Annotated in this window: 843 protein-coding genes, 2 tRNA genes, 1 other RNA gene and 7 pseudogenes (2 of these 853 running past the window's edge); 395 read left to right on the top strand and 458 right to left on the bottom strand. The window is 60.5% G+C overall.

The window, feature by feature from the left end:
* The 9 genes in view from phnK to phnC are tightly spaced (at most 50 nt apart) and all read right to left on the bottom strand, a layout consistent with a single transcriptional unit that may run on beyond the window.
* Window positions 1–403 carry the 5' portion of a phosphonate C-P lyase system protein PhnK gene (phnK, locus tag ACZ445_RS08890; RefSeq protein ID WP_179030281.1) on the bottom strand. 407 nt of this gene lie to the left of the window's left edge, so 403 of the gene's 810 nt are visible here — the first part of the coding sequence; it begins with the start codon at window positions 401–403; its stop codon lies beyond the left edge, outside the window.
* A complete protein-coding gene (locus tag ACZ445_RS08885; RefSeq protein ID WP_179030278.1) occupies window positions 364–1,206 on the bottom strand; it encodes an alpha-D-ribose 1-methylphosphonate 5-phosphate C-P-lyase PhnJ in 843 nt (280 codons plus the stop codon). Before ACZ445_RS08885 ends, phnK begins: the two co-directional genes overlap by 40 nt.
* Window positions 1,199–2,275: a carbon-phosphorus lyase complex subunit gene (locus tag ACZ445_RS08880; protein ID WP_464708216.1), complete on the bottom strand. Its 1,077-nt coding sequence runs from the start codon at window positions 2,273–2,275 to the stop codon at window positions 1,199–1,201. The genes ACZ445_RS08885 and ACZ445_RS08880 overlap by 8 nt, the downstream gene beginning before the upstream one ends.
* On the bottom strand, window positions 2,275–2,865 hold the full coding sequence (phnH, locus tag ACZ445_RS08875) for a phosphonate C-P lyase system protein PhnH (protein ID WP_058427918.1): 591 nt from the start codon (window positions 2,863–2,865) through the stop codon (window positions 2,275–2,277). The genes ACZ445_RS08880 and phnH overlap by 1 nt, the downstream gene beginning before the upstream one ends.
* Window positions 2,862–3,302, bottom strand: a complete 441-nt coding sequence (gene phnG / locus ACZ445_RS08870) for a phosphonate C-P lyase system protein PhnG (protein WP_058427994.1) — start codon at window positions 3,300–3,302, stop codon at window positions 2,862–2,864. Before phnG ends, phnH begins: the two co-directional genes overlap by 4 nt.
* A gap of 11 nt (window positions 3,303–3,313) precedes the next feature.
* Window positions 3,314–4,018, bottom strand: coding sequence for a phosphonate metabolism transcriptional regulator PhnF (phnF, locus tag ACZ445_RS08865; RefSeq protein ID WP_076955298.1), 705 nt, complete (start codon window positions 4,016–4,018; stop codon window positions 3,314–3,316).
* A 36-nt stretch (window positions 4,019–4,054) separates the two neighbouring features.
* A complete protein-coding gene (phnE, locus tag ACZ445_RS08860) occupies window positions 4,055–4,837 on the bottom strand; it encodes a phosphonate ABC transporter, permease protein PhnE (protein WP_058427920.1) in 783 nt (260 codons plus the stop codon).
* 50 nt (window positions 4,838–4,887) lie between these two features.
* On the bottom strand, window positions 4,888–5,889 hold the full coding sequence (phnD, locus tag ACZ445_RS08855; protein WP_058427921.1) for a phosphonate ABC transporter substrate-binding protein: 1,002 nt from the start codon (window positions 5,887–5,889) through the stop codon (window positions 4,888–4,890).
* A 32-nt stretch (window positions 5,890–5,921) separates the two neighbouring features.
* Window positions 5,922–6,755 carry a phosphonate ABC transporter ATP-binding protein gene (phnC, locus tag ACZ445_RS08850; RefSeq protein WP_058427922.1) on the bottom strand — a complete coding sequence of 278 codons (834 nt, stop codon included), beginning with the start codon at window positions 6,753–6,755 and terminating at the stop codon, window positions 5,922–5,924.
* 628 nt (window positions 6,756–7,383) lie between these two features.
* On the opposite strand from phnC, the gene ACZ445_RS08845 reads away from it, so the two are divergent.
* The gene (locus ACZ445_RS08845; protein ID WP_179028847.1) at window positions 7,384–7,659 is read left to right on the top strand and encodes a DUF6124 family protein; all 276 of its coding nucleotides are present in this window, start codon (window positions 7,384–7,386) and stop codon (window positions 7,657–7,659) included.
* A gap of 137 nt (window positions 7,660–7,796) precedes the next feature.
* Here the strand turns inward: ACZ445_RS08845 and ACZ445_RS08840 are convergent, their stop codons facing one another.
* The 10 genes from ACZ445_RS08840 to ccmA all read right to left on the bottom strand — a co-directional run bounded on the left by ACZ445_RS08840 (window position 7,797) and on the right by ccmA (window position 15,148).
* Window positions 7,797–8,189 (bottom strand): flagellar basal body L-ring protein FlgH, encoded by a 393-nt coding sequence (locus tag ACZ445_RS08840; RefSeq protein ID WP_058427924.1) that lies wholly within the window; start codon window positions 8,187–8,189, stop codon window positions 7,797–7,799.
* A gap of 16 nt (window positions 8,190–8,205) precedes the next feature.
* Complete coding sequence (gene ccmI, locus ACZ445_RS08835) at window positions 8,206–9,393, bottom strand: c-type cytochrome biogenesis protein CcmI (RefSeq protein ID WP_464705047.1); 1,188 nt, start codon at window positions 9,391–9,393, stop codon at window positions 8,206–8,208.
* The gene (locus ACZ445_RS08830) at window positions 9,386–9,859 is read right to left on the bottom strand and encodes a cytochrome c-type biogenesis protein (protein WP_058427926.1); all 474 of its coding nucleotides are present in this window, start codon (window positions 9,857–9,859) and stop codon (window positions 9,386–9,388) included. The genes ccmI and ACZ445_RS08830 overlap by 8 nt, the downstream gene beginning before the upstream one ends.
* A complete protein-coding gene (locus tag ACZ445_RS08825; protein ID WP_464708215.1) occupies window positions 9,856–10,392 on the bottom strand; it encodes a DsbE family thiol:disulfide interchange protein in 537 nt (178 codons plus the stop codon). Before ACZ445_RS08825 ends, ACZ445_RS08830 begins: the two co-directional genes overlap by 4 nt.
* Complete coding sequence (locus ACZ445_RS08820) at window positions 10,389–12,377, bottom strand: heme lyase CcmF/NrfE family subunit (RefSeq protein WP_058427928.1); 1,989 nt, start codon at window positions 12,375–12,377, stop codon at window positions 10,389–10,391. Before ACZ445_RS08820 ends, ACZ445_RS08825 begins: the two co-directional genes overlap by 4 nt.
* A gap of 3 nt (window positions 12,378–12,380) precedes the next feature.
* Window positions 12,381–12,836 (bottom strand): cytochrome c maturation protein CcmE, encoded by a 456-nt coding sequence (ccmE, locus tag ACZ445_RS08815; protein ID WP_058427929.1) that lies wholly within the window; start codon window positions 12,834–12,836, stop codon window positions 12,381–12,383.
* The gene (gene ccmD, locus ACZ445_RS08810) at window positions 12,833–13,009 is read right to left on the bottom strand and encodes a heme exporter protein CcmD (RefSeq protein WP_058427930.1); all 177 of its coding nucleotides are present in this window, start codon (window positions 13,007–13,009) and stop codon (window positions 12,833–12,835) included. Before ccmD ends, ccmE begins: the two co-directional genes overlap by 4 nt.
* Window positions 13,006–13,761 (bottom strand): heme ABC transporter permease, encoded by a 756-nt coding sequence (locus ACZ445_RS08805; RefSeq protein WP_058427931.1) that lies wholly within the window; start codon window positions 13,759–13,761, stop codon window positions 13,006–13,008. The genes ccmD and ACZ445_RS08805 overlap by 4 nt, the downstream gene beginning before the upstream one ends.
* An 86-nt stretch (window positions 13,762–13,847) precedes the next feature.
* Window positions 13,848–14,516: a heme exporter protein CcmB gene (gene ccmB / locus ACZ445_RS08800; RefSeq protein ID WP_058427932.1), complete on the bottom strand. Its 669-nt coding sequence runs from the start codon at window positions 14,514–14,516 to the stop codon at window positions 13,848–13,850.
* Complete coding sequence (gene ccmA, locus ACZ445_RS08795) at window positions 14,513–15,148, bottom strand: cytochrome c biogenesis heme-transporting ATPase CcmA (protein ID WP_058427933.1); 636 nt, start codon at window positions 15,146–15,148, stop codon at window positions 14,513–14,515. The genes ccmB and ccmA overlap by 4 nt, the downstream gene beginning before the upstream one ends.
* 200 nt (window positions 15,149–15,348) lie before the next feature.
* Between ccmA and fliK the strand changes: the two genes are divergently transcribed.
* Both fliK and ACZ445_RS08785 read left to right on the top strand, forming a co-directional pair.
* On the top strand, window positions 15,349–16,932 hold the full coding sequence (gene fliK / locus ACZ445_RS08790; protein ID WP_058427934.1) for a flagellar hook-length control protein FliK: 1,584 nt from the start codon (window positions 15,349–15,351) through the stop codon (window positions 16,930–16,932).
* On the top strand, window positions 16,929–17,258 hold the full coding sequence (locus ACZ445_RS08785) for an EscU/YscU/HrcU family type III secretion system export apparatus switch protein (RefSeq protein ID WP_058427935.1): 330 nt from the start codon (window positions 16,929–16,931) through the stop codon (window positions 17,256–17,258). The genes fliK and ACZ445_RS08785 overlap by 4 nt, the downstream gene beginning before the upstream one ends.
* Before the next feature lies 1 nt (window position 17,259).
* Here ACZ445_RS08785 and ACZ445_RS08780 read toward each other — a convergent pair whose 3' ends face one another.
* From ACZ445_RS08780 to moaB, 3 genes are all read right to left on the bottom strand, one after another.
* Window positions 17,260–18,516, bottom strand: coding sequence for a hypothetical protein (locus ACZ445_RS08780; protein WP_058427936.1), 1,257 nt, complete (start codon window positions 18,514–18,516; stop codon window positions 17,260–17,262).
* Between the two features lie 102 nt (window positions 18,517–18,618).
* Window positions 18,619–19,845 carry a molybdopterin molybdotransferase MoeA gene (locus tag ACZ445_RS08775; RefSeq protein ID WP_464708214.1) on the bottom strand — a complete coding sequence of 409 codons (1,227 nt, stop codon included), beginning with the start codon at window positions 19,843–19,845 and terminating at the stop codon, window positions 18,619–18,621.
* Window positions 19,829–20,368, bottom strand: a complete 540-nt coding sequence (gene moaB, locus ACZ445_RS08770; RefSeq protein ID WP_056857153.1) for a molybdenum cofactor biosynthesis protein B — start codon at window positions 20,366–20,368, stop codon at window positions 19,829–19,831. The genes ACZ445_RS08775 and moaB overlap by 17 nt, the downstream gene beginning before the upstream one ends.
* 76 nt (window positions 20,369–20,444) lie before the next feature.
* On the opposite strand from moaB, the gene mobA reads away from it, so the two are divergent.
* Window positions 20,445–21,047, top strand: coding sequence for a molybdenum cofactor guanylyltransferase MobA (gene mobA, locus ACZ445_RS08765; protein ID WP_058427938.1), 603 nt, complete (start codon window positions 20,445–20,447; stop codon window positions 21,045–21,047).
* Between the two features lie 79 nt (window positions 21,048–21,126).
* Window positions 21,127–21,348 (top strand): YgdI/YgdR family lipoprotein, encoded by a 222-nt coding sequence (locus ACZ445_RS08760; protein ID WP_010211805.1) that lies wholly within the window; start codon window positions 21,127–21,129, stop codon window positions 21,346–21,348.
* 125 nt (window positions 21,349–21,473) lie between these two features.
* On the opposite strand, the gene ACZ445_RS08755 is transcribed toward ACZ445_RS08760, so the two are convergent.
* The 3 genes from ACZ445_RS08755 to ACZ445_RS08745 all read right to left on the bottom strand — a co-directional run bounded on the left by ACZ445_RS08755 (window position 21,474) and on the right by ACZ445_RS08745 (window position 23,080).
* Window positions 21,474–22,364: a pseudouridine synthase gene (locus ACZ445_RS08755; RefSeq protein WP_058427939.1), complete on the bottom strand. Its 891-nt coding sequence runs from the start codon at window positions 22,362–22,364 to the stop codon at window positions 21,474–21,476.
* Between the two features lie 70 nt (window positions 22,365–22,434).
* Window positions 22,435–22,770 (bottom strand): hypothetical protein, encoded by a 336-nt coding sequence (locus ACZ445_RS08750; RefSeq protein ID WP_010565034.1) that lies wholly within the window; start codon window positions 22,768–22,770, stop codon window positions 22,435–22,437.
* Window positions 22,771–22,843: 73 nt separating this feature from the next.
* Window positions 22,844–23,080 carry a glutaredoxin family protein gene (locus ACZ445_RS08745; RefSeq protein ID WP_058427940.1) on the bottom strand — a complete coding sequence of 79 codons (237 nt, stop codon included), beginning with the start codon at window positions 23,078–23,080 and terminating at the stop codon, window positions 22,844–22,846.
* A 155-nt stretch (window positions 23,081–23,235) separates the two neighbouring features.
* Here ACZ445_RS08745 and ACZ445_RS08740 point away from each other — a divergent pair, with 155 nt between their 5' ends.
* Window positions 23,236–24,960 carry a cation:proton antiporter gene (locus ACZ445_RS08740; protein WP_179028843.1) on the top strand — a complete coding sequence of 575 codons (1,725 nt, stop codon included), beginning with the start codon at window positions 23,236–23,238 and terminating at the stop codon, window positions 24,958–24,960.
* Here the strand turns inward: ACZ445_RS08740 and ACZ445_RS08735 are convergent.
* On the bottom strand, window positions 24,947–26,155 hold the full coding sequence (locus ACZ445_RS08735; protein WP_058427996.1) for an ammonium transporter: 1,209 nt from the start codon (window positions 26,153–26,155) through the stop codon (window positions 24,947–24,949). The genes ACZ445_RS08740 and ACZ445_RS08735 overlap by 14 nt on opposite strands.
* Before the next feature lie 347 nt (window positions 26,156–26,502).
* Between ACZ445_RS08735 and ACZ445_RS08730 the strand changes: the two genes are divergently transcribed.
* The 8 genes from ACZ445_RS08730 (at window position 26,503) to ACZ445_RS08695 (ending at window position 35,298) form a co-directional block, all read left to right on the top strand.
* On the top strand, window positions 26,503–26,817 hold the full coding sequence (locus ACZ445_RS08730; RefSeq protein ID WP_010211812.1) for an ElaB/YgaM/YqjD family protein: 315 nt from the start codon (window positions 26,503–26,505) through the stop codon (window positions 26,815–26,817).
* Between the two features lie 3 nt (window positions 26,818–26,820).
* The gene (locus tag ACZ445_RS08725) at window positions 26,821–27,204 is read left to right on the top strand and encodes a phage holin family protein (RefSeq protein ID WP_012723020.1); all 384 of its coding nucleotides are present in this window, start codon (window positions 26,821–26,823) and stop codon (window positions 27,202–27,204) included.
* Window positions 27,201–27,542, top strand: a complete 342-nt coding sequence (locus ACZ445_RS08720; RefSeq protein WP_058427942.1) for a hypothetical protein — start codon at window positions 27,201–27,203, stop codon at window positions 27,540–27,542. Before ACZ445_RS08725 ends, ACZ445_RS08720 begins: the two co-directional genes overlap by 4 nt.
* A gap of 94 nt (window positions 27,543–27,636) precedes the next feature.
* Window positions 27,637–28,800, top strand: a complete 1,164-nt coding sequence (locus ACZ445_RS08715; protein ID WP_179028842.1) for an EAL domain-containing protein — start codon at window positions 27,637–27,639, stop codon at window positions 28,798–28,800.
* Window positions 28,801–28,871: 71 nt separating this feature from the next.
* Complete coding sequence (locus tag ACZ445_RS08710; protein ID WP_058427944.1) at window positions 28,872–30,203, top strand: deoxyguanosinetriphosphate triphosphohydrolase; 1,332 nt, start codon at window positions 28,872–28,874, stop codon at window positions 30,201–30,203.
* 172 nt (window positions 30,204–30,375) lie between these two features.
* Complete coding sequence (locus ACZ445_RS08705) at window positions 30,376–30,777, top strand: response regulator (protein WP_058427945.1); 402 nt, start codon at window positions 30,376–30,378, stop codon at window positions 30,775–30,777.
* A gap of 250 nt (window positions 30,778–31,027) precedes the next feature.
* Window positions 31,028–31,654: a response regulator transcription factor gene (locus ACZ445_RS08700; protein ID WP_058427946.1), complete on the top strand. Its 627-nt coding sequence runs from the start codon at window positions 31,028–31,030 to the stop codon at window positions 31,652–31,654.
* Window positions 31,655–31,662: 8 nt separating this feature from the next.
* The gene (locus ACZ445_RS08695) at window positions 31,663–35,298 is read left to right on the top strand and encodes a transporter substrate-binding domain-containing protein (RefSeq protein WP_058427947.1); all 3,636 of its coding nucleotides are present in this window, start codon (window positions 31,663–31,665) and stop codon (window positions 35,296–35,298) included.
* Window positions 35,299–35,322: 24 nt separating this feature from the next.
* On the opposite strand, the gene ACZ445_RS08690 is transcribed toward ACZ445_RS08695, so the two are convergent.
* Together ACZ445_RS08690 and ACZ445_RS08685 are read right to left on the bottom strand one after the other, a co-directional pair.
* Entirely contained in the window at window positions 35,323–35,805 is a 483-nt protein-coding gene (locus tag ACZ445_RS08690; RefSeq protein ID WP_058427948.1) for a GAF domain-containing protein, read from the bottom strand.
* Entirely contained in the window at window positions 35,802–36,692 is an 891-nt protein-coding gene (locus ACZ445_RS08685) for an ATP-binding protein (protein WP_058427949.1), read from the bottom strand. The genes ACZ445_RS08690 and ACZ445_RS08685 overlap by 4 nt, the downstream gene beginning before the upstream one ends.
* Window positions 36,693–36,854: 162 nt before the next feature.
* On the opposite strand from ACZ445_RS08685, the gene ACZ445_RS08680 reads away from it, so the two are divergent.
* Window positions 36,855–39,164 carry a hybrid sensor histidine kinase/response regulator gene (locus ACZ445_RS08680; protein WP_058427950.1) on the top strand — a complete coding sequence of 770 codons (2,310 nt, stop codon included), beginning with the start codon at window positions 36,855–36,857 and terminating at the stop codon, window positions 39,162–39,164.
* Here the strand turns inward: ACZ445_RS08680 and ACZ445_RS08675 are convergent.
* The 3 genes from ACZ445_RS08675 to msrB all read right to left on the bottom strand — a co-directional run bounded on the left by ACZ445_RS08675 (window position 39,118) and on the right by msrB (window position 40,659).
* Window positions 39,118–39,597, bottom strand: a complete 480-nt coding sequence (locus ACZ445_RS08675) for a MarR family winged helix-turn-helix transcriptional regulator (protein WP_464708213.1) — start codon at window positions 39,595–39,597, stop codon at window positions 39,118–39,120. The two genes, ACZ445_RS08680 and ACZ445_RS08675, sit on opposite strands and share 47 nt — an antisense overlap.
* Window positions 39,594–40,079, bottom strand: coding sequence for a glutathione peroxidase (locus ACZ445_RS08670; RefSeq protein ID WP_058427952.1), 486 nt, complete (start codon window positions 40,077–40,079; stop codon window positions 39,594–39,596). Before ACZ445_RS08670 ends, ACZ445_RS08675 begins: the two co-directional genes overlap by 4 nt.
* A 187-nt stretch (window positions 40,080–40,266) precedes the next feature.
* Entirely contained in the window at window positions 40,267–40,659 is a 393-nt protein-coding gene (gene msrB / locus ACZ445_RS08665; protein ID WP_464708212.1) for a peptide-methionine (R)-S-oxide reductase MsrB, read from the bottom strand.
* Between the two features lie 202 nt (window positions 40,660–40,861).
* Between msrB and ACZ445_RS08660 the strand changes: the two genes are divergently transcribed.
* Together ACZ445_RS08660 and htpX are read left to right on the top strand one after the other, a co-directional pair.
* Window positions 40,862–42,073: a pyridoxal phosphate-dependent aminotransferase gene (locus ACZ445_RS08660; protein WP_025857865.1), complete on the top strand. Its 1,212-nt coding sequence runs from the start codon at window positions 40,862–40,864 to the stop codon at window positions 42,071–42,073.
* Window positions 42,074–42,377: 304 nt separating this feature from the next.
* On the top strand, window positions 42,378–43,265 hold the full coding sequence (gene htpX, locus ACZ445_RS08655) for a protease HtpX (protein ID WP_058427954.1): 888 nt from the start codon (window positions 42,378–42,380) through the stop codon (window positions 43,263–43,265).
* 149 nt (window positions 43,266–43,414) lie between these two features.
* Here htpX and ACZ445_RS08650 read toward each other — a convergent pair whose 3' ends face one another.
* Window positions 43,415–44,071 carry a thiopurine S-methyltransferase gene (locus ACZ445_RS08650; protein WP_464705042.1) on the bottom strand — a complete coding sequence of 219 codons (657 nt, stop codon included), beginning with the start codon at window positions 44,069–44,071 and terminating at the stop codon, window positions 43,415–43,417.
* A gap of 103 nt (window positions 44,072–44,174) precedes the next feature.
* On the opposite strand from ACZ445_RS08650, the gene ACZ445_RS08645 reads away from it, so the two are divergent.
* Entirely contained in the window at window positions 44,175–44,942 is a 768-nt protein-coding gene (locus ACZ445_RS08645) for a DODA-type extradiol aromatic ring-opening family dioxygenase (RefSeq protein ID WP_058427956.1), read from the top strand.
* Between the two features lie 79 nt (window positions 44,943–45,021).
* On the opposite strand, the gene ACZ445_RS08640 is transcribed toward ACZ445_RS08645, so the two are convergent.
* Together ACZ445_RS08640 and ACZ445_RS08635 are read right to left on the bottom strand one after the other, a co-directional pair.
* Window positions 45,022–45,885 carry a hypothetical protein gene (locus ACZ445_RS08640; RefSeq protein WP_235595033.1) on the bottom strand — a complete coding sequence of 288 codons (864 nt, stop codon included), beginning with the start codon at window positions 45,883–45,885 and terminating at the stop codon, window positions 45,022–45,024.
* A 447-nt stretch (window positions 45,886–46,332) separates the two neighbouring features.
* Window positions 46,333–48,006 (bottom strand): DEAD/DEAH box helicase, encoded by a 1,674-nt coding sequence (locus tag ACZ445_RS08635; protein WP_058427958.1) that lies wholly within the window; start codon window positions 48,004–48,006, stop codon window positions 46,333–46,335.
* Window positions 48,007–48,429: 423 nt separating this feature from the next.
* Between ACZ445_RS08635 and ACZ445_RS08630 the strand changes: the two genes are divergently transcribed.
* On the top strand, window positions 48,430–49,221 hold the full coding sequence (locus ACZ445_RS08630; RefSeq protein WP_058427959.1) for a crotonase/enoyl-CoA hydratase family protein: 792 nt from the start codon (window positions 48,430–48,432) through the stop codon (window positions 49,219–49,221).
* A gap of 120 nt (window positions 49,222–49,341) precedes the next feature.
* On the opposite strand, the gene ACZ445_RS08625 is transcribed toward ACZ445_RS08630, so the two are convergent.
* Entirely contained in the window at window positions 49,342–50,097 is a 756-nt protein-coding gene (locus ACZ445_RS08625) for a spermidine synthase (protein ID WP_058427960.1), read from the bottom strand.
* Between the two features lie 124 nt (window positions 50,098–50,221).
* On the opposite strand from ACZ445_RS08625, the gene ACZ445_RS08620 reads away from it, so the two are divergent.
* Window positions 50,222–51,568, top strand: a complete 1,347-nt coding sequence (locus tag ACZ445_RS08620) for a class II 3-deoxy-7-phosphoheptulonate synthase (RefSeq protein ID WP_464708211.1) — start codon at window positions 50,222–50,224, stop codon at window positions 51,566–51,568.
* 102 nt (window positions 51,569–51,670) lie between these two features.
* On the opposite strand, the gene ACZ445_RS08615 is transcribed toward ACZ445_RS08620, so the two are convergent.
* Complete coding sequence (locus tag ACZ445_RS08615) at window positions 51,671–52,900, bottom strand: winged helix-turn-helix domain-containing protein (RefSeq protein WP_058427962.1); 1,230 nt, start codon at window positions 52,898–52,900, stop codon at window positions 51,671–51,673.
* A gap of 45 nt (window positions 52,901–52,945) precedes the next feature.
* Window positions 52,946–53,152 carry a DUF1127 domain-containing protein gene (locus ACZ445_RS08610; RefSeq protein WP_058427963.1) on the bottom strand — a complete coding sequence of 69 codons (207 nt, stop codon included), beginning with the start codon at window positions 53,150–53,152 and terminating at the stop codon, window positions 52,946–52,948.
* Between the two features lie 70 nt (window positions 53,153–53,222).
* Here ACZ445_RS08610 and ACZ445_RS08605 point away from each other — a divergent pair, with 70 nt between their 5' ends.
* A complete protein-coding gene (locus ACZ445_RS08605) occupies window positions 53,223–54,104 on the top strand; it encodes a LysR family transcriptional regulator (RefSeq protein WP_058427964.1) in 882 nt (293 codons plus the stop codon).
* Here the strand turns inward: ACZ445_RS08605 and ACZ445_RS08600 are convergent.
* Complete coding sequence (locus tag ACZ445_RS08600; protein ID WP_058427965.1) at window positions 54,094–54,843, bottom strand: sulfite exporter TauE/SafE family protein; 750 nt, start codon at window positions 54,841–54,843, stop codon at window positions 54,094–54,096. The two genes, ACZ445_RS08605 and ACZ445_RS08600, sit on opposite strands and share 11 nt — an antisense overlap.
* Window positions 54,844–54,952: 109 nt before the next feature.
* Between ACZ445_RS08600 and ACZ445_RS08595 the strand changes: the two genes are divergently transcribed.
* From ACZ445_RS08595 to ACZ445_RS08580, 4 genes are all read left to right on the top strand, one after another.
* A complete protein-coding gene (locus ACZ445_RS08595; protein WP_058427966.1) occupies window positions 54,953–55,903 on the top strand; it encodes a LysR family transcriptional regulator in 951 nt (316 codons plus the stop codon).
* 80 nt (window positions 55,904–55,983) lie between these two features.
* Window positions 55,984–56,436 (top strand): MarR family winged helix-turn-helix transcriptional regulator, encoded by a 453-nt coding sequence (locus ACZ445_RS08590; RefSeq protein WP_058427967.1) that lies wholly within the window; start codon window positions 55,984–55,986, stop codon window positions 56,434–56,436.
* A gap of 141 nt (window positions 56,437–56,577) precedes the next feature.
* The gene (locus ACZ445_RS08585) at window positions 56,578–56,997 is read left to right on the top strand and encodes an organic hydroperoxide resistance protein (protein WP_010176159.1); all 420 of its coding nucleotides are present in this window, start codon (window positions 56,578–56,580) and stop codon (window positions 56,995–56,997) included.
* Between the two features lie 27 nt (window positions 56,998–57,024).
* The gene (locus ACZ445_RS08580; RefSeq protein WP_058427968.1) at window positions 57,025–58,041 is read left to right on the top strand and encodes an alpha/beta hydrolase; all 1,017 of its coding nucleotides are present in this window, start codon (window positions 57,025–57,027) and stop codon (window positions 58,039–58,041) included.
* A gap of 65 nt (window positions 58,042–58,106) precedes the next feature.
* On the opposite strand, the gene ACZ445_RS08575 is transcribed toward ACZ445_RS08580, so the two are convergent.
* Together ACZ445_RS08575 and earP are read right to left on the bottom strand one after the other, a co-directional pair.
* Window positions 58,107–58,679: an elongation factor P gene (locus ACZ445_RS08575; protein ID WP_003172723.1), complete on the bottom strand. Its 573-nt coding sequence runs from the start codon at window positions 58,677–58,679 to the stop codon at window positions 58,107–58,109.
* A gap of 49 nt (window positions 58,680–58,728) precedes the next feature.
* Window positions 58,729–59,862 (bottom strand): elongation factor P maturation arginine rhamnosyltransferase EarP, encoded by a 1,134-nt coding sequence (gene earP / locus ACZ445_RS08570; RefSeq protein ID WP_058427969.1) that lies wholly within the window; start codon window positions 59,860–59,862, stop codon window positions 58,729–58,731.
* A gap of 132 nt (window positions 59,863–59,994) precedes the next feature.
* Here earP and ACZ445_RS08565 point away from each other — a divergent pair, with 132 nt between their 5' ends.
* Window positions 59,995–60,363, top strand: a complete 369-nt coding sequence (locus tag ACZ445_RS08565; RefSeq protein WP_058427970.1) for a hypothetical protein — start codon at window positions 59,995–59,997, stop codon at window positions 60,361–60,363.
* A gap of 5 nt (window positions 60,364–60,368) precedes the next feature.
* A complete protein-coding gene (locus ACZ445_RS08560) occupies window positions 60,369–60,851 on the top strand; it encodes a GreA/GreB family elongation factor (protein WP_058427997.1) in 483 nt (160 codons plus the stop codon).
* A 9-nt stretch (window positions 60,852–60,860) separates the two neighbouring features.
* On the opposite strand, the gene cysB is transcribed toward ACZ445_RS08560, so the two are convergent.
* The 5 genes from cysB to ACZ445_RS08535 form a co-directional block, all read right to left on the bottom strand.
* Window positions 60,861–61,835 carry an HTH-type transcriptional regulator CysB gene (gene cysB / locus ACZ445_RS08555; protein ID WP_012722988.1) on the bottom strand — a complete coding sequence of 325 codons (975 nt, stop codon included), beginning with the start codon at window positions 61,833–61,835 and terminating at the stop codon, window positions 60,861–60,863.
* A gap of 103 nt (window positions 61,836–61,938) precedes the next feature.
* The gene (locus tag ACZ445_RS08550; protein WP_071488527.1) at window positions 61,939–62,439 is read right to left on the bottom strand and encodes a universal stress protein; all 501 of its coding nucleotides are present in this window, start codon (window positions 62,437–62,439) and stop codon (window positions 61,939–61,941) included.
* Window positions 62,440–62,491: 52 nt separating this feature from the next.
* Window positions 62,492–63,397 (bottom strand): 5'-nucleotidase, encoded by a 906-nt coding sequence (locus ACZ445_RS08545; protein WP_058427972.1) that lies wholly within the window; start codon window positions 63,395–63,397, stop codon window positions 62,492–62,494.
* A 15-nt stretch (window positions 63,398–63,412) separates the two neighbouring features.
* Window positions 63,413–64,375: a putative 2-dehydropantoate 2-reductase gene (locus ACZ445_RS08540; protein ID WP_058427973.1), complete on the bottom strand. Its 963-nt coding sequence runs from the start codon at window positions 64,373–64,375 to the stop codon at window positions 63,413–63,415.
* The gene (locus ACZ445_RS08535) at window positions 64,372–64,758 is read right to left on the bottom strand and encodes a YbbN family protein (RefSeq protein WP_464708209.1); all 387 of its coding nucleotides are present in this window, start codon (window positions 64,756–64,758) and stop codon (window positions 64,372–64,374) included. The genes ACZ445_RS08540 and ACZ445_RS08535 overlap by 4 nt, the downstream gene beginning before the upstream one ends.
* On the opposite strand from ACZ445_RS08535, the gene ACZ445_RS08530 reads away from it, so the two are divergent.
* On the top strand, window positions 64,757–65,191 hold the full coding sequence (locus tag ACZ445_RS08530; protein WP_058427975.1) for a PilZ domain-containing protein: 435 nt from the start codon (window positions 64,757–64,759) through the stop codon (window positions 65,189–65,191). The genes ACZ445_RS08535 and ACZ445_RS08530 overlap by 2 nt on opposite strands.
* 131 nt (window positions 65,192–65,322) lie before the next feature.
* Window positions 65,323–66,399 carry a 3-deoxy-7-phosphoheptulonate synthase gene (locus ACZ445_RS08525; RefSeq protein ID WP_058427976.1) on the top strand — a complete coding sequence of 359 codons (1,077 nt, stop codon included), beginning with the start codon at window positions 65,323–65,325 and terminating at the stop codon, window positions 66,397–66,399.
* A gap of 66 nt (window positions 66,400–66,465) precedes the next feature.
* On the opposite strand, the gene ACZ445_RS08520 is transcribed toward ACZ445_RS08525, so the two are convergent.
* On the bottom strand, window positions 66,466–66,747 hold the full coding sequence (locus ACZ445_RS08520; protein ID WP_003189869.1) for a GNAT family N-acetyltransferase: 282 nt from the start codon (window positions 66,745–66,747) through the stop codon (window positions 66,466–66,468).
* 611 nt (window positions 66,748–67,358) lie between these two features.
* Between ACZ445_RS08520 and oprI the strand changes: the two genes are divergently transcribed.
* Window positions 67,359–67,610, top strand: coding sequence for an outer membrane lipoprotei OprI (gene oprI / locus ACZ445_RS08515; RefSeq protein ID WP_003172710.1), 252 nt, complete (start codon window positions 67,359–67,361; stop codon window positions 67,608–67,610).
* A 134-nt stretch (window positions 67,611–67,744) separates the two neighbouring features.
* Here oprI and ACZ445_RS08510 read toward each other — a convergent pair whose 3' ends face one another.
* The 3 genes from ACZ445_RS08510 to ACZ445_RS08500 form a co-directional block, all read right to left on the bottom strand.
* Complete coding sequence (locus tag ACZ445_RS08510) at window positions 67,745–68,713, bottom strand: L,D-transpeptidase family protein (RefSeq protein ID WP_058427977.1); 969 nt, start codon at window positions 68,711–68,713, stop codon at window positions 67,745–67,747.
* 72 nt (window positions 68,714–68,785) lie between these two features.
* A complete protein-coding gene (locus tag ACZ445_RS08505; RefSeq protein ID WP_010211879.1) occupies window positions 68,786–69,079 on the bottom strand; it encodes a hypothetical protein in 294 nt (97 codons plus the stop codon).
* 58 nt (window positions 69,080–69,137) lie between these two features.
* Window positions 69,138–69,743: an arylesterase gene (locus ACZ445_RS08500; protein ID WP_058427978.1), complete on the bottom strand. Its 606-nt coding sequence runs from the start codon at window positions 69,741–69,743 to the stop codon at window positions 69,138–69,140.
* Window positions 69,744–69,753: 10 nt separating this feature from the next.
* Between ACZ445_RS08500 and ACZ445_RS08495 the strand changes: the two genes are divergently transcribed.
* Both ACZ445_RS08495 and ACZ445_RS08490 read left to right on the top strand, forming a co-directional pair.
* Window positions 69,754–70,437 (top strand): ABC transporter ATP-binding protein, encoded by a 684-nt coding sequence (locus ACZ445_RS08495; RefSeq protein WP_005786391.1) that lies wholly within the window; start codon window positions 69,754–69,756, stop codon window positions 70,435–70,437.
* Window positions 70,437–72,947, top strand: a complete 2,511-nt coding sequence (locus tag ACZ445_RS08490; RefSeq protein ID WP_058427979.1) for an ABC transporter permease — start codon at window positions 70,437–70,439, stop codon at window positions 72,945–72,947. The genes ACZ445_RS08495 and ACZ445_RS08490 overlap by 1 nt, the downstream gene beginning before the upstream one ends.
* A 45-nt stretch (window positions 72,948–72,992) precedes the next feature.
* Here ACZ445_RS08490 and greB read toward each other — a convergent pair whose 3' ends face one another.
* The gene (gene greB, locus ACZ445_RS08485) at window positions 72,993–73,466 is read right to left on the bottom strand and encodes a transcription elongation factor GreB (protein ID WP_058427998.1); all 474 of its coding nucleotides are present in this window, start codon (window positions 73,464–73,466) and stop codon (window positions 72,993–72,995) included.
* A gap of 113 nt (window positions 73,467–73,579) precedes the next feature.
* Window positions 73,580–74,566, bottom strand: coding sequence for a hypothetical protein (locus ACZ445_RS08480; RefSeq protein WP_179028938.1), 987 nt, complete (start codon window positions 74,564–74,566; stop codon window positions 73,580–73,582).
* 217 nt (window positions 74,567–74,783) lie between these two features.
* Between ACZ445_RS08480 and ACZ445_RS08475 the strand changes: the two genes are divergently transcribed.
* The 3 genes from ACZ445_RS08475 to ACZ445_RS08465 are packed head-to-tail and all read left to right on the top strand — an operon-like array spanning window position 74,784 to window position 78,178.
* Window positions 74,784–75,710, top strand: a complete 927-nt coding sequence (locus tag ACZ445_RS08475; RefSeq protein ID WP_179028939.1) for an ABC transporter ATP-binding protein — start codon at window positions 74,784–74,786, stop codon at window positions 75,708–75,710.
* Window positions 75,707–76,432, top strand: a complete 726-nt coding sequence (locus ACZ445_RS08470; protein ID WP_058427982.1) for an ABC transporter permease — start codon at window positions 75,707–75,709, stop codon at window positions 76,430–76,432. The genes ACZ445_RS08475 and ACZ445_RS08470 overlap by 4 nt, the downstream gene beginning before the upstream one ends.
* Window positions 76,433–76,447: 15 nt before the next feature.
* Window positions 76,448–78,178 carry a Gldg family protein gene (locus ACZ445_RS08465; RefSeq protein WP_058427983.1) on the top strand — a complete coding sequence of 577 codons (1,731 nt, stop codon included), beginning with the start codon at window positions 76,448–76,450 and terminating at the stop codon, window positions 78,176–78,178.
* A 4-nt stretch (window positions 78,179–78,182) separates the two neighbouring features.
* On the opposite strand, the gene ACZ445_RS08460 is transcribed toward ACZ445_RS08465, so the two are convergent.
* The 3 genes from ACZ445_RS08460 to ACZ445_RS08450 form a co-directional block, all read right to left on the bottom strand.
* A complete protein-coding gene (locus ACZ445_RS08460) occupies window positions 78,183–78,491 on the bottom strand; it encodes a hypothetical protein (protein WP_058427984.1) in 309 nt (102 codons plus the stop codon).
* Window positions 78,492–78,741: 250 nt separating this feature from the next.
* Window positions 78,742–79,176, bottom strand: coding sequence for a DoxX family protein (locus ACZ445_RS08455; RefSeq protein ID WP_058427985.1), 435 nt, complete (start codon window positions 79,174–79,176; stop codon window positions 78,742–78,744).
* 102 nt (window positions 79,177–79,278) lie between these two features.
* Window positions 79,279–80,700 carry an MltF family protein gene (locus ACZ445_RS08450; protein WP_058427986.1) on the bottom strand — a complete coding sequence of 474 codons (1,422 nt, stop codon included), beginning with the start codon at window positions 80,698–80,700 and terminating at the stop codon, window positions 79,279–79,281.
* Window positions 80,701–80,935: 235 nt separating this feature from the next.
* Between ACZ445_RS08450 and ACZ445_RS08445 the strand changes: the two genes are divergently transcribed.
* From ACZ445_RS08445 to ACZ445_RS08425, 5 genes are all read left to right on the top strand, one after another.
* Entirely contained in the window at window positions 80,936–81,742 is an 807-nt protein-coding gene (locus ACZ445_RS08445; protein WP_464708208.1) for a TatD family hydrolase, read from the top strand.
* A 96-nt stretch (window positions 81,743–81,838) separates the two neighbouring features.
* Window positions 81,839–83,320 carry a methyl-accepting chemotaxis protein gene (locus ACZ445_RS08440; RefSeq protein WP_464708207.1) on the top strand — a complete coding sequence of 494 codons (1,482 nt, stop codon included), beginning with the start codon at window positions 81,839–81,841 and terminating at the stop codon, window positions 83,318–83,320.
* A gap of 198 nt (window positions 83,321–83,518) precedes the next feature.
* Window positions 83,519–88,192 (top strand): RHS repeat-associated core domain-containing protein, encoded by a 4,674-nt coding sequence (locus ACZ445_RS08435; protein ID WP_464708206.1) that lies wholly within the window; start codon window positions 83,519–83,521, stop codon window positions 88,190–88,192.
* Between the two features lie 3 nt (window positions 88,193–88,195).
* Window positions 88,196–88,828, top strand: coding sequence for a hypothetical protein (locus tag ACZ445_RS08430; protein WP_464708205.1), 633 nt, complete (start codon window positions 88,196–88,198; stop codon window positions 88,826–88,828).
* A gap of 192 nt (window positions 88,829–89,020) precedes the next feature.
* On the top strand, window positions 89,021–89,383 hold the full coding sequence (locus ACZ445_RS08425) for an Mpo1-like protein (RefSeq protein ID WP_058424472.1): 363 nt from the start codon (window positions 89,021–89,023) through the stop codon (window positions 89,381–89,383).
* A gap of 2 nt (window positions 89,384–89,385) precedes the next feature.
* On the opposite strand, the gene ACZ445_RS08420 is transcribed toward ACZ445_RS08425, so the two are convergent.
* From ACZ445_RS08420 to ACZ445_RS08410, 3 genes are all read right to left on the bottom strand, one after another.
* Window positions 89,386–90,183: an acyl-CoA thioesterase gene (locus ACZ445_RS08420; RefSeq protein ID WP_179028943.1), complete on the bottom strand. Its 798-nt coding sequence runs from the start codon at window positions 90,181–90,183 to the stop codon at window positions 89,386–89,388.
* A 90-nt stretch (window positions 90,184–90,273) separates the two neighbouring features.
* Window positions 90,274–91,035: a CHAD domain-containing protein gene (locus ACZ445_RS08415; RefSeq protein ID WP_179028944.1), complete on the bottom strand. Its 762-nt coding sequence runs from the start codon at window positions 91,033–91,035 to the stop codon at window positions 90,274–90,276.
* 41 nt (window positions 91,036–91,076) lie between these two features.
* The gene (locus tag ACZ445_RS08410; protein WP_012722962.1) at window positions 91,077–91,355 is read right to left on the bottom strand and encodes a hypothetical protein; all 279 of its coding nucleotides are present in this window, start codon (window positions 91,353–91,355) and stop codon (window positions 91,077–91,079) included.
* A 216-nt stretch (window positions 91,356–91,571) separates the two neighbouring features.
* Here ACZ445_RS08410 and ACZ445_RS08405 point away from each other — a divergent pair, with 216 nt between their 5' ends.
* Window positions 91,572–92,609, top strand: coding sequence for a patatin-like phospholipase family protein (locus ACZ445_RS08405; protein WP_058424475.1), 1,038 nt, complete (start codon window positions 91,572–91,574; stop codon window positions 92,607–92,609).
* A 114-nt stretch (window positions 92,610–92,723) separates the two neighbouring features.
* On the opposite strand, the gene ACZ445_RS08400 is transcribed toward ACZ445_RS08405, so the two are convergent.
* The 6 genes from ACZ445_RS08400 to kdpF all read right to left on the bottom strand — a co-directional run bounded on the left by ACZ445_RS08400 (window position 92,724) and on the right by kdpF (window position 100,702).
* Entirely contained in the window at window positions 92,724–93,413 is a 690-nt protein-coding gene (locus tag ACZ445_RS08400) for a response regulator (protein WP_071490041.1), read from the bottom strand.
* A gap of 37 nt (window positions 93,414–93,450) precedes the next feature.
* On the bottom strand, window positions 93,451–96,102 hold the full coding sequence (locus ACZ445_RS08395) for a DUF4118 domain-containing protein (RefSeq protein ID WP_464705035.1): 2,652 nt from the start codon (window positions 96,100–96,102) through the stop codon (window positions 93,451–93,453).
* Window positions 96,103–96,226: 124 nt separating this feature from the next.
* Window positions 96,227–96,772, bottom strand: coding sequence for a potassium-transporting ATPase subunit KdpC (kdpC, locus tag ACZ445_RS08390; protein WP_179030124.1), 546 nt, complete (start codon window positions 96,770–96,772; stop codon window positions 96,227–96,229).
* Window positions 96,773–96,836: 64 nt separating this feature from the next.
* Window positions 96,837–98,900: a potassium-transporting ATPase subunit KdpB gene (gene kdpB, locus ACZ445_RS08385; protein WP_464708204.1), complete on the bottom strand. Its 2,064-nt coding sequence runs from the start codon at window positions 98,898–98,900 to the stop codon at window positions 96,837–96,839.
* An 8-nt stretch (window positions 98,901–98,908) separates the two neighbouring features.
* On the bottom strand, window positions 98,909–100,603 hold the full coding sequence (gene kdpA, locus ACZ445_RS08380; protein ID WP_179040866.1) for a potassium-transporting ATPase subunit KdpA: 1,695 nt from the start codon (window positions 100,601–100,603) through the stop codon (window positions 98,909–98,911).
* Between the two features lie 9 nt (window positions 100,604–100,612).
* Window positions 100,613–100,702, bottom strand: coding sequence for a K(+)-transporting ATPase subunit F (kdpF, locus tag ACZ445_RS08375; protein WP_003218754.1), 90 nt, complete (start codon window positions 100,700–100,702; stop codon window positions 100,613–100,615).
* A 402-nt stretch (window positions 100,703–101,104) separates the two neighbouring features.
* Between kdpF and eat the strand changes: the two genes are divergently transcribed.
* Entirely contained in the window at window positions 101,105–102,469 is a 1,365-nt protein-coding gene (eat, locus tag ACZ445_RS08370) for an ethanolamine permease (RefSeq protein ID WP_058424481.1), read from the top strand.
* Window positions 102,470–102,581: 112 nt separating this feature from the next.
* Window positions 102,582–102,749 carry a DUF2897 family protein gene (locus ACZ445_RS08365; protein WP_003172675.1) on the top strand — a complete coding sequence of 56 codons (168 nt, stop codon included), beginning with the start codon at window positions 102,582–102,584 and terminating at the stop codon, window positions 102,747–102,749.
* An 8-nt stretch (window positions 102,750–102,757) separates the two neighbouring features.
* On the opposite strand, the gene ACZ445_RS08360 is transcribed toward ACZ445_RS08365, so the two are convergent.
* Together ACZ445_RS08360 and ACZ445_RS08355 are read right to left on the bottom strand one after the other, a co-directional pair.
* Window positions 102,758–103,606, bottom strand: coding sequence for an urea carboxylase-associated family protein (locus ACZ445_RS08360; protein WP_464708203.1), 849 nt, complete (start codon window positions 103,604–103,606; stop codon window positions 102,758–102,760).
* A gap of 15 nt (window positions 103,607–103,621) precedes the next feature.
* A complete protein-coding gene (locus ACZ445_RS08355; protein WP_058424483.1) occupies window positions 103,622–104,266 on the bottom strand; it encodes a GntR family transcriptional regulator in 645 nt (214 codons plus the stop codon).
* A gap of 121 nt (window positions 104,267–104,387) precedes the next feature.
* On the opposite strand from ACZ445_RS08355, the gene ACZ445_RS08350 reads away from it, so the two are divergent.
* A complete protein-coding gene (locus ACZ445_RS08350; protein WP_464708202.1) occupies window positions 104,388–104,966 on the top strand; it encodes a TetR/AcrR family transcriptional regulator in 579 nt (192 codons plus the stop codon).
* A gap of 15 nt (window positions 104,967–104,981) precedes the next feature.
* On the opposite strand, the gene ACZ445_RS08345 is transcribed toward ACZ445_RS08350, so the two are convergent.
* Entirely contained in the window at window positions 104,982–105,314 is a 333-nt protein-coding gene (locus ACZ445_RS08345; RefSeq protein WP_058424485.1) for a ComEA family DNA-binding protein, read from the bottom strand.
* Window positions 105,315–105,816: 502 nt separating this feature from the next.
* Between ACZ445_RS08345 and ACZ445_RS08340 the strand changes: the two genes are divergently transcribed.
* From ACZ445_RS08340 to ACZ445_RS08290, 11 genes are all read left to right on the top strand, one after another.
* On the top strand, window positions 105,817–106,806 hold the full coding sequence (locus tag ACZ445_RS08340; protein WP_179029090.1) for an FAD-binding oxidoreductase: 990 nt from the start codon (window positions 105,817–105,819) through the stop codon (window positions 106,804–106,806).
* 12 nt (window positions 106,807–106,818) lie between these two features.
* Window positions 106,819–107,592 carry a glucose-1-phosphate cytidylyltransferase gene (gene rfbF / locus ACZ445_RS08335; RefSeq protein WP_058424487.1) on the top strand — a complete coding sequence of 258 codons (774 nt, stop codon included), beginning with the start codon at window positions 106,819–106,821 and terminating at the stop codon, window positions 107,590–107,592.
* Between the two features lie 2 nt (window positions 107,593–107,594).
* Entirely contained in the window at window positions 107,595–108,680 is a 1,086-nt protein-coding gene (gene rfbG / locus ACZ445_RS08330; RefSeq protein WP_058424488.1) for a CDP-glucose 4,6-dehydratase, read from the top strand.
* Window positions 108,681–108,704: 24 nt separating this feature from the next.
* Window positions 108,705–110,018, top strand: a complete 1,314-nt coding sequence (gene rfbH / locus ACZ445_RS08325) for a lipopolysaccharide biosynthesis protein RfbH (protein ID WP_058424489.1) — start codon at window positions 108,705–108,707, stop codon at window positions 110,016–110,018.
* Window positions 110,019–110,021: 3 nt separating this feature from the next.
* Window positions 110,022–111,737, top strand: a complete 1,716-nt coding sequence (locus ACZ445_RS08320; protein ID WP_058424490.1) for a thiamine pyrophosphate-binding protein — start codon at window positions 110,022–110,024, stop codon at window positions 111,735–111,737.
* Window positions 111,737–112,669, top strand: a complete 933-nt coding sequence (locus ACZ445_RS08315) for an NAD-dependent epimerase/dehydratase family protein (RefSeq protein ID WP_179029088.1) — start codon at window positions 111,737–111,739, stop codon at window positions 112,667–112,669. The genes ACZ445_RS08320 and ACZ445_RS08315 overlap by 1 nt, the downstream gene beginning before the upstream one ends.
* Window positions 112,666–113,976: a hypothetical protein gene (locus ACZ445_RS08310; RefSeq protein ID WP_058424492.1), complete on the top strand. Its 1,311-nt coding sequence runs from the start codon at window positions 112,666–112,668 to the stop codon at window positions 113,974–113,976. The genes ACZ445_RS08315 and ACZ445_RS08310 overlap by 4 nt, the downstream gene beginning before the upstream one ends.
* On the top strand, window positions 113,973–114,956 hold the full coding sequence (locus tag ACZ445_RS08305) for a glycosyltransferase family 2 protein (protein WP_058424493.1): 984 nt from the start codon (window positions 113,973–113,975) through the stop codon (window positions 114,954–114,956). The genes ACZ445_RS08310 and ACZ445_RS08305 overlap by 4 nt, the downstream gene beginning before the upstream one ends.
* A 214-nt stretch (window positions 114,957–115,170) precedes the next feature.
* Window positions 115,171–115,656, top strand: a complete 486-nt coding sequence (locus ACZ445_RS08300) for a DapH/DapD/GlmU-related protein (RefSeq protein ID WP_235594946.1) — start codon at window positions 115,171–115,173, stop codon at window positions 115,654–115,656.
* A 42-nt stretch (window positions 115,657–115,698) separates the two neighbouring features.
* Window positions 115,699–116,496 carry a glycosyltransferase gene (locus ACZ445_RS08295; RefSeq protein WP_058424495.1) on the top strand — a complete coding sequence of 266 codons (798 nt, stop codon included), beginning with the start codon at window positions 115,699–115,701 and terminating at the stop codon, window positions 116,494–116,496.
* Entirely contained in the window at window positions 116,489–117,706 is a 1,218-nt protein-coding gene (locus ACZ445_RS08290) for a glycosyltransferase family protein (RefSeq protein ID WP_058424496.1), read from the top strand. Before ACZ445_RS08295 ends, ACZ445_RS08290 begins: the two co-directional genes overlap by 8 nt.
* A gap of 56 nt (window positions 117,707–117,762) precedes the next feature.
* On the opposite strand, the gene ACZ445_RS08285 is transcribed toward ACZ445_RS08290, so the two are convergent.
* From ACZ445_RS08285 to ACZ445_RS08260, 6 genes are all read right to left on the bottom strand, one after another.
* The gene (locus ACZ445_RS08285; RefSeq protein ID WP_179029087.1) at window positions 117,763–119,757 is read right to left on the bottom strand and encodes a polysaccharide biosynthesis protein; all 1,995 of its coding nucleotides are present in this window, start codon (window positions 119,755–119,757) and stop codon (window positions 117,763–117,765) included.
* Between the two features lie 97 nt (window positions 119,758–119,854).
* The gene (locus ACZ445_RS08280) at window positions 119,855–120,868 is read right to left on the bottom strand and encodes an MraY family glycosyltransferase (protein ID WP_179029086.1); all 1,014 of its coding nucleotides are present in this window, start codon (window positions 120,866–120,868) and stop codon (window positions 119,855–119,857) included.
* A 43-nt stretch (window positions 120,869–120,911) separates the two neighbouring features.
* Window positions 120,912–122,177, bottom strand: a complete 1,266-nt coding sequence (locus tag ACZ445_RS08275) for a glycosyltransferase family 4 protein (RefSeq protein ID WP_179029085.1) — start codon at window positions 122,175–122,177, stop codon at window positions 120,912–120,914.
* Window positions 122,178–123,308, bottom strand: coding sequence for a non-hydrolyzing UDP-N-acetylglucosamine 2-epimerase (gene wecB, locus ACZ445_RS08270; RefSeq protein ID WP_058424500.1), 1,131 nt, complete (start codon window positions 123,306–123,308; stop codon window positions 122,178–122,180). It lies immediately after the preceding gene.
* Between the two features lie 68 nt (window positions 123,309–123,376).
* Complete coding sequence (gene wbjC, locus ACZ445_RS08265; protein ID WP_058424501.1) at window positions 123,377–124,495, bottom strand: UDP-2-acetamido-2,6-beta-L-arabino-hexul-4-ose reductase; 1,119 nt, start codon at window positions 124,493–124,495, stop codon at window positions 123,377–123,379.
* Window positions 124,496–124,498: 3 nt separating this feature from the next.
* Window positions 124,499–125,533: a polysaccharide biosynthesis protein gene (locus tag ACZ445_RS08260; RefSeq protein WP_058424502.1), complete on the bottom strand. Its 1,035-nt coding sequence runs from the start codon at window positions 125,531–125,533 to the stop codon at window positions 124,499–124,501.
* Window positions 125,534–125,629: 96 nt separating this feature from the next.
* Here ACZ445_RS08260 and ACZ445_RS08255 point away from each other — a divergent pair, with 96 nt between their 5' ends.
* Window positions 125,630–125,947: a hypothetical protein gene (locus ACZ445_RS08255; RefSeq protein WP_147467487.1), complete on the top strand. Its 318-nt coding sequence runs from the start codon at window positions 125,630–125,632 to the stop codon at window positions 125,945–125,947.
* Between the two features lie 62 nt (window positions 125,948–126,009).
* Here the strand turns inward: ACZ445_RS08255 and ACZ445_RS08250 are convergent, their stop codons facing one another.
* The 11 genes from ACZ445_RS08250 to mtnA all read right to left on the bottom strand — a co-directional run bounded on the left by ACZ445_RS08250 (window position 126,010) and on the right by mtnA (window position 139,546).
* Window positions 126,010–126,240 (bottom strand): LapA family protein, encoded by a 231-nt coding sequence (locus tag ACZ445_RS08250; RefSeq protein ID WP_464708200.1) that lies wholly within the window; start codon window positions 126,238–126,240, stop codon window positions 126,010–126,012.
* A gap of 20 nt (window positions 126,241–126,260) precedes the next feature.
* The gene (gene ihfB, locus ACZ445_RS08245; RefSeq protein ID WP_003218804.1) at window positions 126,261–126,557 is read right to left on the bottom strand and encodes an integration host factor subunit beta; all 297 of its coding nucleotides are present in this window, start codon (window positions 126,555–126,557) and stop codon (window positions 126,261–126,263) included.
* Between the two features lie 132 nt (window positions 126,558–126,689).
* Window positions 126,690–126,974 carry a hypothetical protein gene (locus tag ACZ445_RS08240; RefSeq protein ID WP_058424505.1) on the bottom strand — a complete coding sequence of 95 codons (285 nt, stop codon included), beginning with the start codon at window positions 126,972–126,974 and terminating at the stop codon, window positions 126,690–126,692.
* A gap of 161 nt (window positions 126,975–127,135) precedes the next feature.
* Entirely contained in the window at window positions 127,136–128,827 is a 1,692-nt protein-coding gene (gene rpsA, locus ACZ445_RS08235) for a 30S ribosomal protein S1 (RefSeq protein ID WP_012722933.1), read from the bottom strand.
* A 119-nt stretch (window positions 128,828–128,946) separates the two neighbouring features.
* A complete protein-coding gene (cmk, locus tag ACZ445_RS08230; RefSeq protein WP_003172653.1) occupies window positions 128,947–129,636 on the bottom strand; it encodes a (d)CMP kinase in 690 nt (229 codons plus the stop codon).
* Complete coding sequence (locus tag ACZ445_RS08225; RefSeq protein WP_464705469.1) at window positions 129,633–131,843, bottom strand: bifunctional prephenate dehydrogenase/3-phosphoshikimate 1-carboxyvinyltransferase; 2,211 nt, start codon at window positions 131,841–131,843, stop codon at window positions 129,633–129,635. Before ACZ445_RS08225 ends, cmk begins: the two co-directional genes overlap by 4 nt.
* A gap of 28 nt (window positions 131,844–131,871) precedes the next feature.
* A complete protein-coding gene (hisC, locus tag ACZ445_RS08220) occupies window positions 131,872–132,984 on the bottom strand; it encodes a histidinol-phosphate transaminase (RefSeq protein ID WP_058424507.1) in 1,113 nt (370 codons plus the stop codon).
* Window positions 132,985–132,993: 9 nt separating this feature from the next.
* Entirely contained in the window at window positions 132,994–134,088 is a 1,095-nt protein-coding gene (pheA, locus tag ACZ445_RS08215) for a prephenate dehydratase (RefSeq protein WP_003172650.1), read from the bottom strand.
* A complete protein-coding gene (gene serC / locus ACZ445_RS08210) occupies window positions 134,088–135,173 on the bottom strand; it encodes a 3-phosphoserine/phosphohydroxythreonine transaminase (protein WP_464708199.1) in 1,086 nt (361 codons plus the stop codon). Before serC ends, pheA begins: the two co-directional genes overlap by 1 nt.
* 216 nt (window positions 135,174–135,389) lie before the next feature.
* Complete coding sequence (gyrA, locus tag ACZ445_RS08205) at window positions 135,390–138,044, bottom strand: DNA gyrase subunit A (RefSeq protein ID WP_010211963.1); 2,655 nt, start codon at window positions 138,042–138,044, stop codon at window positions 135,390–135,392.
* Window positions 138,045–138,469: 425 nt separating this feature from the next.
* Entirely contained in the window at window positions 138,470–139,546 is a 1,077-nt protein-coding gene (mtnA, locus tag ACZ445_RS08200; protein WP_058424509.1) for an S-methyl-5-thioribose-1-phosphate isomerase, read from the bottom strand.
* A 108-nt stretch (window positions 139,547–139,654) separates the two neighbouring features.
* Between mtnA and ACZ445_RS08195 the strand changes: the two genes are divergently transcribed.
* The 4 genes from ACZ445_RS08195 to ACZ445_RS08180 all read left to right on the top strand — a co-directional run bounded on the left by ACZ445_RS08195 (window position 139,655) and on the right by ACZ445_RS08180 (window position 143,351).
* A complete protein-coding gene (locus tag ACZ445_RS08195) occupies window positions 139,655–140,986 on the top strand; it encodes a TRZ/ATZ family hydrolase (protein ID WP_058424510.1) in 1,332 nt (443 codons plus the stop codon).
* 64 nt (window positions 140,987–141,050) lie between these two features.
* Complete coding sequence (gene ubiG, locus ACZ445_RS08190; protein WP_003189760.1) at window positions 141,051–141,749, top strand: bifunctional 2-polyprenyl-6-hydroxyphenol methylase/3-demethylubiquinol 3-O-methyltransferase UbiG; 699 nt, start codon at window positions 141,051–141,053, stop codon at window positions 141,747–141,749.
* Between the two features lie 4 nt (window positions 141,750–141,753).
* Window positions 141,754–142,425: an N-acetylmuramic acid 6-phosphate phosphatase MupP gene (gene mupP / locus ACZ445_RS08185; RefSeq protein ID WP_058424511.1), complete on the top strand. Its 672-nt coding sequence runs from the start codon at window positions 141,754–141,756 to the stop codon at window positions 142,423–142,425.
* Between the two features lie 185 nt (window positions 142,426–142,610).
* Window positions 142,611–143,351, top strand: coding sequence for a YciK family oxidoreductase (locus ACZ445_RS08180; RefSeq protein WP_310862757.1), 741 nt, complete (start codon window positions 142,611–142,613; stop codon window positions 143,349–143,351).
* A gap of 130 nt (window positions 143,352–143,481) precedes the next feature.
* Here ACZ445_RS08180 and ACZ445_RS08175 read toward each other — a convergent pair whose 3' ends face one another.
* The 6 genes from ACZ445_RS08175 to ACZ445_RS08150 are packed head-to-tail and all read right to left on the bottom strand — an operon-like array spanning window position 143,482 to window position 149,645.
* Window positions 143,482–144,996, bottom strand: a complete 1,515-nt coding sequence (locus tag ACZ445_RS08175) for an ABC transporter substrate-binding protein (RefSeq protein WP_464708197.1) — start codon at window positions 144,994–144,996, stop codon at window positions 143,482–143,484.
* Between the two features lie 35 nt (window positions 144,997–145,031).
* Window positions 145,032–146,003, bottom strand: coding sequence for an ABC transporter ATP-binding protein (locus ACZ445_RS08170; protein WP_464705030.1), 972 nt, complete (start codon window positions 146,001–146,003; stop codon window positions 145,032–145,034).
* Window positions 146,000–146,956 carry an ABC transporter ATP-binding protein gene (locus ACZ445_RS08165; RefSeq protein ID WP_464705029.1) on the bottom strand — a complete coding sequence of 319 codons (957 nt, stop codon included), beginning with the start codon at window positions 146,954–146,956 and terminating at the stop codon, window positions 146,000–146,002. Before ACZ445_RS08165 ends, ACZ445_RS08170 begins: the two co-directional genes overlap by 4 nt.
* Entirely contained in the window at window positions 146,953–147,810 is an 858-nt protein-coding gene (locus ACZ445_RS08160) for an ABC transporter permease (protein ID WP_464705028.1), read from the bottom strand. The genes ACZ445_RS08165 and ACZ445_RS08160 overlap by 4 nt, the downstream gene beginning before the upstream one ends.
* Window positions 147,807–148,754 (bottom strand): ABC transporter permease, encoded by a 948-nt coding sequence (locus ACZ445_RS08155; RefSeq protein WP_464705027.1) that lies wholly within the window; start codon window positions 148,752–148,754, stop codon window positions 147,807–147,809. Before ACZ445_RS08155 ends, ACZ445_RS08160 begins: the two co-directional genes overlap by 4 nt.
* Window positions 148,755–148,757: 3 nt before the next feature.
* Entirely contained in the window at window positions 148,758–149,645 is an 888-nt protein-coding gene (locus tag ACZ445_RS08150; protein WP_310862754.1) for a proline iminopeptidase-family hydrolase, read from the bottom strand.
* 184 nt (window positions 149,646–149,829) lie between these two features.
* On the opposite strand from ACZ445_RS08150, the gene ACZ445_RS08145 reads away from it, so the two are divergent.
* Together ACZ445_RS08145 and ACZ445_RS08140 are read left to right on the top strand one after the other, a co-directional pair.
* Window positions 149,830–150,594, top strand: a complete 765-nt coding sequence (locus ACZ445_RS08145) for a LuxR family transcriptional regulator (protein ID WP_058424519.1) — start codon at window positions 149,830–149,832, stop codon at window positions 150,592–150,594.
* 92 nt (window positions 150,595–150,686) lie between these two features.
* Complete coding sequence (locus tag ACZ445_RS08140; RefSeq protein WP_179029628.1) at window positions 150,687–151,619, top strand: proline iminopeptidase-family hydrolase; 933 nt, start codon at window positions 150,687–150,689, stop codon at window positions 151,617–151,619.
* 115 nt (window positions 151,620–151,734) lie between these two features.
* Here the strand turns inward: ACZ445_RS08140 and ACZ445_RS08135 are convergent, their stop codons facing one another.
* Entirely contained in the window at window positions 151,735–153,237 is a 1,503-nt protein-coding gene (locus tag ACZ445_RS08135) for a nucleobase:cation symporter-2 family protein (RefSeq protein ID WP_179029627.1), read from the bottom strand.
* 158 nt (window positions 153,238–153,395) lie between these two features.
* Here ACZ445_RS08135 and ACZ445_RS08130 point away from each other — a divergent pair, with 158 nt between their 5' ends.
* Window positions 153,396–154,229 carry a nucleoside-binding protein gene (locus tag ACZ445_RS08130; RefSeq protein WP_058424522.1) on the top strand — a complete coding sequence of 278 codons (834 nt, stop codon included), beginning with the start codon at window positions 153,396–153,398 and terminating at the stop codon, window positions 154,227–154,229.
* A gap of 129 nt (window positions 154,230–154,358) precedes the next feature.
* Here the strand turns inward: ACZ445_RS08130 and punC are convergent, their stop codons facing one another.
* Complete coding sequence (punC, locus tag ACZ445_RS08125; RefSeq protein ID WP_058424523.1) at window positions 154,359–155,543, bottom strand: purine nucleoside transporter PunC; 1,185 nt, start codon at window positions 155,541–155,543, stop codon at window positions 154,359–154,361.
* Between the two features lie 122 nt (window positions 155,544–155,665).
* Between punC and punR the strand changes: the two genes are divergently transcribed.
* Window positions 155,666–156,589 (top strand): DNA-binding transcriptional activator PunR, encoded by a 924-nt coding sequence (punR, locus tag ACZ445_RS08120; RefSeq protein ID WP_179040625.1) that lies wholly within the window; start codon window positions 155,666–155,668, stop codon window positions 156,587–156,589.
* On the opposite strand, the gene ACZ445_RS08115 is transcribed toward punR, so the two are convergent.
* Window positions 156,561–157,739 (bottom strand): acetylornithine/succinylornithine family transaminase, encoded by a 1,179-nt coding sequence (locus tag ACZ445_RS08115; RefSeq protein WP_464705023.1) that lies wholly within the window; start codon window positions 157,737–157,739, stop codon window positions 156,561–156,563. The genes punR and ACZ445_RS08115 overlap by 29 nt on opposite strands.
* A 102-nt stretch (window positions 157,740–157,841) precedes the next feature.
* On the opposite strand from ACZ445_RS08115, the gene ACZ445_RS08110 reads away from it, so the two are divergent.
* Window positions 157,842–158,747, top strand: coding sequence for a LysR family transcriptional regulator (locus ACZ445_RS08110; RefSeq protein ID WP_058424526.1), 906 nt, complete (start codon window positions 157,842–157,844; stop codon window positions 158,745–158,747).
* Here the strand turns inward: ACZ445_RS08110 and ACZ445_RS08105 are convergent.
* Window positions 158,744–159,367 (bottom strand): HAD family hydrolase, encoded by a 624-nt coding sequence (locus ACZ445_RS08105; protein ID WP_058424527.1) that lies wholly within the window; start codon window positions 159,365–159,367, stop codon window positions 158,744–158,746. The genes ACZ445_RS08110 and ACZ445_RS08105 overlap by 4 nt on opposite strands.
* Window positions 159,368–159,523: 156 nt before the next feature.
* Entirely contained in the window at window positions 159,524–160,717 is a 1,194-nt protein-coding gene (gene fabV, locus ACZ445_RS08100; RefSeq protein WP_464705022.1) for an enoyl-ACP reductase FabV, read from the bottom strand.
* Window positions 160,718–161,029: 312 nt separating this feature from the next.
* Here fabV and ACZ445_RS08095 point away from each other — a divergent pair, with 312 nt between their 5' ends.
* Window positions 161,030–161,854 (top strand): aspartyl/asparaginyl beta-hydroxylase domain-containing protein, encoded by an 825-nt coding sequence (locus ACZ445_RS08095; protein ID WP_058424529.1) that lies wholly within the window; start codon window positions 161,030–161,032, stop codon window positions 161,852–161,854.
* A 150-nt stretch (window positions 161,855–162,004) separates the two neighbouring features.
* Window positions 162,005–163,378, top strand: coding sequence for a nucleotide 5'-monophosphate nucleosidase PpnN (ppnN, locus tag ACZ445_RS08090; RefSeq protein WP_025856956.1), 1,374 nt, complete (start codon window positions 162,005–162,007; stop codon window positions 163,376–163,378).
* A gap of 1 nt (window position 163,379) precedes the next feature.
* Here the strand turns inward: ppnN and ACZ445_RS08085 are convergent, their stop codons facing one another.
* Complete coding sequence (locus ACZ445_RS08085; protein ID WP_310862749.1) at window positions 163,380–163,772, bottom strand: RidA family protein; 393 nt, start codon at window positions 163,770–163,772, stop codon at window positions 163,380–163,382.
* 145 nt (window positions 163,773–163,917) lie between these two features.
* Between ACZ445_RS08085 and ACZ445_RS08080 the strand changes: the two genes are divergently transcribed.
* From ACZ445_RS08080 to ACZ445_RS08070, 3 genes are all read left to right on the top strand, one after another.
* Window positions 163,918–164,175, top strand: coding sequence for an AbrB/MazE/SpoVT family DNA-binding domain-containing protein (locus ACZ445_RS08080; RefSeq protein WP_058424556.1), 258 nt, complete (start codon window positions 163,918–163,920; stop codon window positions 164,173–164,175).
* Complete coding sequence (locus ACZ445_RS08075; RefSeq protein ID WP_058424531.1) at window positions 164,172–164,567, top strand: PIN domain-containing protein; 396 nt, start codon at window positions 164,172–164,174, stop codon at window positions 164,565–164,567. The genes ACZ445_RS08080 and ACZ445_RS08075 overlap by 4 nt, the downstream gene beginning before the upstream one ends.
* Before the next feature lie 70 nt (window positions 164,568–164,637).
* Entirely contained in the window at window positions 164,638–165,012 is a 375-nt protein-coding gene (locus ACZ445_RS08070; protein ID WP_235594947.1) for a hypothetical protein, read from the top strand.
* Window positions 165,013–165,037: 25 nt separating this feature from the next.
* On the opposite strand, the gene ACZ445_RS08065 is transcribed toward ACZ445_RS08070, so the two are convergent.
* Together ACZ445_RS08065 and mqo are read right to left on the bottom strand one after the other, a co-directional pair.
* Window positions 165,038–165,367, bottom strand: coding sequence for a YXWGXW repeat-containing protein (locus ACZ445_RS08065; RefSeq protein WP_058424532.1), 330 nt, complete (start codon window positions 165,365–165,367; stop codon window positions 165,038–165,040).
* Window positions 165,368–165,560: 193 nt separating this feature from the next.
* Complete coding sequence (gene mqo / locus ACZ445_RS08060; RefSeq protein WP_058424533.1) at window positions 165,561–167,207, bottom strand: malate dehydrogenase (quinone); 1,647 nt, start codon at window positions 167,205–167,207, stop codon at window positions 165,561–165,563.
* A gap of 483 nt (window positions 167,208–167,690) precedes the next feature.
* Between mqo and ACZ445_RS08055 the strand changes: the two genes are divergently transcribed.
* Complete coding sequence (locus ACZ445_RS08055; RefSeq protein WP_058424534.1) at window positions 167,691–168,878, top strand: MFS transporter; 1,188 nt, start codon at window positions 167,691–167,693, stop codon at window positions 168,876–168,878.
* Between the two features lie 99 nt (window positions 168,879–168,977).
* Here ACZ445_RS08055 and ACZ445_RS08050 read toward each other — a convergent pair whose 3' ends face one another.
* Window positions 168,978–169,199: a hypothetical protein gene (locus ACZ445_RS08050; RefSeq protein WP_464708195.1), complete on the bottom strand. Its 222-nt coding sequence runs from the start codon at window positions 169,197–169,199 to the stop codon at window positions 168,978–168,980.
* A 370-nt stretch (window positions 169,200–169,569) separates the two neighbouring features.
* On the opposite strand from ACZ445_RS08050, the gene ACZ445_RS08045 reads away from it, so the two are divergent.
* The 4 genes from ACZ445_RS08045 (at window position 169,570) to tal (ending at window position 172,336) form a co-directional block, all read left to right on the top strand.
* Window positions 169,570–169,812, top strand: coding sequence for a CopG family ribbon-helix-helix protein (locus tag ACZ445_RS08045; RefSeq protein WP_310862748.1), 243 nt, complete (start codon window positions 169,570–169,572; stop codon window positions 169,810–169,812).
* Entirely contained in the window at window positions 169,802–170,086 is a 285-nt protein-coding gene (locus ACZ445_RS08040; RefSeq protein WP_310862747.1) for a type II toxin-antitoxin system RelE/ParE family toxin, read from the top strand. Before ACZ445_RS08045 ends, ACZ445_RS08040 begins: the two co-directional genes overlap by 11 nt.
* A gap of 82 nt (window positions 170,087–170,168) precedes the next feature.
* A complete protein-coding gene (dusA, locus tag ACZ445_RS08035; protein WP_464708194.1) occupies window positions 170,169–171,155 on the top strand; it encodes a tRNA dihydrouridine(20/20a) synthase DusA in 987 nt (328 codons plus the stop codon).
* 254 nt (window positions 171,156–171,409) lie between these two features.
* Window positions 171,410–172,336, top strand: coding sequence for a transaldolase (gene tal / locus ACZ445_RS08030; protein ID WP_058424539.1), 927 nt, complete (start codon window positions 171,410–171,412; stop codon window positions 172,334–172,336).
* Between the two features lie 199 nt (window positions 172,337–172,535).
* Here the strand turns inward: tal and rssC are convergent, their stop codons facing one another.
* Both rssC and rssB read right to left on the bottom strand, forming a co-directional pair.
* Complete coding sequence (gene rssC / locus ACZ445_RS08025; protein ID WP_058424540.1) at window positions 172,536–173,018, bottom strand: anti-sigma factor antagonist RssC; 483 nt, start codon at window positions 173,016–173,018, stop codon at window positions 172,536–172,538.
* Entirely contained in the window at window positions 173,018–174,199 is a 1,182-nt protein-coding gene (rssB, locus tag ACZ445_RS08020) for a two-component system response regulator RssB (RefSeq protein ID WP_058424541.1), read from the bottom strand. The genes rssC and rssB overlap by 1 nt, the downstream gene beginning before the upstream one ends.
* 276 nt (window positions 174,200–174,475) lie before the next feature.
* Here rssB and ACZ445_RS08015 point away from each other — a divergent pair, with 276 nt between their 5' ends.
* Window positions 174,476–174,772 carry a PilZ domain-containing protein gene (locus ACZ445_RS08015; RefSeq protein ID WP_058424543.1) on the top strand — a complete coding sequence of 99 codons (297 nt, stop codon included), beginning with the start codon at window positions 174,476–174,478 and terminating at the stop codon, window positions 174,770–174,772.
* 60 nt (window positions 174,773–174,832) lie between these two features.
* On the opposite strand, the gene ACZ445_RS08010 is transcribed toward ACZ445_RS08015, so the two are convergent.
* Window positions 174,833–175,522: an MlaA family lipoprotein gene (locus ACZ445_RS08010; RefSeq protein WP_058424544.1), complete on the bottom strand. Its 690-nt coding sequence runs from the start codon at window positions 175,520–175,522 to the stop codon at window positions 174,833–174,835.
* Window positions 175,523–175,717: 195 nt separating this feature from the next.
* Between ACZ445_RS08010 and ACZ445_RS08005 the strand changes: the two genes are divergently transcribed.
* Together ACZ445_RS08005 and ACZ445_RS08000 are read left to right on the top strand one after the other, a co-directional pair.
* Complete coding sequence (locus ACZ445_RS08005; protein ID WP_058424545.1) at window positions 175,718–176,326, top strand: hypothetical protein; 609 nt, start codon at window positions 175,718–175,720, stop codon at window positions 176,324–176,326.
* Between the two features lie 110 nt (window positions 176,327–176,436).
* Window positions 176,437–176,703: a DUF4404 family protein gene (locus ACZ445_RS08000; RefSeq protein WP_058424546.1), complete on the top strand. Its 267-nt coding sequence runs from the start codon at window positions 176,437–176,439 to the stop codon at window positions 176,701–176,703.
* 68 nt (window positions 176,704–176,771) lie between these two features.
* On the opposite strand, the gene queF is transcribed toward ACZ445_RS08000, so the two are convergent.
* Together queF and copI are read right to left on the bottom strand one after the other, a co-directional pair.
* The gene (queF, locus tag ACZ445_RS07995; protein ID WP_058424547.1) at window positions 176,772–177,602 is read right to left on the bottom strand and encodes an NADPH-dependent 7-cyano-7-deazaguanine reductase QueF; all 831 of its coding nucleotides are present in this window, start codon (window positions 177,600–177,602) and stop codon (window positions 176,772–176,774) included.
* Between the two features lie 69 nt (window positions 177,603–177,671).
* The gene (gene copI / locus ACZ445_RS07990; RefSeq protein WP_464708192.1) at window positions 177,672–178,184 is read right to left on the bottom strand and encodes a copper-resistant cuproprotein CopI; all 513 of its coding nucleotides are present in this window, start codon (window positions 178,182–178,184) and stop codon (window positions 177,672–177,674) included.
* A 154-nt stretch (window positions 178,185–178,338) separates the two neighbouring features.
* On the opposite strand from copI, the gene ACZ445_RS07985 reads away from it, so the two are divergent.
* Together ACZ445_RS07985 and ACZ445_RS07980 are read left to right on the top strand one after the other, a co-directional pair.
* Window positions 178,339–179,019: a heavy metal response regulator transcription factor gene (locus tag ACZ445_RS07985; RefSeq protein ID WP_058424549.1), complete on the top strand. Its 681-nt coding sequence runs from the start codon at window positions 178,339–178,341 to the stop codon at window positions 179,017–179,019.
* Window positions 179,016–180,362, top strand: coding sequence for a heavy metal sensor histidine kinase (locus tag ACZ445_RS07980; RefSeq protein ID WP_058424550.1), 1,347 nt, complete (start codon window positions 179,016–179,018; stop codon window positions 180,360–180,362). Before ACZ445_RS07985 ends, ACZ445_RS07980 begins: the two co-directional genes overlap by 4 nt.
* Before the next feature lie 104 nt (window positions 180,363–180,466).
* Here ACZ445_RS07980 and ACZ445_RS07975 read toward each other — a convergent pair whose 3' ends face one another.
* The 3 genes from ACZ445_RS07975 to ACZ445_RS07965 all read right to left on the bottom strand — a co-directional run bounded on the left by ACZ445_RS07975 (window position 180,467) and on the right by ACZ445_RS07965 (window position 183,715).
* The gene (locus tag ACZ445_RS07975) at window positions 180,467–181,711 is read right to left on the bottom strand and encodes a lipoprotein-releasing ABC transporter permease subunit (protein ID WP_058424551.1); all 1,245 of its coding nucleotides are present in this window, start codon (window positions 181,709–181,711) and stop codon (window positions 180,467–180,469) included.
* A gap of 62 nt (window positions 181,712–181,773) precedes the next feature.
* Window positions 181,774–182,457 (bottom strand): lipoprotein-releasing ABC transporter ATP-binding protein LolD, encoded by a 684-nt coding sequence (gene lolD / locus ACZ445_RS07970; RefSeq protein WP_017477213.1) that lies wholly within the window; start codon window positions 182,455–182,457, stop codon window positions 181,774–181,776.
* 7 nt (window positions 182,458–182,464) lie between these two features.
* The gene (locus ACZ445_RS07965; protein WP_058424552.1) at window positions 182,465–183,715 is read right to left on the bottom strand and encodes a lipoprotein-releasing ABC transporter permease subunit; all 1,251 of its coding nucleotides are present in this window, start codon (window positions 183,713–183,715) and stop codon (window positions 182,465–182,467) included.
* A gap of 94 nt (window positions 183,716–183,809) precedes the next feature.
* Between ACZ445_RS07965 and ACZ445_RS07960 the strand changes: the two genes are divergently transcribed.
* A complete protein-coding gene (locus ACZ445_RS07960; RefSeq protein WP_058424553.1) occupies window positions 183,810–184,394 on the top strand; it encodes a PilZ domain-containing protein in 585 nt (194 codons plus the stop codon).
* A 43-nt stretch (window positions 184,395–184,437) separates the two neighbouring features.
* Window positions 184,438–185,160: a glycerophosphodiester phosphodiesterase gene (locus tag ACZ445_RS07955; protein WP_058424554.1), complete on the top strand. Its 723-nt coding sequence runs from the start codon at window positions 184,438–184,440 to the stop codon at window positions 185,158–185,160.
* 42 nt (window positions 185,161–185,202) lie between these two features.
* Here ACZ445_RS07955 and sthA read toward each other — a convergent pair whose 3' ends face one another.
* Window positions 185,203–186,597 carry a Si-specific NAD(P)(+) transhydrogenase gene (gene sthA / locus ACZ445_RS07950; RefSeq protein ID WP_016975273.1) on the bottom strand — a complete coding sequence of 465 codons (1,395 nt, stop codon included), beginning with the start codon at window positions 186,595–186,597 and terminating at the stop codon, window positions 185,203–185,205.
* A 234-nt stretch (window positions 186,598–186,831) separates the two neighbouring features.
* Between sthA and ACZ445_RS07945 the strand changes: the two genes are divergently transcribed.
* Window positions 186,832–187,353 carry a chalcone isomerase family protein gene (locus tag ACZ445_RS07945; protein WP_058424555.1) on the top strand — a complete coding sequence of 174 codons (522 nt, stop codon included), beginning with the start codon at window positions 186,832–186,834 and terminating at the stop codon, window positions 187,351–187,353.
* 191 nt (window positions 187,354–187,544) lie between these two features.
* On the opposite strand, the gene ACZ445_RS07940 is transcribed toward ACZ445_RS07945, so the two are convergent.
* Window positions 187,545–189,008 (bottom strand): glyceraldehyde-3-phosphate dehydrogenase, encoded by a 1,464-nt coding sequence (locus tag ACZ445_RS07940; protein WP_023659083.1) that lies wholly within the window; start codon window positions 189,006–189,008, stop codon window positions 187,545–187,547.
* Between the two features lie 340 nt (window positions 189,009–189,348).
* Between ACZ445_RS07940 and mfd the strand changes: the two genes are divergently transcribed.
* Genes mfd through ACZ445_RS07925 form a run of 3 tightly spaced genes read left to right on the top strand, consistent with a single transcriptional unit; the run spans window position 189,349 to window position 196,076 of the window.
* Window positions 189,349–192,798: a transcription-repair coupling factor gene (gene mfd / locus ACZ445_RS07935; protein WP_464693943.1), complete on the top strand. Its 3,450-nt coding sequence runs from the start codon at window positions 189,349–189,351 to the stop codon at window positions 192,796–192,798.
* An 11-nt stretch (window positions 192,799–192,809) separates the two neighbouring features.
* Entirely contained in the window at window positions 192,810–193,376 is a 567-nt protein-coding gene (locus ACZ445_RS07930) for a CsiV family protein (RefSeq protein ID WP_179030353.1), read from the top strand.
* A 9-nt stretch (window positions 193,377–193,385) separates the two neighbouring features.
* The gene (locus ACZ445_RS07925; protein ID WP_464708190.1) at window positions 193,386–196,076 is read left to right on the top strand and encodes an SNF2-related protein; all 2,691 of its coding nucleotides are present in this window, start codon (window positions 193,386–193,388) and stop codon (window positions 196,074–196,076) included.
* A 94-nt stretch (window positions 196,077–196,170) separates the two neighbouring features.
* Here ACZ445_RS07925 and nagZ read toward each other — a convergent pair whose 3' ends face one another.
* Window positions 196,171–197,181, bottom strand: coding sequence for a beta-N-acetylhexosaminidase (nagZ, locus tag ACZ445_RS07920; protein WP_464708189.1), 1,011 nt, complete (start codon window positions 197,179–197,181; stop codon window positions 196,171–196,173).
* A 136-nt stretch (window positions 197,182–197,317) separates the two neighbouring features.
* On the bottom strand, window positions 197,318–198,025 hold the full coding sequence (locus tag ACZ445_RS07915) for a TetR/AcrR family transcriptional regulator (RefSeq protein ID WP_058425062.1): 708 nt from the start codon (window positions 198,023–198,025) through the stop codon (window positions 197,318–197,320).
* A gap of 263 nt (window positions 198,026–198,288) precedes the next feature.
* On the opposite strand from ACZ445_RS07915, the gene lexA reads away from it, so the two are divergent.
* The gene (lexA, locus tag ACZ445_RS07910) at window positions 198,289–198,897 is read left to right on the top strand and encodes a transcriptional repressor LexA (RefSeq protein ID WP_003172575.1); all 609 of its coding nucleotides are present in this window, start codon (window positions 198,289–198,291) and stop codon (window positions 198,895–198,897) included.
* Between the two features lie 10 nt (window positions 198,898–198,907).
* The gene (gene sulA / locus ACZ445_RS07905; RefSeq protein ID WP_179029793.1) at window positions 198,908–199,381 is read left to right on the top strand and encodes an SOS-induced cell division inhibitor SulA; all 474 of its coding nucleotides are present in this window, start codon (window positions 198,908–198,910) and stop codon (window positions 199,379–199,381) included.
* A 208-nt stretch (window positions 199,382–199,589) separates the two neighbouring features.
* On the opposite strand, the gene ACZ445_RS07900 is transcribed toward sulA, so the two are convergent.
* The 7 genes from ACZ445_RS07900 to ACZ445_RS07870 all read right to left on the bottom strand — a co-directional run bounded on the left by ACZ445_RS07900 (window position 199,590) and on the right by ACZ445_RS07870 (window position 208,022).
* Window positions 199,590–199,823, bottom strand: coding sequence for a hypothetical protein (locus tag ACZ445_RS07900; RefSeq protein WP_010212068.1), 234 nt, complete (start codon window positions 199,821–199,823; stop codon window positions 199,590–199,592).
* A 120-nt stretch (window positions 199,824–199,943) separates the two neighbouring features.
* Window positions 199,944–200,465, bottom strand: a complete 522-nt coding sequence (locus ACZ445_RS07895) for a DUF6586 family protein (protein ID WP_058425064.1) — start codon at window positions 200,463–200,465, stop codon at window positions 199,944–199,946.
* A gap of 248 nt (window positions 200,466–200,713) precedes the next feature.
* The gene (gene topA / locus ACZ445_RS07890) at window positions 200,714–203,335 is read right to left on the bottom strand and encodes a type I DNA topoisomerase (RefSeq protein ID WP_058425065.1); all 2,622 of its coding nucleotides are present in this window, start codon (window positions 203,333–203,335) and stop codon (window positions 200,714–200,716) included.
* A gap of 114 nt (window positions 203,336–203,449) precedes the next feature.
* Window positions 203,450–203,686, bottom strand: coding sequence for a DUF1653 domain-containing protein (locus ACZ445_RS07885; RefSeq protein ID WP_010212074.1), 237 nt, complete (start codon window positions 203,684–203,686; stop codon window positions 203,450–203,452).
* A 97-nt stretch (window positions 203,687–203,783) separates the two neighbouring features.
* Entirely contained in the window at window positions 203,784–204,959 is a 1,176-nt protein-coding gene (fadA, locus tag ACZ445_RS07880) for an acetyl-CoA C-acyltransferase FadA (protein ID WP_058425066.1), read from the bottom strand.
* A gap of 29 nt (window positions 204,960–204,988) precedes the next feature.
* Window positions 204,989–207,136 carry a fatty acid oxidation complex subunit alpha FadB gene (fadB, locus tag ACZ445_RS07875; protein WP_034102543.1) on the bottom strand — a complete coding sequence of 716 codons (2,148 nt, stop codon included), beginning with the start codon at window positions 207,134–207,136 and terminating at the stop codon, window positions 204,989–204,991.
* Between the two features lie 448 nt (window positions 207,137–207,584).
* Window positions 207,585–208,022, bottom strand: a complete 438-nt coding sequence (locus tag ACZ445_RS07870; RefSeq protein ID WP_058425067.1) for a hypothetical protein — start codon at window positions 208,020–208,022, stop codon at window positions 207,585–207,587.
* Window positions 208,023–208,128: 106 nt separating this feature from the next.
* Between ACZ445_RS07870 and ACZ445_RS07865 the strand changes: the two genes are divergently transcribed.
* The gene (locus ACZ445_RS07865) at window positions 208,129–208,569 is read left to right on the top strand and encodes a universal stress protein (protein ID WP_058425068.1); all 441 of its coding nucleotides are present in this window, start codon (window positions 208,129–208,131) and stop codon (window positions 208,567–208,569) included.
* Between the two features lie 169 nt (window positions 208,570–208,738).
* On the opposite strand, the gene ACZ445_RS07860 is transcribed toward ACZ445_RS07865, so the two are convergent.
* Window positions 208,739–210,661, bottom strand: a complete 1,923-nt coding sequence (locus ACZ445_RS07860) for an ATP-binding cassette domain-containing protein (RefSeq protein WP_464708188.1) — start codon at window positions 210,659–210,661, stop codon at window positions 208,739–208,741.
* A 212-nt stretch (window positions 210,662–210,873) separates the two neighbouring features.
* Here ACZ445_RS07860 and ACZ445_RS07855 point away from each other — a divergent pair, with 212 nt between their 5' ends.
* Window positions 210,874–212,802, top strand: coding sequence for a transglycosylase SLT domain-containing protein (locus tag ACZ445_RS07855; RefSeq protein ID WP_058425070.1), 1,929 nt, complete (start codon window positions 210,874–210,876; stop codon window positions 212,800–212,802).
* 180 nt (window positions 212,803–212,982) lie between these two features.
* Here ACZ445_RS07855 and ACZ445_RS07850 read toward each other — a convergent pair whose 3' ends face one another.
* A complete protein-coding gene (locus tag ACZ445_RS07850; protein WP_464708187.1) occupies window positions 212,983–214,764 on the bottom strand; it encodes an ABC transporter transmembrane domain-containing protein in 1,782 nt (593 codons plus the stop codon).
* Between the two features lie 236 nt (window positions 214,765–215,000).
* On the opposite strand from ACZ445_RS07850, the gene ACZ445_RS07845 reads away from it, so the two are divergent.
* Window positions 215,001–215,174: a PA1571 family protein gene (locus tag ACZ445_RS07845; protein ID WP_058425072.1), complete on the top strand. Its 174-nt coding sequence runs from the start codon at window positions 215,001–215,003 to the stop codon at window positions 215,172–215,174.
* Window positions 215,175–215,228: 54 nt separating this feature from the next.
* Here ACZ445_RS07845 and pdxB read toward each other — a convergent pair whose 3' ends face one another.
* On the bottom strand, window positions 215,229–216,371 hold the full coding sequence (gene pdxB, locus ACZ445_RS07840; protein ID WP_058425073.1) for a 4-phosphoerythronate dehydrogenase PdxB: 1,143 nt from the start codon (window positions 216,369–216,371) through the stop codon (window positions 215,229–215,231).
* Between the two features lie 133 nt (window positions 216,372–216,504).
* Here pdxB and ACZ445_RS07835 point away from each other — a divergent pair, with 133 nt between their 5' ends.
* The gene (locus tag ACZ445_RS07835; protein WP_179030291.1) at window positions 216,505–217,899 is read left to right on the top strand and encodes an MATE family efflux transporter; all 1,395 of its coding nucleotides are present in this window, start codon (window positions 216,505–216,507) and stop codon (window positions 217,897–217,899) included.
* On the opposite strand, the gene tusA is transcribed toward ACZ445_RS07835, so the two are convergent.
* Window positions 217,896–218,141, bottom strand: coding sequence for a sulfurtransferase TusA (gene tusA, locus ACZ445_RS07830; RefSeq protein WP_058425075.1), 246 nt, complete (start codon window positions 218,139–218,141; stop codon window positions 217,896–217,898). The two genes, ACZ445_RS07835 and tusA, sit on opposite strands and share 4 nt — an antisense overlap.
* Window positions 218,142–218,287: 146 nt before the next feature.
* Window positions 218,288–219,364, bottom strand: a complete 1,077-nt coding sequence (gene rlmM / locus ACZ445_RS07825; RefSeq protein WP_058425076.1) for a 23S rRNA (cytidine(2498)-2'-O)-methyltransferase RlmM — start codon at window positions 219,362–219,364, stop codon at window positions 218,288–218,290.
* A gap of 196 nt (window positions 219,365–219,560) precedes the next feature.
* Here rlmM and acnA point away from each other — a divergent pair, with 196 nt between their 5' ends.
* Complete coding sequence (acnA, locus tag ACZ445_RS07820; protein WP_464708186.1) at window positions 219,561–222,302, top strand: aconitate hydratase AcnA; 2,742 nt, start codon at window positions 219,561–219,563, stop codon at window positions 222,300–222,302.
* Window positions 222,303–222,464: 162 nt separating this feature from the next.
* Here the strand turns inward: acnA and ACZ445_RS07815 are convergent, their stop codons facing one another.
* Together ACZ445_RS07815 and cysK are read right to left on the bottom strand one after the other, a co-directional pair.
* Window positions 222,465–223,403: an aspartyl/asparaginyl beta-hydroxylase domain-containing protein gene (locus tag ACZ445_RS07815; RefSeq protein WP_034102532.1), complete on the bottom strand. Its 939-nt coding sequence runs from the start codon at window positions 223,401–223,403 to the stop codon at window positions 222,465–222,467.
* A gap of 109 nt (window positions 223,404–223,512) precedes the next feature.
* A complete protein-coding gene (gene cysK / locus ACZ445_RS07810) occupies window positions 223,513–224,487 on the bottom strand; it encodes a cysteine synthase A (protein ID WP_058425079.1) in 975 nt (324 codons plus the stop codon).
* 126 nt (window positions 224,488–224,613) lie between these two features.
* On the opposite strand from cysK, the gene ACZ445_RS07805 reads away from it, so the two are divergent.
* The 3 genes from ACZ445_RS07805 (at window position 224,614) to ACZ445_RS07795 (ending at window position 227,921) form a co-directional block, all read left to right on the top strand.
* Window positions 224,614–225,690: an AsmA family protein gene (locus ACZ445_RS07805; protein WP_058425080.1), complete on the top strand. Its 1,077-nt coding sequence runs from the start codon at window positions 224,614–224,616 to the stop codon at window positions 225,688–225,690.
* Window positions 225,691–225,897: 207 nt separating this feature from the next.
* Entirely contained in the window at window positions 225,898–226,743 is an 846-nt protein-coding gene (locus tag ACZ445_RS07800) for an AAA family ATPase (protein WP_058425081.1), read from the top strand.
* Entirely contained in the window at window positions 226,743–227,921 is a 1,179-nt protein-coding gene (locus ACZ445_RS07795) for a vWA domain-containing protein (protein ID WP_078047413.1), read from the top strand. Before ACZ445_RS07800 ends, ACZ445_RS07795 begins: the two co-directional genes overlap by 1 nt.
* Before the next feature lie 133 nt (window positions 227,922–228,054).
* Here ACZ445_RS07795 and ACZ445_RS07790 read toward each other — a convergent pair whose 3' ends face one another.
* The 3 genes from ACZ445_RS07790 to ACZ445_RS07780 are packed head-to-tail and all read right to left on the bottom strand — an operon-like array spanning window position 228,055 to window position 230,401.
* Complete coding sequence (locus ACZ445_RS07790; RefSeq protein WP_058425083.1) at window positions 228,055–228,963, bottom strand: 5-oxoprolinase subunit C family protein; 909 nt, start codon at window positions 228,961–228,963, stop codon at window positions 228,055–228,057.
* Complete coding sequence (gene pxpB / locus ACZ445_RS07785) at window positions 228,960–229,664, bottom strand: 5-oxoprolinase subunit PxpB (protein WP_464708183.1); 705 nt, start codon at window positions 229,662–229,664, stop codon at window positions 228,960–228,962. Before pxpB ends, ACZ445_RS07790 begins: the two co-directional genes overlap by 4 nt.
* Window positions 229,661–230,401, bottom strand: a complete 741-nt coding sequence (locus ACZ445_RS07780) for a 5-oxoprolinase subunit PxpA (RefSeq protein ID WP_464705007.1) — start codon at window positions 230,399–230,401, stop codon at window positions 229,661–229,663. The genes pxpB and ACZ445_RS07780 overlap by 4 nt, the downstream gene beginning before the upstream one ends.
* 176 nt (window positions 230,402–230,577) lie before the next feature.
* On the opposite strand from ACZ445_RS07780, the gene ACZ445_RS07775 reads away from it, so the two are divergent.
* Window positions 230,578–231,501, top strand: coding sequence for a LysR family transcriptional regulator (locus tag ACZ445_RS07775; RefSeq protein ID WP_464708182.1), 924 nt, complete (start codon window positions 230,578–230,580; stop codon window positions 231,499–231,501).
* 143 nt (window positions 231,502–231,644) lie between these two features.
* On the opposite strand, the gene ACZ445_RS07770 is transcribed toward ACZ445_RS07775, so the two are convergent.
* Genes ACZ445_RS07770 through ACZ445_RS07760 form a run of 3 tightly spaced genes read right to left on the bottom strand, consistent with a single transcriptional unit; the run spans window position 231,645 to window position 233,542 of the window.
* Window positions 231,645–232,187, bottom strand: a complete 543-nt coding sequence (locus ACZ445_RS07770; protein ID WP_310862729.1) for a DUF2937 family protein — start codon at window positions 232,185–232,187, stop codon at window positions 231,645–231,647.
* Between the two features lie 11 nt (window positions 232,188–232,198).
* Window positions 232,199–232,975: a class II glutamine amidotransferase gene (locus tag ACZ445_RS07765; protein ID WP_058425088.1), complete on the bottom strand. Its 777-nt coding sequence runs from the start codon at window positions 232,973–232,975 to the stop codon at window positions 232,199–232,201.
* A 30-nt stretch (window positions 232,976–233,005) separates the two neighbouring features.
* A complete protein-coding gene (locus ACZ445_RS07760) occupies window positions 233,006–233,542 on the bottom strand; it encodes a hypothetical protein (protein ID WP_058425328.1) in 537 nt (178 codons plus the stop codon).
* A 25-nt stretch (window positions 233,543–233,567) separates the two neighbouring features.
* Between ACZ445_RS07760 and ACZ445_RS07755 the strand changes: the two genes are divergently transcribed.
* A complete protein-coding gene (locus ACZ445_RS07755) occupies window positions 233,568–235,610 on the top strand; it encodes a S9 family peptidase (RefSeq protein WP_464708181.1) in 2,043 nt (680 codons plus the stop codon).
* A gap of 68 nt (window positions 235,611–235,678) precedes the next feature.
* On the top strand, window positions 235,679–236,152 hold the full coding sequence (locus ACZ445_RS07750; protein ID WP_310862726.1) for a cyclic nucleotide-binding domain-containing protein: 474 nt from the start codon (window positions 235,679–235,681) through the stop codon (window positions 236,150–236,152).
* Here the strand turns inward: ACZ445_RS07750 and ACZ445_RS07745 are convergent.
* On the bottom strand, window positions 236,149–236,427 hold the full coding sequence (locus ACZ445_RS07745; RefSeq protein WP_058425091.1) for a hypothetical protein: 279 nt from the start codon (window positions 236,425–236,427) through the stop codon (window positions 236,149–236,151). The genes ACZ445_RS07750 and ACZ445_RS07745 overlap by 4 nt on opposite strands.
* 78 nt (window positions 236,428–236,505) lie before the next feature.
* On the opposite strand from ACZ445_RS07745, the gene ACZ445_RS07740 reads away from it, so the two are divergent.
* Window positions 236,506–237,186 carry a spermidine synthase gene (locus ACZ445_RS07740; protein WP_464705005.1) on the top strand — a complete coding sequence of 227 codons (681 nt, stop codon included), beginning with the start codon at window positions 236,506–236,508 and terminating at the stop codon, window positions 237,184–237,186.
* 4 nt (window positions 237,187–237,190) lie between these two features.
* Here ACZ445_RS07740 and ACZ445_RS07735 read toward each other — a convergent pair whose 3' ends face one another.
* Window positions 237,191–238,111: a ParB/Srx family N-terminal domain-containing protein gene (locus ACZ445_RS07735; protein WP_464705004.1), complete on the bottom strand. Its 921-nt coding sequence runs from the start codon at window positions 238,109–238,111 to the stop codon at window positions 237,191–237,193.
* 98 nt (window positions 238,112–238,209) lie between these two features.
* Here ACZ445_RS07735 and ACZ445_RS07730 point away from each other — a divergent pair, with 98 nt between their 5' ends.
* The 3 genes from ACZ445_RS07730 to ACZ445_RS07720 all read left to right on the top strand — a co-directional run bounded on the left by ACZ445_RS07730 (window position 238,210) and on the right by ACZ445_RS07720 (window position 239,632).
* Window positions 238,210–238,584 (top strand): YajD family HNH nuclease, encoded by a 375-nt coding sequence (locus ACZ445_RS07730; protein WP_025858458.1) that lies wholly within the window; start codon window positions 238,210–238,212, stop codon window positions 238,582–238,584.
* Between the two features lie 170 nt (window positions 238,585–238,754).
* A complete protein-coding gene (locus ACZ445_RS07725) occupies window positions 238,755–239,222 on the top strand; it encodes an RNA methyltransferase (RefSeq protein WP_003189607.1) in 468 nt (155 codons plus the stop codon).
* A 68-nt stretch (window positions 239,223–239,290) separates the two neighbouring features.
* Window positions 239,291–239,632 (top strand): YgaP family membrane protein, encoded by a 342-nt coding sequence (locus tag ACZ445_RS07720; protein WP_058425094.1) that lies wholly within the window; start codon window positions 239,291–239,293, stop codon window positions 239,630–239,632.
* 55 nt (window positions 239,633–239,687) lie between these two features.
* Here ACZ445_RS07720 and ACZ445_RS07715 read toward each other — a convergent pair whose 3' ends face one another.
* Together ACZ445_RS07715 and ACZ445_RS07710 are read right to left on the bottom strand one after the other, a co-directional pair.
* Window positions 239,688–240,908, bottom strand: a complete 1,221-nt coding sequence (locus tag ACZ445_RS07715) for a hypothetical protein (protein WP_310862723.1) — start codon at window positions 240,906–240,908, stop codon at window positions 239,688–239,690.
* A 13-nt stretch (window positions 240,909–240,921) separates the two neighbouring features.
* Window positions 240,922–241,371: a YcgN family cysteine cluster protein gene (locus tag ACZ445_RS07710; RefSeq protein ID WP_003172524.1), complete on the bottom strand. Its 450-nt coding sequence runs from the start codon at window positions 241,369–241,371 to the stop codon at window positions 240,922–240,924.
* Window positions 241,372–241,525: 154 nt separating this feature from the next.
* Between ACZ445_RS07710 and ACZ445_RS07705 the strand changes: the two genes are divergently transcribed.
* Entirely contained in the window at window positions 241,526–242,110 is a 585-nt protein-coding gene (locus ACZ445_RS07705; protein WP_058425096.1) for a nitroreductase family protein, read from the top strand.
* A 35-nt stretch (window positions 242,111–242,145) separates the two neighbouring features.
* Here the strand turns inward: ACZ445_RS07705 and ACZ445_RS07700 are convergent, their stop codons facing one another.
* The 5 genes from ACZ445_RS07700 to ACZ445_RS07680 form a co-directional block, all read right to left on the bottom strand.
* Window positions 242,146–243,078, bottom strand: a complete 933-nt coding sequence (locus tag ACZ445_RS07700; protein ID WP_058425097.1) for a D-2-hydroxyacid dehydrogenase — start codon at window positions 243,076–243,078, stop codon at window positions 242,146–242,148.
* Between the two features lie 107 nt (window positions 243,079–243,185).
* On the bottom strand, window positions 243,186–243,479 hold the full coding sequence (locus ACZ445_RS07695; RefSeq protein WP_058425098.1) for a YcgL domain-containing protein: 294 nt from the start codon (window positions 243,477–243,479) through the stop codon (window positions 243,186–243,188).
* Window positions 243,476–244,609: a ribonuclease D gene (rnd, locus tag ACZ445_RS07690; protein ID WP_058425099.1), complete on the bottom strand. Its 1,134-nt coding sequence runs from the start codon at window positions 244,607–244,609 to the stop codon at window positions 243,476–243,478. The genes ACZ445_RS07695 and rnd overlap by 4 nt, the downstream gene beginning before the upstream one ends.
* A 122-nt stretch (window positions 244,610–244,731) precedes the next feature.
* Window positions 244,732–245,331, bottom strand: a complete 600-nt coding sequence (locus ACZ445_RS07685) for a class I SAM-dependent methyltransferase (RefSeq protein WP_058425100.1) — start codon at window positions 245,329–245,331, stop codon at window positions 244,732–244,734.
* A gap of 101 nt (window positions 245,332–245,432) precedes the next feature.
* Window positions 245,433–246,803, bottom strand: coding sequence for a glutamine synthetase family protein (locus tag ACZ445_RS07680; RefSeq protein ID WP_058425101.1), 1,371 nt, complete (start codon window positions 246,801–246,803; stop codon window positions 245,433–245,435).
* 344 nt (window positions 246,804–247,147) lie between these two features.
* Here ACZ445_RS07680 and ACZ445_RS07675 point away from each other — a divergent pair, with 344 nt between their 5' ends.
* Window positions 247,148–247,918 carry a transporter substrate-binding domain-containing protein gene (locus ACZ445_RS07675; RefSeq protein WP_058425102.1) on the top strand — a complete coding sequence of 257 codons (771 nt, stop codon included), beginning with the start codon at window positions 247,148–247,150 and terminating at the stop codon, window positions 247,916–247,918.
* On the opposite strand, the gene cynR is transcribed toward ACZ445_RS07675, so the two are convergent.
* Complete coding sequence (gene cynR, locus ACZ445_RS07670; protein ID WP_058425103.1) at window positions 247,893–248,759, bottom strand: transcriptional regulator CynR; 867 nt, start codon at window positions 248,757–248,759, stop codon at window positions 247,893–247,895. The genes ACZ445_RS07675 and cynR overlap by 26 nt on opposite strands.
* Window positions 248,760–248,870: 111 nt before the next feature.
* Between cynR and ACZ445_RS07665 the strand changes: the two genes are divergently transcribed.
* Genes ACZ445_RS07665 through ACZ445_RS07655 form a run of 3 tightly spaced genes read left to right on the top strand, consistent with a single transcriptional unit; the run spans window position 248,871 to window position 250,892 of the window.
* Window positions 248,871–249,500 (top strand): carbonic anhydrase, encoded by a 630-nt coding sequence (locus tag ACZ445_RS07665; protein ID WP_058425104.1) that lies wholly within the window; start codon window positions 248,871–248,873, stop codon window positions 249,498–249,500.
* Window positions 249,501–249,527: 27 nt separating this feature from the next.
* Complete coding sequence (gene cynS, locus ACZ445_RS07660; RefSeq protein ID WP_464708179.1) at window positions 249,528–249,998, top strand: cyanase; 471 nt, start codon at window positions 249,528–249,530, stop codon at window positions 249,996–249,998.
* A 54-nt stretch (window positions 249,999–250,052) separates the two neighbouring features.
* The gene (locus ACZ445_RS07655) at window positions 250,053–250,892 is read left to right on the top strand and encodes a cache domain-containing protein (protein ID WP_464708178.1); all 840 of its coding nucleotides are present in this window, start codon (window positions 250,053–250,055) and stop codon (window positions 250,890–250,892) included.
* Window positions 250,893–251,018: 126 nt separating this feature from the next.
* On the opposite strand, the gene ACZ445_RS07650 is transcribed toward ACZ445_RS07655, so the two are convergent.
* Together ACZ445_RS07650 and pobA are read right to left on the bottom strand one after the other, a co-directional pair.
* Window positions 251,019–252,536, bottom strand: coding sequence for an MDR family MFS transporter (locus ACZ445_RS07650; protein WP_464708176.1), 1,518 nt, complete (start codon window positions 252,534–252,536; stop codon window positions 251,019–251,021).
* Between the two features lie 66 nt (window positions 252,537–252,602).
* Window positions 252,603–253,787 carry a 4-hydroxybenzoate 3-monooxygenase gene (gene pobA, locus ACZ445_RS07645; RefSeq protein WP_183133294.1) on the bottom strand — a complete coding sequence of 395 codons (1,185 nt, stop codon included), beginning with the start codon at window positions 253,785–253,787 and terminating at the stop codon, window positions 252,603–252,605.
* Between the two features lie 189 nt (window positions 253,788–253,976).
* Between pobA and ACZ445_RS07640 the strand changes: the two genes are divergently transcribed.
* Entirely contained in the window at window positions 253,977–254,855 is an 879-nt protein-coding gene (locus tag ACZ445_RS07640) for a helix-turn-helix domain-containing protein (RefSeq protein ID WP_058425109.1), read from the top strand.
* Here ACZ445_RS07640 and ACZ445_RS07635 read toward each other — a convergent pair.
* A complete protein-coding gene (locus ACZ445_RS07635; protein WP_165447907.1) occupies window positions 254,848–255,024 on the bottom strand; it encodes a hypothetical protein in 177 nt (58 codons plus the stop codon). The two genes, ACZ445_RS07640 and ACZ445_RS07635, sit on opposite strands and share 8 nt — an antisense overlap.
* Before the next feature lie 355 nt (window positions 255,025–255,379).
* Window positions 255,380–256,285, bottom strand: coding sequence for a LysR family transcriptional regulator (locus ACZ445_RS07630; RefSeq protein WP_058425110.1), 906 nt, complete (start codon window positions 256,283–256,285; stop codon window positions 255,380–255,382).
* 104 nt (window positions 256,286–256,389) lie between these two features.
* Here ACZ445_RS07630 and ACZ445_RS07625 point away from each other — a divergent pair, with 104 nt between their 5' ends.
* Window positions 256,390–257,256, top strand: coding sequence for an MBL fold metallo-hydrolase (locus ACZ445_RS07625; RefSeq protein WP_310862715.1), 867 nt, complete (start codon window positions 256,390–256,392; stop codon window positions 257,254–257,256).
* Between the two features lie 34 nt (window positions 257,257–257,290).
* A complete protein-coding gene (locus ACZ445_RS07620; RefSeq protein ID WP_310862714.1) occupies window positions 257,291–257,905 on the top strand; it encodes an NAD(P)-dependent oxidoreductase in 615 nt (204 codons plus the stop codon).
* Window positions 257,906–258,008: 103 nt separating this feature from the next.
* On the opposite strand, the gene ACZ445_RS07615 is transcribed toward ACZ445_RS07620, so the two are convergent.
* Window positions 258,009–258,881 (bottom strand): LysR substrate-binding domain-containing protein, encoded by an 873-nt coding sequence (locus ACZ445_RS07615; RefSeq protein ID WP_310862713.1) that lies wholly within the window; start codon window positions 258,879–258,881, stop codon window positions 258,009–258,011.
* 111 nt (window positions 258,882–258,992) lie between these two features.
* Between ACZ445_RS07615 and ACZ445_RS07610 the strand changes: the two genes are divergently transcribed.
* From ACZ445_RS07610 to ACZ445_RS07595, 4 genes are all read left to right on the top strand, one after another.
* Window positions 258,993–260,618, top strand: a complete 1,626-nt coding sequence (locus ACZ445_RS07610; RefSeq protein ID WP_464708175.1) for a 5-guanidino-2-oxopentanoate decarboxylase — start codon at window positions 258,993–258,995, stop codon at window positions 260,616–260,618.
* Complete coding sequence (locus ACZ445_RS07605) at window positions 260,615–262,057, top strand: aldehyde dehydrogenase family protein (protein WP_464708174.1); 1,443 nt, start codon at window positions 260,615–260,617, stop codon at window positions 262,055–262,057. The genes ACZ445_RS07610 and ACZ445_RS07605 overlap by 4 nt, the downstream gene beginning before the upstream one ends.
* Window positions 262,058–262,184: 127 nt before the next feature.
* The gene (locus tag ACZ445_RS07600) at window positions 262,185–263,372 is read left to right on the top strand and encodes a cyanate transporter (protein WP_464708173.1); all 1,188 of its coding nucleotides are present in this window, start codon (window positions 262,185–262,187) and stop codon (window positions 263,370–263,372) included.
* A gap of 137 nt (window positions 263,373–263,509) precedes the next feature.
* On the top strand, window positions 263,510–264,445 hold the full coding sequence (locus ACZ445_RS07595; RefSeq protein WP_058425117.1) for a LysR family transcriptional regulator: 936 nt from the start codon (window positions 263,510–263,512) through the stop codon (window positions 264,443–264,445).
* A gap of 3 nt (window positions 264,446–264,448) precedes the next feature.
* Here the strand turns inward: ACZ445_RS07595 and ACZ445_RS07590 are convergent, their stop codons facing one another.
* The 9 genes from ACZ445_RS07590 to ACZ445_RS07550 all read right to left on the bottom strand — a co-directional run bounded on the left by ACZ445_RS07590 (window position 264,449) and on the right by ACZ445_RS07550 (window position 272,411).
* Complete coding sequence (locus ACZ445_RS07590; protein WP_058425118.1) at window positions 264,449–264,811, bottom strand: 5-carboxymethyl-2-hydroxymuconate Delta-isomerase; 363 nt, start codon at window positions 264,809–264,811, stop codon at window positions 264,449–264,451.
* 55 nt (window positions 264,812–264,866) lie between these two features.
* Window positions 264,867–265,790: a LysR substrate-binding domain-containing protein gene (locus tag ACZ445_RS07585; RefSeq protein ID WP_058425119.1), complete on the bottom strand. Its 924-nt coding sequence runs from the start codon at window positions 265,788–265,790 to the stop codon at window positions 264,867–264,869.
* Window positions 265,791–265,847: 57 nt separating this feature from the next.
* A complete protein-coding gene (locus ACZ445_RS07580; RefSeq protein ID WP_464704998.1) occupies window positions 265,848–267,164 on the bottom strand; it encodes an MFS transporter in 1,317 nt (438 codons plus the stop codon).
* Between the two features lie 55 nt (window positions 267,165–267,219).
* Window positions 267,220–268,542, bottom strand: coding sequence for an MFS transporter (locus ACZ445_RS07575; RefSeq protein WP_058425121.1), 1,323 nt, complete (start codon window positions 268,540–268,542; stop codon window positions 267,220–267,222).
* A gap of 73 nt (window positions 268,543–268,615) precedes the next feature.
* Window positions 268,616–269,494 (bottom strand): SMP-30/gluconolactonase/LRE family protein, encoded by an 879-nt coding sequence (locus ACZ445_RS07570; RefSeq protein ID WP_058425122.1) that lies wholly within the window; start codon window positions 269,492–269,494, stop codon window positions 268,616–268,618.
* Window positions 269,495–269,559: 65 nt separating this feature from the next.
* Window positions 269,560–270,492, bottom strand: coding sequence for a 3,5-dioxohexanoate:acetyl-CoA acetone transferase (gene kce, locus ACZ445_RS07565; RefSeq protein WP_058425123.1), 933 nt, complete (start codon window positions 270,490–270,492; stop codon window positions 269,560–269,562).
* Window positions 270,493–270,559: 67 nt separating this feature from the next.
* A complete protein-coding gene (locus ACZ445_RS07560; RefSeq protein ID WP_058425124.1) occupies window positions 270,560–271,348 on the bottom strand; it encodes an SDR family oxidoreductase in 789 nt (262 codons plus the stop codon).
* Window positions 271,345–272,067, bottom strand: coding sequence for a GntR family transcriptional regulator (locus ACZ445_RS07555; protein ID WP_058425125.1), 723 nt, complete (start codon window positions 272,065–272,067; stop codon window positions 271,345–271,347). The genes ACZ445_RS07560 and ACZ445_RS07555 overlap by 4 nt, the downstream gene beginning before the upstream one ends.
* A gap of 200 nt (window positions 272,068–272,267) precedes the next feature.
* Window positions 272,268–272,411: a hypothetical protein gene (locus tag ACZ445_RS07550; RefSeq protein WP_166794323.1), complete on the bottom strand. Its 144-nt coding sequence runs from the start codon at window positions 272,409–272,411 to the stop codon at window positions 272,268–272,270.
* Window positions 272,412–272,607: 196 nt separating this feature from the next.
* On the opposite strand from ACZ445_RS07550, the gene tcuC reads away from it, so the two are divergent.
* Both tcuC and ACZ445_RS07540 read left to right on the top strand, forming a co-directional pair.
* Window positions 272,608–273,912 (top strand): MFS transporter, encoded by a 1,305-nt coding sequence (tcuC, locus tag ACZ445_RS07545; RefSeq protein ID WP_058425126.1) that lies wholly within the window; start codon window positions 272,608–272,610, stop codon window positions 273,910–273,912.
* Complete coding sequence (locus ACZ445_RS07540) at window positions 273,912–274,670, top strand: substrate-binding domain-containing protein (protein ID WP_058425127.1); 759 nt, start codon at window positions 273,912–273,914, stop codon at window positions 274,668–274,670. The genes tcuC and ACZ445_RS07540 overlap by 1 nt, the downstream gene beginning before the upstream one ends.
* Here the strand turns inward: ACZ445_RS07540 and ACZ445_RS07535 are convergent.
* Window positions 274,662–275,564, bottom strand: a complete 903-nt coding sequence (locus ACZ445_RS07535; RefSeq protein ID WP_058425128.1) for a LysR family transcriptional regulator — start codon at window positions 275,562–275,564, stop codon at window positions 274,662–274,664. The two genes, ACZ445_RS07540 and ACZ445_RS07535, sit on opposite strands and share 9 nt — an antisense overlap.
* A 210-nt stretch (window positions 275,565–275,774) precedes the next feature.
* Between ACZ445_RS07535 and ACZ445_RS07530 the strand changes: the two genes are divergently transcribed.
* The 9 genes from ACZ445_RS07530 (at window position 275,775) to ACZ445_RS07490 (ending at window position 282,971) form a co-directional block, all read left to right on the top strand.
* Window positions 275,775–276,179, top strand: coding sequence for a ribbon-helix-helix domain-containing protein (locus tag ACZ445_RS07530; protein ID WP_445764754.1), 405 nt, complete (start codon window positions 275,775–275,777; stop codon window positions 276,177–276,179).
* Window positions 276,176–276,502: a type II toxin-antitoxin system RelE/ParE family toxin gene (locus ACZ445_RS07525; protein ID WP_464708171.1), complete on the top strand. Its 327-nt coding sequence runs from the start codon at window positions 276,176–276,178 to the stop codon at window positions 276,500–276,502. Before ACZ445_RS07530 ends, ACZ445_RS07525 begins: the two co-directional genes overlap by 4 nt.
* Window positions 276,503–276,606: 104 nt before the next feature.
* The gene (locus ACZ445_RS07520; protein ID WP_179029559.1) at window positions 276,607–277,458 is read left to right on the top strand and encodes an STAS domain-containing protein; all 852 of its coding nucleotides are present in this window, start codon (window positions 276,607–276,609) and stop codon (window positions 277,456–277,458) included.
* Between the two features lie 2 nt (window positions 277,459–277,460).
* Window positions 277,461–277,823, top strand: coding sequence for an STAS domain-containing protein (locus ACZ445_RS07515; protein ID WP_003233973.1), 363 nt, complete (start codon window positions 277,461–277,463; stop codon window positions 277,821–277,823).
* Window positions 277,820–278,224, top strand: a complete 405-nt coding sequence (locus ACZ445_RS07510; protein ID WP_058425131.1) for an ATP-binding protein — start codon at window positions 277,820–277,822, stop codon at window positions 278,222–278,224. Before ACZ445_RS07515 ends, ACZ445_RS07510 begins: the two co-directional genes overlap by 4 nt.
* A complete protein-coding gene (locus tag ACZ445_RS07505) occupies window positions 278,215–279,222 on the top strand; it encodes an ATP-binding protein (protein WP_081049267.1) in 1,008 nt (335 codons plus the stop codon). The genes ACZ445_RS07510 and ACZ445_RS07505 overlap by 10 nt, the downstream gene beginning before the upstream one ends.
* The gene (locus tag ACZ445_RS07500; RefSeq protein ID WP_179029558.1) at window positions 279,215–280,078 is read left to right on the top strand and encodes a sensor histidine kinase; all 864 of its coding nucleotides are present in this window, start codon (window positions 279,215–279,217) and stop codon (window positions 280,076–280,078) included. Before ACZ445_RS07505 ends, ACZ445_RS07500 begins: the two co-directional genes overlap by 8 nt.
* A complete protein-coding gene (locus tag ACZ445_RS07495) occupies window positions 280,068–281,993 on the top strand; it encodes a response regulator (RefSeq protein ID WP_179029557.1) in 1,926 nt (641 codons plus the stop codon). The genes ACZ445_RS07500 and ACZ445_RS07495 overlap by 11 nt, the downstream gene beginning before the upstream one ends.
* A gap of 141 nt (window positions 281,994–282,134) precedes the next feature.
* Window positions 282,135–282,971, top strand: coding sequence for an SMP-30/gluconolactonase/LRE family protein (locus tag ACZ445_RS07490; protein WP_058425331.1), 837 nt, complete (start codon window positions 282,135–282,137; stop codon window positions 282,969–282,971).
* 5 nt (window positions 282,972–282,976) lie between these two features.
* On the opposite strand, the gene ACZ445_RS07485 is transcribed toward ACZ445_RS07490, so the two are convergent.
* Both ACZ445_RS07485 and ACZ445_RS07480 read right to left on the bottom strand, forming a co-directional pair.
* Window positions 282,977–283,786: a methyl-accepting chemotaxis protein gene (locus tag ACZ445_RS07485; RefSeq protein WP_375166103.1), complete on the bottom strand. Its 810-nt coding sequence runs from the start codon at window positions 283,784–283,786 to the stop codon at window positions 282,977–282,979.
* A gap of 48 nt (window positions 283,787–283,834) precedes the next feature.
* A pseudogene (locus tag ACZ445_RS07480) lies at window positions 283,835–284,602 on the bottom strand (MCP four helix bundle domain-containing protein); the annotation flags it as partial.
* Between the two features lie 74 nt (window positions 284,603–284,676).
* On the opposite strand from ACZ445_RS07480, the gene ACZ445_RS07475 reads away from it, so the two are divergent.
* On the top strand, window positions 284,677–284,805 hold the full coding sequence (locus ACZ445_RS07475; RefSeq protein WP_259641595.1) for a hypothetical protein: 129 nt from the start codon (window positions 284,677–284,679) through the stop codon (window positions 284,803–284,805).
* Between the two features lie 165 nt (window positions 284,806–284,970).
* The gene (locus tag ACZ445_RS07470; protein ID WP_464708170.1) at window positions 284,971–286,197 is read left to right on the top strand and encodes an MFS transporter; all 1,227 of its coding nucleotides are present in this window, start codon (window positions 284,971–284,973) and stop codon (window positions 286,195–286,197) included.
* A 424-nt stretch (window positions 286,198–286,621) separates the two neighbouring features.
* Here the strand turns inward: ACZ445_RS07470 and ACZ445_RS07465 are convergent.
* The 5 genes from ACZ445_RS07465 to dapA all read right to left on the bottom strand — a co-directional run bounded on the left by ACZ445_RS07465 (window position 286,622) and on the right by dapA (window position 290,309).
* Window positions 286,622–286,711: transfer RNA gene (locus tag ACZ445_RS07465), tRNA-Ser, on the bottom strand.
* Window positions 286,712–286,793: 82 nt separating this feature from the next.
* A complete protein-coding gene (gene purC, locus ACZ445_RS07460; RefSeq protein ID WP_010212191.1) occupies window positions 286,794–287,507 on the bottom strand; it encodes a phosphoribosylaminoimidazolesuccinocarboxamide synthase in 714 nt (237 codons plus the stop codon).
* Window positions 287,508–287,534: 27 nt separating this feature from the next.
* Window positions 287,535–288,293: an MBL fold metallo-hydrolase gene (locus tag ACZ445_RS07455; RefSeq protein WP_464708169.1), complete on the bottom strand. Its 759-nt coding sequence runs from the start codon at window positions 288,291–288,293 to the stop codon at window positions 287,535–287,537.
* Window positions 288,294–288,297: 4 nt separating this feature from the next.
* Entirely contained in the window at window positions 288,298–289,413 is a 1,116-nt protein-coding gene (gene bamC / locus ACZ445_RS07450) for an outer membrane protein assembly factor BamC (protein ID WP_058425138.1), read from the bottom strand.
* Window positions 289,414–289,430: 17 nt separating this feature from the next.
* Window positions 289,431–290,309 (bottom strand): 4-hydroxy-tetrahydrodipicolinate synthase, encoded by an 879-nt coding sequence (gene dapA / locus ACZ445_RS07445; RefSeq protein ID WP_058425139.1) that lies wholly within the window; start codon window positions 290,307–290,309, stop codon window positions 289,431–289,433.
* A gap of 273 nt (window positions 290,310–290,582) precedes the next feature.
* On the opposite strand from dapA, the gene ACZ445_RS07440 reads away from it, so the two are divergent.
* Complete coding sequence (locus tag ACZ445_RS07440; RefSeq protein ID WP_003172487.1) at window positions 290,583–291,143, top strand: glycine cleavage system transcriptional repressor; 561 nt, start codon at window positions 290,583–290,585, stop codon at window positions 291,141–291,143.
* 10 nt (window positions 291,144–291,153) lie between these two features.
* The gene (locus tag ACZ445_RS07435; protein WP_248486821.1) at window positions 291,154–291,627 is read left to right on the top strand and encodes a peroxiredoxin; all 474 of its coding nucleotides are present in this window, start codon (window positions 291,154–291,156) and stop codon (window positions 291,625–291,627) included.
* A gap of 40 nt (window positions 291,628–291,667) precedes the next feature.
* Here the strand turns inward: ACZ445_RS07435 and ACZ445_RS07430 are convergent, their stop codons facing one another.
* Window positions 291,668–292,738: an AI-2E family transporter gene (locus tag ACZ445_RS07430; protein ID WP_058425141.1), complete on the bottom strand. Its 1,071-nt coding sequence runs from the start codon at window positions 292,736–292,738 to the stop codon at window positions 291,668–291,670.
* A 30-nt stretch (window positions 292,739–292,768) separates the two neighbouring features.
* A complete protein-coding gene (locus ACZ445_RS07425; protein WP_010212198.1) occupies window positions 292,769–293,008 on the bottom strand; it encodes a sulfurtransferase TusA family protein in 240 nt (79 codons plus the stop codon).
* A gap of 95 nt (window positions 293,009–293,103) precedes the next feature.
* On the opposite strand from ACZ445_RS07425, the gene ACZ445_RS07420 reads away from it, so the two are divergent.
* The gene (locus ACZ445_RS07420; RefSeq protein ID WP_058425142.1) at window positions 293,104–294,537 is read left to right on the top strand and encodes a M48 family metalloprotease; all 1,434 of its coding nucleotides are present in this window, start codon (window positions 293,104–293,106) and stop codon (window positions 294,535–294,537) included.
* 65 nt (window positions 294,538–294,602) lie between these two features.
* Here the strand turns inward: ACZ445_RS07420 and ACZ445_RS07415 are convergent, their stop codons facing one another.
* Window positions 294,603–296,042 carry a DegQ family serine endoprotease gene (locus ACZ445_RS07415; RefSeq protein WP_464708167.1) on the bottom strand — a complete coding sequence of 480 codons (1,440 nt, stop codon included), beginning with the start codon at window positions 296,040–296,042 and terminating at the stop codon, window positions 294,603–294,605.
* Window positions 296,043–296,067: 25 nt separating this feature from the next.
* Between ACZ445_RS07415 and ACZ445_RS07410 the strand changes: the two genes are divergently transcribed.
* Window positions 296,068–296,247: a hypothetical protein gene (locus ACZ445_RS07410; RefSeq protein ID WP_179028856.1), complete on the top strand. Its 180-nt coding sequence runs from the start codon at window positions 296,068–296,070 to the stop codon at window positions 296,245–296,247.
* Window positions 296,248–296,276: 29 nt separating this feature from the next.
* Here the strand turns inward: ACZ445_RS07410 and ACZ445_RS07405 are convergent, their stop codons facing one another.
* Genes ACZ445_RS07405 through rpoE form a run of 3 tightly spaced genes read right to left on the bottom strand, consistent with a single transcriptional unit; the run spans window position 296,277 to window position 298,456 of the window.
* Window positions 296,277–297,239, bottom strand: a complete 963-nt coding sequence (locus tag ACZ445_RS07405) for a MucB/RseB C-terminal domain-containing protein (RefSeq protein WP_464708166.1) — start codon at window positions 297,237–297,239, stop codon at window positions 296,277–296,279.
* Window positions 297,240–297,254: 15 nt separating this feature from the next.
* The gene (locus ACZ445_RS07400; RefSeq protein WP_003172479.1) at window positions 297,255–297,842 is read right to left on the bottom strand and encodes a sigma-E factor negative regulatory protein; all 588 of its coding nucleotides are present in this window, start codon (window positions 297,840–297,842) and stop codon (window positions 297,255–297,257) included.
* 32 nt (window positions 297,843–297,874) lie between these two features.
* On the bottom strand, window positions 297,875–298,456 hold the full coding sequence (gene rpoE, locus ACZ445_RS07395; RefSeq protein WP_003172477.1) for an RNA polymerase sigma factor RpoE/AlgU: 582 nt from the start codon (window positions 298,454–298,456) through the stop codon (window positions 297,875–297,877).
* 463 nt (window positions 298,457–298,919) lie between these two features.
* Here rpoE and nadB point away from each other — a divergent pair, with 463 nt between their 5' ends.
* Window positions 298,920–300,524, top strand: a complete 1,605-nt coding sequence (gene nadB / locus ACZ445_RS07390; RefSeq protein WP_464708165.1) for an L-aspartate oxidase — start codon at window positions 298,920–298,922, stop codon at window positions 300,522–300,524.
* 204 nt (window positions 300,525–300,728) lie between these two features.
* Here nadB and ACZ445_RS07385 read toward each other — a convergent pair whose 3' ends face one another.
* From ACZ445_RS07385 to ACZ445_RS07350, 8 genes are all read right to left on the bottom strand, one after another.
* A complete protein-coding gene (locus tag ACZ445_RS07385) occupies window positions 300,729–300,893 on the bottom strand; it encodes a hypothetical protein (protein ID WP_192299162.1) in 165 nt (54 codons plus the stop codon).
* Between the two features lie 162 nt (window positions 300,894–301,055).
* Window positions 301,056–302,099, bottom strand: coding sequence for a hypothetical protein (locus ACZ445_RS07380; RefSeq protein ID WP_192299163.1), 1,044 nt, complete (start codon window positions 302,097–302,099; stop codon window positions 301,056–301,058).
* A gap of 38 nt (window positions 302,100–302,137) precedes the next feature.
* On the bottom strand, window positions 302,138–302,566 hold the full coding sequence (locus ACZ445_RS07375; protein ID WP_225595517.1) for a hypothetical protein: 429 nt from the start codon (window positions 302,564–302,566) through the stop codon (window positions 302,138–302,140).
* A 195-nt stretch (window positions 302,567–302,761) separates the two neighbouring features.
* Window positions 302,762–303,052 (bottom strand): hypothetical protein, encoded by a 291-nt coding sequence (locus tag ACZ445_RS07370; RefSeq protein WP_169839456.1) that lies wholly within the window; start codon window positions 303,050–303,052, stop codon window positions 302,762–302,764.
* A complete protein-coding gene (locus tag ACZ445_RS07365; RefSeq protein WP_169839457.1) occupies window positions 303,049–303,228 on the bottom strand; it encodes a hypothetical protein in 180 nt (59 codons plus the stop codon). The genes ACZ445_RS07370 and ACZ445_RS07365 overlap by 4 nt, the downstream gene beginning before the upstream one ends.
* Entirely contained in the window at window positions 303,225–303,992 is a 768-nt protein-coding gene (locus tag ACZ445_RS07360; RefSeq protein ID WP_169839458.1) for a Rha family transcriptional regulator, read from the bottom strand. Before ACZ445_RS07360 ends, ACZ445_RS07365 begins: the two co-directional genes overlap by 4 nt.
* A gap of 715 nt (window positions 303,993–304,707) precedes the next feature.
* Window positions 304,708–305,229: a hypothetical protein gene (locus ACZ445_RS07355; protein WP_192299164.1), complete on the bottom strand. Its 522-nt coding sequence runs from the start codon at window positions 305,227–305,229 to the stop codon at window positions 304,708–304,710.
* Between the two features lie 209 nt (window positions 305,230–305,438).
* Window positions 305,439–306,878, bottom strand: coding sequence for a tyrosine-type recombinase/integrase (locus tag ACZ445_RS07350; protein WP_192299165.1), 1,440 nt, complete (start codon window positions 306,876–306,878; stop codon window positions 305,439–305,441).
* A 43-nt stretch (window positions 306,879–306,921) separates the two neighbouring features.
* Here ACZ445_RS07350 and ACZ445_RS07345 point away from each other — a divergent pair.
* Window positions 306,922–307,113: pseudogene (locus ACZ445_RS07345) on the top strand (L-aspartate oxidase); the annotation flags it as partial.
* On the opposite strand, the gene ACZ445_RS07340 reads toward ACZ445_RS07345, so the two are convergent.
* Together ACZ445_RS07340 and ACZ445_RS07335 are read right to left on the bottom strand one after the other, a co-directional pair.
* Entirely contained in the window at window positions 307,082–307,528 is a 447-nt protein-coding gene (locus tag ACZ445_RS07340) for a protein YgfX (protein WP_179028876.1), read from the bottom strand. The pseudogene ACZ445_RS07345 and the gene ACZ445_RS07340 overlap by 32 nt on opposite strands.
* Window positions 307,512–307,766 (bottom strand): FAD assembly factor SdhE, encoded by a 255-nt coding sequence (locus ACZ445_RS07335; RefSeq protein WP_014717362.1) that lies wholly within the window; start codon window positions 307,764–307,766, stop codon window positions 307,512–307,514. The genes ACZ445_RS07340 and ACZ445_RS07335 overlap by 17 nt, the downstream gene beginning before the upstream one ends.
* A 140-nt stretch (window positions 307,767–307,906) precedes the next feature.
* Between ACZ445_RS07335 and ygfZ the strand changes: the two genes are divergently transcribed.
* Together ygfZ and ACZ445_RS07325 are read left to right on the top strand one after the other, a co-directional pair.
* Window positions 307,907–308,848 carry a CAF17-like 4Fe-4S cluster assembly/insertion protein YgfZ gene (gene ygfZ / locus ACZ445_RS07330; RefSeq protein WP_464708163.1) on the top strand — a complete coding sequence of 314 codons (942 nt, stop codon included), beginning with the start codon at window positions 307,907–307,909 and terminating at the stop codon, window positions 308,846–308,848.
* A gap of 36 nt (window positions 308,849–308,884) precedes the next feature.
* Window positions 308,885–309,706: an HDOD domain-containing protein gene (locus ACZ445_RS07325; RefSeq protein ID WP_058425148.1), complete on the top strand. Its 822-nt coding sequence runs from the start codon at window positions 308,885–308,887 to the stop codon at window positions 309,704–309,706.
* On the opposite strand, the gene ACZ445_RS07320 is transcribed toward ACZ445_RS07325, so the two are convergent.
* Window positions 309,707–311,092, bottom strand: a complete 1,386-nt coding sequence (locus ACZ445_RS07320) for a sensor histidine kinase (protein ID WP_464708161.1) — start codon at window positions 311,090–311,092, stop codon at window positions 309,707–309,709.
* Window positions 311,085–311,756 (bottom strand): response regulator, encoded by a 672-nt coding sequence (locus ACZ445_RS07315; protein ID WP_010212220.1) that lies wholly within the window; start codon window positions 311,754–311,756, stop codon window positions 311,085–311,087. The genes ACZ445_RS07320 and ACZ445_RS07315 overlap by 8 nt, the downstream gene beginning before the upstream one ends.
* Window positions 311,757–311,991: 235 nt before the next feature.
* On the opposite strand from ACZ445_RS07315, the gene ACZ445_RS07310 reads away from it, so the two are divergent.
* From ACZ445_RS07310 to ACZ445_RS07280, 7 genes are all read left to right on the top strand, one after another.
* Window positions 311,992–313,284 (top strand): OprD family porin, encoded by a 1,293-nt coding sequence (locus ACZ445_RS07310; protein ID WP_464708160.1) that lies wholly within the window; start codon window positions 311,992–311,994, stop codon window positions 313,282–313,284.
* A 27-nt stretch (window positions 313,285–313,311) separates the two neighbouring features.
* Window positions 313,312–314,301: a Bug family tripartite tricarboxylate transporter substrate binding protein gene (locus ACZ445_RS07305; protein ID WP_162276416.1), complete on the top strand. Its 990-nt coding sequence runs from the start codon at window positions 313,312–313,314 to the stop codon at window positions 314,299–314,301.
* A 59-nt stretch (window positions 314,302–314,360) separates the two neighbouring features.
* A complete protein-coding gene (locus ACZ445_RS07300) occupies window positions 314,361–314,819 on the top strand; it encodes a tripartite tricarboxylate transporter TctB family protein (protein WP_058425152.1) in 459 nt (152 codons plus the stop codon).
* A gap of 1 nt (window position 314,820) precedes the next feature.
* Window positions 314,821–316,335 carry a tripartite tricarboxylate transporter permease gene (locus tag ACZ445_RS07295; protein ID WP_058425153.1) on the top strand — a complete coding sequence of 505 codons (1,515 nt, stop codon included), beginning with the start codon at window positions 314,821–314,823 and terminating at the stop codon, window positions 316,333–316,335.
* A complete protein-coding gene (locus ACZ445_RS07290; protein WP_464708159.1) occupies window positions 316,328–317,356 on the top strand; it encodes an AbrB family transcriptional regulator in 1,029 nt (342 codons plus the stop codon). The genes ACZ445_RS07295 and ACZ445_RS07290 overlap by 8 nt, the downstream gene beginning before the upstream one ends.
* Before the next feature lie 124 nt (window positions 317,357–317,480).
* Complete coding sequence (locus tag ACZ445_RS07285) at window positions 317,481–320,888, top strand: YncE family protein (RefSeq protein ID WP_464708157.1); 3,408 nt, start codon at window positions 317,481–317,483, stop codon at window positions 320,886–320,888.
* 140 nt (window positions 320,889–321,028) lie between these two features.
* The gene (locus tag ACZ445_RS07280) at window positions 321,029–324,676 is read left to right on the top strand and encodes a YncE family protein (protein ID WP_179028872.1); all 3,648 of its coding nucleotides are present in this window, start codon (window positions 321,029–321,031) and stop codon (window positions 324,674–324,676) included.
* Between the two features lie 116 nt (window positions 324,677–324,792).
* Here ACZ445_RS07280 and ACZ445_RS07275 read toward each other — a convergent pair whose 3' ends face one another.
* From ACZ445_RS07275 to ung, 5 genes are all read right to left on the bottom strand, one after another.
* Entirely contained in the window at window positions 324,793–327,033 is a 2,241-nt protein-coding gene (locus ACZ445_RS07275; protein ID WP_310862704.1) for an autotransporter outer membrane beta-barrel domain-containing protein, read from the bottom strand.
* Window positions 327,034–327,307: 274 nt separating this feature from the next.
* Entirely contained in the window at window positions 327,308–329,359 is a 2,052-nt protein-coding gene (locus ACZ445_RS07270; protein WP_464708156.1) for a hypothetical protein, read from the bottom strand.
* A 375-nt stretch (window positions 329,360–329,734) separates the two neighbouring features.
* Window positions 329,735–330,466, bottom strand: coding sequence for a hypothetical protein (locus ACZ445_RS07265; protein ID WP_464704922.1), 732 nt, complete (start codon window positions 330,464–330,466; stop codon window positions 329,735–329,737).
* Window positions 330,463–331,707: a hypothetical protein gene (locus tag ACZ445_RS07260; RefSeq protein ID WP_464708155.1), complete on the bottom strand. Its 1,245-nt coding sequence runs from the start codon at window positions 331,705–331,707 to the stop codon at window positions 330,463–330,465. The genes ACZ445_RS07265 and ACZ445_RS07260 overlap by 4 nt, the downstream gene beginning before the upstream one ends.
* A gap of 147 nt (window positions 331,708–331,854) precedes the next feature.
* On the bottom strand, window positions 331,855–332,547 hold the full coding sequence (gene ung, locus ACZ445_RS07255) for a uracil-DNA glycosylase (RefSeq protein WP_179028870.1): 693 nt from the start codon (window positions 332,545–332,547) through the stop codon (window positions 331,855–331,857).
* Between the two features lie 136 nt (window positions 332,548–332,683).
* On the opposite strand from ung, the gene ACZ445_RS07250 reads away from it, so the two are divergent.
* Entirely contained in the window at window positions 332,684–333,796 is a 1,113-nt protein-coding gene (locus tag ACZ445_RS07250) for an enoyl-CoA hydratase/isomerase family protein (protein ID WP_464708154.1), read from the top strand.
* Window positions 333,797–333,851: 55 nt separating this feature from the next.
* Here ACZ445_RS07250 and ACZ445_RS07245 read toward each other — a convergent pair whose 3' ends face one another.
* Entirely contained in the window at window positions 333,852–334,217 is a 366-nt protein-coding gene (locus ACZ445_RS07245; RefSeq protein WP_464708153.1) for a hypothetical protein, read from the bottom strand.
* Window positions 334,218–334,479: 262 nt separating this feature from the next.
* On the opposite strand from ACZ445_RS07245, the gene ACZ445_RS07240 reads away from it, so the two are divergent.
* From ACZ445_RS07240 to drt4, 10 genes are all read left to right on the top strand, one after another.
* Entirely contained in the window at window positions 334,480–336,102 is a 1,623-nt protein-coding gene (locus tag ACZ445_RS07240) for a methyl-accepting chemotaxis protein (protein WP_058425161.1), read from the top strand.
* Window positions 336,103–336,176: 74 nt separating this feature from the next.
* Window positions 336,177–336,389 (top strand): cysteine-rich CWC family protein, encoded by a 213-nt coding sequence (locus tag ACZ445_RS07235; RefSeq protein WP_058425162.1) that lies wholly within the window; start codon window positions 336,177–336,179, stop codon window positions 336,387–336,389.
* Window positions 336,389–337,081: a pseudouridine synthase gene (locus ACZ445_RS07230; protein ID WP_464708152.1), complete on the top strand. Its 693-nt coding sequence runs from the start codon at window positions 336,389–336,391 to the stop codon at window positions 337,079–337,081. The genes ACZ445_RS07235 and ACZ445_RS07230 overlap by 1 nt, the downstream gene beginning before the upstream one ends.
* Before the next feature lie 305 nt (window positions 337,082–337,386).
* Window positions 337,387–338,271, top strand: coding sequence for an alpha/beta fold hydrolase (locus ACZ445_RS07225; protein WP_248486792.1), 885 nt, complete (start codon window positions 337,387–337,389; stop codon window positions 338,269–338,271).
* 310 nt (window positions 338,272–338,581) lie between these two features.
* A tRNA-Gly gene (locus ACZ445_RS07220) sits at window positions 338,582–338,655 on the top strand.
* A gap of 689 nt (window positions 338,656–339,344) precedes the next feature.
* Window positions 339,345–340,724 carry a tyrosine-type recombinase/integrase gene (locus ACZ445_RS07215; protein ID WP_179291839.1) on the top strand — a complete coding sequence of 460 codons (1,380 nt, stop codon included), beginning with the start codon at window positions 339,345–339,347 and terminating at the stop codon, window positions 340,722–340,724.
* Window positions 340,721–344,074, top strand: coding sequence for a hypothetical protein (locus ACZ445_RS07210; RefSeq protein WP_464708150.1), 3,354 nt, complete (start codon window positions 340,721–340,723; stop codon window positions 344,072–344,074). Before ACZ445_RS07215 ends, ACZ445_RS07210 begins: the two co-directional genes overlap by 4 nt.
* A gap of 543 nt (window positions 344,075–344,617) precedes the next feature.
* Window positions 344,618–345,022, top strand: a complete 405-nt coding sequence (locus tag ACZ445_RS07205; RefSeq protein ID WP_289328690.1) for a hypothetical protein — start codon at window positions 344,618–344,620, stop codon at window positions 345,020–345,022.
* A 3-nt stretch (window positions 345,023–345,025) separates the two neighbouring features.
* Window positions 345,026–346,867: a hypothetical protein gene (locus tag ACZ445_RS07200; RefSeq protein WP_464708149.1), complete on the top strand. Its 1,842-nt coding sequence runs from the start codon at window positions 345,026–345,028 to the stop codon at window positions 346,865–346,867.
* Window positions 346,868–347,055: 188 nt separating this feature from the next.
* Window positions 347,056–348,705: an antiviral reverse transcriptase Drt4 gene (gene drt4, locus ACZ445_RS07195; RefSeq protein WP_464708147.1), complete on the top strand. Its 1,650-nt coding sequence runs from the start codon at window positions 347,056–347,058 to the stop codon at window positions 348,703–348,705.
* Window positions 348,706–348,887: 182 nt separating this feature from the next.
* Here drt4 and ACZ445_RS07190 read toward each other — a convergent pair whose 3' ends face one another.
* From ACZ445_RS07190 to ACZ445_RS07150, 9 genes are all read right to left on the bottom strand, one after another.
* Window positions 348,888–349,373, bottom strand: a complete 486-nt coding sequence (locus ACZ445_RS07190; protein ID WP_464708146.1) for a GIY-YIG nuclease family protein — start codon at window positions 349,371–349,373, stop codon at window positions 348,888–348,890.
* 336 nt (window positions 349,374–349,709) lie between these two features.
* A complete protein-coding gene (locus ACZ445_RS07185; RefSeq protein WP_464708145.1) occupies window positions 349,710–350,234 on the bottom strand; it encodes a hypothetical protein in 525 nt (174 codons plus the stop codon).
* The gene (locus ACZ445_RS07180) at window positions 350,227–350,772 is read right to left on the bottom strand and encodes an MCP four helix bundle domain-containing protein (RefSeq protein ID WP_464708144.1); all 546 of its coding nucleotides are present in this window, start codon (window positions 350,770–350,772) and stop codon (window positions 350,227–350,229) included. The genes ACZ445_RS07185 and ACZ445_RS07180 overlap by 8 nt, the downstream gene beginning before the upstream one ends.
* A gap of 81 nt (window positions 350,773–350,853) precedes the next feature.
* Window positions 350,854–351,399, bottom strand: a complete 546-nt coding sequence (locus tag ACZ445_RS07175) for a DUF3800 domain-containing protein (RefSeq protein ID WP_464708143.1) — start codon at window positions 351,397–351,399, stop codon at window positions 350,854–350,856.
* A 58-nt stretch (window positions 351,400–351,457) separates the two neighbouring features.
* Window positions 351,458–351,757: a hypothetical protein gene (locus tag ACZ445_RS07170; protein ID WP_464708601.1), complete on the bottom strand. Its 300-nt coding sequence runs from the start codon at window positions 351,755–351,757 to the stop codon at window positions 351,458–351,460.
* A gap of 124 nt (window positions 351,758–351,881) precedes the next feature.
* The gene (locus ACZ445_RS07165; protein WP_464708142.1) at window positions 351,882–352,499 is read right to left on the bottom strand and encodes a hypothetical protein; all 618 of its coding nucleotides are present in this window, start codon (window positions 352,497–352,499) and stop codon (window positions 351,882–351,884) included.
* A gap of 591 nt (window positions 352,500–353,090) precedes the next feature.
* Window positions 353,091–353,480 (bottom strand): hypothetical protein, encoded by a 390-nt coding sequence (locus tag ACZ445_RS07160; protein ID WP_464708141.1) that lies wholly within the window; start codon window positions 353,478–353,480, stop codon window positions 353,091–353,093.
* A 2-nt stretch (window positions 353,481–353,482) separates the two neighbouring features.
* Complete coding sequence (locus ACZ445_RS07155; RefSeq protein WP_464708139.1) at window positions 353,483–353,953, bottom strand: hypothetical protein; 471 nt, start codon at window positions 353,951–353,953, stop codon at window positions 353,483–353,485.
* Between the two features lie 42 nt (window positions 353,954–353,995).
* Window positions 353,996–354,391, bottom strand: a complete 396-nt coding sequence (locus tag ACZ445_RS07150; protein ID WP_339550281.1) for a DUF6957 family protein — start codon at window positions 354,389–354,391, stop codon at window positions 353,996–353,998.
* Between the two features lie 155 nt (window positions 354,392–354,546).
* Between ACZ445_RS07150 and ACZ445_RS07145 the strand changes: the two genes are divergently transcribed.
* Window positions 354,547–355,002, top strand: a complete 456-nt coding sequence (locus ACZ445_RS07145) for a helix-turn-helix domain-containing protein (protein ID WP_464708138.1) — start codon at window positions 354,547–354,549, stop codon at window positions 355,000–355,002.
* Window positions 355,003–355,571: 569 nt separating this feature from the next.
* Entirely contained in the window at window positions 355,572–356,198 is a 627-nt protein-coding gene (locus ACZ445_RS07140; protein WP_464708137.1) for a hypothetical protein, read from the top strand.
* A gap of 94 nt (window positions 356,199–356,292) precedes the next feature.
* On the opposite strand, the gene ACZ445_RS07135 is transcribed toward ACZ445_RS07140, so the two are convergent.
* The 3 genes from ACZ445_RS07135 to ACZ445_RS07125 all read right to left on the bottom strand — a co-directional run bounded on the left by ACZ445_RS07135 (window position 356,293) and on the right by ACZ445_RS07125 (window position 359,529).
* Window positions 356,293–357,327 carry a DNA helicase UvrD gene (locus tag ACZ445_RS07135; protein WP_464708135.1) on the bottom strand — a complete coding sequence of 345 codons (1,035 nt, stop codon included), beginning with the start codon at window positions 357,325–357,327 and terminating at the stop codon, window positions 356,293–356,295.
* Window positions 357,312–358,874: an ATP-dependent nuclease gene (locus tag ACZ445_RS07130; RefSeq protein WP_464708134.1), complete on the bottom strand. Its 1,563-nt coding sequence runs from the start codon at window positions 358,872–358,874 to the stop codon at window positions 357,312–357,314. The genes ACZ445_RS07135 and ACZ445_RS07130 overlap by 16 nt, the downstream gene beginning before the upstream one ends.
* Window positions 358,875–359,058: 184 nt before the next feature.
* Window positions 359,059–359,529 carry an SH3 domain-containing protein gene (locus tag ACZ445_RS07125; RefSeq protein WP_464708599.1) on the bottom strand — a complete coding sequence of 157 codons (471 nt, stop codon included), beginning with the start codon at window positions 359,527–359,529 and terminating at the stop codon, window positions 359,059–359,061.
* Window positions 359,530–359,712: 183 nt separating this feature from the next.
* Between ACZ445_RS07125 and ACZ445_RS07120 the strand changes: the two are divergent.
* A pseudogene (locus ACZ445_RS07120) lies at window positions 359,713–359,970 on the top strand (LysR substrate-binding domain-containing protein); the annotation flags it as partial.
* A 168-nt stretch (window positions 359,971–360,138) separates the two neighbouring features.
* Here ACZ445_RS07120 and ACZ445_RS07115 read toward each other — a convergent pair.
* Together ACZ445_RS07115 and ACZ445_RS07110 are read right to left on the bottom strand one after the other, a co-directional pair.
* Window positions 360,139–360,729: a hypothetical protein gene (locus ACZ445_RS07115; protein ID WP_346609416.1), complete on the bottom strand. Its 591-nt coding sequence runs from the start codon at window positions 360,727–360,729 to the stop codon at window positions 360,139–360,141.
* A gap of 78 nt (window positions 360,730–360,807) precedes the next feature.
* The gene (locus ACZ445_RS07110) at window positions 360,808–361,284 is read right to left on the bottom strand and encodes a hypothetical protein (RefSeq protein ID WP_346609415.1); all 477 of its coding nucleotides are present in this window, start codon (window positions 361,282–361,284) and stop codon (window positions 360,808–360,810) included.
* A 144-nt stretch (window positions 361,285–361,428) separates the two neighbouring features.
* On the opposite strand from ACZ445_RS07110, the gene ACZ445_RS07105 reads away from it, so the two are divergent.
* The 3 genes from ACZ445_RS07105 (at window position 361,429) to ACZ445_RS07095 (ending at window position 365,695) form a co-directional block, all read left to right on the top strand.
* The gene (locus ACZ445_RS07105) at window positions 361,429–362,718 is read left to right on the top strand and encodes an RES family NAD+ phosphorylase (RefSeq protein WP_464708132.1); all 1,290 of its coding nucleotides are present in this window, start codon (window positions 361,429–361,431) and stop codon (window positions 362,716–362,718) included.
* A gap of 678 nt (window positions 362,719–363,396) precedes the next feature.
* Window positions 363,397–363,798: a hypothetical protein gene (locus ACZ445_RS07100; RefSeq protein WP_464708131.1), complete on the top strand. Its 402-nt coding sequence runs from the start codon at window positions 363,397–363,399 to the stop codon at window positions 363,796–363,798.
* A 319-nt stretch (window positions 363,799–364,117) separates the two neighbouring features.
* Window positions 364,118–365,695 (top strand): ATP-dependent nuclease, encoded by a 1,578-nt coding sequence (locus ACZ445_RS07095; protein WP_464708130.1) that lies wholly within the window; start codon window positions 364,118–364,120, stop codon window positions 365,693–365,695.
* Between the two features lie 25 nt (window positions 365,696–365,720).
* On the opposite strand, the gene ACZ445_RS07090 is transcribed toward ACZ445_RS07095, so the two are convergent.
* From ACZ445_RS07090 to ACZ445_RS07070, 5 genes are all read right to left on the bottom strand, one after another.
* Window positions 365,721–366,272 (bottom strand): hypothetical protein, encoded by a 552-nt coding sequence (locus ACZ445_RS07090; RefSeq protein WP_464708128.1) that lies wholly within the window; start codon window positions 366,270–366,272, stop codon window positions 365,721–365,723.
* 200 nt (window positions 366,273–366,472) lie between these two features.
* Window positions 366,473–371,065, bottom strand: a complete 4,593-nt coding sequence (locus tag ACZ445_RS07085) for an NACHT domain-containing protein (RefSeq protein ID WP_464708127.1) — start codon at window positions 371,063–371,065, stop codon at window positions 366,473–366,475.
* A gap of 420 nt (window positions 371,066–371,485) precedes the next feature.
* Window positions 371,486–371,695 (bottom strand): ATP-dependent helicase C-terminal domain-containing protein, encoded by a 210-nt coding sequence (locus tag ACZ445_RS07080; protein WP_143518327.1) that lies wholly within the window; start codon window positions 371,693–371,695, stop codon window positions 371,486–371,488.
* 429 nt (window positions 371,696–372,124) lie between these two features.
* A complete protein-coding gene (locus ACZ445_RS07075) occupies window positions 372,125–373,351 on the bottom strand; it encodes an MFS transporter (protein WP_179028865.1) in 1,227 nt (408 codons plus the stop codon).
* A complete protein-coding gene (locus ACZ445_RS07070; protein ID WP_058425166.1) occupies window positions 373,348–374,511 on the bottom strand; it encodes an MFS transporter in 1,164 nt (387 codons plus the stop codon). The genes ACZ445_RS07075 and ACZ445_RS07070 overlap by 4 nt, the downstream gene beginning before the upstream one ends.
* A gap of 95 nt (window positions 374,512–374,606) precedes the next feature.
* On the opposite strand from ACZ445_RS07070, the gene ACZ445_RS07065 reads away from it, so the two are divergent.
* The 4 genes from ACZ445_RS07065 to ACZ445_RS07050 all read left to right on the top strand — a co-directional run bounded on the left by ACZ445_RS07065 (window position 374,607) and on the right by ACZ445_RS07050 (window position 376,876).
* Window positions 374,607–375,500 carry a LysR family transcriptional regulator gene (locus ACZ445_RS07065; RefSeq protein ID WP_310862695.1) on the top strand — a complete coding sequence of 298 codons (894 nt, stop codon included), beginning with the start codon at window positions 374,607–374,609 and terminating at the stop codon, window positions 375,498–375,500.
* 169 nt (window positions 375,501–375,669) lie between these two features.
* Window positions 375,670–375,852: a type II toxin-antitoxin system HicA family toxin gene (locus ACZ445_RS07060; RefSeq protein ID WP_310862694.1), complete on the top strand. Its 183-nt coding sequence runs from the start codon at window positions 375,670–375,672 to the stop codon at window positions 375,850–375,852.
* Window positions 375,853–375,874: 22 nt separating this feature from the next.
* Complete coding sequence (locus ACZ445_RS07055) at window positions 375,875–376,285, top strand: type II toxin-antitoxin system HicB family antitoxin (protein ID WP_071496822.1); 411 nt, start codon at window positions 375,875–375,877, stop codon at window positions 376,283–376,285.
* A 90-nt stretch (window positions 376,286–376,375) separates the two neighbouring features.
* Window positions 376,376–376,876: a methylated-DNA--[protein]-cysteine S-methyltransferase gene (locus tag ACZ445_RS07050; RefSeq protein WP_310862693.1), complete on the top strand. Its 501-nt coding sequence runs from the start codon at window positions 376,376–376,378 to the stop codon at window positions 376,874–376,876.
* Window positions 376,877–376,941: 65 nt separating this feature from the next.
* Here the strand turns inward: ACZ445_RS07050 and ACZ445_RS07045 are convergent, their stop codons facing one another.
* The 6 genes from ACZ445_RS07045 to ACZ445_RS07020 form a co-directional block, all read right to left on the bottom strand.
* Window positions 376,942–377,469 (bottom strand): DUF4142 domain-containing protein, encoded by a 528-nt coding sequence (locus ACZ445_RS07045; RefSeq protein ID WP_016975135.1) that lies wholly within the window; start codon window positions 377,467–377,469, stop codon window positions 376,942–376,944.
* 140 nt (window positions 377,470–377,609) lie between these two features.
* Window positions 377,610–378,941 carry an MFS transporter gene (locus tag ACZ445_RS07040; protein ID WP_310862692.1) on the bottom strand — a complete coding sequence of 444 codons (1,332 nt, stop codon included), beginning with the start codon at window positions 378,939–378,941 and terminating at the stop codon, window positions 377,610–377,612.
* Window positions 378,942–379,000: 59 nt separating this feature from the next.
* Window positions 379,001–379,942, bottom strand: coding sequence for a hydroxymethylglutaryl-CoA lyase (locus tag ACZ445_RS07035; protein WP_179028863.1), 942 nt, complete (start codon window positions 379,940–379,942; stop codon window positions 379,001–379,003).
* Window positions 379,939–381,132 carry a CaiB/BaiF CoA transferase family protein gene (locus ACZ445_RS07030; protein WP_179040613.1) on the bottom strand — a complete coding sequence of 398 codons (1,194 nt, stop codon included), beginning with the start codon at window positions 381,130–381,132 and terminating at the stop codon, window positions 379,939–379,941. Before ACZ445_RS07030 ends, ACZ445_RS07035 begins: the two co-directional genes overlap by 4 nt.
* 89 nt (window positions 381,133–381,221) lie before the next feature.
* Window positions 381,222–382,130 carry a LysR family transcriptional regulator gene (locus ACZ445_RS07025; RefSeq protein ID WP_464708125.1) on the bottom strand — a complete coding sequence of 303 codons (909 nt, stop codon included), beginning with the start codon at window positions 382,128–382,130 and terminating at the stop codon, window positions 381,222–381,224.
* Window positions 382,130–382,804 carry an NAD(P)H-binding protein gene (locus ACZ445_RS07020; protein ID WP_464708124.1) on the bottom strand — a complete coding sequence of 225 codons (675 nt, stop codon included), beginning with the start codon at window positions 382,802–382,804 and terminating at the stop codon, window positions 382,130–382,132. The genes ACZ445_RS07025 and ACZ445_RS07020 overlap by 1 nt, the downstream gene beginning before the upstream one ends.
* Before the next feature lie 336 nt (window positions 382,805–383,140).
* On the opposite strand from ACZ445_RS07020, the pseudogene ACZ445_RS07015 reads away from it, so the two are divergent.
* Window positions 383,141–384,368: pseudogene (locus ACZ445_RS07015) on the top strand (aminotransferase class I/II-fold pyridoxal phosphate-dependent enzyme).
* A gap of 99 nt (window positions 384,369–384,467) precedes the next feature.
* Window positions 384,468–385,625: an MFS transporter gene (locus ACZ445_RS07010; RefSeq protein WP_464708123.1), complete on the top strand. Its 1,158-nt coding sequence runs from the start codon at window positions 384,468–384,470 to the stop codon at window positions 385,623–385,625.
* On the opposite strand, the gene yiaY is transcribed toward ACZ445_RS07010, so the two are convergent.
* Complete coding sequence (yiaY, locus tag ACZ445_RS07005) at window positions 385,622–386,770, bottom strand: L-threonine dehydrogenase (protein ID WP_464708121.1); 1,149 nt, start codon at window positions 386,768–386,770, stop codon at window positions 385,622–385,624. The genes ACZ445_RS07010 and yiaY overlap by 4 nt on opposite strands.
* Before the next feature lie 123 nt (window positions 386,771–386,893).
* On the opposite strand from yiaY, the gene ACZ445_RS07000 reads away from it, so the two are divergent.
* Window positions 386,894–387,910: a DUF4917 family protein gene (locus ACZ445_RS07000; RefSeq protein WP_464708120.1), complete on the top strand. Its 1,017-nt coding sequence runs from the start codon at window positions 386,894–386,896 to the stop codon at window positions 387,908–387,910.
* Here the strand turns inward: ACZ445_RS07000 and ACZ445_RS06995 are convergent, their stop codons facing one another.
* The gene (locus ACZ445_RS06995) at window positions 387,911–388,438 is read right to left on the bottom strand and encodes a helix-turn-helix domain-containing protein (protein WP_071488902.1); all 528 of its coding nucleotides are present in this window, start codon (window positions 388,436–388,438) and stop codon (window positions 387,911–387,913) included.
* Window positions 388,439–388,597: 159 nt separating this feature from the next.
* Between ACZ445_RS06995 and ACZ445_RS06990 the strand changes: the two genes are divergently transcribed.
* Both ACZ445_RS06990 and ACZ445_RS06985 read left to right on the top strand, forming a co-directional pair.
* Entirely contained in the window at window positions 388,598–389,380 is a 783-nt protein-coding gene (locus ACZ445_RS06990; protein WP_058425180.1) for an aldolase, read from the top strand.
* 28 nt (window positions 389,381–389,408) lie between these two features.
* Window positions 389,409–390,287: a dihydrodipicolinate synthase family protein gene (locus tag ACZ445_RS06985; RefSeq protein WP_058425181.1), complete on the top strand. Its 879-nt coding sequence runs from the start codon at window positions 389,409–389,411 to the stop codon at window positions 390,285–390,287.
* A gap of 51 nt (window positions 390,288–390,338) precedes the next feature.
* On the opposite strand, the gene ACZ445_RS06980 is transcribed toward ACZ445_RS06985, so the two are convergent.
* On the bottom strand, window positions 390,339–390,671 hold the full coding sequence (locus tag ACZ445_RS06980; protein ID WP_058425182.1) for a YegP family protein: 333 nt from the start codon (window positions 390,669–390,671) through the stop codon (window positions 390,339–390,341).
* 174 nt (window positions 390,672–390,845) lie between these two features.
* Here ACZ445_RS06980 and ACZ445_RS06975 point away from each other — a divergent pair, with 174 nt between their 5' ends.
* The 4 genes from ACZ445_RS06975 (at window position 390,846) to ACZ445_RS06960 (ending at window position 396,043) form a co-directional block, all read left to right on the top strand.
* Entirely contained in the window at window positions 390,846–391,385 is a 540-nt protein-coding gene (locus ACZ445_RS06975) for an RNA polymerase sigma factor (protein WP_058425183.1), read from the top strand.
* The gene (locus ACZ445_RS06970) at window positions 391,382–392,350 is read left to right on the top strand and encodes a FecR family protein (RefSeq protein ID WP_058425184.1); all 969 of its coding nucleotides are present in this window, start codon (window positions 391,382–391,384) and stop codon (window positions 392,348–392,350) included. Before ACZ445_RS06975 ends, ACZ445_RS06970 begins: the two co-directional genes overlap by 4 nt.
* 128 nt (window positions 392,351–392,478) lie before the next feature.
* Complete coding sequence (locus ACZ445_RS06965) at window positions 392,479–395,043, top strand: TonB-dependent receptor (RefSeq protein WP_310862686.1); 2,565 nt, start codon at window positions 392,479–392,481, stop codon at window positions 395,041–395,043.
* Window positions 395,044–395,143: 100 nt separating this feature from the next.
* Entirely contained in the window at window positions 395,144–396,043 is a 900-nt protein-coding gene (locus tag ACZ445_RS06960; RefSeq protein WP_464708118.1) for a DMT family transporter, read from the top strand.
* Window positions 396,044–396,149: 106 nt separating this feature from the next.
* Here ACZ445_RS06960 and ACZ445_RS06955 read toward each other — a convergent pair whose 3' ends face one another.
* The 5 genes from ACZ445_RS06955 to ACZ445_RS06935 all read right to left on the bottom strand — a co-directional run bounded on the left by ACZ445_RS06955 (window position 396,150) and on the right by ACZ445_RS06935 (window position 400,816).
* Window positions 396,150–397,082, bottom strand: coding sequence for an IS110 family transposase (locus ACZ445_RS06955; RefSeq protein ID WP_464705228.1), 933 nt, complete (start codon window positions 397,080–397,082; stop codon window positions 396,150–396,152).
* Between the two features lie 305 nt (window positions 397,083–397,387).
* Window positions 397,388–398,590, bottom strand: coding sequence for a class I SAM-dependent methyltransferase (locus ACZ445_RS06950; RefSeq protein ID WP_464708117.1), 1,203 nt, complete (start codon window positions 398,588–398,590; stop codon window positions 397,388–397,390).
* A gap of 221 nt (window positions 398,591–398,811) precedes the next feature.
* Window positions 398,812–399,429, bottom strand: coding sequence for a TPM domain-containing protein (locus tag ACZ445_RS06945; protein ID WP_071488893.1), 618 nt, complete (start codon window positions 399,427–399,429; stop codon window positions 398,812–398,814).
* 28 nt (window positions 399,430–399,457) lie between these two features.
* Window positions 399,458–400,186 (bottom strand): TPM domain-containing protein, encoded by a 729-nt coding sequence (locus ACZ445_RS06940; RefSeq protein ID WP_058425189.1) that lies wholly within the window; start codon window positions 400,184–400,186, stop codon window positions 399,458–399,460.
* Window positions 400,187–400,204: 18 nt separating this feature from the next.
* A complete protein-coding gene (locus ACZ445_RS06935) occupies window positions 400,205–400,816 on the bottom strand; it encodes a LemA family protein (RefSeq protein WP_058425190.1) in 612 nt (203 codons plus the stop codon).
* Between the two features lie 225 nt (window positions 400,817–401,041).
* Between ACZ445_RS06935 and bglX the strand changes: the two genes are divergently transcribed.
* Entirely contained in the window at window positions 401,042–403,333 is a 2,292-nt protein-coding gene (gene bglX / locus ACZ445_RS06930) for a beta-glucosidase BglX (RefSeq protein ID WP_058425191.1), read from the top strand.
* A gap of 113 nt (window positions 403,334–403,446) precedes the next feature.
* On the opposite strand, the gene ACZ445_RS06925 is transcribed toward bglX, so the two are convergent.
* The 4 genes from ACZ445_RS06925 to ACZ445_RS06910 all read right to left on the bottom strand — a co-directional run bounded on the left by ACZ445_RS06925 (window position 403,447) and on the right by ACZ445_RS06910 (window position 406,651).
* Window positions 403,447–404,604 carry a phospholipase D-like domain-containing protein gene (locus ACZ445_RS06925; RefSeq protein WP_179040725.1) on the bottom strand — a complete coding sequence of 386 codons (1,158 nt, stop codon included), beginning with the start codon at window positions 404,602–404,604 and terminating at the stop codon, window positions 403,447–403,449.
* Window position 404,605: 1 nt separating this feature from the next.
* Window positions 404,606–405,187, bottom strand: coding sequence for a YceI family protein (locus tag ACZ445_RS06920; protein ID WP_310862682.1), 582 nt, complete (start codon window positions 405,185–405,187; stop codon window positions 404,606–404,608).
* Between the two features lie 79 nt (window positions 405,188–405,266).
* Window positions 405,267–405,581: an amidase gene (locus ACZ445_RS06915; RefSeq protein WP_464704909.1), complete on the bottom strand. Its 315-nt coding sequence runs from the start codon at window positions 405,579–405,581 to the stop codon at window positions 405,267–405,269.
* Window positions 405,578–406,651, bottom strand: coding sequence for a serine hydrolase domain-containing protein (locus tag ACZ445_RS06910; RefSeq protein WP_464708115.1), 1,074 nt, complete (start codon window positions 406,649–406,651; stop codon window positions 405,578–405,580). The genes ACZ445_RS06915 and ACZ445_RS06910 overlap by 4 nt, the downstream gene beginning before the upstream one ends.
* 184 nt (window positions 406,652–406,835) lie before the next feature.
* Here ACZ445_RS06910 and olsB point away from each other — a divergent pair, with 184 nt between their 5' ends.
* The gene (olsB, locus tag ACZ445_RS06905) at window positions 406,836–407,591 is read left to right on the top strand and encodes an L-ornithine N(alpha)-acyltransferase (RefSeq protein ID WP_003172415.1); all 756 of its coding nucleotides are present in this window, start codon (window positions 406,836–406,838) and stop codon (window positions 407,589–407,591) included.
* Window positions 407,591–408,382 carry a lysophospholipid acyltransferase family protein gene (locus ACZ445_RS06900; RefSeq protein WP_058425197.1) on the top strand — a complete coding sequence of 264 codons (792 nt, stop codon included), beginning with the start codon at window positions 407,591–407,593 and terminating at the stop codon, window positions 408,380–408,382. Before olsB ends, ACZ445_RS06900 begins: the two co-directional genes overlap by 1 nt.
* 119 nt (window positions 408,383–408,501) lie before the next feature.
* Here the strand turns inward: ACZ445_RS06900 and ACZ445_RS06895 are convergent, their stop codons facing one another.
* Window positions 408,502–409,080: an acyl carrier protein phosphodiesterase gene (locus ACZ445_RS06895; protein ID WP_058425198.1), complete on the bottom strand. Its 579-nt coding sequence runs from the start codon at window positions 409,078–409,080 to the stop codon at window positions 408,502–408,504.
* A gap of 154 nt (window positions 409,081–409,234) precedes the next feature.
* Between ACZ445_RS06895 and ACZ445_RS06890 the strand changes: the two genes are divergently transcribed.
* The 3 genes from ACZ445_RS06890 to ACZ445_RS06880 are packed head-to-tail and all read left to right on the top strand — an operon-like array spanning window position 409,235 to window position 411,828.
* Complete coding sequence (locus ACZ445_RS06890; RefSeq protein ID WP_058425199.1) at window positions 409,235–409,561, top strand: ArsR/SmtB family transcription factor; 327 nt, start codon at window positions 409,235–409,237, stop codon at window positions 409,559–409,561.
* A 13-nt stretch (window positions 409,562–409,574) separates the two neighbouring features.
* Window positions 409,575–410,741 (top strand): MFS transporter, encoded by a 1,167-nt coding sequence (locus tag ACZ445_RS06885; RefSeq protein ID WP_058425200.1) that lies wholly within the window; start codon window positions 409,575–409,577, stop codon window positions 410,739–410,741.
* Window positions 410,742–410,772: 31 nt separating this feature from the next.
* Window positions 410,773–411,828, top strand: a complete 1,056-nt coding sequence (locus tag ACZ445_RS06880; protein WP_058425201.1) for an alkene reductase — start codon at window positions 410,773–410,775, stop codon at window positions 411,826–411,828.
* A gap of 315 nt (window positions 411,829–412,143) precedes the next feature.
* On the opposite strand, the gene ACZ445_RS06875 is transcribed toward ACZ445_RS06880, so the two are convergent.
* Window positions 412,144–412,776: a TetR family transcriptional regulator gene (locus ACZ445_RS06875; protein ID WP_010212311.1), complete on the bottom strand. Its 633-nt coding sequence runs from the start codon at window positions 412,774–412,776 to the stop codon at window positions 412,144–412,146.
* Window positions 412,777–413,041: 265 nt separating this feature from the next.
* Here ACZ445_RS06875 and ACZ445_RS06870 point away from each other — a divergent pair, with 265 nt between their 5' ends.
* From ACZ445_RS06870 to ACZ445_RS06840, 7 genes are all read left to right on the top strand, one after another.
* Entirely contained in the window at window positions 413,042–414,190 is a 1,149-nt protein-coding gene (locus tag ACZ445_RS06870; RefSeq protein ID WP_058425202.1) for an efflux RND transporter periplasmic adaptor subunit, read from the top strand.
* Between the two features lie 3 nt (window positions 414,191–414,193).
* The gene (locus tag ACZ445_RS06865; RefSeq protein ID WP_058425203.1) at window positions 414,194–417,355 is read left to right on the top strand and encodes an efflux RND transporter permease subunit; all 3,162 of its coding nucleotides are present in this window, start codon (window positions 414,194–414,196) and stop codon (window positions 417,353–417,355) included.
* Window positions 417,352–418,809, top strand: a complete 1,458-nt coding sequence (gene adeC, locus ACZ445_RS06860) for an AdeC/AdeK/OprM family multidrug efflux complex outer membrane factor (RefSeq protein WP_058425204.1) — start codon at window positions 417,352–417,354, stop codon at window positions 418,807–418,809. The genes ACZ445_RS06865 and adeC overlap by 4 nt, the downstream gene beginning before the upstream one ends.
* A gap of 309 nt (window positions 418,810–419,118) precedes the next feature.
* Window positions 419,119–420,816, top strand: coding sequence for a molecular chaperone HscC (locus ACZ445_RS06855; RefSeq protein WP_192299273.1), 1,698 nt, complete (start codon window positions 419,119–419,121; stop codon window positions 420,814–420,816).
* A 12-nt stretch (window positions 420,817–420,828) separates the two neighbouring features.
* Window positions 420,829–422,439, top strand: coding sequence for a J domain-containing protein (locus ACZ445_RS06850; protein ID WP_464708114.1), 1,611 nt, complete (start codon window positions 420,829–420,831; stop codon window positions 422,437–422,439).
* A gap of 144 nt (window positions 422,440–422,583) precedes the next feature.
* Window positions 422,584–423,834 (top strand): OprD family porin, encoded by a 1,251-nt coding sequence (locus tag ACZ445_RS06845; protein ID WP_464708112.1) that lies wholly within the window; start codon window positions 422,584–422,586, stop codon window positions 423,832–423,834.
* Between the two features lie 83 nt (window positions 423,835–423,917).
* Window positions 423,918–424,817, top strand: coding sequence for a polysaccharide deacetylase family protein (locus tag ACZ445_RS06840; protein WP_464708110.1), 900 nt, complete (start codon window positions 423,918–423,920; stop codon window positions 424,815–424,817).
* Window positions 424,818–424,820: 3 nt separating this feature from the next.
* Here the strand turns inward: ACZ445_RS06840 and pcaC are convergent, their stop codons facing one another.
* From pcaC to pcaR, 11 genes are all read right to left on the bottom strand, one after another.
* Window positions 424,821–425,213 carry a 4-carboxymuconolactone decarboxylase gene (gene pcaC, locus ACZ445_RS06835; protein ID WP_028619276.1) on the bottom strand — a complete coding sequence of 131 codons (393 nt, stop codon included), beginning with the start codon at window positions 425,211–425,213 and terminating at the stop codon, window positions 424,821–424,823.
* A 10-nt stretch (window positions 425,214–425,223) separates the two neighbouring features.
* Complete coding sequence (gene pcaD / locus ACZ445_RS06830) at window positions 425,224–426,015, bottom strand: 3-oxoadipate enol-lactonase (RefSeq protein ID WP_464708109.1); 792 nt, start codon at window positions 426,013–426,015, stop codon at window positions 425,224–425,226.
* A gap of 10 nt (window positions 426,016–426,025) precedes the next feature.
* The gene (locus tag ACZ445_RS06825; RefSeq protein WP_464708107.1) at window positions 426,026–427,381 is read right to left on the bottom strand and encodes a 3-carboxy-cis,cis-muconate cycloisomerase; all 1,356 of its coding nucleotides are present in this window, start codon (window positions 427,379–427,381) and stop codon (window positions 426,026–426,028) included.
* Window positions 427,382–427,391: 10 nt separating this feature from the next.
* A complete protein-coding gene (locus tag ACZ445_RS06820) occupies window positions 427,392–428,687 on the bottom strand; it encodes an MFS family transporter (protein WP_012722673.1) in 1,296 nt (431 codons plus the stop codon).
* A 188-nt stretch (window positions 428,688–428,875) separates the two neighbouring features.
* Complete coding sequence (gene pcaG, locus ACZ445_RS06815; protein ID WP_464708106.1) at window positions 428,876–429,442, bottom strand: protocatechuate 3,4-dioxygenase subunit alpha; 567 nt, start codon at window positions 429,440–429,442, stop codon at window positions 428,876–428,878.
* Window position 429,443: 1 nt separating this feature from the next.
* The gene (gene pcaH / locus ACZ445_RS06810; RefSeq protein WP_071496863.1) at window positions 429,444–430,148 is read right to left on the bottom strand and encodes a protocatechuate 3,4-dioxygenase subunit beta; all 705 of its coding nucleotides are present in this window, start codon (window positions 430,146–430,148) and stop codon (window positions 429,444–429,446) included.
* A gap of 17 nt (window positions 430,149–430,165) precedes the next feature.
* On the bottom strand, window positions 430,166–431,368 hold the full coding sequence (pcaF, locus tag ACZ445_RS06805) for a 3-oxoadipyl-CoA thiolase (protein WP_464708597.1): 1,203 nt from the start codon (window positions 431,366–431,368) through the stop codon (window positions 430,166–430,168).
* On the bottom strand, window positions 431,365–432,144 hold the full coding sequence (locus tag ACZ445_RS06800; protein WP_058425212.1) for a CoA-transferase subunit beta: 780 nt from the start codon (window positions 432,142–432,144) through the stop codon (window positions 431,365–431,367). Before ACZ445_RS06800 ends, pcaF begins: the two co-directional genes overlap by 4 nt.
* A complete protein-coding gene (locus ACZ445_RS06795) occupies window positions 432,144–433,001 on the bottom strand; it encodes a CoA transferase subunit A (protein WP_058425213.1) in 858 nt (285 codons plus the stop codon). The genes ACZ445_RS06800 and ACZ445_RS06795 overlap by 1 nt, the downstream gene beginning before the upstream one ends.
* A 194-nt stretch (window positions 433,002–433,195) precedes the next feature.
* Window positions 433,196–434,536 (bottom strand): 4-hydroxybenzoate transporter PcaK, encoded by a 1,341-nt coding sequence (pcaK, locus tag ACZ445_RS06790; RefSeq protein ID WP_179030415.1) that lies wholly within the window; start codon window positions 434,534–434,536, stop codon window positions 433,196–433,198.
* A gap of 144 nt (window positions 434,537–434,680) precedes the next feature.
* Entirely contained in the window at window positions 434,681–435,523 is an 843-nt protein-coding gene (gene pcaR / locus ACZ445_RS06785) for a pca regulon transcriptional regulator PcaR (RefSeq protein ID WP_058425215.1), read from the bottom strand.
* 558 nt (window positions 435,524–436,081) lie between these two features.
* Between pcaR and ACZ445_RS06780 the strand changes: the two genes are divergently transcribed.
* Window positions 436,082–436,282 (top strand): hypothetical protein, encoded by a 201-nt coding sequence (locus ACZ445_RS06780; protein WP_058425216.1) that lies wholly within the window; start codon window positions 436,082–436,084, stop codon window positions 436,280–436,282.
* A gap of 315 nt (window positions 436,283–436,597) precedes the next feature.
* Window positions 436,598–438,073, top strand: coding sequence for an inorganic phosphate transporter (locus ACZ445_RS06775; RefSeq protein ID WP_058425217.1), 1,476 nt, complete (start codon window positions 436,598–436,600; stop codon window positions 438,071–438,073).
* Between the two features lie 144 nt (window positions 438,074–438,217).
* On the opposite strand, the gene ccoM is transcribed toward ACZ445_RS06775, so the two are convergent.
* Window positions 438,218–438,334 (bottom strand): cytochrome c oxidase subunit CcoM, encoded by a 117-nt coding sequence (gene ccoM, locus ACZ445_RS06770; RefSeq protein WP_010212341.1) that lies wholly within the window; start codon window positions 438,332–438,334, stop codon window positions 438,218–438,220.
* A 143-nt stretch (window positions 438,335–438,477) separates the two neighbouring features.
* Window positions 438,478–438,672 (bottom strand): hypothetical protein, encoded by a 195-nt coding sequence (locus tag ACZ445_RS06765; RefSeq protein ID WP_134434970.1) that lies wholly within the window; start codon window positions 438,670–438,672, stop codon window positions 438,478–438,480.
* A gap of 96 nt (window positions 438,673–438,768) precedes the next feature.
* Here ACZ445_RS06765 and ACZ445_RS06760 point away from each other — a divergent pair, with 96 nt between their 5' ends.
* The 3 genes from ACZ445_RS06760 to ACZ445_RS06750 all read left to right on the top strand — a co-directional run bounded on the left by ACZ445_RS06760 (window position 438,769) and on the right by ACZ445_RS06750 (window position 441,374).
* A complete protein-coding gene (locus ACZ445_RS06760) occupies window positions 438,769–439,635 on the top strand; it encodes a LysR substrate-binding domain-containing protein (protein WP_058425218.1) in 867 nt (288 codons plus the stop codon).
* A 90-nt stretch (window positions 439,636–439,725) separates the two neighbouring features.
* Window positions 439,726–440,196, top strand: a complete 471-nt coding sequence (locus tag ACZ445_RS06755; RefSeq protein WP_058425219.1) for a RidA family protein — start codon at window positions 439,726–439,728, stop codon at window positions 440,194–440,196.
* Entirely contained in the window at window positions 440,193–441,374 is a 1,182-nt protein-coding gene (locus ACZ445_RS06750; RefSeq protein ID WP_058425220.1) for an aminotransferase class V-fold PLP-dependent enzyme, read from the top strand. Before ACZ445_RS06755 ends, ACZ445_RS06750 begins: the two co-directional genes overlap by 4 nt.
* On the opposite strand, the gene ACZ445_RS06745 is transcribed toward ACZ445_RS06750, so the two are convergent.
* Complete coding sequence (locus ACZ445_RS06745; protein ID WP_058425221.1) at window positions 441,371–441,712, bottom strand: hypothetical protein; 342 nt, start codon at window positions 441,710–441,712, stop codon at window positions 441,371–441,373. The two genes, ACZ445_RS06750 and ACZ445_RS06745, sit on opposite strands and share 4 nt — an antisense overlap.
* Before the next feature lie 219 nt (window positions 441,713–441,931).
* Between ACZ445_RS06745 and rapA the strand changes: the two genes are divergently transcribed.
* Window positions 441,932–444,778: an RNA polymerase-associated protein RapA gene (gene rapA, locus ACZ445_RS06740; protein ID WP_058425222.1), complete on the top strand. Its 2,847-nt coding sequence runs from the start codon at window positions 441,932–441,934 to the stop codon at window positions 444,776–444,778.
* A 168-nt stretch (window positions 444,779–444,946) separates the two neighbouring features.
* Here the strand turns inward: rapA and ACZ445_RS06735 are convergent, their stop codons facing one another.
* On the bottom strand, window positions 444,947–446,293 hold the full coding sequence (locus ACZ445_RS06735; RefSeq protein WP_058425223.1) for a spinster family MFS transporter: 1,347 nt from the start codon (window positions 446,291–446,293) through the stop codon (window positions 444,947–444,949).
* 251 nt (window positions 446,294–446,544) lie between these two features.
* Here ACZ445_RS06735 and ACZ445_RS06730 point away from each other — a divergent pair, with 251 nt between their 5' ends.
* The 3 genes from ACZ445_RS06730 to ACZ445_RS06720 all read left to right on the top strand — a co-directional run bounded on the left by ACZ445_RS06730 (window position 446,545) and on the right by ACZ445_RS06720 (window position 451,696).
* Complete coding sequence (locus tag ACZ445_RS06730; protein WP_310862672.1) at window positions 446,545–446,910, top strand: YkgJ family cysteine cluster protein; 366 nt, start codon at window positions 446,545–446,547, stop codon at window positions 446,908–446,910.
* 139 nt (window positions 446,911–447,049) lie between these two features.
* Complete coding sequence (locus tag ACZ445_RS06725) at window positions 447,050–449,314, top strand: putative bifunctional diguanylate cyclase/phosphodiesterase (RefSeq protein ID WP_058425226.1); 2,265 nt, start codon at window positions 447,050–447,052, stop codon at window positions 449,312–449,314.
* A 204-nt stretch (window positions 449,315–449,518) separates the two neighbouring features.
* Window positions 449,519–451,696, top strand: a complete 2,178-nt coding sequence (locus ACZ445_RS06720) for a hypothetical protein (RefSeq protein WP_058425227.1) — start codon at window positions 449,519–449,521, stop codon at window positions 451,694–451,696.
* A 222-nt stretch (window positions 451,697–451,918) separates the two neighbouring features.
* Here the strand turns inward: ACZ445_RS06720 and ACZ445_RS06715 are convergent, their stop codons facing one another.
* On the bottom strand, window positions 451,919–452,221 hold the full coding sequence (locus tag ACZ445_RS06715; RefSeq protein WP_017530446.1) for a DUF2288 domain-containing protein: 303 nt from the start codon (window positions 452,219–452,221) through the stop codon (window positions 451,919–451,921).
* A gap of 341 nt (window positions 452,222–452,562) precedes the next feature.
* On the opposite strand from ACZ445_RS06715, the gene ACZ445_RS06710 reads away from it, so the two are divergent.
* From ACZ445_RS06710 to ACZ445_RS06670, 9 genes are all read left to right on the top strand, one after another.
* Window positions 452,563–453,690: a branched-chain amino acid ABC transporter substrate-binding protein gene (locus ACZ445_RS06710; protein ID WP_058425228.1), complete on the top strand. Its 1,128-nt coding sequence runs from the start codon at window positions 452,563–452,565 to the stop codon at window positions 453,688–453,690.
* A 229-nt stretch (window positions 453,691–453,919) separates the two neighbouring features.
* A complete protein-coding gene (livH, locus tag ACZ445_RS06705; RefSeq protein ID WP_058425229.1) occupies window positions 453,920–454,843 on the top strand; it encodes a high-affinity branched-chain amino acid ABC transporter permease LivH in 924 nt (307 codons plus the stop codon).
* Window positions 454,840–456,093 carry a high-affinity branched-chain amino acid ABC transporter permease LivM gene (locus ACZ445_RS06700; protein ID WP_058425230.1) on the top strand — a complete coding sequence of 418 codons (1,254 nt, stop codon included), beginning with the start codon at window positions 454,840–454,842 and terminating at the stop codon, window positions 456,091–456,093. Before livH ends, ACZ445_RS06700 begins: the two co-directional genes overlap by 4 nt.
* Window positions 456,090–456,857 (top strand): high-affinity branched-chain amino acid ABC transporter ATP-binding protein LivG, encoded by a 768-nt coding sequence (livG, locus tag ACZ445_RS06695; protein WP_058425231.1) that lies wholly within the window; start codon window positions 456,090–456,092, stop codon window positions 456,855–456,857. Before ACZ445_RS06700 ends, livG begins: the two co-directional genes overlap by 4 nt.
* Window position 456,858: 1 nt before the next feature.
* Window positions 456,859–457,560, top strand: coding sequence for an ABC transporter ATP-binding protein (locus ACZ445_RS06690; protein ID WP_017844798.1), 702 nt, complete (start codon window positions 456,859–456,861; stop codon window positions 457,558–457,560).
* Window positions 457,561–457,760: 200 nt separating this feature from the next.
* The gene (locus tag ACZ445_RS06685) at window positions 457,761–458,066 is read left to right on the top strand and encodes a BufA1 family periplasmic bufferin-type metallophore (RefSeq protein ID WP_058425232.1); all 306 of its coding nucleotides are present in this window, start codon (window positions 457,761–457,763) and stop codon (window positions 458,064–458,066) included.
* A gap of 23 nt (window positions 458,067–458,089) precedes the next feature.
* On the top strand, window positions 458,090–458,968 hold the full coding sequence (bufB, locus tag ACZ445_RS06680; RefSeq protein WP_058425233.1) for an MNIO family bufferin maturase: 879 nt from the start codon (window positions 458,090–458,092) through the stop codon (window positions 458,966–458,968).
* A complete protein-coding gene (locus tag ACZ445_RS06675) occupies window positions 458,965–459,741 on the top strand; it encodes an HvfC/BufC N-terminal domain-containing protein (RefSeq protein ID WP_179028382.1) in 777 nt (258 codons plus the stop codon). Before bufB ends, ACZ445_RS06675 begins: the two co-directional genes overlap by 4 nt.
* Complete coding sequence (locus ACZ445_RS06670) at window positions 459,738–460,223, top strand: DoxX family protein (protein ID WP_179028383.1); 486 nt, start codon at window positions 459,738–459,740, stop codon at window positions 460,221–460,223. The genes ACZ445_RS06675 and ACZ445_RS06670 overlap by 4 nt, the downstream gene beginning before the upstream one ends.
* On the opposite strand, the gene ACZ445_RS06665 is transcribed toward ACZ445_RS06670, so the two are convergent.
* Complete coding sequence (locus ACZ445_RS06665) at window positions 460,220–461,128, bottom strand: LysR family transcriptional regulator (protein ID WP_464708104.1); 909 nt, start codon at window positions 461,126–461,128, stop codon at window positions 460,220–460,222. The two genes, ACZ445_RS06670 and ACZ445_RS06665, sit on opposite strands and share 4 nt — an antisense overlap.
* A 103-nt stretch (window positions 461,129–461,231) precedes the next feature.
* On the opposite strand from ACZ445_RS06665, the gene ACZ445_RS06660 reads away from it, so the two are divergent.
* On the top strand, window positions 461,232–461,831 hold the full coding sequence (locus tag ACZ445_RS06660) for a short chain dehydrogenase (protein WP_058425237.1): 600 nt from the start codon (window positions 461,232–461,234) through the stop codon (window positions 461,829–461,831).
* On the opposite strand, the gene ACZ445_RS06655 is transcribed toward ACZ445_RS06660, so the two are convergent.
* Window positions 461,816–462,193: a hypothetical protein gene (locus tag ACZ445_RS06655; RefSeq protein WP_179028385.1), complete on the bottom strand. Its 378-nt coding sequence runs from the start codon at window positions 462,191–462,193 to the stop codon at window positions 461,816–461,818. The genes ACZ445_RS06660 and ACZ445_RS06655 overlap by 16 nt on opposite strands.
* 181 nt (window positions 462,194–462,374) lie before the next feature.
* Between ACZ445_RS06655 and ACZ445_RS06650 the strand changes: the two genes are divergently transcribed.
* Together ACZ445_RS06650 and ACZ445_RS06645 are read left to right on the top strand one after the other, a co-directional pair.
* Window positions 462,375–463,046 (top strand): COG3650 family protein, encoded by a 672-nt coding sequence (locus ACZ445_RS06650; RefSeq protein ID WP_058425238.1) that lies wholly within the window; start codon window positions 462,375–462,377, stop codon window positions 463,044–463,046.
* Window positions 463,047–463,152: 106 nt separating this feature from the next.
* Complete coding sequence (locus ACZ445_RS06645; RefSeq protein WP_058425239.1) at window positions 463,153–464,766, top strand: NAD(P)/FAD-dependent oxidoreductase; 1,614 nt, start codon at window positions 463,153–463,155, stop codon at window positions 464,764–464,766.
* Between the two features lie 66 nt (window positions 464,767–464,832).
* Here the strand turns inward: ACZ445_RS06645 and ACZ445_RS06640 are convergent, their stop codons facing one another.
* Window positions 464,833–465,927 (bottom strand): PLP-dependent cysteine synthase family protein, encoded by a 1,095-nt coding sequence (locus tag ACZ445_RS06640; protein WP_071496891.1) that lies wholly within the window; start codon window positions 465,925–465,927, stop codon window positions 464,833–464,835.
* A gap of 216 nt (window positions 465,928–466,143) precedes the next feature.
* On the opposite strand from ACZ445_RS06640, the gene nhaA reads away from it, so the two are divergent.
* Window positions 466,144–467,319 carry a Na+/H+ antiporter NhaA gene (gene nhaA, locus ACZ445_RS06635; protein WP_058425241.1) on the top strand — a complete coding sequence of 392 codons (1,176 nt, stop codon included), beginning with the start codon at window positions 466,144–466,146 and terminating at the stop codon, window positions 467,317–467,319.
* Window positions 467,320–467,748: 429 nt separating this feature from the next.
* On the opposite strand, the gene ACZ445_RS06630 is transcribed toward nhaA, so the two are convergent.
* Window positions 467,749–468,213, bottom strand: coding sequence for an outer membrane lipoprotein (locus ACZ445_RS06630; protein ID WP_003189251.1), 465 nt, complete (start codon window positions 468,211–468,213; stop codon window positions 467,749–467,751).
* Between the two features lie 157 nt (window positions 468,214–468,370).
* Between ACZ445_RS06630 and ACZ445_RS06625 the strand changes: the two genes are divergently transcribed.
* A complete protein-coding gene (locus ACZ445_RS06625) occupies window positions 468,371–468,631 on the top strand; it encodes a hypothetical protein (protein WP_058425242.1) in 261 nt (86 codons plus the stop codon).
* 36 nt (window positions 468,632–468,667) lie between these two features.
* Here ACZ445_RS06625 and pdxH read toward each other — a convergent pair whose 3' ends face one another.
* The 5 genes from pdxH to dinG form a co-directional block, all read right to left on the bottom strand.
* Window positions 468,668–469,315, bottom strand: coding sequence for a pyridoxamine 5'-phosphate oxidase (pdxH, locus tag ACZ445_RS06620; protein ID WP_058425243.1), 648 nt, complete (start codon window positions 469,313–469,315; stop codon window positions 468,668–468,670).
* 27 nt (window positions 469,316–469,342) lie between these two features.
* Window positions 469,343–470,497, bottom strand: a complete 1,155-nt coding sequence (locus tag ACZ445_RS06615; protein WP_081049270.1) for an OmpA family protein — start codon at window positions 470,495–470,497, stop codon at window positions 469,343–469,345.
* A gap of 142 nt (window positions 470,498–470,639) precedes the next feature.
* Window positions 470,640–471,785: a serine hydrolase domain-containing protein gene (locus tag ACZ445_RS06610; RefSeq protein WP_058425333.1), complete on the bottom strand. Its 1,146-nt coding sequence runs from the start codon at window positions 471,783–471,785 to the stop codon at window positions 470,640–470,642.
* Window positions 471,786–471,867: 82 nt separating this feature from the next.
* Entirely contained in the window at window positions 471,868–474,165 is a 2,298-nt protein-coding gene (locus ACZ445_RS06605; RefSeq protein WP_058425245.1) for a beta-galactosidase, read from the bottom strand.
* A gap of 89 nt (window positions 474,166–474,254) precedes the next feature.
* Complete coding sequence (gene dinG / locus ACZ445_RS06600) at window positions 474,255–476,399, bottom strand: ATP-dependent DNA helicase DinG (RefSeq protein WP_028619241.1); 2,145 nt, start codon at window positions 476,397–476,399, stop codon at window positions 474,255–474,257.
* A gap of 99 nt (window positions 476,400–476,498) precedes the next feature.
* On the opposite strand from dinG, the gene ACZ445_RS06595 reads away from it, so the two are divergent.
* Window positions 476,499–476,963, top strand: a complete 465-nt coding sequence (locus ACZ445_RS06595) for a CopD family protein (protein ID WP_058425246.1) — start codon at window positions 476,499–476,501, stop codon at window positions 476,961–476,963.
* Window positions 476,964–477,065: 102 nt separating this feature from the next.
* Here the strand turns inward: ACZ445_RS06595 and ACZ445_RS06590 are convergent, their stop codons facing one another.
* Both ACZ445_RS06590 and ACZ445_RS06585 read right to left on the bottom strand, forming a co-directional pair.
* Window positions 477,066–477,824, bottom strand: a complete 759-nt coding sequence (locus ACZ445_RS06590; protein WP_464708596.1) for a collagen-like protein — start codon at window positions 477,822–477,824, stop codon at window positions 477,066–477,068.
* Window positions 477,825–477,984: 160 nt separating this feature from the next.
* On the bottom strand, window positions 477,985–478,680 hold the full coding sequence (locus tag ACZ445_RS06585; protein ID WP_464708102.1) for a PA1041 family peptidoglycan-binding anchor lipoprotein: 696 nt from the start codon (window positions 478,678–478,680) through the stop codon (window positions 477,985–477,987).
* 190 nt (window positions 478,681–478,870) lie between these two features.
* Here ACZ445_RS06585 and ACZ445_RS06580 point away from each other — a divergent pair, with 190 nt between their 5' ends.
* Genes ACZ445_RS06580 through ACZ445_RS06565 form a run of 4 tightly spaced genes read left to right on the top strand, consistent with a single transcriptional unit; the run spans window position 478,871 to window position 480,548 of the window.
* Window positions 478,871–479,368: a DUF6231 family protein gene (locus ACZ445_RS06580; RefSeq protein ID WP_179030218.1), complete on the top strand. Its 498-nt coding sequence runs from the start codon at window positions 478,871–478,873 to the stop codon at window positions 479,366–479,368.
* Between the two features lie 4 nt (window positions 479,369–479,372).
* Entirely contained in the window at window positions 479,373–479,843 is a 471-nt protein-coding gene (locus tag ACZ445_RS06575) for a YchJ family protein (RefSeq protein ID WP_058425250.1), read from the top strand.
* A gap of 19 nt (window positions 479,844–479,862) precedes the next feature.
* On the top strand, window positions 479,863–480,345 hold the full coding sequence (locus ACZ445_RS06570; RefSeq protein ID WP_058425251.1) for an LEA/WHy family protein: 483 nt from the start codon (window positions 479,863–479,865) through the stop codon (window positions 480,343–480,345).
* Window positions 480,342–480,548 (top strand): SEC-C metal-binding domain-containing protein, encoded by a 207-nt coding sequence (locus ACZ445_RS06565; protein ID WP_057975615.1) that lies wholly within the window; start codon window positions 480,342–480,344, stop codon window positions 480,546–480,548. Before ACZ445_RS06570 ends, ACZ445_RS06565 begins: the two co-directional genes overlap by 4 nt.
* Before the next feature lie 142 nt (window positions 480,549–480,690).
* Here the strand turns inward: ACZ445_RS06565 and ACZ445_RS06560 are convergent, their stop codons facing one another.
* Both ACZ445_RS06560 and ACZ445_RS06555 read right to left on the bottom strand, forming a co-directional pair.
* A complete protein-coding gene (locus tag ACZ445_RS06560; RefSeq protein WP_464708101.1) occupies window positions 480,691–482,076 on the bottom strand; it encodes an ATP-binding protein in 1,386 nt (461 codons plus the stop codon).
* A complete protein-coding gene (locus ACZ445_RS06555) occupies window positions 482,073–482,783 on the bottom strand; it encodes a response regulator (RefSeq protein WP_058425253.1) in 711 nt (236 codons plus the stop codon). The genes ACZ445_RS06560 and ACZ445_RS06555 overlap by 4 nt, the downstream gene beginning before the upstream one ends.
* A 197-nt stretch (window positions 482,784–482,980) precedes the next feature.
* Here ACZ445_RS06555 and ACZ445_RS06550 point away from each other — a divergent pair, with 197 nt between their 5' ends.
* The 15 genes from ACZ445_RS06550 (at window position 482,981) to pdeM (ending at window position 502,292) form a co-directional block, all read left to right on the top strand.
* The gene (locus ACZ445_RS06550) at window positions 482,981–485,386 is read left to right on the top strand and encodes a TonB-dependent receptor (protein WP_464708099.1); all 2,406 of its coding nucleotides are present in this window, start codon (window positions 482,981–482,983) and stop codon (window positions 485,384–485,386) included.
* Between the two features lie 86 nt (window positions 485,387–485,472).
* On the top strand, window positions 485,473–486,585 hold the full coding sequence (locus ACZ445_RS06545; RefSeq protein WP_058425255.1) for an ABC transporter substrate-binding protein: 1,113 nt from the start codon (window positions 485,473–485,475) through the stop codon (window positions 486,583–486,585).
* Window positions 486,582–487,640, top strand: coding sequence for a FecCD family ABC transporter permease (locus ACZ445_RS06540; protein WP_464704898.1), 1,059 nt, complete (start codon window positions 486,582–486,584; stop codon window positions 487,638–487,640). The genes ACZ445_RS06545 and ACZ445_RS06540 overlap by 4 nt, the downstream gene beginning before the upstream one ends.
* Window positions 487,637–488,422, top strand: a complete 786-nt coding sequence (locus ACZ445_RS06535; protein WP_058425257.1) for an ABC transporter ATP-binding protein — start codon at window positions 487,637–487,639, stop codon at window positions 488,420–488,422. The genes ACZ445_RS06540 and ACZ445_RS06535 overlap by 4 nt, the downstream gene beginning before the upstream one ends.
* A gap of 105 nt (window positions 488,423–488,527) precedes the next feature.
* Window positions 488,528–489,172, top strand: a complete 645-nt coding sequence (locus tag ACZ445_RS06530) for a glutathione binding-like protein (RefSeq protein WP_058425258.1) — start codon at window positions 488,528–488,530, stop codon at window positions 489,170–489,172.
* A 139-nt stretch (window positions 489,173–489,311) separates the two neighbouring features.
* The gene (locus tag ACZ445_RS06525) at window positions 489,312–491,753 is read left to right on the top strand and encodes a penicillin acylase family protein (RefSeq protein WP_058425259.1); all 2,442 of its coding nucleotides are present in this window, start codon (window positions 489,312–489,314) and stop codon (window positions 491,751–491,753) included.
* 215 nt (window positions 491,754–491,968) lie between these two features.
* A complete protein-coding gene (locus ACZ445_RS06520) occupies window positions 491,969–492,973 on the top strand; it encodes a ligase-associated DNA damage response exonuclease (RefSeq protein WP_464708098.1) in 1,005 nt (334 codons plus the stop codon).
* Window positions 492,970–494,604, top strand: a complete 1,635-nt coding sequence (locus ACZ445_RS06515; RefSeq protein WP_058425261.1) for an ATP-dependent DNA ligase — start codon at window positions 492,970–492,972, stop codon at window positions 494,602–494,604. The genes ACZ445_RS06520 and ACZ445_RS06515 overlap by 4 nt, the downstream gene beginning before the upstream one ends.
* Before the next feature lie 323 nt (window positions 494,605–494,927).
* Entirely contained in the window at window positions 494,928–495,707 is a 780-nt protein-coding gene (locus tag ACZ445_RS06510; RefSeq protein WP_033902768.1) for a transporter substrate-binding domain-containing protein, read from the top strand.
* Window positions 495,708–495,763: 56 nt separating this feature from the next.
* Complete coding sequence (locus ACZ445_RS06505; RefSeq protein WP_010212412.1) at window positions 495,764–496,492, top strand: ABC transporter permease; 729 nt, start codon at window positions 495,764–495,766, stop codon at window positions 496,490–496,492.
* Window positions 496,489–497,199: an ABC transporter permease gene (locus ACZ445_RS06500; RefSeq protein ID WP_058425263.1), complete on the top strand. Its 711-nt coding sequence runs from the start codon at window positions 496,489–496,491 to the stop codon at window positions 497,197–497,199. Before ACZ445_RS06505 ends, ACZ445_RS06500 begins: the two co-directional genes overlap by 4 nt.
* A gap of 9 nt (window positions 497,200–497,208) precedes the next feature.
* The gene (locus tag ACZ445_RS06495) at window positions 497,209–498,327 is read left to right on the top strand and encodes a succinylglutamate desuccinylase/aspartoacylase family protein (protein ID WP_058425264.1); all 1,119 of its coding nucleotides are present in this window, start codon (window positions 497,209–497,211) and stop codon (window positions 498,325–498,327) included.
* A 13-nt stretch (window positions 498,328–498,340) separates the two neighbouring features.
* Window positions 498,341–499,105, top strand: a complete 765-nt coding sequence (locus tag ACZ445_RS06490) for an ABC transporter ATP-binding protein (RefSeq protein ID WP_016973168.1) — start codon at window positions 498,341–498,343, stop codon at window positions 499,103–499,105.
* A gap of 56 nt (window positions 499,106–499,161) precedes the next feature.
* Window positions 499,162–501,642: a ligase-associated DNA damage response DEXH box helicase gene (locus tag ACZ445_RS06485; RefSeq protein ID WP_464708096.1), complete on the top strand. Its 2,481-nt coding sequence runs from the start codon at window positions 499,162–499,164 to the stop codon at window positions 501,640–501,642.
* Entirely contained in the window at window positions 501,642–502,292 is a 651-nt protein-coding gene (gene pdeM, locus ACZ445_RS06480) for a ligase-associated DNA damage response endonuclease PdeM (protein WP_058425266.1), read from the top strand. The genes ACZ445_RS06485 and pdeM overlap by 1 nt, the downstream gene beginning before the upstream one ends.
* A 3-nt stretch (window positions 502,293–502,295) precedes the next feature.
* On the opposite strand, the gene ACZ445_RS06475 is transcribed toward pdeM, so the two are convergent.
* Both ACZ445_RS06475 and dcd read right to left on the bottom strand, forming a co-directional pair.
* Window positions 502,296–502,493 (bottom strand): hypothetical protein, encoded by a 198-nt coding sequence (locus ACZ445_RS06475; protein WP_058425267.1) that lies wholly within the window; start codon window positions 502,491–502,493, stop codon window positions 502,296–502,298.
* Between the two features lie 108 nt (window positions 502,494–502,601).
* The gene (gene dcd / locus ACZ445_RS06470; protein WP_010212421.1) at window positions 502,602–503,168 is read right to left on the bottom strand and encodes a dCTP deaminase; all 567 of its coding nucleotides are present in this window, start codon (window positions 503,166–503,168) and stop codon (window positions 502,602–502,604) included.
* A 389-nt stretch (window positions 503,169–503,557) separates the two neighbouring features.
* Between dcd and ACZ445_RS06465 the strand changes: the two genes are divergently transcribed.
* Window positions 503,558–503,767: a cold-shock protein gene (locus tag ACZ445_RS06465; RefSeq protein WP_002554837.1), complete on the top strand. Its 210-nt coding sequence runs from the start codon at window positions 503,558–503,560 to the stop codon at window positions 503,765–503,767.
* A 151-nt stretch (window positions 503,768–503,918) separates the two neighbouring features.
* On the opposite strand, the gene rpoS is transcribed toward ACZ445_RS06465, so the two are convergent.
* The 8 genes from rpoS to ACZ445_RS06425 form a co-directional block, all read right to left on the bottom strand.
* On the bottom strand, window positions 503,919–504,923 hold the full coding sequence (gene rpoS, locus ACZ445_RS06460) for an RNA polymerase sigma factor RpoS (protein WP_025855149.1): 1,005 nt from the start codon (window positions 504,921–504,923) through the stop codon (window positions 503,919–503,921).
* A gap of 106 nt (window positions 504,924–505,029) precedes the next feature.
* Window positions 505,030–505,866, bottom strand: a complete 837-nt coding sequence (locus ACZ445_RS06455; protein ID WP_071496918.1) for a peptidoglycan DD-metalloendopeptidase family protein — start codon at window positions 505,864–505,866, stop codon at window positions 505,030–505,032.
* Window positions 505,867–506,075: 209 nt separating this feature from the next.
* Complete coding sequence (locus ACZ445_RS06450; RefSeq protein WP_010563544.1) at window positions 506,076–506,711, bottom strand: protein-L-isoaspartate(D-aspartate) O-methyltransferase; 636 nt, start codon at window positions 506,709–506,711, stop codon at window positions 506,076–506,078.
* A 41-nt stretch (window positions 506,712–506,752) separates the two neighbouring features.
* Window positions 506,753–507,502: a 5'/3'-nucleotidase SurE gene (surE, locus tag ACZ445_RS06445; RefSeq protein WP_310862656.1), complete on the bottom strand. Its 750-nt coding sequence runs from the start codon at window positions 507,500–507,502 to the stop codon at window positions 506,753–506,755.
* Window positions 507,490–508,548, bottom strand: a complete 1,059-nt coding sequence (gene truD / locus ACZ445_RS06440) for a tRNA pseudouridine(13) synthase TruD (protein ID WP_058425270.1) — start codon at window positions 508,546–508,548, stop codon at window positions 507,490–507,492. The genes surE and truD overlap by 13 nt, the downstream gene beginning before the upstream one ends.
* On the bottom strand, window positions 508,545–509,018 hold the full coding sequence (gene ispF / locus ACZ445_RS06435; protein ID WP_058425271.1) for a 2-C-methyl-D-erythritol 2,4-cyclodiphosphate synthase: 474 nt from the start codon (window positions 509,016–509,018) through the stop codon (window positions 508,545–508,547). Before ispF ends, truD begins: the two co-directional genes overlap by 4 nt.
* Window positions 509,019–509,072: 54 nt before the next feature.
* Window positions 509,073–509,918 (bottom strand): S-formylglutathione hydrolase, encoded by an 846-nt coding sequence (gene fghA / locus ACZ445_RS06430; protein ID WP_058425272.1) that lies wholly within the window; start codon window positions 509,916–509,918, stop codon window positions 509,073–509,075.
* Between the two features lie 8 nt (window positions 509,919–509,926).
* Window positions 509,927–511,039 carry an S-(hydroxymethyl)glutathione dehydrogenase/class III alcohol dehydrogenase gene (locus tag ACZ445_RS06425; protein WP_010212435.1) on the bottom strand — a complete coding sequence of 371 codons (1,113 nt, stop codon included), beginning with the start codon at window positions 511,037–511,039 and terminating at the stop codon, window positions 509,927–509,929.
* Window positions 511,040–511,148: 109 nt separating this feature from the next.
* Here ACZ445_RS06425 and ACZ445_RS06420 point away from each other — a divergent pair, with 109 nt between their 5' ends.
* Window positions 511,149–512,045, top strand: coding sequence for a LysR substrate-binding domain-containing protein (locus ACZ445_RS06420; RefSeq protein ID WP_058425273.1), 897 nt, complete (start codon window positions 511,149–511,151; stop codon window positions 512,043–512,045).
* Window positions 512,046–512,156: 111 nt separating this feature from the next.
* On the opposite strand, the gene ispD is transcribed toward ACZ445_RS06420, so the two are convergent.
* The 23 genes from ispD to rpsB all read right to left on the bottom strand — a co-directional run bounded on the left by ispD (window position 512,157) and on the right by rpsB (window position 538,318).
* Window positions 512,157–512,864 (bottom strand): 2-C-methyl-D-erythritol 4-phosphate cytidylyltransferase, encoded by a 708-nt coding sequence (ispD, locus tag ACZ445_RS06415; protein ID WP_058425274.1) that lies wholly within the window; start codon window positions 512,862–512,864, stop codon window positions 512,157–512,159.
* The gene (ftsB, locus tag ACZ445_RS06410; protein ID WP_003172294.1) at window positions 512,861–513,139 is read right to left on the bottom strand and encodes a cell division protein FtsB; all 279 of its coding nucleotides are present in this window, start codon (window positions 513,137–513,139) and stop codon (window positions 512,861–512,863) included. Before ftsB ends, ispD begins: the two co-directional genes overlap by 4 nt.
* Window positions 513,140–513,323: 184 nt before the next feature.
* Window positions 513,324–514,613 (bottom strand): phosphopyruvate hydratase, encoded by a 1,290-nt coding sequence (gene eno / locus ACZ445_RS06405; RefSeq protein ID WP_058425275.1) that lies wholly within the window; start codon window positions 514,611–514,613, stop codon window positions 513,324–513,326.
* Window positions 514,614–514,770: 157 nt separating this feature from the next.
* Window positions 514,771–515,616, bottom strand: a complete 846-nt coding sequence (gene kdsA / locus ACZ445_RS06400) for a 3-deoxy-8-phosphooctulonate synthase (RefSeq protein ID WP_058425276.1) — start codon at window positions 515,614–515,616, stop codon at window positions 514,771–514,773.
* Window positions 515,617–515,621: 5 nt separating this feature from the next.
* Entirely contained in the window at window positions 515,622–517,253 is a 1,632-nt protein-coding gene (locus ACZ445_RS06395; protein ID WP_025855139.1) for a CTP synthase, read from the bottom strand.
* A 273-nt stretch (window positions 517,254–517,526) separates the two neighbouring features.
* Window positions 517,527–518,846, bottom strand: a complete 1,320-nt coding sequence (tilS, locus tag ACZ445_RS06390) for a tRNA lysidine(34) synthetase TilS (RefSeq protein WP_058425277.1) — start codon at window positions 518,844–518,846, stop codon at window positions 517,527–517,529.
* A 162-nt stretch (window positions 518,847–519,008) separates the two neighbouring features.
* Window positions 519,009–519,956, bottom strand: coding sequence for an acetyl-CoA carboxylase carboxyltransferase subunit alpha (locus ACZ445_RS06385; protein ID WP_058425278.1), 948 nt, complete (start codon window positions 519,954–519,956; stop codon window positions 519,009–519,011).
* Between the two features lie 129 nt (window positions 519,957–520,085).
* Window positions 520,086–523,607, bottom strand: a complete 3,522-nt coding sequence (gene dnaE, locus ACZ445_RS06380; protein WP_058425279.1) for a DNA polymerase III subunit alpha — start codon at window positions 523,605–523,607, stop codon at window positions 520,086–520,088.
* 72 nt (window positions 523,608–523,679) lie between these two features.
* The gene (rnhB, locus tag ACZ445_RS06375) at window positions 523,680–524,312 is read right to left on the bottom strand and encodes a ribonuclease HII (RefSeq protein ID WP_464708095.1); all 633 of its coding nucleotides are present in this window, start codon (window positions 524,310–524,312) and stop codon (window positions 523,680–523,682) included.
* On the bottom strand, window positions 524,309–525,448 hold the full coding sequence (lpxB, locus tag ACZ445_RS06370) for a lipid-A-disaccharide synthase (protein ID WP_464708094.1): 1,140 nt from the start codon (window positions 525,446–525,448) through the stop codon (window positions 524,309–524,311). The genes rnhB and lpxB overlap by 4 nt, the downstream gene beginning before the upstream one ends.
* A 2-nt stretch (window positions 525,449–525,450) precedes the next feature.
* On the bottom strand, window positions 525,451–526,227 hold the full coding sequence (gene lpxA, locus ACZ445_RS06365; protein WP_058425281.1) for an acyl-ACP--UDP-N-acetylglucosamine O-acyltransferase: 777 nt from the start codon (window positions 526,225–526,227) through the stop codon (window positions 525,451–525,453).
* Window positions 526,224–526,664 (bottom strand): 3-hydroxyacyl-ACP dehydratase FabZ, encoded by a 441-nt coding sequence (fabZ, locus tag ACZ445_RS06360; protein ID WP_003172281.1) that lies wholly within the window; start codon window positions 526,662–526,664, stop codon window positions 526,224–526,226. The genes lpxA and fabZ overlap by 4 nt, the downstream gene beginning before the upstream one ends.
* 111 nt (window positions 526,665–526,775) lie before the next feature.
* Window positions 526,776–527,831, bottom strand: coding sequence for a UDP-3-O-(3-hydroxymyristoyl)glucosamine N-acyltransferase (lpxD, locus tag ACZ445_RS06355; protein ID WP_058425282.1), 1,056 nt, complete (start codon window positions 527,829–527,831; stop codon window positions 526,776–526,778).
* A 3-nt stretch (window positions 527,832–527,834) separates the two neighbouring features.
* Complete coding sequence (locus tag ACZ445_RS06350) at window positions 527,835–528,338, bottom strand: OmpH/Skp family outer membrane protein (RefSeq protein ID WP_003219314.1); 504 nt, start codon at window positions 528,336–528,338, stop codon at window positions 527,835–527,837.
* A gap of 45 nt (window positions 528,339–528,383) precedes the next feature.
* A complete protein-coding gene (gene bamA, locus ACZ445_RS06345; protein WP_058425283.1) occupies window positions 528,384–530,771 on the bottom strand; it encodes an outer membrane protein assembly factor BamA in 2,388 nt (795 codons plus the stop codon).
* A gap of 74 nt (window positions 530,772–530,845) precedes the next feature.
* A complete protein-coding gene (rseP, locus tag ACZ445_RS06340; RefSeq protein ID WP_058425284.1) occupies window positions 530,846–532,198 on the bottom strand; it encodes a sigma E protease regulator RseP in 1,353 nt (450 codons plus the stop codon).
* A 53-nt stretch (window positions 532,199–532,251) separates the two neighbouring features.
* Window positions 532,252–533,442, bottom strand: a complete 1,191-nt coding sequence (gene ispC / locus ACZ445_RS06335; protein ID WP_058425285.1) for a 1-deoxy-D-xylulose-5-phosphate reductoisomerase — start codon at window positions 533,440–533,442, stop codon at window positions 532,252–532,254.
* A complete protein-coding gene (locus tag ACZ445_RS06330) occupies window positions 533,439–534,245 on the bottom strand; it encodes a phosphatidate cytidylyltransferase (protein ID WP_179029379.1) in 807 nt (268 codons plus the stop codon). Before ACZ445_RS06330 ends, ispC begins: the two co-directional genes overlap by 4 nt.
* Window positions 534,246–535,001 (bottom strand): polyprenyl diphosphate synthase, encoded by a 756-nt coding sequence (gene uppS / locus ACZ445_RS06325; RefSeq protein WP_016974405.1) that lies wholly within the window; start codon window positions 534,999–535,001, stop codon window positions 534,246–534,248. It abuts the gene before it with no gap.
* Window positions 535,002–535,018: 17 nt separating this feature from the next.
* Complete coding sequence (frr, locus tag ACZ445_RS06320; RefSeq protein WP_012722596.1) at window positions 535,019–535,576, bottom strand: ribosome recycling factor; 558 nt, start codon at window positions 535,574–535,576, stop codon at window positions 535,019–535,021.
* A complete protein-coding gene (gene pyrH / locus ACZ445_RS06315) occupies window positions 535,573–536,316 on the bottom strand; it encodes a UMP kinase (RefSeq protein ID WP_003189161.1) in 744 nt (247 codons plus the stop codon). The genes frr and pyrH overlap by 4 nt, the downstream gene beginning before the upstream one ends.
* Before the next feature lie 209 nt (window positions 536,317–536,525).
* Entirely contained in the window at window positions 536,526–537,389 is an 864-nt protein-coding gene (gene tsf, locus ACZ445_RS06310; protein WP_058425287.1) for a translation elongation factor Ts, read from the bottom strand.
* Between the two features lie 191 nt (window positions 537,390–537,580).
* Window positions 537,581–538,318, bottom strand: a complete 738-nt coding sequence (rpsB, locus tag ACZ445_RS06305; protein WP_003189158.1) for a 30S ribosomal protein S2 — start codon at window positions 538,316–538,318, stop codon at window positions 537,581–537,583.
* Between the two features lie 388 nt (window positions 538,319–538,706).
* On the opposite strand from rpsB, the gene map reads away from it, so the two are divergent.
* From map to dapC, 3 genes are all read left to right on the top strand, one after another.
* Complete coding sequence (gene map / locus ACZ445_RS06300; RefSeq protein WP_058425288.1) at window positions 538,707–539,501, top strand: type I methionyl aminopeptidase; 795 nt, start codon at window positions 538,707–538,709, stop codon at window positions 539,499–539,501.
* A 65-nt stretch (window positions 539,502–539,566) separates the two neighbouring features.
* Entirely contained in the window at window positions 539,567–542,269 is a 2,703-nt protein-coding gene (locus tag ACZ445_RS06295) for a [protein-PII] uridylyltransferase (RefSeq protein ID WP_179029378.1), read from the top strand.
* Window positions 542,270–542,447: 178 nt separating this feature from the next.
* Window positions 542,448–543,647, top strand: coding sequence for a succinyldiaminopimelate transaminase (dapC, locus tag ACZ445_RS06290; protein WP_464693933.1), 1,200 nt, complete (start codon window positions 542,448–542,450; stop codon window positions 543,645–543,647).
* 12 nt (window positions 543,648–543,659) lie between these two features.
* On the opposite strand, the gene ACZ445_RS06285 is transcribed toward dapC, so the two are convergent.
* Entirely contained in the window at window positions 543,660–545,303 is a 1,644-nt protein-coding gene (locus ACZ445_RS06285; protein ID WP_464708092.1) for a Na+/H+ antiporter, read from the bottom strand.
* 268 nt (window positions 545,304–545,571) lie between these two features.
* Here ACZ445_RS06285 and ACZ445_RS06280 point away from each other — a divergent pair, with 268 nt between their 5' ends.
* The 4 genes from ACZ445_RS06280 (at window position 545,572) to ACZ445_RS06265 (ending at window position 548,628) form a co-directional block, all read left to right on the top strand.
* On the top strand, window positions 545,572–545,880 hold the full coding sequence (locus ACZ445_RS06280) for an arsenate reductase (protein ID WP_231999482.1): 309 nt from the start codon (window positions 545,572–545,574) through the stop codon (window positions 545,878–545,880).
* A 33-nt stretch (window positions 545,881–545,913) separates the two neighbouring features.
* Window positions 545,914–546,948 (top strand): 2,3,4,5-tetrahydropyridine-2,6-dicarboxylate N-succinyltransferase, encoded by a 1,035-nt coding sequence (gene dapD, locus ACZ445_RS06275; protein ID WP_071496944.1) that lies wholly within the window; start codon window positions 545,914–545,916, stop codon window positions 546,946–546,948.
* 64 nt (window positions 546,949–547,012) lie between these two features.
* Window positions 547,013–548,218 (top strand): aminotransferase class V-fold PLP-dependent enzyme, encoded by a 1,206-nt coding sequence (locus ACZ445_RS06270; protein WP_464708091.1) that lies wholly within the window; start codon window positions 547,013–547,015, stop codon window positions 548,216–548,218.
* On the top strand, window positions 548,215–548,628 hold the full coding sequence (locus ACZ445_RS06265) for a SufE family protein (protein WP_179029375.1): 414 nt from the start codon (window positions 548,215–548,217) through the stop codon (window positions 548,626–548,628). The genes ACZ445_RS06270 and ACZ445_RS06265 overlap by 4 nt, the downstream gene beginning before the upstream one ends.
* A 116-nt stretch (window positions 548,629–548,744) precedes the next feature.
* Here ACZ445_RS06265 and tcdA read toward each other — a convergent pair whose 3' ends face one another.
* Window positions 548,745–549,554 (bottom strand): tRNA cyclic N6-threonylcarbamoyladenosine(37) synthase TcdA, encoded by an 810-nt coding sequence (gene tcdA, locus ACZ445_RS06260; protein ID WP_375166094.1) that lies wholly within the window; start codon window positions 549,552–549,554, stop codon window positions 548,745–548,747.
* A gap of 218 nt (window positions 549,555–549,772) precedes the next feature.
* On the opposite strand from tcdA, the gene ACZ445_RS06255 reads away from it, so the two are divergent.
* The 4 genes from ACZ445_RS06255 (at window position 549,773) to ACZ445_RS06240 (ending at window position 554,947) form a co-directional block, all read left to right on the top strand.
* Window positions 549,773–552,364 carry a glycosyltransferase gene (locus ACZ445_RS06255; protein ID WP_071496948.1) on the top strand — a complete coding sequence of 864 codons (2,592 nt, stop codon included), beginning with the start codon at window positions 549,773–549,775 and terminating at the stop codon, window positions 552,362–552,364.
* Between the two features lie 190 nt (window positions 552,365–552,554).
* Window positions 552,555–553,706, top strand: coding sequence for a succinyl-diaminopimelate desuccinylase (gene dapE / locus ACZ445_RS06250; protein WP_248486613.1), 1,152 nt, complete (start codon window positions 552,555–552,557; stop codon window positions 553,704–553,706).
* Complete coding sequence (locus tag ACZ445_RS06245; protein WP_058425299.1) at window positions 553,706–554,515, top strand: putative RNA methyltransferase; 810 nt, start codon at window positions 553,706–553,708, stop codon at window positions 554,513–554,515. Before dapE ends, ACZ445_RS06245 begins: the two co-directional genes overlap by 1 nt.
* Before the next feature lie 54 nt (window positions 554,516–554,569).
* Window positions 554,570–554,947 carry a hypothetical protein gene (locus tag ACZ445_RS06240; protein ID WP_058425300.1) on the top strand — a complete coding sequence of 126 codons (378 nt, stop codon included), beginning with the start codon at window positions 554,570–554,572 and terminating at the stop codon, window positions 554,945–554,947.
* Between the two features lie 161 nt (window positions 554,948–555,108).
* Here ACZ445_RS06240 and ACZ445_RS06235 read toward each other — a convergent pair whose 3' ends face one another.
* Window positions 555,109–555,318: a cold shock domain-containing protein gene (locus ACZ445_RS06235; RefSeq protein WP_464704888.1), complete on the bottom strand. Its 210-nt coding sequence runs from the start codon at window positions 555,316–555,318 to the stop codon at window positions 555,109–555,111.
* Between the two features lie 182 nt (window positions 555,319–555,500).
* On the opposite strand from ACZ445_RS06235, the gene plsB reads away from it, so the two are divergent.
* Genes plsB through ACZ445_RS06220 form a run of 3 tightly spaced genes read left to right on the top strand, consistent with a single transcriptional unit; the run spans window position 555,501 to window position 559,170 of the window.
* A complete protein-coding gene (gene plsB / locus ACZ445_RS06230) occupies window positions 555,501–558,005 on the top strand; it encodes a glycerol-3-phosphate 1-O-acyltransferase PlsB (RefSeq protein WP_464704887.1) in 2,505 nt (834 codons plus the stop codon).
* Window positions 558,006–558,056: 51 nt separating this feature from the next.
* Complete coding sequence (locus tag ACZ445_RS06225) at window positions 558,057–558,458, top strand: YbaY family lipoprotein (RefSeq protein WP_058425302.1); 402 nt, start codon at window positions 558,057–558,059, stop codon at window positions 558,456–558,458.
* Between the two features lie 22 nt (window positions 558,459–558,480).
* Window positions 558,481–559,170, top strand: coding sequence for a DUF4197 domain-containing protein (locus ACZ445_RS06220; protein WP_071496953.1), 690 nt, complete (start codon window positions 558,481–558,483; stop codon window positions 559,168–559,170).
* A 38-nt stretch (window positions 559,171–559,208) separates the two neighbouring features.
* Here the strand turns inward: ACZ445_RS06220 and ACZ445_RS06215 are convergent, their stop codons facing one another.
* From ACZ445_RS06215 to ACZ445_RS06200, 4 genes are read right to left on the bottom strand one after another with little or no spacing between them, the layout of a single operon-like run.
* A complete protein-coding gene (locus tag ACZ445_RS06215; RefSeq protein ID WP_310862652.1) occupies window positions 559,209–559,802 on the bottom strand; it encodes a LysE family translocator in 594 nt (197 codons plus the stop codon).
* Between the two features lie 48 nt (window positions 559,803–559,850).
* On the bottom strand, window positions 559,851–560,468 hold the full coding sequence (locus ACZ445_RS06210) for a LysE family translocator (protein WP_464708089.1): 618 nt from the start codon (window positions 560,466–560,468) through the stop codon (window positions 559,851–559,853).
* A gap of 22 nt (window positions 560,469–560,490) precedes the next feature.
* Window positions 560,491–561,807: a serine hydroxymethyltransferase gene (locus ACZ445_RS06205; RefSeq protein WP_464708088.1), complete on the bottom strand. Its 1,317-nt coding sequence runs from the start codon at window positions 561,805–561,807 to the stop codon at window positions 560,491–560,493.
* 45 nt (window positions 561,808–561,852) lie between these two features.
* Window positions 561,853–562,617: a HalD/BesD family halogenase gene (locus ACZ445_RS06200; protein ID WP_058425307.1), complete on the bottom strand. Its 765-nt coding sequence runs from the start codon at window positions 562,615–562,617 to the stop codon at window positions 561,853–561,855.
* Between the two features lie 166 nt (window positions 562,618–562,783).
* On the opposite strand from ACZ445_RS06200, the gene ACZ445_RS06195 reads away from it, so the two are divergent.
* The gene (locus tag ACZ445_RS06195; RefSeq protein ID WP_058425308.1) at window positions 562,784–563,239 is read left to right on the top strand and encodes an Lrp/AsnC family transcriptional regulator; all 456 of its coding nucleotides are present in this window, start codon (window positions 562,784–562,786) and stop codon (window positions 563,237–563,239) included.
* 112 nt (window positions 563,240–563,351) lie between these two features.
* Here the strand turns inward: ACZ445_RS06195 and ACZ445_RS06190 are convergent, their stop codons facing one another.
* Both ACZ445_RS06190 and ACZ445_RS06185 read right to left on the bottom strand, forming a co-directional pair.
* Complete coding sequence (locus ACZ445_RS06190; RefSeq protein WP_464704884.1) at window positions 563,352–566,417, bottom strand: efflux RND transporter permease subunit; 3,066 nt, start codon at window positions 566,415–566,417, stop codon at window positions 563,352–563,354.
* Window positions 566,418–566,423: 6 nt separating this feature from the next.
* A complete protein-coding gene (locus tag ACZ445_RS06185) occupies window positions 566,424–567,524 on the bottom strand; it encodes an efflux RND transporter periplasmic adaptor subunit (RefSeq protein ID WP_058425310.1) in 1,101 nt (366 codons plus the stop codon).
* 93 nt (window positions 567,525–567,617) lie between these two features.
* Between ACZ445_RS06185 and ACZ445_RS06180 the strand changes: the two genes are divergently transcribed.
* A complete protein-coding gene (locus ACZ445_RS06180) occupies window positions 567,618–568,253 on the top strand; it encodes a TetR/AcrR family transcriptional regulator (protein ID WP_058425311.1) in 636 nt (211 codons plus the stop codon).
* Window positions 568,254–568,298: 45 nt separating this feature from the next.
* Here the strand turns inward: ACZ445_RS06180 and ACZ445_RS06175 are convergent, their stop codons facing one another.
* Window positions 568,299–569,081 carry a class I SAM-dependent methyltransferase gene (locus ACZ445_RS06175; protein WP_058425312.1) on the bottom strand — a complete coding sequence of 261 codons (783 nt, stop codon included), beginning with the start codon at window positions 569,079–569,081 and terminating at the stop codon, window positions 568,299–568,301.
* 96 nt (window positions 569,082–569,177) lie between these two features.
* On the opposite strand from ACZ445_RS06175, the gene ACZ445_RS06170 reads away from it, so the two are divergent.
* On the top strand, window positions 569,178–569,798 hold the full coding sequence (locus ACZ445_RS06170; protein WP_058425313.1) for a hypothetical protein: 621 nt from the start codon (window positions 569,178–569,180) through the stop codon (window positions 569,796–569,798).
* Between the two features lie 3 nt (window positions 569,799–569,801).
* On the opposite strand, the gene ACZ445_RS06165 is transcribed toward ACZ445_RS06170, so the two are convergent.
* The 7 genes from ACZ445_RS06165 to ppc all read right to left on the bottom strand — a co-directional run bounded on the left by ACZ445_RS06165 (window position 569,802) and on the right by ppc (window position 577,001).
* Complete coding sequence (locus ACZ445_RS06165; RefSeq protein WP_058425314.1) at window positions 569,802–570,500, bottom strand: extensin-like domain-containing protein; 699 nt, start codon at window positions 570,498–570,500, stop codon at window positions 569,802–569,804.
* Between the two features lie 3 nt (window positions 570,501–570,503).
* Window positions 570,504–571,331: an isocitrate lyase/PEP mutase family protein gene (locus ACZ445_RS06160; RefSeq protein WP_058425315.1), complete on the bottom strand. Its 828-nt coding sequence runs from the start codon at window positions 571,329–571,331 to the stop codon at window positions 570,504–570,506.
* Window positions 571,332–571,358: 27 nt separating this feature from the next.
* The gene (locus ACZ445_RS06155; RefSeq protein WP_179028643.1) at window positions 571,359–572,219 is read right to left on the bottom strand and encodes a DUF72 domain-containing protein; all 861 of its coding nucleotides are present in this window, start codon (window positions 572,217–572,219) and stop codon (window positions 571,359–571,361) included.
* Window positions 572,219–572,509 (bottom strand): hypothetical protein, encoded by a 291-nt coding sequence (locus tag ACZ445_RS06150; RefSeq protein WP_058425317.1) that lies wholly within the window; start codon window positions 572,507–572,509, stop codon window positions 572,219–572,221. Before ACZ445_RS06150 ends, ACZ445_RS06155 begins: the two co-directional genes overlap by 1 nt.
* 160 nt (window positions 572,510–572,669) lie before the next feature.
* Window positions 572,670–573,356: a tRNA (adenosine(37)-N6)-threonylcarbamoyltransferase complex dimerization subunit type 1 TsaB gene (tsaB, locus tag ACZ445_RS06145; RefSeq protein ID WP_058425318.1), complete on the bottom strand. Its 687-nt coding sequence runs from the start codon at window positions 573,354–573,356 to the stop codon at window positions 572,670–572,672.
* Between the two features lie 90 nt (window positions 573,357–573,446).
* The gene (gene adk / locus ACZ445_RS06140; protein WP_010212617.1) at window positions 573,447–574,094 is read right to left on the bottom strand and encodes an adenylate kinase; all 648 of its coding nucleotides are present in this window, start codon (window positions 574,092–574,094) and stop codon (window positions 573,447–573,449) included.
* Window positions 574,095–574,373: 279 nt separating this feature from the next.
* Window positions 574,374–577,001: a phosphoenolpyruvate carboxylase gene (gene ppc / locus ACZ445_RS06135; RefSeq protein ID WP_464708087.1), complete on the bottom strand. Its 2,628-nt coding sequence runs from the start codon at window positions 576,999–577,001 to the stop codon at window positions 574,374–574,376.
* Between the two features lie 184 nt (window positions 577,002–577,185).
* On the opposite strand from ppc, the gene ACZ445_RS06130 reads away from it, so the two are divergent.
* From ACZ445_RS06130 to lptF (ACZ445_RS06120), 3 genes are all read left to right on the top strand, one after another.
* Window positions 577,186–577,530 (top strand): hypothetical protein, encoded by a 345-nt coding sequence (locus ACZ445_RS06130; protein ID WP_058425320.1) that lies wholly within the window; start codon window positions 577,186–577,188, stop codon window positions 577,528–577,530.
* Window positions 577,531–577,803: 273 nt separating this feature from the next.
* Window positions 577,804–578,229 (top strand): DUF4398 domain-containing protein, encoded by a 426-nt coding sequence (locus ACZ445_RS06125; protein ID WP_071496971.1) that lies wholly within the window; start codon window positions 577,804–577,806, stop codon window positions 578,227–578,229.
* A gap of 55 nt (window positions 578,230–578,284) precedes the next feature.
* On the top strand, window positions 578,285–579,070 hold the full coding sequence (gene lptF / locus ACZ445_RS06120) for a lipotoxin F family OmpA-related lipoprotein LptF (RefSeq protein ID WP_058425322.1): 786 nt from the start codon (window positions 578,285–578,287) through the stop codon (window positions 579,068–579,070).
* Between the two features lie 340 nt (window positions 579,071–579,410).
* Here lptF (ACZ445_RS06120) and ACZ445_RS06115 read toward each other — a convergent pair whose 3' ends face one another.
* The 15 genes from ACZ445_RS06115 to ACZ445_RS06045 all read right to left on the bottom strand — a co-directional run bounded on the left by ACZ445_RS06115 (window position 579,411) and on the right by ACZ445_RS06045 (window position 596,218).
* Window positions 579,411–579,737 carry a hypothetical protein gene (locus tag ACZ445_RS06115; protein ID WP_003172217.1) on the bottom strand — a complete coding sequence of 109 codons (327 nt, stop codon included), beginning with the start codon at window positions 579,735–579,737 and terminating at the stop codon, window positions 579,411–579,413.
* Window positions 579,734–580,639 carry an alpha/beta hydrolase gene (locus ACZ445_RS06110; protein WP_179028644.1) on the bottom strand — a complete coding sequence of 302 codons (906 nt, stop codon included), beginning with the start codon at window positions 580,637–580,639 and terminating at the stop codon, window positions 579,734–579,736. Before ACZ445_RS06110 ends, ACZ445_RS06115 begins: the two co-directional genes overlap by 4 nt.
* 27 nt (window positions 580,640–580,666) lie before the next feature.
* Window positions 580,667–581,944: a flavohemoglobin expression-modulating QEGLA motif protein gene (locus ACZ445_RS06105; RefSeq protein WP_010212629.1), complete on the bottom strand. Its 1,278-nt coding sequence runs from the start codon at window positions 581,942–581,944 to the stop codon at window positions 580,667–580,669.
* Window positions 581,945–581,965: 21 nt separating this feature from the next.
* Complete coding sequence (locus tag ACZ445_RS06100; protein ID WP_058425325.1) at window positions 581,966–582,514, bottom strand: hypothetical protein; 549 nt, start codon at window positions 582,512–582,514, stop codon at window positions 581,966–581,968.
* 16 nt (window positions 582,515–582,530) lie between these two features.
* Complete coding sequence (locus ACZ445_RS06095; RefSeq protein WP_058425326.1) at window positions 582,531–583,247, bottom strand: TetR/AcrR family transcriptional regulator; 717 nt, start codon at window positions 583,245–583,247, stop codon at window positions 582,531–582,533.
* A gap of 150 nt (window positions 583,248–583,397) precedes the next feature.
* Complete coding sequence (gene lysS, locus ACZ445_RS06090; protein WP_058425327.1) at window positions 583,398–584,900, bottom strand: lysine--tRNA ligase; 1,503 nt, start codon at window positions 584,898–584,900, stop codon at window positions 583,398–583,400.
* Window positions 584,901–585,009: 109 nt separating this feature from the next.
* Window positions 585,010–586,105 (bottom strand): peptide chain release factor 2 gene (gene prfB, locus ACZ445_RS06085; protein WP_100215725.1). Its coding sequence is split into 2 segments (ribosomal slippage): window positions 585,010–586,032 and window positions 586,034–586,105, totalling 1,095 coding nucleotides; the frame shifts between segments, so codons are not numbered across the junction.
* A gap of 779 nt (window positions 586,106–586,884) precedes the next feature.
* The gene (locus ACZ445_RS06080; protein WP_012722554.1) at window positions 586,885–587,886 is read right to left on the bottom strand and encodes a diguanylate cyclase; all 1,002 of its coding nucleotides are present in this window, start codon (window positions 587,884–587,886) and stop codon (window positions 586,885–586,887) included.
* A gap of 51 nt (window positions 587,887–587,937) precedes the next feature.
* On the bottom strand, window positions 587,938–588,948 hold the full coding sequence (gene cheB, locus ACZ445_RS06075) for a chemotaxis response regulator protein-glutamate methylesterase (protein WP_058423736.1): 1,011 nt from the start codon (window positions 588,946–588,948) through the stop codon (window positions 587,938–587,940).
* Window positions 588,945–591,215 (bottom strand): response regulator, encoded by a 2,271-nt coding sequence (locus ACZ445_RS06070; RefSeq protein ID WP_464708086.1) that lies wholly within the window; start codon window positions 591,213–591,215, stop codon window positions 588,945–588,947. Before ACZ445_RS06070 ends, cheB begins: the two co-directional genes overlap by 4 nt.
* Window positions 591,212–591,913, bottom strand: a complete 702-nt coding sequence (locus ACZ445_RS06065) for a chemotaxis protein CheW (protein ID WP_058423738.1) — start codon at window positions 591,911–591,913, stop codon at window positions 591,212–591,214. The genes ACZ445_RS06070 and ACZ445_RS06065 overlap by 4 nt, the downstream gene beginning before the upstream one ends.
* The gene (locus ACZ445_RS06060; protein ID WP_179030331.1) at window positions 591,910–593,169 is read right to left on the bottom strand and encodes a CheR family methyltransferase; all 1,260 of its coding nucleotides are present in this window, start codon (window positions 593,167–593,169) and stop codon (window positions 591,910–591,912) included. Before ACZ445_RS06060 ends, ACZ445_RS06065 begins: the two co-directional genes overlap by 4 nt.
* Entirely contained in the window at window positions 593,166–593,678 is a 513-nt protein-coding gene (locus ACZ445_RS06055) for a chemotaxis protein CheW (RefSeq protein WP_058423740.1), read from the bottom strand. Before ACZ445_RS06055 ends, ACZ445_RS06060 begins: the two co-directional genes overlap by 4 nt.
* Window positions 593,678–595,300: a methyl-accepting chemotaxis protein gene (locus ACZ445_RS06050; RefSeq protein ID WP_058423741.1), complete on the bottom strand. Its 1,623-nt coding sequence runs from the start codon at window positions 595,298–595,300 to the stop codon at window positions 593,678–593,680. The genes ACZ445_RS06055 and ACZ445_RS06050 overlap by 1 nt, the downstream gene beginning before the upstream one ends.
* Window positions 595,301–595,510: 210 nt before the next feature.
* Window positions 595,511–596,218 carry a tellurite resistance TerB family protein gene (locus ACZ445_RS06045; RefSeq protein ID WP_464708084.1) on the bottom strand — a complete coding sequence of 236 codons (708 nt, stop codon included), beginning with the start codon at window positions 596,216–596,218 and terminating at the stop codon, window positions 595,511–595,513.
* A 168-nt stretch (window positions 596,219–596,386) separates the two neighbouring features.
* Here ACZ445_RS06045 and ACZ445_RS06040 point away from each other — a divergent pair, with 168 nt between their 5' ends.
* From ACZ445_RS06040 to ACZ445_RS06005, 8 genes are all read left to right on the top strand, one after another.
* Window positions 596,387–597,298, top strand: coding sequence for a LysR family transcriptional regulator (locus tag ACZ445_RS06040; RefSeq protein ID WP_058423743.1), 912 nt, complete (start codon window positions 596,387–596,389; stop codon window positions 597,296–597,298).
* A 133-nt stretch (window positions 597,299–597,431) separates the two neighbouring features.
* Entirely contained in the window at window positions 597,432–598,889 is a 1,458-nt protein-coding gene (locus ACZ445_RS06035; protein ID WP_464708083.1) for a gamma-aminobutyraldehyde dehydrogenase, read from the top strand.
* Between the two features lie 72 nt (window positions 598,890–598,961).
* On the top strand, window positions 598,962–600,113 hold the full coding sequence (ydcS, locus tag ACZ445_RS06030) for a putative ABC transporter substrate-binding protein YdcS (protein ID WP_058423745.1): 1,152 nt from the start codon (window positions 598,962–598,964) through the stop codon (window positions 600,111–600,113).
* Between the two features lie 199 nt (window positions 600,114–600,312).
* Window positions 600,313–601,347: an ABC transporter ATP-binding protein gene (locus tag ACZ445_RS06025; protein ID WP_464708082.1), complete on the top strand. Its 1,035-nt coding sequence runs from the start codon at window positions 600,313–600,315 to the stop codon at window positions 601,345–601,347.
* Window position 601,348: 1 nt separating this feature from the next.
* Window positions 601,349–602,278 carry an ABC transporter permease gene (locus tag ACZ445_RS06020; protein ID WP_464708081.1) on the top strand — a complete coding sequence of 310 codons (930 nt, stop codon included), beginning with the start codon at window positions 601,349–601,351 and terminating at the stop codon, window positions 602,276–602,278.
* Window positions 602,268–603,077 (top strand): ABC transporter permease, encoded by an 810-nt coding sequence (locus tag ACZ445_RS06015; RefSeq protein WP_025856826.1) that lies wholly within the window; start codon window positions 602,268–602,270, stop codon window positions 603,075–603,077. Before ACZ445_RS06020 ends, ACZ445_RS06015 begins: the two co-directional genes overlap by 11 nt.
* 169 nt (window positions 603,078–603,246) lie before the next feature.
* Window positions 603,247–604,671 (top strand): gamma-aminobutyraldehyde dehydrogenase, encoded by a 1,425-nt coding sequence (locus tag ACZ445_RS06010; protein WP_179030304.1) that lies wholly within the window; start codon window positions 603,247–603,249, stop codon window positions 604,669–604,671.
* A 459-nt stretch (window positions 604,672–605,130) separates the two neighbouring features.
* A complete protein-coding gene (locus ACZ445_RS06005; protein ID WP_179030305.1) occupies window positions 605,131–606,756 on the top strand; it encodes a glucan biosynthesis protein D in 1,626 nt (541 codons plus the stop codon).
* Between the two features lie 44 nt (window positions 606,757–606,800).
* On the opposite strand, the gene ACZ445_RS06000 is transcribed toward ACZ445_RS06005, so the two are convergent.
* From ACZ445_RS06000 to ACZ445_RS05990, 3 genes are all read right to left on the bottom strand, one after another.
* Complete coding sequence (locus tag ACZ445_RS06000; protein WP_179030306.1) at window positions 606,801–606,986, bottom strand: hypothetical protein; 186 nt, start codon at window positions 606,984–606,986, stop codon at window positions 606,801–606,803.
* A gap of 270 nt (window positions 606,987–607,256) precedes the next feature.
* Window positions 607,257–608,363, bottom strand: coding sequence for an NADH:flavin oxidoreductase/NADH oxidase (locus ACZ445_RS05995; protein ID WP_179030307.1), 1,107 nt, complete (start codon window positions 608,361–608,363; stop codon window positions 607,257–607,259).
* 127 nt (window positions 608,364–608,490) lie between these two features.
* A complete protein-coding gene (locus tag ACZ445_RS05990) occupies window positions 608,491–610,392 on the bottom strand; it encodes a potassium transporter Kup (protein WP_058423752.1) in 1,902 nt (633 codons plus the stop codon).
* Window positions 610,393–610,986: 594 nt separating this feature from the next.
* Between ACZ445_RS05990 and rimO the strand changes: the two genes are divergently transcribed.
* The 5 genes and pseudogenes from rimO to tsaA all read left to right on the top strand — a co-directional run bounded on the left by rimO (window position 610,987) and on the right by tsaA (window position 615,031).
* Window positions 610,987–612,327 (top strand): 30S ribosomal protein S12 methylthiotransferase RimO, encoded by a 1,341-nt coding sequence (rimO, locus tag ACZ445_RS05985; protein WP_003231334.1) that lies wholly within the window; start codon window positions 610,987–610,989, stop codon window positions 612,325–612,327.
* A 105-nt stretch (window positions 612,328–612,432) separates the two neighbouring features.
* A pseudogene (locus ACZ445_RS05980) lies at window positions 612,433–612,873 on the top strand (GNAT family N-acetyltransferase); the annotation flags it as partial.
* A gap of 220 nt (window positions 612,874–613,093) precedes the next feature.
* A complete protein-coding gene (locus ACZ445_RS05975; RefSeq protein WP_058423753.1) occupies window positions 613,094–613,804 on the top strand; it encodes an rRNA pseudouridine synthase in 711 nt (236 codons plus the stop codon).
* A gap of 66 nt (window positions 613,805–613,870) precedes the next feature.
* On the top strand, window positions 613,871–614,332 hold the full coding sequence (locus ACZ445_RS05970; protein WP_010212675.1) for a YehS family protein: 462 nt from the start codon (window positions 613,871–613,873) through the stop codon (window positions 614,330–614,332).
* Between the two features lie 3 nt (window positions 614,333–614,335).
* Window positions 614,336–615,031 carry a tRNA (N6-threonylcarbamoyladenosine(37)-N6)-methyltransferase TrmO gene (tsaA, locus tag ACZ445_RS05965; RefSeq protein ID WP_310862640.1) on the top strand — a complete coding sequence of 232 codons (696 nt, stop codon included), beginning with the start codon at window positions 614,336–614,338 and terminating at the stop codon, window positions 615,029–615,031.
* A 146-nt stretch (window positions 615,032–615,177) separates the two neighbouring features.
* Here the strand turns inward: tsaA and fpr are convergent, their stop codons facing one another.
* On the bottom strand, window positions 615,178–615,957 hold the full coding sequence (gene fpr / locus ACZ445_RS05960; RefSeq protein ID WP_003189055.1) for a ferredoxin-NADP reductase: 780 nt from the start codon (window positions 615,955–615,957) through the stop codon (window positions 615,178–615,180).
* A gap of 123 nt (window positions 615,958–616,080) precedes the next feature.
* Here fpr and ACZ445_RS05955 point away from each other — a divergent pair, with 123 nt between their 5' ends.
* Entirely contained in the window at window positions 616,081–617,007 is a 927-nt protein-coding gene (locus ACZ445_RS05955; protein ID WP_010212678.1) for a LysR family transcriptional regulator, read from the top strand.
* 3 nt (window positions 617,008–617,010) lie between these two features.
* Here the strand turns inward: ACZ445_RS05955 and ACZ445_RS05950 are convergent, their stop codons facing one another.
* The 3 genes from ACZ445_RS05950 to ACZ445_RS05940 form a co-directional block, all read right to left on the bottom strand.
* Window positions 617,011–617,373: a diacylglycerol kinase gene (locus ACZ445_RS05950; protein WP_058423756.1), complete on the bottom strand. Its 363-nt coding sequence runs from the start codon at window positions 617,371–617,373 to the stop codon at window positions 617,011–617,013.
* 75 nt (window positions 617,374–617,448) lie between these two features.
* Window positions 617,449–618,099 (bottom strand): response regulator transcription factor ErdR, encoded by a 651-nt coding sequence (gene erdR / locus ACZ445_RS05945; protein ID WP_003189050.1) that lies wholly within the window; start codon window positions 618,097–618,099, stop codon window positions 617,449–617,451.
* 138 nt (window positions 618,100–618,237) lie between these two features.
* Window positions 618,238–618,957, bottom strand: a complete 720-nt coding sequence (locus ACZ445_RS05940; RefSeq protein ID WP_464708080.1) for a tRNA-uridine aminocarboxypropyltransferase — start codon at window positions 618,955–618,957, stop codon at window positions 618,238–618,240.
* Between the two features lie 179 nt (window positions 618,958–619,136).
* Between ACZ445_RS05940 and ACZ445_RS05935 the strand changes: the two genes are divergently transcribed.
* Both ACZ445_RS05935 and ACZ445_RS05930 read left to right on the top strand, forming a co-directional pair.
* Window positions 619,137–619,577 (top strand): PA3611 family quorum-sensing-regulated virulence factor, encoded by a 441-nt coding sequence (locus tag ACZ445_RS05935; protein WP_058423758.1) that lies wholly within the window; start codon window positions 619,137–619,139, stop codon window positions 619,575–619,577.
* A gap of 290 nt (window positions 619,578–619,867) precedes the next feature.
* Window positions 619,868–620,980, top strand: coding sequence for an LOG family protein (locus tag ACZ445_RS05930; RefSeq protein ID WP_058423759.1), 1,113 nt, complete (start codon window positions 619,868–619,870; stop codon window positions 620,978–620,980).
* 222 nt (window positions 620,981–621,202) lie between these two features.
* On the opposite strand, the gene recX is transcribed toward ACZ445_RS05930, so the two are convergent.
* The 12 genes and pseudogenes from recX to ACZ445_RS05870 all read right to left on the bottom strand — a co-directional run bounded on the left by recX (window position 621,203) and on the right by ACZ445_RS05870 (window position 628,066).
* Window positions 621,203–621,670: a recombination regulator RecX gene (recX, locus tag ACZ445_RS05925; RefSeq protein ID WP_093119393.1), complete on the bottom strand. Its 468-nt coding sequence runs from the start codon at window positions 621,668–621,670 to the stop codon at window positions 621,203–621,205.
* Window positions 621,671–621,678: 8 nt separating this feature from the next.
* Window positions 621,679–622,737, bottom strand: coding sequence for a recombinase RecA (gene recA / locus ACZ445_RS05920; RefSeq protein WP_003189042.1), 1,059 nt, complete (start codon window positions 622,735–622,737; stop codon window positions 621,679–621,681).
* 84 nt (window positions 622,738–622,821) lie between these two features.
* Window positions 622,822–623,322 carry a CinA family protein gene (locus tag ACZ445_RS05915; RefSeq protein WP_464708079.1) on the bottom strand — a complete coding sequence of 167 codons (501 nt, stop codon included), beginning with the start codon at window positions 623,320–623,322 and terminating at the stop codon, window positions 622,822–622,824.
* Window positions 623,323–623,403: 81 nt separating this feature from the next.
* Window positions 623,404–623,865 carry a lysis system i-spanin subunit Rz gene (locus ACZ445_RS05910; RefSeq protein ID WP_058423761.1) on the bottom strand — a complete coding sequence of 154 codons (462 nt, stop codon included), beginning with the start codon at window positions 623,863–623,865 and terminating at the stop codon, window positions 623,404–623,406.
* A complete protein-coding gene (locus ACZ445_RS05905; RefSeq protein WP_092241071.1) occupies window positions 623,853–624,410 on the bottom strand; it encodes a glycoside hydrolase family 19 protein in 558 nt (185 codons plus the stop codon). The genes ACZ445_RS05910 and ACZ445_RS05905 overlap by 13 nt, the downstream gene beginning before the upstream one ends.
* A 58-nt stretch (window positions 624,411–624,468) precedes the next feature.
* Window positions 624,469–624,656: pseudogene (locus tag ACZ445_RS05900) on the bottom strand (MFS transporter); the annotation flags it as partial.
* Window positions 624,657–624,850: 194 nt separating this feature from the next.
* Entirely contained in the window at window positions 624,851–625,183 is a 333-nt protein-coding gene (locus ACZ445_RS05895) for a hypothetical protein (RefSeq protein WP_058423763.1), read from the bottom strand.
* 115 nt (window positions 625,184–625,298) lie between these two features.
* Window positions 625,299–625,622 (bottom strand): hypothetical protein, encoded by a 324-nt coding sequence (locus tag ACZ445_RS05890; protein WP_058423764.1) that lies wholly within the window; start codon window positions 625,620–625,622, stop codon window positions 625,299–625,301.
* Between the two features lie 8 nt (window positions 625,623–625,630).
* Window positions 625,631–625,816 (bottom strand): Com family DNA-binding transcriptional regulator, encoded by a 186-nt coding sequence (locus tag ACZ445_RS05885; RefSeq protein WP_464708078.1) that lies wholly within the window; start codon window positions 625,814–625,816, stop codon window positions 625,631–625,633.
* Entirely contained in the window at window positions 625,810–626,367 is a 558-nt protein-coding gene (locus tag ACZ445_RS05880) for a hypothetical protein (RefSeq protein ID WP_179029313.1), read from the bottom strand. Before ACZ445_RS05880 ends, ACZ445_RS05885 begins: the two co-directional genes overlap by 7 nt.
* 21 nt (window positions 626,368–626,388) lie before the next feature.
* Complete coding sequence (locus tag ACZ445_RS05875; protein WP_058423767.1) at window positions 626,389–626,733, bottom strand: phage holin family protein; 345 nt, start codon at window positions 626,731–626,733, stop codon at window positions 626,389–626,391.
* A 598-nt stretch (window positions 626,734–627,331) separates the two neighbouring features.
* Window positions 627,332–628,066: a LexA family transcriptional regulator gene (locus tag ACZ445_RS05870; protein WP_081049233.1), complete on the bottom strand. Its 735-nt coding sequence runs from the start codon at window positions 628,064–628,066 to the stop codon at window positions 627,332–627,334.
* A gap of 125 nt (window positions 628,067–628,191) precedes the next feature.
* On the opposite strand from ACZ445_RS05870, the gene ACZ445_RS05865 reads away from it, so the two are divergent.
* The 3 genes from ACZ445_RS05865 (at window position 628,192) to fdxA (ending at window position 632,374) form a co-directional block, all read left to right on the top strand.
* A complete protein-coding gene (locus tag ACZ445_RS05865) occupies window positions 628,192–629,121 on the top strand; it encodes an AraC family transcriptional regulator (protein ID WP_464704875.1) in 930 nt (309 codons plus the stop codon).
* A 195-nt stretch (window positions 629,122–629,316) separates the two neighbouring features.
* A complete protein-coding gene (gene mutS, locus ACZ445_RS05860) occupies window positions 629,317–631,908 on the top strand; it encodes a DNA mismatch repair protein MutS (protein ID WP_058423770.1) in 2,592 nt (863 codons plus the stop codon).
* Between the two features lie 142 nt (window positions 631,909–632,050).
* Entirely contained in the window at window positions 632,051–632,374 is a 324-nt protein-coding gene (gene fdxA, locus ACZ445_RS05855; RefSeq protein WP_003208688.1) for a ferredoxin FdxA, read from the top strand.
* A gap of 495 nt (window positions 632,375–632,869) precedes the next feature.
* On the opposite strand, the gene apbC is transcribed toward fdxA, so the two are convergent.
* The gene (gene apbC / locus ACZ445_RS05850; RefSeq protein WP_058423771.1) at window positions 632,870–633,964 is read right to left on the bottom strand and encodes an iron-sulfur cluster carrier protein ApbC; all 1,095 of its coding nucleotides are present in this window, start codon (window positions 633,962–633,964) and stop codon (window positions 632,870–632,872) included.
* Between the two features lie 171 nt (window positions 633,965–634,135).
* On the opposite strand from apbC, the gene metG reads away from it, so the two are divergent.
* From metG to ACZ445_RS05830, 4 genes are all read left to right on the top strand, one after another.
* A complete protein-coding gene (metG, locus tag ACZ445_RS05845) occupies window positions 634,136–636,187 on the top strand; it encodes a methionine--tRNA ligase (protein ID WP_058423772.1) in 2,052 nt (683 codons plus the stop codon).
* 144 nt (window positions 636,188–636,331) lie between these two features.
* On the top strand, window positions 636,332–637,288 hold the full coding sequence (rsxB, locus tag ACZ445_RS05840) for an electron transport complex subunit RsxB (RefSeq protein WP_464708077.1): 957 nt from the start codon (window positions 636,332–636,334) through the stop codon (window positions 637,286–637,288).
* A 64-nt stretch (window positions 637,289–637,352) separates the two neighbouring features.
* Window positions 637,353–637,991, top strand: coding sequence for an endonuclease III (gene nth / locus ACZ445_RS05835; protein WP_058423774.1), 639 nt, complete (start codon window positions 637,353–637,355; stop codon window positions 637,989–637,991).
* A gap of 107 nt (window positions 637,992–638,098) precedes the next feature.
* Window positions 638,099–638,281 carry a PA3496 family putative envelope integrity protein gene (locus ACZ445_RS05830; protein ID WP_058423775.1) on the top strand — a complete coding sequence of 61 codons (183 nt, stop codon included), beginning with the start codon at window positions 638,099–638,101 and terminating at the stop codon, window positions 638,279–638,281.
* Window positions 638,282–638,365: 84 nt separating this feature from the next.
* On the opposite strand, the gene ACZ445_RS05825 is transcribed toward ACZ445_RS05830, so the two are convergent.
* The 3 genes from ACZ445_RS05825 to ACZ445_RS05815 all read right to left on the bottom strand — a co-directional run bounded on the left by ACZ445_RS05825 (window position 638,366) and on the right by ACZ445_RS05815 (window position 641,877).
* Window positions 638,366–638,998 carry a response regulator transcription factor gene (locus tag ACZ445_RS05825; protein ID WP_058423776.1) on the bottom strand — a complete coding sequence of 211 codons (633 nt, stop codon included), beginning with the start codon at window positions 638,996–638,998 and terminating at the stop codon, window positions 638,366–638,368.
* Window positions 638,999–639,621: 623 nt separating this feature from the next.
* A complete protein-coding gene (locus tag ACZ445_RS05820) occupies window positions 639,622–640,839 on the bottom strand; it encodes an argininosuccinate synthase (protein ID WP_010212738.1) in 1,218 nt (405 codons plus the stop codon).
* Between the two features lie 129 nt (window positions 640,840–640,968).
* Window positions 640,969–641,877, bottom strand: a complete 909-nt coding sequence (locus ACZ445_RS05815; RefSeq protein WP_464708075.1) for a flagellar protein MotY — start codon at window positions 641,875–641,877, stop codon at window positions 640,969–640,971.
* 157 nt (window positions 641,878–642,034) lie between these two features.
* Between ACZ445_RS05815 and pyrC the strand changes: the two genes are divergently transcribed.
* On the top strand, window positions 642,035–643,081 hold the full coding sequence (pyrC, locus tag ACZ445_RS05810) for a dihydroorotase (protein WP_058423778.1): 1,047 nt from the start codon (window positions 642,035–642,037) through the stop codon (window positions 643,079–643,081).
* Window positions 643,078–643,749: a ribonuclease T gene (gene rnt / locus ACZ445_RS05805; protein ID WP_010564138.1), complete on the top strand. Its 672-nt coding sequence runs from the start codon at window positions 643,078–643,080 to the stop codon at window positions 643,747–643,749. Before pyrC ends, rnt begins: the two co-directional genes overlap by 4 nt.
* Before the next feature lie 231 nt (window positions 643,750–643,980).
* Here the strand turns inward: rnt and ACZ445_RS05800 are convergent, their stop codons facing one another.
* On the bottom strand, window positions 643,981–644,583 hold the full coding sequence (locus ACZ445_RS05800; RefSeq protein WP_003172097.1) for a peroxiredoxin: 603 nt from the start codon (window positions 644,581–644,583) through the stop codon (window positions 643,981–643,983).
* Window positions 644,584–644,827: 244 nt separating this feature from the next.
* Here ACZ445_RS05800 and ACZ445_RS05795 point away from each other — a divergent pair, with 244 nt between their 5' ends.
* Both ACZ445_RS05795 and bfr read left to right on the top strand, forming a co-directional pair.
* Window positions 644,828–645,046, top strand: coding sequence for a bacterioferritin-associated ferredoxin (locus ACZ445_RS05795; protein WP_058423779.1), 219 nt, complete (start codon window positions 644,828–644,830; stop codon window positions 645,044–645,046).
* A 200-nt stretch (window positions 645,047–645,246) separates the two neighbouring features.
* Window positions 645,247–645,720: a bacterioferritin gene (bfr, locus tag ACZ445_RS05790; RefSeq protein ID WP_248486518.1), complete on the top strand. Its 474-nt coding sequence runs from the start codon at window positions 645,247–645,249 to the stop codon at window positions 645,718–645,720.
* Between the two features lie 69 nt (window positions 645,721–645,789).
* Here bfr and grxD read toward each other — a convergent pair whose 3' ends face one another.
* A complete protein-coding gene (gene grxD, locus ACZ445_RS05785; protein ID WP_464708074.1) occupies window positions 645,790–646,128 on the bottom strand; it encodes a Grx4 family monothiol glutaredoxin in 339 nt (112 codons plus the stop codon).
* A 77-nt stretch (window positions 646,129–646,205) separates the two neighbouring features.
* Window positions 646,206–648,314: a molybdopterin oxidoreductase family protein gene (locus ACZ445_RS05780; RefSeq protein WP_464708073.1), complete on the bottom strand. Its 2,109-nt coding sequence runs from the start codon at window positions 648,312–648,314 to the stop codon at window positions 646,206–646,208.
* Between the two features lie 435 nt (window positions 648,315–648,749).
* Between ACZ445_RS05780 and argF the strand changes: the two genes are divergently transcribed.
* Window positions 648,750–649,670 (top strand): ornithine carbamoyltransferase, encoded by a 921-nt coding sequence (gene argF / locus ACZ445_RS05775; RefSeq protein ID WP_058423782.1) that lies wholly within the window; start codon window positions 648,750–648,752, stop codon window positions 649,668–649,670.
* Window positions 649,667–650,773: an ABC transporter ATP-binding protein gene (locus tag ACZ445_RS05770; RefSeq protein WP_071492684.1), complete on the top strand. Its 1,107-nt coding sequence runs from the start codon at window positions 649,667–649,669 to the stop codon at window positions 650,771–650,773. The genes argF and ACZ445_RS05770 overlap by 4 nt, the downstream gene beginning before the upstream one ends.
* 7 nt (window positions 650,774–650,780) lie before the next feature.
* Here ACZ445_RS05770 and ybaK read toward each other — a convergent pair whose 3' ends face one another.
* Entirely contained in the window at window positions 650,781–651,251 is a 471-nt protein-coding gene (gene ybaK / locus ACZ445_RS05765; protein ID WP_034096128.1) for a Cys-tRNA(Pro) deacylase, read from the bottom strand.
* Between the two features lie 329 nt (window positions 651,252–651,580).
* Here ybaK and ACZ445_RS05760 point away from each other — a divergent pair, with 329 nt between their 5' ends.
* The 11 genes from ACZ445_RS05760 (at window position 651,581) to ACZ445_RS05710 (ending at window position 664,037) form a co-directional block, all read left to right on the top strand.
* Entirely contained in the window at window positions 651,581–652,438 is an 858-nt protein-coding gene (locus ACZ445_RS05760; protein WP_028619056.1) for an MIP/aquaporin family protein, read from the top strand.
* Between the two features lie 78 nt (window positions 652,439–652,516).
* Window positions 652,517–654,022 (top strand): glycerol kinase GlpK, encoded by a 1,506-nt coding sequence (glpK, locus tag ACZ445_RS05755; RefSeq protein WP_464708072.1) that lies wholly within the window; start codon window positions 652,517–652,519, stop codon window positions 654,020–654,022.
* 83 nt (window positions 654,023–654,105) lie between these two features.
* Complete coding sequence (locus ACZ445_RS05750; RefSeq protein ID WP_034118315.1) at window positions 654,106–654,861, top strand: DeoR/GlpR family transcriptional regulator; 756 nt, start codon at window positions 654,106–654,108, stop codon at window positions 654,859–654,861.
* 271 nt (window positions 654,862–655,132) lie between these two features.
* Window positions 655,133–656,671: a glycerol-3-phosphate dehydrogenase gene (glpD, locus tag ACZ445_RS05745; protein ID WP_464704869.1), complete on the top strand. Its 1,539-nt coding sequence runs from the start codon at window positions 655,133–655,135 to the stop codon at window positions 656,669–656,671.
* A gap of 324 nt (window positions 656,672–656,995) precedes the next feature.
* Window positions 656,996–657,922 carry a glutamate/aspartate ABC transporter substrate-binding protein gene (locus tag ACZ445_RS05740; protein WP_058423787.1) on the top strand — a complete coding sequence of 309 codons (927 nt, stop codon included), beginning with the start codon at window positions 656,996–656,998 and terminating at the stop codon, window positions 657,920–657,922.
* 193 nt (window positions 657,923–658,115) lie between these two features.
* Window positions 658,116–658,862, top strand: coding sequence for an amino acid ABC transporter permease (locus ACZ445_RS05735; protein WP_025856885.1), 747 nt, complete (start codon window positions 658,116–658,118; stop codon window positions 658,860–658,862).
* On the top strand, window positions 658,862–659,533 hold the full coding sequence (locus tag ACZ445_RS05730; protein WP_010212763.1) for an amino acid ABC transporter permease: 672 nt from the start codon (window positions 658,862–658,864) through the stop codon (window positions 659,531–659,533). Before ACZ445_RS05735 ends, ACZ445_RS05730 begins: the two co-directional genes overlap by 1 nt.
* Window positions 659,530–660,264 carry an amino acid ABC transporter ATP-binding protein gene (locus ACZ445_RS05725; RefSeq protein ID WP_025856887.1) on the top strand — a complete coding sequence of 245 codons (735 nt, stop codon included), beginning with the start codon at window positions 659,530–659,532 and terminating at the stop codon, window positions 660,262–660,264. The genes ACZ445_RS05730 and ACZ445_RS05725 overlap by 4 nt, the downstream gene beginning before the upstream one ends.
* 187 nt (window positions 660,265–660,451) lie before the next feature.
* Window positions 660,452–662,353, top strand: a complete 1,902-nt coding sequence (gene aauS, locus ACZ445_RS05720) for a two-component sensor histidine kinase AauS (RefSeq protein ID WP_179040835.1) — start codon at window positions 660,452–660,454, stop codon at window positions 662,351–662,353.
* Entirely contained in the window at window positions 662,350–663,699 is a 1,350-nt protein-coding gene (gene aauR, locus ACZ445_RS05715; protein ID WP_058423789.1) for a two-component response regulator AauR, read from the top strand. The genes aauS and aauR overlap by 4 nt, the downstream gene beginning before the upstream one ends.
* A complete protein-coding gene (locus ACZ445_RS05710; protein WP_058423790.1) occupies window positions 663,699–664,037 on the top strand; it encodes a GlpM family protein in 339 nt (112 codons plus the stop codon). Before aauR ends, ACZ445_RS05710 begins: the two co-directional genes overlap by 1 nt.
* 122 nt (window positions 664,038–664,159) lie before the next feature.
* Here the strand turns inward: ACZ445_RS05710 and ACZ445_RS05705 are convergent, their stop codons facing one another.
* Genes ACZ445_RS05705 through ACZ445_RS05680 form a run of 6 tightly spaced genes read right to left on the bottom strand, consistent with a single transcriptional unit; the run spans window position 664,160 to window position 671,408 of the window.
* Window positions 664,160–665,557 carry a sigma-54-dependent transcriptional regulator gene (locus tag ACZ445_RS05705; protein WP_058423791.1) on the bottom strand — a complete coding sequence of 466 codons (1,398 nt, stop codon included), beginning with the start codon at window positions 665,555–665,557 and terminating at the stop codon, window positions 664,160–664,162.
* The gene (locus tag ACZ445_RS05700) at window positions 665,547–667,316 is read right to left on the bottom strand and encodes a sensor histidine kinase (protein WP_179029488.1); all 1,770 of its coding nucleotides are present in this window, start codon (window positions 667,314–667,316) and stop codon (window positions 665,547–665,549) included. Before ACZ445_RS05700 ends, ACZ445_RS05705 begins: the two co-directional genes overlap by 11 nt.
* Complete coding sequence (locus tag ACZ445_RS05695) at window positions 667,316–668,440, bottom strand: GNAT family N-acetyltransferase (RefSeq protein ID WP_058423793.1); 1,125 nt, start codon at window positions 668,438–668,440, stop codon at window positions 667,316–667,318. The genes ACZ445_RS05700 and ACZ445_RS05695 overlap by 1 nt, the downstream gene beginning before the upstream one ends.
* 16 nt (window positions 668,441–668,456) lie before the next feature.
* Window positions 668,457–669,323 (bottom strand): alpha/beta hydrolase, encoded by an 867-nt coding sequence (locus ACZ445_RS05690; RefSeq protein WP_464708071.1) that lies wholly within the window; start codon window positions 669,321–669,323, stop codon window positions 668,457–668,459.
* Window positions 669,320–670,714, bottom strand: a complete 1,395-nt coding sequence (locus ACZ445_RS05685) for an aspartate aminotransferase family protein (RefSeq protein WP_016977483.1) — start codon at window positions 670,712–670,714, stop codon at window positions 669,320–669,322. Before ACZ445_RS05685 ends, ACZ445_RS05690 begins: the two co-directional genes overlap by 4 nt.
* A complete protein-coding gene (locus tag ACZ445_RS05680; RefSeq protein WP_058423795.1) occupies window positions 670,707–671,408 on the bottom strand; it encodes an MtnX-like HAD-IB family phosphatase in 702 nt (233 codons plus the stop codon). Before ACZ445_RS05680 ends, ACZ445_RS05685 begins: the two co-directional genes overlap by 8 nt.
* A gap of 227 nt (window positions 671,409–671,635) precedes the next feature.
* Between ACZ445_RS05680 and ACZ445_RS05675 the strand changes: the two genes are divergently transcribed.
* Together ACZ445_RS05675 and ACZ445_RS05670 are read left to right on the top strand one after the other, a co-directional pair.
* Window positions 671,636–672,406: a MipA/OmpV family protein gene (locus tag ACZ445_RS05675; RefSeq protein WP_058423796.1), complete on the top strand. Its 771-nt coding sequence runs from the start codon at window positions 671,636–671,638 to the stop codon at window positions 672,404–672,406.
* A 55-nt stretch (window positions 672,407–672,461) separates the two neighbouring features.
* On the top strand, window positions 672,462–673,328 hold the full coding sequence (locus ACZ445_RS05670; RefSeq protein WP_464708070.1) for a fatty acid desaturase family protein: 867 nt from the start codon (window positions 672,462–672,464) through the stop codon (window positions 673,326–673,328).
* 4 nt (window positions 673,329–673,332) lie between these two features.
* On the opposite strand, the gene ACZ445_RS05665 is transcribed toward ACZ445_RS05670, so the two are convergent.
* From ACZ445_RS05665 to ACZ445_RS05645, 5 genes are all read right to left on the bottom strand, one after another.
* Complete coding sequence (locus ACZ445_RS05665) at window positions 673,333–673,737, bottom strand: DMT family transporter (protein ID WP_058423798.1); 405 nt, start codon at window positions 673,735–673,737, stop codon at window positions 673,333–673,335.
* On the bottom strand, window positions 673,734–674,114 hold the full coding sequence (locus tag ACZ445_RS05660) for a DMT family transporter (protein ID WP_016977488.1): 381 nt from the start codon (window positions 674,112–674,114) through the stop codon (window positions 673,734–673,736). The genes ACZ445_RS05665 and ACZ445_RS05660 overlap by 4 nt, the downstream gene beginning before the upstream one ends.
* A complete protein-coding gene (locus ACZ445_RS05655) occupies window positions 674,111–675,031 on the bottom strand; it encodes an arginase family protein (protein WP_179040676.1) in 921 nt (306 codons plus the stop codon). The genes ACZ445_RS05660 and ACZ445_RS05655 overlap by 4 nt, the downstream gene beginning before the upstream one ends.
* Window positions 675,032–675,216: 185 nt before the next feature.
* On the bottom strand, window positions 675,217–675,870 hold the full coding sequence (locus tag ACZ445_RS05650; protein ID WP_058423800.1) for a DsbA family oxidoreductase: 654 nt from the start codon (window positions 675,868–675,870) through the stop codon (window positions 675,217–675,219).
* A gap of 55 nt (window positions 675,871–675,925) precedes the next feature.
* Window positions 675,926–676,945 carry an alpha/beta fold hydrolase gene (locus ACZ445_RS05645; RefSeq protein WP_058423801.1) on the bottom strand — a complete coding sequence of 340 codons (1,020 nt, stop codon included), beginning with the start codon at window positions 676,943–676,945 and terminating at the stop codon, window positions 675,926–675,928.
* Window positions 676,946–677,127: 182 nt separating this feature from the next.
* Between ACZ445_RS05645 and metR the strand changes: the two genes are divergently transcribed.
* Window positions 677,128–678,045 (top strand): transcriptional regulator MetR, encoded by a 918-nt coding sequence (gene metR / locus ACZ445_RS05640; RefSeq protein WP_058423802.1) that lies wholly within the window; start codon window positions 677,128–677,130, stop codon window positions 678,043–678,045.
* Between the two features lie 7 nt (window positions 678,046–678,052).
* On the opposite strand, the gene ACZ445_RS05635 is transcribed toward metR, so the two are convergent.
* Window positions 678,053–678,460: an NUDIX hydrolase gene (locus ACZ445_RS05635; RefSeq protein ID WP_464708069.1), complete on the bottom strand. Its 408-nt coding sequence runs from the start codon at window positions 678,458–678,460 to the stop codon at window positions 678,053–678,055.
* Window positions 678,461–678,641: 181 nt separating this feature from the next.
* Between ACZ445_RS05635 and ACZ445_RS05630 the strand changes: the two genes are divergently transcribed.
* Window positions 678,642–682,784, top strand: a complete 4,143-nt coding sequence (locus ACZ445_RS05630) for a dermonecrotic toxin domain-containing protein (RefSeq protein ID WP_464708068.1) — start codon at window positions 678,642–678,644, stop codon at window positions 682,782–682,784.
* A gap of 20 nt (window positions 682,785–682,804) precedes the next feature.
* Here ACZ445_RS05630 and nosR read toward each other — a convergent pair whose 3' ends face one another.
* A complete protein-coding gene (nosR, locus tag ACZ445_RS05625; protein ID WP_310862630.1) occupies window positions 682,805–684,118 on the bottom strand; it encodes a response regulator c-di-GMP phosphodiesterase, NosR family in 1,314 nt (437 codons plus the stop codon).
* 220 nt (window positions 684,119–684,338) lie between these two features.
* Here nosR and ACZ445_RS05620 point away from each other — a divergent pair, with 220 nt between their 5' ends.
* Genes ACZ445_RS05620 through ACZ445_RS05605 form a run of 4 tightly spaced genes read left to right on the top strand, consistent with a single transcriptional unit; the run spans window position 684,339 to window position 690,388 of the window.
* Window positions 684,339–686,213: a GGDEF/EAL domain-containing response regulator gene (locus tag ACZ445_RS05620; RefSeq protein ID WP_464708066.1), complete on the top strand. Its 1,875-nt coding sequence runs from the start codon at window positions 684,339–684,341 to the stop codon at window positions 686,211–686,213.
* Between the two features lie 4 nt (window positions 686,214–686,217).
* On the top strand, window positions 686,218–687,201 hold the full coding sequence (locus ACZ445_RS05615) for a cytochrome-c peroxidase (protein WP_464708065.1): 984 nt from the start codon (window positions 686,218–686,220) through the stop codon (window positions 687,199–687,201).
* A complete protein-coding gene (locus ACZ445_RS05610) occupies window positions 687,198–689,012 on the top strand; it encodes a DAHL domain-containing protein (protein WP_058423808.1) in 1,815 nt (604 codons plus the stop codon). Before ACZ445_RS05615 ends, ACZ445_RS05610 begins: the two co-directional genes overlap by 4 nt.
* Window positions 689,009–690,388, top strand: a complete 1,380-nt coding sequence (locus ACZ445_RS05605; protein ID WP_058423809.1) for an ATP-binding protein — start codon at window positions 689,009–689,011, stop codon at window positions 690,386–690,388. Before ACZ445_RS05610 ends, ACZ445_RS05605 begins: the two co-directional genes overlap by 4 nt.
* A gap of 19 nt (window positions 690,389–690,407) precedes the next feature.
* Here the strand turns inward: ACZ445_RS05605 and ACZ445_RS05600 are convergent, their stop codons facing one another.
* Window positions 690,408–690,680, bottom strand: coding sequence for a type B 50S ribosomal protein L31 (locus tag ACZ445_RS05600; protein ID WP_025858669.1), 273 nt, complete (start codon window positions 690,678–690,680; stop codon window positions 690,408–690,410).
* A 166-nt stretch (window positions 690,681–690,846) separates the two neighbouring features.
* Between ACZ445_RS05600 and ACZ445_RS05595 the strand changes: the two genes are divergently transcribed.
* The 5 genes from ACZ445_RS05595 (at window position 690,847) to ACZ445_RS05575 (ending at window position 702,857) form a co-directional block, all read left to right on the top strand.
* On the top strand, window positions 690,847–693,099 hold the full coding sequence (locus ACZ445_RS05595; protein WP_464708064.1) for a glycoside hydrolase family 3 N-terminal domain-containing protein: 2,253 nt from the start codon (window positions 690,847–690,849) through the stop codon (window positions 693,097–693,099).
* An 82-nt stretch (window positions 693,100–693,181) separates the two neighbouring features.
* Window positions 693,182–694,801 carry an FMN-binding glutamate synthase family protein gene (locus ACZ445_RS05590; protein WP_058423811.1) on the top strand — a complete coding sequence of 540 codons (1,620 nt, stop codon included), beginning with the start codon at window positions 693,182–693,184 and terminating at the stop codon, window positions 694,799–694,801.
* Window positions 694,802–694,868: 67 nt separating this feature from the next.
* Window positions 694,869–695,021: a hypothetical protein gene (locus ACZ445_RS05585; RefSeq protein WP_179029475.1), complete on the top strand. Its 153-nt coding sequence runs from the start codon at window positions 694,869–694,871 to the stop codon at window positions 695,019–695,021.
* 119 nt (window positions 695,022–695,140) lie between these two features.
* Window positions 695,141–696,268 (top strand): OpgC family protein, encoded by a 1,128-nt coding sequence (locus tag ACZ445_RS05580; protein ID WP_464708063.1) that lies wholly within the window; start codon window positions 695,141–695,143, stop codon window positions 696,266–696,268.
* A gap of 64 nt (window positions 696,269–696,332) precedes the next feature.
* Window positions 696,333–702,857, top strand: a complete 6,525-nt coding sequence (locus tag ACZ445_RS05575) for an NEL-type E3 ubiquitin ligase domain-containing protein (RefSeq protein ID WP_464708061.1) — start codon at window positions 696,333–696,335, stop codon at window positions 702,855–702,857.
* A 3-nt stretch (window positions 702,858–702,860) separates the two neighbouring features.
* Here the strand turns inward: ACZ445_RS05575 and ACZ445_RS05570 are convergent, their stop codons facing one another.
* Complete coding sequence (locus ACZ445_RS05570) at window positions 702,861–704,279, bottom strand: amino acid permease (RefSeq protein ID WP_058423814.1); 1,419 nt, start codon at window positions 704,277–704,279, stop codon at window positions 702,861–702,863.
* A gap of 380 nt (window positions 704,280–704,659) precedes the next feature.
* On the opposite strand from ACZ445_RS05570, the gene ACZ445_RS05565 reads away from it, so the two are divergent.
* The gene (locus tag ACZ445_RS05565; protein WP_464708060.1) at window positions 704,660–707,758 is read left to right on the top strand and encodes a transglycosylase domain-containing protein; all 3,099 of its coding nucleotides are present in this window, start codon (window positions 704,660–704,662) and stop codon (window positions 707,756–707,758) included.
* Here ACZ445_RS05565 and ACZ445_RS05560 read toward each other — a convergent pair.
* Entirely contained in the window at window positions 707,745–712,406 is a 4,662-nt protein-coding gene (locus tag ACZ445_RS05560) for a hypothetical protein (protein ID WP_464708059.1), read from the bottom strand. The two genes, ACZ445_RS05565 and ACZ445_RS05560, sit on opposite strands and share 14 nt — an antisense overlap.
* 180 nt (window positions 712,407–712,586) lie before the next feature.
* Between ACZ445_RS05560 and ACZ445_RS05555 the strand changes: the two genes are divergently transcribed.
* Together ACZ445_RS05555 and ACZ445_RS05550 are read left to right on the top strand one after the other, a co-directional pair.
* A complete protein-coding gene (locus ACZ445_RS05555; RefSeq protein WP_058423817.1) occupies window positions 712,587–713,126 on the top strand; it encodes a PadR family transcriptional regulator in 540 nt (179 codons plus the stop codon).
* Window positions 713,123–713,890: a siderophore-interacting protein gene (locus ACZ445_RS05550; protein WP_058423818.1), complete on the top strand. Its 768-nt coding sequence runs from the start codon at window positions 713,123–713,125 to the stop codon at window positions 713,888–713,890. The genes ACZ445_RS05555 and ACZ445_RS05550 overlap by 4 nt, the downstream gene beginning before the upstream one ends.
* Window position 713,891: 1 nt before the next feature.
* On the opposite strand, the gene ACZ445_RS05545 is transcribed toward ACZ445_RS05550, so the two are convergent.
* A complete protein-coding gene (locus ACZ445_RS05545; RefSeq protein ID WP_464708058.1) occupies window positions 713,892–714,515 on the bottom strand; it encodes a Pr6Pr family membrane protein in 624 nt (207 codons plus the stop codon).
* 4 nt (window positions 714,516–714,519) lie between these two features.
* Complete coding sequence (locus ACZ445_RS05540; RefSeq protein WP_048720273.1) at window positions 714,520–714,753, bottom strand: VF530 family protein; 234 nt, start codon at window positions 714,751–714,753, stop codon at window positions 714,520–714,522.
* A gap of 136 nt (window positions 714,754–714,889) precedes the next feature.
* On the opposite strand from ACZ445_RS05540, the gene ACZ445_RS05535 reads away from it, so the two are divergent.
* Both ACZ445_RS05535 and ACZ445_RS05530 read left to right on the top strand, forming a co-directional pair.
* Window positions 714,890–716,908 carry a TonB-dependent receptor gene (locus tag ACZ445_RS05535; RefSeq protein WP_464708057.1) on the top strand — a complete coding sequence of 673 codons (2,019 nt, stop codon included), beginning with the start codon at window positions 714,890–714,892 and terminating at the stop codon, window positions 716,906–716,908.
* Window positions 716,909–717,420: 512 nt separating this feature from the next.
* Window positions 717,421–719,838: a glucose/quinate/shikimate family membrane-bound PQQ-dependent dehydrogenase gene (locus tag ACZ445_RS05530; protein ID WP_058427789.1), complete on the top strand. Its 2,418-nt coding sequence runs from the start codon at window positions 717,421–717,423 to the stop codon at window positions 719,836–719,838.
* Between the two features lie 138 nt (window positions 719,839–719,976).
* Here ACZ445_RS05530 and ACZ445_RS05525 read toward each other — a convergent pair whose 3' ends face one another.
* The 13 genes from ACZ445_RS05525 to ACZ445_RS05465 all read right to left on the bottom strand — a co-directional run bounded on the left by ACZ445_RS05525 (window position 719,977) and on the right by ACZ445_RS05465 (window position 735,489).
* Entirely contained in the window at window positions 719,977–720,396 is a 420-nt protein-coding gene (locus ACZ445_RS05525; protein ID WP_464708056.1) for a group I truncated hemoglobin, read from the bottom strand.
* Window positions 720,396–721,259: a DUF3034 family protein gene (locus ACZ445_RS05520; protein WP_058427791.1), complete on the bottom strand. Its 864-nt coding sequence runs from the start codon at window positions 721,257–721,259 to the stop codon at window positions 720,396–720,398. Before ACZ445_RS05520 ends, ACZ445_RS05525 begins: the two co-directional genes overlap by 1 nt.
* Window positions 721,260–721,264: 5 nt before the next feature.
* Window positions 721,265–723,613 carry a putative bifunctional diguanylate cyclase/phosphodiesterase gene (locus ACZ445_RS05515; protein WP_058427792.1) on the bottom strand — a complete coding sequence of 783 codons (2,349 nt, stop codon included), beginning with the start codon at window positions 723,611–723,613 and terminating at the stop codon, window positions 721,265–721,267.
* Window positions 723,597–724,274 carry a methylamine utilization protein gene (locus tag ACZ445_RS05510; RefSeq protein ID WP_058427793.1) on the bottom strand — a complete coding sequence of 226 codons (678 nt, stop codon included), beginning with the start codon at window positions 724,272–724,274 and terminating at the stop codon, window positions 723,597–723,599. Before ACZ445_RS05510 ends, ACZ445_RS05515 begins: the two co-directional genes overlap by 17 nt.
* 211 nt (window positions 724,275–724,485) lie before the next feature.
* Window positions 724,486–726,822, bottom strand: a complete 2,337-nt coding sequence (locus tag ACZ445_RS05505; RefSeq protein WP_464708055.1) for a putative bifunctional diguanylate cyclase/phosphodiesterase — start codon at window positions 726,820–726,822, stop codon at window positions 724,486–724,488.
* Between the two features lie 969 nt (window positions 726,823–727,791).
* Window positions 727,792–728,967: an ABC transporter substrate-binding protein gene (locus tag ACZ445_RS05500; RefSeq protein WP_093529038.1), complete on the bottom strand. Its 1,176-nt coding sequence runs from the start codon at window positions 728,965–728,967 to the stop codon at window positions 727,792–727,794.
* Window positions 728,964–729,938 (bottom strand): CobW family GTP-binding protein, encoded by a 975-nt coding sequence (locus ACZ445_RS05495; protein WP_179030355.1) that lies wholly within the window; start codon window positions 729,936–729,938, stop codon window positions 728,964–728,966. Before ACZ445_RS05495 ends, ACZ445_RS05500 begins: the two co-directional genes overlap by 4 nt.
* Window positions 729,935–730,234 carry a hypothetical protein gene (locus ACZ445_RS05490; protein ID WP_058425762.1) on the bottom strand — a complete coding sequence of 100 codons (300 nt, stop codon included), beginning with the start codon at window positions 730,232–730,234 and terminating at the stop codon, window positions 729,935–729,937. The genes ACZ445_RS05495 and ACZ445_RS05490 overlap by 4 nt, the downstream gene beginning before the upstream one ends.
* A gap of 13 nt (window positions 730,235–730,247) precedes the next feature.
* Entirely contained in the window at window positions 730,248–730,997 is a 750-nt protein-coding gene (locus ACZ445_RS05485) for an SDR family NAD(P)-dependent oxidoreductase (protein WP_464708054.1), read from the bottom strand.
* Between the two features lie 136 nt (window positions 730,998–731,133).
* Window positions 731,134–731,895 (bottom strand): SDR family NAD(P)-dependent oxidoreductase, encoded by a 762-nt coding sequence (locus ACZ445_RS05480; protein WP_179028725.1) that lies wholly within the window; start codon window positions 731,893–731,895, stop codon window positions 731,134–731,136.
* Window positions 731,896–731,905: 10 nt separating this feature from the next.
* Window positions 731,906–733,246 carry an MFS transporter gene (locus ACZ445_RS05475; RefSeq protein WP_464708053.1) on the bottom strand — a complete coding sequence of 447 codons (1,341 nt, stop codon included), beginning with the start codon at window positions 733,244–733,246 and terminating at the stop codon, window positions 731,906–731,908.
* 30 nt (window positions 733,247–733,276) lie between these two features.
* Window positions 733,277–734,155: a polysaccharide deacetylase family protein gene (locus tag ACZ445_RS05470; protein ID WP_058425766.1), complete on the bottom strand. Its 879-nt coding sequence runs from the start codon at window positions 734,153–734,155 to the stop codon at window positions 733,277–733,279.
* An 11-nt stretch (window positions 734,156–734,166) separates the two neighbouring features.
* The gene (locus ACZ445_RS05465) at window positions 734,167–735,489 is read right to left on the bottom strand and encodes an amidase (RefSeq protein ID WP_058425767.1); all 1,323 of its coding nucleotides are present in this window, start codon (window positions 735,487–735,489) and stop codon (window positions 734,167–734,169) included.
* Between the two features lie 335 nt (window positions 735,490–735,824).
* Between ACZ445_RS05465 and ACZ445_RS05460 the strand changes: the two genes are divergently transcribed.
* The 6 genes from ACZ445_RS05460 (at window position 735,825) to cmoB (ending at window position 742,425) form a co-directional block, all read left to right on the top strand.
* A complete protein-coding gene (locus ACZ445_RS05460; RefSeq protein ID WP_058425768.1) occupies window positions 735,825–736,814 on the top strand; it encodes a GntR family transcriptional regulator in 990 nt (329 codons plus the stop codon).
* 217 nt (window positions 736,815–737,031) lie between these two features.
* Window positions 737,032–739,452 carry an endopeptidase La gene (gene lon / locus ACZ445_RS05455; RefSeq protein WP_240164182.1) on the top strand — a complete coding sequence of 807 codons (2,421 nt, stop codon included), beginning with the start codon at window positions 737,032–737,034 and terminating at the stop codon, window positions 739,450–739,452.
* A 192-nt stretch (window positions 739,453–739,644) separates the two neighbouring features.
* Window positions 739,645–740,034, top strand: a complete 390-nt coding sequence (locus ACZ445_RS05450) for a protease inhibitor I42 family protein (RefSeq protein WP_058425770.1) — start codon at window positions 739,645–739,647, stop codon at window positions 740,032–740,034.
* 1 nt (window position 740,035) lies between these two features.
* Window positions 740,036–740,692, top strand: coding sequence for a lysoplasmalogenase (locus ACZ445_RS05445; RefSeq protein ID WP_179028726.1), 657 nt, complete (start codon window positions 740,036–740,038; stop codon window positions 740,690–740,692).
* A 36-nt stretch (window positions 740,693–740,728) separates the two neighbouring features.
* Entirely contained in the window at window positions 740,729–741,472 is a 744-nt protein-coding gene (cmoA, locus tag ACZ445_RS05440; protein WP_058425772.1) for a carboxy-S-adenosyl-L-methionine synthase CmoA, read from the top strand.
* On the top strand, window positions 741,469–742,425 hold the full coding sequence (cmoB, locus tag ACZ445_RS05435; protein ID WP_058425773.1) for a tRNA 5-methoxyuridine(34)/uridine 5-oxyacetic acid(34) synthase CmoB: 957 nt from the start codon (window positions 741,469–741,471) through the stop codon (window positions 742,423–742,425). Before cmoA ends, cmoB begins: the two co-directional genes overlap by 4 nt.
* A gap of 142 nt (window positions 742,426–742,567) precedes the next feature.
* Here the strand turns inward: cmoB and tadA are convergent, their stop codons facing one another.
* The 10 genes from tadA to lptF (ACZ445_RS05385) form a co-directional block, all read right to left on the bottom strand.
* The gene (gene tadA / locus ACZ445_RS05430) at window positions 742,568–743,065 is read right to left on the bottom strand and encodes a tRNA adenosine(34) deaminase TadA (RefSeq protein ID WP_058425774.1); all 498 of its coding nucleotides are present in this window, start codon (window positions 743,063–743,065) and stop codon (window positions 742,568–742,570) included.
* Window positions 743,065–744,447, bottom strand: coding sequence for a multicopper oxidase family protein (locus tag ACZ445_RS05425; RefSeq protein ID WP_122304851.1), 1,383 nt, complete (start codon window positions 744,445–744,447; stop codon window positions 743,065–743,067). The genes tadA and ACZ445_RS05425 overlap by 1 nt, the downstream gene beginning before the upstream one ends.
* Window positions 744,448–744,714: 267 nt before the next feature.
* Entirely contained in the window at window positions 744,715–745,458 is a 744-nt protein-coding gene (gene pdxJ / locus ACZ445_RS05420; RefSeq protein WP_058425776.1) for a pyridoxine 5'-phosphate synthase, read from the bottom strand.
* A gap of 51 nt (window positions 745,459–745,509) precedes the next feature.
* Entirely contained in the window at window positions 745,510–746,199 is a 690-nt protein-coding gene (recO, locus tag ACZ445_RS05415) for a DNA repair protein RecO (protein ID WP_058425777.1), read from the bottom strand.
* A gap of 163 nt (window positions 746,200–746,362) precedes the next feature.
* On the bottom strand, window positions 746,363–747,265 hold the full coding sequence (gene era / locus ACZ445_RS05410) for a GTPase Era (RefSeq protein WP_016978271.1): 903 nt from the start codon (window positions 747,263–747,265) through the stop codon (window positions 746,363–746,365).
* Complete coding sequence (gene rnc / locus ACZ445_RS05405) at window positions 747,258–747,947, bottom strand: ribonuclease III (RefSeq protein ID WP_012722401.1); 690 nt, start codon at window positions 747,945–747,947, stop codon at window positions 747,258–747,260. Before rnc ends, era begins: the two co-directional genes overlap by 8 nt.
* 150 nt (window positions 747,948–748,097) lie before the next feature.
* Entirely contained in the window at window positions 748,098–748,952 is an 855-nt protein-coding gene (gene lepB, locus ACZ445_RS05400; protein WP_058425778.1) for a signal peptidase I, read from the bottom strand.
* Window positions 748,953–748,957: 5 nt separating this feature from the next.
* Window positions 748,958–750,757, bottom strand: a complete 1,800-nt coding sequence (gene lepA, locus ACZ445_RS05395) for a translation elongation factor 4 (RefSeq protein ID WP_003188853.1) — start codon at window positions 750,755–750,757, stop codon at window positions 748,958–748,960.
* A 151-nt stretch (window positions 750,758–750,908) separates the two neighbouring features.
* Window positions 750,909–751,988, bottom strand: coding sequence for an LPS export ABC transporter permease LptG (gene lptG / locus ACZ445_RS05390; RefSeq protein ID WP_058425779.1), 1,080 nt, complete (start codon window positions 751,986–751,988; stop codon window positions 750,909–750,911).
* The gene (gene lptF, locus ACZ445_RS05385) at window positions 751,981–753,099 is read right to left on the bottom strand and encodes an LPS export ABC transporter permease LptF (protein WP_058425780.1); all 1,119 of its coding nucleotides are present in this window, start codon (window positions 753,097–753,099) and stop codon (window positions 751,981–751,983) included. The genes lptG and lptF (ACZ445_RS05385) overlap by 8 nt, the downstream gene beginning before the upstream one ends.
* Before the next feature lie 284 nt (window positions 753,100–753,383).
* On the opposite strand from lptF (ACZ445_RS05385), the gene ACZ445_RS05380 reads away from it, so the two are divergent.
* The 5 genes from ACZ445_RS05380 (at window position 753,384) to rlmF (ending at window position 760,046) form a co-directional block, all read left to right on the top strand.
* On the top strand, window positions 753,384–754,874 hold the full coding sequence (locus ACZ445_RS05380; protein WP_058425781.1) for a leucyl aminopeptidase: 1,491 nt from the start codon (window positions 753,384–753,386) through the stop codon (window positions 754,872–754,874).
* Window positions 754,875–754,925: 51 nt separating this feature from the next.
* Complete coding sequence (locus ACZ445_RS05375; RefSeq protein WP_012722396.1) at window positions 754,926–755,354, top strand: DNA polymerase III subunit chi; 429 nt, start codon at window positions 754,926–754,928, stop codon at window positions 755,352–755,354.
* Window positions 755,355–755,361: 7 nt separating this feature from the next.
* The gene (locus tag ACZ445_RS05370) at window positions 755,362–755,745 is read left to right on the top strand and encodes a DNA polymerase III subunit chi (protein ID WP_464708052.1); all 384 of its coding nucleotides are present in this window, start codon (window positions 755,362–755,364) and stop codon (window positions 755,743–755,745) included.
* A gap of 200 nt (window positions 755,746–755,945) precedes the next feature.
* On the top strand, window positions 755,946–758,792 hold the full coding sequence (locus tag ACZ445_RS05365; RefSeq protein ID WP_464708051.1) for a valine--tRNA ligase: 2,847 nt from the start codon (window positions 755,946–755,948) through the stop codon (window positions 758,790–758,792).
* Window positions 758,793–759,029: 237 nt separating this feature from the next.
* Window positions 759,030–760,046, top strand: a complete 1,017-nt coding sequence (rlmF, locus tag ACZ445_RS05360) for a 23S rRNA (adenine(1618)-N(6))-methyltransferase RlmF (protein WP_464708050.1) — start codon at window positions 759,030–759,032, stop codon at window positions 760,044–760,046.
* 66 nt (window positions 760,047–760,112) lie between these two features.
* On the opposite strand, the gene ACZ445_RS05355 is transcribed toward rlmF, so the two are convergent.
* Entirely contained in the window at window positions 760,113–760,394 is a 282-nt protein-coding gene (locus tag ACZ445_RS05355) for an HU family DNA-binding protein (protein ID WP_003188840.1), read from the bottom strand.
* 397 nt (window positions 760,395–760,791) lie between these two features.
* On the opposite strand from ACZ445_RS05355, the gene yejK reads away from it, so the two are divergent.
* A complete protein-coding gene (yejK, locus tag ACZ445_RS05350) occupies window positions 760,792–761,796 on the top strand; it encodes a nucleoid-associated protein YejK (protein WP_010212893.1) in 1,005 nt (334 codons plus the stop codon).
* On the top strand, window positions 761,796–762,146 hold the full coding sequence (locus ACZ445_RS05345; protein ID WP_058425785.1) for a glutaredoxin family protein: 351 nt from the start codon (window positions 761,796–761,798) through the stop codon (window positions 762,144–762,146). Before yejK ends, ACZ445_RS05345 begins: the two co-directional genes overlap by 1 nt.
* Here ACZ445_RS05345 and ACZ445_RS05340 read toward each other — a convergent pair whose 3' ends face one another.
* From ACZ445_RS05340 to ACZ445_RS05320, 5 genes are read right to left on the bottom strand one after another with little or no spacing between them, the layout of a single operon-like run.
* Window positions 762,147–763,124 (bottom strand): FecR family protein, encoded by a 978-nt coding sequence (locus ACZ445_RS05340; RefSeq protein ID WP_464708049.1) that lies wholly within the window; start codon window positions 763,122–763,124, stop codon window positions 762,147–762,149.
* Window positions 763,121–763,696: an RNA polymerase sigma factor gene (locus tag ACZ445_RS05335; RefSeq protein ID WP_058425787.1), complete on the bottom strand. Its 576-nt coding sequence runs from the start codon at window positions 763,694–763,696 to the stop codon at window positions 763,121–763,123. Before ACZ445_RS05335 ends, ACZ445_RS05340 begins: the two co-directional genes overlap by 4 nt.
* A gap of 11 nt (window positions 763,697–763,707) precedes the next feature.
* Window positions 763,708–764,034, bottom strand: coding sequence for a DUF3325 domain-containing protein (locus tag ACZ445_RS05330; RefSeq protein WP_058425788.1), 327 nt, complete (start codon window positions 764,032–764,034; stop codon window positions 763,708–763,710).
* A complete protein-coding gene (locus tag ACZ445_RS05325) occupies window positions 764,035–765,609 on the bottom strand; it encodes a PepSY-associated TM helix domain-containing protein (RefSeq protein ID WP_464708047.1) in 1,575 nt (524 codons plus the stop codon). It lies immediately after the preceding gene.
* On the bottom strand, window positions 765,606–765,908 hold the full coding sequence (locus ACZ445_RS05320) for a DUF3649 domain-containing protein (RefSeq protein WP_071488626.1): 303 nt from the start codon (window positions 765,906–765,908) through the stop codon (window positions 765,606–765,608). Before ACZ445_RS05320 ends, ACZ445_RS05325 begins: the two co-directional genes overlap by 4 nt.
* 170 nt (window positions 765,909–766,078) lie before the next feature.
* Here ACZ445_RS05320 and ACZ445_RS05315 point away from each other — a divergent pair, with 170 nt between their 5' ends.
* The 3 genes from ACZ445_RS05315 (at window position 766,079) to fecA (ending at window position 769,933) form a co-directional block, all read left to right on the top strand.
* Window positions 766,079–766,567 carry a sigma-70 family RNA polymerase sigma factor gene (locus ACZ445_RS05315; RefSeq protein ID WP_179029496.1) on the top strand — a complete coding sequence of 163 codons (489 nt, stop codon included), beginning with the start codon at window positions 766,079–766,081 and terminating at the stop codon, window positions 766,565–766,567.
* Window positions 766,564–767,505, top strand: coding sequence for a FecR domain-containing protein (locus ACZ445_RS05310; protein WP_464708046.1), 942 nt, complete (start codon window positions 766,564–766,566; stop codon window positions 767,503–767,505). Before ACZ445_RS05315 ends, ACZ445_RS05310 begins: the two co-directional genes overlap by 4 nt.
* Before the next feature lie 91 nt (window positions 767,506–767,596).
* A complete protein-coding gene (fecA, locus tag ACZ445_RS05305) occupies window positions 767,597–769,933 on the top strand; it encodes a TonB-dependent Fe(3+) dicitrate receptor FecA (RefSeq protein WP_464708045.1) in 2,337 nt (778 codons plus the stop codon).
* Window positions 769,934–770,152: 219 nt separating this feature from the next.
* Here fecA and ACZ445_RS05300 read toward each other — a convergent pair whose 3' ends face one another.
* Window positions 770,153–771,025 carry a LysR family transcriptional regulator gene (locus ACZ445_RS05300; RefSeq protein WP_464708594.1) on the bottom strand — a complete coding sequence of 291 codons (873 nt, stop codon included), beginning with the start codon at window positions 771,023–771,025 and terminating at the stop codon, window positions 770,153–770,155.
* 105 nt (window positions 771,026–771,130) lie between these two features.
* Here ACZ445_RS05300 and ACZ445_RS05295 point away from each other — a divergent pair, with 105 nt between their 5' ends.
* Complete coding sequence (locus ACZ445_RS05295; protein ID WP_179029860.1) at window positions 771,131–772,642, top strand: MFS transporter; 1,512 nt, start codon at window positions 771,131–771,133, stop codon at window positions 772,640–772,642.
* A gap of 54 nt (window positions 772,643–772,696) precedes the next feature.
* Here the strand turns inward: ACZ445_RS05295 and ACZ445_RS05290 are convergent, their stop codons facing one another.
* Together ACZ445_RS05290 and ACZ445_RS05285 are read right to left on the bottom strand one after the other, a co-directional pair.
* On the bottom strand, window positions 772,697–773,107 hold the full coding sequence (locus tag ACZ445_RS05290) for an HPF/RaiA family ribosome-associated protein (protein ID WP_016978251.1): 411 nt from the start codon (window positions 773,105–773,107) through the stop codon (window positions 772,697–772,699).
* Window positions 773,108–773,319: 212 nt separating this feature from the next.
* Window positions 773,320–774,267, bottom strand: a complete 948-nt coding sequence (locus ACZ445_RS05285) for a LysR substrate-binding domain-containing protein (protein WP_179029859.1) — start codon at window positions 774,265–774,267, stop codon at window positions 773,320–773,322.
* A 137-nt stretch (window positions 774,268–774,404) separates the two neighbouring features.
* On the opposite strand from ACZ445_RS05285, the gene ACZ445_RS05280 reads away from it, so the two are divergent.
* The 3 genes from ACZ445_RS05280 (at window position 774,405) to ACZ445_RS05270 (ending at window position 777,731) form a co-directional block, all read left to right on the top strand.
* A complete protein-coding gene (locus tag ACZ445_RS05280; RefSeq protein WP_310863496.1) occupies window positions 774,405–775,781 on the top strand; it encodes an L-serine ammonia-lyase in 1,377 nt (458 codons plus the stop codon).
* A 61-nt stretch (window positions 775,782–775,842) separates the two neighbouring features.
* The gene (locus ACZ445_RS05275; RefSeq protein ID WP_464708044.1) at window positions 775,843–777,129 is read left to right on the top strand and encodes a serine/threonine transporter; all 1,287 of its coding nucleotides are present in this window, start codon (window positions 775,843–775,845) and stop codon (window positions 777,127–777,129) included.
* 287 nt (window positions 777,130–777,416) lie between these two features.
* Entirely contained in the window at window positions 777,417–777,731 is a 315-nt protein-coding gene (locus ACZ445_RS05270) for a DUF3509 domain-containing protein (protein WP_058427809.1), read from the top strand.
* Here ACZ445_RS05270 and ACZ445_RS05265 read toward each other — a convergent pair.
* The 3 genes from ACZ445_RS05265 to ACZ445_RS05255 form a co-directional block, all read right to left on the bottom strand.
* The gene (locus ACZ445_RS05265) at window positions 777,728–778,216 is read right to left on the bottom strand and encodes a phosphate-starvation-inducible protein PsiE (RefSeq protein ID WP_058427808.1); all 489 of its coding nucleotides are present in this window, start codon (window positions 778,214–778,216) and stop codon (window positions 777,728–777,730) included. The genes ACZ445_RS05270 and ACZ445_RS05265 overlap by 4 nt on opposite strands.
* A gap of 119 nt (window positions 778,217–778,335) precedes the next feature.
* The gene (relB, locus tag ACZ445_RS05260; protein ID WP_375166125.1) at window positions 778,336–778,497 is read right to left on the bottom strand and encodes a type II toxin-antitoxin system RelB family antitoxin; all 162 of its coding nucleotides are present in this window, start codon (window positions 778,495–778,497) and stop codon (window positions 778,336–778,338) included.
* Between the two features lie 204 nt (window positions 778,498–778,701).
* On the bottom strand, window positions 778,702–778,965 hold the full coding sequence (locus ACZ445_RS05255) for a DUF6124 family protein (protein ID WP_058427807.1): 264 nt from the start codon (window positions 778,963–778,965) through the stop codon (window positions 778,702–778,704).
* 272 nt (window positions 778,966–779,237) lie between these two features.
* Between ACZ445_RS05255 and ACZ445_RS05250 the strand changes: the two genes are divergently transcribed.
* Window positions 779,238–779,498 (top strand): YebG family protein, encoded by a 261-nt coding sequence (locus ACZ445_RS05250; RefSeq protein ID WP_003171979.1) that lies wholly within the window; start codon window positions 779,238–779,240, stop codon window positions 779,496–779,498.
* A gap of 54 nt (window positions 779,499–779,552) precedes the next feature.
* Here the strand turns inward: ACZ445_RS05250 and ACZ445_RS05245 are convergent, their stop codons facing one another.
* Window positions 779,553–780,572: a Leu/Phe/Val dehydrogenase gene (locus tag ACZ445_RS05245; protein WP_179040635.1), complete on the bottom strand. Its 1,020-nt coding sequence runs from the start codon at window positions 780,570–780,572 to the stop codon at window positions 779,553–779,555.
* 187 nt (window positions 780,573–780,759) lie between these two features.
* Between ACZ445_RS05245 and ACZ445_RS05240 the strand changes: the two genes are divergently transcribed.
* The gene (locus ACZ445_RS05240) at window positions 780,760–781,563 is read left to right on the top strand and encodes a SirB1 family protein (protein WP_464708043.1); all 804 of its coding nucleotides are present in this window, start codon (window positions 780,760–780,762) and stop codon (window positions 781,561–781,563) included.
* A 150-nt stretch (window positions 781,564–781,713) separates the two neighbouring features.
* Here ACZ445_RS05240 and ACZ445_RS05235 read toward each other — a convergent pair whose 3' ends face one another.
* From ACZ445_RS05235 to hmgA, 4 genes are all read right to left on the bottom strand, one after another.
* Window positions 781,714–783,084 carry an MFS transporter gene (locus ACZ445_RS05235; protein WP_464708041.1) on the bottom strand — a complete coding sequence of 457 codons (1,371 nt, stop codon included), beginning with the start codon at window positions 783,082–783,084 and terminating at the stop codon, window positions 781,714–781,716.
* 139 nt (window positions 783,085–783,223) lie between these two features.
* Window positions 783,224–783,859, bottom strand: coding sequence for a maleylacetoacetate isomerase (maiA, locus tag ACZ445_RS05230; protein WP_179030267.1), 636 nt, complete (start codon window positions 783,857–783,859; stop codon window positions 783,224–783,226).
* A gap of 12 nt (window positions 783,860–783,871) precedes the next feature.
* Window positions 783,872–785,158: a fumarylacetoacetase gene (gene fahA, locus ACZ445_RS05225; RefSeq protein ID WP_058422875.1), complete on the bottom strand. Its 1,287-nt coding sequence runs from the start codon at window positions 785,156–785,158 to the stop codon at window positions 783,872–783,874.
* Window positions 785,159–785,161: 3 nt separating this feature from the next.
* A complete protein-coding gene (gene hmgA / locus ACZ445_RS05220) occupies window positions 785,162–786,445 on the bottom strand; it encodes a homogentisate 1,2-dioxygenase (protein ID WP_058422876.1) in 1,284 nt (427 codons plus the stop codon).
* A 120-nt stretch (window positions 786,446–786,565) separates the two neighbouring features.
* Between hmgA and ACZ445_RS05215 the strand changes: the two genes are divergently transcribed.
* Entirely contained in the window at window positions 786,566–787,345 is a 780-nt protein-coding gene (locus ACZ445_RS05215) for an IclR family transcriptional regulator (RefSeq protein ID WP_058422877.1), read from the top strand.
* 1 nt (window position 787,346) lies between these two features.
* Here the strand turns inward: ACZ445_RS05215 and dacB are convergent, their stop codons facing one another.
* The 6 genes from dacB to ACZ445_RS05185 form a co-directional block, all read right to left on the bottom strand.
* Window positions 787,347–788,804, bottom strand: coding sequence for a D-alanyl-D-alanine carboxypeptidase/D-alanyl-D-alanine endopeptidase (gene dacB / locus ACZ445_RS05210; RefSeq protein WP_464708040.1), 1,458 nt, complete (start codon window positions 788,802–788,804; stop codon window positions 787,347–787,349).
* Window positions 788,805–789,004: 200 nt separating this feature from the next.
* The gene (locus tag ACZ445_RS05205; protein WP_464708039.1) at window positions 789,005–791,422 is read right to left on the bottom strand and encodes a TonB-dependent siderophore receptor; all 2,418 of its coding nucleotides are present in this window, start codon (window positions 791,420–791,422) and stop codon (window positions 789,005–789,007) included.
* 109 nt (window positions 791,423–791,531) lie between these two features.
* Window positions 791,532–792,467 (bottom strand): glutathione S-transferase family protein, encoded by a 936-nt coding sequence (locus tag ACZ445_RS05200; RefSeq protein WP_310863487.1) that lies wholly within the window; start codon window positions 792,465–792,467, stop codon window positions 791,532–791,534.
* 75 nt (window positions 792,468–792,542) lie between these two features.
* The gene (locus ACZ445_RS05195) at window positions 792,543–792,815 is read right to left on the bottom strand and encodes a GIY-YIG nuclease family protein (RefSeq protein WP_248486359.1); all 273 of its coding nucleotides are present in this window, start codon (window positions 792,813–792,815) and stop codon (window positions 792,543–792,545) included.
* Between the two features lie 37 nt (window positions 792,816–792,852).
* Window positions 792,853–793,323 (bottom strand): nuclear transport factor 2 family protein, encoded by a 471-nt coding sequence (locus ACZ445_RS05190; protein WP_179028679.1) that lies wholly within the window; start codon window positions 793,321–793,323, stop codon window positions 792,853–792,855.
* 96 nt (window positions 793,324–793,419) lie between these two features.
* On the bottom strand, window positions 793,420–793,911 hold the full coding sequence (locus ACZ445_RS05185; RefSeq protein WP_235594933.1) for a DUF1120 domain-containing protein: 492 nt from the start codon (window positions 793,909–793,911) through the stop codon (window positions 793,420–793,422).
* Between ACZ445_RS05185 and ACZ445_RS05180 the strand changes: the two genes are divergently transcribed.
* Window positions 793,886–794,080, top strand: a complete 195-nt coding sequence (locus tag ACZ445_RS05180; RefSeq protein ID WP_235594934.1) for a hypothetical protein — start codon at window positions 793,886–793,888, stop codon at window positions 794,078–794,080. The genes ACZ445_RS05185 and ACZ445_RS05180 overlap by 26 nt on opposite strands.
* A 204-nt stretch (window positions 794,081–794,284) precedes the next feature.
* On the opposite strand, the gene ACZ445_RS05175 is transcribed toward ACZ445_RS05180, so the two are convergent.
* Both ACZ445_RS05175 and ACZ445_RS05170 read right to left on the bottom strand, forming a co-directional pair.
* Window positions 794,285–794,917, bottom strand: a complete 633-nt coding sequence (locus ACZ445_RS05175; protein WP_058422884.1) for a response regulator — start codon at window positions 794,915–794,917, stop codon at window positions 794,285–794,287.
* A 196-nt stretch (window positions 794,918–795,113) separates the two neighbouring features.
* Window positions 795,114–795,932: an Hpt domain-containing response regulator gene (locus tag ACZ445_RS05170; RefSeq protein ID WP_179028680.1), complete on the bottom strand. Its 819-nt coding sequence runs from the start codon at window positions 795,930–795,932 to the stop codon at window positions 795,114–795,116.
* Between the two features lie 449 nt (window positions 795,933–796,381).
* Here ACZ445_RS05170 and ACZ445_RS05165 point away from each other — a divergent pair, with 449 nt between their 5' ends.
* From ACZ445_RS05165 to ACZ445_RS05125, 9 genes are all read left to right on the top strand, one after another.
* Window positions 796,382–797,008, top strand: coding sequence for a DUF1120 domain-containing protein (locus tag ACZ445_RS05165; RefSeq protein WP_464708038.1), 627 nt, complete (start codon window positions 796,382–796,384; stop codon window positions 797,006–797,008).
* A 35-nt stretch (window positions 797,009–797,043) separates the two neighbouring features.
* Window positions 797,044–797,667, top strand: coding sequence for a DUF1120 domain-containing protein (locus tag ACZ445_RS05160; RefSeq protein ID WP_058422887.1), 624 nt, complete (start codon window positions 797,044–797,046; stop codon window positions 797,665–797,667).
* A 34-nt stretch (window positions 797,668–797,701) separates the two neighbouring features.
* Window positions 797,702–798,325: a DUF1120 domain-containing protein gene (locus tag ACZ445_RS05155; RefSeq protein WP_058422888.1), complete on the top strand. Its 624-nt coding sequence runs from the start codon at window positions 797,702–797,704 to the stop codon at window positions 798,323–798,325.
* Between the two features lie 87 nt (window positions 798,326–798,412).
* Complete coding sequence (locus ACZ445_RS05150; RefSeq protein WP_179028682.1) at window positions 798,413–799,042, top strand: DUF1120 domain-containing protein; 630 nt, start codon at window positions 798,413–798,415, stop codon at window positions 799,040–799,042.
* Window positions 799,043–799,044: 2 nt separating this feature from the next.
* Window positions 799,045–799,782, top strand: coding sequence for a fimbria/pilus chaperone family protein (locus ACZ445_RS05145; RefSeq protein ID WP_464708036.1), 738 nt, complete (start codon window positions 799,045–799,047; stop codon window positions 799,780–799,782).
* Between the two features lie 81 nt (window positions 799,783–799,863).
* Complete coding sequence (locus tag ACZ445_RS05140) at window positions 799,864–802,326, top strand: fimbria/pilus outer membrane usher protein (protein ID WP_464693924.1); 2,463 nt, start codon at window positions 799,864–799,866, stop codon at window positions 802,324–802,326.
* An 11-nt stretch (window positions 802,327–802,337) separates the two neighbouring features.
* Entirely contained in the window at window positions 802,338–803,465 is a 1,128-nt protein-coding gene (locus ACZ445_RS05135) for a DUF1120 domain-containing protein (protein ID WP_179028685.1), read from the top strand.
* A gap of 10 nt (window positions 803,466–803,475) precedes the next feature.
* Window positions 803,476–804,096, top strand: a complete 621-nt coding sequence (locus tag ACZ445_RS05130) for a DUF1120 domain-containing protein (RefSeq protein ID WP_058422891.1) — start codon at window positions 803,476–803,478, stop codon at window positions 804,094–804,096.
* Window positions 804,097–804,106: 10 nt separating this feature from the next.
* The gene (locus ACZ445_RS05125; protein ID WP_464708035.1) at window positions 804,107–804,757 is read left to right on the top strand and encodes a DUF1120 domain-containing protein; all 651 of its coding nucleotides are present in this window, start codon (window positions 804,107–804,109) and stop codon (window positions 804,755–804,757) included.
* 23 nt (window positions 804,758–804,780) lie between these two features.
* Here the strand turns inward: ACZ445_RS05125 and ACZ445_RS05120 are convergent, their stop codons facing one another.
* The gene (locus ACZ445_RS05120) at window positions 804,781–806,064 is read right to left on the bottom strand and encodes a CynX/NimT family MFS transporter (RefSeq protein WP_464708034.1); all 1,284 of its coding nucleotides are present in this window, start codon (window positions 806,062–806,064) and stop codon (window positions 804,781–804,783) included.
* Complete coding sequence (locus ACZ445_RS05115; protein ID WP_464704836.1) at window positions 806,054–806,713, bottom strand: FadR/GntR family transcriptional regulator; 660 nt, start codon at window positions 806,711–806,713, stop codon at window positions 806,054–806,056. The genes ACZ445_RS05120 and ACZ445_RS05115 overlap by 11 nt, the downstream gene beginning before the upstream one ends.
* Before the next feature lie 158 nt (window positions 806,714–806,871).
* Between ACZ445_RS05115 and ACZ445_RS05110 the strand changes: the two genes are divergently transcribed.
* Both ACZ445_RS05110 and ACZ445_RS05105 read left to right on the top strand, forming a co-directional pair.
* Complete coding sequence (locus ACZ445_RS05110; RefSeq protein ID WP_179028686.1) at window positions 806,872–807,183, top strand: type II toxin-antitoxin system MqsR family toxin; 312 nt, start codon at window positions 806,872–806,874, stop codon at window positions 807,181–807,183.
* Window positions 807,180–807,674: a type II toxin-antitoxin system MqsA family antitoxin gene (locus tag ACZ445_RS05105; protein ID WP_058422896.1), complete on the top strand. Its 495-nt coding sequence runs from the start codon at window positions 807,180–807,182 to the stop codon at window positions 807,672–807,674. The genes ACZ445_RS05110 and ACZ445_RS05105 overlap by 4 nt, the downstream gene beginning before the upstream one ends.
* A 50-nt stretch (window positions 807,675–807,724) precedes the next feature.
* Here ACZ445_RS05105 and ACZ445_RS05100 read toward each other — a convergent pair whose 3' ends face one another.
* The 4 genes from ACZ445_RS05100 to ACZ445_RS05085 form a co-directional block, all read right to left on the bottom strand.
* Window positions 807,725–808,489: an amino acid ABC transporter ATP-binding protein gene (locus ACZ445_RS05100; protein ID WP_003171943.1), complete on the bottom strand. Its 765-nt coding sequence runs from the start codon at window positions 808,487–808,489 to the stop codon at window positions 807,725–807,727.
* 11 nt (window positions 808,490–808,500) lie between these two features.
* Window positions 808,501–809,598: an amino acid ABC transporter permease gene (locus tag ACZ445_RS05095; protein ID WP_058422897.1), complete on the bottom strand. Its 1,098-nt coding sequence runs from the start codon at window positions 809,596–809,598 to the stop codon at window positions 808,501–808,503.
* A gap of 10 nt (window positions 809,599–809,608) precedes the next feature.
* Window positions 809,609–810,790, bottom strand: coding sequence for an amino acid ABC transporter permease (locus ACZ445_RS05090; RefSeq protein WP_058422898.1), 1,182 nt, complete (start codon window positions 810,788–810,790; stop codon window positions 809,609–809,611).
* 72 nt (window positions 810,791–810,862) lie between these two features.
* The gene (locus tag ACZ445_RS05085; RefSeq protein ID WP_058422899.1) at window positions 810,863–811,894 is read right to left on the bottom strand and encodes an amino acid ABC transporter substrate-binding protein; all 1,032 of its coding nucleotides are present in this window, start codon (window positions 811,892–811,894) and stop codon (window positions 810,863–810,865) included.
* A 346-nt stretch (window positions 811,895–812,240) separates the two neighbouring features.
* Here ACZ445_RS05085 and ACZ445_RS05080 point away from each other — a divergent pair, with 346 nt between their 5' ends.
* Together ACZ445_RS05080 and rhlB are read left to right on the top strand one after the other, a co-directional pair.
* On the top strand, window positions 812,241–812,897 hold the full coding sequence (locus ACZ445_RS05080; RefSeq protein WP_058422900.1) for an alpha/beta hydrolase: 657 nt from the start codon (window positions 812,241–812,243) through the stop codon (window positions 812,895–812,897).
* 96 nt (window positions 812,898–812,993) lie between these two features.
* Window positions 812,994–814,463: an ATP-dependent RNA helicase RhlB gene (gene rhlB, locus ACZ445_RS05075; RefSeq protein ID WP_201026010.1), complete on the top strand. Its 1,470-nt coding sequence runs from the start codon at window positions 812,994–812,996 to the stop codon at window positions 814,461–814,463.
* Window positions 814,464–814,590: 127 nt separating this feature from the next.
* Here rhlB and moaE read toward each other — a convergent pair whose 3' ends face one another.
* Genes moaE through moaC form a run of 3 tightly spaced genes read right to left on the bottom strand, consistent with a single transcriptional unit; the run spans window position 814,591 to window position 815,758 of the window.
* A complete protein-coding gene (gene moaE / locus ACZ445_RS05070) occupies window positions 814,591–815,043 on the bottom strand; it encodes a molybdopterin synthase catalytic subunit MoaE (protein ID WP_058422902.1) in 453 nt (150 codons plus the stop codon).
* Between the two features lie 2 nt (window positions 815,044–815,045).
* Window positions 815,046–815,288 carry a MoaD/ThiS family protein gene (locus ACZ445_RS05065; protein WP_058422903.1) on the bottom strand — a complete coding sequence of 81 codons (243 nt, stop codon included), beginning with the start codon at window positions 815,286–815,288 and terminating at the stop codon, window positions 815,046–815,048.
* A complete protein-coding gene (gene moaC, locus ACZ445_RS05060) occupies window positions 815,285–815,758 on the bottom strand; it encodes a cyclic pyranopterin monophosphate synthase MoaC (RefSeq protein ID WP_058422904.1) in 474 nt (157 codons plus the stop codon). Before moaC ends, ACZ445_RS05065 begins: the two co-directional genes overlap by 4 nt.
* A 199-nt stretch (window positions 815,759–815,957) precedes the next feature.
* Between moaC and ACZ445_RS05055 the strand changes: the two genes are divergently transcribed.
* The 6 genes from ACZ445_RS05055 (at window position 815,958) to ribD (ending at window position 821,832) form a co-directional block, all read left to right on the top strand.
* Window positions 815,958–816,404, top strand: coding sequence for a DMT family transporter (locus tag ACZ445_RS05055; protein ID WP_058422905.1), 447 nt, complete (start codon window positions 815,958–815,960; stop codon window positions 816,402–816,404).
* 92 nt (window positions 816,405–816,496) lie between these two features.
* The gene (locus ACZ445_RS05050) at window positions 816,497–817,243 is read left to right on the top strand and encodes a class I SAM-dependent methyltransferase (RefSeq protein ID WP_058422906.1); all 747 of its coding nucleotides are present in this window, start codon (window positions 816,497–816,499) and stop codon (window positions 817,241–817,243) included.
* Between the two features lie 63 nt (window positions 817,244–817,306).
* On the top strand, window positions 817,307–818,314 hold the full coding sequence (locus ACZ445_RS05045; protein WP_179028687.1) for a formylglycine-generating enzyme family protein: 1,008 nt from the start codon (window positions 817,307–817,309) through the stop codon (window positions 818,312–818,314).
* A gap of 57 nt (window positions 818,315–818,371) precedes the next feature.
* The gene (locus tag ACZ445_RS05040) at window positions 818,372–818,986 is read left to right on the top strand and encodes a GTP cyclohydrolase II (protein WP_058422908.1); all 615 of its coding nucleotides are present in this window, start codon (window positions 818,372–818,374) and stop codon (window positions 818,984–818,986) included.
* 39 nt (window positions 818,987–819,025) lie between these two features.
* Window positions 819,026–820,729: a WD40 repeat domain-containing protein gene (locus ACZ445_RS05035; protein WP_058422909.1), complete on the top strand. Its 1,704-nt coding sequence runs from the start codon at window positions 819,026–819,028 to the stop codon at window positions 820,727–820,729.
* A complete protein-coding gene (ribD, locus tag ACZ445_RS05030; RefSeq protein WP_464708033.1) occupies window positions 820,726–821,832 on the top strand; it encodes a bifunctional diaminohydroxyphosphoribosylaminopyrimidine deaminase/5-amino-6-(5-phosphoribosylamino)uracil reductase RibD in 1,107 nt (368 codons plus the stop codon). The genes ACZ445_RS05035 and ribD overlap by 4 nt, the downstream gene beginning before the upstream one ends.
* On the opposite strand, the gene ACZ445_RS05025 is transcribed toward ribD, so the two are convergent.
* Window positions 821,811–822,737, bottom strand: coding sequence for a LysR family transcriptional regulator (locus ACZ445_RS05025; RefSeq protein WP_058422911.1), 927 nt, complete (start codon window positions 822,735–822,737; stop codon window positions 821,811–821,813). The genes ribD and ACZ445_RS05025 overlap by 22 nt on opposite strands.
* Before the next feature lie 47 nt (window positions 822,738–822,784).
* Here ACZ445_RS05025 and ACZ445_RS05020 point away from each other — a divergent pair, with 47 nt between their 5' ends.
* Genes ACZ445_RS05020 through ACZ445_RS05010 form a run of 3 tightly spaced genes read left to right on the top strand, consistent with a single transcriptional unit; the run spans window position 822,785 to window position 827,432 of the window.
* A complete protein-coding gene (locus ACZ445_RS05020) occupies window positions 822,785–823,198 on the top strand; it encodes a VOC family protein (RefSeq protein WP_058422912.1) in 414 nt (137 codons plus the stop codon).
* A gap of 23 nt (window positions 823,199–823,221) precedes the next feature.
* A complete protein-coding gene (locus tag ACZ445_RS05015) occupies window positions 823,222–824,373 on the top strand; it encodes an efflux RND transporter periplasmic adaptor subunit (RefSeq protein WP_464708032.1) in 1,152 nt (383 codons plus the stop codon).
* Window positions 824,370–827,432 (top strand): MexW/MexI family multidrug efflux RND transporter permease subunit, encoded by a 3,063-nt coding sequence (locus ACZ445_RS05010; protein WP_464708030.1) that lies wholly within the window; start codon window positions 824,370–824,372, stop codon window positions 827,430–827,432. The genes ACZ445_RS05015 and ACZ445_RS05010 overlap by 4 nt, the downstream gene beginning before the upstream one ends.
* A gap of 51 nt (window positions 827,433–827,483) precedes the next feature.
* Here ACZ445_RS05010 and ACZ445_RS05005 read toward each other — a convergent pair whose 3' ends face one another.
* A complete protein-coding gene (locus tag ACZ445_RS05005) occupies window positions 827,484–828,878 on the bottom strand; it encodes a PhoH family protein (RefSeq protein WP_464708029.1) in 1,395 nt (464 codons plus the stop codon).
* A gap of 338 nt (window positions 828,879–829,216) precedes the next feature.
* Entirely contained in the window at window positions 829,217–830,341 is a 1,125-nt protein-coding gene (locus tag ACZ445_RS05000) for a polysaccharide deacetylase family protein (protein ID WP_464708028.1), read from the bottom strand.
* 119 nt (window positions 830,342–830,460) lie between these two features.
* Between ACZ445_RS05000 and yaaA the strand changes: the two genes are divergently transcribed.
* The 17 genes from yaaA (at window position 830,461) to ACZ445_RS04915 (ending at window position 852,006) form a co-directional block, all read left to right on the top strand.
* On the top strand, window positions 830,461–831,240 hold the full coding sequence (gene yaaA, locus ACZ445_RS04995) for a peroxide stress protein YaaA (protein WP_179029242.1): 780 nt from the start codon (window positions 830,461–830,463) through the stop codon (window positions 831,238–831,240).
* Between the two features lie 888 nt (window positions 831,241–832,128).
* Window positions 832,129–833,445 (top strand): nucleotide sugar dehydrogenase, encoded by a 1,317-nt coding sequence (locus ACZ445_RS04990; RefSeq protein ID WP_464708027.1) that lies wholly within the window; start codon window positions 832,129–832,131, stop codon window positions 833,443–833,445.
* A gap of 83 nt (window positions 833,446–833,528) precedes the next feature.
* Complete coding sequence (gene alg8 / locus ACZ445_RS04985; RefSeq protein ID WP_162276396.1) at window positions 833,529–835,010, top strand: mannuronan synthase; 1,482 nt, start codon at window positions 833,529–833,531, stop codon at window positions 835,008–835,010.
* A 35-nt stretch (window positions 835,011–835,045) separates the two neighbouring features.
* Window positions 835,046–836,212, top strand: a complete 1,167-nt coding sequence (locus ACZ445_RS04980) for an alginate biosynthesis protein Alg44 (protein ID WP_058422919.1) — start codon at window positions 835,046–835,048, stop codon at window positions 836,210–836,212.
* Between the two features lie 2 nt (window positions 836,213–836,214).
* Entirely contained in the window at window positions 836,215–837,609 is a 1,395-nt protein-coding gene (gene algK, locus ACZ445_RS04975; protein WP_058422920.1) for an alginate biosynthesis TPR repeat lipoprotein AlgK, read from the top strand.
* Complete coding sequence (locus ACZ445_RS04970) at window positions 837,606–839,093, top strand: alginate export family protein (protein ID WP_058422921.1); 1,488 nt, start codon at window positions 837,606–837,608, stop codon at window positions 839,091–839,093. Before algK ends, ACZ445_RS04970 begins: the two co-directional genes overlap by 4 nt.
* Window positions 839,093–840,661 carry a mannuronan 5-epimerase AlgG gene (algG, locus tag ACZ445_RS04965; RefSeq protein ID WP_464708026.1) on the top strand — a complete coding sequence of 523 codons (1,569 nt, stop codon included), beginning with the start codon at window positions 839,093–839,095 and terminating at the stop codon, window positions 840,659–840,661. Before ACZ445_RS04970 ends, algG begins: the two co-directional genes overlap by 1 nt.
* 11 nt (window positions 840,662–840,672) lie before the next feature.
* Entirely contained in the window at window positions 840,673–842,121 is a 1,449-nt protein-coding gene (locus ACZ445_RS04960) for an alginate O-acetyltransferase (protein ID WP_058423165.1), read from the top strand.
* Window positions 842,122–842,129: 8 nt separating this feature from the next.
* The gene (locus tag ACZ445_RS04955) at window positions 842,130–843,239 is read left to right on the top strand and encodes a mannuronate-specific alginate lyase (RefSeq protein WP_122304790.1); all 1,110 of its coding nucleotides are present in this window, start codon (window positions 842,130–842,132) and stop codon (window positions 843,237–843,239) included.
* 218 nt (window positions 843,240–843,457) lie between these two features.
* Window positions 843,458–844,990: an MBOAT family O-acyltransferase gene (locus tag ACZ445_RS04950; RefSeq protein ID WP_058422924.1), complete on the top strand. Its 1,533-nt coding sequence runs from the start codon at window positions 843,458–843,460 to the stop codon at window positions 844,988–844,990.
* A gap of 11 nt (window positions 844,991–845,001) precedes the next feature.
* A complete protein-coding gene (locus tag ACZ445_RS04945; protein WP_058422925.1) occupies window positions 845,002–846,174 on the top strand; it encodes an alginate O-acetyltransferase in 1,173 nt (390 codons plus the stop codon).
* Window positions 846,175–846,190: 16 nt separating this feature from the next.
* Entirely contained in the window at window positions 846,191–846,847 is a 657-nt protein-coding gene (locus tag ACZ445_RS04940; protein WP_058422926.1) for an alginate O-acetyltransferase AlgF, read from the top strand.
* Window positions 846,848–846,953: 106 nt separating this feature from the next.
* Complete coding sequence (locus tag ACZ445_RS04935) at window positions 846,954–848,405, top strand: mannose-1-phosphate guanylyltransferase/mannose-6-phosphate isomerase (RefSeq protein WP_058422927.1); 1,452 nt, start codon at window positions 846,954–846,956, stop codon at window positions 848,403–848,405.
* Window positions 848,406–848,669: 264 nt separating this feature from the next.
* Window positions 848,670–849,134 carry a multidrug transporter gene (locus tag ACZ445_RS04930; protein ID WP_464708025.1) on the top strand — a complete coding sequence of 155 codons (465 nt, stop codon included), beginning with the start codon at window positions 848,670–848,672 and terminating at the stop codon, window positions 849,132–849,134.
* A gap of 14 nt (window positions 849,135–849,148) precedes the next feature.
* Window positions 849,149–849,961 carry an SDR family oxidoreductase gene (locus tag ACZ445_RS04925; protein WP_179028598.1) on the top strand — a complete coding sequence of 271 codons (813 nt, stop codon included), beginning with the start codon at window positions 849,149–849,151 and terminating at the stop codon, window positions 849,959–849,961.
* A 91-nt stretch (window positions 849,962–850,052) separates the two neighbouring features.
* Complete coding sequence (locus ACZ445_RS04920; protein WP_464708024.1) at window positions 850,053–851,384, top strand: AAA family ATPase; 1,332 nt, start codon at window positions 850,053–850,055, stop codon at window positions 851,382–851,384.
* Window positions 851,377–852,006 carry an HNH endonuclease family protein gene (locus ACZ445_RS04915; RefSeq protein ID WP_464708023.1) on the top strand — a complete coding sequence of 210 codons (630 nt, stop codon included), beginning with the start codon at window positions 851,377–851,379 and terminating at the stop codon, window positions 852,004–852,006. Before ACZ445_RS04920 ends, ACZ445_RS04915 begins: the two co-directional genes overlap by 8 nt.
* A gap of 2 nt (window positions 852,007–852,008) precedes the next feature.
* Here the strand turns inward: ACZ445_RS04915 and ACZ445_RS04910 are convergent, their stop codons facing one another.
* Window positions 852,009–852,866 (bottom strand): LysR family transcriptional regulator, encoded by an 858-nt coding sequence (locus ACZ445_RS04910; RefSeq protein ID WP_179028601.1) that lies wholly within the window; start codon window positions 852,864–852,866, stop codon window positions 852,009–852,011.
* Window positions 852,867–852,977: 111 nt separating this feature from the next.
* On the opposite strand from ACZ445_RS04910, the gene ACZ445_RS04905 reads away from it, so the two are divergent.
* From ACZ445_RS04905 to ACZ445_RS04885, 5 genes are all read left to right on the top strand, one after another.
* Complete coding sequence (locus tag ACZ445_RS04905) at window positions 852,978–854,162, top strand: MFS transporter (protein WP_464708022.1); 1,185 nt, start codon at window positions 852,978–852,980, stop codon at window positions 854,160–854,162.
* Window positions 854,159–854,560, top strand: coding sequence for a DUF4440 domain-containing protein (locus ACZ445_RS04900; protein WP_071494085.1), 402 nt, complete (start codon window positions 854,159–854,161; stop codon window positions 854,558–854,560). The genes ACZ445_RS04905 and ACZ445_RS04900 overlap by 4 nt, the downstream gene beginning before the upstream one ends.
* 106 nt (window positions 854,561–854,666) lie before the next feature.
* A complete protein-coding gene (locus ACZ445_RS04895) occupies window positions 854,667–855,593 on the top strand; it encodes an NAD synthetase (RefSeq protein ID WP_310863472.1) in 927 nt (308 codons plus the stop codon).
* On the top strand, window positions 855,583–856,041 hold the full coding sequence (locus ACZ445_RS04890; RefSeq protein ID WP_310863471.1) for a hypothetical protein: 459 nt from the start codon (window positions 855,583–855,585) through the stop codon (window positions 856,039–856,041). Before ACZ445_RS04895 ends, ACZ445_RS04890 begins: the two co-directional genes overlap by 11 nt.
* A gap of 148 nt (window positions 856,042–856,189) precedes the next feature.
* Window positions 856,190–857,485: an NHL repeat-containing protein gene (locus ACZ445_RS04885; RefSeq protein ID WP_464693921.1), complete on the top strand. Its 1,296-nt coding sequence runs from the start codon at window positions 856,190–856,192 to the stop codon at window positions 857,483–857,485.
* Here the strand turns inward: ACZ445_RS04885 and ACZ445_RS04880 are convergent.
* From ACZ445_RS04880 to ACZ445_RS04865, 4 genes are read right to left on the bottom strand one after another with little or no spacing between them, the layout of a single operon-like run.
* Window positions 857,482–858,339: an HlyD family secretion protein gene (locus ACZ445_RS04880; RefSeq protein ID WP_310863469.1), complete on the bottom strand. Its 858-nt coding sequence runs from the start codon at window positions 858,337–858,339 to the stop codon at window positions 857,482–857,484. The two genes, ACZ445_RS04885 and ACZ445_RS04880, sit on opposite strands and share 4 nt — an antisense overlap.
* A gap of 10 nt (window positions 858,340–858,349) precedes the next feature.
* The gene (locus ACZ445_RS04875) at window positions 858,350–858,550 is read right to left on the bottom strand and encodes a DUF1656 domain-containing protein (protein ID WP_058422933.1); all 201 of its coding nucleotides are present in this window, start codon (window positions 858,548–858,550) and stop codon (window positions 858,350–858,352) included.
* A complete protein-coding gene (locus ACZ445_RS04870) occupies window positions 858,540–860,717 on the bottom strand; it encodes an FUSC family protein (RefSeq protein WP_464708021.1) in 2,178 nt (725 codons plus the stop codon). Before ACZ445_RS04870 ends, ACZ445_RS04875 begins: the two co-directional genes overlap by 11 nt.
* Before the next feature lie 10 nt (window positions 860,718–860,727).
* On the bottom strand, window positions 860,728–862,239 hold the full coding sequence (locus tag ACZ445_RS04865; protein WP_058422935.1) for an efflux transporter outer membrane subunit: 1,512 nt from the start codon (window positions 862,237–862,239) through the stop codon (window positions 860,728–860,730).
* Between the two features lie 134 nt (window positions 862,240–862,373).
* Between ACZ445_RS04865 and ACZ445_RS04860 the strand changes: the two genes are divergently transcribed.
* From ACZ445_RS04860 to ACZ445_RS04835, 6 genes are all read left to right on the top strand, one after another.
* Window positions 862,374–864,671 carry a hypothetical protein gene (locus ACZ445_RS04860; RefSeq protein ID WP_147467437.1) on the top strand — a complete coding sequence of 766 codons (2,298 nt, stop codon included), beginning with the start codon at window positions 862,374–862,376 and terminating at the stop codon, window positions 864,669–864,671.
* Between the two features lie 97 nt (window positions 864,672–864,768).
* A complete protein-coding gene (locus ACZ445_RS04855; protein WP_058422937.1) occupies window positions 864,769–865,737 on the top strand; it encodes a LysR family transcriptional regulator in 969 nt (322 codons plus the stop codon).
* Window positions 865,738–865,950: 213 nt separating this feature from the next.
* Window positions 865,951–866,925 (top strand): 2-hydroxyacid dehydrogenase, encoded by a 975-nt coding sequence (locus tag ACZ445_RS04850; protein WP_058422938.1) that lies wholly within the window; start codon window positions 865,951–865,953, stop codon window positions 866,923–866,925.
* 199 nt (window positions 866,926–867,124) lie between these two features.
* Complete coding sequence (locus tag ACZ445_RS04845) at window positions 867,125–868,027, top strand: chemotaxis protein CheV (protein ID WP_025855595.1); 903 nt, start codon at window positions 867,125–867,127, stop codon at window positions 868,025–868,027.
* On the top strand, window positions 868,024–868,506 hold the full coding sequence (locus tag ACZ445_RS04840; RefSeq protein ID WP_058422939.1) for a GNAT family N-acetyltransferase: 483 nt from the start codon (window positions 868,024–868,026) through the stop codon (window positions 868,504–868,506). Before ACZ445_RS04845 ends, ACZ445_RS04840 begins: the two co-directional genes overlap by 4 nt.
* Before the next feature lie 108 nt (window positions 868,507–868,614).
* Window positions 868,615–869,358, top strand: coding sequence for a YkgJ family cysteine cluster protein (locus tag ACZ445_RS04835; protein ID WP_464708020.1), 744 nt, complete (start codon window positions 868,615–868,617; stop codon window positions 869,356–869,358).
* On the opposite strand, the gene ACZ445_RS04830 is transcribed toward ACZ445_RS04835, so the two are convergent.
* The 4 genes and pseudogenes from ACZ445_RS04830 to ACZ445_RS04815 all read right to left on the bottom strand — a co-directional run bounded on the left by ACZ445_RS04830 (window position 869,336) and on the right by ACZ445_RS04815 (window position 872,196).
* Complete coding sequence (locus ACZ445_RS04830) at window positions 869,336–870,442, bottom strand: methyl-accepting chemotaxis protein (RefSeq protein WP_375166124.1); 1,107 nt, start codon at window positions 870,440–870,442, stop codon at window positions 869,336–869,338. The genes ACZ445_RS04835 and ACZ445_RS04830 overlap by 23 nt on opposite strands.
* Window positions 870,443–870,637: 195 nt before the next feature.
* A pseudogene (locus ACZ445_RS04825) lies at window positions 870,638–870,919 on the bottom strand (PAS domain-containing protein); the annotation flags it as partial.
* A 107-nt stretch (window positions 870,920–871,026) separates the two neighbouring features.
* Window positions 871,027–871,797, bottom strand: coding sequence for a transporter substrate-binding domain-containing protein (locus ACZ445_RS04820; protein WP_179028605.1), 771 nt, complete (start codon window positions 871,795–871,797; stop codon window positions 871,027–871,029).
* 165 nt (window positions 871,798–871,962) lie between these two features.
* Entirely contained in the window at window positions 871,963–872,196 is a 234-nt protein-coding gene (locus ACZ445_RS04815) for a hypothetical protein (RefSeq protein WP_010213018.1), read from the bottom strand.
* 214 nt (window positions 872,197–872,410) lie between these two features.
* Between ACZ445_RS04815 and ACZ445_RS04810 the strand changes: the two genes are divergently transcribed.
* The 6 genes from ACZ445_RS04810 (at window position 872,411) to ACZ445_RS04785 (ending at window position 882,017) form a co-directional block, all read left to right on the top strand.
* Window positions 872,411–873,577, top strand: a complete 1,167-nt coding sequence (locus ACZ445_RS04810; protein ID WP_058422944.1) for an efflux RND transporter periplasmic adaptor subunit — start codon at window positions 872,411–872,413, stop codon at window positions 873,575–873,577.
* Window positions 873,574–876,663, top strand: coding sequence for a multidrug efflux RND transporter permease subunit (locus ACZ445_RS04805; RefSeq protein ID WP_310863465.1), 3,090 nt, complete (start codon window positions 873,574–873,576; stop codon window positions 876,661–876,663). The genes ACZ445_RS04810 and ACZ445_RS04805 overlap by 4 nt, the downstream gene beginning before the upstream one ends.
* Before the next feature lie 25 nt (window positions 876,664–876,688).
* Window positions 876,689–877,366 (top strand): heavy metal response regulator transcription factor, encoded by a 678-nt coding sequence (locus tag ACZ445_RS04800; protein ID WP_179028607.1) that lies wholly within the window; start codon window positions 876,689–876,691, stop codon window positions 877,364–877,366.
* The gene (locus ACZ445_RS04795) at window positions 877,356–878,720 is read left to right on the top strand and encodes a heavy metal sensor histidine kinase (protein WP_058422947.1); all 1,365 of its coding nucleotides are present in this window, start codon (window positions 877,356–877,358) and stop codon (window positions 878,718–878,720) included. The genes ACZ445_RS04800 and ACZ445_RS04795 overlap by 11 nt, the downstream gene beginning before the upstream one ends.
* Window positions 878,721–879,114: 394 nt before the next feature.
* Window positions 879,115–880,437 (top strand): OprD family porin, encoded by a 1,323-nt coding sequence (locus tag ACZ445_RS04790; protein ID WP_464708019.1) that lies wholly within the window; start codon window positions 879,115–879,117, stop codon window positions 880,435–880,437.
* Window positions 880,438–880,523: 86 nt separating this feature from the next.
* A complete protein-coding gene (locus ACZ445_RS04785) occupies window positions 880,524–882,017 on the top strand; it encodes a GGDEF domain-containing protein (protein WP_058422949.1) in 1,494 nt (497 codons plus the stop codon).
* Window positions 882,018–882,211: 194 nt separating this feature from the next.
* Here the strand turns inward: ACZ445_RS04785 and lpxC are convergent, their stop codons facing one another.
* The 18 genes from lpxC to rsmI all read right to left on the bottom strand — a co-directional run bounded on the left by lpxC (window position 882,212) and on the right by rsmI (window position 901,740).
* Window positions 882,212–883,123 (bottom strand): UDP-3-O-acyl-N-acetylglucosamine deacetylase, encoded by a 912-nt coding sequence (gene lpxC / locus ACZ445_RS04780; protein WP_003171886.1) that lies wholly within the window; start codon window positions 883,121–883,123, stop codon window positions 882,212–882,214.
* Between the two features lie 112 nt (window positions 883,124–883,235).
* Window positions 883,236–884,441 carry a cell division protein FtsZ gene (gene ftsZ, locus ACZ445_RS04775; protein ID WP_017526184.1) on the bottom strand — a complete coding sequence of 402 codons (1,206 nt, stop codon included), beginning with the start codon at window positions 884,439–884,441 and terminating at the stop codon, window positions 883,236–883,238.
* Window positions 884,442–884,514: 73 nt separating this feature from the next.
* Window positions 884,515–885,777, bottom strand: coding sequence for a cell division protein FtsA (gene ftsA, locus ACZ445_RS04770; protein WP_010213031.1), 1,263 nt, complete (start codon window positions 885,775–885,777; stop codon window positions 884,515–884,517).
* Between the two features lie 15 nt (window positions 885,778–885,792).
* Entirely contained in the window at window positions 885,793–886,662 is an 870-nt protein-coding gene (locus ACZ445_RS04765; RefSeq protein ID WP_058422950.1) for a cell division protein FtsQ/DivIB, read from the bottom strand.
* Window positions 886,663–886,666: 4 nt separating this feature from the next.
* The gene (locus ACZ445_RS04760) at window positions 886,667–887,623 is read right to left on the bottom strand and encodes a D-alanine--D-alanine ligase (RefSeq protein WP_058422951.1); all 957 of its coding nucleotides are present in this window, start codon (window positions 887,621–887,623) and stop codon (window positions 886,667–886,669) included.
* Window positions 887,620–889,065 (bottom strand): UDP-N-acetylmuramate--L-alanine ligase, encoded by a 1,446-nt coding sequence (gene murC, locus ACZ445_RS04755; RefSeq protein ID WP_464704825.1) that lies wholly within the window; start codon window positions 889,063–889,065, stop codon window positions 887,620–887,622. Before murC ends, ACZ445_RS04760 begins: the two co-directional genes overlap by 4 nt.
* Complete coding sequence (murG, locus tag ACZ445_RS04750) at window positions 889,058–890,128, bottom strand: undecaprenyldiphospho-muramoylpentapeptide beta-N-acetylglucosaminyltransferase (RefSeq protein WP_464704824.1); 1,071 nt, start codon at window positions 890,126–890,128, stop codon at window positions 889,058–889,060. The genes murC and murG overlap by 8 nt, the downstream gene beginning before the upstream one ends.
* The gene (ftsW, locus tag ACZ445_RS04745) at window positions 890,118–891,341 is read right to left on the bottom strand and encodes a putative lipid II flippase FtsW (RefSeq protein WP_058422954.1); all 1,224 of its coding nucleotides are present in this window, start codon (window positions 891,339–891,341) and stop codon (window positions 890,118–890,120) included. Before ftsW ends, murG begins: the two co-directional genes overlap by 11 nt.
* On the bottom strand, window positions 891,338–892,684 hold the full coding sequence (murD, locus tag ACZ445_RS04740; RefSeq protein WP_464704823.1) for a UDP-N-acetylmuramoyl-L-alanine--D-glutamate ligase: 1,347 nt from the start codon (window positions 892,682–892,684) through the stop codon (window positions 891,338–891,340). Before murD ends, ftsW begins: the two co-directional genes overlap by 4 nt.
* 6 nt (window positions 892,685–892,690) lie before the next feature.
* Window positions 892,691–893,773, bottom strand: a complete 1,083-nt coding sequence (gene mraY / locus ACZ445_RS04735; protein WP_058422956.1) for a phospho-N-acetylmuramoyl-pentapeptide-transferase — start codon at window positions 893,771–893,773, stop codon at window positions 892,691–892,693.
* Window positions 893,773–895,143: a UDP-N-acetylmuramoyl-tripeptide--D-alanyl-D-alanine ligase gene (locus tag ACZ445_RS04730; protein ID WP_464708018.1), complete on the bottom strand. Its 1,371-nt coding sequence runs from the start codon at window positions 895,141–895,143 to the stop codon at window positions 893,773–893,775. The genes mraY and ACZ445_RS04730 overlap by 1 nt, the downstream gene beginning before the upstream one ends.
* Window positions 895,136–896,599 (bottom strand): UDP-N-acetylmuramoyl-L-alanyl-D-glutamate--2,6-diaminopimelate ligase, encoded by a 1,464-nt coding sequence (locus ACZ445_RS04725; protein ID WP_058422958.1) that lies wholly within the window; start codon window positions 896,597–896,599, stop codon window positions 895,136–895,138. The genes ACZ445_RS04730 and ACZ445_RS04725 overlap by 8 nt, the downstream gene beginning before the upstream one ends.
* Window positions 896,599–898,341 (bottom strand): peptidoglycan D,D-transpeptidase FtsI family protein, encoded by a 1,743-nt coding sequence (locus ACZ445_RS04720; protein WP_165447909.1) that lies wholly within the window; start codon window positions 898,339–898,341, stop codon window positions 896,599–896,601. The genes ACZ445_RS04725 and ACZ445_RS04720 overlap by 1 nt, the downstream gene beginning before the upstream one ends.
* On the bottom strand, window positions 898,341–898,634 hold the full coding sequence (gene ftsL, locus ACZ445_RS04715) for a cell division protein FtsL (protein WP_010213047.1): 294 nt from the start codon (window positions 898,632–898,634) through the stop codon (window positions 898,341–898,343). The genes ACZ445_RS04720 and ftsL overlap by 1 nt, the downstream gene beginning before the upstream one ends.
* On the bottom strand, window positions 898,631–899,578 hold the full coding sequence (gene rsmH, locus ACZ445_RS04710) for a 16S rRNA (cytosine(1402)-N(4))-methyltransferase RsmH (RefSeq protein WP_012722289.1): 948 nt from the start codon (window positions 899,576–899,578) through the stop codon (window positions 898,631–898,633). The genes ftsL and rsmH overlap by 4 nt, the downstream gene beginning before the upstream one ends.
* A complete protein-coding gene (gene mraZ / locus ACZ445_RS04705; RefSeq protein WP_003171868.1) occupies window positions 899,575–900,030 on the bottom strand; it encodes a division/cell wall cluster transcriptional repressor MraZ in 456 nt (151 codons plus the stop codon). The genes rsmH and mraZ overlap by 4 nt, the downstream gene beginning before the upstream one ends.
* Window positions 900,031–900,384: 354 nt before the next feature.
* An RNA gene (gene rnpB, locus ACZ445_RS04700) (RNase P RNA component class A) lies at window positions 900,385–900,738 on the bottom strand.
* A 96-nt stretch (window positions 900,739–900,834) separates the two neighbouring features.
* On the bottom strand, window positions 900,835–901,740 hold the full coding sequence (gene rsmI / locus ACZ445_RS04695) for a 16S rRNA (cytidine(1402)-2'-O)-methyltransferase (protein WP_183133308.1): 906 nt from the start codon (window positions 901,738–901,740) through the stop codon (window positions 900,835–900,837).
* A 176-nt stretch (window positions 901,741–901,916) separates the two neighbouring features.
* Here rsmI and ACZ445_RS04690 point away from each other — a divergent pair, with 176 nt between their 5' ends.
* The 4 genes from ACZ445_RS04690 (at window position 901,917) to ACZ445_RS04675 (ending at window position 905,363) form a co-directional block, all read left to right on the top strand.
* Window positions 901,917–903,728 (top strand): penicillin-binding protein activator, encoded by a 1,812-nt coding sequence (locus ACZ445_RS04690; protein ID WP_179028823.1) that lies wholly within the window; start codon window positions 901,917–901,919, stop codon window positions 903,726–903,728.
* The gene (locus ACZ445_RS04685; RefSeq protein ID WP_464704821.1) at window positions 903,728–904,099 is read left to right on the top strand and encodes a YraN family protein; all 372 of its coding nucleotides are present in this window, start codon (window positions 903,728–903,730) and stop codon (window positions 904,097–904,099) included. Before ACZ445_RS04690 ends, ACZ445_RS04685 begins: the two co-directional genes overlap by 1 nt.
* 92 nt (window positions 904,100–904,191) lie before the next feature.
* Window positions 904,192–904,785 (top strand): phosphoheptose isomerase, encoded by a 594-nt coding sequence (locus ACZ445_RS04680; RefSeq protein WP_007904374.1) that lies wholly within the window; start codon window positions 904,192–904,194, stop codon window positions 904,783–904,785.
* Window positions 904,782–905,363 carry a BON domain-containing protein gene (locus ACZ445_RS04675; RefSeq protein ID WP_012722284.1) on the top strand — a complete coding sequence of 194 codons (582 nt, stop codon included), beginning with the start codon at window positions 904,782–904,784 and terminating at the stop codon, window positions 905,361–905,363. The genes ACZ445_RS04680 and ACZ445_RS04675 overlap by 4 nt, the downstream gene beginning before the upstream one ends.
* Window positions 905,364–905,425: 62 nt before the next feature.
* Here the strand turns inward: ACZ445_RS04675 and ACZ445_RS04670 are convergent, their stop codons facing one another.
* Complete coding sequence (locus ACZ445_RS04670; RefSeq protein ID WP_464708017.1) at window positions 905,426–906,199, bottom strand: YiaD family glycine zipper/OmpA-like lipoprotein; 774 nt, start codon at window positions 906,197–906,199, stop codon at window positions 905,426–905,428.
* A 190-nt stretch (window positions 906,200–906,389) separates the two neighbouring features.
* Window positions 906,390–907,034, bottom strand: coding sequence for an MBL fold metallo-hydrolase (locus tag ACZ445_RS04665; protein ID WP_179028824.1), 645 nt, complete (start codon window positions 907,032–907,034; stop codon window positions 906,390–906,392).
* A gap of 137 nt (window positions 907,035–907,171) precedes the next feature.
* On the opposite strand from ACZ445_RS04665, the gene ACZ445_RS04660 reads away from it, so the two are divergent.
* Window positions 907,172–907,639, top strand: a complete 468-nt coding sequence (locus ACZ445_RS04660; RefSeq protein ID WP_179028825.1) for a helix-turn-helix domain-containing protein — start codon at window positions 907,172–907,174, stop codon at window positions 907,637–907,639.
* Window positions 907,639–908,910, top strand: a complete 1,272-nt coding sequence (locus tag ACZ445_RS04655) for a type II toxin-antitoxin system HipA family toxin (RefSeq protein WP_464704820.1) — start codon at window positions 907,639–907,641, stop codon at window positions 908,908–908,910. Before ACZ445_RS04660 ends, ACZ445_RS04655 begins: the two co-directional genes overlap by 1 nt.
* Here the strand turns inward: ACZ445_RS04655 and ACZ445_RS04650 are convergent.
* From ACZ445_RS04650 to ACZ445_RS04630, 5 genes are all read right to left on the bottom strand, one after another.
* Entirely contained in the window at window positions 908,907–911,636 is a 2,730-nt protein-coding gene (locus tag ACZ445_RS04650) for a LuxR C-terminal-related transcriptional regulator (protein WP_464704819.1), read from the bottom strand. The two genes, ACZ445_RS04655 and ACZ445_RS04650, sit on opposite strands and share 4 nt — an antisense overlap.
* A gap of 244 nt (window positions 911,637–911,880) precedes the next feature.
* Complete coding sequence (locus ACZ445_RS04645; protein WP_025855569.1) at window positions 911,881–913,245, bottom strand: DUF1329 domain-containing protein; 1,365 nt, start codon at window positions 913,243–913,245, stop codon at window positions 911,881–911,883.
* 28 nt (window positions 913,246–913,273) lie between these two features.
* Window positions 913,274–915,136 carry a DUF1302 domain-containing protein gene (locus ACZ445_RS04640; protein ID WP_058422964.1) on the bottom strand — a complete coding sequence of 621 codons (1,863 nt, stop codon included), beginning with the start codon at window positions 915,134–915,136 and terminating at the stop codon, window positions 913,274–913,276.
* Window positions 915,137–915,468: 332 nt separating this feature from the next.
* Window positions 915,469–917,151: a fatty acid--CoA ligase gene (locus ACZ445_RS04635; RefSeq protein WP_058422965.1), complete on the bottom strand. Its 1,683-nt coding sequence runs from the start codon at window positions 917,149–917,151 to the stop codon at window positions 915,469–915,471.
* A gap of 131 nt (window positions 917,152–917,282) precedes the next feature.
* Window positions 917,283–917,560, bottom strand: partial view of a LysE family translocator gene (locus ACZ445_RS04630; RefSeq protein WP_058422966.1) — the 3' end only. The gene runs 355 nt beyond the window's last position; the window shows 278 of its 633 coding nt (coding positions 356–633); its start codon lies off the right edge, out of view; its stop codon occupies window positions 917,283–917,285.

Below are 917,560 nucleotides of genomic sequence, written 5' to 3'. Positions count from 1 at the left end.
AATTACGCACGCCCTGGGCCATCAGGCGCTCGCCGATATTGGCGCCGGCCGACACGCCCATGCGCAAACCGTCACGCGGGTTCTGCTCGACAAAGCCCCACTCGGTGCGCAGCAAGGTGCGGCGTTCGGCTTCACTGGCGCTGTAGAGGTCAAGCCATTCGCCGTCCTGGCTGCGATAGCCGATGCTGCCGGCCTGGGGCGGCAGGCGCCCGCTCAGCAACGAAAGCAAGGTGGATTTACCCGAGCCGGACTCGCCGACAATGCCCAGCACTTCGCCGGGGTACAGATCGAAGCTCACGCCCTGGCAACCCTTCTCCGGGCCGTATAGCAGGGACAAGTCGCGCACTTTTAATAACGGCTGGCTCACTGGTTGTTCTCCTTCACCCGCTGGGCGCAATACCACGTGTCGGAACACACAAAACTCTGGGTTCCGGCGTCATCCAGAATCAGCTCATCAAGGAACGATTCATGGCTGCCGCAGATCGCGCAGCTGTGCTCCCACTGCTGCACTTCGAACGGGTGGTCCTCAAAGTCGAGGCTGGTGACCTGGGTGTACGGCGGCACCGCGTACAGGCGCTTTTCGCGACCGGCGCCGAACAGCATCAGCGCCGGGCTCATGTCGAGCTTGGGGTTGTCGAATTTGGGGATCGGCGACGGGTCCATCACGTAGCGTTCATCCACCGTCACCGGGTAGGCGTAGGCCGTGGCGATGTGGCCGAAGGTGGCGATGTCCTCATACAGCTTCACATGCATCACCCCGTAATCATTCAGGGCGTGCATGGTGCGGGTCTCGGTTTCCGAGGGTTCGATAAAACGCAGCGGCTCTGAGATCGGCACCTGGAACACCATGATCTGGTTCGCCTGCAAGGGCGTTTCCGGGATGCGATGGCGGGTCTGGATCACCGTCGCTTCGGGGGTCGCTTCGGTCGTGGCGATGCCTGCGATGCGCGCAAAAAAGCGGCGGATCGACACCGCGTTGGTGGTGTCATCGGCGCCCTGGTCGATGACCTTGAGCACGTCATCGTCCCCCAGGATCGCGGCGGTCAATTGCATGCCGCCGGTGCCCCAGCCGTAAGGCAGCGGCATCTCGCGACCACCGAACGGCACCTGGTAACCGGGGATTGCCACGGCCTTGAGCAAGGCGCGGCGGATCATGCGCTTGGTCTGTTCGTCGAGGTAGGCGAAGTTGTACGCGGCGTCATTCATGGCTCGGGACCTCGGCCGGTTGGCGCAGTTTGCGGATCAGTTCCAGCTCGGACTGGAAGTCCACGTAGTGCGGCAGTTTGAGGTGGGAGACAAAGCCCGCGGCCTCGACGTTGTCGCAGTGGGCCAGCACGAACTCTTCGCGCTGGGCGGGCGAGACGATCTCTTCGTTGTACTCCTCGGCGCGCAGCGAGCGGTCCACCAGCGCCATGCCCATGGCCTTGCGCTCGGCATGCCCGAAGGCCAGGCCGTAACCCCGCGTGAACTGCGCCAGTTCGGTAGCCGAGCCGACAAACTGGTTGACCATCTCGCATTCGGTCACCTCGATGCTGCCCAGGCAGATGGGGAAGCCCAGTTCTTCAGGGCCGATCCACACCTCCACATCGCCGATACGAATCTCCCCAGCAAACGGGTGGTTGCGGCCGTAACCACGTTGGGTCGAGTACCCCAGCGCCAGCAGAAAACCTTCGTCGCCACGGGCCAGCGCTTGCAGGCGCTCGGCGCGGCTGGCCGGGTATTCCAGCGGGTCGCGGGTAATGTCGTCAACGTGGGCGTTGTCGTCGGTTTCGGTCTTGATCAGGCCTTCTTTGGCGAGCAGGCCGAGCACCCGTGGGCAGTCTTCCAGCGTCGCCTCCGGCGCGGTCTGCGGCCCTGGGTAGTCACCTTCGGCCAGCAGGGCGAAATCCAGCAGGCGGTGGGTGTAGTCGAAGGTCGGACCGAGCAGTTGGCCGCCGGGCAGGTCCTTGAAGGTGGCGGACAAACGCCGACTCAATGTCATCCGGGCGGTATCGATCGGCAAGCTCGGGCTGAAGCGCGGCAGCGTGGTGCGGTAGGCGCGCAGCAGGAAGATCGCTTCCACCAGGTCCCCCGCCGCTTGCTTGATCGCCAGCGCGGCGAGTTCCTCGTCGAACAGCGAGCCTTCAGTCATCACCCGCGCCACGGCCAGGGGCAGTTGCTCGCGGATTTGCGTCACGCTCAGTTCCGGAATCGCGGTGTCGCCCCGGCGTTTTTTCGCCAACAGGCGGTGGGCATTGTCGATGGCCTGTTCGCCACCTTTGACGGCTACGTACATCAGGCATGCTCCTGTGCGATGCGGCTGCTGCGCGGCAGGCCGATCAGGTGATGGCCGGCGGCAAACAGCACGTCCAGGCCACGGGGAAAGGTTTTGCGCCGTTGGCGTTCCTGCCAGAAGGCCTGCGGCACCGGGACGTGCACCTGGCGCTGGGTCTTGATGCCTGGGCCGCGCCAGAGCAGGCCATGGCCGGACTCCAGGTCGGTGAGCTGCACGAGCAAGGTGCAGGACTGGTCGGGGTAACGGTCGTTGCCGTGGTCGAAGCCGCTCAGATCCAGCAGGTCGTGTTCACCGAGCAAGGCGAACACCGCGTCTTCGCGATTCGACGTCAGCGGGCAACCGCAGTGGAACGCCAGGTTGGCGCGGATCAGCGGCGTGTCGAAGCTCGGTGAAAGCCACAGCGGCGTGTCCACGTCCAGCAGTGCCAGGCACAAGGCGTACGTCGCCGGCGCCAGGCCGTCGAGGTATGGGGCGGATGGCAGGTGCTGGATCAACCCCGGTTCGGCCAGGGCCTTGAGCGCGGCGCGAAAACCGCGTTGGGCATCCAGTACCGGGTCGACAAACGCCGGCTGCAACAGGTGCGCATTCATCCGTTTTCTCCTCGCACGAGGGTGAAGAACTCGACTTTGGTGGCGGCGGTGTCCGCCTCTTTTTCAGCACGACGCCTGGCCTGGGCGTTCGCCAGGGCAGTGATCAGATCGCTGAGCCAGAGACTCGGCTGCGTGCCTTGCAGATGGGCGTCGGCCAGGGCGGCCAGCTCGGCATGCACCTTGTCGCGCCCGGCCAGGTAGCTGTAGCCGGTGCGGCCATCGGCCAGGCGCACCACGCAGCGGGTCACGCTCATTTCACCGACGTTGAACGGCGCACCATTGCCGCCCATGCGGCCGCGCACCAGGGTCATGCCGATTTCCGGGGCGCGAATGAGCTGGTACTCCGCGTCCTTCAAGGCCGCTTCATGGGGTTGCAGTTCACTGAGCTGGGCGCGGGCCAGTACGCCGATCCACTGTTGTCGCGGGGACAGGTTCATCAGGGTCTCCATCAAGTCACCACCTGGTACTGGAAGCGATCCGAACGGCTGGTGGACTGCGCCAGCTCCACCGGGTGGCCGTCGCGATCGCGGGAAAGGGTGAATACGGTGAGGGCCGGCAAGTGCCGAGGCATCATCAGCAGCGCGGCTTCGTCACGGTTGGGCAAACGCGCACCGATCAGGCTGTGGGTGCGGGTCAATGGCAGGTCACGTTCGCGCAGGTATTGGCGCAGCGAGCCACCGGTGTAGTCGGCCAGCAACGGCGCACGGCTGGCGCAGTAGCGATGGCGGATCAGGCTGACGGGCTGGTGGTCGAGCTTGCGCAGGGTTTGCAGCTCGATCATCGGCGCCATTTCGGCGATCCCCAGGTGCAGCGCTTCTTCACGGCTGGCGTAGCAGTAGCGGCGCTTGAGCAACAGCGCCTGCACACCGACGCCCTGGGCTGACAGGGATTGGCTGTAAGAGGTCTCGGCACCCATCGGGTAGATCAGCGGGCGGTCGAGCACCTGGGTGCCCTTGCCCTGGCGGCGCAACAGGCTGCCTTCGAACACCAGCTCGTCGATGGCGCGGCGCAGGGTGTGGCGGTTGACGCCGAAGCGCTCGGCCATGTGCACCTCGCCGGGTAGGAAGTCACCGGCGCTGTAGCTGCTCAATTCACGGCGCAGGATATCCGCGAGTTCGCGGTACACCGGCTCATCTTGTCTAGACAACTGCATGCTTAAAAAAAGCGCCGCGCGGGCACCCCTCCGAGGTCAGATGAACTGCTTGCGCAGGCGTTGGGACAGCACGTCGATCAGGCTCACCACCACGATGATCACCAGCAGCACCGCGCACGTCTGGACGAACTGGAAGGCGCGGATGTTTTCCCAGAGGATCACGCCGATCCCGCCCGCGCCGACCATGCCCACCACCGTGGCGGAGCGTACGTTGGCTTCGAAGCGGTACAGCGCGTAGCTCACCCACAGCGGCATGACCTGGGGGATCACGCCGTAGATCACTTCCTGCAAGGCGCTGGCGCCGGTGGCTCGCACGCCTTCAACAGGGCCGGGGTCGATGGCTTCGACGGCTTCGGCGAACAGCTTGGCGAGGACGCCGGTGGTGCTGATCCACAACGCCAGCACGCCAGCGAAGGGACCGAGGCCGACGGCGACCACGAACAACATGGCGAACACCATTTCGTTGATCGAGCGGAAGGCATCCATCACCCGGCGCAGGGGTTGGTGCACCCACCACGGGGTGATGTTGTCGGCACAGAGAATGCCCAGTGGCACCGAGCAGACGATGGCCAATACCGTGCCCCACAGGGCGATCTGCACGGTGACGATCATCTCCTTGAGGTAACTGCGCCATTCGTGGAAGTCCGGCGGGAAGAAGTCGGCGGCGAAGGTCGCCATGTTTCCGGAGTCGCGGTACAGCGCCAGCGGGTTCATTTCCGCGCCGTGCCAGGCCCAGGCCAGCAGGACCAGGAACAGGCCCCAGCCGAGGTATTGCGGCCAGGTGCGTTTGCCGACGGCTTCAGCGTGCAAGGTTGTCATGGTTGTCCTCGAGCGAAATGTGGGAGGGGGCTTGCCCCCTCCCACAGGGGTTAACCGTTGGTCGCAGTTTTTTTGTCCAGCTCGGAGATGCGCTGTTGCAGCTTGGCCAGGTCGGCATCGATAGCCGCCAGCTTCTTGGCCTTGTCGGCAGCCTCCAGCTTGTCGTCGGCACTGAGGGTGGTGCGCTGCTTGAACAGCTCCAACTGGCGGATCGGCAACAGTTGGTCATCGCTGGACGGCAGGAACTTGCCCAGCTGCATGTTCTTCAGCACCGCCTTCTCTTCATCGGTGTCGCCGTAGTGGGCGAAGAAGTCGCGGATCTTGGTCTTCTCGCTGTCGCTCAGTGCCTTGCTCCACACCATCGGGTCGGCCGGGATCAGTGGCGATTTCCAGATCACCTTGAGCATGGCGGCCTTGTCCGGCTGGGTGACTTCCAGGCGCTCCCAGCTCTCGGTATTGAAGGTGGCGACGTCCAGTTGCCCCTTGGCCACGCTCAACGCGTTGACTTCATGGCTGGAGTTGAGCGTGCGTTTGAACGCGGTGGCGGCATCCACGTTGTTCTTGGCGAACACGTAGTAGCCCGGCACCAGGTAGCCCGAGGTGGAGTTCGGGTCACCGTTGCCGAAGGTCAGGTTCTTGGCGTTCTTGAGCATGTCGTCGACGTTGTTGATCGGGCTGTCCTTGCGCACGATCAGCACGCTCCAGTAACCGGCGGCGCCGTTGGCGGCGGCGGTCTGGGCGAAGATCTCACCGTTGGAACGGTCCACCGCCTCCATCGCGGCCTTGTTGCCGAGCCACGCCACGTCGACCTTGTTGAAGCGCATGCCCTGGATCAGCCCGGCGTAGTCGGAGGCGAAGGTGGCGTTGATGGTCAGGCCGGTCTTCTTGTGCATGTCATCCAGGAATGGCTGCCAGATGCTCTTGAGATTCTGCGAAGACTCGGTGGACATGATGCCGAAGTTGATCGCCTTGTCCGCAGCGTGGGCGTTGCCCAGCGCGACACTGGCCAGCAATACGGCAGACAGAAACACATGGCCGATACGGTTCAACATGGAAAGGCTTCCTGTGGGTCGTGGGTAGGGTTTCAAGCGCGCGCCAGGGCCAGCCGAGGGGTGATTTCGGTACGGCGGGTCTGGTCGGAAAACATCAGGCTGGTGTCGACGTCGGCACCGTACAAATCGTTGAGGAACTGGCTGCTCATCGCACTGCCCTGCCCGTCGAAATGAATGCGCCCGCCTTTGAGGGCCACGGCTCGCGGGCAATAACGCATGGCGTAGTCGACTTGATGCAGGGTCACCACCACGGTCTTGCCGTCGCGGCGGTTGATGTCGGCGAGGATCTCCATGACTTTGCGCGCCGACTCCGGGTCGAGGGAGGCGATGGGTTCGTCGGCGAGGATTACCTCGGCGCGCTGGGTCAATGCACGGGCAATCGCCACGCGCTGCTGCTGGCCGCCGGACAAGGTCGAGGCCCGTTGCGCCGCCAGATCGGCCAGGCCGACGCGAGCCAGCGACTCCAGGGCAAACGCTTTTTCTTCGGCATTGAACAAGCCGAGGCTGCCACGCCAGCGCGGCATGCGGCCCAGGCAACCGAGCAGCACGTTGTCGAGCACACTCAGGCGATTGACCAGGTTGAACTGCTGGAAGATATAGCCGATGTCCGCGCGCAACCGCCGCACCTTGCCGTTCAAGCGTCCACTGGCCTGCACTTCCCGGCCCAACACCTTGACGCTGCCGCCGTTGTTTTTGTCGCAACAGGCCAGGCCCGCCAAGTGGCGCAACAAGGTGGACTTGCCGGAACCGGAAGCGCCAATCAGCGCGACCATCTCACCCGGGGCAATGGTGAGTTCGAGGTCGACCAAGGCGGATTTCTTCGCAAAGGTCTTGTTCAAGTGATCGACATGGATAGCGTGATTCATGGGCTTCTCTGTCTTGTTTGAACAGCCTGGAATGGCTGCGATTGAGTTCAAACGACAGTAGGCGCGGGAGGTGTCAGCCCTATGACTTGCACATGACTGCAGGGGGGCGGTTGGATGAAGGTTTTGTGAAAGGTTGCAAGTGAACTCAAATGGCACACACCCACACTGTGGTGAGCGGGCTTGTTGTGGTGAACGGGCTTGCCCCGCGTTGGGCTGCGCAGCAGCCCCAATAAGGCCGGCGTGTTCATTCAGGCAGAACCCGCCGCCAGGTTTCTGGGCCGCTTCGCAGCCCAACGCAGGGCAAGCCTGCTCGCCACAGGGGTTCGCCTCTATAAAGTCATTCGGCGTTTAGGACCTGCCCTACACCGTTTTCAGGTTGCGTCCGAGTAACCTCGCCGCTAACCTTCGCGGGTCGCTGCAAAATCAGCGAACGGGTGTGGTAGCCCGGTTCTTTCATAGATCCCCAAAACGCTTAAGGGCGTTTTTTTGTGCGGGCTGCTTTGTGGCGGCTGTGCACGGGAGGCTTCAGCCTGCCGGGTTTCTATGACCGGTCTACCACCCCGTGTACAGTCGCCTCCTTACATCGTGTGGTAGCGAAATGGAGGTGCTCATTCATAGGAGCTTCGCCATGAAAAAAGTCACACCTAACCCCCCTCCATCCACTTCGGATGACACACCACAAACCCCACCCAACCTCATCTTCACCGTCCGCCCCGGCCTAAGCACCGAAGCTGCCTTGAGCAATGCCAGCGAGATGCTGGAATCGGCAACTGTGTGTGCCTACCACTGTGCTGAGCATCTGGATGGCTCGGGCCGCAAGCAGGTGCTGGCGGTGGTGCAGATGATCGAGATTGCGCAGTTGTTGGTGGATGAAGCGCTGAATCGGGAGTGTCCGGTGGCCTGATGGCAGTGGATCAGTCAGTGATGGGCTGAATGCCCCATTGCCATCGGGGGCAAGCCCCCTCCCACCTTTGATCTCCGGTGGTTGAGAGAGCGGATTTTAAAGCGCAAAAAAGGCGACCTGTAATAGGTCGCCTTTTTTCATTGCGCGTACTGCTTGCTCAACCCCGGCGGCACACCGTGCACGTCGGTGTCTTCCCATGGCCCGTTCGGGCTGATCGAGCGGCTCCAGCCGTTGCTCCAGCGGTAATACGTACGCTGGCGGTAGAAGGTGTCGGGCTGGTCGTCCAGCACATACACCTGCATCTTGCCGTCCCAATGGCTGGCGGCACCTGGGGGCGGCGCGAACGTCGGCGATTTGGTCGGCACCGGCTTCGGCGGCGGGGTCACCGGGCCCGACGGTTTGGTGCTCGGCTGGGTCGACGGGGACGGCGGGATGGTCGGCCCGGTGGGTGCAGGAGGTGGGCGGTGGACCGCACATGCGCTCAGGCCCAATACAAGGCTGAGCAAGGTGATTCGGGCGAGTGCGGTCATAAGCGTTTCCTCGAAATTACTGGTCCGGACTGTCGATGGTCAGCTGCTGCAAGGCAGTAGTGGTGCTGGCCAGGGGTTGGCTGCGGCCGATCCACTCGCCAGTAGTCGGTTGACCGGCCCGGGATATGCGCGCAACCAGTTGGACTTCGGGGAAGTTGGACAGTTTCAACTGCGGCATCATTGCGTCGGCATCGCCCAGTTCAACGGTGATCGGCAGTTCGGCAACCGTGACGCGTTTGGCCGCCAATGGCGCCGGTGGGCCGGAGACCGCACGGGCAAAGATGAACACGCTGTCAGTGGGCAGGGCTTTGGCCTTCACGTCGGCGCTCAGATCTACCCGAACCTTCATCGCGGCTTTTTGAGGGGCGACGGTACCGCCGCTTTCTTTCAGCTTCTCAGCAGCGCGATCTATGCCACCTTGCAACGCCGCACGGGAGTTGTCGTCCGGTGGCAGTTGGGCCAGCAATCGATTCCAGTAGTCGATCGCCTCTTGATAGCGCTGACCTTCAAAGGCGGCGATACCCAGCAGGCCCAGGCTGGTCACTTCCTTCGGGTCGAGCTTCAACGCTTCATCGGTCAGCGCCTGAACCTTCGGCGACCACTTTTTGTTGTCGGCGAAGTACTGCGCCTGGGCCCACTGGCCAAGCAATTCCGGCTGGCGGCCGGCCAGGGCCACGGTGCGTTCAAAGACCTTGGCGGCATCGGCAGAACGGTCTTGGGCCATGTAAGCGCGACCGAGGAAATACAGGCCCTCCGCAGAGTCCGGCTGGGCAGCGGCGGCGCGTTCCAGGCGCTGGGTCATGTCTTCCATGGACACCGGCGGCTGGGAGAATTCGCGGGTCAGTTCGACCTTGTCGCTGGCCCCGTAATGCAGGTACAGGGCAACGCCGAGGACCGGCACCAGAAACGCCGCCAACAACGGCAGCGGCTTGCCCAGGCGCGATTCACGGGGCTTTTCCACGCCTTCGGTATCGGCCAGCAATTCGCGGGCAGCTTCGGCGCGGCCGGTGTCGAGTTGCGCGGGATTCAGTACGCCTTCGTCCTGCTGCACTTGCAGTTCGGCAACGCGTTCCTGGTACAGCGCCACGTTCAGCGCGGTGCGATCCTCTTCGCGCTGGGCACGGCGGCCGCGCAGTACAGGGATCAGCAGGAAACTCAGGGCAATCAGAAGCAGCAAGCCGGCTGCGAGCCAGAAATCAATCATCAGTCTTGGTGTCCAGCAATTGGTCGAGGCGTTTACGCTCATCAGGGGACAGCGCGTCGGAGCCGTCAGTCGGTGCGGCGCGACGGCGGCGCACGATCACCGCCATCACCACTACGCCCGCCAGCAACAGCCCGGCAGGGCCGAACCAGAGCAGCGCGGTCTTGCCGGTGAGCGCCGGTTTGTAGCGCACGAAGTCACCGTAGCGGTCGACCATGAAGTCGATGATCTGCTGGTTGTCCTTGCCCTCCCCCAGCATGCGGAAGATTTCCTTGCGCAAGTCGGCGGCAATCGGTGCGTTGGAGTCGGCGATGTCCTGGTTCTGGCACTTGGGGCAGCGCAGTTCCTTGGTCAGCTCGCGGAAACGCTCGCGGTCACCGTCCTTGGCGAATTCGTAGGTGTCGATGGCGGCGTGGGCCACGCTTGCCAGGCCCAACGCTAAAACTGCAGCGGCTAACAGACGCTTCATGGCTTGGCCTCATCGACCAGGGCCTGGTACTTGGCGGCCAGTTGCTCGCGCCAGACAACCTCGTCGATCACGCCGACGTACTTGTCGCGGATTACGCCTTTGCCGTCGATGAAGAAGGTTTCCGGGGCACCGTACACGCCCAGGTTCAAACCGAGGTTGCCGTCTTCATCGCGGATATCCAGCTGGTACGGGTTGTGAAACTCCGCCAGCCATTTCAAGGCAGCAGCGTTGTCGTCCTTGTAGTTGATGCCGTAGATCACCACGCCCTTCTCGGCCAGCTTGTTCAGCACCGGGTGTTCGACGCGGCAGGAGATGCACCAGGTGCCCCACACGTTGACCAGCGCCGGTTTGCCCAGCAGGTCGGCCTGGGTCAGGGTCTTGTCGCCCTGCACGGTCGGCAGGCTGAATGCCGGAAACGGTTTGCCGATCATCGCCGAAGGCAACTCGGCCGGGTCCAGGTACAGCCCGCGATACAGGAACAACGCCACCACCAGAAACATCGCCAGCGGTACCACCATCAACCAACGCTTCATGCCGCTGCTCCTTGCAGGCCGAGGGCTTCACGCACCCGGCTTTTCACTTTGACCCGATAACGCCGGTCCAGCGCAGCCAGCAAACCACCAAAGCCCGTGAGCAAACCGCCGAACCAGATCCAGCGTACAAACGGCTTCACATGCACCCGCACGGCCCACGCACCGTCGCCCAGCGGTTCACCCAGTGCGACGTAAAGATCACGAGTGAAACCGGCGTCGATCCCGGCTTCGGTCATCATCGAGCTCTGCACGGTGTACAGGCGTTTTTCCGGGTGCAGCACCGCCACTTCCTTGCCGTTGCGCACGACGCGCACGGTGCCTTTGTCGGAGGTGAAGTTCGGCCCTTCGAAGTGCTTGGCGCCTTCGAAGATGAAGTGGTAACCGGCCAGGTCCATGGACTCGCCCGGCGCCAGGCGCAGGTCGCGTTCGGCGCTGTTCTGGCTGGACAACACCACACCGAGGGCGCACACGGCGATGCCGATGTGGGCGACCTGCATGCCCCAGTAGCTGCGGGTCAGGGTCGGCAGACCTTTGATCAGGCCTTTGTGGCGGGTTTTGTCGAAAATATCGCGCACACCGGCCAGCAACACCCAGGCGGCGAGCAGGAAAGTGGCGAGCACCGCCCAGTTGAAGTCGCCGTAGGCAAACCCGGCGATCACCGCCAGGGCCACGCTGCCGAGCAGTACCGGCATCAGCATGCCGGCCAGCCATTTGACCGGGGTGTCTTTCCAGCGCACCAGCACGCCGACCGCCATCACCACCATCAGCAAGCCCATCAAGGGGATGAACAAGGCGTTGAAGTACGGCGGGCCAACCGACAACTTGGCGCCGCTCAAGGCATCCAGCACCAGCGGATACAAGGTGCCGAGCAGGATCATCGACGCCGCCACCACCAGCACCAGGTTATTGCCCAGCAGCAGGGTTTCCCGCGACCACAGGTTGAAGCCGACCTGGCTCTTGACCACCGGCGCACGCAGGGCGAACAGCGTCAGGGAGCCGCCGACCACAAACAGCAGGAAGATCAGGATGAACACGCCGCGCTCCGGGTCGGACGCAAACGCATGCACCGACGTCAGCACCCCCGAACGCACGAGGAAGGTGCCGAGCAGGCTGAGGGAAAACGCGGCGATGGCCAACAACACGGTCCAGCTCTTGAACACGCCACGCTTCTCGGTGACGGCCAGCGAGTGAATCAGCGCCGTACCCACCAGCCATGGCATGAAGGAGGCGTTTTCCACCGGGTCCCAGAACCACCAGCCGCCCCAGCCGAGTTCGTAGTAGGCCCACCACGAGCCCAGCGTGATACCAATGCCGAGGAACGCCCAGGCGACGATGGTCCACGGCCGCGACCAGCGCGCCCAGGCCGCATCAAGACGCCCGCCAAGCAAGGCGGCGATGGCGAAGGCGAAGGCCACGGAGAAACCGACGTAACCCATGTAGAGCATCGGCGGGTGCACGATCAGGCCGATGTCTTGCAGCAACGGGTTGAGGTCATGCCCGTCCGCCGGGATCTGCGGCAGGATGCGGCTGAACGGGTTGGAGGTCATGATCAGGAACAGCAGGAAGCCGATGCTGATCATGCCCATCACCGCCAGCACCCGCGCCAGCATCACTTGCGGCAACTGGCGCGAGAACACCGACACGGCAAAGGTCCAGCCGCCGAGGATCAACGCCCATAGCAGCAGCGAACCTTCGTGGGCACCCCACACGGCGCTGAATTTGAAGTACCAGGGCAACGCGCTGTTGGAGTTGTTGGCGACATAGGCGACGGAAAAGTCGTCGGTCATGAACGCGTAGGTCAGGCAACCAAAGGCGAACAGCAGGAAGGCAAACTGCCCCCAGGCGGCCGGCTGCGCCAGGCTCATCCACAAACGGTCACCACGCCAGGCACCGAGCAACGGCACCACGGCCTGGACGATGGCAAAGCACAGGGCGAGGATCATCGCCAACTGGCCCAGCTCCGGAATAAACAGTGCGGACGTCATGGCTTAGCCCTCCTTGGCAGGCGTTGGCGCGGACTGGCCGCTGTCTTTCAGGGCCTTGGTAACTTCCGGCGGCATGTATTTCTCATCGTGCTTGGCCAGCACTTCATCGGCCACCACGACGCCGTTGGCGTTGAGCTTGCCCAGGGCGACGATGCCCTGGCCTTCGCGGAACAGGTCCGGGAGGATGCCACGGTAGGTGATGGTCACGGCTTTGTTGAAGTCGGTGACCACGAAGGTGACGTCGAGGGAATCGCCAGAACGCTTCAGCGAGCCCTTCTCCACCATGCCGCCGGCGCGAATCCGCGTGTCCACCGGCGCTTCGCCGTTGGCGATCTGGGTCGGGGTGTAGAACAGGTTGATGTTCTGTTGCAAGGCGCTCAAGGCCAGGCCCACGGCAATGCCGACGCCCACCAGGATGGCAAGGATGATCAACAGACGCTTTCTACGCAGCGGATTCACTTTTCGGTCTCCCGGCGCAGACGACGCGCCTCTTGTTGCAGGTAACGCTTGCGGGCCAGGATCGGCGCGGCGACGTTGAGGGCCAGCACCGCCAGGCAGAGGCCATAGGCGGTCCAGACGTACAGGCCGTGATGGCCCATGGCGAGAAACTCGCTGAAAGAAGCAAAACTCATCCACGCGCTCCCAGGCTGCTTTGCACTTCGGCCTTGACCCAACTGGTGCGGGCTTCACGCTTGAGCACTTCGAGGCGCATGCGCAGCAGCAGTACCGCGCCGAAGAAGCAGTAGAACCCCAGCACCATCAGCAGCAGCGGCGCCCACATTTCCACGGGCATCGCCGGTTTTTCGGTGAGGGTGAAGGTGGCGCCCTGGTGCAGGGTGTTCCACCACTCCACCGAGTATTTGATGATCGGGATATTGATCACGCCGACAATCGCCAGCACCGCGCAGGCCTTGGCGGCGCTGTCACGATTGCTGATCGCGTTGCCCAGGGCAATCAGACCGAAGTACAGGAACAGCAGGATCAACATGGACGTTAGTCGCGCATCCCACACCCACCACGAGCCCCAGGTGGGCTTGCCCCAGATCGCGCCGGTGACCAGCGCCACGGCGGTCATCCAGGCGCCGATGGGCGCGGCGCATTGCAGGGCCACGTCGGCGAGCTTCATCTTCCACACCAGGCCGACGACGCCGCAGACCGCCAGCATCACGTAGCAGGACTGGGCCAGCATCGCGGCGGGTACGTGGATATAGATGATGCGAAAGCTGTTGCCTTGCTGGTAGTCCGGCGGCGCGAAGGCCAGGCCCCAGACCAGGCCGATGCCGATCAGCAACACGGCGGCGACGCTCAACCACGGCAGCAGCTTGCCGCTGATGCCATAGAACCATTTGGGCGAGCCGAGCTTGTGAAACCAGGTCCAGTTCATTGCTGTTTCCATCACGGTTGCTTTTCGTCGTTGCGAAAAGCTTAGGGTCTTTACTGACTAAACGTATAACGCTTGGTCAGACCTCATTATTCGCCGACGCTGATCTTCAGGCCGGCCGCTATAGCAAAGGGTGTCAGGGTGACCGCCAGGGCGGTCAGGCTACCCAGCCACAACAGGTAACCGGTCGCCGGCATGCCCATGAGCGCGGCTTGCAAGGCACCGCTGCCCAGGATCAATACCGGGATGTACAAAGGCAGAATCAACAGGGCCAGCAACAGGCCGCCCCGCTTCAAACCCACGGTCAACGCCGCGCCTACTGCGCCCAACAGGCTGAGCACCGGCGTGCCGAGCAACAGGCTCAGCAGCAGGATCGGCAGGCATTCGGTGGGCAACCCGAGCATCATCGCCAGCAGCGGCGAGAGCAAGACTAGCGCGAGGCCGGAAAAAGCCCAGTGTGCCAGTACCTTGGCCAGTACCAGAAGTGGCAGGGGGTGCGGCGAAAGGACCCACTGTTCGAGGGAGCCGTCTTCGAAATCACTGCGAAACAGCCCGTCCAGCGAGAGCAGGACCGATAAAAGCGCGGCCACCCACACCAGTCCCGGGGACAAGGTTTGCAACAGTTTAGTCTCGGGGCCAACCGCCAACGGGAACAGCGCAATGACAATCGCAAAGAACACCAGCGGGTTGGCCAGTTCGGCCGGACGACGGCAGAGCAGCCGCGCTTCGCGGGCGACCAACAGGGCGAAGACGCTCATGCCGACCACCGGCCCAGGTCCAAGTCACGATAACCGGCGGGCACGCGATTGAGGGTGTGATGAGTGGTGAGAACCACCAGACCGCCCTGCTCGCAATGTTGGGCCAGGTGCTCTTCCAACTGGGCGACGCCTTGTTTATCAAGGGCGGTGAAGGGTTCGTCGAGGATCCACAGCGGCGGCCCCGGCAGATACAAACGCGCCAGGGCCACGCGGCGCTGTTGGCCAGCGGACAAGGTGTGGCAGGGAACGTCTTCGAAACCCTTGAGGCCGACAGCGGCCAGGGCCTGCCAGATGGCCTCGCGGGAAGCGGGATGATGCAGGGCGCTGAGCCAGCTGAGGTTTTCTTCAGCGGTGAGCACGTCTTTGATACCGGCGGCGTGGCCGATCCACACCAGGTTGCGGGCAAGTTCGCTGCGTTGTTCGTTGAGGGGCTTGCCGTTAAGTCGAACTTCACCGGCGGTCGGCTGCATCAGCCCGGCCAACAGGCGCAGCAAACTGGTCTTGCCGCTGCCGTTGGGGCCGCTGATCTGCACCATGTCGCCGCCCGTCAGCCGCAGTTCGAGGTGCTCGAACAGCAGGCGCAGGTCGCGTTCACAGGCAAGCGCTACGGCTTCAAGAAGAGGGCTGGTCAAAAGATCGCGGGCCTTTACGGTTCAAGTCGGCGGTGCAGCGGCCGTTAAAGAGAAATGCACAATAACGGCTTTGGCGACCGATTTTAGAGAGCTGGATCAAATAGTTGTGAGGTTTTTACCACTCTCTTTGCAGACGGGCGGCATTATACATGTGATGCCCTACTCTAAAGAGGGCAATTTCCCCAGAGACGACGCGCGCGATGACCGGTGAGATCAACCTTCCTACGCTTCCACCCGCCCCTGCAGCCGGGCCTGGCCCTGCGCCCGCAGCCGGTGAGTTGCTGAAACTGCTGGAGCCGCAGATCGGCCTGATCGACCCCGGGAAAACCGCGAATGCCGAAGTCATCGCTCTGAAACAAGGCGGTGAAGCCTTCCAGTTGCTGCTCAAATTGACCCTCGAAGGCGGCCGCCAGACGTTGGTGCAGGCCAGCAGCCCGCAGCCGCTGCCGCTGGGCAGCAATGTGGCGGTGAGCCAGACGCCTGCGGGTAACCTGACCCTCAGCCTGCAGCAGGCCTTGAGCGCCAATGTCGCCGCCCTCACCCGCATTGACACCAACCAGATGCCGGTGGGCACACTGTTGCAGGCCAAGGTGCTGACCACCCAGATGCTGCCCCAGGGCACCGCGGCGCCAGCGATCTACCGCTCGTTGGTCACCGTGCTCAACAACGCCCTGGCGGGCGCGACCCTGACCGTGGAAAGCCCTCAGCCCCTGCGCGTCGGCAGCCTGCTCAGCGCCGTGGTGCAAAACGCGCAGACCCTGAGCTTTGTGCCGTTGAGCGGGCTCAAGGATCAACTGGCCGTCAGCCAGCAACTGTCGACCCAGCAAAGTCGCCAGGGTTCGCTCGATGCGGTCTTCACTGCCCTGCAGAACCTGCCACGCGGCGACAGCACCTCCGCCGACCTGCGTGCTGCCGCCGACCGCCTGTTGGCTGCCTTGCCGGACCTGGCGCAAGTCAGCAACCCCAAGGTACTGGCGCAAGTCATCCAGAACAGCGGCGCGTTCCTTGAGGCCAAGCTGCTCGCCGGGCAGAACCCGCAAATTCCGCCGTTGGATATGAAGGGCGCGTTGCTGCGCCTGGTCGCGGACTTGCTGCCCGCCCTGCCGGCCAGCACCAACACCAACATGACCGCGATCCTCGCCGCCAACACACTGGCCCAGGTGCTGCCCAACTTCGTGCGCAGCCCACTGAACACGCTTGGCCAGGTCAGCGCCCGGCAACTACCCGCCGGCTTCCCGCTGCCCGAACGGTTGATGGCAAAACTGGAAGGTGAAGGCGACCTGGAAAACCTGCTGCGCCTGGCCGCCGGCGCAATTTCACGGCTGCAAAGCCATCAGCTGTCGAGCCTGGAACAGACCGGCACCACCGCCGACGGCCGCTTGCAGACCACCTGGCAGTTGGAAATCCCCATGCGCACGTTGCAGGACATCGTGCCGTTGCAGGTCAAGTTTCAGCGCGAGGAGCCGGCGTCGGACAAGGACCAGCCCGAACGCAAGGACAAGAAGGACGCCAAACAGATGCTCTGGCGCGTCGAGCTGGCCTTCGACATGGAGCCGCTGGGGCCATTGCAGGTCCAGGCGCAACTGAGCCAGGGCAAACTGTCCAGCCAGCTGTGGGCCTCCCGGCCCTTCACCGCCAGCCTGATCGAAAGTCACCTGGGCGCCCTGCGCGAACGCCTGGTGACCTCGGGCATCAACGTCGGCGACCTCGATTGCCACCTCGGCACCCCGCCGCGCGGGCCGAAAACCGGGCTGGAACAACGCTGGGTGGATGAAACCGCATGAAGAACCCGACACCGCCACGCCAGGCGATTGCCCTCAAGTACGACGGCCAGCAGGCCCCCACGCTGACGGCCAAGGGCGATGACGCCCTGGCCGAAGCGATCCTCAAGCTGGCGCGGGAACACGAAGTACCGATCTACGAAAACGCCGAGCTGGTCAAGCTGCTGGCACGGATGGAGCTGGGCGACAGTATTCCCGAGGAGCTGTACCGCACGATTGCCGAGATCATAGCGTTTGCGTGGACGCTGAAGGGCAAGTTCCCGGTGGGGTATGACCCGAATGCGGGGCCGGTGGAGCGGGACGTAACCGAACGCGGGGACGATTACTGAATCAGCCAGGCATCACATCGGCCAACACACGGGCCGCTACCGACGTGGCAACCGCCTTGCGCTGAGCGTGCTGTTTCAACGCCTGCTCGAACGTCTGTCCCTCGTACCGCTGCAATGCCGCACCGAACGCACTCGCCTGCGCTGGCGGAAGTGGAGCAGTGAAGGCCTCGATGAACGACACGTCAATGACGGTGTTGCGCACACGCTCTATTTCTGACTGTATGGAACGGTGATCCCGAGCAGTGACTTTATCGAACAGGGCCTGATCCTTGATCACAAAGGTTTTCGCGCCCGGTGTGCGCTGAGCGACAAGCACATTCTGCTTGCCGTCCCAGGCCGACAGTGAATACTCCTTGAGCCCGGCCTGGTTGTTCTTGATCGACTCGATACTCGAACCACGATGCTCCAGACCCGCACTGAAAAACTGACTCAGCACATTGAAGTCCATCACGGCCTCATCGGTCCCGCGCTTGAGAATCCGACAGCACAAGGTCGCGAGGTCTACCTGAATATCGTGGAAATTCAGTTTGGGTACAGGGCTCAAGCGTGCGATATCTGCGATTTTCTGGTTGAAATCGTTTGGCCACAGGTACAACGCATCCCGCGTCAGTGGCTGCCCCAAGTGTTTCTCCATGGAACCTATGAACTGCTGAACCAGCGCCGCAGCCTGATCATGCACCTGCAGCATGCTCGTTCCGGGCATACGGTTCTGGATCATGTTTTTCACGACGTCGGTGTTGAGCGCGAACTGGCCGGTGAGGAAGGTGGTTTTACCCGCTGATGGCGCACCGCGAACTATCGAGACATCTTGCGACACGGCAGGTACCGGGTCTTGGAGAATGGACTGGAACTGCGCTAGATACTTCTCTGCCACCTGCGCCGTCAGGTTTTTCAGGATGTTGGCATTAAGGCTTTCGATCTCGGGCAGCCAGACGTTTTTCTTGCCCAGGGCCTGCGCCAGTGTCGGCAGCTTTTTATCAGCCGCAGCCGGATTGGCCCACCCAAGCCGTTCATTGTCCTGCAGCCGTCGCAACTGCCCTGGGTCACGCGTCAGCGCCTGCCAGGAGGTAATACTCGGGTCGGCGATCATGCAGGCAAGCCGCTCGCGATAAGTGTTTTCGGAAAGCGGCCTGTCGATCAACAGATTCAAAACCCCGCGTGCCGTGCTTGAATCGATTGGCGCCGCCGTAGGCAAGCCCGACTCGACGTGAGCAGGTTGCGCGACGCCATTAACGGATGTAGCAGATTGGATAGTCATCGTCAGTCCTCCAGTAACCGGGACTCAGAAAATTAACCTGCCCGCCCTGGTTGGCTCATAGGACTTATCTTGACTATGCCCCCGTCGCCGGTAAATGACGTGTCAGCCAAATACCTCACTCAAAGGAATGAAGTTGACCCGATCGCCGATAGCCAGCGTCGTGCCTTCCAACACCTCCACAAACCCCTCCGCCCACGCCGCACTGCGCAGCACGCCGGAGCTCTGGTTGCGGTAGATGATTGCCTTGCCCTGCTCGATGCGCCCGCGCAGGTATTCACGGCGGTTACCCGGCTTTGGCCAGGTGAACCCCACCGGCACCTCGAAACGCAGTGGCTCCACCTCTTGCACACCTTGGCGGCGCAGCAGATAAGGGCGCGCCAATAGTGCGAACGTCACCAACGTCGACGCCGGGTTGCCTGGCAAGCCGATCACCGGCACGCCACGGAAGTGCCCGAAGGTCAGCGGCTTGCCCGGTTTGATCGCCAGTTTCCACAGGGCCAGCTCGCCCTCTTCACGCAGGGCGATGCCGAGGAAATCCGCCTCGCCCACCGACACACCGCCGGTCGACAGGATCAGGTCGACGCTGCCCAGGTCGCCCAGGCGTGCGCGGGTTTGCTTCAGGTCGTCGGGCAGGATGCCGGCGTCGATCACTTCACAGCCCATGCGCGCAAGCCACGAGCACAGCACGCGCCGATTGCTGTTGTAGATCTGGCCCGGCCCCAAGGGCACACCTGGCTCGATCAATTCGTCACCGGTGGACAATACCGCGACGCGAGGGCGACGGATCACTTCCAGTTGGTCACGCCCGAGGGACGCAGCCAGGCCCAACTCAATCGGCCCCAGGCGCGTACCTGCCGACAAGACCGACTCGCCAACGGTGGTTTCCTGGCCCTGGGGGCGGATGTTCTGGTCGAGGTGCAGGGGCTCGATGAAGCTCACGCGCTCGTCGGCGTGGACCACGGCGTTTTCCTGCATTTCCACGCAGTCGGCGCCTTCGGGCACCGGCGCGCCGGTAAAGATGCGCGCGCAAGTGCCCGCAGCCAAGGGTTGCGGCGCCTGGCCCGCAAAGATGCGCTGGCTGACCACCAGAGGCTCGCCGGTCCAATCCGACAGGCGCACGGCGTAGCCGTCCATGGCGCTGTTCGGCCAGGGCGGCAGGTCGAGGGTGGAGACCAGGTCCTGGGCCAATACACGCCCGTCGCAGTCCGCCAGGGGCAAGGTTTGCTGCTCACGGATCGGTGCGGCTTCGGCCATGGCCAGCAGTTGCGCCAACGCGTCTTCCACCGGCATCAGGGCGCCGGTCTTGCCGGGCTTACCCACGGGATTCACAAGGCTCGGCCTGTTTCAGGTGCGGGACGAAGTTGCACGGGCGGTGACGGTTGTCCAGTTGCTCGGCGAGGATGCCGTCCCAACCGGTACGCACCGCATTGGTGGAGCCCGGCAGGCAGCACACCAGGGTGCCATTGGCCAGGCCGGCCAGGGCGCGGGATTGCACGGTGGAGGTGCCGATGTCGGCCACGGATATCTGGCGAAACAGTTCGCCAAAGCCATCGACCTGCTTGTCCAGCAGGCAGCTCACGGCTTCGGGGGTGCTGTCACGGCCGGTAAAGCCGGTGCCGCCGGTGATCAGCACCACTTGCACCACGTCTTCGGCGATCCAGTGGGCGACCTGGGCGCGGATCTTGTAGAGATCGTCCTTGAGCAGCACACGTTCAGCCAGGTTGTGGCCGGCGGCAGTGAGGCGGTCGACGAAGACCTGTCCGGAGGTATCGGTGTCGAGGGTACGGGTGTCGCTGACGGTCAATACAGCGATATTCAGGGGTACGAAGGGCGCATCTGCCTTGGCTTTCATGGCACGGTCCGGTTGTCGAAGGAACAGCCCGATGTTATATCACAGGCCCCCCTTTTGCTGCCGCTGCGGAACCGTCATGCCTATCGATTCAACGCCCCTGCCCTGTTCGGTTTTGCTGCTGTCCGGTGGGCGCGGCCAGCGCATGGGCGGCCAGGACAAAGGCCTGCTGGAATGGCACGGCCAGCCCCTGATCGCCCATTTGCAGCGCCTGGTGCGGCCATTGACGGATGACTTGATCATCTCGTGTAACCGCAACTCGCAGCACTACGCCGCCTATGCCGACCAATTGGTCAACGACGACAGCCCGGACTTTCCCGGCCCACTTGCCGGTATCCGTGCAGGACTCGCCACCGCGCGCCACACGCACCTGCTGATATTGCCGTGTGATGTACCGCATATCGACGCCCGACTGATCAACGACCTGCGTGAGACATCACATCGCAACCCACTATTGCCGGTGATGGTACGCCATGGTGAGTTCTGGGAACCGCTGATCTGCATCCTCCCCATCGCCCTGCGCGACGCGGTGGAGAGCGCCTGGCACGCCGGTGAGCGCAGCCCGCGCAAGCTCTTCCTGCAACTGGGCGGCATGGGCCTTGAGTGCCCGGCGGATGACCCGCGCCTGGCCAACCTTAATACGCCGGAGCTGTTACAGACGCGCTCGGGCGTGTCAGAATGAACCTCGCACCCGGAACTTTGTCGACGCCGTGAGCGTCACAAGGTCAGCAATTTAAAAGTATTCTCTCGGAGACAAACTCATGACTCAACGGACCATCGCCGCTCTCATGCTTGCACTGGGCCTCGCCACCCTCGCCGGTTGCGCCTCGCCGACAGTGATCACCCTGAATGACGGTCGCGAAATCCAGGCCGTCGACACCCCGAAATACAATGAAGATTCGGGTTTCTACGAATTCGAACAACTTGACGGCAAGCGCACCCGCATCAATAAGGATCAGGTTCGCACCGTCAAAGACCTGTAGTGAGCGGGCTTGCCCCGCGCTGGGTGGCGAAGCCGCCCTGAACGGGACACCACGCAGTATCAGAAAGCCCCAGCTATCCGGTTAATCCAAGGCCCGCCTCGCGCGGGCCTTGTCGTTTCTGGCGGTTACCAGTCGAGGGTGATTCGGCTGCGGAAACTGCGTTCTTCGCCCGTAACCGGGTCGATAAACCGCACCCCCTGGGCCAGCAGTTTCAGCGGGTTGGCGTAGTCGTCCACGGCGTCCTTGATCACGTCCGGGTAGAACGGATCGTTGCAGATACTCGCGCCAAGTGCGGTCATGTGCACGCGCAACTGGTGCTTCTTGCCGGTGACGGGAAACAGGCCATAGCGCCATAGATCGCCGTTCTTTTCGCGCACTTCCACCGCCGTTTCGGTGTTACTCGCGCCAGGCCCTTCCTGCATGCGAAAGAACGGCTCGCCATCGACCAGGCGGCTTTTATGCACCAGGGGGAACGTCAGGTTCGGCAGGGCTGGCGCGATGGCCTCATAGAACTTGTCGATCTGGCGTGTGGGAAACAATTGCTGATATGCCGAGCGGCTGGCCGGGTTGGCGGCGAACAGCACCAGCCCCGCCGTGTGCCGGTCGATGCGGTGCAGGGGCACCAGCGATGGGTTATCCAACTGGCGAATCAAGCGGCGCAGCAGGGTTTGCTCGACGTATTCACCGGCCGGGGTCACGGGCAGGAAGTGCGGTTTGTCGGCGACCACCAGGTGCTCATCGGCGTACAGGATGGTTTCCTGCACCGGGATGACCTTCTCGTTCGGCACTTCGCGGAAGTAATAGATGCACAGACCTTCCTTGTAGGCCAAGTCCAGGCTGATCGGGCTGCCGTTGATGTCCAGCACCCGGCCACGTGCGAAGCGGTCGAGCCACTGTTCGCGGCCGATCGCCGGGAAGTGCTCGCACAGGCAATCGAGCACCGTCGCCCAAGGCCCGGGCGGCAAATACAGGGTGCTGGCTTGGTGCTCGGAGGCGATAAAAACGGAAGTGGACATGAAATGCTCAACGCCTGGGAAAACCGGCGGGCATTATCCCGCATTGGGCGGGATTGAGCCTAGGGCGGATTCAGGCCTTGGCCAACTCCGCCCGCAGGATCGGCGAGGCACTCGCGGCTTCGGTGAATTCCTTGAGCCAGCGCAGCACGTCCACGGCTTCCCAGCGGCCTGGATCGTACAACGCGTACAACAAGCCCTGGTAACCCACCACATCCAGCTGCTTGTGGTAACCGGCGCGCTGGAACAGCGCCTCGATCTCGGCAAAGCAGGTATTGAAATGCACCTTGTTAAAAGGCGTCTTGCCTTCCGTGACCAGGCCATCGAGGCGCAGCTCGTTCACCGCGTCGCGCACGACGTCGGCAGACATGCGATTGACGCTGCTTTTCAGTTGTTCAACATTCACCACGGGCGTTACCTCTATTCAATCGCTGTACAAACATACAGTAACGTAATATTTGGAAACCTGCCATCGCATAAACTCAACGAAGGAAGGCCACGACCTGTTGTGAGTCAAATGGCCAATCCAGTTCCGCCCCCGTGTCCACCCGGCGAAGTACCGGAATCCGCAGGCCGTAGGCTTCGGTCAGGTCGTCGGGGTCGGCAATATCCACCAGCTCCACCAGCAACCCGTGTTCGACGAGCGGCATGATTTCGGCTTCAGCGATTTCACATAGATGGCAACCCAGGGTGCCGAACAACTGGCATTCAGGAAGCATGACGAATGGACCTGATCAGAAAGTAGGCGAACATTCTAAGCCTGACGAAAACCTGTGGCGAGAAACCAGCCCCTGAAAACCCTGACCCAGGTCATCATGGCCTATAACTGTTTCAGCGATTCTCGCGGCTTTTTGCCTGCCCCCTTGCAATGGAGATGCGTGTGTTTGCCAACCTGCTGATCATTCTGGCCTCATCCCTGGTGGTGATTGCGCTGTTTCGCCGGCTGCAACTGCCGCCCGTGCTGGGCTACCTGTGCGTCGGCCTGGCCGTGGGGCCCACCGCGCTGGACTGGGTGAATGACAGCGAAGAGTTGCCCGACCTTGCCGAACTGGGCGTGGTGTTCCTGCTGTTCTCCCTGGGCCTGGAGTTTTCCCTGACCAAGATGCTCGCCCTGCGCCGCGTGGTGTTCGGCCTGGGCAGTCTGCAGGTGTTGGGCTGCGGGGCGCTGTTGGGCATCTTGTTGATGATCCTGGGGGTGGCGCCGGGTATCGCGTTGTTGCTGGGCGCAGGGCTGGCGCTGTCATCCACGGCCATCGTCAGCAAGGAGTTGACCAGCCTCGGTGAAATCTTCAGCAGCCACGGCCAGAACGCGATCGGCGTGTTGCTGTTCCAGGATGTGGTGGCGGTGCTGTTGCTGACCCTGGTACCGGTGTTTGCCGGCACCGGCGAACAAGCCTGGTACTGGGCGCTGCCACTGACCCTGGGCAAGACCGTGGTGTTGTTTGTCGGCCTGCTGCTCGCCAGCCGCTGGCTGTTGCCGCGCTTGTTCCATGAAGTCGCCGCCTCCCATTCGGCCGAGTTGTTTGTACTGCTGGCGCTGGTGATTGTGTTGCTGACCGCCTGGCTCACGCACCTGCTGGGGCTCTCCCCTGCCCTCGGCGCGTTCCTGGCCGGCATGCTGTTGGGAGAAAGCCACTACCGCCATCAGATCGAGGCGGATATCCGCCCGTTTCGCGACATCCTGCTGGGGCTGTTTTTCGTCAGTATCGGCATGCTCATCGACCTGCAACTGTTCGTCAGCCACAGCCTGTTGATCCTCGCCCTGACCCTCACCCTGATGCTGGTCAAGGGCTGTGTGGTCGCCGCGCTGGTCAAGCTGCGCGGCAGCGACAGCGAAACCGCCTGGCGCAGCGGCCTGGCGCTGGCCCAGGGCGGCGAGTTCTGCTTTGCGTTGATGGCACAGATGCAACAGAGCCGGTTGATCCCCGACGAATTCAACGGCTTGCTGCTGGCCGCCACCTTTTGCTCGATGCTACTGACACCACTGCTGCTGCGTGCGGCTCCGGGCATTGCCCTGCGCCTGCACCGCAAGCCCAACCAGCAAGTACAACTGGAAGCGATCACCGCGCTCAACGCCGAGCTGCACGGCCACGCGGTGATCTGCGGCTATGGTCGCGTCGGCCAATCCATCGGGCGCTTTCTGCGCAAGGAACAACAGGCATTCATCGCTCTGGATGACGACCCGGAACGGGTACAGGAAGCCGCCACCGAAGACAGCAGCGTGCACTACGGTGATTGCCGGCGTGGCGCCTTGCTCAGTGCGGTGGGCCTGGAACGCGCGCGGTTGGTGGTGATTGCGGTGGACAACACCGATGTCGCGCTGGTGGTGTTGAAGGAAGCACGCCGGATCAACACCGAAGTGCCGATCCTGGTGCGCACCCGCGATGACAGCCAACTGGCTGAACTGAAGGCCGCAGGCGCCAGCGAAGTGGTGCCCGAACTGCTGGAGTCAAGCCTGATGCTCGCCTCCCACGCCCTGATCCTGCTGGGCCTGCCGGACCAACAGGTGCAGGCGCGGGTTGACGATGTGCGACACAACCGCTACCGCCTGCTGCACGGTTTTTATCGCCAGGCAGACGAGCCGATCAATCCTGACTGACCGCGCCGATCTTGTGGATCGACAGGTCCGCGCCGTAATACTCCTCTTCCTGGCTCAGGCGCAGTCCGTGCACGCGCTTGATCACGCCGTACACCAGCAGGCCGCCGGCCAACGCGACCAGCACGCCAAGGGCGGTGCCGATCAACTGGCTGACCAGGCTGACACCGCCCAGGCCACCCAGTGCCGTCTGGCCGAAGATGCCGCAGGCAATGCCGCCCCACACCCCACACAGACCATGCAACGGCCACACGCCCAGCACGTCGTCGATCTTCCAGCGATCCTGGGCGGCGATAAAGAACCATACAAACAGACCACCGGCGACGGCCCCTGTGACCAGTGCGCCCACCGGGTGCATCAAGTCGGAACCCGCACAAATGGCCACCAACCCGGCCAGTGGGCCGTTATGCAGGAAGCCCGGGTCGTTGCGGCCGATGATCAAAGCCGCGACGGTGCCGCCAACCATGGCCATCAGCGAGTTGACCGCCACCAGGCCACTGACGCCATTCAACGTTTGCGCACTCATCACGTTGAAGCCAAACCAGCCGACAATCAGGATCCACGACCCCAACGCCAGGAACGGAATGCTCGACGGCGCGAACGCCACCAGGCGCCCTTCACGGTAGCGCCCGTTGCGCGGGCCCAGCAGCAACACCGCCGCCAGCGCCAGCCAGCCGCCCATGGCGTGGACCACCACGGAGCCGGCGAAATCATGGAAGCTGGCGCCAAAGGTCGCAAGCAGCCAGGCCTGCAGGCCGAAATTGCCGTTCCACACCATGCCCTCAAAAAACGGGTAGATAAACGCCACGATCAAAGCGGTCGCGCAAAGCTGCGGCGCAAACCGTGCCCGCTCGGCAATGCCCCCGGAAATGATCGCCGGGATCGCCGCCGCAAAGGTCAGCAGGAAGAAGAACTTCACCAGGCCGTAGCCATGGTCGGCGCTGATCACCGCCGCCGGTTGCATGAAGCTCACCCCGTAGGAGATCCAATAGCCTATAAAGAAATAGGCCAGTGTGGAGATGGCGAAGTCGCTGAGGATCTTCGACAAGGCGTTGACCTGGTTCTTCTGGCGCACCGTGCCGACTTCGAGGAACGCGAAGCCGGCGTGCATGGCCAGGACCATGACCGCGCCGATCAGGATAAACAAGGTATTGGAGCTGTGGATCAGGGTGTCCACCGCACTTTGCACATTTTCCATGGAGGTTGGCAGGCCTGCAGTAAAGGCAAAAAGCACCAAAACGGTTCATGCCTGGGTTGCGCGCACTATATTGGAACCACCGGTCCCACCCCCTCTTCAGAGGGCGTGAACCGATTTAGCGCAGCGATCAACGCAACAGGTCGTTGCCGACAGGGTTTTTCCGCGAGTTTCAGTTGTTTAGGGTAAGGTTTTTCAAGGCTTCCTGCCCGACCGCCCGGATTCAGCGCAGGCACCAAGGCCTGCGCACCAAGGCAAAGCAAAAGCTGTACCACACAATTGCACTGAACCTTCACCGACGCCGGTGACTCGAAACCACTAGTACAAAACAGCCCATCACGGAGATACCCATGGCCAGAAGAACTGCAAAGACTGCTCAAGAAATACTGATGGCGGATTTTCAAACCCTGGTCAGCGACACCGAAAAGTTGCTGGATGACACCAAGGTGCTGGCAGGTGACCAGGCCGATGAGCTGCGCAGCAAGATCCACGAAAGCCTGCTCAAGGCCCGCGAAACCCTGCAACTGACCGAAGACTCCCTGCGCGAACGTGGCCAGGCGGCGGTCACTGCGACTGAAGATTACGTTCAAGCCAACCCTTGGCAGTCGGTGGGCATTGCCGCCGGCGTGGGCTTTCTGATCGGCCTGCTGGCCACAAGGCGCTAAATCATGTCTATCGGCGAAACTGGCTCGTCCACGGGCACTACCTCAAGGCGTCTGGGCGCGGCCGTGCTGGGCTTGCTGCACAGCCACGTCGAGTTGTTTGGCATCGAATTGCAGGAACAGAAGGCCCGCACCGTCAGCCTGCTGCTGTTTGCCGGCCTGGCATTGGTGTTTGCACTGCTGTTGCTGGTGGGGCTGTCGACGCTGGTGATGATCCTGGTGTGGGACACCGGCTACCGCCTGACCGGGATTATCTGCCTCTGCGTGTTCTACAGCCTGGCCGCAGCCTTTTGCGGGGTGCGCTTGAAAGCGGCGGTGTTCGATGAATCCACGCCGTTCCACGCCACCCTCGAAGAACTGGCCAATGATCGGGAGCGTTTGCTGCCATGAGCCTGACTGAAATGCCAAAAAACACGTCACGGCGGGAAATGCGCAAGGCGTTGATCCGCCTGCGCATGGAAATGCACCGTCAGGAAATCCGCCACGAGTCCCAACAATTGATGCTGCCGTTGAACAAGGTGCGCAACCTGGGCAGTCACTGGCAAGACAGCCTGGGCATCAAGCACGCGCCGCTGTGGGGCGTGGCTGCGGTGACGCTGATGGGCTTTTTTACCGGCAAAGGCGCCAAGGGCGGCGGTATCAGCAGCCTGACGCGCCTGGTGCGTCTGGGTGCCGGGTTGATCCCGCTGATCAAATTGGCCATGCAGGGCACTTCGCGCAAAAGTTGAGCCTGGCTGGCTGCATTCTTGCTAACAGAATCGGCCCGGCCCTCGTTTTCGAGGGCCGGGCCTTTTTTTCAGCCACCTCGCTTAAGGAGGCCCCGTGATCGACGGGCAACCGCTCGCCTGCTTCCAGCCGTTTATCGATACCGCCACCGGCCGCATCGCCGGCGTCGAGGCCCTCGGCCGACTGCGCCAGGCCGACGGGCGCCTGCAATCGGTGGGGCCGCTGTTCGCCGACCCACGCACCCCGGGTGTGACCTTGCGCCGTCTCGACCGGCAGATTCGCGACAATGCCCTGAGCCGCTTGCATGAAGCGCCCGCCGACTGGTTCCTGAGCCTGAACATCTCGCCGCGCTGGATCAACCGCCTGCGTCCGGGCCAAGCCCTGCCGAGCCTGAAACAGATTCATAGCCATGGTGTCGACCCGCAGCGGATCGTGTTCGAGATCACTGAACTGGGTGGCGACATCCAACGCCTGGCTGACGTGGTCGCGCGTTACCGCGAGGCCGGTGCGCGTATCGCCATCGATGACTTCGGCGCCGGCTATTCCCAGCTCGACCGGGTGCTGGCATTGCAACCAGACATTCTCAAGCTGGACATGCGCCTGTTCCAGGAAGCCGCCCGCGGCGGGCCGAGCAGCGAAGTGGTGCGAGCCCTGGCGCAGATGGCCGAGAAAACCGGCTGCTGGATCATTGCCGAAGGCGTGGAAACCGAAGCACAGTTGAGCTTCGCCCTGGAGTGCGGCTCGCGTTATGTGCAGGGCTATCTGTTTGCCCAGGCACAGTTGGACTGGTTTGCCGCCGACGCCTTCGTGCCGCGTTTTGCAGAGTTGCGCACGGCCTACGTTCAGCAAAAACTGGCGGAACGCGGGCGCATCATGCACTTGCGCCAGCAATTGGCCGAGTTGATGAAAATCCTGCAAACCTGGGCCCAGGCACAGGCGCCGCTGAGCCAGTTGCCCCAACTGCCGGCTTTCCCCTGGCTGCTGCGCTTCTACCAATGCGACCGACACGGCACCCAGCTGACGCCCAACTTCGAATGGCGCCAGGACGCCTGGCAGGCCGACAGCCTTTATCTGGGCCATAACTGGTCGTGGCGCCCGTATTTCTATCACCTGTTGGCCGAGGGGTGGGACGAGCGCCGTCTGACCCTCTCCTCGACCTACCGCGACGCGACCACCAACCAGTATTGCCTCACCGCCGGACAATTCTTCGATAACGGTCAGCGTTTGCTGTTAATCGATATCGACGCGGCCGGGCTGTAGATTTTCGCTTGCCCAGCCCGCGCTGAACCGGGAAGCTGGGAGGGTCATTCACCGCACGGAGAGTACCCGCCTTGGATTGGCCCACCCTGCTGACTCGCGAACGTCTAGGTAAACCGCTGCACAGCCCGGAAGAACTGGGCCGTAGCCCGTTCCACAAAGACCATGACCGTATTATCTTCTCCGGCGCATTTCGCCGCCTGGGCCGCAAGACCCAAGTGCACCCGGTCTCCAGCAACGACCACATCCACACACGCCTGACCCATTCCCTGGAAGTCAGCTGCGTAGGCCGCTCTCTCGGCATGCGCGTCGGCGAAACCCTGCGCAGCGCCCTGCCCGACTGGTGCGACCCGAGCGACCTGGGCATGGTGGTGCAATCGGCCTGCCTGGCCCATGACATCGGCAACCCGCCGTTCGGACACTCCGGCGAAGACGCCATCCGCCATTGGTTCCAGCAGGCCGCAGGCCGCGGTTGGCTGGATGACATGAGCAGCGCCGAGCGTAATGACTTCCTCAATTTCGAAGGCAACGCCCAAGGCTTCCGCGTGCTCACCCAACTTGAGTACCACCAGTTCGACGGCGGCACGCGGTTGACCTACGCCACCCTGGGCACTTACCTGAAATACCCTTGGACCGCCCGCCACGCCGACTCCCTGGGCTACAAGAAACACAAGTTCGGCTGTTACCAGAGTGAATTGCCGATCCTCGAGCAGATCGCCCACAAGCTCGGCCTGCCGCAACTCGAGGAACAGCGCTGGGCCCGGCATCCGCTGGTGTACCTGATGGAGGCAGCAGATGACATCTGCTATGCCTTGATCGACCTGGAAGACGGCCTGGAAATGGAGTTGCTGGAGTACACCGAGGTCGAATCGCTGCTGCTGGACCTGGTCGGCGATGACCTGCCGCAGACCTATCGTCAACTCGGCGCGCAGGACTCCCGGCGGCGCAAGTTGGCGATCCTGCGGGGCAAGGCTATCGAACACCTGACCAACGCCGCCGCGCGGGCCTTTGTCGAACAACAGGATGCCTTGCTCGCCGGCACCCTGCCCGGCGACCTGGTGGAGCACATGCATGGCCCGGCCAAGCGTTGCGTGCTGGACGCCAAGGACATGGCACGCAAGAAGATCTTCCAGGACAAGCGCAAGACATTGCATGAAATCGGCGCCTACACCACCTTGGAAATTCTGCTGAACGCCTTTTGCGGTGCAGCCCTGGAGCAGCATGGCGGGCGTACGCCGTCGTTCAAGAATCGGCGCATTCTCGACCTGCTGGGTAACAACGCGCCGAACCCCCAATGGCCTTTGCACGCCTCGTTCCTGCGCATGATCGACTTCATCGCCGGCATGACCGACAGCTATGCCACCGAAATGGCCCGGGAAATGACCGGGCGTTCCAGCCCCCAATGACGAGCACGTTCAAGCCGCCTGTTGCCCGAAAGGAATCGACCTACGAAGGGAACAGAGCGGCCTGATCGAATTCGCACAAGCACCCGATGAATAATCACGCACGCTCCGGGCGACCCAGGCGAACTGTTCCTACGCGCCCTCCATCGACGCTTGACTCACCGTGTGCCCCCCAATGCCCAGTTATCCGCTTCGTATCCTGCTGGTGGAGGATCATCCCTTTCAACTCCTCGCCACCCAGTGCCTGCTCAGAAGCTTCGGCTTCGCACGGGTGACCCCGGCCGAGAACGCCGAACAGGCTATCTGTTTGATGTCGCGGGCCGAGATGCCCTTCGACATCATCCTGTGCGATCAATGCCTGCCCGACCTGCCGGGACTCGAGCTGATTGAAATCGCCAGTCGCCGACGCTTTACCACAACTGCCATCCTCCTGAGCGGGCTGCCCGCGACAGAACTCGCCGCCCTGATAGCCCAAGCGGTGGACCGTGGCCTGCCATTGCTTGGCTATTTGTCAAAGCCGCTCAACAGAGATGAGCTGGCGCGTTTGATCTGCCCCTTACTCAGGTCACACATGTAGGATTTTAAACGTCAGGCCCAGAAGAAAAAGCTGTGTACCGAGCCAGCTAATTCCATAGCGGCAACATTTAATTCATTCATCTCACAAGTACTGGCATATCACTTCGCACAGCCTGAGCAACAGGTAGGTCTTTACCTTTTTTAATGTAGGAATTTTCCTGTTTTATATCTACTCACCCCTGAGCTCATGCTCCCGGCTCCCCTTCTGAGCTAATGTGCCCGCTTTATTTGCACTTGCACGGAATGTGATCATGAACTCAGTTTTTATTATCGATGACCACCCGGTTATACGGCTTGCCATCCGAATGTTGTTGGAACACGAAGGTTACAAAGTGGTGGGAGAAACGGACAACGGATGCGATGCCATACAAATGGTCCGCGAATGCTTGCCTGACCTCATCATCCTCGATATCAGCATCCCCAAGCTCGACGGGCTCGAGGTGCTCTGCCGGTTCAACGCCATGAACACGCAGATGAAAACCCTGATTCTGACGGCCCAGTCCCCCACCTTGTTCGCCACACGCTGCATGCGCTCGGGCGCCGACGGCTACGTATGCAAGGAAGGCGACCTGAGCGAATTGCTGAGCGCCATCCGTGCGGTGTTGTCCGGCTACAACTACTTCCCCAGCCAGGCGCTGAACAGCAGCGGTACGGACGGCGTCGAATCCCAGGAACTTGAACTGTTCAAGAACGTCAACGACCGCGAACTTATGGTTTTGCAACTTTTTGCACAAGGCCGCACCAATAAGGAAATTGCGAAAGGTATGTTTCTGAGCAACAAAACAGTAAGCACTTACAAAAAGAGGCTGATGCAAAAACTTCAAGCCAAATCCTTGGTAGAACTTATCGAGATGGCAAAACGAAACGCGCTAGTGTGAGAAAGCGGATGCCCAGGCGTATAAAGGACTATCTGATTATATTGAGTGCCGGTTTGTGCTTCAGCACCGCCGTGCTCGCGAACCATCAAACGGGCCCGGAACATTTCACCTTGTTGAGCCGTGCAGGCGCCGTTCAACTGGAAACAAACCTTAACAAGACCCAGCGCCAATGGCTGCAAAACAAGCGCGAACTGGTGTTGGGCACTGCGGCCCCTGACTATCCTCCGTTCGACCTCACGTCCAGCGGTCGCGACTACGAAGGACTTACCGCTGATTACGCCGGCCTGTTGGCCAAGGCGCTGGCCTTGCCAGTGAAAGTACTGCGCTACCCTTCCCGTGAAGCGGCCATCCGCGCGCTTGAAACCGGGGATATCGATCTACTGGGCTCTTCCAACGGCTTCGAGGCGGCGAACCCGAACCTCACGCTGTCCGAACCCTATGCCGTCGACCAACCGGTGCTGGTCACCCGCGAAGGTGAAACCCGCAGCCTGAACGATGGCCTGGCCGGCATGCGCCTGGCCCTGGTCTACCACTACCTGCCCCTGGACGAAGTGGAAAAGCTGTACCCCCAGGCAATCATCCGTGCCTACCCCTCTTATCAAAATGCCCTGAATGCGGTGGCGTTCGACCAGGCTGACGTGTTCCTCGGCGATACCATTTCCACCCATTACATGATCAACAAGGGCTACCTGAAGAACATCCGCATGGCCAACTTCGGTAAACACGAAGCCTACGGGTTCAGCTTTGCCATGCCCCAACATCAGCGCACCCTCTTGAGTATTGTTGACGCGGTTCTGACCACCGTGCCCATGAACGAACGGGAAATGATCGCCAAGCGCTGGAGCGCCGGCAGCGACATCTTGCTGTCCGACCAGAAGCTGCAACTGACCCAACGTGAAGAGCGCTGGTTGAAAGACCATCCGGTAGTCAAGGTGGTCGTGAATGAAACCTTCGCACCCCTGACCTTTTTTGATGCCGATGGCAACTTTCGCGGCATCACCGCCGACCTGCTGGAGTTGGTCCGCCTGCGCACCGGGCTGCGCTTCGAGATCCAGCGCGAACGCGACGTCAACGCAATGATCGAGCAGGTGGACACCGGCAAGGCCGACATCATCGGGGCCATCGTGCCCAGCGCCGAGCGGGAGGCGCAACTGAACTTCAGCCGGCCCTACCTGGAAAACTCCTATGTCCTGCTGACACGCAAAGAACCCAATGCACCCTCGAACCTGGAGCAGATGGCCGGCAAACGCCTGGCAATCACGCCGGGCAACCCTCTGGAGGCTATCCTTCGTCGCGACTTTCCCCAGGTCCAACTGGTCAAAGCCAGCGACACCTTCAAGGCTTCGGAACTGTTGGCCCAGGGACACGTGGAAGGCGCGGTGAACTCCCTGGTGGTCGCCAACTACTTCCTGTCGTCCCAGGTGTTCCAGGACAAGCTGCAGATGAGTACGAGCATCGGCACCTTCCCGGCCATGTTTGCCCTGGCCACATCGCGCAGTGCCACCGAACTCAGCTCGATCCTCGACAAGGCCTTGTTGAGCATCGCCCCGGATGAACTGGGGGTGATCAACAGCCGCTGGCGGGGCTACACCGCCGCCTCCGACAGCTACTGGCGCGACTACCACCAACTGATAGCCCGCATCATCATCGGCACCGGGCTGTTACTGCTGATCTCCCTGGCCTGGAACGCCTACATGCGCCGTCAGATCAAGCACCGCAAGATGGCCGAGCGGGCCCTCAACGATCAGTTCGAATTCATGCGCGCCCTGGTCAACGAAACCCCGCACCCCATCTATGTGCGTGATCGCAAAGGCCTGCTGCAGACATGCAACGACAGCTACCTGCAAGTGTTCGACGTCAAGCGTGAGGACGTGATCGGCAAAAGTGCCCTGCAAATGAGCAAAGCCCTGGAGACGGACGCGGAGCAGTACCATGCCGACTACCAGCGGGTAATGGCCGAAGGCAACCCGCTGATCCTGGACCGCACCCTGCATATTCGCGGGAAGAAACTGACGATCTATCACTGGATTCTGCCCTACCGCGACTCTACCGGGGAGGTGCAGGGGATCATCGGTGGCTGGATTGACATCAGCGAGCGCCGCCAATTGTTCGATGAGATCCGCGCGGCCAAAGAGCGCGCCGACGAAGCCAATCGGGCCAAGAGCACGTTCCTCGCGACCATGAGCCATGAAATACGCACGCCGATGAACGCGGTGATCGGCATGCTGGAGCTGACCCTCAAACGCGCCGACCATGGCCACCTGGATCGCCCGGCCATCGAAGTCGCGTACAACTCGGCCAAGGACCTGCTGGAGCTGATCGGCGATATCCTGGACATCGCACGTATCGAATCCGGCCGCCTGAGCCTGGCGCCAGAACGGGTCAACCTGCGCGAGGTGATCGAGTCGGTGGTGCGTGTCTTCGACGGCCTGGCGCGCCAGAAAACCCTCAGCCTGTCCCTTGAGTTCAAACCCGAACAGGACGACACCGAAGTCCTGATCGACCCGCTGCGCTTCAAGCAGGTGCTGTCGAACCTGATCAGCAATGCCATCAAGTTCACCGAACGTGGCCAGGTAAAAATCCGCGTCGACGTATTGCCCACCGAACGGGCGCAACAGGTCGAGATGAAGCTGGTGGTGGAGGATACCGGGATAGGTATCAGCCGCGATGACCAGAAACGCCTGTTCGAACCCTTTGCCCAAGCCGACAATTCCGGGCAGCTCGCCAGGAGCGGCGCGGGCCTGGGGCTGGTAATCTGCCGCAGCCTGTGCGCAATGATGGGTGGAGAGCTGAGCCTGAGCAGTGTGCCCATGGTGGGCACCCAGGTGCATGTCAACCTGCGAATGCCGCGACTGCAGCCGGAACAGGCAGCCGATGAACAGAAACCCGAGAAGCCCGCAACCACGCCGGTACTCAATGTGTTGGTGGTGGACGACCATCCCGCCAACCGCCTGCTGATGTGCCAGCAACTGGGCTACCTGGGCCACCAGTTCACCGCAGCCCAGAATGGCGCAGCCGGTTTCCAGGCATGGCGCCAGGAACGCTTCGACCTGGTCATCGCCGACTGCAACATGCCCATCATGAATGGCTACGAGTTGAGTCGTTCGATCCGCGAATACGAACAGCGCGAGCAACTGGCACCGTGCGTGGTGCTTGGGTTTACCGCCAATGCACAGCCTGAAGAGAAACAACGCTGTGCCCAGGCCGGCATGAACGATTGCCTGTTCAAACCCATCAGCCTCACGACCCTGGAGCGGCAACTGGCGCAGATCGCCCCTCAAACAGTGGACTTGCACCTGGACCTTGGCAACTTCGAGGCGTTGACCGGCGGCGATCCACAGTTGAATGGGCGACTGCTGGAGGAGCTGTTGAGCAGCAGCCGGAATGATCGCCAGGCACTGACCGCGCTGATAACCGCACACGCCCCGCTTCAGGAAATCATTGAGCAGGCCCACAAGATCAAGGGTGCCGCCCGTATTGTTCAGGCGGCCTCATTGGCCGGGCAGTGCGAAACCCTCGAACAGGCGTGCGCCCGTGGCGATGACTGGGCGTTAATTGAGGCGGGTGCGAAAACGCTGGAAAAGTTCATGCTGGAACTGGAGCGGTTGCTGCAAGTGCAGCTCCACAGCCCGGAGGGTCAGTAAGGGGCATTGCTGCCCCTTGCGTGATCAGCAGTCGGTCAGACGCAGGAAAATCGCCGCCAGCTGTTCAATGCCCGCCTGGTCCTGGAGCGTAAAGCGTGCGAGCGACGGGCTGTCGAGGTCAAGAACGCCAACCAGCTTGCCGTCCTTGACCAAAGGCACCACCAGCTCACTGTTCGATGCGCTGTCGCAGGCAATGTGCCCGGGGAACGCATGCACATCCTCCACCCGCTGGGTCTGCCGCGTCGCGGCAGCCGCCCCGCAGACCCCGCGCCCAAAGGGAATGCGCACACAGGCGATCTGGCCCTGGAACGGTCCGAGCACCAGCTCTTCGTTACGGTTCAGATAGAAGCCGGCCCAGTTCAAGTCGTCCAGTTGATTGAACAGGAACGCGGAGAACTGCGCACTGTTGGCGATGAAGTCGCGCTCATCGGCCAGCAGCGACTCCAGTTGCGCGCAGAGCATCGCATAGCCATCCAGGCCGGTGCCTGCGCTGTGTAGATCGATCATGGTTGAAGCTCCAACAATTTAAGGCCTACCCAGTAACGGGCAAATTGGTACGCGCAACGGCCGTTGCGGTTGCCGCGACCGGTCGCCCAGCGTACGGCGAGGATGTCGAGGGCTTCATCGCGCTGCCATTGCAAACCGGCCTTGCTCGCCAGCTCGCCGATCCAGTGCTCCACCACATCCAGGAAATGCTCCTGGGTAAACGGATAGAACGACAGCCACAGGCCAAAACGGTCGGACAAGGCAATCTTGTCTTCCACCGCTTCGCTGGGGTGCAGCTCGCCATCCACGCGTTTCCAGTTGTCATTGTCGCTCTGGTTCTCCGGGACCAGATGACGGCGGTTGGAGGTCGCGTACAGCAGCACGTTTTCCGGAGCCTGTTCGAGGGAGCCGTCCAGCACGCTTTTCAGCACGCGGTAATCGCCTTCGCCGGCCTCGAACGACAGGTCATCGCAGAACAGGATAAAGCGCTGCGGCAACTTGAGCAGTTGCTCGACCACACGCGGCAGATCAGCGAGATGGTCGCGCTCGATTTCAATCAGGCGCAGGCCCGCCTTGGCATGCTGGGCCAGCAACGCGCGCACCATGGACGATTTACCGGTGCCACGTGACCCCCACAGCAGTGCATGGTTGGCGGGCAGGCCATCGATGAATTGCTGGGTATTGCGCGCCAGTGTTTCACGTTGCTTGTCCACGCCAATCAGGTCGGACAGGCGCATGTCCAGGCTCACATCCAACGGCAGCAGATAACCACTGCGACCTTCACGCTGCCAGCGCGCAGCCAGGCACTGGTTCCAATCGATGGCTTGGCGCGGCGCGGGCAACAACGGCTCCAAGCGGGCGAGCACGGTTTCAGCCCGTTCAAGAAAGGCATTCAATCGAGAGTCCACGATTATTCCTCTGGCAAGTTCTTGCAAAAGATGGCGTATTGGCAACCCTGCGGCAGACCGCACGAGGCTCCGTAAAAACGATTCATGCCGGGCAAGCCAGAGCTTGTGGATGTTCAGCTATGCTTGCCGGGCGAAGGGAAACGTGAAGTGGTTCAACACTCGATGGATATCAAGTTCGCCCACCGCTTGTCTTATAAACAAGCCAGATTGACTGTGCTGGTCGGTTTCGTCTTGGGAACCTTGCTCAGCCTGATCCAAATCGGTATTGATTATGCCAGCGAAGACGCATCCATCAACCGTGAAATTCGCTCGCTGATTGAAATCAGCCACAACCCCGCGTCACGCATCGCCTACAACATCGACGCCGAACTGGCCCAGGAACTGACCCTGGGCCTGTTGCACTCCCCCGCCATCGTTCACGCCCAGTTGATCGACAACAACGGCGTGGTGCTGGCCGATGTCGACCGCCCGCGTAAAGAAAGCACCTACCGTCCAATCAGCGACTTCCTGTTCGGTGCCAACCGTCAGTTTGAGGACCGGCTGTTCCTCAGTCACATGCCCAACGAATCCCTTGGCGTGCTGCGCCTGGATGTGGACACCTACGCCTTTGGCAGCCGCTTTCTGCGCCGTGCCGAGATCACGCTACTCAACGGCTTCGCCCGCAGCCTGTTGCTGACCGGCATCTTGCTGGGCTTGTTCTACGTGATGTTGACCCAGCCGTTGGTGCGTATCATCCGCGAGCTGAGCAATCGCCGGCAGGCCCGCCTGGACTGCCCGCCGGGCCACGAGCACGACGAGATCGGCGTGCTGGTGAACGTTGCTAACCAGCAGTTCGAGAACATGGAGACGGAGATCCAGCAACGCCGTCACGCTGAAGATCGGCTGACCGAGTACCTGGGGCAACTGGAAGACATCGTCTCCGCCCGCACCCTGGAGCTCAAGGCCAGCAACCAGCGGCTGAGCCAGTCCAACGACGAACTGGAAGCCGCAAAGATGCACGCACTGGGCATGGCTCAGGCGCGGGCGGCCTTCCTGGCCAACATGAGCCACGAGATTCGCACCCCGCTCAATGGCCTGCTGGGGATGATCGCGCTGTCGCTGGACAGCCCACTCAATGCCGAGCAACGCCAGCAACTGTCCATCGCCCATGATTCGGGCAAGGTGCTGGTGGAGCTGCTCAACGATATCCTCGACCTGTCCAAGTTCGACGCTGGTCAGTTGGAGCTGGAGCGCATCCCGTTCGATTTGGGCTCACTGGTGGAAGACACCGCCAACTTGCTGTCGCAGAACGCGGCGCCGAGCGTCGAACTGACCTGCCTGATCGACCCGCAGTTTCCCGCCCAGGTCTTGGGTGACCCGACCCGCGTGCGGCAAATCGTCAGTAACCTGCTGTCCAACGCCTTGAAATTCACCCGCTTCGGCCGTGTGGATGTTCGCCTCAGCGCGCAGGAGGGCCGGGTACGTATCGAGGTGTGTGATACCGGCATCGGCATTGCGCAGGAAGCCCAGGTAAAAATCTTCCAACCCTTTACCCAGGCCGGTGCCGGCATCACCCGTCAGTTTGGCGGCACCGGCCTGGGCCTGGCGTTGACGCACAACCTGTGTGAAGCCATGCAGGGCCGCTTGAGCATCAGCTCGGAGGTGGGCTTCGGCAGCCAGTTTTGCGCCGACCTGCCATTGCCGATCCACTTGCCTGCGGTGCAACCGACACCGCTCAAGGGTGACGTCATCGCCATTACCAGTGCCGGCAGTGGCCTGACAGAGCTGCTCACCACCCTGCTGCCCCACTGGGGGCTGACACCACGCTGCTACACGCAAGACGATGACTTGAGCGGGCAAGCCCCGGACCTGCTGATCACCGACTGCCCCGAATGCCTTTTCCGCCTGCGCCCCGCCATTAGCGCACCCATCCTGCTGGTGACCGCCTATGGCAATTTCATGCCCAGCGAAGAAGTCGCGGCACTGGCGCCGTTGCAGCAACAGGCGCGCCCGTTGAGCCGCAACGCGCTGTATCAGATCCTGCAACGTAACCTGCGCAGCGAAGCGCAACTGATCCTCGACCCGATCCAGATGGACGCCGCGCCCCTGATGCACCGGGCGCGCATCCTGCTGGTGGAGGACAACCCGGTCAACCAACTGGTGGCTAAGGGCATGCTCAGCAAACTGGGGTGTGAGGTGATCGTGGCCGCCCACGGTGGCGAAGCACTCAGGCTGCTTGAGGAACAGCACTTCGATATGGTGCTGATGGACTGCAATATGCCAGTGATGGATGGCTACGAGGCCAGCCGGCAGATTCGTCGCAGCGGGCGCTGGCCGGACCTGCCGATTGTCGCGCTGACCGCCAACGCCCTGTCGGAAGAACGCGAGCGTTGCCGGGCCGCAGGCATGAATGACTACCTGGCCAAGCCGTTTCGCCGCGAGGAGCTCAGCGGCTTGCTGGATCTGTGGGTGCCGAAGGCGACAAATCTCTGATCTGCCGGAGCAGCTGGTCCAGGCCATCGCGCAACGTGTCAGCCTGGTTCAGGTCTATGCCGCTATCGCACAGCAGCCGGGTTTTCAGGCCATAGGCCTGGTCGCGCAGTTGCACACCGCTTTCGCTCAGGCTCAGGTGCACTTCGCGCTCATCCCTGGCGCTGCGTTGACGCCTCACCCAGCCGAGCTGCTCAAGGCGTTTGAGCAGCGGCGTGAGCGTGCCAGAGTCGAGCATCAGGCGTTCGCCCAAGGCCTTGACCGTGGGGTGCGCCGGCATTGCGGCATGCCACTCCCATAGCACCAGCATCACCAGGTACTGCGGGTAGGTCAGGCCCAGCTGATCCAGCATCGGCTTGTAGGCACGGGTCACCGCCCGCGATGCTGCGTAGAGCTTGAAGCACAGTTGATGGTCGAGCGCCAGGGAGACGGTCATTTGAGCAGGGCTTCAATCTCTTGGGTCAGGTCCTGCGGCTTGGTGGTCGGGGCAAAACGCTTGACCACCTGGCCGTCACGGCCAATGAGGAACTTGGTGAAGTTCCACTTGATCCCCTTGGAACCCAGCAGGCCCGGTGCCTGCTTTTTCAGCTGTACGAACAAAGGGTGGGCGTCGCTGCCATTCACGTCGATCTTTTTGAACAGCGGGAAGCTGACACCAAAATTCAGCTCGCAGAATTCGGAAATCGCGCCTTCGTTACCGGGCTCTTGTTTGCCGAACTGGTTGCAAGGAAACCCCAATACCACCAAACCCTGGTCCTTGTACTGCTGCCAGAGTTGCTCCAGGCCTTTGTACTGTGGGGTGAAGCCGCACTTGCTCGCCGTGTTGACCACGAGAATGGCCTTGCCGGCGAAATCGGCCAAGGTCTTTTGCTCACCCTTGATGGTGGTGCAAGGGATGCTCAGCAGGTTGTTGCTCATGGCAGTGCCTCGATTGGGGGGAAGAAGGAAAAAGATAGTATGCAATTAAATTGCACTCAATTTAATTGGCGAAATTGATATCTCGCTATCACCCCTACCTTGTAGGAGCCCGGCTTGCCGGCGATAGCGTCCGTGAGATCGCCATCGCCAGTAATCCGGTCTCCTACAGGGTGCCGCGCCGTTCAATTCAACGCGGGACGAGGTCCAGGCACACCGAGTTGATGCAATAACGCAAGCCGGTCGGAGGCGGGCCGTCCGGGAACACGTGCCCCAGGTGCGCATCGCATTTGGCGCAGGTGACTTCGGTGCGGATCATGCCGTGGCTGACGTCACGGATCTCGATCATCGCGCTGTCGGCGATCGGCTCGTAGAAGCTGGGCCAGCCACAACCGGCATCGAACTTGGTGCTGGAATCGAACAGCGGTTCGTTGCAGCAAATGCAGTGGTACACGCCATCCGTGGTGGTGGCGTTGTACTTGCCGGAGAACGCGCGCTCAGTGCCCTTCAGTCGACACACCTGATATTGCGCGGGGTCGAGCATTTCCCGCCATTCCTCCAGCGTTTTCTCCAACTTTTCCATCGGTACACCTCGGCAACTGAAAAAGCCTGATCTGTGTCTTTTCCATGGATCAGGCGGCACGTATGATTGCGCCTCTTCAAAACGCCAGTCTGGCACCCGCGCTACCGGCATTCAAACGTATTTATGGGTGCGGCCTTCGCAGGATTCACAGTACGGTAGTGCCCACACCGTCTGGATCGTTCATTTTCAGGATCACATCGCCATGCAGGTCAGCAAATCGAACAAGCTCGCCAACGTCTGCTACGACATTCGCGGCCCAGTGCTCAAGCACGCCAAACGCCTGGAAGAGGAAGGCCATCGCATCCTCAAGCTGAACATTGGCAACCCGGCGCCCTTTGGTTTCGAAGCGCCGGACGAAATCCTCCAGGACGTGATCCGCAACCTGCCCACTGCCCAAGGCTACAGCGACTCCAAAGGCCTGTTCAGTGCGCGCAAGGCCGTGATGCAGTACTACCAGCAGAAGCAGGTCGAAGGTGTCGGCATCGAGGACATCTATCTGGGCAACGGCGTGTCCGAACTGATCGTGATGTCCATGCAGGCCCTGCTCAACAATGGCGACGAAGTACTGGTACCAGCGCCGGACTACCCGCTGTGGACCGCCGCCGTGACCCTGGCCGGTGGCCACCCGGTGCACTACCTGTGTGACGAAGGCGCCGACTGGTTCCCGGACCTGGCCGACATCAAGGCCAAGATCACCCCGAACACCAAGGCCCTTGTGATCATCAACCCGAACAACCCGACCGGCGCCGTGTATTCCAGGGAAGTGCTGCTGGGCATGCTCGAACTGGCACGCCAGCACAATCTGGTGGTGTTCTCCGACGAGATCTACGACAAGATCCTCTACGATGACGCCGTGCACGTATGCACTGCCTCCCTGGCGCCCGACCTGCTGTGCCTGACCTTCAACGGCCTGTCCAAGTCCTACCGCGTGGCGGGTTTCCGTTCCGGCTGGATCGCCATCTCCGGTCCCAAGCACAACGCCCAGAGTTATATCGAAGGCATCGACATGCTGGCCAACATGCGCCTGTGTGCCAACGTGCCAAGCCAGCACGCCATCCAGACCGCCCTGGGCGGCTACCAGAGCATCAATGACCTGGTCCTGCCCCAAGGCCGCCTGCTGGAACAGCGCAACCGCACGTGGGAATTGCTCAATGCGATCCCGGGCGTCAGCTGCGTAAAACCCATGGGTGCGCTGTATGCGTTCCCGCGGATCGACCCCAAGGTATGCCCGATCCTCAACGACGAAAAGTTCGTGCTCGACCTGCTGCTGTCGGAAAAGCTGCTGGTGGTGCAAGGCACCGCGTTCAACTGGCCGTGGCCGGATCACTTCCGCGTGGTCACGTTGCCGCGTGTGGATGACCTGGACATGGCCATCGGTCGTATCGGCAACTTCCTAAAGTCCTATCGCCAGTAAAGGAAACGGCGCCGTACGACCGACAATCGGTCGTACGGCGAGTATCTGGCAACACTTCTCTGCCCCTCTTCTACCTTGCCACCTCGCTGGCGCCGCAAAAGCCACCTGCCCCCTATAATTAAAGGGCCTGAAGGCAACAATGGACCGATCAAACCACCTTTTTCCTATCGGAAATTCCCTTCAAGCCTCTACATTCCGGCTGTAGGACACAGTTTGAAATAGTCGCTCGGTTGAATCACCCCATGCGGCACCTTATATACCCCGCAGTACGCGACATATTAAGCATGAGGAGAACTCTACAACCATGATGCGCATCCTGCTGTTCTTGGCCACTAACCTTGCGGTCGTGCTGATTGCCAGCATCACCTTGAGCCTTTTCGGCTTCAACGGGTTCATGGCGGCCAACGGGGTTGACCTGAACCTCAATCAGCTGCTGGTTTTCTGTGCGGTCTTTGGTTTTGCCGGCTCGCTGTTCTCGCTGTTCATCTCCAAGTGGATGGCGAAGATGAGCACCAGCACCCAGGTCATCACCCAGCCACGTACCCGGCATGAGCAATGGTTGCTGCAGACCGTCGAGGAGTTGTCGCGCGAGGCCGGCATCAAGATGCCTGAAGTCGGGATCTTCCCGGCCTATGAAGCCAACGCCTTTGCCACCGGCTGGAACAAGAACGACGCACTCGTTGCGGTCAGCCAGGGCATGCTGGAACGCTTCTCCTACGACGAAGTGAAAGCCGTGCTGGCCCACGAGATCGGTCACGTGGCCAACGGCGACATGGTCACCCTGGCGCTGGTCCAGGGTGTGGTGAACACCTTCGTGATGTTCTTCGCGCGGATCATCGGCAACTTTGTCGACAAGGTCATCTTCAAGAACGAAGGCGGCCGCGGCATTGCCTACTTCGTGGCGACCATCTTCGCCGAACTGGTGCTGGGTTTCCTGGCCAGCGCGATCACCATGTGGTTTTCGCGCAAACGGGAGTTCCGTGCAGACGAAGCCGGGGCACGCCTGGCCGGTACCGGGGCAATGATCGCAGCGCTGCAACACCTGCGCTCCGAACAAGGCTTGCCGGTGCATATGCCGGACAGCCTGACCGCCTTCGGCATCAACGGCGGTATCAAGCAAGGCATGGCTCGCCTGTTCATGAGCCACCCGCCGCTGGAAGAACGGATCGACGCACTGCGTCGTCGGGGCTGACAGGCCACAGCAATACAAAAAAGGGGCGATCTGATCGCCCCTTTTTTTGCAAGTCTGAAGGCCTCATCGGGGGCAAGCCCCCTCCCAAACTTAAAGGTTTTCACAGATCAAAATGTGGGAGGGGGCTTGCCCCGATAGCGATGGAAAATTCAGCGCCTGGTCAACTGATATACCCGTTCATCCAGCCGCGTGACGCCGTCCTGCACGAACTTCCAGCTCTCGCCCAGGATGTTTTGTTCTTCCAGCACCTCCAAGGCCCAGTGCGCACCCAGCAACACCTTCACCTCGTCATCCGTTACTGCAAACGGTGGTCCGGCTTTTTGCGTCTGGTCGTAATCGAGGGTGATCAACAGCCCCTCGCAACCTGGACGCAACAGACTGTTCAGATGCTCGGCATACCGCACACGCATCAGCGGCGGCAAGGCGATAAGGGCGGCGCGGTCATAAAGCGCAGCGCAATCGGCCAGCGCCTCAGCATCAAGGGCGAAGAAGTCGCCACACCACACCTCGATCAAGCCCGCCTGATACACCGCAAAGGTGCCCCGTTGCGCGATACGGGGCACAAGGCCCTGTTCGTCGAAAAACGCCTCGACCGCCTGCTCCGACAGCTCCACACCCAATACTCGCAGCCCCTGGCTGGCCAGCCACATCAAGTCCAGGCTTTTGCCACACAAGGGCACCAACACCTGCGCGCCCTCGGCCAGGGCCAGTTGCGGCCAATGTCGTTGTAGATACGGATTGACCTTGGGTTGGTGAAAGCCGATCTGGTTGCTTGCCCAGCGGTCTTGCCAAAATTTAGGCTCCATAGATCACCCTGAAAATTCGATCAAAAGGCACTAAAACTTATATTAGATTTAGATCAATGACCTGGTTGAAGATGGGCCCATACTAACGCTCAGGACCCTCCTTATGTTGCCCAGCCTGTTTATCTCCCACGGTTCGCCCATGCTCGCCCTGCAACCCGGCGCCAGCGGCCCGGCGCTGCAACGGCTAGCGGCCGAACTGCCACGGCCCCAGGCAATCGTGGTGGTATCGGCGCATTGGGAAAGCCATGAACTCCTCGTCGGCAGCAGCGCCGCGCCCGAAACCTGGCACGACTTCGGCGGCTTCCCCCGCGAGCTGTTTGCCGTGCAGTACCCGGCACCGGGTGACCCGCAACTGGCCGCTGAGATTGTCGAGTTGTTTAAGGCCGACGGCTTGAATGCACGCACCGATGACCGTCGCCCCTTCGACCATGGCACCTGGGTGCCGCTGTCACTGATGTACCCGGCGGCAGATATCCCGGTGGTGCAGGTGTCGTTGCCCAGTCGCATGGGGCCTGCCCTGCAGACCCGCGTCGGGCATGCCCTTGCCAGCCTGCGCGAGCACGACGTGCTGCTGATCGGCTCGGGCAGCATCACCCACAACCTGGGCGAGTTGGACTGGCGTGCGGGGCCTGAGAGCATCGAGCCTTGGGCGCGAGACTTCCGGGACTGGGTGGTCGATAAGCTGGCCGCCGACGATGAAAAGGCGCTGCACGACTACCGCCGCCAGGCGCCGAATGCCGTGCGCAGCCATCCCAGTGATGAGCACCTGTTGCCGTTATACTTTGCACGTGGCGCCGGTGGTGATTTCAGCATCGCGCACCAAGGTTTCACCCTTGGCGCGCTAGGCATGGATATCTACCGCTTCGGCTAACAGCGCCCATCGCAGGAATGGGACAGTCCCCAGGTGATAGGCACTAATGCGCTAGCCCGGCAACTACCCAGTCCGCGGCCTAGGCCTTCTTCTCATAACCCACTCCTTTAAAAGAGAAGTGGATTTCCTTTCCGACACCCGAGTCTTTGGTAATCTGCTGGGTACCTACCATCGAGTTCTTATACCTACCGTATAAACCGGTACTGTTGATTCCGCCCACTTTAACAGCGCCCTTATCGTCTGTAGTAAAGGGCGCTGAAAAACTGCCGGTCGTTGGAGCAATCTGTGAACTTTTGTTTATCTTTGCGCCATAGTGTTCGACAAACCCAATATCTCTACCGGCCAGCGCAACCCTTCTGTCGACATAAAGATCTTTGACGTGCTGTTTGGCACCCAGATTATCCGGATCCGTGACATCCTGAATATAAGCGCTCAACTTCTGGGGATTTTCAGGGTCTCGCACTATCGTCAGGTTATACTTATGCCCAAACTTGAAATCGACCAATGTGCTATTGCTGGCACCCTTTCCCCCATCAAACTCAGCACGACCCTGTGGCGCTTTGAAATGCGGACCGTGGCCAGAAAACACCACCAGCGCTTTGCCATCCCCACGTGGCTGCAGCCCTATATAGCCACGGCCGAGAGGCTTACCACTGTCGTCATTGAGTCCAAACATCATCGCGTAATAAATACCCGCATCCTTGCCTGTCTTTCTTTGAAGGCCTTCATCAATACTCATTGGAAACGTAATGTTGTTTAACCCAGGTGATGGTGCGGGAAGTGAGTAACTCACACCATACAGCCCATTCGGTACTGTGGCTTCTTTCTTGATTTCAAGTTTTGGATCGCTCACCTTATCAAGCACCGAGTTATGACTTGTAATCGTTGATGGTACAGCGCCTGGGGATATTTCTCTTTTTAGGCGCGCTGGTGCATCACTCAATAGGCTAGCCCTCCCTGACGACGAAAGACTATTTTCATCTTCGTGGACGTGATCAACACGTGGCTCGTCCTTCCTATTAACGGACGGTTGCACGGGAGGATGAATATCAGGCTCAGGAATTCTTGATGGGGGACGGAGTGTGTTATTGGTGCGCATATCAGCTGCTGCCTTTTTCTAGTGAGTTCAATCATCACTCAACAGTAGTGACTCACTTATAAGCAGGCTGTCAGACAGGTCACTCATGCGCTCGGAATTTACTTAAACCTGATTTGATCATTACCTGACAACGAAAACCGACCTTTCTAAACTGTGTCACCAGGGTAAGCCTCATATGAAGCACTACCCCACCACGCGAGCAGCCCTTGCGCACCTACCGAACGCCAGCCAAAAAAAATCCCCGAACCAGTCGGGGATTTTTTATGTGCGATCAATCAGCCCAAGGGCGGATCAATCTTCGCGGTAGCGACGCAGTTTCAACTGCTTACCCGCAACGCGAGTGTCTTTCAGCTTGGTCAGCAGTTTTTCCAGACCGTCTTCCGGCAGCTCCACCAGGGAGAAGCTGTCACGGACCTGGATACGACCGATGGCTTCACGTGCCAGGCCACCCTCATTGAGGATAGCGCCCAGCAGGTTCTTGGCCGCGATGCCATCACGCGCGCCCAGCGCGGTACGGCAACGCGCACGGCCTTCAGCCAATGGAACCGGAGCACGACGCTCACGATCACCACGGTCTGGACGGTCGCCGGAACGCTCTGGACGATCACCGCGTGGCGCGCTGTTCGGCACCAGTGGGCGTTCTTTCTCGATGGCAGCCAGGGTCAGGGCCTGACCGTTGGTTGCCTTGCGCAGCAGGGCTGCAGCCAGGGCACGCGGGGTGCAACCGATATCGGCGGTCAGGCGGTCCAGCAGGTCGCCGTGGGTCGATTCAGCGTCAGCCACCAGTGGCGCCAGGCTGTTGGTCAGTTTCTTGATGCGGGCATCGAGAACTGCCTGGGCATCCGGCAGGCGCACTTCAGCGACTTTCTGACCGGTCACACGCTCGATCACTTGCAGCATGCGGCGCTCACGCGGAGTCACCAGCAGCAGTGCACGACCTTCGCGACCGGCACGGCCGGTACGGCCGATACGGTGCACGTAGGACTCTGGGTCGTACGGCATGTCAACGTTGAACACGTGGGTGATACGTGGAACGTCGAGGCCACGGGCAGCAACGTCGGTCGCTACAACGATGTCCAGGCGGCCATCCTTGAGGGAGTCGATCACGCGCTCACGCTGGTTCTGGGCGATGTCACCGTTCAGCGCAGCGGCTTTGTAGCCTTTGGCTTCCAGGGCACTGGCCAGGTCCAGGGTCGCTTGCTTGGTGCGCACGAACATGATCAGGGCGTCGAAGTCTTCGACTTCCAGCAGGCTCAATACAGCCGAGGTCTTCTGGTCAGCGTGAACCAACAGGTGAGCCTGTTCGATCGCGGTAACGGTCTGGGTCTTGGTCTGGATCTTCACGTGTTGCGGATCGCGCAGGTGGCGCTCGGCAATAGCACGGATCGACTGCGGCAGGGTGGCCGAGAACAGTACGGTCTGACGGGTCGGTGGCAGTGCCTTGAAGATGACTTCGAGGTCATCCATGAAGCCCAGCTTCAACATTTCGTCAGCTTCGTCCAGAACCAGGTGGTTCACGGTCGACAGGACTTTCTCGTCACGACGCAGGTGGTCGCACAGGCGGCCCGGGGTGGCGACAACGATCTGTGCGCCATTGCGGATTGCCTTGAGTTGCGGGCCCATAGGCGCGCCGCCGTAAACGGCCACAACGGTGACGCCTGGCATTTGCTTGGCGTAGGTTTCAAAAGCGGTTGCTACTTGCAGCGCCAACTCACGAGTTGGCGCCAGGATCAGGGCTTGCGGTTCGCGCTTGGCAGGATCGATGCAATGCAGGATAGGCAGGGCGAACGCGGCGGTTTTACCGGTACCGGTTTGCGCCTGGCCAATCATGTCCTGGCCGGCCATGATGATCGGGATCGATTGCTGCTGAATCGCCGAAGGTTCTTCGTAGCCGGTCGCTGCGACGGCTGCAAGAATATTCGGGTTAAGATTAAAAGCGGCGAAGCCGCCGGTTTCCTGGGTCATGGGTCTGCCTCTAAGTGCATCCGCAAAGACCCATGCTCCAAAGCTGCGCATGCCGTGTTGAGACTCAAGAGTCGCCCTGGCTGCTTTGTCGGCGGGGATTTGCGAAAACGAATGAATGAAAAAGATTCGTCAAGGGAGAGTCCGCTGTGCGGACGTGCAGCCGAAGCTGACTTCGGGGAATTGCGCTACCTAAACGCGGCCCGGTTAAAGGCCGGCGCGCACTATACCGGAAATAGCTGAAAAAGGGAGCTTTTTTTATCGTAAGGCACCGATAAACCGCGCTGCATCACAGTCTTTGCAGATAACACCGCCAGGGTCTATTTTTCAGAGGCCCGGCCCTGCTGGTCATAACGCTTAAACGGTTCACCTGACCTTTGCGGTCCTTTGGTCCGAAACCTTTCCCCGCGCCCGAGGGCACACTCGATGAATCAAGCCAGCAGCAGCCGCGTCAGCCGTGAACTCCAGGGTCATGTCTTGCTTCTGGGTCTGGACCGGGTGGCAAAACGCAACGCGTTCGACCTCGACCTGCTCAATGAGCTGAGCCTGGCGTATGGCGAATTTGATCGAAATGACGACGCTCGGGTGGCCGTGGTATTTGCCCATGGCGACCACTTTACCGCCGGGCTGGACCTGGCCAATGTCAGCGGCGTGATGGCCGGTGGCTGGCAGCCGCCTCTGGGCGGTTGTGATCCGTGGGGCGTGTTTGCCGGCCCGCGCGTGAGCAAACCGGTGATCGTCGCGGCCCAGGGCTACTGCCTGACCATCGGGATAGAGTTGATGCTGGCCGCAGATATCAACCTCTGTGCAAGCAACACGCGCTTTGCGCAGATGGAAGTGCAGCGTGGCATCTTTCCGTTCGGCGGCGCGACGCTGCGCCTTCATCAGATCGCCGGCTGGGGCAACGCGATGCGCTGGCTGCTCACCGGCGACGAATTCGATGCCCATGAAGCCCTGCGCCTGGGCCTGGTGCAGGAAGTCATGGCCAGCGAAGACTTGCTGCCCCGCGCCGTCGAACTGGCCAACCGCATTGCGCGCCAGGCACCGCTGGGCGTGCAGGCGACGTTGATGTCGGCACGGCTGGCGCGGATGGAAGGCGAGACCGTGGCGGCCGCCGCATTACAGCCGATGGTGGATAAACTGCTCAATAGCGAGGATGCCAAGGAAGGGGTGCTGGCGATGGTGGAGAAGCGGCCAGGGGTGTTCAAAGGTATTTAGTCGTCGTCAGTGGTGGCCTCTTCGCGGGCAAGCCCGCTCCCACAGGGGAATGCATTTCAACAGGGGAATGCAGTCCAAATGTGGGAGCGGGCTTGCCCGCGAAAGGGCCAGTTCAGGCAATCAAGTAGCCGGCCGGATCGCCTTGATCAACGCCTGCAACGAATACCCCAGGCGTGGCACCAATGCCTCGGCACGCGCCGTCAACGCTTGCATATCCAGCTTCTGATCCAACTCCGAAGGCACCAGCAAGATCACGTTGCCCTCCTTCACCGGCAGCTCCCAATAATGCCGGTGATACAACCCGCGCAACAATGCCGCGCCCAATGGCTTGCCATCATCGGTGGCCCATTGGTTGATCACCAGCCAACCGCCAGGGTTGAGTTTCTTCTGGCAGTTCTCTAGGAAGGTCCACGCCAGATGCCCGACGCCGGGACCCACATCGGTATAGAGGTCGACGAAAATCAGGTCGGCCGACTCGGCGGTCTCCAGCAATTGCAATGCGTCGCCAATGCGGATGTACAGCCGCGGGTCGTCATCCAGCCCAAGGAACTCAATGGCCAGGCGCGGCACATCGGGGCGCAGTTCGATAGCCTCCACATCTTCCAGCGGCAGGAACTTGAGGCACGCCTGGGTCAGCGTGCCGGCGCCCAGGCCGAGGAACAGCGCGCTCTCCGGCTGTTCATGACACAACGCGCCAATCAGCATCGCACGGGTGTAGTCGTACTCCAGCCAGCTAGGATCAGCGGTGAACACGCAGCTTTGCTCGATGGCGTCGCCAAACTCGAGAAAACGGTAATCGGCCACTTCGAGCACACGGATCATGCCGAAATCATCATGGACTTCGGCCAGCAGGCGCTCGACACGCTCCTCGGTCATCACTACTCCTAACGGGTTTGCTGCACGGCAAAGGCGCGATTGTCGGCCAACCGACGGCAACAGGTCACGCACTAATTGCTGATAACATTGGCGCCCCACCGTCAATCAGCCAATCGAGTTCATGATGAGCCAACCCTGGAGCCCCGACAGCTGGCGCGCCCTGCCGATCCAGCAACAACCCCGGTACCCGGACGCTGCACACTTGCTGCAAGTGGAGCAGAACCTGGCCAGCTACCCGCCACTGGTGTTTGCCGGGGAGGCCCGCGAGTTGCGCCGCCAGTTTGCCGAGGTGACCCAGGGTCGCGCATTCCTGCTGCAAGGCGGCGATTGCGCCGAGAGCTTTGCCGAGTTCTCCGCCGCAAAAATCCGCGACACGTTCAAAGTGCTGCTGCAGATGGCCATCGTGATGACCTTCGCCGCCGGCTGCCCGGTGGTCAAGGTCGGGCGCATGGCGGGCCAGTTCGCCAAGCCGCGTTCGGCCAACGATGAAACCATCGACGGCATCACCCTGCCCGCCTACCGTGGCGACATCGTCAATGGCATCGGTTTCGACGAAAAAAGCCGCGTGCCGGACCCGGACCGCCTGCTGCAGTCCTACCACCAGTCCACTGCCACCCTGAACCTGCTGCGCGCCTTTGCCCAGGGCGGTTTTGCCGACCTGCACCAGGTGCACAAGTGGAACCTGGATTTCATCGCCAACTCCGCGCTGGCCGAGAAGTACAGCCAGTTGGCCGACCGCATCGACGAAACCCTGGCCTTCATGCGCGCGTGCGGCATGGACAGCTCGCCGCAATTGCGCGAGACCAGCTTCTTCACCGCCCATGAAGCGCTGCTGCTTAACTACGAACAAGCCTTCGTACGCCGCGACAGCCTGACCAACGACTACTACGATTGTTCGGCGCACATGCTGTGGATCGGCGACCGCACCCGCCAACTGGACGGCGCCCACGTCGAGTTCCTGCGCGGGGTGAACAACCCGATCGGGGTCAAGGTCGGGCCGAGCATGAACCCGGATGACCTGATCCGCCTGATCGATATCCTCAACCCGGACAACGATCCCGGCCGCCTCAACCTGATCGCGCGCATGGGCGCCGGCAAGGTCGGCGATCACCTGCCCCACCTGATTCGTGCCGTGCAGCGCGAGGGCAAGCAGGTGCTGTGGAGCTCGGACCCGATGCACGGCAACACCATCAAGGCCAGCAGCGGCTACAAGACCCGCGACTTTGCGCAGATCCTGGGCGAGGTGAAGGAGTTCTTCCAGGTGCACCAGGCCGAAGGCACCTATGCGGGCGGGATCCATATCGAGATGACCGGGCAAAACGTCACCGAATGCATCGGCGGCGCGCGGCCGATCACCGAGGATGGCTTGTCGGACCGTTATCACACCCACTGCGACCCACGCATGAATGCCGATCAGTCGCTGGAGTTGGCGTTTCTGATTGCCGAGACCTTGAAGCAAGTCAAACGCTGAGTTTTCAGTTGCCTTCAGGGCCTCATCGGGGGCAAGCCCCCTCCCACACTTGAATGTATTCACAGATCAAAATGTGGGAGGGGGCTTGCCCCCGATGGGGCCCTAAAGACCACCCCCCATGCTGATCATCGCCGCCCGCAACCGCTCGGCGCTCGGTCTTTGGCAATTGAGTTGAACTTGTTCCAGCCCCAGCCAACCGGCCATTTGCCGCAGGTTCTGCGCCAGCGCCAACATCCCTTCCTCATCCAACCCCGGCTCTTCTTCGTGCACCGCATGCACCGCCAGGCGCCCATTGGCGCGTTCGGCGCGCAGGTCGACGCGCGCGGTGATCCGCTCGTTGTGCAGGAACGGCAGCACGTAGTAGCCGTACACCCGCTTGTCCTGCGGAGTATAAATCTCCAGCCGGTAACGGAAGTCGAACAACCGCTCGGTGCGGCTGCGCTCCCAGACCAGCGAATCAAACGGCGACAGCAAGGCACTGGCCGGCACTTTGCGCGGCACCTTGGGATCGGGCAGGCAATACGCCGCTTGTTTCCAGCCTTGCACCTGGCACGTCACCAGTTGACCGTCCTCCACCAATTCAGCGAGGCGAGTGCGACTGTCGGCTGGGTCCAGGCGGAAATAATCGCGCAGGTCCTTCTCGGTGCCCACGCCCAATGCCGTGGCGCTGTGCAGCAATAAGCCGCGCTGGGCCTCGGTTTCAGTCACAGAGGTTTGAAGGATATCGCCGGGAATGACCCGCTCCGGCAAATCATAGAGCCGCTCGAACCCGCGCCGACCGGCGACCGTGACCAGGCCAGCGGCAAACAGCCATTCCAGCGCGTGCTTTTCGTCGCTCCAGTCCCACCACGGCCCGGCGCGCTCCTCGCGGGTCGACAAGCTGCCGGCACCCAACGCGCCCTGTTGCTCGACGGTCTGCAAAACCCGCTGAATCGTGGCCTGTTGCTCACGCCCAAAACGTGCCATTTGCGAATAAATGCCCCGCCCTTGCCTGGCCCGCTCCATGCGCCAGCGCATCAACGGGTACAGGGCCATCGGTAACAGCGATGCCTCATGCCCCCAATATTCGAACAACGAACGCCGCCGCCCCTGGCTCCAGGCGGCCTGTTCAAGTATCAGCGGCGAGTAGTTGCCCAGGCGGGAAAACAGCGGCAGGTAATGGGAGCGCACCACGGCATTGACCGAATCGATCTGCAACACGCCCAGGCGCTCGATCATGCGGTTGAGGTGCGCAGCCTTGATCAGTGCAGGCGCCTGGCGCACGGAAAAACCCTGGGCCGCCAGCGCCATGCGTCGAGCTTGCTTGAGTGAAAAAGACAGGTCGGCGGGCATGGGTTTCTCCGTGGGGGCTCGCCGACTACCCTACTGCATCCGCGATCATTTTCGCAGCGGGTCTTGCCAGAAATGCAGGTGACGCTCCTGTTCCACATCGCCGCGATTGAGGCCGATGTCCTTGAGCGCATCATCACTCAAGGTCGCCAGCATCTGGCGCTCCTCATGCAGCGTCTGCCAACGGGCAATCTTGTGAAACAGCCCGGCAAACGGACGTTTCGCCATTAATACAAAACCTCTTTGACCTTTCATCTTCTCGCCCTCCAGTGGGGATGGCGCAAGTGTGTGCCTGGCCTTATGATCAATCCAACGAATGTTTCTTATGCAATGCATCTCGGAGATTGATCAATTGTCCGGCTACCCGAGCATCGACACTGAAGTGCTGCGCACCTTCGTCGCCATCGCTGACGAGGGCGGCTTTACCCGCGCCGGCGAACGGGTCAACCGCACACAATCGGCGGTGAGCATGCAGATGAAACGCCTGGAAGAAGACGTATTGCAGCGCAAGTTGTTCGAACGCGATGGCCGGCAGGTGCGGCTGACGCCCGAGGGCCAGGTTTTGCTGGGCTATGCGCGGCGCATCCTGAAACTGCACAGCGAAGTGTTCAACACCCTGCGCGAGCCGCACATGGTCGGGCTGGTGCGCATCGGCACGCCGGACGACTACGTGATGCGTTTCCTGCCAGGCATCCTCAATCGGTTTTCCAAGGCATATCCGCTGATCCAGATCGAGATGCACTGCGAGGCGTCGACGGTGTTGATGCAGCGCCGGGACCTGGCGCTGACCGTTATCAGCCGCGAACCCGGCAACGAAATCGGCGAGTTGCTGCGCACCGAGCGCATGGTGTGGGTGGCGGCGCCGTGCTTCTGTGTGGACGAACACGACGCACTGCCGCTGGCGATTTCCGGGGTCGACAGCTTCTGCACCCAGTGGACCCGTGCGGCACTGGACGCCGTGGGGCGTGACTACCGACTGGCCTACCACAGTTCCAACGTGGCGGCGATTCAGGCCGTGGTGAGTTCCGGCCTGGCGGTGATGGTCAGCATGGAAAGCCTGGTGACCGACGATCTGCGGGTGCTCGGCAGCGAAGAAGGTTTTCCGCCGCTGCCATCGATGACGCTTCGATTGCTACGCAACCCGGCGATGACCTCCCCCATCACCGACTGCCTGGCGGAGTACATCCTCGAAGGATTCAAACTTTAAACGTCAGCATCACCGCGCACACCACCAGGAAGCCGCAGAACAGGCCGCGCAGCACGCGTTCCGGCAATGCATGGGCGACCTTCACGCCCCAACTGATGCTGAGCAGGCCGCCAACGGCCAACGGCACGCCGATCATCCAGTCCACTTCCTGGTGCCACGCATAAGTCACCAAGGTCACGCCGGTGCTCGGCAATGCCAAGGCCAGGGACAAACCTTGGGCAACCACCTGGGTTGTGCCGAATAAGCTGGTCAACACCGGCGTTGCGACCACTGCCCCGCCAACGCCAAACAAACCGCCCATGGACCCGGAGGCGGCACCCAGCACCCCAAGCCATGGCCAGGAATAACGCATCTGCGCCGTCGGCGGCGCGTTACGGGTGAACATGCGCAGCAGGTTGTAGGCGGATAGCGTCAACAGGAAGGCGATAAAACCGATGCGCATCGCACCCGCATCCAGCCCCACTGCCCAGATCGAACCCAGCCAGGCAAACGTGAACCCCATGACGCCGAGCGGCAGCGCATGGCGCAGTTCGATACGGTTGCGCTGGTGATAACGCCACAGCGCCAGCATCACATTGGGCACCACCATCACCAGCGCGGTGCCTTGGGCCAGTTGCTGGTCCAGTCCGAATAGCACGCCCAGCACCGGGATCGCAATCAACCCACCGCCAATGCCAAACAGGCCGCCCACCGTGCCGAGGGCCGCGCCCAAGATCAGGTACATCACTAAATCCAACACCGCTCGTTACTCCGCAATCCCAGGCCTTGCATGCTACGCAGTCGGCTCTGGCGCGGAAACGCACAGCAACGCACAATGGCTGTGCCAATCTCGCATAAGCATCTGCTCAATGAACCCCAATACCCTGACCGATCAACTGAGCCTGTTTCTTGATGTACTGGAAACCGGCAGTTTTTCCGCCGCTGCACGCCGCCATCCGCTGACACCCTCGGCAGTGGCCCGGCGGATCGACAGCCTGGAAAGCTCGGTAGGCAGTCGCTTGTTCCAACGCAGCACCCACGCCGTGGTGCCGACTCCGGCGGGCCTGGCCTTTGCCGAGCGGGCGCGGCGGATTGTCAGCGAGCTGCAACTGGCGCGCGCCGAAGCGGTGTCCCTCAGCCATGCGCCGGAAGGCCTGATCCGGGTGGATGCGCCGGCAGCGTTTGGGCGACGGCATCTGGCGCCGGTGATTGCGGACTTTCTGAATGTCTACCCGGGGCTGGATGTGCACCTGCATTTGATCGACAGCTTTGTGGATATGCAGGGCGCGCACCTGGGCAAGGTGGACCTGGTGCTGCGCGCCGGGCACCTTGTGGACACGCGGTTGATCGCCACGCCCTTGGCAAGCATCGTGCGCATCGCGTGCGCCAGCCCGGCCTATCTGAAAAGCCGGGGCACGCCGATCCACCCTCGGGAACTGAGCGAACATGACGGGTTGGACTGGGATGGCCTGGCGCCGACGTTCGCCTGGCGCTTCGAGCTGGATGGGCGCCGCGCCACCTATCGACCGCAGCGAATCCGTATGAGCGCCAATAACGCTGAAGCCTTGTTGTCTGGTGCTTTGGCAGGACTGGGTATAGCTCACCTGCCCACGTGGCTGGCCAGCGAATACCTGGTGCGCGGCGAACTGCTGCCCTTGTTCTGCGAAGACGGCCTGCCCAGCCCCGAGACCACCGGAATCTACGCGCTGCGCCTGGAACAGCAACCCAATGCCCGCAGCCGATTGCTGCTGGAATATCTGAAGTCCCGCTTCAGCCCGGTGCCGCCTTGGGACCTGGCGCTACAGAGTGGCTTGGTCTGACCGCTCGGACAGAATTATCTGGCGCATTAAAGATTTGCCCGCTAGATTCCAGTTCAGACATGCTTTTTCGAGGTACCGCCATGAGCAAGAACCCTGATCCGTGCGAATCGCTGATGCTGGACAACCAGCTGTGCTTCGCCCTGCACTCCACCTCGCTGCTGATGACCAAGGTCTACAAGCCATTGCTGCAAGCACTTGGCCTGACCTACCCGCAGTACCTGGCCATGATGGTGTTGTGGGAAGAGGATGGTTTGACCGTCGGCGAAATCAGCAGCCGCCTGCTGACCGATCCGGGTTCGCTCACCCCATTGCTCAAGCGCCTGGAAGCCGAAGGTGTACTCAGCCGCACCCGCAGCCGCGAGGATGAACGCGTGGTGGTGGTGGAGTTGACCGACGCAGGGCGGGCGTTGCAGGACAAGGCCATGGGCATTCCCCAGTGCATCCTGGGTGCCAGCGGCCTGGAGCTGGAGCAACTGCGCAAGCTACAAGCTGATTTGATTGCACTGCGCAGCAACTTGCAGAACGCAATTTAGAACGCCCCTCCCACATCGGTTTTAGCTACACGAAAATATTTTATAAATTTATCTTGCGCGCAAAACATTAGCGCTATACATTCGCCTCACCAACTGTTTAGCGCGCAAACATTTAGCGCTAAAAACCAAGAGGAAAACACCATGCAAACGCTCTACACCGCAGTAGCCACCGCCACCGGCGGCCGTGATGGTCGTGCTGTTTCCAGCGACAACATTCTCGACGTCAAACTCTCCACCCCTAAAGAACTGGGCGGTGCCGGCGGCCAGGCCACCAACCCCGAACAACTGTTCGCTGCCGGCTACTCGGCCTGCTTCATCGGCGCCCTGAAATTCGTCGCCAGCCAGACCAAACGCAAAATCCCGGATGACGCGTCGATCACCGCCCACGTTGGTATCGGCCAGATCCCCGGCGGTTTCGGCCTGGACATCGACCTGCACATCAGCCTGCCAGGCCTGGCCCAGGACGACGCGCAAAGCCTGGTCGACGCCGCTCACCAAGTCTGCCCGTACTCCAACGCCACCCGTGGCAACGTCGATGTACGCCTGCACGTGACCGTCTAAATGCCTCGGCCGCCCCTGGAGAAAGCAATGAACACAATTGGTAAAGCGCTCACCGGCACCCTGCTCGCCTTGTCCATCACCCACGCCTTTGCGGCGACCGGTGATGTCGAGCACAACACCCAGGCCTTCCTGGATGTGTTGAACGCAGGCACCGGTAAACCGATGGAACAACTGACGCCCAAGGACGCCCGTGCCGTACTGACCGGCGCCCAGGCCGGTGTGAAGCTGACCTTGCCCAAGGCGGATGTGAGCCAGAAGACCATCCAGGTCGACGGCAAGCCGCTGGACCTGACCATCGTGCGGCCAGCCGGGATCAAGGGCACATTGCCTGTGTTCATGTTCTTCCACGGTGGCGGCTGGGTGCTGGGGGATTACCCGACCCATGAGCGCCTGGTGCGAGATCTTGTGGTGGGTTCGGGAGCAGTGGCGGTATTCGTCAACTACACGCCTTCACCGGAAGCGCATTACCCGGTGGCGATCAACCAGGCCTACGGCGCCACGAAGTGGGTGGCCGAGCATGGCAAAGAGATCAATGTCGATGGCAACCGCCTGGCGGTCGCGGGCAACAGCGTCGGCGGCAACATGGCGGCAGTGGTCAGCCTGATGGCCAAGGACAAGGGCACGCCGGCGATCAAGTTCCAATTGTTGCTATGGCCGGTCACCGACGCCAATTTCGACACCGCGTCCTACAACCAGTACGCCGAAGGGCACTTCCTGACGCGCAACATGATGAAGTGGTTCTGGGACAACTACACCACCGACGCCAACCAGCGCGCCGAGATCTACGCCTCGCCGCTACGGGCCACCACCGACCAGCTCAAAGGCTTGCCGCCTGCGCTGATCCAGACAGCCGGCGCCGATGTGTTGCGTGACGAAGGCGAAGCCTACGCTCGCAAACTGGACCAGGCGGGTGTACCGGTGACGGCGGTGCGCTACAACGGCATGATCCACGACTACGGTTTGCTCAACGTGGTCAGCCAGGTGCCGGCCGTACGCTCCGCACTGCTTCAGGCCTCTGACGAGCTGAAGCAACACTTGAAGTAAAAAGCAGCGCCCACGAAAAAGCCCGACACATGGTCGGGCTTTTTTTCGTAGCGGCGGGGCCAGAATTACTTCTTGGCGCGACCTTTGTACGAACCGCCTTCGCGGGTATCGATCTCGATCAGGTCGTCGATTTCGATGAAATCGGCCACTTGCAGTTCGGTACCGTTGCTCAGCTTGGCAGGCTTCATCACCTTGCCAGACGTGTCGCCGCGAGCGGAACCTTCGGTGTAGGCCACTTTACGCACGATGGTGGTCGGCAGCTCTACGGAAACCAGGCGTTCTTCGAAGAAAATAGCTTCGCAGACGTCTTCCATACCTTCTTCGATGAACGGCAGAACAGCTTCGATATCTTCAGCGTTCAGCTCGTACATGGTGTAGTCGGTGGTGTCCATGAACGTGTAGGTGTCGCCGCTGATGAAGGACAGGGTCGCTTCTTTGCGGTCGAGGATTACGTCGTCCAGTTTGTCATCGGCGCTGTAGACGATCTCGGTCTTGTAACCGGTCAGCAGGTTCTTCAGCTTGGTCTTCATGATGGCGCTGTTACGACCAGACTTGGTGAACTCAGCTTTCTGAACCAGCCAAGGGTCGTTTTCGAGACGGATCACTGTACCGGGTTTCAGTTCTTTACCAGTTTTCATTGCATATATCCGAAATTTGGATGGGATTTACAAAATTCAAGGTGGCGTATCATATCCAACTTTCATAAAACTTCACCAGCGCCGTCGCAAGATCGGCCCGCAAGCCCTGTTCCAGACACCACGTTTCGGCGTGCTGGCTGACCTCCGGCCAATGTTCCAGCAGCATTTTCCACGGCTGGACCATATCGCCCTCCGTGTTCCAGGCTTGCCAGAGCCCGATCAGCGCCGCCCTTGCCGAGGGTGATAAGCCTGCGGTGTACAGCTCCAGGAAGGCATCGAGTTTGTCGAGGTGAATATCTTCGTCCTGTCGATAGATATGCCACAGCAGCGGTCGCCCGGCCCACTGGGCGCGCACGAACGAGTCTTCACCGCGTACGGCATTGAAGTCACAGCACCACAGCAGGCGGTCGTATTGCTCCTGGCGCACGAACGCAATCACCTGCACCGTCAGCGATCCCCGCTGCTGGATATCCCCCGCCACCAGCCGCTCCAGGCCCAACCAACGCTGCACATCGCCAAGAATACGCCCCTCCGGCACCAATAGATGAGTGGCTCGCCCGTCCGTCGATAACACCTCCAGCCAACTGGCGAGCCCGGCATTTTCGTAGGCAAACAGTGAAATCAGCCGCGCACCGGCTGTGGGAAACACCCCCAAGGTTTGCAGGAAGTCTTGTTGCACGTTCACATCCTGCTGAAAAGCCCGACGCTGTTCCAGCAACCCGGCCTCACGCAAAAGGCCGCCGGTGCCGGGCCGGAATCCGGGGAAGAAGAAGTACTTCTGCACACCCTTGAACTTCACCGACGGCAGCCGGTGACAACCCACTACCCATTCCTCGGCGCTGAGGTAATCCAGGTTCATCCACACCGGCGTGCGTTCGCGCTCGGCCATGGCCTCCATATATTCAGGCGGCAACTGGCAAGCAAACGCGGCGATCACCACATCCGCCGCGGGCGCGCCCACCCACTCGGCCGGCCAATGACGCACTTCGACGCCTTCCTGCCATTGTTGACCGAGCTGCACATCAATCTCGGGGCACATGCGTTCAAATGCACGCAGGTCGTCGACCCACAAGCGCACATCACAGGCATGCTCCGCCACCAGTTGCCGGGCCAGGCGCCAGGTCACGCCGATGTCGCCGAAGTTGTCGACGACGCTGCAAAAAATATCCCAGCGGGCTTTCATTCCGGGCTCCAACGCTCAAAGGTTCGATTGTCCGCATAAATGCACGGATGCAGAAGGCTTGATCGCGATTATTCTGCACTGTGGCTGTGCGACAATCGCCGCCACGCCGTCAATGCCTGCCAGGAGGGCCTCATGTCTGATCGTCCGTTGTCGCTGTTCAAGCTCAGTGCCGCTATCGCGTTTGGCGTATGGCTGGGGTTTATCGCCATCGTGCTGACCACCTGGCTGGCGTCGCGCTACCTGTTCCCGCAGAGCCTGGCGCCAGTGGCCCAGGCGGTGCAGCAATTGGGCAAGCCTGCTGTGGCGGCGCCTGAACCGCCGAATCGCATGTTCGAGCAGTATCAGCAGAACCTGCAGAAACAGGAGCAGCAACAGAGCCTGGACCAGGCGCGCAACAACGCGCGCAACCTGTCCAACCCCAAATGCCAGTTCTGGCTGCAACAGGACCAGAACGCCCCCAACGAAAAGACCCGGGCCAATGTCCTGCAATTCTGCGATTGATGACCATGAATAAACACGCCGTCCACCTGCTGATCCTGGAAAAGCTAGGCGTCGACCTCGACATCGCCCAGCGCGCCGCGCAGACCGCCTACGAAACCGCGACGCACGAAGAAAACATCGCTGAAAACAAATACGACACCCTGGGGCTGGAGGCATCCTACCTGGCGGCCGGGCAAGCCAAACGCGTCGAGGAGATCAAGCAGGCGCTGGCGCTGTGCCAGAACCTGCCATTACGGGCTTACGATGATCAGCGCGGCATAGAAGTCGGCGCCCTGCTGGGCCTGGAAGACGAGAACGGTCGCCAGCAATGGCTGTTCCTGGCACCGGATGCGGCCGGGTTGAAGGTGGACGTGGTTGGACAACCGGTGACCGTCATCACCCCGCGCTCGCCACTGGGCAAAAGCCTGCTGGGCAAGTTCGAAGGCGATGAGGTGGAGATTCTGGTGGCAGGCGCCCGGCAACATTTTACGGTTACCGAGGCCAAATAAACTGCTGACTTAATGGACAGGTAATTCAACGCCGTCGAACAGTTCTTCCAGTTCCTGCTTGTTGTGGCACTGGATCGCCTTGGCCATGACTTCGCGGGTCAGGTGCGGCGCAAACTTCTCGATGAAATCGCACATGAAGCCACGCAGGAAGGTGCCACGACGGAAGCCGATCTTGGTCACGCTGGACTCGAACAGCTCGCTGGCATCGAGCACCACCAGGTCTTTGTCGAGGGCCGTGTCGACCGCCATCTTGGCGACGATGCCCACGCCCAGACCCAGGCGAACATAAGTCTTGATCACGTCGGCGTCGGCGGCAGTGAACACCACTTTCGGCGTAAGGCCACGATGACTGAAGGCTTCGTCGAGCTTGGAACGGCCGGTGAAACCGAACACGTAGGTCACGATCGGGTATTCGGCCAGGGCTTCCAGGGTCAGCTTCGGCAGCTTGGCCAAGGGGTGACCTTGCGGTACAACCACACAACGGTTCCAGCGGTAGCACGGCATCATCACCAGGTCGCCGAACAGCTCCAGGGCCTCGGTGGCAATGGCGAAATCGACGGTGCCGTCAGCGGCCATTTCGGCGATCTGCATCGGCGAACCCTGGTGCATGTGCAGGGCCACGTCCGGGTACTGCTTGATAAAATCGCGGATCACCGGCGGCAACGCATAACGCGCCTGGGTGTGGGTGGTGGCGATGGACAGGGTGCCTTTCTTCTCATTGGAGAATTCCTGGGCGATCTGCTTGATACTTTCGACTTTGCGCAGGATCTCGCCGGCGGTGGTGATGATGCGCTCACCGGCCGGGGTGACACGGGTGAGGTGCTTGCCGCTGCGCGCGAACACTTCGACGCCCAACTCGTCTTCGAGCAGGCGGATCTGCTTGCTGATACCGGGTTGCGAGGTGTAAAGGCTTTGAGCGGTAGCGGAAACGTTGAGGTCGTGGTGCGCCACTTCCCAGATGTAGCGCAGTTGTTGAAGCTTCATATGTGTCCCTCAAAGCAGATAGACGCCACGGGTATCAGCGACGGTATATAACTATATTAAAGGTTTGATGGATAAATCTAGAACTTTTTATCGTTTTCATCCATCACACGTCATCACTGCGTCGACGTTGCAACGAAGGCACCAGGTAGACCGGCACCGTAGACAGCTGCAGCACCCGTGCAGCGGTGCGACCCAACGGTGTGGCCGCCGCGGTTGCATGGCTGTGACTTCCTACGATCAACAGATCCACGGAAAGTTTGCGCAGTTGGTCGAGTATCACCTCGCAGGGATCCCCCTGGATCACCCGTACCGAGCGAATCAACTTCAGGTCTTGCTCCCCGTCCTCCAACTCCTCGCGAAAACTGTCCAGCACCCGCTGTTCGATCGTCGCCATGACCGTGGTCAGCCCCTGGCTTTGCCATTCACTCAGGGCCTTCTCATCAAGGTAGCTCTGCAACACCGATTCGGCGAACAGGCCGATGGGCTCGACCACATGAATCACATACAGGTCCGCCTTGAACGTTCGGGCCAGCGCCAGCGCATGTTGCATCACATAAGGCGCATACAGACCGAGGTCCGTGGCGTACAGCATCGAACGGATCATAGAACCTCCTGGACTGCCAGGATGGCGGAGATGAAATCAGCTTAGCAGCGCCCTAGATCTTCACCTCATTACTGATGCCATGGGGCACATGCCCGGTGGCGACAAATTCCATGGCTTTCTCGCAATGCCCGGCCTGGTCATCAAAAAACACATCGGCGGCAAACGCTTCCAGGAACGCGGATTTTTCCAGGCCGCCGAGGAACAGCGACTCATCCAGGCGGATATCCCACTCACGCAAGGTGCGAATCACCCGCTCATGGGACGGCGCCGAACGCGCGGTGACCAAGGCGGTGCGGATCGGGCAGGCCTCATCGGGAAACTCGCGCTGCAACAAGTTGAGTGCCGCCAGAAAACCCTTGAAAGGGCCGCCGTGCAACGGTTGGCGCGCCGCCTCCCGCTCATTGGCCTGGAACGCGGCCAGGCCACCGGCCTGGTACACACGCTCGGACTCATCGGAAAACAGCACAGCGTCGCCGTCGAAGGCAATGCGCAGTTCTTCGCTGGAAGCGCGGTTCGGGCCGCCCGACAGAATTGTCGCCGCCGCGAACCCTGCATCGAGGGCACTGCGCACATCCTCGGCATGGGTTGAAAGAAACAGATGGCAGCCAAATGCCGCCAAATAAGGATAAGGACTACGCCCGCCTACGAAAGCAGCGCGGGAAATATCCAGGCCGTAATGCTGGATCGAATTGAACACGCGCAAGCCGGTGTCAGCGCTGTTACGCGACACCAGTACCACTTCAACCCGCGCACGGCCCAGGCTGGCGTTCAGGCTCAGCAGTTTCTCGACCAGCGGGAACGCATCGCCGGGTTCGAGGATTTCCTCCTCGTGCTCGATCTGGTACTTGCGGTACGCCTCGACGCCTTGGGCGAGGTAGATCTTGTGGCTGTCGCTGAGGTCGAACAGTGCCCGCGACGAAATCGCCAGCACCAGTTTGTCGCCCAATCCCTTTGCCATGGTGTGTCCCCCTGCTCAGCGGTTACGCCGATCAATAAAACTCAAGGCCTGATACAGCGCCTGCATCCGTGGCAGCTCACAGCCGGCAGCCCTGGCCGCAGCAAGTGGGCGGGCGTAGATCGCCGCCAGTTCCAGCGGGCGTTTGTGCACGTGGTCGTGGTACATGCTCGGCAGGTAGTCGTCCATGGTTTCGGTCATGGTGAACATCTGCTCGGCGTAGCTTTGGGGAATATCATGACCGCAGGCGTGGGCGCCCTGCACCACTTCGGCCATCAGCGCCTGGATCAGTTCGCGGCTGGATTCGTCTGCCATCATTGCTGTGGTCCCCGCGCCCAATAACACGGACAGGCCGTTGTAGGGCACGTTCCACACCAGCTTGTGCCAGCGTGCCAGATGCACATTGGCCATGGCCTGGGACTCGATACCGGCCTGGTGAAACAACGCGGCGCCCGCTTCAACAATCGCCTTCTGGAGGGCGTCATCATTGGCCGCCGTGCCACTGTGATACCCCAGGTTGACCCGCCCCAACGCCTGGTGCTCGATAACGCCCGGACCAGAACGGTGCACGCCGATATAACACAGGCCACCCAGCAAGTGCAGAGACGCCGGCAAGTGTTCACGCAGGCTGTCTTCCACATCGAGGCCGTTTTGCAGCAACACCACCTTGGCATCCGGCGCCGCCACCTGGGCGAGGGTCGGGGCCAATTCGACGTTGCCGGTCGACTTGGTGCCCACCAGCAGCCAGTCGCATGGCGGCATATCTGCAGCGCGGGCATAAGCCTGCACGGGATGCAGATGCAATACGCCGTACACAGTGCTGTTCAAGTGCAGGCCGTGCTCGCTGACCGCCGCGTATTCACTGCGCAACAGAAAGTGCACATCAAAACCGGCACGCGCCAGCATCAAACCGTAGAAACCACCGATGGCACCGGTGCCGATGATGCCAATGCGCGGTGGCTGGGGTGTAACTGCTGTCATGGCAAATCCTCAGGTGGGCGGGTGAGTGCCTGTTTTACGGCATCGAAAACGTCGTCACGCGTAAGACGTGTCTGTAACTGCCCGAGGAATTGACCCTCGCACACCACGAACAGCGCCGGCAAATGAAAGATCTGGTAGCGTTCGACCGCACCACCGTTGTGCCCGGCGTCCACCCAGCACAGCCGGTCCACCGGTAACGGCCAGCCCGGCACTTGCTGGCGTGCCCAGCGGCAACTGGAACACCCTGCGCTGGTAAAGATGAGTAGAGAAATACCTGGCAATCCCAGCAATTGCTGGTCAATATCCAGGTCGGTCAATTCCAGTTCCTTCACTATACTGCTGCCACCGCCGTCAATTGGACGGTGCTCGGAGTCCGTGTACATGGGTCGTTTTTTACCTCACCCTGATGATGTCGCTGTCGAGTTAATCCAACGTCCCTCTCCCGCCATACCCCGCCAACGCCTGCACACTATCGGCCTGGGCGGCATCGCCTGCCATTGGCCACGCGCCTGGCGCGAAGGCACGGCGGTTGATCTGCACATCCCCTCCCTGGGTGCCAGCGCACGTTATCCAGGCTATGTGGCGTGGTGCCGCAAGGTGGAAAACGGCTACCGCGTCGGTGTCTCGTTTACCGATGAACATGCGTTATTCGGTGCCCGCATGGGTGAGCAAGCATGCCGGATAGAGCGCTACTGCCGCCAGCACGAAGACACCGAGCCGACACCCCAGCAACTCGAAGCCCTGGCCCGTGAGTGGGTATCGCGTCATGCCAGCGAGTTCTCCCATGAGGCCTTTGTGGCGCCAGCACTGGATTAAAGCGGGCTTTGCCCATTGTCGCGGGCCGGTGTTACGCGCTAAGGTTCCTCCCCCCTGCATTCAAATCATGCTGTGCTCCGCCGCACGGGGATGGCTGGCGGCCGGCACCCGTGACCCTGACGAGTAACACGATGGCTGATTTACCGATCAATGACCTAAACGTTGAATCCAACGAGACCCTGATCACACCCGATCAGCTCAAGCGCGAAATCCCTTTGAGCGACGCTGCCCTGCAGACCGTCACCAAGGGCCGCGAAGTCATCCGTGACATTCTCGATGGCACCGACCACCGCCTGTTCGTCGTCATCGGGCCTTGCTCGATCCACGATCTCAAGGCTGCCCACGAGTACGCCGAGCGCCTCAAGGTGTTGGCGGCGGAAGTGTCCGACACCCTGTACCTGGTGATGCGCGTCTATTTCGAAAAACCGCGCACCACGGTCGGCTGGAAAGGCTTGATCAACGACCCGTACCTGGACGACTCGTTCAAGATCCAGGACGGCCTGCACATTGGTCGCAAGTTGCTGCTGGACCTGGCCGAGATGGGTCTGCCCACCGCCACCGAAGCCCTGGACCCGATCTCCCCGCAGTACCTGCAGGACCTTATCAGCTGGTCGGCCATCGGCGCACGCACCACTGAATCCCAGACGCACCGTGAAATGGCGTCCGGCCTGTCCTCGGCCGTGGGTTTCAAGAACGGCACCGACGGCGGCCTGACGGTGGCGATCAACGCGCTGCAATCGGTTTCCAGCCCGCACCGTTTCCTGGGTATCAACCAGGAAGGTGGCGTATCCATCGTCACCACCAAGGGCAATGCCTACGGCCACGTGGTACTGCGCGGCGGCAACGGCAAGCCCAACTACGACTCGGTCAGCGTTGCGCTGTGCGAGCAGGCATTGAACAAGGCCAAGATCAAGCCGAACATCATGGTCGACTGCAGCCACGCCAACTCCAACAAGGACCCGGCCCTGCAGCCACTGGTGATGGAAAACGTCGCCAACCAGATTCTCGAAGGCAACCAGTCGATCATCGGGCTGATGGTCGAAAGCCACCTGAACTGGGGTTGCCAAGCGATTCCAAAAGATCTGGCCGACTTGCAGTACGGCGTGTCGATCACCGATGCGTGCATTGACTGGGCCGCCACCGAAAATACCCTGCGCAGCATGCACGCAAAGCTCAAGGACGTGCTGCCTAAGCGCAAACGCACCTGAGTCTGTATAGAGCGCACACAAAAACGCCGGGCTGAGCCCGGCGTTTTTCATGCTGCTGTTTGTGCCTTACAACTTCGCGGCATGGCGCTGGTGGCGCTCCATGTAGCGTTCGACATAGGAGCAGGACGGGATCACCGTGTAGCCCGCCTCTTCGGCAAACTTCAAGGCTTCCTCGGTCAGTGCCGCCGCGATACCACGGCCCCGCAGTGCGTTGGGCACGAAGGTCCGATAGATATCCAGGGTCTGTTTGCCGAGGTCCATATAGGTCAGATAGGCACGATGACCGTCCACATTGGTCTCGAACTGATGACCAGCCTGGTCATGGTGGATGGACAACGCCTCGCTCATCACTACTCCTCGCGGGTCTTGGTTTCTGACCCCTACCTTACCGATGTTTTTCCGGCGAAGGAACATCTACGCCACCCCGTGCCGGTTTCGACAACGAGAAAACCCTGAGCGCTCACACCTGCACGTAGGGAATAGTAGGCACCAATCCTGCAATTGCTCAAGGCGCACTCGTCATCCCCTGCCACGGGTGGATATAGAAAGGGCTTCGATCTACCGATGATCGAAAGCCTGAACATTGCCGGCAGTTGAACCTTGAGACGAACAGGCGCTCTTAAAGTCACCTCTACATGCGCAAAAGATACCGGGCAACGCGAAGCCATGCTGAACGTAAGTGTCAGCGTGGATATATAAAATTTCATCTGTTTACAGGGCTTAACACATGCGGGCCGGCCCTTTCAGCCTGGGTCCGATGTACGCCTGATTGAAAAAAACTGGACGCTTTTTATACAAACCTCCAAAAGATTAGCCAAAATAGATTCGGCACGAGAATTTTTTTTGCTTCTTGCGCTACGTCAGTTTACTTACTACAAGTAATGGGTAGTATGTACGCCGGCTATTAGCTCACTCTGAGAAACTAGCCACCTAATAGAAAGTCCTTGAAGGGGAACACGATGAACAACGTTCTGAAATTCTCTGCTCTGGCTCTGGCCGCAGTTCTGGCTACCGGTTGCAGCAGCGTCTCCAAAGAAACCGAAGCTCGTCTGACTGCAACTGAAGACGCAGCAGCTCGCTCCCAGGCCCGTGCAGACGAAGCCTACCGTAAAGCTGATGAAGCTCTGGCTGCTGCTCAAAAAGCACAACAGACTGCTGACGAAGCTAACGAGCGCGCTCTGCGTATGCTTGAAAAAGCTAGCCGCAAGTAATAATCCCTCGGGGTTGTTATCAAGCCGATCCATTTATGGGTCGGCTTTTTTATTGCCTGGGGTTTGCGCCTGAATCACGGGCAATAAAAAGCCCGCCGTGGCGAAAGGCCTCGGCGGGCTTTTGATCCAGCCTCTTATTGCTGCAGATCGATCGGCGCGCTGGCTGCGATCGAAGCTGCGCCGGGCACACCGATTTCCGTCGGCAAACCATCTTCCGCCGCGACCACGTCACGCACCTGGTCCCAGTTGACCCGCAGGTTGTTGGCCAGGTCTTCGCGCTTGAGCAAGGCGTTGATCACCGCAGTGTGCTTGTCGACCACCGACGGCGTACCGTCATCATTCAACGGCGTATGCGCCTCAAGGTACACCTTGCCGCCGCTGCTGCCGAACTTGTAGGCATCGTTGATGATGCGCACCGATGTCCCCACCGGCACCATGCCGGCCATCTCTAGCACATTGTTGTTGAACATGCGGAAGCAGCCGTGACTTGTACGCGTGCCGATACCAAATTTCATGTTGGAACCGTGGATCAGGTAACCCGGCGTGCCCAGGGTGAACTTGAACGGGCCCAACGGGTTGTCCGGGCCGGCCGGCACCACGTTGGGCAGCGGGTCGCCATTGGCGGCGTGCTCGGCCTTGATCGAGGCCGGTGGGGTCCAGGTCGGGTTGGGTGTCTTGGCAATGATGCTGGTATGGGCAATCGGCGAGCCCCAGCCTTCACGGCCGATCCCCAACGGGAAGGTGTAAACCACGTTCTGGCCCTTGGGGTAGTAATAGAGCCGGTATTCCGCCAGGTTGATCACGATACCCTCGCGCGGCCCCGGCGGCAGGATGAAACGCGTGGGCAATACGATCTCGGTACCCGCGCCCGGCAACCAGGCATCCACACCCGGGTTGGCCGCGACCATCTCCGAGTAGCCCAAGTCATAGGTGGTGCCCAGGTCGGCGAAGGTGTCTTCGTACTTGGCCTTGATCACCTGGACCTGGCCGACGATGTCTTCACCCGGTGGAGGCAAGGGCAACTGCAAAGCTGACGCAGAACCAGCCGCACAGAGTGCAGCGAGAGACAGGCAGCAGGTGACGACGGAAAGGCGCGACAACATCCGGTAAATCCTTCGCAGACGACGGGTAGGTAAACATCGATTGTATACGTGAAGCGCGCTTCTAGCTGCCCCCTACAACTCGAAACGCAGCTCCGGCCAGATCGGCGGCGTGCCGCGCTTCTGCGACTCCAGGATGGCACGGCACAGCGGGCACAGGCGCTGGTCCTGGAAAATCGAACGATCGACCCGCGACCAACGCGGTTGCGCCGGCAATAACGTGCCGCACAGCGTGCGGTCGATAGAGCCGCCCAGTTCCAGTTGACGCGCCACCAGATGCACCCGCACTTCCTGGCAGGCGAACAGATCCAGCTGCTCGTCCGGCTCGATCAGTTGGTAGTTAAACAGGGACCAGGCAGGACGCGACATCAGGGGCTCCAAATCGGGGGGGCGCCACCTTAGCCGAAAGCCTGCCGGTAGAAAAGCGTCATAGCAGCGGTTTTAGCGTCGGCCAGACATTTTCCAGCAACTTGCCCTGGGCACCGACTGCCGGGTGAAGCTGATCGGCCTGCATCAGCTCAGGGTGACCGCCCACGCCATCGAGGAAAAACGGCACCAGCGGGACATCTTTTTGCTTGGCCAGCACGCCATAGACTTCAGCAAACGCGGTGGTGTATCGCGGGCCATAATTGGGGGGCAACTGCATCCCCAACAACAACACCTTGGCGCCACCGGCCTTGGACTGGTCAATCATTGATGCAAGATTTTGTTGCAATTGCGCAGGCGGTTGCCCGCGCAGGCCATCATTGCCCCCCAACTCAATCACCACCACATCCGGCTTGTGCTCTGCAAGCGCCGCCGGCAGCCGCGCCAGGCCTCCGGCACTGGTGTCGCCACTGATGGAGGCATTGACCACTTTATCGTCGAAACCTTCCTGCTTGAGCCGTTGCTGGAGCAGGGCCACCCACCCTTTGCTGGTATCCAGGCCGAAACCGGCACTGATACTATCGCCAACGATCAGGACTGTACCCGCCGCTGCGTTCTGGGCCATGCACATCAAGGCCAGGCCAGCACTCAAAAACCACATTCGCATCGGATTCTCCATGGGCGCAAGCATTCTCACCGCGCGGAACCTTAGCAAAGTGGTTCCCAGCGCGGAAGGTGAACTGACTATCCTGCACGAACTGAGCCTGGAACTGAACAAGGGCGATAGCCTGGCTATCGTCGGAAGCTCCGGTTCCGGCAAATCCACCCTCCTCGGCCTGCTGGCCGGCCTCGACCTGCCCAGCAGCGGCGAAGTCACCCTCGCCGGGCAAGCCCTCAGTACCCTCGATGAAGACCAGCGCGCACGCATCCGTGCCGAGCATGTGGGTTTTGTATTCCAATCCTTCCAACTGCTCGACAGCCTCAACGCCCTGGAAAACGTCATGCTGCCGCTGGAACTGGACGGCCGCAAAGACGCCCGCGAACGCGCCAGGCACCTGCTGGAGCGAGTAGGCCTGGGCCAACGCCTGACCCACTCCCCACGCCAACTCTCCGGTGGCGAACAGCAACGGGTGGCGATTGCCCGCGCCTTTGCCGCCGAACCGGACGTGCTGTTTGCCGATGAACCCACCGGCAACCTCGACAGCCACACTGGCGAGCGCATCAGCGACCTGCTGTTCGAACTCAACAAGGAGAGCGGCACGACCCTGGTGCTGGTCACCCACGACGAGCGCCTGGCCCACCGTTGCCGACGCCTGATCCGCCTTGAAGCCGGCCTGATGGTCGCGCCCCTGGAGCCTTGATGGCACGTTTGCCGCTGTTGCGCCTGTTCAGCCTGGCCATGCGCCAATTAATGCGCGATGCCCGCGCCGGTGAATTGCGCGTGTTGTTCTTCGCCCTGTTGGTGGCAGTCGCCGCCAGCACAGCCATCGGTTACTTCGGTGCACGCCTCAACGGCGCCATGCTACTGCGCGCCACCGAATTCCTCGGCGCCGACCTGGTGCTTGAAGGCAGTTCGCCAGCCCGCCCCGAGCAAATCCGGTCCGGCACCGAACTGGGCCTGGATCACGCCCGCGTCGTGGAGTTCTCCAGCGTCATCGCCACCGATAACGGCATCCAGCTTTCCAGCATCAAGGCGGTCAACGGGCAGTACCCGTTGCGCGGCGAACTGAAAAGCGCAGCCGCGCCTTTTGGCGATGAAACCCCAGGGGGTGGCCCGAAACCCGGTGAAGCGTGGGTGGAAGCGCGGCTGCTGACGGCGCTGGACCTCAAGGTCGGCGACAGCATCGATGTGGGCATGAAGACCCTGCGCCTGGCCCGCGTGCTCACCTATGAGCCGGACCGCGCCGGCAACTTCTACAGCCTCACGCCCAGGGTGATGATCAACCTGGCGGACCTTGACGCCACCGGTGTGGTGCAGCCCGGCAGCCGCGTCAGCTACCGCGAACTGTGGCGCGGGCCGCAGGGCAGCACCGTGTTGCAGACCTATCGCGACCTGATCAAGCCGGGGCTCGCCGCCAACCAGCGCCTGCAGGATTCACGGGACGGCAACCAGCAGATCGGCGGCGCCCTGGGCAAGGCAGAACGCTACCTGAACATGGCCAGCCTGGTCGCCGTGTTGCTGGCGGGTGTGGCGGTGGCGTTGTCGGCCAATCGCTTCGCCACTCGACGTTTTGACGCCAGTGCATTGCTGCGCTGCCTGGGCTTGTCACGACGTGAAGCCATGTTGCTGTTCAGCCTGCAACTGAGCGTCCTGGGGCTTTTCGCCAGCCTGGTCGGCGCCCTGCTCGGTTGGCTGGCGCAGTTTGGCCTGTTCTACTTTCTCCACGACCTGTTGCCGGCGGACGTACCACCCGGCGGGCTGCTACCGGCGGTTGCCGGGATCGGCACCGGGTTGGTCGCCCTCGCCGGTTTCGCCCTGCCGCCGTTGGCCGCATTGGGTCGAGTGCCACCGCTGCGGGTGTTGCGCCGTGACCTGCTGCCGATCCCTTCCAGCACCTGGATGGTCTACGGCGCGGCACTGTTCGCCTTGGGCCTGATCATGTGGCGCCTGAGCCTCGACCTGGTGCTGACCTTCACCCTGCTCGGTGGCGGAGTGGTGGCTGCGCTGGTACTCGGCGGCCTGCTCCTGCTGTTGCTGCAAAGCCTGCGCCGCCTGCTGGCCCGTGCCTCCCTGCCTTGGCGCCTGGGCCTGGGCCAGTTGCTGCGCCACCCTCTGGCGGCGGCCGGTCAATCCCTGGCGTTTGGCTTGATCCTGCTGTCCATGGGTTTGATCGCACTGTTGCGCGGCGAGCTACTCGACACCTGGCAAAACCAGCTGCCCAAGGATGCACCGAACTATTTCGCCTTGAACATCCTGCCGACCGACAAGGATGCCTTTGGCACCCGTCTGCTGGAACTGCAGGCGCAATCCGCACCGCTGTACCCGGTGGTGCCGGGGCGCCTGATCAGTATCAATGGCGAACCGGTACAGGAAATCGTCAGCAAGGACTCCAGCGGCGACCGTGCGGTGCAACGCGACCTGAGCCTGACCTGGGCCGCCGACCTGCCACCAGGCAACGCCCTGACGGCGGGCTCGTGGTGGTCGGCGCAACCTACCGATGAAATCCCGGGTGTCTCGGTAGAAGCCAAGGTAGCGGAGAGCCTCAAGCTCAAGCTCGACGACCACTTGGTATTCACCGTGGGCGGAGAGAATCGAGAAGTGCGGGTCACCAGCCTGCGCACGATCAACTGGGATAACTTCCAGCCCAACTTCTTCATGATTTTCCAACCGGGAACCTTGAAGGACCTGCCGGCCACCTACCTGACCAGCTTCTATCTGGCGCCCGGGCATGACCAGCAGATCGTCGATCTGTCCCGCGCGTTCCCGGCAGTGACCATCCTGCAAGTCGAGGCGCTGCTGGAGCAGTTGCGCAGCATTCTCGCCCAAGTGACTCTCGCAGTGGAGTATGTACTGCTGTTTGTGCTGGCGGCGGGGATGGCGGTGTTGTTCTCCGGCCTGCAAGCCACTCTGGACGAACGTATCCGCCAGGGCGCGCTGTTGCGCGCACTGGGCGCCGAACGCAAGCTGCTGGTCAAGGCCAGGCGTATCGAGTTCGGTTTGCTGGGTGCCGTCAGTGGGTTGCTGGCGGCGCTGGGCACGGAGCTGGTGACGTTCGTGCTGTACCGCTACGCATTTGACCTGGCCTGGCACCCTCACCCGTGGCTGTTGCTGCTACCAGTGATCGGTGCCGTGCTGATCGGCGGTGCCGGTGTGTTCGGCACCCGCCGCGCGCTGAATGCCAGCCCGCTGACGGTGTTGCGCGAAGGTTGAAACGCGATGGGCTCGCATTCCTTACAGAATACGGGCCCATTTTGCTCACTTCACATATTCGATCCCGGTGATCCACCAGCACACGTCACCGCTTGGCGTCTGCACGATAGCCTCGTCATCCACCTCCTTGCGCAATAGCGCACGGGCCATGGGCGAATCGATGGAGATGTAGTCCATCCGGTCATAAATCTCGTCATAGCCGACAATACGAAAACGCTTGGTTTCACCCTGCTCATTTTCGATATCCACCCAGGCGCCGAAAAATACCTTGCCCTCTTGCTCGGGCATGTACTCCACCACGCGCATATCTTCCAGGCGTTTGCGCAGGTAGCGCACGCGACGATCAATCTCACGCAACAGTTTCTTGTTGTACTGGTAGTCGGCGTTTTCGCTGCGGTCCCCCAGCGAAGCCGCCCATGTCACTTTGCGCGTGGTGTCCGGGCGCTTTTCGCGCCAGAGGTAATCCAGCTCCTTTTTCAGCGCTTCATGGCCTTCTTTGGTAATCAGCTTGGTACTCAAACGCTTGCATCCCCAGGCAATGTCCATAGGTGCCGATACGCCTGGGTTTCACGCCCTGGCTTCGGCTGGCTGGCGTTGATGATAAATGAACCCGTGAAAGTAGCCAGGCCGGTCTAGCTGTCCAGCGTGCGATCCAGCTCCAGCAACATGCCCCGCAGGCTTTGCCGCAAGCCCGACAGCTGTGACGTCATCACCTTCAAGGCTTCGGTCCTCTGGCTGACCGCAAGCGACTGATCATGCAGTTGAGTGGTGCGCTGCTCCAACTCTCGAACCTTCTCATCCAGTTGGTTTTGTTCCTGTTGCAGTCGTGCCTGCCACTGCTCCAGTGCAGTCTCCCGCTCGATTGCAGCGAGTTTTTGCTGCGTCAACTCTTGAGCGACACGGGCAAGGTTGGTCAGCGTGCTGTCTACTTCGAACAATGTACTGTGATCATCTGAAGGCGGGAGTTTCGTTGGCACCGGAGCATCGGGTTCACGCGAGATAGCAGGTGGGGCCTGTGCCATGTCCACCGGCGCGCCCGAGGGCACCTGTCGGGGTTCCTCAAGCGGTTGCTCATGCGACGGTAAGCGGAGTGACTCGGAGGGGCTCGCCACCCTGGGAGGGGAAATCATCTGTGACGAAAAACGAATGGACGGCACAATCACTGAAGCACTTTCGATCACTGGCAACGTCGGCGCAGACATGCCCAGGGTGATCACTTTCATCACCAGCGCTTTCTTGATGATCACCGAGTGATGATCCTCAGGCCTGGCAGGTGGCAACTTGCAACCTTTCAAATCGACAAAATGATAAGGCACCTGGGTTTCGGTAACACCACCGGGTTTAACGCCCGAAGCGGCTAATGTCAGTATTTGCTTGAAAACATGCAATGCCACCTGCAGGTCTTCCTTGGATTCAACGCCCCCCAGAAAATACCGGTCAAGTTTCTTACGCAAGGCCGCGATATAGACCCTGGAACTTCCAGGCTCTATCTCTTCATCCAGGCTGTACACAAGAAAGTTTGAGGCCGTCTGACCGACAGCAAACCCACAGAGCAGCGCACCGTTAACCGGAGCATCTTGACCATTTCGTTCAAGAACAAGGGTACGTAGCAGCATCATGCAATCAGGCCTCATTATTTGGAAAGAAAGTTTATATAAACAACACATAAACATTCAAAAATTAGACACTCCAAGACACGACACATTGTTTCAGTGGTCTGCCCGCCCTGCACGTAGGACTTCTCTTATTAATGCTGACCGACGTTCCCAAAAGCGAGAGTAACCCGTACCCTTTTTTCAGCTTCCCTACGTCATACCAAACTTATTCGGTAAAACAATGATCGAAATAAGCAATCTGACAAAACACATGGGTAACAATACGATTGTCAGCGACTTTTCATTCAGTGCTGGTCGACAAGAATGCCTCGGGTTGTTCGGACAAGATCACACGGCCAAAACAGTACTGCTCGATGTGATTGCCGGTTCGACACAGCCGTCCAGCGGTCATATAAAAATTCACGGCTTCGACACACAAACCCACCCGCTCGAAGCAAGGCAACTGGTCGGCTATCAACTGTCCAACGACCTCGGTCATCCGACGATGTCCGTCAAAGCGTTCCTCGATTTCATTGCTGCCATTCGTGGCTTTCGCGGTACCGAAAAACGTGACCGCCTGGAACAGTCCGTTGCACGACTGGAGTTGTTCCCGGTACTCGATGCCCCCCTCGATCTCCTTTCCATCGCCTGGAAACGCAAAGTCGCAATTGCTCAGGCCATCCTGCATGGCCCTGCCCTGTTACTGCTGGACGAACCCACCGAAGGACTCGCGCAGGATCAGAAACACGCATTCAAGGCGCTTATCCAATCATTGACGCAAGAAATGACGGTCATCATTGCCTCGCGTCACTGCGAAGAGTTGTCCGAACTGTGCACACGCGCCCTGGTCATTGCCAACGGTCGCCTGGTGGCCGATACGCCACTGCCCGATCTACAGCGCGACTCGCGTCACTTCCAGGCAGTCACCCTTACCGCCGAGACGCCACTGGACCTGTTGGCACTGGCTGTCCTGCCAGGTGTGGCAGGCATTGAAGAGCATCGAAACGCGCCCGGCACAGTGACGGTTCTCGCCATGCCCGGACACACCATCTATCCCCATATCAACACGCTGATTGCCAGCCGGCGCTGGAAAATCAACTCACTGAACCTGGAGCCAGGTCGCCTGAATGATGTGGTTCACCATCTGACCAAAGAGGCGTCCCATTGAGACTATTGCCCATCATTCTGAGGCGTCAACTCACCAGCTATGCGCACTCCCCCGGCACTTACCTCAACATTGCCATCTTCCTCATACTCTCAGTGACATTAGGGTTGTACGTAAGTCCGTGGCGGGAACAAAACGGCAGTGACTTACAGGTATTTTTCCGGTTCCACCCTTCGCTGTACTTATTGCTGATCCCCGCCCTGACCACTCAACTCTGGTCCGATGAAACCAACGCAGGTTTTTTCAGCTTGATGAAAACCCTGCCCATCACAACGTTCGAATGGGTTGTCGGAAAATTCCTCGCCGCCTGGCTGGTGGCCAGCACCGCCCTGTTTCTAATGTTTCCCCTGGTGATCATTGCGAACTATCTGGGTAACGCCGACAACGGTGTCATTGCCTCGCAATTTTTGGCGAGTTGGCTGCTGGCAGGCAGTTACTTATCCGCAGGCTGTTTTATTTGCGCACTGGTGCATCAGCGCACTGTCATTTTCGTATTGACGCTGGGGTTGTTACTGACAGCCAGTGGCCTTTCTTATGTATTAGACTCACTTGAACACCAAACCCCTATATGGGTGATCGACAGCCTGGCATCCCTCAGCCCCACTTGGCGCTTCAGCAGTATCGATGATGGAAAACTCACACTGCGCGACACACTTTATTTTATTAGCATGATCCTCGCCTTTCTCACCGCAACGACAGTCACACTCAACTACAAACACAGATGAGAAGGGAAACCCTTAATGCAGTCCACTCTGCGCACCGGTATGACGCTGTGCGTCACCTTTCTGCTTTTCCTGGCTTTCAACCTGGTGTGGATAGGTAAACTTCCTGAAGTACGGTGGGACCTTTCTCAACAAAAAATCCACACTTTATCGCCCCCCGTATACCCACTGCTCGCAACGCTGGAAAGCCCGGTGGACGTGTATTACTTCAATTCAAATAACGACCCGAAACGAAGCTACGCCGTGAAACGCTATGGCAAACGTATTGAGGACCTGCTCAAGCAGTACGAAAAAAAGGCTCGGGGCATGATCAACCTGCACGTGATTGAACCCGCTCCCTATTCGGAAGACGCCTATAAGGCACGGCTGTCAGGGCTCGACGAGCACACAGGGTTTCTCGGTCTCATCAGCACGAGCCCCGGTCATGGCGTGCGCCGTATCGGTTCTTTCAGCCTCGAACGCGAGCCGTTGCTCGAATATGAAATAAGCCACCTGCTCTACAAGTTGCAGCACCCGGAGCGACCGGTTGTTGGGCTGCTGTCGGGGCTGGCGATGGACGAATCCGCAGGTCGGCTCCTGCAGGCGGTGCGGCGAGAATTCGAACTGGTCGCGCTGGAGCCGAATGCCGCTCTAATCCCCGAACACATCAAAACCCTGATGGTTGTACAGCCACGGATGTTGCCGGAACGTACCTTGTATGGCATTGAGCAATTTGTCTTGAGGGGCGGTAGATTGATGATGTTCATCGACCCTTTGAGCGAACAACGCTCAAACGCACTCCCAGCCAATAGCCGACTGGACGAGGTGCTTGCCGCCTGGGGTATCCAGATGCCGACGGACAAGCTGGTGGTCGACGCTCTCTACACGCCCTGGGAGACGCCAGATATGCCCAATCGAGTCAGGCTGAACTTGCCACGACAGGCGATGAATCTGAACGACATCAGCACCTGGAACCTCAATAGGGTGACCGTATCGAGCAGTGGAGCGCTCGTGCAGTTGAACAAAAGCCGCACAACCTTCATCCCGATCCTGCAAAGTTCCGAGCAATCCGTGCTGTTGGATGCCAACCAATCCACTCGCGCAACCACATCCGATTCCTTGATTGAAGAGGCTTCGAGCCGGGAGCGGCGCCATGTCATTGCTGCACGCATCGAAGGGCCGAGCTATTCAGTCTTTCCCGATGGTATCAAGGGCCTGCCACCCGGGTTGCAGACAGCCGCGCAGATTCATGTCGTGGTCATCGCTGATACGGACATGCTTACCGATAAGGTCAGCGACGCAGCGCCCGATGGCAACGCGCTGTTTATTCTGAATACGCTGGATAACCTATCCGCCCCCGACATGCTCGTCGCGATTCGCCCCAGGGCAACGCAGGAAATGCCGCCGACGGTGCTGGAGGGTATGCGTGAGGTCGCAAGACAGACGTATCGTTCGAAAGCCAGCGAACTGGAGCGACGCTTGCAACGAACAGAGCAGGAATGGCAACGGCTGAGCCCATGGACAACCACCCTCGGCACCCAGGCAGTGGAGACCAATACCCAGCTGCAAGCACTCAACAAGGAACGTCTGCGCCTACCCATGGAGCTGCATACCCTGCAGCGCGAAGCCTACGCCCAAGTGCGTCATCTGGAGTTGGCGATAACGCTGGTAGCGATCTTTGCCATGCCGCTGACGTTATGCCTGATCGCCTGGATGGTCTTTCTTGGAGAGCGCCGACGCCGGTTGCAAGCCAGCGGCATGATTCACTGAATGTTCAGCGACGGGCTATCAGCCCCTGTCGTGCAATACGGGTTAATTGGCGGATGACCTCGGTGGCATTGTTGGCGCTTGGGGCCTGGATAACCGCAAGGTCAAAGCTGTTGCTGGCAAAACGCGCAAGTGAATCGCCATCTTCAACAAACTGGATCAGGAACGCTGACGGTCGGCCAGTGCGACGCGGCCAACCGTCCAGGTAACGCAATAGCGTCGGCTGGTGCTTGCCGCCAAGAAGAATTTTCGGGTTGCGTTGAGTGAGGTCCGCGGTGATCGGGGCCAGGCGTATCAGGGGGCGTAGTGCATTCATCGTGTCGTGTCTCTGCCTCAAAAGTCTGCGGGCAGGTGAGAGGCAACACCGAACCAGCGCTTTAGCGGAATTTCGAAGCATGAAACACGCTCCTGTCGGGACCGATAACGATCACTCATGGCGCCCCGCAATTAGCTGTTTAAATCGGCGCATGAGCGGCATCCTAGAGAAGCCGGTGGGGCGGTGTCAAGAATCCTGAGCAACGAAAAGGCCCGCACAGGGCGGGCCGATTCAAGGTGTTGCAGCGTAATCAGTGGGCGATGGCGCGGTCTGCGGACAGTTTGCCAGCACCTTCCAGCAGTACCGCCAGGGAGCCGCCGAGCAAGGCCAGGGCGAACTCATAACCGTTGTTGGCCATGAACAGGCCGTTATGGATGTGCACCGAGAAGATCGCCACCAGCGACAGGATGGTCAGGCCCAATGCCGCAGGGCGAACCAGCAGGCCAATGATCAGCGCCAGGCCGGCAAAGAACTCGGTACCGCCCGACAGCAGCGCCATCAACGTACCCGGTGCCAGACCAATGCTTTCCATCCACTGGGCAGTGCCCGCCAGGCCATAGCCGCCGAACCAGCCAAAGAGTTTTTGCGAGCCGTGGGCGGCGAAGATGATGCCAACCACGATGCGCAGGATAGTCAGGCCGTAACCGGCGCGAGTGGAGAGAATGCGGTTGATCAGTGGGCTCATGGTGCAGATCCTTTTCAAAGTAGGGTTGGTTGGCCGCTATATTAATCAGTTAAGGCAATGATAAAAGCCGAAAAAATGCCTGATTAATATCGATAAAATCGATTACTTCCGTGAGGCGATTTTCGGCGCTGGTGGCTCCAGGGACTCCCGCTCCCGATCGAACGCCAAGAAGTACTTGTTGACGCTATTAACATAGCTGACGCCGCCCATCCCTACCTGCTCCATGGCAATGCGTTCAACCTGGAAAAACCACTGGTTGGGGTTGAGCCCCCGCCGCTTGGCTTCAGTACGCATGCCCTGCACCCGCTCCGGCCCCATGTTGTAAGCCGCCAGCACAAAGGCCATGCGCTCGCGCTCGTTGAGCTTGGGGCTGGCGAAGAACTTGCGACGGATCATTGCCAGGTACCGCGCGCCGGCCTGCACGTTGCTGTCGAGACTTTCGATGTTGTTGACCCCCACGCGTTGCGCCGCCGATGGCGTGATCTGCATCAAGCCGGTAGGGCCGCCGCTGTTGCGCGCGCCAGGGTCAAGCGCCGATTCCTTGAAGGCCAGTGCGGCGAGGTTCAACCAGTCCATGCCCTGCTCGCGGGCGTGTTTCTGCAAGACCGGGCGCAGTTTTTCCAGGCGCTGTCGGTCGACGCGAGCCAATGGGTTGCGCACTTGGTAAAGGCGACGGTAGATACGCTGGAATGCCACATCCTGATCGGACGGGGTTCGATAGGTCTTGAGGAATCGATCAATGCTGGCCCGCAGCATCGAGGCATCCTGGCGCACAAACCAGTATTCGTCGCCCGGCTCGCTGATCGCCACCTGCTTATCGAAACGCAACTTGGGCAGGATCTTCGACCAGCGCTCGGCAATCGGCTTTTCGACAATGGTCAGGTGGAAAATACCGGCCTGGACCATCTCCAGCACATCCTCCACGGCCAGGGTCGGGTCCACCCACTCCACTTTCACCGGCGGCTGCTTGTGCAGCGCGAGTTTTTGATTGACCTGGTTGATGGCATCCGCCGCGGCGCTACCGGTGGTCAACGCCAGGGTGCGGCCGGACAATTGTTCCAACTTGGTAAACCGCCGCTCGCCCTTAACCCCCACCAGCCACAACGGCACATCGCTGGCAATCGGGTCGCTGGTGCTGATCTTGTGCGCCGCCTTTACATCAAGCAGTTCACCGGGCGCCACCAGATCACCTTCGCCACGAGCCAACGCGCCGAGCAACTGGTCCTTGGCCTTGGGAATGATCTTGAGGTTGATTTCCTGGCCATCACGCGCATGACCATTGAGGTACTGCTCGAAGGCGCGCAGGCGATGGTATTCAACACCGATGGCCTGGCCTTGCACCTCACCGGAGCTGTTACGGCTCTGGTTGACCAATACGCGCAACGTGCGGCTTGAACGAATCTCCGCCAAATCACGCACCTTGCCGGGCTTGGTCACTTCCAGCGGCCCGTCCAGACGCGCAACCGCCGCCATGGGCAGCAGCATCGTCAGGCACAACATAAGCAACGCCGAGGGTCGGATCATCCGCTCTCCGGAAAGAATACTGGCCAACGCCCTCGCGAAAAACGAGGCGGTGGGGTCAGAAACAGAGCGCTTTATGCGCTGGCAAGGTACGCAACGGCGGCATGATGGAAGGCGGCGAGCCAACCACAATGTCGCTTGCGACGTTCAAAGACAGCTATAACTCGTTGTAGTTCTTCGTTTTTCTTATAAATCTACAGCTCTGATATGCTTTCCGGCCGCAGGCGGAGATAGCACCATGCAACTCATTGATATCGGCGTCAACCTGACCAACCCCAGTTTCGACGAGAAGCACCAGGCCGTGCTTGAACGTGCCTATGCTGCCGGCGTGCAACAATTGGTGCTCACCGGGACCAGCATCGAGGGCAGCGAACAGGCCCTGGCGCTGTGCGAAAAACTCGATGACAGCGGCCAGCGCCTGTTCAGCACCGCGGGCATCCACCCCCACTCTGCCAGTGACTGGAGCGGCGATAGCGCATCGCGTTTGCGCGGTTTGCTGAAAGAAAACCGCGTACGTGCAGTGGGAGAATGCGGGCTGGATTTCAACCGGGATTTTTCACCGCGCCCCCAGCAGGAAAAAGTCCTCGAACAACACCTGGCCCTGGCCGTCGAGCTCAAATTGCCGGTATTCCTCCACGAACGTGACGCCAACCAGCGCCTGTTGGACATCCTCAAGGACTACCGCGACCACCTCACCGCCGCCGTGGTGCACTGCTTCACGGGCGAACAACAGGCGCTGTTCAGCTACCTCGACCTCGATTTGCACATCGGCATCACCGGCTGGATCTGTGACGAACGCCGTGGGACACGCCTGCACCCGCTGGTCAGGGAAATTCCCCGTGGCCGCCTGATGCTGGAAAGCGACGCACCCTACCTGCTGCCACGCACCTTGCGCCCAAAACCGAAAAACGGTCGCAACGAGCCCGCGTATCTACCTGAAGTTCTGCGCGAAGTCGCCCTGCACCGCAACGAGAGCGTGGAAGACCTGGCCCGCCACAGCACGGCCTGCGCCCGCAGCTTTTTTGGCTTGCCAGTAATGGATTGATACGGCCCATTGACCCATGTCAAAACCGTTTTCCTGGATAGCGGCACAATAATGGCACCTTGCCAATGCTGTTTCCGCTATCAGAGAAAACCTTCCATGGGTGCCTGGCTTAGCAATATCTCACTGAAGTACAAATTCTGGGCCGTCAACGCGGTCGCCTTCATTACCACCCTGCTGCTGGTACTCTATGCCGTGCAGCTTGAGCAACAGTCCCGCAGCGATGCATCCCGGGCTTCGGCGCAGGCCCAGGCACACTTGTTCAATGCGTGGCCGACTGGCGAAGCATTGCCCAAGGGCGAGCACTGGCTGACGTTCAAGCGCGGCCAAGTCCCACAACTGGCGGAGCAGGATCTGTCAGCGCTGGGCAGCAACCTGGGCTGGGTCGAACTCAATCACATGCCGTGGTTCGGCGAAAACCCACTGATGGGTGCCGAAGTCATCGCCCGCCCTGACGGTCAATACGTCGCCGTGCTCGCCTACGCACCAAGCCTGAGCCAGGTGTTCGAAGAACGCTTTGCCAACTATGCGGTGGCGGTCCTGATCCTGATGCTGGCGATGCTCGGCGCCTCGCAACTGCTGATCCGCTTCCTGCTCAGCCAGCTCAACACCCTGAAAGACGTGATGCTACACGTGGAAAAAACCGGCGACCTGTCGGCCCGCGTCCCCTTGGCCTGCAAGGATGAAGTCGGCCAGATGGCCAGCGCCTTCAACGCCATGCAAGCGGGCTACCAGCGCGTCGTCAACACCGTGGCACGCACCGCCCAGCAACTCGACGATGGCGCCGCACGGTTGGCCAGCAGCATGAACGACGTGCAGCACGGCATGCTCGGACAGCAAAGCGAAACCGACCAGGCCGCCACCGCCATCAATGAGATGACCGCCACCGTCTACCACATCGCCCAGCACGCCGGTGCCACCCGCGACTTGTCCCAGACCGCCGACACCCTGGCGGGCAGCGGCCAGGAAGTGGTCACCCGCGTACAACGCTCGATTGCCGGCCTCTCCACGGGCGTGCAACAGACCGCCGAGATGATCCAGAAGCTCGCCGAGGACAGTCAGGAAATCAACGGCGTGGTCAGCGTGATCCACAGCATCGCCGAGCAAACCAACCTGCTCGCCCTCAACGCCGCCATCGAGGCCGCCCGCGCCGGGGAAATGGGCCGGGGGTTCGCCGTGGTTGCCGACGAAGTGCGCAACCTGGCCAAACGCGTACAAAGCTCTACCGACGAGATCACCCGCATGGTCTCGGCGCTGCAAGCCGGCACCCGCGACGCGGTGGACTTTATGCAGGAAAGCTCGTTCAAGGCTGACGACTGCGTGCAGCAAGCCCAGGAAGCCGGCGCGGCCCTCGCCGAGATCACCAGCGCCGTGGCACAGATGCGTGAAAGCAACACCCAGATCGCCGTCGCCGCCGAGCAGCAAAGCCACGTCGCCGAAGAGATGAACCGCGCGGTGGTGAGCATTCGGGATGTGACCGAGAACACCGTGCAACAGACCGTGGATTCGGCGACGACCAGTAATGAACTGGCGACCTTGGCCGGGGAACTGAGCAAGGCGATCGGGCAGTTGAAGCTGTAGGACTGCTCAACCCGTAATCTTCTGCCTACAACAAAGCCTCGGTTTACCCGAGGTTTTGGCGAAACGTCCTAACCCTCCCGGCGAATAACGCCGACTTCTTTTCCCTACCAACCCCTCCAAAGTCTCTCGCCTGTTCAATCAGCGCGAGGGACCGCCGATGCACCTCTCTAGCCGTGCCCCACTCAACGGGGCCGCCTCATGATTCCAGTTATTGCACGTTTCATCCTCGCGCCCATGGATGCCAAGGCGCCGGACGTTGAAGGCGTCCTGCGTGACTTCCGTGAGTGCCTGAACACCTTTGACGAGTGGGCCGAAAGCTTCTGGAGCGGTTCGGCACTGGAAGTCGAGCAGGTGTTCAAGGTCGGGGACGAGGTTTCCCTCGCCGCTCCGGCGTCCTCCAAGAAACCGAAGCGCACGGTTGCCACCTGTAAGGCCCAGGGTGCGTTGACCCTGGTGCATATGTTCGAGAGCACGCGGTTTGTGCCTATCGGCAATACGCCGGTGATGCTGCAACCGGTCGCCCCTGATGGCAGCCCGGTGGGCCCGTCGATTCATCGCACCATCGGCCCCAGCGGCATTCTTGCAGTCAGCGACTGCGCTCGCGATCAGCGCTACCAGATCACCTTTTATCCCGACGTTTCCAAGGATCATATCCAGGCGCTGTATGCGTCTTATCAGTCGGTGATCGCGGGGCTGGAAAGGAGCCTGCGTGATGAATGGAAGAAGACCTTCAAGCCGCAGTGGGACGACTTTGCCAACGCCACGCCATTCGAGCGCAGTGCGATGCAAGGCCTGGCGCTCTCAACCGGGATCGGCAAGGCGTTCTACAACCTTTGGGACAATTTCACACAACTGTCCGAGCTGCTGGCGGACCTCAAGAGTAACAGCCAGAAGTTGCTGCAATACGTCTCCCAGAGCGAACTGGATGAACTGCTGAAACTGGGCAAGGACGCCATCGCCCAGGGCCTGCTCGTGCTCAGCGATGAGCCGCTGTTGTTTATCTATTTGTCGGCCATGGTTGCCTGGATACGCATGCTGCCGCCACCGCAGATGTACGAGCTGCTGGGCGAGATAACCGGCGAGGTGCTGATCAATCTGTTTCTGATCTGGGCCACGCGGGGCATGGGGGTTCAGCTTCGTTTGGGTATGCAGGTGCTGGGGCATATCAAGTCCGAGCGCGTGCGTAAATGGCTGCAAATGCTGGCGGACCAGGTGGTCGGGCCTCGGTTGGAAGCGCATGTCGAGGCGGCCAGGCCGGTGTTGCTGGGTAGCGCAGCGACGCCGATCAGGGTGATTCCGGATGCGCCGTTGAAGGCTGGGGATCAGGTGGTTGCCAACGCGGTGCCTGCGGTGCGCAGCAAGTCCCAGCGAACCGTGTTGGTTCAGCAAGAACATGTGGATGACGCGCCGGCTGTTGCGAAGAATCCGGCTGGGGATGCAGCGGCACCTTCGGACAAGACCGCCACCAACGGCTGCCCGGTGTCGATGGTCACCGGCGAGGAATTGCTGACCCTCACCGATGGAGCGTTGGACGGGATTTTGCCGTTTGAGTGGACCCGGTTGTACCGCACCAGTGCGGTGGAAATGGATTGCGGGCTGGGGTTTGGCTGGAGCCACTCGCTGGCGCATCGGTTGAGTGTTTCCGGGGATTCGGTGGTGTGGACCGATCATGAGAATCGGTCGACCACCCTGCCCTTGCCTACGGCTGCTCGGCCTGCGATCACCAATAGCCTGGCCGAAGCGGCGATCTATTTGGGTGCTGCGCCCGATGAACTGGTACTGGCCCAGGCATCACGTTTCTACCACTTCCGCGACGGTGTGCTGACAGCGATCAGCGACGCGTATGACAACCGCCTGCGCATTACCCGGGACTTTCTGGGGCGTGTTGAGCGGGTGGATAACGGCGTCGGGCGCTCGCTGTGGTTGCGCTATGCGTCGGGCCGCATCGTGGCGGTGGATTACCAGATTCATCGCGTCGTGGATGACGGGCCGTTTGTTTGGGTGACGGAGCAGACCGTTGCTTCCTACGCCTATGACGACCTGGGACGACTGGTTTCAGCGACCAATGCGGTCGGCGAACGCGAGGTTTATCGGTACGACGAACAGCACGTCATTCTTGAACGTGGCTTGGCCGGTGGGGCGAGTTTCTTCTGGGAGTGGGAAAGGTCTGGCAAGGCGGCGCGGTGTGTCCGGCATTGGGCCAGTTTCTCGCAGATGGACACGCGCTATGCCTGGGATGACAACGGCCAGGTCACGGTGTTTAACGCCGATGGCAGCCAGGAAGTCTACGTGCATGACCAGCGGGCGCGGCTGGTGCAGCGGGTGGATCCGGACGGGGCCGAGCATTTCAAATCCTACGATGACCAAGGCCGGCTGACGGTTGAGCAGGACCCGCTCGGGGCGATCACGGCGTATCAGTACGACGAAGCCGGGCGTTTGGTGGCGTTGTTTTCGGGGGACGATGAGCCGACGACCTACGAGCATGACAACGGGTTCGTACGGGTTGTAAGGCGGGGTCAGGCGGTTTGGAAGTATGAGCGCAATGATCAGGGCGATGTAACGCGCAAGATCGATCCTGACGGTCACGTTACCGATTACAGCTACAACAAATCCGGACAGTTGGTTGGGGTTTGGTATCCGGATCACAGCTGCCAGCGACTGGTGTGGAATGAGCGGGGGCAGTTGCTTGAGGAGCAGTTGCCGAATGGCGGGATCAAGCGTTATCGCTATGACGACCTTGGGCGAAAAACATCCCAAGAAGATGAGCACGGAGCGCTCACACAATTTGGTTGGAACGACGTTGGGCGACTAGTCCAAGTCGTCTTGCCGAGCGGTGATACGCGTAAATATACCTACAACGCTTACGGAAAAATCACTTCCGAACGCGATGAACTGGACCACGTCACCCGCTACGAATACGCCGACGACCTGCACCTGATCAGCCGCCGCATCAATGCCGATGGCAGCCAGGTCAACTACCGCTACGACAACGCGCGTTTACTGCTGACCGAAATCGAAAACGAGGTGGGTGAGACCTACCGGCTCCAGTACCACAGCAACGGCCTGATCCAGCAGGAAACCGGGTTTGACGGCCAGCGCACGGCTTACGTTTACGACCTTAATGGCAACCTTTCGGAAAAGACCGAACACGGTGATGACGGCAGTCAGTTGGTTACCCGTTACCAGCGCGATTACGCCGGACGCCTCGTCAGAAAAACCCTGCCCGATGGCAATACCGTCGATTACACCTACGACCGCCAGGGCAATCTCCTCAGCGTCGAAGACGGCCACTGGTCCCTGGCCTACGACTACGACAGCCAAAACCGCCTCACCGCCGAACACCAAGGCTGGGGCACCCTGCGCTACGGCTACGACGCCTGTGGCCAACTGCAAAACCTGCGCCTGCCGGACAACAACCGCCTCACCTTAACTCACGACAAAGGCGGCCACCTCGCCACCGTCGAACTGAACGGCGCGGTACTCACCTCACACCTGTTTAAAGCTGGCCGCGAACAGCAACGCCAACAAGGCCACCTGCTCAGCCATTACCAACACGACCACCAGGGACGCCTGTTCAACCAGAGCATCGTTGATGCCGAAGGCCCGCTATACCGACGCCACTACGACTACGACAAATCCGGCAACCTCACCCGCCTGCTCGACACCCGTAAAGGCGAACACCGCTACCACTACGACCCACTCAACCGCCTCACCCGCGCCGACCACTCCCAAGACGAACAGGAACGCTTCGGCCACGACCCGGCCGGCAACCTGCTGATGCAAAACCGCCCCGGCCCCGACATCGTCGCCGGCAACCGCCTGATGATCCAGGGCGACCACCACTATGACTACGACGCCTTCGGCAACCTGATTCGCGAACGACGCGGCAAAGGCCATCAACTCGTCACCGAATACCGCTACGACTGCCAGCATCGGCTGATCGGCATCACCCGACCTGACGGCCAAACTGCCAGCTACCGCTACGACCCTTTTGGGCGGCGCATCAGCAAAACCGTCGACGGCATCACCACTGAGTTCTTCTGGCAAGGCGACAAGCTCATCGCCGAACACCACCAGGATCGGCACCGCAGCTATCTCTACGAACCGGACAGCTTTCGTCCGCTGGCCCTGTTGGAAGGTTTTGGTCCAAAGGAAACCAAGCCCTACCACTACCAACTCGACCACCTCGGCACCCCGCAGGAACTCACCGCCCCAGATGGAGAAATCGTCTGGTCGGCGCATTACCGCGCATATGGTGAAATCAGACGACTCGACGTCGGAAAAGTCAACAATCCACTGCGCTTTCAGGGCCAGTACTTCGATCAGGAAAGCGGGCTGCACTACAACCGCCATCGCTACTACAATCCGGATGTTGGTCGGTACCTGACGCCGGACCCGGTGAAGTTGGCGGGTGGGATTAACACATACCAGTACGTGCCCAACCCTACCGGATGGGTAGACCCGCTAGGCTTAAGCACATGCCCTGGCGGTAATGGATGTAAACCAACACACAACGCTGACGAGCCGGAAAAACATGCCAAGGTAGACGAAGGCGATGCAGAACTCCCTAAGGGTGCTGATAGCAAACTATCTAGACGTGGTGCATTTAAAAGGGCAAAAGCAATAGGTGGAGTTCCAAAAAATCAACACCCTACTCAAATACATCGAGAGAAGATCAAAGATCAAGACCAACATACGATGGGCAGGGTGTATATATTTGAACTAAAGGAGCTCCAAATAGAGATCCAAGAACACTCACTTGGCCACAAAAAAGGAAACCTGGGACCACACTTCAATACGAAGGTTACCATTGACGGAAAGTCAGCCCCATTAAAAAACCACACAGACAATCACTCATACTTCAGGAAATAAAAAATGGAAGCAGTATTTATCAGAGAGCTAGGCATACATCCTTGGGACCAGTTACATCCTAGCAACGATGAAAACTATATTACGGTCACACTGCTTCACCAAGATTACGCAGGCGCTTGGAAAGCCTGGTGTGAGTTCAGCTGTTTACTTACGCAAAAATGGCCAAAAATTGTACAATGGCACACCAATCTATTACCGTACCACAGTAAGACTCAAGAGTATCTGTCACTAAAAAACTTCGCCAAAACCTCCCAACCAGGAGATATTTTCAGAAAAAATGAATCAACCGGAATTTACTCTAGAGTAATTCATTTAGATTGTGATCCATTTCACATAGATCCTAATCGTATGGCCTGCTATCGAACATCTGTAACACTGATGCAAAAAAGCAATAGTAGTCTTGAAAACCTGTGGAAAAACTTAAGTCAGCTCACAGACATTTCTAAAACGGAAGACTTTAAATTAATACTTGCTGATGAGCATTCTATCTCTTTCAGATTCTATGATGCAGAAACACATGGTGTGGCTCAACTCATTTGCCACTCAGAACATCTACCTCTTCTGAACGAAACAATAAAAAAGATTAACTTGGAAGAAATTCAGCAGGACGGTGTCTACGCGTATATCCACAGCTAGCTTAAATTGGCAACGACATTCATTTATTTGTTCTACGCGCGCGCCCAATCAAAAGCTGCATCTTGGATTACTAATGGATCTCTATTTTTTCCCGCAAGGCTATAGACCCCATAGCCAACCCCAATTCGCCGCCCCGCCCACCCCCACCTAAACTCTGTTCAAGTTATTTCAACGGACAGAGGATTCACCATCATGGGCAAACGTCACCCCAATCTCCCCGCCTGGCAATGGCGTCACTACCCGCAGAACCATCAGCACCCGACCAACCTGGCGTTGCACCTGATTGCCGTGCCGCTGTTCATCATCGGGTTTCTGTTGATTGTGTCCGGGGTGTTCAGCCTGAGTCTGGCCAGTTTTGCCGTCGGTGTGGTCGGTATCCTGGCTGGCCTGGCGTTGCAGCGTCATGGGCATAGCCTGGAGGCTCAGGCCAGTGAGCCGTTCAGTGATCGTAAAGATGCGGTGCAGCGCCTGGTGGTCGAGCAGTTCGTGACCTTTCCGCGTTTTGTGTTGAGCGGTGGCTGGTGGCGTGCCTGGCGGCAGCGCCACAGGCATTGAAATCAGGCGAAGACCACCACGGTCTGGCGGCTGATGGCGATCAGTTCGCCGGTCGGGCTCCACAGGGCGGCGGCGGCATGGCCGTAGCCGTCGCGGGCGTGCTCGATATTGACGTAATACTGGCACCAGTCGAGGGTCGTGAGGTCTTGCAATGGCTGGATGAATTCGATGGTCCAGGTCAGGGTGCTGCCCGGCGCCGGCTTTTTCAGGTGCGGCAGCAACGCCGGGGGCCAGGCGTCGACTAGGGCAAGGATATGCGCTTCGGTCAGCGGTTCTTCTTTCACATCGCCGCGCAACCGTACCCAACCGCCCATGTCGCGGGATTTGTTACCGGTAAAGGGTAAGCCGCCGACACTCCAACGCATCGCCAGATGGCGCATGAACTCCGGAGTGACGCCCTTGATATAGGGCAGTTCCTGGCATTCATCCCAGTGTTTGAACACCGGCGGTGCTTCGCTTTCGACCGCGATTTCCGACTCACGGGCGCCACCGAAACTGGCCTGTACCAGTGTCGCCACTTCACCGTCCTGCACCACACGGCCAAGCAATTGGCTGACGGCTTTGCCTTCGCGCAACACTTCGACTTGATAACTGGCGGGGACGTCCGGTGCAACCGGACCGACAAAGGTGATCGCCAGCGACCGTAAAGGACGATCCGCGGGCACTTGGGCACGCAGGGCTTCGTATTGCAATGCGGCGACCAGGCCACCAAAGGTCGCACGGCCCTGGGCCCACTCAGCGGGGATGGTCACATCCAGCGGGTTGCTGCGGGCGGCGTCGAGCAAATCACTAAAGCGCATGGCGGTCTCACATCAAAAGGAACAGATGAGGGATCTTAACCATCGGGCCAATCAGGTACAGCGCCTATTCCGGCCAAAAGCCGGACCGGCTCAGAAACAATCAGCGCTGAGTTTATCCAGCACGCGGTCCGCCTGCCCCTGCGCCTTGGCCATGGTGCGATGCCATACGGCAACACAAGGTTGCAGATCCGCCTGGTGTTCAGCCTGGGCCAACCACTGCCAGCAGTCGTGCCAATCTCCCAGGGCACCCTGGGCTTTTTTCAGGTGCGACACGGCCTTGGCGGGCAACTTGTCCAATTCGGGATAGGCTTCTGCGGCGTAGCGCACGCGTTTGATCAGCAAGCGCAGGCGGTGGCGATCATGGCTCGGATCCTTCAAGGCCTTATCGAGTGTCTGCCATTGCTTGGCCAGACGTTTTTCGATGCGCGGGCGCAGGCCTTTGAGTAATTTCTGGTGTTCAGAAGCACGGATGAAACGCGGAAAGGCGTCGAGGATCAGCAGCAAGTGCGCGAGCTCCGGGCCTTGCGCCACCTGACGATAGGCCTCGGGTTGCAGGCGCAGTCGTCGGTTTGCGGCCTCATGATGGCCATGCTGATGCAAATACGCCGCTAGCACCTCGCGGTCGCGTAGCGGCGTGGTCAACTGGCCGACCGTGCTGGCCGCCACTTCCAACTGCTCCACCCCTGGCAACCCGCGCAAGGGGCGCAATAGGCTGCGCAGACGGCGCACGGTGGTACGCAGGTCATGCAAGGCTTCATCATCGGTGACGGCGGCAAGGCGAGCCTGGCAGCTCAGTAACCCTACTTCCAGGCCAATGACCTGAGCGACTAACTGATCGACCAAAGCTGACATCCTGCCCCCACTAGCTGATAAACAATCCTACTCGCGGCAGATCAACGCCCGGCGCGAGACTCACGAATATAGAAACGCGCTTTCTCGGCCTTGTTGGAGCAGCCTTCAAACGCTTCAAACTGTTGCTGGGTCTTGGCGCCCGTCAACAAAGACAGTGCCTTAGAGTAGCTCACGGTGCCGGCAAAGCCTTCAGCCTTGGCCAGGTCCAGTTCTTTCCAGGCGGCGTCCAACTGGCTGCCGCAACTGTCGCGGTATGCGGTCTTCCCGGCGCAACCGGCCAGGGCCAACACGATCACAGGCACACACATCCAGGCTTTCATCGATGACACCTCAAAAAAGAAAAAACAGTCGTACGTTGTAGACGTTGCCTACAGGGAAAAGTGCCTGTCCTTAGCCTGAAATCGATAGTACCTATTGACCAGAGCATACCCGAGCAGCAGCGCTATCCTGGAAAAATATTGCAGGCTCCCACGAACATTGAAGCCACCCCCTCATTGGGTGCATTGTGGGGACCTGCCTTGGGGAGGACATGGACCATGAAGAAACGTGTTGCCTTGGTGCTGGGTTCCGGCGGAGCCCGGGGCTACGCCCATATCGGGGTGATCGAGGAAATCGAACGGCGCGGCTACGACATCGCCTGTATCGCCGGCTGTTCAATGGGGGCCGTAGTGGGCGGCATTTACGCCGCTGGCAAGCTGGACGAGTATCGAAACTGGATTGAAAGCCTCGACTACCTCGACGTGTTACGCCTGGTCGACGTGAGCTTCCGCCTGGGCGCCATTCGCGGCGAGAAAGTCTTCGGGCAGATCCGCAAGATCGTCGGTGAGATCAACATCGAAGAACTGCGCATCCCCTACACCGCCGTCGCCACCGACCTCACCAACCAGCAGGAAATCTGGTTCCAGGAAGGCTGCCTGCACCAAGCCATGCGCGCCTCGGCGGCGATCCCCAGCCTGTTCACCCCGGTGATGCAAGGCAACCGCATGCTGGTGGACGGCGGCCTGCTCAACCCGCTGCCCATCGTGCCGGTGGTGTCAAGCCACTGTGACTTGATCATCGCGGTCAACCTCAACGCCACCAATCAGAAGCACTACCAGTTGCCGGTGATCCAGCGCCCACCCGCGTTCAAGAGCCGCTTCAACAACCTGGCGAGATCACTCGGTTCGCACCTGCCCTTTCGCCGCAAGCAGGCCGAACAACTGATGAAACTGGAGCAGGAGGCGTTGGAAGCGCAGGCGGCGGAGATCAACCCGTGGCTGGAATCTGCCGAGCCGGAATCCCAACAACCCGCCGCGGCACCGGAAAAGCCCGGCGCACCGAAGTCGGCAACCGGGTCGTTCATCATCGATAACGTCGGCCCGGCTTCGCTGCTGGACCTGATCAACCAGAGCTTCGAGGTGATGCAGACGTCGCTGGCACAGTACAAGATCGCCGGCTATCCGCCAGACGTGCTGATCAACGTACCGAAACGGGTATGCCGGTTTTTCGAGTTCTACAAGGCACCGGAGTTGATCGCGCTGGGCCGGGAGATTGCCAGTGATACGTTGGACCGCTATGAGAGTGAGCAGCGCTGAGATCCTTGGTGACGCTGATGGCGTCATCGCAGGCAAGCCAGCTCCCACATTTGGAATGCATTCCCCTGTGGGAGCTGGCTTGCCTGCGATGACGCCAGAGCAAGCACCAACGATCTATCCGCCCAACAACCGATACCCCACCCCCGCCTCAGTCACGATAAACCGTGGCTGAGTCGGGTCATCTGCCAGTTTCTGTCGCAGATGCCCAACCACAATGCGCAAGTAATGGCTGTCTTCGGTATGGGTCGGCCCCCAGATATCCTTGAGCAGTTGCTGCTGGGTAATCACCCGCCCAGGATGCCGTGCCAGTTGCGCCAGCACCGCGTACTCCTTGCGCGTCAGCGCCACTTCAGCGCCGTCCAGCAGCACCCGGCGATAGGCCAGGTCCACCGTCAACGGACCAAAACGCAAGGCTGCTTCCTGGGCCTCACCCGCTGGCGCCTGACGCAGCAGCGCCCGCACCCGGGCCAGGAACTCCTGGATGCCAAAGGGTTTGGTCACATAGTCATTCGCACCACCATCCAGGGCCTCGACCTTTTGCCCCTCGCTGGCCCGCACCGACAGCACCAGCACCGGTACCGTCGACCACTCGCGGAATTCACGCAGCACCTGCTGGCCGTCCATGTCGGGCAGGCCAAGGTCGAGGACCAACAGGTCTGGTTTGTTCAACGCTGCCTGGGCCAGGCCTTCGTTACCGGTGCCAGCCTCAATCACTTTGTAGCCCTGGGAGGCCAGGCTGATGCGCAGGAATTTGCGGATCTGCGGTTCGTCATCAATGACCAAAATCGTCGCGGTCTGGCTCATGGCTTCCAATCAAAATCCGTGAAGAAAACAGGGTAGCTCATGCCTCGCGTTCCAGGCCAGGCTGTGTCGGTAAAGGCAGGAACAAGGTGATGCAGGTGCCACGTCCGTCAATGCCCTCGGCCACGCTGATATGCCCACCGTGGGCGCCGACCATGCCCTGGCAAATTGCGAGGCCCAGCCCCGTGCCCTGCCCGCCTCGATCACCGCGTGCTGCGGTGTAGAACATATCGAAGATCTTTGCGCGCTCATCCTCGGGAATACCGGGGCCTTCATCAGCCACGGCGAAGAACAGCTGGTTATCGGCAACGCCGGCGCTCAGCTGCAAGCGCCCTTGCGGCGGCGAAAAACGTGCGGCGTTTTCCAGCACATTCACCAAGGCCTGCTCGATCAGCGCCGCATGCACATACAACAACGGCAACTCGGGCGGCACTTCGGTACTCACCTGCAACGGCGCCAGCACCGCACGCAGACGGCCGAGGGCGCTGCCGACGATATCGCCCGGCGACACCCAATCGCGCGCCAGCTTCAAAGCGCCGTGGCCGAGGCGGGTCATGTCCAGCAGGTTCTGGATGTAACGGTCGAGACGCTCAGCCTCATCGCGGGTGCTTTCGAGCAATTCGCGGCGGTCCTCCAGCGGGATGGCCTCACCGAGCGCCAGCAGGCTGTCGATGCTGCCCCGCATGGAGGTCAGCGGCGTGCGCAAATCATGGGATACCGACGCCAGCAAGGCGCTGCGCAGTTGCTCGGTTTCGCCGTGCAACCTTGCAGACTCCAACTCCTGGGCCAGTTGCGCCCGTGCCAGCGCCTGGGCCAGCGGCTGGCTCAAGGCAGTGAGCAGACGACGGCGTTGCCCGCTCAATTCCAGGCCCGGCTTGGGACTGACCCCGAGCAAACCCAGCGGGCCTTCTTCGCCCGACAACGGCCACCACCACCAACGCCCGAACGGCAGGGTCCCGGTGCCCATGCCCGCTGGCTGGTCATGTTGCCAGGCCCAATCGGCGGCGGCCCGCTCGGCTTCGGTAAGCGTCAGCGGGCCGCCGGTCTCGATGGCCCAACCGCCTTGGCCATCGCGATTGACCAGGCACAGATCCAGGTCGCTCCAGCCTTCCAGATGATGCGCGGCAGCACTGATCACCGCCTGGCGATCAGTGGCGGCCGTGAGTTTGCGCGACAGGTCGAGCAACTCGCTGGTTTCTTCCTGGGTGTCGCGCAACGCCTGCAACTGGCGGCGCTGGCGCGCAGCCAGGTTGCCGGTCAACGCCGCCATCAACAGGAAGAACAACAGGGTCAGTACGTCTTCTTCACGTTGGATGGCGAAGGAAAAATTCGGCGGGATGAACAGGAAGTCGTAAGTCAGGAACGACAACGCCGCACACACCAGCGACGGCCCCAGGCTGCTGCGCACCGCCACCAGCAACACCGCGGCGAGGAACACCAACGAAATGTTCGGCAACGGCAAGACGCTGGACACCGCCCAGGCCACCGCTGCCGCAACCACCGTCGCCACAACTGCCAGCGCATAGTCAAACCACACCAGCCCGCGTACATCCGGCAAGCGTGGCGGCGCAGGCATGTCGTCACTGTCGAGGACGTTGATTTCCAAGCCCCGCGCATTACGCAGCAAACGCGCAGCCAGGCCGCCGCCGAACAAGCGACGGCGCCAACGCATCCGCGACTGCCCCACCAGCAGCAGGCTGGCGCGGCGTTCGGCGGCGTGCTGGATCAGTGTCTTGGCCACCTCTCCTGCACGCAGCAATACCACCTCGCCACCCAGGCGCTCGGCCAACTGCTGGGCATTTTGCAGGCGCAGCCGCGACTGTTCGTCCCGCGCACGACCGTTATCGATATGCACCAGGCTCCACGGCAAATGGCGGCGCTGGGCGACGCGACTGGCATGGCGCACCAGGCGCTCGGCCTGCGCATCGCCATCCACGCCCACCAACAAGCGCCCACGCACCGCCGGCGCGGCCTGGCCGAGCTGGCGATAGCCTTGGGCCAAATCGTCATCGACGTGGGCGGCGGCGGTCTGCATCGCCAACTCGCGCAGGGCCATGAGGTTGGTCTGGGTGAAGAACGCATCAATGGCCGCACGGGCCTGCTCCGGCACATACACCTTGCCGTCGCGCAGGCGCTCCAACAGCTCGCGGGACGGCAGGTCGATCAGCAGCAGTTCGTCGGCCTCTTGCAGTACCCAGTCCGGCAGGGTTTCACGCACCTGCACGCCGGTGATGCCGCGCACCTGGTCGTTGAGGCTTTCCAGATGCTGGACGTTGACCGTGGTAAACACGTTGATGCCGGCGGCGAGCAGTTCCTGGATGTCTTGCCAGCGCTTTTCGTGACGGCTACCGGGGGCGTTGCTGTGGGCCAGTTCGTCCACCAGCACCAGCTTGGGCTTGGCGGCGAGCAGGCCGTCGAGGTCCATTTCTTCGAGCATCACGCCACGGTATTCGCTGCGCAGCAACGGTTGTTGCGGCAGCCCGCTGAGCAAGGCTTCGGTCTCGGCGCGGCCGTGGGTTTCGACCACGCCGGCGATCAGCTTCACGCCCTGTCGTAGTTGCGTGTGCGCGGCCTGGAGCATGGCGTAGGTCTTGCCCACGCCCGGCGCGGCGCCAAGGAATACTTTGAGCCGGCCACGGCCGTCCCGGGGCAGATCGGCTAACAGGGCATCGGCGCGGCCGGAGTCGCTCATGCTCGGGGTTCCTTCAGATGTTTATTGGTTGCGCCTCAGGCCGCCATCGCGGGCAAGCCCACTCCCACACTTGGAATGCATTCCCCTGTGGAAGCTGGCTTGCCTGCGATGGCAGCGCCACGGCCTACAACTTTTCCAGGGCCATGTTCAGCGCCAGCACATTCACCACCGGCGGGCCCACCAGCGGGCTTTCGATGTGTTCATCGAGCAAGCGCTGCAAGGTCGACACCGGCACATTCCGCGCCGCCGCCACCCGCGCCAGTTGATAGGCAATCGCCTGTGGTGGCAAGTGTGGATCAAGACCGCTGCCAGAGGTAGTCAGCGATACCAGAGGCACCGGCCCCTGGCTCGGCACCAGCTGTTTACTCGCGTCATCGAAGATACGCGTCGCCAGCGTCGGGTTGCTTGGGCCAAGGTTACTGGCACTGCTGGAGACCGTCGCAAAAGCGCCAGCCGAGGGGCGCGGGTGGAACCAGTTGTCACCGGTAAAATCCTGGGCGATCAGGCTGGAGCCACGCACCTTGCCGCTGTCATCGCGTACCAGGCTGCCATTGGCCTGGTCCGGGAACGCCACTTGGGCGACACCGGTCACCACCAGTGGGTAAGCGACGCCGGTAATCAGGGTCATGAGCACCAGCAGGCTCAGGGCCGGGCGGATCATGTTGGACATTTCGGATTCCTCAATTCGGTCATTGCAACCTGTGGGCACCCGCCGGGCGCCCACAGGAATCGGGTCAAACCAGGTGCAACGCAGTCAGCAGCATGTCGATCGCCTTGATGCCCACGAACGGCACCAGAATCCCGCCCAGCCCGTAGATCAGCAGGTTACGCCGCAGCAATGCCGCCGCACTCGCCGCCTGCACGCGCACACCGCGCAGCGCCAGGGGGATCAGCACCACGATGATCAGCGCGTTGAATACGATGGCCGACAGGATCGCGCTCTGTGGGCTCTGCAAGTGCATCACGTTGAGCACGCCCAGTTGCGGGTAGATCGAGGCGAACAGCGCCGGCAGGATCGCGAAATACTTGGCCACGTCGTTGGCGATGGAGAACGTGGTCAATGCGCCACGGGTCACCAGCAATTCCTTGCCGATCTGCACCACGTCGAGCAGCTTGGTCGGGTCGCTGTCGAGGTCGACCATGTTGGCGGCCTCACGCGCAGCCTGGGTGCCATCGTTCATCGCCATGCCGACGTCCGCCTGGGCCAGCGCCGGAGCGTCGTTGGCACCGTCGCCGCACATCGCCACAAGGCGGCCGTCATTTTGTTCATGACGGATGCGGGCGAGTTTTTTCTCGGGGGTGGCCTCGGCCAGTACGTCATCCACGCCAGCTTCGGCGGCAATCGCGGCGGCGGTCAGCGGGTTGTCGCCGGTGACCATCACGGTACGGATCCCCAGTTTGCGCAGCTCGGCGAAACGCTCGCGGATGCCCGGCTTGACCACGTCCTTCAGGTGGATCGCGCCGAGCAACTTGCCGTCGGCACACACCAGCAAGGGGGTACCGCCGCTTTGAGCGATCTTGTCGATTTCCCGCGACAGCGCAGGCTGCAAGTCGCGACGTTGTTGACCGATGAAGGCCAGCAGCGAATCCACCGCGCCTTTGCGGAACACACGGCCGTGGTAGTCGACACCGGACAAGCGGGTTTCAGCACTGAACGGCACGGCCGTCAGTTCGTCTGCGGCCGGCTCGGCTTGAGGGTGCAAGGCGCGCAGGTATTCGACGATGGATTTACCTTCGGCCGTGTCATCCGCCAGAGAGGCAAACAGTGCGCCTTCGGCCACTTCCTTGCCGCTGACGCCAGGCGCCGCGACCACCGCCGCACAGCGACGGTTACCGAAGGTGATGGTGCCGGTCTTGTCCAGCAGCAACACATGCACGTCGCCCGCTGCTTCCACGGCACGCCCGGACTTGGCGATCACATTGAGGCGCACCAGGCGGTCCATACCGGCGATGCCGATGGCCGACAACAAGCCACCGATAGTCGTAGGAATCAGCGTCACCAGCAGTGCGACCAGGAACACCAGCGGCAAGCTGCCACTGGCGAAGTGGGCAAACGGCTGCAGGGTCACCACCACCAACAGGAAGATCAGGGTCAGGCCGATCAGCAGAATATCCAGCGCCACTTCGTTGGGGGTTTTCTGGCGTTTGGCGCCTTCCACCAGGGCGATCATGCGATCCAGGGTCGACTCGCCCGGGTTGGCGGTGATGCGGATCAGCAGCCAGTCCGACACCAGGCGTGTGTTGCCGGTGACCGCCGAACGGTCGCCGCCGGACTCGCGGATCACCGGTGCCGACTCACCGGTAATGGCCGCTTCGTTGACCGCCGCGATGCCTTCGATGACTTCGCCGTCACCGGGGATCATTTCCCCGGCGGCGACACGCACCACATCGCCTTTGCGCAGGCTGGTGGCCGGCACGACCTTGAAGCTGCCATCGGCCTCCTTGCGCCGTGCGCTGAGGCCTTCGCTGCCGGCCTTGAGGCTGTCAGCGCGGGCCTTGCCACGCCCTTCGGCCAGCGCTTCGGCGAAGTTGGCGAACAGCACGGTGAACCACAGCCACACGGCGATTTGTACGGCGACAAACGTGGGCACGGTGGTGTCGGGCACGAAGCACAGCACAGTGGTGAGGATCGCGGTCAGTTCGACCACCAGCATCACCGGCGAACGTTGCAGTTGGCGCGGGTCCAGCTTGACGAACGCCTGGACCAGCGCCGGGCGCCACAGAGCCGAGATGGCGGTTTTGGCAGGCTCCTGGGTTTTGACCGGGGCCGCATTTTTTGCAGGCATATTCATGTTCATATCGCCTCTTAGAAGCCCATGCTCAAGTGTTCAGCAATGGGACCCAGCGCCAGCGTTGGCAGGAAAGTCAGGCCGCCCACCAGCAGAATGGTCACGGTCAACAGGGTCACGAACAGCGGGCCATGGGTCGGGAAGCTGTTCTGGCCAATCGGTGCGGTCTTCTTCATCGCCAGGCTGCCGGCCAGGGCCAGTACCGGGAGGATGTAGCCGAAGCGGCCGATCAACATGCCCAGGCCCAGCATCAGGTTATGGAACGGGGTGTTGGCGCTGAAGCCGCCGAACGCCGAGCCGTTGTTGGCGCTGGCCGAGGTGTAGGCGTAGAGCAGCTGGCTGAAACCGTGGGGGCCAGGGTTGCTGATCGCGCCGGCCGGGCCGGGCAGGCTGGCGGCAATGGCGCCGAGTACCAGCACGCCCACCGGCATCACCAGCAAGGTCACCACCAGCAATTGCACTTCTTTGGCCTGCAGCTTCTTGCCCAGGTATTCCGGGGTGCGGCCAATCATCAGGCCGGCGAGGAACACTGCAATCAACACGTTGAGCAACATGCCGTACATGCCGGCGCCGACGCCGCCGAAGATCACTTCGCCGACCATCATGTTGACCAGCGCGACCATGCCACTGAGGGGGCTCAGGCTGTCCTGCATGCCGTTGACCGAGCCATTGGATGCCGCTGTCGTGGTCACCGACCACAGCACCGTGCCGGTTGTACCAAAGCGTGCTTCCTTACCTTCCAGTGGCGCAGTCTGTTCCACGGCTGGATTGTTCAGGGTCGGGTTGGGCTGGTATTCGGACCACAGAGAAGTCGCGCCACCGATCAGGAACAACGCCAGCATGCAGCCGAGGATCGCGCGGCTCTGGCGCAGGTCCTTCACGTAGTGGCCGAAGGTGAACACCAGCGCCACGGGGATCAGGATGATTGACGCCACTTCGAACAGATTTGCCCAAGCGGTAGGGTCTTCAAATGGATGCGCCGAGTTGACGCCGAAGAAGCCACCGCCGTTGGTGCCCAATTGCTTGATCGCAATCTGGCTGGCCGCCGGGCCCAGGGGGATCACTTGATCCACGCCTTGCATGGTCACGGCATCCACGTAATGGGCGAAGGTTTGCGGCACGCCCTGCCACACCAGGAACAACGCCAGCACCAGGCACAACGGCAGCAGGCCGTAGAGGGTGGCGCGGGTCATGTCGACCCAGAAGTTGCCCAGGGTCTTGGTGGATTTGCGACCAATCCCACGGCAAAGCGCGACCAGCACTGCCAGACCGGTCGCCGCGCTGACGAAGTTCTGCACGGTCAGGCCGGCCATCTGGCTGAGGTAGCTCAGGGACGCTTCACCGCTGTAGGACTGCCAGTTGGTATTGGTCATGAAACTGACCGCGGTGTTGAACGCCAGCGTCCATTCCTGCCCCGGCAATTTCTGCGGGTTCAGTGGGAGGTAGTCCTGGAACAACAAGATCGCGAACAACAGCAAAAAGCCCGCAAGGTTGAAAGCGAGCAAGGCCAGCATGTACTTCTGCCAGCTCTGTTCCTGATGCTCGTCCACGCCCGACAGGCGATAACAGGCACGCTCTACGGGGCCGAGCACCGGCGTGAGCCAGGTGCGCTGCCCTTCCATCACTTTGTAATAGAACCGCCCCAGGAACGGGGCCGGCACCAGCACCACGGCAAAGAAGGCAATGATCAGCCAATAGTCATAACTGTGCATGGCCAGCTCCTAGTTCCGATCCGCGCGTAACAGCGCAACCAGCAGATAAATGAACAGCGCCACGGCCAATAGCAGTGACACCCCGTCCAGAACGCTCATGGAAGTCTCTCCGTTTAGCGGCGAGTGCCGCGTGTGGGGCAATTGTCGGCAGGAGTGGCGTAAAGGAACGAGAGCGAGGGTGTGGGCGGGGCGTAAAGACGGCGTAAAGAGTGGGTTTATGCGGGGTTTACAGGGAGGGTTGTGCTGGATTGGAGGGCCTCATCGGGGGCAAGCCCCCTCCCACACCGGGCCTGCGTACACCGGTCAAAATGTGGGAGGGGGCTTGCCCCCGATGAGGCCCTGCCAGCCACCCCCGCACTTATCTGGTGCGACACCGGAAAATTTCAAACGCCAAACCATCCCCCAGACGACAGTTGCGCCGCTTTACGACACGGTTGTGAGGCATGGCATGTCCGCTGCAACACCTTGAATCATTCCAAACCGTTCAGGGAGCGCATCACGATGAACACACAACTCAAACCCACCTTGGGCACCCTGCACTTATGGGGCATCGCGGTCGGGCTGGTGATATCCGGGGAGTACTTCGGCTGGAGCTATGGCTGGGGCGTCGCCGGGACCCTGGGCTTCCTGGTGACCTCATTGATGGTTGCCGCGATGTACACCTGTTTTATCTTCAGCTTCACCGAACTGACCACCGCCATTCCTCATGCGGGTGGGCCGTTTGCCTACAGCCGTCGCGCCTTTGGAGAGAAAGGCGGCTTGATCGCGGGGCTCGCGACCTTGATCGAATTCGTTTTCGCACCGCCCGCCATCGCCTTGGCCATCGGCGCCTACCTGAATGTGCAGTTCCCGGCGCTGGACCCCAAACACGCGGCCGTCGGTGCCTACATCGTGTTCATGGGCCTGAACATCCTCGGCGTCAAGCTCGCCGCCACCTTCGAACTGGTGGTGTGCGTGCTCGCCGTCGCTGAATTGCTGGTGTTCATGGGCGTAGTGGCGCCCGCCTTCAGCTTCAGTAACTTTGCCCTGAATGGCTGGGCCGGCTCCGACACGTTCGGCGCACCGGCGATTGCCGGCATGTTTGCCGCAATTCCCTTCGCCATCTGGTTCTTCCTCGCCATCGAAGGCGCCGCCATGGCCGCCGAAGAAGCCAAAGACCCCAAGCGCACCATTCCAAAGGCCTACATCAGCGGCATCCTGACCCTGGTGATCCTGGCCATGGGTGTGATGTTCTTTGCCGGCGGCGTGGGTGACTGGCGCACCCTGTCCAACATCAACGACCCACTGCCACAAGCCATGAAAACCGTGGTCGGCGACAGCTCCGGCTGGTTGCACATGCTGGTGTGGATTGGCTTGTTCGGCCTGGTGGCCAGTTTCCACGGCATCATCCTCGGCTACTCACGCCAGTTCTTCGCCCTGGCCCGCGCCGGTTACCTGCCGTCTTTCCTCGCCAAATTGTCGCGTTTTCAGACACCCCATCGCGCAATCATCGCCGGCGGCGTGGTTGGCATCGCGGCGATCTACAGCGACGGCCTGATCAACCTCGGCGGTATGACACTGACCGCAGCGATGATCACCATGGCGGTATTCGGCGCCATCGTGATGTACATCATGAGCATGCTCAGCCTGTTCAAACTGCGCAGGACCGAACCGCTGCTGGAACGCACCTTCCGCGCGCCGGGTTACCCCATCGTGCCGGGCATTGCGCTGGTGCTGGCGGTGGTGTGCCTGGTGGCCATGGCTTGGTTCAACGCACTGATCGGGCTGATCTTCCTGGGCTTTATGGTGGTGGGGTTCGCCTACTTCCAGATGACTGCGCAAGACCGTGCCGATGCACCGGCGGATGCGATGTTGACCGGGCTCTGATCTACTACGAGGCAGAACGGGCCTACACTGAACTAGTAAGAAAGCCCGTCACTCAAAGCAGTTATTACCGTGGGAAAACTCTCCCACGGCAATCTGCCTCAAGGAGAGCCTTATGCCGTGGTATGCGTGGTTGATTATGGTAGTAGCGATCGGGTCGATCGTCGGTGGGCTGATGATGCTGCGTGACAGCGCCAACAAAGTGGAACTCACCGACGAACAACGCAAGCGTGTGGCCGAGCGCAACGCCCAGGCGGACGCCAAGGATGCGCAGGATCGCTGAGCCTTGGGCTACTCCCAATCCGCCTTGGCAATATGCAACCCGTGCTGCCCCTTGTAGGCAGCACGTTCCGGCTGGCGCCAGCCATTGAGCAGCTCATCCTCCAACGTGTAGATCTCAACCCCCAGCGGACGGCACACCGTCAGCGGATCCTGCGCCTCCGGGCCCCACATCGGCAGCGACAAATCCCCACCGGGGCACGTCGACAGCGCGCACAGCAAATCAATCTCGGCAAAGAACTCCAGGTAGTCGCCCTTCTGCGCAGGGCAGGCCTTCATGAAGTACATGTCGTCGTGATTGAGACCGGTGCACTGGAAAATATTCAGCACGTCATGCACATCGAATTCCGTCAGGCCGTGAGGCAAAACCGCGCATGTCAGGTTGGAGTGGCAATGGTGGTGGAAGTCCTCACCGGTGAGCATCCGATTCACATAGGGATCACAACGTGTGCCAAGCAAATCATGCAGCCGCCCGCCGTGTTCATCGATCCCGTAGCTGGCCAGGCTGTCATCGGTGATCGTCACCAAAGGCCGCAGGAATGGCAGGTTCGACCACAAGCGGTCATGGGTGCTGACATGGGCGCCCTGCAATTGGCGGGTACGCGCCGCCCACAGGCGCTCACGGGGGTCATTGGCATTCCATACGTTGAAATCACCCACCTGCGGGCCAACCGGCGTGGTCACACGGAACACATGCCCGGCTGGCACCTTCCACGCCCTGCCCGTACGAATCGGCACCTCAAACTGCTCGATCAGCGTGCGCTGGTCTTTTCGATCACGGATGCGCTCGTAAAACGCTGTGTCGACCTGCAACGCCGAACCTTTACTGACCTGATAAGCGGCCGGATAGTCTTTGTACATGGTGCAGATCCTCGATCAGGGGTGGTTAAACAAGGCCAGGGACAGGCGTTCCGAATCATCCAGGTACAGGCTCATCGCCTCCCCCGCCGCCGATTTATCCTGCTCGACCAATAATGTGTAGATCTCACGATCACGCTCCAGCCACGGCGACTGAAAACGCTGCTCATCAGGCGCAGCGCAAAACACCAAGCGCAGTTGAGCGATGACCTGGGCAAAAAACTCATCGAACAACGGGCTGCGCATCAACCCGACGATGTGCTGGTGAAACACCAAGCTATGGGTGGCGACAGCACGCCAGTCTTCGCGCTCGCGGGCCAGGGTGGTGGCGTCGATGGCGTTTTGCATGCGTTCGGATTGATCCTCCGTCAGGGGACCGCTCTGAGCGATGGCCTGCAACTCTAGGGTGCGGCGCACGACAAACAAATCACGCACCTCCTCTCGCGCCAACCGCCGGACCATCACCCCCTTGTTGCGCACATAACGGGTCAGCCCTTCTTGCCCCAGGCGGTGCAACGCTTCACGGATCGTGTTGCGCGATGCGTTGTAGGCTTTGACCAGTTCTACCTCGACCAAAGGCATTCCTGGCAGCAATCGCCCGCCGATGATGTCAGCGCGAAGCTCCAGGGCAATCTGGTCGGCAAGAGACAAACTGAGTGTCATGGCTACCTTCATGATTGTTGAACAATCCTCGATGGGTAGGTAATCACTTTTCATGCCAACGTGTCAGCGTGTAAAAAGATTCAAGTTGGTTAAAATGCCAGCCTGTCACTGAGGCCCACCTATGCGTTACTCATCCGACCACAAAGCCAAGACCCACCAACGCATCATCAAGAAGGCCTCTGTACGCTTTCGTCGCGACGGGATCGGCGCGACCGGTCTGCAGCCCTTGATGAAGGCTCTGGACCTGACGCATGGCGGGTTCTATGCCCACTTCAAATCCAAGGACGAACTGGTGGAAAAGGCGCTGCAAGCCGCAGCTGCCGAGCTGGATGCGCATTGCGAAATGTTGTTCAGCCAGGAACGCCCTCTTGAGGCATTTATTGATAGTTACTTATCTGAGTGGCATCGAGCCTCGCCGGATCAGGGTTGCCCACTGCCTACCATGTGCTCGGAGTTGGGTCTCAGAGGCCAGCAGAGTCCGACCACGGACGCGGTACTGAGGGCGCGCTTGCAGCAGGTGGAAGCGACGCTGATTAGCACGAATGCCGATGAAGAAAGCCTGGTAATGATGTCGACACTAGTGGGCGCATTGGCCCTGGCCAGGAGTGTCGAAAGCGCAGCGCTGGCGGTGCGTATTCTGGACGTAGTTAGGGAAAGCCTGAAGGCACAGGCTTCGGAAAATGGAGTGGCCGGTCGGTGACCGGCCGTCCTGTGCTCAGTTGATTACAATCCTTTCGCGGTTCTTCTCCAGCAGCGCCTTGCCGATGCCCTTCACCTCCAGTAGTTCATCAACAGCAGTGAACGGACCATTGCTCTCGCGGTAGGCGATGATCGCCTTGGCCTTGGCGGCGCCGATGCCAAAGAGGTCACGGCGCAGGGTTTCGGCATCGGCGGCGTTCAGATTGACCTTGGCGGATTGCTCTGCCTTGGACATTTGGGTCGTGATCGGGATTGGAGCCTCGGTTTTGACGGAGGGCGCTGCGGTGGTGGTGACAGAGAGGGTGGTGAGGAAGGCGAAGATTAAGGAGGCGATATAGGCGTTTTGCATTGGTGACACTCCATGACATCGATAAAGGAAATGCAGCTTTCCTAAGCTGCATTTCAAACTTAGGTGATGTTTGGAAGGAGTCAAAAACGGATCGGTAACAGCGTATGACCCGCCCACTCAATGCCAGTGAAACGGCCTGGGCAGGCCCCGGATATCCTGCATTTCCAGTTACGGTCCCAAGCAGGTAGAATTGCCGCCATCAATAGGCAGTCCGTTATTCAATAATCAGCAACACGCTGCGATGTTGCTGCGAATTGTATATGCGATTCAACTGGTGGGGCCTTCCGCCAGCGGCTTCTATCCGCTTTAAACTCTACGAAAAATGTCCCCGGCCAGGGGCGCAGTCTGCGCGCTGAATGTCGTATGACTTTCAGAGTAATGACGACAGGAGATGTATACGTACATGGGTATCAAAAGTATCGGGCCGATGGCGGCCGTCCCTCGCACTCCAGTGGACGAGTCGAATCCTTGCGACGCCAACCCTGAGCATGGTGCCTGACGCATGTCGATTGTTACATTGTCGAACCACAAGACGTTTACGGCTGAACCCGGCAAGAGCCTTCTGGATTGCGCCAAGTCACAAGGCACAGTGCTGGAATACAGTTGCCGTACAGGCCGTTGTGGCGTGTGCAAGGCTAACGTGCTTCAAGGCCATACAGAGGTAGTGCAACCGGAACTCGCGCTGACGGAAGAGGAGCGTGCCTGCGGTTCCATCCTGACGTGCTGCCGGGCCGCCGTCACCGATATCGAGCTGGACATCGAAGACCTGGGATTGCTGTCCGACATCCAGATCAAAACCATGCCTTGCCGCCTCGATACCCTGGAGCGCCTGGCGGACGACGTGCTAAGGGTTGTCCTCCGAACGCCTCCAAAAAGCGCACTATTCTACCTTCCGGGGCAGTACATCGACGTCATAGGCAAAGACGGTGTGCGCCGTAGTTACTCCATCGCCAATGCCGTGCGTGAGGATGCCAAGCTGGAACTGCATATCCGCCAAGTACCCGATGGCGTGATGAGCCAGTACTGGTTTGGCGGAGCCCAAGCCAATGACCTGCTCAGGCTGGAAGGCCCGCTGGGCACCTTCTGCTTGCGCAGTGCAAGCACGACGAACCTGGTGTTCATGGCAACCGGAACCGGAATCGCCCCGGTCAAAGCCATGCTTGAAGGCTTGAGTGACGCACCGGAAACACTCAGCGGCAAGCGCATTTACGTGTACTGGGGCGGCCGTACGGAGCAGGACTTGTACTGGCAGCCTGATTTTCCATCGCTGGGCCTGACCTACCGCCCCGTGCTCTCACGCGCGGACACACAATGGCCCGGTGCAACAGGCTACGTTCAACAGGCCGTCCTTGCAGAAAGTCTTGACCTGGCCGATACCTCGGTCTATGCCTGTGGCTCAGAAGCCATGATCCACGCCGCACGCGAGCTGCTGACGCAGGCTGGCCTGCCCCTCAAACATTTCCATTCTGACGCCTTTGTAAGCTCGAATTGACCCGGAGACAGCATGAAAGCAGTTATTTTGGCCGGTGGCCTGGGAACGCGGCTAAGCGAAGAAACCAGCGTACGCCCAAAACCCATGGTCGAGATTGGCGGCAAACCTATTCTCTGGCACATCCTGAAGATGTACTCCGCGCACGGCATCAATGACTTCATTATCTGCTGTGGCTACAAGGGGTATGTGATCAAGGAATACTTCGCCAACTATTTCCTGCACATGTCCGATGTCACCTTCAATATGCGCGACAACACCATGAAGGTGCACGACCAACGCGCCGAAGACTGGAACATCACCCTGGTCGATACCGGCGACGAGTCTATGACCGGTGGTCGCCTGCGTCGCGTCGCTGACTACGTCAAAGACGAAGAAGCCTTTTGCTTTACCTACGGTGATGGCGTCAGCGATGTTGATATCGGCGCGACCCTGGCCTTCCACAAGTCGCACGGCAAAGCGGCGACGCTCACTGCAACGTTCCCGCCCGGCCGTTTTGGCGCGCTGGATATCCAGAAAGGCCAAGTGCTGAACTTCAAGGAGAAACCCAAGGGTGATGGTGCCCTGATCAATGGTGGCTTCTTTGTCTTGAACCCCACAGTGCTCAAATACCTGGAGGATGACAGCACCACCTGGGAACAGGAGCCGCTGATGAAGCTTGCCGCCGAGGGCCAGCTCATGGCTTACGAACACCCGGGGTTCTGGCAGCCCATGGACACACTGCGTGACAAACATTATCTGGAAGAGCTTTGGCAGTCCGGCAAAGCGCCCTGGAAATCCTGGGACTGAATATGAAGTCGACCGTTTCTCCTGCCTTTTGGCAAGGCAAAAGAGTCTTCGTGACCGGCCACACCGGGTTCAAGGGTAGTTGGCTGTCACTCTGGCTGACCAGCATGGGCGCACAGGTGAAGGGCTTTGCCCTGGCGCCGCCAACCCACCCTGCCCTGTTCGTCGAGGCCAGGGTGGCCGAAGGCATGGAGTCGGAGCAGGGCGACATTCGCGACCTGGCGGCCATCACCCAAAGCATGACGCGCTTCAACCCGGACGTGCTGATCCATATGGCGGCGCAGCCATTGGTCCGCTTGTCTTACCGCGAGCCGGTCGAGACCTACGCCACCAATGTGATGGGCAGCCTGCATGTGCTGGAGGCTGCGCGGCAATGCCCCAACCTGCGGGCAATCGTCAACGTCACCACCGACAAATGCTACGAGAACCGTGAGTGGGAATGGGGCTATCGTGAAGACGAACCCATGGGCGGCCATGATCCCTACAGCAACAGCAAAGGCTGTGTGGAGCTGATCACAAGCGCCTACCGCAAGTCGTTTTTCAACCATCCGCAAGGCGCAGCCTTGGCATCTGGCAGGGCGGGCAATGTGATTGGCGGCGGCGATTGGGCAGAAGACCGGCTGATACCTGATATTCTGGGTGCCTTCGAGAAGGGTCAGCCCGTCACAATACGCAATCCGAAGGCCACCCGGCCGTGGCAACACGTGCTGGAGCCACTCAGTGGATACCTTGTGCTGGCTGAACACCTCTGGACCCAAGGGCATCACTTTGCCCAGGGCTGGAACTTCGGCCCCAAGGATGAAGACGCACGCCCGGTGGAATGGATCCTTGATCACATGGTTCAGGCCTGGGGCACAGGGGCCAGTTGGCAATTGGACCAGGACCCGCAGCCGCATGAGGCCAACTACCTCAAGCTGGACATTTCCAAGGCGCGCGCACACCTGCACTGGACACCCAGCTGGAACCTTGCAACCACGCTCGCCCGGATTGTTACCTGGCATCGTGCCTGGTTGAGCGGCAACGACATGCAGGCCCATTGCCTGGATGAAATCGACGCCTACATGCTCGCCATGCGTGCCAACAGCAACTAACTCTATTTTTTAGCAGGATTTTTCATGACACCCGATATGCTCCGCCAGGAAATCAGCAAGCTCGTCGAGCAATACGCCAAGGTCGCATTGGCGAGCAAGCCGTTCGTGGCCGGTGAGACCGTTATCCCGCCGTCCGGCAAAGTGATCGGGGCGCGAGAGTTGCAACTGATGGTCGAGGCCTCCCTGGACGGCTGGCTGACGACCGGCCGCTTCAATGCTGAATTCGAGAAAAAGCTGGCTGAATTCCTCGGTGTCAAATTCCTGCTGTCGGTCAACTCCGGCTCTTCCGCCAACCTGGTTGCTTTCAGCACCCTGACCTCGCCCAAACTGGGTGAGCGGGCGATCAAAAAGGGCGACGAAGTGATTGGCGTGGCAGCGGGCTTCCCGACCACGGTCAACCCTATCGTTCAATTTGGCGCAATCCCGGTGTTCGTCGACGTCGACATGGCCACCCACAACATCAATGCCGAGCTGATCGAAGCCGCCATCACGCCGAAAACCAAGGCAATCATGCTGGCTCACACCCTGGGCAACCCGTTCAACCTGGGCAAGGTCAAGGCGCTGTGCGAAAAGTACAACCTGTGGCTGGTGGAAGACTGCTGCGACGCCCTGGGCGCAACCTATGATGGCAAGCTGGTCGGCACGTTCGGTGATATCGCCACCCTCAGCTTCTACCCGGCGCACCACATCACCATGGGCGAAGGTGGCGCGGTGTTCACCAACAACCCGATGCTCAAAGTGATTGCCGAGTCGTTCCGCGACTGGGGCCGTGACTGCTACTGCGCGCCAGGCTGCGACAACACCTGTGGCGACCGTTTCGGCCAGCAATATGGCAGCCTGCCCCAAGGGTATGACCACAAGTACGTGTATGCGCACCTGGGCTACAACCTGAAAATCACCGATATGCAGGCCGCCTGCGGCCTGGCGCAACTCGAACGCGCCCAGGACTTCATCGACACGCGCAAGCGCAATTTCGTGCTGCTCAAAGAGCGCTTGTCCAGCCTGTCCGAATTCCTCGAAATCGCCGAGGCAACACCCAACAGCGACCCATCGTGGTTCGGCTTCCCGGTAACACTCAAGGAAAGCAGCGGCGTCAAGCGTGTCGACCTGCTCAAGTACCTTGACCAGCACAAAATCGGCACACGCCTCCTGTTCGCCGGCAACCTGACCCGCCAGCCTTACTTCCAGAATCTGGAATACCGCGTGGTTGGCGAATTGACCAATACCGACCGCACCATGAACCAGACCTTCTGGCTCGGCGTGCAGCCGGCGCTGGGCCAGGAGCATTTCGATTTTGTCGGTGAGAAGCTGGAAGAGTTCTTCGGGATTGGTTTCTAAACAATGAAAGCATCGGATGCGGTAGCGCTGGTTCTTGCACAGAACAAGGTTCTGTATGGTTACGAATTGATCGGCGGGATGATCACGCACCTGGTTGACAGTATCAACCAGTTGGGCAAGACCAAGCTGGTTTCCGTTCACCATGAGCAAGCGGCGGCGTTCGCTGCATCCGCCGTCGCGCGTGCTACGCACCACGAAGTACTCGGCGTAGCCTTGGGCACAAGTGGTCCCGGAGCCACCAACCTGATCACCGGCATCGCCGATTGCTGGCTTGACAGCCACCCCTGTCTCTTCCTGACCGGGCAGGTCAACACTTACGAACTCAAAGGCGACAGAAACATACGCCAGCAAGGGTTCCAGGAGCTTGATAGTGTGGCGTTGGTCAGCAGCATTACCAAGTACGCCTATCAGATCCGCCATGTCGACGAGTTGCTGCCGTGCTTGCAACAAGCCATTGATATTGCCAGGGAAGGACGCCCCGGCCCGGTATTGCTGGATATTCCGATGGATATACAGCGAGCAGAACTTGATGACGCACAGGTACAAGCGTTGCTGGCCCCTCAGGCCGAACAAGCTGCGACTGAGCTGCACGCGCCTGATGTCGAAGCGATCGGCAGCGCACTCGCATCTGCGCAGAGACCGCTGATCTTGCTGGGCGGGGGCGCAGTCAATACGCGTAGTTTCGCGCAATGGCTCGAACAACTGGAAACATCAGGAATTCCCTTTGTCGCCAGCCTTAAAGGGGCGGAAAAGATCCCGGCAAGCGCCAATTACCTGGGTATGCTAGGTGCCTATGGAACGCGCGCCGCCAATTACGCAGTGCAAAACTGTGATTTCCTGCTGGTGCTGGGCAGCCGCATGGATGTTCGCCAAACGGGTGCAAAACCTGATGACTTCGCACGTAAGGCCAGGATCGTGCAAATCGACCTGATGGAAGGGCAACTGAACAATCGGGTTCAGGCGCATGCGTCCCATGTGATGGAACTGAATACATTTTTCGCCAGGTTTACTCTGTCCAAACTGCCGAAAAATGCAGCATGGCTTGGGTGGACGACTCAGTTACAAAACGATTTCGAGCACACTTTCGTCGACGAATACGCCGACTGGTCCGTCAGTCCCTTTTTGATTTTTTCGGCTCTGGCCAAGGAGACCAAAGGGTTCGCCGTCGACTATGTTGCAGATGTGGGTAACAACCAGATGTGGGCCGCCCATACACTGCGCCTGAGCCGTGGCCAATCCATGCATCACTCTGGTGGATTGGGCACCATGGGCTTTGCGATTCCAACCGCCATAGGCGTATGCAATGCTGGCCAAAAACCTGTGATTGTCATCACGGGTGATGGCGGTGCCCAGCTCAATATCCAGGAGCTGGATATCATCGCGCGCGACCGGCTACCCGTGCTGGTGGTCGTATTCAACAACCATTCGCTGGGAATGGTGCGCGGCTTTCAGGAAATGTATTTCGAGGGGCGTAACTCGTCGACCTACTGGAATGGCTATTCCTCTCAGTTCAAAGCCATTGGCGAGGCCTACGGCATTGAGTCCGCGGTGGTCACTACACACGATGCGTTTACGGCGCAGGTCAGGTCATTTGTTGGGTCACCTCAGCCCACGCTAATCGAATTGATGATGCCCGACGCCCGGGAGTGTCGGCCCCGGCTTGAGTTTGGTCGATCGATCGATGAACAACTGCCTGAAAAACCGCGGATGCCACGCTGATGCATATCGCAATATTTGGCGCAAACAGCCAAATTGCCAAAGACCTGATTCGTTCCCTGGTAGCGGATAAGGACTGCAGATTGAGCCTGTTTTTGCGCGACAAGAACAAACTCGATACATCCGCATTGACATCGGCACACAAGAAAAAAGTCAACGTTTTCCAGTACGCCGACTTTAATACCAAGACCCACTTTGACGCGATCATCAACTTTGTCGGTGTTGGCGATCCGGCGCTGGCAGTAAAAATGGGTTCGGCCATTTTTGAAGTAACCTATGAATATGACAAGCTGGCTCTGGACTACCTTAAGACTAATAACAAATGCCGCTATCTGTTCCTCAGCAGCGGCGCTGCCTATGGCTGCAACTTTGACGCCCCAGTAAATGCTCAAAGCCTTGCTTTATTCGACCTGAACAACCTGAAAGCAACGGATTGGTATGCGATAGCAAAATTCTATGCTGAGGCACGCCACCGAACTTATACGGACCTCAATATTATTGACGTGCGGGTATTCAATTACTTTAGTCAATCGCAAGACTTAAGCGCGCGTTATTTCATTACAGACGCACTTCGCGCCATTCATGAAAACACCGTATTGACAACCTCCGCGCTTAATATGTATCGAGACTACATAACGCCTGTCGACTTTTACAGCTTGATAGTCAATGCACTGATGTGTAGCGGTAATATCAACCTGGCTGTTGATTGCTATACAAAGGGCCCTACCGACAAATTTTCAATCCTGAATCATCTTCACAAAAAATTTGGCTTGCAGTTCACTGTCGAGGGCGCGCCGCCAGCAGTCAATGCCACCGGCACCAAGCAGCACTACTACTCCGAGAACAAAGTGGCAGCGACATTGGGCTATCGACCCTACTTCAACTCTCTTGATGGGTTGACACATGAAATCGAACGCGCCCAATTCTTCAAATGAATCTTAAAAAAATACTCAACCACGACTTCCGCAATACTGCAATCAATCAACTTTGGCGACTGCTCTCTGGACCAGCCCTGCTGATACTGGTGCCGATCTATTTATCACCTGAAGCGCAAGGATATTGGTATACGTTTATCAGCATGGCTGCACTCGCCGTGTTTGCAGATATGGGATTCTCTGCGGTATTGCTCTTATTCGCCTCCCATGAGTTTGCTCACCTTAAATTCAATAACCAGAAAGAGCTATCTGGCCCTGCTGAAAATATCAGCCGCCTCGCGACGTTGTTGTCTTTTGCCATGAGATGGGCAACTGCAATGGCACTGGTCGTTTTCCCAGCCGTACTTGCGATGGGTTACTATGTGCTCAGTGGCAAGAGCGTCGCTCTCAATTGGCAGCTCCCTTGGCTACTCTATGGGGCAGCCTCAGTCCTGGTTTTTATAAACAGCATTGCGTTGTCGTTTATCGAGGGGTGCGACAGCGTAGGCGATATTCAAAAAATTCGTTTTCACATCAGCATCATCAGTGTGCTGGTCAGTGTCGGCCTGCTGATCACCGGTGCAGACCTGTATGCACTGGCCTTTTCTTTACTGGCAAGCGCGCTGGTTGGCTCCATGATCATCCTTCGCCGCTACAAGGCCATGCTCAGTCAACTGTATAGGCTGGCCCGGCTCTATAGCCATCCGTGGTTCAAGGAAATCATGCCGCTCATGTGGCGGTTTGCTTTGAGCTGGATAAGCGGATATTTCGTTCTATCGATTTTCACACCACTCACTTTCAGCTATCACGGCGCAGTACAGGCCGGTCAGGTGGGCTTGTCGATTGCTGTTTGTATGGCCATGTTCAGTATCGCCAATATCTGGATAACCATTATCACACCGAAAATAAATATCTTCGCGGCGCAGAGCAACACCCTACAGTTGAACAGCATTTTCAAAAAAGGAATTTCACTGTCCATCCTGACTTACATCATGGGGATGGTGGCGCTGTTCACCTTCACGTGGCTTATGAAAGGCCATCCTCTTGTAGAAAATCGTCTGTTGCCGACGCCCTCATTGCTCATGGTCAGCGTAGGCTGGTTGCTACAATTGGCCATCAATGGGATGGCCATCTATATGAGGGCACACAAAAAAGAGCCGCTCGTGGTGGTGTCGGTGGCCAATGGGCTTTATGTCGCGATCACGACATGGCTGGCTGCAAAATACCTTCCATTCGAATACCTGTTTTCCGGCTTCGTCAGTGCCTACCTACTTGTCCTGCCATGGGTTTACTGGATTTTCCGATCATTCAAAAGGCCGTCGCCATGAGTCTGCAACCTAACCCGTTGTTATCGATCGCTCTGCCCACGTATAACCGTGCAGATTTTCTTGACTGCTCGTTGGCTGAACACATACCAGTGCTCAGACAGCATAATATTCAAATATTTATATCTGATAATGCTTCGACCGACGACACGGCAATAGTCGTTGATAAGTGGAAAGCCGAATACCCTTTGCTGCACTACTCACGAAACAGTGAAAACCTGGGAGCCGATTTAAACTTCCAAAACGCACTCATGCTTTCAACTACGGAATACACGTGGCTGTTAGGTGACACGTCGAAAATTCATGCAAACGATATTGAAACTGTGTTGAACCTGCTATCAACTGATAAAACATACGATGCTGTGCTGGTCAATCTGGTGGGAAAAATCAATATTCCAAACACCACCTATCAAGATGCTAGTACATTACTCGAAGACCTTGGCGGTTTGATGAGCTGCATGAGCTGCCTGATCTACAATAAGTCTATGATAGCGAACGCCAACTTCCCCCGTTACACCGACTCCAACTTCATACAAACGGGGATCATCTTCGAATCCATTGCACGCCGACCGTTCATGATCCACTGGCTTCATCAAGTATCTATTACATCGCTTGAAAACAAGCGACTGTCCAAAACCAGCTGGGCCCACACCGACAAGATCTTCAAAATCGGCCTGACCAGTTGGGTAAATTTTATCCTTTCATTGCCTGTCAGTTATTCACTCGCAAGTAAGCTCACGGCATGCACCCGTTTTGGCGAAGTGTCAGGCGCTTTCACTATCAAAGGCATGATTTCGCTGAGGTCGCGAGGGTTGTTAAACTACCGTGTCTACAGGGAATATCGGAAGGTCCTGAGGTTAGCGATAAACTACCCGAGTTGGATAGTTATGGCGATATCTGTTTTTCCGCAGCCATTACTAAAAGCTCTGATCGAGCTTCACCTGCGACGAACGCATAACACACCGTCCTCACCAAGCGATTAGGTTACCTTGCACTCAGCTTTTATCTGTCAATGCATGCCAGCACGAGTAAACTGCAGTGTCATACGTCCTTAAGAAACTAAAGCAACACCATCTGTTCATTATTCCGCTCCTGGCAGGTCGAGCGCTATTGGTGTGGCGTGCATTCATTCACCTTCGCACCCCGCCCAGAGCGGGGCGCCGTGCGTACCTTGGCCGCGCGCCCAAGGTCTTTGGCTTGGAACACATCACATTGGGCAATAACTTTAGAGTCGGTGAAGGGCTCTGGTTACATGCTATCGCTCAGTACATCAGCTTTGCCTATCAACCCCATATCGAAATCGGCGAAAATTTCTCTGCCAGTGACCACTTGCATATCGCCTGCTGTAACAAGGTCACCATCGGCAACGATGTGTTGATGGGCAGCAAGATCCATATCACAGACCACTCCCACGGCGCGTACTCGGGGGAGGACCAGTCCAGCCCCTACGAAACACCGTTCGAACGAAAGCTGTCCAGCAGCGGCCCTGTGACCATTGGCGACAAGGTGTGGATCGGGGACAATGTCGTCATATTGCCGAACACCTCCATTGGCAGTGGCTCGATCATCGGTGCCAATAGCGTTGTTGCCAAAGATATCCCATGCAACGTCATTGCCGTGGGCTGCCCTGCCAGGGTCGTGAAAGTATGGAGCGATAAAGAGAGCAAATGGTTAAGTGTATAAACACGACCGGGTACGGGCGGCTCCACATATCAAAGGTATGGCATGACACGTAAGATTGCAGTAGGGATTGTTGTCTATCACGCCGGCGTTGAATTACTGCACAGGCTTGAATTGACTTCGGCAAACGGGTTTGAAGTCTATGTATTCGACAATTCACCTGATAATGCCAGTGTGCGGGCATTTGCCGAGCATCACCCGCAGATCCACTACTTTACCTGTGGTAAAAATCTCGGGTTGGGCGTCGGTATTTCAACGGTATGCGCCAATGCCTATCAACAGGGCCACTCGGCACTGCTGTTTTTTGATCAGGACACGGGGTTCAACGAAGAAACACTGACCTATGTCGAAAAAAACTATACCGACAACCTCGACGCTTACACTGCGTTCAGCGCAATCGCTTTCAAGGCCGATGGAAGCGCGTCAGTACGGGAGGTACCCCTGCTGATCAACAGCGGCAGTCTTTATTTTCTGGATAAACTCAACGCTCTCGGCTGGATGGATTGCAGCTACTTTGTCGACAGCGTGGATTATAAGCTGTGCCTGGATTCATTGAATAAAGGCTATCGAATCGGCGTCTGTGGCGCCACACCTGGCTTTGATCATGTGACCGAGCAGGCTGACAGTCGCTACCGAATTGCTGGCCGTACGTATTCAATGCGGGCGTATTCATGGTCCAGAATAAAAGACACGGTATCTTCGAACCTGAAACTTATTTTTTCTGCGCTCGCGAGCTGTCAGTTCGGCTTCGCGCTCAGAATCACAAGATTACTGACACTCTATTGCACGTCTCAGATCCTCGTCAGAGTAATCAATACATTAGGAATATTTAAACGTGACTGATGAAAAAGGCATGACCGTCGAGCGCTCAGCCATTTTTACTGTGTGCAACTTGGCTTACTTGTCCAAAGCGTTGGTGCTGGCCGAGTCGCTGGTTAAATTCGGTCAGCCTAAACTGAAGATCTATATTTTTGATCGCAAGATCGAGATGGATCTCCCCACCCACTTGGCAGAATTCCACTGGGTTGAAGAGATCGGATTGCCAAATGTCCAGCACTACGCCTTTAAATACGACATCGTGGAGTTCAGTACCAGTCTCAAGCCCTGGATCACTTTGCAGCTGCTTGAGCAACACGAGAAGGTTATCTTCCTCGACCCCGACACGTGCGTTTTCAGCCGCCTCGATGGCCTATGGGACGAACTCGGTACGCGTGACATCATTCTAACGCCCCACTACGTCACGCCTCATGTCGAGGGTGATGTCGGGATGTTGCGCTTTGGCTCCTTCAATCTGGGCTTCTACGCAGTTTCAAACACGTCAGAAGGCATACGCTTTCTCCAGTGGTGGAATGAACGCTGCCTGGAACATTGCTATTTCGAAACTCAGTTTGGCCTCTCCACCGACCAGAAGTGGGTCAGCATCGCCCCCTGCTTCTTCCCGACCCTGCACGTATCGTTCAATCTTGGCTACAACATGGCTTTTTGGAATAGCCATGAGCGCACCCTCGCCCCTGACGGCCAAGGTGGCTATACCGTAAATGGAGAGTTCCCGCTGGTTTTCTTCCACTTCAGTTCGTTTGACGAGAAGAATCCGGAACGCTTGAGCAAACGAGCATTTGCGGGAAGAGAAGAAAAACGTGAAGATCTGTTGGAGGTCAGCTTCTATTACAAGGAACGACTGTCCAACTTTTCAGCCTTCCCTTCCAGCGCAGCCTATGCCTTTGATTATATGAGCGATGGGAAATACATTTCGCCCACACTGAGAAGGGCCTACGCCGCCGTACTGGACGAACTGCCTGCCGAGCATGAGCCGTTCGATGCGAGCGGCCCTGTCTACCAATTTGCCAAGAAGAACTATTTGTTCGAAAAGGGCGGGCCCTACAAACCGGCAGGGTTTGGTGACGCACTAAATCACTCTGGAAAGCTTCAGATCATCAACTCGTTGCTAAAGGTGGTTCTTTACACTGTAGGCCCTAACAGGTTCATGAACATATCGAGACTGTTCGTCTACCTATCGAGCTTCAGACTGAACAAAAAACTCTGGAAGCTTTAACTTAAGTTTTACCTGATGGGCCTCCAAATAGGCCCATCAGAGCGTCCACCAGATGATCAGACTTCACGATGTCGCTGAATGTGCATCCAGTCGACGATCTCACCTTCCGGGCTATAGCCACTGACGGTTTCTTTCAAGAGTTGCCTGACGAGCGCAAAATCGCCTTCCTCGACAGCCGCCAATAACCCGTGCAACCTGGTCTTGAGTACTTCCCACCCCAGAAGCTCTTCATTAGCTCGCATAATCATTGGATGGCGTGTAGCCGCTACATTGTCGCCAATCAATAACTCTTCATACAGCTTTTCACCCGGACGCAGCCCACTGAAATTGATCAGGATATCTCCGTGCGGGTTTTTCTCGGAGCGGATACTCAAGCCCGAGAGATGAACCATCTTTTCAGCAAGCTCGACAATCTTCACAGGCTCACCCATATCCAGCACGAAAACGTCGCCGCCCTGCCCCATCGAACCCGCCTGGATAACCAGTTGCGCCGCCTCGGGAATCGTCATGAAATAGCGGGTTATCTTCGGATGAGTCACCGTCAAAGGGCCTCCCGCCTGGATCTGCTTATGAAACAGCGGGATAACCGAACCTGAAGAGCCCAGTACGTTGCCAAAGCGAACCATGGTGAAACGGGTTTTGTTGACGCGCGAGATATTCGACGCATCACCAAACAACGTAGGTGCCAATTCCTTGCTCAACGCTTGCAACACAAGCTCCGCCAGCCGTTTGGTGCTGCCCATGACGTTGGTTGGCCGCACCGCCTTGTCTGTTGAAATGAGCACAAAGTTCTCGACACCTGCCTGCAAAGCTGCCTGCGCGGTATTGAGAGTACCGATCACGTTATTAAGAATGCCTTCGGCAATGTTGTGCTCCACCATGGGCACATGCTTATAGGCAGCCGCATGGTAGACCGTGTCGACCGACCAGGTATTCATGACATCCAGCAGCTTGTCCGGATGGCGCACCGAACCAAGGATGGGCAACAACGTCACATTCAACAATTCTGATTGAACGCGCTGTTCAAGTTCGGACAGGATGCAGTAGAGGTTGTACTCACTATGATCGAACAACAACAGGCTGGTGGGTTCCAGCGTAAGGATCTGCCGGCAAAGCTCCGAACCGATCGAACCGCCCGCGCCGGAAACCAGCACCACGCGATTCTTGATGCATCGCTCCAGCAGTTCGGGCTGGGCAGGTACAGGGTCCCTACCCAGCAGGTCGGCAATGTCGACTTCCTGGATATCATCGACTTTGACGCGTCCGCTGGCCAGATCCATGAAACCCGGAACACTACGCACATGCAGCGGGTATCCCTCCAGATAACCCAGTATCTCTCGACGACGAGCCCGTGTGGATGAAGGGATGGCCAGTAACAGCTCTTCCGCGCCCGTATCATCGATCATCTGCTGGATACGCTTGGGCTTGTACACCTTCAACCCCGAGATGATCCGATCGGAGATGCCGCTGTCATCATCGATGAATGCCACAGGCCGCATTACCCGCCCCAGCCGCAAGGCTGCCACCAATTGATTACCTGCGGCCCCGGCACCGTAGATAGCGACCTTGGTCAAGCCATCATCACGATTGGTGAACGGCACGTGTTGCGCCGCAGTAAACCAGTCCCCTTGAAAGTACTGACGCATGGCCAGGCGCAGGCCGCCAATGATGACCATGCTCAACCACCAATAGTTGAATACGATCGAGCGCGGCACCACCGTCTGGTGATTGCTGTACAGGTACACCACCAGCGCCAGCAATAATGCAGAGAGGCTCACGGCCTTGATGATTGCAATCAGCGCATCATTGCCAAAATAACGCATGACCGCACGGTACATGCCAAAGTGGATAAACAACGGGATAGCGATTACCGGCGCGCTGAGAAACAACCACAAATGCACGACGAAGGGGTTGTTAAGATCATCAAACCCCAGGCGAACGACAAATGCCAGCCACAGTGCTCCCCACACCAGGACGATGTCGGTCACTACTTGCAAGAAACGTTTTTGCCTGCGCGGCAAGCCCACCAATCGGGCACGTAGACTATCCATAAACCCTTTTTATACCTCAGTCCCTAGCGCTGCCAGCAAAAAATGGCAGTCACGTACGTGTGCAGCAACCTTTTCAAACACCAGCGTCAACCAATGATCACACTTTTTCCAACTCGCCCGCGTGAAACTTGATCGCCAGCACTATAAGCGGAACATACGCCACCACCAGCCCAAGAACACCGTCAAAACCAAGGCCAACGAAAAGAGCGATGGGCAGCAGCCACAATAGATTGATCGCCATCACCGTCAGCGTCACCGGCAAGTGGCGCCCGGCCTGACGCGAGGCGTACTGATAAGCATGACTTCGATGCGCTTCATAGACCTTATCCCCGCGCAACAGGCGTCGTCCCAAGGTAAAGGTGGCATCAACCACGAATACACCCAGCAAAATCAGCCAGACCCACAGCATCTGAGGGGCCACCCAGGCCGCCTGCAGCGACAGCACGCCGATTACGACACCGAGGAAGCCACTCCCCGCATCGCCCATGAAAATGTGTGCAGGAGGAAAGTTCCAGTACAAGAATCCAAGCACGGCGACTGCCAGTAACATCGGCGCAAGCATGAGACTTTCATGCCCTGTCAGCCAGTACACCAGGCACGCTCCCGAACAGGCGCAGACGGCCTCGATGCTGGCAATGCCGTCGATACCATCCATGAAGTTATACAAGTTCAACATCCAGACCAGGTACAGAGCCGCCAGCACGTGGCCGAACCACCCAAGGTCCAATTCAACCCCGGCCAGACTGATGGTGGGCAGCCCTCCGATCCAACACAACGCCCAAATGGCTGCGGAAAAATGGGCCAAAAGGCGCCAACGTGCTGCGATATGGCCGTGATCATCGAGAAAACCAACCACGGCGATCAATGCGCCCGCCCCCAGTAATGGCCAGGCCGCGTTCCAACTGACCCAGCCAGCGAGCGCAACGAGTACCAACGCCACCAGGAAAGTCAGCACGATTGCGACCCCACCCCCTCGTGGCGTGGGAACCGAGTGCGAGCTGCGACCATTGGGAATGTCCATCAAACTACGCGACAACGCATAGCGGCGCAGTACCCAGGTCAACAAAAGTGATACGAGGAGTACTGCGGCAAACACGAGCCAGAGGGTCATTTCGCAAACAATTCCTGAAACAGAGACGGGCAAAGGGTTCTGGTCATTGTTCGTTGCGCCTCAAGGTCGCTTTTCTAAATAGCGCTTCAAGACGGTCGAACAAGGTGTCCTTGGAAAAATGCTCAAGGTAGTAACGCCTGCCCAAGAGGCCCATGCGCTCAAGCTCGGACCTGGGTAAGACGCCCATGGTGCGAACGATACGCGCCAACCCCTGGGCATCGCCGGAGCCACACACCATGCCCGCACCCGATCCTTCAACAACGTTGGCCGCTTCACCATCGATCATGGCGATTACCGGTTTCCCAGAAGCCAGGTAAGCCTGAACTTTGCCTGGAATGGTTTTCTCGAAAACGTCATTTGTCCTCAACGAAACCAGCAAAGCGTCCGCGACGGCGAACAACGCTGGCATTTTTTCCAAGGGGTGTCTGCCAAGCAGTAGCACGTTGTCCATGCGGTTTTGCGCCACATGCTCGGTCAGCCATTGGCTTGCCCGACCATCGCCCACAATGACCCAGCGCACAGGCAGATCGGTCTCGACAGCCTTGACTGCAGCCATGATGGCTGGAAAATCCTGAGCATCGCCGATGTTACCGGCGAAAAGGATTGTAAATACAGCATCGTCACGCTGCAGCAACTCCGAAGGTCCCTGCAGGTCTGCGGAAAAATCGTCCTCGGCCCAACTAGGGAAATACACCAGTCGGTCTGCATCAATTGCACGTGTGCAGTACTCCTTGACGTTCTCGTCGAACGAACGCGACTGCAACAACAGGTAATCAGTGCGGTTGTAGATCCAGGACACCACCTTGCCAACCAGTCCAAGCAACTTCGGGTTTTCTATAACCCCAACCGCCCTGAGGCTTTCCGGCCAAAGATCCAGCACCCATATGAGTACCGGAGCCCTTTTTAAGCGCCCAAGCAACAGCGCCGGGATCGCCCCCATGATAGGCGACACGCCATACACAAAGATGGAGTCGAACGCCTGACCACGCAGCTTGTAACTGCCAATGATTGAGGCACTGCTGAAAAACGAGAAGTAATTCATGGCCAGTCTGAAATTGCTCTTGCCTCGCGCCAGCATCGGCACCCTGATCACTCGCGCTCCCCGATAATTGGAAAACTGCGCAGGGTCACGCCGGAAATCGGCAAAGACTTGCCCTTCCGGATAGTTGGGCACGCCCGTGAGGACGGTCACCTCATGACCTTTGGCGACAAAGCCCTCGACCATGTTGTTGATACGCATGTTTTCTGGCCAGAAATACTGGGTGACCACCAGAATCTTCAGTGGCTTTTCCTGGGAGAGGCTGTCCAATCAATATTGCTTCCATACAGTGCGCATGACGTAGTCACGGTAGCTATGGATGATCCGCACAACCTTTTCGGCAACATTTGGCATGCTGTAATCGGCAACCAACCGCAACGTCCGTTCCGCCCCAGCGGCCTGGCTTTCCAGGAGCTGCAAGCCCTGCAGCGCACGCTCGACTTCCAAGCCGACCATCATGACCGCCGCCTCCTCCATCCCTTCCGGCCGTTCATGGGCCTCACGTAGATTCAGTGCAGGGAAATTGAGGATCGATGACTCTTCGTTGATGGTGCCGCTGTCGGACAATACGGCCTTGGCCGTCAGTTGCAGCTTGTTGTAATCCTTGAACCCCAGCGGCTTGAGCAATTGCACATTCTTGTGAAAGGTTACGCCCATCGCATCGACACGCTTTTGCGTACGAGGGTGTGTGGTCACGATCACCGGCAGGTCATACTGAGCAGCAACGGTGTTCAACACGCCGACCAGCTTGAGGAAGTTTTTGTCGGAATCAATGTTCTCTTCGCGATGGGCACTCACCACGAAAAACTTGCCCGCCTCAAGACTGAGGCGATCGAGCACTTCAGAGGCTTCGATACCATCACGGTAATAGTTAAGCACCTCAAACATAGGGCTACCGGTCTTGATCACCCGATCCGGCGGCAATCCTTCGCTCAGCAGGTAGTCACGTGCGATGCTGCTATAGGTCAGGTTGATGTCTGCGGTGTGATCAACGATGCGGCGATTGATCTCTTCAGGCACACGCATGTCAAAACAGCGATTGCCGGCTTCCATGTGGAATGTCGGGATTTTACGGCGTTTGGCTGGAATCACCGCCATGCAGCTGTTGGTATCACCGAGAATCAGAAGGGCTTCTGGCTGCACCTTTTCCAGCACCTGGTCCACCGCAATGATCACATTGCCGATCGTTTGCGCACCACTCGCGCCCGCTGCGTTGAGAAAATGATCAGGCTTACGAATACCGAGGTCCTGGAAAAAAATCTCGTTCAATTCGTAATCGTAGTTCTGGCCGGTATGCACCAGGACGTGTTCACAGTGTTCGTCCAGCTTGGCAATCACTCGCGACAAGCGAATGATTTCGGGACGAGTCCCAACGACTGTGACAACTTTCAGCTTTTTCATTTCAACACTCTTCCAGAATCATTGGCATCGGAGCTGTTCGCACCATGCATTGCCTGATGCGCTCATGCTCAGGCTTGAGTACCCACAGGCATCGCAAAGGTGTCTGGCCGCTCACGATCAAAAACCTCGTTGGCCCAGAGCATAACGATCATCTCGTCTTCGCCGACATTGGTAATGTCATGCGTCCAACCAGGCACCGTCTCCACCACCTGGGGCTGTTCACCTTGAGTGAACAACTCATGGAACTCACCCGATACGATATGGCGAAAACGGAAGCAGGCCTTGCCTTTGATAACCAGAAACTTCTCGGTCTTGCTGTGATGATAATGCCCACCGCGTGTGATACCGGGATGCGCGGTGAAATAGGAAAACTGCCCACTGTCCTTGGTCTTCAGCATCTCGACAAAAACGCCGCGCGGGTCACCGTATTTCGGAACGGCATACGTGAATTGCTCGACGGGCAAGTAGCTCACATAGGTCGAGTACAGTGCTCGCACCAAGCCCGTGCCAACAGCTTCGCTGATCAACGTGTCGCGACTGTCGCGAAACGCATGCAGTTGATCGGCCAGTTCCCCGACAGCAATGCTGTAAACCGGACTCACTTGGACCGCCGCGCCATGGGGTAAACCCGAATCCATTACCCGGATAAAACACTCGACCACGTCGTCGATGTAGACCAGGCTGACCATCGCTTGTCGATCATTGACCTGGATCGGCAGGCCTCGGGTGATGTTATGGCAAAAAGTCGCCACGGCAGAGTTGTAATCAGGTCGCGCCCACTTGCCAAACACATTAGGCAGGCGCAGGACATGAACCCTGGAACCATGGCTCGCCTGCAGGTCGTGCAATGCCTGCTCGGCAGCCAGCTTGCTGACACCGTAAGGATTGTCACGATCCGCCTGGGTCGACGAGGTGTAGAGCACAGGAGTGAGCTTGCCACTTGCCTTGATCGCGTCGCACAGAGCCAGAGTCAGGTCAGTGTTGCCCACCTTGAACTCATCGGACGATTGGGGCCGATTGACCCCCGCCAGGTGGAATACAAAATCGACCTCGGCAACCAAGGCAGGCAGTTGGGCAATGCTGTTGTCACGGGTAAAGGCGACAACCTCGATATCACTGCGCTCACTCAAATGCGCAATCAGGTTCTTGCCGACAAAACCATTGGCCCCGGTGATCAGTACCTTCATCAATTATTCCTCCGGCGTAGCGAGTTCGCCACGCTGGATCGCTTGCATGAACTCAAGCTTGAGCAGGAGCCGTTGCATGCCGGCCACATCCAACCGCTCAGTGTTATGGGAGTTATAGTCTTCCGTACGGGAGATTTTCTCTTCACCCTGCTCGACAAATTTTGAATAGTTCAAGTCACGCAGATCGGGGGGAATCCGGTAGTAATCACCCTTGTCTTCAGCGCAGGCCATTTCTTCACGGCTCAACAACGCTTCAAAAAGCTTTTCCCCATGGCGAGTACCGATGACCTGGATAGGGTGCTCAGGCCGGCCGACCATTGCGGTCAGTGCCTTGGCCAAGGTCTCGACTGTCGCGGCAGGCGCCTTCTGAACAAAAAGATCACCGTTGCGACCGTGTTCAAAAGCATACAGCACCAAGTCCACAGCATCGGCCAGCGTCATCATGAAGCGAGTCATACTCGGGTCGGTCAACGTCAATGCGTTACCTGCACGAATCTGCTCGATGAACAGGGGAATGACAGACCCCCTCGAAGCCATGACGTTACCGTAGCGAGTACCGCAGATAACGGTCTTGGCATCATCTACGTTGCGGGATTTGGCAACCATGACCTTTTCCATCATCGCCTTGGAGATACCCATGGCGTTGATAGGGTAGACAGCCTTGTCGGTGCTCAGGCAAACCACTCGCTTGACCGCGTTCTGGATAGCGGCTTCCAGTACATTCTCGGTGCCGATAACGTTGGTCTTGACCGCTTCCATCGGATGAAACTCACAGGAAGGCACCTGCTTCAGTGCGGCCGCATGGAAAATGTAGTCCACGCCACGCGTGGCATTGAGCACACTTTGATAGTCGCGCACATCGCCTATATAGAACTTGAGCTTGGTGTCGGCATAGCGCTTGCGCATGTCATCCTGCTTCTTCTCATCGCGGCTGAAGATGCGGATTTCTGCAATATCACTGTCGAGGAAGCGCTTGAGGACGGCGTTGCCGAATGAACCGGTACCACCGGTGATAAGAAGCGTTTTTCCGCTGAACATAGTAAGTCCTAAAGCAACGCGCACAGCACGACAAGCTTCTAGTCGGCCAATCACCTCAATGCCTGCAGACCAACAAAGCCAACATGCCGCCCCGGAATGCTCAACGGTGAAGAGGTTCTAGGAAAACGTCGAAGCTCGTTAGCAAACAGCCCGAAAAATAAGCTTTGTGTGGTGCAGTTAAAGATGAAGGGGATGAAAATTGATGGCCATTTTAAGGCCTGCATCCTTAAAGTCAAAAGCGAACATGGATGCATGTCGCGTAAGAAGGCGCCTTGGCAGCGGCTTGAGGGGAAGGGGCGCAAGCCCCGAGCGGTGCAAGAGAATAACGCAGACCGACTTTTCGAGAGCATTAATGCAGACAAATGCACAAGTTTTTCACTAGACCAGCAGGGCATGGCATACATGACAGGATAAACGTCTCAAATCCTGCTCAGGCTGCGCCTACCAAAGAAAACAGGATACTGCGGGAAAAGACGTCAACCCTTTTGTCGAGCCACCTTACGACCCACCATCAAACTCAGCACTGGTCCAATAATCATTCCCACGACCAACGCCAACGTCGTAAAAACTGAAACAGGCAGCTCAACGGTAGACCAGCCGAAAAATGACAGCTTTGTACCTTGCTGATTCTCCAACACAAAAGTCACGACAATAAGCGCGAAAAACAAAACAGCTACAACCGATACAAAGCGCCTGGCTTTTAGCATAACGTTCTCCTGAAAGTCGATCAGACGCCCTCTTCCTCGTCTTCGTTCACCCGATCCCGCAATTCCTTACCCGGCTTGAAGTGAGGTACGAATTTACCGTCCAGGCTGACGGACTGGCCGGTTTTTGGATTACGGCCAACACGCGGCGCGCGATAGTGAAGCGAAAAACTCCCAAACCCACGGATCTCAATCCGATCCCCGGTCGCCAGGCACTGGGACATTTGCTCAAGCATGGTCTTGATAGCCAACTCGACATCCTTGGATGAGAGCAGCCCTTGATGGGTGACAATTCGTTCGATCAACTCCGACTTCGTCATATTTTTCCCTTCTTTTTCAAGCAGCTAGGAAAAGCGCTTCGAAGGTTTTAGCATGACTTGATGAATTTGAACAGCCCACCGAACAACTTATCCGCAGGATAGATGGCAACCGGCTATAGGCGTATTCCAACCTCAATTACAGATGACCAGCATAGTGCGGGTGACTGCACCAGCAGGGTTCCAACCGAACAGATAGTCACCCTCTTCGTCGCTGGCATCGCTGGATCGGGTGATGACCTTGTAGCCCTGCATCTTGCACTCTCTAGCCGCGCGTTTTTCGCACTTGCTCCAGTTGTTGCCGAGGCCAGAGCAATCTACTTCGATACCACTGACACCGCGTTTGGCGTGGGTCTTGACGCTGGTGGCCGAGCAACCAGCAAGCATTACCAATGCGAGCACTACGATAAGCCTGTTCATTCAAATCCTTACTGAAGCCACAACACAAGAACCGCTTTTAGCTTAAGACTATAGTCAGTTCTGACACTGGGCTATACAGCTTGGTTCTCGGTGTTGATTCAACGAATTTCAAGCACAAAAAAGGGCGACCGAAGTCGCCCTTTTTTATGGTCTGACAGAACTTAGTTCTGTTTTTCCATTTGTGCACGCAATAGGTCGCCCAGAGTGGTAGGACCAGCAGCGATGCTATCCGAAGGCTTGTCTTTCAAGCTCTGGATGGCTTCTTTCTCTTCAGCATCGTCTTTCGACTTGATGGAGAGCTGGATTACGCGGCTCTTGCGGTCAACGCTGATGATCTTGGCTTCTACTTCCTGGCCTTCTTTCAGAACGTTACGCGCGTCTTCAACGCGGTCACGGCTGATTTCGGAGGCTTTCAGAGTCGCTTCGATATCGTCGGCCAGAGTGATGATGGCGCCTTTAGCGTCAACTTCCTTCACGATGCCTTTAACGATTGCGCCTTTGTCGTTGTCCTGAACGTATTCAGAGAACGGGTCGCTTTCCAGTTGCTTGATACCCAGGGAGATACGTTCGCGCTCTGGGTCAACCGACAGGATAACGGTGTCCAGCTCGTCGCCCTTCTTGAAACGACGAACAGCTTCTTCGCCCACTTCGTTCCAGGAGATGTCGGACAGGTGAACCAGGCCGTCGATGCCGCCGTCCAGACCAATGAAGATACCGAAATCGGTGATCGACTTGATGGTGCCGGAGATTTTATCGCCCTTGTTGAACTGGCCAGAGAAATCTTCCCATGGGTTGGATTTGCACTGCTTGATGCCCAGGGAGATACGACGACGCTCTTCGTCGATGTCCAGAACCATAACTTCCACTTCGTCGCCGACTTGTACGACTTTCGAAGGGTGGATGTTCTTGTTGGTCCAGTCCATTTCGGAAACGTGTACCAGGCCTTCCACGCCTTCTTCCAGCTCAGCGAAGCAGCCGTAGTCGGTCAGGTTGGTAACACGCGCGGTAACGCGAGTGCTTTCTGGGTAACGGGCTTTGATAGCAACCCATGGATCTTCACCCAGTTGCTTCAGGCCCAGGGAAACACGGTTGCGCTCGCGATCGTATTTCAGAACCTTGACATCGATCTCGTCGCCAACGTTGACGATTTCGGAAGGATGCTTGATACGCTTCCAAGCCATGTCGGTAATGTGCAACAGGCCATCCACGCCACCCAGGTCGACGAATGCGCCGTAGTCGGTGAGGTTTTTGACGATACCTTTGACTTGTTGGCCTTCCTGCAGGGATTCCAGCAGAGCTTCACGCTCGGCGGAGTTTTCTGCTTCCAGGACGCTGCGACGGGAAACGACAACGTTGTTGCGCTTCTGGTCGAGCTTGATGACCTTGAATTCGAGTTCTTTGCCTTCCAGGTGCGTGGTGTCGCGCACTGGACGAACGTCGACCAAAGAACCTGGCAGGAACGCACGGATGCCGTTAACGTCGACAGTGAAGCCGCCTTTAACCTTACCGTTGATAACGCCCTTGACCACTTCTTCAGCTGCGAAGGCTGCTTCGAGAACAATCCAGCATTCAGCGCGCTTGGCTTTTTCACGGGACAGCTTGGTTTCACCGAAACCGTCTTCAACCGAGTCCAGAGCAACGTGAACTTCGTCACCGACATTGATTGTCAGATCACCAGCATCGTTGTAGAACTGTTCCAGCGGGATCAGAGCTTCAGACTTCAGACCAGCGTGAACGGTTACCCAGCGAGCTTGGTAATCGATATCAACGATAACACCGGTGATGATGGAGCCTGCCTGAAGGTTCAGGGTTTTTAGGCTTTCTTCAAAGAGTTCCGCAAAGCTTTCGCTCATTTTAATTCCTGTTGATAAGGGCGAAGAATACGCCCATCTCCACACCCCAGACGGTGTGGGTCAGTTTCAATTAAAAGAAGCACCGCAGGACTATGACTGGTCCCCTGCAGCCTTCTTGGTCACCCGGCGATATCGCGAATGGCGATCTCGCTCAAGATGCGTTCCAGCACCTGCTCGATGGACAACTCCGTGGAATCCAGCTGTATGGCATCAGCCGCCGGCTTGAGCGGGGCTACTGCGCGCTGGGTATCACGCTCATCGCGTGCACGGATCTCATCTAGCAGACTCGACAGACTAACACCATCGACTTTGCCCTTCAACTGCAAGTAGCGGCGGCGAGCCCGTTCCTCGGCGCTGGCGGTCAGGAAAATCTTCAGTGGCGCCTCGGGAAACACCACGGTTCCCATGTCACGGCCATCGGCCACCAGGCCCGGTGGCTCCTGGAAAGCCCGCTGGCGCTGCAGCAATGCGTCCCGCACCGCTGGCAGTGCGGCAACCTGGGAGGCCCAGGAGCCGACTTGCTCATTGCGCAGATCATCGGTCACATCGTCCCCTTCAAGGATGATGCGCTGGGGATGCCCTTCCGTTGCGCCGACAAACTGCACATCAAGGTGCGCCGCCAGCAGCTTCAGGGATTCTTCGTTGGTCAGGTCGACGCCATGGTTGCGTGCGGCGAATGCCAGCAGGCGGTACAGCGCGCCGGAATCCAGCAGGCACCAGCCCAGGCGCTTGGCCAGGATGCCGGCGATCGTGCCTTTGCCCGAGCCGCTTGGCCCGTCGATGGTAATCACCGGTGCTTTGATATTCACAATTGAGCCTCTTGGGCAACACGGATGCCGACTTGGGCACACAGTGTAAGAAAGTTCGGAAAAGACGTAGCAACATTGGCGCAGTCACGGATACGAATCGGCGCCGCCGCCCGCAGGGAAGCCACGCTGAATGCCATGGTAATCCGGTGATCGCCATGGGCATGCACTTCACCGCCACCCATCAGGCCACCGTCAATGATAATCCCATCAGGCGTCGGTTCACACTTCACGCCCAGTGCCAGCAGACCATCGGCCATGACCTGGATACGGTCGGACTCCTTCACGCGCAGCTCTTCGGCGCCGCGCAACACAGTCCGCCCTTCGGCACAGGCCGCCGCAACGAACAGCACCGGGAACTCGTCAATCGCCAAAGGCACCAGCGCCTCGGGGATTTCAATACCTTTCAACGCCGCGGCACGTACGCGCAGGTCAGCAACCGGTTCGCCACCCACTTCACGCGGATTTTCCAGGGTAATGTCCGCGCCCATCAGCCGCAGAATGTCGATCACGCCGGTGCGGGTCGGGTTGACGCCCACATGCTCCAGCAACAACTCGGAGCCTTCGGCAATCGAAGCCGCCACCAGGAAAAACGCCGACGAGGAAATATCCCCCGGCACTTCAATATGCGTCGCAGCCAGCGCATGGCCAGACTCAACCGACGCCCTGGCCCCCACCACATCAACCGGATATCCAAAACCGCGCAACATGCGCTCGGTATGATCACGGGTCGGCGCAGGCTCGGTCACCGAGGTCTTACCCTCGGCGTAAAGCCCGGCCAGCAACAGGCAGGATTTAACCTGCGCACTGGCCATCGGCATCGAGTAATCGAAGCCTTTGAGCACCTGCCCACCACGGATAGTGAGCGGCGGGCGCCCTTCCGGGCCGGTCTCGATCACGGCGCCCATTTCCCGCAACGGCTTGGCCACGCGGCTCATCGGGCGCTTGGACAGTGAGGCGTCACCCGTCAGTACGCTGTCAAAGCTTTGCGCTGCAAGCAACCCGGACAGCAGGCGCATGGAGGTGCCCGAGTTACCGAGATAGATCGGCCCCGGCGCCGGCTTCAAGCCATGCAGACCCACGCCGTGGATGGTCACGCGCCCATGGTGCGGCCCTTCAATCACCACGCCCATGTCGCGAAACGCCTGCAAAGTCGCCAGGGCGTCCTCGCCTTCGAGGAAACCTTCAACTTCCGTCACACCCTCAGCCAACGAACCGAGCATGATCGACCGATGGGAGATCGACTTGTCGCCCGGCACCCGAATGCTTCCGCTCAAGCGGCCGCCCGGGTTGGCGAGGAAGGTCAGGTCATCAGCGTTCACAGCGGTTTCCATGTAGGCCCGGCGCGCCAGGATCTTGCTGAAATGCTCACGCGCCACCCGAGCACGGGTAAACACGCCCAATAACTGATGGCCATCCCCGGCGTCGACCGCATCGCGCAAGGCGTCGAGGTCGCTGCGGAAGGTGTCCAGGGTGCGCAACACCGCTTCGCGATTGGCGAGGAAGATGTCGTGCCACATCACCGGGTCGCTGCCGGCAATCCGCGTGAAGTCGCGGAAGCCACCGGCGGCGTAACGGAAAATCTCGAGGTTCTCGTTGCGCTTGGCCAGCGAGTCCACCAAGCCAAATGCGAGCAAATGCGGCAGATGGCTGGTCGCGGCCAGCACTTCGTCATGGCGCTCGACCTGCATATGCTCGACGTCCGCACCCAACTCGCGCCACAGCCGATCCACCACCGCCAGCGCCGCCGGATCGGTTTGCGCCAGGGGTGTCAGGATCACTTTATGACGACGGAACAGCTGCGCATTCGACGCCTCCACCCCGCTCTGTTCGGAACCGGCAATCGGATGGCCCGGCACGAAACGCGCCGGCATGCCACCAAACGCCTGTTGCGCCGCGCGCACCACATTACCCTTGGCACTGCCGACGTCCGTCAGGATCGCCTGTCCCAGGTCCATGCCCGCCAACACGGCGAGCAATTTCTCCATGGCCAGAATCGGCACGGCCAGTTGGATCACATCCGCGCCCTGGCACGCGAGCGCCAGGTCTGCTTCACAGCGATCCACCACGCCCAGCTCGACCGCCAACTGACGCGATTGCGGGTCCAGGTCCACACCGACCACTTCGCCACACAGCCCGCTTTCACGCAGGCCTTTGGCGAAGGAGCCACCGATCAACCCCAGACCGACCACCACCAGGCGACCGATCATAGGCACAGCAGGTTGCAATGCAGTGACATCAACCACGAGCCAGAACCTTGGCCAGCGCCTCCAGGAAGCGGCTGTTTTCAGCCGGCAGACCGATGGTGATGCGCAGGTGGTTCGGCATGCCGTAGTTGGCGGTCGGACGCACGATCACGCCTTCGCGCAACAGGCCCTGGAACACCGGTGCAGCCACTTGACCGAGGTCGACACAAATGAAGTTGCCCTTGGACGGAATCCAGCCCAGGCCCAGTTCGCGGAAGCCTTCCTGCAACTGCAGCATGCCGCTTTCGTTGATGCGGCGACCCTCTTCCAGATACTCGGCATCCTTCACCGCCGCACAGGCCGCCGCCAGGGCCAGGCTGTTGACGTTGAACGGCTGGCGCACGCGGTTCAGCACATCGGCGACCACCGCACTGGACAAGCCGTAGCCCACGCGCAACGACGCCAGGCCGTAGGCCTTGGAGAAGGTGCGCGACACCAGCAGGTTCGGGTACGCGGCCAGGAAGTCCAGGCCGTTCGGCAGGTCGCTGCCTTCGGCGTACTCGATATAAGCCTCGTCCAGCACCACCAGCACGTGCTCAGGCACGTCTTGCAGGAAGTCGTTCAGCGCCTGGGCGTCGAACCAGGTGCCGGTCGGGTTGTTCGGGTTAGCGATGAACACCACGCGGGTCTTGGCGTCGATGGCCGCCAGCATGGCCGGTAGGTCGTGGCCCCACTCCTTCGCAGGAACCACACGCGCATCAGCGCCGACCGCCTGGGTCACGATCGGGTAGACCGCAAACGCATGCTCGCTGAACACCGCGTTCAAGCCCGGCGCCAGGTAAGCACGGCCAACCAGCTCAAGAATGTCATTGGAGCCGTTGCCCAGGGTGACCTGGCTCAGCTCAACCCGGCACTTCTCGGCCAACAAGGACTTGAGAGCGAAGCCGTTGCCATCGGGATAACGAGTCAGCTCAGCCAGTTCTTCACGGATCGCCGCCAGCACTTTAGGGCTCGGTCCCAGCGGGTTTTCGTTACTCGCCAGCTTGACGATGTTCGCCGGATCCAGGTTCAACTCACGCGCCAGCTCGTCCACAGGCTTGCCCGGAACGTAAGGCGACAGTTGTTGCACGCCCGGCTGCGCCAGGGCGAGGAAATTGCCACTCATGTTAACGCCTCACAAAACCGCTTTCGGGTAAGAGCCCAGCACCTTGAGTGCCACGGCTTCCTGACTGATTTTCTCGAGCACGCCCTTGACCAGTGGGTCGCGGTGATGGCCGATGAAGTCGATAAAGAACACGTAAGTCCATTTACCGCTGCGCGAAGGACGAGTCTCGATGCGCGTCAGGTCAATCCCGTTGTCGTGGAACGGCACCAGCAGCTCATGCAGCGCGCCGGGCTTGTTACTCATGGAGACGATGATGGAGGTCTTGTCGTCGCCCGTCGGTGGCACTTCCTGGCTGCCGATCATCAGGAAGCGCGTGGAGTTGTCCGGGCGGTCCTCGATTTTCTCGGCCAGACGCGTCAGGCCGTAGAGGCCCGCCGCCATATCACCGGCGATGGCCGCCGAGTTCCACTCACCCTTGACCCGCTTGGCGGCTTCGGCGTTGCTGGAGACCGCCACGCGCTCGACATTCGGGTAATGCGCATCCAGCCACTTGCGACACTGGGCCAGGGACTGGGCGTGGGAGTAGATGCGGCTGATGCTGTCGGTCTTGGTGTTCTCACCCACCAGCAGGTGGTGGTGGATGCGCAGCTCGACTTCGCCACAGATCACCATGTCGTGCTCGAGGAAGCTGTCCAGCGTGTGGTTGACCGCGCCTTCGGTGGAGTTTTCCACCGGCACCACGCCAAAATTCACCGCACCGGCCGCCACTTCACGGAACACCTCGTCGATCGCCGCCATTGGCTTGCTGATCACCGCGTGACCGAAGTGCTTCATGGCCGCCGCCTGGGTGAAGGTGCCTTCCGGGCCGAGGTACGCCACTTTCAGCGGCTGCTCCAGCGCCAGGCACGAGGACATGATTTCACGGAACAACCGCGCCATCTCTTCGTTGCCCAGCGGCCCCTTGTTGCGCTCCATGACGCGCTTGAGCACCTGGGCTTCACGCTCGGGTCGGTAGAACACCGGTACCTCGCCTTCAGCCAGGGAGGCCATCTTCACCCGTGCCACTTCCTGGGCGCACCGCGCACGCTCACTGATCAGCTCCAGGACTTTCTCGTCCAGGCTGTCGATGCGCACGCGCAGGGCCTTGAGTTCTTGCTCAGACATTAGCCGTGTTCCTTTTCGAACTCTGCCATGTAGGCAACCAGCGCGTTGATCGCGTGGATGTCGACGGCGTTGTAGATGGAAGCGCGCATGCCACCCACCGAGCGGTGACCCTTGAGATTCAGCAGGCCGCGTTCGTCGGCACCGGCCAGGAACGGCTTGTCCAACCGGTCGTCAGCCAGGCGGAACGGCACGTTCATCCACGAGCGGTCGGTCAGGTTGATCGGGTTGCTGTACAGGCCGCTGGCGTCGATGAAGTCGTACAAGACGCGCTTCTTCTCTTCGTTCAGCTTACCCATCGCAGCGACACCGCCCCGCTCTTTCAGCCACTCGAACACCAGGCCGGACAGGTACCAGGCGAACGCCGGCGGGGTGTTGTACATCGAGCCGTTATCGGCTGCGACCTTGTAGTTGAGCATGGTCGGGCACAGCGATCGCGCACGACCCAGCAGGTCTTCGCGGATGATGTTGACCAGGATGCCGCTCGGGCCGATGTTCTTCTGTGCACCGGCGTAGATCATGCCGTACTTGGACACGTCGATCGGGCGCGACAGGATGTCCGAGGACATGTCGCACACCAGCGGCACGTCGCCCACTTCCGGTACCCAGTCGAATTCCAGGCCGCCAATGGTTTCGTTGGCCACGTAGTGCACGTAGGCAGCGTCCTTCGACAGCTTCCACTCGTTCTGACCCGGAATGGCGAAGTAGTCGTAAGGCTTGGCGGTGCCTGCCACATTGACGTGACCGTAGCGCGAGGCCTCTTCAATGGCCTTCTGCCCCCAGATACCGGTGTCGATATAGTCGGCAGTGCCGTCTTCGGGCAGCAGGTTCAGCGGGATCTGGGCGAATTGCTGGCTGGCGCCACCTTGCAGGAACAGCACTTTGTAGTTGGAGGGGATGTCCAGCAAGTCGCGCAGGTCCTGCTCGGCCTTGGTGGCGATGGACACGAACTCATCGCTGCGATGGCTCATTTCCATCACGGAGAGGCCTTTTCCATGCCAGTCGAGGAGTTCACCCTGCGCGCGCTGCAGGACTGCTTCAGGAAGCGCCGCGGGACCGGCACAGAAGTTATAGGCTCTCTTGCTCACATCCAATCTCACTCTGATCTGGTGGGGCTGCAATCATGTTCGGCAACGCTCTGCTTCCGGAGCGGACCGTTGTGGAAGCTGGCTTGCCTGCGATACAGGCGCCTCGGTACGTCAGTGATACCGTGGTGATGCCATCGCAGGCAAGCCAGCTCCCACATGTTTCAAAGGGGACAAACAACAAGGGGGCGAATCTTCATCCGCCCCCTGTGTGTCCGCTTATTCCTGCGGTTCTTCTTCGTCTGCGGCAGCGTCGAGGGTTGGCTCGTCGACGTTGTCATCGCCTGCTGCGATCACCTCGCCTTCAAACTCCTCGCCTTCCAGCTCTTCGCCTTCGACTTCCGATGGCTCCTGGACACGCTCCAGGCCGACCAGTTTTTCGTCCTTGGCCAGCTTGATCAGGGTCACGCCCTGGGTGTTACGGCCCAGGCTCGACACTTCAGCCACACGGGTACGTACCAGGGTGCCCTGGTCGGAGATCAGCATGATTTCCTCGCCGTCGAGCACCTGCACCGCACCGACCAGACGGCCGTTGCGGTCGTTGCTGACCATGGCGATCACGCCCTGGCCGCCACGCTTGTACTCCGGGAACTCGCTGATGGCGGTGCGCTTGCCATAACCACGCTCGGAAGCGGTGAGGATCTGGCTGCCTTCTTCCGGGATCAGCATCGAAATCAGCTTCTGCCCTTCCGGCAGGCGCATGCCGCGCACACCGCGGGCGGTACGGCCCATGGCGCGAACGTCGGATTCCTTGAAGCGCGTGACCTTGCCGCCGTCGGAGAACAGCATGACTTCACGCTCGCCGTCGGTGATGGCAGCGGAGATCAGTACGTCGCCTTCGTCCAGCTCCAGGGCGATCAGGCCCACGCTGCGCTGGCGGCTGAAGGATTCCAGCGGGGTCTTCTTGACGGTGCCTTTGGCGGTGGCCATGAAGATGAAGTGACCTTCGGTGTATTCCTCGACCGGCAGCATGGTGGTGATGTATTCATCACTGTCCAGCGGCAGCAGGTTGACCAGTGGGCGACCACGGGCGGCACGGGATGCTTCCGGGATTTCGTAGGTCTTGAGCCAGTACACCTTGCCCTTGCTGGAGAACAGCAGCAGCGTGGTGTGGCTGTTGGCGACCAGCAGGTGAGCGATGTAGTCCTCATCCTTCACGCCGGTAGCCGATTTACCTTTACCACCACGACGCTGGGCCTGGTACGCAGCCAGCGGCTGGGTCTTGGCGTAGCCACCGTGGGAGATGGTCACTACACGCTCTTCTTCCGGGATCATGTCACCCAGGGTCAGGTCGAGGCGTGCATCGAGAATCTCGGTGCGGCGCACATCGCCGTATTCGGCGCGGATCACTTCCAGTTCTTCGCGGATCACTTCCATCAGGCGCACTGCGCTGCTGAGGATGCGGATCAACTCGCCGATCTGATTGAGGATCTCCTGGTACTCGGCCAGCAGCTTCTCGTGCTCCAGGCCGGTCAGGCGGTGCAGACGCAGTTCCAGGATGGCCTGGGCCTGCTCCGGCGACAGGAAGTACTTGCCTTCGCGCAGACCGTATTGCGGGTCCAGGGTTTCCGGACGGCACGAGTCGGCGCCGGCACGTTCAACCATGGCCACCACGGCGCTGGATTCCCAAGGGGTGCTGATCAGCGCCTCTTTAGCTTCCGAGGGGGTTGGGGAGGCCTTGATCAGGGCGATCACCGGGTCGATGTTCGACAGCGCAACTGCCTGGCCTTCCAGGATGTGGCCGCGTTCGCGGGCCTTGCGCAGTTCGAACACGGTACGGCGGGTGACCACTTCGCGGCGGTGACGCACGAAGGCTTCCAGCAGGTCCTTGAGGTTCAGGATGCGCGGGCGGCCATCGATCAGTGCAACCACGTTGATACCAAACACGCTTTGCAGCTGGGTCTGGGCATAGAGGTTGTTTAGGATCACCTCAGGCACTTCGCCACGACGCAGCTCGATCACCACGCGCATACCGTCTTTGTCGGACTCGTCGCGCAGCTCGGTGATGCCTTCGAGCTTCTTCTCTTTGACCAGCTCGGCGATCTTCTCGATCAGACGTGCCTTGTTCAACTGATACGGCAGTTCGGTGATGACGATCTGCTGGCGGCCACCGACCTTGTCGATGTCTTCGATGATCGAGCGGGCGCGCATGTAAATGCGGCCGCGACCGGTGCGGTAGGCTTCGATGATGCCGGCGCGACCGTTGATGATGGCGGCGGTCGGGAAGTCCGGACCGGGGATGTATTGCATCAGCTCATCGACGGTCAGCTCAGGGTTGTCGATGAGGGCCAGGCAACCGTCGATGACTTCACCAAGGTTGTGCGGCGGGATGTTGGTCGCCATGCCCACGGCGATACCGCTGGAACCGTTGACCAGCAGGTTGGGGATCTTGGTCGGCATGACGGCCGGGATCATTTCGGTGCCGTCGTAGTTCGGCACCCAGTCCACGGTTTCTTTGTGCAGGTCGGCCAGCAGCTCGTGCGCCAGCTTGGTCATGCGCACTTCGGTGTATCGCATGGCCGCGGCGTTGTCGCCATCGACCGAACCGAAGTTGCCCTGGCCGTCTACCAGCAGGTAGCGCAGGGAAAACGGCTGGGCCATCCGAACGATGGTGTCGTACACCGCAGTGTCGCCGTGAGGGTGATACTTACCGATCACGTCACCGACAACACGGGCAGATTTCTTGTACGGCTTGTTCCAGTCGTTACCCAGCTCGCTCATCGCGAACAGCACACGCCGGTGCACGGGCTTCAAGCCATCGCGCGCATCAGGCAGTGCCCGACCGACAATTACGCTCATCGCGTAGTCGAGGTAGGACTGTTTCAGCTCGTCTTCGATATTGACCGGGAGGATTTCTTTGGCCAGTTCGCCCATGAGAAGCCTGATTCCTTTTTCGGGTGAAACCTCGTCACATCCATATGGGACGAACGAAGCTCGCCGCTGCCGGCAGAGTGCCTGACAACGACTTACGACAAATCAACGAGTTATGACACGGATCTGCACGTTATAGGCCGCCCCTCGGGGCAGCCCTGGAAACCGCCGGATGTTATCACAATCGCCGCCACGCACCTATCCCCCTGATGCGCATGGAGCATAGTAAGTTGACGGATGACAGGCTTGAGGGCGACGAGAGGGGCTCAGAGCTGAGTCAGGGGTATTTTTCCAGGCTGGATCGGAGGGATTTATTGACTTTTAGCGCCAATCGGGGTGTAGAACCCCTCCCACATTTTGAATGTGTTCACGATTCAAGTATGGGAGGGGGCTTGCCCCCGATCGCTATCTGACAAGCATCGACGCCCTCAATGCAGGCGTTTACGACACATCAACTTGGCCAGCTTGGCGGTATCCGGCCGTTCGACCACGCCTTTTTCGGTCACGATCACATCGATCAGGTCGGCCGGGGTTACGTCGAACACCGGATTGAAGGCCGCCACATCCGCCGCGAAGCGCTGGCCGGCGACTTCCAGCAACTCACCGGCATCACGTTCTTCCAGGGCAACGTCATCGCCAGTGGGCATCATCAGGTCCAGGGTAGAACTCGGCGCCACCACCATGAAACGCACACCGTGGTGCATCGCACACACGGCCAACTGGTAGGTGCCGATCTTGCTGATCACATCACCGTTGGCGGCAATGCAGTCGGCGCCGACGATCACCCAGGTCACGCCTTTGGTCTTGAGGATATGCGCACCGGCCGAGTCGGCATTCACCGTCACCGGGATGCCCTCGCCCGCCAGCTCCCAGGCGGTCAGCCGCGAACCTTGCAGCCAGGGCCGGGTTTCATTGGCGTAGACCTGCTCGACCATGCCTTCGAGGTAGGCCGCGCGAATCACCCCGAGCGCCGTCCCCACACCGCCGGTCGCCAGGGCTCCCGCGTTGCCGTGGGTGAGGATGGCCTGGGCATTGCCCTGGTGCTTGCGGATCAGCTCGACGCCGAGCTGGGCCATGGTCAGGTTGGCCTCGCGGTCACTTTCATGGATAGCAATGGCTTCCGCCTCCAGCACCGCCAGCGGGTCGGCGTGCTTTTTCACACGATCCAGGCGATCACGCATGCGCTTCAACGCCCAGAACAGGTTCGACGCGGTGGGTCGGGCATCGGCCAACAATGCGTAGTCTTCTTCCCACGCAGCCTGCCAGTCACCGCCTTCGGCGATCCGCTCACGGGCCGCCAGCACCAGGCCATATGCGGCGCTGATGCCGATGGCCGGCGCACCGCGCACCACCATCGAGCGAATGGCTGCAGCCACTTCATCGACCGTCACGCAGGCCACCCAGCTTTCCCGGGACGGCAAGGCACGCTGATCGAGCAGGTACAGTGCGCCATCACGCCAATCGATGGCCTTCACTTTCTCCGCAGCCAACAGTCGATCGCGCATCCCTTACTCCGCACTCATAAACAAAGCCGCCGATTATAGCGATCCGCCAGCCAGGACGCTCGGGTATACTTCGCCCTTCTTTTATAGCTGCCTGGGAAGAAGCCTGCGATGACCGCCACTGCCGCCCCGCTCGACCTATTGTTGCTGCCAACATGGCTGGTGCCTGTCGAACCCGCCGGCGTGGTGCTCAAGGAACATGGCCTGGGCATCCGCGATGGGCGCATTGCTTTTATCGGGACTCGCCAGGCGGCGTTGAAACTGACCGCCAAGGAGACCCGCGAACTGCCGGGCATGCTGCTCAGCCCCGGCCTGGTCAACGCCCACGGTCACGCGGCGATGAGCCTGTTTCGCGGCCTGGCCGATGACCTGCCGCTGATGACGTGGCTGGAAAAACACATCTGGCCCGCCGAAGCCAAGTGGGTCGATGAAGCCTTCGTGCGTGACGGCACCGACCTGGCCATCGCCGAACAGCTCAAGGGCGGCATCACCTGCTTCTCCGACATGTACTTCTACCCCAAGGTCGCCAGCGATTGCGTGCACAACAGCGGCATGCGCGCACAAATCGCGATTCCGATCCTCGACTTCCCGATCCCCGGTGCCGGCAGTGCCGACGAAGCGATTCGCCAGGGTGTCGAGCTGTTCGGCGACCTCAAGCACCACCCGCGCATCAAGATCACCTTCGGCCCGCACGCGCCCTACACAGTGTGCGATGACAACCTGGAAAAAATCCGGGTGATCGCCGAGGAACTGGACGCCGCAATCCATATGCATGTTCACGAAACCGCCTTCGAAGTGCAGCAAGCGGTCGAGCAGACCGGCGAGCGCCCGCTGGCGCGCCTGGGTCGCCTCGGCCTGCTCGGCCCACGCTTCCAGGCCGTTCATATGACCCAAATCAGCGAGGACGACCTGGCTTTGCTGGTAGAAAGCAACACCAGCGTCATCCATTGCCCGGAATCCAACCTGAAACTGGCCAGCGGCTTTTGCCCGGTGGAGCGTCTGTGGCAGGCTGGCGTGAATGTGGCCATCGGCACCGATGGCGCCGCCAGCAACAATGACCTCGACCTGTTGGGCGAAACCCGCACGGCGGCGATGCTGGCCAAGGCAGTCGCCGGTTCGGCCACCGCACTCGATGCCCATCGCGCCCTGCGCATGGCGACCCTCAATGGTGCGCGGGCCATGGGCCTGGAAAGCGAGATCGGCTCGTTGGAGGTCGGCAAGGCGGCGGATATCGTTGCTTTCGATCTGTCGGGGCTGGCGCAACAACCGATCTATGATCCGGTCTCACAGCTTATATATGCCACCGGACGCGATTGCGTGAAACACCTTTGGGTCGCCGGCAAGCAATTGCTCGACGATCGGCAATTGACCCGCATGGATGAACAACAGTTGACCGCCACGGCCATCGCCTGGGGCCAACGCATCAGCGGGCACAGCGAATAACGAAGGTCTTGAACCCTGGCGTTCAAGACCGACAAACCGATTTATCAGATTTAGAGGATTCACCATGAGCAACGTCGACCACGCCGAAATCGCCAAATTCGAAGCCCTGGCTCACCGCTGGTGGGACCGCGAAAGCGAGTTCAAGCCTTTGCACGACATCAACCCGCTGCGGGTCAACTGGATTGACGAGCGCGTCAACCTGGCCGGCAAGAAGGTACTGGACGTCGGTTGCGGCGGCGGCATCCTCAGCGAGGCCATGGCTCAGCGCGGCGCGACCGTGATGGGTATCGACATGGGCGAAGCCCCCTTGGCCGTGGCCCAATTGCACCAGTTGGAGTCCGGGGTGAGCGTGGAATACCGCCAGATCACTGCCGAAGCCCTGGCCGAAGAAATGCCCGAGCAGTTCGACGTGGTCACCTGCCTGGAAATGCTGGAGCACGTGCCCGACCCGTCCTCGGTGATCCGCGCCTGCTTCCGCATGGTCAAGCCCGGCGGCCAGGTGTTCTTCTCTACCATCAACCGCAACCCCAAGGCCTACCTGTTCGCGATCATCGGCGCCGAATACATCATGAAGCTGCTGCCGCGCGGCACCCATGACTTCAAGAAATTCATCCGTCCGTCCGAGCTGGGTGCGTGGAGCCGCCAGGCCGGGCTGACCGTCAAGGACATCATCGGCCTGACCTACAACCCGCTGACCAAGCACTACAAGCTGGCCAACGATGTGGACGTCAACTACATGATCCAGACCCTGCGCGAGGAGTGAGCCTGTGAAGTTGCGAGCGGTTCTCTTCGACATGGACGGTACCCTGCTGGATACCGCGCCGGACTTTATCGCCATCTGCCAGGCCATGCGCGCCGACCGCGACCTGCCGCCGATCAACCCGCAGCACATCCGCGATGAAATCTCCGGCGGTGCGCGGGCAATGGTTGCCGTGACCTTCTCGATGGACCCGGAATCCCCAGGCTTTGAAGAATTGCGCCAGGAATTCCTCGAGCGCTACCTCAAGGGCTGCGCGGTCCACAGCAAATTGTTCGACGGCATGGCGCAGCTGCTCGAAGACATCGAGAAGGCCAAGCTGATCTGGGGCGTGGTCACCAACAAGCCCCTGCGTTTTGCCGAGCCGATCATGCAGCAACTCGGCCTGGCCGAACGTTCGGCACTGCTGATCTGCCCGGACCACGTGAAAAACAGCAAGCCGGACCCGGAGCCGATGATCCTGGCCTGCAAGATGCTCGGCCTGGACCCGGCCAGCGTGCTGTTCGTGGGCGATGACCTGCGCGATATCGAGTCCGGCCGCGACGCCGGCACCCGCACGGCGGCGGTCACTTACGGCTACATCCACCCGGACGACAACCCACGCCATTGGGGTGCCGATGTGGTGGTGGATCACCCGCTGGAACTGCGCAAGGTGCTCGATAACGCACTGTGCAGTTGCTGATTACTCAACGCCCCCACCCTCTATGAAGATCCAATGTGGGAGGGAGCTTGCCCCCGATAGCGGTGTGCCAGCCCGCACCTCTAGGACTGGTAGGCCCTCATCGGGGGCAAGCCCCCTCCCACTGGGGATCTTCAGTGTTTTCGGAGTTGGGGTTCATAAGCTGCTGAATTCTGTCGAGGCTATTTATGTTTGATTACTCCGCACGTCCAGAACTGCTCAAGGGCCGGGTGATCCTGGTCACCGGCGCCGGTCGCGGGATCGGCGCTGCGGCGGCGAAAACCTATGCCGCCCACGGCGCTACCGTACTGTTGCTGGGCAAGACCGAAGCCAACCTGGCCCAGGTGTATGACGAGATCGAAGCCGCAGGCCAGCCCCAGCCGGTGGTGATCCCCTTCAACCTGGAGACCGCCCTGCCCCATCAATACGATGAGCTGGCAGCGATGATCGAAAAGGAATTCGGCCACCTCGACGGCCTGCTGCACAACGCCTCGATCATCGGCCCGCGCACGCCGCTCGAACAGTTGTCCGGCGAGAACTTCATGCGGGTGATGCACGTCAACGTCAACGCGATGTTCATGCTGACCAGCACCTTGTTGCCGCTGCTCAAATTGTCCCAGGATGCGTCGGTGGTGTTCACCTCCAGCAGCGTCGGCCGCAAGGGCCGGGCTTACTGGGGCGCCTATGGCGTGTCGAAGTTTGCGACTGAGGGCCTGATGCAAACCCTGGCCGATGAGCTTGAGGATGTAGCGGCGGTACGCTCAAACAGCATCAACCCAGGTGGCACGCGTACCAGCATGCGCGCCCAGGCGTATCCGGGGGAAAACCCGATGGAACGGCCGGCGCCGGAAGAAATCATGCCGGTGTACCTGTACCTGATGGGGCCGGACAGTGCCGGCATCAACGGCCAGGCGTTCGACGCGCAATAACCGGCACATTGTAAAACCAAATGTGGGAGGGGGCTTGCCCCCGATTGCAGTGGATCAGTCAACAGACACAGTGACTGTCCCACCGCTATCGGGGGCAAGCCCCCTCCCACATTTTTTATCGCGGTGTGGTTTAGTTTTTCATCACTTCTTCGAGGGTGAAGCGGCCCAACGGGTTCTGCAGGAAGTTGCTCACATTCTTGCGTGAGATGTTGATGTACGGGCTGTAGTACAAGTCGATCCAGTTCACATCCTGTTTCGCCAGTTTCTGCAACTCCACATACATCTGCTCACGCTTGACCGGGTCAGCCTCGATTCGCGCCTGAGCCACCAGGTCCTTGACCTTGTCGTTCTTGTAGCGGGTCATGTAGTTCTGGTTGGTGTCGTGGCCAAGCACGAAGGTGGTCTTCTGGTCCGGGTCGAGGATGTCGTTGGTCCAGTACATCACCGAAATATCGTACTCACCGTCCACCAGCATCTGCCAGCTCTGGGTCGGGTCGACCTTTTGCAGGTTGGCGGTCACGCCTACCTTGGCCAACTGGTCCTTGATGATCACCGCAATCTGCTCGTCGGCCTCGTTGCCGGCATTGACCACGTAGTTTAGCTTCAAGTCCTTGGCACCGGCCCGCTCCAACAGCTTCTTGGCAGCGGTCGGGTCATATGGGCGCTGCCGGTTGTTGGCGTAGTGGTACAACGAGCCTTTTGGAATGTAGGAATAGGCCACAGTGCCCTGGCCGTAGGTGGCGGTCTTCACCAGCGATTGTTTGTCGATGGCCATATCCAGCGCTTCACGCACTTCCTGCTTGGCCAGCAACCCGTGGGCGTGGTTGATCAGCAGGTGATCTTCACGAGTGGACGGGTCGGCGTGGATCACCACGTTCTTGTCTTTCTTCAGCTCTTCAACCCGCGAGAACGGTACGAAGATCGCGGTGTCCAGCTCGTTGTTCTGCACCATGCGCATGCGCGTGTTGTCGTCGGTGACCGATACCCACTCCACGCCATCCAGGCTCACGTTTTTCGCCTGCCAGAAGTTCGGGTTCTTCTTCAGGATCACGCGGTCGCCCTTGCGCCACTCATCCACGGTAAACGCGCCGGAGGTCACCGGGTTTTCCGAGTAGGCGTCTTCGCCCATCTTGGTCATGGCTTTTTCCGACAGGATCGACACCGTCGGCGACGCCAGTTGCGAGAGGAAGGCTACAGCCGGAGTTTTCAGCGTGACCACCAGGGTTTTCGGGTCCGATGCCTTGGCCGTGTTGATCAAGTTGAACGGATCAGCCCACAGCGAAGCCTTGTTGTCGCGGATACGCAGCAGGCTGAACGCCGCATCGTCGGCGGTAATGGCCGAGCCATCGGAGAACTTCGCGTCACGCAGTTTGAAGGTGTAAGTCAGGCCGTCCTTGGAGATATCCCAGCTTTCGGCCAGGCCCGGCTCCATCTTGGTGCCCAGGTTGTCGACGCGAACCAGGGTGTCGTAGACGTTGGCGAAGACCCAGGTGTCGCGGTTTTGCGCGCTTTTGATCGGGTCAAACGTGGTGCTGTCTTCACGGCAGCCGATGGTCAGTACACCGGCGGCCTGCGCGAAACCGGCAGTCAGCGACCAGGCGGTCAGTGTGGCGGCGGCGAGCAACTTCAAGTGGCGCGATTGCATGTCATAACTCCTTGTTCATGAATGGCAGGGATGGGTCAAAGCAAAGGTTCTTCAAGCACGCAACTGTACCGATGCTCGTGCAGGAAATGCGTTGGCGGCAACACCACGGAACACAGTGCGCGGGCATGCCGGCAACGCGGGTGGAAGGCGCAGCCGGTGGGCAGATTCAGTGGGCTCGGTGGTTCACCCGGCAAAGGTTGCGTAGGTAACGGCCGATGCGGATCGATCTCGGGAATCGCCTGGATCAACGCCGCCGTGTAGGGGTGACGCGGTGAAGTAAAGACCGCTTCCACCGGTCCCTCCTCGACGATCTTGCCCAGGTACATCACCGCCACGCGGTCGCACAGGCGGCGCACGATGGCCAGGTCATGGGCGATAAACAGGATCGCCAGGTTCATGCGCTGTTGCAGTTCCAGCAGCAGATTGATGATCTGGCCCTGGATCGACACATCCAGCGCCGCCACGCACTCATCGGCGATGATCAGGCGTGGCTCCACCGCCAGCGCCCGGGCAATGCCGACGCGCTGGCATTGCCCGCCACTGAGGGAGCCGGGCTTGCGGCTGGCCAGTTCGGGGCGCAGGCCGACCAGGTCGAGCAGTTCATTCACACGGGCTGCAACTTGCTCTGGCGCGACTTTGCGCTGCACGCGCAGCACCTCGGCGATGGTTTCGCCGATGGTGTGGCGCGGGTTCAACGCAGCGTACGGGTCCTGGAAGATCATTGCGGTTTCATGCCGTAGACGAGTGATGTCGATGGCGCTGCCATGGGCCATGTCGATGCCGTCAAACAACACCTGGCCGGCGCTGATCGGGTTGAGGTGCAGGATGGCGCGGCCCAGCGTGCTTTTGCCGCTGCCGGACTCGCCCACCAACCCCAGGGTTTCACCCGCCGCCAGGTTCAGCGACACACCGTTCACCGCCCTCACCCACTGCTTGTTCAAGCCGAACAGGCCGGTGCCGGAGGCGGCAAACTTCACCTCAAGGTCCTTGATCTGCAACAGGCTCATGACTGCGCTCCCAACGGGTAATGACAGGCCACTCGCGAACCTTGCGGCAGCACCTCGGTGCACAAGGCGCCGACCTGCGGGCAGCGCGGGTTGAAGCGGCAACCGGCGGGCAATGCGTCCAGCAACGGCGGCTGCCCGGGGATCGTGCGCAGCATGGCGTGGCCGCTACTGTGGGCGGGCTGGCAATCGATCAGGCCGGCGGTGTAAGGGTGCCGGGGTCGAGCCAGCAAGTCGTACTTGCTGCCGTGCTCACACAGGCGCCCGGCGTACATCACGGCGATGGAATCACAGGTTTGCGCGACCACGCCGAGGTCATGGGTAATCATGATGATCGACAGGCCGCGCTGGTCACGCAGGTCCAGCAGCAACCGCAGGATCTGCGCCTGCACCGTCACATCCAGGGCCGTGGTCGGCTCATCGGCGATCAGCACTTTAGGGTTGCAGCCCAGGGCCACGGCGATCATGGCGCGCTGGCGCATGCCGCCAGAAAACTCGTGGGGGTAGTTGTCGACCCGCGCCTGGGGATCGGGGATGCCAACCTGGCGCAACACATCGATGGCCTGCAGCCGCGCGTCTTTTTTCGATGCGCCTTGATGCAGTCGAATGCCTTCAGCAATCTGCTCGCCGATACGCATCAGCGGGTCAAGGTGGCTGCTGGGGTTCTGGAAGATCATGCCCAGTTGGCCGCCGCGCACGGCACGCATGCCGGCGTCATCCAAGGCCAACAGGTCCTGGCCGGCCAGCCGCACTGCGCCGCCTTGCACGCGCAGGCTGGGCGATGGCAGCAGGCGCATCAGGCCGCGACAAGCCATGGTTTTGCCAGAGCCGCTCTCCCCTACCAGGCCGAGGATTTCGCCTTCAGCCAGGTCGAACGACACCCGGTCGACCAGGGTTACATCGCGCCCCGCATTGTTGGCGATGACACTGAGGTCGCGCACTTGCAGCAGGCTCATGAGCGATCCCCCAACACTTGCGCCACGCCATCGGCCAGCAGGCTGAAGCCCATGGCCAGGGTCACGATGGCCAACCCCGGAAAGGTACAGATCCACCACGCGGTGGTGATAAAGGCCTGCCCCTCGGCGACCATGGTGCCCCACTCGGCGGTCGGCGGTTGCACGCCCAGGCCCAGGTAGCTCACGGCGGCGCCATTGAGCAGCACCAGCACCGCGTCCGACATGGAAAACACAATCGAACCGAACATCGCATTGGGCAGCAGATGCCGGAACAGAATGCGCCCATGGCCAAAGCCCAGGCTCTTGGCGGCCAGGGCAAACTCGCTTTCCTTGAGCACCAGGATCTGCGAGCGGATCAGCCGCGCATACGACACCCAGCCGACCAGCGCCATGGCGATGTAGAAACTCTTCAAGCCCGGCCCGAGGATCGCCATGATCGCCAGCATCAGCACCAGGAACGGAAACGCCAGGATCACGTCGATCACGCGCATGCAAAAACTGTCGAAACGCCCGCCGATATAGCCCGAGACCGCACCGATGAAGGTGCCGATCATGAAGGGGAAGATCACCCCGACAATCGCCAGTTGCAGGTCGATGCGCGCGCCCCAGATAACCCTCGAAAGGATGTCCCTGCCGTAGTTATCCGTACCAAACGGATGTGCAAGGCTCGGACCGAGCAAACTGAAATCGGTGTTCTGCGCAATCGGGTCATACGGCGCAATCCACGGCGCAAACAGTGCAAGCACCAGCCACACCAGCAGGATTAACAAGCCCCACGCCGCTGTCAGCCGGCCATTGCGAAAACCGAAGCGCAGGCGCATGCGCCACGGGGCCATCAACGGGCGGCTGCTCATTGCATCTTCACCCGTGGGTCGAGGGCCACCGTCACCACGTCAGCGACGAAGTTGACCACCACCGTCGCACAGGCCAGCACCATGGCCACGCCCTGCACCACCATGTAGTCGCGAGTGAAGATCCCACGCACCAGCAATTGGCCGATACCGGGGATGGCGAACAGGCTCTCGATCACCACCGTGCCGCTGATCAGCCAGCCGATGTTCACCGCCAGCAGGTTGACCGCCGGCACCAGGGAGTTGGGCAGTACATGCCGGCGAAACACGGCGGCTTCCGACAGCCCACGGGCGCGGGCGGCGGTCACGTGATCAGCCTGCAACTCCATCAGCATGCTCGCCCGCAGGTTGCGCACCAGCACCGCCGACAGCGCCAGGGCAATCGTCAGGCACGGCAGCACCATGTGATGCGCCTTGTCCAGCCAGGTGCGGCCGTAGCCGGACACCGGAAACAAGCCCCATTGCACACTCAACAACAGGATCAGCATCAAGCCCAGCCAGAACGCCGGCATGCCCAGGCCAACCGTGGTGAACACGCGGATCAGGTTATCCGCCCAGCCGCCCTTGTTGCGCGCGGCCCAGGTCGCCAACGGCACCGCGATCAGCAGCGCCAGCACCACGCTGCCCAGCACCAGCACCAGGGTAGGCTCGATGCGCGTGACAATCAGCTTGAGGGCGTCGACCTTGTACAGCAGCGATTGGCCGAGGTCGCCCTTGAGCAGGTTCTTGAGGAAGTAGAAATATTGCAGCCACAACGGCTGGTCGAGGCCGTACTGGGCGCGGATCTTCAGCAAGGCATCCGGTGTGCTGCGCGAGCCCAGCAGCGCACGCGCCGGGTCGCCGGGGATCGAGCGCACCAGCACGAAAGTGATCAGGCTGATGCCAAACAGCACCGGCAGCAACTGCAGCGGCCGGGACAGTACGAAGCGGTAGCGCGCCAGGTTCATCCGTCAGCCTCGGTGACGTGCAAGGAAGTCCAGCAGCAGCGGGAAATACGCCTGGGGCTCCTCGTAGAAAGGCATGTGGCTGCTGTTGGGGAACACATGCAATTCGGCGTGTCGGGCCGCCATTTTCATGCGCATGGCGCAGGCCGGGGTGAGTTCGTCGTGCTGGCCGGTGGTGATCAGGATCGGCATCTTGAATTCGGCCATCTCGGGGATGCGGTTCCAGTCCTTGAGGTTGCCGATGTAGAGGAATTCGTTGGGGCCCTGCATGGTTTCGTAGGGGCCCATGTTCCAGTCGCCGAGGGAGCGCTTGACCGGTTCGGGCCATTCGTCGAGGCGGCACACGTGGCGATAATTGAGCAGGGTGATCGCCGCCTGGTACTGGGGGTGATCGAGGGTGCCCATGGCCTCGTGGCGTTGCATCATGGCCACGGTTTCACTGCCGAGGGCGCCGCGCAGGCGCTCCAGCTCCTGGGACAGGTGCGGAATGTCGCCGACGGTGTTTTCGAGGATCAGGCTTTTCAGTGCGTCGGGGTAATGGATGGCGTATTCGATACCGAGCCAGCCGCCCCAGGAATGCCCGAGCAGATGCACACGGCCCAGATCCAGGGCCTGACGCACGGTTTCGACTTCTTCGACATAACGGCGGATTTCCCACAGTGAGACATCGGTGGGTCTGGCTGATGCGCCCGTGCCAAGCTGGTCGAATGCAACCACTCGCAGGTTATGGTCCTTGAGCCAGCCATGGGCGTCGCGCAAGTAGTCACACGGCAGGCCCGGCCCGCCGTTGAGGCACAGCAGCACCTCATCGCCGTCGCCAAAGCTGTAGACCACGAGGTTATGGCCGTCGACGTGCACGTTGTACTGCTGGTCGGGGGCAATTTCACGCCACATGCATACATTCCTTGTGTAGTGTCGGCCTGGCAGGTAGCGGGCCGTATATCAGGCCAACACTACCGAGGATGCCGCGCGTCCATAACCTAGCATTTCTTATAGGTTTGGCCTGGCAGTCCTTCGCCGGGGCGTGGCATTCTACTTGCAGCAAGTCGAGATTCAAATGAAATCGGGAGCAGAACGGATGCTGGCCAAGCTGACTGCCTTAAATCACCGTCTGATGCCGGGCAGGAGCCTGGACGAGCAGATGGACAACACCTTTATCCTCGCCCAGCAACTGGGCTTCGACGCCTTGGTGTACGACTACACCCCGGTGCCGATCGACCAGGATGGTGCATTGATCACCCCTTCGGTGCTGCAACTGCGCAACACCCCGCCGGACTGGCACGCCTTGTGGTGCAGCGAAGGGTTCTACCAGATCGACCCGGTACAACATCTGGCCCTGAGCCGGGTGTCGCCGTTCGTGTGGTCCTACGACGTCAAGGCCGACACCCCGCTGCAAAAGATCATCGATCCCTGCCACGCGCCGGTTTCATCCTACCTGCATGACCAGCAATTGACCTGCGGTGTCAGTGTGCCGATCCACTTGCCCCGTGGTGGTTTTGCCTCGCTGACCGGGCTGCGTACCGGCAGTGCTCGCAACGTGCTGCAGGATGCGCAGCAGACCCTGTCGGACTTCGGCCTGATTTCCCATGCCTTGCAGGAAGCGGCCTACCCGCTGTTCAGCAAAGAGCTGCGCACTTACCCGCACATTCACCTGACCAAACGCGAACGCGAGTGCCTCAAATGGGCCGCCGACGGCATGACTGCGGCCGAAATTGCCACACAACTGAGCCGTTCCCTGGCGGTGGTCACCCTGCACCTGGCCTCGGCCATGCACAAGCTGGGGGCCAAGAACCGCGTGCAAGCGGTGGTGCGCGCCACCCATTACCGCCTGCTCGACGATTGACCGCCGGGCAAAACCTAGCTGTTTTGCTAGTTACTTAAATTTCTTTCACCCATTATCGTGTCCCCGATCCTTTTTTCAGAGCAGGGCACGAAATGGAATTCATCGAAAAAATCCGCGAAGGGTATGCGGCGTTTGGCGCCTACCAAACCTGGTACCGCGTCACCGGTGACCTCTCCAGCGGTCGCACGCCCCTCGTGGTTATCCACGGCGGCCCCGGATGCACCCACGATTACGTTGACGCGTTCAAGGATGTCGCCGCCAGCGGCCACGCCGTAATCCACTACGACCAACTGGGCAACGGCCGCTCCACTCATCTGCCCGACAAAGATCCATCCTTCTGGACCGTAGGCCTGTTTCTCGAAGAGCTGAACAACCTGCTGGACCACCTGCAGATCAGCGATAACTACGCGATCCTCGGTCAGTCCTGGGGCGGCATGCTCGGCAGTGAACACGCGATCCTGCAACCCAAGGGCCTGCGTGCGTTCATCCCGGCCAACTCGCCGACGTGCATGCGCACCTGGGTCAGCGAAGCCAACCGCCTGCGCAAATTATTGCCTGAAGGCGTGCACGAAACCCTGCTCAAGCACGAAACCGCCGGCAACTATCAGGACCCGGAATACCTCGCCGCGTCGCGGGTGTTCTATGACCATCACGTGTGCCGGGTCATCCCGTGGCCCGAGGAAGTGGCGCGCACCTTCGCCGCGGTCGATGCAGACCCGACGGTGTACCACGCCATGAGCGGCCCGACCGAGTTCCATGTGATCGGCAGTTTGAAAGACTGGAAATCCACTGGCCGCCTGTCGGCGATCAACGTACCGACCCTGGTGATCTCAGGCCGGCACGACGAGGCCACGCCGCTGGTGGTCAAGCCGTTCCTGGATGAAATCGCCGATGTGCGCTGGGCGCTGTTTGAAGACTCCAGCCACATGCCCCATGTGGAAGAACGCCAGGCGTGCATGGGGACTGTGGTGAAGTTTCTGGATGAGGTGTGTTCAGCAAAATACAAAGAGCTCAAGGCCGGCTGAATGCTCAAGCTGGATGCATTCCAATTGTGGGAGGGGGCTTGCCCCCGATGACGGTGGATCAGCTAAGTGATTGGTTGCTGACACACCGCTATCGGGGGCAAGCCCCCTCCCACATTCAGACCTCAGTGGTTTGAGGCTTTGCGGCCTTCTTCGACACTTCCGCCACCAACGGGATTTCCCTGCCCTGCGCATCAAACAACTTGCCGCCCTTGAAGTAATCCCCATCGCGCAGTTCCGACACATCGCGAAAGCACAAGCTGCGCTCGGTCCCCGCCACAAATACCGACTGCTGGTCCGAGTTACCGGCGGTGAAATGGTTGAACGCCAGGTTAAGCAGGATCGCCATGATTGCCGACGAACTGATCCCCGAGTGGAAAATGGTCGCGAACCAACTCGGGAAGTGATCATAGAAGCTCGGCGCCGCAATCGGGATCATGCCAAAACCGATGGAAGTGGCCACGATGATCAGGTTCATGTTGTTGCGGTAATCGACCTTGGACAAGGTGCGGATACCACTGGCCGCCACGGTACCGAACAGCACAATCCCGGCCCCGCCCAGCACTGAAGTGGGCACCGCCGCGATGACCCGGCCCATGAAGGGCAACAAGCCGAGGACCACCAGGAACAACCCGCCCGTCGCCACCACGAAGCGGCTCTTGACCCCGGTCACCGCCACCAGCCCGACGTTCTGGGCGAAGGCGCTTTGGGTGAACGAACCGAAGATCGGCGCAAACATACTCGACAGCATGTCGGCGCGCAGGCCGTTGCCCAGGCGTTTGGAGTCGACCTTGGTGTCGATGATTTCACCCACCGCCAGGATATCCGCCGAGGTCTCGACCAGGGTCACCATCACCACGATGCACATGGAAATGATCGCGGCCACGTGAAAGGTGGGCATCCCGAAATGGAAGGGTGTGGGGAAACCGAACATCGGCCCCTGGGTCACCCCGGAGAAGTCGGCCATGCCGAGGAACACCGCAATCACGGTGCCGATCACCATCGCCAGCAGGATCGACAGACGCGAGATGGTCGCGCTGCCGATCTTGCTCAGCAGCAACACCAGTACCAGGGTCAACGCCGCCAGGCCGATATTGGACATGCTACCGAAATCCGCAGCGCGGCTGTTGCCGCCCATGGCCCAGCGCGCCGCAACGGGCATCAGGGTCAGGCCGATGGTGGTGATCACAATGCCCGTCACCAACGGCGGGAAAAACTTGGTGATCCGCGAAAACACCGGGGTTATCAATAAACCAATAAACGACGCGGCCATCACCGCGCCGAGAATCGCCGGTACACCACCGGCGCCATCACTGCCGACAATCGCCACCATGGTTGCCACACCGGCGAACGACACGCCCTGCACCAGCGGCAACTGGCAGCCGAAAAACGGCAGGCCCAGAGTCTGCAACAGCGTGGCCAGGCCACCGGCAAACAACGAAGCGGCGATCAACAGGCCGATATCCGCCGGCGACAAACCCGCCGCCTGGCCGACGATCAACGGTACCGCGACGATGCCGCCGTACATGGTGAGCACATGTTGCAGGCCGTAAGCCATGTTGGCGGCGACGCCGAGATTCTCATCTTCTGGCCGCTGCGGTGACGCCTTCGGGATAGTCATGGTGAGGGGTTCTCTGTTTTTGTTGTGCGGCCACTGTATGCAATGTTTGGACTGTATGTCCATAGAGTTGTATACAATCAATCGAACAAGTTACCCTCCATCGGCGTTACAAAAACAATTCGGCCGTGATGAGCTAGAACGCCAAAGGACCCATAACAATGAAAAAGGCACTACAGGGCGCAACCGTCGCACTCACCCTCCTCGGCGGCGGGGAGGCCGTCGCGGTGGAATGGATGAACAACAGCGTAGGGTTTCGCTACGGTCAGCAGTTCACCAACCCAAACAACCCCGATGAATTCAGCAAGCGCATCTACAGCTTCACCCACGCCAGCGGCTACCGGTATGGCAGCAATTTCCTAAACCTCGATGTGTTCCTGTCCGACAGCCGCGACCCGCGCAAGGGTACGGACCATGGCGGGAGTGAGGTGTATGCGGTGTACCGCCACCAGTTGTATGCATCGCGGGTGTTCGATGTGCCGCTGGGCACCGGCCTGGTCAAGGATTACGCGCTGACGTTGGGTTTCGATGCCAACCGCAACAACAACTTCGCCTCAGCGAAAAAACGCGCCCTGGTGATCGGCCCGACCTTGAAGTTCAACACCGTCGGCGTGCTGGACCTGAGCCTGCTGTACTACAAGGAAAGGAACCACACCGGCATCCCCGGCGCGCAGGAGTCGAACCACACGTTCGACGACACCTACATGCTCAACCTGACGTGGATGCGCCCGTTCGAGATCGCCAACCACGCGGCTAAATTCCAGGGATTCATCAATTATGTCGGGGAAAAAGGCGAGGACTATCACGGCCGCGACACCGCGCCAGAAGCCCTGATGCGCACCGCGCTGATGGTGGCGGTGCGACCGGGCAAAAGCGTCAAGCCGAACCTGTACCTGGGAGTGGGTTACGAGTATTGGCATAACAAGTTCGGCGTGGATGGCGGCCGGGGCAGCCGCACATCAACGCCGACGGTGAACCTGGAAGTAACGTTCTAACTGAAGAAACCCAATCAAACTGTGGGAGGGGGCTTGCTCCCGATAGCAATCGGTCAGCCAGCACATCGAGTACTGACACTCCGCCATCGGGAGCAAGCCCCCTCCCACATTTTTCAGCGTATTGTCAGTTCAAGCGCTGGCCAGTTCCGAATTTTCCGCCTTGGGTCGCGCCAGCCAGTACCCCAACACGGCCAACGGCGCGGTCGCCAACATCACGATCACAGTAATCAGCAGTGGCTCATCGATCATCGATGACACCAACAAGCTGCTGAGAAAGCACAGGCCCAATTGCAGCGTATTTTGCAGCGCCGCCGCCTTGCCGGAGTTTTGCGCAAACGGCATCAGCGCATTCGCCACGACGATGGGGTAACTTGCACCGTTGCACAGCGCCATCAGGCAGAACGGAATCAGCAAGGTGGTAAGGCTCGGCACGGTCAAGGTCGCGACCAGGTACAACGCCACCATGCTGATGCAATACGCCAGCAGCAGCCACGGCAACAGCGTCTTGCCCTGGAAGTGCTGCAAGGCGCTGCGGCAGCTGTAACCGCCGACCAGGAACGCCAAAGTGGGGAGCACGTAGCTCAGGCCGATGTCATTCGGGCTGTAGCCCATGCCGCCCAGGATGAAGGGCGACGCCGTCAGCCAGGCGAAGAAACTGGCCGAGCACGCGGCAAAAATCATGACATTGCCGGTGAACACGCGAGATGTCAGTAACTGTCCATAACCCAGGCGCGAAGGTTCGCCCTTTGCTTCCTGAGGTTCCTGCGCAGTGCGCAGGAACAACGTCGGCAACAGCAACAATAACGACACCCCCAGCAGTACGCCGAAGATCGCCTGCCAGCCGAAGTGATTCAGCACCATCGCGCCCAACAGCGGCGCTAAAGCCGGCGACAACGACATCAGCGGCATGATGCTGGCGAACACGCGGTGAGCCTTGTCGGCTGGGTAGCGGTCGATCACCAGCGCCTGCCAGCTGACGGCGGCGGCGCACACGCCAATGGCCTGGATAAAACGCAATGCCAGCAGTTGCGGTGCGGTTTCTACCCAGAACATGCCCGCACAACCGAGCACAAACAGGCTCAACCCGGCGAGCAGGATCGGCTTGCGCCCCAGGCGGTCGGACAACGGCCCCCACAACAACTGCCCGACCGCAAAGCCGGCGAGGAAAATACTCAAGCTGGCGCCCACTGCACCGGCGCCAATCTGCAATTGCTCGCCCATGGCGCCGAACGCCGGCAAATACATGTCCATGGCGAGATAACCGAGCATGCTCAGCCCCGCCAGATACCAAGTGAAACCAAAAGAATTTTTCATTGAAGCCTTGTTAATCCTGCCATCAAACTATTTGCTGACTGCCGCCCATTATGAAGCTGACAGTTTTGGTGTGAAGCGATAATAATTGGACATTTCTATCAATAAATTTGAAGGCAGCCCTTATGTGGTCTGAATATTCGCTGGACGTTGTCGATGCAGTAGCGCGACATGGCAGCTTCAGCGCCGCTGCCCAGGAACTGCACCGGGTGCCGTCGGCCATCAGCTATACGGTGCGCCAGATCGAGGAATGGCTGGCGGTGCCGTTGTTTGTGCGGCGCCACCGGGACGTCGAGCTCACGCCAGCCGGCCGGCTGTTTATCGACGAAGCCCGCGGCGTGATGAAAAAAATGCTCGGCACCCGACGCCTTTGCCAGCAAGTGGCCAACGGCTGGAGTGGCCAGTTGAAGGTGGCGGTGGATTCCATCGTCAAACCCCAGCGCTGCCGGCAGTTGGTCATTGATTTCTATCGGCAGTTTCCTGAAGTCGAGCTGTTGCTGGAGTACGAGGTGTACAACGGCGTGTGGGATGCCCTGGCGGATGAGCGCACCGACATTGTGATCGGCGCCACCAGCGCGGTGCCGGTGGCCAGCCGCTTCACCTTTCGCGACATGGGTTTGTTGAATTGGCTGTGTGTGGTCAGCGCGCGCCACCCGCTGGCCAGCGTCGAAGGCTTGCTGAGTGACGATCAACTGCGGCCCTTCGCCTCGTTGTGCATGACCGACACCTCCCGCAACCTGCCCAAGCGCGACACCTGGACCCTGGATAACCAGCGTCGGCTGGTGGTACCGAACTGGTCATCGGCCCTCGATTGCCTGCGTGACGGCCTGTGCGTCGGCATGGCGCCGGCGCATCAGGTGCTGCCGTGGATCGAACGCGGGGAATTGGTGGCGCTGCAATTGAGCCGGCCGTTTCCGGCCAGCCCGTCATGTGTGGCGTGGGCACAGGACAAGCTGTCCCCGGCCATGGCCTGGTTGCTGGAGTATTTGGGCGATACCGAAACCCTGAACCAGGAATGGCTCAATGGGCCTGATCCAGTAACCGGGTAATGGCCCGCACGATCATCTCGACCTCCTTGGCATCCAGGGTCAGCGGCGGCAGCAGCCGAATGATCTTACCCCGCGTCACGTTGATCAACAGGCCGTGTTCCTGGGCCGCGCGCTGGGCCAGGTCACGATAAGGACTCGCCAGCTCGATCCCGATCATCAACCCCTGCCCCCGAATCGCCAGGACGTGCGGGTGCTCACCCAATTCCACCCGCAACCGCGCCAGCAAGCGCTCGCCCTGTTGCGCCGCGTTCTGCAGCAAGCCTTGTTCTTCGATGATGTCCAGCACCGTGCAGCCGACCCGACAAGCCAACGGGTTGCCGCCGAAGGTGCTGCCGTGACTGCCCGGCGTGAACAGCTCGGCCACACCAGCCCGCGCCAGGCAGGCGCCGATGGGTACGCCGTTGCCGAGGCCCTTGGCCAGGGTCATCACATCCGGGACGATGCCTTCATGCTGGAAAGCAAACCAGGCGCCGGTGCGGCCAATGCCGGTCTGGATTTCATCGAGCATCATCAGCCAGCCATGGCGGGTGCAGTGATCACGCAGGGCTTTCAGGTAGCCCGGCGGTGCCGGCAGTACGCCGCTTTCACCCTGGATCGGTTCCAGCAGGACTGCGGCGATACGCGCACCAAACGTCTGGGTGATGGCTTCAAGCGCAGCCAGATCGCCAAAGCCCACCTTGAGAAAGTCCCCCGGCAACCGCTGGAAACCCAGGCGTACCGAAGGCCCATCACTGGCAGCCATGGTGCCGAGCGTACGGCCATGAAAGGCGTTTTCCATCACCACCACCAACGGCTCTTCAATACCCTTTTTCCAGCCATGCAGCCGCGCCAGTTTCAGCGCGGTTTCGTTGGCTTCGGCGCCAGAGTTGTTGAAGAACGCCCGGTCCAGGCCAGACAGTTGGGCCAGGCGCTGGGCCAGCCGTTGTTGCCAGTCGATGCTGTAGAGGTTGGAGGTGTGCAGCAACAGCCCGGCCTGTTCGCTGATGGCCGTCACTAACCTGGGGTGCGAGTGGCCGACATTGGTCACCGCCACACCGGCCACCGCATCAAGGTATTCGCGGCCCTGCTGGTCCCACAGGCGCGTGCCCAGGCCGCGGGTAAAGCTCAGGGCCAGGGGTTGGTAGGTGGTCATCAAGCAGGCGGCGGTCATGGTGCGGGCTCCAGTGCATCGTTGGGATGGCTTCAGTATCGTTAGCCACCTGAGCTGGACAAACTGCACATTCCTGCAATAACTTTAAATCAGGACTTGATAATGGACCTGTTCCAAGCGATGTCGGTGTATGTGAAAGTGGTCGAGGCTGGCAGCATGACGGCGGCGGCCCACGCCTGCGGGATGTCGACCACCATGGTCGGCAACCACCTGCGCGCGCTGGAGCAACGCCTGGGTGTCAGCCTGCTCAAGCGCACCACGCGCAAACAGAGCCTCACGGAATTCGGTGGGCAGTATTACCAGCGCTGCCTGGAAGTGCTGGGCTTGGTGGCTGACTCCGAACAGCTTGCCGAGCTCGCAAACAGTGACATCCCCAAAGGCACCCTGCGTATCACTGCCCCGCCCGTATTCGGCACCGAACGCCTTACACCGGCCTTGAGCGAGTTTTCCCGGCGCTACCCGCTGATCAACCTGTACGTGGTGCTGAGCAACGAGCGGATGGATTTGGTCGACAGCGGCTTCGACGTGGCGATACGTCTGGGCGAACTGGAAACATCGAGCCTGATCGCCCGGCCAATGCAGGACTACACCCTCACCCTCTGCGCGTCACCTGCGTACCTGGCGCGACGCGGCACGCCTTCGAAACCCGAGGACCTCAGGCAGCATGACTGCCTGGCGTTCGCCTACCCGGCCAATGACAATTGGCGCGACACCGAAAAACTCTGGCGCATGACCGACGATAGCGGCGAGGTGGAAGTGCCGGTGTCCGGCTCATTGACCATCAACAGCTCGCAAGGCTTGCGCCAGGCGGCCGTCAACGGCATGGGTATCATCATGCTGGCAGATGCCCTGGTACAACCGGACCTGGAAAGCGGCAAACTGGTGGCCTTGTTGACCACCTATCGACTGCCCAGCCGCCCCATGCATCTGCTCTACGGCCAGGACCGTTATCGCCTGCCCAAGCTACGCGCCTTCGTGGATTTCGCCATGGAAAAGTGGGCGCGCTAGAAGCCCACGCCCAACTCACGCAACTGCGCGGCCGTGCGCGCGGCAGACACATGGTGAATGCCCTGCCAACCGAGGGCGATGGCTGCTTCGATATTGCCGGCCACGTCATCGATAAACACCACTTCAGAGGGCTGGATATCCGGCAACTGGGCCCGTACCTGGCTGAGGCTGGCGTGGTAGATCGCGGCGTCCGGCTTGATCAGTTTCAACTCGCCGGACACCACGATGTCGCGAAAGCACCGCAGGAACGGGTAGTTGGCCCGCGCATAGGGAAACGTCTCAGCCGACCAGTTGGTAAGCCCGAACAACGGCATATTGGCTCGGTGCAATGCTTCGAGGATCGCCACGCCCTCCGGCAACGGCCCTCGCAGCATCTCGTGCCAACGGTCGTAATAGGATTGAATCAAGCGCTCATGATGCGGGTATTGTTCGATCAGGCTGCGGGTGCCATCGGCCAGGGAGCGACCGGCGTCCTGCTCGGTGTTCCAGGCCTGCGTGCAGATGTTATCGAGGAACCATTGCCGCTCATGCTCGTCGGCAATCAGCTTGCGGTACAGGTGCTGCGGGCTCCAGTCGAACAGGACACCGCCGAAATCAAAAACCACTGCACGAATCGTCATCAGATCCTCCGTTAGCCTGAATGTGATAGCGGCTGGAGTCTGGCATATCGGCGCGATCGGGCGCTGCTCAAAAATGTGTAAGGGGGTTCTGAAGGCAGCCTTTTTCACCGGCCATAAAAAACGGCCCCGAAGGGCCGTCTTTTCAAACCGGATCACTCACGCCTGAATCAGGCCGTTGATCTTAACGGTCGGATTCACGTCAGCCTCGTAGTCCACGCCGTCGATTTCAAAGCCGAACAAACGCAGGAACTCCGCCTTGTAGCCGGCGAAATCGCTGATCTCGTTGACGTTTTCGTCGGTGACCTGGTTCCACAGGGCCGCCACGGCGTCCTGGACTTTCGGTTCCAGTTCGGCCAGGTCGGCACGCAGGCGGCCGTCGGCGTCGAGCTTCGGCTCTTTGCCGTACAGGCTGTCCTTGAACAGGCCATAGACCTGCTCGATGCAACCTTCGTGGGTGCCCTGTTCTTTCATCACTTTGAACAGCAGCGACAGGTACAGCGGCATGATCGGGATAGCGGAGCTGGCCTGGGTGACCACGGCCTTGAGCACCGACACACGGGCGTCGCCCTTGAGCGCGGCGAGGTTGTCGCGCAGGGTCAGGACTTTCTTGTCGAGGTCTTTCTTGGCTTCGCCGATGGAGCCGTTCCAGTAGATGTCCTGGGTCAGCTTCTCGCCAAGGTAGGTGAACGCAGTGGTCTTGGCGCCTTCGGCCAGGACGTCGGCGTCACGCAGGGCGTCGATCCACAGCTGCCAGTCTTCGCCACCCATCACTTTGACGGTGCCGTCGATTTCTTCCTGGGTCGCAGGCTCCAGGGTGGTGTCGACCACCACGCCTTTGTCGGTGTTGATGCCGCGCAGGGTCACGGCCTTGCCGATCGGCTTGAGGGTGGAGTTGTGCACCACGCCTTGCGGGTCGGTACGGCGAGGCGCGGCCAGGCTGTAGACGACCAGGTCGATCTTGCCAAGGTCTTTCTTGATGGTGTCGATGGTCAGGCGCTTGATCTCGTCGGAGAACGCGTCGCCGTTGATGCTCTTGGCGTACAGGCCTTTTTCGACGGCAAACTTCTCGAACGCGGCGCTGTTGTACCAGCCGGCGGAACTCAGCTTGCCTTCTTCGCCGTCTTTCTCAAAAAACACGCCCAGGGTGTCGGCGCCACAACCAAACGCGGCACTGATGCGCGCGGCCAGGCCGTAGCCGGTGGAAGCACCGAGGACCAGCACCTTTTTCGGGCCGCCTTCGATGACGCCGTGTTGGGTCACGTAGTCGATCTGTTCCTTGACGTTCGCTTCACAGCCAACAGGGTGAGCGGTCACACAGATGAAGCCACGAACCCGCGGTTTGATGATCATAAAATTTCTGCCTCTTCCAAGGTGCCGAAGGCCAGTGGTGGCCATTCAACTTAAATCGTACCGGTCTATGACGTCCAAAAAACCGAAGCGTCACGATAGTCGCAAATCTTCCGTTTACAAAATCCAATCCACACAGCGCCGCCGGGGTTAAAAACTGTGTAAAGCCTTCACAATTTCGCAATATTTAAAACGCCTGGCGGCGGGGGAAAGCCCTATCATAAGGAGATTGTTTCATAATGTTTCACGCCTTCACATCTAGCGATGCCCTGAGGGCTGGAACTCGTGCACCTTCCCCCGCTGGAGTTGAGCTTCATGAGTGCGAGTGTCATCCGCAAGAAAATAGTCTCGGCCGCCTGGGTCATCGGCGTGCTGCTGGTTATTTATTGCTTCCCGGTCACCACCCTGGTGTTCCTGGGCCTGGTGCTGGTGTGTGGGGTCTATGACTTTTTGCGCAATGGGCTGTACGACCGCACGACGATCAAAAAGTATTTTATCGGCAGTGGCCGCAACACCTGGCTGCTGGCCCCGTTCAACACCCTGTTCGACCTGTTGAGTTCGCCTAACCACCACGTCTACACCATGGCCGACCTGCCACCCGCCTGGCGTGAAGACCTGCAACAGGTGATCAACGATGCCATGGCCCACAAGGACGAAATCATCGGTTACCTGGATGAGCGCATGGCCGAGAAGAAACGCGGCATGTTGTTCTTCCAGTGGTACGGCCAGCCCATCGAGACCACCCTGGACATTCCGAAGCTGCGCGAGAAACTGCCGTTCGTGAAGACCATCGGTGTGTCGGTGTTCAATGAAAACCGCTCGACCTCCTTCCACTTCGGCCCGCTGCGCATGATGTTCCGCGTGCTCTACAACATGGCCCCGGCACCGCATCACGAGGGCGTCTACATCCAGGTGGGCCAGCACAAACACTACTGGCACGACGACCCGCTGTTTATCTTCGATGACACCTTGATGCACGCGTCTTTCAACAAAAACGACGCCAAGCGTTACTGCCTGTTTATCGATATCGTGCGGCCCACGCCGATCCCCCGGGTGCTCAATGCCGTAATCGCTGGGTTTGCCGGGATGGCCTTTACCCTGCGTCGGGTTTTCTACAAAAACTGGAAGCTGATTCAGTGAGTTCTGCGGCATGATGGTGCTGGACGGTATTTGCGCTCGGCCTTGCGCCTGAGGTAAATAACCGTCTCGTGCGACCGAATTCGGCGCCCATCATTCTCAAGCCATCGCGGCCCCTTGCAGGTGCGGTGGCTGCGCTTTCAAGGAATCAGAATGCCCCAACGTCAAGTCATCAATGCCTCCGTCAGCCCCAAGGGCAGCCTCGAAACCCTGTCTCAACGTGAAGTCCAGCAACTGAGCGAAGCCGGCACCGGCAGCATCTACACCCTGTTCCGCCAATGCGCCCTGGCGATCCTCAACACCGGCGCGCATATCGACAACGCCAAGACCATCCTCGACGCCTACAAGGATTTTGAAGTACGCATCCACCAGCAGGACCGCGGTGTGCGCCTTGAACTGCTGAATGCTCCGGCCGACGCCTTCGTCGATGGCGAAATGATCGCCAGCACCCGCGAGATGCTGTTCAGCGCCCTGCGCGACATCGTCTACACCGAGAACGAGCTGGACAGCCAGCGTATCGACCTGAGCAACTCCCAGGGCATCACCGACTATGTGTTCCACCTGCTGCGCAACGCGCGCACGCTGCGCCCGGGTGTCGAACCGAAGATCGTGGTGTGCTGGGGCGGGCACTCGATCAATACCGAAGAATACAAATACACCAAGAAGGTCGGCCACGAGCTGGGCCTGCGCAGCCTTGACGTGTGCACCGGTTGCGGCCCTGGCGTGATGAAAGGTCCGATGAAAGGCGCGACCATTTCCCACGCCAAGCAGCGGATTACCGGCGGGCGCTACCTGGGCCTCACCGAGCCGGGCATCATCGCGGCCGAGGCGCCGAACCCCATCGTCAACGAGCTGGTGATTTTGCCGGACATCGAGAAACGCCTGGAAGCCTTCGTGCGCGTCGGCCACGGCATCATCATCTTCCCGGGCGGTGCCGGTACAGCAGAGGAGTTCCTGTACCTGCTGGGCATCCTGATGCACCCGGACAACCGTGACCTGCCGTTCCCGGTCATCCTCACCGGGCCGAAACACGCCGCGCCGTACCTGCAACAACTGCATGCCTTCGTCGGCGCCACCTTGGGCGAAGCGGCCCAGGCGCACTACCAGATCATCATTGATGACCCGGCGGAAGTGGCACGCCAGATGACTGCCGGCCTCAAGGCGGTGAAGCAGTTCCGCCGCGAGCGCAACGACGCGTTTCATTTCAACTGGTTGTTGAAGATCGACGAAGGCTTCCAGCGCCCGTTCGACCCCACCCACGAGAACATGGCCAGCCTGCAATTGAGCCACGCCCTGCCGCCCCATGAACTCGCCGCCAACCTGCGCCGTGCGTTCTCGGGGATCGTGGCGGGTAATGTGAAGGACAAGGGCATCCGCCTGATCGAGCAGAACGGCCCGTATGAGATCCACGGCGACCCGGCCATCATGAAACCGCTGGACGAGTTGCTACAGGCCTTCGTCGCCCAGCACCGCATGAAGTTGCCGGGCGGCGCGGCGTACGTGCCGTGCTACCGCGTGGTGCAATAAGCTAGCGCTGTACCGCCACACACTTGATTTCCACCAGCAGGCCGGGGTGCGCCAGTTCGGACACCCCGATTGTGGTCCAGGCGCAATGCCCACGTGGAAACAGACGGTTTTTCACTTCACGGAAAACCGCCATGTGCTGGCGCATGTCCACATGATAAGTGGTCATGTCCACCACATCCTCGAACGTGCAACCGCCCTCTTCCAGCACCTGCCGCAGATTGTCCCAGGCCGCGACGAATTGCGCCTCGGGGTCCTCGATCACTGCCAATCCAGCCGTACGCCCGACCTGCCCGGCGCAGTACAACGTCTTGCCAACCTTGACCGCAGGCACGTAGCCGGCGCGCTCGACAATGGGGTGCATGGAGGAAGGGATGATGAGGCGGCGGTCGGTCATGGTTTGTATCTCTTTAAGCCCAGCGGGCGTGGACAGTTCGGACTAGTGTTTTACCTGTTCCAACTAACCCACACCAGATGAGCACCCTATGGACCAACGGATATTGTCCTCTGTCATTCCTTACACTAAGGTAAGGAATATCAAGATGGAGATCTACAACATGGCTATCGCTACACTGACGTCAAAAGGTCAAATCACCATTCCTGTCCAGGTCAGGACCGCCCTCGGCCTGGAAACAGGTGATCGGGTTGAATTCGTAGAAATGGAAGATGGGCAGTTTTCCATCATTGCCGCAAGCAAAACGGTGCATGACCTCAAAGGGTTGATCCGCACGCCCGCCAGGACCATCTCCATCGAAGAGATGAACCAAGCCATCGCAGCGCAGGGGGCCAAAGCCGGATGATCGGGCTGGATACCAATGTGCTGGTGCGCTACGTCACCCAGGATGATCCCGTTCAATCCGCCAAGGCATCCGAGCTGATCGAATCACTGACCACCGCCTCGCCGGGCTTTATCAGCCTGGTCTCCATTGTGGAGTTGGTGTGGGTATTGCAAAGCTGCTACCAGTCGGCCAAAAGTGATGTGGTGATAGTGCTGGAGACGCTGCTGCGCACCCGCGAATTGACCGTAGAGCACGGGGAGATCATCTGGCAGGCGCTGCGCAAGTTTGTGGCGAACAAGGCTGACTTTGCAGACTGCCTGATCGAGCGCTGCGCCCACGCCGCCGGTTGCGAATACACGGCAACCTTCGACCTCAACGCGATCAAGACCACGGGCATGAAGCGGCTGGCCTGAACCCTGGCGTTGCGGCCGCGGGCGGGCTTTGGTACAAACCGTTTTCACCTTGATCGAGAGAAAGACCGACGTGCGCACGCTTCTACTCGCCGCCCTGGCCATGGCCCCCACTCTCGCCCTGGCCGACACCATCTCCTGGCCCGATCTGCCAAAGACCTGCTTCGTCAGTGGCCGCTCCGCCACCAGTGCGGATGTGGATAACGGCTGCGCTGCCTTCCTGATCAATGTGAAAGGCCAGGCGGCGGGGACGCCGATCAAGCTGGATATTCCCCAATACGCAATGCATGTCGACGAAACCACCGGCAAGGAAACCCCGGTGATCCTCATCCAGGCGGAGGAGAACGGCGAGATCAAGGCCGTGGGCTACCGGGAACTGGGCAGCGATCAACTCGGCGCAGCGTTACTGCGGGAGGTTCGGCTCCTGGGCACCCAGAAGCCGATTTAACGCCAGTTGCCGATGAAACCAGGGCTCAGCGAACCCAGCCACCGCCTTGCCAGTGATACCCATCATTACGTTGCACCCAATGCGGATGCACATAGCGATAGCCTTCGCGTACCGGCTCCCAGTGGCCATGTACAGCCACATAACGCCCGCCGTCCCAGCGCCAGTAACCGCGCGACCAGACGTAGCCGTAGCGCACGGGCGGTTCGACTTCGATCACCTGCACCGGCGGCGGTTGTGGCGCGATGACTTCCACATACTCACGTTGCACCGGCCTGCGCTCGTGCACGACGCGCTCTTGCACACATCCGGATGCCGCGACGACCATGGCCGCCAATGCTGCATAACGTAGCCACATACAAAAAACCCTCGGGCGCGTGCGCCCAACATTGACACTGGTAAAAAATGCCCCCTTGTTGCAGCCTCGCTCCTGCTTGGCCCTGGAGTATTTTTAACAGGTGGCGTCTGTCAGGTTGCTGAACTGTTCTCACGGCCATGAAAAAGCCCGCTGACCGTTACCGGTTCAGCGGGCTTTTGCGCATCAGCCTGGCTTACAGCGCCAGATCAGACGCCGGCTTGCTCGGCTCAGCCGCAGGTTTGGCAGCCTCGGTAGCCTTGGGTGCAGCCACTTGCGGAATCACAGGCGGTGTAGGCAGTTGCAGGACTTCGGCGGTGTAGGCCCATTCCTTGGCAACCGCTTCCGGGCTGTCGTTCAGCTTGGTGCCGTAGCTCGGTACGATCTGGTGCAGTTTGGCCTGCCACTCAGGAGTCGCCACCTTGTCCTTGAACACTTTCTGCAGCACGGTCAGCATGATCGGAGCCGCAGTGGACGCGCCTGGCGATGCACCCAACAGGCCCGCGATGGTGTTGTCGGCGGAGCTGACCACTTCGGTGCCGAGTTTCAGGACGCCGCCTTGCTCCTCGTCACGCTTGATGATCTGCACGCGCTGACCGGCTTGCCACAGGCGCCAGTCAGATTGCTTGGCGTTCGGGAAGTACTCTTGCAGCGCCTTGAAGCGGTCGTCATCGGACAGCATCAGTTGGCCAGCGAGGTACTCGACCAGTGGGTATTCACGAATACCGACTTTGGTCATTGGCCAGATGTTGTGGGTGGTGGTGCTGGTCAGCAGGTCCAGGTACGAGCCTTCTTTCAGGAACTTGGTCGAGAAGGTCGCGAATGGGCCAAACAGGATCACGCGCTTGCCATCCAGCACGCGGGTGTCCAGGTGCGGAACCGACATCGGTGGCGCGCCAACCGAAGCCTTGCCGTAGGCCTTGGCCAGGTGTTGCTCGGCAACGGTTGGGTTATCGGTCACCAGGAACGAGCCGCCTACCGGGAAGCCAGCGTATTCCTTGGCTTCAGGAATGCCCGACTTCTGCAGCAGGTGCAGTGCACCGCCGCCGGCGCCGATGAACACGAACTTGGCGTCGGTTTCGGTCTTGGTGCCGTCTTTCAGGTTTTTGTAGCTCACACGCCACGAGCCGTCAGCGTTCTTGGTGATGTCCTGTACTTCGCTCGACAGTTTCAGGTCGAACTTAGGCGTGGTTTGCAAGTGAGCGACGAACTGGCGGGTGATCTCGCCGAAGTTCATGTCGGTACCCAGCGGGCTCCAGGTGGCCGCGATTTTCTGGTTCGGGTCACGCCCTTCCATCATCAGCGGAACCCACTTGGCGATCTGCGCCGGGTCTTCGGAGTACTGCATGCCAGCGAACAGCGGGCTGGCCTTCAGGGCTTCGTAGCGTTTTTTCAGGAACTTGATGTTGTCATCGCCCCACACAAAGCTCATGTGCGGTGTGGTGTTGATGAACGAACGCGGGTCCTTCAGCACACCCTGGCGGACCTGCCAGGACCAGAACTGACGGGAAATCTGGAACGCTTCGTTGATCTCGACCGCTTTCGGGATCTCAACGTTGCCGTTCTTGTCTTCCGGGGTGTAGTTCAGCTCAGCCAGGGCCGAGTGACCGGTACCGGCGTTGTTCCAGCCGTTGGAGCTTTCTTCGGCCACGCCATCCAGGCGCTCGACCATCTCCATCGACCAGCCCGGCTCCAGCTCGTTGAGCCAGACACCCAGGGTTGCACTCATGATGCCGCCGCCAATCAGCAGCACATCGACTTTCTTTGCCTCTTCCGCGTGAACGGAGCTGATCCCCAGCGACAAAGCCAGCCCCAGCAGGGCAGTGTTTACTTTTTTAAACATCAGTAGCACCTATGATAAAACGCCATCCGCCCTACTGCCCCTGATCATGGGCAACCCTCCATTACGCTGCGCCAGGCAACGCACCGCGGGGTTTGCACATTCACGAGAGGGCCGCAGGGTGGGCACACAAGGCCGACGTATCGACCTCACTGTTTATGTCCCTTCTGCGCTGACTTTTTATCATTATTGGCTTCAGCTACCTGGGCGACAGCCAACCGCTGGGACGTATACGGATGTACGTACCCAGGAGAGACTAGACCAGGACGGCGCGCAGAATATCACGGCAAAAGGCGTTTATGCGCCGTTTGGCCAATTGACAGCTCTAAATCGCGGCTTTTAACCGGTCGATGTCAAGGGTGGCAGGCGCGACCTGGGGTCACAGGCCTGGAACTCTCACGCAAACCGCTGTTCTAGACACCTTTGCCGCTGCTTGCGTAGCATCGGCGGTTCTCCTTCGTGCGCTCCATCCAACCAGAGTTACCCATGACTATCCAGCAAACACCCGGGCATGTGCTGCCCGCGCGCAGCGCCGCCAAAATGGAAGCGGCCATGGCCGTGGGCGCCTTCGCGATCGGCACCGGCGAATTCGCCATCATGGGCTTGATGCCCGACATCGCCCACAATCTGAATTTGAGTGAACCGCAAGTCGGCCACGCCATCAGCGCCTACGCCCTCGGCGTAATGGTCGGCGCCCCACTGCTGGCCATCCTCGGCGCCAAGTTGCTGCGCAAACATATGCTGCTGTTGCTGATGGGCCTGTATGCGCTGGGCAACCTCGCCACTGCCTTCACCCCGACCTTCGGCTCGCTGGTGGCCTTCCGCTTTATCAGCGGCCTGCCCCACGGCGCCTACTTCGGCATCGCCGCCGTAGTCGCCTCGAGCATGGTGCCCAACGACAAACGCGCCGGTGCCGTGGCCCGCGTGATGATGGGCCTGACCCTGGCCATGCTGCTCGGCAACCCCATCGCCACCTTCCTCGGCCAACACCTGGGCTGGCGCTCGGCTTTTGCATTGGTGAGCGTGATCGCCCTGTGCACCATCGCCCTGGTCTGGCAGTTCGTGCCGCACCGCCATGACGAACAACGCAGCGACCCGCGCAAGGAACTGCGCGCCTTCACCAAGCCTCAAGTTTGGATGGCCCTGTCCATCGGCGCGATTGGGTTTGCCGGGATGTTCTGCGTGTTCAGCTATTTGGCGCCGACCATGCTGGAAGTGACCAAAGTCTCGCCGCAGTGGATTCCCTTCGGCCTCGCCGCATTTGGGGCAGGCGGCATCATCGGCAACATCGCCGGCGGCAAATTGTTCGACCGCCTGCAATTTCGCGCCGTGGGTTGGATCATGGTGTGGTCGATGGCCGTGCTGATCTTCTTCACCATCGCCGCCAGTTCGCTGTGGAGCGTACTACTGGGCATTGGCCTGGTCGGCACCATGATCGCCATGGCGGCCCCCCTGCAAATCCGCTTGATGGACATCGCCCACGAAGCCCCGAGCCTGGCGGCGGCGTCGAACCACGCGGCGTTCAACCTGGCGAACGCGCTGGGGCCGTGGCTAGGCGGGATGGCGATTACAGCCGGGTACGGCTGGACCAGCACCGGCTATATCGGCGCCGCTACAGCGCTGATCGGCCTGGGCATCTACCTCATCGCCCGCCGCATGAAGGGCGGCCACTGACGCCACACTTCCCGATCCAATGAAGATCCAACTGTGGGAGGGGGCTTGCCCCCGATGGCAGTGGGTCAGTCAACACACTCACGACTGCCCACCACCCCATCAATCATCATGCAACAACCCCGCCCCATACTCCCCATAACTACTTCCCAGCCCACTGCCGCCGAAATTCATCTTGGCGGCTTTGCTGGGGCTATGGTCCCCAAACGCCTGGCACCCGCCTGAAAAACAAGGGTCGCTGCTCAAGCCGGAAGAACCCGACGAACAGGCACTCAACAGCAATGTGCCAGCAACCATCACGACTTTGACGAGGTTCGAAATCATGGTTTCAGTTCCCTGTGGAATGGAGGCGCTACGATCCTCTCTTGAAGAGGATCGTAGCCCTCAAAAGCGCCGGGAATGATGAAACTTTGCTGGGTGACAGGAGGGGTTCAGGTTGCCGGTTGGGCGTTCGGAGGGAGCGCTGATTTGATCGATATAAGGATTGCGTGATTTGTTAGGCAATGTGTGGTCTGAGGGGCAAGCCGAAAGAAGAGTAGGAAGGTTTCCGCGAATGCCCTTAGACCAAATCGATAAAACCATGATGCTCTGAATTAAGGTTAGTAGCTTCTGGATACACCTCGCGACGACCTGCTGATTCAAGCCAACGATCCACAGTGTAAGATGCCCACAACCATCCACCTTCGAGGTCGCCATGACTGGAATCTCCCTAAACCTGCCGGAAGACCTGTCCAACTCTCTTGCCGACTTGGCCAAAAGCAACGGCCAGACTGCGACCTACCTGGCGATGGACGTTCTTCGCGACTACATCGAGCATGAAAAAACGCTGACCGCTCAGATCGAGTTGGCCGTGAAAGAAGCCGACCAAGGCAAATTCGCCACCGACGATCAAGTGGCGGCCATACGCGCTAGGCGCTGGAGTCGGAATGCGGGTTGAGTGGCTTGAAAAAGCGCTCAAAAATCTAGAAGACGAAGCGAACTATATCGCTCTCGAAAATCCAACGGCTGCTGACGACTTCTCCGATGCCATTTTCGCCAGCGTCGACAAACTGGCTCAATTTCCCTCTATGGGTCGTGAAGGCAGGGTCAAAAACACCCGTGAATGGGCAGTCCCCAATTGGTCATATCTGATTCCGTATCGGGTACGCGGTGATCGCCTGCAAATCCTCGGCGTATTCCATACACGGCAGCGTCCACGTTCGAAGTGGTGAATGCATGAAACAGAGCTCTCGGACAGCCAAGATGCATCCCTGATAAACTGCGTGCCATTCACCTCGTTGACTCAGATCCCCAATGCCCCTACAAACCGCCCCCCTCTCCCACCGCTTCTCCGTCGCCCCTATGATGGATTGGACCGACCGCCACTGCCGCTTCTTCCTGCGCCTGCTCTCCAAACACGCGCTGCTCTACACCGAGATGGTCACCACCGGCGCGATCCTCCATGGCGACCACGACCGTTTCCTGCGCCACAACGAAGCCGAGTACCCGCTGGCCCTTCAGTTGGGCGGTAGTGTTCCGGCTGATTTGGCGGCTTGCGCGCGTATGGCCGAGGCCGCCGGTTACGATGAAGTGAACCTGAACGTCGGCTGCCCCAGCGACCGAGTGCAGAACAACATGATCGGCGCGATCCTCATGGCGCACCCAGCACTGGTGGCGGACTGCGTGAAGGCCATGCGCGATGCGGTGTCGATTCCGGTGACGGTGAAGCACCGCATCGGCATCAATGGCCGGGACAGCTACGCCGAGTTGTGTGATTTCGTCGGGACTTTGAAGGACGCGGGCTGCACCAGTTTTACCGTGCATGCGCGGATTGCGATTCTGGAGGGGCTGTCGCCGAAGGAGAATCGTGACATTCCGCCGTTGCGTTATGACGTGGCGGCGCAGTTGAAGCGGGATTTCCCAGAGCTGGAGTTCATTCTCAACGGCGGGATCAAGACGCTGGAGCAGTGCCACGAGCATTTGCAGGTGTTTGATGGGGTGATGCTGGGGCGGGAGGCTTATCACAATCCGTATTTGCTGGCGGAGGTGGATCGGCAGTTGTTTGGCAGTGAGGCGCCGGTGATCAGTCGGGCTGAGGCGCTGGTGCAGTTGCGGCCGTATATTGCGGAGCATTTGGCCAGTGGTGGTTCGATGCACCATATCACTCGGCATATTCTGGGGTTGGGCACTGGTTTTCCGGGGGCCCGCAAGTTCAGGCAGTTGTTGTCGGTGGATATTCATAAGGCGAGTGATCCGTTGGCGTTGCTGGATCAGGCTGGGGCTTTGCTGGAAGGGCGGTGAGGGCCAGTTCGGGTCCGGGGAGACTGGTCTGTCGCTATCGGGGGCAAGCCCCCTCCCACCTTTGAATTGTGGTGGTCGTTCGGTAATTGAGTTGAACCTGCCGGCGGTTTTGGCCTCCTATTCAGCACCAAGACAAAGCATTCAAACGGCCGTTTTCAGGTTGTTGCCCTCGCAAACGATCGAACGCATTTGCGCCCTTGAGCGCCTGCCGGTGCTCGGGTAATGTCATCAGACCCACAGGACAGAGCACGCCCATGACTTCCAAGCTGGAACAACTCAAGCAATTCACCACCGTTGTAGCCGATACCGGCGATTTCTCCACCCTCGCCAAGCTCAAGCCGCAGGACGCCACCACCAACCCTTCCCTGCTGCTCAAGGCCGCTTCGATCCCAGGCTACGCCAAGTTGCTGGATGAGTGCGTGCAGGACTGCAACGGCGATGTGGGCCTGGCCAGCGACCGTTTTGCGGTGGCGGTGGGTCAAGAGATTCTCAAAGTGGTGCCAGGCCGTATTTCCACTGAAGTGGACGCCCGCCTGTCGTTCGACGAAGACGCGATTCTCAAGCGTGCGCATCGCCTGATCGACCTGTATGACAAAGCCGGCGTTGGCCGTGACCGCGTGCTGATCAAGATCGCCTCCACCTGGGAAGGCATCCGCGCGGCGGAGAAGCTGGAAAAAGAAGGCATCCAGACCAACCTGACGCTGCTGTTCTCCTTCGCCCAGGCCGTGGCCTGTGCCGAAGCCGGGGTGTTCCTGATCTCGCCGTTCGTGGGCCGTATCTATGATTGGTACAAAAAAGCCAACGGCAACGACTACACCGGTGCCGAAGACCCGGGTGTGCAGTCGGTGACGCGCATTTACAACTACTACAAGGCCAATGGCTACAAGACCGTGGTGATGGGTGCGAGCTTTCGTAACCTGAGCCAGATCGAAGAGCTGGCCGGCTGTGATCGCCTGACCATCAGCCCGGACCTGCTGGAGAAGCTGGCTGCGGATGAAGGCAAGCTGGAGCGTAAGCTGTCGCCGGGGCATGCCGGTGAAGCGCGCGTGCATCTGACTGAAGCGCAGTTCCGTTGGGAGTCCAACGAGGATGCGATGGCGACTGAGAAGCTGGCGGAGGGGATTCGTCAGTTTGCTCGGGACCAGGAGAAGCTGGAGGCGTTGCTGACTGCCAAGTTGTAAGGCAGACGGCGACAAAAAGGGCGGCACCCTCGCGGGTGCCGCCCTTTTTTATGCTCAGCAGATCTGCAGCCTATCTAGATTCAATGTGGGAGGGGGCTTGCCCCCGATAGCAGTGTGTCAGGCACAGATGTTGTGATTGACCCTCAGCAATCGGGGGCAAGCCCCCTCCCACAGTTGGAATGCATTACAACCCAGGAGGTCAGTGGCGCTCGAGGGCGTTGACGAGGTCGTGGAAGGCTTCGCGGTTGGAATCGTTCAAGCCCATCAGGATCTTGTGCGCTTCCAGCACCTTGACCCGCACGATTTCTTCGGACTGGTCCTGGGACGGCAGGTCGGTCAGGCATTCCGGGCATGGGATTGGGCGGTCAACGATGTTGAACACCTGATCAAAGCCCATGGACTGCAACAGGCGGGTGATGTCTTCGTGGGTGGTGACGACAGTCGGCAACAGGCCGACCTTCTGCCGAGACAGAATGGACAACTTGGCCAACAGGCCCAAGGTGGTGCTATCGATGCTGCGGGTTTCGGTCAGATCGATCACGATCGCCGAGAAGTTCAGCGCTGTGAAGATCCGCTCAATCGTCGCATCCAGCGCCGAACACAAGGTCAGGCGCACTTCACCGACAAACTTCAGGACGAAGGTCCCGTCTTGCTCGGCGAATTGGATTCTTCCGGTACTCATCAAAGATTCCTGCTCAACACCAATAGGGCGATATCATCCGGCATCTCCCCTAGCGTGGCCAATCCAAAAACCTGCCGCAGGCCATCCAGGCTGCCGCCCGCCGACTTGACCTTTTGGGGCAAGGCGGCTTCTTTCTCTTTGAGTGTAGGCTCTGGAAGCAGGTCCAGGATGCCGTCGGACATCAGCGTCAGGCTGAAGGTCGGCGGCAGTTCCAGGATGTGGTCTTCGTAGGTGGCTTCATTGAACAAGCCCACCGGCAGACCACGCCCTTCCAGGTAACGCACACTGTCAGGAGTGTATAAAACAGGCATCGGCAGGTGACCGCCAATACTGTAGGTCAAAAGACCGGTTTCTTCATCGATCACGCCGCCGACCATCGTCACGTGCTTGCCCAGCTTGCAGCTGATCAGGCCCCGGTTGATGTGGCCCAGCACCTCGGAGGGGGTGAACTCCGGCAAGGTGCCATTGCGCTTGGATTCGAACAGCAACCGTGTGGTCATGAACTTCAACAACACGGTGACAAAAGCCGAGGAAGCACCGTGGCCAGACACATCGGCCAGATAGAATGCGACACGCCGCTCGTCGACGCGAAAATAGTCGACAAAATCACCCGACAGGTACAGCGACGGGATGATCTGGTGGGCGAACTGGAACTCGTCGATGGTCCACGGGCTGACCGGCAGCATGTTCATCTGCACCTGGCGACCGGCATTCTGGTCTTCCTGGAGCAGATTCAGGCTGGCTTCGAGTTCGCGGTTGGCGGTTTCGAGCTTTTCGCGGTAGCGCTGGTTTTCCAGCAGCAGGCGAGCCCGGTCCAGCGCACGGCGCACTGAGTGCTCCAGCACGGCCAGGTCTTCCAGGGGCTTGATCAGGTAATCGGCAGCGCCCAGGCGTAACGCCTCGACGGCATCGTTCATCACGCCAGCGCCGGATACGACAATCACTGGCGTCTGCGGGGCGAGCTCGGTCACCTGGCGAATCAGCTCCAGGCCGCCCATCTGAGGCATGCGCAAGTCGCAGATCACGAGGTCGGGCTGGTCGCGCTCGAACACCTGGAGACCCTGTTGGCCATTGCTGGCCTGCAGGACGCTGAAGCCACTGTCTTCCAAATAGGCCGCGAGGCTCGCGCGCACTACTTCGTCGTCATCGATTATCAGCAGCGTGGCACTGGTTTTTTGCATGTGGGCAAACGGCGCCAGAATTAGGTTGGCGTAGGTGGCGCGACAATGGCCGGGCTCACGTACTGGATTCGCTTTCTAGCCTCTCTGTCCTACAAAGCATTGGGATTTTTCCCATGCACAAAGGTAAAGCAGAGGTGCCCTTCTAAGGCGCAGACGGTACTCCCATCCGTCAGGGGTTTCAAGCTCATGCCGATGGTCGCCGAGCGTCTTTACACCGCAAATCACCGGGAGTTATAAGAACAGGCACGACCACAACACAAAGTAAGGATGGAACCCATGAGCGAACACGAGCGCGACTACGCCGAAAAACGCGATTTCATCCGCATGCGTGTGGATGCCGATGTATCCCTGCTCCATGCAGGCCAGGAAATTGCCGGGGTTTGCGTGGACCTCTCCAGCTCCGGCATGCAAGTGCAGGCGCCGCGCCAGTTCAACGTAGGCGACCGGTTGACGGTGCGCATCGATTCGGAGCACGCAGCGCTCAAGGGCCTGGAGGCGGACACCGAGGTGGTGTGGACTAAAACCACCGGTGAAGACCAGCACCTGGGCCTCAGGATCCTGAAAATGCGCTAAAAACCGCGCACAAAAAAGGCGACCACATGGGTCGCCTTTTTCATTTCAAAACATCACGGCTTAAAAGTCGTCGACGACCTTGCCGTCCTTGACCTTGAACTCGCGGTTCTGCAGGTAAGCGTTGCGGATGAAGGTGTACTTGTCACCGGTGATCAGCTTCTCGCTGTCGAGCAGGCTGGCACGGGTATCGACGATGTTCAGGCCGAAGGTGCTGTTGCGCCAGCCGATATCGTTCATGTAGCGGTACGGCTGGGTGTAGCTGTCCACGTACTTGGACGGCGCGTCACGCAAGGTACTTGGACCCAGCAGCGGCAGCATCACGTAAGGGCCGCTGCCGACCCCCCAGTAGCCGAGGGTCTGGCCGAAGTCTTCATCACTGCGTTGTAGCCCCATTTTGGTGCCTACATCGATGAAGCCCAACACGCCGAAGGTGGTGTTGACCAGCAAACGGGCCGTATCTACACCGGCCTTTTGGGGCTTGAGCTGCAGCACGTTGTTGGCCAGGTTGCCGACATCGCCAATGTTGCGGAAGAAGTTGTGAACGCCATCCTGAACGAATTGCGGAGTCACGAACTGGTAACCCTGAGCCAATGGCTTGAGCGCGTAAGTGTCAACGGTGTCGTTGAACGTGAAGATCGGACGGTTGACGCTTTCCCATGGATCGTCTTCCGATGCTGCCTGTGCGGCGAACGGCGCCAGCAGGACAGTGGCACACACCGACAGCTGAGCGAAGTAGTGGCTCCAGCGCATAGCTTTTGCTCCTTGAATGGTCTGTCATGGGCGCTATGCCCTGAATAAGACCGTCAGTATATGACGGAAGTCGCCAATTAGGCAGTAACTAGGAAACGTCAGACCAAAAATGGACAAAATTCCTACAATTAACCCGGCTGTCATCGGCCTGTCATGGTGCCTGGATAGCGTTAGCGCTATTTCAGGGATGTCGACATGCCTCACGCCGAGATAGCCATCGCCAGCGCCCCCGCCTTGACTGCCGTTCTGTTTGGCCTGAGTGGTTGCCTGGTGGACTTCGGTTCCCGGGCCCGTACCGACTCCCCCGCCCCCGACTCCCAAGCCACACCGGGCGCACTGAACATTTTGCGCAGCCTCAAGGAACAAGGCGTTCCCTGCGCCTGGCTGGATGAGCTCCCCCCCGCCGTCACCACACCGCTGGCCGCCACGCTGCCCAACTGGGTCAAGGCGACATCGCCCTCCTCCATTCGCTGGCCGGCGCCCCATGCCTGCTGGGAAGCCTTGATGGCGCTGAACATCGAGCGCCTGGAAGGCTGCGTGCTGGTCAGCGGCGAGCCGCGCCTGCTGCAGTCGGGCCTTAACGCCGGGTTGTGGACCATCGGCCTGGCCTCCTGCGGCTCGCTGTGCGGTATGGCACCCGAGCAATGGCAGGCGCTGAGCGAACCGGAGCGCGAGCTCAAGCGCGGCAAGGCCACCCTCGCGCTGTACGGGCTGGGCGTGCACTCGGTGATCGATCACCTGGGCGAGCTCGGCACCTGCCTGGCGGATATCAGCCTGCGCCAGCTCAAAGGCGAGAAGCCCTGATACGGATCATGCACAGTCAGCGCCGGTGGATTAATCTACAGGTCAGCCCGTAGACCTTTCGCGGCGTGCCGTGGTCTATGCCAGTGCCTATCGATAAAAGGAAACACGTCATGCCTGATCGCAAAAAACTGGAAGAACAGGTCGAGATCCTGCGCGGGCAGTTGGAACAGGAACCGCCGCTGTCGGAAGAAAAGCGCACAGCGTTGGAAGCCTTGATTGCCAAGTTTGAATTGCAACTTGAGCTGGAGCCGGCTACCCAAACACCGAGTATTTCCGACGATGTGAATCAAGCGGCCATAGAGTTCGACGCCGAGCACCCGGTGATTTCCGGGACACTGCGCAACATCATGAACACGCTGGGCAGCATGGGAATCTAATCCTCCCGCCAGCCCAGATCCAAATGTGGGAGGGGGCTTGCCCCCTCCCACTTTATCTTGCATTAAGCCTATTGGCGGGCCAGGCGCACGTTCTGGAACGCCACATCCTCAGTACTGCGATATGGGTTGATATCCAACCCACCCCGCCGAACATAGCGCGCATACACCGTCAACTTCTCTGGCTTCAGCAAGCGCTGCACGTCCAGGAAGATGCGCTCAACGCACTGCTCATGGAAGTCCGAATGCTGGCGAAAGCTCACGATGTATTCCAGCAGGCTGGCGTGATCCAACGCGTGACCACGGTACTCCACCACCACGCTGCCCCAGTCGGGTTGACTGGTGACCGGGCAGTTGGATTTGAGCAGGTGACTGTGCACGCTTTCTTCGACGATGCGCGAATCATCGCAACGCAGCAGTTCCGGGCGCGGGTGTTCGTAGTTGCTGACGCTGATATCCAGGTCATCGATGCACACACCGGGCAAAGCCATCACGCCTTCAGCCTCGATCTCGGCCAGGCTGCGGATGCGCACGCTCACCGGTTTACCGGCTGCGGCGCTGAGGTCTGTGCGCAGGGTGGCTTCCAGGCTGGCCGTATCGGCAAACGCGGTCTGGTTCAGCGAGTTGAGGTACAGCTTGAACGACTTGGACTCGATGATGTTCGGCGAGTCGGCCGGGATGCTGAATTCGCCGATGGCCACCACCGGCTTGCCCGACGGCAGCAGCCAGGACAGTTCGAAGCAGTTCCAGAAATCCACCCCCTTGTAAGGCAGGGTCTCGGCGCTCAGGCCCAGCTCGGCCCACTTGGCGGCACGCGGGATCGGGAACAGCAACGACGGGGTGTAGGTGGAGATGTATTCACTGGACTTGCCCAGCGGCGAATGTTCGGCTGCGGGATGCATGGCGGAAACCTGGCTAAATAAACCGCGCCAGTCTACCAGCCTTTGCCCCCGCGCCTAAGCGCCAGCGGATCAATCGACGTTGAGCTTGCCGACCATGCCCGCCTGGTAATGCCCCGGCAGGTTGCAGGCAAACTCCAGGCCTGTGGCCTGGGTGAACGTCCAGGTCAGCTCAGCGGTTTTACCGGGCTCGACCAATACGCTATTGGGATCGTCATGCTTCATCGCGCCATGGCCCATGGTGCTGTGGTCCATGTTGCCCATACCAGTGGAGGTGAGCATGCCGCTGGCCTGCATCTGTAGCATTTCCTTCTGGTGCTCGGCATGCATCGCCGCGTCGCCCAGGTTGAATTCGTGGAGCAACTGCCCTTTGTTGACCAGTACAAAGCGCACCGTCTCACCGGCTTTGACATCCAGGGACTTGGGCGAAAAGGAAATATCCTGCAAGGTCACTTCCACAGTACGCGTGGCTTTGCTCGCCGGGGCAGCTTCGCCGAACGCATAGGTATGTGCGCCATCGGCCATCGCCTCAACACTCAACGCCAACAGGCAACCGGCCAACAACAAGGGTGTACGCAACGCCATCTCTTCTCTCCAAAAATGTGTGACCGTCTGGGAAGCACTCTAAGAATGCGCCGCTGCCAGCCAGCTGACTGCTAGATTACAACTTTGTCAGGTTGCCCTCCTCCCCTGGCACCCAAGGTATAAAGCCGTCGTCCACCGTTGCCAAGAGCCGCCCATGAAACTGCTGATCGTCGAAGACCAACCCAAAACCGGCCACTACCTGCGCCAGGGCCTGGCCGAGGCGGGGTTTACCACCGAGCTGGTGGCTGACGGCACCAGCGGCCAGCACCTGGCATTGACCGGCGACTACGACCTGCTGATCCTCGATGTGATGCTGCCGGGCCGGGATGGCTGGCAGATCCTCCAAGCCGTGCGCAGCGCCGGCCTGGACATTCCCGTGCTGTTCCTCACCGCCCGCGATGCCGTGGAAGACCGCGTACACGGCCTGGAACTGGGCGCCGATGACTACCTGGTCAAGCCCTTCGCTTTTTCCGAACTGCTGGCCCGCGTGCGCAGCCTGTTGCGCCGCGGCGGCAGTACACCGCAGGAAACCGCGCTGCAACTGGCCGACCTGCGCCTGGACCTGATCCGCCGCCGCGTCGAACGGGACGGCCAGCGCATCGACCTGACTGCCAAGGAGTTCTCCCTGCTGGAGCTGTTGCTGCGCCGCCAGGGTGAAGTGCTGCCCAAATCGCTGATCGCCTCCCAGGTGTGGGACATGAACTTCGACAGCGACACCAACATCATCGAAGTCGCCATCCGCCGCCTGCGCCTGAAAGTCGACGACAATTTCCCCAACAAACTGATCCACACCGTACGTGGCATGGGTTATGTGCTGGAGGAGCGGGTCAATTGATCAAGCGCCTGTCCCTGGCCAGCCGCCTGGCGTTGCTGTTTGCCGCCTGCACGGCGGTGGTGTCGCTGATCGCCGGCGTGCTGTTCAACCGCGCCAGCGAAGCGCACTTCATCGAGCTGGACCAGCAACAGCTCGACAGCAAGCTGGTGGCGCTGCGCAGTACGTTGCAGGGGGTCGATTCACCGGAAGCCCTGGCCCAGCGTGAGGCGCAACTGCGCGCCGAACTCAGTCGCCAGCCCGACCTGACCCTGCGTATCACCGCCGCCGGCCAACGCTGGCTGGACGATGCCCCCAGCGTCGACTTGCCCGCAGCCCCCGGCCTGCACAGCCTGCAAAATGCCGACACCGACTACCGGGTCTACAACGCGCCGCTGCGAGCCGGCCAACCTGACTCGCCACAACTGACGTTGGTGCTCGATATCACCCACCACCAGCATTTCCTGCAGCGCATGCAGCACCTGATCTGGCTCACCGTCGGCCTGTCCGCCCTGGCCACCGCCCTGCTCGGCGCCTGGGCCGCCCGCAGCGGGTTGCGACCACTGCGACGCATGGGCGAAGTGGCCGCCAGTGTGTCGGCCCACTCCCTGACCCAGCGCCTGCCCCAACAACAGATGCCCGCAGAACTGGCCGACCTGGCCCAGGCGTTCAACGCCATGCTCGGCCGACTGGACGACGCATTCCAGCGCCTCTCGGCATTCTCCGCCGACATCGCCCACGAACTGCGCACACCGCTGTCGAACCTGTTGACCCAGACCCAGGTCATCCTGACCCAGCCACGCCCGCTGGAGGATTACCGCGAGGCGCTGCACAGCAACCTGGAAGAACTGCAATGGATGGCGCAACTGGTCAATGACATGTTGTACCTGGCCAAGGCCGATCATGGCTTGCTGATGCCCAAGCGCGAGCCTTTGGCGCTGGCCGATGAAGTGGATGCGTTACTGGAGTTTTTCACGCTGCTGGCGGAGGACGGGCAAATCAGCCTGGTTCGCGAGGGCACGGCCCATACGACGGGCGACCGTGGGATGTTGCGGCGGGCACTGTCGAATCTGCTGGATAACGCGCTGCGCTTTACCCCGCCAGGCGGCGAAGTGCGTGTGCGAATCGAGGATGGGGTGAGACTTTCAGTCGAAAACACCGGGGACGGTATTCCAACCGAGTTGCTGCCAAGATTGTTTGACCGATTCTACCGGGCCGATCCGGCACGGCATGAAGGCAGCAGCGAGCATGCGGGGCTGGGGTTGGCGATTACCCAGTCGATTGTGCGGGCGCATGGGGGGAGGATTTATTGTGAATCCGCGGCGGGGTGGACGCGGTTTGTAATCGAGTTGCCTGCCAGAGATTGATGCAAGCTGTACCGGCCCTATCGGGGCAAGCCCCCTCCCACATTTGAATGTATTCACAGATCAAAGTGTGGGAGGGGGCTTGCCCCCGATGGCGGTCTTGAATATTACGAATATCTCAGCGCATGCGCCGGCTCAATCTTCGCCGCCCGATACGCGGGGTACAGCGTGGCCAAAAAGCTCAGCACAAACCCCGCCGTGCAAATCAGCACCACATCCCCACCTTGCAGCTGCGAAGGCAGGTTGCTGACGAAATACACGTCCGAACTGAAGATATGCTGCCCGGTGACCCGCTCCATCCAGCCCACCAGCTCACTCACGTTCAACGCCGCAATCACGCCCAACACGCCGCCGATCAAGGTGCCGACGATACCGATCACCGTACCCTGCACCATGAAGATCGCCATGATCTGCCGTGGCGTGGCGCCAATGGTGCGCAAAATCGCGATGTCCGCGCCCTTGTCGTTCACCACCATGATCAAGGTAGCGATGATATTGAACGCCGCCACGGCGACGATCATCAGCAACAGCAGACCGATCATGGTCTTTTCCATCTTCATCGCGCTGAACAGGCTGCCCTGGGTGTGGGTCCAGTCATCGGGCTTGTAGCCATTGCCCAGGCTGGCGGCGATATCCGCCGAGACCTTGGGTGCCGCGTACAGGTCTTTCACCGCCAGGCGCACGCTTTGCACCTGGTTCGGCTGCCAATGCTGGATCTCTGCGGCGTCGGCCATGTGGATCATGGCCATGGAGCCGTCCAGTTCGGCGCCGACCTTGAAGATCCCCACCACGTTCAAGCGCTGCATGCGCGGGGTGATGCCACCCGGTGCAGTGCTGATTTCCGGCACGATCAGGGTCAGCTTGTCGCCCACGTTCAGGCGGAAACGCCGGGCAGTGATTTCGCCGACTACCACGCCGAATTCGCCGGGTTTGAGGTCATCCAGTTTGCCCTGCACGATATGCTGGGCCACGATCGACACCTTGCCTTCCTGCGCCGGGTCGATGCCGCTGATCTCGATTGGCTGCATCGCGCCTTTGTAGGAGAACATGCCGTCCATCTGTGTGAACGGTACCGCTGCGGTGACTTCCGGGTTCTTCATTGCAGCGGCGGCCACGGGCTGCCAATTATCAATCGGGTTCACACCGACGATGGTCGCGTGGGGCACCATGCCGAGGATGCGCGAGCTCATTTCGCGTTGGAAGCCGTTCATCACCGACAACACCACGATCATCGCCAACACGCCCAGGGCGAGGCCGATCATCGAGGTCATCGAGATAAACGAGACAAAACGGTTGCGGCGCTTGGCGCGGGTATAGCGCGTGCCGATGAAAATCGATAACGGTCTGAACATTCGCTTGCACCGCCTGAAAAAATGAAAAAGCCCGGCGCATGAAGCACCGGGCTTGAAACGGGTCAGATGGCGACCAGATGACCTTCCTGCAGGTGCAATACGCGGTCCATCTGGCGGGCCATGCTCATGTCATGGGTCACCACCAGGAACGCGGTGCGCATCTGGGTGCTCAGTTCCAGCATCAAGTCCTTGATGCCCTGGGCGGTGTGGGAGTCGAGGTTGCCAGTCGGCTCGTCGAGCATCACCAGGCCCGGGTTGTTCACCAGGGCACGGGCGATTGCCACACGCTGGCGCTCGCCGCCGGACAGTTCAGCCGGCTTGTGCTCCAGACGATGACCGAGGCCGACGCGCTCCAGCAGGGCCTTGGCACGCTGGCGGGCTTCCGGGATCGCAGTCTTGCCGATCAGCAGCGGCATGCACACGTTTTCCAGGGCGGTGAATTCCGGCAACAGGTGGTGGAACTGGTACACAAAACCGAGCGAACGGTTGCGCAGTTGGCCACGAGCCTTTTCGCCAAGGGCCGACAACTCTTCACCGGCCAGCCACACGCTGCCCTGGGACGGCGTATCCAGGCCGCCCAGCAGGTTCAGCAAGGTACTTTTGCCAGAACCGGAACTGCCGACGATCGCCACGCGCTCGCCCGGGTGCAACTCAAGTTGCAGGTTGGACAGCACCACCACCGACTCCGGACCTTCCTCATAGGATTTGCCCAGGTTGCGGCAGCTCAGGATTGCTTTTTCACTCATGCCCGATTCACTCATAACGTAAGGCCTGTGCTGGCTGGGTACGTGCCGCGCGCCAGGCTGGATACAGGGTGGCAAGGAAACTCAGGACCAACGCAGCGCCGCCCACCATCAACACGTCCTGGGCCTGCACCTGGGACGGCAAGTAGTCGATGAAGTAGACGTCGGCGTTGAGAAACTTGTGGCCGATCAGGGTTTCGAGGCCAGCGATGGCGGCACTCACGTTCAGCGCCGCCAGGATGCCGACCGCCGTGCCGATCAAGGTGCCGACCACGCCGATCACGGTGCCCTGCACCATGAAGATTGCCATGATCTGCCCCGGTGTGGCGCCGAGTGTGCGCAGGATGGCGATATCACCCTTCTTGTCGTTCACCACCATCACCAGCGTGGAGATGATGTTGAAGGCGGCCACGGCGACGATCAGCAGCAACAGCAGGCCGATCATGGCTTTTTCCATGCGGATGGCCTGGTACAGGTTGCCGTGGGTACGCGTCCAGTCGCGGGCGTAGTACTGGCTGTCACCCAGATGCTGGGCGATTTCCCATGAAGTGCGCGGCGCGTCGAACAGGTCGTTGAACTTCAGGCGCAGGCCCTGCACCTGGTCCGGCTGCCAGCGGTGCAGGCGGGCCAGGTCGGTGAGGTTGGTCAGGCCGAGGTAGCCGTCGATCTCGCCAGCGCCGACGTGGAAGGTGCCGACCACGGTAAAGCGCTTCATGCGCGGGAACATGCCGGCCGGGGTCACGGTGACTTCCGGCGCGACGAAGGTCAGCTTGTCGCCCAGGCCCACGCCGAGCTTGGCCGCCGCCTTGTCGCCGATGACGATGCCGAAATCGCCGGGCGCCAGGTCATCGAGTTTGCCCGATAACATGAACTTGTCGATGATCGACACGTTACGTTCCTGGGCCGGGTCGATGCCATTGAGCAGGATTTTCTGCACCTTGCCGTCGTTGGTCAGCAACCCCTGCATCTGGGTAAATGGCGCAACGGCCAGCACCTTGGGGTTCTGCTTGACCTTGGCCGCCAGGCTTTGCCAGTCGCTGATGGGCGCATCGCCCTCGATGGTCGCGTGGGGCACCATGCCCAGCACACGGGTGCGCATCTCATGATCGAAGCCGTTCATCACCGACAGCACCACGATCATCACGACCACGCCCAAGGCGAGCCCGATCATCGAGGTCAGGGAAATGAACGACACAAAATGATTGCGACGCTTTGCACGGGTATAACGCGTGCCGATAAATACGAAGAGAGGTCTGAACATGTCGGGGCTTGTTCGGAGGAAAAGAAGACGTCCCGGTGGCGGGGTCTGGTAAGCAGCTTTACACTCAGACCATTAACGCTACTTGGGGTTCGCCATGTCGACATTAGATGAAGAAGAACGCCGCGAATACTACCGTATCGACGACATGATCGCACTCCAAATCAAAAGCCTGTCTGCCCCCGAGGCAGCGAGCAAGGAAGTGTTGCTGGATGATTCGCCGCTGTTCAATCTGCTCAGTGAACTGCACCTGAGTGAATTCGAGGCCCAACACCTGTTGCGCCAGATAAATGAGAAAGATCGCAGCCTGGCCGCCTTCCTCAAAGTACAGAACAAACGCCTGGACCTGCTCAGCCAGATCATGGCGCGCGGCCTGCTGGATGAAGTCGGCGCACCGCAGCCGGTGATCCTTTCCGAGGGCGGTATCGACTTCCAGCACCCCACGCCCCTGTCGCCCGGTGCGCACCTGGCGGTCAAGCTGGTGCTGATGCCACAGGCGCTTGGCCTGCTGCTGCGCGCCCGGGTCACCCATTGCGATCCCAAGGGCACAGGTTTTGACGTCGGCACGGAATTCGAAGCCATGACCGACGCCCAACGCCAACTGCTGGCACGCTATATCCTGCAGAAACAGGCGCAGGAACGACGCCTGGCGCGGGAACAGAGCGACGCCCAAGACACCTGAATTCGTATCACCCCGCCAGCAGACCTGGCGCATAGGAGCAACTGTGACCCTGATTTACGGCCACCGCGGTGCCAAAGGCGAAGCACCGGAAAACACCCTGACCAGCTTCCAGGAATGCCTCAAGCACGGCGTACGTCGTTGCGAACTGGACTTGCACCTGTCCATGGACGGCGAGCTGATGGTCATCCACGACCCGACCCTCAAGCGCACCGCCGACCGGCGCGGCAAGGTCGTCGAGTACTCGGCGGCGGACCTGGTGAAGATGGACGCACGCAAGGGCGGCCCGGGCTGGGTCAAGCCGTGCCCGATTCCACGCCTGGAAGAACTGTTCGAGAAGTGCGACTTCGATCACTGGCAACTGGAAGTCAAAAGCGCCTCGCGCACCCGCGCCGCCACGACTGTGCTGGCGATCCGTGAAATGGCCGTGCGCTTCGGCCTGATGGACAAAGTCACCGTCACCTCAAGTTCGCGGGAAGTGCTGAAAGCAGCGGTTGAACTCACCCCAGACCTGTCACGCGGCCTGGTTGCCGAATATGCCTGGCTCGACCCGTTGAAGGTCGCGCAGAACTATGGCTGTGAGATGCTGGCGTTGAACTGGACGCTGTGCACCCCTGAGCGGCTGGAAAAAGCCCAGCGCCAGGGCTTGCACGTGTCCGTGTGGACGGTCAACGAACCCGCGCTGATGCGCAGGCTCGCCGACTTCGGCGTAGATAGCCTGATTACAGACTTTCCCGGTTTGGCCACTGCCACCCTCGGGAATTACTGAAATCGGTCTCCCCGGCCGGCTCAGGCCACCGGCCGGAGCCGCTCAAAAAAGCCGGTTGAGGCCGTCGTAGGCCGCTACCCGATAGGCTTCGGCCATGGTCGGGTAGTTGAACGTGGTGTTGACGAAGTACTTGAGGGTATTGAGCTCGCCCGGCTGGTTCATGATCGCCTGGCCGATGTGCACGATCTCCGACGCCTGGTAGCCGAAGCAATGCACGCCGAGTACCTCAAGGGTTTCACGGTGGAACAGAATCTTCAGCATGCCTTGCGGCTCGCCGGCGATCTGCGCACGCGCCATGCTCTTGAAGAACGCCTTGCCCACTTCGTAAGGCACCTTGGCCTTGGTCAGTTCGTGTTCGTTCTTGCCGATCGAGCTGATCTCGGGAATGGTGTAGATCCCGGTCGGCACGTCATTCACGTAGCGCCAGCTGCCATTGTCGACGATGCTGCCAGCGGCCGAACGGCCCTGGTCGTGGGCGGCACTGGCCAGGCTCGGCCAGCCGATCACGTCACCGGCACCGTAGATGTTCGCCACGCAGGTGCGGTAGTTCTCGTCCACTTCGATCTGGCCACGGCTGTTGACCTTGACCCCGATGTTTTCCATGCCCAGCTTGTCGGTGTTGCCGGTACGGCCGTTGCACCACAGCAAGGCGTCGGCCTTGATCTTCTTGCCGGACTTGAGGTGCAGGATCACCCCGTTGTCCAGGCCTTCGACGCGTTCGTACTCTTCGTTGTGGCGCACCGTGATGTTGTTGTTGCTGAAGTGGTAGCTCAACGCCTGGGAGATTTCCGAATCGAGGAAGCTCAGCAACTGGTCGCGGTTATCCACCAGCTCTACCAGTACACCCAGGCCGCTGAAGATCGAGGCGTATTCACAGCCAATCACGCCGGCGCCGTAGATGATCAGTTTGCGCGGGGTGTGGCCCAGGCTCAGGATGGTGTCGCTATCGTAGATACGCGGGTGGTGGAAATCGATGTCCGCCGGGCGATACGGGCGCGAGCCGGTGGCGATGATGATGTGTTTGGCCACCAGCTTCTCGACGACGCCGTTGGGGCAGACCACTTCGATGGTTTGCTCGTCGGCAAAGCTGCCGGTACCGAAGAACAGGTCGACGCGGTTACGGGCGTAGTAGCCGGTGCGCGACGCGACTTGCTTGGAGATGACCTTCTCGGCGCTTTTCAGCACGTCCGGGAACGAGAACCAGCGCGGCTCACCAATGGCCCGGAACATCGGGTTGGTGTTGAATTGCATGATCTGGCGCACGGAGTGACGCAACGCCTTGGACGGGATGGTACCCAGGTGGGTGCAGTTACCGCCGACCTGGCGACGGCTATCGACCATCGCCACCTTGCGCCCAGCTTTGGCAGCGTTCATCGCCGCACCTTCTCCAGCCGGGCCGGAACCCAGTACCACCACGTCGTAGTTGTAGACAGCCATGCGTACTCCTCAGAACAGGCCAGGCGTACGGTTGGACGCCGGGCTAAATCATGCCGCGGCCAGCGGTCATGAAGGACAATTTGGCTCAAGTGTGTGAACCGGGGCACAGTCTATATAAGGCTCAACGCCGCGAACATTAACCCTTGGTCGCGTCGTAGGCCAGTATTGCCTCTACTACACGCTCAGGAAATTGCAATTACACTGTCGGCACGCACCTTTGCAGGACGAGCCATTATGCGGCATGTCGCTTTCTGTTTATTACTGATGTTTTCGTTCACGGTGCAAGCCAATGAAGCCGCCCGACTCAAACAGGCAGGTTTCCCCCCGCAGTCTCATGAATTGGCGCTGAAAAACCAGGCAGTACTGACCTATCTCTGGGCCGATGTATACGCCGCAGCGCTGTATGCCCCAGCCGGCACTCCCGCAGAGTCAGCCTGGAAACAGCAAAAAGCGCTGCGCCTGGAGCTGTATTACTTTCGCGACATCGACCGCAATGATGTGATCAAGGCCGCCAATACCACGCTGGCGCGCCAACACATCAGCGACCGCTTGAAATCCGAAGTAGACAAACTGCATGCCGTCTTTCGCAACATCCATAGCGGTGATCGCTACGCACTGGATTTTCGACCCGGACGCGGCTTGAACCTGGAGATCAATGGGGAAGTGCTGTTCAGCAGCAACGACGATGAGCTGGCGAGGGCTTACCTGGGGATCTGGTTAGCGCCCAAGGGCTTGTCGGAGAGGTTGCTGGAATAAAGACATGTATTGTCTGAACTGACGCCATCGGGGGCAAGCCCCCTCCCACACTGGACCGAATTCACCCTGCAGGAATGCGGTTTAAATGTGGGAGGGGGCTTGCCCCCGATGAGGCCCTTCCACCCCGCACAAAATCCCCAGACACAAAAAAGCCCCGAGCCAGTCGGGGCTTTTTTATTCAACGCGGGTGCTTAGCGCGGGAAAGCAGGCGGGTTGACCCCAGCCATGTCTTCCATCACGCGAACCACCTGGCAGCTGTAGCCGAACTCGTTGTCGTACCACACGTACAGCACAACGCGGTTGTCCTGGGTAATGGTCGCCTCGGCGTCCACCACACCGGCGTGGCGCGAGCCAACGAAGTCGGTGGAGACCACTTCCTGCGAGTTGACGAAGTCGATCTGCTTGTGCAGATCCGAGTGCAACGCCATGTAGCGCAGGTACTCGTTCATCTCTTCACGGGTGGCGGCTTTCTCAAGGTTCAGGTTGAGGATGGCCATGGACACGTTCGGCGTCGGCACGCGGATCGCGTTACCGGTCAGCTTGCCAGCCAGCTCAGGCAATGCCTTGGCTGCAGCGGTGGCCGCGCCAGTCTCGGTGATCACCATGTTCAACGCGGCGCTACGGCCACGGCGATCGCCCTTGTGGAAGTTGTCGATCAGGTTCTGGTCGTTGGTGTACGAGTGAACGGTTTCGACGTGGCCATTGACGATGCCGAACTTGTCATTCACCGCCTTCAGCACCGGCACGATGGCGTTGGTGGTGCAGGACGCGGCGGACACGATCTTGTCGTCAGCGGTGATTTCACCGTGGTTGATGCCGTGAACGATGTTCTTCAGCTTGCCTTTGCCAGGCGCGGTCAACACAACGCGGTCGATGCCCGGGCAGGCCAGGTGCTGGCCCAGGCCCTCGGCATCACGCCATACACCGGTGTTGTCCACCAGCAGGGCGTCCTTGATGCCGTACTGGGTGTAATCCACCTCGGACGGGTTCTTCGCGTAGATCACCTGGATCAGGTTACCGTTGGCGGTGATGGTGTTGTTTTCTTCGTCAATGACGATGGTGCCGTTAAACGGACCGTGTACCGAATCGCGGCGCAGCAGGCTGGCACGCTTGGTCAAGTCGTTCTCGGCGCCTTTGCGCACCACGATGGCCCGCAGGCGCAGGCCGTCGCCGCCACCGGTTTTTTCGATCAGGATGCGCGCCAGCAGGCGGCCGATGCGACCGAAGCCGTACAGCACCACGTCGGTGCCTTTGCGGGCCGCGGCGTTTTGCTGGCCAACCACATCGGCCATTTCTTCACGCACGAACTGCTCGGCGGTACGGCCGGCGCCTTCCTTGCGGAATTTGTAGGCCAGCTTGCCCAGGTCTACCGAGGCCGCGCCGAGCTTGAGCTCGCTCATGGCTTTAAGCAGTGGGAATGTTTCGTGGACGGAGAGTTCGCTGTCGTCGGCAGAGCGATGGCGTGCAAAGCGGTGCGCTTTGAGAATCGCGATGACGGACTGGTTGATCAGGCTGCGGCCATAGATCGAGCTCACCACATTGTTATTGCGGTACAGCTGACCGATAAGCGGGATCATCGCTTCTGCGAGTGCTTCACGGTCGATCCATTCACCAAGACACTGGTCGGGCTTCTGAGTCACGGGAACCTTCCACATGTAGGGGCTGAAAAAAGGGGCTACATTATGCCGCCCGACCGCCCTCGGAGCAATGCGCGTCCCACAACAAAAACCCCTTCCCAAAAAATACCGCCCCGCTACAGCCCAGTAAATACGCGGGTTCCAGAAGACCACCAATTGGGAAAGCTGACCGACTTGTCCGTAACCCTCCTAAACAATCGTGTATTTCGGCACTACATATTGAGTCAAAACACGCCATTGTTTGTCTTAGCCACCACATTTCCTACAAACCGTAATAGGCTCAGTCAGAAACTGACAGGCGGCACCTTGGGCCGTTACAATTACCGACTTTGTCGCAACGCTTGGAGCTCAACCTTCCGTGCCCGTTCTGCGTCTACCGCTACTCCCTGCCGAGGCAGGTAAACAGCATTGGGGCAACCTGCCCGGTGCCGCCCTGAGCCTGGCCATCGCCGAGGCTGCCAGCGCAGCCAAGCGCTTTACCCTGCTGCTCACCGCCGACAGCCAAAGCGCCGAACGGTTGGAGCAGGAGCTGAGCTTCTTCGCCCCCGATTTGCCGGTGCTGCATTTCCCCGACTGGGAAACCCTGCCCTACGACCTGTTCTCGCCGCACCAGGACATCATCTCCCAGCGCATCGCCAGCCTGTACCGCCTGCCGGAACTGGCCCACGGCGTGTTGGTGGTGCCGATAACAACGGCACTGCATCGCCTGGCGCCGACCAAGTTCCTGCTGGGCAGCAGCCTGGTGCTGGATGTCGGCCAGAAGCTCGATGTAGAACAGATGCGCACGCGCCTGGAGGCCAGCGGCTACCGTTGCGTCGATACGGTGTACGAGCACGGTGAGTTCGCGGTGCGCGGTGCGTTGATCGACCTGTTCCCGATGGGCAGCAAACTGCCCTATCGCATCGACCTGTTCGATGACGAAATCGAGACCCTGCGTACCTTCGACCCCGAGAACCAGCGCTCCATCGACAAAGTGGACTCGATCAAGCTGCTGCCGGCACGGGAATTCCCGCTGCAAAAAGACGCGGTCACCCGCTTCAAGGCGCGCTTTCGTGAACGCTTCGACGTGGACTTCCGCCGCTGCCCGATCTTCCAGGACCTGAGCAGCGGGATTACCCCGGCCGGTATCGAGTACTACCTGCCGCTGTTCTTCGATGAAACCTCCACCCTGTTCGATTACCTGCCACAAGACACCCAGGTGTTCTCGCTGCCCGGTATCGAACAAGCGGCGGAAAACTTCTGGAACGATGTGCGCAACCGCTATGAAGAACGCCGCGTCGACCCATCCCGTCCGTTATTGCCGCCCGCCGAGTTGTTCCTGCCGGTGGAAGACTGCTTCGCCCGCCTGAAAAGCTGGCCGCGCGTGGTCGCCAGCCAGCAGGATGTGGAAAAAGGCGCCGGTCGCGAGCGCTTCCCGGCGGGAATGCTGCCGGACCTGGCGATCCAGGCCAAAGCCACGCAACCGCTGGAAGCGCTGTCCAATTTCCTTGGCGATTTCCCGGGGCGCGTGCTGTTTACCGCCGAATCCGCCGGCCGTCGCGAGGTGCTGCTAGAGCTGCTAGAACGCCTGAAGCTGCGCCCGAAGACCGTCGACAGCTGGCCGGATTTTGTGGCGAGCAAAGACCGCCTGGCGATCACCATCGCGCCGTTGGACGAAGGCCTGCTGCTGGACGATCCAGCCCTGGCATTGATCGCCGAGAGCCCGCTGTTCGGCCAGCGCGTGATGCAACGCCGCCGACGCGAGAAACGCGCCGACGCCAACAACGACGCAGTGATCAAGAACCTCACCGAGCTGCGCGAAGGCGCGCCGGTGGTGCATATCGACCACGGCGTCGGTCGCTACCTGGGCCTGCAGACCCTGGAGATCGACAACCAGGCCGCCGAATTCCTCACCATGGAATACGCCGAGGGCGCCAAGCTCTACGTGCCGGTGGCCAGCCTGCACCTGATCGCCCGCTACACCGGCAGCGACGACGCCCTGGCGCCGCTGCATCGCCTGGGCTCCGAGACCTGGCAGAAAGCCAAGCGCAAGGCCGCCGAACAGGTGCGCGACGTCGCCGCCGAACTGCTCGACATCTATGCACGTCGCGCCGCCCGAGAGGGTTACGCGTTCGCCGACCCGAAAGCCGACTACGCCACCTTCAGCGCCGGCTTCGCTTTCGAAGAAACCCCAGACCAGCAAACCACCATCGAAGCGGTGCGCGCCGACATGCTCGCGCCCAAGCCGATGGACCGCCTGGTCTGCGGCGACGTGGGCTTCGGCAAGACCGAAGTGGCGATGCGCGCCGCCTTTATCGCAGTGCATGGCGGCAAACAAGTGGCGATCCTGGTGCCCACCACCCTGCTCGCCCAACAGCACTACAACAGCTTCCGCGACCGCTTTGCCGATTGGCCGGTGACTGTCGAAGTGATGAGCCGCTTCAAGTCGGCCAAGGAAGTGAACGCCGCCGTCGCCGACTTGGCCGAAGGCAAGATCGACATCGTGATCGGCACGCACAAGCTGCTGTCGGATGACGTGAAGATCAAGAACCTGGGCCTGGTGATCATCGACGAAGAACACCGCTTTGGTGTACGCCAGAAAGAACAGCTCAAGGCCCTGCGCAGCGAAGTCGACATCCTCACCCTCACCGCCACGCCGATTCCGCGCACGCTGAACATGGCCGTGTCGGGTATGCGCGACCTGTCGATCATCGCCACACCGCCGGCACGTCGTCTGTCGGTGCGCACCTTCGTGATGGAGCAGAACAAAAGCACGGTCAAGGAAGCGCTGTTGCGCGAACTGCTGCGCGGCGGCCAGGTGTATTACCTGCACAACGACGTGAAGACCATCGAGAAATGCGCCGCCGACCTGGCCGAGTTGGTGCCGGAGGCGCGTATCGCCATCGGCCATGGGCAAATGCGCGAGCGCGAACTCGAACAGGTGATGAGCGACTTCTACCACAAGCGCTTCAACGTGCTGATCGCCTCGACCATCATCGAGACCGGCATCGACGTGCCGAGCGCCAACACCATCATCATCGAGCGTGCAGACAAGTTCGGCCTGGCGCAGCTTCACCAATTACGCGGCCGCGTCGGGCGCAGTCACCACCAGGCCTATGCCTACCTGCTGACGCCACCGCGCCAGCAGATCACCGGCGATGCGGAAAAACGCCTGGAAGCGATCGCCAACACCCAGGACCTGGGCGCCGGTTTTGTACTGGCCACCAACGACCTGGAAATCCGTGGCGCCGGCGAACTGCTGGGCGACGGCCAGAGCGGGCAGATCCAGGCGGTGGGCTTCACCCTGTATATGGAGATGCTCGAGCGTGCGGTGAAAGCCATCCGCAAAGGTGAGCAACCGAACCTCGATCAACCGCTGGGCGGCGGTCCGGAGATCAACCTGCGCTTGCCGGCGTTGATTCCCGAGGACTACCTGCCGGATGTGCATGCACGGCTGATCCTGTACAAGCGCATCGCCTCGGCCACCGACGAAGAAGGCCTCAAGGACCTGCAGGTGGAGATGATCGACCGCTTCGGCCTGTTGCCGGAACCGACCAAGAACCTGGTACGCCTGACCCTGCTTAAATTGCAGGCAGAGCAACTGGGGATCAAGAAGGTGGACGCTGGGCCACAAGGTGGGCGCATCGAATTCGAAGCGCAGACGCCGGTGGACCCGTTGGTGCTGATCAAGCTGATCCAGGGCCAGCCCAACCGCTACAAGTTCGAAGGGGCTACGCTGTTCAAGTTCATGGTGCCGATGGAACGTGCCGAAGAACGCTTTAATACCTTGGAGGCGTTGTTCGAGCGCCTCATCCCGAAACCTGCTTGAAGGACGCCCGAATGCGCCTGTTCCGCATGTTGAGCCTGTTGTTGGTGGTCGTGGCACCTGCGGCGTTCGCCGACAGCCCGTACCAGGTGGAAATGATCCTGGTGCGCCAGAACGCCGAACCGGTGATCAACAGCCGCGCCGCCCCGGAAAACTGGGATGCTGGCGCTGCGGGCCTGGGCGACCGGCTGAGCCCGCCGCGCCTGTCCAACATTGTCGATAAGCTGCGCGCCGATAACGCCTACACGGTGCTGCTGCATAAGGCCTGGGAACAGAACCTGGGCGAGCAGCCTGTCAAAGTCGCCATCACCGACGGCCAGGAGCAGTTCGGCCAGTTTCCCATCGAGGGCGTGCTGAGCCTGCAACTGGGGCGTTTTACCGATATCGATGCGAACTTCTGGATCAACCAGTTCGACGCCAACGGCAGCGTGATCGCCAGCGAGCACCTGAGCCAGACCGACGTGCGCACCAAGAACAACCAGCTCAATTACCTGGACGGCGGCCACCTGGCGTTGCTGATCAAAATCACCTCGCTGACCGCCAAGCCACCCAGCGCACCACCGCCCGACCTCCAGGACTGATCCAACGCCATGCCCCTGACGTCGTCGCTGACCAAACCCCTGGCCCCTTCGTGGGCCAATCGCTTTAAAGAGCAGAGCCTTGAGCGCGGGCGGCGTTATGCCCTGGAGAACCGGGTGCGCATCGTCGAATCCGGCGACAGCACCATCATCGCCAGTTGCGAAGGCTCAGGCGGCAACGTCTACCGGCAGACCATTTCGCTGCGCGAATCGGCCAAAGGCACGTTGATCCTGGTGGACAGCCGTTGCACTTGCCCGGTGCACACCAACTGCAAACACATCGCGGCGGTATTGCTCAAGGTCCAGGAAACCCTGGCCTTCCCCGCCGCGGCCCAGGATGCCGAGCTGCTGGAAAAGCTCCAGGCAGTCCTGGAAAACCGCGCGGTGTTACCGCAAGTCGTCATGGAGGATGTGGTGCCGGTGCCGCGCCTGTGGATGGCCAGCGTGGAGTTCAGCGCGTTCGAGCCGCGCAACGGCAAGATGCAGCGTTACATCCAGCACCGGGCGGCGCTGTCGTTCAATTATTTGGGCAACTATGTCAGCGGGCAGAAAAACGCCGACATCATCGTGCGCCAGGACACCCAGAGCCTGCGCATCAAGCGCCATCCCGAGCTTGAACAACCGTACCGCGAGCAACTGCGCCTGCTGGGCTTCAAGATCGCCACGCGCCAGAGCAAGGCGCTGCCGGAAAGCGCCGGCGAGCTGTTCGAGATGGTCAATGACAGTGCCTGGCTGACCTTCACCCTCAATGCCACGCCTACCTTGCGGGCCGAGGGCTGGGAGCTGCTGATCGATGATGATTTCGGCTTCGACCTGAGCGCCGTCGATGACTGGTACGCCACGGTTGATGAAGGGCCGGAGCGCGATTGGTTCGATCTGGAGCTGGGGATTATCGTCAACGGCGAACGACTGAGCCTGTTGCCGATTCTGTTGAACCTGATGCGCTCCCACACCGAGATCCTCAACCCGGAAAAACTCGCGCGGCGCCGCGATGATGAGCTGATCCTGGTGAATATCCCGGGCCTGCCCAATGGCCACGGCCCGATACAAGTGGCGTTGCCCTATGGCCGACTCAAACCGGTGCTGGCCACCCTCGGTGAGTTTTATCTACAGGAAGCCGGCGCCACCACGCTGCGCCTGGCCAAGGCCGATGCGATTCGCCTTAACCCGCTGGAAGACCTGCCCCTGCAATGGGAAGGCGGCGAGAAGATCCGTAACTTCGCCCAGCGCCTGCGGGACATCAAGGATTTCACCTGTGTGGCGCCCGAGGGACTGAACGCGACCCTGCGTCCGTACCAACTGGAAGGCTTGAGCTGGATGCAGTCGCTGCGCCAGCTTGATGTGGGCGGGATACTTGCGGATGACATGGGGCTGGGCAAGACCTTACAGACCCTGGCGCATATTCTTAGCGAAAAAAACGCCGGGCGCCTGGATCGCCCCTGCATGGTGGTGATGCCCACCAGCCTGATCCCCAATTGGCTGGATGAAGCAGCGCACTTCACGCCGCAACTCAAGGTGTTGGCGCTGTACGGCGCCGCCCGCAAGAAACATTTTGCGAACCTGCAGGACTACGACCTGCTCCTGACCACCTACGCCTTGCTGCCCAAGGACATCGAACAGCTCAAGGCGCTGCCCCTGCATGTGCTGATCCTCGATGAAGCCCAGTACATCAAGAACCCGTCCAGCAAGGCGGCCCAGGCGGCACGCGAACTGAATGCGCGGCAGCGCCTGTGCCTGAGCGGTACGCCGCTGGAAAACCACCTGGGTGAGCTGTGGTCGTTGTTCCACTTCCTGCTGCCGGGCTGGCTGGGTGACGTAAAAAGCTTCAACCGCGATTACCGCGTGCCCATCGAAAAACGCACCAGCGACGTACGACTGCAGCACCTCAACGGTCGGATCAAACCCTTCCTACTGCGCCGCACCAAGGAACAAGTGGCTACGGAGCTGCCGCCCAAGACCGAGATCATCCATTGGGTCGACCTCAACGAGGCCCAGCGCGACGTGTACGAAACCATGCGCCTGGCCATGGACAAGAAGGTGCGCGACGAGATCACCCGCAAGGGCGTGGCACGCAGCCAGATCATCATTCTTGAGGCGCTGCTGAAGTTACGCCAGGTGTGCTGTGATTTACGCCTGGTCAACGACGCCACCCTGCCCGCCCGTGGCAGCAGTTCAGGCAAGCTCGATAGCTTGATGGAAATGCTTGAGGAGTTGTTTGAGGAAGGCCGACGGATCCTGCTGTTCTCCCAGTTCACCTCGATGCTGAGCCTGATCGAAGCCGAGCTGAAAAAGCGCGGTGTTGCCTACGCCTTGTTGACCGGCCAGACGCGGGATCGGCGCACGCCGGTGAAGGACTTTCAGAGCGGCAAGCTGCAGATTTTTCTGATCAGCTTGAAGGCCGGAGGTGTGGGCCTGAACCTGACCGAAGCCGATACGGTGATCCACTATGACCCCTGGTGGAACCCGGCGACGGAGAACCAGGCGACTGACCGTGCGTATCGCATCGGTCAGGAGAAGCCGGTGTTTGTCTACAAGATGATTGCCCGGGGCACGGTGGAGGAAAAAATCCAGCACCTGCAGAAGGAAAAGTCCGACCTGGCGGCCGGTGTGCTGGATGGCCGTACGACCGGGGATTGGCAGTTGGGCAACGAGGATATCGAAGCGCTGTTTGCGCCGTTGCCCAATAAACAGGAAAAGCGCTGACAGCTCGATCGCCATCGGGGGCAAGCCCCCTCCCACATGACGACTGCGATCAAATGTGGGAGGGGGCTTGCCCCCGATGGGCTCGACGCAGTGTTCAGCCGATCAGTTGAGCATCCCGCAACGCATTCAGCGCCGCCAACCAACGCGGATCCTGCTTGTACTCAGTCGAGGCGACCGCCTGCCCACGCATGCGCGCAATACGCACCGACGGTATGACCTTCATGCGCTGCGCCGCACTCAGTGCCAACTCAGCCGCCGCGCGATCATTGCAAACCAGTCCCATGTCGCAACCGGCCGTCAGCGCCGCTTCGATGCGGCTGGCAGCGTCGCCCACCACATGGGCACCCGCCATCGACAGATCATCACTGAAAATCACCCCATCGAACTGCAACTCACCACGCAGGATGTCCTGCAACCAGCGTCGCGAGAACCCGGCTGGCTGGGCGTCGACTTGCGGGTAGATGACGTGGGCGGGCATCACGGCGGCAAGCTGCTTGCTCAGGCGTGCGAAAGGCACCAAGTCATTGGCGCGAATCTGTTCCAGGCTACGCTCATCATTGGGAATGGCGACGTGGGAATCGGCCTCAGCCCAACCGTGACCGGGGAAGTGCTTACCGGTGGCGGCCATACCGGCGCTGTTCATGCCACGGATGAATGCACCCGCCAGCACGGCGGCCCGCTCGGGGTCGCCCTCGAAGGAACGGGTGCCGACCACAGCGCTGCGCTGGTAATCCAAGTCCAGCACTGGGGCGAAGCTCAGGTCCAGGCCCACGGCCAGTACTTCGGTGGCCATGATCCAGCCGCACTGCTCGGCCAGGTATTCCGCATTCGGGTTATCCGCCAAGGCACGCATGGCCGGCAAACGAACAAAGCCCTGACGCAGGCGTTGTACGCGACCACCTTCCTGGTCGACCGCCAGCAACAGGTCCGGGCGTACCGCGCGAATCGCCGCACTCAATTCGCGCACCTGGCGCGGGTGCTCGATGTTGCGTGCAAAAATGATCAGGCCGCCCACCTCAGGCTGGCGCAGCAGATGGCGGTCCTCGGCCGTGAGCCAAGTGCCGGCAACGTCGACCATCAAAGAACCTTGCAGGGCAGCAGTCATAAACCTTCCTTATAAAACGCACACAACCCATTGCACCCACCAGGCACAGTGAGCACAACAGGTTGCGAGTAAATAGCTGAATTCGGCATGGGCCGCTAGCTTAGCGGATGCAAGCGGCTGCGCACAGCCGGCAGGGTCAAACCTTGGCGGGGGTTGGCGCGGATTTGCTGCGCGGGCGCAATTGGGCGGCCGCCATCGTCGGGTCGGTCACGCCGGTTTCGGCACGCATGCCGGCAGCCAGGAAGGGCACCATCAGGCGCATCACTTGCTCAATAGAGGTGTTGACGCCGAAATCGGTCTCGGCAATGGCCCGCAGCGCCTTGATCCCGGACATGCTGAACGCCGCGGCACCGAGCATGAAGTGCACGCGCCAGAACAGCTCGATGGGCGGAATACGCGGGGCAGCCTCGTTGACCAGCAACATATAGCGACGAAATACCTTGCCGTACATGTCTTCCAGGTACCGCCGCAGGTGACCCTGGCTCTGGCTGAACGCCAGGCCGAGCAGGCGCATGAAGATGGACAGGTCGTTGCCGCTGCGCGGTTGAACCACCAGCGCTTGCTCAACGAGGATTTCCAGCAGCTCTTCGAGTGTCGGCTTGTGGTCAGCCTTGCCCTGACGACGCTCGAGCTCACGGTCGAGACTGGCGCAGAACGGCCCCAGGAAACGCGAAAACACCGCCTGGATCAGGGCCTTTTTCGAGCCGAAGTGATAATTCACTGCAGCGAGGTTGACGCCAGCCTTGCTGGTGATCAGGCGCAATGAAGTTTCAGCAAATCCTTTTTCCGCGAACAATTGCTCGGCAGCATCGAGAATGCGTTCAACGGTTTCCGACTGGGCCATGGCTACTCCGCCTGACAAACACTTGTTTGAAACATACGTTTCAGGGTGTGTCTTGTCAAGCCTGCGAGTTCGCTTTCCGGCCGGGCAGTCATGTATTTCATCGCTATTTAATCACATCTCTACTGATCTGTAGGCAGCGCTATCTCGGGCCTGTGGGAAGCCTCAGGGATGACCGTCCAGCGGAGGGCTGGAAAAGGATGATTGCCAAGCGCAGTTCACTGTATATAATCCCAGTCACTGTATAAAAAGACAGAGCGATCAACATGCTAAAACTGACGCCACGCCAAGCTGAGATTCTGGCTTTTATCAAGCGCTGCCTCGATGACAATGGCTACCCGCCGACACGAGCAGAAATTGCGCTGGAACTGGGGTTCAAGTCCCCTAACGCCGCCGAGGAACACCTCAAGGCCCTCGCTCGCAAAGGCGCGATCGAGATGACCCCCGGTGCCTCACGCGGTATTCGCATCCCTGGCTTCGAGGCCAAGGCCGACGAATCGACCCTGCCGATCATCGGCCGCGTCGCCGCCGGTGCGCCGATCCTGGCGCAGCAGCACGTCGAGGAGTCCTGCAACATCAACCCTACCTTCTTCCACCCTCGCGCCGACTACCTCTTGCGAGTCCATGGCATGAGCATGAAGGACGTGGGCATCTTTGACGGCGACCTGCTGGCCGTCCACACCACCCGCGAAGCCCGTAATGGCCAGATCGTCGTCGCCCGAATCGGCGATGAAGTCACCGTCAAACGCTTCAAGCGCGAAGGCAGCAAGGTTTGGCTCCTGGCCGAGAACCCTGAGTTCGCCCCGATTGAAGTGAACCTGAAAGATCAGGACCTGGTGATCGAAGGCCTGAGCGTCGGCGTCATTCGCCGCTAAAGGAGGCATCATGCAGCTCGTCCATACCCCACAACACACACAACTGTCGCTGTTCGAGGCCTTCATGGCCCAACCCCTTGCGCCCATCCTCAAGGAAACGATCGAAGCGCCCTGGAGCGCCGAGCCCGAGGCGTTCAGTGAATTGTCGTTGCGCGGTGCAGCGGGGAGCTGCCTGAGCCTGCTGGCGCCAATCCTTCGCGAGTTGAGCGAAGAGCAGGACGCTCGCTGGCTAACACTGATCGCCCCGCCAGCCAGCCTGACCCAGGCCTGGCTACGGGACGCCGGCCTCAATCGCGAGCGCATCCTGCTGCTGCAACCGCGCGGTGCGCAAAGTGCCCAGCAGTTGACCTGCGAAGCCTTGCGTCTGGGTCGTAGCCATACGGTAGTGAGCTGGTTGAACCCGCTGAATGCCAGCGCCAAGCAGCAACTGATCAGCGCTGCACGTACAGGCGATGCCCAGAGTTTGAATATTCGATTGGGATAAGGGCCGAGCGGGCTTGTCCCGCGTTGGGCTGCGAAGCGGCACCAAAACCAAGCACCGTGGGATACCTGATATACCGCATTAAAGCCATCCAGGACTGCTTCGCAGTCCAACGCGGGACAAGCCCGCTCGCCACAGAAGCCCGTTCACTGCAGAAGCCAACTCTCCACAACAAACCCGGTCATTGTAAAAACCGACCTATCATCTGGGCTCAATGAAGAACCCGCGGCCCGTCTTCTTTCTCCGGTTCACCTTCTGCCAAGCGCCCCGCCATCTGCACACCCACGCTCAACATGGCTTTAGCCACTTCCACGTGTTGGCCCTGCAGGAACACCTTGGCGTCCTCGGAAAAATCCAGAATGACCAGAGAACCTTCGTCCTCAGCCCGACGCAGCTCGATTCGGCCGTCAGGCAACTCAACAATTTCCAGAAAGGACGTCGGCATAAAAGTCTGTTCTCCACGAAAGGCCGGGATTATATCAGTCATCCACCCAGCCTCGCAGAGGATCTGAACAGGTTTCTTGACAGCTTGATGAATGGTCGCTATCCAATTCCTACAGAATGATCAGCACTCGTTGAGGCCTTCGCGAAAGCGCAACGCCATTTTTTTCAATTCCTGGCGCCAGCCTTCCAGCTCTTCGCGGCTCAACGGCTTGGGTTCTTCCTCTTCCACCGCAACCGCCACAATCAGCGGCTGAGTCACATCCCCCTTGGGCACATGGGGAATGCGCGGCGGTTGGAACATATCGGCATGCGCCTTGAGTAGGCGTGCAACCCAACTGTCGGGGCTTTGCGCCATTTCCACCAGCTCGGCCAATTCAGGAATCGCCATCGAATCCAGAACTTCACGATTCATGATCATTTCAGCACGGGGCGAGCCGGCCTGGGGCAGACGGTAAAAGCCGGCGATTTCATGGCACAGGCCCAGCAAGGCGCCGTACAGGTGGAACAACGCCGCTTCACGCCCCGCCTGGACCAGCGCGATGGCATTCATCTCCTTCCCTTCCTCGGCACGGCCAAGGGCTTCCAGGGACAAACCCGCGAAGTAAATTTTCTGATTGGTACGGGTATAGAGTTCGTTGGCCATGACGGCAATCTCCACAACGAATAAGCGTGATGCTGGCTGAACAGTTTCACGGATCAGCCGAACCTACTGCAAGTGCAATAAACCGCTGCCTATGCGGGTCGAAAGTCCACTTTCAGAACCAAACAGACCCAAATGTGGGAGGGGGCTTGCCCCCGATAGCGGAGTCTCAGTCATACACATGTGAACTGATATACCGCTACCGGGGGGCAAGCCCCCTCTCACATTGGATCTTCAGCGCATCCGCCGGATCAAGCGCCCTGGCGCTTATCCTCGACCTTCCACTTGCCACCGTCGTAGAACGCTTTCCAACCGGTCGGCTTGCCGTCCACTTCGGACTGCACATACTGCTCCTTGGTCTTGCGGCTGTAGCGGATCACGGCCGGGCGACCATCCGGGTCCTTCTTCGGTGCTTCACACAGGAAGTGGTACTTCGGATCGATCTCGTCCTTGTGCGGCACGATCTCCAGCACCAGCGGTGCACGGGTCTCACGGTTTTTCGGGAACTGGCTCGCAGCCAGGAACAACCCCGAAGCCCCGTCACGCAGGATGTAGGTGTCGTTGACCTTCTCGCACTTGAGCTCCGGCATCTTCACCGGATCCATCTTCGGCGGCGCCGCATCACCACTCTTGAGCAGCTTGCGGGTGTTCTTGCAGGTCGGGTTGGTGCAACCGAAAAACTTGCCGAAACGGCCAGTCTTGAGCTGCATCTCGCTGCCACACTTGTCACATTCCAGGCTCGGACCTTCATAGCCCTTGATGCGATAAGTGCCCTCTTCGATCTCATAACCATTGCAATCCGGGTTGTTACCGCAGATGTGCAGCTTGTGCTTCTCGTCCAGCAGGTAGGCGTCCATCGCCGTGCTGCAGATTGGGCAGCGGTGCTTGCCACGCAGTACCAGCGACTCGGATTCGCCCTCGTCATCGGCGGCGATTTCGTCGCCCGGCACCAGGTTGACGGTGGCCTTGCAGCGCTCTTTCGGCGGCAGGCTGTAACCCGAACAACCGAGGAACACGCCGGTGGATGCAGTACGAATCTGCATTGGGCGGCCACAGGTCTGGCACGGAATATCGGTCATCACCGGCTGGTTGGCACGCATGCCACTCTCAGGGCTTTCGGCCACTTCGAGCTTTTTCTTGAAGTCGCCGTAGAACTCGTCCAGCACGTTTTTCCAGTCGCGCTCGCCCTGGGCCACGTCATCAAGGTTCTCTTCCATGCCTGCGGTGAAGCCGTAGTCCATCAGGTTGGAGAAGCTCTCTGACAGACGCTCAGTGACGATATCGCCCATCTTTTCCGAATAGAAACGACGGTTGTGCAGCGCCACGTAGCCCCGGTCCTGGATGGTGGAGATGATCGCCGCGTAGGTCGAAGGACGACCGATACCACGTTTTTCCATCTCTTTTACCAGGCTGGCCTCGGAGTAGCGCGCCGGCGGCTTGGTGAAGTGCTGGGACGGGTCGAGCTTGATCAACTTCAGCGTATCGCCCTGGGCCATGTCCGGCAGCACGTCATCATCGCCCGGCTTGGCGATCTGCGGCATCACGCGGGTGTAGCCATCGAACTTGAGGATACGGCCCTTGGCACGCAGCTCGAAGTCGCCAGCACCCACGCTCACGGTGGTGGACAGGTATTGCGCCGGCAGCATCTGGCAGGCCAGGAACTGGCGCCAGATCAGCTCGTAGAGGCGCTCAGCGTCTCGCTCCATGCCACTGAGCTTGGCAGGCGTGGTGTTGGCGTCGGAAGGGCGAATCGCTTCGTGAGCCTCTTGTGCGCCTTCCTTGCTGCTGTAGACGTTCGGCTTCTCCGGCAGGTACTTCTTGCCGAACTCGCTTTCGATATAGGTACGCGCCATGGCGACCGCGTCCACCGACAGGTTGGTGGAGTCGGTACGCATATACGTGATGTAGCCCGCTTCATACAAGCGCTGGGCCATCATCATGGTCTTCTTCACACCAAAGCCCAGGCGGTTGCTCGCGGCCTGTTGCAGGGTGGAGGTGATGAACGGTGCCGACGGCTTGCTGCTGGTCGGTTTATCTTCACGCTTGACGATGCTGTAGCTGGAAGCCTTGAGCTTTTCCAGCGCGGCCATGGCCTGGGCTTCGTTCAGCGGCTTGAAGGCCTCGCCTTTCTCACGGGCCACTTCAAAGCGCACATTGGCGCCCTTGGCGGTGCCGAGGTCAGCGTGGACTTCCCAGTACTCCTCAGGGATGAACGCACGGATCTCGCGCTCACGCTCCACCACCAGCTTCACCGCAACCGATTGCACTCGGCCGGCCGACAGACCACGGGCGATCTTCGCCCACAGCAGCGGCGAGACCATGTAACCCACCACGCGGTCGAGGAAGCGACGCGCCTGCTGGGCGTTGACGCGGTCGATGTCCAGTTCGCCTGGCTTGGAGAAGGCTTCCTGGATGGCTTTCTTGGTGATTTCGTTGAACACCACGCGCTTGTAGCGGCTGTCATCACCGCCGATGGCTTCCCGCAGGTGCCAGGCAATGGCTTCCCCTTCGCGGTCCAAGTCCGTTGCGAGATAGATGGTGTCAGCATCTTTGGCGAGCCGGCGCAGCTCCTCGATGACCTTTTCCTTGCCGGGAAGGATTTCATACTTGGCCTTCCAGCCATGATCCGGGTCCACCCCCATACGCGAGACCAGCTGCTTGCGCGCTTTCTCTTTAGGGGTGAGCACCGGACCTTCGCCCGCAGCCGCCTTGCCGCGCTTGGCGGCTGGCTCCTTGCTGGCGCTAGCCGAACCGCTGGTGGGCAGGTCTCGGATATGGCCGATACTCGACTTCACCACGTACTCGTTGCCCAAGTACTTGTTGATGGTCTTGGCCTTAGCCGGGGATTCCACAATGACCAGCGATTTGCCCATGGATCGGAAAATTCCTGAATTCGAGAAGTGAAAGGCAGTTGGCGCCTGTCGCGGCAACGCTATATATAGTGGCAACAAGGTGAGGTCAAGCGCAGCAGTCTGCGCGACCTGCCGTTATTGCCCGGAAAAAAGACTGGGTTCGGCCTGGACCAAAGCAAAGCGCGGGACCTGCTCGCCGTCAACTTCGACGGTCTCCAGGAACATGCTCAACGGGCGTACCCAAAAGCCGTAATCGCCATACAGCGCTTGGTAGAACACCACTTCTTCCTCGGTCTCGGAGTGCCGCGCCACACTGAAAACACGGTACTGCGGACCTTTATAATGCTGGTAGAGCCCTGGTTCGACTTTCATGCTCTGGCCCTCTTACAAAATTTGTTGAAAAAAAATATTAAAAATTCCAAAAAACAAAAACCGGGGCACTGGGCCCCGGCTTCCGTCAACCCAACGCTTAGACGCGTTCGAAGACGGTGGAAATGCCTTGGCCGAGACCAATGCACATGGTTGCAACCCCGAGGTTGCCGCCATTTTGCTTCATCACGTTAAGCAAAGTGCCGGAGATACGTGCACCGGAGCAACCGAATGGGTGGCCCAGGGCAATCGCGCCGCCGTGCAGGTTAACCTTCTCATTCATCTTGTCGAGTACTTTCAAATCTTTCAGCACCGGCAGGGCCTGTGCGGCGAAAGCTTCGTTGAGCTCGAAGAAGTCGATGTCGTTGATGGTCAGGCCCGCGCGCTTCAAGGCTTTTTGTGTGGCCGGTACTGGACCATAGCCCATGATCGCCGGGTCCACACCCGCCACCGCCATCGAACGGATCACGGCCAGCGGCTGGATACCCAGGTCCTGGGCACGCTGCGCCGACATCACGATCATGCACGAGGCACCGTCGGTGATTTGCGACGAAGTACCGGCTGTCACGGTGCCGCCCTTTGGATTGAAGGCAGGCTTGAGCGCCGCCAGGCTTTCCAGGGTGGTATCCGGACGAATGGTTTCGTCGTAGTCGAACAGTTTCAGGAAACCGTTCTCGTCGTAGCCGTTCATCGGGATGATTTCATCCTTGAACTTGCCTTCCAAGGTCGCCTTGTGGGCCAACTGGTGGGAACGCAGGCCGAAAGCGTCCTGGGCTTCACGGGTAATGCCGTGCATTTTGCCGAGCATTTCCGCAGTCAGGCCCATCATGCCCGAGGCTTTCGCCGCGTACAGCGACATGTGCGGGTTAGGATCGACGCCGTGCATCATGCTGACGTGGCCCATGTGCTCCACGCCACCGACCACGAACACATCACCGTTGCCGGTCATGATGGCCTGGGCGGCGGTGTGCAGCGCGCTCATCGACGAACCGCACAGGCGGCTGACCGTCTGGCCGGCGGCGGTGTGCGGGATCTGCGTCATCAGCGACGCCATGCGCGCGATGTTCCAGCCCTGTTCCAGGGTCTGGTTGACGCAGCCCCAGATCACGTCCTCGACTTCGTTCGGGTCGACCTTGACGTTGCGCTCCAGCAACTTGCTGATCAGGTGTGCAGACATGTCTTCGGCACGGGTGTTGCGGTGCATGCCGCCCTTGGAGCGGCCCATCGGTGTGCGACCGAAGTCGACAATCACCACGTCTCTTGGATTCAAGCTCATAAATATTCTCGCTCTAGTCGTCTGGGCGCTTAACCGAAGAAGCTCTGGCCGTTCTTGGCCATTTCACGCAGCTTCGCGGTCGGGTGGTACAGCGGGCCCAGATCAGCGTATTTGTCAGCCAGGGCAACGAACTCAGCCACACCGATCGAATCGATGTAACGCAGTGCACCACCACGGAATGGAGGGAAACCAATACCGTACACCAGGCCCATATCGGCTTCGGCGGCGGTTTCAACGATGCCGTCTTCCAGGCAACGCACGGTTTCCAGGCACAGGGCGATCATCATCCAGTTGATGATGTCCTCGTCGGACACCTCACGCTGCTCGTAGATAACGGGAGCCAGCACTTCGTGCACCGACGGGTCGGCCACTTTCTTCTGCTTGCCCTTCTTGTCCGCCTCGTAGGCGTAGAAGCCCTTGCCGTTCTTCTGGCCCAGGCGCTTGGCCTCGTACAGCGCGTCAATCGCCGAGCGGCGGTCGTCTTTCATGCGGTCCGGGAAGCCTTCAGCCATCACGTCGCGGCCGTGGTGACCCGTGTCGATGCCGACCACGTCCATCAGGTACGCCGGGCCCATCGGCCAGCCGAATTTTTCCATGACCTTGTCGATGCGCACGAAGTCCACACCGGCGCTGACCAGCTTGGCGAAACCGCCGAAGTACGGGAACAGCACGCGGTTGACCAGGAAGCCCGGGCAGTCATTGACCACAATCGGGTTCTTGCCCATTTTCTTGGCGTAGGCAACGGTGGTGGCAACGGCCAGCTCGCTGGACTTCTCGCCACGGATCACTTCCACCAGCGGCATCATGTGCACCGGGTTGAAGAAGTGCATGCCGACGAAGTTTTCCGGACGCTTGAGGGCCTTGGCCAGCAGCGAGATGGAAATGGTCGAGGTGTTGGACGCCAGGATAGTGTCGTCTTTGACCTGGGCTTCCACTTCAGCCAGTACCGCCTGCTTGACCTTCGGGTTCTCGACAACCGCTTCGACCACCAGGTCGACATGGCCGAAATCGCCGTAGGACAGCGTAGGACGAATGCCGTTAAGCACCTCAGCCATCTTCGCTGCGGTCATGCGACCTTTGTCCACACGACCGACCAGCAGCTTGGCTGCTTCTGCCAGGCCTTGCTCGATACCGTGCTCGTTGATGTCTTTCATCAGGATCGGCGTGCCCTTGGACGCCGACTGATAGGCGATACCGCCGCCCATGATACCGGCGCCCAGTACGGCAGCCTGTTTCACGTCGCGGGCGATTTCGTCGTAGGCCTTGGCCTTTTTCTTCAGTTCCTGATCGTTCAGGAACAGGCCGATCAGGCTCTGCGCAGCGGAGGTTTTCGCCAATTTGACGAAACCCGCCGCTTCCACTTCCAGGGCTTTGTCGCGACCGAAGTTCGCGGCTTTCTGGATGGTCTTGATCGCTTCAACCGGTGCCGGGTAGTTCGGGCCGGCTTGGCCAGCCACGAAACCCTTGGCGGTTTCGAACGACATCATTTGCTCGATGGCGTTGAGCTTGAGTTTTTCCAGCTTCGGCTGACGCTTGGCCTTGTAGTCAAATTCGCCGCTGATGGCGCCCTTGATCAGGTTCAGTGCGGCTTCGGCCAGCTTGTCCGGGGCAACCACAGCGTCGACGGCCCCAACTTTCAGGGCGTCTTCAGCCTTGTTTTCCTTACCGGCGGCGATCCACTCGATGGCGTTGTCGGCACCGATCAGGCGCGGCAAACGCACGGTGCCGCCAAAACCTGGGTAGATGCCCAGCTTGACTTCGGGCAGGCCGATCTTGGCGGTGGCCGACATCACGCGGAAGTCTGCCGCCAGGCACATTTCCAGGCCGCCGCCCAACGCGATGCCGTTGATGGCGGCGACGGTCGGTACGTTGAGGTCTTCGAAATCGCTGAAAATCTTGTTGGCTTCGAGGTTGCCAGCCACCAGCTCGGCATCGGGCAGCTTGAAGTTGTCGACGAATTCGGTGATGTCAGCGCCGACGATGAACACGTCCTTGCCGCTGGAAACGATCACGCCCTTGACCGAAGCATCTGCTTTGATGGTGTCTACGGCCTGACGCAATTCATTCAGGGTTAGACGGTTGAACTTGTTGACGGACTCACCCTTGAGGTCGAATTTCAGTTCGACGATGCCACTTTCAAGAGCCTTAACCGTGATGGCTTTACCTTCGTAAATCATCAACTGATCTCCACGATATGGAAGCTGAACAGTACACATTGGACGCTGGCCTATGGGTTGGACATTGATGAAATCCTCAATGTTCACGCCAATCCGCCAGGCACACCCGCCAATGCGATAGTCGGGATTCTGTATGAGTCGTCTGACAGACAAACGCTCAATTCATACGCCCGTTTGATTTGGGTACGCCACCTTCATCCAATTCCTGGCAATTGTCAATCGCTCCAAAGGCTAGGAAAAACGCGACTTTCCAGTCAGTTCAGAACCCAGCCCCCACGCGCGCGCCTTATCAATATTCGAATATTCACGAAATCAATAATAGAAAAGATGTGGGAAAAGGCTGTACAGAACGGGATATGCGGCTAGGCTAGCCGCAACCAACGATTTACCGGCCTGCCTGGCCAACTCCAGCCCGATGATGACTGTCGGGCTTTTTATTGCCTGCGATTCAGGCCAACGCCTTGAGCAGCGCATCGATATCCTTCAACACGCTCGCCTCGCCCTTCTCGCCCCAATACAAGGCGATCATCTGCTTGTCTGCCTCGACCTTGTAGACGTTGGCCGGCAGCGTCGCAAAATGCGGCAACAACTTTTCATCGACGCACACTTCACGCCACTGATTGACCCACACCCCAGGTTCCAACTGCCAATAACACCAGATCGCCGGCGTGCTGCCGCGCCGTGGCCGACAATACTGCGCGCAAGGGCTCGGCGGCTCCTGCTTGAGCCAGTGCGGCCACTCCTGGGGCGCCAATTGCATGGCCAGGCCGATGCGGCGCGCCTCCATGCGCAGGGCCATGCGTCCGCTCTGGTGGCGCGACGGGCGCAGCCATGCCAGGGGGCTCAGCACCACCACAAGGATTGACACCACTATCCAGACCGTCATATGTGTACTCCCGAATTTACAGATGAGCGGATTTGATCTGACGCAACCCTATCCGCTTGAAAGCAGCCATACTGAATCTATTGCAGTCCCCCTGGAGGAACGCCTCATGCCCTACCAACATATTCTGGTCGCTGTCGATCTGACCGAAGAGTGCGATCCAGTGATCAAGCGCGCGCAGGAATCCGCCATTGCCAATGGTGCCAAACTCTCACTGGTTCATATCGTGGAGCCCATGGCCATGGCGTTCGGCGGAGATGTGCCGATGGACCTTTCCCAGTTGCAGCAACAACAATTCGACCAGGCCAAAGAGCGCCTTGACCGTCTGATTATTAAATACCCGCACTTGAAAAAGGATGACTGCCACCTGACTTACGGCCAACCGCGCCAGGAGATCCACCATCTGGCCAAGGAAAAAGCTTGCGACCTGATCGTGGTCGGCAGCCATGGCCGTCATGGGCTCGCATTGTTGCTAGGCTCCACGGCCAACGATGTATTGCACGGTGCGCCATGCGATGTGCTGGCGGTAAGGCTGGTCAAAAGTTCGTAAGACCATGTGGGAGGGGGCTTGCCCCCGATAGCGGTGTGTCAGCTACACATTCACCTGCCGTCCCACTGCAATCGGGGGCAAGCCCCCTCCCACAGTTTGAATCGTATTTCCTATAAAAAACCCGGTGCTCATCTGATGAACACCGGGTTTTTTAATGCACTGGAATCACTCAGGCGTCCAACTCAGCCCAACGCTCAACCAACACTTCCAGCTCCTGGTTCAGCTTCTCCAGGGAAGCGATGACCTTGGCGGTTTCCGCCGCCGGACGCAGGTAGAACCCCGCGTCAGCCATTTCCGCTTCTACCGCGGCAATCTGCTGTTCCTTGGCGTCGATATCACCCGGCAAGGCTTCCAGCTCACGCTGTAGCTTGTAGCTGAGTTTCTTCTTGGCCGCCGGCGCAGCGTCCTGGGTCGGTGCAGCAGCAGCAACCACCGGAGCCACCACGGCGGAGGTCAAGTCGGCCTTGCCGGACTTGCTCTCGGTCACGCCCAGCAATCGCGGTGAACCGCCCTGGCGCAGCCAGTCCTGGTAACCACCCACGTATTCACGCACCTTGCCCTCACCTTCGAAGACCAGGGTGCTGGTGACCACGTTGTCGAGGAATGCCCGGTCGTGGCTCACCATCAGCACGGTGCCGTTGAAGGTCAGCAGCACTTCTTCCAACAGCTCGAGGGTTTCCACGTCGAGGTCGTTGGTCGGTTCGTCGAGCACCAGCAGGTTCGCCGGCTTGCTGAACAGCTTGGCCAGCAGCAGGCGCGCACGCTCACCACCGGACAAGGCTTTCACCGGGGTACGCGCACGCTGCGGGCTGAACAGGAAGTCGCCCAGGTAGCTGAGCACGTGACGGCTCTGGCCGTCGATATCGATAAAGTCGCGGCCTTCGGCGACGTTGTCGATCACGGTTTTTTCCAGGTCCAACTGATGGCGCAACTGGTCGAAGTAGGCCACATCGATCCGCGTGCCTTCTTCCACTTTACCGCTGGTCGGCTGCAGGCCGCTGAGCATCAGCTTGAGCAAGGTGGTCTTGCCGGTGCCGTTGGCGCCCAGCAGGCCGATACGGTCGCCGCGCTGCAGGACCATGGAGAAGTCCTTGATCAGGAACGGGCCGTCCGGGTGATGGAAGCTGACGTTCTCCAGCACCATCACCTGCTTGCCCGACTTGTCGGCGGTGTCCAGCTGGATATTGGCCTTGCCGGTACGCTCGCGACGCTCGCTGCGCTCGACACGCAGGGCTTTCAGGGCGCGTACGCGGCCTTCGTTACGGGTGCGACGGGCCTTGATGCCCTGGCGGATCCAGACTTCTTCCTGGGCCAGTTTCTTGTCGAACAGCGCGTTGGCGGTTTCTTCGGCGGCCAGCGCGGCTTCCTTGTGTACCAGAAAGCTGGCGTAGTCGCCGTTCCAGTCGATCAGGCCTCCACGGTCCAGTTCCAGGATGCGCGTTGCCAGGTTCTGCAGGAAGGAACGGTCGTGCGTGATGAACAGCACGGCGCCCTGGAATTCCTTGAGGGCTTCTTCCAGCCAGGCAATCGCGCCAATGTCCAGGTGGTTGGTCGGTTCGTCGAGCAGCAGCAGGTCCGGCTCGGACACCAACGCCTGGGCCAGCAGCACGCGACGACGCCAGCCGCCGGACAACTCGGCGAGGGTCTTGTCCGCCGGCAGTTGCAGGCGACTCAGGGTACTGTCGACCAACTGCTGCAAGCGCCAGCCATCACGCGCTTCCAGGTCTTGCTGGACGTGCATCAGCTTGTTCAGGTCATCTTCGGTGACACAGTTCTGTGCCAGGTGATGGTATTCGGCGAGCAGTGCGCCAACGCCGTCGAGGCCTTCGGCAACCACATCGAACACTGTCCGTCCGTCGGCCACCGGCAATTCTTGCGGCAACTCGCCGATCTTGAGGCCCGGCGCGCGCCATACGGAGCCGTCATCGGGCTTCTGGTCGCCCTTGACCAGCTTCATCATGCTGGATTTGCCGGTGCCGTTGCGGCCGATGATGCACACCCGCTCACCACGGGCGATCTGCCAGGACACCTTGTCCAACAACGGCATGGCGCCGAAAGCAAGGGACACATCGCTGAATTTGAGCAGGGTCATACGCTTCTCCAAAAACTGGGCGCGCATTCTACCTGAGTTAGGGGCTGAGGCGGCCGGGATTTTCTCAGTCGGCATACTCTGAGAGACATTTCCGAGGAACTTGAACGAAGCGGCCGTCAAAGCTTTCACCGGCGTCAGGCAAAAGGCTAAGCTAGGGGCAATCAGTGTCGGCGACGCCGGCACTTGTCCAGATTCCTCTGCACGGACGTCTCATGCGCAGTCGCCTTTTCAGCTTTTTATCTTGTCTGCTTCTTTCCGCCACCGCCGCTCAATCCGCCCAGGCCGTGGACCTCACCACCCAACGTCAATATTACGATGAAGCCAAACGCGCCCTGGCCAAGGGCGATACCGGGCCGTACATGCAATACAGCCAGGCCCTGGCCGACTACCCGCTGACGCCCTACCTGGCCTACGACGAACTGACCGCCCGCCTGAAAACCGCGAGCAACCAGGAAATCGAGCAGTTCCTCGCCAAAAACGGCGACCTGCCCCAGGCCAACTGGATGAAACTGCGCTGGTTGCGCTGGCTGGCCGAACGTGGCGACTGGCAGACCTTTGAAAAGTACTACGACCCCAAGCTCAATTTCGTCGAACTGGACTGCCTGCACGGCCAGTACCAGCTCACCCATAATCTGAAGGCCGAAGGCTACAAGACCGCCGAAAAACTCTGGATGACCGGCAAGTCCCAACCGGCTGCCTGCGATGTCACCTTTGGCCAATGGGCGGCTGACGGCCAACTCACCGAACAGAAGATCTGGGACCGCGCCAAACTCGCCGCCGAAGCACGCAACTACGCGCTGGCCAACAGCCTGGTAAAAACCCTGCGCACGCTGGGCCCGCAAGGCCGCCTGATGGTAGACGTGGCGCAAAAGCCCGACATGCTCAGCGACCCTTCACGTTTCCTGCCGGCCACCGAGGCCATGTCCGACGCCGTGGGCCTGGGCCTGCGCCGCCTGGCTCGCCAGGATCCGGACAAGGCCATGGCCCTGCTCGACGGCTACGCCAGCAGCATGCACTTCTCCCGTGACGAAAAAGTGTCGATCGCTCGGGAAATCGGCCTCACCCTGGCCAAGCGTTATGACCCGCGCGCCTTGGAGGTAATGACCAAGTACGATCCCGAGTTGCGCGACAATACAGTGTCCGAGTGGCGCCTGCGCCTGCTGCTGCGCCTGGCCCGCTGGGAAGATGCCTACCAGTTGACCCGCAAACTGCCACAAGACCTGGCCACCACCAACCGCTGGCGCTACTGGCAGGCCCGCAGCCTGGAACTGGCCGAGCCGAAGAACCCGCAAGCGCTGGTCCTGTACAAGCACCTGGCACAGGAGCGTGACTTCTACGGCTTCCTGGCCGCTGATCGCTCCAAGGCCCCGTACCAGTTGAAGAACAAACCGTTGCTGATGAGCCAGGCGCTGGTCAACAAGGTACGCAACACCCCGGGCGTGCGCCGTGCACTGGAGTTCTATGCGCGTGGCCAAGTGGTGGATGGCCGTCGTGAGTGGTACCACGTCAGCCGTCACTTCAACCGCGACGAAATGGTCGCCCAGGCCAAGCTTGCCTACGACATGAAGTGGTACTTCCCAGCCATCCGCACTATCAGCCAGGCGCAGTACTGGGACGACCTGGACATCCGCTTCCCGATGGCCCACCGCGATACCCTGGTGCGTGAAGCCAAGGTGCGCGGCCTGCATTCCAGCTGGGTGTTCGCAATCACTCGCCAGGAAAGCGCCTTCATGGACGACGCCCGCTCCGGCGTCGGCGCCAGCGGCCTGATGCAACTGATGCCCGGTACCGCCAAGGAAACCGCACGCAAGTTCAGCATCCCCCTGGCCTCCCCGGCCCAGGTGCTGGACCCGGACAAAAACATCCAGCTCGGCGCCGCCTACCTGAGCCAGGTACACAGCCAGTTCAACGGCAACCGCGTACTCGCCTCCGCCGCCTACAACGCTGGCCCCGGTCGTGTGCGCCAATGGCTGCGCGGCGCCGATCACCTGAGTTTCGACGTGTGGGTGGAGAGCATTCCGTTCGACGAAACCCGCCAGTATGTACAGAACGTGCTGTCTTATTCGGTGATCTACGGGCAAAAGCTCAACTCACCGCAGCCGTTGGTGGATTGGCATGAGCGGTATTTTGATGATCAGTGACTCCCTCGCCTGAGGGGTGGGCGGGCATTTGTGGCGAGCGGGCTTGCCCCGCGTTGGAGTGCGAAGCGCTCCCAATCCAGGCGACGTTTTGGGGCTGCTACGCAGCCCAACGCGGGGCAAGCCCGCTCGCCACAACAAGCCTGCTCGACCACAACAAGCCCGTTCACGGCATAGGCCGCGCTAGCCGTCGCTTTTCGCGACCTCATCACTGAACTGCAACGCCGCCAACCTTGCATACAACGCATTGCTCGCAATCAACTGCTGATGCGTGCCCACCGCCACCAACTTGCCCTGGTCCATCACGGCAATGCGATCGGCGTTCTTCACCGTGGCCAGTCGATGGGCGATCACCAGCGTGGTGCGCCCCTGCATCAATTGCGGCAGCGCTTGCTGGATCAGGTGTTCACTCTGGGCATCCAGGGCGCTGGTGGCTTCGTCCAGCAGCAGGATCGGCGCGTCCACCAGCAACGCCCGGGCGATGGCCAAGCGCTGGCGTTGGCCACCAGAGAGGCCCATGCCGCCTTCGCCCAGGTGGGTCTGGTAACCGTCGGGCATTTGCAGGATGAAGTCGTGGGCGTGAGCAATACGCGCCGCCGCCTCAACCTGTTCCTGGGTGGCCATCGGGTTGCCGTAGCGGATGTTCTCTTCAACGCTGCCAAAGAACAGCGCCGGGCTCTGGGACACCAGGGCGAAGTGGCGGCGCAGGTCCATGGGGTCGAGTTCGGTCAGCGGGTGGCCTTCGATGAGGATTCGGCCTTGCTGGGGGTCGTAGAAGCGCAGCAGCAAGTCGAAGATCGTCGATTTGCCCGCACCGGAAGGGCCGACCAACGCCAGGGTTTCGCCAGGGTTGATGCTCAGGTTCAGGCCGTCGATAGCGTAGCTGTCCGGCCGTGAAGGATAAGAAAAGCACAGGTCCTGCAGCTCCATGCGCCCGCTGACCCGCGCCGGCAACTGGACAGTGCCGGCGACCGGCGCCTGGATGTCGTTGCTCGACTGCAGCAACTCGCCAATGCGCTCGGCGGCACCGGCGGCACGTTGCAGCTCGCCGAGCACCTCGCTGAGGGTGCCGACCGCGCTGCCGACGATCAGGCTGTAGAACACAAACGCCGCCAGTTCACCGCCGGAAATACGCCCGCTGATCACGTCCATGCCGCCGACCCACAACATCACGCCCACGGCGCCGAGCACCAGCATGATCACCAGGGTAATCAGCCAGGCCCGTTGGGTGATGCGCTTGCGCGCGGTGGTGAAGGCATCTTCCACGGTGACGGCGAAACGCTGTTCGTCCTGCACCTGGTGGTTGTAGGCCTGCACGGTCTTGATCTGGCCGAGGGTCTCGGACACATAGCTGCCCACATCGGCGATGCGGTCCTGGCTTTGGCGCGACAAGCTGCGCACGCGCCGACCGAAGATCAGGATCGGCGCCAGCACCAGCGGCAGCGCCACCACCACGATGCTGGTGAGCTTGGGGTTGGTGACAAACAGCAGCACGATGCCGCCGATGACCATCAAGGTATTGCGCAGGAACAACGACAGCGAGGAACCGATTACCGATTGCAGCAGCGTCGTGTCGGTAGTCAAGCGTGACTGGATTTCCGAGCTGCGGTTGTTCTCATAAAAGCCCGGATGCAGGTAGATCAGGTGGTTGAACACCTGCCGGCGGATATCCGCGACCACCCGCTCGCCGATCCACGACACCAGGTAGAACCGCGCAAAAGTGCCGACCGCCAGGCCCAGCACCAGGACCATGAACAGGCCGATGGACTGGTTGAGCAGGTGCGGCGACTGGGTCATGAACCCCTGGTCCACCAGCAGGCGGATGCCCTGCCCCATGGACAAGGTGATGCCGGCCGTGACGATCAGCGCCAACAGGGCGCCAAGCGCCTGCCAGCGGTAAGGCGCGATGAATCGACTGGCCAGGCGAATGGCACGGCGTTGACGGACTGAGAACATGGAGGGCATCACCGATGAGGAGTCTGTACACCTACATGGGGGGAACTTGGGCGAATAGCAATGAGTCAGGTTAATTATGCCCGCCGATGCTGACCCCTAGAGGCTATCGGTCTAACCCCTGGCTGGAAATCTGTAACGGTTTCTGGTGGACTGGGCGTTCGAACCGCTGACCTGGCAGGGCGTTGTAACAGCCTGGTCACGCGCGGGCTTTAGAGTAGGTACACAACCTGATAAGGAGACAGGCCATGACCTTGCAGAACAGCAGCGATGCCAAAATTGAAGTGATCCGCCAGCCGCAGCAATTGCCTTGCTCGTACATCGACGCCCAGGGCCGCGAAGTGCAGATCACCGAAGAGATGATCCAGCAAGCGTGCAGCGAACTGGAACAGCGACTGGTCAAGCCTGCCCAGCAAGGCTGAAGCGCCCACGCTCGTTAAAACCCGGCCCTGGTGGCCGGGTTTTTTATCGGGTATCTAAACCGCTACTGCGCCCAACGCGGACACGATGTTGGACAACACCGCCGACTCACCCTGGATGCGCACCTTCAAACCATCGATCTCGCGGCGCTCGGGGTAGTGCTTGCGCAGCAGGTCAAACGCCTTGCGCTGCTCGTCCACCGTTCCTACAAGGCTGCGGCGGAAATCTGCATCATCACGCCGTGGGTCGTACACGCTGCGGCACAGGGTCGCCAGTGCCCACGCGGGGTCGGTGGAAGCATTCAACTGCACCTCGGCCAACCATGGTGGCGGCAGCAGGTCACTCAAGTGAATGCTCGGTTCCTGGCCCAGGTGCGCGCAGAACGCCTGATAGATCTGCGCCGTACCGCGCTGCTTGCCGTCCAAGCTGTAGCCGGCGATATGCGGCGTGGCCAGCACGCACAGGTCAGCCAGGTCGACGTCCACTTCGGGTTCACCCTCCCACACATCCAGCACCGCTTGCAGGTCTTCGCGATCCAGCAGCACCTCGCGCAGGGCGGCATTGTCGACCACCGGGCCACGGCTGGCGTTGATCAGCCAGGTGCCAGGCTTGAGCTGCTCAAGACGCTGGCGGTCGAACAGGTGCCAGGTGGAGCCGTTGCCGGACTTGGTCAGCGGGGTGTGCAGGCTGATCACGTCGCATTGCTCGATGATCTGCGCCAGGCTGACGTAATCGCCGTCTTCGGCGGTCTGCCGGGGCGGGTCGCAGACCAGCACGTTCCAGCCCAGGCCCTTGAGTACCTTGACCAGCCGCCCGCCGACTTCACCGGCGCCAACCACGCCGTAGGTGCGCTGGTTGAGGTCGGCACCTTCGATTTCTGCCAGGGTCATCAGGCTGCCCAGCACATAATCCACCACGCCACGGGCGTTACAGCCGGGGGCGCTGGACCAGTGGATGCCGGCCTGTTTGAAGTAGTCGAGATCCAGGTGATCGGTGCCGATAGTGCAGGTACCGACGAAGCGCACCTTCGTGCCATCGAGCAGGGCACGGTTGACGTTGGTCACCGAGCGCACCAGCAATACATCGGCCTGCTCGACCGTGGCACGGTCGATGGAACGGCCAGGCACGCGGCGAATCTCGCCGAAACCCTGGAAGAAGGCATCGAGCAGCGGAATATTTTCGTCGGCAACAATCAGCATGGCAGGCTCCTTAGGCGGACCCGCAGTGTACAGGGATCGCAGCCCTCGCTTACAAATCGCTAACACAGGTTTTTTCCTGACCGATGCGTCAACGCGTAGAATCCGCCGTCTTTGCGCTTGCCTTACTGGACACCTGTACGTGAACACTGCCCCCCTTACCCGCCCCGCCCGCATTCGCCAGGAAGTGCGCGGCCTGCTGACGCTCGCCCTGCCGATCATGATCGGCCAACTGGCCACGACGGCGATGAGTTTTGTCGATGCGGTGATGGCCGGACGCGTCAGCCCGCAAGACCTGGCGGCAGTGGGCCTGGGCAACTCGATCTGGATTCCGGTGTACCTGCTGATGACCGGCACGCTGCTGGCCACCACGCCGAAAGTCGCCCAGCGCTACGGCGCCGGGCAATTCAGCGAGATCGGCCCGCTGGTGCGTCAATCTCTGTGGCTGGCGCTGGTGGTGGGTATCACGGCAGCGCTGTTGCTGCTGTGCGCCGAGCCCATCCTGCACGCCATGAAAGTAGAACCCGACCTGATCAAACCGTCCATGGGCTACCTGCACGGCATCGCCGCGGGCATGCCGGCCATCGCGTTCTACTACGTATTGCGCTGCTTCAGCGACGGCCTGGGCCGCACCCGGCCGAGCATGGTCATGGGGCTGTGTGGTTTGGCGCTGAACATTCCACTGAACTACATCTTCATCTACGGCCACCTCGGCGTACCGGCCATGGGCGGCGTGGGCTGCGGCTGGGCCACGGCCATTGCGATGTGGGTGATGATGCTCGGCCTGGCCGGATGGACCCGCTGGGGCCCGGCTTACCAGAGCAGCGAACTGTTCAAGCGTTTCGACTGGCCGCAGTGGGCGGTGATCAAGCGCGTACTCGGGATTGGCTTGCCGATTGGCATCGCGATCTTTGCTGAGTCCAGCATTTTCGCGGTCATCGCGCTGCTGATCGGCAGCCTCGGCGCCACGGTGGTCTCGGGTCATCAGATCGCGCTGAACGTCAGCTCGCTGGTGTTCATGATTCCCTACTCCCTGAGCATGGCCGTGACAGTGCGTGTCGGCCAGGCCCTGGGCCGTGGTGAACCGCGTGAAGCGCGGTTTGCGGCCGGGGTCGGCATGGGCACGGCGCTGGCCTACGCGTGCCTTTCATGCAGCTTGATGCTGCTGTTGCGCGAGCAGATTGCGGCGATCTACACCCCGGACCCGATCGTCATCCACCTGGCCTCCACGCTGATCGTGTTTTCAGCGCTGTTCCAGTTCAGTGATTCGATCCAGGTCACTGCCGCCGGCGCCTTGCGTGGCTACCAGGACACCCGTGTCACCATGGTGCTGACCCTGTTCGCCTATTGGGGCGTGGGCCTGCCGGTGGGTTATGCCTTGGGCCTGACTGACTGGCTCGGCGAACCGAGCGGCCCGAGCGGCTTATGGCAAGGGCTGATCGTGGGCCTGAGCTGCGCGGCGGGGATGCTGCTGGTGCGACTGGCGCGCAGTGCACGCCGGCGCATCCGCGTAGATAAAGCGCAGGGTTAAGCAGACTTCTTGCGGATCCAGTACAGGTACGTACCGGCCTGTTCCTGCTGATCCACCAGTTCGTGATCCAGAAACACGCAGAACTTGGGAATATCGCGGCGCGTGGACGGGTCGGTCGCGATCACCTTGAGCAAGCCGCCTGGCGGCAGGTCACGGATGTGCTGGTGCAGCATCATCACCGGCTCCGGGCAGTTGAGGCCGGTGGCGTCGAGGGTGGCGTCGACGGGCAAATCGAGGTTCATACATCACTCCTGAAACGGATGCCGCTCCAAAGGTGGGAGCGGGCTTGCCCGCGAAGACACGGGCACATTCAACATTAGTTTCGACTGTTATACCGCTTTCGCGGGCAAGCCCGCTCCCACAGGGGTCCTGTGGTGATTTCAACTGTTCAGCGAGCCTTGGGTTTCTTCGCTGTTTCCAATCGACGCAAATGGCAGGTCACTTCCTCACGGTCGTGGTACAGCTGCTTGCAGCCGATCTCCACACGAATGCCACGCGCCTTGAAGCCGTCCTCGATACGCTCCAGCAAGCGCTTCACTTCGGCGTAGCGCTGCTTCATCGGCAACTTCAGGTTCACCACCGCCTCGCGGCAATGCCCCTCGCCGATCCAGGTTTCCAGCAGCGCGGCGTTACGCGCCGGTTTCTCGACGATGTCGCAGACCATCCAGTCCACCGGCTGCTTGGGCACGAAGGTGAAGCCGTCGGCCATCAAGTGCTGGACCAGGCCGGTGTCCATCAGGCTTTCGGCCATCGGGCCGTTGTCGATGGCGGTCACCAGCATGCCACGGTTGACCAGTTGCCAGGTCCAGCCGCCCGGCGCCGCGCCGAGGTCGACGCCAGTCATGTCGCCGTGCAGGCGCTCGTCCCACTGGTCGCGGGGGATGAAGTGGTGCCAGGCTTCTTCCAGCTTCAAGGTCGAACGGCTGGGCGCTTCACGCGGAAACTTCAAACGCGGAATACCCATCGGCCACATCGCCGAGTTGTTCGACTCGGCCAGGCCCATGAACACTTCGCGGCCGCTCTTGAAGGTCAACAGCAGACGCGGTTTGCTCGGGTCGTCCACCAGCTTGCCGGCGTTGAGCAACGCCTTGCGCAAGTGCACTTCGAATTTCTTGCAGAAGTTCGACAGCTCCTTGCCGTCGTTGGTGTCGACCATCTCCAGCCACAGGCTGCCGCACACCGGGAAGTCGCGCAGGTGGGCGAGGATCACGCTGATGCGGTCGGTTTCCGGCAGGTCGATGAACACCCCGCGCGCCCACTGCCTGGGGAAGATCAGCTCGGCAAAGCGCTGGCCGTGCATCAGGCGCTGGGCGCCATCTTCTTCGGTGCAGACAAATTCGGCGCAGGCGCTGCCGGTCTTGGCCTTGGCGTAGCCGGAAACGTTCAGGCGCGCGGCGAGGTCCGCGATCTCGGAACAGACTTCGCCTTCAAAACCCGGGCGGCAGTGCATAAAAAGGGTGTTCATCAATTCTCCAAGTGAATCAACCGACCTTGCGCTGTCGCAATGCCTGTCATGAAAACCCGCGCATGATAACGGACTTCGGAACCTTGGACTTAACGATAGAGTCCAGTTATTAGCCTGCTAATGAAAACAGGGCTAAGTTGATAGCTCTGTTCGTCCCGTCAGGTCCGTAGCCGTGCGGACCATAAGGAGTCGTGTCATGTCATCGCTTGATAGCCTGAGAACCCTTAAAACACTGCAAATCGACAACAAGACCTATCACTACTTCAGTTTGCCCGAGGCCGCCAAGAGTCTGGGTGACCTGGACAAGCTGCCGATGTCGCTCAAGGTGCTGCTGGAAAACCTGCTGCGCTGGGAAGACGACAAGACCGTCACCGACGCCGACCTCAAGGCCATTGCCGCCTGGCTCAAGAAACGCCAGTCCGACCGTGAGATCCAGTACCGCCCCGCCCGAGTGTTGATGCAAGACTTTACCGGCGTCCCCGCCGTGGTCGACCTGGCCGCCATGCGCGCCGCCGTGGCCAAGGCCGGGGGCGATCCGCAGCGCATCAACCCGCTATCGCCCGTGGACCTGGTCATTGACCACTCGGTGATGGTCGACAAGTTCGGCAACGCCGACGCCTTTGAGCAGAACGTCGACATCGAGATGCAGCGCAACGGCGAACGCTACGCCTTCCTGCGCTGGGGCCAGAGCGCCTTCGACAACTTCAGCGTGGTGCCGCCGGGCACCGGTATCTGCCACCAGGTCAACCTCGAATACCTGGGCCGAACCGTGTGGACCAAAGACGAAGACGGCCGCACCTATGCGTTCCCGGACACGTTGGTCGGCACCGACTCCCACACCACCATGATCAACGGCCTCGGCGTACTCGGCTGGGGCGTGGGCGGCATCGAAGCGGAAGCGGCGATGCTCGGCCAACCGGTGTCGATGCTGATCCCGGAAGTGATCGGCTTCAAACTCACCGGCAAGTTGAAGGAAGGCATCACCGCCACCGACCTGGTGCTGACCGTGACCCAGATGCTGCGCAAAAAGGGCGTGGTGGGCAAGTTCGTCGAGTTCTATGGCGACGGCTTGGCCGACCTGCCGTTGGCCGACCGCGCCACCATCGCCAACATGGCCCCGGAATACGGCGCCACCTGCGGCTTTTTCCCGGTGGATGAGGTGACGTTGGACTACCTGCGCCTGTCCGGGCGCCCGGCAGAAACCGTGAAGTTGGTCGAGGCGTACACCAAAGCCCAGGGCCTATGGCGCAACGCCGGCCAGGAACCGGTGTTCACCGACAGCCTGGCCCTCGACATGGGCAGCGTCGAAGCCAGTCTGGCCGGGCCGAAACGCCCACAGGACCGCGTGGCCCTGCCGAACGTCGGCCAGGCTTTCAGCGATTTCCTCGACCTGCAATTCAAACCCACCAACAAGGAAGAAGGTCGCCTGGAAAGCGAAGGTGGCGGCGGGGTTGCCGTGGGCAATGCAGACCTGGTGGGCGAAGCCGACTATGAATACGACGGCCAGACCTATCGCCTGAAAAACGGCGCCGTGGTGATCGCCGCGATCACCTCCTGCACCAACACCTCCAACCCCAGCGTGATGATGGCCGCCGGGCTGGTGGCGAAAAAGGCCGTGGAAAAGGGCCTGACCCGCAAGCCCTGGGTGAAAACCTCGCTGGCCCCCGGCTCCAAAGTAGTCACCGACTACTACAAGGCGGCCGGCCTGACCCAGTACCTGGACGCGCTCGGTTTCGACCTGGTGGGCTATGGCTGCACGACCTGCATTGGTAACTCGGGGCCTTTGCCCGAGCCGATCGAAAAAGCCATCCAGAAGGCCGACCTGGCCGTGGCCTCGGTGCTGTCCGGCAACCGCAACTTCGAAGGCCGCGTGCACCCGCTGGTGAAAACCAACTGGCTGGCGTCGCCGCCGCTGGTCGTCGCGTATGCCTTGGCCGGCACCGTGCGCATCGATATCAGCAGCGAACCGCTGGGTAACGATCCGCAAGGCAACCCGGTGTACCTCAAAGACATCTGGCCGAGCAGCCAAGAGATCGCCGACGCCGTAGCCCAGGTCAGCACCGGCATGTTCCACAAGGAATACGCCGAGGTGTTCGCCGGAGACGCGCAATGGCAATCGATTGAAGTGCCTCAAGCCGCCACCTACGTGTGGCAGAAGCACTCCACCTACATCCAGCACCCGCCGTTCTTCGATGATATTGCCGGGCCTCTACCAGTGATCAAAGACGTCAAGGCCGCCAATGTGCTGGCCTTGCTGGGCGACTCGGTGACCACCGACCACATCTCCCCCGCCGGCAATATCAAGACCGACAGCCCTGCCGGCCGCTACCTGCGCGAACAGGGCGTGGAGCCACGGGACTTCAACTCCTACGGCTCACGCCGTGGCAACCATGAAGTGATGATGCGCGGCACCTTTGCCAACATCCGCATCCGCAATGAAATGCTCGGCGGTGAGGAAGGCGGCAATACGCTGTACATCCCCACTGGCGAGAAGATGGCGATCTATGACGCGTCGATGAAATACCAGGCGTCGGGCACGCCGCTGGTGGTGATCGCCGGCCAGGAATACGGCACCGGCTCCAGCCGCGACTGGGCGGCCAAGGGCACTAACCTGCTGGGGGTCAAGGCGGTGATTGCCGAGAGCTTCGAGCGCATCCACCGCTCCAATCTGGTGGGCATGGGCGTGCTGCCGTTGCAGTTCAAGCTGGATCAGAACCGCAAGTCGCTCAAGCTCACTGGCAAGGAGAAGATCGATATTCTCGGGCTGACGGACGTGGAGATCGTGCCGCGCATGAACCTGACACTGGTGATTACGCGGGAGGATGGCACTACGGAGAAGGTTGAGGTGCTGTGCCGGATCGATACGCTGAATGAAGTGGAGTACTTCAAGGCGGGCGGGATTCTGCACTATGTGCTGCGCCAACTGATCGCATCTTGAGAGCACCGCAAAACCAATGTGGGAGGGGCGGTGCGACGGTTCGACTTGCCCCCGATAGCAGTGGATCAGTCAACACATACAGTGACTGAAACACCGCCATCGGGGGCAAGTCGAACCGTCGCACCGCCCCTCCCACATTTTGACCGCGTTTAACGTTTCAGATCAGCCGAACAGCCATTTCCACAGCAGGACCAATACGACAACCGCCAACACCGGCCGCGCAATGCGGTAAGCCTTGGGATGCTTGCGCTTCCACTGTTTGACCACACCACTGAACTTGTCGCTGAACGTCTTGCTCCAGGCATACGCCTGGTTGATCCCGCCCACGCGCTCGTCATCGAGGTTCTGCGGCGCGGTCGCGCGGCCCAACTGCTTGCTGACCCAGCGGTTGACGCGGGTCATCAGGCGGTTGCTCAGGGGGCGTTCGATATCGCAGAACAGGATCACGCGGGTCTGCTCGGTTTCGTTCTTGACCCAGTGCACGTAGGTCTCGTCGAACATCACGTCTTCACCGTCGCGCCAGGCGTAGACCTGGCCGTCGACGAAGATGCGGCAGTCGTCGGAGTTCGGCGTGGACAGGCCCAGATGATAACGCAGGGAACCGGCAAACGGGTCGCGGTGCGGGTTCAGGTGGCTGCCGCCCGGCAATAGCGCGAACATCGCGCCTTTCACGTTGGGAATGCTGCTCACCAAGGCCACTGTTTTCGGGCACAGCGCCTCGGCCGATGGCAGCGGCTTGTCGTACCACTTGAGGTAGAAACGCTTCCAGCCCTTCTTGAAGAACGAGCCGAAACCGGCGTCGTTGTTCTTTTCGGCGGCGCGGATGTAACCCTCGTCGAACAGGTGCATGGCCTCTTCGCGGATCACTTCCCAGTTGTCCTTGAGCACGTCCAGTTCCGGGAACTTGCTGCGGTCCAGGTAGGGCTTGGACGGCACGGCCGAGAACAGGTACATCAAGGCGTTATACGGGGCGAACAGCGCCGAATGGTTGACAAACTGGCGCAACATCGGCAAACGCGCCTTGCCGCGCAGATGCACGTACAGCGTGCTGCCGATAAACAACGCCAGCACCGACAGCTTGGCGGCCAAAGAAAAGGTCATGCAACAACTCCTGGAAATAAGCGCCTGGCCAACAGCAGACGTAGCAGCCGGCCATGATAAACACTTGGGCCAGTATGCAGAAGGCCCAAGGTATTGGCGCTGACATACATCAAGCCTGGTTTTCCAGCCCGGTAAACAAATCGCTGAACAGCATGCTCGACAGGTAGCGCTCACCGGAGTCCGGCAGGATCACCACGAGGGTCTTGCCCTGCATTTCCGGCTTCTCGGCCAGGCGCACGGCCACGGCCATCGCCGCGCCGCAGGAAATACCGCACAGAATCCCCTCTTCCTGCATCAGGCGCAGGGCCATGGCCTTGGATTCGTCGTCGGTCACCAGCTCCACGCGGTCGACCATCGACAGGTCGAGGTTCTTCGGCACAAAACCGGCGCCAATGCCCTGGATCTTGTGGGGGCTGGGCTTGATCTCGTCACCGGCCAGGGCCTGGGTGATCACCGGCGACACGGCTGGCTCGACGGCCACCGACAGAATCGGCTTGCCCGCGATGTTCTTGATATAGCGCGACACGCCGGTGATGGTGCCACCGGTACCCACGCCCGCCACCAGCACGTCCACGGCGCCATCGGTGTCGTTCCAGATTTCCGGACCGGTGGTTTTCTCGTGGATGGCCGGGTTGGCCGGGTTTTCGAACTGGGCTGGCATGAAGTAAGTGGCCGGATCGCTGGCGACGATTTCGCCGGCTTTTTCGATAGCGCCCTTCATGCCCTTGGCCGGTTCAGTCAGCACCAACTCAGCGCCGAGGGCCTTGAGTACCTTGCGCCGCTCGATGCTCATGGACGCCGGCATGGTCAGCAGCAATTTGTAGCCACGGGCAGCGGCGACAAACGCCAGGCCAATCCCGGTGTTGCCCGAAGTCGGTTCTACAATGGTCATGCCCGGCTTGAGTTTGCCGGTGCTTTCGGCGTCCCAGATCATGTTGGCGCCAATGCGGCACTTCACCGAGTAGCCCGGGTTACGCCCTTCGATCTTGGCCAGGATGGTCACGCCACGCGGCGCGATCCGGTTGATCTGCACCAGTGGCGTATTACCGATGGAGTGCGCGTTGTCTGCAAAGATGCGGCTCATGACGGGTCCTATTGGCGGTATTCAGGAAGGCAACAAGGGTATGCCTCGTGCCGCCAAGCGTCCAGTCGGAGGAACGTTGCGCCCATCGCAACAGTCCACTCCCCATACGGACAGAGGACCCTCCCCATGAAACGTCGCTACAGCTGGCCACTATGGACCGTTGCCGGATTGCTGGTGGTACTGGTCGCCTTGAGCATTGCCCTGCCCTATCTGGTGCGCAACTACCTGAATGACAAGCTCGCCGACATGGGCGACTACCGCGGCCAGGTCACCGACGTGGACCTGGCCCTGTGGCGTGGCGCCTACAGGATCAACGGCCTGGAGATCATCAAGGTCGACGGCAAGGTGCCAGTACCGTTCGTCAAGGCACCGCTGATCGACCTGGCGGTGAGCTGGCACTCGCTGTGGTACGACCATGCGGTGGTGGCCAAGGTGCTGTTTATCAACCCCGAGGTGAACTTCGTCGACGGCGGCGCCAACAAGCAGGCGTCCCAGACCGGTAAAGGCACCGACTGGCGCGAACAGTTGAGCAAGCTGGCGCCCATCACCCTCGATGAAGTGCGCATCGAGGACGGCAAGATCGCCTTCCACAACTTCAGCTCCAAACCACCGGTCAATCTCAATGCAACGTCGGTCAACGCCAGCTTCTACAACCTGACCAACATCGTCGACGTCCAAGGCAAACGCGACGCCCGCTTCGACGGCAAGGCCCTGCTCCAGGGGCAGGCGCCGCTGGAAGCCAGCGCCACCTTCGACCCGCTGAGCAACTTTGAAAACTTCGAGTTCCGCTTCCGCGCCAAAGACCTGCAGCTCAAGCGCATGAATGACTTCGCCTCGGCCTACGGCAAGTTCGACTTCAAGGCCGGCACCGGCGATGTGGTGATCGAAGCCCAGGCGGACAAAGGCCAGCTGAAAGGTTATATCAAGCCGTTGCTGCGCGATGTCGAAGTGTTTGACTGGCAGCAGGACGTGGAAAACAAAGACAAAAACATCTTCCGCTCCATTTGGGAAGCCGTGGTCGGCGCCAGCGAAACCGTCCTGAAAAACCAGCACAAAAACCAGTTCGCGACCCGCGTCGAACTCAGTGGCAGCGTGCATCAGCAGAATGTCAGCGCGTTCTCCGCGTTTTTGGCGATTTTGCGCAACGGCTTTATCCAGGCGTTCAATGCGCGGTACGAACAGCCCAAGCCCAGCGCTGACTAAATGTGGGGCTTGCTCGCGAAGGCGGCGTGTCAGTCAGCGCAGATGTTGACTGGACAACCGCATTCGCGAGCAAGCCCGCTCCCACATGAGCACGAGTACAGATTCAGGTCGTGACTGGTCATTCAGAGACTGAATAACTCGCCTGCGTTCACAGTCGCCTGGGCTGCGCGGTATAGTCCGGGCATTGATGAATGCGAGGAAGCACCGATGAAGTTCGAAGGCACCCAGGCCTATGTGGCTACCGATGACCTGAAACTGGCCGTCAACGCCGCCATCACCCTGGAACGGCCGCTGCTGGTCAAGGGCGAACCGGGCACCGGCAAGACCATGCTCGCCGAGCAACTGGCCGAGGCCTTCGGTGCCAGGCTGATTACCTGGCACATCAAGTCCACCACCAAGGCTCACCAGGGCCTGTACGAGTACGACGCGGTGAGCCGTCTGCGCGACTCGCAACTGGGCGTGGACAAGGTGCACGACGTGCGCAACTACCTGAAGAAGGGCAAGCTCTGGGAGGCCTTCGAATCCGAAGAGCGGGTGATCCTGCTGATCGACGAAATCGACAAGGCCGACATCGAATTCCCCAACGACCTGTTGCAAGAACTCGACAAGATGGAGTTCTACGTCTACGAAATCGACGAGACCATCAAGGCCAAGAAACGCCCGATCATCATCATTACCTCCAACAACGAAAAAGAGCTGCCGGACGCGTTCCTGCGCCGCTGCTTCTTCCACTACATCGCCTTCCCCGACCGCACCACCCTGCAGAAGATCGTGGATGTGCACTACCCGGACATCAAGAAAGACCTGGTCAGCGAAGCGCTGGACGTGTTCTTCGATGTGCGCAAGGTGCCTGGCCTGAAGAAAAAACCGTCCACCTCCGAACTGGTCGACTGGCTCAAGCTGCTGATGGCCGACAACATCGGCGAAGCGGTGCTGCGCGAGCGCGACCCGACCAAGGCCATCCCGCCGCTGGCCGGTGCGTTGGTGAAGAACGAGCAAGACGTGCAGTTGCTGGAACGTCTGGCGTTCATGAGCCGTCGCGGTAATCGCTGATGCTGCTCAACCTGTTCAACGAGATGCGCGCGGCCAAGGTGCCGGTGTCGGTGCGCGAGCTGCTCGACCTGATCAACGCGCTGAAACAACGCGTGACCTTCGCCGACATGGACGAGTTCTACTACTTGTCCCGGGCGATCCTGGTCAAGGACGAGCGGCATTACGACAAGTTCGACCGGGCCTTTGGCGCTTATTTCAACGGCCTGGAGAAGCTCGACGACCACCTGCAGGCACTGATCCCCGAAGAGTGGCTGCGCAAAGAGTTCGAACGTTCGCTGACCGATGAGGAGCGCGCGCAGATCCAGTCCCTGGGTGGCCTCGACAAGCTGATCGAGGAATTCAAGAAGCGCCTGGAAGAACAGAAAGAACGCCACGCCGGCGGCAACAAGTGGATCGGCACCGGTGGCACCAGCCCGTTTGGCTCCGGCGGCTATAACCCGGAAGGCATTCGCGTCGGTGATGCCGGCAAGCGCCAGGGCAAGGCTGTAAAAGTGTGGGACCAGCGCGAGTACAAGAACCTCGACGATCAGGTGGAACTGGGCACGCGCAACATCAAGGTCGCCCTGCGCCGCCTGCGCAAATTTGCACGCCAGGGCGCGGCGGAAGAGCTGGACATCGACGGCACCATCGACCACACCGCCCGCGATGCAGGCTTGCTGAATATCCAGATGCGCCCGGAGCGGCGCAACACCATCAAGCTGCTATTGCTGTTCGACATCGGCGGCTCGATGGACGCCCACGTGAAGATCTGCGAAGAACTGTTCTCCGCGTGCAAGACCGAGTTCAAGCACCTGGAGTACTTCTACTTCCACAACTTCGTGTACGAATCGGTGTGGAAGAACAACCAACGCCGCACCTCGGAACGCACCTCGACCCAGGACCTGCTGCACAAGTACGGCGCGGATTACAAAGTGATCTTTATCGGCGATGCGTCGATGGCGCCGTATGAGATCACCCAGGCCGGCGGCAGCGTCGAGCATTGGAACGAGGAGCCTGGGTATGTGTGGATGCAGCGCTTCATGGCCAAGTACAAGAAGCTGATCTGGATCAACCCGTATCCCAAGGACACTTGGGGGTATACGGCGTCGACGGGAATTGTGCGGGAGTTGGTGGAGGATCAGATGTACCCGCTGACACTGCGCGGGCTGGAGGAAGGCATGCGGTTCCTCTCCAAATAAACGCCGCCCCCAATACTGTAGGAGATCCAATGTGGGAGGGGGCTTGCCCCCGATGGCGGTGGTCCAGTCACTGATGTATTGACTGAGACACTGCTATCGGGGGCAAGCCCCCTCCCACCTTCTAAATGCGGTGTTACGTAAATCGGCGCAAATAGTCGATGTGCTGCTGGTGCGCCGTCTCCTGCACCACCGGCGCCAAGCGCACCGTCTCCCCCGGCAAGCACTGCGCCAGCCGCGCCAGCGACAACGGCGTCAGTGCCCCGAGGCGCGGATAGCCACCAATCGTCTGCCGATCATTGAGCAACACAATCGGCTGCCCATCCGGCGGCACCTGGATCGCGCCCAGGGGAATGCCCTCGGAAATCAGCGACGGCCCCTGGTACTGCAAAGGTGTACCCAACAAACGCATGCCCATGCGGTCGGCGCGGCTGTCCAGGGACCAATCGCTGTTGAAGGCATCGAACAGGCTTTGGCCGCTGAACTGGCCAATCTGGGCGCCGAGGATGACATCCAGTGATGCACCGGTTGGCAATTGGGGTTCACTTAGTACCTTCATGGCCCCGCCCGCCCCCGAATAAACGAGGCGCCCACCTTCGGCCAACGCCCTGCCAAAACCGTCCACCCCGCCCAATTCCTCACGTACAACCGTGGCGCAACTGCCGAGCACATCCGGCGCGTCAAAGCCGTTCGGTGCCGCAAGGTAGGCCCGCGCACCGCTGAACGGCTGGGTAAAGCGCAAACGCTGGCCCTTTTGCAGGATAAAACTGCGGCCGGGGCTGATGGCACGTTCGTCGATATACGCGCCCAGGTCCGCACCGGCCAGGGCCAGCAAGCAATAGTCCTCGGCGTGCACGGTGAAGCCGCCGAGGGTGATTTCCACCACGGGCGCATCCAGCGCATTGCCCAGCAGCCAGTTGGCCCAGGACATCGACACCCAGTCCAGCGCCCCGCCCTGGGTCACGCCCAGGTGGCGCACGCCAAAGCGACCGGCGTCCTGCAACAGGCACAGCGGCGTGCTGGCCTCGATCAGTAAGCGGCTCATGCCTGCGCCTCCAACGGCGTGTCATCGCCACCCAACTTGATGAATTCAGCATGCTCGACCGCTTCGAAGCGCACCGTGTCACCAGGCTGCATCAGGCTGTAGCCGTCGCGCTCACGGTCGAAAAGTCTGGCCGGCGTGCGGCCGATGAGGTTCCAGCCGCCCGGCGACACTACCGGGTAGGCGGCGGTTTGCCGTTCGGCGATGCCGACGCTGCCGGCCACCACGCGTTTGCGCGGGGTACTGAGGCGCGGGGTGGCGAGGAGTTCGTGCACCAGGCCCATAAAGGCAAAGCCGGGGGCGAAACCGAGGGCGAACACCTGGTATTCGTGGGCGCTGTGGCGGCGAATCACTTCGTCGATCGCCAAGCCGCTGCGCTGGCTGAGCAAGGTCAATTCCGGGCCGACGCTCAGGTCGTACCACACCGGCAGCACATGGCACTGGCCGCTGCCCTGGGCCTGCGGTTGCAGGTCAGTGAGGGCCTGGTCGATCAGTTCCCGCGCCTGGGCCGGGTTCACTGCGTTGAGGTCGTAATGCACCATCAAGGTGGTGTAGGACGGCACCAGGTCCACCAGTGCCGCGCCAAATCCGCTGCGCAGGCGCTGGGTAGCAGCGAGCATCCACGGCATGTTGGTCTCGGCGATGACCTCAAACAGACGCACCATCAGGCAGTCGATGGCGACCACTTCAATCCGTGGCTTCATGCTGGCTTCAATGCCTCGCGGATGCGCTGCACGGCCGCGACCGAGCTGGCGTTGTCGCCGTGCACGCACAGGGTATTGGCTTGCAGGAGCAGCGGGCTGCCGTCGCTGGCAATCAACATTTCACCACGGGCAAGGGTCAGGGCTTGCTGGACGATAATGTCGGAATCATGGTGCACGGCGCCCGGCAACTGCCGCGACACCAGGTGCCCCTTATTGTCGTAAGCGCGGTCAGCGAAGGCTTCAAACCACAGGGTGACACCATATTCGTCGCCCAAGGCCTGGGCCGCGCTGTTGTCGCGGGTGGCGAGCAGCATCAGCGGCAACTCGCCGTAGGCCGCCACGGCCTGGATCACGGCACGCAATTGCACGGGGTTGGCCATCATGTCGTTGTACATCGCGCCGTGGGGTTTGACGTAGCTGACCCGTCCGCCCTGGGCACGGCAGATGCCATCCAGTGCGCCGATCTGGTAGTGCAGCAGGTCCTGGATTTCCTGCGGTGTGTAAGCCATCGAGCGACGACCGAAGCCTTGCAGGTCCTGGTACGCCGGGTGCGCACCGATTTGCACGCCATGCTTGAGCGCCAGGCTGACGGTCTTGCGCATGATGCTCGGGTCGCCGGCATGGAAACCGCAGGCCACATTGGCGCAATCGATGAACGGCATGACTTCGGCATCCAGACCCATGGTCCAGTTGCCAAAGCTTTCGCCGATGTCGCAATTGAGTAGAAGACGGCTCACGGACTGTCGCTCCTGTAGGCTTTGTTTTTTTGTAGTGTGGGATTTTTTACGCAGAACTCGCAACTTGTCCTGACACCCCAACGGCGCTTATCGTGGAATGGCTCGATTTTTGGCGCTGGCCCGGTGCGGCGTCCAACTAATAAAAACCGATCCATGCATAAGAAAAAGTTGATCCCATGAATTTGAAGTTCCTCGAAACCTTCGTCTGGGTGGCCAAACTCAAGAGTTTTCGCCTGACCGCCGAAAAACTGTTCACCACCCAGGCCTCGATCTCCAGCCGCATCGCGGTGCTGGAAAGCGAGTTGGGCGTGAAGTTGTTTCTGCGTGACTCACGGGGCGTGAGCCTGACCCCGGAAGGCCTCAAGGTGCTCGATTACGCCGAGCAGATGATGGTGACCATGCAGGGCCTGAAGCAGTCCCTGGAAACCACCAGCAGCAAGATCGGGCGCATCCGGATCGGCGCCATGGACACGGTGATCCACACCTGGCTCAGCCCGTTGGTGGCGGAATTGATGGACCACTTCCCCCTCGTTGAAATCGAATTGGTCGCGGATACTGCACTGAACCTCAGCGATCAACTGCAAAAAGGCTTCCTCGACCTGATCCTGCAAACCGACCTGCTGCGCCTCGAAACCGTACGCAGCCTGGAACTGGCCAGCCACCCCATGGCCTGGATCGTCGCCAGCCAATCGATCTACAACCGCGACTACGCCTCCCTCGCCGAACTGGCCCAGGAGCGCATCATCACCTATTCGAAAAACTCCCACCCGCACCAGGACGTCATCAGCCTGATGCAAGCCAACGGCGTGGCCGCGCCACGCATGAACTGCGTGAATTCGGTGTCGGCGATAACCCGCCTGTTACGCGACGGGTTCGGCATCGGCGCGTTGCCGCCGGTATTGGTCAGCGAAGAGCTGGCGCGCGGGGAGTTGGTGATGTTGCCGATGGCGCAGAAACTGCCGAATCTGCAGGTGGTGGTGTCGTGGCGCGTGGGGGTGGAGTTGGTGGAGGAGATTGTGGGGCTGTGCCAGAAGGTGGTGGCGCGGTATGCCGAAGAGGTTGGCGCAGAGCGGATGCTATTGAGCACACAACCTCATTGAAGACAAAGGATTAAAACTGTGGGAGGGGCGGTGCGACGGTTCGACTTGCCCCCGATAGCAGGGTGTCAGTCAATGCATCAGTGACTGATCCACCGCCATCGGGGGCAAGTCGAACCGTCGCACCGCCCCTCCCACAGTTTGTCTCAGAGGCCCTTGAGGTCGCGCTCTTCGATCGGCCGGCTCTGGCGCAAGCGCTTGCCGCCCAGCACCACCCAGTCGATCAGACGGAACAGGCATTCCAGGCCAAACGACAGCAGCATTGCCCCGCCCAACCCCCAGCCCATGGCCTCAGGCGTCAACAGGATCTGGTAGCTGTAGCCGTTCCAGGTTTCCAGGCGGATATCCGGGTCAGCCGCCACCGCTACTTGCAGGGCGCGGATGTACCACGGGCCTTGCATGGCCTGGAACTGCTTGTCCAACGCCACTTGGCGATCAAGCAGGGCGCCCAGGCTGTTGGCATCGCTCTGGAACACCGGATCATCACTGGCGCGGTAATGCGCCACCAAGGCTTTCAAATCGCCGTTGAAGAACTGCCGTGCGGTGTTTTCAAACCCGCTGAGGCCGGTCTGGGCCTCGATCAGGTGGGCTTCGACACGCTTGGCATAGTCGTTGATAAACCCCGGCACTTGCACACCGACCAACAGGCCAATGGCAAACAGCACCAACCGCAGATAACTGAGCAACATGGGCGATATCCTTACTCGGTGATGCCCTGGCTGACGCATTCACCGCGTCGCCACAGGCTCCATTGGCCCGGTTCGTACCGGGTCCAGTTTTCGTTGTCGGTCAACGGCTCGGTGGCGATCACCGTCACCACATCGTTGGGCGTGGTCTCGGCCTGAAAATCGACGATCACGTCGACATCTTTCAAGCGCGCAGGGCCAAACGGTGCACGGCGGGTAATCTGTGCCAATTTGGTCGAGCAGTAGCAGAACAGCCAGTCGCCATCGCTGAGCAGGCAGTTGAACACGCCCTTGCTGCGGTATTCGGTACAGGCGGCGATCAGGTCCGGCAGCACCTTTTCAAGGTCCACCGGTTCAGGGAACGCTTCGCGCACGCGGTTGAGCAGGTCACAGAAGGCCGCTTCGCTGTCGGTGTCGCCCACCGGGCGGTAGAAGGTGGCGCGGGGGTTGAAATCCGCCAACTGGCCGTTGTGGGCGAAGCACCAGTTGCGGCCCCACAGTTCGCGCACGAACGGGTGGGTGTTGGCCAGGCTGACCTTGCCGACATTGGCCTGGCGGATATGGCCGATGACCACTTCGCTCTTGATCGGGTAACGCTGCACCAGCAGTGCGACTTCCGACTCACTGCTGGCGGCCGGGTCCTGGAACAGACGCAGGCCACGGCCTTCGTAGAACGCGATCCCCCAACCGTCACGGTGGGGGCCGGTGCGCCCACCGCGCTGCATCAGCCCGGTAAAGCTGAACACGATGTCGGTGGGGACGTTGGCACTCATGCCCAATAATTCACACATGCCAGGGCTCTCACTGCAGGGCGGACGACGTTAAAGGCGCGGTTCGACGCGCATACCGCTCACGGGTGCAGGACGGCGGAAGGGCACGTCGTCTTCATCTTGATCCGGCTCGGCGGCCAGGGCCGCATCGGCCGCGGCCTTGCGTTCACGGCGGGCCTTGGCGGCGCGCTCGATGGGCCAGCGGATCAGCACGAACACGAGGTACACGCCAAAGGCAATCATGGTGTACATGAACAGATCGGAGATGGCCCGCCAGGCGTTGTTGCCGACCTTGAGCACCAGGTCCAGGGCGGTGATGGCCACCGCCGGCGCGAACTGGGTCTTGACCGGGTCGACGATGGTCGGGCTCAACAGCAGCACCGCCATCAGCAATTGCAGCGGCTCGCGCAGCCAGCGCCAGATCCAGCGGGTCATGCGCCACCACACCAACAGGCAGCCCAAAGCGGCGAAGGCGTAAAGGCCCCAAGCGGTCAGATAGTCGTTCTCGGTCATGGTGTCCATGGCAAGGTTGGCAAACAGGCGGCTATGATAACGGCTTTTGCGTGTCGCGGCTGCAATGCCTGCCACCGTCTGCCAGATAGAGATCAATCCTATGCCTGTATCGACTGCTCCGATTGCCCGCAAGGCCCAAGGCCCCGATCCGTACGCCTGGCTGCAAGAGCGCGACAGCGCCGAGGTGCTCGATTACCTCAAGGCCGAAAATGCCTGGCAGGAAGCGCAACTCGCCGACCAGAAGGCGCTGCGCGACAGCCTGTTCGAAGAGATCAAGGGCCGTATCCTCGAAACCGACCTGTCCCTGCCCTCGCCGTGGGGGCCGTACTTGTATTACACGCGCACCACCGCCGGTGACGAGTACGCCCGCCACTACCGCTGCCGCCGCCCGGCCGATGACAGCAACCAGGTGGACGACAGCAGCGAAGAACTGTTGCTGGACCCCAACGTGCTGGCCAATGGAGGTTTCTTCTCCCTCGGCGCGTTCAGCATCAGCCCCGACCACCAGCGCCTGGCCTACAGCCTCGATACCAGTGGCGAAGAGATCTACACCCTGTACGTGAAGGAATTGGCCACCGGCAAGGTCAGCGAACTGGCGTTTGAAGATTGCGACGGCAGCATGACCTGGGCCAATGACAGCCTGACCTTGTTCTTCGGCGAGCTGGACGACACGCATCGCCCGCACAAGTTGTATCGCTATCGCCTGGATGGCACGGCAGCGCAGGAGGTGTTCCACGAGCCTGACGGGCGTTTCTTCCTGCATTGCTACCGCTCCAGCTCTGAGCGCCAGTTGTTGCTGTCGCTGGGCAGCAAGACCACCAGCGAAGTCTGGGCGCTGGATGCCGACCAGCCGCAGCTGGAGTTCACCTGCCTGGCGCCACGGGTCGAGGACCATGAATACGATGTCGATCACGGTCAGCTGAATGGCGCATGGACCTGGTTTATCCGCAGCAACCGCGATGGCATCAACTACGCGCTGTTCGTGGCCACCGACATTGGCGACGTGCCGACCGAAGACGAATGGCAGACCCTGATCCCCCACAGCGACGAGGTGATGCTCGACGGCGTCAGCCTCAACACCACCGCCATGACCCTGAGCCTGCGCATCGGCGGCCTGCCGGTGATCGAGGTGCACCCGGAAGGCCTGCCGGTGTATCGCGTGGAATTGCCCGACGCCGCCTACAGCCTCTACGTACAGAACAGCCTGGAGTTTGTCAGCGACAAAATTCGCCTGCGCTACGAAGCCCTGAACCGCCCGGCCCAGGTGCGCCAACTGGAACTGGCCAGCGGCGCGCAACAGGTGCTCAAGGAGACCCCGGTGCTCGGCGTGTTCAATGCCGACGACTACGTGAGCCAGCGCCTGTGGGCCACCTCGGCGGACGGCACCCAGGTGCCGATCAGCCTGGTGGTCAAGCGCGACCAGCTCGGCAAGCCGACACCGCTGTACCTGTACGGCTACGGCGCCTACGGTTCGAGCCTCGACCCCTGGTTCTCCCACGCCCGCCTGAGCCTGCTGGACCGGGGCGTGGCGTTTGCCATCGCCCACGTGCGCGGCGGTGGCGAGCTGGGTGAGGCCTGGTATCGCAACGGCAAGCAGGAACACAAGCAGAACACCTTCAGCGACTTTATCGCCTGTGCCGAACACTTGATCGCCGAGGGCCTGACGACGTCCAGGCAACTGGTCATCAGCGGTGGCAGTGCCGGTGGCCTGTTGATCGGTGCGGTGCTCAACCAGCGCCCGGCGCTGTTCCAGGCGGCGATTGCCGAAGTGCCGTTCGTCGACGTGCTCAACACCATGCTTGACCCCGAGCTGCCGCTGACCATCACCGAGTACGACGAGTGGGGCAACCCGCAGGAGCCCGAAGTGTATGAGCGCATCAAGGCCTATGCGCCGTACGAAAACGTCAGCGCCCAGGCCTACCCGCACCTGCTGGTGATCGCCGGCTACAACGACAGCCGCGTGCAGTACTGGGAAGCGGCCAAATGGGTGGCCAAGTTGCGCGACACCAAGACCGACGACCACCTGCTGTTGCTCAAGACCGAACTGGGCGCCGGTCACGGTGGGATGAGTGGTCGTTACCAGGGATTACGTGACGTAGCGCTCGAATATGGATTCGTGTTCAAGGCGCTGGGGCTGGTCTAAGGAACTTAGGCGGGCGGTCCTGTCTGAACACAGGACCGCCTACTGATTGATGGATCAAGATTGCAGCCATGGCACTACCGACCTTAATGAATACCGAAATCCGCGACATGCTCATGGATTGCGGCCTGTTCGACCCTCTGTTGCCGGAAGATTTTCACATCGCCGCCGGCTACTTCAACATCAGTAGCATTGCCCGGGACGAAGTGATTTTCCTCGAAGGCGACGCCGGCACTTTCATGTGCATCCTTCACAGTGGCCAGGTGGCGGTGCAGAAAACCAACCATGACGGCCAGCGCCTGACTATCGCCACCCTGCGCAGTGGCCGGGCCTTTGGCGAAATGGCGGTGCTCGACGGCGAGCGGCGTTCCGCCAGCTGCGTGGCGGCCAGCGACTGTGTACTGCTGAACCTGGGCCGGGACTCCCTGGAAAAGATGCTCAACGAGGCGCCCAGGGTTGCCGCCAAGATCATCCGCGCGATTGCCATTGCCCTGTCCAAGCGCCTGCGCATGGCCGACGGGCAGCTACTGTCGCAACAGTTTTAACCGCCCGGCGACTTCGGCTTGCTGTCGTTTTGCAGCAGGCCGGGCACCGTCTGGTCCTTCGGCGGCGTCGGCAGCACGATGGGCACCAGCGGTGGCGAGCCGTTGGTCTTGGGCACGGCCGGCGGGGTGACTTGCGGGTACAACGTCGGCGTCGGAGTGCCCGGCGCGCCTGGCGTCGGGGCGGGCGCGACCGGTACGGTTTGCAACTCCTGAGCCTGCGCCGCACCCAATGCGAGCGCGCTCAACACAATGACCGTTAGAATGCTGCACTTCATCGATGGCTCCATGGCCTGACCGGAATGTCACAAGGCTACTCCCAACCGCGCAAGAATGCCCTTCCCAATGAGATTTCCATGAAACGTTTCGTTCTGCTGGACACCACCCCGATCCCCGACAACGGCGGTGCCTTGTGCCTGTTCGAATACGGTGAAGATTTTGTCATCAAGATCCAGGGCGGTGACGGCGGCCAATTGATGAACACGCGCATGCACGGCTCCGAAGATGCGCTGGCGGAAATTCCCTGCCGCAGAGTTGCCGGTCGTCCGAATTCGCGGGTGTTGATCGGTGGCCTGGGCATGGGGTTCACCCTGGCCTCGGCGCTCAAACACCTGGGCAAGACCGCCGAAGTGGTCGTCGCAGAACTGGTGCCGGGGGTCGTGGAATGGAACCGTGGGCCGCTGGGAGAGAAATCCGGCCGGCCGCTGCTGGACCCGCGCACGGTGATCCGCCTGGAGGATGTGGCCAAGGTGCTGCAGGCCGAACCCCAGGGTTTTGATGCGATCATGCTGGACGTGGACAACGGCCCCGAAGGCCTCACGCAAAAGGCCAACAGCTGGCTTTACTCCGCCGGTGGCCTGGCCGCCTGCGCCAAGGCCCTGCGCCCGAAAGGCGTGCTGGCCGTGTGGTCGGCCAGCGCGGACAAGCTGTTCAGCGACAGACTGCGCAAGGCCGGTTTCAAGGCCGAGGAAGTGCAGGTGTTTGCCCATGGCAACAAGGGCACGCGGCATACCATCTGGATTGCACAGAAGGTGTGATCCGCTAGCGCAGGGAACTGCGGTAATCGATCACGTACGGCACTTTTTTGTCGAAGGTCTTTTCCAGCTCGTTACGGTCGAGCTTGCTCATGCCACCCAGCTGGTGGGCGGTAAACCCGCTGTCGCCCACCTGTGAACCCGGCGCCAGGCTGACCATGCGCTTGGCGACGGCTTCGATGGCGTCCTTGTAACCGCCCTTCTTGTTCAGGTTGTACTTGCCCAGGTCAATTTGAGTGCGCAGCCAATTGCCCCAGTAGAACTCCAGGAACTCCGGCGCGACCTCCCCCGCGTCCGGCTTGCCATAGGCGGCCTTGCGGGTGAAGTACACCAGGCTGCGGAAGGTGTCGTCCTGCAGATTCTTGAACCCCAGGTGCGCCGGTAACTGCTCGGGCGGCAGGGTCTGGCCCTGCTTGTCCTTGAGCCAGACCTTGCGCGCGGCCTGCATGCGCTGCCAGAAGCTCTTCATGTCCGGGCTGTTGCTGAAGTCATCGGTGACCTTGACCCACATGTTCAAGCGAGGGCCGCCGCCCGGCACTTCCCACAGGGTGGTGAAGCTGTGGTGACCGTCGGTCAGGTACAACTGGCCGCCGGGGCCGACTACAACAGTTTTCATGTCGTCGGTGTGGGTGCCGACCGGGTCCTGGCAGGTAAAGCTCGACGGCTGGTGCAGGTCCGCGCCTTTGGGCACGTTGTCGGCTTCGCCCTGGCCGTTGGTCTCGCAGTATTCATCGAAGACCTTGGCGGGTTTGTCGGCGAACAGGCCCAGGCTGTAGTAAATCTGGTCAAAGCCCACCACGGCCTGGGTCGGGTGCAGTTGTTCGAGGGCCACCTCGATCACCTGCCCGGGTTTTGGCGTGGAAAACGCTTGGGCGTGGGCAGCTACCCCACACAACAACAGTGCAACAGTCCATGAATACAGGCGCATGCGTTTCAGATCCTTATGAGTAAAGTGAAGCGGTTATTTACGTCGCGAGCGGCTAGAATCAACCCTATCCGTGAACCACAAAATAGCCAGGAGCCATGATGAGCTCGACCAACCCGCCCTCCCACACCGCCAAGCTGGATCGCATCCTTGCCGATGCCCAGCGCGACCGGGAAATGGGCTACCGCGACAAAGCCTTGAAGATGTACCCCCACGTGTGCGGCCGCTGCGCCCGTGAGTTCTCGGGCAAACGTCTGAGTGAACTGACGGTACACCACCGTAACCACAATCATGATGACAATCCCCAGGACGGTTCCAACTGGGAATTACTGTGCCTGTACTGCCACGACAACGAACACTCGCGCTACACCGACCAGCAGTACTTCGGCGAAGGCTCCACCAGCAGCCCGACAATTGCCAAGGCCACGCATAACCCGTTTGCGGCGTTGGCGGGGTTGATGAAGAAAGACGACTGATCGTCCATTGGTGTTAGCACCGGCCTCATCGGGGGCAAGCCCCCTCCCACATTCTGACCGGCGTACGCAAGCCTAGTGTGGGAGGGGGCTTGCCCTCGATGGCGATCGTCCAAGCAACACACCCCCCCAAGGCCGTATAATCGCCGTTTTTCTCCAAGGCACCCTTCCCCGTGGGCAATAAACGCTACAGCTGCATCGGTCTGTATAACCCCAAATCCCCCGAAAACGTCGGCTCTGTCATGCGCGCCGCCGGTTGCTACGGCGTGGCCTCGGTGTTCTACACCGGCGTGCGTTACGAGCGCGCCCGGGATTTCATCACCGACACCAAGAAGGTCCACCACGACATTCCGCTGATCGGCATCGACGACCTGAAAAAGATCCTGCCCCTGGGCTGCATCCCCGTTGCCGTGGAGCTGGTAGAGGGCGCCCGCCCTCTGCCCGAATACACCCACCCCGACCGTGCGCTGTACATTTTCGGCCCGGAAGACGGCTCGCTGGATAAAGAGATCCGCGACTGGTGCGAAGACGTGGTCTACATCCCGACCACCGGCTGCATGAACCTTGCCGCCACGGTCAACGTGGTGCTCTACGACCGCCTGGCCAAGGGCAACAACACCCGTTCGGGCCCCAAGTACTGATATTTCGGGAACATCCGGCGCCTGCTGGCAGTCAGCTATTTATCAATAGCCCTTGTTGGAGACAGATCATGAGCGACAGCAAAACCTTGCGACCTATCATCGAACACACGCCCTTTGAAACTCAGCCAAAGCAGAACGTGCACGGGTGGGAGCGCATCGGCTCGGTGGCCGGTGGCGTGATGATGGTGGGCAAAGGCCTGCGCCGTGGCGGGATTTTCGGCCTGATCCAGGTGGCGATTGGCGGCGTTGCGCTGGCCCGTGGCTTTACCGGGCACAGCTCGCTCAAGGACAAGCTGGAACAGGGCCGCCAGGAAATGAACACGGTGCGTACGAAGATCGAGCGGGCCGGTGCCGAGCTGAAAAACCTGAAAACCAAGGCAGAAGTGGCTGCTGAAAAAACCACTGGCTAAAGAAGATCTTCCAAACAATGGAGATCTAAATGTGGGAGTGGGAGCGGGCTTGGGATCAGTGCAGCAACTTGCTGTCGAGCACCACCGACGACTCGCCGATGATGCTCTCGGCAAGCTGCACAAACTCCGCCGTGGTGATGCGGTTGGCCCGCATCACCGCTTGGGCCAGGTCATCCAGCGACCGCTTGTTATGGGTCTTCACGCGGATCTCGCGATCCAGCTCCTGCAACACCACCACCGCCCGTGACACTGTCGCGCCGCTGACGTGCTCGCCACGCAGGCTGGTCACGTCCTTGCCTTCCTTCGCCAAGCGCGCCTGTATCGCCTGATAACGTTCATCGGTGATGCCGCCGGCGCGGCGCAGCAGCTCGATAGCGTAATACTCGCCCAGGCCTTCGCTGATCCAATCACTGGTGTCGTGATCGTTGAAACGCCCTATCGCCTGCACCACTTCACGAAGCAACGGGCTGCCGCCGTGCTCGCTGACCAACGGGGTGCGGCTGTTGAGGAAGACCGAGTCATGCGCCGAAAAGGCACCACGGCGCATCGGGTCGCTGGCGCCGACCACCAGCAACTTGGCCGGGTGCCGCGGGAACGCCGTTTCCACCTGCGGCCAGACAAAGGTCAGCAGCGTCAACACATCCATACGGCGCATGGCCTGGCCCTTGGGCGAGGCCACGGTGACTTCGGTTTCGCCCAGGCGCACCCGGCGGCTGCCGAGGTTGCCAGCGAGCATCCAACCGGTGGGCCGGTCGAACAGGCGCGACACGTTGTCGATGCGAAACTTGTTCTTGCCGATGCGCGGCCAGGCGGTTTCGACGCTTTTCCAGCCGGCCGGCAGTTCGAACACCAGGCGCGAGACCAATTCTACGCCGTCCTGCTGGTCGAGCCGCGCCGTCGGCACCAGGTCTTCCCCGCGAAACAGCGCCCAGCCCGGTGTCATCCGTGCTTCGTAGCTGCCCGGCTTGCGCGCATGAGTGAGACGTACGCGGTAGGTCAGGCTGGCCTTGTCGGCGCTGGGTTGCCACAACCCACGGTGCTCCTTGACGCTCCACTGGCCGTCGGCCTTGAAGTCGCTGTAGTCGCCGTCGCGGCCCAGGTCGAAGTTCAGGCTGCGCACCGCCGAGCCCTGGGACAGGCTCAGGCGCACCTCGGCCTGATCGCTCTGGGGCAGCAGTTTGACGTGATAATCCAGGTCGACTTTCTTCGCGCACCACCCAGGCTGACTGAGTGCCAACAACACCAGGCTTGCCGCCAGCTTGGTTACCACCCTCATACACACTCCCCTTTCAGCCCGCGCGGAAAATCAGGTAGTCCTCCCAGTCGTCCTCGGGCACGCTGCCTTCGCTGAGCATGCGCCCGGACTGGGAAATGCGTTCATGGTGCACGGCATCACGGTCGCCGCAGACCAAGTGGTGCCACAGCGGCAAGTCCTTGCGCTCGCTGACCAGGCGATAGCCGCAGGTGGGCGGCAGCCATTTGAACTGGTCGGCCTGGCCCGGGGTGAGCTGGATGCAGTCCGGCACCGACGCACGACGGTTGGGGTAGTCGGTGCACTGGCAGGTCTTGAGGTCGAGCAGTTTGCAGGCGATACGCGTGTAATAGACGCTGTTGTCGTCTTCATCTTCAAGCTTTTGCAGGCAGCACAGGCCACAGCCGTCGCACAACGACTCCCACTCCTCCTGGTCGAGGTGTTCGAGGGTTTTGCGTATCCAGAAAGGTTCGACTTTGGCGGCCATGGCTCTACATCAGTATCGGTAGGTGAAAAGGCCGCCAGTCTAGTGCCCACGGCTGCGGGATCCAAGCGCTTACGACTGGCGGTGTTACAACACTTGTCAGTCTAGTGACTGCACAGTAGCTTTGAGGGCCGAATTGACGATCAGGAACTGCTCCATGACACGTGTTGCCGACTATCCGATCCACACCCAGTTCACCGACCGCTGGTCGCCTCGCGCCTTCACCGGCGAGAGCATCTCCAAGGAAACCCTGCTGAGCTTCTTCGAAGCCGCACGCTGGGCACCCTCCGCCTACAACTCCCAACCCTGGCGCTTTCTCTACGCACGCCGCGACACGCCGGACTGGGAACGCTTCCTGGGTTTGCTGAATGAATTCAACCGTGGCTGGGCACAACATGCGTCGGCCCTGGTGATCATCGCCTCGAAAACCGACTTCACCGCCCCCGGCGCCACGGAAGAAACCCCGGCGCTGTGGCACACCTTCGATACTGGTTCCGCCTGGGGCCACCTGGCGCTGCAAGCCAGCCTCAGCGGTTGGCACACCCACGGCATGGCCGGCTTCGATCAGGAACTGACTCGCAAAGAGCTGAAGATCCCGGAAGGTTATGCGCTGCATGCCGCCGTGGCGGTTGGCAAGCTGGGGGACAAATCGAGCCTGCCGGAGTACCTGCAAGGCCGTGAAGCGCCGAGCCCGCGCAAGCCACTGAGCGAGCTGGTGTCCGAGGGTGACTTCAGCCTGTAATGCCAAGAGGAGCCGGCATGCCGGCTCCCCTGCTGTCAATAACCGCGCTCGAAATCCACGTTACCGCGCAAGTCTTGCCCGGCCTGATACGCCCGCAGGTTTTGCACAAACAGCTCCACCATCAATGCCGGCGAGGTCGGCGCGGAGCTGTGCCCGGTCAGCAGCAACCCCCAAGCGGTCCAGAACGGATGACGTTGCGGCAACGGCTCCTGACGACAGACATCGATCACCGCACCCGCCAGGTGCCCTTCTTTCAGCGCTTCGACGAGGTCGGCGTCCACCACCGCCACACCGCGCCCGACGTTGATAAACAACCCGGTCGGCTTGAATTGCTTGAACAGCGCCGCGTCGTACAGGTCATGGGTACTCGGCGTGTTGGGCAGCAGGTTGATCACGTAATCCACCTCCCCCACCAGCCGGCCCAACTGGTCGAGCCCGGCCACTTCGATAAACGGCGCCTGCTCACGTACGCAACTGGCAATGCCGTACAGCTTGACGCCAAACGGCACGAGGAACTCGGCAACGCTCTGGCCGATATCACCGGTGCCGACGATCAACACCTGGCGCCCCGCCAGGCTCTGGCCCGTGCGGTTGTCCCATTTGCGCTCGACCTGGCTGACCAGGCGGGCCAGCACTTCGCGCTCATGGCCAAGCATATAAGCGAGGACAAACTCAGCCATGACCTGGCCATAAATGCCCACGGCACGGGTGAGGCGATAGTCGCGCGGCAAGCCGTCGGCCAGCAGCGGCGTGATGCCCGCCCAGGTCGATTGCAGCCATTGCGGGCGATGGCCCTGGCGCAACAATGTGGCCAACAGGTCCGGCTGGCCCAGCCATACCGGGCAATCGGCGGCCAGGCGCGACAGTTCGGCCGAGTCGCCGCTGGTCAGCACTTCAAGGTCCGGTGCCGCTTCGCCGAGCAATTGGGCGTAGAGCGGGTGATCCTGTTCAGCAATCAGAACGCGCATGCATAAAACCTTTCAAAAACACTACGGACGGCCGCCCGCTTCCTTACGGCCACCGCCCACTTATACGATTCCATTGAAGCGAGTGCCCCGGACGGGGCACCGGTCGATCACATCGGGTCGTTGCGGCGCAACAGCTCTTCGGGCAAGTGTTCGATGTACTCGTCCTCGGCCGGCGGCATTTGCAGGTGGTAGCCCTGCTTGTCGAGGTTTTCCAGGACTTGCACGATGTCTTCCTGTTGCAGCTTGCGCTCGGGTGTCAGCACCAGGTCGAACGCGTGGGCCGGCTTGCCGAAAATCGTGATCAGCGCGTCAGGCACACGCTCAAGGGCATCGCTCTTGAGCACATAGAGGTACATACCGGCGCGTTTGGAGCTGCGGTAGATGGAGCAAATACGTTTCAAGGCTGTTCTCCGGCGGTGGCCAGGCTGTCGAGCAGCGCCTGGCCCATCAACTCGCGGCGCCAGCCACGCAGCGAGTCTGGCAATTGGTAAGGCCCATCGGGGTAGCCACTCTTGACCAGGGCTTCGAGGGTTTTCTTGCGCAGCATCAGCTCCGGTGCCATGTCCAGGCGCTCGGCCTCAGCCTGGCCCAGGGCACGCAGTTGCTTGATCAGCGCGGCGGCATCCACCGGCAGAGGCTCGGCAACGGCGGGCGGCCATTGGTCCATGGGCACGCTGCCGGCACGCTTGATCAGGTCCAGCAGGAACTGGCCGTCCTGACGCACGGTGCGCGGGTGCATGTCTTCGATCTTGCCCAGGGCGGCGAGGTTATCCGGCTGGGATTTGGCCAGGGGCCACAGCGAGTGTTCACGAATGATGCGGTTGCGCGGCAAATCACGGGCGCGGGCTTGCTGTTCGCGCCAGGCGCACAGTTCACGCAGCACGGCGAGCTGGGCGCGGGACAGTTTCCACGCCAGCTTGGCGTCGCGGTACACCTCGTACGGGTCGACTTCGCGGCGCAGGTTGGCGACCAGCTCGGCACCGTCTTCCAGCACCCAGGCGTATTTGTCGTCGGTCAATCGCGGACGCAGCCGCGTATAAACCTCGGCCAGGTGCACCGCGTCTTCGGCGGCGTAGCTGACCTGGGTCTCGGACAATGGCCGCTGCAACCAGTCCGAACGGGTCTCGCCCTTGGGCAGCTCAATGTCCAGCACGGCTTGCACCAGGCGCGAGTAGCCCATGGAGAAACCGAGGTTCAGGTAAGCCGCCGCCAATTGGGTGTCGAACAACGGCGCCGGCAGGCTGCCAGTCAGGCGCAGCAACACTTCGAGGTCTTCGCTGCAGGCGTGCAGCACCTTGATCACCGCCGGGTTCTCCAGGAGCGCAGCCAAGGGTTGCCAATTGTCGATGGTCAGGGGATCGATCAGGTAAGCGCGCACGCCATCACCGATCTGGATCAGCCCGGCAATGGGATAAAAGGTGTCGACCCGCATGAATTCGGTGTCGAGGGCGACGAATGGCAACTGCTGCCATTCGGCGCAATGCTGGCCGAGGCTATCGTTGTCGCAGATCCAGTGAATATCGATGGCCACACGGCTCTCCCTTGAAGAATGGCGCGCAGTATATATCGCGAAAGGGGCTAGCGAGCATCCGCAGTGCACAGCCGACCATGAAAACTCAGACAGGAGATGAAGAATAGTCCGACAGGCGGGAGTTATCCTCTCTTACGAAGAACGTAGACCCGCCACAGGTTGGCGCCCGGCATGAACTCGTGGTGGCTCAGGACCTTGAAACCGGCCTGGCGGAACTCCTCCTCAGCGCTTGTACGAGATGGCACAGAGACAATCACCGAGTCGCGGCTGACCCGGTGAAACTCACGCAGCAACGCCTGGCGCCCTTCGCTGCTGGGCACATGGCGAAACAATTCCAGGCAGAAAATGCAGTCCACTGCATTGGCTGACAAGCCGATGGAAAACGCCGAACCCTGGAATGTCTTGACCCGCTTGAGCAGGGCCGCCGGGTGGTGGGTAAGGGCATGGTCGAGCATGTCCTGGGAGTTGTCCGACGCCAGGATGACCCGGTTGACGTGTTCGGCCAGCACCGGCCAGAAGCGCCCCGAACCGCAGGCCAGGTCGAGGATCAGGCCCGGCTCACCCGCAACCTTCAAGGCCTGACGCACCAACCACTCGTCGCGCCAGGCCGCCAGGCGCCGCATCAGCCCGGGCGGACGCGTGTCGCCGCAGACCCTGGCGTGCTCACGACCGCAGCGCTCGGCGTATTCAATCTCGATGGAGGAAGGAGTGTGTGGCGACATCACGGGCTCATATGGGTGGAACGGCAGTGAACGACCTTGATTCGCAGCTTAACCAGCGCAACGTGAAAAAAAGGTCGAAACCGTCATTGCCGTCAAACCGATCACGCCGGGTGCAAATACCAGCGCCAATCCTGCTCCCCTACCTCGCCCATGAACTGGCGGTATTCGGCGCGTTTTACCGCCAGGTACACGCCGAGAAACTCACTGCCAAATGCCTCGCGTGCCCAACTGGACCCTTCCAGCGCGCGCAGGGTGGTGAGCCAGTCGGTGGGCAGCAGCTCCTTGGCCTGGGCGTAACCGTTGCCTTCCACCGGGGCGCCGGGGTCGCATTGCTCGCGGATGCCGCGATGGATCCCAGCCAGGATCGCGGCAGCGGCCAGGTAGGGATTGGCGTCGGCGCCGCAGATGCGGTGTTCGATGTGCCGTGATTTGGCCGGCCCGCCCGGCACCCGCAGGCTGACGGTGCGGTTGTCCACGCCCCAGGTGGCGGCCAGCGGTGCGTAGCTATTGGTCTGGAAGCGCCGGTAGGAATTGGCGTTGGGACAGAACAGCAGCAATGAATCGAGCAAGGTACTGAGCATGCCGCCCACCGCCTGGCGCAACAGCGGCGTGCCATCGGTGGCCTCGCTGGCGAACAGGTTATTGCCCTCGGCATCGGCCAGGCTGACGTGCATGTGCATGCCGGTGCCGGCCAGATCGTCAAAGGGCTTGGCCATGAAGCAGGCGGTCATCCCGTGTTTATGCGCCACGCCCTTGACCAGGCGCTTGTAGCGCACCGCTTCGTCCATGGCCTGCAGGGCGTCGGTGCGATGTTCCAGGGTGATTTCCACCTGGCCGGGCGCGTATTCGGAAATCGCCGTGCGCGCCGGGATGCCTTGCAGTTTGCAGGCACTGTAAAGGTCGGCGAGGAACGGCTCGATCTGCTCCAGCTCGCGCAGGCCATAGACCTGGGTCGAGCGCGGCCGTCCGCCGTCCACATCGCATGCCGGTTGCGGGCGGCCATTGGCGTCGGGCTTCTGGTCGAGCAGGTAGAACTCCAGCTCGGCCGCCATCACCGGGTAGTAACCGTCGGCCTTGAGCCCGTCGATCACCTTGGCCAGCAGGTGCCGTGGGTCGGCCACCGTGGCAGGCAGGCCTTCGGTGGGGTGCATGCTGACTTGCACCGCCGCGGTGGGGATCAGCCGCCACGGCATGCGCTGCAGACTGCCGCTGATCGGGTAGGCGCGGCAGTCGATATCGCCCACATCCCAGACCAGACCGGAGTTTTCCACGTCGTCGCCGTTGATGGTCAGGCCGAGGATGGTGCTGGGCAAAGGGCGCCCGCTCTCGTAAACCGCCAGCAGTTCGTCGCGGTGCAATAACTTGCCGCGTGGCACACCGTTGTTGTCGAGGATAAACAGCTCGAACATCTCGATGTCCGGGTGTTGCTCAAGGAAAGACTGGGCTTCCTGCAGGCAGGCAAAAACACTCATGGGCATTCTCATACGTAGGGGGCAGGCAGGCGCACAGGTGCGCGCCATCCAGGGGATGGATCAACGTAGGAATGCGGTATCTGGTGGGCGGGCGTGCCGGCAGTGGAACAAAGCCCAGAACGCGAGGGCGGACGGCAGTGTCGCGGGGTGAGTGTCGGAGGAGCCGTCCATGCGGGGATCACAGTGCGAGAGATAACGGCCAGCGTCACACGCCGGCATAGGGCGGTTAAATTCAGGGTTGACGGAGTTTGGTTGCAACTTCGCTAAACATTTATCGTGCCTTGCCACCCTGCCCCACGCTGGAAATAATGGCCGCCCCGACCATGCCCCAAGGACTCGACCGCATGAAAGCTCTTTTCGCCCTGTGTGTACTCGGCCTGGCCACCAGCGCCCTGGCCGACACCGCGCCCTCGCGCCTTGACCAGGTGCTCGAGCGCGGCACGCTCACCGTGTGCACCACCGGTGACTACAAGCCCTACACCTCGCTGCGCGCCGACGGCACCTATGAAGGCATCGACATCGCCATGGCTGAGTCTCTGGCCAAGAGCCTCAACGCCAAGATCCACTGGGTGCCCACCACCTGGAAAAGCCTGATGCCGGACTTCCTCGCCCAGCGCTGCGACATCGCCGTGGGCGGCATTTCGGTCTCCCTGGAGCGCCAGAAAAAAGCCTTCTTCAGCCAGGCCCTCGGCGTCGACGGCAAGATCCCCCTGGTGCGCTGTGCCGACGTGCAGCGTTACCAGCGTGTCGAGCAGATCAACCAGCCGAATGTGCGCGTGATCGAACCGGCGGGCGGCACCAACGAAGTGTTTGCCCGTGCCCATCTGGGCCAGGCGCAAATCCGCTTGCACGACAACGTGACCATCTTTGACGAACTGCTGGCCGGCAAGGCCGACGTGATGATCACCGACGCCAGCGAAGCGCGTTACCAGCAAAAGCTCAAGCCCGGGCTGTGCGCAGTCAACCCGGAACGGCAGATGCAATACAGCGAGAAAGCCTTCCTGCTGCCCCGCGATGATGTGGCGTGGAAGAGCTACGTCGACCAGTGGCTGCACCTGAGCGTGGCCACCGGCGTGTACGACGGCATCGTTAATCAGTGGCTGGCGGCGCCTTGATCAACGCGACAAAGGCCCGGCATGCGGCGCTGCGATAGGCGCCCCGGCGGCTGAGCAGTGCCACGGTGCGTTGCGGTAACGCAGGCTCGATCGCTACCGCACGCAACTCCGGCTGGGCCTGGGCAATCGCACTGGGCAGGATGGTTGCCAGGTGGGTGTTGCGCACGATTTCGATGATGGCACTGATGGAATTGGCCTCCATCGCAATCAACGGCTTTACCCCTTGCTCGCGGCAATAGCCATCGATGTAGCGCCGCGTCGCAAAGCCTGGGTTGAGCAATACCATCGGCTGTTCCAGCCACTGCCGGTCCTCCAACCCAGGATGGCCAGCCCCCACCACCACGCTCAACGCTTCGGCAAACAGCCCTTCGCATTCGATATCCGGCAGATGTTCGCCGGTAAAACCGATGCCGATATCCAGCAGGTCCTCGGTGAGCGCGGCCTCCATGCGGTCCTGGGTCAGCTCTTCGACGCTCAGGGTGATTCCCGGATACAGGGCGTTGAACCGCGCCAACAACGGGCCGATCAGGTAGGCGGTGAAGGTCGGGGTCATTGCCAGGCGCAGGCTGCCCCGGCTCAAGTCCTGCACGTCATGCATGGCCCGCGTGCCCGCCTGCAGGTCCTGCAAGGCCAGGCGCGCAAAGCGCACATAGGCGGCGCCGGCATCGGTGAGGCTGACACTGCGCCCGGAGCGGTCCAGCAACGGCGCGCCAAGGGTGTCCTCCAGTTGTTTGATCTGTTGCGACAAGGTCGGCTGCGACACATGCAGGGCCTCGGCGGCACGGGTGAAATTGCGGTGCTCGGCAACGGCCAGCAGGTATCGGATATGGCGCAACAGCATCGGCGGGCCTCCAACTATAGGCATGACTTATAGAAACCATAATAAGCCGGTCTTGGACGCTATACCTGAAAACTCCCATCCTTGCCCCATCAGCGACGCAAGGAGAACCCCATGCAAGACCTCATCAACGGCTTTCGCAAGTTCCAGTCAGACGCCTTCGGCCAACGCAGCGACCTGTTCAAACACCTGGCCACCACCCAGAACCCCGGCACGTTGTTCGTGTCCTGTTCCGACAGCCGCGTGGTCCCGGAACTGCTGACCCAGCAGGAACCCGGCGATCTGTTTGTGATCCGCAACGCCGGCAATATCGTGCCGTCCTACGGCCCGGAGCCGGGCGGTGTGTCGGCCACGGTCGAATACGCAGTGGCCGTGCTGGGCGTGCGCGACATCGTGATCTGCGGCCACTCCGACTGCGGCGCCATGACCGCGATCTCTACCTGCAAATGCCTGGACCACCTGCCGGCCGTGGCCAACTGGTTGCGCCACGCCGAGTCGGCCAAGCTGATCAACGCCGCCCGCGAGCATGCCTCGGACGCCGCCCGCCTGAGTGCGCTGGTGCGCGAAAACGTGATCGCGCAACTGGCCAACCTCAAGACCCACCCTTCGGTCGCCCTGGCGCTCGGGCAAGGCCGGCTGACCCTGCATGGCTGGGTATACGACATCGAGACCGGCGCCATCGACGCCCTGGACGAACGCAGCGGTGGCTTCGTGTCGCTGCTGGATCAGATGCACGCTGCCTGACCCTATTCCAACCCAGAGGACCACACCATGTTGCAATCCCACTTCACCCAAACCCCACGCCTGGCCCTGGCCGATACCGTTATCGAGCTCAAGGCGCGCAAGAATCTGTCCTGGCAGGACCTCACCGACGGCACCGGCCTGAGCCTGGCCTTCGTCACCGCCGCCCTGCTCGGCCAGCACCCGTTGCCCAAGGAGGCCGCTGACGTGGTGTGCGACAAACTCGGCCTGGACCAGGACGCCAGCCGCCTGCTGCAAAGCGTGCCCCTGCGCGGCAGCTTCCCCGGCGGTGTGCCGACGGATCCGACGATGTATCGCTTCTACGAAATGCTCCAGGTCTATGGCTCGACCCTCAAGGCGCTGGTGCACGAGCAATTCGGTGACGGCATCATCAGTGCGATCAATTTCAAGCTGGACATCAAGAAGGTCGACGACCCGGACGGCGGCTCCCGCGCGGTGATCACCCTGGATGGCAAGTACCTGCCGACCAAACCCTTCTGACTGGCCCGCAACCGTCTACGCTCTTGGCACACCAACAAGAACGAGGGACCGGTAATGAAGGCACTGCTCCGACTCACCTGGCTGCTGCTGTTGTGTTTCAGCCAGGTGCACGCCGCAACGGCTCAGGATGAGGACGCCCAGGCCGCCAAGGCGCTGCTGGAAAAAGCCTTGGCGTACTACCAGAGCAATGGCGACAAGGCGTTTGCCGCGTTCAGTCGCCAGGGCGAGTTCGTCGACCACGACCGCTATGTGTTCGTGGTCGACACCCAGGGCGTGCTGCTGGCCAGTGGCGGGCCCTCGTCTGCCTTGATCGGGCGCGATGTGTCCGAGGTGCTCGGGCCGGATTTGCGCCAGTCATTCAAGGCCGCGCTCACGGTGCCGGAAGGCCAGGGCATCCAACAGGCCGATTACCGCTGGCAGAACTGGAACGACGGCAAGGTCGAGCACAAGCATGTGTTTTATCAGCGCGTGGGCGAGCGCATTCTCGCGGTGGGTTATTACTTGCCACGGGCCACGCCGGAACAGGCCCGGGCCCTGCGCAACAAGGCAGTGAACGCACTGCTCAAGGATGAAACCGGCACGCTCAAGGCCATCAACTCCTTGCAGGGCGGTTTCCTGCAGGATGACCTCTATGTGTTCGTGGTCGACCTCGATACCCAGCGCTACGTGGCCCATGGCACCAACCTGCGCCTGATCAACACCGACTTCAGCAAGATCAAGGACCCCGACGGCAAGCCGGTGGGCGAGCCGATCCTGAAGCTGATGGCCGAGCAGGACCAGGGCGAATACAAATACCGCTGGAAAAACCCGGTGACCGACAAGGTCGAGAACAAGCATGCGTATGTGCGCAAGGCCGGGCATTTCATGGTAGCGGTGGGTTACTACAGCCCTTGAAGGGTGAAACGCGGTCAAAACTGTGTGTGGGGCTTGCTCGCGAATGCGGTGCTTCAGTTGAAACATCTTTGACTGACACACTGCATTCGCGAGCAAGCCCGCACATTTAGTTCATCGTGGTGCCCGTTACTTAGCTTTGTCTTCGCGGCCGCGCAGCACGCGGTTGGGCATCGCGATTGCCGCCGCAAGGCCCAACAGCGATACCGCCGCACTCACCATCAGCAAATGCCGAAACGTCACCGCGAGTTCTCCGCGCAGGGTGTCCTGTGCCGGGCCGGGGGCGGCGTTGAGGCCGTCGAGCAGCACATTGCCGGAACTGCCCTCGGCCACCAGCGCGCCGCTGGCCAGGTGGGCGAAGCTGGAGTCCTGCAACAGCGCCAGCAACAACGCAGACATGCACGCAACCCCTACTGCTCCGCCGAGGGAACGGAACAGGTTGGTGGTGCTGGTGGCGACGCCGATATCGCGTTGCTCCACCGAGTTCTGCGTGCCCACCAGCGACGTGGGGAATTGCATGCCAGCGGCGATCCCGCACAGCAACATGAACATCGCCGTCAGCCCCACCGCCTGGGGCGCGCTCAAGGCCATGCCGAGAATCGCAAAGGGACTCAGCAAGGCGCCACTGAGGATCATCGGTTTATAACGGCCGGTCACCGAGGTCATGCGCCCGGCAAAATAGGCGCCCATCGGCAAGCCCATCGCCAGGGGCAGCAGGTGCAGGGCCGCGCTGTCGGCGCCTGAGCCGGTCACCGTCTGATAGCGCAACGGCATCAGCACCGTCAGTGAAATCGCCTGGAAGCTGGTGAAGAAAATCGTACACCAGCACAACACCGCACTGCGGTTGGCGAACAGATGCATCGGCAACAGCGGCTCACGCGCGCGCCGCTCATGCCAGACAAACACCGTCAACGCCACCAGCGCACACGCCAGCAAGCCCAGCACCGAGTCACTACGCCAATGCTGGCCCTGGCCGATTTCGGTAATGCCCAGCAGCAAGGCGGTCAGGCCGATGATCATCAGCAGCGTGCCGAGGTAATCGATGATCGGCTTGCGCTGCGGCACCGGCAGCCCGACCAGGGTGCGATGGGCCACGTACCAGGCGCCGGCGCCCAGTGGCAGGTTGATCAAAAATACCCAACGCCACGACAGGTACTCGGTCATGTAGCCGCCGAGCACCGGCCCGGCCACGCTGGCCACCGCGTACATGCTGCTGAAATAACCCTGGTAGCGCCCGCGTTCGCGGGGCGGGATGATGTCGCCAATGATCGCCTGGCTCACCGAGATCATGCCGCCGGCGCCGATGCCCTGGAGGATCCGCGCCAGCACCAGTTGCTCCATGCTTTGCGCCATGCCGCAGAACAGCGAGGCCAGGGTGAACAGGCCCATGCCGATCAGCATCATCGGCCGCCGCCCGTACAGGTCGCCAAGCTTGCCGTAGATCGGCACCGCCACGGTCATCGCCACCATATAGCCGGAGATGACCCAGGCCAACAGGTTGACGTCGTGGAACCGGGCGGAGATCGCGGGCATGGACACGGCGACAATGGTCTGGTCCAAGGCCCCCAGGAAGATCGCCATCATCAGTGAGGCGAGGATGCTGCGCACAGCGGGCAGCGGCGGAACGGGCTGAGTGAGGTGCGTCACGGCAAGACCTTCGAGCAGGGCCCGCGGGAAAAGGCGGCCCGCAGGAATGCTCGATACGATAGCAGGCTATTCGATAGCTTCGTAAGGAAGCCCGACGTAATTTTCGGCGATGGTCTTGCGCCCGGCCTCGGAGTGGATGAAGTAATCGAGCTCACTCTCGGCGATGCGCTGGCTGAAGCCATCCGCCTCGGGAAACTGATGCAGCATCGAGGTCATCCACCAGGAAAAGCGCTCGGCCTTCCACACCCGCCGCAGGCAGATCGCAGAATAGCGCTCGAGCAAATCCACCCGCCCCTCGCCGTAGACCTTGAGCAGAATCCGATACAGGGTGCTCACGTCACTGGCCGCCAGGTTCAAGCCCTTGGCCCCGGTGGGCGGCACGATATGCGCGGCATCGCCGAGCAGAAACAGGCGCCCGTACTGCATGGGCTCCACCACAAAGCTGCGCAGCGGCGCGATGCTTTTTTCGATCGACGGGCCGGTCACCAGGTCGGCTGCAAGGTGGCTGGGCAGGCGGGTTTTCAGTTCGTCCCAGAAGCGCGCATCGGACCACTCATCAAGCGGCTCCTCCACCGGCACTTGCAGGTAATAACGGCTGCGCGTCGGCGATCGCATGCTGCACAAGGCAAAGCCACGCGGATGTTTGGCGTACACCAGTTCAGGGTGAACCGGCGGCGTGTCGGCGAGGATACCCAGCCAGCCGAAGGGGTAGACCCGTTCGAAGACGCTCAGTGATTCGGCCGGGATCGATTGGCGTGCAACCCCGTGGTAACCATCGCAACCGGCGATGTAGTCGCACTCCAGGCGAAAGGCTTCACCGTGATGCTCGAAGGTCAGCCAGGGTCGATCACTTTTGAGCTCGTGGGGTTGCACGTCACGGGCTTCATACAAGGTGATGGCACCGGCGGCGGCACGGGCGGCCATCAGGTCGCGGGTGACTTCGGTCTGGCCGTAGATCATGACCGTCTGGCCGCCGGTCAGCGCCTTGAGGTCGATGTGGGTCAGCTGGCCATTGAGCGCCAGCTCGAAGCCCTCATGCACCAGGCCTTCGTTATCCATGCGCTGGCTGACGCCCGCCTGCCGCAGCAGGTCGACCATGCCTTGTTCCAGCACCCCGGCACGGATGCGGCCTTGTACGTAATCGGCGCTCTGGCGCTCCAGGATCAGAGTCTGGATACCGGCGTTGTGCAGCAGTTGGCCGAGCAACAGTCCGGAGGGACCGGCGCCAATAATGGCGACTTGGGTTTTCAGCGTTTTCATTATTTTTATGGTCCGCAAGTTCCACTCGAACGGATTGAGTGAAAGAGTTGTCATTGGTCTTGTTGCTGACATTTTTCACTTGAGTGGCCGGCATAAGAAGGTGAAAACTGAGCCAAAGCCTGCGCTTTTTGCCAATCGGGGCGATTACCGCACCACTCTCCTGAGTATCGGATTGAAACCATGACCAAAACCGCGATTCCGGTCTTCAAGCTTTACGGGGAACACCAGCAATGGCCGACGCCCGATTTGTTGCACTGCGAAACCATTTCCCGGCGCAGTCGGGAATACCAGTGGGAAATCCAGCCCCACCGGCACGCGGATCTGTGCCAGTTGCTGTATGTGCACAAAGGTCAGGCACAATTGGAAATCGAAGGGCAGCGCAGCACGCTGAACGAAGCGACGCTGCAAGTCCTGCCGCCGCTGTGCGTGCACGGTTTTCGGTTTCCCGAGGATGTCGAAGGCTACGTGGTAACCCTTGCGGCGCCGCTGGTCAGCCACCTGCAGACACAACTGGGGGCGACGGTGGACGGTCTGCAGTCCCTGGGCAGTTACCCGGCGGGCAACGACAGTGATTACCTGAACAGCCAGTTCGCCCGTTTGCAGGATGAGTACGCCGACGCACAACCGGCCAGGGACATGATGATGCACGCGCTGGTCAGCGTATTGTTGGTGTGGATCAGCCGCCAGGCCATCCAGAAACGCCACCCACGGGCGCCGAGGGGGCGTGAATACTTCCGCCGCTTTACCCAACTGGTGGAACAGCATTACCGCGAACATCCGAAGATCGAGGACTTGGCCCACAAGCTCGGCATCTCGGTCTCACACCTCAACGGCACGTGTCGGGAACTGGGTGGGCAGCCTGCGCTGCAGATCATGCACGACCGTCAATTGCTGGAAGCCAAGCGCCTGCTGACGTACACCAGCATGACCATCAATGAAATGTCGGAAGTGCTGGGTTTTTCCGACCCGACCAACTTCTCGCGGCTGTTCCGCCGACGGGTCGGGTTCTCACCCAAGGCGTTTCGTGAGCAACTCAAGGCGGAACAGCCGGTTACCTGAGCGCACTGAAACTGCCGGTATGGGGTACGCATTGGTCCTGATGGCAGCTGATCGCAAAGGTCGGCTGCATGCGGGTCAGTTCAACACGGTAGGCAGCGGTCCCGTAAAGCGCGCTGGCGATGGCGCACAGGGTGACAATCATCAGGTACTTTCTGGTTTTAATGCTCATGGCACAGACCTCTGCGGATCTAAACGGTGCTGTTTAAAGCATAGGTCAACCAGGGCGAGTTGCCATTATTGGACGACATTCAACAGGTTTATGTCGCCCTACAGACCCAGCCCTTTCAAGGTCTTTAGGTAGAGCTGGAAGTACCGCTGTGGCGAGCGGGCTTGCCCCGCGTTGGGCTGCGAAGCAGCCCCAAAACCAGCGCCAAAGAATGCCTGACCCACCGCACTGCTCCTTACAGGGTCGCTTCGCAACCCAACGCGGGGCAAGCCCGCTCGCCACCGTTGCAGTGTTCGCCCTTGATGGAACGGTATCGACCAGGTATGGCCGGTTTTTCAAAGCCTTGAAAGGGCAGGTCCTACAGACCAACGTCCCACGCAGGTTCCTCCGGAAACCTCAGCACCAGAAAATCCAACAGGCTGCGCAGCGCCGACGGCATGTGCTTGCGCGAGGCGTACACCGCATAGATGTTCATCTGCCGGGGCTCGGCGTCGGGCAGCAGGCGCACCAGTTCGCCACGGCGGATGTAATCGCCGGCCTGGTAAGTGGGCAGCATCGCCACACCTGCCCCGGCCAGCGTCACGCGCAACAAGGTGCTGGCCTCGTTGGACGTGATGTTGCCGGTGATGGGCACCGAGACGTGCTCGCCCCGCTCTTCGAAATGCCACAGGCTCTTGCCGAAATAGGAATGGGTGAGGCAGTTGTGCCCGGCCAGGTCTTCGACTTTCTGCGGCGCCGGATGCTCCAGCAGATACGCCGGCGAGGCGCACACCACCGAGCGGCACAGGGTCAGGCGCCGGGCGATGAGGTTGGGGTCCAGGTCGTTACTGGTGCGGATGGCCAGGTCGATGCGCTCATCCACCAGGTTCACCGTACGGTCGAGCATTTGCAGGTCGACGGTCACCAGCGGGTAGCGCTTGACGTACTCGGCAATGGCCTCGGCCAATTGCGCCTGGCCGAACGAGGTGCTCACGCTCAGGCGCAGCAGGCCACGGGGCGCGTCATCCGGCTCGCTGACGGCGGCTTGCATATCGCAGCACAGTTCCAGCAATTGTCGGCAGCGCGGCAGGGTTTCACCGCCCGCTGCCGTGAGGCTGAGCTTGCGCGTGGTGCGGTGCAGCAGGCGTGCGCCGACCCAGTCTTCCAGCTCGGCCAGGTAGCGCGACACTACCGGGCGCGACAGGTCCAGATGATCGGCGGCAGCGGACTGGCTGCCCAGGTCCACCACGGTGACAAACACGCGCATTGCTTGGAGACGATCCATGATTTGCCCGATTTCAGAAACAAACTATGTCCCAGCATCGCATTTTTAGTCTGGTTTTGTGCAACTAAGCTCTGTGCATCCTTTACCGATGCTGGAGCTGCCCGATGTTCTCAACCCTCAAGCGCCTGACCCTGGCCACCGCCGCCCTGGCCTTCGCCGCCCATGCGGCCGCCGCCGAGCTGAAGCTGGATGTGTACAACCCGGGCGACGCCGCGATCTTCCCGGTCACCTCGGTGCTGGTCAGCGGCGCCAAGGATGCGATCCTGGTCGACGCCCAGTTCGGCAAAGGCCAGGCCGAACAACTGGTGCAGAAGATCCGCGCCAGCGGCAAACACCTGACCACCATCTACATCAGCCACGGCGACCCGGACTACTACTTCGGCCTCGACACCCTGACCGCCGCCTTCCCCGACGCCAAGGTGCTGGCGCCGCAACCGGTGGTCGATCACATCAAGGCCACCGTGGCCGGCAAGCTTGCGTTCTGGGGCCCGAAAATGGGCGCCGACAAGCCGTCTAAAACCATTGTGCCGCAGGTACTTCAAGGCCACAGCCTGAGCCTCGAAGGCCAGCAACTGGAGGTGATCGGCCTGGACGGCCCGCAGCCGGACCGCAGTTTCGTGTGGATCCCATCCATCAAGGCCGTGGTCGGTGGCGTGGTCGTCGCCGAAAACATTCATGTGTGGATGGCCGATACCCAGAGCGCGCAGTCCCACAACGACTGGCTGGCCACCCTGCGACGCATTGAAGACCTGAAACCGCACACCGTGATCCCGGGCCATTACCTGGGTACGCCGTCCGTCCAATCGGTGAAGTTTACCGCCGACTACATCAAGGCCTTCGACGCCGAAACCGCCAAGGCCAAGGACTCCGCCGCCCTGATCGCGGCCATGAAACAGCGTTACCCGACCCTCGCCGACGAAAGCTCGCTGGAACTCAGCGCCAAAGTCGCCAAGGGCGAAATGAAGTGGTGAACCGTTTCAAACCTTAACCGTACTGGAGAACGTCATGAGCAAGATCGCAATCATTGGAGCCACCGGCCGTGCCGGTAGCCAACTGCTGGAAGAAGCACTGCGTCGCGGGCATAGCGTTGTGGCCATTGCACGTAACACCGACACGCTGGCGGCGCGCCCTGGCGTCACCATCAAGCAGGTGGATGCACTGGATGCAGACGCGCTGCAACAGGCCGTGAGCGGCAGCGATGTGGTGATCAGCGCCGCACATTTCGCCACCCTGCCCGCCAGCGCCGTGATCGGACCGGTGAAGAACGCCGGGGTGAAACGCTTGCTGGTGGTCGGCGGTGCCGGTTCACTGTTGCTGCCGGGCGGCGGTCGGGTGATCGACAGCGAAGGTTTCCCGGCTGAATACAAAGCCGAAGCCAGTGCAGGCGCAACGTTTCTCGACACGCTGCGTCAGGAAAAAGAGCTGGACTGGACCTTTCTGTCGCCTTCGGCAGAATTCGTCGAGACCGAGCGCACCGGCGAATTCCGCGTGGGCCAGGACGATCTGCTGGTGAGCAGTGAAGGTCGCAGTTGGATCAGCTTTGCCGACTACGCCATTGCCTTGATCGACGAAGTCGAATCACCGAAGCACTCGCGCCAGCGCTTCACCGTCGGCTACTGAGATGTGGGAGGGGGCTTGCCCCCGATTGCAGTGTGTCAGTCAATACAGGTGTGACTGATCTACCGCTATCGGCAAGCCCCCTCCCACATTTGAAATGTGAGTGTCAGGAGATTCTGGCCTGGCTGACCAACCAATCCATCAAGGCTTCAAGCCCCGCCGAAGGCTCGGTGCCCGGTGGGTACACCAGGTAATAGCCCATCCCCGTCGGCACTTGCAGCTCAAACGGCGTCGCCAACCGCCCGGCCTTCAAATCCTCGCCAATCAACGCACGGTCGCCAATCGCCACGCCAGAGCCTTGCGACGCCACCGTCATTGCCAGATCCAGCGTTTCAAAATGATGCCCCTGGCTCAGGTTACCCAGGCGCGTCTTCGCCGCTTTCAGCCACAACGCCCAATCCCGTTCATCCCGCGTGGGGTGCAATAGCACCTGTTGCTGCAAGTCTGCCGGGGTGTGCAGGACACCGAGCAGCGCGGGCGCGCAGACCGGGGTGAGTTGTTCATCGAACAGATGCCGCGCTTCGGTCGACTGCTCGGCGATGGGCGCATAGATCACTGCCGCATCGAATTGCTCGCGGCGAAAGTCCACGGTGTAGGCCACGGTGGTGGTGAGTTCTACCGGCACGTCCGGGCGCGCCTTTTGCCACTGCATCAAGCGCGGCAACAGCCAGCGCATCACACAGGTGGAGGCCTTGAGCTGCAGAACCTGGCGGCGACTGCCGATCTGCTCCACCGCCTCGCCGATCAGGCCAAATACCTGCTGCGCGCGCAACGACCATTCGCGGCCTTCCTCGGTCAGGCTCAAGCCCCGCGCCTGGCGTTGGAACAGCGCGTAGCCCAGGTGGCTTTCCAGCCCGGCAACCTGCCGGCTCACGGCCCCCTGGGTGATGTGCAGTTGCTCGGCGGCGCGGGTGAAGTTGCAGCATTGGGCCGTGACCCAGAAGGTGTGCAACGCGGGCAGCGGCGGGAGGCGTTTCATCGGGGCGCAGCCATGACGTGAGGACATGGCTAGTATGACTTTTTATCGATTGTTGCCGCTACCGGCCAGCCGGTCCAATAACGCCTTATCTCAACAACAAGAGCGACGTTTATGGCGACCTGCGGCGAAGTATTGGTCAACCTCCTGGAAGGCTATGGCGTGGACCAGGTGTTTGGCATCCCCGGCGTACACACCGTGGAGTTGTATCGCGGCCTGGCCCGTTCCAGCATCCGTCACGTCACCCCGCGCCACGAACAGGGCGCCGGCTTCATGGCCGACGGTTATGCGCGCACCAGCGGCAAGCCCGGCGTGTGTTTCATCATCACCGGCCCCGGCATGACCAATATCACCACCGCCATGGGCCAGGCCTACGCTGACTCGATCCCGATGCTGGTGATTTCCAGCGTGCAGTCGCGCAGTCAATTGGGCGGCGGGCGCGGCAAGTTGCATGAACTGCCGAACCAGGGCGCGATGATCGCCGGCGTGGCGGCGTTCTCCCACACCCTGATGTCGGCGGCCGAGTTGCCCGGCGTGTTAGCGCGGGCCTTTGCGTTGTTCCAGGCTGGACGACCACGCCCGGTGCATATCGAAATCCCGTTGGATGTACTGGTAGAAAACGCCGACGCACTGCAGGGCAGTGAACCGGTCAACGTAGCGCGCCCCGGTGCGGCGCCCTCGGCGGTCAAGCAGATGAGCCAGTTGCTCGCGGCGGCCAGGCAGCCCCTGATTCTTGCAGGTGGCGGCGCCATCGATGCAGCCGCAGAACTCACACAACTGGCCGAAGCCCTCGGCGCGCCGGTGGCCCTGACGATCAACGCCAAAGGCATGCTGCCTGGCAACCATCCGCTGTTGATCGGCTCGACCCAGACCCTGCTCGCCACCCGCGCCTTGGTCGCCGAAGCAGACGTGGTGCTGGCCATCGGCACGGAGCTGGCGGAAACCGACTACGACGTCACCTTCGCCGGCGGCTTCGAGATTCCCGGCGCGTTGCTGCGGATCGACATCGACCCGGACCAGACCGTGCGCAACTATCCGCCGCAGGTTGCCTTGGTGGCCGATGCACAGATCGCTGCCGAAGCCTTGTTGAACGCGCTCAACAGCAAGCCATTGCCACCCCGCAACAGCACCTGGGGCGCTGCGCGAGTTGCGCGCCTGTGGGCCGAACTGAACCCCGGCTGGGACGCCGCCACGCGCGCACAAACCCTGTTGCTCAACACTGTCCTGGAGGAGCTGCCCAACGCCGTGCTGGTCGGCGACTCGACCCAACCGGTGTACAGCGGCAACCTCACCCTGAACCTCGACCACCCGCGCCGCTGGTTCAACTCATCCACTGGCTACGGCACCCTGGGCTACGCCCTGCCCGCCGCTATCGGCGCCTGGCTGGGACGCGGCGACGGGCAACCGGTGGTGTGCCTGATCGGCGACGGCGGCCTGCAATTCAGCCTGCCGGAACTGGCCAGCGCCGTGGAAGCGCGCACGCTGGTGATCGTGCTGCTGTGGAATAACCAGGGCTATGAAGAGATCAAGAAATACATGGTCAACCGCGCCATCGAGCCGGTTGGCGTGGACATCTATACCCCGGACTTTATCGGCGTAGCGAAGGCGTTGGGCTGTGCCGCTGAAAGCATCCAGGGCATCGCGCATCTGCGGACGGCATTGCGCAGCGCCGCTGATCGCCAGGGGCCGACGCTGATCGAAATCGACCAGGGCGAGTGGATGAAAGAGGTGGCGGTATGAGCGCGGTGTTGAACGGGATCTACATCGACGGCGCGTGGCGAGCCGGCCAAGCAGTACTTGAGGTGATCAACCCGGCCACCGAGGCGGTATTGGCCCAGGTCAGCGTCGGCGACACGACAGCGGTGACCCAGGCGGTCGACGCCGCCAGCGCGGCCTTCAGCAACTGGTCGAAAAGCACCGGCCATGATCGCGCCGCCCTGCTGCGCAAGATCGCCCAGGGCGTGAGCGAGCAGCGCGAACAGCTGATGCACCTGCAATCGAGCAACAACGGCAAGCCACTGTTTGAAGCCGCGATGGATGTGGACGATGTGATCGCCACGTTCGACTACTACGCCAGCGTTGCCGAAGAAATGGACGCCGCTCAGGACCACCCGATGCCGCTGCCCAGCGCCGACTTCAGCGCACGCCTGCGTCGTGAGCCCTGTGGCGTGGTGGGGCTGATCGTGCCGTGGAATTTCCCGATGGTGACCACCGCCTGGAAACTCGCCCCGGCCCTGGCTGCCGGCTGCTGCGTGGTGCTCAAGCCCTCGGAAGTCACGCCGTTGGCCGAGTTGCACTTGGCGCAGATTATCGCCGAGGCCGGCTTGCCGGCCGGAGTGTTCAACCTGGTGTGCGGCACAGGTTTGGCGGTCGGCGCACCGCTGGCGGCAGACCGTCGTGTGGCGAAAATCTCCTTCACCGGCAGTAACGCCGTTGGCGTGCAAGTGATGCAACGCGCGGCCGAAACCATCAAGGGGGTGAGCCTGGAATTGGGCGGCAAGTCTTCGTTGCTGGTCATGGCGGATGCCGACCTGGACCTGGCGGTGGAACTGGCCTGCGGTGGCGGTTTTTTCAACGCCGGGCAGATGTGTTCAGCCACCAGTCGCGTGCTGGTGGCTGACACGCTCGCCGATGAATTCCTGGTGCGGGTGCAGGCACGGGCCGAAGCCATTCGCGTGGCGGACCCCTTTGCCGACGACGTGGAAATGGGCGCGTTGATCAACCGCATGCAATATCAGCGGGTACTGGGGCATATCCAGCGCGGCATCGAAGACGGTGCCCGCTTGCTGTGTGGCGGTGACCGCCCGACGGACTTGCCCAAGGGCTTTTTCATTCGCCCCACGGTGTTCACCGACGTACCCCTGGAGAGCGCGTTGTGGAACGAAGAGATCTTCGGCCCGGTGCTGTGTGTCCGCCGTTTTACCTCTGAGGCAGAAGCCATCGCCCTGGCCAACGACAGCGATTTCGGCCTGGTGGCGAGTGTGGTCAGCAGCCATGCTGAAACCGCCGAGCGTGTGGCGAATGCCTTGCAGGCCGGGCTGGTGTGGATCAACGCACCGCAAGTGATCTTCCCGCAGACCGCGTGGGGCGGTTACAAGCAGAGCAGCATCGGCCGCGAGCTGGGACCGTGGGGGCTGGCGGCTTTCCAGGAGATCAAGCATGTGATCCGGTCTATATAATGTGGAAGGCGCCTGCCCCCTCTCACATTTTGACCAGCGCAATTTTTAGATAGACCTAGCGACTTTCTCATTTGCCCCCTGCTCCCGCCCATGGCCTGATTCGCCCTTGTTCACTCAAGGGCCTCCCATGGAAACCGTTCACGCAAAACCCACCACCGCCCTCTGGCTGATGATCAGCGTCGTGCTGGTCGCCCTCAATCTGCGCCCGTCAATGGCGGCGGTCGGCCCGTTGTTGTCATCGATTCGCGGCGATGTGCCGCTGAGTTTCAGCAGCGCGGCGTTGCTGACCATGTTGCCGGTGATGGCCATGGGCTTGGCGATGTTTTTCGGCATGGGCCTGGCCAAACGCTTTGGCGAGCACCGCAGCATCGTGGTGTCCCTGTTGGTGATTGGCGTGGCCACGTGGTCGCGGCTGTTCCTCGATTCGGCGCTGGAGCTGATCGTCAGCGCCATCGCGGCCGGCGTGGGGATCGCGATGATCCAGGCGTTGATGCCGGCGCTGATCAAGTCGCGGTTCAGTGACAATGTTTCGCTGTTCATGGGGTTGTACGTCACCGCGATCATGGGCGGCGCGGCGCTGGCGGCGTCGTTCTCGCCGTACGTGCAAGTGCAGACCGGCAGCTGGCGCATCGGCCTGGCGATCTGGGCCGTGCTGGCGGTGCTGGCGTGGGTGTTCTGGTACGCGCAACGCTCGGTGCTGCCGCCGTTGCCGCAAGCCGGTGCGGGCCCGCAGGAGTCGTTTTTCGGCAATGGCCGGGCCTGGTTGCTCGCAGTATTTTTCGGCCTGGGCACCGCGTCATACACCTGCGTACTGGCGTGGCTGGCACCGTACTACGTAGAGCAAGGCTGGAGCGAGCAGAACGCCGGCCTGCTGCTGGGCTTCTTGACGGCCATGGAAGTGGTCTCCGGCCTGGTCACCCCCGCCATCGCCAACCGTCGCCAGGATAAACGCGGTGTGGTGGCGGTGCTGCTGGTGCTGATCATCCTGGGTTTCTGCGGCCTGATCCTCAGCCCGCAACACCTGAGCCTGTTGTGGCCGTGCCTGCTGGGCCTGGGCATCGGCGGTCTGTTCCCGATGAGCCTGATCCTGTCCCTCGACCACTTGGACAACCCGCGCCGCGCCGGTGGCCTCACCGCCTTTGTGCAGGGCATCGGCTACCTGATCGCCGGGCTTCCGCCGCTGATCGCCGGGATGATCCGCGATCAGCTGGGCAGTTTCGAATGGGCCTGGTGGGCGCTGACGGCAGTGATCGTGCTGATGCTGGTGATCGTCACGCGCTTCAATCCAAGGCACTACGCACGACATATCCGCTGAGGTCGTGTTGCAAACAGTATTTGTCTCACACCAAACATAGAAACGCCCTACAGAGCTTTCTAATGGCACGCTCGTTCCGTTAAGCTTTTGCGCTGTCTTGTACTGAGTTCGGTACAACAGGTTTACGGACGAAACCGATGCTAAACAGTAACTTGCTCAGAAAGCTCGATATGCAGGACTTGATGGTGTTTATCGCCGTCTACGACCAGAGCAGCGTTACCGAGGTGTCCGAAACACTGTTTGTCAGCCAGTCCACCGTGAGCTACAGCCTGAAGAAGCTGCGCACCAGTTTTGAAGACGAGTTGTTCATCAACACACGGGCGGGCATGCGGCCAACGTACAAGGCCACCACCATGTACGGGCATGTGCAGAAGATCCTCGAAAGCATCAACCTGTGCCACGCCGGTGGCCAGGCCTTCGACCCGACCCAGAAGGCCGTGACGTTCAACGTGTGCGCGCCGGAATACTTCGAACAGTTGATCCTGCCGCGCCTGTTGAAGCACTTCGACCGTGCCGACCTGCCAGTGATCGTCAATGTGCAAAAGCTGGAAACCGACATCCCCGCCGACGACCTGCGTGAAGGCCGCCTCGACCTGGTGATCTGCTTCGGCCCCAATTTCCACCGCGCCCATAAGGACTTCCGCACCCAGATGCTGCTCGAAGACGACCTGGTGTGCGTGTTCGATAAACGCTCGGCGCCACGGGAGCCGGCCTTCAGCCTGCAATCTTTCGTCGAACGGCGCCACGTGTTCCCCACGCCGTGGACCTCCGACACCAACATGATCGACGGCTGGCTGGCGCGCCAGGCCCACAAGCGCCAGGTGATTGCCCGCGCCAACAGCTACAGCGCAGCGTTGAAGATGATCACCGGCACCGACTTCATCGTCACCCTGCCGCGTCGCGTACAAAAGTTGCTGGCCCCCGCCACCACGTTCGGCCACTGCGAAGTGCCCAACGGGTTGCCGGGGTTCACCCTGGAGATGCAGTGGAACGAAACCAGCGAACAGGACAGCGCCAATACCTGGTTTCGTGAGCAGGTGGTGAAGGTGTGTGCGGATCAGGGTTTGTTGTAAACCTTAGCCGACGGCGACCTTGCTGTAGCAGTCGCGGTCCATATCGACCAACAGGACACTCAGTTGAACCTGAATCTCCTCCGGCCAATCACCCAAATCCTGCAAGGCTGCCAGCAGGCTTTCCGACAGCTGCTTCTTGACCTGCGGTGAGCGCCCGCTGAGCAGCGACAGCTTCACCGCGATAAACCCACGCGGGTCGAGGGAGGTGCCCACCTGGAACGTCTCCACCTTGACCGCACGGCTTTTGATATCGAACTCGGACCCGAACTGCCCGGACGCCATCAGCACGTTGTTGAGCCGCAACAGAGTCTTCTCGACAGCGAGGCCTGTCAGGTTGGCGGTGTATTCCAGGTGCAGGTGTGGCATGGATGACTCCGAGTCTTTGGTAGGAAGATTCCTAGATATACCACGGATAAAAGCATCAGGCTTTGGCCGCCAGCCCTCTGTCGCTCATAAACGCTTCGAGCCGCGAACGTACCCAGCGCTCAGCCGGGTCGGTGTCCACGTGGCTGAGCCACACCATCGACAAATCCAGGGTCGGCGTTTCGAACGGGAACGGCTCACAGAACAGGTGGCCCGACACTGCCATGGCCTCGGCGGTGTAGTCCGGCAGGCTGGCGATCAGGTCAGTGCCGGCGAGCAAGGCCGGCAGCGCGCTGTATTGCGGCACCGACAGCACCACATGGCGTTTGCGGCCGATCTCCGCCAGCCACTCATCGGCAAACCCGGACACGTTGGCGGTGTGGGACACCAGCACATGGGGCCGTGAGCAATATTCATCCAGGGTCAGCGGTGTTTCAGACGCATCGGCACGCAGGATGCGCGGGCGGATATGGCGCAGCAGCTTGCGCTTGGCATTCGCCGGCAGGCCACGGGTCTGGGTGATGCCGACGGTGATATCGCCGGAGGCCAGCAGGTCGGGAATGCGCCAGTAGTCCACATGCTGCACCACGAACACCACTTGCGGCGCTTCCTGGCGCAGGGAACGCAGCAACGGTGGCAACAGGCCGAACTCCACATCATCGGAGAGGCCGATGCGAAAGGTCATGGTGCTGATCGACGGGTCGAAATCGTGGGTCAGGCTCAAGGCCGATGACAACGAATCCAGCGCCGGCGACAGGTGCTGGATGATCTCCTCGGCCCGCGCGGTGGGCTCCATGCGGTGGCCGACGCGGATGAACAACGGGTCGTTGAACAAGGTACGCAAACGGTTGAGGGCCGAGCTGATGGTCGGTTGGCCGAGAAACAGCTTCTCCGCCACCCGCGTCACGTTGCGCTCCAGCATCAGCGCCTCGAACACCACCATCAGGTTGATGTCGGCTTTGCGTAGTTCATTGCGATTCATCGGCGCCTGCCCTTTCCCCAAGACAAGCCGCAGTTTAGAAAGGCCCGTTGCTGGCGTCTACGTGTAGGACGCTTCGCTGGCCTGCGCACCACGCACAGGCTCGTGCCCCATGCGTAAACGCAGGGCCGCCACGGCCGCCACCACCAGCACCAACGCAATGACTTTCAGGCCGTTCATGGCATTGCCGGTGCTTTGCTCGATTACGCCCATCACCGACGGCCCGACAAACCCGCCCAAAAGCCCGCACGCGTTGACGAACCCGAGCCCGCCCGCCAGCGCAACGCCTTTGAGGCGCGAAGCCGGGTACAGAAAGATGATCGACTGCACCACAAAGAACACCACCGCCGACAGGCAAAAACCGAGCAGGCTGAACACCGGCCCCGACACCGAGGCAATGCCCAGGCCCAACGCCATGGTCAACAGGCCCGTGACCAGCAAGCGGCGGCAACGCCCTGGGGTGGTGGCGAAACGCGGAATCAGCAGCGCGCCGAGTGCGGCCGCGATCCACGGCAAGGAGGTCAGCAGGCCGACGCTCATGGTGCTCAGTTCACCGTATTTGCTGATGATGCTCGGCAGGAAAAAGATCACCGTGTAGATGGTGATCTGATGGCAGAAGTACACAAAGATCGCCAGCAGGATCTGCGGGGTCAGCCAGTTCTTCAGCGAGTGACCGCCCGCGCCTGCGCCTTCTTCGCTTTCCCGGGCAATGCGCTGTTCGATCCCGCGCGCTTCCTCGACCGACAGCCACGGCGCCTTGCTCGGGCGGTCTGGCAGCTTGCACCACACCACCCAGGCAAACGCCACGGCCGGCAGGCCTTCAAGCAGGAACATCCACTGCCAGCCGTGCCAGCCGAGCAGGCCGTCCATGCGCATCAAGGCCGCGCCCACCGGGCCGCCGATGATGTTGGCGAAGCACACGCCGAGCAGGAAGTAACCGGTGGCCCGCGCCCGTTGTTCACGGTTGAACCAGTAGGTCAGGTACAGCATGACGCCGGGAAACAGCCCCGCTTCGGCGATGCCCAGCAACAGGCGCAGCACGTAGAACGACGTCTCGCCCTGCACAAAGGCCATGGCCGCCGAGATCAGGCCCCAGGTCACCATGATCCGCGCGATCCAGAAGCGCGCGCCGACCTTGTGCATGATCAGGTTGCTGGGGATTTCCGACAGCGCATATGTCAGGAAAAACAGCCCCGCGCCCAGCCCGTAGGCGGCGGCGGAAATGCCCAGGTCGACGTCCAGGTGATGCTTGGCCAGGGCAATGTTGGTGCGGTCCAGGAAGCTCAGGATGTAGGCGATGATCAGCAAGGGCATCAGCTTGACGAACATCAGTTTGTTCAACGCCTGCGGGGTGCGGGCGGCGGTGGCGGTAGTCATCGGCAGTTCCTCTTGGCGCCCCGCCAGCCGGGCTGGGGGGCGCATCGGTGTTGTTCTAGGAGTCGAGTTGCAGGGCCAACGCCTGGGGGCGATGGGAAAACAGTTGCAGCAGCGCGCCGCCGAGGGCACAGCCGGCCATCACGAAGAAACACACGGTGTAGCCATGCAGTGTGGTCCAGCCGCCGCCCATGGCGATCAGACTGCCCATCAGCACCGGCGCCAGGCCGCCGCCGATAAACATCGCGGTGGTGATGATGCCGTTGGCGGTGGACGTCGCCGACGGCTCGGCCGAGTCGCAGGCCACCGCGTAGTAGATCGGCCACACCGCGTTGGCCACCAGGCCGAACAGCAGTTGCACGACGATGATCAGGGTCAGGGTGTTGGCGAAGTAGAACGCGCCGACACTCGCCGCCATCCACACCCCGCAGATGATCAGGGTGGTACGCCGACCGATGATGTCCGACAGCGACGGCCACACCAGTTGCCCGAGAATGCCGGTGAGGGTGAACACCACGCTCATCCCCGCCGACTCGGCCAGCGACAGCCCGGCGATGTTGTAGAGGTAGGCCGGCAGCACGATGTTCACGCCCATGTACACCACCTGCGTAAGCATGGTATTGCCCGCCGTGAGGGCGATATTGCGGTTGCGCAAGGTGGCGACAAAGGTGCGCCACGCGTCGCCCTTCACCGAACTGGCCGGAGCATTGTCCGGTGGCGTCATGCCCTTGGCGGCGATGTCGACGTACAACGCGGTGATGCGCTCGGCGGTGGAATAACGCGCCCAGAAGATCATCAGCGGCAGCGCCACCACGAAGGCGAAGAAGAACACGTAGCGCCAGTTGTCCTCGCCGAACACGGTGATGACGAAACTCGCGACGATACCGCTGAGCATCGCGCCAATCGGGTAACCCGTGTGGTGCGCCCCCAGGGCAAAGCCGCGCCGCTCCACCGGCCACCATTCGGCGGTGTTGCTCACCCCCACCGGCTCACCCCAACCGGCGCCGAGGTTTACCCCGACGCGCAGGGCAATGAAGGTAGCCAGGTTGCCGCTCAGGGCCTTGAAGCCGGACAGAAACGAGATCGCCGTGTAGCCCAGCACCAGCGGCACCTGGAAGCGCGCACGTTTCCAGCCGCCGCCGTAACGGTCGCTCCACATGGAGCCGGGTATATCCAGCAATGCCAGGGCCAGCATGACCACCGTGGCCACGGTGCCCCATTGGTCGGCGGACAAATCGAAGTGCTTGGAGATGGTCGGCCCCAGGCGCAACACGATCTCACGGTCGTAGGCGTTGAGGATCCAGATCATCCAACAGACCAGCAGCGACACCCAGGAATGCCGGTGAATGCTGCGCAGCGACGCTTTTTTGATAGTTGCCATGGGCCTCTCCAGGCGCGCGAGGGCGCGCACTGACACAAGGTTGCGAAGGAATATGCCTTGTCACACACACGCGCTAGCTGGCGAACCGTCGCTCGGCTATTCCTTGCACGCCCAACCCGGTAATGGCGAACAGCGCTCCGCGCTGCTGGCCGTCTGCCGGAAAACGCGGCAGCGGCGGCTTGGCCATGGAGGTCACAAACAGGGTGTCCAGGTTCGGCCCGCCAAAGGTCAGGCTGGTGACCTTCTTCACCGGCATCGGGATGATGCGGTCGACGTGGCCGTCGGGGGTGTAGCGCACCAGTTTTCCGGCGTAGACCAAGGCTTGCCACAGGCAGCCCTCGGCATCCACGGTGCAACCGTCGGCAGCACCGCCGCCCGAGGTGTCGACCTTGGCGAAGGTGCGGCGATTGCACACATTGCCGGTGGCCAGGTCATAGTCGTAGGCCCAGATCTCGCCGGACCAGGTGTCGCAGAAGTAGAAGGTCTCGCCCGACGGGCTCCAGCACGGGCCGTTGGACACGATGATGCCTTCGTCCAGGGCGTGCAGGCTCAGGTCGGCGTCCAGGCGGTAAAGCTTGGCGCTGGCGTTGTCTTCCTGGGTGTCCATGGAGCCGAAGATGAAGCGGCCCTGGCGGTCGACCTTGCCGTCGTTGAGGCGGTTATCCGGCAGGTGCGGTTCCGGGTCGATGACCAGGTTGAGCCCGCCGCTTTTAAGGTCGAGGGTGTGCACGCCGTTTTGCAGCGCGACAATCGCCGACTTACCGTTATGGCGCAGGGCCATGGAGCCGATTTTCTGGCCGACCTCCCAGGCACGCAGTTCGCGGCCATCGTCGGTGCAGCGCAGGATGCGGCCGTCGGCGCTGTCGATCCAATACAAGCGTTGTTGCTCGACGTCCCACACCGGGCCTTCGCCCAGGGTGGTCTTGACGTCGACAAGCACTTCGATACGCATGGTGTGATCCCCTTATTGTTGTTGTGCGGGATGCAGGCCGCGCCATGACGCGGCGGTTTTTCGAATTAAAAATTGACCTGGTCGCGCCCCTTGAGCCCGAGGATTTCCCGCGCTTCATCCGGCGTGGCGACCCGATGCCCAAGTGCCTCGATCACCGTACGGATACGTCGCACCTGATCGGCGTTGGACGCGGCCAATTTGCCCGGGCCGTCCCACAGCGAATCCTCAAGGCCGACACGCGCATTGCTGCCCATGGACAGGCCCATGGTCGCCAGCGGAATCTGCCCACGCCCGGCGCCGAGGATCGACCACACATAGTCGTCGCCAAACAGGCGGTCGGCGGTACGCCGCATGTGGGCCAGGTCTTCCGGATGCCCGCCGATGCCACCGCGCAAACCGAACACGGATTGGATAAACAATGGCGGCTTGAGCAGGCCGCGTTCCAGGAAATGCGCGGCGGTGTAGAGGTGGCCGATGTCGTAGCACTCGATCTCGAACCGCGTGCGGTTCTCGGCACAGGAATTAAGGATATGGGTGATGTCACGGAAGGTGTTGCGGAAGATCCGATCGTCACTTTCTTCCAGGTACGGCCGCTCCCAGTCGTGCTTGAAGTCGGTAAAGCGGTTGAGCATTTCGTACAGGCCGAAGTTCATCGAGCCCATGTTCAACGAGGCCAGTTCCGGCTTGAACTGCATCACCGGTTGCAGGCGCTCCTCCACACCCATGGTCGGCGCGCCGCCGGTGGTGATGTTGATTACCACGTCGCTGGCGGCCTTGATCTGCGGCAGGAATTCGGCGAACAGCGCCGGGTCCTGGCTTGGGCGGCCATCGTTGGGATCGCGGGCATGCAGGTGGACAATCGCGGCGCCGGCTGCGGCGGCACCGATGGCGGCGTCGGCAATTTCCTGCGCAGTGATCGGCAAATGCGGCGACATCGACGGCGTATGAATCGCACCGGTAACGGCGCAGGTGATGATGACAGGACGTATTTTGGGCATGACGACTCTCCGACTTTTATTCTTATGAAAAAAATCCTGGGTGCAGCGCGATGTGTTCTTCCGTGGCTTACAGGTACTCGACGTTACCGTCGACGCTGATCGCCTGGCCGGTCACGTTGCGTGCGGCGGGCGAACAGAGGAACAAGGCCATGGCGGCCACGTCTTCGGCGCTGACCATGCGTTTGAGGGAAATTTTGTTGAGGTATTCCTGGCGCATCTCGGCTTCGGGCACGCCGACCTGCTCGGCACGGGCGCGGATCACGCCGTCCATGCGCGGGCCTTCGACGATGCCGGGCAGCAAGGCGTTGACGCGGATATCGCTCTCGCCCAGCTCCGAGGCCAGGGATTTCATCAGGCCGACGATGGCCCATTTGGTCGCCGCATAGGGCGTACGCCACGCGTAGCCCAGGCGCCCCGCCACCGAGGCGATATGCAGCAGGTGGCCGTGGGAAGAGGCCTTGAGCATCGGCACCGCATGATGGGCAAAGCGGTATTGCGCAGTGAGATTGATGTTGATGGTGGCTTGCCACTCGGCGTCGCTGATCGCATCGATACCGCCGGTAGGCCCGGCTATTCCGGCGTTGTTGACCAGCACATCGAGGCCGCCGAAATGCTCGCGCTGCACCGTGAACACCGCTTCGATCTGCGCGGCATCGCTGACGTCGGCGCGGGTGGCGACGGTGCCGGGGTACTTGTCGCGAAACGCGGCCAGGGCCGGCTCGCTCACGTCACACACATGCACCTGGGCACCGGCTTCCAGATACGCCGCCGCCAGCACTTCACCAATGCCGGCAGCCCCGCCGGAAATCAACACACGTAACCCAGGATAAGGCTGCAGCCGCTGTAGGACACTCATGCACGTTTACCTCCTGAAGCAGACGACCGCGAACGGTCGTTCTTGACGAGCAGGCGCGCCAGGGAGTCGGCGGCCTGCATGATGTCATCGGTCACCGCCGCACGGGCGCCGGCACCATCGCGGGCCGCCAGCGCCTCGACGATGCGCGTGTGCGCCTCCATCGAGCGTTGCAGGTGAGCTTTATCCGGGGCGACCAGCGCAAAGCACGGGCCCATGTGCAGCCAGAAGTTTTCCACGGCGGCCATGGTCAACTCGGCCTGGGCCACGGCGTAGATGCGCCGGTGAAACGCAAAGTTGGTCCACAGGTAGCGCGACACGTCGACTTCGTCGGCGGCGTGCTGCATTTGCTGGCAGAGGTCGGTGATTTCGTCGAGGTCGGCCTTTTGCAGGCGCAGCACGGCTTTTTCCGCCAGCAGCCCTTCGAGGGCGACACGTGCATCACGAATTTCACGCAGGCGTTCGACCGTCATCAAGCGCACGCGCAGACGAGAGGTCTCGGTGACTTCAAAGGCGTTTTCGGCACTGAGGCGTTGCAGGGCTTCGCGCACCGGCATCGGGCTGGAACCGAGGGCTTCGGCGAGGCCGCGGATAGTGAGTTTCTGGCCAGGCTGGAAACGGCCACTCATCAACGCTTCGCGGATCTGGCGGTAGACCTGGTCTTGCAAGGTATCACGGGACACCTGGCGCAGGGTGGGCAGGAGGAGCGGACCATCTGTCATGAGGCAAAACCTGTGTTGTCGTTCTTATGGCCTCAATATGTGATCACAAATCAAATATGTCAAATAGTTTCCCATTCAAGAATGCGCAGACGAATGTGTGCTTGCTCGCGAAAGCGGTTGATCAGTCACAGCATTGTTGACTGACACTCCGTCTTCGCGGGCAAGCCCACTCCCACATTTTGACCGCGCTTATCCTGATATTACGGTTTCAGCGGACGCTCCTGGTCGCGCTCTGAAAGTTCGGTGCCATCATCGGGATGTTTCCAGGTCTGCGGTTTTTCTTCCTCATGCCGCCGGGGTTGCTCACGCTCCGGCTCGTCCCGCCGTTTCTGTTGGTCCGTCATTACCACCTCCCGTCCTTAAGAATTGGTCACGTCTTAAGCATAGAACAGCCAATGCATTTTTGGCTTATAGCCGATTAATAGCCAATGAACATCAATCCATCCAAATTTGTCACTTATCATTTCTAAATGTGTCAGCCACTATTCGAGGTCTTAAGCGAAACAAGCACTTTAAAAAGAACGCTGGAGACACAAAACCATGACTAGCCCTACCCGACCCGACTCTGCCCGCTCGAAAGTGGGTGCGGTATTCCGCGTTACTTCGGGCAACTTCCTCGAACAGTTCGACTTCTTTCTGTTCGGCTTCTACGCCACCTACATCGCTGCCGCGTTCTTCCCTGCCGCTAATGAGTTTGCGTCATTAATGATGACCTTCGCCGTGTTCGGCGCAGGCTTCCTCATGCGTCCGTTGGGCGCGATCATCCTGGGTGCCTATATCGATGACGTCGGTCGCCGCAAAGGCCTGATCGTGACCTTGTCGATCATGGCCAGCGGCACGCTGCTCATCGTGCTGGTGCCTGGCTATCACACCATTGGCCTGTGGGCACCGCTGCTGGTGCTGGTCGGTCGTTTACTGCAAGGCTTCTCGGCCGGTGCGGAACTGGGCGGTGTGTCGGTGTACCTTTCCGAAATGGCCACCCCAGGCCGCAAAGGCTTCTACACCAGCTGGCAATCGGGCAGCCAACAGATCTCCATCGTGGTCGCCGCTGCTCTGGGTTATGGCCTGAACGTGTGGATGGAACCGTCGGTGGTTGCCGACTGGGGCTGGCGCATTCCGTTCGCTATCGGCTGCGTGATCATCCCGTTCATCTTCGTGCTGCGTCGCAACCTGCAGGAAACCGAAGAGTTCGCCAACCGCAAGCATCGCCCGACCATGCGCGAAGTGATGGCGACCCTGGTGAAAAACTGGACCGTGGTCATCGGCGGCATGCTGATGGTGGCCATGACCACTACCGCGTTCTACCTGATCACCGTGTACGCGCCGACTTTCGGCAAGACCGTGCTGCAACTGAGCACGTCCGATGCGCTGCTGGTGACCCTGCTGGTGGCGGTGTCGAACTTTGTCTGGCTGCCGATCGGCGGTACGTTGAGCGACCGTTTCGGCCGTAAGCCGGTGCTGATCGCCATGACTGCGATGACCGTTCTCACGGCCTACCCAGCACTGTCCTACGTGGTGAACGCACCGAGCTTCGCCCACATGCTGGAAACCCTGCTGTGGTTCTCGTTCCTGTACGGCATGTACAACGGCGCCATGATCCCGGCCCTCACCGAAATCATGCCGGTGGAAGTGCGCGTGGCGGGCTTCTCCCTGGCCTATAGCCTGGCAACCGCGATCTTCGGCGGTTTCACGCCGGCGATCTCCACCTGGTTCATCCACATCACCGAAGACAAGGCCTCGCCGGCCTACTGGATGATGTTCGCCGCCCTGTGCGCGTTGTGCTCGACCCTGGCGCTGTATCGTCGCGCCAATGCCCGTGGCCAAGTGATGCAGGGGGCCGCGTGATGAAGCTTCTGTTCAAGACCCTGACAGCACTGGCCCTCGGCGCCCTGGCGCTGTCGGCCCAGGCCGAACAGCTCAAGGTGATGACCTCGGGCGGTTTCACCGCCGCGTATAAATTGCTCGGCCCACAATACGCCAAGCACAGCGGCGACACCCTCGACACCATCCTCGGCCCGTCGATGGGCAAGGCACCGGAAGCGATTCCCAACCGCCTGGCCCGAGGCGAACACGCCGACGTGGTGATCATGGTCGGCTACGCCCTGGACGACTTGATCAAGCAGGGCAAGGTCGACCCGGCCTCCCGCGTGGAGCTGGCGGATTCGCGCATCGGCCTGGTGGTGAAGGCCGGCGCCGTCAAACCGGCGATCGGCACCGATGCCGAATTGAAAGCGGCCCTCAGCAAAGCCAAGTCGGTAGCCTATTCGGACAGCGCCAGCGGTGTGTATGTCGAGAAAGAGCTGTTCAAGAAGCTCGGCATGCCCGCCAAGGGCACCATGATCGAACGCCTGCCGGTGGCCGAACAGGTGGCCAAGGGTGACTACGAAGTGGGCTTGCAGCAGGTCGCGGAATTGTTGCCGGTGCCCGGTGTGACCTACGTCGGCAAGATCCCGGAAGACGTGCAATCGGTGACGCGCTTTGCGGCGGGCATACCTGTCAACGCCGAACACCCGGAGCAGGCCAAGGCGTTGTTGCAATTCCTGGCCTCGCCCGAGGTGCAACCGGTGGTGCAATCCACCGGGCTGGATTCGGTGTCACGCTGACCGGAACGGCATCTCCCGCACCAACCGCTCCAACTCCAGCGCCGCTGGCGGCAAGGTCCGCCCGCGGCGTTTTATCAAGCCCACATTGCGCATCACCTGCGGCTCCACCAGCGGCACGCTCACCAGAATCGGATGCTCGACCGCCGGCATCGCAATCGACGGCACCATCGCCACCCCCAGCCCCGCCTCCACCAGCCCGATCATGGTAGTCACGTGGTGCGTCTCGCAGATGCTCGGTTTTTTCACCCGCACGCCGCGCAAGGCCTGGTCGAGCAGGAAACGGTTGCCGGAGGTCTTGTCCACGGTGATGTAGTCGTGCTCATAGGCTTCGGCCCAGGCCACGCTTTCACGCTGGGCCAGCGGGTGGTCACGACGACAGGCCAGCACGTAACGCTCCTGCAGCAACAGCTCGAACTCCACCTCATCGGCCAGGCTGCCGCTGAAACTCACGCCGAAATCCGCCTCGCCACTCTCCACCGCATTGCACACTTCACCGGCACTGGCATCCAGTACGCGCAGGCGAATCTTCGGGTACAGCTTGTGGAACTCGGAGATCACGTGAGGCATGAAGTAGTAGGCGGTGGACGGCACGCAGGCGATGGTGACATTGCCCATGCGCGTGGACGCGACGTTGCTGATGCCCATCAGCGCCACATCGAGGTCATCGAGCATGCGCTCCACCTGCGGCAGGAAGGCGCGGCCGACCATGGTCAGGCTGACACGCCGGGTGGTGCGTTCGAACAGTTTTACATCGAGGGCGGTTTCGAGCTTTTCAATGCGTCGGCTGAGGGCCGGTTGCGAGATCCGGATAGCCTCGGCGGCGCCACGGAAACTGCCCTTGTCTACCACGGCGCGGAAAGCCTGGAGGTCGTTGAGGTCGAAGTTGATGATCACGGGAGTGAGGCCAGAGTGGTCGAGGTGGTGGGCATTATCGTATGGGAGCGGGTGGGGCGCCATGTGTGCCAGGACCGGTTTGCCGTAATAACCCTGCTACAAATATGAAGTCATACATATCAGCGAGTTATTGGCTGCCCGCGACCACGCAATCGTCGAAATGGGTCAATACTTGCGGCCTGACCTACACAACGGGAGATGGACTCACTCATGGAAACCTATCACTTCTGGATGGACGACGAGACGCCGGATATCGGCTTTGACCAGATGCTTCTTGCATCACGCCAATGGTCAAGTAGGATTGAATCCTACCCACCCCTGGCGGACGTCCAAATGCGCTCAACCCAGCAAATGAGCATCACCTTGCCCATCGAAATGGCTGCCTTGGTCAAGGCCAAGGTCGCTGCCGGTGAATACGCCACCGAAAGCGAAGTGATCCGCGACGGCCTGCGGGCCTTGCTGGCACGGGATCGCGCCATGGATGAATGGCTGCGCGACCAGGTCATCCCCGCCGCCGTTGAGCTCGAAGACGACCCCGGCCGGGCGTTATCGGTCGAGCAGGTTCGCGAGCACCTGGCCACCAAACGCCAGCGCAAAGGCCACGATAGAACGTGAAGTATTCAGTGACCTTTTCGCCCGAGGCACTGACCCAACTTGACGCCCTTGAAGACTACATCAGCAATACCGGCTCCCCGCTGGTCGCTGCACGCTTCGTCGACAACCTCCTGGAATGCTGCGAAAACCTGGCCTTGTTTCCTTTGCGAGGCGCCCGCCGGGACGACGTACTGCCCGGCCTGCGCATTACGCATTATCGGCATTCCACCGTCATCGCATTCAGGGTGGATGCCCGTGCGCGGAGGGTGTCGATTCTGGGAGTTTTCTACGGCGGCCAGGATTACGCCGTGCTGTCACAGCAAGAGGGGCCCACCGCCGATTAATGTCGCAGTGCCACCAGTGAACGATTCCACCGGAAACAATTCTAAACAGTTCGTTTTAGTATAAATTGCGCGATTCCCATCGATGGCATTCAAGGAGGTTCCCCGTGGCAACTCTGCAAACGCACACAATCCAGGCCCTGCAGGACAATCGCAGCGCCCTCCTTGCTGAATGGAATGCCAGCCTCGATACCTCAGGGGCGACGCGCAACATCAAAGGCGATGACGTCAAACAGCAAACCCAGGAGTTCCTGAACCTGCTGACAACAGCCCTGCAACAAGGCAACTCGCAGAACACCGACCATGAAAACTGGGCAGAAACCCGCGTATTCCTGGAAAAGTTGTCCCACAGTCGCGCCCTCGCCGGCCAGGACTCGCAACAGACCGCCAGCTTTATCTTCGCCCTCAAGGGTCCGCTGTTCGTCCTGCTGCAGCGAGAATATGCCGACCAACCGGCACAACTGGCCGAACAACTGCTGAAGATCTCCGAACTGCTCGATGCGCTGGGCATGCACACCATCCGCACCTTCCAGAAATCCCGGGAGTCGGTGATCAAGCGCCAGCAGGAAGAGTTGCTGGAGCTGTCCACCCCGGTGGTCAAACTGTGGGACGGCGTCCTGGCCCTGCCGATGATCGGCACCCTGGATTCGCAACGCACCCAGGTGGTGATGGAGTCGCTGCTGCAACGCATCGTCGACACCGGCGCGGAAATCGCGATCATCGACATTACCGGCGTACCGACCGTCGACACCCTGGTGGCCCAGCACCTGCTGAAAACCGTCACGGCCATCCGCCTCATGGGCGCCGATTGCATCATCAGCGGCGTACGCCCGCAAATCGCGCAGACCATCGTGCACCTGGGCCTTGACCTGCAAGGCGTGGTCACCAAGGCCAACCTGGCCGACGCGCTGGCACTCTCCCTCAAACGCCTAGGCGTCACCGTCACCAAGGCCGTTTAAGCATGGAACGCATCCCTATTTTGCAGATGGGCGAGTTCTTGCTCGTGACCATCCAGGTGGACATGCACGATCAACTCGCGCTGACGTTGCAGGACGACTTGTCCGAGCGCATCAGCCGCACCTCCGCCCGCGGCGTTCTGATCGATATCTCGGCGCTGGACATGGTCGACTCGTTCATCGGACGCATGATCGGTACCATCTCCGGCCTGTCACGCATCATGGATGCCCAGACCGTATTGGTGGGCATGCAACCGGCCGTGGCCATTACGCTGGTGGAACTGGGCATGAACCTGCCTGGCGTGGCGACGGCGCTGAATGTCGAGCGCGGCATGAAACTGCTGCGTGACCGGGTAGAACACTCATGACCCAAGCCAGCAATGGCACCCACCCGGTGCTGATCGAACAGGACGTCGTGCTGGCTCGACAACTCGTACGCAAACTGGCCCAGGACTGCGGCATGCGCCTGATCGACCTGACCAAGCTGGTCACGGCGGTCAGCGAGCTGGCGCGCAACACGGTGGTCTATGGCAAGGGCGGCTACATGGACTGGGCAATGGTCGAAAAAGACCACCGACCCGGCGTGCGCCTGACTTTTCGCGATGAAGGGCCGGGCATTCCCGATCTCAAGCTTGCAATGACCGATGGCTGGACCTCCGGCAGCGGCCTGGGCCTGGGGCTCACCGGGGCCAAGCGCCTGGTGGATGAATTTGAACTGGAGACCGCGCCAGGCCAGGGCACCCGCGTGACGATCACCCGATGGGCCTGAACATTCCCAGCGCCCTGACGCATGTACTGCTGATTGAGGACACCAGCCAGATCGGCCATGCGCGTCGCACGGCGCAGCAGCTCGCCGAGCAATTGGGTTTCGACGACACCGATGCCGGGCGCGTGGCCCTGGTGGCAACCGAACTGGCCAGCAATATCCTCAAGCATGCCGAGCATGGCCAACTGCACTTGCGCACCACCGGTAATGGCGGCCTCGAACTGGTCGCCATCGACCGGGGCCAAGGCTTCGACCTGAACAGCTGCCTGGTGGACGGCTACTCCACCGGAGGTACCCAAGGCATTGGCCTGGGCGCGATTTCGCGCCTGGCCCAGGTATTCGATGCCTACGCCGATCAACGCGGCACGGCGATCCTGGCCAGGTTGTATTCGCGCGGTTCAGTTGCAAAAGACATTCGCTACGGGGTCAGCCAGCACTCACTGCATGATGACCCGCACTGCGGGGACGCCTGGCACCTGGCAATCGAACCCGGTCGTTTCAGTGTGATGGTGGCCGATGGACTCGGCCATGGCGAATATGCCGAGCACGCCGCGCGGGCAGGAGAGGTGGTATTTGCCCAGGATGCCTTCCTGGATTCAACGGTGCTGATGAACGATCTGCACATTGCCATGAACGGCACTCGCGGCGGCGCCCTCGCTGTGGCCCAGTACGATGCCGAGGCCGATCACCTGAGGTTTACCGGCGTGGGCAATATTGGCGCCAGCCTGATCGGGCCGGGCAAGTCCCGTGGCCTGGCGTCCCATCCTGGGATCGTCGGTGTGCAGTTTCGCAAGGCGCATGCCTTCGACTACGCTCAAGTCGGCGGCCAGTTGCTGATCCTCTACAGCGACGGCCTGCAATCACGCTGGAACCTTTCGGACTACCCCGGGCTCGTCCACCGCCACCCTGCCCTGATCGCCGCCGTCCTGCACCGTGACTTCTGTCGCGGCCGGGATGACGTCACGGTCTTCGTGATTGCCCTGGAGGCCATTGATGGCTGACACCCCTGCCTCGCTCGCCGCTGAAATCGAACGCCTTCGCCTGGAGGCGGACGCCTTGCGTGCCGAGTTGGACGAAACCAACCAAGGCGTGCTCGCGCTGTATGCCGAACTGGACACCCAGGCCGATCAACTGCGCCAGGCATCGGACCTCAAAAGCCGCTTCCTGTCCTACATGAGCCATGAGTTCCGCACACCGCTGGGCTCGATCCTGAGCATCACCAGCCTGCTGGCCGATGAGCTGGACGGCCCGTTGAGCGAGGAACAGCACACCCAGGTCGGCTTCATTCGCAACTCGGCCCGCGAACTGCGCGAGATGGTCGATGACCTGTTGGACCTGGCCAAGATCGAGGCCGGGCGTATCAGCATTTCCCCGGCCTGGTTCGACATGTTCGACCTGTTCTCGGCATTGCGCGGCATGTTCCGGCCGATTGTCGATGCGTCCTCGGTGGACCTGATCTTCGAAGAGCCGTCCGGCTTGCCCAAGCTCTACACCGATGACAAGAAACTGGCGCAGATCCTGCGCAACTTTATCTCCAACGCGCTGAAGTTCACCACGCAGGGCGAAGTGCGGGTGTCGGCGCGCATGGAGAATGAACACGAGATACGCTTTGCGGTGCAGGACACCGGCCTGGGTATACCCGCCGAATTGCACAGCAACCTGTTCGAAGACTTTTCCCAGATCGATTCGCCTTTGCAAAAACGTCTGCGCGGCACCGGTCTGGGGCTGTCCTTGTGCAAGCGTTTCGCCGAACTGCTCGGTGGCCGGGTGGGCGTGGAAAGCACACCTGGGGTGGGCTCGCTGTTTTTTGTGATCATTCCCTTTTCCATCGCTAGCGAGACCGTCGATGAAACGTGACATCCAGCTGCTGATCGTCGACGACAACGCCGCCACGCGCTACGCCTTGCGCCGACGTCTTGAGCGTCATCACTACCGGGTACTGGAAGCCGGCACGGGCCAGGAAGGACTCGACCTGATCGCAAGGGGCAAGATCGACGCACTGATCCTGGACGTCAACCTGCCCGACATGAGCGGCTTCGATATCGTGCGCGGTTTGCGCGCCAACCCGGCCACGGCCTTGCTGCCGGTGGTGCACGTTTCGGCGGCGTCCATCGAGACCGGCGACATCATCACCGGCCTGGACGCAGGCGCCGATGCCTACCTGATCCACCCGGTAGACCCCGAGGTCCTGCTGGCGACCTTGCGCACCTTGCTGCGGGTACGCGACACCGAATACGCCCTGCGCGAAAGCGAGGCGCGCTTTCGGGAAATCTTCTTCAATATCAGCGCACCGATTGCGGTGATGGACGCGCAGTTGAAGGTTCACGAGTGCAACCACGCCTTCGCCCAACTGATCCACGACAACCTCAACCCGGATGCCCTGCTCGAATGCTTCGCCAGCGATCAATACAGCGTTATCCAGGAGCTGTGCCTGCGCCTGGCGGCAGGCGAGCGCTGGAAGGGCACGCTGCAGATGAAGGTCGATGGCCAACTGCGCGAAACCGAATGGCAGATTTCGCCCTATGACCGCGCCGAGCTGAGCCTGGTGTTTGTCGAGGACGTAACCGAACACCGCCATCGTGAGCGTCACCAGCAGGCCGAACTGGCCAACGCCGCCAGCCAGCTGGCACGTACGGAGGCACAACTGCTCCAGGCCCAGAAAATGGATGCCCTGGGCAAGCTTACCGGCGGTATCGCCCACGACTTCAACAACCTGCTGACGGGCATCATCACCAGCCTTGAACTGATCAAGAAGCGTATCGAAAGCCAGCGCACCGACAAGGTCCTGGGTTATGCCGACGCGGCGCTCAGTTCAGCCCTGAGCGCCGCCGGCTTGACCAACCGCCTGCTCGCCTTCGCCCGCCAGCAGCCACTGGACACCCGTCCGACCGATATCAACGCACACATCCGCTCCCTGGAAGAACTGCTGGTGCGCACCATCGGCGAACACATTGCCCTGAAGCTGGAGTTGACCAGCAACCCCGCCGTGGCGCTGGTGGACCCTATCCAACTGGAAAGTGCGGTATTGAACCTGGTGATCAATGCGCGGGATGCACTGCCCCAGGGCGGGATTATCTGGGTGACGACTTACCCATCGTACTCCAACGGCAACCTCAAGCTTGAAGACGGACCGTACGTTGCACTGTCGGTACGGGACAACGGTGTGGGCATCGAGCACAGCGTGATCGATAAGGTGTTCGACCCATTCTTCACCACCAAACCCGTGGGCCAGGGCACCGGCCTGGGCCTGTCGACCATCTATGGCTTTGCCCGCCAGTCCGGCGGTGATGCGCAGATCCGCAGCGTCACCCGCCAGGGCACCGAGGTGACCCTCATGCTCCCCGCCGCCGACGGCCCCGCCACCCTTGCTACCAAGACCGTGGCGGTGCCGGGTAACAGCAAGGGTGAACACATACTGATCGTAGAAGACATGCCCTCGGTCCGCAGTTTTGTCGCCGAGGTCCTGACGGACGTCGGCTACCGCTGCAGCCTGGCGGCCGATGGTGACGAAGCCATCGTCATCCTGAAGGCTGATGCGGGCATCAACCTGCTGCTGACGGATGTCGGCCTGCCGTACATGACGGGCCGAGAGCTGGCCGACCACGCGCGCGCCCTGCATCCCAACCTGCCGATTCTGTTCATGACCGGCTACGCCGAGAATGCGGCCAACCGCCAGAACTTCCTGGGCGAACGCATGGACCTGATCACCAAGCCCTTTCATATCGATGAGTTGCTGGAAAAAATCAGACAGGGCGTGGGTGAGCAGGACTAGGCACCGGTAAGCGGGGCAACGGGTTTCCCACGCGTGAAGTTCAGCGACAAGCTTGGTAGGGTGGTCGACGATCTTTCCCCCGACGGCTGGCAACTCTCGATGACCAACGCTCCAAAAAAATACCCGGCGCTCCGATTTGGCATGCGCGCAGCAGGCCTGCTGTGCGTGGCAACCCTGGGCTTTTTTGCCTGGCAGAGTTACTACCCCGTCAGTGCCGCCAAGGGGTGGAGTGTCCAAGTGGCGCACCGCGACGTGCCCAAGGCCGCCTCACTGATGCCCCTGGCGGACGGCTCGCTGATGGTCAGCCAGGAACTCGACAACGCCAAAGGCAGCATCGTACGCATCCACCCCGACGGCAGCCGCGACGTGGTGGTGGCCAGCCTGTCCAAACCCGACGGCCTGTTCGCCACCCGAGGCGGCTGGGTGTTCAGCCAGGAATCGGCCGACCTGCCCGTGAGTTTCTTCAAGGACGGCGTCGTCACCGAACTGTTCAAAGGCGAGAACGTGCAAGGCTTGTGGGATGACGGCGACGATCTCTATGCCATCGAAGACCGTAAACCCGTCGGGCGATTGCTGCGTTATCGCTGGAGCGACCAGACCCTGACCGTGGTGCGCGACCAACTGCAGGAAGGCGAGTCCATCGTGCGTTGTACTGACGGTCGGATGCTCTACACCGAGAAGAAAAAAGGTGTGGTACGTGAGCTGACCGAAGACGGCAGCGACCCGGTGGTATTGAGCAAGCTGAACAAGCCGACGTTTTTGATGTGCGATGAGCGCGGGCTGTGGATCAATGAAGACTCCACACACCGAGCGCGGCTGTTGCTGATCGATAAGCAAGGGCACCAGCGGACAATTTTGTCGTTCCTGAAGGCGCCGCAGTCGATTGTGCGGACCGGTCCGGGTGCCTATTTAGTGGCCGAAGGCGGAAGAGATCGGGTGTTGGAACTGCTGTCCGATTGGCTCACGCCTTCACCCTAGTCCCGTTACAGCTGAAAACGTGCCACCGCCTCGTTCAGCGCGACGGCCAACTGCGCCAGCTCTCGGCTCGATCCATTAATCTGCCCGGCGCCGGAAGCGGACTGAGCAGACAAGTCGCGGATGTTGACGATGTTGCGATCAACTTCCTTGGCCACCTGCGCCTGCTCCTCTGCGGCACTGGCAATGACAAGGTTGCGCTGGTGAATCTGGTCGATGGAGTCGGTGATCTGGCTCAGTGCACCACCCGCGCCCTCAGCCAAGGCCAAGGTATCGGTGGCACGCTGGGTACTCGATTGCATTGATGTGAGTGCATGGTCAGACCCCGAGCGCATCGCGGTCACCATTTGATCGATTTCCAGGGTTGATTGCTGGGTACGGTGCGCCAATGCGCGCACTTCATCAGCCACGACCGCAAAGCCACGCCCGGACTCGCCGGCCCGCGCAGCCTCAATAGCCGCATTGAGGGCCAGCAGGTTGGTCTGTTCGGCAATGGAGCGAATCACGTCGAGTACCTTGCCGATATCGCGCGATTGCTCGGCGAGGTTCTGCACCAGCGTCGACGTTTCACCGATGTTAGAACTAAGGGCCTGGATAGCGCTGACGGTTTCGCCGACACGATGCTGGCCTTCGCGCGCCGTTTCATTAGAGAGGCGAGTGGACTCGGAGGTGGAAACGGCATTGCGCGCCACCTCATCCGCCGCTGAAGTCATCTCGTTTACAGCGGTGGCGGCCTGTTCAATTTCAGCGGTCTGCTTTTGCAGGCTGCGGCTGCTTTGATCGGTGATGCCATTCAGGTCGGTGGCGGATGACGCCATCTGCCCCGCCGACTGGCGGATCAGTTGCAGGGTCCCGCGCAGATTGGACTGCATGGTCTTGAGCGCCACGAGCAAGCGGGTTACTTCGTCATCGCCGGTCACGTCTACCGTTTGAGTCAGATCACCGTGGGCCACGTTTTCGGCGGCCCGCACCGCATGGCCCAACGGACCGACAATGCTGCGAGTCAACAACCACGCCAGCGCCACCGTACTCAAGGCGGCAAGCAGCACGAAACCGACCACCATGGTGCGCGAACGGCTGTATTGCGATTCGGCCTCCTGACCCTGCTGATTGATCTGCGCGTTGTAATAGTCAGCCAGGGCATTGAGTTGCGCACCCGAACCATCAACCACGGTTTTCATGTCCACCAGCAGCAGCTTGTTAAGCTCGGCGCCCTGCTGCTTATCGGCAAGGATGAAAGACTGTGCCAGACCTTGCTGGTACAGGCGCAGCGAAACCTGAAACTGGTCATAAAGCGAGCGCACTTCAGGGGTGTCGATGACCGCATCAAGCTCGACCAACCTTTTCGTCAGGTCCTGGCTACGGGTGTCCATCTGGCTGCGGTACTGTGCAAGGCTGGCGGGGTTTGGGTCCAACGCCATGCGCAAAGAGATCGTACGAATGCGCAACATGATTTCGCGAATATCCGCCACCAGCCGCATCTTGGGCACCAGCCCACTTTCAACCTGCACCGCGTTGGCGCGGATACTTGCCATGTTCGATAGCGCAAAAAAACCCAGTAGGGCCACCAGCAAAGCAATCAAGGCGAAACCCAGACCCGCACGGCGGGCGATGGACAGGCTGCGAAGGGACATTTTCAGGGGACTCTCATATTGGGGATACGACGTCGTATGAGAGCGTTTCGGCCCGCCGGGGCAGGACTTTAGCGATGTCGATGGAAGTACTACTTAATATTTCTGCTGCTGAGAAAGAAGGGGAAAATAAAGCAACAAAAAAAGGTTGCCCGGGGTATCGCAACGCGCTGCCTGTAGGCAAGGCTTTGGAAGTATGTGCGTAAGATGTACTGGTCATGCAGTGCGGGCTAGAGCGTCGCATCGATAGCACTGATGATTACTATCGAATCGAGCGCCTGCCCGATTTTCAGCATCGGTTCCTATAATCGCCTCCCAATTCCCTCCCCTTCGCCTGGCTTCAGGCGACCTTCACCCTGGAACCCAACACCATGCCAAGTGCCAGCCAGGCCCCCAGCGGCCTTCCCGAACATAATCAACAGAGCGTCAAACAGCAGTGGCTGGCGATTCTCTCGGTCGCCGTCGGTGCCTTCGCCCTGGTGACCAGTGAATTTCTCCCAGTGGGCGTGCTCAACGACGTCGCCGCCGACCTCGGCATCAGTGCCGGCCACGCCGGCCTGATGGTGACCCTGCCCGGCATCATGGCCGCCCTCGCCGCGCCGTTGCTGTCGGTGATCATTGGCACCATGGACCGCCGCTACCTGCTGATCGGCCTGACGCTGATCATGATCATCGCCAACATGGTCGTGGCGTTCGCCAGTGACTTCAGCCTGCTGCTGTTCGGCCGCGTCTTGCTGGGCATCAGTATCGGCGGTTTCTGGGCCACAGCTATCGCCCTCAGCGGCCGCCTGGCACCCAAGGGTGTGGACGTCGCCAAGGCCACCTCGATCATCATGATGGGCGTGACCCTGGCCACCGTACTGGGCGTGCCGGTCGGCACCTGGCTCAGTGGCCTGATGGGCTGGCGCATGACATTCCTGGTGACCGCGCTGGTGGGCATACCGGTGCTGTTGGCGCAGGTTCTCCTGCTGCCCCGGCTGGATCCTGAGAAAGCCATTCTCGTGCGCGACCTGCCCGCCTTGTTCATCAACCCACGGGCTCGGGTCGGGTTGATCGCGGTATTGCTGATCGGCCTGGCGCACTTTGCTGCGTACACCTATGTCGCGCCGTTCTTCAAGAACAGTTCCGGCTTCGACGGCCCGACCATCGGTTCGCTGCTGCTGATGTTTGGCGTGGCAGGGGTCGCGGGTAACATCTTTGCCGGATTCGCCGCCAACCGCAGCGTGCGCTACACCCTGCTGCTGGTCGCACTGATGATCGGCACCAGCACCGCCTTGTTCCCCTATTTCGCCACCGGCTTGACCGGCGCAGCGATGCTGATCGCACTCTGGGGCTTTGCCTTTGGTGCGTTTCCGGCCTGTGCAAGTATCTGGATGTTCGTGGTCGCGCCCAAGGATGTCGAACGCGGCATGCCGCTGTTCGTCGCCCTGTTCCAGGTGATTATTGCCTTGGGTTCATTCTTCGGCGGGCGAATCGTCGACCAGATGGGCACCTCGGTGTTGTTGAGCCTGGCCACGGCGCTGGTGGGCGTAGGCTTTGTGACGGTGCTGGTGCTGGGGCGTAATGTAAGCAATCGCTTGGCGGCCCAACCCGCCTAAGCAAACAGTACCCACTCCAAAAGCCTGCTGAGCCTTGAGCCCGGCAGGCTTTTTTATTTTCAGTGTGTCGCAGGCACCGTCACAGCGATGGAAAAGCTTGGTAACGAGAATTCGCACAATGAATATTGTGCACCCAGACCTCTGGGCTAGGCTGAAAACGTCGCCGGTGTGGCGACATACTGCCAAGGAGTTTGTATGCCAGCCAAGTATCGTGATGCGGTCACAGGGGAGTACGTGACAGAGGCTGAGGCAAGAAAAAGACCGAGGGAAACGGTGAAGGAGACGGATAAAAAGCCGCCGTCAAAGCCGAAGGACAAGAAGTAGGGTCAAGCTTTAAAGCTTGCTGGCTACAGCAAAGGAACGCTTGCATTCCAAAACGAAAAAGCCCCGTAGCTTATTCAGCTACGGGGCTTTTTCTATGTAATGGCGGAGAGATAGGGATTCGAACCCTAGGTACCGGTGAAGGTACAACGGATTTCGAATCCGTCCCATTCGGCCACTCTGGCATCTCTCCAACGGCGCGCATCATAACAGCATGATTCGTGGATGCAAAGCGCCGAAGCGATTTTTTCCGTGCTATCAGATGCTTGCGTCGATTAAAGCGGTACGCCGAGACGATTGGCGACTTCTTCGTAGGCTTCGATGACGTCACCGAGGCCCTGGCGGAAGCGGTCTTTGTCCATCTTCTTCTTGGTGTCCTTGTCCCACAGGCGGCAGCCGTCCGGGCTGAATTCGTCGCCCAGGACGATGGAGCCGTCGTGGAACACGCCGAACTCGAGCTTGAAGTCCACCAGCAGCAGGCCTGCGTCGTCGAACAGCTTGCTCAGCACGTCGTTGACCTTGAGGGACAACTCCTTCATGCGCGCCAGTTGCTCAGCGGTGCCCCAGCCGAATGCCACGACGTGGGATTCATTGATGAACGGGTCGCCCTTGGCGTCGTCCTTCAGGAACAATTCGAAGGTGTACGGGTTGAGCTTGAGGCCCTCTTCCACGCCCAGGCGCTTGACCAGGCTGCCGGCGGCGTAGTTACGCACGACACATTCAACCGGGATCATGTCGAGCTTCTTGACCAGGCACTCGTTATCGCCCAGCAGTTTGTCGAATTGGGTCGGGATGCCGGCCGCTTCGAGCTTCTGCATGATGAAGGCGTTGAACTTGTTGTTCACCATGCCTTTGCGATCCAGTTGTTCGATGCGCTTGCCGTCGAACGCCGAAGTGTCGTTGCGAAACAGCAGGATCAGGCGGTTGGCGTCGTCGGTCTTGTACACCGACTTGGCTTTGCCGCGGTAGAGTTCTTCACGTTTTTCCATGATGGGCTCCGCTTGCTAAATGGTGGGCTAGGCGATGTGTCGCCAGTCGAGCCCTGAATCTTGATCGGCCAGTTGCAGCCAGTCCGGGTCGCACCCGAGGGTGTCGACAAAACATTGCCGGGCCAGCTGCGGCAGGTTGTTCTTGCTGCTCAGGTGGGCCAGGACCAGGTGTTGCAAGTCTTGCCAGCCCAACTCATACACCAGGTACGCCGCCTGGTGGTTGTTCAAATGTCCCAGTTCGCCGCCCACCCGCTGCTTGAGGAAGTAGGGGTAATGACCACGAGCCAGCAGGTCTCGGCAGTGGTTGGACTCGATCATCAAGGCATCGAGGTTCCGGTAGCCGTCCAGCACCTTGGTGCAGTAGGAGCCCAGGTCGGTCAGCACACCAAAGCGCCGCTCACCATCACTGAAGACATACTGCGTCGGCTCCTGGGCGTCGTGCGCCACGGCAATCACATCGATGCTCAAGGCACCGATTTTCAGCTGCTCGCCACCGGCCAGGAAACCTGCGGGTTCAATGGGCTTGCGCATCCCGCGCAGGGTGCCGCGACTGAGGTACACCGGAAGATTGTAGCGCCGAGACAGCAAACCCACGCCATGCACGTGGTCGGCATGTTCGTGGGTCACCAGAATCGCGCTCAGCTGCGCGGGGTGAACCCCCAGGCGCAGCAGGCGCCGCTCGGTTTCTTTTAACGAGAAACCACAATCCACCAGCACATACGTGTCGTCATGTGCGACCAGCGTGCCGTTCCCTTGGCTACCGCTGCCGAGAACGGCAAAACGCATCGGATCAGCCCAGGTTGTCCTGAATAACGCCCAATACTTTGCGCGCTGTTTCAGCTGGCGCAACGGTATTGATGTTCTTCTCGACGGTGACCTGTACGCTGTCGCCCACCTTGCTCAAACGAACCTGGTAACGCTCGGCGCGGGTCTCGATCTCTTCCTTGGTCGGCTTGCTGCCGAACAGTTTGCCGAAGAAACCAGGCTCGTCGTCTTTACGCTCGGCCTTTTCCGCCACGTTGATGTAGTACAGGCCCAGGCTGCGGTTGATGTCTTCAACGCGCCAAGGGCCCTGCTCCAACGCGCGGCCAACACTGGCCCAGGCACGATCGAGGTCTTCACCCAGGTTGAGCACCACGTTGCCGCTGCCGTCCTCGGTGAGGCTGACGCGGCTCGGGGTGTCGTAATCACGGGCGGCGAGCAGGGAAACCGAACCACCCTTCTCGGAGATACGGCTCATGCTGGCCAGCATCTCGTCGACCAGCGCCGAGTCGACACCGGTGTTGACCGAACGGTTGGTGAAGTCAACGTTGGCGGTGCTGCCGGCCGGACGCTCGGCGCTGACCACGTAGACTTCACTGGTGTTACGCTGCACGCCTGGCTCGATGCGCACACGCACACGGGCTTCGCTGTCGGCGGCTACCCCACCGGCCTGCAGGCGCTTGGCCATGGTGGCGGACAGCTCGCTGCCCTGCTGCCATGCGGTGGTGAACTCACCGGTCTGCGGGCGCTGCTCGTCCAGGCGGAAACCGTTATCCTGGAAGAACTGCACGGCCACTGGCCAGACTTCGGCTGGTGGGCGTTGCGCCACGATCCAGCGCGAGTCGCCGCTCTTCTGCAGGCTGTAGTCGCTGGCATCCGCCACCGCCGAGATCGGCTGTGGACGCGGCACGACGTACTCGCCCTTGGTGGTGTCGTCGGCGACGTTGCGTGGGATCGGCAGCAACGGGTCAAGGCGCTTGGCGACGTTGACGCCCGGCGGCAATTCCATCGGTTTGGTAGGTTGAGCTTCCAGGTAATCGCTGCCGCGGTCACGGAAGTAGCCTTCCGGGCCCCAGATCCAACCGCAGCCACTGGTGCTGGAGATAATCAAGGCAAGTGCGGAAAGTCCGGCCAATCGCTTCATGCGTAGTGCTTCCTCAATTAAACCAGGACGCCGGACTGGCGCAGGGCCTGTCGCAGCGGTTCGTGAAAGGCTTCGCTGAGATGGGTGAGCGGCAGACGGATACCGTCCGGCATCATGCCCATTTCAGTCAGCGCCCACTTCACGGGAATAGGGTTGGATTCGATAAACAGTGTCTTGTTGAGCGGCATCAGCTTCTCGTGGATCGCGCGGGCGGTCACGGCGTCGCCGGCGATGGCGGCGGCGCACATTTCGCTCATGGCACGCGGGGCCACGTTGGCGGTCACGGAGATGTTGCCCTTGCCGCCCAGCAGGATCAGCTCGACAGCGGTGGCGTCGTCACCGGAATACACCAGGAAATCGCTGTTCACGCCGGCCAGGATGTCCTTGGCGCGCTGCAGGTCACCGGTGGCTTCCTTGATACCGATGATGTTCGGCACGGTGGACAGGCGGATCACGGTCTCGGCCTTCATGTCGCACGCGGTGCGACCCGGTACGTTATAGAGGATCTGCGGGATGTCGACCGCTTCGGCAATGGCGCGGAAATGCTGATACAGGCCTTCCTGGGTCGGCTTGTTGTAGTACGGGGTCACCAGCAGGCAGGCGTCGGCGCCGGCCTTCTTGGCGTTTTTGGTCAGCTCGATGGCTTCACGCGTCGAGTTGGCGCCCGTACCGGCGATCACGGCAATACGGCCGGCAACACGCTTGACCACGAATTCGATGACCTGGATGTGTTCTTCCACATCGAGGGTGGCCGATTCACCGGTGGTGCCGACCGCCACGATGGCGTTGGTGCCTTCTTGCAGGTGGAAGTCCACCAGTTTGCCCAGGCTGTCCCAGTCGAGATGACCTTGTGCATCCATGGGTGTGACCAGTGCCACCATACTGCCCGCAATCATGCAACCGCTCCTGCCGGAAAAAGAGAGCCGTAATGGTACTGGCGCCAAGATGCTTGCACAAGCGAAGTACCGCCTGAGGATGCGTTCTGGCGCAACTAAACGACGGGCAATGCCATCATTGGGCAAAAGCACGCCCTGAAGCACGATGAAATCAGACTGGTCACGCAATGAAAACGCCACCTCCTATCCCTTGGCGACGGTTTTCGCTACCCTTCATCCTTTGATCGATACAGCCCACACGGTATCGACCGCTCATCGTTTTAGGAAGGCTGCATGTCCACCCCCACAGTTCGCGAACAATTCCTTGTTATCAGTGCCCTCGGCGCCAACCCCATGGAGCTGACCAACGTCCTGTGCCGCGCCAGCCATGAAAACCGCTGCGCCGTCGTGACCTCCCGCCTGACCCGCCACGGCGAGTGCAGCGCGCTGGTCCTGCAGATCTCCGGCACCTGGGATGCCCTGGCGCGCCTGGAAACCGGCCTGCCAGGCCTGGCCAAGAAGCATGACTTCACCGTCAATGTGGTGCGCAGCGCTGCCCTGGAGAATCGCCCCCAGGCCCTGCCGTATGTGGCTTACGTCAGCTCCGCCTATCGCTCGGACATCGTCAATGAGCTGTGCCAGTTCTTCATCGACCACAACGTCGAGCTGGAAAACCTGACCTGCGACACCTACCAGGCCCCGCAAACCGGCGGCACCATGCTCAACGCTACATTTACCGTAACGTTGCCGGCTGGCGTGCAGATCAGCTGGTTGCGCGACCAGTTCCTGGATTTCGCCGATGCCCTGAACCTCGACGCCTTGATCGAGCCATGGCGCCCACAGAACCCAATGTAAGGAAGTTTTCATGGCGGTAGTCATCGACAAACCCGTAGCCGATTTCGAAGCCCAGGCCACCAGCGGCCAGACCTTCAGCCTCGCCGCCCTCAAGGGCAGGCAAGTGGTGATCTACTTCTATCCGAAGGACAGCACGCCGGGCTGCACCACTGAAGGCCAGGGCTTTCGTGACCAGTACGCAGCGTTCAAGGCGGCCAACACCGAGGTGTTTGGCGTATCGCGTGACAGCGTGAAATCCCACGAGAACTTCAAGGGCAAGCAGGCGTTTCCCTTCGAGCTGATCAGCGACAAGGATGAAGCGGTTTGCCAGCTGTTTGATGTGATCAAGTTGAAGAAGCTGTACGGCAAGGAATACCTGGGCGTGGACCGCAGCACCTTCCTGATCGACAAGGATGGCGTGCTGCGCCAGGAATGGCGTGGTGTGAAGGTGCCGGGGCATGTGGATGCCGTGCTGGCGGCGGCGCAGGCCTTGAACAAAGCCTGAGACTCAGCAGACTGTTGTATGAGCGGGCTTGTCCCGCTCACTACAGAAGCGGCGCCACGACAGGCTCCTGCCGCGGCCACGCATCCAGCACCGCCTTGAACAGCGTCGCCAGTGGGATCGCAAAGAACACGCCCCAGAATCCCCACAACCCACCGAACAACAGCACCGCACAGATGATCGCGACCGGGTGCAGGTTGACGGCCTCCGAGAACAACAGCGGCACCAGCACGTTGCCATCCAGGGTCTGGATGATCCCGTAAACCGCCATCAGGTAGATGAACTGGTCGCTCCAGCCCCACTGGAACAAGGCGATCAAGGTCACAGGCACGGTCACAACCACCGCACCGACGTAGGGCACCACCACGGAAATCCCCACCAGCAAGGCCAACAAGGCCGCGTAGTTCAAGTCCAGGGCGATGAAGGCGATGTAGGTCACGCCCCCGCAGATAATGATCTCGATGACCTTGCCGCGAATGTAGTTGGCGATCTGCCGGTTCATTTCTTCCGCCACCCGGGTAATCAACGCACGCTCACGTGGGAGGTAACCTCGCACCCAGCGACCGATCATGGCGCGGTCCTTGAGGAAGAAGAACACCAGGATCGGCACCAGCACCAGGTAGATCATGATGTTGACCAGCAGCGGCAGGCTGGACAGGGAAAAGGTCAGCGCCCATTGCCCGAATTTTCCGATCTCGCCGCGCGCCACTTCGATGGCTTGCAGCACCTGTTCGTCCGACACCAAATGCGGGTAGCGCTCCGGCAACAACAGCAACAGCGACTGCCACTTGGCGAGCATGCCGGGCAGTTCATTGAACAGGGTGATCAACTGATGCCATAGCAGCGGCAATACCACCACGATAAACAGCACCAACAAGCTCATAAACAAGGCGAACACCAGCCCTACCGCCGCACCACCCGGCAGGCGCAGGCGCTCCAGCGTAGTGACCAGGCCCTGCATCAGGTAAGCCAGCACCATCCCCGCCAATACCGGCGCCAGCATGCCGCCCAAGGTAAGTACGGCCGTAAAGGCCAGAAACAGCAGGACCGCCAGCACCACGGCTTCTTCATCGGAGAAGTAGCGCTGGATCCAGTCTCGTAACACTTTGAACATCAATCAACCTCGGGTGATGGGGCAAACGGTTCAGGCCTTGCGCAACCAGTAACGGTACACACCGGCGGCGTCTTCTTCGTGCAACAGCGTGTGGCCGGCCAACTTGGCAAACGTACGGAAATCACGCTGGGAGCCAGCGTCCGTGGCGATCACCTTGAGCACTGCGCCACTGGCCAGACGATTGAGTTCCAGCTTGGCCTTGAGCAAGGGCAGCGGGCAATTGAGGCCGCTGGCATCGAGTTCGGCATCAAAGGCTACAGCGTCGGTCATGGTTTTACTCCGGGCACACGTTTGGGTTGCTTAGAATATCTGGTCCGAAGCTCAGTGTCCGGCTACAGTAAGCTCTTTGTCGAAAGGCTCTGTGCATGACTTTTTTGCGCCCTACCCTGCTGACGCTGGCTTGCCTGCTGGCCTCCCCAGGCTTCGCTGACGACCTGCCGTCACTTGGCGACGCCAGTTCTGCAATTGTCTCGCCACAACAGGAATACCAACTGGGTCGCGCCTGGCTGGCCTACCTGCGGGGCCAGGTCTCGCAACTCAACGATCCGCAACTCAAGGACTACGTCGAAACCAGCGTGTACAAGCTGGTGGAGACCAGCCAGGTCAATGACCGGCGCCTGGAATTCATCCTGATCAACAGCCCGCAACTGAACGCCTTTGCCGCACCGGGTGGCATCGTCGGGGTCAACGGCGGCCTGTTCCTCAACGCCCAGACCGAAGGGGAATATGCCTCGGTACTGGCTCACGAACTGGCGCATTTGTCCCAACGCCACTTCGCCCGTGGCGTTGAAGCGCAACAGCGCATGCAGATTCCGATGATGGCCGCCTTGCTCGGCGGCATCATTGCTGCTGCGGCGGGTGCAGGCGATGCGGGTATTGCCGCGATTGCCGGCACCCAGGCCGCGGCGATCCAGGAACAACGTCGGTTCTCTCGCCAGAACGAACAAGAGGCTGACCGTATCGGCATCCTCAACCTGGAAAAGGCCGGTTATGACCCGCGCTCGATGCCGACCATGTTCGAACGCCTGATGCGCCAATACCGCTTCGACGCCAAACCGCCGGAGTTCCTGTTGACGCACCCGGTGACCGAATCGCGGATCGCCGACACCCGCAACCGCGCCGAGCAATCCAAGCCTGGCGGTAAAGAAGACAGCCTGCGCTATCAACTGATTCGTGCACGGGTACAGTTGCAATACGAGGACACGCCAGGCCTTGCCGCCAAGCGCTTCCAGGCGCAACTGGACGAAAACCCGAAGAACGATGTGGCGCGCTATGGCCTGGCTATCGCCCAGGTCAAAGGTTCCCAGTTCAAGCAGGCTCGGGAAAACCTTGCGCAGCTGCTGGCCAAGGAGCCCAACGACATCACTTACAACCTGGCGCAGATCCAACTGGACATGGACAACAGCCGTCTGCCGGATGCCCAGCAACGTACGGATCGGATGCTCACCCAGTATCCGGGTAACTATCCGTTGAATCAGGTGCGCGTGGACCTGCTGCTCAAGCAGAACCGTACCGCCGATGCGGAAAAGGCGCTGGACGGTTTGCTCAAGTCTCGCCCGGATGACCCGGACGTGTGGTATCAGGTCGCTGAGACCCGCGGCTTGTCGGGCAACATCATCGGTTTGCATCAGGCCCGCGCCGAGTACTTTGCGCTGGTCGGTGATTTCCAGCAGGCCATTCAGCAATTGGATTTCGCCAAGCGTCGCGCCGGCAGCAATTTCCCGCTGTCGTCGCGCATCGATGCACGCCAGCGTGAGTTGATCGAACAGGAACGCCTGGTCAAAGGGATGATGAGCTAAAACTGCCAGGCACAAAAAAGCCCCGCCTTCGTTAAACGAAAGCGGGGCTTTTTGTTTTTACCGACTTACTCAGCCAGTTTGAAGGTAATGAAGCTGGCGCGGCCCTGACGCAACACACGCATCGAGACCGAGCGGTTCTTCGGCAACGCCTTGGCGATGTCAGTGAACTGCTTGGTGGTCTCGATCGCCTGATTGTTCAGGTGGGTGATGACGTCACCCGGCTGCAGGCCGATAAGGGAAGCAGGACCGTCCTGCACTTCCTTGATCACGACGCCGCTCTTGAGATCGAAGCTCTTTTTCTGCTCAGCGGTCAGCTCGGCCACGGCGATGCCCAGGCGATTGCTGCTGCGCTCGGCGCCCGGCTTGGTGTTGCCCAGGGCATCCAGGGTTGCGCCTTCTTCAGGGATAGCACCCACGGTCAGCTCAACGGTCTGGCGCTTGCCTTCGCGGATCACTTCCAGCTTGGCTTTGCTACCGGCCTTGAGCGCACCTACCAGGTGCGGCAGGTCGGCCGACATGACGATCGGCTGGCCGTTCATGCTCAGGATCACGTCGCCAACTTGCAGGCCGCCTTTGGCCGCCGGGCCGTCGTCCTGGATCTGCGCGACCAGCGCACCGGCCGGCTTGTCGAGACCGAAGGATTCAGCCAAATCTTTGTTCACTTCCTGAATTACCACGCCCAACCAACCACGGCTGACCTTGCCACCGCTTTTCAGCTGGTTGGAGACGTCCATGGCCACGTCGATCGGGATCGCGAACGACACCCCCATGAAGCCGCCGGAGCGTGTGTAGATCTGCGAATTGATGCCGACCACTTCGCCCGCCAGGTTGAACAGCGGACCACCGGAGTTACCCGGGTTGATCGGCACGTCAGTCTGGATGAAGGGCACGTAGTTTTCGTTCGGCAGGCTGCGGCCAATGGCACTGACGATGCCTTGGGTAACAGTGTGGTCAAAACCAAACGGCGAACCGATGGCGACTACCCATTGCCCGGCTTTCAGGTCCTGGGATTTGCCCAGTTTCAGCACGGGCAGGTCCTTGCCGTCGATCTTCAGCAAGGCCACGTCGGAGCGTGGGTCGGTACCGACGAGCTTGGCTTTCAGCTCACTGCGATCGGCCAGGCGCACGAGAATCTCGTCAGCGTCGGCAATCACGTGGTTGTTGGTAAGAATGTAGCCGTCCGGCGAGATGATGAAGCCCGAGCCCAGGGACTGAGCCTCTCGCTGACCGCCACCACCGCCACGAGGTGCGCGCTGTTGTGGCATGCCACGCTCAAAGAACTCGCGCAGCATCGGCGGCAGGCCTTCCAGGTCCGGCATCTGCTGGTTGGAGACTTTGCGATCCGGCAGTTTTTGCGTGGTACTGATGTTCACCACGGCAGGTGAGGCTTGCTCGACCAATTGGGTGAAGTCAGGCAGCTCGACTGCTTGCGCAGGCAACGCCTGACCCAGCACCAACACCGTGGCGATTATGGATAGGTAAGACTTCAAACGTGGTATCGACATACAGCTCCCGTTACGACGAGCAGGGTTGAGCGACAGGGTTCAAGAAACGCCGGAAACCGCGACCGACATCTTTGTTCCGCGAACAAAACAAGGCCAGAGCCGACAAGCCCTGACCTATAAAAAACATGAGGGATTTTTGCAAGTGAAAATGCTGATCCAGACATTTCATGCTCTCGGCAACCAACCTGGCATGGAAGTACAGTGAAACGTCAGGATGAACATAGGATTAACGACTCACGGCTGGACGGCTGGTTTTTTTTCACCACGCACCGATAGCGCGATACGCTCTGCGGTGCCGATGGGTATTTCACCTACCACCGTCACCATCATTTCACCGTCCACCGTGTTCAGCCGACGCGATACCGCCACTGTAGGGCCCAGCTGAGTGCGGGTCTCCGTGACGCTTGCATCGCTGATCGGCTCCAGGAATACCGAGAACCGCGCCAACCCGTCTTCATACATCAGGCTGTCGACGGTCGCTTTGGTCTGAGTGTCTTTGCGGGCACTGGTGTTGGTCAGCTGAAAACCCGGCGGCAACCATTCCAGATGCCAAGTCTCGGTAGATTGCACCTCTGGCGCCTTGCTATTTGCGACGGCGATAAGTGTACAGTCGCTGCTGGGTTGCAGATCCCGGTCATCAGGCACGACAGAAGTATTCAATCGCGTGAACTGAAAGCGCTCCAGCAATTGCCCTTGATCATTCAGCAGCAGGGATTTGAGCGGGAGTGCGGTCTCCCGATCCAGGTGCAGCTCAAAACCATAACGGTACTGGTCACGCGGTGTGATCGATACGATGACCGCATTTCGACCGGCCACGCGCGATTTGCCAATGACGGCCAGTTCGTAGAATTGATTGAGTTTTTGCGGATCGAGCGCACGTGACGGCGCATCACGGGAATTGCCAAGGCCTGCGACGAGAGTGCCGCTGACGCATTGGGTACGGCCATCCAACCGCACGACTTCCTGGGCAGAACCATCGAGCTGCAAGAGCCGCTCACGGACCTGACCGTCCTGGACACGATGCCAGATGTCATGGGTAGAAAAACTGCCGTTACGTTCATAAACGAACGTACCTTGAAAGCTTTGCTGTTGCTCTGCACGCCCAAGTCGAGTCAGCCAGTCTTGGGCTTCATCGGCGTGGGCGGGGAGTGCAAACCAACCACTGAGCAAAAGCGTAAGGAGCGGTATGGCTCGCATAGAGCTCCTTACGGATTAGCGGTTTTCCAGGCTTGCTGCACGAGCATAAGGCAGAGCGCTTTCAGTGCCCTTCAGAGCCGATTCCTGTGCGTGTTGGCGCAGGTAGCCTGGAAGACGCTGGTCTTGCCAGCCGGATTGCCCTTGCAGTACACCGTTGGCCATCGGGCCGGTGGTGTCAGAGCTTTCCTTGTAGCCGGCCAATACCGCTGGGCCTTTGACTTGCGGACCGGCCATGACCGGTTGCTGAGTCTGTTGGGCCAGTTCGGCACCAGCGATTTCGTCCTGGTTATACAGGCGAACACCAGCAAGCACGGCAACAGTTACCGAGGCAGCAACTGCCAGGCGACCCAGGCTACGCCATGGACCACGAGCAGCTTTTGCCGGAACGGCTTCATCAGCCAGCGCAGCAGAAACGGCCGCAGCAATATCCAGACGAGGGATTAGAAGATCCTTGTGCATCACCGCCCGAGCGACTTGGTAACGAGACCAGGTATCACGGGTTTCGGCATCATCAAATGCGTTGAGCACTCGACGAAGTTCCAGTTCATCCGCTTCGTTATCCATCACTGCGGACAGCGATTCCTGCAGGGCATCACGACTCATGGCGGTTCCTCTCTTGGCTGTCGCCGCTGTCTTTAGTTCTCTTGCAACAACGGTTGCAAGGCTTTATCGATGGCTTCCCGGGCCCGGAAAATCCGTGACCTTACAGTCCCCACCGGACACTGCATGACGCTCGCAATGTCTTCGTAACTCAGACCATCGAATTCACGTAAAGTTAACGCCGTACGCAAATCTTCTGGCAGTTGCTGAATTGTGCGATGAACGGTGCCTTCGATCTCGTCGCGCAGCAATGCACGCTCCGGCGACTCGAGATCCTTGAGGCCGTGATCACCATCGTAAAATTCCGCATCTTCTGAACTTACATCGCTATCCGGTGGGCGGCGCCCGCGAGACACCAGATAGTTCTTCGCCGTGTTAATGGCGATTCGGTATAGCCACGTGTAAAACGCACTATCACCGCGAAAGTTACCAAGTGCACGGTACGCCTTGATAAAGGCTTCCTGTGCAACGTCCTGCGCTTCATGGGTGTCGTGCACAAACCGCACGATCAACCCGAGAATTTTGTGCTGGTATTTCAGCACTAGCAGATCAAAAGCTCGCTTGTCGCCGCGTTGAACGCGCTCGACCAGCTGCTGATCCTCTTCCTGGGTTAGCATGAACACTCCTCGTAGTACTTGAAGGAGGCTTGCATAACTAAACGATCAGGCTTGCAAACATAGACTCGGTCTTTTCGCAAAAGTTCTCCCCCTTCAAGCAAGTTTCCGGTACGCACTGATTTGGCACACACGAAAAACGCAGCACGGGCAACGCCGACTGCGCGAATAATCTTGTCGTCGGTTTTCTGACGCGTCCGATGCTCCCGACGGGCCAACAAACTCAACGTTTTCCCAGCTTTCGGGCAACCTGCTATTGAGTCGGGGCCTATGCAAAAAGTTCCCGCTTCAATAACCAGCTGATTCTACCCGAGCCGTGCACCGTAATCTCACATTGCCACGAATGCCCGGCTATTGTGCCGCTCCACCCCTCTATATACTAGTAGCCCGTGTGACCCTTTGATTCGCCGATCCAGGCGTCCTGTTTGCGCCACCTCTTCGGATCGCTTTTTGCGGAATCCTTCCAATGAGCCAACAGTTTCAACACGATGTCCTGGTGATCGGCAGCGGCGCGGCAGGTTTGAGCCTGGCGCTGACCCTCCCCAGCCACCTGCGCATTGCGGTACTGAGCAAAGGCGACCTGGCCAACGGCTCGACATTCTGGGCCCAAGGCGGCGTCGCCGCCGTGCTGGACGACACCGACACGGTGCAATCCCATGTCGAAGACACCCTCAACGCCGGCGGCGGCCTGTGCAATGAAGAAGCGGTGCGTTTCACCGTCGAGCATAGCCGCGAGGCCATCCAATGGCTGATAGACCAGGGCGTTCCCTTTACCCGCGATGAACACGCAGGCAGCGACGACGGTGGTTTCGAGTTCCACCTGACCCGCGAAGGCGGCCACAGCCACCGTCGCATCATCCACGCCGCCGACGCCACCGGTGCGGCTATTTTCAGGACATTGCTCGACCAGGCGCGCCAACGCCCCAACATCGAATTGCTGGAGCAACGCGTCGCCGTCGACCTGATCACCGAAAAACGCCTGGGCCTGGACGGCGAGCGCTGCCTCGGCGCCTACGTGCTCAACCGTGGCAGCGGCGAAGTCGACACCTACGGTGCGCGCTTCACCATCCTCGCTTCCGGTGGCGCGGCCAAGGTCTACCTCTACACCAGCAACCCCGACGGCGCCTGCGGTGATGGCATCGCCATGGCCTGGCGCTCGGGCTGCCGGGTGGCCAACCTGGAATTCAACCAGTTCCACCCCACCTGCCTGTATCACCCACAGGCCAAGAGCTTTCTGATCACTGAAGCCCTGCGTGGCGAAGGCGCCCACCTGAAACTGCCAAATGGCGAACGTTTCATGCAGCGCTTCGACCCGCGCGCCGAACTGGCCCCACGCGATATCGTCGCCCGCGCCATCGACCATGAGATGAAGCGCCTGGGTATCGACTGCGTGTATCTCGACATCAGCCACAAACCCGAAGCCTTCATCAAGACCCACTTCCCCACCGTCTATGAGCGCTGCCTGGCGTTCAACATCGACATCACCAAAGGCCCGATCCCGGTGGTGCCGGCCGCGCACTACACCTGCGGCGGCGTAATGGTCGACCAGCACGGTCGCACCGACGTGCCCGGCCTGTATGCGATTGGCGAAACCAGCTTCACCGGCCTGCACGGTGCCAACCGCATGGCCAGCAACTCGCTGCTCGAATGCTTCGTCTATGCGCGCTCTGCAGCGGCGGACATCCTTGAACAACTGCCGCGCATTCCGGTGCCGGCCGCCCTGCCCCGCTGGGATGCCAGCCAGGTGACCGACTCGGACGAAGACGTGATCATCGCGCACAACTGGGACGAGCTGCGCCGCTTCATGTGGGACTACGTAGGGATCGTGCGCACCAACAAGCGCCTGCAACGGGCGCAACATCGCGTACGGCTGCTGCTGGACGAGATCGACGAGTTCTACAGCAACTACCGAGTAAGCAGAGACCTGATTGAATTGAGGAACCTTGCTCAAGTAGCGGAACTGATGATCAGGTCTGCCATGGAACGTAAGGAATCTCGGGGTCTGCACTACACGCTGGACTATCCAGGGATGCTGCCAGAGGCGAAGGATACGATCCTTACACCGACCTGATGAGGCACGTTAGGAGACCTTAGCGTAGCACCATAGGACCCCGTTTTGTAACAGCTTTGGCGCACATTTGTCCCAACGCTGGGGTCCTTATCGCCTGCCCGCAAGGGTCCCTATCGTGCGCCTGAGCGAGCGTGCGGGGGCCTACGGGGGTAAGCGCGCAGGTTAGTAGTTACAGGTGGTCACTCAGAAATTTCTGTCAGATCCTTAAAGGGCTCCCGACACGTCCGCTATAACCTCTCCGACCAGCCCAGCGATTAGCTCGCCATGAGCGCAGCCATAAAGAACCGCTACGGTGCCGACCAGCTTCCATGTGGCTTTCGACACGACGATAGCCTTTAGGACGGCCAACCATTGTTTCTTGGCGGCCATAGCGGTCTCCTACGTGAAGTCTGATAAAGAACGTGGGTCATTGCCCTGCACATTTTGCATAGCAACGCATTTCACATGGGCTCACCTGAAGGTCCATCAGTTTAGATAGGCACTCAGGCCAGCCCACGAGGCCCGTTACGGACCTCATGGATACAGCGGGTGTTACGGCTTGGCGACTACACGGGTGATCAACGGGAAGTCTACGGTCTCGACCTGAAGTTTCTCAGTAGGGTCCGCTGGGTTTGCCAACTTGATCCTGACCTTGGCCTGAGCCATTACGTCAGCCACACCGCTCACCTCAAAGTCCCAGCCCTGTACGCCAGCGTTACGGCTCGCCAGGATCTTCCATACGTCGCCCTCTTGGTTATGGCGGAACGACAGCGAGGCAAAGCCCTTAGGCAGCATGAAGACGCCACGGTCAGCCCCAGAATAGAACTGGGTGCTGCAACCCAACAGGTCCTCAATGGACTCGACACCGGCGCGCTGGCCCGCACGTTCAAGCATTGCCTGCTCAGTCATGTGCATCAGCAACACGAAGTCGCTCAGAGAGTTACCTACCGACTGGTTAATGCTCATGGTCAAAGCGTCGATCCAGTCCTCAGCACGATCACGCGGAGTGGTGCCCGCAATGGTGACCTCCTTGGCTTCGGTGCTTGGGGACTTAATGAGGATGTCCACAACGGTAGAACCACAGGCCTTCTCGAAGTCGGCCAGCATCTTGTCCATCATCTGCTCCATGCCGTTGCCAGTGAAGCCAGCAACAACGTGGGCATCCAGAAGGGTGAAGCGGTGCGAGAAGAACGCAGCGGTATTGGTCGGCTCAGTGAAGATGAAGTCACCGGCAACCGCTTCGCCCTTGGCGATGGTCGAGGTGTCGTAGATCGACTGGCGAGGATCGAACTCAAGGTTACGATTGACCATGTTGACCAATTGCACAGGGGTCGGCTCGGTTCCTTTCGGGCGGAACTCACAGGGAATAGCATCGGCAGCGTTATCCTGCCACTCGCCACCATTGAAGAATTCGTCCATGGCTTGGGTGATGACCTGAGCCAGGACACTTGAGTCAGTCGCCTGGGCGCCCATAGAGGCCTGGGTGGTGAACTGAAGGTTACCGCCATTGCCCCATACGGCGGTCTCATAGGAAGTCGGCGCGGTGTAGCGGTCGCGTTGGTCGCGGTGATCTGTAGATTTGGATGGGTTGGACATGAGATGGGTCTCCTGAAATAAGTTGAGAAAGGACAGGCTTAGTTGTTGTCGAGCCAGTTGCCAGACGAGAAGTCGCTACGACCATTGGCACTGCGGATAGCGCGGCCCATGTCTTGATACTTGCGCTCACGGTCTTCACGCTTGGCACGGCGACGCGCTTCGTCCAAAGGGGTGGACTCGTAGGACTTGAAGCGCTCTGCATGCTCACGAGCTTCTTTGAGGCGCTCTGCATGTTCACGCTCAGCGGCCAACTTGCGGGTCTCGATGGACCTCACGATGGCCGGGAAGGTAGCAGCGCTCAGACCAGCGTCCAGGTATTGGCTTACGATTGCCTCTTGGGCTGGCTTGCTGCTCCCAGCGGTGGCAATCAGAGTCGCCAGCATGACGCCCTCGGCATACGCACGGGATACGACCTGACCTTGTACTTCAACGGTTTCAGGGGTGACTTTCTGGATATTCAGTTGCATGGTGTTGGGTCTCCTACATCGAGACATTGATTCATGGCCTTGCCGCATAGAGGCAACGTGACCAGATGGCAAGGAGTAGCCGCACGGGCCTCTCAAGGTCATGATCAATATCTTCTGGGTTTTGGTTAGTTAGTGCGATCACGGGTCTGTAGCTTGGCGGGTGTGATCCGGGTGCCGATGGCGGACGGCGGTAAGTTAAAGCGGGGAAGTGATCGGTTGGCGGGTCAGTGGGATTCGCATAGGGGCGCGCATTACTGCATCGAGGTTCATGCTGGTTGTTGTAGTGATGGACTCAACGAATGAGACCATGACCGGATTGGTGGACTTCAAGTGCCCGATAAGTTTCTGGTAGTCCACACCATGTTCATCGCTGGTGACGACCTGTTCGCGAACATGCCAATCACGCCAGATTGTGCGCAGGGTGATCAGCTTGGTTCGACTTGAAGGGGACACAAAGAATGCGTTGAGCTGGTCAGCAAAAGTCATAGGCGTTGCTCCCGCTGGTGATACGGGTAGCGCTGACGCTTGCGAGCCTCACGGTAGTAATGAAGCCTTCGCTCGATGATGGCGCGGCGTTCGTCTTCAGGGACCCCGGCCAGCATTAGCTTCAGACCCAAACAAAGTAGGTGACGCTGGCGGTTGCTCATTGGGCGGCTGCTCATTGGGTCACCTCCTTCGGCAGGTGGGCAGTCGTCATGCGAGCAGCGCCTTCGCCCTTTATGTCGATCACATAGCCGTCATTGTCGACCACAGGTCGGGGCTTGCGGTGTTCGATCAGAGCCTTGGCGATGTTCTCAGCATTCGGTCGCAGCCATTCATCGACACCTTTGAGGGTGACCTTGAAGAGGTGGCCGGTCAGTTGAATAGCCTTGTTGGCCTTGCTCACGCGCTTGGCATCACCGCGCTCAATGAACTTCGGAGCGAGAGAGGTCAGCCCGTTAGAGCGCCGTGCAAGCCCCTTATCGACCAGCATGGCGAGAACCTTATCGGGGTTCTCTACGCCAGCCAAACGGCAAGCTTCACGCCACGTATAGCCAGATGTACGACCCTTACGGACATGTTCATCGTAAGCAGGCGCCATAGCATCGACTCGGGTTTGTAGGTCATTCAGTGTGGCTGTGATTGCCTGCGAAGCGAACGCCGGGTTAGCTGACTGCTCAAGCTCGATCCATCGACCGACTACAGTGTGCCGCAGCCCAGTGTCATAACCGGTGATAAGAGTGAATACCATATGCTTTTTCAAGACCAGCATTCGGAGAACTTTACCTTGGGCAGTGGCATAGCTCGATTCGGTGGCCCCAGATTTGGGGGCTCCTACTTGTGCTATTACCCGGTCAACATCTCGAAGCACATGGTCGTGACGCTTGCCAGTCATCGCAGCAATCTCGATGGTGGTCATGGTGATTTCTTTGATACCGTTAAACATAGTAGTGGTGTCCTTTTTGAATGCTCCCTGAGTTCGCTCCCACAGGCCGACCGTCAAGGCCCCACTACGGGCATCGACTATGGCTCAAGGAGCATTCAGAAAGACTTGACGTTGATGTAAGCCCAGCGACGGGCGTAGGGGAATCCAGGCAGACCAATTAGCGGAGCGGTCTGTCTCTGTTATTGTGAGGGTTTTTAATCTGGTCATATCGGAGACTCAATGAGCCGTTACGGTCACGCTTCCATCACCACGACATCGACGGTAGACCCAAGGCCTTAACGATCAACCTTAAGGTAACTTTTAGACCATTCTCTTTAAGTATTATTTCTTATTAGTTTAATCTATAAAGAATAATAACTTTAAGTTCTCTTTAAGCTCTTAGAGGTCTTTAAGTTAAAAGGCCCCTGTGCTGTGCGATCAGAGATAGGAGGCCCAAACCTATCAAGGGTCTACTCACACGAAGTGAACAGACAGAATCGCTACAGTGGACCTGATGCTGGTCCCGCAGATCCCGTTAAGGCTGCACTTGGTGGTCGTGGCGTCTTGGATATTGGACTACCTTAAGAGGTAGCGTTGGTCACTGGACGTACACGCCTTGCCCGCAGAGGGCCACCTTGGAGGTGACCTTACGGCATCTTGGATGGGAAACCACGTTGGTGTGATCTGTCCCTGTTATTGTGAGGGTTTTTAAATCCGGCAATGAGCATTCATTAAGTCAAAAGCGAGGTTCGTCCCCACCGGGAACAGTCTTCAGATATTTGATTAGAGCGTCAATCATCAGCACCACACAGGGCTCTCCATCCTTCCATACCCAGTCGTAGAATCTATCAACCTGAGAGTTATCGGACCCTGTAATCTCTTGAAGCAGCGCAGCACCTTCAATCAATGAAATGGGTCTATCATCTCTATCCCAGATATGAGCAGCATGCCGACTCCGGAAAACGTCAATCTTTCTCCTTTTAATTTCCTTCGCGCAGTCATATAGCGGCTGCACCATATTTTTATCCAGAGAATTAAGGTGTCGCGAATAATTAACACGCACCTCATTCAATTTGAAAAGAGAAAGAATCACACTGTGATTACATACCCGTAATCTGCCGACCACTTGTTCCAGCGTATAAGTGCCATCTCGATACTTTCCCAGAACTTCCCGGCCCATTGCAACAGCAGAGGTCAAATCAACCATCTGGTCGATCAACAACCACTTGATCTCATTCGTCTCATTTCGCGAATTCAAGAATCCATCCTCGTAATAGTAATTTAAACTCTCAAATCAGAACTTTCTATGCATCAAAATCGCCAAACTATCTCACATTCCGCAAAGTTTTCAGCATTGGCACCATTGAGGCGCTCGCATTGCCGCCGTGGGGATCGAACGCCAGCAATCCAGAGCTATGCCCTAAGATTGCCTGAGAGATGCCTGCCGACGCACCAGCGAGCTTCAGATCAGCCTTCTGATAATGCCTCAATCAGAGCCTCGGCCATTCGCCTCACCTCAACGGCACTCCCAGCCCCGTACAGGTCATAGCTGATCGACCCTGAAGCATGGCCCAGAATCGACTCGGCTGTCCCCACAGGGACCTCAGCGGCCTTCAAGGCACCGGCCAGCGAGTGACGTAACGAGTGGAAGGTCTGGGTCCGATCAGCGTTCAAGATCAGAACATCCCTAAGGGCTCCATTAAGCACGTTCGAGAACTGACCAGCGCCCAACGTGAACAGCCGGGAGTCGGAGCTATCGACAAACTCACGGAACGCCTGAAGGTCGAACCCATAGGCACCGTCAGTCAGCGGCACTACACGCAGAGCATTCTTGGTCTTCGCTGTCTTGCCATCGTTCCTATTGATGTCGATGACCCACACGGTCCCCACCTGCTTAACGTCAGCCTTGGTCAACTGCCTCAGTTCCTCAATACGGGCCCCGGTGATGACCCCAAGGGACAACGCCCAACGCTGCCATGCGTCCACCGGTAGTGAGTTAGCGTGAGCCATCAAGGCCTTTACCTGAGCCTGAGAGAGCGCCTCACGGGAACTGTCAGCGCCTTTAGTTGGCTTCAGACCCTTGTCGAAACTCTTGTCGAGGTAACCGTTATTCACAGCCCAATCCATGACCGTTGATAGCCGGGTCAGCAGCTTCTTAACTGTCGAAGGTCTGCGGTCCTCAAGGAGCTTATCCCGAAGGTTCTTCATGTCCTCCCGTGAGTGGCTCTTCATGTCCAAGTCGCCAAGGATCACGCTGATAGCCTCACACGATGACTTCACGTCCCGCATGGTGCTGGCCTGAATGCTGTCTTTGCGTTCCTCCATGTACAGAGCAGAAAGGGACTTGAAGGTAAGACTTGGGGAAGCGTTTACAGATATAGGCAGGGAGAGGGCCAAAGGCGTGCCACAAGGTTCACCATTGAGGTCCTTCACGATCTCGACCAGCTTCCCTGAACGCCCCCGCATACGCTCCTGTGAGGCCTCAAGGATCTCAAGGGCCTTACTGACTGCTCGTTGCTGATTGATGCTCAGGGGCAGCTTTGCGGATGCCTTACGCAACGCCAAGTGATGCTCATCGTTGATCATCTCGTAAGCGACCAGTGAGCTGTCACCGTGTGCCATCGTCAGGTTGTACTCAGCGAACTCAATCAAGCGCTCACGGAGTTCGTCCCATGACGCCTCGGGGTTGTCCAAGTGGTAAGCCTTGAGGGTCGAGAGGATGTCGTCGGAGATGGTCATTGCGGTGGCCTTGTCGGTGGTCCTGAGTGACAGCGTGAAGAAGCCCTTAACGGTTCCTTGAGGGCGAAGGCGAAGGTAATAGCGACCAGACCGGCGATAGTGGTACGGCTTGGCGAGCGCAGTTTGTAACAGGTTTGTCCCACTTGGGGAGCGGTGGTTGACGATCATCGGCTGAAACCCCTGTATCCATTGGGTTTAGCCTCAAAGGGTCGAGTTCTACAGCAACTACAAAGTCAGCCGCGACCTCATCGAACTGCGCAACCTGGCCCAGGTCGCCGAACTGATGATCCGCTCGGCCATGGAGCGCAAGGAGAGCCGTGGCCTGCATTACACCCTCGACTACCCGCAGATGCTGCCCGAGGCCCGCGACACTATCCTGGTGCCAACCACCTACGGCGGCTGAACTTCAGGCGTACACGCAGGCGCCGGTGCACATCGGCAGCCTGCGAATCCCTCGGCACACAGACCGAACGCACTTGCCATTCGCCCTGCACCCGATAACGCAGCACCACGATCAACGGCAACGCCAGGCTGTCGGGACGCAACTGCACGCTGTGCCAGCCCCGCGCGTCGCTCCACAGCTGCCAGCCGTTTTCATCGCGGCGCAGGCCGGCAATCGACGAACGGTGGGTCAACAAGATAGAGCGCGGCAAAACCCAAGCGGCGTGCGCCAGGCACACCAGCATGCCAAGGCTCGCATAAGGAAGTTGCACGAACATCAAGGCGCCCAGCGCAAACAGCTGGGCAAGGAGATACGCCGCCAGCAACAGCCGCGAGGCCTGCCAGCGGCATTCAAAGCGATTACTTGGGCTGGACACGATCCAGGATCATCCGGACCATGCGCTGCAGCTCCGGGTCTTCCGACTCGGCGCGTTCCATGAACCAGCCGAACATGTCCTGGTCTTCGCACGTCAGCAGGCGGACATAGAGGTCGCGATCCACTTGATTGAGCGTCGCGTAGACCTCCTTGGTGAAAGGTACCAGCAACACATCCAACTCCAGCATGCCGCGACGGCTGTGCCAGTAGAGGCGATTGATTTCTACATCTTCGACCATGGAGCGCTCCTCAAATAGGCGGCAAGTATACAGACCCGACGGCACCGGAACAGTCGGCTTTGGTCGCCCCATACGGAAACTATCCATTTGCCGGGCGCCCCTCTATGATGCACCCATGACTTTTTGACCTGCGATGACCCATGGCTGACTCTGCTTTCTTCTGCCCCCTGTCCCACGAAGGCGTTCTCGCCGTCCGCGGCGCCGACGCTGCCAAATTCCTTCAGGGCCAACTGACCTGCAACCTCAATTACCTGAGCGAGACCCAGGCCAGCCTGGGCGCGCGCTGCACGCAAAAAGGGCGCATGCAGTCGAGCTTCCGCATCCTGCTGCAAGGTGACGGCGTGTTGCTGGCCATGGCCAGCGAGCTGCTGGAGCCGCAACTGGCCGACCTGAAGAAGTACGCCGTGTTCTCCAAATCCAAACTCACCGACGAAAGTGCCGCCTGGGTCCGCTTCGGCCTGGTGAACGCGGACCAAGCCCTGACCAGCCTTGGCCTTGAGCTACCGACAGAGACCGACAGCGTTGCCCGCACCGACACCTTGATCGCCGTTCGCGTGTCCCCTGGCCGTGCCGAACTCTGGGTGCCGGCCGAGCAAGCCGACGCTATACGCGATCAATTGACCGCAACCCTTGAACAAGCCGACCTGAATGAATGGCTGCTGGGCCAGATCCGCGCCGGCATCGGCCAGGTCATGCCCCAGACCCGCGAACTGTTCATCCCGCAGATGCTCAACCTGCAGGCCGTGGGCGGCGTCAGCTTCAAGAAAGGCTGCTACACCGGCCAGGAAATCGTCGCGCGCATGCAGTACCTGGGCAAACTCAAACGTCGCCTGTACCGTTTGAGCCTCGATGCGCCGCAAATGCCCGAGCCAGGCACTCCGCTGTTTTCTCCCAGCCATAACAGCTCGATCGGCGAAGTGGTCATCGCCGCAAAAGCTGACCAGAGCGTTGAACTTCTGGCCGTGTTGCAAGCCGAAGCTGCCGATAGTGGCGATGTGCGCCTAGGCGCACTGGAAGGTCCAGGCTTGCAACTGCTCGACCTGCCCTACACGCTCGACCGTGATCGAGAGATCCAGCGTTAATCGCCGTACCTTTTTGCAACACCCTAGAGAGCATGAATGAACAAGCTGGCGGAAAAAGTCCAACAGGCTTTGGTGAGGGCCATCGATAACGATGACCTGGTTCTGCCGACATTGCCGGAAGTGGCCCTGAATATTCGTCAGGCCGCAGAAGACCCGGAAATCAGCATCAGCCACTTGAGCAAAGTGATCGGTCGCGACACCGCGCTGTCGGCGCGCCTGATCAAAGTGGTCAACAGCCCGTTGCTGCGCGCGACCCAGGAAGTCACCGACCTGCACACCGCCATCACCCGGCTGGGCACCAACTACAGCAGCAACCTGGCGATCGGCCTGGTCATGGAGCAGATCTTCCACGCACGTTCCGACGTGGTCGAACAAAAGATGCGCGATGTGTGGCGCCGCAGCCTGGAAGTCGCGGGCGTGAGCTACGCCCTGTGCCGCAGCCACACCCAACTCAAGCCGGACCAGGCGGCACTTGGCGGCCTGGTGCACCAGATCGGTGTGCTGCCAATCCTGACGTACGCCGAAGACCACTACGAGCTGCTCGCCGACCCGGTCAGCCTCAACCACGTCATCGAGAGCATCCACCCACTGCTGGGCGACAAACTGCTGAGCGGCTGGGACTTTCCGGAGATGCTGGCGAAGCTGCCTGGCCAATACCTGGACCTGGAACGCGATTCAGCCCGCCTCGACTACATCGACCTGGTGCAGGTCGCCGTGTTGTATTGCCATCGCGGCACCGATCATCCCTTGGCCAGCATTGCAGTCTCCAGCTTGCCGGCCATCAGGAAACTGCGGGTCGACCCTTACAGCGACGCCTTGCGCGCCGAGTTGGATGAAGCCCGCTCGATGTTCTATTGATCAACCCGCGATAAAACTCACCCGCACCTTCAGCCCGGCCTGCTCGCCATCGTGCAGGCTGATCTGCGCCAGGTGCGCCCGGCAGATTTCGCCGACGATCGCCAGCCCCAGGCCCGAGCCCATGCCCTGCTGGCTGCGCCGGTAGAAACGCTCGAACACCCGGTCCCGCTCATCCAGCGGGATGCCCGGCCCATCATCTTCCACTTCCAGTATCGCCGGCGCCGTGACCCGCAGGATCACATTGCCGCCAGGCGGGGTGTGGGCCAGGGCGTTGTCCACCAGGTTGCTCAACAGTTCGTTCAACAGGGTTGGCTCTCCGCGCAGCCACACCGGCTCATCGGCTTCCAGCGCCAATGCCACGCCGCGTGCGTGGGCCAGCGGTGCCATGGCCATGCCCAACTCGCGGGCCAACTGGCTGAGGTCGAGCAACTGCGCACCGCCTTCGGCAATGGCGCGGGCACCATTTTCGATGCGCGCCAGGGACAACAGTTGATTGGCCAGATGGGTCAGGCGGTCAGTGCCCTGGGCCGCAGTTTCGAGGGTGCTGCGCCAGGTGGCGGGGTCTTCGGCGCGCAAGCCCAGTTCCAGCCGGGCCTTGAGCGCGGCCAGTGGCGTACGCAACTCATGGGCCGCATCGGCAATAAACTGCGCCTGGCGCTCGAACTGGCCGCGCAGGCGTTCGGTGAAGTGGTTGAGGGAACGCACCAACGGGCCGAACTCATGCTGCACTTCCACCAACGGCAAGGGCCGCAGGTCGTCAGGCTGACGCTCTTCCACCGCCGTGCGCAGGCGCTCCAGCGGCCGCAACGCCGCACTCACGGCAAACCACACCAGCAACAACGCGCCCACGGCGAGCATGCCCAGGCGCAGCAAGGTGTCGGCCATCAGGCTGCGGGCCATGCTCACGCGTGCTTCATCGGTTTCAGCGACGCGGATTTCGGCCATGCCGTTCATGTTCGGCTCGGAGACAGCCTTGAGCAGACTGACCACGCGCACCTGCTGGCCCTGGTAGATCGCGTCATAGAAGCGCGCCAGTGCCGGATAGTCATCGGTGCGTGGCGTACCCGGCGGTGGGCCGGGGAGGTTTTCGTAGCCGGAGATCAGTTTCTGGTCGATGTCATTGACCTGGTAGTAAATGCGCCCGGCACTGTCGTAGGCAAAGGTGTCCAGGGCCACGTAGGGCACGTTGGCGCTCAGGGTGCCATCCACCTGGGTCAAGCCGGCGGCGATGGTACGCGCCGAGGCCAGCAGCGTGCGGTCGTAGGCGGTGTCGGCGGCCTCGCGACCGTTCCAGTAGGCGCTCATGCCACTGGCCAGCATCAACAGCACCAGCAACAGCGCCAGGTTCCACAGCAGGCGCCAGCGCAGGCTGCTGGGCTTATGCATCACGGGCTTCCAACAGGTAGCCGAGGCCGCGGAAGGTGACGATGGCGATGGGCTGGCCGTCGAGTTTCTTGCGCAGGCGGTGCACGTAGATTTCGATGGCGTCGGGGCTGGCCTCTTCGTCCAGGCCGAACACCTGGGAAGCCAACTGCTCCTTGCTCATCACCCGGCCCGGACGGGCAATCAGCGCCTCAAGCACGGCTTGCTCGCGGGAGGTGAGCGTCATCAACTCGCCCCCGACCGTGAAACGCCGCGTATCAAGGTCGTACACCAGCACGCCGCAGGCCTGCTGACGCTCCCCGCCCAACACGCTGCGGCGCAGCAGGGCCTTGACCCGCGCCTCCAACTCCGTCAGCTCGAACGGTTTGGCAAGGTAGTCGTCCGCCCCCAGGTTGAGGCCGTGCACGCGGTCTTTCACATCGCTGCGCGCGGTCAGCATCAGCACCGGCAGGTTTTTCCCACGGGCGCGTAACCGCGCAAGCACCTCGAAACCATCCATGCGCGGCAGCCCCACATCGAGGATCGCCGCCGCGTACTCCTCGCTGCTCAGGGCCAGGTCCGCGGCCACGCCGTCGTGCAGCACGTCAACGGTCAAACCCGTGCTCTTGAGCGCTTGCGCGACACTTTCGGCGAGTTGCAGATGGTCTTCAACCAGCAAGACACGCATGGATTGCTACCTCATTCAGGGGTGGTCGGCGCCACGCTTTGGCGGGCAGTTTACAGGCGCCGACCGGCCTGTGAAGCCCGAAAACATTGAAAGCCGACTGAAAGGTTAGTGAAAGCTTCGCCCTTTAGCATCCAGTCACGGTGGTCTATGCCCGCCGAGCTGCCTTAACCACAGCGCCCGAAAAACGCCTCGAAGCGTTTTCGCCAAAATAAGAACAATAACGGAGTACACAACGATGCTGTCGACACAGCCCCAGGCCCCCTCGCCTGTTCGTTTTTCTCGCCTGACCCAGACCGCCCTCGCCAGTGCTGCTACCCTTGCCGGCTTTTCGCCGCTTAGCCAGGCTGCCTTCTTCGAAGACAGTAGCGCGACCCTGGAAACCCGCAACATGTACTTCAACCGCGACTTCCGCGACGGCACCAGCGCCCAGCAATCCAAGCGCGACGAATGGGCCCAGGGCTTCATGCTCAACCTGCAATCGGGCTACACCGACGGCACCGTCGGCTTCGGCGTGGATGCGCTGGGCATGCTCGGGGTCAAGCTCGACTCCAGCCCCGACCGCACCGGCACCGGCCTGCTGCCTACCCATGATGATGGCCGCGCCGCCAATGAATACTCCAAGCTGGGCCTGACCGGCAAAGTGAAGATCTCGGCCACCGAGCTGAAGATCGGCTCGCTGATCCCCGAGCTGCCGATCCTCAAGCCCAACGACGGGCGCATCCTGCCGCAAACCTTCAACGGCGGCCTGATCACCTCCAAGGAGTTCAAGAACCTGGTGTTCACCGGCGGGCGCCTGGACAAAGCCAAGGACCGCGACGACACCAACTACGAAGACATCGCCCTCAACAACAAGAACAGCCGCTTCGTCAGCGGCGCCACCGGCAAGCACTTCAACTTTGGCGGGGCCGACTACAAGTTCGCTGACAAGATCACCGGCAGCTACCACTTCGCCCAACTCGATGATGTGTACCGCCAGCACTTCCTCGGCCTGGTCGCCTCGCGCCCGATGGGCCCCGGCACGTTCGGCACCGACCTGCGCCTGGCTATCAGCGATGACACCGGCGCCGCCCGTGGCGGCAAGATCGACAACACCTCCCTCAACGGCCTGTTCAGCTATGCCCTCAACGGCCACAAGCTCAGCGCCGGTTACCAGCACATGTCCGGCGACAGCGCCTTCCCCTATGTGGATGGCAGCGACCCGTACCTGGTCAACTTCGTGCAGATCAACGACTTTGCCGGCGCCGAAGAGCGTTCCTGGCAGGCGCGCTACGACTACGACTTCGCCAAGCTGGGCATTCCCGGCCTGAGCTTCATGAGCCGTTACCTGTCGGGTGACAACATCAAGCTCAAGAACGGCGAGACCGGCAAGGAGTGGGAGCGCAACACCGAGATCAAGTATGTGGTGCAAGCCGGCACGTTCAAGGATGTGGCCGTGCGCCTGCGCAACGCCACGTACCGCTCCAACTACTCGGCCCGTGACGCGGATGAAGTGCGTGTGTTGGTCAGCTATAGCGTTGCGCTCTGGTAGTAACCCCTCATAACAACAAAGACGGAGATAACCATGACCCTTTCACTGCGTAAACTGGCCCTCGCCGCCGGCTGCATGCTGTTCGCCGGTCAACTGCTGGCCGCTGACGAACCCAAGCGCCCGGAGTGCATCGCCCCGGCCTCGCCGGGCGGTGGTTTTGACCTGACCTGCAAACTGGCGCAAAGCGCGCTGGTCAACGAGAAGCTGTTGAGCAAGCCGATGCGCGTGACCTACATGCCCGGTGGCGTGGGTGCGGTGGCCTACAACGCCGTGGTCGCCCAGCGCCCCGCAGACGGCGGCACGCTGGTGGCCTGGTCCAGCGGTTCGCTGTTGAACCTGGCCCAGGGCAAGTTCGGTCGCTTCGATGAAAGCGCCGTGCGCTGGCTGGCGGCGGTCGGCACCAGCTACGGGGCTATCGCGGTGAAAGCTGATTCGCCCTACAAGACCCTCGACGATCTGGTCAAAGCCTTGAAGAAAGATCCGGGCAGCGTGGTGATCGGTTCCGGCGGCACCGTTGGCAGCCAGGACTGGATGCAAACCGCGCTGATTGCCAAGGCCGCCGGGATCAACCCGCGCGAACTGCGTTATGTCGCCCTTGAAGGCGGCGGTGAAATCGCCACCGCCCTGCTCGGCGGCCATATCCAGGTGGGCAGTACCGACATCTCCGACTCCATGCCGCACATTCTGAGCGGCGACATGCGCCTGCTGGCGGTGTTCTCCGAGCAACGCCTGGACGAGCCGGAAATGAAGAATATTCCGACCGCCAAAGAGCAAGGCTACGACATCGTCTGGCCAGTGGTGCGTGGCTTCTACCTCGGGCCAAAAGTCAGCGATGCCGACTACGCCTGGTGGAAAGACGCCTTCGACAAACTGCTGGCCTCCGAGGAGTTCGCCAAGCTGCGTGACCAGCGTGAGCTGTTCCCGTTCGCCATGACCGGCCCGGAGCTGGACACCTACGTGAAGAAACAAGTGGCTGACTACAAAGTGCTGGCCAAAGAGTTCGGCCTGATCCAGTAATCGCCCCTCTTTTGTGTGGCCACGCCCTTTAGCCAAGCGGCGTGGCCCAGGAGTTCCACATGCTCTTACAACGCATTTTCGCCGCCGCGCTGCTGCTGGCCTGCGCCGGCCTCGCGCTGATGGCCTGGCCGTACCAAGCGTCGTTTTCCTACGAGCCAGTGGGGCCGCGCGCCTACCCGCTGCTGATGCTCGGGCTGATGAGCCTGGCACTGATCTACATGCTGTTTCGTCCACAGCCCACCAAGCACACCGAAGAAGAACCCGCGCTGGACCGCGAAACCCTGATCAAGATCGGCGTGTGCGTCGCGCTGTTGATCGTGTTCGCCGGCACCTTCGAACCCCTGGGTTTCATCCTCAGCAGCATGCTGATCGGCATCCCGATGGCGCGCCTGTATGGCGGCCGCTGGTTGCCCAGCGTGGTGATCGTCAGCCTGATGGCGATCGGTCTTTACCTGCTGTTCGATAAAGCCATGGATGTGCCGCTGCCCCTCGGCCTGCTCGACGTTCTGGAGAACTGATATGGATACTTTCGGCTACTTGGGCCAGGGCTTCGGCGTTGCACTGTCCCCTTACAACCTGGTGACCGCGCTGTGCGGCACCCTGATCGGCACCGTGGTCGGCCTGTTGCCGGGCCTGGGCCCGATCAACGGCGTGGCGCTGTTGATCCCCATCGCCTTCGCCCTGGGCCTGCCGCCGGAATCGGCGCTGATCCTGCTGGCAGCCGTGTACCTGGGCTGCGAATACGGCGGGCGCATCAGCTCGATCCTGCTGAACATCCCGGGCGAAGCGTCCACCGTGATGACCACCCTCGACGGCTACCCGATGGCCCGCAAAGGCCTGGCGGGCGTGGCGCTGTCGTTGTCGGCGTGGAGTTCGTTCATCGGCGCGTTTATCGCCACCTGCGGCATGGTGCTGTTCGCGCCGCTGCTGGCCAAATGGGCGATTGCCTTCGGCCCGGCGGAATATTTCGTACTGATGGTGTTCGCGATTGTCTGCCTCGGCGGCATGGCCGGTGACAAACCGCTGAAGACGTTTGTAGCGGCGCTGATCGGCCTGTTCCTCTCGGCGGTCGGCATCGACGCCAACAGCGGTGTGTATCGCTTCACCGGCGACAACATCCACCTCACCGACGGCATCCAGTTCGTCGTGCTGGTACTGGGTCTGTTCTCCATCAGCGAGATCCTGTTGCTGCTGGAAAAAACCCACCGTGGCCAGGAAGCAGTCAAAGCCACTGGTCGGATGATGTTCAACCTGAAGGAAGCCGGCGCGGTGTTCGTGGTGAATATCCGTTGCGGCCTGCTCGGTTTCATCATGGGCGTACTGCCCGGTGCAGGTGCCACGTTGGCGTCGGCCGTTGCCTACATGACCGAAAAACGCCTGGCCGGTGCCAGCGGTAAATTCGGCCAGGGCGACATGCGCGGCCTCGCCGCTCCGGAAACCGCGATTGGCGCGTCCGCCTGCGGCGCCCTGGTGCCAATGCTGACCCTCGGCGTTCCCGGCTCGGGCACCACGGCGGTGATGATCGGCGCACTGTCGCTGTACAACATCACGCCGGGTCCGCTGCTGTTCCAACAGCAACCGGACATCGTCTGGGGCCTGATCGCCTCGTTGTTCATCGCCAACATCATGCTGGTGATCCTCAACATCCCGATGATCCGCATCTTCACGCGTATCCTCGCCGTGCCGAACTGGGCGCTGGTGCCGGTGATCGCGATCATCACCGCCATCGGGGTATACGCGGTACACGCCACCACCTTCGACCTGTTCCTGATGGTGGGTATCGGCATCTTCGGCTATATCCTGCGCAAGCTCGACTTCCCGCTGTCGCCGGTGCTGCTGGGTTTTATCCTTGGCGGCCTGATGGAGCAGAACCTGCGCCGTGCGCTGTCGATCTCCAACGGTGCGCTGGAGATCCTGTGGTCGAGCCCGATCACCTTTGGTGTGTGGGTACTGACCGCGCTGATGCTGGCCTTCCCGCTGCTGCGTATCTACCGCAAGCGCGCCCTGCAGCGTCGTGCCGTGGCCGATGTCTGAGGCCACCTTCAAACATTGGTGGGGAACACCGCTGGTCGGCCTGGCCGGCGGTTACCTGGCCAGCCTGGTTGGCTGGCCGTTGCCGTACATGGTCGGTTCGCTGCTGGCGATCATCCTGGTGCGTTGCCTCACGCCGTGGCAGTTGGCGGAGATTCCCGGCGGGCGCAAATGCGGTCAATGGGTGGTGGGCATCGGCATTGGCCTGCACTTCACGCCAGTGGTGATCGAACAGGTGATGAGCCACTTCGGGCTGATCTTCTTCGGCGCGCTGGTCACCAGCCTGTCGAGCGTGGTCGGTGTGTGGCTGATGCGCCGCAGCGGTGAAGACCGCGCCACGGCGTTTTTCTCGAGCATGCCGGGTGGTTCCGGTGAGATGGTCAACCTCGGCGCACGCAATGGTGCCGTGTTGAGCCGTGTCGCGGCGGGCCAGAGCCTGCGGGTGCTGGTGGTGGTGCTGTGTGTGCCGGCGATTTTCAAGTACTTGCTCGAAGGCGGTACACCGCAGTTTCATCCGGCACCTGTGAGCTGGCCGTGGCTGCTGGCGCTGTTTCCGCTGGGCGCCTTGGTCGCCTGGGGTTGGCAGCGCTTGCGTCAGCCAAACCCTTGGTTGTTCGGGCCGTTGCTGGTGAGTGCCACAGCCAGCGTGGTCTGGGACCTGCATATCGGCCTGCCCGATGGCGGCAGCCAGATTGGCCAGTGGTTGATCGGCAGTGGCCTGGGTTGCCACTTCAACCGGCAGTTCTTTCGTCGAGCGCCGTCGTTCATGGGGCGTACCTTGATCGGCACGGCGTTGACCATGGCACTGGCGACGCTGGCGGCGGTGGGTCTGAGTGCCCTGACCCACCTGGACCTGCGCTCATTGACCCTGGGCATGATGCCCGGTGGCATTGCCGAGATGAGCCTGACCGCAGAGACCCTGCAGCTGTCGGTGCCACTGGTGACGGCGATGCAGGTGATGCGGTTGTTATTTGTGTTGTTTCTGGCGGAACCGTTGTTTCGGCATTGGAACCGTCAACCCTGACCGAGGCGAGCGTGGCTGACAACGCGCCACGGCCGCTGGTCTGAACTGTCAAATCTCACAGTTGTTGCGCTCCCCTCCTACGTGCTCTAACTCATCTCGCGCCCTCTAGCCCGAGATAATCATCATGCGCCCAGCACGAAATGTCCGCCCTTCTGTCGCTCAACTGGCACCGTATATTCCCGGGTTGAAAGTCCCGGTGGTCGGCTTTAGCGGCGGCGTCAACAAAGCCTTGCTCGAGTCCCATGGCAACGACGGGCTTATTTGCATCTTGAGAAGCTATGCCAGCCAGGCCGAAGGCGACTTCATCGCGCTGATCTGCGCCAACCCCGACATACCGGTCGATACCCATACGGTCACGGCACAGGAAGCCCGTGAGGAGAAAGCGATTGTCTTGCGTATCCCCTTGGCACGCCTGTCGGATGGAACAGTAGGGCCTGTTTACATTGTTGTCACACACCTGGATTCACGCCGTGAGGAAACCCAACGCCTGAGCCTCAAGGTCGACCGGGTGGCACCGACCGGTAACGAGCCCATCGTGGCACCGCCCTGGGTCAACGAGCACCTGCCGCGCCCACAACCCGCCCAGACCCTCATTGATTCGACGGCAGCCCAGCGTGGTGTTGCGGTCAGCATCGGTTTTTACCCGGTCGACACCACCTTGCCCGCCAATACCCACCGCGCAGTGCGCGACCGGATCCGGCTGATCATCGGCAGTGAAGTCGTCGAGCACCCTGTCACCGAAGGCCAGGCCAGCCATCGCAACCCGATCACGCTGACGGTGAATTACGGCACCTGGCTGAAGATTGGCAGCGGCCGCCATGCCTGCGCTTATGACGTACTGGACGAAGTGGGTAACTACGCGCCCGGTCGCTCGCCGACACAAATGCTCGAGGTACGTCTTAATCCAAACGAAAAACTACTGGACTCAGGGCATATCGTCGAGGCGCCCAGCGGCACACTGGATGCGGACAAGCTCGCAGGTAAGAGCGCAACCTTGCGATTCCCCATAGCCGGTAAAGGCTGGGCCAGCGGCGACACGCTTCGGGCCAGCCTCAGGGGGCGTACCTTGACCGGGGTGGAAGTGGAGCAAATCTACAGCACCCCTGTTGGTTCAACCGCTATCCAGTACCTCGATATTGCATGGCCAAACGCAGACTTGAGTTTACTGATAGGCGCCTTGATTCAACTCAGTTATGAGCGCCTTCGCCCAGGTCAACCTGGCGTGCCTTCGGAGAACGCCTTCATCCAGATAACCGGTACGCCGGTTGATACCGAGCTGGACGCGCCCCAAGTGCCGGCAGCCAACGATGGCGTCCTCAACCCGCTGACCGATCCCGTCAGCGTCATAGTCCGTTCTTACATGGGCCAACACCCCGACGATTGCGTGACCCTGGTACTGGACGGCAAGTATGCCAACGGCCATGGGTTTTATGAGGAACATCGCCTGCCAGCGGGCACAGGGGACATCAGTTTCGATCTTGCCAACGGCCAGGACGGTAAGATTCGCCAGTTGGAAAGCGGCACGCTGCGCCTCTATTACTACATCAACTTGCTCGGAGATCGCCCCGCCTCAAAGGACCTGAACCTGCTGGTCGGCGAGCCGATGGTGGCGTTGCCCAAGGTCCAGGTGCTCCAGGCGCCGGAACCCGACCCGACCTTTGACCCAGACATCTCCCGCGCCAATGCCAATGTCACTGTCAGGTGGCACGCGGCATTTGTACGGGGCACAACGGTGGTGCTGTACTTCGAAGGCAGCGCACTGGGCGGCAGTGCGCCCCCCATGCGGCGGCTGATCACCGACGCCTGGCTCGGCGAGGATTTGATGTTTGTAGTCCCGCGCATCTACGTACTTGCCAACCTCAACCGTTCTGCCCGGATCTACTACACCCTCGAACGCCCCGGGCTGCGCACGCTGTATTCACAACCGCTGGTGATGAAGGTCGGGAGCGTGTTGCAACTGGACGTGCCATTGATCCTGCAAAGCACTGTCACCGGCCCCGCGACAGCAACGTTGAACCCCCTGCATGTGCTGCCGCCCTTGGCACCGATAGCCACCCTGCGCGTACGCTACCCGATGTTGCCGGGAGACGATATCCAGCCGATCTTCAAGGGTACATTCGGCCTGGGCACGCCGGTGATCGCGCCAAAACCTGCCGACCCAGCGCTCGGTCATGTCGACTTCTCACTGTCCAACCAAGTGATTGCCGCCAACCTCGGTCGGCAGGCCAGCGTGTCCTATATCGTCACCCGAGGTGGTGCGAGCACTTCATCGCAAATCTTGGGCCTCACGGTAGAAACACTGCCGGCTCAACACCTCGACCGGGTCAGCGTGCCGCAGGCACTGGCGGGTGCGATTGATGTCAGCAAAGCCCACAGCGTGCGGGTGCTGGAGTGGCCCTTCATGCGCAGCGGGCAGCCGGTGTGGATAGACATCAATGGCGTCGCCAACCTGCCTTTACGGGAGGGCACGCCACTGAGTGCGCCAGAGTTCGCGGCCAAGCGCGTGGAACATAGCTTGCCTGCAGCCTATCTGCGCTCGCTCCCCAACCGCAGTACGCTGACAGTGGAGACCCGCGTTTCACTCAACGGCAGCGCGCATAAAGATTTCGCGGTCAAGCTGGGAACCGTCAGCTACCGCATCGAAAATACCAAGGGGGTCATGGCCAATATCCGCGCAGCCGGAACGCCCACAAACCTGGCACTCAGTGCCGACGGCACGCGACTTTACGTGACCCAAACCACCACACCCAAATCCGTGGCGGTGATCGATACACAGAACTACCGGGTCATCCACACGATTACAAACATAGGCTCACCGCTCTGGCTGGCCCTGCACCCCAACGGCAGCCGCTTGTACGTATCGGATAACAGCAGTGCCGCCAATACACCGGTTCGCGTGATCAGCACGCAGGACTATTCAACCCTTCACACGCTCACAGGCTTCACCACTGTGCACGGGCTCACGCTGAACAAGACGGGCACACGCCTGTATGTAGCGGACAACGGCGCCTCAGAGATGGTGATTTTCGATACGACCCACCACAACGTGGTAAGCCGCGTGACAACCACCCGGCCCAGCGCCATCGCCATCAGCCCGGATGGCACCCGCGCGCATATCGCCGGCGCGTTTGACTGGCGGGCCATCAACCTGGCGAACAACGCCCAGCTCAGCCAAGTGAACATCGTCTCGCAGCCCCAGCAAATCGCCCACAGCCCCCTGCTGCAACGCATCTACATCACCCAGCCCGACCGAGGCACAGTGTTGATCGGCAATACCGCAACGCTGCAAATCAGCCAGACCTTGAGCGGTCTGCAACGCCCATATGGCGTAGCCTTTCACCCGAAACTGGAGCGCGCCTACATCACACAAAGCGGCGCCGACTTGCTGACCCTCATGGATACGCGGACTCAGAACGTGATCGGCGCCTATGCGGGGTTCAGTCAGCCACGAGACGTGGTGGTGTCACCGGACGGCACCTATGCCTATGTGGCCAATGCGCGTAATAACACGGTGTCGGTGGTGGTGCTGTGAGCCGAGAATACCGCTGGTCGGTACTGTCATTTCTCACAGCTAGGCACTGAATGAGAGGGAGCGTTGAATCGAGGCAGCGACTTTATCCAACAGTGGATCACGGTCGCACCCTTGATTGAAAACCAGACAGGTATCCCGTCATGACCCATGATCACAATCCCCCGTCGTCCCTCCCCTGTCACTGCCTGCCTACAGGAGACGGTCATAACCCTCCCCCCGCCTTACCCTACGGCTGCGTGGCGACGGTACCGCGTAAAAAACCCAACAAAACACCTGTAGGACGCCTACCTGACCGCCGCCCGATGGGCGGCTGCCCTCCCGGGACTCAAAGGCTACCTTCAACTCAGCTGCGATTCGCGGATCTGACCCCCTATATTCCCAACCTCACCCCCATACCTGGCACCGACGGCGCCCTTAACAAAGCCGCCTTGACGGTCAGCGCACTCGGCGTCATCTACATCCTCTATGCCTGGTTCGAACAGGCAGAGAATGACTTTGTCACGGTTAAGCTCAATGGTGAGATCGTCGCCCACTACACCGTCACCGATGATGATGCAAAAATCGGCAAGGACATTACCCTGAGGATTGCTTCCGCTCGGTTTATCGACCAGGCTAACAACACATTGCAAGGCTTCGTCAAACGCTTGAGCGGCGTCACGGACGAGACCAAAGTCTTGAGCATCTGGGTAGACCAAAAAGAGCCGGGGGGCGTTGACCCACAGGTCAGCACCCCCCTCATCAATGAAAACCTGGCGCGTCCCCGCTTCGAAGACCCCAACATCGAAGCCTTCGGCATCATCACCGCGGCCGCCGCTCAACAAGGCATCAAAATACTCATTGAGAAATACCCGGTGAATTCGCTGGTGGATTCGGTGCACCACCGCAAAGAGGGTGATGTGATCTACGTGAGTATCGGCGGTGTGCTCGTCCCCCATACAGTCACTCACTTTGAAGCCACCGGCGACGCGCCCATCTCTATCACTATCAACTACGGCACTTGGTTGCTGGTAACGCTCGGTGTAAACATTCTTGAATGGTTTGTAAGAGACAAGGCAGGCAATCAATCCATCGGCTTTTCAGTTCCACGGTACATAGATAACACCATAGACGGGAACTCCGGCCAGTTGCTGCCTGAGGGATATGTACCTCAATCCGAACTCGACGAGGATCTAAACGAATACTTCATTGATATAGGTGCACAATCGAAAAACTTGGACTTGGAAATACCGATCAAAAATTACAATTGGCTTAAGGACGACAAGATAGTTGTCACCTATCTCGGGCTGACCGCAACAGGTGAGACCCTCAAACATACTGAAACAGCTGACGTGCTACAGCCCAACGTGGTGCGCATTTACGTTCCCCTGCCATTGGAGTTTGCCAAAAAACTTACGGGCGGCCGCTTGTTCATTACCTACGCCCGGCTGCGGATGGGTGTAGTGAACGCTCGCTCCAATGCCGTCATATACAGCATGCGAGGCACACCGGTCGACAACAGTCTGCCAGCCCCCCTCGTCCACGGGCTCGTGGGCGGAGTCCTGCCGCTAGGTACCGATCCAGTAGAAATAACTGTGCCCTCCTCCGGACAGAAGCCCGGGGGCAAGCTCGACCTGGTCGTCGAAGGCGTGGACCTCAGCGGCGACCCTGTGTATGCGACATTCACTGAGATCGTGGCTGATGGACCAGTCGATTTCTTTCTGGACTACCAAAGCACATTCGCCCCTCTGGAGGGTTCCTATTTCAAGACGTATTACGTGATCAATAACGACACCAAGAACCCCTCGAAATCAGCGACCGTCTCCGTGGGTGATATTACGGTGGCACAGCCCCCTCCCACATCAAACCAAGTACCACCGCCTGAACATGTGTTTGACGAGCTCGTCAGCAAAGGCAACCTGCAGGCGCTTGTCCATCCACATTCAAGCATTGCCCTGAACGACGAGGTGCGATGTGTTGCCATTGGCAGCAACCCCGGTGGCAGTTTCACCACCCCGTGGCTGTTAGTAACGTCCATCTGGTTTGGCTCTGTGCTGTACTTCACGATTCCACGCGCTATTGTGCTGGCAAACAAAAACGGCACCATGAAAATTCACTGGGAAGTCAGGACACTGCCTACCGATACTCCGCTCAAATCCCTGCCATTGATCGTCAATGTAGGCGCGAAATTAAAACTCACCGAGTGCCCGAGTCTGCTCGAAGGCACCTACGTGTCACCTTGCTTCACACAACTTAACCCGCTGCACGTCTGGACGCCTTCCCCTCGTACGGTCACGTTCAGGATCAAATACGCGATGCTGGCCACAGACCTTGTGACACTGGTGATACAGGGCAAGACAGGCCTGGGTACGCCCGCTATAACACCTAAGCCTGGTGTTCCAGATGCGGGGCATGACTACATCACGTTTGCCTGGCTCAGTAACTTTGTCGCGGCTTATGTGGGTGAGTTCTTCACGGCGTATGTTGAAGTGCTGCGTAACGGCGAGGTTTTTAAGTCGCCTGCACTGACCGTTAACGTGGATGCGCTGCCTGCGCAAACCCTTGATCTGGCCAGCGTACCGGAAGCAACCGGGGGCGTGATCGATACCAGCCAGTCGAACTCTGTGGAGGTCAAGGCGTGGCCCTTCTTCAATCGGCAACAAGCGGTTTTCATTCACCTGAAAAGTTCTACCGACTTGTTCCTGCGCCAAGGCATCAAGGTGAGCGCCGCCGAGTTTACGGCACAGCGTACGCATGACTTGATACATGACTCCTATTTGAAAGGGCTAGCCAACGGCGCTACTGTGACCGTCGACGCGAGTGTTTCACTTGACGAAACGGGGAATGAACACAGTGCGATCAAGCTGAAGTCGGTTGCTTACAGGATTAATCGCCAGCCTGTGGTGTCAACACACATCACTGTGGGTGCCGGCGAGCACCATACTGTAATAACTAAAGACAGCAAAACTGCGTTTGTATTCAATTACATCTCAAAAACAGTGAGTGTTATTGATATAGAAAAAGCACGGGTCGTAAATACAATACAAGCGCCGAATTGCTGGGGAATCTCCTTAAACAATGACGGCACTAAGCTTTTAATAACAGAAAATGCAGGCATCGCATCAAACTATAATTACGTTAAGGCTTACGACACCGCCTCCTACGCTCTTCTTCAACGCGTTTGGCTAAACTACAGAACGCCATATGGTATTACCAGAATCAACGGCACAGGCACTTATGCTTACGTTTCAACCTACTACAACAATGGCGGTTATATTCTTTATGAAATAACAAAAATCAATACACAAACCGGCAACGTTGAAAAATACATTACTACGAACACCTCGTCGATAGTTGACCGGCTCTGGATATCGCCCGAAAATATCGTTTACACCAGGCAAAGCTCTTGGGGGATACGTCGATTCGATACAAACGCAGACGTATTCATTTCCAATGCACCTTTCTCCCTTCCTGTCAGCGACATTGCCTTCTCCAACACCGACAATAAAGGCTACTACGCGTCGGGCTCTAACGTGGGCACCTTTGATCGCCTGCTCAACACTATAATAAATATAGATCAAGGCTTTAACAACGCTGTAGGAGTAGCCACTCACCCTTTTGAGGCGCGACTTTATTTAACAGAGCACGGCACTGATAAAGTACACATCTTCGACACCTCAGAAGACCAACCGAAACTTGTGAACACACTAAGCGGCTTCAACGGCCCCCAATATTTACAAGTAACGCCCGACGGCAAGCGTCTGCTAGTCTCAAACCTCCGATCAAGTACCATTGCGTTGGTCGACCTGTGACCCTCTCTATGACTGTACTCTACAATTCCAGCCCGCCCAGGACGGGACACCGCAAATAAAAAAGCCCCGTATCAAAAGATACGGGGCTTTTTTACAGATGGTGAGTCTATACGATCTTAGAAGTCATACCGCACCCCCACATTCACCCCCCACGGCTGGTCGACGCTCTTGCCCATGCTGCGCTCTACATCGGCGTGGACCTTCCAGTTCTTCGACACGGCCATGGCCAGCCCAGCTGCTATTTCAACCCGAGTACCCGACAAGTCGTTGTTGAAGCTGTTGCCGTTCACCGACACCTTGTTGCTCTGGTTGAACTCATGGGCAACGGCAGTCCGCAAGTACGGCTGCAGCACACTGCCACCGTCCAGTTGGATATCACGCCCGGCGGTCACACCGGCCTTGCCCACCACCGAAGCAGTACGCGCGCCCTTGGCTTGCAGGCCGTTATCCAGCTCGTAGCTCTGGCGCTGGATGATCGCCGTGGCCAACTGGCCGTAAGGTTCCACGAAGAAGCCGTCGTCCAGCTTGATGTGGCGGCCCACCTCTGCCGAAGCAGTCACTGCGTTTTGCGTGTAGTTGCCCTTGGCTTTCCTGCCGTCGCTCATCGCCACGTTGGACTCATTGTGCAAGCGGTTGAACTTGAGCACGCCGTCGAAGTAGAAGCCGCTCTCAGCGTCCAGCCAAGTGGCGTAACCACCGGCGTAGTAGCTGTTGACGGTGGCTTTGCTGCCACGGTTCAGGTCCAGGTCGGAGGTGCTGTGACCGGCCAGGAAGCCTGCCAGCCATTGGCCGTCGCCACCGGACAACGGTACATCGGCACCCAGGGTGAAACCACGCTGTACCTGGTTGTACTGCACACCTTTATCGCGGTTGTTCACTTCAAACTTGTTGCCGTACGTTCGGCTCCACAAGCCGCTGGACTTGCCATCGCTGTGACGCAACTCACCCATACGGGTACGCAGGTTGGTCATTTCACCGTAGAGCACGCTCGGCGCCGCGTTGGCCAGAGCCAGTACAGAGTGGGTGCTCGGGCTGATGACTTTATTGTCCGGGTCCAGGTACCAATCGTGGTCGCGGTTGTCACTGACCAGTCCGTAGGAATAGGTACCGACGTCCACACGACCACCGACCAGGCTGAAGCTCGCACCGCCATCGGCAGTGCGCACGACATGCAAACGATCATCGGACAACGGGTCAGCACCGGTGCTGGCGATCAACAACTGGTGCGCGCCGGAGGAAGTACCGGTGACGTTGAGGAAATCGCCGGTCAACGTCGAGAAATCCGCCTTCATGATGAAGGTACCGCCGGTGCCATTCAGGTTCGTCACGTTCAGTTGGTAAAACGCATCCGAATCGCCGAACTTGACGTTACCGCCATTCATCGACAGTTCCTTGAGCTCATCCTGACCATCCACCAACACCCAGGTGGCGTCACTGTTGACCGACAGCTTGTCGACGTTTTCCAGGCGACCGGTCAGGATCGCACCGTTGTTCAGGCCCACGTTGGCAGTGCCGCCGTTGTTGATGATGTCGCCTTTCATGGCGGCGAAATCCAGGTTCAGGTCCAGGGCACTGCCGCTGCCTACCTGGATATTGCCGGCCAGGTTGCTGTTGTTGACCGACATGTTGGCCGAGCCACCATTGGTCAGTTCCAACATATTACCGTTGCCGCCCACAAGGGTTGAGCCATTGGTGACATTGATTTGGGCAGTGATGGGCACCCCCACCACAATCGCCGCACCGGTTTCTCCCACAACCTCGGTTTGATCGAGGTTCAGCGCAGCTGGGTCACGGAACCCATCGCGAGCGACAAAAATGCCGTTGGTGCCGCCCTTTATGGAGCTTGCGTGAGTCGTCAGTTGACCACCGTACGCCAGAAGGCCGAAGTTCCCACCCTCCACTTGAGTACCATTGAGCGTCAAGTCGCTGAGCGCACTCAACGTGACGCCTTGGGTCGCACCTTTGATAGTGCTGTCATTAACCACAACAACCGAGCCTTTGCTATCACTGAACCCAACGACCAGGCCCACCGCTCCCGAGCTGGAAATATCAGCGTTGTTGATGGTCGCCCGAGTGTTATAGAGCGCCAAACCATTTTGAGTGCTGGCCACAACATGGCCGCCGTTCATCGTGAATTCAGCATCACGGGCCTCGGCATAGACCATCGTCGCCCCGTTAGCAGTCAAATGGGCACCGGGTTTGATAACGTAAAAATCATTGGCCGTAGTCGAATCGATTGTTTCGTTGCCGTAGACATCACGGGCAATGGCATCGGTTGCTGCCAGCGAGATTGGCAACAGAGCAAGCACCTTGATAGTGGCGGCTAAACGGGAATAGCGAAAGCGTTTGGTAATCACGGAATGTCCTCTCGTCAAATAGACTGAAAAAGCCAGGCGATTTACAAAACGTATCGACTCAGGCTTTCAGAGGCGCAAAGACTACCGACGACCGAGGGAGGATCATGTAGGCTAAATCCACACCCCTGTAGGACTTTCCTTATAAAAGATGCTGTCTCCACTCCATTACGCAGCGCTGATGGACTTGGCGAAACACAGCGAGTCCCGTTATAGGCAGAATATTAAAAAGCCGCCCATGCTTCAGAAACATGGGCGGCTGCGCACGGAACCTTGATTACTTGCGTTTTTTCTTGGCTTTACCCGCTCCTTTCTCCAGATCGTCTTTCCAGAGAACCGGCCCACAGAGTGTTGAGTCGCCTTGATACCTCGTCAACAAACAATGAGACACGTCGGACTCACCTTTGGTAATACCGTCAGGTTTGAAGAGCTCGTAATAGACCTCGATGCTGCCCTTCCTCACAGGCTGGATATAGGTGGGAAAGGGCACGCGTAACGTCTCGCCAGGATGCCCAGGATTACTATGATCCGCTGTAACATCAATATCAAAATCGCCGGCTGTTTCCGGAAGGGGCGTCGTAGAGAAGTAGTCATCCGGCCCATAAGCAAGCCAATAAATCGTTATCTTATCACCAGCCTTAATATTAACTGGATCCTTGAGATCAAGCAGAATACCGGTTTGAGGTTTTTGCAGACAACTGATCGAACGATAAGGGCCTAAAGCCACAGACTCTGTAAAGTTTATAACGCTCAAATCTTCAATAGAAAACAGCGCAACTGTTACGGTGGTTGCGGGCGAGCGAATAATCGTATCATTCGAGCCATTATTCAACTCATAAAACACCGTCTTGTCGCCATTTTTACCAGCATCAATGAACGACCACAAAAGTGTAAGTTCAAAGCTACCCCGATCAATATCTTCTTGCACAACCGTATAAGCTGGCATCAGCACGGGAACCCCGTCATAATACACTTGAACCCGATGACCGAGCGCAACGTTACTGTAAGTATCAAATGTAAGCGTCGCATCTTCGCCCACGTTGTCAGGATCGATAATTTCATCAATCTCACCTTGAGAGGACTCAAGTTGTAGAGGATCCAGGTTATCATTGACCGGTCCTGGACCGCCGGGATCACCGCCAGCAGAGGTAAGATCAACCTCAACACTGACGGTATTTGAGTACGGCGTAGGAATATTATCGCGCACTATCCTATACCTGACATCGGCAGTATAAGGTACAGTATCACCACCAAAAAACAGCACTTCCCATGGAATCCTAACAACCTTATTAAATACGGTATCCATCAACTTATGGGTAATTAGCCGGCCATTGAACAGTGTCTGAATCTCATCATCAACCTGTGCATTGTCGTAACTACGAATCGTGATAGTCGCATTATCCTCCTGCGCATGCTTCCTGGTCAGTGGGTCTGCCGAAACAATAGGATCCTGCAATGCTCCAGGTGCTGGCACGAGCGACACTCGTACGGGTAGCAAGGTAGCCTTAGGTGAGGTAAAACCCGCACGATTCCCATACGCATAGGTAAAATAATAATTCCCACCACCTCTCACTTCAAGCTCAGCCGTTGTAATAAACATACTCACAGGCCCACCGATCGAAATCGGCGCTGACTTAAATGGATCCGCGTCAAAGTAGTCCAGAAAAAAATCACAGAAGTCGCCGATATTACGATCAATCGGGGGCGTGAACACCATGCTGACCATATTCCCATTAGCACCCAAGCCTTCCCTGGAGATCGTATTATTGTTTGAAGTTACCCAGGTTGGAAGCATGAGTTGGGCCGGAGCAACGTTGGCATTCGGATCTGTGCGAACCACGGTAAATTGCAAGCTTTTCGCGGAACTGTCCATACCAGCAGTCGCGTAAGTCACTTCATATCTAACCGTCTTGACACCTGCTGCACCGAGTTCATTTTCAGGGATAACGATTTCATAGGGCCAGGTGTATCTCGATTCAATCGGGCCTTCGAGCAGAATAGGATCACGCGGCACGTTATTGATATAGACAACCAACCTGTCAAAAGTCGTCGGAATTTCAGCGGCATTGTCCCATAGCGGCACCTCTAACTTTGCGCCCTCAGCATAAAGCGTCTCACGAGACAGCAAGTTAACTTGCCCCCCCGCGACAGGCGGCATTGCATTTGTAATTGCCGCCGGCATAAGAATAGGCGCCCTGCGAGGCGAATAGGTCTTTGCCCTGCGCGAAGCAAAAACACTTTTTGCCTTGAGCTTTTTCGGTTGGGCATCCGTTTTTTCTTCATTGCCAGTTTTTTTCTTTTTAGCGTTTTTTTTCGATGAAGTCAGCATGGCTGTTCACTCTCTACGCAAATAGGGTTAACTGAATTCGACCATTAAACAATGCCGGTCAGTCCATCCACCCTGGGCCTTTAAACCCAAAGAGAACAGTGTAATTAAACACCCGAAAACACCTATGCACAGCCTGTCAACCTTGACAGGTAGCAAAAACACCAAAGTGTGCTTACCCCTAAAACAAGTACCTTCCATAGCCGAAAACACTTAAAAAAATAACCAACATATAAAAACAATATAAAACCTCACTCACCTGCTCTTGCCTTCCCAGCCACCTGCAAACGTAAAATCACTACTTGTCGAAAAAAAATGCCAGTCACTCATACTGACTGGCATTAAACAATCGACCCACTAAAGCCCAATAAGCCCTCTCTATTCCCCCATGGGCACAAGGCATGTCCCCCCGGTCGGCCGGTAAAGATCAATACGCGTCCACTCAGTATCAGATTCCCCCTGTGCGCCAGTCGTTTTGCGTAATTCATAGTAGAAAACTGCAGAGGCTCCCTTTGGGCTGACAAGACCTGGCCTTGTAATCAAAGGGTTGAACGGACCGACAGTAAATTCCACACCTGTGTGCTGATGACCATCGATCAGTTCTATATCAAAGTATTTTACTGTCTCGGGGAAAGCTGTCCCGGCCCCCGTTAAGGTGGGATAGGCTGCCCAGTGCAGCCTCAGCGTGTCCCCAACATCAAAGTGGTCCTCATCCCAATCAACGCCCACAAGCACTGCGTCGGCTGGTGCCGGATCACTCGCGCAACTAATGAATCCTGGCTGTGGATTGGTATTAAGTACTTTGGGGTTTTTCAAACCGATAATTTTCACAATGGAAACACGGACTGGCGTTGCCAGGCTGCGTTGCTGATTTATGCCATTATCCGCCCAGTAATACACTGGCAGGGCTAAGTTGGACCCCGCTGCCAGGATCGTATTCCACTTCACGTGGAAAATGTGGTCTTGCCCTGGCTCACCGACTTGTACCACGTGATCATCGGCAAACGCAGCGTCTCCTCCCCAGAACAGGCTCAGACGTTCACCGGGCTCAAAGTCGGCAGAGAGCCGCACTCTCACAGGAACCGGGCCAGGGGCATCATCCAGCGTCACAATATTGTTACCCCCCCCCCCAGCACAGTGACACTCTCAAGTGCAGGATTGATCGGGTTAGGGGCAGGGTCTGGCCCGGCCACCGTCAAGTCAGCTTCAAAGAAATTGTCCGGCGAGGGTTTGCTCGAAGAACAACGGGTAAATACGTAGCGTACCCGCACAGGGTGGCGCGCCTGAAAGCCACCCGATGAAACAATGTCCCAAGGGACTGAAGTTGTAAGGGGCCAGACTTGGCCCGCGCCAATGGTGATGGGTGGTAAAGACAATGTGTTCCAGAAAATTCGAAGCCTGTCGTCAGGTTGCGCATCAATGATTCGGGGTATGCTGATGATCGTGGGTGCCCATGCATCGTTCAATAGAATCACACCATCAACATCCGCCAGTGGCACATCTGGGCGAGGCAGGTTCGGGAGGGGGGTCAAGTCGACTGCGACCGTCTCAACCTCAGAAAACTCTCCCACATTGCCAGCACGGTCCGTGCGTTGATGCGAAACATAGACCGGGTTTGCTCCAAGATTCTGCACAAGGTCTTTATCAAAGGTAAAAAGCAGCGGGGCACCCGCAACGTGGGCATCGTTGACCGTCAGTTTCCCGGCCGGGGTGAGATTAGGTAGATGCCCCCAGAAAAACCTGTAGACCTCATCGATACGTAGATCAGCGGGGCGTACCACTTCCACCGGGACCCCATTATGCAGATCGAGGTAATCCTGGGTCAGCCCGCCTGAGAGCACATCCGCATCAACAAGCAACTTGGATTCAGGGTTACCGGAATTTGGGCGGGTTTTATCAACGTTTACAAATGAGCCGAACGAGTTAATAGGCGCGATGAGTTGGCTCGACACGCGATAGTGCACGCGATGCACCCCACCGCTTGTTGTCAGGAAGCTCGGCAGTGACCAAGTATGGGGGAAATACGTATCGGGGTCGTAAGGGCTGTTAATAGTAACGCTGAGAACTGCTGTTGGCCCGTTGTCCCAGAGAAACTCGACCAGCGTCACTTGCCCAGGAAAATTGGCCTCGTTGAAGGGCCACACACTAGGGATCGTTACTCGCAACGGCGCTTCGTGAAACTCCAGCGGCAAGGTGTGCGACGTCTCGTCCGGGTTCAGAGTCAAAGTATCAGCGAACTCAGGCATCACCAGAACGCGAGGCGCATTTTGCAGCGCACTCGGCGAGTACCATTTCAAGGCTCGCGGCTCAGAGCATTCCGCAGGAGTCTCGGGCAATTGGCTATCAGACATATCCACTCTCCTTGAGCAAAAATGAGCGGCACCGACTACCCCGAAAGGAAGCACCTAGCGGGCAGGCCATACCTTCATTAAATGCTCAACAGTGAATGATGGATACTGTAGAACTTGACAGGTACCTCGTCGCCCCTCAGCTCACGTTCACTTGGAAGGCACTACCCAATCAATTGCCGTTTCGCCATTCTGCTCAAGAAACTTGTTGGTACGGCTGAAATGCCCGCAACCCAAAAACCCGCGATACGCCGACAACGGCGACGGGTGCACCGAGGTCAGCACCAGGTGCTTGGTGGCGTCGATCAGCTTCTGCTTGCCCTGGGCATGGGCACCCCACAGCAGGAACACCAGGTGCGGCTGATGCTCGCTGACCACTTCAATGATCCGATCGGTAAAGAACTGCCAGCCCTTGCCCGCATGGGCGTTGGCATTGGCGCGCTCGACGGTCATGGTGGTGTTGAGCATCAGCACGCCCTGGTCGGCCCAGCTTTGCAGGCAGCCGTGGTTGGGGATATCGATGTTGAGGTCGCGCTTGAGCTCTTTATAGATATTGAGCAGCGATGGCGGCGTCGGGATGCCCGGTTGCACCGAGAAGCACAAGCCGTGGGCCTGGCCAGGGCCGTGGTACGGGTCCTGGCCGAGGATCACCACCTTGACCTTGTCCAGCGGCGTGGAGTTGAGCGCGTTGAAAATCAGCGGGCCGGGCGGGTAGATCTCTTTGCCGGCGGCATGTTCCTGGCGCAGGAACTCGCGCAACTGGGCCATGTACGGCAGCTCGAACTGATCCCGCAGGGCGTGTTTCCAGCTGGGTTCGAGTTTGATACGGTCGTCTTCGGTCATGGTTGAAGGGTCTTGTCAAAAAGAATGAGGCGAACCCTAGGAAAGCCGACCCCGCTTGTCAATTGATCTGACACACCACCCGCACTTTCCTGCGAAGCGATCATACTCATCCTTCACCTTCTCGATTGAGGTCAAGATGAACCTGCACTTCGAAGAGCTGACCGGCAGCGACGGTGCCCGCATCGGCATCGCCAGCCTCGACGCTGAAAAGTCCCTCAATGCCCTTTCCCACCCGATGATCCTCGCGTTGAGCGAACGCCTGGACACCTGGGCCAAAGACCCGAACATCGTCTGTGTGCTGCTGCGCGGCAACGGCCCCAAGGCGTTTTGCGCCGGTGGCGAAGTGCGCAGCCTGGCGCAGGCTTGCCGCGAGCAGCCAGGCGTGGTGCCGGCGCTGGCGGCACAGTTTTTTGCGGCGGAATATCGCCTGGATTATCGCCTGCACACCTACCCGAAACCGGTGATTTGCTGGGGCCACGGCTACGTGCTGGGCGGCGGCATGGGCCTGTTGCAAAGTGCGGCGGTGCGTATTGTCACGCCGAGCAGCCGGTTGGCCATGCCGGAGATCAGTATCGGCCTGTACCCGGACGTCGGCGCCAGTGGGTTCCTATCGCGCCTGCCGGGCAAGCTCGGGTTGTTCCTCGGCCTGACCGGTGCGCATATCAACGGGCGTGACGCGTTGGACCTGGGCCTGGCCGACCGCTTCCTGCGGGACGACCAGCAGGACGAACTGCTTGATGGCCTGTTGCAGCTGAACTGGCAGGAACAGACCTCGATGCAGCTCAACAGCCTGCTCAAGGCGCTGGCCCAGGAAGCCGCCGGTCAGCAACCCGAAGCACAGTGGTTACCGCGCCGGACGCAGATCGACGAATGGCTGGATGTAGGCGATGTGCGGTGTGCCTGGCGCGCCTTGAGCCTGCTGAGTGAGCATGCCGACCCCCTGTTCAGCCGTGCCGGCAAGACGCTGAGCGAAGGCTGCCCACTGACCGCCCATCTGGTGTGGGAACAGATCCAGCGCGCCCGGCACCTGTCCCTGGCCGAGGTGTTCCAGATGGAATACACCCTGAGCCTCAATTGCTGCCGTCATCCTGAATTCAGCGAAGGGGTGCGTGCGCGGTTGATCGACAAGGACCAGGCGCCCCATTGGCATTGGCCGGATATCAACGCCATTCCTGAGGCGGTGGTGCAGGCTCACTTCGACAAGGCGTGGGAAGGTCGCCACCCGCTGGCGGACCTGTCCGATTACTGACGGCTGCGCCCATAAAAAAAGCGGCGCTTCATGCGCCGCTTGCCGTACAGGCCCGTCAACGGTGACCGCCGCGGCCACCTCCATGGTCGGAACCGCGACCGTGCCCACCCCCATTACCCCAATGCCCTCCGCCCCAGCCCTGGTTCGGGTACGCCCGATAACCGGCACGCGGCCCGTAGTAGCGTGGCGCCGGCTGGTAATAACGCGGGGCCGAGTAGTAACGCGGTTGTGGTGCGTAGTAGCGCGGCGCGGGGTAGTAGTCACGGCGGTATGGATACACCGAGCCGCCCCCGTAGTAATACACCGGCGCCGGTGAGGTGTAGACCTCGGATCGATAGTAGCTCTGGCCTCCATCGTAGTAGGGCACACAAGCGGAAAGGGTCAGACCGAGTAAAGCGCTGAGCAGCAGTCGTCGATACATGGCGGCCTCCTGGACCGCGGAAGAGCGCCTCCAGCGACGCTGGAGGGCGGCATTCAACTTTCATTGAATGACGAAATATCTGACATCAAAAAGCGAATCTGGTGCGTTTTCGTAATAGGTTGATACATCTGCGCAAGCTTTATCGATTCAGTAAATTTATCTGGCTCGCAACTTTGTCAATTGCGATGATGTCACAATGACATCGCCAAGAGCCAGGGAGGCTCTAGCGTGCACCCTTCGCTACCCTGCCTGGACCTGACTCATGAAAATATCAACCAAACTGCTGCTCTCATTCCTCCTGTGCGCGCTGGTCACCCTGGGGGTCGGCCTGCTGGGCATCAAAGGCGTGGTTCGCCTGTCCACGGCGTTGGAATCGACGTTCTCCAACAACCTGGTCTCGGTGAGCACCACAGCCGCCACCCTCAACGGTCTGGTGGCCCATAACCGCGGCCTGTACCGCTTGCTGGACGCCAGCAACGGTGACGTTTCCGCCCAGGATCGCGACCGTGTGCGCCAGGATATCGCCCAGGAACTCAAGCGCAGCCAGACCGCGTACGCCACCTACCGCGCAACGCCGCTGGAAGACGACGAACGGGCAGCCGGCGACAAACTCGACCAACTCTGGCCCACCTACATCAGCAGCTCTGACCGCATCATGGCGCTGCTCGACGGTGGCCAGCTCGATCAGGCCCGCACCCAGCTCAATACCACCAACAATGAACTCTTCCGCCAGGCGCGCGAGCTGATCCGCGTGATGGTCGAATCCAACAACCGCCAGATCAAGGAAGGCGCCGCCGCCGCCGATGAACTGCGCAGCAGCGCATTGACCTGGATGATCAGCGGCATTGTGCTGGCCTTCGTCATCGCCCTGACCATTGGCGTGTTGATCACCCGCCTGATTACCCGTCCCATCGCCCAGGCCGTGGCCAGCGCACAACGTATCGCCCAGGGTGACCTGACCCAAGCCATCATCACCGAACGCACCGACGAGGCCGGGCAACTGCTGATGGCGCTCTCGGATATGCAAGGCGGCTTGAAAAGCACTTTAGTGGAAATCGCCAACGCGTCTGACCAGCTTGCGTCGGCCGCCGAAGAACTGAGTGCGGTCACCGATGAAAGCAGCCGTGGCCTGACCCGCCAGAACGATGAAATCCAACAAGCGGCCACCGCCGTCAACCAGATGACCGCCGCCGTGGACGAAGTGGCCAGCAACGCCGTCTCGACCTCTGAAGCCTCGCGCCAGGCCACCACCGAAGCCGAAGAGGGTCGCCAGCAAGTGGAACAGGCGGTGTCCGGCATGAGCTCGATGGTGGTTGAGATCAACGACTCCACGCAGTCGGTGGCAGACCTTGCCGGGCAGGTGCGGGAGATCGGCAAGGTGATCGATGTGATCCGTGGCATCGCCGACCAGACCAACCTGCTGGCGCTTAACGCGGCCATTGAAGCGGCGCGTGCGGGTGAACAAGGTCGCGGTTTTGCGGTGGTTGCCGATGAAGTCCGCGCCCTGGCCCATCGCACCCAGACGTCCACGGTCGATATCGAAAAGATGATTGGTGAAGTGCAGACCGGCGCCGATGATGCCGTCGCGGCGATGAACAAGAGCCTGACCTGGGCCAACAACACCCAGACCCTGGCACAGAACGCCGGCGAAGCCCTGCAACGGATCACCACCAGCGTGGCGAAGATCAATGAACGCAACCTGGTGATCGCCTCGGCCTCGGAAGAACAGGCCCAGGTGGCTAGAGAAGTGGACCGCAACCTGCTGAATATCCAGGACCTGTCTACCCAGACGGCGGCCGGCGCCCATCAGACCAACGCCTCCAGCCAGGACCTGTCGCGCCTGGCCACTTCGTTCAACGTGCTGGTCAGCAAGTTCCAGCTCTAAGTAGCCTGGGCGGGGATGGCCCTGTATCGTACAGGGCCTACCGGGATTATCCGCAACTTTGCCCGAACCTGCCCATGACCACACCCACCCTTTGTCCCGCCTGCGGTGCACGCAACGACTGCAGCCTGGCTGACCCGCGTACGGTCGACCAGGCCTGCTGGTGCTACAGCGTCACCATCGACCCGGCCGTGCTCCAGGCCCTGCCCGATGAACTGCGCAACCAGGCCTGCCTGTGCCCGCGTTGTGCCCAGGTCGAAAAGCAGTTGCGTAGGGTTGAGCCGACGTAATGCGGGTGGATCGTTTCCTCAGTAACCTGCCGCGTTTCAATCGCAAGCAAGTGCGCCTGCTGTTGGTTGAGCGGCGTGTGGCGGTGGATGGCGTGGCCGTCAGCGATCCCCATCATGAGGTGCGGGAATTCAGCCGCGTGTGTGTTGACGATGAAGTGCTGCAAGCAGGCAAACCGGCGCGTTACTTCATGCTGCACAAGCCCCGGGGGTGCGTGAGCGCCACCTCTGATCCGCAACATCCGACGGTTCTGGATTTACTCGATGAGCCGGACAAAGGCGAATTGCACATTGCCGGCCGTCTGGACTTCAACACCACCGGCCTGATGCTGATCACCAACGACGGCCAATGGTCGCGGCGCCTGACGCAACCACAGACCAAGTTGCCCAAGGTCTACCTCGTTGAGACCGAACAGGCTATCGGCCCTGAGTACGCAACCACCTTTGCCGAAGGTATTTACTTCGCCTTCGAAGACCTGACCACCCAACCCGCCGAGCTGGAATTGCTCGGGCCGAGAAGCGCATGCTTGAGCATCATCGAAGGGCGTTATCACCAGGTGAAACGCATGTTCGGGCATTTTGATAACAAGGTGATCGGCCTGCACCGCGAGCGCATGGGTTCCCTGGTGCTGGATGCGGCCCTTGCGCCGGGCGAGTATCGGGCGCTGACTCACGACGAAATCCGACAGGTCTGACGACCGTTCAGCCGGTGATAGCAAAAAACCGCCAGGTCACCTTGCGAGGTACCGCCTCGACTGCTTGAATCAGGATCACCAGTTCAATTATGACTGGCGAGTCGCCTATAACCTCCAAGAAACACCTTGCCCCGCCCGCGCTTGATCTACGGGCCGTCCAGGCAAACAGCCCGCCACAACAACAGCCGTCGGCCAGCCGTCATCGGATCGACATGGGCCCTCCTTTTCCAGGCGTATGCCTACCTGTCACAAAGCTCGTGCAGAGTGATCTGCGCGCCCTACCCGCTTGCCAGGAGTCTTACGACATGAGGCCAGAAATCGCTGTGTTGGATATACAGGGTCAGTATCGGGTTTACACGGAGTTCTATCGCGCGGACGTTGCTGCAAAGACCATCATCCTGGTCAACGGCTCCATGGCCACCACGGCATCCTTCGCCCAAACCGTGAAAAGCCTGTACCCGCAGTTCAATGTGGTTTTGTACGACCAGCCCTACGCCGGTCGCTCCAAAATCCATAACCGCCATGAGCAGATGCTGACGAAGGAAGTCGAAGGCCAGATCCTGCTGGAACTCATCGACCATTTTGCCGCTGAACATGTACTGTCGTTTTCCTGGGGCGGTGCCGCCACCCTGGTCGCCCTCGCCCACCGGCCACGTCGCGTGGAAAAAGCCGTAATCAGTTCGTTCTCCCCAGTGATCAACGCGCCCATGCGCGACTACCTGGAGCGCGGCGTCGACTACCTCGGCAACCTCGACCGCGACCGCGTCGGCCACCTGGTCAACAGCACCATCGGCAAACACCTGCCGTCGCTGTTCAAGCGCTTCAACTACAAGCACGTGAGCAGCCTGGCCGAGCACGAGTATGGGCAGATGCACTTTCACATCAGCCATGTGCTCAACAGTGATCGCCTGTGCTACCTCAAGGCCGCCAAGCAGATCGACATTCCAGTGCTGTTTTTGAACGGAGAATGGGACGAGTACACCAGCGCCCAGGATGCCAAGCTGTTTGGCCAGCATGTGGCGAAGAGCAGCTTCAGCACGATCCAGGCCACGGGGCATTTCCTGGACATGGAGCACAAGGCAGCCTGCCGGGACAGCCGGGACGCAGTGGTGGGCTTCTTGAAACCGGAGCGCCAGGTCAGCCGATTGCGCTATCAAACCGGCCCGGCACACCATGCCTTCGCACTCTGAAACACGACCCCTTGTAGGAGCGGGCTTGCCCGCGAAGAACGTCAACGTAACGCTAGCGTCCTGACTGACCGTGGCGCTCTTGAGTCCTTCGCGAGCAAGCCCGCTCCTGCAATGGGTTCGCTTGTCGATGTGTGGGACATCTGTAACCCACACATTTTTTTGAAGAAAAACTTCAAATCCCGGCGAACTTCTGGTACAAAGTCAGCCGCTCTGAGCGGGTATAGTTTAATGGTAGAACAGTAGCTTCCCAAGCTTCCGACGAGGGTTCTTATAGGACACCCCGTTTTGTGAGCAAAGAAATATGTGTAATGCGGGTATAGTTTAGTGGCAAAACGAAAGCTTCCCAAGCTTTAGTTGAGGGTTCGATTCCCTCTACCCGCTCCATAAAATTGACTCCTTCCCCAGTAAAAACGGGCTCCCCGCCCACCCCTTCTCTGATCAGCACTCTCGCTCATCTTGACTCGCTCCCCAATCAAGCAGCTCTTTCCCCATGTAAATCAGCGACCACCTGCGCTCGCATCAGATTGTGAATAAAGAAAACCGAGCATCGAAGCCAAACGGTCATCAACTGTCAGACGCAGTCAATAGGTCTCAGGCACGCAGGAAGGTAGGTAAGCACTCAGCCGCAAATCACAGAGAACGTCTGCTGCGACAAACCTAGCCAGTCTCTGATGCTGCATTGGAAGCTCCTAGCCGAACTCAGCATTCGCACTGCAGCATGTGCGAAGGGTGCCTTGCTGGTCGCGCGGAGGAATCGGACAAGAGACTTGAAGAATGGCGCGGGACTTATCGCGGAGCAACCTGAGGTCATAGGTATCCGCCCTGAACGCTACGGACAAGGGAAAACCACCCAGCATATTCCTGAAAAACATCACTGGATGACTTTTAATTCCTAAATGGAATTACACAACGCAAATTCTAGACGTGTAGAATCCGGCACGATTTTATACATCATTTGGTAAAGAGTGTCAATACATGATTAAAGTTTTAACCAAGAATTGTCAGTCTTCTCTATCCCTAAAGACAGATGCTCGACTGCCAGCTTGGGGCTCCCAGGCGAGAAGGAAATGCCTGTGAAGCATGTTTATCTCATTCAGATGGATACACCTCGCCTCTTCGAGACCGCCACAGGGCGTCCGATTGACGCCTTCAACAGGTATGCGGGATACAAGACGAAAGAGGTGGGCCATGCGTTTGGTGAGTCAGTGCCCGACCAGTATTGCCGCTCGGTAGCGCATTTCTTCGACTACTGCTACGAAACAGGTCTGATGGGAGGTACACCCATGCCGCCCGAGGTTGCCCAAAAGACCATCAACCTGTACTGGGAGTTTTTGACCAAAGCGATTAACAGCACTGACTTCATCGTACGCCGAGCAGCTAAAGCCCTGGGAAAGACGCCAGTAAAATCTGGGAGTGCCCAGACATATTTGGCCGGGGTCAATGACTTCCTTCGCACGAGCCAAATGAAGCTCAATGACTTGGCATCCCTCATGCGGATCCTGACCAAGAGTGACGCATTTGCCAATGTAATGTCCCTGCCCCAAACGAAGGACAGACGGCGTACCAAAGCCGAAATGGACAACATTCACAACAATACGTTGACGTTCGGAAACACCCCCAAGGATGCCCACGCTTACGCCCCAGGTGGCATTCCTGGCGGTAAGGTCAAATGCTCTCAGGTAAGTCGAAGCTTTCCCACTGAACATGTTCTGACACTACTCAATGACATTGAAGATCCTGAAAGCCGATGCGCCGCCGTCATGATTGCCGGAGGCGGATTGCGCCACTCCGAAGTTTGGGGGATCCGAAGGTCAGACATCGATATTGATGCGAGGACAATCAAAATTGAAGACCCCAACTACCATCGCAACCCTGCGGCGGAGAAAGCAGCGCGAAAGCTGCCATTCAAAGGCAGGACACTTGCGTCCATTGTCATGTTCGAGCCTTTCAAAAACATGTTTTTTGAAGCCCTGGCTGACTATCTTGATGTCCGGCCAACAACTGACAGTGACTATTTATTCGTTTCGAGCGAAAAGCATACATACGGTGAGCCCCTGCTTTTCTTGAGGAATATGAATTCGCTCAACAGAAGCCTGAATAGGGCCTTGAGGAAGGCGCAGGTGGATCTCGGCACTATGTCTCCTGCGACTGGGGCGCCCTATACCTCTCACAGCCTGAGACATTTTTACGGGGTATGGGCAAGAAACTTCGTTTACATCCCCGGTCGTAATCAGATGGGTCTTACATTACCCGAGATAAAGCTTTTGATGGGCCACAAGGACATCAGATCAACGGAAAAGTACGCTCGACTCAGCGAAGAGACTGTGATTGCCGAAATCGAGTCAGCAGAACGCATGAAAGCTCTCTGGGGTAGAAACCCTAACATTGATCAGATCAGATCCGCTGTATATGCAGAGCTTGCCTATGACCTTTCGGAGCGAATTGCCGCATGATTAACACCTCCGAAAAAGTAAACCTAACACCGAATGTAAACATCCAGAAAGAAGTGCGAGAGGCCTTCGAAACACTTTGCAAACAAATGCGAACGGAGTTTGGCCATAAAGTTGACCAAGCCTTGGCCAGCTCTAGCCGCCAGGATCGGAGTAGGTTTTCGCTTTTCATCCTTAAAAGTTTAACTGGATTCAAAAAAATTAACAGAACTCACCTTGACCTAATGTATGACCTGACACTACTCAAACCAGAAGACAATGCCAGTGCGAGTTCGCTTTATGAGAAGATAACCGGATGCCTACCGGTCTTCTTAGAAGACGCTATGGGATTACGGGTATCGTTTAGGGCAATGTTTATCATCTTGTGGTCGAAAGGCCTAGCGACCTTGCCTCACACATTTGAGCTCCAAGGTGTCTGGTCGAAATTCCCTCTGCTTGAATCATTGAGCAAAGGTTTTATCTATGAGCTTTCAAAAGGCTTTCCAGAGACCACCAGAGCTTCAAGAGTTTTCCAATACAGAACTCGCTGGCTAAAGGCTGAAGACGTAAGCCTTGAAGAACTTTGGGAAGCGGCACCAAGTGTTTGCGACAATAGGGTGCACGACCCGAAGGTTTTCCGCTATCTACCATGGATCCAAACTTTTGCAGCCAGGCACCCTAATATCATATCTCCTGGAGATGCCTATCATTTAGAGAAGTACCACCAGTACCTACAGGCAAAATCAACTTCGTCGTCGACAGCCCACGACTTTAAGATGACAATTGAGGAGTTCAAGGACTATTTCGCAGTTCCCTTCGAGAATGCCTTGGAGATGACTCCAAAGCAGCGCGAGCGTGCCAGACGACACTACAAGTCTAATTGGTCGAGAGAAAAGACTGCGCTCAAAAAGCGGGCTAGGGATAACGAGATTGCTAAACAGCTCGCCAATAAGTCAGAGCTAAGCATCGGACAACGCTCAATACTCGCACCCAAACCTGAACGCGACACAAAAAATTTTTCTTGGCTGAAGAACAACTTTTATCCTGGCAGCGAGCACATAAACATCGACAACCTCTCGAGGTTTTGGCTAGCAGCGGCAAACTATTACCTTGCATATCTTGAGCGACAAAGTCACTCGACCCGCTACCGCTCCAAAAAAATACAGGCAATCAATTTTCTTTTAGATTATGTATTCTGTTACCTGCCAATGTGGTTTGAAGACAATCCTCGTTCGATTGTTCGCTTCCCCGAAAGACCATCCGATTTTGAAAGAGTGATTTTCTGGAATAACACGATTTCCAAAGAGGATCTGGAAGCCAATCTTTTTGGGGTAGGAAAAACGCTCGACGGGATCACCCTCCCTGATACACTAAGCCAGCATTATGATGCCGCATATTCCGCCAAAACAAAGGCAGCATTCGTAGCCAATATTCACGAGTTTTTCGAAGTAATTATTGTTGACAAGGCAGTCATAAAGACCGGAGCAGAGTTTGCCGTTGAGGCAGGATTTGACAATCCAGTTAGCTTGAAGGTTGATCGCTCTGGAAGCGGCGCACGCGGAAGTACGGACAAGGTGGTTCTTCCTCTTGACTCAACCGTAATCGCTAAAGCATACGTCCAAGCCGTTGATAAAATCGGTCTATCTCTTCAACAGCAGATCCTCACGGGCAGACTCAGAGGCGACCAACTGGATGAAGTCCGACGAGCAGAGTGGATCGACCTACATGAACTTGGTTTGAGTCACGACATCCAGATTAGCAATCCTGACGACGAAGATGACGCGCTAGTTATTTCACTCACGCGTATCATTAACGTCTACTCCTGGTATCCTGGCTTGTATGGAGCCGCTACTACCGAGGTATATATGCCTTGGATCAGCGTTCCGAGGATGCTCTCCGTTGCCCTGCATGGTGGTTTGCGCCTTCAAAACTGCCAGTGGCTCGATATCAATACCTTTGACAACCTACTTGGCAAGCCTGAGCATCGAATACTCAACTCCTGTATTCTTTATGTAAATACAGATAAAGATGGCCAAGATCGTCCAGTAGTAATTCCTGATGACGTCATGAACTCCTTAATCGCCGAACGACATTTTCAGCGCGAGGTGTTCCAACGCCCCCTCCCTCCGACATACTATGAAAATGACCCTACAGACCCTAAAGAGTACGGAGAAATCTACTCCCTATTCCGCAGCCCTTGGAATAGTCCTGGGCTTCCCTTTTCTGATTCCAATTACTCCGAAAAGTGGGCGCTATTACTTTACGGTGTGCAGGATGTTTATAACACTCTAGTTCCCTCAGAGCGCCACCACCAATTCGTCACGTATAACAAACATGGGCAAATTAGGTCTGTCCATACTCCGCACTCACTTAGAGCTACCTGGCTCACACACGCCCGGATTTATGGCCACCTTGACATTCGAGTTGCTCAGCAGCAAGTCGCCCATAAAAACGCTCACACCACAGATTACTACACCGTCCCGAATATCTCCGAGTCGATTAAGGCGATATCAGAATCTAATAAACTGATAATGCGTAGTGCTTGGGCGCAAATGACTCCTGCCGCAAGCAACGCCTATATGACGCCCAATGCAATTAGTGTCGGCTGGCGTACAAACCGAACCAAACTATCCCAAGATCAAAACTTCATTAGCGTAAGCTCAGCAGTTATCGAGCATGAAAAGACCGGCATGCAGATTATCGCTACCGACAAAGATCCGGATGTAGGCTTTTACACGAACTGTATTTGCCTTAAAAACGGTAATTGTCCTAAAAGCCTCATCGCCTTCACTGGCCGATCAAGAGTATGTGGATTGTGCCCAATTGCAGTGTTCGGTATCGATCACCTGCCGGCGATAAACTGTTTGATCAGAAAACTGACCGGCGAATCGGAAAGCCTTGTGGGCAAATTAAAAACCCTTAAGGCGAGCAAAGCCAACAGACATGAAATCGAGGCTATCCATCACGAACTGACCGTGGCGAAGCTTGAATTGGCGAGTTACCATTTGGTGAAGCAGGCTTTAAAAGATCGCCTCGACAAGGACGCTTCTGAACCACAATTGATTACCAGAATGCGCGACCTTAAAGACTTCCAGTCTCATGAGATTGATATGAATAATCCTGCACAACGAGTGATAGCTCAGCTGCTTGACAGTCAGGACTACCCTCAATTCGCCTCACATAACTATCCATACATGATTGAAAAAATCGCAAAGAATCCCGACTTACTTAAGATGGCCATTGCTCAAGGCCCTGACCGAGACAAGTATGTTGGGCAAGTCCTTTCGATCATGAGAACTATGAACCTGTCCGTGGCTGACATTGCTGAACGCATCGACTCTAACTCTCTCTCAATCGGTAGCCAGCTTCAATGAAGCGGAAACCAAACTGCGCCGCCTACCAGGCAAACCAGCTTGCCAACACCCTCCGAAGTATCGAGAGCTGTTTAATACTTCTTAAGAAGGGGAAGCCGTTCCCCTCGATTAACCGGCTCACGCTAGAGGTTGGCAGGCAGTTGGACATTGATCCGTCTATCTTTCGAAAGCCTACAAGCGAACATCGAAAGCTACTAAACAAATACATTAAGGATTTAGTTTCAAGAGCCACAAAGGAAACCGACGAGCCTTCAGTCGATGCGCTTAAGATTCGGAATATTGAGCTCACCCGAAAGGTATCCATTTTAGAAAAAGAGCTGAAAAGCCCGCACAACAAACTAGCATTGGTGGCACCCACAATCGCAAAGTCCGACCCACGGTTATTCGACCTAGATAGCCTTTGCATGCTTATTGATGACATCTTGAAATGCCAGAGAAACCTACAATTCAAAGGTGGCGCTCTATATAACTTAGAGACATTTTCGGAGGAGCATGAGCTAGTATCACCCAACAATAATTGCAAAGTCTACCTTGAGTGGAAAAATGGACGTTAACACGCTTATCGAAACCATATTGAAAATGCCAGTTGGCAACACAAAGGCTATAAAGCTCCAGAAGGCCGTAGTTGATATATTACTCAGCGGCCAGAGCCTGACGCTGCATCATGGCGAAGTCAATCTTTCGTCCCTAGCCGTGCTGGTGGGTTGTACGCGCCAATGTTTTTATCCAGGTCGAGGACATGATGATATGCGAGCGATTGTTAGTCTTCTAAACACTCATGCTTCGGTGTTGGCAAATTGCGTGTCATCCTCCACACCGTCAAAACTTGGAAAACTCAACGTTTCGCTCCACAAGGTTTTATCCGATAATGAAAAACTCAAGAGGGAACTACTGAAAAGCCAAGCGCGCTGGAAGGATCTTTACAACCAGCGATTGATAGTGGACTAACTAATGGCGACGTATTTGATCGTTAAAGTGATACACCGCCTTGACGGCACTTTAGTCGTCAAAGGTGTATTACCTTGGAATCAACGGCGCGTGGTTCTCAGGGTTGAACGCGCACCAACGACTGCAATCCTACTAGGCAAAACATACAGCGTGCGCCGTTCTCAAGGAAGGATAGATTTTACGCTTACGTCGACCTCCGCCGCTCATTGGCACCTGCTGGTCAAGCACCACTTCTACTTGCCAGAACTGTACTTACCAAGGCGCGAGCAAGTTAGGCTCTTAGCTTTGAGTACCCAGGGTATCTCAGCCGCATTATTGGCGTTGGAACAGCAGGATCACAGAGCTCTGTGCATGTACTTCTCTGAGCCGTATGCAAGTCAGCTGGCCCATCATTTTCATCGTCAATCTTGCCTCGTCGATGCAGCCACCTTCATGCTTGAATCCGGCTTTTGTCACTATCAAGCGCTTAATATATGCCACCTCCATGGCCCCGAAGGCACTCGTGCACTATTTGAGACACCCACCAAAGCGTTTCCATTCCTGGGTATTAGACATGTGCAGGACAACTCCTCGACTGCCAGCCAGCTCGCGAGCACTCCCAGTTATCAGCTAATCGCCAAGATGCTCACCGACGCCAAGCGGGGGGCAACGGTTTTGAATGCCTTAGATCTCCCGGCGTCTCTCAGGTCGGCGCTACCTGATTGCCTGGACAAGCATCTGGTTGTTGGACACCATGATAATTTTCAACTCATGGGCCATCACCTGATCCAGAGTTCAATACGCTCGCAACTCCAGAAGCTAACTCATGCCTTTTTTCCTACGTACTCCGACCGCGAGATCGAGTATGCCTACGTCCGGTATTCCAGTTTATACGGAGCCCTCAATAACTCTGACCACGGCCAGCTTGTTGGCGACGCAATTAATTCGCGGTTTTCCATATTTACTTACTCAGGTAACGAATCGGCTGCGTCGTTTTGTGACGAGTTTTCTTCCATTCTGCAAATTCTAGGAGGCTCTGAACCGGGTATTGTTCATCAGGGTCTAGCTGGGCGGTATGGCTCCGAAGCCCATCTGGTACATTGGGAATCTATACCTGCGGGACGAGGCGAGTACCGAACCTTTATTGTCTGGGACTTTCAATGGTACAGCGCGGTTGAAGTATCCCTGCTTCTAGGCCACTTCACCCACCGTGACCGGGTCGTCTTTCTTTGCAACCAAAAAACTGCAGTCGACGGCAGCTTGAATAGCCGCATCGTCAATCAGCTCCAAGACTACTTCCCCAATCATCACATTGACCCGCCTCCTGGCGCTATCTCGAGCCCACCTTCAGATCATTCGTTTCTGGATCGAGCGGTCGCTGGACTGAAGGCTGATCCCACCCTTGTCGCCATATGCGACAGCTACCAGCTGTGTGAGGTGATCAACGAGTTAGTGCGCAAGCGTGGTGAGCCTGCGGCCTTGGAAACGCAATGGGACACCTACTCGAAGGGAGATCGACTGCTCCTTAAACAGACGCTCCCCAAACGGGTTACTTATGCCAGGTTGGTCTCGACCGATGACCGTGGCTTGCGTGTCGAGACTCAGGGGATGCACTGGAGGATCGACACGGAGACGGTGAGGGAATCTGTATGCGCCCTTGGAGCAGCCATGACTATCGATGATGCGCTGCACGCTGGGGTAAGGCGCGCTATGGTGGTTGCCGGCATGGCCAGAATGACGGGACTTGCTCAGGCTGTCGAAGAGTACGGTGTAGACTTGGTGGGGGCCTTCGCTCATAACTTTCCAGAAGCCGGCGCTTTAGTACCGGGCGTCTCAATGCAACGCATCACGCCAACTGTTGAGTAGGATGCGGCCCAACCTTGGGAGACTACCAAAGTAGCGCTCCCAGGGCTTTTCAAAGCGACAATTCGGCAAGCTTGAGCGACTATCTTAACCCTGCGCACGGTTGTTTCTAAAAGTTCAGCAAAGCTACCAAATCTTGGCATATCCCTCGCACCGATTGCCGAGCACGCATCGTAGGAGCAATAAATTCAGTGAAAGAATTCACCAACCTGGTATCAAATATTGCCGTATTTCACGATGAGGAAAGACATTTCCTGGAGGCCTTGACACGTTGGAATTATTTTCCAAATCAAAAAGACTCCGCAACCGAATTACCCCCATGCTTTTCAACAAGTAGATTCACTCCAGAAATTGCTGAAGAGCTAGCAGCCATTAATTTGAGCCGAGAGAGAAAAACCTACTGGTTCGACCTTGTGGAATACAAGGCCACACGATTTAACAATGTTCCACGGGTGCTCAGCCTTATACATCCCCTCGCCTACGCAAGGATATATTCGAACCTGAAGAAAAACAGACTAGAAATATTCGAATCGATGAAAGATGAAAACAGCGTCATCACTGCCGAACAGCATAATGATGGCCGCATGTTTATCATGAATTATGAAGACCATGAAACAAAAACAAAAAACACTTTGGAAATTAGTTTTGGTGCGAGTTTTCGAGCTCATGCTGACGTAGCCAACTGCTTTGGCTCTATCTACACACATTCTCTAGAATGGGCCATTCAAGGTTATGAAAAGGCCAAAGAGCGTCTACAAGAACGTGGAGGAGAAAAGCACTGGAGCTCGACCCTCGACATATCGCTGCGCAACGCAAAACGCAACGAGACTTCCGGCCTACCTGTTGGCCCTAGCTCCTCAAGCATAGCGGTGGAAATAGTTCTGGCTGCGGTTGATAGAGAGCTCGCGGGAAAGTTTCGCTTTGTACGTTACATTGATGATTATACGGCCTATTGCGAAACACATATTCAGGCTCAGGAATTCATTCGTGCCCTGAGCATCGCCCTGTCTCGATACCGTTTAACGCTCAATCTCAGCAAAACAAAAATAACCGAGCTACCGGAACCGCTAGTGGACTCCTGGGTTACCAAATTAGCTAATGCCACCCCGTGGAGAACCGATTCCAACGGAGTCTTGACCCTCTTCACTCATGAGGCCATAAATTTTCTTGACTATGCCGTACATTTAAACCGGGCAGTGCCTGATGGTAGTGTATTGAAGCTAGCTGCAGGACTAATTTGCCATAGAGCTCAGGGTGATACAGCCGCCACAGTATTTCAATACATTCTTAGCCTAAGCTGGCACTACCCAATACTCCTGCCACTTCTTGAAAAGATCGACGCCACTTCGGACTACTATGACAAAGAGGCCGTCACTGCAAAGCTCAATGGAATCCTCGAAACCAATGCGTTACATCGCCGTTCGGACGGCATGTGCTGGGCGCTATATTATTTGAAGCAGCTAAGCTCACGCCCAACTGCTGAAAACATCGACTTGGTTATTCAGACGAGTGATGCAACAGCGATTGCTCTGCTCAGTATTTTCGAATCCGCTACAGATGCTGTAGTTGCGCATGCTCGCCAGGTGATTGAAAACTGCACCCTGTACGAACTTGATCAAAATTGGATTCTGCTTTATCAGCTTTTCCTCCATGAAAAGATAGAGAATCCCTACATGGATGATCCTACATTCGAAATCCTTAAAAAGCATGACGTCCAGTTCCTCAACCCACCTAAGAAAGCTTCCAAGGCTGAAGACTACTGCTTTTATTACTCGAACCCATTTAGAGAAGAAAATGAATTACCGGTAGGGTTCCAGGATTACCTAGACGGGAAGTATTGACCGTTGGCTTTTTTCACAACCAAGGCACGCTAGCCGTGCCCCCTCTGGCGTCAGGCTTTGGCCCGAAGAGGCCTTAACCCTCAGGGCTCCTGCCAATGTGAGAAGCGCCCTCCCCTGTCGCTTCTCGCCCGACGTTGCAGAGCTGTTCGAGAACTCATCCAATATGGCTAATATTCAAGCTGTCACTCCTCCTCCTGATGACTCAGAAAATCAAAGGTGGTAAGCGAGTCGCAGTTTAGGCAGTGGTACATACTCGACGCGTCTTGAAAGTGCATGCCGCAGAAGCTTCCGCAGAAAGGGCAGCACTCGTTCCATTCCAGGTTGCCCCAACTCCAGACGCCGAGATACTCGGGCACGCCATCCCGATCATTACCGATGACTTCGAAAGAATCGTCGGTCGTACCGACAAAACCATCGATGCCGAAATGCTCGAGGATCGGCAAGATGTCCGAAGGATCCAGATCGAACCATTCGCCCGTACGACGAAGGTGAGAGAAGTTCTGATGGATCTCCTTCTCCAGTCGCACGTCATCATCTGTACGAATCCACCCCAGAAGTAAAAGCTTCCTCGGATTCCCGGTTTGAAGGCCTTTTCTGCGGCGCTCGATGTCCTTGGCCCGACCTATCTTGACCTTCTCATTACTGTCTTCAATGAAAAAGTAGATCATTTCCACTCCTTTCTTGCGCCTGCGATTCCCTGTCTTTCAGCATCGGCAAAGAGATCTTCTGCCCTGGTGATGTATTAGTGCATGCAGGGGTCATCGTCATTATTGGCCGCGTTATTCGCTCAGTTTAATGTCCCCAAATAGGGCCATTAAGCCCAAAAATCATGGTTAATGTGCCGTATTGGGGACATTAACATTGGTCATCACCCGGGACATATCTGCAGCACTAGGCGTCCAGACGGCAGTTAATTTTCTGAGTCGCTAGTGGTCTGAGTGGGTAGTTCGTTAACTTAAAACCTCCGTAAACACTGGCCAGGGCAATTTAAATAGATAAATAAACTAACCGCTCAGGACACTAGGCTCATGGCGAGCCCAGCGCAACGCAGCTATCGACATGAATTGCCTAATCGCCAGCGCTCCCCGTTCATTTCTGGCTTTCGAGCCAGGCAAGGTCAATGCTACCTCTACCTTGGCACGACTCGCTTCGTACATTGCAAATGCGTTGAACTCAGAATCAAGCAGCACCAAGAGCACAGTATCGAAGGGTTGTCGTAGATCAATTGCGCCCATACGGCCCGTAATCTTTTGCGGGTTCAGGATACAGCGCCCCTTGATCTGGATTCTCGCGACGCCATCTTCCAGCGTCTCTGTTGCGTCGTAACCTGCCTGCCTTGCAGGATGTAGTAACAGGCCGAGTCGAGTAGCAGCTTCGTACTCTGCCACCTCGCCGGTCACGCCCAGCGGCTTGCCGGTCAGGCGATAGAATCTACGCGCGAGCACCTTGGCTTCTTTCAGAATCTCTAGAATTTCATCCTGAATCACCGCAGCCTGCTGGGGTTCGTTGCTATGACTGAGTTCAGTCATCTGCAAAAGCCTCGAGCGCACCGAGCAGCTTGGCTAGCTCAGTCAGGTTGCCTGCCGTGACGATGTCGTATTCCCCTCGACTGCTCAGCCGATATACCTCTCGAGCCTTTTTGACCCGTTCCAGTAGAGGAACAACAATGCCTGACGCCCTTTCAAGAAATTCGTTAATGTCTGCCCGTGTTTGAGGGATCTTGTAGCCTTTGGCCGCGCTTGTGATGATCACGTTCGAATCGCGAAGCTTGGCGATGCCGCTGGAGCGGATTCTCTGGTCGTTGATATCTCCGAAACTGCTATCTTTTAGGTGGGCGACTATTTCTGCGGTTGGCACGTAGTCTTTAGTGACGAATTCACTTTGGAATCTTAAGAACCGCAAGATGCTTAGCTGCAGTCGCTCATCTTCATCGGGGTGCTTACCAACGCGTTCGCTAAAACGGTCGGCCTGGCGGAGAGCTTCTTGGTGTACCTGGTAGTCTGCATACCCACATTCATCCGCCGGCGGAGGCAGAAGAGACTGGTACTTGGATGGCCACTCAAGCATTCCAAGAGTCAGGCTGCGGAGGATTTTTTTGTAGGCAAGAACAGCTTCTTCCGAAGCTTTCTCTTCGTAGATCTGAGCGACTTAGCCAGCGAAGAAATCTGCAACCTGAACCAGAACGTTGTCCTTACTGGCCATCGTCTGGAAGGCATCCTTATCGCCAAATAGGTCGTCCACGAATCGTTCTGCAACGTAGCTTTTGAGGCTCGCCTGAAATTCCTGGCCACCATGCTCGTCTACGATCATCTGGAGGTCAGGGTATGCGCGGAACAAACGTTCATAGAGCAACCCGTTCACGTATTTTATGAACGAGGTCTTGATACGGAGGCCGCCGTCTTTGTGAATTCGGGACTTATCAACGACGGTGAAATAGAGCTTGGATGGCAGCTCAGCTAGCTCGTTGAGGATTCGGGCACGGCGATCTGAATCTTTGGGCTTCAGATTGCTGGATTTGATCTCGCCTGTTTGAAAATGACGCATGCGGAGTGCTTCAGCTTGGGCATAAGCAGCTTCCAGGTCTTTCTCTGCCACCAGAATGGAGCACACGACGAAAAAGCCCGAGCTCCCTCCTTTTGACATATCAAGGTCAGAGTTCCCGGACTCATCCACAAAGGCATATGTTCTGTCCATGAGCTTGCTCCATCAACAACGTACTGAGCGCAGTGGTCGCTCAATGCCAAGGGCGAACTCAGTTCGTCGCAGTGGTACTGCCTGGAGCGGGGCCCTCGCTGAACGTGTAGTTGATGACCACGTCATTTCGGATCAGGACGTCGAGCGTTTTCTGAGTCCCCGTAGTCGTCACCTTCATGGTGACCACGTAGCTTTGGGCATGGGCTGAGCCATTGGTGTAGATGTAGATCCACTTCTCGTCAGTCTCGCTGACTGCGCTCTTAGCGTAGGGCTCACCAAACAGCGACTTCAACTCAGCAGTCGTGGTTTTGCCTTTGGTGATACTCGCTACACTAGCCGCCACTCCCTTCGTGATCATCGCCTCGAGCGGCAGAGCCGAAGAGTTTGGGCTCGGTGAAGCCATAGGTTTCGATGAGGCGCCGAGTCTCCCCTTCCTTTCCTCGTATCGCGTCAGTGGGCCTCATATCTCCTCTTCGCCCTGATTAACTAAGTGGAGGAATCCCAAGGCGAACGTTCCCTAGCCCCATAGGGCCCTGACTGTCGGGATCACCCGGCCACGCCTCCACGATGGTTCCATGCGGCGAGACCATGTACACGGCTTCCAGAGTGAGACCTTCGCCTTGCAGCATCGACGGCATCATTCTGATGATGGGCGGAGGAACCCAGAAATGATCGTGGGTCGCATATATCATGAGAATGACGTCGCCCCCATAACGTTTTTGATTTTTCTTCCTCACGAGTTTCTTAAAGAGCTCGGCCATTTCACTGCCGCTCCAAGCCCCGGTGGACTCTTTATAGTGTCCGACCTCTTGTATAGGGGCAAACTCGGCAAGCTCTAGCCACTTCACACCAAAGTCAGTTTCTACTGTGAAGTCGAGATCGTTTTCCTTCTGAGGGAGCAGATTATCAAAGCGCCCAAACCGCTTAAAATGAGGCCGCATGCCTTGGTTATCTGTACAGAACATCTCAGCAAAGTGCTGTTCAATTTCGGGCTTCCCCGCAGGTAGCTCTTTCTCTACACATACAGCACCCTCCGGGCCGACCTGCAACGTTAATGCAGTGCCTCGGGGCTTCTTTCGCTCACGCTTAGGCTGATCCATTCTTCCTCCAATGCCTTTGTGAAATGTGCCCCTCGCATGCTCGCTTGTGCGTGAGCATAGATGATTAGGGTGTATTCCCGATCCCTCGACAGCGGATCCTCTGCAGCCGTTGCCGAAACTCCGAGTTTAGCTCCACCATGGATTCAGATCGACTCACCTTTAGCCTGAATTTCGTGTTCCTCCCTACCCACCCGAGACATTGAACGGTCGATAAGCACAAGGTCACCTGATAAATCCCGGCACCGATCATGCTGTAGTCTTCGACCCTGTCGAGGTAAATGTGACGTGCTCGAATGTCGTCAGCAGCAAGCGAAGGAAAGCCGACAGGCACCTTAAAAGAGTAGAGAGGAAGGTCGGTTGTGCTAGGGTCAGTAGCGTTTTCTGATGGGTATCGTAGAGGTCGTAGTCCGCTCCAAGAGCGATGGGAAGGAGGAGCCACTTGCTCGATAAAGATGCAAGCGGAGCGCGCAGGTCATGGATGGCCGCAGGCTTGAGGATGAAAGCCCGCTAGGGGCCAAGATCCGCCGTAGCGGAGCTTGGTTCACGACAGCTGCCCCCGAAACGGGGCAAGCCCAAACAACAATGCGACGGCTATTGCAGACGACTAGGTGTTGAGATGTACCGATCACCTGCAATGCGCAGGAATTCACGCAAGCTTCGTCGCCCTACATCACGACGGAAGGTCGCAATGACGTACTTGGAGTTGACAGTGGTGATCACCCAAAAGCGGCCCTCCTTTTTCACGCTCTGAATGTCCGAAGTCCGGAGTAGTCGACCATCCGAGAATCGCGGATCCGCCAAGGCAAGGATATTGCCAAATACAACACCAACGGCGCTGCACGCATGGATATGCACATTCACGAGGTAAGCAGTGATCAAGCTCTCGTACTCTTGACTGACAGCTTTTGCGATGCGAACGAGGTCAAAGTCTGAGTAACGCTTCACATGCAGGTCGACTGCAACAGTGTTGATCTCGACCATGGCTACATAGCCTCCGCTGCTGAAGCCAAATCAGTGGTCGCAGCACTGCGCCGGTAGAACTCCTTCACATCGGTCAAGGAGTTAACGTCAAGGTCACGCTGATGCGTATTCACGTACACCTGACCGCCCTCGACCTGCAGAACACAGATTGGCACTTCTGCCTGGTTGAACCCCATGGAAAGTGATTTCAGCTTTTCCATCTTCCAACCTGACCCTTTGTTCATCCATGCCGGGGTAACGACCTGGACGTCTTGAATGACCATGCTCTCGTCTTGGGAGACCAGCAGCTCTACCAAGCGAGGCTCATCGTTCAGCATCTCTTCATAAGCTACGAACCGTCCCTCATGCCGGCGCTTGAGGCTTACGTGATACCAATGGGTCGCGAGGGTTCGTGACATCGCGTGAAAATGAGCGAGGCCGTCGCCGAACATTCCAACAGGGCCAGCTTGGTCTTGCATGCAAATCCGGAACATCGTGTATCTCGTATAGAGCAAGCCCGCATAGCGCACCTGCGATTAACATAAGCCGAATATTGTCTTCAGTGACGCAGTCATTTCGCGCCCCTCACCCACCAATACGTAGACCGTGTTACGCGTCTCGAACAAGCAAACGCCATCGAATGATTTGCACAGGGTCGAGCGCACCCACCCTCCAGGCGGAAACCGTCCATGCCCGTCATAGATAACGCAGTGGGCATACATGAACATTGGCTCCAGACCGGACGCTCGTACTTTCGCAAGTGACTCGGGGGATTCGTCTACGTGAAAGATGAGCCAGTCCTCGACGGTGCAATACGCCTTGCCAGGGAAGCGTTCGGCTACTAATGCCTCTACCTCGGCGTGAGACAGCGACGTGCCTGCTGAGGAGATCCGCCCGTTCTGGAGCAACTCGTGCTCAGGAGAATTAGGCATAAATTGATGATCCTGTTGGCGACAAAGAAAATAAGGTTATACGCACGCACAGATGGCTAAGTGGTACACCAAAAGTCCCATCGCAATGACTATATACATTTGTGTGGGACACATCAAACGCGGCATACCGTCTCCTTTTGGGAGAGGTGAGCTGGATGTCCTTGCGGAAGGCATATGCGGCAACGCTACAGTGGCTGAGGGTTCGACGTGGCTTATCGCAAGCAGACCTCCAGCATCAGACTGACCAAGGTCACATAAGCCGGCTGGAGGCATCGACGACGTCAGTAAGCGTCGACCTCAGTGCCGACATCGCTAAAGCGCTAGGCTTAATGCCACTGTCCTTTCTCACGCTCGTGGCCGCTGCCGATGAGGGCAAGACCGCGCGCTCAGTTTTGGATGACACAATGAAAGAACTCATGCAGCTTGGAGTTCTAGATGAAAAGCTACCTGCCGAACCTCAAAAACTCACAACACCACAAAGAACAGCTGCCGCAGGAAGGCTCAAAGCGGTACGCGAACTCAAGGCAGCAGGCCTTTCTCAAGCGGAGGTTTGCCGGCAATTAGAACTGCCCAAGAGCACAGTTAACCGGCTGTGGTACGTTGGCGGTTGACCGCGTTCAGGTCTCAAACTCAAGAATATCAGCGGCCTGCCTTGCAACGAGAACAACGTTCCGATCAATAGGTTCTGATCCCTGATCGGGTCGCTCAAGATATGGAGACTCAGGAATCTCCTGTCGGTAATGCTTTAGGACGTAAATCGCCCGCTTTCGCTTGCCACGAAGGGAAATGAAACCTTGATCCTTGGAAACCGCCTCCGCGACCTTTTTCATCTCACTATTCAGTCTTGCCTGGTCTAGAGATGACGCCATTTCCTCAGCCTCATCCGCAGCCTGCTCAAATCTGTCGAGTGCCTCTGTGAAGTCCTGGTAGTCACCTACCTCAATGACTACTGGGCTGCCGCGATAACGTACCCTCTGAAGCTCAATTAAGCGCCGAAACCGTGCCCAGCATAGATCAGAGCCATTTTTCGATGTCCCCGCAAAAAGGACACTATGACCTCAACCTGAGATCACGCTTTCTCGCGCAGTAGCCCAAGCCAGAAAACCACCTACTGGTTGCCGATAGTCCACCCAGACTCGTAAAGTTCTACACCATGGACTGGCCAACGTGAGGAGACGATATGGATGAGGAATCGCTACCGATGCTCGAACCGGAGCTTGAGGCCATCCAGTGGCCGGCAGACTTCTCCGGCCAGCAGCTGTTTATCCAGGGTGAGGATTGGCAGTACAACGCGATGCTGAACTGGTCTCACTTTCGTGCCGACCTCTATGCTTTTGCATACAAAGATGCCGCCGACGGTCTTGTGGAGGCGATGGCGAATCGTCAGGTGCCATTGGACAGCGGCATTTATCCTTTGCTTTTTCTGTACCGCCATTCCTTGGAGCTGCAGTTCAAGCTGATGCTAAAGAGTGCTCGCGCTCTGACAGGCAAAGAGCCCAAGAACTACGATAAGCATCCCTTGATGCCTCTGTGGTCGGAGTTGCGGCATCTGCTCAAGGACTTGGGGCTAGAGCGCTCTGACGTCAACGCTACTGCTGTTCACGAATTCATTCGCCAGTTGGACAACATCGACCCAGACTCGATGGCGTTTCGGTATGCGACGACCAACAGTGGTAAAGACCATCTCCCAGACGTTACGCATATCAACATCCGGCACTTGCGCGAGGTGCTCAACAGCGTCTTCGTTTGGCTAAACGGCACATACAGCTGGATTGGGGAGATGGAGCAGGGCCAGTCTTTCGACTGATCACGCTAGGTGTCATGCCCAGCGGTTCCCCTTCATACTGAGCATACTTTCTGGACAAGGTCTTACGCCAGACATCACCACCCATGGCTACGACCTAGTCCGTTTTAAATGGTTTGAAAAGTTTTTCGGGCGCTAGGTACAGCCTTCCGCGAGTCCGTGAGAACGCAACATAAAGCTTGTTTTTTGTCTGTGGGGGGAGCGCGGCGAGCGAGGACGTCTGATAGATCTTCCAGTGAGTAGTACCTAGCACAACGCACACATCGTTGTAGTGATCCAAACCCTTACTGGCGCCCCAGTTGTTAGACAGGCACCCGTACTTGTAATGCTCCTGATAGAACAGCTTCACCACGTTGCCATCGGCGTGTACGGCGTTAGCATCCACTTGATTGGACAGAGGAATGATTTCGGTTTCGTAGGTATGCTGTGACTGCATATCAATCTGCAGATGTGTTCGAATAAAATCACATACGGTGACACCGCACCTCCAGCTTCGGCTCAGTGTTTCCTTGTCGACAGTCACACCCGCCTTTTGAAAAAGCTTTTCGTATTTCCCGATGTCGGCGTGTAGCGAGCTGTTCACGTTTCCATCACGACTGGTGTCGAACGTATGCTGGTAGAAGTCACCTACAAATAGCATTTCAACCTTGGCTTTCGCTAATGCCATTAGCAGGTTGAAATCATGACCTGCTAGGTCTTGAACTTCGTCGACATAAAACTCATCGTAAAAGCGCTCCATTCGCGCCATCACGCCAGGAATTGCATTAACGGTCTCTAGGAGCTTTGCGAGGCGATTGTGGTAAACGCTGCCGCTTGTAGTGGCGTAATACGCCATATTGTCCCGTTTGAGCTTTAACGTACGGGCGTGCGGAGCTCGAAAGCTGATTCCCCGCGTCTGCATATGCACTTGCAGCAGAGGGCGATAGCAGAAGCTATAAAGGAACGTGAAATAACTCAGCAGGTTGATGTTTTTTGGGACATGGCCAAACCGTTTGATGATGCTATCGCGCAAATGGCGATAGTTGTTCTCCGTGTAGGTGATTATCAGTGCGCGCTTTTCTAGGCTCAGACGCTTCACTAACAGGGTGGTCTTCCCTGACCCTGCCACGGCGAACATCACTCGTTTATCCATTGGATTGCCTCCGCGATGTAGGCAGGAACGGTGAGCTCGCCTGGCTTTCCCTTGAGCAGCTCAAACGCGGCTTCTGCCTTGTTTGCCAGCATGTATTCCAAGGGGGAGAGAGTTTTTCGTCCTGGGCCGAAGACGGCCTTGCAGGTTTCCTCGTTGTCGTTGTGCAACCCTATTTCGAAGGTTGAACGGTCATTGTCTTTGTCGGCAAAGACTTTGGCATTATCCGAAGCGAAGTCGACGTAGTTTTCTACGCAGTTTTTCTGATAATCCTTGTCATTGTCTCGTATGGCTGCGACTCGAATTCCGAGCAGGTTAGCGAGCTCCATGTACCTTTTGAAGCTGGTGCCCCCAATAGAGATTATGTGAACGTCATCGACATGCGGTAGACGCCCATTTGTACATTGCTTATAGAACTCTTCCACCAGGATGAATTCAGCATCACCTTCAACCAATATCACCTTCTTCGAGAGCGCGAACTCCAGGACGTTGTTGTCCGGGGCCTTCATGAAGAATTCTGCGGTGTCAGGTGATAGGGCTTTAAGTGAGCCAGCAGCTGCATTCGGGCCGATCAAAAGGGCATGCCGAAGATCAAGCCTTGAGCAGATATGGCTGCTGTGGGTTGCAATGAAAAGCTGGGTACTCTCGTTCTCCGCTAGCTTGGCGACAAGTGCTTTCATGGAGGAATGGCTGAGGTGGTTCTCAGGCTCCTCCAAGAGCATTACATCCAAGCCGCCTTGCTTGTGCTTGCTCAGCGCAAATTCAGTCTTGATGAAGCACTGCCTTCCTTTGCCGTGGTTCTCAAGCGGAATATTGTCTTCCGTGATGATTAGGTCAGTTTCCAGGTTCGACCGGACGCTACTCCGTACGTCAAACTGATACGCGGGTAGGTCAGCGTTGAGCGCTGCGAGATGTTGTCCTGTAAAAGCCTGCTTGCCTTGGCGGTACAGGTTTTCAAGTTTATAGCGGTCTTCAACGGGGGCGTTGAAAGCGTAAACGGCTCGGGTGTATTCACGAGACGCGTGATCGCCATCAATACGTGAACCGTCTAGCATCATGTGCTTAATGGGGCGGTTGAATGCTGCGTAGGGCCTGCCGGCGAACGTTTCAAACCGCACCGCATAATATTCGAATGGGAAGTTTGGTTGATCATCAGCCAAGATGGCTTGCACCGCTTCGCCATACTCGGCCATCACCGCAAGGATCATGCGCACGCCGTCAGTCTGGCGCTGGTGGGAGTTGTTGGTTCCATACAGGCCTTCGTCGTCACCTTCCTCTAGGAACACGTCGACTATCAGCTCAGGTAGTTTCTCCAGGCTCTTCTCCCCAGCAAGGAAAGTGTCAACCGAATCCTTGTTGAGCAGAGCTTCTGCACCCAGAGCTTCAATGCGGTTGCGACTCCCGCCGAGCGCGAGGTCTAGCGCGAGCAAAATGCTGCTTTTTCCTGCCTCATTGTTGCCAATCAGCACATTCTTCCCAGACTCAAAATCGAGCGTGAGCGTTTTGAATTTTTTGAAATTCTGAATTACCACTTTCCGTATGGTGTGCATGTTTAGCCCTGAGCTGGAAAATCAAAAAATGAAGTTGAACCACATGGTTGTTGAGTCAGGTGGCTACGGATTTATAGCCAATAGATATCCGTCTGCAACGAAACCTCGTCAAGAGATCGGCTCGTTTACCGGCTAAAGCGCCTGCGAGAGTGTAATCCCCGGTAAGACGTCATCAGATAATCGCTCAAACGCCGTACCGTTTGTTACCGCCAGAGGTAATGCAGTATCGACCACCCCTAGGCCCTATACACACGTTTCCAGAGGAACAGGGGCACGAGGAACCGTAAGCTGGAGTCTGTTGGCGAGCGGGCAGTGGAAGCTGGGCCGACGGTCTGGGCTTCGGAACAACGTAGCAGCCAGGCCCACTGCATAGACTCTTGGACGAAAGCCATTTCGAAGATTGACCATCAATGCTGATGCGCGCCCATTCATTCCTAGTTTCGAAGACCTGAACCTTTTCCCCGCGCTTCAGTTTGGAGATGACCTTTCCACCTGGTTGATCCCTGACATTGAGATTATCAGCACTCACAAAGTGCTCAGTTGCGGAAGCAGGAGCCGGGGTTGGCGGTGAGGCCGGGGAAATCGACGCTTGCGTATTCGACGAGCTAAGAGCGTGTGGCTGTACCGGGGCTGGAGGCGTGTCTTTCTTCCCCATTGCCCACAGAACGGCAAAAAGAATCAGGAGCGGGACAAACCATGACTGGGACTTCTTGCGCATATCCATTGCTCTCATTCGGCACGTATTGCAACGGCTGTCTTTCTGACCAACCTGACGTCATTTACCTATTGCGAGCTTAGCCAAGCTTCCACTTTATGCAGCTAACCTTGCTAGAAAAGCTTCGCGCCTCCTGTGACGCACCAGATTGGCGATGGCGAAGGGATGATCCTGGCTGCAGTTGCCAGTGTGAGACTGTGCCAGATGCCTCGTTGTTTGTTCAGAGAAGACATCGAAGCAGGCAGGTTGGTGGAGGTGCTGGGAAACTACGAACCCGAGCCGGTAGATGTTCATGCTGTATGGCCGAAGGTTTCTCACCTGCGGCCAAAGGCTCGATACGTGGTGGATGAGCTGGTCAAGGTTTGCGAGCACTGGCAGTGAGATTCATACCTGGTGACAATGGAGACCTGAGGTGCATCACCAATCGTTAGTTGATCCCAGCTGAAATGGTGTGTCACCGCACTATCTACCCGCTGAATAACCTTATGCGAAAAGCCCGTGACCGGGGCCGTCCACCTGACTCGATAACCGGGTTTTCATCTGATCGACCTAGCGCTCCCTAGGAACGTAGTAACCGTCGGGATACGGCAGCCGACCGTTTATGAATCTCACAAATTCGAGAAACGTAGCCAATGCAGCATGTAGCTCTTCTTCGGTTCCGATGGAGTTCTCCTTAAACGCATGGATCGCGTTTCTTCGACGCTGCACCATACGCACCCATGGCTCCCAATCTTCTTCCGGCGACCATATTTTTCGCTTGAAGAAGATGATCAGTGGTTCTAGGCTCACCCCGTCTGGATCGAGAGTATTTCCGGTTCTACTGCTCTTGATAGCTTGGGTATCTGCTAAATAGTCTTTGTAGTAGACCGACAACAGCAGCTTCATCTGCCCCTCAACTAACGCGCCAAGGTTTGCCCAAGCTAGGATTAGCTGGCCATCGCTCAATGTGCCGCACCATGAACTCAGCTGTTCCGCTAGCGAGCTTTGCCATTCAAGCATGGACTTGTTCAACAACTCGGCGGCTTCAATTGGCGCCCACCCATGAGCACCCTTCCAAAAGTCCATCATGCGCCGGATCAAGGTTGCGATGCGTTCTACTGTCTCGGGGAGGGGAAAGGTGCCAGCGTTCCTATGAATCATATGAATAAAAATCCTGAGTTCAGACCGAGAGGTGGGAGGCCCGCTCGTTGCCTTCTTGGGCGAATCGGCGTCTTCGACCTACTGCGAGCTTTGCCATGCTTCCATTTTTTTCAGCTTACCCTGTTCAAGCAGCTTGGGTTTCGCCAAGTAAAGCATCGCGAGTAATAACTGTCGTTCTGCTTGGGATGGAAACCATTCAGCCACCTCGACGTTGCAGTGCTTGGAGTCGCTCAGTACCCATTTCACTATCATGTCGGCAGCAGCCCTGTAATGGTCAGCCATGTAGAGCCGCCGTCCTTCAACACGAAATTTACGATCAGCTAGCTGATCAGTTACGTCAGTGATGCCCGCATCACCGAAGAACGCATCGGTATCTGGGTAGTGAATCCCTGCAAGCGATACTTTGGCGACCCCTGCCTCTCGGTCAAAGTACGACAGGAAGTGCCACCCACCAGTGGTGCACCCTGGGTGAGGAAAATTGATTGCGGCCTTGCCAGTTATGTAGTGCCGGCGAGAAACGCGTTTGAGGTCAAAATCGAAGAGCGGTTGCACCATGTGACATGCCTCTGTGCACCTGTGCTACTGATTGCCAGGACACACCCTGAAGACGGAAGACTGAGGCGCAGCAAGTTTCCATCGGGCTCAGCCTCTGACGCGACTTAGAATCACCCCCATCTGAACTTTGCTAGGCACAGCCCCATGGACGAAGACCTGATCTGCCACCAATGCTTGAACGAAGCCTATCTCATTAGGTTGATCAGGCGAAGCGGCGTGACTGCTGAGTGCTCGTTCTGCCTAAAAAAGCGTAAGGCTATCCCATTCGAAGACCTGATCAACATGGTCGACAATGTCCTCCAGAAGTATTGCCACCCTGGAGCGATATACGATCAGTACGATGACAATGGTAAGCGCTCTGAGACCGAGCAGACCGGGGATCCCCTTGTCTTCCATGTCGCAGAATTGCTTGGCTTGAATGAGGATGACCCGGTCGTAGAGCGTGTGCTCTGTGACCTGAACGAAGGCTCCCATTACGACATCATGCAAGGAGGCGAAGCGAGGTACAGCGATGATGAAAACTATGAGTGGAGAGTGATTCGACCAAGAGATGCAGAAGCTCGATGGCTGAATTTTCAGAACGAAATGAAGCATGGAAATCGGTTTTTTAGTCAGCATGCCAAGGGTTTTCTGGACTGGCTGTTTCGAGGAGTTTCATCCTTCAAAAGCCCTGATGGCTCGATGTCCGTTGTCAGAGAGATTGTCGATGACCAGATCTTTCGTGCTAGACGCTGTGATTCCGCTTCAGAGTACGACTCGATCATTAGTAAGCCTGCCGCAGAACTCGGCCCTCCACCCAAGGAGGCCGCAGGTGCTGGCCGAATGAACCCTAAAGGGTTGGCCGCTTTTTATGGAGCTTTTGACCGAAAGACCTGTGTCGCCGAGCTTCGCCCGCCAGTCGGAGGACGAGTCGTAAGCGGCGAATTCAAACTCACAAGACCCGTTCGCGTCCTGGATTTCATCGCACTGGATGAAGCCTACGAAGCGAGGCCGTTGAGTGCGTTTGAAGCCAACTACGAAGAGCAAATGGGTAGGCGCATTTTCTTGAAAACGCTCCACGCAAAAATTACCGTTCCTGTGCTTCCGAACCAGGAACACGAATACCTGGCTACCCAAGTCATGGCAGAGTTCCTAGCTACACAATTCGACCCGCCGCTCGACGGTGTACTGTTCGAATCCGCTCAAGTGCGGAAAGGCACTAACCTGACCCTTTTTAATCATGCGGTGGTGGCTTCACTCGAACCTCGAACTGCTTTCACGAACCTAGATGACTTGCTTAGCACCAACTCATCGCAGACGCCTGCGATTGAGTACGTGCCTGACACGTTGGTAAGGCATAAGGTTTGTCGTGTCAAATTCATAACTGAAGACCTGCAGCGCGATGATGGTCAGCCAGAGTCCGACGAGCATTACGACGACTGGGATGATTACTAAAGGCTATGTACGCAGACGTAGGTATTAGAAGATGCGCGGCTGCGGCAGTCGTCGTTTTGGCTGACTTATGCCTTTCGCCACCGTTTGCATTGGATTGAGTTCAGCGAGTCGTGGAGCTCATGTGCACTGGTCACGTGCGATGCAAATGGGTGGCCTAGTCCATGCAATTACCCACCTCTCTTGCGGAGTGCTCAGCCGCAGTGTTTTCGCTAACGCTACCTACCTGGGATGAACGCGCTGCCGCTCTGGCCTCTTTCAGCCTTCGCTCAGCGTACATAGCAGGGTCATCAACTGGCAGCGGGTAGCCGGCAGCGGATAGAGCTTCGGCGCGTTCTTCGATGAGTAGGCGCTCGGGATCGCGAACCTTTTGGTAGGCTCTGCCTGGTACACGTCGAGTTGTGTCCATTCCCGGTTCCCCAGAAGGCTGATGACTAAGAGCGACTAAATTATTTTTAGAACGATAACAGAACGCTCTAAATAGAGATGCTGCGCTGCGAATCAGTGGAGCGGGATGCGTTACGATCTATGCTTCCTAGACACGTAAACCCAGAGCAAGCGGAGCGCGCAGGCGTGAGGGATGTGAGCCCGTAGGGTCGAGACACGCCTTGGCGGGGCTCGATTCACGGCAGCCTGACGCCGCAGGCGGCACGCCATCAACGCCAACAAGAGGTGACTCAAATGCCCGACGATGAACTCCGCGAACTGGAGGCCAAGAGACGAAAGGCTTTGTGGATGCTTGCGAACATATCTCCAGGCGATTCGAAGGCGTTCGATGCTTTATCCATACTCGATGACCTTGACCTTCAAGAACGAAAAGACTCCCCTCATGCTGACAAGGCACTCGAGCTCAACCAGCTTCGGGATTGTGTCACGCTGCAGCATCACCACTCCGGCATCGACATCATCCTGGAGCAGACTATTCCGCAGCCATGGAGGGAGCGCTTCAATCAAGCAAGTGTCGGTTCGACCAGGTTTTTTGACGGGCCATACGCCTCAGACTGGGATAAATTTCTGGTTGAATGGGAGCGTGAGATGCAGCATCTGCAAGAGCATCGACTTGCAAAGGCTGCTAACAGCTAGAACGGCTGGTTCGAGCGATGTAAAGCGTATGCATAAGCAGCAGGTGTAGCCGCAAATAGTCACAACCCTCAGACAGGAGGCACACTGTGGAAGTCCAGCTTTCTTCATTGGTTTGACGCCTCTGGGATAGCTCCTGATAGCTATCCTAAACCACCAGTGTGAAAGCTCCCGATGCCAGAGAGTAGAACTCTTGCCAGCACCTCTGCTTCCGTCTCTCTAGGTACAATACGAGCGTGACGCCTGCACCGTTCGGAGGCTCATTTTCAGAAGATGTTTAATGAGTGCGCCTACCAACATCAATTAGTAAAGGAATACGATCTTGCATATTAAAAGCTTTGGTCTGCTGGGGCTTCGAACACTCTGCCTCAACAACATCATGCAGACCAACTCCCTCAATCCGCGTGATGTTCCACAAGTCGAAGCCTCACAGGTTAATATTTTTGTCGGCCCAAACGGCGGCGGCAAGTCAACTGTGCTAGATATGGTGCGCGCACTCAAGGATGTTGAGATTATAAAAACGATTGCTCGTGAAAACATGCGATCAACTACCGTGGCGGCTTCCATCATCTACTTTGACAATGGAACTCGGGCAGCTTCAGTATTCAACAAACTAGATATTGATGAATTTGGCACATACATAGCCGTTACTACACGAGACGACACGCACTTATTCAAGGGAAGCATTTACAGTAAATCATCGAAACCTCCAAAGGAACTTTTAAAGGTTTTAGATAAACTGGAAGCAGTAATTAGTTTTCGCTCATCACACGACGAACGCGGAGTTTGTATTAATAAAATCATCAACGCGCTCAATAATGATGGCAAGCATCTAGTGGGACTCGCGCCGCACCCATTGCAGCCCGACCAAGTAGACTATAAAAGGCCTCCGAATTCAGATGACGCCTACAAGCATGCCAACCCAGTTAGCTTTCTTGACAAGAACACATTAGGTGTCTACCTCAACGATGATTTAGGTCAGTACAACCATATCCCAATAAAGATGCTGCCGTCTGGATGGCGGGCGTTTGCTGGGCTAATAGGATGGCTGAACTCTGTTAATGATAACCAGATATGTGTCATCGAGGAGCCTGAAGTCCACCTGCATCCAACACTTCAGAGACTCATGATGGCTAGGGTTTCTGAAATCGTCACCCGCAAGAACCTTCAGCTTTTCATCTCTACGCACTCGTCTGTGCTTCTAGACATATCAAGCTGGTCTGTACCAGACACAAAGCTATTTGAAGTCAATGGATACGCATTATCAGAATTAACATCACCTGCAAGGGCTCTGTCAGGGCTCGGCATAAAGCCAAGCGATGTTTTCCAAGCCAACGGCGTGATATGGGTCGAAGGGGCGTCTGATCGAATCTACATTTTGCACTGGCTTTCGCTCTGGTGCTCGACACATGGTAAATCCATGCCCATGGAAAACCTTAATTTCTCCTTCGTTCTTTACGGCGGGTCTATGCTCGGCCATTTCACATCAAATGCTACGCCAGGATTAATAGACATATTCAGTATAAATAGGAACTCCATAGTAGTTATGGATCGAGATCTGGACTTTCATCGCGCAGCTGACGGCACTGATGAATGCATTAACCAAAGCTGCGTGAAATATCAGGTTTGGACAGACATTGCTGAACATGAGTCGAAGACAGGATATTGCTGGGTGACTGAGGGCTATACGATTGAAAGTTATTTGCCAGCAGCTTTTCGAGACAAGCATTATCAGATTTTCGGCGCTAGACTAAAGCAGATTACCAGCTATTCAAAAGTTACTGTCGCCGACAAATTCGTAACTGGGGCCAGCACTTTCAACCATAGCCATGATCCACAAACCGACTTGCCAACTCAGATTGAAAGGCTTTTCAACACTATTGAGGCATGGCAGTTGTAGGCCTAAGCCTCGCCTAGAAAGGAAATCATAGGTCTGCATCCCAAGCATCCATTGCCTCGCTCACAGTAGCCAACCAGCGGAGATGATCGTTCTGTATGGCAATGGCGACGTGCCTGGCTGTGTTGGCTTCGACCCAAGTCGGGAGACTCTCTATGGTTTCTGTGAACAGACTGGCTGTAGCAACAGCGAATCGCCCCGTACTTGTACACTGAAGGCACACGTAGCGCACAGCAGCGCCACTAGAGAGCCGACGCCAAGCCACTACCTCAATACCGTCCTGCAGCTCTACAGTGGCCTCAGCAGAGGTATCAGCCTCCTGCCCCACCTCAACGGCTGCCACTGCTTGGCATAGCCCACTAGACGCTACGGGTTTGTGGACAAGATGCTTCAACTGCTCACGGGAGGCGACAATTTGTTCACGGAGCTCTTCTGGATCGATGAAAATCCCTCCCTCTTGAGTCACCCGGAGGGTCTTGAAGCTGTTCGCTGCCCGGATGAACTCACGCTCACGCGCTTTCTCCCGCTCGGGGCGGCGGTCAGGAAACAGCCTGCTAGTTAAGCGATAGAGGTTGATCATGTAGGGCTCCGGTGACTAGGTGGTAGCTAAGGCACACCGGTAGGCTATCACCCAAAGCCTCCCTGCACGAAACGCTGGCATGGAACAGCCCATGGGTTGTCGGTCGGGAGGGTGATGCGGCGGGGTTGAGCGCACTCCACAACTGGGGGGCATAGGCTAAAAGATTGCGCTTGCGCCCAGAGTAGTGACACCTTCCGCGCTCACTCATCCTTAGTACCGTTACAGCGATCCTCCTTCCATGATTCCATTTTTGGCCTCCCTCGCTCGAACCAAACTACACCCTCAGACCTTCTCGATGCTGCATGAGAGTTCCCTCCGCCTGGCCACACGCCTCGCTCCGCGACAAACGTCCAAACACACGCCAATCCTTTCTCTTTCAACATCCGCTCAAATATGTCCTGTCGTATGAAGGCGTGTGAACCATCGTCAGGGCCCATGCGGCTGATCAATTGGGGCTTCCCTAGCGCATCTACATAGACACGTGGATCTGAGAGCATCGAGGTAATGGACAGCTGATTTGCCAACCAAGGGGCTGGTAAATGCGCAGAGGCTCCCTCTGGAAGAGAGGCATCCAAATGGGACTCCCAATGATATTTAACGCAGGGAAATGCTACCTCGAGCTCACCTTGGTTATGAAAGCTGGCAGGTGTCCACATCAGCTGATCCCAGGTAAAGCGCCACGGGGCCTCAAGCAGATAGCCGTCGTCCGTGCAACTGCGTCCCGACCACCTCGAAACATCCAGAGAACGCTGATTACTCAGAAAGCGAATCAACTGTTTTTGATCTTTTTTCCTGACAACGACAGGCATGAGGAAACGCCATTCCTGCTGACGTAGCCCGTGCTCTCGGCTCTCCCCATCGTCGTAACGATTCGTCACGGAGCGATGCTCGTAAAGGGCTAGCCACTTTTCCCCAGCCTTGTCGGTTCGGCCTACGAGACTAGGCATCCCGAGGCTAGGGTCAAGCTTAAACGGCCATTGCTGTAGGCAGTCTTCGGATATTTCCTCGAGAACAATTGGTGAGATATCTACAGAGTCAGAACCCGCATCGGACAACCCTTGAAGAACTGTAGGGTCGATGTCTCGATGGAAACCTAGATCGATGGATGAACGGTAATCACGTGTTCCATCGACTCTCGCTTCGGAGAGCCAATTACTATCCGCTAGCCGGCAAAGGAGTTCATCGAGCGCAAGCCACTCATATTTGGCACCAATGCGCTCATAGAGTGGCCTCTCGCGGGAATAGCTGTGACGGTGAGAGCTATCCGATGGGAAGCGTTCTTCTGTCCATCCGAAGTCATAGGCCCGCTTGGCCACCCACCGTTTGGCCGCCTCCATGTCGACGCCTTCCAACGTGCGCGGGTACTTTTCCGAGCGGACGATGCACCATCTGAACTCGTCGGGAAATCTTCTTTTTTCGTCAACATCCAGTAGATCAACAAGCCTTTTCTCTAGCTGCTGAAGCTCCTCGGAGTGGTCATGCGCCTCCAGTTCCTCGAACTCTTCAACCGCCTCCACCCCCTCGACTTCCTCAAACTCCTCAACCGCCTCTACCCCCTCGGCTTCCTCAAGCTCATCAAGCTCATCAAGCTCATCAAGCTCATCGAGTATTTCGAATGGGCGGAGCAAGAATCGGAACGGATTAAATTGGAGAACACTGATCGCATCGACGATTTCTTGCCTGTCTGGGTAAGGGGCAATTACCTCTGTATCGAATCGCTCGTTCATCTCGGATTGCGTGTGAGGCATTTGAGAAGTCAAAGCAACGCTCGAAAATGAGCTGACACGATGCTTGATCTCATCAGCGAACTCACTTATTCCGCCAGTGCAAGAGCGCTTGATTTCGTCACCTCCGGCTTTTGTGGCGACATCATCGAGAAGAGCCTGTGAAACAGTTAATTGAACAGGCTGAGATTTATAAGGTGGCCTACAGGCGCCGAGATCGACCTCGGTAGGCAGGCAACGATAGTGGGCAGCCAGCTCAATAATCCCGGATGCATAGTCCCTCAGCATGATCGATAGCGGAGCGCACTGCTCAGAGAAAACCATCCGGTAAGCTACCGGGGCGTAATGCTCCAACCGCATTGGAGATGGATCGATACAACATGCGCCATAAGCAGCCCCGTGCAACCGTTCCATTACGTAGAGATCATCAAGGCCAGCGAACCTCTTACACAGTTCACCGTAGAGCTTGACCTTCGAAAACAGCAATGCGGATAGCGCCTTGGTCGCTTTGTCTCTGATTTCTCTATGCGATGACGCCGTCAGCCACGTGACCGCGAGCCCGCAAAGAAGCTGTACGTGCCGATCCGTTTTCTCGGTCTGACTGGTCAAGCACCAGTCCAGGAGGCGGCGGATCGTGCTGCCATCCGCCATATCGAAGTCGTTGATTTTCACCGTCCAGGAAGCATCACGCTCTGGCATCATTTTATTAATCAGAATGTCGTGGAGTAGTTCAGCGTTCCAAGGATGATCAACGTTGGCACAGAGTTCGATCAGCACGTAGAGCTGGCTATCATCGACATCCAAGATCGCCTGGTAAATTTGCCAAGTGCGCTCCGTGAAAGCATTCGCCCCCCGCCAACGCAAGCTCTCCAGGAAGGCGCCTCTGACCGAGTCTTCGTTGATCCAGATATCGATATCTCTCGGAAGTGCATCCAAAAGCTCTGAGCCGAAACGCTCAGGAATTTGGATAGACAAGGCTTCAGCCAGACCAGCCCACTCCCATTTGAATCTGTCGCCGTCAAGAATGAAGCTCAAAACCCCGTTCTCCAGTTCGAGCTCTGGATCCGTCACCCCCTTGAGCAGAGCGTCCGCCATGAGGTGGTCTTGGAGTCGCTGGAAACTGAACCTCACGATATCCTCGACCGGAGCAAATGGATCAATTTCAAGCCGGCGCGGTGGTGGGTCGAGTCGGAAAATTCCGTTCTTCTGCAGGACGTCAAACCAGGTTTTGGAAGGTGGTGAAGAAAAATTCGAAAACACCTCCGCTGAAATTCGCACAGCATCGGCCAAAACCACGTAATCGCGCCTCTCTGTGGCCATCAGCCTGGCGATGGCCGAGATTGCCGCTGTAGTAGGAGCGACCAGATCTTCGCTGCCGTCTCTTCCGACACCTAAATTTCGTGCAACGCTGCGGATGTAGAATGCAAAAACCTGCTTCGTGCCATGCAGCCCCTTGGGGAATTGCTTACAACCGTCTCGGGCAAGGGCAACGCACGCACTGCGAAGAAACAGCGGATTCACAAACTCAGCTGAGAGCCAAGGCGTATCCGGCTGGGAAATGCCTCTCTTGTGCAGGTAGATCTTCGCGGCCCTCGATTGCTCTTCATTCGTCACGAAGCCACGAATGGTGAAGGCAACTGTCGTCTCCATCACCTTAGGCGGAACTACATACGGCGTGTACTCAGTACGACAGGTGACGACAAGAACGAGGTTCTCGTAAGCGTTGACTCGGGCAATCAGAGCGGGAAGTTCATTCCTCCATAGCTGCGCACCCGCACCTTCGTTGATGGCATCGATGAGAATGAGTCCGCGCCTTTGAGCGGCCTCAGCGGCAGAACTCATAGCCTGCAAGAATATCTCTGGCTCAACAGTCCCCAGCCCGAGTATTTCTGTCGCTTGCCTCCAAAACCCCTGAGAGCCTAATTGCTGCCCCAAAAGTAAAACCACCGGATGCCCATCTGAAATCGCTTTTTGAGCAACGGAACCGAGTGTGTGCGACTTGCCTGTGCCAGCCTTCCCTGTCAGAAGGGCAAAACGGTTTTGCTCAGCGGAATAGAATTTCCCTTCCAGCTTTGAACTCAATCCGTAGAGGGCATTTGAAAGCTCGTCCAGCTTATGGCTAAGGTAGTTCATGTCCGAAGAGGAGTATTCCCTTCTGGATTCAGACTTTGGCATATTTTGCCAAGCCCAGGCTTTCAATTCATGGACGCTATTAGAGGCGTCTGACAAAGCAGCGACGCAATCAACAATGGGCCAAGCCCCCCAAGAGTCAGAGCCAAACCTGCTGCCGAATGCCGCAACCTTGGATGCCTCCTGCTCGACACGCTGGATACCAGCGATGAGGCTGGCGTCGGAATCATTTTTTATGAAGTGGTTAAACCTAGCGGTCTTTGCGATAGCGAAAAAAGCAGACTTCAGCTCGGTTATGACCTCTTCGTCCCGGAGGAGCACTTTGAAGAGGCTCTCGATTCCAACCTCTACGTGATCTTCTGGGTGATATCGCTCATCGAGTGAATCTACGGCGAGTTCCACATTCTTGTGGAACCATTGCCCAGACATTTCCAGCTCGCCAAACCAGAACTTCCGTAGGCCCTCAGCTGTAGGGTGTAACAATTTGTCGGTCAGGTCAGACGCCGTCCAGGCCACGAACTCAACCGTGGGGATACTGCTTTGGGCACAAAGCGCTTCCCAGGCAAGCTTGTGCGTATTCCAGTGCTCCCACCCTTTCTTCCCTGCGCCCTGCGCTCCGCTACGATCAGTAAGGTCGCAGGGAATGGCAATCACGTACTGTTTCAGGTCAGGGTGAGATTTCAAAGCCTGCTTTACCGACTCGTCGATTTTGCTCCAATCGACATCCCGTGATCTGAGGTAATACTTGGCTTGATAGCCGACCTCAGAACCGTCCTGAAGCAGCCAATAGCTCTCGATCCCTCCGTCGCCTCCCGAGCCTTCGATTCGCCTGAACTCTTTGGCGCTCTCGGGGCGACTGCGCCTGGCAAGTTGGCAGACGAGTTCCTCGAAGGACAATCTTTGCCCATCGTCCTTTCCGATGATTTTTGAATAGTCCATTAAACGTCCATCTGTAAGCCGGATTTTAAGCGCCAGGGCACTGTTCCCATTTGGGCTAGGTGCTCAGCGGCAAGCGATAGGATTCAGGTCTACCCCATGGCTCTGATACATACCTGTGAACACTTCACGAAACGTTTGCATCAAGCATCGTGTCGCCGATGAGCCATTACGTTAACATCATGCCTTATTCGAATATTTTCGTGGGCAGAGACAACTTGGCTGCGATTATGCGCTGGAAAGATTTGACGATAAATGGAAGAAAAGTCTGCATGGCACACCTTCTGCCAACCGTGGGGACATTCCAGATAGGAAGTCGCGGCGTCAGTGTTGAATTCACCTTTGGATTCCATTGCTTCAAGGGCAACGTAATCGTCCGGCAGAGTCACCTTCGCTGGCTACAAAGCCGGCTTTGAGAAAGGCCTATCTACCCATGAGATCCTTCTTCTCTACACAGGTACTACACCACAAATTAGCTAGATCCTGGGTGACGGAGTTGTCGGTCGGTGACAGGAGATGCAGCATCGGCGGCTGGTTGGTGTAGTGGCCAATGTGAGAGATTTTTTCCACGCCAAAAAGCTCTTGTATCAGGCCTAGAGGATCAGGAGGGGCGATGGCAGGTTTCCTCTTCAAGAGTCACATTGTGAGTCAAAGACCGATTGGAGGAGTCACAACTTTATAACCAACGATTCCAAGGGCGAAAGCCGCTCGCGCATATACACACCTACACAACATTCGTACCTCCGTGTCCATTAAGGGTTCGATTCCCTCTACCCGCTCCACTCAGACTCTCGTTCCGCGTCAGGTTGTTTCTGACGAGGGATGCAAAAAACCGGTCCTTGGTGGCCGGTTTTTTATGCGCCGAATTTGATGGCTCGGGAGGGTGGCAACTGCACGCAGGCGAGTGAACCGGGTAGCTTTCGGGATACCGGCGCACTCCAGGGTGCCCTGGGTGCAGTTGCCATTGAACATGTAGCAGCTGACAAACCATAAATAGCCTCCCCATGGCGCACAACCCAACGCGTTCCGACGATTGTGTAGGCAACTTCGCAAGATCAGGCTTCAGCGGTCACCGCGTTGATGCGCGTTGCGTTTTTCGGCTCTGCTCCCCCTTGGCATGGACGGCCTGGAGTGAATCCCCCGCTGCACCACCCACGCCAACGGCAACGTCATCCCCAACACCCCGGCCAGCAGCATCACCGCCACCGGCACCCCCAGCGCATCCCCCACCCCGCCGAACACCACCGGCGCCAGCGCCCCGCCGCCAATCGTGCCGGTGTAGAACACGGCGAACGCCTGTTCGCGTTTCTCGGCTGGCGCCAGATCGGGCACCGCGCCGTACAGCACTGAAGATGTGCCATTGAGCACCAGCCCCAGCACCGGCAACATCACCATCAACCCGCTCAACGGCAGGTACACCGCCGCCACGATCAGCAGCGCCGTGCTGCCTTCCGTCAACCACACCGTCTTCAGCATGCCGATGCGCGCGCCCAGGTAACCGCAGAGTAATTTGCCGAACGCACCGCCGATAAACAGCAGGGTCAGGGCCAGGCCAATACCGGCGGTGCCCGCCCCCTTGCCTTGCAGCAGAAACGGCAGGAAGGTGAGAAAGCCCATGCGCACGGCACTGTCGAGGGTGCCGGTGAGGATCAGTGCGCGCAGGCCGGTGACGGAGCCTGTTCCAGTAAAGGGCTTGGCTTTTTTGGTCGAGGACGATTCAGATGTTTGCGCTGGAATAAGCCACCACAGCAACCCCGCCGCCGCCAAACCCAGCAACCCCAGCAACGTGGCACTGGCGCGCCAACTGATCACCGTGAGCAACAGGCCGACCAGGCCGGGGATCAGGGTTTTGCCGATGTCACCGCAGAAGTTGTACTGGGACAACGCCTGTTTGATTCCGCCACCGTCCTCATAGGCATCGCTGATCATCGAAGACGCCAGCGGGTGTTGGCTACTGGCCCCCAGCCCACCGAGCAGCAGCGCCAGCAACAGCATCAGCAGCCCGGTGGCCTGGCCCACCAACAGGTAAGCCGCGCCGGCGAGCGCGGTTCCGCCGACCAGCATCGGCACTCGGCCCCAGCGTTTCGCCGCGCGGCTGGCCATGAGCTGGAACACCGCCATCATCCCGGAATAGGCACCGCGCAACAGCCCGACCTGGGCGTAGGAGAAGGCGAATTGTGTTTGCCAGATCGGCAGTAACACGTAGATGACATCGGTCAGGCCATCATGCACGGCGTGGGCGCTGCAGCCGGCGATCAGCGTGCGACGGCGGGTTGCGATGGTGTTCATGGCGTCGGGATCAGTTGAGGTTTGGCGGGCTTCCAGCCGGTCAGGGCGATCAGCAAGGTCAACACCTGGAAGGTAATAATCAGCGCCACACACCCGGCCCAGCCCCAGCGTTCCCAGATCAATGCCGGGACAATGGCACCGCAACTGCCGCCCAGGTAGTAACACGTGAGATAAACACCCACAGCACCCGTTTTGTTGTCGCGGGCCGTAGCGGTGGTGAACGCGTTGGCCGCCGACTGCGCGAGGAATACGCCGGTAGAACTGAGGGCCAGGCCCACCACGATGCACCACAAGGAAGGCACCAGCGTCAGCGCCGAGCCGCTGATGCCCAGCAGCGCGGCCACACTCAGCAGTTCGGCGTGAGGCCGGGATTTGCTGAGGCGCCCGGCGATGGGAATCACGATCAGCGCCAGCAAAAACACCATATACAACGCACCCAACGCCGCAGGCCCCAGGTTGAACGGCGGTAATCCGAGGTACAAACCTGCGTAGGTAAACGATGCGACCTGGGAAAACAGCACGCAAAATCCTACGGCGTAGGCAGCCAGCAAGGGCTTGCTAAAAACCGCCGAGAACGAGGGTTGAACCTGCTCTGATCGCACCCGACTCATCGGCAACAGAAACTGGATAAACCCACCCACCATCAGGCTCAGCACCGCCAGCCATTCAAAGGCTTCGCGCCAGCCGACATATTCAGTCACGACGCCAGTGACGAAACGCCCGGCGAACCCACCGAGTACGGTCCCTGCCACATACAGGCTGGTGACTTCCGTCACCGTGCCGCCACGCCAGCGGTCGCCGATGTACGCCACGCTGGTGGCGAACACCACCGGGATCAACATCCCCGCCACAAACCGCCACACCAACACTTCGGCAAAGCTGTCGGCCCAGGCAGTCATCAGCGCCGGCAGCGCCAGCAGCAAGGCCGCCGCGCTGATCACCGTGCGTGGTTCGAAGCGCCCGGTCAGGCGGCTGACAAACGGCGCAGTGATCGCCACCGCCAACGTGGTCACGGTGATGCTCCACCCCGCCGCCTTGGCGCTGATGTGAAACTGCGCGGCAAAGGTCTGGAGAATGCTCTGGGTGGCATACAGGTTGAGGAACGCCGCGCAGCCACACAGGAACAGGGCAAGACGGGCACAATGCAGGCGCGGTTTCATGAAACCTCTCGTTTTATTTTGTGAGGTCTTTATAGAATGGCCGGCAGGTCTTGAACCAATACCGATTTCGGACCGATCGATACCCAAGGACCAGGATGCTCGACCTACGCAAGCTGCGTTACTTTCTGACCGTCGCCGAAGAATTGCACTTCGGCCGCGCCGCCATTCGCCTGCACCTGGCGCAGCCGCCGCTGACGCGACAGATCTCGGCGCTGGAGACCGAGCTAGGCTTCAAGCTGTTCGACCGCACCAGCCGCACGGTCACCCTCACCGCGCAAGGCCGCTCATTCCTGCCCTATGCACGCGGCGTACTGGAGCAGGTGGAATTGGCACAGGTGATCGCCGGCAAACTCGCGGCAGGTACGGCCGGGCAACTGGCGTTGGGCTATGTCAGTTCGATCGCACTGTCAGACCTGTTCAGCCAGGCGATCCAGGCGTTTGCCCAACGCTTTCCCGATGTGCAATTGACCCTGGTGGAATGCGCCTCGGGCAGCCTGGGTGCGCAAGTGGCAGATGGGCGGCTGGATATCGGCCTGAGTCGCCTGTTGCCGCAAGACGAAGCGGTGCAAGCGCTGTCCCTGGGCGAAGAACCCTTGGTGGCCGCCGTGTCCGGCGACAGCCCGCTGGCCAATCAACCCGACGTCAGCCTCGCGCAGCTCAGTGCCTACCCGTTGATTCTGTTTCCAGCGGATTATGGCTCGGGGCTCAACCAGTCCATCGAACAGCTGTATCGCCACCACGGCCAGCCGCTACGCCCCGGCCCGACCGGGCGCCAGATCACCTCTATCATTGCGCTGGTGGCCGCCGGCCAAGGCGTGGCGTTGGTGCCGGCATGTACGCAGAGCCTGATGAATAAAGGCGTGACGTACAGGCCGCTGGTGGAAGCGGATGCGTGTGCGCAGTTGTTGGTGCTGACCCGTGCAGAAACAAAAAGTGTACTGGTTGATGCGTTTCTTGCGGTCATTGCACAGACGCTACCGGCCCGGTAACGCCGCTGCAAAACCTCGCAATACCTCTGTGCAGCGCCATTCCGTCGCGCTCATACACTCCATTGACCACCTGCCGAATTGCCGGTCATCGACCACTGGTAGGTAGAGTGTTGATAATTTCAATTCAGTGGTTATATTCACCACCGTCACAACACCACAAGGAGGTGTTGTGGATAGCCGATATTTGATAGATCACATCGTCGCGGACGGTTGGTATCTGGTACACATCAGAGGCAGCCACCACCCCTTCAAGCACCCGACAAAACCGGGGCTGGTGACGATTCCCCATCCAAAGAAGGACCTGTTGGACAAGACCGCCAAGAGCATTTTGAAACAGGCTCTGCTGAGTTAACCGTCCGCGGAGGACAACAGACATGCTTTACCCGATTGCAATTTCAACCGGCGACGACGACCACGCCTGGGGCGTAGAAGTCCCGGATATTCCCGGCTGCTATTCCGCCGGCGATGACCTGGACGACGCCATGGCCATGGCCCGCGAAGCCATTGAAGGACATTTCGAAATCCTGGCGGAAGACGGTGCACCGATTCCCAGCGCGCAAAAGGTCACCTTGCACGCCGCCAACCCTCACTATGCAGGTTGCACCTGGGCGGTGGTGGACATTGATGTCACCAAGTACCTGGGCAAGGCGCAGAAGCTCAACATCACGCTGCCCGGTTATCTGTTGAACCGCATCGATGAATATGTGCTGCACCACCCGGAAGAAAAAAGCCGTTCCGGCTTTCTGGCCTCAGCGGCGCTTAAAGTGTTGCAGCAGGACCACTGAACAAATCGAATTCAATCGCAAGAAACGTAGTTTCCAGCTGGGCGGCGTGTTCTAGATTCAACGCTACCCCGCCCACCCAGGAGCCCGCTCATGTCCTACGAATACAAGCTCATGCCTTCGCCTGTCGGCGTACTCACCCTCGTGGCGCGCGATGGCAAGCTCGGTGCCATCCTCTGGGAAGAGGAACGCGCCAACCGTGTGCGCCTGGGTGAGCTGCACGAGGCCAATGACAGCCCGGTGTTGCTGGAAACCGAACGTCAGTTGCACGAGTACTTTGCCGGCACCCGCAACCAGTTCGACCTGGAGCTGGAGTTTACCGGCACCGATTTTCAGAAGCAGGTCTGGCAGGCGCTGCTCACCATTCCCTTTGGCGAAACCCGCAGCTACAGCCAAATTGCCCAGCAGATCGGCAACCCGAAGGCCGTCCGTGCAGTGGGCGCGGCCAATGGGCGTAACCCGATTTCGATCATTGCGCCCTGCCATCGGGTCATTGGTGCGTCAGGCGGCTTGACGGGCTTTGCGGGAGGTTTGGAAGCCAAGCAATACTTGCTCGCACTCGAAGGCACCGGCCAGACGGAAATGGCGTTCTAGCAAAGCCTGTAAAAAACGGCGGTTGGAGATGATCCAACCGCCGTTTTTCAATTCAAGTAACAGGTTCAGCCGTCGCCTTGATGGCCTTTGCCATAGGTCGACGCCAACGCGCGGGCTTTTTGCAGACGCTCTTCCAGCTTGGGCAGCGTCTCATCGACCAGGGCTTTTATCTCCGGCACATCCGATGCGGCACCTTCCTGCTTGAACAAGGCGATGGCGTCTTCATTTTCCTTCACCTGCTGTGCGGTGTAGGCCGCATCGAAGGAGTCGCCGTCCTTGAGTTCGGGCATCAGGGTTTCGGCTTTATCGACGATCTTCTCGCGCGGCGCCACGGGCAGGTCGAGCTTCTTGGCGATGGCCGCCAGGTGCTGGTTGGCCAGGGTGCGCTCGTTGATCACCTCGATGGTGTAGTCCTTGATTTCCTGGGACGAGGTCTTGGCGTGGGCCATGCGACTGGTTTCGATATCGGCCATGCCTTTGGCCGAAGCCTGCTCGATGAATTCAGCAGGCGACTGGGCGAAAGCATTGCTGGCGCCGAGGCCCAGCAGCATCGCGAAACTGGCGGTGCGTAACCGGATAGCCATGCGGCTCATGATGGGTTCCTCCAGGGCAAAAATAGGGGCGAGGGAATACACCTCGCCCTCATTTCGAATTTTGAGGGCGGTAAAGGTTTAGAAAAAACTCGCCGGTGCGACGAACGGTCCTCCTCCAATCAGCGGGGTTGCGGCCAGGATCAACCTTTATCGAGGGTGCGCAACTTCTGCGGCAGTCCCCACAGCAACAGCGCCGCCGCCAACAGCGCACACACTCCGATCACGTAAAGCGCCGGGGTGGTGCTGCCGGTGAGGTCCTTGATCCGCCCCACCATCACCGGGCTGACAATGCCGCCGAACTGCCCGAGGGTATTGATCACCGCAATGCCTCCCGCCGCGCCGGCACCGGCGCCGGCCAGCAGCTTGGGCGGCAAGGTCCAGAAGGTCGGGATCGAGGCGATGATACCCGCGCCCAACATGCCCAGGGCAATGATCAGGAAGGTGGTGTGGTCGGCAAAAATCCCGGCACTGAAGAAGCCTACCGCCCCCAGCACCACCAGGCCGCAGACAAACTTGCGCCGCTCGCCAGTGGCATCCGACAGCCGCCCGATCACCACCATGCTGATGGCGCCGCACACATAGGGAATCGCCGTGAGCAGGCCGATCATCACCGGGCTCTGGGTGCCGGCGCTGCGGATCAGTTGCGGCGCCCAGAAGTTGAGCCCGTAGGACGCCACCTGGATCAGGAAGTAGATAAAACCGAGCATCAGGAACCCAGGGATGCGGATCGCCGACAGCAACGAACCGCCGTGCTGGTTCGGCTCATGCTTGGCGATACGGCTTGCCAGCAACGTCTTCTCCGCCGGCGTCAGCCAATGGGCGTCTTCAATGCGATCCTTGAGCAACGTCAACACCAGGAACCCCAGGCCGATACAGGGCAAGCCGCCGAGCAGGAACAACCAGTGCCAGCCGCGCATTTGCAATACGCCGTCGAGGTGTTCCAGCACCAGCCCGGAAAACGGCGCGCCTACCAGGCCGGCAAACGCCGACGCGAGGAACAGCATCGACGTGATGCGCCCACGGAAGTGCTGCGGAAACCACAACGTCAGGTAATACAGCACCCCCGGCGCGAACCCCGCCTCCATCGCACCGATGATGAAACGCAGCCCGTAGAACTGCCATTCGGCCGTGACAAACACCATCGCCGCCGTCGCCAGGCCCCACGACATCATGATCCGTGCAATCCAGCGCCGGGCGCCGACCTTGTACAGCATCATGTTGCTCGGCACTTCGAAGATCACATACCCCACCACGAACAATCCGGCACCCAGGCCATAGGCGGTGTCGCTCAGGCTCAGGTCGGCTTGCAGCTGGAACTTGGCAAAGCTGATGTTGATCCGGTCAAAAAACGCGAACAGGTAGCACACCATGATCAGCGGCATCAGGCGCCAGGCGACCTTGCTGACCAGGGCTTTTTCGGCATCGATTTCAGCGGCCGGGCGCACGCCGGCCTCCAACGTGTTAGTGCTCATGGTTTCTCTCCAGCGGGCTGCTCAGCGGCGCCCGATTGTTTTTGTTGTCTGGTACGGCGTTACAGCGTGGCGATGTAGGCCGGCGGCGCATGCAGGTCGCCATTGCGCCCGGCCTTGGCCACCTGGCCAGGCAGTTCGTGGCCCAACAGGGCTGGCAAGCGGCGGGACAGGTGCAGCAGGTGCGGCAGGTCGATCCCGGTGTGAATCCCGACTTCTTCGCACAGGTTCACCAGGTCTTCCGTACAGATATTGCCCGACGCCCCCGGCGCAAACGGGCAGCCGCCCAAACCACCTAGCGCCGCATCAAAACGACGGGCACCGGCCTCATAAGCAGCCAGCACATTGCACAAACCCAAGCCGCGAGTGTTGTGGAAATGCAGGGTCAGGTCACGGGCGGATACGCGCTGCAGCACGCGCTTGACCAGGCGCTCCACCTGACGCGGATTAGCCATGCCTGTGGTGTCAGCCAGGCTGATGCCCTGGATGCCCAGTTCAAGATAGGCGTCAACGATCTGCAGCACGCGGTCTTCGTCGATCCGGCCCTCGAACGGGCAACCGAAGGTAGTGGCGATGCTGCCGTTGAGCGTTACCGGATGCTCGGCGGCAAACCGTGTGATATCGCCAAACGCTGCCAACGACGCTTCACAACGCATACGCAGATTGGCCAGGTTATGAGTCTGGCTGGCGGACATCACCAGGTTCAACTCATCGGCGCGGGACTCGATGGCACGCTGGGCGCCCTTGAGGTTGGGGATCAGCGCGACGTAGATCACGCCCGGCTTGCGATCGATGCCCTGGAACACCGGCTCGCCATCGCGCAACGCCGGGATGGCCTTGGGCGACACGAATGAGCCGGCCTCGATCCGCGAAAAACCGGCGTGGGACAGTTGGTCGATCAAGGCGATCTTGTCCGCTGTTTCGACCCAGGTCGGCTCGATTTGCAGGCCGTCGCGCGGGGAGACTTCCTGCACGATCAGTGGGTCGCAATAGTCTGTGATCATTGCACCACTCCCGAGGTTTTCAGGCGTTGGATATCGACACCGGCCAGGCCCAGGCTGCCAAGAATTTCGTCGGTGTGCTGGCCCAGGGTCGGGCCTTGCCAGTTGACGCCGCCGGGGGTCTCCGAGAGTTTGGGCACGATGCCCGGCATCTTCACCGACACACCGCCGGGCAGCTCGGCATTGAGCAACATCTCACGCGCCTGGTAGTGCGGGTCGCTGACGATATCCGCCACGGAGTAGATGCGTCCGGCCGGCACTTCGGCGGCTTCCAGGGCGCCGAGCACCTGCTCGATGGGCAGGCTGCTGGTCCAGTGGGTGATCGCGGCGTCGAGCAGACCACTCTTGGCGGCGCGGCCATCGTTATGGGCAAACTCGGGGGCTTCGGCCAGGTCGGCGCGGCCGATGGTGTGCATCAGGCGCTTGTAGATCGGGTCGCTGTTGCCGGCGATCACCACGTAGGCCCCGTCGGCGGTCAGGTAGGTGTTGGACGGCGCAATGCCCGGCAAGGCGCCGCCGCTGCGTTCACGCACATGGCCGAGCATGTCGTATTCCGGCACCAGGCTTTCCATCAGGTTGAACACGCTTTCGGCCAGCGACACGTCGACAATCTGCCCATCGCCCTGCCCGGTCTTGACCCGCAGCAGCGACATCAGCGCGCCGATCACGCCATGCAGTGACGCCAACGAATCCCCCAGGCTTACGCCGACCCGCGCCGGTGGCGAGTCCGGGTTGCCGGTGGTGTAGCGGATGCCGCCCATCGCCTCGCCGATGGCGCCGAAACCAGGACGGTCGCGATACGGGCCGGTCTGCCCATAGCCAGAGATACGCACCAGGGTCAGCTTGGGGTTGAGCGCATGCAGCACGTCCCAGCCGAGGCCGAGCTTTTCCAGGCCGCCGGGGCGCAGGTTTTCGATAAGCACGTCGGCGTCGCCGAGCAATTGCTTGATCAGGTCCAGGCCTTCCGGCGACTTGAGGTCCAGGGCCAGGGACTTCTTGTTGCGCGATTGCAGGTACCACCACAGCGACGTGCCTTCGTGCAGCTTTCGCCATTTGCGAAGTGGGTCACCCTGGCCCATGGCTTCGATCTTGATCACCTCGGCGCCAAACTCGGCCATCAGCCGGGCGGCGAACGGCGCGGCAATCAGGGTGCCGATCTCGATCACCTTGATACCGCTCAGGGGAGCCGTCATGGGGTGCACCTCTTATTCTTGGAATGTGGCGCCAAGACTAGAGGCCAGGTGCAGGAGAAATCCAACCGTCAGTTGGCAAGCAGCGTTCGCTAAACGCGAACGCTCAAATAATCGAACAACAATCGACTGACCGGTGACAGCTGGGTTTCATCGCGTACCACCAGGATCAGGCTGCGATCCGACCAATCGTCCGTGAGCGGTACGGCATGCAAACCCAGTGCGCGACCAAACAATTCGTACGCCTTCTGCGGCAGGATGCCGATGCCCATATTCGCCTGCACCATCCGGCACATCGCATCAAACCCCGGCACATGAATGCGCAGGCGCAGCAGCTTGCCCGCCTCGCGTGCAGCAGCGTGGGTGCGCATGTTGATGGAGCTGGCAGCGTGCAGGCCGACGTAATCGCTGTCGAGGGTGTCGACGAACGCCAGGCTTTCACGGGTGGCCAACGAATGATCCTTCGGCATCAGCACCACCAGTTTGTCGTGGCGATAGGTTACGCCGGGCAGTCCTTTGGTGTCGGTGTCACTGGAGCAGATCCCCAGGTCCGCGACGCCATCCAATACGCCCTGCACCACGCCTTTGCTGGGGCGTTCTTCCAGGTCGGTTTTGACTTCGGGGTGCAGTCTGGAAAAGTCCCGCAGGTCTTCCGGCAGGAACTGAATGATCGCCGACAGATTGGCCAGCATCCGCACGTAGCCGCGCACACCGTGGATATGTTCGCCCAGTTCCAGGCCCATCTTTTCGACGTTGAACAGCATCTGCCGCGCATGGTGCAACAGGGTCTCGCCGGCGGCCGTCAGGTCCATGCCCTTGGCCCGCCGCACAAACAGGCTCACGCCCAGCACCTGCTCCAACTCCATCAAGCGCTTGCTGGCGGCGGACACGGCGATGGCTTCGCGGTTGGCGGCGCGGGTCAGTGTGCCTTCCTCGAACACCGCGACGAACAACTGCAGCGTGATCAAGTCCAGCCGACGCACCAGGCTCTTGTGCAGCATCAGCGACGCTCGCTGGCCAGCCGGTTGATCTCGGCTTGTTCCACCACCGGCTGCGGCGCGCCGTGACTGGCCGCCTGCAACATCGCCCGGCCCACCGTCTCGGTACTCACCACCCAACCCGGTTTCAGCCGCCGTACACACGACAACAGGGGGCCAAGCACCGAGTAGAAGGATTGGTAAAGCGGCGTCTTCGAACGCACGCCATGCAAGGGTTGGATGACGCCCGGACGGAACAGGTACACCGCCTTGAACGGCAGGCGCAGCAAGGCGTTCTCGGTCTTGCCCTTGACCCTTGCCCACATCGACTTGCCCGCCTCGGAACTGTCGGTTCCGGCGCCGGATACATAGATAAAGGTCATCTGCGGATTGAGCCGCGCCAGGGTGCTGGCGGCGACCAGGGTGAGGTCGTAGGTGAGGTGGGTGTACCTGGTTTCATTCATGCCCGCCGATGAAACGCCGAGGCAGAAGAAACACGCATCAAAGCCTTGCAGCAGGTTTTCCAGGGGTTGGAAATCCAGCATGTCGCTGTGCAACACCTGGTGCAGCTTGCCGTGTTCCTGGGTCAGGGGCGTGCGACCGACGGCGACCACTTCCTGCACGTCGGCGGCCAGCAGGCACTCGCGTAGCACGCCCTGGCCGACCATGCCGGTGGCGCCGAATAACAGAATCCTCATCCACTACTCCCTTCATCCCGCTGGTTTTGACTACCTGAGAGACAGGTCTTCGGAGGCTATCGTCACATTAGGCCCTTGCACTACCACCTTACTCAATAGGGTGACAGGTGACTTCATCAAATCGTACGACGCCTCTTGGTATAGCTCAAAACACCACGATAAAAAACGCCTTGATCTGGTTACCAAGTCAGTGCAGATGAATACACACCATTGAAGATTGTAGGAAGTTACACACATAAAAATATCTTCCGACTGTCACCTCAAAAAGAAAGCCCTGACTTAACCTTCAAAAAATACCCATTAATGTTATTTCTCTCCATCGCCAAGGACAGAAAAATGGAAACCTCCAGGTCAACCAACAAATTCTCAAACTATAAAAAAATCATCCAAACCTCCAACGAAGACTGGGAATCGGCCAAAGAAGGACTAACCTGCGAACTTAATGCAACCATCAAAAGCAACAACTGCTTTGTCGACCAATACGGCCGTGAACTTCAACATTTCTGCACCACCTCCTACCTCGGACTTGATTACAACCAGCAAATACTGGATGGCGCTATCCAAGGGATACTCAAAGCCAAGACCCTGCGAGTAGCGAACTCAAAAAAATAGATGCAAGCTGGACATGCTCGAACAATATGAAACAGCGCTTTCAACGCTTTTCAACTCAATCTGCCTGAGCACCTTATCTTGCAGCGCGGCCAGCGCTGGATTACTGCCCTTACTTGCCAGCGGAGCGTTTACCAAAAACGTCCCCCCTACGATGATATTCGACAGACATTCTCACTATTCAATGAACTATATGAAGGCCTCCTGCGCGGATGAAACAGAAGTAATAACCGCGCCGCATAATGACATAGACTTTATTGAAGAGTTATGTAAGAAACACAAGAAAGTCGCCTACGTAGCCGATGGCATCTACAGCATGGGTGGAAAGGCGGATATTGACGGTTTGATCTACCTTAAATCCCGCTATGGTCTATTTTTATATCTGGACGACTCGCATGCGCTGTCAGCTATTGGAGAGAAAGGAAAAGGCTTCATCCGCCCTAATTTTCAAACGCTAGACGATCAAACCTTAATCGTTGCATCGCTCGGCAAATCATTCGGCGCTAGTGGAGGACTGGTTATGTTTGGCACCGAAAAACAAAAAAGCCTCATGCATCGATACGGTGGGCCCAGCAACTGGTCCCAGAGTCTAAATTCTGCCGCTATTGGTGCTGGCCTTGCCTCTGTAAAAATTCACCAAACGAAGGAACTGACTCTTCTTCAAGATAAACTCCTCACCAACATCCAATTATTTGACAGACTCATCGAAACTGCGCAGTACGGCACGAGTACTGCAATCCGTCTGGTGACCTGCGGCGAGGCGGAAAAAGCGAACACAATCGCAGCACAACTCGCCAACAGTGGCTTCTTCACGTCAGCTGTATTTTTCCCTGTTGTTCCCAGAGGAAAAGCCGCAATTCGTATAACGCTTCGAGCAGATATGACCCATGAAACAATACGTTTATTTTGCTCAAGGCTCCTGAGTCTGATAGAAGAAAATAAAAGTAATCGCTGAATTACACACTTTTCAAAAATGAAGAGTTTCAAACGACACGATTCATATAACTCGACTTCCGACGATTTGTTCAGAACTCACGCAGGCGGTTTCCTCGTCTTGAAAAATACCACCACCCTTGTCATAGCCTGCAGCGCCGCCTTCCTCGCCCAAGTCGGCATCAGCAGCTACCTGCCCGCCGTCCCCGCCATTGCCCACGCCCTCCCCGCGGCCGAGGAACACGTCGCGCTGGCCCTGGCGATCTACTTGGTCGGCATGGCATCACCGATGTTGCTGTGGGGCAGCCTGGGCGAACGTTTCGGACGTAAGCCGGTGCTATTGGCGGCGCTCTGCGTGTATGCGCTAGCGAGTGCGGCGATTGCCTCGGCGTCCAGCGTTGAAGTCTTCCTGTCATTGCGGCTGGTTCAAGGGTTGGGGGCAGGCGGTGTTTCGGTGATGGCGCGGGTGTTGGTGCGCGACAGCTTCAGCGGTGCATTGCTGGCAAAAGGGTTGTCGTGGCTGGGCATGACTTTCGTGATTGCTTTGGGCATCGGTCAATTCGTTGGGTCGTTGTTGCAGGTGGTCTTCGGCTGGGAGGCGATCTTCTACGGATTGGCGATTGGCGCAGTCGGTTTGATGCTGGTGTTGAACCGGGTGATATTCCCTGCACGGGTAAAGGTCGATACATCGGCATCTGCCTGGCGTATCTACGCCATGATCATGCGGCATCCGCCGTTTCTGCACGCGGCGTTGGTCGGTGGCCTGGGTTATGGGGTGATCATCGCCTTCAACACCTGTGCACCGTTGATTCTGCAAGGGCGTTTCGAGTGGAGCGCGGCGCAATATGGCTGGCTGGGTTGGCCAATCAGCGTGGCGTATCTGGCGGGGGCATTAATGGTCAATCGCTTCGTTGCTCGCACGGGGCGGCTGAAAATGATGGGCTGGGGCATGACCCTGCTTCTAACGGGAACGGCTGTGATGTTGCTGGGCAGTGTGTTTGCTGTCGGAATCGCTGTCTTGCTGTGGCTGCCTTACTGCGTGGCGGTGCTGGGGCAATCGATGAGTTACCCGATCAGTTTGTCCCTGGCCAACGATGCCTCACCGGTGAGCGGCTCCTACGCCATGGCGTTGAGCGGCTTTATGCATCAGTTGATGGCCGCGTTGATCGGCGGCGTGGCGAGCCTGCTGGTGAGTCAACAGGCGTGGCCGTTGGCGATTTTATGTGTGGTGTTGGCGGGCGCCGCATCGATATGCGTCGCCCGTTATCGGACGGATTAAAACGCGCTGCGAAAGATCTCCTCGATCTGCCGCTGGTCCGCGCGCCGTGGGTTGGTCAGGCCGCACGCATCCTTCAATGCGTTGGTCGCCAGCAGGGGAATGTCCTGCAACTTGGCGCCCAGTTCGCGCAACCCGGCCGGGATGTCGACGTCGTGGGCCAGGCTGCGAATCGCGGCGATGGCGGCCTGGGCGCCCTCTTCATCGGTGATGCCCTTGATGTCCGCGCCCAACGCTCGGCCCACGTCGCTCAGGCGTTTGGCGCTGACGCTGGCGTTGAAGCTTTGTACGTGGGGCAACAACACCGCGTTGCACACGCCGTGGGGCAGGTCGTAGAAACCGCCCAACTGATGGGCCATGGCGTGTACGAAACCCAGGGACGCATTGTTGAACGCCATCCCGGCGAGGAACTGCGCATAGGCCATGTTTTCCCGTGCGGCCTTGTCGGTGCCGTCGCGAACGGCCAGGCGCAGGTTGGCGCTGATCAGTTCGATGGCCTTGATCGCACAGGCGTCGGTGATCGGTGTGGCGGCGGTGGACACGTAGGCTTCGATGGCGTGGGTCAGCGCATCCATGCCGGTGGCAGCGGTGAGGCCCTTGGGCATGCCGACCATCAGCGACGGATCGTTGACCGACAGCAGCGGCGTGACGTTGCGGTCGACGATGGCCATTTTCACGTGGCGGCTTTCGTCGGTGATGATGCAGAAGCGGGTCATCTCGCTGGCGGTGCCGGCGGTGGTGTTGATGGCCACCAGCGGCAGTTGCGGCTTGCTCGATTGGTCGACGCCTTCGTAGTCGCCGATATGCCCGCCGTTGGTGGCGCATAGGGCAATACCCTTGGCGCAGTCATGGGGCGAGCCACCGCCCAGGGACACCACGAAATCGCAGGCGCTCTGCTGCAACAGCGCCAGGCCTTTCTCGACGTTTTCCACATTGGGGTTGGGCTTGGCGCCGTCGTAGATCACCGAATCGATGTCCTGCATCGCCAGTTTCTCGGCGATCATGCTGGCTACGCCGGCCTTGGCCAGACCGGCATCGGTGACGATCAACGCCTTGCGAAAACCATAGTTGCGGATGGCGATCATGGCTTCGTCGAGGCAGTCGGTGCCCATGATGTTGACGGCGGGGATGAAGAAGGTGCTGCTCATGGTCAATCCTCAGAGGCTTTATGCCTACAGAATCAACCGGTGACGCGTTCTGCATCTTGATCAGGATCAACGCCCGCTCGTGATAAAGTCACCGTCCAGCCGATTTCGAGTAGACCCGCCCCGATGAAGGATTTCCAGGATATAGACGCCCACCTTGAAGACTGGAGCGTACTGCGCGCGAGCCGCGACTTCAGTGGGATTCTGATCGGCAACGGCGCCAGCCGCACGATTTGGGAAGACTTTGCCTACGACTCATTGTTCGAAAACGCCCGCACCGTCGAAGAAAAGCCCCTCAGCCAATCCGAACTCAGCGTGTTCGACGCCCTGCAAACCCGCAGCTTCGAGCAGGCGCTGGGCGCGTTGAAAACCACCAGCCGGGTCAACAAGGCGCTGGCGGTCAGCTCGGCGGCGCCGCGCAACCGCTATTACGCGATCAAGGAAGCGTTGATCAATACCATCCACGCCGTGCATATCCCGTGGCGCCTGGTACAACCGTCGACGCTGGCGACCCTCAACACTGAACTGAAACAGTACGCCACGGTGTTCACCAGCAACTACGACTTGCTCAACTATTGGGCGATCCTGCACGCGCCGGGCATCGACGACCTGTTCCGCAGCACCGATGCCAGCTTCGACCTGCGCAACACCCGCACCGACGCCACGCGTATTTTGTACCTGCACGGCGGCCTGCACCTGGTGCGCAACCTCGACGGCACTGCGCGCAAACTGCCGACCACCGACAGCACCTTGCTCAGTAGTTTTGCGATCAACAACACCATCAAGACCCTGGATGATGTGCCGCTGTTCGTCAGCGAGGGCAAGGTGCAAGAGAAGCTCAAGACCATCCGCAGTTCGGATTACCTGTCGTTCTGCTATGAGCAGTTGCTGAGCCACGAGGGCGCGCTGTGCATCTTTGGCCACGAGCTGGGGGCGCAGGATCAGCATTTGGTGGACGCGATTCGCCAGGCCAACGTGACGACGCTGGCGATCTCGGTGTCGGGGCGCAGCGATGGGTTTATTCGCCAGCAGAAGCGGCGGTATTCGCAGTTGTTCGACGGGGCTGGAGTGGAGCTGAAGTTCTTTGCGGCGCGTACCCATCCACTGGGTAATCCGGCGCTGTCAGTCCCTGTCGAACGCTGATCACTCTTCGCCGCTGTGCACCACCACCAATAGCTGCGCCTGCACCGGCCCCACCGAGCGCAACCGATGGGGCTTCTGCGCATTGAAGTGCAACGCGTCGCCCCGCTCCAGGATCACCCGTTCATTCATGAAGTCCACCTCCACCTGGCCTTCATGCACGAACAGAAACTCTTCACCCAGATGCTCCTTGAAGGTCTTGTCGGTGAACTCCGCCGGCGGGTAGATGATGAACGGCAGCAGGCTGCGCTCACTGACCTGATGGGCCAGCACCGCATAACCGGGCGAGGTGTCGGGCCGTTCATGGCTGCGCACCAGGCTGTAGCTGTCCAGGCTGACGCTGTCTTCGCTGAACAGTTCCTCGACTTTCACGTTCAATGCCTTGGCCAGTTTCAGCGCGGCGGCAATCGATGGCGTGTTGAGCCCGCGCTCGACCTTGGACAGGTAACTCTTGGTCATCCCGGACTTTTCGGCCAGGGCCTCCAAGGTGACGCCAAGTTTTTTTCTCAATAATTTCAAACGGATAGACATGCGCTGCGGTTAATCCATGCAGTAAGCGATGAGCTGTGCTTGCCAATGACACAAAGTGTCATATAGCATCTTTAGTGTCATTTGCCTTCACCCAACGACCTTGCGAGCAGCGGGAGACAGCAAATCCGACGTCCATTGAACCACCCAAAGGACACCGATATGGCCAAGACATTAGCACTCCCGAAAGACCAACTGGTCAAGCAAGCGCTGATCCAGATGCAAAACACCCTGGCGGATAATACGTGGACCGACCGGCAAAAGCTGGCGCTCACGTGTCGCATCCTGTTCGAGAACGGCCATGACTCCGGCCTGGCCGGGCAGATCACCGCGCGTGGGCCGGAACAGGGCACCTATTACACCCAGCAACTGGGCCTGGGGTTTGATGAGATCACCGCGAGCAACCTGTTGCTGGTGAACGAAGATCTTGAGGTGTTGGAAGGCCACGGCATTCCCAACCCGGCCAACCGTTTTCACAGCTGGGTGTACCGTGGGCGGCCGGATGTGAATTGCATCATCCACACGCACCCCACGCACATCGCCGCGCTGTCGATGCTGGAAGTGCCGCTGCAGGTGTCCCATATGGACCTCTGCCCGCTGTACGAAGACTGCGCGTTCCTGGAGGCCTGGCCGGGTGTACCGGTGGGCAATGAAGAAGGCGAAATCATCACCACGGCACTGGGTGACAAACGCGCCATCCTCCTCTCGCACCACGGCCAGTTGTCCACCGGGGCGAGCATCGAGGAAGCCTGCGTGATCGCGCAATTGATCGAACGCGCGGCCAAGTTGCAGTTGCTGGCGATGGCGGCCGGCACCATCAAGCCGATCCTGCCGGCGCTGGGTCGTGAGGCCCATGACTGGATCTCCCGGCCCAAGCGCCACGGCGCCGCGTTCAACTACTACGCCCGGCAGAACCTGCGCCAACACGCCGATTGCCTGAACTGACGTGCCCTTTTTCGACCGGAGACTTTCCATGTCCAGCCCAACCATTCACGGCATCATCGGCTACACCATCACCCCATTCAGCGCCGACGGCCAACGCATCGACCTCGACGCTTTGGGCCGCTCCATCGACCGCCTGATCGCCAGCGGCGTACACGCTATCGCGCCTCTGGGCAGCACCGGCGAAGGCGCGTATTTGAGCGATGCCGAGTGGGATGAAGTCAGCGCCTTCAGCCTGGCCAAGATTGCCCGGCGCGTACCGACCATCGTCAGCGTTTCCGACCTGACCACTGCCAAAGCCGTACGCCGCGCGCGCTACGCCGAGGCCAATGGCGCCGATGCGGTGATGGTGCTGCCAACGTCTTACTGGAAGCTCAGCGAAGCGGAAATCCTCGCCCACTATGCCGCGATCGGCGACAGCATCGGCGTGCCGATCATGCTCTACAACAACCCGGCCACCAGCGGCACGGACATGTCGGTGCAGCTGATCCTGCGCATCATCAAGCAGGTGGCCAACGTGACCATGGTCAAGGAGAGCACCGGGGATATCCAGCGCATGCACCAGTTGCATCGCCACAGCGATGTGCCGTTCTACAACGGCTGCAACCCGCTGGCGCTGGAGGCCTTCGTGGCGGGCGCCAAGGGTTGGTGCACGGCGGCGCCGAACCTGATCCCACAGCTGAACCTGGATTTGTACGACGCGGTATTGAGCAATGATCTGACCCAGGCCCAGGCGCTGTTTTACCGCCAGTTGCCATTGCTGGAGTTCATCCTCAAAGGGGGATTGCCGGCGACGATCAAGGCCGGGTTGCGGTTGACCGGTTTGGAGGTGGGTGACCCACGGTTGCCGGTGTTCCCATTGGGTGAAACGGCACGCAATCAATTGAAGGCGCTGCTGGACGCCGCCTGAAAAAACGCCCCGGTTCTTGCGAGCCGGGGCGTTTGTCTTTTTGCGACACCTTCAAGTCTTGTCTTTGATCGTGGTCGTCGGGCCATTGGCCTTTACGCTTGCAATGCCATTGTCCCGTGCCGCTGTCGAGGAATACTGCTCGCTGCTGCCGATCACCTGGTGATTGGCAGCCTTGAGGTTAAAAAACGGCTGGCCATTGCTGGCCACTTTTTTCTCATAGCGCTCGTCATGCGGGCTGTTGGTCTGCACGGAAGCAATACCGTTTTCGGCTGCGCTGCGGGTGACGTAAAGCTCGCTCGTCAAAATGGTTTCTGCGTTCGCCGCCTTCAACACAAAACGGAATTGCCCGTTGCTGCTTTTACTCAACTCATACCATCCAGCCATGACTCTCTCCTTATCAAGTGGGATTTTGTTCACTTGCTTGTAGGATTAAAGGTCATACCCGGCTGATTACCAGCCATGGACTCAGTGACTGTCATTTATCCGAATGACAAATGACAATAGTTCTCGATATCATTCACGACTTTTCCACGTCGTGCTTCGTCAAGAAGGATATCCATGTCTCGTCCCAAGCCCGACCCGCTGTCGGCCGATGCCTTTCGCGGGTTTTATACAGATATCCTGTATTTCCTGCGCAAACGCACGGACAACGCCAGCGACGCGGCGGACATGACCCAGGATGTCTTTACTCAGTGGCTGGACTATCGCGACCGGGCCAAGGTCGAGCAGCCACGGGCATTTCTGTTCCAGATGGCGCGCAACCTGCTGCGTGATCACTGGCGCAAACAGAAGGTACGGCACACCGTTTACTCTGATCAGGCCGAAATGGACGCGGAGCCTGTCACCGACGAGCAAAACGATCCCATGGCCGCCGCGCAACGCTTGCAACGCCTGGAACAGTTGAAAGAAGTCCTCGCCGAACTCTCGCCCCGCAGGCGAGAAGCCCTTATGCTGCATCGCTTCGAAGGCCTGAGCCAGGCGCAGATCGCCGAGCGCATGGGCATTTCGACCAGCATGGTGGAAAAGCACATCGCCTTTGCCCTGCTGCATTGCAAGCGACGCCTTCAACACGAACCCGGCACGGAGCAGCCAGAATGAACCGCCTGAGCGACACCGACGTGCTGGACATCGAAGACAGCAACGCCATCGATGCCCAAGCCGCCAGCTGGTTTGCGCGCAACCGCAGTGAAACCGGGCGCGCCGACCGCAAGGCCTTTGCCGCCTGGCAGGCCGAGCCCGCGCATGCCCGCGCCTACGCTGAATTCGAACAGCTGTGGGCAGACCTGGCCCAGTTGCAACAACTGAACAAACCCATGGCGCTGCCCCAGCGCAAACCGTCGGTATGGCGCCCTGCCCTGGCCGTGGCCGCTGCTTTGCTGTGCGCGGTGTTGGCCACCCATATCGGCGCGCCCCGCGAGCTGTATCACACCCAGGTCGCGGCCCATGCCAAAGGCATGCGCACCCTCAACCTGCCCGACGGCAGCACTTTGTATGTGAATGCCAACACCCGCGTACGCGTGGATTTCACCGCGTACCAGCGCATCCTGCACCTGGACAAGGGCCAACTGTATATTGAAGTGGCCGCCGACAAGGAACGGCCGCTGTTCGTGCAAGCCGGTGAGGCCAATGTGCGCGTGGTCGGCACCGGTTTCGACGTGCGCCGCAGCCAGCAACAGTTGGTGGTCAGCGTCGCCCATGGCCAGGTTGCCTTCGAGCCGGATGCAAAGAGCGCCGTGACCTTGCTGGGCGCCCGGCAACGTGCGATCTACAGCTACGCCAAGGGGACATTGCAGCAGCAGACCCTCACCGCCGAAGAGGTCGCCGACTGGCGCAGCGGTCACCTGTCATTTCGCAACCGCGAGCTGGCCAGCCTGATCGATGAGTTGAGCCTGTATCGCCCCCAGGCGCCGCTGCAGGTCAGCAGCGCCGTGGCGCACCTGAAAGTCTCGGGCAACCTGGATGTGAATGATCCGGACGCCCTGCTCAACGCCCTGCCCGCCTTGCTGCCGGTAAAAACCGTGGCTTCCGCCGACGGCATCATGCGCATCGAACCGAGCAAATAAACTCACAAGATTCTTATTTGAGAATATTTTGCATTCGCAGGTGTGGTTTTTTATACCAGCCCCGTCTTCCTCCGGTCTGCACCTGATACGCACACCTTTTCGGCCATTTGGCCACACCGGGGGATTTCATGTTTCGCGCGCCTTGCCACGCTTCGCACCTGTTTCTTCGACCGACCCTGATCGCCACCTGCCTGGCATACAGCCTCAGCGCCCAGGCCGAAACATTCACGCTGCCTGCCCAGGCGCTGGCCACGTCTCTGAGCCAGGTGGCGCAGCAGGCACAGATCCAGTTGCTGTTCGATGAAGAGTTGCTCAAGAACGTGCATGCACCCGCGCTCAACGGCGACTTCACCCCGGAAGTGGCGATTCGTACCCTGCTTAAAAACGGCGAGTTCACCCTGATCAAGGTCGGCAGCACCTATGTGGTAAGGCCCGAAGAGGCCAAGACCACCAACAGCGGCGTGGTTCAACTGGATGCACTGAGCGTGATTGGCACCGGTAGCCAGGTCGACTCCATCACCGTGGGCCGCTCCACCCTGACCCAGGCGGATATCGACCGCTACCAGCCCGATAACATTCCTTCGCTGCTGCAAACCCTGCCCGGGGTGTCCATGGGTGGCTCACCCAAGCCGGGCGGCCAGACCATGAACATTCGCGGCATGGGCGATGCCGAAGATGTACCGATGACCGTGGATGGCGCGGCAAAAAGCGGTTTCGAGCGTTATCAACAAGGCACTATCTTCATTGAGCCCGAGTTGATCAAAAGCATTGAGGTGGAGAAAGGCCCTTACTCGCCATTTACCGGTAACGGCGGTTTTGGCGGCACGGTCAACATGGTCACCAAGGACGCACCCGACCTGCTCAAGGACGGGCAAAATGCCGGGGCGATGGTCAAATACGGCTACGCCAGCAACAACCACGAGCAGGTCTACACCGGCGCAGTGTATGGCCGCACCGACGACGGCCGCATGGATGGCCTGGCCTACCTGACCAAGCGCGACGGCGGCGACCTCAAGCTCGCCGGCACACCGCCCGACCCGCGCAATGAATACCCGATCAACCCCAAACGATTGCCCAACAGCGCGCAGGATGTCGAAGGCCAACTGTTCAAGTTCAACGCGTACTTCACCGACGAACACAGCATGGGTCTGTCTTACTCACGCGCCCAAAGCCAGCGTATGACGCCGTTCTCGGCAAAGTCCTACCCATCACCGCCGACACAATCGACCATCGACCGCTACGGCTACGCCACGGCCGTATCACGCTTCCTGGCCGACCGCGACACGGTGGACACCACCTGGTCGAGCAAGTACGAGTACCACCCCCTGAACAACCCACTGATCGACCTGAAGCTGAGCTACTCGGAGTCCAATACCGACCAGACCGATGAGCGCGCCGAGAATGCCGTCATTAGCCTGGCGACCGGTGGACGCAAGATGGATACGTCCTACAAAGACCGCATCCTCGAACTGCGCAATACCAGCCTGCTGACCACCGGCCCGTTGGAACACGCGGTGACCACGGGCGTGCAGATCCGCAAGCACAAGCGCGAAACCGAAAGCTGGATGCCAGGTGCGACCTACAACACGGCCAGGTACAACTATGGGCATTTTCAGCCGTATTTCATGCCCCACGGCAAGGTCGATAGCAACGCGTTCTACATCCAGGACGCGATTACCCTGGGCGACGTGACCCTCACGCCGTCGCTGCGCTACGACCACGTGCGCAACCGCGGCGAAGCCAACGATGCGCCGTACTACAGCAACCCGGACCCGAAAGTGGGCCACGACTACAGCGACCGCACCTACACCGGTTGGTCGCCACGCCTCGCCGCGTTCTGGAACGTGACCCCGGATGTGGCTTTCTTCGCCAGTTGGAACCGCACCTGGCGTGCGCCAGTGATCGATGAACAGTACGAAGTCCAGGGCGCCCTCAGCACCCGCAGCGCCACCAGTCTGAACCTCGACCCGGAGCGCATCACGGCGATTACAGCGGGCAACGTCACTAACTTCTCGGGGCTCTTCACCCGCGAGGACAACCTGCAACTGCGCACCACGCTGTTCCACAACCGCATCGAAGACGAGATCATGAAGGCCACCGGCGTCGGCTGCGAACGGCAATTGACGGTGTCGGGCAGTATCGATGGGGTATGCAGTGACGCAGCGTCCAGGACCAACTATCGCAATGTGGGTGGCATGACCATCAAGGGCTTTGAGCTGGAAAGCTACTACGACTCGGCCTACCTGTTCGGCTCGCTGACTTATTCCTGGGCCACAGGCAAACGCGACAACCCCTACACCAACCCCTGGGCGACCAACCTGCACGTATGGGCGCGGGATATCCCACCGGCCAAATGGGTGGTGGTGCTGGGTACCAAGATCCCGAGCTGGGACGCGCAGGTGGGCTGGCAGGGCCAGTTCGTACGCAAGACCGATCGCGTGCCCACCGATGTTTACGCGGGCGGTTTGAACTCCAGCATCGGCGACTTCATCTACGACCAGACGGAGAACGCCAGCTACGACACACAAGGCCTGTTCGCCAATTGGAAACCACAGCAGGCCGGTCTCAAGGGCACCGAGATCAACTTCACCGTCGACAACCTGTTCAACCGCTTCTACCAACCGGCACTCAGCGGTGAAGGTGTCTACAGCCAAGGCCGCAACGCCAAAATCAGCATCACCCGCTTCTTCTGAAAAACTGTACGGATAAATCCGCACCCAGCTGTAGGCCCGCAACCGACGGGGGATGTGGCTAGATGGGCTTCCCTTGAAGCCCTCTCGTTTTGGTTGCCCCATGAGCTCGCGCGAAAACACCGGCATGACCCTCGGCCTGCTGGGCGTCATCATCTTCAGCCTGACCCTGCCCTTCACCCGCATCGTGGTGCAGGAAATCCACCCGTTGCTCAACGGCCTGGGCCGAGCGTTGTTTGCGGCGATCCCGGCGGCGGCGTTGTTGCTGTGGCGTCGAGAACGCTGGCCCACCTGGCGCCAGGTGCGCGGGCTGTGCCTGGTGATCGCGGGGGTGATTCTCGGTTTCCCGGTGCTGTCGGCCTGGGCCATGCAAACCTTGCCAGCGTCCCACGGCGCGCTGGTCAACGGCTTGCAACCGTTGTGCGTGGCGCTGTATGCGGCGTGGTTGTCCCATGAACGGCCATCGAAAGCCTTCTGGGCCTGCGCGGCACTGGGCAGTGGGTTGGTGTTGAGTTACGCGTTGATCACCGGGGCCGGCAGTATCCAGGCCGGTGATTTGCTGATGCTCGGTGCAATTGCGGTGGGCGGCCTGGGGTATGCCGAAGGCGGTCGGCTGGCCAAGGAAATGGGCGGCTGGCAGGTGATCTGCTGGGCGCTGGTGCTGTCGACACCGGTGCTGATCGGCCCGGTGTGGTACCTGGCGGCGCAGCATCAAGGCGCGATTTCGATGCGCGCGTGGTGGGCGTTTGGTTATGTGTCGCTGTTCTCGCAGTTCCTGGGGTTCTTTGCCTGGTACGCCGGGTTGGCTATGGGCGGGATTGCGCGGGTCAGCCAGATCCAGCTGTTGCAGATTTTCTTCACCATCGCATTTTCGGCGCTGTTTTTTGGTGAACACATCGAACCGATTACCTGGGTGTTCGCGTGCGGGGTAATCGTGACGGTGATGCTGGGGCGCAAGACGGCGGTGCAGCCAGCCCCAGCCCCCAAGCCAAGCAGAGTCTAATGTGGGAGCAACTGTCTTGATGGCTTTCATCAAGCCATATTTGCAGAGACGGTAATGCTCCCACAGCTGTACGCCGTGTAATTTTTGAAATAGCTACCACGCGGGTTTAGGCGGGCTGCTCTCTCCATTCAGTTCCATCACGGATCATCGCGTTTAGGCGTACTAACAAAACACGCATACAAGCGATGAGTGCCACTTTGGGGCACTTGCCTTTCTCGCGCAGCGCTTTATATCGCACGGCAAACTCAGGCTGAAACCGGATCACTGACCAACAGGCCATGTACAGTGAGCGCCTGGCAGCGAACCTGCCGCCGCTGATGTGGCGCTTACCTTTGTGCTTGCCGCTATCGTCGTTGTAGGGCGCGGTACCGCTTAACGCAGCAATCTGATGCCTACCTATCTCGCCGAGTTCGGGAAGATAGGACATCAAACTGGCCGCCGTAACGAGTCCTATGCCTTTGACCGAGCACAGAAGAGATACCTTTTTACTATCCAGACGTTCAGCGCTTTGGCGAATCAGGTTTTCCAACTGCTTCAACACCCCTTGCAAATAGTCGATATGACTCTGTAATGCAGGTTTGATCACTTCAGAGGAAGCCGTTTTAAGCCGCCGTTTATCGTCATCTCTCTGCTGAACAAAGTGCTCCCGCTGTTGAACCAGCGCGCGCAGATCATCCTGCTCGGCGCTTGTAACGCGACTATCGGGTGATTTGATGACCGCTGCAAACTGCGCAAGAAGGCGTGCGTCTATCGGGTCGGTCTTGGCTTGTTGTCCCATCGCTTTGGCGAAACTTTTGGCTCGGCAAGGGTTAATCCGTATGACTTCAAGGCCGGCAGCTTGAAGCGCTTTCATGACTTTGCGCTCGTAACCGCCAGTAGCCTCAAGCAACACACGGCCTACACGATGCAGAGCGAGCCATCCAATCAGTCTGGGAAAATCACTTTCGCAATTGGGACAACTCATCGCCACATCTAGTTGATCAACCAGGATTTCTAGGCTGTCGCTGGAAACATCAATACCTGCTGGATAGGAAAACATGGCCAAACCCTCTTACACTCAAGGTGAGAGCGCTCTGGCTTGGCCCACGCTTGTAACTGTTCGAGGTGGGCTCGTTCAACTGTTCGGGCTCAATGACCAGAGTGGAGAGGTGAGTGGCAGCATGGGCTCCCACACGTGCTTTATGCACTTCGGGCATTCAGCTTGCCACTCACCGCTCTCAACCTCAGTTTAATCCTGGCTCAAGACACAAGCGGGCTTGCTCGCGAAAGCGATGTGTCAGTCACCTCTATTCAGACTGATCTGACGCTTTCGCGAGCAAGCCCGCTCCCACAGGGGTGGTGTGGTCAACTTAGGAAGCCATCCGCGCGCAGCAGGGTTTCCAGGCAGTGTTCGGTGATGTGGTAGAACGCCTTCAGGTCCTGGATTTTATCCAGCAACTGCGCGTTGTCCAGCGGCTCTGCGCGCTTCACGGCCAGGATCATCTTGTTCTTGTTGGTGTGCTCCAACGAGATGAACTCGAACACCTTGGTCTCATAACCGCAGGCCTCCAGGAACAACGCACGCAAACTGTCGGTGACCATTTCGGCCTGCTGGCCCAGGTGCAGGCCGTATTGCAGCATCGGCTTGAGCAGTACCGGGCTCTGGATCTGCAGGCGGATCTGCTTGTGGCAGCACGGCGAGCACATGATGATCGACGCGCCGGAGCGAATGCCGGTGTGGATCGCGTAGTCAGTGGCAATGTCGCAGGCATGCAAGGCGATCATCACATCCAGCTCACTGGGTGCCACGCTGCGCACGTCGCCACATTTGAACACCAGCCCGGGGTGCTCCAGGCGGGCGGCGGCGGTGTTGCACAGGCTCACCATGTCTTCGCGCAACTCAACGCCGGTCACTTCGCCCTCGGCCTTGAGGGTGTTGCGCAGGTAGTCGTGGATGGCGAACGTCAGGTAGCCCTTGCCCGAGCCGAAGTCGGCGACGCGCACCGGCTGGTCCAGCTTCAGCGGTGACGAGGTCAGCGCATGGCTGAACACTTCAATGAACTTGTTGATCTGCTTCCATTTGCGCGACATCGACGGGATCAAGGCCTGCTTGGCGTCGGTCACGCCCAGGTCGGCAAGGAACGGCCGGCTCAGGTCGAGGAAGCGGTTTTTCTCGCGGTTATGCTCAGCCGAAGGCGCTTCGCGCAGTTGCTGCGGCTTGCTTTTGAACAGCGAGCTTTTGTTCTTCTTGCTGTATTCCAGCTGGGCTTCGTCGGTCAGCGCCAGCAGGTGGGCGTTCTTGAAAGACGCCGGCAGCAGCTCGGCAATCGTTGCCACACCCTCGGCCACCGGGAAGTTCTTGGTGATATCGCGGGTCTTGTAGCGATAGACGAAGGACAGGCACGGCTGCTCCTTGACCGTTACCGGCTTGATAATCAGCCGCTGCAACTCGGCTTCATCGCCGACGTACTTGGCCAGCACCAGCTTGATAAACGCATTCTGCGCGAGGCTTGCGCTCAGCAGTTCGATGAACTGGGCATGATGATCCGGTTGAGCAGTGACAGACATGAACAAAAACGCCTGGGGCAGGGAATGCCGGGCATTTTAGGGGGGATGGGCCGGGAGGGCACGGGGTTATTTGATCAGCGGTCGTTTGATGGAACACCACAGAACCCAATGTGGGAGGGGGCTTGCCCCCGATGGCGGTGTGTCAGTACTTGATTTATTGGCTGATCCACCGCTATCGGGGGCAAGCCCCCTCCCACATTTTTAGCCCAGTGTTGAGTCTTTTATTCGAGTACGACCAGGCGATTGGGCAGTTCATTGCGGGTTTGCGTCACCGGCACATGCACCTTGAGCAACTCGCCACAGGCCTCGATGCACGCAACAAACCCCGCCAACGTCTGCCCCTGCTTCACCTGCTGGGTAAACGCCTTGACGATCCCATCCCAGTTGCTGTCATCCAGGCGACTGGAGATGCCGTCATCCACCAGGATCTCCACATACCGCTCGGCCTCGCTGACGAAAATCAGCACACCGGTGCTGCCCAGGGTGTGGTGCAGGTTCTGCTCCAGGAACTGGCGTCGCGCCAGGTTGGACGCGCGCCAGTGGCGCACCGAACGCGGGATCAACCGTGTCGTCACCTTGGGCAGGCGAAACACCAGGCACAGCACGATGAAGGTCGCCCATTGCGCCAGCAGCAAGGTGTACATGGTCAGGTAGCCCGACAGGTAATGCACCACTCCCGGCACCACCAACGCGATCAGGCTGGCCCACAACAGCGGGATATAGGCGTAATCATCGGCGCGGGCGGCCAGCACGGTCACCAGTTCCGCGTCGGTGGTCTTTTCCACGCGGGCGATCGCTTCGGCGACTTGGCGCTGCTCGTGTTCAGTCAGTAATGCCATGGTTGTGCTTGCTCTCTCATTATTATCATCACCAGCCGCCTGAAGCCCCGCCACCGCCAAAGCCGCCACCGCCGCCACGGAAACCACCGCCGCCGCCCCCGCCACCACCGCCGCGTCCGCTGCTGCTGAGAATCGCCAGCAGGATCGCGCCCACCGGCAGGCCCAGGCGATTGCACAGCCACAACACGCCGATCAGCAGGATAAACAGGCCGATGGAAAACCCGGGATTATCCTTGGCAAAGTTGGCGTCCGCCACATGGGCCGGCACGGCCAGCGGTTCGCCGCCCACCACCTGAATCATCGCCGCCACGCCGTCGCTGATGCCCTGGCTGAAGTTGCCGGCCTTGAACTTGGGTGCAATCACCTGGTTGATGATCACCCACGACTGCGCATCGGTGAGCACACCTTCCAGGCCGTAGCCGACTTCGATGCGCAATTTGCGCTCATCGCGGGCGACGATCAACAGTGCGCCGTTGTCCTTGCCCTTCTGGCCGATGCCCCACTGGCGGCCCAATTGATAACCGAAGTCCTCAATCGGCACGCCTTGCAGGTCGGGCACGGTGACCACCACGATCTGGTCGCCGGAGGTCTGCTCCAGCACCTGCAACTGCTGAGTGAGTTGCTGGCGCGTGGTCGGGTCGAGCATCTGGGCGTTGTCCACCACCCGCCCGGTCAGCGCCGGGAAAGTCAGCGCCGCCTGGGCCACGCCCACGCAGGCCAACAGCCACAGTGCCAGGCCTATCCGTAATAAACGCATCGACACCTCAGCGCGGCCTTATTTGAACTTCACTTGCGGCGCTTTATCGGCATCGGCACTGGTGGCTTCAAACGTGGCGCGAACCGGCAAGTCGCTGTACATCACGCTGTGCCACAGGCGGCCCGGGAAGGTACGGATCTCGGTGTTGTAGGCCTGCACCGCCTGGATAAAGTCGCGACGGGCCACGGCGATGCGGTTTTCGGTGCCTTCCAGCTGGGATTGCAGGGCCAGGAAGTTCTGGTTGGCTTTCAGGTCCGGGTAGCGCTCGGACACCACCATCAAACGGCTGAGTGCGCCGCTCAAGCCGTCCTGGGCTTGCTGGAATTGCTTGAGTTTTTCCGGATTGTCGAGGGTGCTGGCATCCACCTGGATCGAGGTGGCCTTGGCCCGCGCTTCGATCACGGCGGTGAGGGTGTCCTGCTCATGGGCGGCATAGCCCTTGACCACTTCCACCAGGTTGGGGATCAGGTCGGCGCGGCGCTGGTACTGGTTCTGCACCTGGCCCCAGGCGGCCTTGGCCTGTTCGTCCAGGGTCGGGATGTTGTTGATGCCGCAACCGCTGAGCACCGTACCGATCAATAGCAGAACCGCGGCTTTCAAGCCCCAGCGGTAACCTTGTGCTGCTTGCATGGTGTTTCTCCTGGCGAACCTTGATGGAATTGGGCACCGGTAAGGCATAATCCGTTGCCACGACTGGATTGCATCGAATCAATCAGCTAAAAAGATGCCCACCGCTAATAAGAGTTCCGAAGTGTGCGGCATTTGTCGGTATAACACTCGAACAACAACATACGTTCCCCACATTTTGGCAGAACAGCGCATTTTCGCTGTGCAGTGAGCCGAAAAAGGATATTCATGAAGAAGCTGTGTTTGCTCGGCCTTGTTGCCACGCTGGCCACCCACCCCGTCTGGGCAGAAACAAAGCCTGCTGCGCTCAAGGACAAGGACGCCTTCGTCAGCGACCTGCTCAAGCAGATGACCCTCGATGAGAAGATCGGCCAGTTGCGCCTGATCAGCATCGGCCCTGAAATGCCCCGCGAGCTGATCCGCAAGGAAATCGCCGCCGGCCGCATCGGTGGCACGTTCAACTCCATCACCCGCCCGGAAAACCGTCCGATGCAGGACGCGGCCATGCGCAGCCGCTTGAAGATCCCGATGTTCTTCGCCTATGACGTAATCCACGGCCACCGCACGATTTTCCCGATCAGCCTGGCCCTGGCCTCCAGCTGGGACATGGACGCCATCGGCCGCTCCGGGCGCATCGCCGCCGAGGAAGCCGCCGCCGACAGCCTCGACATCACCTTCGCGCCGATGGTCGACATCTCCCGCGACCCGCGCTGGGGCCGCACCTCCGAAGGCTTCGGCGAAGACACCTACCTGGTCTCGCGCATTGCCGAAGTGATGGTCAAGGCCTTCCAGGGCGTAAGCCCGGCGAACGCCGACAGCATCATGGCCAGCGTCAAGCACTTCGCCCTGTATGGCGCAGTGGAAGGCGGCCGCGACTACAACGTGGTCGACATGAGCCCGGTCAAGATGTACCAGGACTACCTGCCGCCGTACCACGCGGCGATCAAGGCCGGGTCAGGCGGCGTGATGGTGGCGCTGAACTCGATCAACGGCGTGCCCGCCACCGCCAACACCTGGCTGATGAACGACCTGCTGCGCAAGGACTGGGGCTTCAAGGGCCTGGCCGTGAGCGACCATGGCGCGATCTTCGAACTGATCAAGCACGGCGTGGCCAAGGACGGGCGTGAAGCCGCCAAGCTGGCGATCAAGGCCGGCATCGACATGAGCATGAACGACTCGCTGTACGGTAAGGAATTGCCCGGCCTGCTCAAGTCCGGCGAAATCGAACAGAGCGACATCGACAACGCCGTGCGCGAAGTGCTCGGCGCCAAGTACGACATGGGCCTGTTCAAGGACCCATACCTGCGCATCGGCAAGGCCGAGGATGACCCGGCCGACACCTACGCCGAAAGCCGCCTGCACCGCAGCGACGCGCGCGATATCGCACGTCGCAGCCTGGTCTTGCTGAAAAACCGGGACAACACCCTGCCGCTGAAAAAATCCGCGACCATCGCCCTGGTCGGGCCGTTGGCCAAGGCGCCGATCGACATGATGGGCAGCTGGGCCGCCGCCGGCAAACCCGAGCAATCGGTGACCCTGCTCGACGGCATGAACGCGGTGATCGGCGAAAAAGGCAAGATCATCTATGCCCGTGGCGCTAACATCACCAACGACAAGGCGGTGGTGGACTACCTGAACTTCCTCAACTTCGATGCGCCGGAAGTGGTGGATGACACCCGCCCTGCCCAAGTGATGATCGACGAAGCGGTGAAAGCCGCGAAGGATGCCGATGTGGTGGTGGCTGCCGTGGGCGAGTCCCGTGGCATGTCCCACGAATCGTCCAGCCGCACCGACCTGAACATCCCGCAAAGCCAGCGCGACCTGATCAAGGCCCTCAAAGCCACCGGCAAGCCGCTGGTATTGGTGCTGATGAACGGTCGCCCGCTGTCGATTCTGGAAGAGAACCAACAGGCCGACGCGATCCTGGAAACCTGGTTTGCCGGCACCGAAGGCGGCAACGCCATCGCCGACGTGCTATTCGGTGACTACAACCCGTCGGGCAAGCTGCCGATCACCTTCCCACGTTCGGTGGGGCAGATTCCCACTTATTACAACCACCTGACCATTGGCCGGCCATTCACCCCAGGCAAGCCGGGCAACTACACCTCGCAGTACTTCGATGACACCACCGGTCCCCTGTTCCCGTTTGGCTATGGTTTGAGCTACACCACGTTCGGCCTGTCGGACATGGCGCTGTCATCCACCACCCTGAACAAGACCGGCAAGCTCGACGCCAGCGTGACAGTGAAGAACACCGGCAAGGTGGATGGCGAAACCGTGGTGCAGCTGTATATCCAGGACGTTGCCGGTTCGATGATCCGCCCGATCAAGGAGCTGAAGAACTTTCAGAAGGTCATGCTCAAGGCGGGAGAAGAACGCACCTTGCACTTCACCATCACCGAGGAAGACTTGAAGTTCTACAACACTCAGCTCAAGTATGCGGCGGAGCCTGGCGAGTTCAATGTGCAGATCGGGTTGGATTCCCAGGACGTACAACAGCAAACCTTCGAACTGCTGTAAACATGTGGGAGGGGGCTTGCCCCCGATAGCGGTGGTTCAGTCAATATTTTCAGTGACTGACACCCTGCAATCGGGGGCAAGCCCCCTCCCACATTTGCCTCACAGTGGACTGGCTAGCCGCGTCTATCCAGCACGTTCACCACCAACCGATCAATCCACCCCCACACCCGCTGCTTCACCCGCCGCCACAACGGCCGCGACTTCCACGCCTCCAGGCTCACCGCCAGGCTTTGCGCGAAATCCCGTTCGAAACTGCCCGCCACCGCCCGCGTCAATTCAGGGTCCAACGCTTCCAGGTTGGCATCCAGGTTGAAGCGCAGGTTCCAGTGGTCGAAGTTGCACGAGCCCACACTGACCCAATCATCCACCAGCACCATCTTGAGGTGCAGGAAGCACGGCTGATACTCAAAAATCTGCACGCCCGAGCGCAGCAAGCGCGGGTAATAGCGGTGGCCGGCATAGCGCACGGACGGGTGATCGGTGCGCGGGCCGGTGAGCAGCAAACGCACGTCTACGCCACGCCCTGCGGCCCGACGTAACGCACGGCGAACGCCCCATGTGGGAAGAAAATACGGAGTCGCCAACCAGATCCGCTGTTTGCTGCTGTTCAAAGCACGTATCAGCGATTGCAGGATATCGCGGTGTTGGCGGGCGTCGGCGTAGGCGACACGACCTAGCCCCGGCCCGGTGGCCGGCATCCTGGGCAAGCGTGGCAAACCGAAATGGGTGGCCGGCTTCCACGCACGGCGCGCGTTGTTGGCGTGCCATTGGCGGTCGAACAGGGCTTGCCAGTCGAGCACCAGGGGGCCGCTGATGTGCACCATCACTTCGTGCCAGTCGGCGCTGTCGTTGCCTGGCGTCCAGAATTCATCGGTCACGCCGGTGCCGCCGACAAACGCGATGTCCTGGTCGATCAACAGCAGTTTGCGATGGTCGCGGTACAGGTTGCGCATCCACCGGCGCCAGCGCAGGCGATTGTAGAAGCGCAGTTCCACACCGGCATCGGTCAAGCGCCTGCGCAGCCCGAGGGTAAACGCCAGGCTGCCGTAATCATCGAACAGGCAGCGCACCTGAACACCGCGTTCGGCGGCCAGCACCAGCGCCTGCACCATCGCTTCGGCGCAGGCGCCGGCTTCCACCAGGTACAACTCCAGCTCCACTTGCCGCTCGGCACGGGCAATACCCACCAGCATCTGCGGAAAAAAATTCGGCCCGTCGATCAACAACTCGAAACGGTTGGCGCTGCGCCACGGGAACACCGCGCCACTCACGTCAGCGCGCCGTAAAGATCAGCACCGCACCCACCGGCACCGACAGACTGATCGACTTGAGCCCCGCCGCTTTACGCAGCACGGCCACACCCGGCGCCAGGTCGAAGTCCTCGGCATGCACCACCAGCGGCTCCAGGGTGACCACCTGGAAACGCCGGTCATCCAGGCGCGTGGCCAGCAGCTCGGCGCTGTAGGTCTGGGTCTTGCCGTGCAGCGTCACGGTTAACGGCAGGCGTAACTCAAGCTGCGCACCGGGGGCCAGGTCGTTGATGGGTTGCAGGTTGATCTGCGCGTTGATCAGCGCCTCGGGGAACGTCTTGATCTCGAACAGCTGATTGCGCATGCGCTCATCGCGCAGCGGGACGCCACTGTTGACCGACTCCAGCTCCACTTCCAGTTGCGCCGCACCTTTGCTGTCGACCTTGCCGTGCAGCACCAGGAAGCGCTGTACCTCGGCAATCTCGGTGTTCTTGGTGGTAACGAAAGAGAGGCGCGAGGACTCGTTGTCCAGGTACCAGTCAGCATGGGCAGGCACAGCGGCACAGGTCAACAGTGTGAAGGCCAGTGGTTTGACATTGAACATAAAGACTCATGAGGCAAAAAACCTGCACGAACCTTAACTGCGCCGTGTGCCGGGCGCAATGGAATGGGTCGGTGGCGTGTCAAGGATTGAGACGACACCCCTGCCGATCCCCCAACCACCTCGCCGTGTGCGTTCTCCCCAACCCACTCGCCGTCACCTCACTGCGCTCCGGGTTATCGCTGAACGCACTCGTCGGCACGTACTGCTTCACATACCCCCGGCAATACGCCGCCGGATTGTTCTCTACATACCGGCACGAACAATATTCCTTGGCCGTGTACGCCGCGATGATGTCGGGAAAGGCTTGCAGGTTCACGCGCTCGTGCCAGATCCACCCCAGCAGGGCGAGCAACAGTAGCAGAAACAGGCTGGTAAACGGCCGACGGCGGATCATGGTTGCACCGCCGCCAGCACGCGCTTGAGCAGTTCGTTATGGCGATAGCTGCCGTCGCGGTCATCGCCGTAGCGCACGATCACCAGGTGTTCATCGGGCATCACGTACAACGCCTGGCCCCAGTGGCCGAGGGCGGCGAAGGTGTCGGCGGGCGCATCGGGCCAGGGGCGCGGTTCGCCTTTGTTAAGCCACCAATGCCCACCCGGCACCGCTTCGTCCTGGCCGACCTTGTATTTGTCGAAAGGCTGGCGGTTGAAGGCAACCCAGTCTTTAGGCAGCAACTGCTGATCGCCCCATCGCCCGTCCCGCGCCATCAACAGGCCAACCCGTGCCAGGTCGCGGGTGGTGAGGTAGGCGTAGGACGAGGCGACGAAGGTTTCGTCGGCGTCGGTTTCCCAGCTGGCATTGCGAATACCCAGCGGTTTGAACAGCGCATCCCACGGGTAACTCATATAGGCCTTGTGGCCGAGCATGCCTTTGAGGGCCGCGGACAGGATGTTGGTGTCGCCGCTGGAATACCGAAACACCTGACCCGGCGCAGCAGCAGCCTCGGTGTCGGCGGCAAAGTCAGCCATATCGCCACGGCCTCGGGTGTAGAGCATCGCGACCACCGAGGATTTCAGCGGGGCGTATTCGTAGTTTTCCTGCCAGTCCAGGCCCGAGGCCCAGTGCAGCAAGTCAGCCATGGTCACCTTGGGGTGCTGTTTCATCGGCGGGTAAAAGCGTGCGGCGGGGTCGGTGAGCTTGAAGCGGTTTTCGCCATAGGCCACGCCAAGCACCGTGGCCATCAGGCTTTTGCTGACCGACCAGGTCAGGTGCGGCGTGCTGGCCGTGGTGGGCGCGCCGTAGCGTTCATAGATGATCACGCCATCGCGGATCACCAACAGCGCGTCGGTGCGGATGCCTTTGCGCGTAGCGTCGTCCCGTGGAGGGAACGCGTAGGCATTGAGGGCGTCGACAGCCGGGCCTTCGAGTGGAGTGCCCTTGGCCCAGTCCTTGTCAGGCCAGGTTTCGGCGTGGGCGATGACGGTAACGAACAGCAGGGCAACGCACAACAAGCCTCTGACCATGGACGCAGACTCAAGGGGGCATTCAAGCCCGCGAGCCTAGCCGAGGGTGATGACAGATTTGCTACACAAGGCCTGTCATCCAAGCGTCACCATAACTTCATGGAGATGACACCGAGCCTACATAGCCTGAGTTTGGACAAACAAGTCGACCGGCCGAAAGGTGGCTGGCACTCGGAGATTCGCCATGACTCAGATCGCCCGCATCAGCGACACCGGCAATGAACGCCGTCTGCAAGCCGAACGCCTGGTTGGCGCGCAGGCGTTGCAGGAAGCCCAGGCCCTGCGGTTCAACGTGTTCAGCGGCGAGTTCAACGCCAAGCTGAAAGGCGCGGAACTGGGCCTGGACATGGATGACTATGATGTTCACTGCAGCCATATCGGTGTGCGGGACTTGAACAGCGGTCGACTGGTGGCTACCACCCGTTTGCTGGACCACCAGGCCGCCAGCACCCTGGGCCGGTTCTACAGCGAAGAAGAATTCAGCCTGCATGGTTTGCTACACCTGCAAGGCCCGATCTTGGAAATCGGCCGTACCTGCGTCGACCCGGCCTACCGCAACGGCGGCACCATCGCGGTGTTGTGGGGCGAATTGGCTGAAGTGCTCAACCAGGGTGGCTACAGCTACTTGATGGGCTGCGCGAGCATCCCGATGCACGACGGCGGCATCCAGGCCCACGCGATCATGCAGCGCCTGCGCGAGCGCTACCTGTGCAATGAACACCTGCGCGCCGAACCGAAAAAACCGCTGCCCGCGCTGGACCTGCCATCCAACGTGATCGCCGAGATGCCGCCATTGCTCAAGGCCTACATGCGCCTGGGTGCGAAGATCTGCGGCGAGCCGTGCTGGGATGAAGATTTCCAGGTGGCCGATGTGTTCATCCTGCTCAAGCGCGATGAACTGTGCCCGCGTTACGCGCGCCACTTCAAGGCTGCAATGTGATGAGCCGCCTGCGCGTGTACGGGCGCATTGCCCGGGTGCTGCTGGTGGTGGCGTTGGGTTTGAGCATGGCCAGTGTGTTTGGCGTGTTCGAGCGTTTGGGCATCGCCAATTCGATGGTGCGGCGCCAGCGTTGGTCGCGGTTTTTCATGGCGCGCCTGACCAACGCCCTGCCCTTTCGCGTGACGGTGCACGGTGAGTTGCCGACGCAGCCGATGCTGTGGGTGAGCAATCACGTGTCCTGGACCGATATTCCGCTGCTCGGCGCCGTGGCGCCGATGTCATTCCTGTCCAAGGCCGAAGTGCGCACCTGGCCGGTGGCAGGTTGGTTGGCGGCCAAGGCCGGTAGCCTGTTTATCCGCCGTGGTTCGGGCGACAGCCAGTTGATCCGCAAGCAGATGACTCGCCACTTGGAGCAACAGCACCCGCTGCTGATGTTCCCCGAAGGCACCACCACCGACGGGCGCAGCCTGCGCACCTTCCACGGGCGCCTGCTGGCCAGTGCGATCGATGCGGATGTGTCGCTGCAACCGGTGGCGATCCGTTACCTGCGTGAGGGGCAAGTGGACCCGCTGGCACCGTTTATTGGCGATGATGATTTGCTCTCGCACCTGATGCGCTTGTTTGCCAATGACCAGGGCGATGTGGAAATCCATGTGCTCGCGCCGATTGCCTGTGCCGGGCAGGAGCGTGCGGCGCTGGCGTATCAGGCGCAGCAGGCGGTGCAGAAGGCGTTGTTTGGGCCGGTGCCGGAAGCGGAGCAAGTGGATGCTCGACCAGCATTCGCTGCCTGAACTCAAGTGAACACCGTTCAAATGTGGGAGGGGGCTTGCCCCCGATTGGGGTGTGTCAGTCACTGCATGCTTTGACTGAACCATTGCTATCGGGGGCAAGCCCCCTCCCACATTCAGCTTTACCTTGTCAGTTGGATCTGTGCGAATGCTTGCAGCTCGGGGTAGAACCGTCGGAAATCTTCACTCAGCGGCTCGTACAACTCTCGCAACTCGTGCATGGCATACCCCAGTTCCTGGGGCTGTGTCAGCCGCCGCGAAATCCCCCGCAACACCTGCTCCATCACTGCAAACTCTCGGTACGAACCCAGCCAATCATCCGCCGCCATATACGGCGCAATCTGCGCCAGTCGCCCCGGCAATTGCGGTTCGGCCGCCAGCACGCTGTACACCTGCGAGGTGAAGTGCTCCAGCGGCTGGTCGGCATACAGCGCCCAGTCCCGCGCCAGACAGTGGTCGAAAAACACATCGAGGACGATCCCGGCGTAGCGCCTGCGGGTCAGGCTGAAGCGTGACAACGCCTCCCCCACCAGCGGATGGCTGTCGGTGAAGCGGTCGATGGAACGATGCAACTGGATCGCCGATTCGATTTGCGGGCTGAACTGGCCCTGCAGGCGACCTTTGACGAAATCGCCATAGAGGCTGCCCAGCAGTTGCGCAGGAAGTTGGCCGCCCAGGTGCAGATGTGCGAGATAATTCATGGTGCGCAGTCTACCACTGCCCTCAACGTATCGTTATAACCCGATATACCGATTGAGCCTAGGCTCAGACCAAAATCATATTGGTTTATCGGGATAGACCGATATAAAGTTCGCCTCATCGCGATATAACGCTGCAAGACACCGAGCACCTGCCATGTCCATCGACCTCGACGAAATAATAAAAGCCCTGGCACACCCAGTACGACGAGACATCCTCACCTGGCTGAAAGACCCGAAAGTGCAATTCCCCGAGCAATTGCACAACCACGAATACGGCATCTGCGCCGGGCAGATCGACCAGCGCTGCGGCCTGTCCCAGTCGACGGTATCGGCCCACCTGGCCACCCTGCAACGCGCCGGGTTGATCAGCAGCCAGAAGGCCGGCCAATGGCACTTTTTCAAACGCAACGAGGACACCATCCAGGCCTTCCTCGCGGCGCTCACCACCGAACTCAGCGCGCAGGACAGCGCAGCGCTGTAACAAGGAAACACGAATGCCTCTCTCGCTACTCATACTGGCCCTCAGCGCCTTCGCCATCGGCACCACCGAGTTCGTCATCATGGGCTTGCTGCCCGATGTGGCGGCGGACCTGGGCGTGTCGATTCCTGGCGCCGGCTGGCTGGTCACCGGCTACGCCCTGGGCGTGGCGATCGGTGCGCCGTTCATGGCACTGGCCACCGCCAAGCTGCCACGCAAGGCGGCCCTGGTAGCGTTGATGGGGATCTTCATTGTCGGCAACCTTTTGTGCGCCCTGGCCAGTGACTACAACGTGCTGATGTTTGCCCGTGTGGTCACCGCGCTGTGCCACGGCGCGTTCTTTGGGATCGGTTCAGTAGTGGCGGCCAACCTGGTGCCGGCCAACAAGCGTGCTTCGGCCGTGGCCCTGATGTTCACCGGCCTGACCCTGGCCAACGTGCTCGGCGTGCCGCTGGGCACCGCACTGGGCCAGGCAGCCGGCTGGCGCTCGACATTCTGGGCAGTGACGGTGATTGGGGTAGTGGCGCTGATCGGCCTGATCCGCTTCCTGCCGGCCAAGCGTGATGAAGAAAAACTCGACATGCGCGCCGAACTGGCCGCCCTCAAGGGCGCCGGCATCTGGCTGTCGCTGAGCATGACCGCGCTGTTCGCCGCGTCCATGTTCACCCTCTTTACCTACGTCGCGCCGCTGCTGGGCGATGTCACCGGCGTGTCGCCCAAGGGCGTGACCTGGACCCTGCTGCTGATCGGCCTCGGCCTCACCGTGGGCAACATCATCGGCGGCAAGCTGGCGGACAAACGCCTGGCCGCGACCCTGGTTGGCGTGTTCATCAGCATGGCGGTGGTCTCCACGGCGCTGAGCTGGACCAGCATCGCGGTGATCCCGACGGAAATCACCCTGTTCCTCTGGGCCACCGCCTCGTTTGCCGCCGTACCGGCGTTGCAGATCAACGTGGTGACCTTCGGCAAGGCTGCACCGAACCTGGTGTCGACCCTGAACATCGGCGCTTTCAACATCGGCAACGCCCTGGGTGCCTGGGTCGGCGGCAGTGTGATTGCCCACGGTTTCGGCCTGACCAGCGTGCCCTTGGCCGCAGCGGCCCTGGCGATTCTCGCACTGTTGGTGACCCTGATTACTTTCCGCCAGGGCGGCGATGCCGACCTGGCCCTCGCTACCCACTGATCAACCACTTAATAGAGAAAGGTGTTATCCCATGACGACTATTTTCGATCCGATCAAACTGGGCGACCTGGAACTGTCGAACCGCATCATCATGGCGCCGCTGACCCGCTGCCGTGCCGATGAAGGTCGCGTGCCCAACGCGCTGATGGCCGAGTACTACGTGCAACGCGCTTCCGCCGGGCTCATCCTCAGCGAAGCCACTTCCGTGACGCCAATGGGCGTGGGCTACCCGGACACCCCAGGCATCTGGTCCAACGACCAGGTGCGCGGCTGGGCCAACGTGACCAAGGCCGTGCACGGCGCGGGCGGCAAGATCTTCCTGCAACTGTGGCACGTGGGGCGTATTTCCCATGAGTCGTACCTGAACGGCGAAAGCCCGGTGGCCCCGAGCGCGATCCAGCCTAAGGGCCACGTCAGCCTGGTGCGTCCACTGGCGGACTACCCGACCCCACGCGCCCTGGAAACCGCGGAAATCGCCGACATCGTCGATGCCTACCGCACCGGTGCCGAGAACGCCAAGGCCGCCGGCTTCGACGGCGTGGAAATCCACGGCGCCAACGGCTACCTGCTCGACCAGTTCCTGCAAAGCAGCACCAATAAACGCACCGATCAGTATGGGGGTTCCCTGGAAAACCGTGCACGCCTGCTGCTGGAAGTGACCGACGCGGCCATCGACGTCTGGGGCGCAGGCCGTGTGGGCGTGCACCTGGCACCGCGCGCCGACTCCCATGACATGGGCGATGACAATCTTGCGGAAACCTTCACCTACGTTGCCAGCGAACTGGGCAAGCGTGGCATCGCGTTTATCTGCTCCCGTGAGAAAGAAGCCGGCGACAGCCTCGGTCCACAACTCAAGAAGGCTTTCGGCGGCGTGTACATCGCCAACGAACGCTTCACCAAGGACAGCGCCAACGCCTGGCTGGCCTCGGGCAAGGCAGACGCGGTGGCCTTTGGTGTGCCATTCATTGCCAACCCGGACCTGCCGGCGCGCTTGAAAGCCGATGCGCCGCTGAACGAAGCGCATCCGGAAACCTTCTATGGCAAAGGCCCGGTCGGCTACATCGACTACCCGACCCTGGCGCTGTAATCGTTATTCCGAAGTAGTACGACCACCCAATGTGGGAGGGGGCTTGCCCCCGATAGCGGCGTGTCAGCCAATGAATCGGGTGACTGACACTGTGCTATCGGGGGCAAGCCCCCTCCCACATTTTTGATGTGTAGCGTCCACGAGGAAACACTCCTTCACAGCCCTGCAACAAAATCGCTACAAAATACTTAGGCGGCTACCTATCAACCGCCCGCCAGCCCGTATATAAAGTCACCCCACTAATCAGGCGTAAGGACGATTGACGGTCCTTAGGCTTTACTGTTGACACAACCTGATGCAATTACGCATTTTGTCTTAATTGCGCAGGCTTGGGCTCCAGCGCAGCATGTCCAGCCCGGCGTCCACCCAACGTTCGGCTTCCTGATGCAGTTGGAAGCTGTCGGGTACCAGCAGCCACTGGCCGATCAGCCCGTTGATGTAGGCGTGGATGCACACCGCGCCACGGGTGGTATCGAGGTTTTCCGGAAGTTGCCCGCGATGGACCGCGTTACGCAATGTCAGGCCGATGCGCAGGTTGCATTCCAGGCTGTGGGTCTGGCGCTGGCGACGCATGTCGCACATTTCATCGGTGAATTCGCACTTATGGAACAAGATCTCGTTGATGCGCCGGGTTTTCGGGTCCAGGGCTACTTGATGGAACAAATGAATCAACAATTTGCGCATACAGCCCAGCGGGTCGAGTTCATCCTCGCTTTCACTGGCCCTGGCCAACTCGTCCAGCGGCTCATGCAGCGTGTCGAGCAGCGCCTGCAGCAAATCGGATTTATTGCTGAAATGCCAGTAGATAGCACCCCGCGTCACACCGGCCAGCGCGGCGATATCCGCCAGCGTGGTCCGCGCAACGCCACGCTCATAGAAGGCTTGTTCGGCGGCTTGGAGAATCTGGCTGCGCGTTTCCTGAGCTTCCTCTTTGGTGCGACGAACCATGGCAGTAAAACCTCAATCGGGACACGGTGGGTTGTGGTTGGCCACCGTCTGAATACTTGTGGGACGACACCGTCATGGGCGCCGAACGTACTAAAATCGAGGCTTTGGACGTTGCTTTGTCAACATTCCGCGAAGCCTGTCAAGAGTTTACAAACAACCATGAACGTAAGTATATTGCGTAGCAAGCTACTTATCCACTCACAGCTTGTTTTTTACCCTTCCACACTTCTTGTGCGCACCCTGCGCGCCTGACCCGAGGATCTTCATGCAACTTAAGCCAGCTGTTACCGCTCTGGTCACTGCCGTCGCCCTGGCATCGCTGCTCAGCGGATGTAAAAAGGAAGAAGCGGCTCCGCCCGCCCAAACCCCTCAGGTCGGCGTGGTCACCATTCAACCGCAAGCCTATACCCTGACGACCGAGCTGCCAGGCCGCACCACCGCCTACCGCATTGCGGAAGTTCGCCCACAGGTCAACGGCATCATTCTCAAGCGCCTGTTCAAGGAAGGCGGCGACGTGAAGGAAGGGCAACAGCTCTACCAGATCGACCCGTCGGTGTATGACGCCACCCTGAAAAGCGCACAGGCCAGCCTGACCCAGACCAAGTCGATCTCCGACCGCTACAAGCAGTTGGTCGATGAGCAGGCCGTCAGCCGTCAGGAATACGACACCGCCGTCGCCAACCGCATGACCGCGGAAGCAAACGTTCAAACCGCCCAGATCAACGTGCGCTACACCAAAGTGTTCGCGCCGATCTCCGGGCGTATCGGCCGTTCTTCGGTCACCGAAGGCGCGCTGGTCAGCAACGGCCAGGCCGATGCCATGGCCGTCATCCAGCAACTGGACCCGATCTACGTCGACGTCACGCAGTCTTCGGCCGAAATGCTGAAACTGCGCCGTGACCTGGAAAGCGGCCAGCTGGAAAAAGCCGGCGCCAACGCGGCCAAGGTCAAGCTGACCCTGGAAGACGGCACTGCCTATGGCCAGGACGGCAAGCTGGAGTTCTCCGAAGTATCGGTCGACCAGACCACCGGCTCCGTGACCCTGCGCGCCGTGTTCCCCAACCCTGACCACACCCTGCTGCCGGGCATGTTCGTGCACGCCCAGTTGCAAGCCGGCGTGAACAGCAAGGCCATCCTGGCACCGCAACAAGGCGTGACCCGTGATATCAAAGGTATCCCGACCGCCATGGTGGTGAACAAGGACAACAAGGTCGAGCAGCGTCAACTGGTGGCCAACCGCACTGCCGGCGCCTACTGGCTGGTGGAAAAAGGCCTCGACGCCGGTGACCGCGTGATCACCGAAGGCCTGCAATTCATCAAGCCGGGCATCGAAGTCAAGGTCAAGGACGCCGACAACGCCAAGCCTGCCGGTTCTGCTCCAGCTCCTGCCGCCGCTGCTGGCCAGGGGGAGTAACCCATGTCGAAATTTTTTATCGACCGTCCCATTTTCGCCTGGGTTATTGCCCTGGTGATCATGCTGGTCGGGGCATTGTCGATCCTGAAGTTGCCCATCAACCAATACCCGGCCATCGCGCCAACCGCCATCGACATCCAGGTGACCTACCCAGGCGCGTCCGCACAAACCGTGCAGGACACCGTGGTGCAGGTCATCGAGCAGCAGCTCAACGGTATCGACAACTTGCGTTATGTCGCCTCGGACAGTAACTCCGACGGCAGCATGACCATCACCGCGACGTTCAACCAGGGTACCAACCCGGACATCGCCCAGGTTCAGGTGCAGAACAAGCTGAACCTGGCGACCCCACTGCTGCCGCAAGAGGTGCAGCAGCAGGGTATCCGCGTGACCAAGTCGGTGAAGAACTTCCTGATGGTGATCGGTCTGGTGTCGGAAGACGGCAGCATGACCAAGGACGACCTGTCCAACTACATCGTGTCCAACATCCAGGACCCGATCTCGCGGACGTCAGGTGTAGGTGACTTCCAGGTGTTCGGTTCGCAGTACGCCATGCGTATCTGGCTCGACCCGGCCAAGCTGAACAACTACCAGTTGACCCCGGTCGACGTCAGCACTGCCATTGCGGCGCAGAACGTCCAGGTGGCCACCGGCCAATTGGGCGGCCTGCCTGCCCTGCCCGGCACCCAGCTGAACGCGACCATCATCGGCAAGACCCGCCTGCAGACCGCCGAAGAGTTCGGCAAGATCCTGATGAAGGTCAATACCGACGGCTCGCAGGTTCGCCTGCGTGACATCGCGCGGATCGAACTGGGCGGCCAGAACTACAGCATCAGTGCGCAGTTCAACGGCAAGCCGGCGTCGGGTATGGCGATCAAGCTCGCGTCGGGCGCCAACGCCCTGGACACCGCCAAGGCCATCCGTGCCACCGTGGCGTCCCTGGAACCGTTCTTCCCGCCAGGCATGAAGGCGGTGGTGCCGTATGACACCACGCCGGTGGTGACCGAATCGATCTCCGGTGTAGTCCACACCCTGGTCGAAGCGATCGTGCTGGTGTTCCTGGTGATGTTCCTGTTCCTGCAGAACTTCCGCGCCACCATCATCACCACCATGACCGTACCGGTGGTATTGCTGGGTACCTTCGGGATCCTGGCCGCGTTCGGCTTCACCATCAACACCCTGACCATGTTCGGCATGATCCTGGCCATCGGCCTGCTGGTGGACGATGCCATCGTCGTGGTGGAAAACGTCGAGCGGGTCATGGCCGAGGAACACTTGTCGCCCAAAGAGGCGACGGTCAAGTCCATGGGCCAGATCCAGGGAGCCCTGGTGGGTATTGCCCTGGTGCTGTCGGCGGTACTGTTGCCGATGGCATTCTTCGGCGGCTCCACCGGTGTGATCTACAAACAGTTCTCCATCACCATCGTTTCGGCCATGGCGTTGTCGGTACTGGTTGCCCTGATCTTCACCCCGGCCTTGTGCGCCACCATGCTCAAGCCGATCGACCCTGAGAAGCACGGCCAACCCAAGCGTGGTTTCTTCGGCTGGTTCAACCGCACCTTCGACCGTGGCGTACTGAGCTACGAGCGCGGCGTGGGCAACATGATCAAGCACAAGTTTCCTGCATTCTTCGTGTACCTGATCATCTTCGCCGGCATGATCTGGCTGTTCACCCGCATTCCGAGCGCGTTCCTGCCGGAAGAAGACCAGGGCGTGATCTTTGCCCAGGTGCAGACCCCGGTCGGTTCTTCGGCCGAACGTACGCAGAAAGTCATCGACGACATGCGTGCCTTCCTGCTCAACGACAAGGAAGGCGAGCCGGGCGAAGGCAAGGCGGTGAAATCGGTATTTACCGTCAACGGCTTCAACTTCGCCGGCCGTGGCCAGAGTTCGGGCCTGGCGTTCGTGATGCTCAAGCCGTGGGATGAACGGGATGCGTCCACCTCGGTATTCGAAGTGGCCAAGCGCGCCCAGGGTTACTTCTTCGGTGCCTTCAAGGACGCCATGGTGTTCGCCATCGTGCCGCCTTCGGTACTGGAATTGGGTAACGCCACCGGTTTCGACGTGTTCCTGCAAGACCAGGGCGGCGTTGGCCACCAGAAGCTGATGGACGCACGCAACCAGTTCCTCGGGGCCGCCGCGCAAAGCAAGATCCTGGCGGGTGTGCGCCCCAACGGCGTGAACGATGAGCCGCAGTACGAGCTCACCGTCGACGACGAGAAGGCCAGTGCCCAGGGTATTTCGCTGTCGAGCATCAACCAGACCCTGGCGATCGCCCTGGGTGGCAGCTACGTCAACGACTTCATTGACCGTGGTCGGGTGAAAAAGGTGTACGTGCAAGGTGAAGCCGCTGGCCGCATGTCCCCAGAAGACCTGGACAAATGGTACGTGCGCAGCGACTCCGGGAAGATGGTGCCGATGTCGGCCATTTCCTCGGGCAAATGGATCTACGGTTCGCCCAAGCTCTCGCGCTACAACGGTGTAGCGGCAATGGAAATCCTCGGTACCCCGGCCCCGGGCTACAGTACCGGTGACGCCATGGCCGAAGTCGAACGTATCGCCAAGGAACTGCCGGCCGGTATCGGCTACGCGTGGACCGGGCTGTCGTACGAAGAACGTCTGTCCGGCTCCCAGGCGCCTGCGCTGTATGCATTGTCGCTGCTGGTGGTGTTCCTGTGCCTCGCGGCCCTGTACGAAAGCTGGTCTATCCCGATTGCGGTGGTGCTGGTCGTGCCGCTGGGTGTGGTGGGTGCGTTGATCGCCACCAGCATGCGCGGGTTGTCCAACGACGTGTTCTTCCAGGTGGGCCTGTTGGTGACGGTGGGCCTGGCAGCGAAAAACGCCATCCTGATCGTGGAGTTCGCCAAAGAACTTCACGAACAAGGCAAGGGCATTGTCGAGTCGGCCATCGAGGCCTCGCGGATGCGTCTGCGCCCGATCATCATGACCTCCATGGCGTTCATCCTCGGCGTACTGCCGCTGGCGATCTCCTCGGGTGCAGGTTCGGGCAGCCAACACGCGATCGGTACCGGTGTAATCGGCGGTATGATCACGGCAACCGTGCTGGCGATCTTCTGGGTGCCCCTGTTCTTCGCAACCGTATCCGCCGCTGGCGAACGTAAAAAGACTGACACAACTGAAACCCCTAAAGAGGCTGGCCAATGAGCAAGTCGCTACTTTCCCTAGCCGTCACCGCATTCGTGCTCAGTGGCTGCTCGCTGATACCTGACTATCAGCGCCCCGAAGCGCCGGTGGCCGCACAGTTCCCGCAGGGGCCGGCGTATTCGTCGGCCCAGGCGCCGAGCCAGGCCGCTGTCGAGCAGGGCTGGAAGCAGTTTTTCCATGATCCGGCCCTGCAACAGCTGATCCAGACCGCGCTGGTGAACAACCGTGACCTGCGTGTCGCGGCCCTGAACATCGACGCGTATGCCGCGCAGTACCAGATCCAGCGCGCCGATCTGTTCCCGGCCGTGTCGGCCACGGGCAGCGGCAGCCGTTCGCGTACCCCGGCCCGCTTGTCGCAGACCGGCGAATCGACCATCAGCAGCCAATACTCGGCCGGTCTCGGGATCAGCTCGTATGAGCTGGACCTGTTCGGTCGCGTACGCAGCCTGAGTGAAGAAGCCCTGCAAAAGTACTTCGCCACCGAAGAAGCACGGCGCAGTACCCAGATCAGCCTGGTGGCCAGCGTGGCCAACGCCTACCTGACCTGGCAGGCCGACAAGGAACTGCTCAAGCTGACCCAGGACACCCTGGACGCGTACGAGCAAAGCTTCAAGCTCACCTCGCGCAGCAACGAAGTCGGCGTGGCCTCGGCCCTCGACCTGAGCCAATCGCGTACCTCGGTGGAAAACGCCCGGGTTGCCCTGGCGCGTTACACCCGCCAGGTGGCTCAGGACGAAAACAGCCTGACCCTGCTGCTGGGCACCGGCCTGCCGGCGAATATCGCCAGCAAGCCGCTGTCGGATAACCTGCTCAGCGAAGTGCCGGCCGGCTTGCCATCGGACCTGCTGCAACGTCGTCCCGACATCATGCAAGCCGAGTACAACCTCAAGGCCGCCAACGCCAACATCGGTGCAGCCCGCGCAGCGTTCTTCCCGAGCATCAGCCTGACCGCCAGCGCCGGTACCGCCAGCCCTAACCTGGGCGGCCTGTTCAAAGGCGGTTCGGGCACCTGGTCGTTCGCCCCGCAGATCAACATCCCGATCTTCAACGCCGGTAGCCTGCGCGCCAGCCTGGACTACTCGAAGATCCAGAAAGAGATCAACGTGGCCAACTATGAGAAGGCGATCCAGACCGGCTTCCAGGAAGTCTCCGACGGCCTTGCCGCACGTGAGACCTACAAGCAGCAACTGGACGCCCAGCGTGGCTTCGTCGCGGCCAACCAGGATTACTACCGCCTGGCCGAGCGTCGCTACCGCATCGGTGTCGACAGCAACCTGACGTTCCTCGATGCCCAGCGCCAACTGTTCAGTGCCCAGCAATCGCTGATCACCGACCGCCTGGCGCAGCTCACCAGCGAGGTCAACCTGTACAAGGCCCTCGGCGGTGGCTGGAGCGAGCAGACCGCGAAGAACGAGCCGTTGAAAGAAGAAGCACCGGCGCTGAAGCTGTTCTGATCGCACCGCTGTGAACAAACCGCTTCCCTCACCGGAAGCGGTTTTTTTATGCCCTGAATGTGGCACATGTAGGCGCTGGCTTGTGTAGCCTCGCTTTTGTGGGAGCTGGCGTGCCTGCGATAGCATCGCCGCGGTGCAACTGACACACCGAGGTGCCTGCATCGCAGGCAAGCCAGCTCCCACATTGGTCTAGCGGCGCTTGGTCAAACCCCATCAGCCCCCCCAAAACCCGCCGCCTTGCATTTCGTTTAACCTTTCAGGATAAAATTGGTCACAGATTCTTACAGACCACAGAGGGAGCTTGTCGTAATGATCGTAGGAATCGACCTGGGGACCACCAACAGTCTCGCCGCTGTCTGGCGCGGTGATGCCGCCGAAATGGTGCCCAACGCCCTTGGCGAGTTGCTGACCCCAAGCGTGGTCGGCCTGGATGACCAAGGCCGCATCCTGGTAGGCCAGGCCGCCAAGGAACGCCTGCACACCCACCCGCACCTGACGACCTCACTGTTCAAGCGCTACATGGGTAGCGCCACTGAAGTGCGCCTGGGCGACCGTTCGTTCCGTCCCGAAGAACTCTCGGCACTGGTGCTCAAAAGCCTCAAGGAAGACATCGAACGCACCTACGGCCACACCGTCACCGACGCCGTGATCAGCGTGCCCGCGTATTTCAGCGACGGCCAGCGCAAAGCCACGCGCATCGCCGGTGAACTGGCCGGGCTCAACGTCGACAAACTGATCAACGAACCGACTGCCGCGGCCCTCGCCTACGGCCTGCACCAGCGCGACAAGGAAACCTCGTTCCTGGTCTTCGACCTCGGCGGCGGCACCTTCGACGTGTCGATCATCGAGCTGTTCGACGGGGTCATGGAAGTGCGCGCCAGCGCCGGCGACAACTTCCTCGGCGGCGAAGACTTCGACACCCTGCTGCTCGAACACTTCGTCGACAGCCAGCGCAACGCCGCCGACTTCCCGCCCACCAGCAGCGTGTTGCACGCCCTGCGCCGCGAAGCCGAGCGCGTGCGCAAAGCCCTGGGCCAGGACGACAGCGCCGAGTTCGCCCTGCGCGTCGACGGCCGCCAATGGGTCAAAACCATCACCCAGCAGGAGCTCGCCAAGCTCTACACGCCGCTGCTCGAACGCCTGCGGGCGCCGATCGAACGGGCCCTGCGCGATGCGCGGATCCGCGTGGGCGACCTCGATGAAATCCTGCTGGTGGGCGGCACCACGCGCATGCCGCTGGTGCGTAAACTCGCCGCCGGTTTGTTCGGGCGCTTCCCCTCCATCAGCCTCGACCCGGACCAGGTGGTTGCTCACGGCGCCGCGATCCAGGCGGCACTCAAGGCACGTTCGGCGGCGCTGGAAGAAGTGGTGCTGACCGACGTCTGCCCCTACACCCTCGGCATCGAAACCTCGCACCAATACGGTGGCCATATCGAAAGCGGCCACTACCTGCCGCTGATCGAACGCAACAGCAGCGTGCCGGTGAGCCGGGTCAAGACCGTCGTCACCCTGCACGACAACCAGAGCCAGGTGCTGCTGAAGATCTACCAGGGCGAAAGCCGGCTGGTCAAAGACAACATCGAACTGGGCCAACTGGACATTGCCGTGCCCAAGCGCAAAGCCGGTGAAGTGTCCCTGGACGTGCGCTTCACCTACGACAACAACGGCCTGCTCGAAGCCCAGGTGAAGATCCCGCTGACCGGCGAGCAGCACTCGCTGGTGATCGAGAACAACCCTGGCGTATTGAGCCCGGACGAGATCCAGCAACGCCTGCAAGCCTTGGCGCTGCTCAAGGTCCACCCACGCGACCAGCAGGTCAACACCGTACTCAGCGCCCGCCTCGAACGCCTTTACCAGGAAAACCTCGGCGAGCTGCGCGAACAACTCGGCCATTGGGCCGCGCAGTTCCAGCAGGTGCTCGACACCCAGGACGAACGCCGCATCCGCGAGGCCCGCAGCGAACTGACCCGTCAACTTGAGCAACTCGACAACGGGTTCTGGCGCTAAGGGAACAACCACATGGATTGTTGGACCGTACTGCAACTGCCGCAAGAGAGCGACGAACGCAGCATCAAACGCACCTACGCGCGGCTGCTCAAAAACTGCCGCCCGGACGATGACGCCGAAGGCTTCCAGCGCCTGCGCGAAGCCTACGAAGAAGCCCTGGCCTACGCACGCTGGCGGGCAGACTGGGAAGAAGAGGCCGAGACCGCACCGGCCGCCGTGGCCGAATCGGCCTACGGCAACCTCAACGACCTCGCCGAACTGATGAACGTCAACGCCCGCCCCCCTGCCCCGCTTGCAACACCCCGGCCCGACCCGGCCCAGGCGCTGATCAACGGCCTCACCCTGCACAACCTGGACGAACGCTGGGCCCAGGCCCAACAACAGGGTTGCACCGAGGCGTTCCAGGCCGGCCTGTTGCGCCACTGCTTCGAAAGCCCAGGCGAGCGCGCCGCGATTACCCGTTGGGCAGTGCAGCATCTTGAATGGCTGACACCCTGGCAACAGGTGGCCATGACCCCGTGGCAGCACGACGCGCTGAGCGGCGAGTTGTTGCAGGAGTACCGGCGCACCTTGCAGGAGCTGCTGGAGCAGAAGGCCGAACGCGAGTTCATCACCCAACTCACGCAATTGACCAGCCAACCCTGGCTGCGGGTGTTCGACCTGCAACAACAGTGGCAACGCATCGTCCTGCACCTGCTGCATGACACCACCTGGAGCGTGCCGCTGTTCGAGCGCGTGTGCCAGGCGTTCGGCTGGGACGACAAGGCCGGCGTGTTCCCGGAACCGGCCTGGATGTGGCGCGAACTGGTCACGCGCTGTGAACAGGAGAGCTTTTTCGAACACTTGCAGGCCAAGGCCGAGGACCGCACCTGGAAATCCGCCGATGCCATGGCGGCGCGCCTGCTGCTGACGCCGATGTCCAAGACCCAGCAAAACTGGATGACGGCGCAGTTCAGCGACAACGACTGGCACGCCTGCCAACAGCTGGCCCAAACCCTCAACTGGCGTTACCCGCAGTTGTTGGAACGCCTGCCCCAGGCCGACGTGTTTTTCTGGCGTAAATTCCTGCCACGCCCGGTGTCCCATCGCAGTTGGATAAGGGTGTGGGGCGGTTTGGCCCTGGCCACGGCACTGGCCGTCGTGCCCGAGACCAAATCGGCGATGACCACCGAAGCGGTGATGGTGGTGCTGCTGACGCTCATTCCAGCGTTCATCGCTATCCGCTCCACACAGCTATGGGCCGCCCTGACCTCTCGCTTGATCATCCCCGACCTGTGGCTGACAGAACGCCTGCTGCCCGAACGGTTCAACCCGCATCAGCAGTGGCTGGTATTGCGCCACGGCATCCCGCAATTGGGCATGTTGTGGATGTTTGGCCTGCTGCTGGGGGTGATGGGCATGCTGGGCTACCTGGGAATGATCCTGATCCACCTGCTTCACCGCAGGCGCATCGGCCAACCCAGCGAGAACTTCGAGCAGCTCTACCCGTGGATCAGCGGCCTGCACTGGGCCCACTGGAGTCCGTTGCAGGTGGCATTCCTGGCGGTGATGGTGCCCGCTACGCTGCTGTGCCAGCGCTATTTGCCCGAGATCCCCTGGACCAGCCTGATGCACGTGCTTTAGGCGCATAAACGCCGGGCGCCACTGCCCGGCAACTTGCGTGCGATCACCGCCCACAACCCGCCTCCCCCCGATTGAACCGCCCGCACACCGCCGCGCACCATGGCCGCCACCTGCATAAACCCAATAACAACAGGTCCTTACGCCATGAGCACTTTCCACCCGCGCCAGCTCTTGCTGGCAACCGCTGTAGCCAGTCTTGCCATGCCCATCCTCGCCGAGGAACACGGCTTCCTCGAAGACGCCAGCGCCAACCTCAACCTGCGCAATTTCTTCTTCAACCGCAATTACACCAACCCGACCAAGACCCAGGGCGGCGCGCAGGAGTGGACGCAGAGTTTCATCCTCGACGCCAAGTCCGGCTTTACCCAGGGCACGGTGGGCTTCGGCGTGGATGTGCTGGGGCTGTACTCGTTGAAGCTCGATGGCGGACGTGGCACCGGCGGCACCCAGTTGCTGCCGTTGGATCACGACGGCCGCCCGGCGGATGAGTTCGGGCGTCTGGGCGTGGCGTTCAAGGCGCGTATTTCCAAGACGGAAGTGAAGGTTGGTGAATGGATGCCGGTGCTGCCGATCCTGCGTTCGGACGATGGCCGCTCCTTGCCGCAAACCCTGCGCGGCGGGCAGATCACCTCCAAGGAGATCGACGGCCTGACCCTCTACGGTGGCCAGTTCCGCGCCAACAGCCCGCGTGACGACAGCAGCATGAGCGACCTGTCGATGTTCGGCAAAGCCGCGTTCACCTCGGACCGCTTCAACTTCCAGGGCGGCGAATACCTGTTCAACGACAAACGCACCCAGATCGGCCTGTGGAACGCCCAACTCAAGGACATCTACAGCCAGCAGTTCGTCAACCTGACCCACAGCCAGCCGTTGGGCGACTGGACCCTGGGCGCCAACCTGGGCTTTTTCTATGGCAAGGACGATGGCAGCGCCCGCGCCGGCGAGCTGGACAACAAAACCTGGTCCGGCCTGTTCTCCGCCAAATACGGCGGCAACACCTTCTACGTCGGCTTGCAAAAACTCACCGGCAACAGTGCCTGGATGCGCGTCAACGGCACCAGCGGCGGCACCCTGGCCAACGACAGCTACAACTCCAGCTACGACAATGCCCAGGAGAAGTCCTGGCAAGTGCGCCACGACTACAACTTCGCCGCCCTCGGCGTGCCCGGCCTGACCCTGATGAACCGCTATATCAGCGGCAGCAACGTACACACCGGCACCATCACTGACGGCAAGGAATGGGGCCGCGAAACCGAAGTGGGCTATACAGTGCAAAGCGGCGTGGCCAAAAACCTCAATGTGCGCCTGCGCAATTCCAGCATGCGTCGCGACTACAGCAACAACGAGTTCGATGAGAACCGGTTGATCGTCAGTTACCCGATCAGCCTGCTGTAAACCAGCGCCACACTTGCGGTATGGTGCGCGCCTGCCGCTGCTGATCCACCCAGCAGCGGCCTTCATCCGAGCCCGCGCCCACCATGAAACCCTTCGCCATCGCCTCCGCCGTGCTTGCCCTGGCCCTGAGCCTCAGCGGCTGCATTGGCGCGCCCATTGCCCTGACACCGAAGACCGAACAACGCCTGCAAACCCAGGCACCGATCCGCTTTCTGCTGACCTTCGATGACGGCCCCAGCGCGTCAGGCTATAACAACCCGAGCCGCTCAGTGGTGGCTGACCTGGCGCACAACCCGGTACTGCCGGGGATCAAGGCGGTATTCTTCCTGCAAACCGAAGCCTCGCGCTCCGGCGGCAGTTCACGGGGCCGCAAAACCATGGAGCGCGAGTATGCAGCAGGCCACATCCTCGCCTTCCACACCGCCACGGCGTTTCACACCAACCATCGCTGGCTGAATGACGCCGAACTGGAACGCACCCTCACCCAGGGTGCCGCTGACATTGCGGCGATCACCGGCAACCCGCCGGTACTGGTCCGCCCGCCGTTCTGGAATTACGACCGCCGCACCTTCGCCGCCTACCAGCGTCACGGCATGCAGGTGCTGCTCACGGATTTGAGTGCCAATGACGGCAAGATCTGGGGCTTCAACGGCAGCCCACGGCGCCGGGCCAATTTGTATCGGCAACTGTCGGTAGTGCGCGAACACATTGCGTTGGGCGAGTTGCCGACAGTGGATGGGGTGATCCCTGTGGTGGTGACCTTCCACGACATCAATCGCTACACCGCACGGCATATGCAGGAGTACTTGCAGATCCTGCTGGACAGCGCACGGATCAACGGCATGAAGACCGCCGCTGAGCCGTTCTACACCGACACGGCCGCCCTGCAACGTGCGGCACTGTCACGCACGGTGAAGGATGTGAGTGAGCCGGTGCATCTGCCGGGCGTGTGGAATTGGGTGTGGGACGCCGACTCCCACTGACGCCTATTCGCGCGATTCAACACCCAACTCATCCCACACCGACTCGGCCAGGTGAAACGTCGCATTCGCCGCCGGAATCCCGCAGTAGATCGCGCTCTGCATCAGCACTTCCTTGATCTCGGCACGGGTCACGCCGTTGCTGGCGGCGGCGCGCAGGTGCAGCTTGAGTTCTTCGCTGCGGTTCATGCCGATCAGCATGGCGATGGTGATCAGGCTGCGGGTGTGCCGCGGCAGTCCCGGCCGGGTCCAGATGTCACCCCAGGCGTGACGGGTGATCATTTCCTGGAATTCGCTGTTGAACTCGGTCAGGGCATTGAGACTGCGGTCGACATGGGCATCGCCCAGTACTTCGCGGCGCACTTGCAGGCCTTCGGCGTAACGTTGTTTCTCGTCCACAAACAGCTCCTCAGTGGGCCAGCAGGAATTCAATGACGCAGTCGCTGAACGCAGCGCCGGCCTGCACATTGGACAGGTGCGCCGCGTAGAACTCGGCGTACTCGGCGCCCTGCACATGGTTCTGGATAAAGTGGCTGCCGGCCGGTGGGGTGACCGCATCGTCGGTGCCGGCAATCACTAACGTCGGCACCTTGATCAGGGCCAGTTGCTCACGAAAATCCGCATCGCGCACCGCCGCGCAATTGGCGGCGTAACCTTCAGGCGAAGTCGCCGCGAGCATGTCGGTAATCTGCTTGGCCTGATGCGGGTTGGCCGCTGCGAAATCAGGCGTGAACCAGCGTGCAATCGATGCGTCACGCAGCGCCACCATCGCGTCGGCGCCGTCACGCAGAACCATCTCGATGCGTGGGTTCCACACCTCGGGCGTGCCGATCTTGGCGGCGGTGTTGCACACCACCAGGCGGTTCAGGCGCTCGCCCGCGTTGATCCCCAGCCATTGGCCGATCAGGCCGCCCATGGACAAGCCGCAGAAATGCGCGCGTTGGATCTCCAGCGCATCCAGCAGCGCGATCACGTCGCGGCCGAGCTGCTCGATACTATACGGCCCCGAAGTGACCAGGGATTTGCCATGGCCACGGGTATCGAAACGCAGCACGCGAAAGTGCTGGGTGAAGGCCGGGATCTGGATGTCCCACATATGCAGGTCGGTACCCAGTGAGTTGGACAGCACCAGCACAGGCGCATCCACAGGCCCGTCCAGTTGGTAATGCAGGTCGCCTTCGGCGAGGTGTAAAAATGCCACGGTGGTCTCCTCAAGCAAAATGTTCAGCTACCGCACGAGTGACCCAGGTGCGGGCCTGGCCCAGGTAGTGGGCCGGGTCGAGCAGGCGGTCCAGCTCGGCCGCCGACAGCTCGGCGGTGACTTGCGGCTCATCCGCCAGGACCGCACGCAGATGCCGTTGCTCGGCAACCGCGCGTTTGCAGCAGTGTTCCAGCAGGTGATGTGCGGTTTCCCGGCCCAGGCGTTGGGCGAGCACGCTGCTGACGGCTTCAGCCAGCACCAGGCCTTGGGTCAGGTCGAGGTTTTTGCCCATGCGCTCGGGGTCGACTTCCAACCCTTCGCTCACCAGCAGCGCCTGTTGCAGCGCGCCGGAAACCAGGCGGCAAATCTCGGGCAGGGTTTCCCATTCGGCATGCCACAGACCCAGGCTGCGCTCGTGCTCCTGGGGCATGGCGCTGAACATCGTCGATACCAGGCCCGGTACACGGGTGGCGGCGCCGATCAGCACGGCAGCGCCCACCGGGTTGCGCTTGTGCGGCATGGTGGACGAGCCGCCCTTGCCCGGTGCCGACGGCTCGAACACCTCCGCCGCTTCGGTCTGCATCAACAGGCTGATATCGCGGCCCAGTTTGCCGAGACTACCGGCGATCAAACCGAGGACGCTGGCAAACTCCACCAAACGATCACGCTGGGTGTGCCAGGGTTGTTCGGGCAGGGTCAGTTGCAACTCGTTTGCCAAGGCTTCAGCCACCGGAATGGCCTGTTCGCCCAGCGCGGCCAAGGTGCCGGACGCGCCGCCGAACTGCAGCACCAGCAAGCGCGGCTTAAGCTCCGCCAGCCGTTGCCGACTGCGCGTGACCGCCCCCAGCCAACCGGCGATTTTCATCCCCAGGGTGACCGGCGTCGCGTGTTGCAACCAAGTACGTCCGGCCAAAGGCACGGCGGCGTAACGCTGGGCCTGGGCGGCCAGAATATCCCCCAGGCGCGCCAAGTCGGTTTCGATCAGCGCCAGCGCCCGGCGCAGTTGCAACACCAGGCCGGTGTCCATCACATCCTGGCTGGTCGCGCCCAAATGCACATAGCGCTCAGCCCCGGCATCTTCACTGGCAATCAACTTGCCCAGCGCCTTCACCAACGGAATCGCCGAATTCCCCGCCGTGGCAATCGCCACGCCGAGGGCATCCACGTCGTACAGCGAGGCCAGGCAGGCCTGGGCAATCGGTGCGACAGCGGCCTCAGGGATCAGCCCGACTCGGGCCTGCGCCCTGGCCAATCCCGCTTCGAAATCCAGCATGCCCTGCAAGCGTCCGCTGTCGCAGAACACCTCGGCCATGCTGTCGGCCGTGAAGTAAGCGTCGAACAATTGATTGCTCGTGCGCAGTGTCATAACGCGCCCCTTATAGATCGTGGTGCAAGTACTCCGCCTGTTTCGGCAGGCGCAAACTGAACAGGAAGGCCACCGCCATCATGCCGGTGACGTACCAGTAGAAGGTGTTTTCCATGCCCATGGACTTGAGGCCCAGGGCCACGTATTCCGCCGAGCCACCGAAGATCGCATTGGCCACCGCATAGGCCAGGCCCACCCCCAGGGCGCGCACGTGAGGCGGGAACATTTCCGCTTTCACCAGGCCGCTGATGGAGGTGTAGAAGCTGACGATGGCCAGGGCCAGGGAGATCAGCACGAACGCCAGGAACGGGCTGGTCACGGTTTTCAGGGTCAGCAGGATCGGTACGGTGCACAGGGTGCCGAGGGCGCCGAACCAGAGCATCGAGTTACGACGGCCGATCTTGTCCGAGAGCATGCCGAACAGCGGCTGCATGCACATGTACACGAACAGTGCGCCAGTCATGATGTAACTGGCCGTCTTGGCGTGCATCCCGGCGGTGTTCACCAGGTACTTCTGCATGTAGGTGGTAAAGGTGTAGAAAATCAACGAGCCGCCGGCGGTGTAGCCGAGCACGGTGATAAACGCCGCCTTGTGGTTGCGAAACAGCGCGGCGATGCTGCCGGCGTCCTTGTCCTGGCGCATTTCCTTGCTGGTGGTTTCCTTGAGGGTGCGCCGCAGCAGCAGGGAGATCACCGCCGCGATGGCGCCGATCACGAAGGGAATCCGCCAGCCCCAGGCGCGCAGTTCTTCTTCGGTCAGGATCTGTTGCAGGATCACCACCACCAGCACCGCCAGCAGTTGCCCGCCGATCAGGGTCACGTACTGGAACGAGGCGAAGAAACCTCGCTGGCCCTTGAGCGCGACTTCACTCATGTAGGTCGCGGTGGTGCCGTATTCGCCGCCCACCGACAAGCCCTGGAACAATCGGGCGACCAGCAACAATGCCGGCGCCCAGGCGCCGATGTCCTTGTAGGTGGGCAGGAAGGCGATGACCAGGGAACCGGCGCACATCATCAGCACCGAGATCATCATCGAGTTCTTGCGCCCGTGCTTGTCAGCGACCCGGCCAAACAGCCAGCCGCCGATGGGGCGCATCAGGAAGCCGGCGGCGAACACGCCAGCGGTGTTGAGCAGTTGGACCGTGGGGTCGTCCGACGGGAAAAACGCCGGGGCAAAGTAAATGGCGCAGAAGGCATAGACGTAGAAGTCGAACCATTCGACGAGGTTGCCAGAGGATGCCCCGACAATCGCAAAAATCCTTTTGCTGCGTTCTTCTCCGGTGTAGTGACTGGTTGTTGTTGTCATGTTTTTTCACTCAGTGGGAACGGTTATAGCCTAGACATACTTTGCAACAACCGTGTTCCGCAAGAAGACTTTTGGGTAGGTGGTGTCTGAACCGGCCCCATCGGGGGCAAGCCCCCTCCCACATGTTGACCGCACCGCCTATCAAATGTGGGAGGGGGCTTGCCCCCGATGGGGCCCTGAAAAACCACTCAATAATCGAAGAACACCGTTTCCTTATCCGTCCCCTGCAGAATCACATTCCACTGATACACCCCCGTCGCATCCTGCCGGGCGATCAAGGTGCCACGACGCTCCGAGGGCACACACGCCAGCAACGGGTCATCCCCATTCAGCGCCTCGCCCTCGAAATAAATCCGCGTCAGCAAGTGCTTCACCAACCCGCGGGCAAACACCAGCACCACCAGGTGCGGCGCCTGGGTGGTGCCCTTCAGCCCCGGTACGGCGCCCGGCTTGATGGTGGTAAAGCGGAACCGCCCTTCGGCATCCACCGGCACCCGGCCGAACCCTTCAAAGTTCGGGTCCAGTGCCTTGTCCTGCTCATCTTCCGGGTGGTCGTACTTGCCGGCGGCATTGGCCTGCCAGACTTCGAGCATGGCGTCGTTGACGACATCGCCGTTGCCATCCACCACTTGCCCGCTGATCGCTACGCGTTCGCCAAGGGTGGCAGCCACGGTGAGGTCTTCGCGGTTCAGCCAGGTCAGGCCGATGTGGTAATACGGCCCGACGGTGTGGGACGTGGTCGCGTTGAGTGTCATCTCATTTCTCCATCGGCGTGGCGTCACGGCCGCGCAGGACGATGTCCCAGCGGTAGCCGAGGGCATAGGAAGGAATGGTTTTTTCCAGGTCGAAACGGGCGATCAAGCGTTCCTTGGCCGAAGTGTCCGGTACGCAGTTGTAGATCGGGTCGTACGCCAGCAGCGGGTCGCCGGGGAAGTACATCTGCGTGACCAGGCGCGTCAGCACGCTCGGGCCGAACAGCGAAAAGTGGATATGCGCCGGGCGCCACGCGTTGTGGTGGTTGCCCCACGGGTAGGCACCGGGCTTGATGGTCTGGAACTGGTACCAGCCATCAGCGTCGGTGACCGTGCGGCCGGTGCCGGTGAAGTTCGGGTCCAGCGGTGCGTCGTGCAGATCGCGCTTGTGGTTGTAGCGCCCGGCAGCGTTGGCTTGCCAGATCTCTACAAGAATGCCCGGCACCGGCAGACCGTTTTCATCGAGCACACGACCATGAATGATGATGCGTTCGCCCTGGGGCTCGCCTTCATGCTGGGCGGTGAGGTCGTTGTCCTTCTCGTTGACGCGCTCGGCACCGATGGTCGGGCCGGTGATTTCCGATAAGGAATGGGGCAGGAACACCAAAGGCTGCGACGGCGAACGCAGGTTCGTCGACTGGTAGGCCGGGTGCAGGTAATCCGGTTGAGTGCCCGCTTGCGGGCGCCGGTATCCGGGCTTGTCACTCATGGAGCAATCCTCTCTTGTTAGATGCGTTCAATCGCCAGGGCCAGGCCTTGGCCAACGCCCACGCACATGGTCGCCAGGCCTTTGCGGCCGCCGTTTTTTTCAAGCTGGTGCAGCGCGGTCAGTACCAGCCGCGCGCCGCTCATGCCCAGCGGATGGCCGAGGGCGATGGCGCCGCCGTTCGGGTTGACCTGGGGTGCGTCGTCGGCAATGCCCAGCTCGCGCAACACCGCCAGGCCTTGGCTGGCGAAGGCTTCGTTGAGTTCGATGACGTCAAAGTCAGTGACCGCCAAGCCAAGGCGCTCGACCAATTTGCGCACAGCCGGCACCGGGCCGATGCCCATGACCCGTGGCGCAACACCGGCACTGGCCATGCCCAATACGCGGGCGCGGGCGGTCAGGCCATGTTTCTTGACGGCTTCGGCGGAGGCCAGGATCAGCGCCGCCGCGCCGTCGTTCACACCCGAGGCGTTGCCGGCGGTGACGGTTTTGTCCGGTCCGTTGACCGGCTTGAGTTTGGCCAGGGCTTCCAGGGTGGTGTCGCGGGGATGCTCGTCCTGCTCTACCACGGTTTCGCCTTTTTTATGGGCGACTCGCACCGGCACGATTTCTTCGGCGAAGAAACCGGCGGCTTGCGCGGCGGCAGTGCGTTGCTGGCTGCGCAGGGCAAAGGCGTCCTGGTCGGCACGGGACACGTGATAATCGTCGGCGACGTTATCGGCGGTCTGTGGCATCGCATCCACGCCGTACTGCTCTTTCATCAACGGGTTGATAAAACGCCAGCCGATGGTGGTGTCTTCCAGCTTCATGTTACGCGAGAACGCCGCGTCGGCCTTGCCCATCACGAACGGCGCGCGGGACATCGACTCGACGCCGCCGGCAATCGCCAGCTCCATTTCGCCGCTGGCAATCGCACGGAAAGCGGTGCCGATCGCGTCCATCCCGGAGGCGCACAAGCGGTTGAGGGTCACCCCCGGAATGCTCTCCGGCAGGCCCGCCAGCAACAGTGCCATGCGCGCCACGTTGCGGTTGTCTTCACCGGCCTGGTTGGCGCAACCGAGGAACACCTCGTCGACTGCCGTCCAATCCACCGACGGGTTGCGTTCGATCAATGCCTTGATCGGCAGCGCCGCCAGATCATCCGCCCGCACGGTGGACAAGCCACCGCCAAAACGGCCGATGGGGGTACGAATGGCGTCACAGATATATACATCGCGCATCAGGCTTCTCCCGGTGCTTGGCCATGGGCGGCCGCAGTGCGTGCTTCAAGGTCACGCAGGGCGGTCAGCTCTACATCAGTGGGTTCGGCGGTGGTGTCGACCTGCTCGGCAAACCGAATCGCCCAACCGGTGGCGGCCACCACTTGCTCACGGGTCACGCCCGGGTGCAGCGCGGTGACCACAAATTCGTTCGTATCAGCTTCCGGTTCCATGATGCACAGGTCGGTAATAATCCCTACCGGCCCCGCGCCCGGCAGGCCCAGGCGCTTGCGCGAGTCGCCGCCTTCGCCGTGACCGACCGAGGTGATGAAGTCCAGCTTGTCGACAAACGATCGCGCCGACTGCTTGAGGATGATCAGCACGCTCTTGGCGGAACCGGCGATCTCCGGCGCGCCACCGGCACCCGGCAGGCGCACTTTGGGCTGGTGATAGTCACCCACCACGGTAGTGTTGATGTTGCCGAAGCGGTCGACCTGGGCGGCGCCGAGGAAGCCCACGTCGATGCGCCCGCCCTGCAGCCAGTAGCGGAAGATCTCGCCGGTCGGCACCACGGTGTCAGCGGTTTCCGCCAGTTCGCCATCACCGATGGACAGTGGCAGTACCGAGGGCTTGGCGCCAATCGGGCCGGACTCGTAGATCAGCACCACATCCGGCGACGACGTCAGGCGTGCCAGGTTGGCCGCCTTGGACGGCAGGCCGATGCCAACGAAGCACACGGAGCCGTTCTTGAGGCGGCGCGCGGCGGCGACGGTCATCATTTCATTGGTCGAGTAAGCCATTACTTGGCCTCCTGCGCGGTGGCCAGTTTGGCCTGGAATTCGGTGAAGTCGGCGGTGCCGTGGATGTATTCGTTGATCCAGGCGGTAAAGGTCCCACGGTCGCGGGCGATCGGGTCCCACGCCTGGTAGAAGCGGTTGTCACGCTCGTTGTAGCCGTGGGCGTAGGACGGGTGCGCGCCACCGGGCACATGGCACACCGCCGTCAGGGCCCAGGTCGGCAAGACGCAGCTGTTCATCGGCGCATTCAGGTCATCGACGATTTCTTCGACAGTGACAATGCAGCGCTTGGCCGCCAGGGCCGCTTCCTTCTGCACACCGAGGATGCCCCACAGCAACACGTTGCCCTTGCGGTCGGCTTTTTGCGCGTGGATCACGGTGACGTCCGGACGCACCGAAGGCACCGCCGCCAGCACTTCGCCGGTGAATGGGCAGGTGACGGTCTTGATCAACGGGTTGACCTTGGGCAGGTCGGAGCCGGCGTAGGCACGCAGCACCGCGAACGGCAGGCCCGATGCGCCGGCGACGTAGGCATTGGCCAGGTCGGCGTGGCTGTGTTCTTCGATTTCCAGCGGTTGCGGCCATTGCTTTTCGACCGCGTCACGCAGGCGATGCAGGGAGCCCACGCCGGGGTTGCCGCCCCAGGAGAAAATCAGCTTGCGGGCGCAACCGGCACCGATCAACTGGTCGTAGATCAGGTCAGGCGTCATACGCACCAGCGTCAGGTCTTTCTTGCCCTGACGAATGATTTCATGACCCGCTGCCGTAGGGATCAGATGGGTAAAGCCTTCGAGGGCGACGGTGTCGCCGTCGTGCACAAATTGCTTCACCGCGTCACGCAGCGCGAGGATTTCAGCCATGGGGTTCGGGCTCCCGGTGTGGATCGAAAAAGACGCTGAGGTGGCGCCGTAGTGCTTGAAGATTAAGCCGGGGAAATAGGCCAAACAATCCGATAATCGACTCAGCGTTCGATTATCGAACGGATTGTTACCTCGCTAATCATTCAGACAACGCTCAATCAATGTGGGAGGGGGCTTGCCCCCTCCCACAGGCGTCAGGTGGCGTCGGCATGGCTGACCATGCCCTTGATCACCACGGCCGTGGTGGCCAATGCAGCCGGGATCACCAGAGCGGTGAGCACCTGCTCGAAGTTCCAGCCCAGGCCCAGCAAGGTGGCGCCCATCCACGCGCCGAGGATCGCGCCGAAACGACCGATACCCAGCATCCAAGACACGCCTGTGGCGCGGCCCTGGGTCGGATAGAAACGTGCGGCCAGGGACGGCATTGCCGATTGCGCACCGTTGACGCACATGCCGGCAATCAGCACCAGGGTCGCAAGCAAGGTGATATTGCCCAGGCTTTGCCCTACCGCGTAGGCGAACACCCCGGCCAGCAGGTAGAACGTGCCGATGACCTTGTGCGGATTGAAGCGATCCATCGCCCAACCCACGCCCACCGCGCTCAACACGCCACCGAACTGGAACAACGCGCCGATAAACGCCGCCTGCTCCATGCTCGCACCGCTGTCGCGCATCAGGGTCGGCAGCCAACTGGTGAGCAGGTACACGATCACCAGGCCCATGAAGTAGGTCAGCCACAGCAACAACGTGCCAGCGCTGTAGGTACCGGAGAAGATCACCGCAAACACGTTGCGCGCCTTCACGGTTTTTTGCTCGGGCACACTGAAACTGCTGGCCTGGGCGACGATGTTCGGCTCAATGGGCGACAAGGTTTTGCGCACCTTGTCGGTACCCAGATTGCGCACCACCAGGTAGCGCGCCGATTCCGGCAGCCACACCAGCAACACCAGCGCCAGGATCAACGGCAGGATGCCGCCGATCAGCAGCAGGCTGTGCCAGCCGAATGCAGGGATCAGTTTGGCCGAGATAAATCCGCCACCGGCCATGCCCAGGTTGAAACCGCAGAACATGCTGGTCACCAACAACGACTTGTGGCGTTCAGGGGTGTATTCGGACAGCAGCGTGGTGGCATTCGGCATGCCGGCACCCAGGCCGAGCCCGGTCAGAAAACGCAGCACCAGCAATTGATCGACGTTGCTGCTGTAGGCGGACGCCAGGCTAAATGCGCCAAACACCAGTACCGCACCCACCAGCACCACTTTGCGACCAAAGCGATCCGCCAGCGGACCGGAACCGAGTGCGCCGAAGACCATGCCGATCAACGCGGCACTCATCACCGGGCCGAGGCTGGCGCGATCGATCCCCCAATCCTGGGACAGCGCCGGCGCGATAAAGCCCATGGCGGCGGTGTCGAGGCCGTCGAGGAAAACAATCAGGAAACACAGGATCACCACGCGCCACTGGTAGCGCGACAGTGGCTGGGTGTTGATGAAGGACTGCACGTCCAAGGGGGTACCGACAGAGGGCTGATTCATTGTTTTTATTTCCACACCGATGGCGGGCTGACGACCTTGGGCCGTCGTTATTATTGCGCGCTCCCTAGAGCGCTGCCGCACAGTAATAAGCCAGGGGAAACAGCGCAATTGACCAAACCGGGATCTGTGCGGTCACCGAACAGCTTAGGCAAACAGTTGCGCACTCAACTCGCGGCTGGCATTGAGCATGCTCGGCAGGAAGCGCTGCTCCAGCTCGCTGCGGCTGACCCGGCCGGCGTGGGTGCTGACGTTCAGCGCAGCCAGCACCTGGCCCGAGGCGTCATACACCGGCACCGCGATGGAGCGCAGGCCCTGCTCCAGTTCCTGGTCGACAATGCACCAGCCTTGCTGGCGTACCTGTTGCAGGCAGTCGAACAGGGCGGCGGGCGTGGTCAGGGTGCGGCTGGTCTTGGTCTGCAGGTCGGCGTGGTCGAGGTAATCCTGCAGCGAGGCGTCATCCAGCGCCGCGAGCAAGATGCGGCCCATGGAGGTGCAGTAGGCCGGCAGCCGTCCGCCCACCGACAGGTCCACCGAAATCAGACGCTGGGTCGTGGCCGAACGGGCGATGTAGAGAATGTCGTCACCTTCGAGGGTCGCCATGTTGCAGGCTTCGTGGAGTTGCTCGCTCATGCGGTCCAGATAAGGCTGGGCCGACACCGCCAGTGGCGTGGAGGACAGGTAGGCATGGCCCAGGGTCAGGACCTTGGGCAACAGCGAATAGGTACGCCCATCGGTAGTGGCGTAGCCGAGCTTGATCAAGGTGTGCAGGCAACGGCGCACGGCAGCGCGGGGGATTTCCGTGCGGTGGCTGATCTGGGCAATTGTGAGGTGGCGCTTGCGTTCCTGGAACGCCTGCACCACGGCGAGGCCACGGGCCAGGGAGGTCATGAAGTCCGGATCACCGGTAAACGCCTGGATACGCTTGGCCGGGGACGCAACGATCGGCGGCGCCACTGACGCGAAAGAGTTGCGCAATTGATCGTTCATGTCGGGATCCTTTGTCTTATTGTCAACCGCGGGGGAGGTTTGGCCACTATTACAAGCCGCGTCAGCCGAGATGCACAAGGCAGGGCCGACAACATTGTGCGATTATCGGACGATCATTCGATTATCGCAATTTGCTCGCGACCTCCACCTTCACCCACGGCGGATTGAAAAAAACCAGAGGCCTCTTATTAACGTCTGAAGTTTGGATGGATTCATGGCACCCGAATGTGTGCAATTACCAACCGGCGCGTGTAACAAAACACTCATACAACGTTGACGGTTTTTAACTTTATACCGATAGTGTTATTCAAATGCGCCGCTATAATGCACCCTGTGTACTGGTCCGCCCGGCTTCATTATCGGCAACGGAGCTGGCCACGTGATGCACAGGCCGTGCATCGTCGATAGCAACTACCTGCCTTGAATGAAGGCACTAACAAGTGTTCACCCATGTCTGTTTCAAACTTGAACGCTATGGCGGTTCGACTTGAAACACCCTGAGGGTGCATTCCGGCATAACGCTGCACGTATTTACACTCAACTCAATTAGGTAACGATGTGACGAAAGATGAACTGCGCGCGGAACTTGAGCGCCAGGAGCAACGTTACAAGGACGTTTACGGCGGGGAAGTCACCACCTACGCCGCCCAGCCTGAACCTGAACGCAAACCATGGCGCAAGCGCGCCAGCCTGCTCGACCAGGCATTTGCCCAGGAAATCCAAAAGATTGAACAGGAACTCAAAACCGAAGAGTCCTAAGCGATTCGGTTCGAGCCTCAAGATTTTGGCCCAGGTTGCTGGCACTTAGCTAGCAGCCAGAAAATCTTGCACCCTACCAAGAACGGTAAAATTTCATACAAATGTTTCAGCCGTGACGTTTTTGTGACAATCCCCCGCTTCCGGCACCCTCTGCTATATAAATCAAAGACTTGCCCAAGCCCCGAAAACCCTGGGATGTACGCCTTTTCCGGGATTTTTTTCAGGGAAGATTGTTACCGATGAGCAGCTAGTGCATCGATTACTGAGGTTTTCTGGCATAATCGCGCCCCCTTACGACCGGGTCAGAAAACCTTCATGATCGATTTATTCAGCGGACTGGATGCTTGGGTTCTCGTGAGCCTGTTGCTCGCCCTGGCCTTTGTCCTCGCCTTCGAGTTCATCAATGGCTTTCATGACACCGCTAACGCGGTGGCCACAGTCATCTATACCAAAGCCATGCCGCCACACCTGGCCGTGTTCTTCTCCGGGGTGTTCAACTTCCTCGGCGTGTTGCTCGGCGGTGTGGGTGTCGCCTACGCCATCGTGCACTTGCTGCCGGTGGAGTTGCTGATCAATGTGAACACCGGCCATGGCCTGGCGATGGTCTTCTCTTTATTGGCAGCGGCGATCACCTGGAACCTGGGCACCTGGTACTTCGGTATCCCGGCCTCCAGCTCTCACACGCTGATCGGCTCGATCCTCGGTGTCGGCCTGGCCAACGCCCTGATCAACGACATTCCCCTGGCTGACGGTGTGAACTGGCAGAAAGCAGTGGATATCGGTGCCTCCCTGGTGTTCTCGCCGATGGCCGGTTTCCTGGTCGCAGCCCTGGTGCTGATCGGCCTGAAGTGGTGGCGTCCGCTGTCGAAGATGCACAAGACCCCGGACCAGCGCCGCAAGCTCGATGACAAGAAACACCCGCCGTTCTGGAACCGCCTGGTGCTGGTGATTTCCGCCATGGCCGTGAGTTTCGTGCACGGCTCCAACGATGGCCAGAAAGGCATCGGCCTGATCATGCTGGTGCTGATCGGTATCGTGCCGGCGCAGTTCGTGCTCGACCTGGGCAGCACCACCTACCAGATCGAACGGACCCGCGACGCCACCGTGCATTTGAGCCAGTTCTACCAGCGTAACAACGCCACGCTCGGCGAGTTCCTGGCCCTGGGCAAAAGCGTGCAGAACGATCTGCCGGGCAAGTTCCAGTGCAACCCGCAACAGACCGAGCCGACCATCAACGCGCTGGTCGACACGCTCAAAGGCGTGTCGGACTATCACTCGCTGACGGCTGACCAGCGTATTGAAGTGCGTCGTTATCTGCTCTGCCTGGACGACACCGCGAAGAAAGTCGGCAAGCTGCCAGGCCTGGATGCCCGTGAGAAATCCGATCTCGACAAACTGCGCAAAGACCTGACCGCCACCACCGAATACGCCCCATTCTGGGTGATCCTTGCCGTCGCACTGGCCTTGGGCCTGGGCACCATGGTGGGCTGGAAGCGTGTGGTACTGACCATCGGCGAGAAGATCGGCAAGCAAGGCATGACCTATGCCCAGGGCATGTCGGCACAGATCACCACCGCGACCATGATTGGCTTTGCCAACATCTTCGCGCTGCCGGTGTCGACTACTCACGTGCTGTCGTCGGGCGTGGCCGGCACCATGGTCGCCAACAAAAGCGGCCTGCAGGGCGGCACCGTGAAGACCATCCTGATGGCCTGGGTACTGACCCTGCCAGCAACCGTGGCCCTGTCGGCCGGGTTGTTCTGGTTGGCTTCCAAGGCGCTGGGCAGTTGATAAGCCGCCTGCGATAAAAAAGGTGCGATCCGCGAGGGTCGCACCTTTTTTTATGCCGATAACTACTGCGTTAATTCAGGCGCACAAAAAAAGGGCGACCGAAGTCGCCCAAAATGCCTTGCGTGCTCATGTAACCTGGAAAAACTAGGGTTTTTTCCGCTTGTTCGCGTCTTTCCAGATAAAAATTCCAAACCCTACAAAAAACATCACCATGAGGCTTACGGTCAGCACTCCGGCGAACACTACATTATCGATAAACATGACCGGCCTCCTGCACTTGCCCTGTTGCGATAGGGCTAAGTTAATGGAGAAGGCGGATTGGAAAATTGACGGGGATCAATGTCGCCCGCGACGGGGCGTAAAGAAGGGCAATAACTGACCTGCATCAATGGATGCAGGCTGTTTCAACGCTTTTTGGGCTTGTTCTTCGGTTTTTTCTTCACTTTGCCGAGTGGCATTGCCTGTTCAAATGCCTGGCGGACTTCATTCAGGCGTTTGTCATTGAGGTCGTGCACGCGCTTGGCGCGCTCGGCATTCAGGTCGATCAGCTTGTCGTCTTCACTCATGGCTTGGCTTACGTCGTGGAGGGAATGGTCCAATAATGCGGCCTCCCCCGCTCAACGGCAAATCAGCGGGCGACAAAAGGCAGGTCATCACACAAAATCGCTGTTTTCCCGAACCAGGAGAGTCACCAGGTGGCACTGCACAAGGACCTTCCGCCGCTGCTGGCGCTGCGCGCCTTCGAAGCCGTGGCGCGGCACTTGAGTTTTATCAAGGCTGCCAGCGAGTTGTCAGTGACCCAGAGCGCGCTGAGCCATCAGGTGCAAAAGCTCGAGCAGCACCTGGGCAAACCCTTGTTTATCCGACGCACCCGTGCGATCGATCTGACCACAGACGGCCAACGGTACTACGACGAAATCCGCCCAGCCCTCGACGCCATCGCCGCCGCCACTCGTGCCCAACGGGTCACGCCCAGTGCCACCGTGCTGCGCATCGGTTTGCTGGCCTCCTTTGCCACCCTGTGGCTGGCGCCCCGCCTGGCCGGGTTCCTCAATCGCTACCCACATATTCAGGTGGAATTGTTGCCGGCCATTCAACTGGCGGACGTGGCAGGCGCCGAGGTCGACCTGGCCATCCGTTATGGCAAGGGCGACTGGCCCGATGTGCAGGCCACGCGACTGATGCCGGAAATCATCTCGCCGGTGTGCAGCCCGACGTTCAAGGCAGCGCAAGACAGTCCGTTGCTGATGGCCACTTCGCACCGCCCCTTTGAATGGACCGACTGGTCCGAGCACTATCAGGTCGACCTCGGTCACCACCCCCGCGTGATGCTGCACGACTACAACATCGTGGTCGAAGCCGCCGTGGCCGGCCAGGGCATCGCCATGGGTCGTCATCGCCTGATCGAGCGCAGGCTGCAGGACGGCAGCCTGGTGCAAGCCTTCGATTGGCCGCCCTATCACAGTGACATAGGCTACTGGTTGATCGCACCTCAAGGCACCCCCAGCGAAGCCGCCGCGTGTTTCAGCCAGTGGCTGAAGGAAACCTGCACTGACACGTGAGTTTTTTCGATACATCGCGTGAGATCTATCCGTTTGTCGCCCTTCAATACAGCCAACATGCTGAAGCCTCCCGACCCAAGAGGATTCATCATGAGCGACTCCCTCCGCCAACGCGTGCAAGCCCTCGGCCTCACGCTGCCCACCCCCAGCCAGCCGATCGCCAACTACATCAACCACGTGGTCAGCCAGAATCACCTGTTCGTCTCCGGGCAAATCCCGCTGGTGGAGGGTAAACCCGCCTATGTAGGCCGGCTGGGGGAATCCATCAGCGATGCAGAAGGTGCACAAGCGGCGGAACTCGCTGCGCTGGGCCTGCTGGGGCAGTTGAGCGATGCCCTCGGCGATGACCTGTCGCGCCTGGTGCGTACCGTGCGCCTGGGTGTATTCATCGCCAGCAGCGGCGACTTCACGCAACAGAGCGTGGTGGCCAACGGTGCCTCCAACCTGCTGGTCAACGCCCTTGGCGAAAAAGGCCGGCATGTGCGAACCGCCGTCGGCGTGTCCAGCCTGCCGGCCGGTGTGGCGGTGGAGGTTGATGCGATTTTCGAGCTGCGCCCATGAGCCCGCTTGAAGTCCAGCACTTGCGGGATGACACGCCCGGCTGCCAGTCCGGCATCGTGCATTTCAACCACGCCGGTGCTTCCCTGCCCAGCCAGGCAACCCTGGATGCGATCATCGAGCAGCTGCAACGGGAGGCTCGCGACGGCCCGATGGAAGCCGGCGAACATGGCGCCGTGCTGGTGGAAAGAGCCCGCCGCGCCGCCGCGCAACTGCTCAACGCCCCCACCTCGTCCATCGCGTTTGCCAGCAGTGGCTCGACCGCCTGGAGCCTGGCGTTCCAGGCCCTGGGCCCCTGGCAACCCGGCGACCGTATTCTGGTAGGCCGTCACGAATGGGGCGGCAACCTGGCCAGCATGGAACTGGCGGTGCAAGCGGGTGCCCGCGTGGAAGTCATCCCCTGCGATGCAAGCGGCGCAGTCTGCCCGGTGGCGTTGGAGTCGATGCTCGATGCCAAGGTGAAGCTGATCGACCTCACCTGGCTCCCGGCCAACGGCGGCCTGATCAACCCCGCCCAGGCCATCGGTGAACTGGCCAGGCGTCACGCCATCCCCTACTTCATCGACGCCGGCCAGGCCGTCGGCCAGGTGCCGGTGGACGTACAAGCGTTGCAGTGCGATGTACTCAAGTCCGCCGGAAGAAAGCATCTGCGCGGTCCACGCGGGACGGCGCTGTTGTATGTGCGGCCGGATTTCCTCGGGCGCTTGAACCCGGCCCAGCGGGACGTGTTTTCGGCGCCCTGGACCGCCCAGGGTTTCGACCTGCGCAATGACGCACGGCGCTTTGAAACCAGCGAGGCATCCTTCGCCTTGCTGGCCGGGCTGGGCAATGCGCTGCAGGAGATGAATCGGCTGGGCATCGAGCGCGCGTGGGAGAGGGTTTCGCAGACCAGCGCGCGAATCCGCGAAGCGTTACGTGGGATCGCGGGCATTACCCTGCATGACCTGGGCACTCTCCAGTCCGGCTTGATCGCCTTCAACCTGGCCGGGTGGGATGCGTTTGAACTCAAGCGGCGCCTGGGCTTGAAGCGCATCAACATCGGCGCCAACGGCGTGGCCTACACCCCGCTGGATATGCAGGCCCGTGGCCTGGACAGCGTGGCGCGGATCTCGGTCAGTCCGCTCAACAACGAGGACGATATCGAGTTGCTGCTAGCGGCTCTGCGCGAGTTGCGCGACTAAACCTCGACGTCCACCCACAGGCCCTGGCGCGGTGCATCTTCGATCAGCGGCGCCACTGGCACGGTGTTGTCGGCATTCAACACATCGCCCGGAATGGCCAGGTGCTGCTCCGGGTCTTCATCGGCTTCACGCCGGCGTCTCTGCTGTTCCTGCTGGCGGCGCTGTTCTTCACGCAGCAAAAAGGTCGACGTCTCGGCATCGCCTTTTTTCAGGTCGATGGTGCTCTCGTTGGAGCCCGGCTGGACCGGCACCACGGGCGGGATGTCCGGCTTCTGGCGCACCGGATCGAGTTGCGACGTGACCGGCACAACGCTGACGGGCAGCATGGGTGGAAGCATAGTGATTATTCTCCTGATCAACAGGCTGTCGGCGGGTTGCAGGGTGACTTGAGCACAGGCTCGCCAACCTGTGACCCAGTCGACACTCCCAAGTGCCCGCCACCCGTCGATTCGGCTTCCGGCCCCCCACGCAAACGGAGTAGTTTTTGTCAGAGTCCTTGGGCGTGGGGGCTTGTTCCGTTAAGATAGTCGGCTTTTTCACGGCGGGAGTCAGGCAGCATGGCGCAGCAGTATCAACCGGGGCAACGCTGGATTAGTGACAGCGAAGCAGAGCTGGGGTTAGGCACCGTTCTGGCACAGGACGGGCGCTTGTTGACCGTGCTCTATCCGGCCACTGGCGACACTCGTCAGTACGCGCTACGGAATGCGCCCCTCACCCGCGTGAGGTTCTCGCCGGGTGACAGCATCACCCATTTCGAAGGCTGGAAAATGACCGTGCAGGAAGTCGACGACGTCGACGGCCTGCTGGTGTACCACGGCCTCAATGGGCAGAACGAGCAGGTCACCCTGCCGGAAACCCAACTCTCCAACTTCATCCAGTTCCGCCTCGCCAGCGATCGTCTGTTCGCCGGGCAGATCGATCCGCTGGCCTGGTTCTCGCTGCGTTATCACACCCTGGAGCACACCAGCCGCCAATTGCAGTCCTCGTTGTGGGGCCTGGGTGGCGTGCGTGCGCAACCTATTGCGCACCAACTGCACATCGCCCGTGAAGTCGCCGACCGTATCGCGCCACGGGTCTTGCTGGCGGACGAAGTGGGCCTGGGCAAGACCATCGAAGCCGGCCTGGTGATCCATCGCCAACTGTTGTCGGGCCGCGCCAACCGCGTGTTGATCCTGGTTCCGGAAAACCTGCAGCACCAATGGCTGGTTGAAATGCGCCGCCGTTTCAACCTGCAGGTGGCGCTGTTCGACGAAGAACGTTTTATCGAAAGCGATGCCACCAACCCGTTCGAAGACACCCAGTTGGCCCTGGTGGCCCTGGAGTGGCTGGTGGACGACGAGAAGGCCCAGGACGCGCTGTTTGCCGCCGGTTGGGACCTGCTGGTGGTCGACGAAGCCCACCACCTGGTGTGGCACGAAGAAAAGGCCAGCCCTGAATACGCACTGGTCGAGCAACTGGCCGAAGTGATTCCCGGCGTGCTGCTGCTCACCGCCACCCCGGAACAACTGGGCCAGGACAGCCACTTCGCGCGCCTGCGCCTGCTGGACCCGAACCGCTTCCATGACCTCGCCGCCTTCCGCGCCGAGAGCGAGAACTATCGCCCGGTGGCCGAAGCCGTGCAGGAACTGCTGGACAAGGGTCGCCTGTCCCCTGCCGCACACAAGACCATCCAGGGTTTCCTCGGCGACGAAGGTGAAGCCCTGCTCACCGCCGTCAACGATGGCGACACCGAAGCCAGCGCGCGCCTGGTGCGTGAGCTGCTTGACCGCCACGGCACCGGCCGCGTGCTGTTCCGCAACACCCGTGCCGCCGTGCAGGGCTTCCCCGAGCGCAAGCTGCACGCCTACCCGCTGCCGAACCCGGACGAGTACCTGGAGTTGCCGCTGGGCGAACACGCCGAGCTGTACCCGGAAGTCAGCTTCCAGTCGCAGCCGGATGTCGAAGAAGAAAACCGCTGGTGGCGCTTCGACCCACGGGTCGAATGGCTGATCGACCAGTTGAAAATGCTCAAGCGCACCAAAGTCCTGGTGATCTGCGCCCACGCCGAAACCGCCATGGACCTGGAAGACGCCCTGCGCGTACGCTCGGGCATTCCGGCCACGGTGTTCCACGAGGGCATGAACATCCTCGAGCGTGACCGCGCCGCTGCCTACTTCGCCGATGAAGAGTTTGGCGCCCAGGTATTGATCTGCTCGGAAATCGGCAGTGAAGGCCGCAACTTCCAGTTTTCCCACCACCTGGTGCTGTTCGACCTGCCGTCCCACCCCGACCTGTTGGAACAGCGCATCGGCCGTCTGGACCGGATCGGCCAGAAACACGTGATCGAACTGCACGTGCCGTATCTGGAAACCAGCCCGCAAGAGCGCCTGTTCCAGTGGTACCACGAAGCGCTGAACGCGTTCCTCAACACCTGCCCGACCGGCAACGCCTTGCAGCATCAGTTCGGCCCGCGCCTGCTGCCGCTGCTGGAAAACGCCGACGACGGCGAGTGGCAAGCGCTGATCGACGAGGCCCGTGCCGAGCGCGAGCGCCTGGAAGAAGAGCTGCACACCGGTCGCGACCGCCTGCTGGAGCTCAATTCCGGCGGCGCGGGTGAAGGCGATGCCCTGGTCGAAGACATCCTCGAGCAAGACGACCAGTTCGCCCTGCCGATCTACATGGAAACCCTGTTCGATGCGTTCGGTATCGACAGCGAAGACCATTCGGAAAACGCGCTGATCCTCAAGCCCAGCGAAAAAATGCTCGACGCCAGCTTCCCCCTGGGCGACGACGAAGGCGTGACCATCACCTACGACCGCAACCAGGCGCTGTCCCGTGAAGACATGCAATTCATCACCTGGGAACATCCGATGGTGCAGGGCGGCATGGACCTGGTGCTGTCCGGCTCCATGGGCAACACCGCCGTAGCGCTGATCAAGAACAAGGCGCTCAAGCCGGGCACCGTGTTGCTGGAACTGCTCTACGTCAGCGAAGTGGTTGCACCGCGTTCACTGCAATTGGGGCGCTACTTGCCGCCGGCCGCCCTGCGCTGCCTGCTGGATGCCAATGGCAACGACCTGTCGAGCCGTGTGTCATTCGTGACCCTCAACGACCAGCTGGAAAGCGTGCCACGGGCCAGCGCCAACAAGTTCGTGCAGGCCCAGCGCGACCAGCTAACGCCACGGATCAACGCCGGCGAAGAGAAGATCACTCCGCAACATGCCGAACGCGTGGCCGAGGCCAAGCGCCGCCTGGCGGCGGACACCGACGAAGAACTGGCGCGGCTGACGGCGTTGCAAGCGGTCAACCCGACCGTGCGTGACAGTGAGCTGGTCGCTCTGCGCAATCAGCGCGAGCAAGGTCTGGCCATGCTGGACAAGGCGGCGCTGCGCTTGGAAGCGATCCGGGTGTTGGTGGCGGGTTGATCACTGCCCTGCCCTGCTAAATGAAAAAGGCCCGCGCAATGCGGGCCTTTTTCATTGGCCTTGGAGGCCCCATCGGGGGCAAGCCCCCTCCCACAATTGATCGGTGATCGATATGACAACCCAGTCAAATGTGGGAGGGGGCTTGCCCCCGATGGCGTCACCTCAATATCAAGCGGTCACCGCCGAAGCAGGCACCTCAACCACCCCCAACCCATCCTTCATCCGCTTGGCATCGCGCACAAAACTGCGCGACGCCTGGAACAGGAACAGCATGGTCAGGAACAACGCCACCGGAATCAGGTACATGGCGTCGTGCAATCCCACCGCCTTGTAAGCCTCGGTCATCTGCTGCGCCCCCGCCGCATACATCGCCGAATGGGCAAAGTGATCAGACAAGCCACCCACCACGATCGGCCCCATGCCACCGCCCAGCAAGTACAGGCCGGCGAAGAACAGCGCCATCGCCGTGGCCCGCAGGCGCGGCTCGACCACGTCCTGGATCGCTGTGTACACGCAGGTGTAGAAGTTGTAGGCAAACAACCAGCCCACGCTGAACAGCGCCACAAACACACCAATCTCGATGCGCCCGGCGTGCAACGCCCACGCGGTGGTCACCGTGGAAATGATCAGGCTGAACGCGGCGAACAACAGGCGACCGTTGGCCACCCGCTGATGGATCTTGTCGGCAATCCAGCCGCCCAGGGTCAGGCCCACCAGGCCGGTCAGGCCGACGATCACGCCGGTGGCGACCGCAGCATCCTGCAATGGCATCAGGAAGTAACGCTGCAACATCGGCACCAGGAACGAGTTGCAGGCATACGTCGCGAAGTTGAAGCACAACCCGGCCAGCACCAGCCACAGGAAGGTCGGCACCGCCAGCACGCGGCGGATCGGGCGGTCGACGCGCTCCTGGGAAACTTGCACGGTTTCTGCCGCGCCGCGCTTTGGCTCCTTGATATAGAACATGAACACCGCCAGGATCAGCCCCGGCACCGCAGCGATAAAGAACGGTGCACGCCAGCTGTCGAACGCCTTGACCATCCAGCCGATGGTGAAGAACGCCAGCAACAGGCCCAACGGCAGGCCCAGCATGAAGATCCCCATGGCCCGCGCACGGCGGTGTGCCGGGAACAGGTCGCCAATCAGCGAGTTGGCGGCCGGCGCATAGCTGGCTTCGCCAATGCCGATGCCCATGCGCACCAGTAGAAAGGTCCAGAAGCTGCCGACCAGGCCATTGATCGCCGTCAGCCCGCTCCAGGCGAACAGGCCCCAGCCCATCAGTTTGCTGCGCGAGCCGGTGTCGGCCAGACGCCCGAGCGGCAGCCCGGCAATCGCGTAGACGATGGTGAAGGCGGTGCCGATGATGCCGAGCTGGAAGTCGCTCAGGTGCCATTCCATGCGGATTGGCTCGATGATGATCGCCGGGATGGTGCGGTCGAAGAAGTTGAACAGGTTGGCCAGGAACAGCAGGAACAGAATGCGCCAGGCATTCGCCGCTTGGGTCGAGTTCTGCATGGGTCCGTCTCTTTTATTGTTATGAGAGCTGCGATGCCCGATGCATCCTGCCCGGTACCTGCAACATAGTCAGGCAGGGCCCGGTTGTCTGTAATGATTCGTAAAGCTGATAGGGCATGATTTTGCCCGGCAACACGGGACTTTCCCCACAAAAATATAAGTGCGCGCCCCCCTTCCCAATGGCCATGGCACGGATAGAATGGCGAGCCTTCCGTAGCATCCCCAACCTACTTTTCTTATCGATGACGCCCATGTCCGAAGCCAGTCCGTGTCTGAATTGCGGTGCCTGCTGTTCACACTTTCGTGTGTCTTTCTTCTGGGGTGAGTGCGCCTCGTCGGGGGGCACGGTGCCCGATGACCTGGTGGTGCAGATCAACCCGACCCGCGTGGCCATGATCGGCACCGACCAAAAACCCGCGCGCTGCTGCAGCCTGGAGGGTGAAGTGGGCCAGGGCACCCGTTGCACGATCTACGAGCAACGCTCCAGCGTGTGCCGTGAGTTCGAGTCCTCGTGGTACCAGGGCGTGCACAACGCCGATTGCGATGCAGCCCGCGCCGCCTTTGGCCTGGCACCGCTGGAAGAGCCTTTCGAACTGGCGTTGCCGATCAGCGCTTAGCATCAAACGCTATGGACGGCATGCCAAAATCGTAGAGAAGCAAAGTGCCATTACGACTTGCGAAATCTCCTACGCTTCTATACTCGACCTCATAGGTCATCGCCTCAGGCAGTGACGTGACTCTATGACGGGACATGCTATGGAATGGCTAGGTCTGCATTTTTTTACCGAGCTTCCAGAGAGCGGGCACTTATTACTCAATTGCAGTCATAACCCCTTTCTGGTGCTGCTCGCCTATCTGGTCGCTTGCGCGGCGGGCTTCGGCACGCTGGACATGGCCGAACGTGTCGGCCATGTCGAGGACCCTACCGCCAGACGCCACTGGCGCTGGCTCGGCGCCGGTTGCCTGGCAGGCGGGATCTGGTCCACCCACTTCATCAGCATGCTGGCGTTCCAGGCACCCATCGCAATCCACTACGAATTGTTGATGACGTTTGCTTCGCTGTTGATTGCGTTGGTCGCCTCGTTGTTCGCCATGCAGACCCTCAGTCATTCCAACCTGCGTTTCCACCAGTACCTGCTGGCGTCGGTGTGGATGGGCATTGGCATCGCCCTGATGCACTACGTCGGTATGTCAGCCATGCGCTCGCAGGCCAAAGTCTATTTCGAGTCGGGACTGTTCATGGCCTCGGTGGGTATCGCTATCGGCGCCAGCCTGGCTGCGCTGTTGCTGTCGAGCTACCTGCGTACCGGCGCCGGTGTGTTCCATCAGCTGCTCAAGTATGCCGCCAGCCTGGTACTCGGCGCCGGGATCCTGAGCATGCACTTTACCGGCATGGCGGCCATGCAACTCATCGTTCCCAACGGGGCCGACCTTTCGTTGCCACTGGATAACAACCCCATTCAACTGGGCTTGTCGGTGGCCGTCATCACCCTGCTGGTGATCGGCAGCAGCATCAGCGCCGCCCTGGCCGACAAAAAACTGCAGCACAAGGAACGCGACCTGCGGCGGGTCAACGCCCTGCTCAGCGAACTCGACCAGGCCCGCGCATCGCTGCAACAGGTGGCGCATTACGACGCCCTCACCAGCCTGCTCAATCGTCGCGGCTTCAATCAGATCTTTGCCGAGAAGCTCGCCGAAAAAACCGCGTCAAACGGCATGATGGCGGTGATCTTCCTCGATATCGACCACTTCAAACGCATCAACGACAGCCTCGGGCATGACGCCGGCGACCAGTTGCTCACCGTGCTGGCCGGGCATATCAAGGGCTCAGTGCGCAGCCACGCGGATGTGGTGGCACGCTTTGGCGGCGATGAGTTCTGCATCCTGATCAGCATCCACCACCGCGACGAAGCGCGGCACCTGGCCCAGCGCATCATGCAGCAGATGAAAGAACCCATCGAGCTGGCCGGCCGGCGCATGGTGATGACCACCAGTATTGGCATCAGCCTTTTCCCCGATGACGGCCTGACCTGCGAAGAACTGCTGAAAACCGCCGACCTGGCGCTGTACCAGTCCAAGGACGCCGGGCGTAACAACTTGAATTTCTTCAGCTCCAACCTGAAGACCCGTGCCTTCCTCGAACTGCAATTGGAGGAAGAACTGCGCAGCGCCCTGCGCACCCGCAACCAACTGGTGTTGTTCTATCAACCGATCTTTGACATGAAACTGGACAAGGTCACGCGGCTGGAAGCCTTGGTGCGCTGGCAGCATCCCCAGCACGGGTTGCTGGCGCCGGACCGGTTTATCGGCATCGCCGAAAGCAACGGGCTGATTGCCGAACTGGACCACTGGGTACTGCGCCAGGCCTGTCATGACCTGAGCCTGCTGTCTGACCGGGGCTACACCGATCTGACCATGGCGGTGAATTGCTCAGCCCTGAACCTGGCCCGTGATGAGTTGGCGGATGAAATTGAAGACGCCTTGCGCTTCAGCGGGATCGGCGCGAACCGCCTGGAACTGGAAGTCACCGAAAATGCGCTGATGGGCAACATCAGCAGCACCCTGGCGTTGCTGCGGCAAATCCGCGCGCTGGGTGTGTCGCTGGCCATCGATGACTTTGGCACCGGCTACTCCTCCCTCGCCTACCTCAAGCGGCTGCCACTCAACACGTTGAAGATTGATCGCTCGTTTATCCAGGATATTCCCAAGTCCACCGCCGATATCGAGATCGTCCAGGCGATTATCGGCATGGCCCACACCCTGCACTTGGAAGTCGTGACCGAAGGCGTGGAAACCCAGGCCCAGTTCGAGCTGCTGCTCAAGCATGGCTGCGACTTCGTCCAGGGCTACCTGCTGAGCCCGGCGGTGCCGGCCAGTGACATTATTGGCGTGATGCAGGGCATCAAACTGCGTAACCCGCTGTACCCGCATAGCACCCTGGGCGCCAAGGACAGCAGCGTCCCCAAAGAGCCGTCCCCTGGCCGGGGAGGTTCCACGTCCATCGTCAGGCCAATTCGCTGACGCCCAATCTTTGGCATTTCGCCATCATTTGCCTAAAGAACCCCGACGAACGGCCGATTCATCAGAGTCCGGCCGTGTTTTCCCTGAAATCATCGGGGTAAAACCCAATCGTCCAGGACAAGGACGCACTGTAAAGTCGCGAACACCCATTCCGTGATGGCCCCTTGACATGTTTCAGCCATCCGCCCAGGCACATGGCGCACAATGACTTCTAAAAATAACTCTGCCACCGTGGTATCCGACGTGTTGCTCCCAGCTCCTGCGGACACACCCTCAGATTCAAAGTCATTGAGCACCGCCCGCCCGCTGGCCACCCAGCAATACCTGTACTTCACCGAGACCAATACCGACCGCATCCTCGACAACCTCGACGGCCTGCGCGACATGGTGTTCCCGCGCCCGCCCCACCTGGAAGGCGACAGCGATCCGCGCAACGAACAGGAATTCCCCTCGGTGTGCCTGATCGGCCTGGGCCGCTGCGGTTCGAACATCGCGCTGGACGTGGCGGAACTGGTGTACAACGCGCGCAAGTTCTACCTGAACGAATTCAGCAACGAAGACAAGTCACAGGACAAGGGCTACAGCCCGGCCCAGTGGATCCGCAACAACCTGCGACTGGGCAGCGGCAAGGCCAGCAAACCGGTGTTCCTGGTGGAGCCGCTGGTGATGCTGGGTGACTTGGACAAGGACATCGCCGGGCGTATCCGCTTCTCGCGCAAAGGCGAGAAAAGCGGCTTCCTGCGCGACTACAGCAAGATGAAAATCATGGACCTGTCGGAGGTCCATGCCGGCGGCGCCGGTAACGCGCCGATCCTCGGCCAGTACCTGGCCAAGATCATCCTGAACAAAGACACCCAGCGTTTTTCCAGCCCCGACTGGAAGATGATCCACTCGTACCTGATCGACTCCTGCGGCATCAAGGCCAACCAGTCGCGCCTGTACTTTTCGATCTTCAGCGCTGGCGGCGGCACGGGTTCAGGCATGGCCTCGGAGTTCGGCCTGGCCCAGCAACACTCGTACATGAACAAGACCTTCGACACCAAGCCCGCCGACGAGCACGACAGCAAGAGCGGCCACGCCTTTGTGTTCGAGCCGATCTTCACCAGCGGCATCTGCGTGCTGCCGAACATTTCCGACCACCGCAGCGAAATGTCCGAGGCGCTGCACATCAACGCCGGGCGACTGCTGTGCAAATACCTGTCGGAAGAATGGGATTTTTCGTACAACTTCGCCAATGAAGACAGCAGCGAAGCCAGCGTGAAGGGGCGGATCCGGCCGTGGAACGCGATGATGCTGATCTCCAACGACATCATGCGTTATGCCGAAGAAAGCGATGACGGCAATATCCAGAACATTGACGTCAATGCCATGGAAAAACACGCCAACCAGTACATTTCCCAGCAGATCTTCAACATCCTCACCGCCCAGGCCGTGACCACCGACTACGACCAGAACTACTTCCGGCGCGCCGGCATCGACATCGGCGAAACCATTCGCCTGGATGCCAACGACCTGTTCATGAGCCTGGCCGGCCCGGTGGCGATTGCCTACGCCGAGTCCGTGGTCCCGGAAACCCCGGCGCCGTCGAACGACAAGTTCAAGGTGTTCGAGAAAGAGCCGCAGCGCCTGAACATCGACGACCTGTTCTTCCGTTCCATCGACCTGCCGCACTTCAACAAGGTCACCCAGGCCATCGAAGGCATCAGCCTGTTGCCAATCGAATCCAAGCGCTACAAGGCGTCCCTGGAACAGTACAAGAACTCTGGCTACGACGCCGCCGCGCTGCATGACCTGCACTTCTTCAAGAACTGCTCGTCGGTGGTGTCGATTGTGTCGCTGCCCAAGGACTACAAGTTGTCCTACATGGACTTGAACCGGCTCAAGACCCACCTCAACAGCCTGTTCCCCAACACCACGCTCAAGCGCTACGCCCTGGTGATCGGCGCCTCGGCCAACCTGTCGCTGACCACCCTGATCGCCAAGAGCCCGTGCCTGTCGGATGACTTCCTCACGTTGATCGTGGCCTTCATCAAACGCTGCTTCGCGCGTAACCCGTACCGCTTCGATGACACCCTGGACAACTCGATCCTGGACTTCATCATCCACGAGGACTTCGACGAAGACCGTATCGACGAGTTGCTCAACGAGTTCGAAAACCCGGCGAAGATCCTCGACACCAACTGGTACGCGATCAAGCCGATGTATGAGAAGAAGTACCGCGAGTTGATCAACGACAAAGAGAAGTTCGTGTCAATCAATGACATTCGCCTGTCACGGGATTGCGTGAAGAAGGCGATCAAGTACTTGCGTGAGATCTACCGCCACCGGATTGGCAAGACCAAGGTGATCTCGCTGAACAACCACACGGGCAAGACCGCCTGACCTGCCTGCAGGAGCCGGACCGCCGGCTCCTGCAATGCAATGCGAACATACCGGGAAACAATTTTACGGCGCTTGTGCCACGGGGATAACTGTTCCCGTGACGTTTACGTCACCCTCACCTGTGACCTTTCTCTACGGCAAGGTGCCATCACGGTGCCGGCGGTTACTCCGCTACACACTTCTGACAGCCTGAATTGCGCACCTTTTTAGTGCGCTCATTCTTTACGCCGCCCTTTCCTGGATCAGTATCCAGGGCGAAACCACCACCGCCCACAAGCTTGGATCACGCTCAACCAGGTCCAATGCCCGCGTCGCAGACACTTCGCCAAGGCTCCCCGCAGCCAGCCACGCGGCGACTTTGTCGCGGTTATCCTCGGCCATGCCTTCGGCTGCCTCGATCAAATCCAGGCCAGCGTCGACCCACAATAGGGCACCCTTGGCAAAGAACGGCTCAAGCTCCTTCCAGGAAATTTCGGCAGTTTCACCGAGCAGCTTGGCATAGAGGGTGCTAGGTTCTTGCGTCATGGGAGTTCACCTGAATAAAAAATCGGCGCAATCATAACGTCGAGCGTCAGGCAGAAAAACCCAGTTGCAAATGCGTCATCGATTGAAAGTGTCAGGAAAGCCAAGGATTGCCCGAAACTCTGGCATCACCCCGCCGCAATTCTGTCTTTTTCTTTCATTTAAGCGACACACCCGGGTTTTGCCCCCAGCAGCCAGCTTTTCAAGCGATCAACCGGCGCTCTACACTGTACCGGTACAGTTGCCAGGGCACTGCCGGGGGGATATCCGAGATATCTGATCCGGTTCTGCAGCTCACAAGGCCGCTAGAACTATAAAAAATACAACAGTAAGAGTGGAGCACTATGAATAAGGCTACTAAGCAGATTTCCAAACTGTTTGCCGCTATGGTCCTGGCTGGGGTTGCCGGCCATTCGTTCGCAGCCGACACCATCAAGATCGGTATCGCAGGTCCTAAAACCGGTCCTGTGACGCAATACGGCGACATGCAATTCATGGGTGCCAAGCAAGCCATCGCCGACATCAACGCCAAGGGCGGCGTCGACGGCAAAATGCTTGAAGCCAAGGAGTACGACGACGCTTGCGATCCTAAACAAGCCGTTGCCGTGGCCAACAAAGTGGTCAACGACGGCGTCAAGTTCGTGGTCGGCCACCTCTGCTCCAGCTCCACTCAGCCAGCCTCCGACATCTATGAAGACGAAGGCGTGATCATGATCACCCCGGCTGCCACCAGCCCGGAAATCACTTCCCGTGGCTACAAACTGGTCTTCCGCACCATCGGCCTGGACAGCGCTCAAGGCCCTGCGGCCGGTAACTACATTGCCGACCACGTGAAACCAAAAGTCGTTGCAGTCATTCACGACAAGCAGCAGTACGGTGAAGGCATCGCCACCGCCGTCAAACAGACCCTCGAGAAGAAAGGCGTGAAAGTTGCCCTATTCGAAGGCATCAACGCTGGCGACAAAGACTTCGGTTCGCTCATTCAGAAGCTCAAACAAGCCAACGTCGACTTCGTCTACTACGGCGGCTACCACCCTGAGCTGGGCCTGATCCTGCGCCAAGCCAAGGAAAAAGGCGTGAACGCCAAGTTCATGGGCCCGGAAGGTGTCGGCAACGACTCCATCTCGCAAATCGCCCAGAACGCTTCCGAAGGCCTGCTGGTGACCCTGCCGAAGTCGTTCGACACCGATCCGGCCAACAAGGCGATCGTTGAAGAGTTCACCAAGAACAAGCAGGACCCAACCGGTCCATTCGTGTTCCCGGCCTACTCGGCAGTTGAAGTCATCGCCGGCGGTATCGCTGCCGCGAAGTCCGAAGACACCGCCAAAGTGGCAGCCGCCATCCACGCAGGCACCTTCAAGACCCCAACCGGCGACCTGAGCTTCGACGCCAAGGGCGACCTGAAGGACTTCAAGTTCGTGGTCTACGAATGGCACTTCGGTAAACCAAAAACCGAAGTTTCCCCTCAGTAAGCCAGGCATTACTGGTCCAGCAAGCCCACTGTGAAAGCAGTGGGCTTTGTTTTACGAGGTTTATGGGCCTGACACCCGCGATCCGGGCGCTGGCTCACCTGAAAATCTTAAAACCGTCACCAGCGGTTCGCTGGCAAACGCTTTGTGCAAATGTGCTCACAGAACACAGCACGGGGCCGGAACATGACTCCACCAGTGAAATGCGTATCGGGTTTTTAGGAGCGCTGTAATGCCTGAGATCTATCATTTTTTCCAAACGCTGGTTAACGGCATGACCGTTGGCAGCACCTATGCCTTGATAGCCATTGGCTACACAATGGTTTACGGCATCATTGGAATGATTAACTTCGCCCATGGCGAGGTGTACATGATTGGCTCCTACGTGGCCTTCATCGCCCTTGCCGGGCTGGCCATGCTGGGTATCCACTCCCTGCCGCTGTTGATGACCGCTGCGTTCCTTGCATCGATCGTCGTGACCAGTGCCTATGGCTACAGTATCGAGCGCGTTGCCTACCGTCCCTTGCGTGGCAGCAACCGTTTGATCCCGCTGATTTCCGCCATCGGCATGTCGATTTTCCTGCAGAACACTGTACTGCTGTCCCAGGACTCCAAGGACAAGTCCATTCCCAACCTGATTCCGGGGAGCTTCTCCTTCGGCCCAGGTGGCGCACAAGAAGTGCTGATTTCTTACATGCAGGTCCTGGTCTTCGTCGTCACCCTGGTGGCGATGCTGGGCCTGACCCTGTTCATCTCCCGCTCCCGTCTGGGGCGCGCCTGCCGGGCCTGCGCCGAAGACATCAAGATGGCCAACCTGTTGGGCATCAACACCAACAACATCATCGCCCTGACCTTCGTGATCGGTGCTGCGCTGGCCGCCGTCGCGGCGGTGCTGCTGAGCATGCAGTACGGCGTGATCAACCCCAACGCCGGTTTCCTGGTAGGCCTCAAGGCTTTCACCGCGGCGGTATTGGGCGGCATCGGCAGTATCCCGGGCGCAATGCTCGGTGGCCTGGTGCTGGGTGTGGCTGAAGCCTTTGGCGCCGATATCTTCGGTGACCAATACAAGGACGTCGTGGCGTTCGGCCTGTTGGTTCTGGTGCTGTTGTTCCGTCCGACCGGCATCCTGGGCCGTCCGGAGGTTGAGAAAGTATGAGCAGATATCTTAAATCGGCGTTTTTCAGCGCCTTGCTGGTATGGGCCGTGGCCTTCCCGGTACTCGGCCTCAAGCTGAGCATTGTCGGCATCAACCTTGAAGTGCATGGCACAGGTCCCGTGACCCTGACCGTCATCGCCCTGTGTTCGGTGCTGATGTTCCTGCGCGTGTTGTTCAGCGATCAGTTCAATGCCTTGCTCAAGAGCAACCGTGGCCCGTTGGTATCGCCCAAGGTCAGCCAATTCCTGACCCTGCCGCGCACCCAGCGCTACATCATCATTGCCCTGATCATCGCCGCGTTGATCTGGCCGTTCTTCGGCTCGCGCGGTGCGGTCGACATCGCCACCCTGATCCTGATCTACGTGTTGCTGGGCCTGGGCCTGAACATCGTGGTGGGCCTGGCCGGCCTGCTCGACCTGGGTTACGTGGGCTTCTATGCCGTGGGTGCCTACACCTATGCGCTGCTCTCGCATTACCTGGGCTGGAGCTTCTGGATCTGCCTGCCGCTGGCGGGCATGGCGGCGGCGACGTTCGGCTTCCTGCTGGGCTTTCCGGTGCTGCGCCTGCGCGGCGACTACCTGGCGATCGTGACCCTGGGCTTCGGTGAAATCATCCGCCTGTTCCTGCGTAACCTCACCGATATCACCGGTGGCCCCAACGGCATCAGCAGCATCCCCAAGCCGACGTTCTTCGGGCTGTCGTTCGACCGTTCCGCCGCTGAAGGCATGCAGACGTTCCACGAGTACTTCGGGATCGACTACAACCCGGTGAGCAAAGTGGTGTTCCTGTACCTGGTGGCGCTGCTGCTGGCATTGGCCGCGCTGTTCGTGATCAACCGCCTGCTGCGCATGCCCATCGGCCGTGCGTGGGAAGCGCTGCGCGAAGATGAGATCGCCTGCCGCGCACTGGGCCTGAACCCGACCATCATCAAGCTCTCCGCCTTTACCCTGGGTGCTGCGTTCGCCGGTTTCGCCGGCAGCTTCTTCGCCGCGCGCCAAGGCCTGGTGACCCCGGAGTCGTTCACCTTTATCGAGTCGGCGATCATCCTCGCCATCGTGGTGCTGGGTGGCATGGGCTCGCAACTGGGCGTGATCCTGGCGGCGATCGTGATGATCCTGCTGCCGGAGATGATGCGTGAGTTCAGCGAATACCGCATGTTGATGTTCGGCGCCATGATGGTGCTGATGATGATCTGGCGTCCTCAAGGTTTGCTCCCGATGCAACGCCCACACATGGAGCTGCGCAAATGAGCCGCGAGATCCTGAAAGTCGAAAACTTGAGCATGCGCTTCGGCGGCTTGCTGGCGGTCAACGGCGTGGCCCTGACCGTGAAAGAGAAACAGGTTGTAGCGCTGATCGGCCCCAACGGTGCCGGCAAGACCACGGTGTTCAACTGCCTCACCGGCTTCTACAAGCCGAGCGGTGGCAGCATCCTGCTGGACGGCCAGCCGATCCAGGGCCTGGCCGGTCACGAGATCGCCCGCAAGGGCGTGGTGCGGACCTTTCAGAACGTGCGGTTGTTCAAGGATATGACGGCGGTCGAGAACCTGTTGATCGCCCAGCACCGTCACCTGAACACCAACTTCTTCGCAGGCCTGTTCAAGACCCCTTCGTTCCGCAAGAGCGAGCGCGAGGCCATGGAATACGCCGAGTACTGGCTGGACAAGGTCAACCTCACCGAGTTTGCCAACCGCCCTGCTGGCACCCTGGCCTACGGTCAGCAACGTCGCCTGGAAATCGCCCGCTGCATGATGACCCGCCCGCGGATCCTGATGCTCGACGAACCGGCTGCCGGCCTGAACCCCAAGGAAACCGAAGACCTCAAGGCACTGATCAGCGTGTTGCGTGAAGAAAACAACGCCACGGTGCTGTTGATCGAACACGACATGAAGCTGGTCATGAGCATTTCCGACCACATCGTGGTGATCAACCAGGGCACGCCTTTGGCCGACGGGACGCCGGAGCAGATCCGCGACAATCCTGAAGTGATCAAAGCCTATTTGGGGGAAGCGTAAAATGCTGCAATTCGAAAACGTTTCCACTTTCTACGGCAAGATCCAGGCTCTGCACAGCGTCAACGTGGAAGTGCGCCAAGGTGAAATCGTCACGCTGATCGGCGCCAACGGTGCCGGCAAATCGACCCTGCTGATGACCTTGTGCGGGTCGCCCCAGGCCCACAGCGGCAGCATCCGCTACATGGGTGAAGAGCTGGTGGGGCAGCAGTCGTCCCACATCATGCGCAAGAGCATTGCGGTCGTGCCGGAAGGCCGCCGCGTGTTCTCGCGCCTGACGGTCGAAGAAAACCTCGCCATGGGCGGCTTCTTCACCGACAAGGGCGACTATCAGGAGCAGATGGACAAGGTGCTGCACCTGTTCCCTCGGCTCAAGGAACGCTTCAGCCAGCGCGGCGGCACCATGTCCGGCGGCGAGCAGCAAATGCTCGCCATCGGCCGGGCGCTGATGAGCAAGCCCAAGTTGTTGCTGCTGGACGAACCTTCCCTGGGCCTGGCGCCGATCATCATCCAGCAGATCTTCGACATCATCGAACAACTGCGCAAGGACGGTGTGACGGTGTTCCTGGTGGAGCAGAACGCCAACCAGGCCTTGAAGATTGCTGACCGCGCCTACGTGCTGGAAAACGGCCGGGTGGTGATGCAGGGCACGGGCGAGCAGTTGCTGACCGATCCGAAGGTACGTGAGGCGTACTTGGGCGGGTAATCGCTCCACTCTTGAAAACGGCCTTTACAGGCCGTTTTTTTATGGCTGATAGAACGCTCATCTCGACACGACAGCTCAATATCCTACAAAAATAAAAGAAATTTCAGATCCGTCTGTAACGTACGAATCTCGACGTTCTCTAGTAGGTTAAGCAAGCATCATCGCTTCCTTGACTGACCTTATTAAATTGGAGAAACACCATGAAAACTTCGAACCGTTCCCTGTCTGCTGCTTCCCTGATCCTGGCCTTGGGTTCTGCCCTGAGCCTGTCCACTCTGACCACCACCGCCCACGCTGCCGACGACATGCAGAAATGCTTCGGCGTCGCTGAAGCTGGCAAGAACGATTGCGCCGCAGGCGCCGGCACTTCCTGCGCCGGCACCTCGAAAGTCAAAGACCAGGCCAACGCCTGGAAGCTGGTCCCTGCCGGCACCTGCCTCAAAACCCCAAGCTCCACCTCGCCGACCGGTTTCGGCCAGGAAGCGGCCTTCACCGCTAAATCCTGATCCCTCGCAAAACCTGAGTACTGATGATGACTCTTTCATCCCTGCAAGCCGTCTCCCAGGCTCAGGCGCCCGGCCTTCCCGGTCGGGCCGGACTGGGTCTCAAGCATGAGCACTTCATTGAAGTACTTGAGACCTCACCCGATATCGGTTTTTTTGAAGTGCACGCCGAAAACTACATGGTGGCCGGCGGCCCTTTTCATCATTACTTGGGGTTGATCCGCGCGCAGTACCCGCTGTCCTTGCACGGTGTGGGCTTGTCCATCGGTGGCGAAGCCCCGCCGGACCGTGAGCACCTGGCACGGTTGGCGGCACTGATCGAGCGCTATCAACCTCACTCCTTTTCCGAACATTTGGCCTGGTCCAGCCACGGCCCGGTGTTCCTTAACGACCTGCTGCCCCTGGCCTACGACCACGCCACCCTGCAACGGGTGTGCGAGCACGTCGACCAGGTGCAAAGCACGCTCAGGCGGCCGATGCTGCTGGAAAACCCGTCGACCTACCTGCAATTCCAGTGCTCCACCCTGGACGAAACCGACTTCATCAGCGAAATCATCCGCCGTACCGGCTGTGGCTTGCTGCTGGACGTGAATAACGTCTACGTGTCGTGCATCAATCATCAACGTGATCCGCAGTCCTACATCGATGCCTTGCCGTTGCACGCGGTGGCAGAGATTCATCTGGCCGGGTTTGCCGAAGACACCGACAGCCTGGGTGATCGCTTGTTGATCGATGACCACGGCGCCCCTGTCGATAACGCCGTGTGGCAACTCTACGAGTCGGTACTGGCGCGCATCGGCCCAGTGGCGACGCTGATCGAGCGGGATAACCACCTGCCCGCGTTCAGCGTGCTGCAAGCCGAGGCCCGGCAAGCCGACAGGTATCTTTCACAGGTGACCCCATGAGCCGGCATGACGCCTTCACCGCGGCCTTGTTGGCACCGGACCTGCGTTGCCCCGACGGTCTGTACAGCAGTAATGGCGCCGAGCCAGCCAGCCGCTTCGCGGTGTACCGCAACAATGTGCACAGCTCATTGGTCAACGCGTTGGCTGCGGCTTTTCCCGTGACGTTGCAGCTGGTGGGCGATGCGTTTTTCCGCGCGATGGCCGGCCTTTATGCACAAGCGCACCCGCCCACCAGCCCATTGATGAGCGAGTACGGTAGCGCGTTCGCCTGCTTCATCGAGGGATTCGAACCGGCAGCCAGCGTGCCTTATCTCGCCGACATGGCCCGGCTGGAGCGTTTGCGGGTACAGGCCTACCACGCGGCAGACAGCCAACCCCTGGATCAACAGACCGTACTGCAAGCACTGCAAGGTCAGACGGACCTGGGTGGACTGCGCGTACGATGGCATCCCTCCCTGGCCACGCTGGACTCAACCTATGCCGTCGTAGCGCTGTGGGCGGCACACCAGACCGAGCGGGGCCTGGAAAACCTGGATCCCTGGCAGCCACAGAGTGCCCTGGTGTTGCGCCAGGGTCTGGAGGTCAAGGTATTCGCCGTCAACCCTGATGCTGTCGCGTTCATCAACAGCCTGGCCCAGGGCGCGACCTTGGAAAACGCCGTGGAGCACGCGCTTGAGGCTGGCGCCGAGTTTGACCTGCACCAATGCCTGGCGCTGCTGATCAGCCACAACGCCATTACTCATTTGCATCCAGAACAAAAGGTATCGCCATGAACACTCGCCCTTCGGGCCTGATCAATCAGGTCATCGCGCTTTTCGAGCAAATTCCCTACAGCCTGATCGCCTTTCTCGCACGCTTTTCGATTGCCGCAGTGTTCTGGAAATCCGGGCAAACCAAAGTCGAAGGCTTTGCCATAGACTTGGTCAACGGCACCTTCCAATTCGGTGAACCGCGCCTGGCAGCCTCGACGCTACCGCTGTTTCGCAGCGAATACCATGTGCCGCTGCTATCGCCGGAAGTCGCAGCGCACTTGGCTGCGTTTGCCGAGCACTTTTTCCCGGTGCTGATCCTCGTCGGGTTCGCCACGCGCTTCTCGGCCCTGGCCCTGATCGGCATGACCTTGACCATTCAATTGTTTGTCTACCCGGACGCCTACCCAACCCACGGCACCTGGCTTGCGTTATTGCTGTTGCTGGTCGCCAAGGGCCCGGGGCGCTTGTCGATCGATCACCTGATCGCTCGCCGCTACCGTTAAAGGCGGTCCAGGGCTTCGCCGCTGCGCTTGAACCAATCCACCAGGTAGTCGGCCAACACCTGGGTGCGACGCGGCAAGCCGCCCTGATACGGATGCACCAGGTACATCGGCATGCTGCGCGTCTGATAGTCGCGCAGGAGCCAACGCAGTCGGCCATCCGCCAATTCCACCGGCAGCACGTAGGACGGCAACCGTGCAATACCCGCCCCCACCAGCGCGGCTTTTTTGAGCAGGTTGTAGTGGTTGGAGGCAAAGGTGCCGCTGACTCGTACCCGTAATAACTCGTGCTGCTGGTGGTACAACCACTCTTCACGGCCGCTGTAGTGGCTATTGAGCAGGCAAGCATGGCTGGCCAGGTCGGCCGGCGTCGCCGGTTCGCCGTGTTGCTCAAGATAAGCCGGGCTGGCACAGGTCATCTCACGCCAGGCCAGCAACGGCTTGACCACCAGGCGCTCGTTCTCAATGGAGCCTGAGCGCACCCCCAGGTCGAACCCATCTCGCGCCAGGTCTCGATAGTTGTTATTGAGCTCCAGCTCGATCTGCACCTGGGGGTATTGCTTGGAAAACTCCAGCAGCAACCCATCAAAAAAGGTTTCCCCCAAGGACACCGGCACCGTCATACGCACCGGCCCGGCAAGGTCGTCCTTGAGCCGGGCCAATGCCTGACGGGCGCGATCCACCTGCACCACCAGCGCCTGGGCCTGGGGTAGCAAGGCCGCACCGGCTGCGGTCAGGCTGAGCTTGCGCGTGGTGCGGTGCAGTAACACCACGGAGAACCGCGCTTCCAGCTGGCTGATACGCTTGGACAATTGCCCTTTGCTGCACCCCAGTTGCTCGGCGGCGACGGTAAAACTGCCGGCTTCGATCAGCACGGCGAAGGCTGCCAAGTCGTCCATCTCACTCATGGATTGTTTCCAAAAGAAAACCAAAGGTTGCCTATTAGTGCGTTTATCCAGATAAAAAGCCACTCTAGACTGAACCTTCACTTACCCTTGGAGGAACAGCACCATGAAAATCCTATTGATTGGCGCCAGCGGCACCGTCGGCTCGGCAGTCAAGGCGGAACTGGCTCAGCGTCACGAGGTGATCAGCATCGGCCGCAGCAGCGGTGACTTCCAGGTGGATATCAGCGACAGCGCGTCGATCCGCAAGCTGTTCAAGCAGACCGGTAAGTTCGACGCGCTGGTCTGTGCGGCGGGCAGCGTAAACTTTGTGGCATTGGGCGAAATGAGCGAGAGCGATTTCGAGCTGGGCTTGCGTGACAAGCTGATGGGCCAGGTCAATCTGCTGCTGATCGGTCGTGAGTTCGCCAACGATGGTGCCTCGTTCACCTTCACCAGTGGCATTCTCAACCGCGACCCGATCCGCACCGGCGCCTCGGCTGCATTGGTCAATGGCGCCATCGATGCCTTCGTCAAAGCGGCCGCCATCGAGCTGCCACGAGGCCTGCGCGTAAATGCTGTCAGTCCGACTGTGCTGGTGGAAGCCATGGGCAGCTACGCACCGTATTTTCGTGGTTTCAAACCCGCGGCAGGTGCTGACGTGGCGTTGGCCTACGCGAAGAGTGTCGAGGGTTTGCAGACCGGGCAGACCTACATCGTCGGTTGAGCGGCAACGGTCTCAGATGAGAACTGAGACATCCACTCAACCACCAGCGCACGCGGGGCTAAAAACCTGAACGCCCCGCCCAGTTGGCTGTGAACCCTGGACGTACTCAATTGATACCCGTCTACATAAAGTGTTACGTACTTTTGATAGGCCAGCAACGTGATGGATTTTGTCCTAGCTGTCGCCTCTGGGCTCAGTGACACATTCACTTCAACATGGTCCGCAGGGTTCTCAGCCCCCTTGAGTGTCACCGAAATATGCGTGAAGTCAGTGGCTGACGAGTAGGAGAGCTGGGCCGATTCGTCTGAAAAGGCTGCATTCGCCCAGAGCATAAGAACGCAGATACACCCTTTGATATTCATTGCTGCTCCCGATCAAAAGAGGTCGACACTCTCACGCCTCTCCAAATCCAAGTGTAGGAAACGTCCAATCGGCAGTGCTACTTTTCCCATCAGTTCCGTACCGACGCTTCAAACTATGTCACGGGCTTGTGATGCAGCGCTGGCGTGCGTAACGTGGCGGCACTTGCCAGGAGACCCGATAATGCGTGCCGCCCATACCCTGTTCCTGTTTGCCCTGCTTCCCTTGTTCGCTGCCTGCCAGATGTTCGAGAGTGATCCTGCCAAGCCGTCGCTCGCCGGGATGACGCGCATGCAGGGTGAACTCACCGCAGTCGGCGGCAAACTGCTGTTCCAGCCGTGCAACGACAAACGCAATTACGTGGTCAATGACACCGGCGGTACCAGCATCCTGCAGGAAGCGGCCTCACTGGCCGGCCAGCAAGGCGCGTTGTTTGCCGACCTGCGCGGCAAGTTCTCCGGGGTTGCCAGCGGCACCGAGGGCAGCGTCGACCTGCAACAACTCTACCGCGTCGAGCGCTCCACCTCGGCCTGCGGCGACCCGGACTTCAAGCGCATGATCCTGCGCGCCAACGGCCACAAGCCGACCTGGGTGATGAACGTCACCGCCAAGGGCCTGGTGCTGGATCGCGATGGCCAGCCGCCACTGGCGGTGCCTTATGTGGAAGAGCAAATCGGTGACGGCCGCTTCAACCTGATGACCGAGGCCAACAACCAACACGTGGAATTGTGGGTAGCGCCGCAGCGTTGTGTCGACCCGGTCAGCGGCAGTTTGCAGCACATGACCGCCGAGTTGCGCGTCAATGGCCAGGTACAGCGCGGTTGCGCATCGTTCGGCGGCTCGCGCGACGACTGACGCGACGCCATGCTGTTTTAACATGACGGGAAACGGTCATTGGGGCTTATAATCGCCGGTTTGCAAAACAGCCGGCCTCTCTGCCCGCCGCCTACCGGATCCCGTCATGTTACGAATCACCGAACTCAAGCTGCCCATCGACCATCCCGAAGAAGACCTGCGGCCTGCCATCGTGCAGCGCCTGGGCATCGCCAGTGATGACCTGCTCGATTTCACCCTGTTCAAACGCAGCTACGATGCGCGCAAGAAGTCGTCGGAGCTGTGCTTCATCTACACCATCGACCTGAACGTAAAGAGCGAAGCCGCCCTGCTGCTCAAGTTTGCCGATGACCGCAACGTCAACCCGGCGCCGGATGTCAGCTACAAGGTCGTAGGCCAGGCACCGCAAGGCCTGACCGAACGCCCGATCGTCGTCGGCTTCGGCCCGTGCGGGATCTTCGCCGGGCTGTTGCTGGCCCAGATGGGCTTCAAGCCGATCATCCTCGAGCGCGGCAAGGAAGTGCGTCAGCGCACCAAGGACACTTGGGGCCTGTGGCGCAAAAGCGTGCTCAACCCCGAGTCCAACGTGCAATTCGGTGAAGGCGGCGCCGGGACCTTTTCCGACGGCAAGCTGTACAGCCAGATCAAGGACCCGAAATTCCACGGCCGCAAAGTGCTGCACGAGTTCGTCAAGGCGGGTGCGCCGGAAGAAATCCTCTACGTCAGCAAACCGCATATCGGTACGTTCCGCCTGACCGGCGTGGTGGAAAACATGCGCGAGCAGATCATCGCCCTGGGCGGTGAGGTGCGCTTCGAGCAACGAGTGACCGATGTGCTGATCGAAGACGGCCAGTTGAACGGCGTCGTCATCGATGGCGGCGAGCAGATCCTCTCCAAACACGTGATCCTGGCCCTGGGGCACAGCGCCCGCGATACGTTCCGCATGCTCCATTCCCGTGGCGTGTACATGGAAGCCAAACCGTTCTCGGTAGGTTTCCGTATCGAACACCCGCAGTCGCTGATCGACGCCGCGCGCCTGGGCAAATACGCCGGCCACCCGAAACTCGGTGCCGCCGACTACAAGTTGGTGCACCACGCCAAGAACGGCCGCTCGGTCTACAGCTTCTGCATGTGCCCGGGCGGCACCGTGGTGGCGGCGACTTCCGAGCCGAACCGCGTGGTCACCAACGGCATGAGCCAGTACTCGCGCAACGAGCGCAACGCCAACTCCGGCATCGTGGTCGGCATCACCCCAGAGGTGGATTACCCAGGCGGCCCGTTGGCGGGTATCGAGTTGCAGGAACGCCTGGAGTCCCACGCCTATATCCTCGGCGGCAGCAACTACGAAGCCCCGGCACAGTTGGTGGGCGATTTCATCGCCGGCAAGCCGTCCACCGTGATGGGTAGCGTGGAGCCTTCCTACAAACCAGGCGTGTCTCTTGGCGATTTGGCCCTGGCCTTGCCGGACTTCGCCATCGAAGCGATCCGTGAAGCGTTGCCAGCGTTCGAGAAGCAGATCAAGGGCTACTCGTTGCACGATGCGGTGTTGACGGGCATCGAGACGCGCACCTCATCACCGTTGCGGATCACCCGGAACGAATCGATGCAGAGTTTGAACGTGAAAGGGCTGTTCCCTGCCGGTGAAGGTGCTGGTTATGCCGGTGGGATTCTGTCGGCAGGCGTGGACGGGATTCGGATTGCCGAAGCGTTGGCGCGGGATATGTTGGGCCTGGAAGCCTGACGCATTGCCCTGCCGGCGATAGCGTCTTCAAGATCGCCATCGCCGGCAAGCCGGGCTCCTACAAGGTTAAATGTTTGCCCGCAGGATGCTGTCCGGCAATGGCTCGCCCCGCTCGACACTGTCCGCAACAGCCGTAATCAAACCGTCCAACGCATAGCCCTGCCCCGCCAGCCAGGCCTGGTCGTAATAGGTTGTGGCATACCGCTCCCCCCCGTCGCACAAGATCGCCACGATCGAGCCGGACTCCCCTGCCGCTTTCATCTGTTGCGCCGCGACCAGGGCGCCAATCAGATTGGTCCCGCTGGAACCACCGACTCGTCGTCCCAGCCGTTCAGCCAGGTAGTGCATGGCCGCCAACGACAGCGCGTCCGGCACCTTGACCATCGCATCGATGACCTTGGGCAAAAACGACGCCTCGACCCGTGGCCGGCCAATGCCTTCGATGCGCGAACCGCAGTCCAGGCGCAAGCTGGCATCACCACTCTGGTAGAAATCAAAGAACACCGAACGTTCGGCATCAGCACACAACACACGGGTGCAGTGCTGGCGGTAGCGCACATAACGACCGAGGGTGGCGGTGGTACCGCCGGTGCCGGGGCTGGAGATCAACCAACTCGGCTCCGGATGCTGCTCGAAACGCATCTGCTGGAAGATCGACTCGGCAATGTTGTTGTTCGCCCGCCAGTCGGTGGCACGTTCGGCGTAGGTGAACTGGTCCATGAAATGACCACCGCTTTCCCGCGCCAGGCGTTCGGATTCGGCGTAGATTTGCGTCGGATCCTGTACCAGGTGGCTCTTGCCTCCGTAGAAGGCAATCTGTGCGATTTTTTCCTGGGACGTGGTGGCCGGCATTACCGCAATAAACGGCAAACCCAGCAGACGAGCAAAGTAGGCCTCGGAAATCGCCGTCGAGCCGCTGGACGCTTCGATCACCGGCGCACCAGGTTTAAGCCAGCCATTACACAATGCGTACAGGAACAACGAGCGGGCCAGCCGATGCTTCAGGCTGCCGGTGGGATGGCTGGACTCGTCCTTGAAGTACAACTCGATGCCTGGCAAGCCTGGTAGCGGCAAGGGAATCAGGTGCGTGTCGGCGCTGCGCTGGAAGTCTGCTTCAATGATACGAATGGCTTCGCGGGCCCAGGGACGGTGGTCGCTCATGGAGAGTTTCTCTGAAGGTGTCAGCCCTGATTTTAGGGGGTTTCCTACAGACCACACAGATACAGTACCGACGCAATCGGACACACAATTGCTAGGCTGGGCTCCAACATCACCCCAGCCAATCTCTTATAACAAATAAGAATATAACTTTTGTTTTAACAACTAACGGTACGGGTTAGGGTACCCACCTATTGAACCTGGATTGGAGAGCATCCCTTGCCTCTGCGTAGCACTTTCACCCGTTTCTTCCAGCTGGAAGCCGCCAGCGGTCTGTTGTTGATCGCGGCTGCGGCCTTGGCGCTGATCATCAACAATTCACCTTTGTCGCACCTGTACAGCGCGTTTCTCGATGTGCCGGTGGTGGCGCAGATTGGCGCGTTGAAAATCGCCAAGCCCGCCCTGCTGTGGATCAATGATGGCCTGATGGCTCTGTTCTTCCTGCTGATCGGCCTGGAGGTCAAGCGCGAGTTGCTCGACGGCCACCTGTCCAAGCCCTCGCAAGTGGTGCTGCCTGGCGCTGCCGCCATCGGCGGCATGGTGGTGCCGGCGCTGATCTACTGGGCGATCAACAAGGACTACCCTGCCGCGCTTTCCGGCTGGGCGATTCCCATGGCCACCGACATTGCCTTCGCCCTCGGCGTGCTGGCCCTGCTGGGCAAGCGCGTGCCAGTGTCGTTGAAGCTGTTCCTGATGACCCTGGCGATCATTGACGACCTCGGTGCGATCATCGTGATCGCCGTGTTCTATTCCGCCGATCTGTCCGGTGCCGCCCTGGCGGGTGCGGGCGCCTGCCTGATTGCCTTGATCGCGATGAACCGCCTGGGCGTGATCAAGCTCGGGCCGTACCTGATCGTCGGGCTGATCCTGTGGGTGTGCGTGCTCAAGAGCGGCGTGCATGCGACGCTGGCCGGTGTGACATTGGCGTTCTGCATCCCGATGCGCACCAAAAACGCCGAGCCCTCGCCGCTGCTCACGCTGGAGCATGCCCTGCACCCGTGGGTGGCCTACGGCATCCTGCCGCTGTTCGCCTTTGCCAACGCTGGCGTGTCCCTGACCGGCGTGAGCCTGGAAAGCTTCACCCACCACGTGCCCATGGGCATTGCCGCGGGGCTGCTGATCGGCAAGACCATCGGTGTGTTCGGCCTTACCTGGCTAGCCATCAAGACCGGCCTGGCCGCCCTGCCCAGCGGCGCGAACTGGGGCCAGGTGTTTGGCGTGGCGATCCTGTGCGGTATCGGCTTTACCATGAGCCTGTTCGTTGGCTCGCTGGCATTTGTGCCGGGTGCCAGTGAATTTGCCGGGGAAGACCGGATGGGGATTTTGACCGGGTCGATTCTGGCGGCGTGTATCGGGTATGCGGTGACGGCAATGGCGAGTCGTAAAAAGGCCTGAAACACCTGACGAAGCACAATCATTGTGGCGAGGGAGCTTGCTCCCGTTGGGTCGCGAAGCGGCCCTTCTCAGGTGATCACGATATTGCATCAGGCGCTAGGCAAGTACTTTGGGGCTGCTACGCAGCCCAACGGGAGCAAGCTCCCTCGCCACAGGCAAACTTAGACATACTCGGCCCTCCTAACGTTGAGCCGTACCTCCAGCACACTTACCGGAACATGTGAGCCTTCGGATGCAGGTCGATGCATCCTTGAGGTTGCAGCCCCAGCCACTAACTGGGCTTGTAATAAAAAGCCGCCCTATCGAGGCGGTTTTTTATTGCCTGCCATTTATGCACTTGCAAGTAGCCGCTGCAGGAGTTTCCCTCCCATAAAACCAAAAACCCCAACCAGTCACCCGGTTGGGGTTTTGTATTTCTACACCCGACGTTTAGCGAGTAACGCGGCTGGTACCGTCAACGGTCATGATGCGTACGCGGTCGCCGATGCGGAAGATTTCATTTTCCTGCACAGCCTGAACGTAGGCACGCATGCTGCCGTCGTCTTCGCGGACGGTGATTTCCACACCCTGGGTGCGGGTCAGGCCTTCTTCGGTGGCCGAACCCAGCAGGCCGCCAGCAACCGCGCCAATCACCGCGGTCACGATACTGCCACGGCCACCGCCAATGGCACTGCCGCCAACACCGCCGATGACTGCACCGGCAGCGCCGCCGATTGGGGTCTTGGTGCCTTCGATTTTCACCGGACGCAAGGATTCGATGGTACCCATGCGCACGGTCTGAACACGACGCGCCTCATCACGGGAGTACGAGTCGCCGGTCAGACTCGAGGCGCAGCCACCCAGCAACAAGGACAGGGTGGTAAAGCAGGCAACCAGTAAAACAGACTTACGCATAGCATCAACTCCAAAGGACAGGTGGTCATTAAACGCTGCAGCTTGACGCCTGTCACGGCAAGCCCCGCAGAAAATTGCTTTCATTCAGCCTTAGTACAGACTGCCCACACTAGAAAAACAGACGAACGGTAGCGCTGTTCTCTCAACCGGGATCTTCATGGATTACTTCATCATTGTAGTCACAACCCTAGCGGGACTGTATTTCCATGGCTGGTTGTACCTGCGCATCAGGCGCTGGATCGACCGCGACCTGGCACTGTCCATGGCGGGCAATGATCTGGAGAAGCGTGACTTCATGCTCAACCAACTGGAGCATGCCCGAGCATTGAAGATCAAACGGTCCGACTTGCCGAACTGGCTGAAGATTGCGGCACAGCAGTACACGCCCGAAGTCTCTGTTCAAAAGACTTCGGGATGATGGGCAACATTCAAGCGAAGTGACGAAAGGTGCAGCTCAGGGGGCCAGGCGTTCGCGGGTCCAGTCGGCCCCTTGCAGGCGATAGTTCAGGCGGTCATGCAACCGACTGGCACGGCCTTGCCAGAACTCGATGCGCTCGGGTAACAGGCGATAGCCACCCCAGTGCTCCGGGCAGTCAGGCTGCGTATCGCTGAAACGCTGCTCGGTAGCCTTGAGCAGGTCCTGCAGCTCTTCCCGGTCACGGATGACCTGACTTTGCGGAGACGCCCATGCCCCCAGGCGGCTGCCCAAGGGACGAACCTGGTAATAAGCGTCCGACTCTTCAGGCGTGACCTTCACCACGCGACCCTCAATACGCACTTGGCGCTCCAGGGTCGGCCAGAAAAACGTCATGGCTGCAAACGGCTGCGCCGCAAGCTGTTGGCCCTTGGCGCTCTGATAATTGGTGAAGAAGGTAAAGCCCTGCGCATCCAGGCCCTTGAGCAACAGGATGCGGCAGTGCGGGCGACCGTCCTGGTCGACCGTGGCCAAGGTCATGGCATTGGCCTCCACCGGTGGCTGCTCGGTTTTCACCGCGTCGGCAAACCACTGGTGGAACAAGGCAAACGGCTCGCTCGGGGCCTGGGCCTCGCTCAAGCCATCCCGTGTGTAGTCACGGCGCATATCGGCCAGTGCCTGGGTCATGCGGCTTTATCCTTCTGGTTCAGCGGATCAGTTTTTCGCCTGGTCGTTTGCCGGTGCGGCGGCCTTGGCTTTGGCGGGTGCCGCTTTTTTCGCCGCTGGCTTGGCCGGGGCTTTCTTGGCCGCTGGCTTGGCAGCCGCTTTCTTGGCGGTCGAAGCTTTCTTGGCCGGGGCCTTGGCGGCTGGAGCCGGGGCTGGAACGTCCTGCACCGCCACCATTTCGGCTACAGGCGGGGTTTTACCCGACTGATACTTGCTCAGCAGCGCCAGCATGGTGGTGCGCTGGGTGAACATGATTTCCATGCGACGGTTCAGGGCGCGGCCCTGGCTGCTGTCGTTGGCCGCACGTGGCATCAGGTCGCCCATACCGCGCAGCATCAGGCGGTCCTGCTTCAAGCCACTGAGGCTGAAGATCGAGGCGATGGACTGTGCACGCTCCTTGGTCAGCGCCTGGCTGGCCGGGGCGGTGCCGGTGGCATCGACGTGGCCCAGTACCAGCACGGCAGTCTTCGGATCGGCTTCAACCGCCTTGGCAACCCGGGTGAACGGGCCGAGGGTGACCGGCAGCAACATGGCCGGGCGTTTCGGGTTGTAGGAACCATCAACCGGGGCAATCACCACAAGCACGTTGTCGCGACGCTCGAGTTGCAGGTTGCTGTCCTTGATGGCCGCGCGCAGACGCGGCTCATAGTCGTCCAGCCAGGCTTGGGTGATTTTCGGGTCAGGCATCGGCACGTTGGTCACGTCGACCTTGGCCAATGGCTTGGGTTTGCTTTCGAACGGCCACCACCAGTGGGTTTCGGTGTCGGTCTTGGCAACCGCTGGGGCAGGTTCTGCCGCCTTGAGGTCGGCTTTCAGGTCGGCCTTGGCATCGGCAGCCTTTTCGTCGGCGGTCTTGGCAGAGAATGGCCACCAGCTGGAACCGGTGTCAGCCTTGGCGGCTGGAGCCGGGGCTGGCGCAGCAGCCGCAGCGGCTACCGGTGCGACAGGCTTGGCGCCGGCAGCCGGCTTGGCGTCCGGTTTAGCCTCCGGCTTGGCATCGGCTTGCGTCACTGCGTCCTTGGTCGTGGCCTTATCGGATCCAAATGACCACCAATGCCCGCCCTCGGCATCATTTTGTGGAGTTTGTGCGCAACCGGTAATAGTGAGGCATAGCGCAAGAGCCAAGGACTTGTTCGATAACATGAGATATCCACAAAATGAGAAAAAACCAGGGATCTAAATGATCCGTTAAACAGACGCTTGCAGATGAATAAAGTTACAACTATTCCTACAGCGTCTTCTTATAGTTGCCTTTGTAACAAAAAAACGTGAAACAGCAAGGGGTTTACAGACAACCGGCCAATATTCTGACCAACTTCTGTGCCCGCGGGTCCATAAGTACATAAGGTCCGAGTGTATTAGTCACGAAACCGAACGCTACATCATGTTCAGGATCGGCAAACCCCACCGAACCACCAGCCCCCGGATGCCCGAATGCACGAGGGCCAAGGCCGAAGGTGGCATTGGGCAACTGCGGCTGATCCAACATGCAGCCAAGGCCGAAACGGGTTTGTGTCAATAATGTTTTATCCGGGCCGATGCTGTGCTCGCGGGTCAATTGTTCGAGCATGTCGGCCTCCAGCAAACTACCGTCCAACAATCCACTATAAAAACCCGCCAGGCTGCGCGCATTGCCGTGACCATTTGCCGCCGGCTGCTGCATACGACGCCATTCGGGTTTATTAGTGCTGGTCAGAATAGACGGCGGATTGGCAAATGCACGCGTGGTCATGGCGGTCGGTTCGCGCATCATTACTTGCAGTAAACGTTGCGCGGCTTCATCGCCCATATTGCCTTTGCTGCGCGCTATATGGGCCACGCGATAAAACTCTTCGTCCGCCAGGCCCACATGGAAGTCCAAGCCCAATGGCCGTGCGACCCGCGCCACGATGGACTCCCCCGGCCCGCGCCCATCGGCACGCCGCAGCAACTCACCGACCAGCCAGCCGTAGGTGATCGCCTCGTAGCCATGGCCCTGGCCCGGCGTCCACCACGGGGCTTCGGCCGCCAGGGTGTCGACCATCAATTGCCAGTCGTACAGGGCTTCGGTGGGCAGCATTTCGCGGATCGCCGGCAACCCGGCCTGGTGGCACAGCAACTGGCGCAGGGTAATGGCTTCTTTCCCGGCAGCGGCGAATTCCGGCCAGACGTTGGCGACCGGCGCATCCAGTTGCAACTTGCCTTCGGCCACCAATTGCAGGGCCGTGACGGCGGTAAAGGTCTTGGTACAGGAGAACAGGTTGACGATGGTGTCGCTGTGCCAGGCCTCGGCGCCGTCCTTGTCGGCGGTGCCGGCCCACAGGTCGACGACCGTTTCGCCGCCGATCTGGATGCAGAGCCCGGCACCACGCTCCTGCGGGTCATCGAACAACGCGGCGAACGCTTCCCGTACCGCTTCGAACTGGAGTTCGTAATGACCCTGGATCTGCACCTGAGCGCCCTCGGAAAACATCGAAAAAAGTGGCCGACATTGTTCCAGCCCTGGTGGGTTTTGTGAACCCGTCAGCACTCAATCAATGACCGTTCCCGGAGTGACCGCCTGCATGCCCGGCGCCCTGCCCCGGGCCTTTGCCTTCATGCCCGGCCCTGCCACCTTCGCTTTCACGCGTGGCGCCTGCCGCCTTGGCCTTTTGCGCTTCCTTGCCCAGTTGGTCGACCGCCGCCAGGTTGCTTTTGCGCACACTCTCCACAAAACCCTGGAACGGTACGTCGGTAATACCGACCAGGCCAAAGTGACCGTTTTCACCGTCCAGCAGACGCCCGGTCACCGGCTGGTCCAGGTACTGGAACCAATGCACGCCGACAATCGACGGCTCGGCCATGGCCTGCTTGAGGAAGTTGCCATACGCCGCGCCACGATCTTCTTCCCTGGCCAACTGCGTCACGCCGCCCCAGAACGGCCCACGGTCGGCCGAGCCGAAGTTGAATTCGGTGATCAGCACCGGCTTGTCCAACGCCCGCAACGCGGCGAAGTCGTACCCGTCCTGGGGTTTGAGGGTGTACATATTGAAACTCAACACATCGCAATATTGCGCACAGGAGGCCACGGCTTCCGGCGTGCTGACCGCATAACGGCCGCCCAGCAGCAGTTGATGGGGCGCATGCCATTTCAACGAGTCGGAAATGGTCTTGAAGTAGGCATCGGCGAAGGTCTTCTGGAAATATTTGAAGTCCGCCTCGATTTCCGGATGTTCGGGATTCGGCATCGGCGGTTCGAAGCCCGGGTCCTCCATCAGCTCCCAACCCTTCAACTCGATGCCCCAGGCTTTCGACAAGCCCTCTTCGTTGCGGTACTTGTCGCGCAGTTGCTTGAGGAACGCGCGCTTGGCCGGCACGTCGGTGGTCATGCGCAGCGTGCCGTACGCCAAGGCGTAGCGGGATTTCGGATCATCGCCGGGGCCGGCCCAGGCCAGCTCGTTGTCGGCAAAGAAGCCGATCAACCAGGGGTCATCACGGTGATCACGGGCGGCAATGGCCACGGCGCGCTCGGTGGCCATGGCGAAGCGCGGGTCGAACGGGTCGGGCATACCGCCCCACCAGTCGGTGCCGGTGCTGATGCTGGCGTAATCGCCGACGATCGACAGCGGCAAGGTGTAGGGAACCCGGTCAGCGGTGGCCAGACTCTCGTCACTCCAATTGCCGACGGTATTGAAACCCCAGGCCTGCAAGCGATCGAGGGTGTGAGTGACCCAGCGTCTCTGGTCAAAGCCATCACCGCCATAGGTGCGCTGTAAGTTGGCGCCGTAAAAGTCATACCAACGCCCGGCACCAAAGCCACGGCCTTCCCCCGCGCCGTTACCGCTGCGGTTGTCGCCGCTGCCGTAGTACTTGTCGAACGGTTCGCCGCCCTTGGGCAGCGCAGCGAACATCCACTCACGGCCGGCCACATAGGTCTGGCTGTTGTCCGGGGCCACGGTATTGACGCCCAGGGAGTAGAACGGATGCCCTTCCGGCGTCACCAGGTACCAGCGCCCATCGCGCTTCTCGGTACGGAAAAACCCGCTGGCGTCGAATGCAGGGCCTTTGTTCCAGCCGCCGTATTGGTCCAGAGCGGATTTATCCCGCGTGGCCAGCCAGCCCTGGAGCTGCTGTTGCTCCTTGGCGGCGGCGGCCTTGAGTTGTTCGTCACTGCTGACCTTTTCCGGCCACCGCGCACGGGTGGATTGACCATAGGCATCCACCAGCTCGCCGTAGGTCGCCTTCAGCACCGGCTCGCTGTCCTGCACGCCAAAGCGCTCCAGCAGGATGCTTTGGGCGGCATTGGGCTTGAGCATCGACACCGTCACCGACACCACCTGGCTACGGTCGATTTCACCCGCGCTGCTGGCCAGCAACACGCGCTGGCCGTCCACGGTGATCGGCATCGGGGGGCCGGCCTTCATGCCCTGGCTCAGCGGCGAATTGGCCTGCAGCGGCACCAGCAAGGTCTGGGCCGGGCCGGCGGGCAGGTCGATGCGGCTGACCAGGGTCTTGCCATCCGCGCTCTGCACCTTGACGTAGAGGGTCAACGCCCAGTCCATCGCACTCTGGATACGCAGGCTCATGGCACCCGACTCGGACCAGTCCCAGGTGCCGGCCTGCGGGCTGAGCACCAGGCTCGGTTCGGCGGCCGGGTTGAACGTGATGCGACGCAGCACTTCCCCCTCAGGCGTTTGTTCGGCGTTGTATTGCGGCAGGCTGGCGTCCTGGGTCGCCACCTTGACCACATCGGCAGGCCGGACGAAGTTGAACAGAGTCTGTTGCCCAGCGGGCGCGGCCATCAGGGGCGCGGCGAACAGCAGGGCAAAAAGAGCGGGCAGCGTGCGAATCATACGAACAAGGTTCTCCCAGACGGCCGATGAATGGCCTGATGAAATACAGTGAGATAGACCACGAAGTGGGCGAAAACGCCCACAGTGGCTTAAGAAATTTCGCGCCTGAACGGCGGCAAGGCATTCAGGATCGCCTTGCCATAGCGCTGGGTGACCAAACGGCGGTCGAGCAAGGTGATGGTGCCCCGGTCCTCTTCGGTACGCAGCAAGCGACCGCAAGCCTGGACCAGCTTCAAGGAAGCATCCGGCACCGAGATCTCCATGAACGGGTTACCGCCCCGCGCCTCGATCCACTCGGCCAGGGCCGCCTCGACCGGATCGTCCGGCACCGAGAACGGAATCTTGGCAATCACCACGTGTTCGCAGTAGGCACCCGGCAAGTCCACCCCTTCGGCGAAGCTGGCCAGGCCGAACAGCACGCTGGAGTCGCCGCCGTCTACACGCGCCTTGTGCTTGTTCAGGGTCTCCTGCTTGGACAGGTTGCCCTGGATAAACACTTGCTTGCGCCAGTCACGGTCGAGGCCGTCGAACACGTCCTGCATCTGTTTGCGTGACGAGAACAGCACCAGGGTACCGCGCGAACCTTCGACCAACTCCGGCAGGTCACGGATGATCGCGGCGGTGTGCGCCGCTGCGTCCCGTGGGTCGGCCTTGAGGTCCGGCACCCGCAGCACGCCCGCATCGGCGTGATGGAACGGACTTGGCACCACGGCGGTGACGGCCTTTTTCGGCAGGCCGGCGCGCATGCGGAAGCGGTCGAAGGTGCCCAGTGCGGTCAGCGTGGCGGAGGTCACCAGGCAGCCATAGGCCACGTTCCACAGGTTGCGGCGCAGCATTTCGGCGGCCAGGATCGGGCTGGCGTTGACCTCGATATCAAACAGCGCACCGCTTTCCGACAGGGTCAGCCAGCGCGCCATGGGCGGGTTGTCTTCCGGGTCTTCGACGGTGAAGGCGGTCCACAGCTCCCAGTTGCCCTGGGAACGGGACAGCAGGCTGCCGAACAGCGGGTACCATTCCTCGGCCTGGTTACTGGCGATGCCGATGTTGACCTCGCCGTCCATGCCTTCTTTAAGCAAATCGGTAAGACGTGTGAACAGGTCGGTCAGGCGTGAAAAGCCTTTCTTCAGCTCGATGCCCATTTCGCGCATGTGCTCGGGGATCAGACCGCCGACAAAACGATGGCGGGGACGCTCACGCCCCTCCACATCTTCACCCGGCTTGAAATCGGCGACCTGTTCGCAGGCACTGAACATGAACTGCTGCTGGGTCTTGATCTCGCGCGCCAGCTCCGGTACCTGTTCGATCAGCTTGCCCAGGTCGCCCGGCAGCGGGTGCTGGGCCAGCAATTTGGTGAGGTTCTTCGCGGTGGTTTCAAGCCAGTCGGCGGTGGAACGCAGGCGCGTGTAATGGGCGAAGTGGCCGATGGCCTTGTCGGGCAGGTGGTGGCCTTCGTCAAACACATAGAGGGTGTCGCGCGGGTCCGGCAACACCGCACCGCCGCCCAGGGCCAGGTCGGCCAGCACCATGTCGTGGTTGGTGACGATCACATCGACCTTGCCCATGCCTTCGCGGGCCTTGTAGAAGGCGCACTGGCCAAAGTTGGGGCAATGACGGTTGGTGCATTGGCTGTGGTCGGTGGTCAGGCGTGCCCAGTCGGAATCTTCCAGAGCGGTGGGCCAGCTGTCGCGGTCACCGTCCCATTTATTGCCGGCCAGTTTTTCGATCATGCTGGTAAACAGCTTCTGGCTGGCCTCATCGACTTCGATCTTGAAGCCTTCTTCTTCGAATAGCTGGGCAGTGGCAGTTTGCGCGTGACCTTCCTGCAGCAGCACGTCGAGCTTGGACAGGCACATGTAGCGCCCACGTCCCTTGGCCAGGGCGAAGGTGAAGTTCAGGCCGCTGTTGCGCATCAGGTCGGGCAGGTCTTTGTAGACGATCTGCTCCTGCAGGGCGACGGTGGCGGTGGCGATCACCAGGCGCTTGCCGGCGGCCTTGGCGGTGGGGATCGCGGCCAGGCTGTAGGCCACGGTCTTGCCGGTACCGGTGCCCGCCTCGACGGCCACGACCGCGGGCTCACCCTCGCGGCGGCCTTCGTCGTCGGTGTCGATATCCCCGAGGACCTTGGCCACTTCGGCGATCATCAGGCGTTGGCCGTAGCGCGGTTTCAAGCTCTTGGCTTCGAGAAAACGCGAATAGGCACCCTGGATCGTGGTTTTGAGTTCAGTGCTGATCATGGATAGTCGGGCGCAAAAAACGCTGGATAAATTTTCAGTGGTTCGGATCGGCGGCTATCATACCCCGCTAATGAATCCCGCGCAGAACGGAGTACCACAATGACCGCGTTTAGCCTCGCTTACACCCTGCATGTATTGGCCGCCCTGGTATGGGTCGGCGGTATGTTTTTCGCCTGGATGATCCTGCGCCCCGCCGCTGTGGCGGCACTTGAAGGCCCTGCCCGGCTCAAGCTGTGGGCAAATGTGTTTCAACGTTTTTTCGTATGGGTGTGGGTTGCCGTGGCGGTTTTGCCGATCAGCGGCATTGGCCTGCTGCACTTGCGCTTCAACGGGTTTGAGACGGCACCGCGTTATGTGCAGGTGATGATGGGCTTGTATCTGGTGATGACGGCGCTGTTTATCCGCATCCAGGCGCTGAAGTTCCCGGAACTGCGCAAGGCCGTGGCGGCTGAGGACTGGCCGGCGGGCGCGGCGGTGCTGGGGCAGATTCGTCGGTTGGTGGGGATCAACCTGATTGTGGGGTTGGTGGTGGTGGCGATTGCTTCGGCTCGGCCGATGTTCTAAGGCGGGCTTTAGTCCGCCATCGGGGGCAAGCCCCCTCCCACAGTTGGAATGCATTCCGATTGTGGGAGGGGGCTTGCCCCCGATGGCGTCAGACCAGGCAATTCAAAGCCGCTGGATGGTCACAGTCCCCGCAGGCCCTGCCGGCCCCGGCTGCCCTTCCAAGCCTGGACGACCTTTCTCGCCACCATCGGCGCGGTACACCAGGCAGCCTTTGGACTGGCCGCCCTTGCCCGGTTTGCCTGCCGTGCCGGCCAACCCACCGGGACCGCCATCGACCCAGACCTTGATATGGTCAGCCGGGAAATCCTGCGGCAACTCGACCCGTACCTGCGCGCCCGACGCACCCGGCAAGCCATCGCCGCCATTATCACCATTGGCGCCACGACCGGCCGAGCCCCAGGTGCAACCCGGATCCACGCCATTGGCACCGTCCAGCCCGGCATAACCCTGGGCACCGGCACCGCCACGGGCGTCCACCGAAAGTTCTTCTGCCGCCAGGGAATTGATGCGCAGGGTCAGGTCACGCCCGGCCTTGGCCGGTTTTTCGTGAGTACCGGGAGCACCGCGGGAGGTGATCTGGCTGCCGTGCTCCAACTGCGCATGGCGCACCTGCAATTGCAGCGCGGTGCTGCCGGGCACAATGGCGATACGGGCGTCACGGCCCAGGCGCAACTCATCCACGCTGACCTGGCTGATGTTGGCGGGGATCAGCAAGGTGCCGTAGTCCGCCACCTCCAGGCGCTCCAGTTGCAGCACGCTGGTGCTGTTCGGCAGGCGCATCAACGAGTTGGGTTCAACACTGACGCTCTGGGCCAGGGCAACGGGGCTGACCAACAGGGCCAACAGAAAAACCTTACGCATCATGGAGCTCCCCTGATTTTTTTCAAAAAATATTTCTAGTTTTTCTTTGGACGCACAGTAACGACTTCCGCAGGCGCTTTGCCAGTGAAGGATCAAAAAAGTTGATAAAGGGGAGGATTGGCAGCATTGCCCCTGTGGGATTCCACAGGGGCAAGGGTCGTCAGCGGTTGATCTGGATTTCCGTACGACGGTTCAAGGCACGGCCTTCAGCGGTTTTGTTGTCGGCTACCGGATGGCTCTCGCCTGCGCCGGTCACCGATACAAAGCTGCTGCGCGGCACACCGGACTTGATCAGGTACTCGACCACCGAATGCGCGCGTTTTTCCGAGAGTTTCTGGTTGTAGGCGTCTTTGCCAACGCTGTCGGTGTGACCGCTGACCCGTAGTTGAGCGCCTGGGGCTTCCTGTTTCAGGCGGGTGGCGACGGTGTCGAGCTTGGTTTTATCCGCCGCCGTCAACTTCGCCGAGTCGAACTGGAAGTGCACGTCACGGATCACAATGGTTTCTTCCTTGACCACGACCACTTCCTCAACCACAGCCGGTGGCGGCGCGGGTGGGCAGCCATTGGCATCCACCTGCACGCCTTTCGGCGTGCCTGGGCACTTGTCACGGCTGTCAGGCACACCGTCGCCGTCCTCGTCACCGTCGCCATGCACCCAGCAATAGGCGCCGGCCATACCGCCGACCAATAACGCGCCGTAGCCCGCATAGGCCGAGCTTTCAGTGGCACCGATCGCCGCACCGGTCACACCACCAACGGCGGCGCAGGTGGGCCAGTCGGTTTTTTGCAAACCTGCGCAACCTGTCAATACTCCGGTTAGCAGAACCAAGGGTAGAGCTGTCCGCATGATGCTCATTGAATTTCTCCTGAGGGGATCGGCGGGGGCCGATGAGTGGAGTAAAGACGGCTCTTTTCATCTGCGCCACTACGCCACGCCCCCGTATTCATTGAGGATCGTCGCCCTCGTAGGACTTTTCGCCACCGCCCGCTCTAGGCCCGCACGCTCAGCCGCGCTAGTCTCTACGGTCCTGATGTGAGGATCTCTGATGACCGCCGGTATTTCTGACCGTACACCCCAGCAGGCCCTGGCCGCCTTGCTCGACTTGCACCAGCCCAAACGCCTGTTGCTGTTGGGCGCCAGTCAGTTCCCGGCGCTGGAAGCTTTTCAAGCAGCACACCCTGACACCCAGGTTGCTCTTGCCCCACCCGGCCCACTGCCGGCGGAGCTGGCGGCGCAGCGTTTTGACCTGGCGCTGGTGGTGGACTGCCTGGAGCACCTGTCAAAACCACAAGGCCTTACCCTGCTCGGCGGCATCCGCAACCTCAACGCCAGCCGTATTGCGGTGCTGGTGGACCTGGGTGCCTGCGACTGGAAGGACACCGACTTCTTCTCCCTGGCCCTGCAGGCCGGCGAGCGTTTCCAGCGCGACGAGCAGGTGCTGACACTGTTTACCTATGATCTGCTTGACTATAAACAGGTGCCGGACTGGCTCAATGCCCGCTTCTGGGCCAACCCGGAAAACTTCGGAAAGTATTGGTGGTAACCCGATGAGTACATCCATTTGCCCCTGCGGCAGTGGCAACCTGCTGGATGCCTGCTGCGGCCATTATCACGCCGGGCACCCGGCGCCCTGCGCGACCGCGTTGATGCGCTCGCGCTACAGCGCCTACGTGCTGGGCCTGGTGGACTACCTGGTGGCCACCACCCTGCCCGCGCAACAGCCCGGCCTGGACCGTGCCGCCATCGCCGCCTGGAGCGCCCAGAGCACCTGGCTCGGCCTTGAAGTGGAAAGCTCCGAGGTATTCGGCGGCCAGCCGGAACACGCGTTCGTGACCTTCACCGCGCGCTGGCATGACAGCACCGGCGAACATAGCCACCGCGAGCAGTCTTCTTTCGTACAGAATGACGGGCGCTGGTACTTCATCGACCCGACCGTGGAAGTGAAGACCGGACGCAACGATGCCTGCCTGTGCGGCAGTGGGCAAAAATTCAAGAAGTGTTGTTCCAGCTATCTCTAACCACCACAGGACTCACGCCATGCTCCGGATCTACAGCTTGATGCTGGCGTTAACCCTTGGCCTGACCGGCTGCGCGTCGTGGTTCGAAGACGACGCGCCGCCGCCCCACGTCTCCCTGGTGAAGGTCGAAGTGGTGCGGGCCAAGCTGCTGGAGCAGAAATTCAAGCTGTACTTTCGCGTGGACAACCGCGACGACGCCGACCTGACCGTGCGTGGCCTGATCTACAAGGTGACGCTGGATGACTTTGTGCTGACCGAAGGCGAGTCCAACGAATGGCTCACTGTGCCGCCGCGAGGCCATGCCTTTTTCAAGGTGTCGGTGCGCACCAACCTCTGGCCGCAGATCCGCGACGTGGTGCAGATGCTGAAAAAACCCGACCGCCCCGTGCCCTATCGCCTCGAAGGCGAGCTGAAAACCGGATTATTCATCGGTTATGACGTGCAGGTGAACCACAATGGCGAGATAATCCCCGGCGATTTTATTCCGGAGCGACATCGATGACTCAGCAACCCCATGTCCATGGTCCTGACTGCAACCACGATCACGATCACCATGATCATGATCACGACCACGGCCATGTCCACGGCCCGAACTGCGGCCACGCTCACCAGGAGCCGGTGCGTAATGCCCTGAAGGACGTGGGTCGCAACGATCCTTGCCCGTGCGGCAGCGAGAAGAAATTCAAGAAGTGCCACGGGGCGTAAAGCCACGCTGAAGATTTAAATGTGGGAGGGGGCTTGCCCCCGATAGCGGTATACCAGTCTCCTATTCAGCGCCTGACAGCCAGCAATCGGGGGCAAGTCGAATCGTCGCACCGCCCCTCCCACATTCAGTTGCGTTCCACATTCAGGATTTGCGTTGAAACACCAGTTCCACCTCAAGGCCTCCGCCTTCCCGATTGCGCAATTCCAAACGCCCGCCATGCGCCTTGGCGATGCTGTGGGCAATGCTCAATCCCAAGCCATACCCGCCGGTCTCGGCATTACGCGAACCTTCCACCCGATAGAACGGTTCCATTACTTGCTCCAACTGTTCCTGGGGAATCCCCGGCCCTCGGTCGCAGATGACGATCTTCAAGCTGTCCGCCTTGTCCTCGACCCGCACCACCACATCACGGCCATACCGCACGGCGTTCTCCAGCAGGTTCTGCACGCAACGTTTAAGGCTGCGGGCATACCCGGGCAATGGCTGCTTCGCTCGGCCCTCAATCACCACCTGTTCGCCAACGTCCTGTAGGTCCGCCTGCAAGCTTTGCAGCAAGGCGTTGATATCGATGTTCTGTCGCGTCTCGTTGATTTCGCCGCTGCTGACAAAATCCAGCGTGCTGGACACCATGTGCTCCATTTCTTCCAGATCGCTGCGAAAACGCTCCTTGGTGCGATTGTCCTCAAGCATCTCGGTGCGCAGGCGCAGCCGTGTGATCGGTGAACGCAAGTCGTGGGAAATGGCCGCAAGGAAACGCGTGCGCTCGGCGATGTTGGCGATCAGCCGCTGTTGCATCGCATTAAATGCCTGGGCGGCGCGGCGAACTTCGGTGGGGCCATCCACCGACAGCGGCGGACGCTGGATATCCCGGCCCAGTGCCTCGGCGGCCTTGGCCAGCGCGTTGAGCGGGCGAATCGCCAGGCGCACCGCAACTAGGGCGATCACCACCAACACCAGCACCCGCAACAGGTAGATGCGCATCACGTAATCGAACAACAGGTCCAGCGGCGAGGTACTGGTCCAGCCCTGCTCTTCACTGGCATCCACCTGCAACCAGCGCCCGTCGGGCAGGCGCAGGTCGATCAGAAACTGCCCCACCACCGGCTTGGAGCCGAGCAAGGTCGATAGCCCGGCGGTTTGCCCATCGCCATCGACCAAAGCCAAGCGCAACAGGATCAGGCTCTGGGCATAACCGGTTTTTTCCGACAGCACCTTCTTGATCAATCGCTCGGTGGGCCGGTCGCTGTCGTGCAGGGTGCTCGGGGTGTTGCTGGCCTGGTCGCTGAGGGTCAGGCGGAAGTTTGGCGTGTCGAGCAGCTTGATCAGCGCATCCGCCTGCTGCGGATCGCTGTGCACCAGGCGCACCACGTCCGCCAGGCGCGTGGCGATCAACCGCGCGGGAATTTCCAGCACCTGCCCATGGCGTCGGTCGTACCAGATGCTGCTGGTCAGGGCCTGCGCCGCAAGCATGCCGCTGACCAGAATCAGCACCAACCGCCCGAACAGCGAACGCGGCAGCAGTCTCACGACTCCAGCACCACGTCATCGGCGGTGAGCATGTAGCCCTCGTTGCGCACGGTCTTGATCAACCCCGCTGGCAGTTGCGAGCGCAGACGGCTGACGCACACATCGATGGAGCGGTCGAACGGTGTGCTGTCCTTGTCGAACACATGGTTGAGCAGAAAGTCGCGGTTCAACGGCCGGTTGGGGTGCTGCAACAACAGGCGCAGCACGCGGTAATCCGAATTGCCCAGGCTGACCACCACGCCCTGCGGCGACAGCAATTGCCGCGCCCGTGTGTCGAGTTGCCAGCCGGCAAAACGAATGCTCGGCGCTTCATCCAGGCGCGCGCGGTCGGGAAAACTCTGCACCCGGCGCAGCACCACCTTGATCCGTACCAGCAGCTCGCGCGGGTCGAAGGGTTTGGGCAGGTAGTCGTCGGCGCCGATTTCCAGGCCGACGATACGGTCGATCAACGAGCCCTTGGCGGTGAGCATCACCACCGGCGTATTGGAGTTCACCCGCAGTTCGCGGCACAAGCTCAGGCCGTCTTCGCCGGGCAGCATCAGGTCGAGCACAATCAGGTCGATGACATTCAGCGCCAGGCGGCGGCGCATTTCCTTGCCATCGGCGGCGGTGGATACCTGGAAGCCGGCGTCGCTCAGGTAGTCGCAGAGCAGTTGGCGGATTTGCGGGTCGTCATCAACGATCAGCAGGTGGTCTTGCTTGGCCATGGGCAGTCAATCCGAAAAACGATGAAACGCAGCAAATAGCCGAAAGTTCAGCCAGCAGCGCAGGCAAATGTAATGGAATGTTGTAGGAAACCCTAATCACGCATCAGCGATACAAACCTGGGGTATGGCAGGCGAAATCGCTCTTTAGACTACCGAACCTAAATGAGAGTAATTGTAATTTAGACTCGGACACTACCATGTCATTGCCCCTATCATTGCCCCTATCATTGCCCACGCCTCACCGCCACACGCTGCACACCACCCTGGCCCCGATGTTCGGTTTGCTGGCTGCCGGCAGCGTCGCACCGGTTGCCCTGGCTGACGCCCCAACCGCCACGTCCAGCGATTCGGTGTTGAACCTGCCGGAAATCAAGGTCGACGGCGAAGCCACTTCCACCTTCAAGGTGGATCGCGTCACCTCGGCCAAAATCAGCCAGCCGCTGCTGGACGCACCGCAAAGCGTAACCATCGTGCCGCAACAGGTGCTCAAGGAGCAGAACGCGCAGACCTTGCAGGAAGTGTTGCGCAATGTGCCGGGTATTACCTTTATGTCCGGCGAGGGCAACCTGGGCTGGGGCGATCTGTTTTCGATCCGTGGGTTTTCCTCCGAGCAGAGCCTGACTGTCGACGGTGTGCGCGATGCCGGCATGTCCACGCGTACCGACACCTTCAACCTGCAACAGGCCGAAGTGTTCAAGGGCACCGGTTCCATCGAGTCCGGGGTCTCGGCCGTGGGTGGCAGCGTCAACCTGGTCAGCAAGGAAGCGCACCTGGGCGATGCCAACAAAGTCTCGGCCGGGATCGGCACCGACAGCTACCGCCGCCTCACTGCCGACCTGAATAAACAGCTGAACGACACCACCGCCGTACGCATCAACCTGATGAAGCACTACAACCAGGTGGCCGAGCGCGACGACGTGGACTACGACCGCTGGGGCATCGCCACCTCGTTCGGCTTCGGCCTGGGCACCGATACACGCTTCTTCGTCGACACCGTCTACCAGAAAGACACCAACACCCCGGACGGCGGTGTGCCGATCCAGCGTGGGACAAATGGCGACCGCATGCCAGGGGTGAAACGCTCGAATTGGTACGGCGACTCCCGCCTCTACACCCAAGAGAACAAAACCACCTCGCTCACGGCGCGCTTCGAGCATGACTTCGCCTGGAACGACGCCAACCTGCGCAACCAGACGCGCTGGGAACGCAGCGACAACTTCGCCGTGCTGTCGCCGGCGCGTTTCTTCGCCGCCAATGCCAACGGCCAGAAGACCTGCACCGGCACCCGCTGTGCGACGCTGGGCTACACCGGCGCAGGCCCGATCAGCCAAGTGCCCGGCAGCACGGTGAATGCCTACACCGACTACGTGAACAACAGCAACACCGCCTACGGCATCCTGCGCGGCAGCGACTTTGGTTTGTCCAAGCGCTACACCATCCTGGACAACCAGACCGACTTCAATTTCAACCTCACCACCGGCAGCCTGCAGCACGCGGTGGTCAGTGGCGTGGAGTTCTATCACGAGACCTACGGCGGTCTGAAACGCAACGCCGAAGTGCCGGCCGGCAACATGCTGTTTGACATGCACGACCCCAGCCAGAGCTTCGCCAGCACCTACGTGACCAAAGGCGAAGGCGACCCGCGCTCGGTGATCGACAACGCCGGTCTCTACGTGGGCGACACCATCACCCTCAACGAGCAATGGCAAGTACTCGGCTCGCTACGCTACGACAACTGGCGTGCCGAAACCCGCCAACGCGGCCAGGCGACGATCAGCAGCACCGATGGTGCCGTCAGCGGTCGGGTCGGCGCGGTGTTCAAGCCGTTGCCCAACGGCAGCATCTACGTGTCCTACAGCGAGGCGGCGCAACCGTCGGCGCTGGGCGCGTCCACCAACAACCAGATCTACGGCGCGGCCAGCACCAGCAATTACAGCCCGGCCAAATCCAAGACCTATGAACTGGGCACCAAGTGGGACATTGCCCACGACAGGCTCAACGTCACGGCGGCGATCTTCCGCACCGAACTGGACAACGCCTGGGAATACCAGGACGGCGAATCCGCCCCGGTGCGCGCCCTGCCCGCCAAACGCGTCGACGGCATCGAGCTGGGCCTGCAAGGCAATATCACCCCGCGCTGGACCGCCTACAGCGGTTTCTCGGCGCTCAAGAGCACCCAGACCAAAGGCATCAACAAAGGCGCCGAAGCCAAGAACGTCCCGGACCTGACCGCCAACCTGTGGACCACCTACGCCGTCACCGACACCCTGAGCCTCAGCTACGGCGAGCAATACGTGGGCCGGCGCCGCTACACCGACAACAAGTACGTCGGCGGTTTGAACAACAACAGCAGCTACGCCAACGGCCCGTCCGGGGTCTACGCGATCTACACCCGCGACCACGAGAAAGCCCCTGGCTACTGGGTGAGCAACCTGGCCGCGCAATACAAGGTGAACAAGGACACCACGGTCAACCTCAACCTCAACAACGTGTTCAACACGTTCTATTACAGCCAGGTCGGCGCGTCCCTCGATGGCTTCCAGCTCTACGGCATTCCGGGCGCCGGGCGCACCCTCACCGCCAGCGTCGACTACGAGTTCTGAACCGTGCTGATCGAGATCCCTGCCTCACAACCCTTTGCGGCGCTGGAGCAATACCTGATGCGCCGCCTTCACCTGGAGTCCCTGCCATGCTGAAACCCCGTAATGTGTTCAAGCTGGGCGTACTGTTCGCCGCGTTGGTTCTTGGCCATGCCGAGACCGCTGCCGCCCATGAAGTCACCGATGTGCTGGGCCGCAAGGTCGAGGTGGCGGACAACGTCAAGCGCGTGGTCCTCGGTGAAGGCCGCTTGATTTCGGCGTTTGCCCTGCTGGACCGCGATGCGCCGTTCCAGCGCATCGTCGGTTGGCAGAACGATTTGAAGCTGCTCGACCAGCACACCTATAACGCCTACGTGGCGAAATTTCCGACGGTCAAAGACATCCCCCTGATCGGCCAGGCGTCGGAACAAAGCGTCAGCGCCGAGGAAATCCTCTCGCTCAAACCCGACCTGGCCGTGTTCAGCATTTCCGGCCACGGCCCCACCGAACACAGCCCGGTGGCCGATGTGCTGGCCAAGGCGGGCATCCCGGTGCTGTTCGTCGACTTTCGCATCAACCCGGTGCAAGGCACCCACACCAGCATGAACGCGCTGGGCCAGGCGCTGGGGCGCGAAGCCCAGGCCAAGGCTTTCCTGGACGTCTATGACCAGCACCTCAAGGTCATCACCGATGCCGTCGCCACCTTGCCGGCCGGCCCGCGTCCGAGCGTGTTCCTCGAACTGCTGGCCGGTGCCTGGCAAACGCCGGGGCACACCACCGGCAAGAGCGGCATGGGGGAAGTGATCAAGCTGGTGGGCGGGCGCAACATCGCCGCCGATGTGGTGCCGGGGGCACTGGGGGATATCAGTGTGGAGTACGCGTTGAAAGCCGATCCGGATGTGTATGTCGCCACCGGTAACCACAAACCGGGGCTGGTCCTGGGTGCCGGCGTGAGCCATAACGAGGCGCGTGAAGCCTTTGATCGCGTATTGGCGCGTCCCGAGTTCGCCAACCTGCGTGCCATCCGCGCAGGCAATGCCCACGGCCTGTGGCATGACTTCTACAACTCGCCGTACAACCTGCTGGCGATTGAGTCGCTGGCCAAGTGGGTGCACCCAGAGCTGTTCGCCAAGCTGGACCCGCAGGCGACCATGGAACAGATCAACCAGCAGTTCCTGGGGATGCCGTTGCAGGGCGCCTATTGGATCGACACCTCTAAATGACCACGCAAACCCTCGACCTCGCGTCCGCCACCCACGGCTATCGCCGCCTGCTGGCGCGGCGTGCCTGGCTATTGGCGCTGCTCGGCACGGCGCTGGTCTGCGCCCTGCTGGTGGACCTGGCCAGCGGCCCGTCCGGCATGGGCCTGCCGGCCTTGCTTGACGGGATTGTGCACCCGTCCCACCTCAGCGCCACCGACCAGGTGATCATCTGGAACGTGCGCCTACCCTACGCGTTGATGGCGATACTGGTGGGCTGTACGTTGTCGCTGGCCGGGGCGGAGATGCAGGCGATCTTGAACAACCCGCTGGCCAGCCCGTTTACCTTGGGCGTGTCGTCGGCGGCGGCGCTGGGGGCATCCCTGGTGATTGTGTTTCCGGTGACGACCCTGTGGGTGTCGGCCAATACGGCGATTTCCATTTCGGCGTTCATCTTCGCCGCCGCCTCGGTGTTTTTGCTGCAAGCCATGTCGCGCCTGCGGGGCGCCGGCGTAGAGAGCCTGGTGCTGTTCGGCATCGCCCTGGTGTTCAGTTGCAACGCGGTGGTGGCTTTGTTGCAACTGGTGGCCACCGAAGATGTGCTGCAACAACTGGTGTTCTGGACCCTGGGCAGCGTGACCCGGGCCAACTGGGACAAGCTCGGCCTCCTGGCGCTGGTGGTCGTGGTGGTGCTGCCGTTTTCCTTCGCCGCCGCACCGCGCCTGACCCTGCTGCGCATGGGCGAAGACCGCGCGCAAAGCTTCGGCGTGGACGTGAAACGCCTGCGGTTTTTCTCGTTGTTGCGCATCAGCCTGTTGTCAGCCACCGCCGTGGCCTTCGTCGGCACCATCGGCTTTATTGGCCTGGTGGGTCCGCATATCGCGCGGATCCTGGTGGGCGAAGATCAACGTTTCCTGCTGCCGGCCAGCGCCCTGACCGGCGCGCTGCTGCTGGCGCTTTCGTCGATTGCCAGCAAGCTGATCATGCCGGGTGTGATCGTGCCGGTGGGCATCGTCACCGCATTGGTGGGGGTGCCGATTTTCGTGGTGCTGGTGTTCAAGCGTGGGAGGCAGTTATGAGCCAAGGGTTGAGCGTACACAACGCCAATGTGAGTTATGGCCGCCGGCAGATCGTGCATGACCTGAGCCTGCCGACCTTGCCGCCCGGCAGCCTGACTGCCCTGATCGGCCCCAACGGCGCCGGCAAGTCCACCTTGCTGCGCGCCGTGGCCGGGCTGGAAAAGATGCATGGCGTCGTAAGCCTGGGTGACCTCGACCTGTCGGCCATGTCCGTGGCCGAACGCGCCCGGCGCGTGACCTACATGCCGCAGAACCTGCCACCGGGCCTGAGCCTCAGCGTAATGGAGAGCGTGATTGCCGCCTTGCGCGTAGCGAGTGTGGACGGCATCCCATTGTCCAACGACGCCTGCCTGCGCGAAGCCTTTGCAGCGTTGCAACGCATTGGCATCGCCCATCTGGCCGATCAGTGGTTAAGCACGCTGTCGGGCGGCCAACGCCAATTGGTCAGCCTCGCGCAGCTGATTGCACGGCGCCCCCAAGTGATGCTGCTGGACGAACCCACCAGCGCCCTCGACCTCAACTACCAATTGAAAGTCATGGAGTGCGTGCGTGGGCTGGTGCGCGAACACAACCTGATCGCCGTGGTGGTGTTACACGACATCAACCTTGCCGCACGTTTCGCCGACCATATCGCCGTGCTGCGCCAAGGTCGCTTGTACGCCAGCGGCGCGGCTAAAGACGTGCTCAACCCGCTGTTGTTTGCCGAGGTGTATCGCGTGCGGGCGCGCATCGAGCGCTGTTCAGAGCAGTCGCTGCAGGTGTTGGTGGATGGCGCTTTCTGATTGGCTTCTAAGGGTATGCGCAAATGTTTAATTGAATTTTCGCACGCCCAACATTACCTATACCTACAGGCATCCGTTCAAGCATCACCACTTTTGGAGAGCTTCATGATCGACCTGTATTACTGGACCACCCCCAACGGCCACAAAATATCGTTGTTCCTGGAAGAAGCCGGCCTGCCCTACAAGGTGCACCCGATCAACATTGGCCAGGGTGAACAGTTCAAACCTGACTTCCTGAAGATCGCTCCCAACAACCGCATCCCGGCCATCGTCGACCAGACCCCGACCGACGGCGGCGCACCGATTTCGCTGTTTGAATCCGGCGCGATCCTGTTGTACCTCGCGGAAAAAACCGGCCAGTTCATTGCAAAAGACCTGCGTGGCCGCCAGGAAGTGCTGCAATGGCTGTTCTGGCAGATGGGCGGCTTGGGCCCGATGGCGGGGCAGAATCATCACTTCAGCCAGTTCGCCCCGGAAAAAATCCCCTACGCGATCAAACGCTACGTGGATGAAACCGCACGCCTTTACGGGGTGCTCGACCGACGTTTGGCAGATCGTGCATTCGTCGCGGGTGAGGCCTACAGCATTGCCGACATGGCGATCTACCCCTGGATTGTTTCCCACAAATGGCAGAGCCAGCGCCTGGAAGATTTCCCACACCTGCATCGCTGGTTCAACAGCATCAAGGAACGGCCGGCGACGGTCCGGGCGTATGAACTGGTGCAGAAAGTGAACCCGCCCAAATCCTGAATTGAAGCCTTACTCGCTCCCACACTGATTCGTGCAAGACTCAAGATCTAACGCTTAACCCAAACTCCCGCTTGCGTCGTTTCGCCGCGCTCACTAACGTAGCGCCTTTACTGACGCTACCCCCCGCAGGAGCTTTGCCATGGCCTCGCCAGCCCTCTCACATTTTCTTCCCCGGTTCGGCGTTGCCGCGGCAGTGGCCAGTGCGTTAAGCCTGGCCGGTTGCCAGCTCCAGAGCACCCAGGACACCCTGCCGCCGGTTGCCGGTGTACAGCCGATCAAAGGCCTCGCGCAGAATGTATCGGTACGCCGCAATGCCCAGGGCATGCCGTTGATCGAAAGCAACACCTTCCACGACGCGCTGTTCAGCCTCGGTTATGTGCACGCCAGTGATCGCATCACCCAGATGGTCACCCTGCGCCTGCTCGCCCAGGGCCGCCTGGCGGAGATGTCCGGGCCCGAGGTGCTGGATGCCGACCGTTTCATGCGCGCGGTCAACCTGAAGAAAAGCGCCGGCGAGCTCTACAATGCCTCCAGCCCGCGCCTCAAGCGCTTCTTTGAAGTGTATGCGCGCGGCGTCAACGCCTACCTGTTCCGCTACCGCGACAAGCTGCCGCCGGACCTGGCCCAGACCGGCTACAAGCCCGAGTACTGGAAGCCGGAAGATTCGGCGCTGCTGTTCTGCCTGCTGAATTTCAGCGAGTCGGCCAACCTGCAGGAAGAGATTTCGTCGTTGGTGCTGGCGCAGAAAGTTGGCATCGACAAACTCGCCTGGCTCACCCCCAGCGCGCCGGACGAAGCGATCCCGCTGGCCGAGGCCGAAAAACTCAAGGGTGTGAACCTGGGCCAGATCACCGGCCTGGCCGGGCTGGACGCGGTCAGCCAGCAACTGAGCAGCCTCAACGCCCTGGCAGTCACCACCTCAAGCAACTGGGCCATCGCCCCGCAGCGCAGCCGCAGCGGTAAAAGCCTGCTGGCAGGCGACCTCGCCGCCCAGCCGCAGGCACCGTCGCCGTGGAGCTACGTACAGATCCGTGCACCGAAATACCAGGCCGCCGGCGCTTCGATTGCCGGCCTGCCGACACTGTTGTCCGGCTTCAACGGCAAAGTCGCGTGGAGCATGAGCACGGTCAAGGGCGACACCCAGGACCTGTTCCTGGAGAAGGTCAAGCGCCAGGGCAACGCGCTGTACTACGAGAACAACGGAAAATGGCTGCCGGCGGGCGTGCGTAACGAAACCTTCTTCGTCAAGGGCCAACGCTCGATCCGCGAGGTGGTGTACGAAACCCGTCACGGCGCCCTGCTCAACAGTAGTCAGGCGTTGACTACCGGTCTGGGCCTGGCCCTGCAAACCGCCGACTTCAAGGACGACAAGAGCCTGGACGCGTTCTTCGACCTGTCCCGCGCACAATCCATCGGCAAAGCGTCGGACGCGACCCGGGAAATCCGCGCCATCGCCCTGAACATGATCTTCGCCGACGCCGGCAGCATTGGCTGGCAAGTCACCGGCCGCTTTCCCAACCGTCGCGAAGGCGAAGGCTTGCTGCCGTCGCCGGGCTGGGACACGCGGTTTGACTGGGATGGCTACGCCGACGCGATGCTGCATCCCTATGACCAGGACCCGGCCCAAGGCTGGATCGGCACCGCCAACCAGCGCACCGCGCCGCGTGGCTATGGCATGCAACTGTCCAACTCCTGGGACGCCCCGGAGCGCAGCGAGCGTCTGGCGCAACTGGCCAACGCTGGCAAGCACGACAGCCGCAGCATGATCGCCATGCAGTACGACCAGACCACCACCTTCGCCGCCAAGCTCAAGAGCATGTTCCAGGCGCCGGGCATGGCCCAGCCGCTGAAACAGGCGATTGACGCACTGCCGGCGGCGGAACAGGTCAAGGCCCGTGAAGCGTTGAATCGCCTGATGGCGTTCGATGGTCGCCTGGTGTCCACCTCTGCCGATGCGGCGCTCTACGAACTGTTCCTGCAGGAGAGCACCAAACAGATCTTCCTCGACGAGCTGGGTCCGGAAAACAGCGCCAGCTGGAAAGCCTTTGTCAGCAACGCCGGCTTGTCCTACGCAGCCCAGGCCGATCATCTACTGGGCCGCGAAGACAGCCCGTTCTGGGATGACGTGCGTACGCCACAGAAGGAAGACAAACCGGCGATCCTCGCCCGCAGCCTGGCCGCTGCGATCAGCGCCGGCGACAGCCAGTTGGGTGCCGACCACAAGGCCTGGCAGTGGGGCAAGCTGCACACCACTACCTGGAAAAACACCAGTGGCCAAGTCATTCGCGGCCCGCTGGCCTCCGGTGGCGACCACAACACCTTGAACCCGGCGCCCTACAACTGGGGCCAGGACTTCGCCACCACCCAGGTGCCCGCGCTGCGCCTGATCGTCGACTTCGGCCAGGTGGAGCCAATGATGGGCCAGGGTGGCATCGGCCAGTCCGGCAACCCGGCCAGCCCGAACTATGCCAATGGCATCGACCCGTCGCTCAAGGCGCAATACCTGAGCTTCCCGATGCAACCGCAGAACTTCGAGAAGGTGTATGGGAAGGCCCGGTTGACCCTGACACCCGGTAAATAACCCGGCTTTTCATGAAAAACCTGGATCTAATGTGGGAGGGGGCTTGCCCCCGATAGCGGTGTATCAGCCAGCCAAGGTGCAACTGACCCACCGCAATCGGGGGCAAGTCGAATCGTCGCACCGCCCCTCCCACATTTGGACTGCATGCACTCCGATAGAACTTCTCAGCTCAGCCCCGCCTCATAAGTAACAAGCCCACCTCCCCAGGTCACCCCATGGACCTTGTCATCGCCCGCCCCGAAGGCCTCTACTGCCCCGTCGGAGATTTCTACATCGACCCCTGGCGCCCGGTAGAACGGTCGGTCATCACCCACGCCCACGGCGACCACGCCCGCACCGGCAACCAGCACTACCTGGCGGCCGCCCCCGGCGAAGGCATCCTGCGCTCCAGGCTGGGCCAGGACATCAACCTGCAGACCCTGGCCTACGGCGAGCCACTGGTGCACCACGGCGTCACCCTGAGCTTTCACCCGGCCGGGCATGTGCTCGGCTCGGCCCAGGTGCGCCTGGAGTACCAGGGCGAAGTCTGGGTCGCGTCCGGCGACTACAAGGTCGAGCCCGATGGCACCTGCGCGCCGTTCGAGCCGGTGCGTTGCCACACTTTTATCACCGAATCCACCTTCGGCCTGCCCATCTACCGCTGGCAGCCCCAGGCGCAGATCTTCGCCGGGATCAATGACTGGTGGCAGGCGAACATCGCCGTCGGCAAAGCCAGCGCGTTGTTTTGTTACTCCTTCGGCAAGGCCCAGCGCATCCTGCATGGCATCGACGCCAGCATCGGCCCGATCCTCAGCCACGGCGCGGTCGAGCCATTGAACCGGGTATATCGCGAGGCCGGCATTTATATCCCTGAAACCCTCTACGCCGGCGACTTCAACAAGACCGACCCATTGCTGCGCCAAGCGCTGATCATCGCCCCGCCATCCGCCGGCGGTAGTAGCTGGATCAAGCGCTTCGGCGACTACAGCGACGCCTTCGCCAGCGGTTGGATGCGCCTGCGTGGCACCCGTCGACGACGCGGGGTCGACCGGGGCTTTGTGCTCTCGGACCACGCCGACTGGCCCGGGCTGTTGTGGGCCATCGAGCAGACCGGCGCCGAGCGGGTGATGGTCACCCACGGTTCCGTCGGCGTATTGGTGCGCCATCTACGGGAAAAAGGCCTGGATGCCCAGGGCTTTACCACCGAATACGGCGATGACGAAGAAGAGGCTGGCGCATGAAGGCCTTTGCCGAGCTGTACGCCAACCTCGATGCCACCACCTCCAGCAATGCCAAGCTGGCTGCGTTGCAAGCCTACTTCCGGGATGCCGCGCCGGAAGATGCCGCCTGGGCCGTGTATTTCCTGTCCGGCGGACGGCCACGGCAACTGGTGCCGACGCGCCTGCTGCGGGACATGGCCACAGAAGCGTCCGGCATCGAGCCGTGGCTGTTCGAGGAAAGCTACCAGTCAGTGGGCGATCTGGCAGAAACGATTTCTCTGCTGCTACCGGAATCTACCTACACCTCGGAGGACGGCCTGGCCGTGTGGCTGGAGGAAAAACTCCTGCCGTTGCGCGGCTTGCCTCCCCTGGAATTGGCTGAGCGCCTGCCGGCGTTGTGGGCGCAACTGGATCAACCGAGCCTGATGGTGTGCATCAAATTGATCACCGGCAGCTTCCGCGTGGGCGTGTCCAAGCTGCTGGTCACCCGTGCCCTCGCCGCCATGGCCGAGCTCGACAGCAAGCGTGTGGCGCAGCGGTTGGTGGGCTACACCGACCTGTCCAATCGTCCGACCGCTGAGGGCTACCTCAAGCTGATCGCCGCCGAATCGTCCGACGAGCATGCACAACGGGGCGGCCAGCCTTATCCGTTTTTTCTGGCTCATGGCTTGGCGCAACCGGTGGAGCAATTCGACGCGCTGCTCGGTGCCCCCGCCGACTGGCAGGTGGAATGGAAGTGGGACGGCATCCGTGCGCAACTGGTCAAGCGCGACGGCCGCCTGTGGATCTGGTCCCGTGGCGAAGAGCTGGTCACCGAACGTTTTCCCGAACTTCATAGCCTGGTGAGCGGCTTGCCCGATGGCACAGTGATCGACGGTGAAATCGTGGTGTGGAAGGGGGCAGTACAACCCTTCGCCCTGCTGCAACAGCGAATAGGCCGCAAGACCTTGAGCAAAAAAGTGCTGGAGGATGCGCCGGTGGCGGTACTGGCCTACGACCTGCTGGAACATCGGGGTGAGGACTGGCGCAACCACACCCAGGCCGAACGCCGCGCCCAGCTTGAGCAGGTGGTCAACCAGTGCGACCAACCGGCACTGCTCGCCTCACCACTGCTGACCGCAACCACCTGGGAAGCACTGGCCGAACAGCGTGAAGCCTCTCGCAGCCTCGGAGTAGAAGGCATGATGCTCAAGGCTCGCGATGGCCTGTACGGCGTCGGCCGTACCAAGGACATGGGCGTGTGGTGGAAGTGGAAAGTCGATCCGTTCAGCGTCGACGCAGTATTGATCTACGCCCAGCGCGGCCATGGCCGGCGCGCCAGCCTCTACAGCGACTACACCTTCGCGGTGTGGGACGGCCCGCCCGGCAGTGAACGCTCACTGGTGCCGTTTGCCAAGGCCTATTCCGGGCTGACCGATGAAGAAATGCGCAAGGTCGACGCGATTGTGCGCAAGACCACCGTGGAGAAATTCGGCCCGGTGAGCAGTGTCACGCCGAGCCTGGTGTTTGAGCTGGGGTTCGAGGGCATTGCCCTGTCCAAACGGCATAAGAGCGGGATTGCGGTGCGGTTTCCAAGAATGTTGCGCTGGCGGCAGGATAAAACGGTGGATGAGGCCGACAGCCTTGCCACCTTGCAAGACCTGCTGGCCTGACGCCGATCAACAGGTGGGAAGGGGCTTGCTCCCGATAGCGGTGGGTCAGTAACAGATGAGTCGGCAGGTCCATTGCTATCGGGGGCAAGCCCCCTCCCACATTTGAATTTCTTTATGACTCGAAATGGTGCGCTCATTTTTCTGCGCCCATTTTCGGGCATCTCCTACACTCAGATCTCCCTTGTCCCACCTTTTAAAACGCTCATTCGGAACTACATCCGGAACTATGGTGCAGAAATTGCTACTTGTGATCCGTCTGACACCGTTCAGTAACAGTCCTAAACGCGCCACAAGCGCTTATCTTGGTTTCCAGGGATTACATAATGAAAAAAGCATTGCTGACCCTTTCTGCACTGGCTCTGTGCATGGCCGCGGGTGTAGCCACGGCCAAGGAATACAAGGAACTGCGTTTTGGTGTCGATCCGTCCTACGCGCCCTTCGAATCCAAGGCCGCCGACGGCAGCCTGGTGGGCTTCGATATCGACCTGGGCAATGCGATCTGCGCCGAGCTGAAAGTGAAGTGCAAGTGGGTCGAAAGCGATTTCGACGGCATGATTCCGGGCCTCAAGGCCAACAAGTTCGACGGCGTGATTTCGTCCATGACCGTGACCCCGGTGCGTGAAAAGGCCATCGACTTCTCCAGCGAACTGTTCTCCGGCCCGACCTCGCTGGTGTTCAAGAAAGGCGCGGGCTACTCGACACCTGAGTCTCTCAAGGGCAAGTCCGTAGGCTACGAGCAGGGCACCATCCAGGAAGCCTACGCCAAGGCCGTGCTGGATAAAGCCGGTGTGACCACCAAGGCCTACGCCAACCAGGACCAGGTGTACGCCGACCTGACCTCCGGCCGTCTCGACGCCTCCGTGCAGGACATGCTGCAAGCCGAACTGGGCTTCCTGAAGTCGCCGGCCGGTGCTGGTTATGAAGTCAGCGCGGCCATCGACGACCCATTGCTGCCATCGAAAACCGCCGTCGGTATCAAAAAAGGTAACACTGAACTGAAGGCGCTTTTGGATAAAGGTATCAAAGCGTTACACGATGATGGCACCTACGCCACCATCCAGAAGAAACACTTTGGCGATCTGAACCTGTACAGCGGCAAATAATGCCTGGAGCGCCCTTCCCTGGAGGGGCGCTTTTTTATCGCCATAGGTCCTGATTTATGTTCGAAGAATTGTTGCAAACCCTCGGGTTGAGCGCGCTCAGCCTGAAGGGTTTCGGCCCGCTGTTGCTGCAAGGCACCTGGATGACCATCAAGTTGTCGGTGCTGTCCCTGGCCGTCAGCGTGTTGCTGGGCCTGCTCGGCGCCAGCGCCAAACTCTCCAGCCTGCCCTTCCTGCGCATCCCCGCGCAGCTCTACACCACGCTGATTCGCGGTGTACCCGACCTGGTGCTGATGCTGCTGATTTTCTACAGCCTGCAAACCTGGCTCACCGGCCTGACCGACTTCATGGAATGGGAATACATCGAGATCGACCCGTTCAGCGCGGGAGTGATCACCCTGGGCTTTATCTACGGGGCGTATTTCACCGAGACCTTTCGCGGGGCGATCCTCGCGGTACCGCGCGGACAACTGGAAGCCGCCACGGCCTATGGGCTCAAGCGCGGGCAGCGGTTTCGCTACGTGACCTTCCCGCAAATGATGCGCTTTGCCCTGCCGGGTATCGGCAATAACTGGATGGTGATGCTCAAGGCCACGGCCCTGGTGTCGATCATCGGCCTGGCCGACCTGGTCAAGGCCGCCCAGGATGCCGGCAAGAGCACTTATCAACTGTTCTACTTCCTGGTCCTCGCCGCGTTGATCTACCTGTTGATCACCAGCGCATCCAACTTCGTCCTGCGCCGCCTTGAACGTCGCTACTCCGCCGGCGCCCGGGAGGCCGTACGATGATCGAACTCTTGCAGGAATACTGGCGCCCCTTCCTTTATAGCGACGGCCAGCACATCACCGGCCTGGCCATGACGATGTGGCTGCTCAGCGCCGCCCTGGTCATCGGCTTTCTGGTGTCGATCCCGCTGTCCATCGCCCGCGTGTCGCGCAAGCGCCTGGTGCGCTGGCCGGTGCAGTTCTACACCTACCTGTTCCGGGGCACGCCGCTCTATATCCAGCTGCTGATCTGCTACACCGGTATCTACAGCCTCGCCGCCGTGCGCGAGCAACCGCTGCTGGATGCGTTCTTTCGCGATGCGATGAACTGCACCATCCTGGCCTTCGCCCTCAACACCTGCGCCTACACCACAGAGATTTTCGCCGGCGCGATCCGCAGCATGGCCCACGGCGAAGTCGAGGCGGCCAAGGCCTACGGCTTGAGCGGCTGGAAGCTCTACGCCTACGTGATCATGCCGTCGGCGCTGCGTCGCTCGCTGCCCTACTACAGTAATGAAGTGATTTTGATGCTGCACTCGACCACGGTGGCCTTCACCGCGACGATTCCCGACATCCTCAAAGTGGCGCGGGATGCCAACTCGGCCACCTTCATGACCTTTCAATCATTCGGTATCGCTGCGCTGATCTACCTGACCGTGACCTTTGCCCTGGTCGGTCTGTTTCGTCTGGCGGAGCGCCGTTGGCTGGCCTTTCTCGGGCCGAGCCATTAAGGAGCGTTCATGCGGCATCAGATTCATGAGTTGATCGCGCCGGTGCCCGGCACGGCGCGGCAGATCCACAGTTTTCACTTCGGCCCGGAACAGGCCGAAGGCAAGATCTACATCCAGTCGTCGCTGCATGCCGACGAACTGCCCGGCATGCTGGTGGCCTGGCACCTCAAGGTGCAGTTGACGAAGTTGGCAGCGGCCGGGCGCCTGCGCAGCGAGATCGTGCTGGTGCCCATCGCCAACCCGGTGGGCCTGGAACAGGTGTTGATGGATATCCCGCTGGGCCGCTACGAATTGGAAAGCGGGCAGAACTTCAATCGCCTGTTTGTCGACCTCAGTGAAGCGGTAGGTGACCAGGTCGAGGCGTTGCTCGGGGACGATCCGCAGCGCAATGTCGAACTGATCCGCGCCGCGTTGTCCCGCGCCCTTGCCATGCAAAGCGCCGACACCCAACTGCAGTCCCAGCGCCTGGTCCTGCAACGTCTGGCCTGCGACGCCGATATGGTGCTGGACCTGCATTGCGACTTCGAAGCCGTGGCGCATCTGTACACCACGCCCGAAGCCTGGCCACAGGTGGAACCGTTGGCGCGGTACATCGGTTCGGAGGCGAATTTGCTCGCCACCGACTCCGGCGGGCAATCCTTCGATGAGTGTTTCACCCTGGTGTGGTGGCAGTTGCAGCAACGCTTCGGCGAGCGCTTCCCAATCCCCATGGGCAGCTTTTCGGTGACCGTCGAGTTGCGCGGCCAAGGTGACGTCAACCATGGCCTGGCGGCGCTGGACTGCCAGGCGATCATCGATTACCTGATTCACTTCGGCGCCATTGCCGGCGACGTCGCACCACTGCCGGACCTGCCCTACCCCGCCACGCCGCTGGCCGGCGTTGAACCGGTGGCGACGCCGGTAGGCGGCCTGCTGGTGTTCAGCGCCCTGCCCGGCGAATACCTGGAAGCCGGGCAACTGATCGCCGAAATCATCGACCCCATTACCGACCGCGTAACGCCCGTGCACTGCCAGAAGGCCGGCCTGCTTTACGCCCGTTCGCTACGCCGCATGGCCACTGCCGGGATGGTCATCGGCCATGTCGCAGGCACCGAGGCCTATCGCAGCGGCTATCTACTTTCGCCTTGAGGATGCACGCCCCATGTACAAATTGACCGTTGAAGGCCTGCATAAAAGCTATGGCGACAATGAGGTGCTCAAAGGTGTTTCGCTCAAGGCCAGGACCGGCGACGTGATCAGCCTGATCGGCGCCAGCGGCTCGGGCAAGAGCACCTTCTTGCGCTGCATCAACTTCCTCGAAACCCCCAACGACGGCGCCATGACCCTCGATGGCCAGCCGATCCGCATGGTCAGCGACCGCCACGGCATGCGCGTGGCCGATGACGCCGAATTGCAGCGCCTGCGCACACGCCTGGCCATGGTGTTCCAGCACTTCAACCTGTGGAGCCACATGAGCGTGCTGGAAAACATCACCATGGCTCCGCGCCGGGTGCTGGGTTGCAGCAAGAAGGACGCCGAAGACCGTGCCCGTCGCTACCTCGACAAGGTCGGCCTGCCGGCGCGCGTGGCCGATCAATACCCGGCGTTCCTGTCCGGCGGCCAGCAGCAACGCGTCGCCATCGCCCGCGCCCTGGCGATGGAGCCGGAGGTGATGCTGTTCGACGAGCCTACCTCGGCCCTAGACCCGGAGCTGGTGGGCGAAGTGTTGAAGGTGATCCAGGGCCTGGCCGAGGAAGGTCGCACCATGATCATGGTGACCCACGAGATGAGCTTTGCGCGCAAGGTGTCGAGCCAGGTGCTGTTCCTGCACAAGGGCCTGGTGGAAGAGCAAGGCGCGCCGGAGGATGTGCTGGGCAATCCGAAGAGCGAGCGTTTGCAGCAGTTCCTGAGTGGCAATTTGAAGTAAACCTTTGCGCGCGCTGGAAGGTCTGTGGAATAGACCTTCCAGAGTTGCGCCGCCCCATGGCAAAACCCATCGACTTCGCCAAACAGTGGTTTGCCGCCAAAGGCTGGAAGCCGTTCGCTTTTCAGAAAGAGGTGTGGGCGGCGGTCAAGGGCGGCCAGTCGGGATTGCTGCACGCCAGCACCGGCGCCGGCAAGACCTACGCGCTGTGGTTCGCGGCGCTCAATCGCTTTGCCATCACTCGCCCGCCCGTGACGGGTAAACGCAAACCGCCCGCTGAACCGCTGACGGTGCTGTGGATCACGCCCATGCGTGCCCTGGCGGCCGACACCGCACGCGCCCTCGAAGCACCGCTGGAAGCCCTGCAGATTCCCTGGAGCGTCGGCCTGCGCACCGGCGACACCAGCAGCAGCGAGCGCGCCCGCCAGACACGGCGCCAGCCCACCGCCTTGGTGACCACCCCGGAAAGCCTGACCCTGATGCTGGCCCGCGCCGACAGCGAGGTGAGCCTGGCGCACGTGCGCATGGTGATCGTCGATGAATGGCATGAATTGATCGGCAACAAACGCGGCGTGCAGTTGCAACTGGCGCTGGCGCGGCTGCGGCGCTGGCATCCGGGGTTGATGGTGTGGGGCATTTCAGCGACCTTGGGTAATCAATCCCACGCCTTGGAGGTGTTGGTCCCACAAGGCGACGGGATCAATGTACAGGGGCAAACGGCCAAAGAGCTGAAGGTCGACACCTTGCTGCCGCCGCTTACCGAGCGCTTTCCCTGGGCCGGGCATATCGGCTTGAAGATGTTGCCCCAGGTGGTGGCCGAGGTCGAAAGCAGCAGCAGTTGCCTGGTGTTTACCAATACCCGGGCGCAGTCGGAAATCTGGTACCAGGCGTTGCTGGACGCCCGGCCCGACTGGGCTGGGGTGATTGCCCTGCATCACGGTTCATTGTCCAGAGAGACCCGCGACTGGGTGGAACGGGCGTTGAAGGACGGCCAACTCAAGGCCGTGGTGTGCACCTCCAGCCTGGACCTGGGGGTGGACTTCCTGCCGGTGGAGCGCGTGTTGCAGATTGGCTCGGCCAAAGGTGTTGCACGCCTGATGCAACGCGCCGGGCGCTCGGGGCATGCGCCGGGGCGGCCCTCGCGGGTGACGCTGGTGCCGACCCACAGCCTGGAACTGGTGGAAGCGGCGGCGGCCCAGGATGCAATTGCCCAGCGACGCATCGAAGCGCGGGAATCGCCGTACAAACCGCTGGATGTACTCGTACAACATTTGGTGAGCATGGCGCTGGGCGGTGGGTTTACGCCGGATGCGCTGCTGGCGGAAGTGCGCGGAGCCTGGGCGTACCGCGACCTCACGGACGCAGACTGGGCCTGGGCCCTGGGGTTTGTGCGCCATGGCGGACTGTCGCTGACCGCCTATCCGGATTACCGCCGCGTGGAGCCGGACGAACAGGGCATCTGGCGCGTCCCCGATGCCCGCCTGGCGCGCCGACACCGCATGAGCGTGGGCACCATCGTCAGTGACGCGAGCATCCATTTGAAGTACTGGAGCAAGGGCGGTGGCGGCAAGAACCTGGGCAGTGTCGAGGAAGGTTTTATCGCACGACTCAAGCCCGGTGATGGCTTCTTGTTCGCCGGGCGCCTGCTGGAGCTGGTGCGCGTGGAAAACATGACCGCCTACGTGCGTCGCAGCACCGCCAAAAAAGCCGCCGTGCCGCGCTGGAATGGCGGGCGCATGCCGCTTTCCAACGAGCTGGCCCAGGCGGTGGTGGAGCGTTTTGATGCAGCGGCGCACGGGCACTTTAAAGGCCCGGAGATGCGCGCGGTGCAACCCCTCTTGCAGACGCAGTTGCGCTGGTCCGGCCTGCCGACACACGAGCATCTGCTGGCCGAAGCGCTGAAATCACGGGAGGGCTGGCACCTGTTTCTTTATCCGTTTGCCGGGCGCCAGGTGCACCTGGGGCTGGCGAGCCTGTTGGCGTGGCGGGTGAGCCAGGGGCAGGCAGTGACGTTCTCGATTGCCGTGAATGATTACGGGCTGGAGTTGTTGAGCGCCACGCCTGTGGATTGGCCGGTGTTGTTGAATGACGCGCTACTGAGTCCTGAGAACTTGCTGAAAGACGTGGCCGCCAGCCTGAATGCCGGGGAACTGGCCCTGCGCCGCTTTCGTGAGATCGCACGCATCGCCGGGCTGGTGTTCGCCGGCTACCCCGGCGCACCGAAAAGTACGCGGCAGGTGCAGGCGTCCAGTGGTCTGTTCTTCGAGGTGTTCAAGCAGTATGACCCACAGAACCTGTTACTGGCCCAGGCCGGGGAAGAAGTCCTGCGCGATGAGTTGGATATTCGTCGGCTGGAAGCGACGTTGCGTCATCTGTCGGCGCTGAAGCTGGACCTGCACCGGATCGAACGGCCGACTCCCCTGGCTTTTCCGCTGCTGGTCGAGCGGATGCGCGAAAGCATGAGTTCGGAAAAACTCTCGGAGCGCATTGCGCGAATGGTCAAGGACCTGGAAAAGGTCGCGGATAACGGGAAGCGCTGATGGTCTGTTCGATAACGCTGGAAGGTGAGCAATTGTGGTTGCTGGCAGACAAGGCGATCTACTGGCCTGCGCGCGGGTGCCTGTTGATTGCCGATGCGCACTTTGGCAAGGCCTCGGCGTACCGCAGCCTGGGGCAGCCGGTGCCGCAAGGAACCACCACTGCCAATCTGGAGCGGCTGGACCGGCTGCTCGCGTCGCATGGGTGCGCGCAGGTGATCTTTCTTGGCGACTTCCTGCATGGCCCCGGCTCCCACGCCAGCGGCACACTGGGCGCGTTGCGGGCTTGGCGCGAGCGTCATCCCTCGTTGCCCATGACCCTGGTGCGCGGTAATCACGATAAACGCGCCGGTGACCCACCGCCGGACCTGAAGATTGAAGTGGTGCCGGAACCGCTGCTGATGGGCCCCTTTGCCTTGCAGCATGAACCGGATGCCCATCCCAGCCACCACGTGCTGGCGGGGCATGTGCATCCGGTGTATCGCTTGCGTGGCAAGGGCCGGCAAAGCCTGCGGCTGCCGTGCTTTCAGATCGGGACGCGGGTCAGTTTGTTGCCGGCGTTTGGCGCGTTTACCGGTGGCTTTGCGGTGGAGCAGGCCGATGACCACCGACTCTTTGTGGTCGGCGATCAGCAGGTGTGGCCGGTGGGCTAGGTTTCAAGCCACAGGTGCGGGTGGTGGCTCGTCCGGCAAAGTCGGCTCACCAGGTTCTGTGGGTTGCGGGTAGTCCGGCTCGGGTTGGCCGGGGATGCCGCCCCCGTATGCGGGGTCGGCCATCAGGGACCAGGCCAGAACGCCAATCTGGTTGGGTTCAAGCCGGGCAAGTTCTGCGCTGATTCGCGGGTCGAGCTTCATAAGGTACTCCTCAAGCGTGGCCCGGCGCGCTTTAGACGCGCCGAGGCAGTACACCTAGATAGAGTCACTTTCCGCAGACTAATTCCCTTTACGTGTAAGACCTTTCGATCAAGCGCGTGGGAGGGTGACGCCGCGCTGGCCCTGATACTTGCCGGCACGGTCTTTGTAGGACACTTCACAGGCCTCGTCGGACTGCAGGAACAGCATCTGTGCCACGCCTTCGTTGGCGTAGATCTTCGCCGGCAAGGTGGTGGTGTTGGAGAACTCGAGGGTCACGTGGCCTTCCCACTCCGGCTCAAGTGGCGTCACGTTAACGATAATGCCGCAACGCGCGTAGGTGCTTTTACCCAGGCAGATGGTCAGCACGTCACGTGGGATACGGAAGAATTCCACGGTGCGCGCCAGGGCGAAGGAGTTGGGCGGGATGATGCACACGTCGCTCTTGACGTCGACGAAGCTCTTTTCGTCGAAGTTCTTCGGATCGACGATCGCCGAGTTGATGTTGGTGAACACCTTGAACTCATCGGCGCAGCGCACATCGTAGCCGTAGCTGGAAACGCCGTAGGAAATCACCGGGGCATCGCCTTGGCCACGGATCTGGCGCTCGACGAACGGTTCGATCATGCCGTGTTCTTGCGCCATGCGGCGAATCCACTTGTCCGATTTGATGCTCATGGCGGGTGTCCTGAATAGCGAGGTGGAAAAATTCTGTGGGGCATCTTACCGGGGCCGGCGTTGGGGTTCAAAGGCCACGCGGCTTTTCTTGATGAACGCACCTGCTGCTATAAGCCACAGCCAGCGGGGCCGGGACCCATATTGCCGTGCAAGGTGACCGCAAACACCACCGCCAGTCACGAAAATGGAGAAACCTTCGGAAATACCATTGGCACGTTCCGGAAAAAGGGTTAAGGTGGCGCCACTGTGCTGCTTGTGTCACTGAGAATCTCTACACGATATGTTGAATTTCGATCCAACCATCTCCAAGAATTTTTCCTGCTCTTTGCACTCAGTCTCGGCCAGGGCTTTTCCTGAGTCGCAGTTAACTTTGTCCAAGGAGATACACCATGTCTAATCGCCAAACTGGTACCGTTAAGTGGTTCAACGATGAAAAAGGCTTCGGCTTCATCACTCCACAATCCGGTGACGACCTGTTCGTTCACTTCAAAGCTATCCAATCCGACGGCTTCAAAAGCCTGAAAGAAGGCCAACAGGTTTCTTTCATCGCTACCCGCGGTCAGAAAGGCATGCAAGCTGAAGAAGTTCAAGTTATCTAACTTGTACTGACTTAGTCGAAAAGACCCCGCCCTTAAAAGCGGGGTTTTTTTATGCCTGGGATTTGGCCCTCTGCCTCCTATAAGACTTTGCATAAAACCAATGTGGGAGGGGGCTTGCCCCCTCCCACATTCAAGCATTAAAGCTGGGTCGTTACTGAAACAACGACTCACTCGACAAGCCATTCTTCTCCAGGATCTCGCGCAGGCGCTTGAGCCCTTCTACCTGGATCTGCCGCACCCGCTCACGGGTCAAGCCGATCTCCAGGCCTACATCCTCCAGGGTGCTGCTCTCATGGCCGCGCAGGCCGAAGCGGCGAATCACCACCTCACGCTGCTTGTCCGTGAGCTCAGACAGCCACTGATCAATGCTTTGGGACAGATCATCGTCCTGCAATAGCTCGCAAGGATCCGTAGGACGATCATCGGTCAGGGTGTCCAGCAGGGTTTTATCCGAGTCCGGACCCAGCGAGACGTCGACCGAAGACACACGCTCGTTAAGGCCCAGCATGCGCTTGACCTCCCCTACCGGTTTTTCCAGCAGGTTGGCGATTTCTTCGGGCGAAGGTTCATGATCGAGTTTTTGGGTAAGCTCACGCGCTGCCCGCAGGTAGACGTTGAGCTCCTTGACCACATGGATCGGCAACCGGATCGTACGGGTCTGATTCATGATCGCCCGTTCGATTGTCTGGCGAATCCACCAGGTGGCATAGGTCGAAAAGCGGAAGCCCCGCTCAGGGTCGAACTTCTCCACCGCCCGGATCAGGCCCAGGTTGCCTTCCTCGATCAAGTCCAACAGGGACAGCCCACGATTGACATAGCGTCGGGCGATTTTCACCACCAGGCGCAGGTTGCTTTCAATCATGCGCTTGCGCCCAGCCGGATCGCCCTTCTGCGACAAGCGTGCAAAATGGACTTCTTCTTCGGGGGTCAGCAGAGGGGAAAAGCCGATTTCATTGAGGTACAACTGGGTCGCATCGAGCGCCCGAGTGTAGTCAATGTACTTGTGTTGCTTTAACGCGGTGGAGTTCTTGGATTTGGTGCGAACTGAAGGTACAGCAGGTCCCTCATTCGACATCGATTCCGTAGCGATACCGGTCTCCATCAGGAGAACCTCATCGTCGATGTCAAACTCCGGCGCTTCTTTACTGAGAGCCATTGTTATAGTCCTTTGGTGAGTTCGACCTCAAGCTCAAGCGGCGCCTTTATCCTTGGCAACGCTGGAGCCTGTTCCTTCTACGTGAGGGAACAGGCTGTGCAACACATCAACGACGGGGTAGGAATTGCAGTGGATCTACAGGCTTCCCTTGACGGCGAATCTCAAAGTGCAGTTTCACCCGGTCTGTACCAGTTGACCCCATTTCGGCAATTGTCTGTCCGACTTTGACCTGCTGCCCCTCCCGAACCAACAGCCTGCGGTTGTGACCGTAAGCACTGACGTAGGTGTCGCTGTGCTTGATGATGACCAGCTCGCCGTAGCCCCGTAAACCACTCCCGGCGTACACCACTGTCCCATCAGACGCAGCTAAAACAGGCTGTCCCAAATCTCCGGCGATATCAATGCCTTTATTCAAACTACCGTTTGAAGAGAATTTTCCAATCAGCACTCCGTTTGAGGGCCATCCCCAACCGGTCGGCGCAGGCCCGGCAGGTGGCAACGGCGCGGGTGCCGGCTTGTTCGCAGGGGCCGGTGTGGCGGTACCTGCAGGCCGGGTGATGATGGTCGTTTTGCTCGAAGACGACGGGGAGGATCCGGTGTTTGTCACAACTGTCGTAGGCGTTGAACCGGTACGACCGTCGAAGCGAATCGTCTGGCCTGGATGTATCGTGTAGGGCACAGGAATATTGTTACGGGCTGCGAGCGCCTTGTAGTCCCAGCCATACCGGAAGGCAATCGAGAACAAGGTGTCGCCCTTGCGCACCACGTATTGCCCGGTGGTCACCGTCGGCTTTTGCGGTACGGCATTGTTACGGTCAACCACCCGTGCGCCGCTGCTTGGCGAGCTGGAGCAGCCGACCAGCACGGAACTGAAGACGAGGCCAAGCACCAGTCGATGAAAGCTTGTTTTACTCATACGCTGCGCAAGACCTGTGAGACTCACCCGCCGCTCCCTTTGTGGTGGCTGAACATGAACGCCTGTATCAGGCTAGAAATATGACGCAAGTATAACTGGGCATTGGAGTTTTACCGTCACACGCCGGAAACGAAACATTCATCGCGTTTAATTCCGACTCCCGATCATGTTGACTCGATAGACCCCGCCGTAAGACACATCCCCGCCAACAGAATTCACTGCCCGCGAACAAATGATCAGGCCAGCGGCCCATTGAGCAACGGCACAAAACGCACGGCCCCCAGCACATGCCGGGAAAAGCCTTCATCCTCACGGATAATGAGCATCAATTGTTGCACTTCGCCGGAGCCTACCGGGATCACCAGGCGTCCGCCGGGGGCAAGTTGATCGAGCAACGCTTGCGGAACATCGGTGGCCACGGCGGTCACGATGATGCCGTTGTAAGGCGCCAGCGCCGGCCAGCCTTCCCATCCATCGCCCCAACGGAATACCACGTTGCGCAAGTTCAACTCCACCAGGCGCTCCTTGGCCCGGTCTTGCAGCACCTTGATGCGCTCGACCGAGAACACCCGCTCCACCAGTTGCGCCAGCACGGCAGTCTGGTAGCCGGAGCCGGTGCCGATTTCCAGCACCTTGTCCAACGGCCCCGCCGCCAGCAGCAACTCGCTCATGCGCGCCACCATGTACGGCTGGGAGATGGTCTGGTTGTGGCCGATGGGCAGCGCCGTATCTTCATAGGCACGGTGGGCCAGGGCTTCATCGACAAACAGATGGCGAGGCGTGCGCCGGATCACTTCCAGCACCTGGGCGTTGGACAAACCTTCTTCGTACAGGCGTTGGATCAGGCGTTCGCGGGTTCGCTGGGACGTCATTCCGATGCCCCGGCGCAGCAAGTCGTCTTGTTCACGGCCCATCAGCGCAGCCCCTCCAGCCAGCCATCGAGACCACTGAAGGCGTCGCTGAAGGTGCGATCAAATTGCAATGGGGTAATCGACACATAGCCTTGCATCACCGCATGAAAGTCCGTGCCTTCACCGCCATCTTCAGCATCACCTGCCGCTGCGATCCAATAGCCTTCCTTGCCACGCGGGTCGACAACCTTCAGCGGCGCCGCCGCACGGGCACGATGGCCCAGGCGCGTCAGCTTGATGCCGCGAATATGGTCGAGGGGCAGGTTGGGAATATTGACGTTTAGCACCGTACGCGGTGGCAGGTCCAGAGAGCCATGGGCCTCCACCAGCTTGCGCGCGAAATGCGCGGCGGTTGCCAGGTTATCCAGTTGCCGCGAGGCAAACGAAAAGGCGAACCCGGTACGGCCCAGGAAGCGCCCCTCAAGGGCCGCCGCCACGGTCCCGGAATACAGCACATCGTCCCCCAGGTTTGCACCGAGGTTGATGCCCGACACCACCAGGTCCGGCGCCTTGTCCAGCAGGCTGTTGATTGCCAGGTGGACACAGTCGGTAGGCGTGCCGTTCACACTGATAAAGCCATTGGCCAGGACTTGCGGGTGCAGCGGACGGTCGAGCGTCAGCGAACTGCTGGCGCCACTCTTGTCCTGGTCGGGGGCAACCACCACGCACTCGGCATAATCCTGCAGCGCAGCATAGAGCGCGGCAAGACCGGGTGCGGTGGCACCGTCATCGTTTGATATCAGAATACGCATGGGTTGTCCGTCTGCCCCACCGGCACCAGATCAACAAGCTCGCGCACCAACACAGTGGCGAAGCATCCGGCCGGCAGGACGAATTCCAATTGCAGAATGTCCAGCGAGGGATAATGCCACGTCAAACCGCCAATGGGCAGTCGAAGAATGCGACGTTCCTGGCTCAGGCCGGCATTCACCAGCCAATCACGCAAGTCGGCTTCACCGGCGGCAACCGCCTGTTCCAGCTCGAAGCTTGCACCACTGGCAGGCGAGTCGCCCTCGCCCCACTGCGGCCCGGTCGGGTGCAGGTCTAGAATAGCCAGGCGCGGGTCGCTACATTCCGCTTCGCCAGCCGGGAAAAAACTGCGGCTGTCGGTAAACGCCAGCAGGTCGCCGACCTGGGCACGTTGCCACGAACCATCGGCCACCCGCGCGGCCAGCACTTTGTTGAACAAAAAGCTGCGGGCGGTGGACAGCAACCGCGAACGCACATTGCGCTGCTCCGGCAAGGCTTTGCGGGCGGCCCACTCGCGAGCGTCCACGACATTGCCGCCATTGTGGCCAAAGCGCTGGGCACCGAAATAGTTGGGAATGCCGTGTTGGGCAATCTGTTGCAACCGAGCATCGATGGCGGCGGTATCACCGGCCAACTGCGTCAGGCGCAAAGTGAACCCATTGGCCGAATGCGCACCGCGCTGCAGCTTGCGCTTGTGGCGACCGGTCTTGAGAATCTTGAGCGTGTCGTTTTCTGCCGCGCTCATGTCCGGGTCGGCCTTGCCCGGCAGTTGCACGCTGAACCATTGGCGGGTCAACGCCTGGCGATCCTTGAGCCCGGCATAACTGACGGTACGCAACGGCACGCCGGCCGCCTTGGCGATACGCCGCGCAGCTTCTTCGGTATTGAGGCCGCGTTTTTCCACCCACAACCACAGGTGTTCGCCTTCACCGGTCAGCGGAATGTCCAGCACCTCGTCGACCTGGAAGTCTTCAGCCGTCGCCTTCAGTACCGCGCTGCCCAAGGCATCGCCATAGGCTCGCGGGCCCAGCAGTTGCAGGTCATTCATGCGCGCAGCAACAAGGCAACGGAGTGCACGGCAATGCCCTCTTCACGGCCGGTGAACCCGAGCTTTTCGGTGGTGGTGGCTTTCACGTTGACTTGATCCAATTCAATTTGCAGGTCGGCGGCAATCAGCGCGCGCATCGACTCGATATGCGGGGCCATTTTTGGCGCCTGGGCCACGATGGTGTTGTCGACGTTGCCGACCTTCCAGCCCTTGCCGTGGATCAGGCCGACCACATGGCGCAGCAGTACGCGGCTGTCCGCGCCCTTGAAGGTCGGGTCAGTGTCCGGAAAGTGCTTGCCGATATCGCCCAACGCCGCCGCGCCGAGCAAGGCGTCGCTCAAGGCGTGCAACACGACGTCGCCGTCGGAATGAGCCAGCAAACCATGGTGGTGCGCAATGCGCACGCCGCCCAGGGTGATGAAATCGCCTTCAGCGAAACGGTGCACATCGTAGCCGTGGCCAATACGCATAAAAAAACGCCCCGATTTAATTCAGGGCGTGATTCTACCTACTTTTGCCTCACATTAACCGAGCAAAGCACGGCCATGGTGTCGCAAATGGTCTTCGATGAAGCTGGCGATAAAGAAGTAGCTGTGGTCGTAGCCGGGTTGCAGGCGCAGTTCCAGCGGATGGTTGGCTGCCTTGGCCGCTTGTTGAAGGGCTTCAGGCTTGAGTTGCACGGCGAGGAAATCGTCGCGGTCGCCCTGGTCCACCAGCAGTGGCAGCTTTTCCGAGGCTTCGCCGATCAGTACACAGGTGTCCCATTCGCGCCACTTGGAACGCTCTTCCCCCAAGTAGCGGGAGAAGGCTTTCTGGCCCCATGGGCAATCCATCGGGTTGTTGATCGGCGAAAACGCCGACACCGACAGGTAACGTCCAGGGTTACGCAAGGCACACACCAGCGCACCGTGGCCGCCCATGGAGTGGCCGCTGATGCCGCGCTTATCCGATGCCGGGAAATGCGCTTCGATCAACCCCGGCAATTCCTGCACGACGTAGTCATACATCCGATAGTGCTTGGCCCAGGGTTCCTGGGTGGCATTCAGATAGAAGCCGGCGCCGAGGCCGAAATCCCACGCGTTATCCGGGTCGCCCGGCACACCCGGACCACGCGGGCTGGTATCCGGCGCGACGATGATCAGCCCCAACTCGGCAGCCATGCGCTGGGCGCCGGCCTTCTGCATGAAGTTCTCATCGGTGCAGGTGAGACCGGACAGCCAGTACAACACTGGCAATTTACCGCCCTGCTCCGCTTGCGGCGGCAGGTAGACAGCGAAGGCCATGTCACAACCGAGCACATCGGAATGATGCTTGTAGCGTTTATGCCAGCCGCCGAAGCTCTTCTGGCACGACAGGTTTTCCAGACTCATGGCCGACCTCAGAAGTGGATGACGGTACGAATGCTCTTGCCTTCATGCATCAGGTCAAACGCCTTGTTGATGTCTTCCAGGCCCATGGTGTGGGTGATGAAGGTGTCCAGCGGGATCTCGCCGGTCTGGGCCATTTCCACGTAGCTTGGCAGCTCGGAGCGGCCACGTACGCCACCGAAGGCCGAACCGCGCCAGACGCGACCGGTCACCAACTGGAATGGACGGGTGGCGATTTCCTGGCCGGCACCGGCCACGCCGATGATCACCGACTCGCCCCAGCCTTTGTGGCAGCACTCGAGGGCGGCGCGCATCAGTTGCACGTTGCCGATACATTCGAAGGAGAAGTCCACGCCGCCGTCGGTGAGGTCGACGATCACGTCCTGGATCGGGCGGTCATAGTCTTTCGGATTGATGCAATCGGTCGCACCCAGTTGCTTGGCGATTTCGAACTTGGCCGGGTTGATGTCGATGGCAATGATGCGACCTGCCTTGGCTTTAACCGCACCGATCACTGCCGACAGGCCAATACCGCCGAGGCCGAAGATGGCTACGGTATCGCCTGGCTTGACCTTGGCGGTGTTGATGACCGCGCCGATGCCAGTGGTGACGCCGCAACCGAGCAGGCAGACCTTTTCCAGCGGCGCCTCTTTAGGAATCTTGGCCACGGAAATTTCCGGCAGCACGGTGTACTCGGAGAAGGTCGAGGTGCCCATGTAGTGGAAAATCGGCTGGCCCTTGTAGGAGAAACGCGTGGTGCCGTCCGGCATCAGGCCTTTGCCCTGGGTGGAACGGATGGCCTGGCACAGGTTGGTCTTGCCCGACAGGCAGAACTTGCACTTGCCGCATTCCGGGGTGTAAAGCGGGATGACGTGATCGCCCACGGCCACCGAGGTCACACCCTCACCGATCGCTTCAACCACCGCTCCGCCCTCATGGCCGAGGATCGACGGGAAGATGCCTTCCGGGTCGGCGCCCGACAGGGTGTAGGCGTCGGTATGACATACGCCGGACGCGACCACGCGCAACAGCACTTCACCGGCCTTGGGCATGGCGACATCCACTTCGACGATCTCGAGGGGCTTCTTGGCTTCGAAGGCTACGGCGGCACGGGACTTGATCATCCGGGTTTCTCCAGGGAGTTGAAAACTGAGACAGCGAGTGTAAAACATAGCTGACTGATGAATAATCCAGGCAAAAGCAAAACTTTATTGCTGTACAGGGATAATCGCCGTGCTTGAGAACCGCTGGGAAGGTATCGATGAGTTTGTCGCGGTAGCCGAATGCAGCCAGTTCACGGCGGCGGCGGAACGGCTTGGGGTGTCGTCCTCCCATATCAGCCGGCAGGTGGCGCGCCTGGAAGAACGCCTGCAAACCCGGTTGCTGTACCGCAGTACGCGCAAGGTGACGCTGACCGAGGCCGGCCAGACGTTCCTGCAACACTGCCAACGCCTGCAGGACGGGCGTGAAGAAGCGCTGCGTGCGGTGGGCGATCTCACCAGCGAGCCCAAGGGCATGTTGCGCATGACCTGTGCCGTGGCATATGGCGAGCGCTTTATCGTGCCGCTGGTCACCCGGTTCATGGGGCTGTATCCGCAGTTGCGGGTGGATATCGAGCTGAGCAACCGCCAGTTGGACCTGGTGCACGAAGGCCTCGACCTGGCGATCCGCCTGGGGCGTTTACAGGATTCGCGCATGGTCGCCAGCCGACTGGCGCCGAGGCGCATGTACCTGTGTGCGTCGCCGTCTTACCTCGCTCGGTATGGTCGGCCACATAGCCTGTCGGAATTGAGCCGGCATAACTGCCTGATCGGCAGCTCGGATATCTGGCAACTGGCCCAGGATGGGCGGGAGTTTTCCCAGCGCGTGCAGGGAAACTGGCGCTGCAACAGTGGGCAAGCGGTGTTGGATGCGGCGCTACAGGGCGTCGGGTTGTGCCAGTTGCCGGACTATTACGTGCTGGAGCATCTGCACAGTGGGGCACTGGTGTCGCTGCTGGAGGCGCATCAGCCGCCGAATACGGCGGTGTGGGCGTTGTATCCACAGCAGAGGCATTTGTCGCCGAAGGTCAGGAAGTTGGTGGACTTCTTGAAGGAGGGGCTGGCTGAAAGGCCGGAGTACAGCAGTTGACTGTGGGTTGTTTGGACGGGCCTCATCGGGGGCAAGCCCCCTCCCACACTTGGAACGCCTTTCAATGTGGGACGGGGCTTGCCCCCGATGAGGTCGACACGGTATCGCGGATTACCTGCGGTTGACCCACCGCAAGCGTAGCCATTCCAGATCTTCGGGTCGGGTCACTTTGATATTGTCCGAGCGCCCTTCGATCAGGCGCGGCGCCTGGCCGGACCATTCCATCGCCGACGCCTCGTCGGTAATGACGGCATCCGCCACCAGGCTGTCGGCCAAGGCACGATGCAAAGCCCCCAGGCGGAACATCTGCGGCGTATAAGCCTGCCAGATCAAGCTGCGATCGACGGTCTCGACCACGCGGCCATGCTTGTCGACGCGCTTGAGGGTGTCGCGGGCCGGTACGGCCAACAGACCACCCACAGGATCGTTCGCCAGCTCGCTTAATAACTTGTCGAGATCATCACGACTCAGGTTCGGCCGTGCCGCATCGTGCACTAACACCCAATCGTCATCGCTGGCGCCCAGGGCATTGAGTTGCAGCAGCGCATTGAGCACAGACCCCGAACGCTCGTCACCGCCATCCGCACGCACGATGCGTGGGTCGTTGGCGCATGACAGGTTGGGCCAGTAAGGATCATCAACAGCAAGACTGACCACCAACCCTTTAAGGTCTGGATGGTCAAGAAAACAGCCAAGGCTGTGTTCGAGAATAGTGCGCCCGCCCAGTTGCAGATATTGCTTGGGACGGTCCGCAGCCATACGGGCACCGACGCCCGCGGCAGGAATCACGGCCCAGAAGGCCGGCAAACGGCTACTCATTGGGCCAACTGGTAGAGGGTTTCACCCTCCTTGACCATGCCCAATTCATGACGAGCCCGCTCTTCCACGGTCTCCGTACCTTTTTTCAGCTCAAGCACTTCGGCATCGAGGACGCGGTTGCGCTCCAGCAGGCGTTCGTTTTCGGCGTGCTGGTCGGCAATTTGCTGGGTCAGGTCTTTTACCTGCGCAAAGCTGCCATTACCCACCCATAGGCGGTACTGCAGGCCAGCCAGCAACAAGAGCAAGACGAGGAACAACCAATTGGGACTGCGCATCGAATATCGGGTATCCAGTGAAAAAAGACCGCCATGCAAAACTTTTGCAGCAACTGATAGCACGAAGCCTGGAAAAACCAGGCTTGTGCTTGATAGCCATCAGATTAGCGTCGAAATCCACACTGTCGTGAGTTTTCCGACGCAATCCGCCGACTTTTTACCATGTTTCACCATCAACTAGCGATCAGCCGCGAAACTCGCCGCGACCGTTGTACTTGGCCTTGCCAGCCAGTTGCTCTTCGATACGCAGCAATTGGTTGTACTTGGAAACACGGTCGGAACGGCACAGGGAACCGGTCTTGATCTGGCCAGCCGAGGTGCCCACGGCCAGGTCAGCAATGGTCGAGTCTTCGGTTTCGCCGGAGCGGTGCGAGATCACGGCGGTGTAGCCCGCAGCCTTGGCCATCTGGATGGCTTCCAGGGTTTCGGTCAGGGTGCCGATCTGGTTGAACTTGATCAGGATCGAGTTGGCGATCTTTTTATCGATGCCTTCTTTCAGGATCTTGGTGTTGGTCACGAACAGGTCGTCGCCCACCAGTTGGATTTTCTCGCCGATCTTGTCGGTGAGGATTTTCCAGCCGTCCCAATCGGACTCGTCCAGGCCGTCTTCGATCGAGATGATCGGATAGCGCTGGGTCAGGCCTTTCAGGTATTCGGCAAAACCTTCGGAGTTGAACACCTGGCCTTCGCCGGACAGGTTGTACTTACCGTCCTCGTAAAACTCGCTTGCCGCGCAGTCCAGGGCCAGGGTCACGTCGGTGCCCAGCTTGTAGCCAGCATTGGCCACGGCTTCGGAGATCACTTTCAGTGCATCTTCGTTAGACGCCAGGTTCGGTGCAAAACCGCCTTCGTCACCCACCGCAGTGCTCAGGCCACGGGCCTTCAGCACAGCCTTGAGGTGATGGAAAATCTCGGTGCCCATGCGCAGGCCTTCGGAGAAGGACTTGGCGCCGACCGGCTGCACCATGAATTCCTGGATGTCGACGTTGTTATCGGCGTGCTCGCCGCCGTTGATGATGTTCATCATCGGCACCGGCATCGAGTAGACACCCGGGGTGCCGTTCAGGTTGGCAATGTGCGCGTACAGCGGCAGGTCCTGGTCCTGTGCGGCGGCCTTGGCAGCGGCCAGGGACACGGCGAGGATGGCGTTGGCGCCCAGGCTGCCTTTGTTGTCGGTGCCGTCGAGCTTGATCATCGCGTGGTCCAGGGCTTTCTGGTCCAGCGGGTCCTTGCCCAGCAACAGGTCACGGATCGGGCCGTTGATGTTGGCTACGGCTTTCAGTACACCTTTGCCCAGGTAACGGCTCTTGTCGCCATCACGCAGTTCCAGCGCTTCGCGCGAACCGGTAGAAGCACCGGACGGCGCGCAGGCGCTGCCGATGATGCCGTTATCGAGAAGCACGTCGGCTTCGACGGTGGGGTTGCCACGGGAGTCGAGAACTTCACGACCTTTGATGTCGACGATTTTTGCCATTGTTGTAAACACTCCAAAGTTGACGAAAACGACGCAGCTGAAGGGAATCTTTTGACCGACCGCAAGGGTGGAACAACGGGGCAGGCTTGCAGGCGACAAGGCCCAGGCCCGCAGGCCTGAGCGTAAAGCGTGGGAAAGTCTACCGGAGAAACGACGCTTACGCGGTCTCTACCGTCGGAAAACTCTTGACCAGTTCGTCCAACTGCTTGAGCTGGACCAGGAACGGCTCCAGCTTGTCCAGGCGCAGGGCGCAGGGGCCGTCGCATTTGGCGTTGTCCGGGTCCGGGTGGGCTTCCAGGAACAGGCCGGCCAGGGACTGGCTGATGCCCGCCTTCGCCAGGTCCAGCACCTGGGCACGGCGCCCGCCCGCGGAATCGGCGCGACCACCCGGCATTTGCAGCGCGTGGGTCACGTCGAAGAACACCGGGTATTCGAACTGTTTCATGATGCCAAAACCGAGCATGTCCACCACGAGGTTGTTGTAGCCGAAGCTCGAACCCCGCTCGCAGAGGATCAACTGGTCGTTACCCGCTTCCACGCACTTGTTCAGGATGTGTTTCATCTCCTGGGGTGCGAGGAACTGGGCTTTCTTGATATTGATCACAGCGCCGGTCCTGGCCATCGCGACGACCAGGTCGGTCTGGCGCGACAGGAAGGCCGGCAACTGGATGATGTCGCACACCTCGGCGACCACGGCAGCCTGTTCAGGCTCGTGGACGTCGGTGATGATCGGCACGCCGAAGGCTTGCTTGATGTCCTGGAAGATCCGCATGCCTTCTTCAAGACCCGGCCCGCGATAGGAGGTCACGGACGAACGGTTGGCCTTGTCGAAGCTGGCCTTGAACACGTAGGGGATACCGAGTTTCTCGGTGACCTTGACGTACTCTTCACAGACCTGCATCGCCATGTCGCGGCTTTCCAGCACGTTCATGCCGCCGAACAGCACCATGGGCTTATCGTTGGCAATTTCGATGTCGCCTACGCGAATGATCTTCTGGGCCATCAGGGTTACGCCTTCTTCTGGTGTTGCGTCAGGGCTGCCTTGACGAAACCGCTGAACAACGGGTGACCGTCGCGCGGCGTCGAGGTGAACTCAGGGTGGAACTGGCACGCCACGAACCACGGATGATCCGGCGCCTCGACCACTTCAACCAGCGCGCCGTCACCGGAGCGACCGGAGATTTTCAGGCCGGCCTCTTTGATCTGCGGCAGCAGGTTGTTGTTCACTTCATAGCGGTGACGGTGACGCTCGACGATCACGTCCTTGCCGTAGCAATCGTGAACCAGCGAGCCCGGCTCCAGCAGGCAGTCCTGCGCGCCAAGGCGCATGGTGCCGCCCAGGTCGGAGGCTTCGGTGCGGACTTCGACGGCGCCGGTGGCATCTTCCCACTCGGTGATCAGGCCCACGACAGGGTGGCCGCTCTTGCTGTCGAACTCGGTGGAGTTGGCGTCTTTCCAGCCCAGCACGTTACGGGCGAACTCGATAACGGCCACTTGCATGCCCAGGCAGATACCCAGGTAAGGCACCTTGTTTTCACGAGCGTACTGAACCGCGGTGATCTTGCCTTCCACGCCACGCAGGCCGAAACCGCCTGGCACGAGGATCGCGTCGACACCTTCGAGCAGCGCGGTGCCCTGGTTCTCGATGTCTTCAGAGTCGATGTAGCGCAGGTTGACCTTGGTACGGTTGCTGATACCGGCGTGGCTCATCGCTTCGATCAGCGACTTGTACGCGTCCAGCAGTTCCATGTACTTGCCGACCATGGCGATGGTGACTTCGTGCTCAGGGTTGAGCTTGGCGTCGACCACGGCTTCCCACTCGGACAGGTCCGCACCACCGCATTGCAGGCCGAAACGCTCGACCACAAAATCGTCCAGGCCTTGCGAATGCAGGATGCCCGGGATCTTGTAGATGGTGTCGGCGTCTTCCAGCGCGATCACCGCACGTTCTTCAACGTTGGTGAACTGCGCGATCTTGCGACGCGAGGAAATGTCGATCGGGTGATCGGAGCGGCAGACCAGCACGTCCGGCTGCAGGCCGATGGAACGCAGTTCCTTGACCGAGTGCTGGGTTGGCTTGGTTTTGGTCTCGCCGGCGGTGGCGATGTACGGCACCAGGGTCAGGTGCATCAGCATCGCGCGCTTGGCGCCGACTTCGAAACGCAACTGGCGGATGGCTTCGAGGAACGGTTGGGATTCGATGTCACCCACGGTGCCGCCAATCTCGACCATCGCCACGTCGGCATCGCCAGCGCCCTTGATGATGCGGCGCTTGATTTCGTCGGTGATGTGCGGGATCACCTGGATGGTTGCACCCAGGTAGTCACCACGGCGCTCCTTGCGCAGCACGTGCTCGTAGACACGGCCGGTGGTGAAGTTGTTGTTCTGGGTCATGGTCGTGCGGATGAACCGCTCGTAGTGGCCCAGGTCCAGGTCGGTTTCGGCGCCGTCGTGGGTGACGAACACTTCACCGTGCTGGAACGGGCTCATGGTGCCCGGGTCAACGTTGATGTACGGGTCCAGCTTGAGCATGGTGACCTTAAGTCCCCGCGCCTCCAGGATGGCCGCCAATGAAGCGGAGGCAATGCCTTTCCCCAATGAAGAAACAACACCGCCCGTGACGAATATGTAGCGCGTCATGAAAAACCCTAGAAGTCTGCGTTAAAGCGGTCCGAGCCGCCGGGGAAAGCGAAGGAAGGCCGAAGCCCCCGATCACCTGCATTAATCACAGTGCACCTTTCAAAAAAACCGCCGCGTGGTGACAGACCAGCAATGAAACACCGGTACGTTGATCGCTACACATTTTTTGGAATCGCCCAGCAAAGACTGCTTGGTAATCGGCAACTGCTGCGATTCAGTCGAATCCACAGAAGTTGTATCAAGAAGGGAGCGTAGTCTACCGGAAAGGCGCTATCAGCTCAAACCTTGATCGCAGGTCTGTGGCATCCAATGTAATTGCCAGTCATCACTCGGTGCCGGCCACAGTCCCGCAAGGCTGGGCGCACCCAGCAATCGCGGGCCTCGATACAGCAGCGGCAATCTGCCACGGACGAAGCCCGGCAGGCCACTTTCGTTAAGCAGGCGCTTCAAGTCACGCCGGCCGCGACCGGGTACTTCAATGATTTCGCCGCCCTGGCGGTAGCGGATCTCCAGCGGCCCTTCGGGCACCTTGCCGGTGAACGTCAACTGGCCATTGCCGGGTAACTCTAGTGGGTTTTGCGGATCGGGCCAGCTCAGCGATGCGTCGGAAAATTCCGAACATGCGATGGGCAGCCACCAGATGCGTTCGCCGCTACGATGCAACTCGCCGTCGGCCAGGCGCCATAGAGGTTGTGCGTCACCCTTGGCATCGCGCAGGGAATACCAGCCCGCCCAGTGATCGCTGTCGGGCAGGCGCGTCAGCGGCGTCAGCCAATGACGTAGGGCGTTGCGCTGACGGGCATCGGAAAGCTTGCGCAAAGGGGTAAGCGCCAAGGATGGCAACGGCAGCCAAGGAAACTGTGAAGGTTGATCGGCAGCCAGCAGGTCCATGTGCGCCAGCTCATCCAGCAGCTCTTGGGCCTCGCCGAGGTGATCGGCGGTCCGGGCCAGACTCGAAACGGCTTGGGGCCAACGCTCGGTGAGGACTGGGAGTACGCGATGGCGCAAGTAATTGCGCGAGAACCGTGGATCGGCATTGGACGGATCTTCGATCCACTTCAATTGATGCGCGTGGGCGTAGGCCTCCAGTTCCGCACGGGAGACATCCAGCAACGGGCGCACCAGATGACCACCCGCCAACGGGCGATGCACCGGCATGGCCGCCAAACCGCGCACCCCGGCCCCGCGCAAGAGGCGAAACAGCAGGGTTTCAGCCTGATCATCACGATGCTGGCCCGTCAGCACGACCTCCCCTGCCCCGGCCACCTCGGCAAACGCCTGGTAACGCGCCTCACGAGCAGCACGTTCAAGGCTGGCGCCGGGTTGGATCTGCACGCGCATGACGTGCAGAGGCACGCCCAGGCTGTCGCAGATCGACTGGCAATGAGCGGGCCACGCGTCGGCGGCAACCTGCAGACCATGGTGGACATGGACAGCGCTGAGGGGGGGCAAGGTCTCGGTTTTGGCCAGGTTGGCCAAGAGGTGCAGCAGGACGGTGGAATCAAGGCCGCCGGAGAACGCAATGTGCCAGGCCGGGGCGCTGCGCCAGGGGGCAAGGGTTTGCAAGAGTCTGGCGGGCAGAGCCGGTTTCATGACAAGTTACCGCCTCTGATCTGGAATACGCCCACCAAGCATACACAAAGCAAATGTGGGAGGGGACTTGCCCCCGATCGCGGTGGATCAGCCCTGGATACATTGACTGACACTCAGCAATCGGGGGCAAGCCCCCTCCCACATTTGGGTATTGCGTGGGTCTTAGAGACCGTAGCTCATCAGACGCTCGTAACGACGGGCCAGCAGCGCTTCGTTATCCAGCTTCTTGAGCATCGCCAATTGCGAGCCCAGTTCCGCGCGAATGGTCGCAGCGGCGGCAGCCGGGTCACGGTGGGCGCCGCCCAATGGCTCGGCGATCACTTTGTCCACGATACCCAGGCCTTTGAGGCGATCGGCGGTGATGCCCATGGCTTCGGCAGCGTCCGGTGCCTTTTCGGCGGTTTTCCACAGGATCGAGGCGCAACCTTCCGGCGAGATCACCGCGTAGGTCGAGTATTGCAGCATGTTCAATTGATCGCAGACACCAATGGCCAGCGCACCACCGGAACCACCCTCACCAATGACGGTGGCGATGATCGGGGTTTTCAGGCGGGCCATGACGCGCAGATTCCAGGCGATAGCCTCGCTCTGGTTACGCTCTTCGGCGTCGATCCCCGGATAAGCGCCCGGGGTGTCGATGAAGGTCAGGATCGGCATCTTGAATCGCTCAGCCATTTCCATCAGGCGGCACGCCTTGCGGTAGCCCTCTGGACGCGGCATGCCGAAGTTGCGACGGACTTTCTCGCGCACTTCACGGCCTTTCTGGTGACCGATCACCATCACCGGCTGGTCGTCCAGGCGGGCGATACCGCCGACGATGGCGGCGTCGTCGGAGAAGTGGCGGTCGCCATGCAGCTCGTCGAACTCGGTGAAGATGTGCTGAATGTAGTCCAGGGTGTACGGACGGCGCGGGTGGCGAGCCAGGCGCGCGATCTGCCAGCTGGTCAGCTTGCCGAAGATGTCTTCGGTGAGCGTTTTGCTCTTGTCTTGCAGGCGGGAGATTTCATCGCCGATATTCAGCGAATTGTCATTGCCGACCAGGCGCAGCTCTTCGATCTTGGCTTGCAGGTCAGCGATCGGCTGTTCGAAATCAAGAAAATTCGGGTTCATAAGCGTCCGTCTTGGGTCGACGGCCAGGGCGTGCCTGGCCAGCCGGTTGTCTATTCGCGCCCTACCTTAAGGGAGAGGCGCGTTTAGGTCGAGATTAAATGTTTAGTCGAAGTCAGACATATCTGACCGTCAACGGTATTGGAGGAAGACGTTGTCTCGCCCGAACTGGTCACGCAAAGCTTGAATCAAGCCATCAGCGGGATCGATTCGCCAGGTCTCGCCAAACTGCAACATGGCCTTGGCGTCATTGCCGGTGTACTCCATGGTCACCGGGCATGCACCACGGTGGCGTTTGAGCAGGTCGCCCAACCAGCGTAGCTGATCACCCTTGAGCGCTTCGGTTTTCACCTTCAAGCGCAGGCTTTCGGCCAGATTGGTGCGCGCATCTTCCATACTCATCACCCGCTTGATCCGCAGGCGCAGGCCACCAGAGAAGTCATCGTTGCTGACCTCCCCTTCCACGACCACCATGGCATCGGTCTGCAACAACGACTGGGCGGAGTGGAACGCGTCGGCAAACAGCGACGCTTCGATGCGGCCCGAGCGGTCGTCGAGGGTGATAAAACCCATCTTGTCGCCCTTCTTGTTCTTCATCACCCGCAGGGCAATGATCATACCGGCGACGGTCTGGGTGTCCCGCGCCGGTTTCAGGTCGATGATGCGCTGACGGGCGAAGCGGCGGATTTCACCTTCGTATTCGTCAATCGGATGGCCGGTCAGGTACAAGCCCAGGGTATCTTTCTCACCCTTGAGGCGTTCCTTGAGGGTCAGTTCCTTGGCCTTGCGGTGGTTACCGTAGACATCCGCATCTTCTTCGACGAACAACCCGCCAAACAGGTCGGCATGGCCGCTGTCATGGGTACGTGCAGTCTGTTCGGCCGCCTTGATCGCTTCTTCCATGGCGGCGAGCAGCACCGCACGGTTACGGTCGATATTGGCCTGGTAGGCCTTGGGCTCATCATGGAAATACGGGCCGAGACGGTCGAGCGCGCCGCTGCGGATCAGGCCGTCGAGGGTTCGTTTGTTGATGCGCTTGAGGTCAACCCGTGCGCAGAAGTCGAACAGGTCCGTGAACGGACCGTCCTGGCGCGCTTCGGTGATGGCCTCCACCGGCCCCTCGCCGACGCCCTTGATCGCGCCCAGGCCATAGATGATGCGGCCTTCATCGTTCACCGTGAACTTGAACTCCGAGGCGTTCACGTCCGGTGCGTCGAGGCGCAGCTTCATGGTGCGCACTTCCTCGATCAAGGTCACGACCTTGTCGGTGTTGTGCATATCCGCCGAAAGTACCGCCGCCATGAACGGCGCCGGGTAGTGGGCTTTCAGCCACGCGGTCTGGTACGACACCAGGCCGTAGGCGGCGGAGTGGGATTTGTTGAAGCCGTAACCGGCGAATTTCTCCACCAGGTCGAAGATGTTACCCGCAAGGTCGGCGTCGATATTGTTGGTAGCACAACCTTCAATGAAACCGCCGCGCTGCTTGGCCATTTCCTCGGGTTTTTTCTTACCCATGGCTCGACGCAGCATGTCCGCGCCACCCAGGGTGTAACCGGCCATCACCTGGGCAATCTGCATCACCTGTTCCTGATACAGGATGATGCCGTAGGTCGGTGCCAATACCGGCTTGAGGCCCTCGTACTGGTAGTCCGAGTGCGGGTAGGCCAGCTCGGCGCGCCCGTGTTTACGGTTGATAAAGTCGTCCACCATGCCCGATTGCAGCGGGCCCGGACGGAACAGGGCCACCAGTGCGATCAAGTCTTCCAGGCAGTCGGGCTTGAGCTTTTTGATCAGCTCTTTCATGCCGCGGGATTCAAGCTGGAACACCGCCGTGGTTTCGGCTTTTTGCAGCAGCGTGTAGGTCGGCTTGTCATCCAGCGGGATAAAGGCGATATCCAGCGGTTCTTCGTTGACCTTGGCGCGGTCGCGGTTGATGGTCTTGAGCGCCCAGTCGATGATCGTCAGGGTCCGCAGGCCGAGGAAGTCGAACTTCACCAGGCCGGCCGCCTCCACGTCATCCTTGTCGAACTGGGTGACCAGGCCGTCGCCTTCTTCATCGCAATAGATCGGCGAAAAGTCAGTCAACTTGGTCGGCGCGATGACCACGCCACCGGCGTGCTTACCGACGTTACGCACCACGCCTTCCAGCTTGCGGGCCATCTCCCAGATCTCGGCCGCTTCTTCATCGACCTTGATGAAGTCGCGCAGGATTTCTTCCTGCTCATAGGCCTTTTCCAGGGTCATGCCGACTTCGAACGGGATCATCTTCGACAGGCGATCCGCCAGGCCGTAGGACTTGCCCTGCACCCGAGCCACGTCGCGGATTACCGCTTTGGCCGCCATGGAGCCGAAGGTGATGATCTGGCTGACCGCGTTGCGGCCGTATTTCTCGGCCACGTATTCGATCACACGGTCACGGCCATCCATGCAGAAGTCGACGTCGAAGTCGGGCATGGAAACCCGTTCCGGGTTCAGGAACCGTTCGAACAGCAGGTCATATTCCAACGGATCAAGGTCGGTGATCTTCTGCACATAGGCCACCAGCGAACCGGCACCTGACCCCCGGCCCGGGCCAACCGGCACGCCGTTGTTCTTGGCCCACTGGATAAAGTCCATCACGATCAGGAAGTAACCGGGGAAGCCCATCTGGATGATGATATCCAGCTCGAAATTCAGCCGGTCCACATAGACCTGGCGCTTGGCCTCGTAATCTTCGGTGGTGTCCTTGGGCAGCAGAACGCTGAGGCGCTCTTCCAGCCCGTCGAAGGACACCTTGCGAAAATATTCATCGATGGTCATGCCATCCGGAATCGGGAAGTTGGGCAGGAAGTGCTTGCCCAGCTTCACTTCGATATTGCAGCGCTTGGCGATCTCGACGGAGTTTTCCAGGGCCTCGGGCAGGTCGCTGAACAGCTCGGCCATTTCATCGGCGCTTTTGAGGTACTGCTCTTCGCTGTAGTTCTTCGAGCGACGCGGGTCATCCAGGGCCCGGCCTTCGCCGATGCAAACACGGGTTTCGTGGGCCTCGAAGTCTTCCTTCTTGATGAAGCGCACGTCGTTGGTCGCCACCAGCGGCGCGCCCAGTTTGTCGGCCAGGGCCACGGCGGCGTGCAGGTGCTCTTCATCGTTGGGGCGGTTGGTGCGCTGGACTTCCAGGTAGAAACGGTCGGGGAAGACCTGCATCCATTCCTTGGCCAGCACTTCGGCTTCTTGAGGGTTGCCGCCCAACAATGCAATGCCGATCTCGCCCTCTTTGGCGGCCGACAGCATGATCAGGCCTTCGCTGGCCTCGGCGACCCATTCGCGCTCGATGATAATCGAGCCATTGCGTTGGCCGTCGATAAAACCACGGGAAATCAGTTCGGTGAGGTTGCGGTAACCCACGCCGTTCATCGCCAGCAGGCTGATGCGGCTCAGGGGGTTATCCGGGTCTTTGTTGGACAGCCACAGGTCGGCGCCGCAGATCGGCTTGATGCCGGCGCCCATGGCGTTCTTGTAGAACTTGACCAGGGAACACATGTTGTTCTGATCGGTGACCGCGACCGCAGGCATGTTCATGCCCACCAGGGTTTTGACCAGCGGTTTGATCCGTACCAGGCCGTCGACCAGGGAGTATTCAGTGTGCAGGCGTAGGTGAACGAATGAAGCCGGCATAGTGATCTCTTATACGTGGAAGCAACAAGGCCCGGATTGTACCGGGCCTTGGCAAAAACATCAGCCTCGCGACTACACCTCGCTGAGACTCTCCCGCGCCTCGTAAGCCTGACGCACCGGGGCGAACGAGCGGCGGTGGATCGGTGTCGGGCCAAGACGTGCCAGGGCTTCCAGATGAACGGGCGTCGGGTAGCCTTTATGACCGCCGATGCCATAGCCCGGGTAGATCAATTCGAAAGCCGCCATTTCACGATCACGACTGACCTTTGCCAGAATGGAGGCCGCCGCAATCGCCGGCACCTTGCTATCGCCCTTCACCACCGCCTCCGATGGCATGGCAAGTCTGGGGCAGCGGTTGCCATCGATCATCGCCAGTTTGGGCGTGATGTGCAGGCCCTCCACGGCACGCTGCATGGCGAGCATGGTGGCGTGGAGGATGTTCAATTCGTCGATTTCTTCAACTTCGGCCCGGGCGATGTGCCAACTCAGGGCTTTCTCGCAAATCTCGTCGTAGAGCTTTTCGCGCCGCGCTTCGGTGAGTTTTTTCGAGTCGTTGAGGCCGAGGATCGGACGGTTTGGATCGAGGATCACTGCCGCCGTGACCACGGCGCCACACAAAGGCCCGCGCCCGACTTCGTCAACACCGGCCACCAGTTCGTGGGCTTCGGCAACCAGGCTGAAATCCAGGCCCATTTGCGTACTCATATCGCCTCCTGTTTCTGGCCGATCAACGTCAATACAGCGTCTGCCGCCTGGTTAGAGGCATCACGGCGCAGTATGCGATGGATAGCGTCGAAACCACGGGTCTGTTCTTCGCCACCCTCGATCAAGGGGAGCAGGGTCTGCGCGAGCGCCTCAGGCGTCGCATCGTCCTGCAACAACTCCGGCACCAACAGGCGTTGGGCCAGCAGATTGGGCAGGGAGATGTAAGGGCTTTTGACCATGCGCTTGAGAATCCAGAACGTCAGCGGCGCCAGGCGGTAGGCCACGACCATCGGGCGCTTGTACAGCAAGGCCTCCAGCGTGGCCGTCCCCGAAGCGATCAGCACCGCATCACAGGCCGCCAGGGCCAGGTGCGATTGACCATCGAGCAGGGTCAACGGCAGGTTGCGCCCTTCCAGCAGCGTTTCGATCTGCGCGCGACGCTGCGGGCTCGCGCAAGGCAGCACGAAACGTACCCCTGGTTTCAACGCTTGCAGACGCTCGGCGGCATCGAAGAATACAGAGGCCAGGCGACCGACTTCGCCGCCACGGCTGCCCGGCATCAACGCAACCAAGGGGCCGTCGGGCAAACCCAGTTCGGCACGCGCGGCGGCGCGATCCGCCTGCAAGGGAATAGTGTCGGCCAGAGTGTGCCCGACAAACCGCACCGGCACGCCCTTTTCTTCATAGAACCGCGCTTCGAACGGCAGCAACGTCAGCATCAGGTCGCAGCCTTCACGGATCTTGAGCACGCGCTTCTGCCGCCATGCCCAAACGGACGGGCTGACATAGTGCACCGTCTTGATACCGGCCTGGCGCAACTTGAGTTCGATATTGAGGGTGAAGTCCGGCGCGTCGATTCCGATGAACACGTCGGGCTTTTCTTCGATCAGGGTCTGGATCAGCAGCTTGCGACGGGCCAGCAGCTCGCGCAGGCGACCCAGCACCTCGACCAGCCCCATGACCGACAAACGCTCCATGGGGAAGTAGGACGTAAGCCCCTCAGCCTGCATCAGCGGGCCGCCAACGCCGATGAACTCTACCGCTGGATGCTGGGCCTTGAGGGCTCGCATAAGACCTGCGCCCAGAATGTCGCCGGAAGCTTCCCCGGCCACCAGCGCGATACGCAGATTAGCCATGATCAGCGGGTGATGCCGCGAGTCGACGCCTGGATCGAGTCACGGAACACCGCGACTTCCGGGAACAACGCTGCCGGCTCGGTCAGTTGGGTCAACGCCTGTTCCACCGTGAGCCCCTGGCGGTAAACCACCTTGTAGGCGCGGCGCAGGGCGTGGATGGCTTCTTCGCTGAAACCCCGACGGCGCATGCCTTCGAAGTTCATGCTGCGGGCTTCGGCGGGGTTGCCGAATACCGTGACGAATGCCGGAACATCCTTGCCAATGGCGGTGCCCATGCCGGAAAAGCTATGAGCACCGATATGGCAGTACTGATGCACCAGGGTGAAACCGGACAGGATCGCCCAATCGTCAACATGCACATGGCCGGCCAACGCGGTGTTGTTGACCAGGATGCAATGGTTGCCGATCACGCTGTCGTGGCCGATATGGGCATAGGCCATGACCAGGTTGTGGTCACCCAGGGTGGTTTCAGCCCGATCCTGCACGGTGCCACGGTGAATGGTCACGCCTTCACGGATGATGTTGTGATCACCGATTACCAGGCGGGTCTCTTCACCCTTGTACTTCATGTCCGGGGTGTCTTCGCCTACCGAGGAGAACTGGTAGATGCGGTTGTGTTTGCCAATGCGGGTCGGACCTTTGAGGATCACGTGCGGCCCGATGACAGTCCCCTCGCCGATTTCCACACCTGCGCCGATGATCGACCAGGGGCCGACCTCAACGTCGGCGGCCAGAACGGCCGACGGATCGATGATTGCGCGAGGGTCAATCAAACTCATAGTTTGCGTTCCGCACAGATGATCTCGGCAGAGCACACCGGCTTGCCATCCACCGAGGCCTGGCATTCGAACTTCCAGATCTGGCGCTTGCAGCTGATGAACTTGGCTTCCAGGATCAACTGGTCACCCGGGGTAACCGGGTTGCGGAAACGCAACTTGTCGGAGCCCACGAAATAGTAAAGCGTGCCATCGGCAGGCTTGAGGTCGAGCATTTTGAAACCAAGGATACCGGCAGCCTGGGCCATCGCCTCGATGATCAACACACCCGGCATGATCGGATGCGCAGGAAAGTGACCATTGAAGAACGGTTCGTTGATGCTGACATTCTTGTAGGCACGAATGCGCTTTTCCTCGACATTGAGGTCCACTACGCGATCCACCAACAGGAACGGGTAACGGTGAGGCAGGTATTCGCGAATCTCGTTGATGTCCATCATTTCGGGGGGAAGCCTGTAATAAAGATTGGGGGCGGGCGAACTAAAAGCACGCCCCGCTAGCAAATCAAGGAGGCAGTCTAGCGGCTGTGCACACTTGATATGGAAATGGTATCAGCCTTCTGATGAAGCATTACCGCCAGGGGTCACGTCCCCAACACGCTTTTCCAGCTGTTTGAGACGTCGAGCCATGTCGTCGAGCTGCCTCAACCGTGCTGCACTCTTGCGCCATTCAGCCGCAGGCTGCATGGCGGTACCGGAAGAATAAGCACCCGGTTCGGTAATCGAGTGGGTGACCATGGTCATGCCGGTGATGAAGACGTTGTCGCAAATATCGATGTGCCCCACCAGCCCGACGCCACCGGCCAGCATGCAATGCTTGCCGATCCGGGTGCTGCCGGAGATACCCACACAGGCTGCCATGGCGGTGTGATCGCCAATCTGCACGTTGTGGGCGATCTGGATCTGGTTGTCGAGCTTTACGCCGTTGCCGATCACGGTATCGGCCAGGGCCCCGCGATCAACAGCTGTGTTCACGCCAATTTCCACGTCGTCGCCGATCAATACGCCGCCGACCTGGGCAATCTTGTTCCAGATGCCCTTGGAATTGGCAAAGCCAAAGCCTTCACCACCGATCACGGCACCTGACTGGATGACCACACGCTCACCGATACGCACGTCGTGGTACAGGGTTACGCGGGGTGCCAGCCAACCGCCTGCGCCGATTTCGCAGCGCGCACCGATAAAACAATGGGCACCAATGGTCACGCCCGCCGCAATGCGTGCACCGCTCTCGATCACCGCAAAGGCACCGACGCTGGCAGCAGGGTCAACCTGGGCATCATCGGCGATCACAGCAGACGGGTGAATACCGCCAGCGGCCTTGGGTTTGGGATCGAACAGATGCGACACCCGCGCATACGCCAGGTACGGGTCGGCCACCACCAGCGCATCCCCGACAAACCCTTCGGCATCAGCGGCCTTCAGCAACACGGCTGCGGCTTGGCTGTCGACCAGGTATTTACGGTATTGGGGGTTTGCGAGGAAGCTCAACTGAGCTGGGCCAGCCTCCTGCAAGGTGGCTAGCCCAGTAATTTCCTTCTCCGGGGAGCCACGTAAGGCGGCCCCCAGGAACTCGGCCAACTCGCCGAGTTTGATAGTCGCGGTCATGGCTTACTTCAGCTGGTTCATGCGCTCGATCACCTGACGGGTGATGTCGTATTGAGGCTTGACGTCGATCACAGCGCCACGCTCGAACACCAGGTCAAAGGCACCTTTCTTGATGACTTCTTCCACAGCGCTGTCGAGTTTCGGCTTCAGCTGTTTCAGCATTTCGCGGTCAGCAACAGCTTTGGCTTCGTTCAGTTCTTTGGACTGGAACTGGTAGTCACGGGCCTTTTGCTTGAATTCAAGCTCCAGACGCTCGCGCTCGCCTTGCTGCATCTTGTCACCACCGGCGACCAGACGATCCTGGATGCCCTTGGCGCTGCTTTCCAGGGTCTTGAGCTTGGTCAGTTGCGGACCGAATTTCTTCTCGGCATCCACGGCGTATTTCTTGGCCGCATCGGATTCCAACAGGGCCATCTGATAGTTCAGGACGGCGATTTTCATTTCGGCGAAGGCCGGGGTTGCTACCAGCACGGTTGCCAGCAGCACCAATTGAGTCAACTTACGCACGATGTACTCCTACAGAATCCGTTGTCGTTATCTTGGGTCAGACGCTTAGAACGTCTGGCCGAGGGAGAATTGGAAAATCTGGGTTTCAGCGTTATCCGGTTTCTTGATCGGCATGGCCAGAGCAAAGCTCAATGGGCCAAGCGCAGTCACCCAGGTCACACCCACGCCCACGGAGCTTGCCAGGTTACTCAGGCTCACGTCGTTACACTGAGTGTTGGACTTCACGCCGCTCGGGTTACGGATCTGCTCGCATTTGGAGTCGAACACGTTACCCACGTCCCAGAATACCGAAGTACGCAGGGAGCGCTGATCTTTCACGAACGGCAGCGGGAACAGGATTTCCGCACCACCCTGGATCAGGACGTTACCACCGAACGGCAGTGGGTCGTTGTCGGAGTCCGCTACGGTGCCCTGGTTACCGGTTACACCAACACCACGGCTCGGAGTACCACGCGGGCCCAGGGTGCTGTCCTTGAAACCACGTACGGAGTTGAAGCCACCCGCATAGTAGTTCTCGTAGAACGGTAGACCATTGGTGGAACCATAACCATCGCCGTAGCCCAACTCAGTGTGCAGGCGCATGGTGTAGTTGTCGCTCAACGGCTGGAACAGCTGGCCGCGGTAGTCGAGCTTGAAGAACGACAGGTCGCTGCCCGGGGTGGTGGTTTCCAGGGTCAGGCTCTGGGAATGACCACGGGTCGCCAGTACACCTTTGTTCAGCGTCGACTCGGACCAGCCGGCGGACGCCTTGAAGTTCAGGAACTTGTCACCTTCACGACGGGTGAAGTCGAAGATTTCGTCCACGGTGTAGACACCGGTCTTGATCTCATCCTGCTGCGCGGTCAAGCCGAACGTCAGGCGCGAGGTCTCGCTGATCGGGTAACCCACGTTCACGCCAGCACCAAGGCTGTCGATTGCATAGCTGGCTACGTCAACGTCGAGGTCTTTGTAGTCAGTGGTGCGATAGAAGGCGTTGTAGCCCAGGCTCACACCGTCAGCAGTCCAGTAGGGATCGGTATAACCGAAGTTATATCGGCTCTGGTATTCGCTTCGGGTCAGGCCGATGGAAACTCGGTTACCAGTACCCAGGAAGTTGTTCTGGGTGATCGAACCGCCGAGGATCAGGCCGGCGCTCTGTGCGAAACCGACGCTGGCGGTGATGGAACCCGATGCTTGTTCTTCAACGGCGTAGTTCACGTCAACCTGGTCATCCACACCCGGTACGGCCGGGGTTTCGACGTTGACTTCCTTGAAGAAGCCGAGGCGCTCAAGACGGGTCTTGGACTGGTCGATCAGGTAAGTCGAGGCCCAGCCGCCTTCCATCTGACGCATTTCACGACGCAGCACTTCGTCCGCAGACTTGGTGTTGCCGCGGAAGTTGATACGGTTTACGTAGGCACGCTTGCCTGGATCGACCACGAAGGTGATGTCCACGGTGTGGTCATCATCATGGGGCGTCGGCACACCGTTGACGTTGGCGAAGGTATAGCCTTCGTTGCCCAGGCGACGGGTGATCAGTTCGGATGTGGTGGTCATCAGCTTGCGCGAGAACACCTGGTCTTTCTGCACCAGCAACAGCGCCTTGACCTGGTCTTCAGGCACTTTCAGGTCGCCGCTCAGCTTGACGTCGCGAACCTTGTACTTCTCGCCTTCGTTGACGTTGACGGTGATGTAGACGTGCTTCTTGTCCGGGGTGATCGACACCTGGGTCGAAGCGATATCCATATTGATGTAGCCACGGTCCAGGTAGTAGGAGCGTAGGCGCTCCAGGTCACCGGACAGTTTTTCGCGGGCGTACTTGTCATCGTTCTTGAAGAACGACAGCCAGTTGGTGGTCTTGAGTTCGAACAGGTCGATCAGGTCGTCATCAGAGAACTTGGTATTGCCTACCACGTTGATGTGCTGGATCGCCGCCACAGTGCCTTCGTTGATGTTGACCTTGAGGCCGACACGGTTGCGCGGCTGCGGTACCACTTCCGTTTCCACGGTCGCGGAGTAGCGGCCCTGGGCAACGTACTGGCGTTGCAGCTCGTTACGCACACCTTCGAGGGTGGCGCGCTGGAAGATCTCGCCTTCGGCCAGGCCGGATTGCTTCAGACCCTTCATCAAGTCTTCAGTCGAGATCGCCTTGTTGCCTTCGATCTCGATACTGGCGACGGAAGGTCGCTCGACCACGGTGATGACCAGGACGTTGCCTTCGCGACCCAGTTGGATGTCTTGAAAGAAACCGGTTTTGAACAGCGCACGAGTGGATTCCACCAGGCGACGGTCATCAGCCTGTTCCCCAACGTTCAACGGCAAGGCGCCAAAGACGCTACCCGCGGAAACCCGCTGGAGGCCGTTGACGCGAATATCGGAGATGGTGAAGGACTCGGCGTGAACTTCGGCGATCATCAATACGGTGAGAACCGCAGTTAGCAGCAGACGTTTCATGAAGTCCTTTCTTATTCCAACTGGCAATAAACAAACTGCCGCAAAATGCGGCAGATTCGCAATTCAGCGAAGCGTTACAGTCGACCCAGATCGTTGACCAGGGCTAACAACATCACCCCGACCACCAAACTGATACCGATCTGTATCCCCCAACCCTGCACCCGATCCGACAAGGGGCGACCACGCACCCACTCGACCAGATAAAACAACAGATGCCCCCCATCCAATACTGGAATGGGCAGCAAATTCAGGACCCCCAGGCTAATACTTAGATAAGCCAGGAAATTCAGGAAATCCGCGACACCCGACTGGGCAGAAGCGCCCGCCACTTTAGCAATGGTTATCGGTCCACTCAAGTTTTTTACCGAGAGCTCGCCGAACAACATTTTCTTGAGGGATTCGAGCGTCAGCACACTCATGGTCCAGGTGCGTTTCGCACCCTCGCCAATTGCCGCCAACGGCCCGAAACTCACCTCACGCACCATCGATGGCGGCCAATCGACACCTTTGACTCCGGCACCCAGGTAACCCCCGGCCGCCTTGGCCTCCCCGCGAACCGACAAGGTCACAGGGACGTCGATTTGAGCACCGTCGCGTTCAACTTTCAGCACAATTTTGGTATCAGGGCGTACACGAACCAGATCGACCACCTGTTGCCAGTCACCCAGTGGCTGACCATCGAGGGCCAACAGGCGATCGCCGGTTTTCAGGCCCGCAGCTTGGGCCGGACCTTTCGGATCCAGCTCGGCAAGCACCGGCGGCAAGGCCGGACGCCATGGACGTATGCCCAGGGATTTGATCGGATCAGGCTCATCAGCGCCCTTGAGCCAATGGTCTAGAGCCAGCTCACGCGGGCTCTCGGCCGTGGAGTCCTGCTCGCGTACCACTACATTCACGGTGCCGCTTTCACCCAGGCGACGCACCAACTGCAAATTGACTGCACCCCAACCTGTGGTGGGTTCGCCATCAATGGAAACAATTTCTTGTCCAGCAACCAGTCCTGCCTTGCCGGCAATGCTGTCCGCCTCAACTGCACCGATGACCGGACGCACCTGCTGGCTGCCCAGCATGGCCAACACCCAGAAGAACACCATCGCCAACAGGAAATTGGCGATCGGACCTGCAGCAACAATAGCGATACGCTGACGAACGGTCTTGCGATTGAAGGATTGATCCAACTGATCTACCGGTACCTCGCCTTCACGCTCATCGAGCATCTTGACGTAGCCACCCAATGGGATGGCCGCGATCACGAACTCCGTGCCACGGCGGTCGTGCCAGCGCAACAGCGGCATGCCGAAGCCGACGGAAAAACGCAATACCTTGACGCCGCAACGACGTGCCACCCAGAAGTGACCGAATTCGTGGAAGGTAACCAGCACACCCAGAGCAACCAGGGTGCCGACAATCATGTAAAGCGCACTCATCTAATTTCTCCGCATTCCAATCCAGTGCCTGAAGGCTCGAACCCGCCCACAGACTAACGCGCGTTGCGGCTCAACCATTGCTCTGCCAGGGCGCGAGCCTTGGTATCGGCTTCGAATACCGCCGCCAGGTCATTCACCGCCACGACAGGCTCAAGCGCCAGGACGTCCTCGATGATACTCGCGATCTGCGGAAAGCGGATGCGCCGTTCGAGAAACGCCGCCACAGCCACTTCGTTGGCCGCATTCAGCATTGCCGGCGCACTATTACCCACTTCGGCCGCTTGCCGGGCCAGGCGCAGGCAAGGAAAGCGCTGCTCGTCCGGCGCTTCAAAGTCCAGGCGGGCCACTGCAAACAGATCCAGCGGGGCGACACCGGAATCAATCCGCTCCGGCCAGGCCAAGGCATTGGCGATCGGCGTGCGCATATCGGGGTTGCCCAACTGGGCCAGGACCGAACCGTCTACATAGTCGACCAGGGAATGGATCACACTTTGCGGGTGAATGACCACTTCGACCTGATCCGGCCGTGCATCGAACAACCAGCACGCCTCGATCAGTTCCAGGCCCTTGTTCATCATGCTCGCCGAATCCACCGAGATCTTACGCCCCATGGACCAGTTCGGATGAGCGCACGCCTGGTCGGGCGAAACATGCTCAAGCTCGGCCCGAGGAGTTTGCCGGAACGGACCACCGGAGGCGGTCAGCAGGATCCGACGCACACCAACCTGGCTCAAGCCACGCGCATAGTCGCCGGGCATGCACTGGAAGATCGCGTTGTGCTCGCTGTCGAGCGGCAGCAGCACGGCGCCGCTTTTGCGCACCGCCTGCATGAAGAGCGCGCCAGACATGACCAGCGCTTCTTTGTTGGCCAGCAGGATCTTCTTGCCGGCATCTACAGCGGCGAGGGTTGGACGCAGGCCGGCGGCACCGACGATAGCGGCAACCACGGTATCCACCTCGGCGTCAGCCGAGACCTGACACAACCCCTCCTCGCCCACCAACACTCGAGTCGCGAGCCCAGCAGCCCGCAGATCATCCTGCAAGCCACGCGCCGCTCCTGTCTCAGGCACTACGACGAAACGCGGTGCGTGGCGCACGCACAAGGCCAACAGCTCGCTCAGACGGCTAAACCCAGTAAGGGCAAAGACCTGATAGCGATCAGGATGACGCGCAATCACATCCAGGGTGCTCAGCCCAACCGAGCCGGTTGCACCCAGCACGGTCACTTGTTGAAGGCGGCTCACGAAACAGTCATCCATAGCAGCACTGCGAAGATCGGGATGGCCGCCGTCAGGCTGTCGATACGATCCAATACACCACCGTGCCCGGGTAGCAGGTTACTGCTGTCCTTGATGCCCGCCTGACGCTTGAACATGCTTTCAGTGAGGTCACCCACCACCGAAACAAACACGACAATGGCCGTGGCCAGCAGCGCCAGGAAGATTTCCTTCGCCGCCCAACCACGCACCACCCCGACGACCAGCGCGATCACCAGCGTCAACGCCAAACCGCCATAGACACCTTCCCAGCTCTTGCCCGGACTGACCGCCGGCGCCAACTTGCGCTTGCCGAAAGCCCGACCGGAGAAGTAGGCACCAATATCAGCCCCCCACACCAGCACCATGACTGCCAGGATCAACCAGTTACCCATTGGATAACGCTTGATCTCCACCAGCCCTTGCCAAGCCGGCAGCAGGATCAGCAAGCCAATCACCAGCTTGCAGGCAACGCTGGACCATTGGCCGCTGGTGCGCGGATAGGTCAGCACCAGGAACGTCGCCAGTGCCCACCACAACACTGCCGCCCCCAACACCCAGGGCGCGAGGTCCGGCAGGATGTACAAGAGAAACGCCAAGGCAGCCACGACAGCGGCATACACCACTCGTGGCAGCTGCGCACTGAACCCCGCCAGGCGCGCCCATTCCCAGGCACCCAGGGTGACAACCAGGCCGATAAACAGCGCAAAGCCGGAGCCGTCGAGCAGGAAAAACCCGCACAAGGCAATCGGCAACAGGATCAGTGCCGTGATGATTCGTTGTTTAAGCATTTAAACCCGGGCTCCAGCTTCGATCTGCTCGCTCGTTTTACCGAAGCGACGCTGACGGGAAGCGAAATCGGCCAGTGCATTACGCATGGCATCGTGTTTGAAGTCCGGCCAGAACAGGTCGGAGAAGTACAGCTCGGTATAGGCCAGCTGCCACAGCAGGAAATTACTGATGCGGTGCTCACCACCGGTGCGGATGCACAGGTCCGGCAACGGCAGGTCACCGGTCACCAGGCAGGTTTGCAACAGTTCGGGCGTGATGTCGTCGGGCCGCAGATGGCCGGCCTGTACTTCACGAGCCAGCCGCTGCGCTGCCTGGGCGATATCCCACTGGCCGCCATAGTTGGCTGCGATCTGTAGCACAAAACGGTTGGCGCCAGCCGTGATTGCCTCAGCCTCACGCATGGCAGCTTGAAGTTCCGGGTGGAAGCGCGAGCGGTCGCCAATGATGCGCAAGCTGATGTTGTTGTCGTTAAGGCGCTTGGCCTCACGACGCAGGGCCTTGAAGAACAGATCCATCAAGGCACTGACTTCTTCGGCGGGCCGCTGCCAGTTCTCACTGGAGAACGCAAACAGGGTCAACACTTCGACCTTGGCCTCGGCACACACCTCGATCACAGCCCTTACCGCATCGACACCCGCTTTATGCCCGGCAACACCCGGCATAAAGCGCTTCTTCGCCCAGCGATTATTCCCATCCATGATGATCGCGACATGGCGCGGCACCACGGAGGGCACAGTCTGCTTGGTCTTTTCCATGAAGGCGTCCTGACCCCTTATACGGCCATCAGGTCCTTTTCTTTTTCTTCCGTGGCCTTGGTGATCTGGGCCTCGGCATCCTTGGTCAACTTGTCGATATCGGCGGTGGCACGACGCTCTTCGTCTTCGCTGATTTCCTTGTCCTTGACCAGCTTCTTCAGGTCACCCAAGGCATCGCGACGGATGTTGCGCACGGCAACACGCGCGTCTTCTGCTGCGCTGCGAGCTTGCTTGGTGAAGCCCTTGCGGGTCTCTTCAGTCAAGGCCGGCATGGAGATCAGCAGCAACTCACCCAGGTTGGTCGGGTTGAGGTTCAAACCGGCGCTCTGGATGGCCTTGTCGACAGCCCCCAGCATGTTGCGCTCAAAGGCTACGACTTGCAGGGTGCGCGAGTCCTTAACGGTAATGTTGGCAACGCTGCTGATAGGTGTATCGGAGCCGTAGTAAGGCACCATCACGCTGCCCAGGATGCTCGGATGCGCCTTGCCGGTACGAATCTGGCCGAATGCATGGCTCAGAGACTCCAGGGATTTCTGCATACGCGCTTGGGCGTCTTTCTTGATTTCGTTGATCATTGTTGGCCTTCCTCGATCAGAGTCCCTTCTGCGCCGCCGTGTACGATATTCAGCAGGGCGCCGGGCTTGTTCATGTTAAATACGCGCAGTGGCATCTTGTGGTCGCGGCACAGGCAAATAGCCGTCAGGTCCATCACGCCCAGCTTGCGATCCAGCACTTCATCGTAGGTCAGATGATCGAACTTCTCGGCATGCGGGTCTTTGAACGGGTCTGCGGTGTACACGCCATCCACCTTGGTCGCCTTGAGCACCACGTCCGCATCGATCTCGATGGCACGCAGGCAGGCTGCCGAATCGGTGGTAAAGAAAGGGTTACCCGTGCCGGCCGCGAAGATCACCACTTCCTTGGAGTTCAGGTGGCGCATGGCTTTGCGGCGATCATAGTGATCGGTCACGCCGACCATGGAAATAGCCGACATCACGATAGCCGAGATATTGGCACGCTCCAGGGCGTCGCGCATGGCCAGGGCGTTCATCACAGTGGCCAGCATGCCCATGTGGTCGCCGGTGACCCGATCCATGCCTGCAGCACTCAGTGCCGCGCCGCGGAACAGGTTGCCACCACCGATCACCAGGCCGACCTGCACGCCGATGCCGACCAACTGGCCGACTTCCAGCGCCATGCGGTCAAGCACCTTGGGATCGATCCCGAACTCTTCCGAGCCCATCAGGGCCTCGCCGCTAAGCTTGAGTAGAATGCGTTTATAGCGAGCCTGATAACCACTGCCCTGCTGAGCCATTGCGAATCTCTCCTGCGGCGTATTTTAAAAATTCTTGGCGAGCCGTTTACGGCTTGCGTTCACTCTAGCTGGACGCTGTCACAGCGCCATCGGAACACGGCTTTGTAAGCCAGTTCCGAAAGGAAGCCAATTAAAATCAGCCTTCCCATTTGAAAAGAGGCTGCGCGCGTGAGCGGGCAGCCTCTTTCGGGCGACAGTTGAAAACTGTCTTATTGCTTGGCGGCAGCCAGCTGGGCAGCAACTTCTTCAGCGAAGTTGTCGACCGGCTTCTCGATGCCTTCGCCTACTTTGTAGTAGGTGAAGGAAACGATTTCAGCGCCGGCTTTCTTGGCCAGTTCGCCAACCTTGATTTCAGGGTTCTTGACGAACGCCTGCTCAACCAGGCTCGCCTCAGCCAGGAACTTGCTGATACGGCCTTTGATCATGTTTTCAACGATATTCTCTGGCTTGCCGGCGATCTTGTCGGCGTTCAGGCTCAGGAACACAGCTTTTTCACGCTCGATCGCTTCGGCAGACACTTCCGAAGGCAGCAGGAACTCAGGGTTGCTGGCAGCAACGTGCATAGCGATGTCTTTGGCCAGCTCAACGTCGCCGCCCTTCAGAACAACAGCTACACCGATCTTGTTGCCGTGCAGGTAACCACCGACAACATCACCTTCAACGCGAGTCAGGCGACGGATGTTGACGTTTTCGCCAACCTTGCCAACCAGAACCAGGCGATCAGCTTCTTGGGCTTCGATCAGAGGCTCAACGGTAGTCAGCTTCTCATCGAATGCTTTCTTGACGCTGGCAGCAACGAATGCCTTGAAGTCATCTTGCAGGGCCAGGAAGTCGGTCTGCGAGTTCACTTCCAGCAGAACGGCGGCTTTACCGTCTTCAACCAGAGCGATAGCGCCTTCAGCAGCGACGTTACCAGCTTTCTTGGCGGCCTTGATCGCGCCGGAAGCACGCATGTCGTCGATGGCTTTTTCGATGTCGCCGCCGGCCTTGGTCAAGGCCTTTTTGCAATCCATCATGCCTTCGCCGGTACGCTCACGCAGTTCTTTAACCAACGCTGCAGTAATCTCTGCCATTTCAAAATCCTCTTGGATAGGTTTTCAACCATTCCACCCGATCAAACGGGCGATCAATTCTTCCCGAATCTCCCTTGTAGGCTGCTGCACGTTACAGATGATGTAGCTGCGCTGCCGACAAATGGTTTTCGAGGTGGCAAAAAGGGGGCCAAGCCCCCTTTTTGCTTACTGAGTCAACGCCAGGGCGCTAATTACTCAGCGGCAGCTACCGGAGCTTCTTCAACGAACTGCTCGGTACCGCCAGCAACGTGGTTGCGACCACGGATTACAGCGTCAGCCATCGAACCCATGTACAGCTGGATAGCGCGGATTGCGTCATCGTTGCCTGGGATGATGTAGTCAACGCCTTCCGGGCTGCTGTTGGTATCGACTACGCCGATAACAGGGATGCCCAGCTTGTTGGCTTCGGTGATCGCGATGCGCTCGTGATCAACGTCGATAACGAACAGTGCGTCAGGCAGACCACCCATGTCCTTGATACCACCCAGGGAACGATCGAGCTTTTCCAGGTCACGGGAGCGCATCAGCGCTTCTTTCTTGGTCAGCTTGGCGAAAGTACCGTCTTCGGCCTGCACTTCAAGGTCACGCAGACGCTTGATGGAAGCACGGATGGTTTTGAAGTTGGTCAGCATGCCGCCCAACCAGCGGTGATCGACGTACGGCGAACCGCAACGTGCTGCTTCTTCAGCAACGATCTTGCCAGCGGAACGCTTGGTGCCGACGAACAGAATCTTGTTTTTGCCCTGGGCCAGACGCTCTACGAAAGTCAGCGCTTCGTTGAACATTGGCAGGGTTTTTTCAAGGTTGATGATGTGGATCTTGTTACGCGCGCCGAAAATGTACTTACCCATTTTCGGGTTCCAGTAACGGGTCTGGTGACCGAAGTGCACACCGGCCTTCAGCATATCGCGCATGTTGACTTGGGACATGATAGTTCCTTAAGTAAGTCGGGTTTGGCCTCCACGTATCCCAATGACCAACCAGCGGCATCAAGGCCTCCGGCACCCAGGTCATCGTGTCGACACGTGTGTGGATTTAAGCTTTGCGGGGTATCCCCGGAAAGCGGCGCATTTTATACCACAGCATCGGCAAAAACGGAACACGCGATCACATTTACCTTAGCGCGCCTTCATGTAACCCCTTGAATAGAGCCGACATACCCCTACCTTATAGACAGAAGCGATCATCAGAGGCTCATGATTTGACGCCATGGTCTGTTAGAATCGCGTTTTCTGTGGCTTGTGCGAATTCTGCAACCTTTTGTCGCACGCCCGTAAACCGTATTGATTTCAGCGCGTCGCGCTAGAGAGAGCCTGTATGACCGTTAGCTTGAAAACCGCCGAAGACATCGCTGGCATGCGCATCGCCGGCAAACTGGCTGCCGACGTGCTGGAAATGATTGCCGAACACGTCAAGCCCGGCGTCACCACCGAGACCCTCAACCAGATCTGCCACGACTATATCGTCAATGTGCAGGGCGCCATCCCTGCGCCGCTGAACTACAAGGGCTTCCCCAAGTCGATCTGCACCTCGGTCAACCACGTGGTCTGCCACGGGATTCCGGGTGACAAGCCGCTGAAGGACGGCGACACCCTGAACATCGACGTCACCGTGATCAAGGACCGCTACTTCGGCGACACCAGCCGCATGTTCCACGTCGGCAACGTACCGGTCTGGGCCGAGCGCCTGTCCCAGGTCACCCAGGAATGCATGTACAAGGCCATCGAGATCGTCAAGCCCGGCTGCCGCCTGGGCGACATCGGCGAAGTGATCCAGAAGCACGCTGAAAAGAACGGCTTCTCGGTGGTACGCGAGTTCTGTGGCCACGGTATCGGCACGGTCTTCCACGAAGAGCCACAGATCCTGCACTACGGCCGCGCCGGCACCGGCATGGAGCTCAAAGCAGGCATGACCTTCACCATCGAGCCGATGATCAACCAGGGCAAGGCCGACACCAAGGTGCTGGGCGACGGCTGGACCGCCATCACCAAGGACCGCAAGCTCTCTGCCCAGTGGGAACACACCTTGCTGGTCACCGAAACCGGCTACGAGATCTTCACGCTGCGCGCCGATGACACGATCCCGCGTACGTCGGGAACAACATCGGCATAAACGTTGCTCAGGTTTTCCCCCACTGTGTTGTGACTGACTGAATAGATAGAAAGGAAAGCCGATCGATGCCCCAGGTGGATCCCGAACTCTTCGACCGTGGCCAGTTCCAGGCCGAACTGGCCCTGAAGGCGAGCCCCATCGCCGCGTTCAAGAAGGCTATCCGCCAGGCCCGCGAGGTACTCGACGCGCGCTTTCGCAGTGGTCGGGACATCCGCCGGCTGATTGAGGACCGAGCCTGGTTCGTCGATAACATCCTGCAAAAAGCCTGGGAACAGTTCAGTTGGAGCTTCGAGGCCGACATCGCCCTGGTGGCGGTCGGCGGCTACGGTCGCGGCGAGCTGCACCCTTACTCCGACATCGACCTGCTGATCCTGCTGGACAGCGCCGACCATGAGATCTTTCGCGATTCCATCGAGCGCTTTCTCACATTGTTGTGGGACATCGGCCTGGAAGTCGGTCAAAGCGTGCGCTCGGTGGATGAATGCGCCGAAGAGGCGCGCGCCGACCTCACCGTGATCACCAACCTCATGGAAAGCCGCACCATCGCCGGCCCCGAGCGCCTGCGCCAGCGCATGCTCGAAGTCACCAGCACCGCGCACATGTGGCCGAGCAAGGACTTTTTCCTGGCCAAGCGCGCCGAGCAAAAGGCCCGGCACCACAAGTACAACGATACTGAATACAACCTGGAACCCAACGTAAAAGGCTCGCCGGGCGGGCTGCGGGATATCCAGACGATCCTGTGGGTTGCGCGTCGCCAGTACGGCACCCTGAACCTGCGCGCCCTGGCCGGCGAAGGCTTCCTGGTGGAAAGCGAAAACGCCCTGCTGGCCTCCTCCCAGGAATTCCTCTGGAAAGTGCGCTACGCCTTGCACATGCTGGCCGGGCGCTCCGAAGACCGCCTGCTGTTCGACCACCAGCGCTCCATCGCCACTCTGCTGGGCTTTGAAGGCGAAGACGCGAAGACCAGCATCGAAAGCTTCATGCAGCAGTATTACCGGGTGGTCATGAGCATTGCCCAGCTCAGCGACCTGATCATCCAGCACTTCGAAGAAGTGATCCTGGCCCCTGAAGACGAAGCGCCGCCGCAACCGATCAATGCGCGCTTCCAACTGCACGATGGCTATATCGAGGCGCGCAACGACAACGTGTTCCGCCGCACGCCGTTTGCCATGCTGGAAATCTTCGTGCTGATGGCCCAACAGCCGGAAATCAAAGGCGTGCGCGCCGATACCATTCGCCTGCTGCGGGAAAACCGGCACCTGATCGACGACGATTTCCGCAACGATATCCGCAACACCAGCCTGTTCATCGAGCTGTTCAAGTGCAAGATCGGCATCCACCGCAACCTGCGGCGCATGAACCGTTACGGCATCCTCGGGCGCTACCTGCCGGAATTCGGTTTTATCGTCGGGCAGATGCAGCACGACCTGTTCCACATCTATACCGTGGACGCCCACACCCTGAACCTGATCAAGCACCTGCGTAAGCTGCAGTACACCCAGGTGTCGGAGAAATTCCCGCTGGCCAGTAAGTTAATGGCCAAGCTGCCCAAGCCCGAGCTGATCTACCTGGCCGGCCTGTACCACGACATCGGCAAGGGCCGGCATGGCGATCACTCCGAGGTCGGTGCGGTTGATGCCGAAGCCTTCTGCCAGCGCCACCAGTTGCCGCTGTGGGACAGCCGCCTGATCGTCTGGCTGGTGCAGAACCACCTGGTGATGTCGACCACCGCCCAACGCAAGGACTTGTCCGACCCGCAGGTGATCCACGACTTTGCGCAGATCGTCGGCGATGAAACCCGCCTCGACTACCTGTACGTGCTGACCGTCTCGGATATCAACGCGACCAACCCGACGCTGTGGAACTCGTGGCGCGCCAGCCTGCTGCGCCAGCTGTACACCGAGACCAAGCGTGCCCTGCGCCGCGGCCTGGAAAACCCGGTGGACCGCGAAGAGCAGATCCGCCGCACCCAAAGTGCCGCCCTGGATATCCTGGTGCGCGGCGGCAACGACCCGGACGATGTGGAACAACTGTGGTCGCAACTGGGCGACGATTACTTCCTGCGTCACACCGCCGGTGATGTGGCCTGGCACACTGACGCGATCCTGCAGCAACCCGCCGACGGCGGCCCGTTGGTGCTGATCAAGGAAACCACCCAGCGCGAATTCGAAGGCGGCACGCAGATCTTCATCTACGCCCCGGACCAGCATGACTTCTTCGCCGTGACCGTGGCCGCCATGGACCAGCTCAACCTGAACATCCATGACGCCCGGGTGATCACCTCCAGCAGCCAGTTCACCCTAGACACCTATATCGTGCTCGACACCGAAGGCGAGTCCATCGGCGACAACCCGGCGCGAGTGAAGAAGATCCGCGAAGGCCTGACCGAGGCGCTGCGCAACCCTGATGACTACCCGACTATCATCCAGCGCCGGGTGCCGCGCCAGCTCAAGCATTTTGCATTTGCGCCCCAGGTCACCATTTCCAACGACGCCCAACGGCCGGTCACGGTACTGGAACTCAGCGCTCCGGATCGCCCAGGCCTGCTGGCACGCATCGGCGGGATCTTCCTGGAGTTCGACCTGTCGTTGCAGAACGCCAAGATTGCGACCCTCGGCGAGCGCGTGGAAGACGTGTTCTTCATTACCGATGCCGACAATCAGCCGCTGTCCGACCCTGAGCTGTGCCTGCGCTTGCAGGAAGCCATCGTCCAGCAGTTGAGCGTGACCCAGGAACCCGGCGTCGAACTCACGCGCCTGACTATTTGAATACGCGGATTAATCTGTGAAGCAGGGCTTGTGTGGGAGGGGGCTTGCCCCCGATAGCGGTGGGTCAGCTACAAATATATCAACTGACAGTCAGCAATCGGGGGGCAAGCCCCCTCCCACATAAGAATCGCTGCGCCCAGCAGACCCCAGGCTTTCAACCGAATTGAACGAGACTTCCATGAACAACGCCCTGAACCAGCTACAGCCCTACCCGTTCGAGAAACTGCGCGCCCTGCTCGGCAGCGTCACGCCAAACCCGGACAAGCGCCCGATTGCGCTGTCCATCGGCGAACCAAAGCACAAATCCCCGGAATTCGTGGCCAAGGCCTTGGCCGACAATCTCGACCAGATGGCCGTGTACCCAACCACCCTGGGTATCCCAGCGCTGCGTGAGGCCATCGGCGCCTGGTGCGAACGCCGTTTCAACGTGCCCAAGGGCTGGCTCGACCCGGCGCGTAATATCCTGCCGGTCAATGGCACCCGTGAAGCGCTGTTCGCCTTTACCCAGACCGTGGTCAACCGTGGCGACGATGCGCTGGTGGTGAGCCCAAACCCGTTCTACCAGATCTACGAAGGTGCGGCGTTCCTGGCCGGGGCCAAGCCGCATTACCTGCCATGCCTGGATGCCAATGGCTTCAACCCGGACTTCGACGCCGTGACGCCGGACATCTGGAAACGTTGCCAGATCCTGTTCCTGTGCTCCCCCGGCAACCCGACCGGCGCACTGATCCCGGTCGAAACGCTGAAAAAACTCATCGCCCTGGCCGACGAATATGACTTCGTGATCGCCGCCGACGAGTGCTACAGCGAGCTGTACTTCGACGAACAAACCCCGCCGCCAGGCCTGCTGAGCGCCTGCGTCGAACTGGGGCGCCAGGACTTCAAGCGTTGCGTGGTGTTCCACAGCCTGTCCAAGCGCTCCAACCTGCCAGGCCTGCGCTCAGGCTTTGTGGCCGGCGACGCTGACATCCTCAAGGCGTTCCTGCTGTACCGCACCTACCACGGCTGCGCGATGCCGGTGCAGACCCAGCTGGCGAGCATTGCCGCCTGGCAGGATGAAGCCCACGTGCTGGCCAACCGTGACCTGTATCGCGAGAAGTTCGACGCGGTACTGGCGACCCTCAAGCCGGTGCTGGATGTGCAGAACCCGGACGGCGGCTTCTACCTGTGGCCGAATGTGAATGGCGACGATGCCGCGTTCTGCCGCGACTTGTTCGTGGAAGAACATGTAACCGTGGTGCCGGGCTCGTATCTGTCGCGGGAAGTGGATGGTTTCAACCCCGGTGCCGGGCGCGTGCGCATGGCGCTGGTTGCGCCGCTGGCGGAATGTGTGGAAGCGGCTGAACGCATTCGCGATTTTATTCAGCGTCGCCGCTAAAGGGCTTGGTGGTCATTTCACCTGACCCAGATTCGCCTCACTCATGTCCAGATCCGCCAACACCTCCCTCAAAACGTCATCACCAATCTGGTGATGACGACTCAGGCTGTACAACTCCAGGCGCTGTGCCCGCAGCGCCTTGAGCCGCAGTTTGCGCTCAAGCAGGTCCATCTGCTGCGCCAGCGCCTGGGCCTCGGCCGAGTCGTTGAACACCTCCAATTGATGGCGATATTCCGACATCAGCCGTGCCTTGAGCTCAGTGGCAAGTGCCGCCTGGGCGGCGTCCTGGCTTTCGGGCTCAGCGGGTTCTTCTGCTTCCAGCGCATGGATCGCAGCCACAGCCGTTTTTTTCCAGGCCTCGCGGACCTCTTTGTGACGTTTCTCGTCCGGGCTCTTTTCAATGCCGCGTAACAACAACGGCAAGGCAATACAGGCGGCGATCAGCGACAGGAGGATCACGCCTGCCGCGATGAAGATCAGCAGGTCGCGCTCGGGAAAGTCCCGGCCCGGCGCCAGCAGCAAAGGCACCGACATGACACCGGCCAACGTCACCGCACCGCGCACACCACCGACGGTCAACAACCAGCAGGAACGGGCGGTCGGCACCAGCGTCAGCTCGCTTTTCCCACGAATTCGGCGTAACAGGCCTGACAGACGCCAGATGCTCTGCACCCAGATAAAACGCAGCACCACCAACACCAGGAAGATCGCGATCACATCCAGGCAGCGATAAAACAGGGTCGGCCATAGCGTTGTCTCGTGACTGACCACGGCCTTGATGATGTCCGGCAGTTGCAGGCCCAGCAGCAGGAAGATCAGGCCGTTGAAGGCAAACTCCAGCAACGACCAGACGCTGCGGTTGAGCAAGCGTGTACTGGTCTGGCGTGGCAGCAGGTCGAGCCAGCTTTGCATCATGCCTGCCGCGACCGCCGACAAGATGCCCGAGGCGCCCAGGCGCTCGGCCAGCACGTAGGCGGCGAATGGCAGCAACAACATGAACACCACATGGGTTGCCGGGTCATCCCAACCACGGGCGATCATCCAGGCGCGCAGCCGGCCGACCAGCCAGCTCAGGGCTACGCCAACAGCCAAGCCACCGACAGCGACCAACACAAAGGTCAGGCTGGCATCCGCCAGGGAAAACACCCCGGTCAACGCCGCCGCCAAGGCAAACTTGAACGTCACCAGGCCCGACGCATCGTTCATCAGGGCCTCACCCTGCAGCATGTGCATCAAGGGCGTAGGCAGACGGTTCTGGGAAATCGCCGACACCGCCACGGCATCCGTCGGCGACAAAACGGCTGCCAAGGCGAAGGCCACCGGCAGCGGGATCTTAGGCAATATCCAGTGGATGAAATAACCCGCACCGACCACCGTGAACAACACCAACCCCACCGCCAACGTCAGGATCGGCCCGCGCAACCGCCACAGTTCACGCTTGGGCATGCGCCAACCATCCGAGAACAGCAGCGGCGGCAGGAACAGAAACAGGAACAACTCCGGGTCCAACGCCACATGCAGCCCCAGCGTCGGCCAGGCCAGCAAGGCACCAGCGGCGATCTGCACCAGGGGCAACGGCAGAGGAATGACACGCCCAACCAGACGCGAAACGCTGACCAGCATCAGCAGGATAAGAACGGTGTAGGCGGTTTGCATAAAGCGGGTTTCCCGGACAATCGACTTGCAACGACACACATGAGGCAACAACTGGCCGTTGAAGTGCCATATTACCCGGCTATGTTAACCGCCTATGCTGCCGACCGGCCTTTGCACATAAGTCGCACGCCAGCATGACGAGGGGCACGGTCCCGCCGGTCATGGCATAATCCGTGACCTTTAATTTTCACTTGGTCCAAAGGGGGGCAATTCCTTGACCGCTTCAAGCAAAACGTTGCACCTTTTCGGCATCAAAGCCTGCGACACCATGAAAAAAGCGCGCACCTGGCTCGATGAGCACGGCGTGGGCTATGAGTTCCACGACTACAAAACGGCCGGTATCGACCGCGAACACTTGACCCAATGGTGCAACGAGCACGGTTGGCAGGTGGTTTTGAACCGTGCGGGCACCACCTTTCGCAAACTCGAAGACGAACGCAAAGCCGATCTCGATCAGTCGAAAGCCATTGAATTGATGCTCGCACAACCTTCGATGATCAAGCGCCCGGTGCTTGATCTCGGTGACAGAACCCTGATTGGCTTCAAGCCAGATAGTTATTCGGCGGCCCTCAAGTAGGCCAGCCCTTTCCATTTTTGTAGAGGTAACAGCATGTCCAATTCCCTGTTCAGCCTGGGCTTCGGCGTCGGCACTCAGAACCGCCAAGGTGCTTGGCTGGAAGTGTTTTACGCACAGCCGCTGCTCAACCCATCGGCTGAAATCGTCGCGGCCATCGCGCCGATCCTCGGTTACACCGAAGGCAACCAAGCCATCACCTTCACCATCAGCCAAGCGCTGCAACTGGCCGATGCCCTCAAGAATGTCGACGCCACCCAAGCCGCGCTGCTCAACCGCCTGGCTGAAAGCCACACCCCGCTGGTCGCCACCCTGCTGGCCGAAGACGCCGCACTGACCTCCACGCCCGAGGCCTACCTCAAGCTGCACCTGCTGTCCCACCGCCTGGTCAAGCCCCACGGCCTGAGCCTGGCCGGTGTGTTCCCGCAGTTGCCGAACGTGGCCTGGACCAGCCAGGGCGCGATCGACATCAACGAACTGGCCGAACGCCAGCTGGAAGCCCGCCTGCGTGGCGAGCTGCTGGAAGTGTTCTCGGTGGACAAGTTCCCGAAAATGACCGACTACGTAGTGCCGAGCGGCGTGCGTATCGCGGATGCCGCGCGTCTGCGCCTGGGTGCCTACGTGGGCGAAGGCACCACCGTGATGCACGAAGGTTTCGTCAACTTCAACGCCGGCACCGAAGGCCCGGGCATGATCGAAGGCCGTGTATCGGCCGGCGTATTCGTCGGCAAGGGCTCGGACCTGGGTGGCGGTTGCTCCACCATGGGCACCCTGTCGGGTGGCGGCAACATTGTGATCAAGGTCGGCGAAGGCTGCCTGATCGGCGCCAACGCCGGTATCGGTATCCCGTTGGGCGACCGCAACACCGTGGAATCTGGCCTGTACGTCACCGCCGGCACCAAGGTCGCGCTGCTGGACGAAAAGAACCAACTGGTCAAAGTGGTCAAGGCGCGTGAACTGGCCGGCCAGCCGGACCTGTTGTTCCGTCGCAACTCCGAAACCGGTGCCGTGGAGTGCAAAACCCACAAATCGGCCATCGAACTGAACGAAGCGCTGCACGCTCACAACTAAGCAGCCACTCGATGCCACTAGCGGGCCCCGACCCCGGGGCTCGCTTATACGAGTCTTGAACACCATGCTAGTGCCCTCCCCCTGGCGCGCCGATTTCCCGGCCATCGCCACCCTGCAACGGCAAGACCAGACGTATCTGGACAATGCCGCCACCACCCAAAAGCCCCAGGCCCTGTTGGATGCCATCAGCCATTACTACGCCAATGGCGCAGCCAATGTGCACCGTGCCCAGCACTTGCCCGGCGCCCATGCGACCCAGGCGTTCGAAGACAGCCGCAGCAAGGTCGCGCAGTGGTTGAGTGCAGGCGACAGTGGGCAGATCGTGTTCACCCACGGCGCGACTTCTGCGCTGAACCTCTTGGCCTACGGCCTTGAGCACTTATTCAATGCGGGCGATGAGATTGTGGTCAGCGCCCTGGAACACCACGCCAACCTCCTGCCCTGGCAGCAACTGGCCAAACGCCGCGCCGCCACGCTGGTGGTGCTGCCGTTGAACGATGACGGCGTGATCGACCTGCAAGCAGCCGCCGAACTGATCGGCCCGCGCACACGCCTGTTGGCGGTGAGCCAGTTATCCAACGTGCTCGGCGCCTGGCAGCCTCTGGAAGCGCTGATCACAGCGGCCAAGGCCCACGGTGCACTGACCGTGGTCGATGGCGCCCAAGGCATCGTCCATGGCCGCCATGACGTGCAGGCCCTGGGCTGCGACTTCTATGTGTTTTCCAGCCACAAGTTGTACGGGCCGGACGGCGTCGGCGTGCTGTTTGGGCGCAACGCAGCCCTGCACCACCTGCGCCACTGGCAGTTTGGCGGCGAGATGGTGCAACAGGCCGACTACCACAGCGCCAGCTTTCGCCCGGCACCGCTGGGTTTCGAGGCCGGCACACCACCGATTGCCAGCGTCATCGGCCTGGGGGCCAGCCTGGATTACCTGAGTTCGCTGGACCAACAAGCGGTCGTCGCCCATGAAGCGGCGCTGCATGACTACCTGTTGCGTGGGCTCAAAGCGCGTAATGGCGTGCAGGTGCTGGGCTCGCCGCAGGTGGCGTTGGTCAGTTTCGTCGTCGATGGCGTGCATAACGCTGATCTTGCGCACTTGCTCACCGAGCAAGGGATTGCCGTACGTGCAGGACACCATTGCGCAATGCCGCTGCTCAAGGCGATGGACTTGTCAGGGGCGATCCGTGTGTCTTTGGCGATGTACAACGATTCGGATGATCTGGAACGCTTCTTTGAAGCACTGGACCAGGCGCTGGATATGCTGCGATGAGCCTGCCGATGGAGGCGGTTGCTGCGCTGGAAGCCTTTCAGTCCGTCGGCAGTTGGGAACAACGCGCGCGGATGCTGATGCAGTGGGGCGAGCGGCTGCCTGCCCTGGCGGCCGAGGACAAAGTCGACGCAAATCTGGTACAGGGCTGTGAAAGCCTGGTGTGGTTGGTGGGGCGTTTGCAGGACGGCCACTGGCAGTTCACCGCCAGCAGCGATGCACGGATGATTCGTGGGTTGGTGGCGTTGTTGCTGGCGCGGGTCAATGGATTATCCGCCACAGAATTGCAGGCAGTTGACCTTCCCGACTGGTTCGATCAGTTGGGCCTCTCTCGCCAACTGTCACCGTCACGCAGTAATGGTCTGAATGCCGTGCTGCAGCGTATGCGGGCATTAAGTCTTACACAAAACTAAATGTGGGAGGGGGCTTGCCCCCGATTGCAGGGTGTCAGTCACTGAACAAGTTGGCTGATCCACCGCTATCGGGGGCAAGCCCCCTCCCACATTTGAATTGTGTAGGGTTCCGAGATTTAACTGGGCTTGACCCGCTCCGACGGCCTGCGCACCCCGGCCACGATCTTGTCCACCGCCTTGGTGGCCGCCACCATGCCGAACGTGGCGGTCACCATCATCACCGCGCCAAACCCGCCCGCGCAGTCCAGCTTCACGCCATCCCCGACAAAACTCTTCTGCAGGCAAATGCTGCCGTCCGGCTTGGGATAACGCAGTTGCTCAGTGGAAAACACGCACGGCACGCTGTAATGGCGGGTCACGGTACGCGAGAAACCATAGTCACGGCGCAGGGTCGAGCGCACTTTCGACGCCAACGGGTCGTTGAAGGTGCGGTTCAAGTCGCACACCTGGATCAATGTCGGGTCGATCTGCCCACCGGCGCCGCCGGTGGTGATGATCTGGATCTTGCGGCGTTTGCACCAGGCAATCAGCGCAGCTTTGGCATTGACCGCGTCGATGCAGTCGATCACACAATCGATGTTGGGGGTGATGTACTCGGCCATGGTGTCGCGGGTCACGAAGTCGGCCACCGCATGCACCGTGCAATCCGGGTTGATGCCGCGCAGGCGCTCGGCCATCACCTCGACCTTGGGTTTGCCTACGGTGCTGTCCAGGGCATGCAACTGGCGGTTGCTGTTGCTGACGCAGACATCGTCCAGGTCAAACAGCGAAATCTCGCCCACCCCGCAACGGGCCACGGCTTCCGCCGCCCAGGAGCCCACACCGCCGACGCCGACGATCGCCACATGGGCCGCCTTCAAGCGTTCCAGGCCTTCAATGCCATACAAGCGGGCGACGCCTGCAAACCGCGGATCTTCTGTACTCATGACCATTACCCCAAAAACCGGCGCGCATTATAGGGCTACGCCGCGACAAGTTCGAAGCTTCAAGCTACAAGTTAAGAACTAAGATGGCCTTTCGCTGACTAATGTCCGGTTTTTCTCTGCTTGCTGTACGGTCAGGGAAGCGCCGGTGTAGGATGCGCGCCGTTCGGCGCAGGCCGACACCTCTTTTCGTTCCACACCTTTTGGAACCCGAAATAGCCATGGCATCGCGTAAATTTGGACTCAACCTGGTGATCGTGCTGGCAATCGCCGCGCTGTTCACCGGCTTCTGGGCGCTGATCAACCGCCCCGTCACCACCCCCAACTGGCCTGAACAGATTTCCGGTTTTTCTTACTCGCCATTCCAGCAAGGCCAGTTCCCACAGAAAGACCAGTACCCGACCGACGACCAGATGCGTCAAGACCTTGCGATCATGAGCAAGCTGACGGACAACATCCGTACCTACTCGGTCGACGGCACCCTGGGGGACATCCCCAAGCTGGCGGAAGAGTTCGGCCTGCGCGTGACGCTGGGGATCTGGATCAGCCCGGACCTGGAACGCAACGAGCGGGAAATCCAGCGCGCCATCGAAATCGCCAACAGCTCGCGCAGTGTAGTGCGGGTAGTGGTGGGTAACGAAGCGCTGTTCCGGGAAGAAATCACCCCTGAGGCGCTGATTGTGCTGCTGGACCGGGTGCGCGCCGCCGTGAAAGTGCCGGTGACGACCTCCGAGCAGTGGCACATCTGGGAAAAGAACCCGCAACTGGCCAAGCACGTCGACCTGATTGCCGCGCACATCCTGCCATTCTGGGAATACATCCCGATGGACAAGGCCGGCCAGTACGTACTCGACCGTGCCAGGGACTTGAAGAAACTGTTCCCGAAAAAGCCGCTGCTGCTGTCGGAAGTGGGCTGGCCGAGCAACGGCCGCATGCGCGGCGGCAATGAGACCTCCCCGGCCGACCAGGCGATTTACCTGCGCACGCTGGTGAACAAGCTGAACCGCCAGGGCTACAACTACTTCGTGATCGAGGCCTTCGATCAGCCATGGAAAGTCAGCGACGAAGGCTCGGCCGGCGCTTACTGGGGCGTATACAACGCCGCGCGCCAGCAGAAATTCAACTTTGAAGGCCCAGTTGTCGCGATCCCGCAATGGCGCGTATTGGCGATCGGCTCAGTGGTGCTCGCGCTGCTGTCCCTGACCCTGCTGATGATCGACGGCTCGGCCCTGCGCCAGCGTGGCCGCACCTTCCTGACCTTTATCGCGTTCCTGTGCGGTTCGGTGCTGGTGTGGATCGGCTACGACTACAGCCAGCAATACAGCACCTGGTTCAGCGTCACCGTGGGCATTCTCCTGGCCCTCGGTGCCCTGGGCGTGTTTATCGTGTTGCTGACTGAAGCTCATGAACTGGCGGAAGCGGTTTGGACCCACAAGCGCCGGCGCGAATTCCTGCCGGTCGAGGGGGATTCGGACTACCGCCCGAAAGTGTCGATCCATGTGCCGTGCTACAACGAGCCGCCGGAGATGGTCAAACAGACCCTCGACGCCCTGGCCGCCCTTGATTACCCGGACTACGAAGTCCTGATCATCGACAACAACACCAAGGACCCGGCCGTGTGGGAGCCGGTGCGCGACTACTGCGAAACCCTGGGGCCGCGCTTCAAGTTCTTCCATGTCGCGCCCCTGGCCGGTTTCAAGGGTGGCGCACTGAACTACCTGATCCCGCACACTGCCAAGGATGCCGAAGTGATCGCGGTGATCGACTCCGATTACTGCGTATCGCCGAATTGGCTCAAGCACATGGTGCCGCACTTCGCCGACCCGAAAATTGCCGTGGTGCAGTCGCCGCAGGACTACCGCGATCAGAACGAAAGCACCTTCAAGAAGCTCTGCTACGCGGAATACAAGGGCTTCTTCCATATCGGCATGGTCACCCGCAACGACCGCGACGCGATCATCCAGCATGGCACCATGACCATGACCCGTCGCTCGGTGCTCGAAGAGCTGGGCTGGGCTGACTGGTGCATCTGCGAAGACGCCGAACTGGGCCTGCGGGTGTTCGAGAAAGGCTTGTCGGCGGCGTATTACCACGACAGCTACGGCAAGGGCCTGATGCCGGATACCTTTATCGACTTCAAGAAACAGCGTTTCCGCTGGGCCTACGGCGCGATCCAGATCATCAAGCGCCACACCGCGAGCCTGTTGCGCGGCAAGGACACCGAGCTGACCCGTGGCCAGCGCTACCACTTCCTGGCGGGCTGGCTGCCGTGGGTGGCGGACGGCATGAACATCTTCTTTACCGTGGGCGCGCTGCTGTGGTCGGCGGCGATGATCATCGTGCCGACGCGGGTCGACCCGCCGCTGCTGATTTTTGCGATCCCGCCGTTGGCGTTGTTCGTGTTCAAGGTGGGCAAGATCATTTTCCTCTACCGGCGTGCGGTAGGCGTGAACTTGAAGGATGCATTCTGCGCGGCCCTGGCCGGTCTGGCGTTGTCCCACACCATCGCCAAGGCGGTGCTGTATGGCTTCTTCACCACCAGCATCCCGTTCTTCCGCACCCCGAAAAACGCGGATAACCACGGCTTCTGGGTGGCGATTTCCGAAGCCCGCGAAGAAATGTTCATCATGCTGCTGTTGTGGGGCGCGGCGCTGGGGATCTACCTGGTGCAGGGCCTGCCGAGCAATGACATCCGCTTCTGGGTAGTGATGTTGCTGGTGCAGTCGCTGCCGTATGTGGCGGCGCTGGTCATGGCGTTCCTGTCTTCGCTGCCGAAACCGGCGGCGGCAGCAGAACCCGCACCGGCGGCGTAAAAACTTGCGCAATGCACTAAACGGCGGCCTCTGGCCGCCGTTTTGCTATAAGATAACGGCCGTTTTATGAGTCTTGGCCCAGGCCAATGCTTTGTGTGGGAGGGGGCAAGTCGAATCGTCGCACCGCCCCTCCCACACTGAATCTGCGCCCTTTACGTCCTGCGCCCATCACATGCTTCCGGAGTTTCCCATGACGGCCCATGCCGACCTTTCGCCGACCCTTCAACTTGCCATCGACCTGATCCGTCGCCCCTCGGTGACGCCGATCGACGCCGATTGCCAGAAGCTGATGATGCAGCGCCTGGGCGACGCCGGTTTTGCGCTCGAGCCGATGCGCATTGAAGACGTGGACAACTTCTGGGCCACCCATGGCAAGCACGATGGCCCGGTGCTGTGCTTTGCCGGCCACACCGACGTGGTACCGACCGGCCCGGTGCAGGCGTGGCAGAACGACCCGTTCGACGCGTTGATCGATGAACACGGCATGCTCTGCGGCCGTGGTGCGGCAGACATGAAAGGCAGCCTGGCGGCCATGCTGGTGGCGTCGGAGCGTTTTGTCGCCGACTACCCGGACCACAAGGGTTCGGTGGCTTTCCTGATCACCAGCGATGAAGAAGGCCCGGCGCACCACGGCACCAAGGCTGTGATCGAACGCCTGGCGGCACGCAAGGAACGCCTGGACTGGTGCATCGTCGGCGAACCGTCTAGCACCACGCTGGTGGGCGACGTGGTCAAGAACGGTCGTCGCGGCTCCCTCGGCGCCACCCTGACCGTGCGTGGCGTGCAAGGCCACGTAGCCTACCCGCACCTGGCGAAGAACCCGATCCACCTGGCCGCGCCGGCCCTGGCCGAACTGGCCGCCGAGCACTGGGATGACGGCAATACCTTCTTCCCGCCGACCAGCTTCCAGATCTCCAACCTCAATTCCGGCACCGGCGCGACCAACGTGATCCCCGGTGACCTGACGGCGGTGTTCAACTTCCGTTTCTCCACCGAGTCCACCGTCGAAGGTCTACAGCAGCGCGTTGCACAGATTCTCGACAAGCACGGCCTGGACTGGCACGTGGAGTGGGCGCTGTCGGGCCTGCCGTTCCTCACCGAACCGGGCGCGCTGCTGGATGCGGTATCCGCCAGCATCAAGGCGATCACCGGGCGTGAGACCCAGGCGTCCACCAGCGGTGGCACCTCCGATGGACGGTTCATCGCCACCCTCGGCACCCAGGTGGTTGAGCTGGGTCCGGTCAACGCAACGATCCACCAGGTCAATGAGCGCATCCTCGCCAGCGACCTCGACGTGCTGACCGAAATCTACTACCAGACCCTGATCAAGTTGCTCGCCTGATGCTCGCTTGCCCCCTTTGCAACGCCCCGCTCAACGCGGTGGACAATGGCGTGGCGTGCCCGGCCGGGCATCGTTTCGACCGTGCGCGCCAGGGTTACCTGAACCTGCTGCCGGTGCAGCACAAGAACAGCCGCGACCCGGGCGATAACCTGGCGATGGTCGAAGCGCGCCGCGACTTCCTCAACGCCGGGCACTACGCCCCGGTGGCCAGGCGCCTGGCCGAACTCGCCGCTGAGCGCGCGCCGCAGCGCTGGGTCGATATCGGCTGTGGAGAGGGTTACTACACCGCACAGATCGCTGAAGCCCTGCCCCACGCCGATGGCTACGCATTGGATATTTCCAAGGAAGCGGTGAAGCGTGCGTGCAAGCGCAACCCGGCGCTGACCTGGTTGATTGCCAGCATGGCCCGCGTGCCGTTGGCGTCAGGCAGCTGCCAGTTTCTCGCCAGCGTGTTCAGCCCGCTGGACTGGGAGGAGGCCAAGCGCCTGCTCAGCCCCGGCGGCGGTTTGATGAAGGTCGGCCCGACCAGCGGCCACCTGATGGAACTGCGTGAGCGCCTGTACGACGAAGTGCGTGAATACACCGACGACAAGCACCTGGCCCTGGTGCCGGACGGCATGAGCCTGGCCCACAGCGAAACATTGGAATTCACGCTGAGCCTGGCCGCCCCCCAGGACCGCGCCAACCTGCTGGCGATGACACCTCACGGCTGGCGTGCCAGTGCCGAGCGCCGTGCACACGTGATCGAGGCGGCCGAGCCGTTGGTGGTCACCGTGTCGATGCGCTACGACTATTTCGTGCTTCAATAAACACCTTTCCAATACCCGCGAATGGATTTTCGAATCCCGCAACGAGGAACATCCATGCGCCAACCCGATATCGAGATTTACCTGAAGGACGCCGACGTCGACCACAAGGCCATTGCCGCCTGGCTGGGCGCCGCCCTGGGCCCGTGCACCGACTGGGTCCAGAAAGGCCAGACCTACAAGTGCAAGGCTGGCAACGTGCCGGTCACCTGGCTGCCCAAAGCCGTTGGCAAATGGAACAGCCTGTACCTGGAAAGTGACCAGACGCCGTGGGACGACGACATTGCGTGTGCCCGTGCTGCGTTTGCTGCGCTGAACGTCGAAGTGCGTTGTGCACCGGGGACCTGGGTCGAGGAAGAAGGCGAAGAAAGCGCCGATACCTGGATTCGGATCAGCGTGGACGGTGAAGAGCAGATTACCTGGAAAACCGCATAACCCTTGATGTGCGAACCCAATCACAATGTGGGAGGGGCGGTGAGACGATTCGACTTGCTCCCGATAGCGGTATATCAGCAACAGATTAGCTGACTGACACACTGCAATCGGGGGCAAGTCGAATCGTCGCACCGCCCCTCCCACATTGGTTTTGCGTGGTCCTAAAGCCCCACCACATCCTCCGCCTGCAACCCCTTATCGCCGCTCACCACGGCGTATTCCACCTGCTGGCCCTCGGCCAGGGAGCGGTGGCCTTCACCGCGAATGGCACGGTAATGCACAAACACATCCTTGCCGTCTTCGCGTTGAATGAAGCCATAGCCCTTTGCATCGTTGAACCACTTCACATTGCCGGTTTCACGCGTTGCCATTCTGTTTTTGCTCCCACTGTTTTTTATTGTTGAGTCAGTCGCATTGAACTGCCGAGTATAAGACAGGCTCAAAAACGATCAACTCAAGTTTACTTCGCTGCTTTTTTGCCGATTTTCGGCGAATACGGCACACTACTCGCCCGAGCGCCTGCTCGGTTTTTTCCACTTGAAGCAGCACGCCTATGACCCGCTCCCCGTTCCGCCGTCTAGTGTTTGGCACCTTGCGCCGACTGTTGTACCTCTGGGTTCGCTCGGAGACGATCAACCAGTCGTCCCTAACCCTTAACCTGGACCGCAGCCGGCCGGTGTTCTACGTCCTGCAATCGCCCTCCCTCACCGAATTGGCCGTGGTCGATGCCGAGTGCACCAAGGCCGGCCTGCCGCGTCCGGTGCTGCCGGTGTCGGTCGGCCCGCTGATGGAACCGGCGGCGTTCTTCTACCTCACCCCGGAGCCAGACTGGCTCGGCCGCCAGGACAAGCGCGGCGCACCGCCCACGCTGACCCGCCTGGTGGATACCCTCAGCGAACACGCCGAAGAGAATGCACAAATCATTCCGGTCAGCGTGTTCTGGGGCCAGTCCCCCGAGAGCGAGTCCAGCCCGTGGAAGCTGTTGTTTGCCGACAGCTGGGCGGTCACCGGGCGTCTACGTCGCTTGTTGAGCATCCTGATCCTGGGTCGCAAGACCCGTGTGCAATTCTCTGCGCCAATCAACCTGCGTGAATTGATCGAGCACAATAAAGGGCACGAACGCACGGTGCGCATGGCCCAGCGCATCCTGCGTGTGCACTTTCGTAACCTGAAGACGGCGGTGATCGGTCCCGATCTGTCCCACCGGCGCAATCTGGTGAAGGGCCTGGTCAACATGCCGCTGGTGCGTCAGGCCATCATCGACGAGGCTGAACGGGAAAAGATCAGCCCGGAAAAAGCCAAGGCCCAGGCGTTGCGCTACGGCAACGAAATCGCCTCGGACTACACCTACACCGCGATACGCTTTCTCGAAGTGGTGCTGAGCTGGTTCTGGAACAAGATCTACGACGGCATCAAGGTCAACAACATCGAAGGTGTGCAGAAGGTTGCCCAGGGCTACGAGGTGATCTACGTGCCTTGCCATCGCAGCCATATCGATTACCTGCTGCTGTCCTATTTGCTGTTCAAGAATGGCCTGACCCCACCGCACATCGCCGCCGGGATCAACCTGAACATGCCGGTGATCGGCAGCCTGCTGCGCCGTGGCGGTGCGTTTTTCATGCGCCGCACCTTCAAGGGCAACCCGTTGTACACCTCGGTGTTCAACGAATACCTGCACACCCTGTTCACCAAGGGCTTCCCGGTGGAGTACTTCGTCGAAGGCGGGCGCTCGCGCACCGGGCGCATGTTGCAGCCGAAGACCGGGATGCTGGCGATCACCCTGCGCAGCTTCCTGCGCTCCTCGCGCATGCCTATCGTGTTCGTGCCTGTGTACATCGGCTATGAGCGCGTGCTCGAAGGTCGCACCTACCTCGGCGAGCTGCGCGGTGCGAGCAAGAAGAAAGAGTCGATCTTCGATATTTTCAAAGTGGTCGGCGCGCTCAAGCAGCGCTTTGGCCAGGTCGCGGTCAACTTTGGCGAGCCGATCAAACTGGCCGAATTCCTCGACAGCGAACAGCCGGACTGGCGCGCCCAGGAACTGGGGCCGAACTACAAGCCGGCCTGGCTCAACGAAACCACCAACCGCCTCGGCGAACAGGTGGCGCGCCATCTGAACGAAGCCGCTGCCGTGAACCCGGTCAACCTGGTCGCCCTGGCGCTGCTGTCCACCACGCGCCTGGCCCTGGACGAACAAGCCATGGCGCGCCAGTTGGACCTGTACCTGGCATTGCTGCGCCGTGTGCCCTACTCGCCCCACACCACCTTGCCCGAGGGCGATGGCCTGGCGCTGATCAAGCATGTGAAAGACATGGATTTGCTGTCAGAACAGAGCGATGCCTTGGGCAAGATTCTGTACCTGGGCGAGCAGAACGCCGTCCTGATGACCTACTACCGCAACAATGTGCTGCACATCTTTGCCCTGCCGGCGCTGCTGGCGAGCTTCTTCCAGAGCAGCTCGCGGATGAGCCGCGAGCAGATCCTGCGCTACACCCACGCGCTGTACCCGTACCTGCAGTCGGAGCTGTTTATCCGCTGGTCGCTGGACGAACTCGACAGCGTGATCGACCAATGGCTGGAAGCCTTCGTCGAGCAAGGCCTGCTGCGTTTCGAAAACAACGTGTACCTGCGCCCGGCGCCGAGTTCACGGCACTTTGTGTTGCTGACGCTGCTGTCCAAGAGCATCGCCCAGACCCTGCAACGCTTCTACATGGCGATTTCGCTGCTGCTCAACAGCGGCCAGAACAGCATCAGCGCCGAAGAGCTGGAAGACCTGTGCACGATCATGGCCCAGCGCCTGTCGATCCTGCATGGCCTCAACGCCCCGGAATTCTTCGACAAGAGCCTTTTCCGACATTTCATCCAGACCTTGCTGGAGCAAGATGTGCTGCGCCGCGATGAAGCTGGCAAGTTGAGCTACCACGACCTGCTCGGTGAACTGGCCGAGGGCGCAGCCAAGCGCGTGCTGCCGGCGGAGATTCGCCTGTCGATCCGCCAGGTGGCCCTGCACCGTGTCGATGGCGCAGCGGATGCACCTGTCGAACCTGAAGAAAGCCGCTAGATTTAAGAAGGCACCGGTTGGATGCCGGCGCCGCTGAAAAGGAGCTGTACCATGAAAAAAATCATCCTCCTGGGCCTCACCGCCCTGCTCGGAGCCTGCCAGTCCATGAGCCCCACGCCCAAGGCCAGCCTCGATGGCGAAGTGTTCTACCTGCAACGCATCGCCCTGCCGCCAACCGCAACCTTGAGTGTCAGCCTGCAAGACGTTTCCCTGGCAGATGCACCGGCCGTGACCCTGGCCGAGCAGAAAGGCCCGGTCAGAGGCCAGGTGCCGCTGCCGTTTCACCTGAACTACGACCCGGCGCACGTCAAACCCGGCCACACCTACTCGGTGAGCGCTCGCATCGAAGTGGATGGCAAGCTACTGTTTATCACCACCGAGCGGCACGCTGTGCAGCTCAATGGCCAGGATCCTCAACCACTGCGTCTGCGCGTTGACGCGGTGGCCCACTGAATTCGATAAAAAGGAAGCGTCCATGCTCCGTAATTCCCTTCGCCTGACTGCCCTGTGTGCCGGCCTGCTGCTCGGTGCCAACGCCATGGCCCTGGACCTCAGCAGCCTGTCCCAGGGCGATGCCAGCGGCGGCCTCAAGGACGCCCTGACCCAAGGCGCGCAGATCGCCGTGAAGCAACTGGGTGTACCCGGTGGTTTCAGCAACAACCCGGAAGTGAAGATCGGCCTGCCTGGCAAGCTGGGCAAAGTCGCCGACAAACTGAAAATGTTCGGCATGGGAGACCAGGTCACGCAGCTGGAAACCAGCATGAACAAGGCCGCTGAAACCGCCGTGACCCAGGCCCAGCCGATCCTGGTCAACGCCGTGAAAAACATGAGTGTGACCGACGCCAAAGGCATCCTCAGCGGCGGCCAGGATTCCGCCACCCAGTACCTGAACAAAAGCAGCCGTGAACAGATCCGCGCCAAGTTCCTGCCCATTGTCAAGGCCGCTACCGACAAGGTCGGCGTGGCGCAGCAGTACAATGCCCTGGCCGGCAAGGCTGCGGCTTTCGGTGCGGTGGACGCCAAGAGCGCCAACGTCGAGAACTACGTGACCGAGCAGGCACTGGACGGGTTGTTCAAGATGATTGCCAAGCAGGAAGAAACCATTCGCGAGAACCCGGCGGCAGCGGCCACCAGCCTGGCGAAGAAGGTGTTCGGCGCATTGTAATGCCCTGAAAGGATCGTTCCCTGCAATGGGGAGCGATCCTAATGCATCACTGAATCCGCCAGTCGCCCCACCATGATCGCCGTAAAACAGCCAATCGCGATGGAGGTTGCCCGATTGATCTTCAGCGGGGTCAGCCAGTTTCCTCGAATGCCCGCGAACCGACTGCCGAACAGAATCCACGCAGACCCCACGGGTACGATGACCAACGCCAGCGTACTCATGAAAGCCACATAACCCGGTAGCGTCACGAAAGCATCCATCGGCGCGATAAACGAAACAATCAGCAAGCCTTTGGGATTCATCACCGTCAGCAAAAAGAAATAGGGCCCTGAAAAACGGTCACGGGTCGGGCTGGCCACGCTGTTCTTGCGCTGCCACAGCGTGCAGGAGAGATACAGCAGGTAAGCGGCGGCGACCAGTTGCGTGGCTTTGACAGCCCATGGCGACCAAGCGGCAATATAGAGCAGCGCACCGCCCCATACCGACACTTGAAGCAGATAGGCCAGGCACTCGACGAGTGCCAGGCGCCAGGAGGCTGCGAAGCCAAACAACACCCCTGCGCGCAGTAACAGGGTGTTGGTAGGGCCGGGCACTACCAGCAGCAACACCAATGCAGAAACGGTCCCTAACATGGGTTTATCCTCGGTCGGAAATGATCAAACGTCTTTCCACCGATAGCGCTACTGCGTCAGCGTGAATGACCAGGCGACCGTCGCTATCATCAAAAGCGCGAAGCTTACGTTAAGTACACGACTCCAAGTGGGATGGATAAACAACTTGCGCAACTTGCTGCCCGCCAATAGCCACAAGAAGTCAAACACCACACAGACCAACAGGCAGATCGATGCCTTGGCAGCTTGCTCCCAGGCTGGCGCAGTGCCCAGGGTGAAGCTGCCCAACAACGCCGCAAACGCCGCATACGCCTTGATGTTAGCGGCCCCCAGTACGAACCCCGCGCCCCAGCCAGGCGAAACGACAGCCTGTTCATCCTTGACGGGTGGCGCCGTGCCAATGCGATAGGCCAGCGACAAAATATACAGAATGGAAATACCAGTCAGTACCGTCGCCACTACCGGAAAGCTGTGCAGCACCACATACAGGCCCGTGCCCACCACTGTCATGGCAACCACCAGGCCCAACGTAATGCCCAGGAAAAACTCAACCGAACGCTTCATGCCATAAGCGGCACCGCTCGCCGCGAGCGCCAGCGTGGCCGGACCTGGGCTGGCCAGCAGGGCGATGGCAGCGACCGCGAATGTCAGCGTCGCCTGGTAAATGGAAACGACCGTGTCGGGCATACAAGTGTCCTGAGTCAATGGCTTAGCGTGGCAGCCCATTTTCATGGCAGAAATAGACCGTCCTGTGGTTCTTCATGAAATCGATCACACCGTTGGCGACCGCCATCGGGTCCTCCTTATGCAACAGCACCTTGGCAATCTGTTCGGCTATCCACGCCATCTCCCGCTCTTTCATCCCTAGCCGGGTGACTTCTACAGTGCCCAATCGAATGCCCGTTTCCTTGTAGGGATTGGCGTCCCAAGGCAGCGGCATTTCATTGGCGATGATGTTCGCCGCCTCCAGGCGCTGCACCGCCTCGCGGCCGCTGGCGAAGGGTTTTGAATCGATCACGATCTGATGGGTTCGGGTGTAGCCCTGGTCACGATAAAAGGCCGTCACGCCCCGCAGGTCCAACTGCCGGGCCAACGCCTGTGCGTTGCTCACCACTTGCTTCATATAGACCGGCCCATACGCCAGCATCTCGGTCGCCGCCACCGCGAGCGCCGCAACCCGGTTGATCTGATGGCTGCCGGTCAGGGTGGGGAAAATCGCCTCATGCACCGGTGCAGTCAACCCGTCATCGTTCCACACCATCACGCCGCCCTGAGGGCCACTGAAAGTCTTTCCGGAAGAGCCGGTCATCAGGTCCGCGCCTTCGGCCAGTGGGTCCTGGAACAACCCGGCGCTGATCAAGCCCAGTTGATGGGCGGCGTCAAAATAGACCTTGCCTCCCCAGGGCGAGACGATGCCCTTGATATCTGCCACGGGCAGGGGGAACAGCGTCAACGTCATGCCCAGCCCGATGACGGCAGGTTTCAACGCCTGGGCAACCTCGCTGAAGCGGTTGAGATCGATGTCCGCAGTCTTGTGTACGAAGGGAATATCCCAGACCTTGAGCCCGCGCACCCCGGGCGGTCCATTGGTTCGGTTGCTGGTATCACCGCCCCTGATCACCGGAACGGTCATGACATTGTCGCCGGGACGGGCCAATGCCGTGTAAGCCGCCAGCACAGCGGCCATGCCGCCCAGCAATCGATGATCGGCATGCCGGACGCGCAAGGTGGTTTTCAACAGCTCCACACACAGCGATTCCAGTTCGTCGATATTCTTCATGCCAGAAAAAAACCGGTTGTCACGCCCAATGTGCCCACCTGAGGCGCGCGTGCCGACTTCACTGGACAGCAACGCGCGCACAGAGGGACTGGTTGGAGACTCGGCAGCCACGAGATTGATGCACTGTTGCCCGCGCCACTGGTCATTTCGAGCCACGGCCGCCCGGACCAGGTCAGCCATGGCTGCATGAGAGTGCGCCTGTGCAAGCAAGGCATTGGCGCGTTGGAGACATTGGATATCGTGCATGATCGTGCATCCCATGGGTTCAACTGACAACCAGGCAGACGTGTCCTACGTCAGGCTTTTTGCGGCCTCGGCGTGCTGGTTTTCCCACCAGCGGTCATTGCCTTGAAGGTTACGGGCAAGATCCTTTTCTGCCGCCCACGTCATATTGAGGATGATCCGCCTGGCATCTTCATTCAGCGGAATGGTGCGGTGCAGGGTGGTGTCGGTGCGCAGGAAATAGATATCTCCCGTCTTGAAGCCGTAGGTCTTAATCGGGTTACTGCAAAGCAGTTCGTGGATCCGCGGGTTGGATTTGTCCCAAGAGGTGTGAGGCACACATTGCAGCATCCCGCCCTTGGCAATCGGAGGCGTTTCGATAATCCAGATCAGGGCAAAACTGTAATCGCCCCAGTGCCAGCCATGGGTATCCCCCTTGCGTTCCTGTTTGGTGATCAGGAATTCCTCGTCCTTGGAGACGGATGCCACGATTGGCGTGCCTGCAATCAGGGACAAAGTACCCAGCAGTACTTCGGACTTCGACAGCGCGTTGATCAACGGACTGTTTTCAGCAATGAACTCGCTGCGCACCACGCTCATGTAGCGCGGTGTGTTATCGGTAGTTGCCAGATGCAAGTCGCGACGTTCAAGTTGACGTTCAATCAAACCGTTGACTTCTGACGTGATGAAGTCGCGCAGCTCATCATCGACGATATTACGCAGTTTTATAAAGCCGTCGCGAGAAAACTCATGACGCAAAGCAAACAGTTTCTCCTCGGTAAAATTATTATGGTGATGTTGTTGCAGGCGGGCCTCATCAAGTACGTAGTTCATTTCAATCCCTCGACAAATAGATCACGTTGAAATAGCCGCGCAGTACTACGCATCACTGCACGCAAAAACAATAGGCAGAGCGATTGAAAAAATCCATTCTTTTTTTATAGATCTATGGTATGTAAGATTTTCATGCTGTTTCATCAATGTTCGTAAGGTCCATCTAATGAAAAAGCTTACAAAGAGCGGCCACAAACTAGACCCGGTTGACCGCGCGCTGATTGCTGCCCTTCACCAGAATTCCCGCACGTCTATCCGCGCGCTGAGTCGAGAGGTAGGTTTGTCTGCGCCGGGTTGCAGCGAACGCCTTAAGCGCCTGGAGATGGCGGGTGTTATATGCGGGTTTAGTGTAGAACTGGGCGCCGAGGCGCTGGGCTATACGCTTCAGGCATTAGTCAGAGTCAAACCACTGACCGGTCAATTCCAAGAGGTGGAACTGTTACTCGCCACGATGGCGGAGTGTGTGGTTTGTTATAAAATTACCGGAGACGACAGTTTCGTCTGTCATCTATATACCGACTCCGTCAGCCACCTGGATTTGACATTACAAAAAATCGCGCCCCTGGCCGACACCAATACGTCAATTATAAAAACTGTCGACAAGAAACTACCTGCCCTTTAAGTAAACCCGTGGGAGATATTCAGGCTTTAACAGCAGTTATCGGATCTCAGGCTTTTCCCACTTTATCCAGTCGTTATCGGGCGCGGCGATAACACACACGCCCGACAATACGTTAATGCACTGGCTTCCTGACCCTGAACCAGGCCGCGTACAGTGCGGGCAAAAACAGCAACGTCAACGCCGTCGCCACAATCAACCCGCCCATGATCGCCACGGCCATTGGCCCGAAGAACACACTGCGCGACAGCGGGATCATCGCCAGTACCGCCGCGAGGGCTGTCAGCACAATCGGACGGAAGCGCCGGACGGTGGCTTCAATGATTGCTTGCCATGGCGCCAGGCCGGCCTTGATGTCCTGCTCGATCTGGTCCACCAGGATCACCGAGTTACGCATGATCATCCCCGACAGGGCGATGGTGCCGAGCATGGCAACGAAACCGAAGGGCTGGCGGAATACCAGCAGGAACAAGGTCACCCCGATCAAGCCCAGCGGTGCCGTCAGAAACACCATCGCGGTGCGTGAGAAACTGCGCAACTGCAGCATCAACAAGGTCAGCACCACCACGATAAACAGCGGCACCCCGGCTTTCACCGAGTTCTGTCCTCGAGCGGAATCCTCCACGGTCCCGCCCACGTCGAGCAGGTAGCCATCCGGCAGTTCGGCACGCACGCCTTCCAGGGTCGGCAGGATCTGTTGGACCAATGTCGCGGGCTGTTCCTTGCCATAGATATCGGCGCGTACGGTCACCGTAGGCAGGCGGTTGCGGTGCCAGATGATGCCTTCTTCGAAGCCGTATTCGAGGGTGGCGATCTGCGACAGCGCGACGCTTTTGCCGTTGTCCGTCGGCACTGCCAGGCTCGGCAGCAACGAGAGTTCGGTGCGTTCGTGGACGGTGCCGCGCAGCAGGATTTCGATCAACTCGTTGTCCTCGCGGTACTGGCTGACGCTGGAGCCGGTCAACGAGCTCTGCAGGAATTTCGACAGGTTGGCCGTGCTCACGCCGAGGGCACGGGCGCGGTCCTGGTCGATATTGAGGTAGACGATCTTGCTCGGTTCTTCCCAGTCCAGGTGCACGTTGACCACGTGAGGGTTTTCGCGAACCTTGGCCGCCACTTTACGGGCAAGCGCGCGAACCTCTTCGATATGTTCACCGGTCACACGGAACTGCACCGGGTAGCCCACGGGCGGGCCGTTTTCCAGGCGGGTGACCCGTGAACGCAGGTCGGGGAATTGTTCGTTGAGGGTTTCGATCAGCCAGGTGCGCAGGCTTTCGCGCTCTTCGATGGTTTTGGCCAGCACCACGAACTGGGCAAAACTGGCGGCCGGCAGTTGTTGATCCAGCGGCAGGTAGAAACGCGGCGATCCAGTACCGACATAGGCCACGTAGTTATCGATGCCGGCGTGTTCCTTGAGCAGCGTTTCCAGGCGCTTGACCTGGTCGGCGGTGTTGCTCAGCGAGGCCCCCTCGGCAAGTTTGAGATCGACCATCAGCTCCAGGCGGCCGGATGCAGGGAAGAACTGCTGCGGCACAAAACGGAACAGCGCGACCGAGCCAATAAACAGCAACAGGGTCAGCACGATCACGGTTTTGCGGCGACGCACACACCACTCCACCAAACGTCTTACGCGCTGGTAGAAAGGTGTGCCGTAGGGATCAGGACCATCGGTGCCATGTTTGGCTGCGTGAATTTTCGCCAGGTCCGGCAGGAGCTTTTCCCCCAGGTAAGGCACAAACACCACGGCGGCCACCCACGAGGCGAGCAACGCAATGGTCACCACCTGGAAAATCGAACGGGTGTACTCGCCAGTACTCGACTGCGCGGTGGCAATCGGCAGGAAGCCGGCGGCGGTGATCAACGTACCGGTGAGCATCGGGAACGCGGTGCTGGTCCAGGCAAAGCTGGCGGCCTTGAGCCGGTCGTAGCCCTGCTCCATTTTGATCGCCATCATCTCCACGGCGATGATCGCGTCGTCCACCAGCAGGCCCAACGCCAACACCAGTGCGCCAAGGGAAATCTTATGCAAGCCGATGCCGAGGTAATACATGGTGGCAAACGTCATCGCCAGCACCAGCGGAATCGCCAGGGCCACCACCATGCCGGTGCGCACGCCTAGAGAGAAGAAACTCACCAGCAACACGATGGCCAGCGCCTCGGCCAGTACCTGCACGAATTCGCCGACGCTGGTTTTCACCGCCGCCGGTTGGTCCGACACCTTGCGCAACTCCATACCCGCAGGGAGGTTCTTCTGCAGGCGTGCGAATTCACCTTCCAGGGCTTTACCCAACACCAGGATGTCGCCGCCGTCGCGCATCGCCACAGCCAGGCCAATCGCGTCTGCGCCCATGTAGCGCATACGTGGTGCCGGTGGGTCGTTGAAACCGCGGTGGATGTCGGCCACATCGCCGATGCGGAAGGTGCGGTCACCCACGCGAATCGGGAAATTGCGGATCTCTTCCACGCTCTTGAAGTTGCCCGATACCCGCAGTTGCACACGTTCACTCGAGGTTTCAAAGAAGCCCGCAGTGGAGACCGCGTTTTGCTCCTGCAACGCCTGTTGCACCGCCGCCAAAGGCAAGCCGAGGGTGGCCAGCTTGAGGTTGGACAGCTCGATCCAGATTTTTTCGTCTTGCAGGCCGAGCAGCTCGACCTTGCCCACATCCGCCACGCGCTGCAATTGGATCTGGATGCGGTCGGCGTAGTCCTTGAGCACGGCGTAGTCGAAACCGTCGCCGGTCAGGGCGTAGATATTGCCGAAGGTGGTGCCGAATTCGTCGTTGAAAAACGGCCCCTGAATGTCCGGCGGCAAGGTCTGGCGGATGTCGCTGATCTTCTTGCGCACCTGGTACCACAGCTCGGGGATCTGCGCCGAATGCATGGAGTCGCGGGCCATGAAGGTGACCTGTGATTCGCCGGGGCGCGAGAAGGAGACGATGCGTTCGTACTCCCCAGTCTCCATGAGTTTTTTCTCGATGCGTTCGGTGACCTGCCGCGAGACTTCCTGCGCCGTTGCGCCAGGCCAGTTGGTCTTGATCACCATGGCCTTGAAGGTGAACGGCGGGTCTTCACTTTGCCCCAGCTTGGAGTAGGACAAGGTGCCGACCACTGCCAGCAGGATCATCAGGAACAGTACGATCTGGCGATTGCGCAACGCCCATTCGGAAAGATTGAAACCCATCGGGGACTACTCCTTGGCCGCCAGATTCACCACACGGTTGGAGCGGTCCACCGGGCGCACTTGCTGGCCCTCGTGAAGCACGTGCACACCAGCAGCGATCACCCAATCCGTCGGGGCCAGGCCTTCCAGGACCGGGACAGTTTTTTCACCGAAGGCACCAATGCGCACCGGCGTGCGCTTGAGCGTGTTGTCGGGCTGGACGCGCCATACGTAGGACGCACCGTTCTCCGCACTGAGGGCAGACAGCGGCACCGACAACGGAACATCGCCGTCGACCTGTATGAATACCCGTGCGCTCTGGCCCAGTTCAGCCGGGACCTTGCCGCCGGTAAATGCCACGCGAGCTGCAAACGTGCGCGACTTGGGGTCGGCCGCCGGTGACAGCTCACGAATACGCCCGGTAAAACGCTGATCCGGCTGGCTCCACAGCTCTACCGACACCGGCTGGCCGATCTTGAAGCGGCCAAAACCTTGTTCCGGCAGGCTGATCAGCACTTCGCGCTCGCCATCGGTGGCCAGGGTGAACACGGTTTGCCCGGCGGACACCACCTGACCAACTTCCACCGCACGCTTGGCCACCACGCCGTCCTGGGGCGCGCGCAATACGGCATAGCCGGCCTGGTTGCTGGCCACGTCGAACTCGGCCTTGATCTGCTTGAGGCGTGCTTCACCGGATCGATAGAGGTTTTCGGAATTGTCGTACTGGGAACGGCTGACCATCTGACGGTCCATCAGGGTCTTGTAGCGGTCGCGCTCGGCACGCACCAGGCTCAGGTTGGCCTCGGCGGCGGCGACTTGGGCACGGGTCGCTTCCAGCTGCAGGCGCACGTCCTGAGGGTCCAGCTCCGCCAGCGGCTGGTTGGCCTTGACCCGTTCGCCCTCCTCCACCCAGCGCTTGCTGACTTTGCCACCGATGCGAAAGGCCAGGTCCGGTTCGTAGCGCGCACGCACTTCGCCGGGGTAGCTGTCCATCGACTGCGAAGAAGGCTGTGGCTGCACCACCATGGCCGGGCGGATGGTAATCTGGGCCGCTTCTTCATGGCCGCAGGCGGCCAACAGCACGACCAAACTGACAGGCAAAGCAAAGGGCAGGAAAGTACTGCGCATGCTGTAGGACCTTTCGCAAGTAGAGCTAGGAATAATTATACTGACGGGTATGGTATTAATACCAAACTCGCCAGTCCAGTATTAAAGGTGAAAATGTCCGACAATCCTCTGAACACCAATAGCCCCGGGCGCCCCAAGGACATGGCAAAACGCCAGGCAATCCTCGAAGCAGCGAAAATCCTGTTTTTGAACAATGGCTACGCCAGTACCAGCATGGACGCGGTGGCACTGGAAGCCGGCGTGTCGAAACTGACCGTCTATAGCCACTTCAACGATAAAGAGACCTTGTTCACCGCCGCCGTGGTGGCCAAGTGCGAAGAACAACTGCCGGTGATGTACTTCGAGTTGCCCGAGGGCATACCCGTACAAACTGTGCTGTTGAATATCGCGCGAGGGTTCCATCGGCTGATCAACAGTGAAGAATCGGTCAACCTGCATCGCTTGATGATGACCACCGGCAACCAGGACGTGAAACTCTCGCAGATCTTCTTCGAGGCCGGCCCAATGCGCATGCTGCAGGGCATGGAGCGCCTGCTCGGTAAGATCGACCAGAGCGGTGCGCTGAGCATCGACAAACCCTTTACGGCGGCCGAGCATTTCTTCTGCCTGCTCAAGGGCACGGCGAATTTTTGCTTGCTGTATGGCTGCGGCGGGCAACTGAGTGAAGAAGCCGCCGAAGCCCATGTGCAAGAGGTGGTGGGGTTGTTTATGAGGGCATACAGGCCGTAACCCATTGTCTGTGGCGAGCGGGCTTGCCACAGGGCATTTTCAATCTTAGGGTTTGAGCGCTTTCTTCGGATAAATATCATAGCGACTGGATTTACCATCCAGCGCATGGCTCGGCTTTGGCCCGTCAATGCACGGCGCCTTGCGTGGGCGCTTGACCACCACGCGGTGGCTGGCCAGGGCCAGGGCTGCAGCCAGCAGCGCCGGCGCATCGGGATCATCCCCCACCAATGGCCGGAACAGGCGCATTTCCTTCTTCACCAGGGCAGTTTTCTCACGGTGCGGGAACATCGGGTCGAGGTAGATCACCTGGGGAGGCTCGCCTTCCCAGTTGCTCATCACGTCGATGGAGTTGCCCTTGAGCAGCTTCATGCGCGCCACAATCGGCGCCACTTCAAAATCATCCGCGCCGCGTGCCAGACCATCTTCGAGCAAGGCGCCGATCAGCGGCTGGCGCTCGATCAAGCTCATGTCGCACCCCAGGCTGGCCAGTACGAAGGCGTCCTTGCCCAGGCCGGCCGTGGCATCCAGTACCCGTGGGCGTACGCCCTGGGCGATGCCCACGGCCTTGGCGATCATCTGCCCGCTACCGCCACCATAGAGGCGCCGATGCGCCGCGCCGCCTTCGACAAAATCCACGCGTACCGGCCCTGGCGCGTCAGCCCCGAGCTGTTGCAATTGCAGGCCATGCTCCCCCACTTGTAGGGAAAAGTCCGCATCTGCCTGCTGCAAAGGCAAGCCAAGCCGCTGCGCCCATTGCTCGGCGCGGGCCTGGAAAACCTCGCCCAAGGCCTCGACCTGGATGCGGCTGGCCGCTGGTTGTTCGCTCATCAATCGCTACGCTCAAAAATATTAAGGATCGGCAAACAGCGGCCGATAAAAACAACAGTCAGGTATTTTGCCAGAGCTGAGCGTCGACCGAGAAAAATGTCAGACATTCTTCCCCTAACCATCGGTGTACTGCCGACCCACAACCACTACGGCCTGCGCAATACTCAAGCGCTGGCCGGGGTGAGTCATGTGTGGCAGGACTTCTTCGCCCGGGCACTGGCCGAGCAGCTTGGCGAAGGGCCCGACGCGCTCGTCGTGCAGTCGCCAGCACCGGCGGACCCGACGGTAGAACCCAGTGAAGGCGCCGATCTGCTGTCGCAGATCCTCACCCAGCGTGAGTGCGACGTGAAGGATACCGAGATTGCTCCACCGGAGCCGCTGTTCCTGCCAATCGCCGAGTTCGAAACCGACCTGTTGCCGCCCGCCACCACACCGTTCCCGGAAGAAGAAATCGTCGCCCAGCAACGCCAGCAGAATTTCGAAAGCGGCTGGGTCCGCCCCATCGTGCTGACGGCCGGCCAGCCGCTGCCGGAACCGGGCCCAGCCCCGGAGCCGCGCCCTCTGCACCTGCCCATCGCAGAATTCGAACTGGACCTGCTGCCTCCAGCCGCCACGCCGTACCCCACCGAAGAACTGGTTGCGCAACAAAAAGCCCTGGACTTCGACTACTACTGGGCTCGCCCACTGGTCACCCAGAACCTGCGCCTGGCTGCCTGATCCTCAGCGACACACCCACCAACGCCCCATATCCAGATGGAAATGGTTACGGTGCGCGGCGTTGTAGTCCGGGCTCAGCACGACATTGAAATCATCACAGGCACTGTCGCGGACCTGACGCAGGAACCGCGCCTTATCGCCCTCCCCCGGCCAGTCCTTGAGCACGCTGATGCTGCGCCCATCCGCCAGGCGAAAGCCGGCAATATCCAGTGCATTGGCCGACGCATGCTGGCTGAGTCGCCCTTCGGCACGGTTATACATATTGCGACAGGCAAAGCTGCCCAGGTGATCGACCCGCGTCACTGCCTGGCCGAATACCGCCTGGGCCGCCGGTTGCAAGCTGTGACGCTCAAACAGGGCGAACGCCACCGCCAATGGGCAGCTGGCGAGAAAACTACTGCTCAGCCCAACCGCCGCACTCTGTACGCGCAAGGTATTGCGCAAGGGGCAAGCGGCATCTGCCGGCGAGTCCGCCTGATGACTGACCCGCAGGCCCGAGGTTTGCAGCACCTGGTCGCACAATGCCGGGTCATCCTGCAAACGACCCAATTTGTAGCGGGTCAGCACGTTGGGGGTGGCCCGCACGTCCAGCGGCGCCCACGGATTCCAATCGGCCGGTAGTGCCACCCATCCACGCCAGACACTCATGGCAACGGCACCCGCCAGGATCAGCAGCGTGCCCAGCACTTTGAAAAAACGCACCGCTTAGGCTTTGAAAAACTGATTGGCCTGACTGAACGGCATCTTGCGCTCCGTGAAGGTAAACGTGCCCAACTCATACACTTCCTGCGCGGCGCGGTAGAACTCGCCGTAGGCCGCCAACGCCAGCGCCGAGCCGACGCTGATCCGCCGCACGCCCATCTCGCTCAACTGCGCCATGCTCAGGTTCAAGCCGCCGGACATCAACACATTCACCGGCTTGGGCGCCACGGCCTTGACCACCGCCAGCACTTCCTCGGCACTGCGCAGGGCCGGCGCATAAAGCACGTCGGCACCGGCTTCGGCGTAGGCTTGCAGACGGCGGATGGTGTCGGGCAAATCCAGGCGGCCATGCAGGAGGTTTTCCGCACGGGCCGTCAGCGTGAAGGGAAAAGGCAGGCTGCGGGCGGCGGCGACGGCGGCTTCCACACGCTCGACCGAAAGATCGAAGGGATAGATCGGGTCGGCGGCAATGCCCGTGGCGTCCTCAATGGAGCCACCAACAATGCCGACTTGCGCCGCACGCAGGATGGTCTGGGCACAGCCTTCAGGGGTGTCGCTGAAGCCGTTTTCCAGGTCGGCGGCCACCGGCAACGCGGTAGCCTTGGCGATCATGCCGGCATTGACCAACGTGTCCTCCAGGGACAACGCGCCTTCGGCATCCGGGCGCCCCAGGCTGAACGCGTAGCCTGCACTGGTGGTGGCCAGTGCTTCAAAACCCAGGCTGGCCAGCATCACCGCGGAGCCCGCGTCCCACGGGTTAGGCATCACGAACGCACGGTCGCGCTCATGCAAGGCCTTAAAGGTTTCGGCGCGAAGGGTTTGGGCATCCATGTCGGGCTCCTGGCGGAAAAAGGAATCCTAGAGTAACCCCAGTTGCTCCACGGCGGGAGCGCGATCCAACACCTGCAAGGGCGGCAGGCCTGGCAGGCGTGCCATCAGTTGATCATGGAAACGCAGGGCCAGTTGTGCGGCGAGGCGGTTATCCGAGGTGTGCAGGAACACGTAGGGGGTGCGCCCTTCTTCGATCCAGCCAGCGACTTTTTCCACCCATGGCATCAGGAACGGATCGTTGGCCTCCAGTTCGGGATGGCCGATAAAGCGCACCTGGGGAAACTGCGTCAGCGCCGCCGGCCGGGGTGGCACCTTGGGCTTTTTCGATTGGGCGTGCAGCACGGCGGCCGAGGTGGACGTGCAACTGAACAACGCGCGCGGATCCAGGCAGATGCGCTCCACGCCGCGGTCACGCAACAAACGGTTAAGCGTGCGCTCGGCGTCCCCCTTGGCGAAGAATTCCAGGTGGCGCACTTCTACCGCCATCGGCCGCTCCAGACCATCGATGAAACCTGCCAACTCCCCCAGGCGCTGCGGGGTGAACGACGCGGGCAGTTGCAACCACAGCGGCGATACCCGCTCACCCAACGGACTCATCAGGCCCACGAAGCTTTCCGCTGCCGGCAACTGCTCGATCAGGTTGCCGCTGTGGCTGATGTCACCGGGAAATTTGGCCGTGAAGCGGAAGTCGTCGGGCATGATTTCGGCCCAGCGCTGCACGGTGGCGGCTGAGGGGCGGGCATAAAACGTGGTGTTGCCTTCGACGGCGTTGAAGACTTGGGAGTAGAGCGCGAGGTAGTCGCTGGAACGGGCATCGGCGGGGTACAGGTATTCACGCCAGGCGTTTTCACTCCAGGACGGGCAACCGAGGTAGTAAGGCAGACGCATCAGATGTGGATGTCGAGGCCCAGCACTTCCATATCCCATTCGACAAAGCCGGCGGTGGTCAGGTAGCTGGCCAGGGCGGTGGCTACGCTTTTGCTCATGGAGCGCGGGAAGACCATATCTTGCTGACGGGCGGGAAGACCGCTGATACGCGCTTGGGCGTTGGCTTGCGCATCGGCTTGGACTTCGATGAAGTCCGGCGAGTCCTCGACGGACTCATCCACCGTGACGTTCGCCTTACGCGGCTTGCGCTTGATTGGGTAAGACTGTGAGGAAAAGCCATCAATACGCATGGGCGCGAACTCGCTATCAGTAATGGCATTTTGGCAGCACTGTCCGTAGTGCGCAAATGCTCTGGTGATAACTAGAACACATAATTTGAAAAAGGTTTAAAACCGGGGGCAAATTCTGACGATTGGTGAATTTAGCCCCAAATTGCCATCATTTTTCGCGTCAAATAATCCCGCGCTCTGCCTTGGTCTGCGCCACTTTATCGCGCAGGTAGACCGGCGCCGCCTGGTCCGCCGGGATGGCCTCACCACGTTCAAACGCAAAACGTGCCAATGTCAGCAAGTCCTCGGCGTGAGGCAACATCGTCGCGTCCTGGCCCACCAGCGGCACAGCGATGCGCTCGCCATACCCCCAGCCGGTGCCAGCACCGAACCAATCGCCGCTGGCGTCAGCAGGCAGTTGCGATGACTCCGGTGGCTGCACGGCTTCTACGCCGACCAGACGCATCTCGCCCGCCGTTTCGCGGTAGCAACCCCAATACACTTCATCCATGCGCGCATCGATAGCCGCCGCCACCTGATGAGCGCCCTGTTCACGCAACGCGCGCTGGGCCAGCACGGCCAGGTTGGACACCGGCAACACCGGACGCTCCAGCGCAAACGCCAGGCCCTGCACCACGCCGATGGCGATACGTACACCCGTGAATGCACCCGGGCCGCGACCGAAGGCGATGGCATCGACCTCAGCCAGAGTGGTGCCGGCGTCTTCCAGCAGTTGCTTGATCATCGGCAACAGCTTCTGCGCGTGCAGGCGCGGGATCACCTCGTAGTGGCTCGTTACCTTGCCATCGTGCAGCAAGGCAACGGAGCAAGCTTCAGTCGCGGTGTCCAGGGCCAGCAGGGTGCTCATCGGTGTAGGTGTCCAAGTCGAAAAAAAGTGCGCCAGTATAAACAACAACGGCCCGCAAGCGGGCCGTTATCCGTGAAGCCGGTCGAGGGATCAGCTCAGGGCTTGCAGCACTTTGGCGGTGATCGCTTCAACCGAGCCGACGCCAGGAATGTGGCTGTACTTCGGCTTGCCCTGGGCGGCGGACAGCTTCTGGTAGAAGTCCACCAACGGCTTGGTCTGGGAGTGGTAGACCGACAGGCGATGACGCACGGTTTCTTCGGTGTCGTCTTTACGCTGCACCAGGTCCTCACCGGTGACGTCGTCCTTGCCTTCAACCTTTGGCGGGTTGTAGACGGTGTGGTACACGCGGCCCGAGGCTTCGTGGACGCGACGACCGGCAATACGCTGAACGATTTCTTCGTCTTCAACCGCGATTTCGACCACCGCGTCCAGCTCGACGCCCGCCTTCACCAGGGCTTCAGCCTGGGGAATGGTGCGCGGGAAGCCGTCGAACAGGAAACCGTTCTTGCAGTCTTCCTGGCTGATGCGTTCCTTGACCAGGTTGATGATCAAGTCATCGGAAACCAGGCCACCGCTGTCCATCACGCTCTTGGCGATCAGGCCCAGCTCGGTGCCGGCCTTGACGGCCGCACGCAGCATGTCGCCAGTGGAGATTTGTGGAATGCCGAATTTTTCAGTGATGAACTTTGCCTGAGTACCTTTACCGGCCCCGGGAGCTCCCAGCAGAATGACGCGCATTGATGTGCTCCTCAATTTTTTATAGAGATGACGCTCGGATTCGCCGCGGCGGGCCAATCGCGTAAAAATAGAATTCGGGCCGCCCAAACGGCCAAAGGCTGATCAAGATACACAGCAGGCCTTAAGCACACAAGCCGCCAAAAGTCGCAGGAACCCGTGCAGCGCTTACGTCATAGGTAGGGTGTGCCTGGGTGCAACCCGGCGCCATAAACGCCGACCGCCCTTTTCAGGGCGGCCGCCGTGGTTTACCTGCAAGCCGTTGAGAACACGCAAAAAACCTTAGCCGGTATTACGCAAACCGGCGGCAATACCGGCCACGGAGACCAGCAGCGCCTGTTCCAGAGGGCTGTCCTGTGCCGCTTCCTGCTGGCGCGAGCGCGCCAGCAACTCCGCCTGCAACAGGTGCAGCGGGTCGAGGTAGGTGTTGCGCAGGCGGATGAACTCCAGGGTGTCCGGGCTATGGGCCAGCAGCTGCGACTGGCCAGTCAGGCCAAGCACCACCCTGCAGGCCTGCGACAATAGGTCGCGCAAATGCGCACCCAGTGGCAACAGGTCCGGCTGCACCAGACGCTCGTCATACAGGCGGGCGATATCGGCATCGGCCTTGGCCAGCACCATTTCCAGCATGTCGATGCGGGTGCGGAAGAACGGCCACTGCTCGCGCATCTGCCCCAGCAAGTCGCCTTCGCCACGTTCCAGGGCCTTGCTCAGCGCCGCTTCCCAACCCAGCCAGGCGGGCAGCATCAGGCGGGTCTGGGTCCAGCCGAAGATCCACGGAATCGCACGCAGGCTTTCAATCCCGCCCGCACGGCGCTTGGCCGGGCGGCTGCCCAACGGCAAGCGGCCCAATTCCTGTTCCGGCGTGGACTGGCGGAAATACTCGACGAACTGCGGATTCTCGCGCACCACGGCGCGATAAGCGCTGACACCGTCTGCCGCCAATTCGTCCATCAAATGGCGCCAGGCCGGTTCGGGCGGCGGCGGTGGCAACAGGGTCGCCTCCAACACGGCGGCCAGGTAAAGGTTGAGGTTCTGCTCGGCAATATCCGGCAGGCCGAACTTGAAGCGGATCATCTCGCCCTGTTCGGTGGTACGGAAGCGCCCCGCCACCGACCCCGGTGGCTGCGACAGGATCGCCGCGTGGGCTGGGCCGCCGCCACGGCCAACGGTGCCACCACGGCCGTGGAACAACAGCAGTTCCACTTGCTGTTCACGGCAGATATCCACCAGGCGTTCCTGCGCCCGGTATTGCGCCCAGGCAGCGGCGGTGGTGCCGGCGTCCTTGGCCGAGTCCGAGTAGCCGATCATCACTTCCTGCGGGCCTTGCAGCCGCGCGCGGTAACCGGGCAGCAGCAACAGTTGCTCGATCACAGGGCCTGCGTTATCCAGGTCGGCCAGGGTTTCGAACAGCGGCACCACACGCATCGGCCGTTGCACGCCCGACTCTTTAAGCAACAACTGCACCGCCAGCACGTCCGACGCAGCGCCGGCCATGGAGATGACATACGAACCCAGGGACGCCGCAGGCGCGGCGGCAATTTCCTTACAGGTGTTGAGCACTTCGGCGGTATCCGCCGATGGTTTGAAATAGCCCGGCAGCAACGGTCGACGGTTGGCCAGCTCCTTCATCAAGAAGCTGATGCGCATCTCTTCGTTCCAGTCTTCGTAACGACCCAGACCGAGATAATCGGTGATTTCGGTCATGGCTGCGCAATGGCGACTGGAATCCTGGCGTACATCCAACCGCACCAGGAACAGGCCGAAAGTCACCGCCCGCCGCAGGCAGTCGAGCAACGGCCCATCGGCGATCACGCCCATGCCGCATTCGTGCAGCGACTGGTAGCACAACTCCAGCGGTTCAAGCAGATCGCGGTTGTTCTGCAACACCTCGGCAGGCGCCGGCGTACTACTGCTCAACGCCGTATGCGCCCATTGGCGCGTGGCACGCAGGCGTTCACGCAATTGCTTGAGCAGGGCGCGATAGGGTTCGACGCTGTCGCCAACCTTGGCCTGCAACGCCGGGCTGGCGCGCTGCATCGACAGTTCGGAGGCCAGGTGATCGATATCGCGCAGGTACAGATCGGCAGCCATCCAGCGCGCCAGCAGCAAGACTTCGCGGGTGACCGGCGCAGTGACATTCGGGTTGCCGTCACGGTCGCCGCCCATCCACGACGCAAAGCGGATCGGCGCCGCCTCCAGCGGCAAGCGCAGGCCGGTGGCGGCGTGCAGGGCCTGGTCAGCCTTGCGCAGGTAATTGGGAATGGCGTGCCACAGCGAATGTTCGATCACCGCAAAGCCCCACTTGGCTTCGTCTACCGGCGTGGGCCGGGTGCGGCGGATTTCTTCAGTGTGCCAGGCCTCGGCGATCAAGCGTTGCAGGCGTTGGCGGATCTGCTGGCGCTCGGCCGTGGTGAGGTCGCGGTGATCCTGCAGCGCCAGTTGGGCGGCGATGGCGTCGTACTTCTGGATCAGGGTGCGGCGCGCCACTTCGGTGGGGTGGGCGGTGAGGACCAGTTCGATCTCCAGGCGCCCCAATTGGCGGGCCAGGGATTCGTTACTGTGGCCTTCGGCTTGCAGCCGCGCCAGCAACTCAGGCAATACACGGGCTTCGAAAGGCGCCGGTTGCGACTCGTCGCGGCGGTGAATCAGTTGGTATTGCTCGGCTATGTTGGCCAGGTTGAGGAACTGGTTGAAAGCACGGGCCACCGGCAGCAGTTCATCTTCCTGCAACTGGTTGAGGCTGGTGCTCAGTTCATCGCCTGCGCCACGGCGGTCGGCCTTGGCGCCCTTGCGGATCTGCTCGATCTTTTCGAGGAAATCATCGCCGTACTGCTCTCGAATGGTGTTGCCCAACAGCTCACCCAGCAGGTGAACATCCTCACGCAAGCGTGCATCGATATCACTCATCAGCCAATCTCCAGCCAGAAATCCGGGACGCGCAGGTTTGCCAGAGTGCCGCCAGCGCTCATTTATGACAAGACTTTAAACCTTGTGAGTTGCAGCTAGTCTCAACACTAAGTCGCCGCGTTTATCCGCGCGGGCGGCGGGTCACTCATCACCGCCTGCTATCGCGGGCTTTATTGAGGTTGCCATGAAAATCCGAGAACTGGCCCAGCATTGGGAAGAGAACGCCAAGGGTCGCCTGACCAAGACCGAGTACGCCATCCACTTGGATGTGGAAGCTGCCGCACGCCTGGCAGCGATCGCCGAGATGTACCCCAAGCGCAGCACCGAAGAACTGCTCGGCGAACTGATCGGCGCCGCGCTGGAAGAGCTGGAAGCCAGCTTTCCGTATATCAAGGGGCAGCAGGTGATCGCGACTGATGAAGAGGGCGACCCGCTGTACGAAGATGTCGGCCCTACCCCGCGTTTTCTGACGCTGTCGCGTCGCTATCTGCATGACTTATCAGCGAGCGGCGACAAACCGAAACACTGAAACCCTAGCGCAAACCCCTTGTACGCCGGGCTCTTTACGAGCCCGGCGTACCGCTGCGCAACGCAGAAGTTCCAAGTTTTTCTGCTGACCGAACAGTCAGATATTTTTTTAGGCAAATCGCCATCTTCTCTGAACTTTTGAAAAAAGCCTCCGGTCACAGCCAGTAAGCCATCACTTGGAACGGCCGTTTTAAAGGGCATTTTGCGCATCACCGCCAAGCCCCCCGGCCGCAGACCAGTGACATGGATTTTGATGTTTTTCAGGAGTTATCCAATGGAGTTGAAGACGATGAAGACCAGCACTGCCAAATCCTCGTTTAACCATCTGCGCGGGCTCAAATTGGCCGCGCTGGCAATCGGCACCAGCTTCGTTCTGGCGGGCTGCGCCGGCAACCCTCCGACCGAGCAGTACGCCGTGACCCAATCTGCGGTGAACAGCGCTGTCAGCGCCGGCGGCACCGAGTACGCAGCGGTAGAAATGAAGTCGGCTCAGGACAAGCTCAAGCAAGCCGAGATTGCCATGCACGACAAGAACTACGACGAAGCCCGTCGCCTGGCCGAACAAGCCGAATGGGACGCTCGCGTCGCTGAGCGCAAATCCCAGGCCGCCAAGGCCGAACAGGCTGTGAAGGACTCCCAGAAAGCTGTTCAGGAGCTGCGTCAGGAAGGCATGCGCCCGGCTGCTATCCAGCAGAAATAAGCCGCCGCCCCTGATTGCATTGCACCCGATATCGAATTGAAAGGACGACACGACTATGCGTAAACAATTGATGATCCCTGCCCTGCTGGCGATGAGCGTTGCCCTGGCGGCCTGCTCCACCCCGCCTAACGCAAACCTGGAAAACGCACGGACCAACTTCTCGTCCCTGCAGACCAACCCGCAGGCCACCAAGCTCGCGGCGCTGGAAACCAAGGACGCCAGCGACTGGCTGGACAAGGCTGACAAAGCCTACCGCGACAAGGAAGACCAGAAGAAGGTCGACCAACTGGCCTACCTGACCAACCAGCGCGTTGAAGTGGCCAAAGACACCATCGTGCTGCGCGAATCCGAAGCCAAGCTGAAAAACGCCGGTGACGAACGCGCCCGCGCCCTGCTGGACGCCCGCGATGCGCAGATCAAGCAACTGCAAGACAGCTTGAACGCCAAGCAGACCGATCGCGGCACCCTGGTGACCTTCGGTGACGTGCTGTTCGCCACCAACAAGTCCGACTTGAAGTCCAGCGGCCTGGTGAACATCACCAAGCTGGCGCAGTTCCTGCGCGATAACCCGGACCGTAAAGTGATCGTCGAAGGCTACACCGATAGCACCGGTTCCGACTCGTACAACCAGAGTCTGTCTGAGCGTCGTGCGGCCTCCGTACAACGTGCACTGGCGCAACAGGGTGTGGATATCTCGCGCATCGTGACCCAGGGCTATGGCAAGGAATACCCGGTTGCCGACAACGGCAGCGTTTCCGGTCGTGCCATGAACCGTCGCGTTGAAGTAACCATCTCCAATGACAACCAGCCGGTCAAGCCACGGTCTTCCGTCGCTAACTGATCGATTGGATAGAAAAAAACCCACCAGAAACGGTGGGTTTTTTTACACCTAGAATTTGATCGGACACTTGTCGCTCTCGAAGCCTGCATACCCAGGTTTCTCTTGGCACTGCTCCCCCTGCTCCTTGTGCGCGATATCGTCGACCCCTCCACGGAGCGCTTCAACGAGCTCCTGCATCCTGGACATCTCCAACCACCTGTCTATCGCACTTATCTCACCCAACTTGACCATGACACTCCCCTGGCTGGCGGTTCGCAAATCTCATCATGAACGCTGACAAGCCAGTGAGTGGTCTGTTACGCAAAACGGTTCCAGATATTTCAGGCGCGGTACATCCGGCTTACTGCTGGAGTTGTGGTGTTTCCTGCCCCATGCATCGCACGGCCTGTTTCTTGTTATTCACCAGCACACCGCTCAGGCCTTTCTGCTCAGTGTCGAACATCACCAGCACGCCATCCACGCATTGCGCCACCTGGGCGGCTGGCGTCAGGGAGATCTTGTAGTCCTCGCCAGGTACGGTCTTGAGCATGGTGAAGTCGCTGAGCAACAACGCATCTTCCGGCTTGGCGAAGTGCAGGTAGCCGTAGTACCACAGGCAACCGACAGTACCGATGATGGTGCCGATACCGGTGAGGATCAGCGGGATCATATTGCGTTCTTCGCTCATTGCGGGCTCTCTGATGAGTCAACTTTAGGAATCGGGTAATTCGGGATTTCGCCCAGGCGACGTAGGCCGTTGAAGTGCTGGGGATCATCCAGGTAACGCAACATCACGGTTTGCCAAGTCTTGTCGGCAAACGTCTGCACATGCCCGCCGCGGGTCAGCTGCAACACCCTGGGTGGCGGGGCGGCCTGGTACAGGCGGATCCCGTTGGCCACCGGCACAATCGGGTCATCCAGGCTGTGGAACAGCAGCTTGGGTACACCTGTCAGCTGGGGCATGGCGTAGATGGCACTGTCGGCATCCGGGACCAGCCAGGACAACGGCACCTGAAACGGCCATGTTAACCAGGAGGTGCTCAGGGCGAATTGTCCTACGTCACGATAACTGGCGGGCACGCCGTCCAACACCAGCGCCTTGAGACGGGGTTGGCGCTCCGGGTGGGCGGCGAGGTAGTGCACCGCCAATGCGCCGCCCAGGCTCTGACCCAGCACGATTAAAGGCTGGCCCTGGGTTTCGGGAGCCTTGTCGATCCATTGGAACGCCGCGTCCACATCCTGATAGATCGCCGGTAATGACGGCTTCCCCTCCGACAAGCCATAACCGCGATAGTCCACCAACAGCACTTGGTAGCCCTGCTCGGGCAACCACCAACTGCCGCCCAAGTGCCAGGCCAGGTTGCCGCCGTTGCCATGCAGGTGCAGCACCGTACCCTTGAGTGGCACTCCGGGTTTGGCCGGTAGCCACCAGGCGTGGAGCTTTACGCCGTCGGCAGTGGTGAGGGTGACGTCACGGTATTGAAGATGAGCTTTTTCCGGCGTGAACGGCAGGCCGGGCTCGGGGTAGAACAGCAGGGAGCTGCAGCCGTTCAATGTGAGTAGCAGGCACAGAATGCCGAGGATTCTCATCCGTTGAAGCCTCGCGAATACCACGGTTTAAAGGATATTGGAGTAATCCGCCTCGATCCGATCCAGGCTCAGGTGGTTGAGGAAGTTGGAGAAGCACATCCAGGCCGCCAGCGCGTTCATGTCGCGGAATTGCTCCGGCAGGTACTTGGGCGGCACCACCAGGCCTTCGTCGACCAGTTGGCGCAGAGTACGCATGTCTTCCAGGGTGGTCTTGCCGCAGAACAGCAGCGGCACTTGTTCCAGCTTGCCTTTGCGCACGGCCAGCTGGATGTAGTTGTAGACCATGATAAAGCCCTTGAGGTAGGACAGGTCCTTGGTGAACGGCAGACCGGTCGGCACCGAACCACGGAAAACACGACTGGCGTTGCCGTAGCTTTCAGCCATCTCAAAGCCTTGCTCACGGAAGAACTCGAACACCTGCAGGAAGTCGGCGCCCTCCTCCACCATATGGATGGCACGGGTGCGGTTGGTCAGCTTGCGCAGGCGACTCGGGTAGGAGGCGAAGGTGATGATCTCCATCAAAATCGCCAGGCCCTCCTGGGTCACGGTGGACGAGGGCGGGCCCTTGGACAGAAAGGTGCAGATCGGCTGGTTCTGGCCATTGAGAGTAGTGCCCACATGCACCAGGCCTTCATGTACTTCCAGGGCGCGCACGTCACGGTCGTTGAACATCGCGTCGGCGCGGATCTTGATGTAGTCAGCGCCCGCTGCGGCGTCAGCGACAATACCGTCGGACTCGAATACGCGGATAGTCTCTTCGGCCTCGCCGAACACCTTGTTCAGGCGGGTTTGCAGCAGGGCGACAGCGTCCTTGGCGGTGAGGGTCTTGGCCTCATCCTTCAGGTCACCACGGCCGTCGATATTGTTCAGGTAATCGGACAGCATCAGGCCCAAGTCAGCCAGAGTCGGGTCGCCCGCATGGAACGCATCGGAAGCGGCGCCGTAGAGTTCCTGGGAAATCAGGCCGAAATCCTCGGTGCCGCGCGCTTCGAGCATCCGCACTACCATGCGGTATTCCTTGCACATGCGGCGCATGATCTGCCCCACCGGGCTGAACTGGCCGAGGCGGCGGGTGATGTCGCGCTCGATGTTCTGGAACTCCAGCTTCACCGCGCTGGAGTCGAACGACAGTGGCCGATTGAGGTAGTAGTCGCGGCTCACCGCCGGCATTTCCTTGCCCTTGGCCTTGAGGAATCCCTGGCGAATGTTTTCGTCCCACTTCACGGCGTCGAGGACGCGAATCGGTGTTTGCGCCAGCACAATGCGATCAGACAAGGTGCGTATCGTCTGCTGGTAATCGTCCACCCGGTGCTTCCTCTTTAAACGTTATTGGCCCGCGCGCTGGTAGCGCACGGCTTCCACGAATACATCGGCATTGGCCGGGTCATCCAGGTAGGCAAACACCTGGTCCAAGGGGCTGTCCACCAGTACCCCGGCGCCCTCGACCGTGTCCACGGTGCTGCCGCGCAACGCCTGCTGGCCTATCGCTTGGTGGATCTGCTCAAGGTCGAGGGTGTAGACCACCAATTCGTGCTTTTCGTTGATCTCAAACCCCGCCAGGATGAAATGCCCACCCAGCTTGGCCGGCAGCGGCGCCGACAAATACCAGCGGCTGCCATGGCGCGAAACGGTAAACAGGTATTCGTCACGCTGGCCGGGCTTGGCTGTAGGGTAGCTCACGGCTTTATAGCGGTGTTCACCGACGGCGCTGATATGCAGGTTGAGCGGCTCGCCCCAGGCGTTTTTGCTCGACCATTGGCCCAGCAGGGCCGGCGGAGCGGCCTCATGGGCCGGCAGCGGGTCCTTGAAGGTCACCAGGCAACCGCTGAGCAGCAGGAACGACAAGGCGATTGCAACCACACGCCAGGCTTTCATTGGACATCCCCCGGTGTCAGACCGAGGCCAACACCAAATGCATATAGCGCTTGAGGATTTCAAGCATCTCTTCACCGGTCAGAGGCTCTGCGCTGCCCAGCAGGCCCTGATATTCCATCCGACTGATTATCGCCGTCAACACTTTGGCATCCTGTTGCGGCTCGCGGGAGCCCAATACCTGGAAAAACTGCCCGGTGCCCTGCAACAGAATCTGTTGATGGGAACGCACCAACTCCGCCAGGCGCGGATTGAGCAAGGCTTCCTGGCGAAACGCCTGCTCGGCCATCAAGTGTTCACGGCGGTTGGTCAATTGGCGCAAGACGTAATCAGCGGTCAGCCGTGCAATGTCATCGGCCAGTTGTGAACGGGATTCGGGGCTGCCATCACCATAGGCGACCATTTCACGCAACAGGCCTTCATTACGCACCCACAGCTTGCCCATGAATGCAGCGCTGCGCTCGACGTATTGGGCGAAGGTATCAGTGAGCAGGTCATCGATATCCTTGAAGTAGTAGGTGGTGGCCGACAGTGGCACCCCCGCCTCCGCCGCCACCGCACGATGGCGCACGGCCCGTACGCCGTCACGTACCACGATGCGCATGGCCGCATCGAGAATGTCCTGCCTGCGTTGCTCGCTGCCCCGACGACTGGCCTTGCGGCCCTGGTACTGGACGCTTTCAGCCACGGCAGCGGCAATGCCGGCGGCGCCTTCTTGAGCGGTTACGCGGTTCACGACAGATTTCCTTATTAGGTGACGCGGAGCGTCACGGTATGCGTTACCACGCCGAGCGTGGGAACGATCTCCTGGCGCTGTTTGCTTGACGCTTATTAACGCCACATAAAAAAGCCGCCTTATAAAAGGCGGCTTCGGATTTCGCTACGGTTACGCTTGTGGCCGCATGTGCGGGAACAGGATCACGTCGCGGATCGACGGCGAGTTGGTCAACAGCATCACCAGGCGGTCGATGCCGATCCCTTCACCGGCGGTCGGCGGCATGCCGTATTCCAGGGCGCGGACGAAGTCGGCGTCGTAGTGCATGGCTTCGTCGTCGCCGGCGTCTTTATCGGCCACCTGGGCCATGAAGCGCTCGGCCTGGTCTTCCGCGTCGTTCAACTCGGAGTAGGCGTTGGCGATTTCACGGCCGCCGATGAACAGTTCGAAACGGTCAGTGACGTTCGGGTTGTCGTCGTTGCGACGGGCCAGCGGCGACACTTCGAACGGGTACTGGGTAATGAAGTGCGGCTGTTCCAGCTTGTGCTCGACCAGCTCTTCGAAAATCATCACCTGCAATTTGCCCAGGCCTTCGAAGCCCAGCACCTTGGCGCCGGCTTTCTTGGCGATGGCGCGGGCCTTGTCGATGTCGTTCAGGTCGTCGGCAGTCAGCTCAGGGTTGTACTTGAGGATCGAATCGAACACCGACAGGCGCACGAACGGCTCGCCGAAGTGGAACACCTTGTCGCCGTACGGCACGTCGGTGCTGCCGAGGACCAGCTGCGCCAGTTCGCGGAACAGTTCTTCGGTCAGGTCCATGTTGTCTTCGTAGTCGGCGTAGGCCTGGTAGAACTCCAACATGGTGAATTCTGGGTTGTGACGGGTCGAAACGCCTTCGTTACGGAAGTTGCGGTTGATCTCGAAGACTTTTTCGAAGCCGCCAACCACCAGGCGCTTGAGGTACAGCTCCGGCGCGATACGCAGGAACATTTCCATGTCCAGGGCATTGTGGTGGGTTTCGAACGGCTTGGCCGCGGCGCCGCCAGGAATGGTCTGCAGCATCGGCGTTTCGACTTCCAGGAAGTCGCGCTTCATCAGGAAGCTGCGGATGTGCGCGATCACTTGCGAACGCACGCGGAAGGTCTGGCGTACTTCTTCGTTGACGATCAGGTCAACGTAGCGCTGGCGGTAGCGCTGTTCGGTGTCGGTCAGGCCGTGGTGCTTGTCCGGCAGTGGGCGCAGCGACTTGGTCAGCAGGCGCACGTTGGTCATTTCGACGTACAGGTCGCCCTTGCCGGAACGGGCCAGGGTGCCTTCGGCGGCGATGATGTCGCCCATGTCCCAGGTTTTCACCGAGGCCAGGGTTTCTTCCGACAAGGTCTTGCGGTTGACGTAGACCTGGATACGCCCGGTCATGTCCTGGATCACCATGAACGAGCCACGGTTGAGCATGATGCGACCCGCCACCTTGACCGGGATCGCAGCCTCTGCCAGCTCTTCCTTGGTCTTGTCCGCGTACTGTTTCTGCAAGGCATCGCAGTAGTTTTCGCGGCGGAAGTCGTTGGGGAAGGCATTGCCCTTGGCGCGCTCGGCAGCAAGCTTTTCCTTGCGCAGGGCGATCAGGGAGTTTTCTTCCTGTTGCAGGGCTTGCGGGTCGAGTTGTTGGTCGCTCATGTCTTTAGATTTTCCATCAGGTTCGTTGCCCCAGCCTGCGGCTGGGGATCGCGGGCAAGCCCGCTCCCACAGGGATCGAGGGGTGCCAGGCAATCCCGCATTGCATGTGTTACAGGCCAGATTTCAGGCTGGCTTCCAGGTATTCGTCGATATCGCCGTCGAGCACCTTGTCACAGTCGCTGCGTTCGATGTTAGTGCGCAGATCCTTGATCCGCGACGCATCGAGCACATAAGAGCGGATCTGGTGACCCCAGCCGATGTCCGACTTGGTATCTTCCAGCGCCTGGGAAGCGGCGTTGCGCTTCTGCATTTCCTGCTCGTACAACTTGGCCCGCAGCATTTTCATGGCGGTGTCCTTGTTGGCATGCTGGGAACGTTCGTTCTGGCAACTGACCACGGTGTTGGTCGGTACGTGGGTGATACGTACGGCCGAGTCGGTGGTGTTTACGTGCTGACCGCCGGCACCGGAGGAGCGGTAGGTGTCGATGCGCAGGTCGGCCGGGTTGATCTCGATCTCGACCTTGTCGTCGATCTCTGGCGAGACAAACACCGCGGAGAACGAAGTGTGGCGACGGTTGCCGGAGTCGAACGGGCTCTTGCGCACCAGGCGGTGCACGCCGATTTCGGTACGCAGCCAGCCAAAGGCGTACTCACCCTTGATGTGCACGGTCGCGCCCTTGATACCGGCGACTTCACCGGCAGACAGTTCCATGATCGTCGCTTCGAAACCGCGCTTGTCCGCCCAACGCAGGTACATGCGCAGCAGGATGTTGGCCCAGTCCTGGGCCTCGGTGCCACCGGAACCGGCCTGGATGTCCAGGTAGGCGTTGTTCGGGTCCATTTCATGGCTGAACATGCGGCGGAATTCGAGCTTGGCGAGGTTTTCCTCGAGACGGGCCAGCTCGGCGACGACATCGCCCACTGCGCCTTCGTCGTTTTCTTCGACGGCCATGTCCAGCAGGTCACGGCAATCGGCCAGACCGGTATTCAGTTCGTCGAGGGTGTCGACGATCTGCGCCAGCGCAGCGCGCTCGCGCCCCAGTTCCTGGGCGTATTCAGGTTTGTTCCAGACAGCAGGATCTTCAAGCTCGCGATTGACTTCGGTCAGACGCTCATGCTTTTGATCGTAGTCAAAGATACCCCCGAATAGTTTCGGAGCGCTCGGACAGGTCCTTGATGGTGTTAAGGATCGGGTTGATTTCCATGGCGGGCAGCACTCGTTGGCGAACTTTTGAAAGCCGGCGAGTATAACGGCAAATGGGGGGGAGCGGCAGTCCGCTGGGCGAAAAGGCGTGGGGTTGGTGGTGGGCATATCCGTTATTTGGGTAACGGCCACCTATGGTTCCGCCCTTACGGCGGCTCACTTTTGAAAAGCGCAAAAGTAAGCAAAACGCTCTTGCCCCAACACTCGGCACCTCGCCTAGGCTCGGTGTGCCCGTAATTCGACAGTGATTTGGGGGGCCGCCTTAGATCAAAATCAAAAGCATATCTAAAGCCAGAGCCAGAGCCAGAGCAAGCCACCCTTCAACTGATACATGAAGATCAAACTGTGGGAGGGGGCTTGCCCCCGATGGCGGTGTGTCAGCCAACTCATCAGTGACTGACCCACTGCTATCGGGGGCAAGCCCCCTCCCACACTTTGACCGAGTACCGGCCATACAATCCGGGGTCGGCTCTAAGGCCGCCGCGCTCTTGCTTTTGATCTGGGATCGCCCCGTCAAACACGCTGGCCGAACGCAGGCTTGAATCCGTGGGTAACCCGGCAGGACGCCGGGTTAGCCGCCCCGCGCCATGGATGGCGCGTGGCGGCGGCCCACGGATTCAAGCCGGAGTGAGGGCACACCGAGCCTAGGCGAGGTGCCGAGTGTTGGGGCGAAGCGTTTTTGGTTACTTTTTGCGCTCTTCAAAAAGTGACCCGCTGTAAGAGCGGAACCAATAGCCGCCATGACCCAAAAAACGGATATGTACACAGCAATGCAAAGCCCTACTCAATCCCCACCTGATTGCGCCCATTATGCTTGGCCGTATACAACCCCTTATCCGCCGCCACAATCACCTGCCGACAATCCGTCCCCTGCTGCGGCGTCATCGTGGACAGACCAATGCTAATCGTAAGGCTGGACCCCTCGGTCGGCGCAATATGCGGAATCTTCAGCGCAGCCACCGCCATCCGCAGCTTCTCGGCCACCAACCGCGCCCCACCCGGCGAGGTATTAGGCAGCACCAGGGCAAACTCCTCCCCCCCATAGCGCGCCGGCAGATCCGAAGGCCGACTGCTGGCCTCACGGATGGTCGCCGCAACCTTGCGCAACGCCTCGTCACCTTCGACATGCCCGAAGCTATCGTTGTAGGTCTTGAAGAAATCCACATCAATCATCAACAACGACAACTGGGTCTGGTCACGCATGGCACGCCGCCATTCCAGCTCCAGGTATTCATCAAAGTGGCGACGATTGGACAACCCGGTCAGGCCATCGGAGTTCATCAACCGCTGCAGCACCAGGTTGGTGTCCAACAGTTGTTGCTGACTGACCCGCAACGCGCGATAGGCGGCATCCCGTTGCAACAAGGTCATGTACGAGCGCGAGTGATAGCGAATGCGTGCCACCAGCTCGATGTTATCCGGCAACTTGACCAAGTAATCGTTGGCCCCGGCCGAAAACGCCGCGCTCTTGATCAGCGGGTCTTCCTTGGTCGAAAGCACGATGATCGGGATGTTCTGCGTGGCCGGGTGGTTGCGGTATTCGCGCACCAACGTCAGGCCGTCGAGGCCGGGCATGACCAGGTCTTGCAGGATAACGGTCGGCTTGATACGGATCGCTTGGGCAATCGCCTGGTGCGGATCGGCGCAGAAGTGGAAGTCGATGTTTTCTTCATGGGCCAGGCCACGCCGCACGGCTTCGCCGATCATGGCCTGGTCGTCGACCAGCAACACCATGGCGGCATTTTCGTCGGTCTTGATGTCGTCGATCTGTAAATCATTCATGTGCAGTCACCTGAATTACTACCTGCAAGCCAGCACCGCGAGAGGCCTTGTTCATTTGGCAAAGACCTCCAGCAATCGGGGCGCAATTCTATCCAGTGGGCGAATTTCAACAGCAGCATCAATCGCCGCCGCCGCTTTGGGCATGCCGTACACCGCCGAGCTCTGCTGATCCTGGGCGATGGTCAAATAACCTTGTTCACGCAGCAATTTGAGGCCCTGGGCCCCGTCGCGCCCCATGCCGGTCAGCAGTACGCCGACGGCATCGCCATTCCAGTGGCTGGCCACGCTTTCGAAAAACACGTCGATCGAAGGCCGGTAAATCTCGTTCACCGGCTCTGCGGTATAGGCTAGCGTGCCATTCTTCAATAAACGAATGTGGTGGTTGGTGCCGGCCAGTAGGACCACGCCGCTTTGTGGCGGCTCACCTTCACGGGCCAGGCGTACCGGCAGGCCGGAGGCGCTGCTCAACCATTCGGCCATGCCGGCGGCAAACACCTGGTCCACATGCTGCACCAGCACGATGGCGGCGGGAAAGTCCCGGGGCAAGCCCTTGAGCAGGATTTCCAGGGCAGCCGGGCCACCCGCCGAAGACCCGATGGCCACCAGGCTCTGGCGCTTGCCGGTCATGCGCGGCGCGACGGTTTCGGCACGTACACGGCTGCCACGCTGGCCGATCAGCCAGCCGATATTGAGGATCTTGCGCAGCAGCGGCGCCGCTGCATCCTTGGGGTTGCCCACGCCCAGGGTCGGCGTGTCCACCACGTCCAGGGCGCCATGGCCCATGGCTTCGAACACCCGACTGACGTTGGCCTGGCGGTCGACGGTCACGATGACGATGGCGCACGGGGTCTCGGCCATGATCTGGCGGGTAGCCTCCACGCCATCCATCACCGGCATGATCAGGTCCATCAGGATCAGGTCCGGGGTCAGTTCTGCACAGCGTTGCACCGCTTCAAGACCATTGCTGGCGACCCACACCACTTCGTGCGCGGGCTCGAAACTCAAGGCGCGGCGCAAGGCCTCTACCGCCAGGGGCATGTCATTGACGATCGCAATCCTCATGCCCGCGCGCCTCCGATCAGTTCCACTACGGCGTCCAGCAGGGCGTCATCGTGGAAACTGGCTTTGGCTAAATAATAGTCGGCGCCGGCGTCCAGTCCACGACGTCGGTCTTCTTCGCGATCCTTGTACGACACCACCATCACCGGCAACGATTGCAGGCGACTGTCACGGCGCAAGAGTGTGACCAATTCAATACCGTCCATACGAGGCATATCAATATCAGTGATCAACAGGTCAAAGTCTTCGGAGCGCAAGGCGTTCCAGCCGTCCATGCCATCGACCGCCACGGCCACTTCATAACCACGATTCAGCAGCAATTTGCGTTGCAGTTCGCGCACGGTCAGCGAGTCATCCACCACCAGCACCCGCTTGCGCGGTGCCTCGGTGGTTTGCTGGCTGCGCCTGGCAATGCGTTCCAATCGGCCGGTGTTGAGCAACTTGTCCACCGAACGCAGCATATCTTCGACGTCGACGATCAACACCACCGAGCCGTCGTCCAGCAAGGCACCGGCAGAAATATCCTGGACCTTGCCCAGGCGATCATCCAGCGGCAGCACCACCAGCGTACGCTCGCCGATAAAGCGCTCCACGGCAATCCCGTACACCGCATCACGCTCGCGGATCACCACCACTTTCAGGGTGTCCGACTGACTCTGTCCCGCCGGGCGTTGCAACAACTGGCTGGCGGCGACCAGCCCGACATGCCGGCCCTCGTGCCAGAAATGCTGGCGGCCTTCCAGTTGCACGATGTCGTCAGGCGCCAGGTCGCACATGCGTTCGATATGGGCCAGCGGGAACGCATAGGCTTCTTCGCCGACTTCCACCACCAGGCTGCGCACCACAGACAGGGTCAGTGGCACTTCCAGGTGGAAACGACTGCCCTGCCCCGCCGTCTGCTCCAGCACCACCGCACCGCGCAGTTGGCGGACCATATGCTGCACCGCATCCAGGCCGACGCCGCGCCCGGACACTTCGGTGACCTTGTCGCGCAGGCTGAACCCCGGCAGGAACAGGAATGTCAGCAGCTCTTCTTCACTCAGGCGCAGGGCGGTTTCCAGCGGCGACAGGTGCCGGTCGACGATGGTACCGCGCAGGCGCTCCAGGTCGACGCCATTGCCATCATCGCTCAATTCCAGCACCAGCAACCCGGCTTGATGAGAGGCACGCAGGCGGATCACACCTTCTGCCGGCTTGCCCGCCAGCAGGCGTTGCTCAGGCATTTCGATGCCGTGGTCGACAGCGTTGCGCAATAAATGGGTGAGCGGTGCTTCAAGCTTTTCCAGCACGTCGCGGTCGACCTGGGTCTTTTCGCCTTCGATCTCCAGGCGCACTTGCTTGCCGAGGCTGCGACCGAGGTCGCGCACCATGCGCACTTGCCCGGCCAACACATCGGCAAACGGGCGCATGCGGCAGGCCAGCGCGGTGTCGTACAGCACTTGGGCGCGCTGGCCGGCCTGCCAGCCGAACTCGTCCAGCTCGGCGGTTTTTTCCGCGAGCAGGGCCTGGGCTTCGCTGAGCAGGCGGCGGGTGTCGGCCAGGGCTTCCTGGGCTTCGAGGGGCAGTTGTTGAGTCTTGAGTTGCCCGTCCAGCGTATCCAGCGCGCGCACGCTCTGGCTCTGAATGCGCTTGAGGCGTTGCAGGCTGGCCAGATACGGTTTGAGCCGCTGGGTTTCCACCAGGGATTTGCTCGACAGGTCCAGCAGGCTGTTCAAGCGCTCGGCGGTCACCCGCAGTACGCGCTCGCCGCCTTCGGTCATGCGTTTGTTCTGGCGTGGCGGCTCGGTGGCCACCGGCGGTGCGGGCTCTGGCTCCGGCGGGAGCTCTTCAATAACAGGGACAGGTTCCGACTGAGACGGCGCCACTTTGACAGGCGCCTGGGACGGGTCCAGCAGGCGTTCCATCAACGCCACATAGGCTTCGATATCCGCCGGCCCCACATCATTGCCCGGCGTGGCGATGCGCATCAGCAGGTCGGTGCCTTGCAACAGCGCATCAATATGTTCGGGTTGCAAATACAGGCGGCTTTCCTGGGCGCTGACCAGGCAATCCTCCATGACGTGGGACACACTGACCCCGGCGTCCACTCCAACAATGCGCGCCGCGCCTTTGAGCGAGTGCGCGGCGCGCATGCACGCTTCCAGCTGGTCGGCCTGGGTCGGCTTGCGTTCCAGGGCCAGCAGGCCCGCGCTCAATACCTGGGTCTGCGCATCGGCTTCCAGGCTGAACAGTTCCAGCAGCGAGGCATCGCGCATCTGGTCGGGGGTCATGTGAGGCTCCGGGTCACGGCAGACAACAATTGCGCCTCGTCCAGCCAACGCAGGCTGCGGCCTTTCCACTGCAACACGCCTTGGGTGTAGCGCGCACTGGCCTGGGTGCCCGAGACCGAGGCGGCCTTCAAGGTGCGCTCATCGATGGCATGGATGCCGTCGACTTCATCCACCGGCACCACCACCGGACCATCCTGCGCGGCGATGATCAACATGCGCGGCATGATGCGCCCACCGCTGGCGCCGTTGCCGGTGGCATCCAGGCCCAGCAGTTCCACCAGCGACAGGCACGCCACCAGCGCACCACGAACATTGGCCACGCCGAGCAAGGCGCGGGAACGTTGGTGCGGCAGCGAGTGAATCGGTTGCAGCGGCGCGACTTCCACCAGGCAGCGGGTGGCGATGCCCAGCCATTCCTCACCGAGGCGGAACATCAGCAGGGAGCGGGTGACCACGTCTTCGCCCAGTTCCACGACGGCATGCGGACGATGCTCGTCCTGCTGCAAGGCATAGCGGTCCAGCAAACGTGTGGCCGCTGCGGAGTACACCGAGCAGTTGCGGCAGTGAATATGGTCCGCCAGCAGCGGGCAGGACTTGTCGCCGTGGATGCCGATGCGGTTCCAGCAGTCGTCGATGGCCTGGGTGTCGGCCAGGGTCAGGTCCAGCCCTGCGGTATCGAGCGCGTCGGTGTTACTCATCGTTTGGACTCACTGTCAGCTCGCTCACTGCGCGCGGCCCGCGCCTGCAAGCGGCGCGCCCCCGCACTGTCGCCCTGGGACTCGAGCAACGCGGCTAGGTGCATCAAGGCCTGCGGGTGCTGGGGCTCCAGGTACAAGGCTTTTCGATAATAACCCTGGGCTTCCAGGGCACTGCCAGCCACGTCGCTGAGCAGCCCCAGCCAGTAGAACACCTGGGCGGCCGGCGGATGGTGACTCAAATACTGTTCGCATGCAGCGCGGGCGTCGGCGCTTTTGCCTTCGTTGGCCAGGGTGGCGATGCGGCTCAGCAAGTCGCCCGCATCGGTTTGCGGCGCGTTGATCGGCACCACCTTGGCACTGACACCGCTGAACGGCCTCGGCCTGGCCGGGATCGGTGCGGCACTGCGCTGTGGAACCGGCGCCGGTATGGGCACAAACACCGGCTCGGGCTTGACCGGCTCGGCATGCCGACTGAACGCAAAGGACTGCGGCACACCGATCGAACGCATGCCATGGCGCCCCAACAGGCTGCCCTCGGCAGGACCGATAAACAGCACGCCGTCCACATGGGTCAGCCCCTTGAGCACATCGAACACTTGTTTCTGGGTCGGCTGGTCGAAATAGATCAGCAAGTTGCGGCAGAACACGAAGTCGTAGCTCGCCTCATTGGCCAGCAGTGCTGGGTCGAGCAGGTTGCCGACTTGCAGACGCACCTGTTCACGCACGCGGTCGGCGATGTGATAACCGTCGCCGCATTCAGTGAAGTGGCGGTCACGGAAGGCGATATCGCCGCCGCGAAAGGAGTTTTTGCCATACACCCCACGCCGTGCGCGCTCCACCGACAACGGGCTGACATCCATGCCCTGCACCTTGAACTGATGCGGCGCTAACCCGGCATCCAGCAAGGCCATGGCGATCGAATAAGGTTCTTCACCGGTGGAGCAAGGCAGGCTGAGGATGCGCAGTGCACGCATCTGCTTGATCTCGGCCAGGCGCGCCTTGGCCAGGCGGGCCAGGGTCGCAAAGGATTCGGGATAACGGAAAAACCAGGTTTCCGGGACAATCACCGCTTCGATCAGCGCTTGCTGTTCATCCTGGGAGCTTTGCAGGTGCTGCCAATATTCGCCGGGGGTCTGCGCGTTGACCGCCTGAGTGCGTTGGCGCACCGCGCGCTCGATAATGGCTTCGCCGACCGAGGCAACGTCCAGGCCGATGCGCTCTTTCAGGAAGGCAAAGAAACGCGGGTCGTGGCTCATAGGCTCAACTCGGGGCAAAACAGCACGGCGCGAACGTCGTCGGTCAACAGGTCATTCACACCGATCCATTGCATCAGGCCCAGCGCATCTTCACGCACCGGCCCCAGGTAAGGCGCCTGGCGGTTGTCCAGGCCATAGGGCTGGAACTGGGCCGGATCGCAGCGCAGGGTGTCGGTGGCCTGTTCCAGGATCAACCCCAGCCAACGTGGCTCGCGCCAAGGCTCGGGCTGGTAATTGACCAGCACCAGCCGCGTGCTGGTGCGCGCCTGGGCGGCGGTGCCGAAGGTCAGGGCACTGAGGTCGATCACCGGCACCAGCGCGCCGCGATGGGCAAAGATGCCCGCCACCCACAGCGGCGCATGGGCAATCGGCTTCAATGGCAGGCGCGGCAATACCTCCGCCACTTCCGTGGCCTTGAGGGCATAACGTTCGTTGCCGATGTGGAACACCAGGAACAACGCCTTTTTCGCTGCCGGGACGGCGCCGCGTTTAGCCGCGAGGTCGCTCATCAGACTTTGAAACGCGACACGCCGCTGCGCAGACCGACCGCCACCTGGCTCAGCTCATCGATGGCAAAGCTGGCCTGGCGCAGGGACTCGACGGTCTGGCTGCTGGCATCGCCCAGTTGCACCAGGGCGTGGTTGATCTGCTCGGCGCCGGTGGCCTGGGCCTGCATGCCTTCATTGACCATCAACACCCGCGGCGCCAGCGCCTGGACCTGGTGGATGATCTGCGACAGTTGCTCGCCCACTTGCTGCACTTCGAACATGCCACGGCGTACTTCTTCGGAGAACTTGTCCATGCCCATTACACCCGCCGACACCGCCGACTGGATCTCGCGCACCATCTGCTCGATGTCGTAGGTGGCCACGGCAGTCTGGTCGGCAAGGCGACGGACCTCGGTGGCAACCACGGCAAAACCGCGGCCGTATTCACCGGCCTTCTCGGCTTCGATGGCGGCATTCAGCGACAGCAGGTTGGTCTGGTCGGCGACCTTGACGATGGTCACCACCACCTGGTTGATGTTGCCGGCCTTCTCATTGAGGATCGCCAGCTTGGCGTTGACCAGGTCGGCGGCGCCCATCACCGAGTGCATGGTTTCTTCCATGCGCGCCAGGCCTTGCTGGCCGGAACCGGCGGCAACCGAGGCCTGATCGGCGGCGGTGGACACTTCGGTCATGGTGCGCACCAGGTCCTTGGAGGTGGCCGCGATCTCGCGGGACGTGGCGCCGATCTCGGTGGTGGTGGCGGCCGTTTCAGTTGCGGTGGCCTGTTGCTGCTTGGAGGTGGCAGCAATCTCGGTCACCGAGGTGGTCACCTGCACCGACGAGCGCTGGGCCTGGGACACCAGGGCCGTGAGCTCGGTCATCATGTCGTTGAAGCCGGTCTCGACCGCGCCGAACTCGTCCTTGCGTTCCAGGTTCAAGCGCTTGCTCAGGTCGCCGTCGCGCATGGTTTCGAGGATATCGACGATGCGCTGCATCGGCGCCATGATCGCGCGCATCAGCAGCAGGCCGCACAAACCGGCGGCGAGGATGGCCAGGGCCAGCGATACAAACATGCTGATTTTCGCGGCGGATACTGCATCATCGATCGCGTTGGTCGCACGGTCGGCGACGTTCTTGTTCTCGGTGATGATGTCGTTGAGCTTCATGCGGCCTGCGACCCAGCTGGGCGTCATCTGCGTATCGAACAGTTTGCGTGCGCCAGCTATGTCCTTGTTCTGCAGGCGCTCTACGACGGCAGCCAGCGCCTTGTTGTAGGCCTGGTGCTGGATTTCGAATTTATCGAACTCGGCCTGGTCCTCGCCTCCACTGATGGTCGCCTGGTAGTTGGCCATCTGCTGCAGGATGCGCGCTTCATAGGACTTGAAGTCGGCTTTGTCGGTGTCGGTGAACCCCTTGTCTTCACGCAGGCCGATCAACTCCAGGGTCTGCAGGTAACTGTCGACCCACGCGCTACGGATCATGGAGCTGAGGTAGACCCCGGGCACCGCGTCGTCGCGCACCGCGACTTCACTGGTTTCGATCTTCAGCAACCGTGAATAGGAGACCACGACCATTAACAGCATGATGGCGATAATGACCGCAAAACTTGCCAGGATGCGTTGGCGCAAGGTCCAGTTCTTCACAGTAATTCCTCGGAGGGCCATTCAAATGGAGGGGAGTATAGCTGAGCAGAAGGCCTCATTTATCAACGGGTTTTTATGAAGCGTCCACAGAATGCAAATGTGCGAGGGGGCTTGCCCCCGATGGCGGTGTGCCAGCCAACTGTAAATAGACTGAAACACCGCTATCGGGGGCAAGCCCCCTCCCACATTCTTATCGCTACACGAGCCTTTTTACGAGGTCAAGCGCACCTGTTTTTCCAGCTCCAGCTTCAAGCCAGGCTCGAGCTTGAGTTGCCGTGCCAGCTCGTCGAGGTAGGCCTTCTCCATGAAGTTCTCCTCATCCACCAGCATCACGCTGGCGATATACATCTCGGCCGCCATTTCCGGGGTGCCGGCAGCTCGTGCCACGTCGGCCGGGTCCAGGGGCTTGTTCAGTTCGGCGTGCAGCCAGCTTTGCAGCTCGCGGTCGTTGTCCAGCTTGGTGAATTCGCCTTCGATCAGCGCACGCTCGCGCTCGTCCACATGGCCATCGGCCTTGGCCGCCGCGACCAGCGCCTTGAGGATGCCCTGGCTGTGTTGCTCGACCTGGGCCGGTGGCAGGCGGTCGATGGTCTGTGGCTCGCCCTGGGGGGCGTTGGCCTGATTGGCCTGCCAGTTGCCGTAGGCCTTGTAGGCGATGACGCCCAAGGCTGTCAAACCGCCGTAGGTCAGCGCCTTGCCGCCGAATTTGCGCGCCTTCTTGTTGCCCAGCAGCAGGCCCATGGCCCCCGCCGCCAGCGCGCCGCCGCCAGCACCACCGAGCAGGCTGCCCAGGCCGCCACCGCCGAGCAGACCGCCCAGAGCACCTTTGTCGTCCTGTCTACGCTGGCCGCCAGCCTTGTTGTGCAGCATGTCCTGGCCAGACTTGAGCAACTGATCGAGCAATCCACGGGTATTCATTCGCAGCCTCCAGACACTTGGGTTCATAGGACCAATAGGCCCCCAGCGTAAAACTAAGTGCCAAAAAGCCCTGATCTAGAGTGCTTCCAGATGTAACGCGACCGCCCTTCACTTAAATCGATATACACTCGAACAAATCTATAAAAACACCCCACTGGTAATTCCAGCATGATGACCTTGCGTCAAATCCGGCACTTTATTGCCGTGGCCGAGACCGGTTCGATCTCCGCCGCCGCGCAGACGGCGTTTATCTCCCAGTCGACCCTGACCCTGGCGATCCAGCAACTGGAGCAGGAAATCGGCGTCACCCTGTTCAATCGTCACGCCAAGGGCATGACCCTGACCCACCAGGGCCATCAGTTCCTGCGCCAGGCGCACCTGATCCTCGCCACCGTCGACAACGCCAAGCGCAGCCTGCAACAAAGCACCGACCAGGTCGCCGGGCAGTTGATCATCGGCGTGACCAGCCTGGTGGCGGGTTACTACCTCGCGGACTTGCTCACCCGTTTCCAGCGTGCCTACCCCAACGTGGAAATCCGCGTGATGGAGGATGAACGCCCGTATATCGAGCACTTGCTGGTCAGCGGCGAGATCGACGTGGGCGTACTGATCCTCTCCAACCTCGAAGACCGCCACGCCCTGCAGACCGAAGTGCTCACCCACTCCCCGCACCGGCTTTGGCTGCCGGCACAGCATCCGTTGCTGGAGCACGACAGCATCAACCTGGCCGATGTGGCGCGCGAGCCGTTGATCCAGCTGAACGTCGATGAAATGGGCCACAACGCCCAACGCCTGTGGACCAGCGCGGGGCTGCAACCGCACGTCACCCTGCGCACCGCCTCCACCGAAGCGGTGCGCAGCCTGGTGGCAGCGGGCCTCGGGGTATCGATACAGCCGGACATGACCTACCGCCCCTGGTCACTGGAGGGTGACATTATCGAAGCGCGGCCCATTGCCGACCTCAGCCAGACCCTCGACGTCGGCCTGGCCTGGCGCCGTGGCACGGCGCGTCCGGCGCTGGTGGACCCGTTCCTGACGGTCGCCCGCGAACAGCCGCACCCACGCAAGCCATCTATTTAATCGAATGCTGCATTCAGTATTTAGTATTTGTTGACCTCGCGCCTGGCCTCTAGTCTCTGCTTATCCCCTAAGAGAAAGGTCAGGCCCTCGTAAGAGAACGCCCATGGCCACACAAGAAAAGAGATCGCGAAAAATGTCCGGCGCGCCCACCCCGCTGCTCACTGCATTGCTGATCAACGGCGAACTGGTCCAGGGCCAGGGTTTTGCCGAGCCGATCCTCAACCCGGCCACCGGTGCAGTCCTCACCCAGATCGCCGAAGCCAGCACCGAGCAGGCCGAGACCGCGATCCTTGCCGCCCACCGCGCCTTTGCCGGTTGGTCGCGCACCACGCCGCAACAACGCTCGAATATCTTGCTGGGCATTGCCGACGCCATCGAAAAACAAGCCGACTACCTGGCCCGCCTGGAATCCCTGAACTGCGGCAAGCCGCTACACCTGGCGCGCCAGGACGACTTGAGCGCCACCGTCGATGTGTTCCGCTTTTTTGCCGGGGCGGTGCGTTGCCAGACCGGGCAACTGAGCGGCGAATACCTGCCGGGCTACACCAGCATGGTGCGTCGCGATCCGATTGGCGTGGTGGCCTCGATTGCGCCGTGGAACTACCCGCTGATGATGGCCGCGTGGAAAATCGCCCCGGCCCTCGCCGCCGGTAATACCTTGGTGTTCAAACCCTCGGAACATACGCCGCTGTCGATCCTCGCCCTTGCCCCGGTCCTCAAAGACCTGTTGCCACGCGGCGTGATCAACATTCTATGTGGCGGCGGTGAAGGCGTCGGCAGCCATCTGGTCAGCCACCCCAAGGTGCGCATGGTTTCGCTGACCGGCGATATCGTCACCGGGCAGAAGATTCTGCAGGCCGCCTCCAAGACCCTGAAACGCACGCACCTGGAACTGGGCGGCAAGGCGCCGGTGATCGTGTGCAACGACGCCGACCTGCAAGCCGTGGTCGAGGGCGTACGCGCCTACGGTTACTACAACGCCGGCCAGGACTGCACCGCCGCGTGCCGCATCTACGCCCAGGCCGGTATCCACGACAAACTGGTCGCCGAGCTTGGCGCCGCCGTGAGCAGCCTGCGCTTTGCCGGCAAGCGCGACGCCGACAACGAACTCGGCCCGCTGATCAGCACACGCCAGCGCGACCGCGTGGCCAGCTTTGTCGAACGCGCCCTCGGCCAGCCGCATATCGAACGCATCACCGGCGCCGCCGTGCATTCCGGCGCGGGCTTCTATTACCAGCCGACGCTGCTGGCCGGCTGCAAACAGAACGATGAAATCGTGCAGCGCGAAGTCTTCGGCCCGGTGGTCACGGTGACGCGCTTCGATGAGCTGGAACAGGCGGTGGACTGGGCCAACGACTCTGAGTATGGCCTGGCCTCGTCGGTGTGGACCCAGAACCTGGACAAGGCCATGCAAGTGGCCTCGCGCCTGCAATATGGCTGCACCTGGATCAACAGCCATTTCATGCTGGTCAGCGAAATGCCCCATGGCGGGTTGAAGCGCTCGGGGTATGGGAAGGATCTGTCCAGCGATTCGCTGCAGGACTACAGCGTGGTACGGCACATCATGGCGCGCCACGGCCAGCATCTTTAAAACAACAACTAAGCTCTTGCGTTACCGGTTCAAACAACTGCCCCGACCATAATTAAAGAAGAGGGAACCCCCATGTCTGCGCACAAGACCGCACTGCTCAGTGCTTTGACTACCGCGCTGCTGGCCAGCGCCAGCCTCCAGGCCGCCGAACCGCTCAAGGCGGTGGGTGCCGGTGAAGGCCAACTGGATATCGTCGCCTGGCCTGGCTATATCGAACGTGGCGAAAGCGACAAGGCCTACGATTGGGTCAGCGGTTTCGAGAAGGAAACCGGCTGCAAGGTCAACGTGAAAACCGCCGCCACCTCGGACGAAATGGTCAGCCTGATGGCCAAGGGCGGCTATGACCTGGTGACCGCGTCCGGCGATGCCTCGCTGCGGCTGATCGTCGGCAAGCGCGTGCAACCGATCAATACCGCGCTGATCCCCAACTGGAAGAACATCGACCCGCGCCTGAAAGACGCGCCGTGGTACGTGGTCGGCCAGCAAACCTACGGCACCCCGTACCAGTGGGGCCCGAACGTGTTGATGTACAACACCAACGTATTCAAGACCGCGCCCACCAGCTGGAATGTGCTGTTCGACCCGCAGAACCTGCCGGACGGCAAGCCGAACAAAGGTCGCGTGCAGGCGTACGACGGCCCGATCTACATCGCCGACGCGGCGCTCTACCTCAAGTCGGCCAAGCCGGAATTAGGCATCCAGAACCCCTACGAACTGACCGAAACCCAGTACAAGGCCGTGCTCGAATTGCTGCGCGCCCAGCAACCGCTGATCCACCGCTACTGGCACGACACCACCGTGCAAATGAGTGACTTCAAGAACGAAGGCGTGGTGGCCTCCAGCGCCTGGCCGTATCAGGTCAACGGCCTGCAGAACGAGAAGCAGCCGATTGCTTCGACCATTCCGAAGGAAGGCGCCACCGGCTGGGCCGACACCACCATGTTGCACAGCGAGGCCAAGCACCCGAACTGTGCCTACAAATGGATGGACTGGTCGCTGCAACCGAAGGTCCAGGGCGATGTGGCCGCCTGGTTCGGCTCCCTGCCGGCGGTGCCGGCGGCGTGCAAGGAAAGCGAATTGCTCGGCGCCGAAGGCTGCAAGACCAATGGGTTCGACCAATTCGACAAGATCGCCTTCTGGAAAACCCCGCAGGCGGAAGGCGGCAAGTTCGTGCCGTACAGCCGCTGGACCCAGGATTACATCGCGATCATGGGTGGCCGCTAAGGTCTCCCAGACAACAGAGGTCTCCTGTGGGAGGGGGCTTGCCCCCGATAGCGGTACATCAGACACACTTGTGTCGACTGGTGCACAGTCATCGGGGGCAAGCCCCCTCCCACATTGACCGCATTCACAGATGTTTTGTTTTTTCAGAAGTCCAGGCCGGGCCGCTGCGACGACCCGTGCCTTTTTGGAGCACCGCACCATGACGCTTGCAGTCCAATTCACCCACGTTTCCCGTCAGTTCGGCGAAGTGAAAGCCGTTGACCGGGTTTCCATCGATATCCAGGACGGCGAGTTCTTTTCCATGCTCGGCCCTTCCGGCTCGGGCAAGACCACCTGCCTGCGCCTGATCGCCGGGTTCGAGCAGCCGAGCGCAGGCTCGATCCGCATCCATGGCGAGGAAGCCGCCGGCTTGCCGCCGTACCAGCGCGACGTTAACACCGTGTTCCAGGATTACGCGCTGTTCCCCCATATGAATGTGCGCGACAACGTCGCCTACGGCCTCAAGGTCAAGGGCGTGGGCAAGGCCGAGCGCCTGAACTGCGCCGAAGAAGCCCTGGCCATGGTCGCCCTCGGCGGCTACGGCGAGCGCAAGCCGGTGCAGCTCTCCGGTGGTCAACGCCAACGCGTGGCCCTGGCCCGCGCCCTGGTCAATCGCCCGCGTGTGTTGCTGCTGGATGAACCCCTGGGCGCCCTCGACCTCAAGCTGCGCGAACAGATGCAAAGCGAGCTGAAAAAGCTGCAACGCCAACTGGGCATCACCTTTATCTTCGTGACCCACGACCAGACCGAAGCGTTGTCGATGTCCGACCGCGTGGCCGTATTCAACAAAGGTCGCATCGAGCAGGTCGACACCCCGCGCAACCTCTACATGAAACCCGCCACCGCGTTCGTCGCCGAGTTCGTCGGCACCTCCAACGTGATTCGTGGCGAGTTGGCCCAGCGCCTCAGCGGCAGCGCGCAGCCGTTTTCGATCCGTCCGGAACACGTGCGCTTTGCCGATGGCCCGCTGGGCGCCGGCGAAGTGGAAATCAGCGGCCTGCTCCACGACATCCAGTACCAGGGCAGCGCCACCCGCTATGAACTGAAACTGGAAAACGGCCAGGCGTTGAACATCAGCCAGGCCAACAACCAGTGGCTGGACATCAGCAGCGGCCACCAGATCGGCCAGTCCATCACCGCGCGTTGGGCGCGGGAAGCCATGACGCCACTGACCGACAGCGCAAACGAGGTGTGACATGAGCCTGGCTATTTCCCACCCGCCGATGCGCAGGTTTTCCAACCTGCTCTACCGCAAGCCCAACCTGTACCTGGCGATGCTGCTGGTGCCGCCGTTGATCTGGTTCGGCGCGATCTACCTGGGTTCGTTGCTGACCCTGCTGTGGCAAGGTTTCTACGCCTTCGACGACTTCACCATGGCGGTCACGCCAGACCTGACCCTGGCCAACTTCGCCGCGCTGTTCCAGCCGTCGAACTTCGACATCATCGTGCGCACCTTGAGCATGGCGATCGTGGTGTCGATCGCCAGCGCCATCGTGGCCTTCCCCATCGCCTACTACATGGCGCGCTACACCACGGGCAAGACCAAGGCGTTCTTCTACATCGCGGTGATGATGCCGATGTGGGCCAGCTATATCGTCAAGGCCTATGCCTGGACCTTGCTGCTGGCAAAGGGCGGCGTGGCGCAGTGGTTCGTGCAGCACCTGGGCCTGGAGCCGGTGTTGCAGTTCGTGCTGGGCATTCCCGGCGTGGGCGGCAGTACCTTGAGCACCTCGCACCTGGGGCGGTTCATGGTGTTCGTCTATATCTGGCTGCCGTTCATGATCCTGCCGATCCAGGCGTCCCTGGAACGCTTGCCACCCTCGCTGCTGCAAGCCTCGGCCGACCTCGGCGCCAAACCGCGCCAGACCTTCATGCAGGTGATATTGCCGCTGTCGGTGCCAGGGATTGCCGCCGGTTCCATCTTCACCTTCTCGCTGACCCTGGGCGATTTCATCGTGCCGCAACTGGTCGGCCCGCCCGGCTACTTCGTCGGCGGCATGGTGTACGCCCAGCAGGGCGCCATCGGCAACATGCCCATGGCCGCAGCGTTCACCCTGGTACCCATCGTGCTGATCGCGGTTTACCTGTCCATCGTCAAACGCCTGGGGGCCTTCGATGCACTCTGAAAAATCCTCACTAGGCCTGAAGATCGCCGCCTGGGGCGGGTTGGTGTTTCTGCACTTCCCGATCCTGATCATCTTCCTCTACGCCTTCAACACCGAAGAAGCCGCGTTCAGCTTTCCGCCCCAGGGCTTCACCTTGAAGTGGTTCAGCGTGGCGTTCGCACGGCCGGACGTGCTGGAAGCGATCAAACTGTCGCTGCAGATCGCCGCCATCGCCACGCTGATCGCCATGGTGCTCGGCACACTGGCCTCGGCGGCGCTGTATCGCCGTGAGTTCTTCGGCAAGCAAGGCGTGTCGCTGATGTTGATCCTGCCGATTGCCCTGCCGGGGATCATCACCGGTATCGCGCTGCTGGCGACGTTCAAGACGCTGGGCATCGAGCCGGGGATGTTCACCATCATCGTCGGCCACGCGACCTTCTGCGTGGTGATCGTCTACAACAACGTCATCGCCCGCCTGCGCCGTACCTCCCACAGCCTGATCGAGGCTTCGATGGACCTGGGCGCCGACGGCTGGCAGACCTTCCGCTACATCATCATGCCCAACCTGGGCTCGGCGCTGCTGGCCGGCGGCATGCTCGCCTTTGCGCTGTCGTTCGACGAAATCATCGTCACCACCTTCACCGCCGGCCACGAACGCACCTTGCCGCTGTGGCTGCTTAACCAGTTGAGCCGCCCACGGGATGTGCCGGTGACCAACGTGGTGGCGATGCTGGTGATGCTGGTGACGATGTTCCCGATTCTCGGTGCCTATTACCTGACCCGCGGCGGTGAAAGCGTGGCCGGGAGTGGCGGTAAATAACGATGCTATTGAAGGAACACGGTTCAAATGTGGGAGGGGGCTTGCCCCCGATGGCAGTGGGTCAGTTGTAGAGGGTGTGACTGGAAGAATGCTATCGGGGGCAAGCCCCCTCCCACATTTAGAGCCAGTTTATTCAAGGAAATAACGATAGTTGGTGGAGAGCTGAACCATGCAAACCAAATTACTGATCAACGGCCAACTGGTCGAAGGCGAAGGCCCGGCGCAGGCTGTATTCAACCCGGCGCTCGGCCGCGTACTGGTAGAAATCAAGGAAGCCAGCGAAGCCCAGGTCGACGCCGCCGTGCGCGCCGCCGATGCGGCCTTCGAAGGCTGGTCGCAAACCGCGCCCAAGGATCGTTCGCTGCTGCTGCTGAAACTGGCGGACGTGATCGAGGCCCACGGTGAAGAGCTGGCCAAGCTGGAATCGGACAACTGCGGCAAGCCCTACAGCGCCGCGCTCAATGATGAAATCCCGGCGATTGCCGACGTGTTCCGCTTCTTTGCCGGCGCCAGCCGATGCATGAGCGGCTCGGCCGGCGGTGAATACCTGCCCGGCCATACCTCGATGATTCGCCGCGACCCGGTGGGCGTGATCGCGTCCATCGCGCCGTGGAACTACCCGCTGATGATGGTCGCCTGGAAAATCGCCCCGGCCCTCGCCGCCGGTAATACCGTGGTGCTCAAGCCGTCGGAGCAAACCCCGCTGACTGCATTGCGCATGGTCGAACTGGCCGCTGAAATCTTCCCGGCCGGCGTGCTCAACCTGGTGTTCGGCCGTGGGCCCACCGTGGGCAGCCCGCTGGTGAGCCACCCTAAAGTGCGCATGGTGTCGCTGACCGGTTCCATCGCCACCGGTGCAAACATCATCTCCAGCACCGCCGACAGCGTGAAGCGCATGCACATGGAGTTGGGTGGCAAGGCGCCGGTGATCATTTTCAACGACGCCGATATCGACGCCGCCGTAGAAGGCATCCGCACCTTCGGCTTCTATAACGCTGGGCAGGATTGCACCGCGGCCTGCCGTATTTATGCACAGGCCGATATCTACGATGCGTTTGTCGAGAAGCTCGGCGCGGCGGTCGCCAGCATCAAGTATGGATTGCAGGATGACCCGGCCACCGAGTTGGGTCCGCTGATTACCGCGCAACATCGCGACCGTGTCGCCGGGTTTGTCGAGCGGGCCGTGGCACAACCGCATATTCGCCTGGTGACCGGCGGCAAGGCGGTGGAAGGCAATGGCTTCTTCTTCGAACCCACCGTGCTGGCCGACGCGCAACAAGACGACGAGATCGTGCGCCGCGAAGTCTTCGGGCCGGTGGTATCAGTGACCAAGTTCAACGATGAAGCTCAGGTGCTGGGCTGGGCCAACGATTCGGACTACGGGCTGGCCTCGTCCGTGTGGACCGCCGATGTAGGACGCGCCCATCGCTTGGCCGCACGTCTGCAGTACGGCTGCACCTGGGTGAACACCCACTTCATGCTGGTCAGCGAAATGCCTCACGGCGGTCAGAAACTGTCTGGCTATGGCAAGGATATGTCCATGTACGGGCTGGAGGACTACACCACCGTCCGGCATGTGATGTTCAAGCACTGACGATTCAACCCGGCATCCTCGGTGGATACCGGCGGCAGAGCGCCAAGCCCTGATCGAGTTGCACACCGCGCCCAAGGCCGACTACCTGGCAGGCGCCAGAGCTGTGGGTGAAGTCGCCTGAAATGCAGTCTAAATGTGGGAGGGGGCTTGCCCCCGATAGCGGTGGACCAGCGCAGTATTCAGTGACTGGCACACCGCTATCGGGGGCAAGTCCCCTCCCACATTTGGATCTTCATATTTCTTAAGTAAAGTGTTCGGCCACAGAATTGGAAATGTCTTGTCGCATTTGCAACGCCATCACCCAGCTATCAATCAATTTTCCTACGTCATCGAACCGCTTAAGCTATCCGGCGTCTGTTTAATGTCCGTTGCGTTTGGTCGAAGGCATGTCCGAACCGTAATTTCTGATCCGCTACGCGCCAGGAACGGCGCGGGATTTGCTCACGACAGGTTGTCTCTATGCACCGCAGGAATTTGCTCAAAGCGTCCATGGCCATTGCGGCTTACACCGGTTTGTCGGCCAGCGGCCTGCTCGCCGCCCAGGCCTGGGCCGGGAACCGTGCTGCCGATGGCAAGGCCGTGGCGTTCGACTTCGACACGCTCAAGGCCCAGGCCAAACAACTCGCCGGGACCGCTTACAAGGACACCAAACAGGTGCTGCCGCCCACGCTCGCGACCATGACCCCGCAGAATTTCAACGCCATCGGCTACGACGGCAACCATTCGCTGTGGAAGGAATTGAACGGCCAACTGGACGTGCAGTTCTTCCACGTCGGCATGGGCTTCAAGACGCCGGTGCGCATGCACAGCGTCGACCCCAAGACCCGCGAAGCCCGTGAGGTGCATTTCCGTCCTTCGCTGTTCAACTACGAAAAAACCACGGTCGACACCAAACAGCTGACCGGCGACCTGGGCTTCTCCGGCTTCAAGCTGTTCAAGGCGCCGGAGTTGGACCGCCATGACGTGCTGTCATTCCTCGGTGCCAGCTACTTCCGTGCGGTGGATTCCACCGGCCAGTACGGCCTTTCCGCCCGTGGCCTGGCCATCGACACCTACGCGAAAAAACGCGAGGAGTTCCCCGACTTCACGCAGTTCTGGTTCGAAACCCCGGACAAGAACGCCACCCGCTTCGTGGTCTACGCCCTGCTCGACTCGCCGAGCGCCACCGGCGCGTACCGCTTTGATATCGACTGCCAGGCCAACCAGGTGGTGATGGCCATCGACGCGCATATCAATGCGCGTACCACCATCGAACAACTGGGCATCGCGCCAATGACCAGCATGTTCAGTTGCGGCACCCACGAGCGCCGCATGTGCGACACCATCCACCCGCAGATCCACGACTCAGACCGCCTGGCCATGTGGCGCGGCAACGGCGAGTGGATCTGCCGCCCGCTGAACAATCCGGCCAAGCTGCAATTCAACGCGTTTGCCGATAAAGACCCGAAAGGCTTCGGCCTGGTGCAGACCGACCATGAGTTCGCCAGTTACCAGGACACCGTGGACTGGTACAGCAAGCGCCCGAGCCTGTGGGTCGAACCGACCACCGCCTGGGGCGAAGGCTCGATCGACCTGCTGGAAATCCCTACCACCGGCGAGACGCTCGATAACATCGTGGCCTTCTGGACTCCGAAAAAACCCGTGGCCGCCGGCGATTCACTCAACTATGGCTACAAGCTGTACTGGAGCGCGCTGCCGCCGGTGAGCACGCCGTTGGCGCAAGTCGATGCAACCCGCTCGGGCATGGGCGGTTTCACCGAAGGCTGGGCACCGGGTGAGCACTACCCGCAAGTCTGGGCGCGCCGCTTTGCCGTGGACTTCAAGGGCGGCGGCCTGGATCGCCTGCCGCCGGGCACCGGCATCGAGCCGGTGGTGACCTGTTCCCATGGCCAGGTGAAGGACTTCAGCGTGCTGGTACTGGATAACATCAAGGGCTACCGCATCCTGTTCGACTGGTACCCGACCAGCGACAGCGTGGAGCCGGTGGAACTGCGCCTGTTCATTCGCACCCAGGACCGCACCTTGAGCGAAACCTGGCTGTACCAGTACTTCCCGCCGGCACCGGACCAGCGCAAGTACACCTGATGCACCGCGTTCCCACGCTTGCGTGGGAACGCCCCCTCCTCGTTTCAGAACCGCGACACACTCTTCATCGCACCAATCAAATAACGCATCGCCACCTGATCGTTCTCGGTCAGTGCGCGGTACTGCGCCAGCAACTCCTCTTCATCCGAGCTCAACCTTCGCCCGCGCAAAGACACCCTGCGGGTCAGAAAAGACGCTACCGCACCCGCTACACCATAGGACTTGGCCATGGACTGCTTCTCCTGATATCCATCAAATACTCCTGGTGCCCATTACCCTTCTCCCTAAAGCGCAACGTCTGTGTGGGAAAACCGACTGACTTCCTGGGCCAGAAATCAGGCTTACCCTAAGCGTAGAAACGATCTCGCCGAGCGTGCGATTTTTTTAGAGTAATCACTTAAATAATTACATCGGTAACAAATACCTACAGCGTGATCCCACGCTATGAACGCAAAAAAACCCACCGGGTGAGGGTGGGTTTCGGCGGAGCGTGTCAGGGCTCAATCTCTCAAATCTGATTCATGAATGGGCTGGTCACGATGGGTTGCGCGCTGGTACTGCGCCGGCCAGATTGCCTTGCGCCCACCCAGGTCATCATCGGCGTGCAACGGCCAGTACGGGTCGCGCAACAGCTCACGGGCAAGGAAGATGATATCCGCCTGGCAGGTGCGCAGGATGTGCTCGGCCTGGGCCGGCTCGGTGATCATGCCTACGGTGCCGGTGGCGATGCCCGACTCCTTGCGCACGCGCTCGGCGAAGCGGGTCTGGTAGCCAGGGCCGGTGGGGATCTCGGCGTTGGCGGCGGTGCCACCAGACGAAACGTCGATCAGGTCCACGCCCAGGTCTTTCAGGCGACGTGCCAACTCCACGGTTTCATCCGGGTTCCAGCCGTCTTCCACCCAGTCGGTGGCCGATACCCGCACAAACAGCGGCAGTTCCTGGGGCCAGACCTCACGCACTGCCTGGGTCACCTCAAGCACCAGGCGGATGCGGTTTTCAAACGAGCCTCCGTACTGGTCCTGACGCTGGTTGCTGATGGGTGAAAGGAATTGATGCAGCAGGTAACCATGGGCTGCGTGAATTTCCACCACTTCGAAACCGGCGGTCAGCGCGCGTTTGGCAGCGGCGACGAAATCGGCGATCACCTGCTGGATCTGCCTTTCGTCCAACTGCCTGGGTTGGGTGTGCTGAGGGTCGAAGGCAATCGGTGACGGCCCCACCGGCACCCAGCCGCCGTCCTCCGGCTTGACGCTGCCATGCTTGCCGATCCACGGCCGGTGGGTGCTGGCCTTGCGCCCGGCGTGGGCCAGTTGAATGCCGGCCACCGCGCCCTGGGCGGCAATGAAGCGTGTGATGCGTTGCAGCGGTTCGATCTGGGCATCGTTCCACAGGCCCAGGTCCTGGGCGGTGATGCGGCCATCGGCGGTCACGGCGGTGGCTTCGGTGAAAATCAGCCCGGCGCCACCGACGGCGCGGCTGCCAAGGTGCACCAGGTGCCAGTCATTGGCCAGGCCGTCATCGCTTGAGTATTGGCACATCGGTGAGACCGCGATGCGGTTGAGCAGGGTCAATTGACGCAGGGTATAGGGTTCGAGCAGCTGACTCATGGCGCACCTCTTCTGGGTTCTGTGGGCACTATTCAAACGGTGCTTAGAGCCTAGTCGACAACGCTGGATTGCACAGGGTTCAGAAGGAAAAGCGGGAGCCGATTGCCGGCTCCCGTGTGACTGCCGCTTACATTTCGACCTGGGTGCCCAGCTCGATCACGCGGTTGACCGGCAGCTTGAAGAAGCGCAGGTTGCCGTTGGCGTTCTTCAACATGAAGGCGAACAACCCTTCGCGCCAACGGGCCATGCCCTTGATGCGCGAGGCGATCACGGTTTCGCGGCTGAGGAAGTAGGTGGTGCGCATCGGGCTGAAATCCAGGTCATCCAGGTGACAAAGTTTCAGCGCTTCAGGCACGTCCGGCTCATCGGTGAAACCAAAGTGCAGGATCACGCGGAAGAAGCCTTCGCCGTAGGAGTCCACCTCGAAGCGCCGTGCGGCGGGTACGCGGGGAATATCCTCGTAGACCACCGTCAGCAGCACCACTTGCTCATGCAACACCTGGTTATGCAGCAGGTTGTGCAACAGCGCGTGGGGCACGGCGTCCGGGCGGGCAGTGAGGAACACGGCGGTACCCTGCACGCGATGGGGCGGCTGCACGCGGATACTGCCGATAAAGATCGGCAACGGCAGGCCGCCCTCGTCGAGGCGCTCCACCAGCAGTTGCTTGCCGCGCTTCCAGGTGGTCATCAGCACGAACAGCACAATCCCCGCCAGCACCGGGAAGGCGCCACCCTGGATGATCTTCGGCACGTTGGCGGCGAAGTACAGCCCGTCGACCAACAGGCAGCAGACCAACACCGGCACGGCCAGGATCGGTGGCCATTTCCACAGCAGCAGCATCACCGCCGACACCAGGATGGTGGTCATCAGCATGGTGCCGGTCACCGCCACGCCGTAGGCCGATGCCAGTGCGTTGGAGGACTCGAAGCCGAGCACCAGCAGGATCACGCCGACCATCAGCGACCAGTTCACCGCGCCGATGTAGATCTGGCCCTGTTCGGCGCTGGAGGTGTGCTGGATATGCATACGCGGGATGTAACCCAACTGGATCGCCTGGCGCGTCAACGAGAACGCACCGGAAATCACTGCCTGGGACGCGATCACCGTGGCCAGGGTGGACAACACCACCAGCGGGATCAGTGCCCAACTCGGGGCCAACAGGTAGAACGGGTTGCGCGCGGCTTCCGGATCGCCCAGCAGCATGGCGCCCTGACCGAAATAATTGAGCACCAGCGCCGGCAGCACCAGCATGAACCACGCCCGGGCGATGGGTTTGCGCCCGAAGTGGCCCATGTCGGCATACAGCGCTTCGGCACCGGTCAGCGCCAGCACCACCGCGCCGAGGATGGCTACGCCAATGCCGGGGTGAGCCTCGAAGAAGCGTATGGCCCACATCGGATTCATGGCACTGAGCACTTCAGGGTGCAGGGTGATGCCATACACTCCGAGGCCGCCCAGCACCAGGAACCAGGTCACCATCACCGGCCCGAACAGCTTGCCGATGTGGTCGGTGCCATGCTTCTGGATCAGGAACAGCGCCACCAGCACCACCAGGGCGATGGGCACGACCCATTTCTCCAGGCCGTCGAACGCCAGTTCCAGGCCCTCAACCGCGGACAATACGGAAATCGCCGGGGTGATCATGCTGTCGCCATAGAACAGCGCCGCGCCGCACAGGCCGCACACCACGAGGAAACTGCGCAGTTTCTTACGCTCCCCCGCCGCCCGCCGTGCCAGTGCCGTGAGCGCCATGATGCCGCCCTCGCCCTGGTTGTCGGCGCGTAGCACGAACAGCATGTACTTGATCGAAACCACCCAGATCAGCGACCAGAAGATCAGCGCCAGGATCCCCAGCACGCCATCATGGTTGACCTGAACCCCATAACCGCCGTTGAACACCTCTTTAAGGGTGTAGAGCGGGCTGGTCCCGATATCGCCGTAAACCACCCCGACCGCTGCCACCAGCATGCCAATCGGCTTGGCGTTTGACTGCTCGGCACCTGCTGCCTGACTACTCGCGTGACCCATCAACCACTCCTGCCCTTTGACCTGCGGTCTTTTATTAACAACGCGTCTAAGCTGACCCTAGCATGCGCCGTTTTACTTCTCGTAACAGACGTTTTGTTGACCTTAGGGTTTTACCTACGCACAACGGCGCGAAGCATAGCGCAGCACTCGTCGCATTTCGCTGTTCAAGTGATTTGGGTGGGGTTTTGTGCAACCGGTCATAGGTAACAGGGCATTTTGAATAAATGTAGTAAAGGTTAAAAAGCAATCTGTGGCGAGCGGGCTTGCCCCGCGTTGGGTTGCGAAGCAGCCCCAAAAAAGCTGGGAGCGCTACGCACTCCAACGCGGGGCAAGCCCGCTCGCCACAGCAAGCCCGCTCGCCACAGGGTATTTATCGCCTGTTCTACCTAAAGACCTGAAAGGGTTGGGTCTAATAATGTGACAACGGCAGCTTGAATAGCGCAAAGAAGCACTCGTCGCATTTCCCTGCATAAAGCTGGTCAAGTGCGCTGCCCGCCGCTAGAATTGCGCACTTTTTGATCAGAGGCGCGCCAAGCGCCCGTCCGCAGCCCTGTCGTGCCCGACTGGCGGCGTCATTCAATACCGAGGTTAGACATGTCCACCACCATCGCAAAAGCCAACCCCAAGGTTGGCTTTGTTTCCCTGGGTTGCCCGAAGGCTCTGGTCGACTCCGAGCGCATCCTCACGCAACTGCGTATGGAAGGCTACGACGTTGTGTCCACCTACCAGGACGCTGACGTGGTGGTGGTCAACACCTGCGGCTTCATCGACTCGGCCAAGGCTGAGTCCCTGGAAGTGATCGGCGAGGCCATCAAGGAAAACGGCAAGGTCATCGTGACCGGCTGCATGGGCGTGGAAGAAGGCAATATCCGCAACGTGCACCCGAGCGTGCTGGCCGTGACCGGCCCGCAGCAGTACGAGCAGGTGGTCAACGCCGTGCACGAGGTGGTGCCACCGCGCCAGGACCACAACCCGCTGATCGACCTGGTGCCGCCGCAAGGCATCAAGCTGACCCCGCGCCACTACGCGTACCTGAAGATTTCCGAAGGCTGCAACCACAGCTGCAGCTTCTGCATCATCCCGTCGATGCGCGGCAAGCTGGTCAGCCGTCCGGTCGGTGACGTGCTGGACGAGGCCCAACGCCTGGTCAAATCCGGCGTCAAAGAGCTGCTGGTGATCTCCCAGGACACCAGCGCCTACGGCGTCGACGTGAAATACCGCACCGGTTTCTGGAACGGCGCGCCGGTGAAGACCCGCATGACCGAACTCTGCGAAGCCTTGAGCAGCCTGGGCGTGTGGGTACGCTTGCACTACGTTTACCCGTACCCGCATGTGGACGAACTGATCCCGTTGATGGCCGCCGGCAAGATCCTGCCGTACCTGGACATCCCGTTCCAGCACGCCAGCCCGAAAGTGCTCAAGGCCATGAAACGCCCGGCCTTCGAAGACAAGACCCTGGCGCGCATCAAGAATTGGCGCGAGATCTGCCCGGAGCTGATCATCCGCTCGACCTTCATCGTCGGCTTCCCCGGCGAAACCGAAGAAGATTTCCAGTACCTGCTGGACTGGCTGACCGAAGCCCAATTGGACCGCGTCGGCTGCTTCCAGTACTCGCCGGTGGAAGGCGCCCCGGCCAACCTGCTGGACCTGGCCGTGGTGCCAGACGACGTCAAGCAGGACCGTTGGGAGCGTTTCATGGCGCACCAGCAGGCCATCAGCTCGGCGCGCCTGCAACTGCGTATCGGCAAGGAGATCGAAGTGCTGATTGACGAAGTCGACGAGCAAGGCGCAGTCGGCCGTTGCTTCTTCGATGCGCCGGAGATCGACGGTAACGTGTTTATCGACGATGCCAGCGGTTTGAAACCAGGCGACAAGGTCTGGTGCACCGTGACCGATGCCGATGAATACGACCTGTGGGCTGAAAAGCGCGACTGATCGGTGTAAAAAAATCAAAAAGCCCTGCTTCTGGACAAGATGCGGGGCTTTTTTAGGTCTATCGTTTTGCCCATCAGCGCCGATCATCGGCAAGGGGCAGCGGGCATGCGTCAGCATTCGGTTATCCACACACCTAAAACCAGCGACTACCCCGAGTTGGCGCGGATCTGGGAGGCATCGGTACGCGCCACCCATGACTTTCTGCCAGACACTTACATCGAGTTGTTGAAAAACCTGGTGCTGTCCCGCTACCTGGATACCGTGATGCTGATCTGCACCAAGGACGCCCGCCAACGCATCACCGGGTTTGCCGGGGTAGCGGCCGGCAAGGTCGAGATGCTGTTTATCGACCCGCAACACCGGGCTGGTGGCCTGGGCCGGCAGTTGCTGCGGTATGCAATCGAGCACTTGAACGCCGAAGCGCTGGACGTCAACGAACAGAACCACCAGGCGCTGGGCTTTTACTTCAAACAAGGTTTCGAGGTGATCGGACGCACGGAGCATGATGGGCTCGGCCAGCCTTATCCGTTACTGCATATGCGCCTGGCAACACCTGACACAAGGGTCAACAACTGTGGGAGGGGGCTCGCCCCCGATAGCCGATCACCAGCCACTGGATTGTTTGCTGATACACCGCCATCGGGGGCAAGCCCCCTCCCACATTCAGACCCGGTTGTGCCAAATAAGACCGCCCCCTGAAATGGGGCCGGGATTAACCGCGCCCACACAGGTACAATAGCCGCCCCCTTTTGTTACGGCCCTTGTCATGACTGACCCCATACGCCTCTCCAAACGCCTTATCGAACTGGTCGGTTGCTCCCGTCGGGAGGCTGAGCTGTTCATCGAAGGCGGCTGGGTCTCGGTGGACGGTGAAGTGATCGACGAACCGCAGTTCAAGGTCACCACCCAGAAGGTCGAACTCGACCCGCAGGCCAAGGCCACTGCGCCGGAGCCGGTGACCATCCTGCTGCACGCCCCGGCCGGCGTGGATGCTGAAACGGCCATGGCGTCGATCAGCGCCGAAACACTCTCCGAAGAACACCGCTTCGGCAAGCGCCCGCTCAAGGGCCACTTCCTGCGCCTGACCGCCAGCGCCGACCTGCAAGCCAAGGCCAGCGGCCTGCTGGTGTTCACCCAGGACTGGAAGATCCTGCGCAAGTTGACTGCCGATGCGGCCAAGATCGAGCAGGAATACGTGGTGGAGGTCGAAGGCGACATGGTTGCCCACGGCCTCAACCGCCTGAACCACGGCCTGACCTACAAAGGCAAGGAGCTGCCGGCCGTCAAAGCCAGTTGGCAGAACGAAAACCGCCTGCGCTTTGCGATGAAAAACCCGCAGCCGGGCGTGATCGCACTGTTCTGCGAAGCAGTTGGACTGAAAGTCATCGCCATTCGCCGTATCCGCATCGGTGGCGTGTCCATCGGCAAAGTGCCGGTCGGCCAGTGGCGTTACCTGAGCGGCAAAGAGAAGTTCTAAGCCGCCGCCCTTTTCCGACACCGCCTGACGGGCGGTGTCCTCAGTTGAATACCAGGATTGCCCACCATGATTCACAACGACGTACTGCGCAGCGTGCGCTACATGCTCGACATCAGCGACAACAAGATGGTCGAGATCATCAAGCTCGGCGGCATGGACGTGACCAAGGATGACCTGCTCACCTACCTCAAGAAGGACGAGGAAGAAGGCTTCGTGTTCTGCCCGGACGAAGTCATGGCGCATTTCCTCGATGGCCTGGTGATCTTCAAGCGCGGCAAGGACGAAAGCCGTCCGCCGCAACCGATCGAGACGCCGGTGACCAACAACATCATCCTCAAGAAGCTGCGTGTGGCCTTTGAACTGAAGGAAGACGACATGCATGCCATCCTCAAGGCCGCCGAGTTCCCGGTATCCAAGCCGGAACTGAGCGCGCTGTTTCGCAAGTTCGGCCACACCAACTACCGTCCGTGCGGCGACCAGTTGCTGCGTAATTTCCTCAAGGGCCTGACCCTGCGGGTTCGTGCGTAAGCCATGAGTTACCACGTCTCGCCCGTCGGCTTCGTGCGCTCCTGTTTCAAGGAGAAGTTCGCCATCCCGCGCCAACCGCAGTTGGCGCCGGCCGCCCGTGGGGTACTGGAGCTAGTGGCGCCGTTCGATGGAGGTGAAGCGGTGCAAGGCCTGGAGCAGGTCAGCCATGTGTGGTTGCTGTTCCTGTTTCACCAGGCACTGGAAGACAAGCCGCGCCTGAAAGTGCGCCCGCCGCGCCTGGGCGGCAACACATCCATGGGCGTGTTTGCCACCCGCGCAACCCATCGCCCCAACGGCATCGGCCAGTCGGTGGTCAAGCTGGACAAGGTGGAACCGGGGCGCCTGTGGGTTTCCGGGATCGACTTGCTGGATGGCACGCCGATCCTGGATATCAAGCCGTATGTGCCGTATGCCGACAGTGTCGACAGGGCCACCAACAGCATCGCCAGCGCAGCGCCGCAGCTGATCCCCGTGCAGTGGCTGAAGACTGCGCTGCAACAGGCACAAGAGCATGCTCAGCGTCTTGGCGAGCCTCTGGTTGAGCTGGTTGATCAGTGCCTGGCGCAGGATCCGCGGCCGGCGTATCAGGTGCCAGGGCCGGAACGGGAATACGGGGCGCAGTTCTGGGATGTGGATGTGCGTTGGCACTATCCCGAGGCAGGAGTGATTTGTGTGTTGGAAGTGCTACCGGCTGGATAAGCCGAAAACCCAAAGTGAGAGGGGGCTTGCCCCCGATAGCGGTGTGTCAGCTACCGATGTATCAACTGACACGCCCTCATCGGGGGCAAGCCCCCTCCCACATTTGGATCTTCTGTATGGCCCAGTCAGCATATGGCCTGACTGTCTTACTTCTCGACGAACGCACGCTCGATCAGGTAATCACCCGGCTCACGCATGCGTGGCGAAACCTTCAGGCCGAAGCTGTTCAGCACTTCACTGGTTTCGTCCAACATACTTGGGCTGCCGCACAGCATGGCACGGTCGTCCTCGGGGTTGATCGGTGGCAGGCCGATATCGCTGAACAGCTTGCCGCTGCGCATCAGGTCGGTCAGGCGGCCTTCGTTTTCGAACGGCTCGCGGGTCACGGTCGGGTAGTAGATCAGCTTGTCACGCAGGGCCTCGCCGAAAAATTCGTTCTGCGGCAGGTGCTCGGTGATGAATTCACGGTAGGCGACTTCGTTGACGTAACGCACGCCGTGGCACAGGATCACCTTTTCGAAACGCTCGTAGGTTTCCGGGTCCTGGATCACGCTCATGAACGGCGCCAGGCCGGTACCGGTGCTGAGCAGGTACAGGTGTTTGCCCGGCTTCAAATCGTCAAGCACCAGGGTGCCTGTCGGCTTTTTGCTGATGATGATCTCGTCGCCTTCCTTCAAGTGCTGCAATTGGGAAGTCAGCGGGCCATCGGGCACCTTGATGCTGAAGAACTCCAGATGCTCTTCCCAGTTCGGGCTGGCAATGGAGTAAGCGCGCATGAGCGGGCGGCCGTTGGGTTGTTGCAGGCCGATCATCACGAACTGACCGTTCTCGAAGCGCAGGCCCGGATCGCGGGTGCACTTGAAGCTGAACAGAGTGTCGTTCCAGTGATGAACACTGAGGACACGCTCGTGGTTCATGTTGCTCATGTACGGGGGACTCCTGGAAATGGGTCTGCGCCAAATGTAGTTGCGCAATTGCACAGCATTCTAATGGCGGCGACAATATCTGTTAACTGGATTATTAAGATAAGGGTTATCGGTTATATCGATATGCGATTTACTCTCCGTCAACTGCAAGTCTTCGTCGCCGTCGCCCAGCAGGAAAGCGTCTCCCGCGCTGCTGGCCTTCTGGCCTTATCTCAATCCGCCGCCAGCACCTCGATCACCGAGCTGGAGCGTCAATCCAGCTGCCAATTGTTCGACCGCGCGGGCAAACGCCTGAGCCTCAACGCGCTCGGTCATCAACTGTTGCCCCAGGCGGTAGCGCTGCTGGACCAGGCCAAGGAGATCGAAGACCTGCTCAACGGCAAGTCCGGCTTCGGCTCACTGGCGGTCGGCGCCACACTGACCATCGGCAACTACCTGGCCACCCTGCTGATCGGCAGCTTCATGCAGCAGCACCCCGAGAGCCAGGTGAAACTGCATGTGCAGAACACTGCACATATCGTGCACCAGGTTGCGCATTACGAAATTGACCTGGGTCTAATCGAAGGCGACTGCAGCCACCCGGATATCGAGGTGCAAACCTGGGTAGAAGATGAACTGGTGGTGTTTTGCGCGCCGCAGCATCACCTGGCCAAGCGTGGCGTGGCGAGCATGGATGAGTTGACCCACGAGGCCTGGATCCTGCGGGAACAGGGTTCAGGCACGCGCCTGACCTTCGACCAAGCCATGCGCCATCACCGTAGCGCGCTGAATATCCGCCTGGAGCTGGAACACACCGAGGCGATCAAACGTGCGGTGGAATCGGGACTGGGGATTGGCTGCATTTCGCGGCTGGCGCTGCGCGACGCGTTCCGTCGTGGCAGCCTGGTGCCGGTGGAAACCCCGGACCTGGACCTGGCTCGGCAGTTCTACTTCATCTGGCATAAACAGAAGTACCAGACCTCGGCGATGCGCGAGTTCCTCGAACTGTGCCGCGCCTTCACCGCCGGGGTGCAGCGCAGCGACGAGATCGTGTTGCCAAGTATTGCCTGAGGCTTAGATCAGGATCACGGCCCACACCAGGGTGATCATGGTCAGCGCGACAAATTGCGCGGCGCTGCCCATGTCCTTGGCGTTTTTCGACAGCGGGTGGCGGTCCAGGGAAATGCGGTCGATCGCAGCCTCTACCGCTGAGTTGAGCAACTCGACGATCAACGCCAGTAAACATACGGCGATAAGCAACGCGCGCTCGACCCGGCTGACATTCAGAAAGAAACTCACCGGGATCAGGATCACGTTGAGCAACACCAACTGGCGGAAGGCCGCCTCGCCGGTAAACGCCGCGCGCAGACCATCCAGGGAATATCCCCCAGCATTGAAGATACGTTTGATACCGGTTTGACCCTTGAAAGGCGACATAGATGTAGGCAACTGAACCAAAGAAGTGGGGAAACTAGATCACGCAAAGTCAAAAAAGCGTGAATCGGTAACACGTTAGTGCTGCGAAATTGACTCAAGTTGTTGCAAGAGCAGCGCCGCCTGGGTGCGCGTGCGTACGCCCAGCTTGCGGAAGATCGCCGTCACATGGGCCTTGATCGTCGCTTCCGACACACTCAGCTCATAGGCTATCTGCTTGTTCAACAGGCCTTCGCACACCATGGTGAGCACCCGGAACTGCTGGGGCGTCAGGCTGGCAAGGCCATCACGGGCAGCCTTGGCTTCGTCGGACACGTTGATTTCTTCAAAAGCCTGCGGCGGCCAGGACACGTCGCCATCCAGCACAGTGCGCACGGCTTTCTGGATATCTTCCATCGCACTGGACTTGGGAATGAAACCACTGGCGCCGAACTCCTTGGAGCGCACCACCACGTCGGCCTCTTCCTGGGCCGAGACCATCACCACGGGGATCTGCGGGTACTGGCCGCGCAACAGCACCAGCCCGGAGAAACCGTAGGCGCCCGGCATGTTCAGGTCGAGCAGCACCAAGTCCCAGTCAGATTTTTCGGTGAGGCGGGCTTCCAATTCAGCAATGCTGGCCACTTCAACCAAGCGCACGTCCGGGCCAAGGCCAAGGGTCACGGCCTGATGCAACGCACTGCGAAACAGCGGGTGGTCATCGGCTATCAGGATTTCGTATGTGGCCATTGTTTAAATGATCCTGTTTTCAGGGGCGCCCTGATCGGCGCCCAGCATGCCCAGCGTAGCCTGGAGGGTCAAGCACTACGCCCGTGGGCATTTTAGCGGGTTGCGGGTGCGTGGTGCCATCATGCAAACGTCGTCTGGTTACGCCGTCGGAATATAGAGCGCAAGGCGCGTATGCGCAGTATCCGTCGGATCCAGCGGCATCTGGAACTTGGCGGCCAGGTAATGGGTGCTGAAGACATCCAGGTAGGCGTCCAGGACTTCACTGGCGACTGGATCATCGGCCAGTTCCAGACACAGGGCGGCGACTTCAGCGGTGCAGAAGTGGTCATCACGCTTTGAACGGCGCAGTTTGTAGCGTGACAGCTGTTCCGGCGCCAGGCTGAGCACCGGCAAATGTTCCAGGTAGGGGCTTTTGCGGAACATCTTGCGCGCTTCACTCCAAGTGCCATCCAGCAGGATGAACAGCGGGCGCTTGCCCTCCTCCACCTTGACTTGACTGACGACGCGCTCGGGCACGACGAATTCGCCGGGGAACACGATATAGGGTTGCCACTGCGAATCAGCCAGCAAGGTGAGCAGTTCAGGGTCGACCTCAGTGCGCGACCAGGCGAATGCCGTGGTGTCCTTGATGACATCGGCGATCAACCAACCAGTGTTGCTGGGCTTCATCGGCTCAACGTCATGCATCAGCAGGCACATGGCGGAGCGCGCTTCGACCTTGGGTCGCCAGGCGCATAGGCAGTATTCGGGGATGACCCGGCAGCCGGGGCAACGTTCGGCGCGCGAGCCACGATTGAGGAACGGCCGCACGGCACGGGCCAGGCGCTGGGTGCGCAGGCGGGAAACGGCGTGGCTCATCGGCTATGCCGTTGGGACGGGTAAATCGACACGGTGAAAACTCGTGGAAGGCGGAAGTGGCCGCAGTTTACCAGCGATACGCCTGGCTGTAGTGGCAAGGGCTCACCTATAATTGCGCGCCACTGAACGCACAGCGCAGTGGCTGGTCTATGCACCAGTAACCGAATCAGGAGAGTTTCATGCTGCGTTCCATGCTGCGTTTTGTCGCCCCATCCGTCGCCCTCGCGCTGGTATTGCCCGTGTGCGCCCAGGCGGCCTCGCTGCTGGAGGCCCAAATGAACCGGAAGCTGCAAAGCGTCGCGGCCGAAAGTAACAAGGACCTGCCCCGGGAAATCGACGAAAAGACCCTGGAAGTGGCCTACACCGTGGAAGGCATGCAACTGATCGATCACCTGAGCGTCCTGCCTGACCGCGCCGAACAGATGCGCGCCAACCCCAAGGCGGTGTATTTCCAGCTGGGCCAGAGCGTGTGCCTGAACAAGGGCTACCGCGAGCTGATGGCCAAGGGCGCAGTGATGCGCTACGAAATCACCGAGAACAAGACCAACCGTCCTGTGGCCTCGGTGAAGTTCATCGAAGCGGATTGCCCGGCACCGGCTGCGGCAAAAAAGAAAAAGTAACAGCGTGACCTTCGCGCGCTGCCGCCCGGTGGCGCGCACTCCCCCGCTTCAACATCCTGCCAACAGCTAAACTCCCTGAAGAGTGACCAATAAGCGGTTGCCAGCCAAGGGTTTTGCGGCCCATGATCAAGTCATCCCGACCATTCATTCACAGCACTTTTCATGCTGTTCTGTAACATTTTCAGGGCAAAAGAAGGTTGCCCCCTGCGGCAAGCAACGACACATGCAGTGTCGTAGCCTCCGGCGAACGGCTCGTCGGCCACCCGGGCCCTGCAATAAGGAGAAGTTGAATGCCTTACGAACCGAATGACCGCCTGCTTCGGCACTTTGAAGAAAACGGTGCTGACCTTACGCAGCAGGTCGACGCCCAACTCCAGCTGATCGCTCCCAACAGCCCGAATATTCCCTTGTATCGCGACATGATCCTCACCGTGCTGCGCATGGCCCAGGACGACCGCAATCGCTGGAACGCCAAGATCACCCTGCAAGCCATCCGTGAACTGGACAATGCCTTCCGCGTGCTCGAACAGTTCAAGGGCCGCCGCAAAGTAACGGTATTCGGCTCAGCGCGCACTCCGGTGGAAAGCCCGCTGTACGCCCTGGCCCGCGAAGTCGGCGCTGCACTGGCACGTTCTGATTTGATGGTGATCACCGGCGGTGGCGGCGGCATCATGGCGGCCGCCCACGAAGGCGCGGGCCTGGAACACAGCCTGGGGTTCAATATCACCCTGCCGTTTGAACAGCACGCCAACCCGACCATTGATGGCACCGAGAACCTGCTGTCCTTCCACTTCTTCTTTACCCGCAAGCTGTTCTTCGTCAAGGAAGCCGATGCGCTGGTACTGTGCCCAGGCGGTTTCGGCACCCTGGATGAAGCACTGGAAGTACTGACCCTGATCCAGACAGGCAAGAGCCCATTGGTGCCGGTGGTGTTACTGGACGCGCCAGGCGGCGGGTTCTGGCAAGGCGCCCTGGACTTTATCCGCTGTCAGCTGGAAGCCAACCGCTACATCCTGCCCACCGATCTCAAGCTGATACGCCTGGTGTACAGCGCCGAAGAGGCGGTGGAAGAGATCAACCAGTTTTATGCTAACTTCCACTCCACCCGCTGGTTGAAGCGTGAGTTTGTGGTGCGCATGCATCACCCGCTCAGCGATGGGGCATTGGCCCATTTGCAGACTGAATTTGCCAGCCTGCGGTTGAGCGGAGAGTTTCAACAGCTCGCGTACACCGGCGAGGAACATGATGAGCCACGGTTCAGCCATTTGACGCGGCTGGTGTTCAACTTCAATGGTCGCGATCAGGGCCGGCTACGGGAGTTGGTGGATTACATCAACCTGCCGGAGAACTGGGCGCAGGCTCAGGGGAAGGCGCAGCAGCGGGTTGCGCCGGAGCCGGCGTGATTTTTTGAGGGCAAAAAAAAAGACCCACTATTTTCATAGTGGGTCTTTTTGGTGGTGTTTCAGGTGGAGTGGAGGCGAGGCATTTGGGGCTGCTGCGCAGCCCAACGCGGGGCAAGCCCGCTCGCCACAGCAAGCCCGCTCACCACAACAAGCCAGCTCGCCACAGAATGCTCGCTCGCCATAGAAAGTCTGTTCAACAATGCGGCTAGCACAGCAAGGTGTTTAGTCGTCCATATCCCGACCGCTCAATAAGCGGCTGATCATTTCCATCGAAAACCCGCGATAACTCAGGAAGCGACCTTGCTTCGCACGCTCCCTGGCATCAATCGGAAGATGGCCCGCGAACTTGCGTCGCCAGGTGTCTTCCAACTGCGCCTGCCAACTGATGCCACACTCACGCAGGGCAAGGTCGATATCAGCTCGCTGCAGGCCGCGCTGGCTCAGCTCTTCGCGAATACGCGCCGGGCCGTAGCCTGATCGGGCTCGATAGGAGACAAAACTTTCAAGGTAACGGGATTCGGAAAGCAGCCCCTCTTCCGTCAAACGGTCGAGGGCGGTTTCGATCATCTCGGGCTCCGCGCCGCGCTGACGCAGTTTACGCGTCAGCTCGACTCGACCATGCTCGCGGCGAGCGAGCAGGTCCATTGCGGTGCGCCGAACGGCGACGAGTGTATCCAGTACAACAGTCATCGTTTGCTTCAGATGTCAGTGTCAGCTTCTTCCACTTCTTCAACCGGCTCGCGGTTGGCGGCAGCTTTCACGTCTGGCGCTGCGGTCAGCAGCTTGTCGCGAATCTGCTTTTCAAGCGTGGCGGCGATGTCCGGATTATCCGCCAGGAACTTGGCCGAGTTGGCCTTGCCTTGGCCGATCTTGCTGCCGTTGTAGGCATACCAGGCACCGGATTTCTCGACGAAACCGTGCAGCACGCCCAGGTCGATCATCTCGCCATTCAGGTAGATACCCTTGCCGTAGAGAATCTGGAACTCGGCCTGACGGAAAGGCGGGGCCACTTTGTTCTTCACGACTTTGACGCGGGTTTCGCTACCAACAACCTCGTCACCTTCTTTCACCGCGCCGGTACGGCGGATATCCAGACGGACCGAAGCGTAGAACTTCAGCGCATTACCACCGGTGGTGGTTTCCGGGCTGCCGAACATCACGCCGATCTTCATGCGGATCTGGTTGATGAAGATCACCAGGCAGTTGGCGTTCTTGATGTTACCGGTGATTTTACGCAGCGCCTGGGACATCAGACGGGCTTGCAGGCCCACGTGCATGTCACCCATCTCGCCTTCGATTTCAGCCTTGGGGACCAGGGCTGCCACGGAGTCGACCACGATCACGTCGATGGCGTTGGAGCGCACCAGCATGTCGGTGATTTCCAGGGCCTGCTCACCGGTGTCCGGCTGGGAGACCAGCAGGTCGTCGACGTTGACGCCCAGCTTGCCGGCGTATTCAGGGTCCAGGGCGTGCTCGGCATCGACGAACGCGCAGGTAGCGCCCATTTTCTGCGCCTGGGCAATCACCGACAGGGTCAGGGTGGTTTTACCGGAAGATTCAGGACCGTAGATTTCAACGATACGGCCTTTTGGCAGGCCGCCAATGCCGAGTGCGATGTCCAGACCCAGAGAGCCAGTGGAAATAGCCGGGATCGCCTGACGGTCGTGATCGCCCATACGCATTACGGCACCCTTGCCGAATTGACGTTCGATCTGACCCAGGGCCGCAGCCAAGGCTTTCTTCTTGTTGTCGTCCATTAAAGTCCTCACGTAATCAATAAGGCCTGGTCGGCCAACACCTGTATAAGTAGACAGTATTGTTCCACAAAGATCAGGGATCGCCTACCCCTGATTTTCTAATTCTGCTGCAGCTCGTCGCAACAAGCCCTCTAGCGCGGCCTTTACCGTTTGTCGGCGGACCTCGTCGCGGTTGCCGGTGAAGTGCTCAAGCTCGGTGGTGACCTCTTCCCCCACGCCAAACGCCAGCCATACCGTGCCGACCGGCTTATCCGGCGAACCGCCGTCTGGCCCCGCTACACCGCTAACCGCAACAGCAAACCGCGCCAGGCTTTTTTCCTGGGCGCCACGGACCATTGCTTCCACCACTTCCTGGCTGACCGCCCCGACTTTTGCGAACAATGTCTCCGGCACATTCAATTGCCGGGTCTTCTGCCGATTGGAGTAGGTGACATAGCCCGCCTCGAACCAGGCCGAGCTCCCCGGAATCCGCGTGATGGCCTCCGCGATACCGCCGCCGGTGCACGACTCGGCCGTGGTGACGTGAGCGTTGAGCACCTGCAGGCGGCGCCCCAGTTCGGCAGCCAGTTGAGTGATTTCCTTCACGGTCGTCTCCAGTCGTAGGCGGGGGTTCGCCTACCCTACAGGAGCCAATCGCCCGCGCAAGTGACGGACTGTCTCAAGACACTAACGAGCGACGGCTCGCACATACGCCTGGCAGGCACGCAAGGCAATCAGGGCGCTGTCACCGTCGTCGGTGATGCGGATAATTCGCTGAGCATGCGCCGGGTCAAGTCGGGCTCGCGGGACTGCATGAACCACGCTGCCGGCGGCGGTGGCGGCTGGCATGGGGCAGCCACTGGAAGCGTCGAGAAGGACTGACAGCCGCACATCAGCAGTGGCCAGGCGATCACGCAAAGCCGTTTGAGTACGTTGGGCATCGCTCAACTCCCGGGCATGTTGCTGGTCGCTGGCACTGAGTTGTTGCTCAAGGGCCAGCCGCTTGTCTTGTTCGGCCTGCTGTTGCTGCTGGGCTGCCCGGGTCTGTGTCGCCGACAGACGTTCAATCTGCGCCCCGTATCGCCACGCCTGCACCTGCCAGACAACAGTCACCAGCACGCATACGCAAAGCACACTTAGGAAACGCATAGCACCGCCTTCGCCCGCGCCCACAACTGCAAACGATCCTCCAGGCCATTGAGCCCGCCATTGATGCGACGGGTGATGGTGGTGAACTGGTCCTTGTCGGCGAGTTCATTCAGGCCATTGCTTTGCCAGAACCAGGCGGCGGATTCACAGGCCCATTGCGGTTGCTCCAGCAGCTCGGGTTGTTGCAGCAAGCGTTCGTCGCCAAACAGGGCCTGGCTGCAGGCCAGGTAGTTGCGGCGACCGGTGATCTGGATCAGACCCCGGCCCCGGTACTTCTGGCCGTCGCCGTCCGCTTCGGGGGTATTGCCCAGGCGCGCAGCCAGTGTGCCGGTGTCGTACTTGCTCAAATAAGTATCGCTGCCGAGTTCGCGCACGTAGTGCAGTTCGCCGGACTCGTGGCCGATCTGCGCGAGAAAAGCAGCAGCGCGCAATACGCTGTTGATTTCGTACCGAGCAAAAGTCGCATTCAGCGCGGTTGAAAAAAGGCCCGCCATACGGCGAGCGCCTGGCATGATTTGAATCAATTGAGGCTGCGTTATCAACACCACAGTCACCTTGAAAGCCCCCCTAGGTAGACAAACCAACGTCCGTGTTGGAACTGCGATAGGCACTGACCATCCCAGTCAGGTGCAACGAACTCGCGCCCCCCCTGTGATTAAGAAGATCACCCAGGCATGCCAATCCGCCAGGTAGTCCTTGTGCCACCAACTGGCGATCACCGCCCCAACGAGGCCCGCGATCAATAATTCGAACCTGTCGATCTTGTCGAGCAGGCGCTGTAGATACTCCATGCGCTCGACTCCGTGGGGCATGTTTGAAATAGGTCAGCCCCAGCAGCACTCCCAGCTCGGAACGATGTGTGTGGAGGAGCCGAAAACGGAAAGGCCCCGCACGATGGCGAGGCCTTGGATAGTTGCGCGGCCTATGCCGCGCGGTATTGCCTAAAAGCCCAGTACGAGATCAGGGCTATGTCCTTCAGCGCGGCCTATGCAACGGTACCGTCTGCGTTCAGGGTGTCCCACGACAGTTTGGTTGGCAGAACGTAGTTCTGAATGTTGTAGATATAGACACCAAGCCCAGCCGGTACGGCCAAATCGTTGTAGGCGAGGACGTTTGGGGCAACTTCCTGCAGAACACTATCGTCCCGATCTTTGACGGTAGGAACCTTTGGCCCAAAAGCCATGGTGCCGGCACCGTAGAAAGATCGAAGGATGACGCCATTCACATTATCTGCTGGAGAGATCAGCACCGTGATGGGATTAGTCATCCCGTTGATGGTCTGGTTTTTGAATTTTTTACCAAGTTCGCGTACAGGCATTTCTGTTCACCTATTAAGTCGAATGAATTGTCGCGGAGGATTCCGCTTTCATGTCGCTCAAAGGCGATGGGAGAGGTTCATGACCTTCTGGTTGGTGGGCCCGAGAAACTACTACTTACGGCAGCAGGTCGTAGGTCACATAAGCAGTACCGCCGCCATTCTGAGTCATTGCTACCCACAGGCCCTGACCGGCAGGGATGGTCACAGAGAACGGGAGAGTGGAAGAACCGCCAACGGCGGACAAGATAACGGGCACGTTTGTCACCCAGCGCCCTTCCGGAATGGTCGTGCCTGTACTAATAAATCCATTCCCGACGGGGCTGATCATCGTAGCTGTTCGAACTACCGCGCCATTGACGTTCTGCGCCGGAGTGAAAACTGCCTCTGCGTAGCTTGTTGCGATCGATTTGAAACGGCTGCCGATTTGTACTGGTTCCATATCTTCACCTATTGAGTCGACTGATTGTTCGCGGAAGATTCCGCATTCATGTCGCTCAAAGGCGATTGCTCGAGGCTCATGGCCTTCACATGATTCAACGTGCCGCATCGGGGACACTTGATCTGGAGCTGTGTAAACCCACCCGTACGGGCGAGAAGTCGGTTGCAGTTACCGCATCTGAATTCTTTCAACATCTGCAAATTCCTTTTACTGAACCACCTTTTCCGTGTGATTGAGTAGGAAGCGGCGTTACATTCGCCGCCCTCTCACACCCACCTACATACAGGTCCGTAGACGGCGGCATGCCTGCGGGATTTTTAAGCAGAGACCGTCCGAGGTAGAAGTTCTGGGTAAAGGATACAAACCAAATGTCGTAATCCGTTTCCGCACCGTTGAGCACGGAAGGTGCCGCGACAATCGCAGTGGGCAGGTCGCATTGTTCGGGCGGCAGGCCCCAACGGTTATCCAGGGCCAGGTCCATCAGTTGGCTGGCCAGGTCGCAGGCATCAAACGGTGCCGAGCCGCCGGCGACCATGACCTTGAGTGAAACCGACAAGGCGTGCGCCTTGCGTCCTGCAAGCGAGCGAATGCCAGGGCCGTTGCGATCCACGCTGATCAAAATGCCCGTTTTATCGCCCGCTCCAGAAAAGTCATGATGATTACCAACCCGCAGCTGTGGGAACGCACTCATCAGTGTGTCCCCAATCGCCATGGGCAGTTGGGAAGGTTTTTCGAGAAGTGTCATCTGCTTGCATCCTTGCAGCGATTACTGCTGGTCCGGGCGAGAGGTCGGGGCCTGGTTGACCCCGATGCGCTTGGCCGCCCAGCGTTCATAAAGGCCAATGGCCACGTCCGCACCGGCCATGGCGGTGAGGCAACCAATGGCGCCGGCGGTCCAGATCGACATGCCGGCGGCGTAGCACAGCATCAAGGCCGAGACCCCGCAGACCATGCACGCCCCGGATCGCAATGCCAGGCGCCGTACCAGCGACCAACCGCGGGCGCCCTCCTTGTCGGCGCGCCACATTTCTCCGGAGACCCCGCCGATCAGGGCCAGTACGATCACCAGCCAGATAGGCATTTCCGCTAACGCTTGCTGCTCGTTTGTCATGTCACGCCTCCTGGCTGAGCACTACCGGCGCCGGGCCGGCTCTTGGGTAAATCCATTTCGTAGGTAGGCATTCCAAAAAGCCCGGTTGCCCGGGCTTTTCAGTAATGCGGTCCATATTCGATCTTTCGGCGCTACTGGCGCGGTACGGATCTTTCCTCGATGTTTTTCCGACCACGATCCCTGTCTGCCGGATAACTGCTTCTGGTGCTTTACGCTGCACACCCGGGTCAGTTGCCAACCCTCTGAACCGTTAAGGCCGGTTCATCGCTGCCTGTTCTTGAAGCGGTAAAACTAAAGAGCGTCGGCATCCTTGCCGGTGTTGCCTGGCCTCCCTGCCATCGCTCGGATGGCGTCCTTGCCGATGTTGCGTGCCTTCCTTGTCTTTCCTGGCAGCATCCTTGCCGCCTCCACCAGGCCTTGTTTGGCTGGCTTGAAATGAAGAATAGATATGTATGCATATACAGTCAATGCACAAATGCATTTATTTTATCGAATAAATGCATTTACGCATTCACAGCCATATAGGACGGGGGGTTGGCGATTTTCTGCAGACGAAAAAAAGCCCGCTCGTTGGCGGGCTTTGTCTTACGCAAGAAGGTTAACGGGCGTACATACCCCACCAGAACACATGCCCGAGGATGCTGATCTGCTCATCCTGGATATCCTGGAAGCTGTAGTCCTCATCCGGGTGCTCGTCGCGGTTGAAACTGCGCAGGCGAATCCCGGAAGGCAGGCGATAGAGCTGTTTCACGCGCAATTGGCCGTTGTGATTGATGGCATACAAGTCACCATCGACGATATCGCCAATGCCGCTTTTGCCCGCGTTCACCCCGACGGTCGCGCCATCGCGCAGCACCGGCAGCATGCTGTTGCCGCGCACCGTCACGCACTTGGCCTGGTCGAACTGCACACCGTTGTGCCGCAGGCTGCGCTTGCCGAACCGCAGGCTGGCCTTCTCGCTTTCCTCGATGACGAATCTTCCTGATCCAGCAGCCAATTCAACCTCGCGCAGAAAAGGGATCGACACCTCGTCATCATTAACGGGGGTGTCGTCGTCCCACAGGCTTATGTCCTTGAGTTCCGAATGCATCGGGTCGCGCACGTCATCGCGCAAAGTGCCCATCGCCGCACGCCCGCGCAGGTGATCGGTGCTGACGCGGAAATACTCGGCGATACGGGAAATGTGCTTGTCCGACGGATCAACGATCTTGCCGCTGAGGATCCGAGAGAGAGTGGATTGAGGCACGCCAGTACGCCGGTGAAGCTCTGTGGGGGAGATCCGGTCGCGGTCCAGCAGTTCTCTTAAGACGATAGAAACGTTGCGTTTTTGCATAACTGGGATAGTGACGGGAGTTTTTTGGCTTGGCAAATGCTAATTTGCATTTTTTGTGCATACTACCACGCACTATGACAACCAAAATCTCCGCCCACGCATCCCGCGCCGAGTACGCCCGGCGTATGAACCGCGTACTCAACTACATCGATGCCCACCTGGACACCCCCTTGGATGGCGCCCAGTTGGCCGATATCGCCAACTTTTCGCGCTTCCATTTTCATCGGATTTTCGCGGCGTGGATGGGCGAGACATTAGGCAGCTACGTCCGGCGGCGACGACTGGAGAAGGCAGCGTTCCGCCTGTCCTGCGGCAGCCATGAAAGCGTGCTTGAAACGGCATTGGCCAGCGGTTTCAACTCGGGCGAAGCATTCGCACGGGCCTTCAAACTACAGTTTGGCTGCACGCCATCCGAGTGGCGCACCAACACACCGCAGCGACTGGCAGCACAGGCGGCTGCCATCGGCCCGTGGCCGGGTGCGCAGCAGAGCAATCCTGATCAGGTCTTCGGCAATGCCCATCAGGCACATGAGCGTACGTTCGAAGACGCTGGGCTCTCTTCTCCTTCAACGAAAGAGCCCACCATGGACGTACGCATCATTGATTTACCCAAGGTACGCGTTGCCTACCAACGCCTGATCGGCCCCTATGGCCCCGCAATCGGCCACTTCTGGCGCGGGACCATGGCGCCGTGGATGCACTCCAATGGCCTCGGCGATGAACGGTGTTACGGCATAGGGTATGACGATCCATCCATCACGCCCCCGAACAAGTGCCGCTACGATGCTTGCGTTGAAGTGCCAGCCTCTTTTGTGACCAGCGCCCAGGCAGACATCCAAACCCTGCCGGGCGGCCGCTATGCCGTAGCGAGCTTCAAAGGGAAAACAGAAAAAATAGCCGATGCCTGGATGTGGCTGACGCGAGAATGGATGCCTTCCAGCGGTCTGCAATGCGATGACCGACCATGTTTCGAGATGTTCTTTGCGGCAACCGCAACCGATTCGGACACCGGTGAGTTCATCTGCGACATCTGCATCCCTGTGCGGTCGCTGTAATACAAAGGCATGAAAGATACCGGCGGCGCGTTTACTTGCAGTTAAGTAAATGCACCGCCGGCTTTTGCGTTTTACCTATCCGTTTGCAACCTGCGAAGCTCCGACCTCGCATGTTAACCTTGCGCCCACCGCAAAATCGCAGGGCGGAATGCCCCACATTTGCCCCACTCCTTTCAACGAATTTGCCTACGACCAATGAGTAAAACCACTTCAGACCTGTCCTCCCACACCCCGATGATGCAGCAGTACTGGCGCCTCAAGAACCAGCACCCTGATCAGTTGATGTTCTACCGCATGGGCGACTTCTACGAGATCTTCTACGAAGACGCGAAGAAGGCCGCCAAGCTGCTGGACATCACCCTGACCGCGCGTGGGCAGTCGGCGGGGCAGTCGATTCCGATGTGTGGGATTCCTTACCATTCGTTGGAAGGTTACCTGGTCAAGCTGGTGAAGCTGGGCGAGTCGGTGGTGATCTGCGAGCAGATCGGCGACCCGGCAACCAGCAAGGGGCCGGTTGAACGCCAGGTGGTGCGCATTATTACGCCGGGGACGGTGAGTGATGAGGCGCTGCTGGATGAGCGTCGCGATAACCTGATTGCCGCGGTGTTGGGCGATGAGCGTCTGTTTGGCCTGTCGGTACTGGATATCACCAGCGGCAACTTCAGCGTGCTGGAGATCAAGGGCTGGGAGAACCTGCTGGCGGAGCTGGAGCGCATCAATCCGGTAGAGCTGTTGATCCCGGATGATTGGCCGAAGGATCTGCCGGCAGAAAAACGTCGTGGGGCCAAGCGCCGTGCGCCGTGGGATTTCGAGCGTGATTCGGCGCTGAAAAGTCTGTGCCAGCAGTTCTCGGTGCAGGACCTCAAAGGCTTCGGTTGCGAAACCCTGACCCTGGCCATCGGCGCCGCCGGTTGCCTGCTTGGCTACGCCAAGGAAACCCAGCGCACCGCCCTGCCGCACTTGCGCAGCCTGCGTCATGAGCGTCTGGACGATACCGTGGTGCTCGATGGCGCCAGCCGTCGCAACCTGGAGCTGGATACGAACCTGGCCGGTGGTCGCGATAACACCCTGCAATCGGTGGTCGACCGCTGCCAGACTGCCATGGGCAGCCGCCTGCTGACCCGCTGGTTGAACCGTCCGCTGCGGGACCTGACAGTATTGCAAGCGCGCCAGACGTCCATCACCTGCCTGCTGGACGGCTATCGCTTTGAAAAGCTGCAGCCACAGTTGAAGGAAATCGGTGATATCGAGCGTATCCTGGCGCGGATCGGCCTGCGTAACGCACGGCCCCGCGACCTGGCGCGCCTGCGCGATGCCCTCGGCGCCCTGCCGCAACTGCAAGTGGCGATGACCGAGCTGGATACGCCGCACCTGCAACAACTCGCCGTCACAGCCGGGACCTACCCGGAACTGGCGGCGTTGCTGGAAAAAGCCATCATCGACAACCCGCCAGCGATCATCCGTGACGGGGGCGTACTCAAGACCGGTTACGACAGCGAGCTGGACGAACTGCAGTCCCTGAGCGAAAACGCCGGGCAGTTCCTGATCGACCTGGAAGCCCGCGAAAAAGCCCGCACCGGTCTGGCCAACCTGAAAGTCGGCTACAACCGCGTGCATGGCTACTTTATTGAGTTGCCCAGCAAGCAGGCAGAATCGGCGCCGATCGACTATCAACGTCGCCAGACCCTCAAAGGTGCCGAGCGCTTTATCACCCCGGAGCTCAAAGAATTCGAAGACAAGGCACTGTCGGCCAAGAGCCGTGCCCTGGCTCGGGAAAAGATGCTCTACGAGAACCTGCTCGAAGATTTGATCAGCCAATTGGCTCCGCTGCAGGACACTGCCGCAGCGCTGGCCGAACTGGACGTGCTGAGTAACCTGGCCGAACGTGCGCTGAACCTTGACCTGAACTGCCCACGTTTTGTCAGCGAGCCGTGCATGCGCATCGTGCAAGGTCGCCACCCGGTTGTAGAACAGGTGCTGACCACGCCGTTCGTCGCCAACGACCTGTCGCTGGACGACGATACCCGCATGTTGGTAATCACCGGTCCGAACATGGGCGGTAAATCCACCTACATGCGCCAGACTGCGCTTATCGTGCTGCTGGCGCATATCGGCAGCTTTGTGCCGGCGGCCAGTTGCGAACTGTCCCTGGTGGACCGCATTTTCACCCGGATCGGCTCCAGCGATGACCTGGCCGGTGGGCGCTCGACCTTTATGGTGGAGATGAGCGAAACCGCCAACATCCTGCACAATGCCACCGAACGCAGCCTGGTGCTGATGGACGAAGTGGGTCGCGGCACCAGCACCTTCGACGGCTTGTCCCTGGCCTGGGCGGCTGCCGAGCGCCTGGCGCACCTGCGCGCCTATACGCTGTTTGCCACGCACTATTTCGAGCTGACGGTGTTGCCGGAAAGCGAGCCGCTGGTAGCCAACGTGCACCTGAACGCCACCGAACACAACGAGCGTATCGTGTTCCTGCACCACGTGCTGCCTGGGCCGGCCAGCCAGAGCTATGGCCTGGCCGTGGCGCAATTGGCCGGGGTGCCGAACGATGTGATCACCCGCGCCCGCGAGCACCTCAGTCGCCTGGAAACCACGGCCCTGCCCCATGAGACGGTGGTCGCCAGCCCAGCCAAAGCCGCCAGCAAACCGGCTGCGCCGCACCAGAGCGACATGTTTGCCAGCCTGCCCCATCCGGTGCTGGATGAATTGGCTAAGCTTGACTTGGACGGCTTGACGCCGCGAAAAGCGCTCGAAATGTTATATGCACTGCAGGTTCGGATATAACGCAGACGCTTGCAAGCTGGTAGACTCTCGCGCGGTTTGGGATGCTGGAGGCTTTTAGCCTGGCCTGCAGACTATCGCTCCCGAACCTCGCGAGCCCTGCCACAAAGGGTTTCGCTGCCGCCGCCTGAGGAGAAAATTAGAAATGACCTTCGTCGTTACCGACAACTGCATCAAGTGCAAGTACACCGACTGCGTCGAAGTGTGTCCGGTGGACTGCTTCTACGAAGGCCCGAATTTCCTGGTTATCCACCCGGATGAGTGCATCGATTGCGCCCTGTGTGAACCTGAATGCCCGGCCGTCGCCATTTTCTCCGAGGATGAAGTCCCGGCGGAGATGCAGGAATTCATTCAGTTGAACGTCGAGCTGGCGGAAATCTGGCCGAACATCACTGAACGCAAAGACCCGATGCCGGACGCAGCGGAGTGGGATGGCAAAAAAGGTAAGATTGCAGACCTCGAACGCTGATAGCGTCGCCCCCCTCCAAAAGGCCCCTTGCGGGCCTTTTTGCGTTTCTGGAAGGTCGGTTGTACTTTCCTGCAGGCAAAAAAAAGGGGCGGTATGACCCGCCCACATTTTTTCCCTAGTCCCTGTATTCCTTTTCATCATCCTGATGAATCGCATCCTGCGACGTTCCTTCAACCATCATTCCTTGATGGCTGTGCCAATCCGTGGACACAGGACTGATCTTAAAGAGTTCCAAGGGAAGTTCAACGGGATACAACCCGTGAACTGACATGCAGCCGGCCTGAACACTGAATAATTAATTGTTAAATTTCAATTGGTTAGAAAAAGCTCTCGCAGAAAACAGACATCTGTGGAAGGTAAAAAACCCAAACACTTACGAAAAAGTAAGCAAATGCTTACACGACCAGCTGTGTAATTGCGAAACAAACGCACCTTGACCATCTTCCAGGCATGAAAAAGCCCCGACACAGTCGAGGCTTTTTCCCTTCAACCGCCTCAGTCGTCGCTGACGGTGATGGTCGGCATGGCAGGCGTGGCCGCTTCCTGCAGGACGATCCGCGCACCTACATGACGCGCCAGCTCCTGATAGATCATGGCGATCTGGCTATCCGGTTCAGCCACAACAGTAGGCTTGCCACCATCCGCCTGCTCGCGGATGAGCATCGACAGCGGCAGCGAGGCCAACAGTTCCACGCCGTACTGAGTGGCCAGCTTCTCGCCGCCGCCTTCGCCGAACAGATGCTCGGCATGGCCACAGTTGGAGCAGATGTGCACCGCCATGTTCTCTACGACGCCCAGCACCGGGATGTTGACCTTGCGGAACATCTCTACACCTTTCTTCGCGTCGAGCAGCGCCAGGTCCTGAGGCGTAGTGACAATCACCGAGCCGGCCACCGGGACTTTTTGCGCCAGGGTCAGCTGGATGTCGCCGGTGCCTGGCGGCATATCGATCACCAGGTAGTCCAGGTCGCCCCAGGCGGTCTGGGTGACCAGTTGCAGCAAAGCGCCTGAGACCATCGGGCCGCGCCAGACCATCGGCGTGTTGTCATCGGTGAGGAATGCCATGGACATCACTTCCACGCCCAGGGACTCGATCGGCACGAACCACTTCTGGTCCTTGACCTTCGGCCGTGTACCTTCGGCGATGCCGAACATCACGCCCTGGCTCGGCCCATAGATATCCGCATCAAGAATCCCCACGCGCGCGCCTTCACGAGCCAGGGCCAGGGCCAGGTTGGCCGCCGTGGTGGATTTACCCACGCCGCCCTTGCCGGACGCCACGGCCACTACGTTCTTGACGTTGGCCAGGCCAGGGATCTGCGCCTGGGCCTTGTGCGCGGCGATCACGCATCGGATGTCGACCTTGGCCGAGCGCACGCCGTCGAGACCTTCGATGGCCATTTGCAGCATCTGCGCCCAACCGCTCTTGAACAGACCGGCTGCATAGCCCAGTTCCAACTGGACCGACACCTGGTCGCCCTGGACGTCGATGGCGCGTACGCAGCCGGCACTGACCGGGTCCTGGTTCAAATAAGGGTCGGTGTACTGGCGAAGCACGGCTTCCACCGCTGCGCGATTGACGGCGCTCATGGGCTACTCCCGAAAAAGACTGACTGAAACAGGCGGCTATCCTAACCGTTCCAGCGGCGTTACGGCATGCTTTCGCAGGTTGGGAAGATTCTGAAACAGCGCCACGGGGTGAAATATATTTCCCGGCGCTTTATAGTGGCCGACCTCCGTTTCATCAAGTAGCCGAGCCCCATGTCCGAGCCACGCAAGATCCTCGTCACCAGCGCCCTGCCCTATGCCAATGGTTCCATCCATCTTGGCCATATGCTTGAGTACATCCAGACCGATATGTGGGTGCGCTTCCAGAAGCATCGCGGCAACCAATGCATTTATGTCTGCGCGGACGACGCCCACGGTTCGGCCATCATGCTGCGCGCCGAAAAGGAAGGCATCACCCCGGAACAACTGATCGCCAACGTGCAGGCTGAACACAGCGCCGACTTTGCCGAGTTCCTGGTGGATTTCGACAATTTCCACTCGACCCACTCCGAAGAAAACCGCGAACTGTCGAGCCAGATCTACCTGCGGCTCAAGGAAGCCGGGCACATCGACCAGCGTTCGGTGACCCAGTATTTCGACCCGGAAAAGAAAATGTTCCTGGCCGACCGCTTCATCAAGGGCACCTGCCCGAAATGCGGCACCGAAGACCAGTACGGCGACAACTGCGAAAAGTGCGGCGCAACCTATGCACCCACTGACCTGAAGGATCCGAAATCGGCAATCTCCGGCGCCACCCCGGTGCTCAAGGATTCCCAGCACTTCTTCTTCAAGCTTCCGGATTTCCAGCAGATGCTGCAAACCTGGACCCGCAGCGGCACCCTGCAGGATGCCGTGGCCAACAAACTCTCCGAATGGCTCGACAGCGGCCTGCAGCAATGGGACATCTCCCGCGATGCGCCGTACTTCGGCTTCGAGATCCCGGGCGAGCCGGGCAAGTATTTCTATGTATGGCTGGATGCGCCGATCGGTTACATGGCCAGCTTCAAGAACCTCTGCGACCGCACGCCGGAGTTGGACTTCGACACGTTCTGGAGCAAGGACTCCACCGCCGAGCTGTACCACTTCATCGGCAAGGACATCGTCAACTTCCACGCCCTGTTCTGGCCGGCGATGCTCGAAGGTTCGGGCTACCGCAAGCCAACCGGTATTGCCGTGCACGGCTACCTGACGGTCAACGGCCAGAAAATGTCCAAGTCCCGTGGCACCTTTATCAAGGCGCGCACCTACCTGGACCACCTGTCACCGGAATACCTGCGCTACTACTACGCGTCCAAGCTGGGCCGTGGCGTCGATGACCTGGACCTGAACCTGGAAGACTTCGTACAGAAGGTCAACTCGGACCTGGTCGGTAAAGTCGTCAACATCGCCAGCCGTTGCGCCGGGTTTATCCACAAGGGCAACGCCGGCGTACTGGTAGCCGAGAACGCTGCGCCGGAACTGACCGACGCCTTCCTGGCCGCCGCGCCGAGCATTGCCGACGCCTATGAAGCCCGCGACTTCGCCCGTGCCATGCGCGAGATCATGGGCCTGGCCGACCGCGCCAACGCCTGGATCGCCGACAAGGCACCATGGTCGCTGAACAAACAGGAAGGCAAGCAGGCAGAAGTCCAGGCGATCTGCGCAACGGGCGTCAACCTGTTCCGCCAGTTGGTGATCTTCCTCAAACCCGTGCTGCCACTGCTGGCCGCCGACGCCGAGGCGTTCCTCAACGTGGCGCCGCTGACCTGGAATGATCACGCCAGCCTGCTCAGCAATCATCAGTTGAACGAGTTCAAGCCGCTGATGACCCGTATCGACCCGGTGAAAGTCCAGGCCATGACAGACGCTTCGAAAGAAGACCTGGTCGCCAGCCAGACCGACACTGGCGAATCGACGCCGGCGGGTAATGGCGAACTGGCCAAGGATCCGATTTCCACAGAAATCGACTTCGACGCGTTTGCTGCGGTAGACCTGCGTGTCGCGCTGATCGTCAAGGCCGAAGCCGTGGAAGGTGCCGACAAGTTGCTGCGCCTGACACTGGACCTCGGCGGTGAGCAACGCAACGTGTTCTCCGGGATCAAGAGCGCTTACCCGGACCCATCCAAACTCGATGGCCGCCTGACCATGATGATCGCCAACCTCAAGCCTCGGAAAATGAAGTTCGGCGTGTCTGAAGGCATGGTGATGGCGGCCGGCCCTGGTGGCGAAGAGATCTACCTGCTCAGCCCTGACAGTGGTGCCAAGCCGGGTCAACGTATCAAGTAAGCCACCTTGTAGTGAGCGGGCTTGCTGTGGTGAAGGAGCTTGTTGTGGTGAAGGAGCTTGTTGTGGTGAGCGGGCTTGCCCCGCTCACCACAAGAAAGCCCCAGCCTCCTATTAAACCCGGTTTGCTATGCCCATGATCACAGCATGAACCTCATTCAACGCATCGACGCACTCCTGCCGCAGACCCAATGCGGCAAGTGCGGGCACCCAGGTTGCAAGCCTTACGCCGCGGGTATCGCGCGAGGCGAGGCGATCAACAAGTGCCCGCCCGGCGGAGAGGAAACCATCGCCGGCCTTGCGCTGTTGCTGCACGTACCGGTGCTGGATCTGGACACCAGTCGCGGGGAAGCGCCCGCCCAGGTTGCCTACATCCGCGAGGCCGAGTGCATCGGCTGCACCAAGTGCATCCAGGCATGCCCAGTGGACGCAATTGTCGGCGCCGCCAAGCTGATGCACACCGTCATCATGGACGAGTGCACCGGCTGCGACCTGTGCGTTGCGCCCTGCCCTGTCGATTGCATTGAGATGCGCCCAGCGACCCGTGTGCTGCCCTTGGTGGGTGGACTGACGATCAACGATCATCAACACCATGAACGCGGTCTGAAACGCGACAGGGCGCGTCGACGCTTTGAGCAGCGCAATGCACGCCTGCAACGCGAAGAAGCAAAAAGACTCGCCGAACGCCAGGCTCGGGCCAAGCGTTCCACGTCGGTTCTGCAGGTGCAGGCCGATGTTGCCGAGGATGCGGCGACCAAAAAAGCCAAAATCGCTGTCGCAATGAGCCGCGCCCAACTGCACAAATCCTTGAAGGCGTTTGGTCACCCGCCGACCTTTCAACAGCAGTCGCAGCTGATCATTCTGCAACAGCAGTTCGAAGCGGCGGAACAAGCGCTGGCTGCCTTGGAGATGGGGATCGTACCGAAAACAGCGACGTCATCCAGCAACACTGTTGATCTGAAACGGGCCAAAATCCAGCTGGCGATGCGTCGAGCGGAACTGAAGAAAGCCCAAGACCTGAACGTCGAACCGCAGCAACTGGCCGAGGCGCAACTGAAGCTGGACGATGCGCAGCGCCATATGGATACCCTCAGCAACACCTGACCCGCAAACCTGCGGTGTGTGTTGATACAATCCCGCCGACCGTCTGCAAGGAACCCGCTACCCGATGAACGCCGCAAAACGCCTGGAAATATTCCGCAGGCTTCACGAAGACAATCCGGAACCCAAGACCGAACTGGCCTACACCTCGCCGTTCGAGTTGCTGATTGCGGTGATCCTGTCGGCCCAATCCACCGACGTCGGCGTCAATAAGGCCACGGCCAAGCTGTATCCCGTGGCGAACACACCAGAGGCGATCTATGCCCTGGGTGTGGAAGGACTGTCTGAGTACATCAAGACCATCGGCCTCTATAACAGCAAAGCCAAAAACGTTATCGAGACCTGCCGCCTGCTGGTGGAACTGCATGGTAGTGAAGTGCCACAAACCCGTGAAGCCTTGGAAGCCCTGCCAGGGGTTGGTCGTAAAACAGCCAATGTGGTGCTCAACACCGCGTTCCGGCAACTGACGATGGCGGTGGACACCCATATCTTCCGGGTCAGCAACAGAACCGGCATCGCCCGTGGGAAGAACGTGGTTGAGGTCGAAAAGCAGTTGATGAAGTTTGTACCCAAGCCCTATCTGCTGGATTCGCACCACTGGCTGATCCTTCATGGGCGCTACGTTTGCCAGGCCCGCAGGCCGCGCTGCGGCAGCTGTCGTATCGAAGACCTGTGCGAATACAAGGACAAGACATCCGACGATTGAGGGATCATTGGTTTTCTTGATCAGGCGATTGAAAAAATCTTTTTTACCCGATCATGGATTATCGTTATAAGGAGCGCCAACGGCAGTCTTAGCCCGGAGTGAACCTTATGAGCACTGGCAAAGAACAACTGGAAGTGGAAGACGACCTCGTTGAGTCGGATGATGATGTGGCAGAGGCACCCGTCGCTGAGGTAGCCAAGACCAATTTGAGCAAACGCCGCACCATCGACAATCTTCTGGAAGAACGACGCTTGCAAAAACAGCTGGCCGATTACGACTTCGATCTGTGATCGAATGGTCGACGGCCGGAAGCCTCCCTCACGGAGGCTTTTTTCTGCCGGTTACCCAGATAATGCGCGCTGCAGCGCCCTCCTTTATACCAAGCCGTTACGCTGGGCCAGTTCGATCAGGTCCACAAGGGAGCGGGCGTTGAGCTTGAGCAGCAAACGTGTCTTGTAGGTGCTGACGGTCTTGTTGCTGAGGAACATACCGTCTGCAATCTCCTTGTTGGTCCGGCCCCGGGCCAACTGCTGCAATACCATCATTTCCCGACCCGACAGACGCTCGACCATATCGGCCTCGCTGGCATTGCCCATGGTGGAGCGTACCGAGTTGAGCGCCTGGTTGGGGAAATAGCTGTAGCCCGACAACACCGCCTTGATCGCACTCAGCAACTCGGTCAGGTCCTGTTGCTTGCACACGTAGCCGGCAGCCCCCGCCTGCATGCAACGCATGGAAAAATGGCCAGGGGCCTGGGACGTCAGCACCAGCACCTTGAAGGGCACGGATTGCTTGGTAGAAGACAGCCGGCAAATAACTTCCAGGCCGTCAAGTTTGGGAATCCCAATATCCAGTATGACAATGTCCGGCATATGCTCCCGTGCAAGTTGCAATGCATCGACACCGTTATCGGTCTCGGCAACGACCTCATAACCATGACGCTCCATCAGCATACGCACAGCAAGACGAATGACGGGATGATCATCCACGATCAGCACTTTATTCATGAGAAAGTCCAATTTCGCTGTTCGAATTATTTAGAGCAAGCACAATAGCCTAGTCGTTTCCCGGTTGGCATAGCGTTCCCCCCCAAGCAACAGCAAGCAGAGACCCACCCCACAGAGATAAAGGAATTGCCCTACAAAAAAACGCCAACTCAGATGTATCCAGTTTTATAGATCCTTTCAGACCTTTCTGGGGACTTACATATTTTGAGTGAAATATCCTTGGAGTATCAGGGGTTGGGTAAACGTGCCGCACACAACTCTCAGGAAATGCCCCTTGCCTCTGTCCTACGCTCAGGAATCCTGGCAGGAAGTGTCCGACTGTTTTAGTTCCATTTAACATATTCTCTTACATCCTTATTTCCTACAGAATATTCCGTGTTTTATACGTATACATCACTTTCATGAGTGAATCTTCTGTAAGACTAGTTCCTAAGCAGGTGTAAAAAAATCATTCGCCCTACAAACTTTCAACAACAGCACCATCGAAGGCGCATTTGAAAATGCGTCGACTGAAGAACATCAACAAATGTTTAACCATTTATAAACATTGCAACTCCACACAAAATCCATAGGCAAAAAAAATGGCCCCTGAATAAGGGGCCATTCTTAAAAGCGGCTAAGACTTAGAACAACGAGCGACCTTTGTTGGCCGCAATGCGCATGCGCAGTGCGTTCAACTTGATAAAGCCTGCTGCGTCCGCCTGGTTGTAGGCGCCGCCATCTTCTTCGAAGGTAGCGATGTTGGCGTCGAACAGCGACTCATCGGACTTGCGACCGGTAACGATCACGTTGCCCTTGTACAGCTTCAGGCGCACAACGCCGTTCACGTGCACCTGGGAAGCATCGATCATCTGTTGCAGCATCAGACGCTCAGGGCTCCACCAGTAGCCGGTGTAGATCAGGCTGGCGTACTTGGGCATCAGCTCGTCTTTGAGGTGAGCCACTTCGCGGTCCAGGGTGATGGATTCGATGGCGCGGTGGGCGCGCAGCATGATGGTGCCGCCTGGGGTTTCGTAGCAACCGCGGGACTTCATGCCCACGTAGCGGTTTTCGACGATGTCGAGACGGCCGATACCGTGTTCGCCACCGATACGGTTCAAGGTCGCCAGCACAGTGGCCGGGGTCATTTCGACGCCGTCCAGCGCGACGATGTCGCCGTTGCGGTAGGTCAGTTCCAGGTACTGAGGCTTGTCTGGAGCGTTCTCCGGGGAGACGGTCCATTTCCACATATCTTCTTCGTGCTCGGTCCAGGTGTCTTCCAGCACGCCGCCTTCATAGGAGATGTGCAGCAGGTTGGCGTCCATCGAGTACGGGGACTTCTTCTTGCCATGACGCTCGATCGGGATCGCGTGCTTTTCAGCGTAATCCATCAGCTTTTCACGGGACAACAGGTCCCATTCACGCCAAGGGGCAATCACTTTCACGCCTGGCTTGAGTGCATAGGCACCCAGTTCGAAACGCACCTGGTCGTTGCCCTTGCCGGTAGCGCCATGGGAAATGGCGTCGGCGCCGGTTTCGTTGGCGATTTCGATCAGACGCTTGGCGATCAGCGGACGTGCGATGGAGGTACCCAGCAGGTACTCGCCTTCGTAGACGGTGTTGGCGCGAAACATCGGGAAGACGAAATCGCGGACGAACTCTTCGCGCAGGTCGTCAATGTAGATCTCTTTCACGCCCATGGCTTGCGCCTTGGCGCGTGCAGGTTCGACCTCTTCGCCCTGACCCAGGTCAGCGGTGAAGGTCACCACTTCACAGTTATAAGTATCCTGCAGCCACTTGAGGATCACCGAAGTGTCCAGGCCGCCGGAATACGCGAGAACGACCTTGTTTACGTCGGCCATGCCATCACTCCACGGGGTTGTACGGAAAGGCGTCGATTCTACCGACCAAAACCGTGAATTTACAGAGGCGCGACAGCAAATGAAGATAAAGCGACAGATTATGTCGAACGGGCGACCGATGGTCGCACCTTAGGACGTGTGTGCAGGGTTGCTTGCGCCAGTGGCTTGGGGCGCCGGTTTCTCGGGGGCTGCCACGCGCTCAAGCTGGATATTCACACGACGATTGCGTGCCCGGTTGGCCGCATTGGTGTTAGGCGCAAGGGGGTAGCTTTCGCCATGGAAGCGCAGGGTGATCTGCGACTCCTGGATACCGTTGGCCTTGAAGTAGTCCATCACCGCCAAGCCGCGGCGGCGCGAGACGTCGCGATTGGTCAGGCGGTTGCCGCTGTTGTCCGAATGGCCATTCAACTCGATATGGTTGACCGTCGGGTCGGCTTTCATGAACGCAAGAATCACGTCGAGTTTCTTCTTGGCAGCCGCATCCAACTCGATACCGCCACCGGGGAATCCGACTTCGGTCTGTTTGACCTGATCGTAATTCATCGGCAACAGCTTGGCGGTGCACAGCTGGTAGTCGTTATAAGCCTTGTTGAATTTCACCGGCAACAAGCGGATTTCGGAGTAGCCGCCTTCACGGCCGTAGTGGCGGACCGTCGGGCTACGCCCTTCCAGCAGTCCGGTGAACAGGCGACCGGCCTGGGCCTGTGAGCTGTTGAACAACACATCGCCACTGCCGGCACGCACGGCGCCGAGGTTGATATCGCCTCGGCCTGGCTGCCAAGGGGCGGCGGCGGCCAACAAGGTGGCCGAGCCTGCGCCCAGCGTACCGTTATAGGCTTTCAGACGAAATGTTGCCTGCTCACCCGCCCGGCGCACGAACTCACCCGAACCGAAGTCGGTGATCGGTTGGGTCAGGCGGCACTCGAACTGGTCGCCCTCTACCTTCCACTCAATATTCTCCAGACGTGTCTGGAACGTGAGGGCCATCGCAGGCAGGCTGGCGAACACACTGAGCAGGGCTAGATAATGCTGGCGCACGGGAGGCTCCACTGGTTTCTACAACACTTCAAAGCGTCATACATCGATAAGGCATACAAAAGGCTATCGGTTGCATCCTGCAAAACTTGATAGCGAGTGCCTGATAGAGTCTTTTCCGGTAGCATTCCCCCCCAGATTGACCCGCCTGGAATCCCCAATGTCCGACCGCCTGACCCTGCTGCGTCCCGACGACTGGCATATTCATCTTCGCGATGGTGCTGCGTTACCCCACACCGTGGCCGATGTAGCGCGTACCTTTGGCCGCGCCATCATCATGCCGAACCTGGTTCCTCCGGTGCGTAACGCCGAGCAAGCCGATGCCTACCGCCAGCGTATCCTCGCTGCACGGCCGGCCGGCAGCCGGTTCGAACCGCTGATGGTGCTGTATCTTACCGACCGCACCCAGCCCGAAGAAATTCGTGAGGCCAAGGCCAGTGGGTTTGTGCACGCCGCCAAACTGTACCCGGCCGGTGCGACCACCAACTCCGATTCCGGCGTGACCAGTATCGATAAGATCCTGCCGGCCATCGAAGCCATGGCCGACGTCGGCATGCCGCTGCTGATCCACGGTGAAGTCACGCGTGGCGATGTGGACGTGTTCGATCGCGAGAAGATCTTCATCGACGAACACATGCGCCGCGTGGTGGAGCTGTTCCCGACCCTCAAGGTCGTGTTCGAGCACATCACCACTGCCGATGCCGTGCAGTTCGTCACCGAAGCCTCGGCCAACGTTGCTGCGACCATCACCGCGCATCACCTGCTGTACAACCGCAACCACATGCTGGTGGGCGGGATTCGGCCGCACTTCTATTGCTTGCCGATCCTCAAGCGCAACACCCACCAGGTGGCCTTGCTGGATGCGGCGACCAGCGGCAATCCGAAGTTTTTCCTCGGCACCGACTCCGCGCCTCACGCCCAGCACGCCAAAGAAGCCGCGTGCGGTTGTGCCGGCTGCTACACCGCCTATGCCGCCATCGAGCTGTACGCTGAAGCGTTCGAACAGCGCAACGCCCTGGACAAGCTCGAAGGGTTCGCCAGCCTCAATGGCCCGCGTTTCTACGGCCTGCCCGCGAATACCGATCGCATTACCCTGGTTCGTGAAGACTGGACCGCCCCTGCCAGCCTGCCGTTTGGCGAGCTGACTGTCATCCCGCTGCGCGCCGGTGAAACACTGCGCTGGCGCCTGCTGGAGGAAAGCAAGTGAGTGAAGACCATTACGATGACGAACACGAGCACAGCGGTGGCGGTTCCCGTCACCCGATGGCCGAGCGTTTTCGCGGCTATCTGCCGGTTGTCATCGACGTAGAAACCGGTGGTTTCAACTGCGCCACCGATGCGCTGCTGGAAATCGCCGCGACGACTATCGGCATGGACGAACAGGGTTTTGTGTTCCCGGAGCACACCCACTTCTTCCGCGTCGAGCCGTTCGAAGGCGCCAACATCGAGGCGGCCGCCCTGGAGTTCACCGGGATCAAGCTCGATCACCCATTGCGCATGGCAGTGAGTGAAGAAGCTGCACTGACCGATATTTTCCGTGGCGTGCGCAAGGCGTTGAAGGCCAATGGCTGCAAACGCGCGATCCTGGTCGGCCACAACAGCAGCTTCGACCTGGGCTTCCTGAATGCCGCCGTGGCGCGGCTGGACATGAAGCGCAACCCGTTTCACCCGTTCTCCAGCTTTGACACCGCGACCCTGGCCGGGCTGGCGTATGGCCAGACGGTGTTGGCGAAAGCCTGTCAGGCGGCCGGTATCGACTTTGACGGTCGTGAGGCTCATTCGGCCCGCTACGACACGGAGAAGACGGCTGAGCTGTTCTGCGGCATCGTGAACCGCTGGAAGCAGATGGGCGGCTGGGAAGACTTCAACGATTGAGCAAAGCTTGTGTGGTGAGTGGACTTGTTGTGGTGAGCGGGCTTGTCCCGCGCTGGGGCGCGTAGCGGCCCCAACTCAGGCACTGCATTTCTCCAACTAGAACTCACTGACAGGTTTTAGGGCGGCTCCGCCACCCAGCGCGGGGCAAGCCCGCTCACCACAGAGGTCATATCCCACGCATAAAAAAACCGGCCCTTTCACAGGCCGGTTTTTTTGTACCAAGATTCTGGCTTACAGCTTGCCAGCGTTCTCGGTCAGGTATGCCGCAACACCTTCCGGCGAAGCGTTCATGCCTTTGTCGCCTTTTTTCCAGTTGGCAGGGCAGACTTCGCCGTGCTCTTCGTGGAATTGCAGGGCGTCGACCAGACGGATCAGCTCTTCCATGTTACGACCCAGTGGCAGGTCGTTGATGATCTGGGAGCGAACCACGCCTTTGTCGTCGATCAGGAACGCGCCACGGAAGGCCACGCCGCCTTCGGACTCAACGTCGTAGGCCTTGGCGATGTCGTGCTTCATGTCGGCAGCCATGGTGTATTTGACTTTGCCGATGCCGCCATCATTGATGGCGGTGTTGCGCCAGGCGTTGTGAGTGAAATGGGAGTCGATGGAAACGGCTACCACTTCAACGTTGCGCGCCTTGAAATCGTCCATGCGGTGGTCCAGAGCGATCAGCTCCGAAGGGCAGACGAAGGTGAAGTCCAGCGGGTAGAAGAACACCAGGCCGTATTTGCCTTTGATGGCTTCAGACAGTTTGAAGCTGTCTACGATTTCGCCATTGCCGAGGACGGCAGGTACGTCGAAATCCGGGGCTTGTTTGCCGACGAGTACGCTCATTGGTTATCTCCTGATGTGAGGGTGACGATTGAAGTAAAAGGACCGGCCCTGAGTCTGCCGTTAATAAGCGACAGCCCTGTGACGCAGTCACGCTTCGTGAAGACCGACCATCATACACTGAAAAAACCGTTCGTCAGTGCGGGCACGGTACCAACGAATACCCTACGATTCTACTTTGACAATCATTCTCGTTAACATTAAGATCCACCGCACTTAAGCCTTAAACCCGCGACGGTTCTCCCTTATGTATGTGTGCCTGTGTACTGGCGTCACCGACGGAAAAATCCGCGAAGCAATCTATGAAGGTTGCTGCAGCTACAAGGAAGTGCGTGAAGCTACCGGCGTTGCCAGCCAGTGTGGCAAATGTGCTTGCCTGGCCAAGCAAGTGGTACGGGAAACCCTGACACAGCTGCAGACCGCTCAGGCCGCGCTCCCCTATTCAGCAGAATTTACACACGCCTGATTGGCATGTTTTAAAGAACCGGACTTAGTGTCCGGTTTTTTTATGCCCGCAATTCAATAAGTTAGCGCTAAGACGCGGAACACAAACATTCTTATTCCGATTAATTTTCATTTATTATTCAATAACTTAGGTTTGACACTAGGGGTTCTGCCGCTCAAACTCCGCCTTATACACAGCTATTACAGGGCAGGACCCCAGTCATGAAAGGCGACATCTCAGTCATCCAGCAACTCAACAAAATCCTTGCCAATGAACTGGTCGCGATCAATCAGTACTTTCTGCATGCACGCATGTATGACGATTGGGGCCTGGAAAAGCTGGGCAAGCGCGAATACAAAGAATCGATCAAAGCCATGAAGGACGCGGACGCGTTGATCAAGCGCATCCTGTTCCTGGAAGGCCTGCCGAACGTGCAGGACCTGGGCAAGCTGAACATCGGCGAGGACACCAAGGAGATGCTTGGGAGTGACCTGGGCTTTGAGCGCAAGAGCCACAGCGACCTCAAGGCCGCTATTGCTCACTGCGAAATCAAGAGCGACTTCGGCAGCCGTGAACTGCTGGAAGACATCCTGGAAGACCAGGAAGAGCACATCGACTGGCTGGAAACCCAACTGGGCCTGATCGACAAGGTCAGCCTGGAAAACTACCTGCAATCGCAGATGGGCGAAGAATAAGCCCGCAGCTCGCAGGAACAAAAAAGCCCCGCTCTCTCTCGAGAAGCGGGGCTTTTTATTGCCAGCGAATCACGCGTCGGTCTTGGCCGCCGCATTTGCCGCTGCTTCTTTGATCAGCGTTTGCAGCGAACCATCAGCCGCCATCTCGACGATGATGTCGCTGCCGCCGACCAGTTCACCGGAAACCCACAGTTGTGGGAAGGTCGGCCAGTTGGCGTACTTCGGCAGGTTGGCGCGGATTTCAGGGTTTTGCAGGATATCCACGTAAGCGAACTTCTCGCCGCACGCCATGATGGCCTGGGAAGCCTTCGCGGAGAAACCGCACTGAGGAGCGTTTGGCGCGCCCTTCATGTAAAGCAGAATGGTGTTGTTGGCAATCTGCTCTTTGATCGTTTCGATGATATCCATGGAACACCTCGGCTGGAACTTTGCGACTCACAGGTCGGCACGGTGGCGCATTGTAACGCAAATTTCCAGCGCGGTGCTCAGGCGGCTGCTACCTGCACCGGAACGCCATTGAGTGCGGCATTACCCGACAGCTCATCCAACTGCCGCTCGTCGGTCAAGTCATTGGCACTGGCCCCCGGCTGTCCGCTGGCAATCGTCATCTGCACGCCGGGGCGGCCATGGCCCCAGCCATGCGGCAGGCTGACGACACCGGGCATCATGTCCAGGCTGGCCAAGACTTCCACTTCAATCATGCCGATACGCGAGCTCACACGCACCCGCTGGCCATCGTTCAATTGTCGACTGGCCAGGTCATCGGGGTGCATAAGCAATTGATGACGCGGCTTGCCCTTCACCAGCCGATGGTAGTTATGCATCCAGGAATTATTGCTGCGCACGTGGCGGCGGCCGATCAGCAACAGTTCGTCGGCCACCGGCACCGGCTGCCCGGCAAAACGCGCCAGGTCGGCAAGGATCACCGCCGGCGCCGCCTGTACCCTGCGATCAACGGTTTTCAAGCGTGCGGCGAGATTGGGCAGCAGCGGCCCCAGGTCCACACCATGGGGATGGTCCACCAGCATGGCCACCGACAACTTGTGGCTGGACGCATCACCGTACACTCCCGCACGTAGCCCGAAATCGATCATCTGCGCAGGTGGCATGGTCGGCTTGAGCACCGCGCGGGTGTGTGCGGCAAACGCCTTGGCCAGACCGACAAAAATCTCCCAGTCATGCAGTGCGCCCGCAGGCTTGGGCAGAATTGCGCGATTGAAGCGGGTAACGTTGCGCACCGCAAACATGTTGAAGGTGGTGTCGTAGTGATCATTCTCCAGCGCCGAAGTGGACGGCAGGATCAGGTCGGCATAGCGCGTGGTTTCGTTGATATAGAGGTCGATGCTGACCATGAACTCCAAGCCGTCGAGGGCTTGTTCCAACTGCCGGCCGTTGGGTGTCGACAACACCGGGTTGCCCGCCACCGTCACCAAGGCGCGGATTTGTCCTTCACCTTCGGTGAGCATTTCTTCGGCCAATGCTGACACCGGAAGCTCGCCGCCGTACTCCGGGCGCCCAGACACCCGACTCTGCCAACGATTGAAATGCCCACCACCAGTCGATGCCACCAGGTCCACCGCCGGCGTGGTGCACAGCGCACCACCTACGCGGTCCAGGTTGCCGGTCACCAGGTTGATCAGTTGCACCAGCCAATGGCACAGGGTGCCGAACGCCTGGGTCGATACCCCCATGCGCCCGTAGCACACCGCTTTGTCGGCGGCAGCAAAGTCCCGCGCCAGTTGGCGAATCTGTTCGGCAGGCACCGCACACTGACGGCTCATGGCCTCGGCGGTAAACCCTGCGATGGCGCGACGCACATCCTCAAGACCTTCAACCGGCAAATGGCTGTCGCGGGTCAGGTTCTCTGTAAACAAGGTGTTGAGCACCCCGAACAACAACGCCGCATCACCGCCCGGGCGCACGAACAGATGCTGGTCGGCCATCGCCGCCGTCTCGCTGCGCCGTGGGTCGACCACCACCACTTTGCCGCCCCGGGTCTGGATCGCCTTGAGGCGCTTCTCCACATCAGGCACGGTCATGATGCTGCCGTTGGACGCCAGTGGGTTGCCGCCCAGGATCAGCATGAAGTCGGTGTGATCAATGTCGGGGATCGGCAACAACAGGCCATGGCCGTACATGAGGTAACTGGTGAGGTGATGCGGTAATTGGTCCACCGAGGTGGCGGAAAACCGATTGCGCGTCTTCAACTGGCCCAGGAAGTAATTGCTGTGGGTCATCAACCCGTAGTTGTGCACGCTGGGATTGCCCTGATACACCGCCACTGCATTCTGCCCGTGCCGCGCCTGAATACCTGAAAGCCGCTCAGCTACAAGCGCAAAGGCGTCTTCCCACGCGATCGGCTGCCATTCACTGCCCACCCGCAGCATCGGCTGGTGCAGGCGGTCGGGGTCATTCTGGATATCCTGCAGCGCCACGGCCTTGGGGCAGATATGCCCGCGACTGAATGTATCCAGCGGATCCCCCTTGATCGAGGTGATCGCCAGGCTACCGTCGTCGGCCTGGGTGGTTTCCAGGGTCAGGCCACAAATGGCTTCACACAGATGGCAGGCACGGTGGTGGAGAGTCTTGGTCATGGCCAGTCTCTTTTATAGGGGCTTTGATCCCACTATGGGCCGGGAGCGGCAGGGGCGCCACCAACGTTCGCCCTGTGAATCGACCAGCATCAGGCCAAGCCATAGGCAAGCGTGAGCAAATGTTTCAAAGCCCGGCATACAGCCTCTGAAACCGACGCTGCCTGGTCTGCGCCCGTCTCCGCGCATTGCAAAAGGTCTCGGCGCCAGTGTACAAATGGCCCGCTGCTGTCTGGAAATCGTCTTCAAAAGCGCTTCGGCGCCCTGCTTGAACACCCTTAAAAACCGTAGCCCTATTGGTAAGACGCGACATTTAATTATAAGATCGCGCCTTCCCCTATTTCGTCGCCCCGTGCGGCTTTCGCCGCAGGTCTCGCCCGTTGTCACAATAAACAAGGCTTTGAGTATCTGCGGTCTGTTGCAAAAAGGTAGTTAATGATGAGCGCAAGGCACTTTCTCTCCCTGATGGATTGCACGCCCGAAGAGCTGGTCAGCGTGATCCGTCGAGGCATTGAGCTTAAAGACCTGCGTAACCGCGGCGTACTGTTCGAGCCTTTGAAAAACCGCGTGCTCGGCATGATCTTCGAGAAGTCGTCGACCCGCACCCGTGTGTCGTTCGAAGCCGGCATGATCCAACTGGGTGGCCAGGCCATCTTCCTGTCCTCGCGCGACACCCAACTGGGCCGTGGCGAGCCGATCGCCGACAGCGCGAAGGTGATGTCGAGCATGCTCGACGCCGTGATGATCCGTACCTTCGCCCACAGCACCGTCACCGAATTTTCCGCCAACTCCCGTGTACCAGTGATCAACGGCCTGTCCGATGACCTGCACCCGTGCCAGTTGCTGGCTGACATGCAAACCTTCCTCGAACACCGTGGTTCGATCCAGGGCAAGAGCGTGGCCTGGATCGGCGATGGCAACAACATGTGCAACAGCTATATAGAAGCCGCCATCCAATTCGACTTCCAACTGCGCGTGGCCTGCCCGGAAGGCTACGAGCCTGATGCGCGCTTCCTGGCTCAAGCCGGCGACCGCGTGACCCTGGTCCGCGACCCGCGTGACGCGGTGATCGGTGCGCATCTGGTAAGCACCGACGTCTGGACCTCCATGGGCCAGGAAGACGAAACCGCCAAGCGCCTGGCCCTGTTCGCCCCGTATCAGGTGACCCGCGCCCTGCTCGACCTGGCCGCGCCCGACGTGCTGTTCATGCACTGCCTGCCGGCCCACCGTGGCGAAGAGATCAGCACCGACCTGCTCGACGACCCACGCTCGGTCGCCTGGGACCAGGCCGAAAACCGCCTGCACGCTCAAAAGGCCCTGCTCGAATTCCTCGTCCCGCCGTCGTACCACCACGCATGAGCCATTCATTACTGCTGAACCTGCGCAACCTGGCATGCGGTTATCAAGATCAACGGGTGGTACAGAACCTCAACCTGCACCTCAATGCGGGCGACATCGGTTGCCTGCTGGGCTCCTCGGGCTGCGGCAAGACCACCACCCTACGAGCGATTGCCGGGTTTGAGCCGGTGCACGAAGGTGAAATCAGCCTGGCCGGCGAAGTGATCTCCAGTGCCGGGTTCACCTTGGCCCCTGAGAAACGTCGCATCGGCATGGTGTTCCAGGACTACGCATTGTTTCCTCACCTGAGCGTGGCCGATAACATCGCCTTCGGCATTCGCAAGCACCCGCAAAAAGACCGCGTAGTCGCTGAGTTGCTGGAGCTGGTGAACCTGAAAAACCTGGGCAAGCGCTTCCCCCATGAGCTATCCGGCGGCCAGCAACAACGCGTCGCCCTCGCCCGTGCCTTGGCGCCAGAACCGGCCTTGCTGTTGCTGGATGAGCCTTTCTCCAACCTGGATGGTGAGTTGCGACGCAAGCTCAGCCACGAGGTGCGTGACATCCTCAAGGCCCGCGGCACCAGCGCAATCCTGGTGACCCACGACCAGGAAGAGGCCTTCGCCGTCAGCGACCAGGTCGGTGTGTTCAAAGAGGGCCGCCTTGAGCAGTGGGACACGCCCTACAACCTCTATCACGAACCGCAGACACCTTACGTCGCCAGCTTTATCGGCCAGGGCTACTTCATTCGCGGCCAGTTGAGCTCGCCGGAATCGGTCAGCACCGAGCTGGGTGAGTTGCGCGGCAACCGCGCCTACACCTGGCCTACCGGCGGTGCGGTGGATGTGTTGCTGCGTCCGGATGACATCGTCTACGCGCCGGACAGCGGGTTGAAAGCGAGGATCGTCGGCAAGACGTTCCTCGGCGCATCGACCCTGTACCGCCTGCAACTGCCGACCGGTGCACAGCTGGAGTCGATTTTCCCGAGTCACGCCGATCATCAAGTGGGGGCGGATGTCGGCATTCGGGTGGCCGCCGAACACCTGGTATTGTTCCAGGCGTCCGGCAGCACGGCCGCACACATCCCTCCAGTCGAATCCGGCGTACGACGCTACAGCCCGGTATAAAACCTCGTCATGCCCGGCCAATTTCCGCGAACTTGGCCTGGGTATGCTCAGCCAGCACCGCCGCTGGCAATTCAACCTCCAAGCCCCTCCTCCCCGCACTCACAAAAATCGTCGCAAACGGCTGCGCTGTCACATCAATGAACGTGCGCAAACGCTTCTTCTGCCCCAACGGGCTGATGCCGCCTAATAGATAGCCAGTGGAACGTTGCGCGGCCGCCGGGTCGGCCATTTCGACTTTCTTGACGCCTGCCGCATGCGCCAGGGCTTTCAGATCCAGACTTCCGACGACCGGCACCACCGCCACCAGCAATTCGCCCTTCTCGCTGCTGGCCAGCAAGGTCTTGAACACCTGCGCAGGGTCCAGGCCCAATTTTTCCGCGGCCTCCAGCCCATATGAAGCCGCCTTGGGATCATGTTCGTAACTGTGAATTCGATGTTCGGCGCGAACTTTTTTCAACAGGTCCAATGCAGGCGTCATGGGGTCTCCGAGGCGTGGCAAACAGATGGCCAATTCTAGGCCAAACCCACGTAAAACGCTCTAGTCCGCCCACTCTTGCCGTACACACGCAATGTGACAAGCGTGATCATTCACCAGACCAATAGTTTGAAAGTGACTGACAGTTCACTTTCGACCTTTGACAGCCGTCATTCTTGTCTATATTTTTTCGTTTCCGAATACTGTAGGAATACACCCGCAGCGTTCAAAGCAGTAAGCCATGGTCGGGATGGGGATCCCTGCCACGGTGAAAATCGCGCAACAACCCGTTGAGGTTGTGCGCCAGACAAGAACAACAACTGAGGCTTTCCATGACAACTGCTCTTCAACAGCCTTCACTTTCGAGCCAATGCATGGCCGAATTCCTGGGGACTGCGCTTCTGATCTTCTTCGGTACTGGATGTGTCGCTGCGCTCAAGGTCGCGGGTGCCAGCTTTGGCTTGTGGGAGATCAGTATCATCTGGGGGGTCGGCGTCAGCATGGCGATCTACCTGAGCGCCGGTATTTCCGGAGCCCACCTCAACCCGGCCGTCAGCATCGCGCTGTGCATTTTCGCCGACTTCGACAAGCGCAAACTGCCCTTCTACATTCTTGCTCAGATCGCCGGCGCCTTCTGCTCGGCGGCCTTGGTGTACACGCTCTACAGCAACCTGTTTTTCGATTACGAACAAACCCACCATATGGTGCGCGGCTCCCAGGCCAGCCTGGAATTGGCGTCGGTGTTCTCTACCTATCCCCATGCGCTGCTGAGCACCGCCCAGGCGTTCCTGGTGGAAATGGTCATCACTGCCATCCTGATGGGCGTGATCATGGCGCTCACCGATGACAACAACGGCCTGCCACGCGGCCCGTTGGCGCCCCTGCTGATCGGCCTGCTGATCGCGGTGATCGGCAGCGCCATGGGCCCGTTGACCGGCTTTGCGATGAACCCGGCGCGGGATTTCGGCCCCAAGCTGATGACCTTTTTCGCCGGTTGGGGTGAAATGGCCTTCACTGGCGGCCGCGATATTCCTTACTTCCTCGTACCGATTTTCGCGCCGATTGTCGGCGCATGCCTCGGCGCCGCGGCCTATCGCGGGCTGATTGCCCGCCACCTGCCGAGCGCCGCACCTGCTATAGCTGAAGAAACACCTGACACGGCAGTCAACGGCAAGACCCGTATTTCCTGATAGCGCCAGCCTGGACGCACCTGCCCTTCTTGCGGCCCAGGCTGATTACCGACTTTCTTATTTTCCAAGGCATTCGACATGACCGATATTCAGAATAAGAACTACATCATTGCCCTAGACCAAGGCACCACCAGTTCCCGCGCGATCATCTTCGATCGTGACGCCAACGTGGTCTGCACCGCCCAGCGCGAATTCACTCAGCATTACCCACAAGCCGGTTGGGTCGAGCATGACCCGATGGAAATCTTCGCCACCCAGAGTGCGGTGATGGTCGAAGCGCTGGCACAGGCCGGCCTGCACCATGACCAAGTCGCTGCCATCGGCATCACCAACCAGCGTGAAACCACCGTGGTGTGGGACAAAGTCACCGGTCGCCCGATCTACAACGCGATCGTCTGGCAGTGCCGCCGCAGCACCGAGATCTGCCAGCAGCTAAAGCGCGGTGGCCACGAGCAATACATCAATGACACCACTGGCCTGGTCACCGACCCGTACTTCTCCGGCACCAAGCTCAAGTGGATCCTCGACAACGTCGAAGGCAGCCGCGAGCGTGCGCGCAACGGCGAACTGCTGTTCGGCACCATCGACAGCTGGCTGATCTGGAAATTTACCGGTGGCAAGACCCACGTCACCGACTACACCAACGCCTCGCGCACCATGCTCTTCAACATCCACACCCTGGAGTGGGATGCGAAGATGCTGGAGATCCTCGACGTGCCGCGCGAAATGCTGCCGCAAGTGAAGTCCTCCTCGGAAATCTACGGCCGTACCAAAAGCGGCATCGCCATCGGCGGTATCGCCGGCGACCAACAGGCTGCGCTGTTTGGCCAGATGTGCGTCGAAGCCGGCCAGGCCAAGAACACCTACGGCACCGGCTGCTTCCTGCTGATGAACACCGGCGACAAGGCGGTGAAATCCAAGCACGGCATGCTCACCACCATCGCCTGCGGCCCGCGTGGCGAAGTGGCTTACGCCCTGGAAGGCGCCGTGTTCAATGGCGGCTCCACCGTACAATGGCTGCGAGATGAGCTGAAAATCATCAACGACGCCCACGACACCGAATACTTCGCCGGCAAGGTCAAGGACAGCAACGGTGTGTACCTGGTGCCCGCGTTTACCGGTCTGGGCGCACCGTACTGGGACCCGTATGCCCGTGGCGCACTGTTCGGCCTGACCCGTGGCGTACGCGTGGATCACATCATTCGTGCCGCCCTGGAGTCGATTGCCTACCAGACCCGCGACGTACTCGACGCCATGCAGCAGGATTCGGGCGAGCGCCTCAAGGCGCTGCGCGTGGACGGCGGCGCGGTCGCCAACAACTTCCTGATGCAATTCCAGGCCGATATCCTCGGCACCCAGGTCGAGCGCCCGCAAATGCGCGAGACCACCGCATTGGGCGCGGCCTACCTGGCTGGCCTGGCGTGCGGTTTCTGGGGCAGCCTGGACGAGCTGCGCGGCAAGGCGGTGATCGAGCGCGAATTCGAACCGCAACTGGACGAAGCCGCAAAGGAAAAACTCTACGCTGGCTGGCAAAAAGCGGTCAGCCGCACCCGTGACTGGGAGCCGCACGAAGGCGCTGAATAAGCCAACGTCGGGTTGTAACTGGCAGGGAGCGGATTCCTGCGTCATCATGGGCCACTTTTGTATGGCAGCCCAAAGGACGCCCCATGAATCTGCCTCCCCGCCAACAACAAATCCTCGAACTGGTCCGCGAACGCGGCTACGTCAGTATCGAGGAGATGGCGCAGCTATTCGTTGTCACCCCGCAAACCATCCGCCGCGATATCAACCAGCTGGCGGACGCCAATCTGCTGCGCCGCTACCACGGCGGCGCGGCCTATGACTCCAGCGTCGAAAACACCGCCTACGCCATGCGGGCCGACCAGATGCGCGACGAGAAACAGCGCATCGGCGAAGCCATCGCCGCGCAGATCCCCGATCACGCCTCGTTGTTCATCAATATCGGCACCACCACCGAATCCATCGCCCGTGCGCTGCTCAACCACAACCACCTGAAAATCATCACCAACAACCTCAACGTCGCCACCATGCTCAGTGCCAAGGACGACTTTGATGTGTTGCTCACGGGTGGCAATGTGCGGCGTGACGGAGGTGTGGTGGGCCAGGCCAGTGTCGACTTCATCAACCAGTTCAAGGTCGACTTTGCTCTGGTGGGCATCAGCGGTATCGATGAAGACGGCAGCCTGCTGGACTTTGATTACCAGGAAGTACGGGTTTCCCAGGCGATCATTGCCAACGCCCGCCAGGTGATCCTGGCGGCGGACTCCAGCAAGTTCGGGCGCAATGCCATGATTCGTCTGGGGCCGATCAGCCTGGTGGATTGCCTGGTGACGGATCAACAGCCGGTGCCGGCGTTGGTGCAGTTGCTCAATGACCACAAGGTTCGTCTGGAAGTGGTGTAGCGCCTGCACTGACGCCATCGGGGGGCAAGCCCCCTCCCACATTGGAATGCGATCAACCTGTGGGAGGGGGCTCGCCCCCGATGGCTATTTACCTGCCCCCCCCATTTCTCCAGCCAGCACTGGCTCATGTTCACAAATTTTCCTTTCCCGCCGGTTCGATGAGTTTTTTCAATCGAACTCAGGTGGCTGCGCGCGCGTTTATCAGCTACCATTTTCGCAAATGAACATTAATGTTCGAATTCCAATACGAAAAAGATCGCGAGGCCAGCCGATGAACCCTTCTACCTTGCCTGCTCCACCGCTCGCCGAAGTCTATGACGTTGCCGTTATCGGTGGCGGGATCAATGGCGTCGGCATTGCAGCAGACGCAGCCGGGCGCGGTTTGTCGGTATTCCTTTGCGAAAAGGACGACCTGGCCAGCCACACCTCCTCCGCCAGCAGCAAGCTGATCCACGGCGGCCTGCGTTACCTCGAACATTACGAATTCCGCCTGGTGCGCGAAGCCCTGGCCGAACGTGAGGTGCTGCTGGCCAAGGCCCCGCACATCGTCAAGCAGATGCGCTTCGTGCTGCCGCACCGTCCGCATCTGCGTCCGGCGTGGATGATCCGCGCCGGCCTGTTCCTGTACGACCACCTGGGCAAGCGCGAAAAGCTGGCCGGCTCGAAAAGCCTCAAGTTCGGCGCCGACAGCCCACTGAAAAGCGAAATCACCCGAGGCTTCGAATACTCCGACTGCTGGGTCGATGACGCTCGCCTCGTGGTGCTCAACGCCATGGCCGCCCGCGAAAAAGGCGCGCACATTCACACCCAGACCCGTTGCATCAGCGCACACCGCAGCAACGGCATGTGGGACATGAACATGGAACGCGCCGACGGCAGCCTGTTCTCGATCCGTGCCCGCGCCCTGGTGAATGCTGCCGGCCCGTGGGTGGCCAAGTTCATCAAGGACGACCTGAAGCTGGATTCGCCCTACGGCATCCGCCTGATCCAGGGCAGCCACCTGATCGTGCCGAAACTGTACGAAGGTGCCCACGCGCACATCCTGCAGAACGAAGACCAGCGCATCGTCTTCACGATTCCGTACCTGAACCACCTGACCATCATCGGCACCACCGACCGCGAATACACCGGCGACCCGGCTGCTGTTGCGATCACCGAAGGTGAAACTGACTACATGCTGAAAGTGGTCAACGCACATTTCAAAAAACAACTGAGCCGCGATGACATCGTGCACACCTACTCCGGCGTACGCCCGCTGTGCAACGACGAGTCGGACAACCCGTCGGCCATCACCCGCGACTACACCCTGGCACTGTCCGGTGGCACGGGCGAGGCACCGATCCTGTCGGTGTTCGGCGGCAAGTTGACCACCTATCGCAAACTCGCTGAGTCGGCGATGGCGCAACTGGCACCGTACTTCACCCAGATGCGCCCAAGCTGGACCGCCACCGCCAGCCTGCCGGGCGGTGAAAACATGACGACGCCAGACGCCCTGGCCGAAGCGATTCGCAGCAAGTTCGACTGGATACCGAGCGAGATCGCACGGCGCTGGTCCACCACCTACGGTAGCCGCACCTGGCGACTGCTCGAAGGCGTGCAGTCGCTGGCCGACCTGGGTGACCACCTGGGTGGCGGCCTGTACACCCGCGAAGTCGATTACCTGTGCGCCGAAGAGTGGGCGACCCACCCCCACGACGTGCTGTGGCGCCGCACCAAGCTCGGCTTGTTCACCACCCCGGAAGAACAGGACAACGTGCAACGTTACCTGTCCAAGGTCGAGCAAACCCGCGCAAAGATTGAAGCGGCCTGATCAGGTCGCCTTGAAAAGCCCCTGCACCGAAAGGGCCAGGGGCTTTTTTATGCAAGATAAATCCCACATCCCCTATTCGGTTTTCCGAACGCCATACCACAGCCTATTCGGATTGCCGGATCACGGCGTGACAAAGTCTTCGAAACAAAAATTTAATACCCTTATAAATCAGATAGATGACCTTTTATTCGAGGTATGGCACGACTCATGCTCTACACTCCCTGACGATTGCCTGAGACGCCTCAGGAGCCGTCACGGGCATTCGCTGTACAAGAGAGCCGTTTAGCCGGCTTCATAAAAAAAACAAATGTCGAGGAAGTATTGATGCGCATCGTTCCCCATATCCTGGGCGCAGCTATCGCTGCTGCTCTGATCAGCACTCCAGTTTTCGCCGCCGAACTCACCGGCACACTGAAGAAAATCAACGACTCCGGCACCATCACCCTCGCTCACCGCGACAGCTCCATTCCGTTTTCCTACATCGCGGATGGTTCGGGCAAACCTGTGGGCTACTCCCACGACATTCAGTTGGCTATCGTTGAAGCCCTGAAAAAAGACCTGAACAAACCCGACCTGAAGGCCAAGTACAACCTGGTGACCTCGCAAACCCGCATTCCGCTGATCCAGAACGGCACCGCGGACCTCGAGTGCGGCTCCACCACCAACAACGCCGAACGCGCCCAGCAAGTTGATTTCACCGTCAACATCTTCGAAATCGGCACCCGCCTGCTGGTCAAGAAAGACAAGGATGGCAAGCCGTCCTACGCTGACTTCGCCGACCTGAAAGGCAAGAACGTCGTGACCACCGCTGGCACAACGTCCGAGCGCATCATCAAGGCGATGAACGCCGACAAGCAGATGGGCATGAACGTCATCTCCGCCAAAGACCACGGCGAATCCTTCCAGATGCTGGAAAGCGGCCGTGCCGTCGCGTTCATGATGGACGACGCCCTGCTGGCCGGTGAAGAAGCCAAGGCCAAGAAGCCGGACGACTGGGTCATCACCGGTACTCCGCAGTCCTTTGAGGCCTACGCCTGCATGGTTCGCAAAGGCGATCCTGACTTCAAGAAAGCTGTCGATGACGCCATCGTTGCCCTGTACAAATCCGGCGAAATCAACAAGATCTACAGCAAATGGTTCGAGAGCCCGATCCCACCAAAAGGCCTGAACCTGAACTTCCCGATGAGCGACAAGGTGAAGGAGCTGATCGCTAACCCAAGCGACAAACCAGCCCCTGACGTAAAAATCTGATACCTGACTAAGCTTATCTCCTGAGGGAGCCAACCTCCCTCAGGCGTCTGTTACTACCTGCTGGCTTTATTGTGGAACACTCGACCTGGCGGTTTTCGAGCCGATCGCGTGTGCCTGGCGTTCACCGCCGGGCGGGAAAGGATCTTCCCCAAGCGGGTGCTTGTACATCGATCGATTTCGAGGGGAGACCCTAATGAACTACAACTGGGACTGGGGCGTGTTCTTCAAGTCCACTGGCGTGGGCAGCGAGACTTATCTCGACTGGTACATCGCCGGCTTGGGCTGGACCATCGCCATCGCTGTCGTGGCATGGATTATCGCCTTGCTGCTGGGGTCCATTCTGGGCGTCATGCGCACCGTGCCAAACCGCATCGTATCGGGCATCGCGACCTGCTACGTGGAACTGTTTCGTAACGTGCCGCTGCTGGTTCAGCTGTTCATCTGGTACTTCCTGGTACCCGACATGCTGCCGCAGAACCTGCAGGACTGGTACAAACAGGACCTCAACCCGACCACCTCGGCCTACCTGAGCGTTGTCGTGTGCCTGGGCCTGTTCACCGCGGCCCGTGTGTGCGAACAAGTGCGTACCGGCATCCAGGCGCTGCCACGTGGCCAGGAATCCGCTGCACGCGCCATGGGCTTCAAGCTGCCGCAGATCTACTGGAACGTGCTGCTGCCCCAGGCCTACCGGATCATCATTCCGCCGCTTACCTCGGAATTCCTCAACGTCTTCAAGAACTCCTCCGTGGCGTCCTTGATCGGCCTGATGGAACTGCTGGCGCAAACCAAACAGACCGCCGAGTTCTCGGCCAACCTGTTTGAAGCCTTCACCCTGGCCACGCTGATCTACTTCACCCTGAACATGAGCCTGATGTTGCTGATGCGCGTGGTCGAGAAGAAAGTCGCAGTGCCCGGCCTGATCTCCGTGGGGGGTAAATAATGGACTTCGATTTCAGCGGCATCATCCCCGCCATCCCGGGCCTGTGGAACGGCATGGTCATGACCCTGCAGTTGATGGTCATGGGCGTGGTCGGCGGTATCGCGCTGGGTACGGTCCTGGCGCTGATGCGCCTGTCGTCCAGCAAACTGCTGTCGCGCGTTGCCGGCGCTTATGTGAACTACTTCCGCTCGATCCCGCTGCTGCTGGTGATCACCTGGTTCTACCTGGCGGTGCCGTTCGTATTGCGCTGGATCACCGGCGAAGACACCCCGATCGGTGCGTTCACCTCCTGCGTCGTGGCCTTCATGATGTTCGAAGCCGCGTACTTCTGTGAAATCGTGCGGGCCGGCGTGCAGTCGATCCCCAAGGGCCAGATGGCGGCGGCACAGGCCATGGGCATGACCTACGGCCAGACCATGCGCCTGATCATCCTGCCCCAGGCGTTCCGCAAGATGACCCCGTTGCTGCTGCAGCAGTCGATCATCCTGTTCCAGGACACCTCGCTGGTCTACACCGTGGGCCTGGTGGACTTCCTCAACTCCGCCCGCTCCAACGGCGACATCATCGGCCGCTCCAATGAGTTCCTGATCTTCGCCGGTGTCGTCTACTTCATCATCAGCTTTTCCGCCTCGCTGCTGGTCAAGCGTCTGCAAAAAAGGTTTGCCGTATGATCTCTATCAAGAACATCAACAAGTGGTATGGCGACTTCCAGGTGCTGACCGATTGCAGCACCGAGGTTAAAAAAGGCGAAGTGATCGTGGTGTGCGGGCCGTCCGGCTCGGGTAAGTCCACCCTGATCAAGTGCGTCAACGCGCTGGAACCGTTCCAGAAGGGCGACATCGTGGTCGACGGCACCTCCATCGCCGACCCTAAGACCAACCTGCCGCAACTGCGCTCGCGCGTCGGCATGGTGTTCCAGCACTTCGAGCTGTTCCCGCACCTGACCATCACCGAAAACCTGACCATCGCGCAGATCAAGGTGCTCGGCCGCAGCAAGGAAGAAGCCACCAAGAAAGGCCTGCAACTGCTCGAGCGCGTAGGCCTGTCGGCGCATGCCCACAAGCACCCGGGCCAGCTCTCCGGCGGCCAGCAACAACGTGTGGCGATTGCCCGCGCCCTGGCCATGGACCCGATCGTCATGCTGTTCGACGAACCGACCTCGGCGCTGGACCCGGAAATGGTCAACGAAGTGCTCGACGTGATGGTGCAACTGGCCCACGAAGGCATGACCATGATGTGCGTGACCCACGAAATGGGCTTCGCCCGCAAAGTGGCCGACCGCGTGATCTTCATGGACGCTGGCAAGATCATCGAAGACTGCCCGAAAGAAGAGTTCTTCGGCGACATCAGCGCCCGCTCCGAACGCGCGCAGCACTTCCTTGAGAAAATCCTGCAGCACTAAGCACTACATAGCTTCCACTGTAGAAACCGGGCCCATGTGACACTGGGCTTGTGTGGGAGCGGGCTTGCTCGCGAAGGCGTAGTGTCAGTCGATAGATTCTTCATTGACCCACCGCCTTCGCGAGCAAGCCCGCTCCCACATTGGTCCGTGCAGGCCGGTAAGCTCTGGTTGACCCAAGGCATCTGTGATGAAATGCGACCCCAACCAATTTCGCGCCGCACCGCCATCACTTGCCGTGAAACCACGTATGATCCGCCAACTGTTCCTGCCGCCACTGATCATCGCCCTGATGATCGGCCTGGGTTTCATCGGCTTCTGGGTCAGTGAGTACTACGGCATCCGCACCCTCAGCGATACCGGCGAACGCCAGTTGGAGTTGCATGCCCGCACCGTCGAAAGCGAGCTGAGCAAATACACCTACCTGCCCAGCCTGCTGGAACTGGAGTCCAGCGTCTCCACGCTGCTGGCCGACCCGAACCAGGAAACCCGCAAGACCGTCAACGATTACCTCGAAGGCCTGAACCGACGCAGTCGCAGTCGGGCCATCTACGTGATGGACACCACCGGCCGCGTGCTGGCCACCAGTAACTGGCGCGATGCCGACAGTTACCAGGGTGAAGACCTGTCCTTCCGCGCCTATTTCCAGAACGCCGTGCGGGGCCAGCCTGGCCGTTTCTACGGCATCGGCAGCACCAACGGCGAACCCGGCTACTACCTGGCCCACGGCCTGGAAGAGCATGGCAAGATCATCGGCGTCGCGGTGGTCAAGGTACGCCTCGAAGCCCTCGAAGAGCGCTGGCAACGCGCACGCCTCGAAGCGTTCGTGAGCGACGAAAACGGCATCATCATCCTCTCCAGTGACCCGGCCCGCCGCCTCAAGGCCGTGCGCCCGCTGAGCGATGACACCAAGGACCGCCTGGCCCACAGCCTGCAATATTACTGGGCGACGCTGAACGAGCTGGAACCCCTGGCCCGCGAGCGCCTCAACGAAGGCACCGAGAAGCTGACCTTCCCGGCCAACAGCGAAGTGGTCAATGACGCCCACGAAGTCAGCTACCTGGCGCAAACCCGCCCGCTCAATGACACGCCGTGGAATTTCACCCTGCTCACCCCGCTCAACGACCTGCGCCGCGCCGCGATCAACCAGGGCATCCTGGTGGCCGTTGCGTTTGGCCTGGTGGCATTTTTGCTGATTGCCTGGAACGAACGGCGCAAAGTCATCGCCACCCGCCTCGCGGCACGGGAAGCCCTGCAGGAAGCCAACAGCCAGCTGGAACGGCGGATTGCCGAACGCACCGCCGACCTGCGCGCCAGCAACGAACGGCTCAAGGGCCAGATCCGCGAACGGCGCCAGGCCGAAGAAACCCTGCGCCGTGCCCAGGATGAACTGGTGCAGGCCGGCAAACTGGCGGCCATCGGCCAGATGTCCACCAGCATCGCCCACGAATTGAACCAGCCACTGGCCGCACTGCGCACCTTGTCCGGCAACACCGTGCGTTTCCTGGAACGCGGTGCACTGGACACTGCCAGTGCCAACCTCAAGACCATCAACGAACTGATCGACCGCATGGGCCGTATCACCGCCAGCCTGCGCTCCTTCGCCCGGCGCGGTGACGACCAGGGCGAAGCCAGCCTGGCCAAAGCGGTAGACGCCGCGTTCCAGGTGCTCGGCGCACGCCTGGACAGCCTTCCACTGACGCTGCACCGCGACTTTTCCCACGCCCAATTGCAAATCGACCAGACGCGCCTGGAACAGATCCTGGTCAACCTGATCGGCAATGCCCTCGACGCCATGCAAGCCCAACCGGCCCCGCAATTGTGGCTGGAAGGCAGCAGCAGCGAGGGCAAATACCGCCTGCAAGTGCGCGACAATGGCCACGGCATCGACCCCGAGGCGCGCAAGCATTTGTTCGAACCGTTCTTCACCACCAAGCCTGGCGAGCAAGGCCTGGGCCTGGGCCTGACGCTGTCCGCCAGCCTGGCGGCGGCCACCGGTGGCACCCTCGCCGTGGAACACCCGGCCAGTGGTGGAACGGCCTTTGTCTTGTGCCTGCCGCTGGCGGGCACTCAACAAGCTGAGTCGACATGAATACAGACGCTACAGCCCTTAAAGATGACCTCACCGTGCTGATCGTCGAAGACGACCCCCACGTGCTCCTCGGCTGCCAGCAAGCCCTGGCCCTGGAAGATATTCCCAGCGTCGGCGTGGGCAGTGCCGAAGAAGCCTTGAAGCGCATCGGCGAAAACTTCGCCGGCATCGTGATCAGCGATATCCGTTTGCCGGGCATCGATGGCCTGGAGCTGCTCACCCGTCTCAAGGCCCTGGATAAAAGCCTGCCGGTGGTGCTGATCACCGGGCACGGCGATATTTCCATGGCGGTCGGCGCGATGCGCAACGGAGCCTATGACTTCATGGAAAAACCCTTCTCCCCCGAACGCCTGGTCGACGTAGCGCGCCGCGCCCTGGAGCAGCGCGGGCTGGCGCGGGAAGTCTGGTCGCTGCGTCGGCAATTGGCCGAGCGCGATTCGTTGGAAGGTCGCATCATCGGCCGTTCGCCGGCCATGCAGAACCTGCGCGAGTTGATCGCCAACGTCGCTGATACCTCGGCCAACGTGCTGATCGAAGGCGAGACCGGCACCGGCAAGGAATTGGTCGCGCGTTGCCTGCATGATTTCAGCCGGCGTCACGCCCACCAGTTCGTCGCCCTGAACTGCGGCGGCCTGCCGGAGAACCTCTTCGAAAGCGAGATTTTCGGCCACGAAGCCAACGCCTTCACCGGTGCCGGCAAGCGCCGCATCGGCAAGATCGAACACGCCCACGAAGGCACGCTGTTCCTCGATGAAGTGGAAAGCATGCCGATCAACCTGCAGATCAAGCTGTTGCGGGTATTGCAGGAACGCACCCTGGAACGCCTGGGGTCGAACCAGAGCGTCGCGGTGGATTGCCGGGTGATCGCCGCCACCAAGTCCGACCTCGACGAACTGAGCCGCGCCAACCAGTTCCGCAGCGACCTGTATTACCGCCTCAACGTGGTCACCCTGGAACTGCCACCCCTGCGCGAGCGTCGCGAAGACATCCTGCAACTGTTCGAACACTTCCTGCAGCAGTCATCCCTGCGTTTCGACCGCACCGCACCGGAGCTGGACAACCAGACCCTGTCGAGCCTGATGAGCCACGACTGGCCGGGCAACGTACGTGAACTGCGCAACGTCGCCGAACGCTTCGCCCTCGGCCTGCCCGCCTTCAAGAAAAGCGGCGCCAGCAGCGGCGGCCAAGGCCTGGCCTTCACCGAAGCAGTGGAAGCCTTCGAACGCAACCTGCTCAACGATGCACTGCAACGCAGCGGCGGCAACCTGACCCAGGCCAGCCAGGAACTGGGAATGGCCAAGACCACGCTGTTCGACAAGGTCAAGAAATACGGGTTGAGCCACTGATGGACTTACTCTTGAAGGCCGCCCTCGGCGCGGCGGTGGTGCTGATCCTGGCGGCGCTGGCCAAGACCAGGAACTATTACATCGCAGGCCTGGTGCCGCTGTTTCCGACCTTTGCGTTGATCGCCCACTACATCGTCGGCAAAGGGCGCTCGGTGGACGATTTGAAGACCACGATCCTGTTCGGGATGTGGTCGATCATTCCGTACTTCGTGTACCTGGCGACCTTGTATGTGATGGTCGATCGGATGCGGTTGGAGGCGTCACTGGCCGTGGCCGCCGTGGCGTGGTTGATGGCCGCGACGGTGCTGGTGAGCATCTGGGTACGCGTCCACACCTGACCCAACACGGTCAAAACTGTGGGAGGGGGCTTGCCCCCGATGGCGGTGTATCAGAGACAGAAAAGCTGTCTGACCCACTGCAATCGGGGGCAAGCCCCCTCCCACATTTGAACCTCGGTGTGTCAGCGGACGATCTTGTCGACCTGGATCCCCAGCTTCTTCAGGCGATACCAGAAGCTGCGCTCGGAAATCCCGATCTTCGCCGCTGCCGCCGCCTGCACCCCATTGCTCTCCTGCAACGCCGCCAGAATATAGGCCTTCTCCACCTCCGCCAGCGCCGCATCCAGGTCCTGGGGAATGCCCGGCCCGTCGCTGAGGATGGCGGTCACACCGCCCTCGCTTGGCTTGGACGCAAACAGATAACCGGGCAGGTCGATATCCTCGATCACCGACGATGCCGCTACGATGGTCGCGCGCTCCACGCAGTTCTGCAGCTCACGGATATTGCCCGGCCAGTGATACGCCGCCATGGCCTGCAAGGCCTCCGGGCTGAAGCCGGTGATACGTTTGCCGGCGGTGGCGCTCAGGGTCTGGGCAAAGTGACGGGCCAGCGGCGCGATGTCTTCCACCCGCTCACGCAAGGCCGGCAACGGGATCGGGAACACGTTGAGGCGGTAATACAGGTCTTCGCGAAACTCTTTGCTGGCCACCGCATCCAGCAGATTCTTGTTGGTGGCGGCAATCACCCGCACGTCCACCTTGCGCTCGCGCGGGTCGCCCACCGGCTCGATCACCCGTTCCTGCAACGCCCGCAGGATCTTCGCCTGCAGCGCCAACGGCATGTCGCCCACTTCGTCGAGAAACAACGTGCCCTTGTCAGCCTGCTGGAAGCGCCCTACTCGGTCAGCCACAGCACCGGTAAACGCACCCTTGCGATGGCCGAACATTTCGCTTTCCAGCAGCCCTTCCGGGATCGCCGCACAGTTGACCGCCACGAACGGTTGGTCGGCACGGCTGCCGTGTTTGTGGATGGCGCGGGCCACCATTTCCTTGCCGGTTCCGCTTTCGCCGGTGAGCAGAATGGTGGCGCTGCTGTCGCGCACCGAGTCCACCGCTTGCAGCACTTTGCGAAACGCCGGGCTGTCGCCCACCAGGCTGTCGAACTGTGCGTGTTCGTCCAGTTCGGCGCGCAGGCGCGCGTTGTCGCGCATGATGTCGCGAAACTGCAGGGCCTTGGCCACGGTGATGTCCAGCTCGTCGATATCGAACGGCTTGGCGATGTAGTCGTAGGCGCCATTGCGCATCGACTGCACGGCGTTTTTCACGGTGCTGTAGGCAGTCATCACGATCACCGGCACGTGGGGGTAACGCACCTTGATCTCGGCCAGCAGCGCCGGCCCGTCCATGCCCGGCATACGCCAGTCGCTGATCACCAGGTCGATGTCTTCCTGCTCCAGCACCTTGAGCGCGTGCAGGCCGTTACCGGCGATGAACACCTGCACGCCGTTCTGGCCCAGGGCCGACGCCAGCAGATCGCAGAGCTTGGGTTCGTCATCGACGACCAGAATGTTATGCGTCATGACTGTCCTCGTCGTCTTCGCCCATCGCCGGAATGTACAGGCTGAAGGTGGCACCGGCATCTTTCTCACTGGCGCATTCGATGCTGCCGTCGTGACTTTCCATGATCGAATAGACTTTGGCCAGGCCCAGGCCGGTGCCCGAGGCCTTGGTGGTGACGAACGGGGTGAAGATGCGCTCGATCATGTCCGCCGGGATACCCTGGCCGGTGTCGGCGATGCTGATCACAGTGTTGTCTTCCACCGTACGAATGCCCAGGGTCAGGCGCCCGCCCTCAGGCATGGCGTCGATGGCGTTGAGAATCAGGTTGAGGCACGCCTGCTTGAGCTGCTTGGCGTCGGCGTAGAGGGTCGCTCCCGGCGCCTGGTCATCGACATGGGCATCGATCGCATGGGTGGCCAGTTCCGGCGCGCAGAAGCCGAGGATCTCGTCCACCAGCGCGCGCGCCGGTTGCAACACCCGCAGCGGCGGGTTGGGCTTGGCGAAGTCGAGGAACTCGGTGATCAGGTCGTTGATGCGGCTGACCTCGCTGACCACGTATTCCAGGTGGCGCTTGTCGGTTTCCGCCAGGTCGGCACGCCTGTGCAACAGCTGCGTGGCCGTCTTGATGATGCCCAGCGGGTTGCGGATCTCGTGGGCCAGGCCCATGGCGACTTCGCCCAGGGCGTGCAGGCGATCGCGTCGGCGCAGCTGGGCCTCCAGGTGATGCAGCTCGCCCAGGCGCTCGGTCATATGGTTGAACGTGCTGCTCAACTGCGCCAGCTCATCGCCGCCGCTGACCAGTACACGGTGTTCGTAGTCACCTGAAATCACTGCGTCAACGCCTTGGGACAGGTCGCGCAGCGGCTTGGTCAGGCGCCGCGACACCAGCAACCCCGCCGCCAGCGATAGCGCCGAGCTGAGCAGGAAGATCAGCACGAACAGGTTGCTCTGGTTGACCAGCCCGACCAGGCTGGTATGGCGCAACAGGCCGCTGAAAATCACGCCCTGCAAATCCCCCGCATCATTGAAGATCGGCCAGTACAGCCCGCTGTAGTTGTTGGTGAACTGCTCGCTGGGCTGGCGGGTGCTGCGCATCGCTGTTTCGACGCTCTTGGGGATGCGCGAGGGGTGATCCACGAAACGCTGGGTCGAAAATATCTCGGAGAAACCGTCGGGGTTGGCCAGGTACAGGCGCAGGTCGAGGGAATGCACATCGGCCACGCTGGTGAGGAAACTGCTGTCCAGGTAGGTAGCGACCAGCAAAATGTAATCGATACCGTCACGGCTGGTCTCGAAGGTCGATACCACCAGGCCGGTACTCACACCGGCCACCTGCACGGTCTGCAACACCGCATTGTTGGTCAGGTTGATCTGTTTGACGATGTCATCGGAGGCGGTGCTGAATTCCACTTTGTGGTCGCTGGTGCGAATCAGCGCCACCACGTCGATGTCGGTCGCGTCGGCAATGTCGGCGGTCAGCCTGTCGTGCTTGACGGCTCGCCGGCTTGAAGGCGGGCTGGTGTAGCGCAGGAACAGCTTGGCCATGCGCGCGTTGTCGTGAAGGATGTCGCCGATCTCGTCCTTGACGATCTTGGTCGACTCCTGCAGCCAGATGCGCACGTTGCTGTCGAAGATCTGCGACAGCGTGGTCGCGGCCAGCTCGGCCGCGATCATGGTAGGAATCACGCTGACCAACCAGAACGCCAGCACCAGCTTGCGCTGGACGCTCCAGCGCGAAATGGCAAAGGGGCGGGCTTTCTGGCGGGTCTTGGAGATCATCAGGTTTCGCTTATCGCAGCAGCCATGGCAGGGTCGGAACGGTCCGGTCGAATAAACAGTTTTACAAGCTTGAGCAGGCCGTTGACCAGCCGGTTGCGGTGACGGAAAAACACACTGTTGCCCTGGAACTCGCAGCCCAGGCGCAGCTTACTGGCATACCCGGCCTGCCCGCACTCATACACTGCAATATTGTGTTGAATACAGTAGTCGACATTGGTCAGCCAGCTGCGGAAGTACAGGTTGTAGTCGCGGGTGAACGCCACGTCATGCCCGAAAAACTTGTCCACCAGCCGGTGTTGGTCGACCAGCACCAGGTTGAACGCCACCAGTTGCTCGTCCACCCAGTAAAGAACACAGACCGCGCGCTCATCCAGGCGTTCGAGCACAGCGGTGAAGTAACCGGCGGGCAGCCGTTCGAACTGCAACTCGGCACGCGTGAGCGTGGCTTCGTACAGGCGCATGACCTCAGGCAGCACGTCGTCGATATTGCGCCGCCACTCCACCCGCGGCCCCGGCGCACGCAGCTTGCGGCGCAGGTCCTTGCGCGTGGACTTGCCCAGCGACCCCAGGTAGGCATCCACCGAGCCGTACGGCAGCGGCAATACACCCGTGGGCAAGCTCGGCATGCTCTGGAACCCCGCCGCGCGGCAGCTCTGGAGCCAGTGCGGGTCTTTGCTCGGCGCATCCTTGACCGCCAGCAGGCCGATGCCGAAGTCATCGGCATCCTGGCGTGCGGCCTCCAGCAAGTGCTTGAGCAACAGCGGACGCTGCGCATCCGCCACGCTGCTGGCGAAACCCACGTCGCAGCGTTCGGCCACGGGCGATCCGAGGGCATACAGCCCCAGTTGCAAAAGCCCCGGCCACAGCCGCTCGACACGCTCGGTCAGGCGCTTGCCGGCGCCCGACACCGTGGTGTCGAGGCGATAATGCGTGATGAACGCGGCAGCTACGGCCACCAGCGTTCCATCTTGATAAACCGCCAGGTAACGCCACTGAAAATCATCAATGGCGGCGTTCTCCACGGCGACGTAATAGTCCCAGTCCTCCAGGGCACCCGGGAAACAATCGTTCCAGGCACTACGCTGGATAGCCCGGATGGTCGGAAAAGCCTGGGCGGTGATCACATCGTGTCCTTAAGGCTTACGCCCGCTGTCGATAATCTTGAGGGGCCGGGATGGCCTGGGCATGCTGCTCGACGAACTCCGCACTCAACTCGATCACCCGGCGGTATTGCAGGTCGACGGTGATCATGTGGTAGCAGTTGTCCAGCAGGATCTTGGTCACCGGCCCGCCCAGGTGGCGTTCCACGTAGTCCGCGTTCCAGCGGCTGGTGATGTCGTCCTCGATGGAGTGCAACACCAGCGCCGGTACGTTGATCTTCGGCATGCGCTTCTTGACCACGGCGTTCATCCGGTGCAGTTCGCGCACAGTGATGCCCTCCATGGTCAGCAAGCCCGCTTCGCTGCTCTCGCCTTCCTTCATCTGCCGCTCGACAATGCCCCGCAGGCGTTCGTTCTTGATGCCGTACGGCGGCTTTTCTTCGAAGCGGCAGATATACACGCCAAACGGGATTTTCATCAGCAACGGCGTAAGGAACGCCAGCTTGTTGATGCTCCAGCCGTCGTACTTCAAGGTGGTGGAATACATCAGCAGCCCGGCGACTTGCCCCGGGTGTTCGGCGGCGACATACATCGACATTACCGCGCCCATCGACAAGCCACCGACAAACACCTGCTCGTGACGCTGGCGGACCTGCACGAAGGTCTTGCGCACCCCTTCGTACCAGTCCATCCAGCCCGTGGCCTGCAGGTCGCTGTTGTCACCGCAGTGCCCGGCCAGGGTGGGCACGTACACCGTGCAATTGCCCACCTTGGCCAGGCCCTTGGCGACCTGGCGCAACTCCGTCGGGGTGCCGGTCAGGCCGTGGATCAACAGGATCCCGACCGGACCGTCACCGAGAACGAAACCGGCATCACCTTCACCGAGGTCGATCCCGACGCTGTTCACCGGTTGGTCGCCCGCACCAGCAGTTGCTCCAGCAGCTTCAGGCCCAGCTCGATTTCCGGGTAGCTGATTTCCAGGGACGGTGCCAGGGTGATCACGTTTTTGTAGTAACCGCCCACGTCGAGGATCAGCCCGAGTTTCTGGCCGTCCACCACCATGTCGCCCTTCATGCCTTCTTCGACCATGTAGTCCAGGGTCGCCTTGTCCGGGGTGAAACCATCCGGGCCGCAGATTTCGCAGCGCAGCGCCAGGCCCAGGCCGTCGACGTCGCCGATGATCGGGAAACGCTTCTGCAGGTCCTGCAGGCCTTCGAGGAAGAACTTGCCCTTGGCCATGACCATCGCGCCGTAGTCGACTTCGTTGGTCATCTTGAACATTTCCAGGCCTACCGCCGTACCCAATGGATTGGAGGCGAAGGTGGAGTGGGTCGAACCTGGCGGGAAGATCTTCGGGTTGATCAACTCTTCACGGGCCCAGATGCCGCCCAGTGGGTTGAGGCCGTTGGTCAGCGCCTTGCCGAACACGATCACGTCCGGCTGTACGTCGAAGTGTTCGATCGACCACAGTTTGCCGGTGCGGTAGAAGCCCATCTGGATCTCGTCGGAGACCATCAGGATGCCGTGCTGATCCAGCACGTGCTTCAATTCGCGATAGAAGTTCATCGGCGGGATCACGTAGCCGCCGGTGCCCTGGATCGGCTCGACGTAGAACGCGGCGTATTCGCTGGAGCCGACTTTCGGGTCCCACACACCGTTGTATTCAGTCTCGAACAGGCGGGCGAATTGCTGCACGCAGTGGCTGCCGTATTCTTCCTTGGTCATGCCTTTGGGGCCACGGAAGTGGTACGGGAACGGGATGAACTGCGCGCGCTCGCCGAAGTGGCCATAGCGACGACGGTAGCGGTAGCTGGAGGTAATCGACGAAGCACCCAGGGTGCGCCCGTGGTAGCCGCCCTCGAAGGCGAACATCAGGCTCTTGCCGTTGGTGGCGTTACGCACCACTTTCAGGGAGTCTTCGATGGACTGCGAACCGCCGACGTTGAAGTGCACGCGACCGTCGAGGCCGAATTTCTTCTTGGCGTCGACCGCGATCATTTCCGACAGCTCGATCTTGCCCTTGTGCAGGTACTGGCTGGCGATTTGCGGCAGCGTGTCGATCTGCTGTTTCAACGCGTTGTTCAGGCGCGGGTTGGCGTAGCCGAAGTTGACCGCCGAGTACCACATTTGCAGGTCGAGGTAGGCCTGGTCTTCGGTGTCCCACACGTAGGAGCCTTCGCAACGGCTGAAAATACGCGGCGGCTCGATGTAGTGAACGGTGTCGCCGTAGGAGCAATACTTGGCTTCTTTGTCCAGAAGGATCTGGTCTTCGGCGGTAGCGATACGGATATCAGACATGATGGAAGAGTTCCTGGTTGTCAGCAGCAGTAAAGGTGGTGGCGTTGGCGGCGATGCCCTGAGGCAGTCGGGCCAGCAATGCAGGCAGCTCGGCAAAGGTGTCGAAGCGTGCGTGAGGAATGTTGTTGGCTTCGCAGTACTTGGCGAGGCTGCCCTTGGCGAACACGAAGTCGGCGGTGGAGGCCACGCACATATCGGACTTGCCGTCGCCGATCACCAGCACACGCTTGTTGCGCGGGGTGGACTTGCACTTGCAGTTGCCGGAAGCGGCACGGCACGCGTCGCTGGCATACGGGAAGTCGATGCGCCAGCTGTTCTGGTCGACCTGACGCAAGCGGTTGGCAAGGATCGGCAGCAAGGTCACGTAGTTGCGCGACAGGATGCGGGCGATGCCCTGCTCGATGCCATCGCTGACCACTTCGATGGTCGCGCCCAGTCCCATGACGTGGTCGACGAAGTCGGGGAAGTCCGGGTCGATCTCGACGCTGTCGAAGTACGCGAGCAATTCGGAAGGTGTGGCCTTGATCAGCGCCAGTTGGCGGCTCAGGCATTCGCGTGAACCGATATGCCCATCCAGCCATTCCTGTTCGATGGTTTCCCATTCGGGGCCGGCGAAGCGTTGGAGGACGTTGTCGATGACATCGGTGGGGGTAATGGTCCCGTCGAAGTCACACACGATATGCCACTGGATCATCGTTGTTTACCTTGGAGGAGCGCGCTGTGTGCGCTTGCACCAGAGGTAGAGCAGGGACTGTGCCAACTGGCCATCACCCAGCAGGGCCGGGGCTTTGGCGCGTATCGAAGGCGAAATGTGTCTTCCAAGCTACAATTTTTGTAGCTTGCTACAAACAAGATGAGTGCTTGCGTGAAGCTGGCCCTTCGCGCGTTCATGCGCACGTAATCAATCAAGGAACCGTGACCATGTACAGGATCACATGCGCTGCATTCGCCGGTTTGCTTGGCCTGTGGAGCTTTTCAAATGCTGCCCTGGCCGAAGGCATCACCGGTGAAGTGGGTGCGGGCCTCAGTTATCAGCCCCATGACCCCACCGCCAGTCGCTACGAAACCCGCCCCGTGCCCTACCTGGACCTGGATTGGGGCAACGTCAGCCTGAGTACCGATGATGGTTTGACCTGGAGTGCGCTCAACACACACGGCTTTACCGCCGGCCCCTATATCAATTACCTGTCAGGGCGCACGTCCAATGGCGATCTGCAGGGCCTGCGCAATGTGTCGGACATGGCCGAGGTGGGTGGCTTCGTCCAGTACGCCCCGGCTGATTTCTGGCGGGTCTACGCGCAATTGGGGCAAGCCGTGGGCGGTGGGCATTCGCAGAGTGGCGCCCTCGGCAAACTGGGTGGCGAGCTGGGCTACCCGCTGGGTGGAGGGATCATCGGCAGCAGCGGCCTGGTCGCGCATTTTGCCGATGCGCGCCAGACCAACACGTTTTTTGGCGTGGATGACAACGAGGCCGCCGCCACTGGCTTTCGTCCCTACAACGCCAGCGGCGGTTTCCAGAACGTGACGCTGACGCAGAGCTTCGAGTTTCCCCTGGCTGCCAAATGGTCGTTGCTGACCAGTGCGAGCTGGGTGCATCTGGTGGGTTCGGCGGCGGATAGCAGCATCGTCCGGCAGACCGGCGAAGTGAACCAGGGCCAGGTGCAAACAGCGATCAGCTACAAGTTCGATTAGGTTGGTCTGGGGTTTGCAATGAGGTGCTGGAATCCATTTTTCCAGGACACTTTTCATGGCTCGCCCCGCTTACCGCCTGCTGCACCACTCGCTCTGGGACCTGGTGCCCATCGCCCTGGGCCTGGCACATTTCGCCTTTGTCGTCTGGCTGGTTGCCGCCTTCCATCATCTGAGCTGGTGGGCCCTGGTACCGCTGGCGCTGCTTTACGCAGTGAGCCTGTCGTGGAGCATCAACAGCATCTCCCACAACCAGATCCACAATGCCTACTTCACCCATCGCGCCATGAACCGGGCCTTCGACCTGCTGCTGTCGGTGACCATCGGTTTTTCCCAGACGCTCTACCGCGACATCCACAACCGCCACCACCGTGGCAACGCCGACCTGCCGGGGCCGGATGGCAAGACCATCGACCCGCTGTCGATCTACCAGCGTGGCCACAACGGCCAGCCGGAAAACCCGTGGGCCTATACCTTCCTGAGTTTTTTCCGCGACGACCCCAAGCCGTTCTACGCCGAAATGAAGCGCAAACGCCCGGCCGATGCGCGCTGGGTCAAGGTCGAGATCGGCGTGACCGTGGCGTTCTACATCGCGCTGGCGTTCTACAACTGGCAGGCGGTGCTGTGGCTGCTGCCGTTCTGGTACCTGGGCCAGTGCCTGTCATCGCTCAATGGCTACTACGAGCATTTCGGCGGCAACCCGGACCTGCCGATCGCCTGGGGCGTGAGTTCCTACAGTGTGTTGTACAACCTGATCTGGATGAACAACGGCTACCACGCCGAGCATCACTACCGGCCGAAGATGCACTGGACCCAGGTGAAGGCGTTCCATCGGGAGATTGCCGGGCAGCAGCGGGAGGCAGGGGTCAAAACACTTCCGGTGTCCCATGGTCTAGGGTTTTTGGTGGCACACCGCAAACCCTAGACACTCAGTTTTCTTCGCCCTCTGCCAGGAGGGCGATACCACCGATAATCACCGCCACCCCCACCCAGTGCAGCGGGCTGATATGCTCCCCCAGCCCCAGCCACGAACCCAGCAACACCACCACAAACACCAGTGAACTCAGCGGAAACGCCAGGGACAGGCTGCTGCGCCGCAGGATCAGCATCCATACGAAAAATGCGCCGATGTAGCTGGCAATCGCCGCCAGGATCCCAGGGTTGCGCACCACCTCACCCAACCACTGCCAGTTGAAATCCATCTGCCCCAACTGGTCGCCAGCGACTTTGGTAAACAGCTGGCCGGCGCTTTCGGTGCAGATCAGCAAGGCCCACAGCACCACCGTGCCCAAACGCCCATGCAACCATCCGGTATTCATCGTTTGCGTACTCATGCCTGACTCCCTGCAATTGCTACCAACATCACGCCTAAGGTAATCACCAGCGTACCGAGCCAACGGCGCCGGCTGACGGTTTCGCCCAGCACCACCTTACCCGCCAGCACCACGCCGCAATACGCGAGCGCGGCCGCCGGAAACAGCAGGCTCAACGGCGCGCGCGAGAGGGCTTCGAGCCACACGAAAAACTCGACGGCATAGGCGCCGATGCCCGCCCACAGCAAAGGCGCATTGAACACCTGGCCCCAGAACGCATTCAGGCGAAAACCACCGTCCAGTTCAGGCAAGCGGTCCAGGCCGATCTTGAAACACAGCTGGCCAATCACATCGAGCACGATGGAAAACGCCACCAGCAACACCACGGTCAACGTCACGGGAACAGCTCCTCAAACAGATCGATCAGGGCTTCATTGGTCGCGGCATTGCGCTGCAAGTCTTCCACACTCCAGCGCTCGGGCGGCGGCTGGTCGGACTTGGCTTCCCAACGCTTGAAGGCATTGCTGAACGCCGGCGTGGCGAACTCGCCGCACACGTCGATGCCGATGATGCGCTTGCGCGCCGCCAACGCGCGCAAGGCTTGCAGCAGGTGAGTCAGGCGCATGCCGCCCTGATCCCAGTTGGTGGCGGCGTCTTCGCTGGCGAGTACGTCTTTGTCGATGGTGATCCAGATCGCCTCGGTGGGCAGGCTGCTGATCATCTGCTCAAGGAATGCCGCCCAGTCCAGCTCGGCCAGATTGCGCCAATGCAGGTGGTTTTCCTGCTGCTGGTGGCCGGCACCGTCCCCTACCCGCCCCCAGACTTTGGAGGGCGCATGCTGCCAGGGAAACAGCTGCAATTGCCCGCGCTTGAGAGCCCCGAGGTTGCCGCCGCGCAGTTGCGGGTTGTGCAGGTCGTCGCTGCACGGGCCGAGGGTGACGATGCGTTTGATCGCCGGCATCTTCAACGCGCGGTTGACCCACGAACCACAGTGACGCTTGGGCGCAAAGCGCACCCAGTCGGGGTGGTTGTCGAAGTGGATCAGGCTGATGGGCTCTTTCAAATCAGCCAGGAATGCCGGTGTGAGGTGATGATAATCGCCGGAGCCGACAAACAGGATTTCCGGCCGTGCGTCGATGGGCCTGGGCCGTTGGGCCAGGCGTTCGGCGAAGCGCTTCCAGGTTTTTTCGGTGGACCACAGGCGCAGCTTGGGGCCCAGGTCCAGCAGGTCGATACGGTGGGCGCGGCCACTGGCCAGGCGCCGGGCAATCGGTGCCTGGCCGGTGAGGCTGTGGTCGAGGTCAAGAATGTTCAAGGCAGTGTCCCTTAAGGCTTTAAGGGGTCAATGCAAGGGACGGGCCAGCACCGGTCTCAAGACCAATGGAGAACAATGTGGGAGGGGGCTTGCCCCCGATAGCAGAGTGTCAGTCAACACATGTCTTGACTGAACCACCGCTATCGGGGGCAAGCCCCCTCCCACATTTTGACCTGCGTTCGGCGTTAGTTCTTGGATTCGCTGATGATCTGCCGGATCGCGCCTACAAAAGCTTCCGCCGGCTGCCCACCGCTCACAGCGTACTGATCGTTGAACACGATGGTCGGCACCGAGGTCACGCCACGGGAGATCCACAGCTGTTCCTGTTCACGGACTTCGGCGGCGTACTCGTCGCTGGCCAGAATCTCGGCCGCGCGCTGGATATCCAGCCCGACGCTTTCGGCGATGATTGCCAGAGTGGCGTGGTCGGACGGGTCCTGCCCATCACTGAAGTATGCCTTGAACAGCGCTTCCTTGAGGTTGTACTGCAAACCTTCCAGCCCGGCCCAATGCAGCAGGCGATGCGCGTCGAAGGTGTTGTAGATGCGGCTCTGGCCGTCGGTGCGGAACGCAAAGCCCAACCCGGCGCCCATGTCGCGGATGCGTTCGCGGTTGGCCTGGGATTGCTCGGCGGTGGAGCCATATTTCTCGGTGATGTGCTCGACGATGTTCTGCCCCTCGGCGGGCATGTTCGGGTTCAGTTCGAACGGCTGGAAGTGGATCTCGGCCTGCACGTCGGCGCCAAGCTGGTCGAGGGCTTCGGTCAGGCCGCGCAGGCCGATGATGCACCAGGGGCAGGACACATCGCTGACGAAATCGATTTTCAGGGGAGTACTCATGGCAGGCAACCTCGCTGGCAGTAATGCGCCGTAAAGGTTGCACGATACACCAATGTCACAACACCTTCGAAGGCTCGCCCAGGTCAATCTGCGCCCAGTGCGCCGCATCTTCGCGATGGGCTTGCAGGTACGGCAACACCGCCGTCAACAGGGGCGCCTTGAACGCCTCCTGGAACCGATGGGCCATGCCGGGAATCAGCTTCAACTGGCTGCCCTGGATATGCGCCGCCAGGTGCACGCCGTGCATCACCGGCAACAACGGGTCGGCGGTGCCATGCACCACCAGGGTCGGCACGCGCAGTTGGTTGAGCAACGGCACGCGGCTCGGTTCGGCGAGGATCGCCATGATCTGGCGCTTCACCCCCTCGGGGTTGAAGGCGCGGTCGTAGGACAGCGCCGCCTGGTGCAACAGCGCCTGGCGATCATCCTTCACGTTCGGGCTGCCCAGTGCGGCGAGCAAGTCGGCCTGCTGCTCCAGGGCCACTTCACGATTCGGCGCGCTGCGTCGCGACAACAGTTGCACCAGCGCGGCATTCGGTGCGGGCAGGCCTTCGGCGCCGGAGCTGGTCATAATCAGCGTGAGGCTCTCGACCCGTTGCGGCGCCATGGCGGCCAGGTGCTGGGCGATCATCCCGCCCATGCTCGCGCCGAGTACGTGGAATTGCTGGATCTGCAACGCGTCCATCAGGCCGATGGCGTCATCGGCCATGTCGGTCAGCGTGTAAGGCGCCGACACCGGCAGGCCGAGCTTGTAGCGCAGCACCTCGAAGGTCAGGTTGGCATTGGCCGGGGCCTGCCGCCAGGTGGACAGGCCGACGTCTCGATTGTCATAGCGAATCACCCGGAAACCTTGCTGGCACAGGGCGACGACCACCTCGTCGGGCCAGTGGATCAACTGCCCGCCCAGGCCCATCACCAGCAGCAAGGCAGGGTCGGACGCACGACCGATGCTCTGGTAGGCGATGCTCACCTGAGCCAGGTCGACCGTTTGGGTCGGGACATTGACATCACATCGAGAAGCCGCAAAAGACGGCAGGCCGAACACTAAGGCGGCCAGTAAAAACAACACGCGCATGAAAAACACCGAAACGCAGAACCCCAGTAGAGCGCGAGTCTGATGAAGTTTGTTCAAGCGCGCTGCCACAGTTGCGTGACAGTTTGATGAAGAGTGCTCAACGGTCATGGTCGACACGGCTTGCAACATGAGACAAACTCACGCCATTCCGATTCGTCACAAATTGTATTCATGGAGAGCCTGTGCTCGAGATCCGTCACCTCAAGACCTTGCACGCCCTGCGCGAAGCCGACAGCCTGGTGGAAGCCGCCGAACGCCTGCACCTGACGCAATCAGCGCTGTCCCACCAGTTCAAGGAACTGGAAGAACGCCTGGGCATGCCGCTGTTCGTGCGCAAGACCAAACCGTTGCGCTTCACCAGCGCCGGTCTGCGCCTGCTGCAACTGGCCGATGCCACCCTGCCGCTGCTGCGCGGCGCCGAACGCGACATCGCGCGGTTGGCCGGCGGCACCGCCGGGCGCCTGCACATGGCGATCGAGTGCCACAGCTGCTTCCAGTGGCTGATGCCGACCATCGACCAGTTCCGCGATGCCTGGCCGGAAGTCGAACTGGACCTGGCCTCGGGCTTCGCCTTCGCCCCACTGCCGGCCCTGGCCCGTGGTGACCTGGACCTGGTGGTGACCTCCGACCCGCTTGAGTTGCCCGGCATCACCTATGTGCCGCTGTTCACTTATGAAGCCATGCTCGCGGTGGCCAACCAACACCCGCTGGCGAACAAGGCGTACATCGTGCCGCAGGACCTGCTGACCGAAACCCTCATCACCTACCCGGTGGAGCGCGACCGCCTGGACATCTTCACCCGCTTCCTGGAGCCGGCGGATGTGGAACCCGCCCAGGTGCGCACCTCGGAACTGACGGTGATGATGATGCAACTGGTGGCCAGCGGCCGTGGCGTATGCGGCATGCCCCATTGGGCGTTGCATGAGTACAGCTCGCGCGGCTACGTGAAGGCCAAGCGCCTGGGCGAAAAGGGCCTGTTTGCGACCCTGTACGCCGGTATCCGCGCCGACATGCTGGATGCGCCGTACATGCGCGACTTCCTGCTGACGGCCAAGGACACCTCGTTCTCCACCCTGGATGGGGTCAGCGCGGTGCGCTGAGCGCAGATCACCGGGTTTTCAACTCTCGGTAGAACGGCAGGATCACGTCGCGCGTCAGCGGTGCGAGGTGCAGGCCGCCATCGCCCATCGGATCGATCCAGCGTACTTCTTCGATTTCCCCGGCGGGAGTCACCGGCACGTCGATGTGTACCTGGAACAACTCGGCCTGCACGGTAAAGCCTGGTTCGTTGACCGCCGGTGCCGAGAACTGGCCGAGGTACTGCGCGGCACTGGGCTCAATGCGCAGGTTCAGTTCTTCGTGAAGCTCACGGGCCAAGGCTTGCGCGGGTTGCTCGCCTGCATCGATCTTGCCGCCAGGCTGCATGAAGGCCTGGGTGCCGCGCTTGCGCACCAGCAGGGTCTGGCCGTCGTTGCCGATCAGGAGGGCAGCGGCGATGCGGATAGTCATGGGCATGGAATAAACACCTGAGGAGAAAAGCCGGCAAGGATTACACGCGCCTGCGCGCCAGGCAATTGATCGCTCCCGGTCGCCGCCGCACCGACACACATGCACCGCAACGCCCTTGAGCGCCAACCCTAGACTCCGAACTCAGATTCAGCCGTGCGCGGCACGCGCCCTTCATATGAGTTCATACATGCACAGTTCATTGCCTCCCTCCCCTGTCGACAGCATACCCGTCGACCCCTTGCAGCCCGTGACCATGCCGGTGGTGACGGGGGCCCATCAACCCGTCGACCAACAGCAGACGCAGCTCATCCAGGCCCTCGCCAGGCTCAATGCCCAGACCGACGCGCTACTCCAGGAACAGCCGAGCCTGGAGACGGTGTATCAGCAGCAATTGGCCGCGGTGTTTCCCGAGTTGCCTCGGCCTATCCATCCAGATCGGATTTTCTACAGCCGCTACCGTGAAGACGCCGACGGCCAAAAACAACTGCTGGGCAGCGAGTCCCTTGGCTCACTCCTGACCCGATTGAGAAGCCCCGACGCAGATGCCTATCTGGCACAAGAAAGCGGGGCCTTCTACCGGGAAAGCGATACGGTGGAGGAAGACAAACGCCTGTCCCCCGCCAGCCCGACCGCGACACTGGCCGGCGTGCTGGAAATAGCCTTGACGATCAAGCTCAATGAGTTCTGGACATTCCGCGAAAGCGCTCAACCCACCACCGAGGCACAGTTGGTCGCCTTGCGTCGCCAGGTACTGGCCCATGAATTAGCCTTGCGCACGCTGGACGGCACCTTGTCGGCGGCGGCGCGGGCGCTGGCGGACAGCGTATTGAAATACCCGACGGCGGCGGCACGGGAAACGCTGTTCCCCGCCGGCCAGCGACCCGGTGCCTGCAGGCTGGCACTGGAGAATGGCAGCGTATTCGCCGGCGCGTTCATCCTCAATGCCACGGGCGACACGCCGCCACAGGGGCCGGTGATGCTCTATAGCCCAAGCGAAGGGTTCGAGGAATTCGAGCACCTGGGGCAGTTGAATGAAACCGTGGCGGCACGCGTGCGTGTCGGCGAATCGGCCGGCCAGAAGCTGGTGGCAAGCCTGTCATTGGCCGATCAGGCCACCGTTGGCAGCCTGCCCATCCTGACCACCAACCCGCCGCTGATCGAGGCGGATGTGATTGCAGACCAGGTCCACTCACTGCGTGTGCGGCAGTACTTCAATACCCAAGCAACCCTGCGCAAGGACCCATTGCCGCTGGCCGGCGACCTCGACAGGGCCGCAGACCTGGCGCCCCAACTCGATGTATCCGCGGCCCTGGCGAGCCGCAACCTGCGCCTGGTGGAGCCGCGTGACCCCGACTGGCTCAAAACGGCCAGCGCGGCCGAGCAGCAACAGTACCGGCAACTTGAAACCGCCCTGATTGACAGCCATGAGGTGCTCGCCCCGCTGCTGGAGAAGATTGCGACATTCCCCGCCTTTGCCGAACAGGAAACGGACAAGGTGCTGAAACTGCAAAAACCGGAATATGCCCCCGTGGACCTGGCGCCCTACAAAAGCCTGGTCAGGCTGCGCGTGACCACCTCGATGCCGGTCAAGGTCACGGGCTACCGTGATGCAGCCTCCGACATCGTGTATATCAGCGAAGACCCGCAAATCGACATCCCGCAGGTGCTGTCAGAGCGCACACTGACCTTCGGCACCTGGAACGCAAAAGTCGTGGTGGACCTGCGCACGCTGGGCAGTTATGCCCGGCGCAATGTCGACCCGTGGTCCGCCCATGACCTGCACCGGACGATCAGCGCCAGCGCCGATATTGTCGATGCCTCGGGGCAAAAGCGCGGCAGGCTTGAGGATGCCGATCTACGTGCGCTCGCCCGGCAGGCGGACGTGGGCAAACAGTACGAGGCGTACCTCAGGTCGGCCTTCTTGCCCCATGGCGAAGGGCGCGCCTTTGCCGGCGCCTGGCAGCGGGCAAGCGCGGCGGCATTGCGCAAGGATGCCCTGGAGAGCCGATTAAACCCGGCGGTCTATGACCTGTTCAGCTTCAAGACGCCCGGCGGTGGAATGGACTGGATAAAAGCGATCACCGAGTATCCCGACTCGACCACCCGCCCGCCTGTCGGCCGATCCGATATCGAGGTCAACTCACTGGTCATGGGGGGCGGATTGGAAGGCGGCCAGGGCGGCCAGGTCATCAATGGCGTGCTGGTCATCCAACGCATAGGCACCAAGCCGGGAGGCGTCTGTGTGCTTTACACCCCGCAGGCTCCCGACAACGCGCCCTTCCGGGAACTGGTGCTGGGGCTGGTGGAGCTCGACGCACTGAAGGCCAAACCTGAATGGCGCGCCTATTTCACCCAGCGCATGGCCACTGGCGATGCTCGGGAACTGGCGCGGATTTTCAGCGATACCCGTAGCGTGCACCGCTATGCCGTGACGCCAATTACCGGTGATCTGCATGCGTACCTGTATTCAGCGCAACTGGGCTTTCAGCTCGCCCATGCCGACTACCGCTCGCGGACCAACGCGGAAATTGCCCTTGAATCAGCCGTGAATGGCTTTCTGTTTTCCGTCGAAGTGGCCGACTTCCTGCTGGGGCTGTCACTGTTCAAAACCCTGCGGCGCCTGGCCCATCGCTACATTGTCAGGGGGGTCAATCACGCACAGAAAGTGGGCCGTGCGATCCCGGGGTTGATCCGGAAAATCGGTGCGGACAATACACCCTACATTGCCATCGCCAAGCCCTCGATCCGGCCGTTGGACCCAGGATGGGTCGATGTGGCGAGCTACCGACTGCCGAAACAGATCGATGCGCTCTTCGACGTCGACGACTTTGCCCAGGCCCATCAGTACAGGCTGTCGCGCACACTGGGCGCACCCAGCTTCATTGACAGTCGCAACCAGCACTTTATCGCCATGCGGGCTGAGGATGGTCGCTACCATTTGTACGCGTCCTATGTGGAGGACGGTGCCCGGTACGTCAAAGACCCAGCGGGGAATAAAGCGGACTTCATGGTGGTTCCAGGCGATGCAAAAAGCTGGAAGCCACGCTTTGAACGAACCACGCGAGGCGGCGGAGCGGTATTGGGTGTGCTGAGAGCGCGTACGCCTGAACAGCAAGTGGAGGATGACCTGCTCGCCGCATTGCGCATGTTTTCACCCGCCGGGCACGGCGAAGCGCTGCTCAAGGAACTGACGGTCCTTCAGAAACGTCGGCTTTGGGATAACGCACTGCAACAGTTGAATGTCGATGAAAGCACCTTTCGCCGCATCGTCTGGGGGCAGCAAGGATCTGCACGTCCGCCCCAACTACGCCAAGCCTTGTTAATGATTGAATTCGACGCGCACGTTTACACGCACCTGAACAAGACCACTCATTTTTTATCCGAGCACCTGACGCTCTCGCCTATCGAACTGGATAATCTGTTTATTAAAATAAAACGACTCATTGGGAAGAATGATGACTTCGCCAAACATATCAGGGCGTCAATCAGTATTGCTGACCACGATACGGGCGCAAAGCTCGTCGGCTACGCCTTCACCTACAAGCAAGTTAAAAGCCTTGATAAATTCGACAGGAAATACCACCTGTCGACGTGGAGCAACGACACTATCGAGGCGTTCTTGAGAGAAAAAGGACGACGAGAGATCGTCGAGAAAATAGCCGCCAATCACAAAATAACTTTCAATGACGCGCTGCAACAATTGCTGTCCAGCCCCAAAAGTAAAGAAGCGCTGGAAGCGTTCAGAATCGAAAAACGCCACGCGCTTCTCAATACACTCGGCGTCGACTCTATTTCCGATGACTTCAAGAAATATGGAGTTCCTTACATTGCATTGTCTTACGGTGAACGCACCGGAACAGCCTCCGGCTTAAAAGTCATCGACAGTGTCACCGTCGCTGAATTTGAAAAAACCATTCCGAAGTTTTCAACACCTTTGGAATTGACCCCGCCACGCCCCCGCACGCACAAAGTTGAAAAGCCATCGGGACGACCCGGCATGTCGTCGCTTCCGGTCCCTGCAGCACCGAGCGAGGCGATCACCAACATCGTCAAGCTGGATGAACTGGCAGAAACTCAACTATCCCTGTTACCCGACAGTGCCAAAAGCAAACTCGACGAGATCATCCAGGATATCCAGGGCGGCCGTGTCAGCCGGAAAAAAATTGGCAGTAATACCTATGTCGACTTACCGCAGCTGGATCCGGGTACGGGCCGCGGTCGCTGGCGCGTGGCGTTTGAAAAGACCGCCAAGGAAGGTGAGAAAGATGTCTACCGCCTCAAAGGCATCTTTGACTATCACGCCAATCGGCGAAGAGTCTGGGGCGTGTAGCAAAACCGGCCCCGCTGACGCTAGGTCAATAACGGCGCCTCATCGGGCACCTTGATAAACACGCTGTACTTGGCCCCTTCCATCGCCTCGAACGCGATCAGCTTGTCCACCAGCGGCAGGTTCAGCACCTTGCCGGCGTTGAGCAGCAGCATGCCGTTGTCGGCGTTGAGGTTGCGGGCCAGGACCATCCCTGCCTCCAGCTCGCGGGTGGTTAACACCTTGACCGTTGGATCGCCCAGCGTCACGTCACTGAGGAATTTTGCGCAGGCCAGGATGAAATCTTCGACCAGATCCGGATCATAAAGGCGCCCGGCGTACTTGCGAATAAACAGCAGGGCTTCGTCGCTGTTCAAGTTGCGCTCAAGGATCAAGCCTTTTTGCAATTCGATGAAGTCCACCGCCAATTTCAACAGCCGCGAACCGGGAGGGATCGACTCGCCCTTGAGGTGGTCGGGAAAGCCCGTGCCGTCCCAGCGCTCCTGATGATGGCGAATGATCCGCGCCGCGTCTTTCATCGGCTCAAGAGTCATCAACAGCGATTCACTCTGGGCCGGGTACTCGCGATAGAGCGTGCGGTCGGTGCTATGCAATTTGTCCGAGGGCGACACCATCATGCTGTCGCTCCAGCTCAGCTTGCCGATGTTGTACAGCGCCGCAGCCATGGTCAGGTCGCGCGTGCTGGCTTCATCCATGGCCTGTGCGGCGCAGTACACGCGGATCAGTTCGATCAGCGCGCGGTTGGTCTGTTTGTCCCTGGGCAGGCGCAGGTTGGCCAGCAGCGAAAACACTTCGGTGCCGGTCACGTAGCTGCGCTTGAGTTCTTCGTAGGCCAGGTCGAGCATGTCGGCGGTTTGCTGCAACTCGGCGGTACGCGACGAGACGCGCTTTTCCAGGGTGGCATTGAGCGCCTTGAGCTGATCGTTCTGCTCGTGGGTCAGTTGTTCAAGTCGCTGGTGCTCAAGCGCCTGCTGCAAGGTCAGCTTGAGTTCGTCGTCATTCCACGGCTTGGCGATATAACGGTGGATCTGCCCTTCGTTGATCGCCTTGATGATGGTCGGCAGGTCAGCGTAGCCGGTCAGCAGGATGCGACTGGTGGCCGGGTACAGCCGGTGGACTTCGGCCAGTAACTGCGCCCCATCCATGCCGGGCATACGCGCATCGCTCATGATCAGATCGATACGCTGCCCTGCCATGATCTCCAGGGCCTCGGCGCCGCTGCCGGCCAGCACCACATCGAAGGGTTGACCGCGCAACAGCCGGCGCAGGCTGTTGAGAATCGACTCTTCATCATCGACCAGCAAAACCTTAGGTGTTACAGCGACTTGTTCTTCCATGGTGACCGCGCCTTCAAATTGAATAAAATTGAGCTAAATTGAACCCTTGTGCCCAGCCAGCTTCCTTCGCGCGAGGCGCGGGGTTGATTTGACGCCAACTGGCCGTCGATATCAAGGGACCTCGACTATGCTGATACAGCAGTGTTGGCGCCCCGCTCCGAGGCGAAATCAGGGAAGGAATCGTTATGCAGTCGAACCTTTTGTTGTCACGGAGCAGGCCATGACTGCTGACTCCGTCAGGGCCAACCGGCGCATTCTGATCGTCGATGACACGGCCTCGATCCACCAGGACTTCCGCAAGATTCTCTGCGCCGATGCCAATGGCGAGCCTTCGTTGGAGAACCTTGAGGAAACGCTGTTCGGCACCGCCCCTAAAGTACGCCAGGCCTTCAAGCTGGACTCCGCCTACCAGGGTGAGGAAGCCCTGGACCTGGTCAACCGGGCCCTGACCGCCAACGCGCCCTATGCCATGGCGTTCATCGACATGCGCATGCCGCCGGGCTGGGATGGCCTGCAGACCATCGAACAGCTGTGGAACGCCGACCCCAACCTGCAGATCGCCCTGTGCACGGCTTATTCCGACTATTCCTTCGAAGCCATCGAGGCCCGGCTGAAGTACAACGACCAGTTGCTGATCCTGAAAAAGCCGTTCGATCACTTGGAAATCCGCCAGATGGCCAGTGCCCTGACCTGGAAGTGGCAGCTTGCACAGGACATGGCGCTGAAAGTCGTTGGCCTGGAGCGCACTATCGAAGAGCGTGTGCAGGAGCTGCTCAAGGTTTCCCACTTGCTGCAATACGACGTCCTCACCGAGCTTCCCAACAGTACGCTGCTGGGCGACCGGCTGACGCAGGCGATTGCGTTGGCCCACCGGCATGACACGCAACTGGCAGTGATGTTTATCGGGCTGGACCGCTTCAAGCGTATCAACAATGCCTTGGGCTACCCGGTGGGCGATGAGGTACTGCAACAGGTCAGCCACAGCCTGGTAGCGACCGTGCGTGCATCGGATTCGGTGTTTCGCTACGGCGCGGACGAATTTGTGGTTGTGCTCAGCGATATAGAGCATCCGCAGCAAACCCAGCATATCGCACAAAAAATCCTCACGGCCGTGAGTGCCACCCGACATGTCGCAGGGCACGACCTGAGCGTCACCGCCAGCCTGGGCATCGCCATCTACCCCGATGACAGCGGCAATGCCGTGGAACTGATCAAACACGCCGAGACCGCCATGCGCACCCGCAAGGAACAGGGCCCGGATGGCTTCAGCTTTTACACCGAAGACATGAACCGGCGCGCCCGACACCAGCAAAACCTGGAAAGCGCGATTCGCCAGGCGCTGGACCGTGAAGAGTTTGTGCTGCACTACCAGCCGAAGCTGGACCTGAAATCCGGCAAGATCGTCGGCGCCGAAGCGCTGATCCGCTGGTTCCAGCCACGCTCGGGCTGGGTCAACCCCGGCGATTTCATCCCCGTGGCCGAAGACAGCGGGCTGATCGTGCCCCTGACCCAATGGGTGCTGCGCCAGGCCTGCGAGCAAGTGCAGGCCTGGCGTGCGATGGGCCTGCCACCGCTGTGCATCTCGGTGAACATCTCGGCCATCGACTTCCGTCAACGCGACTTCGTCGACAACCTCGTCGCAATCTTGAAGCAGACCGATATGCAGCCACATCTGCTTGAACTGGAAATCACCGAAAGCGTGCTGATGCAGAATGTCGACGAAACCGTCAAGACCCTGCACACCATCAAGGCCATGGGCGTGCGCCTGGCCCTGGACGACTTCGGCACCGGTTACTCCAGCCTCAGCTACCTGAGACGCTTCCCCATCGACGTGTTGAAGATCGACCAGTCCTTCGTGCGCGGCCTGAACGTAAATAACCAGGACGAGCAACTGATCAGCGCTATCATCGGCATGGGCAGGAGCCTGGAACTGACTATCATCGCCGAAGGGGTCGAAACCCTCGATCAGCTGAGTTTCCTGCAAGCCCAGCTGTGTGAAGAAGGCCAGGGCTTTTTATTCAGCAAGGCCGTGCCTGCCAAAGACTTCGCCCAGTTGCTGCAAGTGGGCTGCGCGACATTGATGCCCACCCCATAGCCCTATGCTTGCAAGGAGTGCTCGCTTGAGCGATGTCTCAACTTACCGTCTTGGCCTGATGCTCACCCTGTGCCTGTCGACGCCACTGATGGCGGCACCACTGGATGAAGCGCTCAAACCGCTGCCTGCGGTTCCGGCGCTGGACCCGGCCAGGGTCGAGCTGGGTCGCCAGCTGTTCAACGAACCGCGCCTGTCGGTCAACGGCACCCTCTCCTGCGCCAGTTGCCATCGACTGGCGTCCGGCGGTGCCGACGACAAGCCGTTTTCCCTTGGCTTCGACGGCAAGCCGGTCGCGATCAACACGCCGTCGGTATTCAACGCCAGCCTGAACTTCAAGCAGTTCTGGAATGGCCGGGTGGATACCCTGGAAGCCCAGGTCGAACAGGTGGTGATCAGCCCGGTGGAAATGGGCAGTGACTGGAAAACCGTGGTGCAGAACCTGTCCGCCATGCCTGCCTACCAGACCGCGTTCAGCCAGGCCTACCCCGACGGCGTCACCGCCGCCAATGTGCAAAACGCACTGGCCACCTATGAACGCACCCTGCTGACACCCAACTCGCGATTCGACCAGTACCTGCTGGGCAATACCGAAATCCTCACGCTCCAGGAAAAGTACGGCTACCAGCGCTTCAAGGACTACGGCTGCATTGCCTGCCACCAGGGGGTCAATATCGGCGGCAACATGTTCCAGAAGTTCGGCGTGATGGGCGATTACTTCAAGGCCCGTGGCAATCCAGTGGAATCGGACCTTGGCCGCTACCTGCTGACCAAGGACGAAGAGGACCGCCATGTGTTCAAGGTGCCCAGCCTGCGCAATGTGGCCGTCACCGCACCGTATTTCCACGACGCTAGCGCCAAGACCCTGGAAGAAGCAGTCGATGTGATGTTCAAGTATCAACTGGGGCGCAACCCATCCCAGGAAGACAAAGACCTGATCATTCAATTTCTCAAGACCCTGACGGGCGAATGGGCAGGTAAACCGCTATGACCCTGTCCACCCGCCGCACCAGCCAGCTCCTGCTCGGCCTGATCACCGTGCTGCTGGCCTCGACGCTGGTCTTTCTGTACCTCAAGTCGGCCCGTGACCAGACCGCCACCTACACCCAGTCGCGGGACCTGATCCGGCAACTCCAGCAGCTCAATGCGCAATGGGACAGCGAGGTGCTCAAGGCCCGGATCTCCATTACCCATAACTACGACCCCCTGGTCGCTCCCCTGTTGGAAATGACCCGGCTGTGGGCCGACCTGAAAGGCCGCGGCTCCTATCACGAGGCCAACGACCTGCCGCGCTGGCAAGCCGATCAGCAAGCCTACGAGGCGGCCATCGAGGAAAAGGCTCGGTTGGTCGACCAGTTCAAATCCCATAACGCAGTGCTGCGCAACTCGCTGGCCTTCCTGCCAACGGCCGAAGACGATATCCAGGCGCAGTTCAATCAGGTTGACGATGAGGGTAAGCAGCAACTGCAAAGCGTGGCCACCGACACCTACGACCTGTTGCTCAGCAGCCTGGAGTTCGCCCAGGTCACCAGTGATGATCGAGCCGCCGACATTCTCGTCGGCCTGGGCAAGCTGGCGGTCAACAAGGAACTGCTGCCCAGTCAGTTCCAGGCGCCGGTCGATATTCTCAGCAATCACATTTCGCTGATCCTGCGCGAGCAGCCATTGGTTAACAACCTGCTGGAACGGATCGCGGCGGTGCCCGTGGCCGAACGCCTGGATGACCTGACCACCCACCTCAACCAGGACCAGCAGACGGCCGACCTGATCGACCATCAATACCATCGCTACTTGCTGATTTTCTCCACCTTGCTGGTGTTGCTGTTGCTCTACCTTGCCGTACGCCTGTTGCGCAGTTTCACGGAGATCAACCGGGTCAACCGCGCCTTGCAGGCGGCCAATGAAACCCTGGAGCAACGTGTTGAGCGGCGCACCCAGCAGCTCAAGGATGCCCAGAGCGAACTGATGGACAGCGCCCGCCAGGCCGGCATGGCCGAGATCGCCACCAACGTGCTGCACAACGTGGGCAACGTACTCAACAGCGTGAACATCTCCGCCGATCTGGTCAGCCGCAAATTGCGCAGCAGCAAGGCCCTGGGACTGGGCAAAGCCATGCAGTTGATCAACGAACGCCAGGCTGACCTGGGCACGTTTCTCACCGAAGATCAAAAAGGCAAATTGCTGCCCGGCTACTTGAATCAGTTGGTGGAGGCCATCGCCGTGGAGCAACAGGGCATGACCGAGGAACTGACGCAACTGAGCAAAAGCGTCGACCACATCAAGGACATCGTCGCCACCCAACAATCCTACGCCGGTGTGTCCACGCTACTGGAGCCGGTCAATATCAGCGCGTTGATGGAGGATGCTCTGCGCATGAACGCCGGTGCCCTCAGCCGCCACCACGTCACGGTGGTCAAGGAGTACGCGCAAGTGCCGGAAATCCTCGGGGATAAACACCGGTTGTTGCTGATCATGGTCAACCTGATCAGCAACGCCAAGTACGCCATGTCCAACCTCACCGACCGGCCACGACAAATGACCCTGGTCGTGCAGCCGGGTGCCGATGACACCTTGCAGATCAGCGTTAAAGACGAGGGTGAAGGCATTCCGGCGGAAAACATGACACGGATCTTCACCCACGGCTTCACCACCCGCAAGGAAGGCCACGGCTTCGGCCTGCACAGCTGCGCCCTGGCCGCCGTGGAAATGAACGGCCAGCTCAGCGCACACAGCGATGGGCCTGGCCTCGGTGCGGTGTTTACCTTGACGATTCCTCTCACTCTTGCCGGAAGCACCCCATGAACCAGCCCCCCAACCGGCGCATTTTGTTGGTCGACGACACGCCATCGATTCATGATGACTTTCGCAAAATCCTGATGCCTGCCGTCGAATCCAACCAGGCGCTGGATGACATGGAGTCGGCCCTGTTCGGCGACACAGCCAAAGCCCACGCCCAGGTGTTCGAGTTGCATTCGGCATACGGTGGAGAGGAAGGCCTGCAACTACTCGTCACGGCCATGGCAAACAAACAACCCTACGCCCTGGCCTTTGTCGATATGCGCATGCCCCAGGGCTGGGATGGCGCAAAAACCATCGAGGAACTCTGGAAAATCGCCCCCGACCTGCAGGTGGTGGTGTGCACCGCGTACTCGGACTATTCCTGGGAAGACCTGCTGGAACGCCTGCACGCCCATGATCGCCTGCTGATCCTGAAAAAGCCTTTCGACAATATCGAAGTCCAGCAAATGGCCAACACCCTGGCCAACAAATGGGACATGGCCCGGCGCGCCTCCCTGCAAACCGCACACCTGGAACAACTGGTGGAACAGCGCACCCAAGCGCTGCAACTGGAGATCGACGAGCGCAAGCACCTGGAAAGCCAACTGGTGCAGTCGGAAAAGCTCGCATCCCTGGGGCAACTGGCGGCTGGCGTGGCCCATGAAATCAATAACCCGGTGGGTTTCATCTCCTCCAACCTCAGCACCCTGGACGGCTACTTCAAGCAGTTGCAACAGATGCTGGATGCCTACCGACAGGCCGAAGACGCCCTTGTACCCGCAGAGCAGCGCGATCAACTCAAGGCAATGCGTGATGACATGGAACTGGATTTTCTCAAGGAAGATATTCCGATCCTGATCCACGAATCCAAGGAAGGCATCGGCCGCGTGGTACAGATCGTCAAGGACCTGAAGAACTTCTCGCGGGTGGACAATGACCAGACCTGGCAATTCGCCAACTTGCTACAGGGCATCGATTCGACGCTGAACATTGTTGCCAGCGAACTCAAATACAAGGCCGATGTGGTCAAGCGCTATGGCCCGTTACCGGAAATCGAGTGCCTGGCGTCTCAGCTCAACCAGGTGGTGATGAACCTGGTGATCAATGCCGCGCAGTCCATGGGACCCGAGCGCGGCACCATTACCATCAGCAATGGCGTGGAAGGCGAGCATGTGTGGCTGGAAGTGGCCGACAATGGCTGTGGGATAGCACCTGAGACCGTGCAGAAAATCTTCGATCCGTTCTTCACCACCAAGCCGGTGGGTGAAGGCACGGGGCTGGGACTGTCGCTGTCCTACGGCATCGTCAAAAAACACGGGGGGAATATTTCCGTGATCAGTGAACTGGGCAAGGGCACCACGTTTCGAGTGGTGTTGCCGATCCGGCAGACGGCGGCGTAGGCACGCCGCCTCCTGTTGCTCATGCCTCGGTTTTTTTCGGGCTCGAACCAAACGACGCGAAACGCTTGTTGAACCCGGCGATCCGCCCTTCGGCCTGGGTCTTGCGCTGTTGGCCGGTGTAGATCGGGTGCGACGCGCTGGATACGTCCAACGGGATGTACGGGTAGGTGTTGCCGTCGCTGTGTTTATGGGTGCGGTCGCTGTCGGCCGTGGAACCGATCAGGAAGAACACGTCGGCGGCGGTATCGTGGAACAGCACGGTGCGGTAGTCGGGGTGGATACCAGCTTTCATAAGGCCTCCGGGGCATTTGGGTGCGAATATGCGTTATACAGTAACATAAATGATACACCCAAACGAGAACGGATTGCAATAAGCACAGACCTGTCAGAACTCACAGTAGACGTTGTTGGCTGTTAACCAGACACTCCATCCAAGCCCGTTGCCTTGGAACGCACGTATGGAGCGTCGACTGCTGATCCTGCTGCTCACTTACCTACCATTGGTGGCGATGGCCCAGGATGATGGGGTCGAGCACTTACTGGCGCAGATGACCCTTGAAGAAAAAGTGGGCCAACTGACGCTGTTACAAATAGTGGACACCCCTGACGGGGCTATCATTGATCTGCTAGGCCAGAAACACCTGGCGATGACTGATGTTGGCGCAGTGCTAAGCGCCAGCGGTGCAGAAAAAACCCGTCAATTGCAGCGTCTGGTGGTGGAAGGCTCGCGACTGCATATTCCTTTGCTCTTTTCTCAAGACGTCATTCACGGTTTTTGCACGATGTTCCCGGTACCACTTGCCGAAGCCAGCGCCTGGGAGCCTGAACTCACCCAGCGCACCGCGCATGCCACCGCAGTGGAGGCGACGGCCAATGGCGTGCACTGGACGTTCGCGCCGATGATCGATATCACTCGCGACCCACGCTGGGGACGCGTGGTGGAGGGCTCGGGAGAAGACCCGTTTTTGGGCTCGGCTATGGCGACGGCGCGAATCAAGGGTTTCCATGGGGACGGGCCGACCAGTACGGCGTTCATGTTAACCACCGCCAAACATTTCGTGGCATACGGCGCTGCCGAAGCAGGACGCGACTACAACACCGTAGACCTGTCGCAACGCACGCTGTGGGAAGTCTACCTGCCCCCCTTTCAAGCCGCCGTTCAGGCAAGCGTCGATGCCATCATGCCGGCTTTCAACGAACTTGATGGGCTGCCGATGGCCAGCAACCAGGCACTGCTTGACGGTGTGCTGCGTCGGCGATGGGGATTTTCGGGAATGATCGTCTCGGACCATGACGCACTGTCGGAATTGATCACCCATGGCATTGCAGCGACGCCCCTGGACGCGTCACGTCAAGCGATAGGCGCAGGCCTGGAGATAGAAATGGCCAACCAGTTTTTCAGGCAGAACCTGCCCTACCTGGTGAGTAACGGCCAAGTGCCCATGGCGACCGTGGACAACGCCGTACGCCGCGTACTCAAGGCCAAGCAACGGCTGGGCCTGTTCGATGATCCTTATCGCTACAGTGATACAACCCGGCAACGCTTGCTGTCCCAAACCCCGGAAGCCCGCGCACTAGCCCGAGAAGCCGCACAAAAGTCCATCGTGCTGCTGAAAAATGCCGATTCATTGCTGCCCTTGTCGAAAGAGCTACACAATATTCTGGTCGTCGGCAGCCTCGCAACGGATACCGCTACGAGCCTGGCCCCCTGTATGACTGCGGGGCAACCCATTGGGACGACCTCAATTCTGCAAGGCATACAGAACGCCACCTCCCCCACCAGTCGAGTAGTCTACGTACCCGGTGCATCACCTTCGAGCCAGGACACCCAGGGTATTGCAGCGGCACAAAACGCTGCCCAAGACGCCGATGTGATCGTCGCGGTATTGGGTGAAACCTCAAACATGAGCGGCGAAGCCAACAGCCGCGCCAGCCTGGATCTGCCCGGTGCCCAGAATGCCCTGTTGCGGGCTCTCCTGAAAACCGGGAAGCCCGTGGTCGTTATCCTGATGAATGGGCGCCCACTGGTATTGACCGGCACTGTCAAGCGGGCACCGGCTATCATCGAATCCTGGTTTCTGGGTACTGAAGCAGGTAACGCCGTAGCCGATGTGCTATTCGGCGACATAAACCCCAGCGGCAAACTGCCCATGACCTTCCCCCGCAGCGTGGGGCAGGTTCCCATCTACTACGCGCACAAAAACACCGGACGCCCGATTGTTGGCAAGGACGACACTTGGAGATCGCGTTACATCGATCAACCCTCGACCCCGTTATACCCTTTCGGTTTCGGCCTGAGTTACACCACGTTCAGCTACGGCACTCCTCAATTGAGCAGCTCGCGCCTCAGCTCCAGCCAAACCTTGACTGTACGGACCAACGTCACCAATACCGGCCCACGCGCAGGCGATGAAATTGTTCAGTTGTACCTGCGGGACAATGTCGCCAGCGTCACCCGCCCTGTGCGCCAGTTACGCGGCTTTCGCAAAGTGCATTTAAGACCCGGCCAAACCCAGCAGGTGGTTTTCACCCTCGATGAAAATGACTTTGCAGTGCTGGATGCGGGTTTTGAGCCAAGGGTGGAAGCCGGCACCTTCACCCTGTTCGTTGGGGGTGATTCAACCACCGACAACCGGGCCCACTTCGAAGTCACTGATAGCCGCAAGCTCTCTATATCGGGCCAGTCCGTCTCACCCAACATGTCAAATTGAACATTCCCACAGGTTGTCTAGGGTTTCCTTACAGGCGCAGAATGCCGTACCGACCAAAAGAGTCTGAACCCAAGGAAACCGTATGAGCCTGTCCTTGCTAAGCCGTTACGCCTTCTTTGCCGTGTGCGTCATGTTCACCCTTGCCAGCCTCCCCTTTATCGAACACGAATGGCTGTGGCCGATCACGGTGGTCACCGGCGTGTTGAGCCTGATCGGTCTCTTCGATCTGCTGCAAAGCCCCCACGCCGTGCGCCGCAACTACCCGATCCTGGGCAATATCCGCTACCTGGTGGAAGCCATCCGCCCGGAGATCCGCCAGTACCTGCTCGAATCCGACAGCGACGCCCTGCCCTTCTCCCGCGCCCAGCGCTCGCTGGTCTACTCGCGGGCGAAGAACGAAAGCGCCGACAAACCCTTCGGCACCCTGATCGACGTGTACCAGTCGGGCTTCGAATTCATCGGCCACTCCATGCGCCCGGCACCGCTCAGCGACCCCAGCGCATTTCGCGTGATGGTCGGCGGCCCGCAGTGCACGCAGCCGTACTCGGCCTCGGTGTTCAATATCTCGGCGATGAGCTTTGGTTCATTGAGCGCCAACGCGATTCGTGCGCTGAACCAGGGCGCCAAGCTCGGTAACTTCGCCCACGACACCGGCGAAGGCAGCATCAGCCCCTACCACCGCGAAAACGGCGGCGACCTGACCTGGGAACTGGGCAGCGGTTATTTCGGCTGCCGCACCAGCGATGGCCGTTTCGACCCGGAGCGCTTCGCCGTGCAGGCGCAGAACCCGCAAGTGCGCATGATCGAAATCAAGATGAGCCAGGGCGCCAAACCCGGCCACGGCGGGATCCTGCCCAAGCACAAGGTCACCCAGGAAATCGCCGACACACGCGGCATCCTGATGGGCGAAGACTGCATCTCACCGTCGCGTCACAGCGCGTTTTCCACGCCGATCGAACTGATGCAGTTCATCGCCCAACTGCGTGAACTGTCCGGCGGCAAACCGGTAGGCTTCAAGTTCTGCCTGGGCCACCCGTGGGAATTCATGGGCATCGCCAAGGCCATGCTCGAAACCGGCATCCTCCCGGACTTTATCGTGGTCGACGGCAAGGAAGGCGGCACCGGCGCCGCGCCGGTGGAGTTCACCGACCATATCGGCGTGCCGCTGCGTGAAGGCCTGCTGTTCGTGCATAACACCCTGGTGGGGCTGAACCTGCGCGACAAGATCAAGCTCGGCGCCAGCGGCAAGATCGTCAGCGCGTTCGATATCGCCAGCGTACTGGCCATCGGCGCCGACTGGGCCAACTCGGCGCGCGGCTTCATGTTTGCCATTGGCTGCATCCAGTCGCAAAGCTGCCACACCAACAAATGCCCGACCGGCGTGGCGACTCAAGACCCGCTGCGCCAGCGTGCCCTGGTGGTGCCGGACAAGGCCCAGCGCGTGTTCAACTTCCACCGCAACACCCTCAAGGCCCTGGCGGAAATGCTCGCGGCGGCGGGCCTGGAGCATCCGTCGCAACTGTCGGCCAAGCATTTGGTGCGGCGTATGTCGGCGACCGAGATCAAGCTGTTCTCGCAATTGCATGTGTTCCTCAAGCCCGGCGAACTGCTCACAGGGGAAGTGAACGGCGAGTTCTATTCGCGGATGTGGCAGATGGCGCGGGCGGATAGCTTCGAACCCCACGAAGCCAGCGCCGCGTAACATCAAGATAGCGACCCTCACCGCTGAACCGGACCATCGACGGCATCGTTGAAACAAGGAGATTCACATGCCGTTACTAGACTTCGCTGCCATCGCCGGGCAACTGCCGGACAGTTGGAGATCGACGCAGCTGGGCCGGGCGGAAGCCGGTATCGCCCACGCATGCTCGCCGGCAGCCATGGCACGCTGGTCATCATTGATGTCTAGAGACATTCAGTAATATCCAACCTTTGCAATTGCTTACAAATACCGCCAACCTGCGCCCGCCCGGCGTGCGGCGTACGACAACGCCCACGCTCACCTGTCCTTGTTAAACCTGATATTCAAGAGCCCGTAGCCATGCCTGACGGACGCGACCCACGCATCGATTTTTTTCGGGGCCTGGCGTTGATCTTCATTTTCTGGGATCACGTCCCCCACAACCCTCTCGGCCAGATCACCTTGCGCAACGTCGGTTTCAGCGACGCGGCGGAGGTGTTCGTGTTCCTCGCCGGCTTTGCCGCCGTGCTCGCCTACGGCAAGATCCTGCTGCGCGACGGCTACTGGCTGGCCAGCTTGAAAATCCTGCGACGCACCTGGGTGCTGTACGTGGTGCATATCTTTTTGCTGGCGCTGCTGATGGGCATCGTGTTCTTTGCCAACAGCCATGTGGAAACCCGCGACCTGGTCGAGGAGATGGGCCTGACGCACTTCGTCACCCACCCGCAGCAGGCGCTGACCGACGAACTGCTGCTGCGCTTCAAACCCAACCTGATGGACCCGCTGCCGCTGTATATCGTGCTGTTGGGCGGCCTGCCGCTGGTGCTGCCGATGATGATGCGCAAGGTCGAGGCCGTGGTGGCCGTGTCGCTGGCGATCTACTTGATGGCGCCGTGGATGGGCTGGAACCTGCGCGCGATTGCTGACGGCGTGTGGTATTTCAACCCGGTCACCTGGCAGTTGCTGTTCGTGCTTGGCGGCGCGGCAGCGGTGTACAGCCAGCGGCCAAAACCGGTGCAGGTACGCCCCTTGTCGCGCCAGCCGCTGTTTGTCGCGTGCGCCCTGTATGTGTTGCTGGCAGCGGTGATCACCCTGTCGTGGCGCTGGCCCGAAGTGCACGACGCATGGATGCCGGCGTGGCTCAGTGAGTGGCTGTACCCGATCAGCAAGACCGATTTGTCACCGGTACGGCTCTTGCACTTCCTCGCCCTGGCCTACGTCACGGCGAAGCTGTTGCCCCACCACGGCTGGACGCAGAACCGTGTTGCCACTGAGGTCTGCCGCATGGGCCGCTATTCCCTGGAAGTGTTCTGCCTGGGGGTGGTGCTGGCGCCCTTGGCAGACATGCTCAACGCCTTGGCCAACGATGCAGTGGCCATGCAACTGACCACCGCCGTGGCCGGTGCGCTGTTGATGGCGGGCCTCGCCGTCTGGCTGGACATGCTCAAGCGCCTGGACTCGGCCCCCAAGCCCGCGCTACATAGGTAGCGCCCGGTAAAACCGGCAGGGTGATTCCATTTCCTTCCACTTCAACGGTGAAAGGAAATGGTCCATGCCAACCCATCAACTGCTCAACGGTCTGTCGGGCAACCTGCAATCGAGCGACGCCTGGGGCCAACAACAAGCCCTGGAACAGATCCGGCGCACCCTCACGCGCACACTCGACAGCCTCACCCCGGACCAACAGCGCACTTATGTAAGGCTGCAACGCGAAGCGCTCCAGGCGCTTACCGCAGTGGAGTCCGAAAACCGCAACCTGATCAACACGTTCAAGACCCAGGGGCTGGCCCGATTGCGCGAGCGCATCGGCAATCAGGACCCTCTGCACGTGTTCCTGCACACCCGCTATCTGGAGGAAGTGCAGGCGCCACTGCCCTGGGAACCGCGCACCAGCACCACCAGTCTCTCGCCGAACCTGCGGCGCTTTCGCCGCGCCTACGACGAGTGGAAGTATCGCTCCCACGTGTCCAGCCTGTCGTTGTGGGAGGCGGCCTGCCTGAATTTCGACTTCGCCACCAGCACACCGCAGCGCTCGGGGACCACCTTCATCGATGCCGCCTACCTGACGGGCAATGAAAACCCCAAGCTGACCGTCAAAGCCTTTGTCGACATCGCCCGCGACCTGGACCTCGGCGGGCAGCTGGATACCACCCTCAGGGCGACCTTGGGCAAGGACGGAAAACTGCAACGGCTGCTGCACGAGAGCACCCTCGCAAACCTCAGGTTCGAAGCCTTGGAAGCTTACCGAAACCGTGCCGTCACCGGGCTCACCCGGGAACTCTACGACCGCCTGACCCAGGCCATCGACGGCAGTGGCCCGGCACTGGAATTTGAAACACTGGGGATGAGCACCGGCGTCACGCTACTGCCAGCGGTGCCGTTCGTGCCGTCCGGTGAGACCATCCCGGTGCCCCTGTTGCTGATTCGCGTGGGCAGCCTCGGGGTGGTGTCTTATTTCCCGTTTCGTCCCGGTGGCGCAATGCACTATCACGCGGACGCCAACGCTGCCAACGCCCACTTCATGCAACAACTCAAGGACGGCCATCGCAGGCACGACCTGGGCTGGTTTTCACGGCAACTGCCGATGACCGAAATGCAGGGGTTCAAACGCCTGGACGCCAGTGAGCAGCGCCCGGAAAACCTGAGTGCCGCCGCGGGCTTCCTGTACGACACCTTCCACCGCTTGTTCCCGGCCAAGACCCTGGACGGCCTGCGCTTCACGCCAGACCCGAAACACGGGCGCACCGAAAGCCTGGCGCAAGCCCTCACCTACCGCCACGTCCAGCATTACCAAGCCAACCTCGCCACCTTGGCGACCGGTCGCTCAACCCGTGACCTGCAAGCCGTGATGGCGGGCGCCGCAGCGATTGCCGACGAAATCCTGCAGCTGCTGCTGACACCCATGCCCGGTGGTGTCACCGGTTTGAACCGGGTGATGCAGGCGGTGGTATTTGGCAGCCTGACCTACAGCGTCATCATCGGCTTCAACGAAATCGCCAGAGGCCAGGCCAACGACTTGGCCGCCGCCATGGTGGATGTGGCGGACCTGGCGATCAACGGCCTGCTGATCTCCACGGCCGGCCGGGTGCACCGGCAGCGCATCCAGGGTTTGTTGCAACGCTTGGGCAACCCGCAGAAGCTGACCCGCAGCGACGGTACCGATGTTCTATGGAAACCGGACATCGGCACGTACGCGATCCTTGATCAAAACCTGCTCAACGGGCAGACGCCAAACGCGCAGGGCGTCTACCAGATCAATGGCAGGCAGTACGCGTGGTTGAAACATGGCGAACAGCAACGGGTCGTTGAAGTCGACCATGACCCGAAGGCCCTGGGGTTTGTGCTCAAACAGGAAAACGGCAGCAATGCCGCCCCGCCAATCGTGTTCAACCCGGCCCTGCAAGCCTGGACCCTGGACCTGAAGAATGCCCACACCCTGTCGGACATCCAACTGATCGAGCGCATGCTGCCCAATGGTTCAAGCCCGGTGCCCAGGGTCGACATGGACCACATGTTGCGCAGCATTGCGCCCAGCCGCAGCACCCTGGACAGCGTATGGGCCGGGGAGCCTGCGCCCATCAACCTGATCGAAGGGGTCAGGCGCTTGCAGGTCGACCGGGTGATCGACCAGTTGATCAGCGACTTCCACCGACGCGGCTACATGCCGCCCCATGCCGATGGCGCCGTGCTGTGCCTGTTGACGCAAGTGCCTGGGTGGCCCAGCGAGGTATCCATCCAGGTGTATGACGCCCAAGGCGCCCTCATCGAAACCTATGCCACTACGGACACCCCACCGGCCACAGGCAGCATCACCCAACTCAAACGCCGTGACGATGGCACCTATATCGCCCTCGACGGCGCCGACACGACGGTCACCTCCCAAGAGCAACTGTTCGAGCTGATCATCAATCAACAGCCTGCAAATTCGCTACTGGGCAGGGAAGGCAGCCCGAACCTGACCCCTGCTCAACGCATCGCCCGGGTGCGCCTGCAAATCAGCGAGTTGGCCCAGACCCACCGACTGGCACTGTTCAGTGCGTTGTACCGGCATGCCGGATACGCCCGGCACGAAGTACCCGCCGGGGATGCCGCGCGCGCCTTTACCCCGCTGAAGGTCGCCCCACCGCTGGTGCCCATCACGCCCGTGCTGCGCAAACTGCGCGACAGGTTCACCCCACTGACCCCGGCCAACCTGGCACAGCTGCTGGAGGAAGTGCCTTTGAACGCGAACCAGCAGGCGACCTTCGAGCAAAATGGTTCGTTGCCGCAGCCGGTACGTGACCACCTGGAACATCACCGCGCCGCGCTGCGTATCGATGTGGCCCTCGACAGCCTGTACCACCCGCGCGTGTTCCATGCCGACAACGATCAATGGGCCCGGGAGTTCGCCGCCAACCTGCTGCGCGACCTCCTGGATCGGCACTTCGTCGTCACTGAAATGGCCACCGACCAGGCCGCCCCACGCTATGTATCCACAGGCCCCGACGACACCACGGTCGAGCTGCTGCATTACGGCCAGGGCCGCTATGAAGCGTACGACATGCGCAACGGCGGGCCGATCCCGGTGTCGCCGGCCGTCGACAGTTTCTACCTGGCGATCGGCTCGGTGCTGCAACCCCACGAGCGGCTGAAACTGGGCATGCAATCAGCCTCTGATGCACGGGGGCTGCGTAACACACTCGGCAATCTGATGAGTGCCCAACGCAGCCCGCGCGGCTATGTCAGCCTGCTCGACCTTTCGCTGCGCCAGTACGAATACGATGGGGTACTGCCAACGGGTGCGCAGCCCAACGCCAAGGGTCTCTACGATCTGGACGGGCAGCACCTGTTGCCGCTCTACGGCTCGCTGTACCCGATCGAGTTTGACACCCGCGTGTTGAAGTGGCGGCTCAAGCACCCCAGCAAGGTCGGCGTCGATACGCCGCTGCTGGAACACAACGGGCGTGGCGCCTGGCGGCTGTCCAGCGAAAACCCGATGACCTGGAGCGACCATCGCCTGCTCTATCGCCTGGGCGCCCAGGAGTACAACGTCGACGAGCGCACCGCCACGCGCATCCTAAGAATCACGGGCACGCCTGCTCGCGCGCTGCGCGAGGTGCACAGCACCCACCAGGCACCGCCGCCGTTATTGGAAGACACGTGCAAACGCTTTCGCATCGAGCGCGACATCCTGCACTTTATCCAGGCCATGAGCACCTACTCCGCCACGCAGAATGCCCGACCTTCCCTGCAGTTGCTGCTCGCCAGCCGCCTGCCCAATTGGCCTGGCAGCCACCGCCTGGAGATCGTCGACAGCAATGGCACGGTGATTCGCCAATACCCCGCAACGCGCAACCCTTCGGCCGAGACCATACGCCTTACCGAGGCCGAAAGCCGCAGCCGCGAACCATTGAAAAAGCTGGTACGCAACGATGCGCTGATCCGCGCACTGCTCGGTGAACGGCCGGCCTCCGAGCAAGAGCGTCTGTTCAAACTGGCGAAGAAAATTGCCGAGCATGCCTACCATGAACGCGCGCAATTGTTCGACAACCTGTATGCCCAAAGCGAGCAAGGCGGCAACGTGCTGGAACAGCGCTTCAAATCGCGTTTTCCACACATGCCCCGCAGTGCGGTCACGGCCATCCTCGAACAGGCCAGCCCACAGGAGCTCAAGCAACTGCGGGATCACAGCCAAGTCGGCCTGCGCCTGGCCGAACAGGCTCGGCTCACCACCCATGACGTGCGCCTGAATCGCGCCTTCGAGGGCCTCTACCTCAAGACCCTGGCCAACCCCGACAGCGAAAAAATCACCCTGCACCTGCTCAAGGATCTGCCTGGCTGGCCGCCGCAACTGCGCCTGGACATTCACGACGGCAACGCCAACGGTCGCCTGCTGGAAAGCGCGGGCCAGCCTGCCGGCATCGACCGGCGCACACTCGCCCGGTTCAACGGTGGGTTCCACGCCTACGACAAGCAGGGCCGCTTGCTCAATGAGCCTGCCGAGGTCGGCAGCGACTTGCTCAATGCCATCAGCCTGTTGCTGTCGGACGCCGAGTGCAAGGCATTGGGGATCGTCGATGGCGGCGACCTGTCCCCGGTGCAACACACCATCGCCGAACTGGCGCTGAACCAGCGCATCGCTATCAAGGAACTGCTCGGCCTGCCCCATATCCCGTATTGGCTGCAACCGCCGATGCGGGTCGACAGTTCATTCATCGCCTATCCGTTCTCGCTACGGGGGCTCTGGCCGTTCAGTGGGAACCAACCGGTGGACCTGGTGAGCAAGGTGCGCGAACTCTATCCCAGCTTCAGCCAGTTCCGCGCACGGGAACTGATTGACAGCCTGGACATGAGCGAGCCGGCGGCCTTGATCGAACTGCAACGGCGCAAGGCCGAGTATCAGTCCCTGCAATTCGAATTGCAGCGCTGGATCGAAACAGCCCAGGCCGTCGATAACCCGGCCACCGACCCGGTGGGTTGGAACTACGGTGTACGCCGCCAGCTCGCCGATCGCATACTGCGCGCCTGGCGCCAGGAAAGCCGTGTGGCATACGAGAGTGACTCAGGCTTGTTCGACACGCATCAACTGCTGCTGCGCCTGAACGGCAACAGCCTGCCCGACCCTGACTTCATCTTGAGTACCCAAGGTTTCGAGCATATTGAATACCTGCGGATCGACGGCGACACCTTCCCGCCGACAGGCAACGCGTTCCTCGGCAAATTCACCGGGCTGACCCACTTGAAGATCGACTGCATGCTCAGTGAGCTGCCCACCAGTCTGACCCAGATGACCCAGCTTGAGCACCTGGACTTGCGCGACAACGCGATCGTACTGACAGGCGAATCCCGCCAGCGGCTGGCCAGCATGACCCGACTGAACGAGCTCCATCTGGATGGCAACCCCCTGGGGCTGACGCCGGACATCTCGCGCATGAGCCGCCTGCGAGTACTGGCGCTGCGCCAGACCAACATTGAACACTGGCCCATCGGCGCCGAAAGCCGCAGCAGTCTGCGCCACCTGCTGTTGCAGGAAAACCGCTTGACCACGATTCCCGACGCCGTATTTTCCGATGTGCGCATGGGGCCGACCAACCGCAACACCGTCCTGCATGACAATCCCTTGAGCGAGACCACCCTGGCCAGGATCCGCGACTATCGCCATCGCACCGGGATTGTCATAGGTGGAACGTTGCCGGGCATCTTGCACCAGCAGGCCATGTCGATTGACTTCAGCCGCTGGCTGGCCGGCGTGCCTGTCGAGCAGCACGCCTCACGACAGACCTTGTGGGAGCAGTTGCGCAACAACGAGGGTGCCAGCCCGGATGACACGTTCCGGGTGCTGCGCGATCTGCCCCAGTCGTATGCCTACACCCACAGCCCGGCCAGCCAGCAGGCCCTGACCGCACGGGTCTGGCACCTGCTCGATGCCATGGGGCAATCCACCGAACTGCGCGAGCGGGTGTTTCTCAACACCTACCTCGACGGCACCTGCGGCGACGGCGCCATCCTGGCGTTTATCAATATGGAAATCGAACACATCGTTCACCAGGCCCGGTCCCAGGCCGGCAGCAACCAGGCCGACCGTGAACTGCTGAACCTGGCCAGACAGCTGTTCTACCTGCGCCAGGTGGATCAATTGGCCGAGAGACACATCCAAAACCTGCGCGAAGCAGGGGTGGAACCGGACGATGCGGAAGTGAAGCTGTACTACCGGCTACGTTTTCGCGCGCAATTCCAACTGCCGATCCGTCGCGAAGAAATGCTGTATGCGGTGGAGGAATGGGTCGATGAACAGGACATCGCTGCTGCCCGTCGTACCCTGGAGGCCCTGAGCAACACCCAGGCGGCGCAGAACTCGTTATTGATGGAGGAATTCTGGATCGAATACCTGGCCCGCAGTTACCCGGAGCCCTTCTCGACCATTGAGAACGTAGTCAGTCACCAGTTGAACAGCCTGAACCAGGAGATCCCGGACAGGCGCTCGGAGGCCTACCTGGACCGTCGGCAATCCCTGGTGGAGCTGGAGATTGCCGAACGTAATCGCCTGGTACGCCAGTTGACCGAAGCGGCGCAACTGGCACAACAGCAGGTCAATTGAGCATCACGCCGAGCGCGTGGCACCCTGGGCGGTGTTCAACGGCTGCAGCTTGAACACGTAGAACAACACGGTCAGCAGCACCAGGAACGCCGGGCCCACATACAGCGCCACGCGGGTATCCGGGAAGTACGCCATCAGGCCCACCACCAGCACCAGGAACGCCAGGGCCAGGTAGGAACTGACCGGATAAAGCCACATGCGGTACTTGAGCCCTGCCCGTTCGGCGGGGCTCAGGCCTTTGCGGAACTTGAGCTGGGCCAGCAGGATCATCAGCCAGGTCCAGATCGCGCCGAACGTGGCGATGGAGGTGACCCACACAAAGACTTTTTCCGGCACCAGGTAGTTGAGCAATACGCCCAGCAGCAAGGCGAAGATCGACAACAACAGCGCCTTGCGCGGCACGCCGTTGCTGGAGGTCTCCCCGAACGTGGCCGGCGCCTGGCCGTTCTGCGCCAGGCTGTAGAGCATGCGCCCGGTACTGAAGATGCCGCCGTTGCACGATGACAGCGCGGCGGTGATCACCACGAAGTTGATGATGCCGGCGGCGGTCTTGATGCCCAGGCGTTCAAAGGTCATCACGAACGGGCTACCCTGGGTGCCGATCTCGTTCCACGGGTAGATCGACAGGATCACGAACAGCGCGCCCACGTAGAACAACAGGATGCGCCAGAACACCGAGCCGATGGCGCTGGGAATGGTCTTCTGCGGGTTCTTCGCTTCACCGGCGGTGAGGCCGATCATCTCCACGCCCAGGTAGGCGAACATCACCATCTGCAACGACATCAACACGCCCTGCACGCCATTGGGCATGAAGCCGCCGTGGGCCCATAGGTTGGAAATCCCCAGGGCCACGCCGTCATTGCCGAAGCCGAAGGCGATGATGCCGACGCCACCGATGACCATGGCAATGATGGTGACGATCTTGATCAAGGCGAACCAGAACTCGAACTCACCGAACGCCTTGACCGCAATCAGGTTGATGGTGCCCATGCTGATCAGTGCAGCCAAGGCCCAGATCCAGCGCGGCGTATCCGGGAACCAGACGCCCATGTACACCGCCACGGCGGTAATTTCCGCGACGCAGGTCACCAACCACAAAAACCAGTAGTTCCAACCGGTGAGAAAGCCCGCCAATGGGCCGAGATAGTCTTGGGCATAACGGCTGAACGAACCGGCGACCGGGTTGTGCACGGCCATCTCGCCGAGGGCGCGCATGATCACCAGGATCGCCAGGCCACCGATGATGTACGACAGCATGATCGCCGGGCCGGCCATTTCGATGGCCTTGGCCGAGCCAAGGAACAGGCCGACGCCGATACAGGCGCCCAGCGCCATCAGGCGGATATGCCGTTCACCGAGTTCGCGTTTGAGCGGGCCGCCTTGAGCGGTCTCGCCATGGGGCAGTGGGTTGCCGACTGGCATAGGGGTACAACCTCATTTTGTTATTGGATTGTCCGTCGAGTCTCCAGGGCGCGGGCCGGTAAGCCTGCGTCCTTGCCGAGACCGGAGCCGCCTCATGGACGGGCCCTTCTTGCCAGGCAAGATCAGCGGGGCGTGCAGTATAAAAAGCCCGGAGCAGGGTCTTTCACTATAAAAGCGAGGCAATTTAGTGGAAGTACCCGCCGGATTGCAATTTAACAGGAGCATCTGACCTACTCTGAGCGACAAAACGTCGCGTCGGGCACCGTACTACGCAAGCGTCAGATGATTCTCACTCGAAAAGCACATTTCCCTCACAAACAGCGCCCAGCGACTACGCTTCAAGCAAGTCCGATCAATCTGCGTGAATGGATCAATCGACTATGGGCGCACTGTGGCAAACCGAATCGACCAAGGCTGCGAAACTACAAGGCAGTTCGGACACAGCGCCTTTACCCGAAAGCAAACCCAGGCCGCGCCATGGGCGTCGCCTGTTCGGCTTGATCGTATTGATGGCGCTGATCGCCCTGGGGTTTGCCGCCGCCAAAGAGATGCGCACTTCGCGCCTGCAGGCCCAGGAACTGAGCCGCCTGGCCCGCGACCTGACCTACGAGGTCAGGTCCGGCCCCAGCGATGCAATCGTCTATCCCGGTGCCGGCCCGTTCGATCGTCGCCTGGGCTACAGCGACCTTGATGCCTTCCTGCCGCGCTTGCTCAAGCGTGGCTATGTGATCGAGGCCCAGGCACGGTTTTCCCCTGCCCTGATGGACTACAGCGCCAAGGGCCTGTTTGTGCCCTACGCCGAGAAAATCCAGGCCGGGCTGTCCATCACCGATTGCCGCGCCGTTCCGTTGTACCAATACGACTACCCGCAACAGTTGTATTCAAGCTTCGCCGCCATCCCGCCTCTGGTCGTGAACAGCCTGCTGTTCATCGAAAACCGTGAGCTGCTTGACCCCGCCCAACCCCAGGCCAACCCCGCCGTGGACTGGCCGCGCTTCGCCAAGGCAGCCTGGTCGCAAGTCGCCAAGCTGTTGCACCTGCCCGGCCAGAGCGCAGGTGGCAGCACCTTGGCCACTCAACTGGAGAAATATCGTCACTCGCCGGATGGGCTGACCCTGTCCGGCGGGGAGAAACTGCGACAGATGTTTTCCGCCGCCGTGCGCGCGTACCACGACGGGCCCGAGACCCTGCCGGCGCGGCAGAACATTGTGCGTGACTACCTCAACAGCGTGCCGCTGTCGGCGGTGCCGGGGCATGGTGAAGTGCACGGCATGGCCGAGGGATTGCGGGTGTGGTACGGCGCGGATTTCAACCAGGTCAACCAGGCGCTGGTCGGCCCCGTCAGCGCCGAGCAGGGCCTGGCCCTGCGTGAGGTGTTGTCACTGATCATTGCCCAGCGGCGACCGTCGCATTACCTGGCCAAGGGGCGCGAGGAACTGGCACAACTCACCGACAGCCACCTGCGCCTGCTGGCCCAGAACGGTGTGATCGAGCCGGCGTTGTTGCGGGCAGCGCTCACTGCAAAAGTCACTTACCGCGACTGGCAGCAACATCCCACAGTACAACCCATCGAGACCAACAAAGGCATCAGCGTCGCCCGTGGCCGTCTGGCCGCCCTGCTCGACCGGCCGCTGTACGACCTCGATCGCCTCGACCTCTCGGCCACCAGCACCCTGCAAGCGCAGTTGCAAAGCCAGGTCAGCGATTATCTCCGGCACTTGGCCGACCCCGAGTATGCCCGCCAGATCGGCCTGCTCGGCGAGCGTCTGCTCACCCCCGCCAGTACTGCCCAGGTGCGCTACAGTTTCACCCTGTTCGAACTGACTCCGGACGGTTCACGAGTGCGGGTACAGACCGACAACACCGACCAACCCTTCGACATCAACGAAGGCAGCAAGCTGGAGCTGGGCTCCACCGCCAAGCTGCGGGTGCTCACCACCTACCTGCAAATCATCGCCGAGCTGCACGCCAAGTACGCCGCACAAACCCCCGCCGCGCTGAAAAAAGTCACGGTCGACGACCAGGACCGCCTGAGCCGCTGGGCCCTCGATTACCTGATCCAGGCCCCGGACAAGTCCCTGGCCGTGATGCTCGACGCGGCACTGGATCGCACCTACTCGGCCAGCCCCGGCGAGCGCTTTTTTACCGGCGGCGGCTTGCACAGCTTCCACAACTTTCGCAGCCAGGACAACGGCCGCAGCCCGACCCTGCGCGACGCCTTGCGCGAGTCGATCAACCTGCCGTTCATTCGGCTGATGCGTGATGTGGTGCGCTATGTCACTTATTCAGGGGAGAACAACAGCGCCGAACTGCTCAAGGACGACAGCGACCCGCGCCGTCAGGAATACCTCGCTGGGTTCGCTGACCGCGAAGGCACCACGTTCCTGCGCAAGTTCTGGAAGAAGTACCAGAAGAAAGACACCCAGGCCCGCCTCGACACCTTCCTCGACAGCCTGCGCCCCACGCCGATCCGCCTGGCCGCCGTGCACCGCTATCTGCTGCCCGCCGCCAGCCAGGAGAGCTTCAACCTGTTTGTGCGCTCACACCTGACCGGCGTCAAAACCAACGAAAAGCTCACCGACGAACGCCTGCAAAAACTCTACAAGGACTACGGCCCGGGCACCTACGATTTGCCCGACCAAGGCTACATCGCCAAGGTGCACCCGCTGGACCTGTGGTTGCTCGGCTACCTGCTCAACCATCCCGAGGCGACGTTCAGCGAGGTGGTCAAGGCCAGTCAGTTCGAACGCCAGGAGGTCTACAGCTGGCTGTTCAAGAGCCGCCACCAGAGTGCGCGCGACAGCCGCATTCGCACCATGCTGGAGATCGAGGCCTTCCTCGATATCCATCAGCGCTGGCAGGCCCTGGGTTACCCCTTCGATCATTTGGTGCCGTCCCTGGCGACCGCCATCGGCAGCTCCGGGGATCGCCCGGCCGCCCTGGCGGAGCTGATGGGGATCATCCTTAACGATGGCGTGCGCCCCAAGGTGCTGCGCATCGATAGCCTGCTGTTTGCCGCTGGCACCCCGTACGAAACGCACCTGGTCAACGACCCGGCCCCCGGCAAGCAGGTGATCCCGGTCGAGGTCGCCAGAGCCCTGCGCGCCGCTTTGTCCCAAGTGGTGGATGCCGGCACCGCCAAACGCGTCGCCGGCAGTTTCAAGCTGGCCGACGGCACGCCGCTGGCCATGGGTGGCAAGACCGGCACCGGCGATAACCGCATCGAAGCCATCGGCGCTGGTGGGCGGATCCTGAGTTCCAAGTCGATCAACCGCACCGCCACGTTTGTGTTCTACCTGGGCGAGCACCACTTCGGCACCTTGACCGCGTTTGTCCCCGGCCAATCCGCCGAGCATTTCACCTTCACCTCGGCACTGCCGGTGCAAGTGCTCAAGGGTATGGCGCCGTTGCTCCTGCCTTACTTGCAGCCCGGCAGCCAGACCTTATGCCTGGCAAGCACGGGGCTCAGTCAAGGCTGAAAAACAGGCGTCGGGCCATGGCCAGCGAAATTCCCGGTCGCTCGATTTCCGGTATGGGTTTCACCTTGCCGGTCTGCCCCCGGCGAATCCGTGTGAACATCTCGGCTTCCACTTCGGCCTGGTCCTGACGCCCCAGGTGTTCCTGCTCGGGGCTCTTGAAATGAGCAGCGCTGAAATGCTCGTCCAGCGCCCTCTCTGCCCGGTAGTGGAAATGCGCAAAACACAGTGGTTTGCCGGTGGTGCTATCGGCGATCTGGTAGACCTGCAGGTAGTCATTCTTGTGCCCTTTGAGGGCTACCCGTGCCCCTTGCCGGGTAATCCGCACCTCATGCTGGCGATGCAGGAATTCCAGGGTGTCCGGGATATCCCGGTTCATCCGCATCAATTTGCTCGCACGTATTCGAGCGTCCAGCCCTGCGGCCTCCAGGCTCGCCACGGCGGCGTGCAGTCGACCGATCATGGCCTGGGCCTGGGCGCGCTGCACCACCGCCAACCGCGTGGTGTCGAGTACGTTGAGCTTCTTGCCGATGTCCTCGGCCATCCAGCGCCGACTGTTGGCCTGGGACTCCAGCAGGTGTTGCAAGCTGGATGGCTGATTGACTGTACTCACCATACTGTCCACCTGCTCGATAGCTCGCTCGACACTGCCCAGCAACGCTTCGCCCTTGGCCATCAAGCTGCTCAATTCCCGGTTGGGCCGCCGTACCGCTGGCCTTGGCTTGGCATCCCACACGCCATCCTCGGCTTCGGTGAACGAGGCAATGACCTGGCCCGAGTCCTCCCGTAACTCGGCAGTTTCGCTGCCTGGCAATCCAGGCGCCTCGCTCAGTTGTGCCACATACAGGTCGCGATTACGTGTGCGGATGAGTTTCTTGCGCCGCGCACCAGGCACCGGCAGCGCCGGCTTGGCCTTGGGCTTCGCATGGGGTTCAGCCGGCAATTGCAGTTCGGTCAATTGGCGTTCGATGTGCCGGTGCAAGCGGCTCAACAGCTCCTGGAGTCTTTGCAGGTACGGCACATTGAACTTGTCCGGTTCCATGGCTCGCCAGAACTCGATCTGATCATCGGTTTGCGCATAGACCTGATCCACGTTTTCCAGCACTTCGATGCGCTCCTGGGTGGTGGCCGACAGGTTGTGCAAGTCAGCCAGGGAGCGATTGGCGCGACGTGCACGGTCAATGGTCTCGCTCAAGCTGGCAAAAAAGTCATCCTCCAGGGGCGGCCCCGCAACGTCGATGGCGATGCTCCACAACGTGGTGAATTGCAGGGCCAGCAGCTCTTGGACCGATGGCCGTGCGGGCAAGCCCCCCGTCAACGCCTCTGCCTTGTCGCGACCCAGCCGGGGAACCTGCTGGAGCTCGTCCAGGTAACGGTCCTCCAGGGTTCGCCACTCGATCGCGTGGTCGTGCACGTCCGCCAGTTCACGCAGGCCCTGCCCCAGCGCCCCATGGGCCTCGCAGTTGATAGCCGATTGGGCTTGCTCTTCGGTTTCATCTTCCAGCTGTTTGAAGACCGGTTCGAGCCGTGCATTGACGGCCACGATCTGCTCGCGCGCCAGCGAGCCGAGCAGTTGGGTGCTCAGCACTACCGATTCCAGGGCACCGCACAGCTCTTCTTCATAGCGAGGACGCGGGGCCAGTTCGCGCAGTGCCCGCAGGGTCAGCAATTCCTGCCGGGCAAAGCCGAGCGCTTGCCGGGCTTCCTGGTGGTAGCGCTGCCGGGCTTCGGCGCGACGCTGCGCATCGATGGCACCCGTCGGTTGTTCGAAGACCGTACGGGCCACGGCCATCGCCCGGCGTGCCCGGGTCTGGTCTGCCTGCGCTTGCTGGTAAGCGAGTGTCAGGCTTTCGCGTTGCGTGCTCGCAGTTTGCCGCGCTTGCTGCAAGGCCGAGTCGGCCGCGCCGCCCCGCAGGCGCAGGCCGAGGTCGATGTCCCATTGACCGTGACCCACCTGCTTGAGCCAGGGCCCGAAGGTATCGCCCGAGGCACTGACCACCCGCACCTGGCGCTGCTGTATCCGCACGCGGTATAGATGCCCGCGCACCAGCGCTTGCCACTGCACCCCGTCGGGTAACACCACCCGCAAAAGACCTTGCCACGGTCCGCTGGCCTCGGCGTGTGGCAAGCCAGTCGGCCAGGGCCTGGGCAAGGCCTTCAGGCTCAAGGCCGTAAGCCGTGCCTGCATCGCCGGCGTCAATGTATCCCGCGCGTTGGCCCACCCCAGGGGTGCGCTGAACATCGCGGGCGGCGGGATACGTGTCGGCGCAGGCCGCCCTGGCACCGGTTCGACAAGCGCCAAGGGCGCAAAGGCCGCAGACTCCAGGTCCAGATGCCGCTGGACGTCATGGGGCGTGGCCTGGTGCGCCAGGATCGCCACCAGGTTGACCAGCATATCCATGACCGCTGCAGCCCGCGCCTGGGGATCGTCGTGGTGCTGGCCATGGATATCCTGTTGCGTGGTGTCCACCAGTTGCAACAGCCAACCGGATAACATCGCCGGCCCCCGCAGGAAGGGCAGCAGGTTGGCGAACAGCAGCCAGCCGAGCTGCTTCAAGTTGGCCCACCGCTGCTCGGCATTGGACTGCGACTGGCGGTCGGCCAGGGCCACCAGTGCGTGGGCCGTCGCGGCGAATACCTGCTGCGCCGGGTCGCTGGTCGCCACCTGTTTGCTCAATTGCGCAGGGCTCGGCTTGCGGTAAACCGTGAACTCATCCGTGGGCAGGAAATGCCGGATGTGCGGTTCGTCAAAGCCGCCATTGGCATACACCGCCTGGCGCCGAGGCGCCATCCAGGTCAGTGCCTGGTCATGCAGCAACCCGGGGGTCTTTATCGCCGTGAACAGCGCGGCCAGGGACTCAAACTCCTGCACCACCGGGCTCAGCAACGGCCGGTACAACAGGTGCGGCCCGTCGTGCCCGACCTGCGGCCCGATGATGAACTGGTTGGCGACCGGGTCCGCCGCCTGATCGGGCGCCGCCTGGAATGCCAGCGGCCACAGGGCCATGCCTTGCCCATCCACCAGGCGCTGGGCGGGGGTGGCCTGCAACGCGGCCTGCAAGCGCAGCACACCGTTGCGGGTGAGGCCGTGCAACCCCTTGATCTTGTATTCCAGCGCGAGCATCGGCAGTTGGCTGCGCAACTGCCGGCTGAACACGCGTTGACGACGGGCGGCTTCACGGGCGTCGTCCACCAGGGTGCGTTTGATCAGTTGCGGGTAAGCCTGGCCTATATCAACCTGCTCGACGCAGGCCTTGAGCAGACTGTAGGTCAACCATGCCGGGGCACTTTCCCCCTTGAGAGTGATCGACTTGGACGTATGGGGGAAACCGGCGAGGTTTTCCAGGGCGAGTTGCACCAGAGTCACAGTGACCGGTTCGACTTCACCCGCGATGAACCCGCCCGGCACCGGCACGGCGGCGGCAATCACACGTTCGAACGTGAGGTGGATATCCTGCGGCTTGATGTTTGCCGTCAGCGCCTGTTGCTTCAAGCACACCTGCAATTGGTCGGCGGCGTACTGCTCAATCGGCGCAATGCCTTGCAGGAAATCTTGGGCGGCGTCGTCATGCTCGTCCAGCACCCAGCCCCGCAGCAACTGCGCGAAGGCGATGCTGTCGGCGGCGTCGGCCTGGCTCAGCCACAGTGGCAAACCTGCGCGCAATTGCTGCTGGCGCGGGCTCAGGCGAGTGATAAACCAGGCAAGCGGATCGGTGATGTCGTCCAGCAATTGTTGCCACGCTTGGGGTGTACGTGGGACCCGGCGGTCGATGCGGTCGAGGTCACGCAACTGGCGCTCCAGATACGTGGCAGCCAAGGCATCAAAGGGATCACCTTCCACCGGCCGGCTGAACCACTGCGCAACCTGCCCTTGCGGCGGCGGATCGACATCTGCCAGCAGCAGCGCGCCGACATCGTCCAGGTGCTCGACAGGCGTGATGCCCACGGCCGGGTTGTAGAGCAGCAACGACGAGCCTCCCTCCGGCAAGGCCCGGTCGAGGATCAGCCAAGGCAATGTGCAAACCTGGTCGCGCTGTTGCAGGTGCACGGTGTGCACCTGCAACACGGCGCTGTCGAGGCTCCACTGCCGGTCGGGTCGCGTCGGGCGCAACAGCGTCTTGGGGAATAGTTCGGCAAGACGTACTCGACTGAAGCCCGGCGGTGTTTGCGCATCATAGAACAACCCCAGCAGCTCATCGGACAAGTACCCCCAACGCAGGCTCTGCACCGGCAGTGGCGCGCGCCACCACGCTTGCAAGCGTTGGGCAAAGGCTTCCAGCAACAAGCCCCCGCATTCATTGATCAACCGTTCCAGCTCGGCAAGGCTCGGCCTGGCGGGTTCAAACACTTCGCGCACGCGCCGAACCCCCCTGTGGTAGGCCTCGACCAACAGCAGCGGCCGGGCGGATGCCAGGCGCTGCACCAGCAACTGCGGCAGCGAGGCGTAGCGCCAAGTGCCAGGCTCGGATGCATCCTCAGGTGTCGCGATGTACAACAACCCGGCGCGCTCATTGAGCGCGGCCAGATAGCGGTCCAGATAGGCCTGGGCACTGTCCTGGGCCACCGTCAGCAATGACGGTGGGTCGTTGAACAAGGTTTGGATCTGTTCGATATGGGCTTGGCGCAGGGCGCTTGCAGTCTGGGCGGTCATCAGGACGCTCCGTCAGGTGAAGCCGACCACGCTAGCCCCTCACGCCGGGTCGCCAGCCGTAGACAGTTACTACGGTAGTGCTGCATGAAACCTTCCGTGGAATACCGTTGGTCTGCTGTGCTTGCCCGGCTTATAAGATATATCTTAAGTTGTATCTTAGTAAGACAGGAGAACACAGAAATGAGAGAACATCACCCTCGCCACGAACGCCACGAAGGCTTCGAAAAACACGGCGGCCGCGAACGCGGTGGCCGTGGCCCGCGGGTCTTTGCCCCCGGGGACCTCAAATTGCTGCTGCCGGCACTGATCGCCGAGCAGCCATGCCATGGCTATGACCTGATCCGCCAGATCGAAAGCCTGTTCGACGGCGCCTACACCCCGAGCCCCGGCGTGATCTACCCCACGTTGACCTTTCTCGAAGAAAGCGAGTTGATCAGCGGCGACACCGAAGGCGGAAAAAAACGCTACACAATCACCGACGCCGGTCGTCTCTTCTTAAGCGAGCAGACGGTTGCCCTCGACGGTATTCGCCTGCGCATGGATGTGAGCAAGCGCGCGCTGCGCGGCCATGACCGCCCGCCGGAAATCCACGAGGCGGTGCACAACCTGCGCCATGCCTTGCATTCGCACCACGGGCGCTGGAGCCCGGAAGAAATCGTGCGTGTCGCGACGCTGCTCAACGGCACCGCCCAAGCCATTGTCGACGGGAAAAACCCATGAATACACAAACCATCCATCGCGTTAACCACGAAATCAAACGTCGCCGCCTGCAAGTGCTGCGGGTGGTGGACATCACCCCACGCATGCGCCGCATCACCCTGGGTGGGCCAGAACTGGCCGGGTTTGTCAGCCTGGGTAGCGATGACCATATCAAGCTGCTGTTTCCACAAAACGCTGCCGAACAGGCCGCGCTGGAAAGCCCGACGTTCACTATCAAGGGCGACGGGCCGCAACCGGCCATGCGCGACTACACGCCGCGGCGTTTCGACCTGAGCATCGGTGAGCTGGATATCGACTTCGTGTTGCACGGCGACGGCCCTGCCTCGACCTGGGCCGAGCAGGCGCAGATCGGCCAACACCTGTACATCGGCGGGCCACGGGGCTCGATGATCGTGCCGGATATCTTCGACAGCTACCTGTTGATCGGCGATGAAACCGCCATCCCGGCCATCGCTCGCCGCCTGGAAGAGCTGCCGGCCGGGCGCACGGTGCTGGCGGTGATCGAGATCGCCAATGCGGCCGAAAAACAGACACTGCAAAGCGCTGCCGACGTCGAGGTGATCTGGGTGATTCGCGGCCAGGATGACCTGCTCGACACCGTGCGCAAACTGACGCTGCCCAGTGGCTCGCTGTACAGCTTCGTGGCCACCGAAACCAAGCTATCACGCCAGGTGCGCCGCGTGCTGCTGGACACGCACCAGGTCAATGAGGCGTTCCTCAAGGCCGTCGGTTACTGGCGTGCCGAAGGCAGCGAAGAAGAATGAATCAGGGCTGGGGCTTGATAAGTTTGTCCAGCCCCACCACTGCCAGTGCAATCGCGACAAACCCCGCCAGAATGCCCCCCGCATTCACGAACACCTGTGGATAACCAAGAGTGCCCACATCAATGAACGGGTACTGATACTGCCCGAGCAAATCCCCCCGCAGCAGCACATAGGCGAAGTACACCAGCGGGTAAATCACCCAGCCGCCGATGTGCTTGAGGTGCAGGTTGCCCTTGGGCACACACCGCCACCAGTAGATAAAAAACAGCACGGGCATCACGTCGTGCAGCAACTCGTCGGCGATGAACTGGAAGCCTTCGGGTTGCCACAAATGCCGCAGCAACAGGTTGTACGCCAGGCTCACCAGCACGATGCTCACGGTGATCCCACTGCTGATGCCAGGCGCAAGAAAAAACCGCTTCGCGGGTGAATCGCGCTTCACCAGCGCATAGCTCAACACCACCACCGCGAGGGTGTTGGTGAGCACGGTGAAGAAACTGAAAAAGTTGACCAGCCCACCCAGCAGGCTGGCGCCGGACACCCAGCGCGAATAGAAAATCAGGTATTGCTGAATCACCAACCCGACCCAACCGGCCAGCGCCGCCGCTGCAACGAACCGCTTCATGGGATCAATCCAGCGGGCGTTTGGTGCGCATCAGTTTCACGTACAACCCTTCGACTTTTTCCCGCGCCCACGGGGTTTTGCGCAAGAACGTGAGGCTCGACTTGATGCTCGGGTCGCTCTTGAAGCAGCGCACATCAATGCGTTCGGCCAGGCCTGCCCATTCGTAATGTTCCACCAGGGTGGTGAGGACGTGTTGCAGGGTCACGCCGTGTAGAGGGTCGTTGCTTGTCGCGGTCATGCCGGGCCTTTAAAAAGAGATCACACAGCCGCGCACTTTAGCACGATCAAAAAAGTTCCCGTTCCCAGCGAAAAGGAGATGTTATATTGTAACTATAAATCTCTAATCATTTTGCCGTTTTACCAAGGAATGTCCGATGCCCCGCTCTTCTCTGTGGCGCTTGACCCCGCTTGCCGCCGCCCTGCTGATCTGCTCCGAAGCCCATGCCCTTGAACTGCAACCCCAAGTCATTACCGGCAACCCGCTGGGCAGCGAGCAACTCGCCTCGCCGACCACCGTACTGGAAGGCGATGACCTGACCCTGCAACAAAAAGGCAGCCTCGGCGAAACCCTGAACAAGCAGCCAGGCGTGTCGTCATCGTACTTTGGCCCAGGCGCCAGCCGGCCGATCATCCGTGGGCAGGATGGCGACCGCATTCGCATCCTGCGCAATGGCGTGGGCGCGCTGGATGCGTCGTCGTTGTCCTACGACCACGCGGTGCCGCTGGACCCGGTCAACGTGGATCGCGTTGAAATCGTGCGCGGCCCGGCAGCGCTGTTGTATGGCGGCAGTGCCATCGGTGGCGTGGTCAACACCTTCGACAACCGCATACCCACCGAAGCCATCGAAGGTATCCACGGTGCCGGTGAATTGCGCTACGGCGGCGCCGACACCACGCGCAGCAGCGCCGGCAAACTGGAAGCCGGCAACGGCACGTTCGCCTTGCACCTGGACGCCAATGCGCGGGAATTCAACGACCTGAAAATTCCCGGCCAGGCGCGCAGCCGCCACGCCCCGGCAACTGACGATGCCCCTGGCAAGAATGGCCGCCTGGGCAACAGCGACGGACGCCAGGACGGCGGTGCCGTGGGCAGCTCCTACACCTGGGACGATGGTTATGCCGGGTTGTCCTACAGCAACTACGACGCCAACTACGGCTCCCCTGCCGAACAGGATGTGCGTATCCGCATGAAGCAGGATCACTACGCCTTCGCCTCGGAGATCCGCAACCTGCAGGGCCCGTTCACCTCGGTGAAACTCGACGCGGGCTACACCGACTACGAGCACCGCGAAATCGAAGGCGGCCAGACCGGTACGATCTTCAAGAACAAAGGGTATGAAGCCCGCGTGGAAGCGCGCCACCAGCCGATCGGCCCGCTCGATGGCGTGGTGGGCGCGCAAGTGACTCGTAATGAGTTCTCGGCCCTCGGCGAAGAAGCCTTCGTGCCGCAGACCGACACCAACGCCGGCGCGCTGTTTATCCTCGAAGAAATGCAGGCCACCGAGCGCCTCAAACTCAGCCTCGGCGGACGCCTGGAACACACCAGCGTCGATCCGGATGCCAAGGGCAATGCGCGTTTTGCCAATGCCGATAAGTCCAATGACTTCACCGCCGGCAGCGTGTCTTCGGGTGCGGTCTACACCCTCACACCCGTGTGGTCCGTGGCCGCGACCCTGGGCTACACCGAACGTGCACCGACCTTCTACGAGCTGTATGCCAACGGCGCCCACGTCGCCACTGGCACCTATGAGCTGGGCGATGCCAACCTGAAAAAAGAAAAAGCCGTGTCCAGCGACCTGGCGCTGCGCTTTGACAATGGCACCCACAAGGGCAGCTTCGGTGTGTTCTACAGCCGCTTCTCCAACTACATCGGGCTGTTGGGCAGCGGTCGTACGCTGAACGATGAAGGCGAAGAAGACGCGGGCGGCATCCCCGAGTACAAATACTCCGGCGTGCGTGCACGTTTCGCCGGCTTTGAAGCCCAGGATCATTGGAAGCTTGGCGAAGGCGCCTACGGCAAGTTCGCGCTGGAGCTGTCGGGCGACTACACCCGCGCAACCAACCTGGACACCGGCGAAGCCCTCCCGCGTATCGCCCCCTTGCGCTTGAACAGCGGCTTACTGTGGGAACTGGACTGCTGGCAGGCACGTATCGATGTGCAACACGCGGCGGGCCAGGGTCGCGTGCCGGATAACGAAAGCGGCACCGATGGCTACACCACCCTCGGCGCCAGCATGGGTTATCACTTCAACATGGGGGGCAGCCAGTGGCTGGCGTTCGTGAACGGCGAGAACCTCACCAACCAGACCGTGCGCTATGCCAGCTCGATCCTGCGCGATATTGCGCCGGCACCGGGGCGCAGCGTGCAGTTCGGCGTACGCACCACCTTCTAAAAACCCTGCAAATCCAATCTGTTGGTCTGCTGTGGCGAGCGGGCTTGCCCCGCGTTGGGCTGCGAAGCAGCCCCAAAACATAGCCCCGGAGCTGTCTGGCACACTGCAGTGCTCTTATTGGGGCTGCTGCGCAGCCCAACGCGGGGCAAGCCCGCTCGCCACAGGGCAGGGTTTCATGAAGCCAACGTTGCAGCGACGTTCTGTCACTGTTACCAAATCTGAAATGATGCATCTTGCGATTTACGCTTTCTCTCGACGCCCTCTCCCTTTATCCTTGCCGCAACAAACTGAAACGTTTCACGCCCCCGGTCGACCTCATCTTGCTGATTATTCCCACCTGCAAAGACAGCGCTGTCTTATCCCGACCTGCGCCTGGGGATAAATCGCCCGCCTGTGGATAGCTCCACTTATCCCCAGAAAAACCGAATTAACGCTGAACCAAGCCCGTGCCGAATCGTCATCTACAGTGAAGCACGGGGTTACATAATTCCAACGTCACGGAGAAACACACTATGAGCACTGATGGTGCTTCGAGCCCAAGCCGCCTGCTGCCCAGGTTGCTAGGCGTCTTGCTGCTGATCATGGGCCTGGCCTTGCTGGCCGGGGGTATCAAGCTGACGATGCTCGGCGGGTCGCTGTACTACCTGCTGGCCGGTATCGGCATCACCCTCACCGGCCTCTTGCTGCTGGCCACCCGCCGCGCTGCGCTGGGCCTTTACGCGCTGGTGCTGTTCGCCAGTACCGTGTGGGCCCTGTGGGAAGTCGGCCTGGACTGGTGGCAGTTGGTGCCGCGCCTGGCGCTGCTGTTCGCCCTGGGTATCGTCATGCTGCTCCCGTGGTTTCGCCGTCCGTTGCTGCGTGGCCAGCCTGCCCCGCTGGGCATTGGCGCGCTGAGCGTGGCTGTGGTGCTGGCGGGTGCTACCGCCCTGGCCAGCCAGTTCACCAACCCGGGTGAAATGGTCAAGACCGGCCAACTGGACCGCGACGCGGTACCCGGCATGGCCAGCGCTGCACCGTCCCAGGCCGATGGCGACTGGAACTCCTACGGCCGTTCGGCCTACGGTGACCGTTACTCGCCGCTGGCGCAGATCACCCCGGAAAACGCGCACAAGCTGGTGCCGGCGTGGACCTACCGCACCGGTGACATCCCTGGCCCGAATGATCCAGGCGAGACCACCGCGGAAAACACCCCGCTGAAAGTCAACGGCATGCTCTACGTGTGCACCCCGCACAGCCAGGTGATTGCCCTCGACCCGGACACCGGCAAGGAAATCTGGCGCTTCGATCCGAAGATCAGCAGCCAGGGTGCCGAGAACTTCAAGGGCTGGGCGCACATGACTTGCCGTGGCGTGTCGTATCACGATGACGCCGCCTACGCTTCCGAGCAGAGCCCGACCGGCAGCGCCAGCCCGGCTGCCGCACCGAACGCCTGCCCGAAACGCATCTTCGTGCCGACCGCCGACACCCGTCTGATCGCCCTCAACGCCGACACCGGCAAGATGTGCGAAGACTTCGGCGACAAGGGCCAGGTCGACCTGCGCGCCAACATCGGTAGCTTCGCCCCAGGCGGTTACTACTCCACCTCGCCACCGGCCGTCACCAAGAACCTGGTGGTGATCGGCGGTCACGTGACCGACAACGTCTCCACCGACGAGCCAAGCGGCGTGATCCGCGCGTTCGACGTGCACACCGGCAAGCTGGTGTGGAACTGGGACAGCGGCAACCCGGACGACACCACCCCGTTGGCCGAGGGCAAGACCTACACCCGCAACTCGCCGAACATGTGGTCCATGTTCGCCGTGGATGAAAAACTCGGCATGCTCTACCTGCCGATGGGCAACCAGATGCCCGACCAATACGGCGGCGACCGTACCGAAGACTCGGAAAAATACAGCGCCGGCCTCACCGCCCTGGACATCGACAGCGGCCACGTGAAGTGGACCTTCCAGTTCACTCACCATGACCTGTGGGACATGGACGTAGGCGGCCAGCCATCGCTGATCGACATCAAGACCGAAGCTGGCGTGAAGCAAGCGGTGATGGCGTCGACCAAGCAAGGCAGCATCTACGTGCTGGACCGCGCCACCGGTCAGCCGGTAGTGCCGATACACGAAGTGGCCGTGCCGCAAGGCGCCGTCGCGGGCGACCACACCTCGCCAACCCAGCCGAAGTCGGACCTGAACTTCATGCCGCCGCCGCTCAAAGAGCGTGACATGTGGGGCGTGACGCCGTTCGACCAACTGTTGTGCCGCATCGATTTCAAATCCATGCGCTACGACGGTGCGTTCACCCCGCCATCGCTGCAAGGTTCGATCGTTTACCCGGGCAACTTCGGCGTGTTCGACTGGGGTGGCATTTCTGTCGACCCGGTGCGTCAGATTGCCTTCGTCAACCCGAGCTACATGGCGTTCAAGTCCAAGCTGATCCCGGCCGCCGACATCGCCAAGCAAGGCCCGCGCGTCAGCGAAACAGAAGGCGTGCAGCCGAACAAAGGCGCGCCGTACGGCGTGATCCTCGAAGCCATGCTGTCGCCAATGGGGCTGCCGTGCCAGGCACCGGCATGGGGTTATGTGGCCGCGGTCGACCTGACCACCCACAAAACCATCTGGATGCACAAGAACGGCACCGTGCGCGACAGCTCACCGGTTCCGGTCCCGCTGACCATGGGCGTGCCTAGCCTGGGCGGCACCTTCACCACCGCCGGTGGAGTCGCGTTCCTCAGCGGCACCCTCGACCAGTACCTGCGTGCCTACGACGTGAAAAACGGCAAGCAACTGTGGGAAGGCCGCCTGCCAGCCGGTGCGCAGACCACCCCGATGACCTACACCGGCAAGGACGGCAAGCAGTACGTGCTGGTCATGGCCGGCGGTCACGGTTCCCTGGGCACCAAGCAGGGTGACTATGTGATGGCGTTCAAACTGCCGGAATAAGCGACACCGGCATGAGGACTGTAAGTGTGGGAGGGGGCTTGCCCCCGATTGCTGAGTGTCAGTCAATGCATTTGTGACTGAACCACCGCTATCGGGGGCAAGCCCCCTCCCACATTTTTATCTGGGTAGTTTTGGGGATCAGTGTTCGATCACATCCCCGCGCATCACGGCCAACCGTGCAATCAAGCGGTTTTGCACCGGTACCGAGATCCCCTCGCTGTCCATCGCCTTGATCAAGTCCTCCACCAACGCATTGAAATCACTGCGGCTGACGTTCTGGCCCTTGTGACTCTCGGCCATGCTGTCGCCGGTGTAGGTGCACGGCCCGCCCGCTTCCACACAAAACTGTTCGATCAGCTTGTTGCGCAGGCGCTGGATATGAATGCGCCGGAAGCGTTCGACGATGCGCTCATCCCGGGCGATGTTGAGCAACATGCCCTCCACGATCCGCGTAATGCCCGGCAGGGCACCGAGGTCGCGATAGAGGCTGTCGTCCTTGAGCGGTTGCTGGGCGCAGGCGCTGAGCAGCAGGACGAAAACCAGCGGTAAACAGCGCATCAGAAACTCCCCTGCACGGACAAATACGTGCCGTTCTGGTGGTCCAGCGTGGCGATTTCGCCAAGCCGTGCGTAAGCCAATACAAACGACACATGCTTGTTGGGGAAGTACCCCACGAACAGATCCGCCCAATCACTTTCGCCGGCAAACGACAGGTTGTCGGGCTTCTCGCGGTATTCCACCCCCACCGCCCAGCGCGGGTTGAGCAGCAACGCCAGCGAGCCTTCCTTGAGCAGGCTGCGGCTGTCGCGACGGTCGCCGCCAAAGCCGAGCAAGCCGGTTTCATTGGCGCGGCTGTAGCGCAGGCTGCCGTTGACCAGCACGTTGTAGCCAAACGCGGCGCCCATGAACAGGCGGCTGGCCGCCAGGTAGCCTTCGACGTCGCTGTCGCGCTTGGCGCCCACCAGGCTGGGGATATCAAAGTTCGTCTGGTGCTTGTATTCCAGGCCCAGGGAGACCTGGGGCAACGCATCGTAGATCACATCACCGAACAGGCGCACTTTGAGGCCGAGTACGTCCTGGCCCAGGTTGTCCTCGGGCAGATTGAGCTTATGCACCAGGCTGCCGAGGTCGAAGCGCTGGCGGGCGAAAGACACCTCGACGCGGTTGTCGTAGGCCAGCGCCAGCCCGGCCACGTCCAGCCGAAAATCCGGCAGGTTGACCGTGGTCACGAACGCCGTGGCGCCCCACTCGTGCTGTTCGCCGTACCCGGCCAGTAACGCCCAGGGTGTGATCCCACCGCCCGCCGCGCCTTCGATACTACTGGCGCCGCCGGTAGCGATCAGGCGGCCGTTATCGGCCAGTGCCGTTTGCAGGGTCAGTGCGCCAAGGCAACTGATCAGGAAAGAAAAACGCACGGTCATGCCACTCAATGAACCAGGGAAGTTTGCGCACTGAGCGGCAAGGCCACCCAGGCTTCGAAGGCGTCGGCACTCAAGGGCCGGCTGATCAGGTACCCCTGGGCCGTGTCGCACTGCCAGCGCTCCAGCAGGCGCAGGCTGTGGGCGTATTCGACGCCTTCGGCGACGACCTTGAGGCCCAGGTTGTGGCTCATCTCGATGGTGGAGCGCACGATTACCGCGTCTTCACTGGTTTCATCGAGGTTGCGCACAAAGGACTGGTCGATCTTCAATTCTTGCACCGGCAGGCGCTTGAGGTGCGCCAGTGACGAATAGCCGGTGCCGAAATCGTCCACTGACAGGCCGATACCGCAGTCGCGCAGCAGGTTGAGCACCTTGAGGGCTTTTTCCGGCTCGCGCATCACCGCGCTTTCGGTGATTTCGAACAACAGTTGTTCCGCCGGCAGACCATAACGACGCAGCAATGCCGAGACCCGATGGGCCAGCTCATCGCCAAGCAGATCGTCCGCCGAGATGTTCAGCGACAGTTGCAGCGACAGGCCACGGCGGTTCCATTCGCACAACTGGCGAATGCCCTCCTCGATCACCCATTGAGTCAGCAACTGGATACTGCCCGAGCGTTCGGCCAGCGGGATGAATTCCCCCGGCGAGACCATGCCGAACTGCGGATGCTGCCAGCGCAACAGCGCTTCGGCCTGGCGCACATGGCCCTGGCGGATATCCAGCTTGGGCTGGTAGTGCAGCAACAGTTGGCCCTGGTTGGCCGCGTGGCGCAGGTCACGGATCAGGGTGATCTGGCGGCGGTGCGCCAGGTCGCGGCCTTGCTCGTAGATTTGCAGGCGGCCGGGCATTTGCGCGGCGTCCTTCATGGCGATGGCCGCGCGCTCCAGCAAGGTGTGCGGGCTTTCGCCGTCGGCCGGGTACGCCGCGATGCCCAGGCGACAATCCAGCGCCAGGTCATGGCCGTTGATCCGCTGGGGACGCAGCAACAGCTGTTGCAGCTTGTCGGCCATGCCCACCGCTTCGTCGCTGCCCGCGCCTTCGAGCAGCAGCAGGAATTCATCGGCGATCAGGTGCGCCAGGGTATCGCCAGGGCGCAACGCCGCTTGCAGGCGTTGGCTCACGGTCATCAGCAGTTGGTCTACCGCTTCGGGGCCGGCGGTTTCGCTGGCGACGCGCAGGTTGTCGATGCCCAGGTAGATCAAGGCCACCGGGCGCTGCAGGGCAATCGAACTGCCCAGGCGTTCCATGGCCAGCGCACGGTTCGGCAGGCCGGTGAGGCGATCATGCAAGGCATTGTGCGCCAGCTGTTGTTCGCGCTCGGCAATGCCGCTTTGCATCGCATTGACCGCCAGAGCCAGGCGCCCCAGTTCATCACTGCGCGCCAGCAGCACCGGGGTCTGATAGTCGCCGCTGCCGATGCGCTCGGCCGCCTGCGCCAGGGCCCGCACTGGCCGCGACACCGTGCGTGCCAGCAGCAACGCACCGATCAACGAAGCGATCAGCGCGACCAGGGCGATCCCGAGGATCTTTTCATCCAGCGGCACAAAGGCCTGCATCGCCGCATCCAGCGGGCTTTGCAGCAGGGCCAGGACTTTGCCGTTTTCATCACTGGCCAACACCAGCGATTGGCTGAGGAAGCTGTGTTCAAGGTGATCAGTGGTGGACACGCCACGGCGGGTCGAGTCGCCCTGCATCAGCGCACTAATGCTTTGGCGCAGTGCCTGTGGCTGGGTGCTGACCAGCTCGCCGGGGCGGTCATGGTCAATTGCCAGGAACGAGACTTCCAGGTTGCTCAACGAGCGCAACTCATCGGCAAACGCCGCGTCCATGCTGAACCCCATCACCACCCGCGCTATCGGCAGCGGCGCCAGCACTGAGGCTTCCACCAACAGATGTGGCTCGCCCTGCAACGGCACCATCAGCATCGCCTGGCGATTGCGCCGGGCTTCGCGCAGGGCCTGGTCGTAGCGAAAGGTCGAGCCTTCGGGGACTTCCGCCAGGGTGCTGGCCAGGACTTTGCCGTCCATGCCCAGCAGGATCATGTCGCTGGCGTTGATGCGCTTGCCGTGGTTGAGCAGCACCGAGCGCAGGGTTGCCGAATCGCCACTGGCCACCGCATCGCGAAAACCGAAGTCGGCCGCCAGCAACTGCACACCATCGGCCAGGCGCCGACCGCGCGTGTCGAGCAAGCGCTCGAACACTCGCGTGCCCACCTCCAACTGGGCCAGGGCCTGGCCGTGGACCGCCGAGCGGGTCGCGGCCTTGACGCTGAAATACAGCGCGCCGATCACCACCAGTGACAGCACGATCAGCACGCAGGCGACCCGCGCCTGAAAACTATTGCGCAGTTTCACGGGAGGCTCGATTGAAGGCATCGCCAAAGGCGCTGGGCGGCGGCGGCAAATCCGCCGGTGCGGGTTCCAGACTCAACGTCACACGGTGGCTCAGGCCGGCAGCAGGAATGTGCAAGGTGCCGCCATCCAGCGGTTGCATATCGGCCAGTTGCGGGTGCCACAAGGTGAGGTGGTAGTCACCGGCCGGCAGCTGTTCCAGGCGCACCCGGCCCTGGCCATCGCTGACGCCGAAGCGCGGGTCGTCGGTGACGTAGATATAGCCGAGCATCCAGTCATGGATATTGCAGCCGAGCACCACCACGCCGGGCTTGTCGAACAGCAGCGGGTCAGTGGGCGTACCTTCGTAAAGTCGCAGTTCGAAGCGCTTGGCGGCGGAGAACGAATACACCTGATGACGAATATTGTCGCTGTTGGGGAAGCGCACCTGCGTACCGGTATGCACCGCCAGCACATGGGGCGCGAAGCGCTGACCGCGCTGGTCCATATCCGCCTTGAGCACGCCTTGCGGCGCCTGCGCCGGGCCGCGCAAGGTGACCACTGCATCGGCAACCGGTTGACCGTCGACCTGCTGGGCCAACACCTCAAGCGTCGCCGCTGATGCGGGGCCGCCCACAGCCAGCAACAGTGCCGTACGAAGTAATGAGTGAAAAATCCAAGCCATGGTCGATCCGCAGGAAATGAGCTGAAAGAGCAGCCTGCCTTGGCACAGAAACATTGAAGTGCATGCATGATGACGCAAACAAGGCCAATTGCCATCATCGGTTTTACATCAATACATAACCGCCTGTCGGCAAAAAACTATGCATTCGGTCAAGCCTTGTAGAGGTTATCGACGCCGTCTTAAAAATCTGTAGTCGACGAGAAAGGCTTTTCTAGATAGGGACCCGCTCGCGCCGCATCCACATCTCGAACGCCATCGCGTTCAGCGGACGGCTGATCAGGTAGCCCTGGGCAGTGTCGCAATTCCACTGCTTGAGCAGCTTGAGGCTGGGGGCGAATTCCACGCCCTCGGCCACCACTTTGAGCCCGAGGTTGTGGCTCATCTCAATAGTGGAGCGCACGATGACGCCATCGCCGCTGGTGCCGTTGAGGTTGCGTATGAACGACTGGTCGATCTTCAGCTCCTGCACCGGCAAACGCTGCAGTTGCGCGAGGGACGAGTAGCCGGTGCCAAAGTCATCCACCGACAGGCTGATACCGCAACCGCGCAGTTGCTCCAGCACGCTGAGGGCCTGTTGCGGGTTGTGCATGATCGCGCTTTCGGTGATTTCGAAGATCAGTTGCTCGGCGTCCACCTGGTACTGCATCAACAGCGCGGTGACGCGAATCGCCAGGTCATCATCGGCCAGGTCGTCCACCGAGATATTCACCGACAGCTGGATCAGCAGGCCACGCTGCGCCCATTCGGCGATCTGGCGCACCGCTTCTTCGATTACCCACAGCGTCAGGCTGCTCATGCTGCCAGTGCGTTCGGCCAGGGGGATGAACTCGGCGGGAGACACCTGGCCCAGGGTCGGGTGCTGCCAGCGCAACAAGGCTTCGGCCTGGCGTACATGGCCGTGCTTGAGGTCGAGTTTGGGCTGGTAGCACAGGAACAACTCGCCCTCGATGGCCGCACGCCGCAGGTCGCGGATCAGGGTGATTTGGCGTTGATGGGCCAGGTCGCGGTCCTGCTGGTAGATCTGCAAATGCCCCGGCAGGCTCGCGGCGTCATGCCGGGCGATGGCGGCGCGGCTGATCAACTCTTCCACTTGCTGGCCGTCGGCGGGGTAAGCGGCGATACCAATGCTCACTTCGTGGCGCAGTTCGTCATTGCCGATGCGCTGCGGCTCGGTGAGCAACGCATAGAGGCGGTCGGCACGGGCCACGGCGCGGTCGACCTCGGTGTTTTCCAGCAACAGCAGGAATTCACTGCCGGCGATGCGTGCTGCGGTGTCACTGGCTAACAGGCTCATGGCCAGGCAGCGGCTGGCTTCGCGCAGCATTTCCTCGACGCCTTCGGGGCCGAAACCTTCGTTGATCAGCCGATAATTTTCGATCCCCACGTACAGCAACACCACCGGCCGGCCTGCACTGATTGCACTGCCCAGGCGTTCCATCGCCAGGGCGCGATTGGGCAGGCCGGTGAGCGGATCATGCAACGCGTTATGCGCCAGTTGCCGCTCACGCACAGCGATGCCACTTTGCATGGCGTTGAACGCACGGGCCAACAGGCCGAACTCATCATGACTGCGCACGCGCACCGGCGTGCGGTAATCACCCGCGCCAATGCGTTCGGCCGCCTGCACCAGCGCATTGAGCGGACGCGACACCCGCCGCGCCAAAAACAACGCGCCGGCCAATGACACCACCAGCATCGCCAGGGCTATCCCGAGGAACTGCCGGTCCAGCGGCGCGAAAGATTCCAGGGCGTGATCCAGCGGGCTTTGCAACAGCACCCGCACTTCATCACCGTCGCCCGTATTGGCGAGTGGCAACACCTGGCTGAGCACGCGCTGGCCGTAGAACAAATGGATCTGCGGTTCGGGGTCGACGTGCCCTTCGCGCAACAGGCTGAGGGTGCCGGCCTGGTAGGCGTCCGGCTGCGTGCTGAACAACGGGCCGGGCTGGCCGTCCTGCACGCTGAGGAACGACACCTCCAGGTTGCTCATGGAGCGCAGTTCATTGGCGAACAGCTTGTCCATGGGGAACCCCATGACGATGCGTGCGATGGGCAGCTCGTCGATCACTTCATCCTGCACCAACAAGTACGGCCGCCCATCCATGGCCACGATCAACATCTGCAGCCCCGTGCGCCGCGCGTGACGCAGGGCATCGTCGTAGGGAAAAAACTGGCCACGGGTGAAGATCGGCAAGGTGCTGACCATGACCTTGCCATCCAGGCCCAGCACAAACACCTCGCTGGAGCGGATACCCGTGCCGTGACGGCGCAGCGCAGCCAAAATCGGCACGGTCTTGCCGTCGGCCACGGCTTGCTTGAACGGCAGGTCGACGGTCAGCCAGTCCAGGCCGTATTGCAGGCGACGCCCGCGCAGATCGAGCAGGCGTTCGAACACCTGGCTGCCGGTTTTCAGCTGGACTTGCGCCTGGTTTTCCACGGCACGGGCGGTGGCGGTCTTCACAAAGAAATAGGTGGCGGCTACCACCACCAGCAGCAACAGCGCGAGCACCCCGGCGATGCGGGTTTGGAACGTGTGGCGCCACCTCATTGCAGTGCCCTCTGGCAGCGTTCGCCGCTCTCTGCCATTACGTCCCTTTGTCATGTGCATTCCCTGCGACTGCTGACCTGGCGTCAAAAAAATATCCATTTGGATTGAATATTCGGTTTGAGGAGATTAGCTGGGAGTGGGGTTATGTGCATCCAGTAAAACAGGGGGATTTAGTGGCGGTTTTTTGGCGACAATGGGTTGGCTGGGGGGGGGTGGGTTGGGTTGGGTTGAGTACATATCCGTTATTTAGGTAACGGCTACTTAGGGTTCCGCTCTTACAGCGGCTCACTTTTGAAAAGCGCAAAAGTAAGCAAAACGCTCTTGCCCCAACACTCGGCACCTCGCCTAGGCTCGGTGTGCCCGTAATTCGACAGTGATTTGGGGGGCCGCCGCCACGCGCCATCCATGGCGCGGGGCGGCTAAACCGGCATCCCTGCCGGTTTACCCCCCAAATCCCTGCCGAATTCCGGCCAGCGTGTTTGACGGGGCGCCTAACATCAAAATCAAAAGCAGATCAAAAGCCAGAGCCAGAGCCAGAGCCAGAGCCAGAGCCAGAGCCAGAGCCAGAGCAAACCACCCTTCAACTGATACATGAAGATCAAACTGTGGGAGGGGGCTTGCCCCCGATGGCGGTGTGTCAGCCAACTCATCAGTGACTGACCCACTGCCATCGGGGGCAAGCCCCCTCCCACACTTTGACCGAGTACCGGCCATACAATCCGGTCGGCTCTAAGGCCGCCGCGCTCTTGCTTTTGATCTGGGATCGCCCCGTCAAACACGCTGGCCGAACGCAGGCTTGAATCCGTGGCCCACGGATTCAAGCCGGAGTGAGGGCACACCGAGCCTAGGCGAGGTGCCGAGTGTTGGGGCAAGAGCGTTTTTGGTTACTTTTTGCGCTCTTCAAAAAGTGACCCGCTGTAAGAGCGGAACCAATAGTAGCCGTTACCGCAGCAATGGATATGTACCCGGTCACCCACCCCGAGCCCGCATAAAATCCCCCCACCGCCGCACCAGATAATTATGCTCATCCATCACCGAGTTCCACACCGCAATATGCCCCATGCGCTGCTCATAAGACCCCCCATCCCGCACTTCCCCCACATCGATCAGCGGCAACCCATCACTGCCCAGCAACTCCTCCCGCGCCGGCAGCCCCGCATACCAGTAATCCCACTCCGCACTGCTCAAATGATCACGACTACGCGCCGGGTTACCGATGTAGTACCCCTGCCGCGCCATCACCGCCCCAGGCCAACCGGACAACCACCAGTTCAAATACGCATACGCCGCGTCCAGCACCGCCCCCTTGGCATGCCGCGACAACGACAACCCACCAAACCACGCGCGATACCCTTCGCGCGGCACGGCAAGGCGGTATTTCACCCCGGCGCGATGCAGGCGCATCAAGGTCGGCGACCACAGGCTCTGGATATCGATACTCGGGCTGAGCATCAACTGCGCAGCCTCTTCATCATCGGACCAGAACGCCGCGAAGTGCCCTTCTTTCTGTTTGCGCACGAGGATGTCCGCGAGCACGTCGATCTCTTCGATGCTCATATTGCCGATGTCCCTGAAGCTGGCCAGCCCCGCGCCCTGCACCGCCAGCGCGGCATCCAAGGCGCCGATGGCGGCGTCGCTTTGCAGCGCGGTGCGTGCGCGCCAAGCCGGGTCCAGCAGCCAGCCCCAGCTCTCGTTACCGTGGCAAAAACCGTCGGGCAAGCGCTCGGGGCGGTAGGCGAAACTGTCGGCGTTGTGGGTCAACGGCAGCATGCTGATGCGCTCGGTGACGGTGCTGCCGAGGCTACCGTCGTGCTGCACGAACAGCCGCTCACTGGGCACGCTGCCACTGCCCAGGCGGTCGTCGGCCGACAGGCGCCCGCGCTTGGGCAGGTCGTTGATCTCATGCCACAAGGCGATGCGCCGCGTATCGATGGGTTGGATCGCCTGGGCCGGCCACACAAAGTCGACATTGTGGAACCACTGGTCGTACAGGTCGTAGCTGTCGGGTTGCATCACCGCGATACGCTGCGCCTGCTCGACGTCGTGCACTTGGTACACCAGGCGAATGCCAAGCTCCTGTTCGGCGCGCACGCGCAGGCATTCAAGCAGGGTGACGGAGGTGCCAAGGACGCGCAGTGTGATCATACGGCGAACCGCCGCGAGAACACGTCGAAGGAGCGCCGCAGCAGCGCAGGGTCGAGGCCACGCAGGATAAACACCAGGCGCGATTGGCGATCACTGCCCGGCCACGCCGGCAAATGCACCGGCGCGTGCAGGCAGTGCTGCACGCCATGAATGACGATGGGAGCGTTACTGGCGTTCACGTTAAGCAGCCCTTTGACCCGTAGGATTCGTTCGCCGTGGCATCTTAACAGCATCGACAACCACACCCCGAAACCCACCCAATCCAGCGGCTGGTCGAAGGTCAGGCTGCACACTTGCGCGGCGCCGTGGGTGGCGGTGGTGGTGCGATGCAACTGCCAACGGCTGACTTCAATCGCAGGCTCGGCGCTGCGCAGGCCTTCGCCGAGCAGAAACTGGTCGCCGCTGTGAATGTCCTGGGTATTGAAGATCGGCGTGCCGGCATTGAGTGCCTGCAAGTGGCTACGCAAGACCATGCAGTCACCGGCCAGATCGGTCTTGCTCAACAGCAGGCGATCCGCCGCCGCCACCTGCGCCAGCCATTCCGGGTGCAGGCGTTCTTGCAGGGCGGCGTGGCTGGCGTCGACCAGGGTGATCACCAGGCCGATATGGAAACGCCCGCGCAGTTGCACATCGTTGTTCAAGGTCGCGAGGATCGGCGCCGGGTCGGCCAGGCCGGTGGTCTCCAGGATCACCCGCTTGAACGCCGGGATTTCACCGCGCTCGCGGCGCTGCAGCAGGCCAAGCAGCGCGTCTTTCAACTCGCCCCGGATCGAGCAACACACACAGCCGCTGGGCAGCAGCACAGTGTCCGGCGCCACCTCCTCCACCAGCAGGTGGTCGATGCCGACATCCCCGAATTCGTTGATCAGCAACGCGGTGTCGCCCAGGCTTTCGCCTTGCAGCAAGCGCTTGAGCAAGGTGGTCTTGCCGCTGCCGAGAAAGCCGGTAATGACGTTGAGAGCGATGCTCATACGCAGGCCTCCAGATGATCGAGCAAGCGTGGATCGAGGGGGTCCAACGGGCGGCCAAGCATGGTCTCGGCGACTTGCCAGAGTTGATCCAGGCCGCTGGCCAGTTCCTGTTTCCCGGTAGCGCCCAACAGCAGATAGGACGCGCCCTGGAAGTCCTCGACCTTGAGCCGGAACACCGCCAGCACCTGGTTGATCGCCGCAATCCGACGCAGGCGTTCGCGACGCCGGGGCAGTTCATCACCCAGGGGATCGCTCCAGTGCAGGTCTTCGCCAAGCAATCCACAGAGTCCACACATGGCTACACCTCACTCATGGCATGACATCGCCGGAGTTCGGGCCCAGGGTCTGGCCGACGAACAGGTTGCCGCCCGGCTCGCTGGCCAGCAGCACCGCGACCGGCGCCACTTCATCCGCCAGGCCGAAACGGCCCAGGGGCAGTTCCCTGGCCTTGGCGCGTTTCCAGTCGTCGCTGATGCCGCCCACCAACGGCGTCTCGATCGGGCCGGGGGCGATGGCGTTGACCAGCACATTGTCCTTGGCCACTTCCAGGGCCAGGGACTTGGTAAAACCGATTACCCCGGCCTTGGCCGCTGCGTAATGGGTCAGCTCGGCGCCGCCCTTGATGCCCAGTTGCGAAGCCACATTGATGATCCGCCCCCAGCGCTGCGCAAGCATGTGCGGCAACGCACGCTGGCTGGCGACGAACACACTGGTAAGGTCGACGCGCAGCATGTCGTTCCACATTTCAAGGGTCAGGTCCACGCAACGGGCCTGGGTGAGCATGCCGGCGTTGTTGACCAGGATGTCGATGCCGCCAAAGTGCTCGACGCAGCGGTCGACACTGGCCTGGGCGCCTTCGACAGTGCCCACGTCGGCCAGGCATTCGAACACCTCGGCGCCGAGGTTGCGGCAGGTGATCGCGGTTTCCGCGAGGCTGGCCGGGTTGCGGTCAGCCAGCACCAGGCGTGCGCCTTCCGCGGCGTAGGCCCGGGCGATGGCGGCACCGATGCCGCTGCCGGCGCCGGTGATCACGGCGCGGCGGTTAAGAAGTTGAGGCATACACACATCTCCTACAGAAAACGCAGTTCCAATGTGGGAGGGGGCTTGCCCCCGATTGCAGAGTGTCAGCTACAGATAAGCTGGCTGAGAAACTCTCATCGGGGGCAAGCCCCCTCCCACATTTGGATCGGGTACATCAGTCGGGCCAGCGCACGGTCAGGCCACCGTCGATGACGATGCTTTGCCCGGTCAAATAACTCGACGACTCACTGGTCAAGAACTGCACCAGCGACGCCACTTCATCCGCCCGCCCTACCCGCCCCAGCGGGATCGCCCGCGCGGCTTTCGCCAAGCCTTCCGGCCCCAGCGAGTTCTTCGCATCCAGTGACTGCGGCGTCTCGATCAACCCCGGGATCACCGCATTGCAACGAATCCCCCGCGGCGCCAACTCCACCGCCAGCGACCGGCACAACCCCGGCACACCAGCCTTGGCCGCCGCGTAATGGCTGTGTTCCTGCCAGCCATACACGCCACCGGCAATCGACGAAATCGCCACCAGCGCGCCGCCTTCGGTCATATGGCGGGTGGCCGCACGGAAGGTGCGCATCACCCCCGTGAGGTCGACATTGAGCATCTCGTCCCACAGCGCGTCGGTCATCTCCAGCAACGGTGCGCGGCGCAGCAGGCCGGCGTTGGCCACGGCGTAGTCCAGCCGGCCGAAATGCGCCACCGCCTGTTCGGCCAGGGCGTCCACCGAGGCGGTATTGCCCACGTCCAACGGCAGCATCAGGCATTCGCCGCCGGCTTCTTCCACCAGGCTGACGGTGGCCTGCGGGTCATGGGGGTCGGCCGGGTAATACCCGCCGACCACCGCCACACCCACGCGGGCATAGGCCACCGCGAGGGCTTGGCCGATGCCGCTGGCGGCACCGGTAATCAAGGCAACTTTACGGCTCATCGATCACTCCTTACTGAACGGTTTCCGGACGCACATGCCGTGCGGCGAACATCAGCGCTCCGGAGAGGAAGCACGGCAGTGCGCCAAACCACAGCGCGGCGGTCTGCCAGTCGCTGCCGGCAGACAACACTTGGGTCGCGCCAAAGCCTGCGACTACAGCGCCGATCGGCCCCATGGCATGGATGATCGCGCCACCGGTGGCGCGGATGCTGGTGGGGAAACTCTCGCTGATAAAGAACAGCGCCGCCGAGTACGGCCCGATCAGGAAAAACAGGCCCAGGCTGTACAGCCCGACCACCATCGGCATATTGCTCGGGCCAAACAGCATCCCGGCAAACGACAGCCCGCCGAGCATCCAGCCCAGGCCGATCACATTGCGACGGCCGATCTTGTCGCCCATCCAGCCATGACTGAGGTAACCGCAGTAGCCCACCAGGTTCGACAGTACAAGGATGATCAGCGAGTTCTCGAACGAGATGTGGTGCACGCTGACGATCACCGAGGTGCCGAGCACGCTGAACACCTGGATCGCCGCCCAGTTGAGCAACAGCGCGGCACCGATCACCAGGGTGGCGCGGCGCGCCGGGCCACGAAAGGCGGACTTGAGGCCGGCCTTGCTGTGTTCGTCGTAGTCGACGCCGTAGGTCACGGCGACGTTCTGCGCTTCTTTCACCGCACCGCTTTTACGCAGTTCGCTGATGCGCTGGTGGATCTGGAACTGCGGGCTCTCCTTGAGCTTGCGCGCCATGATCGCGATGACGATGGCCGGGATCGCGGCGAAGATGAAGCAGCCCTGCCAGCCGATGATCGGCAGCAACAGCGCGGTCAACCCGGCGGCGATCAACGCTCCGACCGGCCAGCCGCCTTGCACCAGGCTGTAGATAAAGCCACGGCGTTTGGTCAGGCGCGGGTCTTCCGAAGCGCCGTACAGCTCGCTCAGGTAGGTGGCGTTGACGGTCTCCTCGGCATAGCCCAGGCCGCCCAACGAACGGATCAAAATCAGCGGCGACTTGCCCCACGCACCACCGATTGCGGTCAGCGCCGAACACAGCGCGGAACCCGCCACGGTGAAGATAATGCCTTTGCGCCGGCCCAACTTGTCGACCACCGGCCCAATGGCAAACGCCACCACCGCCGTGCCCACCGCGACCCAGGTCGCGATTTCCGCTTGCTCCACTTCACCCCAGCCGAAGTGCCGGCCAATCTCCGGCAGCAAGGTGCCGAACAGGATGAAGTCATACACCGCAAACACCCAGGCGAAAAACGCGATCCAGGTGGCGAAGCGCACTTCCTGGGACGTCAGTTGCCGGGGTTTCCAGCCAGTCAGGTCAAGCTTGTTGTAGATGGACATGGGTCGCGCCTCAGGGGTGGTTGCAAAGGTTCAGGTACGCGGTTGGCGGCGGATGAAGTCGTCGGCGATTTCGTCGAAGGTAACGAAGCGCACGCCGGCATGGCTCTGGATGTGTTCGATCAGGCGCTCCAGCATCAGCAGCACTTGCGGGCGACCGGACACGTCCGGGTGGATGGTCATGGTGAACACCGCATGTTCGTGTTCGCGGTAGACCCAATCGAACTGGTCGCGCCACATTTCTTCGAGGTGGCGCGGGTTGACGAAGCCGTGGCTGTTGGGGGCTTTCTTGATGAACATCATCGGCGGCAGGTCGTCGAGGTACCAGTTGGCCGGGATCTCCACCAGGTCGGTTTCTTCGCCGCGCACCAGGGGTTTCATCCAGGTGTCGGGGTGCTGGCGGTAGTCGATCTTGGTCCAGCTGTCGCCCTTGCGCACGTAGTAGGGGTGGAAGTCGTTGTGCATCAGGCTGTGGTCGTACTTGATGCCTTTTTTCAGCAGCAGTTCGTTGGTGACCTTGCTGAACTCCCACCACGGTGCGACGTAGCCGGTGGGGCGCTTGCCGGTGACCTGGGTGATCAGTTCGATGGATTTATCCAGGACGATTTCTTCCTGCTCGGCCGTCATCGCGATGGGGTTTTCGTGGCTGTAGCCGTGCACCCCGATTTCGTGACCGGCGTCGGCCACGGCCTTCATCTGCTCGGGGAAAGTTTCCATCGAGTGGCCGGGAATGAACCAGGTGGTACGCAGGCCATAGCGCTCGAACAATTTCAGCAGACGCGGCGCGCCGACTTCACCGGCGAACAGGCCGCGGGAGATGTCATCCGGCGAGTCTTCGCCGCCGTAGGAACCGAGCCAGCCGGCGACGGCGTCAACGTCGACGCCAAATGCACAGAGGATGTCTTTAGCCATGGTGTGTCTCCTTAAACATTAAGTACGGTTTCGACGGACAACGCCGCGCGCAACAGGCGCGCGTCTTCTCCGGTCGGAGCGCTGAGCAGCAGCCCGGTGGGCAGGCCCTGGGCATCGCGGCCGCTGGGCAGGGTCACGCCGGGCATGTCGAGCAAGCTGCCGGGCATGGTCAGGCGCAGGGTGGCGAGATTGGTGTTGACGAACAGGTCATCGTCGGCCTCCAGCGCTGCCAGGGCTGGCGCGACATGGGCGACGGTGGGGGTGATCAGGAGGGCGCCGTCGAGGTCGTCGATCAGTTGCTGTTGCAGGCGGCGACGTGCGTCGACCAGGTACAGCAGTTGACTGGCGGGCAGCGCGCGCGCGGCTTCGAGACGGCGACGCACGCGGGGGTCGAGTTGCTCGGCATCGGCGCTGTCGAGCAGCGCTTCATGCAGGGCAAAGGCTTCGAAGGAACCGAGCCAGCCGTGCTGCTTGATCAGGTCCAGGGTGGCCTGGAAGGTCGCGCATTCACGTTCTTCAACCAGTGCGCCCCGGGCCTTGAATTGCTCCACGGCGCGCAGCAGGTTGTTGCGCACGGCGGGTTCAGCGTCCTGCTGCGCCAACACAAAACGCTGGCCCTTGAGGTTGCGGGCAGTGTGGGTCTGGGTACGGCCATGTAGCAGGTCGTCGATGGCCAGCGCATCCCGCACGCTGCGGGTCAGCGGGCCGAGGCTGTCGAGGGTATGGGCCAGGGGGAACACGCCGTCGCGGCTGTAGCGTCGGCTGCTGCTGCGGTAGCCCACCAGCCCATTGAACGCCGACGGGATACGGATGGAACCGGCGGTGTCAGTGCCCATGGCGATGGGCACGATCCCGGCCGCCACCGCCACCGCCGAGCCGGACGACGAGCCGCCAGGAATGCGCGGCTGGTCCGTGCCATGGGGATTATGCGGCGTGCCGAAATGCGGGTTCAGGCCCAGGCCGGAATAGGCCAGTTCGCTGAGGTTGGTCTTGCCGACACTGACCATGCCGGCGCGGCACAACAGGCCAACCGTAGGCGCATCAAGCAACGCGGCAGGCGCGTTGCGGCGATAGGCAGCGCCTGCGGTGGTGACGCTGCCGGCCACGTCGAACAGGTCTTTCCAGGCCAGCGGTACACCATCGAACCCGCTCAATGGCTGGCCGGCGCGCCAACGGGCAGCCGAGGCTTCGGCTTCACGGCGGGCACGCTCGGCGGTCAGGCTGATGAACACGGCCGGGACCTGGCTGGCCTTATCAAGTGCCTGTTCGAGGGCTTGCACCGGGTCGCTGCGACCGCTGGCGAAATCCTCGGCCATGGAAGTGGCGTCTGACATCGGCTTGATCCTCACAAAACGTACATATTAATAAAATGTACATTTTATAAAGGCAGATTCCGTGCCAGTCTGTATTGTGACTTTTGTGCGCGGCGAGGGATATTTGCCCAGAGCAGCGGGATAGATGCTTTTAGATGACAGGAAAAATCTTGCCAGAACACGGAAGAGCGCCCTCAATGAAATAATGTATCTTTTATTAATAAGTACATTTTGGTGCAGAAAAGTAACATCCTCACTTTCAAGGCCCCAAAAAAGTGCCACCAACGTGGCGCAGAGTGACAGGCACGACTTATGAGAGAATCCCCGGCCCCAGACTCTTCAGCCCAGAGAATGCAATGAAAGCAGTGTCCGCCTCGGCCTCCCGTTACGCGATGATTCACAAGGTGATGCGTGATGCGATCGTCAACGGCACTGCGCGCCATGGCCTGGTCTTGCTGGAAGCGCCGCTGGCCGAATTGTTCGGCACCAGTCGCGTGCCGGTGCGCAAGGCCCTGGACCTGTTGCATGAAGAAGGCCTGATCTGTCGCTTCAACGGCCGGGGTTACCTGATCAACCCCGAAGGCCTGGCGATGGAACCGCTGCGCCTGCCCCTGAGCCATGCACACCTGGGGCTCAACGGTGAGGATGAACTGGTGGACACGCGGCCGTTGGGCGAACGCATCGTCGAAGAGATCGGCGCGGCGCTGTCCACCTGTATCGCCTTCGGCCATTACCGCCTCGACGAGCAAGCCGCCGCCGACCACTACGGCGTCAGCCGCGCGGTGGTGCGCGAAGCACTGATGCGCCTGCGCGACCGTGGCCTGGTGGAAAAGGAGCCCTACTCCCAATGGCTGGCGGGGCCTTTGACCGCGCGGGAAGTCACCGAAGACTACGAACTGCGCGCCTGCCTGGAACCCGAAGCGCTGCGCCAGAGCGCGCCCCACCTCGACCGCGAGTTGCTCGAAACCATGCTGCAGCGTGTGCTGGCCGCCCAGGACAGCCCCCACTGCAGCCTGGAGGCCATCGAACAGATCGAGGAAGACTTGCACCAACGCTGCCTCGCCGGCCTGCAGAACCGCAAGATCGCTGCGTTGATCCGCCAGGGCCAGAGCCCGATGATCATCAGCCGGATTTTCTACCGTTTGCTGGGGATCGGCGCTGATCCAGCCATGCTGGCCGAACATCGGTTGATATTGGAGTTGCTGCTGCATGGCGCGTTTGATGCGGCGGCGTTGAACCTGCGCGAGCATTTGCAACGGGCCAGGCAACGTATGTTGCAGCGGTTGAAGGTGCTGTCGGTGTTGCCAGAGCAGCCGTTGCCCGGCTACCTCCACAAAATTAGCTGACGCCACGCGATAAAAATGTGGGAGGGGGCTTGCACCCGATGGCGGTGTGCCAGACATCAATTTTTATCTGACTAACCGCTATCGGGAGCAAGCCCCCTCCCACACTGAGCGAGTCTCTCCAGTTATTTCATGCAATATGTTGCTATCTCGCCGCGACCATTGAAACCACCACTGCCCCGCCCCATCTAAGCACCATACTTCCTTATGCAGGTGCCCCATGAGCGACCAGCAAGATTTCCCTGATTACGACCTCAACGACTACGCCGACCCCGAAAACGCTGAATCCGCCTCGTCCAATACCGGCCTGGCCCTGCCTGGGCAAAACCTGCCGGACAAGGTCTACATCATCCCGATCCACAATCGGCCGTTCTTCCCGGCGCAAGTGCTGCCGGTAATCGTCAATGAAGAACCATGGGCCGAAACCCTGGAGCTGGTAAGCAAGTCCGATCACCACTCCCTGGCCCTGTTCTTCATGGACACGCCGCCGGAAGACCCGCGCCACTTCGACACCTCCAGCCTGCCGCTGTACGGCACCCTGGTGAAGGTGCACCACGCCAGCCGCGAGAACGGCAAGCTGCAGTTCGTCGCCCAGGGCCTGACCCGCGTGCGCATCAAGACCTGGCTCAAGCATCACCGCCCACCGTATCTGGTGGAAGTCGAATACCCGCACCAGCCCAGCGATCCGACCGACGAGGTCAAGGCCTACGGCATGGCGCTGATCAATGCGATCAAGGAGCTGCTGCCGCTCAACCCGCTGTACAGCGAAGAACTGAAGAACTACCTCAACCGCTTCAGCCCCAACGACCCGTCGCCGCTCACCGACTTCGCCGCCGCGCTGACCTCGGCCACCGGTAACGAGCTGCAGGAAGTGCTGGACTGCGTGCCCATGCTCAAGCGCATGGAAAAAGTGCTGCCGATGCTGCGCAAGGAAGTCGAAGTCGCACGCCTGCAAAAAGAGCTCTCCGCCGAGGTGAACCGCAAGATCGGCGAGCACCAGCGCGAGTTCTTCCTCAAGGAACAGCTCAAGGTCATCCAGCAGGAGCTGGGCCTGACCAAGGACGACCGCAGCGCGGACGTCGAACAGTTCGAGCAACGCCTGGAAGGCAAAGTGCTGCCGGCCCAGGCGAAGAAACGTATTGAGGAAGAGCTGAACAAGCTGTCGATCCTCGAGACCGGTTCGCCGGAGTACGCGGTGACGCGCAACTACCTGGACTGGGCCACCTCGGTACCGTGGGGCGTGTACGGCGAGGACAAGCTCGACCTGAAACATGCGCGCAAGGTGCTGGACAAGCACCATGCGGGCCTGGACGACATCAAGAGCCGCATCCTCGAGTTCCTCGCGGTGGGCGCCTATAAAGGCGAAGTCGCCGGCTCCATCGTGCTGCTGGTCGGCCCACCGGGTGTGGGCAAGACCAGCGTGGGCAAATCCATCGCCGAGTCTCTGGGGCGGCCGTTCTATCGCTTCAGCGTCGGCGGCATGCGCGACGAGGCCGAGATCAAGGGCCATCGCCGCACCTACATCGGCGCCTTGCCCGGCAAGCTGGTGCAGGCGCTCAAGGACGTCGAAGTGATGAACCCGGTGATCATGCTCGACGAGATCGACAAGATGGGCCAGAGCTTCCAGGGCGACCCGGCGTCGGCGCTGCTGGAAACCCTCGACCCGGAGCAGAACGTCGAATTCCTCGATCACTACCTGGACCTGCGCCTGGACCTGTCCAAGGTGCTGTTCGTGTGCACCGCCAACACCCTGGATTCCATCCCCGGTCCGTTGCTGGACCGCATGGAAGTGATTCGCCTGTCGGGCTATATCACCGAAGAAAAGGTCGCCATCGCCAAGCGCCACCTGTGGCCGAAACAATTGGAAAAAGCCGGCGTGGCGAAAACCAGCCTGACCATCAGCGACGGCGCCCTGCGCGCACTCATCGACGGATACGCCCGCGAAGCCGGGGTACGCCAGTTGGAGAAACAACTGGGCAAGCTGGTGCGCAAGGCAGTGGTCAAGCTGCTGGATGAGCCGGACTCGGTGATCAAGATCGGCAACAAGGACCTGGAAAGCTCCCTGGGCATGCCGGTGTTCCGCAATGAGCAAGTGCTGTCCGGCACCGGCGTGATCACCGGCCTGGCCTGGACCAGCATGGGCGGCGCGACCTTGCCGATCGAGGCCACGCGCATCCATACGCTCAACCGCGGCTTCAAGCTCACCGGGCAATTGGGTGAAGTGATGAAGGAATCCGCCGAAATCGCCTACAGCTACATCAGTTCGAACCTGAAGTCGTTTGGCGGCGATCCGAAGTTCTTCGATGAAGCCTTCGTGCACTTGCATGTGCCGGAAGGCGCCACGCCCAAAGACGGCCCGAGCGCCGGGGTGACCATGGCCAGTGCGTTGTTGTCGCTGGCGCGTAACCAGCCGCCGAAAAAAGGCGTGGCCATGACCGGCGAACTGACGTTGACCGGGCATGTGCTGCCGATTGGCGGGGTGCGTGAGAAGGTGATCGCGGCGCGGCGCCAGAAGATCCATGAGCTGATCTTGCCGGAGCCGAACCGTGGCAGTTTTGAAGAGTTGCCGGAGTACCTGAAGGAAGGCATGACGGTGCACTTTGCCAAGCGCTTTGCGGATGTGGCGAAGGTGCTCTTCTGACAGTTATGTAGCGTTTGGTAGGACGCCATCGCGGGCAAGCCCACTCCCACATTTGAATGTGTTCACAAATCAAAATGTGGGAGGGGGCTTGCCCGCGATGGGGCCAGAACATTCATCACAAAATCCCCTCTTGTCACACCTTGTCTCATCTTCGGTTATGCTCGCCCTTCGTCGTGAATGAACGGAGCCCCCATGACCGCTGCCCGCCTGCTTCTCCCCTTGAGCCTTGCCCTGCTGGCCGCGTGCGCCAGTGCACCGAAGCAAAACGTCACCGTGGACAACCAGAGCGCCTGCCCGCTTCAGCTTAAAAGCGGACAAAACCTGACCCTCACCCTCCCGAGCAACCCCACTACCGGTTACCGCTGGGCCATCCAGGATTCCGCCGGCGGCGTACTGCGCGCGTTGAGCCCTGAGGTCTACAGTAGCAGCGAGTCGGGCGTGATCGGCGGCGGCGGCCAATCGACCTGGCGCTTCCAGGCCTTCGCCGCCGGCCAGGGCCGTTTGCGCCTGACCTCCCAGCAACCCTGGGAGCCGGAGGCCGAACCTGTCGAAACCTTTGACTGCGCCATTACGGTGAACTGATATGCCTTGGCTGATTCTTGCGTTGATGGGCGCCGGCACGTTCATCTACGGCCTGAGCACCCATGCCACCTTGCTGTGTCTATTGGTCAAGCCGCTGCCGGTACTTGCGCTGCTGGGCTGGCTGCATGATGCACCGCCCACCGACTATCGACGCTGGATCAGCCTTGGGCTGATTTTTTCGCTGGTGGGGGATGTGCTGCTTGCCTGGCCCGGCGACCTGTTTATCTTTGGCCTGGGGGCGTTCCTGTTTGCGCACCTGGCGTATCTCAAGGCCTATTTCAGTGATTGCCGCCGCCTGGCGCTGCTGCCGCTGCTACTGGCGCTGGGGGTGGGCGCGATCCTGCTGAGCATCCTGATTTCCCACGGCCTGGGCGATCTGCTGATTCCGGTGGTGGTGTATGCGCTGGTGATCAGCGCCATGCTCTGGCGCGCATTGGCACGCTTGGGCAGTGAGGTGCCGCAGCGCTCGGCACTGCTGGCGGCGGCAGGCGCGGCGTCGTTTGTGTTTTCCGACACGCTGATCGGGATCAATCGGTTTGTGGTGGCGTTCGAGGCGGCGCCGTACTTGCTGATCACCACGTATTGGCTCGGCCAGTGGGGCATCACCGCCTCGGCTTTCCATCAGACAACCCGCGCATCCGTGCGCCAACTTGGCTAAAATGCCGGCCTTTCCCCAATCGTCGCCGGAACAGCCGTGAGCAAAGAACCCGATCGCCTATTCGCCCAGCCCCTGCCCCAGGTACCGGACTTTGCCTTCAACGAAGACGTGGTGCGGGTGTTCCCGGACATGATCAAGCGCTCGGTGCCCGGTTACCCGACCATCGTCGAGAACCTCGGCGTACTCGCGGCGCAATTTGCCCAACCCAATAGCGTGCTCTATGACCTGGGCTCGTCCCTCGGCGCGGTCACCCAGGCCCTGCGTCGCCATGTGCGCACTGACGGTTGCCGGGTGATCGCGGTGGATAACTCGGTCGCCATGGTCGAGCGCTGCCGTGAATACCTCAATGGCCAGGACTCGATGTTCCAGGAGTTGCTGCCGGTCGAGGTGATCGAGGGCGATATCCTCGCGCTGCAATTTGCCCCGGCCTCGGTGGTGGCGCTGAACTTCACGCTGCAATTCATTGCTCCCGATGAGCGCCTGGCGTTGCTCTCGCGCATCCGCCAGTCGCTGTTGCCGGGTGGTGCGTTGATCCTCTCGGAGAAGCTGCGCTTCAACGATGCCGAAGAACACGCGCTGCTCACCGACCTGCACATCGCGTTCAAACGCGCCAACGGCTACAGCGAACTGGAAATCGCCCAGAAGCGCAGCGCCATCGAAAACGTCATGAAGCCCGACAGCCTCGAAGAACACCGCGAACGCCTGCTGGCAGCCGGGTTTTCGAAAGTCGTGCCGTGGTTCCAGTGTCTTAACTTTGCCTCGTTGATTGCCTTGCCATGATTGATCTTTCCCCCCTCGCCCGCCATCTGGTCGGCACTCCCCTGGCCGTGTGGGCCCAGGGCCTGCAAGCGCAGCTCGACAGCAAGATGGAAAAGGGCCATGGCGACCTGGAGCGTTGGCAGAGTGCGTTGGATGCGCTGCCAAAGATCCAGCCCAGTGACGTGGATTTGCTCAACGGCCTGACACTCGATACCGACTGCGACGATGACACCCGCGCGCAGATGCACACTGCATTGATGGGCCTGAGCCCGTGGCGCAAAGGGCCGTTCAACCTGTTCGGCGTGCATGTGGACACCGAATGGCGCTCGGACTGGAAGTGGTCGCGGGTTGCGCCGCACCTGAACTTGAAGGGCAAACGTATCCTCGACGTAGGCTGCGGCAACGGTTACTACATGTGGCGCATGCTTGGCGCCGGCGCTGACAGCGTGATTGGCGTGGACCCGAACTGGTTGTTCTTCTGCCAGTTCCAGGCGGTACAGCGCTACCTGTCCGAGCCCAGGGCCTGGCACCTGCCGTTCCCGTTCGAAGACCTGCCGGCAAACCTGGAAGGCTTCGACACCGTGTTTTCCATGGGCGTGTTCTACCACCGTCGTTCGCCGATCGAACACCTGCTGGCGCTGAAAGACACCCTGGTCAAAGGTGGCGAACTGGTGCTGGAAACATTGGTGGTCGAAGGCGATCAGCAACAAGTGCTGGTGCCGGAAGATCGCTACGCGCAGATGCGTAACGTGTGGTTCCTGCCCTCAGTGCCGGCGCTGATGCTATGGCTACGCCGTGCAGGCTTCAGTGATGTGCGCTGCGTGGATGTGAGCGTGACCACCGTCGAGGAACAGCGCGGGACGGAGTGGATGAAGTACCAGTCGCTGAGTGACTTCCTCGACCCCGAAGACCACAGCAAGACTATAGAAGGGCTGCCGGCGCCGATGCGGGCGGTGATCATCGCCAGGAAATAACTTCCGGTCTCCTTGAATGAATGGAGATCAGAAATGTGGGAGGGGGCTTGCCCCCGATGGCGGTGTATCAGTCATAAATATGCTTACTGACACACTGCTATCGGGGGCAAGCCCCCTCCCACATTTTGATCTCCAGCGTCGTTTAGAGAGCAGGTTTGGCCCGGCGCGCCCTGAAGAACTCGCTCAAGACCGTCCCGCACTCTTCAGCCAGCACCCCGCCTTCAAACAACACTCGATGATTCAAAAAGCCCTGGGTAAAAAACTGCCCCTGGCTTTGCACGATCCCAGCCTTGGGCTCCAGCGCGCCATACACCACCCGCGCAATCCGTGAATGCACGATCAGGCCCGCGCACATGCTGCACGGCTCCAGGGTCACGTACAGGGTGCTGCCCACCAGGCGGTAATTGCTGATGGCTTGCGCGGCGGCGCGGATCGCGACCATCTCGGCATGGGCACTGGGGTCGTTGCCGCTGATCGGGCAGTTGAAGCCTCGGCCGATGATCTGACCGTCCTGCACCAGCACCGCGCCGACGGGCACTTCACCCAGCGCAGCACCCTGGGCGGCGAGGGCCAGGGCTTCGCGCATGAAGTCCTGGTCGCGGCTGCGGTCGATGATTGCTGTGGGGCGGATCTGGCGCATCACGCCACCTCGATGGCGGCCATCAGGCCGGTTTCCATGTGGTCGATCACGTGGCAGTGGAACATCCAGACACCCGGGTTATCCGCCACCAATGCCACGCGGGCACGCTCGTTCTTGCCCAGCAGGTAGGTGTCGGTGAAATACGGGATCACCTTGTGGCGGTTCGAGGCAATCACCTTGAAGCTCATGCCGTGCAGGTGAATCGGGTGTTGGTACTGGGTCATGTTCTTCAATTCAAAAATGTAGCTCTTGCCCTTTTCCAGCTTGGCAATCGGGCGATCGGCGCAGGTCTTGTCGGTGATGTCCCAGGCCTTGCCGTTGATCTGCCACAGGCTGGGTGGCTTGCCGTTGTCGGTGTCGACCGAGACCGAACCCACCCACTCGAAATTGAAGTTGAGTTTCTCTGCATTGGCCAGGTCCGGCTCGCTGATCGGGTTGGCGGGCAATGCAGGCGGCCATTCGCCGGGCGCATCAATGCTGGCGACCGAACGGAAGGTGCCGAGGCGTACCGGGCCGTTGCGGATCGACAGTTCCTCGCCCGCCGGCGGTGCCTTGATCGCCAGGCAGATGCGCATGCCAGGGCCCAGCCAGTATTCCTTGCCCAGTGGGCGCGGCTCGATGGGGTTGCCGTCCAGCGCGTAGATCTGCGCTTCGACGTCAGGGATGTTGATGCGATAGGTCAGGGTGTTGTCGAGGTTTAGCAACCGCACGCGGGTGATCTGCCCGGCGGGCAAATCGATCACCGCCTGGGACACACCGTTGATAGTCGACAAGCGCCCTGCCGTACCGCCCCGAGCGGCCTCACGCGGGATACTGAACGCGACGAAAGCGCCCTCCTCATCCACATGCCAGCTTTTCAGGCTGAGGGTGCGCTCATGTTTGAATCCGGTAGGTTCGCGCTCTTCGATGATCAACGGGCCGACCAGGCCACGGCCGAGCTCTTCGCTGCTGTTCACGTGGGGGTGGTACCAGTAGCTGCCGGCGTCGGGTACGCGGAATTTGTAATCGAAGTATTCGCCGGGCAGTACCGGCAATTGTGAGACGTAGGGCACGCCGTCCATTTCCAGCGGCAGGCGGATGCCATGCCAGTGAATGGTGGTGGCGACCGGCAGGTGGTTGATAAAGCGTACCCGCAGCCATTCGCCCTGGCGCACCCGCAACTCGGTGCCCGGCGCCGAAGGGCCGAACGCCCAGGCTTCGGTCTTGTGCCCTGGCACCAACTCCACGTCCAGCGGCGCGGCGATCAGTTCGTAATCGTGTCCCGCCTCGGCTTCGGCGACTTTCCCCAGCCAGTAGCGATAGGCGCCACCGGCACCGACGCCCACTACGGCCAGGCCTGCAAGACCACCCAGGATTTGTCGACGGGAAAAGGATCGGGACACAACAACCTCGCGTATCGGCCGCAGGCCCAGGGCCTGCAAAGGGCAGATACGATACACCTGCAACGGCTAAACAGTAAGGCTTCGCATTGCCGCATGGCTGAAACGCGGGGGAAACACCAGAGATCAAAAGATGGAATACGCCTATGTGGGAGCGGGCTTGCTCGCGAATGCAGTGGGTCAGCCATACATGAATCGACTGACACACCGTATTCGCGAGCAAGCCCGCTCCCACACAAGCCCATTTCCACAGGGGGATTGCGGTGTTATTTAGTGCTTGGCGGCGGCCAGGATCAAGGCTTTCATCTCGGCGACGGCGCCCTTGAAGCCGACGAACAGCGCATGGGCCACCAACGCATGGCCGATGTTCAGCTCGTTGATGCCCTTGATCGCGGCCACGGCTTCGACGTTGTGGTAATGCAGGCCATGGCCGGCGTTGACGATCAGGCCTTCCTTGAGGCCGCAGCTCACACCATCGATGATGCGTTGCAGTTCGTCAGCCACTTCGGTGGGGGTGGTGGCGTCGGCGTAACGACCGGTGTGCAGTTCGATGGCCGGTGCACCGACACGGCGCGAGGCTTCGATCTGGCGCTCGTCGGCGTCGATGAACAGCGAGACTTCACTGCCGATCTTCGACAGGCGCTCCACGGCGGCCTTGATCCGCGCTTCCTGGCCGGCCACGTCGAGGCCGCCTTCGGTGGTCAGTTCCTGGCGGGTTTCCGGCACCAGGCAGATGTGCGCCGGGCGGATGCGTTCGGCGAACTGCATCATTTCCTCGGTGACGCCCATTTCGAAGTTCATGCGGGTTTGCAGCACATCCTTGAGCAGCAGCACATCGCGCTCCTGGATGTGGCGGCGGTCTTCACGCAGGTGCACGGTGATGCCGTCGGCGCCCGCTTCTTCGGCGTCCAGCGCAGCCTTGACCGGGTCAGGGTAACGGGTGCCCCGAGCCTGGCGCAGGGTAGCGACGTGGTCGATGTTGACGCCAAGAAGAATGCGATTGCTGGTGGTCACGGAAGCGCTCCTGAAAAGGGAAAGAAACGCCGCACAGCATACACGGGGTTGTCAGGGCTTTCGAAACAACTCGCGACTGACCAGCGGTCGCCCGCCCAAATGCACAGCCAGGGCCTGGCGCATCAGGCGCTTGGCGGCGGACAAGGCGCCGGGGGCGGTCCAGTCCGCTTCGCTCATGGCCAGCAGCTCGGTGCCCTGGAACAAGCCGGGTTGCAGCAGGTAGACGCGCTCCAGGCCGGCGTCCACTTGCAGGCGATACATGCCATCCGCGGCGATGGGCTCGCCGTGCAGGTCGTTGGCCAGTTCGAAGCCGTAGCCCAGGTCGTCAAGCAGGCGCCATTCGAACGCACGCAGCAACGGTTCCAGGGGGCGGCCTTCAGCCAGGGCGAGCAAGGTGGCGGCGTAGTGATCGAACACAGCCGGGTGCGGGTCTTCAGCGGGGAGCAGACGGATTAGCAGTTCATTGAGGTAGAGGCCACTGAACAGCGCATCGCCGTTGAGCCAGGCCGAGGTGCCGACGCTTTCCATGCGGCCGACGTTTTTCAGCTCACCCTTGCCGCGAAACTCCACGTCCAGGGCCACGAACGGCCGCGCCAGGGTGCCCGCCTTGCCCCGCGCACTGCGCAAGACGGCGCGCAGGCGGCCTTGGGGCGTGAGGAAGTCCACCAGGGCGCTGGTCTCGCGGTAGGCGCGGCTGTGCAGGACGTAGGCGAGTTGGCTGGGGGGTGGGGATTGGGACATGGCTGCTCACTGCTGGAATGCACTTTTGAAAACGACACAAACCTAATGTGGGAAGGGGCTTGCCCCCGATGGCAGTGTGTCAGTCACTTATTTGTCAACTGACCCACCGCTATCGGGGGCAAGCCCCCTCCCACATTTTCAGCCCCGCGGTGCATTCAGGACCTTACAGGTCGCCATAGCCCAGGGAGCGCAGTGCACGCTCGTCATCGGACCAGCCGCCCTTCACCTTCACCCACAGGTTGAGCATGATCTTGGAATCGAACAGCAACTCCATGTCCTTGCGCGCCTCGGTGCCGATGCGCTTGATGCGCTCGCCCTTGTCGCCAATGATGATTTTCTTCTGGCCGTCACGTTCGACGAGGATCAGCGCATGGATGTGCAAGGTCTTGCCCTGCTGCTTGAACTCTTCGATTTCGACGGTGATCTGGTACGGCAGCTCCGCGCCCATCTGGCGCATGATTTTCTCGCGCACCAGCTCAGCGGCGAGGAAGCGGCTACTGCGGTCGGTGATCTGGTCTTCCGGGAAGAAGTGCTCGTTCTCGGGCAGGTGCTCGGCGATCACGCGCTCCAGGGCATCGAGGTTGTGGCCGTGCTGGGCCGAAATCGGGATGATCTGGGCGTTCGGCAGTTGTTCCTGCAGCCAGCTCAGGTGCGGCATCAGCTCGGCTTTGTCTTCGATACGGTCGGTCTTGTTCAGCGCGACGATCAACGGCCCGGTGACGTACTGCACACGCTCGAGGACCATCTGGTCTTCGTCGGTCCACTTGGTGCGGTCGACCACGAAGATCACCACGTCGACGTCTTTCAACGCCGCCGAAGCGGTCTTGTTCATGTAGCGGTTAAGCGCCTTCTCGCCACCCTTGTGCATGCCCGGGGTATCGACATAGACCGCTTGCACATTGCCTTCGGTCTTGATGCCCAGCATGTTGTGGCGAGTGGTCTGCGGCTTGCGCGAGGTGATCGCCAGCTTCTGGCCGAGGATGTGGTTGAGCAGCGTGGACTTGCCCACGTTTGGGCGGCCGACGATGGCAACATAGCCACAGCGTGTTGCGGTTGAATCAGTCATGGCCATTCTCCACGCCCAGGGCAATCAGTGCTGCGGCAGCCGCTACCTGTTCGGCAATACGACGACTCACACCCTGACCTCGGCTTTTTTCGTTCAGTAAGGTGATTTCACATTCCACGAAAAACACGCGGCAATGGGGCTCACCCTGGATATCCACCACTTCGTAGCGTGGCAGTTCGCACCCGCGCGACTGCAAAAATTCCTGCAGGCGGGTCTTGGGATCTTTATTGGTGTCGACCAGCGTGAGGCTTTCGATCTCGGAGGTCAGCCAGGCGGTGACGCGCTCCTTGGCGGCTTCCATACCGGCATCGAGGTAGATGGCGCCGATCAGCGCTTCAAGGGCATCGGCCAGGATCGACTCGCGACGAAAACCGCCACTTTTCAACTCGCCGGACCCCAGGCGCAGGTACTCACCCAGGCCAAAGCCACGGGCCAGCACGGCCAGGGTCTCGCCCTTCACCAGGCGCGCACGCAGGCGCGACAACTGGCCTTCACGGGCTTGGGGGAAGCGCTCGAACAGCGCCTCACCGGCGACGAAGTTGAGGATGGCATCACCGAGGAATTCCAGGCGCTCGTTGTTGCGCCCGGCAAAGCTGCGGTGTGTGAGGGCAAGGACCATCAATTCCTGGTCCTTGAAGGTGTAGCCGAGCTGGCGCTCGAGACGTGCTAGAGAAACGGTCACGGTTTATCCATATCTAGTTGGTGGCACCGGCGGCCATCGACGATTGACGCAGTGTTCAAATTCAAATCCTGGTTGGTGCTGCATGAGGCAGGACCGATTTGTCCCCACCCCAGAAAAGCATTCGGCGCTGTGTTCACAGCGCCGCCTGTATTACTTGATCAGCCCGACCCGCGAGAAGTTCGGCAGGTGGCTGAGTTTGGGTTCCGGCCAGCTCATCCAGACCGCAAAGGCCTTGCCGACGATGTTCTGGTCGGGAACCATGCCCAGCAGGTCCTTGGGAATGCTGGGATCATCCCAGTACCGGCTGTCATTGGAGTTGTCACGGTTGTCGCCCATCATGAAGTAGTGCCCGGCCGGAACCTTCCACTGCCCATCAGGCTGGGCACGGTAGCGACTCATTTCCTTGCGAATTTCGTGCTCTACCGCACCAAGTTTTTCCTGGTACAGCTCGGCGCTGCCCAGGCTGTTCGGCTCGGAACCCAGCAGCTTCTCGGCCACCGACTCACCGTTGATGAACAGGCGCTTGTCACTGGTGTAGCGAATCACGTCGCCCGGCAGGCCGACCACACGCTTGATGTAGTTGACGTTCGGGTCGCTCGGGTAACGGAACACCATCACATCGCCGCGCTGCGGGTCACCGACTTCAATGACCTTCTTGTCGATCACCGGCAGGCGGATCCCGTAGGAAAACTTGTTCACCAAGATGAAGTCGCCCACGTCCAGGGTAGGTTTCATCGACCCCGAAGGGATCTGAAACGGCTCGACCAGGAACGAGCGCAGCACCAGCACGATGAACAACACCGGGAAGAACGACTTGCCGTATTCAACCAGCAAAGGCTCTTTGTTCAGTTTCTCGATCACTACGCCATCGGGCTGGCTGACGCTGCCCTGATAGGACGCGATAGCCGCCCGCCGACGCGGGGCGAAGAACACCAGATCGAGCAACGCCAGGAGACCGCAAACGGCAACGGCGATGACCAGCAACAGCGGGAAATTTAGTGACATAGGACCTAACTATCCAACCTGAGCACCGCAAGGAAGGCTTCTTGTGGAACTTCCACGTTACCTACTTGCTTCATGCGTTTTTTACCGGCCTTTTGCTTCTCAAGCAGCTTGCGCTTACGGCTTACGTCACCACCGTAGCATTTGGCCAGTACGTTCTTTCTGAGTGCCTTGACGGAGGTCCGCGCAATGATCTGCCCGCCAATGGCGGCCTGGATCGCGACGTCGAACATCTGGCGCGGAATCAGTTCTTTCATCTTCTCGGTCAACTGGCGACCTTTGTAGTGCGCGTTGTCCTTGTGCACGATCAGTGCCAGGGCATCGACCTTGTCGCCGTTGATCAGCACATCCAGTTTCACCAGATTAGCCGATTGGTAACGGTCGAAATGGTAATCCAGCGAAGCATAGCCGCGGCTGGTGGATTTGAGACGGTCGAAGAAGTCCAGCACCACCTCGTTCATCGGCATGTCGTAGGTCACCTGGACCTGAGTGCCGAGGAACAGCATGTCGCGCTGTACGCCTCGTTTTTCGATGCACAGGGTGATGACGTTGCCCAAATGCTCTTGCGGAACCAGGATATTGGCCCGCACGATAGGTTCGCGCATGTCTTCGATGGCCGACAGATCCGGGAGCTTGGACGGGTTGTCGACGTAAATCGTTTCACCGGTTTTCAGCAACAACTCAAAAATAACGGTGGGAGCGGTGGTGATCAGGTCCAGGTCGTACTCGCGCTCAAGGCGCTCCTGGATGATTTCCATGTGCAGCATGCCCAAGAATCCGCAACGGAAGCCGAAACCCAGGGCATCGGAGCTTTCCGGGGTGTACTGCAACGACGAGTCGTTGAGGGTCAGCTTTTGCAGGGCTTCGCGGAAGTCTTCGAAATCGTCGGAGCTGACAGGGAACAGGCCCGCGTAGACCTGCGGCTGGATGCGCTTGAAACCTGGCAGCACGTCGACATCCGGCGTGGAGCTCAGGGTCAGGGTGTCACCCACCGGCGCGCCGTGGATGTCCTTGATGCCGGCGATGATGAAGCCCACTTCTCCGGCCTTCAGATCAACGGTCGCGGTGTGCTTGGGGTTGAATACGCCGACGCTGTCCACCAGGTGGATCTTGCCGGTGGACTTGACCAGGATCTTGTCGCCCTTCTTCACACGGCCATGGCGCACGCGCACCAGGGAGACAACGCCCAGGTAGTTGTCGAACCAGGAGTCGATGATCAACGCTTGCAGCGGATCTTCGTAGTTGCCGGTCGGCGCAGGGATGGTGTGCACCAGGCGCTCGAGCACTTCGTCGACACCCAGGCCTGTCTTGGCGCTGCAGGTGACGGCGTCGGTGGCGTCAATCCCGATGATCTTCTCGATCTCTTCCTTGACGCGCTCAGGCTCGGCCTGGGGCAGGTCGATCTTGTTCAGCACGGGCATGACTTCCAGGCCCTGCTCGATCGCGGTGTAGCAGTTGGCAACCGACTGCGCTTCCACGCCCTGGCCGGCGTCCACCACCAGCAAGGCACCTTCACAGGCCGCCAGGGAACGGCTGACTTCATAGGTGAAGTCGACGTGACCCGGGGTGTCAATGAAGTTCAGCTGGTAGGTGATACCGTCTTTGGCCTTGTAATACAGAGTAACGCTGTGGGCCTTGATGGTGATGCCGCGCTCGCGTTCGAGGTCCATGGAGTCCAGGACCTGGGCTTCCATTTCGCGCTCGGCAAGGCCACCGCACATTTGGATGAACCGGTCGGCCAGCGTCGACTTGCCATGGTCAATGTGGGCGATGATGGAGAAATTGCGGATATGACTCAAATCACTCACGGATCAACACTCAAAAAGGCTGCAGGCAGATTGCCCGCTGAAAAATAGCCGGGAATTGTACCTGATGCTCAGGCCAGACGTCATCTTTGCTGACCAGAACAAAAATGCCCCGATCTCTCGACCAGGGCATTTTTTGATCATAAGCGCGATGTCAGCCGGCTCGACGCAACAGCCAGAACCCGGCCAGGGCGCAGATGGCCGTCGGCACCAGCACCGCAAACAGCGGCGAGAAGCCGAACACCAGGCTCGACGGACCCAGCAGGTCCTGGGCGATGCGGAAGGTGAAACCCACCAGCACCCCCGTAAACACGCGCTGGCCAAGGGTCACCGAACGCAGCGGGCCGAAGATGAAGGAAATCGCCATCAGCACCAACGCGGCGGTCACCACCGGTTGCAACACCTTGACCCAGAACGCCAGCCAGTAGCGGCCGTTGTTCAGGCCCTGGTCCTTCAGATAATGGATATAGCCCCACAATCCGGAAATCGGCAGGCTTTCCGGGATCATCACCACGGTATTGAGCAGTTCCGGCTTGAGGGCGATATCCCACTCCTCGCTCGGCACGTTGATCACTTCAGTACTGGCCTTGGTGCCTTGGCCGACATTACGGAAGTAGGTCGTGGTGACGTCGCTGAGTTGCCACTTTTCGCCACCATACTGCGCACGTTTGGCGAAGCTGGACTCCAGCAGGTGACGTTCTTTGTCGAACGTGTAGCGCGTTACGCCAATCAACAGGCCACCGGGCTGCACCGCGTTGATATGGATGAACTCATCGCCCTGGCGGTGCCACAGGCCGTGCTTGGAGCTTTGTGCATCGCCCGACCCCTGGGCCAGGGCGCGATTGGCCTGGGCAGTGGTTTCGGCCGGTGGCGCGACGTATTCGCCGATCAGCACGCTGCAGGCCATCAGCAGCAGCATGGGCTTCATCACCGCCCAGACGATACGACCGATGGACACGCCGGCAGCGCGCATGATGGTCAGTTCGCTGTTGCTGGCCAGGCTGCCCAGGCCGATCAGGCAGCCGATCAGCGCGGCCATCGGCATCATGTCGTAGAGGCGACGCGGCGCGGTGAGGGCCACATAGCTCAGCACGTCCCACACGGTGTAGGTGTCGCTGACGTTGCCCACTTCATCGATGAAGGCGAACAACGATGCCAGCCCGAGGATGATGCCCAATACCGCCAGGATGGCGATCAGTACGCTGCTACCAATGTAGCGATCGAGCTTAGCCACGAGCCAACTCCTTCTGGCCGCGACGGCTCATCATTTTCAAACGGATCGGTTCCCAGTAGAGCAGCCCCAGGCCGATCACCAGGAAGACCCCGTGCACCCACCACAGGCCGAGGGTCGGCGAAAGCTTGCCCTTCTCCAGGGAGCCGCGGGCGGAAATCAGGATGGTCAGGTAAGCCATGTACAGCAGGATCGCCGGCAACAGCTTGAGGAAACGGCCCTGGCGCGGGTTGACGCGCGACAGCGGCACCGCCATCAAGGTGACGATGAACACCAGCAGCGGCAGGGAGAGTCGCCATTGCAGCTCGGCGATGGAACGCAGTTCCTTGCTGCCCCACAGATCAGTCGTCGGAATGGCATCACGGTCAGTGACTTCGTCGCTGATGTCCGGGCGAGCCAGCATCACGCCATAGGTGTCGTACTTGATCGCACGGTAATCGGCCATGCCCGGACTGCCATCATAGCGGTAGCCATTTTCCAGGATCAGGTAGCGACTGCCGTCAGGACGCACTTCCTGGCGCCCCGAATCGGCCACCAGCACGGAAATGCCACGGTCTTTCTTGTCCTGGCCCAGGCGCTTCTCGGAGATGAACACACCCCCCAGGTTGGCGCGGTCGTCGGTCAGGGTTTCGGTGTAGGTCACCCGGGAACCGTCATTGAGCGCCTGGAAGCGACCGGGCTCGAGGGTGTCGAACTCGGTCATCGCATCCTGTTTGTTCAGCACCAACTGGAACTGCAAGGCGCCCTGGGGCGCCAGGCCCAGGCTCAGCCAGGCCACGATCAGCGCGATGCCAGTGGCCGGGATCATGGTCATGCCCAGCAGGCGCTGCTGGCTCATGCCGGTGGCCGAGAGCACGGTCATTTCGCTTTCGAGGTACAGGCGGCCATAAGCCAGCAGGATCCCGAGGAACAGACCCAACGGCAGAATCAACTGCAGGAAGCCCGGCAGGCGAAAGCCCATGATAAGGAACAGCGAACCCGGGTCCAGGGCGCCGGAGGCAGCCTGGGCCAGGTATTTGACGAAACGACCACTCATGATGATGACCAGCAGCACCGCACTCACGGCACTCAAGGTCAACAGGACTTCGCGGGACAGATAACGGAAGACAATCAAACCAGACACTCCAGGGTTGTCAGGCTAAGGCGGCCAAACAAGCAAGCATACCGAGACAGCCCGTTTATACAGGGCCGGCTAAAAAGATGGCGCATTATCCTGTGATTGACCGCGCCTGTCACGGAGCTTGCTCGTGCGCACGCACAAAGCATGCACCAAGGGTTGTCAGGCTCCGTCGGCGAGGTTCAAACTGCGGCCTTTGTCGCCGGCGGTTTACACAGCTGCCTGGTATTAAAGCCGGAGTACAGACTCCTGGCTAACCGACCTTTATAAGGGACCCGAAAATGGAACTGGTTGTAAAAAGCGTTAGCCCCGAAACGTTGAAAACCGCCACCCTCGTGGTCGCCATCGGCGAAGGCCGCAAGCTCGGCGTGGCCGCCAAGCAACTCGACGAACTCAGCGGCGGCGCCATCAGTGCAGTGCTCAAGCGCGGCGACCTGGCCGGCAAAGTCGGCCAGAGCCTGCTGCTGCAAAGCCTGCCCAACCTGAAAGCCGATCGCGTATTACTGGTAGGCGTGGGCAAAGATGCCGAACTGGCTGACCGTCCGTTCCGCAAGATCATCAGCGGTATCCTCAACACCCTCAAGGGCCTGGGCGGCACCGATGCCGCGCTGGCCCTCGATGAAATCGTGGTCAAAGGCCGTGACAGCTACGGCAAGACCCGCCTGCTGGCCGAGAGCCTGGTGGACGGCGGCTATATCTTCGACCAGTTCAAGAGCACCAAGGCCGAACCGCGTGCCCTGAAGAAAATCACCTTGCTGACCATCAAGGCCGCCCAGGCTGAAGTCGAGCGCGCCGTGAGCCACGCGACTGCAATCGCCAAAGGCATGTCATTCACCCGCGACCTGGGCAACCTGCCACCGAACATCTGCCACCCGACCTTCCTCGGCGAACAGGCCAAGGCACTGGGCAAGGAGTTCAAGGGCCTGAAAGTCGAAGTGCTCGACGAGAAGAAGATCAAGGAACTGGGCATGGGCTCGTTCTATGCCGTGGGCCAGGGCAGCGACCAGCCGCCACGCCTGATCGTGATGCAATACAACGGCGGCAAGAAGTCCGAGAAGCCTTACGCCCTGGTGGGTAAAGGCATCACCTTCGACACCGGCGGCATCAGCCTCAAGCCGGGCCTGGGCATGGACGAGATGAAGTACGACATGGGCGGCGCCGCCAGCGTGTTCGGCACCCTGCGTGCCGTGCTGGAACTCAAGCTGCCGATCAACCTGGTGTGCATCCTGGCCTGCGCCGAGAACATGCCGAGCGGTGGCGCGACCCGTCCGGGCGACATCGTCACCACCCTGAGCGGCCAGACCGTGGAAATCCTCAACACCGACGCCGAAGGCCGCCTGGTGCTGTGCGATGCCCTGACCTACGCCGAGCGCTTTAAGCCGCAGGCCGTGATCGACATCGCCACCCTGACCGGCGCGTGCATCGTCGCCCTGGGCTCCCACACTTCCGGCCTGCTGGGCAACAACGACGAACTGATCGAGCAACTGCTCAGCGCCGGTAAAGCCGCCGACGACCGCGCCTGGCAACTGCCACTGTTCGACGAGTACCAGGAACAGCTGGACAGCCCGTTCGCCGACATCGCCAACATCGGTGGCCCGAAAGCCGGCACCATCACCGCGGCCTGCTTCCTGTCGCGCTTTGCCAAGAACTTCAACTGGGCGCACCTGGACATCGCCGGCACAGCCTGGACCAGCGGCGGCAAGGACAAGGGCGCCACTGGCCGTCCGGTGCCATTGTTGACCCAGTACCTGCTGGATCGCGCCAAGGCCTGAAACTGAAGATTCCGGGGCGACTCTTACGTCGCCTCGGTCTCAGGAACCGCAATGACCCAAGTCGACTTCTATATATTGCCCAGCGCCGACCCGCTCGCGCGCCTGGACTTTGCCTGCAAACTCACCGAAAAAGCCTGGCGCATGGGCCACCGCATCTACCTGCATTGCAGCGATGCGGCCCAACGCGATGAGCTGGATGCCCGCCTGTGGCGCTTCAAGGGCGAAAGCTTCGTACCCCACGGCCCCGCCGAGTCCGAACCTGAAGGCCTGGTGGTGCTGGGTCTGGGCGACAGTTGCGGCGATCACCATGACCTGCTGGTCAACCTGGACCTGAAAGTACCGCCGTTCGCCAAGGCTTTTGCCCGTGTGGCAGAGGTGGTGGTGGAAGATCCGGCTATTCGTCAGGCCGCGCGGGAGAGTTTCCGTTTCTACCGCGAACAGGGCTATCCTCTCCAGGATCACCGGCTACAACGACTTTGAGTAAATGATGGACACGCCAAACCCTCTAAAAAAAGACGACCACCTGCTGGACGACCTGGAGTCGATCCGCCAGCTGCTGGGTGATGATGACTTGCAACCGCCGCTGTTGACCGAAACGGTCGAGGGCGAGGTACAGATTCCGCTGCTGTTCGATATGGTCGGCGGCAAACCTGTCGCGCCGGAGCCGGTTGTCGAAGCTCCCGCCGTCGAACCTGCCCCCACTGAAAAAGGGCCCGACGCCCTTCTGCTGCACCTTGACAACGAACTGCGCGCCGCCGCGCAACTGATCATGCAAGACGTGATCGACGATTTTTCCCCGCACATCGAAACGGAGATCAAGCGTCGTCTGGATGCGCGGATGGAGCGGCTCCTCAGCCAATACCAGTCCTGAGCCTTGCAAGGCTCCCTGTGGGAAGGGGCTTGCCCCCGATAGCGATGGGTCAACGAATGCTGAGTTGACTGACACGCCGCCATCGGGGGCAAGCCCCCTCCCACATTTGATTTGCACAAGTCTTCAACTCGCCCTCAGCTCCCAGCCCCGTTATACTTGCCGGCTTTCCTGAATAAATGCCAACTAGGGTCCCGCCGCGCATGGATAAGACCTACCAGCCGCACGCCATCGAAACTTCCTGGTACAACACCTGGGAATCCGAGAATTATTTCGCCCCGCAAGGCGCGGGCGATTCCTACACCATCATGATTCCGCCACCGAACGTCACTGGCAGCCTGCACATGGGCCATGGCTTCAACAATGCGATCATGGATGCCTTGATCCGTTTCCGCCGCATGCAGGGCCGCAACACCCTGTGGCAACCGGGCACCGACCACGCCGGTATCGCCACCCAGATGCTGGTGGAACGCCAACTCGAAGCCACCGGCCAGAATCGTCATGACTTGGGCCGCGAGAAATTCCTGGAAAAGATCTGGGAATGGAAGGACCAGTCCGGCGGCAATATCAGCCGTCAGATCCGTCGCCTCGGCTCGTCCGTAGACTGGAGCCGCGAGCGCTTCACCATGGACGACGGCCTGTCGGAATCCGTGAAAGAAGCCTTCGTGCGCCTGCATGAAGACGGCCTGATCTACCGCGGCAAGCGCCTGGTCAACTGGGACACCAAGTTGCACACGGCGATTTCCGACCTCGAAGTGGAAAACCACGACGAGAAAGGTTTCCTGTGGAACCTCAAGTACCCGCTGGCCGACGGCGCCAAGACCGCTGAAGGCAAAGATTACCTGATCGTTGCCACCACGCGTCCAGAAACCATGCTCGGCGACGCCGCCGTGGCGGTTAACCCGAACGATGAACGCTACCAGGCGCTGATCGGCAAGTTTGTCGAACTGCCGCTGGTTGGCCGCCGTATCCCGATCATCGCGGACGACTACTGCGACCCTGAATTCGGCACCGGCTGCGTGAAAATCACCCCGGCCCACGATTTCAACGACTACGAAGTCGGCAAGCGCCACAACCTGCCGCTGCTGAACATCTTCGACAAGAACGCCGCCGTACTGCCGGCCTGTCAGGTGTTCAACCTGGACGGCACGCTGAACGAGAGCATCGACGGCAAGATCCCGGCCGAATACGCCGGCCTCGACCGCTTCGAAGCACGCAAGCAGATCGTTGCCGCCTTCGACGCCGCCGGCCTGCTGGTGAGTGTTGACGACCACAGCCTGAAAGTGCCGAAAGGCGACCGCTCCGGTAGCGTGATCGAGCCGTGGCTGACCGACCAATGGTACGTCTCCACCAAGCCGCTGGCCGAACCGGCCATTGCCGCCGTGGAAGATGGCCGTATCCAGTTCGTACCCAAGCAGTACGAAAACATGTATTTCTCGTGGATGCGCGACATCCAGGATTGGTGCATCAGCCGTCAACTGTGGTGGGGCCACCGCATTCCGGCCTGGTACGACGAGTCGGGCAAGGTCTATGTAGGCCGCGACGAAGCCGAAGTGCGTGCCAAGCACAACCTGGGTGCCGACGTTGCGCTGCAACAGGACAACGACGTACTGGACACCTGGTTCAGCTCTGGCCTATGGACCTTCTCCACCCTCGGCTGGCCGCAGCAGACCGAATTCCTGAAGAAATTCCACTCCACCGACGTACTGGTCACTGGCTTCGACATCATTTTCTTCTGGGTTGCCCGGATGATCATGCTGACCATGCACCTGGTGAAAAACGAGGACGGCACGCCGCAGGTACCCTTCAAGACCGTGTACGTGCACGGCCTGGTACGTGATGGCCAAGGCCAGAAGATGTCCAAGTCCAAGGGTAACGTGCTGGACCCGCTGGACATCATCGACGGCATCGACCTGGAAACCCTGGTGCAGAAACGCACCTCGGGCCTGATGCAGCCGAAACTGGCGAAGAAGATCGAGAAGCAGACCCGCGACGAATTCGCCGACGGCATCGCCAGCTACGGCACCGACGCCCTGCGCTTCACCTTCTGCTCGCTGGCATCCACCGGTCGCGACATCAAGTTCGACATGGGCCGCGTCGAAGGCTATCGCAACTTCTGCAACAAGATCTGGAACGCGGCGCGCTACGTGCTGGATAAAGGCGAAGACTGCGGCCAGAACGGCGAAGCCGTCGAACTGAGCCTGGCCGATCGCTGGATCATCTCGCAGTTGCAGCGCACCGAAGCCGAAGTGACTCGCCAGCTCGACCAGTTCCGCTTCGACCTGGCCGCACAGGCCTTGTACGAGTTCATCTGGAACCAGTATTGCGACTGGTACCTGGAACTGTCCAAGCCGGTCCTGTGGGACGAGAACGCACCGATCGAACGTCAGCGCGGTACCCGTCGCACCCTGGTGCGCGTACTCGAAGTGGCGTTGCGTCTGGCGCACCCATTCATGCCGTTCATCACCGAAGAAATCTGGCAGCGCCTGGCGCCACTGGCCGGTATCGAAGGCAAGACCATCATGCTGCAACCTTGGCCGGTGGCCAACGAAGCGCGCATCGATGAGGCGGCCGAAAGCGATATCGAATGGCTCAAGACCCTGATGATGGGCACGCGTAACATCCGTGCCGAGATGAACATCGGGCCGGGCAAGCCATTGGCGGTGTTCGTGAAGAACGCCAGCGCCGAGGATCTGCGTCGCCTCGCCGAGAACGATGCGCTGCTCAAGAAGCTGGCCAAGCTGGAGTCGATCACCGTATTGGCAGCCGGCGAAGAAGCGCCTCTGTCCGCGACCGCACTGGTTGGCGAGATGGAAGTGCTGGTGCCAATGGCCGGCCTGATCGACAAGGGTGCCGAACTGGCCCGTCTCGACAAGGAGATCGCACGCCTGCAAGGCGAAGTGCAGCGGGTGGGTGGCAAGCTGTCCAACGCAGCGTTCGTCGACAAGGCGCCAGCTGAAGTGATCGAGAAGGAACGCGCCAAGTTGGCCGAGGCCGAACAGGCCCTGGGCAAGCTGGCGGAGCAGCATGCGCGGATTTCCAGCCTGTAAGGTCGAACCTGTGTAAAAAAAGAGGCCTTCTGGCCTCTTTTTTTGTGTGGAACTCGCCAATACCTGACTGGCAATACGGTCAATGTGGGAGGGGGCTTGCCCCCGATGGCGGTGTATCAGTCTCATTGTTTTTGACTGTCACATCGCCATCGGGGGCAAGCCCCTTCCCACATTTGACCGGGACAGGCTCAGGATGTGTGACAATGCCCACCACTTTGAGCCAACACCAGAATCAACATGACCGCCCCCAGCACGCCAAAACCTCCGCGCAAGAAGCCTAAAACCGCAGCCACGGCCAAACCCGTCGCGCCGCGCAAAGAGGCCTCCCTGCACCCGCGCAACCGCCACACAGGCCGCTACGACTTCCCGGCGCTGATCAAGACCACGCCGGAACTGGCGCAGTTCGTGATCATCAACCCGTACGGCAAGGAAAGTATCGACTTCGCCAGCCCGGATGCGGTGCGCGTGTTCAACCGTGCGCTGCTCAAAGCCTTCTACGGCATTCAGCACTGGGACATCCCGGCCGACTACCTTTGCCCACCAGTGCCGGGGCGTGCGGACTACGTACATTTCCTCGCCGACCTGCTGGCCAGCACCCATGACGGCAAGATCCCGCGCGGTTCGATCGTCAAGGTGCTGGACATCGGCATGGGCGCCAACTGCGTCTACCCACTGATTGGCTATATGGAGTACCGCTGGAACTTCCTCGGCTCCGAGGTCGACCCTATCGCCGTGGCCGCGGCCAAGGCCATCGTGCAGTCCAACGACCTGAGCAAGGTCATCCAGTTGCGCCAGCAAACCAACCCCAAGCAGATCCTGCTGGGCTTGCTGGAGCCGGGTGAGCGCTTCGACCTGACCATGTGCAACCCGCCGTTCCATGCCTCCATGGACGAAGCGACCAAGGGCAGCGAGCGCAAGTGGCGCGCCCTGGGCAAGGCCGATCCCAAGCGCAAGTTGCCGGTGCTGAACTTCGGTGGCCAATCGGCTGAACTGTGGTGCGAAGGCGGTGAAGCGCGCTTTGTGACGCAGCTCATCGCTGAAAGTGCGCATTTTGCCCACAAGGTGTTGTGGTTCAGTTGCCTGGTGTCAAAAGCGTCGAACTTGCCCGCGATCGAGACGGCGTTGAAAAAAGCCGGCGTGCTGGAAAGCCAGGTGGTGGAGATGTCCCAGGGACAGAAGCAGAGTCGCTTCGTGGCCTGGACCTTCCAGACCAAGAACGAGCAGCAGATCTGGCGCCAGCGCTGGGTGCGCTAGGCACAAATTGCAGGCAACAAAAAACCGTGCCCGGATCGCTCCGAAGCACGGTTTTTTTGCTGCGTCTTACTTGTTAACAGCGTCGGTCAGGCCTTTGGCCACAACCAGCTTGATAACTTTCTTGGCAGCGATTTCGATGGCAGCGCCAGTCGAAGGGTTACGGCCAGTACGGGCAGGACGCTCGGTCACTTTCAGTTTGCCAACGCCTGGCAGAGTGATTTCGCCGCCGTTTTCCAGCTGGTCAGCAACAACTTGGCTCAGTTGGTCCAGCAGAGCACGCACGGTAGTTTTCGGTGCGTCTACTGCTTCAGCCAGGTCAGCGATCAGTTGGTCTTTAGTAATAGCCATTGTGGTGTTCCTTCCCTATCAAATTCATATGGATTGCAGAGTGCAGTGTCAGCCGTCGAGCCCGACCGTCATGGCCTGGCACCCCAGGCTTATAACCACGGAGATCGGGGTTATAGATGCTTGAAACGGGGATTGGTTCGACCTGACAGATGCTGAATGCACGCTTATCGCCGAGACTTGGCGTAAGACGGGGCAAAACTAGCACAGAGACGGGGAAATATCCGCCTCTACCTACCCATTTGGTCAGCTTTATCGCTCTAAACCGTGAAAAAAAGGCATATGCCCCGTCGGAAGGTGCCCAAAACACCCTTCCAAGCACGTCTTGGCCAATGGTGCGGTACACTTGGCGACTTTTCGGGGAGACCCACCGCTCCCCTCTCAACCAGCCGAGAAGCCTATGCCGATCCGTCATTGCATCGTCCACCTGATCGACAAAAAACCCGACGGCACACCTGCAGTTCTCCACGCCCGCGACTCCGAGCTTGCCGAGTCGGCCGCCATCGAGAACATGCTTGCCGACCTCAACGAGAGCTACAACGCCAAACAAGGCAAGGCCTGGGGTTTCTTCCATGCCGAGTCCGGCGCGCACCCGTTCAGCGGCTGGTTGAAGGAGTATTTCGACGGCGGGCAGGATTTCACCACCTTCAGCCGCACGGCGGTCGAGCACCTGCAGAAGCTGATGGAAGAGTCCAACCTTTCCACCGGCGGGCATGTGCTGTTCGCCCACTACCAACAGGGCATGACCGACTACCTGGCCATTGCCCTGCTGCACCACAGCGAAGGCGTGGCGGTGACCGACGAGCTGGACGTGACCCCGTCCCGTCACCTGGACCTGGGCCAACTGCACCTGGCGGCGCGGATCAACGTGTCCGAGTGGCAGAACAACAAGCAGTCCAAGCAGTACATCTCGTTTATCAAGGGCAAGAACGGCAAGAAGGTGTCGGAATACTTCCGCGACTTTATCGGTTGCCAGGAAGGCGTCGACGGCCCGGGCGAGACCCGCACCCTGCTCAAGGCCTTCAGCGACTTCGTTGAAAGCGAAGACCTGCCCGACGAATCCGCCCGCGAAAAGACCAAGACCCTGGTGGACTACGCCAGCAGCCAGGCCAAGCTTGGCGAACCCATGGGCCTGGAAGAACTCTCGGGGCTGATCGATGAAGATCGGCCAAAGGCGTTCTACGACCATATCCGCAACAAGGATTACGGCCTGTCGCCGGAGATCCCGGCGGATAAACGCACCCTCAACCAGTTCCGCCGCTTCACCGGCCGCGCCGAAGGTTTGTCCATCAGCTTTGAAGCACACCTGCTGGGCGACAAGATCGAGTACGACGAAGCCGCCGGCACCTTGATCATCAAGGGCCTGCCGACCCAACTGACCGACCAGCTCAAGCGCCGTAACTGATGCTGGGCGGGGTCTTCAAGAAAGTCCTGCTGGTACTGCTGGTGGTGGTGGTGATCCAGAACTGGGGCAAGATCGAGCGGGTGTTCAACCCCTCGCAGGTGGTGCCAGAGCAGACACGGGCGAAGGCGCGCGTGGTGCTCTACGCCACCGAATGGTGCGGGTACTGCAAGCAGATCCGCCGTTTCCTGGACCAGAAAGGCATCCCCTACCAGGCGTTCGATATCGAGAAGGACGCCCAGGCGCGCAAGGCGTATGAGGCGTTGGGCGGCGGCGGGATTCCGTTTGTGGACGTGAACGGCACGCTGATTCGCGAGTACAGCCCCGAGAAGATCATGGCGGCGCTGAAGTAATCAGCGCACCACGATCATGCGCCCCAGCACCTGGTGCTGTTCAAAACCGAGAACCGCCTGCAAGGCATTCAGCACAGCCTGTGGGTCTTTGCTCGGGAAGCTGCCGCTGACGCGCTTGGCGCCCATCTCGTCGTTGAGCAACAGGATGCGACCGGGGTAGTAACGGCCCAGATCCTTCACCACGTCCGCCAGCGGCGCCTTGTAGTAGTTGAGCCAGCCGTCGCGCCAGGCCAGGCGTGATTCGCTGTCGACCCCATGCATCGGCTCAGCAATGCCATCGGCGTAGGCCACTTGCTGGCCGGCGGTAAGAATCTGCTGTTGCCCCTGCTTTGACAGCGTCACCCCAACCCGCCCGGACAACACCGTCACCTGGGCGCCTGCCGGTTGCAGGCGCACTTCGAATTGCGTACCCAGCACCCGCGCTTCACCGCTGCCCGCCTCCACCACGAAGGATTGCCCAGTGTGAGTCACGCTGAAAAAACCGGCGCCGCGACGCAACTGGATATGTCGCTCGCCATGGCTGAAATCCACGGCGATGGCGCTGTCAGCGTCCAGGGTGACTTGGGAGTTGTCAGCCAGCGTGACGGTTTTGATTTCCCCGGGGGCCGTCACATAGTCCGCACCAAAGTCATCGACCCAGCGCGACGGCTGCCACCCGGCGCCCATGGACACCATCACTAACAGGCACGCAGCCATGGCCAACGCCCCGGACCAACGCACCACCCGCGAACGCTTCGGGGTGTTCATCGCATTGAGGTAGCCCTGCAAGGCCATGGCCTCTTCATCCGCCAGCCTGCGCGCCGGAACTTCGCTCAACTCCCACAGCACCTGAGCCTGGGAATAGGCCTCGACATGCGCAGGATCGGCCCGCAGCCAGCGGCTGAACGTGGCCTGGTCTCCGCTGCTCGGCTGGTCATGCAACAGGCTCAGCCAGGCCAGTGCGGCTTGTTCCTGGGCGGGCGTGGGGGTGACGTTCACGGTGCTTTCCCTGGCGTGCGTGGGGATGAGGGGTCGCGAAGGCTGGCTTTGCAGGCTTCGAGGGCACGCATCATATGTTTTTCCACGGCACTTTGGGACAGGCCCATGGCCTTGGCGATTTCTGCGTACTTGCGGCCGTGGATGCGGTTGAGCAGGAAAATCTGCCGCGTACGCTCGGGCAAGCTACGCAGGGCCGCTTCGACATGGCGCAGATCATTGCCCGCTTCCAGCGCCGCCTGGGGCTCGGAGCCCTGGTTGTCATGCTGTTCGGGCAGCCAGCCTTCGCTGCTGCGCACCCTTGCGCCTTCGCTGCGCAGGTGATCGATGGCGATATTACCGGCGCAGCGCAGCAGGTAGGTGCTGAGTTCTTCGACCTGCACCAGTGGCCGGCGCCAGAAGCGCAGGAACAGGTCCTGTACCAGGTCGGCCGCCGTGGCGCGGCACCCCACGCGGCGACTCACCAACGCTTCCATCTGCGAGCGCTGGGACAGGAACACTTGCAGGAAATGCGCACGCCCACCGGCCGCGTCAGCGTGCTGGCTGTCCTGGGGTTCCGGTGGGGTGCTGATCATCGTGGGCGGGCTCAAAGGGTGGCGAAGGCTGCAACGGGGCTGGCGAGCAGGCCGACACCCGCCAGGATCAGGGCCAGCCTTGGCCGATACGGCAACAGCAGCACCAACAGCAGTGCGCTGAGCATCAACACGGCGCACCACTCCACCAGGCCCTGGCCCCAACCGGCGATGGCCACGGCGGGCCAGATCGACACGGTCAGCAGCAACCACCCGGCCACACGTAACCCCGTACGCCGACGGGACGAGAGTTTGCTGTGCAGCAACTCACCGTGATGACGGTCGGTGGATAAGCACAATGCGGTGAACCCGACGTAGCACATCAGCAGCGCCAGTAGCATTCAGTTCGCCTCCTGCTTGAGCGTCAACTCGCGTGTGCGTTCAACCTTGGGCGCAGGCGCGGCGCGATGCTGCATCTTCCAGGCGGCCCAGCCGAGGAACACACCGCTGGCCAGGCACGTCAGGTCGAAGCCGGCCATCGCCCAGTCGCCGGAGGCCAATGAAACGCCGAGGTGGTGCGAGGTGGTCAACGCGTTGAGCAATGGAATGGCGATAAACAGCAACGCGCCGACGCTCAACTGCTCGACCCAGCCCTGGCGGCCACGCCGCAGGATCGCGTGCAGCAGGCTCAGGCCCCAGGCGATAAAGAAGGTCTGCACTTCCCAGTCGGAACGCTCGGCGAAGTTCACCGGCAGCAGGCGGTTGGCCCAGAAAAACACCGCGATGGCGATCATCAGGCCGGACATGCTGGCGATGTTCAGCACTTCCACCAGTCGCAATTCAAAGGGCATCACACCGGTCTTGGCGTGCTTGAGCTGGCGCTTGCCAAGCCAGATGACCAGCCCGGTGCCGATCATCGCCGTGCCCGCCAGCCCACAGATAAAGTACAACCAGCGCAGCACCGGGCCGGCGAAATGCCCCATGTGCAGGCCATAGAAACTGCCGCCGATGGCAGCCGGCAGCGACTGCCCGCCACTCACTCGCAACAGTTCACCGGTGCTGCCATTGAAGGACACAGTGCTGCCGAAATCGTGCACCACGCTGTCGGAACCTGCGCGAAATACATTGACCGAGGCGTTCACATCGCCGGGGTTATTCACCGCCACGCGCCCCACATGCCCACCCGCCCACTGCGCCCGTGCCTGCTCGTACATCGGCACCAGCGGCAGCAATGTCCCCGGCTGGCCCAATGCAGGGGCGTTGTTGGTATTCGGGAACACCTCGCTGAAAAAGGCGCGGGTGTCGTTGCCATAGGAAGCCAGGATCGGCGCCGGCATCACCATGCTCATGAAGATCACCAGGCTGCTGTAGGTGATCATCAGATGGAAAGGCAGCATCAGCACACCCACCGCGTTGTGCCCGTCGAGCCAGGAACGCTGGCCTTTGCGGGGGCGGAAGGTGAAGAAGTCCTTGAAGATTTTCTTGTGGGTGATGATGCCGGTAATCAGCGCGATGAACATCACCATCGCGGCGATGGTCGACAGCCAGCGGCCCCACGGGTGAGGCATTTGCAGCTGGAAATGGAAACGATAGAAGAACTCGCCGCCCATGCTTTCACGAGCCTGCACGGCCTGGCCGGTGACGGGGTCAAGGGTTTTCTGGATGAAGTTGCCACGCTTGCCGGGGTCGACCTTGTCCTGCCACATCACCGACAGGCCGGGGTCGCGGCTGTCCGGCAAGGTGATGAACCAGCGTGCGGCGGTGGGTGCGACCTGCTGCAGATAGGTTTGCGCCACGGTGAGGCTGCGCGCATCGTCCAGGGGACGGGCCTGCACTTCGGGCTGCATCCAGTGGCTGATCTCGTCCTTGAAATACGACAGGGTGCCTGTCAGGAAAATTGCAAACAGCAGCCAGCCGAAGATCAACCCGGCCCAGGTGTGCAACCAGGCCATGGCCTGACGGAAACCCTCTTTCATACTCGTGTCATCCACAAACCCACGCCCGCCAGGGTGGCGAACGCCGCACTTGGCAGCAGCACACCGAACCAGGCGCGTGCGGCACTGCGGCAGGCGAAACACCAGAGCACAGCGAGCAGGTAAAACACGAAGGAACTCATCATCCCGGTGATCACCGCATCGGCGCGAGAGGTAGGCAGCCACAGCGCCAGACAGATGCTGGCCAGGGACGCCATCAGGTAACCGCCCACCACGGCAGCCAGCACACGCGAGGTCACGGCGAGACGATAGGAGACAGGCAGCGAGGTTTTGCTTTTCATGCGGGAGGCGCCAGGTTCATCAGCGCGCAATATTAATGATAAATATTCTCATAAGCAAAACAGAACGGATGAATCACCTGTGCGGATGGATTGCCGAAGCCACTCACGCGCCCTACAATGCGAACAATTCTTGTTCTCTAAAGCATGACAATGCTTGTGGAGTGTCCCCGTTGAGCCCGTCCAACACCGTCGAAGTTTTGTACACCGACCATCACCACTGGCTCACCGGCTGGTTGCGACGCAAGCTAGGCTGCCCGGAAAGCGCCGCCGACCTGGCGCAGGACACCTTCATGCGCGTGCTCACCGCGCGGGAAACCCCCACTCTGGTCGAGCCCCGGGCGTTTCTCACCACCGTCGCCAAGCGCGTGCTGTTCAACTTCTACCGCCGCCTGGACCTGGAACGCGCCTACCTCGATGCCCTGGCACAGATGCCCGAACACGTGGCGCCATCCGAAGAAGAACGCGCAATCATCCTGCAAACCCTGGTCGAGCTGGACCAACTGCTCGATGGCCTGCCCGTGCAGGTCAAGCGCGCCTTCCTGCTGGCGCAACTGGATGGGCTGACCTACGCGCAAATCGGCGCGGAGCTTGGGATTTCCATCGCCACCGTCAAACGTCACCTGACCAAAGCGGCCATGCGCTGCTATTTCGCCCTATGAACTTCTCCACTCAAGTCGCCGAACAGGCCGTGCATTGGCTGATGGAAATGCAGCAAGGCGGACTCAACCCTCGCCAGCAGGCTGCCTGGCAACACTGGCTGAACGCCCACAGCGAACACCAGCGCGCCTGGGACCACATGCAACGCGTCAACCAGCGCCTGCGCGGCATGCCCTCGCCCCTTGCCCATGCGGCGTTGAACGCGCCAACCTCCACCAGCCGCCGCCAGGCGCTCAAGTTGCTGTTGATCCTCGGTGCCGGTTCGGCGGCTGCCTGGGGCCTGCGCCAGCAACATATCCTGCCGCCGCTGACCGCCGATTACCGCAGCCCGGTCGGCCAGCGCCGCAAAGTGCAACTGGCGGACGGCAGTCAGTTGCAGCTCAATACCGGCAGCGCAGTGGACGTGCACTTCGATGGCCAGCAAAGACTGATCCGCCTGCTTGAAGGCGAAATCCTGCTGACCGGTATCGCCGGCAACACACCGCTGAACGTGTTGACCGGCCAGGGTCTGCTCACCAGCCACGCGGCACGCATGAACGTGCGTCAGTTCAACGACCACACCCAGTTGGCGGTATTCGATGGCCGCGTCGAAGTAATGCCCAACACCTACAGCTGCCTGCCGCTGACGGTCGAGGCCGCGCACCAGGTCAACTTCACCCGCAAAGGCTGGGATACCCCGCGCCCTACCGACGCCAACAGCGGCGCCTGGGCCGACGGTATGCTGGTCGCCGCCCACATGCGGCTGGAAGATTTCCTCGGCGAACTCGGCCGTTATCGTCGTGGCCAGCTCAATTGCGACCCGCAGGTGGCCAACCTGTTGATCTCCGGCAGCTACCCGCTGGACGACAGTGAACGGATTCTGGACCTGCTGGAAGTGAGCCTGCCGGTGAAAGTACGGCGATTCACGCGGTATTGGGTGACGGTGCAGGCACGCGCCTGAAATTAATTCAAAACACTGTGAGCCGTTTTCCACACCTCGCGTGACAGAGAAGGAAAGCCCCCTTGATCCTTCCTTCTCAGGACCGCTCTTCATGCCCCAGCAACCCACGCTTCTCGCCCGCACCCTGCGCCAACTCCTGCTTGGCGCCAGCCTGAGTCTTACGGTACTGCCACACGCCATGGCGGCTGAGGCCAAGCCTTATCACATCGCACCGAGTTCGCTGGAAGCGGCGCTGAATCAATTCGGACGTGAAGCGGGTGTGCTGATTTCCTTCGGCTCGCAAGTCACCGCGGGCATGCAGAGCCGTGGCTTGTCCGGTAACTATGGCGCCGCGGACGGCCTGCAGAAACTGCTGGAAGGCACCGGCCTGCAAGCCCGCGCCGAAGGCGACAATGCCTACAGCCTGCAACCGGCCAGTGCGCCGGCGACTATCGAGTTGGGCACCTCCAGTGTGGTCGGCGACTGGCTCGGCGACGCAGCACAGACCAACGTGTTCGAACACCCTGGCGCCCGTGACGTGATCCGCCGCGAAGAATTCGAACGCCAGGGCGCCACCCAGGCCAAGGACGTTCTCAATCGCATCCCCGGCGTCAACGCCCCGGACAATAACGGCACCGGCAGCCACGACATGGCGCTGAACTTCGGTATTCGCGGCCTCAACCCGCGCCTGGCCTCGCGTTCCACCGTACTGATGGACGGCATCCCGGTGCCGTTTGCGCCGTACGGCCAACCCCAACTGTCGTTCGCGCCGATCAGCATGGGCAACATGGACGCCGTTGACGTGGTGCGTGGCGGCGGCGCCGTACGCTACGGCCCGCAGAACGTCGGTGGCGTGGTCAACTTCGTGACCCGGGCGATCCCGGATGCGCCCACGGTCAAAGGCGGCCTGCAGACCGAAACCAGCCCGTCCTCCAGCCATGACGGCTTCAAGACCACCGGCAATCTGCTGGCCGGCGGCACAGCCGACAATGGTCTGGGCGGTGCGCTGCTGTACTCCGGCACCCGTGGCGGCGACTGGCGCGAGAACAGCAACACGCGCATCGACGACCTGATCCTCAAGGGCAAATACCAGCTCGATGACGCCAACAGCTTCAACGCCATGGCGCAGTACTACGAAGGCCAGGCCGATATGCCTGGGGGGTTGAACGTTGCGGACTACAAGGCAGATCCGTACCAGTCCACCCGTCCCTACGATAAATTCTGGGGCCGCCGCACGATGTTCAATGTCGGCTATCGCTATGAGCAGGACCGTCGCGAATTCACCGTAAACAGCTTCTTCACCAAGACCCTGCGCAGCGGTTACCTGGACCAGGGCACCTTCCTCTCGCTATCCCCTCGCGAGTACTGGGTACGCGGCCTGGAAACCCGCTTCGCCCAAGGCTTCGACCTGGGCCCGACCAGCCACGAAGTGGGCGTGGGCTACCGCTACATCAACGAAGCCGGCCACGAACTGCGCTACCGCACGCCGATTGCCGCCAACCAGCAGATCCCCACCACCAACAGCCGCAACGACCGCGACACCCGTGGCGGCACCGAAGCCAATGCATTCTTCATCGACGACCGGATTGATATCGGCAAGTGGACCATCACCCCGGGCGTGCGCTACGAGATGATCGAGTCCCAGCAAACCAACAACCTCACCCACGTCAAGTACAAAGGCGACTACAACACCGCGCTGCCCGCACTGAACGTGCTTTATCACCTCACCGACAGCTGGAACCTCTATGCCAATACCGAAGGTTCGTTCGGCAGCGTGCAGTACAGCCAGATGCCCAACCGCGTGACCAGCGGCGAAGTGAAACCGGAAAAAGCCCGCACCTGGGAACTGGGCACCCGCTACGACGACGGCACCTTGCGTGCCGAGATCGGCGCGTTCCTGATCAACTTCGACAACCAGTACGAAAGCAACCAGACCAACGACTCGGTGATTGCCCGTGGCGAAACCCGCCACCAGGGCATCGAGACCAGCGTCAACTACGCGCTCGATGGCTTGAGCCCGGCACTGGCCGGCTTTGATGTGTACGCCACTTACGCCTATGTCGACGCCACCATCCGCGAAGACGGCCCGAACAAAGGCAACCGCGTGCCCTTCTCGTCCAAGCACAAAGGCACCCTGGGCGTGGGTTACACCGAAGGTCGCTGGAAGCTCAACCTGGACAGCAGCTACCAGAGCAGCCAGTTCGCGGACAACGCCAACACCCAGGCCGAAAGCGCCGACGGCGCGAATGGCCGCATTCCCGGCTACATGCTGTTCAGCAGCCGCGCCGCGTATGACTTCGGCCCGCAGCTGTCGGATCTGAATGTGGCGGTGGGGGTGAAAAACATCTTCAACAAGCAGTACTACACGCGCTCGTTCGACGACAACAACAAGGGCAAGTACGTCGGCGAACCGCGCACGGTGTACGTGCAGACCTCGATCGCGTTCTAACTGCGCGAGAAGCACTCTCTGTGGTGAGCAGGTTTGTCGTGGTTACCGGGCCTGTTGTGGCGAGCGGGCTTGCCTCGCGTTGGGCTGCGAAGCAGCCCCAAAACATAGCCCCGGAGCTGTCTGGCACACTGCAGTGCTCTTATTGGGGCTGCTGCGCAGCCCAACGCGGGGCAAGCCCGCTCACCACAATGGACACAGCTCATCCCCCGCCAGCCGCTTCTAACTGCCCGCCAGGCAACTGGGGGTAGCTGCGACCAAAGCGTCGATGGCACAGCGGGTTTTGGCCGGCATATGCGCGGCGGTTGGCCAGATCACGTGGATTGGCGAGGGTTGCTCACGGTAGGCGGGTAACACCGCTTCCAACTGCCCTCGCAGCACATAGTGTGCAATCAACCAACTGGGCAGCCAGGCCAGGCCGACGCCCGCGATAGCAGCGTCCGCCACGGCCTGGAGGTCATCCAGCACCAACGGTGATACGACCCGCGAGCGGTGCGGCGTATTGCTGCGGTAGGCAATGCCGCGATGGCCGGCAAGGTCGTCGGCCGATTCAATCCGCCCTACCCGCTGCAAGTACGCCGGTGAAGCAGCCAGCCCCACGGACTGTTCGCCCAGGCGCCGTGCGCTCAAGCGGTCGGTGTCGGGCAAAGGGCCGATTCGCACGGCGATATCAAAGCCTTCCTGCACCAGGTCGGTCATGCGATCAGCAAAACAAACCTCGATCTCCAGCGCCGGATAACGGTCCATCAACCCCCACAACGCGGGCGCCGCATAGTGATGCCCGAAAGCCAGCGGCACGCTTGCGCGCAGTCGGCCGCGTGGCTGCTGCCGGCCGCTTTCCAGCACAGATTCAGCAGCGTCGAGTTCGGCCAGTGCGCGCAGGCAATGCTCGTAGTACGCCTGCCCGTCTTCCGTCAGCCGCTGGCGGCGAGTGGAGCGCTGCAACAGGCAAGTCCCCAGCCGCGCCTCCAGCCGTGCCAGGCCCTTGCCCACCGCCGAACGCGTCAGGTTCAGGCGTTCGGCAGCCTCCGTCAGGTTGCCGCTCTCGACGATCTGCAGAAACAGTTCAACGCCATCAAAACGCGCAGTGGTCATGATTATATTGTCGCCCATGATTCCCTTATTGCTGGAAAACTTATCACGAATAAAGAAACAGATTCCCCTGAAAATCTAACGGTCCCTCAACCTCAGGAGAGTCCCATGCCACCCGCCGCCACGTTATCGGCCGCCAACCCACCCCGCTCAGCCAGAAATGGCCTCGCCCTCACCGCCGTATGCCTTGTCGCCCTGATGTTCGGCCTGGAGATCTCCAGCGTGCCGGTGATCCTGCCCACGCTGGAACAGCAACTGGGCACGGGTTTCCAGGATGCCCAATGGATCATGAATGCCTATACCCTGGCCTGCACCAGCGTGTTGATGGCAGCCGGCACCCTGGCGGACCGTTTTGGCCGCAAGCGCATGCTGGTGCTGTGCCTGTGGTTGTTCGGGCTGGCTTCGCTGGCGTGCGGGCTGGCGAACGATGCACCGACGCTGATTGCCGCGCGCTTCGTCCAGGGCGTGGGCGCCGGGGCGATGATGATTTGCCAGTTCGCGATTCTGTCGCACCTGTTTCGCGAACCGGCGGCGCGGGCACGGGCGTTCGCGATCTGGGGCGTGATCGCCGGCGTGGGCCTGGGCTTCGGGCCGATGGTGGGCGCATTGATCCTGGCGGTAGCGGACTGGCGCTGGGTGTTCCTGGTGCATGTGCCGCTCACCCTGTTCACCCTGGTGCTGCTGCACGTGAGCGTGCAGGAATCCCGCGACCCGGCCGGCCATCGCCTGGACATCGCCGGCATGCTCACCTTGACGCTGTCGGTGTTCGCGCTGGTCTACTTCATCACCCAGGGCACCGAGAACGGTTTTGGCACACTGGCCATGCTCGGCTGGGCGGGACTGGCAGTGGCCGGGTTGCTGCTGTTCATCGTCGTTGAGCGACGCAGCGCCCACCCGATGTTTGACTTCTCGGTATTCCGCATCCAGCGCTTCAATGGCGCCTTGATGGGTTCCATTGGCATGAACTTCAGCTTCTGGCCGTTCATGATCTACCTGCCGTTGTATTTCCAGGCGGGCCTGGGCTATGACACGCTGACCAGCGGTGGCGCCCTGCTCGCCTACACCCTGCCCACGCTGCTGGTGCCGCCGCTGGCGGAGCGCCTGGCCCTGCGCTATGGCGCCGAGCGCATCATTCCGTTGGGCCTGGGGTTGATGGGTGCGGGTTTCCTGGCCATGGCCGCCGCCAATCGGGCGGCGCAACCCAGCATCCTGCTGATCCTGGCCAGTTGCATCATTGCCGGCATGGGCCTGGCGCTGACCAACTCCCCCACCACCAACACCACCACCGGCTCGGTGTCGGCAGACCGCGCCGGCATGGCATCGGGCATCGACCTGAGCGCACGGCTGATTACCCTGGCGCTCAACATCGCGTTGATGGGGCTGGTGCTGTTGCTGGGGATCAGCGCTCAACTGGCCAATGTGCTGCCAGGCGCCACGGCGCTGGATTGGCCGGGCATCAGCCAGAATATCGCGGCCGGCAAGCTCGGTGTACCGGGGATGAACGCCACGCAGGCCCAGGGCGCACTGCGCCATGGTGCCGGCTGGACGATGCTGTTTGCAGGGTTGGGTGCCTGTGGGCTGGCGCTATCGAGCCGGTACTTTTTCCGACGCGGGCAGTAAATGAAAACGGGCCTGCAAATGCAGGCCCGTTCTTAGTGGAGCGTGGGAAAGTTATCAGCCGTTGAACACGGCACGTTCTTTTTCCAGGAACTCCTGCTCAAGCTCATCTTCATTGACTTTGGTGGTTGGCTGGTTTTTCCCGGCAGCGCGCGGCTTGCCTTGCAGTTTGCCAAACAGATGTTCCAACGCATGGTCCAGCTTGGTCGCCGCACCGTCGATCGCCTGTTCCAGGGTATCGGCCTTGTGCAGTACCGACAGCGGTTGATGGCCTTTTGGCCGCGCTTCCAGGCGGCAACTCAAATCGTGGGGACCGGGCTTGTCGCCGTTCTCATCCCGCAGATAGACCTCCACTCGGGTCAGGTCTTCTTCGTAGCGTTCGAGCGTGCTCTCAATGGTAGTACGTACCCACTCCTCCAGTCGGATGCTGCTTTCAATATGGTTATCGCTATTGACTTGGATTTGCATAGTTCTTCCCTTATTTCAGCTAGCTCGCGAGAGGTCACAACTGCGACACCGGGGTGGTGAAACCATGACCTCTTGATTACACAATTGAGCACTCAGCAGAACAATTCAACCCCTTTGCAAAGATAAATCCTACATTACAAATTAAGCCTGACGACGAGCAAAAACGCTGTTAGGGTGGGGAGTTAGTTACATCTTCTTACGTGCAATCAACCTCACAATTGCCCCTCTCCCAACGGGTGCAATGCGCGAAAAATCTCCGCTTCCTCCACCAGCCAATCGTGCACCGCACGCACGCCCGGATGGCTCAGCGCACCCGGCGCATACAGCAACACGTAGCGTTTATGGTTAGGCACAGCCAGGCCGAAGGGCACGATCAAGGTACCGCGTTCCAACTCATCATTAAGCAACGTACGCCGTGCGATGGCCACGCCCATGCCGGCGATGGCGGCCTCGATGGTCAGGTGGTTACGGTTGAAGGTATGGCCACGGCGCACATCGGCGTCGTGATAGCCGATGGCATTCAGGTAAAACTCCCACTCCGCATACTCATAGCTCCCACGCCAGGCGGTGATGTCATGCAGCAGCGGGAAATGCACCAGGTCGGCCGGGCCATGCAACGGTGGACGACCGCGCAGCAGGCTCGGCGCGCACACCGGGAAAATCTGCTCGTCGAGCAAGGCTGTGGATAACAGGCCGGGGTAACTGCCGTCATTCAAGTCGATGGCCAGGTCGAAGTCGCCCTCGTGCAGGGCGATGCTGCTGTCCTCGGCGACCATGCGCAATTGGATATCCGGAAAGCGCTGCTGCAGGCGCGGCAAACGCGGGGTCAACCATTTGCCGAGAAACGACGGGATCGAGCGCAGGCGCAGGGTGCCACTGATCATGCCCGCGTCCAACCGCTGCAATTCGGCATCGATGCTGCCGTAGGCCTCACCCACCGTGGCGGCCAGGCGCTGGCCCTCGGCACTCAGCTCCACCCCACGGGCACGCCGATGAAACAAGCGGAAACCCAAACGCTCCTCCAACTGGCGGATTTGCTGGCTCACCGCGCCCGGCGTGATGTGCAGTTCTTCGGCGCAGCGGGTAAACGACAAATGCCGTGCCGCACAGGAAAAAACGTGCAGCCAGACATACGTCTGGCCATGAAGGGGCCGGGTCATAGCGTTTAGTCCTGCTAAAGGGTGTCTTAGGATAATTCGTTGGTCAGTGCCGTGCCAGAGGCTCAGTATCGCGCCAATTGCGCTCGTCCTACAAAACATGGCAGCGATTCCTACTCCATTGCTTGTAAGGCTTTAGCATGGCTATCAGTGTGTTTGATCTATTCAAGGTGGGCATCGGCCCTTCCAGCTCCCATACCGTCGGCCCCATGCGCGCGGCGGCGACCTTCGTCCAGGCCCTGATCGACCAACAACTGCTGAACCACACTCACCGTGTGGAGGTGCGCTTGTATGGCTCGCTGTCCGCCACCGGTGTCGGCCATGCCACCGACCGCGCCTGCGTAATGGGCTTGATGGGCGAGTGGCCAGACACCGTCGATCCCACGTCGATCAATGCCCGTATCCAGCAACTGCGCGAATCCGGCCGCTTATTGCTCGCAGGCCAACAGGAGATTGCCTTCAACTGGCACACCGACCTCCTGCTGTTGGACGAAAGCCTGCCTTACCATCCCAACGCCATGTCCCTGCATGCCTACGGTGAAAACGGCCTGCTGAGCGAGCAAACCTACTACTCGGTGGGCGGTGGTTTCATTATCGAAGCAGCCGAGGCAGCCTCGGGCATTGCGCCGACCAGCGATGTGCAATTGCCCTACGACTTCTCCAGCGCCGTCGAGCTGCTGGCCTTGTGCAACAAGCACGGCCTGCGGGTTTCCGAACTGATGATGGCCAACGAACGTGCGTGGCGCAGCGACGCCGATATCCGCAACGGCCTGCTGCATATCTGGTCGGTGATGCGCGAATGCGTGGAGCAAGGCCTGCGCGATGAAGGCATCCTGCCGGGTGGCCTGGACGTGCCGCGCCGCGCCGCGAAACTGCACCGCAGCCTGTTGGAAATCGGCAAGCCGAATGTCATCACCTCCACCTTGTCGGCGATGGAGTGGGTCAACCTGTTCGCCCTCGCTGTCAACGAAGAAAACGCCGCCGGCGGGCGCATGGTCACCGCCCCGACCAACGGCGCCGCCGGGATCATCCCGGCCGTGCTGCATTACTACATGAAGTTCAATGCCGACGCGTCCGACGACGATGTGGTCAATTTCTTCCTGGCTGCCGCCGCCGTCGGCATCCTGTGCAAGAAAAACGCCTCGATCTCCGGCGCCGAAGTCGGCTGCCAGGGCGAAGTCGGCTCGGCCTGTGCCATGGCCGCCGCCGGTTTGGCGGACGTGCTCGGTGCAACCCCCGAGCAACTGGAAAACGCCGCCGAAATCGGCCTGGAACATAACCTGGGCCTCACCTGCGACCCGGTCGGCGGCCTGGTGCAAGTGCCATGCATCGAGCGCAACGCCATCGCCGCCGTCAAGGCGATCAACGCCACGCAAATGGCCCTGCGCGGTGACGGCAAGCACTTCATTTCCCTCGACCGGGTAATCCGCACCATGCGCGATACCGGCGCCGATATGCATGACAAATACAAAGAAACTTCACGGGGCGGCCTGGCGGTCAGCTGGGTGGAGTGCTGATCGGAGCACTGCTACCTGCCCCAACGTGAGCCCGCGCAAAAATAATAACGAGGCAATAACGATGACCGATGTACGTACACCTGCCGTAGAAAACCCTGCTGTAGAAGCAACCGTGACCACCGGCTGGACCCAACATGACACCACCTGGATGCTCGGCCTGTATGGCACAGCCATCGGCGCCGGCACCCTGTTCCTGCCGATCAATGCCGGCGTCGGCGGTTTCTGGCCGCTGATCGTGCTGGCAATGCTGGCCTTCCCGATGACCTTCTTCGCACACTGTGGGCTGACGCGCTTTGTGTTGTCAGGCAAATCCGGCGACATCACCGAGGTGGTCGAAGAACACTTCGGCGTCGGCGCGGGCAAGCTGATCACCCTGCTGTATTTCTTCGCCATCTTCCCGATCCTGCTGGTGTACAGCGTGGCGCTGACCAACACCCTCGGCAGCTTCATGGAACATCAACTGCACATGACCCCACCGCCTAGGGCGATCCTGTCGCTGGTGCTGATCCTCGCCCTGATGGCCATCGTGCGTTGTGGCCAGGGCGTGATCGTCAAGGCCATGAGCGTGCTGGTGTACCCGTTCGTCGCCGCCCTGTTGTTGCTGGCGTTCAGCCTGATTCCCAACTGGAACGGCGCGTTCTTCGCTTCCGCCAGCGAGGGCATGCCGTTGCCGATCTTCTTCAAGACCCTGTGGCTGGCGATCCCGGTGATGGTGTTTTCGTTCAACCATTCGCCGATCATCTCCGCCTTCGCCGTCGACCAGAAACGCGTGTACGGCGCGCAGGCCGAGCGCAAAAGCAGCGGCATCCTGGCCACCGCCCACGGCATGATGGTGCTGACCGTGATGTTCTTCTGTTTCAGTTGCGTACTGGCGCTGTCGCCGGCCGACCTGGCAGCGGCCAAGGCGCAGAACATCTCGATCCTGTCGTACCTGGCCAACCACTTCCAGACGCCGGTGATCGCCTACGCCGCGCCACTGATCGCGCTGGTGGCCATCACCAAGTCCTTCCTCGGCCATTACATCGGCGCCAGCGAAGGCTTCCAGGGCATGATCGTCAAATCCCTGCGCGGGCGTAACCGTTCGATGTCGGCCAAATGGCTGGAACGCTGCACCGCGCTGTTCATGGTACTCACCTGCTGGGCCGTGGCCACCTTCAACCCGAGCATCCTGGGCATGATCGAGACCATGGGCGGGCCGATCATCGCGTGCCTGCTGTTCCTGATGCCGATGTATGCAATCCGCCGCGTGCCAGCTCTGCGCCAGTATTCGGGCCAGCTGTCGAACGTGTTCGTGGTGGTGATCGGCTTGATTGCGCTGTCAGCGATCGTTTTCTCGGTACTGCCCTGAAACAGGTCACCCACCTCAAGCACAACCCGAAACAGCGGTGGGAGGGGGCTTGCCCCCGATAGCGGTCTTTCAGCCGAGCATTCATTGGCTGACACACTGCTATCGGGGGCAAGCCCCCTCCCACATTGGGATACGAGCGCTGCACGGCACGGCCTTTGCTGTACAGCTCATGAGGCAAACGGACCTTGTGAAACCTCAGCGACGGAGTGGCCGGTGGTCAGGCAACGCGAACTAATCCCGATACCGGTCGTCAATGACTGCATGTTCTTATCAGGCGGTAACGCACCATGGACAATCCTTTTCAGATCATCACCGACACCTTCACGCCCGAATACCGTGTCAACCTGAGCATCCAACGGTTGGACGGCAGCATCATGCTGACCCTCTCCAACGAACAAGGCGTGGTCGCTAAACGCATGATCAGCGCCGAACAACGCAATGATCCAAAGCGACTCAAGCGTCTGGTGCAAAGCATCCAGTTCGGCATCGCCATCGAGCAGGGCCACAGCGCCTTGGACATCCTCACGGTAATGACGGATGGCGACCACAAAGTGCTACAGCGGCCGCCTACCCGCACCCTGCCCTTCAGCGTCGGGCTTTAAAGCTCGCCCTTCTCGGTTTCCAGGCTCGCCTCGCCTTTGCGACGCGGGCCTTCGACCTTCACCGACGGGAACGCCGACGAGGCATAGCGCACCACCAGGATCGAGAACGCCAACAACAGAATCCCACCGCACAAGTAGATGATGCCTACATCCGGCGGGTTGTGATGGGACACGTTGGAGATCAGCAGCCGCGTCAGCGCGGTGATCGCCACGTAGATCAGGAAGCGTACCGGCATGTGGTTGGTCTTGAAGTAAATCCCCACCATCGCGCCCAATTCCAGGTAGATGAACAGCAGCAAGATGTCATCGATCTTGATATGCCCGTTCTCGAGCATCCCCAAAAACTCCATCACCGCCGCCCACGCCGTCACCGCACCGATAGCGAACAGCGCCAGGTAGTGGAACGACTCGACGAACAGGTTACCCAGGGACTCGGCCAGCCCGTGTACTTGCTGGCGCAGCCTTTCGGCCCAGTTGATTTTCACGATGATGCTTCCTTAGGTCGACTCGACCGGATAATGCGGGTTGGACGTGACGGTTGTTCTGCATGCAGAAAAAAGGCCAGGGCTAGGGAATGAGATGATGGCCAAGTAATACGAGGCACTTAATCGGGTTGATGGGTTGAAAGCTTGGCCTGAATCAGCGCGTTCATTTCGCTCATGACTTGTTCATGTGGGATTGCTGGACGAGGGTCATCCAAAGCCTGTTGTACCTTGGTCCGAAACCAAAGATCATAGGACGTTTTGGAGTCAGTGCTTTGCGGCATATCAGAAGCTTCACTACTCATAAGATGTAAACACCAATTCTGGGCGAGCGAGCTTGCTCGCGTTGGGGTGCGATGCGCCCCGCAAACCTGTCACCTGGATTTATCCGGAACAACGTCTTGGCCTGAATGGGGCTGCTTCGCAGCCCAACGCGAGCAAGCTCGCTCGCCACAACAAGCTCACTCGACAAACGTGGTCGGGCTGCCTCAGGCCGGTGCGACTTGGTCCAATGCGCGATCAACCAACAAACCACCTACTTCAACCAACTGGGAAATTGCCAATACCAGGCTTCGGTGGGAACCATCAAGGTCGAATGCCAGCGCATTTGCCATTTCACGGGCGCTGCTCAAGGTTTCACTGGCGTTAGCCAGCAAGGTTTCTGTGTCAGCGTTGGGCGTTACGTTGAAGAGCGTGACAGGTGTTTCTGCATTGAATTGCTCGGCGCACCTGTTGCATGGTTTTTTTGACATGAGACGACTCCAGTATTTATCAGATGGATACTCCTTCGTAATCGAGCCGCCAAACTCGGTCCCGCATAGACAGGGATTGAAAAAGGTAATTCACCGTAGGATTACCCGGCAACCTCGCCGTATCGTCAGAAATTTCCGTTGTAGCAAACCCCCATTTCCCGACTACATTAAAAAACTGCTACCCAAACCCCACGGTTTGGCTTACCCTTTTAGCTGTATATAAATACAGTAGTCGCAAAAGACAATTATCGTGAAGGCATGTGAGGTGGTGAATGGCCGTCGAAGTGGTATACCGCAGCAGCCGAGATCTGGAGCGTTTGTTCATGGATAAAGCCGAAGCTGACCGTCATGACAAGATGCTGGAACTCGCTGAGTTGCTCGCAGAAGTGTTGCAAAAAGCCGTGCCGTCCCTGAGCGAGCAGCAGGTGGAAGAAGCCGGGATCTACATGGCGAAGAACCGCGATGTGTTTGCCAAGGCGTTCAAGAGCCAGCCGGACGCGTTGTCCGAGTTGCTGAACGCAGCGGCGGAATAAAGCCCGAATTGAACAGGCCCTGAATCTTTGGTTCAGGGCCTTTTTAATACCCGGCTATTGGTAAAGCAGGCGCTCGGCGAGTTCGTCGGCCACGCGGGCGGGTGAGCGTTTTTCGGCCTGGGCGTGGGCGAAGATCTCGGTGAGGCGCGTGCCGATGTTGGACAGGTGCGCGGTGATAGACGCCAGCTCCGCGCCGCGGTGCTTGAGGGCGACGTAGATCAGGCCGCCCGAGTTGATCACGTAGTCCGGTGCGTAGAGGATGCCACGCGCCTCAAGTTGATCCGCATTGTCGAGGTGGGTCAGTTGTGCACTGGCGGAACCGGCCACGGCAGCGCAGCGCAGTTGGCCTACGCTTTGGCGGTTGAACACGGCACCGAGGCCGCACGGTGCGAGGATGTCGCACGGCGTGCTGAGCAAGGCGTCGTTGGCGATGGGGTGCGCACCCAACTGCTCCATGGCCAGTTGCACCTTGCCTTGGTCGATGTCGCTCACCAGCAGTTCGGCGCCGGCCGCGTGCAGCTGTTCGGCCAGGGCGAAGCCGACGTTGCCCAGGCCCTGAATGGCGACGCGCAAGCCTTCGAGGTTATCACTGCCCAGGCGCGCCATGGCGGTGGTGCGGATGCCGGCGAATACGCCCATGGCGGCGTGGGGCGAAGGGTCGCCCGCAGCGGTGGTGCTGGTGACGTAGCGGGTGTGCTGGGCGATGCAGTCCATGTCGGCCACCGACGTGCCGCTGTCGATGGCCGTGATATAGCGGCCGTCGAGTTGTTCGACGCAACGGCCGAAGGCTTCAAACAAGGCAGCACGGCTTTCCACATGAGCGGGACGCAGGATCACGGCGGTGCCACCGCCCACCGGCAAACCGGCCAGGGCAGCCTTGTAGCTCATGCCCTGGGCCAGGCGCGCGGCATCCGCCACGGCACTTTCGTCGTCGGGATAGGAGAGGTAGCGACAGCCGCCGAGGGCGGGCCCCAGGCGGCTGTTGTGGATGGCAATGACCGCCTTCAGCCCGGTGACCGGGTCGACGCTCAAGTGCAGCGATTCAAGGCGGGTGCTGTGCATGAGAGCAAACATCGTCAAGCTCCCGAGTCACTTCTGGTAGTGGGCCAAGTATAGGCTTGCGGTAGAAAACTGCCGGAATACGCTGGAATAAGCCGTTCAATTTCGTAGGAATTGCGACATAAGCGCGCAGGATACTTCCCAAGCTACTGGACGAAAATTCCCAGCAAGGCTAAAACGGGGGCATCCGCCGGAGAATGCAATGAACCCCCGCAAAGCCTTTTTCGCCTGCCTGGAACGCTCCCCGCCCGCGCTGTTTGAAGCGGCGCTGTGGATTGCTGCCGAGCATGACCCGGCGGTGCAGCCGTCAGTGGTCCTGCAAGAACTGACGCTGCTGCACCAACAGGTGAGCATCGGCATGCCCATGCTGCCGGCGGATGAACTCGGTCAACCGCTGCTGCGGCGCCTGAATGACCTGGGGTTTGCCCAGGATGAATTCACCCCGCTGCGCCCCGCCGCTGCCTTGCTGGACAAGGTGTTGCAACGCAAGCGCGGACAACCCCTGGCGATGGGGCTGATCGCCATGGAGCTGGCGCGACGGATGGACATTCCCATGGTCGGCGTGAACTTCCCCGGGCATTTCCTGCTGCGCGTACCCGGTGCCGATCACCTGTTGGACCCGTGCGGCGGCCGGCGCCTGTACCCCAATGATTGCCGCGACCTGCTGCAACGCCAGTACGGCCCCAACCTCAAGCTGCAGGCCGACCACCTGCACACCGCCGACCCGCGTTCGATCCTGCAGCGGCTGTCACGTAACCTGCGGCAATTGCACCTGTCCAACGACGACGCGCTCGAGGCCCTGGTCGACGCCGAACGTGTGCTGGAACTGGGCAATGCCAACGCCGCCGATTACCTGGCACGGGCCAGCCTGTACCAGCGCCTGGACTGCCCCAACGCCGAGCGTTTCGACCTGGAACACGCGCTGATGCTCAGCGAAGACCCGATCCAGCGCCTGCGCCTGACCGAGCGGCTGGGGCATTTGCCGCCCAACTCAGTGGTGCACTGAACACCTGACTTGCAGGATCACCTCTGTCCTGTGGTGAGCGGGCTTGTCCCGCGTTGGACTGCGTAGCAGGCCCAATTCAGGGGCCGCTTCGCGACCCAACGCGGGGCAAGCCCGCTCGCCACAACAAGGTCGCTCGCCGTGAAGCCCGCGTCAGTGATTGGCTGGTGTCTTGAAAATGTCGCCGGGCAACGGGCTCTTCGCCCCCCCAACCCCAGGCAATCGCACCTGAATGATCAACAACGCCGCCACCACCGCCGGGATCGCGCAAAAAAAGAAAATCTGCTCCACCGGGATATGCATCGCCAGCAACATGCTGCCCAACAACGGCCCCAGGATTGAACCAAACCGCCCCACCCCCAACGCCCAGCCCGTCCCCGTGGCGCGCACATGTGCCGGGTAGAAATTGCTGGCAAAGGCATTGAGGGTCAATTGCCCACCGATGATGCAAAACCCGGCCGCAAACACACAGGCCACCAGATAACGCGGGTTGTCATGGTTCACACCGAGCAGGAGGGTGCACACCGCCGCAGCCGCCAGCACGCCTGACAACAGACGCACTTTGTTTTTCAAACGGTCGGCGAACCAGGCCATGCCGATAGCGCCCAAGGTGCCGGCGAACAGGAACATCGAAGTCACCAGGTTGGCTTCTTTCAATGCCAGCCCACTTTCCAGCAGCAGTGATGGCAACCAGCTGATCATGAAATACAGCAGGATCAGGCTGACAAAAAAAGTCGCCCAGATCAGCACCGTCGGTCGTGCGTAGCCGTTGCGGAACAGTTCCACCACCGTCAGTTTGCTGCCCTGCTCCTGTTGGTTTTCCGCCTCAGTGGCCAGCGGCGGTTGCCAGCCCGGCAACATCCGCAACGTCACGCTTTGCAGCCGCGCATAAGGCGGTGCGTCTCGTAGCAGACGCGGCAATGATTCCGGCAACAGCCACACCAGAAACGGGAACAGCAGCAGCGGCGTCACGCCACCGGCGAGGAACACCGCCTGCCACCCAAAGCCTTCGATAAACCCCGCCGCCACAAACCCACCCGCCGCCCCGCCGAACGAAAAACCACAGGCCGCCAAGGTCACCATCAAGGTGCGCAGGCGCGGCGGGGAATAGTCCGACATCAACGCCATAGCACTTGGCATGGCGCCGCCCATGCCGATGCCACAGATAAAGCGTGCGGCCATCAACGTGGTCAGCGAGTTGGCGAACACCATCAGCACGGTGAGGGTGGCGTAGATCAGCACACAGCCGAGCAAGATGCGGCGTACACCGAAACGATCCGCCAGCGGCGTGACCAGCAACGAGCCCAAGGTCAGCCCGAGCAGGTTGGCACTGAACACCGGACCGAAGGCAGCCTTCTCCAACCCCCAATCCTGCGCCAGTGCCGGCACCACATAACCCAGGACCTGGGCGTCGTAGCCATCGGTCACCAGCAGCAGCGCCAGTAACAGGAGAATCAACCACTGATAGCGCGACACCGGACGGGCGTCGAGTGCCGCACGAAAGCTGGCAATCTGATTGTGCATCGCAAGGTACCTATTATTTTTATAAGGGTGGCGCAGGTCAAAATGTGGGAGGGGGCTTGCCCCCGAATACGGTGGACCCGTCGATGCATTCATTGCCGATAGACTGCAATCGGGAGCAAGCCCCCTCCCACATTGGGTCCTAAGGCGTATCAGGTTGATTGGCAGGGTGTGCTTTCACGAACGCCGGATGCTGCGCCGCCAACGCCGCCACCCGACCAATGCGCGGGTACGCCGCCAATGGCACCTTGAAGCGCTCCGCCGCGTACAACTGGGGAATCAGGAACGTATCGGCCAGCCCCGGCTGCTCGCCGAAGCAAAACCCTGTGTCGCCGATCAACTGCTCTACCGCACCCAACCCCTGGCTGATCCAATGGCCGATCCATTCCAGCAGTTGCGTCTCGTCATGCCCCCACTGGCGCAGCAGGTTCTGGGTACTGGAATTGTGCAGCGGATGAATATCGCAGCCGATGATCGACGCCACCGCCCGTTCATGGGCTCGGGTCGGCAGGTCGCTTGAGAGCAGCGGTGCTTGTGGATAACGTTCTTCCAGGTATTCGATAATCGCCGGAGACTGAATCAACAGCTCACCCTCATCGGTGCGCAACGCCGGCACACGGCCCTGCGGGTTGATCGCCAGGTACTCCGGCTGGCGATTGGCACCGCCCGCCGGTACCAGCAGGTTGACCGGCACCGCAGTGAAATCCAGGCCCTTGAGCGCCAAGGCAATACGCACGCGGTACGAAGAGGTGGAACGGTAGTAGGTGTAGAGTTCCATTACCCTGCCCTCCTAGCGCGCCGCGACCACGGTGCCACGGCATTCACCGAAGCCGATGGAGGCAAAACCTTCGCGGCTGCAGCGGGCGCGCAGGATGATCTCGTCGCCATCCTCGAGGAACTTGCGCACCTCGCCAGACGGCAACTCAACCGCCTTTTTGCCACCTTCAGTCATTTCCAACAAGCTGCCGAACTGGCCCGCCTGCGGCCCGGACAAGGTGCCCGAACCAAACAGGTCACCGGCCTGCAACTGGCAGCCGTTGACGCTGTGGTGCGCCACCAACTGCGCGACGGTCCAGTACATGTGCAGGCTGTTGCTCAGGGCCAGGCGAAACGCCGGCAGGTTCTGTTCGCGCATGGCGGCGGTGGTCAGCAGCACTTCCAATTCGATATCCAGGGCGCCCGCTGCCTGGTCACGTTTATCCAGCAGGTACGACAGCGGTTGCGGATCGCCATCAGGGCGTGGCGGTTGCGCTTTGCGGAACGGCTCAAGTGCTTCCACCGTGACGACCCACGGTGAGATCGTGGTGATGAAGCTTTTCGACAGGAACGGCCCCAACGGCTGGTATTCCCAGGCCTGGATATCCCGCGCCGACCAGTCATTGAGCAAGCAGAAACCGGCGATGTGGTCCGCCGCATCACCGATGGCAATCGAATCGCCCATCGCATTGCCCTGGCCGATCCAGATACCCAGTTCCAGCTCGTAGTCCAGGCGTGCACACGGGCCGAAGGCCGGCTCGGTCTGACCGGCCGGCAGGGTCTGGCCCTTGGGGCGGCGCACATCGGTGCCCGAGGTACGAATGGTCGAGGCGCGGCCGTGGTAACCAATCGGCACGTATTTGTAGTTGGGCAGCAGCGGGTTGTCGGGACGGAACAGTTTGCCGACGTTCTGCGCATGTTCGATGCCGACGTAGAAGTCGGTGTAGTCGTTGATCCGTGCCGGTACGTGCATCTGGCAATCGGCGGCGCGGTGCAGTACCTGCGCCTCGCGGGTTTGCAGCTGGCTGCCTTCGGCCAGCAGCTCCAGCACACGCTCGCGCAGGGCCACACGCGGGCCACGGCCCAGTTCGAACAAGGCGTTCAGTTGACCACCGGCGGTAGCCTCGACGGCGCGGAGGGCATCGCCACTGAACGCGTCGATGGCGGCATGCAGATCCAGGATCGAGTCACCAATCGCCACACCGACGCGTGGTGCCGCGCCGTTGATGCTGAACACACCCAGCGGCAGGTTCTGCAAGGGGAAATCGGTGTGACCATTGGCGGAGGCCACCCAGCTGCGGGTAAGTGTGGGCTGAGTCATGGGTTATCTCCGGTTCGGGTTGAAGGTGGCAGGCAGCGAGGCCCAGCACGCGTCATAGGAAGGTTGCAGTTGCGGGCACGCCAGGGCGAATTGGGTCGGGCGCAGCACTTGGCTGGTCTCGAACATGAAGGCCATGGTGTTATCGATCTTGTGCGGCGCCAGTTCCACGTTAATGGCCTTGGTGCAGGTCTCGCCATCCGGACCGTGGGCGCTCATGCAGCTGTGCAAGGATGCGCCACCCGGCAGGAAGCCTTCGGCCTTGGCGTCGTAGGCACCCTGGATCAGACCCATGTATTCGTTCATCAGGTTGCGGTGGAACCACGGTGGGCGGAAGGTGTTCTCGGCCACCATCCAGCGCGGCGGGAAGATCACGAAGTCGAGGTTGGCCAGGCCGTGGGTGCTGGTGGGCGAGGTCAATACGGTGAAGATCGACGGGTCCGGGTGATCGAAACTCACGGTGCCAATCGTGTTGAAGCGGCGCAGGTCGTATTTGTACGGCACGTTGTTGCCGTGCCAGGCGACCACGTTGAGTGGCGAATGGTCCAGCTCGCAGGCCCAGAGTTCGCCGAGGAACTTCTGCACCAGCGTTGTCGGTTGTTTCAGATCTTCGTAGTGCGCAACCGGCGTCAGGAAATCACGCGGATTGGCCAGGCCGTTGCTGCCGATAGGGCCCAGGTCCGGCAGGCGCAGTGGCGCGCCATGGTTCTCGGCGACGTAACCGCGCGCTTGTGCATCCAGCAGTTCGACGCGGAATTTCAGGCCACGGGGCAACACAACGATTTCCAGGGGCTCCACTTCCAACACGCCAAGCTCGGTGGCGATGCGCAGGCGGCCTTGCTCGGGAACAATCAACAACTCGCCATCGGCGTTGAAAAACACACGCTCCATGGAGCGGTTGGCGCGGTAGTGATGGATGCTGATGCCTGAGGGTTTTTCTGACCCGGAATTAGCCACCATCCCGACCAGCCCGTCGATAAAGTCCGTCGCCTCGCTCGGCATATCCAACGGGTTCCAGCGCAGGCGATTGGGCGTCACTGCGCCCAACGGCCCACCGGCCAATTGCCGCTCCAGCTTGATAAATGCAGGGTGATTGGCCGACGGCTGAATGCGGTACAGCCAGGTGCGCCGGGCTTCACTGCGCACCATGGTGAACGCGGTGCCGGAGAACAGTTCGGTGTACAGCCCGTAGGGCGCTTTTTGCGGGGAGTTCTGGCCGACCGGCAGTGCGCCGGGCAAGGCTTCGCTGGCGAATTCATTGCCGAAGCCCGACAGGTATTCGAGGTTCATGGATCATCCTCTGTACGCAAGTTGTTTTTATCGTAATCCAGTTACGCATAACGTAATTTGATCACTATCGACCGTCAAGCTATAAAGACGCCCATTCATCTCTCGGATTCTCGCCCCTCCATGGAAAAGCCCCGCGACACCGGTAAACAGAAAGTCCGCTCGGCCGAAGTGGGCACCGATATCCTCAAGGCCCTGGCCGAGTTGTCCCCGGCAACGTCACTGTCACGCCTGGCCGAACATGTCCAGATGCCGGCCAGCAAGGTGCACCGTTATCTGCAGGCGCTGATCGCCTCGGGTTTCGCCGAACAAAACACCGCCACCAACCACTATGGCCTGGGCCGTGAAGCGTTACGGGTTGGCCTGGCGGCGCTGGGCAGCATGGACGTGTTGAAAGTCGGCGCCATGCCCCTGGCGGAGTTGCGCGATGAGTTGAATGAAACCTGCTTTTTGGCGGTGTGGGGCAACCAGGGTGCGACCGTGGTGCAGATCGAACCGGCGGTGCGCGCGGTGACGGTGGTGACGCAACTGGGTTCGGTGCTGCCGCTGCTCAGCTCGTCCACCGGGCTGGTGTTCAGCGCCTTCCTGCCGTCGCGGGAAACCGTGGAGCTGCGCGAGCGTGAGATCCAGGCCGGCATCGCCCACGCCCTGGCGGACGATCAGGCCTACGCCACCACCTGCGAACAGATCCGCGGCCGTGGCCTGCACTTTGTGCACGGCTTGTTGATGCCCGGCGTCGATGCGTTGTCGGCGCCGGTGTTCAACGCTATCGGCCAGGTGGCGGCGGTGATGACCGTGGTCGGCCCCACCTCGTTGTTCCATGCCGACGAGGACGGCCCGGCGGCGCAGCGTTTGCTGGCAGCGACCCGGGCTGTGAGTTGGCGTATGGGTTTTCAACCCTGAGTTAGTCGTGCCACTGCACCAGGGCCAACGCCACGCGGTTTTCCAGGGCGCGGATCGGTGCGGCGGTGCTCAGGTAGTTATTGCTGATCATTGAAAACACCAGGCGCCGGCCCTTGGCGTCGGTGATGTAGCCGCTCAACGATGACACGCCGGCCATGGAGCCGGTCTTGGCGTGCAGGTTGTTTAGCGCAGCCGTGCCGCGCAGGCGGTAGCGCAGGCTGCCACCGGTCATGCGGTCCGCGCTGCCGGCAATCGGCAAGGCGTTGTACCAGGCGTCGAACCACGGCTGTTTGGCCGTCGCCAGCAGCAAATCAGTCAGCCCCTGAGAAGACACCAGGTTGCGCCGCGACAAGCCCGAACCGTCGACCTGGCTCAGCGTCATCGGGTCCAAACCTTGGCGGCGCATGAAGTCCGCCACCGCGGCAACCCCCGCCTGTGCCGTGCCTGCGTTGGACGTCTTGCGCCCCATGGCCTTGAGCAAGGCTTCGGACATGTTGTTGTTCGAAAGCTTGAGCAGCGGCGTGATCAGTTCCTGCAACGGCGCCGACTGATGTTCCGCCACGACCTTGGCCGCCGCAGGACTGGCACCGCCGATCACACGGCGCCCGAGCACCTGGATGCCCTGCTGTGCCAATGCCTGTTCAAACAGATTCGCCACCAGTTGCGTCGGCTCCCACACACTCACCCACTGCCGGTTTTGCTTGCCCGGCGCCAGCGCACCGGTAAGTTGCAGCAGGTTGGTACCGTGCTGGCGGGTGATGCCGTAATTGTTGCCCGGGCCGCTGACAGCACGGTTGTCCAGTTGCACGTAGTCGGTGGACGGACTCACCAACACGCTGACCGGCTGACCCAACACGGCGGGGGCTTTGGCGGTGACCAGCAACGTGCCCGCGTCAAAATCAGAATTAGGTGACACGGTCAGCGCCGAAATCTGCGCGCCGTAGTAGGTGCTTTCGTCGTCCTGGGCCCAATCCACGCCCAGGCGTTCGGCGTCGAAAAAGGTGTCGTCGAACACCAGGTCACCCTGGACCTGACGCACGCCCAGGGCGGCAAGCTGTGCCGCCAATGCCTGGTAGTCGGCGAACTGCGTGGTCGGATCGCCCAGGCCCTTGAGGTACAGGTTGCCGCTGAGACGCTCGCCTTGCTGCGTGCCGTTGCTCAGCAGTTGCGTGGAAAAACGATACTGCGGCCCCAGCACATCCATCGCCGCTGCGGTGGTGAGCAGCTTGAGATTGGATGCGGGAATCAGGCGGGTTCGCGGGTTGTGTTGATAGAGGGTGCTGCCGCTGCGGGCATCACGCACCATCAGGGACACAGTGGCGCCGTTGAGGGCCGGGTCGGCCATCAACTGGTCGATGATGGTTGGGGTGGACGTCTGGGAAACACTCGCGCAGCCACCCAGCAATAAGCTCAAGCCCACCAGCATTCCGCTGGTGGATATCCATTTTCCAAAGTACATCAGTAGCGTTTTCCTAAAGCGGTCAGTGACAGCAACGCTAACAGCTCCCTCCCCCTGTGGCGAGCAGGCTTGCCCTGCGTTGGGTTGCGCAGCAGCCCCCATCAGAACACCGCGCTATACCAGTTATTTCTCACCGATCAGGTTTGGGGCCGCTGCGCGGCCCAACGCGGGGCAAGCCCGCTCGCTACACGATAGGCGTGTCAGAACTCCAGGGTGCTCGACACCGACACCTGACGCGCATCCCCCATGGACACAAACAACCGGCTGGCCGCCGAGGTGTAGTAGACGCGGTCGAACAGGTTCTTCACGTTGAGCTGGAACTTGACCTTCTGCCCGTCAATCCTGGTGTCATACGTGGCAAACGCATCCGCCACGGTGTACCCCGGCAGGGTGAAATCGTTGGCGGCATCGCCTGCACGCTCGCCGACATACCGCGCGCCGGTCCCTACCCGCAACTGATCGCCCCCGAACACGTTGCCGAAGTCATAGGCCACCGACAGCGAACCGGTGTGCTTGGGCACGTTCTGCAGGCGGTTGCCTTCCAGGGTCGGGTCCTTGTCCTTGGTGTCTTGCGCGTCGGTGTAGGCATAGCTGCCGATCACGCTCCACTTGTCGGTCAGTTGCCCGGTGGCGTCCAGTTCCAGGCCACGGGAGCGCACCTGGCCAGCCAGGCTATAGATGGTGCTTCCAGCCACTTCCGACGATACCAGCACATTGCGTTTGTCGATGTTGAATAACGCAGCACTGGCGGTGATACGCCCAGGGATGTCGAGCTTGGCGCCCAGCTCCCAGGACTTGGATTTCTCGGGCGTCAGGTCGCCAGTCAGCGTGCTGCCATCGGCCAAGGCGGCGATGGTGGAGTTGGGCTTGAACGATTCGGTGTAGCTGCCGTAGAACGACAACTCATCGGTGTAGCGGTACACCAGCCCCGCACGCGGCACCCAGGCCTGGCCGTTGCCGTTGGTGTTGGCCTTGAACGGGATGCCCTTGCCGGCGTATTGGTCATACATCTGGTAGCGCGCACCGGCGACAAAAATCCATTGATCGTTGAGGTGAATCGCATCCTGGAAGAACAGCGAGTCGCTGCGCAGCAGGTCGGTCTGGGCGCTGTCGGCGGGGCTGACGGTAGTGCCCGCCACTTCGTTGCCATACACCGGGTTGTTGTAGTTGAAGGTGCCACGGGAGTTCTGGCGAATCAGGTCAGCCCGGTAGATCTTGCGGTACTCATCATCCAGGCCAAACACCAGATCGTTCTGCAGGCCGAACACATTGACCTTGCCTTCAAGGCTCGCGGTGGTAAAGCGGTCAGTGGTGATCGCACCTTTGGTGCCGTCCATCCTGCGGGTCAGGGCGCCATTGTTACCCACCGCACTGACGCGGACCTGGCTGGCGTCGTAGGTTTCGCGGTTCCAGCTGTAGCCGAAATGGGCTTTCCAGTCGTCGTTCAGGTCGTGGTCGGCTTCGAAGCGATACAGGTCGGAACGGCCTTCCATGTTGTTGAACGGTTCATCCAAACGACGTGTGGCCGGGATGTCCAGCGGGTGGTTGGACTTGTCGATGGCGGTGCCACGGTCAAACGGGGTGAGGAATTCGCGGTGCTCGTAGGCGAACAGCAGTTTGGTGCTGTCGCCATACCAGGCCAGCGACGGCGCGATCAAGCTCTCGCGGTGGGTGCCGAAGTTGCGCCAGTAATCCTCATCTTCATGATCGACGATCAGCCGATAGGCCAGGCCGCTGTCGCCAATCGGGCCGGTGGTGTCGAGGCTGCCGCCGCTGCCGTTCTTGCCGTCGCCGAAGGTAGAGCCGCGTACGGTCAGGGCGGTGGACTGGACCAGCTCCGGCTTTTTACTGACGATGTTAACCACGCCGCCCGGGTCCTGGATGCCGTACAGCAACGACGCGGGGCCCTTGAGTACTTCGACCCGCTCCGCCGTGGCGTTCAGCGCGCGGCCCTGCACGATGGGCATACCGTCGCGCATGATCGAGCCGTTACGGTTGTCGCCAAAGCCACGCAGCATCACCGCGTCCTGGGTGCTGGCGAGGGTATTGGCCTGGGTAATGCCGCTGATATTGCCCAGGGCGTCATCCAGGTTGCGCGGGGTCTGGTCGCGCAACACCTGGGCCGGCACCACGTTGACAGTCTGCGGGGTTTCCAGCAGCAGGCCATGGGAGCGCATCACTGAGCTGGTGGGCGGTGGCTGGTAGCTGGTGCTGTCCTGGGCCTGGTTGGCACCGCTGATGGTGGTGGCGCCAAGGTTGACCGCGCCTTCGGTAGGCGCCGGCTCAAGGGCCAGGGTGCGGGCGTCGATCTGGCGGAAGGTCAGGCCGGAACTGCCCAGCAGGCGTTGCAGGGCCTGGGTGGCGCTCATCTGGCCGCTGACCGCCGGGGCCTTGATGCCGTACGGCGCTTCGTCGGTGTAGATCACACTGATCCCGGTGACCCGGCTGAAATCGCTCAGGGCCTGGGGCAGCGGCTTGGCTGCCAGGGCAAAGGTGAACTGGGCACTTTGTTGCTCCTGCGCCTGCGCAATGCTCAAGGGCAGCACCGCCAGCCCCGATACCGCCAATACCGAGGCTCCCAACCACTGTTTAACCCAACCGCCCGCCGCTGACTTCATGCTGTGAGAACCCGTGTAGAAAACGCTGTTAATGCGAATAGATCGCAGTTTCAAGCACTACACGGTTGGGCGGTGGATTTACCTCACTTTTATTTGCAAATATTTTTCCCTACTGCGCCTGGATGCGAAAACCGATGCGCGGGAAATGCACATGCACGGTGCCCGCGCGCTCATCGGTGCGGCGCAGGATCAGCTCTTCACGCCCGGCAAACAGCAATTCGCCGGCGACCGGGTCGGTGCCGTAGTCAGTGGCGGAGACGGTCACCTGCTGGCCTGCCTTGAAGCCGTTCAAGTCTTCAAACAGTTCTTCGGGCAAAGCAGCCGGTGTCGCATTGCGCGACACGTCCAGGGCTTGCTCGGCACTCATCTGAGCGGATGTACCGTGGCCGAAACCCAGCACACGATCCAACCAGGCGGCAACGGCGGGATAGGCGTCTACCAAAGGCGACGTCACTGAAGAGCCTTTGAGGAACCACAGCGGATGGGCCAGGGAAAAGTCGGCAATCGATGGCTCGCCGAACAGGAAATCCCCGGCCTGGTGCTGCAGTTGCTGGTCGATGCGACCGACAATCGCCGGCCATTGATGCTTGGCTACATCCAATTGCACCCGAGTCGCCGTGCCACCGCTAAACAGCTTGCTGCGATCCGCCACCAGCACCTGGAGCATTTCCGGCGGCACCTTGGCGAACTTGACCGCCAGGGATTCGGGCTGGAACACCAGCGCCACCGCATGGGAAAACACCACCGAATCGGCCCAGGCGGCGAAGCCTTGGGTAACCAGTTCCAGGCCCTGGGGAAACAGTGCCGGCGCGGCTTTTTCCTGCTCCAAACGCCGGGCGATCAGCGCGGTGTCGCAGTAGATATCGGCACCGATTTGCAGCACGGGGGTCTTGCGATAGCCGCCGGTCAGAGCGGTGAGGTCTGGCTTGGGCATCACCGGCGAAATATGCACCGAGCGCCAGGACAACCCCTTGAAGCCCAGCAACAGCCGGGCTTTTTCAGCGAAGGGGGACTGCGGGTAGTGGTGGAGGATCAACTCAGACATGCCAGGCTCCGCTAGAGAAGTGAATCGCTAGCTTAGCCTGCAAACCCTGGCGCGGGCATGATGGGAACCCATCAGTCAAATCAATGAGCCACTTGCCGCCAGACACTCCTTGGCACTCTTCTTCAACTTCTTGATCAAGCGTTCCTGGCGCAGGGCCTCGCCCTTGCTTGCGCATTGCTCGGTATACACCAGCGCCACCGCCGGGCTGGACAGGAAAAACCGTGCACCCTTGCCGCTCTGGTGCGAGGCGAACCGGCGCACCGGGTCATTGCTGATGCCGCAATACAGCGCGCCATTGGCGGCGCGCACCAGGTAGACGAACCAGGGTTTGGGGTCAGGCGTATTCACGGATCGATTCGGCAAGGCATAGGAATTGCCAAGCTTATCAACGACTGGCCTGGAATGCCTTCAAGCCTTTGCGTGCCTGGGCGCGCACGGCGTTTTTCACCAGCGGCGTCCACCCCAGCAACAACCCCTTGGTGCCCAGGGCCTGGCGCGACCAGCGCCACAGGTCGAAGTGATCGTGGTGTTCACAGATCTTGCCGTCGCGAAACACAAAGCGCGCCTGGATATCGTTGACCACCGTGTTGCCGGTGGCGCTGAACAGGTAAGTCGCCACCCAGTGAGCGCCACCGCTACGGTCGTCGCTGCGCACATTGTCGAAGGTCAGGGAGAAATCCTTGGCGCGGGTGGTGAGCATGCGCCACATGTCACCGGCATCCCGGCCGCGCAGTTCGCCGAAGGCCGGGTCGCTGAAGACCACATCGTCGGTGTAGCAGGCCGACATGGCTTCAGCGTCCAGGCGCTGGAACGCGCTGTAGAACTCGGTGATCAAGGCGTTGTGGGCATCACTCATGGGCAGGCTCCGCAGTTATCGGCATAAGGCCAGCACGATAATCCGCGGCGCCCGGAAACACCATGCTCATTCACCCGGTGGATAAGCGAGGGTGCGTCAGAGGTAGACGATATCCAGGGTGGCGCTGCCATCCAGCGGGACTTCTTCGGTGATGGCGCCCCGTGGTTTCCGGACCCGAGTCTGGATCGTCAGGTCCATCGCCAGGTTCTGGACCGGCACCGGTATCGCGTCCGCTTCACCAACGGCCCCGACCGACCGCATCCAGCGTGGTTGCCAGGCTTGATCTTCAGTGGCAGGGAACCAGAGTTTCCCGTCCACGGACTCAATCGAAGGGGCCGGGGCGCCATCCACCTGGACGTTCTTCACAAGTAGCCGATACCCGCCCAACCGCCAATTCTCGCCGTGAAAGCCCAAGCCAAATGCCGACTCTGTATCGTACTCATACCAGGCACTGCCGGAGCGATTGTCGGTGGACTTGACCGCCATCAACGTCGACGCCTCACAGTTGACACTCAACGCCAACGTAGCCAGAGGCAGGTAAGCATCGTAAGAAAGATCGCTCATGGAAATCTTGCCGTGGTCCACCATACCGCCGCCGGACAAAGCAGGCGTGCAGGCGGAAGGCGTCAAGACACCCACGACGCTCAGGTCAATGCTGGAGGCCGCAAACAAGTTCGACGCGCCCATCAATAAAAACGCGCTGGTAACAAGGGAAAGTGATTGTTTCATCAATTCAAGTGCTCGTATTCAAGACTAAACAAAAACGCTCGCCTTGTCGGATAACAAGACGCCCGCCTCTGCCTGACTCAGTGTGGGATATAGGTAGTTATGCCGCCGACTTATCGCTGCCGGGTACATAGGCACACACTAACCCGCCCCACACTATTGCCCCATACAAGTAATACGAATCGCGCTCTTGAACCGCGCAATAAGACTGCAACTTTCTCGCGCTGCATAACAACTAAGGCACCATACCGCTTTGCCGCGCATAGGTGAAAAGATCCACATCGGTGGAAATGCATAGCCGCTGCATGGCCGTGCTCTTTTGCTTACTGATGGTCGAGATGCTGCGGTTGACCCGTGCGGCGATCTGGCTGACGGTCATGCCGCTGGCGAGCATTCTCACCACCTCTCGCTCTTTGCCAGACAATTGTGGCTGGGACGGATGCGCCAGTTCGGTCTGCTCCATCTGCAGGCGCAGGCACTCACTGACAAAAGTACGCCCCTCGACCACCGCCCGCAGCGCCAGGGGCAGCTCCCTGGCAGAGGCGCTCTTGGCCACGATCGCCCGCGCGCCATGGGCGAATGCCTCGCGCAACGTGACCACATTGGCGAACATGGTCACCAGGATCACCGGCAACCTCGGGTATTGCCGGTTCAACAAACCCAGCAGTCCGTAGCCATCCGCCTGTTGATCGCCCGGCATGGCAAAGTCGGTCACGATGGCGTCGCAAGCGGTACTGTTCACCAGCGCCAGCAATTCATCCGGACCATTGGCCTCCCCTACGACTTTGCACTTACCACTGGCTTCGATTACCACTTTTTGCCCAATACGGACGATGGGGTGATCGTCAGCAATAATTATGCGAATCATCGTCGTTACCCATGATGGCAATTTGAATACATGCAAAATAGCTCGCCCAGCCCTATGCAACAACCTGAAATAACTGGACGGTTTTTCCTACTCCCCCTAGTTACTGGAGAGCAACACTTAGCCCACACAATAAAAAGAAATTACATACAGACTATTCCTACGCCTCATACATGAAAACTCTTACAAATCCCTGGATTCAGAGTTGATGCAAACGCTGCAGGTAACATTCGACGTCACGATGAAACCGCTCGAGTGCCCGCCGATTCAACTCCACCCCGCTGGCCTGCACGCGGTCAATCAACACGGCGGCGTGCTGCTCCAATCGCGTTGCCCCCAGAAACGCCACGCTGCCCGCCAGGCGATGCAAGCGTTGCGAGGTCAACAGGGCGTCCCCGCTGATGCGCGCCTGCTCCAGCACTGCCAGGTCGTCCCGGGCCTCGAGCACCAGGCTCGCCAACATCGCCTCCACCACTGCCCAGGAACCAAAGGTCGCAATCAGGCGGGCACGCGAAGGCAACGCTTCGCGTCGACGCGGTAGCGCCTGCTTGCGCTGCTGCGCATGCAACGGCCTTGGCGCCAACCATTCGGTGAGCAACTCGCGCAACTGCCTCAGGCTGACCGGTTTGACCAGCCACCCATCCATGCCGCAATCCAGGCAACGGCGAATCTCTTCCCGGCCCAGGCGACCGGTCATGGCGATGACGGGAACACACGGTCTGCCCGCAGCCCGTTCACGTCGGCGTAATTCGCGCGTCATGGCATAACCATCCATGACCGGCATTCGGCAATCGCTGATGACCAGATCAAAGTGACGCGCAGCCAAGGCCTGCAACGCCATGCGCCCGTCGCTGCAGGTTTCGTGGCCGACACCCAGCACCTGGAGCAACGACCCCACCAGCAACCGGTAGGTGGCATGGTCGTCGGCCACCAGGACTCTGGCTTGCTGCCAATGAGAGGGCGCGGCAGTCGAGTGCGAGGCCTTGCGTGGATGACGACGTGGATCACTGCCCGGCATAACAACCTCATGCGGAGCGATCAGCTCACCAGGCGTGCACCTGGCGCAGGGAGACGCCTGAAAGGTTGATGACCTGCCGGACGATTTCACTCGAACTTTTCGCGCAACTACATTCAGACCTGTTCAAAAAACAGACTGTGCGGATTAAGAGAGCGCGAAAAATATCCGAATGGATGTAATAGGGCGATACAACAACTACGACTAAGCAATTTTTCTTACAAGCGCATGAGCCGTTTCCATCGACGCTGCAGAGGTTCATCCGACGGCATCACTATCGTAATTGTTGCATTCCGCCTCCGTCGGGAACGGGCGTTAAATGCGTCCCGGCTCAACACAACCAGAAGGCGCGTCGTCGCCCATAAAACCAATCCAACCCTCGACGCCAGCGCCTCACCCGAGCCACCCACTGCCCTTCGTGCCAACACTTTGCTCAGGAATATGTTGTTCAAATGAAAGTCCCACATTCCCTGCTTCTCACCACCTTACTGATGGCCGCTGCCACCCCTGCGCTGGCCGCCAGCAGTACCGACCTGAACGTCACGGGTGTGATCACCCCAAACGCTTGCACGCCTACCCTCAGCTCAGGCGGGGTTGTCGACTACGGCAAGATTGCTTTCGCCGACCTCTACGTGGAAAGCGCCACGGTCTTGCCGACCGCCAACCTGCAACTGAGCGTGGAATGCGACGCCGCGACGTTGTATGCATTCCACGCCGTGGAGAACAGTGAAGGCGGCGGCGATACCTCCTTCGGCCTGGGGGTTATCAATCGGACCCGATCCATAGGGGCTTACCACTTGGGGCTGAACAGCTCCACCGCCGAAGGTCTGCCGATCTCCACCCTCTCCTCACGAGACAACGGTGTCACCTGGATCCAGAGCTCGCCAAACGCGCTGTGGATGCGTGGCCGACTTGCCGGTTTCGGCGATGACTCAGGCGGGGCCTGGGCACCGGTTCCGATCCGCAACTTGACCAGCAACCTGCTCATCTACGGCTACATCGCCGCCACCCGCGGCCTGACCCTGACCGAGGAGTATCTACTCAACGGCTCGGCCACCCTGGAAATGCGCTACCTGTAATTCCCTCTTTTCTCTTCACACAAGGACCCGTGCCGATGGACAGAAGAACCTGCGCCACACTTGCCCTCCTGCTGGCCGCCTGCGCCCCCGCAACCTTCGCGGCCAGCAATACCGACCTGAGCGTCAAGGGCACCATTACGCCCAGCTCATGCACCCCAAGCCTGTCCAATGACGGTGTCGTCGATCATGGCAAGTTGACCGGCCGGGACCTGGACATCGACCTGCCCACCCGCCTGCAACCGGGCGAGATGCGGTTGCAGGTGCAGTGCGAAGGCGCCACCCACTTCACGCTCACCACGGTGGATAACCGCAGCGGCACGTCAGCGATCAACCCGGTGTTCCACGGGTTGGGGATGGTCAACGATGACCAGAAGTTGGGCAGCGTCGCACTCGGGCTGTTCGAGCCGGTGGCCGACACGGTGCCGGTGCAGACCATCATGTCCCGTGACGGCGGTGCAAGCTGGGGACCGTCTTCCTACCTGGGGCACGCGGCATTGACCGCCTTTTCGGCAGCGGGAGCGCCCTACACCCCCATTGCCATCACCGAACTCAGTGCGCGCCTGCGCGCCTTCACCATCATCGCCCCCGCCAGCGGCCTGACCCTGCTCGACGAGTTGCCCATCGATGGGCACGCAACATTGCAGCTCAAGTACTGGTAACCCTTTTTTTACCTTCTTTTTTTGGAGACTGACCATGAATGTATCCCTCAACACTCTGCTCGCTGCCACCCTGCTGATCGGCAGCACCAGCGCCTTCGCCGCCTCCAGCGTCGACCTGACCGTCAAGGGCATGATCACGCCCAGCGCGTGCACACCCGCCCTGTCCAACAGTGGGTCGGTGGACTACGGCAAGATTTCCGCCAAAGACTTGAATGTCGACCAGGTCACTCCGCTCACCGAGCAGACCGTGCAACTGACGGTCACCTGCGATGCGGCCACCCTCATGGCCCTGGACGCCGACGACAACCGACCCGGCTCGAACTACGGCGACGACATCACGGAGTTCGGCCTGGGCCTGATCAACGGCACGCAAAAGCTCGGCGCCATGACCCTCAGCCTGAACACGCCGGTTGCCGATGGCGTGGCGGGCCGGCCGATCACCTCAGTCGACGGCGGTGTCACCTGGGTCGTTGCGCGCAACTTGACGCCCGACAACCTGATCTCGGTGGCCGACACCGCCGTCGACGCGCCCATCCCGGTGCAGGTGCTGACCTCGGACCTGACCGTCAGCCCGAAAATCGCTCCGGCCAGCCAGTTGACGCTGACCAACGAGGTGGCCATCGACGGCTCGGTGACCGTCACGGTGCGCTACCTGTAAGCCCACTTTGAAACGCACAGCGGCAGGTCATCGCACCTGCCGCTGCCCTGTTGAAACGATGAACCAGGCAACCGGTGAACCTCCCCCATGAAGCACACCTCTTCACGCCTTCTTGCCCTGTTTTGCCTGCTGAGTGGCGGCTCCGCTGCACTGGCGGCATCCAGCACCGAACTGAATGTGACCGGGCTGATCACGCCCAGCGCGTGCACACCGACGTTATCGGCCAACGGCATCGTCGACCACGGCAGGGTGCCGGCACACACGCTCAACCAATTCGAGTTCAGTGTCTTGCCCACCCAGGCCCTGGACCTGAACGTGAGCTGCAACGATTCGGTGCTGTTTGTATTGGTGGGTTTGGACAACCGCGCCGACTCATCCCTGGGCCCTGGTTTCTACTACGGCCTGGGCCACAACGTCCACGCGCCCACCGAACGACTCGGCACCGTGGCCATTGCCTTTCGCGACGTGATGGGCGACGGCGAGCGCGTACTGGTGCTGGCCTCCAGCAACCAGGGACAGACCTGGTTCCCGGAAACCAACGCCTACCCGAACAATTACATGGGGTTCGCCCACCCCGGCACGTTGGTGCCGGAACCCCACCGCCAGATCACGGCCACCTTGCAAGTCAACACATCGATCAATGCGGCCGCCTATTTAACCCTCAAGCAGGAAGTACCCCTGGACGGTTCCATCGTGCTTGACCTGAGGTATTTGTAGCCATGTCCCCTCTGCCCTTTTCAACCCGAGCCTTCACGGCGATCCGCTACGCCGGTCTCTACCTCGGTGCGCTGGCCCTGACATTCGGCGCCCCCACATGGGTGCTGGCCGACGGTATGGTGCCCGATACTTCGGTGGTCATCGTCAACGAAGCCGACGGCGAAGCGTCGGTGTCAGTGACCAACACCGACTCGCGGCTCGCCCTGCTGCACGTCACCCTGGAAGACATCCCCGAAGACAAGGCCACCCTGCTGTTCGTCACGCCGCCGTTGGCCAGGGTCGAGCCGTCCAAGAGCCAATTGATCCGGTTCATCCTGCAATTGCCCGAGCCGCTGAAGACCCAACGCCTCAAACGGGTGATTTTCGAGGGCATGCCGCAAGGACGCTCGCCAGCCCAGGCCGGGCACGCACGGGTCGGCGTGACGGTGCGCCAGAACCTGCCGGTGATCCTGCACCCCAAGGGCCTGGCCACCAACCGTACGCCCTGGACCGGACTGGAGTGGCGCTTGCAGAACAATCAATTGAGCGTCAGCAACCCCACGCCTTATGTGGTGCGCCTGGCTCAGGAACTGCGCCTGTTGCCCGGCGACGGTTCGGCCCTGTTGCCCAGAACCTACGTGCTGCCCGGTGAAACCCTGCGGGTAACCGCCAGCGGCAGCGGTGCAAGCCGTGTGCAGCTGCAACCGGCTACCGTGTACGGCTTTGCCGTGGCGCCCTACGAAGCACCGATCACCCTATAAAAAAGAGTGGCCTGCTAACGCCACCGAAGGGCCTGACTGCACCGCAGAGTCAGCAGGCTCCCAACAACTGAGAACGACCTTGTGAGCACAGCATTGACTGATCGCGACGGCCAAACCGTGCGCGCCGTTTCACCACCACGCGTGCATAACCTATTGGCGGGGCTGGCACTGGCCCTGGGCGGCGCAGTGCCGTCCGGGACAGCGCTGGCAAGTGAAAACCTGATGGCAGGCGCCTTCGACCCCCAGACCCTGTCACACCGCGGTATCGACCCGGAACTCGCCAACCTGCTTCTGCAAGCGCCCCGTTTTGCCTCGGGGCGCCATGCCGTCAACCTGAGCGTCAATGGCCAGCATCGGGGCCGGGTGGACGTGGAGTTCGATCGCCAGGGCGGGCTCTGTTTCAACCAGGCGCTGCTGGATGCAGGCAACCTGACAGTGCCCGATGACACCGAATACCCAGGCTGCCATGGTTTCATCGAGCGTTATCCGCAAACCGTCATCGAGCAAGACCCCGCCAGCCTGAACCTGGCACTGGTGGTACCGACCGACGCGCTGCGCCCTGTGCAGCAGGATATCTCCGGCTATCAGACCGGTGGTTTTGCCGGCCTGCTCAACTATGACCTCACGGGCCTGTATAACGAGTTTGGTGACGACACCAGCCGCTTCGGTTCAGCCAACACTGAAGTCGGCTTCAACGCCGGCGATTGGATCGTGCGTAGCCGCCAGGTCAAGACGTGGCAAGACAGCCGCTCACGCACCACGCACCTGGACGCCTACGCCCAGCGCACCTTCGCCGAGCAACAGGCGGTGTTGCAGGCTGGACAGATCAGCCTCTACAACCCGGTGTTGGCCGGCACTCAAATCACCGGCGCCCAAGTGCTGACCGAAACCGCCCTGCAAGACCAGAACCAGGGCGCCACCATCACCGGCATCGCCAACAACCCAGCCCAGGTGGAAGTCCGCCAGAACGGCGCGCTGATTCACTCCACGGTGGTCCCCGCCGGGCCATTTGCGCTGACGGATGTGCGCCGCTTGAACAGCCGCTCCGACGTGGAAGTCACAATCAAGGAAACCACCGGCGAAGAGCGCCGCTTCACGGTGCCCGCAGCCATGCTCGGCCTGGGCTTGCCGGCGCCGGGTTATTCCGTGGCGGCGGGGCGCGTGCGGCAGATTGGCGACAGTGACGGCACCGAGCCCTGGGTGGTCAGCGCAGGCTGGAGCGGTGCGCTACACCCGCAAGTCAGCCTGGGTGGCGGCGCATTGGTCGCCGATGACTATCACTCGGCGGGCATCAGCCTGGGATGGCTGCCCTGGCAGGACAGCCAATTGCAGTTCTCGGCGCAAACCGCCCAGGCCAGCCACGAGGGGCGTGAACGGGGCGTCCAGACGGACGTGTCCTGGTCCCAGCGTTTCAGTGAGAACTGGTCGATGACCACTGCCGGCTCATGGCGCTCCCAGGGCTATCGCGACCTCGAGGACTCAACCTTCGTCGGCAACAGCCGCGACCAACAGCGCTCGCGCTATCGCGACCAGCAGAGTTTCACCGCATCCTGGGCGCATCCGGCGCTGGGAGCGTTCAGTGCCGGGGTGTCGCGCACTGCGGCCTACAACGGTGAAAGCAGCAGCCGCGCGCTGGCGTCCTGGGGCACCAGTTTTGGCCGGGTGTCGGTGTCCGCCAGTGCCGAGTGGCAGGTGGGCGGCCGCCAGCAAAACGATGACAGCGTTTACCTGAACATCAGCCTGCCGCTGGGTGAAAACCGCCGGGCCCGCGCCTGGGCGCGCAAGGCCGGCGGCGAGCATCGCCTCGGCGTGGGGGTGAACGAGCAGCTCAACGACCAATTGGGTTATCGCGTGGGCGTGGAGCATGACAGTCGCGACCGCGAAGTGGAGTCGTCGATCGGCGTGTCAGCCCTGCCGTGGTACAGCCAACTGGACTTCAACTACACCCGCAGCAACGACGAGCGCACCAGCTACCAGGGCGGTGCCCGCGGTGGCGTGGTGCTGCATGGCGACGGCGTCACCTTCTCGCCCTACCCGGTACGCGACACCTTTGCCGTGATGTCGGTGGGCGAGATGGCCGGGATCAAGGTGAGCACCCCAAGCGGCCCGGTGTGGACCGACTGGCAAGGCCAGGCCGTGGTGCCGCAGCTCAGTGCCTATGGGCGCAGCCCGGTGGAAGTGCAGACACGCTCCCTGCCGCGCAATGCCGACATCCAGAACGGCCTGTCAGTGATTTCCGCCGGACGCGGCGCGGTGGACAAGGTGCAATTCGGCGTGACCCTCACCCGACGCGCACTGTTGAACGTGACCACCGACAACGGCCAGCCGTTGCCACGCGGCGCGACTGTCAGCACCGCCGACGGAGAGTTCGTCACCCTGGTGCAGGAAGGCAGCCAAGTGTTCCTGCCGGACGTGCTCGATCCGCGCCCGCTCTGGATCAAGAGCCCAGGTCAGGCGCGTTGCCGCCTGAGCTACGAACTGGCGCAAGACGCCGACCCTGAGGTGTATTACGAAACCGCACCGGCCCGGTGCCATCAGCCATGAGGACTTTGACCATGGGCCTGAACCCTGCCTTGTACGTCCTGGGCGTGCTACTCAGCACCCACGCCCTGGCCGCCGAAGAATGCCAGCTCAACCTCAGCCAGACGCAGTTGGATTTTGGCTTGATGAACCGCGCCGTGGCCTTGGTGCCCGCGCCCGAGCGATTGCTGGGGGAGCGACGGCTGAGCCTCACCTTGAACTGCGCGCAGCCCACCGACATGAGTGTGTTTTATCGCGGGCTGGCTGCGGGACCCGGGCGGTTCCGCTTTACCGAGCTCGGTAGTTACGGCCTGCAAGTGAGTGATGCGATGCTGGACGGCCAGGCGGTCGAACTTGGTTTGATCACGGGGCCGGGGCAAGCGCCTTCCGCAGTCAGCACTCGGCTGACCTGGCAGCCCGACCACGGCGTGGTGCCGATGCGCAGTGGCGTGGCGGTAACCGGGCGTAACCTGTCACTGCAACTGGAGGCCAGTGCCTGGGCCCGTGAAGACGCCGTCCGGGTACGCGACGCGGTCAACTGGGACACCGCGGGGTTGTTCGAGGCCCTCGCCACCAACCGTTCGCGGGAACTGCGTTGGCAGGCACGTTTTGCACCGGCGGCGTGCACACCCAGCCTGTCCAACGGCGGCCATGTGGAACTGGGCAAGTTGTCGGTCAGCGACCTGTCCAACCACAAGGACACGCCCCTGGCGCCACGCGCGTTGTCCCTGAGCGTGACTTGCGATGCCCCGACAGCCTTCGCCGTACGCATGCAGGACAACCGCCAGGGTTCTGCAACCGGTGCCGGTGATGAAACCACTTACGGACTGGGCCTGGACGCTGGCCAGCAGAAAATCGGGCGCTACCGCCTGCTGTTCGACCCGGCCCTGATCACCGCCGACAACTTCGCCCAGGTCTTCAGCACCGACTCCAGTACCGGCGGCCTGCCCTGGAGCAGCGCCAGCGCGCGTATCACGGCGGTGGGGGCCGGTCGTTACCTGGGCTTCAGCAGCACATCGGGCAGTACCGGTGGGCCCAGTGCCATTCAGCACCTCAATGCCACGCTGAGCCTGGAGGCGACAGTCGCCCCTCTGGAGTCGCTGGACCTGGGCAATGAGGTTCGCCTCGACGGCTCGGGCACCCTCGAAATTCACTACTTATAGGAACTCAACCATGAACACGATATTGATCCGACTGGCCGCCTGCGTGTGGCTGGCCCACACGCTGCAGGCCCAGGCCGCCTCAACCGTCGAGCTGAACGTCAGCGGCCGCATCACGCCCAGCGCCTGCGCACCCAGTCTGTCCGATGGCGGCGTGTATGACTTGGGCAAGATTGCAGCCAAGGACCTGAACATCGATCGCCCCACCCCACTGCCCACCTCCAGCCTGCAACTGGCAATCACCTGTGAAGCCAGGACGCTATTGGCCCTGCAGCCCAGGGACAATCGCCTCGGTTCCAGTTACCACGACTCTCCCAACACATTCGGCCTGGGGCAGGCCGGTAATAACGCCAAGCTCGGCTACCTGCTGCTGACCCTTGAGGCGGTGCTGGCCGATGGTGTCGCGATGACGCCGATCGGCTCGACAGAATCCTCCTCCTGGTCCCGGACCGACATTCTGTCGCACCAGTTCCTGACCGCATTCGCCCAAGACACCTCGGTGACTCCGGCACCTGTGCAACAACTGACCGCCCAACTGCAGATCGTGCCAGCCCTCGCCCCTGCCAACACCCTGCCACTGAGCGAAGAAGTGCCCTTCGAAGGCTCGGTGACCCTGACCATCAAGTACTTATAGGAGCTGAACCATGAACGCCTCACTGATTCGCGTGGCCGCCCTTGCCTGGCTGGCCAGTATTTCAACCGCCCAGGCCGCGTCCACGGTGGAACTGACCGTGGGTGGCCTGATCACCCCCATGGCCTGCACCCCAGCGTTATCCGGCGGCGGATTGATCGACTTCGGCAAGATCTCCCAGCAGGACCTCAACCAGGCCACAGGCACCCGGTTGCCGCTCAAATCACTGACCTTGACCGTCAGTTGCAACGCACCGGGCCGCTATGCCCTGCGCATGCGCGACAACCGCGATGGGTCGGCCCACGTCAACAGCGAGATTTACTACGGCCTGGGCCTGGACAGCGCAGGCAACAAGATTGGCGTGTACTCGGTGAAATTCGACCCCAAGCAAACGGTGGCCGATGCCTTGCCGGTGACTTACGGCACCGAGTCCATCACGAACGGCGTGGCGTGGCGTACATCCAACAGCAACCCCATCGACATCGGCTCCAGAAGCCTGCTGGGCTTCACTGACGTGGCCGGCAGCACCGCCGGCCCTTCGGCAATCCAGAACCTGACCAGCACCCTGACCCTGGAAGCCGTGATCAACGCCAAGCAGAACCTTGACCTGAGTGTAGAGACGCCGATGGATGGCTCCGCGACGCTGGAAGTGGTGTACCTGTAGGTCGTTGTGAGGCTGACCGTCCGCTACTTTTCGGCCCGAGGATCAACCCGCTCGCTGAGCACGCTCACATAGCGTGCTCGGCCGGCGCCGAGGCCTGTGATGATGGCCCCCAGGCCGATCACAGCGAATACCCAGCCCGTGGCGCCCCAGCCGCCGGTCCAGTCATGCAGCACACCCACCGCCAATGGCCCCATGGACGCCAGTGTGTAGCCAAAGCCTTGCGCCATGCTCGACAGGTTGGCGGCCACGTGGGAATCGCGCGAGCGCAACACGATCAAGGTCAGCGCCAGGCTGAAGGTGCCGCCCTGCCCCAGGCCCAGCAGAATCGCCCAACCCCACAGGCCGTCGAGCGGCGCGTACAGGCAACCAAACAGACCGCCGAGGGTCAGCAGCATCACCACCACGATGGCCAACCGTTGATCCTTGCCCCGGGTCGCCAACCACGGGGCCGCCAACGAGCTGAGCAACTGCACGATGATCGAACCCGAGAGCGCCAGCCCGGCTTCAGTGGCGCTCAGGCCGCGGCCGATCAGGATCGATGGCAACCAGCCAAACACGATATATGCCAAGGACGACTGCAAGCCCATGTACAACGTCACCCGCCAGGCCAGCCGATCGCGCAGCAAGCCCTTCACGCGATAAGCCACCTGATGGGCACCGTGCTTGTGCCCCACTTGCGGCAACCAAAACAGCGCCGCCACCAATGCCGGCAACACCCAGAACCCCAGGCCGAGGCTCCAGCTGTCACCGAAGGCGTGGCTCAGGGGCACCGACGCGCCGGCTGCCAGCGCCGCTCCCAGGCACAGGGCCATGGTGTAGACGCCAGTCATGGTGCCCGCCTGCCGGGGAAAATCACGCTTGACGATCCCCGGCAGCAGTACACCTATGATGCCGATGCTCGCCCCGGCAACCAGGCTGCCGGCGAACAACCCGGCTTCGCCGAATGAGCTGCGCAGGATGATGCCGGCAGCCAGGGTCAATAGGATGCCCAGCACCACCCGTTCGGCGCCAAAGCGACGTGCCAGCAGCGGCGCGGTCGGCGCGAACAGGCCCAGGCACAACACCGGCAACGTGGTCAGCAAACCGGCCCTGGCTGCCGACAGCCCCAGGCTGGCAGAGACGTCGGCCAGCAACGGCGCCATGCTCGACAGTGCCGGGCGCAGGTTCAGTGCCACCAGGACCAGGCCCAGCAGCAACAGCCATGGGCGGCTCACCGGCGGTGGCGTGTGCTGCACCACCTCGTCGTCGGCTTCGGCGTCGATCAACAGTTCTTCGAATTCGGTTTTACGCTGGGCTTCAAGGCTCATTGATCAACTGCCGGCAGAGGGATTTGGCGCGTTCCGGGTTTTGCTGTTCCACGGCGTCGAGCAAGGCGGTGTGCAGGTCGAACACCGCTTGGCGACGGGGTGAAATGTTCAGGGTCTGGCGCAACTGGGCGGCAACGATGCGCGAAAAATACTGGTACAGCTCGCTGAGTGCCGGGTTGTGCGCGGCGTCCACCAAGTGTTTGTGGAACACCAGGTCAGCGCTGATATATGCCTCGAGGTCGCCGTGATACAACTCGGCACTGGTGTCGAGGGCCTCGCGCAAGGTGATGAGGTCTTGCTCGGTACGGCGCATTGCCGCCAACCCAATGGCCTCCACTTCAAGAATCTGCCGCGTCTCCTGCGCCTGCTCCAGGGTGCAGTGGGACAACGCCCGCATCGCGCCCAGCGGGTCGGTCATCGAGCGCAGGTAACTGCCGTCGCCCTGGCGGATTTCAATCAAGCCGGAGAACGCCAATACACGCATGGCCTCGCGCACGGTATTGCGGCTGATACCCAGCTCGGCAGACAGCTCGGGCTCGGTGGGCAGGCGTTCACCGATGGCCCACCGGCCTTCGGTAATGCGCAGGCGCAACTGCTCCAGGGCCTGGTCGACCAGGGAGCGTTTGATCAAAGGGGCAATGTCTGTCATGGGCTCAGCGCTTTCGTCCAATCATAGGATGAATCTTCCTACAGCCTATTCGGACTTGCCTACAAAGGCAACGCACTACGGTTCTTAGGCAGGTAAAGGAGCAGTATTTTCGATTGGTAAAATTACCCTCTGAGGGTAATTATGGACTCAGGTGTCTTATGGAAAAGTACACACCTCATTACGATTTGGCGGTGATAAAGGCGGATGTGAAGCGGCTTGGGAGAAAAGCCTTTACCCAGTCCGCACAAAAGTGCGGCTGGGAACTGTGCCTCAGCATCGAGCAAATGCAGGAAGTCATTTATGAGTTACAAAACTGGATGTTGTACAAATCGATGACCACTTATGGAGACCATCGAATCTGGCAGGACGTGTACCACATCCACTCGAAAGGAAGGGAGATTTACATCAAAGTGACTTACCGCGCAGACGGCAGGCCACCAGTAATCTCCTTCAAGGAGAACAACCAATGAAAGAACCCGAGTTGTGCTACATCTGCGGCGCACCTGATGCACTGCACTATTTTGAGGGCCGCAGTGAAACCATTCGTGTCAAAGGCATGGAGCGTCGGGTGGATAATCTCTCTGGCTGGGAATGTCACGTATGCGCAGACGGCTTTTGGGACCCGGATACGGATAGCGCCGAACGTTATGGAGAAGCGGGTGATGAACTTGTCGTTGCCGTCCGGCAAATGATCGGCACCGAGATAAAACGCATCCGACGCAAGTTGCATCTTACGCAAAAAGAGGCCGTCGACCTGCTGTCGGGAGGCGGCCACAACGCATTTTCACGCTACGAACGCGGCGAACTGCTTGCCCCCAAACCCCTGGTATTACTGATGCGCTTGCTGGATCGTCACCCGCATTTGCTGGCTGACGCAAAAACCCTGGCCGAGGGTGCAGACATGCGCGGCGCGTTCACCTACATCAAACACGATAACGCTGAAACGCTCAAAGCGTCCTAGCCCCAAAAATAAACCCGGCGCCAGGCCGGGTTTATCGTTTCAAGCATCGATCAATGCAAGATCTGGCTCAGGAACAACTTGGTCCGATCATTCTGCGGGTTGTCGAAGAAGTCATTCGGCGCCGCCTGTTCCACGATCTCGCCCTTGTCCATGAAGATCACCCGGTTGGCCACGGTGCGCGCAAAGCCCATTTCGTGGGTCACGCACAGCATGGTCATGCCGTCTTCGGCCAGACCGATCATGGTGTCGAGTACTTCCTTGACCATTTCCGGATCGAGCGCCGAAGTCGGCTCGTCGAACAGCATGATCTTCGGTTTCATGCACAGTGCACGGGCGATGGCCACGCGCTGCTGCTGGCCGCCGGACAGTTGCCCCGGAAACTTGTGAGCCTGCTCCGGGATGCGCACGCGCTCCAGGTAGTGCATGGCAATTTCCTCGGCCTTGCGCTTGGGCATCTTGCGCACCCACATCGGCGCCAGCGTGCAGTTCTGCAGGATGGTGAGGTGTGGGAACAGGTTGAAGTGCTGGAACACCATGCCGACTTCACGGCGGATCGCTTCGATCTGCTTGAGGTCGTTGGTCAGCTCCACGCCATCGACCACGATGCGGCCCTGCTGGTGCTCTTCCAGGCGGTTCAGGCAGCGGATGGTGGTGGACTTGCCCGAACCCGACGGGCCGCACAGCACGATACGCTCGCCCTGCTTGACGTTGAGGTTGATGTCTTTCAACACGTGGAACTGGCCGTACCACTTGTTGACGCCCTGCATCTGGATAATGCCTTCAGGGCTCACAGGCTGTTTGATCGCTTCGCTCATAACATCAACTCCTAACGCTTGTGGCCTGTGTCGAGCTTGTGTTCCAAATGAATGGAATAGCGCGACATACCAAAACAGAAAATCCAGAACACCAGGGCCGCAAACACGTAGCCTTCGGTGGCCATGCCCAACCATTTAGGATCGGCGGCGGCTTGCTTGACGCTGTTGAGCAGGTCGAACAGGCCGATGATGATCACAAGGCTCGTGTCCTTGAACAGCGCGATGAACGTGTTGACGATGCCGGGAATCACCAGCTTCAGGGCTTGCGGCAGAATCACCAGGCCCATGCTGCGCCAGTAACCCAGGCCCATCGCTGCGGCGGCTTCGTACTGACCTTTGGGAATCGCCTGCAAGCCACCACGCACCACCTCGGCCACGTAGGCCGACTGGAACAGGATCACGCCGATCAACGCCCGCAGCAGCTTGTCGATGCCCATGCCTTCGGGCAGGAACAACGGCAGCATCACCGAGGACATGAACAACACGGTGATCAACGGCACGCCGCGCCAGAATTCGATGAAGGTCACGCAGACCACTCGAATCGCCGGCATGTTCGAGCGCCGCCCCAGTGCCAGCATGATGCCCAGCGGCAAGGCGCCGGCGATGCCGACAGTGGCGATCACCAGGGTCAGCATCAGGCCGCCCCATTGGCTGGTCGCCACGTTGGTCAGGCCAAAGATGCCGCCGTGCAGCAGGAAGTAGGCAATGATCGGGTACAGCACCAAAAAGCTCAGGCCATAGATCGCCTTGCGTTGGAAACGCGAGATGAACAGCGGTGCCACACCAACGATGGCCAGCCACACGGTCAGGTCTACGCGCCAGCGCAGGTCGCCAGGGTAGTAGCCGTACATGAACTGCCCGAAGCGCTGTTGGATAAACACCCAGCAGGCGCCCTCCTTGGTGCAATCGGCCCGCGTGGTGCCAACCCAGTTGGCATCCAGGATCGCCCAATGCAGGATCGGCGGTACCACCAGGTAGATCAGGTAAAACGCCAACAGGGTCAGCAGGGTGTTGAGCCAGCTGGAAAACAGGTTGGCGCGCATCCATGCCATCGGCCCGAACACTTTGTTCGGCGGTGGCATATCCGGTTTGAATGTATGCGTAGTCATGCTGGTTTCCTCACCGCTCGATCAGCGCAATGCGCTTGTTGTACCAGTTCATCAGCAGGGAAATGCTGATGCTGATCGCCAGGTACACGCTCATGGTGATGGCAATGACTTCGATGGCCTGGCCGGTCTGGTTGAGCACCGTGCCGGCAAACAGCGAGACCATTTCCGGGTAACCGATACCGGCGGCCAGGGACGAGTTTTTCGCCAGGTTCAGGTATTGGCTGGTCAGCGGCGGGATGATCACCCGCAGCGCCTGCGGGATGATGACCTTGCGCAGCGTCGGCCCGGGGCGCAGGCCCAGGGAGCGCGCGGCTTCGGTCTGGCCGTGGCTGACGGACTTGATGCCCGAGCGCACGATCTCGGCAATAAACGCCGCGGTGTACACGGTCAGCGCCAGGGTAAGTGCCAGCAGTTCGGGGATGAGTACCCAGCCACCAACAAAGTTGAAACCCTGCAACTTGGGCATTTCCCAATGCAGCGGTGCACCGAAGATCAAGGCGCACAACGCCGGGATCACGATGAACAGCGCCAGGCCCGCCCAGAACTTGTGGAACGGTACGCCGGTGGCTTCAAAACGCTTGTTGGCCCAACGCGCCATCAGCACGATTGCCACGATGGCGACGACGATGCTGACCACAAACGGCCAGAACCCGTCAGCGGCAATCGCTGCCGGCATGTTCAGGCCACGGCTGCTGACAAAGAAGGTGTCGCCAAAGTTATGGCTGTTACGCGGCCCCGGCATGGTCAGGAAAACCGCGAAGTACCAGAACAGGATTTGCAACAGCGGCGGAATATTGCGGAACACTTCCACATACACGGTCGCCAGTTTGTTGATCATCCAGTTCGGTGACAGCCGCGCCACGCCAATGATGAACCCCAGCAAGGTCGCCAGGATCACGCCGATAAACGTGACCAGCAAGGTGTTGAGCAAACCGATCACGAAGACTCGGGCATAGCTGTCCGATTCGGTGTAGTCGATCAAATGCTGCGCGATGCCGAAGCCGGCACTGCGTTCAAGAAAGTCGAAACCCGAGGTAATGCCTCGGTGCTGAAGGTTGGTCTGGGTATTGTTGAAGAGGTACCAGCCCAGCGAGACCACCGCCACTATCGTGATGATCTGGAAGAGCCACGCACGCACTTTAGGGTCGCTGAAGCTGAGCTTCTGCTTGGGTGCGCCGATTTGATTTTGCATGAAGTGCCCCGGAAATAATGGAACAGAACATCACCCGGCGGTTGGCCCACCGGGTGACAGAACCATCAGCGATCAGCGCACAGGTGGTGCGTATTGAATGCCGCCGGCGTTCCACAGCGCGTTCAGGCCACGGTCGATTTCCAGCGGGGTACTCTTGCCCAGGTTGCGCTCGAACACTTCACCGTAGTTACCGACTTGCTTGACGATCTGTACCACCCAGTCTTTCTTCACTTTCAGGTCTTTGCCGTATTCGCCGTCGGCACCGAGCAGACGCGCGACGTCCGGGTTCTTGGTGGACTTGGCTTCAGCTTCGACGTTTTTAGAGGTGATGCCGGCTTCTTCAGCATTGAGCATGGCGTAGCCAACCCAGCGCACGATGGCCAGCCACTCGTCGTCGCCATTACGCACGACCGGGCCCAGTGGTTCCTTGGAAATGGTTTCCGGCAGCACCACGTAGTCCTTCGGCGAGGCCAGCTTGCTGCGCTGGGCGAACAGCTGGGACTTGTCGGAGGTCAGTACGTCGCAACGCCCGGATTCCAGCGACTTGGCGCTTTCGTCAGAGGTATCGAAGGTGATCGGGGTGTATTTCAGGCCGTTGCCGCGGAAGTAGTCGGAAACGTTCAGCTCGGTGGTGGTACCGGCCTGGATGCAGATGGTTGCACCGTCCAGTTCCTTGGCACTTTTCACGCCCAGCTTGTTGTTTACCAGGAAGCCGATGCCGTCGTAGTAGGTGATGAAGCCAGGGAATTTCAGGCCCATGCCGGCGTCGCGGGAGCTGGTCATGGTGGTGTTACGGGACAGAATATCGACTTCGCCGGATTGAAGCGCGGTGAAACGCTCCTTGGCATTCAACTGGCTGAATTTGACCTTGGTCGCGTCGCCGAAAACAGCAGCAGCCACAGCACGGCAAACGTCAGCATCGATCCCGAGGATCTTGCCGCTGGCATCCGGTACCGAGAAACCCGGCAGGCCGTCACTCACGCCACACTGCACAAAGCCTTTCTTCTGCACGGCGTCCAGCGTGGCACCCGCTTGGGCGAAACCACTGACACCCAATACAGCCGCCGCAGTCACGATGGCCAGGGTGGATTTCAATACCTTCATTCAAACCTCCAGTTTGCTCTTGTTGTGTCGGAGCTCGAACCTCAGCGCACCCTTATGAGGCGATATCGACCCGTGTTGGCTTTTTTTAGGGTCAAGCGGCATGAAGTTGTCGCGGTAATTCCAGTTGCTATCCCACAAGCGGCAGTCACTGATAGTGTTACCGTCCCGGGATAGCGCTGACATCGTTCAACACATAGCAAGCCCCGTACCAGAGTGATGGCTGAGTCGTTTCAGCCCATGGTCAATAGAAAAAGATTCAACCGTGCGACATCTTCTTAACAGATCAACCCATCGCGCACCGTTCCGTCGCACTCAATCGGAGCGCACGCACATTAATGGAGCAGACATGACCGAACCCTTGATTCTTCAGCCCGCCAAGCCCGCAGACGCCTGCGTTATCTGGTTGCATGGCCTGGGTGCCGATCGCTACGACTTCCTGCCGGTGGCCGAGGCGCTGCAGGAAAGCCTGCTGACCACGCGTTTCGTTTTGCCCCAGGCGCCGACCCGCCCGGTGACGATCAATGGTGGCTACGAGATGCCAAGCTGGTACGACATCAAGGCCATGAGCCCGGCCCGTTCCATCAGCCTGGAAGAGCTGGAAGTGTCGGCAAAAATGGTCACGGATTTGATCGAGACCCAGAAGAGGACCGGAATAGACGCTTCGCGGATTTTCCTCGCGGGTTTTTCCCAAGGTGGCGCCGTGGTGTTCCACACCGCCTTTCTGAATTGGGAAGGCCCCTTGGGCGGCGTGATTGCCCTCTCCACCTACGCGCCCACGTTCAGCGAAGAGCTGGAATTGTCCGCCAGCCAACAGCGCATTCCCGCCCTGTGCCTGCACGGCCAGTACGACGACGTGGTGCAGAACGCCATGGGCCGCAGCGCCTACGAGCATCTGAAGAGCCGTGGTGTCACCGTGACATGGCAGGAATACCCAATGGGCCACGAAGTGTTACCCGAGGAGATACGCGATATCGGCGCCTGGTTGGCCGCTCGCCTGGGCTGAAAACCAGCGTTTATGTAGCTGTATGACAGACGCACTACGCCGCGCCCGATTCTTGCATTACACTGGCCGGCGTACATTCCTTAACCAATTAATGAGATCACCGTGCTCAAAGCACTCAAGAAGATGTTCGGCAAAAGCGAGGCTGAGCCGCTCGCGCCTGATTCCAGTGCTCCTGCCCCGACAGCCGGCAGCCGCAATGACGGCAGACAGCCCGACCGGACCGCACCTGCCGCCCAGCCGAAGAAGCCGACGGTGACCCCACCCGAACAGGCCAAACCGGTCGAGCCCGTTGCCACACCGGTGGCACCAAAGCCGCGCCGTGAACGCGCACCAAAACCGCCGGTGATTGCGTGGAAACTCGAAGACTTCGTCGTCGAGCCCCAGGAAGGCAAGACCCGTTTCCATGATTTCAAACTGGCCCCGGAACTGATGCACGCCATCCAGGACCTGGGTTTCCCGTACTGCACGCCGATCCAGGCGCAGGTGCTGGGCTTTACACTGGCCGGCAAAGACGCCATCGGCCGCGCCCAGACCGGTACCGGCAAGACCGCCGCGTTCCTGATCTCGATCATCACCCAACTGCTGCAGACGCCGCCGCCCAAAGAGCGCTACATGGGTGAACCGCGCGCACTGATCATCGCCCCGACCCGGGAGCTGGTGGTACAGATCGCCAAGGACGCTGCCGACCTGACCAAGTACACCGGCCTCAACGTCATGACGTTCGTGGGCGGCATGGACTTCGACAAGCAGCTCAAGCACCTCGAAGCCCGTCACTGCGACATCCTGGTGGCCACCCCTGGCCGTCTGCTGGACTTCAACCAGCGCGGCGACGTGCACCTGGACATGGTCGAAGTGATGGTGCTGGACGAAGCCGACCGCATGCTCGACATGGGCTTTATCCCACAAGTGCGCCAGATCATTCGCCAGACCCCGCCGAAATCCGAGCGTCAGACCCTGCTGTTCTCCGCGACCTTCACCGAAGACGTGATGAACCTCGCCAAGCAGTGGACTACCGACCCGTCCATCGTCGAGATCGAAGCGGAAAACGTCGCCAGCGAAAACGTCGAGCAACACATCTACGCCGTGGCCGGCGCCGACAAGTACAAGCTGCTCTACAACCTGGTCAACGACAACGGCTGGGAGCGCGTGATGGTCTTTGCCAACCGCAAGGATGAGGTGCGCCGCATCGAAGAACGCCTGGTGCGTGATGGTGTGAACGCTGCGCAACTGTCGGGCGATGTGCCGCAGCACAAGCGCATCAAGACCCTGGAAGGCTTCCGCGAAGGCAAGATTCGTGTACTGGTGGCCACCGACGTGGCCGGGCGTGGGATTCACATCGACGGCATCAGCCACGTGATCAACTTCACCCTGCCGGAAGTGCCGGATGACTACGTGCACCGAATTGGCCGTACCGGCCGTGCCGGGGCGGCGGGTGTGTCGATCAGCTTTGCCGGGGAAGATGACTCGTATCAGCTGCCGTCCATCGAAGCGCTGCTGGGGCGCAAGATCAGCTGTGAAACGCCGCCGACGCACTTGCTGCGGGCTGTGGAACGCAAGCGTCCGTAAGCTGGAATGCAGTAAAAACTGTGGGAGGGGGCTTGCCCCCGATAGCTATGGCACATCTAACATCTCTGTTGGCTGACCCACTGCAATCGGGGGCAAGCCCCCTCCCACATTTGGTGTTGTGTTTGGCCTAAGACTTCCAGCGCTCCGCGGCGGCGTGATCGCTGTGGCGCCCTTCAACCCAGCGCGGGCCTTCACTGGTGTTCTCCTTCTTCCAGAACGGCGCCCGCGTCTTCAGGTAATCCATCACAAACGCACAGGCATCAAACGCCGCCTGGCGATGGGCACTGGCTGCCGCAACAAACACAATCGGCTCCCCCGGCTCCAGCGCGCCGATGCGGTGCAACACCTCCAGCTTGAGCAACGGCCAGCGCTGTTCGGCCTCGACGGCGATCTTGGCCAGGGCCTTCTCGGTCATGCCGGGGTAGTGTTCAAGGAACATCCCCGACACCTCACGGCCGTCGTTGAAGTCGCGTACATACCCCACGAAACTCACCACCGCGCCCACGCCAACGTTGGCCGCATGCATGGCATTCACCTCGCTGCCCGGATCAAAGGCCTGGGCCTGTACACGAATGGCCATGATCAGCCTCCGGTCACGGGAGGGAAGAATGCGACTTCGTCGCCGGGTTGCAGCGGCTCGTCGAGCCCGCACATTTCTTCGTTACGGGCGCACATCAGGCTGGTTTCGTTGAGCACTTCAAAACCCGGATCACCAGCCAACGCCAGGCGCACCGCATCGACGGTCGCGAAGTCGCCTTCCATCTCCAGTGAGTCCAGGCCCACCGCTTCGGCGTAACGCGCAAAAAACAATACGTTGATGCTCATGCCTGGTCCGCCTTGAAGTGCCCGCTTTTGCCGCCCAGTTTTTCCAGCAGGCGAATGTTTTCGATGGTCATGCCACGGTCCACGGCCTTGCACATGTCATAGATCGTCAGCGCCGCGACGCTGGCGGCGGTGAGGGCTTCCATCTCCACGCCGGTCTGGCCGGAGAGTTTGCAGCGCGCCACGATATGCACCGAGTCTGCACCCTCGGCGCTCAGTTCGACCTTGACGCCCGTCAACATCAGCGGGTGGCACAAGGGAATCAAATCACTGGTTTTTTTCGCGGCCTGGATTCCGGCAATGCGGGCCACGGCAAACACATCGCCCTTGGGGTGGGCGCCGTCGACAATCATTTGCAGGGTCTCGGGCAGCATGCGCACGTGCGCTTCGGCCACGGCCTCACGGAACGTCACGGACTTGTCGGTGACATCGACCATATGGGCGCGACCTTGGGAATCGAGATGAGTCAGCACAGGGATACTCCTGATCAGGAGCAGCGATTGTAAACCCGTCGGTCAAGATTGCGCACACCTGATTACAACCGTAGCCCGCCGCTGAATCACGAGTAGCCAAATGCCCGATCAGCGCGACGAATACTCCTCATCAGAACAAAGAATTGGCGCCAACAATCCAAGCACCGTAAAACTTGAAAAAAAACGGAATGCCTACTTCATGACCTTACTGTATTTCATCCTGCTCAGTTTATTCGCCGGTTTTGCAGTGCCCTTGCAGGCAGGCACCAACGCGAAACTGGGTAATCTGCTGGGCCATCCTTTATGGGCAACTGCAGTATCCCTATTAGTCAGCCTGGTTGTACTCATTGTTGTCATTATTGCAGTCAAGGCGCCGCGCCCTAATCTTACCGCCGTGCAAGACGGGCCCTGGTGGATTTGGATGGGCGGTGTTGCCGGCGTTTTTTACATTACCGTAGCGTTATTGATGGCGCCTCGACTGGGCGCCCTCAACTTCATCATGGCGGTATTGATCGGACAACTTATCGTTTCAATTGCGATCGACTATTTCGGCCTGCTGGGTTTTCCCAAACAGTCTCTCAACATTAACAAACTGGTCGGCGTACTTGTCGTCATAGGAGGGTTCCTTATTACCACTCGCACTTGATTCAGCCATAACCGGGTCACCGAAAACAGAAGAACTCTTCATGTTCCCAGTCAGGGATTGACGACAGCTATTAACTTTAAAAAGGTGAGGTAATGACCACTCAAACTGCAACGGCAACTTACGACGCCATCGGCGAACGCTTCGAAGCTTTCACGGACAGCGCCTCGCAGCGCTCGGTGGAAACCGCGACCTTCTTCAGTATGGTCGGTAACCCCAAGGGCAAATCAGTACTGGACCTGGCCTGCGGTTTCGGTTTCTTCGGACGCGAGCTGTACCGCCAAGGCGCCAGCAAAGTGGTTGGCGTGGATATTTCCGCCTCCATGATCGAACTGGCCCGACAAGAGTCGGCCCGCAACCAGGAGCCGATTGAGTACCACGTCAGCGATATCTGCGATCTGGGCATTCTCGGCAAATTCGACCTGATCACCGCCGCCTGGCTGTTCAACTATGCCGATTCTCCAGAGAAACTGGACAAGATGTTCCAGGTCGTCGCCAAGAACCTCGCCCCAGGCGGACGGGTCGTGGCTTACACGGTAGAGCCGACCTTTCAATTGCAACGTGGCAACTTCACCAAATACGGCGTGCACGTACTCACCGAAGAAGCCCACGAAGGCGGCTTCCGCCACCACGCCGAATTCGTCACCACACCACCCAGCGCCTTCACCTTCCATCGCTGGAGCCGCGAGCGCTATGAGCTGGCAATCATGAAAGCCGGCTTCTCGCGCCTGCAGTGGCAAAAACCGATCATTTCCGAGGCCGAGCGGGCCAAGCACCCCAAGGGCTACTGGGATGACTTCGAACGCAACTGCCTGCAAACCGGACTGATCTGCACCCTCTGAAGGCCGGGCACGTACGCCTGGGTGTACGTGCCTTTTCTCCCACGCAGTAGGAAAACGAGCGTTATGACTTCCAAGGGTTTCAACCATTGGCCCGTGTTCGACGGCCCCCTGACCGCCGAAATGACAGACCGTTTCTTGATGGGCCTGCCTGAGCACTTTCACGAAGCCGTCAACCTCAAGTTGCCGCTGGCAGCCTGGCGCCTGGTTTCGGAAGAGACCAGCGAACAGTTGGCCAACCGCGTCGAAAACCCTGTCTCGCCGCTGGCCTGGCGCTATGCCGCCGCCCAACTGCTGGCACTGACCAACGACCCCAGGCTCGATGTACTCAACCCTACGATGATTCAAATCAGCGCAGGCAACATCGAGATCGGTTTGGCCGAATCGGCGGTCGACCAGGTGATGCACGACATGCGCGGCCTGGGCCTGGATCGGGACTGGATCGCCAAGGAAGTCCCGCGTCACCGCGTACACCTGCGGCCCTACGCCATCGGTAAATACCCGGTGACCAACCTCGAATACCGAGCCTTTCTCGAAGCCAACACGCAGGCACGGATTCCCGAAAGCTGGGCCTTCGGACAGTACCCTCACGAACGCGCCAACCATCCGGTCTACGGGGTCACTGCCGAAGACGCCGACGCCTACGCTGCCTGGCTCAGCGAAGCCAGTGGCCGCACCTTCCGCCTGCCCACTGAGGCGGAATGGGAATACGCCGCCGCCGGCCCGGAAAACCTCGAATATCCCTGGGGGGATACCTTCCTGCCCGAGCGTGCCAATACCGCTGAACTGGGCCTGTTCGACACCACCCCGGTCGGCCTGTTGGTCGAGGGTGCATCGCCATTTGGCTGCCTGGACATGGCCGGCAATGTCGAAGAATTCGTCGCTGACGACTACGCCCCTTACCCCGGCGGCACCGCCATCACCGACGACCTTGTCACTGTGGTCGGCACCCACCGTATCGCCCGTGGTGGCAGCTTCACGCGGTTTCGCGACCTGACCCGCAATTGCCGGCGTCACGGCAAGTATCCGCGACAGATTTACGTAATGGGCTTTCGCCTCGCACAAACCCTGTAACCCCTCCCTGTACCAAAACAATAACGCGTTGACCATTCAAGCACGGAAGGAACCGCCATGAACCGCCTAAGCGTACGCAACCATGTTGATATCCCCCTGGACGACCATTCCAACCCTGGAACTTTCTACACGTTCAGTGGCCTGGACACGGCACACGAACATATAGTGATAAAGCTTGGCCCCGCCAATCCCATCAGCCCGTTAGTGCGCATTCACTCCGAATGTCTGACCGGCGATGTATTCAGTTCGCAACGCTGTGATTGCGGCCCACAATTAAACGAGTCGATCCAGCGCATGCAGGAAGTGGGTGGCTATCTGATTTACCTGCGACAAGAAGGCCGTGGCATCGGCTTATATGCAAAGTTGGACGCCTACCGCCTGCAAGATTCTGGCATGGACACGTTCGAAGCCAATACCCACCTGAACTTTCCTGAAGATGACCGCGACTTTTCCATGGCCGCAGGCATGTTGAAAGCGCTGAACATCAAACAGTGCCAATTGATCACCAATAACCCGGACAAAGTTCAGGCTCTGGTGGATAACGGCATTGTAGTGGACAACGTTATTCCGACCGGTGTGTTTGTCACCCGACATAACACTCATTACCTGCAAGCGAAAGTCGATAAGAAAAATCACGTGATCAACCTGATGAAACAACCGAAGCGCGCCTGACACTTTCTTCCGCCCACACTACATTAAGGATGATGACGCATGAGACACTTTGGCCCTATTAGTGGTATTGCAACATTCAACGATACGTACGTTGCGACCGCCGGTTATGACAACCAGGTTATTTTGTGGGATGCAAAAACCAAGACGCCGATCCAGCGCGTGCTCCACGACCACCTGGCCAACCAATGCGCGTTCAACGCCAGCGGCACCCTGCTGGTCAGTGCCAGCAGCGACTACACCGCCCGCGTCTGGGAAATTCCCTCGCTGCGCTTGAAAAGCGTGCTGGTGGGTCACGATGACGACATCGAAATGGCCGCCTTCTCGCCGGATGGCCAGACCATCGCCACCTGCTCGCGGGACCACAGCATCCGCCTGTTCGACCTCAGCGGGCGAACCCTGCGGATCCTCAGCGGTCACGATGCCGACGTGATTTCGGTGTGCTGGGCCGCCGATGGCAAGACCCTGGTTTCCAGCAGCGATGACGGTTCGATCCGCCGTTGGGACGCTGCCAGCGGCGAACAACTGGACCTGATCGACCTGGGCGGCGTCGAAACCGACACCGTGGCCCTGTCCCGTGAGGGCATCATTTTCGCCGGCGACGACGAAGGCAAAATCTCCGTGATCAGCAGCAGCGGCACCTACCTGCAAGCTGCCCATGCCGCCGGCATCAAGCGCATCGTATGGAACGACGCGCAGCGCCTGCTGGTCAGCCTCAGCTACGACCGTTGCGTCATGCTGTGGGCGTTGACACCCGATAATCAACTGGTAAAAACCGCCCAGACTTCACTGCCAAGCATCATCTGGCCACGCAGCTGTGCATTGCTGGGCAACCATCGCATCGCCTTCGTGACCTTCGGCTCCACCTACGCCACCTGGGATTTCACCACTCAGGAATGGGACGTGGGCGGCATCGAGCCGGCCATCAGTTTGAACGCCGTCACCGTGGTCGGCGACGACATCTACAGCATCGGTGATGCCGGCATCCTGCAGATCAATGGCCAACCCAGCACCAAGGCCGGCAGTCTGTGCAACTTCCTGCTGCCCTTCGGCGACAGCGTGTTGACCGGCGGCCAGATGGGCACGGTGTTCGACGCCAAGACCGGCGACGTCATCTACCAGCACCGCTCACCGCTCAACTGCGGCACCACCTTTGAAAAAGATGGCCAGTTGCACGCCGCAATCGGTACGTACACTGGCGAAGCCTTGATCTTCAACCTGGAAAACCAGCAGCCGCGCTTCCTGCGCGAAGTGCGCATGCACGAGAACGCCATCAAGGGCATCGCCGCCGATGAACAGTACCTGTTCAGCGTATGCGCGACTGCGGCTGCGGCGTTCTTCCGGATCGCAGACTTCGAGCTGGAAACCTACCTGGACAAGGCCCACGACCGTATTTCCAACGGCTGCACGCAGATCCAGGGCGGCTTTGCCAGTATCGGGCGCGACCTCAAGCTGCGCCTGTGGCAAGCCGGCAACAGCGAGGTGTATGACACCCCTCACAGCCACTCGATCAAGTGCATTGCCATCTCCAAGGACCGCCAGATGATCGCCACCGGCAGCTACGGCGGCACCGTTGCGGTGTTCGACCTGGCCAAGCGCAAATGGGCAAAGGTGGAGAAGATCACCGCCAGCGGTATTTCATGCCTGACCCATGACGCCGAAGGCAGTGGCTTCCTGGCCAGCGCCTACGACGGGCGTATCTACCCGATCACCGCCCACGCTGTGGCAGGGCAACGCCGCCCATGACCCACTTCAGCGAAATCGACTTTCAACATATGCACCATGCATTGTCGTTGGCCGAGCGCGGCAGTCACTCCACCTGGCCCAATCCACGGGTCGGGTGCGTCATCGCCCACGGTGCACACATCGTGGGCGAGGGCTGGCATCGGCGTGCGGGCGGTCCGCACGCCGAGGTCTTCGCCCTGCGCCAGGCCGGTGCCCTGGCCAAGGGCGCCACGGCCTATGTGACGCTGGAACCCTGCAGCCATGTCGGGCGCACCGGCGCCTGTCACCTGGCGCTGATCGAGGCTGGCGTGGCATGTGTGGTCGTCGCCCATGAAGATCCGTTCGAGCAGGTCGACGGTCGTGGGATCGCCGAACTGCGCGACGCCGGGATCGAGGTGCGTGTGGGCTTGCTCAATGCGGTCGCCCGCGAGTTGAACCGTGGCTTCTTGTCCTCGGTCAAGCGCCAGCGGCCGTGGGTGCAGTTGAAGATGGGCATGAGCCTGGATGGCCGCACCGCGCTGAACAACGGGCGCTCGCAATGGATCACCGGCGCCAGGGCGCGCGCCGATGTGCAGTATTGGCGAGCGCGCAGTGCAGCGATCCTCACCGGCAGCGGCACGGTGCTGGCCGACAACCCCTCATTGACCGTACGTGAGATGGCGTCTGCCGAAGCCATCGCGCCGCTGCGGGTGATCCTCGACAGCCAGGCGCGGGTGCCCGGTACCGCAAAGGTGTTCAACGACCAGGCGCCAAGCCTGCATGTGGTGCACGAGCAACATGTGCCAGAAGGCGCCAATGCCGAGCGTTTGCTTGGCCTGCCGGGCAACCAGAATGGCCTCGATCTACATGCCTTGATGGTCCATCTGAGCCAGCGCGGTTTGCATGATGTGATGGTCGAAGCAGGGCCGACCCTGGCCGGCAACCTGCTGCGCGCCGGGCTGGTGGATGAGCTGTTGCTGTACGTCGCGCCGCGCCTGCTCGGTGACCTCGCACGGCCGCTGGTGCATTTGCCGGAGCTGGAAAACCTCATCCATTCCCTGGACTTCACCCTGTACGAAGTGACCCAGTTGGGCCAGGACTTGCGGTTACGCCTGCGCCCCGATCAGTCGACCTGCACGGTATGAGCCACCACTTGCTTGACCTGTTCGCGCAACCACGCATGTGCCGGATCGTCACAGAATCGCTGGTGCCAGATCTGCACAAAGGGAAAGCGCGGAATGCTGAACGGTGGCGGCAACTGCACCAGGTCCGGGTTGAGCAACGTGTCTTCCAGCGTGCGGGTGGCGACGGTAAGGATCAGGTCGGTGTTGTGCAACAGGCTCGGCGCCGTACGCCAGTGCGGCACACTGACGGCGATACGACGGCGCAAGCCTTCGGCACGCAACAGGCTGTCTACTTCACCATTGGCACCACCATCCATGGACACCTGGATATGCGGACGATCCAGGTAGCTCTCCAGATCGAGCATGCCGTCCTTGGACAGGGTCCGCCGGTCGAGCAGGCAGGAAAACGTTTCCTCGAACAACACCTCCATCGACACATCGGGCGTCAGGCTGGGGAACACCCCCAGGGCCAAGTCAATCTTGCCCTGCGCCACTTGCTCGAACATCGCATGCCGGCTGCCCTGGGTCACCACCAGCGTGGTGTTCGGCGCCTCGCTGCGCAGTCGCACCAGCAACTTGGGCAGGATAATCGCCGCACCGTAGTCCGACATCGCCAATTGAAAGGTGCGTTGGGAACTGGCCGCGTCGAAGTCGATGGACTTGCCGAACAGTGTTTCGATCTGGCTGAGGATGTCGCGCAACGGCACCTGGATATTCTGCGCCAGGGCGCTGAGCACCACTTCATTGCCCTCGCGGATCAGGATCGGATCGTCGAGCAGCACCCGCAATTTACTCAAGGAATGACTGATGGCCGGCTGGCTCAAATGCAGTCGCGCACCGGTGCGGGTGACGTGTTTTTCAGTCAGCAGTGCATCGAGCACCACCAACAGATTCAAATCGATATTGCGCAGTAGGACCGTGACCATGCTGTGAATTCCATCTCAGGGAGCAACCTTCAACAAGGAGCAAAACCATGCCTCAACTCAAACGAATCATTGAGACCGCGCTGTACGTAGACGACCTCGACCGCGCCAAAGCGTTTTACGCCCGGCACCTGGAGCTTGAGACGATGGTCGAGAGCAACGTGCTCGTCGCGTTAAACGTCGGTCAGCAGAATACTCTCTTGCTCTTCAAACGGGGCGCCTCTCTTCAAACCAAATACTTGAGCGGCGGCGAGATCCCGCCCCATGACGCCAACGGGCGCATTCATATCTGCTTTGCCATCGACGCCGACGACCTGCCGACCTGGGAGGCGCGCCTGGACAACGCAAACATTGCCATCGAGGGACGCACCCACTGGCCCAAGGGTGGATCGAGCATCTATTTCCGCGATCCGGATGAAAATCTCGTCGAGCTACTGACGCCGGGCTGCTGGCCCATTTACTGACTGCCCCTCAAGGAATGAAGCTTATGTCACACGTCAGTCGATCCGGACGTGCCGTCTCACGAACCACCGTGGCGTTGTTGATCGCCGTGGTCATCCTTATTGCATTGGCGTGGGCATTGTGGCGCTGGAGCCATCCGGCTGCCGCTGCCTACGCGCCCGCGCCGATCAAAGTGGCGGTGGCGCCGGTCAGCGACGCCCCCTTCACCCGCTACCTGGAAGCCATCGGTGAGCTGGAAGCCGTGCAGCAGGTGAGCGTACCGGCTGAAGTCGGCGGGCGCGTGGTGCAGTTGCCAGTGGAATCCGGCCAGCGCGTCGAGCGCGACCAAGTGCTGGTCAGGCTCAACGATGCGCCCCAACGCGGCAACCTGATGCGCCTGCAGGGTGAGTTGGAAAATGCCAAGGTCAAGCTGGAACGCTCGCGCACCCTGGTCAAGGTGAACGCCACGTCCCGAGAAGCCTTCGACAATGCCCAGACCGAATACACCACCGCTCAAGGCGCCCTGCAGGAGCTGAAGGCGCAGATCGACCAATTGACCATTCGTGCACCGTTCGCCGGCACCCTCGGGATTCGCAAGGTTCACCTGGGCCAATTTGTGAACCCCGGCGACAGCCTGATCAACCTGGTCGGCGACAAGGGCCTGTACGTGAACTTCAGCGTGCCGGAGCAAGCCCTGGCACAACTGAAGGTCGGCAATACCCTGGAGGTGCAACTCGACGCCCTGCCGGGGCAACGCTTCAGCGCACGCATCAGCAGTATCGACCCGTTCCTCGACCGCTCGCGCACCCTGAGTGTCCAGGCGCTACTGCAGGCCCCGACCGACGGCGCCCTGCCGCGCATGTTCGCCAAAGTGCGCCTGCCACAGTCACTGCCCAGCAATACCTTGAGCGTGCCGGAAACCGCCATCACCTATAACGCCTACGGTGAAGACGTATTCGTGGTGCAGCCATCGGCCGATGCCAATACCCCCCCGGTCGCCCGCCGCGTATTGGTCAAGACCAGCGAACGACGCAATGGCCGCGTGGTGATCGATGCGGGCTTGAATCCGGGTGACCAGGTGGTGATTTCCGGGCAGATCAAGCTCAGTGACGGTGCCGCTATCGAGCCCCTCGAACGCACGGTGTTGAGCGACGCCAACTCGCCCTCGGGGATGACCATGGCCGGAGAAAACCCGTGAAATTCACCGACCTGTTCGTACGTCGCCCGGTACTGGCCCTGGTGGTCAGCCTGCTGATCGTACTGGCCGGGCTCAAGGCCTACCTTGACCTGCCTGTGCGTCAATACCCGCTGCTGGAAAGCTCGGTGATCAGCGTGACCACCGACTACCCCGGTGCCCCCGCCGAGCTGATGCAAGGCTTTGTGACCCAACCGATCAACCAGTCCCTGGCCTCGGTGGAAGGCGTGGACTATGTCAGTTCCTCATCGGTGCAGGGCCGCAGCCAGATCACCCTGCGCATGGCACTCAACCAGGACTCGGCCAAGGCGTTGAGCGATGTGATTGCCAAGGTCAACCAGGTCAAATACCGCCTGCCTGAACAGGCCTACGACCCGGTGATCGAACGTTCCGCCGGCGATGCGACAGCGGTGGCGTACGTGGGGTTTTCCAGTGATTCGCTGTCGGCCTCGGCCTTGAGCGATTACCTGAGCCGCGTGGTGCAGCCGTTGTTTTCCACGATCGACGGCGTGGCCAAGGTCGAGACCTTCGGCGGCCAGCGCCTGGCCATGCGCCTGTGGCTCGACCCGCAACGTATGGCAGGCCACGGCATCAGTGCCGCCCAGGTGGAACAGGCGATCCGCAACAACAACTTCCAGGCAGCGCCCGGGCAGATCAAAGGCCACTATGTGATCTCCTCGATTCAGGTCAACACCGACCTGAGCAGCCTCGATGAGTTTCGCAACATGGTCATCAGCAACAACGGCGACCACCTGCTGCGCCTGCGCGATATCGCGACCGTCGAGCTGGGTTCGGCAGCCTACGAAACCAGTGCGCTGATGGACGCCAAGCCCGCGGTACACCTGGGCCTCTATGCAACACCCAAGGGCAACCCGCTGTTGATCGTCGCCGACATCAAGCGCTTGTTGCCGAACATCGAGAAAACCCTGCCGCCAGGGGTCAAGGTGGCGCTGGCGTTCGAGACTGCGCACTTTATCGAAGCCTCGATTATCGAAGTGATCGAAACGCTGATCGAGGCCATCCTGATCGTGGTGGTGATCATCTACCTGTGCCTGGGCTCGGTGCGCAGCGTGATCATCCCCATCGTCAGTATTCCGTTGTCGATGCTGGGCGCCCTGGGTTTGATGACGCTGTTCGGCTTCAGCATCAACCTGCTGACATTGCTCGCGATGGTGTTGGCGATCGGCCTGGTGGTGGATGACGCCATTGTGGTGATGGAGAACATCCACCGGCATGTCAAGGAAGGCCGCAGCGCGCTGCAGGCTGCCTTGTTCGGCGCGCGCGAGATCGCTTCGCCGGTGATCGCCATGACCATCACCCTGGCAGCGGTGTACATGCCCATCGGCCTGATGAACGGCCTGACAGGCGCGCTGTTCAAGGAATTCGCCCTGACCCTGGCCGGCGCCGTGCTGGTCTCCGGGGTGATCGCCCTGACCCTGACCCCGGTCATGTGCGCCAAGCTGCTACCGGGCCAGGAGCACGAAGGCACCATGAGCCGCCTGGCCGAGCGCTTCTTCCACCGCCTGGCACGCCTGTATCAGCGCGCGTTGCTGGGCTCGCTGCGCAAGCGCGGGCTGATCCTGTTGTTCGGCGCCTTGGTGCTGCTCAGCCTGCCCTGGCTGTATGGCCATGCGAGCAAGGAGTTGGCGCCCAACGAAGACCAGGGCAACCTGCTGCTGGCGATCAAGTCACCGCAGCACGCCAACCTCGATTACGTAGAGCGCTACGCCTATCAGTTGAGCGGGATTCTCGGCCATTTGCCGGAGACCGTGAGCACCTGGATCATCAACGGCAATGACGGCGTCGCCGCGAGTTTTGCCGGGGTGAACTTCACCGAATGGTCGCAGCGTCAGCGCAGCGCCGCGACGATCCAGGCCGAGCTGCAACAAAGCGTCGACGCCGTGGAAGGCAACTCGATCTTCGTGTTCCAACTGCCGCCACTGCCCGCCTCCACCGGTGGCTTGCCGGTGCAAATGGTGATGCGCAGCACAGAAGACTACCGCTCGCTATACCAGGCCATGGAAGCGCTGAAAACCCAGGCGCGGGCCAGCGGGCTGTTTGCAGTGGTCGACAGTGACCTGGCGTTCAATAACCCGGTGACCCAAGTGCGCATCGACCGCAGCAAGGCCAACAGCCTGGGGATTCGCATGCAAGACATCGGCAGCACGCTGGCGGTGTTGATCGGTGAGAACTACACCAACCGGTTCGCCCTGCAAGGCCGCTCCTACGATGTGATCCCCCAGAGCCAGGCCTCGCGACGCCTCACGCCCCAGGACCTGAATGGCTTCTACGTCGACACCGACACCGGCCAGCAGGTGCCGCTGTCCACCGTGGTGAGCCTGCACAACGTGATCGAGCCGAACAAGCTCAAGCAGTTCAACCAGCAGAACAGCGCGACCTTCCAGGGTATTCCCGCGCCCGGCGTCAGCCTTGGCCAGGCAGTGGCCTTTTTGCAGGAACGCAGCCGCCAGTTGCCCGCCAGTTTCAGCCATGACTGGCAGGCCGATTCGCGGCAGTTCATCCACGAGGGCAATGCGTTGATGCTGACCTTCCTGTTTGCGCTGATCGTGATCTACATGGTGCTGGCCGCGCAGTATGAAAGCCTGACCGACCCGTTGATCATCCTGATCACGGTGCCGCTGTCGATCTGCGGCGCGTTGATTCCCCTGGCGCTGGGGCTGGCGACCATCAATATCTACACGCAGATCGGCCTCGTCACCCTGATCGGTCTGATCAGCAAGCACGGGATCCTGATGGTCGAGTTCGCCAATGAGCTGCAGGTGCTGTACCGCTGCACCCCGGCCCAGGCGATCATGCGGGCGGCACGCATTCGACTGCGGCCGATCCTGATGACCACGGCGGCCATGGTGGTCGGCCTGGTGCCGATGCTGTTCTCGTCGGGTGCCGGTGCCAGCAGCCGTTTTGGCTTGGGGCTGGTGATCGTGATCGGCATGCTGGTGGGTACGCTGTTTACCTTGTTTGTCCTGCCGTCGGTGTACACCCTGCTGTCCAGGGCACATAAACCGGCGATCGATTGGGCACAGGTCGAGCAATCGGCCTGAACACAAAAAACGGGCGTCCCATGGGACGCCCGTTTTAGCAGGTGCTGACGGTCAGAGATGGGATTCGGCGTATTCGGCCAGGATCGAACGTGGAACACCCTGCAGCGCAATGTGCACGCCGTTCGGGAAGTCTTTGAAGCGTTCAGTCAGGTACGTCAGCCCGGAGCTGGTCGCGGACAGGTAAGGGGTGTCGATCTGTGCCAGGTTACCCAGGCACACCACTTTGGAACCGGCGCCGGCACGGGTGATGATGGTTTTCATCTGGTGCGGCGTAAGGTTCTGGCATTCATCGATCAGGATCAGGCTCTGCTGGAAGCTGCGACCTCGGATGTAGTTGAGGGATTTGAACTGCAACGGCACTTTGCTGAGGATGTAGTCGACGCTGCCATGGGTGTTTTCATCATCCATGTGCAAGGCCTCGAGGTTGTCGGTGATCGCCCCCAGCCACGGCTCCATTTTTTCCGCTTCGGTACCGGGCAGGAAACCGATTTCCTGGTCCAGGCCCTGCACGCTGCGGGTGGCGATGATGCGGCGATAGCGCTTGGTCACCATGGTCTGCTCGATGGCGGCAGCCAGGGCAAGGATGGTTTTCCCCGAGCCCGCGGCGCCGGTCAGGTTGACCAGGTGGATGTCCGGATCGAGCAGCGCGTACAGCGCCAGGCTCTGGTAGATATCACGCGGTTTCAGGCCCCAGGCTTCCTGGTGCAACAGGGGTTCCTGATGCAGGTCGAGGATCAGCAACTTGTCGACCTGGATCTCTTTGATCCAGCCCACGAAACCCTGTTCGTCGACGATGAACTCATTGATATGTACGGCCGGCAGGTTATCGATCAGCTGCACCTGGTGCCAGGTACGGCCATGGTCCTGACGGGTTTCGACCTTGCTGACGCGGTCCCAGAACGAGTCGGTCATCATGTGATAACCACGGGACAGCATCGACACGTCGTCGACCAGTTGGTCGGTACTGTAGTCCTCGGCCGCGATCCCACACGCTCGGGCCTTGAGGCGCATATTGATGTCTTTGGTCACCAGCACCACGCGCAGGTCCTTGTCACGGGCGTGCAGGTCGATCAATTGGTTGATGATTTTGTTGTCGTTCAGGTTTTCCGGCAGCAGGCTGTTGGGCTCGCTGCGCTTGCTCATCAGAATCGACAGCAAGCCCTTGGGTCCGCTTTTGCCACGCTGGATCGGCACGCCGACTTCGACATCTTCTGGCGAAGCTTCGCCCAATGTCTTGTCGATCAGGCGGATGGCCTGGCGGCATTCGGCGGCCACGCTGTGGTGCCCGCTTTTGAGTTTATCGAGCTCCTCAAGCACGATCATCGGGATGGCGACGTGGTGTTCTTCGAAGTTGAGCAGTGCGTTTGGATCGTGGATCAATACGTTGGTATCAAGCACATAAAGGATTGGCTGGTCGGAAGAAGGGTTACGTCCATGATCATCCATACTCGGTCACCTTTGTGGGAGCCAGTCGACGCAATACCTGGGCGGTGCTGCGCCTCGATTCGACCACCGACGCACCTGAGTGACGTCAAGCGCAGTGCCCACATGAGGAGTCTTGGAAGACGCCACCTGTGTTGCAGGTTTCGGCGATCTGACTTCGTAATACCGCAAAACGTGTGACAGGAAAAAGCACTTTGACGCTTTTTTGAAGTTTATTTTTCAGGATGACGAATAGCACTAGCCGAGTGCCACTTACCCCGCTAAAGTCGGAAGTCCGCCTGCATCGAAATGTCGCACAAAATCACCCCAGAATCGCCCCACACCCAACAGGGCCGGGCACTTCAGCGAAACGCTTCCCGGCAGCCCTGCCAACCCAGACCACTCTGTGCCGTTGCCTGTAACAGCATGGGCAAAGCGACCCGTGCCTTGTCCTGGGTGTCGTGAAACACAATCACGCCTTTGCGCCACAACAGCATCAAGGTCAGCACCCGTTGCGCCGACTCATCGGCCTTGAGCTTGCCCGGTTCATCCTGGGAGTCGATATCCCATAACGCCACCTGCAAGCCTTGCGCCTGGAAGAAACCCTGGCTGTCCGCGCGGCGCTGGCCATAGGGCGGACGGAACAGCGGCACGTAGTTTTCCGGCATCAGGTTCTGCGCCAAAGACGCACTGCGGGTGATCGAACTCTGCCAGTCCACCCAATGGCTGTGGGAGCGATACTGCCAACCCTGGGTGCCAACACACTGGCCCTGGTACAGCGCCTGCACATCGGCAACCGAGCTGCGCTCGACCCGGGTTTGCAGGCTGCTGCCGAGGGTGAAGAAAGTCGCGTTCATCTTCTGCTTGCGCAGGTAGTCGGCGAGCCAGTCGGTATTGCCGCTGACCGGCGCGGGGCCGCCGTCAAAGGTGAGCAGGAATAGGCGGTCGTTGAACTCGTCGCCATTGCGCTCATGGTCGCCGAAACGCGCGATTTCGCTGCTGATCTGCGGAAACAGCGCGGCCTTGCGCAGCAATTCATCCAGGTAGCGCTCATGGAAGGTATGGCTCGGAGCGGCCCAGCCTATATAGAAGGAGTCTTCGCTCACCTCGAACTTGCCGGCCTGCTCGCGCAGGTCGTCCATGTTCTCCACCAGATAGCAGAACGAGGCGTCTTCCTCGCAGCTCTGCTGGGCGAAGGTGTAGTTCTCCAGCAGGCGCTGCCAGAGCTGGCGGCGCAGGTCGTCGATGGCGGCCAGGTTGATGATCTTCAGGCCCAGGCGCTGCTTGAGCGCGGTTTCGTCCTGGTTCTCGCTGGCCAGCAGGCTGTGGGCGAACATGAGGATTTCGGCGCGTGACGCCACGTCGAACAGCGCCGGGCTGCCGAGTTTTTCGGGCCAGGTGCCACGGTCAAGGCTGGCCACATCCACGGGTGCTGCCTGGGCATTCAGGCACAGCAGGCATGCCGACAATAAAAGCGCTATTCGCACACAGGGTCTCCCTCTCCAGAGTCACCGGCCATCATAGCGGATCGCGCCTATCGCCATCATAGGTGGAGTCAAAACGCCCCAACCCCTAGAATCCCCCCACGTTTACAGGAGACGACTTCATGCTGATGGTGATTTCCCCCGCCAAGACCCTCGATTTCGAGTCAAAGCCGGTAACCCCGCGCTACACCCAACCGCAATACCTTGACCACTCTCAAGAGCTGATCGAGCAACTGCGCGAGTTGAGCCCGGCGCAAATCAGCGAATTGATGCACGTATCCGACAAGATCGGCGGCCTCAACGCCGCCCGCTTCGGCAGCTGGACGCCTGCGTTCACCCAGGAAAACGCCAAGCAGGCGTTGCTGGCCTTCAAGGGCGACGTGTACACCGGCCTGAATGCAGAGACCTTCAGCGATGCCGACTTCACCTACGCCCAGGACCACCTGCGCATGCTCTCGGGCCTGTACGGCCTGCTGCGACCCCTGGACTTGATGATGCCGTACCGCCTGGAGATGGGCACCAAGCTGCCCAATGCCCGTGGCAAGGACCTGTACGCCTTCTGGGGCACCCGTATCAGTGAATGGCTCAACGAAGCGCTGGCCGAACAGGGCGACGACGTGCTGCTCAACCTGGCCTCCAACGAGTACTTCTCGGCGGTCAAGCGTACGGCCCTTAACGCACGGATCATCAACACCGAGTTCAAGGACCTGAAGAACGGCCAGTACAAGATCATCAGCTTCTACGCCAAAAAAGCCCGGGGGATGATGAGCCGCTTTGTGATCGAGGAGCGCATCAATGACCCGGCCAAGCTGAAGCAGTTTGATGTGCAGGGCTATCGCTTCAATGCCGAACAGTCGAAGCCGGACAACCTGGTGTTTTTGCGCGATCACGCACCGGAATAAAGCGCTCAAGAGCACTGATGAACAACTGCGGGAGGGGGCTTGCCCCCGATGGCAATGGATCAGCCAGCTCATCTTTAGCTGACCCACCGCCTTCGGGGGCAAGCCCCCTCCCACATTTTTGACCGCATTTTAATTCATGATCGTCATATTTTTGACGTCAAAAAATATCCTGACGCATCTCTAACAATTCTTTCACTCGACATTCGTTGATTTTTTTCGTAGTGGCACCACTTTTTTCAAACACTAGTGGCACAAAACTATCCCCGCGCGCCAACTCCCTATAACTACTGGCCCAAATAACCAGTGCTATCAATATAATAGCAGTGCCATCTTTGCCAATATTTCAAGAAATTTCAGGAAACAGGATGAGTGGCCTGGAACTTCGCCTAAACCGACGGCTCATACCACCGGTAACGAAATTCTCTGTTTCTGTAAGAGATGACTTACATGACGACCCAAGGAAGTAGCGAAGTTGCCCCATCAACTTTGACTCACGGGTCATATCATCAACTGATATGAGTTGAGGGCGGCGATAAGGATCCATTGCTATCCCCTATAGGCCAAGGCAGCGCTTACCCAAATGTGTCAGTGATGACACCCAAGACGTTGATAAATAAAGGCTAAAAGCCTCTATCAGGGTCTTGCGGCACTGGCGTCGGCACCTTTCCCCAGAAAGGCCGGCTGCATTTCAGGGCAAGCCCCAATAACAAGGCCAAGTTGCGCACAACTTGAGTGCAATAGTTAGTCACTCACTAATTAACATGCCTGTACGCGGTAAGTCGGCGTCTATTCGCCTAACTTCCGTGGCATCAGTGACGCTTGCAAACATGAACTCCGGCCAATTATTGGCATGATTAATACGGTCTTGAAGACAAAGAGGTAAATGCGATGCGCATCAGCATATTTGGTTTAGGTTACGTTGGCGCAGTCTGTGCCGGTTGCCTGTCTGCCCGTGGCCACGACGTGGTCGGCGTGGACATCTCCAAGGATAAGATTGACCTGATCAATGCAGGCAAATCGCCCATCGTTGAGCCCGGTCTGGGCGAGCTGTTGAGCCAGGGTATCGAAACCGGCCGGCTGCGTGGCACCACCAACTTCGCCGACGCCATCCGCGATACTGACCTGTCGATGATCTGCGTCGGCACGCCGAGCAAGAAAAACGGCGACCTGGAACTCGACTACATCGAAGCCGTGTGCCGCGAGATCGGTTTTGTCCTGCGTGACAAAACCACCCGCCACACCGTGGTCGTGCGCAGCACTGTACTGCCGGGCACCGTGGCCAACGTGGTGATCCCGATCCTCGAAGACTGCTCCGGCAAAAAAGCCGGCGTCGACTTCGGTGTCGCGGTCAACCCGGAATTCCTGCGTGAATCCACCGCCATCGCCGACTACGACCTGCCACCGATGACCGTCATCGGCGAGTTCGACAAAGCCTCCGGCGATGTCCTGCAGTCGCTGTACGAAGAACTCGACGCACCGATCATCCGCAAGGACATCGCCGTTGCCGAGATGATCAAGTACACCTGCAACGTGTGGCACGCCACCAAAGTGACCTTCGCCAACGAAATCGGCAACATCGCCAAGGCCGTCGGCGTCGACGGTCGCGAAGTGATGGACGTGGTCTGCCAGGACAAGACCCTCAACCTGTCCCAGTACTACATGCGCCCAGGCTTCGCCTTCGGTGGTTCGTGCCTGCCTAAAGACGTGCGCGCCCTCACCTACCGCGCCGGTTCCCTGGACGTGGAAGCGCCGCTGCTCAACTCGCTCATGCGCAGCAACGAGTCCCAGGTACAGAACGCCTTCGACATCGTCTCCAGCCACGACAAGCGCAAAGTCGCCCTGCTGGGCCTGAGCTTCAAGGCCGGCACCGATGACCTGCGCGAAAGCCCGCTGGTCGAACTGGCCGAAATGCTGATCGGCAAGGGCTTCGACCTGAGCATCTACGACAGCAACGTCGAGTACGCCCGTGTGCACGGCGCGAACAAGGACTACATCGAAGGCAAGATCCCGCACGTGTCGTCCCTGCTCAACTCGGACTTCGACGAAGTGATCAACAACTCCGACGTGATCATCCTGGGCAACCGCGATGAGAAGTTCCGTGCCCTGGCGCAGAACGCACCGCACGGCAAGCGAGTGATCGACCTGGTGGGCTTCATGTCCAAGGCCACCTGTGCCACAGGTCGCACCGAAGGCATTTGCTGGTAACAGCAACGGCAAGTTCCTGGCTGCAAGCGTACCCATCCCCAGCGCTTGCAGCCGGGAGCCTTCTTCACCTTCGGATGACACTTATGTCCAAGTTAAAACACGTACTGCTCCAATCCGCCGGCTGGCTGTTCTTTTTGAGCCTGCTGATGGGACTCGCCCTGCTCTTGCCGGCGAGTACGTTCGACTCCGAGTCGAAGAATTTTATTTTCCTGATTGGCGCCGTCGGTATCTGGCGCTACTCGATGGGTGCTACGCATTTCTTTCGCGGCATGCTGTTCCTGTACGTGGTCTACCCGCACCTGCGCCGCAAAGTGCGCAAGCTGGGCAAGGCTGCCGACCCGTCCCATGTGTTCCTGATGGTCACCAGCTTCCGTATCGATGCGCTGACCACCGCGCAGGTCTACAGCTCGGTGATCCGTGAAGCCATCGAATGTGGCTTCCCCACCACCGTGGTCTGCTCGCTGGTGGAAATGTCCGATGAGCTGCTGGTGAAGAGCCTGTGGGAACGCATGAACCCACCCGAGCATGTGAAGCTCGACTTCGTGCGTATCGCCGGCACCGGCAAACGCGACGGCCTGGCCTTCGGTTTCCGCGCCATCTCCCGCCACCTGCCGGATGACCGTGCCGTGGTTGCGGTGATCGATGGCGACACCGTGCTCGCCGAAGGCGTGGTTCGCAAGACCGTGCCGTGGTTCCAGCTGTTCGGCAATGTCGGCGGCCTGACCACCAACGAGTTCTGCGAAGTGCGCGGCGGCTACATCATGAGCGAGTGGCACAAACTGCGCTTCGCCCAGCGCCACATCAACATGTGCTCCATGGCCCTGTCCAAGCGCGTGTTGACCATGACCGGCCGCATGTCGGTGTTCCGTGCCAGCGTGGTCACCGACCCGGGCTTTATCGCCGACGTGGAAAGCGACTCGCTGCAACACTGGCGCCTGGGCCGCTTCAAGTTCCTCACCGGTGACGACAAGTCCAGCTGGTTCAGCCTGATGCGCCTGGGCTACGACACCTTCTACGTGCCGGACGCCGCGATCAACACCGTGGAACACCCGCCGGAAAAGAGCTTCATCAAGGCCAGCCGCAAGCTGATGTTCCGCTGGTACGGCAACAACCTGCGCCAGAATTCCCGTGCCCTCGGCCTGGGTGTGCGTCGGTTGGGCCTGTTCACCAGCATCGTGCTGTTCGACCAGCGCGTGTCGATGTGGACGTCCCTGCTCGGCCTGACCGTGGCGATCATCGCCACCTTCAAATACGGCGGCGCCTTCATCCTCGCGTACCTGCTGTGGATCGGCATCACCCGCCTGATTCTCACCCTGCTGCTGTCGTGCTCCGGCCACAAGATCGGCCCCGCGTACCCGGTGATTCTCTATTACAACCAGATCATGGGCGCGCTGGTGAAGATCTACGTGTTCTTCCGCCTCGATCAACAGTCCTGGACCCGCCAGGACACCAAACTGACCCGCGATTTGGCCAGCTTTCAACGTTGGTTCAACACCTGGTCGTCTCGGACCATGACCTTCTCCGCCGGCAGCATCTTCGTTGCCGTGTTGCTGATGATGGTCTGACCCTGCCAAGCCTGAATTAACTAGGAAACCGAACTATGAACAGCCCAGTAAACGCCAACGTTGTCCACGAATCCGAAGCCCAGCGCCAACATGCCCGCGTGAAAATCCCGGCCAAGCTGCGCTTCTTCAACACCGACCGCACCCAGACCGAAGCACGGGTGATCGACCTGTCCGCCGGCGGCCTGGCGTTCACCGCCACCCAGCCGTTGACCGTCGGCGAGGTGCACAAGGGCCGCCTGCAATTTGTCATCGATAACCTCGGCCTGGCCATGGACGTGGAATTGCAGATCCGCTCCTACGACCGCCAGACCGGCCGCACCGGTTGCCAGTTCCAGAACCTCGACGCCCAGGATATTTCCACCCTGCGCCATCTGATCACCTCGCACCTGTCCGGTGACATCGTGACCATGGGCGACGTGCTGGCGACCCTGCAACGTGACAACTTCACCAAGGCACGCAAGGTCAAGGACAGCGGCAGCAACATGAGCGCCGCCGGCCGCCTGCGCGCCGTGGTGTTCAGCGCGGGTATCTTCATCGTCGGCCTGGCGGCTTTCGGTTTCGTCTTCAAGTCGGTGTACGGCATGTACTTCGTCAGCCACGCCCAGGCCGGCCTGGTGAGCGTACCCGGCATGAACGTCACAATGCCACGCGACGGCACCGTGCAGAGCCTGCTCAAGGGTGACGCGGTCGCCGCCAAAGGCGCACCACTGGCCACCTTCAGCACCAGCATGCTCGATGTGCTCAAGGGCCACCTGGACGAAGACCAACTGCAACCGGCCAAGGTTGAAGAGCTGTTCGGCAAGCAAATGACCGGCACCCTGACTTCGCCGTGCGATTGCGTGGTGGCGCAGCAACTGGTGGCTGACGGTCAGTACGCCAGCAAGGGCGACGTGATCTTCCAACTGGTCCCACGCGGCAGCCAGGCCAACGTGGAAGCACGCTTCACCTATCGCCAGTTCGCTGACGTTCGCCCAGGCACCCCGGTGAGCTTCCAGGTGGCCGACGAGGAGCAGATCCGCACCGGCACCATCGTCAGCAGCACCAGCCTGAACAGCGCCGACCTGTCCTCCGACATCCGCGTGCAGATCAAGCCGGACGCACCGCTGGACAGCACCTACGCCGGACGCCCGGTGGAAGTCACCAGCGACCGTGGCCCATCGCTGAACTGGCTGATCGATAAAGCCATGGCTGCGGGTCTTTAATCATGAGCGCCCTTCGAAACCTGCCGGTGCCCCTGGCGCTGGCCATCGCCCTCGCCGGTTGCGCCGGCCTGCCCGACCAACGCCTGGCCAATGAAGCGCTCAAGCGTGGCGACACCGTCACCGCGCAGCAGAATTACCAGCAACTGGCAGACCTGGGCTACAGCGAGGCCCAGGTGGGCCTGGCCGACATCCAGGTAGGCACCCGCGATCCGGCGCAAATCAAACAGGCTGAGGCCACCTACCGTGCGGCAGCGGACACCTCGCCCCGCGCCCAGGCGCGCCTGGGTCGCCTGCTGGTGGCCAAGCCCGGCAGCACCGAGGCCGAACACCATGAAGCCGAAGGCCTGCTGAAAAAAGCCTTTGCCAATGGCGAAGGCAACACCCTGATTCCGCTGGCGATGCTGTACCTGCAATACCCGCACAGCTTCCCGAACGTGAATGCCCAGCGGCAGATCAGCCAATGGCAGGCCGCCGGTTACCCGGAAGCCGGCCTGGCCCAGGTGCTGCTGTATCGCACCCAGGACACCTACGACCAGCATCTGGATGACGTGGAGCGCATCTGCAAGGCCGCGCTGAACACTACCGACATCTGCTACGTCGAACTGGCCACGGTCTACCAGAAAAAAGCCGAGCCGGAAAAACAGGCCGAGCTGCTCAAGCAAATGGAAGCCGGCTACAGCCGTGGCACCGTCACCGCACAACGTGTTGATAGCGTGGCGCGCGTGCTGGGTGACGCCACCCTCGGCCAGCCGGACGAAAAAACCGCCCAGGCCCTGCTGGAAAAAATCGCCCCCGGCTACCCGGCTTCGTGGGTCAGCCTGGCGCAACTGCTCTATGACTTCCCGGAACTCGGCGACGTCGACCAGATGATGAAGTACCTGGACAACGGCCGCGCCGCCGACCAGCCGCGCGCCGAGCTGTTGCTTGGCAAGCTCTACTACGAAGGCAAGTGGGTGCCGGCGGATGCCAAGGCAGCCGAAGCGCACTTCGAAAAAGCCGTGGGCAAGGAAGTGGCCGCCGATTACTACCTCGGCCAGATCTATCGCCGTGGCTACCTGGGCAAGGTCTATCCGCAAAAAGCCCTCGACCACTTGCTGACTGCTGCGCGCAACGGCCAGAACAGCGCCGACTTCGCCATCGCCCAGTTGTTTTCCCAAGGCAAGGGCACCAAGCCCGACCCATTGAACGCCTATGTCTTCAGCCAGTTGGCCAAAGCCCAGGACACCCCGGAAGCCAATGACCTGGCGACCCAGCTCGAAGCGCCCTTGACGCCGGAGCAACGCGCCCAGGGCCAACGCCTGGTGCAACAGGAACTGGCCGCCCGCGGCACCCTGGCCCAGAACACGTTGCAACTGCACGCCCTGGATGAAGAAGACGACGGCGAGGAATCCCTATGAAGCTCAACCCATTCGTCAAGGCCGGCATCGGCCTGACCTTCGCCCTGCTGTGGTCGTGCCCGACCCTGGCCGCGCTGACCGAAGCCAAGAACTTCGGCCTGGAAGTCAAAGCCACCGCGCAGTCCGAAGATGACCGCGACCTCGGCACCCAGAAAGGCGGCGACGTCAACGGCGTCGGCCTCGACCTGCGCCCGTGGATCTACGGTGAAAGCGGCGCGTGGAGCGCCTACGCCATGGGCCAGGCGGTGGTGTCCAGCGACATCATCGAGACTGACCCGCTGCAACAGTCAGCCGATGACGCGAACCAGCAGACCACCAATAACGACCGCAAGGCCAAGAAAAACTACCTGGCCATGCGCGAGTTCTGGGTCGGCTACAGCGGCTTCACGCCCTACCCCGGCGAGATCCTCAAGCTGGGTCGCCAACGCCTGCGCAACGACGACGGCCAATGGCGCGACACCAATATCGAAGCGCTGAACTGGACCTTCGACACCACCCTGCTCAAGGCCAATGTCGGCGTCGCCGAACGTTTCAGCGAATACCGCACCGACCTCAAGGAGCTGTCGCCCAAGGACAAGGACCGTCAGCACCTCTACGCCGACGCCGCCTACCAGTGGACGCCCGGCCAGTGGATCGGCCTGCGCGGTCACCACACCCATGACAACGGCAAGCTCGACTACCCGGAACCGGGCGTGCCCACCGACTCGTTGGACAAGCGCGAAAACGGCGACCTGACCTGGCTCGGTATCGAAGCCAACAGCGACGCCTACAACTGGCGCAATACCAACACCGTCAACTACTGGGCCAGCATCACCGGCATGCAGGGCGACCGCGACACCGTCAACGCGTTGAAAGCCGACGGCAGCCGCCCCGACCAGGCCAAGCGCAGCGATAACGTGAATGGCTGGGCCACCGACCTGGGTATCCGCCTGCGCCTTGACCCGCAGTGGCAAGTGGGCGCGGCTTACTCCCGCGCCAGCGCCGAGTACGAGCAGAACGGCCTGCAAAGCAACCGTTCTAACTGGACCGGCACCCAGTCCCGCGTGCACCGCTTCGGTGAAGCCTTCCGTGGTGAGATGAACAACATGCAAGCCATGAGCCTGTTCGGTTCCTGGCAGCTGCGCGAGGACTACGACGCCAGCCTGGTGTACCACAAGTTCTGGCGTGTCGACGGCAACAAGCCGGTGGGCAGCAACGGTATCGATGCGGTGCAGAACAACACCGACGACGTCACCGGCGCGATCCTGTCCAGTACTTCCCTGCCCCTTGAAGATGGCAAGAAAGACCTGGGCCAGGAGATGGACCTGGTGGTCACCAAGTACTTCAAGACCGGCCTGTTGCCGGCTGCGCTCAGCCAGTCGATTGATGAGCCATCGGCGCTGGTGCGTTTCCGTGCCGGCGTATTCAAACCGGGCGATGCCTATGGCAGCAACGTCGACTCGTACATGCATCGCGCGTTTGTCGACGTGATCTGGAAATTCTGATGGGAGCCCGCCCAATGAATGCTCAAAGCCTACTCGTCGCGGCAATGCTGTTGGCCAGTGCCACAGCGTTTGCCGATACGGCGGCCAAGGCGCCGACCATCGCCAAGGAACTGCAGCAGGCCAAGACCTACACCATCTCCAGCCCGCCGACCGCGCCGCTGGAAATGGCCAAGCCGGCCCTGCCGGACCTGTCGGGCTACACCGCCGCGGCGATGGAAAAGAAGATCGTGCGCGCCAAGCCGGGCAAGATCAGCATCCGCCGCATGATGCAGGAAGACGCCCTCAAGGACTTCATCGGCGGTGACAACAAGATGGCCGAATGGGTGGTGCGCCAGCACGGCATTCCCCAGGCGATCTTTGTGGATGACGGCTACATGAACCTCAAGGACCTGCTGGGCAAGGTGCCCAAGCAGTACCTGAGCGAGACCTCGCCGGGTGTGATCGTGGCCAAGTTGCCGATCGTGGTCGGGCGCAAGGGCATCCTGGAAATCGACAAGAAGACCCAGGAGCTGCGCCTGTCCCAGGAAGCCGGTTCATTCCTGATCAACGACGGCCAGCTGTTTGTGCGTGACACCAAGGTCAGCGGCTGGAGCGAAAAGGCCAACGGCCCGGCGCTGTTCAAGTCGCCCAAGGAATTCCGCCCGTTCCTGCTGGCCTGGGGCGGCACCGAGACCTACATTTCCAACACCAAGATGGCCAGTTTCGGTTACGCCAACAGTAAGTCGTACGGGGTGAGTATTTCCCAGTACACGCCGAACATGGCCAAGGTGCTCAAGCGTCCGGAGCCGACCGGTTGGATCATCGATTCCGAGTTCTCGGACATGTGGTACGGCTTCTACTGCTACGAGACCACCGGCTTTGTGATCAAGGGCAACACCTACAAAGACAACATCGTCTACGGCATTGACCCCCACGACCGTTCCCACGGCCTGATCATCGCGGACAACACCGTCTACGGCACCAAGAAGAAGCACGGCATCATCATTTCCCGTGAAGTGAACGACAGCTTCATCTTCAACAACCGCAGCTACGACAACAAGCTCTCGGGCCTGGTGATCGACCGTAACAGCGTGAACAACCTGATCGCCGACAACGAGATCTACCGCAACCACACCGACGGCATCACCCTCTATGAGAGCGGCGACAACCTGCTGTGGGGCAACAAGGTGATCAGCAACCGTCGTCACGGCATCCGCGTGCGCAACAGCGTGAACATCAAGCTGTATGAGAACACCGCCATGGCCAACGGCCTGACCGGCGTCTACGGCCACATCAAGGATTTGACCGACACCGACCGCGACATCGCCCTCGACCCGTTCGACGCCAAAGTCTCGCTGATCGTGGTCGGCGGTGAACTGGCCGGCAACGGCAGCGGGCCGCTGTCCATCGACTCGCCGTTGAGTATCGAGCTGTACCGCGTGTCGATGCTGGCGCCGACCAAATCCAGCGGCATCAGCTTCTCCGGCGTGCTTGGCGATCGCCAGGAAGAGATTCTCGACCTGCTGGTGCGCCAGCAGAAAGCCGTGCTGATCGACCCTGTCGAACGCCAGACCGAAATGCAGGACTGAGGATGACCCTTATGCACCCACACATGATCAAACTGCTGAGCCTCTCGGGTCTGACCCTCGGCCTGCTCGCGGCCAGCCAGGGCGTGCGCGCCGATGAAGTCAAGGCGCCAACCTTCACCGCCGAACCGTGCTGCAGCCTGTGCCCGGCCGCCCATGATGCGCGCAACTACACCACGCGCTATCAGCAGAACTTCACCACCCTGGTGCAAGCCCAGGGCGACTGGTTGTTCCGGACCCAGGAAGACCTGCGCACCGAATTCGACACCACCCCGTCCGGCTACAAGCGCATGCAACAGCTGCACGACGCGTTCAAGGCCAAGGGCGTGGAACTGGTGGTGGTCTACCAGCCGACCCGTGGCCTGGTGAACCGCAACAAGTTGAACCCCGAGGAAAAAGCCAAGTTCGACTTCGACAAGGCCCTGGGCAACTACAAGACCATGCTCGGTCGTTTCGCCAAGATGGGCTACGTGGTGCCGGACCTGTCGCCGTTGACCAACGAGCAACTGCCGGATGAACTGCCGGCCCACGACTTCTACTTCCGTGGCGACCAGCACTGGACCCCGTACGGCGCCCAGCGCACCGCGAAAATCGTCGGCGCCAAAGTGCGTGCAATGCCTGAGTTCGCGGATATTCCCAAGCGCGAATTCGAGACCAAGCGCTCCGGGCGCATGGGCAAGACCGGCACCCTGCACAACATGGCCGGGCAGCTGTGCGGCACCAGCTACGCGATCCAGTACATGGACCAGTTCACCACCGAGCCCAAGGGCGAAGCGGGCGACGGCGACCTGTTCGGCGATTCGGGCAACCCGCAGATCACCCTGGTGGGCACCAGCCACAGCGGCAAGAACTACAACTTCGCCGGCTTCCTGGAACAGGAAATCGGTGCTGACATCCTCAACGTTGCCTTCCCCGGCGGTGGTCTGGAAGGTTCGATGATCCAGTACCTGGGCAGCGACGAATTCCAGAAGACCCCGCCGAAAATCCTCATCTGGGAGTTCTCGCCGCTGTATCGCCTGGACCAGGAGACCATCTACCGCCAGATGATGGCCCTGCTCGACAACGGCTGCGAAGGCAAGACCGCGCAGATGACCGCGAGCACCACGTTGAAACCCGGCAAGAACGAATTGCTGGTGAACAGTTCGAACAAAGACCTGCGTAATGCCAATCACCAGGTTGATATCCGCTTCGCCGACCCGTCGGTGAAAACCCTGCAAGCCACCCTCTGGTACATGAACGGGCGCCACGAGGACATCAAGATCGAGAAACCCGAAACATCCGATACAGACGGGCGTTTCGCCTTTGAACTGCGTACCGATGAAGACTGGGCCTCGCAGAACCTGCTGGCCGTGGAAGTGCAGGGTCCCGAAGCGGGCGCTGCTGCGCAGAAGGTCGAAGCGAAAATTTGCACACGCAACGTATTCCCAGCCGGTGGTCAGCAGACCGCCTCAACTGGGCAATGAGGTTACCTATGCAGAAGTTACTGATCCCAACGTTACTGGGCCTGGCGATGTTCGCAGGCTCCGTCAACGCCGCCGCACCGCTGCGTCCGCCACAAGGCTATTTCGCACCGATTGAAGCGTTCAAGACCGGCGACTTCAAGGAAAACTGCGACACCATGCCGGCGCCGTACACCGGGCCGTTGCAGTTTCGCAGCAAGTACGAAGGCTCGGACAAAGCCCGTTCCACCCTGAACGTGCAGTCGGAAAAAGCCTTCCGTGACAGCACTGCCGACATCACCAAGCTGGAAAAAGACACCAGCAAGCGCGTGATGCAGTTCATGCGTGACGGTCGCCCCGAACAGCTCGAATGCACCCTGAACTGGCTGGTGTCGTGGGCCAAGGCCGATGCGTTGATGTCCAAGGACTTCAACCACACCGGCAAGTCCATGCGCAAATGGGCACTGGGCAGCATGGCCTCGGCCTATGTGCGCCTCAAGTTCTCCGACTCGCACCCGTTGGCCAATCACCAGCAGGAATCCCAACTGATCGAAGCCTGGTTCAACAAGCTTGCCGATCAAGTGGTCAGCGACTGGGACAACCTGCCGCTGGAAAAAACCAACAACCATTCCTACTGGGCCGCCTGGTCGGTGATGGCAACGTCCGTCGCCACTAACCGTCGCGACCTGTTTGATTGGGCGGTGAAGGAATACAAGGTCGGCGTGAACCAGGTCGACGACCAGGGCTTCTTGCCGAACGAATTGAAGCGTCAGCAACGCGCCCTGTCGTACCACAACTACGCCCTGCCGCCGCTGTCGATGATCGCCAGTTTTGCCCTGGTCAATGGCGTGGACCTGCGCCAGGAAAACAACAGCGCGCTCAAGCGCCTGGGCGACAAAGTGCTGGCCGGGGTCAAGGATCCCGAAATCTTCGAACAGAAGAACGGCAAGGAACAGGACATGAAGGACTTGAAGCAGGACATGAAATTCGCCTGGCTCGAACCCTTCTGCACCCTCTACACCTGCGCGCCGGACGTGATCGAGCGCAAGCATGGGATGCAACCGTTCAAGACCTTCCGCCTCGGGGGCGACCTGACCAAGGTCTACGACCCGACGCATGAGAAAGGTAACAAAGGTTCCTGACAGAACACGGTGAAAAAATGTGGGAGGGGGCTTGCCCCCGATAGCAGGGTGTCATTCAACACAGATGGCAACTGTTAGACCGCCATCGGGGGCAAGCCCCCTCCCACAGTTTGAGTCGGTTTCGTCAGTAGGAATGTAGTACCGCCCTCCTCGTATTTCCGTGGGGGGTTTGGGGGGGCTCTGGCCCTTGACTGTTGGTTAAACATGGAGAGATCGGGATGGTTTTCTCGTCCAATGTGTTCCTGTTTCTGTTCTTGCCGATCTTTCTCGGCTTGTACTACTTGAGCGGGCAACGCTATCGCAACCTGCTGCTGCTGATTGCCAGCTACGTGTTCTACGCCTGGTGGCGAGTGGACTTCCTGGCGCTGTTCGCCGCCGTCACGCTGTGGAACTACTGGATCGGCCTCAAGGTCGGTGCGGCCGGCGTGCGCACCAAGCCGGCCCAGCGCTGGCTGCTGCTCGGCGTGGCGGTCGACCTGTGCATCCTCGGCTACTTCAAGTACGCCAACTTCGGCGTCGACAGCATCAACGTGATGATGAAGTCGGCGGGCCTTGAGCCGTTCATCCTGACCCACGTGCTGTTGCCGATCGGTATCTCGTTCTACATCTTCGAGTCCATCAGCTACATCATCGACGTGTACCGTGGCGATACCCCGGCGACCCGCAACCTGATCGACTTTGCGGCGTTCGTGGCGATCTTCCCGCACCTGATTGCCGGCCCGGTGTTGCGCTTTCGCGACCTGGCCGACCAGTTCAACAACCGCACCCACACCCTCGATAAATTCTCCGAGGGCTGCACGCGGTTCATGCAGGGTTTCATCAAGAAGGTGTTCATTGCCGACACCCTGGCAGTCGTCGCCGACCACTGCTTCGCCCTGCAGAACCCCACCACCGGCGATGCCTGGCTCGGCGCGCTGGCGTACACCGCGCAGCTGTACTTCGACTTCTCCGGCTACAGCGACATGGCCATCGGCCTGGGCTTGATGATGGGTTTCCGCTTCATGGAAAACTTCAAGCAGCCGTATATCAGCCAGTCGATCACCGAGTTCTGGCGGCGCTGGCACATCAGCCTGTCCACCTGGCTGCGTGACTACCTGTACATCACCCTGGGCGGCAACCGTAAAGGCACGCTGACCACCTACCGCAACCTGTTCCTGACCATGCTGCTCGGTGGCCTGTGGCACGGTGCGAACATCACCTACATCGTGTGGGGCGCCTGGCACGGCATGTGGCTGGCGATTGAAAAAGCCATCGGCCTCAACACCGCGCCGCGCAGCTTCAACGTCGTGCGCTGGGCCTTCACCTTCCTGCTGGTGGTAATGGGCTGGGTGATCTTCCGCGCCGAAAACCTGCACGTCGCCGGGCGTATGTACGGTGCGATGTTCAGCTTTGGCGAGTGGTCGCTGTCGGAACTCAACCGCGCCAACCTCACCGGCCTGCAAGTGGCAACCCTGGTGGTGGCCTACGCAACCCTGGCGTTCTTTGGCCTGCGCGACTTCTACACCAATCGCCCTGCCGAGAAGACCAAGCCGGCCGACCCGAGCCTGATCAAGGCCGTACCGGGCGACAACCCCGGCAGCATCCACCAGCCCGGCTTCACCGTGGGCCAGGATGCCGCTGTGCAACCGGCCTACTGGACCGCTGACTGGCCACGCTACGCCATGCGCGCTGCGGTGCTGCTGCTGTTCGTGGCGTCGATTCTCAAACTGTCGGCGCAGAGTTTCTCGCCGTTCCTTTACTTCCAATTCTGAGGGAGCCGACCATGACCCGTTCATTACGCGTCCTCTATATCGGCCTGTTCCTGGTGGTGTTGCTCGCCCTGGGCGCCTGGTCGCTGCGCAGCTTCTTCGGCTTCAGCACCAATGCCGACGCCACCGTGCTCAACGGTCGCTGGACCAAGGCCGTCGAGACCCACTACGACGACCAGTTCCCGATCAAGCGCCTGGGCACCAACCTGTGGGCGGCGCTGGACTACAAGCTGTTCAATGAAGGCCGCCCTGGTGTGGTGTTGGGCCGCGATCACTGGTTGTACAGCGACGAGGAGTTCAACCCCGCCGTCAACGAAGACCAGAACCTGGAAGGCAACTACGCGCTGGTCGAAGGCGTGCGCCAGAAGCTCAAGGCCCAGGGCATCCAACTGGTGATGGCGATCGTGCCGGCCAAGGTGCGCCTGTACCCGGAACACCTGGGTGAAGTCAAACCGGCCAGCATCCACGCCAACCTGTACCAGGACTTCCACGCCCGTGTCGCCGCCGACAAGATCATCGCCCCGGACCTGCTCGGCCCGCTGCAACAGGCCAAGCTCGGCGGCAAGCAGGTGTTCCTGCGCACCGACACCCACTGGACCCCGGACGGCGCTGAAATCGCCGCCAAGCAATTGGCCAAGACCATTGCCGCCAAGACCCCACTGAGCGGCGAACCCCAGCGTTTTGTCACCGAGGCCGAGAGCACCACACCGCACAAAGGCGACCTGCGTCTGTTCCTGCCGCTGGACCCGCTGTTCGAAAACCTGATGCCGCCGCAAGAGCCGCTGCAAAAACGTGTCACGCACCTGGCCGAAACCAAAGGCGACGACGCGCTGTTCAGCGACAGCGAAACCCCGGTGGCCCTGGTGGGCACCAGCTACAGCGCCAACCCCAACTGGAACTTCGTCGGTGCCCTCAAGCAAGCCCTGGGCAGCGACGTGGTCAGCTACGCCGAAGACGGCCACGGCCCGATCCTGCCGATGCTCAGCTACCTGAAAAGCGATGACTTCAAGAACAGCCCGCCCCAGGTGCTGATCTGGGAGTTTCCTGAACGCTATCTGCCCGTAAACAACGAAATCGGTGATGCCGACCCCGCGTGGGTTGCGCAGCTTAAACAAGCCGGTTCGCGCCAACAGAACATGGCTTTGAACACTCAAAAATCCGAGACGCCCGACCGGGCGCAAAACTGAAAGAGAGGTAACTCACATGACTTTCACTACAACTCCTCGTCGTCTCGCTAAAACCCTGGCCATCGCAGCCGGTTTGAGCTTCGTATCGATGTCCGCCTTCGCCGGTGGCGACGCCGCCCTGTACGGCCCTACCGCGCCAAAAGGCTCGAGCTTCGTGCGTATCTACAACGCCAGCAACCAGGAAGTCAGCGCTACCGTCGGCGCCACCAACCTGAGCGACGTGGCCCCACTGGCCAGCAGCGACTTCAGCTTCATGCCCGGCGGTGACTACAGCGCCAAGGTCGGCAGCCAGACCGTACCGGTCAAGCTCGCTCCAGACCACTACTACACCCTGGTCAACAGCGGCAGCGGCCAGCCACAGCTGATCGAAGAACCGCCGTTCAAGAACAAGCAGAAGTCCCTGGTGCGCGTGCAGAACCTCAGCGACAAGGCCCTGACCCTGAAAACCGCCGATGGCAAGACCGATGTTGTCAAGTCGGTGGCAGCCAAGGGCCGTGGCGAGCGTGAGATCAACCCGGTGAAAGTAAGCCTGGCGTTGTATGACGGTGACAAGAAAGTCGGCGATGTGAAGCCAGTGGCCCTGGAGCGTGGTGAGGCAGCCGTGCTGTACGTCACCGGTTCCGGTTCGAGCTTGTCGCCAGTCTGGGTCAAACGCCCAGTGTCGACCCGCTAAAGCATTTTTCCGGGTTGGTTGAAACCAACCCGGACCGAGACAAAAACAAGAGTGAAACGACAAACCTTCGTAGCTCTGACCCAAATCGATTCAAGGAGAAACACCCATGATTCCAGTTATCCTTTCCGGTGGTAGCGGCTCACGTCTTTGGCCGCTTTCCCGTAAACAGTTCCCTAAACAATTCCTGGCCCTGACCGGTGAGCACACGCTGTTCCAGCAAACCCTGGAGCGCCTGGTGTTCGAAGGCATGGACACCCCGATCGTGGTCTGCAACAAGGACCACCGTTTTATCGTCAACGAGCAACTGGCCGCACGCAAGCTGGAAAGCCAGCGCATCCTGATGGAACCGTTCGGCCGCAACACCGCGCCGGCCGTGGCCCTTACCGCGATGATGCTGGTCAATGAAGGCCGTGACGAGCTGATGCTGGTGCTGCCCGCCGACCACGTGATCGACGACCAGAAAGCCCTGCAACGCGCCCTGGCCCTGGCCACCGTGGCCGCCGAGCGTGGCGAGATGGTGCTGTTCGGCGTGCCGGCCACCCGTCCGGAAACCGGTTATGGCTACATCAAGTCCACTAACGATTCGCTGCTGCCCGAGGGCGTGAGCCGCGTCGAGCAGTTCGTGGAAAAACCCAATGAAAAACGCGCCGTCGAGTTCGTCAAAAGCGGCGGTTACTTCTGGAACAGCGGCATGTTCCTGTTCCGCGCCAGCCGCTTCCTCGAAGAGCTGAAAAAGCACGACCCGGACATCTACGACACCTGCCTGCTGACCCTGGAACGCAGCGAACAGGATGCCGATACCGTGTCGTTCGACGAAGCCACCTTCGCCTGCTGCCCGGACAATTCCATCGACTACGCCGTGATGGAAAAAACCCAGCGCGCCTGTGTGGTGCCACTGAGTGCCGGTTGGAGCGACGTGGGTTGCTGGGCCTCGCTGTGGGCCGTAAACGATAAAGACGTCCACGGTAACGTCAGCAAAGGCGACGTGGTGATCCAGGACAGCCGCAACTGCATGATCCACGGCAACGGCAAACTGGTATCGGTGATCGGCCTGGACAACATCGTAGTGGTGGAAACCAAGGACGCGATGATGATTGCCCACAAGGACAAGGTCCAGGGCGTCAAGCAGATGGTCAACACCCTCAACGACCAGGGCCGCAGCGAAACCCAGAACCACTGCGAAGTCTATCGTCCGTGGGGCTCCTACGACTCGGTGGACATGGGCGGGCGCTTCCAGGTCAAGCACATCTCGGTCAAGCCGGGCGCGTGCCTGTCGCTGCAGATGCACCACCACCGTGCAGAACACTGGATCGTGGTCAGCGGCACCGCCGAAGTGACCTGTGACGAGAACGTGTTCCTGCTCACCGAGAACCAGTCCACCTACATCCCGATCGCCTCGGTGCACCGCCTGCGCAACCCGGGCAAGATCCCGCTGGAGATCATCGAAGTGCAATCGGGCAGCTACCTGGGTGAAGACGATATCGAACGCTTCGAAGATATCTACGGTCGCTCCACACCGGTTGAACGTGGCGTGTCGGTGAAAACTATCGCGCAGTAAAACAGTCGTACAAGAAGCCCTCGCCCAGCCCATTGCGTCCCCTATCCGCAGTGGGTTGGGTGGGGGCTTTTTGTTTGGGCTTTTGCGGTGACTGCAAGGGCCTCATCGGGGGCAAGCCCCCTCCCACCCTTGATCTGTGAACACATTCAAATGTGGGAGGGGGCTTGCCCCCGATGAGGCTCTCACAGTCACCACAGCACTCAAGGTCGCCAATCCCACCTACGCTTAAGTTAGGATGCTCGTTCCCTATTCGAGGTGGTCTCCATGTTCTTCGGCGTTCTCCTGATCATGACCTGGCTGATCCTGCTGCTGCGCTACCCCGCCAAGGCCTTGCCCGTCTCCCTCGCCGCCGCCGTGGGCCTGGGTTTCGTGGCGATCTGGGTGGTGTGGCTGGACAACCGCGAAGCCTCGCAACTGGCCCGCCTGGAACTGCGCATCAGCTATGCACCCCAGGAATGCCCCGCCGACCGCCCGCTGAAACTGATCCTCAACAACGGCAACGACGTGCCCCTCACCGAATTACGCTGGCGCGTCGCCGCCTATGCACCGGGCGACACAGTCAACCTGGCCGACAACGTCTACGCCGCGCCCCGCTATCGTGGCCCCGGCGAGTTGCAGGCCGGGGCGACGTGGGATGACTGCTTGCCTACACCGCCGCTTCGCCCCGGCTATCGCCCGCAAACCCTGGAATTTCGTGCCGAGCACCTGCAAGGCAGTTTCTCGGACTGACAAAGGACTGACCCATGCCCAACGTACTCATCACCGGCTGTTCCAGCGGCATCGGCCGCGCCCTGGCAGATGCCTTCAAGGCGGCCGGTTTCCATGTGCTGGCCAGCGCCCGCCGCGAAGAGGACGTGATCGCCCTCAACGACGCCGGCTTCCATGCCGTGCTGCTGGACGTGAATGACGGCGCCGCCCTGCAAACACTGGCCGGGCATCTGGACGAGCTGGATGTGCTGATCAACAACGCCGGCTATGGCGCCATGGGGCCGCTGCTCGATGGCGGCACCGAGGCGATGCAACGGCAATTCGAAACCAATGTGTTCTCCCTCGTCGGCGTGACCCAGGCGCTGTTCCCGGCGCTGCGCAAACGCAAAGGCCTGGTGGTGAATATCGGCAGCGTGTCCGGTGTGCTGGTGACGCCGTTTGCAGGTGCCTACTGCGCATCAAAAGCGGCCGTACATGCCTTGAGCGATGCCCTGCGCATGGAACTCGCGCCGTTTGGCGTGCGGGTCATGGAAGTGCAGCCGGGTGCGATCAATACAAGCTTCGCAAAAAACGCCGGTGTCCAGGCCGAACTGTTGATCAACGAGCAATCCCCTTGGTGGCCATTGCGCGACGGTATCCGCGCACGCAGCCAGGCGTCCCAGGACAAGCCGACACCCGCCAGTGAGTTTGCGGCGGATGTGCTCAAGGCCGTGCAACAGTCCCAACCGCCGCGCCTGTTGCGTTCGGGCAACGGCAGCCGTGCGTTGCCGCTGATGGCGGCGTTGTTGCCCAAGGGGTTGCTGGAGAAGGTGTTGAAGAAACGTTTTGGTTTGAGCGGCACGTTGTAAGCAAGCGTGAAGCCTACCTGCCAAAATCCGGGATGAATGCCATAATCGCCGCCTGCCTCTTGAAACTGACGGGCCCCACAAGGGTAATGCGATGGAAATCAGAAAAATTCGACTGAACAACGTCGGTCGTTTCACCGACTTGGAAGTCGCCTTTGCGCCAACCGAAAAGCATGCGTCCAAGGTGACGGTGTTTGTGGGGAATAATGGGGCGGGGAAGACGACGATTTTAAGAGCGCTCGCTAGCTCTCTCAGTTGGCTAGTTGCCAGAATTCGCTCCGACAGCGGCAACGGTAGCCCGATTGAAGAAGGCACCATCCACAACGGTTCAAATTTTGCCTCAGTCACCGTTGAAACTGACGAACAGTCTGTGGACTTCAACTGGTCACTGGCAAAATCCAGACGTGGTCGGAACACAAAGGTCAGCAGCGACCTTACTGACGCATCCGCTTTGGCTAATGTGTATCGAGAAACTTTAACGCATGACGTAAACGCATCTGTTCCTCTTATTGCCTACTATCCCGTCGAACGTTCAGTACTCGAAATCCCTCTTAAAATAAAAACCAAACACACCTTTAGCCAACTCGACGGTTACGATAATTCGTTGAACCGGGGCGTCGATTTTCGCCGTTTTTTTGAATGGTTTAGAGAGCGCGAGGACAGCGAAAACGAAACGGGTATTTCTGCAAGCGCATTGGCTGAGATACAGAGAATTATTGAAAACCCTGAGAGTCAGTTATGGAAGTTCCTCGTCGATTCACACGCGTCTTCCCGTGATCGACAGCTAACCGCGGTGCGCTCTGCGGTTGGTGCATTCATGCCAGGCTTCGCTAATTTGCGCGTACAGCGCAGGCCAAAATTGCATATGGCCATTGATAAATCCGGCAGCACGCTGGATGTTGCCCAGCTGTCCCAGGGCGAAAAATCAATGATGGCATTAGTCGGCGATATTGCTCGTCGCCTTGCGATGATGAATCCATCCATGGAAAACCCGCTCCATGGCGATGGGGTAATACTGATTGACGAAGTGGATCTGCACCTCCACCCCAAATGGCAGCGCCGCCTGATCCACCAGTTCACCGAAACCTTCCCCAACTGCCAATTCATCCTGACCACCCACTCTCCCCTGGTGATCAGCGACACCAAGGATGTCCTGTGCTACGTCCTTGACGATGGTGAGTTGGAAGAACGCAATGGCCTTTATGGCCTGGATGCCAACCAGGTACTGCTCTGCGTCATGGATACCGACGTGCGCAACAGCGACGTTCAGGACCGACTGGATCGTTTACTGGATCTGCTGCAAGACAAAAAACTCAAAGAAGCCAAAACCCTTTTTGAAGAGCTGTCCCTAGACCTGCCCCCCGGTCATATAGAACTGACCAAAGCTGCCCTCCTCATCCGCAAGCTGGAGTTGCGTAGTGCGTGAGATCACAAAAGGAAAGGAACCCGCAGCACTGACGCAATGGAAACGAACGCATCCTAAAGGCCGCTACCGAGAGCTGACGCACGAAGAACGAAGCGCCATTCGCCAAGCCTGCATAGACGAGCAATACGGATTATGTGCTCACTGCTGTGATGCAATAACGCTGGATAGGGCACACAACGAGCATGTAGAAGCTCAACGAGATGCACAAAATCGTACAGTGGACTTCTCTAACATTGTCGCGAGCTGTAATCGGCCCAAGCAATGCGGAGACTCACACGCCCATCAAGCGTTGCCCCTCACGGCGCTGATGGATGAATGCGAAACCGAGTTGAAGTTTTATCTTTCAGGGCGAGTGGAAGGACTAACCCCAAGAGCTATCACGTCCATTCAGGTACTGAACTTAGGGGATAGCCGAGAGAAAAACCGAGCACTGTTCAATGCTCGGCGAGACATCATCAATACGCTTCTTTTCAACAGTCGAATGGATGGATACGATCTCAAAATCGAAAATATCGACCTCCTGACAATTATTGAAGAAGAACTGCAACAACCCGACGAAAACGGACAACTCAAACCATTCTCGCCCGTGTTAGTCAATGTGATCCGCCAGATCAGCGCCTGACATCACCCCTTCATAAAATCAATAAACGCCCGCACCTTCATCGGTAAATGTCGGGTATCCGGATACATCCCATAGACCCCTTGAGGCGCAAAGCGATGGTCTGGCAAAAGGCGCACCAATCGCCCGGTGTCCAGATCGTCCTGCACCAACCACTGGGGCAACACCGCCACACCCTGGCCACGCACCGCAAAGGCCTGGAGAACTGCCGCACTGTCTGCGACAAGCGCGGTTTGACCGGCGCGGTATTGATGCACCTCCCCAGCAGGGTCGGTCACGCTCAATTCCGTCAAGCGTCCGTGCCCGAGCGCGGGCACCGCCGCCAACTCATCCAGCGTGCATGCCTGGGTTGACCCCGGTGCCGCCACCGCATAAACCTCGTAAGTCGAAAGCTGCACCGCACGGTGAGTGGAGTCCATCAGCCGTCCCAAGCGAATCGCCACGTCAAACCGTTCGGAGATCAAGTCGGCATGGGTGGAGGATGTGGATAAGTGAATATTCAGGTCCGGATGCCGGCGGCGAAAGGCCTCCACCGCCGGAGCGACCACGGCCAATGCGTATTCCATCGTGGTGGTAATTCGCAACGTACCTTTGAGCTGGGCGTGCTCTGAGCGCGCTTCTTCCACTGCCAATCGTGCTTCTTCGAGCATGCGTGTGCAGCGCAAGTAAAAGCGTTCTCCGGCATCGGTCAGCGCCAGTTGGCGAGTGTTGCGGGTCAACAAGGTGACGCCGAGTTCCGCCTCCAGGCGCTTGAGGTTGAAGCTGACCACGGCACGGGTCTGTCCCAGCAGCTCGGCGGCCGCCGTGAGCGAGCCGGCCTCGACCACGGCCTTGAAGGTGTCGAATCGGTCAAGACTAACCATGGGTTGCAGGCCTCTTTGTCAAAATATTTTTGACAAACTAGCAGGCAAACCGGCGTAGCCCAAATGATGCGTGCGGCCTACCCTGCCCGCTTCACTCGCAGGATCGCGTTCATGACCTACCGCTCGAAAGTCGCCTGGATCTTTTTGCTGGGCTTCGCCCTGGACCTGGTAAACATGTTTGTCGCCACCGTCGCCTACCCGGACATTGCCCGCGAACTGCACGCCTCGGTCACGCAACTGGCCTGGATCAGCAATGCCTATCTGCTTGGCTTGACGGCGATCATCTCGTTCAGTGTGTGGCTGGCCGCAGTGGCAGGTGAGCGAACACTGATCGCGGCCAGCCTGCTGCTGTTCGCCGGAGCCTCGGTGATGGTGGGCCAGGCGAGTACGATTGAGACACTGATCGGCTGGCGTGCCTTGCAAGGGCTGGGTGGCGGCTTGCTGATCCCGGTGGGGCAAGCCATGGCTTACCGACACTTCCCTGCGACTGAACGCAGCCAACTGACAGCGCGGGTCATGTCGGTGGCGTTGCTGGTCCCGGCACTCTCCCCGGCGCTGGGCGGGCTGCTGGTCGACAGCGTGTCGTGGCGCTGGATCTTCTACGCCAACCTGCCCTTGGCGTTGATTACCCTGTTGCTGGCCGTGCTGTGGATAAAACCCGAAGCGCCTACGTCTACCCGCCCCACTCTGGACGTGGGCAGTATTTTCAAACAGGCCCACAATCCGATGCTGCGCACTGCGATGCTGATCTACCTGTGCATTCCCGGTGTTTTTATCGGCACCAGCCTGATCGCCATTCTCTACCTGCGTGGCCTCGGCTACGACGCGAGCCAAACCGGCGCGCTGATGCTGCCCTGGGCGCTGGCGTCGGCGCTGGCGATTTTCCTCAGCAAGAAACTGTTCAATCGCTGTGGGCCGAAGCCGTTGCTGCTGGCGGGGATGGCACTGCAATGTGTCGGCATCCTGTTGCTCAACACGCCTGCGTTGATCGTGCCAGCCTATCTGCTGATGGGCTTGGGCGGCAGCCTGTGCAGCAGCACCGCGCAGACCCTGGCCTTTCTCGATACCCCCGCTGACCGCATGGGTCACGCCAGCGCCTTGTGGAATATCAACCGACAAGTCAGCTTCTGCCTGGGCGCGGCCGTACTCAGCGCTCTGCTGTCAGCCTTGGATTCCTTCGCCATAACCTTCACGATGGCGGCAGCCCTGACCCTGCTGCCTCTTTTGGCGGTGCTGCGCCTGGATGCGTCCAGGCTACGTGCACTGCTTCACCCTGCCAGCGAGCCCGACCTATGATTGACTACAGCGATTTTTTTGAAGAAGTGATCCAGACCCACGTCGAGATCGAGCAATGGTTTGCCGGTGTCGCACCCGAGGGCACCTTGCAGACGCTGCTCGCCCGCTTTTCGCCGGCGTTCAGCATGATCGCCCCCGCTACCGGCGCCCGGGTGAATGCGGCCGGGGTCAATGCACTGTTCACGCGTTTGGGCGGCATGCGCCCGGGGTTGAAGATCACCTTGAGCGAGATGGCCGGGATCGACCGGCATGCCCGTGGGGCGACGGTGACTTATCGCGAACATCAGGTGGATGCCAGCGGCACGCAGACGGATCGCCGCGCTACGGTGGTGTTTGAGAAGCAGGCCAGTGGCGCGCTGTTGTGGCGCCATTTGCATGAAACGTTTATCGCGCAATGACATAGCGACTCAGGCCGCGTCCTACAAAAAACAGCGAACGGACTGACATCACTACAAGGAAACAATCCCCAGGCTCTTTCACCTCTGTCGACTCACAGGTGAAAGGATGCCCAGGGATTTTCTGCAAAGCGGTGTGCCGCAAGCGCACACCACCACGCGCCAGCGCCTGACCAGCCTGCTGGACCTACCCAAGCTCTATCGAACCATAGACGCCGACCCGGCCATCGTCGGGGCGGGAGTGGTGCATATCGGCAGTAATTATCAGGTGACGGTGCTGCGTGAGTTTGTACCGCTGTGCAGTATCCGGCCCAAGCGCGTGATGTTGCGGGAAATGACGGGGCCGGTCAGGACGGCCGAAGAATATGCGCAGCTGGCGGCCAGTTCGGCGCGGGAGTCGCAGGTGTGGAAAGAAGCATCGGGGATGGCTCTGTCATGCGGCGGCGCTGTGATCGGAATCATCGTTGCCAAGGCAGGCATCGCGACGGCGCCCCTTAGTGCAGGTTCCAGCCTTGCAGTCAGTTACATTGCTTATACCGCTGCGGCAGCCAGTGGTTTGCAATGTATCAACGGCGTGTGGCGAACATACAGAGAGCTAGCCAACCCGGAACAGAACGATTACTACGACAGCCTGAGTTGGTATCAGGCAATGACGTTAGCACTGGATGGTATTTCGCTGGTCGGCGCGGGAAGTACTTCGTTTGTCACGGTCAAGACCGTTATGACAATAAAGAACACGACGGGTCGTGACCTGTCCGACATATTGAGGCGCATGAGCCGCCAAGAACGCGCAAAGCTGACAAACGAAGTTCTGCGCCTGCAAAACCCTCGTCATCCTCGCGAGCTGATTCGGCTGAAGCAGTTGGCCGGAAAACTCCCCAAGCGCTTCACCAACGCCCAATTACGCCGCGACATTCTCATTCAACTGGCAGACCAAGTGGGTGCCGCTTTTGCAATAGCCGGTAGTGTCCTGTCTGGAAACATCAACCATCTCGTTATCGCTGTCTACGAGGAGTTCGACAGCCATGAGCAATAAAAAAGCCCCTGCGCCAACATCGCGAACATGGTGCAATGACACCAAGCGTTTCGCTTTCACGGTGGGAACTGCGGTGTCCATGAACTTGGTCAGCAGTTCAGGCAACCTGTCACACAGCCTGTCGTATTACGCCCGAATCAACTATCTCCCCAGCGAATACGCGATGGTAGCGAGCCTGATATTGGTGCTGGCGATGTGCATGGGATTAGCTCTGGTGGCACGGGGGTTACGCTCAGGACCACCACTACTTGTGTGCACCGCAGCCCTGAATGCATTGCTTGCGGCGGACTACTTGAGGAGCCACCTCGTTTCTATGCTTGCACTGTTTCCCTTGTTTCAATCCCTGGTGTGCCTGCTGTTGCTCAATACACGAAATCACCGCCGATACGTCAGCATATTGCGGGTCAGACGGCGGCGCGAGGTGAGGGCCAACGCAAGCCGCCAATAGCCGACATCAACCTCCCGACAACTCCCGCGCAAACACCTGGCAACCTGCAATAGCCCCGGCCACCTGTCAGATCTGACAGTAGACGAGGCATTCATTCACCAACAGACTGAGGCCGGTCCTTTCTGACAGCAGATGGAGCGACACGCCAATGAACCTCCCAAGCGCCTCTTCGCAACAACCCGGTAGCCCAGACCCCAATTTCGGTAACAATGGTGTGGCCACGCTGGAGTGGATACTCAAACAACATCCCGACTTCATCGTCACCCATCATTTCAAAGGGCTGACGACCACCTTGGACGGCAAGGTGTTGTTCAGCGCCAACCTCTTTAACAATGGCAACTACGTATTCGGGTTGGGTCGCCTGAATGCAGATGGCAGCCTGGATGACTCATGGGGTAAAAATGGCCTGGTGTCAGGCATGTTCTTGCCCCTGACACAGGCCGGAGGCTCAAGGCTGGTAGCTCAACCCGACGGAAAAATCCTGATGCTGGGTTGGACATGGCACGATCCAGACACGCCATGGGCAGACTTGGTCATCGCTCGTTTCGACAGCCAAGGCACACTCGACCCTCAGTTTGCAGACGCGGGTGTGCGTGTCCTGCTGACCCACCAAAGTGAAGGGCTGACTGAAGACTCGGCAACCGTACACCTGCAAGACGACGGGTACATCCTGGTCACTGCCAACTACTCACAGCGTGCAGCACCGACGATAACAAACGGGACAGTGTTCCGCTTGCAGCCAAATGGGCTGCTGGACCCCAGCCTTAACGGCAATGGAAGGCTGGACTTCAAATTGCCCGCCCCCAACGCGGCTACTGCGGTCAACGCCTGTATCAGCCAGGGCAACCGCCACAAAATTGTTATTGTCGGTCATGCCCGTTTTGCCCCTGCTACCGATACCGCCTTTGTCGCCCGGCTCAACCATAACGGTACACTCGACACTACCTTTGGTCCCCCTCAAACACCTGGCTATCACACCGTTGACATCATCGACGAGCACACGACCTTCAATGCCCTCGTAGAACGCGCAGACAACAGCATCGTGGCTGCGGGCCAGGTTGGAGTGATCGGCGCGGGGATCACGCAGGGCCTCCTGCGGGCCATTACGCCCGACGGCGCGCCACATCTTCTATTCAACAATGGCCAGCCTCTACGGAGTCAATTCGACAACAAACGTGACAATGGTTGGCAGTGCCTGATGTTGACCAACGCCGGGAACATCGTGACCGCTTCTCGGGGTGGATGGATCTATGTGGCCCGTTTCAAAGCAGATGGCACCCTGGACCTGATCTTCAACAGAAAGGGCTATACCGACATGCAGTCCCCCGTGGTGACGGATCCTGTACTGTTGACCGAGCGAGGCGACCAAAGAATCATTGTGGCGGCAAACACCCTCGGGATCACTCCAGAAGGCGTCGGTGTGATTCGCGGGTTTCTCGGCTAACGGGCCTTATCGACAATCACCGTGCACGTAATCCCCGCCGCCAACAACACCCCATCCGGCACTTCATCAATGTGAATCCGCACCGGCACCCGCTGGGCCAGCCGCACCCAGTTGAAGGTCGGGTTCACATCGGCAATCAGCTCGCGGCTCTCGGGGTTGTCGCGGTCGTAGATGCCCCGCGAGATGCTTTCCACATGGCCCTTTAACGTCTCGCCGCTCATCAACTGCATATCGGCTTTGTCACCGACTTTCACATGGGGCAATTTGGTTTCTTCGAAGAAGCCGTAGACCCAGAACGAGTTCATATCCACCACGGCCATCTTGGCTTCGCCGATACGTGCGTAGTCGCCCCGGTGCACGTTGAGGTTGGTGACGTAGCCATCTACCGCCGCCAGCACCTGCGTGCGTTTCAGGTTGAGTTCGGCGGCTTCCAGTTGCGCCAGCGCGTGTTGGTAGTCGGCCAGTGCCGAGTCGGCGATGTTGCTGGCGTCGTCGCGGTTTTCCTTCGAAATCACCAGCGCATCGAGGTCCGCCCGGCGATGGGCGTTGACCTTGCGCATTTCCCAAGTGGCTTTGCGCGACGCGACCAGGGATTGCGCCTGCTTGACCGCAATGCGGTAGTGCTCGGGGTCGATCTGCATCAGCAGGTCACCCTTCTTCACCAACTGGTTGTCACGCACCGGCACGTCGACCACTTCGCCGGTGACGTCGGCCGCCACGTTGATGATGTCGGCGCGCACACGGCCGTCGCGAGTCCATGGAGTCTCCATGTAATGCACCCACAGCGTGCGGCCAATCCAGATCGCCAGGGCCAGTACCAGCAAGGTCGCGAGCAGGCTGAAAAACTTTTTCATCGGGGCATTCTCAACGGTAGACGGTCAGCGCCAGGGCGCCGAACAGGCAGACGAACAGGCTCAGGCGCAGCAACGCCGGGTGCCAGAAAAAACGGTACAGGTCGAACCCGGCCAGGAAGCGATCCACCCCCCAGGCCAGCCCCGCCGCGATCAGAAACATCAGGGTCATGGTCGGCATGTAGATGCCGTGGAAGGCGATTTCACGGGGCATGCGCAGCTCCTTTAAAGGCAGCGAGTGGCGATTGCGGGTCGAGCAACGAGGTGCGGATAAAGTGCAGGTAGCTTTTCACCCGACGCAGGGCCGAGGTGTCGAAGTGCGGGGCGAAGGGTTCGTCGGTGGCCTGCACGCGGCTGATCGCATGGTCGACGGCAATCAGCCCGCGTTCCAGGTTGCTCGCGCTGGGTTGCAGGAACAGCCGCACCAGCGAACGTCCCATCACGCGGATCGCCTGGCGCCACGGCTGGGACTCGGCGTACGCCGGGTGCACCGGCAGGATCGCCTGTTCCTTGCGCAACTCGATGATCGCGTGGCCGACTTCCAGCACCACGAACATCCAGCGCAGCAGGTCGCGTTGCACTTGCGGCTGGCCGACGGCGAGGCCGTAGGCCTGGTGCAGCAGGTCGCGGGTGCGGCTTTCAAAACTCGAGGCCAGGCCCTTGAGCTTGCCGCTGATCGCATACACCACCTGTTCGCGCAGGTCCTGCTCCAGGCGGCGCCACAACCAGCGGCTGTTGGGCGGCAGGATGATCGCCCCCGCCGCCGCGCACACCAGCATGCCGATGACCATGGCGATGTAGTCGTTGATAAAGGTGTAGGGGTTGTAGACCGTGAGGTTATCCGGCACCGAACCGGTGCTGAAGAAGATCAACAGGCCTACCCCGACACCCGCGTATTGCGGACGTGAAGCGAGAAACGCGCCGAAGATGATCACCGGCGCAAGCATCACGCACAGCAGCGGGAAGCCGTCGATCCAGGGGAACACAAAGAACATTTCGACAAAGCCCACCAACGCACCGATCAAGGTGCCGCAGGCCATCTGGAACGCCATGCGTTTCGGGTTCGGCGTGGCGGCGGACAGGCCCACGGTGGCGGCGGCGATCAGGGTCATGGTCGCGCCGCTGGGCCAGGCGGTGGCGACCCAGTAACTGCCGAGAACAATCAAGATAAACGACGCGCGAATCCCCGACGCGGCGCAGGCCAGCCAGTTGGTCTTCGGGATAAAGGTTTCGTCCCACTGCTCACGCGCATGGCTGTGATCGGCCAGGGACGCGTGGGTTTGCGCATAGTTGTGCAGGTCGTCGACGAAGCGGTAGAGCAGTTCGTAGGCGGTGTGGAAATCCAGTTGCTCGGCTTCGGCGGGGTCGCCTTCCTGAAAGGCTGCGCGCAGGCTGCGGACCTTGGCGGGTAAAGCGTCCTTGTAGGCAGTCAGTTGATTGACCAGACGCGCCGCGTCGGGGCTGGTGAGCGCTCGACCAGAGAAACCATCGAGCACTTCAGCCAGGTCTTGCAGGCCGGGTTTGATCGCCGCAAAAACGTGGTCGGCGGCATCGGTGCGCAGCCGTTCAAGCAACTGGTGCAAGGCATTGAAGCGCGTGGTAAGGCTCATGAACTCGCTGTTGAGGCGACTGAGCCGACCATTGCGCCGCCGCATGTGCGGATCTTCAAACACCGTGACACTGCGCAGCCCTTCCAGGCCCACGGCTTCGGCGATGAAACGTACATTGCTGGCCTCGAACCCTTCACGCTGGCTGCGCCCGCGCAGGCCATCGGTGACGAACAGCGCGAACACGCCAAAGCGCTGGTACAAGGCATTGCGCATGGCGGCGCTGGAGGTTTGCGGCAGGATCGCGGCGCTGACCAGCGTGGCGCACAGAATCCCCAGGGAGATTTCCAGCACCCGCCACACCGCTGCCATGAAAGCACCGTCCGGATGCGCCAGCGCAGGCAGGCCGACCATCGCCGCCGTGTAGCCGGCCAGCACGAAACCATAGGCGCGAAAGTTACGATTGCGCGTGGCACCAGCGGTGCACATGCCCACCCAGATCGCCAAGGCACCAAGGAACAACTCGGTGTTCTGCGCAAACAAGGCGATCAGCAGCACCATCACCGCCGACCCCGCCAGAGTGCCGAGGAAGCGATAGAAGCTCTTGGCGAACACCTGGCCGCTTTGCGGTTGCATCACGATAAACACGGTGATCATCGCCGTGCGCGGTTGCGGCAACTCCAGGCGCATGGCCAACCACAGCGTCAGGAACGCGGCGGCCAGCACCTTGAAGATATACACCCAGGTCACGCCGTCGCTGCGTGCCCAGTCGAAAAAACCACGGCGCCACTCAAGGGCATGCAGCCAGCGCAGCGGTGCAGGCAAGGGAGTCATCAAATCCTACTCAGTGATCAAACACGGCCAGTGCCGTCGGGGTCTTGCTCGGGAGGGTCTTGGTGTCTTGCGGTACGTCGCTGCCGGCACGGAGGCCGCCGCCCAGGGCGGTGACCAATTCGGCGTGGGCGCTCAAGCGGGCGGCCTGCACCTGTTGTTGCACCTGCTGCTGGCGGAACAGCAACGTCTGCGCATTCAGCACATTGAGGTAGTCGGTGAGGCCGCGCTGGTAGGCGATCATCGCGATGTCGTAGGTTTTCTGCGCCGAGGCCACCGACTGCGCGGCGAAGGACGCTTGTTTATCCATCGACTCGCGACGGATCAACTGGTCGCTGATGCCTTTGAGCGCGTTGACCAGCGTCTGGTTGTACCTGGCGACCGCGATGTCATAACCGGCGCTGGCTTCACCCAGCTCCGCACGCAGGCGCCCACCGTCGAAGATCGGCAAGGTGATCGCCGGACCGACGTTGTAGTTGAATTTCTTGCCCGCCAGGAATTCCAGCATGCCGCCACCGGTGGCCATGTAGCCGAGGCTGCCGACCAGGTCCACGTTGGGATAAAAACCGGCGTGGGCCACATCGATGCCACGGGCCTGGGCTGCAACCTGCCAACGGCTGGCGACCACGTCCGGGCGCTGGCCGATCAATTGCGCAGGCAGGCTCGATGGCAACTTCAAGGGCGCGGCGAGGGACAGGCCCGGGCGCTGCAACTGCGCGCCCTCACCCGGACCTTTGCCCGCCAGGGCCGCCAACTGGTTACGGCTCAGGGCTATTTCCTCGTCCAGGGCATCCAGTTGGCGGTGGGTTTCCGGCAACGGGGTTTGGGCCTGGCTCACATCGAAGTGGGTGCCGATGCCCGCGTCCAGGCGTTTGTTGGCCAGGTCGAGAATCTGCTGCTGTTGTGCCAGCGTGGCCGCGACGATATCGCGGTTGGCGTACTGCAACGACAGCTGGATATAGGCGCGCACCACGTTGTTCTGCAATTCGAGCTGAGCCTGGCGCGCCTCGGCGACGCTCATGTGGGCAAGGTCGACGGCGCGCTCGGTGGCATTGCTTTCACGGCCCCACAGGTCGAGGGCATAGCTCAGGCCCAGGGACGCATTGTTGTCCCAGGTATTGGCACCGCTCAGCTCACCCGGCCCGTAGAACTGATCCTTCGGCCAGTTGTGGCGCTTGAGGCTGGTGTCGCTGTTGATCTGCAACGACTCGGCAGACTCGGCAACCCCGGCCATGGCCCGTGCTTCACGCACCCGCGCGGCGGCCATGGCCAGGCTCGGGCTGTGTTGGGTAGCGAGGTCGACCCAGCGGTTCAGTTGGGGATCGCCGTAGGCTTGCCACCAGTGTGCGGTGGGCCAGTGGGCGTCCTTGGCGGCGCTCTGGATGGCGTCGTCGGTGGCCAGGTCATTGGCGTTCAGGGACTGGCCCTGTGGGGCGATTCCTCCGGTTCCGATGCAGCCGCTGATTGCTAACGATAAGGCCCAAACACTGAGAGTCTTCAGCTCTCTGCTGATGCGACGCGGCACTGCTGCGAGTTCCTGAGATGGTGTAGCGGGGAGAGGTGGCGCAATTCTAGGGGGCGGCATGGGGAACGATAAGCTGGCATTCCTGTGAATCTTTGTTACCGTTCAGGCGATAATCCGGGCGAGCGCCAAGGACGTTGGGCTATTTATCCCGGCGCAGGGATATTCTCCCTACAGCGCGCAGCGATGCCAGCAAGCAGAATCACGAGCATTCCACCCTCTGGAGTGCCCGTATGTTTTCAGTCCTCAACGCACGTCCTTTCGAAGCGCCCATACCCGCCCCTGCACAAGAAACCGCTGACGTTCTGCGCAGGCAGCTACACCTCTCGCCAGAACCTCTACAACCTGGCATGCGCCCCCTGAAACGTGATGTGTGCTGGATCGCGGACCGCATTCTGGAAAAGCTGGTCCCGCTTGCACACTATCATCGCGATCAAGCATCGATAGAGGCGCTTCACCACAAGCTGTCCAGCCAAGAGCCGAGCCTGGAGGTGTCGGTAGAGGCGTTACCGGACTTTTACGCGTTTTTCAAAAAGGCCGAACACCTGCTTCGTCGGCACCGCACCTCCAGGGCCCCGGACATCGAAGCCGACTATGCACTGTGTCGCGCCCTCAAATGGCAGTTTCGGGCTGCCGTCAGCGCTGGCAAACATCTGCGCCTGACGCAAAAGTTGTTGCCGGCACTCGCCTATGTCCGCAACGGCGGCGAACGCAGCAACCACCGTCATCTCGGCTACAGCTTTGCATTGGAGCCAACGCTACAGACGCGTGCCGGGCCGCAGCTGGCAGCCGACTCGTGCCTGGAGGTCTCCGCCGACGAGCGCATCAGAAGCACGCGCGCCATCAGCCTGCAGGCACACTTAAAGTCATTGATCCAGGAGCAGTTCCAGACCCGCGGCCAACTCGGTATCGGCTATGTTTCGTCTTGCGAATACGCGAACCTGGAACAGTATGCCGATGCGCGCAGCCATTCCGTTCGCACCTCGCTAAGCGAGAGTATCCGTCGCACCGTGAAGAACCTGCCCAGCTTGTTGCGTGATAGCCACAACCTACAGAAACACCTGGCCTACTCAGCGCTGAGCCGACCCTATGTCAGGGCTGCGCTGGCCGGCGCAGGCCTGACCGATGTTGAACTGCCCAGCGTCAGAAACACCTCCCAACCGGTGATCACCGAGCATGGTTTCACGTTGACGGCCCATAACAAGGCGGCGGTGAATGTCTTCAGTGCTCTGCAGGTGAACACCACGATAAAGCCAACCCTGCAACGCACTCACCGCCACATCACCCTGGATATCCTGAGCCTGTATGAAACAGCGCCGGATTTGGCACACCGCCGCCTGGCCTCGCACAAGCACTACAACGACGACCCTTTGGTGCTGTTGGCCGATATGAAAAACCACATAGACGCCACCAGCAAACAATTCACCCAGCAGGTCTGCACATCCGTGCCAGCATCCAAGTTGAACGCCACCCGCCACGCGAGCAACAAACAGGCCCAATCATTGCTGGAGCGCTATGTGCTGCTCAAGGCACAGTCGCGCATCGATAGGCCGTTGGATAGTGAAATGCACACGCTGATCCAGCGCAACCATGCACAGCTGCGCCCCAATGCGCTGAAAGTCTACACGCTGACCGCCATGGCCCAGATACAGAGTTTCTCTGCCGGGGTAACGGCCTCATCGCAGGCCGGGGCGGGCAAAGGTGTGACCATTGAAGTCAGCCACCGCAAGCTCGATGACCCGCACCTGAGCGGTGATTACCTGACAATCGATATTGCCTCTTTAAACTCCCGGCAAGTCGTCAAGAAAATGCTGCACCAAGCACTTCGTACCATTGGCGAGCAGACATTCGACTGGGAACACCTGGTCCGCTCGATCAGCGAATCGTTGCTTGATCCCGCCAGACCGTCATCCACCCAAGTGCTGGTAAAGATAAAGCACGGCCAACCGGTGGTGTTGTATACCCGTCATACGGTGGACAAAGACCGCGATCTGGTACTACCGCAACAGGTTGAACAGTTCAGCGGCATCGAGGCGCAGTCGTTGCGCACACGGCAAACCCTGCGCAAAGAAAGGTTAGGCAGCGACTCGCTGGATCATCTGTTGCCAATCGCCCGCCGCTACCTGGAAAACCCCGATGAGAAGCCGGGCTGGGACGATTACGTAGAGCGGCACGCCGATGACTTTCATGCATTGCTCGACACCCTGGGCCGGCAGGCCCACGGTACGTCGCTGACCGCGGAGATTGACGTGCTAAAACGCATCAGCCCGGTACTCACCCGGGCCGCCGAAACCCTGATACAGCACGCCCACACCGCCCTCGACGTGCCTACCCGTGAAAACCGTGCCTTCGCACAGGCGGCATTCAATCATTTGCTACAGGAATACATGCCGCACTATAGGGCGAAAGTCAGTGAGGCCTGGACGTTGTCCTGACCCTTCGCCACCCATGTCGGGAGGGGACAGCGCCCAGCGGATACACACCTGTGCGCAACTTCATGTCACAATTTGGCATCTCCCTTGAGAACACTCCATGGACACTTTGCAAAACATGCGCGCCTTCAGTTGCGTGGCCGAAGCCGGCAGCTTCACCGCCGCCGCCGTGCAACTGGATACCACCACTGCCAATGTGTCGCGCGCGGTCTCCAACCTTGAGGCCCATCTGCAAACCCGCTTGCTGAACCGCACCACCCGGCGCATTGCACTGACCGAGGCAGGTAAACGCTACCTGCTGCGCTGTGAACAGATCCTGGCCTATGTCGAAGAAGCCGAAGCCGAGGCCAGCGACGCCCACGCCCGTCCCGCCGGGCAGTTGAAAGTGCACACCATGACCGGCATCGGCCAGCATTTCGTCATCGACGCCATCGCTCGCTATCGCCGTACTCACCCGGACGTGACCTTCGACCTGACCCTGGCCAACCGCGTGCCGGACCTGCTCGACGAAGGCTATGACGTGTCCATCGTGCTGGCCAGCGAACTGCCGGACTCGGGCTTCGTGTCCCAGCGCCTGGGCATCACCTACAGCATCGCTTGTGCCTCGCCGGATTACGTCAAGGCCAAGGGCTGCGCCCATCGCCCCAATGACCTGCTCAACCATGCCTGCCTGCGCCTGGTCAGCCCGGTGATTCAGCTCGACAAGTGGACCTTCAACGGCCCGGAAGGCCAGGAAAGCGTGGCGATCAACACTTCGCCGTTCCTGGTGAACTCGGCGGATGCGATGAAAACCGCGATCACCAGCGGCATGGGCATTGGCCTGCTGCCGGTGTACGCGGCCATCGAGGGCCTGCGCAACGGCACCCTGGTGCGCGTCATGCCCAACTACCGTTCCCAGGAATTGAACCTGTACGCCATCTACCCCTCGCGCCAGTACCTGGATGCGAAGATCAAGACCTGGGTGGAATACCTGCGCGGCTCGTTGCCGGAGATTCTGGCGGCGCACCAGGCGGAACTGGTGGCGTATGAGTTGAGTGGCAGCCTGAGCGGTGCGCGCCTGGCGAACTGATCTCTCCCAGGTGATACAGATCAAATGTGGGAGGGGGCTTGCTCCCGATAGCGGTGCGTCAGTCACCCGATGTGTTGACCGGTCCACTGCCATCGGGGGCAAGCCCCCTCCCACATTTTTCTCTGCCCACTTTAGGTCTGCCGTCCCCTGACAACAGTGGCAAGGAATGTTAGCGTGCTTGGCATTCTCCCGTAGTCGATGAGCCCGCCTGCAATGAAAAAGACTGTCCTCGCCTTCAGCCGCGTCACCCCGGCAATGATCGAACGCCTGCAACAGGATTTCGAAGTGATCGCGCCCAACCCCAAGCTGGGCGACATCAATGCTCAATTCAATGAAGCCCTGCCCCACGCCCACGGCCTGATCGGCGTTGGCCGCAAGCTGGGCCGCGAGCAGTTGCAAGGCGCAAGCAAGCTGGAGGTGGTGTCCAGCGTGTCGGTGGGCTACGACAACTACGACGTGGCGTACTTCAACGAACGCGGGATCATGCTCACCAACACCCCGGATGTACTCACCGAAAGCACCGCCGACCTGGCCTTCGCCCTGCTGATGGGCAGCGCTCGCCGGGTGGCCGAACTGGATGCCTGGACCAAGGCCGGCCAGTGGAAAGCCAGCGTCGGCGCGCCGTTGTTCGGTTGCGATGTGCACGGCAAGACCCTGGGCATCGTCGGCATGGGCAATATCGGCGCGGCCGTGGCCCGGCGGGGACGCCTGGGTTTCAACATGCCGATCCTGTACAGCGGCAACAGCCGCAAGCCGGCGCTGGAGCAGGAGTTGGGCGCACAGTTTCGCAGCCTGGACGCGCTACTGGCCGAGGCGGATTTCGTGTGCCTGGTGGTGCCGTTGAGTGAGAAGACCCGGCACCTGATCAGCACCCGCGAGCTGGGGCTGATGAAGTCCAGCGCGATCCTGATCAATATTTCCCGAGGCCCGGTGGTGGATGAACCAGCGCTGATCGAAGCCCTGCAAAACCAACGCATCCGTGGCGCCGGGCTGGATGTGTATGAACAGGAGCCGCTGGCCGAGTCGCCGTTGTTCCAACTGAGCAATGCCGTGACCCTACCGCACATCGGCTCGGCCACCCATGAAACCCGCGAAGCCATGGCCAACCGTGCTCTGGACAACCTGCGCAGCGCGCTGCTGGGCCAACGCCCGCAGGACCTGGTGAACCCGCAAGTCTGGAAACACTGACCGAACATTAATGTAGGAGGGGGCTTGCCCCCGATGAGGGCGAGTCAGTCAGCACATCCGGTGACTGAAATACCGCTATCGGGGGCAAGCCCCCTCCCACATCGACTGCCGTCGGGCACGAAATCCGGTTAAAGCCTGGCTCACTCAAGTCGATAACCTTCCATAGATGTTCGTCATCCCTGATCCACAGAAGGTTTTTATGTCCACCACCAAAGCCCGCGCAGACTCACTCTCGCTTCTGCTCTTTACCTTGCGCAGCGGCAAGCTGATGGCGATCAACCTGCTGAAAGTCAGCGAAATCATCCCGTGCCCGCCGCTGACCAAGCTGCCGGAATCCCATCCGCATGTGAAAGGCATCGCCACCCTGCGCGGCAACTCGCTGGCGGTGATCGACCTGAGCCGCGCGCTGGGGGAGATGCCCCTGGCAGACCCGGACGGCGGCTGCCTGATCGTTACCGATGTGAGCCGCTCCAAGCAGGGCCTGCATGTGCAAGCGGTGAGCAAGATCGTGCATTGCCTGACCACCGACATCCGCCCACCGCCCTACGGCTCCGGCGGTAACCGTGCGTTTATCACCGGGGTGACCCAGGTGGAAGGCGGCCTGGTGCAGGTGCTGGATATCGAAAAAGTCATCCATGGCATCGCACCGGCGCCAATCGAAGCGGCGCCCACCGACTTGACCATGGAAGAGGCCGAAGTGCTGGGCAATGCGCGCATCCTGGTGGTGGACGACAGCCAGGTCGCGCTGCAGCAATCGGTACACACCCTGCGCAACCTCGGCCTCACTTGCCACACCGCGCGCAGCGCCAAGGAAGCCATCGATGTGCTGCTGGAGCTGCAAGGCACGGCGGAGCAAATCAATGTGGTGGTGTCGGACATCGAGATGTCGGAAATGGACGGCTACGCCCTCACCCGCACCCTGCGCGAAACTCCGGATTTCCAGCACCTGTATATCTTGCTGCACACCTCCCTGGACAGCGCGATGAACAGCGAAAAAGCCCGGCTGGCCGGCGCCGACGCGGTGCTCACCAAGTTCTCTTCGCCCGAGTTGACCAAGTGCCTGGTGGTGGCCGCTCAAACCGTGGCGCAAAAAGGCCTGTGAGCGAATACTTCCAACTGCTGCGCCGCGACCTCACCGGCAGCCTGCCCGCCCCGCTGTGGCCGGCGGGTACACAGTTGGATCATTACCGTGACGAGCTTGCACCCGCGATTCATGCGGTATTGCGCATGACCCAGGACCAGGGCGGCGGCCGCGTCCCCCACCTGGAAACCTGGCAACACCAATTCACCTCCGACGCCGAGTTCGACCCCACGCTGTGCCTGGTGGCGAGTAACCACGAAGGCATTCTCGCCGTCGCGCAATGCTGGACCAGCGCGTTCATCAAGAACCTCTCTGTTCACCCTTGCGCCCAGGGCCAGGGCTTGGGCCGGGCGTTGCTGCTGCATAGCTTTCACACCTTCAAGCAGCGCGGCGAGCCCTATGTGGACCTCAAGGTATTGGAAAGCAATCTGCGCGCTCGGCAGCTATATGAGAGCGCAGGCATGAGATTTGTCCTACGCGATGTAGTGACAGAGGACTGACAGGCACTGGCGTGTAACTTGCTTCCACAGAGACAAAACGGTGAACAGAGGTAAAAACCCGTCACCGTTCTTGCGTGCCCTCTGACCTAGCCTGGTGACAGATCTGCCATGAACACTCAATTTTCCTGCGTAGGTTGCGGCAAATGCTGCTCCGATCATCACGTCCCCCTGACCCTCGAAGAAGCCCGCCAGTGGGCGGCCGACGGCGGCAGCGTCATCGTCCTGGTGGAAGGTTTCCTCGGTAATGGCCTGGGCCTGCCCCCGCAACAACGCGAACATGCCGAGCGCCGTTCGGTGGTCGTGCCCAGCGGTAACACCGAGGCGTTTGTGGCAATCACCTTTGCCGCCTACAACGCCGGCCCCTGCCGGAATCTTGACGAAGACAACCGCTGCCGTATCTATGAGCGCCGCCCGCTGGTGTGTCGCATCTACCCGATGGAGATCAACCCGCATATCCCGTTGAACCCCGCCGCCAAGGATTGCCCGCCGGAGTCCTGGGAGCAGGGGCCGGAGCTGATCGTGGGCGGCCAGTTGATGGACCCGGAACTCGCGCAGTTGATCCAGCGCTCACGCCAGGCCGATCGTGATGATGTGCAGACCAAGGAAGCGGTGTGCGCCTTGCTCGGCATTCGCACCACGGCGCTCAAGGGGGATGGGTTTACCGCTTACCTGCCGGACATGGGCGCGTTTGCCCAAGCGATCAAGTTGGCGGCGGGTCAGCCGTCCGTGGCCAATGAATGGGTGTTCCATGTGTCGGGGATGGACATCGCCGAGCAAGTGCTGGATGCCGGGGCACAGATTGCCACCGAAGTACCGGCCAACTATGCGTTTATCTCGTTGCGCGCGGCCTAGCCCAGAACTCCCGCGCCAATTGCTGTAGATCCTCCGCCAGTGCGGCCACATCGCTTGAACTGAGCCGGCTCTGCTGACCGGCACTGACGGTGGCCTCCCCGGCATCACGGATGCCGACGATGTTGCGATTGATGTCCTCGCTCACCGTGCTCTGCTCTTCCACGGCGGTTGCAATCTGCTGGCTCATGGCGGTGATTTGCGTGACGCGCTGGCTGATGCCATCCAGTGCGGCGGCGGCCCGCTGGGCCTGTTTGACGCTGGCGTCGACATGCTCGCCACTGTGAGCCATGGCCTGCACCGCGTCCCGCGCGCCGCCTTGCAGGGTACTGATCATGCGCTGGATTTCGTCGGTCGATTGCTGGGTGCGCTGGGCCAGACCACGCACTTCATCGGCCACCACCGCAAACCCGCGCCCCTGCTCACCGGCCCGTGCCGCTTCGATGGCGGCGTTCAGCGCCAGCAGGTTGGTCTGCTCGGCAATCGTGCGGATCACTTCCAGCACGCCGCTGATTTCGCCGCTGTGGTTTTCCAACTGGTGAATCACCTCCGTGGCCCGCGCCAACTCCTGGGACAAGCGCAACACCGCATCACGACTTTCATCCACACGCAGGTGGCCTTCCCGGGTTTCGCTGCCGGCCCGGTCGGCCGCCTTGGACGCCTGCTGGGCATGGTTGGCCATTTCGGCCACGCTGGCGGCCATCTGGTGAATGGCTGCCGCCACCTGGTCGGTCTGAGTCTGCTGGCCCAGGCTGCTGGCGTGACTGCTGTCGAGGTGCTGCACCAACCGTGCGGCGTGGCCGGAGAGGCGCTGAGAGGCATCACCAATACGCCCGACCACCGAGCCCGCTTGGGCTTCGAGCATGTGCAGGGCGAACTCGATCTGCCCACACTCATCACGGCGCCCGGTGTAGATCGCCTGGCTCAGCGGGTTGTCGGCCACTCGATGCGCCCGCTGTTGCAATTGAGCCAAGGGCCGCAACATCAGCCGCACCCCAGCCGCCCCCACCGCACACCCCGCCACCAACGCCAGTAACTGCCAGACCAGCGCGTAACCCGTCAGGCCCAAGCCCAAGGCCCAGGTCACCGCGCAAGTGGCGATGACCCATGCCGATAATTTCACACCCATACCGACGACCGGCCAGGACAGTCGCTTGCCCGCTCGCAAGCGCGCATACATCCGCTCCGCCACTGCGATCCTGTGCGCATCCGGCTTGGTACGCACCGATTGATACTCCACGGTTGCGCCCTCTCGGGTCACCGGTGTGGCATACGCGCTGACCCAATAGTGGTCACCGTTTTTGCAGCGGTTTTTCACCATGCCCATCCACGACCGGCCGCTCTTGAGGGTTTGCCACATATGGGCGAACGCCTCGGCTGGCATGTCCGGATGCCGCAGGACGTTGTGCGGCACACCCAACAACTCGTCACGGCGGTAGCCGCTGATGTCGATGAAATCCTGGTTGGCGTAGGTAATCGCGCTGGTCAGGTCGGTGGTCGAAAGGATGTTGGCGTCGGGGGCAAAGTCCACATTCCGACCGGTGACCGGCAGATTGATCTTCATGGAGAAGCGCGCTCGTGATTGTTGGGGGAGTCGGCAGGGCGTCGACTCTAAGCGCACCGAGGGGGCAAATACTGATCCAGCTCATGTTCCGCGCAATTAATTAGCCATCACGGCACGTCCAGGCGATAAGGCGCGACGATCCGCTGGTACTCGCCGTTGTACTTGAGCTGTTCAAGCGCACGGTTAAGCTCGACACGCAGCGCCGTGTCGGTATTGCGCAGCGCAATCGCAACACCATTGCCCAACAGCTCCGCACAAACGGCTGGCCCCAGGAAGTCGAAATCCTGGCCGGCAGCCGTGTCGAGCAGAGCCTCGCGAATTTCCACAGTGCCTTGCAGGGTCGCATCGATATCGCCTGCCACCAGGCTGCGGACCAGTTCGTCGTTGAGCCAGAAACTCTTGATGATCACGCCTTCGCGCGCCCATTGCGAACGAACAAAGGCTTCGCGATTACTGCCCAGCAATACACCCACTCGCTTGCCCTTGAGCGACCTTGGTGTCGGCATCAGGCCCGAGGTTCGACGTGCGACCAGGCGTGTGGTGAAGGGGTAGAGGTTCTCGGTGAAACTGACCCAGCGCCGACGGAGTGGTGTAGGGGCAATGCCCATGATTGCATCGAATTGCCGCGCTTCAAGACGTTCGAAGTCTTCGACCAGCACCTGGTCAACCCAGGTACAGCGCACATTCAACTGCTGGCAAAGGGCATTGCCCAACTCGATATTCAAGCCGACCAACTGCCCTTGCGGGTTGCGGCTCTGGAAGGGGGGAAATTGCGCGACAACCGCGAAACGGATTTCGCGTCGCGGTTGATCAAGGCCTGCAACGGCATCCACCGCCAGCAACAGGGCAAACGCTACACAGAGGTGTATCAGGGCCACAGGAAACGTCCTTTTCCGGAAAGAGCGCCCTCCGCTGCTCCCTGTGGAAAAACCAGGGGTGCAGCGGAAGCTGTGCAAGCTTTCAAGAAACGGTCGCGGGCCTACAAGTAGAAATAGCGACTGGAGCTGTAGGCAACATCCCGCAAATATTACAACGGATTGATCTTAACGTTTACCCATGGAACGACGAGTGCCCGGTGGCGCCATGCCCGGGGTCTTGGTATGACCGTTCTTGGCGCCGTTCTTGTACCAGGGCTGGGCGGCATTCTTGGCCCCGGCCAGCTCACCCGGCTTGAAGGGGAATTTGAACGCCGGGATCTCGGCTTTTTCAACGCCTTCGGCGCTGGCCGGATCGACGAGGTCGGCCGCTTCAACAGGGGGTTGTGTCGGGGAAGTCATGGAAGCTCCGGAGCGTGCAAGAAATGACGCGGGGCCGGCTTGCGGGCCACGCTGGCGCGCAGTATACCTGCCCGCCTCGGATCTTTAACCACCACCTGTACGAATGGTCTGCCTTTACTGACAGCGCCGTCAGTTAGCAGTCACCTTGCTGACCGGGTTGGCAGGCTATAAAGGCCTCACACACTTCCAATCCTTTGCCCTGGCGCCTCACCCCATGCACATTCAACGCAAAACCGCCCTGATCGTGGTTGTCCTCGTGGTGTTGGCCGTTGCAGCCTGGGCCTTGACCCGTCCAGCCAAAGCCAAACTGGCGGCGCCCACGGCGATTCCGGTGCGGGTGGTGAGCGTGGCGCAACAGGATGTTCCGCGTTTTGTCAGCGGGATCGGTTCGGTGCTGTCACTGCACAGCGTGGTGATTCGCCCGCAAGTGGACGGCATCCTCACTAAATTGCTGGTCAAGGAAGGCCAACGGGTCAAGGCCGGCGACCTGCTGGCGACCATCGATGACCGCTCGATCCGCGCTAGTCTCGACCAGGCCAAGGCGCAACTGGGCGAAAGCCAGGCTCAGTTGCAGGTAGCGCTGGTCAACCTCAAGCGCTACAAGGAGCTGAGCGTCGACGACGGCGTGTCCAAGCAAACCTATGACCAGCAACAAGCGTTGGTCAACCAGCTCAAGGCCACCGCCCAGGGCAACCAGGCCGCCATCGATTCGGCCCAGGTGCAACTTTCCTACACCCAGATTCGCTCACCGGTCAGCGGCCGCGTGGGTATTCGCACCGTGGATGAGGGCAATTTCCTACGTACCGCCGACACCCAGGGCCTGTTTTCCGTCACCCAGATCGACCCGATTGCCGTCGAATTTTCCCTGCCGCAACAGATGCTGCCCACCCTGCAAGGCCTGATCGCAGCGCCCACCCCGGCCAGCGTCGACGCCTACCTGGGCGCGGATACCGACGGCCAGACCGGCGACTTGCTCGGCGAAGGCCACTTGAGCCTGATCGACAACCAGATCAGCTCCACCACCGGCACCCTGCGCGCCAAAGCCGAGTTCAACAACGCCTCACAACGCCTGTGGCCGGGGCAACTGGTGACCATCAAGATCCAGACCGCCCTCGACAAAAATGCGCTGGTGGTGCCGCCGACCGTGGTGCAGCGCGGCCTGGATTCGCACTTCGTGTACCGGGTCAACGGTGACAAGGTCGAGGTAGTGCCGGTGCAGGTGACGTACCAGGACAGCGACCTCAACATCATCAAGGGCGTGCAGGCCGGGGATGTGCTGGTCAGTGACGGCCAGTCGCGGCTCAAGGCCGGGGCGCAGGTGGAGGTACTCAAGGACCCGCCGCAGGTCATCCAGACCGTTGATGCCAAGGTGCAGCCATGAGCCGTTCGCCATCAGCCTGGTGCGTCGACCACCCGGTCGCCACCCTGCTGCTGACCTTCGCCCTGGTGCTGCTCGGGCTGATTGCCTTCCCACGCCTGGCCATCGCCCCACTGCCGGAAGCGGAGTTTCCGACGATCCAGGTCACCGCCACCCTGCCCGGCGCCAGCCCGGACACCATGGCCTCGTCCGTGGCCACGCCATTGGAGGTGCAATTCAGCGCCATCCCCGGCATGACCCAGATGACCTCCAGCAGTGCCTTGGGCTCCAGCCTGCTGACCCTGCAATTCACCCTGAACAAGAGCATCGACACCGCCGCCCAGGAAGTGCAGGCCGCGATCAACACCGCGTCCGGCAAACTGCCCAGCGATATGCCGAGCCTGCCGACCTGGAAAAAGGTCAACCCGGCAGACAGCCCGGTACTGATCCTCAGCGTCAGTTCCAACAGCATGCCCAGCACCGAGCTGAGCGACTACGTGGAAACCCTGCTGGCCCGGCAGATCAGCCAGATCGACGGCGTGGGCCAGATCAACATCACCGGCCAGCAACGCCCGGCGATCCGCGTGCAGGCCTCGCCGGACAAACTCGCCGCCATTGGCCTGACCCTCGCCGATATCCGCCTGGCCATCCAGCAATCGAGCCTCAACCTGGCCAAGGGCGCGATATACGGCGAGAACAGCGTGTCGACCTTGTCGACCAACGACCAGTTGTTCCACCCGGAGGACTACGCGCAGTTGATCGTGTCCTACAAGGACGGCGCACCGGTTCAACTGCGCGATATCGCCAAAGTCATCAACGGATCAGAAAACGCCTACGTGCAGGCCTGGTCCGGCGACACGCCCGGGGTCAACCTGGTGATCTCACGCCAACCCGGCGCGAACATCGTCGAGACTGTCGACCGTATTCAAGCCGAGCTGCCGCGCCTGCAAGCGATGTTGCCGGCGTCAGTGCAGGTTAGCGTGTTGACCGACCGCACCAAGACCATCCGCGCGTCCCTGCATGAAGTGGAAGTCACCCTGCTGATTGCCATCCTGCTGGTGGTGGCGGTGATGGCGCTGTTCCTGCGGCAGTTGTCGGCGACAATGATTGTGTCCAGTGTGCTGGGCGTGTCGCTGGTCGCCAGTTTTGCGCTGATGTACCTGATGGGTTTCAGCCTGAACAACCTCACGCTGGTGGCAATCGTGATTGCCGTGGGCTTTGTAGTGGACGATGCCATCGTGGTGGTGGAGAACATTCACCGTCATCTGGAGGCGGGCCTCGACAAGCGCGAAGCGGCGATCAAGGGCGCCGGTGAAATCGGCTTTACCGTGGTGTCCATCAGCTTCTCGCTGGTGGCCGCATTCATTCCGCTGCTGTTCATGGGCGGCGTGGTCGGGCGGTTGTTCAAGGAGTTCGCGCTGACAGCCACCTCGACCATCCTGATTTCGGTGGTGGTGTCGCTGACCCTGGCGCCGACCCTGGCCGCGCTGTTCATGCGCGCCCCCACTCATCACGCCCACGACAAACCTGGGTTCAGCGAGCGCCTGTTGGCCGGCTATGCGCGCACCCTGCGCCGCGCCCTGGCCCATCAACGCAGTATGGCGGCGATCTTCGTGGTCACTCTGGCCCTGGCCGTGGTCGGCTATGTGTTTATCCCCAAGGGCTTCTTCCCGGTGCAGGACACCGGCTTTGTACTCGGCACCAGCGAAGCGGCGGCCGACGTGTCGTACCCGGACATGGTCGCCAAGCACAAGGCCCTGGCCGAGATCGTCAAGGCCGATCCCGCAGTGGAAGCGTTCTCGCATTCGGTGGGGGTGACTGGCAGCAACCAGACCATCGCCAACGGCCGTTTCTGGATCGCCTTGAAAGACCGGGGTGATCGCGATGTGTCCGCCAGCCAGTTCATCGACCGCATTCGGCCGAAACTGGCCAAGGTGCCGGGCATCGTGCTGTATCTGCGTGCCGGCCAGGACATCAACTTGAGTTCCGGCCCCAGCCGCGCCCAGTACCAGTACGTGCTCAAGAGCAATGACGGCCCGACGCTGAATACCTGGACCCAGCGCCTCACCGAAAAACTGCGTGCCAACCCGGCCTTCCGCGACCTGTCCAACGACCTGCAACTGGGCGGCAGCATCACCCACATCAGCATCGACCGCCAGGCCGCCGCACGCTTCGGCCTGACCGCCACCGATGTGGACCAGGCGCTGTACGACGCGTTCGGCCAACGCCAGATCAACGAGTTCCAGACCGAGATCAACCAGTACCAGGTGGTGCTGGAACTGGACACGCAACAACGCGGCAAGGCCGAGAGCCTGAACTACTTCTACCTGCGCTCGCCGTTGACCAACGAGATGGTGCCGCTGTCGGCGCTGGCCAAAGTCGACCCGCCGACCGTGGGGCCGCTTTCGATCAGCCATGACGGCATGTTCCCGGCCGCCAACCTGTCGTTCAACCTGGCGCCGGGCGTGGCGTTGGGCGACGCGGTGATCATGCTCAACCAGGCCAAGAATGAAATCGGCATGCCGACTACCCTCATCGGCAACTTCCAGGGCGCGGCCCAGGCGTTCCAGAGCTCCCTGGCCAGCCAACCGTGGCTGATCCTGGCGGCGCTGGTGGCGGTCTACATTATCCTCGGCGTGCTGTATGAGAGTTTCGTGCACCCGCTGACGATTATCTCGACCTTGCCATCAGCCGGGTTGGGGGCGCTGATCATGCTGTCGCTGATGGGCCAGGACTTTTCGATCATGGCCTTGATCGGCCTGGTGCTGTTGATCGGCATTGTGAAGAAGAACGGCATCCTGATGATCGACTTCGCCCTCGACGCCCAGCGTGTGCGCGGGTTGCCGCCCGAAGAGGCGATCTATGAAGCCTGCGTCACGCGGTTCCGGCCGATCATCATGACCACCCTAGCCGCCCTGCTCGGCGCGGTGCCGCTGATGCTCGGCGCGGGCCCCGGTGCGGAAATGCGCCAGCCGCTGGGGATCGCGGTGGTCGGCGGCTTGCTGGTGAGCCAGGCGCTGACGCTGTTCACCACGCCGGTCATATACTTGTACCTCGAGAAGTTTTTCCACCGGCCTAAACCAACGCCTGCGCTGGCGAGCACACACTGAGGCCCGCCCCTGGAGCACAACACTCATGCGCGTCCTGATTATTGAAGATGAAGAAAAAACCGCGGACTACCTGCATCGCGGTCTGACCGAGCAAGGCTATACGGTCGATGTCGCCCGCGAAGGTGTCGAAGGCCTGCACCTGGCGCTGGAGAACGACTACGCGGTGATCGTGCTCGACGTGATGCTGCCCGGCCTCGACGGCTTCGGCGTGTTGCGCGCCTTGCGTGCACGCAAACAGACGCCGGTGATCATGTTGACCGCCCGCGAGCGCGTGGAAGACCGCATTCGCGGCCTGCGCGAAGGCGCCGACGATTACCTGGGCAAGCCGTTTTCGTTCCTGGAACTGGTGGCGCGCCTGCAAGCCCTGACCCGCCGCAGTGGCGGGCACGAGCCGGTGCAAGTCACGGTCGCCGACCTGTGGATCGACCTGATCAGCCGCAAGGCCAGCCGCAACGGACAGCGCCTGGACCTGACTGCGAAGGAGTTCTCGCTGCTCAGTGTGTTGGCACGACGCCAGGGCGAAATCCTGTCCAAGACGGCGATTGCAGAAATGGTCTGGGACATCAATTTCGACAGCGATGCCAACGTGGTGGAAGTCGCGATCAAGCGCCTGCGCGCCAAGCTCGACGGGCCGTTCGATACCAAGCTGCTGCACACCATTCGCGGCATGGGCTATGTGCTGGAGAGTCGCAGTGTCGGCTAACTCGATTGCCTTGCGCCTGAGCGGCATGTTCAGCCTGGTGGCGCTGCTGATCTTCCTGTTGATCGGCGGCGCGCTGTATCAGCAAGTGGATCGCAGCCTGGGCCTGCTGCCGGGCGCCGAGTTGGACGCGCGCTACAGCGTGCTCGAATCGTCGGTGAATCGCTTTGGTACGCCGGACCATTGGCAAAAGATCAAGGCCAAGCTCAAGTTACTGGGCGAGGAAGACAAACGCATCCGTTTCTGGGTGGTGAGCAGTGACCCGAACTATGAGTATGGCAACCCCGATGCGCAGATCCGCGCCTTCGCCGAAGGGCGCACAGGTAAGCGCGACTTGCGCCTGGCCGGCCACAAACACCCGTTCAAGGTACTGGTGAGCCAGTTCCCGGCCAAGGATCAACGCCCGCCGCTGCGCTTCATGATCGCCATCGACACCGAGAACTTCCGCGCCACCCAGCATCACCTGCTGGTGGCGTTGATCAGCCTGGCTCTGGTAGGCGTGGTGCTGGCATCGTTGCTAGGGTTCTGGGTGGCGCGCATCGGCCTCAAACCACTGGGCAAACTCTCGGACGAAGCGCAGAAACTCGCGCCGCCGAAGCTCTCCGGGCGCCTGCAACTGTTGCCGTTGCCTCCCGAGTTGAGCCAGTTCGTCAACTCGTTCAACGCCACCCTCGACCGCGTCGAGCAAGCCTATTCACGCCTGGAGTCGTTCAACGCCGATGTGGCCCATGAACTGCGCTCGCCGCTGACCAACCTGATCGGCCAGACCCAGGTGGCGCTGACCCGAGGGCGCTCGGCCGAGCATTATTTCGAGGTACTGCAATCGAACCTCGAAGAGCTGGAGCGCCTGCGTTCGATCATCAACGACATGCTGTTCCTCGCCAGCGCCGACCAAGGCAGCAAGGCCACCAAGCTGATCGAAAGCTCCCTGGCCGACGAAGTGGCCACGACCCTGGACTACCTGGACTTCATCCTCGAAGACGCCCAGGTCCAGGTGCAGGTCCACGGGGATGCCGTGGTGCAGATCGAGAAAGCCCACCTGCGCCGCGCACTGATCAACCTGCTGAGCAATGCGGTGCAGCACACCGCGCCCGGGCAGGTGATTGCAGTGAACATCGAGGTGCTGGCGCATCAGGTTTCTATCGGTGTGACCAACCCCGGCGACGCAATTGCCAGCGAGCACCTGCCGCGCCTGTTCGAACGTTTTTATCGGGTAGATGCGTCGCGCAGCAACAGTGGGGCAAATCACGGGCTGGGGCTGGCAATCGTCAAGGCGATTGCGTTGATGCATGGCGGGGATGTGTTCGTACGCAGCGACGGCGGTGGCAATACCTTTGGCATTACCCTGCCCCTCTGAATCTCCTGAGACGCGGCAGTCTAACTGAGGGAGGGGGCTACACCCCCGATAGCGGAGCGTCAGTTACCCATGAACTGGCTGACACACTGCCATCGGGGGCAAGCCCCCTCCCACATTGCCCTTCACACCATCACTGTTGCGATTTGGGCAACAGTCATTATCTTGTTACACTCTGTATTCCACCGCTCGCCTGCGTTAATTTGACGCATCGATGAGCGCGACGGCAAAGACAGCTTTCCCGCTTACCCGAATTTCCCTCGACTTATTTCCAGGGCTCTACACTGGGAATCTGTCTTAAAGCCGCTGACCTTCAGCGGCTTTTTTTTGCCGTAAAAAAGGCCAGGCACACCCCCACGACATTGGCCGTTTCCGATTGACCAAAGGAGCTCCACCGGTGAAGAACTCGCTGACGTTCACCCCGTTATTCCTCGCAGTAGCCGCAACGATTACCTCCCTTGCCCACGCGGCAGACACCACCCCCGCCGACGGTTTCGTCGAAGGCGCCCACCTCAAAATCAACACCCGCAACTACTACATGAACCGCGACCGGCGCGACATCCACACCGATGACAGCAAGGAGTGGGGCCAGGGTTTCATCGGCATCTTCGAATCCGGCTACACCCAAGGCACCGTCGGCTTCGGCCTGGATGCCCATGCCATGCTCGGCCTCAAGCTCGACGGCGGTGGCGGCACCGATGGTTCCAGCATCCTTCCGTATGGCGGTGGCAACGGCAAGGCACCCGGCTCGTTCTCCACGGCAGGCGGCACCTTGAAAATGCGCGCATTCGATACCGAGCTGAAGGCCGGCGACCTGTTCCTCAATAACCCGGTGATCGCTGGCGGCGCGACACGCATGCTGCCGCAGACCTTCCGTGGCGTGAGCGTGACCAACCACAGTCTCGACGGCTGGATGTTCGAAGGCGGCCAGGCCAGTTTCACCAAGCTCTACAACCAGAGCGGCCATCGCCGCATCGGCACCAGCTACGGCGCGCTGCCCAACACGGCGGACAGCCAGCACATGAACTGGGCCGGCGTATCGTTCAGCGGCATCGACGGGCTGACCAGCAACCTCTACGCGTCGGAACTCAAGGACGTGTGGAACCAGTACTACTACGACCTGGACTACACCTACGCGCTGAATGACCTGGTCAGCCTCAACCCAGGCCTGCACTACTACCACACCCAGGACACCGGCCAGTCGCTGCTCGGCAGCATCGACAACAACACCTACAGCCTGCATTTCACCGTGGGCGTGGGCAACCACAGCGTCACCGCCACCTACCAGCGGGTCAACGGCAACACGCCGTTCGACTACATCGCCCAAGGTGACAGCGTCTACCTAGACAACTCCCAGCAGTACTCCGACTTCAACGGCCCCAACGAACGTTCATGGAAGCTCAAGTACGCCTATGACTTCGTCGGCCTCGGCCTGCCAGGCCTGACCTCGGCGGTGTCCTATATCAGCGGCAAGACCGACCTGACCAAGGTTGACCCGCAAAGCCGTGGCTACAGCGCCTGGTACAGCGCCGATGGCAAAGATGCCAAGCACTGGGAACGCGACATCGACGTGAAATACGTGGTGCAGGGCGGCAAGGCCAAGGACTTGGCGGTGCGCCTGCAATGGGCGACCAACCGCGGTGGCAATGGCTACGCGGCGGTGGATCGGGATGTGGACGAGTACCGCGTGATCGTCGACTATCCGATCAACGTGTTCTGAGGGGTGATTTTTTCTTTTTAACCAAGTAATTAATTTTCATCGGGTAGAACTAAACTGCCAGCATCCTCACCGCTGAAGTCTGCCCGATGAGTCCACGCCCTGTTCGTACCTCACCCGCACACCCTGAGTTGTTACTGATCCTGGGCAGCGGGCTCAGCGTCGCCCTGATTGTGATCATTGTCGCGGTGCTGTTGATGCGCGAACACGCCAGCACGCTCGAAGCGGCCAAGCGGTCTACCACCAACATCGCCCAATTGATCAATGCCGACGTGCTGCGTAACGTCGAACTGTATGACATGGCGCTCAACGGTCTGATTGCGGCCACGCAACGCGAAGACTTGTCCCAAGTTGCCGCCAATATCCAGCACCTGGTGCAGTTTGATTTGTCCACGGCGGCGCCTTTCAAAGGCGAGGTCCTGCTGCTGGACACCACCGGTACGGTTATCGCCGACTCCTCCACGCTGCGGCCCACGCCACGTAATTTTGCCAGCCGCGATTATTTCCAGGTGCATGCCAAGGACGCCAACGCCGGCTTGTTTATCAGTCGGCCGTTCAAGGTCCGTTGCGACTGCGACCAGGTCTGGCGCATGGCATTCAGTCGACGTGTGTCAGGCTCCAAGGGAGAGTTTGCCGGCGTGGCGGTTGCGACCATGCGCCTGGCGTATTTCGATCAGCTCTTCAACACCCTGACCATCGGCAACGGCAGCAGCGTCAACCTGCTGAGCAGGAATGGCATTCTCCTGGCCCAGCAGCCGCTGCTCGAACGCGACATGATCGACAAGGACCTCAGTGACCGACCCAACTTCAAGCGAATACTGCGTGACGGAAGCGGCAGCTTTCAGGCGATCTCTGCCATCAGTGGCAAAGAACGCCTGTATACCTTTACCAATGTCGGTGAACTGCCGCTGATCGTGGTCGTGGCGCTGTCCAGCGAGGACGTATTCGCGCCCTGGAGTCGCGTGGCACTGCTGACCAGTAGTGCAACCGGAGTGCTCTGTGCCGGTTTGTTGTGGCTGACCTGGATGCTACGCCGGGAACTGCGACGGCGGCGGCGCGCTGAACGGGTACTGTCAGAACTGGCAGCCACCGATGCGTTGACGGGCCTGGCCAACCGCCGCGTGCTGGACGAACGCCTGCGCCTGGAGTGGGACCGCGCCCAACGCTCGACCGAGCCGCTCACGGTGCTGATGATCGATGTGGACCACTTCAAGGCGTTCAACGACCGTCATGGTCATCATGGCGGCGATGAGGCACTACGTAACGTGGCCCAAGTGATCGGTACCAACATCCGCCGCCCGGCCGACTTGGCGGCACGCTATGGCGGTGAAGAGTTTGCAGTGGTGCTGCCGGTGACCGATGCCAAGGGTGCTTCGGTGATCGCCGAGCATATCCGCAGCGGTGTCGAGCACTTGCCGCGAGTGGAGGGTGATGAGCAGCCGATTACGGTGAGTATTGGCATGAGTACGTGGGACAAGCGCAGTCGCCAGTCGCTGGAGGCGTTGCTGCTGAGTGCGGACCAGGCGCTGTATGAGGCCAAGCACAGCGGAAGAAACCGCATTGTCGATTCCGCAACCCTCTAAATAATAAACCCGACCTAATGTGGGAGGGGGCTTGCCCCCGATGGCGGTGCATCAGTGACAAATGCCTGGCCTGACCCGCTGCAATCGGGGGCAAGCCCCCTCCCACCCCTGAACCGAGGCAGAGTCAGAAAAAGTGGGCATAAAAAAAGGCCACCCGAAGGCAGCCTTTAAAACTAAAGAAAGAGAGTTGTTACTTACACCGCCGCAACGGGACGCATGTAAGAGATCGGTGCGGTGCTGGCATCTTCGAAGGTCACGACTTCCCAAGCGTCTGTCTGCTCAATCAACTTGCGCAGCAGCTGGTTGTTAAGGGCGTGGCCCGACTTGAAGCCTTTGAACTCGCCTATCAGGCTATTGCCCAGCAGGTAGAGGTCACCGATTGCATCGAGGATCTTGTGCTTCACGAATTCGTCTTCGTAGCGAAGGCCGTCTTCGTTCAGGACACCATCCGCGTCGACCACAATGGCGTTTTCAACGCTGCCGCCGAGTGCGAGGTTGTGCTTGCGCAGGTACTCGATGTCACTCATGAAACCAAATGTACGGGCGCGGCTGACTTCTTTTACGAACGAAGTGCTGGAAAAATCCACGCTTGCACTTTGGGTGCGGTCACGGAATACCGGGTGATCGAAATCGATCTCAAAGCTCACTTTAAAGCCTTCGAACGGGACGAAGGTGGCGCGCTTGTCGCCGTCTTCTACTGTCACTTCCCGCAGAATGCGAATGAACTTCTTGGCTGCGTCCTGTTCTTCCAGGCCGGCAGATTGAATCAAGAATACGAAGGGTCCAGCGCTGCCATCCATGATCGGGACTTCGGACGCGGAGAGCTCGACGTAGGCGTTATCGATGCCCAGGCCAGCCATGGCCGAGAGCAAGTGCTCCACCGTGTCCACTTTGACGTCACCGTTGACCAATGTGGTCGACATAGTGGTTTCGCCAACGTTTTCCGCGCGAGCAGGAATCTGCACCACAGGGTCCAGGTCGGCACGCACAAACACGATGCCGGTGTCGACAGGTGCAGGCTTGAGGGTCAGGTATACCTTCTCCCCGGAGTGCAGACCTACACCTGTGGCACGAATAATATTCTTCAGGGTGCGTTGTTTAATCATGGCTTGGACCGCTTCAGCGCAAATTGCGAACTGGTATCAACAAAGGCTGGCGATAATAGCAGACCAGACCTTTGCTGAACACCAATCACCTTCATAGCCCTGATACATTCCATTAATCGGCCTGACGACGCAGGAATGCCGGGATGTCCAGGTAGTCCAGGTCATCTTGCGGATTCGGGCTACGGGACGCCGCAGCACCGGCCTGAGCCTGGTTGCGCATCACGGTCGGACGGTCCAGGTCACGGTAGTTCACCGACGGCAGTTCCTGGCGCGAAGGCGCTGGAGCAGCAGCCGCTTGGCTGGCGTGGCTGGCCTGGCTGTTGTGCAGGGTGTTGTCGATGACCTTCACAGGCTTCTCGATTTTCGCGCCCAGGCCGGTCGCAACCACGGTCACGTGCAGCTCGTCGCGCATGTCCGGATCGATAACGGTACCGACCTTGACCATGGCGTGCTCGGAAGCGAAGGCTTCGATGATGCTACCCACGTCGGAGTACTCACCCAGGGACAGGTCAGGACCGGCGGTGATGTTCACCAGGATGCCGCGTGCGCCTTGCAGGTTCACGTCTTCCAGCAACGGGTTGCGGATGGCCGCTTCAGTGGCTTCACGTGCACGGTTCGGACCGCTGGCGCAGCCAGTGCCCATCATCGCCATGCCCATTTCGCTCATCACGGTACGCACGTCGGCAAAGTCGACGTTGATCATGCCTGGGCGCTTGATGATGTCGGAGATACCGCGAACGGCACCGGCCAGTACATCGTCAGCCTTGGCGAAAGCGGACAGCAGGCTTGCGTCCTTGCCCAGGATGGTCAGCAGCTTCTCGTTGGGGATGGTGATCAACGAGTCGACGCTTTCAGACAGCAGGCGGATGCCTTCGTCGGCGATCTGCATGCGCTTGCGACCTTCGAACGGGAACGGACGGGTCACGACAGCAACCGTCAGAATGCCCATTTCCTTGGCCACTTCGGCAATGATCGGCGCAGCACCGGTACCAGTACCGCCGCCCATGCCGGTGGTGATGAACACCATGTTGGTGCCTTGCAGCACTTCAGCGATACGCTCGCGGTCTTCCAGCGCGGCTTGACGGCCGACTTCCGGGTTGGCGCCAGCGCCGAGGCCCTTGGTCACCGCAGTGCCCAATTGCAGGATGGTCCGCGCGCCGATGCTTTTCAGCGCCTGGGCATCAGTGTTGGCGCAGATGAATTCAACGCCTTCAATGTTGCTCTTGACCATATGGTTGACAGCGTTGCCGCCGCCACCGCCGACACCGATCACTTTGATGACCGGGCTTGCGGGGATGTTGTCTACGAGTTCGAACATGTTCCCTCTCCTTTCATTTCTCTAGTTTTTTCGCCTACTGCTTACAACGGTGTTGCGGTGTCGCGGTAAATCGTTAGAAGTTGCCCTTGACCCATGCCTGCAAGCGCTCGAACAACGGCGCCTTGGCCTCGTCGTCGCTGCGGTAGCTGTCACGGTTGCTCGGGCCCGACAGGGAAATGCCGTCGGTCTGCTTTTGCAGCCCGTACAACAGCAAGCCCACGCCGGTGGAATAAATCGGGTTGCGTACCACGTCGCCCAGGCCCTTCACGCCATGGGGCACACCCAGACGGACCGGCATGTGGAAGATTTCCTCGGCCAGTTCGACCGCGCCTTCCATTTTCGAGGTACCACCGGTCAGCACGATGCCGGCCGGGATCAAATCTTCGTAGCCGCTGCGACGCAGTTCAGCCTGGATCAGGGTGAACAGCTCGTCGTAGCGTGGCTCGACCACTTCGGCCAGGGCCTGGCGCGACAGTTCGCGCGGTGGACGATCGCCCACGCTCGGCACCTTGATGGTCTCGCCGGCACCGGCCAGCTTGGCCAGGGCGCAGGCGTAGCGGATCTTGATTTCTTCGGCGTACTGGGTCGGTGTACGCAACGCCATGGCGATGTCGTTGGTCACCTGGTCACCGGCAATCGGGATCACGGCGGTGTGACGGATCGCACCCTCGGTGAAGATCGCGATGTCGGTGGTGCCGCCGCCGATATCGACCAGGCACACGCCCAGCTCTTTTTCGTCGTCGGTCAGTACCGAGTAGGCCGAGGCCAACTGCTCGAGAATGATGTCGTCGATTTCCAGGCCGCAGCGACGCACGCATTTTTCGATGTTCTGTGCAGCGTTGACGGCGCAGGTCACTACGTGGACCTTGGCTTCCAGGCGTACGCCCGACATGCCCAGGGGCTCGCGCACGCCTTCCTGGTTGTCGATCACGTAGTCCTGCGGCAGGGTATGCAGCACGCGCTGGTCAGCCGGGATCGCCACAGCCTGGGCGGCGTCGAGCACGCGCTCGAGGTCGGCCGAGCTGACTTCGCGGTCGCGGATCGCCACGATGCCGTGGGAGTTCAGGCTGCGGATATGGTTACCCGCCACGCCGACGAACGCCGAGTGGATCCGGCAACCGGCCATCAGCTGCGCTTCTTCGATGGCGCGCTGGATCGATTGCACGGTGGACTCGATGTTCACCACCACGCCCTTCTTCAGGCCCCGGGACGGATGCGTGCCAATACCGACGATTTCGATGACACCGTCTTCCCCGACCTCGCCCACCAGCGCCACCACCTTGGAGGTGCCGATATCGAGACCGACGATCATTTTGCCGCTTTGCACGTTTGCCATGGGTCCTGCCTCTTCTTAATTCTTCGCGACAGCGGGTTGCGCTGCCGTGGGCGCTGCCGGTTCACGCCAGCCGACGGCAAGGCCGTTGGCGTAACGCAGGTCGACGCTCGCAATGTTCGTAATCTGTTCTTTCAAGGTCTTGTCGTAGATGGCAATGAAACGGCGCATCTTTTCCACCAAGCGGTCGCGTCCCAGCAACAACTGGATGCCCGGGCCGGAACTGCCTGCCCCGGTCGTCAAAAACCAGCTGCCCCGTTCACGCAGTTCCAGGCGTGCAATGGAGAAGCCCAATGGCCGCAGCATCTGGCTCAAGGCCTGGTACTGCTGCATCACTTGCTGCTGCGCCCGCTGCGGCCCGAAGAGCTGCGGCAGGTGCTCGTAGTTGGCCAGCTCACGCGGGGTGAACGCCTGGCCCTGGTTGTTCAACAGCGCTTCGTCACCCCAACGGGCCACGGGCAGTTGCTCTTCCAGGCGGATCGTCACCTGGTCCGGCCATACGCGGCGGACTTCGGCGTGGGCGATCCACGGCATCTGTTCCAGCTCCGAGCGCATGCCGGCCAGGTCGATGGTAAAGAAGCTCGCCGCCAGGTACGGGCCGATGCGCTGCTGTACCGCTTGCTGGCTGATGTAGCTCAAGTCGCCCTGCACGCTGATCTTGGTGATCGGCCGGTCGGCATACGGCAACAGACGCTGTGCGCCCTCGTAGGTTCCGAAGCCCAGCACCACTAGCAGTACCGGCCAGTACAGCGCCTTGAGGAAACCAAAGTTGGCTTTCGGCAGGCGCGCCGACATCGGCTCTTTAGCCACCATTCGGCTGGCACCCCGTGGCACCGGCTTGCGGCTCGGTGCTTGTGGGGGCTGATGACGAAGCGATGCGCCTTTCATGTCCTTAGCCTCGTTGCTCAATGCTTGCAGCCAGGATCGCCAGCACCAGTTGCTGGAAATCCAGGCCCGCAGCGCGAGCGGCCATAGGTACCAGGCTGTGGTCGGTCATGCCCGGTGCGGTATTGACTTCCAGGAACCAGAAACTCCCTTGGTCATCCTGCATCACGTCTGCCCGCGCCCAACCGGCGATACCCAGCGCCTCACAGGCTTTCGCCGTGAGGTCCATCAATTCCTGTTCCTTGGCTGCGTCGAGGCCGCACGGGATCCGGTACTGGGTATCGGAAGCCAGGTACTTGGCGTCGTAGTCGTAAAAGGTGTGGGGCGTGCCCAATGCGATAGGCGGCAATACCTGGCCACGCAGGGTGGCGATGGTGTACTCGGGACCCTGGATCCACTGTTCCACCAACACTTGCGAATCGTAGGTACTTGCCGCTTTCCATGCGTCGATCAATTCGGCGGCCGAGTTCACTTTGGCCATGCCGATACTGGAGCCTTCATGGGCAGGTTTGACGATCAAAGGCAGGCCCAGTTCCTTGGCTGCAGAAATACAATCGTCTTCGCTGCACAGCACACTATGACGCGGGGTCGGAATGCCCAGGCTGTGCCACACCTGCTTGGTGCGCAACTTGTCCATCGCCAGCGCCGAAGCCAGGATGCCGCTGCCGGTATAAGGGATGCCGGCACACTCCAGCAGGCCTTGCATGCTGCCGTCTTCACCGCCACGGCCGTGGAGGATGATGAAGGCGCGGTCGATCTTCTCGGCCTGCAGGCGGGCGAGGAAGTCATCGCCCACGTCGATACCGAACGCGTTCACGCCGGCACTTTGCAACGCTTCGAGCACGGCGTTGCCGGACTTGAGCGACACTTCGCGCTCGGCGCTCTTGCCGCCGAACAATACGGCTACGCGACCGAAGTCGGCAGGCGTGATCGTGGAAAACAGGGAGGCGTAGTCAGTGATCATTTCGCCGCTCCCTTTTTTGCCGCAAACAGCGGGCTCGCCAGCAATTTCGGCGCAAGGCCACCAATGTCACCGGCGCCCTGGCACAGCAGGATGTCGCCGGCACGCAGCAGCGGCTTGACGATTGGCGCCAGGTCCACGCCACGCTCGATGTAGATCGGGTCCAACTGGCCACGCTGACGGATGCTGTTGCACAGCTTGCGGCTGTCGGCGCCCGGGATCGGTTCTTCACCGGCCGGGTAGACTTCCATCAACAACAGCACGTTGGCATCGGCCAGTACATTGACGAAATCGTCGTACAGGTCGCGGGTACGGCTGTAGCGGTGCGGCTGGTACACCATCACCAGGCGACGCTCCGGCCAGCCGCCACGCACGGCCTTGATCACGGCGGCGACTTCGGTCGGGTGGTGCCCGTAGTCGTCCACCAGCATCACGTTGCCGCCATCCACCGGCAGTTCGCCGTAGACCTGGAAGCGACGGCCCACGCCGGCAAAGCGCGACAGGCCTTCGACGATGGCTTCATCGCTGACGCCCTCGTCGGTGGCGATGCAGATGGTCGCCAAGGAATTGAGTACGTTGTGGTTGCCCGGCATGTTCACCGAGACGTCCAGCGGTTCACGGTCCGGACGCAGCACAGTGAAGAAGGTTTGCATGCCTTCCTGGCGCACATTGATCGCGCGCACGTCGGCGTCTTCGCTGAAGCCGTAGGTCACGGTCGGGCGCTTGACCAGCGGCAGGATTTCGCGCACCACCGGATCGTCCAGGCACACCACCGCCAGACCGTAGAACGGCAGGTTGTGCAGGAACTCGACGAAGGTTTTCTTCAGCTTGTTGAAGTCACCGCCGTAGGTCGCCATGTGATCGGCGTCGATGTTGGTGACCACGGCCACCAGCGGTTGCAAATGCAGGAAGCTCGCATCGCTTTCATCGGCTTCGGCGATCAGGTAGCGGCTGGTGCCGAGCTGGGCATTGGTGCCGGCCGCATTCAGGCGGCCACCGATGACGAACGTCGGGTCCAGGCCACCGGCGGCGAACACCGAGGCGATCAGACTGGTGGTGGTGGTTTTGCCGTGGGTACCGGCGACGGCGATACCATGGCGATAGCGCATCAGCTCGGCCAGCATCTCGGCGCGAGGCACCACGGGAATGCGGCGCTCAAGGGCAGTGGCCACTTCCGGGTTGGAGGTGTTCACGGCGCTGGACACCACCAGCACATCGGCCTCGGCGGCGTTCTCGGCACGGTGGCCGATAAAGATCTGCGCGCCGAACGACTTCAGGCGGTCGGTGACCGGCGACTCTTTCAAGTCGGAGCCGGACACCTGGTAGCCCAGGTTCAGCAGTACTTCGGCAATGCCGCACATGCCCACGCCGCCGATACCGACGAAGTGGATGCGACGGATGCGGCGCATTTCCGGTTGCGGCATGGCTTTCTGATTCTCAACCATGGGCCACCTCCAGGCAGATATCGACCACGGTGCGGGTTGCGTCAGGTTTGGCCAGGCGGCTTGCGGTGCTCGCCATGCTGTTGAGTCGTTCCGGTTGCATCAATACCTCGGTCAGGCGTGCGGCCAAGTCGGCGGCGCCAGTCGTTCTTTGCGGCAGCAGGACGGCAGCGCCCTCCCCGGCCAAATATTCAGCGTTGCGGGTCTGGTGATCGTCGATCGCATGGGGCAAAGGCACCAGCAAGGACGGCAGACCGGCGGCGGCCAGTTCACTGACGGTCAGCGCACCGGAGCGGCAGACCACCAGGTCGGCCCAGCCATAGGCATGGGCCATGTCTTTGATGAAGGGCTGTACGTTCGCCTCCACACCGGCCTCGCGATAGCGCGTGGCGGTGACTTCACCGTGGCTCTTGCCAGCCTGGTGGAAGATCTCTGGACGCATCTCCACAGGCAGTTGTGCCAGGGCTTCCGGCAGCAGTTTGTTCAAAGGCTCGGAGCCCAGGCTGCCGCCCATGACCAGCAGGTGCGCCTTGCGCCCGGCCAACGCTTCACGGGCGATGCCCATGAACAGTTCGGTACGCACCGGGTTGCCGGTGGTGCGCAACTTGTCCGATGCACTAAAGGTCTTCGGAAAGGCCTCGCACACCCGCGCCGCCAAGGGCACCAGCAGGCGGTTGGCCGTGCCGGCGACGGCGTTCTGTTCGTGCACGATCACCGGCACACCGGCGAGCTTGGCGGCGACGCCACCCGGGCCGGTCACATACCCACCAAAACCGAGCACACACACCGGCTTCAGTTCACGAATGATCTTGCGCGCCTGCCACACCGCCTTGAGCAACACGAACGGCGCCTTGAGCAGGGACAACTTGCCCTTGCCACGCAGCCCGGTGACGTTGATCAGGTGCAGCGGCACACCAGCATTCGGCACCAGCTCGTTTTCGATACCGCGCGGCGTACCCAGCCAGTGCACGGTGTAGCCACGGTTCTGGAATTCCCGCGCACAGGCCAGGGCCGGGAACACGTGGCCCCCGGTGCCGCCCGCCATGATCAGCACGTTAGCGCCCATGGGTCGGCTCCTCGGCGAAGTCGCTTTCGCTGAACTCCATCTCTTCGCTGCCCAGGTGAGTTCGACTCTCCCACTCGATGCGCAGCAACAAACCCAGGCACGCGCAGCAGATCACCAACGAACTGCCGCCATAACTGAGGAACGGCAAGGTCAGGCCCTTGGTCGGCAACAGGCCGACGTTCACACCGATATTGATCAGGAACTGGCCGATCCACAGGAACGACAAGCCGTACGCCACATAGGCGGCGAAATACTGTTTGGCCTTCTCGGCCCACAGGCCGATGTACATGCCGCGTACACACACGAACACAAACAGCGCGACCGTGCACAGCGAACCCACCACGCCGAGTTCTTCGGCGAGTACCGAGAATACGAAGTCGGTGTGCGCTTCCGGCAGGTAGAACTGCTTCTGCACACTGTTGCCCAGGCCTACACCCAGCCACTCGCCGCGACCGAAGGCGATCAGCGCCTGGGTCAACTGGTAGCCGGAGCCGAACTGGTCGGACCAGGGGTCGGTAAAGGTGATCAGACGGGCCATCCGATAGGGTTGTGCCTGCACCAGGACGGTCACGGCCGCCACGGCCAGCACCACCATCAAGGTGAAGCGGAACAGCCCCACACCGCCGAGGAACAGCATCGCCGCAGCAGCGCCCATCATCACGACGGTGGCACCGAAGTCGGGCTCCATCAGCAGCAGGCCAGCCATGGGCAGCAGCACGATGAACGGCTTGAAGAAACCCATCCAGCTCTCGCGCACTTCTTTCTGGCGGCGTACGAGGTAGCCGGCCAGGTAGATCACCACGAACACCTTGGCGATTTCCGACGGCTGCACGTTGAAGGCACCGAAGCCGATCCAGCGCATCGAACCGTTCACCTCGCGGCCGATGCCGGGCAGGATCACCATGATCAGCAAGCCGAACGCTCCGATCAGCATCAGCCAGCCCAGGCGTTGCCAGGTGGCGATGGGGATCATCATGGTGACGATGCACGCGCCGAGGCCGATCACCAGATACACCAGGTGACGGATCATCATGTACAGGGTATTGCCCGACTGCACGGCGGCCACTTCGGACGACGCCGAGGTGATCATCACCAGGCCCAGGCCCAGCAGCGCCAGGCAACCTGCCAGCATCGGGAAATCGAGGTCGATACCGCGCCCGGTGATGATCGGCGAGGGGTACGGCTTGATAATGTTTCTAAAGTTGATGCTCATGCCAAGGCCTCCACGGCGCGGGCGAACAGCTGGCCGCGCTCTTCGTAGTTCTTGAACATGTCGAAACTGGCGCAGGCTGGCGACAGCAGCACCGCATCGCCCGGCTGGGCCAGGGCTTTACATTGCGCAATGGCGTCGTCCAGGGACGTAGCGCGCACTTGCGGTACAGCGTCACCGAGGGCGACGGCAATCAGATCGGAATCACGGCCCATCAGCACCACGGCGCGGCAATGTTCAGCCACCGGGCCTTTAAGGTCCTTGAAGTCGGCACCCTTGCCGTCGCCACCGGCGATCAGCACCAGCTTGCCGTCGATATCGGCGCCAAGGCCCTCGATGGCTGCCAGGGCTGCACCGACGTTGGTGGCCTTGGAATCGTTGTAATAGCTGACGCCATCAAGGTCGCGCACCCACTGGCAGCGATGCTCGAGGCCGCCAAAGCTGCGCAGCGCCGAGAGCATGGCGTCAAATGGCAGGCCGACGGCATGCCCCAGCGCCAAAGCCGCCAGGGCGTTGGACTGGTTATGGGCGCCACGAATTTTCAGCTCGCGCACCGGCATCAGGTTCTGGAATTCGAAGGCGAGGTATTTCTCGCCGCTCTCTTCGCGGATGCCGAAGGCTTTGAAATCGGGTTTGCCGAGGCCGAAGGTCCAGCAGGGCAGGCCCTCGCCCATCAGCGGACGGCTCAGGGCATCCTGGCGGTTGACCACCACTTGCCGTGCGCCACGGAAGATCCGGTGCTTGGCCAGGTGGTACGCCGGCAGGCCGCTGTAGCGGTCCATGTGGTCCTCACTCACGTTCAACACGGTTGCCACTTCGGCACCCAGGTCGTGGGTGGTTTCCAACTGGAAGCTCGACAGCTCCATCACGTACAGCTCGATGTCGTCGCTGAGCAAGTCCAGCGCGGGTGTACCGAGGTTGCCGCCCACGGCCACACGCTTGCCGGCCGCAGCCGCCATCTCGCCGACCAGGGTGGTCACGGTGCTTTTCGCGTTGGAGCCGCTGATGGCCACGATCGGCGCCTTGGCATTACGGGCGAACAGGTCGATATCGCCGGACAGCTTCACGCCACGGGCAGCGGCGGCTTGCAGGGCCGGCGTCGCCAGGGCCAGGCCAGGGCTCACGTAGAGCTCATCGGCACGGCACAGAAACTCGACATCCAGCTCGCCACAACGCACTTCCACGTGCGGGTAGTCACGGCGCAGCGTGACCAGCTCCGGTGGATTTTCCCGCGTATCGGCCACGGCAAACGACGTGCCCCGGTTCGCCAGGAAGCGAACCAGGGACATGCCGCTCTTGCCGAGGCCGACAACGATGCGGAAGTGGTCTGAAGCGATCAGGGACACTCGTTTCTACCTCAGTTTCAGGGTGGCAAGGCCAATCAGCACCAGAATCACGGTGATGATCCAGAAGCGGACAATCACGCGTGGCTCGGGCCAGCCCTTGAGTTCAAAGTGGTGGTGAATCGGCGCCATGCGGAACACACGACGCCCGGTCAATTTGAAGGACGCCACCTGGATGACCACCGACAGGGTTTCCATCACGAACACACCGCCCATGATGAACAGCACGATTTCCTGGCGAACGATCACCGCGATGGTGCCCAGGGCCGCGCCCAGCGCCAGTGCGCCGACGTCGCCCATGAACACTTGCGCTGGGTACGTGTTGAACCACAGGAAGCCCAGGCCGGCACCGATCAGCGCACCGCAGAACACAATCAATTCACCCGCGCCCGGTACATAGGGGATCAGCAGGTATTCAGCGAATTTCACGTTACCCGACAAGTAGCAGAAGATGCCGAGCGCGCCGCCCACCATCACCGTCGGCATGATCGCCAGGCCGTCGAGGCCGTCGGTGAGGTTGACCGCGTTGCTGGAGCCGACGATCACGAAGTAGGTCAGCACCACGAAGCCGATGCCCAGGGGAATGCTGGCGTCCTTGAGCATCGGGATGATCAGGGTCGTTTCCACTGCGCTTGGCGCAGTGGTGTAGAGGAAGATCGCCGCAGCGAGGCCAAACACCGACTGCCAGAAATACTTCCAGCGGCTTGGCAGGCCCTTGGAGTTCTTCTCGATCACCTTGCGGTAGTCGTCGACCCAGCCGATGGCGCCGAACAGCAACGTCACCAACAACACAGTCCACACGTAGCGGTTGTGCAGGTCGGCCCACAGCAGAGTACTGACACCGATGGATGACAGGATCAGCGCACCGCCCATGGTCGGGGTGCCGGACTTGGACAGGTGCGACTGCGGGCCGTCATTACGAACCGATTGACCAATTTGCAGGTTCTGCAGGGTGCGGATCATCCACGGCCCCAGGAACAGCGACAAACACAACGCGGTCAGCACACCCAGAATCCCGCGCAGGGTCAGGTACTGAAAGACCGCGAAGCCTTTGTGGAACTGTTGCAGATACTCAGCCAGCAGCAGCAGCATTAATGTTTCTCCGTACTTGAGCCACACAAGGCCGCGACGACGTTTTCCATCACCGCGCTGCGCGATCCCTTGATCAAAATGGTTGTGTGTTTGTCGTGTTCAGCCGCCGCCAGCGCCTGGATCAGCTCGGCCTGGGTCGCGAAATGCAGCGCGCCGGGGCCGAACGCGTTGACAGCGTGAGCCATGTTCGGGCCGACGGCGTACAGCGCGTCGACTTTGCCGGCCGCGTAGGCACCGACTTCACGGTGGGACTGTTCGGCCCAGTCGCCCAGCTCGGCGATATCGCCCAGCACCAGTACCTTGCGGCCGTCGAAGCCTTTAAGCAGGTCGATGGCGGCGCAAACCGAGGACTGGTTGGCGTTGTAAGTGTCATCGATCACGCGCATGCCATTGGTTGCCAGCTGCGCCACGGTACGGCCCTTGACCGGCTGCACCGCGCCAAGCCCGGTGGCGATACCGAACAGCGACACGCCCAGGGCGTAGGCGGCAGCGGCCGCGGCCAGGGCATTGGCGACGTTATGGTTGCCCAGCAGGTTCAACTGCACGTGTTCATTGCCTTGCGGGGTGTGCAAGGTAAAGGAAGGGCAACCACGGGCATCAACGGTGATGCTGGATGCGTGGAAATCAGCCGCAGCATTGAGCACGGCAAACGTCAGGACCTTGCGCCCGGCGGCGCGTACACGCCAGGTTTCGAAGGCCTTGTCGTCAAGATTCAGTACAGCAGTGCCCGATGCATCGAGGCCCTCAAGGATTTCACCCTTGGCTTCGACGATCTTTTCCGGGCCACCGAACTCACCGACGTGGGCGGTTCCGGCATTGTTGATGATCGCCACGTGGGGCTTGGTCAGCGCCACGGTGTAGGCGATTTCGCCGATACGCGATGCGCCCAGCTCGATCACCGCCGCGGTGTGTTCCGGGGCCAGTTCGAGCAGGGTCAGCGGTGCGCCAAAATCATTATTCAGGTTGCCACGGGTGGCGAGCACCGGGCCGCGGGTGCGCAACACACCAGCGAGCAGCTCCTTGACCGTGGTCTTGCCGCTGGATCCCGTGATGGCCGCAACGGGGTTGGTGAACGCGGCACGGTTCAACGCACCCAATTGGCCAAGGGCCAGGCGGGTGTCGGCGACCAGCAGTTGCGGCAGTGTGGAATCCGCGACTTCGCGCTGCACCAAGGCACCCACGGCACCTTTGGCGGCGACTTCATTAAGGTAGTCGTGCCCATCAAAGCGCGGCCCAGCCAGGGCGACAAACAGTTGCCCCGGCTTGATGTTGCGGCTGTCGATACTCACGCCGTCGAAGCGGCAATCGCTGGACAGTACACGGGCCGACAGGGCCTGGGTCAGTTCGCTGAATGTCATCGGTTTAAGCATGGGCAACCTCCCAGGCGGTCAAGGCGTGATCGGCCTCGACCAGATCGGAGAAGGCATGGCGCTCGCCGTTGATTTCCTGATAGTCCTCGTGACCTTTACCGGCCAGCACCACCACGTCGTCAGCACTGGCGCTGGCGATCAATTGGGCAATGGCTGCGCCACGGCCGGCAACGAACGTAGCCTTGGACACATCTTTGAAGCCGACGCGGATGTCGTCGAAAATCTGGCTCGGGTCTTCGCTGCGTGGGTTGTCATCGGTGACGAGCACGCCATCGGCCAGACGCTCGACAATCTCAGCCATCAACGGGCGCTTGCCGCGATCACGATCACCACCGCAACCAAACAGGCACAGCAATTTGCCCTTGGCGTGGGGGCGCAGGGCCACCAGGACTTTTTCCAGGGCGTCCGGGGTGTGGGCGTAATCGACCACCACCAACGGCTGATTGCCGCCACCCAGGCGCTGCATGCGACCGACCGGGCCTTCCAGCTTGGGCAGCACACGCAGGATTTCGTCGAGGGCGTAATCCAGGCCGAGCAATGCGCCGACGGCCGCCAGGGTATTGCTCAGGTTGAAACGACCGAGCAAGGTGCTGCGCAAATGATGTTCGCCCTGGGGCGTCACCAGCGTCGCGCGCACGCCTTCGTCATTGAATTGGGCATCGCGGCAATACAGGTACGCGCTGGAATCTTCCAGGCTGTAGCTGATCAGGCGTGATTCACGGTCTTCGGCGGCCAGTTGGCGACCGAACTCGTCGTCCAGGTTCACCACGCGGCACTTCAAGTCGTTCCAGGCGAACAGCTTGGCCTTCTCGGCCGCGTAGGCTTCCATGGTGCCGTGGTAGTCGAGGTGATCGCGGGACAGGTTGGTCATCACCGCCACATCAAACGCCAGGGCAGCAACCCGACCCTGGTGCAAACCGTGGGACGACACTTCCATGGCAACCGCCTTGGCGCCGGCCTTTTTCAGGTCGGCCAGGGTCGCTTGCACGGCAATCGGGTTCGGCGTGGTGTGCAGGCCGCTGTGCAGCGCGCCGTAGAAACCCGTGCCCAGGGTGCCGACGATGCCGCAGTGTTGCCCCAGCAGGTCAAGGGCCTGGGCAATCAATTGGGTGACGCTGGTCTTGCCGTTGGTGCCGGTAACGCCAACCAGGTTGAGATGTCGACTTGGCTCGCCATAGAAACGCCCGGCGATGTCCGAGAGCTGTTTGGCCAACCCCTTGACCGGAATCAGCGGGACATCGGTGATCGGCAGCACGGTGGCGCCTTCCACTTCGTAGGCCACGGCAGCCGCGCCGCGTTGCAGGGCGTCGGCGATATGTGCACGCCCATCGAATTTGCCGCCAGGCACCGCCAGGAACAGGTCACCGGCGCGTACATTGCGGCTGTCCAGGCTCAACTCGCGGATCAACAGATCGCGACCGGCGTGGGCAAAAATCTTGTTCAGGCTAAGAGACATCAGCCGCGCCCTCCATTGGCTTTTACAGCAGCGGCCGGTGGACCGGCGTTCGCTTGTTGAGTCGGCGGCAGGTTGTCCGGCGTGATGTTCATCAGACGCAGGGTGCCGGACATCACTTTGCTGAACACCGGCGCCGAGACCAGGCCACCGAAGTAACCGGCTTTGCTTGGCTCATCGATCACCACCACGATGGCGTAGCGTGGGTCGCTCATCGGGCCGAAACCGGCAAACAGCGAACGGTAGGAGTTTTCCGCGTAGCCCTTGGTGCCCACCGACGTCTTACGCGCAGTACCCGACTTGCCGGCCACGTGATACGCCGGCACCTGGGCACGGAACACACCGCGTGGCGCTTCGATCACTTGTTGCAGCATGCCTTGCATGGTCTTGGCGACGTTTTCCGGGATCACCTGGGTGGCTTTCGGCGCTTCGTCGACATGGATCAGGCTCAGCGGAACCATGCGGCCGTTATTTGCCAATACAGAGAAGGCATGGGCCAGTTGGATCGCCGTCACCGACAGGCCGTAACCATAGGAAAGCGTGGCGGTCTCGGCCTTTTTCCAGTCGCGGTAGTTCGGCAGGTTGCCCACGCGCTCGCCTGGGAAATCCAGACCGGTGGGCTGGCCCAAACCGATCTTCTGCGCCAGGTGATAAATGGTTTCGCCGCCGATATCGAAGGCGACCTTACTCATGCCCACGTTACTGGAGTTGATCAGGATACCTGTCAGATCCAGCACCGGACCTTCGGTACGGGACACGTCACGAATGGTGTATTTGCCCAACTGCAACGTACCCGGATACACCTCGACCTTGTCGCTGGGTTTCCAGCGTCCGGTTTCGAGGGCGGCACTCATGGAAATGGCTTTCATGGTCGAACCCGGCTCGAACACGTCGATCATGGCGCGGTTGCGCATCATCGCCGGCTGCAGGTTGCGACGGTTGTTGGGGTTGTAGGTCGGCTGGTTGACCATGGCGAGGATCTCGCCGGTCTTGACGTCCATGATCACCAGGCTGCCGGCCTTGGCACCGTTCTCGATGATCGCGTTACGCAGCTCGCGGTTGGCCAGGTATTGCAGGCGCAGGTCAATCGACAACGCCAAGGGCTTACCGGCCTTGGCGTTTTTGGTGACTTGGACATCCTTGATCAGTCTGCCGCGCCGATCCTTGATGACTTGTCGTTTGCCGGGAACCCCGGCGAGCCATTCATCGTAGGCGAGTTCCACCCCTTCGCGGCCGTGGTCGTCGATGTCGGTAAAGCCGACCATGTGCGCGGTGGTTTCACCGGCCGGGTAGAAACGACGGAATTCCTCGATGCCGTAGACACCGGGGACTTTAAGGTCGAGCACTTGCTGGCCTTGTTCGGGGGTAAGGCCGCGAACCAGGTAGATGAATTCTTTGTTGGCCTGGGCTTCCAGGCGCTCGGCCAAGGCTTTCGGGTCTTGCCCCAGCGCGGCGGCAAGCGCCGGCCAGCGATCCTTGGCGACCTGCAACTCCTTGGCGTTGGCCCACAGGGTGGTGACCGGGGTACTGACGGCCAGCGGTTCGCCGTTACGGTCGGTGATCAGGCCGCGGTGCGCAGGAATCGGGATGTGACGCAGGCTGCGGGCATCACCCTGGCCGATCAGGAAGTCACGGTCGACCACTTGCAGGTCGATGATCCGCCAGGCGATCGCCCCCACCATCAATGCCAGCAAGCCGAGCATCAGGCGGAAGCGCCAGGGGTAGAGTGCGCCTTCGAGTTTCATCATGGCGCCACCATGCGGACTTCGGCCGCGCCCGGGATGTGCATTTTCAACTGTTCAGTCGCCAGCACTTCGATGCGGCTGTGGGCTGTCCAAGTGCTTTGCTCCAGGATCAACCGGCCCCATTCCGCCTGGGCTTTGTCGCGCACACTCAGTTCCCCGTACAGGGTATTGAGCAGCTGGCGGTTGTAGTGGGCGCTGTAGGACACCGCAATCGCGGATATCAGCACGCCAACAAACAGCAGCAACATAAAGAAGCTGCCGCCCGGGAGGGGCTTGGCGAAAAGCTTGCTCACCGCAACTTCTCCGCGACACGCATGACGGCGCTACGGGAACGTGGGTTGGCCTTGAGCTCGGCTTCGGAGGCGAACTGCGCTTTGCCATGGATTTTGATTTTCGGCACAAAGGCTTCGAAACGTACCGGCAGGTTGCGCGGCAGGTTGTCGGATTCGCCCTTGACCAGGCGACGCATGAACAGTTTGACGATACGGTCTTCCAGGGAGTGGAAGCTGATCACCACCAGGCGACCGCCCACTTCCAGCGCCTCGAGAGCAGCCTCGAGGCCGGCCTCCAGGTCGCCCAATTCGTTATTGACGTGAATACGCAGGCCCTGGAACGCACGGGTCGCCGGGTTCTTGCCCTTTTCCCACGCAGGGTTGGCGACCTTCAGCACTTCGGCCAGGTCGGCAGTGCGTTCGAACGGCTGGATTTCGCGACGCTCGACCACGGCACGCGCCATGCGGCCGGCGAAGCGTTCTTCACCGTATTCCTTGAACACACGGGCGATTTCTTCCACCGGCGCGGTGGCAATGAACTGTGCGGCGCTGACGCCACGGGTCGGGTCCATGCGCATATCGAGCGGACCGTCGTTCATGAAACTGAAGCCGCGCTCCGGGTCATCGAGTTGCGGCGAGGACACGCCCAGGTCGAGCAAAACCCCGGCCACCTTGCCCGCCATACCGCGCTCGGCGACTTCGGCACCCAGCTCGGCAAAGCTGCGCTGCACAACGACAAAGCGGCCGTCTTCGGCCGCTAGCGCTTGCCCGGTGGCAATCGCTTGGGGGTCTTTGTCGAACCCGAGGAGTTTGCCGTCGGACCCGAGCTGGCTGAGTATCAACCGGCTATGCCCGCCCCTGCCGAACGTGCCGTCCAGATAGCAGCCATCCGCGCGTACGGCGAGAGCCTCAACGGCTTCGTCAAGCAGTACGGTGATGTGGTTAAAGCCGCTATCAATAGTCACAGGATCAAATCACGCAGTTCATCAGGCATGGCGCCCGGTTGTTGAATAGCAGCCAGGTCAGCTGCAGAAACAGCATCCCAGGCATCTTCGTCCCACAATTGGAACTTGTTCAGTTGGCCGACCAGCATTGCGCGCTTGTCCAGCTTGGCGTACTCGCGCAAGCGCGGCGGCACCAGGAAACGACCACTGCCATCGAGTTCAAGGTCGACGGCGTTACCAATCAGCAAACGCTGCAGGCGGCGGTTCTCTTCACGCAATGAAGGCAGGGCGCGCAATTTGGTTTCAATCAACTCCCACTCATCGAGCGGGTAAACACATAAACAAGGGTCAACGGCATCGATAGTGATGATCAACTGTCCGGAACTTCGCGAAATGAGCTCGTCACGATACCGGCTCGGCATGGCGAGACGGCCTTTTGCATCGAGACTGATAGCGTTAGCTCCGCGAAACACAGATGCGTTTCTCCAAATTTTAGCGTTTTACGTTCAAAAAACCCACTTTGTGCCACTTTCCGCCACTTGCGCACACTATAGGAATGCGCCCACCACACCGTCAAGGCGCGGATTCAAGGAAAAGCCTTACAGAACGGAGATTTAGGAGCGTAAAAGGAGGAGAAACCAGAGTTCGGCGATGTTTTTGGCTCATCAAGCACAAATAGCTCAAAGAGCTATGGCCTAAAGTTAAAGTGATTTATTAAGAGTAAGATTTTTTTGGTATTACGAAGATGCATCTGCCAATGATTTGGCAGGGAGGGATTCTTGCGTTACTACCGGCTTTCTGCCCGAGATTCGGACAGAAGGAAAAAGGTGGAGAGTCGATCTATAAGCCGGGTTCTGTCTTGAACAGTCATTCGTCTACGATGGCCATCACTGGACATCTTTAGCAACCTACCCGGTCCCAGCGCGGGCCACGCCTTGGGACCCTATTTGGTCTTGCTCCAAGTGGGGTTTACCTAGCCACGAACTGTTGCCAGTCGTGCGGTGCGCTCTTACCGCACCTTTTCACCCTTACCGGCACCGAAGTGCTTAGGCGGTTATTTTCTGTGGCACTTTCCGTAGGCTCACGCCTCCCAGGCATTACCTGGCACTTCGCCCTATGGAGCCCGGACTTTCCTCCCCCCCCTAATTTTCATAGAGGGCAGCGACTGTCCAATCGACTCTCCGCCGCGCAGGTTAACGGCACGGCGGACTTAGGACAAGTAATAAAAGTTCAGAATTGCCATCACGTTCAGACGGAATACCGGTTCAACCCCGGAACTATTCGTCTTTTTGTTTATCCAGCGCCGCTTGATACAACAGGTTCTTGCGCACCCCGGTGATTTCCGCCGCCAGGGCGGCCGCACGCTTGAGGGGCATCTCCTTGAGCAGCAGGTCCAGGATGCGCATGGCCTCGCTGCCCACCGCATCTTCGTCCTCAGGCGCGGTCCAGCCTGCGACCAGCACCACACACTCGCCGCGCTGCTGATTGCTGTCGCCTTCGACAAACGCACGCAGCTCTTCCAGCGGCAAGCCCTTGAGGGTTTCGAAGGTCTTGGTCAGCTCACGGGCCAGCAGTGCCAGGCGCGCGCCGCCAAACACCAGCTCCATGTCCTGCAGGCATTCGAGGATGCGATGGGGGGCTTCATAGAAGATCAAGGTGCGCGGTTCTTCCTTTAACGCTTGCAGCCGCGCGCGCCGTCCTATGGCCTTGGCCGGCAGGAAACCCTCGAAAATAAAACGATCCGACGGCAGGCCCGCCGCCGACAATGCCGCAATCAGCGCGCACGCTCCCGGAACAGGCACTACATTGATACCAGCGGCCCGCGCCTGGCGCACCAGATGGTAGCCAGGGTCGGAGATCAGTGGCGTGCCCGCGTCGGAGATCAGCGCCACATCGTCGCCGGCCAACAGGCGCACGATAAAACGGCTGCCTTCTTCGCGCTCGTTGTGTTCGTGGCAGGCGGCTAATGGCGTGCTGATACCAAAATGCTGCATCAAACGCTGGGAGTGCCGCGTGTCTTCAGCCGCGATCAATTTAACCTCGCGCAACACTTTCAGTGCCCGGGCACTGATGTCGTCCAGGTTGCCAATGGGCGTCGCCACGACAAAAAGCGAGCCTGCAGTGGAATTCAAAGGACCTGGAGCAGTCAAAACGCACACCTCGATGGTTGGCAAAAGCGACATTGTAGCGCGTAGGCGCCTTGAAAATATGCCATCACGGCCGATGCCTTTTCAGCCGTTTGGTGCCAGTTGCAACATTTGCACGACCTAAATCGACGGTTTCACGCCAGTAACATCGCGCCTGGGCCAGTGCTTGGGTACAATTCCACGCTAATTTGATCGGTATCAGGAACACTTACATGATCGCTTGCCTGCGGCTGCTCTCCGCCCTCTGCCTCGCTGCCTTGTTGGCCGCGTGCGCCAGCTCGCCCTCGTCCAGCCTTGGCGACCTTCCACGGACCCCGGACGCCAGTATCGAGCAACTGCTCGAACAGGCCACCACCGCCAAGACGCCAGAAAAGGCCGCGTTGCTGCGCCTGAGTGCGGCAGACATGGCCTACAAGCAGAACAACCCCGGGCGCTCGTCGCAGATTCTTGCGCAAGTGCCCCTGGATGTCCTCAAGCCCGCCGCGCAAGTGTTTGCCAGCACCCTGGCCGCCGAACTGGCCATGGCGCGCAACCAGCCCAAGGCTGCGCTGACCGCCTTGAACCACCCGAGCCTGCAAAGCCTGAAGGAGCTGCCGCCTGAACAGCAGATCCGTACCGGCAGCGTGCACGCCCGCGCTTATGAAGCCGACGGCCAGACCCTGGCTGCCGCCCGTGAACGTGTCGCCATGGCCCCACTGCTCACGGGTGATGCCGCCAAAAGCAACCACGAAGCCATCTGGGCCCTGATTGCCGCTGTGCCGGCCGAACAGCTGCAAGCCAGCGGCAATCCGGTGCTGGACGGTTGGATCACCCTGGCCCAGTCGGTCAAGGGCGCCGGTACGCTGGAGCAGCAACAGGCGGCCATCGACACCTGGCGGGCACAGAACCCTGGGCACCCGGCTGCCGTGCAACTGCCGACGCCGCTGACCAAGCTAAAGGAACTGGCCAGCCAGCCCCTGAACAAGATCGCCCTGCTGCTGCCACAGGACGGCCCGCTGGCCTCCGTCGGCAAAGCGCTGCGTGAAGGTTTCATGGCGGCGCACTACCAGGCCGAACAGGCCGGGCAGAAGCCACCGGTCATCGAGTTCTATGACAGCTCGCGCCTGACCTCCCTCGACGACTTCTACGCCAAGGCCCAGGCCGCCGGCGTGCAATTGGTGGTCGGCCCGTTGGAGAAGCCGTTGGTCAAACAGCTCAGTGCCCGCCCGCAGTTGCCGATCACCACCCTGGCGTTGAACTACAGCGAGACTGATCGCAGCCCGGCGCAACTGTTCCAGTTCGGCCTGGCCGCTGAAGACGAAGCCCGCGAAGTGTCGCGCCGCGCCCGTGCCGACGGCCTGCATCGCGCCGCTGCCATGGTTCCGCGTGGCGAATGGGGTGAGCGTGTCTACAAAGCCTTCCGCCAGGACTGGGAAGCCAATGGCGGCCAGGTCATGGGGGTTGAGTATGTCGATCAGCCCGTCGCCCTCGCCCAGCAAATTGCCGATCTGTTCCAGCTGCGCAAAAGCGAAGGCCGCGCCAAGAGCCTGCAAAGCACCGTCGGCACCGATGTCGCCGCGCAGCCGTCGCGTCGCCAGGACATCGAGTTCATCTTCATGGCCGTGCCCCCGCAATTGGCCCAGCAGATCAAGCCGACCTTGAACTTCCAATACGCAGGCGACGTGCCGGTGTACGCCACGTCCCACGTGTTCAGCGCGAGCGGCGACAAGAACCAGTACCTGGACATGACCAACGTGATGTTCTGCGAAACGCCTTGGTTGCTCAACACCACCGACCCGCTGCGCAACCAGGTGGCTGCACAATGGCCACAAGCCAATGGCAGCCTCGGCCGCCTGTACGCGATGGGCGTCGACGCCTACCGCCTGGCGCCGCGCCTGGGGCAACTCAAGGCGCTGCCAGACACCCGTGTCGATGGCCTGTCGGGCAACCTGGGGATCAGCGCCAACCAGCGCGTTGATCGCCAGATGCCTTGGGCCAAGTTTGTCGGTGGCGAGATCCAGCGCCTGCCGGACACGCCGCGCTGATGCCCGAGCGGTCCAGCGCACAAAGCGGCAAGGACGCCGAACTGCAAGCCCTGAAGTACTTGCAACAACAAGGTCTGCGCCTGTTGGCGCAGAACTGGTTATGTAAACGCGGTGAGCTTGATCTGGTCATGCTTGACGGCGATACAGTAGTATTCGTCGAAGTCCGCTACAGAAAACACGCACAATGGGGTGGCGCGCTCGCCAGTATCGACGGGCGCAAGCGTCAGAAGCTGATACTCGCCGCGCAGTGCTTCCTGCAAAAAGAGCATCGCTGGGCCGACGCCCCCTGCCGTTTCGATGTGGTTGCCATAGAAAGCACACCGTCTGGTCAGGCTGATCTGAACTGGCTCAAGAATGCCTTCGACAGCTGATTCGCCGGACATCTTCACCACACACTTTTGCTCTTTGCTTTGCGGGCTGCACATTCCTGTGCCAAACAGCCGCGCTACTTAAGGTCACACAGATGGACATGCAATCCCGAATTCGCCAGCTTTTCCAGGCCAGTATCGACACCAAGCAACAGGCGATGGACGTACTTGCACCGCACATCGAGCAAGCCAGTCAGGTCATGGTCAACGCCTTGCTCAACGAGGGCAAAATGCTTTCGTGCGGCAACGGCGGTTCGGCCGGCGATGCCCAGCATTTTTCGTCCGAGCTGCTCAACCGCTTCGAGCGTGAGCGCCCGAGCTTGCCGGCCATTGCCTTGACCACCGATTCGTCGACGATCACCTCGATTGCCAACGACTACAGCTACAACGAAATCTTCTCCAAGCAGATCCGCGCCCTGGGCCAACCGGGTGACGTGCTGCTGGCGATTTCCACCAGCGGCAACTCGGCGAATATTATTCAAGCGATCCAGGCCGCACATGATCGCGAAATGATTGTCGTAGCATTGACCGGGCGCGATGGCGGCGGCATGGCCTCACTGCTGTTGCCTGAAGACGTGGAAATTCGTGTCCCGGCCAATGTCACCGCACGTATCCAGGAAGTCCACCTGCTGGCGATCCATTGCCTGTGCGATCTGATCGACAGCCAACTGTTTGGGAGTGAAGAATGACCGTTAACCGCCTCAGCCTTTTGGCCATCACCCTGTGCCTCGCTATCAGCGGCTGCAGCACGGCCATCACCGCGACACGTGACACCCCTATTCAGGATGACAAGGGCACCCGCACTTTCGGCAGCAAGATCGATGACTCGCTGATCGAAACCAAGGTCGAGGTCAACGTTGCCAAGGCCGCGCCAGACCTGGGCAATGGCGCTTCGCGCATCGTCGTGACCAGCTTCAACGGCGTCGTACTGCTCGCTGGCCAGACGCCACGCGCCGACCTCAAGGCCCAGGCCGAGCAAGCCGCCGCTGCCGTGCAGCGCGTAAAGAAAGTGCATAACGAATTGCAGGTGATGGACCCGATCACCCTGCTGGCCATCAGCAACGACGCCCTGCTGACCACCAAGATCAAGGCGCAGATGCTCACCGATAACGCGATCCCTGGTTCGCGCATCAAGGTCGTGACCGACAACGGTATCGTCTACCTGATGGGCCTGCTGACCCAGGCCGAAGCCACTCGCGCAGCCAACCTGGTGCAAGGTGTGTCCGGCGTGCAGAAAATCGTGAAGGTGTTCGAATACATCGATTGATGTAATCACGCAGCCACAAAAAAGGGCGCCTTACACAGGCGCCCTCTTTTATCAGCGAATGTTTACTGGTACTGCGAGTACGGGTTGCCCTGGAACTGATTGTTCTGCTGTGGCGCCTGCTGCTGAGTACCTTGCTGACCGTACTGCTGGCCTGGGATCGGGCCGAGGTTGACTTCTACGCGACGGTTCTGGGCGCGGCCGTTGACGTCGGCGTTGCTGGCAATCGGGTTATCCGGGCCGGCACCGCGTGCGCTCAGGTTGGCCCCGTTGACGCCCTGGGACGTCAGGTAGTTGGCCACGCTCTGCGCACGACGCTGGGACAGGTCCATGTTCAACTGACGGCTGCCCGTACTGTCGGTATAACCGACGATCTGGATCGTGTTCTGGTTGAACTGCTTGAGCGAGTTGGCCAGGTTGTTCAACGGCTGGTAGAAGCTGCTGGAGATCGCGTCCGAGTTGGTGGCGAAGGTAATGTTGCCCGGCATGATCAGCTTGATCTGGTCGCCCTGGCGCTGAACTTCAACCCCGGTATTGGCCATGCTCTCGCGCAGTTTCTTTTCCTGCTGATCGGCGTAGTAGCCGTAACCTGCTGCGCCGGCACCTGCAACCACGGCACCGATCAGCGCGCCCTTGCCACGGTTGTTATGGTCGATGGCCGCACCCGCCAGTGCACCGGCCAGGGCACCCAGGCCGCCGTACTTGGCGGTCTTGCTCATACCGCCGGATTCATTACTCGCCTGTCCCTGGCTGCTGCCGTCATAAGGATTAGGGGATGCGCAGCCGGACAACAGGGCTACGGCGGTAGCAACAACAAGCAGACGACGCGAAGTGAACATGAAGGAAGCTCCTACTTTTGCATTCTATGGTGCAAAGGACATTGCAATGGACCTGTGCCGAGTTTGGAACACGACAAACGGCAAAAATTCCGTCGCTACAGAAACCGTAGCAGACGCACGCTGAACACGACCTGAGTTTTTGCTGCAACGCTTGCCTCTGACAGAACAGCCCTACCCGGCAATTATTCCGTCACGCCCGTACAAAAGGGTTCTCACGCATTTCATCACCCAATCGGGTATCCGGGCCGTGCCCGGTCACCACGGTCGCCCCCTCATCCAGCGTGTATAGCCGCTGCTTGATCGAACGCACGATAGTCGCCTGGTCGCCGCCCCACAAATCCGTACGCCCGATACCACGTCGGAACAGGGTGTCGCCAGCAATCAGCAGCTTGGCATCGGCAAACCAGAAGCTCATCGAGCCCGGCGTATGCCCCGGGGTGTGCAATGCCACGCCACACCCGCAGGCCAACTCTTCATCATGCTCCAGCCAGCGATCTGGCGAAGGCACCGGGGTATAGGGCACGCGAAACATCTGGCATTGCATTTCCAGATTGTCCCAAAGGAATTGATCTTCTTTGTGCAAGTGCAAGGTGGCGCCGGTCTTCTCCTTCAACTGGCCGGACGCCAGGAAGTGATCGAGATGGGCATGTGTGTGGATGATACTGACCACCTTCAGGCCCAGGGCATCGAGCCGCGCCAGGATGAGCTCATGGTTGCCGCCAGGGTCGACCACGATGGCCTTTTTGCTGAGGGGGTCGCCGATGATGGTGCAGTTGCACTGCAAGGGGCCTACGGGGAAGGTTTCGCGAATCAGCGTGGAAGCCGTGAGCGTCATGGGTGATCCTCTGAATCTTGGTCAATGCAATTAAACTATAACTTCGCGCGCTGTATCGCCAGAATAATTGCACTTTATAAAAAAGCATAAGTGCTATTATTCTTTCACTTAGTGCCAAAAAGTGCAGGAATAACAGCATGGCTAAAAAGATCGCCCCCTTGCTGCCCCCTACAGAGCGCCTGCTTTCGGACCTCGGCGAGCGGATCAAGCTTGCGCGCCTGCGCCGAAAAATCACCGCCAAGCAAGCAGCTGAGCGCGCCGGCATGTCCCAGATGACACTTCGCGCACTGGAGCGTGGTTCTTCGGGGAGTACCATGGGCGCTTACCTGGCGATATTGCAGGTGCTGGGCCTCGAAAAAGACCTGAACGCCGTGGCAGCGGACGATGAGCTGGGCCGGCATCTGCAGGATGCAACACTGCTGACAGGCAAGGCATCAACCCCGCGCCCGAATAAGCCGATGGCGTCAGAGAAAGTTACAAGAAACAACGCCATCGTTCGCAAGAAGCCACTACCTTCAAAGCCTATGCCCCCTCCCGACACGGGCACGATCAGCAGCGACGCACTGGCCGCACTGATCCCACCACGGCAAAGGACAGACACGTAATGACCATGATTGGGGTTTATGCCGACTGGGAAGGTATCGACGGCCCCCGGCGTCTTGGTTGGCTGCACGCGAGAAAAACCCGGATGACCGAAAAGTTCGAGTACGAAAGCGACCCTCTGGCATTGCAAGACCGGGTGCTGAGCGCCGTTCGGATCGATCCAGGCATCGGCCCCTATGCAGGCGCCCAGTTCCCCGTTGAGGGGCGAAACATGTTTGGTGTCTTCAGCGACTCCTGCCCGGATCGCTGGGGGCGATTGCTGATGAAACGACGCCTGGAACGCGACATCCGCGACGGGCTATACGAGGCGAATACTCGGCTCGGCGAGTCGGACTATCTGCTTGGCGTACACGATCTCTTTCGCGCCGGTGCCCTACGCTACCGGCTGAACGATACCGGCAGTTTTCTCGATGATCAGGACGCCATTGCCGCGCCGCCCTTTGTCGAACTGCATACGCTGGAAAGAGCCAGTCGCGAGCTGGAGAACGACCCGGATAATCGGGCCCCTGAAGGCCGGCAATGGCTACGCATGTTGATTGCACCCGGCGGTTCACTGGGCGGCGCACGTCCAAAAGCCAGCGTCGCCGACCACGACAACCATCTATGGATCGCCAAGTTTCCCTCGACCCGCGACACCTACGATGTGGGCGGCTGGGAGCTGGTCGTCAACGCACTGGCCAAGGGCTGCGGCCTGAACGTCGCCTCGGCGATCGGCAAGCGCTATGCCAGCGACTTTCATTGCTTCATGGTCAAACGTTTCGACCGGACGGCTGCGGGGAGCCGCCTGCACTTTGCATCCGCCATGACGCTCACAGGCCGAGTCGATGGTGACGACGCCAGCTCAGGCGCAAGTTACCTGGAGCTGGCTGAAGTGCTGATGCGCAGCGGCTCGAATACCGATCAGGATCTGCAAGAGCTGTGGACGCGCATCGTTTTCAATATTCTGGTTTCAAACACCGACGACCACTTGCGCAATCATGGATTTATCCTGGAGCCAGGCAACGGATGGCGCCTTTCGGATGCGTATGACTTGAATCCCACGCCACTGGGAGACGGCCTGAAACTCAATATCACCGAATACGACAATGCGCTGGATCTGGAACTGGCGAGAGAAGTCGCCGGTTTCTTCCGTGTAAACCTTGGGAAGGCGGATGAAATCATCGCTGACTGCATCAACTCAGTCAGCCATTGGAGGACCGTGGCTCAAGCGGTTGGTCTTTCACAGCGAGAACAAGACTACATGGCTGCGGCTTTCGCAAAAGCCCAGGCCTAGCCAATCAACCTCAGCTCCTGCGCCCGCGCCACCGCCTGCGTGCGCCGCTCGACGCCCAGCTTGCTGTTGATGTGGCTGGCGTGAGTCTTGACCGTATGCAGTGAGATAAACAGCCGATTGCTGATTTCCTGATTGGAACAGCCCTCAGCAATCAGTTGCAGCACGGCCAGTTCCCGTGCGCTCAAGGTTTCGTGGGGCGACACTGTCTCCACCACCGAGGCGACGGGTAACAGCGCCAGCAGGCTCTCGTTCAAAAGGCCATGGGGATCTCTGGCGAGTTGCTCACGCATCCAGTCCGGGTGGTTTTCCAGCAGACGCTGGAAGGGTTGCAACGCGCCACCCGCCCCCGCCTCCAGCGCCTGGGCCAGCACCGGACGCGCCTTGGCCTCCTGGCCGCTCTCCAGCAGCAACTGCGCCTGCTGGGTCAGCGCCATGAGGGCGATCATCTGGCGCCCACTGTGATGCGCCTGCTGCGCCAGTTCATCAAGGCGTTGCAGCGCCGCAGCCGGTTGGTGTCGCGTGGCATCCAGCGCAGCCTGTTGCAGGCCGATATGCTGTGGCAGGTGCGGGTGGAATTCCGGGGCGGCCGCAGCGTGTTGGCCGTTGTAGGTCTGCCCCAGGCGGGTCAGCCAGGCGTCGGCCAGGTCGGTGCGGCCCTGGGCCAGCCACAGCTCGCATTTGATCAGGGTGATCATCGCCAGGTAGTAGATCGGCGGCACGTCCCAGATATGCATCAGGCGCTCCGCCTCGGCAAGTTCGGCGAAGGCCTTGGCGAAGTCACCCCGACGCCCTTCGAAACTGGCGATCACGCAATGACCGATCAACACGCTGATATCGCGGCAAGCACGGGCTTCGGCGAGGCCGGCGCGCAAGCGAGCGAGACCGGCTTCAGGCTGGAGGCGCACCAGCAGCAAGAAACCTTCGTAGAGCGATAACCGCGCACGTACTGCGTACAAGCGTTGCGGCGCCAGGCCATGCAGGCGCTGCAAGCCCTGGCGCACCTCATCGAGGGAACGCAGGATTTCGCCGCGTGCCTGCAACACCCGCGCACGGTCGTAATGGGCCAGGGCCTCGAATAACGGGTTGCCGACCCGCTGCGCCAGCTCCAGGGATTCACGATTCAAACCACGGGCGCGCCACAGGTCGGCATCGACGATGGCCAGGTTGGAGAGCGTCGACAGGCACATCAAGCGCTGGCCGTAACGCCGTTGCGGCAAGCTTTCCAACGCTTCGCTGCAATAGCGTTGGGTCAACTCACGATCCCCCCTGCCTCGGGCGATGATCCCACTCAGTGCCAGCCACTGCGCCAACATCGATTTTTGCGCGGTGGCCGACGGTGCCGGCAGGAAGCGGCTGAGGTAGCTGGACAGCTCCTCCGCCGCGTCCAATTGGCAAGCCAAGCCCAACGCCCAGCTGTACAGCACGATCAAGCGCGGTGTGCTGATCAGCAGGCTGTCGGGCAGGTCCATTTTCCAGCGCAGCAACATGCCCACATTCTGCTCGGCCAGCAGCTGTTCTTCTGACAGGTTCTGCACCAGGTTGGCCGCCACATCCAGGTGCCCGGCACGCAACGCTTGCTCCACCGCTTCATCGATCAAGCCCTGGACATTGAACCAGCGGCACGCACGCAGGTGCAGGCTGGCGGTCGGCAGCACATGGCTGCTGGCGCGTCGGGTGCGCAGCAGGTCGGAAAACAGATGGTGATAACGGTACCAGTGCCCCTGTTCGTCCAGAGGCACCAGAAAGACTTGATGGGCTTGCAGGTAACGCAGGATTTCGGCGCTGTCATGGGCTTCACGCACGGCATCACAGAGTTCGCTGCAAAAACGATCCTGCGGGGCTGTATCGTACAAAAACGCCTGTACTTCAGCCGGTAGACAGTCGATCACTTCTTCAAGCAGATAATCGCGGATCAGCCCTTCCCCGCCGTGCAGGTTCTGCGGCAAGGCGCCATCGCTGCCGGCCTCGGAGGCGGCCAGCAACCAGAAGCGCAGGCCGGCGACCCAGCCTTCGCTGCGGCGAATCAGGTTGTCGAGGGCTTCGCCGCGCAGGGAGTTGCTGTGGCGATCCAGCACCGCCAGGGATTCGTCGTGCGTCAGGCGCAGGTCCTGTTCATTCAACTCCAGCAGGTGGCGCGACAGGCGCAGCCGCGCCAGATGCCAGTCCGGGCGCTGGCGACTGGTGACCAGCACCACCAGGCCATCGGGCAGATGATTAAGGAAAAACTGCAGGCAGCGGTCAAGCACCGGCCCCTGTGCCAGATGATAGTCATCCAGTACCAGCAACAGCGGCGCACGGGTGGACAGGTGCACGGCCAGCTCGTCGAGCAGGCCATCCAGCCATTCCTCAAAGGCAAAGGGCTGGTGACGCTGACGCATTTTCAGCAGGCCCAGTGACTGGGCGCCGAGTTGCGGGAAGAATTGCTGCAGACCGTCGAGCAGGCGCTCGAGGAAACGACCGGGGTCGTTGTCCCGTGGACTCAGGCCCAGCCACAGGCTTTGCCAATGGGCCGGCAGGCTCTGGCAGAACTCCACCGCCAACGAACTCTTGCCGAACCCGGCCGGCGCGCTGACCAGCAACAGGCGCCCGTCCAGCCCGGCGCTCAGGCGCTCGCACAGGCGCGGCCGCAGCACATAGCCGTCAGGCAGCGGTGGCCTGTAGAAGCGACCTTCCAGGGTCGGGATTACCGCACTGGCAGGCCCTTGGATTCGGGACAGATCAGTCATCGCCGGGCTCTTGTAGAAGGCTGTTATCGGCATTGCAGATGTCCGCAGACTAGCGGTAAAAGCGGCGGGTTTGTAGATCTTTGCTACAAATGACTGAAAAAGAACTGCGACAAAAAATGTGGGAGGGGGCTGCTTGCCCCCGATGGCGGCGGATCAGTCAATGTACTTTTTGACTGTCACACCGCTATCGGGGGCAAGTCGAATCGTCGCACCGCCCCTCCCACATTTGCAATGTCAACTCGGTTTAGCGGACACCATCCTGGCGCAGCGCTGCCGGGGTGAAGTCGCTGGTGGTAGCAGTGAAGCCGAAGTCATACGCCTGCTTCTCTTCGTTCTTCATGCCCAGCGCCAGGTAGCGGCCGGACTGCAGGTCGTAGAGGGTTTCCAGGGCGTACCACGGCACTTGCTTGTCGTAGTAGTTCTCGGCATGGGCTTCGGCGACGCGCCACAGTTGGCCACGGCCGTCGTAGTGGTCAATGACCGCTGCTTGCCAGGTGTCTTCGTCGATGAAGAAGTCACGCTTGGCGTAAATGTGGCGCTGGCCTTCCTTCAAGGTCGCGACCACGTGCCAGACACGGCGCAGCTCGTAGCGAGCCAGGTCCTGGTTGATGTGGCCGGCCTTGATGATGTCGGCGTACTTGAGCTTGGGATCGTCGATCTTGTAGCTGTTGGAGGCGATGTAGATCTCTTTCTTGCCTTCCAGCTTCCAGTCGTAACGATCCGGCGCACCGTTGTACATGTCGAGGTTGTCGGAGGTACGCAGGCCGTCGGCCGCAGTACCCGGGCCGTCATAGGACACTTGCGGCGCCCGGCGCACACGGCGCTGGCCGGCGTTGTAGACCCACGCCGAACGCGGTTCCTTCACCTGGTCCAGGGTTTCGTGCACCAGCAGCACACCACCGGCCAGACGCGCCGGCGCGGTCACTTGCTGCTTGAAGTAGAACAGCACGTTGCCCGGGTTTTTCGGGTCAAAGTCTTTCATCTTGTCGCGGAACACGAATTGGTCGCGGAAGTACACCAGGCTGTAGGAACCGTTGGTTTGCGGCGTGGCCTGGGTCACCAGACGGGTCACGCTGCCACCGCGATAGCGGGTGATGTGGTTCCAGATCACCTCGACGCCGCTTTTGGGAATCGGGAACGGCACGGCGGTTTCAAAGTTTTCCAGGCCGTTGCCGCCGGACACCAGATTGGTGGTGGTGGCGTTCTTCTTGATGGCCGCAAACACATCCGCCGGCACTGTGGCGCCGCGATGGGTCGGGTACACCGGCATCTTGAAGGTTTCCGGGTAGCGCTTGAACATCGCGTACTGCCCCGGCGCCAGCTTGTCCTTGTATTGCTCGACGTTCGCTGCAGTGATGGTGAATTGCGGTTGCTCACTGGCGTACGGGTTAGCCAGGAACCCACGGGCGTCGACGGCGCCGGCGTTGGTGGGCAGTGGCGACCACTTTGGAATGGTGCCGGCAGCGTTGCCGGCCATTTCGGCACCCATCGGGGTCAGGGTCGTGCCCAGCTTGGCGGCTTCATCCGCCGAGACTGCCGCCATGACGTTGCTCGCCAGGATCGACAGCCCAAGCACACCCACGTGCAACAGACTTTTGGTTATTTTCATGTTCTGGTCTTCCTGAAATGCAGTGTGCTTAGAAGTTGGCGCCGAAGCTCAAAGCGACAAAGTCGCGGTCATCCACCGTACTGAACTTGCCACCAAAGAAGTTGGTGTAGGCCAGGCTGGCGGTGTAGGTGTTCTGATACTCGGCATCCAGGCCCAGGCTGACCGCCTTGCGACCTTCTTCGAAGTTACCGCCAGGGCCTGGCGAGTAACCTTTGACGTCGTGGGACCACGCCACGTTGGGCTTGAGGTTGACGCCTGCGAACACGTCCGGGTATTCCCAGATGGCGCGGGCGCGGTAGCCCCAGGATGTGGCAGTGGTGTAACCGTCGTTGTTGCAGTTGGTGTTCAGGCTCGCGGCGTTAGGCAAACCACCCCCTTGCGCCGTGGAGTTGTTGAGCGTGTTGCAGAAACCACCTGGCAACGAACCCGGGCCAAAGACCGGGTCACGGCCATAACGTGCCTCGGACTTGCTTTCCAGGCCACCGACGTGAGTCACGCCGATTTCACCGACAGTGGTCAAGCGGCTGGCGCCCATGACTTGATCGAAGAAGTGCGTGAAGGTGGTCTGGAACTGGGTGACTTCCTTGCGACGGTAGCCATGCAGGTCCTGGCCCGGCGTACCCTTCAACACAGACGCATTGTTGAAGGGGGGAAGTGGCGTCACACCGGCAAAAAGAATGTCTGTCGTGCTCAGTTGTACCGGCGCATTAGGGCGATAGCTCAACTCGCCGCTCCATGCGGTGCCCGTGGGCAAGGTGGTGGAGAAACTCAAGCCATACAGGCGGATATCTTCCGGGTATTCAACGAAATAATTGGAATTGCCCGCCACGATCAACGGGCGCACCGTAGCTGGAAGCCCTGGAGTCGGCCTGGTATAGGCTGACAGAGGTGCTCCCTGAGCACTGAAAATCGGCGCACGGCTGTGATAGTTCATGAAGTAAGCGCCGAACTCGGTATCCAGCGGCTCGTAGTTATAGTGGAACGCGACACCGAACTGACCGCTGTCACGGGCATCACGGTCTGGTCCACGACGCACCAGTACACCTTCGTTGTTCACATCCACACCGTAGCCGGCAAGTGCGTTAGGAAGGCCAGCAGGAAGGAAACGGCGACTATTGAGCACTCGCAGATTATCGCTGCAACCGTCGGATATCACGTCTGGTTGCGAGAAGAACGTACCGCAGTTATCGGTAACGGTCTGGTCCCATTCCAGCTGGTAAAACGCCTCGGCCGACAGGTTATCGGTCAGGGTTTGCGAGACATAGAACATGTTGACCGGAATCAAGCCTTCCTTGATTTCGGCGCCCGGACGCCGGAATGCCGACACGTCGATCGGGTTGATGGAGTTGATGCCGCCGCCGATGAAGGTACTTTCACCCCAGCTCACCACCTGCTTGCCGAAGCGCACGTTGCCCGGCAAATCGGCAATGTTGTAGTTGTGGTAGATGAAGGCATCAAGGATCTGCCCGCCAGAAGACTTGGCGCCTTCCTTGCGGTTGTTGTCGCTGATGTCCTTGAACTCACGGCTTTCGTCTTTCAACTCAAAGTCATACCAGTACTTGCCACGCACAAACACGCCGGTATCGCCGTACTTCAGCTCCAGGTCATGAATACCCTTGAAGATCTTCGAGAAGGTCTCGCCACGCTTGAAGTTGAGGTGACCGTCATCGGAGGTCTGGGAAAGACCACGACCACCGTTATTGACGCCAATAAGGTCTTTGTTGGGCTTGGCCGTCGACCAACTCGCCCCCACGGAAAGCGACGAGTCAAAACTCCCTTCGATTTCACCGATATTGAAACTGACGCCGAATGCGGGCCCGGCGAGCGTAGAAGCGAGACTGACGGCCAGGGGCAGTCTTGCCCGGCGCCAGAACTGGTTTACTGAGGTCATCGACGCTACTCCATGTGCATTTTATTGTTATGGCAGTGAGTTCTTTCTGTGATGCGTGTAACGGCCGGAATACAACGATTCCAATGCCGCTCGGCAGCCGAGCCCCCATGGCCCGAAGCGGAACATCCGTGAAAAACTCTGGAAGGGACTATAGCCAGCAGGGGGTAGTGCTTGATCCCTCTAAAGTGTGATTTGCATCACCGACCCGTCTGCCACGACCCTTTCGCCACGTCGGCGAAGGCCGACGCGGCAAGGATGGCTGAAAATCGGCAAATCACAAGTCAAGGCGCGAGATAGAGCGTTGCCGTGCCACAAGGGCACGGCGAGTCAGCTCACAGGGTGGACAGGAACGTGCTGTTGTTGGCCTGCCATTCGATGATGTCGATACGGATACGTTTTTTGTCGAGTTTTCCTACACTCGTCTTGGGAATTTCAGTAACAACGGCGATCTGGCTCGGAATCGCCCACTTGCTCAGATGGCCCAGTTCCACGAACGGTTTGAGGTGTTCCTTGAGCTCGCGAGCGCCTATCACATGGCCATCACGCACTACCAGCAAGGCAAACGGACGCTCGCCCCACTGCGGGTCGGCAATGCCCACCACCGCTACTTCGCGTACCGCCGGGTGACGGCTGACCAGGTCTTCGAGGGCCAGGGACGAGATCCATTCGCCGCCGGTCTTGATCACGTCCTTGATGCGGTCGCGAATGTCGATTACGCCAAACGCATCCAGGGTCGCCACGTCGCCGGTGTGCATCCAACCGCCAGCCCACAGCTCGGCGCCCTTCTGGGGTTCGTTGAAATAACCTTCGCTGAGCCACGGCGCACGCAACACCAGCTCGCCCTGGGACTCGCCATCGGCGGGCAGGAAGTTGCCGTCGCCGTCGATGATCGCCGCCTCCACCAACGGGCCAGGCACGCCGGCCTTGATGCGGTAAGTGGTGCGCTCATCCTCGGTGCCGGCCATCAGTTCTTCGTTGAGGTGCGCGCAGGACACCAGCGGCCCGGTCTCGGACATCCCATACGCCGCAGTCAACTGAATGCCACGGGCCTTGGACGCTTCGTACAGCGAACGGTTGAGCGCACTGCCGCCGATGACGATTTTCCAGCCACCGAAATCCACGTCCTGGGCGGCCTTGGCGTTGAGCACCATCTGCAGGATGGTCGGCACGCAGTGGGAGAAGGTGACCTTTTCCTTGCGCCACAGCTCCACCAGGTATTCCGGGTCGTATCGACCGGGGTAGACCTGTTTCAGGCCGAGCATGGTTGCCACATACGGCAGGCCCCAGGCGTGCACATGGAACATCGGCGTGATTGGCATGTACACATCGTTGGTGCCCAGCAGGCGCACGCTGTCGACGCTGCCCATGATGGTCGCCACACCCATGGTGTGCAGCACCAGTTGGCGATGGGTGAAGTACACCCCCTTGGGATTGCCGGTGGTGCCGGTGGTATAGAAAGTGGTGGCGACGGAATTTTCGTCGAAATCCTGGAAGTCGTACTTCGGGCTGGCGGCGGCCAGCAGGCTTTCGTACTCGCCCACCAGGTTGGGCAGCTCGGCAGTCTTGGCCTCGCCATCGGTGAGCAGCAAGGTCTTGTCGACGGTGGTGAGGTGCCCGGCAATCGCCTGGTAGAGCCCCACGAACTCACTGTTGACCAGCACGAAGCGGTCCTCGGCGTGGTTCATGGTGTACAGGATCTGCTCCGGCGAGAGGCGCACGTTGATGGTGTGGATCACCGCGCCGATCATCGGGATGGCGAACATGCATTCCAGGTAACGATGGCTGTCCCAATCCATCACCGCCACCGTGTCACCGGCCTTGACCCCGGCCTCGGTCAGCACATTGGCCAGGCGGGCGACGCGCTCGATCAGGGTCGGGTAGGTGTAGCGCAGTTGGTCGCGGTAGACGATTTCCCGGGTCTTTTCATAGCGGGTGCCGGACATCAACAGGCGTTTGATCAACAGCGGGTATTGGTACGCACCTTCGGCGGGCGGGATAACACGGGTCTGCAACATACGAATCCCTTTTCTGACTGCACGGTCTTGGCTTGAAGACCTGCACTTTAGAGACCTTATGTTTCAGCCAAATCAGCCAAAGGAATGATTTGCAGACCCCAGCGAATGCTAGCTTTGCGCCAGCATCCAGCTTATTTCATGCTGGTGAAGGCCAGCTTGACCCCAATGGCGATCAGCACCGCGCCCATGGTGCGGTCGAACCAATGCCCCATCCGCGCAAACCCCGCACGCACGCGCTGCTGGCTGAACAACATCGCCACCAGGCAGAACCACAGCGCCGTCGCCACCGCCAGGTACACACCATAACCGGCCTGGATCGCCAGCGGCGTGTGCGGGTTGATCACCACGGTGAACAACGACAGGAAGAACAGCGTGGCCTTGGGGTTCAAGCCGTTGGTCACAAAACCGG

This window comes from Pseudomonas allii, from assembly GCF_055380095.1.
The sequence above is the reverse complement of the archived record's forward strand: the minus strand, read 5'-3'. Positions and strand labels throughout refer to the sequence as shown.

Coding starts and splice junctions, on each gene's coding strand:
- ACZ445_RS08885 (WP_179030278.1), bottom strand. CDS start 1,206: ATGAATGACGCCGCGTACAACTTCGCCTACCTCGACGAACAGACCAAG.
- ACZ445_RS08880 (WP_464708216.1), bottom strand. CDS start 2,275: ATGTACGTAGCCGTCAAAGGTGGCGAACAGGCCATCGACAATGCCCAC.
- phnH (WP_058427918.1), bottom strand. CDS start 2,865: ATGAATGCGCACCTGTTGCAGCCGGCGTTTGTCGACCCGGTACTGGAT.
- phnG (WP_058427994.1), bottom strand. CDS start 3,302: ATGAACCTGTCCCCGCGACAACAGTGGATCGGCGTACTGGCCCGCGCC.
- phnF (WP_076955298.1), bottom strand. CDS start 4,018: ATGCAGTTGTCTAGACAAGATGAGCCGGTGTACCGCGAACTCGCGGAT.
- phnE (WP_058427920.1), bottom strand. CDS start 4,837: ATGACAACCTTGCACGCTGAAGCCGTCGGCAAACGCACCTGGCCGCAA.
- phnD (WP_058427921.1), bottom strand. CDS start 5,889: ATGTTGAACCGTATCGGCCATGTGTTTCTGTCTGCCGTATTGCTGGCC.
- phnC (WP_058427922.1), bottom strand. CDS start 6,755: ATGAATCACGCTATCCATGTCGATCACTTGAACAAGACCTTTGCGAAG.
- ACZ445_RS08845 (WP_179028847.1), top strand. CDS start 7,384: ATGAAAAAAGTCACACCTAACCCCCCTCCATCCACTTCGGATGACACA.
- ACZ445_RS08840 (WP_058427924.1), bottom strand. CDS start 8,189: ATGACCGCACTCGCCCGAATCACCTTGCTCAGCCTTGTATTGGGCCTG.
- ccmI (WP_464705047.1), bottom strand. CDS start 9,393: ATGATTGATTTCTGGCTCGCAGCCGGCTTGCTGCTTCTGATTGCCCTG.
- ACZ445_RS08830 (WP_058427926.1), bottom strand. CDS start 9,859: ATGAAGCGTCTGTTAGCCGCTGCAGTTTTAGCGTTGGGCCTGGCAAGC.
- ACZ445_RS08825 (WP_464708215.1), bottom strand. CDS start 10,392: ATGAAGCGTTGGTTGATGGTGGTACCGCTGGCGATGTTTCTGGTGGTG.
- ACZ445_RS08820 (WP_058427928.1), bottom strand. CDS start 12,377: ATGACGTCCGCACTGTTTATTCCGGAGCTGGGCCAGTTGGCGATGATC.
- ccmD (WP_058427930.1), bottom strand. CDS start 13,009: ATGAGTTTTGCTTCTTTCAGCGAGTTTCTCGCCATGGGCCATCACGGC.
- ACZ445_RS08805 (WP_058427931.1), bottom strand. CDS start 13,761: ATGAACTGGACCTGGTTTCACAAGCTCGGCTCGCCCAAATGGTTCTAT.
- ccmB (WP_058427932.1), bottom strand. CDS start 14,516: ATGAGCGTCTTCGCCCTGTTGGTCGCCCGCGAAGCGCGGCTGCTCTGC.
- fliK (WP_058427934.1), top strand. CDS start 15,349: ATGACCGGTGAGATCAACCTTCCTACGCTTCCACCCGCCCCTGCAGCC.
- ACZ445_RS08785 (WP_058427935.1), top strand. CDS start 16,929: ATGAAGAACCCGACACCGCCACGCCAGGCGATTGCCCTCAAGTACGAC.
- ACZ445_RS08780 (WP_058427936.1), bottom strand. CDS start 18,516: ATGACTATCCAATCTGCTACATCCGTTAATGGCGTCGCGCAACCTGCT.
- moaB (WP_056857153.1), bottom strand. CDS start 20,368: ATGAAAGCCAAGGCAGATGCGCCCTTCGTACCCCTGAATATCGCTGTA.
- mobA (WP_058427938.1), top strand. CDS start 20,445: ATGCCTATCGATTCAACGCCCCTGCCCTGTTCGGTTTTGCTGCTGTCC.
- ACZ445_RS08760 (WP_010211805.1), top strand. CDS start 21,127: ATGACTCAACGGACCATCGCCGCTCTCATGCTTGCACTGGGCCTCGCC.
- ACZ445_RS08755 (WP_058427939.1), bottom strand. CDS start 22,364: ATGTCCACTTCCGTTTTTATCGCCTCCGAGCACCAAGCCAGCACCCTG.
- ACZ445_RS08745 (WP_058427940.1), bottom strand. CDS start 23,080: ATGCTTCCTGAATGCCAGTTGTTCGGCACCCTGGGTTGCCATCTATGT.
- ACZ445_RS08740 (WP_179028843.1), top strand. CDS start 23,236: ATGCGTGTGTTTGCCAACCTGCTGATCATTCTGGCCTCATCCCTGGTG.
- ACZ445_RS08735 (WP_058427996.1), bottom strand. CDS start 26,155: ATGGAAAATGTGCAAAGTGCGGTGGACACCCTGATCCACAGCTCCAAT.
- ACZ445_RS08730 (WP_010211812.1), top strand. CDS start 26,503: ATGGCCAGAAGAACTGCAAAGACTGCTCAAGAAATACTGATGGCGGAT.
- ACZ445_RS08725 (WP_012723020.1), top strand. CDS start 26,821: ATGTCTATCGGCGAAACTGGCTCGTCCACGGGCACTACCTCAAGGCGT.
- ACZ445_RS08720 (WP_058427942.1), top strand. CDS start 27,201: ATGAGCCTGACTGAAATGCCAAAAAACACGTCACGGCGGGAAATGCGC.
- ACZ445_RS08705 (WP_058427945.1), top strand. CDS start 30,376: ATGCCCAGTTATCCGCTTCGTATCCTGCTGGTGGAGGATCATCCCTTT.
- ACZ445_RS08700 (WP_058427946.1), top strand. CDS start 31,028: ATGAACTCAGTTTTTATTATCGATGACCACCCGGTTATACGGCTTGCC.
- ACZ445_RS08695 (WP_058427947.1), top strand. CDS start 31,663: ATGCCCAGGCGTATAAAGGACTATCTGATTATATTGAGTGCCGGTTTG.
- ACZ445_RS08690 (WP_058427948.1), bottom strand. CDS start 35,805: ATGATCGATCTACACAGCGCAGGCACCGGCCTGGATGGCTATGCGATG.
- ACZ445_RS08680 (WP_058427950.1), top strand. CDS start 36,855: ATGGATATCAAGTTCGCCCACCGCTTGTCTTATAAACAAGCCAGATTG.
- ACZ445_RS08675 (WP_464708213.1), bottom strand. CDS start 39,597: ATGACCGTCTCCCTGGCGCTCGACCATCAACTGTGCTTCAAGCTCTAC.
- ACZ445_RS08670 (WP_058427952.1), bottom strand. CDS start 40,079: ATGAGCAACAACCTGCTGAGCATCCCTTGCACCACCATCAAGGGTGAG.
- msrB (WP_464708212.1), bottom strand. CDS start 40,659: ATGGAAAAGTTGGAGAAAACGCTGGAGGAATGGCGGGAAATGCTCGAC.
- ACZ445_RS08660 (WP_025857865.1), top strand. CDS start 40,862: ATGCAGGTCAGCAAATCGAACAAGCTCGCCAACGTCTGCTACGACATT.
- htpX (WP_058427954.1), top strand. CDS start 42,378: ATGATGCGCATCCTGCTGTTCTTGGCCACTAACCTTGCGGTCGTGCTG.
- ACZ445_RS08650 (WP_464705042.1), bottom strand. CDS start 44,071: ATGGAGCCTAAATTTTGGCAAGACCGCTGGGCAAGCAACCAGATCGGC.
- ACZ445_RS08645 (WP_058427956.1), top strand. CDS start 44,175: ATGTTGCCCAGCCTGTTTATCTCCCACGGTTCGCCCATGCTCGCCCTG.
- ACZ445_RS08635 (WP_058427958.1), bottom strand. CDS start 48,006: ATGACCCAGGAAACCGGCGGCTTCGCCGCTTTTAATCTTAACCCGAAT.
- ACZ445_RS08630 (WP_058427959.1), top strand. CDS start 48,430: ATGAATCAAGCCAGCAGCAGCCGCGTCAGCCGTGAACTCCAGGGTCAT.
- ACZ445_RS08625 (WP_058427960.1), bottom strand. CDS start 50,097: ATGACCGAGGAGCGTGTCGAGCGCCTGCTGGCCGAAGTCCATGATGAT.
- ACZ445_RS08620 (WP_464708211.1), top strand. CDS start 50,222: ATGAGCCAACCCTGGAGCCCCGACAGCTGGCGCGCCCTGCCGATCCAG.
- ACZ445_RS08615 (WP_058427962.1), bottom strand. CDS start 52,900: ATGCCCGCCGACCTGTCTTTTTCACTCAAGCAAGCTCGACGCATGGCG.
- ACZ445_RS08610 (WP_058427963.1), bottom strand. CDS start 53,152: ATGAAAGGTCAAAGAGGTTTTGTATTAATGGCGAAACGTCCGTTTGCC.
- ACZ445_RS08605 (WP_058427964.1), top strand. CDS start 53,223: ATGCAATGCATCTCGGAGATTGATCAATTGTCCGGCTACCCGAGCATC.
- ACZ445_RS08595 (WP_058427966.1), top strand. CDS start 54,953: ATGAACCCCAATACCCTGACCGATCAACTGAGCCTGTTTCTTGATGTA.
- ACZ445_RS08590 (WP_058427967.1), top strand. CDS start 55,984: ATGAGCAAGAACCCTGATCCGTGCGAATCGCTGATGCTGGACAACCAG.
- ACZ445_RS08585 (WP_010176159.1), top strand. CDS start 56,578: ATGCAAACGCTCTACACCGCAGTAGCCACCGCCACCGGCGGCCGTGAT.
- ACZ445_RS08580 (WP_058427968.1), top strand. CDS start 57,025: ATGAACACAATTGGTAAAGCGCTCACCGGCACCCTGCTCGCCTTGTCC.
- ACZ445_RS08575 (WP_003172723.1), bottom strand. CDS start 58,679: ATGAAAACTGGTAAAGAACTGAAACCCGGTACAGTGATCCGTCTCGAA.
- earP (WP_058427969.1), bottom strand. CDS start 59,862: ATGAAAGCCCGCTGGGATATTTTTTGCAGCGTCGTCGACAACTTCGGC.
- ACZ445_RS08565 (WP_058427970.1), top strand. CDS start 59,995: ATGTCTGATCGTCCGTTGTCGCTGTTCAAGCTCAGTGCCGCTATCGCG.
- ACZ445_RS08560 (WP_058427997.1), top strand. CDS start 60,369: ATGAATAAACACGCCGTCCACCTGCTGATCCTGGAAAAGCTAGGCGTC.
- cysB (WP_012722988.1), bottom strand. CDS start 61,835: ATGAAGCTTCAACAACTGCGCTACATCTGGGAAGTGGCGCACCACGAC.
- ACZ445_RS08550 (WP_071488527.1), bottom strand. CDS start 62,439: ATGATCCGTTCGATGCTGTACGCCACGGACCTCGGTCTGTATGCGCCT.
- ACZ445_RS08545 (WP_058427972.1), bottom strand. CDS start 63,397: ATGGCAAAGGGATTGGGCGACAAACTGGTGCTGGCGATTTCGTCGCGG.
- ACZ445_RS08540 (WP_058427973.1), bottom strand. CDS start 64,375: ATGACAGCAGTTACACCCCAGCCACCGCGCATTGGCATCATCGGCACC.
- ACZ445_RS08530 (WP_058427975.1), top strand. CDS start 64,757: ATGGGTCGTTTTTTACCTCACCCTGATGATGTCGCTGTCGAGTTAATC.
- ACZ445_RS08535 (WP_464708209.1), bottom strand. CDS start 64,758: ATGTACACGGACTCCGAGCACCGTCCAATTGACGGCGGTGGCAGCAGT.
- ACZ445_RS08525 (WP_058427976.1), top strand. CDS start 65,323: ATGGCTGATTTACCGATCAATGACCTAAACGTTGAATCCAACGAGACC.
- ACZ445_RS08520 (WP_003189869.1), bottom strand. CDS start 66,747: ATGAGCGAGGCGTTGTCCATCCACCATGACCAGGCTGGTCATCAGTTC.
- oprI (WP_003172710.1), top strand. CDS start 67,359: ATGAACAACGTTCTGAAATTCTCTGCTCTGGCTCTGGCCGCAGTTCTG.
- ACZ445_RS08510 (WP_058427977.1), bottom strand. CDS start 68,713: ATGTTGTCGCGCCTTTCCGTCGTCACCTGCTGCCTGTCTCTCGCTGCA.
- ACZ445_RS08505 (WP_010211879.1), bottom strand. CDS start 69,079: ATGTCGCGTCCTGCCTGGTCCCTGTTTAACTACCAACTGATCGAGCCG.
- ACZ445_RS08500 (WP_058427978.1), bottom strand. CDS start 69,743: ATGCGAATGTGGTTTTTGAGTGCTGGCCTGGCCTTGATGTGCATGGCC.
- ACZ445_RS08495 (WP_005786391.1), top strand. CDS start 69,754: ATGGGCGCAAGCATTCTCACCGCGCGGAACCTTAGCAAAGTGGTTCCC.
- ACZ445_RS08490 (WP_058427979.1), top strand. CDS start 70,437: ATGGCACGTTTGCCGCTGTTGCGCCTGTTCAGCCTGGCCATGCGCCAA.
- ACZ445_RS08480 (WP_179028938.1), bottom strand. CDS start 74,566: ATGATGCTGCTACGTACCCTTGTTCTTGAACGAAATGGTCAAGATGCT.
- ACZ445_RS08475 (WP_179028939.1), top strand. CDS start 74,784: ATGATCGAAATAAGCAATCTGACAAAACACATGGGTAACAATACGATT.
- ACZ445_RS08465 (WP_058427983.1), top strand. CDS start 76,448: ATGCAGTCCACTCTGCGCACCGGTATGACGCTGTGCGTCACCTTTCTG.
- ACZ445_RS08460 (WP_058427984.1), bottom strand. CDS start 78,491: ATGAATGCACTACGCCCCCTGATACGCCTGGCCCCGATCACCGCGGAC.
- ACZ445_RS08455 (WP_058427985.1), bottom strand. CDS start 79,176: ATGAGCCCACTGATCAACCGCATTCTCTCCACTCGCGCCGGTTACGGC.
- ACZ445_RS08450 (WP_058427986.1), bottom strand. CDS start 80,700: ATGATCCGACCCTCGGCGTTGCTTATGTTGTGCCTGACGATGCTGCTG.
- ACZ445_RS08445 (WP_464708208.1), top strand. CDS start 80,936: ATGCAACTCATTGATATCGGCGTCAACCTGACCAACCCCAGTTTCGAC.
- ACZ445_RS08440 (WP_464708207.1), top strand. CDS start 81,839: ATGGGTGCCTGGCTTAGCAATATCTCACTGAAGTACAAATTCTGGGCC.
- ACZ445_RS08435 (WP_464708206.1), top strand. CDS start 83,519: ATGATTCCAGTTATTGCACGTTTCATCCTCGCGCCCATGGATGCCAAG.
- ACZ445_RS08430 (WP_464708205.1), top strand. CDS start 88,196: ATGGAAGCAGTATTTATCAGAGAGCTAGGCATACATCCTTGGGACCAG.
- ACZ445_RS08425 (WP_058424472.1), top strand. CDS start 89,021: ATGGGCAAACGTCACCCCAATCTCCCCGCCTGGCAATGGCGTCACTAC.
- ACZ445_RS08420 (WP_179028943.1), bottom strand. CDS start 90,183: ATGCGCTTTAGTGATTTGCTCGACGCCGCCCGCAGCAACCCGCTGGAT.
- ACZ445_RS08415 (WP_179028944.1), bottom strand. CDS start 91,035: ATGTCAGCTTTGGTCGATCAGTTAGTCGCTCAGGTCATTGGCCTGGAA.
- ACZ445_RS08410 (WP_012722962.1), bottom strand. CDS start 91,355: ATGAAAGCCTGGATGTGTGTGCCTGTGATCGTGTTGGCCCTGGCCGGT.
- ACZ445_RS08405 (WP_058424475.1), top strand. CDS start 91,572: ATGAAGAAACGTGTTGCCTTGGTGCTGGGTTCCGGCGGAGCCCGGGGC.
- ACZ445_RS08400 (WP_071490041.1), bottom strand. CDS start 93,413: ATGAGCCAGACCGCGACGATTTTGGTCATTGATGACGAACCGCAGATC.
- ACZ445_RS08395 (WP_464705035.1), bottom strand. CDS start 96,102: ATGAGCGACTCCGGCCGCGCCGATGCCCTGTTAGCCGATCTGCCCCGG.
- kdpC (WP_179030124.1), bottom strand. CDS start 96,772: ATGTCCAACATGATCCGCCCGGCCCTGAGCCTGCTGGTGCTCATGACC.
- kdpB (WP_464708204.1), bottom strand. CDS start 98,900: ATGAACATGAATATGCCTGCAAAAAATGCGGCCCCGGTCAAAACCCAG.
- kdpA (WP_179040866.1), bottom strand. CDS start 100,603: ATGCACAGTTATGACTATTGGCTGATCATTGCCTTCTTTGCCGTGGTG.
- kdpF (WP_003218754.1), bottom strand. CDS start 100,702: ATGAGCGTTCTGGACGGGGTGTCACTGCTATTGGCCGTGGCGCTGTTC.
- eat (WP_058424481.1), top strand. CDS start 101,105: ATGAACACACAACTCAAACCCACCTTGGGCACCCTGCACTTATGGGGC.
- ACZ445_RS08365 (WP_003172675.1), top strand. CDS start 102,582: ATGCCGTGGTATGCGTGGTTGATTATGGTAGTAGCGATCGGGTCGATC.
- ACZ445_RS08360 (WP_464708203.1), bottom strand. CDS start 103,606: ATGTACAAAGACTATCCGGCCGCTTATCAGGTCAGTAAAGGTTCGGCG.
- ACZ445_RS08355 (WP_058424483.1), bottom strand. CDS start 104,266: ATGACACTCAGTTTGTCTCTTGCCGACCAGATTGCCCTGGAGCTTCGC.
- ACZ445_RS08350 (WP_464708202.1), top strand. CDS start 104,388: ATGCGTTACTCATCCGACCACAAAGCCAAGACCCACCAACGCATCATC.
- ACZ445_RS08345 (WP_058424485.1), bottom strand. CDS start 105,314: ATGCAAAACGCCTATATCGCCTCCTTAATCTTCGCCTTCCTCACCACC.
- ACZ445_RS08340 (WP_179029090.1), top strand. CDS start 105,817: ATGTCGATTGTTACATTGTCGAACCACAAGACGTTTACGGCTGAACCC.
- rfbF (WP_058424487.1), top strand. CDS start 106,819: ATGAAAGCAGTTATTTTGGCCGGTGGCCTGGGAACGCGGCTAAGCGAA.
- rfbG (WP_058424488.1), top strand. CDS start 107,595: ATGAAGTCGACCGTTTCTCCTGCCTTTTGGCAAGGCAAAAGAGTCTTC.
- rfbH (WP_058424489.1), top strand. CDS start 108,705: ATGACACCCGATATGCTCCGCCAGGAAATCAGCAAGCTCGTCGAGCAA.
- ACZ445_RS08320 (WP_058424490.1), top strand. CDS start 110,022: ATGAAAGCATCGGATGCGGTAGCGCTGGTTCTTGCACAGAACAAGGTT.
- ACZ445_RS08315 (WP_179029088.1), top strand. CDS start 111,737: ATGCATATCGCAATATTTGGCGCAAACAGCCAAATTGCCAAAGACCTG.
- ACZ445_RS08310 (WP_058424492.1), top strand. CDS start 112,666: ATGAATCTTAAAAAAATACTCAACCACGACTTCCGCAATACTGCAATC.
- ACZ445_RS08305 (WP_058424493.1), top strand. CDS start 113,973: ATGAGTCTGCAACCTAACCCGTTGTTATCGATCGCTCTGCCCACGTAT.
- ACZ445_RS08295 (WP_058424495.1), top strand. CDS start 115,699: ATGACACGTAAGATTGCAGTAGGGATTGTTGTCTATCACGCCGGCGTT.
- ACZ445_RS08285 (WP_179029087.1), bottom strand. CDS start 119,757: ATGGATAGTCTACGTGCCCGATTGGTGGGCTTGCCGCGCAGGCAAAAA.
- ACZ445_RS08280 (WP_179029086.1), bottom strand. CDS start 120,868: ATGACCCTCTGGCTCGTGTTTGCCGCAGTACTCCTCGTATCACTTTTG.
- wecB (WP_058424500.1), bottom strand. CDS start 123,308: ATGAAAAAGCTGAAAGTTGTCACAGTCGTTGGGACTCGTCCCGAAATC.
- wbjC (WP_058424501.1), bottom strand. CDS start 124,495: ATGAAGGTACTGATCACCGGGGCCAATGGTTTTGTCGGCAAGAACCTG.
- ACZ445_RS08260 (WP_058424502.1), bottom strand. CDS start 125,533: ATGTTCAGCGGAAAAACGCTTCTTATCACCGGTGGTACCGGTTCATTC.
- ACZ445_RS08255 (WP_147467487.1), top strand. CDS start 125,630: ATGCTCAACGGTGAAGAGGTTCTAGGAAAACGTCGAAGCTCGTTAGCA.
- ACZ445_RS08250 (WP_464708200.1), bottom strand. CDS start 126,240: ATGCTAAAAGCCAGGCGCTTTGTATCGGTTGTAGCTGTTTTGTTTTTC.
- ihfB (WP_003218804.1), bottom strand. CDS start 126,557: ATGACGAAGTCGGAGTTGATCGAACGAATTGTCACCCATCAAGGGCTG.
- ACZ445_RS08240 (WP_058424505.1), bottom strand. CDS start 126,974: ATGAACAGGCTTATCGTAGTGCTCGCATTGGTAATGCTTGCTGGTTGC.
- rpsA (WP_012722933.1), bottom strand. CDS start 128,827: ATGAGCGAAAGCTTTGCGGAACTCTTTGAAGAAAGCCTAAAAACCCTG.
- ACZ445_RS08225 (WP_464705469.1), bottom strand. CDS start 131,843: ATGATCGGTCGCCTGGTGGTGGTCGGTCTGGGGTTGATCGGTGGCTCC.
- hisC (WP_058424507.1), bottom strand. CDS start 132,984: ATGAGTGGCAATTTCCTCGCCCTGGCGCAGCCGGGCGTGCAACAACTG.
- pheA (WP_003172650.1), bottom strand. CDS start 134,088: ATGTCTGAGCAAGAACTCAAGGCCCTGCGCGTGCGCATCGACAGCCTG.
- gyrA (WP_010211963.1), bottom strand. CDS start 138,044: ATGGGCGAACTGGCCAAAGAAATCCTCCCGGTCAATATCGAAGACGAG.
- mtnA (WP_058424509.1), bottom strand. CDS start 139,546: ATGCGCGATCGACTGTTGGCTGCGGAGAAAGTGAAGGCCATCGATTGG.
- ACZ445_RS08195 (WP_058424510.1), top strand. CDS start 139,655: ATGACCGCCACTGCCGCCCCGCTCGACCTATTGTTGCTGCCAACATGG.
- ubiG (WP_003189760.1), top strand. CDS start 141,051: ATGAGCAACGTCGACCACGCCGAAATCGCCAAATTCGAAGCCCTGGCT.
- ACZ445_RS08180 (WP_310862757.1), top strand. CDS start 142,611: ATGTTTGATTACTCCGCACGTCCAGAACTGCTCAAGGGCCGGGTGATC.
- ACZ445_RS08175 (WP_464708197.1), bottom strand. CDS start 144,996: ATGCAATCGCGCCACTTGAAGTTGCTCGCCGCCGCCACACTGACCGCC.
- ACZ445_RS08170 (WP_464705030.1), bottom strand. CDS start 146,003: ATGAGCCTGTTGCAGATCAAGGACCTTGAGGTGAAGTTTGCCGCCTCC.
- ACZ445_RS08165 (WP_464705029.1), bottom strand. CDS start 146,956: ATGAGCCTGCTGCAAGTGCGCGACCTCAGTGTCATCGCCAACAATGCG.
- ACZ445_RS08160 (WP_464705028.1), bottom strand. CDS start 147,810: ATGAGCAGCCGCCCGTTGATGGCCCCGTGGCGCATGCGCCTGCGCTTC.
- ACZ445_RS08155 (WP_464705027.1), bottom strand. CDS start 148,754: ATGAACCTGGCGCGCTACCGCTTCGTACTGTCCCGGCCGCTGCAGTTG.
- ACZ445_RS08150 (WP_310862754.1), bottom strand. CDS start 149,645: ATGTGGCGTGAAATTGCCCCCGACCAGCAGTACAACGTGCACGTCGAC.
- ACZ445_RS08145 (WP_058424519.1), top strand. CDS start 149,830: ATGCTGGCCAAGCTGACTGCCTTAAATCACCGTCTGATGCCGGGCAGG.
- ACZ445_RS08140 (WP_179029628.1), top strand. CDS start 150,687: ATGGAATTCATCGAAAAAATCCGCGAAGGGTATGCGGCGTTTGGCGCC.
- ACZ445_RS08135 (WP_179029627.1), bottom strand. CDS start 153,237: ATGACTATCCCGAAGGCGTCACCGCAGCGGCCAGAAGATGAGAATCTC.
- ACZ445_RS08130 (WP_058424522.1), top strand. CDS start 153,396: ATGAAAAAGGCACTACAGGGCGCAACCGTCGCACTCACCCTCCTCGGC.
- punC (WP_058424523.1), bottom strand. CDS start 155,543: ATGAAAAATTCTTTTGGTTTCACTTGGTATCTGGCGGGGCTGAGCATG.
- punR (WP_179040625.1), top strand. CDS start 155,666: ATGTGGTCTGAATATTCGCTGGACGTTGTCGATGCAGTAGCGCGACAT.
- ACZ445_RS08115 (WP_464705023.1), bottom strand. CDS start 157,739: ATGACCGCCGCCTGCTTGATGACCACCTACCAACCCCTGGCCCTGAGC.
- ACZ445_RS08110 (WP_058424526.1), top strand. CDS start 157,842: ATGGACCTGTTCCAAGCGATGTCGGTGTATGTGAAAGTGGTCGAGGCT.
- ACZ445_RS08105 (WP_058424527.1), bottom strand. CDS start 159,367: ATGACGATTCGTGCAGTGGTTTTTGATTTCGGCGGTGTCCTGTTCGAC.
- fabV (WP_464705022.1), bottom strand. CDS start 160,717: ATGATCATCAAACCGCGGGTTCGTGGCTTCATCTGTGTGACCGCTCAC.
- ACZ445_RS08095 (WP_058424529.1), top strand. CDS start 161,030: ATGAGTGCGAGTGTCATCCGCAAGAAAATAGTCTCGGCCGCCTGGGTC.
- ppnN (WP_025856956.1), top strand. CDS start 162,005: ATGCCCCAACGTCAAGTCATCAATGCCTCCGTCAGCCCCAAGGGCAGC.
- ACZ445_RS08085 (WP_310862749.1), bottom strand. CDS start 163,772: ATGACCGACCGCCGCCTCATCATCCCTTCCTCCATGCACCCCATTGTC.
- ACZ445_RS08080 (WP_058424556.1), top strand. CDS start 163,918: ATGGAGATCTACAACATGGCTATCGCTACACTGACGTCAAAAGGTCAA.
- ACZ445_RS08075 (WP_058424531.1), top strand. CDS start 164,172: ATGATCGGGCTGGATACCAATGTGCTGGTGCGCTACGTCACCCAGGAT.
- ACZ445_RS08065 (WP_058424532.1), bottom strand. CDS start 165,367: ATGTGGCTACGTTATGCAGCATTGGCGGCCATGGTCGTCGCGGCATCC.
- mqo (WP_058424533.1), bottom strand. CDS start 167,207: ATGTTTAAAAAAGTAAACACTGCCCTGCTGGGGCTGGCTTTGTCGCTG.
- ACZ445_RS08055 (WP_058424534.1), top strand. CDS start 167,691: ATGACTATCCAGCAAACACCCGGGCATGTGCTGCCCGCGCGCAGCGCC.
- ACZ445_RS08050 (WP_464708195.1), bottom strand. CDS start 169,199: ATGATTTCGAACCTCGTCAAAGTCGTGATGGTTGCTGGCACATTGCTG.
- ACZ445_RS08045 (WP_310862748.1), top strand. CDS start 169,570: ATGACTGGAATCTCCCTAAACCTGCCGGAAGACCTGTCCAACTCTCTT.
- ACZ445_RS08040 (WP_310862747.1), top strand. CDS start 169,802: ATGCGGGTTGAGTGGCTTGAAAAAGCGCTCAAAAATCTAGAAGACGAA.
- dusA (WP_464708194.1), top strand. CDS start 170,169: ATGCCCCTACAAACCGCCCCCCTCTCCCACCGCTTCTCCGTCGCCCCT.
- tal (WP_058424539.1), top strand. CDS start 171,410: ATGACTTCCAAGCTGGAACAACTCAAGCAATTCACCACCGTTGTAGCC.
- rssC (WP_058424540.1), bottom strand. CDS start 173,018: ATGAGTACCGGAAGAATCCAATTCGCCGAGCAAGACGGGACCTTCGTC.
- rssB (WP_058424541.1), bottom strand. CDS start 174,199: ATGCAAAAAACCAGTGCCACGCTGCTGATAATCGATGACGACGAAGTA.
- ACZ445_RS08015 (WP_058424543.1), top strand. CDS start 174,476: ATGAGCGAACACGAGCGCGACTACGCCGAAAAACGCGATTTCATCCGC.
- ACZ445_RS08010 (WP_058424544.1), bottom strand. CDS start 175,522: ATGCGCTGGAGCCACTACTTCGCTCAGCTGTCGGTGTGTGCCACTGTC.
- ACZ445_RS08005 (WP_058424545.1), top strand. CDS start 175,718: ATGCCTCACGCCGAGATAGCCATCGCCAGCGCCCCCGCCTTGACTGCC.
- ACZ445_RS08000 (WP_058424546.1), top strand. CDS start 176,437: ATGCCTGATCGCAAAAAACTGGAAGAACAGGTCGAGATCCTGCGCGGG.
- queF (WP_058424547.1), bottom strand. CDS start 177,602: ATGCATCCCGCAGCCGAACATTCGCCGCTGGGCAAGTCCAGTGAATAC.
- copI (WP_464708192.1), bottom strand. CDS start 178,184: ATGGCGTTGCGTACACCCTTGTTGTTGGCCGGTTGCCTGTTGGCGTTG.
- ACZ445_RS07985 (WP_058424549.1), top strand. CDS start 178,339: ATGAAACTGCTGATCGTCGAAGACCAACCCAAAACCGGCCACTACCTG.
- ACZ445_RS07975 (WP_058424551.1), bottom strand. CDS start 181,711: ATGTTCAGACCGTTATCGATTTTCATCGGCACGCGCTATACCCGCGCC.
- lolD (WP_017477213.1), bottom strand. CDS start 182,457: ATGAGTGAAAAAGCAATCCTGAGCTGCCGCAACCTGGGCAAATCCTAT.
- ACZ445_RS07965 (WP_058424552.1), bottom strand. CDS start 183,715: ATGTTCAGACCTCTCTTCGTATTTATCGGCACGCGTTATACCCGTGCA.
- ACZ445_RS07960 (WP_058424553.1), top strand. CDS start 183,810: ATGTCGACATTAGATGAAGAAGAACGCCGCGAATACTACCGTATCGAC.
- sthA (WP_016975273.1), bottom strand. CDS start 186,597: ATGGCTGTCTACAACTACGACGTGGTGGTACTGGGTTCCGGCCCGGCT.
- ACZ445_RS07945 (WP_058424555.1), top strand. CDS start 186,832: ATGCGGCATGTCGCTTTCTGTTTATTACTGATGTTTTCGTTCACGGTG.
- ACZ445_RS07940 (WP_023659083.1), bottom strand. CDS start 189,008: ATGTGGAAGGTTCCCGTGACTCAGAAGCCCGACCAGTGTCTTGGTGAA.
- ACZ445_RS07930 (WP_179030353.1), top strand. CDS start 192,810: ATGCGCCTGTTCCGCATGTTGAGCCTGTTGTTGGTGGTCGTGGCACCT.
- ACZ445_RS07925 (WP_464708190.1), top strand. CDS start 193,386: ATGCCCCTGACGTCGTCGCTGACCAAACCCCTGGCCCCTTCGTGGGCC.
- nagZ (WP_464708189.1), bottom strand. CDS start 197,181: ATGACTGCTGCCCTGCAAGGTTCTTTGATGGTCGACGTTGCCGGCACT.
- ACZ445_RS07915 (WP_058425062.1), bottom strand. CDS start 198,025: ATGGCCCAGTCGGAAACCGTTGAACGCATTCTCGATGCTGCCGAGCAA.
- lexA (WP_003172575.1), top strand. CDS start 198,289: ATGCTAAAACTGACGCCACGCCAAGCTGAGATTCTGGCTTTTATCAAG.
- sulA (WP_179029793.1), top strand. CDS start 198,908: ATGCAGCTCGTCCATACCCCACAACACACACAACTGTCGCTGTTCGAG.
- ACZ445_RS07900 (WP_010212068.1), bottom strand. CDS start 199,823: ATGCCGACGTCCTTTCTGGAAATTGTTGAGTTGCCTGACGGCCGAATC.
- ACZ445_RS07895 (WP_058425064.1), bottom strand. CDS start 200,465: ATGGCCAACGAACTCTATACCCGTACCAATCAGAAAATTTACTTCGCG.
- topA (WP_058425065.1), bottom strand. CDS start 203,335: ATGGGCAAATCGCTGGTCATTGTGGAATCCCCGGCTAAGGCCAAGACC.
- ACZ445_RS07885 (WP_010212074.1), bottom strand. CDS start 203,686: ATGAAAGTCGAACCAGGGCTCTACCAGCATTATAAAGGTCCGCAGTAC.
- fadA (WP_058425066.1), bottom strand. CDS start 204,959: ATGAGCTTGAATCCAAGAGACGTGGTGATTGTCGACTTCGGTCGCACA.
- fadB (WP_034102543.1), bottom strand. CDS start 207,136: ATGATTTACGAAGGTAAAGCCATCACGGTTAAGGCTCTTGAAAGTGGC.
- ACZ445_RS07870 (WP_058425067.1), bottom strand. CDS start 208,022: ATGACGGTCTGGATAGTGGTGTCAATCCTTGTGGTGGTGCTGAGCCCC.
- ACZ445_RS07865 (WP_058425068.1), top strand. CDS start 208,129: ATGCCCTACCAACATATTCTGGTCGCTGTCGATCTGACCGAAGAGTGC.
- ACZ445_RS07860 (WP_464708188.1), bottom strand. CDS start 210,661: ATGACCCTGCTCAAATTCAGCGATGTGTCCCTTGCTTTCGGCGCCATG.
- ACZ445_RS07855 (WP_058425070.1), top strand. CDS start 210,874: ATGCGCAGTCGCCTTTTCAGCTTTTTATCTTGTCTGCTTCTTTCCGCC.
- ACZ445_RS07850 (WP_464708187.1), bottom strand. CDS start 214,764: ATGCCCTCCATGTTCTCAGTCCGTCAACGCCGTGCCATTCGCCTGGCC.
- ACZ445_RS07845 (WP_058425072.1), top strand. CDS start 215,001: ATGACCTTGCAGAACAGCAGCGATGCCAAAATTGAAGTGATCCGCCAG.
- pdxB (WP_058425073.1), bottom strand. CDS start 216,371: ATGCTGATTGTTGCCGACGAAAATATTCCGCTGCTCGATGCCTTCTTC.
- tusA (WP_058425075.1), bottom strand. CDS start 218,141: ATGAACCTCGATTTGCCCGTCGACGCCACCCTCGACGCCACCGGCCTC.
- rlmM (WP_058425076.1), bottom strand. CDS start 219,364: ATGAACACCCTTTTTATGCACTGCCGCCCGGGTTTTGAAGGCGAAGTC.
- acnA (WP_464708186.1), top strand. CDS start 219,561: ATGTCATCGCTTGATAGCCTGAGAACCCTTAAAACACTGCAAATCGAC.
- ACZ445_RS07815 (WP_034102532.1), bottom strand. CDS start 223,403: ATGACCTTTTCTTTGGCCGCCAAGCTGTCGGTGCTGGCGTTGTTTATC.
- cysK (WP_058425079.1), bottom strand. CDS start 224,487: ATGAGCCGCATCTTTGCAGACAACGCGCACTCCATCGGTAATACGCCA.
- ACZ445_RS07805 (WP_058425080.1), top strand. CDS start 224,614: ATGAAACGTCGCTACAGCTGGCCACTATGGACCGTTGCCGGATTGCTG.
- ACZ445_RS07800 (WP_058425081.1), top strand. CDS start 225,898: ATGAAGTTCGAAGGCACCCAGGCCTATGTGGCTACCGATGACCTGAAA.
- ACZ445_RS07795 (WP_078047413.1), top strand. CDS start 226,743: ATGCTGCTCAACCTGTTCAACGAGATGCGCGCGGCCAAGGTGCCGGTG.
- ACZ445_RS07790 (WP_058425083.1), bottom strand. CDS start 228,963: ATGAGCCGCTTACTGATCGAGGCCAGCACGCCGCTGTGCCTGTTGCAG.
- pxpB (WP_464708183.1), bottom strand. CDS start 229,664: ATGAAGCCACGGATTGAAGTGGTCGCCATCGACTGCCTGATGGTGCGT.
- ACZ445_RS07775 (WP_464708182.1), top strand. CDS start 230,578: ATGAATTTGAAGTTCCTCGAAACCTTCGTCTGGGTGGCCAAACTCAAG.
- ACZ445_RS07770 (WP_310862729.1), bottom strand. CDS start 232,187: ATGTTGCTCAGTTATCTGCGGTTGGTGCTGTTTGCCATTGGCCTGTTG.
- ACZ445_RS07765 (WP_058425088.1), bottom strand. CDS start 232,975: ATGTGTGAATTATTGGGCATGAGTGCCAACGTCCCCACCGACATCGTG.
- ACZ445_RS07755 (WP_464708181.1), top strand. CDS start 233,568: ATGCCTGTATCGACTGCTCCGATTGCCCGCAAGGCCCAAGGCCCCGAT.
- ACZ445_RS07750 (WP_310862726.1), top strand. CDS start 235,679: ATGGCACTACCGACCTTAATGAATACCGAAATCCGCGACATGCTCATG.
- ACZ445_RS07745 (WP_058425091.1), bottom strand. CDS start 236,427: ATGAAGTGCAGCATTCTAACGGTCATTGTGTTGAGCGCGCTCGCATTG.
- ACZ445_RS07740 (WP_464705005.1), top strand. CDS start 236,506: ATGAAACGTTTCGTTCTGCTGGACACCACCCCGATCCCCGACAACGGC.
- ACZ445_RS07735 (WP_464705004.1), bottom strand. CDS start 238,111: ATGCGCCTGTATTCATGGACTGTTGCACTGTTGTTGTGTGGGGTAGCT.
- ACZ445_RS07730 (WP_025858458.1), top strand. CDS start 238,210: ATGAGCTCGACCAACCCGCCCTCCCACACCGCCAAGCTGGATCGCATC.
- ACZ445_RS07720 (WP_058425094.1), top strand. CDS start 239,291: ATGAGCGACAGCAAAACCTTGCGACCTATCATCGAACACACGCCCTTT.
- ACZ445_RS07715 (WP_310862723.1), bottom strand. CDS start 240,908: ATGAGGGTGGTAACCAAGCTGGCGGCAAGCCTGGTGTTGTTGGCACTC.
- ACZ445_RS07710 (WP_003172524.1), bottom strand. CDS start 241,371: ATGGCCGCCAAAGTCGAACCTTTCTGGATACGCAAAACCCTCGAACAC.
- ACZ445_RS07705 (WP_058425096.1), top strand. CDS start 241,526: ATGACACGTGTTGCCGACTATCCGATCCACACCCAGTTCACCGACCGC.
- ACZ445_RS07700 (WP_058425097.1), bottom strand. CDS start 243,078: ATGCGCGTTCTGATTGCTGAACAGGATCACCCGCTCTACGCCCAATTG.
- ACZ445_RS07685 (WP_058425100.1), bottom strand. CDS start 245,331: ATGTCGCCACACACTCCTTCCTCCATCGAGATTGAATACGCCGAGCGC.
- ACZ445_RS07680 (WP_058425101.1), bottom strand. CDS start 246,803: ATGAGTGTTTTTGCCTGCCTGCAGGAAGCCCAGTCTTTCCTTGAGCAA.
- ACZ445_RS07675 (WP_058425102.1), top strand. CDS start 247,148: ATGAAAGCTCTTTTCGCCCTGTGTGTACTCGGCCTGGCCACCAGCGCC.
- cynR (WP_058425103.1), bottom strand. CDS start 248,759: ATGCTGTTGCGCCATATCCGATACCTGCTGGCCGTTGCCGAGCACCGC.
- ACZ445_RS07665 (WP_058425104.1), top strand. CDS start 248,871: ATGCAAGACCTCATCAACGGCTTTCGCAAGTTCCAGTCAGACGCCTTC.
- cynS (WP_464708179.1), top strand. CDS start 249,528: ATGTTGCAATCCCACTTCACCCAAACCCCACGCCTGGCCCTGGCCGAT.
- ACZ445_RS07655 (WP_464708178.1), top strand. CDS start 250,053: ATGAAGGCACTGCTCCGACTCACCTGGCTGCTGCTGTTGTGTTTCAGC.
- ACZ445_RS07640 (WP_058425109.1), top strand. CDS start 253,977: ATGACCAAAACCGCGATTCCGGTCTTCAAGCTTTACGGGGAACACCAG.
- ACZ445_RS07635 (WP_165447907.1), bottom strand. CDS start 255,024: ATGAGCATTAAAACCAGAAAGTACCTGATGATTGTCACCCTGTGCGCC.
- ACZ445_RS07630 (WP_058425110.1), bottom strand. CDS start 256,285: ATGGATCGTCTCCAAGCAATGCGCGTGTTTGTCACCGTGGTGGACCTG.
- ACZ445_RS07625 (WP_310862715.1), top strand. CDS start 256,390: ATGTTCTCAACCCTCAAGCGCCTGACCCTGGCCACCGCCGCCCTGGCC.
- ACZ445_RS07620 (WP_310862714.1), top strand. CDS start 257,291: ATGAGCAAGATCGCAATCATTGGAGCCACCGGCCGTGCCGGTAGCCAA.
- ACZ445_RS07615 (WP_310862713.1), bottom strand. CDS start 258,881: ATGAAACGCCTCCCGCCGCTGCCCGCGTTGCACACCTTCTGGGTCACG.
- ACZ445_RS07610 (WP_464708175.1), top strand. CDS start 258,993: ATGGCGACCTGCGGCGAAGTATTGGTCAACCTCCTGGAAGGCTATGGC.
- ACZ445_RS07605 (WP_464708174.1), top strand. CDS start 260,615: ATGAGCGCGGTGTTGAACGGGATCTACATCGACGGCGCGTGGCGAGCC.
- ACZ445_RS07600 (WP_464708173.1), top strand. CDS start 262,185: ATGGAAACCGTTCACGCAAAACCCACCACCGCCCTCTGGCTGATGATC.
- ACZ445_RS07595 (WP_058425117.1), top strand. CDS start 263,510: ATGCTAAACAGTAACTTGCTCAGAAAGCTCGATATGCAGGACTTGATG.
- ACZ445_RS07590 (WP_058425118.1), bottom strand. CDS start 264,811: ATGCCACACCTGCACCTGGAATACACCGCCAACCTGACAGGCCTCGCT.
- ACZ445_RS07585 (WP_058425119.1), bottom strand. CDS start 265,790: ATGAATCGCAATGAACTACGCAAAGCCGACATCAACCTGATGGTGGTG.
- ACZ445_RS07580 (WP_464704998.1), bottom strand. CDS start 267,164: ATGACTACCGCCACCGCCGCCCGCACCCCGCAGGCGTTGAACAAACTG.
- ACZ445_RS07575 (WP_058425121.1), bottom strand. CDS start 268,542: ATGGCAACTATCAAAAAAGCGTCGCTGCGCAGCATTCACCGGCATTCC.
- ACZ445_RS07570 (WP_058425122.1), bottom strand. CDS start 269,494: ATGCGTATCGAAGTGCTTGTCGACGTCAAGACCACCCTGGGCGAAGGC.
- kce (WP_058425123.1), bottom strand. CDS start 270,492: ATGCCCAAAATACGTCCTGTCATCATCACCTGCGCCGTTACCGGTGCG.
- ACZ445_RS07560 (WP_058425124.1), bottom strand. CDS start 271,348: ATGAGTGTCCTACAGCGGCTGCAGCCTTATCCTGGGTTACGTGTGTTG.
- ACZ445_RS07555 (WP_058425125.1), bottom strand. CDS start 272,067: ATGACAGATGGTCCGCTCCTCCTGCCCACCCTGCGCCAGGTGTCCCGT.
- ACZ445_RS07550 (WP_166794323.1), bottom strand. CDS start 272,411: ATGACGGACCAACAGAAACGGCGGGACGAGCCGGAGCGTGAGCAACCC.
- tcuC (WP_058425126.1), top strand. CDS start 272,608: ATGACTAGCCCTACCCGACCCGACTCTGCCCGCTCGAAAGTGGGTGCG.
- ACZ445_RS07540 (WP_058425127.1), top strand. CDS start 273,912: ATGAAGCTTCTGTTCAAGACCCTGACAGCACTGGCCCTCGGCGCCCTG.
- ACZ445_RS07530 (WP_445764754.1), top strand. CDS start 275,775: ATGGAAACCTATCACTTCTGGATGGACGACGAGACGCCGGATATCGGC.
- ACZ445_RS07515 (WP_003233973.1), top strand. CDS start 277,461: ATGGAACGCATCCCTATTTTGCAGATGGGCGAGTTCTTGCTCGTGACC.
- ACZ445_RS07510 (WP_058425131.1), top strand. CDS start 277,820: ATGACCCAAGCCAGCAATGGCACCCACCCGGTGCTGATCGAACAGGAC.
- ACZ445_RS07505 (WP_081049267.1), top strand. CDS start 278,215: ATGGGCCTGAACATTCCCAGCGCCCTGACGCATGTACTGCTGATTGAG.
- ACZ445_RS07500 (WP_179029558.1), top strand. CDS start 279,215: ATGGCTGACACCCCTGCCTCGCTCGCCGCTGAAATCGAACGCCTTCGC.
- ACZ445_RS07495 (WP_179029557.1), top strand. CDS start 280,068: ATGAAACGTGACATCCAGCTGCTGATCGTCGACGACAACGCCGCCACG.
- ACZ445_RS07490 (WP_058425331.1), top strand. CDS start 282,135: ATGCGCGCAGCAGGCCTGCTGTGCGTGGCAACCCTGGGCTTTTTTGCC.
- ACZ445_RS07485 (WP_375166103.1), bottom strand. CDS start 283,786: ATGGCGTCATCCGCCACCGACCTGAATGGCATCACCGATCAAAGCAGC.
- ACZ445_RS07475 (WP_259641595.1), top strand. CDS start 284,677: ATGTCGATGGAAGTACTACTTAATATTTCTGCTGCTGAGAAAGAAGGG.
- ACZ445_RS07470 (WP_464708170.1), top strand. CDS start 284,971: ATGCCAAGTGCCAGCCAGGCCCCCAGCGGCCTTCCCGAACATAATCAA.
- purC (WP_010212191.1), bottom strand. CDS start 287,507: ATGGAAAAACGTGAAGAACTCTACCGCGGCAAAGCCAAGTCGGTGTAC.
- ACZ445_RS07455 (WP_464708169.1), bottom strand. CDS start 288,293: ATGCGTTTTGCCGTTCTCGGCAGCGGTAGCCAAGGGAACGGCACGCTG.
- bamC (WP_058425138.1), bottom strand. CDS start 289,413: ATGAAGCGATTGGCCGGACTTTCCGCACTTGCCTTGATTATCTCCAGC.
- dapA (WP_058425139.1), bottom strand. CDS start 290,309: ATGATTGCGGGCAGTATGGTGGCACTGGTCACACCCATGGATGCACAA.
- ACZ445_RS07440 (WP_003172487.1), top strand. CDS start 290,583: ATGTCCACCCCCACAGTTCGCGAACAATTCCTTGTTATCAGTGCCCTC.
- ACZ445_RS07435 (WP_248486821.1), top strand. CDS start 291,154: ATGGCGGTAGTCATCGACAAACCCGTAGCCGATTTCGAAGCCCAGGCC.
- ACZ445_RS07430 (WP_058425141.1), bottom strand. CDS start 292,738: ATGTTCAAAGTGTTACGAGACTGGATCCAGCGCTACTTCTCCGATGAA.
- ACZ445_RS07425 (WP_010212198.1), bottom strand. CDS start 293,008: ATGACCGACGCTGTAGCCTTTGATGCCGAACTCGATGCCAGCGGCCTC.
- ACZ445_RS07420 (WP_058425142.1), top strand. CDS start 293,104: ATGACTTTTTTGCGCCCTACCCTGCTGACGCTGGCTTGCCTGCTGGCC.
- ACZ445_RS07415 (WP_464708167.1), bottom strand. CDS start 296,042: ATGTCGATACCACGTTTGAAGTCTTACCTATCCATAATCGCCACGGTG.
- ACZ445_RS07405 (WP_464708166.1), bottom strand. CDS start 297,239: ATGCGAGCCATACCGCTCCTTACGCTTTTGCTCAGTGGTTGGTTTGCA.
- ACZ445_RS07400 (WP_003172479.1), bottom strand. CDS start 297,842: ATGAGTCGTGATGCCCTGCAGGAATCGCTGTCCGCAGTGATGGATAAC.
- rpoE (WP_003172477.1), bottom strand. CDS start 298,456: ATGCTAACCCAGGAAGAGGATCAGCAGCTGGTCGAGCGCGTTCAACGC.
- nadB (WP_464708165.1), top strand. CDS start 298,920: ATGAGCCAACAGTTTCAACACGATGTCCTGGTGATCGGCAGCGGCGCG.
- ACZ445_RS07385 (WP_192299162.1), bottom strand. CDS start 300,893: ATGGCCGCCAAGAAACAATGGTTGGCCGTCCTAAAGGCTATCGTCGTG.
- ACZ445_RS07380 (WP_192299163.1), bottom strand. CDS start 302,099: ATGTCCAACCCATCCAAATCTACAGATCACCGCGACCAACGCGACCGC.
- ACZ445_RS07375 (WP_225595517.1), bottom strand. CDS start 302,566: ATGCAACTGAATATCCAGAAAGTCACCCCTGAAACCGTTGAAGTACAA.
- ACZ445_RS07370 (WP_169839456.1), bottom strand. CDS start 303,052: ATGACTTTTGCTGACCAGCTCAACGCATTCTTTGTGTCCCCTTCAAGT.
- ACZ445_RS07365 (WP_169839457.1), bottom strand. CDS start 303,228: ATGAGCAGCCGCCCAATGAGCAACCGCCAGCGTCACCTACTTTGTTTG.
- ACZ445_RS07360 (WP_169839458.1), bottom strand. CDS start 303,992: ATGTTTAACGGTATCAAAGAAATCACCATGACCACCATCGAGATTGCT.
- ACZ445_RS07350 (WP_192299165.1), bottom strand. CDS start 306,878: ATGATCGTCAACCACCGCTCCCCAAGTGGGACAAACCTGTTACAAACT.
- ACZ445_RS07335 (WP_014717362.1), bottom strand. CDS start 307,766: ATGGTCGAAGATGTAGAAATCAATCGCCTCTACTGGCACAGCCGTCGC.
- ygfZ (WP_464708163.1), top strand. CDS start 307,907: ATGGCTGACTCTGCTTTCTTCTGCCCCCTGTCCCACGAAGGCGTTCTC.
- ACZ445_RS07325 (WP_058425148.1), top strand. CDS start 308,885: ATGAACAAGCTGGCGGAAAAAGTCCAACAGGCTTTGGTGAGGGCCATC.
- ACZ445_RS07320 (WP_464708161.1), bottom strand. CDS start 311,092: ATGCATAAGCCCAGCAGCCTGCGCTGGCGCCTGCTGTGGAACCTGGCG.
- ACZ445_RS07315 (WP_010212220.1), bottom strand. CDS start 311,756: ATGCGTGTCTTGCTGGTTGAAGACCATCTGCAACTCGCCGAAAGTGTC.
- ACZ445_RS07310 (WP_464708160.1), top strand. CDS start 311,992: ATGCTGTCGACACAGCCCCAGGCCCCCTCGCCTGTTCGTTTTTCTCGC.
- ACZ445_RS07300 (WP_058425152.1), top strand. CDS start 314,361: ATGCTCTTACAACGCATTTTCGCCGCCGCGCTGCTGCTGGCCTGCGCC.
- ACZ445_RS07295 (WP_058425153.1), top strand. CDS start 314,821: ATGGATACTTTCGGCTACTTGGGCCAGGGCTTCGGCGTTGCACTGTCC.
- ACZ445_RS07290 (WP_464708159.1), top strand. CDS start 316,328: ATGTCTGAGGCCACCTTCAAACATTGGTGGGGAACACCGCTGGTCGGC.
- ACZ445_RS07285 (WP_464708157.1), top strand. CDS start 317,481: ATGCGCCCAGCACGAAATGTCCGCCCTTCTGTCGCTCAACTGGCACCG.
- ACZ445_RS07280 (WP_179028872.1), top strand. CDS start 321,029: ATGACCCATGATCACAATCCCCCGTCGTCCCTCCCCTGTCACTGCCTG.
- ACZ445_RS07270 (WP_464708156.1), bottom strand. CDS start 329,359: ATGCTGACTTCATCGAAAAAAAACGCTAAAAAGAAAAAAACTGGCAAT.
- ACZ445_RS07260 (WP_464708155.1), bottom strand. CDS start 331,707: ATGTCTGATAGCCAATTGCCCGAGACTCCTGCGGAATGCTCTGAGCCG.
- ung (WP_179028870.1), bottom strand. CDS start 332,547: ATGACCGAAGACGACCGTATCAAACTCGAACCCAGCTGGAAACACGCC.
- ACZ445_RS07250 (WP_464708154.1), top strand. CDS start 332,684: ATGAACCTGCACTTCGAAGAGCTGACCGGCAGCGACGGTGCCCGCATC.
- ACZ445_RS07245 (WP_464708153.1), bottom strand. CDS start 334,217: ATGTATCGACGACTGCTGCTCAGCGCTTTACTCGGTCTGACCCTTTCC.
- ACZ445_RS07240 (WP_058425161.1), top strand. CDS start 334,480: ATGAAAATATCAACCAAACTGCTGCTCTCATTCCTCCTGTGCGCGCTG.
- ACZ445_RS07235 (WP_058425162.1), top strand. CDS start 336,177: ATGACCACACCCACCCTTTGTCCCGCCTGCGGTGCACGCAACGACTGC.
- ACZ445_RS07230 (WP_464708152.1), top strand. CDS start 336,389: ATGCGGGTGGATCGTTTCCTCAGTAACCTGCCGCGTTTCAATCGCAAG.
- ACZ445_RS07225 (WP_248486792.1), top strand. CDS start 337,387: ATGAGGCCAGAAATCGCTGTGTTGGATATACAGGGTCAGTATCGGGTT.
- ACZ445_RS07210 (WP_464708150.1), top strand. CDS start 340,721: ATGATTAACACCTCCGAAAAAGTAAACCTAACACCGAATGTAAACATC.
- ACZ445_RS07205 (WP_289328690.1), top strand. CDS start 344,618: ATGGACGTTAACACGCTTATCGAAACCATATTGAAAATGCCAGTTGGC.
- ACZ445_RS07200 (WP_464708149.1), top strand. CDS start 345,026: ATGGCGACGTATTTGATCGTTAAAGTGATACACCGCCTTGACGGCACT.
- ACZ445_RS07190 (WP_464708146.1), bottom strand. CDS start 349,373: ATGATCTACTTTTTCATTGAAGACAGTAATGAGAAGGTCAAGATAGGT.
- ACZ445_RS07185 (WP_464708145.1), bottom strand. CDS start 350,234: ATGACTGAACTCAGTCATAGCAACGAACCCCAGCAGGCTGCGGTGATT.
- ACZ445_RS07180 (WP_464708144.1), bottom strand. CDS start 350,772: ATGCTTGAGTGGCCATCCAAGTACCAGTCTCTTCTGCCTCCGCCGGCG.
- ACZ445_RS07175 (WP_464708143.1), bottom strand. CDS start 351,399: ATGGACAGAACATATGCCTTTGTGGATGAGTCCGGGAACTCTGACCTT.
- ACZ445_RS07170 (WP_464708601.1), bottom strand. CDS start 351,757: ATGATCACGAAGGGAGTGGCGGCTAGTGTAGCGAGTATCACCAAAGGC.
- ACZ445_RS07165 (WP_464708142.1), bottom strand. CDS start 352,499: ATGGATCAGCCTAAGCGTGAGCGAAAGAAGCCCCGAGGCACTGCATTA.
- ACZ445_RS07160 (WP_464708141.1), bottom strand. CDS start 353,480: ATGGTCGAGATCAACACTGTTGCAGTCGACCTGCATGTGAAGCGTTAC.
- ACZ445_RS07155 (WP_464708139.1), bottom strand. CDS start 353,953: ATGTTCCGGATTTGCATGCAAGACCAAGCTGGCCCTGTTGGAATGTTC.
- ACZ445_RS07150 (WP_339550281.1), bottom strand. CDS start 354,391: ATGCCTAATTCTCCTGAGCACGAGTTGCTCCAGAACGGGCGGATCTCC.
- ACZ445_RS07145 (WP_464708138.1), top strand. CDS start 354,547: ATGTCCTTGCGGAAGGCATATGCGGCAACGCTACAGTGGCTGAGGGTT.
- ACZ445_RS07140 (WP_464708137.1), top strand. CDS start 355,572: ATGGATGAGGAATCGCTACCGATGCTCGAACCGGAGCTTGAGGCCATC.
- ACZ445_RS07135 (WP_464708135.1), bottom strand. CDS start 357,327: ATGGATAAACGAGTGATGTTCGCCGTGGCAGGGTCAGGGAAGACCACC.
- ACZ445_RS07130 (WP_464708134.1), bottom strand. CDS start 358,874: ATGCACACCATACGGAAAGTGGTAATTCAGAATTTCAAAAAATTCAAA.
- ACZ445_RS07125 (WP_464708599.1), bottom strand. CDS start 359,529: ATGGGGAAGAAAGACACGCCTCCAGCCCCGGTACAGCCACACGCTCTT.
- ACZ445_RS07115 (WP_346609416.1), bottom strand. CDS start 360,729: ATGATTCATAGGAACGCTGGCACCTTTCCCCTCCCCGAGACAGTAGAA.
- ACZ445_RS07110 (WP_346609415.1), bottom strand. CDS start 361,284: ATGGTGCAACCGCTCTTCGATTTTGACCTCAAACGCGTTTCTCGCCGG.
- ACZ445_RS07105 (WP_464708132.1), top strand. CDS start 361,429: ATGGACGAAGACCTGATCTGCCACCAATGCTTGAACGAAGCCTATCTC.
- ACZ445_RS07100 (WP_464708131.1), top strand. CDS start 363,397: ATGCCCGACGATGAACTCCGCGAACTGGAGGCCAAGAGACGAAAGGCT.
- ACZ445_RS07090 (WP_464708128.1), bottom strand. CDS start 366,272: ATGATCAACCTCTATCGCTTAACTAGCAGGCTGTTTCCTGACCGCCGC.
- ACZ445_RS07085 (WP_464708127.1), bottom strand. CDS start 371,065: ATGGACTATTCAAAAATCATCGGAAAGGACGATGGGCAAAGATTGTCC.
- ACZ445_RS07075 (WP_179028865.1), bottom strand. CDS start 373,351: ATGAACACCATCGCAACCCGCCGTCGCACGCTGATCGCCGGCTGCAGC.
- ACZ445_RS07070 (WP_058425166.1), bottom strand. CDS start 374,511: ATGAAACCGCGCCTGCATTGTGCCCGTCTTGCCCTGTTCCTGTGTGGC.
- ACZ445_RS07065 (WP_310862695.1), top strand. CDS start 374,607: ATGCTCGACCTACGCAAGCTGCGTTACTTTCTGACCGTCGCCGAAGAA.
- ACZ445_RS07055 (WP_071496822.1), top strand. CDS start 375,875: ATGCTTTACCCGATTGCAATTTCAACCGGCGACGACGACCACGCCTGG.
- ACZ445_RS07050 (WP_310862693.1), top strand. CDS start 376,376: ATGTCCTACGAATACAAGCTCATGCCTTCGCCTGTCGGCGTACTCACC.
- ACZ445_RS07045 (WP_016975135.1), bottom strand. CDS start 377,469: ATGAGCCGCATGGCTATCCGGTTACGCACCGCCAGTTTCGCGATGCTG.
- ACZ445_RS07040 (WP_310862692.1), bottom strand. CDS start 378,941: ATGAGCACTAACACGTTGGAGGCCGGCGTGCGCCCGGCCGCTGAAATC.
- ACZ445_RS07035 (WP_179028863.1), bottom strand. CDS start 379,942: ATGATCACAGACTATTGCGACCCACTGATCGTGCAGGAAGTCTCCCCG.
- ACZ445_RS07030 (WP_179040613.1), bottom strand. CDS start 381,132: ATGACGGCTCCCCTGAGCGGTATCAAGGTGATCGAGATCGGCACCCTG.
- ACZ445_RS07025 (WP_464708125.1), bottom strand. CDS start 382,130: ATGCTGCACAAGAGCCTGGTGCGTCGGCTGGACTTGATCACGCTGCAG.
- ACZ445_RS07020 (WP_464708124.1), bottom strand. CDS start 382,804: ATGAGGATTCTGTTATTCGGCGCCACCGGCATGGTCGGCCAGGGCGTG.
- yiaY (WP_464708121.1), bottom strand. CDS start 386,770: ATGAGCAGCACCTTCTTCATCCCCGCCGTCAACATCATGGGCACCGAC.
- ACZ445_RS07000 (WP_464708120.1), top strand. CDS start 386,894: ATGAAGGATTTCCAGGATATAGACGCCCACCTTGAAGACTGGAGCGTA.
- ACZ445_RS06995 (WP_071488902.1), bottom strand. CDS start 388,438: ATGTCTATCCGTTTGAAATTATTGAGAAAAAAACTTGGCGTCACCTTG.
- ACZ445_RS06990 (WP_058425180.1), top strand. CDS start 388,598: ATGGCCAAGACATTAGCACTCCCGAAAGACCAACTGGTCAAGCAAGCG.
- ACZ445_RS06985 (WP_058425181.1), top strand. CDS start 389,409: ATGTCCAGCCCAACCATTCACGGCATCATCGGCTACACCATCACCCCA.
- ACZ445_RS06980 (WP_058425182.1), bottom strand. CDS start 390,671: ATGGCTGGATGGTATGAGTTGAGTAAAAGCAGCAACGGGCAATTCCGT.
- ACZ445_RS06975 (WP_058425183.1), top strand. CDS start 390,846: ATGTCTCGTCCCAAGCCCGACCCGCTGTCGGCCGATGCCTTTCGCGGG.
- ACZ445_RS06970 (WP_058425184.1), top strand. CDS start 391,382: ATGAACCGCCTGAGCGACACCGACGTGCTGGACATCGAAGACAGCAAC.
- ACZ445_RS06965 (WP_310862686.1), top strand. CDS start 392,479: ATGTTTCGCGCGCCTTGCCACGCTTCGCACCTGTTTCTTCGACCGACC.
- ACZ445_RS06960 (WP_464708118.1), top strand. CDS start 395,144: ATGAGCTCGCGCGAAAACACCGGCATGACCCTCGGCCTGCTGGGCGTC.
- ACZ445_RS06955 (WP_464705228.1), bottom strand. CDS start 397,082: ATGTTTTCCTATCCAGCAGGTATTGATGTTTCCAGCGACAGCCTAGAA.
- ACZ445_RS06950 (WP_464708117.1), bottom strand. CDS start 398,590: ATGTCTGTCACTGCTCAACCGGATCATCATGCCCAGTTCATCGAACTG.
- ACZ445_RS06945 (WP_071488893.1), bottom strand. CDS start 399,429: ATGGCATTACTGACTGAACACGAGCAGCGCCAAGTCGCCGAAGCGATC.
- ACZ445_RS06940 (WP_058425189.1), bottom strand. CDS start 400,186: ATGCGTTTATTACGGATAGGCCTGGCACTGTGGCTGTTGGCCTGCGTG.
- ACZ445_RS06935 (WP_058425190.1), bottom strand. CDS start 400,816: ATGCAAGCAGCACAAGGTTACCGCTGGGGCTTGAAAGCCGCGGTTCTG.
- bglX (WP_058425191.1), top strand. CDS start 401,042: ATGAAGAAGCTGTGTTTGCTCGGCCTTGTTGCCACGCTGGCCACCCAC.
- ACZ445_RS06920 (WP_310862682.1), bottom strand. CDS start 405,187: ATGTTCAATGTCAAACCACTGGCCTTCACACTGTTGACCTGTGCCGCT.
- ACZ445_RS06915 (WP_464704909.1), bottom strand. CDS start 405,581: ATGATCCGCCGTCGGCCGTTTACCAGCCTGTTTCTGCTACTGTTGCTC.
- ACZ445_RS06910 (WP_464708115.1), bottom strand. CDS start 406,651: ATGGTCAGAGGCTTGTTGTGCGTTGCCCTGCTGTTCGTTACCGTCATC.
- olsB (WP_003172415.1), top strand. CDS start 406,836: ATGACTCAGATCGCCCGCATCAGCGACACCGGCAATGAACGCCGTCTG.
- ACZ445_RS06900 (WP_058425197.1), top strand. CDS start 407,591: ATGAGCCGCCTGCGCGTGTACGGGCGCATTGCCCGGGTGCTGCTGGTG.
- ACZ445_RS06895 (WP_058425198.1), bottom strand. CDS start 409,080: ATGAATTATCTCGCACATCTGCACCTGGGCGGCCAACTTCCTGCGCAA.
- ACZ445_RS06890 (WP_058425199.1), top strand. CDS start 409,235: ATGTCCATCGACCTCGACGAAATAATAAAAGCCCTGGCACACCCAGTA.
- ACZ445_RS06885 (WP_058425200.1), top strand. CDS start 409,575: ATGCCTCTCTCGCTACTCATACTGGCCCTCAGCGCCTTCGCCATCGGC.
- ACZ445_RS06880 (WP_058425201.1), top strand. CDS start 410,773: ATGACGACTATTTTCGATCCGATCAAACTGGGCGACCTGGAACTGTCG.
- ACZ445_RS06875 (WP_010212311.1), bottom strand. CDS start 412,776: ATGGTTCGTCGCACCAAAGAGGAAGCTCAGGAAACGCGCAGCCAGATT.
- ACZ445_RS06870 (WP_058425202.1), top strand. CDS start 413,042: ATGCAACTTAAGCCAGCTGTTACCGCTCTGGTCACTGCCGTCGCCCTG.
- ACZ445_RS06865 (WP_058425203.1), top strand. CDS start 414,194: ATGTCGAAATTTTTTATCGACCGTCCCATTTTCGCCTGGGTTATTGCC.
- adeC (WP_058425204.1), top strand. CDS start 417,352: ATGAGCAAGTCGCTACTTTCCCTAGCCGTCACCGCATTCGTGCTCAGT.
- ACZ445_RS06855 (WP_192299273.1), top strand. CDS start 419,119: ATGATCGTAGGAATCGACCTGGGGACCACCAACAGTCTCGCCGCTGTC.
- ACZ445_RS06850 (WP_464708114.1), top strand. CDS start 420,829: ATGGATTGTTGGACCGTACTGCAACTGCCGCAAGAGAGCGACGAACGC.
- ACZ445_RS06845 (WP_464708112.1), top strand. CDS start 422,584: ATGAGCACTTTCCACCCGCGCCAGCTCTTGCTGGCAACCGCTGTAGCC.
- ACZ445_RS06840 (WP_464708110.1), top strand. CDS start 423,918: ATGAAACCCTTCGCCATCGCCTCCGCCGTGCTTGCCCTGGCCCTGAGC.
- ACZ445_RS06825 (WP_464708107.1), bottom strand. CDS start 427,381: ATGACACTGCGCACGAGCAATCAATTGTTCGACGCTTACTTCACGGCC.
- ACZ445_RS06820 (WP_012722673.1), bottom strand. CDS start 428,687: ATGACAACAACAACCAGTCACTACACCGGAGAAGAACGCAGCAAAAGG.
- pcaG (WP_464708106.1), bottom strand. CDS start 429,442: ATGACACTCAACGCGACCACGTCCCACACCGTCGGGCCGTATTACCAC.
- pcaH (WP_071496863.1), bottom strand. CDS start 430,148: ATGAGTGACAAGCCCGGATACCGGCGCCCGCAAGCGGGCACTCAACCG.
- ACZ445_RS06800 (WP_058425212.1), bottom strand. CDS start 432,144: ATGGCTTACTCGACCAATGAAATGATGACCGTCGCCGCCGCGCGCCGC.
- ACZ445_RS06795 (WP_058425213.1), bottom strand. CDS start 433,001: ATGGCTGAAATCCTCGCGCTGCGTGACGCGGTGAAGCAATTTGTGCAC.
- pcaK (WP_179030415.1), bottom strand. CDS start 434,536: ATGAATCAGCCCTCTGTCGGTACCCCCTTGGACGTGCAGTCCTTCATC.
- pcaR (WP_058425215.1), bottom strand. CDS start 435,523: ATGAACGATCAATTGCGCAACTCTTTCGCGTCAGTGGCGCCGCCGATC.
- ACZ445_RS06775 (WP_058425217.1), top strand. CDS start 436,598: ATGATCGATTTATTCAGCGGACTGGATGCTTGGGTTCTCGTGAGCCTG.
- ccoM (WP_010212341.1), bottom strand. CDS start 438,334: ATGTTTATCGATAATGTAGTGTTCGCCGGAGTGCTGACCGTAAGCCTC.
- ACZ445_RS06755 (WP_058425219.1), top strand. CDS start 439,726: ATGAGCGACTCCCTCCGCCAACGCGTGCAAGCCCTCGGCCTCACGCTG.
- ACZ445_RS06750 (WP_058425220.1), top strand. CDS start 440,193: ATGAGCCCGCTTGAAGTCCAGCACTTGCGGGATGACACGCCCGGCTGC.
- ACZ445_RS06745 (WP_058425221.1), bottom strand. CDS start 441,712: ATGCTTCCACCCATGCTGCCCGTCAGCGTTGTGCCGGTCACGTCGCAA.
- rapA (WP_058425222.1), top strand. CDS start 441,932: ATGGCGCAGCAGTATCAACCGGGGCAACGCTGGATTAGTGACAGCGAA.
- ACZ445_RS06735 (WP_058425223.1), bottom strand. CDS start 446,293: ATGCAGAACTCGACCCAAGCGGCGAATGCCTGGCGCATTCTGTTCCTG.
- ACZ445_RS06730 (WP_310862672.1), top strand. CDS start 446,545: ATGTCCGAAGCCAGTCCGTGTCTGAATTGCGGTGCCTGCTGTTCACAC.
- ACZ445_RS06725 (WP_058425226.1), top strand. CDS start 447,050: ATGGAATGGCTAGGTCTGCATTTTTTTACCGAGCTTCCAGAGAGCGGG.
- ACZ445_RS06720 (WP_058425227.1), top strand. CDS start 449,519: ATGACTTCTAAAAATAACTCTGCCACCGTGGTATCCGACGTGTTGCTC.
- ACZ445_RS06715 (WP_017530446.1), bottom strand. CDS start 452,221: ATGACGCAAGAACCTAGCACCCTCTATGCCAAGCTGCTCGGTGAAACT.
- ACZ445_RS06710 (WP_058425228.1), top strand. CDS start 452,563: ATGAATAAGGCTACTAAGCAGATTTCCAAACTGTTTGCCGCTATGGTC.
- livH (WP_058425229.1), top strand. CDS start 453,920: ATGCCTGAGATCTATCATTTTTTCCAAACGCTGGTTAACGGCATGACC.
- ACZ445_RS06700 (WP_058425230.1), top strand. CDS start 454,840: ATGAGCAGATATCTTAAATCGGCGTTTTTCAGCGCCTTGCTGGTATGG.
- livG (WP_058425231.1), top strand. CDS start 456,090: ATGAGCCGCGAGATCCTGAAAGTCGAAAACTTGAGCATGCGCTTCGGC.
- ACZ445_RS06690 (WP_017844798.1), top strand. CDS start 456,859: ATGCTGCAATTCGAAAACGTTTCCACTTTCTACGGCAAGATCCAGGCT.
- ACZ445_RS06685 (WP_058425232.1), top strand. CDS start 457,761: ATGAAAACTTCGAACCGTTCCCTGTCTGCTGCTTCCCTGATCCTGGCC.
- bufB (WP_058425233.1), top strand. CDS start 458,090: ATGATGACTCTTTCATCCCTGCAAGCCGTCTCCCAGGCTCAGGCGCCC.
- ACZ445_RS06675 (WP_179028382.1), top strand. CDS start 458,965: ATGAGCCGGCATGACGCCTTCACCGCGGCCTTGTTGGCACCGGACCTG.
- ACZ445_RS06670 (WP_179028383.1), top strand. CDS start 459,738: ATGAACACTCGCCCTTCGGGCCTGATCAATCAGGTCATCGCGCTTTTC.
- ACZ445_RS06665 (WP_464708104.1), bottom strand. CDS start 461,128: ATGAGTGAGATGGACGACTTGGCAGCCTTCGCCGTGCTGATCGAAGCC.
- ACZ445_RS06660 (WP_058425237.1), top strand. CDS start 461,232: ATGAAAATCCTATTGATTGGCGCCAGCGGCACCGTCGGCTCGGCAGTC.
- ACZ445_RS06655 (WP_179028385.1), bottom strand. CDS start 462,193: ATGAATATCAAAGGGTGTATCTGCGTTCTTATGCTCTGGGCGAATGCA.
- ACZ445_RS06650 (WP_058425238.1), top strand. CDS start 462,375: ATGCGTGCCGCCCATACCCTGTTCCTGTTTGCCCTGCTTCCCTTGTTC.
- ACZ445_RS06645 (WP_058425239.1), top strand. CDS start 463,153: ATGTTACGAATCACCGAACTCAAGCTGCCCATCGACCATCCCGAAGAA.
- ACZ445_RS06640 (WP_071496891.1), bottom strand. CDS start 465,927: ATGAGCGACCACCGTCCCTGGGCCCGCGAAGCCATTCGTATCATTGAA.
- ACZ445_RS06630 (WP_003189251.1), bottom strand. CDS start 468,213: ATGCGTAAGTCTGTTTTACTGGTTGCCTGCTTTACCACCCTGTCCTTG.
- ACZ445_RS06625 (WP_058425242.1), top strand. CDS start 468,371: ATGGATTACTTCATCATTGTAGTCACAACCCTAGCGGGACTGTATTTC.
- pdxH (WP_058425243.1), bottom strand. CDS start 469,315: ATGACCCAGGCACTGGCCGATATGCGCCGTGACTACACACGGGATGGC.
- ACZ445_RS06615 (WP_081049270.1), bottom strand. CDS start 470,497: ATGTTATCGAACAAGTCCTTGGCTCTTGCGCTATGCCTCACTATTACC.
- ACZ445_RS06605 (WP_058425245.1), bottom strand. CDS start 474,165: ATGATTCGCACGCTGCCCGCTCTTTTTGCCCTGCTGTTCGCCGCGCCC.
- dinG (WP_028619241.1), bottom strand. CDS start 476,399: ATGATCAGCACTGAACTCAAAACCACGATCCAGGGTGCCTATTCGCGT.
- ACZ445_RS06595 (WP_058425246.1), top strand. CDS start 476,499: ATGACCGCGTTTAGCCTCGCTTACACCCTGCATGTATTGGCCGCCCTG.
- ACZ445_RS06590 (WP_464708596.1), bottom strand. CDS start 477,824: ATGCGTAAGGTTTTTCTGTTGGCCCTGTTGGTCAGCCCCGTTGCCCTG.
- ACZ445_RS06585 (WP_464708102.1), bottom strand. CDS start 478,680: ATGAGCATCATGCGGACAGCTCTACCCTTGGTTCTGCTAACCGGAGTA.
- ACZ445_RS06580 (WP_179030218.1), top strand. CDS start 478,871: ATGACCGCCGGTATTTCTGACCGTACACCCCAGCAGGCCCTGGCCGCC.
- ACZ445_RS06575 (WP_058425250.1), top strand. CDS start 479,373: ATGAGTACATCCATTTGCCCCTGCGGCAGTGGCAACCTGCTGGATGCC.
- ACZ445_RS06570 (WP_058425251.1), top strand. CDS start 479,863: ATGCTCCGGATCTACAGCTTGATGCTGGCGTTAACCCTTGGCCTGACC.
- ACZ445_RS06565 (WP_057975615.1), top strand. CDS start 480,342: ATGACTCAGCAACCCCATGTCCATGGTCCTGACTGCAACCACGATCAC.
- ACZ445_RS06555 (WP_058425253.1), bottom strand. CDS start 482,783: ATGGCCAAGCAAGACCACCTGCTGATCGTTGATGACGACCCGCAAATC.
- ACZ445_RS06550 (WP_464708099.1), top strand. CDS start 482,981: ATGTCATTGCCCCTATCATTGCCCCTATCATTGCCCACGCCTCACCGC.
- ACZ445_RS06545 (WP_058425255.1), top strand. CDS start 485,473: ATGCTGAAACCCCGTAATGTGTTCAAGCTGGGCGTACTGTTCGCCGCG.
- ACZ445_RS06540 (WP_464704898.1), top strand. CDS start 486,582: ATGACCACGCAAACCCTCGACCTCGCGTCCGCCACCCACGGCTATCGC.
- ACZ445_RS06535 (WP_058425257.1), top strand. CDS start 487,637: ATGAGCCAAGGGTTGAGCGTACACAACGCCAATGTGAGTTATGGCCGC.
- ACZ445_RS06530 (WP_058425258.1), top strand. CDS start 488,528: ATGATCGACCTGTATTACTGGACCACCCCCAACGGCCACAAAATATCG.
- ACZ445_RS06525 (WP_058425259.1), top strand. CDS start 489,312: ATGGCCTCGCCAGCCCTCTCACATTTTCTTCCCCGGTTCGGCGTTGCC.
- ACZ445_RS06520 (WP_464708098.1), top strand. CDS start 491,969: ATGGACCTTGTCATCGCCCGCCCCGAAGGCCTCTACTGCCCCGTCGGA.
- ACZ445_RS06515 (WP_058425261.1), top strand. CDS start 492,970: ATGAAGGCCTTTGCCGAGCTGTACGCCAACCTCGATGCCACCACCTCC.
- ACZ445_RS06510 (WP_033902768.1), top strand. CDS start 494,928: ATGAAAAAAGCATTGCTGACCCTTTCTGCACTGGCTCTGTGCATGGCC.
- ACZ445_RS06505 (WP_010212412.1), top strand. CDS start 495,764: ATGTTCGAAGAATTGTTGCAAACCCTCGGGTTGAGCGCGCTCAGCCTG.
- ACZ445_RS06500 (WP_058425263.1), top strand. CDS start 496,489: ATGATCGAACTCTTGCAGGAATACTGGCGCCCCTTCCTTTATAGCGAC.
- ACZ445_RS06495 (WP_058425264.1), top strand. CDS start 497,209: ATGCGGCATCAGATTCATGAGTTGATCGCGCCGGTGCCCGGCACGGCG.
- ACZ445_RS06490 (WP_016973168.1), top strand. CDS start 498,341: ATGTACAAATTGACCGTTGAAGGCCTGCATAAAAGCTATGGCGACAAT.
- ACZ445_RS06485 (WP_464708096.1), top strand. CDS start 499,162: ATGGCAAAACCCATCGACTTCGCCAAACAGTGGTTTGCCGCCAAAGGC.
- pdeM (WP_058425266.1), top strand. CDS start 501,642: ATGGTCTGTTCGATAACGCTGGAAGGTGAGCAATTGTGGTTGCTGGCA.
- ACZ445_RS06475 (WP_058425267.1), bottom strand. CDS start 502,493: ATGAAGCTCGACCCGCGAATCAGCGCAGAACTTGCCCGGCTTGAACCC.
- dcd (WP_010212421.1), bottom strand. CDS start 503,168: ATGAGCATCAAATCGGACAAGTGGATTCGCCGCATGGCGCAAGAACAC.
- ACZ445_RS06465 (WP_002554837.1), top strand. CDS start 503,558: ATGTCTAATCGCCAAACTGGTACCGTTAAGTGGTTCAACGATGAAAAA.
- rpoS (WP_025855149.1), bottom strand. CDS start 504,923: ATGGCTCTCAGTAAAGAAGCGCCGGAGTTTGACATCGACGATGAGGTT.
- ACZ445_RS06450 (WP_010563544.1), bottom strand. CDS start 506,711: ATGACGTCCCAGCGAACCCGCGAACGCCTGATCCAACGCCTGTACGAA.
- surE (WP_310862656.1), bottom strand. CDS start 507,502: ATGCGTATTCTGATATCAAACGATGACGGTGCCACCGCACCCGGTCTT.
- truD (WP_058425270.1), bottom strand. CDS start 508,548: ATGAATGACCTGCAACTGCTGGGCCCGCGAGCCTATGGCGATGCCTTG.
- ispF (WP_058425271.1), bottom strand. CDS start 509,018: ATGCGTATTGGCCACGGCTACGATGTGCACCGTTTCGCTGAAGGCGAT.
- fghA (WP_058425272.1), bottom strand. CDS start 509,918: ATGAGTCTGGAAAACCTGTCGTGCCAGAAGAGCTTCGGCGGCTGGCAT.
- ACZ445_RS06425 (WP_010212435.1), bottom strand. CDS start 511,039: ATGATCAAGTCCCGTGCCGCCGTAGCCTTCGAAGCCAAGAAGCCCCTC.
- ispD (WP_058425274.1), bottom strand. CDS start 512,864: ATGAGTAGCCGTTTGCCGGCCTTCTGGGCCGTGATTCCTGCCGCGGGC.
- ftsB (WP_003172294.1), bottom strand. CDS start 513,139: ATGCGCAGTCCCAATTGGTTGTTCCTCGTCTTGCTCTTGTTGCTGGCT.
- eno (WP_058425275.1), bottom strand. CDS start 514,613: ATGGCAAAAATCGTCGACATCAAAGGTCGTGAAGTTCTCGACTCCCGT.
- kdsA (WP_058425276.1), bottom strand. CDS start 515,616: ATGGCCCAGAAGATCATTCGCGTAGGCGACATCGAAATTGCCAACGAT.
- ACZ445_RS06395 (WP_025855139.1), bottom strand. CDS start 517,253: ATGACGCGCTACATATTCGTCACGGGCGGTGTTGTTTCTTCATTGGGG.
- tilS (WP_058425277.1), bottom strand. CDS start 518,846: ATGAAACCGGCTCTGCCCGCCAGACTCTTGCAAACCCTTGCCCCCTGG.
- ACZ445_RS06385 (WP_058425278.1), bottom strand. CDS start 519,956: ATGAACCCGAATTTTCTTGATTTCGAACAGCCGATCGCTGACCTGCAA.
- dnaE (WP_058425279.1), bottom strand. CDS start 523,607: ATGCCGGCTTCATTCGTTCACCTACGCCTGCACACTGAATACTCCCTG.
- rnhB (WP_464708095.1), bottom strand. CDS start 524,312: ATGAGTACGCAAATGGGCCTGGATTTCAGCCTGGTTGCCGAAGCCCAC.
- lpxB (WP_464708094.1), bottom strand. CDS start 525,448: ATGGCTAATCTGCGTATCGCGCTGGTGGCCGGGGAAGCTTCCGGCGAC.
- lpxA (WP_058425281.1), bottom strand. CDS start 526,227: ATGAGTTTGATTGACCCTCGCGCAATCATCGATCCGTCGGCCGTTCTG.
- fabZ (WP_003172281.1), bottom strand. CDS start 526,664: ATGATGGACATCAACGAGATTCGCGAATACCTGCCTCACCGTTACCCG.
- lpxD (WP_058425282.1), bottom strand. CDS start 527,831: ATGACCGCGACTATCAAACTCGGCGAGTTGGCCGAGTTCCTGGGGGCC.
- bamA (WP_058425283.1), bottom strand. CDS start 530,771: ATGAAACGTCTGCTGCTAACTGCGGTTCTCACCGTATTGATGATCGCC.
- rseP (WP_058425284.1), bottom strand. CDS start 532,198: ATGAGTGCGCTTTACATGATTGTCGGCACCCTGGTTGCTCTGGGTGTG.
- ACZ445_RS06330 (WP_179029379.1), bottom strand. CDS start 534,245: ATGCTTAAACAACGAATCATCACGGCACTGATCCTGTTGCCGATTGCC.
- uppS (WP_016974405.1), bottom strand. CDS start 535,001: ATGGAAAAGACCAAGCAGACTGTGCCCTCCGTGGTGCCGCGCCATGTC.
- frr (WP_012722596.1), bottom strand. CDS start 535,576: ATGATCAACGAAATCAAGAAAGACGCCCAAGCGCGTATGCAGAAATCC.
- pyrH (WP_003189161.1), bottom strand. CDS start 536,316: ATGGCTCAGCAGGGCAGTGGTTATCAGGCTCGCTATAAACGCATTCTA.
- tsf (WP_058425287.1), bottom strand. CDS start 537,389: ATGGCAGAGATTACTGCAGCGTTGGTTAAAGAACTGCGTGAGCGTACC.
- rpsB (WP_003189158.1), bottom strand. CDS start 538,318: ATGTCCCAAGTCAACATGCGCGATATGCTGAAGGCCGGTGTGCACTTC.
- map (WP_058425288.1), top strand. CDS start 538,707: ATGACCGTTAGCTTGAAAACCGCCGAAGACATCGCTGGCATGCGCATC.
- ACZ445_RS06295 (WP_179029378.1), top strand. CDS start 539,567: ATGCCCCAGGTGGATCCCGAACTCTTCGACCGTGGCCAGTTCCAGGCC.
- dapC (WP_464693933.1), top strand. CDS start 542,448: ATGAACAACGCCCTGAACCAGCTACAGCCCTACCCGTTCGAGAAACTG.
- ACZ445_RS06285 (WP_464708092.1), bottom strand. CDS start 545,303: ATGCAAACCGCCTACACCGTTCTTATCCTGCTGATGCTGGTCAGCGTT.
- ACZ445_RS06280 (WP_231999482.1), top strand. CDS start 545,572: ATGAAAAAAGCGCGCACCTGGCTCGATGAGCACGGCGTGGGCTATGAG.
- dapD (WP_071496944.1), top strand. CDS start 545,914: ATGTCCAATTCCCTGTTCAGCCTGGGCTTCGGCGTCGGCACTCAGAAC.
- ACZ445_RS06270 (WP_464708091.1), top strand. CDS start 547,013: ATGCTAGTGCCCTCCCCCTGGCGCGCCGATTTCCCGGCCATCGCCACC.
- ACZ445_RS06265 (WP_179029375.1), top strand. CDS start 548,215: ATGAGCCTGCCGATGGAGGCGGTTGCTGCGCTGGAAGCCTTTCAGTCC.
- tcdA (WP_375166094.1), bottom strand. CDS start 549,554: ATGAGTACAGAAGATCCGCGGTTTGCAGGCGTCGCCCGCTTGTATGGC.
- ACZ445_RS06255 (WP_071496948.1), top strand. CDS start 549,773: ATGGCATCGCGTAAATTTGGACTCAACCTGGTGATCGTGCTGGCAATC.
- dapE (WP_248486613.1), top strand. CDS start 552,555: ATGACGGCCCATGCCGACCTTTCGCCGACCCTTCAACTTGCCATCGAC.
- ACZ445_RS06245 (WP_058425299.1), top strand. CDS start 553,706: ATGCTCGCTTGCCCCCTTTGCAACGCCCCGCTCAACGCGGTGGACAAT.
- ACZ445_RS06240 (WP_058425300.1), top strand. CDS start 554,570: ATGCGCCAACCCGATATCGAGATTTACCTGAAGGACGCCGACGTCGAC.
- ACZ445_RS06235 (WP_464704888.1), bottom strand. CDS start 555,318: ATGGCAACGCGTGAAACCGGCAATGTGAAGTGGTTCAACGATGCAAAG.
- plsB (WP_464704887.1), top strand. CDS start 555,501: ATGACCCGCTCCCCGTTCCGCCGTCTAGTGTTTGGCACCTTGCGCCGA.
- ACZ445_RS06225 (WP_058425302.1), top strand. CDS start 558,057: ATGAAAAAAATCATCCTCCTGGGCCTCACCGCCCTGCTCGGAGCCTGC.
- ACZ445_RS06220 (WP_071496953.1), top strand. CDS start 558,481: ATGCTCCGTAATTCCCTTCGCCTGACTGCCCTGTGTGCCGGCCTGCTG.
- ACZ445_RS06215 (WP_310862652.1), bottom strand. CDS start 559,802: ATGTTAGGGACCGTTTCTGCATTGGTGTTGCTGCTGGTAGTGCCCGGC.
- ACZ445_RS06210 (WP_464708089.1), bottom strand. CDS start 560,468: ATGCCCGACACGGTCGTTTCCATTTACCAGGCGACGCTGACATTCGCG.
- ACZ445_RS06205 (WP_464708088.1), bottom strand. CDS start 561,807: ATGCACGATATCCAATGTCTCCAACGCGCCAATGCCTTGCTTGCACAG.
- ACZ445_RS06200 (WP_058425307.1), bottom strand. CDS start 562,617: ATGAACTACGTACTTGATGAGGCCCGCCTGCAACAACATCACCATAAT.
- ACZ445_RS06195 (WP_058425308.1), top strand. CDS start 562,784: ATGAAAAAGCTTACAAAGAGCGGCCACAAACTAGACCCGGTTGACCGC.
- ACZ445_RS06190 (WP_464704884.1), bottom strand. CDS start 566,417: ATGGGTTTCAATCTTTCCGAATGGGCGTTGCGCAATCGCCAGATCGTA.
- ACZ445_RS06185 (WP_058425310.1), bottom strand. CDS start 567,524: ATGCGCAGTACTTTCCTGCCCTTTGCTTTGCCTGTCAGTTTGGTCGTG.
- ACZ445_RS06180 (WP_058425311.1), top strand. CDS start 567,618: ATGTCCGACAATCCTCTGAACACCAATAGCCCCGGGCGCCCCAAGGAC.
- ACZ445_RS06175 (WP_058425312.1), bottom strand. CDS start 569,081: ATGAGCGAACAACCAGCGGCCAGCCGCATCCAGGTCGAGGCCTTGGGC.
- ACZ445_RS06170 (WP_058425313.1), top strand. CDS start 569,178: ATGTCAGACATTCTTCCCCTAACCATCGGTGTACTGCCGACCCACAAC.
- ACZ445_RS06160 (WP_058425315.1), bottom strand. CDS start 571,331: ATGGATGCCCAAACCCTTCGCGCCGAAACCTTTAAGGCCTTGCATGAG.
- ACZ445_RS06155 (WP_179028643.1), bottom strand. CDS start 572,219: ATGCGTCTGCCTTACTACCTCGGTTGCCCGTCCTGGAGTGAAAACGCC.
- ACZ445_RS06150 (WP_058425317.1), bottom strand. CDS start 572,509: ATGCGTATTGATGGCTTTTCCTCACAGTCTTACCCAATCAAGCGCAAG.
- tsaB (WP_058425318.1), bottom strand. CDS start 573,356: ATGAGCACCCTGCTGGCCCTGGACACCGCGACTGAAGCTTGCTCCGTT.
- adk (WP_010212617.1), bottom strand. CDS start 574,094: ATGCGCGTCATTCTGCTGGGAGCTCCCGGGGCCGGTAAAGGTACTCAG.
- ppc (WP_464708087.1), bottom strand. CDS start 577,001: ATGAGTGATATCGATGCACGCTTGCGTGAGGATGTTCACCTGCTGGGT.
- ACZ445_RS06130 (WP_058425320.1), top strand. CDS start 577,186: ATGAAAATCCGAGAACTGGCCCAGCATTGGGAAGAGAACGCCAAGGGT.
- ACZ445_RS06125 (WP_071496971.1), top strand. CDS start 577,804: ATGGAGTTGAAGACGATGAAGACCAGCACTGCCAAATCCTCGTTTAAC.
- lptF (WP_058425322.1), top strand. CDS start 578,285: ATGCGTAAACAATTGATGATCCCTGCCCTGCTGGCGATGAGCGTTGCC.
- ACZ445_RS06115 (WP_003172217.1), bottom strand. CDS start 579,737: ATGAGCGAAGAACGCAATATGATCCCGCTGATCCTCACCGGTATCGGC.
- ACZ445_RS06110 (WP_179028644.1), bottom strand. CDS start 580,639: ATGAGAATCCTCGGCATTCTGTGCCTGCTACTCACATTGAACGGCTGC.
- ACZ445_RS06100 (WP_058425325.1), bottom strand. CDS start 582,514: ATGAAAGCCTGGCGTGTGGTTGCAATCGCCTTGTCGTTCCTGCTGCTC.
- lysS (WP_058425327.1), bottom strand. CDS start 584,900: ATGAGCGACCAACAACTCGACCCGCAAGCCCTGCAACAGGAAGAAAAC.
- ACZ445_RS06080 (WP_012722554.1), bottom strand. CDS start 587,886: ATGAATGATTTACAGATCGACGACATCAAGACCGACGAAAATGCCGCC.
- cheB (WP_058423736.1), bottom strand. CDS start 588,948: ATGAGGATTGCGATCGTCAATGACATGCCCCTGGCGGTAGAGGCCTTG.
- ACZ445_RS06070 (WP_464708086.1), bottom strand. CDS start 591,215: ATGACCCCCGACCAGATGCGCGATGCCTCGCTGCTGGAACTGTTCAGC.
- ACZ445_RS06065 (WP_058423738.1), bottom strand. CDS start 591,913: ATGAGTAACACCGACGCGCTCGATACCGCAGGGCTGGACCTGACCCTG.
- ACZ445_RS06060 (WP_179030331.1), bottom strand. CDS start 593,169: ATGAGCCACGACCCGCGTTTCTTTGCCTTCCTGAAAGAGCGCATCGGC.
- ACZ445_RS06055 (WP_058423740.1), bottom strand. CDS start 593,678: ATGAGCGACCTCGCGGCTAAACGCGGCGCCGTCCCGGCAGCGAAAAAG.
- ACZ445_RS06045 (WP_464708084.1), bottom strand. CDS start 596,218: ATGAATACCCGTGGATTGCTCGATCAGTTGCTCAAGTCTGGCCAGGAC.
- ACZ445_RS06040 (WP_058423743.1), top strand. CDS start 596,387: ATGATGACCTTGCGTCAAATCCGGCACTTTATTGCCGTGGCCGAGACC.
- ACZ445_RS06035 (WP_464708083.1), top strand. CDS start 597,432: ATGTCCGGCGCGCCCACCCCGCTGCTCACTGCATTGCTGATCAACGGC.
- ydcS (WP_058423745.1), top strand. CDS start 598,962: ATGTCTGCGCACAAGACCGCACTGCTCAGTGCTTTGACTACCGCGCTG.
- ACZ445_RS06025 (WP_464708082.1), top strand. CDS start 600,313: ATGACGCTTGCAGTCCAATTCACCCACGTTTCCCGTCAGTTCGGCGAA.
- ACZ445_RS06020 (WP_464708081.1), top strand. CDS start 601,349: ATGAGCCTGGCTATTTCCCACCCGCCGATGCGCAGGTTTTCCAACCTG.
- ACZ445_RS06015 (WP_025856826.1), top strand. CDS start 602,268: ATGCACTCTGAAAAATCCTCACTAGGCCTGAAGATCGCCGCCTGGGGC.
- ACZ445_RS06010 (WP_179030304.1), top strand. CDS start 603,247: ATGCAAACCAAATTACTGATCAACGGCCAACTGGTCGAAGGCGAAGGC.
- ACZ445_RS06005 (WP_179030305.1), top strand. CDS start 605,131: ATGCACCGCAGGAATTTGCTCAAAGCGTCCATGGCCATTGCGGCTTAC.
- ACZ445_RS06000 (WP_179030306.1), bottom strand. CDS start 606,986: ATGGCCAAGTCCTATGGTGTAGCGGGTGCGGTAGCGTCTTTTCTGACC.
- ACZ445_RS05995 (WP_179030307.1), bottom strand. CDS start 608,363: ATGAGTCAGCTGCTCGAACCCTATACCCTGCGTCAATTGACCCTGCTC.
- ACZ445_RS05990 (WP_058423752.1), bottom strand. CDS start 610,392: ATGGGTCACGCGAGTAGTCAGGCAGCAGGTGCCGAGCAGTCAAACGCC.
- rimO (WP_003231334.1), top strand. CDS start 610,987: ATGTCCACCACCATCGCAAAAGCCAACCCCAAGGTTGGCTTTGTTTCC.
- ACZ445_RS05975 (WP_058423753.1), top strand. CDS start 613,094: ATGACTGACCCCATACGCCTCTCCAAACGCCTTATCGAACTGGTCGGT.
- ACZ445_RS05970 (WP_010212675.1), top strand. CDS start 613,871: ATGATTCACAACGACGTACTGCGCAGCGTGCGCTACATGCTCGACATC.
- tsaA (WP_310862640.1), top strand. CDS start 614,336: ATGAGTTACCACGTCTCGCCCGTCGGCTTCGTGCGCTCCTGTTTCAAG.
- fpr (WP_003189055.1), bottom strand. CDS start 615,957: ATGAGCAACATGAACCACGAGCGTGTCCTCAGTGTTCATCACTGGAAC.
- ACZ445_RS05955 (WP_010212678.1), top strand. CDS start 616,081: ATGCGATTTACTCTCCGTCAACTGCAAGTCTTCGTCGCCGTCGCCCAG.
- ACZ445_RS05950 (WP_058423756.1), bottom strand. CDS start 617,373: ATGTCGCCTTTCAAGGGTCAAACCGGTATCAAACGTATCTTCAATGCT.
- erdR (WP_003189050.1), bottom strand. CDS start 618,099: ATGGCCACATACGAAATCCTGATAGCCGATGACCACCCGCTGTTTCGC.
- ACZ445_RS05940 (WP_464708080.1), bottom strand. CDS start 618,957: ATGAGCCACGCCGTTTCCCGCCTGCGCACCCAGCGCCTGGCCCGTGCC.
- ACZ445_RS05935 (WP_058423758.1), top strand. CDS start 619,137: ATGCTGCGTTCCATGCTGCGTTTTGTCGCCCCATCCGTCGCCCTCGCG.
- ACZ445_RS05930 (WP_058423759.1), top strand. CDS start 619,868: ATGCCTTACGAACCGAATGACCGCCTGCTTCGGCACTTTGAAGAAAAC.
- recX (WP_093119393.1), bottom strand. CDS start 621,670: ATGACTGTTGTACTGGATACACTCGTCGCCGTTCGGCGCACCGCAATG.
- recA (WP_003189042.1), bottom strand. CDS start 622,737: ATGGACGACAACAAGAAGAAAGCCTTGGCTGCGGCCCTGGGTCAGATC.
- ACZ445_RS05910 (WP_058423761.1), bottom strand. CDS start 623,865: ATGCGTTTCCTAAGTGTGCTTTGCGTATGCGTGCTGGTGACTGTTGTC.
- ACZ445_RS05895 (WP_058423763.1), bottom strand. CDS start 625,183: ATGCCTGTACGCGAACTTGGTAAAAAATTCAAAAACCAGACCATCAAC.
- ACZ445_RS05890 (WP_058423764.1), bottom strand. CDS start 625,622: ATGGAACCAGTACAAATCGGCAGCCGTTTCAAATCGATCGCAACAAGC.
- ACZ445_RS05885 (WP_464708078.1), bottom strand. CDS start 625,816: ATGTTGAAAGAATTCAGATGCGGTAACTGCAACCGACTTCTCGCCCGT.
- ACZ445_RS05880 (WP_179029313.1), bottom strand. CDS start 626,367: ATGACACTTCTCGAAAAACCTTCCCAACTGCCCATGGCGATTGGGGAC.
- ACZ445_RS05875 (WP_058423767.1), bottom strand. CDS start 626,733: ATGACAAACGAGCAGCAAGCGTTAGCGGAAATGCCTATCTGGCTGGTG.
- ACZ445_RS05870 (WP_081049233.1), bottom strand. CDS start 628,066: ATGCAAAAACGCAACGTTTCTATCGTCTTAAGAGAACTGCTGGACCGC.
- ACZ445_RS05865 (WP_464704875.1), top strand. CDS start 628,192: ATGAACCGCGTACTCAACTACATCGATGCCCACCTGGACACCCCCTTG.
- mutS (WP_058423770.1), top strand. CDS start 629,317: ATGAGTAAAACCACTTCAGACCTGTCCTCCCACACCCCGATGATGCAG.
- fdxA (WP_003208688.1), top strand. CDS start 632,051: ATGACCTTCGTCGTTACCGACAACTGCATCAAGTGCAAGTACACCGAC.
- apbC (WP_058423771.1), bottom strand. CDS start 633,964: ATGAGCGCCGTCAATCGCGCAGCGGTGGAAGCCGTGCTTCGCCAGTAC.
- metG (WP_058423772.1), top strand. CDS start 634,136: ATGTCCGAGCCACGCAAGATCCTCGTCACCAGCGCCCTGCCCTATGCC.
- rsxB (WP_464708077.1), top strand. CDS start 636,332: ATGAACCTCATTCAACGCATCGACGCACTCCTGCCGCAGACCCAATGC.
- nth (WP_058423774.1), top strand. CDS start 637,353: ATGAACGCCGCAAAACGCCTGGAAATATTCCGCAGGCTTCACGAAGAC.
- ACZ445_RS05830 (WP_058423775.1), top strand. CDS start 638,099: ATGAGCACTGGCAAAGAACAACTGGAAGTGGAAGACGACCTCGTTGAG.
- ACZ445_RS05825 (WP_058423776.1), bottom strand. CDS start 638,998: ATGAATAAAGTGCTGATCGTGGATGATCATCCCGTCATTCGTCTTGCT.
- ACZ445_RS05820 (WP_010212738.1), bottom strand. CDS start 640,839: ATGGCCGACGTAAACAAGGTCGTTCTCGCGTATTCCGGCGGCCTGGAC.
- pyrC (WP_058423778.1), top strand. CDS start 642,035: ATGTCCGACCGCCTGACCCTGCTGCGTCCCGACGACTGGCATATTCAT.
- ACZ445_RS05800 (WP_003172097.1), bottom strand. CDS start 644,583: ATGAGCGTACTCGTCGGCAAACAAGCCCCGGATTTCGACGTACCTGCC.
- ACZ445_RS05795 (WP_058423779.1), top strand. CDS start 644,828: ATGTATGTGTGCCTGTGTACTGGCGTCACCGACGGAAAAATCCGCGAA.
- bfr (WP_248486518.1), top strand. CDS start 645,247: ATGAAAGGCGACATCTCAGTCATCCAGCAACTCAACAAAATCCTTGCC.
- grxD (WP_464708074.1), bottom strand. CDS start 646,128: ATGGATATCATCGAAACGATCAAAGAGCAGATTGCCAACAACACCATT.
- ACZ445_RS05780 (WP_464708073.1), bottom strand. CDS start 648,314: ATGACCAAGACTCTCCACCACCGTGCCTGCCATCTGTGTGAAGCCATT.
- argF (WP_058423782.1), top strand. CDS start 648,750: ATGAGCGCAAGGCACTTTCTCTCCCTGATGGATTGCACGCCCGAAGAG.
- ACZ445_RS05770 (WP_071492684.1), top strand. CDS start 649,667: ATGAGCCATTCATTACTGCTGAACCTGCGCAACCTGGCATGCGGTTAT.
- ybaK (WP_034096128.1), bottom strand. CDS start 651,251: ATGACGCCTGCATTGGACCTGTTGAAAAAAGTTCGCGCCGAACATCGA.
- ACZ445_RS05760 (WP_028619056.1), top strand. CDS start 651,581: ATGACAACTGCTCTTCAACAGCCTTCACTTTCGAGCCAATGCATGGCC.
- glpK (WP_464708072.1), top strand. CDS start 652,517: ATGACCGATATTCAGAATAAGAACTACATCATTGCCCTAGACCAAGGC.
- ACZ445_RS05750 (WP_034118315.1), top strand. CDS start 654,106: ATGAATCTGCCTCCCCGCCAACAACAAATCCTCGAACTGGTCCGCGAA.
- glpD (WP_464704869.1), top strand. CDS start 655,133: ATGAACCCTTCTACCTTGCCTGCTCCACCGCTCGCCGAAGTCTATGAC.
- ACZ445_RS05740 (WP_058423787.1), top strand. CDS start 656,996: ATGCGCATCGTTCCCCATATCCTGGGCGCAGCTATCGCTGCTGCTCTG.
- ACZ445_RS05735 (WP_025856885.1), top strand. CDS start 658,116: ATGAACTACAACTGGGACTGGGGCGTGTTCTTCAAGTCCACTGGCGTG.
- ACZ445_RS05730 (WP_010212763.1), top strand. CDS start 658,862: ATGGACTTCGATTTCAGCGGCATCATCCCCGCCATCCCGGGCCTGTGG.
- ACZ445_RS05725 (WP_025856887.1), top strand. CDS start 659,530: ATGATCTCTATCAAGAACATCAACAAGTGGTATGGCGACTTCCAGGTG.
- aauS (WP_179040835.1), top strand. CDS start 660,452: ATGAAATGCGACCCCAACCAATTTCGCGCCGCACCGCCATCACTTGCC.
- aauR (WP_058423789.1), top strand. CDS start 662,350: ATGAATACAGACGCTACAGCCCTTAAAGATGACCTCACCGTGCTGATC.
- ACZ445_RS05710 (WP_058423790.1), top strand. CDS start 663,699: ATGGACTTACTCTTGAAGGCCGCCCTCGGCGCGGCGGTGGTGCTGATC.
- ACZ445_RS05705 (WP_058423791.1), bottom strand. CDS start 665,557: ATGACGCATAACATTCTGGTCGTCGATGACGAACCCAAGCTCTGCGAT.
- ACZ445_RS05700 (WP_179029488.1), bottom strand. CDS start 667,316: ATGATCTCCAAGACCCGCCAGAAAGCCCGCCCCTTTGCCATTTCGCGC.
- ACZ445_RS05685 (WP_016977483.1), bottom strand. CDS start 670,714: ATGTCTGATATCCGTATCGCTACCGCCGAAGACCAGATCCTTCTGGAC.
- ACZ445_RS05680 (WP_058423795.1), bottom strand. CDS start 671,408: ATGATCCAGTGGCATATCGTGTGTGACTTCGACGGGACCATTACCCCC.
- ACZ445_RS05675 (WP_058423796.1), top strand. CDS start 671,636: ATGTACAGGATCACATGCGCTGCATTCGCCGGTTTGCTTGGCCTGTGG.
- ACZ445_RS05670 (WP_464708070.1), top strand. CDS start 672,462: ATGGCTCGCCCCGCTTACCGCCTGCTGCACCACTCGCTCTGGGACCTG.
- ACZ445_RS05665 (WP_058423798.1), bottom strand. CDS start 673,737: ATGAGTACGCAAACGATGAATACCGGATGGTTGCATGGGCGTTTGGGC.
- ACZ445_RS05650 (WP_058423800.1), bottom strand. CDS start 675,870: ATGAGTACTCCCCTGAAAATCGATTTCGTCAGCGATGTGTCCTGCCCC.
- ACZ445_RS05645 (WP_058423801.1), bottom strand. CDS start 676,945: ATGCGCGTGTTGTTTTTACTGGCCGCCTTAGTGTTCGGCCTGCCGTCT.
- ACZ445_RS05635 (WP_464708069.1), bottom strand. CDS start 678,460: ATGCCCATGACTATCCGCATCGCCGCTGCCCTCCTGATCGGCAACGAC.
- ACZ445_RS05630 (WP_464708068.1), top strand. CDS start 678,642: ATGCACAGTTCATTGCCTCCCTCCCCTGTCGACAGCATACCCGTCGAC.
- nosR (WP_310862630.1), bottom strand. CDS start 684,118: ATGGAAGAACAAGTCGCTGTAACACCTAAGGTTTTGCTGGTCGATGAT.
- ACZ445_RS05620 (WP_464708066.1), top strand. CDS start 684,339: ATGACTGCTGACTCCGTCAGGGCCAACCGGCGCATTCTGATCGTCGAT.
- ACZ445_RS05615 (WP_464708065.1), top strand. CDS start 686,218: ATGCTTGCAAGGAGTGCTCGCTTGAGCGATGTCTCAACTTACCGTCTT.
- ACZ445_RS05610 (WP_058423808.1), top strand. CDS start 687,198: ATGACCCTGTCCACCCGCCGCACCAGCCAGCTCCTGCTCGGCCTGATC.
- ACZ445_RS05605 (WP_058423809.1), top strand. CDS start 689,009: ATGAACCAGCCCCCCAACCGGCGCATTTTGTTGGTCGACGACACGCCA.
- ACZ445_RS05600 (WP_025858669.1), bottom strand. CDS start 690,680: ATGAAAGCTGGTATCCACCCCGACTACCGCACCGTGCTGTTCCACGAT.
- ACZ445_RS05595 (WP_464708064.1), top strand. CDS start 690,847: ATGGAGCGTCGACTGCTGATCCTGCTGCTCACTTACCTACCATTGGTG.
- ACZ445_RS05590 (WP_058423811.1), top strand. CDS start 693,182: ATGAGCCTGTCCTTGCTAAGCCGTTACGCCTTCTTTGCCGTGTGCGTC.
- ACZ445_RS05585 (WP_179029475.1), top strand. CDS start 694,869: ATGCCGTTACTAGACTTCGCTGCCATCGCCGGGCAACTGCCGGACAGT.
- ACZ445_RS05580 (WP_464708063.1), top strand. CDS start 695,141: ATGCCTGACGGACGCGACCCACGCATCGATTTTTTTCGGGGCCTGGCG.
- ACZ445_RS05575 (WP_464708061.1), top strand. CDS start 696,333: ATGCCAACCCATCAACTGCTCAACGGTCTGTCGGGCAACCTGCAATCG.
- ACZ445_RS05570 (WP_058423814.1), bottom strand. CDS start 704,279: ATGCCAGTCGGCAACCCACTGCCCCATGGCGAGACCGCTCAAGGCGGC.
- ACZ445_RS05565 (WP_464708060.1), top strand. CDS start 704,660: ATGGGCGCACTGTGGCAAACCGAATCGACCAAGGCTGCGAAACTACAA.
- ACZ445_RS05560 (WP_464708059.1), bottom strand. CDS start 712,406: ATGACCGCCCAGACTGCAAGCGCCCTGCGCCAAGCCCATATCGAACAG.
- ACZ445_RS05555 (WP_058423817.1), top strand. CDS start 712,587: ATGAGAGAACATCACCCTCGCCACGAACGCCACGAAGGCTTCGAAAAA.
- ACZ445_RS05550 (WP_058423818.1), top strand. CDS start 713,123: ATGAATACACAAACCATCCATCGCGTTAACCACGAAATCAAACGTCGC.
- ACZ445_RS05545 (WP_464708058.1), bottom strand. CDS start 714,515: ATGAAGCGGTTCGTTGCAGCGGCGGCGCTGGCCGGTTGGGTCGGGTTG.
- ACZ445_RS05540 (WP_048720273.1), bottom strand. CDS start 714,753: ATGACCGCGACAAGCAACGACCCTCTACACGGCGTGACCCTGCAACAC.
- ACZ445_RS05535 (WP_464708057.1), top strand. CDS start 714,890: ATGCCCCGCTCTTCTCTGTGGCGCTTGACCCCGCTTGCCGCCGCCCTG.
- ACZ445_RS05530 (WP_058427789.1), top strand. CDS start 717,421: ATGAGCACTGATGGTGCTTCGAGCCCAAGCCGCCTGCTGCCCAGGTTG.
- ACZ445_RS05525 (WP_464708056.1), bottom strand. CDS start 720,396: ATGCGCTGTTTACCGCTGGTTTTCGTCCTGCTGCTCAGCGCCTGCGCC.
- ACZ445_RS05520 (WP_058427791.1), bottom strand. CDS start 721,259: ATGACCGTGCGTTTTTCTTTCCTGATCAGTTGCCTTGGCGCACTGACC.
- ACZ445_RS05510 (WP_058427793.1), bottom strand. CDS start 724,274: ATGGCTTGGATTTTTCACTCATTACTTCGTACGGCACTGTTGCTGGCT.
- ACZ445_RS05505 (WP_464708055.1), bottom strand. CDS start 726,822: ATGAGGTGGCGCCACACGTTCCAAACCCGCATCGCCGGGGTGCTCGCG.
- ACZ445_RS05500 (WP_093529038.1), bottom strand. CDS start 728,967: ATGATCACACTGCGCGTCCTTGGCACCTCCGTCACCCTGCTTGAATGC.
- ACZ445_RS05495 (WP_179030355.1), bottom strand. CDS start 729,938: ATGAGCATCGCTCTCAACGTCATTACCGGCTTTCTCGGCAGCGGCAAG.
- ACZ445_RS05490 (WP_058425762.1), bottom strand. CDS start 730,234: ATGTGTGGACTCTGTGGATTGCTTGGCGAAGACCTGCACTGGAGCGAT.
- ACZ445_RS05485 (WP_464708054.1), bottom strand. CDS start 730,997: ATGCCTCAACTTCTTAACCGCCGCGCCGTGATCACCGGCGCCGGCAGC.
- ACZ445_RS05480 (WP_179028725.1), bottom strand. CDS start 731,895: ATGAGCCGTAAAGTTGCCTTGATTACCGGTGCCGCCAGCGGCATCGGC.
- ACZ445_RS05475 (WP_464708053.1), bottom strand. CDS start 733,246: ATGTCCATCTACAACAAGCTTGACCTGACTGGCTGGAAACCCCGGCAA.
- ACZ445_RS05470 (WP_058425766.1), bottom strand. CDS start 734,155: ATGGCTAAAGACATCCTCTGTGCATTTGGCGTCGACGTTGACGCCGTC.
- ACZ445_RS05465 (WP_058425767.1), bottom strand. CDS start 735,489: ATGTCAGACGCCACTTCCATGGCCGAGGATTTCGCCAGCGGTCGCAGC.
- ACZ445_RS05460 (WP_058425768.1), top strand. CDS start 735,825: ATGAAAGCAGTGTCCGCCTCGGCCTCCCGTTACGCGATGATTCACAAG.
- lon (WP_240164182.1), top strand. CDS start 737,032: ATGAGCGACCAGCAAGATTTCCCTGATTACGACCTCAACGACTACGCC.
- ACZ445_RS05450 (WP_058425770.1), top strand. CDS start 739,645: ATGACCGCTGCCCGCCTGCTTCTCCCCTTGAGCCTTGCCCTGCTGGCC.
- ACZ445_RS05445 (WP_179028726.1), top strand. CDS start 740,036: ATGCCTTGGCTGATTCTTGCGTTGATGGGCGCCGGCACGTTCATCTAC.
- cmoB (WP_058425773.1), top strand. CDS start 741,469: ATGATTGATCTTTCCCCCCTCGCCCGCCATCTGGTCGGCACTCCCCTG.
- tadA (WP_058425774.1), bottom strand. CDS start 743,065: ATGCGCCAGATCCGCCCCACAGCAATCATCGACCGCAGCCGCGACCAG.
- recO (WP_058425777.1), bottom strand. CDS start 746,199: ATGTCCCAATCCCCACCCCCCAGCCAACTCGCCTACGTCCTGCACAGC.
- era (WP_016978271.1), bottom strand. CDS start 747,265: ATGACTGATTCAACCGCAACACGCTGTGGCTATGTTGCCATCGTCGGC.
- lepB (WP_058425778.1), bottom strand. CDS start 748,952: ATGTCACTAAATTTCCCGCTGTTGCTGGTCATCGCCGTTGCCGTTTGC.
- ACZ445_RS05380 (WP_058425781.1), top strand. CDS start 753,384: ATGGAACTGGTTGTAAAAAGCGTTAGCCCCGAAACGTTGAAAACCGCC.
- ACZ445_RS05375 (WP_012722396.1), top strand. CDS start 754,926: ATGACCCAAGTCGACTTCTATATATTGCCCAGCGCCGACCCGCTCGCG.
- ACZ445_RS05370 (WP_464708052.1), top strand. CDS start 755,362: ATGGACACGCCAAACCCTCTAAAAAAAGACGACCACCTGCTGGACGAC.
- ACZ445_RS05365 (WP_464708051.1), top strand. CDS start 755,946: ATGGATAAGACCTACCAGCCGCACGCCATCGAAACTTCCTGGTACAAC.
- rlmF (WP_464708050.1), top strand. CDS start 759,030: ATGACCGCCCCCAGCACGCCAAAACCTCCGCGCAAGAAGCCTAAAACC.
- ACZ445_RS05355 (WP_003188840.1), bottom strand. CDS start 760,394: ATGGCTATTACTAAAGACCAACTGATCGCTGACCTGGCTGAAGCAGTA.
- yejK (WP_010212893.1), top strand. CDS start 760,792: ATGCCGATCCGTCATTGCATCGTCCACCTGATCGACAAAAAACCCGAC.
- ACZ445_RS05345 (WP_058425785.1), top strand. CDS start 761,796: ATGCTGGGCGGGGTCTTCAAGAAAGTCCTGCTGGTACTGCTGGTGGTG.
- ACZ445_RS05335 (WP_058425787.1), bottom strand. CDS start 763,696: ATGATCAGCACCCCACCGGAACCCCAGGACAGCCAGCACGCTGACGCG.
- ACZ445_RS05330 (WP_058425788.1), bottom strand. CDS start 764,034: ATGCTACTGGCGCTGCTGATGTGCTACGTCGGGTTCACCGCATTGTGC.
- ACZ445_RS05325 (WP_464708047.1), bottom strand. CDS start 765,609: ATGAAAGAGGGTTTCCGTCAGGCCATGGCCTGGTTGCACACCTGGGCC.
- ACZ445_RS05320 (WP_071488626.1), bottom strand. CDS start 765,908: ATGAAAAGCAAAACCTCGCTGCCTGTCTCCTATCGTCTCGCCGTGACC.
- ACZ445_RS05310 (WP_464708046.1), top strand. CDS start 766,564: ATGAACTTCTCCACTCAAGTCGCCGAACAGGCCGTGCATTGGCTGATG.
- fecA (WP_464708045.1), top strand. CDS start 767,597: ATGCCCCAGCAACCCACGCTTCTCGCCCGCACCCTGCGCCAACTCCTG.
- ACZ445_RS05300 (WP_464708594.1), bottom strand. CDS start 771,025: ATGACCACTGCGCGTTTTGATGGCGTTGAACTGTTTCTGCAGATCGTC.
- ACZ445_RS05295 (WP_179029860.1), top strand. CDS start 771,131: ATGCCACCCGCCGCCACGTTATCGGCCGCCAACCCACCCCGCTCAGCC.
- ACZ445_RS05290 (WP_016978251.1), bottom strand. CDS start 773,107: ATGCAAATCCAAGTCAATAGCGATAACCATATTGAAAGCAGCATCCGA.
- ACZ445_RS05285 (WP_179029859.1), bottom strand. CDS start 774,267: ATGACCCGGCCCCTTCATGGCCAGACGTATGTCTGGCTGCACGTTTTT.
- ACZ445_RS05280 (WP_310863496.1), top strand. CDS start 774,405: ATGGCTATCAGTGTGTTTGATCTATTCAAGGTGGGCATCGGCCCTTCC.
- ACZ445_RS05275 (WP_464708044.1), top strand. CDS start 775,843: ATGACCGATGTACGTACACCTGCCGTAGAAAACCCTGCTGTAGAAGCA.
- ACZ445_RS05270 (WP_058427809.1), top strand. CDS start 777,417: ATGGACAATCCTTTTCAGATCATCACCGACACCTTCACGCCCGAATAC.
- relB (WP_375166125.1), bottom strand. CDS start 778,497: ATGCCGCAAAGCACTGACTCCAAAACGTCCTATGATCTTTGGTTTCGG.
- ACZ445_RS05255 (WP_058427807.1), bottom strand. CDS start 778,965: ATGTCAAAAAAACCATGCAACAGGTGCGCCGAGCAATTCAATGCAGAA.
- ACZ445_RS05250 (WP_003171979.1), top strand. CDS start 779,238: ATGGCCGTCGAAGTGGTATACCGCAGCAGCCGAGATCTGGAGCGTTTG.
- ACZ445_RS05245 (WP_179040635.1), bottom strand. CDS start 780,572: ATGTTTGCTCTCATGCACAGCACCCGCCTTGAATCGCTGCACTTGAGC.
- ACZ445_RS05240 (WP_464708043.1), top strand. CDS start 780,760: ATGAACCCCCGCAAAGCCTTTTTCGCCTGCCTGGAACGCTCCCCGCCC.
- ACZ445_RS05235 (WP_464708041.1), bottom strand. CDS start 783,084: ATGCACAATCAGATTGCCAGCTTTCGTGCGGCACTCGACGCCCGTCCG.
- maiA (WP_179030267.1), bottom strand. CDS start 783,859: ATGGAACTCTACACCTACTACCGTTCCACCTCTTCGTACCGCGTGCGT.
- fahA (WP_058422875.1), bottom strand. CDS start 785,158: ATGACTCAGCCCACACTTACCCGCAGCTGGGTGGCCTCCGCCAATGGT.
- hmgA (WP_058422876.1), bottom strand. CDS start 786,445: ATGAACCTCGAATACCTGTCGGGCTTCGGCAATGAATTCGCCAGCGAA.
- ACZ445_RS05215 (WP_058422877.1), top strand. CDS start 786,566: ATGGAAAAGCCCCGCGACACCGGTAAACAGAAAGTCCGCTCGGCCGAA.
- dacB (WP_464708040.1), bottom strand. CDS start 788,804: ATGTACTTTGGAAAATGGATATCCACCAGCGGAATGCTGGTGGGCTTG.
- ACZ445_RS05205 (WP_464708039.1), bottom strand. CDS start 791,422: ATGAAGTCAGCGGCGGGCGGTTGGGTTAAACAGTGGTTGGGAGCCTCG.
- ACZ445_RS05200 (WP_310863487.1), bottom strand. CDS start 792,467: ATGTCTGAGTTGATCCTCCACCACTACCCGCAGTCCCCCTTCGCTGAA.
- ACZ445_RS05190 (WP_179028679.1), bottom strand. CDS start 793,323: ATGAGTGATGCCCACAACGCCTTGATCACCGAGTTCTACAGCGCGTTC.
- ACZ445_RS05180 (WP_235594934.1), top strand. CDS start 793,886: ATGGAAATCTTGCCGTGGTCCACCATACCGCCGCCGGACAAAGCAGGC.
- ACZ445_RS05185 (WP_235594933.1), bottom strand. CDS start 793,911: ATGGTGGACCACGGCAAGATTTCCATGAGCGATCTTTCTTACGATGCT.
- ACZ445_RS05175 (WP_058422884.1), bottom strand. CDS start 794,917: ATGATTCGCATAATTATTGCTGACGATCACCCCATCGTCCGTATTGGG.
- ACZ445_RS05170 (WP_179028680.1), bottom strand. CDS start 795,932: ATGCCGGGCAGTGATCCACGTCGTCATCCACGCAAGGCCTCGCACTCG.
- ACZ445_RS05165 (WP_464708038.1), top strand. CDS start 796,382: ATGAAAGTCCCACATTCCCTGCTTCTCACCACCTTACTGATGGCCGCT.
- ACZ445_RS05160 (WP_058422887.1), top strand. CDS start 797,044: ATGGACAGAAGAACCTGCGCCACACTTGCCCTCCTGCTGGCCGCCTGC.
- ACZ445_RS05155 (WP_058422888.1), top strand. CDS start 797,702: ATGAATGTATCCCTCAACACTCTGCTCGCTGCCACCCTGCTGATCGGC.
- ACZ445_RS05150 (WP_179028682.1), top strand. CDS start 798,413: ATGAAGCACACCTCTTCACGCCTTCTTGCCCTGTTTTGCCTGCTGAGT.
- ACZ445_RS05145 (WP_464708036.1), top strand. CDS start 799,045: ATGTCCCCTCTGCCCTTTTCAACCCGAGCCTTCACGGCGATCCGCTAC.
- ACZ445_RS05135 (WP_179028685.1), top strand. CDS start 802,338: ATGGGCCTGAACCCTGCCTTGTACGTCCTGGGCGTGCTACTCAGCACC.
- ACZ445_RS05130 (WP_058422891.1), top strand. CDS start 803,476: ATGAACACGATATTGATCCGACTGGCCGCCTGCGTGTGGCTGGCCCAC.
- ACZ445_RS05125 (WP_464708035.1), top strand. CDS start 804,107: ATGAACGCCTCACTGATTCGCGTGGCCGCCCTTGCCTGGCTGGCCAGT.
- ACZ445_RS05120 (WP_464708034.1), bottom strand. CDS start 806,064: ATGAGCCTTGAAGCCCAGCGTAAAACCGAATTCGAAGAACTGTTGATC.
- ACZ445_RS05115 (WP_464704836.1), bottom strand. CDS start 806,713: ATGACAGACATTGCCCCTTTGATCAAACGCTCCCTGGTCGACCAGGCC.
- ACZ445_RS05110 (WP_179028686.1), top strand. CDS start 806,872: ATGGAAAAGTACACACCTCATTACGATTTGGCGGTGATAAAGGCGGAT.
- ACZ445_RS05105 (WP_058422896.1), top strand. CDS start 807,180: ATGAAAGAACCCGAGTTGTGCTACATCTGCGGCGCACCTGATGCACTG.
- ACZ445_RS05100 (WP_003171943.1), bottom strand. CDS start 808,489: ATGAGCGAAGCGATCAAACAGCCTGTGAGCCCTGAAGGCATTATCCAG.
- ACZ445_RS05095 (WP_058422897.1), bottom strand. CDS start 809,598: ATGACTACGCATACATTCAAACCGGATATGCCACCGCCGAACAAAGTG.
- ACZ445_RS05090 (WP_058422898.1), bottom strand. CDS start 810,790: ATGCAAAATCAAATCGGCGCACCCAAGCAGAAGCTCAGCTTCAGCGAC.
- ACZ445_RS05085 (WP_058422899.1), bottom strand. CDS start 811,894: ATGAAGGTATTGAAATCCACCCTGGCCATCGTGACTGCGGCGGCTGTA.
- ACZ445_RS05080 (WP_058422900.1), top strand. CDS start 812,241: ATGACCGAACCCTTGATTCTTCAGCCCGCCAAGCCCGCAGACGCCTGC.
- moaE (WP_058422902.1), bottom strand. CDS start 815,043: ATGGCCATTCGTGTACAGGCCCAGGCCTTTGATCCGGGCAGCGAGGTG.
- ACZ445_RS05065 (WP_058422903.1), bottom strand. CDS start 815,288: ATGAGCATCAACGTATTGTTTTTTGCGCGTTACGCCGAAGCGGTGGGC.
- ACZ445_RS05055 (WP_058422905.1), top strand. CDS start 815,958: ATGACCTTACTGTATTTCATCCTGCTCAGTTTATTCGCCGGTTTTGCA.
- ACZ445_RS05050 (WP_058422906.1), top strand. CDS start 816,497: ATGACCACTCAAACTGCAACGGCAACTTACGACGCCATCGGCGAACGC.
- ACZ445_RS05045 (WP_179028687.1), top strand. CDS start 817,307: ATGACTTCCAAGGGTTTCAACCATTGGCCCGTGTTCGACGGCCCCCTG.
- ACZ445_RS05040 (WP_058422908.1), top strand. CDS start 818,372: ATGAACCGCCTAAGCGTACGCAACCATGTTGATATCCCCCTGGACGAC.
- ACZ445_RS05035 (WP_058422909.1), top strand. CDS start 819,026: ATGAGACACTTTGGCCCTATTAGTGGTATTGCAACATTCAACGATACG.
- ribD (WP_464708033.1), top strand. CDS start 820,726: ATGACCCACTTCAGCGAAATCGACTTTCAACATATGCACCATGCATTG.
- ACZ445_RS05025 (WP_058422911.1), bottom strand. CDS start 822,737: ATGGTCACGGTCCTACTGCGCAATATCGATTTGAATCTGTTGGTGGTG.
- ACZ445_RS05020 (WP_058422912.1), top strand. CDS start 822,785: ATGCCTCAACTCAAACGAATCATTGAGACCGCGCTGTACGTAGACGAC.
- ACZ445_RS05015 (WP_464708032.1), top strand. CDS start 823,222: ATGTCACACGTCAGTCGATCCGGACGTGCCGTCTCACGAACCACCGTG.
- ACZ445_RS05005 (WP_464708029.1), bottom strand. CDS start 828,878: ATGGATGATCATGGACGTAACCCTTCTTCCGACCAGCCAATCCTTTAT.
- yaaA (WP_179029242.1), top strand. CDS start 830,461: ATGCTGATGGTGATTTCCCCCGCCAAGACCCTCGATTTCGAGTCAAAG.
- ACZ445_RS04990 (WP_464708027.1), top strand. CDS start 832,129: ATGCGCATCAGCATATTTGGTTTAGGTTACGTTGGCGCAGTCTGTGCC.
- alg8 (WP_162276396.1), top strand. CDS start 833,529: ATGTCCAAGTTAAAACACGTACTGCTCCAATCCGCCGGCTGGCTGTTC.
- ACZ445_RS04980 (WP_058422919.1), top strand. CDS start 835,046: ATGAACAGCCCAGTAAACGCCAACGTTGTCCACGAATCCGAAGCCCAG.
- algK (WP_058422920.1), top strand. CDS start 836,215: ATGAGCGCCCTTCGAAACCTGCCGGTGCCCCTGGCGCTGGCCATCGCC.
- ACZ445_RS04970 (WP_058422921.1), top strand. CDS start 837,606: ATGAAGCTCAACCCATTCGTCAAGGCCGGCATCGGCCTGACCTTCGCC.
- algG (WP_464708026.1), top strand. CDS start 839,093: ATGGGAGCCCGCCCAATGAATGCTCAAAGCCTACTCGTCGCGGCAATG.
- ACZ445_RS04960 (WP_058423165.1), top strand. CDS start 840,673: ATGCACCCACACATGATCAAACTGCTGAGCCTCTCGGGTCTGACCCTC.
- ACZ445_RS04955 (WP_122304790.1), top strand. CDS start 842,130: ATGCAGAAGTTACTGATCCCAACGTTACTGGGCCTGGCGATGTTCGCA.
- ACZ445_RS04950 (WP_058422924.1), top strand. CDS start 843,458: ATGGTTTTCTCGTCCAATGTGTTCCTGTTTCTGTTCTTGCCGATCTTT.
- ACZ445_RS04945 (WP_058422925.1), top strand. CDS start 845,002: ATGACCCGTTCATTACGCGTCCTCTATATCGGCCTGTTCCTGGTGGTG.
- ACZ445_RS04940 (WP_058422926.1), top strand. CDS start 846,191: ATGACTTTCACTACAACTCCTCGTCGTCTCGCTAAAACCCTGGCCATC.
- ACZ445_RS04935 (WP_058422927.1), top strand. CDS start 846,954: ATGATTCCAGTTATCCTTTCCGGTGGTAGCGGCTCACGTCTTTGGCCG.
- ACZ445_RS04930 (WP_464708025.1), top strand. CDS start 848,670: ATGTTCTTCGGCGTTCTCCTGATCATGACCTGGCTGATCCTGCTGCTG.
- ACZ445_RS04925 (WP_179028598.1), top strand. CDS start 849,149: ATGCCCAACGTACTCATCACCGGCTGTTCCAGCGGCATCGGCCGCGCC.
- ACZ445_RS04920 (WP_464708024.1), top strand. CDS start 850,053: ATGGAAATCAGAAAAATTCGACTGAACAACGTCGGTCGTTTCACCGAC.
- ACZ445_RS04910 (WP_179028601.1), bottom strand. CDS start 852,866: ATGGTTAGTCTTGACCGATTCGACACCTTCAAGGCCGTGGTCGAGGCC.
- ACZ445_RS04905 (WP_464708022.1), top strand. CDS start 852,978: ATGACCTACCGCTCGAAAGTCGCCTGGATCTTTTTGCTGGGCTTCGCC.
- ACZ445_RS04900 (WP_071494085.1), top strand. CDS start 854,159: ATGATTGACTACAGCGATTTTTTTGAAGAAGTGATCCAGACCCACGTC.
- ACZ445_RS04895 (WP_310863472.1), top strand. CDS start 854,667: ATGCCCAGGGATTTTCTGCAAAGCGGTGTGCCGCAAGCGCACACCACC.
- ACZ445_RS04890 (WP_310863471.1), top strand. CDS start 855,583: ATGAGCAATAAAAAAGCCCCTGCGCCAACATCGCGAACATGGTGCAAT.
- ACZ445_RS04885 (WP_464693921.1), top strand. CDS start 856,190: ATGAACCTCCCAAGCGCCTCTTCGCAACAACCCGGTAGCCCAGACCCC.
- ACZ445_RS04880 (WP_310863469.1), bottom strand. CDS start 858,339: ATGAAAAAGTTTTTCAGCCTGCTCGCGACCTTGCTGGTACTGGCCCTG.
- ACZ445_RS04875 (WP_058422933.1), bottom strand. CDS start 858,550: ATGCCCCGTGAAATCGCCTTCCACGGCATCTACATGCCGACCATGACC.
- ACZ445_RS04870 (WP_464708021.1), bottom strand. CDS start 860,717: ATGACTCCCTTGCCTGCACCGCTGCGCTGGCTGCATGCCCTTGAGTGG.
- ACZ445_RS04855 (WP_058422937.1), top strand. CDS start 864,769: ATGGACACTTTGCAAAACATGCGCGCCTTCAGTTGCGTGGCCGAAGCC.
- ACZ445_RS04850 (WP_058422938.1), top strand. CDS start 865,951: ATGAAAAAGACTGTCCTCGCCTTCAGCCGCGTCACCCCGGCAATGATC.
- ACZ445_RS04845 (WP_025855595.1), top strand. CDS start 867,125: ATGTCCACCACCAAAGCCCGCGCAGACTCACTCTCGCTTCTGCTCTTT.
- ACZ445_RS04835 (WP_464708020.1), top strand. CDS start 868,615: ATGAACACTCAATTTTCCTGCGTAGGTTGCGGCAAATGCTGCTCCGAT.
- ACZ445_RS04815 (WP_010213018.1), bottom strand. CDS start 872,196: ATGACTTCCCCGACACAACCCCCTGTTGAAGCGGCCGACCTCGTCGAT.
- ACZ445_RS04810 (WP_058422944.1), top strand. CDS start 872,411: ATGCACATTCAACGCAAAACCGCCCTGATCGTGGTTGTCCTCGTGGTG.
- ACZ445_RS04805 (WP_310863465.1), top strand. CDS start 873,574: ATGAGCCGTTCGCCATCAGCCTGGTGCGTCGACCACCCGGTCGCCACC.
- ACZ445_RS04800 (WP_179028607.1), top strand. CDS start 876,689: ATGCGCGTCCTGATTATTGAAGATGAAGAAAAAACCGCGGACTACCTG.
- ACZ445_RS04785 (WP_058422949.1), top strand. CDS start 880,524: ATGAGTCCACGCCCTGTTCGTACCTCACCCGCACACCCTGAGTTGTTA.
- lpxC (WP_003171886.1), bottom strand. CDS start 883,123: ATGATTAAACAACGCACCCTGAAGAATATTATTCGTGCCACAGGTGTA.
- ftsZ (WP_017526184.1), bottom strand. CDS start 884,441: ATGTTCGAACTCGTAGACAACATCCCCGCAAGCCCGGTCATCAAAGTG.
- ftsA (WP_010213031.1), bottom strand. CDS start 885,777: ATGGCAAACGTGCAAAGCGGCAAAATGATCGTCGGTCTCGATATCGGC.
- ACZ445_RS04765 (WP_058422950.1), bottom strand. CDS start 886,662: ATGAAAGGCGCATCGCTTCGTCATCAGCCCCCACAAGCACCGAGCCGC.
- ACZ445_RS04760 (WP_058422951.1), bottom strand. CDS start 887,623: ATGATCACTGACTACGCCTCCCTGTTTTCCACGATCACGCCTGCCGAC.
- murC (WP_464704825.1), bottom strand. CDS start 889,065: ATGGTTGAGAATCAGAAAGCCATGCCGCAACCGGAAATGCGCCGCATC.
- murG (WP_464704824.1), bottom strand. CDS start 890,128: ATGGGCGCTAACGTGCTGATCATGGCGGGCGGCACCGGGGGCCACGTG.
- ftsW (WP_058422954.1), bottom strand. CDS start 891,341: ATGAGCATCAACTTTAGAAACATTATCAAGCCGTACCCCTCGCCGATC.
- mraY (WP_058422956.1), bottom strand. CDS start 893,773: ATGCTGCTGCTGCTGGCTGAGTATCTGCAACAGTTCCACAAAGGCTTC.
- ACZ445_RS04730 (WP_464708018.1), bottom strand. CDS start 895,143: ATGCTTAAACCGATGACATTCAGCGAACTGACCCAGGCCCTGTCGGCC.
- ACZ445_RS04725 (WP_058422958.1), bottom strand. CDS start 896,599: ATGTCTCTTAGCCTGAACAAGATTTTTGCCCACGCCGGTCGCGATCTG.
- ACZ445_RS04720 (WP_165447909.1), bottom strand. CDS start 898,341: ATGAAACTCGAAGGCGCACTCTACCCCTGGCGCTTCCGCCTGATGCTC.
- rsmI (WP_183133308.1), bottom strand. CDS start 901,740: ATGTCGCTTTTGCCAACCATCGAGGTGTGCGTTTTGACTGCTCCAGGT.
- ACZ445_RS04690 (WP_179028823.1), top strand. CDS start 901,917: ATGATCGCTTGCCTGCGGCTGCTCTCCGCCCTCTGCCTCGCTGCCTTG.
- ACZ445_RS04685 (WP_464704821.1), top strand. CDS start 903,728: ATGCCCGAGCGGTCCAGCGCACAAAGCGGCAAGGACGCCGAACTGCAA.
- ACZ445_RS04680 (WP_007904374.1), top strand. CDS start 904,192: ATGGACATGCAATCCCGAATTCGCCAGCTTTTCCAGGCCAGTATCGAC.
- ACZ445_RS04675 (WP_012722284.1), top strand. CDS start 904,782: ATGACCGTTAACCGCCTCAGCCTTTTGGCCATCACCCTGTGCCTCGCT.
- ACZ445_RS04670 (WP_464708017.1), bottom strand. CDS start 906,199: ATGTTCACTTCGCGTCGTCTGCTTGTTGTTGCTACCGCCGTAGCCCTG.
- ACZ445_RS04665 (WP_179028824.1), bottom strand. CDS start 907,034: ATGACGCTCACGGCTTCCACGCTGATTCGCGAAACCTTCCCCGTAGGC.
- ACZ445_RS04660 (WP_179028825.1), top strand. CDS start 907,172: ATGGCTAAAAAGATCGCCCCCTTGCTGCCCCCTACAGAGCGCCTGCTT.
- ACZ445_RS04655 (WP_464704820.1), top strand. CDS start 907,639: ATGACCATGATTGGGGTTTATGCCGACTGGGAAGGTATCGACGGCCCC.
- ACZ445_RS04650 (WP_464704819.1), bottom strand. CDS start 911,636: ATGACTGATCTGTCCCGAATCCAAGGGCCTGCCAGTGCGGTAATCCCG.
- ACZ445_RS04645 (WP_025855569.1), bottom strand. CDS start 913,245: ATGAAAATAACCAAAAGTCTGTTGCACGTGGGTGTGCTTGGGCTGTCG.
- ACZ445_RS04640 (WP_058422964.1), bottom strand. CDS start 915,136: ATGACCTCAGTAAACCAGTTCTGGCGCCGGGCAAGACTGCCCCTGGCC.
- ACZ445_RS04635 (WP_058422965.1), bottom strand. CDS start 917,151: ATGTTGCAGACCCGTGTTATCCCGCCCGCCGAAGGTGCGTACCAATAC.